A 922746-nucleotide genomic window follows, 5' to 3' on the forward strand; every position below is an offset into this window, starting at 1 on the left:
TCAATGCAGGTACGGGGCTTCTATTTTTTCATTTATTCGCTGTATTTATACGTGCTCGCATTCAGGATATCCACGTGGACCTCCACTTTACCGAGTTTAAAACGTTTGAGTGGATCCGCCCGGTTATCGACTTCCTGTTTCCATAAGGGAAGGTTGTGGCGATATAAGTGTTCCACAAGACCATAGGAATCAATCATGCGCGACTTGTTTTTTTCGAACGTATCTCGGATTTGGGATTCGATTTGTTTCTCGGCTTCTTGTTCCATGGCATCTGGAGACCGAGGAGCCCCATGATCTTCAGTGATGGTGCCTCTGGCCGAGGTAACCAGATCAAATGTGACGCCATCTCCTTGTTTCCTCGCCTTGATTTTTGTCTTGGGATGATGAAGCAACAAGGTTAAATCAGGAGTTTTCCCACCATTCCCATATACGTATAGTGGGTACTGATGTACTCGCTCATAATTTACGTATCGTGTACCATCTGCTTCTGCTCCCCCAACTCTCCCCTGACTTTTGCTTTTGGAAATGACATAAAATCCATCCATTTTAACAAGGGGTGGCGTCTTATCGCCGTTGAACCAGGTCTCATTCCTTGTTGAAACCGAAGGTAAAAGAACGACGGAAGCCGGTTCCCGTAATCCATCGAGAAGCTGATGGAGCCGGATAGGTTCGTAACCGGAATGCTGTTTGTATAACCTCATAGGCTCAAATATCTCGATCGTCTGGGCGGATTGATTCAGCAAGACCGAAGGAGAGAGCACTTCAGGAATGTCCTGCTCTGTAGCGTAGATCCATGGTGTATATCTCAACTGACCGGAATGCAACAGTGTATTAAAAGTATCTTCGAGTCGTCCGTTCAGCACATTTTTGGATAAAACAATGGCTTTGACATGGGTCCACAGTGTTTGCTGTTGTGAAGTCTCATATAGATCATTAATAGCCATACTGAGTGTTGTGCCTTCTCCCCGCCCAATCCAGATATCCTTTGCCTCCCGAGAAGTTGGTGCTTCCTGTTTAGCAATACTTGAGAAATCAATCAGTTGAGCGTAAGTAATATATCGATCATCCTTATAGTCTATCCCTACCGCCGTAATAAAGTTAATGCTCTGTACCTCTTTGGAGTCCCAGCACCCCGTTAGCAGGATCAAGCAACATACAATTAGACCGCTCAAGGATGCCCATCTTGTCAAGGACGTTTTCTCCGACGGGTGGAGTCCTGGGTATGAAGTGCGGCTGGGCGCTTGGTTCGTTTCATCGAGGAATGCATGGATACGGCTTGGGTGAAGTCTTCGGGAATGTAGGGAGACACAGGGGCCAGATAGGATACACCATAACACTCCAGTGATACGATGTGGACCAGTAGAGCAAATAATCCAATCATAAAACCAAATAGTCCAAGTATGGAGGATATGGCAAGCATTGCGATGCGGATATGAGCTGTCGCACCACTCAGAACATTATTCACCAGTATATAGCTGGAGATAACAGAGATCGCTACCGTTACAATAATGGTAGGAGACGTTATTCCTGCACGGATGGCCGCATCACCGATAATCAGTCCACCAACTACGCTGACCGTCTGTCCCAAGGCGCGTGGGAGTCTGCGGCCGGCTTCATTAAACAGTTCGAACATGAAGATCATCAGGAATGCCTCCAATGTTACCGGCAGGGGTAAGCCCATACGTGTTCCGGTAATAGTTGCGAGAAGAGGCAGAGGAATCTGTTCCACATTGAAGCTGGTCAGGCCGATATAGAAAGCGGGAAAGAAACAGGCGATCAATAGCCCGGAAATTCGCAAAATTCGCTCAAGGGTAACGATGAAGAATGGTGTGCTCTCATCCTCCGGGGACTTCAACTGATTAAACAGGGTGGTTGGGGCGATGATAGCTACCGGCGAACCTTCAATCAAAACAGCAAAACGTCCATTTAGCAAGGAATCAACCACAAAATCTGGCCGTTCCGTGTTATCCGTAAGTGGAAATATACTGCGAACACCACCCATAACAGCCCGTTCCATAACGGAGCTGCCGATAATGCCATCGATCTCAATCTGATCAAGGTTACTCCGGGCTTCTTTCAGGATATCAGGATTAATAACATCTTTAATATACAATAGGCCAATGGCCGTCTGTGTACGTCCGCCTTTTACATACTTTTCATAACACATCGAAGAGGTTTTCATTCGTTTACGGATAAGGGCAATATTTACGGATAGTTCTTCTGTAAATCCGTCGCGTGGCCCTTTTACTGATGACTCCAAGGCAGACTCTTCCGGGCTTCGACCTGGAATGCTTGCGATATCCAGACTGCACGCGTGGTCTCCATTCCCGAAAATCAGTAGCAGTTGTCCGCTAAAAATTAATAAATTCAGATTGTCGGTGTCATTTAAATCTTCTACCGGATTCATGGCTAGTTTCATTTCTTTGGGATGTGTCTCTTCCAAATGCATGGAATGCTGTTCAAGACGAGGGATAATAAACTGATTGATTTGTTTTGCATCGACTAAGCCTTCGCAATATAGTGCAATCACTTGCAGGCCGTTTTCACCTTTGGCTGGAAAAGTTTGAAGAACGACATCGGCGCACGGATCAAATTGATCTTGTAATGAGGCCAGCAGTGTTTCATGGGACGTGGTGTCAATCTTCTGATGCTCCATGATGTTTCCTCCTCTGATGACGTGAATGGATAAAGGCAACCGTCGTTGCTATAATCGCAAGTCCGCTCAGATACACGAGATTGAACGGGAATATGTATTCGACCAGAAGTTTTTCGAAGGTCATATCATCCAGAGGGTACAACATGACAAGAATAAAGAAAACGCCTAAAGAGATACAACTGATGAGCCTTCTGGTGGCGTTCTTAATATTCCATATTTCTACTACAATATACATGGCGAGACTAATTCGGGTAAACGATCCGGCGAGCCATTGATAGATGGAGAAAAAGTCGGTTTGGGCGATATATTTGCCCAACGAGGCAATTCTCCATTCTTCAAAGGCGGGATATCGCATTTTGGCAGCTTCAAAAGGATCAAATTCCACAATGGCCCCAATGAGTGGGCCGACAGTCAGCCCCACAATAATGAGTGCCAGCATGAGGTACTGCCATACACGTATACGTTTGGTGAGGTGGGGTTGGATGTACCAGATGAACAGCAGTTCAAACATGCCTGCAAGACTGTATACCATGCCATTAAGTACAGGATGCCATCCGTGTTCAAGAACGGGAAGCAGACGGCTGTAATTCTTGTATTGAGTATTCACGATAGAGACATAGAACCCTAATAACACCACCAGTGGCAGGATCAATCCTGCTGTAAAAGCAAGTGAGCGAATACCTTTATACGCAGCGTAAGCACAGAGGGACATCAATGCAATACTGGTTACCAAAACAGGTGTCTCTGTCAGGTAGTTTGTTTTGGCCCAAGTCGTTGTATCGTGTAGGGTGAAATAAATTACGCTCAGAAAAAAAAGACTGTTTCCAACTCGAAAGAACAGGCCAATGGTGTTGCCGAGACGGGATGATAGCCATTCATGCAGGGTTTGATGCTGGAGGAAGCGAGAGACATAGGCGAGCATTAGCGCAAATACGAGAAATGGTCCGGTTGATAATAGGACGGAAATCCAAGAATCCCTTTTGGCCGCAGCCAAAAGGGCAGGAATAATCAGAACATGGCTGATCAAGCCAACGGATAACATGATCAACATCATAGCTTGTAAAAATGAAGGCTGTGTTCGTTTCATGCTGAGGAGTCCCCTTTTTTCAATAGACTGTCCTCAGCAGTGTTAACGTGAATGGAGCGCTTCATACCGTCAGTCGAAATAACGAGTGCCCATGGCTTCTCGTATCTCTAGCATCGTTTCCCGGGCGATCTTCCTGGCCTCACGAGTCCCTTCGACAAGAATCTCTTTCACGCTTTGATCCGACTGATCAGCCTCTGTTTGCGACCGCTCATATTGGTGCCAAGCACACCGGCGATAATCAACAATGCACCAATATAGTGGTAGCTACCTACTGGTTCATGTAATATCCATGCACCTCCTACGATGGAGATAAGCGTGGACAGATTGCTGAATACACTCATTTGCGAAGCCTCCAGATGAGTCAAAGCATAGCTCGCGAGCAGGGTGGAGACCATGGTGGAGAGGATCGCTAGATAGGCGAGTGCACCCAGATAGGATGTATCTCCAAGTGGTTTGATGTAGTCCATCATGGAACCGCTGGACGCATGCCGGATCAGGGAAGCTGCGTTAAATACGATACAGCCAACCATCAGTGTGACCCAGGTTAATTCCATTGGTTTGTACTTCTGGGTTAATGGTCTTGCAAGCACACCATACCCTGCAAAACAGACTGTGGATAGCAGCAATAATGCAATGCCCTTCAGGTTACCTATAGACATGCCGCTTCCTTGCATGATGAAAATAAAGACCACTCCTGCAACAGATAGAAGCAGGAACAGCTTCTGCATCGTGGATGTGCGTTCTTTCAGGAAGACTGAAGCGAGAACAAGTGTGAATACAGGGGCCATGGCCTGAATAATACCCGCTTCCGATGAGTTGGAAGAGACAAGTCCAAAGGCTTGAAAGGCAAAGAATAAGACAGGAGATAACAGCCCTAGTGGAATAATTTTCCACAGATCACGAAGGCTAAGTCGTATTTTGATCCAACCCAGAATGACAGGAATGCTGACAACGATCAGCGACAGCGCGAATCGGTGGGCAAGCACATCAATGGGATGTGCAACAGTGACGGTCATTTTAACAAATAAAAAAGATAGACCAATTATAGCTGCGTACAATACAGCTGCGATATAAGCGTATCCCCGAGTGTGTGTTGTGTTCATGAATGCTCCTCCAATACAGTAGTCATAGCGCTTTATCTTTCGTTATCCTGAATTATGTCAGGTCCGAGGCACGTGCTGGCCTTATTCAATATACTGCCAGGTGCATCGTGCTACAATAGATAAAAGGGTAAACTGTAACGGTACAGTTGTGGGGGGATGGGTGCAGTGAGAAAATACGAAGTGATTGCCGAAGCATTAAAGCATTGGATCCAGGAACAGATGCTGCAGCAGGATCGTCGCCAGTGGGCAGATAAGGGCATCCGTCTTCCAGCCGTTCGAGTTGTAGCAGAACAATATCAATGCAGTGTAAGCACAGCAATTCGTGCATATGAGTGGCTGGAACAGCGGCATTTGGTGTATGCCATACCTCAATCCGGTTATTATGCCGTACAGAACGGGACAGGTGCTCAGGACATGGACTGGCAGGGAGCGTTGGACTTTGCTTCAGCTGCTCCCGATCCAAGGGTGTTCCCTTATGCAGACTTTCGTCATTGTGTGGATCAGGCGATGGAGAAGAAACAGGCAGAGTTATTTATGTATGGCACGGATCAGGGATTACCTTCGCTTATCATGCTGTTGCAGAAGCAGTTTGCGGATTATCAGGTGTTTGCGAGAACAGAGCAGTTCTTTATCACATCAGGTGTGCAACAGGCACTGGCTGTACTTGCATTGATGCCTTTTCCCAATGGAAAGAGAAAAGTATTGCTTGAACTACCGACCTATCACAATATGCCCTCGCTACTGAGTGGATTGAATGTGCCGATTGCCGGTGTGAGGCGTGCCCTTGATGGGCTGGACTGGGCATCGCTTGAACGTCATTTCGCTGAGGAAGATATCAAGTTTTTCTATGTCATGCCGCGCTTTCACAATCCGATTGGCACATCGTTGACTGCTGCTGAGAAAAAGAAACTGATCCGGCTTGCACAGCGGTACGATGTTTATCTGGTGGAGGACGATTATCTGGCTGATCTGGAGGACAATACGAAACAGGACCCGCTATGGTCCTATGATACCGAAGGCCGGGTCATCTATCTGAAGAGTTACTCCAAAATTTTGTTTCCAGGTCTCCGCATTGGTGTAGCTGTTCTGCCCTCACCACTAATTCAATCTTTTGGGGCTTACAAAAAAATGCTCGATATCGACACTTCCGTTCTGTCTCAAGCTGCTCTGGAGATCTATGTCCACAGCGGAATGTTTGCTCATCACAGGAAAGTGATTCGTAACCGCTATGCTGCCCGGATGGACACGGTGCATGAGCAATTGGACACATATCCAGACTTTGCTCCATTTATGGACGCTCCTCGAACAGGAGGGGAGCATACCGTATTACCTTTGGCGGGTGATATGCCGCTTCGTGTTCTGCTGTCCCGGCTTCAAAAGCGCGGAGTCATCGTTGATACGACAGAACGGTATTATCCGGAGGGAACCTATCAGGTGCATCAGGATCAAATGCTGCGATTGAACATCTCCAATGTGCCGAAGCAGCGAATCGAGGAAGGGATACAGAAGATCCGGGAGGAAATTTTGAAACTTCAGATCAGGCAGAAATAACTTAAAGAATCGGAATATTGTCGGTAGATAACAAAAGGCGTCCACACAAGTTGATCACTTGTTGGACGCCTTTTCCATGAATTGTTATCCATCTACCATACAGCTTGTACGCTATATGGTAGATGGAAATAATCTAATTTATTCCTGAGCCATCGCCTTGAAGGAAGCTTCTGCGGCTTCCAATGTAGCTTGAACATCCTCGTCTGTATGAGCCGTGGTCAGGAACCAGGCCTCATATTTGGATGGAGCCAGGTTAATGCCACGGTTCAGCATGTGACGGAAGAAGGAAGCAAACAGCTCTCCATCCGTGTCTTGAGCATGATCGTAGTTCGTCACCGGATGATTACAGAAATGGGTGGAGAATGCACCGCGAATCCGGTTGATCGTCAGTGCAATCCCGTGACGGTCAGCAGAAGCTTGCAGACCTGCTGTCAGGTCGATAGCAAGACGTTCCATCTCTTCATACACACCCGCACCTTGCAGGACCTCCAGACATGCGATACCAGCCGAGATGGATGCAGGGTTACCAGCCATCGTTCCCGCCTGATAAGCAGGGCCTAGTGGGGCAACCTGCTCCATAACGTGTTTACGGCCGCCGTAAGCACCGATTGGCAGGCCGCCGCCAATAATTTTACCAAGAGCCGTCAGATCGGGTTCAATCTCCGCATGATTATCGAGTCCGGCATACGTCTGAGTAGAACCGTAATGGAAACGGAAAGCCGTTATGACCTCGTCATAGATAACCAGTGAGCCGTTAGCACGTGTCATGGCACAGAGGCCTTCCAGGAAGCCAGGCTCCGGCATAACCATACCAAAGTTACCCACGATCGGTTCAACCATGACCGCGGCAACATCGTCACCCCAACGCTCCAGTGCAGCTTTGAGGCTGTCCAGATCATTGTAAGGCACGGTGATGACCTCTTGCGCAATACTGGTTGGAATGCCTGCACTATCCGGGATACCCAGCGTAGAAGGGCCAGAACCGGCAGCCACAAGCACCAGATCCGAGTGACCGTGGTAACATCCGGCGAATTTTACAATCTTGTTGCGTTTAGTGTAGGCACGAGCTACCCGAATTGTGGTCATGACAGCCTCTGTACCGGAGTTTACAAAACGCACTTTATCCATGGAAGGAATAGCTTCCTTCAGCATTTTGGCGAGCTTAATCTCCAGCTCTGTTGGGGTACCATACAGTACTCCATTTGCTGCCGCTTCTGTAATGGCCTGCGTAATGTGAGGGTGGGCATGTCCTGTAACAATCGGACCGTAAGCGGCCAGATAATCGATATAACGGTTGTCATCGACATCCCAGAAGTGGGCCCCTTGGGCTTTTTTCATAAATACAGGTGCACCGCCACCAACGGCTTTGAACGAGCGTGAAGGGCTGTTAACACCTCCTACAATATGTTCAAGTGCTTCTGCGTATAGAAGTTCGGATCGGGAACGTGATGTATTCATAAGATAACTTCCTTTCGTCATTCAAAATATGATAAAGAAACAAGCCACAGAAAGATATGATGATTTTCTCATAATAGTATAGCCGGGCACAACGAGAGGGCAGCGTAATGGCTGCCCTCTGCATGTTTAGATTACTGAGCCGGTTGCTCTGACTTCTGATCGTCACCACTGGCTGTTTTATCTTCGGTGCTGGTTGTACTATCATCCGTTGTAGCAGGCGGGTGAATAATATCCTGAATATGCTGCTTCAATTTCTCTTCATTGGTAACCGTCAATACTTGCGCACCACCTGCTGTACGTTCTTCTTTTAGCAGGTTCATTGGCGGAATCTGCTCACTGCCATTCATGCTGCTCTGGTATCCGAGTCCACCCAGCTTCCACATGTCGGAGAGTGTCAGATTCGTATCTACGTAAGGATTAACCTGTTCCAGAATGGCAGGCAGTTTGGCAATGGTAGTGGTTGACTGCATTTTAGCTGTTACAGCTTTCAGCAATTCACGCTGACGCTCGGAACGAGCGAAATCCGACATCGCATCATGACGGAAACGAACGTACATGAGCGCTGTCTCGCCATCCAGATGCTGATACCCTTTTTTGAGATCAATATCGTATTCGTTATTGTCTGCTTTACTTGTATAGTGCATGTCTTTCTCCACATCAAAATCAACACCGCCAACGGCATCCACCAATTTGATGAATCCCTGGAAATCCGTATACACATAATACTGTACAGGAATACCGAGCAGGTCGCCGGCAGCTTGCATCGCTGCATTAGGACCATGGGTGATAGCGGTGTTGATCCGCTCCTTGCCATATCCGTCAATATTGACGTAAGTGTCACGTAGAATGGAGAACAGATTAATTTTTTTGGTGAGTGGGTCGAGCGATACAACCATCATGCTGTCGGAGCGGGGAACTTCACCTTTTTTCAATCCACGCGCATCGACACCCATAACGAGAATATTTACCGTTTCTGTGCCTTCCCATTTGGGTGGGTCAGGAGTATTTACTTTCTCCACATTTTCGATACCTGCGAATGGTGATTCGTCACCGTCTTTTGCCAAACCGTCCAACTGATTGAGAATAGAACCGAAATAATATGCCGCTGCTCCTCCAATAATTAACACGAAGGCGGCAAGAGAAATCCAGATGGTTCTCTTCGTCTTTCTGGTCATGCTAGCTCTCCTTTGTATTTGAGATAAAATATAAAATAAGTCCAAAGTTGTTTCTGTTATAATCTAGCCGAAGCTTTCCGCTCACGTCTCCATCGTCATCAGGCACAGGACGCGGCTCCAGACTATTTTTAAAGCTTGCTGAATTTTGACTGATACCATTATAATTTCTTTTTGGGCTACAAGCAATTTCAACAAAATCCAAGTGAGGTATAATCATGCTGGCGATTGATGTCAAAGATTTGCGCAAGTCGTTTAGCGTCCAGAAAAGCCGAGGTGGGCTGAAGGGCGCGTTCCAGGACCTGTTTGCACGTCAATACCAAGAGGTATTGGCTGTAAATGATATTTCATTTCAGATTCCGCAAGGCGAAATATGCGGATATATTGGGGAGAACGGTGCCGGTAAATCAACAACGATCAAGATGTTGACCGGCATTTTGGTGCCTACTTCAGGGCAAATATCGGTTGGTGGATATGTTCCGTATCAGGAACGGGAGAAGTTTGTACAGAATATTGGTGTTGTTTTTGGTCAGCGCAGCCAATTGTGGTGGGATATTGGCGTTATCGAATCCTTCCATTTATTGCGCAAAGTATATCGTGTCGGAGAGGTCGATTTCCGCAAACGGCTGGATGAACTGGTTGAACGATTACAGCTTCAGGACCTGCTAAGCCGTCCGGTGCGGAAGCTCAGTCTTGGTCAGCGTATGCGCTGCGAGTTAGTGGCAGCCTTGTTGCACAACCCGAGTATTGTTTTCCTGGACGAGCCAACCATTGGCTTGGATATTGTCGTGAAGTCGGAAATTCGGGATTTCTTGAAAGACATGAACAAAGAGCATGGAACAACCATTCTGCTCACAACCCACGATTTGCAGGACATTGAGGCCCTGTGTTCCCGGGTGATCATGCTTGATGCAGGCAACATCATCTATGATGGAGGTCTGGATCATCTCAAGTCCCAGTGGGGTAAGGAGCGGGAGATCCGCTTCAAGTTTGGCTCGGCTCACAACATAGCTCAGATGCAAGAATGGACTGTTGCTTTGCCTGTGCGTTGGACGGTAGAGAATGAATTGTCCGCATCTGTATGGATTCCGCTGGAACTGAATGTTTCGGATGTACTCGGACGTGTCGTTGGACAGGCTGATATTACCGATATTCAGATTATCGAGATCAATACGGATGAGATTGTGCGGAGTATTTACCAATCCGGTTCCGCCGAGCGTCCCGAGATTGTGGGAGCAGGGAAAGAAGCGGTGGGTGTATCCTGAGATGAATAGTGCATTTATTGATTTTATGCGCATCCGTTTTCTAACGATGCTGGCATACCGGGTGAATTATTACTCCGGCATTTTGATATATACGCTGAATATCGGCGTGTATTACTTTACCTGGCAAGCCATTTACGGTAGCAGTGGTGAACTCGGCGGCTTCACGGCAGCGCAGATGACCACTTACATCGCTGTATCCTGGATGGCACGTGCCTTTTACTTTAACAACCTGGACCGGGAGATTGCCGCAGATATACGGGATGGCTCCATTGCGATTCAATTCATCAGGCCGATCAATTACGTTATGGTCAAAATGATGCAAGGGCTTGGTGAAGGCATTTTCCGCTTCCTGCTGCTCATGATTCCAGGGATGCTCATCGCCATTCTGCTGTTCCCGGTTGAATTGCCTACGGCGCCATCGGCGTGGATTGGCTTTCTCGTCATGCTGTTCTTCAGTTTCCTCATTAATTCCCAGATTAATGTGATAACGGGACTGGCGGCATTCTTTGTGGAAAACAATGAAGGCATGATGCGTATGAAACGCGTCGTGGTGGATTTGTTCTCCGGTCTAATCATCCCGATCAGCCTGTATCCAGGCTGGATGTCTGCGGTGATGAAAGTATTGCCTTTTCAGGCCATTACGTATCTGCCCGGTTCTGTGTTCACTGGAAGAGTGGAAGGTACCGCCATCTGGAGTGTACTCGGTATTCAGGTGTTCTGGTTTGCCGTACTGCTGCTTCCGATGGTATTGATCTGGCGTAAGGCGCGCAAGCGTCTGTTCGTGCAAGGGGGATAACAGATATGTACTATATGGGTCTGATCTGGGAATATTTGAAAAATTACATGAAAACACGACTCACGTACCGTGCTGATTTCTGGGTGGAGATCCTATCGGATCTGCTGTTCCAGGCAACCAACCTGATCTTTATCTTTGTGGTCTTCCGTCACACGGATAACCTGGGCGGCTGGAGTGAGAGTGAAGTACTCTTTGTTTATGGATATTTTATGGTGCCCTATGGCATCTTCAGTTGTTTTATCAATCTGTGGGGATTCAGTGAGCGGTACATCGTCAAAGGTGAGATGGATCGGATCCTGACACGTCCTGCACATAACCTGTTCCAGATATTGCTTGAAAATGTAGACCCGCCTGCACTCGTGGGCTCGTTTATCGGCTTGATCATCATGATCTTCAGCGGAGCGGAGATGGGCCTGATGCTGGAGTGGTGGCATATCCCTGCCTTAATTATATTGGCACTCAGCTCAGTCATGATCTATGCGGGCATCTACACCACATTGACTTCACTATCCTTTTATTCGGACGCGCCAACAGGTATCCTGCCGTTGATGTATAACATTCAAGGATATGGACGCTACCCGGTAACAATCTATAACCGTGCCATTCAGGTGCTGTTAACCTGGATCATTCCGTTTGCCTTCGTGGGGATCTATCCCGCAGCCTTGTTCCTGGAAAGGTCCGAGATGCATCGCATGGCGCTGCTTACACCTGTGATGGGATTGGTGTTTGGCTCCATGGGCTTGCTTTTGTGGAATTTTGGCGTGAAGCGGTATCGCGGAGCAGGTTCATAATAACGCCCTATAACAATTCATGGGGGAGATTAGGGAGGAACTGACATGACGTTAAAAGTAGGCGAATTGGCACCGGATTTTGAGCTTCCGTCCAGTACGGGAGAATCGGTAAAGCTTTCGGATTACCGTGGACAGCGGGTGCTGCTTTATTTTTACCCTAAGGATATGACTTCGTCCTGTACGCAACAGGCTTGTGACTTCCGGGATCGACATGCTGAATTTGAGGGACTGAACACGGTCATTCTCGGGATCAGCACCGATCCGATGAAACAACATGACAAGTTTATTGCCAAATATGGACTGCCGTTTACCTTGTTATCGGATGAAGAGCATGTTGTAGCCGAGCAATACGGTGTATGGCAGCTGAAGAAAATGTATGGCAAGGAGTACATGGGGATGGTTCGCTCCACTTTTCTAATTGATGAAGAGGGGAAATTGTTCAAGGACTGGTCCAAGGTTCGGGTCAAAGGACATATCGAGGCAGCACTTGAGGCGCTGAAGTCCATATAAGATGCTCCGGCAACATATAATTAACAATATAAAGGCTGTGTTCGCGGAATTTGCCGTGAACACAGCCTTTTGCATATGCGGATTTCCAGTCCTTTATAACTGTTGCTTATGCTTGCGTGAACGAATGCGATATACCAACAAAAGAAACAAGGGAATGATGAAGCTTACGGTGATATCCCAGTCTACCCACACGGGCATGATCGTATCCGTATAGAAAATAACATTTGGAGCAATCAGAACACCCAGGGCAAATAAAAGCAGGGAAGAAGGCAGGATGAGAGGCTTGTACGTCTTTAATCGAAATAATTGTGCTGTTCCCAGCACAAAAGCAAATAGATACAGCAGACTTTTGAAATAGGTAGAGATCAACCAGGCAATAGCCATAAAGGCTTCAATTCGTTCGAAGAAATTACCGATATTAATTTTCTGTGAAAGAGCATATGAGATATAGATACTGTGCTGCGTCAGAGTAGGTCCCATCACCATGAGTGAGATCAGCAATAACAAGCTTAATAGTAATCCCCCAAAGAACGTAGCCAACAAGAAATCCCGTTTGAGATGAGGCCCTGGGTTCACGTAGGGGAGGAATACGGAAAGAACAATAAGTTCACCAAAGGAAGTAAATGCTCCGCGGATGACAGAGTCTACCAAATGTATCCAGGGAATATCAAAGTAAGGCTGAAGATTAGCGCTCTTGGCTTGAGGAAGAAGCCCAAGGAAGAGAAAAGCTATAAACACCACAACGATGGGGGTTAACAGCTCGGAGCTTAATCCTATCGTACGAAAACCATGGATGAGCCCCCAGGCCAAGGAGCAAATGATCATTAGAATAATGACCCGGATCGGGGTCTGTAGATAGATCTGGGTCGTCATGAAGTCACCGACCTCACGGACACATATGGCTGCACCTATCGCGAAATAAAATAGATAGGCAACTGAAAGCACAGAACCAACCCAGGCCCCGAGTAACTTGTTACATATTTCAAAAAGCGACAACTGTGGATGTGTTCGATGCAATTTATATAGAACCCACATGATGCCAAGACCGATCGGCAGACCAATGAGAGAACAGAACCATGCGTCCTGTTTGCCTACTGCAGTAACGACTGAAGGGTAGATCAGAACCATATCTCCAATCATAACCAGGAAGGTGAGCAGGGTGAACTGCCGAATTGTGAGTTTTTCCTTCATCAACATGTCCTTCTGCTCCTTCCCATGGTTACATTACTCCTCAGAATTATCCTTCAGTGGCTGATTGAGGTGGCGATTTGGATTTTCTTCGGGACTTCACTAACTGTATTAGAACCAGCATACCCGGAAGAATGATACCTAACGTGGTGTCCCAATCTACCCAGTACGGAACGATGGTGATGATAATAAATGTCAGACTGGGCGCGACGAGATTGGCCATGCCATAAACGAGCAGTGTCGATGGTAGAATGAGCATTTTGAAATGCTTAAGTTTGAACAGTTCTGCGCATCCAACAATAAAGGCATATAAGTAGATTATCGCTTTGAAGTAGGTAGCAATGAGCCAGGAGCAAGCCATAATGACCTCGATGCGTTCGAAAAATCCGCCAATGCTAATCTTCTGAGACAAGACAAACGAAGTGTATATATTATGTTGGGTAAGGAAAGGGCCGAGAACGAGCATGGATATGGTAACCAGAATAGCAAGGATTAGATTGCCGAGCCCTGCTGAAAAGATAATGTCACGCAAACGGTGGGCACTGTTTGCGACGTAGGGCAGGACCATCAAAATGGGGATGGTTTCGCCGACGGGATAAATGATACTCACCAGAATGCCCTGCGCAAAGGAGACAACACCCGTGTCTGCTACTGGCTCCAGATTACTGGTTTCAACCTGTGGAAGTAGACAGATGGCGAGTACCATTGTGAAAAGAATGACGATTGGTATCAGGAGTTCACTGGTTCTTGCGATCGTCTCCAGGCCATGGTATACACCCCATCCTATAGCAATAACAAACATAAGAATGATGACACGTATAGGAGTATACTGTAAGATCTGGGAAGTCATGAAATCGCCAACTTCCCGAGTATGTGTAGATGTACCAATCAGGAAGAAAAACAAGTAGAAGCAGGACAAAAAGGTACCCGGCCAAAAGCCCAAAATACTTCGGGTAATCTGTACCAGATTCTCCCCTGGATGCATACTTCCCAATTTCATAATCAGGGCCATGAGAGCCATTCCGAGTGGAACACCGATAAGAGCACATATCCAGGCATCTTGCTTGGCATAGGACGTGATAACGGAAGGGTAGATCAACATCATGTCTCCAACCACTAACATAAATGTTAGGGTGGATAATTGTCTTGTTCCGATCCTTCCCTTTTCAAGCATGATATACCCCTCCCTTATCTCCTAAGTTCCAGTCAATCGTGCTAATATGTGGTTCACAGGGTCGTAGATCCACATGATGATATAAAGTGGGCTAGGGATTTCCCATAGATTGGAAGCTATAACGCCGAACACCGTAGCGGTGAGAAGCATTACACTGTATACGGCTGTTTCTCGCCACTCTTTCCGGTGAATGAGACCAGGCAGATCAATCCAGCCAATAATGGCTGCTACGACAATAACCGCAAGTGTAATCAGCAAGCTTCTCTCACTCCTTTACTTTACTTCGTTTCTGAATGAATCATCCAGTGTACCGACACGTTTAATCTGCACATTGGTTTTGTACTTGATATCCAGTTCTTCAAAATGTTTATCCCACTCATTTTCTATCTTCTTGAAGAACTTGGGATCTGCATGGTACACTTCCTGTCCAAAACCAAATATATCGACATGGAATTTGCGTTTTACTGAATTGACAGAGTTCTGCATCAGTTCAATTAATCGTTCTTCACTATCGGCTTCAAGTTCTTTGAGAACTTTCATCGAACCAATCTTGATCCCGCATTCAACTGCACCGATGGAGGAGACATTCTTGACATCGATGTGGATTACGGGCTTATCATTTACGATTTCTGCTTTTCTTTTCGTTGTTGTACGGAGCGCCTTAAACGTCACGTTGCCTTGCTTGCGACAAGGCATATGGTTGACCGTTGATTCTACATTGTCACGGATATAATTGTAGCCTTTGGATTCATCCTCCGTTAACCAACCAATCAGCTTGTCTTTCTTGAACACGCTCAGTCCCGTCGTATTGAGGCGAGCTGGTGAGCGAATGGTCGATATATTCTCTTTATTCCCGCTTTGACCTTTGGGACCAAGGATCTCTACACCTGTAATGACGGGCTGGATGCCAGGCGATATCATGAACTCCAGTAATTCATCCCCGGTGACCGTGGTAGTGGGAGACCAGGTCTTAGAAGATATATCGAGAGAATTATACATTTTTTCAGCTGGAGTATTATCTAAAGGTGTAAGTACGTCAAGCAGTTGGGAAGCAGTAGTATTCTTAGCAACCAAGACGTAATAATCAGGTCTTGCTGTAGGTTCGCGCATTAACGCCTCAATAACATCATATATTCCGTTTTTACGTGCATATTCTTCACCAAATACCAGAACCCGGATATGTGCAAGGAAGATTCTGCGCGGGCTTGTCTCCGTTAATTTTTGAATGGCTTCAAACAAGGTTGTAGCCGACGCTTCGTACTGTGTAACGGGTGTCCCTTTCCCTCCCCCTGCTTTGGAAGATACCTCATTCGGAACAACGACCTGAGCACTTACTTTGATCAGATCTCCATCTTTGTCCACGCCGAGACCCAGCATAATGCCAAGTTCATTCAATTCCTGCCGATCCCAGCATCCGGTAAGGAGAGGAAGCAGAATGACACAGGATAATATTAAGCGTAAGCATCTATGCATGGTGTGCGCTCCTTACCGAATTACCGCTTCGTTTTTTTGGTGGATTGTCTAACTTCATTTGTTGTGCTGGTAGAGAGTGGACGAGTCTTCATACGAGACCAGGGTACACGAAAGATCGTGTCTTTGAGATCCTTCTGAATAAAGGGTGCAAAAGGGGACATATAAGGTACCCCGAAAGAACGCAAGCTGCAAAGATGCGTTATGGTAATTAACAATACAATCAGGATGCCGTAAAATCCGAAGGCAGCGGCCAAGATCATCAGAACGAACCGCAACATGCGTACCGAGATGGAAAGCCCATTTTCAGGAATGACATAACTGGATATCGCAGTGATGGATACGATGATGACCATTGCAGCAGATACAACCCCAGCATCCACCGCGGCTTGACCAATAACAAGCGTACCCACAATGGACACAGCCTGACCGACCGTCTTTGGTATCCGAATGCCCGCTTCTCGCAAAATTTCATAAGTTAGCTCCATCAGCAGGGCTTCAATAAAGGCGGGGAAAGGAACGCCTTCTCGCTGAGCTGCCAAACTGATTAGAAGGTTGGTAGGAAGCATCTCCTGGTGGAAAGTGGTAATGGCAATATAAAAGGATGGAGAGAGCAACGCGATAAAAAAAGCCAGATATCGGATCAATCGAATCAGTGTACTGATATCAGCTCGCTGATAATAATCCTCAGGTGACTGAAAGAAATGAACAAACAGGGCGGGAACAACTAAAACAAAGGGTGTCCCGTCGACAATGATTGCAACCCGGCCTTCCAGTAGCGCCGCGGACACGGTATCGGGTCGTTCGCTATTATATACGGTTGGGAAAATGGTCCTTGTCTTATCCTGAACCAGCTCTTCGATGTATCCTCCCTCTAGAATGCTATCGATATCAATCTCATCCAGTCTTCGCCTTAGTTCCTGCACAATCTCCTGATCCACGACATGTTCCAGATATAGTACAGCAACCCGGGTCTTGGTAACTCGACCGATCTCTCTTTCTTCGATCCAGAGATGAGGATCTCGGATTCGTTTGCGAATTAATGAAGTGTTGGTACGCAGATTCTCATTAAAACCTTCCATCGGTCCACGAACGACGGTTTGGGATACAGGCTCTCCAACGGATCGATCTTCCCAGCCTGCTGCGCCAATTTTCAATCCTCGTACAGATCCTTCCAGTAGTAAGATCGCTGATCCCGACAACAGAGCATTCAGCACTTCATCCATATCATTGACGAGCAGGACATCACTTGCGATCAGAACATCATTTTGGAGGTAACTCAGATGTTCATGATCTGCTGAAAAATCAGGAAGATCACGCTTATGCAATAAGGATTCCATGATGGAGTGATTTAGAATTTGTACATCGACCATTCCATCAATGTACAGCATGACGGCAGGCCATTTATGCAAACATTGCAGAGGACGGATCATCAAGTCATTACTGTGTCCCATGACTTGCTTGCAGTACGTTGTATTTTCATTCAGATCTGGAGAGATTCTCTTCAGATCTTGACCGTCCTGTACCGATGCACTCATCATGTATCCTCCTTATACATCCTATATTTGCAAGTTAGTATGACCTGGATGAATTCGGATTATCACAAAGAAGAATGAAGCTTTCTCCGTTTCGTAGGGTAACGCAAAAAAAGGAGTCGCGATTATTCGCAACTCCTTGCCTGCTTATTATAGATAGACGTTCGTTAGAATTTACTTTTGTCTTTGTCGAACAGGGGCTGGCTTGGATACGGTGGATCTAGCTGTCCATGCTTTGCGGTAACGATAGAGCACGGCTGCGATAAGCAATAGGCCGATTCCTCCCACGATATATGCTGCATATTGATGAGCCAGATGGAATACGGCATTCCACTGGGGGCCAAATATTTTGCCAATGCCCAGAAACAGTACAACCCAGAACAGTGCGCCTGAATAGGCGTAGAGAGCAAATTTGCGAAAGGGAACAGCGGCTATGCCCGCAAAATACCCAGTGAAATGCCTTACTCCCGGAATGAAATAACCGATGAAGATTAAGGCATTACCATACTTGGCGAACCACTTTTGCGTTTTATCGAGCTTGTCCTGCTTCAGCAGAAACCATTTTCCGTATCTTGTTATAAAGGGCAGTCCTGCTTTGGCTCCAATAAAATAAGTGATTGTCATGCCAATCGTTGTTCCCAGAAAAGCCAGTATGGTGAGGATTCCAAAGTCGAGATGCCCCTTGTAGGAGAGAAACCCTGCGTAAGCCATCGTTGTTTCACCAGGAAAGGGAAGTGCGATGAATTCAAGCAACAAGCCAAAAAACAATACGCTGTATCCGTAGGACCCAAACAGATGTTGGATCTTCTCAAGCAATTCCAATAGATTTCACTCTCCTGAATACGGGGTGGGAGCAAGAATACTCTCCAAGGTGTTTTAATGTGTTCTGCCTGTTCATTATGCTACCTAATCTGAAGCGAAGAATCAATCAGGCTACATAGCAAATTGTGAAAAAATATTAAACAAAATCACGTCTTTTTTCCATGTAGTCTCCATATAATTCTAACAAATCTGCTGAAGTCTATCAGCAAATTACTAGAGACGGTGGAGGTCGATTCGTAAATGGTACAGAGACCGGAATTCAGAATCAAGGAAATAGGGGGAAACTCTGCAACAACCATACATATGTTTTTATCTGGACAATGGTCTGTCATTCTCGTGCGAATTGCGATATTGTTATGTGCATTTACTGTATATGCAGGCACGGCTTATGCATCTTCTGCTTCCGGCTCAGGTGATCCAATCTCGGAAGATAAGAATACTCAAGACAAGGTAGTCTATCTGAGTTTTGATGATGGACCGGGTAACCATACCCGTGAAGTATTGGATATTTTGCGTAAGGAGAAGGTTTTGGCTACATTTTTTGTGCTTGGTGAGCAGGCAGAGCGTTATCCGGAGTTAATCCGGGGGCTTGTGGAGGATGGACATGCTTTGGGCAATCATACATTTAATCATCAATACGAACAGCTGTATAGTGATTTTAAAGTGTTCTGGAAACAGATTAAGCAGACAGAGGAAGTGCTGGAGCGTATAACCGGTTTCCGTCCGAATCTGGTGCGAGCACCAGGTGGTACCTATGGGCATTTTGACCAGAGTTATTTTGATTTGCTCCAATTGGGCGGGTACACCGTCATGGACTGGAACGTCGATAGTGGGGATTCCAAACGTAAAGGTGTTCCGGCCAAAGAGATCCTCAGCAATTCGACCAAAGTACCTGCGGGAGCACGTTCGGTCATTGTCCTGATGCATGACGGTGGTGCACATGCGGAAACGGTAAAGGCGCTCCCGGGTATTATCAAATATTATCGTGATCATGGATATCGTTTTGACACCATAAAGAGTACGGATAAACCAGTTCAATTCCGTGTACATCCAGATGGTAAGTATAAGGCCCGCAAGGCGCCAGGAAAGGCCTGGATCGCAGAACATGTAGAAGCGAACGCGACGTTATGGCTTGCAAACAAGAAGCTGAAGGTAGAGGTGGGATTGGCTGCGGCTACCTTGCAACCGGGTGAGTTCCGCATGGAGGGTCAGCGAATCATGGTGCCTTTGCGTACTTTCATGAAAAAATTCGGGGGCAGTACTCGCTGGGACTCTGAAACAAGGACAGCCATAGCAGTATGGAAGGAAAGAACGATTCATGCAGACAGTGTGAGCGGAACACTGACAACAACAGGGAAAATTGAAACGGAAGCAGTACAGAGTCAGGGTGGAACCATCTGGGTTCCGTTACGTGAGTTACTGGAGCAGATGGGGTTGAGGGTGAATTCCTTAACCAGTAATGAAGCAGAGTGGACGGTAAAGGCGGGCACTTCCAGATCCATTTCGGCAATGAACAGCATATTTAAGTATAAAATGATCTAAAGAAAGTCATTCTTGCAGGACTATTCTCTCTACTTCCGGGCAACACTGAATCATAGATTACTATGGTTCAGGAATGCTTATGAACGGAAGGAGATCAGGAGAAATGTCTTATATAAGAATGGAACATGAACATGCTGTTGAATTGTTAAACAGGGTCATGAAGCGTGTTGAGAGTGTGATTATTGGCAAAAAAACAGAGATTCGTTATGTCCTCACTGCAATGCTCAGTGGGGGGCATGTACTTCTGGAAGATGTGCCGGGTACCGGGAAAACGATGCTGGTTCGTGCCGTTGCTTCTGCACTGGACTGCTCGATGGGCCGGATTCAATTCACGTCCGATGTCATGCCGGCAGATGTTACGGGCACGTCAATCTATCATCCACATACAGCTGAATTCAAGTTTCGGCCCGGACCTGTCATGTCCAACGTTGTCCTGGCTGATGAAATAAATCGCGCTTCACCACGCACTCAGTCTGCCCTGCTGGAGGCAATGGAGGAACGACGTATTACGGTTGATGGCACAACCTATGCCTTGCCACGCCCGTTTTTTCTGCTGGCGACACAGAATCCGTTACAGTTTGAGGGTACGTACCGACTGCCTGAAGCGCAGCTGGATCGATTTATCATGAGAATTGGACTGGGTTATCCCGATCCGGAACAGGAATTGGAATTGTTAACCCGCATGCAAGGTAGAGAAGCGCTTGATGAACTTCGCCCTGTCCTGCTTGCTGAAGAGGTCGTAGCAATGCAGCGTGAAGTCAAACAGGTACATGTTGATCCGGTCGTCAAACAGTATCTGGTGGCCGTTGCTGTAGCCTCTCGCAGCCTTCCGGCGGTCAGACTGGGCATCAGCCCGCGTGGAACACTGGCCTGGATGGCTGCGGCGCAGTCATTCGCCTATCTTCAAGGACGCAGTTATGTCATTCCGGATGATGTGAAAGAGGTAGCTGTGCCTGTCCTTTCCCACCGTATTCAATTGAAGGCCCAGAACAGAGCGGAGGTTTGGGGACAAGTACAAGTCATTGAGGAAGCATTGTCATCGGTCCCGGTTCCAGTACAAATGGCATCACAGGGAAGGGGACGGAGGCAATGACTGCGCTCGGACAACGGATTGTGAGTGCTGTCTTGGTGGTGGCTTTTGCTTCCTTGTATCAGTGGCATGGGGGCAAAGCGGCGTTGTTTCTATCCGTTATAACTTTCTTGATGTTCACAGGAGGTCTGCTTCTCCATTGGTTCAGACCACGGCGTATTCACATCCGTCGGAAAATACACACGAACCGGATTGAGGCAGGCGAGCAGGTACGGGTTCTGGTCGAACTGGAATTCAATTGCCGTATTCCATTGTTATGGATCGTTCTGTGTGAGAACACACCTGCAGGTGTTCATCACAAATTGATTTTCCCGGGAACACGGCGACAATTTTCCTATCAATATGAATGTTCCGGGATACGCAGAGGAGTCTACAGATGGGATACGGGCAGATTGTACTGGGGTGATATGTTTGGCTGGAATACCCTCTCCGCAGAGACCGAAGGAGGTACACCCCTGATTGTTGTTCCTCAAGCAACGGCTTGGGGGAAGGGTGATTCGATAGAATTCGCAGCGATGATCGAAGGGACTCTGTCTGAGCGAAGAAATAGCCAGGGAAACCGTAGCCCTGAGTTCCGTGAATATCAGCAGGGTGACCCACTGGGACGTGTCCATTGGAAAAGTACAGCCAAAACGGGAAAACTTCAGACCTTTCTGCCTGATACCACGGATCTAGCTTCGCTTGGCATCCTTGTGTATGAAGGCGCGTCGGGTTATGACGTAAAACAACGGGAGAACATGGATACACCTGCTTTTGAACGAGTGGTTTGTGCAGCTGCCCGCTGGATTCATACCGCTGAGCAGGATGACATTCCTTATCATCTGTGGATGGAAGGCGGTGATAAGAGCTATGAAGCACAAGATCATTGGCAACATGGGCCGATCCATGCAGATGATGAGAATCATGGACTAGACAAGTTAGCGGGGGCGCAAATATCCAAAGCACAATCAGGCTCTGTTTCGCTTCGAACGGAGATGCTGGATGGACTGACGAATGGGTCGCGAATTGTGGTTCTCACAGGTAAGATGGATCAGGTTCTGGCCGAATGGATTATAACCGCAATCGGGTCGGGTTATCGTGTAGAGGTGCAATTAACTGAAGCGAACCAGAACCATTTGGAATCAACGGATAGATGGATGAATGGAGTGGGATATGACAGCTTAAGTATGGAGCAGCTTCGTCACAGCGGGGTGCCGATCCATGCGGTTACAGACGTTGCGTTATCTTCATTGGGAAAGGTGGAGGTAACGGATGTGGGAGCGTAATGGTAATAAAGCTGTGAACCAGAATTCTGTGACGGACATAAAGGATGAGGGATATGTTAGCGTACCTGTCCTGTACAAAATTTTTATTTCGGCCATTTTACTTATACTGTCTCTGGAGTGGATATATCCGGTTACATCATCAGGTCAGCAGGGCAGTGAACGGTTCTTGTCCGTAATGGCGGGATTAACGGGAGCGTTGTTGCTCGCGGGGTTAATTCGTACAGGATGGATCACCGGAGTGCTGATCCGATTATTCATTGCACTCGTTGCTTTATGTCTGATGTACGGAGGAAGTGATCCTGTCCGTTGGGCGGTCGCTTATCCGGGGATATTTTCAGCGGATATGGACACTTTTATAAATAACTGGCGATTTCACTCGATTAGTACAGAAACGAGAGGTTTGTTCATGATGTGCGGCTGGAGTATGCTCATGGCTTCTGTGCAATCCCTCGTATTGTTACGTCGAAGCGTTATGCTGTTTGGCAGTGCAACGCTGCTCTATTTGCTTTTGCTTGAATCCTTTGCGGGGCTGGATGTGTATGCTTCTGTAATACGGTCTGTCCTATGGACTTTTCTTATTCAGGCTCTGCTCCAGCTATTACGTCTCAATGGAGGAGTCACGACTCCAAGTTATCGAGGCAGCCCCTATGGTCGTTGGAGTGCAGTAACTATCGTTGCTTCCGCAGGTATGGTGCTTCTCTCTGCGTTACCTGGCCAGTTTGCTTCCATTCCTCAACCGGAACGCATATCTTTGGAGCAGATGGGTGAACGCCTAGCTCGCTGGGCAGGTTATACACAGCACAGTAGTATCCCTGCTGCAACGGCAGTCACGGGATATAGCACAGCGGACGCGCCTATGGGAGCACCGTTGGTGCAGGGGAATTCCATCTTTTTTGTAGCGAAGAGTCCGAAAGTGACGTATTGGCGAGGGGAGACCCGTTCATATTATAACGGTAGTACTTGGAGTGACCCGGGTCAAAGCTTCGAAACGGCAAGTCCATCCGGAATGCTGCGTGCTGATGGTTGGGAGAATCCAACCTATTGGAGTCGCATTCGCCAAACCGTTACGATGCAGAGAGAGTGGAAAGGACCAAATCCACTCTTTACCGGGGGCATACCGGTCAACGTATCGTTCCAGGATAAGAACAAGGATAATCAGGAAAATATGTTTTCTTTGCTGTCTAATCGCGATTCGGCAACATTGTGGCTCGCAGGCTCCGGAAACGATAAGATGGTTAAACATTATTCGGCAGACGTCATGGTTCCTGTCGCAACACCTGAACAGTTACGTCTTCTTGAGGACACAAATAAAGGGAAAGATCCGGCAGCCATTCGGAGGGACTATCTGCAATTGCCTACATCACTCCCTGGTCGAGTGCAGACGCTCGCCAAGGAAATCATTCATGGCAGTGAGACCCGGTATGACGCTGTGCAAGCTGTAAAGACTTATCTGGCTGCTCATGCCGAGTATACGTTGGATACCCGTATGCCACCGCGAGGAACCGATTTTGTGGATGATTTTCTATTCGTCACCCGGCAGGGGTATTGCAATCATTTCTCTACAGCTATGATTGTGTTGTTGCGTGCAGAGGGCATCCCCGCACGCTGGGTTAAAGGTTTTGGCCCCGGAGTTGCTGACCCGGATGAGCCAAGTCAGTATGTGATTTCACAGGGAGATGCACATTCCTGGGTAGAGGTATATTTCCCAGGTGCAGGTTGGATGCCGTTTGAGGCCACGCCGGGCTTCACCATGGCGCAAGGCGTGGGCGAAGGTGTCGCAGCACTCGCCGGGCCGCAGCCTGTTGCGGAGAATCCGCCGTATATGAGCGGCGGATTGGCTAACGCGGGCGCATGGCTGCTCGCCCGCGCACGGGCCATTGCCGCGGAGCCATGGCTCGCGGCAGCCCTTGTGGCAACGGCCCTGCTGGGCGCCGCTGCTCTGGTCTGCATGCGGCGGCTACGCCCCGCGCTGCGGATAGGGCTGCTGCTGGCGTGGCCGCGCAGCAGCTTTCCGGACCGTGAGCGGCTGCTGCGTGCCGCCGCTCCGGTCTGGGCCGCGCTCGCGCGCCAGTACGGCCCGCGGCCGCCGGGTATGACGCTGCGTGAATATGCAGCGTCACCGGCTTTGGCCGCAGGCGCGGACGGCGCGGACATCGCGCGGTTTGCAGCCGACTGGGAACGGCTGCTGTACGGGCCAGACCGTCCGCTGCGCGCGGACAGTCTGGACTTCCTGCGCCGGGCACTTCGTCTGGCCCGGCGGTTGCAGGCGTTGTAACACAAGGATGTTACAACGTTACACCAAAGATGCCAAGCACCTGCGGTAACAAACGCTATCGCTTTCCAATAGAGCTTGGCGATTTGTGGGCAGATGAAGATCACCATTGGCTGACGCACTGTTTGTAAATGCAACGTTTGATTTATCGTTGCAAGCCATACAAAAGACGCCTTTCTCGCTATGCTGAGAACGAGGCGTCTTTCCACGATCATACACTTGACCCATCATCTTGCTGCCAAGCTTTCTATTCGAAATTTCAGATTTAGAGGCAATTGGTAACCCTATTTTGAGATGTCGAAAAAAGGAGTTTCGCCTTTCCTTGACGGTATGTTTTGTCGTTGCGTATAATTAGTTTCATTGAATTGAGGGAGGCACGGTAATGAATAAACCAAATGAAATTGTGGTTGTCCTTGACTTTGGGGGCCAATACAACCAGTTAATCGCCAGAAGAATTCGGGATCTCGGCGTATACAGCGAGCTTTTGCCGTATAACACACCGGCAGAGAAGATCGCAGAAATGTCACCACGAGGAATCATCTTCTCTGGCGGACCATCCAGTGTGTACGCAGAAAATGCACCACATGTGGACCCGGCTATCTATGATCTTGGACTTCCCATCTTCGGAATCTGTTACGGGATGCAGCTTATGGCCCAACAGCTCGAAGGTAAAGTAGAACGTTCCGAGAAGCGTGAGTACGGTAAAGCCGACATCGAGTTCGCAGCAGGTGCTGCTCTTGCACAAGGTATCGACGGTGAGCACACAGTATGGATGAGTCACGGTGACCACGTGGTTACACTTCCTCCGGGTTTCAAACTGGATGCAGGCACGGAAAGTGCACCAATCGCTGCAATGAGTAACGACGAGCGCAAATTGTATGCTGTTCAGTTCCACCCGGAAGTACGTCACTCTGTTCGTGGTAACGATATGATTCGTAACTTCCTGTTCGAAATCTGTGGTTGCGAAGGCAACTGGAGCATGGAGACTTTCATTGAAGATACGATCAAAGATATTCGTGAAAAAGTGGGCGATGGTAAAGTCCTGTGTGCACTGAGCGGTGGCGTGGATTCTTCTGTTGTTGCTGCACTGCTACACAAAGCCATTGGCGACCAACTGACATGTATGTTTATCGACCATGGTCTGCTGCGCAAAGGCGAAGCAGAAAGCGTAATGGAGACGTTTGTCGGCAAATTTGACATGAAGGTTGTCAAAATTGATGCACAGGAGCGCTTCCTATCCAAACTGGCAGGCGTGGATGATCCGGAACAAAAACGTAAAATCATCGGTAACGAGTTTATTTACGTATTTGATGAAGAATCCAAGCAATTTGATGATTTTGAATTCCTGGCGCAAGGTACACTGTACACAGATATCGTGGAAAGTGGTACAGCAACTGCACAGACCATCAAATCCCACCACAACGTGGGTGGCTTGCCTGAAGACATGAACTTTAAACTGATTGAGCCACTGAGTGCCCTGTTCAAAGACGAAGTGCGTAAAGTCGGCGAAGAGTGCGGTCTGCCTGAAGCTATCGTATGGCGTCAGCCTTTCCCAGGTCCGGGTCTCGCGATTCGTGTGCTTGGCGAAGTAACAGAGGACAAGCTCAAAATTGTTCGTGATTCGGATTACATTCTGCGTGAAGAAATTATCAAAGCCGGCCTTGATCGTGAGATCTGGCAATACTTCACAGCCCTGCCGAACATGAAGAGTGTTGGTGTTATGGGTGATGCGCGTACGTATTCCTACACCGTAGGTATTCGTGCTGTAACATCCATCGACGGTATGACAGCTGACTGGGCACGTATCCCTTGGGATGTGCTGGAGAAAATCTCCGTACGGATCGTTAACGAAGTCGATAACGTTAACCGTATCGTGTATGACGTAACATCCAAACCACCTGCAACGATCGAGTGGGAATAGGGTATAGACTCTTAATGATAGATTATAAAAAATCGCTCTTTTATCTGCGGTATTTCGCAAATAAAAGGGCGTTTTTTTTATATAAAGAATATTTTGATCAAATTTTTGTTTGGATACTTTTTTACAAATAATAAACTCTCAAAATTCATCCCATTTTAAAGTTCACTTCATGATCCTTTCAGGTCGGGCCTGTACAATAGGTATATACTAAGAGCTATATGGCTACTGAAAGGAGATTGAATGTATGCGTAAAACCGACTATATGAGCAAATGGAAGATGGGCATTGGAAGTGCGTTTCTGATGGTGATGCTGGCAGGATACGGTTCAGAAATGCAAGACCTTGCCTCCGGTTCGGGAGAATTACCATTTGTGAACTTAGAGGCAGCGGATGCTTCTTCCGATCAGACCAGCAACCAGGAGTTATCCTCTGACACAACAACGAACACAAATCAGGAACAACAAGATATACAGGATACTCCGCAGACAGAGATATAATTAACATAGGACTGATCCGGTAAAAAAATGCTCCGGAACATGTCGCAAATTGCTCCATATACCTAATGAGTATATGCCTTCGGAATACGAGATATCGTTACTCCTATATCATTATTCACCTAATTGCTAATACGCATCAGAAACATAAGCTAGCCTGATTAGAGCGCTTCTCGCCCTTTGATCAGGCTAGCTTATTATGTTATCCTGCGGAACTTTTAGTCTGAAAGAATGGACATATCCCATTGAGATTACACCGAAAAAAGCGTATTCAATTGGGTTGTAAACCGCTGAACTGGTTCAATCTGTTAAATAATACGAACGATATTATACAAGGGTGATATTAATATTCGTTTTTCTCATTGACAAAAACATACTGCCCTCCTAAAATAGTGATGGGAAACAAACAAATAGCGCATACTTATTCGTATAATCCTGGGGATTGGCCCGGGAGTCTCTACGAGATCACCCTAATGATCTGGCTACGAAGAGGAGAAGGCTAAGCACATGAATTCTACATGATTGCGGGGACATCACGCACATTAGAATTTTTTTTGTTCTTAGTAAAGGCATCGTGCCACTCCTTGTCAGCTGAACCCTGGGTGAAGAATCTTCATCAGGGTCATTTGTCGTTTTTCAATATGGCTTCAACATCTCTAAGGGGGAGTTAGTAATTATGGATCGTTTCTTTAAATTAAAAGAAAACGGAACAAACGTTAGAACGGAGATTGTTGCGGGTCTCACTACGTTTATGACAATGGCTTACATTCTTTTTGTAAATACGTTGTTCTTGGGACAAGCCGGAGCGGGTATGTCGGATAATGCAGTATTCTTTGCAACAGCCGTCGGCGCCGGATTAATGACTATTATTATGGGATTGTTCGTGAATATTCCGATCGCACTTGCACCAGGTATGGGATTGAATGCGTACTTCATGACTGTCGTTCTAAGCTCGAATGGAGCGATTACTTGGCAGGCTGCTCTCGGAGCGGTATTCCTTTCCGGTATCGTGTTCATTATTTTGACCGTGACAAAGATTCGGCAAATGCTGCTTGTAGCAGTTCCGCAGTCGATCAAAATGGCCATTACGGTTGGTATCGGTCTCTTTATTACCATTATTGGTTTCAAACTTGCTAATCTCGTGGCTGTAACAGTTAATGTTGCACCAGACGCAGATCTGAGTCAGCCGATTCCAGGTAGCAGTTTTAACCTGTCATTGGGTAACTTTATAACACATCACGATGCATTGCTGGCTCTGATTGGTTTGCTCCTTATTGCTATACTGATGGTTATGCGTGTCAAAGGCGCTCTGCTGATCGGGATCGTAGCAACAACGCTGATTGGTATTCCGATGGGAGTTACGAATCTGAGCGGTCTTTCGGGCGCAAGCTGGTTACCTAACTTCAGTGATTTGGCGGTTGGACAGCTGGATTTGAAAGGTGCCATTAGTCTCGGATTGTTTGAGATCATCTTCATCTTTACCTTCGTTGAACTATTCGACACGTTTGGTACGATGGTAGGTACTGCAACACGGATGGGGATTATGAAGGATAAGAAAAAAGGCGAGAAAACAATCGGTAAAGCGATGCTCGTCGATGCAGTTGGTGTCAGCGCAGGTGCTGCACTGGGTACAAGTACCATTACAGCATACGTTGAAAGTGCTTCAGGTGTTGAGGCGGGTGGGCGTACAGGACTGACTTCGGTAACGACAGGTTTGTTGTTCATTTTGGCCCTGTTTATCGCACCGCTTGCGCTTGTTGTTCCATCCGCAGCGACGGCTCCGGCATTGATCATCGTGGGTGTGCTTATGATGAGTCAAGTGCGCAGCATTGAGTGGGATGATTTCCTGCAAGCTTTCCCTGCGTTCCTTACCATTGTATTGATGCCTTTCACAGGTGGAATCGCAAACGGGATCTCCGCAGGTATCGTATCTTATGTGATTCTGGCGGTGTTCAGTAACTTGGTTACAGAGCGTAAAGTGAAAATTCACTGGCTTATGTGGATCTTGGCGCTCATCGTAGTCTGCCGATACGTATTTATTGGCGGGGAGTAAGCTTTACATTAGTTTTAATGAAGAATACCGTACCGAGATAGGTTGGTTATCTTATATATGAAAGAAGCGGAAGCCACGGGATCTAAACCCGGAGCTTTCGCTTTTTTTTGTTTTCCTTTCTTGAGCAAAATGAATTTCAAAAATGTTTTCCTTCTATATAGAAGGAACGATATAATGCTCTATGCTCTGCTGGTTGTTTATCCGAAGAAATCTCGGTTTATAAGTTCTATAACGTGTTGAGTCTGTACTGTATACAACATGAGTATCTCTATACTTGGATTAGGGTTCATGCGGGAAACCTTTTGCTTATGTAAGTTAATTACTCGGGTTCATTAAAGGTAGTGCGCAGATGTATCATTCAGCAGACTATAAGGCGATACTTGTTAAAAGGTCTACAGGGTACTCATTTTATTAGAATTTAATGTTTATCAAAAAAAGACTTGCGTTCCATAACTGTACATGGTATATTCTAATTCCGGCCAAGAAAACACAAGATACACGGTGCGGCAAGCGAATGAAATAAGCTTCGAAAGAAACTTAAAAAAAGAGCTTGCAAAGTTGGTTCGGACATGATATTATATAAGAGTTGCTGAAGAGAACGACATTCGGTAACGAAACAAGTTTGATCTTTGAAAACTGAACAACGAGTGAGTAAACATTCTGCTTGCAGAATGAACGCGAAAGTTTGAGACAAGCCTTGGCTTGGATCGACTGGAGCACAAATGAGATTTTTAATCTCGTCAGATTCAAAATGAGCTTATCGCTCTTTTCAATACTTTATTGGAGAGTTTGATCCTGGCTCAGGACGAACGCTGGCGGCATGCCTAATACATGCAAGTCGAGCGGAGTTGATAGGAAGCTTGCTTCCTTGATACTTAGCGGCGGACGGGTGAGTAACACGTAGGCAACCTGCCCTCAAGTTTGGGACAACTACCGGAAACGGTAGCTAATACCGAATAGTTGTTTTCTTCGCCTGAAGGAAACTGGAAAGACGGAGCAATCTGTCACTTGGGGATGGGCCTGCGGCGCATTAGCTAGTTGGTGGGGTAACGGCTCACCAAGGCGACGATGCGTAGCCGACCTGAGAGGGTGATCGGCCACACTGGGACTGAGACACGGCCCAGACTCCTACGGGAGGCAGCAGTAGGGAATCTTCCGCAATGGGCGAAAGCCTGACGGAGCAATGCCGCGTGAGTGATGAAGGTTTTCGGATCGTAAAGCTCTGTTGCCAGGGAAGAACGCTTGGGAGAGTAACTGCTCTCAAGGTGACGGTACCTGAGAAGAAAGCCCCGGCTAACTACGTGCCAGCAGCCGCGGTAATACGTAGGGGGCAAGCGTTGTCCGGAATTATTGGGCGTAAAGCGCGCGCAGGCGGTCATTTAAGTCTGGTGTTTAATCCCGGGGCTCAACCCCGGATCGCACTGGAAACTGGGTGACTTGAGTGCAGAAGAGGAGAGTGGAATTCCACGTGTAGCGGTGAAATGCGTAGATATGTGGAGGAACACCAGTGGCGAAGGCGACTCTCTGGGCTGTAACTGACGCTGAGGCGCGAAAGCGTGGGGAGCAAACAGGATTAGATACCCTGGTAGTCCACGCCGTAAACGATGAGTGCTAGGTGTTAGGGGTTTCGATACCCTTGGTGCCGAAGTTAACACATTAAGCACTCCGCCTGGGGAGTACGGTCGCAAGACTGAAACTCAAAGGAATTGACGGGGACCCGCACAAGCAGTGGAGTATGTGGTTTAATTCGAAGCAACGCGAAGAACCTTACCAGGTCTTGACATCCCTCTGACCGGTACAGAGATGTACCTTTCCTTCGGGACAGAGGAGACAGGTGGTGCATGGTTGTCGTCAGCTCGTGTCGTGAGATGTTGGGTTAAGTCCCGCAACGAGCGCAACCCTTATATTTAGTTGCCAGCACTTCGGGTGGGCACTCTAGATAGACTGCCGGTGACAAACCGGAGGAAGGTGGGGATGACGTCAAATCATCATGCCCCTTATGACCTGGGCTACACACGTACTACAATGGCCGGTACAACGGGCTGCGAAATCGCGAGATGGAGCCAATCCCAACAAAGCCGGTCTCAGTTCGGATTGCAGGCTGCAACTCGCCTGCATGAAGTCGGAATTGCTAGTAATCGCGGATCAGCATGCCGCGGTGAATACGTTCCCGGGTCTTGTACACACCGCCCGTCACACCACGAGAGTTTATAACACCCGAAGTCGGTGGGGTAACCGCAAGGAGCCAGCCGCCGAAGGTGGGATAGATGATTGGGGTGAAGTCGTAACAAGGTAGCCGTATCGGAAGGTGCGGCTGGATCACCTCCTTTCTATGGAGAATCGTTTCCTGCAACGGAAACATTCAAATACGCAGGTTCTTAGAACCTGCAACAGCGATTCATTTCGGTCCGTCACTTCGGTGTGGATGAAATGAAGAGCACAAACTACTCACTCGTTGTTCGGTTTTGAGAGCTCAAACTCTCAAAACAGCTTGCTTTTGCATGGAGCTTGTTCTTTGAAAACTAGATATCGAAACGAAACAAACGCGAATTAGAACATTCCTTTTTAGCTGAACTTGTGTTAAACAAGTTTCAATAAAAACGGTAGATTGCTGGAGCGAGTGATCGAAATGGAGCGACTTTTGGATTTGGACGTAGTCCAAACCAAGCGGAGCGACAGCTCGAACACGAGCGCAATGGTTAAGCTACTAAGAGCACACGGAGGATGCCTAGGCGCTAGGAGCCGATGAAGGACGTGGCGAACAACGAAACTGCCTCGGGGAGCTGTAAGCAAGCTTTGATCCGGGGGTGTCCGAATGGGGAAACCCAGCTGGGGTAATTTCCAGTTACACCTAACTGAATACATAGGTTAGTGTGAGGCATACCAGGGGAACTGAAACATCTAAGTACCCTGAGGAAGAGAAAACAATAGTGATTCCGTCAGTAGCGGCGAGCGAACGCGGAGAAGCCCAAACCAGAGAGCTTGCTCTTTGGGGTTGTGGGACGTCTCACATGGAGTTACAAAGGAACCGGTTAAGCGAAGAGGTCTGGAAAGGCCCGCCAAAGAAGGTAAAAGCCCTGTAGTTGAAAGTCTGTTCCCTCCGAGACGGATCCCGAGTAGTGCGGGGCACGTGAAACCCCGTATGAATCCGGCAGGACCATCTGCCAAGGCTAAATACTTCCTAGCGACCGATAGTGAAGCAGTACCGTGAGGGAAAGGTGAAAAGCACCCCGGAAGGGGAGTGAAATAGAACCTGAAACCGTGTGCTTACAAAAAGTCAGAGCCCGTTTTAGGGGTGATGGCGTGCCTTTTGTAGAATGAACCGGCGAGTTACGTTCCCGTGCAAGGTTAAGGTGAAGAGCCGGAGCCGCAGCGAAAGCGAGTCTGAATAGGGCGACATAGTACGTGGACGTAGACCCGAAACCGGGTGATCTACCCCTGTCCAGGGTGAAGGTGCGGTAACACGCACTGGAGGCCCGAACCCACGCATGTTGAAAAATGCGGGGATGAGGTGGGGGTAGCGGAGAAATTCCAATCGAACTCGGAGATAGCTGGTTCTCCCCGAAATAGCTTTAGGGCTAGCCTCGGAAAACAGAGTCGTGGAGGTAGAGCACTGATTGGGTGCGGGGCCCGCAAGGGTTACCAAGCTCAGTCAAACTCCGAATGCCATAGACTTACTTCCGGGAGTCAGACAGTGAGTGCTAAGATCCATTGTCAAAAGGGAAACAGCCCAGACCATCAGCTAAGGTCCCCAAGTGTGTGTTAAGTGGGAAAGGATGTGGAGTTGCACAGACAACCAGGATGTTGGCTTAGAAGCAGCCACCATTGAAAGAGTGCGTAATAGCTCACTGGTCGAGTGACTCTGCGCCGAAAATGTAACGGGGCTAAACACACCACCGAAGCTATGGCTTGATGCTTTGCATCAGGGGTAGGGGAGCGTTGTATAAGGGTTGAAGGTGTACCGTAAGGAGCGCTGGACATTATACAAGTGAGAATGCCGGTATGAGTAACGAAAAGATCAGTGAGAATCTGATCCGCCGAAAGCCTAAGGGTTCCTGAGGAAGGCTCGTCCGCTCAGGGTAAGTCGGGACCTAAGGCGAGGCCGAAAGGCGTAGTCGAAGGACAACAGGTCGAAATTCCTGTACCACCGTAAGCCGTTATGAGCAATGGGGGGACGCAGTAGGGTAGTGACGCGGACTGATGGATGTCCGTCTAAGCAGTAAGGCTGATGTGTAGGCAAATCCGCACATTGTAAGGCTGAGCTGTGATGGGGAGCGAAAATTATAGTAGCGAAGGTCATGATCTCACACTGCCAAGAAAAGCCTCTAGCCAGGTGATGGTGCCCGTACCGCAAACCGACACAGGTAGGCGAGAAGAGTATTCTAAGGCGCGCGGAAGAACTCTCGTTAAGGAACTCGGCAAAATGACCCCGTAACTTCGGGAGAAGGGGTGCCCCGGTAGTGTGAATAGCACGAGGGGGCCGCAGTGAAAAGGCCCAAGCGACTGTTTAGCAAAAACACAGGTCTGTGCGAAGCCGTAAGGCGAAGTATACGGGCTGACGCCTGCCCGGTGCTGGAAGGTTAAGGGGAGTGGTTAGGGAGTAATCCCGAAGCTGTGAACCGAAGCCCCAGTAAACGGCGGCCGTAACTATAACGGTCCTAAGGTAGCGAAATTCCTTGTCAGGTAAATTCTGACCCGCACGAATGGCGTAACGACTTGGGCGCTGTCTCAACGAGAGATCCGGTGAAATTTTAATACCTGTGAAGATGCAGGTTACCCGCGACAAGACGGAAAGACCCCATGGAGCTTTACTGCAGCTTGATATTGAATTTGGGTACGATCTGTACAGGATAGGTGGGAGCCTTTGAAGCATGAGCGCCAGCTTGTGTGGAGGCAACGTTGGGATACCACCCTGATCGTATCTAGGTTCTAACCTGGTACCGTAATCCGGTGCGGGGACAGTGTCAGGTGGGCAGTTTGACTGGGGCGGTCGCCTCCTAAAGAGTAACGGAGGCGCCCAAAGGTTCCCTCAGAATGGTTGGAAATCATTCGAAGAGTGCAAAGGCATAAGGGAGCTTGACTGCGAGACCTACAAGTCGAGCAGGGACGAAAGTCGGGCTTAGTGATCCGGTGGTACCGCATGGAAGGGCCATCGCTCAACGGATAAAAGCTACCCTGGGGATAACAGGCTTATCTCCCCCAAGAGTCCACATCGACGGGGAGGTTTGGCACCTCGATGTCGGCTCATCGCATCCTGGGGCTGAAGTAGGTCCCAAGGGTTGGGCTGTTCGCCCATTAAAGCGGTACGCGAGCTGGGTTCAGAACGTCGTGAGACAGTTCGGTCCCTATCTGTCGTGGGCGTAGGAAATTTGAGAGGAGCTGTCCTTAGTACGAGAGGACCGGGATGGACGTACCGCTGGTGTACCAGTTGTTCCGCCAGGAGCACCGCTGGGTAGCTATGTACGGACGGGATAAACGCTGAAAGCATCTAAGCGTGAAGCCCCCCTCAAGATGAGATTTCCCAGTATGTAAGACCCCTTGAAGACGACGAGGTAGATAGGCTGGGGGTGGAAGTGCAGCAATGCATGGAGCTGACCAGTACTAATCGGTCGAGGGCTTATCCAATTAGCAAGTGATAATTCGCATGTTTCGTTTCGAATCTAGTTTTCAGAGAACAACTCTGAAATGTAAGCTACGCGTTTGGTGGCGATGGCGGAGGGGTTCCACACGTACCCATCCCGAACACGACCGTTAAGCCCTCTAGCGCCGATGGTACTTGGACCGCAGGGTCCTGGGAGAGTAGGAGGCCGCCAAGCAATAGAAAGACACACTTGAATGATTTCGAGTGTGTCTTTTTTATTTTAATCCTAAATACTTATATAAACCTTAACAGCCTTGGTTATTTACCAAGGCTGTTTTTTTATTTCAATATTTATGAGAATGTTAAATAATTGTTCGTCTCTCTATCATCGATTTAAGTACAACATCTCTCTAGCCTTTTATTTGGTTGCAAGCTTCCTCAAGGATTGTAAGGGAGTTCTGCAATGCACGCCGGCTTTCCGAATCAATGATGACTCCTTGTTTGTTCATTTTCAATGTAATATGAGGAATGATTAAGCAACCTTCCTGTAGAACTTGTGCATTGATCATGTTTAGTGTAAGCAACAAGGAAGCATGGGCTTTGTCACCTCCCATGGGACTTGGGGAAGCAGCGATGGCAATGGTGGGTTTATTGAGCCATTCTCCAGAAGATACAACCCAATCTAGTGCGTTTTTTAAGACCCCAGGAACGCCATTTCCATACTCTGGCGTGCAGATAAGGACACCGTCCGAATGCTTAAGTTGGACTCTCAAGTTCTGTACGGATACAGGGCCCTCCTCGATATCGAGGTCAGGGTTAAAATGCGGTAGATCATTTAATCCATCGTATACTTCAAACTTAAGGTTAGTGTGAGCGAGCTTAATCATGGCGTGCATTAGTAACGTATTGGAGGACTGATTGCGCAGGCTTCCGGAAATGGAAAGGATAGTTAATTCTTTTTTCATGGGTATAGATCATCTCTATTCTGTAGTAATGTAGGGCAATCTGTTTATTTTCCTCCTATTGGAATGAGCTGTCTATAAAAAACGCATTTAATTAAGGCATTCTTCATGTTAGTCAGTGGATATCCACAATTCTTCATCAAAAATGCATGCCATAGTTTGTATTACTCTGGGTAATAGGATGAAGCGATCACTTACAATAAACAACTGACGAAAGAAACGTAATAAATATTTTTTAAAATTAGTACCAAGTACTAAGACTTAGTGCTATAATGATAAAAAACAAGTGAGGTGACTACCGGTATGATTCATCAATCAAAGGCAACCATCACGGCAATGGGGACATATGTACCGGATCGAATATTAACGAATGCTGATCTGGAGAAATTAGTCGAGACAAGTGACGAATGGATTGTGCAACGTACAGGCATGAGGGAACGGCGAATTGCAGCTGAAGATCAATTTGTATCTGACCTGGCTACGAAGGCTGTAGAAGATATGATACGTCGTTATGATGTAAGTGTTGAAGATGTGGATATGATCCTTGTGGCTACAAGTACACCTGAATATGCCTTCCCAAGTACGGCATCCAGAGTACAGGCTAATCTTAAGATCCCACACACGGGCGTACTGGATTTAAATGCTGCATGCGCAGGTTTTACCTACGGACTACAGCTAGCCGACAGTCTGGTGACCAGTGGAATGTACCGCAAAGTACTGGTTATTGGAGCAGAGACATTATCCAAAATTACGGATTACACAGATCGCACGACTTGTGTACTATTTGGTGATGGAGCGGGGGCCTTCTTGGTGGAGAGATCATCGGGTGCTGAAGGTGACTTTATGGCAGCCATATCAGGTACTCATGGAGAAGGCGGTGTACATCTCTATAAGAGTGGCTTGTCTTCGGAGATGAATGGTGTGCCTTTACAGGGCGAAGGTTGTTTAGTTCAGAATGGGCGAGAGATTTATAAGTGGGCTGTACGGACGATTCCAGAGCAAGTGGGTAAACTTATAACGAAAGCTGAATTAAACCCTGACCAGATTGACTGGTTTGTCCCGCATAGTGCCAACATGAGAATGATTGAAGCTGTTTGTGAACGTGGTCCGGTTCCTTTGGAACGTACTTTAACCAGTGTCGAGTATCGGGGGAACACATCTGCCGCTTCCATTCCGCTAGCTTTACAGCTTGCAGTGGATGAAGGTAAATTGAAAGAAGGACAGAGTGTAGCTCTATTTGGCTTTGGCGGTGGTCTGACGTACGCAGGTCTGGTGCTGAAATGGGGCGTGCCGGACAGGGTTCAGGAATGAGTAACATCCGACGGTATGCAACACAAAAATAAATAGAGAACATAAAAGAGACCACCCAAACTTCATGCAGTCATGAAGAAGGTGGTCTCTTTAGTGGGTTAACTCGTTCCAAAAAAAGTGATAGGATTGCAATTATTTTTTGTGTTAACTGGAATTGCTTAATCCCATAAATATTTTACGGCGTAAGCTTAGGCGCTTGGCGGTGATGAGTCCCTTGTTCGTAGCTGTAAGCAAGCTTGATCAAGGTACCTTCATCAAAGGCACGACCCAAGAACTCCATGCCTACTGGCAGACCTTCTGTTGTGAAACCAGCAGGTACAGTAATCGCCGGGAAGCCGGAGAAAGGACTCAATCGGTTGTTACCACCGGAGTTTTGTCCTTCGCCAATAACACCAGCGGCTTGTGTGGACGTAGGATAGATGATGGCATCCAGATTATTATCTGCCATAACTTTCAGCAGGGACTCACGTGTCACTTGGGTACGTTTCAGGACGATGTCCTTGTACTCTGTAGTCTCCAATGTTTGGCGTGCATCCCGAGTTTTCATGGATTGCTCCTGAGACTTGTCGAACTCTCCGGAAGCGATGATCTCGGACAGACTGTGATATGGAGCATCTGCGCCCAATGAGTCCAGATAGTCATTCAGTTGGAACTTGAATTCATATCCGCTGAGACTTGGGTATTTGTTGATCTCAGTCAAGTTCGGGATGGAAATGGGAACTGCGGTAGCACCCAGTGACTTCAATTCTTCCACAGCCATGTTGATCACGTCAGCAACGGCTTTTTCTTCAGCTTTGGTACTTGGGATAAGTTCTGTGGCCACACCGATACGTGCACCTTTCAGTCCGTTTACATCCAAGAAGTCTGTATAGCTGGAAGGGATTTTTCCTACCGCGTAAGCTGTAGCAACATCTTTTTTGTCATATCCGGCTGTAGCATCCAACATGATTGCAGCGTCACTAACCGTACGAGCCATAGGTCCACCTACATCCTGTGTCAAAGCCAATGGGATAATGCCTTCACGACTGGACAGTCCGATGGTTGGGCGGATACCCACAAGGCTGTTGAAGCTGGATGGGATACGGATCGAACCACCAGTGTCTGTACCCATGCCGGCTGCTGCAAAGTTAGATGCAATGGCTGCACCTGTTCCACCGCTTGAGCCACCTGGATAATGGTCCAGGGCGTAAGGGTTCAGTGTTTGTCCACCCAATGAGCTGGATGTCGTGATACCAAATGCGAATTCATGCAGGTTTGTTTTGCCCAAAATAATGGCGCCAGCAGCTTTGAGCTTCTTCACTTGTTCAGCATCGTGAGCAGGAATGGAATCTTTCAGACAGATACAGCCAGCAGTTGTTGGCATGTCATTGGTATCGAAATTATCTTTCACCAGAATCGGAACGCCATGCAGAGGTCCGCGGGCACCTTGAGCTGCACGTTCTTCATCCAATTGCTCCGCAATTTGGAGCGCATCCGGGTTCAGTGTTAAGACCGCGTTGATGCTTACACCTTGATCATCGTATTTTTCAATACGGTCCAGATATTTCTGAACCAGTTCTTTTGATGTCAGTTTTCCTTGCGTCATTGCGGCCTGGAGATCCATAATGGTTGCTTCCTCCAGGACAAATGGTTTTATGTAGTTATAAATGCGGTCTTTCAATATGGAGAGGTCATTCTCCGTAAGTACAGCGTTTGGAAGGAAGAGTGATTCAGTATAACCTTTCATCAATCCCGAAGTGTTCAATGCACCGACAGCACCTGCGAACATAGCTTCATCCGGGACATCCTTGAATGATTCGGTAGTCGAATCCAGCTTGAGCCATTGTTGCAAGGCAACCGCAGCATCTTTACGTTGTACGGTTGTGCCGGAGAGCTTGTCCATGGTAAAAGGAACACCTGCAAGTGTAGCCGCATCTTCCATAGCCTGAACAAATGCTGCCGGGGTAGCTGGCGCTTTTCCTTTGGATACAGCTGCTACTGTTGTTTTACTCGTAGGCGTTGCCGTTGCGGCTGATGCCGAAGGCAACGTTCCTCCCCAAGTTGTGGCAACAACAGCACCTGCCAGTAACAAAGCCCCACTTTTTTTCAATACAGATCCATGATAAGTCATGCATCCACGCTCCCTTCCTGTGTCTCATTGATGTGTGTAGCAGCGATTCTGTTTCTATGCTTTTGACACATTGTATAGTTATGTTAGGTAATCTTACAAGGTTTGTATTTATCCAAAAAAACGTATACATCAATACTTTACAGTGTTAATACTTATTCATTCTTCTGTTTACATGTACTCAGAAAAACTATTACATATTTTAATGTTAATAAATATAACATAGGTTTGATATGTTGATTAAATATGAGGTTACAGAATGCGAGTAGGTTAGGAAGTAGAGATGACAGAGCATACCTTTACCGTGAAATGATATAATGAAAAGATAGGAATAAAAGAGACATAACGTTCTACCAGAGAGGAAGAGATATGAAGTGAAGACATTGGTACTCGCAGAAAAACCATCTGTAGCACGCGAAATAGCCAGAGTTATGGGTGCGCGTGATAAACATAAAAGTTATATGGAAGGCCCGAAATATATCGTTACCTGGGCGCTTGGACATCTGGTTGGATTAGCTGAACCGGAGGATTACGACAAGAAGTATGCAACATGGAATCTGGAGGACCTGCCCATTCTGCCAGATCGTACGAAATTGAAAGTACTTAAAGAGACCAACCATCAATATAAAGCGGTGCAGCAGCTGATGAAACGTCAGGATGTAGGTGAGCTGGTCATTGCCACGGATGCAGCACGGGAGGGAGAATTGCTGGCCCGTTGGATCATGCAGATGGCGGGGTGGAAAAAACCTTTTAAACGCCTGTGGATCTCATCCCAGACAGATAAGGCGATCAAAGACGGATTTGCTTCGCTGAAGCCAGGCGGTCAGTTCGACCGTCTCTATGAATCTGCACGTTGCCGTGCGGAAGCCGACTGGATGATTGGACTTAACGTGACCCGTGCACTAACCGTTCGTTTCAATGCGCAGTTATCAGCTGGACGGGTACAAACCCCGACATTAGGCATGATTATGGACAGGGAAAATGAAATTAATGGTTTCCGCTCGCAGGAGTATGAAACGTTAACGGCAGATTTGGGAGGTTTTCAGGCTGTGTGGCGGGCAGCTGGAGGAGATTCACGAATTTTCGACCCTCAGGAAATGCAAGAATTGAAGAAGCGGGTAGATGGGCGCAATGGCACGATTGCCCAAGTGAAGAAAAGCGAGAAAGTAGAGCCACATCCACTGGCATATGATCTGACGGAACTGCAACGGGATGCCAACCGGAAATATGGTTTATCTGCAAAGCAAACATCGAATGTCCTGCAACGTCTCTACGAACAGCACAAGCTTGTGACATATCCGCGTACAGACAGTCGATACCTGACTTCGGACATGACAGCTACGTTGAAAGAACGGTTGGATAGTGTAGCCATCGGACCTTATGCGTCTTTGGCACGTCCTTTGCTGCGCAAAAATCTGAATATCACCAAACGTATTGTGGATGACAGCAAAGTTACGGATCACCATGCGATTATCCCCACGGAGCAGACGGTGCTTCTGAATCAACTGAATCCGGAGGAACGCAAATTGTACGATCTGATCGTGCGTCGATTTATCAGCCTGTTCTATCCGGCAGCGAAGTACGATTCGGTTGCGATCACGGTCCAGGTGGGGAATGATTCCTTCCATGTCAAAGGAACAACAGTGAAAGAGAGTGGATGGCGTGAAGTATACGGCGGTGATTACAGCGATGATGACGATGACCGTGCTGATGATGCAGCAGACCATGAGCGTGCGCTTTTGCCAGATGTACAGCAAGGACAGTCCGTGATGGTTCAGCGTTGCCATATCAAAAGTGGACGGACGATGCCGCCCAAACGGTATACCGAAGCCGCTTTGCTTTCCCAGATGGAAAAGCATGGACTCGGCACTCCGGCTACACGTGCGGATATTATTGAGAAGCTGGTCAGTTCCGATACAATAGATCGTCAAGGTAACAGCATGCACCCGACTGGCAAAGGTAAACAGTTGATTGAACTGGCTGCTCCGCAGCTTCGTACACCGGATCTGACTGCTCGCTGGGAAGCTGAGCTGGAACGCATCGCTCGTGGGCAAGGGAAACCAGGACCATTTCTGGATAGTATCCGATCCATGGCAAAAGAGCTGGTGTCTACGGTAAAAGGCAGCAAAGCGGAGTACAAGCCGCATAATGTGTCCAATAGCCATTGTCCGGACTGTAACGCACGGTTGTTGGAGAAGAAAGGCAAGCGCGGCAAGTTTCTTGTATGTCCTACCGAGGACTGTGGGTATCGTCGTTCGGCAGAAAAAAGATTGTCCAATCGTCGTTGTGCGCAGTGCCACAAAAAGATGGAAATCAAAGAAGGTAAGGCGGGGTTATACGTACAATGTCTACCTTGTGGTATTACAGAAACGTTGGATAAGGATAAACAGCATGTGAACAAACGCGATCAGCAAAAGCTGGTGAAACAATATGCGAAGCAGGAGTCCATTGGGTCTAACCTTGGAGATCTGCTGAAGGCGGCTATGGAGAAAAAGGGAGAGTAGAGCAAGCTCTGAGTTAGCGCAGATCGCATCACGCATGTAATGCTAGTTGCGAATAACTGACGTTATGGAGAGGGATTGCTGCGCGTATCCCTAATCATACATGTGATGCGGTATAAGATCCTCTGTTTTCAGGCAACGTAAGCCAAGGAGGTGATACCCATATGCCGCATAATAAACCCGAAAAGATCCATAACCAGCAGAACAAAGATAGCATTCGGGAAGAAAACATCGCTGTTCGTCCAGCCAAAGCAGCCAAAAGAGTACCAAGTCTGAATGGTATTCCCAAGCAGGAGTCCTAGGTCAGAGTGAGTTAGCGTTTATACACCAATTTCCGGTTCCCTACCCGGTGCGTTGAACATGTCTCGAATGAGGACTATAATGGAGACAGGGAGATGTCCCGGGACAGGGGGATCGCTAGAATTATATGCAAACCGGACTTATATTGTGGTTTTTATTTATTAATGTAGTTGGTTATCTGGTGATGTCCGATGATAAGAGGCGTGCACAACAGCGTCGTGACCGTACACCTGAACGGACGTTATTCTTGCTTGCATTTATAGGCGGAGCTCTGGGAGTCTGGATCGCGATGTATCGGAAAAGACATAAAACTAAACATCCCAGCTTCACCATTGGTATTCCATTGTTGTTATTCTTGAATGCGGTAATCTACGGTTACTTTATTCAATGAACACATGCGTAACCTTTCATACTGTGGTCTCATATGTAAATTCATTCGTATAAATGGTTCATTGTGGCTCTGGAACGTTTAAGGAGTTACATGGTTCTGTTATTTAACTGTTAGTTTATTACATGTCAGACCGAAGCTTGCTTCGCGTGCTCTACATATAAAGGAAGGGACGGGATTCACATGTTATTTTCCAAAATATTGGTGGCTTATGATGGTTCCAAAGCTTCAAATAAAGCACTTGATCGTGCGATTGAGCTAGCGAAAGTGTCCCCGAATGCAGTACTGGATGTCATTCATGCTTTTGATTTCCCGCGTGTATTCATCGGTGAGGGGTTGGCTCCACTGCCACCTTCACTTAATAATGACTACTACAATCTGGCAGTACAGACGACAGATGAAGCGAAAGAACGAATTCAGGCTGCTGGTGTAACAGCCAATGTGGACCTGATTCAAGGGGCTGCTGCGGAAGTGTTACTTGATTTTGCCAAAGAAAATGATTCTGATATCATTATTATTGGTAGCCGCGGACTGGGTGGTATTCGGGAATTTGTCCTGGGTAGTGTCAGTCACAATGTGGTGCAGCATGCGCAGGTTCCAGTACTGGTCGTAAAATAATAATGGATGAAGTGTGTACGCACTGAAAAACAGGAAGCCGGTTGTCTTCGAGAGATTGAAGAGGAGCCGGCTTTCTTTTATGGGATGAAATGGATGGTTAAGCGAATTTAAAGAAGCAATTCCCGAACATTATATTTGTCAATATGTTAAATGTTCGTCTTTAAGTTGACATTAGCTGTAGGGGATTGTTAGAATGTTAGATGTGTCGATCAGGTAAGAATAAGGTCGAGTAGGAACGAAATATGTAATAAGAGATTACAAAAATGAACGAAGATAGTTTGATAGATATTTGCTCGTATAACGCCGGGAATAGGGCCCGGAAGTATCTACCCGGGAACCGTAAATTTCCGGACTACGAGGAGATACGGCTGAGAGTCGCATGCAACCAGATGCGGACAGCAAGCCCCTTTTGGCATGCCCAAATGAGGGATACGTATTTCTTGGAGTCCGGTGTCCGGAGAAAATGTGATGTTTTCGCGGGTAGCGGATTTTTTCATTTCACACGAAATAAGAGTCACTAATAGTCAGATGTAATCAAAAAAGCTCAGACGGGAGTTGGATGTATTCATGTCACTGCAAGTCGCTGTAATTATGGGCAGCAAGTCGGATTGGGAAACGATGAAACATGCGTGCGAGGTGCTGGACGAGCTGGAGATTGGGTATGAGAAAAAGGTGGTCTCCGCCCATCGTACACCGGATCTGATGTTTGAATACGCAGAGCAGGCGATTGATCGGGGAATCAAGGTGATCATTGCAGGCGCAGGCGGGGCAGCACACCTACCAGGTATGGTAGCAGCCAAAACGATGCTTCCGGTCATTGGCGTTCCGGTTCAGTCCAAAGCATTGAACGGTCTCGATTCCTTGTTGTCCATTGTTCAGATGCCTGGTGGTATTCCCGTTGCAACTGTGGCGATTGGCAAGGCAGGGGCAACGAATGCAGGATTGCTGGCAGCTCAAATGATCGGTGCATTTGACCCGGATGTCCAACGTCGCTCTGAAGCTCGCAGAGAGCGCATCAAACAAGAAGTACTCGAAAGTAGTGAAGAACTATGAGTAGCACAGGGAAGCAATCCGGTATAGCAGAAGAGCTGAAAAAAGTCCTGCTGCCCGGGAAAACAACCATCGGCATTCTTGGAGGCGGACAGCTCGGACGTATGATGACGCTCGCAGGAACGGCAATGGGGTATCGATTCGTTACTCTTGATCCCGCTGCGGATGCACCTTGTGGTCAAGTTGCTCGTCAGATTGAAGCAAGATATGACGATGCCAAAGCTGCACTTGAACTGGCTCGGCAATGCGATGTCATTACGTATGAATTCGAAAATGTGGATGCAGAAGTCGCTGGGCTGCTCGAGCGTGAGTCTTACGTTCCACAAGGAAGTGCGTTACTGTACACCACACAACATCGTTTGCGTGAAAAACGTGCGATCGAAGCCGCTGGAGTAAGAGTCGCGCCTTATCGTGAGATCACAAGTGCGGATACGATGCTTGCTGCTGTTAGCGAACTTGGAGTGCCATGTGTACTGAAGACGGTGACTGGAGGCTACGATGGCAAAGGTCAACGGGTCATCCGGGAAGCAAGTCAGGCTGTTGCGGCATACGAAGAACTTGCAGCTACTGGTGCGGAACTGCTGTTGGAACAATTCATCAAGTTTGAATGTGAGATTTCGGTCGTTGTAGCGCGTAGTACAAATGGGGAGATCAAAACGTTCCCGCCAGCGGAGAACATTCATGTGAACAACATTTTGCATGCTTCAATTGTGCCGGCTAGAGTTGCCACAGACATCCAGATTGAAGCGCAAAAGCTGGCAGCAGCGGTGGCAGAATCAATGAAGGCTGTTGGGCTGCTGGCTGTGGAACTGTTTGTAGCGGCGGATGGAAGACTGTACGTCAACGAACTGGCACCAAGACCGCATAATTCTGGTCACTATACGATGGAAGCTTGTGCGACTTCTCAGTTCGAACAACATATCCGTGCGATCTGCGGATTACCACTCGGGGACACTTCGTTATTGAGTCCGGTTGTTATGGTCAATGTGCTTGGAGAACATCTGGAAGGCATTATCGCCAGAACAGGGCAACCTGATGCAGAGGCGATAGAACTCGGTGTGATTCCCAAGCTTCACATATATGGTAAAACCGAAGCAAAAACAGGACGGAAGATGGGGCATGTGAATCTGCTCTGTCAGGATGTTGAAGAAGGATTGCAATGGATTGAACAAATTAACCTCTGGAGGAATACAAATTCATGATTGAACGTTATAGCAGACCCGAAATGAGAGCCATCTGGACCGAAGAGAACAAATTCCAATCGTGGCTGGAAGTTGAAATTTGTGCATGTGAGGCGTGGGCTGAACTGGGTGTTATCCCTAAGGAAGAAGCAGCATTGCTTCGTCAGAACGCATCTTTTGACATCGATCGCATCTATGAGATTGAAAAGGAAACACGTCATGACGTTATCGCATTTACACGTACGGTATCTGAAAGTCTGGGTGCGGAGCGGAAATGGGTGCACTACGGACTGACTTCCACAGATGTCGTGGATACGGCTCTGGGTTATGTACTGCGTCAAGCGAATGAGATTCTGGAAAAGGATATCGTGAATTTCATTGAAATTCTGCGTGAAAAAGCACTGGCTTATCAGCACACGCCAATGATGGGACGTACACACGGGGTACATGCAGAGCCAACAACATTTGGACTGAAAATGGCGTTGTGGCATGAAGAAATGAAACGGAACCTGGAACGTTTCCGTCATGCAGCAGATAATGTACAATACGGCAAAATCTCAGGCGCAGTAGGAACGTACGCGAACATTGATCCGTTTGTCGAAGAGTTTGTCTGCGAGAAGCTGGGCACGAAACCTGCGCCGATCTCAACTCAAACATTGCAACGTGACCGTCATGCGGAGTATATGGCTACACTGGCGTTGATCGCAACGTCCTTGGACAAGTTTGCTACAGAGGTACGTGCGCTGCAGAAGAGTGAGTTCCGTGAAGTGGAAGAAGCTTTTGCTAAAGGTCAAAAAGGATCTTCCGCGATGCCGCACAAGCGTAACCCAATTGGTAGCGAAAACATCTCTGGTCTGTCCCGCGTCATTCGCGGACATATGGTATCGGCATACGAGAACGTAACGCTCTGGCATGAGCGCGACATCTCACATTCTTCCGTAGAACGTATCATTCTGCCGGATGCAACGATGCTGCTGAACTACATGCTGAACCGTTTTGGTAACATTGTGAAGAACCTGACAGTATTCCCTGAAAACATGAAACGCAACATGGAGCGCACCTATGGAGTACCATTCTCCGGTCGCATCATGACAAAGCTGATCGACAAAGGATTCAGCCGTGAGCAAGCGTACGATACCGTTCAACCACGTGCGATGCAAGCATGGGAAGAACAACGCCAGTTCCAGGATATCGTGAAATCCACACCGGAAATCACGGAAGTGCTGAACGAAGAAGAAATCGCAGATGCATTCAACCCATCATGGCACCTGAAGCACGTAGACACCATCTTCAAAAAGCTGGGCTTAAACGACTAATATATAACTCCCATAAGGCTATAGCGCAGAATGATGGTTTTGCAGGGAACGCAGAGACAGAAATAAGCTGAAGAAGCGAAGCTAAAAGCTTTCTGAAAGAAAGCTACTTCGGAAGCATACGCTGCGCCTTTATCAAATTTAGAACAAGTTTTACTCCCTAAAAGTATAGGTTGATTATGTGTTCACGCTGGAACGGAGAAGGCAGGAAAAACCTGAAGAAGCAAAGCGCTCGCCTTTATCCCCGGATTTTCACTTTGCAAAAGTGGAATCAAAAAATCTGGGGGTAACAGCGATCGGAAGGTTGTTCTGCATTCGTAGTGGCCCCGCGTGAAGAGGGGAATTGGACGTATACTTTACATCTCCTGAAAGAAGGTGAGCCCATGGCACTGTCCACTGCGGCAGATCTCGTTAAAGCACCTCTGTTATATAAAGGAAAAGTACGTGAATTGTACGATTTGGGTGAACATTTTCTAATCGTGGTTACCGACCGAATCTCGGCATTTGATTACGTGCTGGACCCAGCAGTTCCCGAGAAAGGAAACGTACTGAATAAACTCAGCAGCTTCTGGTTCGAACTGACGGGTGACATGATGGAGAATCATGTGGTTCATACCGATGTGAATCAACTGGGTGACCTCATCACAGACCCTGAATTGCTCAAAGACCGCATCATGGTAACCCGCAAAGCAGAACGCATTGATATTGAATGTGTCGTGCGTGGATACATCACTGGTGGGGGATGGAGACAATACGAGACGAGTGGTGAAGTGAATGGCATTAAACTGCCTGATGGACTTCGCAAAAACGCCAAGCTTGAAGTTCCCATTTTCACACCGGCAGCCAAAAACGATGTTGGTCACGATGAGGACATCCCAATGGATCGCATGAAAGAACTGGTGGGAGACGGACTTGCAATGGAGCTTCAGGAAAAAAGCTTGCGCCTGTATGAATTCGCCCGCGATTACTGTGATCAACGTGGCATCATTCTTGCAGACTGCAAATTCGAGTTTGGCATCGTGGATGGCAAGGTCATCCTGATTGACGAAATCTTCACCCCAGATGCTTCACGCTTCTGGGCCAAAGAGAATTATGAACTCGACATCGAGATCGACAGCATGGATAAAGAGCCAGTGCGCACCTATCTCGCAGGAACCGATTGGGACAAGAACAGTAAACCTGATCCACTCCCACAAGAGGTAGTTGAAGCAACAACCGCAAGATACGTCGATATTTATAACCGTTTAACAAAATAATAACGTTTGAGCGAGAGCTATGGGAAAGTTTGGCTTTCGATCGCTGTTGCCCCCGGAATGTTTTGATTGGAATCCTTTTTTCAAAAGGAAACATTCCGGTTGCAAAGGCGAGCACTTCGTTTCTCTTGCTCAAAACTTTCCCTCCGCCAGTGTTCAAACTGGTGGGTGAGGCAATGAAGAGCGGTGGCTTCCCACAGGTAGGGAAAGCCTGAGAAATTAAGAGAATTAAATTCACTAATTACTAAAGTAACTTAAAGACCATTCACCATTCACTGTTTTGAAGGAATGGTCAGGCTAGACCATTACCCACCGTGCAACGTAAAGGTTTAGGCCTTTAAAAAACGTCGCATGGACTAGCGGAGGGGCGGAATTGTTCTTAAAGGAGCGATAGCGTTCGCCTTTGTCCCCGGGTTTTGACCGCACAGCGGGCCAAAACAATACAAAAAACCTGGGGACAACAAGCGACCGGAAGAACAATCCGCCCCGGAGCAAGCGCCCCAAGTCACCTTTTTTAACAGCGTAAAGCATTTATCCCGTTCATTACTGAGGAGGAACATAAGGATCATGATCAAAGCAACCGTATATGTCACTATTAAGCAAAGCGTACTCGACCCGCAAGGCGTAGCTGTTCAAGGAGCCCTGCATTCCATGGGATTCAACGAAGTGGAAAGTGTACGGATCGGTAAAGTCATGGAACTGAACCTGGATACAACAGATCGTGCGGAAGCGGAGAAACGATTGAAAGTCATGTGTGAAAAGCTGCTGGCCAACACCGTTGTTGAAGATTACCGCTACGAATTGGAGGGTTAATCTCATGAAATTTGCAGTTCTTGTGTTCCCTGGCTCCAACTGCGACATCGACTGTTACAAGGCAGTGGAAGATGCCATTGGGCAAGAGGTTGATTATGTATGGCACACGGCTACAGATCTTTCGGCTTATGATTGTATTTTAGTTCCGGGTGGTTTCTCTTATGGTGACTACTTGCGCTGCGGAGCGATTTCCCGCTTTGCACCGGTAATGAACGAGGTAGCGAAAGCTGCTGAACAAGGTAAATATATTTTGGGTATTTGCAACGGGTTCCAGATCCTGACAGAAGCGGGATTGCTTCCAGGTGCATTGATCCGTAACACTTCCCTGAAATTCCGTTGTCACGATACGGTATTGAAAGTGGCAAACGCAGATACACCATTTACACGTGACTATGTACCCGGCGAAGAGATTATCATCCCGATTGCTCACGGTGAAGGAAACTATTATTGCGACGAGGAGACACTCGCGAGTCTGCAAGCGAACAACCAGATCGTATTTACTTACGGGACCAACCCGAACGGTTCCCTGGGTGATATTGCAGGAGTCTGTAACGAGGCTGGAAACGTGGTCGGCATGATGCCGCATCCAGAGCGTGCAGTGGACTCACTGTTTGGTTCGGAAGACGGCAAACGTATGTTTACATCTATTTTGAAAGCATGGAGGGATCGGCATGACGCAGCAGCTATCCGCTAAGGAACCAACAGCAGAACAGGTCGCAGAACATAAACTTTACGCACAAATGGGCGTATCTGACAGCGAGTATGAGCTGATCTGTGAGTTCATGGGGCGCAAGCCAAACTACACGGAAATTGGTGTGTTCAGTGTAATGTGGTCCGAGCACTGTGCTTATAAAAACTCCAAGCCATTGCTGCGCCGTTTCCCAACCACTGGACCACGTGTCCTGATGGGACCTGGTGAAGGTGCCGGTATCGTGGATATCGGTGATAACCAGGCCGTTGTATTCAAAATTGAAAGCCATAACCATCCTTCCGCGGTTGAGCCTTATCAAGGTGCGGCAACAGGTGTGGGCGGCATTATCCGTGATATTTTCTCCATGGGTGCAAGACCGGTAGCAATACTGAACTCCCTTCGTTTCGGCAAGCTGGAGAGTGATCGCGTTAAATATTTGTTCGAACATGTGGTAGCGGGTATTGCTGGATACGGTAACTGTATCGGTATTCCTACCGTTGGCGGCGAAGTGATGTTTGATGAGAGCTATGAAGGCAATCCGCTGGTTAACGCCATGTGTGTGGGTCTGATTGATCATGACAAGATTCAGCGCGGTGTAGCTAAAGGTGTAGGTAACCCGGTTTACTATGTGGGCCCGCCAACAGGCCGGGATGGTATTCATGGAGCAACCTTTGCATCGGTTGAACTGACGGAAGAATCCGAGTCCCAACGGACAGCGGTTCAGGTCGGTGACCCGTTTATGGAAAAACTCGTCATGGAATCATGTCTGGAATTGATCGACACGGGTATCGTGCTCGGTATTCAGGATATGGGTGCTGCGGGTCTGACATGTTCGAGTGCAGAGATGGCAAGTAAAGCGGGTAACGGTCTGGAACTGTATCTGGATCAGGTGCCACAGCGTGAAGAAGGCATGACGCCTTACGAGATGATGTTGTCCGAGTCCCAAGAACGGATGTTGTTCGTTGTTGAGCCGAAGGATGAGGCGCAGGCGATGGAAATCTTTGAACGTTGGGGCGTAATCTGTGCCAAAGTTGGTAAAGTAACGGATGATGGTCGTCTGAAATTGATCCACCACGGCGAAGTGGTCGGAGATATGCCGGTAACGGCTTTGGTTGACGAATGCCCAGTGTATGACAAACCTTCTTCTGTACCTGCCTACTACGAGCAAAGTGCTTCCATCGACACGCTTCGTTACGACGAAGTGTCGGATCTCGGCGGAGCGTTGAAACAAGTGCTGGCTTCACCAACAGTAGCAAGTAAAAAATGGGTGTATGACCAATACGACTACATGGTGCGTACAAGCACTGCCGTTCGTCCGGGTTCGGATGCAGCCGTAGTTACGATTCGTGGCACACGCAAAGGTCTCGCGATGACAACGGACTGTAATGGACGTTATGTGTACCTTGATCCAGAAGTTGGTGGACGGATTGCCGTAAGTGAAGCAGCGCGTAACATTGTATGTTCCGGTGCTGAGCCGCTGGCGATTACGGACAACCTGAACTTTGGTAACCCGGAGAAGCCGGATATTTTCTGGCAAATGGAGAAAGCGGTAGACGGTATGGCGGAAGCTTGTCGTGTGCTGGATACGCCGGTTATCGGTGGTAACGTAAGTCTATATAACGAAAACGCCAAAGGCTCCATCTATCCAACGCCAGTTGTCGGTATGGTAGGTCTCGTTCATGATACGGATCATATCACGACACAAGCATTCAAATCCGAAGGTGATGTTATCATCCTCCTCGGTGAAACAAAAGCTGAACTGGGTGGCAGCGAACTGCAATACGCGGTTCATGGTCAGACGGAAGGTCGTCCACCAGAACTGAACTTGCAAACGGAAAAAGCGTTGCTCAGCACGGTCCTGGAAGCTATTCAATCCGGTCTCGTTCGCTCTGCACATGACTTGTCTGAAGGTGGCTTGGCTGTTGCACTCGCAGAGTCTTGTATCAGCGGTAACGTAGGAGCACAGGTGAATGTGGAGACTGCATTGCGTGCAGATCACGCCCTGTTCAGTGAGAGCCAATCCCGTATCTTGTTGTCGGCTACGCCAGAGCAAGCGGGTAAACTTGAAGCATTTGTACGTGAGCGCGGTGTACCTGTAGCTGTGATTGGATGTGTAGAAGGAAGTAACTTGACGATTGAATTGAACGGAACATCAGCCGTGAGCGAACCTGTAGGAGGTTTGGCTCAGGTCTGGGAGGATGCGATTCCATGTCTCATGAACTGACGACAGGACCATTGTGGACAGGCGATTATTATAATGAAGGGTCCGGCAAGGAAGGACTCGACAAATTGAAAGAAGAATGCGGCGTGTTCGGGGTGTTCAGACACCCTGACGCGGCTTCGCTCTCTTATTATGGACTGCATGCACTGCAACATCGGGGCGAAGAAAGTGCAGGCATGTGTGTGAGTGATGGCAGCCAGTTTAACTATCATCGCGGTATGGGCCTGGTGAAGGAAGTGTTCACCAAAGACCTAATGCAGACGTTGACCGGGGATATTTCCATTGGACATGTCCGTTATTCAACAAGTGGTGACAGTAAACTGACGAACGCACAGCCATTGGTATTCAAATACCGTGATGGCGATTTGGCAGTAGCAACCAACGGAAATATTGTGAATGCACCAACGATTCGGCGTGAGCTGGAGCAGAGCGGGTCCATTTTCCAAACAACGAGTGATACCGAGGTCATTGCGCATCTGATTGCACGATCCTCCAAAGGGCTTGTGGAAGCGGCAAAAGAGGCGTTCCAGCGCATTGTGGGTGGTTATGCATTTCTGATCATGACCAATGACAAGCTGCTCGTGGCTTCCGATCCGCACGGACTTCGTCCGCTGACGATGGGGAAGCTGGGAGATGCGTATCTGTTTGCATCCGAGACCTGTGCACTGGAAACAATCGGCGCAGAGTTGATTCGTGATATCGAGCCGGGTGAACTGCTTGTGCTGGATGCGGATGGTCTACATGAAGATCGCTTCGATCATCATAAACACCGCAAGGCGCTGTGCGCGATGGAATATATATATTTTGCTCGTCCGGATAGTGATATGAATGGTACGAACCAGCATGCGGCCCGTAAACGGATGGGAAGCCGGATGGCGATTGAGTCGTTTGTGGATGCGGACTTGGTTACGGGGGTACCAGATTCCAGCATCTCGGCAGCAATTGGATACGCTGAACAGACAGGTATTCCGTATGAGATGGGTATGATCAAGAACAAATACACCGGACGTACGTTTATCCAGCCAAGCCAGGAACTGCGGGAGCAGGGTGTGAAGATGAAGCTGAGCGCTGTACGTCGCGTTGTGGAAGGCAAACGTGTGGTCATGATTGATGACTCCATCGTACGGGGAACAACCTCCCGTCGGATCGTGAACATGCTGCGTGATGCAGGAGCTACCGAGGTCCATGTGCGAATTACATCACCACCTTTCAAAAACCCATGTTTCTACGGTATTGATACGCCTGACAGCCGTGAATTAATTGCTTCACAGTTGTCGGTGGAAGAAATTTGTCGTGAAATTAATGCGGACTCCCTGGAGTTCCTTAGTCCCGATGGACTGATTGCATCAATACAGGGAGATAATCAGGATGATCCCAAGGGCGGGCTTTGTCTCGCATGTTTTGATCATGATTACCCAACCCGCCTCGACTTTGGTGGCGAAGAAAAATTCGGCTGCAGCTGTTAGTTGTAAAGCCCCGCCTTGCGGAGCAACAGGGGCCAGGCAGCCAGGCGAAGCAGCTGCCCAGCGGGCTTGCCCCGCAGCGTAGCTGAGCGAGGTTCGCCGACCGATGGCTTGCAGCCAACGGAATCGGCGAACAATCCCGCGAGATCACGCACGAATCAACCATAGCAAGATCACACCAGCCACCTCTGCACCGCTTTTTTTGGCGGGTGTCCAGAGGGCCTGCCAAGGTCCTATGGGGTCCTCCCGGGCGGGAGGATTTAGGTGGGGCGAAAAAAAAGGAGATGATTCCACTTGTCTGAAGCATATAAAAAGGCCGGCGTTGATATCGCGGCAGGTAATGAAGCGGTTGAACGGATGAAAAAACACGTGAAGCGTACCTTCCGTCCGGAAGTGATGACGGATCTGGGTGGATTCGGTGCCCTGTTCGGTTTGAACAAAGATAAATACGATGAGCCGGTGCTTGTATCCGGTACGGATGGTGTAGGCACCAAGCTGAAAATTGCATTTGCCATGGACCGTCACGATACCATCGGAATCGACGCGGTAGCGATGTGTGTGAACGACATTGTGGTACAGGGTGCAGAACCACTTTTCTTCCTTGACTATCTGGCATGTGACAAAGTCATTCCTGAGAAGATCGAAGCTATTGTTGCGGGTATCGCTGAAGGCTGTCATCAATCGGGTTGTGCGCTGATCGGTGGCGAGACGGCAGAGATGCCGGGCATGTACAGTGAAGGCGAATACGATATTGCCGGATTCACGGTGGGCATCGTGGACAAAGCAAAGATCATCAACGGTACAACCATCGTCCCTGGCGACACAGTGATTGGACTTGCTTCAAGCGGTGTGCATAGTAACGGATTCTCGTTGGTACGCAGACTTTTGTTGGAAGATGCAGGACTTGATCTGCATGATGAAGTAGCGGAACTGGGCGGTAAGCTGGGTGATTCTCTGCTAGAACCTACAAAGATCTATGTTAAACCTCTGTTGTCCCTGCTGGAAAAGGTCAAAGTAAAAGGCATGGCACACATTACAGGTGGCGGCTTCATCGAGAATATCCCACGTATGTTGCCTAGCAACGTGAATGTGGATATTGACTACGGTTCTTGGCCGATCCTGCCGATCTTCAACCTGTTACAGGAAAAGGGTGCTGTCTCGAACCGTGACATGTTCACCACATTTAACATGGGTGTTGGGCTTGTACTGGTCGTTAATGAAGCAGATGCAACGGAAGCACTGCAACAATTGAAAGCATCAGGTGAAGAGGCGTACATCATTGGCCGTGTTACCGAAGGAGATGCGCGAGTAACCTTCACGGGAGCGGATGTTTAATGGCGAACTACCGCATAGCTGTATTTGCCTCGGGTGAAGGGACTAACTTTCAGTCATTGGTCGATGCAGTACGGAACGGTGGGCTGAATGCATCCGTAGATCTGCTCGTGTGTGATAAACCGTCTGCACGTGTTGTGCAGCGGGCACAGGACGCAGGCGTGGACTGTCATCTGTTTACTCCGAAAAATTATGCTTCCCGTGAAGCCTATGAGGCAGAGATCGTGGAAGTGCTTGAATCCAAAAAGATCGATTTGGTCGTTCTTGCGGGGTATATGAGATTGCTGACTTCTGTTGTGGTGGACCATTACGCAGGGCGGTTGATTAACATTCATCCGTCCTTGCTACCGGCATTTGCAGGCAAGGATGCAATTGGACAGGCTCTCGAATATGGCGTGAAAGTTACGGGTGTGACCGTGCATTTTGTAGACGGAGGCATGGATACCGGACCGATTATTGCCCAGCATCCGGTTCCCATTTTGCCAGAAGATACCCCTGAAACCATCAGCCGTTCCATTCATGCGGCCGAACAGCAGTTATACCCCGAAGTTGTTTCCTGGTTCGCGCAAGGTCTGGTTCAGTTAGACGGACGTCACGTTACAGTACAGAAACCGGTTTGATATAAGTTGAATTTTTTTACACATTAACGGAGCGGACAGAAAAAACCTGAAAAAGCGAAGCTAAAAGCTTTCTGAAAGAAAGCTGCATCGGAAGCATACGCTTTGCCTTTATCACTGGATTTTTAACATTGAGAAATTGTTTAGAAAATCTTGGAATAACAGTGATCGGAAGATTATTCTGGACTCGTAGTGTTTTAGTGTGAAAATCCATTTATCAACTGTATAACAGAAGTCGAATATTGGTACGCATTTTGTGATATTTCTCGGGAAATAAATCGGCTGTGTTTCGTCAGGAAACGCGAAGCCATGGGATATTAAAGGAGGAGCATATTGTGAGTATCAAAAGAGCGCTGGTCAGCGTATGGGATAAAACAGGCATCGTGGACTTTTGCCGCGAGCTGTCGCAAATGGGTGTGGAGATTATTTCGACAGGAGGTACAAGCAGCCTGTTGTCGAAGGAAGGCGTACCTGTCATCGGAATTTCGGATGTGACCGGATTTCCTGAAATCATGGACGGACGTGTCAAAACATTACATCCAGCAGTGCATGGTGGGTTGTTGGCTGTTCGTGATAGCGAAGAGCATAAGCGTCAGATGGAAGAGAACGGACTGGATTATATCGACCTCGTTGTCGTAAACCTGTACCCCTTCCAAGATACCATTGCCAAACCGGATGTTACGTACGAAGACGCGATTGAGAACATCGATATCGGTGGTCCAACCATGCTTCGTTCTGCTGCCAAAAACCATGCTTTTGTTAGTGTCGTTGTGGACACAGGAGATTACGGCAAGGTGCTTGAAGAAGTGCGCAGCAATGGAGATACCACACTCGAAACACGCAAACGGCTTGCGGCAAAAGTGTTCCGCCATACAGCGGCTTACGATGCAGTTATTTCTGACTATCTCTCCAACCTGAACGGTGATCCACTGCCAGAGCGTCTAACGGTTACTTACGAAAAACTCCAGGATTTGCGTTATGGCGAAAATCCACACCAGCAGGCGGCATTTTACCGCAAACCGCTGGCTGCACAAGATACGTTGACAACAGCCGAGCAATTGCATGGCAAAGAATTGTCTTACAATAACATCAACGATGCGAACGCAGCATTGCAGATTGTCAAAGAGTTTGAAGAACCAGCCGTTGTCGCGGTTAAACATATGAACCCATGCGGCGTAGGTATTGGCGCAAGTATCTATGAAGCTTACAGCAAGGCATATGCTGCAGATCCAACGTCTATCTTTGGTGGAATCGTGGCAGCAAACCGCATTATCGACAGCGATACAGCAGGCAAATTGAGCGAGATTTTCCTGGAAATCGTACTTGCTCCTGACTTTACACAAGAAGCTCTCGATATCCTGACGAAGAAGAAAAACATTCGTTTACTCAAAACGGGTGAGTTGAATGCTGCTCGTAAACGGGAGAGCCAATTCGTGGTAACGTCCATCGACGGTGGTATGATCGTGCAACAGTCCGATGTACACTCCATCGAAGCGAGCGAACTGAACGTGGTAACGGATCGTGCGCCATCGGAAGAAGAACTGAAACAGCTGTTGTTTGGCTGGAAAGTAGTTAAACACGTGAAATCCAACGCGATTGTACTTGCTGCGAATGACATGACGGTGGGTGTGGGCGCTGGACAGATGAATCGTGTGGGTGCAGCCAAAATTGCGATTGAGCAAGCGGGCGAGCAAGCAAAAGGTGCTATTCTGGCATCTGATGCGTTCTTCCCAATGGGTGATACGCTGGAACTGGCAGCAAAAGCCGGAATTACAGCAGTGATCCAACCGGGTGGTTCGATCAAAGACGAAGAATCCATCAAAGTAGCCAATGAATACGGAATTGCCATGGTCTTCACAGGCGTTCGTCACTTCAAACACTAGAACGAAAAAGGTTTAAATAAGGGGTGTCGCCAGTCATACTTATGACTTATGGTACACCCCCTCTTTTTTAGGTTTTTCAACACGCATTAGCGTAATAAATCCAGTTATGCACGGAGGGGGAACAGAACGAATGGATATTCTGGTAGTAGGCGGCGGTGGCCGGGAGCATGCCATCATCTGGGCGCTGGCAAAGAGTCCAAAGGTAGACAAGATTCACTGTGCACCGGGAAATGCAGGCATTGCTCAGCTCGCTGAGTGTCATGCCATTGCGGTAAATGAATTCGATAAACTGACGGCTCTTGCTGTAGAGCTTAAAGTGGGTCTGGTGGTTATTGGTCCGGATGATCCGCTTGCCGATGGGATCGTGGATGCATTTGACGTGACAGGTATTCCGGTATTCGGACCCCGTCGTAGTGCAGCAGAGATCGAGGGAAGTAAAACGTTCATGAAGGATCTGCTGCACAAATACAACATTCCAACCGCAGCCTATGAGAAATTCGACAACTACGAACAGGCTCAAGCATACCTGAATGAGCAATCAATCCCGGTTGTCATCAAGGCAGATGGTTTGGCAGCGGGCAAAGGTGTGACGGTAGCTTATTCGCGTGAAGAGGCTGATCAGGCACTTCGCAGTATTATGGTGGACAAAGTATTTGGTGAAGCAGGAGCCAAAGTGATTATCGAGGAATTCCTCGCAGGACAGGAAATGTCGATTCTGGCTTTTGTCGATGGGGAGACGGTTCGTCCAATGGCGGCAGCACAGGATCACAAACCTGTATTCGATAATGATCAGGGGCCAAACACAGGCGGTATGGGTACATATTCACCTTTGCCACACATTCCTGCATCCATTATTGAAGAAGCCGTAGAGACAATCATCAAACCAACAGCCAAGGCCATGGTATCCGAAGGGCGTCCGTTCCAAGGCGTGTTGTTCGCCGGGCTGATGATTTCACCAGATGGTAAACCTAAAACGATTGAGTTCAACGCACGTTTCGGTGATCCCGAGACACAGGTTGTTTTGCCACGATTGAAGAGTGACCTGTTCGATATCTTCTGGGCAACCGTTCATGGCAAGCTGGCAGACATTGAAATTGAATGGAGCGATGAAGCCGCAGTATGTGTGGTGCTTGCTTCAGGAGGTTATCCGGGTCCTTATGCCAAAGGCGTAGTCATTGAAGGTCTCGATCAAGTGCAAGATGCCGTGGTATTCCACGCAGGTACAGCGCGTAGTGAAGCAGGAGACTGGGTCACGAATGGTGGACGGATCCTGGGCGTAGTTGGCCTTGGCGCGGATATTGCAGAAGCTAGAAACAAAGCCTACGCACAGGCGGAATGTATCCATTTTGATGGCAAACATCAGCGAACGGATATTGCTACCAAAGCACTGGTGTAGAATGAATATTAAGAGCCCGTAAAGATGTGCGCCGTAAGGTTGTTGCATCCTGCGGGCTCTTTGCTACGTATATAGATGTATCTTGTGCAAATGGCCGGACTTGTCCATACGAGAGAGAATATGGGTAAGATGCAAAACGGGATTAAAATCAGGGAGTTCAGGCATGTTTAATGCCCTAAAGTAAGGGGTAGTATTTTTATAAATTGGATTATACTAAACATGTGAAGATTATCACATTACGAGGTAATATCAATCATATTATATAGAGCACGTAACATACATAGAGACTAATTTGTGAACATTAAACTGTAAGCTTGTGCCAAACCATAACGTGCAACTGGATGGTTGTGCTGGAATCATGGTATACTTTTCGGAAACAGGAATGCGTATGAGGGGAGGTGGATATCTATTGGGTAGGCGATATTGTAAATTGTCCAAATGGCGAATCTAGGTGGAGTTAAGCGAGGAACAATTGACAGCATGAGGGGTAACCCGATTTGAATGAAGAAGTTTCTGCAAGTCATTGACTTCATCTTGAATTCCTGTTTTGTATTTTACAAGGTCAAACCGTATGACATATACAAATATGATCATTATTCGATTTCATATAAGGCATACGCCATGATGAACGACAAACAGCGGATGAATGGTTAACGTAGTTAACGGATCACGCTGTAACTATCTCTGGAGGTGAATCCCTGAGAACCGGGGAAATCATTGGACATAATTACCATATTGAATATCGCATTACTTATTATCTTGATTGCATTGACTGCATTTTTCGTAGCATCTGAATTTGCTGTAGTCAAAATTCGTACATCAAGAGTGGATCAACTGGTCGCGGAAGGCAATAAAAAGGCTGTACTCGCCAAAAAAGTTGTCTCGGACCTGGATTATTATCTGTCAGCCTGTCAGCTCGGTATTACGGTCACCGCACTGGGACTGGGTGCACTCGGAAAACCGACGGTTGAGAGATTGTTATATCCGGTATTCAATTATTTAGACATACCTGCTTCAATCTCGTCGATTGCTTCTTATGCGATCGCCTTTATACTCGTTACGTTCTTGCACGTGGTTATTGGTGAGATGGCACCCAAAACGCTGGCGATTCAGTTTTCTGAAAAACTGACGTTGATGCTCTCCCCATCGCTATACTGGTTTGGTAAAGTCATGTACCCATTCATCTGGGCGCTTAATGGAGCCTCCCGTGTTCTTCTGCGGGGATTCGGTGTGAAGCCTGCCGAACATGATCAAGCCTACTCGGAGGACGAGATCAGAATCATTATGAACCAGAGTTATGAAGGTGACGAGAACAACAAGACCAAGCTTTCATATCTGGAAAATGTATTTGTGTTCGATGAACGTGATGCCAAAGACATCATGGTCCCGCGCACGGAACTGGTGACATTAAGTCAGGATATGACCTATGACGATATTATTCCTATATTGGATGAACATAACTACTCACGTTACCCTGTCATCGAGGATGGGGACAAAGACCGCATTATCGGCGTTGTGAATGTGAAAAAGATTTTGCCTGACATGGTAGCCGCAAGATCATATCAGCTAAGCGAGTTCGTTCGTGAGATCCCATTTGTTTCCGAAGTTACAAGTATCCAGGATGCGATGATTAAAATGCAGCAGGAACGTGTACACATGGCTGTAGTCGTGGATGAATACGGCGGCACCTCGGGAATCATTACGATGGAGGATATTCTGGAGGAACTGGTCGGTGAGATTCGTGATGAATTCGATGCTGATGAGGTAGCGGATATCCAAGAGACCGGAGAGAATCAATATCTCATTAATGGCCGGGTACTTTTGGATGAACTGGAGCGGCAGTTCGGGCTTAGTTTTGAAGGAAATGAAGAGATGGATACCGTGGCCGGATGGATTCAATACCAGAAGGGTGTAGGTGTGGAAAAAGGCGACACGGTAGAACACGGCGATTATGTCTGGACCGTTGTTGATACCGAAAATTATCACATCAAACAAGTTCTTCTGGAACGAGTGAGCGGCGCGCAGGTTGAGGAAGCTACAAGCGATCTGGCGTGATCTTGGTTGGTTCGATCTGACTGTAATCTAGGGTTTGACTGCCTATTTGGCTACTGACCTCAGAATTTAAAACGTTTTGGCAACGTAACAGTGTAGGGGACGGAATCGATTCTGAAGAAGCGTAGCGTTCGCGTTTGCAAACCAATTTTAAACCTTTGAAAACAATAATCAGGAAAATTTGGAGGCAATGGCGATCGGAAGAACGAGCCGTCACCGGAACGTCACTCGTGCAACCTTATTTAAAAATTTAATGGAGGTGAATCCCTCAACCTGAGGGAAATCATTGGACGGAATAATAGCCTTGAATTTATTTTTAGTAGCCGTATTTATAGGTCTGACAGCCTTTTTCGTTGGAGCCGAATTTGCAATTCTTAAAGTACGGATGTCCCGAATCGATCAATTGATCTCGGAAGGGAACAAAAAGGCAGTACTGGCCAAAAAAGTGGCGCACAACCTGGATTATTATCTGTCGGCATGTCAATTGGGGATTACCATCACGGCGCTGGTATTGGGAGCCTTGGGTGAACCTACCGTTGAGAAAATGCTGCATCCGCTGTTTGAGCGCATGGAAGTGCCGGCGGCATTGTCTACCGTTCTATCCTACGGTATCGCTCTGGCGATCATTACGTTCCTGCACGTGGTTATTGGTGAATTGGCACCAAAAACCCTGGCGATCCAGTTTGCAGAGAGAATGACGTTGTTGTTGGCACCACCACTGTACTGGTTCGGTAAAATCATGAATCCGTTCATTTATGCATTAAATGGAGCTGCTCGTCTGTTGCTTGGCATATTTGGTGTAAAACCTGCCGGGCATGATACCGTTCACTCGGAGGAAGAGCTGAAACTGATTATGGCAAAGAGTTATGAGAGTGGCGAGATCAATCAGACGGAGCTGGACTATCTCAAAAACATTTTTGCTTTTGATGAGCGTCTGCTTCAGGAGATCATGATTCCACGAGATAAAATTGTTACGTTGAATAAGGAAATGCCGCTTGATCAGATCATTGAGACGCTGAATCGACATGAATACACGCGATACCCTGTTATTGCGAATGGGGATCAGGCTCATTTTGTTGGCTTTATTAATACGAAAGAAATGCTGACGAGTGTGGCTGCGGGCAGAGACTTCAATATGGAGACATTTGTTCACAATACACCGAGTTTCTCCGAGCGTTCTCCAATCAAGGATGTACTGATCCAGATGCAGCAAAGCCGTGTACACATTGCAACCGTTAAAAACGAGGCAGGTGCTACGGTAGGTATGGTTACGATGGAGGATATCCTTGAAGAGATTGTCGGAGATATCAAGGATGAATACGAGCATAAAGATTTGGTGAATCCACCAAAAAGAATGAAACTGGTCTAAGAAGCAGTAATACAAAAGTGATACAGGAATACGAAGCAACCTAATCAATCGTTATAAATGCTAAGCAGGTTCCCGGAGCGATCGGGGCCTGCTTTTTGTATTAAATCTTAACTTTAAAATAAAAGCTTGCATATTGAGGTCCAATGGATTAATATAAATTTAAAGAATCTTAATTTAAAGATAAATAACGAAAAGCAATAAATAAAAGAAGCAAAAACAACCTATGATACAACTAAAACCAAGGGAGTGGAGATTATGTTCAGAACTACAGGAATTCATCATATTACCGCTTTTGTTGACGATGCGCAGAAAAACGTTGATTTTTATGCAGGTGTGTTGGCGCTCAGACTGGTGAAAAAAACAATTAACTTTGATGCACCAGACGTGTATCACTTGTATTACGGGAATGAACAGGGTGCACCGGGCACAATCATTACCTTTTTCCCACAGCAAAATTCAAGAAGAGGTGTCATTGGTTCCGGTCAGACTGGAGTTACCGTATATGCGGTTCCTGTAGGAAGCCTGCCTTTCTGGAAAGAACGTCTTGCTTCCTTCGATATTCCATATGAAAATAAAACCAGATTTGGTGAGCAGTACATTCGTTTCTTCGACAAAGGCGGTCTGCTGCTTGAACTGGTTGAGCGTGAAGGCGGTCAGCCAAGCAACTGGAGTTTCAACGGTGTGACACCGGAGCATGCCATCAAAGGATTTGGCGGAGCTGTATTGTTCAGCCACGTTCCTGAGAAAACCATGGACGTCTTGGTGAGCAAACTGGGTCTGGAGCAAGTCGGTGAAGAGAACGGACTCCTTCGTCTTCAGGCAAGCGGCGATATCGGTCAGATCATCGATATTCAGTCCACAGGCATCCAGCGCGGGATTGGTGGAGCCGGAACGGTCCACCATATTGCATGGCGTGCCAAAGATTACGTGGAGCATGAACAAATCCAGCAGGATCTTGAACAAACCGGGTATCATCCAACGCCAGTCATTGACCGTCAATACTTCAACGCTGTGTATTTCCGGGAGCCGGGTGGTATACTGTTCGAACTGGCTACGGATCCTCCGGGATTTGCACGGGATGAACCAGCAGAGAGCATGGGTGAGAGACTGATGTTGCCTGAATGGTATGAAACACAGCGTGAGCAGATTGAACAATTGTTGCCACGAATTGAAGTACGTGAATGGAAAGGAGAGTCAAAATCATGACCACAACCAATACAATGAAACATATCTATAAAGCAGGTGCTCAACCGGATGCGCCAACAATCCTGTTGCTTCATGGCACAGGCGGAACCGAGAACGATCTGATCGGTCTGGCGGAGATGATCGCACCAGGAGCTGGCATACTTGGGGTGCGGGGTAATGTATCGGAGAACGGGATGCCCCGTTTCTTCCGCCGGCTGGCCGAAGGCATTTTTGATGAAGAAGATCTGATTGCCCGTACGGCAGAGCTGGGATCTTTTGTCGATGCAGCTGCGGTGGAATACGGTTTTGATCGGTCCAACGTGTATGCACTGGGTTACTCTAACGGTGCCAACATTGCGGCAAGCCTGATCTTCCATCAAGCAGATGTATTCAAAGGTGCAATTCTGCATCACCCGATGGTACCGCTGCGCGGACTGGAACTGCCGGATCTGAAAGGTCTGCCTGTGTTCATTGGTGCGGGCGAGAACGATCCGATTGTACTAAGACGTGAGACGGAGGAACTTGCTTCGTTGCTGAGCGGTGCAGGTGCCAATGTAAACACACATTGGGAGCGTCAGGGTCATCAGTTGACGCGTACCGAAGCAGAAGCTGCGGCAACTTGGTTTAAGACACAGGCATAAATTGTTGTTTCCTTATTAAATGAGCGATATGTTTAATCCTAGGTATCGTGAAGCTAAAGCAGTTAAAAACAGCCCTGATGGAAATTGAAATCGGGCTGTTTTTTTATATTTTTATATATGATGTCCAGCCGCATAGTGGTTGGGACAGTTACCCGATCCGATTATGGATCGGGTTTTCTTTTTCATAAGGAAAAGGGAGGCTCAGCAGAACGGTGGGGCGGGGAAGGATCCTTGAAACGTGACAGAAGCGACAGAACGGATGTATCTTGCTGAAGCAACATGGTTGTCGTAAAGCATGGATTATTCTATAATGAAGTAATTGATAATCATTTTCAATTAGATTCGGTGAAAGATGACTATGCACGTAATCAGGAGGGAACATGAATCCTAACCCTAGCTCACATACGTTTGGTTCAAGTGCGTTTGTTCAGACCCGTGATGGTCGCAAACTACATTATATGTCCAAGGGGACAGGAGACCTGACGGTGGTGTTTGAGTCCGGTATGGGCGCCTCCAGATCAAACTGGGGACTGGTTGCACCAGCCATTGCTGAGCATGCACGTGCAGTCGTGTATGACAGGGCAGGGGCAGGACGAAGTGATGTCGACTCGGCTCCCCGCAGCCTTGAACGCATTGCAGGGGATCTTGGAGAACTGCTGACAGCTCTGGGCCCGGGCCCATTCATTCTGGTTGGACATAGCTGGGGCGGTCCGATTGTACGGGCTGCGGCAGCTACACATATATCTCGATTACGTGGCATTATCCTGGTAGATCCATCAGACGAGCATTGCGAAATGTATTTTTCCAAGCTTACTAAAAAGAGCTTTGCCATTAACGGATTCCTCATTCCAATCATGGCGCGGACTGGCTTATATAAGAAACTTGGCAGCAAAGCTGGAAGTATTCAGCCTGACGATGTGGTAGCGGATCACCTCAAGGAGGATTTCACTGTACAGGCAGCCAGCACGATGCTTGCGGAAGGTAAAACATTTCTGGATGACATGGCAGCGCTACTGAAACATCCTCCGGCTCTGGGTGATCTGGAAGTTAGCGTGATCTCGGGTACAAAACCGGGCAAAGGGGAGGCCAAAATCAGACCCGTCCTTATCATGGCGCATCGCCAGACGGTGAGCCAGCTATCCAATGCGAGATGGATTGGGGCCGATCAATCGGGACATATGGTTATGTATACAGACCCTCAGGTCATTATTAATGAAATTGTACGAATGATAAATGATGAGAGCTCAGGCGCAAGAACAGAACAAAAGTGATACAATACAAAGAAAAGCAGTGCGCGACATTGCTAGATAAGTTGAATTAATGATTTACACGATAACGGAGAGGACAGAAAGAACCTGAAAAAGCGAAGCGTTCGCCTTTATCACCGGATTTTTCCCTTGAGAAAAGGGAATCGAAAAAATCTGGGGATAACAGCGATTGGAGGGTTATTCTGTCATCGTAGTGTCAGTGTAAATAAACTTTAGTTCAACTTATATAGACCATAAAAGCGGAGTGTGGAGACAACATGAAACCAGTTGAACAAGAACCAACGGGAACCACAAGTCCCGGTCGTGCCAGTGTTGGCATGGAAGATATCGTACGCGCACATCATGTGCTGCGTGAGGTCATTGTAAGAACGCCGTTACAGCGGGATGCTGTATTGTCGGCCAAATATAACTGTAATGTGTATCTGAAAAGGGAAGACCTTCAAGTGGTGCGCTCGTTCAAAATCCGGGGCGCCTATAATATGATTCGCAGTCTGACACCAGCCGAGATGGAGAAGGGTATTGTCTGTGCGAGTGCAGGCAACCATGCTCAAGGTGTCGCATTTAGCTGTAATGCCCTTGGAATTAACGGCAAAATCTTCATGCCGAGTACAACGCCGAACCAGAAGGTGAAGCAGGTCAGACGCTTTGGTGGCAGTAACGTTGAAGTGGTGCTCATCGGGGATACGTATGATGATGCTTATGCAGAAGCGATGCGTGCATGTGACGAACAGGGCATGACGTTCATCCATCCTTTTGATCAACCCAAGATTATTGCAGGTAATGGTACGGTAGCGATGGAAATCATGGAAAGTCTCGATGAGAATGCCGACTATGTTTTCGTGACGATTGGTGGCGGAGGGTTGGCAGCCGGCGTGGGTACCTATATGAAGACCGTAAGTCCGGAGACACGCATCATTGGAGTTGAGCCACTTGGGGCAGCTTCCATGAGTGAGGCGATGTTCCGCAAACAGGTTGTGACGCTGGATGATATAGATAAATTCGTGGATGGCGCAGCGGTGAAACGGGTTGGCGATCTCACCTTTGATATCTGCAGTAGTATACTTGATGACATTGTGAAAGTGCCAGAAGGCAAAGCCTGCACAACTATTCTGGAGCTATATAATGAAAATGCGATTGTTGTCGAGCCTGCCGGTTCCTTGGCTGTTGCGGCGCTTGAGCAATATCGTGAGCAAATTGTGGGCAAGACGGTGGTCTGCGTGATTAGCGGCGGGAACAACGATATCGACCGGATGCAGGAGATCAAGGAACGTTCCCTGATCTATGAAGGTCTGAAGTATTATTTCATGGTTAATTTCCCGCAGCGTGCAGGAGCTTTACGTGAATTCCTGGAGGAAGTTCTAGGGAAGAATGATGATATCACCCGGTTTGAATATACGAAAAAGCATGATAAGGAAAATGGCCCTGCCTTGGTGGGCATCGAGCTGATGTACAAGGAAGATTATCATCCCTTAATTGAACGTATGAACCGCAAAGGTATCGCCTATACCGAACTGAACAAAAATCTAAATCTGTTCAACATGTTAATATGATGAAACATTCCAGTATGCAGTCAGATCACCAAGAAACATCTCCTCTGATCAGACCTGCGCGCATAGAAGATGCAGATCAGGTCATTCCGTTACTGTATCAGGCGATCGGGGACATTGCTTATTCGCTGGCGGGTGAGGCGGATCATGAGAAGGCGATGCATATTTTGCAGGCGTTCTATGTACAGGAAGACAACCGGATTAGCTATCGTCATGTGACAGTGATGGAGCAGGATGGGCTGATTGCGGGGATTCTGGTAGCCTATGATGGCGGAGAAGCAGATCGTCTGGACCAGCCGATTCTGGATCGACCTGGACGAAGCCAGGAAGAGAAGTATGCATTGGTTAAAGAAACCCGTCCGGGGGAGTATTATCTGGATACTCTCTCGGTAAGTGAAGCTTATCAGGGGCAGGGCATCGGCCGGGCACTGATGGCTGCTTTTGAGCAGCAGGGCAGAGATCTGGGTCACTCACAGGTATCCCTAATTGTAGAACGAGACAACGGCCGTGCGCTAATGCTGTACGAACGGCAGGGATATGTCAAAGACGATGTGATTGTCATCGCTGGACACGAGTATAATCATATGGTCAAACCGATTCAATAGCACAGGCGCTGACGGGTTAAGTCAGTTTTGACTATAGAAACAATGAAGAAACCGCCACAGGGGCGAATCCTGTGGCGGTTTTTGGCATGGTGATATGTTGGAATTTAGCCCGAGTTTTGGCTTGGTCAGGATATTAACCATGGGAGCGGATTAACTCAATAATTCGCATAGTCGCTGACCGGCACATTCTGTTCCAGCCATTTTTCGACAACAGCGGTTTTCTCGAATTTGGCTTCGGTTACGATGTCCATGAACTTTTCGAGTTTCGTCAGGAAGGCACTGTCTTCGGATGAGTTACGTTGTAAGACAGCTTTGTAACCTTTCTGGGCATTGACAGTCATTTTGTTCGTTTCATAGTCAAATAAAGGCGTATTATTCAGGCCATAAAACGTATACAAGGTATAGTTATTCATCAGGTTCTTCACCTGTTGTACCCGATTGGACTTCGGATATTCGTTCAGGAATCGTTCCTGATTCATAGCGCGATTGAGTATCTCCTGATAGCCAATGACGAGTGCACCATCATCGGCGGCAAGGTTGCTGGTTTCGACTGCCATGATATTAATGTATTGTTTGATGTCTGGTTTCACGTAAGAGATATATTTCTGAAAAGCCATATAATTCATGATCGGGTAGAGGGAACCTTCCAGCATGACTAGTCGATAGCCGCTATCCCGTGCCTGTTGAAGTAGTGCACGCAGATGGGTGTCTTTGGTGCGCGACATGAGCTGGGTGAAGCTGTCATTCCACTTGTAGGCCTTGATCATCTTGTCCTGAACATTAGGTACGAGCAGGCGGTCCGTCATGGCTGTTAACGCCTTGTTGCGGGCATTCTCCAGCTGTAAGACCATCAGGGTTGCATGATGAGTGGTGACTTGATTGATATGAGATTCGAGATAAGTATCCGCGGCAGGCAAGCCGTTCTTTTTGTAGAGCATGGACTGAAATGTTTTATATATCGTTGTTGAACTGGCAGTTGTGACTTTGGTATCTGTACTGGAAGATGCGGCAGCAGCAACTCCGGATAATGGACCGACAGCTGTTTGGAGCAGCATGAGTATGGCGGTGGCTGTAATGAAGGTGCGCATGCCCTTACGTTTGGCAGATTGGAACGATGGTGTCATAATATGAACCTCCCGTAGTTGAGAAAATGATAGGTGCTGTTCACTAGTTACTATACATTAACCCAATTGGTGCAGGATGTGGTTGCGGAATGGTGACAAATTCTTCTGTTATTTTTAACTTTTGGAGGGTGGAAGATAGAGGAAGATTTCTGCGAAAATAATTTTTGTACAACTGGAAACTTTTGAGCTGATCGGAACGTCTTAGTTGTGCATAGGTAAATACAGGAATTAATGAAAAGAACAGCGAATCTATTTCGATGTTAACTAAATGCGAGAATGGGGATATGGGATATGAGGAAAGCGGGAGGAAAACAAGTGAAGAAGGTAATGTCAGCGCTGGCTGTATCAGCCATGCTGATGTCCGCACTTCCAACGTCGGTCATGGATGCAGCCGCGAGGATCAGTATATATATTAATGATGCAGAGTTATCATCTGCTCAGGCACCTGTGATGAAAGGTGGACGGGTACTCGTTCCGCTTCGTTCCATTTTTGAAGGATTGGACGCGAAGGTATCTTACACGAACAGAACCAAAACGATTGTTGCAACTCGCGACGATCAGGAAGTTAAATTGACACTTGGTTCCAAAACGGCATACATCAACGGGGAAGCGATCTCGCTGGATGTACCTGCGAACACAATTAAGGGCAACACGATGGTTCCAATTCGTTTTGTCAGTGAAGCTTTTGGAGAGAAAGTGTTCTGGAACTCACGTAATCAACGTGTAGACATCAAGACAACGGCAACGCCTCCAGTGGATGAGACACAATATGCTGCATGGAACATCTACGGTTCGGTATCCGGAAGTAACGGAGATGGTCGTGACCTGACCGTGAGCTTCACACGTCCAACTTCAGAGAAGGCGGTATCTGCTTACCGGATTATGCTGGTGAAAACACGCGATGTGAATAGCTTTACGGAGTCCTCAGCAACTGCCGTGCCTTCTGCGAACTATACATCTGTTACACCAAATGGCAGCAACCCGAAACTGACACTTAATGCACAGACGCGTGACGTAAACGGGGATCTGCTTAACAGCAATGAAACGTATCGTCTGTATGTACTGACTGTTGGTAACAGCAGCAATAATTATAAAAATGCATTGAACTGGTCTTCCCAAGCCTTGAAGCTCAATAATGTGAAATCCACAGTACAAGCGGTTACAAGTCTGCGTGCTGCAGATATTAGTGACTATGGCGATGGCCGCGATCTGGAGATTAACTTCACGCAGCCGAGCACAACATCGAACATTACGTATTATCGTGCTTTTGTTGTTAAAGCGAAGGACTCTTCTGCGTTCAATCTGGCTGCAGCGAACAAAGTGTCCAGTGCAAACTCCACGATCATATACAAAGGAAACAGTACCGCAGTGAAAAGCCAGCTCACTTCTTCGACACGGGATACGTCCGGCGAATTGATCAAAAGCGGTACAGCATATGTAGTTTACATCTTGTCGGTAAGCACTAATACAACAACAGACAGCAAGCTGTCCGCAGCATCATCTTCACTTACGTTGTCCGTGAACACAGCAACATCTCCGGTAATTACGCAGGTGAAGGATAACTCGGATTATGGAGATGGTCGTGATATTCAGGTGAGTTTCAACCGTTCATCGGATGAGTCCAAGGTGGCGAATTATCGTGTCTTTGTGGTGCGCAACTCGGTTGCCAGCAGCTTCAATCTGACAACGGCGAGTAACCTGTCCTCCAGTCTGTACTATACGGTGAACAAAACAGGTAACAACATTACAACGACTTTGCCTTCATCCATGAAGGACACAAGTGGTTATAACGTAACGAATCTGCAAGATTATCGCATCTTTGTGATGGCGGTGGGCAATCAGCAAAATGGATACACCAATGCGCTGTCAGCTTCCTCTACTGTGCTGAGACTGACAACGAACGGTAACGCGGGAGTTATTAGCAACCTGGCTGTTGCGGATATCAGTGACTACGCTGATGGGCGTGATCTGCGGGTTTCTTTCAACAAAGCTGCGGATGAATCCAGAATCTCTGCCTACCGAGTATATGTAGTTCGTTCCGCTAATGTGGGCAGCTTCACGCTGAGCGCTGCGAATGCGTCGAACAACTATACGCAGGTGAACAAAACGGGTGGTAACTTGTCAGTTACGCTTCCAAACTATGCGGTAGATACGAATGGTTATACCATTACCAATAACGTTGCTTATCGGGTATTCGTGCTGTCGGTGAATAACAACGGAAACTCCAGTCAAAATGCTTTGTCTGGTTACTCTTCCCAAATTACGCTGTCGGCAAACGCGGCTGTGACCGCTCCGAGCAGTGTGATGCCATCTGATATTGGGGATGCTGGAAATGGTAGTGATCTGCGTGTGACGTTTAATAAATCCGCAGATGAGACAAATGTAAGAGAATATCGATTGTTTGTATTGAAGGCGGGTAGCACGTTTAATCTGAACATAGCGAATGGTGTGAACAGCGCGTATTACAGAACCGTCAGTAAAACGGGAGCTAATCAGACTGTTAATTTTACAAGTACTTCGAGAACAGTGAATAACGAGCCAATTCTTAATGATGTGGCCTACCAAGTATATGTAATGGCCGTGAATAACAATGCTTCTCTGGCGAATGCATTGTCATCGCCTTCCGTCGCAATCACATTATCTTCGAATGCCACTGTAGCAGCGGTGAGCAAATTAGAAGCGACTGTTAAAGATGCATCGCAAGCCTCAGGCAATGTAACTGATGTAACAGTTACATTTACGAAGCCTAGTACCGATACTGGCATTAAGCGGTATGTGCTAATGATTGTACCTGCCTCAACGGCATTTGATCTGAATGCGGCCAAAACAACTGCAAATTCAAGTTTTGCAACAGTTGTTAATACTAGTCCTACAGACTTGCCGCTTTCATTGAAGGACAGTAATGGCGTTGATATCAAAGCAGGAGTTTCATACAAGGTGTATATACTATCGGAATCATCAGATAGTAAGCGGGAATCCAATTTGGCATCTTCCCCTGTTTTTACAATCAACGCAAAGAAACAGGCACCAACGCCTGTTGAGAAGGTAACGGGTGTAAATGCAGCAGTAACTGATAATTCAATCAATGTAAGTTTCACTAAGCCGACTAATGAGGCAGGCATTGCTCGTTACGATGTGTACATTGTTAAAGAAGGGGGCGGTACAGGTACTTCTGGTACAGTTCTAGCCACAGTAAGTACGGGTACTGCTCCATGGACAGCAACAGTGGGTATTACAGCTAAGGATTCAGATAATGTAGATTTTGGAGCAGGAAAATACCGGGTTTTGGTAGTCGCAGTGGCGAGTGATACATCGTTAAATACATCCGTCACTTCTGAAGGGACTTTGACCATTCCGCCATCTTCTTCTGGTACTGATCAGGGAGCCGACAATACAGGTACATCCCTCTAATCAGGATACCGATGCAAGTGCCTCTGGTGGTAGTGGTATTTAAGTATCAGCTTGAGATACCTCATAAAACAAACGAATTTTAATACTTGGATGCATAATCTGGATGAGTGACAGAGGTAGTGAAGGGCACGGAATCGATTCTGAAGAAGCGTCAGCGTTCGCCTTTGTCTCCGAATTACTACCTTTTACAGGTTAATCAAGAAATTTGGAGACAACAGCGATCGCAAGAACGATCCGTGACCGGAACGGCCACTCAGAGAAGCGCAATCTATTTTCAGTAAAGTAACATGTTAACTCCCTTTCCAATAGAGAAGGGGAGTTTTTTTATTACCATATTGAAAATCTTGTCGTCAAAAAGGTTCCTAAGACCATTGTTACATCGGGAACAAATAATGGATAATAAAGGGAAGTTGGCTATATAGATTGAACTAAACATTTACATGAAACGGAGTGGCCAGTGTAAATATCATTAGTTTACCTTATGTAAAGCCTATGAGCCGAAAGGAATGATGGAATGCTTGCATTTCGTTTGACGGGCCTGCCGGATTCCAGGTTGCCGCTGTACCTGTATTGTGTAGGCACGCAGGAAGAGAAAGTTCTGCATAGACCGGATGGATTTCCGGTGTATCAGTTGTTTTTGTCACATGGTGGTGAAGGGCAGTTCAGGCTTCCGGATAAAGGGGCATGGACGATGGGAGCAGGGCAGTTATTTATCATGGAACCCGAGGTTGCGCATGAGTATGTGCCTCATTCCAAATCCAAAGGAGAACTGGGTTATATCGGTATTGGCGGTGCATCGGCTGGATCGGTGCTACAATGCGCGGGTTTGATTCAGAACGAGCCTTACCATATCTCCGGTTTTGAAATCATCTGGTCACGCATGACTAATCTCTGGCATGGGCTGGATCAAGGAGCAACGGAGATGTGGAACACATCAGCTCTCATCTATCAGCTCATTTTGGATCTAGCACAATCGAAAATTCCATCTGATGTTGCTAGCGTAGGTATTGGATCATCCAGGGCACAGGATGGCACTGTAAAACACTCTAATCGGGAGACCGATCCGAGCAAGGATGCACTCATCCGAGCAGTAGCATTGATGCATACGCACTACCAGGATGACCTGTTATTGAAGCATGTTGCTGACGCAGTGGGTTATTCAGTGCAGCATCTCAATCGATTATTTCACCAGCATTATGGCGTGACAGGACATCAATATATGCAACGATTACGTTTGCAGAAGGCTTCGGACTGGCTGGACAAGCATCCACGAGCGAGTGTACGAGAGGCGGCAGAGAACGTAGGGATGGAAGTGAACTATTTTATCCGGATGTTCAAGCGGGAGTTTGGAGAGACACCGGGTAAAGGAATCAAACATCGGAATCAGCTCCAAATGGAAAAAGACCTCACAAATTCGTGAAGCCTCTCACTTATATAACGTGTTATGCATTTTTCTTTTGTCCGAAGAACGGACGTAACGTTGCAAGTCCCACAACTCCGATTACCGCACTCACCCACGGAGCCAGTACAAATACCGGCAGTTTATCACGCAATGGATACCCTACAAATAGAACAAGGACCACGATGACGATGTAGATGATGATTCCCTTAAGGTTAACCTTAGGTACGGTGTTCTTGTCCGCTCCTTCATCGTCGGGTCGCTCAGCAAGGCGGCGAAGCATCTCCACCAATGCGATCCCGCCAACTGCCGCAACGATCAGAGAGAACAAACTGATGTGTTGGAAAGGCTCCGTATCTCCGCCAGTCCAACCCACGAACAATCCCACACATCCTTGAATCAACATGACAAAAGACAAAGCCGCCCAAGCGATCATGGCATACCACATTGGTGTCCGTTTCACAGGCTCTGGATTCTCAGTTGGCTGTGGTTCTACAGCGTTGGCATTCTTTTTCAATGAAGCTGTTGGACTATTACCACGGGTTGGGCTGGATTTACCCAGCTCAACGGCAGCCGTCTTCTCCGGTGCTGTATTTGTAATCCCGAGCTGTGCATGGATGTCTTGTTCCAGATCAGGTCCGTATAACTCGCGAGCGGATTTGTTATCCCGCTGAGCCTGTACGATCGCTTTTCCTGCGGAGAGTATCCATTCTTCCTGTGTTCTCTCGTCCGCTGGCGCATGACGCGCAATTGTGCTGATCTCGTCATACAATTTCACATGTTCAGGTGTCATTCGACTCATCTCAGTTATTTGCCGATTCTGTATTTCTTTAAGCTTCTTATAGGAAATCCCCAATGATTGCTCCCCCTGTCTACACACGTTCTGATCTTCCAATGGTCTGAAGACCCTGACGGTATTTTAGTATACGGGAAGGGCTCTCGTTTCGCAAAGTCATTCCTTATAAAAAAGCTGCTCATGGTGGACCCATATCCATACACAGGCCAGTATAACACAGGTGCATAACAGCACCAGTTTACCGTGATGTTGAATCCATTCCAGTAGATGTTCCATGAACTCATTCCTTTCGGTAGAAGGATTCCGAGGCATATGCTGCCTATGTTTGTTCGTTTATTTTCCCCCGTTCATGTAAAAAAATACCCTCACGCCTCCCAGATCTAACGATTGTGTGAAGGATGCATAAAGAGCAGCCGATTCCATCACAATAGTAGCATTTCCAACAGAAATTCAAGATTGGAGTGTGCTTGTTATGGATAAACAAACAGAATTGACGCGGAAGCTGCTACTGAACAGCAACTCCCGTGGAGTCGTGGACGAAGTTGTATCCTTTGAAGAGAACCTGGAGGATACGGAGTATGCAGAAGAACTGACAGATGGCAATTTGAAGGGAAGAAGTTTCTGGGACAATAGTGATTCGGATCATGAGCATGAGTGGAATGGGCGGGTGGAGACCCACGAGATGTTCCGTAGAAGCTACGAATAACGATCCTGCAACACTTGTTAGAATTTCAAATGATATCCGGGCCAGCTGTTATCAGCGTGGCTCATTTTTTTGTGCTTATTATCCGATAAAATGTAGATTGGTAGTCGACGTAGAAAGGTTTTTACTTACGTTGACTTGAAGGTTACGGGATGATAATATATGAATAACATCTTAATACACACTAAACTTATCGGATTATATATATTTAATAAATAAAGCTCAACAGGCTAAGCGTGGAAAGGGGAAATCGGTATGGAACGTCAGATCAGTATCCGTCATGGACAGGAAGAATTAACAGCCACGATTCATTATCCGGTTGTGAAAGATATCAAGGAGGAGAAGAGTCAACAGCGAGTCCCTCTGGCGGTCATCTGCCACGGCTTCGTTGGTAGCCGAATCGGCGTGGATCGTTTGTTTGTGAAGACTGCACGGGAGCTGGCTGAAGACGGTTATCTGGTCCTGCGTTTCGATTATGTCGGTTGCGGAGAGAGCAGTGGGGAGTACGGAGCGGAGGGACTGGAGTCCATGGTGCTGCAGACCCGTTCGGTGCTGGATTACGCGGTGAATTGCAGTGATGTAGATCCTACGCGTGTTACGCTGATTGGTCATAGTCTGGGTGGTGCCGTTGCATTGCTAACTGCTGTACGTGACAAACGTGTCAAAAACCTGGTTATGTGGTCCTCCGTGGGTTATCCATTCAATGATATCGTGAAGATTACGGGACGGGAAGTATACGATGAAGGCGTGAAACTGGGTGCGGCTGATTATCTTGGATACAAGTTCACACCGACATTCTTCGAGTCTCTTGCTGAACAACAGCCATTCCAGGAAGCAGTTAAGTTTAGCGGTGATGTTCTCGTTGTGCATGGTACATCAGATGAGATTATTCCTGTAGACTACGCATTCCTGTATCAAAAGGTATTCTGGATGCGCCAAGAGGGCCGCTGTGACAAGGAGATCATCTTCCAGGGCGATCACACCTTCTCTTCAGGTAAAGAGCGGGAGCAGCTAATTACGCGTACCAGAGAGTGGCTGGGCGAACGTCAGAAGATCGAGCAGGATTGGCAGCACTGGATGATATAAGTGGCAGGATTACAACTGTTTGGGGATGTCAGCTTGGAAAAGCGCCTTCTTAAGGGTAAAATAGAGGAGTAAGCATTCTATCCGTGTCTGGAGGTTGGCAGCAATGACATTACCCGCACTTTTCATTGCGCATGGTTCTCCCGCTCTGGCGGTGGAGAGCAATGACTACACTCACTTCTTGAACCAGCTTGGAGACAGGCTGCCGGCTCCGAAAGCCATTGTCGTATTTACGGCGCATTGGGATTGTCCTGAAGCGTCCGTGACGATGGATGATACACATCAGACCTTGCATGATTTTTACGGATTTCCTTCTATGATGTATACGATGGAATACCCTGCATCTGGGCAGCCAGATTTAGCAAACGAGATATGTGCTTTGTTCACCCGCAGTAATCTGGCACATCAGCCGATTCGAGGCCGAGGGCTGGATCATGGCGTATGGGTACCGTTGCTCCACATGTATCCCGAGGCTAACATTCCTGTGATTGCTGTATCTGTAGACTCGCTGCGTACGCCGCAGGAACAGTATGATATTGGCCGAATGCTGGAACAGCTGCGTCATGATGATGTGTTAATCATTGGCAGCGGTGGAACGGTTCACAATTTGCGATTGCTGGGCAATACGGATGAACCGCAAGAGTGGGCGGTGGAATTTGATAACTGGATCGGGGAGCGCTTGCAGCAGTGGAACACAAGAGAACTGTTTCAATATGAGAAAAAATCCCCTCATGCACGCACGGCAGTTCCGTCGTATGGTACAGAACACATTGCACCTTTGTTCTACGCCATGGGTACAGCGGATATGTCCCGATCAGCGAAGCGTCTATTTCAGTCTTACCCTTATGGAACGCTCAGTTTGAACTGCTGGCAGTTTGGAGACGGCGTGTAACTTGGAACAAACAACAGCCTGATTATGGTGTTTGAGCCAGTTTCGTACAGATAACGTGTATTAATTGCATACAATTACGATATATAAACAAAAGAAGGTTACTGTACACCCTTAATGGGCTACAGTAACCTTTTTTCAATACGAGGACTTATTCATGCAATAGATCTTTATTTGCGGATTTCGAACAATTCACATTCTGTGCGTGAATGATAAGCGAGCTCACTGACACTGGATTGTACCACTACGGTGTTGCTGTCAAAACGGATAATGATGCCACCAGAGTCAATCTGGTGATTATCTTTAAAAACTCGAACCTTATACTTCATATTCATGGCTTCCTGGAAGTCCGCATCGGTGTCAAGACGTCGCTGGGTCGGCATATCGTGTACTCCTTTGAAGTTCAACTTTATTTCATCATAATACGATTTTCTGTGGATGGGCAAGTCAGAGGCATTCGGGCTGATTCTAAAAAGTAAAAAGCCCTGCTCTCCAGGGGGATTGGGAGCAGGGCCGAGAATGCTATGAATGATTGCTTAAGCTGTTTTTTGCGTTGGGCTAATTGTTGGTGTGTCTTTAGGATGATTGCCTTTGTTACGAGTGATCAATCCGCGAAGGTAAGGCATTACCCAGTGATCCAAACCAATTTTACCTGCATTTGCACCAGCAACAACAAGGAAGATTTCCATTACAACCAGTTGAGCATTCGTGCTTACTGTTCCCGAGAAGAGGAACGCGAAGTTCATGACCATAGCCATCAGTGCTGCTAGTGTAGTGAAGCAACCGAGGATGAGACCCAAACCTACAAGGAATTCACCCAATGGGATAACGAAGTCGAAGAGTCCTGCGTTTGGTACTGCGAATTTCTCAAGGAACGTTGCCCACCAAGCTTGGACAGCCGGGTGATCACCTGTTGCTTTTTCTACCGCACCGGCCAGGAACCCGCCAGCTTGGAATCCGCCAGTCAATTTGCTCCATCCGTGAGTCATCCAATCATAACCGATATACACCCGAAGTACTGTCAAAATCCACATTGCTACTTTGTTTTCTCTAAGCCATTGGTTTGTGCTGAACATATGAACCACTCCTTCATGGAATTTAGTGTGTGTTGTTTTTTTCTTTTTCTAAGTGATCACCTTTGATGTCTTTATTGTATAGTTCAAAAGTCGTTTTGTTTGTGATTAAAATCACAATCTAGTTCAAATTTTAAGTAAGGTTTGAGGAGTTCACATTTAGGACATATTTTTCTCGCGATATGCTGTTTCAAATATGAATTACAAGCTGTATCAAGGCCTTCTGGGCGCAGACAAATCGGATGGGGTGTGATTAAATGGAAAGAAATACGTGAAATGGTTGCCTACATGAGACATATATCACAACTTAGAACCAGACCATATCGTTCAGGAGGTCCTATATTGAAACTTTTTAAATGGAACAAAGCAGCATCGGCTGCATCTCTCTTTATTCTCTCATTGAGTCTTGTTGCCTGCCAAAACCAGGAGGCGACCCAGATGCCACTTCAGCCAGAACCGACACCTGCACCTGTACAAGAAGAACAGAACGTGGAGGAATCCAACACGTCTCTTTATACAGCACCTCTGACGGGTCTGCCTGTAGATGAAGCGATTACGCGTCGACCTCTCGCCGTAATGATTAATAATGCACCAGCAGCTCGGCCCCAATCGGGTCTTAGTTCAGCCGATATCATTCTTGAAGTCCTCGCTGAGGGAGGCATTACCCGTTTCATAGCCATCTTCCAGAGTGAAGGCGGTGCGGAGACGGTTGGACCTGTCCGCAGTATACGTCCATATCTGATTGAGCTGGGCGAGAGTTATGATGGGGTACTTGTTCACGCTGGAGGCAGTCCGGAGGCGTATTCCATTTTGCAAAGGCAGCAGAAACAGCATATGGATGAAATCTCGAATGGTGGACCTTACTTCTGGCGTTCTTCTGATCGTAAAGCCCCACATAATCTGTATACTTCAGCGGACAAGCTGAGAGAAGGGTCAGATATCAAGGGTTATAGCCATGATTTCAAGTCTCCCGTATACATCTATAACGAAGAAGGCGCGACATCCGCAGGAGAGGCAGTCAAGCAATTTGATATCCATTATTTATTGGATAGTTACCGGGTGACGTATGATTATGATGAAGTTAGCGGACGATATATGAGAATGGTGAATGGCAAGGCAGATCAGGATCTGGATAATGGTACTCAACTTGGCGCAGCGAACATTATTGTGGCAGGTGCAGATCACAAGGTGCTCGATAGTGTGGGTCGGTTGTCCGTTAATTTGGAACAGGGCGGGGAAGCCATGCTGTTTCAGAAGGGCAAGATGATTCGTGGGCAGTGGGTGAAGAAGCAGGGGGATATTATACGGTTTGTTCAGGGTGGCAGTGAAGCTGCTCTTGTGCCTGGCAAAACCTTTATCAGCATTGTTCCCAATCAACCGGAATTTTCCAGTCATGTGAAGCTGGCTGTGCAATAAAAGAATGTAATGAAAGAAAACAATGAAACATGTATCCATTTTGTCGTGAAAAAGGCATTATAATTTACCTTATCGTGAAAAGTAGAATCGTGTCGATTCTGTATTTTGATGTCGAATTGTAAACGCAGTGTAAAATCTTGACTTGAATTTACCATTATTCCAAATAATTAAGATTCATTTCAGATTAATGTGATAAGAATATAAAAAAGGATCACACCTTTTGTACAAACCATGAAACAAATATGATAAGATATCAAAGGTTGTCATTTCATGTTTCATCGGTTATCAGCAATTTTTCTCGTAAAGGGGATAGAGCTATGAAGCTTAAGAAGAAGAAGGATATATTTTTTGAGACACTGGAGAACATGGCAGATACGGTTGTTCAAGCGGCGGATTATTTCTCCCAGCATGTGTCCAACCTTCAGGATGTGACTCTTTTCGCTAATGAAATGAAGAAGTACGAGTCGAAATGTGATGATTTCGTGCATACGATTATTACAGAACTCAACAAAACATTTATCACGCCGATCGAACGCGATGACATCATGGAGCTGACAACAACACTTGATGACGTATTGGACGGACTCGAAGCAACGGCTTCCCGTTTCTATATGTACCAATTGACTGAACCGGATGAATTTATCGTTCAGTTCTCTGAAATTTTGCGCCAATCAGCTTACGAAATTCAGAAGGCGATCCATCTGCTGTCCCAGAAAAAATTGCTGGCTATTCGTGAGTACACCATTCGTTTGAATGATCTGGAAAACCAGGGCGACGAAGTGCTGCGCATGTGTATCAAACATCTCTTCGCTACCGTGTCTGATCCGATTGAACTGATCAAGCGTAAGGAAATTTATGAGCGTCTTGAGACAACAACGGATGCTTGTGAAGACGTAGCGAATGTGCTTGAATCCATCATTATGCGTAATTCTTAAGGAGCCAGAGAATAATGGAAACAACGATTTGGGTATTAGGTATAGTCGTCTTCCTTGCACTGGCGTTTGACTTCATCAACGGTTTTCACGACACGGCCAATGCCATTGCAACTTCGGTCTCAACCCGAGCGCTGACGCCACGTCGAGCTATTCTTATGGCAGCGGTGATGAACTTTGTCGGTGCGATGATGTTCACAGGTGTTGCGAAGACGATTGGGGGGAGTGTGACCGACCCCACCACGCTGGATAACGGGATAGAGGTCGTCATAGTCACCTTGATATCAGCGATTATCTGGAACCTGGTTACATGGTGGTTCGGTATTCCGTCCTCATCCTCACATGCACTTATTGGAGCCCTTGCAGGTGCCGTACTCGTTGGCGCAGGATCTGATAAAGTGAAATGGAGCGGATTCATTGATATCGTCGGAGGTTTGCTATTATCACCTCTGATTGCATTTGCGATAGGTTATGTGGTCATGACGATTCTCAAATATATTTTCGCCAAACGCAGTCCGCATAACGTGAACAAAGGTTTCCGTACGGTACAGATTTTCACGGCAGCACTCCAAGCATTCACTCATGGTACGAATGATGCACAGAAAGCGATGGGGATTATTACGTTTGCTTTGGTTGCAGCAGGTGTGCAGGATAACCTGGATGTTCCGCTGTGGGTTAAAATCTCAGCAGCAACTGCGATGGCACTGGGTACATCCATTGGTGGTTGGAAAATCATCAAAACGATGGGTACCAAAATCTTTAAAATTGAACCGATTAACGGTTTTGCCGCGGATCTGTCAGCTGCATCCGTTATTTTCACAGCAACGTTGCTTCACCTTCCAGTTAGTACAACGCACGCGATCACATCAGCTATTCTGGGTGTGGGCTCCGCGAAACGTTTCTCTGCTGTGAAATGGGGACTTGCTGGACGTATTATTATTACGTGGTTCATTACGATTCCGATTACTGGGGCACTGGCAGGATTATTGTACTGGATTATTTTCTAAAAAGAGAAGTTATCCCAAATAAATTCGGGGTTACCAGACAATCTGTTCATAACTGTGTGAATATCGGGATATGTGGACAATTATACAACCAAAATCAAGAGACGCCTGTGCATGAACGTGTGGACAGGCTGGATATGTGGATAGCCATCCGTGGAATGATAAACCAAAAGAAGATATTCCTGTGGATACAGGGAACTGTGGATAGGGAAATGAGAGAAGCCAACAGGGTTGGCTTTTTTTGTTGTCGAGTTTGAAGGTACCTGTGTACAATAACGTAAAGATACAGGACAAGGATGTGATCTGATTTATGATTCGTACACTCGCCATTACACGAGAACATCAAGTCTCCGTTAACGTACCACTTACACAGCTGGATCTGAACGATTACGCCTGGGTATGGGCCGATTTTAACCAGCCAACGGAAGAGGAAAGCCGTTTGTTGGATACATATTTTCATTTTCATCCATTAGCCATAGAGGACTGTTTGCATGTATTGCAACGGCCCAAGCTCGATTATTATGATAATCTGCAGTTTCTTGTGCTGCATGCACTGAACCCGTCCACACTGGAAGCCGAGGAGGTTGACTTGTTTCTCGGATCAAACTTCCTGGTGTCTTTTCATCATGGCGTATTGGAGGAAGTGGATGAAGCGTGGGAACGCTTGTTGCACCATGCACATGAACGAACCATCTGGGCGCGAGGTCCGGTGGCAGCAGCCTATACGGTGATGGACAAGCTGGTCGATCATTATTTTCCGTCTCTATTTGCAATTGAGGATGAACTGGCTGAACTGGAGAACCGGGGGGGACAAGAATCGGTTGAAGATTTGATGAACCAGGTGTTTGATCTGCGGACTCGATTGCTGAAGCTTAGAAGAACCGTAGTACCGATGCGGGATCTGCTCTATCGGGTGGTGAACTCCCAGCATGTGCAGCGAACAGGTGAACATACGGCTTATTTTACCGATATCTATGACCATTTATTGAAGCTGACGGATATGATTGAAGCCGATCGGGAGATGACCGCTGACCTGCGCGACAGTTATATTTCCCTGAACTCCAACCGGATGAATCAGATCATGAAGACACTCACGGTGATTACGACCGTATTTATGCCGCTCACACTGATCGCAGGTATTTATGGCATGAACTTTGCCTATATGCCTGAGCTGCAATGGAAGTTTGGTTATGGTGCGGTGCTGCTGTTAATGTTTGTGCTTGGCGGGAGCATGGTGGCCTGGTTTGTAAAACGGGGCTGGTTTAAGTGAGAATCGTACGCCTTACTGCTCCGTATGCAGTTCCATCTTTCGGTGATAAGCGCACGGTATTGCGAGCAGATCATCAGAAGAAGATTGCGTAGCTGAAGCAACGTTGTTTGCATATGAAAAGGGCCACTGGACAAGGATCTCAGGCAGGAATGGAATAACCTGTCGGAAGATGATTGCCAGGTGGCCTTTCTGATTCTTCTATAGAAGTACTAGAGGTATTGAAAGTATTCTATCCACATGTGAATAACTATTCCGTTGCAATAAGCTGTGTATAACTTATGATGACTTCCTTTTACTCCATTTCAAGAACAAAAGAAGTTGTAGCTGCTTCTTTGCCATTCACAAGAATGGTAAGCGTATGCAGACCGGCATAATATTTTCTTGTTGTAATGATTTTAAACGATTGTTTGGTGGCTACCTTGGTTCTGCCTGTCGGGTACATTTTATCGGAGCATTTGAACCGTTTGGGGGCCTGCTTGCCGTTTGCCTTCATATAACCCATCTCATATTCAATTCGCAGCATCTGGGACTCGCTGCTCTCATTAACGACATCAAACGAAAAATGGAGATCCTCGCCAATGCTAATCGAATCCTGGACAAGCTGAAGCTGCTCAATGTGAATCGAATCCTGCTCATTATAACCAAAAAGACTTAGTGCTTTGCTATGTCCTTTCTTCAGTAATGACCTGCTGGCATGCCGGACAATCCAGTCTGTGTGTACATGTTGTCCATACCAGGTCGTGGCCAGATCCATAACTAGTTCAGGGTGGTCCTTGGAGATGTCATTCAGATGATTGGCGACACTTTTGCGAACATAGAGGGACTCGTCCTGTTTCAATGCATGCAGAATCGGAAGTACAGGTGTTGGATCAGTGATAAAGTTCTGGAGTTTGGCACCCCATGGCAAACGTGGCCGACTGCCCTCACTGGCAAGTCTGCGGATATGTTCGTTGTTGCTCTCTGCCCACGCCATCATATGTTTCATCGTTTGGATTGGATAATGTTCAATAAACGGGCGTACCGCGAACTCCGAGCTGGAATAAGGTGTGAAGACGGTCAGATACTTCATGGATAACTCGTAATCCTCTGGGTCAAGTCCGTTCACTTCGATAAAATCCGGTACAAATAGATATTCAACACCTCTCATCGTAGGGGCGGCTTGTTCGATAATATGTAATGCTTCCTCATAATTGTCAGGCAGTACCTGGGTCAAAGCCAATGTGATTCTGCGAATGCGCGCTTTGAATTCCAACTGTCCCCAGCCTTCAGCGAAAACCAATTCATGAAATTGCTGTGTATCCAGCTTTGGGTAGAATTGACGCAACAGTTCGCCGGTCCGATCGATTAATGCGGGAGTGTATTTGTCTTTGATAAGTTCCATGGTCCGCCTCCTTTAGTTACTATCCAGTATACCTCAAATTACAGAAATAAGAACGTAAGTTCCTAAAATTTATTTGTATACGGATGAACGTTGTTAAGGCACCCGCCTTCTGTAAGGGGGTGCCTGAATCTTCTTAACCTTTGCGACTTTTGGGACGACGCTTCGTGGAATTGGATTTGCGGCGGACTGGAGTTGTATTGCGGCGACGTGTAGCATTCGTTGTTTTGTTCCGACGTTTGTTTTTACGTTTCCGGGGTGGCGTATATTCTTCATAGTCTGCATCAGCTGCGCTGTTATTCGATTTTCCTTTTCCAAAAGGCAGAATGCCCATAACAAGTTTCATCATCGGAGCCATCTGCTGGATCCCACCGACGACCTTCTGCATTTTGCCTATTCCACTCATGATCCCATCAATGCCGCCGAAGCGGTCAATCATTCCTTTTAACTCACCGATGTTGGCTAATGAAAAGCCGGAACTGCCAGTAGCAGGCGCCGGTACCGGAGCAGGGGGAACCACCTGAGCTCCACCTCCATAAAAGTTCCCGCCAGCTACACCTTGCCCATAGGGTACGACTGCAGATGCTTCGACTTCACCGAAGCCCGGGTAATGGGGCTCTACGCCAGGGTACATCGGTTGAATCTGAGTTTCATTTAAAGACCGCGGAATCACACCGGGCGGCATATAGGCAGAAGTATGTGCCTGCCGATGAGCATGAGAAGACGGACGTTGCCTTGGTGCTGGCTGGCGGTGATAATAATGCTGTGGCATGAACGATCACGTTCCTTCTATGTTGGATTTCGGAATTGCGTTCCATGAGTTGCATGACAGATGTACATCATAGACCCTTGTGGAACTCCCTTTTGTTATACTGTATGTCATTCGCGGAGAGACGGCGTAGGCGGGTATCCCGGAAAACGGGATATTTGCGGATTTGGGCGCATGTAAGATGGCAGGTTCACGAAGGGTAAAATGCATTTTAGACACAAAATTGTCACATTTAGGAGGAAAGAAATCCTACATAAGTAATCGGATATATACAGGTGAAAACTGGGGAAAAGCGCGGTAATTTCGCCCGATGTACGCGAGGGGAGGACAATAGTACCTTTTGTAAGCGGTAACATGTATTTTTATTCTGTAGTGCGTGAAATCGGTAACGCTTGAAATACCAACTCAGGGTGAGTACAATGTAGGTACACAGTAACCGCTAGGGGATGATGATGAAATGCAGCTGAAAAAGCTAAATGATAAAAGCATTGAACAACTATTCGAGGCTATTTTGACGCTAAAAGATATTGAAGAGTGTTATGTTTTCTTTGATGACCTCTGCACAGTTAACGAGATCCAATCCATGTCCCAGCGTCTGGAAGTGGCTCGTATGTTGGGTAAAGGCAATACGTATAACCAGATTGAAGCAGAGACAGGTGCGAGTACAGCTACAATTTCACGTGTGAAACGCTGCCTGAATTACGGCAATGATGGTTATAAAATGACGCTGGAACGCCTGGGACGCTAATATGAAGAAGCCGGGTGTACTCATCATCAGTCACGGTTCACAGGAGCAGACCTGGGTGGAATCCGTCGATGACGCGATCTCCCGGTTGAATCTGCCTGTTCCATTACCGGTTGAAGCCGGTTTTCTTGAACTTGTGGAAGGACGCCTGATCCAGGACGGTATCGACCGACTGGAAGCACAAGGCGTAACCGATATTCTGGTCGTACCTCTATTTGTTTCGTCCGGGAGTACACATGTGGATGAAATTGAATATGCCATTGGTGCAAAGGAAACACCTGATCGCGAAACGGATCTGGAACCGTTCGATGTGAAGGCTCGGGTTCACTTCGGTTATCCGGTGGATAACGATCCGGATATTGCCGTGATGGTGTGGGACAAAGTCCGATTACTGTCGCAGCAACCGGAGGAGGAAACGATCCTGCTGGTAGGCCATGGGAGTATTCATGATGGCTTTCGCGAGCGTTGGGAAGCCGGAATTTCTTCCCTTGCAGAGCGTGTGCAGGAAGTTAGTGGTGTAGCCCATACGGATTATGCATTGCTGAATCCGGAGAGTGTGTACGACAAAGTGAAGTACTGGAGCGAAGAGCGGGGGAACCGAGTCATTGTGGCGCCGCTGTTTTTGAGTGCCGGTTATTTCACGAGGAACGTTATCCCGGATCGGCTGCAGGAACTGAACTATGTGTACAGCGGTGAGACACTGTTGCCACATCCATTGCTCGGGCAGTGGCTGGAGCATCAGATCCAGATTTTGCTGGAGAGATGTAATGAGGTTAAAGCTTCTTCATGAAGTGATCGCTTTGGCATAGGTATGTGATCACATCGCTAGCAGTAATGTCGCATCATTTGATATGAACTCCATAGCTTCATAAACAATTAAACCACGTCGAAGGACGTGGTTTTTGTTTGTTGTAGATCACTTGAACGAGGATTGGGTTATCCATTAATGGGTGCGTGCAATTGCAGATGTAGCTCCAGTAAACTTATTAATTGGTCAACGATCTCCTCAGCCGGATAAGGCATGGAATTCATAATCCACCACTCCAGAAGACCAACTGCAGCGGAAGCAAGAAACTGTATGGTGATCTCTTTTTTCATACCTTCCTGGATGCCACAGGCATCCATCTGTTCCTCCACTCCCTGGACCAACAATGTCATCAACTTACTACGGAATGCCGGAATACCTTTTTTGGTTAGAAGTGTGGTATAGGTAGAGGCATGTTGTTCCAGATAACAGAAAGTTCTGAGAAGCGCATCCTTGGCCGTAACGGGTGTTGTAGTAGAGCTTTCGATCATGCAGGCATCCAACAACTGCTGCAAATAGGTCTCAATGCATTGATCCAACAGGTCGAACTTGTCAGCGTAATGCAAATAGATGGTTCCTCGGTTTACATTAGCCCGATCAGCAATATCGTTTATCGTAATTTGCTCGAATTCCTGTTCCTCCAGTAACCCCACAAAAGCTTCAATTATCGCCTTTCGTGTCTTGAGTACTCGTCTGTCCATGGCCCCTCCTATGATGGTTTTCAACAATAAGGAATCATTCGTTGATTATTCAACAAAAACGGATATTTTAACGATTGAAGCACAGTAGGCGCTTTGTTACTCTTATTTTATCAACAGATGTTGATAAAACAACGATTATTTATAAAATATGAAATTGAGGGATAACCAATGAAGATATTAGTGTATGGGGCTGGGGTTTTGGGCAGTCAACTGGCACACGTTCTGGTGCGCGGCGGCAATGAAGTCACCATTCTGGCTAGAGGGAAGCGGGCAGAGGAGCTGGAGAAGGATGGAATCGTCATCCGGCATGTTTTTCAATTCAAAACGACAGTTGATCAGGTTCGGGTAGCCAGAACGTTGGAAGTGGATGATCAATATGATCTGATTTTTGTTGTCATGAAATATAATGATTTTCCTTCTGTGTTACCTATTCTGGCAGACAATCAGAGCAGCAATATTGTGATTGTGGGAAACAACGCAGATGCGCGAAGCATGCAAAACTTTTTGGAGGAAAACAGCAGGGTAGCAAAACGGGTCGCGTTTGGATTCCATGTGAGTGGAGGGAAGAGGGAAAAGGACCGAATGTTATCGATCGGTGGAGGTAGCGGACAAATGGTAATCGGCAGTCTGGACGGAGAGATAGGCTTTAAACCTTTGCTGGATCAAGCTTTCCGACATGTGAAATACAAGTTAAATGTTCTGAGCGATATTGATGCCTGGCTGAAAAGTCATATCATCCCCATTCTGATGCTTAATGCGGTGAGTTTTAATGAGAAGCGCGAATTGATCAAGTTGGACGGGAACAGAAAGCAAATCCAACATATGATTAGGGCGATGGATGAGGGCTTCAGCGTACTTGAGGCTATGGGCATAACGATTATACCGGAGATTCAGGCTAAAATGATACGCAAGCATCAACGGATGTTGTACCTTCTGTTGAAGATCTATAGCATGCTTCCGGTTCATAAGCTGGTCGCGGGTTCTTTTGGAGAGATTGAGGCGTTAAATAATGCATTTACCGATTGGAAAAAGACAACAGGCATCCCGACTCCCCATTGGGACGTGCTGAAAAGAGATTTTACTATCCTTAAATGAAGTGTTGCTCATTAACCCAATACCGACTACAATAAAACCGACTAATAGAATGGGGATAAGGTGATATGTGGATGCGGGAAATGCCCATGCGCTATGTGAAAGCGAATCAGGTCGGTATTGTATTATTTGTTTTACTCTCGTTTGTGTTCAATCCGCTGGTAGTTCTGGGCTTGCTGTGGACCATTCAGGTGGTTGGTCTGGCTTCCAGTGGCAAACTTAATCTGTTTGTGCAAATTGGGAAAGCTGTGTTGACTGGTAAAGGTACAGAGACGCAGGCGGTGGAGCTGCAGCGATTCAACAATATTCTGGCCGTGCTCTTCCTGTCTCTGGCATTCATCTCGTTCTCGCTTGGCTGGGTAGGCGCAGGGTATGTATTCTCCGTCATGCTTCTCGCGGCTGCAAGTGCGGCCCTGCTGGGTTATTGTGTAGGCTGCACCGTCTATTTCTGGTATAAACAGCTGCGTGCAGGCAGAAAAATCGGATTTTGAGGGTTGGCTGAAGAGCGATACGATGACAGAATAACTTATTCTTCGAGTAAGGATAAAGACGAGTCATGTTCAGAGAGCTTTCTGGCGGCAAGCTTTTAGCTGGACCTATATGGCGATCGGAATACGATCGCATTATAATGAAATCCCCCTCAAGTGAACTGTTCACTCGAAGAGGATTTTCTTTTTTATCTAAACCAGGCCTTGTTCAAATTGTTCGTGAAATTGTTATCGTTCATAGGTACGTTGGCACTGCCAAAGTCCGTGGTGTTGAGTGCATTCCGTGCCGCAGAAGTCAGATCGTCCCATCCGATTAAAGGCTGAGTTCCACCCACAGCATTAGTAACGCCAAGCTCATGGTTAAGTGGCCAGGTACTATTATAGGAAATCAACGGATGATTACCTTGTGTATTGTTATTGCTCGGAGTGACGTTGGTGAACTGTCCGTGACCGGAATATGCGATAGAGAGGATTTTGGAATTGGCTGCTGCCGGATTATCGACCCACACGACGATTCCTTCCCAATCATGACGATGGCCGAGTCCAGAGGAAGGAGAGTCTTTCGGGAAATACCACGAATACATGATAGCCCACACCCCATTGTGCCATGCGGAGCGGGAGTAGATCTGGCCTGTACTTGAGCTACAGTTCCCATTCGATGACCCGGACGTATTCAAGCCAGCACTGGTATTGCCCTGTTGATCCACTGCGGGAAAAGGCACACATCCATGATAGACTTTTAGAAAAGGCTGAAAACGCTTGGCTGCTTGTTGTGTTACGGTCAAAGGCGTAACTTCCTGGAATCCGACTACCTGATCATGATTAATTTCTGCCGCTTCAATAACAGTGACCCAAGGAATACAGGCCATAAGCGAAACCAAGAGCATTAACACGATTTTTTTCATTTACACTTCTCCTTCAAGGGTATGATTTGGTGCTAAGTCGAGGGTGCACTAAAACTATATTGGAAAAAGGTTTATGTTATTTATCTTTTCATCTTAAGATTTGTAAATTTGTAGCATATCTATGTCATAATCATATGAAGATCATCGAAATCGAAGACTAATTCCTGTCCAAGCGGGCAGAATGGTTGATTAATGAGACTATTTTACATAAAAGGTAGTGGGGAAGATTCAGAGTGGTGCGTGAGGTTTATTGGGTAATGGATGGATTAATGGGTACCTATATGAAAAAATATACTTATGGATTACAGGCTAGGACATCTTTACATTTGATGATATGATAGGAGTTAAAGGCTTTGGAATGAGACGGAATTCCTGATGCATAGATATAGGTAAGACGAAAGATTAGAGCAGTATGAACGGAAGATCATTTATATGTAAAAAATATACCCTTCTGTGGACTCGTGCAACGTAAGAATATGAGGTCGTTTAGACTCATGGATAATGTGGAATAGGTGGCGTATGAGATGAAAAAAGCTCGCTTAATATATAATCCGACCTCAGGCCGGGAAGAAATGAAGAAACGTCTGGCTGATATTTTGCAGCGTTTGGATCAAGGTGGTATTGAAGCTTCATGTCACGCAACAACGGGCGAAGGTGACGCAACCCGGGAAGCGGAACTCGCGATTGAACGCGGCTATGACATGATTATTGCTGCTGGTGGAGATGGCACGTTGTATGAAGTTATCAATGGTATGGCTGAGCGGGAGAATCGTCCTCCGCTGGGTGTGTTTCCTTTGGGAACAACGAATGATTTTGCACGTGCACTCGGCATTCCGAGACAATGGGAAGATTACGTGGATCTGGTCATTAACCAGCAGCTTCGTCCGCTCGATCTGGGCAAAGCGAATGATAAATATTTTATCAACATCGCCGGCGGTGGATCACTGACTGAACTGACCTATGAAGTACCGAGTCGTCTGAAAACGATGATTGGGCAACTGGCCTATTATATGAAGGGTATTGAGAAAATGGCGAGTCTGTCTCCACAGGAGCTGATTATTCGCGCCGACGGTCAGGAAGAAATCCATGATGAATTCATGTTATTCCTCATCGCCAATACCAATTCGGTCGGGGGATTTGAGAAGTTGGCTCCAGGTGCAACCATTGATGATGGTCTGTTCGATGTGATCGGTGTCCGCAAGTGTAATCTGGCCGATATGATCCGCCTCGTAACGCTCGCGCTGCGTGGGGAGCATCTGAACGACAAGAAAGTGGTTCATTTCCAGACGAGTCATATGGAAGTTACGTCCCCGGGATATGTGCAGCTGAACCTCGATGGAGAGTTGGGCGGCACATTGCCAGCTACGTTTACGAATTTGCGTCATCATCTGATGTTGTATCGTTAAATACTAAAAAGAAAGAAGTGAATGTACGTTGTCTAATACGAACCGCAGCGGTCGTGGAAAAAACCGCCGGAATTCGGCTGCCTCTCAGGGGCAAGGGAACGCTTCAGCGTCCCGTCAGCCAAGTCAATCATCTCGTCCATCTACACGTCAGCAGGGAAAAGAGGTGCGGCCACAAGGCGCATCTCTTTCTGCCGTTCGTCCAAAGGGGAGAGCGCGTGAATCCGCACCAATCGAAGGTCTGCCCGTTAGCAAAAATGAAGAGACCGTCATCGACATCATTGGCATGAATCATGACGGTGAGGGTGTAGGTCGCGCGAATGGATACACGCTCTTTGTACAGGGTGCGCTTCCAGGTGAAACCGTGCGTGTGCGCGTGATGAAAACCAAGAAGCAGTATGGCTACGCCAAACTGCTGGAGATCGTGAAAGCAAGCCCGGATCGAGTGTCCGCGCCTTGCCCGATCTACGATCAGTGCGGCGGCTGCCAGATTCAGCATATGAGTTATGCCGGACAGCTTGCGTGGAAACGCCAGTTGGTAGTCGATAATTTGCAGCGGATTGGCAAGTTGAACGTGATGGTGGAGGATGCAGAAGATACGGAGCAAGGCATTCGCGTACTGCCTACGATGGGTATGGACGAGCCGTGGCGCTATCGGAATAAAGCACAGGTGCCAATTGGCGTTACCGAGGGTGGTCTGGTAGGTGGTTTTTACGCCAAAGGAAGTCACCGGATCATCGATATGGAGAGCTGTCTCATTCAGCATGAGCACAATGACGAAGTGGTTGCGAAGGTGAAGGAGATCGGCAGTCACTTTGGAATTAGCGCATATAACGAAGAGACAGGTCGCGGTCTGCTGCGCCATGTGGTCGTAAAAAAAGCATTCCGCACGGGCGAGATGATGCTTGTTCTGGTCACCAATGGACGAGACATTCCGCACAAGGACGAATGGATTGGCAGTATCCGTGAAGCGATTCCACATGTGGCGAGCATATGCCAGAATGTGAACAAGAAGCAGACCAACGTTATCTTTGGCGATGAGACCCGCGTCCTGTGGGGCCGTGATGTGATCTATGATTATATCGGTGATGTTCAGTTTGCGATCTCGGCTCGTTCGTTCTATCAGGTGAATCCGGTGCAGACGGAAGTACTGTATGGCAAAACTGTAGAGTACGCAGGACTGAGCGGCAAAGAAACCGTAATTGATGCCTATTGCGGCATCGGTACGATCTCTCTTTTCCTCGCGCAACATGCGGATCAGGTGTATGGTGTTGAGATCGTGCCCGAAGCAATTGAGGATGCTCGCAGCAATGCGCTCTTGAACGAGATGAAAAACGTGAAATTCGAAGTTGGCGCATCCGAGGACGTTATTCCGCGCTGGAAAGAACAAGGTATCGAAGCAGACGTAATTGTTGTCGATCCACCGCGTAAGGGCTGCGATCCACGTTTGCTGGAGACGATCCTGGAGATGAAGCCAGAGCGCGTGGTGTATGTGAGCTGTAATCCGAGTACGCTGGCACGTGATCTTCGTGTGCTGGAGGATGGCGGATATCGAACGGTTGAGGTAACGCCAGTGGATATGTTCCCGCATACAGTACATGTGGAGAGTGTAGCGATGTTGGTTAGGGTGTAGTGTTTTGAAGCTACATTTACCTGTTTTAATATAGCTAATTTGCCCGAGGCTTCTAAAGCTCGGGCTATAATTGTTTTAACCGAAGTCATTCATTCAGCGAAAGGCATTCAGTTTATCAGTTTTTAATAGCTTTGTGTTGTTCAGTGTTTTCTAATGCCACAGTAAGACGTGGTAAAGGTATGCCTAACTTTTTTGCTTCTCTCACAACTTCAAGTACCGCAAAACCGGCTTTACTATTGTTGTATTCAATGAAAAGTCGTGGTAAGCTGCCCTTTGCAAAAATAACCTTGTTAAACAGCGTGCCGAGAAGTACTGTTGGAATCTTGGTCAACAGTAGAGTGATCGCGTCCATCTTTGCGCCTCTTGCTTTAAGTATAGGGGTCATTTCCCGCATACTCTTACCGACATTTGCGAATGAGTCACTATGATTCAAGACGGCTGGGAAACTTCCTCGTTTTAACACCTCGGTCTCCATCGCCGCATTCATGGCAAAATGATTCCATAGCCAGCTTTGCATATCTTTTGTCCAATTGATTTTAAAATGGGCGCTTTCAAATAGTTCTTTGACCTTGTTGTTTATCTGTTCCGTGCCTACCCGTGGTTTTTCCAGAAATATCGTTTTTAAAAAGCCGCCCCTAAGCTTATTGTCCTCAATGCCGCCTCCTGCTCCTGGGAACCCAAAGACAACATTGTTCATAGACAAGGGCAAGATCGATGATTTTAAATCCTGCCAAATATTATTGAATATTAGGATAGGGGTGTTACCCGCGGTAGTCGATAGTAATTGTGCTGCTTCGGGAAGTTGCTTCGTGTTGACACTTGCAATAATGAGATCGTAATTTGGGCTTATCTCCTCATGCAGTTTGATGTTCCAGCTTTCTTGGATTAACTGTTTCCCGCTTCGTGCGTCCCACATTTCAAGCGCTATATGACTTCCGAGGGTTTCTTTTCTCCCTTTTCTAACGTAAAACTCAACGGTATGCCCTGCCTTTTCAAAAGCCCAAGCATACTGGGTCGATATGACACCTCTACCAAAGAATAAAATTCTCATATTACCTCCTGAAAAAAAAATTCAATCCTTGTTGATGATCCAACAACGTGTTGTATAATGTTATTGTATTGATTCACTTTACGATCATCAACCATCAGATTTTTAATATCTGTCGTATAATTGATCGAACAGCAGACGGAGGCAAATAATGAAAAAGCAACCTGAAATTACGGACAAAACAAGGCAGACATTTATAAATGTATTCTGTGATTTATATAGTCGAAAACCCATCGAAAAAATATCCATACAAGAGATCGCTAACCAATCAGGATATAATCGGAGTACATTTTATCAATACTTTACAGATATCTATGCGTTGTTGGACTGCGTTGAAGAGCGTGTTTTGAAATCCATTAACGAGGAGATGGCAGGCAGAGAGTTTTCTACACATACGTTCCAGGATGCACTTCAATGCTTGGAAAATGCAGAGGACATTTCAGTTCTGAAAGCCCTCTTGGGCGACTATGGTTCTGTTCATTTTGTGGAACGCTTGAAAAGAGAAATTCCCTTTGAGAGATTGATTGTGGATTTTCCAACAGATGATGTCTTGGCACCATATATCATTGAGTTTTACATATCAACATTAATATCTATGTTTCGTCTTTGGATACGCAACGACAAAGACCTATCGTCAGAAGAATTGGTCAAGCTGATCGATAGCCTATTTGCAAAGGGGATAACACCGTATCATATCTTTGGCGCGGTCAATTTGAAGCGCTCTGATCTGAATAAAAAGTAAAGGGACGAGGAGAAGGAGAATGAGGGCTTGACTGTAACAGAATCCCTGATACGAGGGTCGCTTGCCTAATTATTTTTGCAAGAGCCTTTTCTGGAGTGCCTACAAACAGATCATACAGATATTCTAGCGGAAAACAGTAAAGAGGAGCATTTGCTCCTCTTTACTTCAATAACTATAGTAGTCTAAAACTCCTCACTCCATCATCCCAAGCGGTAATTAATACACATGCACATCCGTACCAAGCACGGATTTGTTTTGTACGGAATTACCGGATAGATATACCTTTTGCAGATTAGGAAGCTGGCTTAGGCTCTCGATATTGGAAATGGCATTGTTCTCGAGATGAAGCTCTTCTATGGCCTGCCAGTTACTCATAAATTCGAGAGAAGCCAGATTGTTATCTTGCAGAGTAAAGGAACGTAGAGCCGACATGTTGGCAAAGTAAGGCATCATTTGGTCAACTTCATTGACAGAGTTGTTATTTATGCTGAAATATGGCTGCTCTAAGGTCAAATGTTCAAGCACGCTGTTTTCCGCAGCCGTTTTTTGTTCAAAGTTCAACCTACACTCGGAGCACATCAGAGATTTGACCTGCTTTAAACGAAATAAAGCATCGCTCTCCTTATATAGTGACGAGTCGTAAATGTTTAGAGTCTCTAGGCTGGGCAAACCGTCCAGGGCGCCAAGACGTGTAATTTCATCGATCTCCCAGAGGGAGAGTTGCTCCAGTTTTGGGAATTTCCCCAGCGCAACCAAGTTCAATTCCCCGCTTCCGCCACGGAGCGTCAGACTGGTTGTAGCCGGGGCCTTTAGCCCAGTGAGAAAGGAGCTTGGAATTTCCACTCGCCCCACATTAGGCAATGTCAGCGCTTCTGCTTTCTCGTAGTAACCGGACAACGTTAATTCCCGCAGAGAGGGCAGACTGTTTATGACCTTTACCGAACTAAGCTGACTTAGAGAAGCCAGACGTAGTGTAGTAATGGAGGCCTTGTCGGCCAAGGGCTCCAGGCTTGAGAAGTTTACGTTTTCGAGATCAAGTGTTTGTAGAGCAGGCATATTTTGTACAAAGTCGATGGACTTTACATTCGTTAAAAAGGATAGCTGAAGCTCCTGAAGCTGGGTCAAGGCGTACAGCGGCTGCAGGTCTGTGGTTTCACTGTAATGTATGGATAAGGATGAAAGCCCGGTCATGGAGGACAACCATCCCAGTTCATCGACAAAGGTGAGCGACAGGGACTTGAGCGGCAGCTTGTTCAACAGAAAGAAATCCGTTACGGATTCATCCACATAGGTAATGGATAACGAGCTCAGATTAGGAAACTCCAGCAGCATGGCCAATTCCTGATTGCTGCGAAGCTGAGTGGAAAGCTCCGTAATTTTAGTCTTGTCTCCAAAGTAGCCCGAAAATGTACTGAAGGATTCGTTAAAAGCGCCTCCATAACTTTTTAATCCGGACATATGGGCCAAAGTGGTTTGATCCGTCTGGGCGATTTCATAGGTGTTCGTCAGGTCCAATGCCGTCAGTCCCGTAAAGGCTTCAAAATCTCGCTGATTGATCTCCTGGCCATTCAGTTTCTTGTCCTGAGTAACATAAGTGATTTTCTCGGCCTGTTCATCGCTGAAGGGATCGGAGAGGCTATATGTAAACGTCCACTGATCATTCTCCGAATGCTCTACAGTTAAATAGCGAAGACGAGCCAATTCCTCCTCTGTCGGCAGGGCAGATCCTTTATCGAAGATATCTCGCAAAAAGGAAAGAAGAACCTCGCTTTCGGGCATCTTTCGTACAGGCAGATTGGCTTCTGTTTTTGAATAGGTGGAGCTGTTGCTATAATAAAAATATGTACCGATGGCGCCTGATATGACAAGCAGCAGGACCAATAACAGCCTTAGGGGGATGGAGACGGAGACGGACAGCTTCGGCGTCGCCTCAGGAACTGTCCCGTGGTAATGATTAATGGTCTGGTCTACGTAATAGACATGATTTTGCTTCAATAAAAGCTCTGTTTCACAATAGGGACACTTTAAAACTTCATCCTCCTTGTATTCAATTCTTCCATTGCAATTGGGACAGTTTAACGGGATAAACGCCACGAATGTCCTCTCCTTCATTTCATTATGATGTTCATAAGATCATGCTGAACGGTGATCTGACTTCATTATACCTTGTGAATTTACGTTTGATGAGAGAAAGAAGTTTCACATAGCGAAGGAGTAGGGAATCCAGCTCCTTTTTGATCTTCTTTAAGTAGGGCAGAGGGGAGGCATTAGACATCATCAAGCGAACTGCTGCCTTTACCGGGACGGTTTATTTATGTTTATTGAACGCGAGGGTGAGTATGTTATATTGAGGAGAGGAAAATCAAACGATACCATTACATAACAGGTGGGATGTAAGATGTTCTTTTTTATTACAATGCTTGTGTGCTTTGTTGTATTCATGTTGCTGACTTCGTTCTTCAACAGAAAACATAAAGTTCTAATCTCGTTAGTCAGTTCGCTGGTAGTGAGTACGCTGCTTCAGGCTCTGGAGCAATTTTACCTAAGCGGTATTTTAGTGGCGTCGTTTTTGGTTTATTTTATAATCGGAAATATCAGCACTTTAAAAAGCAATCAGCTTAGGCTAATCTTGGCGGTATTATTCAGTACGTCCATAGTAACACTGGTGCTCTCGTTTACATACTTCAATCAAACCACAGCTCCACCAGATGCCGAGATTCTTAGAGTTATGTTTATGTACTACCCTTTATTAGTTGTGTTTATTGCGTGTTATATCTACATGCTCCTAAGCCTGTTCAATTTTAAAATGTTGCAAGCCGCCAATCCGTTCCTCTATATCTGGAATAAGGTTCGTGCTTTCAGACGGATGATGCGTTTGTTCTGGATTATTTCACGTAAAGGTTTGACTCATTTGATTCAGCAGGATCATGCCAAGCTACCCTTTGCGATTGCTGAGGTTCTGGATAACATGGGCGGCGTGTTTGTTAAGTTTGCTCAAGTGTTATCGACCAAAAAGGACATGCTGCCTGCGAACTATATTCAAGCGTTCTCCAGTCTGCATGATCAGGTTAAACCGCTGAGCCAAGATGAACTGAAAACAATCATTGACACTAGAATCGGAAATATGGATGAAACCTATGAATCCTTTGGGATGGAGCCGATTGCTGCGGCTTCGATCGGACAGGTTCATCTGGCAAAGCTAAAGTTAACGGGCGAGAAGGTTGTTGTTAAAATTCTAAGACCTGACGTGAAGCAGAAGATGACAGTGGATTTGGATATTTTGATCCAGTTTGTCACATGGCTGTCCGAACGCTCTATCAAAATCAAGAGACTTGGGTTAATCCAGTTAGCCGAAGGATTCAAACAGAATTTGCTTGAAGAAACCGATTTTGATATCGAGGCCTTAAATACGAATCTGTTGCGAAAAGCCTTCCAGGAACATGATATTCAGATCCGTGTTCCTAAAATCTACGCCGAGTTCTCAACGAAACAGGTGCTCACCATGGAATATATCGAAGGAACCAGCTTCACAAAAGCGGTGACAAACGACGTGTCAGTGAGGGTGATGCACGCATTTTTGGATCAAATTCTGATGATTGGTATCTTTCATGCGGACCCCCATCCTGGCAACCTCATGCTTACTTCTGATGGAGAAGTTGCTTTGATCGACTTTGGTTCAGTGGGATATCTAACGGATGAGGAACGAGAAGGCATGTTAAGCTTCCTGATGGGTTACAGCACTAAAGATACGAAAGAGATGGCGCATGGCTTAACGCGAGTCTGTAAGGAAGGAGATTTACTGGATCAAAAACTGATTGAACAACGCCTTAACCGTTTGTTAGCAGAAGTATCTTTCTCACCAGACCCGACAAGTGTCATGATGAAACGTATGATGACCCTGATCACGGATATGGGGATGTCCTTAAAACCGACCATTGCTGGTGCATTCAGAGCTATCATTACGCTGGATGGTACGTTGTCATCTGTAGATGATACCTACTCTTTATCTGCAGCAAGCCAGTCCTACGCCAGCCATATGGATAAAGGGCAGATGGTTAAAGAGCGCATAAGCAAGGTCAAGGACCAGATTACGGACTACATTCCTAGATTATTGGAGCTGCCTATTCTGAAGGAAAATAAAATTACGATTGCTCGTGAGCAACATCATTCATTGAATGATGTTATAGGCACGTTAACTGTGGGGATTTTCACGGTAATCTGTATGGTTGTTATGCTCGCAAGTTTTGTAGTTCAGAGCGAAGTCATGCGATTTCTACTTGGTCCATTATCCATATCAGGCTTTGGTGTAGGGATGACCATTTTGTGCGTATCTGTAATTAAACATTTGAAGCCTAAGGTGTAGTGTATAGATAGATCAGGATGGATGAAACAATCGTTTACTTTTTTAAGAGCAGGTTGCAGGGTGAACTGGTTAGTTACATCTTGCTTTGGCTGGCAAGTTATCTTCTGGATAACCTGCCGATTATCTTTTTCCGCAATCGCATATTCTTATATCCTTAATCAATTCAATCTACGGCAAAATGCACGACTGCACTATATAACATTTTGGTGCGAATAGGATCAAATGTTACTTGATGTTGGACTTGCTTCACACGCAGCATCAGCGCTTTATTGATTTCAATTCGTTCTTCAATCACTCGCGCCAGTTCATGAAAGTCATAAGCCTGCAAGCATTCGACTTTATCTTTAATTATATCCAGTGAGATTTCCATATTAAGTCATGCCTCCTCCAAATGACGATCTGCAGGTTAAATACCTGCCGAGCTTCATTTTAGAGGAGCTTTTCCAGTTCGGCAAGAGCAATCGGGCTGAAAATCTAATAAAGACGTGATAAAATCGGGAAAGGGCAATTTCGAGATCATCGAACTTTCAATAATTTGAAGATCCAATGGGAGTAATAACAGATACTGTTGTTTGAACAAAGTTACATTTGCATGGTATAAGTGAAGAAGAAGCTAGGACACCATAATGTGAATTGCAACGAAACTGCGAATGATCATGTAAATGATAGCAAGCAGATGTATGAGTTACGAGTTTTACTATTTTAACTATTAATGAGGACAGAGACTGTCCTGGAATGTATAGAGGAGCTTTTGAGATGACAAAGGAAAACTTTTGGCGTGAATTGCCACGACCATTTTTTATACTGGCACCCATGGAAGATGTGACGGATGTTGTGTTTCGGCATGTCGTAGGTGAAGCGGGCAGACCGGATGTGTTTTTTACGGAGTTTGCGAATACAGAGAGTTATTGTCACCCGGAGGGGCACCATAGTGTGCGAGGGCGTCTGACTTTTACAGCGGACGAACAGCCGATTGTGGCTCATATCTGGGGAGATAAACCGGAATTCTTTCGTGAGATGAGTATCGGTATGGCGAAAGAAGGATTTAAAGGCATCGATATCAATATGGGTTGTCCGGTAGCGAATGTAGCCGAGAATGGAAAAGGAAGCGGATTGATCTGCCGGCCAGCCCTTGCGGCGGAGATTATTCAGGCGGCGAAAGCCGGGGGGCTGCCGGTCAGTGTGAAAACACGTCTTGGATTTACTGAGGTCGATGAATGGCGCGACTGGTTAACTCATATTTTGCAGCAAGACATCGTGAATCTGTCCATTCACTTGCGGACGAGAGAAGAAATGAGCAAAGTAGACGCTCACTGGGAACTGATTCCGGAGATTAAAAAACTTCGTGATGAGATAGCTCCTAATACATTGCTGACGATTAATGGGGATATTCCTGACCGTGAAACAGGCCTGAGACTCGTGGAGCAATATGGTGTGGATGGTATTATGATTGGACGCGGTATCTTCCAGAATCCGTTTGCTTTTGAGAAGGAGCCGAAGGAACACAGCAGCACGGAATTGCTTGATCTGCTACGGCTGCATTTGGATCTCCATGATCAATATTCCGAGCTTGAAACGCGTTCGTTCAGCCCGCTGGCCCGGTTTTTCAAAATCTATGTTCGTGGCTTCCGCGGTGCTAGTGAGCTGAGAAACAGCTTGATGAACGCCAAAACCACTTCTAAAGTACGCGAATTGCTCAATGAGTTTGAAATTAATGAACAGGTGGAGTAGAGTAAGCCGTAATCATGGATACGAAGTATGATTCAGGTAGATTTAATAGAAAAAAAAGAAGCGGTAACTTTTCCGCTTCTTTTTTTTGCTTTGCTGTTTAACGCGTATACTCTGGCTTCTCTATAGCGATTGGCTGAGGATTGGCAAGCACCCATAACACAGCCAACTCGGATAATCTGGCAGGCGCATCAAAATCGTATCCATTGTGAAGTCTGCTGACCAAGTCTGCTGCCTCTTGGAGAAGTGCGGGAGCGAGTGGCGTACCAGAGCCCAGGTGACGAACCAGTGCATCCAGCATCTTGCGATACTCCGCATCCCAGTTTCCACCGCCATTATCCAATACTTCATGGGACACACGTCCTGTGATGCGAATGACCTCTCCCTGCACCGTTTGAGCGTAGCCTTGGGCCGGAATGAGATATTCCCACAGCTCTTGGTGCTGTTTGGTCCAAGTGGTTGCCTTTACCTGAATGGGGGTAGTCCCATCGTGCATGATCCGATTCGCTACCGGCTCAACATCAAATAACGGGTACAGTTTGTTCAGCGCGTCTGAAACTTCATCGACCTTGTCCTTATTAAACTTCTCACGGACGAATTCAAAATCCTTACCGATCCGCTTCACCGATTCTTTCATATCCGGGGTGACCGATGCTCCGGCATCCAGCAGAATTGCGGCAATCTCTGCCAGACTGACTATATCGCTATTCCTGCAATTGGCTAACCCCTTAGCTAATGGCGTATTTCCCTGTTTATTTTCTACGTTAATAGTAGCGCCTTGGTTTACCAACTCTTGAACCACTTTGGTTCTATACCCACTGACTGCTGCATGTAACGGTGTTTCATTTTGGTAATCCACAGCGTCCAGATCCGCACCTAATTCAAGGAACTGGGGTACATTTCCTGACCAGTGTGCAGCGTGGGCGTGTAATGGCGTGCGTTGATATTTGTCCCGTGCGTTGATATCTGCCCCTTGCTCTACCAGCCAACGAACCAATTCATCCGATATTTGACGAAAGCTGAGGGTCGTACCTTTGCTGTAGCCCCCGCGGGCATCCCATTCGCATTGCTCAAAAATTTCTTTTACGGTAGCGATATCATTATCTTTAACGAGTTTTTCCATATGAGCAGGTAAGGTTGCTTTCTTCGTAGCCATTACACTCTTCCTCTCCTTTGTGAATAACAACGTATGTTCCAATGGTAGGCTATGACGATTTAATAGTAAGTAGATAATTTTCTGCAATTTTATCACATAGGGGATTTCAAAACCAATAACTGGGTTTCTTCCATCATCCATTTGGTTTGCTATGTTATAATTTAGATGAATGTTGATATTGAGGATTGGTTGAGAAAAGATATTTGAAATGATCGCCGCAATTCGTGCGGTAGGCTTTTGATAATAGGAGGATTTATGTCCTGGAGCAAATTGAAGCAACAACTGGAGAGTTTTCTTAGTCCCGCGTTAGTTGGAAGGGTGGAGTACCGTGCTACCAGCTATAGCTATTCACCTGATAAATCAGGCAATTGTTATATTACTGTAGATAAAAAGAATGTACTCAACATGAGCGATACAACAACCCCAATCCGATGGTATCAGACAGAACAGGAGATCAAGAGCGACCCGGAGATCATGATTCCTGTGAGCGATGAAGAGATTGAAGTTATTCGAAAAGATTCCAAAGGACCCATTCCCGAGGATCGTCTTCATGTCATGGCAAGAAGTAGAAAAATCTCCGTACATGCCAAAGAGCTTTTGTTGGCTCAGACCGCACTCAGTAAATCAAATTTTACTGTTGCAGCTACGACGTATTTATCGACTTCTATAGAGGATAATCTGGAGAGCAAGGATATCTTGTTTAATATTCTGGCTTTAATGGACAGACGAGTTGGCAAAAAGCGAATTCTAAACATGTCGGAGCAGGTCAAATTAAAGCATCCAGCGGTACAATATTTTTATGAACTGCGTCGTCGTACGGTGTGAAATTTAATAACGTTCACGGATAGAGGTACACTGTGTCGGTGACGGTTTCACTGAAAACTGCCTAACAAGTGGATATAGCTTTTTACTATAACCAGTTATGGTTTTTAAGTATCCCTTCTAACTGCCCTCAGCGTGATATGATCATCCTATACAACGAGGGGGTTTTTTACATGACTGATAAGTTCCAGATCGTAGGAAGTTTATTGCGGCCGGATGAGCTGCTGAAATATAAAACGCAAATTGAACATAATGATGATATCCAATATCCGTTCTATGAAAACTACGAAGGATATGAGAAGTGCGAGACGGAAGCTATCAAACAAGTTGTCGCTAAGGAAATCGAACATAACTTGTCCGTTGTTACCGATGGCGAATTTTCCAAATCGATGTGGCATCTGGACTTTGTATGGGGATTTGGCGGAGTGAAGCGTTACATCGCGGATCACGGCTATTTTTTCAGAGATGTGGACGGAACTTCGAAATATGAAACACGCAAAGATATTGGACTGCGCATTATTGATAAATTGAGCGGAAAGAACCATCATTTCATTCAACTGTTCCAACAACTGCAAGACACGGCTGGCGAGCAACAAACGAAACTTTGTGTACCGTCTCCTTCCCATATTTTCGGTGAGCTTTCCTGGTCGGATAACATTGGTGGAACGGATGCTGTATATCAAAACATACAGGAACTCAAAGAGGGTCTTGTGATCGCGTATAAGGAATTCGTGGAGGAATTCGCTGCAGTGGGCGGAAAAATTCTGCAATTCGATGATTGCTTGTGGGAACTGTTTGCAGACGACAACCCGAACTCTCCGTTTACAGGGGAAAATATTAATCAAGATGAAGTAAAGGGTCTCGCTACCGAATTCATTGATATTAATAATACCGTGATTGACTACGGTCATAGCCTGGGCTTGAAAATGTGGACACATAACTGCCGCGGCAATTATGATTCCCGCAACATGGGTGGTGGATCGTATGCCAAAATTGCGAATCTGTTCCTGAAGCAATTGAAGTATGATCGTTTCTTCCTGGAGTGGGATGATGATCGTGCGGGTTCAATTGAAGCGTTGGAAGTGTTCAAAGACAGACCTGAAACGGAAATTGTACTGGGTCTGTTGTCATCCAAAACGAGTACACTCGATGATGAAGCACGTGTTGTCCGGTTGCTGGACGAAGCATCCAAAATCATCGATAAGGATCGGCTGTTGCTGTCTCACCAATGCGGCTTTGCATCTTGTGATGGCGGTAACGAATTAAGCGAAGCTCAGCAATGGGCGAAGATTGATCAAGGGCAGAAGATTGCAAAGCAATATTGGGGCAGCACCGTCTAGGATTCAAGCTGAATGTATTGTGACCTTATAAACACATTGCTCGATCAATAGTGTTATGCACGATAATAAAACGGCGACTTTTCCTCTGGAATCTATCCAGGGAGAAGCCGCCGTATTTGTGTGGAACCTACACATGGGTACGTTCTCATTTCTATAACTTTTTTAACTAATGATGGGGCTTGTCATTCTTTATTTCTGAGATTCACGCTGTGCCAGCCATTCCTTTTTCAACAAAGCATACTGATATGTATTCTCGTATTTCGGTGTGCCGTCCTCATTTTTGACAAATGAAACGAACTCCAAGAAAAGACCTTCCCGGCGCATGCCCAGCTTTTCACACAGTTTCTGAGAACGGAAGTTATCATCCTCGACATAAGCGTACAATCTTCTTATTCCCTGTTCCATAAAGAGATCTTCGATGAAAGCATTGGCGCTCTCACTGGCGTACCCTTTCCCTTCATATCTGCCATTAAAATTCCAACCAATACTATACGTATCTGAATTCGAATCCTTATCCGTATCGGAATCCCGATCTTCCCTCATACCAAACAGCTCACCGATCAACTCGTTACTGTCTTTCAGGCAAACCGCGATGTGGGAATCGTCACTGCTTCTTTTTGCGACCTCTGCCGCCGCATCTTCCAATGTTGAAATTCGTTGATCCATAAAACAATTTACTCTGGGATTTGCTGTGTATTCCAACAGTCCAGCTGCGTCCGTTACGGTGAAATTTCTCAGGATTAATCGATTGGTTTTAAGTATTTGCATAAGATGATATACCTCCGGTTTTCATATCAATAGATTGGTTATGTTCATGTTGTATCTCTTTTTATTTTACGAGACTCCCTATTCGTACTATAACTGGGTATAGCCTTGGGTTTGGCTTTGGTACTGTCTGACCAGGAGAACAATCCCACCAATTTCTCCCTATAGATATAACCGAGTACAAACCCAATTACAGCGATAACAGAAATAATAATGGCGATTGTGTATTGTTGCATATGAATTGTGGACCCTATAACGGTAGATGCGATGATCCACGGCAGACGACCGACGATAAGGATCGTGAAGAACCTAAACGAACTAATCGATGTAAGTGCGGCGACAAATACAAGCATGTCTTTGGGCAAGCCGGGAATCACGAAAAAGATGAATAAAAAAGCGGAGAACTTCTTCTCATCATGAATTAACGACATCCACTTATTATTTTTCTTTTGCATTAGCCGTGAAATATAGGCGCGACCGATGTAACGGGTGAAATAAAAGGCGATCGCTGAGCCTATAATCAAGCCTATTGTAGTATACAAGGACCCAATTGTAACCCCATAGATATAACCGCCTGCAATCTGTACCACTTCTCCTGGAATAGGTGCAACCACGATCTGAAGAATCTGGAATAAAATAAACATGACCGGACCCCAATGGCCTGTTGAATGAATATACGCTCTGAAGTTGTCCATGGAAGACATGATTTTAATAAGGGCAGGAGAATAATACACCAGTAGACCAATGGACAACATGATGAACAGACCCAACAATATGTTAATCATTACTTTTTTCGAAGTTTGTGGCATTCCTGACGACCCCTTTGTCTAATAACTTCTACATATTTACAGTATAAGACGAAATTATTAAGAGATACCTACATAACTTCTGAAGAATTCTTAAGTCGATTGTATTTGCTGGTAGTCGCTAATAGCGCATATTATACTGAAATTAGACGGAGGGATCAGATGAGCAAGAAAATTCTAATTGCTGATGATAACAGTGAAATTCGTGAAATTGTAAGGATTTTGTTAGAGAGTGAGAATTATGAAGTGATTGAAGCGATAGATGGTCAAGATGCGATTGATAAAGTGAACGAAGAGACGGATCTCATTATTTTGGATATGATGATGCCCAATAAATCGGGGCTGAAGGCGTGTCTGGAGATTCGTGAAAAAACAAGCGCACCGATCCTGTTTCTCACAGCGAAAACGCAGGATTCTGACAAACAATTGGCCTTTTCCTCAGGCAGTGATGACTTTTTGTCCAAACCCTTTTCCTATACAGAACTTGTTTCGCGGGTGAAGGCTTTACTGCGGAGATATTATATATATCGGGGCAAGGAGAAGACCGAAGAAAAGGACCAAATTATCGTTAAGGATCTTACCGTCCATCAGGATTCAAAAGCCGTGTTTGTTGGGGAGAAGGAGATTGCTCTAACTGAAATTGAATACCAGATTTTGCTGCTGTTGGCTAAGAAGCGACGAAAGGTATTCTCGGCAGAAAATATATATGAGAGTGTTTGGGGGCAACCCTACTTTTATACGTGTAATAACACGGTCATGGTTCATATTCGTAACTTGAGAGGCAAACTGGAGGATGACCCGCAGAACCCTAAATATGTGAAGACCGTTTGGGGGAAGGGGTATAAAATTGAATAGATTATTCATCGGAAAAAAGCTGAAGATTAAACTGGTTCTGGCGGTTGTCATTTCTTTGGTCATTTCCATAAGTGCACTCGTTATTTTACAAGTTGTTGGCGAGACTGTATTGGATAGTTATTTAAGTAAATCCACTTTTGTAGAGAACAGGCAGCAAGATGCGCTGGATCGATTCGAAGCATTTGTGAATAACCAGAACGTGTCAACCCGTGATCATGAACAATTGTCTGCTTGGATAAGTCATGAGCGCTACTTAAATCTGTATATTTTTGCAAAAGACAAATTGATATTTTCCTCCAACACGGAAGTTGATCCTGCCATTAATGAAGAGTTGTTAACTCAATTCGTGCCATCAAAAATACCCATCACCACTATCCATTTTGCGGATCAGGATGCCCAGATATACTTGGTTAGCTTTTATGAGTATCAATATTACAACCTCATTCTGATTATTGGTGTTTTCATAGCGGCCATTGTGTTCATTGTTTCCTTTCTACTTATGATTAATAAGAAAACATCTTATATTGGCGTGCTTGAACAAGAGATCAAAATACTCGAAGGTGGAAATTTGGATTATTCGATTACGATATCGGGAAAGGATGAACTGTCATCTCTGGCCCAGAGTATTGATGAGATGAGGAAATCATTTGTGGAACGGCTGGACAGCGAGGAGAGGGTCAGGATGGCCAACCGTGAATTGATCACGGCGATTTCCCATGATTTGCGAACACCACTCACGATTCTATTAGGATATATGGATATCATAGAGCTTAACAAATATAAGACACATGAAGATCTGTTGCAGTATATTCATAATAGCCGGGAGAAGGCCTATCAGATCAAAGTGCTGTCGGACAAACTATTCGAATATTTTACGGTATCCTCGGCCGCTGAAGAAGAGGAAGTAGAATTTGAGATGTATGAGGGCAGAGCGCTTATCGATCAACTCATAGATGAGCAATTAGTGGTTTTGGATGATATAGATGTGCAGGTTCAGACAGATGCACATCATGAGGAGTTTTTGCTGGAAATCAATCTGGTCGCCATGCGTCGCGTAATGGATAACATATTTTCAAATATTCGAAAATACGCCGATCCAGTGCATCCCGTTCATATCCAGATTTCTTTGAAGCAACAATGGGTCATTCTTGAGGTGAAGAATAAGATTAAACGTGTTGGCAAAAAGAATGATAGCAACGAAATCGGGCTCGTTAGTTGTCAGAAAATGATTCAGCAGCACAACGGGACGTTGACGGTGTCACAGGAAAAAGATATCTTTTCACTACAGATTACGCTACCTGTCATCATCAATAAACCAACACAGACTCATATATAATGGAGGGGAGAGAGACGTTATCATTATCGCGAGCAACAAAAACGAATCTCTTGGAATGATGTTGATGGTCTTCCGTGGGATTTCTCTGGCTGTCTAATTTTGTTAGCTTAGGCTTCTGTATTGGAGTATCTTGCTAATAGGCATGGGCGAATGAACATCGCTTTACCATTCACACTATACAAAATAGCCATGCGACAGCATGGCTCTTACATATATCGTGAGAGGGCAAGCTTCATGTTTTAAACAACAGGTGCATTTTGTTTCTTGAAATATTGTTCAATTAGAAACGCGAGCATTGGTCCGGACTCAGCCTGCTGTAATTGAGCCTGATCGCCAAATTCCATGAGATACGGCTGTTTCGTAGTACAAGGAGTCCAATGAGGCATCAGCTTTCCGGTGGAGTCCGGACCGTTTGGATCACCTGTAGCAATAAAGTTGGATAAATAATTACACATCTGGCGAGCCAGATCATAATGCTTGCCTGTGAAAGGCCGCCAGCATTTGGCAAGTGTTTCGAAGAAGAACCACAGATCGACGGAGTGAAAAGTGCCCGGCTGATCCCAACCCGGAATCTCGGCGTCGAAGTTATAATAGTAGAGAGGCGTTTCAGACGGATGACCGCTGTTCGCACGGATGGCGAGCAGAATGGCATGTTGGATCATGCGGACCGATGCTTGTTGCAGAGCATGTTCGATTTGGCCGGTATCAGCCTCACATAGCTGCAAAAAGGCAGGGGCCTCCTCGCCAAATAGCTCCACAGCCATCTGCTTCAGTTCTTCCAGATTGGCTGCGGCGGGACGGGTCCAAAATTCGGAAGATGTATGCCCCAGCATTACGGGTATCGCCTCGCGCTCCTGCTGAACAAAACGAGTAAACGGATCGCCTACACAGAATTGTTCGTCGATGACGGTTCCCCAGAAGCTTTTGTATTCGAGTGCTTTGTCACGGAGATGTTCAGCATCCAGTTGTCTCGCCTCAGCCAGGGAAGATACGCCCAGGAAGCCGAAAAACTCCACCCCTGCTTGCTCTGCATCCTTTAGTGTGGAACGGACAGAAGGCACGCGGACCTTCGGGTACAACTCGGTAGCTATACCGCTCATGATGACGGCTCGCTGGAACAAGCCTTTATTTTGCGTAGAGGTCATCTGGCTGAGCACACTTCCTCCGCCTGCCGACTGTCCGCCGATGGTGATCTGGTCTGGATCACCGCCAAAGGCGGCAATGTTGCGTTTGACCCACTGGGTACCTGCTTGCTGATCAAGATGACCAAAGTTGGCGGGTGCATGGGGGGATTCGGCACTAATCTCAGGATGGCACAGGAAGCCGAAGGCATTCAGCCGATAATTAATCGTTACAACGACAATACCTCTACGAGCGATTCGCTCGCCATCAAATTCCATTTCGGCTGTATGGCCGACTTGCAGGCCCCCGCCAAAATACCAGACAAAAACAGGTAGCTTCTCATCCGCGCGTTTGGCTGGTGTCCAGACATTCAGATACAGACAATCCTCGTTCATGGGCAGGTCGGGATCAACGGCCCATTCGCGGGTATAGATATTGTTATCATCGATGACTGTTGGGGCTTGCATGGAGATGGGGGCAAAATCAAATGCTTGTAGTACACCTTCCCAGTTCGCCAGCGGCTGCGGAGCTCGCCAGCGGTTTTCACCTACAGGAGGTGCGGCAAAAGGAATTCCCTTGAAGCTGGTAATCCGCGGGTCCGCCGCGGGCAGTCCTTGCACTTGTCCATGTTCTACCGTAACCATTCTAAGCATACAACATTCTCCTCTCTGGATTTAGCGTGTAAGCGTTACCGAACATCTTATCAACGTGGCATTAGAAAGGGGGAATCAAGGTTGAATCCAATTTGGCAAGAGAGCAGTAGAGCCAGTAATTTGTATTTTATCAGCGGTGGTCACAAGCCAGCCAACCCTCACCAATGGGGGCCAGGCGTGCGTGACGTTTATGCGCTGCACTATATTATCCGCGGCCAAGGGACGCTGGAGACGGGCGGCCGCGTTTTTCGGCTAGTTACGGGGGAAAGCTTTATCATATTTCCGCAAAAAGAGATTTATTATTATCCAGACCCGCAAGATCCATGGGAGTATGTCTGGGTGGAGTTTAGCGGTGAGGATGCCGGGCGGTTGCTGGGGCTGACACAGCTCTCAGAGGTACAACCCGTGGTGTCGGTCTCGCCGGAGACACTGCAGCCTTTTTTTCACCTTGCCTGGAACGCGGGTGCATCATCCTATGAATTACTGCGGGCGGATGCCCGTTTGCGTCTGCTGCTTTCCTACTATATGGAATATTATCCGAAGGAGCCGCAGGTGGACGCCAAGGATTATGTCTGGCTGGCGAGAAAGTACATCGAGCAGAACTACTGGAAGCCGATACTGACCGTCACGGAGATCGTAAAGGCAGTTAATCTGGAGCGCAGTTATTTGTTTCGTCTGTTTAAGGCAGCAACCGGCAAGTCTGTTCTGGAGTATATTACATCCTGCCGAATCGAGCGCGCCTGTGAACTGTTGAAAACGTCGGGCCTGCCGATTCAATCGGTAGCCTATTCTGTCGGCTACAATGACCCGTTATATTTTTCCAAAGTATTCAAGAAAGCAACTTCACACACGCCAACAGCGTACATGATGCTGCACCGGACGAAGGCATAACGTTAACGGAACAGGGCGCAGTTCCCGGACTCTCGGAAATAACGGATCAGCTTCTCAATAGGCTCGCGTCCACAGTTCAGCTTCACTCCTATACAATCGATGCACAGAAATTGCTGGGCAGAGCGTGAGATCAATTTGAGGTAGATGCCCACATCGTCTGAAGAGAGTGGAACCTGACAGGAGGTGCACAGGCGATGTTGAGCCATCTATTTCACCAGTTTGGCACGCACAACTAAACAATCATGTGCTGCGACAACGGGAGCGAAGCGTTCACGGAACACGCCAAGCTCTTTATGTTCCCAGCAGTCATACAGGGACAGCGCATAACCGGCAGCGTAAGGCAGACCCATATCCCAAAATTGCAAAGACAATTCCCGCTGGCTGTCGCTCAGGTTGAAGAAGCCAATAGCCAGATCACCATCTGTGAGTACTTTCACCAGCATAAATACATCGTCTGTATGAAACCATTGTGGTTCTGGTTTAATGCGGTAAGCTCCGCGTGCTTCTACATCCTGATTGATAGCGATCAGATCAGGATTCAGGAGAATATCTTTTGTGATCTGGTTAGCCTTGCGCACGTCACATCCGATCATTAATGGTGAACCCATCATGGACCAGAGAGAGAAGTGGGTTTTATATTCGATGTCGTTGCATCCGCCGATGCTGCCAATATAATCATTGTTGCTTCCACCGTACATACCAACAATCAGCATATCCATGTCGTTATGGCAGAAGGAGCCGGTGTAGCTTTGTTTTCCCAATTGAGACAGGGCAAGTTCCTTCACTGAATCCCAATTGTCGCGGATATCGCCGGTGGAGCGGTACATATGAGCGCCCGATTCCCGAATCCAATCGTATACGTCGTCGGCTCCCCAGTTGCAGGCGGAGAACAGGATATCGCGTCCGCAGTTTTTGAGCGCAAGGCTCATCCGTTTGTACAGCAGCTCTCCTGAGATATGGCGCGGCTTGAAGCAGTAATCATACTTCAAATAATCAACGCCCCATTCGGCAAAAAGGGCAGCATCCTGGAATTCATGCTCAAAGCTGCCTGGATACCCGGCACATGTATGCGTACCTACGCATGAATACATGCCGAACTTTAGTCCTTTGCTATGGATATAATCAGAAAGCGCTCTCATTCCACTCGGGAATTTATCCGGGTCAGCCACCAGATTACCGCTCGCATCACGTTCCTTCAGGCTCCAGCAATCATCAATGACAATATACTCGTAACCAGCGGCTAGATAACCTTCCGATACAAACACATCAGCGACATCCCGAATTAATTGTTCGTTAATATCCCACGTAAAGGTATTCCACGAATTCCAGCCCAGGGCAGGGGCAAAGCCTAACACTTGATTGTTGCTCATGCTCTCGCATCCTTTCTCATCTCGGTTTTGTTAACAACACTAAACTGAACATAAACGATGAGCGACGTATCCTGCCATAGCTTAACGTTGCTTGGACATGGAGATATGTTGCTCTGCTTGTGCTGGTGGAATTAGCTCTTCCAATGAGGCTCTAGGCAGGTATTCAGAAGTTGCTGGTAGAAGCATAAGAAAGGAAAAATGCCTGTCTGCGAAGAAGTTATATCTATCTTTTCAGGGAGCTGTGCGAAACAGTGGTATAGATGTTATGATCGATGATAATGCTCGAACAGGTTGTCAGAGCAACAGGGAAATTTGAATAGTATTCAGTTTTTCAGGAAAAATAACCCAATGACGAATCCCTCATACGAAAGGTAATAATCTCGCCGGAATGATTATGCATATGGCAGAATGGTTCCAATTGGATAATATGCGATTTTCCATCGGTTTTTCGTTAAACATAAGTGTCTGTTTGATATGATCAGATATAAAATTTATAGGATTGGAGTGTTGCCAAATGAATCTAGATGAAGTGATGCAAGAGTTAGAGGCGCTGGGCAAAGAACGAACGAAAAAAATCTATATCTCCAATGGTGCGCATGAACCGTTATTTGGCGTGGCAACCGGGGCGATGAAACCAATGGCGAAGCGGATCAAAAAGGATCAACCTTTGGCAGAGCAACTATATGCAACGGGGAATTATGATGCGATGTACTTTGCAGGCGTGATAGCCGATCCTCAAGCGATGACAGAAGATGATTTCGACCGTTGGATTGACGCTGCTTATTTTTACATGATCTCTGACTTCATCGTTGCCGTTACGCTGGCGGAGACGGATATTGCTCAAGAAGTTTCGGATAAGTGGATCGCTAGCGGAGATGAATTGAAAATGTCAGCAGGATGGAGCTGTTACTGTTGGTTGCTCGGCAGTCGAAAGGATGCTGAGTTTTCGGAGAATAAACTGATGGAGAAGCTGGAACAGGTGAAAAACACCATTCACGAATCTCCGGAACGAACGAAATATTCGATGAACAACTTCCTGTATACCGTTGCAACATCCTATCAACCGTTGCACGATCAGGCAGTGGAGACAGCCCAGGCTGTGGGACCTGTCGAAGTGAACAAGGACATGCCCAAGAGCAAGCTGCTGAATGCCTCTGAGAATATCCAAAAGGCCGTGGAAAAAGGGCGGACGGGCTTCAAGCGTAAATATGTAAGATGTTAATGGGAATCACTGTAATGTAATAGACTAGAACATCAGGAGATGTAACACATGCAGGAGGTGCTCGTATGAACGTAGAGAGTGTCTCCCTTTTTGTGTTGTTGTGAATATCACGTACTTGGGTAACTGAAATCTAGTAACCGTCAAGCTACAACTTAGTCAACAAATTTTCTGTCGATCCTTTATACTAATAAAGCCAGAAACATATCTAAGGAGTTGCCGAATCCAATATGAATAAAAAAGAAGTCGCGCATATACGCAAGCAGTTTAAACTCGATCACGATCTACTGAATATTTACGATATTCTCAACGTGTATATTACGAAGGAAACCAACGAGGTCTATCACTGGGAGCGTCATCCGTTCGAACTGGTGGACAGAGAGAAGCAGGAGCTGTACATGGGCAATTTCAAAAAATTGCTGACAGGTGATTTGGATCAGAAGTTGTTTGAATTGAAGTTCCAGGAAGCGGCGGAGGACCCGGCACAGGTACTGCTTCACCAGGCTCTGGTAACAGGTGATCCGGATGAATGGCAGGATCTGATGCTGCTGCTCGTGGATCGAATGTTGGTGGATACGAAGTTTGAGCGGGACATGGTAGCTACGTTTGTGCGTGGACAGTATTATCTGCCGACCAAGGCTAGAAACGAAGCGACGGAAGAGAGTGAGAAGAATGAGGTGTTCGCCCATCCGTTCATTCTGTGCAGCGTGAATTCCACGGAGAAGCAGCGGAAAACGCTCTTGTTTGATTACGTGGAGAGAGAATTCAAATACAACATTATTGTCGATCCGATTATCAAATTAAGCACGCCAGAGCAAGGATTCTTGTACCCTAGCGTGACGGACAACTACTCCGATGTGAATCGTGTTCTGTATTGTACAGGGAAATCCAATTTCCCGGACCCGCATTTTGTTGAAAATGTTTTGAATGGAGAAAGATCCGTAACCGCACTGGAAGAACGGGCGATCTTCGAAGATATCGTCAAGGAAGTGGCTGGTGAACAGCTTGATTCAGCCACCATTGCACATGTATATGAGGAGATTAACCGAGTCATTGAAATTAACGAAGAGTCCCATGAGGAAGAACCTCCGAAGCTGGATTATAAAGATCTGGAACGTGTACTGACCGCAAGCGGTATAGAGGATCTGACAACGGAGAAAGTAGAACGTGCCTTCGAAACGATCGTTGATAACAAGAACTATGAGATGAAGGCAACCAGTGTTATGCCGAAGTTTACGTCAAAGTCCATTAAGATCGAGACAAAGGTTGCTACGATTTCAGTTAGTCCGCAAGACCTGAGATATGTGAAACAGGTGAACTACCAAGGCAGACGTTGCATCATGATTGAAGTGGACGAAGATGTTGTGATTGAAGGCTTTACGCTTAATACGGAGACGCTTTAGACGATCTGTGATTAATAAATAAGTATCAGTATAAGGGTCGCGTGGAACGGCCATCTATTTTTAAAAAAAGCCCAAGCCTAAGGTGGATTGCCCCCTTAGAATAGACATTGGAACCCCCCCTGGGTTTAACCGATGAAATTCTAGGGGGTGCAATCCATCACGACTTTCGGGCTTTTTTGTACCTTTTTTTATGAGTAGGGTTATGACCCATTGCACGTAAATTCATACCCACCCCGTGAATTCCAATATCGACGCTTTGGCAGACTGTGCTTCTGTATGAGCCCCTTTGCGCCAGGCTTTGGGTGATTCTCCCATCAGTTTAGCGAAGCAGCGGTTAAAGCTGGAGATGGATCGGAAGCCAACTTGCTCGGAGATGGACAGAATGGACGCCTCGGTGCTTTTTAATCGTTTGCATGCCTCTTCAATCCGGGTACTGTTCAGAAAATCAAGCGGTGTGGTTCCCATAATTTCATGGAACTTGCGGCGAAAATGCGTTGTACTCAGATGACACAGATCAGCGAGATAATCGATGGTCACGGGCATCATGTAATTTTTGGTGATAAACTCCAGCACGGGTGAGATGACCAAGTCCCCTTGGAGGTCTCGTTCCCGTTCCTGATCCTGAGATGACAAGCGCTCGCTGCTCGCATGAATTCGAAGCAGTTCGATATATAGAGACATCAACAAGCCGTACGCGCTCTCCCGATAATAGGGAGACTGCTGCTTTATCTCTTCTACCACTGATGTTGCGAGCATGTGAATTTTGGGATACTGTTCCTTATTCAGAATACAATTCGTTCCCTGAATCGCCCACAGATTCGGTTCAATGTGAGTTTGTGCTGTTTTGAGCGAATGACGGAAGAGTTCTTCCGGTGAAAAAAAGATATAAGCCCACAGGCTGGCGTTATTAGGTGAACTATATGTGGTATGCGGAAGATAGCGGGGAATGAACGTGACGTCGCCTGCCCGAAAAGGCACAGATTCTCCCTTAATCTCCATGATTCCTTCATCTGAATAACAGATGCCAATCTCCATGTGGTTATGGAAATGAAGATGCTCACTCTTGATATCGGATATTCTCCAGCGGTCTCCGCTGAGTAACAGGACAGGAAAATCAATGGGCAGGCTGTAGTGACGATATTCAATGACAGGTTTCTTCGGTTTGGGCATTTTCGAGGACTCCTATGTATAAATGATTGAAATTGCGCAGTTTTGTTATGAATATGCTTAGATTGAGACTATTTTACTGCGTACAATGGAATAAGTAAAGCGTTTACAAAAATGGACGGACACCTCTCAGGGCGCACTTGGGGGCGTGTGCGCAGGGAGAGGGGAATAACAATGCTTCAAGTGAAATATGACAGGGAACAGATTCTACACGTAATAGAGAACGTTACCAAGAAAACACTGGATATGGATCTGACATGGGATTGGCCCGGTGGAGTGGCTTATTATGGTGTATCCAGAGCCTATCGAACGACAGGCAACCAAGAGATTCTGGACAGGCTGGTGAAATGGGCAGACGAATATATCGAGCTGGGTCTGCCAAGTTGGACGGTAAATACATGTGCCATGGGTCATGTGCTCATCACTTTATATGAAGAAACCGGGGATCAGAAATATTGGGATATTGTCCTCAGCAAAGTCGATTATCTCCAGAATCATGCACTTCGCTTTGGCGACAATGTGCTCCAGCATACGGTATCCGTTTCCAATGATTTTCCGGAACAGGCTTGGGCGGACACCCTGTTTATGGCGGCATTTTTCCTGCTCCGCGTAGGTAGCAAATTAAAAGACGAAGCCATGATTCAGGATGCGCTGAATCAGTACTACTGGCATATCAAATACCTGCAAGATCCGAGCAGCAGTCTGTGGTATCACGGTTATAACAATATCAACAAGGACCACATGTCCGGATTTTACTGGGGAAGAGCAAACGCTTGGGGAGCCTATACAATGTCTCAAGTGAAACCGCAACTGAAAGACTGGTATCTGTATCCGCAGTGTATGGATGTAGAGTGTGCACTTCGCGATCAGTTGGCGGCTCTCAAGCTGGTACAGACCGAGAATGGCTTGTGGCGTACGGTTTTGGATGACGAAGAATCGTATGAAGAGGTGTCAGCCTCCGCGGGTATTGCAGCAGCCATGATCAATAACGGCAATCCACTGCATACCAAATACGTGCAAAAGGCACTGGAAGGCATCTTGAACAACATTAGCGAAGATGGACGCGTGCTTGGTGTATCTGGTGGTACGGCAGTGATGAAGGATCGGGATGGCTATCGCAATATTCCAAAAGACTGGATTCAGGGCTGGGGTCAGGGCCTGGCACTCGCTTTTCTGTCCGATATGTTGAGATAGGGAGGGAACCCAATTGTCCAAATTAACCAAAGGCTCCTTTACACTACCGGGAGAATCCGGATATGAGGCACTGACGCTGGAACTTGCCGATCGCTGGGGTGCCGATGTGATCCGTGACAGTGACGGTACAAAGTTGTCCGATGAGATTATCAATGCCGGATACGGCATCTATTCAACCATTTGCATTATTCGGGATCATAATGAGTGGGCATCCCACAATCTGGATAAACTGCAGCAATGTTTTCTCGTTACCAATCCCAAGGTCGCTGTCCAAGATTATGTATCCATCTATCTGATGGAGGACTTCTTCTCTGAACAATTCAGGGTGAATGATTCCAAAGAGGCGTTTAAGTATTGGCAGGTGTACGACCGAACGACTGGGGAAGAGGTACCTAGAGGACAGTGGAATTATGAAAGGGAATCTGGCAATGTTGTCATTACCGGCGTTGCTCCTTGGCATAAATACACGGTGAGTTTCATGGTCTATCGGATCTGGGAAGAGATTTCCATGTACAATCACACGACGAATAATTGGGACAAAGAGCACCTGATGCAGATTGACCCGATCTATACAGACACACAAACCTATCTGCTGGATTGGATGGAAAAGTGGTGCCAAGACCACCCGGAAACAACGGTTGTACGTTTTACGTCCCTATTTTATAACTTCGCCTGGATCTGGGGCAGTGATGAGCGGAATCGCCATCTGTTCTCGGATTGGGGTTCATACGATTTCACGGTAAGTTCGAGAGCACTGGATCTGTTTGCTCAAAAATATGGGTACTCACTCTCCGCCGAGGACTTTGTAAATGGCGGTAAATATCAGGTCACTCATATGCCTGCGGATCAGCGCAAACTGGACTGGATGGCATTTATCAATGATTTTGTCATTGAATTCGGTAAGAAATTAATTGATATTGTGCACAAACATGACAAGCTGGCGTATGTCTTCTATGATGACAGCTGGGTGGGCATGGAGCCGTATAGTGATCGCTTTGAGGAATTTGGATTCGACGGCATGATCAAATGTGTGTTCTCCGGTTATGAGGCAAGAATGTGCTCAGGCGTTAAGGCTGATACCCATGAGATTCGCTTGCATCCCTACTTGTTCCCAGTTGGCTTAGGTGGGCTTCCTACCTTCAAGGAGGGCGGAGACCCTACCCTGGATGCGAAGAAATATTGGATTAATATCCGGCGTGCGCTGCTGCGTGAGTCGATTGACCGGATTGGACTGGGTGGATATTTGCATCTGGTTGAGCCTTACCCGGACTTTGTGGATTATATCGAGAAGATTGCCCATGAATTCAGGGAAATGAAAGAGCTGCATCAGGCTGGGAAACCATATCAGATCAAGACAAAGGTAGCCGTGCTGCATAGCTGGGGCAAGTTAAGATCGTGGACCTTGTCCGGTCATTTTCATGAAACGCATATGCATGATCTGATTCATGTGAATGAGGCATTAGCCGGGTTGCCTGTTGACGTGCAGTTTATTGATTTTGAGGATATTCGTCAGGGTGTATTGAAGGATGTGGATGTTGTCATTAATGCCGGTTCCGCTGGTTCTGCCTGGAGTGGTGGAGTGCACTGGAAAGACCACCAATGTGTAGACATTCTGACCCAGTGGGTGCATGAGGGTGGTACCTTTATTGGCATTAACCAGCCTTCGGCAATGGACGGGTACGACAGCTTTTTCAGAATGGCTCATGTGCTTGGGGTGGATGAGGATACAGGCGCCAGAGTTGTTCATGGAAAATGGTCGTATGAGGTTAATGATGAGTATGGTTTGGTGCCTGAGGGGGCCAGCATACTTCCGAAAGATAACATTTATCTGACTGATGGATCAGCAGCTGTAGTGAGTGAAACGGATGGTCGGATCACACTGTCCACACATGCTTTTGGAAAAGGAAAAGGGATCTACCTGCCTTCCTTCGAATTCAGCTGGGAAAATACAAGACTACTTCTGAATTTGATTCGATTTGCGGGCAATGAATTCGATGAAACAAAGTACATCACGGATAACTTGTATACCGAGTGCGCTTACTACCCTGAGAGCAACATATTGGTTGTGATCAATAATAGCGATCAGGTTCAGTCCACGACGATCAATACAGAGCATGGAAAACAGACCGTGGAATTGGACCCGTACGATACGGTGATCACCAAAATTGGTTTAACAAAATCGGTATCCCCATAGAATAATGATTCTATAGACCGTATTCCTTAACCAGGAGCGGTCTATTTTAGTTATTCGGGCGTGTCTGAAAACTCTGAAGGAAGCAGATTTTATATTACGGATCATACTGTATAGTGTTAACACTATTTAGTAGAATATTTAAATAAGGATAGGGATCATGAGCCCTAATATATTATTGTTTTGATCTTTTTAAAGGAGAGAATGCCCTAATGTACAGTTATAAATTGTTGGACCAAATAAGCATGGCAACACTTCACGAGGCGTTTGTGGATGCGTTCTCCGACTACCAGGTTAAAATGGATTTGCCTTTTTGGAGGTTTCAACAGATGCTCCAACGAAGGGGGTATCACCCCGAAATCTCTATGGGAGCCTTTAAGGATGAGAGAATGGTCGGATTTGTTATCAATGGACTTCGAAGCTGGAAGGGAAAGACAACTGCATATGACCTGGGGACAGGCGTTGTAGAAGATTGCAGACGGCAGGGCATTACAAGCGATCTGCTCTTGAATATTCAAAAGCTGTTAAAAGAAAAAAATGTAGAGCAATATTTGCTGGAAGTCATCCAATCCAACGAATCTGCAGTTCAGCTGTACAGTAAACAAAACTTCAAAATCCAAAGGGAATTTTCATGTTTCCAGTTGCAAAAAGATAAATTCATACCGCAAACGACCTGTACGGTGGAATGTGTGGAGAGAATCGATGTGGAGCAGTTTAAGGAATTTTGGGATGTGGAGCCCTCCTGGCAAAATTCAATTGATTCCATCTACGCTGTACCGGAGGCTTTTATCTATGTGGTTGCACGTCAGGATCACAGCATTGTTGGTTATGGCATTATAGATCAAAAAACAGGTGATGTTCCACAGCTTGCAGTAAACCAAAATTACCGGGGCAAAGGTATTGCAAGCAGCATCCTGACAGAGATGGTCCAACGCACAGAATCGCCTAGAATCAGTGTCCTCAATGTGGAGTCTCATCTGAAACCGATGGAAGATTTCCTCCTGGTCAAATCAGGTTTTGCATATCATGTGGGCCAGTACGAAATGCTCTTGAAATTATAACGTGATACCCGTTTCGAATTAAGATCAGATCGGGTTCATACGAAAATATGTGGGGTGTTAGTGTCTGTCTTGTTGGGCCAGTTGAACGGGAGGTTGATTAAAGGCTTCCCGGAAATCCTGGATTGCAGTATCCAACCCATCCTGTACTCGTTATAATAATGTTGATATATGACATGGTTAGAGGAGACAAAGACATAACATGAGCCGAAAGACATACTGTAAGCGTATTCAGTTTCTGGATGATTGGAGTCTCAAAACCAAGTTGTACATATTGTTCATTTTTTGTGTGCTGGTCCCGGTCCTGGTCACAAATACCGTGTTTTACCAAAGCATCAAAGGTAACATTGAAGAGAAGGAGCATAGCCGATTCAATGAAATGCAGCAAAGGATCAAGTTCAACCTGCGGAACAGTATAGACAATAGCCTGTATGTGTCCAATTTTCTCTATACCGATGGAACGCTGAACCGGTTCATGGAGTTCAATTATCGCGATCAGGAAGACTATTACTCTGCCTACTATGATATGCTTAGCAACAACAATCTGGTCAGGTACTATTACAGTTACCAGCAGGTGAATCAAATTACGTTTTATGTTGGCAATGATACCTTCGTCAATGGAGGAAACTTTATTAAGCTGGATGATGAGGTGAAGAAAAGTGATTGGTATCAGGCGCTGATGAACACGAGTGACCATATCATGATCTATTCGTACTTTGACAAACAGCAGGCGGAGATGTCGCAAAGTCAGGGAGGACGCAAAGTAAGCATTATTCGTAAGCTGGATTACTTTGGGGAGCAGCAGGTTGAAAAGGTGTTAAAGGTTGATCTGGACTACGCTTTCATCAACAAATCGCTTAAAAATGAGGGAGCAAATGGGAAGGTGTATGTCGTTTCGGATGGCAGGGTCATTTTCTCGAACGATTCAAAAATGAATCAGACGCGCAAGCCATTTAATCTGATTACGAACAGTCCAATTGATCCTGTTCAATCCATGCAATCGATTCCCGTTGTATCCGAGGATTGGCAGATTGTCGTCAGTACGGAGAAATTGGACGTTCTGTCGGAGATTGTTAATTCCAAGCTTAATTTGACTTTGCTGATCATTCTTAATCTGTTGGTGCCCACACTGCTGATCTGGTTAATATCCAGATCACTGGTCATCAGAGTGGATCGGATAGCGAAGCACCTGGATCAAGTGAAGCATGAGAAATTTGAAGTGATATCGGGACCTGTGGGCAAGGACGAGATCGGCAGCCTGACTCATAGTTATAACATGATGGTCATCAAGATCAAGAACCTGATTGAGATTGTGTTTAAGGGTCAGGTGGAGCGGCAAGCCCTTGAGCTCTCCAAAAAACAGGCGGAGCTGAAAGCCCTTCAGAGTCAGGTGAATCCCCATTTCATGTTCAACACGCTTGAAACGATCCGTATGAGGAGCTTGATCAAGGACGAGCTTGAAACCTCCGATGTCATTCATAAACTGGCACTGCTGTTACGTCAGACGATCAATTGGGGCGACGATCTGATTACAATTGCAGAGGAAATCAATTTTGTGGAGAGTTATCTGAGTATCCAGCAGTATCGCTTTGGCGAAAAGCTGCAATTTGCAATCCGGATCACTGACGAATCCATTGCTGCCATGATGATACCCAAGCTAACCGTTCTCACCTTTGTGGAGAATGCTTGTATCCATGGCATTGAGGGGACGTCGAATGATGGGGTCGTGGAGGTTTTATTCGAAATTCGAAGTAATGAACTGTACATTTCCATTCGAGATACCGGAGTCGGTATGGATCAGGACAAGCTGGCCTCGCTCCGCAAAATGATGCAAGACCCGAGTATGGATCGGATGAGCGAGCTTAGCAGCATTGGTATGATGAATGCATATATTCGGCTGCGGATGTATTTTGATGATTTCGTTAAAGTGCACATATTCAGTGAAAAGGGGAAGGGAACAACGATTGGCATTCGAATTCCTCTTATGCAGGCATCTCAAGAATAAGGAGCGAGGATATGATCAACGTGCTGATTGTGGACGATGAGCCATTTATTCGCCAAGGACTTCTATTGTTAATTGATTGGGAGTCTTACGGGTTTCAGATTTGCGGTCAGGCTTCCAATGGCATGCAGGCATTGGAGTGCATACGCGCTATGCAGCCTGATCTGGTGATTTCCGACATTAAGATGCCGGAAATGGACGGATTGCAGCTTGCCAAAACCTTGTACGAGCAATATAGCGGTGACATCAAGCTGATTCTTCTCAGTGGATTCTATGAGTTTGGATATGCCAAGCAGGCAATTAAATACCAGGTGGATGACTATATTCTCAAGCCTATTGTGAAGACCGAACTCGTTCAGGTGCTTGAGGAGTTCAGGGTCGCATTTAATGCGCGGGAGGAAGAGAAACGATATCAGCAAAAAAAAGATCGGATTATTATGGCTCAGCATATGCAGTCGATCTTGCTTGGGGTGGCTGAGGAGGATGCTGTTATGAGTCTGCAGCCCCACTATCAAGATGCGGGCATACTGCGTTGCATCCTGATTGAGGCGGAATCCGGTCCAGAACAGGGAACGGATTGGTGCGCTCGGGTTGAGGCATGGGTGGGCAAGCCCTTTCCAGGACAAATTTTGAAGCCGTTCACAGGTGATAAAAATGCGGTTCTGCTCATGCTTACGGACCTGATGGTGAACCGTGAGGCAGTGACCTTGGAGCAATATTTGACCCGATTACATGCCGATCTGAGCCATGGTCAAGAGGCAGCTATTGCTTGTTATGTCGGGAAGGAAGTACATGAGTTGGAGGCGCTGCACGAGTCTTATCAATCCTGCGGCATAATGAAAAGCTTACGTTTCTTCACCACTTGCAGGCCCATTTATTACTTCGAACTTATGGATACAACCTTATTTGTTAATCGGCCGGGACAGTTCGAAAAACAATTGTTTGATGGGCTAGTCAAGTCTATTGAGGAACAGCAGACGGATGAGTTACACAGTCATGCAAAGGCCATTTTTCAATTTTTTTTGGATGAGCGAATCGAGCCTGGTATTGTCCGCATCCACTTGCATTATTTGGCATACACTTTGCTGGATCTCGTGAATAACGATACGGTTACTCCAGATTCCGGGCTGATGGAATCGACTTTTCTGAAGGTGAACTACGCGATGTTATCCATGGAGGAAAACATTGAACATTTATGCGAATTCTCACTCATGTGCGCAGAGAAACTGAAGGAGCAGCAAAAGTCGAATGCGATGGGCGTATTAGCCAAAATTGAGGCCTTCATTCACGAGCATTACAGAGAAAATATCAGCCTAAAATTGCTGGGGGAGCAGTTTTACATGAATAGCGCATATCTGGGTCAGATTTTCAAAAAGCATTTCTCGATCAGCTTCAGTGATTATTTGAATCAATTGCGTGTTGAAGAAGCCGCCCGGCTGTTGCGCAGAACAGATCAAAGAGTATACGAAATCGCAACAATGGTGGGATATCGGGATTCCGATTACTTTATTAGCCGGTTCGAGAAACTCATGGGGGAGACTCCTGCACAATATCGTAAAAGTGCCCATGCTGCGTACTCTCTTGATTAACATCCTGCACTCCTTTACGGAGCGGCGGGATATTTTTTTTCGCAGATGCTGGAATTAGTGGGATTCCATCTATAGTTTATCCCGTTGAGAGGGGCATGGAAGCATGATAATTTTAAGTCAGCCTTTGGAAAGCGCTTTCCAAAAAGCTTCTGTCAATATAATCGATGGAGGGGTCATGATGAAAAAGGATGTTAGAAAAAGAATCAAGTATAGTGCTCTGCTCGCTTTAATACTGGTCATCGCACTCACTGGATGTACACCGGGATCGTCCTCGAAAGGGGAAAAGACAGCAGATGGAAGGGAATTGAAACAATTTTCCGCATTTTTTGCCGTACCGGGAAAAATTGCGCCTGACGATAATCGGGTGGTAAAGGCTATTGAGGAGAAAACAGGCGTCAGAGTCACGATGGACTGGCTTACGGGCCAAACAGCCAAAGAGCGGATTGGTGTACTCATTGCAGGCGGCGAATATCCCGACTTTATCGATGGGAGTGATGGTACTCAGCAACTGGTAGCAGCAGGGGCGTTAGTACCTCTTGAGGATTACATCGATAAATATCCCAACATCAAAAATTACCTGGGCGAAGACTGGAAGAAGATGAAAAATACGACGGATGGACATATCTACTTCATTCCTCAATTCGGCAATATACAAGAGAAATCGATGAAAGTAACCCATGATGGAGAAGCATTCTGGATTCAGAAGGCCGTACTGGAGTGGGATAATTATCCGACAATCAAAACGCTTGACCAATACTTCGACTTGATTGAACGGTATAAAGCAGCTCACCCGACCGTTGATGGTCAGCCAACCATTGGATTTGAAATTATCTCCTATGACTGGCGTTATTTCGCACTGGAGAACCCTCCGCTCTTCATGGCTGGTTATCCGAACGAAGGCGCAGCCATCGTTGATAAAGAAACGCTGACGGCCAAAAACTATAATACCATTCCTGAAGCGAAGGCATATTTCAAGAAGATCAATGAGGTATATCATCAAGGCCTGGTCGATAACGAAACCTTTACAGCAAACTATGATCAATATATCTCCAAAATTTCAACCGGACGTGTGCTGGGTATGGTGGATCAAGGATGGCAGTTCCTTGACGCCGAGGCATCACTCGTGAAGCAAAAATTGTACGACAAAACCTATGTACCGTTGTCCATTACACTCTCCGAGGATGTTAAAGGGCGCTATCAGAACAATCCAATCCTTAACGTGAATGGTGGCCTGGCCATTACAAAGAGCTGCGAGGATATCGAGGGAGCACTTCAATATATTAATGATTTGCTGGACCCTGAGATGGAGGTATTGAGAACCTGGGGACAGGAAGGCGTGGATTACCAAGTCGATGACAAAGGCGTGTTCTCCAGGAATGAAGAGCAACGTGCGAATTCCAAAGATCCGGACTGGGTGCTGGCAAACACGGGAAGCCCGTTGGTCTATTTCCCGCATCATGAAGGCATGACCGCTGACGGGAAGAATGCCCTTGACCCTAAGGAGCAGCCGGAGGAGTACCTTGCCACATTGAATGACATCGACAAAAAAGTGCTGAAGGCTTACGGATATACGAAGTTTACCGACTTCCTTGAGCCTGCGGAGGAAAATGAACCGTGGTTCCCAATCTATACCTATAATTTTGAACCGAATAAACCGGAGACCATAGCCAGACAGAAAATGGATGATGTAAAACGCAAATGGCTGCCCAAAGTGATTATGACTTCACCAGCCGAATTTGATAAGGCTTGGGAAGAATATCAAGCCACGCTCAAGGAAAGTGCAGATATTAAAGCGTATGAAGATGCGCTGACGGAAGAAGTCAGCAGACGTATGGAACTGTGGGGATAAAGGCCTGTCACACAGAAGGGCTATGGGGAACCCCGTAGCCTTTCTTACACGCTAGATTGGGAGATTGGATAGGAATGGAATCGATTCACCCAGACTGGGTGATATAGATAAACTCGTAAGCAAGGAGAGAAAAAACATGGCCAAAAAGGAGTTGCAGCCTTCGTTAAAAACCAGCCATATCCCAGCGGGAACAAGCTGGATCGGGTACAACCTGTCCAGAATGAAAAGTCAGCGACAATTAATGTGGATGTCATTTCCGTTTATTGCGTTTATCGCTATTTTTGCGTATGGACCATTATGGGGCTGGTTGATGGCGTTTCAGAATTATAGACCGGGCATTGGTTTTATGGAGCAGGATTGGGTTGGAGTGGAACATTTCCGAACGTTATTCACGGACCCTACATTTTTACGTGTTATTCGCAATACGCTGGCGATGAGCCTGATCAGTCTGTTTCTGGGATTTGTCGGCTCGATTGGCCTGGCGCTCTTATTGAATGAACTGCGAATGGTATTGTTCAAACGCGTGGTACAGACGGTTTCCTACCTTCCACATTTCCTGTCGTGGATCATCGTAACAGGTATCGTTGCGAATGTATTGTCAACGGAAACAGGAATAGTGAATGTGCTGTTGACGAAATTGGGCCTGATTGATGCACCGATCAATTTTTTTGCCGAACCAAAGTACTTCTGGGGGATTGTAGGTCTGTCCAGCATGTGGAAGGAAATTGGCTGGGGCACGATTATTTATCTGGCGGCCATGGCGTCGATTAATCCGAGCTTGTACGAGGCAGCTTCCATCGACGGAGCCGGACGGTTTCGTAAAATGTTCAATGTCACACTTCCAAGCATCAAACCAACGATTATTATCCTGCTTATCATCAACGTTGGTAACGTACTGAACGCGGGTTTTGAGATTCAATACTTGCTGGGGAACGGACTTGTGCAGGATGTATCCGAGACGATCGACATTTTTGTTTTGAAATACGGGATTAATCTCGGCAACTACTCACTTGCCACCGCAGCAGGCATTTTCAAAAGTGTGGTCAGTCTGGTGCTCATATTTATCGCCAACGGGATTGCCAAGTCTCTTGGTGAAGAGCGATTGATATGATAAGGGGGCAGAGCTGTGAAACGATTTAGTAGAAACCGAAGCTTGGGAGACTCTATTTTTTCTATCACCAATGGCATATTTATGTTGCTTGTCATGGTTGTTACGTTATATCCTTTTTTAAACACCATTGCCGTATCTTTCAATAACGGGCTGGATACGATCCGTGGGGGGATCTATCTCTGGCCGAGGGAATGGACGCTACAAAATTACGTTTCCGTATTCCAGAATCCGAATCTGACGCAAGCTGCATTTGTTTCGGTCGCCAGAACCGTGGTGGGAACGGTTGTACAGCTGTTCTGTACAGCCATGCTGGCCTATGTGCTGAGCCGCAAGGAGTATATGTTTAACAAATTGGTCACAACGCTGTTTGTCATGACGATGTATTTCAGCGGCGGCTTAATTCCGGGATACATGCTGATCAAACAAGTGGGGCTGCTGAACAGCTTCTGGGTATACATTATTCCCGGGTTGATCGGGGTATTCAACATGATCGTCATTCGTACCTACATTCAGGGACTGTCTGAGGGATTGATTGAATCCGCGAAGATGGATGGAGCCGGAGATTTTCGGATTTTCATGCGTATCGTGCTTCCGTTATCCAAGCCGGTTCTGGCTACGGTTGCACTGTTTATTGCTGTAGGTCAGTGGAACTCCTGGTTTGACTCCATGTTGTACACGGCAGGAAATCGGAATTTGACCACCTTGCAGTATGAACTGATGAAATTGTTATCCTCTGCGACCTCACAGGGGGGAACCGTCAACGTGGATTCATTCAAAAATGTAACCAACATGGTGACGCCTGTATCCATTCGGGCAGCAATCACGGTTGTGACGGCAATGCCGATTGTTTTACTGTATCCGTTCTTGCAAAAATACTTTGTGACTGGACTAACCATTGGAGGGGTAAAAGAATGAAAAATGCAAATCAAAGCGAACAATGCACGTTTAACAATCCGATTATGCCCGGGTTTTATCCAGATCCATCCGTATGCCGGGTGGGTGAAGATTTTTATCTGGTGACATCCACATTTGCCTATTTTCCTGGCGTTCCGATCTTTCAGAGCCGTGATCTAGTGAATTGGAAACAGATTGGCAATGTGCTGGACCGCCCTTCGCAATTAAATCTTCAGGGAGCAGGCCATTCACAGGGGATATTCGCTCCAACGCTTCGGTATCATGAAGGCACCTTCTATATGATTACAACCAATGTATCACATGGCGGCAATTTTGTTGTAACCGCTACCGACCCGGCTGGGCCATGGTCTGATCCTTATTTTATTGAAGGCGCAGAAGGCATAGACCCTACGATTTTCTTCGATGATGGCAAAGCGTATTACCTTGGTACACGCCCTTGCTCTGAGGGAGTTCGTTATAATGGCAATTGGGAAGTTTGGCTGAGAGAGCTTGATCTGGGCAGTATGAAGCTGGTGGGAGACAGCTACGTTCTGTGGCGCGGGGCGATGGTGGATGTCATCTGGCCGGAAGGCCCGCATCTGTATAAGATCGATGAGTATTACTATTTATTGATTGCAGAGGGAGGCACAGGGCCCAACCATGCCGTGACCATTGCTCGTAGCAAAAGTTTGACCGAAGGATACGTCGGGAATCCGAATAATCCAATCATTACACATCGCCATTTGGGTAAACGTTACCCTGTTGTTAATGTAGGACATGCCGACTTGGTGCAGGCTGCGAACGGTCAATGGTTCATGGTCATGCTTGCTTCGCGTCCATATGGAGGGAGCTATAGCAATCTGGGGCGAGAGACGTTCCTTGCTTCTGTCGTTTGGGAGGACGGATGGCCTGTTGTCAATGAGGGCCGCGGCATCCTGGAGGAGCAGGGCTCGTTGGATTTGAAGCCTGTTCCAGTAGAGCCGCAACTGCGTTTTGACCATTTTGACAGTGATAAACTGGGCTTGCAATGGATGTTTCTGCGTAATCCACAGGAAGACCTGTATTCATTAACCGAACGAAAAGGATACTTGCGGCTGAAACTGAAACCGCAAACATTGAAGGGAAAAGAAAATTCCAGCTTTGTATGTCTGCGTCAAAGGCATATGGATTATGTCGCAGCTACAGCGATGGAATTTGTGCCCGGGAATGCCAACGAAACGGCTGGTCTTGTCGTCATTCAGAACGATCAGTATCACGTACGGATTGAGCGTGCTCTGGCCGAGAATCAGCAGGTGCTGCGTGTGGTGACCGTTATAGATGGTCAGGATAGCCATATTGCGCAAATCGCGCTGGAGGGTGATGTATCACGAGTGTATATCAAACTGGCTGCGACAGGTCAGCAACTAAACTTCTATTACAGCACGGATGGAAGTCAGTATCATCTGGTGGCGGAACAGGTGGATACAAGTAGCCTGAGCACCGAAGTAGCCGGCGGCTTTGTTGGCTGTTGTATCGGAATGTTTAGCAGCAGCAACGGTACTTCTTCCGATCAGGTAGCGGACTTTGACTGGTTTGAATATGGTTCATATAATTAATATTTAGATGACAGAATAACAGCAAGAAAGCTCAATCCGGTGGCGGTAGTCCAGGGATTGAGCTTTTTTTCGTTCTTTTTGCCAAAGGAGTACGGGGGAGGCGTTTACAGCTTATTGATTAGTTTCATATGTTGAGTCTTTAATGATGTTAACTATTTTACGCTGAGCATCCCTGGCTTCCGGAATCGGATAGAGGACGAAGACATGGTTCATTTTGGGGTAAACGTACGTTTGGTGATCGATTCTTTGATCCGTCAGCAGCTTGTCGAGCTTCATATTATCAGGAAACAAGCCCTCGTGAGTCCCGATAAAGATGCTGATTTTGCCCAGACCGGCGAAATCTCCGTAGATTGGACTGATTAACGGATCGTTCAATGGTTTGTCAGCTGCCCAGATCCGCCGGATGACATCATACCCTTCCACAGCGAGCATAGGGTCGCGGGTCTCGTAATCAAATATGACCGGATTGTCCAGCACCATATCCACACAAGGTGATAACAAGATGATATCTTTGGGCTGCGGGAGATCATGCATCTTCAGATAATGGGCCAAGGCCAGGGATATGTTCCCGCCTGCGGAATCCCCCATAATGGTGAGTTGTGCCGGGTCGTCCACGGAGGCAAGCAGATCCCGGTATAGATTGAGCAGTTTCGGATACGTGTGCTGATAATTAAAATGCGGAACCTTTGGATAGATGGGAGCAACAACTTTGGCATTCAGAGCCTGAGCCATGCGGTCCATGAATTTCCAGTGTAAAGACAGCGGCTGGTGTGTATGCGCCCCGCCATGAATGTAGAGAATGACCCTCTGTTCACGGGAATGCTGATCGTTTAAGGTGAACACCTGCATGTCTTCATGGGAGCGCTCTTTGATGGAAGATGACAGTTTTGTTTTACCCAAGATATAAGGTTTAATGTTTTCCAAGCCCATATGATCCAGGTGTTTGCGGGTAAGCTCGCGTGTTGAAAAAGTTTTCTTGGTATCTAACGTTCCGATATATTTCTCGAATAGAAAGCTCGTCAACGAGCGTTTGTGATTATGGATATACATGTTCATTGAGGAATCACCCTTCCTGATGGAGTTCAGATATACGATCTGTGGAGACTATAAGTAAAGTATAAAGGTTGAAGTGTACTTCAAGGTCAATCTTAATTTTTCCATCAAACCGTTATGGTTAGAGTAAAGCATGGTACCCGTTCTATGTTATGATATTTGCATCTTCAAAAGTTCGATTGAAGGGGCATAGCGTATGAATCAGAGCATACAACAGTTTAAAGCGGATTTTTTCAAAGCGTTGGCACACCCGATGCGGATTCAGATTCTGGAGCTGCTGAGTGAAGGAGCCAAAAACGTGAATGAACTGCAAAGCATTCTGGGATCGGAAGGCTCTGCCGTTTCACAGCAACTGGCTGTATTGCGCAGCAAAAACGTTGTCCAGGGAATCAAAGAAGGGACAACCGTCACCTATTCACTGCGTGATCCGCTGATTAAGGACCTGCTCGCAGTCACCAAACAGATTTTTGACAATCATCTGGTTGATGCCATTTCCATGCTGGAAGATATTCGTAAAGAGTCCTGACACAATAAACAAGAGCAACGGGGTATAATCGCCGGAGGTTCTTGTTTTTTTGTGTTAGGTTCCTGCTGGGGTTGTGCGTAATCCGATTGACAGGACGTATGCAGGGGAGTAGTCTTTTAAATATATTCAAATATTCAAATATATGAAGAAAAGAAGGTTTTTGTACATGAAATGGATGGGGAGATATGCAGGGTACAATGCTGCCGCTTTTCGCAAGGATCTGTTATCAGGACTGATTGTAGGTATCATTGCGATTCCACTCGGTATGGCCTTTGCCATCGCTTCCGGAGTCAAACCGGAGTATGGATTGTATACCACAGTAATCGCAGGGATTCTCATTTCCTTGCTGGGTGGGTCCAAGTTCCAGATTGGCGGGCCAACGGGGGCATTCATTCCGATCCTTTTTGCCATTGTGATGCAGTATGGATATGAGAATCTGCTGATCGCCGGAATGATGGCCGGTTTGATGCTTGTACTAATGGGCGTATTCAAGCTCGGGGCATTAATTAAGTTTATTCCAAAGCCGGTGACTATCGGTTTTACGGCCGGGATCGCCGTCATTATTTTTAGCGGACAAATTACGAACTTTCTGGGACTTCGAGGCATCGAGAAACACGAGGATTTCTGGTCCAATATGAAAGAAATCGGGATGCATATCTCGACGATTAATATATACAGTGTGCTTACAGCTGGAATCTGTCTGGCTGTTCTTCTGCTTGTGCCCAGGTTTGCACCAAAGGTGCCTGCATCACTGGTGGGGCTAGTTCTTTCGACGGTAGTCGCAGCGTTTTTTTTTGAAGGGCAGGTGGCTACGATCGGTTCGTCCTTTGGCAATATACCTAACTCCTTGCCTCAGTTTCATGTGCCTGAGATCACTTGGGAGCGTATCGTGAACTTGCTGCAACCCGCTTTTGTCATCGCCATGCTGGGTGGAATTGAATCGCTGCTATCCGCAGTTGTTGCAGATGGCATGACCGGAAGTCGGCATAACAGCAATCGAGAGTTGATTGGGCAAGGGATTGCTAATATGGTGACGCCGTTGTTTGGTGGTATTCCTGCAACAGGAGCGATTGCACGCACAGCAACCAATATCAAATCCGGCGCAGTATCGCCATGGTCTGGCGTGATTCACGGTGTGGTGGTTTTGCTGGTACTTGTTCTCTTTGCGCCATATGCATCCCACATTCCTCTTGCCAGTATGGCTCCCGTTCTCATGTTGGTTGCCTGGAATATGAGTGAACGAAGATCCTTCATACATGTCATGAAAACCAAAACGAGTGATTCGCTCGTTCTGCTTATTACCTTTTTGCTGACCGTATTTACAAGTTTAACAACGGCTGTAGAGGTTGGGTTGATTCTTGCTGTCCTTTTATTCGTTAAACGGATGAGTGAGATGTTGAAAGTTGCCAAAGTACTACCCGATCCCGATCATAAACATGAGAAAGTCATGGCCCACATGGTTCGGGAAGGACATGACTGTCCGCAAATAAGCCTGTATACAATTGAAGGGCCACTGTTTTTCGGCGCAGCGGATATGTTCGAGAAGGCGGTCATGGATTCGATTCATCGGCGCCCAGGCACTCTGCTGTTGCGCATGGGCAAGGTGCCTTTTATGGATACGACAGGTGAATCCAATCTGGCCCGTGTTGTCAAACATATGGAGAGATCCGGGGGCAGGGTTTTACTTTCAGGCATTCAGGCGCAACCGCTGGAAATGCTGAAGAGAACAGGTTTGATTGAACGGATTGGTTCGGATCATATGTTTGAGCACACGGGTGAAGCCATCAATTATGCATTATTACATCTGGATGTTCAGAAATGTAGGGGTTGCAAACATTTTGCCTTTCGTGAATGTGCTGCATTGTCGAGTGCTGGCACCGACCCAGAGTGTAATAACCTGCTGAAACCTGGAAAGCGAGTCAATGCAAATAGCCCTATCTAACCTGCTGATGAGAGAGATGGAGCTATAGGAGTCTAAAGAGTATTTGTTTATCAAAATATATATTCTGGAAAATAAACGAAAAATATACTATGTTATAGGTTGATAGGTGAAAGGATTACATCGTTCATCAGATGAGAAATAATCATATTAAACCGAAGGAGCAACCATATGTCCATTCAACCGACTGCTTTACGTTCAGTGCTTAACCCCAGGTACCTGGAGTCTGCATTGAGTAATCAATATGACATTGGAACATGGGAAGAATGTTTGTTTTGGCTTAAAGGATTAAATGATACTTACCGGGTTCGTACGTCCAGTGGCATGTACATTCTCCGTATCTACCGCACTGAAATCACGGAGGCAGATGTTCAGTATGAACTTTCGTTATTGTCTCAACTGAAGAACGTTCTAGGTTCTGCGGAACATACCGACATTGGAGAATACATCGAGAAGAAAGATCATACGGGATATACGGTGTTGGAGGCTGCGGAAGGCAAACGGGTTGCTGTAATGTTTCAGTATATTGAGGGTACGGAGAACAACCTGGAAGATGAGGAGTCTTGTTACGCCTTTGGCCAATCTGCCGCTGAATTGCATGAAGCTATGGATCAGGTGAACATGGAGCTACCACGATATGAGCTGGATCTGAAGTTACTTATTGACGAACCCCTTGAGCGAATTATCCACTATATCGGTGAGAACAATGAAGCAGCAGCATTTCTCCATACGTTTGCCACAACGTTAAAAGAACGCATCGTTGCCACATCCAGACAAGACCTGGACTTTGGTCTGTGCCATGGCGATATGCATGGGAATAACAATGTGTTTCAACAGGAACATCAGTTCATCCATTATGACTTCGAGTGGGCAGCCAAAGGCTGGCGTGCCTATGATTTAGCTCAAGTGAAAGTTCGTAAAAGACAGTCTGATGAGCGAAAAGCAGCATTATGGGATGCGCTCATGGCAGGATATCGTTCAGTCAGAAGTTTCTCTGCCGAAGATGAGCAGGCGGTTGATCTCTTTATTGTTGCTCGCCGATTCTGGGTGATGGGACTAGATGTTGCTTTTATTGAGAGTGATACGGGTGCGCTGGACTATGGTTCGGATTGGCTGGATAGTTTCGTGGAAGAATTCCGGGATACGGGGATTATATCCTAGCGAATGATGAACATTATTTTAGGTGTAGGTTTGAATGTTTTAAGACCCTTCCGAGTCAACTTGAACTCGGGAGGGTCTTTTTCATCTTATATTGAAGGTAACAGGGGCACTTATTAGTTGGATGATGAAGAAGCGGCAGCAGCCGATGCTGCGGCAGTTGCGGCCATGGCTGCTTGTTGAGCGATGATAATATTTGTGATACTGGTTGAGATTGCTGTCGTAAGCACACCGTTCCGCAGATTCTCCACATGTTGAATGGCTACCAGAGCAGACGAGAACAGGAGCAACTCCTGTTTGTCGATTGACCAGGCACCGAAGCCTTTTTGAGTCCGTAACCAGTCATTTGTTTCCGCGACATCCTCCACTAATGAGTCTCTGTCCGAAGGCAGTAGAGAAAGTATTCCGAGAGAGGCTAACGTATACGTTTTGTCCATTCGAAGATTCCTTTTGCGAAAAGCTTCATTTAAAGCAATCACACGAGCACCTGCATCGGGGGGATCATCTCCAAGAACCAGTACCTGTGTTAACGCCTGCACACTGTTTCTGGAAGAGAACTCCGGTTTTAATTCGCCATAAAGTTGTTCCATACGTGCCACACCAGTATCCACGTTGAGATCGGAAAGGGCTAACATGGCAGCGAAAATGTAGTCATCCTGTCCAGTGAGGAAACGATGCTCTGCTTTCATGCCGTCATAAAATAATTTGGCCCGCTCCACCGTAGGTTGAAACTGGTCAGGTGATGTCTGAGTAGCGATCTGATAGGCGGCAATAACCAGATAATCAGAGTTGCGGAATTTGATCTCTTTCATCAAGTCATAGACATGCAAGGTTTCTGCCAGTCTCGTCTCTTCATCCGTTGTAAGGGAGAGCATGGCAGCAATGCTAATGGCCGAATTACCTCTGAATGCAGAGAAGAGTTTTGTGTTTTGCTTAATCAACTCATGGCTTTGAAGAATAGCTTCCCCATCCGCTGTTTTATTCTCCGCTGCATAGAGCAGGGCAACCAGACGTTGCATCATTGCATGTTGCCATTTGAACGACTTCTTGATGATCTGGGTGTTGGAAACAAATAATTCAACTCGTTCTGCATGATGCTGCTGCATAGGCACACCTCCATATTCACTGTTATTCAACAATACCCTTCCAGCTTCCTTCATTCTGTCGGTGTAAACAGATTAGATAATTAGGAATATCAAATGAATTAAAGCGATTATTCCCATAGGATAGATCAATGATCTGGAGAACCCGTTTTTAAATTCATTTCGAGGATGCTTTTCGAAAAAGAAGTGTAATACGGTATGTATGATGAAAAAGATATCCAGCACCCAAAATGTAATGTTTTGATACGAGCTAAAAAGCATAGAGAGGATGATGGTATACATTGGCAGGTGAATCCAAGTGAAATACCTATAGGCCTTATCATCTTCCATATCTTTTAACACCATGAACAATTTCCACTCGGACCGCCGGATGGCATCCATTTCGTGAAGCAGAAAGAGAGACAGGTTAAACAAAAATAAAACCAGTAAAAAGTCAGGCATGTAAAGTCTCCCATTTTTCAAGGTAATATGATCAAGATAATAATACGAAATAGCCCTTTGATGGTTTCAGGCATACCTATTGTCAGAGAAAATTTCGGGGGAGAATTAATGAATGGTTGATCGTAGTTTTAGAGGCTGTTTCAAAAAAAAAATATTTTCATTGTTTAATGTGCTAAAGGATTTTAGTGTGAAGTGTCGAATAATGTCAATTGATAGGTATTTTGAATCATGGGAGGCTGATCAAATAAGCGTTGCTTAGACAGTAGCTCACTCCAGAATGAGGAAGGAACTGATGACCATTAACAGTTCAGTGATCATGTACAAGAGAGTTTCAATCATTTTTTTATGCCTTACATTAGTTGTAGCCAATGGATTTATCGGGAGTCAATGGTTGGGAACTGCATCAGCAGCGGCCCAAACAACAGTAACGTTTTCTACAACTGATAGTAGTGTCTGGGCTGATGGAATTGCTGAAGATGGCGATGGTGGCTCAATAAATATCCCTGAAAAGGTTTTTCAATTTTACAATATTAGTGATGTTAGTGGAACAATGATGCCTGGAACTCTCATCTATGCAAATACAGAGGTAGATGGTTGGTTTCCTTTTCTGACTACTTATGAAACAGACATTAATTATGGTTGGAAAGGAATGGGGATTAGAACGAGTGATGCATCTGAGTTTCAAATTAACGGATTCTTCTATTCAAACTGGGGTGAAGGACCAATAAATATTAAAGTTGAAGGGTATCGGGATGGCGCGTTGGTTGCTACCCATTCATTTCAAAATGACGAAGTAATTGCAGATTATCACTCTAAACATGTTTTATTAAATGAAGACTTCGATAATGTGGATATGATTCTTTTATATTCAACTGATAAAGGTAGTTGGCATGGTATTAATGATATTGTGCTTGATGATGCCATCGTTTCTGCTTCAGCCCCAACGATTAACACACAACCAGCGGGTGCCACAGTTGACAAGGGAGCCAACAGTCCAACGCTGAGTATAGGCGCTACGGTCAGTGATGGAGGAACGCTAAGCTACCAATGGTATAGCAACGCTACCAACAGCACCACGGGTGGTACGTTGATTAATGGGGCAACAAGCTCAACGTATGCAGTGCAAACCACGAATGCAGGAACGACCTACTATTACGCGATCGTGACTAACACCAACAATGGTGTAAATGGAACGAAGACCGCAACCGCTACGAGTAATGCGGCACAAGTCACCGTGAATGCGCTGGTTCATGCAGTAACGCCAACGATTAACACACAGCCAACGGGTGCCACAGTTGACGAGGGAGCAAATAGTCCAACACTGAGTGTAAGCGCTACGGTCAGTGATGGAGGAACGTTAAGCTATCAATGGTATAGCAACGAAACTAACAGCACCACGGGCGGCACGCCAATCAATGCGGCAACAGGCTCAACATATGCAGTGCCAACCACAAGTGCGGGAACGATCTACTATTATGCGGTCGTGACCAACACCAACAATGGCGTAAATGGGACGAAGACCGCAACGACGACGAGCAATGTTGCTGTAGTTGCCATTCAACCAGCACTAACGTATATCATTGAGAATATTTCGGATCAAACCCCAGCAGCATTGATTCAGGGCTATGCCTCGGGTAGTCAAGAAACATTAACCATTACCGTGAAAAATATCGGTACGGGTACATTGACTAACTTGGAGGTAACATCTGGTGGGGCGAGCGGGTCGGATTTTGAAGTAACACAACCTACAGTGTCTACCCTTAACCCAGGGGCTGAAACCAGCTTCACGGTAACGGTTAAGGATGGTTTGCCAGCAAGCACTTATACTGCGACGGTTCTTATATCTGCGGACAATATGCTGGACCAGACATTCCAAGTTGTTCAAGCGATCAACTTGCCAAATGTGCCGGCCAATCCTCAGGATTTGGTAGTAACCCCTGGAGATCGTCAGGCTCAGCTGACTTGGAGTAACGTGCCGGGAGCGACATATTACGAAGTTTATTTATCAACAGTATCCGGTCAATTTAGCAGTAACGCCATCACCACCGTGACGGATGGGAATTATCGTGTGGAAAATCTGATTAATGGAACCACTTATTTCTTTATGGTGAAAGCAGGCGGATTGGGTGGCTTGAGTGCGGAGTCTAATGTGGCAAGTGCAACTCCATTAACGGTTCCAGAAGCACCATCATCCGTAATAGCAGTCGCTGGTAACGGACAGGCTACCCTTAGCTTTAATCCTCCAGCAGACAATGGAGGAAGTGCCGTAACGGCATATGAGGTGAATGTTCTACCAGATAATAGAGTCGTGACTGGAACACGTAGCCCAATAATCATCACGGGATTAACCAACGGAACGAGCTATACGTTTACAGTGAAAGCAAAGAACCAAGCAGGAGGTAGTGAGTCTTCGTTACTATCCAATACGATCATCCCGTTGGCACCAACAGGTAATGGCGGCAATACCGGTGGCGGAGGAGGAGGAAGTACTGGTGGTAGTGGAGGCAATACGACTCCGAGTCAGCCACCTACATCAGGAACTCAAGTTCCGAACCCAGGAAATTCAGGTGTGGATGTAATGGTCAACGGGAAAGTGGAAAACATAGGATCAGCAACTTCAAGTGAGCGAAATAGTCAAAGTGTAACCACAGTAACGGTAGATTCCGTGAAACTGGATGAAAAGCTCTCCGCAGAAGGAAATGGGGCTACGGTCACCATTCTGCTAAATACACAATCTGATGTTGTCATTGGGGAACTTAATGGTCAGATGATCAAGAACATGGAGGATAAAAACGCAACTCTGAAAATTCAAACGCCTTCTGCGACCTACACATTACCTTCTCAACAAATCAATATCCAAGCGTTGTCCAATCAACTGGGGCAGTCGATTAATCTCAAAGATATTCAGATTCAGATTGAGATTTCGGCTCCTGGATCAGAGATACTGAGGGTAGTAGCAGATACAGCTGAAAAAAACAGGTTTACACTGGTTGCCCCATCGCATAATTTTGAATTGCGCGGTATTTACGGTAACCAGACGATTAACATTTCTAATTTCAACGCGTATGTTGAACGAACGATTGCAATTCCTGAGGGAGTAGATCCCAACCGAATAACGACAGGTATAGTCATCGACACGGATGGATCAGTTCGTCACGTACCGACTCAAGTCATTGTTAATGATGCGAATTATTATGCCAAGGTGAACAGTCTATCCAACAGTACGTACTCCATTGTATGGAATCCGATCGAATTCCAGGATATGCAAACTCACTGGGCTAAAGCCGAAGTGAATGATATGGGTTCTCGCATGGTGATGAAAGGGACAGGCGAAGGTATGTTCACCCCAGAACGAGATATTACCCGGGCTGAATTTGCAGTGGTATTGGTTCGTGGCTTGGGATTGAAATTGGATTCATCCAAGAACGTATTCTCTGATGTAGCTGCCGATGCATGGTACAGTCGCGCAATCAATACGGCCTATGAATATCAATTACTAGATGGCTTCAGAGATGGAACGTTCCGTCCTGACGACAAAATCACACGAGATCAGGCCATGAATATTATTGCAAGAGCCATGGGCATTACAGGGCTAAAAGAAAAACTTCCCGTTCAATCCGGATCAACCGAGCTTCAAAAGTATATCGATATATCAGACTCGTCTGTATGGGCAAACAAGGGTATAGCTGAAAGCATACAAGCGGGTATTTTCTCAGGTAGAAGTGATAGTAAGCTCGCACCCAAGGCACATATTACAAGGGCTGAGGTGGCTACAATTGTTGAGCGACTTCTCCAAAAATCAGGATTAATCTGATTGCAAAAATCATCGGGGGTTATCCTAATCATGTCAGGTGACGGGCATGAGGAGGAGGCCTCCTTTTTTATGTGGAAATTCTGTTTTGCTTGCGTTTCCTCATATTCCTTGTTGTATTTCTGCGGCACATCTCGTACAACTTGGTGAATTAATTCTGCATTGCGTTAATGTGAGTGTAAAATGGGGAGAATCGTTTGGAATCAAAGCAACTATCTAGAGGGCTAAAGACCCGCCATGTAGAGCTGATTGCACTCGGAGGTACAATCGGCGTTGGTTTGTTCATGTGATCGGCGAGTACGATCAAATGGGCAGGTCCATCCGTGCTGCTGGCTTATTTATTGGCGGGTATCGTTATCTTTTTTGTCATGCGCATAATGGGGGAAATATTGATTCAGGAGCCGGTCACGGGTTCGTTTGCAACATTTGCTCACAAATATATTAGTCCGCTTGCCGGATTCCTGACAGCCTGGAGCTACTGGTTTCTGTGGGTTACGGTGGGTATGGCGGAAGTTACCGCGATTGGCATCTATGTGGGGTATTGGTTCCCGGATATTCCGCAGTGGCTGCCTGCACTTCCTGGGGTGCTCATCATTGCGGCGGCAAATCTGGCGGCGGTGAAGTTCTATGGAGAATTTGAATTCTGGTTTGCGATGATCAAAGTGACGGCTATTGTGGTGATGATCGTAATCGGAACAGGTCTGATCTTCTTCGGTTGGGGGAACGGAGGACAGCCAATCGGGCTGTCGAATCTGTTTAGCCATGGCGGATCCTTCCCTGGAGGGATCAAAGGTTTCCTCTTTGCACTGTATATCGTAACGGCTGCGTTCAAGGGGTAGAGATGGTTGGTATTACAGCAGGCGAAGCGGAGAATCCGAAATACACCTTGCGTAAAGCGATCAAAAATATCGTGTGGCGTATTCTTATTTTCTACGTTGGTGCCATATTTGTTATCGTAACTCTGTACCCTTAGAACGAGGTCTACAGTGCAAGTGTTCTTCCGGGTATGGTTCCATGGTTCGCGCTGGCGTTCAGCCAGTTCCGATTCAGAAAGCGTTGGGGCAACGAGATGGCGGCGACGATCGCTAGTCTAATATTCAAAAATCAACTTATAACGTAATACTATACGTGCATTCCTTGAATACAATGGAGAACCTGCGGGTGATTCAGTGTCATTCAGGAGTGCATTTTTTTATCCGCAAAAATCATGCTTGAATCTCCTGTAACTAGAGGTTTTAAGATTGGAGGCAGACAAGGGGGCATACATCTTATGAGAACAGTAGAATGGATTTATCTTATTTTCAACCTGCTTATATTCGTGGGGGTAATCGGGATCGGGAGACAGATTCAACATTTTCGAAAAATGGTATGGGGTGGATTCGTCATTTCAGGTGTGCTGTTGATCATCCATGGTTTAGTCGAAGGACTTCGTTGGCCGATGATTCCGGCGTATCTGCTCACGTTGGTTCCAATGGTTGTGTTATTTACAAAGGCAAGACGTCAGCAACAGTCAGGTGTAACCTCACTGAATAGTAAACGTTCGGAGGTATCCACTTCCACATCACCTGTGGCGGGCAAATTCGGGCGTGTTCGAATCATCGCAACGTCTCTCCTGGTGTTGCTATACGCTATTGTGAGTATTGGCTTGCCACTGCTGTTTCCGGTATTTTCGTTTGCCAAGCCAGCAGGTCCTTATGGAATCGGAACGGTATCCTACGACTGGACAGATAGCAGTCGGGAGGAACTTCTGACGAGAACAGCTGGTGATCAACGGGAGCTGATGGTACAGTTCTGGTATCCAACGAATCCAGATGTAGAGGACGCAACAGCCCCTTATGTTAATAAACCGGAGATCTACGGGACAGCCTTCAATGAAGTGCTGAAACTGCCAAAGCTTTTATTTTCCAGTCTGAGTCAGGTTAGAACACATGCGATACAGGAAGCTCAGTTGTCTGATGCCGAAGCCAAGTATCCGGTTGTTCTTTTCTCTCATGGTCTGCATGGGTATGAAAATCAGAATACGTTCCAGGTCGAGCAGCTGGTCAGTCAAGGTTACATTGTCGTAGGTATCAATCACACGTATAGCAGTCTGGTGTCTGTATTCCCGGATGGACGTGTGGCGCAGTTTGAATCGGAAGGAAAAGAAGGCTTTGAACAGCTGCAATTCAGTTACATGGACAAGTTGAATGAGACATGGGTGCAGGATGCACAGTTTGTACTGGATGAGGTAGAGAAGTTGGGTACGGGAGATCCGAGCGGACGCTTTACAGGACGTATGGATCTGGACAATATCGGCATGTTTGGGCATTCATTTGGTGGAGCAACGACAGTACAGATGTTAATGGATGATCCACGTGTGAAAGCAGGCATGAATATGGACGGTGTATTGTTTGGCGAGAAACGTATCCCTGCGGAAGGCGTGGGCAAGCCGTTCCTGATGATGAGTGCAGACTCAACCGTTGCAGGTACAAGTGTGATGAGTGACGAGGAAATTGCTGCGATGGGCACGACCCGTCCGGAAGCCGAGAAATATTACGAGGAAGTGTACGAGCGCTATGAGCCGGTAACCGCTGGAGGGAACTTCTGGATGGAGCTGACCAACACCAAACATCTGAGTTTCTCCGACCTCTACCTGATCTCTCCACTGCTCGAATGGACGCAGGGTGTAGATTCGAGGGGGACACAACAGTTGGTCAACGATACAACGATTGATTTCTTCAACCACTACTTGAAAGGGCAATCGCTTCATTTGGACACGGAAGTGGGAGAACATGAATCCTATTCGTTAAAAAAAGGCTAAACGTAAAAATGGAAGGAGACTGAAGCTCAGTCTTCTTCCATTTGTTTTAAGCGTAACCGCATGCCCTCATGCAACAGGTTAATGCCATCTACAATCTGGCTCCATTCGGGATTGATCACCTTGCACCGCTTGTTAAAACGTAGAATGCGATCGGTCACGGAGTCCAGCATATATCGGGCCTGTTTGCTGAAAAATACTTCAGGTGTTTCGGCATGCTCGACACTTGCATACATCAACACAAAGTCCCACACCATGCTTTGCACAGCAGGGCTATCGATTGCCCAACGTTTGTCCAGCGCTTCGGTAGTGCGAATGCGAATAGCCTCCATTTTTTTCACCCAGACGTTCGCTTCGACTTGTGGCTGGTTCGCCATAATGAAGAACGGAACCTCCAGCCGAGCCAGATCGGCCCAATAGGCCGGATCATTGATCAGTTCCTGAGTTTCCTTCCAGGCCAGTGTTTGCTGAGCCGTCAGTTTGGTATCTTTCATCATATATTTATCGAAAAAGTGCAGAAACGACACTCTCCAATCCTGCGGAATGCTGTCCAGCAGATGGGATTCATCCACTTTGGCAGCAACAAATTGTTTTCGTCTGCTCGCATTGGCCGTCAGGGATTCTACCAGACTGGAGATGTAGGTAAGAGACTGTTCCGAATGCAGTGAAGTGTCTTCTTCATGCTGCTTCGCCTGCTGCAAAATGGAGAGCATGGAATTCAACGTGCCGATCTGGGTTTCCAAGGCTTCAATCTGCAGATCCAACGCTTGTGTTACCGCCAGTTCACCGGACATGAGTTTTCGAATATCCGGTATGCTGAAATTCAAATAACGAAGTGTTGTAATGAGTTCGAGTTGCCACAGGTCTTGCGTTGTATAGAGTCGATGCCCACCTTCCGTATGACTGGAGGGTTGTAACAGTTCAATCTCATCGTAATACCGGATCGTTTTCACCGTGGAGCCGATCAGTTTGGCTGCTTCACCGATGGAATAGGGTTCTTTATTTGGGTTCAACGAGATCACCTCATGTTCTAGTATACAATCTCCAGTCACTGGAGGTTCAATACCGGAATAGTTGCCAAGGAAATGTAGCAGGTCCAGTTTAAATTCCACCCATCTCGGTTACAAAGGAAAGAGTGCAACTTTTACGCAAATTAAATTCACAACAAATAAAAAATACGTTTATACGATGGGTATCGTGTAAATAACCAAGGAGGAAATTGAACATGGCTAATCAAGACCAGCACACCATGCAAGATCCAACGACCCAATATCCGAAGGCTACACCGGAATGGAAACAGCAGCAGGATGAGCCGGGGCTCCAGCGTGAGATGACCCCTGTTCCCGATGCGGGTGAGAAAAGTTATAAAGGCAGCGGACGATTAACAGGACGCAAAGCAGTTGTGACCGGAGCCGACAGCGGAATTGGCCGGGCGGCAGCGATTGCGTTTGCCCGTGAAGGTGCAGATGTTGTTCTGGCCTATCTGCCGGAAGAGGAAGCAGATGCGCAGGAAGTTGTGAAGCTGATTGAGGAAGCTGGGCGTAAAGCAATTACGATGCCAGGTGACCTGAAGGATGAGAAATACTGTGAAGAACTCATTGAGTCTGCGGTAAAAGAGCTTGGCGGGATTGATATCCTAGCTAACGTGGCAGGTAAACAGCAGTTTGTGGAGCAGATTGCGGATCTGACTACCGAGCAATTCGATGCAACGTTCAAAACAAATGTTTATTCCATGTTCTGGCTCTGCAAAGCAGCTGTGAAACACATGAAGCCGGGCAGCTCCATTATCAACACATCATCGATTCAGGCGTACAAACCTTCGCCAATCCTGCTGGATTATGCAACAACGAAGGCATCCATTAACACGTTTAGCAAAGCGCTGGCCCAACAGGTGGGTAGCAAAGGGATACGTGTCAACGTTGTTGCACCAGGACCGGTATGGACACCACTCCAAGTCGTGGGTGGACAACCAGTCGAGAAGCTTGCTGATTTCGGCTCCAATACACCTTTGGGTCGTGCAGGACAACCTGCCGAGATGGCTCCGGCATTTGTGTTCCTGGCAAGCCAGGAATCCAGCTATGTGAGCGGTGAGACACTGAATGCAAATGGCGGAACGGTTAGTCCGTAGATAGTCTTAGGTAATCCGATCAGGGTATCAGAGGATACGGTCTCCATATTGGGGGCGGTATCCTCTTTTTTGTCGTTAAGATGAGAGAAATAAAATATTTTTATATATGAAAGCGTTCTTATATAAAACCGGAAAGGTACATGGTAATATATTCAAGAACATGTTCTTCGCTCCCAGCTCTGAGAGTGCGTTGCTTATACAATGAATCTGTTCAGATCAATATATTATGCCTAGGAATCGAAGGAGGAATTCTGTAATGGCCAAGAATGTACTTAAACTAGGTGACCCTGTCATAAGCACGTACACATCATATGGGACATTAACATCCGTTATGAACGAAGATTTATGGCCATGGATTTTCAATAACTTTATACAAATCAGGTATGCACATGAATGGGGAATTTTTTCGTTTGATTCTCATCAGTTTCTGCTAAGTACCTGTCCGGGAATTTCCTTTTACAACCTGCCACAAGAAATTGTGATCAGCAAATGGGGAACATCACTTAAGCAAGTGATTACAGAAGCGATAGATATGGGATATTATCTATATATTTATGCAGATCGATACTACATTGCGTGTACAGACTATTATCAAAAAGAACATCTCATGCATGAATTATTGGTGTACGGGTATGACCTGGATCAAAATTTGATATACATTGCTGATAATCTAGATGATGGTAAATTCATACAAACTGTATGTAGTCTGGATGAACTTGAGAAAGGCTACTGGGCCATGTCTAATGAATACAGTTTTTGGACAGAAGTGAGATTTCTTAAGCCTATCCAGAATATCAATTATGCAATTCATGTGGAGCAGATGATAACGGCGATGGAAAACTATCTTAACTCAAGCGAGACATATGACTTAGTGAGAGATCAGAAATACGATTTTGGAATGCAAGCCATTCAACGCATCTTTACCGACATTGAGCAGGCAGCCCTAGTTGGAGAAGCATTGGATTCACGAGTCTTTCATCTCTTGTATGAACATAAGCTACTTATGGAGTTACGATTATCTTACTTAATGGAGAAATCAATCATTGATCGAGATGCAACCTTCATGGAATTAAGCACTATTCTGAAACAGGACTACTTTAAATTGAGAAATATAGTTCTGAAATATAATATAACGCGTGATGCAAGGACACTTAGTAAAATAAGTGAGAGGTTGCAACAGAATCTCATGAAAGAAAAAGCATTTATTTCTTCTTTTATTACCAGATTGCAACAGGTTAAATCAATGGCTTGAAGTCATCTAATAATAGACAAAAAATCCCCTTTGCTTGTTAGAAAGCAAAGGGGGTTCCTGTGTAACTAAGTTACTTCTGCTCTGGTTTCGGGTCCAGAATGGCATAACTGCCTAGCGTGGTATAGGTGAGAGGATAGGTTTTAAGTCCTGTAGAACAATAGAACAGTTGTAATTCTGTAGCGAGGGGATCATGTTAAAATACAAGAGTTACTACATATTTATATATATAACAGAATAATCTGAGGAGGCTTGGGTGGGTATGACAGCAGAAAAGATTGTCAGAACCTTTTTTGAAGAGGTCCGATCAGGCCGAAATCCTGATTATGCAAGCAAAGTGATGGCGGAACAGGTAATGGCCTATCAAGTGATATCTGAAGAAGAGGTCACGGTGACCCGAACACCTTCCGATTATGCAGATCATGTGCGAGAAATGATCGAAGCTTACGGGGAATTTTCACTCGAAATTCTGGAGTTGCTGACGCAAGGTGATAAAGTTTATGTGCGCTGGAGACAAACGGGTACCCATATTGGCGAAGTGGACGGATACAGCCCAACGAACCTCCCGGTGATTGAAATTGCCAGTGCGGTATACCGAGTAGAAAACGAACAAATTGCGGAGTATTGGATACAGATCGACAGGTTGGGCATCGAAAAACAATTGGAACGTAATCGGAGCTGAGTTTCTCAGCTCTTTTTTAGTTTTCAGTTCTTTGTAAGCGTTCCCGTGTTATAATGGACAAAGTTGTATACAAGTTACCTAAAACGTTTTCTGTCTTTTGACTCTATTATCTGAAAGTGAGGTTCAGTGATGATTAAAGCAACGGAAGATAATCAATATGTTGAATTAACAAGCCCGACAAGTTTACCGAAGGCATCCGGATTCCTTTGGAATGAAAAGATGATGATTCATGTGAATTGCAGGGGATACGCGGTGGCCCAATTCATGCAGCCCGAACCTGCCAAATACTCGTATGCGCCCAACCTGGAAGCGAAGACGTTTATGCAGCCGGAGCAGCCATATTATGCCCACCATCCGGGACGGTTTGTCTATATTAAAGATGAAGTAAGTGGCGAAATCTTCTCCGCCCCGTATGAACCCGTTCGCAAGCAGGCGGATAGCTATACGTTCGCTGTCGGTAAACACGATATTCACTGGAAAGTCGTCCAAGACGAAATTTGCATCGAGATGTCCCTGCGTCTGCCGAAGGAAGATGTCATGGAGCTGTGGCGTGTGAAGGTAACCAATCTGTCTTCGAGAAAACGCAAGCTTAGTATCTACCCGTATTATACGGTTGGCTATATGTCATGGATGAACCAGTCCGGCTCATATGTGGAAGATTTGCAGGGCATTGTCTGCTCGGCGATTACGCCGTATCAGAAGTATCAGGATTATAGCAAAATCAAAAACTACAGCGACAAAACCTATCTGCTTGCAGATCACCAGCCGACCGCGTGGGAAGTGAATCATGAGACTTTTGAAGGCGAAGGCGGACTACATAATCCTTCGGCTATTCAGTCAGAGACACTGGCTGGTGGAGATGCACGCTATGAGACACCTGTGGCTGTATTGCAATACAGAGTAGAGTTGGAAGCGGGAGCTGAGCAGGCATATCGATTTATTTTTGGTCCGGCTCATGATGAGACAGAGATTGAGGGCATTCGTCAGCATTATTTTGTGAAGCAGAATGAGGAAGGACAGGATGGTTTCACCGCAGCCGAGCAGGAGTATGCTGAGTATATTGCGGAAGGGAAAGGGAACATCCAGATTGAGACACCGGACAGCTGGTTAGATAATGTCGTGAATCACTGGCTGCCTCGCCAGATGTACTATCATGGCAAAACGAATCGTCTGACAACTGATCCGCAGACGCGGAATTATTTGCAGGACAACATGGGTATGAGTTATATTCAGCCGCAGATTGCGCGGGTTGCGTTCTTGACCGCTTTGTCTCAACAGCATATAAGCGGCGCGATGCCAGACGGCATTATTTTGCACCCGGACGCAGAATTGAAATATATTAACCAGGTTCCTCATACCGATCACTGCATCTGGCTTCCGGTCTGTATGAAGACCTATTTGGATGAAACGAATGACTATAGCATTTTGGAGGAACAGGTTGCTTTTACAGACAGCGAACAAAAGGTTTCCGTACTGGAGCATATGAATCTTGCAATGCGCTGGTTGATCCATGAGCGTGATGCGCGCGGGTTGAACTATATCAATCAGGGTGACTGGTGTGATCCGATGAACATGGTGGGATACAAAGGCAAAGGCGTATCCGGCTGGCTGACCATTGCGACGGCATATGCGTTCAATGTGTGGGCAGATATTGGTGAACAGGCGGGGCATGCCGAGGTTGCAGCGGAATTCCGTCAGGAAGCCAATCAGACCAATGCGGTAGCCAATGAGTATCTGTGGGATGGGGACTGGTATGCGCGCGGAATTACGGATGATAACGTCGTGTTTGGCGTAAGCCAAGACGTGGAAGGACGCATCTATATCAATCCTCAGAGCTGGGCACTTATGAGCGGTGCTGCAGATCAGGAGAAACAGGAGAAGTTAATTCGTGCCGTAGAGGAGCATTTGGAGACGCCGTATGGTGTCGAAAAGCTTGCGCCGTCCTTTACAGCCATGCGGGAGGATGTAGGCCGTGTTACGCAGAAACATCCGGGAAGTGCGGAGAACGGTGCAGTCTACAATCATGCAGCGGCTTTCTACATTTATGCGTTGTATCTGGTGGGCGAGAAGGAGAAGGCGTATCGTCTGCTGCGTAAAATGATTCCGGGCCCTGATGGCGAGGATATTCTCCAGCGGGGTCAGCTACCCGTATTTATCCCGAATTATTATCGCGGAGCCTATCATCAATTCCCACGTACAGCTGGGCGCTCTAGCCATCTGTTCAACACCGGCACGGTGCCTTGGGTGTATCGTTGTGTGATCGACGGATTGTTTGGTCTGCAAGGTCACACGCAAGGGCTTCAAGTTCGTCCGCAGTTGCCAGAAGATTGGAACGAGGCATCGGTTACGAGGTTGTTCCGCGGAGCTGAGCTGCATGTAAACATGAAGAAGGATGCAACTGTCCAGACGATTGAAGTGCATGTTGACGGTCAACGAATTGCAGGCGACATCATCAAGAACATACAAGCCGGCGTGAAATATGAGGTGCTGGTGAAGCTGCCATTGTAGAAAAGCGCAAGGAGTAATGCTGAACGATGTGAAGAGTTCTGAACAACCACGAAGCAAATTAAAAACTGTCTTTCCTTCATAGAAGGAGGGCAGTTTTTGCTTTCAGCTTGATCAGGACTCGCTCGATTCTTTGACTCGGTACCAATAGCTATAAATCTCGGAATAACCCAGCTTGGCGTAAAGCTTCAAGGCAGGTGCATTATTCGCAACCACTTGCAGGTAACTGGAAGTAGCGCCCTGTCTTTTTGCCCAATGGAGAAGATGAAGGATCATCTGTTCAGCAAGCCCACGATTTCGGAAGTTAGCGTCTGTAATGATGTCATATAATCCAATGTAGCCACGTTCAATTACACCGAACCCACAAGCGACGACTTGCCCGTCGATCAACAGCGAAATGAAACCTACCTTTGTCCGGATATTGTCCAACATTAATTTGGTCGTTTCCCGTTGCAGATCATTCACCTGATTTAGCCTGCAAAAATGATCCAGCCACGTTGCGGTCAACTGCTCGTCAATCTGTACAGCATGGTGCTCAGGCTCTTTGATATGTTCCAGACTTCGAGTCTGGAGGTGGGTGAGATCCACTACAGCATACCCTTTGTCTTGCAAAAGTTGATCGAGATGATCCGGCTGAATAAACGGCGTGATTTTAAATATGGTATTTAACTGATTGGAAGCATAGATGCGCTCACATTCCTCTATCTTTTCATGCACATCCAGAGTGGAGTAGTGGATCGGTTGAATGGAGTTGGCACGTTTGGTATATCCTTTGGCAAAACGCAGTACCCAGCCGTCATATAGTAAGGTAGACAAGGGTTGCCAGTGGTTAAGCGATAGTTCTTCAATGATTTTGTGTTCTGAATCTATGGTATACGTCATATCAAAACCTCCGATTTTATGATTAAATAATAATACATATTAATGTATAAAAATACAATAGGGATATATATATCGCCGAACAGTATGCATTATAGCAGGAGATAGTATACAATTTGATTTGATTGAATAACTTCAGAAGCGGAGCGCATTATGTTAACTATAGAATTAAATAATCACAGCATTAACTGTCATATTGAATACGGCAAACGGAAGAAAGTTTCCATCACGATGGACTTGCCTTATATGGTAACAATCAAAGCACCCAATGGTACCAGTGAAGACATGATCCGGCAACTTGTGGAGCAGCACGGGGATGTGATTTTGAAGAAATCCGCTCTCATGCAGCGGGCGCTTGACGGTCCTCAAGCCAAGGAATACGAAGATGAGGGCAAGGGGAAGTTTTTGCTTTTTGGCAAGGAGCATGCACTGCATGAATTAATTCCTGTAGAGGGTCTGACAGAAGAAGAGCTACGAGCGAATCTGAAGAAGTTTTATTTTGCCGAGTGTAAACGCATGATTGGGGAGCGCATCGGACGTTATCAGCAGGAGTTGAAGGTGAAGCCGAAGTCAGTAGAGATCGTAGATTCTCCCACCAAGTGGGGCAGTTGCAGCTGGGACAAAAAACTTACGTTCAATTATCGCCTGGCGATGGCGCCACTGGAAGTGATGGATTATGTCATCATTCATGAACTTTGCCATATTCACCACATGAATCATGATCGCTCTTTCTGGCGGCGGATCGGCAGTATCATGCCGGATTACAAAATAAAAGAAGATTATCTAATGCGCAATGGTCGAGCCATGACGTTGTAATTCCAGACTCAAGCTTGTACTTGATACGATACAATTCTCCATTATTATTCGTAAAATCCGCGAAGGTCCCACTGTTTGCAGTGAGCGGCTTCGCGGATTTTTTGTTATGTCTGGATCAGGAGTGGGTTACTTGAACGCCGTATTGTTTGAAAAAATGAGTAACTGCATCCATGTCCATTCGATCATCGAACAGATGCTCAGGATAATAGACGCCTGGAGCCATAGGCTCATCCGCTGGCATCATCAGTATCTTTTCGGCCTGTACCGCAGCGCCGAGTGCGGTCATATGAGTTTGACCGAGTGGGTCAGAGACCGTCATCGTTCGTTTAACCTCGTTTCCTTTTGCATCCAGTCCTTTCAGTTGAATGACCAGATGATGTGCACTCCCGGTTCCCGGATTATAGAGCAATTTCCGCCGGAATGGCTGGAAACGTTCACCACTGATCATCTTCCATACTCCGGTTTTGACCAATCCGGCGAGTGCATAGGTAGATACTTTACTATCAAATGAAATGCGGAAGCTGGCGGAATCGATATGGCTGGTATGAGGCAAAGTGACGTGATCGGGTGTATCCAATCTGTAACATGGGGTTGTGTACCCGTTCGGAAAATGTACTTTAATCGGATCTGTCATGGGATAGACAAGCCGGTTGGTGTTGGATTCGGTCACCTGAAAAGGAATACTCATTCGATCCATAAAGGCCGCTGAGTCAGGCCCAGCCTTATCTCGCAGCGAGTACAAGGCATGAATGTTTACTTCGACATGTTGCAGCGAGTTAGATAGTATCATGGCAAAGAGGGAAGCTGTTCCCGCCATCCATCCAGAGGACAGCACTACAGGGGCATGAAGTTCCTCCTGCTCTACTGTACGGGTCGCTTGATTGAACACCTCAGTCCAGCGTGTTACATCGATAAGTGGAATTTTTCTCCGGACTGCCGATACCAGTAGCCGATCATCCAGATCGTTCACTGCATTAATGATTAACGATATATTCTCTCCTGCGTGAATCAGTGGATCGTCTGCATGGGTATCAACAACAACCGTGTGGACACGATTGGAAGGAAAAGGTGCTGCTTTACCCGCAGAACGACCTCCCAGTACCAATTCCAGATCAGGATGCCTGTCATGCAAAATGCGTGCAAGCTGTGCACCTACAGCACCATAGCCTCCAGCGATAAGAACTCTTTTTCTAATCATTCGATAAACCTCCGTTGATGTGTTTATGTACTTATATGTTTAAACTTTTAAACATAATAGAGTGAAGAAAAGGAATGCAGTTCACCAGCGCGATATGCGCTAGCTCTGACATTCCACTTCTACGAGATGAACGAGCTGTTTGAGTAATTCGATCGCATCGTTGAATTCCAGCTTGTAATACATCTCCGTACCTTTTTTCTGAACCGATAACAGTCCGGATTGACGCAATATTTTCAAGTGATGAGAGACCGTAGGGCGTGACATGGGGACATGCTCTGCAATCTGCGATACGTTCATGCTCTCTTGATCAATGAGCAGCGATATGATTCGCTGGCGAACGGGATCTCCCAAACCTTGAAGATAAGGACTTAGATTCTCGAAAATATCAATTACTTTTTGGTTACCCACTGAATCGGTCATGGCTCACTCCGTTATAATGTTTAATTGTTTAAACGTATTATATAACCTATACATCTAAAAAATCAAATTCAACATTTTAATTCACAGAGAAGTAGCTGTTCTGCTTGTCCATTTAGAGTACAATATAAGCAAATATACCCGTACCACGAATCAGTAGCAGTCCCCGTGGTGGAAGGAGCCCCAGATGGCTGAGAGTAACCATTATTCTATGTTGGTAGATGAGTATATCTCGGAGTTTGCGCCCGATGTACAGGTGAGATTGCAGGCGTTAAGACAGATTATTCGGGATTCGGCTCCACACGCCGAAGAGAAGATCAGTTACAAGATGCCGACGTATGCACAGCATGGGAATTTGGTTCATTTCGCCGCATACCAGCATCATATTGGATTTTACCCTGCTCCGAGTGGAATTCTGGCGTTTAAGGAGGAACTCTCCAAGTACAAAGGGGCTAAGGGATCTGTCCAGTTTCCGCTGGACCAGCCATTGCCGGAGGAGCTGATCCGCCGGATTGTGGAATTTCGGGTGAAAGAAAATGTGGAAAAAGCTCGGGAGAAGAAGCAGAAGAAGTGATAAATGGTAAAAACCTGTTAGTCTACTGAAGGGGAAGTACAGATGAACAAAGCACTAATCGTGTTGGATGTGCAGTATGGTATTACATCATTGAAGGATTTCACAGTTCAGTTGGGCAAGATTGAAGCGGTTATCGCTGATTTTGAACAGCAACATGAGCCAATCATATACATGAAACATGTAGATTACGATCAGGAGGGCTCTTCACTGTTCTATAAAAATACTGCGAACCTGGAAATTATTATAATGGGTACGGGTCAGTATCCCGTTATGGAGAAAAGCAAACCAAGTGCCTTCAGCAATCCGGAGCTAAGAACTTGGCTACAAGAGCATCAAGTAGAACATGTATTTATTGTTGGATTCAACATGGAATATTGTTGTCTGTTTACGGCAATTACAGCGGAACACGAAGGGTTTAAGGTAACCTTGATTGAGGACGCAACAGGTTCGGTGAACACAGCGGAGACGTATGAGATGCCGGGTCTGGACATTCAGGATTTTGTCGGTTCGATTCTGAATTGGTCGAATTGTATTGAAGTTTTATATGTGGATGAGTATAAAGAAATGTATCGTATCTAGCGTGGTTTACATGTGACGCCTGAGATTTGAGTATGGTATAATAAGAGCAGAGTAGACGTAAAATGAAAAGAGAGCCGTGCTGGTAACACGACTCCTCCGAGCAATAGCCGCTTTTAAGGGCGGTGGGCTTCGCTTAGAAAGATGATCAACAATAGACCGCATCCTTTTGCGAGGGGGGCGGTCTATTTGTGTGTATTGGACAGAATAGCAACGATGAGCAAACCAAAGGTAAGCATCAACATAATTGCTTCAAATACTGTCACAAGGCATTCCTCCCTTCGTGGCAAGGTAGCCGACCGACCCTTTTAAGCCTATTCTATTGCTTTGTTGATTATAGCATATTTTGTAAGAAGCCAAGTTGTTAGAAGCTGTTTATATGTAACTCGTTCATTAGCTGAAGGGCATCCCGAAACCCTTGTAAATAAATCTCTCTTTCCAGAAGTGTTTGCATAGAGAGTTGAGTATCTTCATATAGAAAAAGGATTTGATTCAGTTGCTCCGGTAAAGCTTGGCGAATATTCTGAAAGTATTGATCAGATTCTTTAGATAGTTGGGTATAATCAGGCTGCGTTTGAGACAAATTGTTGTATAATAACTCTAAGCGCGTTCGGATTAACGGTTCTGCTAAAGATTCCAAGGATTCTTTCACTATGTACACCTCTTTTTGAGTATTTGTAGATATTAAGTTTCCATTCGAACATTACAGTGTGCATTATGTTTATTTGAATATACAATTTGTAGTGTGCTTTGTCAACATCACAGTGTGCATTTTAGTTTGGAGGAGAATTCGTATGATCAAGGTTCATTTATCTCGTATTATGGGTGAGAAAAGAATTAATATTGCTGATTTATCCCGACTAACCGGATTACATAGAAATGGGATTGCCAAATTATATAATGAAGAAACCGATGGTGTGAAGTTCGATACGCTGAATCGAATATGTGAAGCTTTGGATTGTGAGATCCAGGATATCATTGAGTTTATTAAGGACGAGAAGTGATCTTCAACAATTAGCTAAGGCCCTATACTTTTAAAAAATTGGACATATAGACCGTTACCTTATCGAAGGGACGGTCTTTTTCTGTTTGTATACACATACTGAGCTGCATCGACTGCAAGCGTTACTCCCTTTCAGCGATTTTTCAGCCAGAGCCTTTATAATACTCACGGAATCCTGTATTCGAAAAGGAGTTTTGGTATGTCTAAGATGCTGCAAAAATCGTTTTATCTCATTCTGCTCGTGTTTGTTGCGGTGTTTATTGTTTCGTCCTTGTTGGTTCGGGCGCAGTACAACTACGCTTTGTATGGGGACAATCCCATTCTGAGCATGCAGCAGTGGAGTGTTTTTCTCCCGGTCATTCTTTTGCTTCTGGGTTCAGGTGTCGGGTTATATGTTCTGTGTCTGAAACTGAACAAATACAGCCCGAAGGTAGTTATTCCGATTGTGCTGTTATGTTCTCTGGTCATTCAGATCATCGTCATTTTTGTATTTCCGAGAGTGCCCACCGATGATTCACAGACCGTTCTCTCACTCGCCATAAACATGCTGTATGACCAAGACTACTCCACGTTTGAAGCGGGTGGTTATCTGCACATGTTCCCGTTTAATTACTCGATCGTGTTGTACCTGAAGACATTGCTGTACCTGTTTCCAGACAACTATCTGGTCATCAAACTATTTAATATTTTGTTTTCAACGTTAACAACGTTCATGATTTATCTTATTTATAAACAAGTGAATGACAGATCCACGGAACGTGATTACGGTGTGTTGATCTTTGCAGCAACGTACCTGCCTTCCCTGTTCCTGAACAACCTGATCTATAACGATGTGATTGCCACAGCTTTTCTGACATCTTGTTTATACTTCATCATTCGTTTTGTACGTGAAAAGTCTTGGAAAACAATCGTCATTGCCGCCGTTTTTCTCGCGTTGGGCAATTACTTTCGAAGCATTGGCGTGATCGTGCTAATCGCTGCCATCATATATATTCTGCTGAATATGCGGAGCATTGGAGCGAAGAAAGTTGTCATTTCCATCGGTACGCTGGCTATGTTGTTTAATGTACCAACCTGGACTCAGAATGCGGTTCTTCAATCCTCCGGTGCTGTGAGCGAACCTGTCGGAGAGAATGCTGCACCAGTCTATATGTGGCTGAATATGGGGATTAATCTGGAGCGTTTTGGCTTCTGGGACAATATGGAGAGTTATCAGATCTATCAGAGACAGGCCAACTACAGTAAGGCTGAGAGCACAGCCTTATTTAAACAAGAGATTGGCAACAAGCTGTCTGAAGCAAGTGCGAGTGATTTGGTACAGACGTATTACAAAAAGATTATATGGACCTGGACCGAAGGGACGTACCAGATGGACCGCTACGGAATTGGCAATGAAAGTTCCTTGAGTGCAGGAAGAGGAAGGGTAGGCGGAATCGCAGGCTCCTATAGTTATACCAATGCGATAACAGAACTGTTGCAAGGGGATTCGGCTTATCGGACAGGTTTGCTCTGGATCGTATATGTGATGAATTTCTTGATGTACTGTTTTATTTCCATCCGGTTGTTCGGTGGAATTCGTCATAAACGGTATGATGAAGTCTCCTTAATCCTGGTCATTCTCGGATTCATCGGATTTTATATTCTCTGGGAGATTAAGTCCAGATACATCTACCCTGTATATCCGCTGTTGGTTGTGCTGTCCTATATAGGATTCAAAGATACGTATGATTTCATACTCCACCGTAAAGGTACCTTGGAGAGATATTCCCTGAGAAAAAGGTGATTATATGCGAAAAAATAAATATTTCACTTCGGTTACAATACTCCTTTTGCTGGGGTGCTCGGTTATGCTTACGGGCTGTGATGTGATAACTGCCCAGAATATTACTAAGACCAGTTCTGTGCAAGGCATGGACGGTGGCGGCATGCCGAATGGCGGTGGCCAGGGGATGAACGGAGGACCATCGAGAGGTGGAAGAGGCACCGCGGGCATGAATGATCGAGCAGGCAGTCCGGGCATGACGCAAGGGATGATGAATGCCGACATTACGGGTAGAGTCATCTCCGTGAATGGAAACACGATTACGCTGGCATTACTTGAGGTGCAGGACAGCTCATCCCCAAGCATGGAATGGAAGGATACCGGAATGGAGATGAGATTGAATATAACTGATGATGTTACTATCACTGAAGGCATGGGAACACCGAGCTCTGGCAATTCCAGCCCACGTGCGAATTCGTCCATTCAAGTGTCTGATCTTCAAAAAGAAAACATCGTGATGGTGTGGTATAAGGACAACACTGAGACGATCGAACGGGTGATGGTTGTCCAGTAAAAGATGATGGGATTATCGTCATTTTGTAATTGCTTACATTTAATCTATGGGTTATTATGGAAACAGTTGTTTTTGAAGGGAGTGAGCGTCATGAAACGACGGTCTAAGATGGTATGTTCTATCACTACAATGAAGGTAAGAACGAACTGAATAATTCCGGTAGACCATCAGATGCAGGGTGGAACACATCCAGTTTCCCAGTCGATCTGAGATCTGCCGATATATAGGGATATAACTGCTCATTTTTTCTGGCGTATGCGAGGTTTATTTGCTTGTGCAAATTTCTCATACACTCAGAATTTTTTTGAAGCCGCAGGCATAGCCTGCGGCTTTTTGCGCGCAAAAATAGGCATTCGGTGGTTAAAAGCAATGCACCTAAAACGATCAAAAAGGAGAAATACCCATGTTAAAATTAAAATATTTATTTCAAAATAATGACCTTGCCGAGATGATCCTGAAGAATTGGAACTATGATCCTGAGTCGTTGGATATGTTTCAGTATTACCGTATATCCTCCAATGCCGTGTATCCGTTCAGAGATCAGGGAGAAGTGAGATTACTTCGATTTGCCTTGGTAGAGGAGAAAGATCAAAACAACCTTAGCGCGGAATTAGATTTCCTCCGTTATCTTGGAACGAATCAGTATGGAGCCATGGAGGTGGTACCTTCCCATTCAGGGACAGAACTCATAGAGGCTTACACCCCATGGGGAGTGTACTATGCTTCCGTATTCAAGCGAGTACCCGGATCGCAGTTAGGAAGCATTGATTTGAATGACACCATCCTGTACAGCTATGGTCAGGCGTTGGGTGAGCTCCATCATTTATCGCGCAGGTTCACGCCTGAGCAGGAGAAGAAGCGACGCTGGACCTATGCGGATGTATTGAATTGGATGCAGGAGAACCTGAAGGAGTTTCCAACAGAGACAGCAGCTCTGAACGAGGTGGAGTTTCTCCGAACAACTTTTGCGACTTGGCCGATGACCCAGCAGAATTTCGGACTCATCCACTATGATTTTGAACCGGACAATGTCTTCTATGACGAAGGTAGCCAGTCTTGTTATGCTATTGATTTTGATGACTCAATGTATCACTGGTACGCAATGGACGTGGAACAGAGTCTGGATAGTTTACGTGAGGAGATCGAGCCTGAACAATGGGAGCAGAAGAAACAATTGTTCCTGAACGGGTATTGGTCCAAGGCGGGAGAACGTTATGATCTGGAGGGTATGTTCCCCGCTTGTCGCCGTTTTGCCAACTTGTACGGCTATGTGCGTATGCTTCGATCTGTTGCAGAACAGTGGTCACATGAGCCAGAGTGGATGAGCGGACTAAGAGCGAGGTTGGAGAGGAAGATGACAGAAAAGGCAGAGCAATTTGGTCATCCAATTTAAAGTCTACACATAAAAAGTTATATCCACCAATACTTTGAACACTTAATATTGAACGTATGTCATGACTCATACCAGAATCAGTCCTCATAACAAACAAACCAGCTTGGGAATTCAATGTAGAATTCCTAAGCTGGTTTTTACATGTTACTCGGTATAATCACTTATCGCAGTACGCCCCGCCTCTACACTGATCCAGTAGGCATAATCTTCGCGCACGTCCACATAGAGGTTAAGTTCCTTCGCATCAAGGTTACTTACCGTTAGTTTGAAATTGCCATAGGCATCTGTTGTAACCTGCTGGGTTTGGATATGCTCTGCAGCAGGCGAAGGACCATGGATTTTAATTGGCATCGTCTGGTTGGCATACGCCGGGAACGTACCTTGAAGGACCAGCGTGTGATCGGCAGAATATACTGCTTTCATGGTCTGGTCCGGTAGTCCGCCGTTCTTTTCATTCTCGGTAGCTTCAGTAGAATTCTTCGGTCTGCTCCATAGTTCGAAGCCTTTTTCCTTCAGGTTCTGGAGAAAAACAACAGCCTCAGCCCGGGTCAAGGATTCTTGTCCCGCATAACCTTGCACCGTAGCTGCAGTTTTGCCGGAAGAGTATCCCATGTTCAGTAGATACCGGATGGCATCTTCATCCTGGGTATAATTTTTACCGCCAAGCCCCGCCACGATTACGGCTACTTCTATTCGGTTCAAGGCATGATTGCGCAGCTTCGGATTCTGTTTGCTGGCATCCAGTTTCAGATTCAACGCGGAAGCATAGGTGTAGTAACGATCACTCCAGATGTTTCCTTTAATAGCTTGTCCCTCTGCAGCATCGATGCTCTGAATGACATGGGAATTCGCATACAGCTTGAACAACATAGAGAGGAATTCGGCTTCACTCACCTGATTGTTGGGTTTGAACGTTCCATCCTCGTATCCACTGACCATCTCCTGTTGAACGGCCCATTGAATGGCATCTTTCGCCCAATGTGTGCGGATATCACTTAATTGGGGGATTCCCGTTACCGTAACAGAGACAACCACTTCTTTCCCTTCAAAACGAACCCGAATTTCGGCTTTACCAGCCTGAAGTCCAATGATTTTTCCATCCTTGATCGCAATGCGATCTGACGTAGTGGTGAACGAAACGTTAGACTGTGGAACATAGGATGTTCCGTTATCATTCACGGCAGTGATCGAAGGCAGATCAATCTGTTCTCCTGCTCGGACTTTCAGGTTTGGTTGTTCTGGCGTTATACGGGTAAGTGTTGTATCTTGAACACCGTCAACATGGAAGAAACGTGTGGAGTATGAGATTTCCGCAGCTGTACCGTTTTTCTTTTGCAGACCTGTAATTTGAATGTTGAACGTATCGCCGTTCTTTAACAATTGCACATCGTCGGGACGGAAGATGATGGCGTACCCATACCCATATCCACCTGTCTCTACATTGAAATAGGCTTGATTAAACCATTGTTTGTCCGCAGGGTCCACGTTGTAATAACCGGTTGGAAAGCCACTGTTCTGGTTCTTGGCATTAAAGGTCCACGTACGTTGATCGGAAGTCCGAGTCATCTCGACCTGTACCTCAGACAGTGATGGCTTCGCGAATACATCTGTATTCAGTTGAACAGACCAGGCCTGTGTACTACCAAAGGCTTCGATTGGAAAAGCTCCCTGATTCGGAAACAGGCTGTAGTTGAACGAAGTTCCCCCCGTTCTGCTTTTATCAAATACCTGCATGGCACTATAGTACTGATCATATGTCTTGCCTGCTTCACTACGAGTGGCGAGTCCAAATCCGATTCGTTGCAGTTGTGGACTCAAAATCCAGCGCCGATGACCGAGTCGATCAATATTGGAGGCATCCGAATCATTCATGTAGGCCTGAATGCTTTTTGTCAGGACGTTATCCTTGGCACTGCTGGTAACATACAGATTGGAGCTGCTGGCAGACTTTAAACCGGTATCAAAGAAATCCTTTGGCATATCTCCTGGTTGTTTCGGATAATGGGACAAGTATCCACCTGTAGAGACCACAACAGCCCCATGCTGGGCTTGGCGATTCAATGTCGGATCAAGAACAAGATCGCCCTGTAGACCCGTTATAAAACGATAAAAGTTGGCTGCGTTCAGCCCCTGCTCCAGATAGGCATCACTTACCACACCAGCAGAGTAGGGAGCAATTGTCGAAGGTGTCTTTGTATACAGGGGAGATGTATCATTGCCATTCATCCACTGATTCCACTTCTGTACAATCTCCTGCTGACTTCGCTCAGGCAACAAACTGTCGACCTGTTCCGCATGTGCCGCTTGAGCACCCCATAACAGAAACAGCAGCCCTGCCAAGGTCAGGGTGAACAGTGAATGCATTTTATTTTTCCGGTAAACCATGTTTCCAACCCCTCTCATATCTGAACGTACGAAGAACATATGCATGTTCAGCATTATGGTATATTCATCGACATTACAGCTGGTTTTGCTTAGAGCCAGGCATGAGAGCATAAGGCCGAGCATGTGAAGGAGGATATTTTAATTAGGGAGTTGGTGGTTCATTTGTTAAAAAAAGAGCACAGGCCACCCCGCTGATTGGGGACAGCTTATGCTCTTTCTACATATGTATCTACTTTTTAGTCGAGACTCAGGTCGAAATCAGGCTCACACATATAATCTAATGGGTACAGATCATCTCGTGCCGAGATTAATGCACGTAAATGCAGATCCCTGATACCGTGCTCAGTTGCACTTTCATCTGAGCGATTGGAGACAAGTTCAGCTACCACAAAAACGTCTTCTGCGAGGTTACATTTAAAAAGAACATTTTTCGGATGAATGACTTCCTCCAGGTAACTGTACGTCATCACGTGAAATGTTTGTCCGCGCCAGTTTGTCTTGATTACTTTATAGGACTGTGTGCGAACCAGATCCAGATAACGTTCCAGCTGGAACGTATGCTCGAATTGCGTAATATAACCTTTTTTATCTACATCAATCGTAAATTCGACATCATAGCTCACATGCATTTCATCTTTATAAGTTCCGTTCATAACCTTCATGTTGTCAAAGTGTAATCCGAATTCCGGATCATCCACATAGGGAATGGTAATGAGTTCAGGATCAACATGATCTGTAATTTGGCTGTTCATGGAAGGTGCGCTGTAATACTTCGATGGCTGAAGATCAATCGATCCAATCATGCTTCCTGGGAAACCGGGGCTGCAAGTTATTCGCATAGTCATCTCCTTTAGATTTAATCAGTAGTTAGACGAACGAGTAACAATAAAGTTGCACCAGAATAAGGAAATGAAGGACGGGGATGAACTCTTATAAATCTATCTGCCAGCAACGACGGTGGTTGAGTTTTTTCTCATGGTTGGGATTGAGATTGAAATAGTTTACAGTGAATGTGAGTTAAGGTACGAGTTCCTGTAGAATAATATGAAGATTGTATTATGAAGCAACAAGTAATTGTTTGGAGTATAATGAACAAAGGGTACAGGTCATGGAAATACAATAGAATTTGAGCATTGAAATATTTGTTATCGATAATAACTAAGAGGGGGGATTACGTTATGCAGACGGAGAGATTCAATCAACTTAGAAAAAACGTTCTTGTAAATATTTTCACAAAAAAAGATATAGTTCGAATTTGGAGAGAAATTGTAAGGGATCAATTACGTAATTCAGATCTCAAAGATCTATATGATCATTATGATTTTAACTACAATATTGAAGAGAGAGCTGGTGCTATCAGAAGTGAGATTCTTAGTGGGAATTACAAAGTCTCTCAACCTATGATTTATAGAATTGAAAAGAAATTAGGTGTGTGTAGGCATTTGGTTACTCCACAACCAACAGATGCATTAGTATTCCAAGTTTTGGTGGAAAAGATAAGTGAAGAGATTCTTTCTAATCAGCCCTCCAAAAACTCTTTTTACTCTAGAGATAAACATGGAGTTCCTAAACCTCATGAGTCTGATGACTATAATTTTAACTGGAGAAAACAATGGAAAAAGATGCAAAGAATGATCTATAAATTTAATGAAGAAAAGGAACTCATAGTAGTTACTGATTTATCTAACTATTACGATAGTCTTAATATAAATGAGCTGCGAAAAGTGTTTTCTAGTTATTCTAAAATCGATGAGGTAGTCATCGACCTTATTTTTAGAATAATTGAGGAAATTTCATGGAAACCAGATTATTTACCTTATGCTGCGCGAGGACTTCCAACGACAAACATAGAGGGAGTAAGGCTTCTAGCACATTCATTTTTATTTGAAATTGACGCGGTAATCATGAAAAACACTAATAACAGTTTTACTAGATGGATGGATGATATTATCATTGGAGTTGATTCGAAAAAGGTTGGAATTGAGACAATTAGTGTAATTTCTGACATGTTGAAGAGCCGCGGTCTAGCTCTTAATCTTTCCAAAACAAACATATATAATGAAAAAGAAGCTTATCATCAATTTCAAATAGAAGCTAATAGATATATAGATAGCGTCGAGATGACAAAAAAAACCGATCCGAATTACGAAGATGTCTGTAGGAACTTGGATAAAAGATTCAACAAACACTTTAAGGATACTAGTGCGAAATATTGGGATAAAATTTCCAAGCGATACATAACATTATATGGGAAATTTGAACATGGGGAACTAATGAGAAAGTTGCCTTCAATTTATGTGAATTTCCCCACGCTCAGAGCCAATTTAATTACTTACTTATCAATTATAGGATATAGTAAGCGAAGTTCAAAAAATGTACTAGACATAATTAAAACAATTGATATATTTGATGATCGTTCTTTATATCAACTTTGCTTATTAGTTTCTCAGTGGGAGATTCCTATTAAGCAAAAAGGAGCTAATAAATTCTTAAATACTTTTAGAGATTTTATCACTAATTTCTCGTTTAGTAGGGGGAATTCAACTGATTTTTACTGTATATTATGGTTTGAATCAAAATATAGTTCTCCTAAGGATTTATTAGCGTTTATCATGAAATATAAGAATAAATGGCAGACAGATTCTTTTTTACGTAGGCAGGTTACCGCAATTTTGTCTAGATTATTGAATTTCAAAAATAAGGACGTGGGAGAAATCCTTCAAAACCAAATAACCTCTGGTGTTATTAATACCGTTACATTGGCGAATCAGATATTGTTATTTTCTAATATTGAGAAGTTAGATAATAAATTATCTTATTATCTCTTTCCAGAAAAAGTACAGAAACCATACCCTTTGAATAAGTTTTTAGTGTTGTGTTCCGTACTGAATTCTAAAACAATAAGAGAAGATGTTGAAGTTCAACGAAAGATTAAGCATCTAATAACAGACCCATATTATTTGAAATGGCTAAGTTTGCAGTACAATATAGTATAAAGTAATAAACTCCCCAGATTAAAAAGAGGGGAGTTTATTCTTATGAGAAAATGCTGTATAGAATAAATAATGGTGTGAAAAGTAATAAAAACTTGTTAGAGACTAAAATTAAATTGTCTATCGAGTGATCTTTTACTTTTACTTGTAGATTAAGCTCTTCACTTATTCTTATAAGATTATCGATAGCATCGTGATTTTCATTGTTCTTTAGAACGGTTTGATATTCATGCATGATAGTTTTATATTCATTAATAATTTCTCTTTCTTCAAGTTTAATTTGTTGGCTATTGTATTTCGTCAATAATTCCTTGAGTCTTAAAGTCAAATCTTCAATATCTAATTGATGATAATGAATTTTCAGTGCTCTTTCATTGTAATTTAATTCATTAATATAATACTGGATTAGTATAACATAAAGTGAAAAAACCCCAGAGATTAAACCGAATAGTGGGTCGTTAAATCTCTCAGATATATTTTTACCACTTATAGATAAAAGAACAAACACAATTGCTTCAATGTTGAAAATAAAAAAAATGGATTTCCACTTGCTACTGTACTCTTTAAGTCGACTACTCATCTTAATCCTATTGATTCTTGTTTTGTTTAGCGTATTGATTTTTTTTTCGATTTCTGAATAAATGTTAATTTTAGCGTATTTTTTTACTGATTCCATATATGTAGATATCCTCCTAACATTCTTATGATTTCCTTGTATCTTTAATATTCAAGGTTTATATTTTCACTTTTTAGTTTTTTTATAGAGTATGAAATTTCTAATAGGGAACAAGCCTTAAGAACTTTTGTGGATTTCCCTATTTGATTATATCATTGAATTTAGTCTTTTGTAGTTATACTTAATATTTGGTTCTAACTACAAAAGAGTGATTTCTTATTTTCGAATTCAGAGGCTAAAATGATATCTTAAGAAATAAGTATTAAAATAAGGGTGGTTACAGTCATTCGGATCGTGATGTGTATGAGATTAAACTGTTTCCATATGTCTACGCACATCAGATTGTGAATCTGCTAGGCAATGTAGTTAACGGTTTCTATAAAGGTATCGCACCAGATGAAGCCAGTTTCGATGAGGAGTTCCCCAATCCAGCCTTCAAAGGCAAAATGGCAGAAGAGCAACCAGCCGTTCTGCAGCTGGGCTACTATAAACAACATACGAATGTACACGCCCTTGCCTTTCGAGAGGAAGACGGGACGTATCGAATTGTCTTGAACGAAGAAGAGGATCGGGATCTTGTGGATTCCAGGCTGAGTCGCCGAGAGGTAGAGGGAACGTATCTTTTTACGGCTCCGGATGCCAGCAGCGCCCACCAATATTTTCATGAATGGGTCATGGAGAACCGTGCCCCATATAGCTCTCGAGAGGAGTCCATCTAATGAATGTGAATGAACATGTGATCGAACAACAGTCTCTTACCTTTGTGGGCATCAAACGAACGTTTTCTTGTGTGGATGGTAAGAATTTAAGAGAAATCCCAAAGATGTGGCAGGATGCTTTGGCAGACCGCATTGAGGAACGTTTAAACGGGTTCAATAACGAAGCTATTCCCGGTCTGGTGGGCATCTGTGTAGATCAGAGAGAGCTGAAGGATAATCAAATGGAGTACTGGATTGCTACCTCTTACTCAGGTGAAGTGCCTGAAGGTTTGGTGTCCATCGAACTTCCTGCGTCCCATTGGGTCGTATTTGAAGCTGATGAACTAGAGCCGGAAGCGATACAACGGTTGTGGCACTATATTATGACAGAGTGGTTTCCTTCCACTTCATATCAGCATGCAGGGATTCCAGAACTTGAAGTGTACAAAGGTGATGGCACACCTCCCCAAGTCTGGATACCTGTAAAATCTGTGTGAGCAAAATTGAATTAGGAGGTCTACGATGTTATCCAATAAAGTGATTGATCATTGCCAGGAGCAAGGCTGGTGGCATGAAGATGTTCCAGCAGCCTACGAAGAAGCATTGCAAAAGCTGGAGATCGATTTTCAATCGGATTTTGCACAATTTTATCTACATGCAGAGGATGGACCAACTTTCTACAGCAGGCATCAGGAGTTGTATCAGATCTGCTGGTTTATGGAGAACACCGTATATATGGAAGACATGAATGTAGCACAGCTTACACTGGGACTTCCCGAGGCGTATATTCCAATGGATAGTTTTGAAGGAGAAGGTGGGTTTTTCTACAACCGTCAGACAGGAGAAGTGGTGCTGGTGGAACTGGGGGAGTCCATCGAACGGTTTCTTAATGGCGAGAGTGAGCCGCAGTGGGCTGATTTCAATGCTTTTCTGGAGTGGTATTTCGTCCTGGAGGAGGAGACGGTGCAATGAAAGATCTAACACCGGAACATGCCGAACTGGAGCGACAAATTGTAGAAACGGTAGAAGCCGGTAATGTGCTGGATGAGACGCAACAACATGAACAAGCACTTATCTATTATGATCAGGCATGGGGCATGTTGCCCGAGCCCAAGATGGAATGGGAGATTGCAAGCTGGATCGCATCCTGCCATGCGAATGCACATATCGATCTGAAGCAGTATGGACTGGCGAAGCCGTGGGCTGAGATATCGTTAAGTACGCGGAGTTCGGATAGAAATACGAGTCCATTGATGGATCTGGGCATGATCTTCATGAGACTTGAACAGCATGACGAGGCGTATTCGTATTTGCATCAGGCGTATGAGTTCGGCAAAGAGCGGGCATTCCAGGGAAGCCCAAGGGACGTGTTGAACTATTATAAGGAAGAGCGCGCCAAGCGTACCTAGAGTGATTCCGACCATACCATGAAACAAAAAGGTACCCCGGTTTGGCCAAACATGACCACAGGAGTACCCTTTCGAGTTGAATATTCGTTTATTACTTATTACAGGATGTTCCACTTCATCTAATCCGAAATGTTGCGCGTATAGTATTCAATAATATCCTTACGACGGATAATACCGAGGAAGACACGATCGACATCCACCACGGGCACAAAATTTTGGTCTGCTGCAAGTGTCAGCATATCCTCCATTTCAGCCTCAATGAATACACATTCATTATATACCCGATTGTTAATCTCATGGACCTGAACCTGATCCATCGTATCAAAAGTCAATCCGGGTGTATTTCGCATTTTCCATAACAAATCGCCTTCGGACAGGGTAGCAACATATTTTCCATCCTGGTCAATCACGGGAATGGCGGTGTAGTGTTGCGATTCCAATTGCTCAATAGCATCTTTCATGGAAGCGGTAGACTTGATATAGGCCACTTCGGCTTTGGGGAGTAAAAAATAGCTGATTTCCATCATCGGGCTCCTTTTCAGCCTTTTGCATAGCAAAAAAGCTTTAGTATGTAATCTCACTCTCCTTATTTAAACATATTATGTGAGCTTTCGGCTATTTTTAATGATAAATTCGTCAGATTTGTTTCATTGTTTAAATGGCTCTGGAAATCTATAGTGTATATTAGAGGTGATGTAACCATGAAATCCAAACGTAAATTAATATACGGACTGCTACCCATCTTGTTTGCAGGTGGAATCGGAATGTATCTATATATGCAGAACAACAAAGAAGCAGAGGCCAAACCCCAGACTACCGTGAATCAGTACATAGAGCATCTGCAAAAAAAAGAATTTGACCAGTTGTACAGCTTGATGACGTCTGCTTCGCTGGAAGAGTCGGGCATGAATAAGGAACAATTTGTTGAGAAATACAATGCGATCTATTCGGGTATGGAAGTATCCACCGTCAAGGCGGAGGTTAAACCTGTTGATGTTGCCGAAACGGCTTCCGATGGCAGTAAGACCGATGCAGAGAAACAAAACCCGGATACGTATGAGGTGGATTACAACCTGCAACTGACAACTTTTTTGGGTGAAGTCAGTGAGACGCATACATTAAAACTAGTCCGGCACGAGCTTGAGGACGGCGGGAAAAACTGGAAAATTAACTGGCAGCCTTCACTGATCCTGAATGACATGGTTAAGGGCAGTAAGGTACGAGTGAGGACACTGTTCCCGGATCGTGGAGACATTGTGGATCGTGATGGTTTGCCGCTCGCTACCAAGGGCACGATGAATGAATGGGGCATTGTACCTGAGAAACTTGGTGATAATCCGGACCAGATGATTGCCCGAATCGCGAGCCATTATCAGGTTTCGGAAGATGCCATTCATAAGGCGCTTGCGCAGACATGGGTGAAGCCGGAGTATTTTGTCCCGATTGGTTCAACGGAGGAGTTTGACGTACCAGAATCTTTAAGCGGGGTTACGATGCAAAGCAAGGAAATCCGCTATTATCCACTCGGCAATGCGGCTGCACACCTGATTGGATACGTGCGCAAAGCCACCAAGGAAGATCTGGATAAGGATACGGAAGGGTATTATCGCGCAGAAGATTGGATTGGCAAAGCGGGTTTGGAGCAGTCCATGGAAAAGCAGTTGCGTGGTGAACGTGGTGGTCTGATCGAAATCACAGATGAATCCGGTAACTCCCTTTCTGAGCTTATTCGCAAGGATGCTGTAGATGGACAGAATGTTCAGCTGACGATTAGCTCCAAACAGCAAAAGAAATTGTATCAGACATTATCCAGTGGTGGAGACGCCGGTGCAATGGTTCTGATGAATCCAACGGACGGCAACCTGCTGGCGTTGGTCAGTGCGCCTTCCTATAACCCAAACAAGATGGTTACAGGACTTACACAGGCAGAGTGGGATGCTTATTCGGCGAATGAGAAGCTTCCCTTTATCAACAGAGTCACTACCCGATACGCACCTGGATCAACCTTCAAAGCGATTACAGCCGCAGCAGGACTGATGGAGAAGGTGACCACAGCGGACAAAACCCATGATATCTCTGGCTTGCAATGGCGTAAAGACGATAGTTGGGGCGGTTATTATGTCAAGCGTGTGAAGAGTTTATCTCCGGTTAACATGGTCGATGCACTGGTATACTCGGATAATATTTACTTTGCCATGGAAGCGATCGAGATGGGCAGCGCCAAGTTTATTGATGGGATCCAGAAATTTGGTTTTGGCGATAACTTTGGACTGAATGAACTGTATTTGAAGCCAAGCCAATATGCCAATGAAGCACATCTGGATCTGTCGTCTGAGGTGTTACTCGCTGATACGTCCTACGGGCAAGGGGAAATGTTGATGTCCCCGATTCATCTGGCGTCGTCATTTACACCTTTTATTAATGAAGGGAAACTAGTGAAACCTGTTCTGATCGAGGGAAAAGAAAGCACTGACCCTGACGTAATCATTACTCCGGAAGCCGCAAATACGGTTAAGGATGCTTTGGGAGAAGTTGTTTCCCGGCAGGGCGGTACGGCCCACACCTTGAATTCAATTCCTGGAGGACTCGCGGGCAAGACGGGAACAGCGGAACTGAAAGCAAAGAAGGGAGAGAAGGGGCAGGAAAACGGATTTTTCGTAGTATTTGATACCGACTCTCCGACCTTCCTGTTATCCGCTGTAATTGAAGAGGTGAACGGCCGAGGCGGAAGCCATTATGTCGTGGATAAATTGAAGCCTTTTTTGGAAAAGTTGGAGATTGCGGATAAAGTAAACTTTGCAGACGAATAAAGTGTGTGAAGAAACAAAGTGAAGTTGTAAATAACAAAAAAACACCGGTGACGGTGTTTTTTTGTCTGAGGCTATATCAAACGGTTTATATCTTTGATAGGTATTCGGTTAATTGATGGAATGTTCCAGTAAACCCGGTGTGTACCATCTCTTTTGAAGCCTCAAAAGCTTGATTTTCTTCCTCAGTTGGAGATACAGGTGTAACAATCATTTTAATGGTTGTTGCCCCTTCGTACTCGCTGAACAGCACAGTATTCAGAGTTTTCATAGGCCAGCTTTCGTCAAAGGGAGCACGGACAGTATCACCTTTCTCATCAGAAAAGAAACTGGTGTACACAATTTTCTCTGAAGAAATAATCTCACTGTACACAAATTTAACCCACATAGTGTCGCCATCATCAGGTTTCTGGTTATAATGAAAGACACCGCCAGAACGAAAATCTGATTTAGCAACAGTAAATGTCCAACCTTTTGGGCCCCACCAGTTCTGCAGATGTTCTGATTCGGTAAATGCCTTAAACACAAGTTCACGTGGAGCATTGAAACGATAAGAGATTTCAACTTGATTTGACATTGTGTTTCCTCCAATAGATTTAGGATAAGGTTCGCCATTATTTCCTTGCAGTAATCATAAAGCGTGCCGAGTTAGTACGAATGCCCTTCTCGTCGTGATGTTCATTCACAAACTGCTGGAATCGCTCGAAGTCAGTGTCTACCTTTCCGAAATCAGGAATGATGGGTGCATGGGTTAGGAGAAACATCAAATCTTCGGGTGTAGCGTAATGCTCCACTACATTATATTCACGGGCCTGAATGTCATGGAAACCTGCTGTTTGAAGTTCATGCTTGTATCGTTCCATCAATGTGCCAGGTTGAATGCCACGGCTCTGTCCACGGCCAAAAGCTTCTGAAATGTTGAATTTATCATGTTCGCTGACCTGCTGGGTTAGAAATACCCCTCCCTGAGTAAGAACCCTGAATACTTCTGAAGCAGAGAATCCGGAGTGTCTGGAGGATATCACATTAAAGAAGTGATCTGGAAAATTCAGTTTTTCTGCGTCCATATGAAGAAAGCGTACATTGGAATGACCGCCCGTAGCCTGAAGATTATACTGTGCGGTCTCAATCATTCCTTGAGCGAGATCATTTCCAACTAGCAATAAAGCTTCTTCCGCAATGGACAGAAGGACTTCTCCACCACCTGTTCCAATATCCAGCAATAGATCCGACGAACGCGTATGGCGAACAACTTCCTCTTAGAAGTTCCATCCGATTTTCTCAGAGACAACGTTCATGGAGCTGAAGTTCCAGCCATTCGTCCGGCCTACGCGTTCATAAAAGTCAGCGTAATCTATTTTATTTTTCATTTTCATATTCCTCCAATGTGAGTTTGTTTGAACAGGACAAGTGAGTTGTGCCAAATCGTTCTTGTGTATATGGTCGAATAGGATCAAATTGGACAGACGTATCCCTTGATAGCTGGTACGCGTTTTGACCCAGCCCGACGACTAATTACTTCGAACCATTCGGAGCAACATCCATGTCACCTCACAAGTTGGAATATCATTAATTATATTCAATTGACAGCGTATACGCGAGGTGTTATTTTGAGGTGGAATCTATTCTATGAGTTCGAGGTGATCCAGGGTGGCTATTCGTGCTAAGCAGATTTTTGTCAATTTACCTGTTCAAGATTTGAAGAAATCCGTTGAGTTTTTTACCAAGGTGGGATTTGAGTTTGACGCCAATTTTACGGACGAGTCTGCTACTTGTATGATCATCGGGGAAAATATTTACGCCATGCTTCTGGTGGAGGAACGTTTCCAATCCTTCATCTCGAAAAAAATCTCCAATGCTGCCGATACAACCGAAGTCATCGTTGCCCTGTCTGTAGATAGCCGAGAGCAGGTAGATGTAATTGTACAAGCTGCCCTCGATGCAGGCGCGAAACCATACAACGAACCGCAGGATCACGGATTCATGTATGGATGGAGTTTTCAAGATCCGGATGATCACCTGTGGGAAGTTTCCTATATGGATCTAAGTGCTTTTCCTTCGGAGTAATAAAATGAAAATAACTAGAGCCTTCCTAGATTAATAGGAAGGTTCTTTTTTTGTCAGGCGTACCTTTTTCATTGCTTATATTGGGTGCATCTGTTAAAATACAGAACGAATGTTCAGTATGCATGGGACGGAGTGAAATGGAATGAATATGAATAAAAAGCAACTTCAAACCGAGCAGACCAAGAAAAAACTTGCGGATGCTTCGAAAGCCCTTTTTGTACAAAAAGGTTATAAAGCAACGTCTATTGAGGATATTGTAGCTGCGACGGGCAGTAGCAAAGGCAATATATATTACCATTTTAAAAGTAAAGAAGGCCTGTTCCTTTATCTAATCGATGAGTGGGACCGGGAGTGGGAAGAGAATTGGGCGGCCAAAGAACATCTCTATCGCACCTCCACGGAGAAGATTTATGGTTTGGCGGAACAATTAGTTCTGGACGATATGAATCACCCGCTGACGAAGGCAGCTGATGAGTTCTTCACAGGGGAAAAGAAAGAAAATGATATTGAGGAGCGGATCTCCTTAATGTTTGAGCGGCATATTCAATTTAATAAACAAATGATAGAACAAGGCATTGAGAGCGGTGAGTTCAAAGCAGACAATGTAGATCATCTCGCACTGATTTTGGAAAGTACCATTATTGGTCTTAGTCAGATGTCACGGGGGATGGAGCCTGATCAGGCTCTTGCGTTATACCGACAGGCTGCCAGTGTATTCTTACATGGGATTGCAAAAGATAAAGCTTAAGCAACATTTTGACAATTACGGAGGATGGAATCATGGCATTACTAACACGGAACAGGGGCGCACTGCTGCTGTTAATGTTTAATATTTTTCTCGTTTTTACAGGTATTGGTCTGGTTGTGCCGATCATGCCTGCGTATATGGATCTACTGCATATCACCGGATTCACGGTTGGATTGCTGGTAGCAGCATTTTCCTTCACCCAGTTTCTGTTCTCCCCGCTTGCGGGTCGTTGGTCGGATACGTGGGGACGTAAAAAAATTATCGTTGGCGGCATGCTGATTTTTGCCGTATCGGAGTTTATGTTTGGTGCTGTCAATGCACCAGCCTTGCTCTTCGCTGCCCGGATGCTTGGTGGTATTGGTGCGGCGATGATCTTCCCGGCGGTTATGGCTTACACCGCAGATATTACAACAGAGGAAGAACGCGGCAAAGGTATGGGATTGATTAATGCAGCGATTACAACCGGATTTATCATCGGTCCGGGAATTGGTGGATACATTGCGGACTTTGGCATTCGAATTCCGTTCTACGCCGCAGGGGTTGCCGGTTTATTGGCAGCGATCATTACAATGATTATCTTGCCTGAATCGGCACGAAGCACAGGAGAGCAAAGTAAACCTGTCGCTGGCGCAGCGAAAGTTAAAGCTCCGGGTATGGTAGCCCAATTGTTGAATTCGTACCGTGAGCCATACTTTTTCAGCTTGATCATTGTGTTTGTTATGGCATTTGGTCTGGCGAACTATGAGACGGTATTTTCATTATTTGTGGATCACAAGTTTGGCTTCACGACTAAAGACATCGCATTTATCATTACATTTGGTTCCATCGCGGGTGCGGTTGTGCAAGTATCCCTGATCGGTTGGTTGCTCAATCGATTTGGTGAAAAGATGGTCATTTCAGTATGTCTGTTATTTGTAGCCGTATTTGTACTGTTGACCTTGTTTGTGCATACGTACTGGATGATTCTCGTCGTAACGTTTATCGTCTTTCTGGGTATGGATATTTTACGTCCGGCGATCAGTACACAGATGTCCAAACTGGCACAAGAACAACAGGGCTTTGTGGCCGGACTGAACTCGGCCTACACCAGTTTGGGGAATATCGCAGGTCCAATCGTAGCTGGAGCACTGTTCGATGTGAATATTAACTATCCTTATGTTTCGGCAGCAGCCGTTTTGGCGATCTGTTTCCTGTTATCTCTACGGGTACTCAGAGGGGCCAAAGCGGTAAAGCAACCGAAGGCTGAAATGTAATTTTATAATTGGAAAAGACGTGCATTAACACAAAAAAACAGTCGATCACACCTAACGTGTAGTCGACTGTTTGTTTACTATGATATTAAAGGATTATGGAATTAACGGACTTTTCCATTCGTTTCAATCAGTTTTTGATACCAGTGGAAACTCTGTTTGCGGATACGTCTCAGTTCCTTGATAACGAATTCCTCACGATCCACATAGATGAATCCATAACGTTTGCTTGACCCTTGATGTGTACTCACCAGATCGATCGCAGACCAAGGGCAGAAGCCAAACACATCCACGCCGTCCGTAATCGCCAGTTGAATCTGTTCGATATGTTTATTGAAGAATTCAATACGATATGGATCGTTAACCACGTCACCTTCCTCCAATTTATCGAAGGCACCCAGACCGTTTTCCGTAACAATTAATGGCAGATGATAACGGGAGTAGATCTGGCGAAGGGTAGAGCGGAAGCCCACCGGATCAATTTCCCAGCCAAACTCTGTTTTTTGCAGATAGGGATTCACAGATCCTCTATATGCGCCCGGTTCACCTACGATTTCATGCTGATCTCCTGTATGGGAGAAGTCATTACCATCGTTCAGACTTTCACCAACCGTCTGGGAAGTGTAGTAATTAAACGCAATAAAGTCAGGGTTCCCTTGAGCCAGGATGTCCATATCTCCGTCTTCAATGATGGGCGTATATCCTTTCTCTTCGAGATAACTCCAGGCAATATGATTATAACGTCCATATACCGCCATATCGAGATAGAGCCAGTTACGAATGGCAGCATAGTTATCAGCCGCGAGTGTGTCTTCTGGTTTGGAACTAGCCGGGTAAATTACACCGATATTAGGAGCTGGGCCAATCTTGGCTTCAGGCAGCATTTCATGACACAGGACCATGGCTTTGGCTTGAGCAACCAACATGTGGTGATTTTGCTGATACAGTGTTTTTTGCGGATCAACAAGTGTTGTATCCAGTGTACCCAGAGAGCCGGGATGCAGGATCAGCATATTTTGTTCGTTGATGGTTAGCCAATATTTGACCCGATCTCCGTAGTTCTCATAAAGGGTCTTGGCATATTGTTCAAAAGCATCAATCGTTGTACGGTTGGACCAGCCCCCGTTTTCTTCAAGCGCATAAGGAAGATCGAAATGATACATGGTCACAATGGGTTCAATACCGTATTTAATTAACTCATTAATGAGAGAATCGTAAAAGGCGAGCCCCTTGGGATTCACTTCACCTGCTCCTTGCGGGTAAATGCGTGTCCATGCGATCGAGAAACGGTAGGCTTTGAAGCCCATTTCAGCCAGCAACGCCACATCTTCTTTGTACATATGATAGTGATCACTGGTTACCTTGAAGTCGGTCACACCTTCCACATGGTTGCCCATGTCGATAACAGAAGGGCCTTTACCATCTTCATTCCAGGCTCCCTCAATCTGATAGGCAGAGGTTGAACCTCCCCAGAAGAAATCTTTAGGGAATGGTTTCAGTTGAGTATGTTTCATGGTTAGTTCCTCCTAATTGAATTCATATGTTATAGGTTGGGTCAGACAACGAGAGTCAGCAGGACATCATTTTTCTGTACCTGTTCTTGAGTTGTTTCGAACACATCCACTTCTTGCTGCGTAAGAGTAACCATGACAGGGGTTACGGTTTCGTATCCGGCTTCCATGATCTTATCGATGTCAAACTGGATCAACAGATCGCCCTGTCTGACAATATCACCTTCCTGAACGACAGGAGAGAAGTGTTTTCCTTTCAGTGCTACTGTGTTGATGCCAATATGAATCAGAATTTCCGTTCCTGCGTTGGTGGTTAATCCAATGGCATGTCCAGTCGGGAAGAGGGAGGTGACAACACCGTCTACCGGAGCGACAACTTCACCAATCTCAGGGACAATCGCCAAACCTTTGCCCATAGCACCAGTTGAAAAGGCTGGGTCGTTAATGGTACTCAGTGCTACGGCTTTGCCTGTAAGTGGGCTATAAATTAGTTCTTTCTTGATCTCCGTTGTTTTAGTTTCAGGTACGACAGGAAGTTCTGCTGGTGTACTTTCAGCCGATGTGCTGGAGACAGATTCATTTTTCTCGGAAGCTGTGTCTTTCGTTTTGCTTTCATAACCAAACATCACCGTTAGTACTGCTGCTACCGCAAAGGAGCAGGCAATCGCAATTACGTAGACAACCGTTGGTGTATAGACGGGAATGGCAAATATATTGTGGAACACATAAGCAGTCATTTTAACACCAAAGTGACCATTGATGGCACCGCCGATCGCACCTGCGATAACCACGATAGGAATCACACGTTTATAACGCAGGATCAAACCGTATACAATTGGTTCAGTGACTCCTGCAAGTAAACCTGTAAGGCTGGTTGAACCAGCAAGAGTGCGCAGGGTTTTGTTCTTTTTGGCTTTTAGGAAAATACCGAAAGCTACACCGATTTGTGCAAATACAGCTGCAGCAGCCATGGCTTCAATCGGATCGCCGCCAACCCCGATATTCTGTATCGTAATTGGAGTGAAGCCCCAGTGGAGTCCAAAGACAACCATGAAGGTCATGAATCCACCCAGTACAACCCCTGATAATATACCGCTGACACCAATGAGCCAAGTTACGCCGGAGGAGATCCAGTCACCTACTGTGGTGCCGAATGGTCCGAAGGCCATTGCGGACAGCGGAACCATAATCATCAAAGCAATCATCGGTACAAGGAACAATTGCAGGTCTTTCAAAATGATTTTTTTGAGTAACTTATCCAGAACAGCGTAGATACTAATGGATATGAAGATTGGGAATACGCTGGCTGAATAATTCATCATGACAACCGGTATACCCAGGAATGAGACATCCGAGCCTTTATCCATGAGCCCCGTGAAGCTCGGTTCCATCAGAGCGGCACCAATTACACCTGCTACATAAGGATTGGCTTTCAGCTTCATACCCAGTGTGATGCCAAGGAAAATGGGCAAGAAATAAAATACAGCGTTGCCGGCAGCGGATAAAATCAAGTATGTGTCACTTGTATCCGACATCCATCCGAACATGGTCAGGACAGTCAGCAAAGCTTTTAGCATGCCTGATCCTGCCATAGCCGGGATTAATGGCGAGAAACTTCCGGATATAATTTCAAAAACTTTGGATAATAGCGAGGTTTTTTCCCCTGTAGACTCAGCCGATGAAGAGGAATCTCCTCCGAAATCCCGGTTTTTCATAATCTCCGCATATACATGAGCCACGTTACTACCGATGACCACCTGGAACTGGCCGCCGCTTTCAACAACGGTAATAATACCATCGTGTTTTTCAAGCGTTTCGCGTTCGGCCTTTTTCGAATCTTTCAGGTCGAATCTCAGCCGGGTCGCACAGTGGACAAGACCATTGATATTGGCTTCTCCGCCGACGAGACGAACGATGTCATCCCCCATTTTTTTATGATCCATGTTCATTCTCCTTTGTTGTTAAGATTGCCTGAAAACAAAAAAATACCTAAACGAATGGCTATGATCATCGGAAAGATGACCTGTTGCCAATCATTTAGGTATCGCCTGCTTGAGCAGTAACAATCCTTGTCGTTAAGTTGTGAGACCTACTATATATGACGCCGAAATCGTTTGCAAGCTTTTTTTATTCCGCGTCCAGCAGCTCGTTACGGGAAGTGACACGTTGAATATGGATCGTCAAATACACCTTTTCATCAATGGACATGGCACTTTCAAACTTGTCCTCAAGGTACTGATTGATCCGTTGCGTGCATTCAAATGCCTTGCTATATTTGTCCTTCACCTGCTCATACAGAAAGTTATCTCCAGAAGCAAATTGCTCCTGTTCATTACTCAACATTCGCTGCACAAAATATTGAAGATGGGTAATAAACCGAGAATAATTAAATGAATTTTCATCCAGGGTGATGTGGTAATGGTTGGTCACAATGTTGAAGATATCATCGATAACTTCCGTAATTTCAACGGTTTGTTTCATGCCTTGAGCATCTTGACGAGCGTTTACAAAATGCATGGCAATAAAGCTGGCCTCATGTTCATCCATTTGTATGCCGAATTGTTCCTGAATCAGCTCTACAGCGTTCATGCCAATCCCAAACTCCTTCTTGTAAAACTTCTTAATCTGCCACAAAAGGGAATTCTTCAGCCCGACGGATTTACGGTACCGGGTAATGGCAAACTGAATATGATCGATCAATGATATATAGATATTATCGCTAAAAATATCGCCCATTTCCTGTTTGGCATGACCCACAATTTCGTCCGCTAACTTCAAATATTCAACCGATGTTTCCCCAATCAGATCGATGAGTTTTTGCGGTATTTTATCCGATTTCAGCACAAAGGTTTTTTCGATTTTATCCTCATCCACGGGCTGTCCGTTTTTCTTTTTGAAGCCAAGACCGTTGCCAATGACAACAAATTCGTGACCAACCTGGTTCTCAGCCCGGATGACATTGTTGTTAAAAATCTGACGGATGATCATATATGTGTTTCACCTCAATTGGTCGTAATAATAACAAAAAACCCAAACTAAGGCTTAATAGACAGCCTTGGTTTGGGTATCGCCTGCTTACCAGTAACAATCCCGAAGAAGACGCAGCTTCCTCTTTCAATTATGTCCACTATACCGCTTTCATAACAGAATAACAATACAATGATTTCTGGAAATGGACGTAAAGACGTGGATTTTTGGTATAATAAGAAATGCTGGAAGTGAATTAGATGGGCTGGGTTGCATAATAAGTTACCGAGGACGGTCATTTTTAAGCATATACAGGATTATTGGAGTGATAACATGAGCAATGCAAAGGGAAAAGGCGGCACCGGCCGTGGTACAGGTAAAAAAGGCTGGAACCGTTGGCAAGCCGCTGCTAACCGGGCAAAAAGTGCCCCGAAGCCTTATAAAAGTAAAGGTACAAAGAAGAAGGACGATACCGAAACTTCAAGTGGCAAGCCCGAGTAAGTATGGCTTGACGATGCCAGAGGAGAGAGCTGCCTGACTAACGGGTGGGTCTCTTTTTGCTTGAAAAGATAAAAAATTAAATTGACAGTAGTGTAAATATGGTAATAATATAGATCTTACGCAAATTAGATGGTAGTGCTACTATATAGAGAAAGGAGCATCAGCATGCCTGTTAATATGGATGAAAATCCACTTGGACTGATTCTGTCACGGACGTATCTGGCATATAAAAAAACAACAACCAGAAATCTGAGTGAACAGGATATTACGCCGGAACAATTTGCAGTTCTGAATGAATTGAGCAAGGCTGGAAGCCATATATCACAGAAAAAACTGGCTGAATTAACAGTGAGGGACCAGACAACGGTAGGCAAAATTATAGACAAGTTGATTCGTAAAGGTCTGGTGACAAGAGAAGAAGATCCACAGGACCGCAGAGCGGTTTTGCTATGTTTGACAGCGGAAGGAATGGAGATGAATAACATTCTGACACCAAAGGCAAAACAGCAAGAGCAAGAGGCACTCGCCGAATGTTCCCCTGAAGAGCTCGAAGCATTCTTGAATGTGATGAATCGCATCTATGAAAAGATGAAATAAATTTTTTTGACCAAATATGTGCATGTGCATATATATGTAGTGCAATTATTTTAATTTTAACTAATGGGAGTCGTGAACGAATGAAAAGCTTCAAAGATTTTCTTAAAGTGCCACAGACAAAAATAGGGTTGGTTTTTGCATTGGTTGTTCCGCTGTTATTTGTTGTGATCTGGATGACGGGTTATCATCAAGCCACGGAGAGAGTGGATCAACTTCAAGTTGCTCTGGTGAACGAAGATGGGACACAGGGAACTGAGGTGCAGAAGCAGATTGAAACGCTCGCGCCTTTCCATGTCAATGTACTGGGTTCTGCCGAGGAAGCTGAGCAACAGATGAATGCAGGTAACTATGCGATGGTTATTATTATTCCGGAAGGATTCACTGACCAGATTGAAGGAGGTACAGAGGCGAGCTTGTCCTTTTATATTAATCAGGGAAATGCCGATGTAGCCAAATCCATTGTGGAACATGCTGCGACCGGAATGACTGCGCAAATGGGTCAAGGGATTCTGGAATCCAAAGTTCAAGTGACACTCAATAACGATAGTATAAACAGCGATGAACTGAGTGCAGCTATTGGACAAGCGATGGCGAAGATGAATGAAGGGCCTGTGAAGGCTGAAATTAATAAAACGAACAGCGTGAGTGATTTTGCAACATCGATGCTGCCTATGATTCTGGGCTTTATTACCTACATTGCTTCGATGACCATGAATATTCAGTTCAATATCACGTCGAATATCATGAAGCGTAACCATTCCAAATGGGAAATCTTCTGGGGACGGCAATTGCTATTATTGTGTATAGCTGTGATCGTTCCTCTGATTGTGGATACAGTAGCTCTTCAGTTCACGGATGTTGCGAGCTCCTTCGGCGCTTTGTATCTGTATCATGTGCTGGTGAGTCTGGCTTGTATCTGTTTTACACAAATGAGTTTTGCCCTGTTTGGCAATGCAGGTCCTCTATTTAATGTAGCGATGGTTCCGCTCCAGTTGATGACAGCAGGAAATATAATTCCAGCCGAGATGCTGGCGCCATTCTACCGTTATATCGGAAACTTTCTGCCCGCTTCCAATGGGGTACAGGGATTTATGCGTTTGATCTATAGTGGAGAAGCAGTTGGGGGATACATGGTTCATCTTCTATTGATCTCGATTATTACGTGGGGAATTACGTTGCTGCGAGTTGGTATGCAAAAAGCAGGTAATGGACAAATGACGATGACGCCTCCAGCATCAGCACAGGCACAACATTAAGAGTTTCCTTCTATATATAATGTAATAACACACAAGAAAGTGGTTCACGTATAGTTATATGCGTGCATCACTTTTTTTGTTTATCTTTTATAATACCTCTACTTATACTCGTGGTAACTTACAGTGCCCCCAGTAATCTTGCATGACCTTGATAAAAGGACAACCTAAATTGAGCATATTAATGAAGCTAAAATATATGAGAGGAGATCTAGGCTAATAAGTTTAAAATAAATTGGACATGTATTGCGATGTATGAATGGAAAGAATGTCATTTAAGCTATAATAAACTTTACACTGGGATAGAGGAGAGCAACACAGTAAAGGTAGTTGATTTGTGGTAAATGAATTTTATTAAATTAAGTATTGTAATTAATATCTATACGTGATATATTATTAATCCGGCCAAGAAAACACGAGATACACGGTGCGGTAAGCAAATAAAATAAGCTTCGAAAGAAACTTAAAAAAAGAGCTTGCAAAGTTGGTTCGGACATGATATTATATAAGAGTTGCTGAAGAGAACAACATTCGGTAACGAAACAAGTTTGATCTTTGAAAACTGAACAACGAGTGAGTAAACATTCTGCTTGCAGAATGAACGCGAAAGTTTGAAACAAGCCTTGGCTTGGATCGACTGGAGCACAAATGAGATTTTTAATCTCGTCAGATTCAAAATGAGCTTATCGCTCTTTTCAATACTTTATTGGAGAGTTTGATCCTGGCTCAGGACGAACGCTGGCGGCATGCCTAATACATGCAAGTCGAGCGGAGTTGATAGGAAGCTTGCTTCCTTGATACTTAGCGGCGGACGGGTGAGTAACACGTAGGCAACCTGCCCTCAAGTTTGGGACAACTACCGGAAACGGTAGCTAATACCGAATAGTTGTTTTCTTCGCCTGAAGGAAACTGGAAAGACGGAGCAATCTGTCACTTGGGGATGGGCCTGCGGCGCATTAGCTAGTTGGTGGGGTAACGGCTCACCAAGGCGACGATGCGTAGCCGACCTGAGAGGGTGATCGGCCACACTGGGACTGAGACACGGCCCAGACTCCTACGGGAGGCAGCAGTAGGGAATCTTCCGCAATGGGCGAAAGCCTGACGGAGCAATGCCGCGTGAGTGATGAAGGTTTTCGGATCGTAAAGCTCTGTTGCCAGGGAAGAACGCTTGGGAGAGTAACTGCTCTCAAGGTGACGGTACCTGAGAAGAAAGCCCCGGCTAACTACGTGCCAGCAGCCGCGGTAATACGTAGGGGGCAAGCGTTGTCCGGAATTATTGGGCGTAAAGCGCGCGCAGGCGGTCATTTAAGTCTGGTGTTTAATCCCGGGGCTCAACCCCGGATCGCACTGGAAACTGGGTGACTTGAGTGCAGAAGAGGAGAGTGGAATTCCACGTGTAGCGGTGAAATGCGTAGATATGTGGAGGAACACCAGTGGCGAAGGCGACTCTCTGGGCTGTAACTGACGCTGAGGCGCGAAAGCGTGGGGAGCAAACAGGATTAGATACCCTGGTAGTCCACGCCGTAAACGATGAGTGCTAGGTGTTAGGGGTTTCGATACCCTTGGTGCCGAAGTTAACACATTAAGCACTCCGCCTGGGGAGTACGGTCGCAAGACTGAAACTCAAAGGAATTGACGGGGACCCGCACAAGCAGTGGAGTATGTGGTTTAATTCGAAGCAACGCGAAGAACCTTACCAGGTCTTGACATCCCTCTGACCGGTACAGAGATGTACCTTTCCTTCGGGACAGAGGAGACAGGTGGTGCATGGTTGTCGTCAGCTCGTGTCGTGAGATGTTGGGTTAAGTCCCGCAACGAGCGCAACCCTTATATTTAGTTGCCAGCACTTCGGGTGGGCACTCTAGATAGACTGCCGGTGACAAACCGGAGGAAGGTGGGGATGACGTCAAATCATCATGCCCCTTATGACCTGGGCTACACACGTACTACAATGGCCGGTACAACGGGCTGCGAAATCGCGAGATGGAGCCAATCCCAACAAAGCCGGTCTCAGTTCGGATTGCAGGCTGCAACTCGCCTGCATGAAGTCGGAATTGCTAGTAATCGCGGATCAGCATGCCGCGGTGAATACGTTCCCGGGTCTTGTACACACCGCCCGTCACACCACGAGAGTTTATAACACCCGAAGTCGGTGGGGTAACCGCAAGGAGCCAGCCGCCGAAGGTGGGATAGATGATTGGGGTGAAGTCGTAACAAGGTAGCCGTATCGGAAGGTGCGGCTGGATCACCTCCTTTCTATGGAGAATCGTTTCCTGCAACGGAAACATTCAAATACGCAGGTTCTTAGAACCTGCAACAGCGATTCATTTCGGTCCGTCACTTCGGTGTGGATGAAATGAAGAGCACAAACTACTCACTCGTTGTTCGGTTTTGAGAGCTCAAACTCTCAAAACAGCTTGCTTTTACATGGAGCTTGTTCTTTGAAAACTAGATATCGAAACGAAACAAACGCGAATTAGAACATTCCTTTAAGCTAAACTTGTGCAAACAAGTCAAGTGTATAAAGGTGGTTAAATTGCTTTTGTGATGGTATCGGGTGAGAGCGACTTTTGGCTTTGCGCAAGCAAAACAAGGGAAGCGAGCGACCGAAACCGGAACAAAATGGTTAAGCTACTAAGAGCACACGGAGGATGCCTAGGCGCTAGGAGCCGATGAAGGACGTGGCGAACAACGAAACTGCCTCGGGGAGCTGTAAGCAAGCTTTGATCCGGGGGTGTCCGAATGGGGAAACCCAGCTGGGGTAATTTCCAGTTACACCTAACTGAATACATAGGTTAGTGTGAGGCATACCAGGGGAACTGAAACATCTAAGTACCCTGAGGAAGAGAAAACAATAGTGATTCCGTCAGTAGCGGCGAGCGAACGCGGAGAAGCCCAAACCAGAGAGCTTGCTCTTTGGGGTTGTGGGACGTCTCACATGGAGTTACAAAGGAACCGGTTAAGCGAAGAGGTCTGGAAAGGCCCGCCAAAGAAGGTAAAAGCCCTGTAGTTGAAAGTCTGTTCCCTCCGAGACGGATCCCGAGTAGTGCGGGGCACGTGAAACCCCGTATGAATCCGGCAGGACCATCTGCCAAGGCTAAATACTTCCTAGCGACCGATAGTGAAGCAGTACCGTGAGGGAAAGGTGAAAAGCACCCCGGAAGGGGAGTGAAATAGAACCTGAAACCGTGTGCTTACAAAAAGTCAGAGCCCGTTTTAGGGGTGATGGCGTGCCTTTTGTAGAATGAACCGGCGAGTTACGTTCCCGTGCAAGGTTAAGGTGAAGAGCCGGAGCCGCAGCGAAAGCGAGTCTGAATAGGGCGATATAGTACGTGGACGTAGACCCGAAACCGGGTGATCTACCCCTGTCCAGGGTGAAGGTGCGGTAACACGCACTGGAGGCCCGAACCCACGCATGTTGAAAAATGCGGGGATGAGGTGGGGGTAGCGGAGAAATTCCAATCGAACTCGGAGATAGCTGGTTCTCCCCGAAATAGCTTTAGGGCTAGCCTCGGAAAACAGAGTCGTGGAGGTAGAGCACTGATTGGGTGCGGGGCCCGCAAGGGTTACCAAGCTCAGTCAAACTCCGAATGCCATAGACTTACTTCCGGGAGTCAGACAGTGAGTGCTAAGATCCATTGTCAAAAGGGAAACAGCCCAGACCATCAGCTAAGGTCCCCAAGTGTGTGTTAAGTGGGAAAGGATGTGGAGTTGCACAGACAACCAGGATGTTGGCTTAGAAGCAGCCACCATTGAAAGAGTGCGTAATAGCTCACTGGTCGAGTGACTCTGCGCCGAAAATGTAACGGGGCTAAACACACCACCGAAGCTATGGCTTGATGCTTTGCATCAGGGGTAGGGGAGCGTTGTATAAGGGTTGAAGGTGTACCGTAAGGAGCGCTGGACATTATACAAGTGAGAATGCCGGTATGAGTAACGAAAAGATCAGTGAGAATCTGATCCGCCGAAAGCCTAAGGGTTCCTGAGGAAGGCTCGTCCGCTCAGGGTAAGTCGGGACCTAAGGCGAGGCCGAAAGGCGTAGTCGAAGGACAACAGGTCGAAATTCCTGTACCACCGTAAGCCGTTATGAGCAATGGGGGGACGCAGTAGGGTAGTGACGCGGACTGATGGATGTCCGTCTAAGCAGTAAGGCTGATGTGTAGGCAAATCCGCACATTGTAAGGCTGAGCTGTGATGGGGAGCGAAAATTATAGTAGCGAAGGTCATGATCTCACACTGCCAAGAAAAGCCTCTAGCCAGGTGATGGTGCCCGTACCGCAAACCGACACAGGTAGGCGAGAAGAGTATTCTAAGGCGCGCGGAAGAACTCTCGTTAAGGAACTCGGCAAAATGACCCCGTAACTTCGGGAGAAGGGGTGCCCCGGTAGTGTGAATAGCACGAGGGGGCCGCAGTGAAAAGGCCCAAGCGACTGTTTAGCAAAAACACAGGTCTGTGCGAAGCCGTAAGGCGAAGTATACGGGCTGACGCCTGCCCGGTGCTGGAAGGTTAAGGGGAGTGGTTAGGGAGTAATCCCGAAGCTGTGAACCGAAGCCCCAGTAAACGGCGGCCGTAACTATAACGGTCCTAAGGTAGCGAAATTCCTTGTCAGGTAAATTCTGACCCGCACGAATGGCGTAACGACTTGGGCGCTGTCTCAACGAGAGATCCGGTGAAATTTTAATACCTGTGAAGATGCAGGTTACCCGCGACAAGACGGAAAGACCCCATGGAGCTTTACTGCAGCTTGATATTGAATTTGGGTACGATCTGTACAGGATAGGTGGGAGCCTTTGAAGCATGAGCGCCAGCTTGTGTGGAGGCAACGTTGGGATACCACCCTGATCGTATCTAGGTTCTAACCTGGTACCGTAATCCGGTGCGGGGACAGTGTCAGGTGGGCAGTTTGACTGGGGCGGTCGCCTCCTAAAGAGTAACGGAGGCGCCCAAAGGTTCCCTCAGAATGGTTGGAAATCATTCGAAGAGTGCAAAGGCATAAGGGAGCTTGACTGCGAGACCTACAAGTCGAGCAGGGACGAAAGTCGGGCTTAGTGATCCGGTGGTACCGCATGGAAGGGCCATCGCTCAACGGATAAAAGCTACCCTGGGGATAACAGGCTTATCTCCCCCAAGAGTCCACATCGACGGGGAGGTTTGGCACCTCGATGTCGGCTCATCGCATCCTGGGGCTGAAGTAGGTCCCAAGGGTTGGGCTGTTCGCCCATTAAAGCGGTACGCGAGCTGGGTTCAGAACGTCGTGAGACAGTTCGGTCCCTATCTGTCGTGGGCGTAGGAAATTTGAGAGGAGCTGTCCTTAGTACGAGAGGACCGGGATGGACGTACCGCTGGTGTACCAGTTGTTCCGCCAGGAGCACCGCTGGGTAGCTATGTACGGACGGGATAAACGCTGAAAGCATCTAAGCGTGAAGCCCCCCTCAAGATGAGATTTCCCAGTATGTAAGACCCCTTGAAGACGACGAGGTAGATAGGCTGGGGGTGGAAGTGCAGCAATGCATGGAGCTGACCAGTACTAATCGGTCGAGGGCTTATCCAATAGCAAGTGATAATTCGCATGTTTCGTTTCGAATCTAGTTTTCAGAGAACAACAACTCTGAAATGTAAGCTACGCGTTTGGTGGCGATGGCGGAGGGGTTCCACACGTACCCATCCCGAACACGACCGTTAAGCCCTCTAGCGCCGATGGTACTTGGACCGCAGGGTCCTGGGAGAGTAGGACGCCGCCAAGCAATAGGAAGACACACTTGATGATATCGAGTGTGTCTTTTTTATTTTAGTGTAATTCATAAGTTCCGATTTGACTTGTTATATACATAAAATACTGGCATTCCAATCCTTAAAGCTGTGATACAATAGGTGAGGTCTATATAGAAAACGGAAACACGCATAAGTACGAGGAGGAACAGTGAACACGATGAAATCAGCCCCGTTTATTGCCGTGGAAGGTCCCATCGGAGCGGGGAAAACAACGCTGGCAACGATGCTTTCCCATGAATTGAATCTTCCGTTAGTTAAAGAAATCGTAGAAGAGAATCCATTTCTGGCTTCCTTTTATCAGGATATCGACGAGTGGAGTTTCCAATTGGAAATGTTTTTTCTGTGTAATCGGTTTAAACAACTGGAAGACACGGGCGCTCATTATGTAGAGCAGAATACCCCAGTCATTTCAGACTATCATATCTATAAAAATATGATTTTTGCCGATCGTACCTTAAAGGGAACGAAACGGGATAAGTATCGTCAAATCTATCATCTGTTAACAGATGATCTGCCAAAGCCCAATCTGGTGCTCTATATTGAAGCTGAACTGGATACGTTGATGTACCGCATTAACAAGCGTGGACGCTCATTTGAGCAGGATATGGACCCGGCATATATGGAACAACTGATCGCTGATTACAAAACAGGCATGGACTATCTGGCGAATAGCTCAAATCCACCAGTAATCATTAAAGTCAATGCGGAGCAACTCGATTTTGTGAAACATCCTGAGCACTTCAGGCAGATTGTTAATCAGGTAAAGGAGTATATCATATGAATAACTATGGCATTCCAACGAATGCATTAATTACGGTAGCAGGTACGGTTGGGGTGGGTAAATCCACGTTAACGGCTGCGCTTGCACAGCGTTTGGATTTCAAGACTTCTTTGGAGCAAGTGGATCATAATCCATATTTGGAGAAGTTCTATCATGACTTTGAGCGTTGGAGCTTCCATCTGCAGATTTATTTCCTGGCAGAGCGCTTCAAGGAACAGAAGAAGATTTTTGAACTAGGTGGGGGATTCGTTCAGGATCGTTCCATCTATGAAGATACGGGCATTTTTGCACAAATGCATGCAGATCAAGGAACCATGTCTGCTACAGATTTTGAGACATACAGCAGTTTGTTTGAAGCGATGGTAATGACACCGTATTTCCCACATCCAGACGTGCTGATCTATCTGGAAGGCAGTCTGCCTTCGATTTTAAACCGAATTACGGAACGCGGACGTGAGATGGAGATTCAGACGGATCGTTCGTACTGGGAGCACATGCACGAGCGCTATTCCGTGTGGATTGATCAGTTTACGGCTTGCCCTGTGCTACGTCTGAACATTGATGAGTATGATGTGCATGATCCGGCATCGGTGGATGCCATTTTGGCACAGATTGCAGCTGTCATTCAGCCTTCCAAGGAAGTGCAAAGGTAAGATAGAGCGAGTTTTACAATGGATTTTTCTGGGTTACATTGGTTATATCTATGATACAGATATGGATAACATCCCTTCTACGGCTATTATGCTGTTGGAGGGATGTTTTTTTTATGTGCCAAAGGAATGATGATGAGATGAATGTAGACAAAACTAAGAGGATATATTCGAATGAATAAGGAAATGGATGCTTAATATATCTTTTCTATTATATAAATCATGGTCACCAAAAGTAGAAAAATGTTGAATAATAGGACATTTTGTGGTTTCATAGGAAAGGTGAATTCTGGAAAAGAAGCATATGCATGACTCAGGAGGGAAAGACAACGTGGAAGAGAAACAAGGAGTTAAAATCGGTATGCCGATCATTGGTGGCTTAATTGCAGCCATTCTGGGAGGCATCGTATGGGCAGCTATTGCTGCAATGACCGAGTATGAGGTGGGATTAATTGCGATTTTGATTGGAGTGCTCACGGGTTACGCAGTTGTGTTGTTCTCCAATAAACAAATTGCGACGGTACATAAGATTATTGCCGTACTGTTTGCGCTTGTTGGCATTTTGCTGGGGAAATATCTAACGGTCGTATATTTTACTTCCGAACTGTTTGGTGATGTAGGCGTGATGGAACTCGTGTTTGATAGCGAGATGATCAGTGCGTTTGTGGAAACCTTCCAGGACTATTTCAGTCAACCGATTGATTTGTTATTCATCGTGCTTGCAATTGTGTCTGCATGGCAGATTCCTGGCCGGATGGCGAGAACCAGTCTAGCTACGGATGCATCTTCATCGGATCACGCACCAAGAGCTTAATCGGATAGACAGTGGACCGCTGCAGCAAAATGAGGAACGTTTGACAGAAGAAACTTAATGCACATCATCCTAAGCTTCTGGTGAAACGGTTATATCGAAGGACTGGGAGCAGAAGAAAAACGTAGTAAAGCATCTACACTAAAAGATATTTATAAAGTACTCAGAGTGAGCAGCAGTTAGGCTTGTTCACATTGCGGCTGAGTTACTTGCATACATAAAAGGGACGATACGCCTGAGGGTGTACGTCCCTTTTATGTATTTACCATCTAGTAGGTGGGATACGGCTCATAACTTTTGCAACAACACGAATCGATTAAAATTACTTACCACATAACCCTAGTATAATATCCAGCATGTTAATAAGGTTAATCACAAGAAAGATATGGTCACCCCAGGAGGTAAGTTCAAATATCCGAAGGGTCATGTCATTTACAGTGAATAAAGCTGATGACGAGAATATTTTTACCTTTACATGAAAAGGATTAACTTCCATACTATCGTTTATAGTCCACATCTGGACGGCAATGAGAGTTGAATAATACTGTATGTGGTTGAAGACAGGGCTATATTATTTGTTTTGGTCAGCAAATACAGCCATAGCATCTCTCATAAATACTGCCAAACCATCGCCAAACTGATCAATATTACGCGTGAAGCGTTCATCTTCCACGTACATCTGACCAAGTCCTCTGAAGGCTTCAGGCGAGTAGCTTCCCATTTGGTTTAGGCAGGTGTACCACTCTTTGATGCCAGCCTGTGCCTCCGCAGATGCTGGTTCTGTGTGACGAAGTGAAGCCAGATGTTTGTAGATTTCGTTCATTTGATCGGATAGAGCCTTCTGATCTGTGGTTGATTTACTGTGCAGCTTCTGATTTGCTTGATCGACGGCATGGTCTCCCCAACGTTCCCGCGCTTCTTGTTCATACGGATTCTGGCTAAAATCAAATCCTTCGAATTGTTCTTTGGGTGTCATTTTAATTTCTCCTCTCACGTGTAAAACCGTTCTATCAATGGTAGCAATCATCTGGTCCAGGCGTTGGCGCTTCTCCAGCAGTATAAGTCGATGCATATTAAGTGCTTCTTCCGGATTGAAGGAGGGGTTGGTAATAATGTTTTTGATCTCCTTCAGAGAGAAGTCGAGTTCCTTGAAAAACAATATCTGTTGCAACCGTTCCAGGTTGGCATCTGAATATAATCGATACCCGGCAGAAGTCACTTCGTCCGGGGTTAATAGTCCGATCTCATCATAGTGATGCAGTGTGCGCACACTGATCGAGGCAAGTTCGGCAACTTCTTTTACCTTCATGGCCATGTGTAAAACCTCCTTACAACACCGATTGTACAGTGTCACGTTACGTGAGAGTCAACCGTTGAAAATGAAAAAACAAGATGCGAGCATGGAGGCTGCATCTTGATCATGGATTGGTGAATAAAAGTGAATAGATGTGAATAGGTGTGAATAGATGTGATGAAATTATTGTATCATTCAGTCACTGTAGGGGAGCGGATGCGCTTCTGAGTCGAAGACATAGACTGCTGTCGCGCCGTAGCGGTGTTCTGTGGCTCCTCTGTTATGGAGAGGAGCGTGAGCAGTTGTGGGTTGCACATGTATGCGGTGCAGCCCACGGGGCTGGCAGTGCAGGGAGAGCAGGGCTACGCCTGCATCCCGCGCACTGCCGCAGCGAACTGCGCAGCCGCTGCGCGCACGTCGGCCGCGCCCGCGATGGCGGAGATGACGGCTACGCCGTCGGCTCCAGCCGCCATCACGGCGGCCGTGGTATCGGGCGTAATGCCGCCGATACCCACAATCGGAACTGCGATGCCTGCGGCGCTCAGTTCCGCCACCCCTGCGGGGCCCAGCACAGCGTGGGCATCCGCTTTGGAGCGCGTCGGGTACATGGGCCCGACGCCAAGATAGTCGGCGCCCGCCTGCACTGCACGGCGCGCCTCTTCCACAGAGTGGGCGGATACGCCAAGCATCCGCCCATCTCCAATGCGGGCGCGTACCAGCGCCGCGTCCGCATCTTCCTGGCCGACATGCACGCCGTCGGCCTCCACCACTACAGCCAGCTCCACATCATCGTTCACGATGAACGGGACCCCGTGCTGGCTGCACACCTCGCGAAGCCGCATCGCAAGCGTGATGCGAGCTTCGCCAAACAGGGCGCCAGTTCCCTTTTCGCGGAACTGGAACAGCGTGATGCCGCCAGCAATGGCCTGGCGCAGCACTTCCACAGGGTCTTGCGTTGTATTGACGCTGCCCATCACCAAATACACCTGCATCGCGTGTCGTACCGCATCTGCATCCCAAGGGCGCATCACTGCTCACCCCGCTGTCTGCGCTGATACGCAAAATGATTTGTTGGCCCATGTCCGGCCCCAATCCCCAGCTCATCTTCGATGGCTGCCTGAATGAATGCTCGCGCGGTCGTAACGGCAGCCAGAACAGGTGAACCCTTGGCTAACTCTGCGGTGATCGCAGCAGAGTATGTGCATCCTGTTCCGTGTGTATGACGTGTTACCACACGAACATTCTCCAGATAATGAAAAGACTGTCCATCGTAGAGCACATCCACGATCATGCCACTTCCTTCATCATGACCACCTTTGACCAAAGCATACGTTGAGCCCATATGTACAATCCGTCTTGCGGCTTCTTCCCGCTGATTCAGATTCGTGATGGACATTCCGGTAAGCAGTTCCGCTTCCGGTATATTAGGTGTTGTGATCAGGGCATGGGGCAACAGATCTGTAACCAACGCCTGTACAGCTTCCTGCTGGAGAAGGGGGGCGCCACCTTTGGCTACCATCACAGGGTCGATGACCAGATTTGACCAACGGTATTGCTGCCATTTCTCAGCCACTAGACGAATAATCTCGGCACTGTATAACATGCCGGTCTTCGTTGCGGTTGGTTGAAAGTCTTCGCCGGTCGAGTCCAATTGCTGGGCAATGCCATCGTAAGGGATGGGAAAAACGCCTTGCACACCTGTTGTATTTTGGGCAGCAATAGCGGTGATAACGGTCATGCCGTATACGCCAAGCTCTTGGAATGTTTTCAGATCGGCCTGAATACCTGCGCCGCCCCCGTTATCAGAACCTGCAATGGTTAGCGCTTGAGTAATGCTCATACTGCACCTCCACGGATCTGACGGATCTGTGCGCGTTCTGCCAGGAGATCTGTTGTTACTTGTGCCAGTTGATTCAACAATTCAATCTGGAAGCTGCCCGGCCCCTGATGAGCTGTCCGCTCTGCCGCCAGTTCAGCCGCTACACCATAAAACGCGAGCGCTTCAACAACACTGACTATAAGATCGGCTCCTGATTCCGCTATGGCTGTAAAAGCACCAATCACCGAACTGAGCAGACAGCCAGCACCTGTGACCTGAGTGAGCAGGGCATGACCATTACTCGTGAGGAATGTGGATTGTCCATCAGTAATGATATCTTCTTTCCCCGTAATGACCACGACACAGCCGAGCTTATGTGCTGCCCGCTCCGCAATGCCGATCCGGTCACCCTCACCTGATCCTGCGTCCACACCTTTGATATTCCAGCTCTCACCAATGACATTGGCGACTTCCGCCACATTGCCGCGCAGCACTGTGAGGCGTAGCTCACGAACGAGCATCTGAACGGTTTCTGTACGATAGGCGGTTGCACCTGCACCGACAGGGTCGAGCACAACAGGCACGTGATGCGTATTAGCTGATTGACCAGCCAATCGGATCGCCTGAACGACTTTGTCATCGAGTGTACCAATGTTAAGTACCACGGCACCTGACATCTTGGCGACATCGGCAACTTCCTCATGAGCATAGGCCATAAAAGGGGACGCACCAAGTGCAAGCAGACCATTGGCTGTAAAGGGAGCCACGACAAGGTTGGTGATATTGTGTACCAACGGGTTTTGTGTACGAACACGTTCCAGATAAGACATATAATTTCCTCCTTGTTTTGTATGCTTTCCTGAATCCTTTGACCAAAAAGCTGTAAACGGCTGTTTATTCGGATATAGCGTATCTCAGATTCGTTAGAACTCGCTCCATGCTCTATTCCAGACATGTTAAGGCGCATATAGCTTTGCTTTCATCCCCTTTGCGTTCAGTCACTTTTCCTTCATTCACCTTGCACTCCTTTACTTACTCTCCTTGCAGAATAATAAAAGCATCCTCGGCTTTCACCGATTCAGGAATCAAATCCTTTTCAACGAGCCATGCACGTACATTCTCCCACGACTCCATTTCCTGCCGACCAAACGGTTGACCTTCTTCATTCATGAGTGGCAGTAAAATAGCCAGGCTTTTGGTTTCGATCTCCGGGTCAAGCGGAGACGTTTCATTCTCATGAGCGAGCAGAATATTCAAGGCTTCTTCTGGATGCTCCGTTACATATTTCTGTCCTTCCTGGATCGCTTTGACGAACCGGGTAAGTTGGTCTTTTTTTGCTTCAATGCCAGCTTCACTCGCAGTCAGGACCAGTTCATAATAATCAGGCACACCATAATCGACGGGGTTAATCGATTTCATGGCATGTCCTTCTTTCTCCAAAATCAATTGCTCATGGTTAATAAAACCACCCATAATTGCATCCGCCTGTCCGGAAGCCAGCGAAGGAATCAGATCGAACCCAACGTCAACCAGATTCATGTTATCTGGGTTTCCACCATCGTGGCTGATCATCGTACGCACCATCGCTTCATACAGCGGAATCGAAGAATAACCGACAGTTTTTCCTTCAAGATCTTTGGGTGAGCTCACGTTGCCATTTGCTTCGGTTAACAGATGTACAAGTGGATGCCGAACAACAGCACCAATGGATCGTACAGGAATGTTCTCGCCACGCGCGAGCAAAATTTGTGGCTGGTAGCTTAGAGCCAGATCAATTTTACCGGCAGCAACAAGTTTGATTGAATCATTGGTATCCGCAGGCATCTGAATTTCGACATCCAGATTCTGGTCTGTGAAGTACCCTTTTTCCTGTGCCACATAGATGAAGGAGTGTACTGCATTCGGGTACCAGTCGAGCATGATGGACAGTTTATCTTTGGCGTCTGATGCTGGTTCGGCTGCAGACTTGTCTGTTTGTTGTGCATGGGTTGCAGAGTCTGTTGTTGGCGTATTTTTGCTGGTATTCGTGGTGCTGCATCCGCTAACGAACAGCAAAAGGCTAATGAGCATGATGGGAAGCAGGGAGTATATACCTTTGTTATTCATAAATGAAGTTCCTCATTTCATCGTTTTGATTTGTATTTATATCTAATTTCTATCTAGGTATTATCCAACGTTTCTTTTGCCTCCATGACGATGACGCCGTATGCCAAACCGTTTCTCCAACCAGGCAATCAGTATAAACAAAACGATCCCCAGCAGGGATAACAGCAAAATGGAGGCAAACATCGCATCCGTGTTCATGTTGCTGGACATGCGACGGCTGAAGTAGCCGAGACCTTTGCTGCCACCAAGCCATTCGCCAATCGTTGCCCCAACCACGCAGTACACCACGGACATCTTTAACCCCGAGAAAAAAGAGGGAAGTGCCAGCGGAACCTGGAGTTTGCAAAAAATATCCCATTTGCTGGCGCCCATGGTGAGCAGCAGTTCACGCTGCTCCGGATCGCCTTGGCGGAGTCCATCGTAGGTACTGACCACAATGGGGAAGAACGCGATTAGGAACACCACGGCGACTTTGCTCCACAACGTATAGCCAAACCACAGGATGAACACGGGAGACAAGGCAATCAGCGGGATGGTCTGACTGATCACGATGAAGGGATACAAGGCCTTTTCAATTGATCGGTTCATATGCATGCCTGTTGCTAGCGTAATTCCAGTCACTATGGACAAGACAAAACCAACAACAACCTCCATAAAGGTAGCAGGCAGATGGATGGTCAACAGCAGACGACGGTGCTCAACCAGTGAACCTATGATGGCCGTGGGTGCAGGAATGATGAAGGAGGGAGCCCATCCCATACGCACAATCGTTTCCCAGATCGCCAGTAAAGAGAGCATGAGCACAATAAAGAAACCATATTGGGAAAACCACTTCGAGAGCCACTTTGAACACCACGTCCAAACGCTAACCTCAGCTCTATCATTTTGCATGTAATTGTTCCTCCAGTTGTTTCCTCATCTGCACGAGAACTGGTTCGTAGATCATGTCCGAATGCCTTGGGCGTGGTAAAGGAACCGTCATCTCCCGCAACTGCTGACCTTGCCCTCCTGGAGTTAACAGAATGATACGGTCACTTAACAGCAGGGCTTCTTCGATGTCATGTGTAATGAACAGCACGGTTTGTCCAAAGTCCTCCCACAGCTCCAATAACCAGCGATGCATTTCTCGTTTGGTTAAAGCGTCGAGTGCACCGAAGGGTTCATCCAGCAACATGAGCTGCCCGCCTGTAAGCAAGGTACGCAGCAGTGCCACCCGTTGACGCATGCCGCCGGATAACTCATCTGGATAGGCCTGTTCATAACCCGACAGGCCGAACCTTGCCAACCCAGCTAGGATGTTGGCTCGTAACTTGTCCTTGTCCTGTCGGCCTGGTGCCAATTCGGCAGGCAGCGTGCAGTTTTCCATGACGGTTCGCCAGGATAACAGCAGATCTTTCTGCGGCATATAAGCGACTCGTCCGAGCCGTTGTCCTTGCGGTACATCAGCTATATCGATGGTGCCAACGGTTGGCTCACGCAAGCCTGCGAGCAGCTTGAAGAGCGTGCTTTTACCTGATCCGCTGGAGCCGATGAGCGAGACAAATTCTCCTTGTTGAACCTGAAGCGACACATTGGAGAGCACGGGGGAATCCTTTTTTTCGGGAAAAGCAAAGCTTAGGTTGTGAATGGTTACATGGTTATCCATCTGATCCTCACCCCCTTGATGTCAGACTACTGGAATAACAACCGCATCTTGTACTCTGCTAAAAGAAACAAAAAAGACCCACCCATTTCCGGAGAAATGAGTGGGTCTGTAAGTTAGATCCGCAGTTTATCTTCACATATACATGATAAAATTCCGCTTACTAAAAGGCCGCTCCACTTCCCTCCGCTGGTATGATCCAGATCAGGTTCAAAGGGTCCGAATAGTCATATTCGTCTCAGCCGCAAGGCTCCCCTAGTGCAAAAGTTCAAGATATGCAGTTGTGTGTTCAGCATATATCACTCGAACATGAACTGTAAAGAGGCAGCATGATAGAATTCTTGAGATGAACTTGGAGTCAGACCCTAACAACTGAACAATTTACCTCGGCTCATGAACCCGATATAATAGGGATGGCCCTTATAGGCCGGATCACAAATGCAGGTGGGATTGCTCCCTCCTAGGCAGAATGGGGACCCGAGTTGAAAACGTTCAAAAAAGTATATATTGAGATCACGAGTATCTGCAATCTGGCTTGCAGCTTCTGTCCGCAGACGCAGCGTGCCAAAGGATTCATTGACCCTGAAGTCTTCAACAATATACTGGAACAAGTTAAACCACACACCAATCATATTTATCTACATGTCAAAGGTGAACCCTTGTTGCATCCCAAAATAGATCTGTTGCTCGATTCCGCACATGAGAAGGGACTCAAGGTGAACATTACTACGAATGGTACACTGTTGCCCAAGACTCAGCATAAATTGCTTGGCAAACCGGCGCTGCGGCAGATGAATTTCTCCCTGCACAGCTTCGATGGGCATGAAGGTTCAACAGACCGTGACGGTTACCTGCGTCATATTTTGTCCTTTGTACACGAGGCCGTTAAGCACAATGTCATCATCTCATTCCGGCTGTGGAATCTGACACAGGATAACTTCACAAATGCTCAGATGAATCGAAATCGGGAGACCCTTGAAGTATTGGAACGTGAGTTCAATCTGGACTTCCGTATTGAGGAAAAAGTAGTTCCAGGCAGCGGGGTCAAAATTGCCCCGAATGTATACCTGAATCAGGACCATGAGTTCCAGTGGCCAAGTCTGGATGCACCTGAAGATGACGGCAAAGGCTTCTGCCATGCATTGCGTAGTCAGGCAGCTGTGCTTGTGGATGGAACGGTGGTTCCATGCTGTCTCGATGGCGAGGGTGTAATTAACCTGGGTAATGTGCACGAGAAGTCATTCTCGGAGATTATTGAGGGTGAGCGAGCGAACAATCTGGTATATGGCTTCTCCAAGCGGGAAGCTGTGGAAGAGTTGTGTCGAAAGTGCGGTTATCGTCAGAGATTTGGAGCCTGATATCTTATATGAGGAAGCCAGAAGACATTCAAGATCACACATTTGGAGACAAATGTAGTGGTCTTTCTTTGTGATCGGGGATTCAAGTGAGGGGTACATACGTTACAAATGAGCATACCTGAGGTTGATATCAGCATATTGTTTGAGGGACCTGATATGCAAAAAATGCCGATATGACAGGGATTATGCGTTGTCATGATATATCTGATCTAATGATTATTCTAGTTACCTTCCTTATTTGGTAGGATTAGGTTGAGGTCGGACAGAGGTGCACCTCTGACGAACTTCCAGGACAAGCTCAGGCTTGTACATTACCAAATAACGAGAGAATAAGGGAGGAATAAAGTTATGAAAAAAATGTTGACGTTGTTACTTTCCGCTGGTTTGGTTGCTTCCATATTTGGTGCAGTTCCGGTTGCTGCTGCGCCTACAGTTGTTAATTCAACGATTGTTGTTCCAAAGGGCACGACCTATGACGGTCAAGGAAAAACATTTGTAGCCAATCCTTCCACACTGGGCGACGGATCTCAAGCAGAGGGTCAGAAGCCAGTCTTTCGCCTGGAGGCAGGGGCCACGCTCAAAAATGTAAACATTGGATCACCAGCTGCTGATGGTGTTCACTGTTATGGCAACTGTAATATATCGAATGTGGTCTGGCAGGATGTGGGTGAGGATGCACTGACATTGAAGTCTGCCGGAACGGTTAACATTACCGGTGGGGCAGCGTATAAGGCTTATGATAAAGTGTTCCAGATGAATGCAGCTGGAACAATTAACATCAAAAATTTCCGTGCAGACGATATTGGCAAACTGGTTCGCCAAAATGGTGGAACTTCCTTTGCAGTTAACATGACGCTGGATAACTCCAACATTTCCAATGTGAAAGATTCGATTATGCGTACAGACAGCAGTACATCACAAGGCAAAATTACGAATACCCGTTATTCCAAAGTACCAACGTTGTTCAAGGGGTTTGCTTCAGGGAAAACGAGCCAGTCCGGAAACACGCAATATTAAACAGAAGATTGAATCGCTTGAGTTGTTAAAGGTTTAAGCCCCGCTTGTGACTGGAAGTAATTTGGAATATAACGCCAAAAAGAGCGTCTCAAGGTCATTGCCACACTGACTTTGAGGGACGCTCTTTTGTAATGCAGATGTCATAGTATAGTTCTGCTGAGCAATGTTTTATAGAGGATGCTCAAATTATTTCTCTCCCGGAACTTCAACGATGACTTTGCCTTTCTCGGGGACAACAGAACCGGTATCAATGGAGCCCAACTTGTTCATGATCTCGTAAGAGGTTTCTTCAAGCATGCGAGAGTACTTGAATGATACGAGTGTTTGACCTGCTACGGAAGGACGAGTCCCTGCTTCAGCAACGGCTTTGGTTTTAATAAAGAACAGGTCACCGATGGTTCCGGCATTTTTGCTGATGTTGGCCTGCCATTGTAGCAGGGCACTTCCATTTTTAAGGATGTAATAACTGATCAGATCGTTATCCTCAACAACGAAGAAACGATCTTTTTTTCCTTGTTCAAAAATGTATTCAATGGATGAATCCACCGGACCCAAAGGGTTGCGAATGTCCAGACGTGCTTGTCCCAGTTCAGAGAAGCGTGGCAGATGCAGTGCGGCTTCACGCGCCACAGTCAGATCGGAACTGTTATATTCTTTTACAATCGTAGCATCGGTAGTGTAAATGTAGGCTTCCTTGGCCTTCTGGTTCCACTGCACCTTGGCACCAAAAGCTTCACCGATGGCACGGAGCGGAAGCATCGCTTTACCATTCACCAGAATCGGCGCGGAGGATAATGTCGCATTCTGACCGTTTTTCTTCATTGTTTTGCTGTTAGGTGTAAGAACATACTTATCACTGCCTGTGCTAATGCTGATCTCTTTTGTTTTGTTATTGTAACCAAACGTATAGTTGCCGAGGAATTGAAGCTCCGTCAATGCCACGTACGTAATACCCTGCCGTATGACAACATCATATTGAGCTTGAACATTGTTAATATAAGCTGTCGGTTTAGGTTTGGTTGCTGCGGCTTCCGCCACAGTGGATGAGAGCAAGGCAGGTGCCGTGCCTGCGGTGAGTATCGAAGCGGCAAGGACCATTTTCCATGTTTTAAGCTGCCAAGCAGAGTTGTACTTTTTCATCACTATCAATCTCCCTTCTAATGTTTAAGACGCACTACATAACCTAAATGTTGCATATTATGGAAAGTGGACCATCACATGTCTCCTTCCCTTTTACCCCAAATGAAGCATGATGATTCTTCTAGGGATTGCCACAAATACCCATCTGATGTAGAGTAGAAGCAATGAAATAAGTGAACCGGGAGCTCAATGAAGTTGGGCTGAGAGAGTGGCCTTGTGCCGCTGACCGTACATCTGATCTGGGTAATGCCAGCGTAGAGAACATAGATTTGCGATATGTTAGGGTGAATTGTGGGAATGAACGTGGATGAACAACAGACCTCTTTGAACTGTGGTGGTGTATCTGCCAGGGGAGAGGGAATGGTTGATATTCCGTATTTTCGACATCCATCCAATACATCATTGTGAGGATTGTACACTGTGCGTAAGGCCTGCCCGGAACCGGGGAGGCTTTTTCGTTTATTTTTATAACCCCCACAGGGAACAGAGGAAGGACGTAGAGAACATGGCAGCAACAGCAAGCAACAAACGATTGAAACTAACGGATATTCTGGTAACCATCGTGATCGCAGTGGTGTTTGGGGTGATCTACAAGATATGGGGACCTACATATGACTTGATGAAACCATTCGGCGTTCATGCGGAGCAGATGATCTACGGCATGTGGTTTATGGCGGGCACGTTTGCTTTTGTTATCATTCGTAAACCAGGCGTGGCTATTCTTGCCGAAGTTGCGGCTTCAACGGTAAGTGCTTTTTTGGGCAGTGAATGGGGCATGTCCACACTTGTATACGGTCTGTTGCAAGGATTGGGAGCCGAGATATTCTTCGCAGCATTTTTGTATCGCAAAACCAATCTGTTTGTCACCTGTCTTGCAGCCATAGGAGCCGCAGCGGCTTCGCTTTTGCTGGATTACCAGTACGGGTATATTGATTCACTCTCGGCCTGGAATTATACGTTATTTATTGGATTCCGCTTCATCGGAAGCATCTTGATTGCAGGAGTGTTCGCTTATTATCTCGCCAAAGCATTGGAACTGACCGGTGTAACACGTTCACTCAGACCGGTATCCAAACAGGATTATGAGGCGCTGGATTAGATGAACGGGGAAGGGAATTCGCAAGCGGTAAGTGTGACGAATCTAAGATGCAAGTTCCCGGGAGAGAAAGCCTTGGTATTTCAAGGCTTGTCTCTTTCTGTGCGTCAAGGAGAGAAAGTGCTGTTGCTTGGCCCGAGTGGCTCCGGTAAATCGACGTTATTGCAAATTTTGAGCGGTCTGATACCACGTTCGGTTGAGATTCCGATGAAATGTGATGATATTCAGGTTCCCGCCAAAGCAGGAGTGGTCTTTCAAGATCCGGATACCCAGTTCTGTATGTCTTTTACGGATGAAGAGATCGCATTTGTGCTGGAAAACCGAAATATTCCGCGTGAAGAGATGCCTGCTCTGATTAAATATTATCTGAAACAAGTGGGATTATCCTTTGAACAGAATCGTGTATTGATCCAGTCCATGTCTCAGGGGATGAAGCAGCGTCTCGCGATTGCTTCGATGCTTGCCATGGACCCGGAGGTATTGTTTTTGGATGAACCCACTGCACTGTTGGATGATGAGGGGACTTCCCAGGTGTGGGATACCGTCAAACGCATCGTCAGTGACAAAACGATCATCATCGTTGAACACAAAATTAACGAGATTGTGGATATGGTCGACCGAATTATTGTGTTATCACCTGAAGGAAAGATCGTGGCGGATGGGCCAGCACAGCAGGTATTTACGCATGAACGGGGCAAGCTGAAGGCTTATGGAATCTGGTATCCGGGTGTGTGGGATGAGCACGAGCAGGCAGCTAAGGAAGAAGAGAGAAGTGCTTCTGGAGAGCTTCAATTGTGTGTGGACCAAGGCATCTCAAGTTTGGAAGCACAGCAATCGTCTGGTTTATCCGATACACCGGGTATATCCCCCATATCTCACGTCTCATCCTTATCACCTGTATCACCCGCCTATCAGCCTGCACTGGACTTGCAGCAGTTCACCGGATGGCGTGGGAAAACACCCTTCATTCAGGTAGAACAGGCCAAAGTATGGCATGGAGACTGGATTGGTATTGTCGGAGTTAATGGAGCTGGCAAGAGTTCATTGTTGTTATCTCTGATGAATATCCTAAAAACAACAGGTCATTATGAGGTGGACGGTCAGCCTTCTGGCAAAACGGAGCAGCTTGCAGATCGAATCGCGTTTGTATTTCAGAACCCGGAGTTTCAATTTGTGACCAACACGGTTGCGGAAGAAGTGGAATTCTCATTGCTGGGGGGCAGGATTTCAACGGAAGAAAGACTTGTCAGGACTGATCATATGTTGAATCAATTTGGGCTAATAGACCTCTCCGAGCGCCATCCCTACCAATTATCGATGGGGCAGAAACGACGCTTGAGCGTTGCCTCTGCACTGGTGAGAGAGCAGCGAATACTGCTGTTGGATGAACCTACTTTTGGACAGGATGCCCGCAATACGTTTGCCATGTTAGCACAGCTGGAGCAATTGCGGAGAGAGGGAACAGCTATTGTTATGGTTACCCATGATCGTGAAATTGTAAAAAGATATTGCACCCGAATCTGGACGGTAGATGAGGGGAGGTTAACTGATGCAACTGTCGTTTCCTCACCGTGAAACCTGGCTTCATAACGTCAATTCGGGATTAAAGATGATCATTCTGACGATGATGTTTGTCATCGTTATCCTCATTCACAATCTGAATGTAATGGCCAACGTTGCAGTGGCGATGATGCTATTACTGTGCTGGACAGGTCATCCGTGGTACAGATTGATACTGTATGCATCACCATTCATTCTGGTTTTTATCTCCACGTCCACAGGCATGATGATGTTTGGTAAGGGCGAGACCACATGGTATAAGTGGGGATTGATCCACATAACCGAAGAGAGTTTCTATCGCGGTCTACACTTGGGTTTTCGCTCGCTCACTATGGCCGCGGCTGGGTTACTCTTTGGTCTTACGACCAAGCCAGTACGGCTGTTTTATTCCCTGATGCAGCAGTGGCGGCTTCCCGCAAAATATGCCTATAGCTTTCTGGCCGCGATGCGCATGATCCCGATTATGCTGGATGAATTCCAGACGCTCCGTTACGCTATTCGTATTCGTGGAACACAGCAACGTGGCTCTCGCTGGAACGTGTATGGAACACTCAAGCGTTACGCTATTCCGCTGCTGGCACAGAGCATTCGCCGTGCACAGCGAATGGCGGTTGCGATGGAAGCGAAAGGATTTACGGATGGCGCGAGCCGAACGTATTACATTCAGATTGGCTATTCGCGAGCTGATCTGTGGTTTGTATTTTATTATATGCTCACCTTAACAGCTGCTTATTACATCGGGGTTACCTTTCCTTATCATGCTACGATGGTGGATGTAAGGTAATATTGGGAGATAGATAGAAATATATTGATGAAAACGCTAACTTTTTCCTTTTTACTGCGTCTCTATTGGAAATAACTTCTAATGGATGGGGATGAACGAGAGTGAAGACGGGTCCTGACTGGCAGAGAACGGGGTACAAATGGATTACCATGACTGGATTATCAGCTGCGCTGTTGACGGGATGGATGCTGCTGGATTCCAAAATGGTCGTGCTTGGAGGAGGACAAGCTTTGGCTACAACGCCACAAGCCTTGGGTGCAAGCTCTCAAGTCTTATCAACACAGTTGGCCTACAAACAAGGAGAACCCGTTACGCTCATGAATGACATCCCTCTGTTCAAAAACAGAAGGGACGGCAGTGTGGCTGCTGACCAGCTGGGGATTGAATACTATACAACAAAAAACGAAAAGTATACGTTGGCCTCGGTTCGTGGCGAGTGGGTGCAGCTTAAGTCAATCGATCATGGAAACTTTTGGTTGCCAAGTTGGTATGCACTGAAGGAGAGCAGAAGCATGACGGAAATAGCTCCCCAAAGCTTCACGCTCCAATCAGGCAGTAAGCTGTATCTGGCTCCGGATAGTTCTATAACTTGGTCTAATGAGAAATCGCTAACAGATAAGGCTGTTATTGTTGCAAAGTGGAAAGGCTGGTATGGGGTCTCCATTGCCCCACGAGTCTGGGATAAAGAATCCTTCACGTATCGGCCAGGACTCTTCTGGATCAAGGCACAGGCCATAGAACAGCGGATGAATGTGGCGGATGGTTGGTTCCAACAGGATACATCGCTGCCAACTTCGGTTATACGCCATCTGACAGATATTAAGCTGAATAAGGCAACCACCTCCAAACAAGTGGCTGGGTGGTTAGGCGAGCCGGATTGGAAAGAGAGTTCAAGCAATCTAAATTACACGGGTGATTCAATGAGTATTGGACAGACCTGGAGATATGAGCGGGAAGATGGGCAATTTTTGGTCACATTCAACAAGAATGGCAGACTGGTCAGAACACGCTGGAATTTAGCACAGGATAATCGAAATGCTGTTGTTTCCGATTGGAACATCAGTCGGACGGATGAATATGGGTTCACAACAAAAATCTATGGCACAACACTGCCAACGACAATCCCTTGGAAACCGGTATGGACCAACCAGGGGGATATTAACTACACTTTTTTGCAAGCAGCTACAGATGATGTTCTCCTGATGAAAGGGGATGACGGTGGGTTTAGTGGGGATTACTACGAAGGCTCCATATATGCTCTTGACCGACATTCGGGCCAAAGATTATGGGGGATCAATGGAGGCTTTGGAAGACAGCAGGCAGAGGTGGATACAGCACGCCAATACGTTACAATCTACACCGATTATGACCCTGATAAGAAAAAATACGTGGATCGTATTCGTCATCTGAACTTGAAGAACGGAAAGGTCACGTGGACGTACACCCCTAAGCAAAATTTTAGACTAAATGGCATCACCGCTGCGAAGAACGTTGTGATTGTGGATAGGCCGGTTGTTGAGAGCTCAAGCAACAGTTGGTTGACGGTTCTGGACAGTGCAAACGGAAAAACATTGTGGACGCGAAAACTGGCTACGGGATATGAATTATTGAATAAGAGTGCAGATGACCCTTATGTGTTGTATTGGGAAAAGAATAAGCTGATTGCAGCCGATCCGCAATCAGGGCGAACCGTATGGAGCTTGAAGGCCAAACGATCCACCATAGAACAATTTGTGAATAATCCATATTTTGATGGAATCGAGCGTCTTGATCCATTTGCAACCACGAGTGCTGAAAGATGGCTATCACTAGATAATCAGTGGCTGCTGCTTGATCTGAACACGGGGAAAAAGCTCGCGCAATTTCCTGCTCGGGTAGGACAGAGATTTGAGGTGCTGAACGATGGCATGCTGTTGATCCGTGAGAACAAAAACGGCGATGATTACGGAGAGTACTCAGATTTTACAACCACGCTGTACGATGCCAAGACAGGCAAAACACGCTGGACGCTCCAGGGCAAGATTGAACGAGGGCTGGTGGAAGAGGATCAGTTGTATGTGATTAAGAACGGGTACCCCGCGGCTTTGAATTATGATACGGGGGAGACGCGCTGGAATGCCAAAGATACGATTGCCACTCTAAAGTATCCAACGAATCAGGGAAGTTATCTGGTCATTGATGATCAGTTGCTGCTGCCCATGGACGAGAACTGGTTGGTATTGAATAAAAATAATGGAGCATTGCTAGGTCGTGTACATGACGTTGTGATGGGAAACCCGGAGCACCGGGACCGGGATGCGAAGAATGGAATGATCAACCGGATCGGCAATGAAGTGTATGTGGGTTCGTCCAACGGACGTTTTCGTGTATATGAAGCCAGTCGTCTTCAGGAGGCAATCTCACCTTAAAGCTTGTCTCGTAAGGGATGTTGATTTATTATAAATGAACAGGATTGCTCGCGCTCCGGTTATCGGCTGTGCGGGCTTTCTTCATGTGTTCTTGAAGAACCATGCATGATCATTCACGGGAGGACTCTCCATGATCTCATTATATGGTGTAAGCAAACGTTATAACGAGCGCGGTTCCCGTGCAGATCAGGGATTCGAAGCATTAAGCTCGGTGTCGCTTGAAGTGGGAGAAGGCGAAATTCACGGCATCATCGGATCGAGTGGCGCAGGCAAATCCACGCTTCTGCGGATGCTCAACGGATTGGAAAAGCCGGATGAAGGTGAGGTTGTTGTGAATGGGCAGCACTTGACCCAGATGAATGAACAGAGTCTGCGTCAGGCACGAAGATCCATTGGCATGATCTTTCAACACTTCAATCTGGTCAGTAACCGAACGGTGAGTGGCAATGTCTGCATGCCGCTGGAGCTGGCGGGTATGCCCCGTACGCAGCGAGTTGAACGTGGACTTGAGGTACTGCGGTTTGTTGGACTGGAAGACAAGGCAGATCAATATCCTGCACAGCTTAGTGGTGGACAGAAGCAGCGTGTGGCCATTGCACGAGCGCTCGCCAGTCGCCCGGATGTGCTGCTCTGTGATGAACCGACCTCTTCGCTTGATCCACAGACCACGAACGGTATTCTGGATGTGCTGCGACATATCAATGAAACGCTGGGCGTGACCATTGTCGTGGTGACACATGAGATGGAAGTGGCTCGCAGACTATGTCACAGGATATCCGTCATGAAGGATGGGCGACTCGTTCGTACGTTGTCTAAAGCGGAAGTGAGCAGTATCCCTGCTCCACAGCCTGATCTGCTGACCTCCTTGCTTGCGGGTGACGAATACGGGATGGCAGGTTCGTCTTTGTTCCGTCAGGCAGAACAGGAGGACAAGTCATGAGGTTACCTGAGTCTGTGCTGAAATATCAGCACGAGATATGGCAGGCGATCGGAGAGACTTTTGTCATGGTGGGCATCTCCATTGCGGCAGCTGTTCTGATCGGGTTACCTTTGGGTACACTGCTGTACTTATTCCGGAGAGGACAACGGTATCAGAATCAAACGCTGTCCTTTGTACTCGGTAGTGTCGTCAACATCGTTCGTTCGTTTCCGTTCTTACTGCTCGTTGTATTCATGATTCCATTCACACGGATTGTCGTGGGAACGTCCATAGGTACGCTGGCTGCAACCGTGCCACTCTCGGTTATTGCCATTGCCTACTACGCCAGACTGGTGGAACAAGCGTTGCTGGATGTACCGCGGGGAGTGGTTGAAGCTGCTGCTTCCATGGGGGCATCGACGATGCAACTTGTGGTGAAATTCTTGTACGTGGAGGCACGATCTGGTCTTGTACTGGGACTCACGACAGCTACGATTAGCTTCATCTCCTACTCGACGGTGATGGGTATTGTAGGTGGCGGCGGGGTTGGTGATTTTGCCATTCGCTACGGTTATCAGCGCTTCGAAACGGAAATTATGGTATTTACGATCATCATTATGATTATCCTGGTACAGATGATCCAATTCACAGGTAGCAGACTGTCCCACTGGCTGGATCGCAGATCCTGAACGGTTGGACCGTGCATTATTACGAATAACCAATACAGATTATACGATGAGGGGTAGACATGAAATGAAAGTGAAAATGATGCTTATGTTGCTTGCAGTAATGCTGGTTGTAGCTGCTTGTGGCAAAAAAGAAGAAACACCTGCGGCTGAAGGAACAAAAGAAGATACACAAGCTGCACAAGAAGTTACGCTGAAAGTAGCCACGTTGATTCCACCGATGACAGATGTACTGGATATTGTTAAACCGCTATTGAAGGAAGATGGCGTCAATCTGGAAGTTGTTGTGCTGTCAGATAACGTTCAACCAAATACGGCACTCGCGAATAAGGAAGTGGATGCAAACTTCTTCCAACACGTGCCTTACATGACCCAGTATAATGAAGCGAACAATGCCAATCTGGTGGCTGTACAGCCTATCTATAATGCTATCTATGGCGGCTACTCCAAAAAGTACAAAACGATTGAGGAATTGCCAGAAGGTGCAACGATTGCAATTGCGAACGATCCTTCCAACATTGGTCGCTCTCTTGTGATGCTGGAGCAGAACGGGTTAATTAAGCTGAAAGAGGGCGTAGGTTTTAACGCCACACAGGCAGACATCACCGAGAATACAAAGAACTTCAAGTTTGAGGAAGTGGACTTGTTGATGCTGGCTCGTATGATGGATGATGCTGATCTGGTCGCCATGACACCGGCATATGCGAGTCCGCTCGGTCTTACACCGAAGAAGGATGCGCTGTTAACCGAGAAGGATGATTCCCATTTTGCAATCACCATGGTTGCTCGTGAGGATAATAAGGACTCCGAAGCGATCCAGAAGCTGGCTAAACGCATGGCGGGTCCAGAGGTCAAAGCCTTCTTCGAAGAGAAATATGCAGATATCGTGATCCCGGCATTTAAATAGAGAATACGTTGGTCCAATGTAAATAACCTTTAGATCTGAGCGATAACGCTTGGATCTTTTTTTTCATTCGCGTGCTTATTAACAATTGTTTAGAAAGTTAACAATTTGGTCATATCCCCGGAATACTTTATTTAATAGTTTTTTCGTATAATTTGTTTTGAAAATAGTTATTTTAATTTGACACATGTGTCAAAATATATCGTTTTATATAAACCACGTGGCCATAGAACTATAAACTAAGAGATTTGTTCGAGTTTTTAGTGTAAAAAGTGTTTTTTTACAAGAATTGAGACCTAGTCTTTTTAAAAGATGGTTTACAATCTATGAGAGCTATACAAGTCGAAGTGGCAAGTGTAAATAATCTCTAGTTCAACTTATACGTAAATCAAGTAAAACTAAATTAATCTGGAAGAGGTAGAGAAATTTGTCCCCCAAAAATAGCAATTCGAATTGGTTCAACAAGATCCTTAATAACTTTAAAACGAAACTGGTGGTGTCCTTTATTGCTTTCTTGGCCATTCCATCGTTCAGTATTGGAGTCTTGTCTTATAACAGTGCGAAGAATGAAGTTGAGAAGCAAATTCTACATAGTGCAATGGAAAATGTGAACCTTGCCAGTGCGACCATTGATCTTTCGATTAATGCCAAGCGCGACCACATTGAATATTATGCGAATACACTCGCAGAGGAATTACGTCAAGAAGATGCAGAGGTTCGGGTTGTGAACGAATTGAAGGGGTACGCTGCACAGAACAAAGACATCATCACCATAGGAGTGGGAACAGAAGCCGGTGTCTACCTGATGTCCTCCGATGCGGAAATGCCTGAAGATTACGATCCGCGAACAAGACCATGGTACACAGAAGCGATGAGTACTCCAGAGCAGGTCATTGTTACAGACCCTTATATTTCTGCCGAGACAAACGAAATCACCATCACCATCGCCAAGGCATTGAATGGCCAATCTGGTGTAGTCCAGCTGGATCTGAATCTGTCGAATATCAGTACCTTGGTTAGTGGAATTAACGTGGGAGAACAGGGATATCTGATTCTATTGGATGCCAGCGAAAAGTATATCTACCATCCCACGGTAGAACCCGGAACAGATGCAACAGAGGATTTTTGGAAACCGGTGTATGCGAATGAATCGGGCAACTTCAACTATACCGTTGATCAAACGGATAAAGTGATGTATTACGCAACGAATGCATCCACGGGATGGAAGGTCGCTGGCACCATGTTCTCTTCTGAGGTAGACGATGCGGCAGCACCAATTCTAAAACGAATGATTATTGTTATTGTCTCCTGCCTCGTTGTTGGTATTGTGATTATCTGGCTTGTGATGCGATCCATCATTAGACCCATTCGTCAGTTGAAGGATCAGGCGATCCAGGTGAGTGAAGGGGATCTAACCCAAACGATTACTAGCACAAGCCATGATGAGATTGGTGATCTGAGTGATGCCTTTGGCAAAATGCAGCACAATCTGCGTGTGCTGATCCAAAATGTGGAAAACAGTACAAGCCAGGTTGTCATCTCGTCGGATGAGATGACTCAGAGTGCGGAATCAACCAGTGCGGCCAGTGAGCAGGTCGCGCGAGCCATTCAGGAAATTGCGAGTGGTGCGGAGAAACAGACCGAAGGTATTGACCACAACCATCAGGCCATGAATGAAATAACAATTGGGATAACACGAATCGCCGAACGTTCCATACAAGTTGCTGATTTGGCGAAACATACAACGGTACAAGCGGAAGAAGGCGGCAACACCGTCAAGCAGACGGTGAGTCAGATGCACTCGATTCAAGAGACGGTAGAACAGACAAACCAATTGATTCAGGCGTTATATGAACGATCACACCAAATTTCAGCGATCACGGAGTTAATCGGAAATATAGCCAAGCAGACCAATCTGCTCGCGCTGAATGCATCCATTGAAGCAGCTCGTGCAGGTACGCATGGGAATGGATTCGCCGTTGTAGCAGCGGAGGTACGCAAGTTGGCAGAGCAATCAGGGCAATCCGTCAATGAAATTACCGTGCTAACCACAGCGGTACAGGAAGATATGGCTGCTTCCGTTCGCATGATGGAGATAGTGACCACAGAGGTTGGAGAGGGTATGGAAATCTCAACAGAGGCCATTCGGAAGTTTGAACGCATTCTGGATAGCATGCGGGAAACGACACCTCAGATTGAAGAGATTGCTGCCACGTCGCAAGAGATCACAGCAGGTGTACAGGAAGTATCTGCTGTGTCCAATGAACTGGCAGGTATTGCTTCAGGCAACGCCGCGGCCTCCGAAGAAGTGGCTGCTTCCTCAGAGGAGCAATTGGCAGCGATGGAGCAGATTTCTTCCTCGGCTCGGGGCTTGTCTACAATGGCTGAAGAGCTGCAGCGCCTGATTAGACAGTTTAAGTATTAAAAAGGGATCGTAGAAGAGGGTATCACACAGGGACAGCATCACATCATGTTTCATTAGAGGGAGTGGACAACCATGCAACTGGAACTCAAAGCCTTCTTACTGCTAACGGATGCGGTCATGATTACAGATGAGGAGGGTGTGATTCTGGATGTGAATTCCGTTTATGTAACCAAAACAGGATTCTCACGGGAGAGCACCATAGGTCAGCCTGCCCGATTGCTAATGGATACCCACTGGAGAGGAAATCAGACCTGGTCCGGCGTAGCCAAATTAATGAAGGTTGATCAGGAAGTATGGGAAGCTCAGGTCACCATAACATCGGTACATTTGGATGACTCTCTCTTTTATATCAGTATATTTAATGATGAACTTTCATGAGAAAAAACGTCATCTAGCGATAAGAGTATGTTAGCTGAAAGGATCAGTAATTTTCTAAAAAATGGTCAATATCGTCGATTGAATAAGGGAGCTTGGCATACTATGATTTGAATACTGGGGAACTGCGGCCGTGAATCCGGCAATATTCATTGAGTGCATGAATTCCTGAATTCGTAATTTGGATGGTGACCATTTGCTACGCGATCTTGTACTGAATTTTACGCTGATTTTGAGCTTTCTTTTCCTGATTCATCACTATCTGAACCAAACAAGTACCACGCGTACATCTTCCATTACGACTCGAATGATTATCGGCATTGCACTGAGCATGTTGGGTACAGCGTTATATTATTTCTCCATTGTGTTAAGTGATGGGACCCTGTTGAATTTTAGAGCCATTGTTTATCTGCTAGCCGCTTATTTTGGTGGATTTATTTCCGTATTTGCTACTTTTGCAGGTATGTGGATTTTCAGGATTAACATGGGTATTAACCCCTTGTTTGAGAACTGGCAGTATGCATTGTTAGAGCTGATATTTGTTTTCGCAATAGGTTTGAGTTTTAAGTATATTAGGGGATTTATACTCAAATGGACATTGGGAGCATTGCTGCTAATTACTGTTTATGAGTCGATTGTTGTGAAGACATATTCTCCTTCCCTTTCAATTATGGTGATAATTTTGCTGTTTCAGTGTATTTGCCTCTCGGCGGTTTCCCTATTTCTGTACTATCTGAATCAAAATCATCGATACAGGTACCTGGTCATTCAAAGGGATCAGGAGATGCTCGAAATGCTTCGTATGCAGCCCGGATTCACGTTCAAAATCCATAAACAGAATGGGAAGTTCGAATATCTTCTGCTTGAAGGGCAGATGCTCTCTCAACTGGGACTAGATATGAGTAGTTTGAAGCAAGATTACACGTTAGGTACGTTGAACATTTTACCTCAGGAGAAGATAGAGTTCCTGCGGAAGCAGTTCGACCGGGCATGGAAAGGGGAGTCTTTCTTTTACGAGATTGAGCATGGAGGTTACTATTCACTGGTGAAGCTTCGTCCGCTGCGAGAAGAAGGCATGGTGAAGTATGTCATAGGGTATGGACTTGATATTACAGAACACAGGGCAGTTAAACGAAGGATTCAAGAGAGTGAGGAGCGTTACCGGACACTTGAACGAGTGTCGACAGACTGGTTTGTCGGTTTGGATGGCAACAGATGTGTGGTGTCAGTTAATCAGAAATTTCTGGATGTTCTTGATCTCGATAGGCATGAAGTCATGGGCCGAGAGCTTGAAGAATTGATATTCATTGAGCAGTCGGCGAACTGGGTGTTATCTTTTCAAAAAGTTTTACACCACAATGTACCTCAGGATACGGAATTGAGTCTCATTGTTGGGAAAGGAAAAGAACAGCATGTTCGGGTTCACCTTTACCCCGTAAAGGCCCCTAACTCGTGCGAGAAAATCAAGGCAGTTATTCATGACATTTCGGATCAGTACCGACGTGTCAAGGCTGACAAAGCCAGTCAGGCAAAGAGTGAGTTACTTGCATTCATGAGTCATGAGATTCGTACCCCACTGAGCGGAATTATCAGCTTTTCGTTGTTGCTGCAACGGACAGATCTAACCTCACAACAATTAGATTATTTGAGTAAAATCAATGCGTCCTCACAAACCCTGCTTACTCTGGTGAATGATATTCTTGATTTCTCGAAAATGGAGGCAGGTAAACTGATTTTGGAGAAAGTACCTTTTGCACCAGAGGATGTGTTCAAGCGTGTGGCAGATCAGATCGGTGTGGCCCTCGGGTACAAGGAGATCGAAGTCATCTTTAAGACCGACCCTGATCTGCCATTAACGGTAATTGGTGATCCTTTTCGACTTGAGCAGGTGTTATTAAATCTGCTCAGTAACGCGATTAAATTCACAGAACATGGATATGTTATCTTGCAGGCAGAGGTAATTTCATTGGAGGCGGAGCGAGTTCAGGTTCGTTTTGAGATCGAAGACACGGGGATTGGAATTTCATCTGAACAACTGGAGCATATTTTTGTCCCGTTTACGCAAGCGGAGCCTTCCACTTATCGAACATATGGTGGCTCAGGACTTGGGCTGGTCATCTGTTACCTGCTGGTAAGCTCATTGGGAGGAGACTTGCGGGTGGACAGCGTGCTTGGAGAGTACAGTCTATTTTCATTCGACTTGATATTTGAACTTGCGGATTCGGAAGAAGAAGAGAGTTTCTCCCTGCAGACACACCCTCTCCTATATGGTGCGAATGATGTGGTTATCATTGAAGATGATGAACGGATGGGCGAAAACCTGAAGCAGCTGCTCTATTCATTCGGGATGAATCCGACGCTGTATACTTCCTTAAACCATATGATGGAGAGTTATGGGTATACTCCTGAAGCCGAAGGGACAAGTTCGATGTTGATCATGTTGGATATGGATATAGAGGACACAGTCAATGGTTCGTTATGGGACAACTTTATGAAGCGTTTGGATCGAACGAAAATTCAGGTGTTGGGGTACACACGGGCATTTAGCGAAAATGCGCTGTGGATTGAGAAGAGATCCGTGCACCCTGATATCATGATGGTCAAACCGATTACACGTCTGGGATTATTCGAAGTCATTCTTGCACTTCAGGGCGAAGGTCCGCTGGCCAAAAGTCAGTTGGCTGAAGGAGACGATCCCTATTCGCTTGATCAGAAAGGACATATCCTGATAGCTGAGGATCATGAGATTAATCAACTGGCGATTCGGGCGATGCTGCAACATAAGGGGTTCCAAGTGACGCTGGCAGCCAGTGGCACAGAGGTTCTGAGAAAGTTAGACGAACAAGTATGGGAATTGATTCTAATGGATCTGTACATGCCTGACATGAATGGAGTGGAAGCAACGCGACATATTCGCAAGATGAGGGAGTATGATCGTACACCCATAATCGCACTAACAGCAAATGCCCTACAAATAGATCATGAGAGATGTATGGAGGCTGGGATGAATGTCATCCTGACCAAACCCATCCATGAACAACAGATGGCAGACATATTGGCAACATGGATTGATCTGAGAGGTATGCGGAAGATTAGCGGAATTGATGTAGATAAGGCGATCAGGCAAATGGACGGCAAGCCACATATTCTGCAATATGCGCTCACGAAATTCAGGATGGAGTATGACTCGTTTCAGAACAAACTGACCGCTCAGCTTCGCCAGCAGCAGATTGCTGGTGCGATCCGCAGCGTTCATTCTCTCCGAGGCGTAGCTGCCAATCTGCATGCAGTGGATCTGTTACGTCTGGTTCTTCAACTGGAATCGCTTTTGTCCCGTTCGTTATTCGAAGAAGAGGAACTGAGTTCGGTTTTGGAGAAGGTACAAAAAGAGATTGATATCATTACTGGGTCTCTACCCTGGTAACATGAATGAAGCTGATGTGTTAAGGTGTGAACTTATATCCGACCCCCCAGATGGTTTGAATATATTGGGGGTTTTTCGGGTTTTCTTCAATTTTTTTACGAAGCTTGGTAATGTGTACATCGATGGTGCGATCATTAATATAAGCATCAATACCACGAATGGCTTCAATCAAGGCATAACGACTGTAGACTTTGCCGGGATTGAGGACAAATAGCTTCATGATCTCAAATTCGGAGAATGTCATCTCCACTCGCTGGTTATTCAACAGGACGGCTCGCCGAGCCAAATCGAGAGAAATTCCGCAATCCTGTACAGTGACAATGGAGCTATTCAATATGGAGTAACGACGTAATACAGCCTCAATACGTGCTTTCACTTCCTGCATGCTGAAAGGCTTGCATACATAATCATCAGCTCCATCTATTAATGATCGAATTCGCTCCGAGACTTCGGTTAACGAAGAGATGACGATGATGGGAATTGCTGTATGCTGACGCATGAGAGAACAGGGATTGTTGCCTTCCGAATCAGGGAGCAACAGGTCAAGAAGCAGGATATCAGGCCGCGCTTGAAGTTGTAGAAGACCATCTCTTGCGTTAGCGACACGGATAACATCATACCCCTCACCTTGCAAATACAGGGATAATGTATCTCCTAACATGTTATCGTCCTCAATGATAAGCACTTTGGTCATGATATTCCTTTCTGAATCGACTTCGTGTAGAAGGTCTAGGATCCATGGGTTAGCTTAATATACTTGATCATGTATACCCTGATATTTAAAATATGCAACAAAAGGATGTCAGAATTCTAACATGATTGGGCAAGACCTGAGAGATTCTGAGTCAATGCTTGCCAACATGTGAATCTGCTTCACGCTCGATCAGGCGCATCAGTTTACGCTCGGTAGCGGTCTCTGGTGCCGGCGTGTAGACACTGCAACGCAGATCGGAGCTGCCTTGAACCTGCAACGAAGTCAGATCAAACAACATTTTGCCTGCTTTGGAATGTCTGAATTCGATTAAGACATCCGGAGCACTGCTGACGCTGCTTTGTTTCCAAAGGGTATGGAAATCAGGATGTCTGTTCATCATGTCATCCAGAAATAAATTATACCACTCATCATCGACATACTGACCATAATAGGCACGGAAAATCGCCAGAAATCCGCTAACAAAGTCCTCCCAGTTCACCGCAAGCCTGCGAAATTCCTTGCGATCAAATAACAGACTGATCATATTCCGCTGTTCGGGGGCAATCTGTTCAAAGTCCATAAAAACATGGCGGGCTGCGTCATTCCAGCCGACGATGTAACAACGTCGATCCGAGATCACGGTAGGGCAGTGATGAAGTTCCTGCAAAATTTTCTGCAAGGAAGGGTGAAGTTGAACCGGTTCTTCTTCCGGCGTGGGCAGCTCCGAGTGATGGTCCATAGCGAGCGAAAACAGATATTTTCGTTCATCTGCAGTAAGTCTTAGTGCTGAAGCAATGTTATCCAACACGGAATGGGATACCTGAATATCCCGACCTTGCTCAAGCCAGGTATACCATGTTGTACTCACTCCTGCCAGTTGGGAAACCTCTTCTCTCCTCAGCCCAGGCGTTCTTCTCCGACTTCCAGTGGGTAAACCGACCGATTCGGGAGAAATTTTGGAACGCTGTGTTTTCAGAAAAGTGGACAATGCCTGTAACCTGACATCGTAGTTCAATCCATCACCTTCAATCCTCGTTATCATGGTAGTCATTATACTATTATAATTGACAACTTGTAATAGGATATTCGAAAGTGCACTATTAGTAGCAGAGCGTAAGCGTAAGGTAGACAACAGCATTGAAGGAGGATGGAATGGACATGGAACGAGTCGTGATTACGGGAATGGGAGTTATCTCTCCTTTGGGAAATAATGTAGATACATTCTGGAACGGATTGATTGAGGGTAGATCAGGTATATCTCCTATAGAGCATTTTGATACAGCCTCTTACAAAACCAGAATCGCTGGCATGGTCCGTGATTTTGATGGTGAAGAGCGTTTTGGACGCAAGGAAGCAAGGCGCATGGATCGATTCGTTCAATTTGCTGTTGCTGCTGCGGATCAGGCTGTATCACAATCAGGCCTTGTGATGGACGAACTGGACCGTGAACGGGTAGGTGTATATATTGGTTCAGGCATAGGCGGCATCCAAACATTGATGGAACAAGGCAAGGTCCTGTCCGATCGGGGACCTGCGCGAGTCAGCCCAACACTGGTACCCATGATGATATCCAATATGGCGGCAGCTATGGTCAGCATGAGGTTTGGTTGCTGGGGACCGACATTGTCGCCAGTAACCGCTTGTTCCATTGGCAATACAGCCATTGGAGAGGCTTTCCGGTTAATTCGTCATGGCGGAGCCGATGTCATTATTGCTGGCGGGACAGAAGCGGCTGTAACCGAAGTGTCACTGGCAAGCTTCGGTAATGCGACAGCGTTGTCTACACGAAATGAAGCGTTCCAAACAGCAAGCCGTCCATTTGATGCGGGGAGAGACGGTTTTGTCATGGCGGAGGGCGCCGGAATTCTGATCGTTGAGTCACTATCTCATGCACTGGCAAGAGGGGCGAATATTCTTGCCGAAGTGATTGGATATGGTGCCAGTTCAGATGCGTATCATATGGTAGCTACCCACCCGGAAGGACGGGGTGCATATCTGGCGATGAAAGCATCACTGAGAGAGGCTCAGATTGGACCTGAGGACATTGATGTGATTAACGCTCATGCCACCAGTACGGAGGCAGGTGACCTGTCCGAGACGAGAGCGATCAAACAACTTTTCGGGACAGGTGCCTATGATATTCCGGTCACAGCGAATAAGTCCATGACGGGACATATGCTTGGTGCAGCAGGCGGGGCGGAAGCGATCTCGCTTATTCAAACCCTGCGGCATGGTATCATTCCTCCAACTATCAATCAGGAGCAGAGGGACCCCGAATGTGATTTGGATTATGTACCAAACGAGGCAAGAAAAGCAGAGCTGCGGATTGGGATGTCTAATTCCTTTGGATTCGGGGGCCATAATGCCGTTATTGTTCTTCAAAAGTATTCATCTTAAGCAAAAAAGCAGCTTTAAGCAGAAAGAACAGCGCAGCCCCATCGGGCTGTGCTGTTCTTTGCTTACTTCGACTTCGGGATCATCCACATACACCGTACCATTGGTTAACGGCAGTGTGGTTGTACGCCTTACGAAGAGAGGGACGTCGATTCCGCCATGCCTTTGTTGCTTCGGCTCAGCCAGCTTACACGCCAGCGGGATTGCATGAAGAGAACAAGGAAGAGGGAAGCTGCCGCAATCAGGCTAAGAATGACAAAACCTGGTGTATAGGATTGATAGCTGCTGTACAGTTGACCAAGAATCAGCGGCAGTGCATATCCGCCCAATCCGCCAGCGGCACCTACAATACCTGTCATCAGACCAATCTCATTGCCGAACCGTTGCGGAACCAGTTGAAACACGGAGCCATTTCCGGCTCCCAGACACATCATACCGAGGAACAGCATGACTACCACTACAGGCAGAGGTGGCATGAAGGATACGCCAATTAGCATGATACAGGCTCCTGTGTACAGGAAAGTCAGCATACGTGTTCCGCCAATTTTGTCCGCCAGATAACCCCCGACAGGCCGGAAGAAACTACCTGCGATCACACAGAACGTGGTAATGTCAGCGGCACGAACAGGAGAGAGCCCGTACTGGGTATTGAAGAAGATGGTGAGATAGTTACATAATCCAACGAAGCCGCCAAAGGTTACACAATAGAAGGCACAGAATACCCAGGCATCTTTTTGTTTAAGCAGACTTCCGTATTGGGACAATTTTTTGGGTTCAGGTCGGTTAGGGCTATTCTTGGCAAAAAGAGAAAAGAGAATAAATACAATAGCGATTGGTATAATAGCAAGTCCGAACACGACTTCCCAGCTGCCAAAATGTGTAGCCAATCGATTGGCAAACAATGTCGCGAGTACGGTTCCACTGTTACCCGCCCCGGCAATACCCATGGCCAGACCCTGATGCTCTTTGCCATACCATTGACCCGCCAGAGGTAGCGCAGCGGCAAAGGAGGCACCTGCAACACCAAGCAAGAGTGCTACCACGTATAGTTGGCTTAAGGAGTCAACCCATAACCAGCCGAGTAATAAAGGAACCAGCGTGACGAGCATTCCAATCTGTGCGGTCAATTTCGGACCTATATAATCAGACATGAAGCCAAGCACAAGCCGCAGGATGGAGCCACCAAGGATAGGCAATGCGACCAGATTGGCCTTTTCCAGCGGAGTCATCGGATAGTCCAATGCTATGACAACTGCGAGTGGACCCAACATTCCCCATATCATAAAACTGATGTCAAAATACATAAACGCTCCGAATAGGGTGGGCTTATGCCCGCTTTTCCAAAAACTTTTGCTCTCCATCATCCATCATCGCTCCTCATCCAATTGAGATCTTCGTAATTTGTCTATGTGCTTGTTAAGGCAGAAAAAGGCCGCAATTCGTCCAGATCTGAACGATTTGCGGCCCCGTTGCCGACAGGCGGTACACGTCATTGTGTTCCCGCATCTGAGTTGATCACAGCACTGTGATTTTGATTCAAATTATAATCATGAGAAAATATATATGTCAACAAAAATTACATGAAACTTTAAATAATTCATTTTTTAATCATCATCGGCATTTTTAATGTTAATTTAGTTGACATTAGGTTGAGATTCCCTTAATCTGAATCTAATATGAATTCACACAAAGGCGTGTGGATTCCGGAGGCAACGGTGCCCTTTTCCGAATCATGGAGAAGGGATTTTTCTGTTTATTTTCAGGAGTGAGAGAGATAGGGGGGCAGCCCATGAGCAGAAGCAAACTGGTGATTATCGGGAATGGCATGGCTGGAGTGAAGTGTGTCGAAGAGATTATCGCACTGGAGCCTGATACGTATGAGATTGTAATCTACGGCAATGAACCCCGTCCCAACTACAATCGGATCATGTTATCGAAAGTGTTGCAGGGTGAGCATTCGTTACAGGATATCATTATCAATGATTGGACTTGGTATGCCGAGCATCATATCCGGCTATGTACAGGTGAAACGGTACACCGCATTGATACCCGTGGAAAATATATCGAGACGGAATCCGGACTAAAAGAAACCTATGATGTCCTGATTCTGGCGACAGGGTCTTCACCGTTTATCCCACCGATTCCGGGAATGGATAAAGAGCGGGTCATGTCCTTTCGAACGATTGATGATTGTACGCGCATGTCTGATTATTCCAAAGTATATCGCAAGGCCGCCGTTATTGGTGGTGGATTGCTTGGGCTGGAGGCGGCGCGAGGGTTGTTGCATCTGGGTATGGAAGCTGTGGTGGTCCATAACGCACATTACATTATGAACCGGCAATTGGATCAGAAGGCTGCAGCGATGCTTCAACAGGAACTTGAAAGACAGGGCATGTCCTTTCTTTTGGCCAAAAATACGCAGAAAATTACCGGGCGATCACAGGCCCAGGGGCTGCTATTCACAGATGGTTCCAAGCTTGAAGCTCAGGTTGTCATTGTCGCTGTTGGAATTCGGCCGAATGTGGACCTGGCCAGACGAAGCGGAATCGCTACGAATCGGGCAATCATGGTGGATGATTATATGCGCACCAGTATACCGGATATCTACGCTGTTGGAGAATGCGCCGAACATCGGGGAATCAGTTATGGGCTGGTGGCCCCCTTATATGAGCAAGGAAAAGTGCTCGCACGTACGCTCTGTGGCCAGGAAACTTCTGAATATAAGGGTTCAATTCCTTATTCACAACTGAAGGTATCAGGAGTTGATGTTTTCTCGGCTGGCGAGATTAGTGGTGAAGGCATGCAGACCGCAATTCAACATCTGGATGGCATTCAAGGCACATATAAAAAAGTGCTGATGCAGGCTGGCAAAGTGCGTGGAGCCATTTTATTTGGAGATACAACCGAAGGAACGGCATTGCTTGGACTTGTGCAACGAGGTGCAGATGTGGCGGAATTGGCTCCGCGTGAAGGCGCCCCGGACCCTGCTGAGATGGCTGCTGCGGCATTACCGGCTCAGGAGACCGTATGTGCATGCAACAATGTGACCAAGGCTGCCATTATGAAGGCTATTCAAGAACAGGATCTCGAGACGGCAGATCAGGTGAAGGAACAGACGAAGGCTTCTGGTTCATGCGGTGGCTGTCGCCCGATGGTGGCTGCTCTGTTGAAACATACGCATAACCTGAAAAAAAGCGGCGGTGGCACAGTGGCTACACCGGATAAACCTGCTTCATTGCCAGTCTGCAGTTGTACGGAGCTTGGGCATGCAGAACTAAAGGAAATGCTGGATGACATCGTTGTTATGGAGGTAGGGCTACCAGACATATCATTGATCTTGCAGAAGCTGGGTTGGGGTTCGGAACATGGTTGCTCGGTATGTCGCCCCGTAATTCATTATTACTTAAAGGTATCCAATCGAAAGATCAATGACAGAGAGATCATGAATACGGAATATCGGATAAAAGAACGGAATGGATATCAGGCTGAATTTTCAAGGGACGATGAGGTCGAAGGTCACTTAGAGATTCAGGTGCGCTGGGATGATCAGATCCCGTTGTCATCCTATGCGAGGGATGCCAGGGGATTGGCTACACAACTTCGTACACGTTGGATCGGCGCTGCGATGCCGTCGCCGGTGAATATGGGCGTTGCACCAGGGCCTGGTTCGTTGGTGAGCGCACTGGTGCAGGATATCGGCCTGCTGGCTTCACCAGCTGGGTGGGAGATCTATGCAGGCGGTCATGCAGAGCATCCGGTCAAACAAGGTGGCTTGCTCGGGGTGGCTGAAACAGAGGTACAAGCGGCAGCACTCGCATCAGCCTGCCTTCAATGGTATCGCCAAACCGCTTGGTATGATGAGCCGTTATGGGCATGGACGGAACGATTGGGATTAATGTCCATTCGGGAAACGCTGCTGGATGACCAGTTACAGAAGGAACTGGCGGCAACACTTCAAGCTGATATATAGATGAAAGGCGGGGATGGAAAGATGGGATTATCCGTGAGTTCAGAACCAACAGCCTCCAAGCTCTATGTAAAGGAAACCCAGTGTCCGTATTGCAGTGTGCAGTGCAAGATGACTGTTGAAGAATTGGCTGCACCTGTTGCGGGCCAGCGTCGTGGTGAGTATACGGTTCAGGGTGTTCCGAATGAAGCCTCCCAGGGCAGGTTGTGTGTGAAGGGTATGAATGCTCATCAACATGCGCTCAGTGGTCAACGATTAATGCATCCGCTCATTCGTCGCAATGGCGAGCTTGAATCCTGTTCCTGGGAGGAGGCCATTCAGACCATCGCAGAGCGGTTTCAGGACTTGAAAGATTCATACGGAGCAGATACGGTCGGAGTCTACGGAGGCGGATCTTTGACAAATGAAACAGCCTATCTGCTCGGCAAGTTCGCCAGAGTTGCATTGGGGACAAAATATATCGACTATAATGGACGGTTCTGCATGTCAGCTGCGGCTTCAGCTGGCAGTAAAGTCTTCGGGATGGATCGTGGATTGACGTTCCGTCTGTCCGATATTCCCAAGGCAGGCTGCATTGTACTTGCAGGTACCAATATTGCAGAATGCCAACCTACCCTTCTGCCATACTTTAATCAGGCGAAGGAGAACGGAGCCTTCATTATTGTTATTGATCCACGCAAGACGGCAACCGCAGCCATTGCTGACCTTCACTTGCAGGTGAAACCCGGCATGGATGCTCTGCTAGCGGATGCCATGTTGAAGGTGATTATGGATGCCGGATTGGTAGACCCTCATTTTATAGGCGAACGAACGCACGGTTACGACCAATTGATACAAGGGTTGGCTGATTTGCAACTCGAACTGGCGGCACAAACGTGCGGGGTTGATCTGGCGCTGATTCGTCAGGCAGCGATGGCCTATGGTGAGGCAGAGACAGGCATGATCATGACAGCACGTGGTGTGGAGCAGCAGACAGATGGACATATGGCCGTCAGGCACTTTCTGAACCTGGTGCTCGCGACTGGCAAAATCGGCCGAGAAGGCTGTGGATATGGTGCAATCACAGGTCAGGGGAACGGGCAAGGCGGACGGGAGCATGGGCAGAAGGCTGACCAGCTGCCGGGCTATCGATCTATTGAAAATGAAGCTGATCGTGCCTATGTGGCAACCGTCTGGGGTGTGGACCCTGCAAGTTTGCCAGGCAAAGGGGTGTCCGCCTACGAGATGATGGAGAAGGTCCATGATCAGGAGATTCGGGCGTTGCTCGTGATGGGCTCCAACCCGGTCGTATCCAATCCCAATGTGCGTTTGGTGGAAGAAGGTCTGCGCAAGCTGGATTTTCTGATCGTGGCAGACATGTTTCTGTCAGAGACAGCGCGAATGGCTGATCTGGTTCTGCCGGTTACGTCTTATATGGAGAATGAAGGTACACTGACCAATCTGGAGGGGCGGGTTCTGCTCCGTGAACAGGGGCGGCCTGCGCCGGGAGAAACGCTCGATGATTGGGATATATTATGCCGGATTGCCGCACAATTGGGTAAAGCTTCTTATTTTGAATATGACACTGCTGAGGATATCTTTAATGAGCTTCGGGTGGCGAGTCGTGGCGGAGTTGCTGATTACTATGGCATTTCCTATGAGCGTTTGCGTAACGAGAAAGGGGTGTACTGGCCGTGTTCTGCCCTGGAGGATCAGGGAGAAGGACTACTGTTCGGTGAACGATTCGCTCACCCGGACGGCAAAGCAGCATTCACATTTGAATCCAGCCCGGGATGGAATGATGTATCGCCGAAATTCCCCCTAATTCTCACCAATGGGCGTGTGCTGCCTCATTATCTTACAGGGGTGCAGACACATCGAAGTCCGGCACTGGCAGCTCGTGAATTGGAGAACTTTGTTGAACTTCACCCAGCTACCGCTGCCCGTTATCGTATTCACGATGGAGAGTGGGTAGAGATTCAATCGACGTACGGAAGCTTTACGGTTCGTTCGCGCATCAAAGATTCGATTCGGGAGGATACCTTGTTCGTGCCGATGCATTGGGGTGGCATTCAGAATGTGAATCGGGCCACCAGACCAGAGCTAGATCCGTTCTGCCGGATGCCTGGGTTCAAGACAGCAGCTGTAACCATTCGACCTTTGCGCTTGGTTAGATGATTCATACAGGTTTCAATTTATTAAAGCTTCTCAGGCGTCATAAGCTACTCTAATATTAGTTTAGCGGCTGCGCAGTCCATATTTATATGAGACTGTGCGGCTTTTTTTGCGTATATGTACGCAAGTAGGCCATAGTTCCGTGGTTCCACGTAAACATGAGGATTGGCTCATGAATATGGATTGAATTTTAGTTATGATGTTCATTAGGGGTACATATGTACGTATTTTATATTTTATTTAGAGACAGATCGTCACTTCGAGTTTAGGTTATTCCGCATTGTGGTATAGATATCGGGGCTTATGGAAGCTTCTTCAAATAGGGCAGGACAGAGGGGGCAAGACAGTGAACGTATGGATAACGGTAAAAAGTCTGGGCAAACGCAAGCCGGTACTTGCCAAGCAAGCTGCCGAACTTCCGGAAACAACTCATACGTTAAGGCAGCTCATTGAGAACATGGTGACTCTGCAAGTAAAAGCTCTTCAGGACAAGAAACAACAGACAGAATTGCTCGCCTACCTGATGCCGGATGAGATTGAGGTGCAGGGAGCGGCGGGGAAAGTCGGGTTTGGCGCAGTATACAATGAGGGTGTTCCAGATCTGAATGTTGCGATGGAGACAGCGATAACCGCCTATGAGGATGGGTTGTACAAAGTGTTTCTCAACGATGAAGAATTGCAGGAACTGGATGAGTCACTTGTTGTAAAAGACGGAGATAACGTGGTGTTTATCCGTTTTACAATGCTTGCGGGACGTCTTTGGTAGAGAGCGATGAAGGAGGAGAACAGGATGAATCAGGAAGAGCAAGTACAGGTGTATATAGATGGATTGCAGGAAAGAGCCAAGTCGTTGACAGGGGTACAGCTTGAGCTGGCAGGCTATGTTGTGGAGATCGCCGGGTCTACGTATTTGCGTGGAGACGAAAAGATGTTTTTGAATACTGATAAGCTGCTTGGAAGGCTGGCTGTAGAAACGCAGAAACCATTATTCGAGCCACTGTTGGATGTGCTCCAGCATCTGGCGAGCGAGTCATTGGTTGCACGATTCCGTTATATTGTAGAGCGTGCGACTCGTTTCCCTTACAGTAACAACTATGAACGCCGGCCTTTTCGCACATCCGATCCAGAGGAGCATGTAGAACAGGTCATTCGCAAACTGATGGGATTGTTCCGAATGGAAATGAAAAATTTCTCCCTGGAAGAATATGTGTCACTTCGTGAGTACAAGCTGGATTATCTGCATGAGATCCGTTGGGTCCTGGCAGATTGTATCGCTTATGAACTGGATCATCAGGGCGGAGATATGAAGCAGGCGCTGCATGATATTATCTATGGTGACAATCAGACGGCGTTATTAACTCATGAAATGATCAAAGGCATATTCATGAGCGATCAGGCGGATGCCTATCAGATGGTGGGTGAGCTGCTCGTTGCAGCAAGGTTGCAGGAAGGGCTGCGCCAAAGCATTGTGGAGCGGATGGATGAAGGGACACTGGAAGCCTATATTTACATATTAAAAATCATTATCGACAACAACCTGATTCGTTTCAGTTCCGTGGTAAGAGCACTCGCCGTATGGACGGGGATCGGCATAGAAGCAGCCAACCAGCGTATTGCCGCACAGTTGATTGAACAAGCATATCAGGCGCTTGTGCAACCAGAAGTACGCGAGGCCTGGCAGCAGGAAGCAAACGCCAACAAACTCTTTATCAGTCTGTGGGCGACAGCGGTCATTGAAGAGTATGAATTGAAGAGCAAGATAATCGAGATTATGGATCAAGGTCAGTTATATCAGAAGATTGTTGCCCAATACGTACTGGCTAACAGCCAGAACAGAGAGCTTCGTTTGGACATTGCACGTCGTTATCTGGAGGCGGAGGATACCGAGTTGATGCATTGGATTGTGACCAACTATGATGCGATGTATATGTACAACTGGAGTTTTGAGAATGGAGAGAATCAGCGTAGCGTCTACGTGTGGCCATTGCCTGCTCTGGGAGATAAGGCCTTGCGGCGTCAGGACTTTGATCGGTTCAAACAGATGCTGTCTGCCATTCCCAAAGGCGGGTCAGGTGGACCATCGGGTGTACTTGAGTATGTTCACTACCGGATTGATACGGATGATGTAGTCAAGAAAATGTTATATCTGGCCGCCTATGATATGGACCCGGAATGGATTGGTGAAGTTATTGCAATCAAGGACCGATTAAGCCCGGAACTACGCGGAGAACTGCTGTCCCAGTTTGTTCAGCATCCCGAGAATGAGGTGCAAAGACAATTTGTGTTTGAGAGTTTGTCTGATAAAAGCATCAGTAATCGGGAGAGTGCACTCGCCAAGGCGAAGCTGCTCACGTTGACGGTTGAAGAGATGAAACAGATGGAGGCGTTGATGAAGCTCAAGACGGGCTCACTTCGTCAGAAGGTCATCCATGTACTGTTACTGCAACCCGTGGACCAATTGACGGTCTCACTGAAGCGACTTTTGCAAGCCAAGAGTGAATTGCAGCGTCTGGGCGCGCTCGAACTACTGACCGAGATTGCGGCAGATCCAGAACGGATAGATCAGCAGGAGGCATTGCAGCCATTGGCGCAGCTGATTGAGACACCCACTGCCAAGGAACAGAAACTACTGGATAAGCTGACCGATCAGGGGAGTCGTTACACAGCCTCTAATGGATTTGGTTTATTCGATCCGAAGCGACGTGAGCCATTGCTGGATGAGAAGCGTGACCTCAAGGGCCATAATCCGAAGGATATCTTTACACTCTCTCTGGATAAGACCAGACCATTTCTGGAGGGACTTGGTGAATTAGTGCATGAACACAGGGATTATGAGTATGAAGTGGAGTACTACGCTGGCTATAAAGACACATTGTTAGTCGGAGCGAGTCTTCGCTCCAAGGTTCCATATGGAGAGCGGAATGAAATGAAGCAGATGGAACAGTTTCCGCTTCATGACGTATGGGAGAACTATATTCAACATGCCGGGTTCAGCAGTGTGGAACTGATGCAGCTATACATGACAATACAGCTCCGGGAGTTAAATGGTAAATTGAGTGATCATTACAGTTATTTCCGTGAGCAGTATGACTATGACGAATTGCAGAAGATTCCGTTATTGGAAGGCTGGCGCAAGTCGTTTGCCGAACAGATCTATCCTCTGGATGACATCGAAAAGCTGCAGCAGATGCTGGATTCGTTAACGTATAAGGATCAGGTAGTGGCGCTGATATCGGCGGCATTTCTGGATAGCGATCCAATCGACACGTTTGAGATAGCTGAGAGAACCTGGGCTTCTATCATCGCGAGTATGCCTGCTGATCAACTCGAGAAAGAGTCAGGCATGCTTCATATTCTGACTGGACCTTGGAATGATGTGGTTCGGGGCAAAATCCATGACGATAACAGCTTCAGACGGTTCTTCCAGACGGCTTACCAGTTCACCAGTCTTGTAGAGAGTAATCAGCCGCTGTCTTTACTGTCACTTGAAGATTTCCTGCGTGCGTACCAGTTGAATCTGATTGGTGAACAGGAGATATATCGTCAGCTGCTGGTCGGTGCGAATCGTCTGTTGTTTATTAGAGACATAACATCCACTCGTACAGAAGGGATCGCAAGTGATCCAAAGCTGATTCACTTACGAGATACAGTCGTTAACCGGATTCTGGAGATCGAGCTTACTCGGGGTGAACTATCCACAGAAGTAAGTACACTTGCCATGAAGCTGAATCGAATTGAAGGCATGGAACACTGGGTACATCTGGTCTCTGCGATGGATCAGGATACATTTGTTCGTGGATATATCTATAGCTATGGGGACAACACAACACGTAAAGAGACGTTCAGCTATCTGATTCAGAATTGTCATCCACGGGATGGAGAAGATGAGAAGCGTCTTGGAGAGTTGCTCCAGAAGTATCCGGTGAATGAGAAAAAATTGCTGGAAGCAGCCATGTACGCACCACAGTGGATGGAGATTGTTGCGAAACATCTGGGATGGGAAGGTCTACGCAGTGCAGCCTGGTACTTCCATGCTCATATTAATGAACGCTTTACTGCGGAGAAAGAAACCATCGTGGCCCACTATTCTCCAATCTCACCACAGGACTTTAACGAAGGTGCGTTTGATATCACTTGGTTTGAAGAAGCCTATGCTGATGTCGGAGAGGAACGATTCAATCTGTTATATGATTGTGCCAAGTACATTTCCGGGGGATCTAACCACCGCAGATCCCAATTGTTCGCAGATGCTGCACTGGGTAAGCTTCGACTGGACGATATGCGTGAGTCCGTGTCAGACAAGCGAAACAAGGATCATTTGTTAACCTACAGTTTGATTCCATTCGCTGTAAATCGTGAACAGGATCTGCGTGAGCGATACGACTTCATCCAGAAGTTCCTGATGCAGAGCAAGCAATTTGGGGCACAACGCCGCGCCAGTGAAGGTGTGGCATCACAGATTGCACTGGGCAATCTTGCTCGTAATGCAGGTTATGCCGATGTTACGCGGCTGATGTGGGACATGGAAGCACGTAAGTTGGATGAGATGAAATCTTTCTTTGAACCTCATGCATTGGATGCTGACACGACAGCACAATTGGTCATCGATGAGGAAGGCCAACCCGAGATGGTTATCGTTAGCAAAGGGAAGACACTAAGGTCTGTACCTGCCCGGTTCAAAAAGGATGGATATATCGCTGAACTGAAAGAGCTAAAATCGGATCTGGTGGATCAGTATCGACGGGCAAGGCAGGAACTGGAACGTTCGATGACTGCTGGAACATCCTTTACACGTGAGGAAATTGCCAGCCTGATGCAAAATCCGGTTATACATCCGCTGGTAAGAACGCTTATATTCCATTCAGGTGACAAGACGGGACGATTCGATGTATCATCCAATGGTTTGGTTGCTCCAGGGCCGGAGGGTACGATCCAGGCACTATCGGAACAGGATCAACTGTTGATTGCTCATCCGCTTCATCTGTATCAGAGCGGAAGCTGGAGTGAGTTCCAGCGGGATCTGTTCACCCGTCAGGAGCGTCAGCCGTTCAAGCAGGTATTCCGTGAGCTATATCTTCCTAATGAGGACGAATTGGCTAATGGCACGGTGTCCCGCCGCTATGCCGGTTATCAGATTCAACCGAAAAAAGCAGTGGCGCTGCTTAAAGGACGCCAATGGACAGTCAGTTATGAAGAGGGTTTGCAGAAGGTAAGCTACGAGCACAATCTAATCGCGAATCTCTATGCCATGGCAGATTGGTTCTCACCAGCAGATACCGAGGCACCTACCTTGGAGACGGTACAGTTCTACGATCGCAAGAGCTACAAACCGGTAGCGCTGCAAGATGTGCCGCTGACGTTCTTCTCCGAAGTCATGCGTGATATCGATCTGGTGGTCAGCGTTGCACATGTAGGAGGCGTAGATCCGGAAGCCAGTCTGACAACAATCGAGATGCGCCATGTCATTGTGAACGAGTCGTTGCGTCTGCTGAAGATCGACAATGTACGTCTGGACGGGAATTACGCACGAATTGATGGTGAATTGGGTGAGTATGCTGTTCATCTGGGGAGTGGTAATGTGTTCAAACAAGCCACAGGTGCACTTCATATCGTACCGGTGCACAGTCAGCATCGTGGGCGAATCTTCCTGCCATTCCTCGATGAAGATCCGAGAACAGCTGAGATTCTGTCCAAGGTGATGTTGCTCGCCGATGACAAAAAGATCAAGGACCCGCAGATTCTTGCACAGTTACAGAATTAGAAATGAACGAACTAGATTTAAACCGCCCTATTAAACTATAAAGGCAGCTGAAGAACCTGTTAAAAGGGACTTCAGTTGCTTTTATATTTTTGGATATTTCAATGGACCGGATTGGTTCCGTTTTCAAATAGACTTAGGACCCAAGGTGTTTCGACATATTCCTTAATCTGATAATTAATTGAATTAATTGGTTTATCGGGAGTGGGTCGAACCGACTGTTTTTAAAAGTTAAGAATCTGTTCTAAAGTAGTTACGGAAATGTAAATAATTCGTTTTCTTTTCTTGTTATCTGAATTTTTAAAATGGTGATTCCAAAGAACTAGGCTTGTTGTAATCGGTCATTTACCAAATTTAAGGGGATGTAATTCATGATCATGTCGGCTATCGTTAGGAAGCGAAATCTGCTGACTTACTTGCAGGCTGCAGTTTCGGAAGCCATGTGCAGGACGACCTGAATGCTTGAAAGACTGGATCAAGCCAGTTTGCATTCCCTTGTATACATGTATTCAATATGTGCACAAGAAAAATGACCAAGAGAGAAGGAGAACTTACAACATGAACAGAAGACTCAATCTGATTTTCCTCAAACGATGGTTTATGTTATTAATCATCGTGGCGGTTGCGGCTATGCCGCTACACGCCTTCGCCGCGGAGGCGGAATCTGGGGCCAATCGTCCTTGGATGAACAAATCCTTGTCTGCGGAGGAACGCACCGAGCTGCTGCTCAAGGAGATGACGCTGGAGGAGAAGGTTGGATTCGTAACCGGTAAAGTCAATAACTATTATGGTTTCTATAATGATGGATTGGAGCGCCTTGGCATTCCGGCATTACAGATGGCAGATGGACCTGCAGGGGTACGTGTGGCTAACCCGGATGTGCAGGACAAAAAGTCCACGGCATTGCCTGCACCTATCGCGCTTGCGGCTTCCTGGGATACCCATCTGGCTAAGAAATATGGTGATCTGATCGGTCAGGAAGCACATGATACAACACATAATGTAGTGCTCGGCCCTGGACTGGATATTGCACGTACACCATGGGGTTCCCGGAACTTCGAATCTCTCGGGGAAGATCCGCTACTGGCTTCCGGTATGGGTGCAGCGTATGTGAATGGGATTCAAAGTAATCCGGTTATCGCTACAGCGAAACACTATATCCTGAACAACCAGGAGACGGAACGTTTCACGACCAATGCTACAGCGAGTGAACGTGCCATTCAGGAAGTCTATGCGCGTCCGTTTCAGGCCATGGTCGAAAAAGCAGATCTTGGTTCGGCTATGTGTTCATTTAACCAGGTGAACGGTACATATGCTTGTGAGAACAAAGAGATGCTGACAGATGTCCTTAAGAATCAGTTTGGCTTCGAAGGGTTTGTCATGAGTGACTACGGTGCAAACTTCAGCACGGCCAAATCCGCCAATGCGGGTCTGGATCTGGAGACACCGGGAGAGCCGTATGGCAAATGGGGAGGCAAATTGCTGGAAGCCGTGAACAATGGCGAAGTCAGCGAGCAAACCATTGATGAGAAGGTTAGACGCATCTTGCTTCAAATGTTCGATAAAGGGCTGTTTGATAACCCGGTAACAAATACACAAATCAATGCCAAGAAAGACGGCAAACAGGCACGTGAAATTGCAGAAGAGAGCATGGTTCTTTTGCAAAACAACGATAATGTGCTGCCGCTGTCCAAGAAAAATGTGAAATCGATCGCTGTCATCGGACCGGATGCAGATAACGCATCGGCTGCTGGTGGAGGCAGCAGTCTGGTTAATCCGACGTATACTGTAAGTCCGCTGCAAGGCATTCGTAACCGTGCTGGTAACGGTGTGGATGTAAAATATGCTGCCGGAACCGATCCTATCTCCGCAGGAGATGCATTTAATGGACCATCCGCCGTACCTTCTACTCTTTTATCGCCAGCGGATGCTAAGGAAAGCGAAAGAGACTATGGTACAGATCGTGCGGAATACGGTCTGCGTGCTGAATACTGGACGAATAAAGATATGGAGGGTAACCCATCTCTGGTCCGTACAGATCATCAGGTCAACATGAATCTTGGATTCTACAACTATGAAGGTTTTAACGCACAGTCTTCCAAGCTTCCAGTGACACCTACGAAATTCAATGCCAAAATGTCTGCTCGTTGGACAGGGGCGATCACAGCACCTCAAACGGGTGAATATAAACTGTCCCTGACCAGTCTAGGTTCTGCGAAACTGTATGTGGATGATAAGTTACTCGTAGACAATCAAGGTGAAACATTGAGTACAACGATGAAAGAAATCACATTCAAAGAAGGTGAGTCTCACAATATTCGAATTGAGTATCGTACGGATTTCCCGGTACAGACTAATCATGATATGGGTGCACAGGTTCGTTTTGGCTGGGAAGCTCCAGAAGACGCTGTGGATATCAAGATGCAAAAAGCAGTTGATCTGGCAAAAAAATCAGATGTTGCCGTCGTGGTAACTCGTACGTATGACAGTGAAGGTTACGTCGACCGTTCCGACCTGGAGCTGCCGAATAACCAGGAGCAGCTGATCCGCAAGGTAGCAGCAGCCAATCCAAAAACGATTGTGGTGCAAATGAGTGGTCGCGCTGTTGAAATGGACTCCTGGCAAAAAGAAGTGCCATCCATCGTTCAAGCTTGGTACGCAGGTCAGGAACAAGGTAATGCAGTGGCACGTGTGCTGTTCGGTGATGTGAATCCATCCGGTAAGTTGCCGGTGACGTTCCCATCAGATGATTCCCAGACCCCGGTATCCACTGCGGAACAATTCCCGGGTGTTAACGGGGTGGGCAACTATTCCGAGGGTATCTTTGTAGGGTATAAAGGATATGACAAAGAAGGCATGACACCGGCGTTTGCCTTTGGACACGGGCTGTCGTATACCGATTTTAATTATCGTAATCTGCATGTGAAAAACACTGGCAAAGGTGATAAGGAAACCGTAGAAGTATCCCTGAATCTGCGTAACACAGGTAAAGTTTCCGGTGCAGAAGTTGTACAGGTCTATGTTGGCAATCTGCCAACCAAAGTCGAGACTCCGAAGAAACAACTTGCTGGTTGGGCGAAGGTTGATCTCAAAGCAGGCAAGCAGCAGCGGGTCAATATTCAACTGGATCGCAGCGCACTGTCCTATTGGGATGAAGCATCACATGAATGGGTAATGCCTAAGGGTAAAGTTCAAGTATATGTCGGCAGTGCATCGGATGATATTCGTCTGACAGGCAGTGTGAATATCGGAAGCAAGTCTGGTAAATAAAACTGCAATCCGGGAGATTGGAAGGTTGTTCTCCCAGTGAAGTTATTTGCGTTAAATACAGTTTGTTCTACTTCATATAGATTAGGAAAATGAGTCGTGGCCGAATGGTCGCGGCTTTTTCCACAATGGAAGGAGAGTGAAGCATGATAAACATAGGTTGGCGAGAATATCCCAAACGATGGATGATCCTGTTGATCGCAGCTGTTTGTTGTATCGGAATCGGAATCGGGCTTATCTTCAACCGAAGTGAACAATCCGCTCCGCCACCGGTTGTGGATAAGCAGAGAACGGCCGAAGTCTGGTTAACCACGGGAGATCAGCAAAATCTGCTTACGCCACAGAAGCCCATTCCAATTACCGATCACCATGATGCAGACATAAGTTCTTCAGTTTCTTCAACGCAGGAGTCAGACACGTCTTCGTCGGCGTTCACCATACAGATTGACTCGGACAAGACGTATCAGACCATGGATGGATTTGGCGCAGCGATGACGGGTTCGTCGGCACATCTGATTAATCAGCTTCCAGAGGAGCAGCAAGAACAACTACTCAAGGAGATGTTCTCCACGGAAGGACTGAACATGGATATGGTGCGTCATACGATTGGTGCCTCCGATTATTCGGTAGATGAATCAGGCGTGGCTTCGAGTTATACCTATGATGATATCGAGTCCGGCACGGATTATGACATGGAACACTTTTCGATTGAAAAGGATCAGGAAGTCGTGAATATGCTGGAGCGTGTAGCTGGTTTGAAACCGGATCTTAAAGTGCTGGGCACCCCGTGGACGGCCCCGGCCTGGATGAAGTATGGGGAGAAGACCACAAACGGCTGGTATCTGGATTACAACGATCCCCAGGTATACGAAGCGTACGCAAGATATTTTGTGAAATATATCAAAGCTTATCAGACAAAGGGCATTCCCATCTACGGGATCACGTTGCAAAATGAACCGGAGTTCACCTCGGATAAATATCCGAGTATGAGTATGGGCGCCGATGAACAAACCATGTTCATCCGGGATTATCTAGGCCCTGCGCTACAGGACGCGGGACTGGATACGCGAATCATCGCGTATGATCATAACTGGGATCAGGCGGTCGAATATACCAGCAAGGTGATTGGTGATGAACAGGCTGCTGCCTATATCGATGGATCTGCTTTCCACTGTTATGCAGGTGATCCATCTGCCATGTCGGAAGTGCATGAAAGCTTTCCAGACAAAAATATCTATTTTACCGAATGTAGTGGTGGGGAGTGGAGTCCTGATTTTGGCGAGAATCTGAGCTGGCAGATGTCCAATCTCATCATTGGTGCACCTCGCAACTGGGCGAAAAATGTGCTGCTCTGGAACATCGCACTCGATCCGCAAGGTGGACCCACGAACGGCGGCTGTGAGAACTGTCGTGGGGTTGTGACGATTGACCCGGAGCGTGATGAAATCACGAGAAATGTCGAGTATTATGCTATGGGTCACATCAGCCGTTATGTACGTCTGGGAGCTGTGAGAGTTGATTCCACGCAAGAACAGGGCCAGCTCGAGAACGTAACCTTCCGCAATCCGGATGGAACGTTGGTGCTGGTTGCAGCTAACACGGGTGAGGCAGAAGTTTCCTTTGATGTACTCATAGATGGAGATTCGTTTCGATATATACTGCCGTCCCAATCGGCAGCAACCTTCCGTTGGAAGCCAAAAACGAGGGGAGAACGTTGACTCATGATTGGAAATTATGGGTATAGATTGAATGATGAACATGATAAAATAAACGTAGAGTTATTTCAAATTTGATGTATTAAACAAGTCGGATCCCAGGATCGGGCTTTTACATAACCTTTTACTTTTAATAGAGAAGGAGCATACGTCGGTCATGTTAGTCGCTACATATCGGGAACAGGATCATGACAAGTTGGTTGGAATCTGGGAGAGTGCTGTGCGGGCAACCCATACGTTTTTGGAAGAGCATCACATTCAGTTCTACAAAAAAGTGGTGAGTGATGTGTTGCAACAAAGGCAAGTCGAGGTTTGGGAAGTGCTGAATACGGAGCAACAACCCGTGGGTTTTATTGGTGTGGATGATAACTTTATCGAGATGTTATTTGTAGATCCGAGCCAACACGGACAGGGTGTGGGACGTCTGCTAATAAACCATACCTTCAAAATCAAAGGCCGTCACCTCATGGTGGATGTTAATGAGCAGAATACTGGGGCAGCCCGATTCTATGAAAAGATGGGATTTGTACAGATGGGGCGATCTGAATTGGATAGTTCCGGTAATCCATTTCCGCTGTTGCATTTGGAGATCCAATAGAAACACCCCGGCAATCTTCTCCCTGAGATGGGAAGGTTGCCGGGGTGTTTTGGATTCTCCTTACCGATCAGCCACGGTCGAATGACCGGGCTGTAAGGGGATCTTTTTTCGCCAAAGATTAATGTGTCTCTTCATCCAGAAACGGTTTGTTCACCGCATAATACATGAAGCCCATCAGCAGCACACCACCCACCAGATTACCCAAGGTCACGGGAATCAGGTTGTGAAGCACACCTTCAAATGAGATCGTCCCCGGGTGATTCAGGACAAGTGCAATCGCGAACGTACACATATTGGCGATGCTGTGCTCATATCCCGAGATGAAGAAGCAGAACACAAAGAGCATCATGGCAAACATTTTGGCGCCATTCTCCTTCATGAACATCGGGACAAAAAACGCCATACATACAAGCCAGTTACACAGGATTCCCCGGAAAAAGAGCTGCATGGTTGGAACTTCCATCTTATGCTCCACCACGCTTAACAGAAAACCATTCACCTGAGACGAGTCGAACAATCCGGTCAGGTAGATTAACAAGGCAAACACGGCTGCACCCATCAGGTTACCACTATAACTCGCAATCCACAGTTTGATCACTTCGAACCAGCGCAGTTTCTTACGCAGCGCCGCATACGTGTAATAAAACGTGTTGCCCGTGAACAGATCACCCCCGCCATAGGCGATCAGAATGATGGCCGCGCCAAATGTAATTGCCGCCATCGGATAGGTAAATGGGGACTGCTCCATATAAAAGAAGTTACCTGTCTTAAACGCCACGATGACGCCGAATCCGATAAACATACTGGCCAGCATGGAGCGTGCGAGGTACCTGATTAAACTTTGTTTGTAAATCTTGTGTTTCTTCAGGGCTAGTTGTTCCACGTTGCGTAAAGCTTCCGTTTCCATAATTCTCCTCCAATAGCTAAGTTGAATGATTGCATTAACTTACAAATCTCACCAAGTTCCTTTTATTATAACGATTTTTGAGATAGTAACACGCTTTTTCAGAAAAAGAATATCTTTAACCAATTTAAGTTATTTTGGATGAACACATATAATATTGGTTTATATTATTTGTACTTTTTGATTAGTTATTTGCATATTTTTCTTATGCCAAAACCCCGAAATTTATATAGAACAATGTATTCCCATGTTAAGCGAAATCAATGTGGATTCCTTCTGTATAAGCTCCTTTGATCTGGAATTTTTTCTAGTTATTTTGTTCAGAAATTGTTCAGAGAATCTTGATAAGCTATGTGCCGAAAACGAGTTTTATTGGGAGGAACAAATATGAATCAGGATTGGAAGAAAGTGTTACTGACTTCACTTGTAGTAGGCATGTTGTGGGGAACTCAATTTGTCAACGCAGCAGAGCAAACTGGAGAATCAACAGACTCCATATCGTCGGTATTTACAGATCAGACCGATATTCGCTCGACCTCTCTTCAGGCCGTAAAGGCGGCAGTAGAGAAAGGATTAATTTCGGGTTATCCAGATGGATCATTTCACCCAGAACAGCATTTGACTCGAAGAGAAATGGCCGTGTTACTGGCCAAAGCATCACAATTAGAGATTGATAAGACTTCCAACACTGAACTTAAACATTCAGATTGGGCGACTCCTTATATTGAAGCAATTCGTCATGAGGGATGGATGACTGGAGATGCAACAGGCAATTTCCGTGCTAACGATCCGATTCGTCGGGAAGAGCTTGCTTCCATTTTGGTAAGAGTGACAGGAACACAAGGAGCAAAAGGAGGACAACAACAGATGCTTGCAGATGAATCCACGGTGAGTGGCTGGGCTAAAGAACAGGTACATACTGCGTTGAAATTGGGGCTATTGGATTCAAATGAGGGGAAATTTGAATCCAGAGCTCTGGTACAACGACAAGATATAGCGAAGGTTCTCGTAGATGTTTTCCAGACGGGTGAACAAACAGCTTCTTTGACTGCATTGGACGGAGATGTTGCCTATATGGATGGACGTCCTTTTGTGATCAGTCAGGAAATGCAAAGAATTTTGAATGACGAGAATAAAGAAGCATTGCAGAACGCAGTAATTACTTATGATGCACGTACACGTAACCTGTCTGCCTTATCAGAAATCCAGATTACCCAAGCAGGCACACTTCAAAATTACGTGACATTGAATTTGGTCGGTACCTCCTATCCGGGTGTGGTTACAGTCTCTTCAAATCACGTTGCTCTGAAAGCTGATACCTTGTCCAAGGTTGTATTAAAACCAGGCGTAAGTGCTATAACGATCGATGGTGATATCGATGCGGTAACCGTAGATACGACTGACAAAGTCACTGTTCTTGGAAGTGGGACGTGGAAGGAAGTTGTGTTGAAAGGTGTGAAATCCATTATTCAATTACCGACAACTGTGAAAACGAATACAGTTATTCTTCCAAAGGGCGGCGTAACCTCACAGATCATTCGCAGTGCACCGCCACTGACCACACCTTCCAGCAATACAGGGACAAGCAACTCCAATTCTGGTTCAGGATCTTCAACACCAGCTCCTACACCGACTCCCACGCCGACACCAACTCCAGAACCTGAGCCGCCGGTTATTGTACCTCCGTCTCCCGAGAATCAACTACCTGTTGTTCAGTCTAGCATTTCTGACATGATGGTATATCTCGGAGAGGGCATGCAAGAGATTAATCTCGGTGCTGTATTTGCTGATGCGGATGAGGATGAGCTGAGCTATGAGATTACGGAGATCGATCCTAACATCGCTACTGCGGATATTCAGGGTTCAAAATTGAAAATTATGGCCACTGCTATAGGCCAAACAACGGTTACGGTGAAAGCTGCAGATGGAAAAGGAGGAACTGTGTCGGCTTCATTCATTTATGTGGTCAAACCGGTCTTAATTCCACCACCATTTCCACCTTTACCGCCAATCATCATTCCACAACCACCAATCAACCATGCTCCTGAAGTGGTGAAAACACTGCCAACTGTTGGAGTTGAACTGGGCACCGTGAGTAAGACAGTTGATTTGACTAATGTGTTCACAGATATGGATGGCGACATTCTAACGTATACAGCACAATCTTCTGATCCAGCTGTGGTAGAAGTGAGTGTCCAAGGAGATATATTGACTTTAGATCTCAAGAACGTTATTGGTTCCGCAATCGTTACCGTTAAGGCTACTGATCACGCTGGTAAAGATGTTGAGACGACATTTACGGTTAAGGTGGAGGACCCGAATGCAGGAAAGGGCCTGTTTATTTCCGAGGTGGTCTGGGGAGAAGGCAATACTCAGGCGATCGAACTGTATAATCCAACGTCCAAACCAATTGAACTCAGTCACTTTGAAATTAAACGTAGTGATATAGACGATCCGATTACGTTTGCTTCTGGAACTATCATTGCACCTTATAAAACGATGGTCATTGCCGATGACTCTACAGATTTCCCGATTAATGAGAACGAGATCTATTATATGTCCTTTAATTTTGATATTGATCAACCCCAAGACATCACTTTGATACTCTATCAGATTAGCGATGGAGAACCTATGGATACAGCCATCTTGAAGCCTGCGGAATCTTTAACAAGAACGTCAGGTAATGTTCATGGTGATGCAAATTATGACGGGGCACGGTGGATCCAACAAGGAGAGAACTATTACAACGGTCTGGGTAACTACACATCCTCACCTTCCATTCCTTAATTTTTGAAATATCCCACATCATGAAGGAGAACCTCTATGCCAAAAATAAGAAGGACTGTGCAGCTCGCTTTGATTGCGTTGCTTCTTTCCAACACTGTACCCGTATCTGCACAACATGATAAGTCAGAGGCACAGGCTATGTCTGTGTCTGGCATACCCTCAGCTCATCATGACAATAGTAAGTTAAACGATGTTATGAATAGGGCCGTATCCATGGGATTCATCAAGGGAGATCCAGATGGAAACGTTCGTGCAGCTGATCCAATCACCCGTCAGGAACTGGCAGTTGTTCTTGCTCAAGCTCTGGGTCTCACGCTGGACAAGTCATTCACAACATCTTTTACGGATGTGAAATCTACTAGCTGGTCAGCGCCTTCCATTCAGGCGGTCAAGAAGGCGGGGATTTTGCAAGGAGATGCAACAGGGCGTTTCCGTCCACAGGCCCAGATCACTGGACAGGAACTGGTGACAGTTCTGGTAAGAGCCACAGCTTTGGCTAAACAAGAAGTTCAGGGAGATTCCCTTCCTTCAGACTGGAAAGGAGCGAGTACGTGGGCTGCTCCATATATTCGAACTGCTGAGAAGGCTCAACTTCTAAGCGAATATCAGGGAGAGAATAATGTTAAACATGGGCTTGTTCGGGGCGAAGCCATAGGCATGCTGCTGTCGGCCATGTTCCCGGAAACCCGCTTGTCTGTCATTCAGTCCATTGAAGGAAAGCAGATTCAGATCAACGGAGTTATTTATCAGATATCTGAACAAGTGGCAGGTCTTCTGAATAATCGTAATAAGGCTGTTTTGGCTCAGGCTGGAATACAGTTTAAGAGTCGAAATCATACGCTCACCGAAATTAACGGGTTGGAAATTAGAACAGGTGGTCAAGAAGCGGACCCAGGAGAAGCTGAATTTAGCGGCAATCTGCTATTGGATGGGGGAGACGTTGTAATTCATGGGGATCTAACCACGAAGGCAGACTTCGTTTCAGTGGAGGGACTTACAGTCAAGAGCAAGCTGACGATTGCCCCCGAGGTGAAGCATGATTTTTATGCCAAAAATATCAATGTGGCACAGTCTGTCTTCGTTTATGGCGGCGATAGTAATACGGTTGTATTTGAAAATTCCATTCTCAATACCGTGGGTGTAGATAAAAGCGATGTACATGTGGCACTAACAGGGAATACCCGTACTCAAGAAGTTAACGTTAGATCAGACAGTATGATTGATATCGAGAAAACGGCTAATCTCCCGTTATTAAATATTCTCGAAGGTGCAAGCAAAGTGGAGCTACAAGGAGCCATTGAAACGGTTCATGTGAATACTTCCAAGTCTCTGCAACTTAACGGTAACGTCACTTTACAGCAACTCAATGTGGATGGGACAGGCGCTGTCAACATTAATGCAGCAGGCTCCATTCAGCAGCTTCAAGTGAATAACCCTTTCACGCAGATTAATGTGGCGGGGAATGTGAAAGTTTCAGATATTTCTTTGGCTGCCGGAGTCACGTCTTCAGTTGTGAGTGGAATTACAGGAACGGCATCTTCCAATACGGTATCTCCTTCGTCAGGGGGAGCGAGTGGGGGAAGTGGAGGCGAAACATCTCCTGTTGTTGCTAATCGTGCTCCTGAACTACTGAAACCATTTGAAAGTCGCAAGTATACGCAGAATGGACAGGGAGCAACGTTAAACCTAAACAACTATGTGACTGATCCGGATGGTGACTTGGTCACTTATACGGTCAGTTCATCCAAATCTGCCGTTGCAAAGGTTATCCTTAGTGGATCGCAATTAGATATTGTTCCCGTGGGGGATGGCACGGCTACCATAACGGTGACTTCCAATGATGGTCGTGGTAAAAGGCTGAGATCCACATTCGAAGTCTACGTGAATAGACCTCCTATTGCATCGCCAATTCCTGATCAGGAATTGATAGCTGAGTCAGATAGCAAGGATGTGGATCTCATGGTCTATGTTATGGATGATGAGAAATATGAATCGGAATTGCTATACAGTGTAACGAACAGTGCCCCGGAAATCGTGGGCACAGAAATTGTGAAATCGAACTATGCTGAATCTGTATTGAGGTTAACGCCTAAAAAGGCGGGGGAAGTTGTACTTAAAATCAAGGTGGATGATGGGCAAATTGCAGATGATGGCAGTACGGGAATTATTGAACTCGATATGAAAGTTGTTGTTCTGCCACCGCTCAATCGTGCGCCTGTCGGGGAAGCTCCATCGAAAATAGAGGTATACTTGGGGGATGACATCCCTGTAGTGAAATTGAACGAGATATATTCTGATCCAGACGGTGATCCTTTGACGTATACAGCGACTTCATCCAATCCAGACGGGGTAACAGTAGAGGAGAATGCGGGTGAACTGAAGTTAACATCACTTCAAAATGGGACGTATACGATATCTTACACAGTGAATGACGGTAAAGGAGGAATCACTGAGGATTTCTTTGACATCGATATTCTACTAGTGCCAAATCATAATCCGGTAGGAAACTCACCAGGATGGGTTGAAGCATATCTCGGTTTCCTCACAGATCCTATCCCCTCGGTGGACTTAAATGATTATTATACAGATCCGGATGGTGACCTGCTCACATTCAGTGCATACTCCTCTAATCCTGATTTAATTGTCGAGGAGGAAGCGGGTGTACTGAGCTTTACCGCTCTAGAATTTGGAGAATACATCATCTATTATTCAGTAAAGGATGGAAAAGGTGGTTCCATTTCAACCGCATTTCAGATAAGGGTTAATCCTAAGCCTAATGCTTCTCCGGTGCTTACTCAGAATCTACCTGCTCAAACGTTGTTTGTAGGCAAGGAAGGTGCGGTCATTAATCTCTCGGAATATTTTAATGATCCCGATGGAGATACATTAGAATTTCATACACCACTTGATTTCAATAATCTCCTGATCGCAGCGGTGGATATTCAAGAAAACAAGCTGATTATTCATCCAAGACAGGTTGGTAAAATTCAAGCTAACATCAAAGCAAAAGATATGTATGGAAAAGAGGCGACAGCCTATATTGATGTTGAAGTTCTTGAATCTGGAAATATCAGTTCAATTCCGGATCAAACGGTAACATGGCCTTGGTCAACTCTGAATCTTGAGCTGACATCGTACCTGATGAATTTTGATACAGCTACGTTAACGGTGGATGCTTCCTCAGCAGATACCAATATTGCGACAGTCTCTGCCAATGGTTCACAGATAGCTGTTGCTCCTGTTGCTGAAGGAAATACGACAGTGACGTTAACGGTATATGACCTGAAAGGGCGTAGCGAACAAGCATCCTTTGGCGTGACTATACAAGGCGAGCCTGCTGGCCCTAACTTGGCCCCTGAGGTAGTAAGTAGCATTTACGAACAAGTTTTGACACCTAATGTAACGAATGAGCGCACGTTTGACCTGAGTCAACTATTCAGTGACCCCGATGGAGATGCGTTGCAATTCACGATAAGCAATAGCTCAGACGAAGCAGTGAATGCAAGCATTTATGGTAGCCAGATCATACTAAAGCCGGGGACTGGGAATGTAGTTGCTCCTTTAACCATAACAGCAAAGGATGGAAAAGGTGGACAGGTAGATTATACCTTCAACGTTCGTACTGCTTCTCTGGTTAACGGTGGGATCATGCAGATCAACACGAAGTCCGGTGTCATAGATCCTCTGACTCTTACAACGTCCAATTGGTTCCCTGGTCAGACGAGTTTTAAAGTATATAGCGGTACGCCAGATTCGACGTTTACAGGACCGGGTACGATTAATTCTTCCCAGATCCCTTTGAGTGTATCTGCATTATTATTCTGGATCATAGGGAATGACGGTAGGGCCGTGGTCGTTCAGGTAAACTCGCAAAATCAGGGCACGTCAGAGTTATTCTTCTCTCAGTATGCAGATGCAGGGAATGGACGCAGTGTTGTTCAACTTTATTACACAGGTGACGGTGATCCGTCACATAAAGCAACCGGGTATCAATTGGAAGTTCATCAGTGGATGAAAAAGACATCCACAATGAAAGTGACAACAAAAAACATATTTGATGTTACTCCAGGGTTACCTTATTTAAACATCAATTATACTTTTTACGACTTTTTCGATATAACTACAGCCCAGTATTACAATGATGAATTGGAATTGTATAACCCGAATGAGTATAACGTCGTTGCTTTGGTTCTCAAAAAGGATGGACGAATTGTAGATGTGTTAGGTGATCCAACTTCACATGATCAATTCATGCCTGCTGGGGGGACGTTTATCCGAAAACGCGGGATATATACAGGTTCACAACAGTTCTCATTAACCGGTGAATGGAATGAGTTCCCTCAAGGAACTTTACAGTACGTGGGTAAACATACGCCGTAGAATTGTATTTGCTACAATGGCGTTTAGTTTAACAGATCAATAAAAAATCCTCCATGCTCCCAACGTGAGCATGGAGGATTTTTTATTTAACCAGATAAGGATACATGCAGGATCTGTGATCTCGATCTTGTGTTCCTGCGTTCGTTCACGTGGTGCTGATTCTTCTGCATAAGAACGTTGTAGTTTGGCACGCATAAATTGCTCTGCATATTCGCTCATTAAAGAAGCGATTCTAACGCGGATGTTGCACCATTAACTTGTTGATGTGCAACAAGAATAGAAAAGGCCGCTCCTTTGACTAATATGTAGGCATGTCCCTCCAGCACTTCCTGAGCCAATTGGATCTCGGCTTCTGTGACGGGCAGTAGAGCGAACGTTTGCAGACGTAATTCTGTACATCCTCATCTTCTTCTGAGTCACGAACAAGTTGCGCGGCAGCATGAAGGATTTCACCCAGAAGAGCAGAGGAGCCTGCCATGCCTAAAGCTCGTCATGCTTCGATACGGATGAGATCCTCTTCATGTGTATCTACTCCAATAGCGAGAACTTGATGAGTAAGGTGATTATCGGTTAGTTCGATCAGATCACGAAGTATCTGTAGTTTTTCTTCACCGCTGATTTCGTTAAAATCAGGGTGTTCATTGTTGTTATTATGATTTAAATCAGACATCTCAGACATATCCTACCCTTTCACCTCCAGAGTTATATTATGGCTTGGGCGGAATAGCGTGAACATCTAGTCTTTCATGGGCTGATTCAATGGATCATACGTGATGAGCACCGGAAAAAATTTGGGCTCAAGCATCAGACTAATACCTTGCTCGTCTTGATCAGTATATGAAATGATATAGTTCCCGAAATGAGACTCGTAGTTGAAGTCTTGGAATTGAAAGGAATGTTCGGGATACTTTATCTTCACATATAACGTAGTAACTCCGCGAGCTAAGGTTTCTTTTATCATAGGAATTTGGGCCACAATGATAATAGCAACAAGAACAATTAGTATACGTTTAGCTAGACGGGTCAGATGGATTCACCCCATTATCGTAAATCAATTTTTAACAATTCATGAAGGCCCATCTCCAAAATAGATGTCACTCCATAAGGATAGCCAGATTACCAAATTGCTCGCCTTTTTCCATGCGTTCGAATGCTTGTGCTACGTCTTGTAACGGATATACGCCATCAATTATAGGATGTATGTCATGTTGCTCCACGAATTGCAGCATCTGGATAAACTCCTCACGGCTGCCCATAGAGGTGCCGATCAGACTGATCTGCGGGAAGAAGATAGAACGAATGGGTACGGTCAGATCATCCCCCGAACTTGCACCATACATTACGATACGTCCACCTGGTCTGATTATATCAAAATATTTGGGGAACATGGCTTGTCCGATGCTATCCAAGATGATGTCCACAGGTTTCTTATCGTTCTGCATACGCCAATCGGCATGACTACCCAGTGCATGGGTGGCACCCAAACACAGAGCTTCATTTCTTTTGGCTTCACTTCTGGAGGTGACGGTCACCTTGGCACCAGCCGCAACCGCCATGAGCAGGGCATAGGTCGCTACACCACCGCCAATACCGGGAATGAGCACATGTTCAGCTTTCTTCAATACACCGCGAGTGAATAAGGCGCGATAGGCCGTCAGGGCTGAAAGGGACAGCACACCTGCTTCCTCCCAGGATAGGTGTGCTGGCTTAGGGAGGGCATTTTCAGCAGGCAACGTTATATATTGAGCCAGCGTTCCATCCGTAGGACTACCAACAATATCGGGCACGATGGGCACGTTATTCGCAAATTCCCAACCGAGCGTAGGATGGATAATGACTTCATCACCTATTGTGAACCCGCTTACGCTTTCGCCAATCGCTACGATGATACCTGCCCCATCGGAACCGGGAATGAGCGGGGTGTCCTGGGTTCCGCGTCCTGCCATGATGAATAGATCCCGATGGTTGATTCCAGCGGATTTTAATTGAACCTGCACTTCCCCGGCTTCTGGTGCCCGAGAGATTGCCTCTGTATATTGAAGACCTGCAAGGCCGCTCTGTGCTGAATGGACAATAGCTTTCATGTTCAATATTCCTCCTGTCTGTTTAGCTAGATTTCACTACTGAGCCTCATTGTACAGACGGAGCAGATTCACGTAAAATGAACAAAAATGATTGTCAGTATCATTAAAAATAATAGATAAGCACTTTGCATGAATTGGATGATGCAGAATGCCGATATAACGATGAGCAGGTGATCAGGATATGGATGCAGGTGATTTGAAAATATTTCAGGCGGTTGCCCGCGAAGGTAGTATCAGTAAAGCTGCACTCGCACTCAATTATGTGCAGTCCAATGTAACCACACGAATTAAGCAGTTGGAGACTCAACTGCAAGTACCGCTATTTCATCGTTCCAATCGGGGGATGTCGCTCACACCAGCGGGCGAGAACCTGCTTGGGTATGCGGATAGAATATTGGAATTATTACATGAAGCAGAGCAGGCCACGCAAGTGGGTAACCCACCAGCTGGCATGCTTCGTCTGGGTGCCATAGAGACAGCAGCTTCTACTTTTCTGACGCCGCTCTTGGCTGAATATACTTCATGCTACCCGGAAGTACAGCATTCGCTTGTCACGGGTGGGACCCATGAACTGAACCAGAAGGTCATTCAACATGAATTGCATGGTGCCTTAATATATGGCCCGATTGATCATCCTGAGCTGAACTACATGAAGATGTATGACGAGGAATTGGTGTTGATCGCTGAACCTGGAGTACATGAGATGTACACGTTATTGTCCAGGCCGATGTTGTTTTTTGAGATCGGATGCACTCATCGCGATCAGGCGGAATCCTTTTTGAAAGATCAGGGTATCCACACGCTTAACATCATGGAATATGGAACACTGGACACGATTCTGAATGGGGTATCTGCCGGGCTCGGCGTATCATTGCTACCACGTTCTTCGGTTACCAAAGCAGAATTAAGAGGCGAGATCGCGGTGTTATCTTTGCCCGATCCTTATTGCCGGTTGGAAGTAGGATTTGTGTATCCCCGTGGTGAACATATATCTAGTGCGCTCAGCGCTTTGGTTGAGATTATTACAGTACCAGAACTATAAGAGGTTGTTCATAAAGTCCGTTTATGAACAAACACTATAAAGGAGTGAATGACTTTGGAGGATACTACGTTAACATTGGCTGATGCCTTTAATCAGGTAGATTTTATTGTGGGCGGTCATGGCAGTCGCCAAGTGAAGGTACTTCAGAACGTATTGGACCAGATTGATGGGGAGTTGTTCAGTGACCACTACGGCAACGGCCCCATTATTGAAGATTTTCAGCAACAGATGGCTGACGTTCTTGGGAAGGAATCCGCGGTATTTTTCCCAAGTGGAACGATGGCGCAGCAGATTGCATTACGGATCTGGTGTGACCGCAAAGATGTAAAACGAGTAGCTTATCACCCTCTGTGTCATCTGGAAATCCATGAGGAAGACGGACTGAAAGAGTTGCATCAGATTGAATCAATTTTACTTGCGGACAAGGATCGTTTGATTCGTTTGGAAGATGTACAAGCGCTTGATCAGGACATTGCCTGTCTGCTGTTAGAACTGCCACAACGTGAGATTGGTGGGCAATTGCCAGCGTATGAAGAGTTGGAAGCGATCTCGGCCTATTGCCGTGAACGCGGGATTAAGCTGCATCTGGACGGGGCACGCCTGTTTGAGATCACTCCTTATTATGAGAAGACGCCTGCGGAGATTTGCAGTCTGTTTGATACGGTGTATGTTTCCTTTTACAAAGGCATTGGAGGTATTGCGGGGGCCATATTGGCGGGTGATCCGGATGTGATGCAAGAATCGAAAGTATGGAAACGTCGGCACGGCGGAGATCTGATTGGCCTGTATCCGTATATTCTGAGTTCTCAGTATTATTTCAATGAACGGATTGGCAAAATGGAGCTGTATTACGAGCAGGCTCAAGAACTCGCCTCCCTACTGAATGCGTGTCACGGAATACAAACCTTACCCGAGGTGCCGGTATCCAATATGTTCCATGTGCACTTTGCGCTCGCTGCGGCCGAAGTTGAACCAATTCTGGTGCAAATGGCTCAGCAGTATGGCATAGGAATGACTTCATATCTGAACAAAACAAGTGGAAACAGCTGTGCCTTTGAACTGTCTACGGGTGATCGTTATGAGAAAGTTCCTCAGGACAAGCTGCGTGCAGCACTGGAATGGCTGGATCAAGAGTTGCGTAAACAGGTGAGATAAGAAGTTGATTTTAATGCTCGACTCTTGTTTGGGTAAGGTGTTGCGCTTCAAGGAGAACTATTGAATTCACAACGGCTGGTCAGTGGGGAAAGGTACCTTAAGGGGGAGTTCAAATGACGTCAATAGAATTGGAACCGATTCGTGATCTTTTGGTGAAGGCTTACGATACAACAATGGGAGAAGGGTGTACTCCTGAGAGGCAAGAGAGTATTGAGGATTTTGAGCAAAAGCATAATGTGAGACTGCCCGGAGCGTATCGTGCACTTTTGCTTGAATTCGGTGCATGTAACTTCGGCGACCCTGCCTTGTATTCGGTGAAAGAACTGAGCTGGGCTTATACTGATTTTTTGGAAGTATACCGTGAAGTTGAGAAAGAATACGAGCTGCCAGCTGACCTCCAGCCTTTCCCGATTGGTGGATTTGGTGAAGGAAGTACGGCTATACTGGATCAAAGTTCAGGAAAGATAATGATGTTGATTCACGATGCAGGGGAAACTCCTCTGCGGGAGATTGCTGTGGATTTTAATGAATTAATGACAATGCTGGCTGAGTCGGCAATCTGGGTTCAGGAACAAATGAATTAACAAGGTAGACGGAAGGATGCGCAATCGGCTTATGGATATTCGAAAGTTAAGATACTTTATCACCGTGGCAGAAGAACTTCATTTCCACCGTGCAGCGGAAAAATTAAACATGACGCAACCACCGCTGAGCCAGCAAATTCAGAATCTGGAGGAAGAGCTTGGCGTGAAGCTGTTGGAGCGCACGAGGAAAATGGTTCGTCTCACCCCGGCAGGTGCCGTATTTCTGGAACAGGCAAGACTGATCATGGCCCAGCTCGAACGATCCATTCAGCTTACACAAAAGGCAGATCAGGGCATCTTCGGGCATATAACCATAGCCTTTGTGGATTCGGCTTCGGGGAGCATTATGGTGGATGTTCTTAGGAAATTTCGCGCTGCGTATCCGCAGATTGAATTGACGCTGCTTGAGATGACTTCGTCCCAACAATTGCAGGCACTGGAAGACGGACAGATCCATATTGGATTTTTGCGATATAAGGAAGATACTCGTCATGTCTCGTTCCGCCCCTGTCAGATGGAAACGTTGATTGCCGTATTGCCAGATCATCACCCGTTGGCTTCTCAGACTCAAGTTTCAATTCGAGAACTGGCGGATGAAGATTTTATTTTATTCCCAAGGCATCTGGGTTCTCCGTTCCATCGTCTCGTTTTGGATTACTGCAGGGAGCATGGCGTAGACCCTCGAATTACACAGGAAGCGATCCAGATGTATACGATTGTGAATCTCGTTGCGGCGGGCATGGGCATTTCTATTGTTCCTTCTTCGGTGGATGTGTTCCAGCGGAAGGGGATAGTCTTTCTTCCATTAGAAGAAAATCCGCCCTCCGTACCGTTGTACACGGCATGGCGGACGGATATGAATCAGGAAGTGGTATCACGTTTTATGAACTTTGTTGAGGGGGGAATATGAGTTGCACTAAAGGTTATTTACACTTACACTGCGATGACAGAACAACCTTCCAATCGCTGTTATCCCCAGATTTTTTCGATCCCTTTTCTCAAGGGGAAAATCTGGTGATAAAGGCGAAGTGTATGCTTCCGAAGTAGCTTTCTTGCAGAAAGCTTTTAGCTCCGCTTTTTCAGGTTTTTTCTGTCCTCTCCGTTATCGTGTAAATGATTAGTTCAATTTAGAATGTTGTGAGTAGTAAAAAAAGAAACTATCCCGTCTTGCTTGGATAACGCTCAATCCATGGATTCAATATTTCATCAATACGAGTCATGATCGCAGGGTCCAGTTTCACACCGGAGGCTTTTACATTTTCCAATACCTGCTCCGGCCGGGATGCACCGATTATGACGGAACTGACATACGTATGCTGAAGAACCCATGCAACAGCGAGTTGAGGAAGAGTTAGACCAATCTCTTTAGCGAGTGGAACAAGTTGTTGCACAGCGGTAAGAACATCTTCACGTAACCACTGACCAGCCAGTTTATTGAAAAAGGGTGCTCCTGCCTCAGCAGCTGCGCGTGATCCGGTGGGCAATGCTTCGTTAGGCGCATACTTGCCTGATAGTATGCCCTGAGCCAGAGGTGACCATGTAATCTGTCCAAGTCCTGCTTGGTCGCTTGCAGGTATCACTTCTTGCTCAATCACGCGCCATAACATTGAATATTGGGGCTGACTTGCAATGAAGGGGACATGAAGTTCCCGCGCCAAAGCGGCTCCTCGTGCAATCTGATCTGCGTTCCATTCACTTACACCAATGTAGTGAACTTTGCCCTGACGCACCAAATCGGAGAATGCCAGAAACGTCTCTTCCAGCGGAGTATTGTAATCATAACGGTGAGCGTAATAGACATCAATATAATCCGTCTGTAACCGTTGTAATGAACCATTGCAGGCTTCCATGATGTGTTTACGTGAAAGTCCGCGGTCATTATGACCTGTGCCGGTTGGGTGACAGACTTTGGTGCATAGTTCAATACTTTCTCTTCGTATATCCTTAAGTGCCTGTCCCAGTACGGATTCTGCCTTGGTATTGGAGTACACATCTGCGGTATCAAATGTGGTAATACCTGCCTCCAATGCGGCTTGAACACAAGCTTCTGCTATTCCATCCTCGACTTGCGCTCCATGCGTAATCCAGTTGCCGAGTGAAATCTCACTGACGGTTAATCCACTGTTTCCTAATTTGCGATATTCCATTCATGTCGCCTCCCTAAGTCATCTGGACTCCATTGTAGCAATGGCAGATTAATAGGTGAAATATCTTTTAACCTCATCTTTGATACGAAAAAAGTATCAGTGAATCTACATTTTCTCCTGGATGTATTTGCGATAGAGAGCAGGCGTAATTTCCTCAAACTTTTTGAATATTTTGATAAAATATCCCGATTCATTAAATCCCAGCTCATCACTGATCTGTGAGACAGGCATGTCGGTGACCTCCAGCAATTGTTTGGCCCACTTAATCTTGAGTTTTGCCAGGTAGGTGGTAAAGTTCTCGCCCGTTTCCTTGGCAAACAGCCTGCTGAAATAACTCGGACTCAGGTGGCATAGATCGGCCATTTGTTTGAGTGAAACTTGTTCACTCTTGTGACTGTGAATGTATTCAAAAGCAGGCTGAAGTACCGGGCTGGAGCTTTCCGCATCACTTGGGCTGTTTTTGAGATAGGCATCTGCGATCGCATTGGTCATCTCTTTTTTGATCGACTCGATATTACGAATGGAGTACCCGGGCAGAATGGTGGAGAGGTTTAGAGTCTCCTGATTACCTGAAGCTTTCTCGAACATTTCAACTAACAGATTTTTGTTGAGTGCTTCTTCCACAATGTAGTTGCAGAGCAGGGATAACATGTTGGAGATTTTCACAATCTCTTCATAGGTCATCACAGGCAGCTGGGCGTATTCGTCCTTTAATTCCTCCAGCTTGGCTGCATGCATGGGTACGTTTTTGGACGTGACAATTTGCTCCAACTCGCTACCCTTTTCCGGATCGGCAAGTTTCACTTGTCCTGCCAAGACAGCGCCGATATATTTGCCATCAATCGTAATTGGAATCGCGATATCAATGATATTGAAATGGCATAGATATACATAGGGCTCATTCAACCGAACGGCTTCCAGACCGCCACGTGAATCACATTTTTGACAGTAGGGTAGAAGCTCGGGGTCTTTACGCACATTCTGGCAGAAAGCCTGACAGCTGCTGTGGCTGGTTATGGGAATGCCTTTATAATCAACGGTGAGGATCGCCAGTTTGGTTACTGTTGCGAGAGAATCTTGTAGACGCTTCCATTTATTAAGATCCAGGATTTTATTGATATGCAGATATTCTTTAATCATTGGATGAGACCTCCATAGCTAACCTGATTCATAATTTAGGCCGTTAAAAGTTAGCAAGTTGTACATATTAAGATGTAATGATGACGGGTAATGTATTATGGGAGGTCAAAATTGAACCATCTCATGACAATAACATACCATGATTGCACTAAAAAGCAAAAAATTACGATTGTAAATTATAATAATTTGTTATCAAAGTCCACTGTAAACCAGCTGCTCATGCGTTATATTAAGGTCAATTGCAAGAAATTAAAATTTAATGTATCTACTACACCATTCCATATCCTTAGGAGGCATATAATAATATGAGAAAAGCATTTATCAGCCCAACCAAATATGTACAAGGCGAAGACGAATTGTTGAACCTGGGGTACTTTGTTAAATCCTTCGGAGAATCTGCCCTGCTGATTGCACATCCGGATGATGTACAGCGTGTCAAAGCAAAGCTTGATGCAACAGCTGAGAAATTCAATATTACATTTGTTGAAAGCGGTTTTAAAGGGGAATGTTCCCGTGAGGAAGTTGCTCGTCTGCAAGCGATCGCGAAGGAAAAAGGATGTGACTCTACCATCGGTCTTGGTGGCGGTAAAGCCATTGATGCAGCTAAATGTGTAGCAGAAGGCGAAGCACTGATCATCTGCCCAACGATTGCGGCAACAGACGCACCGACAAGTCACTCCGCTGTGTTGTACACACCGGATGGTTCTTTTGATGACTATGCTTACTTCAAACAAAGCCCGAGTGTGGTTCTTGTCGATACAACGGTAATCGCCAATGCACCAACACGTTTCCTCGTATCCGGTATGGGAGATGCGCTCTCTACATACTTCGAAGCAAGAGCAACAGCGAAATCCTATTCCCGTGTAAACGCAAGTCTGCCAATGGGTTCCCGTGAAGGATACACACCATCAGCAGTAGGTACCAATGCGGCACTTGCACTGGCAAAACTGTGTTATGAAATGCTGCTGACTGACGGTGCAAAAGCGAAAGTGGCGAGTGACAGCAACGTCGTGACACAAGCGCTGGAAAATATCATTGAAACGAACATTCTCTTGTCTGGTCTTGGATTCGAAAGTGGCGGTCTGGCTGCGGCACATGCGATCCACAACGGTTTGACTGTTCTGGAGGGTACACATCATTTCTTCCACGGTGAAAAAGTATCCTTCGGTACGATTGCACAACTCGTGCTTGAAAATGCACCAACCGAAGAGCTGCATGAAGTCATGGACTTCTGTCTCGAAGTGGGACTGCCGATCAGCTTGGCGGATATCGGTGTAGATACGATTAGTCAGGAAGAGTTGTTAAAAGTGGCAGAGATCGCTTGTATTCCGGAAGAATCCATTCACGCTATGCCGTTCCCAATCACTGTTCCTGAAGTGGCTGCTGCCATTGCAGCGGCTGACCGCATGGGCCGTGAGTACAAAGCAGCACGCCGGGAGGCCAAATAATGAAGAAAATTATTAACCAAGCTGAACATGTTGTTATGGAAATGTGTAACGGGATTGCGCTTGCACACCCGGAGCTTGAATTTCTGAAAAAATATAAAGTCATCAAACGCAGAGAGATCCAGGCGGATAAAGTCAGCCTGATCAGTGGTGGCGGCAGTGGACATGAACCGGCTCACGCTGGTTATGTAGGGAAAGGCATGCTTGATGCAGCGGTATGTGGAGATGTATTCGCATCTCCTTCCCAAATCCAGGTGTATCAAGCGATCAAGGCAACAGCCAGCAACAAGGGTACACTTCTGATCATCAAGAACTACAGCGGCGACATGATGAACTTCAAAAATGCAGCGCATCTGGCTGAAGAAGATGGCATCGACGTACAGTATGTGCGTGTTGAGGATGACATTGCTGTACAAGACAGCTTGTATACCGTTGGACGTCGCGGCGTTGCCGGTACCGTACTGGTTCACAAAATTGCCGGAGCAGCAGCGGAGGAAGGCCGCAGTCTGGCAGATGTGAAATCCGTTGCCGAGAAAGCAGCTCAGAACGTGCGCAGTATTGGTTTTGGATTCACATCTTGTACCGTGCCAGCTAAAGGCACGCCTACATTCGAAATTGCTGAAGATGAGATGGAATTCGGCGTAGGGATTCATGGTGAGCCAGGCATTCGCCGGGAGAAAATCGTATCGGCTGATGAATTGGCAGGACGTATGGTCGAAGCATTGCTTGCCGATATGAAGCTGGATACTGATGCTTCTGCTGAGATTGCGGTGCTCGTGAATGGTTTTGGTGCAACACCACTGCAAGAACTGTACCTGCTCAACAATTCCGTGCAGCGTGAGCTTGCTGGACATGCAGGTCTGAAGGTCGCTACTACGTTTGTAGGCAACTACATGACAAGTATCGATATGGCGGGTGCATCGGTTACGATCCTGAAACTGGATGAGGAACTAAAAACGCTGTTGTTCAAGGAAAGTGATACACCTGCATTTAAAGTATCCGGCCCTCCAGCAGCACAAGTGGCGTATTCCGAAGCGCTGGAAGCTGTTGTTGGTGAAGACGCTCCCGTATCTTACGAAGTGGAGACGGATGCATCAGCTGCTGTCATCCAAGGCAATCAATTTTCACTGGACAATGTCGTCTATCTGATCGATAAAATGGGTGAGATTATCATCAAGAACGAGGTACCGTTCTGTGAACTGGATTCCCATGCCGGTGATGGCGATTTCGGTATGAGTGTGGCAAAAGGCTTCCGCCAGTTGAAACGCGAATGGAATCACATCATCAACGAAGATAAAAAAGACATCGGATCGTTCCTTGATGCATGTTCCTTGGTCATCATGGAATATTGTGGCGGCGCATCCGGCCCGATCTGGGGTTCGGCATTCCGTGCGGCTGGCAAAGCTGTAGGGGATAAACAGCAATTAAACGTTGCTGAATTTGCTGAGATGATCCATGCAGCTGTGCAAGGGATTCAGTCTACTGGAGAGCGTTCCTTCGGACGTGGTGCCGTTGTGGGTGACAAAACCTTGATCGATGCACTCGTTCCGTGTGCCGATTCCTGGACACAAAGTGCGGAGTCTGGCGATGACTTCAAAACCGCATTTGCCAAAGGTGCAGCAGCAGCCGTTGAAGGTGCCAAGAAAACCGAAGACATCGTGGCACGTATGGGACGTGCAGGTGCCGTCGGCGATCGTAGTCTGGGCTACCCGGATGCTGGCGCGTATGCGCTGGGTGTTATTTTCACAGAATTATCTGAGTCGATGAAGTAAGAATATTGGTGGAAATTTAGATCATTTCGATGAGAAATATAAATGTATAAAGAGTTCTTACCGCAAAAGAAGTATCACACAGTGATGCTTCTTTTTTTGTATTGAAATGTCGATTTTTATGCATATAAATACATACAATGGAATATTTGGTTCATAATTTCGCCATGAATTTAAATAATTAGGTTGTTGAAAATGCCTTCTAACTTGTTATAATATAACCTATTGATATTGATAATCACTATCATTTGTTGTTTGTTACTCAGCACTACAGTGAAAAGGGGTTAAGTTTATTCTCTAAATTTACGTCTGAGGAGGTATGATACTGAGTTTATCCAACACATTACGCTGCGTGGGAATCCAAATTTTCTAAATCTAGGGGGATATAAATTAAATGAGAAAGTCTATTTCTTCAAAATTAATGTTTATCATGGTTGCAGCTTTAACTTTGGTGTTGGCAGCTTGTTCAAGTAATGAACCTGCTACGACGGATACTGCGAATACAGAGGCTACAACTTCCGATGCTGCTACTACAGCTCCAGCCACAACAGTTGAAATTACGGATGCTCATGGAACGGTAACTGTGCCTGTACATCCAACGAAGGTCGTTGCTCTGGATAACAGAACATTTGAGACTCTGTCCACTTGGGGCGTCAAATTAGCAGCAGCGCCGAAGGATGTAATGCCTGCGGATTCACCATATGTGGCGGATGAATCGGTACAAAATATTGGGAATCATCGCGAACCAAACCTTGAACTATTGGCATCAATACAGCCTGACCTTGTCATTGTTGGTCAACGATTTGCTAGCTACTATGAAGACATCAAAAAATTAGTACCTAATGCAGCAGTGATCGACCTTAATATTGAGCTTGAAGAAACAGCATCACCTGGAGAAAACTTTGTTAATGGACTTAAAGATGCAACAACCAATCTAGGTAAAATTTTTGAAAAGCAAGAAGAAGCTACTCAATTGATTGCTGATTTTGATAAAGCTATTGAAGAAGCTAAGGCCGCTTATAACGGTGAAGATAAAATTATGAGTGTTGTCGTATCTGGTGGAAACATTGGTTTCTCGGCTCCTCTTACTGGACGCGTGTGGGGACCATTGTATGACATTTTCGGCTGGGTTCCAGCACTAGAAGTGGATAAATCTTCTTCTGATCATCAAGGTGATGATATTTCTGTTGAAGCGATCGCCCAAAGCAATCCAGATTGGATTTTCGTACTGGATCGGGATGCAGCTGTATCTGCTGAAGAAGGTGCCGTTCCGGCTCAGGACGTTATTGATAATTCACCTGCTCTGCAAAACACCACTGCTATTACTCAAAAACAAATCGTTTATGCTCCAAACGACACGTACACCAATGAATCCATCGAAACTTTCTTGGAGTTGATTAACAACCTTACGAAAGCTTTAGCTAAACAGTAAAAAGGAGTATGCTGCAGTGCAGAAAAATTTAATACCAAAATTAGCTGGGGTTGAGAATTCTCAACCCCAGCGTCATAATCCCAAAAAGCTATGGACCATACCTTTTATCATTGCGATTATAGCCACTATTATTTTAGGCATTACATCACTGCTTATTGGAGTCTATGACATACGAGGACAAGCGGATGGAATGGAGATGTTCTTCATTACTCGTGTCCCAAGAACTGTTGCATTAATGCTTACCGGTGCCGCAATGGCAATGGCAGGACTGGTCATGCAGCTTATTACACAGAATCGCTTGGTGGAACCTACCACCACCGGAACAATGGAATGGTCAGGGCTGGGGATCATGTTTATATATCTGGTCTTTCCTGCCCCGAGCTTAACGCTAAGAATGACTGGTGCAATCATTTTTTCTTTTATAGGAACGATGATTTTTTTTATGTTTCTAAAGAAAGTTAAACTCCGTTCGTCTTTGGTTGTCCCCATTATTGGGATGATGCTTGGAGCTGTCATTTCTGCATTTTCAACTTTCGTTGGGCTTGTGTTCCAAATGACTCAAAATATCGAAAGCTGGTTTGCAGGCTCCTTCTCATCTGTGCAAATTGGCAGGTATGAATATTTATGGCTCATCGTATTGGTGACTATTCTTATATTTGTTTTTGCTGATCGGCTGACATTAGCCGGACTAGGGGAAGATGTCGCTACCAGTCTTGGCGTAAATTATGACAGGATCATTCTTTTGGGTACTGCGCTTATTTCACTAGCCGTTGGAATCGTTGCAGCGGTCATTGGGAACTTGCCTTTTCTAGGGTTAATTGTCCCCAATATTGTCTCCATGTTTAGGGGTGACGATCTCAGGAGCAATCTGCCATGGGTGTGCTTATTAGGGATGGGCAGCATCATTGTGTGTGATATCCTGTCTCGTGTCATTATTATGCCTTTTGAAATACCTGTCTCGATGATCCTTGGAACAGTGGGATCCGTCGTATTCATTGTCATTTTGTTAAGACAAAGGCGGTCAACAAGGAGGGTAAGATGAGCAACTTAGCAAGTAGAAATCCACTGAGTATCGAAATCGATTCTAGTCGTCGTCCTAAAAAAAGATCAGCTAGAGCCTTCCGTACCAAAAAAGAAGAAAAGCGCTATTGGATTTTGCTGATAACATTAATTGTTCTGGGCGTTTTTGCATCGGTTGGGCTGCTGATTTATAACAATCCGGTCCCTGTGTCTTCGCCTTCATTCATACCTGTTGTTACAAGAAGGGTAGTTGCTCTGGTTTCAATGCTGATCGCTGCAATCTGCCAAAGTTTGTCCACGGTTGCTTTTCAATCGATTACGAATAACAGAATTATAACTCCGTCCCTTTTAGGTTTTGATGCTATTTATTCAACCATTCATACGAGTACTATATTTTTCCTTGGTGCTACGGTATTTGTGAATTTTAGCGGTGTTGATTCCTTTTTATATCAAGTTGCTGCAATGGTCATCATGTGTTTGATTCTTTATGGATGGCTGCTTTCCGGAAAATACGGCAATTTACAACTTCTGCTTCTGGTCGGCATTATCATTGGCACCGGGCTGAGGTCCGTATCCTCGTTTATGAGAAGACTTCTTGCACCGTCCGAGTTTGATATTTTGCAGGCAAGAATGTTTGCTTCCGTGAATAATGCGGATTCTGCCTATTTCCCGATTGCGATTCCTATCGTCATCATTGCAGCAATTCTGCTGCTTGCTAATGCCAAGAGGTTAAATGTATTGTCGCTGGGTAAGGATGTCTCAACTTCCTTGGGAACTAAACATCAAAGTAGTGTGATTTATACGCTGGTTCTGGTTTCCATTTTGATGGCCATTTCGACGGCTTTGGTTGGACCACTTACATTCTATGGATTTTTAGTTGCGATTTTGAGTTATCAGGCAGCGCAAACCTATGATCACAGATATGTTTTCCCAATGGCTCTTGCGATAGGGTTTGTGATCTTAACCGGTGCATACTTTGTTATGAATCATGTTTTCAATGCCCAAGGTGTTGTTTCCATCATTATAGAATTGGTTGGCGGACTAACATTTTTAATTGTGATTTTAAGGAAGGGTTCTTTATGATACAGATCAATAATGTCAAAAAAACCTATGCAGCCGAGGTAGAGATAGGCCCTTTGAATATTCATATACCCAAAGCCGGTCTTACTTCTTTAATTGGACCCAACGGTGCGGGGAAATCGACGACACTTCTGATGATCGGAAGACTTTTGGATTTGGACGAAGGTCAGATCAAGGTTGCCAATATGGATGTTTTCACGACCAAGTCAAAAGACTTGGCCAAGATTATAACGGTTTTACGACAAGAAAATCATTTTGTCACAAGGCTTACCGTTAGACAACTTGCTGGATTTGGACGGTTTCCTTATTCTAAGGGAAGATTAACGGATGAGGATGAAGCTATAATCTCTAAATATATTGATTTTCTAGACTTAACTGATCTGGAAAATAGATACTTAGATGAGCTTTCAGGTGGTCAGAGGCAAAGAGCTTATGTCGCAATGGTTTTGTGTCAGGAGACGGAATATGTACTTTTGGACGAGCCTCTGAACAATCTGGATGTTGCTCGTTCTGTTCGGATGATGGAGCATTTGAGATATGCTGCTAATGAATTTGGAAGAACGATTCTGACGGTTATGCATGATATCAATTTTGCTGCCAAATATTCGGATCGAATATGTGCGATGAAAGATGGACAAATCGCCGCTTTTGGAAGCGTAGAAGAAGTGATGGACCCCGAAATTTTAACAGATATTTTTGAAACGAAAATTGAAATTATCGATGGTCCATATGGACCGATAGCGATCTATTAGCTACAAGATTTAATGAAAAGTTGTTTGTTAAAATGGTTTTCAGAAAGTAGAGTGATTATTCACTCTGCTTTTTTTTATTCAATGCCGAGCATCCTCCTGCAAAATTTTCTTTCTTGTTCAAAAGGTATTTTCGCTTACAGAGCGTTCTTTTGGATATGGAAAGCGATTTTGCATGCCATAAATTGGCTTGAAGGTTCCAGATAGTGTAATCTGGAGATTATGAAAACCCATTTGAACGAGAAGGGATCGGGATGATTCAATGACGCAAAAAATCTATTATGACTCTGCTTATACAAGAGAGTGGCATACAACGATTACAGGCAGAGTAGACAAGGAAGACGGCGTGTATGTCACGCTGGCGGAGACTGCTTTTTACCCGCATGGGGGTGGACAACCTTGTGATCTGGGTCAAATTGGCGGCATCGCTGTTCTGGATGTGAACATCGAAGATGGTGAAGTATGGCATAAGCTGGAACGCGTCCCTGAAGAGACTGAGGTACATTGTGAGATTGACTGGGAGCGAAGATTCGATCATATGCAGCAGCATACGGGTCAGCATTTGTTATCGGCAATCACGCTAAAGCTTACTGAAGCGATGACCCTCAGCTTCCATCTTGGTACGGAGTATGACACGATTGATGTGGCTGCGGCTGAACTGGGAGCGAATCAATTAACCGCCATTGAACAAGAAGTGAATCGTCAGATCTATCGTAACGCTCGCATCAACACGTCCTGGGTTACAACAGAAGAGGCTGCACAATTGCCACTGGTGAAGCAGCCTACGGTAACAGAGGACATTCGCATCGTCGAGATCGAGGGTGTGGAGTATAACGCCTGCGGTGGAACTCATGTGTCAGCGACGGGTGAGATTGGGATCATCAAACTGTTGAAAACCGAAAAAGTGAAGGGTGGCACCCGCATTTATTTCAAATGTGGAACAAGGGCGCTGAATGAATTCACAGCTGCACAAAACGTGCTCAATAGCATCATGGTTAAATTAAAGACCAGCAAGGACGAATTATTGGAGCGAATTGAGAAAATGGAGCTGGAGCAAAAGCAGCTGCAAACGGAGCTGAATGCATTGAAAACAACAAACGATGCCTATTATGCGGAGGAACTTCTGGCCGCTCGGCAAGGGCTGGTGATTGCTCAGGTCTTTGAAGACAAATCGCTCAAGGATATGCAGAGCCTGGCTACCAAGCTGACGGCAGACCATGAGGGGCTTGTACTCTTTGCCAGTATCTCAGAGGCCAAAGTGGTTCTGGCACAGAACGGACAGCCGCCTGAATGGGCTTGTGGACCTTTCTTCAAAGGCAATCTTGGAGCCTACCAAGGCAAAGGTGGCGGCAGTGAAAAGATAGCTCAGGCAGGCTTTGCCAGCAGTGAAGATGCGCTTGCCTTTTACGAATTCACCAAGGACCAGTTGGGACATCACTGATTCGTATTGTCCTTTATGAGACACGTAGGCATTGAAATATGAGTAAGGGACAAGCACGTCACATTGTGGCGTGTTTTCCATTGCCAATAGTTGAAGGAGGTTGGAATATGACAGAACGAATTCCATGTATACGAGAAGGGTGTACAAATACCATTTTGCCAGCAACGGCTGCCAGAACAGGTGGGTATTGCATGCCTTGCAAACAGGAGATGGAACGCGAGGAGCGCCAGAGATACATTGAAGCGAATCGACGTGACGTGAAATTGTATGCAGGTATCACAGACCCGGTCGAAATTTTGAAAATCATGCACAAACCTCAGGTTCGCGATCCACTAATTCGTTATACACCCTATGAACAATCCGAGGAACAGGTATATCTATCTTTGTCTGTAGAGCAACAAGATCAGATGAAGGATTACGCGATGCAACGGGTTCATTCAGGAGATGAAGATACGGGCAAAGACATTCTGGTATATCTGGTCTGCTACCATGATATATCGTTGACTGCTGAAATTCCTGAGCTGCTGGAACAGGAGATCTATTATCCTGCCATTTTGTATAAAAGTGCCTCGGGTGAGGTTCGTGATCGTCTCTTGCAGCAGGTGAACACCGATGATGAGAATCGGAATCATATTTTGCTCATGCTGGCCCATATCGGGGATGATGTTGTTGTGCAGCAGTTCCGGCAGTGGAGACAGACTCCGCCATCTTGGGCGAGTGAATTGTACGTGGCGCCAGAGCATTACACCACTGAAGCTGGTTGGGAGCTTACAAAAGACGGGCAGCGCAGGGAATTATTCACCACCCCAAGTTATTCACTCTATAAAGTAAAAGAGAATGAAGGACCTAACGTGGAGTTAACCGGAAATTCACTCTCGATGCTGAACCCTAGCAACAATGGCTGTCCATGGTGTGGCAATGCGTTAACCACCTTAATTAGTCTGGATGTTAAACATCCCGCTCTGAAGGACGTGTCTTGGCATGCCCAGCAACTTCAGATACAGACTTGCGTGATATGCGGCAGTTACGGTGTGGTTTACATGGAGCTGGACGCAGCAGGGGAACCGTTATGGAGTTCACATAATGTCATGCCTATGGGAATGGACGAGATTGACCCGGACGACTATGGTAAACTTGCACCGGATGTTGGCCAGCAGTTTCGGATTGCGAATGCATCGCGTCATGCATTCCATGCCAGTGAGTGGGCGATGGAACCCTCGCTATCTCAGGTCGGCGGCCATCCAGGATGGGTTCAGGATGCGGAGTACCCAACATGTCCACGCTGCTCCACGAGAATGAAGGCTGTCGCACAACTGGATTGTGGCGAGGTTGAGGAATATGGTGAGGGTATGTACTACATGTTCATATGTGAGCCATGCCAAATAACTGCCGTTTCGTACCAGCAATCTTGATGGTGGACTACAACAAAAAGGGGCATCCCATAAGTTCTTGAACTTCATGGGATGCCTTTTTAATGTATCGTCAGATTTTCCTACAATTCTGCAGATGCCTGCTTCAGCAGTCCCGACAGCCATTCATAATCTGGTGTATCTTTTTCCTTGAGCTTGATCGTTTTGCGCTCTTCCGGGCCTTCGAATATCCCATCGGGCAGATCGAGTCCGGTTGCATGGAAGATGGTGAAGGATACGGCCTGTTTGGATGGCGAGATGACCGCAGCATACTTTCCGTTTTTTAGAAAATGAGGTTTCTTGTATTGCACGCGTTCTTGTACGTCAGGGATGGTATCATGCACCAACTGGCGCAATTGTTCAGCGACTTGTATTTGCCAGGGGATCTGAATCTGTTCAATAAACGCAGTAACTTCTGCATTCTTGGTCATACTTGTTCACCCTCCATATGGATCTGATTGTGTGTTTCCCATTCTGGTCTTAGGATTCCCATCATCAAGCGGTCATAACGCTTACCATCACGATATACAGCTGAGCGTGCCCGACCTTCCAACTGAAAACCAACCTTCTCATAGGAACGGATTGCTTTGGCATTGTAGGCGATGACATCGAGGCCAACCCTGTCCAGATTCATCTCATGGAACGCATATCGCAAGATAAGATTCAACGCTTCCGTGCCATATCCCTTGTTGCGATGTTTGGCAAGTCCGATGCCAATGGCAAGCTGTCCGCAGCGGTTATTCCATTCAATGCTATGAATGACGACAAAACCAATCAGCGTATCCTCTTCATGCGTGCGCAGTCTGAAGTACACTTCCTTGTTCTTTGTTTCTCCCTCATCCTCCAACTGTTTCTCCGAATAGGGAATGGCAATGTCGGTATCTACATTTCGAAGGTACTCCGGGTCTTCGTTCCATTGCAGCATGGTCTCCACATCTTCAGGACGTGGTGGCGTCATTTTTAATCGTTTGCTATAAAATAGGTTGTCCGTAGTTAGTGTCATAGGGGTCTCCTTTAAAATAGGTTAAGATGGCTTCACCTTGGTTTCACATTTAACTCTATGTATATTTCGCAATAGACCTCGCCCCTTTGGCATCTGATAGCCTCATCATACTGGAAACTCCAGGTGAATCACAATAGCGTATTTCAGAGGATATAAGCAACCTCTTGTCATAAAACCTAACACGGTAGTAAGATGAAAGGATTGATATATATTCAGTGATAAAACCAATAAAAATGACGGCAGGAGTGGTACGTTTTGGAGATTAAAGTGGATGATTTGAGTGGAGTTCAAGTTAAGGCTTTAATTGCGGAGCACTTGCAAGGGATGGCAGCAGATTCGCCTCCAGAGAGCATTCATGCGTTGAATCTGGATGGACTCAAGAAACCCGAAATTACATTCTGGTGTGCTTGGGAAGGGGACGACTTGCTCGGCTGCGGGGCTATCAAAGAACTTGATCCAGAGCATGCAGAGTTGAAATCGATGCGTACCGCTTCGGCTCATCTGAGAAAAGGCGTAGCGAGAAAAATTTTGGCTTATATTATGGAGGTCGCCACAGACCGTGGTTATAAGCGAATCAGTCTGGAGACGGGCTCAATGGATTCGTTTATCCCGGCACGGAAGTTGTACGAAGACTTCGGATTCGAATATTGCGAACCATTCGCAGATTATATATTGGACCCGAACAGCACGTTTATGACAAAAACAATCTAAAGTGATCTACATGAGAAACCAGCATCCTGTTTTTTTACAGGATGCTGGTTTTTTTATTTTGCAACATATCTTACATTTTAAAAGTTGAAAAAAGAGTAGAATAAACTCAATAATGCAACGTGGCCTTGTGACAAATAATGTGGAGGGAGTCGTGCATGGTTTACTGGTGGTTTGATCATATGAATCCGCTGTTTGCTGTCTTGGTGTTATGTCCCATCATTGCTGTAGTGCTTGGAGTGTGCAGTTTTTTTGCCAAATGGTTTAGACTTTGGGGAGCGATGATAATCTCTTTTATGCTGCCTTTATTGTATATCGCGAGTGATCTGTCCACATGGAGAGGCAACCTGGACGCTTGGTTCATCTATGGGGCAGAGTACATTTTGCTCACCTGGATTATACACAGATTGCTTCATGCGATTGTGGGGTATAAAACATAGGTTATGTCCCTATACGTTTGGGATGAATTGGCCATAAGGAACTTCTGGGCTGATTGATGGACAATAGGGTATACTGGACATTATGTTTATGAGATTGTTCAAAATTATAAAACAAGACATTACAGACGTTTTTTACATCAGGAGGACTTGAATTGGCTCAGACAGAAGGAACATTACAGAAGAAGCTTAAACCAAGACACATCAGTTTTATGGCTATGGGTGGTGTCATTGGAACAGGGATTTTCAAAGGTAGCGCAGAGACGATTGGAATCGCAGGTCCGGGCGTGATTGTCACGTACATTTTTGCCGGATTATTGCTGCTGGTTGTTATGGCCGCGATGGCGGAGATGGCTACGGTGTACAAGAACAAAAATATGAAAGACTTCGTGCAGGAGGCATTTGGTAGCCGAGTATCCTTTGTTATGGGATGGATGTATTGCTTTCTGTGGTTATCGGTATGTGTCATTGAGATGATTGCTGCCGGGAGTTTTTTGCAGTATTGGTTCGCGGAAGTACCGCTGTGGATGCTGAGTCTGGCTTGTGCGGCGTTCATTATACTCGTTAATCTGTTAAGTGTAGGTGTGTTCGGGGAATTTGAGTTTTGGCTGGCCGGGATCAAAATTGCCATGATCATTATTTTTATCTTCCTGGGTGCAGGGTTGATCTTTGGTATTATCCCAAGTGATAACACGCCATATCTGCAGAATTATACGCAAACAGGAGGCTTCTTCCCGAACGGATGGTCATCGATCTTCTCGGCACTGCTTGTGGTTATGTTCTCTTACGGGGGATCGGAGCTGATTGGTCTGACCCTGACCGAGACGGAAAATGCAGAAAAAGTTATGCCCAAAATCGTGGGCAATTTCATGCTCAGAATTATTCTGTTCTTCACCTTGCCGATTCTCATCATCTGTGGTCTTATCCCATGGAATGAAATTGGGCCGGAGAGCAGTCCGTTTGTACAGGTGCTTGCCTCTACAGGTTTGCCGGGAGCAGCACACATAATGAACTTTATTTTGGTGACGGCAGTTCTATCTGCTGCGAATTCAGGGATTTATGGTGCATCCCGGATGATGCACTCCATGGCAGTGGGCGGGGAAGCTCCGAAGGCATTGTCACAGACGAATCGCAACGGTAGCCCTGTTAACACACTTCTGGTGTGCTCAGTAGTTTTGCTCGGAGGTTCCTTGCTTGGTTTGTTCGCGCAGGATCAACTGTTCCGTGTATTGCTCGCAGTTCCGGGGTTTGTCGTAATCCTTGTGTGGATATGTATTGCCTCATCACAGTTGAAACTGCGGAAGAGATATCCGGTTCAACCGACCTTCAAAGTATGGGGATTCCCTTACATAACCGGAGTCGTTGTACTATGTCTTAGTGTGATTGCGGTGATGTTTGTGTTTGATGAAGGTAATCGGTTCAGCATTAGCATCTGTCTTGCCGTGCTTGCGTTGCTGATTATCTGGTCCCTGATTCGATTCAGGAGGACAAATGGGTAGTCATAATTAATGAGAAAACTTTATAAGTAAAATAGGGACTGCTTTCAGCAGTCCCTATTTTATACACTTTGAACGAATATATTTTGTTCTATAACCAGAACCGATTGCTAGAATGAACATTAACACATTCCTATTACATATTAGACGTATATCTAATCTTTGGGTAGCTTTTCCCAAGGGGCGGAGTACTTTGCGGCGATTTCACCAAAGCGATACTGGATTATGCTTCGCCCTTTTTGTTTAAGTGCCATAATATGTCAGATTTCAATCTTCAACTTTAGAAAACGGAGATTTGATTTTAAAGAATTCCTTATATGACATTGGTTTTCGGCCAATCAGACGTTCAAGATCTCCAGACGTTTCCGAGAATTCTCCAGTGTTGATTGCCCGCATCCAACCTAATAAGAAATCAGTCATATGATCAGGTAAGCCATTCGCTACCATAGTGTCTATATATTCATTTTCGCTAATTGCCTCGTAAGGGACATTAATCTCACTAATCTCCGATAGGGCTGCAGCAATGTCTTCGAAAGAGCTTCCCTCACTGCCACTTAGAGTATATGACTTATTTTCGTGTCCGTTTTCGGTGAGAACGGCTACGTTGGCTGCCGCCAAATCATCCAGAGATGCAGCGGATACTTTACCGGAACCCTTTGGTACTCGCACACCTCCAAATTTAAGTGCATCTCCAGAGAACGAATTTATGACTTCAAGATATGGTGGATTCCGCAGGATTGTATAGTCTAATCCGGATGCTTTAAGCGTTTGTTCAGCAAATAAGTCTGACATCGTTACTTCGGGCAAAATTAGATTTGAATTTTCTTTTCGTATGATCGACGTGAAGATCACTTGCTTAACCCCAGCCTGCTTTGCAGCAGCGATGACGTTGAAATGTTGTGTATTGCGATCGGTAAATGCTACCGCGGAAATGAGCATCACTTTTTCAACACCATCAAAAGCTTGTAGAAGAGAGTTATAATCAAAATAGTCGCCCTGGTGGGCTTCCACACCTTCTTTAATAAATCTTGCCACTTTATCAGATTCCGGATTACGGACTAATATAGCGACCTGATTTGACGGAACTTTTTTGAGAAGAAGTTCTAGCGTTCTGCTTCCGAGATTACCTGTTGCTCCAGTAATAAGTATTTTCCCCATATTTACAACTCCTTTGAACGTCTATAAATACATGAAAATATTTTGTTTCACATTCTCATCTTGAAAACTTACCGTCTTACATTCGTCAGTGTACTACCCCATTCACCGACTGGTTCAAGCCAGCTTACGATTCTATCATCAATGAGGTTGGTAAGCGCACCTTCATACTCAGCACGATAAGGTTTAGTGAGTTCATTTTGAATCCAACTTTCTCTTGTTCCTTGCCAGATTTCATAGACCACCAGATCATCAGAATGATCAAGATCATCGGAGACGATCGCATTAATAAAAGTGGGTTCACTTTTGAAATTGCTAATCATCGCGAATAGATTGTCACGGAAAGTTTCTTTCTTACCGGGCTTAATTTTGAAACGGATATTGAGAACGACTAGTTTGTTGGTTGTTGACATCATTACACACTCCTCAATTCTTTTATTTTCTTTATATTACAAGGCTCATTATGTACCATGTAGCGCTTTTAAAATAGTACGTACTTTTTGGTTATATAGTAACCAAAAAGTGATAATTGTGATGAATCAGGTCATAAATTGATTTTGAAATTACTCTATTCTACATTTATTCTCTGATATTCATCCTTGCTCAATGTCTTCTCTGCATAATTCTTACCCCATTCACAAAGAGCTCGCAGAGTGGGTTCAAGTGACATACCCATTTCTGATATTGAATATTCCACTTTTGGTGGTACCTGATTGTACATTTTTCTTATAACCAGATTATCACCCTCCAACTCCCGTAATGACTGGACTAACATTTTCTGAGAAATGGTTGGCATGAGCCTTTTCAATTCACCGGTCCGTTTAGGACCTTTTAATAAGTAATACAGAATAAGAGGTCTCCACTTTCCGCCAATGACATCCAAGGTAATTTCCAGATCACAATAAAAAGTTTTCAATTGAGAAACACCATCCCTCATTTAATTTCCATTATTATAGTACATGTGTTGATTCAATCAACCTTCCTACACAACACTCCTAATACTGAATAAACATAACTCATGAATTCCTTATGAAAGAAACCTGTAATTAATATCTGCATGGTCAGTTATAATGACGCGGATTTTGTTTGGCAAACAAACTGAGATAAAGCCTAAATGCAGTTCCAATGAACAAAGCTATCACGGCCATGATAGCGTTTTTATGTAAACCCAATATTTTCTTGCCTAATTCGACATATTCGTTTACTATTTTCCCATACATAGTGCTTCAAGCATGTGTTTTTTGGGTAGCGCCTAGTCAAAAAGGCTTGGGTTCACGGGAGAGGAAGAGGAGCGGATGATTGGTTTTTTTAGAAAACGTTTGGTTGTGCGTATTGTTGCAGTAGTCACACTGGTCATTACGATTATAGCCGTGGGAAGCATGCTGTTACAGGTGGCCAATATGAAACTAGCTGCGCAGGAGGCCATTTCGAGTTACAACATCCAGATTGCTCAGAGTTATGTGAATCAGCTGGATACAGCATCTTATGCTGAGTTTGCCAAGGACCCCAAGGAGAATGACGAATTCTTGAAGATTCGTGATGAACTGGATGACTTTCGCGTAAGCATTGGTGCAATGTATGTGTATTTCGTCAAAATAGATGACAAAGGTACGCCACTTATTATGGTGGACGGCATGAAGGATGCAGATAAAGCCTCACCGATTAATGAAGTTACGGATGTCCCTCAGGAGGCTGTTCAGAAGCTGTTGCAGGGGCAAACAGCCAGTTCTTCAATTATTAACAATGAGGAGTACGGCGACTATATTTCCTCTTACGCTCCCATGCTGGATAGTAATGGCGCTGTAACAGGTGTAATTGGTATCGATACGGCGGTATCGGTGATCGGAAGCATTGAATCGGATATTATGAAATCGAGTATTCCCTTCTATGCTTTACTGCTACTAATTACACTTATAGGCATTGCTGTTGTCACGTGGTTTATCGTAAGAGGACTGCGGCCACTTCAACCGCTGAAGGCGAGTGTGGAAAAAATGGCACAGGGTGAGCTTGCAGAAGCTAATCGAATTCTGACGTCGTATCGTTTGCGCAGCCAAGATGAGATTGGAACAACATATCAAGCGATGATACATATGTCCGGGAACTTGAATAAAATTGTGAGTAACATGGTTGAAGGCGTAGCAGTAACCACAGATATTTTATCGGAATCAACGAAGGAATTTAATCGCAGTACCGAAGAGATGCTTGAGATGGGCAAGACGGTTGATCAATCTGTCGAACAGATTAGGCAAGGGGCACATACGCAGAAGCAGGGTGCAAGCGATAGTGTGAATGCGATGGAAGAGATTGCAAAAGGCATAACGGATATTTCCGAATCCTCGATGATTGTATCGGATGCAGCAACAAGTGCGCTTTCTACGGCGGAGTCCGGTAAACAGAGCATGACACTGATGAAAACACAGATGGAGAGCATCTCAAATGTCTCAAGTGAGGTTGTAGCGATGGTCCAGGTGCTGAACAATTACTCCCAGGAAATTGGTGGTGCCCTGCACACGGTTCGTGATTTTGCGAGTCAGACCAAGCTGCTTGCGCTTAATGCATCCATAGAGGCAGCACATGCAGGAGAACACGGCAAAGGTTTTGCGGTTGTGGCGGATGAAGTTCGGAAGCTTGCAGAGGCCTCAAGCACATCCATGGAACGGATCTCCGACTTGTTGCTTCGTATTCAACAAGAATCACAACAGATTGGCTCACAGATGGGGGTTACTGCAACCGAGATTGGACAAGGGGTTACAATTACCGCAGAAGCGGAGCAAGCTTTCGCCCATGTGGTTGATGCGTTCCAACTGGTGACCCGTCGCATTCAGGAAGTCTCCGCTGCTGCAGAGGAAATCTCGGCAGGATCGGAAGAGGCCGCTGCCTCCGTCAATACGATCTCGCAGATATCAGCCGGGGTGTCGGATCATTCGGATGAAATCTATCGCTTGATGCGTGAACAGTCGGCCATGTTCAACAGGGTGGCGCAGACCTCCACCATGCTGGAGCAGCAGACGAACGAGATGAGTGAAGCCGTACGTAAAGTGAAAGTATAGTTTGAGTAAGGTGTAGAAATAGTAACGCAAAAGGTAGTTAGACAAGAGCTTGGTTTGTTGTTTAACCAGTGTAACGATATAATGCAAAAAAAGTGTTCCGCTCTTGGAGAAGTTGGTGTTCATCCCAAACTTCATTCAAAGGGTGGAGCACTTTTTTAGATTTAAACTTTTAAATGATCCAGCTCTATCGCCTGTCTGAAGCGTCGGGCGAATCGTTCTGCGGCTACGGCGGCCTCCTTGGACTCCGTCTGTACGAAGCCAATTTGCATCTTGGGTTGATCGATTCCAGCGATCTCTACCATCTTCACCAGACCTTCTTTCCATAAGGGATTTTGGTGAAAGGAAAAGTCGTGACCAATCGTGGCGGCAATATCGTTTTTTAACACCATGTTGATGGCTTCTGAATTATTTGTTTTGAACAGAATGGACAGAGGTCCATGATCAAAGGTGAATTCCTTGATGAAGTCTTCGATGAAACCATCTCGATACAGTGCCAGTTTGTGTTCTTTTAATTGATCCGGTGTAACGCGGCTGTGTTTGGCAAGTTCAGACAGGTGATGAGTACCAACTACCAACTTGCCCGAGTACATGGGACTGAAGTGAAGTCCATCGAATTCCCGCAATTGTTTGGCGTAGATCGCGATAAAGCCCAGATGGGTTTTGTTATTGCGAATATCCTCGATAATTTCCATGGACCCTTTCTCTTCAATGGAGATGTTAAGTTGCGGGTGCTCACGCTTCATTTCCGCAGCAGACTGGACAAGATAGGGCATGACACTTGGAAAAGTAGCCACATGAAGCTCTCCGCTAAGAGAGGAGGCTTCGGCGTTCAGGGATTTCAATTCATCAATCCGCTGTAAAATGTCCAGTGCCTTGGCAATGAATTGTTTGCCTTCGGGAGTGGGGTGAGTTCCCTGCCGCGAGCGTTCGAACAGGATGATACCCAATTCTTTCTCCAGACGATGAACCGATTGGCTGATCGCCGATTGTGTAACATGCAGATGCTCCGAGGCGGCGGAGAATGATTGCGTTTTTGCAATTTCAACGACATATTCGAGCTGTTCCAGATTCATGAGTTCATCTCCGTTTAGCATTAATACAACTAATGTTAACATTAGTATCTATAAATATGAATAATACATGAACAGCGATATAATATATAGACAAGCTTTATAGTTCTTTACTATATAAGTAGAACCTTACTTTTACACCAGAAACGCAGAGTGCAGAACCAATCTGAAGAAGCAGAGCGTGCGCCTTTATCACCGGATTTTTCCCTTGGATCAAGGGAATGAAGAAAATCTGGGGATAAGAGCGATCGAAAGATGGTACTGCAATCAGCGTAATTAGGTGTAACATTTCTAGTTCAACTTATATAGACAATCATATAAAGGGGATGAACTTCATGAAAGCAGCAGTATGGTATGCCCATAAAGACGTGCGTGTGGAAGAACGGGAGGTTCCGGTCGCTCAAGCGGGTCAGGTCAAAATCAAAGTGGAATATGCAGGGATCTGCGGCAGTGACTTACATGCCTATCATCATGGTGTGGGCATTCAAGAAGGTGAGAATCATCCGCTCTCAGGACAGAAAGCACCGCTGACATTGGGTCATGAATTTGCAGGAACCGTGAGTGAAATGGGGAGTAATGTAAGCGGTATCAGTGTAGGGGATCGAGTCGTGGTAGAGCCCTTGTACCATTGTGGAAAATGCGAGTACTGTATCCAGGGTCGCTATAACCAATGTACTCAATTTGGATTTGTTGGACTGAATGGTGACGGTGGTTTTGCGGAGTATGTTGTTGTTGAAGCATACATGGTTCATCCCATACCGGATAACGTATCTTTCGAAGAAGGCGCGCTCGTAGAGCCTACAGCCGTAGCCTTTCACGCGGTTCGTCACAGCAAGTTGAAAGTGGGGAATAAAGTAGCCGTATACGGAGCAGGTCCAATTGGACTACTGACCATTCTGTCTGCCAAAGCAGCAGGAGCCTCTGAAATCTATGCAGTTGATGTATTTGAGGAACGTTTGGACTTGGCAGCCAAGCTGGGAGCGATTCCCGTGAACAGTGCCAAAGTCAATGAAACCGAGGTGATCTTGCAACAATCGGGTGGCATTGATGTGGCTTATGAAGCAGCCGGTGTGCAACCAACGATGGATAGCGCCATTGCGGTTGTCAAAAAAGGCGGAGAAGTTGTTGTCATCGCTGCGATTCCCAATCCGCTTCAAGTGAATTTCTTCGATCTTCTGGTCAAAGAAGCGAATCTAACGGCAACGCTGGCATATCGCCACATTTTCCCTGAAGTGATTTCATTGATTGCTGAAGGGTCGCTCGATGTGAAACAGGTTATCACCAAGAAAATCAAACTGGACGACATCGTGCAGGAAGGACTTGAGCTGTTGATGAGCGACAAGAGCCATGCGAAGATTTTGGTGGAGATTGGCGGCTAAAAAATCAATAGCGATGTAACATTTCAAATGTTATATAAGTTGAACTAAAATTTATTTACACTGACACTACGATGACAGAATAACCTTCCAATCGCTGTTATCCCCAGATTTTTTTCCATACCCTTTTCTCGAGGGAAAATCCGGGGATAGCGTATGCTTCCGATGCAGCTTTCTTTCAGAAAGCTTTTAGGCGAACGCTTCGCTTTTTCAGGTTTTTTCTGTCTTCACCGTTATCGTGTAAATGATTAGTGCAACTTATATAGTTGACATTTATAAACGTAAAACAGACCGTTCATGAAGATGATCGGTCTGTTTTACATTTCATTCTCCGCTCGCGGCTCGCGAGTTGCTGTTACCCAACACTATCACTAGGAATCATAACGGTAACAGATCGCCTTGCCCTCGCTACTCTCGGAGCTGAATTCCTTATCCTCTGTAAATCCAAAACGCTCATATAAACGGATGGCATTGACCATCTGACCGCCCGTATATAAATACACCGTATTTTTGCCCATTTCTTTGGCAGAATCTACGCATTGCTGCAGCAATACTCTGGCAATCCCGTGACCTCTCCATTTTGGATCAACACCAAGCAGCCGAATAAACGGATAATCGATTGGCAATTCAAAGTTTGGATAAGCCTTGCGTGCTGTTTCAAATAATTGGACTGTACCAACAATCTGATCATCAATCTTCGCGATCCATAATTGCGTCAGGTACGGATTAACCACAGACTCTCGAATATCTTTTAGGTAGGCCTCCCATCGTTCATTTTGCTCAAAAGTCTCCCGATACTCGGCATAACTTGCAACAAGGATATCTACAATCTCTGGATGGTCTGCTTCTGTGGCAGGATGAATCGTAACGGCAGCCGTTGTCATCTTATAATTCCCCTTCTCTTATGGGTTAAGTATGGAATACAGTTTTCTTGCATTTTACCATAACGGATTCAATCCGATTTATTCAAATATTCTATAGGTAACTCAATCATTTCTATAGATCAAAACATATCAGCGATTGAGCTGTGTGGAATACAGATGATTGCGATATTCGGTTGGCGTATTGCCTTCGTATTGCTTGAACATGCGCAGGAATAGCTTGTAGTCGGAGAAGCCGCACTGTCCGGAGATTTCTTTTACACTGGCATTGGTGTTGAGCAGCAACTGTTTTGCCCGGCGAATACGTTCTGTGAGGATATAGGTTTTGAGACCAGTACCTTTCTCACGTTTCACCATTTTGGAGATATAGTCTTTGTTAAAATTAAAATTTTCCGCAATCTGACTCACCGTGATGTTTGTATGCAGATGAATATCGACCCACTTGCAGATATGGTCCACAATCGCATTGTGCGGGCGATAATCCGCCTCTATATTCCGCTCCAGTTCTCTGAACAACAATAACAAAGCAGCGTTGGCTTCCTCCGGTGAGAAGGATGACACATGCAGCAATTGCTTGAATAACTGATTGGCCATGGAAGGCACCTGAATGGTGGCGTGTGTCCTAAACTGGTTGAATTCTGCCGACATGGCATCATAGTGAACCCAGTAGAAGCTGACGGGGGCATCGCTGATCTGGTAGCCGTAATGGGTTCGACCGGCGCGCAGAAACAACAGATCGTTGGCACGAACGACATATTGTTCCTCTTCTTCCGCGATGTACATCACACCTTCCAGCATCAAAATGATCTCGTGAACGGGCATGCTGCGTCTCATGTGGCTCCAGTTGCCTTCGGATATGAACTTGCCGCACAGGTAATGTTCCAGTGGCTTTTGCATAGGACGGATTTATCCACCTTTTCTTGGATTATGAGTCTGATGTAATTGTATTTTATTTGATAGTATGGGGATATTCAAGCTCTACAGTAGATTGATGAGTATTAGTCATATGGAACAGAACACGGATTTTGCCCCTTAAGAATGAATGGATATCTATTACATCCCGAGAAGGAGTGAGTGTAATGATCGATACGAAAAAAGGATTTCTGGGACCGGAACATGTAGATCTGTTAAATGGTGTGTTCCAAACATCACAAGAGGTGGGGGAGCGTTACCTGTTATCGCTGGATATGGATCGATTCCTGGCTCCATGCTTCGAAGCACATGGGTTACCGGCCCAAAAAGAGCGTTACGCGGGTTGGGAGGCACGTACCATCAGTGGACATTCCCTCGGACATTATCTGTCTGCCCTGGCTGTGACGTATCAGGCAACCGGGAATATCACGTTAAAAGAAAGACTGGATTATGCGGTTACCGAACTGGCGAGAATCCAACAGACAACGGGCAGCGGTTATATCGGAGGTTTATCCGAAGAACCTTTCCATATGGCTTTTCGAGCTGAAAATATTGGTGGCTTCAACATTGGGGATTACTGGGTGCCTTGGTACAGCGTACACAAAATCTACCGCGGTCTAATTGACGCTTATAAACTAACGGGGAATCAGCAGGCACTTGAGGTGGTCACGCGATTTGCGGACTGGGCTGTAGAGGGCCTGCTGCCGATGACCGAAGAACAGATGCAGTCGATGCTTCAAAGTGAGCATGGGGGCATGAATGAAGTCTTTGCACATTTGTATGGGATCACGGGCAAAGCCTTATACCTTGAGATCGCCAATAAGTTTACCCATCAATTGATCCTGAGACCCTTGGAACACATGCAGGACGATCTTCAAGGCAAACACGCCAATACTCAGATTCCCAAAGTGATCGGTGCAGCCGAAATCTACAATCAGGACCATACTCATGAGAGTTATCGGACAGCGGCAGAGTTTTTCTGGAACACCACGGTGCATCATCGTTCCTACGTCTTTGGCGCGACGAGCATTTCGGAGCATTACGAAGCAAAGGGTATGGAGAGTCTTGGCATCAAAACAGGAGAGAGCTGCTGTACTCACAACATGTTGCACCTTACCAAGCAACTCTTCGCCTGGAATCACGATAGTGCCTACATGGACTATTATGAAAACGCCATCTATAATCACATCCTCGGCACGCAGGACCCCGATACGGGGAACAAAACGTATTTTGCATCAACGCTGCAAGGCCACTACAAAATCTATGGAACTCACGACACCGCCTGGTGGTGCTGCACAGGATCAGGCATGGAGAACCCGGGCAAATATGCCGAGGCGATCTATTTTGAGGATGAACAGGACCTGTACGTCAACCTGTATATCGCTTCCCAATTGGATTGGGCGTCACAGGGATTATCCCTGAAGCTTGAAACCGACTTTCCTTATTCGGAAAAGGTAACCCTGACGATCACCGGAGGCAACGCCTCGGCTCATCTAAGATTACGTGTGCCCTCATGGCTGCAACAGCCAATGACGGCAACCGTCAACGGGGATACGGATAATCCGTATACACGGATGGAACCAGGCTATCTTTCCATCGACCGTACATGGACAACGGGCGATGTCATCACAATCACACTGCCGATGTCGCTCCGCCAGTACACTTCCCGGGATGATGCCCACAAGGTGGCATTCCTGTACGGCCCAATAGTACTCGCTGGTGCACTAGGAAGCGAGGGTCTTCCCGAGGATACGATTGTGGACGAAACAGCGCTGAATCCCAAGACTGCACCTGTACCTGTGATCTGGACAGAGCAGGAGGATGTACGAGAGTGGATCAAGGTTGTGGATGCAGATACGTTAACTTTTGAACTTAGTAAGGATGTCACTTCCACGGGCGAAGCCGTGAAGCTCATTCCTTTCTATGATGTGCATCATGAATTTTATACCGTTTATTGGCCGTTTAACGATGAAGGTGATGCGCTGGAGAAAGAGTTGAACGATATCACGATCGACAGGGTTCAGGCGGATGGTCAGCAGGATGAGATTGGACATCAACTGGATAGCAACTGCCGTGGTGAGCACCACAACGGTTCAACCACAGATGGCCGTAAAAAGCTGCATATGTGGCGAGAGGCTTTTGGCGTCAGTGGGGCTTACTTCAGTTACCAACTGGCAGTGGATCGTGAAGCAACCAATTATCTATGTGTGGCCTATTGGGGCGGAGATCATTCCGCGTTTAAACGGGAAGGTGCGTTATATGACAGACAATTCGCCATTACCGTGGATGGAACACTCATTGGTGAGCAGCGAATTCACATGAATAAAATTGGCGACGTGTTCTATGTGACCTATGATATTCCTGAGGCGGTTACATCAGGTAAAGACAGCGTTACGGTAATGTTCCAGGCGAAGGGCGACAATGGCTGTGCCGGAAAAGTTGTAGAGGTACGTACCACTCGAAGTAAACCGGAATCCATCTTTTCGTAATAAGAGGCATGCACCAGTTTATTGTGGGTGAGCTGCACTTCTCTTTGCGGACTTTCTTTCAGAATCGGAAATGTTTCGTGTTTGTTGCCCCTTTTGATGTGTATTTTAGCGAAAATGAACAATATGACCTACCAGATCAAGTTGTACAGCCTGATCTATCGGTGGTGTGCTCCAAAGACCAGATATCCAAAAGTGGCTGTCACGGTGCACCTTCTCTAATTATCGAGGTGTTATCGCCTTCGACAGCGTTAAAGGATTTTAACGAAAAATTTAACTTGTATCAGAAATATGGTGTGACCGAATACTGGATTGTTGACCCCGGCAATCAAACCGTCCATGTGTACACGCTGGAGGATGGCAGTTACCAGACCCGTCATCTATATACAGAGCAGGAAACGATTCAATCCGTGTTGTATCCTGAACTGGAGGTTCCGCTTCAGCATTTGTTCAGGTTAAGCTCGCACGACATTAATATATAAACAGATCAAAAGCTTGTCCCTCGATTGATGAGGGGCAAGCTTTTGTTGTGATATGCTTTTGGAGGAAACATCACCGTTAACGAAGTTGAACATTAATTAAGATACATCTTCACCAGGTTAAGCAGCTCTTGTTCCGTGACATGGCCCTCCCACACGGAGACGGTATATCCATAGGTCTGACCTGTTTTTGCATCCTGGTCCACCCAGTTTATTCCTGAAGGAGAGCCATCAGAGTCCTTTGTAAAGATCATTTCAGTGCCCTTCACGGTAAACTTTTCTTTGATCAGATCAAGTTGATCGTCCCAGTAGGAGGTAGCTGTTCCATGTCCTACACCGTAATTTACAGTCGTCACCGCTATTTTTTTATCCCCCTGCTTGTAAAAGCTGCGGATATGGCGGAAATCGTCAGCGAATTCAATCGGCATCATTGCATAGTCCGCATTGGACGCCAGGGCTTTCTGGCGTAGTTTCTCTGCAATATCGGCCTCTTCTTCCGAGGTCAGGGGTTTCAAATCCGTGATCGGTGACATGAAGGCTTCGGCCCATTCAAACGTGTAATCCCCTTCGATTTTATCCAATAGCTTAATATCTGAGCTGTTAACCTTTTCACGGAGGTCTGCTGCATTTTGGAAAATAAAAGGGGTAAAACGCATATCCAATTGATGGTCAGGGTTGTGTGATGCGACATAAATGAGCATGGCGGTTCCTTTATCCAACTTATCATAAGCCTGATTTGCTATGCTGATCCGCTTGCGTTCTTCGTCTGAATAATTGGCTATAGCAGGAGCCTCTGATATTGATTTTTCCTGATAGACGACCTCTCCATGACTGTTCTTCAATGAATGATACTTCACTGCTGCAAAACCAGACGATACCGTCAGCAGCATGCCAGCCAGCACCAATAAACTCACTTTATATTTCACGTAGAATCTCTCTTTTGGTTTGGATTCAGATTGTAGCCTGTGCATCACGCTACTCGTCAGATCCGTCTTGAAATTCGGTGTGTTATGAAAAAGTTCTCTCAGATCCTGATCGTTGTTGTACTCCGTTTTCACGGGGATCATCTCCTTTCGCCAGTGCGTAATAGGTACGGAATTTGGCTGCGGTACGCTCATATTTTTTCCGCAGACTTGGACTGTTCCGATGAAGAATCTGACTAATCTCCTCATAGCTTTTATCCTCCACACATCTTAGAATCAACAGATTGCGTTCCTCAGCGGATAATCTCGACATCGCCTTCAGCACATATTCATCGAAATAGTTCGCTTCAATTGCCAGATCCACATGTGCATTCTCCTGATCTTTGCGGTAGAAGAGGGGAAGGTATCTTGTTAGCTTTCGTTTGCGTATGACATCAATGCACTGGTTATAGGCGATTTTGTATAGCCAGGCTTCCAGGGACAGGTCGGGTTTAAACTTGTCAAGTGAGCGATAGGCTTTGAGAAATACCTCTTGCCCACTGTCCTCAGCCTCTGTGCGGTGTCCCAGCATGTGATAACAGTAGCGAAAGATCGGTTTTTCATATCGTTGCACAATGATCTCGAATTTCTCTGTCCGCCCTTTTAGCACCTCAACAACGATCTGATGTATGTATGAATAATCCATTGGTTTAGTTTCACCCCCTTACACTCCTTACTACGTATCACCTATCAGCGAATGTGACAGTTGAGTATAAATAGATAGATACAGCTGTATGAAAAATGACACGCCCGCCAAATTTTCACGTATTACCGGATAACTTTTCTTTTTCTCCCACCGATGGTTCCACATAAACGGATCAATTTCCAGAGGTTACAAAATCGGTTCTACGTTGTCCCTGAAAATATGAAATGGGATAAGCCCAAACCACGTATATTATGAGTATCCCAATATCCAATGTTATCCACCTGAGAGCGTTAACATCATGTACAATAAGAATAAGTTGAACAGGAAAATTACGACATCAAGCACCAATATATAACATGAAAGGAGGTCGGATGATTGAACATGATCAAGTACATAAAATTGTTGGGATTAATCCTCGGTATTGTGGCTGTGAATGTTTTGGCATTCTCACCCGGCTTTATCGGGCTGAACTTCGATGAGGGTGCATTCACAACTGCGCTATCCGTTACCCTTCTGTTCGGTAGTGCAATGGCACTCTTATATGGGAGTTACACCTTGCTGTTCAGACAACCGGTAGTCCTGCCCGTAAAGCATATTGAAACGCATGAAGATTATGTGGAAGCCTTATCTTTTTATAGACGCATCAAAGTGCTCGAAGAAGATATTACGCTGGGGCTGTCCCAACTTAGTCGAATGAAAAAGAAAAAAGAAACCCTCCTGAATGTGCTTCATCAACGGTTTGATCCAGGAGAACTGAGCTACAAGAAATTTGCTTCGGTCACACTGGAAGTGGAGAAGCTGTTGTACCTGAACATTCGCAGTGTGCTGAACCGGTTGAATGTATTTGATGAAGCTGACTATGCCAACATGATGAAATCCAAATCCTCCACACTTCCCCAGAAGCTTTTTCAGGAAAAAACCAAGGTATACAACGATTATCTGTCTTATGTGAAAAATGCATTACACACCAATGAAGAGATTTTGCTCAAGCTCGATCAGTTGTTACTGGAGATTTCACGCCTCGACAGCTTTGAAGCCGGAGATATTGAACAGATGCCTTGTATGCAGGAGATTGATCAGTTAATCAAGCACACCAAATTATACAGACAGTGAGGGGTTGCTCGTATGGCCAAGAAGGGAAAGTTTTTTTTCATATCGATTGTAATGCTGGTACTTGTATTTGGTCTGGTCTATGCAGGGATTACACTGACGTCGAACTTTGGCAAGTCGACCACACAGGTGAGCACAGAGAATGCAGGTAAGGAACTGGGGAAACTGTATACGGACATTGCACCAGCAACGGCGGAACCGGTCAAAGGACAGATTGATCTCGACCCGGTCGATGTGGCAGAATCACTGCCGGATATCTCCAAATTTGCAATTGCCGTAGAGAATACAACAAATGATTACGTCGAAATCTTCTCTTCCACAGAGAAGTCGGGCAGCGGGGTAGACGGCTGGTTAACCGAGGTGGGTGAGGAGTTCAACAAAGCCAATATTACCGTTGGTGGCAAACAGGTGTCGGTCAAAATTCGCAACATTGCCTCCGGTACGGCTACCGATTATATCAAGTCGGGCAAGTATATGCCGGATGCATTCACACCTTCCAATGAACTGTGGGGCGAAATGGTTGAGGCCAGTGGAGTGAAGACCGAGATGGTATCCGAGCGACTGGTCGGGAATGTTCCGGGTATTGTGATCTCCAAAGCCAAATATGATGCACTGGTTGATACGTATGGCTCCGTTAATGTAAAAACCGTAACCGAAGCCATTGCCAACAATGAACTCGCGATGGGATATACCGATCCATTTGCCAGCTCCACAGGACTGAATTTCCTGGTGACCGCACTGAATACGTATGACAACGCCAACCCGCTTGGCGAGAAGGCTATTGAAGGGTTCGAAAAATTCCAGACGAATGTACCGTTTACAGCGTCGACAACGATTCAGATGCGGGAAGCTGCCCAATCAGGCAGACTGGATGCCTTTGTACTCGAATACCAGACGTATGTGAATACCGCTGAGCTGAAGAGTGGATACGTCTTTACACCATTTGGCGTGAGACATGACAGCCCGCTGTATGCATTGGGACAATTGCCGCAGAACAAACAGGAGATCATCCAAAAGTTTGCGGAATTCGTAACCCAGGCGAAGTACCAACAATCGGCGGAGGAGTTTGGTTTCAACGGGCTACAGGATTACAAATCCGAACTGGCTACCGTGGATGGCGGCACGTTGCTGTCTGCACAGAAAGTATGGAAAGAGAAGAAGAATGGCAGCAAACCGATTGCCGCTGTGTTCGTGACAGACGTGTCCGGAAGTATGGACGGCGAACCGCTTAACCGACTGAAGGAGTCTTTGCGCAAAGGTCAGAAGTACCTGGGCACCGAGAACAGTATTGGCCTGGTTTCTTACTCCAGCGGGGTAACCGTGAATCTGCCGATTGCCAAGTATGATACGAACCAGCAGTCCATGTTTGTCGGAACAGTTGATAGTCTGCAAGCTGGCGGCGGTACAGCGACCTTTGACGGGATCGTGGTAGCAATGAAGATGCTGGAAGATTATATGGCTGCTAATCCAAACGTGAAGCCGTTGATTTTTGTCCTGAGTGATGGAGAGACCAACGAAGGTCATACCCTCAAGGATATCCGGGATCTGGTCGAGACGTACAAAGTACCAATCTATACGATTGGATACAACGCGGACATCAAGGCTTTGGAGAGCATCTCCAGCATTAACGAAGCAGCAAGCATCAATGCCGATACCGACGATGTCGTGTACAAGATCGGAAACCTGTTTAACGTCCAGATGTAAATTTAAAGGGGGAAATGTAGATGTCATTTTCAATGGAAATACCAAGCCAGAAGGAAATTCAGAAGGTGATTGAAGAAGAGGTGAAACCCGTGCCCGCCGAGGTCGCGGAGCTTCAACAAGTGGCCAATGCCAACGTAGAGATGATCATGACACTGGATCTCGAATCCCTGGAGAAGCGCAAAGAAATTCTGCAATCCATTGACGGTTTTGGCATGAACACGATGAGATCCTCTTCTGAGAAAAACGCTTTGCTTCAAGTCTCCGTTGGACATCTGTCCAAGACGGGAGACGAGGGCGGTCAGGTCGCCAAAGGTTTGACCGAGCTGCATATGCAACTGAAGGATCTCGACCCAAGCGTGGTCGACTTTGCCAAGACTGGTTTCCTCGGGAAATTGTTCAATCCGCTTCGCGCTTATTTCCTGAAATACCAGAAGGCTGACGCAGTCATCGCTGACATCGTAACCTCTTTGGATAAGGGCAGATCCACCCTCCGTAACGATAATACAACGCTGGAGATTGAACAGCAGAACCTGCGGGAACTTACCAAACGATTGCAAAAGGAAATCCAGCTTGGTGTACTCATGGATGAATCCATCGATGGCCAGATTGAAGCGGCTAAGATCCGCAATGAAGACCCCGAGAAAGTTCGTTTTATTACGGAAGAAGTATTGTTCCCGCTCCGTCAGCGGGTCATGGATCTGCAGCAGATGTTGGTTGTTAACCAGCAGGGCATCATGGCGATCGAAGTGGTGATCCGCAACAACAAGGAACTGATCCGAGGGGTAGACCGGGCAAAGAATGTAACGATCTCGGCATTGAAGATTGCCGTTACAGTAGCGAGTGCTTTGTATAATCAGAAGATTGTATTGCAGAAGATTGAATTGCTGAACCAGACAACCAACGATCTGATCGCCGGAACATCCAAGATGCTCAAGGATCAGGGGATTGCCATTCAGAAGCAGGCGTATGAAGCCAGCATCTCCGTGGATACGATGAAACAGGCGTTTACCGATGTGTTGTCAGCACTCGATTCAATCAGTCTTTATAAGCAGGAAGCTCTGCCAAGAATGCGTGAGACGATTAACCAGTTCCGTGAACTTGCGGATACCGGCGAGCAGCAGATTCAGCGATTAGAGAAAGGGCAGAAGCTGGGGCTGTAATCAGAAAAGAGAGAAATAAATACGCATTAAATTGTTATCTTTATTTCTATAATTAGAAAAAGCGACCGTTCCTCATTAAGCATGGGGAATGGGCGCTTTCTGGGCTTCTATGAAGATTATTACTAACTGTCATACCCCAAGCTTCTTGCATAAGCGTATAACTGTTGTTCGCATTGATCCATTAGAACACTAGCGGTGTTTACTTTGGCATTACCCTGTTTTAGTAACGTGTAATTCACTTTGTTCTTGGATACTGCCTTTTGGTACAACAGGTATCCTTCGAGCTGAGTGTAGCTTGCCTTAACAAATGTGGCGTGGATTTTCTTGATTTGCGGGTTGGTAGGCTTGATTTGTTTTGCCTTGGATACCAATTTAGTATAATTGGGGATCACTGTATTCGTAAGTTTAAGATACATGGACTTGCGATTGGTTGAAGTTACTTGGGTGTCGATGCTTTCCAAAGCTGTGAAGGCCTTGGCCTCATAAGTTTCAAGAGCAAATAACTGATTAGTGTACTCTTTAAATTCTGCATAACTCTGATCTAAATCTGAATATGTAGAGGTTGCTACTTTGGCTGCATCAGCAGAAGTGGCTGGAGAGAGAAGCACTCCGCCAAGCAAAATAAAACTGGTAATCAATGATATAATCCACGACTTCTTCAAATGTAATGTCATCCTCCTTTTGTTTGTAGTCCATTGGATAACCTAACATATAAATACCAGAAATTACAGGAATGCATTTACATAATTTTGGTGGTGAAGTTTTCTTAAAATCACTCTAAATCATCCTGCTATAGGGAAAATGAGACGATTCAGAATTTCAGTTTCTCAACACGACATTATCCGGCTTGTAATGGATGATCTTGAACAACTCCTCGGCCATGTAAGCGGGGCTGTGCTTGAAATCTTGTCTGATCCACTCCATGATCATGCCGAATATCGCATGAGATTGGTAGCTTGCCAATATTTCATGGTTGATGTGCTGCGGGAAGATGTGGTTCAGATCCTGTAAGGCCAGATCCCGAAGAACATCACAGATCATACGCTGGAAGTTGGAGGAGGCCTCAGATTTCACAACCAATGTGTAGAATTGTGCATGTTGGTGCACATGCTCAAATATAGTGATCGCCGAAGAGGGCATCAGATTGACTTGGAACTCTTCCTCATCCTGATAGGGTTTACGAAAAGAAGTCACCAGATCCTGAATCACATCATTGATGATCTCATTGAACAGGTCTTCCTTGTACTGATAATGTCTGTAGAAAGTTCCCCGATTCAGGTCGGCTCGCTGCACAATATCCGTAATCGAAATTTCTTTAAAGGGATGTTTTTGCATCAAGTGGATGAGTGCATCCTTCAGTGCAGCTTTTGATTTTTTAATTCTTCGGTCCATCGAATTCAGAGTTTCAGACATCTATTTTCCTCCTCGCGAGTTCATTTTATTAGTTAAAGTACATTCAGGCTTGTAAGTGTTGTTTAACGTACAACTGGGCAAGCTTTTACTGATTGAAGTAAAACGCTATGACTTATTATACTAAGGATAAGAGTTAATGAACATTTGTTTGTTAACTTATTGTAAACGAATACACAAAGGAGGATACATGGAATGAAACTTCAAGATAAAGTTGCAGTTGTTACAGGTGCTGGTTCAGGTATGGGGAAAGCAATTGCCACGTTGTATGCTCAAGAAGGCGCGAAAGTCGTCGTATCGGATATTAACGAAGAATCCGCACAAGCGGTAGTTAATGATATTAAAGCACAGGGCGGAGAAGCAATTGTCGTTCTGGCCAATGTAGCCAAAGAAGAAGATGTGCAAAGTCTGATCGATACCACAGTTAGCACATACGGTACAGTAGATATTCTGGTTAACAATGCGGGAATTATGGATGGCATGGAGCCGGCAGCAGATGTAACGGATGAGAAGTGGGAGAGATTGTTCGCTGTGAACACAACCAGTGTGATGCGGACAACGCGTAAAGTATTGCCGATTTTCCTGGAAAAACAAAAAGGTATCATTGTGAACATTGCTTCGGCAGGGGGCCTACATGGCGGACGTGCAGGGGCAGCCTATACGGCGTCCAAACATGCGGTTGTGGGCTTCACCAAAAATACAGGGTACATGTATGCTGAGCAAGGCATTCGCTGTAATGCGATCGCTCCAGGCGCTGTGGCAACCAATATCAGCTCCTCCATGACAGGTATTAGCCATTTCGGTGCAGGGCGGCAACAGCTCGGGATGGCAATTAACCCACGCATTGGGACGAGCGAAGAGATCGCCAAAGTGGCTTTGTTCCTTGGATCAGACGAGTCCAGCTTCGTGAACGGAACTGTCGTTACGGCAGATGCTGGCTGGAGCTCTTATTAATCCATTCAAGTGCAGTCGAGCATGGAGTACAGAAATAGTGTGTGAATTAAGGAAGCCGCATGAGTATATGCGGCTTCTTTTTTTGCACCTATGCACCTACGTACGGTGGATAACAGCATCGTATTCCGTGTAGGACAAACGTTTGCATTACTACGCGAATACTCGAAATGAATCAATCTAAGGGTGGCTTTGGCTTGGAAAAGAGTGAGGATTCGCGCACGATCAGACGATGGGGGATAATGACCGGATTATGAAGCTGTGGTTCCCCACTAAGAATTTTTAACAGTACCTGAACGGCTGTATAACCAAGCTGATAAGTCCCGATGTCGATAGAGCTTAGGGGTGGAGAAGCCAGTTCCGATAATGCAATATTGTTAAAACTGACCACACTGATATCTTCAGGCACCAGATAATGAAGCTCCGCAAGAGCTCTCAATACCCCGAAGGCCACATTGTCATCGATGACAACAATTGCGGTGGGTCTGTCCGGCAAGGACATGAACAGCGACATCGCTCTAAATCCACTCTCCTGCAGAAATTCGCCTTCCACAATCCAGTCACTATCCGCATCCAGCCCGGCGTGGGCAAGCGCTTTTTGGTATCCTAACATGCGATCATGCGATAACGTAATGTCCGGAGGACCGCTGACAAATCCGATTCGAGTATGGCCCTGAGCGATCAGATGATGAGTCGCATCATAAGCGGTCTGCACATTATCGTTATCCACCATGGGGGCATTTGGATGAGCTTCACTGCGACCGATTAACACAAAAGGAAACTTTTCCGCTTCCAAAAAAGAAATGATGGGATCGTCTCGTTTGGACCCAAGCAGTAGAATGCCATCCACTCTACGGCCATGAACAAGGCGAGATATCGCATGTAGTTCATTGTCTGATGATGTTTCGGTTGTTAGCAGCAATTCATAATTCATACGGGTGGCATGTGTAATAATACCTCGCAGCAGTTCCCCGAAAAAGTAATTCTGAAACAACTCTTCTGCAGGACGCGGAAGCATAATGCCAAGGGTATGTGTTGTTTTGGAAACCAGGCTCTTCGCGATGATGTTGGGATGGTAGTTTAATTCTTTCATGATTTGCTTCACTTTGAGAGATGTCTTGGTGCTGATTCTGGGATGGTTGGAAATCACCCGTGACACTGTAGAAGGGGAAACACCCGCCAATTTGGCAATATCCTTGATCGTAATCATGTAAAAAATCCCTTCTGAACAATCGTATAAATATTCTCCTATGGTAATCCAAAGGATACGAGAAATCAATTGCTAACTGCCGAGTAAGGGATACTCATGAAGCAAAATTAAGGAAGAAAGAGTCAGAACAAGGAAACAGGAAATTACTGTAGGTAGAAGAAAGAAAATGGTTAAAATTGAGCAAATATGGCTTGTGCAAACGTTTGTGCAAATAAAGTTTGTTATTGTATGATGTGATTGTTATTGTAGCGCTTACATCAGTGGATTTACATACTTCTTGACTTGTTTACCCCTACATATTGAACGGAGAGGTCATCTTGTCTTCCATTTGAGCAAACGTTTGTACAAAAGGGGATATGGGGTGCAGAACCTGACAACATACGCAGACAAAAGGGTGAAAAGCGCGAACTTTGTTGGACCAAGCAGAGGGAAGGGGACATTTTACATGAGAAAATGGCAAGGGGCAACATTGTCCGTCATGATGGCTTTTACACTGGCTGCGTGCGGGGCTGGAGGCGGAAGTCCATCTCCAACAACGGCAGGTGAGAATCCGGAGGAAGTTGTAGAGCTGACAGCCGAGAACCTTCAACCGGAAGAAGGGGCAACTCTGGTGATCTGGGAGGATAAAAATCAAAGCAGCTTTATTGAGCAAAGGGTCAAAAAATTCGAAGAAAAATATGGGGTAACGGTCAAAATGGAGGAATTACCTCCAACCGATCAGGTAACCAAGCTGACGACGGATGGTCCAGCGGGTCTGGCGGCAGATGTGGTTGTTTTCCCGCATGATAAGATTGGTAGCGCTTCAGAGGCGGGACTTATTCTGCCCAATGACATATTCGAAGCAGAAACCGTAGAGAACACCAGCGACAACGCGCTGAAGGCAGTGACGTTCAAGGATATCCTGTACGGCTATCCGTACAGCGTAGAGACCTACGCTCTTTTCTATAACAAGGCACTCTATCCGGAAGCTCCGAAAAACTTTGATGAGATTATTAGTTTCGCCAAGACATTCAATAATGTGAAGTCCAATCAGTATGCGCTGATGTGGGAATTGCAGCAATTTTATTATAACTATGCATTTTTGGCTTCGCAGGGCGGTTATATTTTTGGAGACAACGGAATGGATAGCGCGGATCTCGGTCTGAATAACGAAGGAGCCCAGAAAGGTGGACAGTTCTTGCAGACGCTGAAGTCGGAAGTACTGCCGCTCAAGATGGGTGACGTGAACTATGATATCAAAAAAGGATTATTCTCCAGCGGAAAACTCGCTATGGACATTAATGGTCCGTGGACCATTGCCGATTATCGCAATGCAGGTATTGATTTTGGCGTTGCTCCGCTTCCGGCAATCGATGGCAAACCGATGACCTCCTTCTCAGGTGTTAAAGCCTATTATGTGAATGCATTTACACAATACCCGAATGCGTCGAAGCTCTTGGCAGCGTTCCTTTCCAATGAAGAGGCCCAGATGGAGAACTTTGACCTGAACGGCACACTTCCTGCGAACAAAAACGTAGCTGCTGATCCGAAGTTGCAGGGGGACCCGATCAATAAGGCGTTCCTGGAACAGTTCAACAACTCTACGCCAATGCCTTCGCTTCCTGCCATGGACAGCGTATGGGGACCGATCACGTCGGCCATTACGGATATCTGGGATACCGAAAAGGACGTGAAGGCATCACTGGACAATGCTGTGAAGCAGATCCAGGAGAGCCTTGCTACCGTCCAATAGGGACGAACGACGAATGCGAAGATATGCATAAGAATTGTATAGATTGAACTTAATATTTACACAAAAACGGAGAGGGCAGAAGGAAGCTGAAGAAGTGAAACGCTCGCCTTTATCCCCGGATTTTCCCCTTTGGTAAAAGGGATCGAAAAAATCTGGGGATAACAGCGATCGGAAGCTTATTCTGTCATCGGAGTGGTCAGTGTAAGTACACTATTGTTCAATTCATACAGGTTAGCGATAGGCGGGGAGGAGAGAGCGAATGCAACAGCAGCATGTCCCGGTGCCTGTTGGACCGAACACGGAAAGACAGCATCGGATGACAGCGGCCATATGTTCCATCATACTGCAAGGTCTTGGACAGCTGTACAATCGACAATGGATTAAGGGGATTTGTCTACTGTTACTGGAGGGAGCAGGGCTTGCGTACCTGCTTCCTCGCCTGTCACAGGCCGTGTGGGGCATATGGACACTGGGGGAAAATACACAGCGTTTTGTCAAAGTGAATGGGTCCACTGTACTTCAAAGGGGAGACCATTCCATCTTTTTACTGCTTGATGGCATTATCGTATTACTGGTGTTTTTTGTGTTTATCCTGATCTACATTCTGAATATTCGGGATGCGTATGTCACGGGACTTGCGAGGGAGGAAGGCAAGCAGACCCTGGGGGCAGCGGCTTCGCTTCGGAACATGATGGACAAAAACTTTCCGTATCTGTTCCTGTCCATCCCGGCATTGGGCATTCTTTTCTTCACCGTTATGCCCATCCTGTTTACGATCACGATCGCGTTTACCAACTATTCGGCCCCGGATCATATTCCGCCAGCCAAACTCGTGGACTGGGTAGGCTTCAAGACGTTCAGTGATCTGATCCAGCTGAAATCCTGGAGTCAGACATTCTACGGCGTTCTGACCTGGACGGTCATCTGGGCCATTCTGGCGACAGTCACCACCTATTTTGGCGGAGTGCTTGTGGCACTGTTGATTGAACAGCGGGGCATACGCTTCAAAAAGCTGTGGCGGACGATTTTTATTTTGCCTTATGCGATCCCACAGATCATCTCCTTGCTGCTCATGCGTAATCTGTTCAATGGTCAGTTTGGTCCGATCAATACGTACATGAGAGCATTTGGGCTGGAGGGATTACCTTGGCTGACAGATCCGTTCTGGGCTAAAGTTACCGTCATTGTTGTCAACATGTGGATTGGTATTCCGGTCAGTATGGTACTGATTCTGGGTGTATTGACAGCCATCCCTCGTGATCTTTACGAGGCTGCCGAAGTGGACGGAGCATCTGCGTTTCAGAAGTTCAGGATCATTACCATGCCGTTCATTCTTTTTGCCACAACTCCGGTACTCATCATGCAGTTCGCCGGAAACTTCAACAACTTCAACGTCATCTTCCTGCTGACCAATGGAAATCCACTGCGGGGAGACTATCAATACGCAGGGGCAACCGACCTGCTGGTGACCTGGCTCTACAAGCTCACACTCGACAATAACAAATTCAACATGGCTTCAGCGGTAGGCATTATCATCTTCCTTATTATCGCTTCATTCTCTATCTGGAACTTCCGCCGCTCCAAATCATTCAAGGAGGAGGACATGATTCAATGAAGACACGTAATAATCCGCTGCGTTTGGCCCTGAGTTATGTGCTGTTGCTGATCATCGCCGTTGTCTCCATCTATCCGGTACTCTGGATCTTTCTCTCTTCCCTGAGACCCGGTGCGGCATTGTTTAGTGAACGGTTATGGCCGGAAGCTTTCACGTTGACCCATTACGGGGAGCTGTTCAATAACCCGTCCTTTATGTACGGCAGATGGTATATGAATACGCTGAAAATTGCCTTTTTCACAATGATCTTCTCCACGTTGATGGTGACACTTGGGATGTATGCCTTGTCCCGCTTCCGCTTCCGTGGACGTAAAACGATTCTCTCCACCATGCTAATCCTCGGCATGTTCCCGAGTTTCATGAGCATGATTGCCATCTATATCATTTTGCTGCAAATTAAATTGCTCGACACCCACGCTGCGCTCATTCTGGTGTATTCATCAGGAGCGGTACTGGGCGGATTTATCGTCAAAGGTTTCTTTGACACCATCCCGCGCAGCCTGGACGAAGCGGCGCGCATGGATGGTGCGAGTCACCTGCGGGTATTCACCAGCATCATCCTGCCCTTATCCAAGCCGATGCTTACTTATGTGGCGCTGACCAGCTTCACGGGTGCTTGGATGGACTTTATCTTCGCCCGGCTGGTGCTGCGGACAAAGGAGAACTGGACGCTTGCGGTGGGTATGTGGGATCTGGTCAACCGTTATCAGGACAGTAACTTTACGATGTTCGCTGCGGGTGCGGTACTGATCGCGATTCCAATTACACTGCTGTTCGTTTTCCTGCAACGATTCCTTGTTCAGGGTCTGACGGCAGGAGCTTCGAAGGGGTAATACCGTGCCATAACAGCATAGTCAGCCGCGATCCCTGCGGCACTTTAACCAGGCACTTCCGTGATGTCATGTCTTTATCGACTGGCACTGCAGCGGAAGTGCCTGATTCTGCATGGGCTCGAATGATGATTAGGGAGGAAACTGATATATGGGCATGAACCCGTCCAGTGAGCCCGAGGTTATGGGATACCAAGATGGACAAGCTGCATTGCATAATACTATAGCTCCACCAACACTTTGGCGTAATGTTACCTTTCGGAGGATATTGTACGGCTACGGGATCTCGGTCTTCGGGGATTGCTTCAATGGGATTGCGATCAGCCTGTGGGTGTTACAGACCACAGGCAGTGCAAAGAGCATGGCGGCCGTACAGATCTGCAATATGGCCGTCAGCTTTCTGTTTGGATCGGTGGCGGGTACGGTTGCAGACCGATTGGATCGCAGGAAGCTGATGCTGGCCTCGGATGTATTTCGGGGCGTAATGGCTATAATGATTGCGATTAGCCTGTTCGGTTGGCATGCTCCGTTTCCGGTGGTGCTTCTGTTGCTCTCACTCTCCATGTTTTCAAGCCTGTTTCAGGCCCCTGCATTCCACGCCTCTGTAGCAAGTATGGTGGGCAGGGAGCATATTCAACAAGCGACGGGAACCATTCATATGGTGGATAATCTTGCCCGAATCAGCGGACTAGCGGCGGCGGGAGTTGCTGTTGCTGCATTTGGCGGATTCGTTGCCATATTAATTACAGGGGCAACCTTTCTGTTGTCCGCAGTCTGTGTGCTGATGGCGGGCCGCTTTCCTGAGGTACAGCGATCCGTTAGTCAGCAGACCACGTTTGCTCAGGAGTGGCGCAGTTCGTTTGGCTACATTTATCGGAATCGTCTGATTCGATCCATCGTATTGCTCAATCCCGTGCTGATTTTGTTTTTCATGTCTGCGATGATGCTGGTTCAAGTGATGGCGGTCAAGGTATGGGAGGCAAATCCGGTACAGTTTGGATTAATCGAAACCTGTATTCCACTCGGATACATGATTGGCTCTGCATTGTTGATTGCTTCGGGAAAGCGATTGAAGCGAAGAGGGAGATGGGTGTTTATCGGTCTGATTGTGTTGGGACCGCTTTATATTTTTTTGGCGAATGTATCCTCACCAATCTTGGCGTTGCCGTTCATCGTGGGCGGAGGTGCGATGTTCGCCTGCTGTACGATGCTCACCCAGATTATGCTGAGGACAGCCGTTCCGGACGAGCTGCAAGGAAGGGTCTATGGCGTGGTTGGAACAATCACCAGTACAGCGCCTATTCTGGGATTGATGGTAGTCTCCGTATTGGCAGATCAATGGGGCGCAGCTTCTGTGCTGCAAGGCGTGGGTATATTACTGCTGGCGACAGGTATTCTGGCCGCTACAACATTGAAGTCGATCCGAACCTATCAATGACATGTGTGATACATCAAAATGATATGAATTGAACCCACATGTACACATTCAACAGAGAGAGGATAGAAGCAATCTAAGCAAGCTCGCTAGGTACAGCAAAACCCGGAGCATACGCTGCGTTAGCGTAACTCCGGGTTACCTTGTGGACTGAATATCCTATTGCCAGTTTACATTTACAGTCGCTGTACCGCTGGTTGGTGTGGTGAACGTGTGGTTGGAACCACCTTCCCACGTAATGGTTGCACCATTTTTCTTGAAGAATTTGAACTCCAGTTGTTTCCCGGCAGGCACGCTCACATCATAGTACCAAGTTGGGTAGGCGTGGATAACCTGATTGAAGGCAGGGCCAATAGCTGTTGTACCCGTACTCCAGTTGCCCAGTTCTGCCACGTTACCTGCCAGATAGATGTTCTGACCCAGTGTGGTGGATGCATTGTTAATGACAAATCGTACAGTGACCTGATCACCCGTAAGGATGGTGAAGTTGTTATACGCATTGCTGTTGACGCCATTCGCAGCTACTTTTACAGCATAATTGCCTGCGGCAACAGCTGGGATCGTAACTTTAATCTGTGTATCTTCCCAGGATGTAATGGCTGCACCGGTAACGGCTGATGTACCGAAGTATACCGTGCCTTTGGTGGAACCGAATCCGCGTCCGCTAATCGTAACGACATTACCCGGTTTGCCCATCACCGGACCTACATGTCCGATCGTTGGTGTTGTCTCGCTCGTTGTATATTGCCATACCGCTGTTGCACCGGCTGCCAGTGTGAAGGAAGAGACGTTGCCATTGGTGGAAGTGATGTTATTACCGTTCAGTACACCGCCCAATACATCGGTGTAGTTGCCTGTTGGCAGTGAAGTGCTTAGATTCGCAATGCTTGCTGGTGTGGAGAGATTACGGTTCACCGCAACAACAGCTACACTTTTGCCAAATTTGCGCTCATAGACGTACACATCATTATTGATCCAGCGTTGCTGAGTGGAGCCATAGGCAATCGCCGGATTGGATTTGCGCAGAGGGGCCAGCTTGCTGATCACGTTGAAGGCAGTGGTTGTTTTGGAGAAGGAAGGCATTTTGGCCCGATTATCAGGGTCCCCGTTACCCGTCAGATACTGCTCGGTACCATAATAGATGGCAGGTACGCCGCGTGAAGTCAGCGTGAAGGCCAGCGCTTGTTCCAGACGACGGTTGTTGACGGCACTTGTTTTGAACCGATCCATATCATGGTTGTCGATGAACGTAACTTGATCATTCACCTGATTGTAATCTGCCGCTGTGCCTGTAATCATCGAATCCAGAGCATACATATTGGACGTGTTATCCCGGAAGACATCACGTACGGCAGAGTTAAAGCGGAAATCAAGCAGGCTCATCCCGGATTCGTTGGCAAATTCCGTGTTATCCGCATCGGATGCAGCAGATCCCAGGAACCATTCACCAAAGGTGAATACAGGTTTATGTGCATAGATGGAGGACATCCAACTCTTTTGCCAGCCGAGAGGCATATGTTTCACCGCATCTACACGAATGCCGTCCACGCCCATATCAAGCCAGAGCTTGATTGCATCTTTGAAATATTGGTCAATGGTATTGTTGTTGTGATTCAGGTCAGCGAGGTCGTAGAGGTTTTTGTAGATTCCATTCTCCAGGGAGGAAAAGTCGGAGCCGCCGTTGTGATGGAAATATCCATTCGTATCATTCGTGTATCCGCCAACAAGATTACCGTTATCATATAACTTGCCATTCTCAGCAAAGGACGTATCGGTTTCCATGGCAGGAGACGTGTGGTTTGGTGCAAAGTCAATTACGATCTTGATGCCTTTGGCATGAGCAGTCGTAATCAGATTTTGAAAGTCAGCCATTGTTCCGAAATACGGATTGGTCTTCTTGAAATCACGTGCCCAGTAGCCATGATACGCTGTGTTGATCACGCCGCCGTAGTTGATCGTGGCAAAGATATTTTCGACCGGTTGGGAGATCCATAATGCCGTAACGCCCAGATCGCTAAAATAGTTATCGTTGATTTTGTTAATCAAACCCTGCCAGTCGCCGCCACAATACAGCTTCAGGTTACTACAAGTGGCATCGTAGGCAGCTCCGGTAGGATTGTTGGAAGGATTGCCGTCCAGGAACCGGTCTGTAAAGATCTGATAGATAACATCTGTACTAAAGTTCTGCTTGTTGGTAACCGCGGTATCCGCATCGGCATGGATCGCTGAAGCAGGCAGATAGGGAAGTGCGCCCCCTGCAAGTAAACTGAGTGTCAGTGTTGTGCTGAGGAGTACGCGTTTGGCCATTTGAAACATAGTAATCCACCCTTCTCGTGAATGTAGTAGTTTAGATAAACAACCAACCTGGATCTTGAATAATAGCGCTTTCAATACAACAGAATGTTACGCAGTGGATTGAAGACTTCCCTCCTTTTGACACGCCAACAACCCCGGCATCTCCTTCGGGAGTTACCGGGGTTGTCCTAAACCGCTCTGGTTTAAAAGCATGGCCCTCGAGTTATGATCACAACGCTATCGTAAGAAATAATGGATCTTATGTCAATAACTTTTTTGAGAGCATTTATTTTCTATTTTTATGTTTACAAAAGCATGTCTGGGGATTTAAACTATTCGCAGATTCACAATATAAGGGCTATGTATCCCGGGACACTTACGTGTGTTCTGGGACAACCCCGTCTCTTCTGAGGCGGGGTTGTTTGTATTATGCAGTCGAATCGGGAGAAGAGAGGCGGTTGATGATCGTTGAGTACCCATTCTGTCATCGAATGTTTGGAAGACATTCAGGCGTCGCAGCTGGGCAATATCCGCAACATTTATGTGTACCTCCCGCCCGGTTACCATGAGCAGACAGCTCGGCATTATCCGGTTTTGTACGTTCATGCGGGGCAGCGGGCTTTTGGTCCATCCGGGCCATGCAATGAAACATGGAATATGGACCAGGCAGCAGACGGTCTTATTGCCTCCGGGCAGATTGAATCACTGATTATTGTCGGCATTACGCATGTTCGTCCAGTCACGCACAACGAATTCTACCACTTCATCGCTCCTGAGAGAGAGGCCGTGAGTGTGGGGTGCTCAGGCATCGACTATGAACATTTCATCATTCATGAGCTCAAGCCGATCATTGATCATCGTTATCGGACGTTGCCGGACAAGCATAATACCGGGCTGTTAGGTTCATCTGCCGCGGCGCTTTGTACATTGCACATGGGGATGCGAAATCCGGATGTTTTCGGAAAACTGATCATGATGTCACCATTCTATGTGGATGTGCAGCTGGACGAAACATCGGATAGCGGACTGTTGGAAGAAAACATGTACCGTCTGCCAGAGGAAGTACCTGCCGTTCGAATGTGGATGGATATTGGAGATACGGAAGGTCTGTTTCTTCCTTCCCAGGTCAGAAGGGTAGCTCATCAATTACTTGAACGGGGAGTCAGATCGGGTGAGGAATTGGCATTTCTGGAACAGCAGGGTGCCTGTCATCAGGAAGGTGACTGGGGAGCGCGTGTTCATCTCCCGTTAATATACATGTTCGGCCACGTGGGTAAGCCCTCTTCGCTCAAACTGCTTGGAAGGGATGTCATCGGACTACAGGGTGGAATGACCGTGTGTATCAATGCACAGATTCAATATGAGAGTGGGTTGATTCAGAGTCTGCTGCATGGGAATTATACTTCGAGTGACCCGAATATACTTCAGGTGCATACGAGTGGAGCGTTAATTCCGGTCGGTATTGGAAGTGCATTCATCACGCTGACTGTGGGGGAACTGTCTGTTACACGCATCTACTCTGTCATTCCAGAATTGTCCACTCATGTGGAGGTCTGCGTTCGTGCAGAGGTAGCTCCCGAGGAAGACTCCGAGGAAACGATATATGGTGGCATGGGCATGAAACTTGTTCGTTCTGGTAAAGGTCGATATGAAGGTAGTTACCGAGTCCCGCGAGATAGTGGTTTCTCCTTCCGATTTACTCGCGGTTTCCGTCGTTTCGAGACCGATGTGGATGGCAAATCTATTGCCAATCGGGTATTTCGAGCAACAGATGATATGTCTGTGCATTACCAAATCCAGTCATGGGGCAGTACGTCTGCCAAAATGGGAACAGGAGGCCAAAAATGATCATTCACTCATTCGCTCCGGTGCTGGACATTCCCTATTATTATCCCTGCAATTTCCCTCTGATTCATGAAGTGCTCCATCGACAAGGATCCATCACAAGTCTGGCACTGCTGGCGGCAAGTCGGTTGTACAGCCTTCCTTCCTGCGGGGATAAGGGACTGGTGAAGCCTTATTTTCACAAACTGGATTATGTAGAACCGATCTGGAAGATGTATGGACAGCGGGAGCTGGGAAGCTTCGAAGAGGGGAAGATGCTGATCCGGCAGCATATCAGCGAAGGTGAGCTTTTTTTGGCTACAGGAACCAGTTATCACCTGCCTTATTGTGAAGATTATCAGAATCCCGAGTACATTCGCAAACACGTGAAGCAAGGCTCGCGACTGCATCTGGTAGACCATTGGATTGCCTTATATGGTATGGAAGATGAGCATGTCCACGTCTATGATCCCGTTCCCTCCAAGTATTATGGAAAGGTTGCTCAAAGGGCCTTTCATGACTTCTGGAAAGGTAACCAAAGTATACCCGAGCTTGCTCAGGCCAAGCGCAAAGAAGAACTTCGAACGTATGGCACCATGGACATTCGGGCGACTGTGAAACTGGACTCGGCGGGTTATCGCGAGATGTTGACCCAGGCGCTGACAACACAGATTGAAGAATTTCTGACAGGCAGGACGATTACGCAAGGAGAGCGCAATTATTATTTTGGACATGCGGTATCGCTGCAACTGTTACATGCACTGCATGAGGCGAGTGAAGGGGAGCAGGACAATGAAATGCTGATATCCGGTCTGCTGTTTGATATGCGGTGGAGCCGATATTTTCTCAGGGATTTGCTTCAAGAGTCGGCCTTATGGCTCGGTTCTCCCCTTGATCGATATGCAAGAGAATTTAGCGAAATTATCGTACGTTGGGAGAAGGCCTACAATATGCTTCAGGTCAGTCAAATAAAACAGCGTGAGCAGTGGAAAGTACAGCTAACAGGTGTAATTAAAATGTTGGTTACCGATGAATGGCACTGGTATGAGTCACTTCGACAGTCCATACCTCAGGCAGATTGCTTCCCACGTCAGGCTGTGTCGATGATTGGACAAGAACACAGGGAGGATTTGCTCCGTATCGTATTGGATAGTTGCCGGGAGTTAAACGCGTACCATAATACATCGATTCCACTTGGTGAGGGTGGTAACGCTCCACTGTATGGACGAAGTGGGCAACTGGATTCGCTGGAACTCGTGTCATTACTTGCAGTGGTAGAGCAGGGAATCGAAGATCGATGGGGGACGGGGATGGGAGCCGCACTGGCCGAGATGGCTGCTGCTTCCATGCCGGAAAGCCCATATCAGACTGTAGGTTCACTTGTTGATTATCTCGCACAGCAATGGGCGCCTGACCGCGAGGAGGATGCACAATGGTGAACCAATTCTTGCTTGAACGATTTGCGGAACAGGGAGAGCATCCTGCACTGATCTGGAAAGATCAGGAGTACAGCTATCGGTGGCTGCTGGAACAGGTTGGCATCATGAGTAAGTGGATTACAGCAGAAGGGCTGACTGGGCAACTTGTAACGCTGGAGGAAGACTATTCCCCCTATGCAGCGGCAGCATTGGTTGCTTTGCTCGGACAAGGGTGTATCGTGCTTCCCATGGATCGGTACCTGGTTGAAGCCAAACGACAGGAATATATCCAGCTGGCACAGGTGAGATGGCGTTTGGGCATTGAGGATGGCCAGTTGTGCATTCGGCAAACGTGTGAATTATCTGGAGAGGTTCCTGTATTGTTATCCTCGCTGGCACAGGATGGCGTAGGGGGATTGGTACTCTTTTCATCCGGATCAACCGGAGTGAGTAAAGCGACTGTGCATCGTGCAGATCGGCTGTTACATGGTTTTCGGCGGCAAGTTCGGCCTTTCCGAACGATTCCATTCATGATGTTTGATCATATCGGTGGTGTGAATACCATGCTGCAATCCCTGTCCAGTGGGGGCTGCCTGTGTATCATTGCGGATCGATCTCCCGAAGAAGTGTGCCGAACGATTGAGAAGTTTCGTGTGCAGGCTCTTCCGGTCTCTCCAACATTCATGAATCTGTTGCTGCTGGGTAGAAATGATGAGGGGTATGATCTATCCAGTCTTGAAGTTGTGTCATACGGATCGGAAGTGATGCCTGAATCCGTACTGGCAGCCTGGAACCGGAGATTTCCACAACTAAGGACGATACAAGCCTATGGTATGTCTGAACTTGGCATTCTGCCAACCCGCTCCAAAGAGCCAGGCTCGTTGCTGTTTTCCATTCAAGACGAGGGGGTCAAGTACCGGGTGGTGGAAGGAGAATTGCAGATTCATACGGAAACTGCGATGATTGGATATCTGAATGCTCCATCACCCTTTACAGAGGATGGGTGGCTGCGAACAGGTGATGAAGCTGTGCTGGAGCAGGGGTACATTCGTATTCTAGGGCGTCGTTCCGAGATCATTAATGTAGGGGGACGGAAAGTGTATCCTGCCGAAGTTGAGGGTGTTCTGGAAGAGATGGAATGTATTGAAGCGGCCGTAGTTTCGGGAGAACAGAGTGGTATCACGGGTCAGAGGGTGAAGGTGACGATCCGGCTGGCTACAGAATGTACTCTCACCGATCTGCGGCGATCCATCTGGGAATATTGTCAGGACAAGCTGCCTTCATACAAGATTCCGCAGAAAATCGTAATTACACAGGAAGCCCTCGTAAGTTCAAGAATGAAGAAAATACGAAAACCGATGACTTCGATACCCTTCGCCTCGGCTGGGAAATAGGTCGCTGCCATCAATGAGTCTTATCTCAATTGAATCGCTAGCGCTAACGAACCTCAAACATCGTATTGAGGGGGTAATCAAGAAAAGTAAAACCTAACGAATCTCAGTAACGTTATTGCGTCAAAAATACGGCTTCTGCTTGCGAAAATCGACTTATTGGACGCAATAAGGTCTCTCTGATTCGTTATGCATTTAACCCGCGTATAATGAAGAAAATAACGTGTGCTGGGTTCGTTGGGATATGACGTATAAGATGCAGGAGAGGCTGTTCCCCGGTCGTCAATATGACCTAGGGGACAGCCTCTTTGAAGTTATTTTCCCTTGTTAGCCGTATTCATATCAGGCTTTCGCGGGTTGTTTGGCCTCCATTTGCAGTAAGGAGAATCCGTATGCTTCCAGATCGAGGGTCAGTTTATTTTGCCGAGCTTCCACGGTGTTTGATGTGAACAGATTTCGCCAGACGTTACGATCTGCCAAAGGGAGTTCAAGGGTACACGGCTCATCACCCGCATTCAGCACAAGAAGCATACGCTCGCCCGAATTCGAATCCAATCGTTCAATGGCAAGACAGGGATCTCCGGCTTTTGCATATACAATCTTCAGTTCCGTGCTGCGCAGGGCAGGGTGCTGTTTGCGCAGGGCAATCGTACGGGTGAAGAATTCCAGAAGCCCGCGGTTCTGCTTGGTCTCATCCCACTCCATACACTTGCGGCAACCCGGATCATATCCGCCATCAAGTCCCACTTCGTCTCCATAATAGATACATGGTACACCTGGATACGTTAGTAGTAACGTAACGGCAAGCTTCATCTTGCGCTCATCTCCATCACACAAGGACAGCAGTCTGGGTGTATCATGACTTCCAAGCAGATTGAAGGCGGCTTCCGTTACAGGCTGTGAATAGGCTGCAAGCAGTTTGCCGATCTCATTGGCGAATCCAAGTCCATCGAGCTTGCCATGCACCGTGTAGTCCAACACCGAGTTGGTAAACGGATAATTCATCACGGCATCGAACTGGTCTCCCTGAAGCCACATGAGCGAATCATGCCAGATCTCACCGAGCAGATAGGCGTCAGGCTTGATGGCTTTTACCGTCTGACGGAATTCGCGCCAGAACTGATGATCCACCTCGTTGGCTACATCGAGCCTCCAGCCGTCAATGTCCATCTCTTCAATCCAGAAACGTCCTACCTCCAGCAGATATGCCTTCACCTCAGGGTGTTCTGTATTTAGCTTCGGCATAAGCGGTTCAAAGGCAAAAGTGTCATAAGTCGGTATGCCATCCTCCACACGTGGCGGCCAGTCCTTGATATAGAACCAGTCTGCGTAGGGGGAAGAGGCTCCATTCTTCATGACATCGACAAAAGGAGGGAACTCTCTGCCGGAATGATTGAATACTGCATCCAGAACGACACGTATGCCGCGCTGATGACAGGCGTCCACGAACGCCTTGAACTGTTCATTGGTTCCGAAGTGAGGATCAACTTTCATGTAATCGCCTGTATTGTATTTGTGATTCGTCGTGGCCTCGAACAGCGGACAGAAGTAGATGGCATTGATGCCAAGCTGACTTATATGATCCAGATGATCCAGCACACCTTGGAGATCACCGCCGAAGAAGTTCACCGGTGTAGGTTCTCCTCCCCAGGGTTCTGCATTTTTGGGGCTGATGGATGGATCGCCATTGGCATAACGTTCAGGGAAAATCTGATAAAACACAGCGTCCTTAACCCAGGCAGGCGGTTCAAAAATGTCGACTGGATTCATAAATGGAAAATCAAAGAATTCAAGTGGATGATCAGGCAGCGCCTGCTCGAATCCGCGCTCCGTCATCCAGACCGATTCCTCTCCCTGAATCAGTTGGAATCCATACCGCAATCTGCGATAGGGAGGTGAAGTCTCGGCTTCCCAATAATCGAACATTTCATCCCGGGCAAAGATGTGCATAGGGATATGTGTGATCGTCCGATCCCAGGCATATTTGTCACCGGTAATGGCAATCACCGCATCCAGATCCCCACGTTTGGACCGAAGTCGGAGGTGCATAGTCGAGCGGTCATAAGCATAAGACCAATTGAGTTTGGGGCGGTGGTAAATGGCTTCAAGAATCATGTAAATCACTCCTCGTCAGATGATGAAATTCAGATAAAAGCGGCCATTAAACGCAAAAAAGGCACAACCTCAATTGTTCACGAGGTTGTACCTTTCGGCAGCATAGCCTTTTGATTATAGTGCTATTATACGAACTAACTCAGCAAAAGAAAACACTTTTTTTCCTTGAATTTCAAAAATTCTTAAAAAGGATAAAACGATGATTCCATTCACACGTGAACGCCAGAATAGTACAGTCTGACGTTATACATGTGTGGCTGTTTTACATTTGGTAGCCGAGTTTTTCGCCGTAGGCTCTGATTTCAGCATGGTATTGTTGAATGCTTTTGATTCCTAATGCAATCTTGTCATTACCTTGTTTAAGCAGCTTGCTGTTTACTTTCGTTTTGGCAACAGACTTTTTGAACAATTGATATCCTTCAAGCTGAGCGTAGCTGCCTTTGATCAGTTTGGCATGGATTTTTTTCAGTTCAGCGTTCTCAGGTTTGATCTGTTTCAGCATGGAGACATACTTGGTGTAGTTAGGGATGGCTGTATTATTTAGTTTCAGATAGAAGGATTTGCGATTGGAAGATGTGATGTACGTGCTGCCACCCACTGCATTCAAGGCTTTCTTCTCGTATACGGCAGGATCAGTCAATGCATCCAGGTAGTTGAGGAAATCTTCTTCTTCGACTGTAGGAATCGGTTCTTGTTCTGACGTGTCAACTTCTTCATAGTATTCGTCTTCCGAATATGTAGTGGTTGAGTCATCCGCAGCAGCGGCATAGGACCCTGCAGGTGCGAACACCCCGCCGAGCAATACAAAACTCATAATAAATGATAAAATCCAAGATTTTTTCACGTTAAAAATTCCCCTATCTATAGATGTGATTTTATTCCAATGGATAATCTAACATAGTACGACAAGAAATTACAGGAATTGTTTTACAGTTGATTCATCAGTTAAACGCATATGAATGAATAATGATTCACTATCCAAAAGGACATGTATTAGATGAAGCTACAAGGAAGAAGAGAAATGTGCATGTTAAGTTATAGAGAAAAAAATACATATATGGTTTATGTGGAGGCGTATTGTATTCATATATATTGTATTGGTTGGGTTAATATATCTTTATTTAATGTTGTTTTATGAAGTTGAAGAGTTCGACAGGGAGTGAGAAGTTTTTCCAAATAAAATGCTTGTATAATGATTTCATCTCCATTACAATACAATTGATAATGAGATTCAATATCATTTAGATAAAAAAGGGGAGACGGATTTCATGTATAAAGTAAAGAAAAAGTTATACATTTATGCAGCACTTATTCTGATGATTTCACTACTTGCTGGTTGTGCTTCGGGTGGAAGTGCCGAGACAACGAATACGTCCAGCCAAGCTGCAAGCAGCAATGAGAGCAATAATGAAAGTGATACAACCGCCAGTGCGACTGAAGATCAGACCCGAGTGATCAAACATGCCATGGGCGAAACCACAATCAAGGGAACCCCGCAAAAGATCGTGACACTGTTCCAGGGTGCGAATGATGTCGTTGTTGCACTTGGCGTGAAACCGACAGGCGTGGTGGAATCATGGGTTCAGCAGCCGGTATATGAATATCTGAGAGCAGATCTGGACGGAGTTCCACAAGTAGGACAGGAATCGCAGCCCAATCTAGAAGAGATCAACAAGTTGAAACCCGACTTGATTATTGCTACGAAGATCAGACATGAAGAGATCTATGAGCAACTGTCGCAGATCGCACCAACGGTAGTGACGGAGACGCTTTTTGACTGGAAAGAAACGGTGAAAACTGTTGGGGAAGCGATGAATATGGTTGAGCAATCGGATAAATTGTTGTCTGATTGGGATGGCCGTGTAGCAGATTTCAAAGAGAAAATGGGTGACCGTCTGCCGATTGAAGCAACCATTACGAACTTTAGGGCCGATCAGGTTCGTATTTTCTACATGGGTTATGCAGGTAAAATTCTGAACGAGCTTGGATTCACCAGACCTGCTGGACATGATGCAGATACATGGGGAGTAGAATTGACTTCCAAAGAGAACATTCCGGAGATGAATGCAGACATGATCTTTAACTTCAATTCAGGCACAGAAACCGATGCCATTCAGAAAAATTATGATGATTGGACCAGCAGTCCACTGTGGAAAAACCTTGATGCAGTCAAGAACAACCAACTGGTTCAGGTCGATGAAGTGGCCTGGAACATGGCAGGTGGATACACATCGGCCAACATGATGCTGGACGATCTATATAAGCAGTTCAACCTGAACTAACTAACAGGAGCAGGACCTGCCATGCACCAGGACATTCGTTAACGAAGTGTATGGGCAGGCAGGTCTTTTATCATTTTACAGATGAAAGAGTGAGAGTATGTTTCCCCTTTTTACAAAGGCAAGTGCCAAGATCTATGGACTGGCTGGTTTATTCATATTACTTCTACTTGCTTGCCTAGCCAGTATGATTCTGGGACGTACACATATCACGTTTCAGATGGCATGGGAAGCACTGCATTTCTATGACGAGAGTTCTGTGGAACATGTGGTTCTGCTGACGGAACGGTTGCCACGTACAGTTATTGCTGCTGTTGTAGGAGCAAGTTTGGCGGTGGCGGGTGGGCTGATGCAGGCATTGACACGTAACCCGCTGGCATCACCAAGTGTATTCGGGATCAATGCAGGTGCGATCTTTTTTATTGTCATTGCTATTGTGGTATTGTCCGTATCTTCGCTCACTACCATGATGTGGTTTGGTTTTGCCGGAGCTGCCGTTGCGGCGGCAATTGTATATGGGCTAGGTTCCCTCGGTCGTGATGGCCTGACACCGATCAAAATTGTACTGGCGGGTACGGCTATCTCAGCATTGTTTGCCTCGTTCACACAGGCCATTCTGGTGCTGGATGGAACCGGATTGCAGGATGTACTGTTCTGGCTTGCCGGTTCAGTAAGTGGTCGGACGTTGGATATGTTATATCCTGTTCTGCCGTACATGACAGCCGCAGCCATTGTCTCTCTGTTCATGGGCAGAGCCATCAATCTGCTCTTGACGGGTGATGATATCGCCAAAGGCATGGGACAGAATGTAATTCTGATTAAGGTGCTCATGGGAATTGTTACGGTGTTGCTGGCGGGTGGTTCGGTTGCCGTAGCCGGTTCGATCGGGCTCGTTGGTCTGGTTGTCCCACATATCATGCGTGCACTTGTAGGCAACGATTACCGCTGGCTCGTTCCTTACTCTATTGTAGGGGGAGCGATTCTGCTGTTGTCTGCGGATGTGGTGGCAAGGCTGGTGATTATGCCGCAGGAAGTTCCACTTGGTGTCATGACTGCACTGATTGGCGGACCCTTCTTCGTGTACATTGCCCGTAAGGGGGTGACGAAGATATGAGGAAGCTGTTGACTTTCCGCAACAAAAAAGACACCATCTCGGTGCAAATGGAACGAAAATCACTGGTTGTCATCGGCATGTGTATCCTCCTGTTCCTGGTGGCAGGGGTTGTTGGTACCAGTGTGGGCAGTGACTTTATCTCTCCGCTGGATGTGCTCAGAACGATATTTGGTCTGAATGCAGGAGAGCATGACTTCGTCGTGCTGACCTTAAGACTGCCACGGGTGTTATTATCTCTGCTCGTAGGAGCAGCCCTCGGTATGTCAGGCGCACTTCTGCAAGGCATTATCCGTAATCCGCTGGCCTCACCGGATGTCATCGGCATCACCGGCGGCGCGGCCGTTGCAGCTGTAGGTTTTGTTACGTTGCTGGGTGGAGTGGTAAGTATCAAGTTGTTGCCATTGTTCGCCATCGCTGGCGCAATTGTGACGGCTTTGATCATCTACATGCTTGCCTGGAAAAAGGGAGTCAGTCCGATCCGTCTGGTGCTGATCGGGATTGGAGTATCGGCCATTACCGGGGCCGGGACGACCTTTATGCTGATCCTGAGTCCGTTCTACACGGCAGGTCAAGCTTATATCTGGCTGACAGGAAGTGTATACGGAGCATCGTGGACCGATGTCCAAACGATTTTACCGGTTATCGTGATCGTTGTACCGCTGGCGATCTGGTTCGCTCGCAGCCTGAATGCACAGGAGTTCGGAGATGATCTGGCTACGGGATTGGGTGTTACCGTTCAACGGCATCGTTCGGCGTTGTTGTTATGTAGTGTATTGCTGGCGGGAATTGCCGTTGCAGTAGCCGGAACCATTGGATTTGTTGGCCTGATCGCTCCACATATTGCCCGAAAGCTGGTTGGACGGATGTTTGGCAGTATGCTGATTGTGTCTGGACTGGTGGGTGCTCTGCTTGTATTTGTGGCAGATCTGATTGCCCGTACAGCTTTTCTACCGTTAGATGTTCCCGCAGGGGTATTCACCGCAGGCGTAGGTGCACCATTTTTCCTGTATTTGTTGTTCAAGAATCGAAATCAGTTTTGAGGAGGAGAGAGCTGTGAGTATTCTGGAAGCCAAGGAGCTTACGATCTCCTATGGAGCAGATCCCATTATTGAAAATTTGAACCTGACCATTCCCAAGGGACAGATTACCGTCCTGATTGGCAGCAACGGCTGTGGTAAATCTACGCTGCTGCGTACGATGGCCCGGTTGCTGAAATCCAGCTCCGGTTCGGTGCTGCTGGATGGCGAAGAGATTGCAAAGCTGCCGACCAAGGAAATTTCAAGACGCATGTCCATCCTGCCGCAAGGTCCCACCGCTCCGGAGGGCCTGACGGTGAACCAACTGGTGAAGCAAGGACGTTATCCACATCAAACGTGGCTGAAGCAATGGTCACGAGAGGATGAGCGTATGGTCAAGCTGGCACTGGAGTCCACACATCTGACAGAACTCGCGGATCGGCCTGTGGATGCACTGTCCGGTGGACAGCGTCAGCGTGCCTGGATTGCCATGACACTTGCGCAGGGCACCGAAACGCTGCTGCTGGATGAACCTACAACCTATCTGGATATGACACATCAGATTGATATCCTTGATCTGCTGTTTGAGTTGAACGAACGGGAAGGACGCACGATTGTCATGGTACTTCATGATCTGAATCTGGCATGTCGGTATGCGCATCACATTGTGGCTGTTCACAACAAGTCCATCTACGCGGAAGGTAAACCGGAAGACATCATTACGCAGGAGATGGTCCGTAAGGTCTTCCAGATGGAGTGTGAGATTGCGGTTGATCCACTGTTTGGCACACCAACCTGCATCCCACATGGAAGAGGGAGGAGGCTGAATGGGGAGCAGCGTTACACTCAGTTGGCTTGATTACTTCAATAAATGATTCGACGAATGATGATTCAAGCGATATCGCTATTTTTTTCAACCCACCTCGTCAACACTTCTGCGTTTAATGAAGATAACAGGAACAGGCAAGCTCTTGGTTTCATACAATCCAGAGCTTGCAGCTTGTTGTACCTGTTCTTCGATGTAACAAAACCACACCTGCATAAATCTAGCCTGAAATCAATCTTATTTTTCCTTAAAAGTTTATTATTGACAACAAAGATCGAATTGCCATAAAATAGATTTTATATGATATTGATAATCATTATCAATATCATACTACAATAAATATTGATGAACGTAGGAGCAATATAAGTTGAATTAATCATTTACATGCAACGGAGAGGACAGAAAAAACCTGAAAAAGCGGAGCTACAAGCTTTCTGCAAGAAAACTGCATCGAAAGCATACTCTGCGCCTACAAGCTTTCTGAAAGAAAGCTGGCATCGAAAGCATACGCTATCCCCGAAATTTTCCCCTTTGTAAAAGGATTCAAAAAATCTGGGGATAACAGCGATTGGAAGGTTGTTCTGTCATTGTAGCGTCGGTGTAAATAATCTTTAATTCAACTTATATAGGAGCGAGTACCTTCATTCGATCGAGGAGGATTTTCAGTGTTTCCGAAAGGGATTCATAATCTGCAAAACCGACTCATTATAAGCAAAGCGAGAGAAATGGGCATTACCTGTGAGCCGCTTCTTGAGGGATGCGAAGATTTTCTGAAGCTGTCTGTAGGGGACAAAGAGATCATCATTAACAAAACCAGATCTCATCGTCTGCCGTTAATCGCTGGACTGCTCGCCAAGAACAAGCAGGCATGTAATATGTTATTGCATGAACAGGGAATGCCTGTACCATCGTTTATCGTGATCCCGGAGATGGGAAGCGACGCAGTAGCTTTTCTGAATAGATACGGCTCCATTGTAGTGAAACCGCTGGATGCGAGCAGCAGCATGGGCGTGACGCTGGATGTGCGTACTGAAGAAGAACTGGAGACAGCCATTCATCTTGCGAGTGTCCACGGCAGCAGCATTATGTTACAGCAATATGTGACCGGGATCGATTACAGAGTGCTGATCATTAACGGTGAAGTGGCGGCTGTGAACCAGTATCGACCTGTTTATGTCGAGGGAGACGGAACTTCAACCGTTCGGGCATTAATCGAGCAGTTGAATCAGGATCGAATCGAGATGACGTCCATTGGCGAGTATGAAGCGTTTCCCCAGGTGGATGCAGAAACGGAACGATTGTTGGAGGTATTACATGCACAAGGCACAAGCCTGGATGAAGTTCCTGCCGCTGGTGAAGAAATCGAGCTATATGATCTCCGTAACTCAGCCGCCGGAAAAATCAGTGAATTCTACAAGGATTGTACCGAGATCATTCATCCCGTGAATGCGCGAATGATCGTTCAGGCGGCCCAAACTCTTCAGATTGATGTAGCAGGGGTTGATGTTCGTTGTCGTGATATCCGCACGCTGATCTCCAGAGAAGAAGGGGGCATTCTGGAAGTGAACGCCTTGCCAGATCTGACACACCACGTGTTTCCCCATGGGGGGACAACTCGTGATGTGGTTCGGTTATACCTGGAATACTTGTGTCAGGAACAACTTGAATATAAGTCATATAACTTATAACAACGGATAGATGACAATATATAACGGATATCAGATAACAGATACCCTTATTTATAATTCGGGCCTTGCCTGATTTTGAATCAATACCATGCGATATGCAAAATGCAGAACAAGAAATCACAGGCAGCAGTTAAGCCTGAATCGATGATAAGGAGCGTTAGAAGGCTATGTCAGTAGAGGTGCAGACGGAATATCTGAAGATGCAAAATGAGAAGGAGTCCAATGCAAGATCGTACCCCAGACATTTCCCACTTGTCATTAACAAGGCCCATGGGGTGAAGATTACCGATACGGAAGGCCGCGTATTCTACGACTGCCTGGCTGGTGCAGGAACATTGGCACTGGGGCATAACCATGACACGGTGGTCAATGCCATTCGCGATGTTCTGGATCAGCAGATTCCGCTTCATACACTGGATTTGGCAACACCGCTGAAGCTTGAATATATGCAAGAACTGTTCTCCATTCTTCCGGCAGAGATGCGAGATAAAGCCAAAATCCAGTTCTGTGGTCCAACGGGGGCCGATGCAGTAGAAGCAGCCATTAAGCTGGTCAAACATGCTACAGGTGGCAAGTCTATTCTTGCCTTTCAGGGAGGTTATCACGGTTCAACCCAAGCGACCATGTCGATGAGTGGCAACCTGAGCAAGAAACAACATCTGCAAAGCTTGCTACCCGATGTTCATTTCCTGCCGTTTCCTTATGAATACCGCTGCCCATTTGGTGTTGGTGAAGGCATGACGGCCCGGTTGAGCGCACAGTATATCGAGAACTTGCTCGATGATTGCGAGAGCGGTATTGCGGCACCGTGTGGGGTCATTGTGGAGACGGTGCAGGGTGAAGGTGGAGCCATTCCGGCAGATATCGAATGGCTGAGGGAGCTGCGCCGAATCACGGCAGAGCGAAGCATTCCGCTTATCATCGACGAAGTGCAGACAGGCATCGGACGGACAGGGCGAATGTTTTCGTTCGAACATGCCGGGATTGTACCTGATGTAATAATCTGCTCCAAAGCAGTTGGCGGAAGTCTGCCCATGTCTGTCGTCATCTATAAGGAAGAGTTTGATCAATGGCAACCTGGTGCACACACAGGCACGTTCCGTGGCAATCAACTAGCCATGGCAGCGGGACTTGCGACACTTCGTTATATTCGGGAACAGGATGTTTTGAACAACGTGCATCTACGCAGTGAGCAGTTCATGAATCAACTGAATGTAATGAAAGAGCGGTATGCAGAGATGGGTGATGTGCGAGGCAGAGGACTGATGATTGGCGTTGAGGTAGTTGATCCAATGGGACGCAAGGATCGTCTGGGTCATTATCTGCCTAATGGTGCGCTGGCTGAGTCTATTCAGCGTGAATGTTTCAAGAATGGAGTAATTGTGGAACTGGGTGGGCGTCATTCAGCTGTTGTTCGTTTTCTGCCGCCGCTGAATATTACAGAGCAAGAATCGGGTGCAATCCTTGCGATCTTTGAGAAATCGGTAGCTGAAGCGATTGCCTTAGCAACAGCCGCATGGTGAAGCTTTCCCTGATGAAGAGGCATGCAGTATTACTTGCGATTCTGATCGGTGCCTTTTCGCTGGTACTGACCAACAGTGCATTTAACCTGCTGCTGCCTTATTTTGTGCAATATTATCAGATCTCTACGACAGCAGGCGGATGGATCATTGCCTTATACATGCTGGCTATGACGTTAACAATGCCGCTGGCTTCCCTGATCGTAGACCGACTGGGGCGTAAGCAGACGTATATGTTGGGCATCAGCATCTATGGACTGTTCTCGGTGGCGGGTGCGTTGTTTTATCACTCTATTGAAGTACTCTTGCTGGTTCGTTTCATGCATGGGGTTGCCGCGGGGCTGATGATTCCGTTATCACTTGTGCTGTTGTTTGATGTATACGGACCGGAGGTAAGGGGGCGAATTACCGGAGCGTGGGGCTTGCTGCTTATGCTCGCTCCGGCTGCCGGACCAACACTGGGTGGTTTCATCATTCAGTATGGACGGCTTGAAATGTTGTTCTGGCTTAACGTGCCACTGGCTATATTCTCGTTGATCGGGTGCGGTCGAGTCATTCAGACCTATATCCCTGCCCGTAGGAAAAAATGGCATCCATCCAGTGTCATGCTGCTGATCTGTGCGGTAGGTGCCCTTAGTCTGGGGGTACAGTTGTACGCGAGTCCTGTCGTGGTGGTATGGGTACCTTGGCTGCTGATTGCACTGGGTGTGGTATTACTCATTCGTTTTATCCAGACAGAGAACGGTCGCAAGGAACCATTGATCCGATACCAGTTGCTGCGGCGTAATGCTGTATTTCCGCTGACCGTGCTGATCTCGACGATTCAGGATTGTGTCATGTTTGGCGTGATATTTGCATTGCCACTATTGTTCCAGGACGTCTTCCACCTGTCACCGGCCCTATCCGGTGCATTGTTTATTCCCTTGTCGATCTGTACAAGTCTATTCATGTGGATTGGCGGCAGCTTGCTGGATCGTGGTCGGTCCATACATTTTATCGCATGGGGCACATTGTTGGTGTCCATATCGATCCTGTCGTTTGCAGTTCTGCCGATGGGAGCATCGATCTGGATTATCGGTATACTCATGGCTTGTCGGGGAGTCGGCGTTGGTCTGTCAGGCATGAGCATCTCTGCGATTGGTCTGCAAGCATTACCAGACGAAGACATGCACGAAGGGTCGGTGTTATCAACCACGATTGAGCGTCTGGCTTCTTCGTTTGCGGTGATGGGCATGACCCTGTATTACGATATGCGTTGGCAATGGCTTGCCGGGGCAGGAACGTCCTTGGAGATGGCAAAATGGGGGGTGCTCAAAGAGATCTGTATCGGACTTGGCTGCGCCATACTGCTTACACTTCCCCTGGTCTTACTTATAACCCGAAAGAAGGTTGGCATCATTGTTCGAGATGGAAAACAAGCTCCGGTCTGAGGCTGAGCAGCAGGCCCATGAACATTCGTGCAAGCTGCTGCTGAACTGTTACATCCGTGAGCTTGCGTTAGAGAAGGAAAATGATATTTGGATCAGTCCAAATATGCTGACGTACACTGTTGCTTTTCAAGCTAGTAGGGTGAAGGTGACAGGGCGCTTGTCTTATTATTCTGCCATGGGGGAGCATGAATACCTCAGTATGGAATCTGGCGGGAAAGTGGTGGATTATCGCGACCTGGTTCGCTGGATCACATCTGAGCTAAGCGGGAATGGGGCACAGGGAGCGAGTGCGGATCAACATGGAATGATGAAAAGTGTGATGGAAATGAAGCGTTCACTTGAGGTGGATATTGTACATCCATTGGATGAGAATACGAATCGCGTAGAGGCTGCGTATGCCAGAGATTTTGCACAAAAGGTAGATAACAGTGTGGGTAATCTTACGTTGTATATCGAACAAGCAGCTGGTCTCGACATCCACGACTACTGTACATCTGAACAGTCACTGTTGTATGGTCATCCGTTTCACCCGTTCCCGAAGAACTCCAAAGGCTTCAGCGAGCAGGATGTGCAGAAGTACAGTCCGGAGTTACGGACATCATTTCAACTCTGTTATATCGCCGTGAGACAGGATGTCTATGTACAGGAATGGGCCGATGACGAGGCAACCATGGATTTGCATGACCTCCTGCGGAGCCATGTGGAGCCTGTTTTAAAAGAAAAGAGTGAAATGTATGGGCTACTGCCCGTCCATCCATGGCAATATGCGTACATATCACGGTTGACCGAGGTACAGTCTTATCTTCGAGATGAAAAATTAATTCTGCTTGGTAGTACGGGGCCTACCGTCTATCCAACCTCTTCGGTTCGTACGGTTTATGTTCCCGCATGGAACTGCAATATCAAGCTGTCACTGAATATGCAGATCACCAACATGATTCGCACCAACAGTGCTGAGCAGATGCGCAGAACACTGGATGCCTCCAAGTACGTCAGGCAGCATGACTGCTTCGGTGCTGAACCGAACACACATATTGCGTATGAGACGGGTGTAGCGACTTGTACTTTTGAAGATGAAGAGTTAACCAGTCTGTTTACGATAGCTTATCGGCCCATTGAGTTTGATGTTGAGAATACGTATGTCTTATCCAGTCTGGTTGAAGCACCACTTCCCGGGATGCGTTCTAGGTTGATGACGATGCTGGGTGGTGGACGTGACATTGCCGAGCGTTGGCTGGATCGTTATCTGGCATGTTCTCTGCTGCCAATTGTACGGGCGGCGGGTGAGAAAGGCATTCATTTTGAAGCCCATTTGCAGAATACCCTTGTGACCTTAAAGGATGGGTTGCCTGTGGATTTTATCGTCCGCGATCTGGAAGGGGTCAGTGTGGATGAGGAACTTATAAGTGAGCAGGATCGTGCTGCGTCCGATTTATTATTTTATTCGCGAGAGAAAGCCTGGGCGCGGACTTCTTACTATTTTATCGTTAATCATCTGGGTTCTCTAATTCATGCAATGGCGCGAGATGTGAACGTATCCGAGGAGCATTTCTGGAAGCAGGTACGTGAGGTACTTGTGGATGAACTGGAACGAACGGGCAATGCATATGTGCAACATCTGCTGACAACGGATGCTTTTCTGGCCAAACAAAACTTGGTGAGTTGTCTAAGAGGGATCAGCCAGACCCCGGCCTACGTGCCGGTGAGCAATGTAATGAAACGAATGGGGAGTGAAGTACGTGGGAGTCGTGGGATACAGGGCTGAAGCAGGCGGCAGGACAGAAGCAGTCTACGTGGGTGTACAGGAACGGATCATGCGGCAGACGTTGGAGGCGATGTGGTTCGAAGGCATTCTGGACAGTCAGGTAAGTGGGAGCGAATGGCGAACCGAAGGACTTACATCGTCAGGGAAACCTGTGGCGTACACGTGTGAAGCCGAACGGAAGTTTTCATTTGGCCGGGTGAAGGTGAAGAAGGGTTCGATCCAAAGAGAAGGCATACCTTGCACCGATCTGGATCTGTTTCTGGAGGAAATTGTGCTGAACTCGTTGAAGGGTGCAAATGTGACGGCTTTTATCCAGGAACTTCTCGAAACGATGGCAAAGGATAGTCAGTGCCGGGCGATATTGCACATGAACATTCCGAGGGAGGATCGGTATTATGATGCGCTCGAAAGTCACATGACCGACGGTCATCTGTACCACCCGAGTTACAAGTCGAGACTGGGATTTTCTCTGAAAGACAATCTGGCCTATGGCCCTGAATTTAACACGGAAGTTTCATTAGTCTGGGTTGCTGTGAACAAAGAATTGGCTCAGACCGCTGTATCCGCGGGGTATAGCTCTGAAAAACTGGTGGGGCAACATCTGACCGCAGAGGATATGCAGCGATTTCAACAGATACTGCAACAACAAGGTCTTACGGACATGGGCGAGAACGTCAACGCATATGCGGCGAGTGCAGATCAGCTTGGGAGCAGTGCCGAGGTTGGTGAAATAACAGCTGTTCAAGATAGCTTAATAGGCTCTAGCGTTGGAGGTAAAGGCAGCAAGGTGGATGGGGAAATAAGAGGTTCTGACGCGGATGATCGCTATGTGTTTATTCCGGTTCATCCGTGGCAGTGGGAGCATCAGTTGGAGTCGGTATATGCCCGTCAACTGATGGATGGGGACATCGTGTATCTTGGTCCATCGTCTTCGCCCTATCGTGCGCAGCAGTCGATCCGTTCACTGTCGAACCGGGTGAACCCGGAAGCCCCTTACATCAAGCTGGCCCTCAGCATCACCAACACGTCGAGCACACGCATTCTGGCACAGCATACCACCCAGAACGCACCGCTGATCAGCGACTGGCTGGATAATCTCGTTCGTGATGATGAGCTGTTGCAGCAGGCGCAGTTTGGCATTTTGAAAGAAATCATGGGACTATCGTTCCGTTATGAGCAGTTGCCTGCAACGCAGTATGGACGGGCCTACGGCACACTCGGTGCGATCTGGCGGGAGAATGTATCGGTTCATCTGAAGGAAGGCGAGACGGCGTGGCCGCTGAATGCGCTGATGTTGGTGCAGCCAGATGGTGTTCCGTTTATCCAGGATGCTGTAGAACGACATGGTGTGGAAAAGTGGAGCGAGGTCCTTGTTCGCACAGTTACACTGCCGATTATCCATCTGCTCTATGCACACGGAATTGCGCTGGAATCACATGCTCAGAATATCATTTTGGTACTGGAAGACGATCTGCCGAAACGAATGATTATCAAGGATCTGCATGATGGTGTTCGCTATGTACCGGATCAACTGTTGCACCCGGAACGGGCACCGAAGCTGAACCCCGAGCCGGAAACTCATCGCAAGTTCAATCGGTACTCCTTCATTTATGCAGGAGATGTGTCGGAAGTCCGTGACTATACGTATGATGCGTTCTTTTTTATCTGCATGACGGATATCGCGCTGGCTTTGGAGAAGTTCGGGCTGTCGGAGGAAGCCTTCTGGCAGCTGTGCGCAGGTGTAATTGTAGATTATCAGAATCAGCACCCGGAGTACGAAGCACGATTCGCTGCATTTGACCTTTTTGCCGAAGATGCACTGATCGAAGAGATGACCAAGCGCCGTCTGTATGGGGATGGGGAGTTATATTTCCGCAAGGCGAGCAATCCGCTCAAGATATCAAAGGATGTACTTGATTCAAAGAGGACACCCGAATTAAAGGGAATCGTCGAATGAGGATTAATACGCTGAAGGAAAAGATTGCACGCAAACAGCCTGTTTATGGCCTTTTTGTATCGATCCCGCACCCGGTCATCATTGAGATGATCGGACATGCAGAATATGACTTTGTCATTATTGATCTGGAACATGCCGCAACATCGATGGAATCGGTAGAAGAGTTAATTCGGGCTGCGGAACTGGTCGGCCTAACCCCGTTGGTTCGGATCTCGAAAGTGGAACGAGCGGAGATTCTGAAAGTGCTGGACTGTGGCGCACAGGGCATTGTCATTCCACATGTCGAGCAACTGGAGCAAGTGGAAGTAGCGGTTCGTCACGCCTACTATCATCCGGTTGGCATGCGCAGCTTGAATAGTGGCCGTCCTGGTGTATTCGGGAAATATCCGCTCACCGGATACATTGAAGAAGCGAACGAACAAGTGATGCTTGTCCCTATGATCGAAAGTGTGGAGGGCGTGCGGCAAAGTGCACAGATTCTGTCTCACCCACAGGTGAGTTTTGTATTGGAAGGAGCGGCTGATCTGTCGCAATCTCTCGGTGTGCCATGGCAGACAGAGCACTCGGATGTGAGACGTGCACTGCATGAATTGCATGCTACTGCCCAACAGTGCGAAGTACCTTATGCAACGGTCACGAGAGGCGTGGATGACATGTCGCTCTGGGTTGAGCGGGGAGTACATATATACGTGCTTGGTGATGATCGGAATACGGCGTTTCGGGCGTATGCCCAAAAACGGAATGACTACAGGAATGCGGGTGGGCAGATATGAAACCTGGTGTATGGCATGCGATTGATGAACTGCAACGCGGGATGGAAGAACCGGTATGTGCGTACGTTTACGACCTGGCTGGCATTCAGGAACAAGTACGTCAGATGTTGGGCAGCATGCCTGGGAACACACAATTGTTCTACGCCATTAAGGCGAATCCTGATCCGCGAATCATTGAGGCGTTGCTTCCATATGTAAAGGGCTTTGAAGTGGCTTCAATTGGAGAGCTGCTGAAGGTAAGGGCTGTAAGTCGAGAGGTTCCGATTCTGTTTGGTGGTCCGGGTAAAAAGGAGAGCGAACTGAGGCTGGCGATTGAGCATGGCGTGAGTTACATCCATGTGGAGAGTCTGCTGGAGCTGCGGCGCATCATTGGGATTGCGAAAGAGAGAGCGATGGATCAAGAACATGAGCAAGAAAATGAGCCGAAACACAAACAACAGGAGCTAGCGCAGGAGGTTCGCATTCTGCTCCGAATCAATCTGCGAAGCAGTACGTTACCTCGGACGAAGATTGTCATGGGCGGTGGGCCGAGTCCTTTTGGAATCGATGAAGAGGCAGTGGAAGAAGCCATTGAACTCATTCGTGTGGAAGGCGCGGGTGTGGTTCGGTTAAGCGGGTTCCATTTCCATTCCTTGTCCAACAATATGGATGCCAGGCTGCATGCCGAGATGATCGAGCTGTATTTGCAAAAGGTGGAGCAGTGGCAGCAGCAGTATGATCTACCTATGGAAGTGGTGAATGCAGGAGGTGGATTCGGCGTCACCTATGATGGCAACCCCGGATTTGACTGGCCTTTATTCACTGCCCTATTGGAACAAAGTGAAGCCAGACAACGCCTTGCCTCATGTGGAGGAGAGTTGTATTTCGAATCGGGTCGACTGCTGGTGGCAGACCATGGGTATTACGCAGCAGAGGTTACGGATATCAAAACTTCTCATGATCAGTATTTTGCCGTGTTAAGGGGAGGTACGCATCACAATCGTCTGCCTGCTTCATGGGGTCATAACCATCCGTTTCAAATTATGGAGACGGACCGTTGGAAACACTCGTTTGCCCGTCCAGAGGTAAGAGATCGTCGAGTCCATATCGTAGGTGAGCTATGCACACCCAAAGATCGCATGCATGCTGCTGCGGAGGTAGCACTGCTGCGCGTGGGAGATATTGTTTTGTTTGAAAAGTCTGGAGCTTATTGCTGGACCATCTCGCATCATGATTTTCTGGGGCATCCGCACCCGGTATTCCATTATCTAACGGAGGACAATAATCATGTCAACACTGATGAAACGTTCCAGTCTGCAAGCTGCTGAACGCCGGATTATGGCGGATCTGATGAATTCATTTTTGTCGGAGCAATTACTCCCACTGGAGGATAACCCATTCATTGATTTTGCCGCAGCACCTGCACCGTTCCGTCGATTGTACAAGGAATATGACAGCGAAGAGCACAATCAGAATGTAGATTCTCGCTATAGATTGCACACTCAAGGCGTGCTGTGTCTGGTTGAAACAGGAGTAAGACAGGGGACTCAATGGGTTCAGGGTTCACCGATCTACGAGGAGAAAACAGATGGAAGCTGGGTTCTCCTTGATTCTCCGGCAGAGGTTGGATGTGCCGTGTTACAGAAGGCTTTGTCGGATGAGGCCTATGCGCAGCCCGGAGTGGCGGAGTTCCTTGCTAGTCTGGACATTGCTGTGGAGCAGTATGCTTTGGGCTGGGAACAAGTCCAGTATCTGTCCGCTAACGTCCCGGCTTCTGCTTATGAATGGTTTATCAAGGGGGAGCGCGTTGCGGCATTGCGGGATCGTCCATTTCACCCATCGTCCAAAGCCAAAGTGAGATTCAAAGCAGAAGATGTAACACGCTATGCAGCTGAATTCGGGAAGGCGATTTCGCTGCGCTGGGTGGCTATACGGCTGGATGCCGTGCAGCAAGGTTGTGGAGATGGACTGTCCATTTTGGACGTGTTAGACGATGTTCAGCGCGGAGCAGTGGAAGCCGAGTTTGCCCAAAAAGGGATCACGTTGGACAAATATCTGCCGATGCCTGTTCATCCGTGGCAATTGCAGCATGTGATTCTGCCTCGCTTCACGGGAGAGATTGAAGAGGGCAACATTGTCGTATTGGATGTAGAAGTGGGCAACGTACAGGCAACATCCTCTCTGCGCTCGATGGCTCCATCAACTGAATCCACCCTAATGCTCAAGCTACCGGTTAGTGTGCTGTCTCTGGGGGCTGCTCGTTATCTTCCGGTAGTCAAACTGTTGAATGGTCTTGCTGGAGAACGGATGTTAAGACAGGCAATTGCCTGTGACGAGACGTTGAAGGACAAGGTGTATATGTGCGAAGAGCAGAACTGGTGGGGCTTCATGCCGGAATCCATGGGACTGTTCGATGATCACCCCCGGCATCTGGCTGCACAGATTCGTGTGTATCCCTCTGAGTTGTTGGATGATGATTACAAAGTCATTCCAATGGCTGCACTGGGTGTGAATCTGGATGGGCATCATCTATTGACGGAGATTCTGGGGGATAACCTGAGCAGCACGGATGTCCTCAACTTCTATACCAGTATAGCTACGACGTTTTATGACATCGTGATGCGTCTGTTCAAGGTGGGCGTTGTGCCTGAGATTCATGGTCAGAACTGCTGTCTGGTGTTACGGAATAATAAGGTAAAAGGTCTATTGTTCCGCGATCATGATTCGGTGCGTCTGCATCAGCCTTATCTGGACAAGAATGGCATTGCAGACCCTGCATACCATATTCGGCCGGGTTACTCGAACAGCCTGTATAACGAGACAATTCAGAAGCTGATCTTCTATGTGCAGTCGCTGGGGACGCAGGTGAATCTGGCTGCGATCATGGAGGCATTGAGCGAGGTGTATCACATCCCGGAAACGAAGTTATGGGAGATCACGGAGCAGGCTTGGAAGGAAGCGTTGCAACATGTGCAGCTTCCCGAATCTGATCGGGCCGCCCTCGCTCATGCGATATTCGAGAGCAGGGAGTGGCCCGTGAAGTTAGTTGTCCGTCCGCTGCTTGAAGCGGATGGGGTGCCTGGCGCGATGCCATCGGGCAAAGGCATAGGGTGGAACCCTTTTTACAAGGGATAGAAGTAGAGTAAGGTTGGTGTAGGAGTGTAGAGAGAAGAAGTGGCGTGCTAAAGGATTGATATAGAAGGTGACCCGTTAGACGGGTTGCCTTTTTGGTTTGTGGTTATTGAGTTCGAATGTCAGAAGGGAATAAAACGTTCATTAATCTGGCTAAAAAATCTTCTGAAATGGAGGTACAGGAAAGAGACTGATGGTATAATCGGGTTATGTGTTATAGTCATACTTGTGTATTACCGAAAAGGTTTTCGGAAAAATCGACATCTACTGTTGTAACCGCAATCATAATTTACTTCAAGAAAGTGAGAATCTACCATGAATCAGAAGAGACTTTTTAATGATGGATGGCAATTTGCGAAAAGTAACCTGGATGTTACGGAACCTGCGGGTCTGGTATATGAACCTGTGGAACTTCCCCATGATTGGCTGATATATAATACGCTTGAACTGTATGAGGACAGCATTGGGTGGTACCGTAAGACTTTCCATTACACGAAGGATGAGCAGCAGCTTTTGCTCTGTTTTGATGGCGTATACATGGATTCTTCGGTGTATGTGAACGGGCAGTTGGTTGGGGAGTGGAAGTATGGCTATTCTGCTTTTGAACATGAGATCACGAATGCACTGGTGGAAGGCGACAATGAAATACTTGTCAAAGTAGTGCATCAGAGCCCGAACAGCAGATGGTATTCCGGAGCCGGAATCTATCGCCATGTGTGGCTGAAGACGAGAGACCGCAACCATATTGTTACGGATGGAATCTATGTATCCATTAATCAGCAGCCGAATGGATGGCAGGTGGAAGTGGATACGGAGCTGAACCTGGAACAGAATCAGCAAGCAGAGCTGGTGCATACGATCTTGTATGAAGGTCAGGTGGTGGCATCGACGAAGGCGAATGTTGCGGTTTCGGCGGGTGAGAATGCGGCCGCATCGGCAGATAGCCAACAGATCAGTGTGGAGAATCCAAACCTGTGGAGCCCGGATGCACCGCATCTGTATGAACTGGTGACGGAGCTGCGATTGACCTCGGATGATCAGGAACATCGGACAGTGGAGTCGGTATCACAGCGCATTGGATTCAGGGATATTAAGCTGGATGCCAATGAAGGATTCCACCTGAACGGAGTCAAGATGAAGCTGAACGGCGTGTGTGAACACCATGATCTTGGGGCGCTGGGAGCGGCGTTTAACCTGACGGCACTGCGCAGAAGATTCGTTTTGCTCAAAGAAATGGGTGTTAACGCCATCCGCACCGCGCATAATATGCCTGCCAAAGAGTTCATGGAACTTGCGGATGAGATGGGTATGCTGGTTGTGTCTGAAGCCTTCGATATGTGGGAACGTGCCAAAACGCCATACGATTATGCGAGATTTTTCCCGGAGTGGGTGCATACCGATGTGAAGAGTTGGGTGAAGCGCGACCGTAATCATGCCAGTCTGATCATGTGGAGTATCGGGAATGAAATCTATGATACCCATGCGGATGAGCGTGGACAGGAAGTAACTCGGATGCTGATGGATTATGTGCTGGAGTTTGATCCAAAAGGTAATGCTGGCGTGACGATTGGTTCCAACTATATGCCATGGGAAAATGCACAAAAATGCGCAGATATCGTGAAGCTGGCAGGTTACAACTACGCGGAAAAATATTACGACAAACATCATGAAGAACATCCAGATTGGATCATCTATGGAAGTGAAACGTCTTCTGTGGTGCAGAGTCGTGGCATCTATCACTTCCCGTTCGAACAGCCGATTCTGGCAGATGATGATGAGCAGTGCTCGGCTTTGGGTAACAGTACGACGAGCTGGGGTGCGAAGTCGGCAGAATACTGCATTTTGGCAGAGCGGGATACGCCGTATTCACTGGGTCAGTTCCTGTGGACTGGATTCGATTATATCGGAGAACCGACACCGTATCATACGAAGAATTCGTATTTTGGACAACTGGATACAGCAACATTCCCGAAAGACTCCTATTACATCTACCAAGCGGCTTGGACGGATTATAAGAAAAGTCCGATGGTTCACCTGTTCCCTTATTGGGATTTCAGCCCGGGTCAGATCATTGATGTACGCGTGTGCAGCAACGCGCCGAAGATTGAGCTGCAACTCAATGGTAAAACCATTGGTACGTACGATATCGATCATGCCAATGGAACACAGCTGTCAGGCTGGTGGAAAGTGCCGTACGAAGAGGGCGAGCTGAAAGCGATCGCTTATGATGAGAACGGGCAGATCATTGCAACCGATGTGCAAAGATCCTATACGGATGCGAAGAAGATTCGTCTGAAAGCGGATCGGGAGCAGTTGCAAGCCAGTGGTACAGACCTCATTTTTGTAGAAATTGATGTAGAAGATGAAGCGGGTAATCCCGTGCACAATGCGAATAATCGCGTGCAAGTTCAGGTGACTGGTGCAGGACGATTGCTGGGTCTGGATAACGGGGACAGCACGGACTACGATCCATACAAAGGTTTGAGCAGAAGACTGTTCAGCGGCAAACTGATGGCCATTATCGGAGCGACGAATGAACCTGGAACGGTGCGGATTGAAGTTTCTTCCGAAGGGTTGGAAGGAGCTACGGCTGAATTTGAATCTCTAGTTGTGGCGGCTGAACATAATGAAGAGAAAGAAGTACAACCTGTCTTCATGAACAATGAAGAACGTCCGGTGCTCACGGGGAATGCTCAGGAGATTCCTTTGCGGAAAATTGAGATCATCAGTAAAGCAGGACAGTTGCTCGATCCATCTAACCCGGAGCTGGTCGTAACCGCCAACTTGTACCCGGAGAACACTTCCTACCGGGATATCGAGTGGGCTGTTGTGAATGATGCGGGGATCGAGTCCAACATTGCCAAAGTGGAAGCTGTTCAAGCAGAAACAGGCGACAACGGTGAGCATCAACATGCGGTGAAGGTATCGGCTATAGGTGACGGGGAGTTCCGGCTTCGCGCAACCAGTACCAACGGTACGGATAAAACGAAACTGATCTCCCAGCTGGAGTTCAAGGCGGAAGGTCTCGGCACAGCGTACAAAGATCCATACGGTTTCATCACGGGCGGACTGTACGATTACACTAAAGGTGAAGTTGGTAACGGCAACGAACGTGGGGTAGCCACAAGTCGGGATGGGGAAACCCACGTGGGCTTCCGCAATATTGACTTCGGGCCATACGGTTCCGATACGATTACCATTCCAATCTTTACGTTGTCCACGGAGGACTACTTCATTCAGATCTGGGAAGGTATGCCGGATGAAGAAGGAAGTACGATGATCGCGGATGTGGTGTATGACAAAGAGTCCATCTGGAATGTGTACCAGGAAGAGACCTACCAATTGTCCAAACGTCTTAGCGGAATTACGTCGATCTGTTTTGTGCTGAAGCAGAAGATTCATATTAAAGGGTTCTCCTTCGAACGTCAGAGTCGGGCCTTCGAGCAGAATGCGGCTGCATCCTGTGATCATCTCTATGGAGATACGTTTAAAATTGAGGGTGACCGTGTTGAAGGCATCGGAAACAATGTGTCACTGGAGTTTGAAAACATGGACTTTACGGCAGAAGGTACGTCGAAGCTTGTTATTTATGGTCATTCGCCGATTGATAAGAATACGATTCATATTCGCTTCGCAGGTGCGGACGGACAGAGCAATCAGTTGGTTGAATTCACGCAGTCAAGTGGATATGAGGAACGGGTGTTTGAGCTTGAGCAGGTGAAAGGTGAGCAGAAAGTAAGCTTTATCTTCCTGCCAGGCAGTCAGTTTGACTTCGGCTGGTTCCGATTCGAGAAGTAGAGTACAGATCAATCCCCTTCAAGTAAACGGTGTTCGTTCAGAACATGTGGTTACTTGAAGGGGATTTTTTAATAATGTGTAACGCTGATGCAAGAAAACGGAGCGCTCATGCCTTCTTTTATGGAGAAAAAATGTTGCAGAAGTTATTGTTCCATTTTGCGTTGTAATGAAGAAATCCCCTCGGGTCTACGGTGTTGATCGCATGTCATCATGCGATCTTTTTCCACTGTAACCAGGAGGGGATATGATAGGCCAACTGCTGTTGTTTTAGAGTTGAACTGCTGTTTTCTTACCTTCTTTACGTTTCTTAGCGTATTCTGCTGTAGCGGTAAACAAGACATCCGAGGATGAATTCAGTGACGTTTCAAAAGAGTCTTGCAACACTCCGATGATGAAGCCAACACCAACGACTTGCATCGCAATATCATTCGATATGCCGAACAAGCTGCATGCCATAGGAATAAGCAAAAGAGAGCCACCTGCCACGCCCGAGGCACCTGTAGCAGCGACAGCGGATAACACGCTGAGAATCAGCGCTGTTCCAAAATCCACTTGAATACCCATCGTATGAACAGCTGCAAGGGATAAGACCGATATGGTAACGGCTGCTCCCGCCATATTAATCGTAGCGCCCAACGGGATGGATACCGAATACGTATCCTTGTCCAATCCTAACTTTTCACATAATCTCATATTGACTGGAATGTTCGCCGCAGAACTTCGTGTAAAGAATGCTGTGATCCCGCTCTCTCTTAAGCACTGCAAGACGAGGGGGTACGGGTTCTTACGAATGTTCAGATACACGATGAGCGGATTGACAACAAGCGCCGTAAACACCATACATCCAACAAGAACGGAAAGTAATTTGCCGTATCCCAACAAAGACGAAAGTCCGCTTGTTGTAATGGAGTCAAAAATAAGACCCATAATTCCGAACGGTGCAAACTGGATTACCCATTTCACAATCTTCGATACAGCTTCCGAGAATTGAGTAATCAGGTTTTTGGTGTTATCACTCGAGCTTTTGAGAGCAACACCTAGCAGCAAGGCCCAAGCCAGAATACCAATATAGTTAGCGTTCATCAGTGCACTTACCGGATTATCAACCATCTTCAATAGTAAGCTCTTCAGGACCTCGACAATGCCATCAGGTGGGGTCAACTCTTGCACGCCCGATACCAAAGTCAATGTAACCGGAAATAGGAAACTTGCCGCAACCGCGAGCAGCCCAGCCAGAAAGGTACTCATAACGTAAAGGACGATAATCCTTTTCATATTGGTTTGAACACCTTTTCGATGGTTGGATATAGCGGCCATCACCAAAAGTAACACTAAGATTGGAGCAACCGCCTTTAATGCTGAGACAAATAAGGAACCAAAAAGTGCAATTCCTGTTGCACCGGGCACGATCAGGGCCAAGACAACCCCCAAGACAATTCCTAGTAAAATTCGTTTAATAAGACTCATTCGGTTCCATTTCGTTAATGCCGTTCTCATCCATATTCCTCCGAGTTTCAATATAAAATATTATCAAGCAACGCATCGGCGCTGTAATGGAGCATAGCGTTAGTTTATCACGGAATTTGTCTCTTGTGTGGTGTGGTAATATTTGTAATGTAATCATCCCATCCCCCGCTGTCTTTTTGCCTTTTCCATCATGTATACCTTTGTTCATATGCTGATGTTTAGTCTCTATTATGTATTTTTCGCCTCAGAGCAGTTCAGTTCCGCGGTAACTCAGGGAGAAAGCGTTTTCCTGAATGGAAATATGCAGCGAGTGGTGGAGATGGGGATGAGTTTGACCATAACGGTAGCGTTGTTTGTAGTATTCCAAGGCTGGAGTTATTGGACGGCAAAAAGGAAGTTGAGCTCCGCTTCATAAGGGTATTCAGCTTCCCTTCATAATTAGAAAAAAAGGCATATGGGCAAGACAAGGACAACTATAGTAGGACCATTCTCTTTTTTATTGGGCTTCCCCCATAGTTATTCGCACACTCTCCGAATGTGCTAAGGACATAGTATAGGGCATATATACTGTGTGCCTTGGCCTAAGGAGATGACCATTTTGAAGTATCTGAACAAGAGGAAAGCCACCCTCAACAAATTAAGGCCCAGTCGTTCTACGCGGAAATGCAGAAACAAACACTTGAGAAAACGAAAGAAATGCCATATTATCCGAAGATCTTATAGGAGAAAGTGGTGCTCACTGAAGCGTCCATTAAGATCACAGAAAATGGCCCGTGACAAAAAAGTCATTGCATTACCGAGAGGGGGAGGCAGCAACCCGGTATGTTGTGAGCCCAGCCCCCCGCTCGCTCCGTTGAGACAACATGAATCAGAGACGGTGAGTCTCCCTGGAACGCAAGGTGTAGCAGGTGCCCAAGGCCCCGCCGGATCTCACGGCGAGCCGGGTCAACCGGGGCTTCCGGGAGCGCAAGGCCCTGCATGTCCTCAAGGTGAGCCGGGTCAACCGGGGGTTCCCGGGGCGCAAGGTCCCGCAGGGCCTCAAGGTGAACCCGGTCAACCGGGAGTTCCGGGAGCGCAAGGCCCGGCTGGTCCTCAAGGTGAACCCGGTCAACTGGGAGTTCCGGGAGCGCAAGGCCCGGCTGGTCCTCAAGGTGAGCCCGGCCAACCGGGAGCTCCGGGAGCGCAAGGCCCGGCTGGTCCTCAAGGTGAGCCCGGCCAACCGGGAGCTCCGGGAGCACAGGGTCCCGTTGGTCCTCAGGGTGAGCCGGGTCAACCTGGAGTTCCCGGAGCGCAGGGTCCCGCAGGCCCTCAGGGTGAGCCAGGTCAACCGGGAGTTCCGGGAGCGCAAGGGCCAACGGGTCCCCCAGGTGAGCAAGGTCCGCCGGGTACCGTACCCGGAATTGAAATCATTCCTACGGCAAACCGGTACTTCTATTTTCCGGACACCGATCTGGATTTGTCGACCTCGGTTATAATTCCTGCCACAGCATTCACGAATGACGATGGCGGTAGCATAACCGAATTTGCCGGGGTTGGACTTACCAGTTTTAACAATCTATTTATCAACGGGATCGTCCAACAAGGAAACTCATACGATGTAAGTGCTGAGAGTTTGTTTTTTTCGTCTCAAAACGGTGTGATCTTTGCAGGGACACCTATCACTATAGAGATAATTACAATGACAGCCAATATAATAAATGGTTAAAATTGGTTTAATATACCGATTCCTTTGCCCTCACTGCGCTCTAATCTACCACATATACTATGTCAGGTAGGAGGTGAGAAACATGCCACTTGTGACACCATTTCAGAACAGTTTGAGATTTGCTGCAACCATTGGTGATGGAACCGGGACTGGAGCAACGTTTGCGATTGCTGCGACAGCTTTTACAAATGATGCGGGTGTAGCTGCTACGGCACTACCAGGTGCATTCAATTATTACAATCTGTATATTAACGGTATTATGCAAACAGCAGATACTTCCTCCGTTACAACCACCGCGATTACGATTCCTGGTGGAGATGCACTGAATGAAGGGATTCCAGTTGTTGTACAATTCGTAGTGTCTTAAAGAAGATGTAATCATGCTGTATCGTTATCTTGTGCGACTTCTATCTGTGATAGAAGTCGTTCTTTTGGTACAAGATACCCAGTCGACTCAAAGGCATTCATCTATGCATTAATGTGCAAAAATAGTTACCCAAGGATGTTGCCGAACTACCGGATAACCTCAAAGGAAATGATCCTTCCGTTTGATTCCAATCCTCACTCTCACTTGTTAAAATTTAGGTACATAAACTATGGTCAGGTTGGCGGTGAAGATAGGATGCAACGTATTCAGGTACATCCCGATGTGTTGGACGAGAAAGCTCGATTGGTCCAGCAGAAGAAACAGGAACTGGAGCGAATGGTCTGGGAACTGGAGAAATCCATCTATATGTTGCAATCCGATTGGTCGGGTGTGACCGGAGAGCGTTTCTTCTGGGATTTTATGCAGGTAAAAGAAGTGTTTCCGACTACATTGAAACGGTTGAATGATATTCAGGAGTATTTTCACAATGTAGCGAAAAATTTTAGGACAACTGATGGCTCAGGTGAATCTGTTTTGAGGATTCCAGAAGAACTGGAACCAAGCTTCACTGTTGGATTGATCAACAAATTCATCGGAGAAACAGTGACGGGAATGGGCCAGACAGCAGAAGCGTTCTTCGATAACCCGTTCAGTACAATAGGCAGTGTGGCATATGCCATGACCGTGGGCAAAGTTGTAGACGTTGGGCGTGGTATACAGTTTGCATGGGATACCGCCTGGGGCACGGGAACAGCGAGGTCTGATATAGAGCAATTTGTAGAAGAGCAGAAGAAACAGATCGATGAGAGTGGTGCAGGGTATTACGGTGGAGCGATGACAGGACAGGCCCTGGCGTATGTTTTGTTTGGCAGAGCTTTTCGTTCGAAGGACGACATTGGGTCGGGCGGAGGAAAGCCGGAGAAAGCTAATGGAGAGCCAAGTAAAGGCAGCAAGATTAGCAGTTCAAAAGAGGTTGAAATTATCAATCAAAGGGGCGAGTCCCTAGGAGAATTCGATGAAATTGATTTGAATAAAGGTATATTTTATGAAGATAAATCTGCTCAAGGTCTTAATAAGGTTAATCCCAAAACTGGGTTACCAGCACAGACCCCACAAGAATTCGCAGACAAACAGATCTTTACTAAAACAAGTAACCGTATTTTCGCTTTAGAGAACGCTACTTCAACAAGGACAACTGTTAATGGATCGCAGGAGATACCCACACTAGACGATATAAAGGGAATAAAAGAATTCATTTTTAGACTAGACGGTGATACACCTGAATTGAGACAATCTGTCGATAACAGCATAAAGAAATTAAAAAAAGAGTTCCCGGATTACAAATTTAGTGCAAATTTTGGAGGGGATTAAGGAATGTCTATCAGTGCCGTGATACTTGAACCACAGAATGATTTTGAAAAGAGTTTTTTTGTTCCAGTTGCAACAGAATCTTTTTTTAAGGATTGCTGGACACCCGCTGTTGAAGTATTAGATTTAAAATGGATAGATCTCTTCTCAACTGGTGTTGATGTAGAAGGGGAAGATGTGCCGATGATTATTGAGGAACTACTTCTGGTGAAGGAATGGGCTGTAAAGAATTTAAATGATGAGCAAAGGGATAAAATAGTCGAAAGAATAGAGGGACTTCGAGAAAAGTTGCCACTTGCATTTCAAAGACAGGACGTAATTGTTTTTATAGGGTAAAGGATCATATTTTAGGAGTTACAACGAATTATGAGAGTGTGAGGAGGAGTAGACATTGGCGAGGAGTATTGAAATAATGGGGACATCTCCTGATGCAAAGGTATGGATTGAGGAAGATTGGTTTTATAGCTTAGAAGATATGAAAAAGATAAAATCTTCCTACAATGATAATTGGTGCTACATCGATCCCAAAAGCCTTTAAACGAAACCTCACAACTGAATTACAAGATAAATAATGCATAAAAGCACTTCTACCAGACAAACGTAGAGGTGCTTCTTACTATTAAAAACCTAGGAGAACAAATTGCTATGATTTTAAAGAAACGATTTGTAATGATTGGATGCTGTATTGGCTTAGCATTATTACTTGTTCTAACCTATAGCTTTTATAAAGAAAAAAGAATGGTATGAACAGTATCTAACGATGAATGTATGACAAGATATGATTGATACGAAAAGTGCGATTATAGATAATGATATTTTATTCGACCAAATACTTAAGAATGAGAAAATAACTAACGAGATGGTTGAGGATGGAGAACAAGCCAGCCAGCTCTATTACAACTTTACAAATATGACGCAGATTATAGATAAGTATAACTTGATGAATTTCAGTGAAGAAGCTAACTGGCTGGTAAAACCCGCATCTTTATTCACAAACGTTCTAGGTCAAGATGATGTAATGCCACCTACACTTCACCGCATGCGAATGACGTTCGAGAGACTGGACATAACCAGTTATCCTGTAACACCTGAACTTAAAGCCAGGATCGAGGAGTATCAGCAGTTAAATCATCGATGGCTCAACATTGTTGGGGATTTTGAATCCAAGGAAACTAACGAGAAGGATTGGCCCCAAATCTTGAATGATCTGGAGCAAGAGACCCAAGCTTATTTTAGTGAAAAAAAGTTTGATTTCGTGGATGATGACGTTTGGAGAGATGCTTTGAATCCAAGGTACGAATGATGAAGAAGAGTGCTCCTGCCGTTCATAGGCAATAGAGAGTGCTCTTTTTTATATACAAACAACTAATGAATTTTTCCCCATGCTGGACGATAATAGAGTAGAGACCATATTTACCAATACCATGAATCTAATGATATCACTTACATATCCACAACCATCCTACACCCACACGAGGTACATTCATGAAACAAGGCATATATGAACAGCTTATAACACCATCACCAGGCAGGAGATTTCGGCGCTGGACCCGGATGTGTATAACATTGGGACTGAGAAGCTGGATGCAGAGGAAGCACGCAAGCTGCTGTCCACGTATTTGGCGGAGGTGACCCGGCGAGCGCTCAAGATTGTGCGGGAACAGACGGAAGATAAGACGGCAGTGTTGGCGCAGATCCGAACGTGTAATGAGATTATTGCTACCCTGAAAGGCGTTGGGGGAAGAAGAGTACAACGAATTACAACTGGATGAGCAGGGGAGAAGTGCTGACTCATGTGTTATAATAAACCTGTTAGTTGTTATTCCATTTACTTGTGCAGGAGGAATATTTTGATGATAGTTTGCTGTGAAAATTGTTTTAACTATGAACCCTTTAAAAAACATATTCAAGAAAAAGGGATAATTGATAACTGTTCATTTTGTACATCTCAAGGTGTTCGAACACTTGATGTTCAAGATAGCTTTTTTGATGAAAATATGTTCATTTTTGCTCATAAATTTAGAGCGAATGATTCAGGCTTTGAACTAGAAAGGTTTTTTACCAAACAAATCGACCTATTAAGTTTAGCTTTATCACCAACAGCTGCGAAAGAACTAATATACAAATTATTTCGCGAATCCATAGGTAGAGAATTGCTGGATGGGAAATTTAGCGTCAAGTTAGAGGGCGATATAATTAACAATTGGAATACCTTCAAAGAAAATATTAAACATGGTAATCGGTTTGGTTTCGGAATTGATGCTAACTTAAAGGAGTCTCTTATTGAAATACTCCAAACTAATGAAATGCATTTAAACGGAGAAGAAACCCTTTTTCGTGCGAGACTTGGTAAGGCAGTAAATGCGCATGGTAGTGCACCATATGAAGGCGACCAAATCATGAATCCTCCCAAACACTTGGCTTCTGAGGGAAGAATCAATCCAAAGGGGATCCCCTATCTATATTTAGCTGAAAACTTAGAAACTGCAATTGCAGAAGTAAGACCTTATAAAGGAAAAGAAGTTTCCGTTGCTACTGTGAAAATTGAAGATAATATCCGTATCTCTTCATTTAACAACAATACATTCTATGGCAAGACACTTTTTAAGCAATATCAGCTTTATTCATTAACTAATATAGTAAACATGGAACTCTCTAAGCCTGTAGAAGAAGAAACAAAATATTTTAATTATATACCTACTCAATATGTTGCTGAGTTAAAAAACATCTTAAATTTGAAGGTCTGGCATACGGTAGTGCATTAGGAAATGGGAAAAATTACTGTTTATTTAATCAAGAGAAGGCTTCATGGGTAAATAGCCGTTTGTATAGAACTAAACAAATTCATATTGAGTACGAACCTGTAGATAGTTGGGATGACTTTATCTAGTTGGGACTTTAACTTTAAACATCAAAAAAATACATAGAAATCAAATGTAGTTGTGGTGCTGTAATGGTTAAACATAAGAATAAAAATGGGGTGGAATTTTGGGGATGTAGCAGCTACCCTACTTGTAGAAAAACGAAAGCTATCTGAATATGTCTAAATGACGTAAAAACAAAGGCAAAGCAACCCAGTTAAACGGTTGCTTTGCCTTGTTTCTAATTTGTTCTGTAACTCTTTAGTATCTCTTTTAGAATGTTCCTAGATAATTGGATATTATCTAAAGATGCATCTCTCAACATGTCCACTATTTCTTGAATCATGATATCCGTCTCTGTTAATTCAATTTCATCATTCACATAAGCAAAAAGTTGAGAAACATTTACATCCAACGCCTCTGCAATTTTACCAAGATTAATTAAAGAAACGTTCTTCTCTCCACGTTCAACTTGTCCAATGTATGTAAAATGGAATCCACCTTTTTCTCCAAGTGCCTCCTGTGATAGTCCCTTATCTTTCCTTAAAACTTTAATTCGTGCACCGACTAATTTTAAAATTTTTCTATCTTCCAAACTATGCACCCCCTATATGTAAAAGTGTAGACAAGATTATAGGGGCTAAACACGACCATTTAGATCGTATAATTTTCAAGAATTATATCTTTGAGTATTTATATTGCTGTATAATACTGGTATTAACTCTTTGGAGGGATGACAATGGCAAGAAATTGGTCCATAACTGGAGCACATTGTAATCACCAAGTAGATTTTACCCCACGTTTGCAAGACCATGATATCTCCACACAACCTAGATCCAAACATATTCCTGCTTACCATATGCTACGTACCACAATAAAGGCCTATCACCAACATGCTAAGTATCATTTGAAACTTGCCGTCATCATGTGTAATCACAATCAGTTTAAAGCCTGCCTGATTCTATGTGATTGGGTTCTAGCCTCCATGATTAAGGCGCTTTATATCCATAAGTATCATTCAATGCATCCACCCAAGGAACTCACCATGAACGAAATTTTGCCTCTAGTGCATACTGACACTGAACCCGGATTGGATATTGCCTTGTTTGTCGGCACGATACAACATATGTCATCTTTGGAGGACTGTCCATATGATCAGCCACTAAAACCAAACAACATTGAAAGGCTTATTCAACGAACGGAAGAGATATTAGATGATTTATCTGCACGTTTGATGAAGGATTCATCAGAGTAAGATTTATTTTTTAAGTGGCTTCTTAGGGTTAAATGCTAGAGTAATCTATGTTACGCTTACAAGATGACATCATCCAAATAAAGGATATATGATGCAGAGAATACAAAGGATGCTCTTGCTTTGCATCTGGAAAGTAGGTGTACATTTTGAAAAGAGTAATTGCTATCGCGTTTTTAATATTATCTATATTGGAATTGGTTACTTTAATCCTAATCGGTAAAAGTATGATGCATGGGTATATGGAACCGAGTACGTTTAGAGGGATGATTTCATTTCCACTATGCGCTACGTACCTCTCGATCTGGATGTTCTTTTCACGGCAAGAGTTTACCGGAGGACGAGTCGCGGCACAGATTAGTTTTACAGCGGCATTGTTGACGGCGTGCCCGTTGGTGTGTTTGTTAATTATTTTCTATTAAATCAACCCTTCCCTCCCCTCCCCATAGCAACTTGTATAATATAAAAAGGGAAATTATGGATCGAGGCTCGGAAACATCAACAGTGAAAGGATGTTATACCACATGCCTACATACAACAAATTGGTGCGGGACAAGATTCGGCATATTATCACATCCAGCGGTAAGGAAAGCCGCACACGCATTCTGGACCCGGAGGAGTATAAGCAAGAGTTAAGAACGAAGCTGCAAGAAGAATCGGATGAGTATGTAAAAGCAGCAAGCGATCAGGAAGCGCTGGAAGAATTGGCAGACATGCTCGAAGTGATTCGGGCGCTGGCGGAGGTGCATGGTGCGAATGCGGGGCAGCTGGATAAGCTACGGGCAGACAAAGCCGAGGCGCGCGGTGGATTCCAGCAACGGGTGTATCTGATCGATGTCGACGAAGCTTAACGTTAAACTCATTATAGATAACTTGGCAGACGAACTGATTGCCCGGATGCAGCATGCATCCGGGATCTATATTATGACGTCCTTTATCATGCAGTCCGGGGTGAAACTACTGGCCCCGCACTTAAAGCGGGCGGCGGAGAGTGGGGCCGGGGTGCGGATGCTCGCGGGAGATTATTTGTATATCACTCAGCCGGAAGGACTACGGGCGCTCTGTGAGGTTGATCCACGAATTGAGACACGTTTGTGGCGAAGTATGGGTACTTCTTTTCACCCGAAAGCTTATCTGTTCGATGCCGATTGTATAAAAACCATAATCGCTTGATACAAAAACCTCAAAAAATTCTCATCGCCAAACTGATCAAAATAACCCGCATAGCGGCGATCCGTCGTATAGGCTTCTGCGATACACCTCAGAATCTCAGCATCACAGCTCATAAATTGCTCCAGACAACTCTTCCATTCACGTACTAACGCTTGCACCTCACTAGAAGCAGGGGACCGATCCTGATGTTTCGCCAATTCCCGAAACACCTGCTCCATGTTGGCCGAGAACTGCTGATAGGCTTTTTCTTGCTCTTCCGCAGACAGCTCGCTCACATTAGCTTCAAATTCCTGATATTTCTTGGTATCTCCATATACAAACTTCGCTTCAGATTCATATTGTTCTTGAATGGACAGAATGGAAGAGTCGTCAAACAGATGAAGATGAGAGATATCTTTCCCATCTACATACTCATCCAATTGATGGATGATGGTTTCGAGCTTTTGTTTGCGTTGAACGAGTGTGCTGCGGTGCTCTCTTAGGATATCTTTTTGTTCTTCTTTGGAAAGTTGCATCATGGCCGCAATGTCTTTCAATGGGAAATTCATTTCTTTGAACAAGAGAATCATTTGTAGATTCCCGAGTGCCTCTTGATCGTAATACCGATAGCCATTGTCCTCGACTTTGCTCGGTTTCAATAGATCCGTTTTATCGTAATAATGTAATGCGCGTTTGGTGATGCCTGTAATCTGAATGATATCTTTAACGGTTAAATAGGGTGTCTTCATTCCAAAAGTCCTTTGTTTCAGCAAGAATGACACTTGCCGGAGTGATGGTGGCTTCGGTAATCGGTGTACCTGTTTTGTTCAGATAATATTGGATTAAGTGATAACCGCAGGCATAGCCAGCCGCATAGGGCATACCTACTGGCGTGAAGTTTTGCAATCTTGCAAGTTCATCGCCGTATAGATACGGATTGATCTGGTCAAAACCGGTGACATGCAGCTGGTCTTTCATTTTTGGCTTGATAACGTTATTCAAAGTCTCCAGTTCAGTTTTGGCTACCCATGGGCCTAGCAACTCTTCTCCATACAGGGATGTCGCAAAACTCTCGGCCAACCCCTCGCTAACCACCACCTCCCCAAGCGTAATCTGTGGACTCCACTGGATATATTGATATCTCACATTATGATTGCACTCATGGGCCAACACCGATTGCATACGAGGTAGAGTATACCCATTGGGGATCAGGTTCGCAATAATATAACCCGGGATTCCACCATCTCCGCTGATGCCTTCGTTCATATTGAGTGAAGGGCTATTCTTGTCGCCTAATAAAATCGTATATAAATATTCGGAGACCGATAGTTCAATCCCGTGATCTGTAAAGGTCGATAGACTCCTACGAACAGCTTCATGACACTGTTGCCAAAATGCTTCAGACGAAATCGCTGCTAACGATTCGTTAATCTCGGTCGTGATATCTGCGGGAGCGATATTCATAAAGTTATTCATCATGATCACATCGAAGCCGTGAGGCTCTTGAGATCGAAACGGGATCTGTTGAATGTTCCATTTGTTCATGAATGGACCCATCATTCGCTCGCGGTATAACTCCAATTTCTCATCGGGTACAGCCTGGATTATCTCTTCATAGATTTGATCTGAACGTAAAGCGGTAATCTTCATCCTTAATCTCTCCTTCATGTAAGCTTGAGATCATTATCAAGTATGACCTAACGTAACAGTCAAGCGTTGATGTCACGCTGCTGGCTCTCTGAATGATTCTTCATCTTCATAGTGAATATCAGACCAGACAGGATATAGATCAAGCTTAACAAGAGATAAGGAAGTTGGAGCGAGAATACACGATCAAAAGTCGTTTCACTAACTCGCACCAATAGCCCGCCGAGAAGCGTACCGATGGCACTAATGCCAAAGGACAAAAAGCGAAACACACCTCCGACCCGGCCAAGTATCTCATTAGGAACGGAACGTTGCAGGATGGAGGAACGGGTAACATTGTAGACAATAATGAAAAATGCAGCACAGAAGTACAGTCCACCTACCATATACGCATTTGTAGTTAGACCCACCACACCGTAGATGATTCCCATGCACAGAATGGAGGAAATAATCAATTGTTTTGTACTCCATCTCTTACGCATATAAGCAACAGCCTGGCTCCCCACGATGCTACCGATTGTTGCAATGGAGATGAGAATACCGAATGCAAAAGCATCCAACTGAAGCACATCTCGTACAAAGAAGATCTGAGTAGCCAGGATGATTGAATACATCAGCGTAATGGTGACAGATAGAATGGCTAGTCCGCGGAGAAAACGATCATGATAGACATAACGAATACCAGCCCACATCTCTCGTTTCCAATTTTTCATCGGACGAACTTCCTTCTTGGTTGTTTCCATATCCCCTGGATAGAAGTTTCCCTTCAAACAAATTAAAAAGAGCAGAGCAATAACAGCCGTTACGGCGTCAATGGCAAAAGGAAAAACAATATGCAGGGTTATGATAAACCCTCCCAGAGCAACGCCCAGAATATCACTCGTGATTAACTGTCCGGCGGTGAACTGCCCATTTGCTTTTTCCAACTTACTCTCATCTACCAGTTGAGGGATGATCGTCTGCACCGTACTGTCGAATACGACTCGGCTAAGGCCAATTCCAAACATGAACAGAGCCAGAATCGGAATGCTCACCCATCCTACCCAGATGCATAACGTCAGAGCAAGCAGAAGGATCATTCGTGTAAAGCCTGCCCCAACCAGCATATGTTTCCGTGAGTATCGGTCGATGAGAACACCCACGGGTAAACTGAATAGCAGCCAGGGCAAACGAAGTGCCGTCATCGTGACAGAGGCATACAGCGTATCGCTCGTTAGTGTTGATATGAGCCAAGGAACCGCAGCAAGCGTAAGTCCATCCCCCAAAAAAGTAAGCGAAAATGCACCGAATAACTTGGTATAGTTCGACTTGATTTTCATCATTCCCTCCACCAACAAGATGTAAAGCATAGCTATAATAAGAATGGGAAATAATGTGTTTTCACTTAATAACAATTTAAGTTATTGCAAAATGGATTTCAATCCTATTTTTACAATAAATAACTTCACAAAACGCTTACAAACTTTCAATTCTACCCTACCTTTTCCGCTGTGAAGCTGAGATAATGGGAGAGGAATAAGGCATGAAACAGATGCGACAACCATGTTCACCAACAGCCCAAAAATAAAAGCTGCACATCCATAGGAGGATTATTAATGACGACACAACCATTGAATCTGATCCAATCCACAGAGGGCCAAGCGTTGCTTGCCCAAATGTATGGACAATCACAAGTAGAGGAACAGACTGCACGGTACACGAAGCTGAACGCAACGTTCGAAGAATACTTTGGCCCGCAAGAAGGAAGCAAGTTGTTCAGCGCGGCAGGACGCAGCGAGATTGGCGGCAATCACACGGATCATAACCATGGTAAAGTGCTGGCGGGCAGCATTACGCTGGATACACTTGCGGTGGCTGCGCCAACGGCAGAATCAGTTATTACTTTTTATTCGGAAGGCTACGACAAGAAATATGTAATCGATCTCACAGATCTGACGCCAAATACGGAAGACGATGGCACAACAGCATTGATTCGCGGTATGGCTGCGGGATTCGGAGAGTTTGGACACCAGGTTGGCGGCTTCCAAGCGTACATCTCCAGTAACGTATTCTCGGCATCAGGACTCAGTTCATCGGCGTCATTCGAGATGCTGATCTGTACGATTTTGAATCACTTTTATAATGATGGAGCACTGGATGTTGTAACCTTGGCCAAAATCGGTCAGTATGCGGAGAATCATTATTGGAACAAACCTTCCGGTCTGCTGGATCAGATGGCTTGTGCGTACGGCGGTCTCATTGCTATTGATTTTGAAAACCCTGCACAGCCTGTCATTGAACCTGTTCAGTGGGATTTCCAACAAAATGGCTACTCATTGGTCATTGTGAATACAGGTGGTAACCACGCCGATCTGACGGAAGATTACGCTGCTGTGCCATATGAGATGAGAGCGGTTGCTCAGGCGCTGGGCAGTGAGTATGTTCGGGAAATTACAGCAGACGCAATCTATGCCAACCTTAAGAAGATTCGTGAAGCTGCTGGGGATCGTGCCGTGCTGCGTGCGCTTCATTTCCTGGAGGAAAACAATCGTGTCGATGGTCAGGTACAGGCGTTGCGGGATGGACGGTTTGCTGATTTCTTGAAACTGATTACGGCGTCTGGTAACTCGTCATGGAAGTGGCTGCAGAATGTATATCAGAGTGGTGCTGTGAAGGAACAGGAGATTGGCATCGCGCTAGCACTGACCGAGAATTATCTGCAAAACCTGGGTGATGGTGCTTGTCGGATTCATGGTGGTGGATTCGCAGGAGTTATTCTGACGATCCTTCCGAACGAAAAAGTAGAAGAGTATATGTCATGGATGCACGACATGTTGGATACACCGATTATTGTTGTTAATGTGCGTGCACAGGGTGCGGTATGTCTGAATGCATTAATCGCTAACGCGGGCTAAAAAGCATCAGATAAATAGTTCTAGCATGATTCAACGAAGTCCGGGCCATGTCCGGGCTTTTTGGGTTGTTCATTTTTGATAAAAGTCCAAACTTTGAAGGGGCGTAATGTGTTATTTAAGTAGTGATGATGGTTCGATTAGGTGAGAGGCTGTATCTCAATAATGTTCTCATGGGAGGAAGGATCAGATGATTACACCTACAGTGGCTGAGCAGGAAGAGACTCAATTATACGAGGAGTTGCGGCGCTCGATCGATAAATTCGAAGAGGGCGAGCAGCGGCAAATAGTGCTCAATCGGATGATTAAACAGCTAAGATTGGCCAAGTGGCGCAAAGATCGAATGCGTAAGATCGATGCATACTGTCAAAGAATAAAGCCCGCAACACTTTGGATCATATTAGCCACAGGAGCACTTGCACCAGTCTTGTTGTTTAGTATGTTCATCTGGGTATCGTTGTGGGTGGAATGAAGCTGTAGTAGAGGGATAACAATATGAAGTTAATAAAAAGAATCGTTAACCATCGGATTATCGTATTCCGACTGTAACGATTCTCTGAACTATCTTTAGGGTTAGTGGGACATTTGTGTAGACTTACCGTCTAAAGATTGCACTTGTCCCTGGATATACTGGTGGTAATCGCGGAAGCTGCTGATGTGATGCAAAGAATCGGAGTTCTCAGACTGAATCTTAATTTTACCGTCCTGAGGCAGATTTTTCATCTCAGCAATGACGGATTTGGAACCTTGGATGTCACCGGACATGTCCTGAATTCGCTGTAATAGTGCTGGATGCCCTTCGTGCTGGAGCATCTCAGCGAGGGGTCTCATTTCCTCCAACTTTTGGCTCGACCGTTCAAGTGTGGTCATCACTTTGTCTCCATCTGTACTTGCGCTAAGTGAAACCATTCGGTGAATATGATCTTTCTCCATACGCTCAAGCGCCTCAAGATGGGAAGCTTCCAGTCGTTTGGGATCGCTCCAGCTCTCCGACCGAACGGTGTCATTCTGTTGCTGGGAAGCATTGTTCGCAGTGCCATTACCACAGCCCCATAACAGAGTTGAGCAAGTTAACATGGCTCCAACGGCGATGATACTTTTTAACCTCATGCTGTCACTCCTTCGATAATTTTCCTGAAGGTAGTATGAGCTATAATATCCAAAATCATGCTTCATCTTGTGATAAGAATGGAGAAAATGACCCAAATAATTAAAGTTACGATCGTAACGGTATGTATGGGGTGAGAAGCATTATGAATCTTTATACTAATAACATATGGCGCTGGACCATCAATCTTCTATATCCTGCCATTATCTTTGTCTTCCAGAGCTGGGGACCGATATTGGATTCTTGGACAGGTCCTATTTTGTTCGTCGCGGTGTTCTGCTTTCTGTGGAGCGATGTAAAAGACATGTTCCTCTCGACTGGATTGACATGGTTTATTGCCATCCCGTGTTGGTGGTATTGGATTGAACGTCCGAAACCATCGTTCGGTGCAGAGCATTTTGAAGCACATCTATGGCTAATTGTACTTATGTATATTGTCTTTGTGCTCATTCCCCAGACCTTAATCCTGACTACTCGGTTGCGGGTAATGGATTATATTAGGGGGAAGCAGATATGAGTCGCATCAAAAGAATCAACAAGCCATACTTCATCTTCCTCATCTGGAACATACTTATGATCGGCGCTGTACGTGGATTAACCTTCCAGCATGAGCCTGGTAGAGGCGTGTCTGGTAACGGTAACCTGGGACTTCTGGTGTTATTCCCATCTCTTCTGACCTTCCTGATTCTATGTATCTGGACGACAACTTTGTCCAAATGGTGGTTATATGATCAGCGTCAGCGCTGGGGAGGGAAGGTGCATGCTTTTGTACCCTTGGTTGCTCTCCTACTGTGTGTGTTGTCAGTCTTTCTGGAGTTACGCATCATCGATGACTTACGCATGCAACTTAATGGATTTACGAATGATCCAAATTCGGCAGTATACCGTTTTGGTTGGCTGAATCAATATACGAACACACTGTTTTACAACGTTCCGATCCTGCTGTTCGGCCTGTCTTTCTCCATATTGGCAGGCTGGCTTATGGAATGGAAACTTCGCAGTCATAGATCCGCATGATCCGATCTACAAACGAACGACATCCATCTACATAAACATCCCTTATCCGGCTCCAGACGGACAAAGGGATGTTTCGCGTTCTTGCTATACTTTCCGTTTATATTTCCCTGTATACGGGATGGTGAGATGGATTTTCAGATCTTGAATCGAGTCTTCGGTAAGCATCATCTTGCTGCCATTGTTGGATAACTTACGCCAGAGTTTCGGATTCTTACGATACAGCTTCTCCTGAAGACCGTAAATATCCACACCACGCTCAAGGCCGTGACGATAGGTCTGCATGATCTGCTCGCGCAATTTCACTTCACTAATCTGGATCATCTCTTCATACGAGGTGGGCACCAGGTATTCGTACAGGGCAGTGAGGTATTGGGCATCAATATTGAACGTAACGTCTTCACCCTGAATGACAGGTTTAATTTTGATCTTTGGTAATCCTACACTGAGTGCTCCATAGATCGTTCCATCCTTCTGCACAAGCAAGGGAGCCCGCCGCATGTCCTTGATTAACCAATGATAACCGGGAAGCTGACTGCGTGGAAAGTATTCAAAGTCATAGCCAGTCTTCTCGAAAAAGGCCCCTTCCACCAGAAACAAATCATGTTTCTTCTCATTCTCAGCCCACTGGGTATTGTTCAAGGCAAGACTCGGCAGATACGTTGTTGTAGCCGGATCATTATGTGTTGCAATGAGCTTGAAGCTAAGCACAGGCGGGTATAACGATTCTTCCATGTACGTGGGGAGTGGATTGTGAAGAATGCTGTCCAGTGGCGACATATTATAGATGGACGTTGCACTCAGGATTTTCTCCAGAGGCTCTCGTGTTCCATACACCCAGGTTGTATAACGGGATTCTGGAAACCGTCCCAGCATGTCGAACACATCTTTGATGTGTTTGCTAGTCAGCACACCTTCGGCCATAACGATGGCTGTCACATGCCCCCAAGCCATGTGTAATTGAGCCGTACGGAACAGTTCGTTTAGCGCCAGACTCATGGTTTTCCCCTCGGCATGTCCGACCCATACAGGCGGTGTATCTGCACTTTTGGTTGAACTTTCACTTTTGGCGACACTGGCAAAATCCAGCGTTTGTACATACAGATGATACATGCCGTCCTTATAATCAATCCCAAAGGCTTTGGCGTAGTCTACCTGTTGAATCTCAAAGGCACTCCAGCATCCACTCGTCATCACACACATCGATAGGCTTAACAGACCCAGCAGATATCGCTGTAACAAGTGTTTCATCGTCCGTTTCCTTTCTTACGCGGTTCTTGAGTCTCAAGATAGACGGGTCTTCGTTTACCTAACCCCTTTGGCAGTTTGAATAATGAAGCTATCGCTTGTTTGAAATGAAGTGGTGTTAACGGCGTGAGATATGGAATGCCAAATGATTTGAGATCGGTCAGGTAGATGAGGAACAGAATCAACGACAGGATGAAGCCATAGATACCGAGGGAAGCTCCCAAGACAAAACAAAGGAACCGCAGGATCAGCACAGAACTGGTCATGACCTGATTCACAATGGTTGCTCCAGCTACGACGGTAACTGCGATGATGACAATCATGAGTGGAGAGACCATGCCGGCTCGAATGGCGGAATCTCCGATAATCAGACCTCCAACGACAGTTAATGTCTGGCCGATGGCACTTGGCAAACGTACCCCTGCCTCACGGAACAGCTCCATCAGCAGCATAATGAGAAACATCTCCATTCCCGATTCCATCGGAAGTCCCATGCGTCCAACCGAGATCGTCGCGACTAGTGGAAAGGGGATCTGATCCATATGAAAGGATGTCAGCGCAATATAGAATCCGGGCAGGAACACGGTGATCATCAGGCCAAGAAAGCGCAGCATCCGCCCTACGTTGACAGCTAAGAAGGGAAAGCTGGCATCTTCCGGTGATTTGAGCAGAAGAAACAGATTGACTGGCCCAATAATGGCGCTGGGATTGCCGTCGACAATGAGGATAAAACGTCCGTTCAGGAGACATTCTGCAGCAAAGTCAGGCCTGCCCGTATAATGGGTGACGGGAAACAAAGTAATTTTCGAAGGTGACAGCAATTCTTCCAGTTCATTGGCGGTCAAGATGCGTTCGGTCTCAATCTTACGCAATCGATCCTGGACGTCTTCGATCAGATCCGGATTGGCGATATTCTTGATATACATCAATGCCACTTTGGTTGCAGAACGTGAACCGATCAGTTCGATATTGCAGGCCAGTTGGTTCGTACGCAGTCGGGTGCGTATCAAGGCAACATTGACGGCAAGTGGTTCAATGAACCCATCTCTTGCCCCGCGGATCGAAACTTCGGTGGTGGATTCCTCCGGTGTCCGAGTAGGGAGGTTAGATATATCAATACTCCACATGGTTTGCAGGGAAGGAATACAGATCAACATATGGCCTTCAAAAACACGGAGAGACATCAGTTCAGTTCCAAATGCCGGATCTTGCAGATCCATTCGGGTCCAATCTAGGCTGATGCACTTTTCAATGTCGGATGTACGGACAAAGTGTGTATTTTCATATGTTCGTTTGAGTTCCGGGAGAATAATATCGTAGATTGCTTCACTATCTACCATACCGCTGCAATAGGTCATAAGGAGTTGCATTGGAGGTTCTCCGAACATATGACTATTGATGATGACATCATCAGATCCGGCAAAAAAGGTGTTCAGGTTATGCTCGTTCATTCGGAACGGTTCAACTTCACGATCATTCTTGGGTTGGGATGAGATCGGCACGTTCGGGAGCCTCCTTGTCTTTTTTGTGGATTAATGCAGCAATGGTTAATATCACGGTAACGATTGAGACATAGGCCAGCATGACCGGGAACTGAATATGATCCACGTAATAGTCCACGTAATCAATGCGCCACCATTGCATCGCCATAAAGCTCATGATGACGGTAATGATGAGAATCGCGATATATCGTTTCTTCGGTCTGCGGAAATTCAGAAGATCCACGATAAGATACATGGATATGGCGACCCTTGCGAAGGAACCACTTAGCCACTGATAGATGGACAGAAAATCAACGTGTTGCAATAGTTTTCCAATATTCACAAGTTTCCATTGCTCATAGGGACTGTTTCGTTGTTTGGCTGCTTCTTCGGGACCGAATTCGACGATGGCTCCGATCGTGGGTCCGATCGCCATACTGAGCATGAAAACGCCGAGGATCAGAATATACCACCACCGAATTTTGCCTTTGATTTCATGCTGGAACAACATAAGAATCCAGATTTCCATAAGCCCGGCAAGAGAGTAGATCATGCCCCGCCAGACGGGCCCCATGCCGTTCTCCATAATCGGGAACAATAGACTGTAGTCTTTATATTTCATATTGGCGGACATTACAAAATAACCAAGCAAAATGACAAAGGGCAGCAGCAGACTGGAAGTCATCGCAATGGAGCGTATGCCTTTAGCCGCTGCCCACGCGGCAACCAGTGCCCCGCCACCAGCCAGAACGTAAGGTGGCGTGAATTGAAGATATGTGGACACGGTCCAGTTAGTTGTCTCATACAACGTATGTGTGCCAAGCGTGAACAGTAGAATGGAAGCGGAGATCCGGAAGATCCATGAAGGAACAGCACCGAATTCTCGCGTAATCCAATCTGTTAATCGCTGTCCACGTACACGCCGAATAATGATGTACATCATACATAGAAACAACATGAAAAAAGGGCCAGCCGCCACGACAGACAACCATCCATCCCTGCCTGCTGCTTCGAGAATTCCTGGAATGGACAAGACATGGCAGACCAATCCGGCACTTAATAAAATGATGGAAAAGGACAACCAGATGGTAATCTGACCTTTTTCACGACTCATGCGAATCCTCCTTTCCAATGAAGGAAGTTTCCGTTAGGTTGTACAGCATACAGGAAGTTGATTCCTTTTTCAGATTTTTTCACAGAAAGCTGCAACCGATATGGACGGACTCAGCAGAAAGCTTTAACATACAGATATAGCAATGTCGAAGACAAGCACTGAGCGAAGCATAGAGAAATAGGGAGGAAACCTACGATGACAATAACGACTAAGGCACCTGGAGAGACAAAAGTTGGCTTTATTGGTACAGGCGTGATGGGTAAAAGCATGGCTGGGCACATCCAGAGAGCAGGGTATCCGCTGCATGTGTACACGCGAACTGCTGCCAAAGCAGAAGCATTGGTGAAGGAAGGTGCCGTATGGCATGACACACCAGGCAAACTGGCTGCCGCGTGTGATGTAATCATCACGATGGTGGGGTATCCGAAGGATGTGGAGGAGATTTATCTCGGTGAGGATGGGCTCGTAGCCAATGCCAAACCGGGTTCATATCTGATTGATATGACGACCTCAAGTCCGTTACTGGCTGCACGAATCTTTGAAGCTGCGGAAGCCAAAGGACTGCATGCACTGGACGCACCTGTGTCGGGCGGTGATATCGGAGCGCAGAACGCCAAGCTGTCCATTATGGTTGGGGGTAGTTCGGAGGCCTTTGAAGCTGTGCGTCCGCTGTTTGAGCAGATGGGCACCAACATTGTGCTGCAAGGCAAGGCGGGAGCCGGGCAGCATACCAAAATGTGCAACCAGATTGCCATTGCCTCTGGCATGATGGGCGTATGCGAAGCACTTGCCTATGCCAAGACGTCTGGTCTGGACGCGGAGACCGTGCTGAAGAGCATTGCTACCGGTGCAGCCGGAAGCTGGTCGCTCAGCAATCTTGGTCCGCGCATGATCGCAGGCGATTATGAGCCTGGATTCTATGTGAAGCATTTTATCAAAGACATGGGAATTGCACTGGAGTCTGCAAAAGCGATGGGTATGAAAACGCCCGGGCTGGCTCTGGCCGAATCCCTGTATCAGGAAATAGCGAATAATGGTCTGGATGAAAAAGGTACACAGGTACTCTACACCTATTATCTTCAGGCTTAACATCCAAGAGAACAGCAGCGTATTCTTTTTCTATCCAGGAAAGGTTGCGCTGTTTTTTTCAATTTTGCGGCTTGGTTATGCGTCTAAAGTCACGGAATTGGTTAAATGTTCATATGTACTTTGCATAATGGAGAGATTTTGATCGTTTTCCCCTTTATTTTTACCGCGCTTTATCCGACATAAGTAATAGAAGTTTACATAATGAATGTGTCAAAGGATGTTATTCCTCCTGTAATGGTCACCCGTAACCCACACTATAATAGAACGGAGCTTGCCCATGTTCAAGAAAATCCTGTCTCTGTTCAAGACACAACCAGAACTTGCGAACCAGATTACAGCCTCCGCTTCAGCGTTACCATCAACGACAACCATTCCCCCGCGTATGGTCCGTAGTAAGCGCAAGAAAAAAGCGGAAGGGGATTGGACACGTCAGCCTGAGGAGCCTAGTACAGCAGATCAGCTGATAGGTCTTCCAAGTCAATATAAAGTGCTGAACGACCTGCTCGTTACCAATCCGAAGTCACGCTCCGGTTATTCGCAGATTGATCATGTCGTGATCGGCCCTCGGGCAATCTTTGTGATCGAAACCCGAAATCTGACGACAGGTGAGATTCGCGGCGGACGAAGAGAGGCCAATTGGTCGGTCAGCAGCAGCCGGGTCAAAATGTACAATCCACTCATGCAGCATCGTGCACATGTGGAAGCCATCCATGCACACCTCGGAGACTACAAAAGAGTACGCCTTGTCTCCATGGTGACTTTCACCAACCGTTGCCGCATCAGTGTTGATCCTGCTGTGAGATATGTGAATTCAGATGAACTGATCATCTACGATCATGAATTGGTGGAAACGATTCAGCGCAAGACAGAACGACTTGAGACAGAGGTTCCCGAAACCGTATTTCAAGAGAAGGATATCCAGGCGATCTACGCTCTGTTATCATCGGTCAATTCCACCGATCCTCAGATTCGGTCAGAGCATATGGAGAAGGCTAAAGGGATCAAATAATTATGCTTCACGAACACTGTTGTCCATACGGGCGGCAGTGTTTTTGTGTTGCGGTGGTAGTTAATGTGCGAGTAGTAAAAGGCTTAAGACACAGGTATATCGTCGTATACAACCGATTTTTAACTTATGATAGAATGTAGACCATGTCCAATTGTGTGAATCAAGCATGTTATATGAAAGGATATTTTTGTAAGTAAGTGTTCAAGTCTTGGAGCAGAGGTTAATGGCTCTCAGGAATATACATAGGATAGGGGAAGATTATGCGATGAAATGGAATTATACGATAAAGACGTTCACAGTTATGCTTGGTTTGGCAGCGATTCTGACAGCTTGTGGTGGCGGAGCGAAGGAGACGTCATCGCCGGAGTCTGCTTCCGGTACAGAAGTTGCTTCATCAGAAACAAGCAGCTCGAATGCTGCCGTAACAGAAACTGCAGCAACCGGTTCGAATGGGAGTGAGGAGACAGGTTCAGCCGCAAAAGAATCTTCTTCAGCCGACGACGGCAAGATTGGAAAGGACTCCACACTGGAAGAATTGAAGCAGCAGTATGCCGATAAACTCGGTTATATCCGTATCCCGCTTACAGATCATCCAGTACGTCGGGTTAGTGAGGAAGGTTCAAAAAATATTAATGTAGCCAACTACAGCGATGCCGTTGTGGACATGAATGCAGGGGTGCCAATTCACTCTGATTCGCAGCGGTTGATTGATGATGCCTTTCCTTTTTTTACAACCGTACAAGCACCTGACGAATCTTATATAACTTGGGAAGAAGCAACCAATCTGGAGCGTGCCATGGTGAAAACACTGTTTATCGCGCGTGAAGGCCTGCTAATTACCGAAGATGCGATGAAAAATAAGGATTATAACAGTACAACGTTCCAGGACTCCAAAGATTTTTTCAGCATTACCGCGAAATTTGAATCTATGGCGCCTGTCGCACAACATCCGCGTGACATTACGTTGAGTACGTTATACGATAAAGCTCGCACGTCGTGGGGCAAGCTTGCTGCGATGGACCCGGAGCAGGATGAAGCGGCGTTTGCCGAGATGTACAAGACGACGAGAACCGATGCCAATAATGCCATGGGGTTGCTTAATGTTCTGTTGTCTACCAATGAGGAAGAACGGATCAAAGAGATTTACGGGGAATAAAAAAGCCGTGATCCAGAGTTAATCTGGAACATCCCGGTAACATGTCTGGATCACATGCCTTCAAACTCTGACTACCGATTGAAGCGGGGTCAGGGTTTTTCTGGTTTTTTCCAATAGGTGTATGATATGTTTTTAGGAGTAAGAGATGTACGGAATATAGGTGAGGTGTGTAAAAGATGTGGTGGATGAACTTTTGTAAACGCTTTAAATTTAAAACGAAGCTAATCTTGTTTTTATCTACCGCAACGGTCTTAATCTCCGGAATCACAGGGTTGATCACCTATCGCATCCATATCGACCTGTTTAATGAAGAGGTCAGTCGCCAGTATAGTCTTACCGCAGAGCAGATTCTTGCACGTCTAGATTCCAGGGTACACGACATGTATAAAGTCACCGATTATATCACACTGAATCCCTCCGTAAAAAATGCCATCAAAGCACAGACCTCTGGCATCTCGTCCTATGATCAGATGAAGCTAGAAGATGAACTGGATGATCAGTTGTATCAGGTAAGGCTGGATGCACCGGAGATCATGGGGCTCCGCATATATGACCTGAAGGAAAACATATTTAATCTCGGCGCCTTTGCCGGCTCATTTCAACAGATGGACCCTTCCTATCTGGCAGAGATGGTTCATAGACTGGAAGGAACGGGCGGCGAATATGGTTGGAATCGTTTGGGGCCGGATGCCTTCTTGCAGGAGGAACAATCCAATTGGATTCTGGCGGGACGATTAATGCGGTCTGTTGATCTGGAGACCTATGGCGTCATGTTAATTCTGTTTAACACCTCGTTGTTCGAATCGTATCTCAAAGATCTGCGACTGAATGAGGAAGTTGCTGTCTACTTGTTTGACGCAGATGGTGAGCTTCTTTATGCCTTTCATAATCAGGATGCGGATCCACCACCACTTACCGAGCTAAGCCTAGGGGCGACGGAGATCAGGGACGAGCAGGGAACAACCCAATTGTATACGAAGCAAACGTCAGACAAAGCGGGCTTCACCCTGGTCAGCAAGGTCTCACTCGCTCAGATTCAGAACAAGGGGAAGATCATTGTAAAAGTTGCTGTGTTCTCTGCGGTAGCCAGCATATTATGCTCCTGGTTCATCATTACCGTAATTAGCGGCAGACTGTTACGTCCACTTGCGAGTCTAGTCAACGCGATGAAAAGAGTGCGTGATGGACAGTTCGATACACGGGTACGGATCGAGACACGGGATGAGCTCGGTTTCATCGGTGAACGATTCAATGCAATGGCTTCCCGGATTGATACGCTTATACATGAAGTGTACGAGCGGGAACTCAGTGAAAAAGAAGCTGAACTCAAAGCTATTCAGGCCCAGCTGAATCCCCATTTTCTGTATAACACGCTGAGCATGTTTTTTTGGAAGTTCTATATGCTTGGTGATGAGAAATCGGCTCGCCTGGTCACTGCCTTGTCCGAGATGCTGCAGTATACGCTGGAACCCGTGCAGCAACTGACGACCGTGCAGGATGAGATGAAGCAAATAGATCACTACCTGCAGATTCAGCAGGCCCGGTATCAGGAAGCCTTGTCGATTGAAATTGCCGTTCCTGCTGAATTGCTTCACTGTCAGGTGATCCGACTGTTGCTTCAGCCCATCGTGGAGAATGTTTTTGTTCATGCCTTCTCGGACAAAAGGAACAACCGCCATCTGGAAATTCGTGGCTCGCGGCAAAACGGGCATGAAGGAGAGCTGGATCTGCTCATCATTGAAATTTCAGATAACGGCTGCGGCATGCACGCATCGGTCATTGAACACATTATGACGCCAGTGGCACATGCGGATGAGGAACGTCAGCACATTGGCATGCGGAGTGTACTTCGAAGAATTGAGTTGATTCACGGTGAACCCTACGGTGTACAGATCGAGTCGACTGTGGGAGAGGGTACGCTAGTACGTCTTCGTTTGCCTTATCAGATCGGTGAGGACTCATGCCGAGAAATTCAGGTGACTGAGAGGAGTAGGTTCTGTTGAGTGGACGTATGCTCGTAGTGGATGATGAAGCGTTATTTCGTCAGGGTCTGATTCATCTGGTTCGCAATAACCCCCTCGGTTGGGAGGTCGTCGGGGAAGCGGCCGATGGAGAAGAAGCGATACAGGCTGTACACAGCTGCACACCCGATCTGATCATTACGGATATCAACATGCCTGTGATGGATGGTCTAGATTTGGCCGAACGCATACACGAGAGTGGACTGGACATTATGATTATCATTTTGACAGGTTATCGTGAGTTCGAATATGCACAGCGTGCCATCCGGTATGGGGCAATTGAATTTTTGTTAAAGCCTTTCTCGCTTGATGAAGCATGTCAGGTGTTGCAAAAGGCACATGAACGATATCGCCGAAAACAGTCCGACATTCGGATCAGGGAACAATACAGCCAAGTGGACCGTACCGAGAGACTGCGAGAGGAACTGACTTCACTGGTGCTCCATCATCAATTCGGAGCGATAATGAATCGGATCGAGATATTGCTGGAAGAAGCGTCCGGGATGAGCTTGTCACAAGGCAAAGCGGAGATTCATATGCTTATGAAGGTCATGATGGACTTACTGGTACAACAGCTTCAGCCTCAGGAATCCGGTGGTATGGACTCAACTGCCCCAGACCCACTGCTCTGGATTCATACCATACCTGAAGTCATCGCTTGGGCCAGATGCAAGAGCGAAGAGTGGGTGGATATGCTGATGCGGCTAACTCAGGAACAGCAGGATCATGTCGTTACACGTGTTATACAGTATATTGAAATGAACTATTCCAGCACATGCACGTTGCAGGCCGTGGCTGCCCATGTTCATGTGACACCCAACTACTTGAGCCATTTGTTCAAAAAAGAAACAGGACAAGGCTTCAGTCAATATGTCAGCAAGCGCCGAATTGATAAGGCGAAGCTGCTGCTGCACAGCACTCGGCAGAGCATGGCAGATATCGCGGAACTGACCGGGTTCGATAACTCCAGTTATTTTACAACCGTATTCAAACAGATGACGGGGGTATCGCCCCGCGAATACCGCAAGCAAGTAGCCAAGTGAAGTGCCCGGTAGCAATCCTCCTTGAACTGCTGCAGGGTCACAATTAAAGAGAAGCCTCCTCTTAATATCTGTTCGTTTCCAAGTTCAACCCCACCATGTGGGGTTATTTTTGCGTAGAAAATTATAAAAGGATCGTTAAATAACAAATGTTTACGCTTACATTTTTATCTAAAATACAACTATAGTACATCAACAGCAGAGAGGAGTGATGGATGTGAAGGGGGAACTGACCGCAGGTCCGCCGTCTGGATTACAACCGCCGGATAGTGAAATGAAGCATCGGATTCGGCAGCAGCGGCTTCGACGATTCAAGATGAATATACCGTTAATCTTTATGTTTGTTCCGGTGATTATGTTCTACCTTACCTTTCGTTATGCACCCATCGGAGGGCTTGTCATGGCCTTCAAGGACTACAACTTCTATGATGGGCTGTGGAACAGTCCATGGGTAGGCTTTCAGCATTTTCAGACGCTGTTCAGTGATCCGCGCACGGTGGAGATTATTCGCAACACCTTGTTCCTCAGTCTGTTAAGCATCATTATCGGGTTTCCCATTCCAATTATTCTGGCCATTATGCTGAATGAAGTGCGAAACATGGCCTTTAAGCGGACGGTGCAGACGGTGGTCTATATGCCACACTTCTTTTCCTGGGTCATCATTGCGATGATGATCATGACGGTTTTCTCTTTGGAAAATGGGATCGTAAACCGCTGGGTCGAGGCCTGGACGGGAGCACCTTATCCGTTCATGTACAACAAGGGTTCGTGGGTTGCGGTGTTTGTTGGCTCAGGGATCTGGAAGGACATGGGCTTCAATGCCATCATTTTTCTCGCGGCACTAACGACCATTGATCCGAGTCAATACGAGGCTGCACAGATGGATGGGGCCAGCAAAATGCGTCAGATCTGGCATGTCACCCTTCCAGGTATACGCTCCACCATTATTCTCCTGCTGATTCTGTCGATGGGGCGGGTGATGGAGGTCGGATTCGACCAGGTGTATATGCTTCAGAATTCCAATGTCAATGAGATAGCGGATGTAATCAGTACCTATATCTACCGCACCGGTCTTCAGGGAGCACAGTTCAGCCTGACAACAGCGATGGGATTGTTCGAATCCCTGGTTGCATTTATCCTCATTTTTAGTGCAAATTATATCGCGCGTCGATTTAACGAAGGTTTGTGGTAGGGAGGGAGAACAGCATGAGAAAAACCAAAGGAGAAAAAGTCTTTTATCTAATCAATTATGTATTGTTGTCATTGGTTGCCGTCAGCTGTATCCTGCCCTTACTGAACATTGTTGCCTTGTCATTTAGTGATGCGAGAGCGGTTGTTTCAGGTCAAGTGGGGTTATGGCCCGTCGATTTCACCTGGTTCTCCTATCACAGCCTAATTACGGGAACGCCGATTCTGAATGCATTCTGGAACAGTGTGGAGATCACATTGATCGGTACAGGGCTCAGTATGGCGGTGACGATTATGGCGGCATATCCGCTGTCACGTAGACATTTTTATCACCGGCGCTTCTTTACGATGGCGATGGTGTTCACGATGATTTTTAACGGTGGACTCATCCCGACTTATTTGGTCGTGCAAAATCTCGGTCTTGTGAACAGTTACGGCGCGCTTTGGCTACCGGGCCTGGTGAGCACGTACAACATGCTGATTATGCGATCTTATTTTGAAAATCTGCCGGGGGAAGTGGACGAGGCTGCGCGCATCGATGGTTGTGGTGAACTGGGGCTTTTGTTCCGAATCGTGTTGCCATTATCCAAACCTTTGCTGGCGACTATTGCTCTCTTTTACGGCGTGGGTTACTGGAATTCGTTCATGAGTGTGATGATTTATATCAATGATACGTCCAAATACAACATGACCGTGCTCGTCCAAAATATGATTATGTCCAATCTGAATGTACAGGATTTTACCGATCCAACGATGATATCGAATCTGACCCCGGAAGGCATCCGGGCAGCAGCTGTCATTGTGATGGTCATACCCATTTTGGCAGTGTATCCGTTCTTGCAGAAGTACTTCGTTAAAGGGGTCATGCTTGGATCAATTAAAGGTTAAAACAGGCTGTGGGTTAACCTGCATGGGTTCATATTACAGGAGAGAAAGAGGGTCTTATCTATGGCGTTAACGATGAAGGCGTGGATGAAGTCGTGTCTCGTTCTGGGCTTGATCGGTGGTTTGCTGGCGGGATGTACAGGAGGTAACGGTAGCGAACAGGCGGAAGGCGAAGGCAACAGGGGGAACATCACGTCAACGATCTATGATCGGGGCGCGGTCCCAAGCGGCATGGGTACGATCGAAGATAATATGTGGTCCAAGTGGATTAACGAGAATGGCCCGGCAAATGTAAAATATACAGCAGTTCCCCGCTGGGAGTCTCAGTCGAAACTTAACGTATTATTCGCTTCTGGCAGTGCACCGGATATCATTTTTGAATTCGGTACGCCCATCCGTAACACACTGTTTAATCAGAAACAGCTGATGCCGCTGGATGAGTTGATCGAGAACTCGAGTGTGGAATACAAAGCCTTGATGGAGAAATATCCCCAGCTCAAGAAGGCCGGCATCAAAAGCGATGGTAAGCTCTATGAAGTGGGACGTATGAACGAGGTGTTTCCACTAACGAGCTTTTTCATTCGGGAAGACTGGCTGGAAAAGTTGAATCTGGAGGTACCGACCAATGAAGAAGAGATGCTGGCGGTAGCCAAGGCCTTCACGGAGAATGATCCCGATGGAAACGGAGCTAAGGATACATACGGCATCGGTGGATTCCAGTTCGGCGATACAGCGGGTCTGTTCCGTTATATGTACAACGCCAACTGGGTGAATGTGGAGGACGGGGAGATGGTGGTTGGTCCCAACAACATGAAAGAAGCCACGGCATTCAAACGTGCATTATATGAAGCAGGTGTGGTCGATAAGGACTTATTGACCGACAAGGACGGGGCCAAGGCGAAGCAGGATTTCCTGAACGGCAAAATCGGTATGTACGCGGCCATGACTTCGGATTATACCGGGTTTGCAGCGAAGGAACTGGATACATTGATGCAGAATGTTCCTGAGGCCAAATTAAAGGTCATCGCTCTGCCAACCACGTCCGTAGGACAGCACACGATGGTGTGGAATAACCCCGTTCAGATGACTGCAGCTGTGAATGCGCGAGCCAAAAATCCGGAAGCAGTTATGCAATATATCGATTTTCTGACCAAAATAGAGTCGGGCCGAACCTTCAAAAATGGATTTGAAAACACGCATTATACGTTGAACGATCAAGGCTGTCCGCGCATCTCGGATCAGGAGAAATACAAGCAGGAGATCAGCTGGGCAGGCGATTACGCCATGTTGTACAGCCGTCTGGAGGAAGGCAAATGCGGGTACACAGAAATGCTGTTCAGCGAAGAGATCCCGTCGCAGAAGGAAGGACTTCGACTATTTAAGGAAGCGCGTGAGGTATACATGACGGATCTTCCGGTAGGAGAGGGTGTTACCCATTCGGAACATATGCCGCAGCTACCCAAGGAGCTTCAGGTGAAGTTGACCAATGTGACAACAGCGATCAACGATATTTTTACCCGTTCCATCATTGGCGGAAGCAAATATACGATCGAACAGGCTGCAACGGAAGCACAGCAGAAGTGGGAACAAGGCGGTGGCCCGGAGATTGAAGCATGGTACAAAGACTGGTGGAGCAAGGAAAAGGATAATGTACTAGTCTGGGACGACTTCTATGAGATCTATGAACAACAACAGGCTGATTTTGAAAAAGCAGAGTGAATTCAAGGATTCAAATCATTCATACGATTTATAATTTTGGTATTGGTAGAAATAAGCGCTCTGATCCCCTGATCAGAGCCTTTTTAGGTTTGGGCTTCAAATAGGGGAATATTTGACTGGAAAATGAAGTGAATAGAAAGTTCTCGCATTTCGCATGAAACCATATCCAGAACGATGCGTATCATAAGGTATTAATTGTTTTTAAATGTAGAATATTGCCGTATTTCAGAGTATAGTTAAGGAATAATTTAACTTATATTCAATGATGATGTAGGGATGAAAATTACTGAAAACCATGAAAAAGTGGAAAGAACACCATGTATGAAACTATTGGAGGTTGAGTATGAGTTCATTTAAAGGCTGGTTAAATTCAACAAAACAAGGACTTGAAGAGCAAGTCAAAAAGTTTAAAAATAAAGATTTTATGGATGCCGTAGTTGCAGGCTGTGCACTGGTTGCTTTTGCAGATGGTTCCATTGACGAAGCGGAAAAGAACAAGATGGCCGGTTATATCAACCTGAGTCAGGAATTGAAGGTATTTGATATGGCTGAAGTGATTACACGCTTCAATCATTATGTCGCGAACTTTGAGTTCTCTCCAGAGATCGGGAAGCAGGAAGCGCTGAAAGCCATTGGGAAATTCAAAGCCAAGCCGGATGTAGGACGCGTTATTGTGGGTGTATGCAGTGCGATTGGTTCAGCTGATGGTAACTTTGATGATCAGGAGAAAAGAGTCGTTACCGAGATATGCATCGTACTTGGACTGAACCCGAGTGAATTCAATCTCTAAGTAGCTATTTTACATATGAAGGGAGGTGAAAATCAGTGGCAAGCATTAATTTGGTCAAAGGACAGAAGATTGATTTAACCAAAGGCAATGCAGGACTTACTGAGGTGATTGCTGGTCTCGGTTGGGACCCGGTAACTGCCAAAGGTTTCTTCGGAAGAAAAAAACAAGCGGATGTCGATTGTGATGCATCGGCGATCATGTTGAATGAGGAAGGCAAGTTGGTCAAGGACTCCAACCTGGTTTGCTTCCACAACAAGCAAAGTGCATGTCGTTCGGTTATCCATTCAGGTGACAATCTAACAGGACAGGGAGACGGTGACGACGAACAGATCAAAATGGATCTGTCCCGTATTCCTGCTGATGTTCATAAAGTATTAATCGTTGTTAATATCTACGATTGTGTCAATCGCAAGCAAGATTTTGGCATGATTGAGAAGGCTTATATTCGTATTCTGGATGGTAAAAATTCCAGTGAGCTCGTGAAGTTCAATCTATCCGATAACTACACAGGATCAACAGCGTTGATCTGTGGTGAATTGTATCGTCATGGAGGCGAATGGAAATTCTCGGCAATTGGAGAGGGTTCCCATGCGGTACATATCAATGAACTCGCTCGCAGGTACTCCTAAGTACAAGATTTAACCGAAATCGACAATAATCTTGATATTCATATGTCACGATAACTACAATACACTTATATATAAGCGAGGATGATCATACGATGGCAATTAATCTCTCTAAAGGTCAAAAAATCGATCTGACTAAAACGAACCCAGGTTTGACAAAAATCACAGTAGGTTTGGGCTGGGATACCAATAAGTATGATGGCGGAAAAGACTTTGACCTGGATGTATCGGTATTCTGTACCAATGCAAACGGTAAAGTAGAAGGCGAGAAAAACTTCATCTTCTTCAACAATCCACAAAATGAAAATGGTTCTGTTGTTCACACCGGTGACAACCGTACAGGAGATGGCGATGGTGATGATGAGCAGATCAATATCGACCTGCCTAACGTACCCGCAAATGTAGAGAAAATTGCATTCTCGATTACGATCTACGAAGCTACAGAACGTAGCCAGAACTTCGGACAAGTCTCCCGTGCTTATGTGCGAATCGTCAACGAAGCAAACAGCGAAGAACTGATTCGTTTCGACCTGGGAGAAGACTTCTCCATTGAAACGGGTGTAGTTGTAGGTGAATTGTATCGTCATAGCGGCGAGTGGAAGTTCAGTGCCATCGGTAGTGGTTACCAGGATGGACTGGTTGGATTGACACGCGATTACGGTTTGCAATAGGACGTACAGTACGACTTACAGGATGGGAAGAACCGTCTCCTGGACGGTTCTCCTTTTCATTTAATCACATATCTTGGAAAGGTGGAAAAACAAATGACGATCAGTCTTGCCAAAGGACAACGTATTGACCTGACTAAGACGAATCCAGGCCTTACCCGTGTGGTGGTTGGTTTAGGTTGGGACACAAACAAATATAGTGGTGGAGTCGATTTTGACCTGGACGCTTCGGCTTTTTTGTTGTACGAAGATGGAAAAGCCAAAGGTACGGATGACTTTGTTTTTTACAACAATCCAAGCGGCGGTGCGGGTTCAGTGACACATACCGGTGACAATCGTACGGGTGAGGGTGACGGCGATGATGAGCAAGTTGTCGTTGATTTCAGTAAAATCCCTGCGCACATTCACCGGATTGGTATTACCGTAACCATCTATGATGGAGATGGACGAGGGCAGAATTTTGGACAAGTCTCCAATGCTTTTGTTCGTGTTGTAGATGCTGCAAATGATCGGGAAGTGCTTCGGTTCGACCTCGGAGAGGACTATTCCACAGAAACAGCTGTGGTGTTCTGTGAGTTTTACCGTGCAGGTGCAGATTGGAAATTCCAGGCGGTAGGTAGCGGCTTCACAGGTGGATTATCTGCTTTATGCAAAAATTACGGACTGGATGCACAATAACTTGGCATAGAAAGGTGATTCTGCTATGGCGATTTCTGTCGTGAAAGGCCAGAAGAGTGATCTGACCAAAACCAATCCGGGCTTGTCCCGTCTAACGGTAGGCATTGGTTGGGAGGCAGCCTCGGGTGTGGAGCTGGACACATCAGCATTCCTTCTGGGCTCAGACAATAAAGTGGCTGGAGATGAAGATTTTATCTTCTATAATCAGCCCTCTACCTCGTTCATCACGTATATGGATGGTGGACAGATTGGTGGCGAGAAGAAACAGTTCTCCATTGATCTTGGCAAAATCCCTGCCCGAATTGAGAAAATCGCCTTCAGCCTGACGATTCATGACGGTGAAGCACGACGCCATCATTTTGGACAGGTTCAGCATGGTTTTCTACGGTTTGCCAATGCAGCTACAGGTCAGGAAGTGATGAGATATGATCTGGGAAGCGGGTTTACAGTGGAGACCGCGATTGTCATTGGTGAATTGTATCGCCATAACGGAGAATGGAAGTTCAATGCAATAGGGTCGGGTTTTGCAGGTGGTTTGAATGCACTCTGCGCTAACTTTGGTGTAGATGTGGATGGTGGATCAGACGCTGCGCCAACCACATCAACCGTTCCCCCGACAGCTGCACCGACTCCACCACCCCCGGCACCAGAACCTACGCCTGCTCCTGTGAATTCGATCAATTTCAGCAAAATTGAATTGAAGAAGAAGGGAGACACCATTAACCTCAAGAAAAATGCGGGGGGACTTGGTGAAATCCTGATTAACCTGAACTGGAATCAACAGGGCAGCAAAGGGTTATTTGGTCGCAGCAAGAGTGTGGATCTGGACTTGGGCTGCCTGTTCGAGATGAAGGATGGTACACGAGATGTGATTCAGGCCTTGGGACAGACGTTTGGTTCACTGAACCGTTTCCCTTATATTGCACTGGATGGGGATGACCGGACGGGATCTGTTAAGACGGGAGAAAATCTGCGGATTAATGGTGCACGTATCTCGGAAATTGAGCGCATCTTGGTATTTACCTATATTTATGGTGGTGTGGCCAACTGGTCTCAAGTAGACGGTGTGGTAACTATCCAGCAGAAGGACGGCCCGGATATCATTGTGCGAATGAATGAATATGGGAGCCCGCTTGGCATGTGTGGCATCGCGATGTTACGCAATGTGAACAATGAGACATTCAGTATTGAACGAATCGTGCAGTTCTATAATGGGCATCAGGCGTTGGACGAGGCTCATGATTGGGGAATGCAGTGGGTTGCGGGAAGAAAATAATCATTCGTATTTATTCATTCAATCCCTCCAGATTAAGGAGGGATTGGTTTTTATGCCCCGACAGCTGGAATCAACTATTGCAGATTGGCTATTGCCAAAGGTGCGAGGAGGAGACAATCCTGAAATATTTTAACTTTTTGAGTCTGGAAGAAGAAGATACTTTATTTTTCTCTTCACCCGTCTCGTTCAATCACCGGACTTCCAAAGATCTACTGGCATATGCTGTTGGGGCTGCTTTATATATGCCCGCGACGCGCGCACATATCGCGGACGACATTATAAATGGTAAGCATGAAGGTCTGACGACCATTATTATTGATCTGGAGGACGCTGTAGGTGACGACCAAGTAGAGTTTGCCGAGCAGTGCCTGGTACAGCATCTAACTCAACTGATGACTTATATGGAGACAGGCATGCTGAGTCAGGATCAAATGCCTCTTCTGTTTGCTCGTGTACGTTCACCACAACAGTTGGAACGTCTGATTGATACGTTGGGAGAATTGGTGTCCATGCTGACAGGTGTGGCTTTGCCCAAGTTTTGTGTGGGCAATGGAAGAGCCTATTTTGACCAGATCCGCAAGTATAATCAACGGAAACCGGATCATTATCCCGTTCTCTATGGAATGCCCATATTGGAAACAGCTTCAATTATATATCGGGAGACACGTTGGGAGACCTTACTGGGCCTTCGAAACATCCTTGATGAACATGTTGAATATGTGCTCAATGTACGCATTGGTGCGACCGATTTCTCCAGCTTGTTTGGACTACGCCGAAGTCCTGAATTGACCATATACGATATCGCCACGATCCGTGACTGCATCTCGGATATTATCAATCTGTTTGGGCGAATGGACAAGCCGTATGTGATCTCAGGTCCTGTCTGGGAATATTTCAGTCAGCGGGAGCGCGTGTTCAAACCTCAATTACGACAGACTCCATTCGAAGAAACCCTGGGCAAATCAGGGCTGCATCTGAGAATGAAATATATTACGAACACAATGGATGGATTGATGCGTGAAGTCATGATGGACAAGGAAAATGGAATTGTTGGCAAAACGATCATTCATCCTTCTCATATTAAGCCCGTACAAGCGATGTACGTTGTTACACATGAAGAATATTCCGATGCCCAAGACATCATCGCCCGTAATGACGGTAGCCTGGGTGTGTTCAAAAGTAATTACTATAACAAAATGAATGAGATTAAACCACACTTGAGCTGGGCGAATCGAATTCTAATCCGATCACAAATATATGGGGTGTTACATGAACAGCAGCATTTTGTCGGGCTCTTGCCCAAACATGAGCAACAACACAACTACGTTCCCAATTCTTGATCAATTCAGTCTGAACGTTCAGGTTACACATAACCCGCTGCAACTTCCACTAGAATCTCTATTTTCCATGGCTGCACGAATCAATAAGAAACGTTCATTTCTGTTTGTAAGCAAACTGCTGGGCAAGCACATCCCGGTTAACCCGTATACCTCGCTTCTGAGCGGCGCGGCATTGGCTGTTCTGTTATATGAGCACCTGACTGAGGAGACGGAAGAGACCAAAGATCAGATCACCAAGTGGAAACGGGAAATGGTCGAAGGATTGATTGATCCCCAGCAAGCTCGGCAAGTGTACAACATGCTGTTGCAAGAAAGCTTGAGTTTACCGGAAACGATTCGTTTTGTTGGTTTTGCCGAGACCGCTACAGCGCTGGGTCACAGCATGTACGAGATGTTTGCTGATCAAGCTTCCTATATTCACACCACTCGCGAATATGTTCCAGCGATGAATCCAGATATTCAATTTGAAGAAGAACATTCTCACGCGATGGCTCATCGTTGTTATGCGCTGGATCATGAAGCCTTTGCAGGAGAGGGCCCGATTGTTCTGGTGGACGACGAGATTACGACGGGCAAAACGACGTTGAATATCATTCGGGATATTCAGGCCAGATATCCCCGGAAGCAATATGTGATTGCTTCGCTGCTAGACTGGCGTACGGAAGCGGACGAACTTCGATTTGCCGAACTGGAAGCTGAACTTGAAATTACTATTACACCGTTAAGCCTGTTGAAGGGCCGTATTGAAGTAGTGGGTAATCCACAGTTGGAAGCAACACAGCAAGATGAGCAGTTATCCCGTCCTGCCGTAACGCTTCAAACCTCTACCGTTGCAGATGCCTTCGATCAGCTGCACGCTACTTCCGAGGATGGTGAAGGTAAACGTAGCACAGCCAGCTACGTCCAGCATACGGGCAGGTTTGGTATGCAATCCCGTCATAATAGCGTATTACGTCAGGAGGTTAGCCGGATTGCAGAACGACTTCGGTTGCAGCGTACGGGAGAACGGACGTTGGTGATGGGAACAGGGGAGTTCATGTACATTCCAATGCGTGTTGCTGCCGAGATGGGAGAAGGCGTGTGGTATCAATCCACTACCCGCAGTCCAATCCATACACATCCCGCTCCAGGATATGCTGTTCGTAGTGGTGCCGGATATGCCTCACCGGAAGACGCATCTGTTCGTAACTTTATCTACAACATCGCCCCGGGACAATATGACGAGGTTTTTGTTCTGCTGGAGAGACAGATGTCCGAAGAGCGAATGGAACCGATGGTGAAGGTACTGGAGCAGTTGGGATGCGGTCACATTCATATTGTGTATTGCGGCTTGCCAGAGAAGACAGGGGACAATGAGCAATGAACTTAACTACACTGGAGCTAATCAGACAACGTGAGATTCGGTCTCCCGAGCCGATGGGCAGTTATGCTGCATCGGACGTTGTTTTCCTACTGAAGGATATCAGCCATGTGGATCTGGAAAAGGGAACGGGTGAACGGGAGCAGGCGATCCAATCCGGGGTTCATTATTCGGAGATGCTGCCCGTGGAATATCAGCCCACAGCCGAATACATCGAGCTGTTTCACCAGACGCTGGAACAATCCGCTGCAAGAATAGCACTTCATACCGCCATCGTGGCTGAGAAGATCGTAGAGCGCAGGGGCCTGAATCTTGTGCTGGTATCATTGGCTCGAGCGGGAACACCTGTGGGCATCCTGATCAAGCGTTATATTGAATTGAAATACAAGGTGACGATTCCGCATTATAGCATTTCCATTATTCGTGGCAAAGGTATGGATGAGAACGCAATTTTATATATTTTACAGCAACATGGTCTGGAAACTGACATTCAATTTGTAGACGGTTGGACAGGCAAAGGGGCTATTCGCAAAGTGCTGAAAGAATCCTGTGACCAAATGGAACGGACTTATGGCGTAAACCTCGATGATGATCTTGCCGTGTTGGCCGATCCGGGGCAATGCTCAGGCACATTTGGGACAAGAGAAGATTATCTCATTCCTAGCGCTTGTCTGAATTCCACCGTCTCTGGACTGGTGAGCCGTACAGTACTTCGCGATGATCTGATTGGGACGACAGATTTTCACGGAGCCAAATGGTATCGTGAATGGTTCTCTGACGATGTGTCGAACCAATATGTGGATACCATCGCTCAGCATTTTCCACAGGTGATGAACCAAGCGGAGATTCGCTCGGATGACAATGCTACCGGTACTTCGGAAATCACCTGGAAAGGCTGGCAGGATATCGAGGCCATCCAGCAATCCTTTGGTATTACGAACATCAATCTGATTAAACCTGGAATTGGAGAAACAACCCGGGTGTTATTACGCCGGGTTCCTTGGAAGATTCTTGTGGATCGATTGGATAATCCGGATTTGCAACATATCATGATGCTCGCCAGAGACAGAAATGTGCCGGTTGAGGTATATCCGGGATTAACCTATTCCTGTTGCGGCATTATTCAATCCCTGGGAGGTGGCGGAGAATGATGATCTACGCAAGTGATCTGGACCAGACGCTGGTGTACTCCCGTCGTGCGCTCCGTATTCCTGAAGATACACCGGGACTTGTTCCGGCAGAGTGGATTAACGGCAAGTTGTCCGCTTTTATGTCAGCATATGCACTGGAGCGTTTGCAGTCTTTGCCACAAGACATTGTATTTATGCCTGTGACGACACGTACTGTGGAGCAGTACCGACGCATTCATATTTTTCAGAGCGAATGTATTCCGAAATATGCGGTGACGAGTAATGGTGGCAACATTATTGTTGACGGTCAGGTAGACGATGAGTGGAACCAGCATATTCGTTCTTTGCTTCGTCAGCAGGCAGCTGCTCCTGAAGAGATCCTGGATTTATTTGACGACGTACTCAGCCCGGAATGGGTGATTAACCAGCGATTGTGTGATGAGCTGTTCTATGCACTGTTGATCGAACGTGACAAGCTTCCAATGGAGCGTATTGCGGACAAGATTCGGGTGTTAGAGACGCTGGGATGGGAGAGTTCGATCCAGGGTCGGAAGCTCTATCTGGTGCCTTCGGCCGTGAACAAACGAGCTGCAGTGGAGCACATTAGGCAACGCATTGGCGATGTGACTGTGATTGCTTCGGGTGATTCCTTGCTGGATCGCTGTTTGCTGGACTTTGCGCAGCATGCCATTGCTCCGTCCCACGGAGAATTACATGTGGAGAGACAGCGTGCACCTGAGCTGGTGCCGTATCAATTTACGGAACAATTCGGTGCTTTTGCAGCAGATGAGATTCTCGATTACGTTCACCGTATTCACAACGATCAACAGACTCAGCTAGACCATGCCGAGATAAGGGAGACCGTATAAATGAAAAAAATGAAGATTTACTTCAACCGTTGGTTCTCTGTAACGTATCATTATATGAATGCAATTCGGGACAATGAGGACGGCATGGAATTTGAGATCTACGGTACTCATCCTGATCCGGGACACATGGCATTACAGGGCTGTGATGTTGCAGAAGTTGAACCGCGTGTAACGGGCCGGGAATATGTTGATTTTTGCCTCGACTTTTGCCGTCGTCATCAGATTGATGTCTTTATTCCGCGCTGGAACATGCTGGACATCAGCAGACATATCTCCTTGTTCGAAGAGATCGGTACACGGGTTATCGTATGCTCGGATACGGAATTGCTGGAACAATTGATGGAGAAAGACCGCTTCTATGAATCAGTGCGTGAGAAAGGCATTATGGAGATTCCGGATTATTTCACGGTCAGTAATGCTGCACAATTCCAGCAAGCCTATGAGGCGCTGCGCGCACGTGGACACGATGTATGCTTCAAACCATGTAATGGTGAGGGCGGCATGGGATTCCGGGTGATCAACAATGAACGTGATCCGTTGGAGGAGTTGTTCGGGTATGCGCTTAACTCGATTTCATATGAAGATGCCCTGCGTGCATTCTCTTCTGCTCCGTCCTTTCCCAATGTCATGGTGATGGAGGTGCTGGAAGGATATGAATACAGTATTGATTGTCTTTCGGATCGCAATGGGAAACTATTAACGGCTATTCCGCGTAGAAAAGAAAGAGGACGTTTACGCTTGCTCGAAGAAAATGAGGAATTACTGGAAATTGCCCGTAATGTGGCAGAAGTATATCGGATTCCTTATAATTTTAATATACAGATGAAATATCGCAAGGATACACCGAAGCTGCTGGAGATCAATCCGCGTATGTCGGGTGGGTTGCACATGTCTTGTCTGTCGGGCGTGAACTTCCCGTATCTGGCGGTCAAGTCTGCACTTGGCCATGATATTGGACCACTTCATCCGAAGTTTGGTCTTCTGGGAAGTCATATCGAACAGCCATTTATAATCGACGTTCAGAAGGTAAGCGGAGTACACCACGTCTAGCTGAGAATTTCCCTCAACATTGACACCTTCTGGATGGTTTTTTTACAATACAGATGAGAGGTTATTCAAAAAGTCTCCTTTTGATTACGAATAATGCCTTACGGCATCATCAGCATCGAATATGAAATTCAGCCGAAATAAGCGGGAGGCTTACGAAGTATGTTTCCTTTGGAAACATTGTGGTTGCTCACGTAGTTTTCCTACGCTCCGCTACTCCATTTCTATCTTCATTCCATCTTCTCGGTACTGAAAATCAGACTTTTTGAATATGCACTGTATGTGTTGTTAAGGCAGGAGGACAAGTAATGTTACGGAAAACGAAGATAGGTATAGGCGCATTGGTCGGTTATGGTCTCGCGGCGATCACGAGTCCCTTTCTACCGGATGTCATCACGTGGGCAATTCCGGCACTGGCAACTGTGGTCGGAGGATTGATTCCTTCACGTTCCACGCCACGTACACAGGTCGAGGGTTCGTCATCAGCCCCTGTACCCATTACAGATATCGGAAATGAACCATCCCGTTTGAATGGTGGACAAGCGCCAAGCGCAGTGCCAACAGGGGCAAGAGAAGCTTCTCTGGCAGAGCCCCAACCGAGTTCCACTCCCGCACAGCATGCGGGTACAGAACAAGCGAAGCCTTCCCGGACCGAACCAGATCCTGTATTTGATCCGGTGATTGAATACCTGGAAGTTCTGGAGGATATGATCATCTCCGAAGGTCAGAAGAACGAGCTGGATAATGAGATCGTGGAGAAATCATTGGCGTTGTTTGCCCGTCTGCAGCGTGTGATTCCTTCTCTTCAGGAGCTGAACAACGGGGATATAAACCATACGGTGCGCAGACTGATTTTGAAAGACCTGAACGGTTTTATTAATCCATTTTTGCGTTTAAGTGGAGAAGCGAAACGCAATAATCGGCGTATGCTGCTGAATGGTCTTCGAGACGTAGATTCCAAGATATCGGATATTGTATCAACGATTGAACATAAAGACTTAATGGAGCTCCAGAACAAAGCGGAACTAATACATCAACGGTATAACAGCTCTGAATTATAGGAGGGATTGGCATGGCAACGGAATGGGCTCAGTTGAAGCAGGAAGATGAGCAACGGATTAACCAGGAAGCAACACAGCTTATTCAGAAAGTGTCCCAAAGTGATCCGGCTCACCTGGATACCTTAATGGATGATATCGGCAAGTTGGGCGTGAAAACACAAGAGAGAGCAGGACAGACTCTCAAGCTGCTTGATCGTCCAGTCAATGAACTGATGTCCGGGAACCGGGCAGAGGTATCCAACATGATCCTGAAGCTCCGTGATGAATGTGAGAGTTTGCAGCAAAGCAAAAATGTGAGTTTTGTCGGGAAGTTGTTACGTAAAAGCCCGCTGAAAAACTACGTGTACCGTTATCAATCCGTTCGCACAAACATTGATGCCATCATTAACGGGTTGCGGGACGGCAAGGACAACCTGGAAGAAAGTATCGTGAACATGCGTCAGCTGAAACGTTCTTCGATTCAGGAGATCTACAATCTGCAGACCAAAATCTCTTTTGGTAATCAGTTAAAAGCATTATTTGAAACAGAGATCGCCAAGCCTGAGAACGAGAATCGCAAAGCACATCTGGAGCGTGGGTTGCGCAAAGTGGTAACACGTACCCAATCCATGACAGAGATGATCATGCTGTACAATCAGGCGATTGCAGCTACCGACATCATTAATGATAACAATGACAAGTTGATTGATTCAGTGAATAACGCCATTGATAAAACAGCGAATCTGATCACCGTTTCGGCCATGATTGCGATGGCACTTAATGATCAGGAGAAGGTCATTTCTGCTGTGGAAGCTACGAATAAGACAATTGAAGATCAATTCAAGGAGAACGCCAGATTGTTGAAGACAACAACAGAGAAAACGAATGAACTGTTGTCCAAACCGGCGATGTCCCTTGAAGCAGTCAATCAGGCGATGGGTGATCTGATGTCTGCGCTGGATCTGTCCGAGCAGTCCAATCGCCGGATCATCGAGAGCTGTAATGACTATACCAACAAGATGACAACACTTAACGCCAAAATGAGCGATCGACTGGGTCTGGAAGGGCCGAAGGCTGCTGCCATTCCGGAGAAAAACAAACCGGATTCCAGTGCATTAGGTTCTTTCCTGGATTAGAGTAGGACTCGCTGCATATCGTATCGAGAGTGCTACATGGTTTTATTTTCTACGAGGGACGCCGAGTGCGTCTCTTTGTTTCATTTATTTGATAGAATGAGGTAAAATCTGGGGTTGTGCAAAGGAGCTTGCTGAACATGCTGGACTTTTCATTTGAGATTATTGATGAGACCAAGATTAATATTCAATACAAATATGGCAGTGAGTTCTTTAACTTTAACCTGTATTATGCGAACGGGAATTGGACACTGCATCCTTTTGACGGCATACTGATCCAAAATCGTGAAATGTGCAGTCTGATTGTATCGGAGCTGCTCCGTAACAAAGATTTTCATGTCATGTTGGCTAAAGAGAAAATCATCTTATCTCAACTGCGCACCAGTGTTAACCTCCAGTCCAATGAACCGGATGAATGGGTTGCAGATCGAAGAAACGCAGATTATTCCAGTCCTGATGATGAGTTGATGGATTACATAGGGAACCATAGCTTCGAGGAAGTATTGAAGCTTGAGCAAGAACAGATTGAGGCCAGAGTGCAATTCTTCCAACAGATCATTCAGAGAATGTTTATGGAGGGACTTGGACCGGAAGATGCTGATTTTATCAAAGTTCAGGCCGTGATTCGGATATATAAAGAGACATACGATCGTCTTGGTGAGTTGAATGATCACAACAGGGGTGACCGTGGACGTAGAAGATGGTAGTGAACATCCCGCTTAGTATGTAAGCAGATAACTATATTTCTGCGAAGTTAGGCAGATACTCCTGATTTATATGTGTCATATGGAGGGCGATCTTCATATGTTATTTTACAGGGATCTCCCAGAGGGAGAAGTTCTGGCGGCGCCTTAAGGGCCCCACTGTTACTCTCCCTTTGAAACTGGCAGATCACTAGCCATTGCAGGCATGGCTTACTTTCTCCGGCCTGAGACATAACCCGTAGATTTATGAGGGTGCTTCTCGCAGCACTTGTGTCCGGTAGATTTGTGAGGATGTTTCTCGCAGCACTTTTGTCTGGTAGATTTATGAGGGTGCTTCTCGCAGCACTTGTGTCCGGTAGATTTGTGAGGATGTTTCTCGCAGCACTTTTGTCCGGTAGATTTGTGAGGGTGTTTCTCACAGCACTTGTGTCCACTGGATTTGTCAGGGTGAGAAGGTTTCCCACAGGACTTATTTCCGCTAGATTTGTTGCCGCCACGTACAATGCATATCGACTTGACATGATATGTCGGAATTCGAACCACTTCTTGACGATCTGTTGTGATAATTAACTGGTTTTGGTTAGCCTCAGCGAGGATTCCTTCCACCTCATCCCGGCTGCCTTCATTAATCAGTACACGTCTGAAACGCAGTGCCTGTACGACTTCCAAAAAGGAATTAGAAGGAATGGGATTGTTCATTGGAGCCGAGCTGCCACTGGAGCGACCTGTGTCGGTGATGCTTTTGACATTTAATCCATTTACATATACAAATCCTTTTTTACAGCTAACAGCCATGTAGTCACCACGAACATCTATTAATTTCCCTTGAACTGCTTCCGGACCCCGATTGACTTTGACTTCTCTCCCAAGCAAACCTCGTATTCCCTGACCATTCATAGACATTGTATTTACCCCTTCCAAAATATAAGTTCAGATCAACTAAAATGACGGGTGCTGTGATAATCTCTCAATCTGCATTCAAGTTTGTCTGTAGTTTAATCATATGTGGCATGCTCGTTGGAGGGTCTGGCCAACAAACCATTTGTATATCAAATTGGCTATCATCTATACAAAGTTTTGTATATTCATAGATGATAGATTCCTGATTTTGTTCGTATTTGAGTATATTACATTTGTATTTGCTTGCATGATCCTGTGCATATGCCCGTTCGATCTGCTGTGCTCCTGCATAGGATGCAGGAAGTACGTACCGGACTAATATCACAGGTCATTGAAAGGCGGATGAACATGGGTTTACCTGTCTACCGGATTGCTGTGCCTGCGCAGGAGTATCAACAACTGACATCCGATATATGGTCTGAACAACTGGTTAAAGGCTCCATGCAGATGGACGGCAAACAGATCCCGATCCGGATTCGTTATCGAGGAGGGCATACACGCGGTTATCCCAAAAAGTCATTTGAGATTCGTACATCCAGCCGGACGTATCATTTTAATGCGGAGTATGATGACCCCTCGCTGCTTCGAAATGCGCTGTCTTTTCATTTCTTCGAGTCGATACGTGTACCGGCCCCAGCGACTCGGCACTGTGTGCTCTACCTTAATGGGGAGCTGTTAGGGGTATACCTGCGGATCGAAGGGGTGAAATCCTTCTTTTTTCTCCAAAGAAAAATACCTGTGCGAAGTATCTTTTATGCGATCAATGATCATGCGGGGTTTACGATCAACTCGAACTCATCATCAACAAACACGAGTACGAACCTGTTGTCAGGATACAGTTTGATTCGTGGCAAGGATGTGGATAAGGCCAGGCTGCGTACGTTTATTCAACAACTGAACACAAAGTCCAGACTGGAGCTGTTTCGCTTTTTACAGTCAAGGATCGATACGGACAACTATCTACGCTGGTTATGCGGGGCTGTACTTACCGGCAACTTTGACGGATTTGATCAGAATTACACGTGGTATGAGAAAACAAAAACCAAAAAATATGGTATCCTGCCATGGGATTATGAAGGTACCTGGGGAAGAAATTGTTACGGGGCGAAGGTGGATGCCAGCCTTGTTCGTATCCAGGGGTATAATAAACTTACGGGCAAAATGTTGGCCTTCCGACATTTTCGTGAGCAATATAAAAAGCTGCTGCGCCAGCATCTGATGAATGCTTTTACAGAGAAGCGAATTATGCCCTTGGTGAATCGGTTACACAATGAGATTCGTGAAGATGTCAACAAAGATCCTTACATGAAATGGCCCATGGATGTATTTGCAGGTGAACCGGAAAGAATTCGCGAATATGTGGTGAAACGTCGGGAGTATCTAAGTGAAAAACTACATCAGCTGTAAGCACTTAACTAGCGTGGGGAAGGGAGACCTTCCTTTTTTTACTGCCAAAATGAAGAGAAGTTTATTGTAATGGGAAAAGTAGGGTAATAAGAATAGAAGCGGCATTGTAAAATACGCTATAATAACCATATGTGTACATAGAAATGATTACATATTGGACGCTGTGGAGAAAACAACATGTCTAATGGAGGCTCTGAGCTGGAACGTGTTATCGGTTTAGGGTGCTTCAAGCCGGAGGAATGCTTATGATCAAGCTGTTGTACTACTTGAAGAAGTACCGAGTTGCCGCGATTGCAGCCCTGGTCATGATGTTAATTGAGCTTGCGGTGGAGCTGGCTCAGCCTTATCTGATCTCCAAGATCATCGATAACGGGATTCAGCAGGGAGACCTTTCTGTTGTCTGGTTGTGGGGCGGTGTGCTGGTTGGTAGTGCTGTTGTGGCTTTTGCTGCCGGAATTGCGAGTTCGTTCTTTGCATCCCATGCAAGTCTGGGGTTCGGATACGATCTGCGGGAGAAGTTGTATGAGAAAGTGCAAACGTTCTCTTATGCCGTCTTTAACCGGTTCGCGACGTCGTCCCTGATTACACGATTAACGGGGGACGTGACCCAGGTTCAGGACACCGTCTTCATGAGTCTGCGCTTCATGACGCGTGTGCCCCTTGTGGTGATTGGTAGCATGATTATGGCAGTGATCGTGAACCCGAGGTTGGGTCTGCTGCTGGTTGTCATGGTGCCTGTACTGCTCATTGTTGTGGTGTGGATGATCAAAAAGGCAGCGCTGCTGTTCCGCAATGTGCAGCGCAGACTGGATGCCGTCAATGGAGTCATCCAGGAGAATCTGACAGGCATTCGGCTGATCCGTGTTTTCGTACGGATGGGCCATGAGATTGAGCGCTTTGCCGGTTTCAGCGGCAAGTTGATGAAAGGCACAATCTCCGCGCTGCGCCTGACGGAGACCACAATGCCGTTCATGCTGCTAATGATGAACGTTTGTATCATCGCCGTGCTTTGGTTTGGACGAGTCGACATTGCCTCCGGTAATGCAACTGTGGGTGAAGTGGTCGCCGTCATTAACTACCTGCTTCGCACAATTGGTGCCATGTCTGCGTTGTCATGGATTCTGGTAACTTTCTCCAGAGCAAGCGCTTCGGCGCAACGATTGAATGAAGTGTTTAATACGGAGGACACGTCGGAGACTGAACAGAATAAGGCAGTATCAGCGTCTGCACCATCTGCTGGATCTATGAAATCTTCGCATTTTCCGCAATCTGTATACCCGGCGAAGAAACAGCGCGCTGTGCAGGGAGCGGTTGAATTCCGCAGTGTAGGCTTCAGTTATCCGAATAGTGAAATTACAGTACTGGATAACATCACATTCACGGCAAAAGCGGGGGAGCGCATTGCCATTATGGGAGCAACTGGCTCAGGCAAATCTTCGCTCGTACAGCTCATTCCACGATTATACACAGAGGATCAAGGAAAGGTACGAATTGATGGTGCCGATGCATCAGAGCTGGATCTGTCCATGCTGCGTGGTGCGATTGGTTATGTACCTCAGGAGGTTGTCCTGTTTACCGGTTCCATACGGGAGAATATTGCCTGGGGTCAGGAAGATGCTACCTTGGATGAGATCGTGGAAGCCGCGAAGCGCGCGCAGATCCATGAAACGATTGAGAATTTACCAAACGGTTATGATACATTGCTGGGTCAACGGGGAGTGAATCTCTCCGGTGGACAGAAGCAGCGACTTTCCATTGCACGAGCACTGGTACGTAGACCAAGGATTCTGATTCTGGACGATAGCACAAGTGCACTGGATGTGGCTACAGAAGGCAGACTGCTGGATGCGCTGGAAGAGTTGTCATGTACCACGTTTATCATCACCCAGAAGATCAGTTCGACCACTTCGGCGGACCTGATTCTGCTGCTTGATGATGGACAACTCATTGGGCAAGGAAAACATGAAGACCTGATGGAATCGTCAGAGCTGTATCGTCGGATCCATGAATCACAATACGGGGAGGGTGCACAGCATGTTCAAAGCATTCATTGAGCCTTTCCGTCAGCCACCGCCACCGATTGATCCTGAGACGTTACGGTCAGGTGGTGGCCGCAAACCCAAGGCACGTGCGAAGAACTGGTCCGGTACATTAGGTCGTATCTGGACCTATCTGGCACGTCGCAAGGTTAAGCTGTCCATGGTACTGTTGATGGTGTTTGCCAGCTCCGCACTTGCTTTGCTTGGTCCTTACATGGTAGGGGTGGCCGTGGATGATTTCATCGCGGGTGAAGCCGACTCAAGCTGGACTCGGTTTCTGATTGGATTAACCGCAGTGTATATCTTGTTCTCTCTTACATCCTGGTTACAAAATATATGGATGATCGAAATTGCACAGGAAACCGTGTTCCGCATGCGGTATGATCTGTTCTCCCATCTGCACAAACTGCCGATTCCATTCTTCGGTAAACGCCAGCAGGGGGAGATTATGAGTCGGGTGACCAATGATATCGAGAATGTTAGCGGTACGTTGAATAGCTCGGCGATCCAGATTTTCTCGAGTGTATTAACACTGCTCGGAACGTTTGGGGTTATGCTCTGGCTCAGTCCGCTACTGACCCTGCTTACCTTTATCGTTGTGCCTCTGATGGCCATCGGCATGCGTTGGATTACGCGCAGAACGGGACCGCTCTTCAAGGAACGGCAGCGCAATCTCGGTGAACTTAACGGTTACATCGAAGAGACGTTATCCGGCCAGCGGATCATTAAGGCATTCTCGCAAGAGGAACGGGTGATTCGTGGTTTTGAGGAACGAAATACCCGCATCCGGATCTCCGGTTTCTGGGCACAGACGATCTCTGGTTTTATCCCGAAACTGATGAATGGATTGAATAACCTGAGCTTTGCGATTGTTGCGGGTATCGGTGGTATTCTGGCGATTCAGGGTTCCGTTACGGTTGGGGTAATTATTATCTTTGTGGAATATGCCCGTCAATTCACCCGTCCGCTGAATGATCTGGCGAACCAGTGGAACACGTTATTGTCCGCGATTGCGGGGGCTGAGCGCGTATTCGAGGTGCTGGACGAAGATGAGGAAGCAAAGGATGAAGGGGCAGCGGTATCTCTGGACAAGGTAGAGGGAGCCGTTCGCTTCGACAAAGTATCCTTTGGATACGATGAAGGACGTAACATTTTGCATGACATCAGCTTTGAAGCCAAACCGGGTGAGATGATTGCCCTTGTTGGTCCGACCGGAGCGGGGAAAACAACATTGATTCAGCTATTATCCCGTTTCTATGATCCCACAGGTGGCACATTAACGGTAGATGGTCGCGATATGACGACCATTCGGCGTGAGAATCTGCGGTCCCATATGGCATTTGTACTACAGGATTCATTTTTGTTTCAGGGTACGATTCGGGAAAATATTCGATTTGGCCGTCTCGACGCAACGGATGAAGAGGTGGAAGCAGCCTCCCGGCTGGCAAATGCCCATTCCTTCATTGTGCGAATGAAGGATGGATACGACAAAGTGCTCCAGGCCGACGGGAGCGGCATTAGTCAGGGGCAGAAGCAATTACTCGCCATTGCCCGGGCAATTCTGGCAGATCCATCGATACTCGTACTGGACGAGGCGACCAGCAGTATTGATACCGTCACGGAGATCAAAATTCAGGAAGGGCTGCAACGTCTGATGCAGGGACGAACCAGCTTTGTCATTGCCCATAGGCTGAACACGATCCGTCAAGCCGACCGAATTCTGGTGCTGAAGGATGGGCATCTACTGGAGCAAGGATCGCATGATGCGTTGCTGGAACAAGGCGGTTTCTACAGCGAGCTTTATTACAGTCAGCTGCGTAAAAAGGCGCAGTAGTCATTTTGGATAATATGTGACATGTATTAGAAAAAAACTTGTAGGTATGTAAAATGAGCAGGGATGAGGGCACAATGCTCCTCACTTCTGCTCTTTTTGCATATTTTATTGAATAAACTTGGGAAATGGAACTGTGATTGTGTGTTAAAATAAGGAAATATTGGAATGGGTCCGTCTTTGGAAGGTTGCCAGCGGTTTTGAAGCATGAGAATGAATTTTTACACGTATGCCTTTAGTCAGTCAAGTGATGCATTAAAAGAGAGGAGGGCCATGCGGAATGGAATTCGAATTTGGGAATGCTGCTCTTCTTCTCCCCCCGTTACACATTACGATTATCGCTATCATTATTATTTTCTTTTTAGTAAGGTGGAGCAAGCAGTTAGAAACAAGACGTTTTACGGTTTTCTTTTACTTTTTGATTAGTACGTTCATTACTCCAATTTATTCTCAAAGTACAACAAAAGGTGTCTTTGAGCTATGGATTCCTTTAGGATTTATAGTGGTTTTCTTTTATTTGATTCGCAGCGAAAGAAATCATCCATCTAAAATGAAAGCGAGTATTTTAGGATTTTCAATAGCGTTATATCAGCTAATCCTTCAATATATCGGATAACGGGATGGGACAGGGTAGTTCAATAAGAACAAGTAAGCAATAGGTTGAAAACAAAAGAGCAGATCCTGATCACAGGACCTGCTCTTTCTCATTTAACTTCCAATAACTTTCCAGTTATTCGCCTGTTCAACCGTTAATGGTTGATGTCTACGAATATAATCCTCCACCAGTGCGGCCATGTCCGTGGCACCTTCGTGCAGTACCTTTTTGCCTGGATACATTGCATAATCTCCACCGCCAGCAGCACGGTAGCTGTTCATCACCACAGAGTACGTGCCATTCATGTCCATTGGTTTGCCTTCACGTTCCAACTTCACAACTCGGCTGCCTACAGGTTGGGAGATATCCAACTCGTACTCCAGGCCAGCCCACATATCGTAATTATAATGTTGGGGTTTGGGCTCCATATAAGCCGGATTGACTGCGACCTCGCCAGAAGCATTCACTTCAAAGTAACGAGCCGTTTGTTCCAACGCCTCCCGGATATCCTGACCACTCAACTCCAGCACCGTCAGAGTATTAGGATAAATGAAGTTGGATAACACGTCCCGAACGGTGATGTGCCTCCCGAAACCGCGAGCTTCTTCACTCAGCATGGCGGTATTGGAGAGCTGCGCTCCAGTCGCTTCCATCTGCACTTGATGTACAAAAGCAATGAATGGATGTGCCTTGAGTCGCAGAGCCGTAGCATTAGTGATGGATAAATCCCCAGCCACCTCGCCAATGGGTTGATCAAGCCATGCTTGTGCCTCAGTTTCCAGCTCTTCTGTCAGTTTCATGACGGTTGCATCAGGTTCAACCTCATTATGTTCATCCAGAAGTAACAACCGAGCCTTCTTATCGGTAATCTGCCATTTCCCGCCCGATGATTGTTCCAACTGAACGGTTACATGCCCCGCACCATTTCCACTGAATCCCGGCTGAATGACGGTTACGCCGTGAATTTCAGCTGTAAGCTGACGATGCTGATGTCCGGTAAGCAACACATCGATGCCTTCGATGTCCAGACAGATGGCATAGCCTTGATTTTCTCCAGTTAACCGTTCAGCAGGTTCTCCTGTCTCCAGATCACTCTCAAATCCGCCGTGATAACTCACAACCATGACATCGGGTTGTTCATGCTCGCGTATATAGCTAACCCATGTACGAATGGTCTCCAAGGCATCATGGAACTGTAAACCCTCAATATTTTTCGGGTGCTCCCAGTTTGGAATGTAATGCGTAGTTGCGCCCAACAGGGCAATTTTGACACCCGTAGACAATGTTTTGATTAGATACGGAGGGCCGAGGGCAGGTACGTCTGGTTGCTCATCTTTTACGATATTGGCTGACAGCCATGGGAAATTGGAAGCGCCAACCGCTCCGTGCAAGAGATTCGGACCATAGTTAAACTCGTGATTTCCCATCACCGCAGCATCATAACCCAGTTCATTCAGTACTGTTATAAATGGATGCACTTCGTTTTTGGAAACCTGTGAAGCTGCATAAGAGGCCAAGGGTGATCCTTGCAGCAGATCCCCATTATCCACGAGCATCAGTTCAGGTGAACGTTCGCGTTCCTTACGAATCAGGGAAGCCAGCAAGGCAAGCCCGGCCGGGCGGTAGGCATTGGTATTGTAATGAATGGGACGGATCGCCCCGTGCAGATCACTGGTATACAGAATATCGAAGCTTGCCGTATGGTTTATGGATGTCATTTTTACAATCTCCTCTAATATATAAGTTCAGATATATGGAATTATCATAAAACGGAGAAGAAAGAATAGCCTGAAAACCGAAGTGTACGCTGTTATCTCCGATGTTCTTCCTATATCTTCAACCATAATGAGCCTATTCTAACAGATACAAGTCGCGCTGACAGCCTGACAGGAAACTTTACAAAACTCCAAATTTCGTTTCACATCGCGCAAATGTTTGGCAATTATAGTAGATAAGTACTGAAAAATAGAAACTCTTTGGAGGGTGTTCGTTTGAAGAAGTCTGCTTTATTTTTACCATTGTTGATTTTGGTTCTGTTTCTGAGTGCTTGTGGGTCTAGCGGTAGTACAACAGGTTCGGCTAACGGGGATAATTCGAGTTCCAATGCATCCGGCACGTCTACGGCAGAGACAGAGAAAGCTGTCGAAGGTTATGTGCCAACTGAATTGACGGTTCAATTTGTTCCTTCCCAGAACGCAGATACGCTTGAAGCCAAAGCGAAACCGCTGGAGAAGCTGCTTGGTGACAAACTGGGCATTCCGGTAAAAGTCAGCGTATCCACCGACTACAACACAATTATTGAAGCAATGGCTTCCAACAAAGTAGACGTAGGTTTCTTGCCTCCGACAGCTTATGTACTGGCTAAAGAAAAAGGCGCTGCACAAGTTATTCTGCAAGCACAACGTTTTGGTGTAAATGATGAGACAGGTGCTCCAACCGAAGAGTTGGCGGATTCTTATAAATCCATGTTCATTGTAAAAAAAGATTCGCCGATTCAATCCATCGAAGAACTTAAAGGTAAAAAGGTTGCTTATCAAAACGTAACGTCTTCCGCAGGTTATGTATGGCCAGCAGGTCTGTTGTTGGACAGAGGCATTGATCCATTAAAAGATGTAACACCTGTAACGTTGAAAGGTCATGACCAAGGTGTTATCGCTGTATTGAACGGTGATGTTGATGCAGCAGCTATTTTCCAAGATGCCCGCAACACGGTAGCTAAAGACTATCCGACTGTATTTGAAGATACACGTGTACTGGCGTTCACTGAGCCTATTCCTAACGATACCATTGCCGTTCGTACAGACATGAATGCAGATTGGACTGCGAAGATCAAACAAGCCTTCATCGATATCGGTAAAGATACTGAAGGACACCAGATCATCAAAGAAATCTATACACATGAAGGTTATGTAGAGTCCGATGATAGCAAGTTTGAGATCGTTCGTCAGTATGGCGAAAAAGTGAAAGGTGAATAATTCTGATCCAAAAGTAGTTCGGGATCTGTTCACTTTGTAGTCGCTTTCTTGGATGGGAACAGCTTAATCGTAGCAATGGACAGGCCAGTTCAGCGTGATCTACGCTGCGCTGGCTTGTGCCATTATAGCAAGGACTCATGTATGGTTGATCATTATGAATGAAAGAAGGATATTGTCATGATTGAGCTTCATAACGTTACCAAAACTTACGCTAACGGAACCAAGGGCCTGGATAATATTAATCTGAAATTTGAGCAGGGTGAATTCATTGCTGTTGTGGGTCTGTCCGGTGCAGGTAAATCAACGCTCTTACGCTCCATTAACCGGCTGCACGACATTAGTGAGGGCGAGATTCTGATTAACGGAAGTTCCATCACGAAGGCACAAGGCAAACGGCTGCGCATGATCAGACGTGACATCGGCATGATCTTCCAGAGTTTCAATCTGGTGAAACGGTCCAGTGTACTACGTAACGTACTCGCTGGACGGGTTGGATATCATTCCACTATGCGTACCATTCTGGGTCGTTTTCCAAAAGAGGATATTGAACTGGCATTCACTGCGCTGGATCGTGTGAATATCTCGGAGAAAGCTTATTCCCGTGCAGATCAGTTGTCTGGTGGACAACAACAGCGTGTCGCTATTGCCCGTGTACTGGCACAGGAAGCAAAAATCATTCTGGCCGACGAACCGGTTGCTTCACTTGACCCGCTTACAACAAAACAGGTCATGGATGACCTGAAACGCATCAATCAAGACCTTGGGATTACTACGATCGTTAACCTTCACTTTATTGATCTGGCGAGAGAGTATGCGACCCGTATTGTCGGATTGCGAGCAGGTGAGGTGGTCTTCGACGGCCCGGTGGAAGAGGCAACGGATGAGCGCTTTGCAGAGATTTACGGCAGACCAATTCTGGCTGACGAATTGTTGGACAAGCAGGCTGTGCATGAGCAGGGAGAAGTTGTGGTATGAAGGGGCAGTCCAACGTTCCACTTCAGAATTCAGGCGGAGTGGGGAAGGAACCTGGTTCCAGCCCGGCTCAGGTTGTAAATCGCCCAAAACCGCCTGGGCGTACAAAACATCTGCTCACCTTAGTGATCATTCTGCTCCTTCTATGGGCGAGTGCCAAGCAGACCGATGCCGGCTTCACAGAGTTATTTCAGGGATTCCCTGAAATGTGGAAATTGTTAAAGGATATGTTTCCACCCCGGTGGAGTTACTTTGATAATATCGTGCAAGGCATGCTGGAGACGATCCGAATGGCCTTGATTGGAACAACGATCGGTGCCATTATTGCCATTCCAGTCTCGATTATCTGTGCCGGTAATCTGATGCCAAGTCGCTGGATCTACTATCCGGCGCGCTTTCTGCTGAACCTGATTCGGACCGTACCGGATCTGCTGCTTGCTGCTTTGTTCGTTGCCGTATTTGGTCTGGGACCTATTCCCGGAATCTTGGCACTGGCTGTGTTCTCCGTAGGTCTGATTGCGAAGCTGACGTATGAGACGCTAGAAACCATTGATCAGGGGCCGCTGGAAGCGATGACGGCTGTCGGTATGAACCGAATTCAGCTGATTGTGTATGGTGTGGTGCCGCAACTGGCTGCCCAGTTCACATCCTATGTGCTGTATGCCTTCGAGATTAATATACGTGCTGCTGCCATTCTGGGATTGGTCGGAGCCGGAGGGATTGGACTCTACTATGAGGCTACACTTGGATTCCTGGAGTATGACAAGACTAGCGTTATCATTCTGTTTACCCTCGTCATCGTTCTGGTCATTGATTATGTAAGTACTAAGCTGCGGGAGAAATTGCTATGATGAAAAATGAAACAAGCCGCATTCGGCCAAAACCACGGAAGAACCCGCTACGCTGGGTTATTGTGTTACTGCTGATCCTTGTGTATGCCTGGGCCCTTGCTGGTGTACCGTTTACTGGTTTCAAGGAAACTGCCGCTCAGATTATGAAAGCCATTGTAGCCGGAATTTTCTCACCGGACTGGGAGTTTGTATATTTGCCTGAGGGAGAAGACCTGCTACGGGGATTGTTGGACACGTTGGCAATCTCCGTACTAGGTACTGTAATCTCGGCAGTACTCTGTATCCCGTTTGCATTCTGGTCTGCCCGCAACATGAGTGGACATCGCTCCATCTCAGGTGCAGGTAAAATGGTACTCAGCTTCATCCGTACGTTCCCTGAGATTATCATGGCTTTGATGTTCATCAAGGCAGTTGGCCCGGGATCATTCGCAGGGGTACTCGCCCTTGGGTTGCACTCCATCGGCATGTTAGGCAAGTTGTACGCAGATGAAGTTGAAAATATCGACTACGGCCCATCCGAGGCGCTGCTTGCCTCCGGAGCCAATCGTATGCAGCAGTTGTGGTTTGCCATCCTGCCACAGGTTATGCCTGGCTTCCTGAACTATACATTGTATCGTTTCGAGATTAATGTACGTTCCGCGACCATACTTGGTGTAATCGGAGCAGGGGGGATTGGTACACCGCTGATCTTTGCACTCAGCACCCGGAACTGGCCGCGAGTAGGTATAATCCTGCTGGGTATTATCGTGATGATCACGATCATCGACCTGATCTCGGGGTATATTCGTAAGAAACTGGTGTAGAGTTAATGTGGCGCTACGAATATATTAGATGATAAATTAAGATAAGTTGATAGCGTAAGAAGAGAGGGCTATTCGGTGCCGGAATATTGGCAGGGATAGTCTTTTTTTGTGTCTGCAAATAAACAACGTTTTTTGTTGCTCACCTAACCGTTGAGGAATAAGAGTGCTCAAAGAATATGTATAACAATGATTGAATTATGTTTCAATTATATGTAAGAATAAAGTTTCTATATAAAGGGAATTCAGGGATAAGGAAGGGTGCCTATGGAATTATTTCAAAATATATGGATTGGGTTTATAGTACTCCTATTACTGTACAGAATGATCTTTCAGAAGTTTAAAAAACATAACAGAGAAAATATTGGTCTCAGTGCAATCCTGATCATTTTCACGGGAAGCAGTTATACGTTTACACAGATGAACTTGATTTTTGTCATTAGTGTTATCGCCGTGGCCGCTTATTGTGCTGTATGGAACAGCATTCTATTTGTTAGAAATGGATATGAGCCTGAACGTTTGAAATGAATGAAAAAAAACCGAAACCATGTTGCCCTGTGAATCAGGCAATGTTGGTTTCGGTTTTTTAGTTGCTTGGTGAAATGTTAGGCTTCTTTGCTGAGACTTAACTAGCCAAAGGCAACGCTTTGGTCACTTGAACTGTAATTGTCTCGGTGCTGGTTACGCCTGCGGCGTTGATCAGCTCAGCACGGTACGTGTACGTTCCGTTAGCGCGACCGGACAATTCAGTTGTAGCACTTTGAGAAGCTGGTGTTACTGCGTTCAACGCTTGTGTATCAATCAATACATCATTCTCATAGAGACGGTATTCAGTTGCGTTTGTACCCCACCAGAGGTTCATGGATACGTTGTAGTTGCCATCACCATCCCAGTTGTTTTGGGACAACGTAGCTTTGCCTGGAGCAGCATTGGTTACTTGTACTGTCAGCACGTCACTGCGTGTTGTGCCTTTGTCATTGGTCAGCTCGGCTACGTAGGTATACGTACCGTTGGCTTTACCTGTAATAGCTGTTTTGGAGGACTGAGCCGATGGTGAAGCCGCAGTCAACTTCTGTGTATCGATTAGAACGCCGTTCTCATACAGTTTGTACTCGGAACCATTTTCGCCCCACCAGAGGTTCATGTTTACGTTATACGAACCTTCGAACAGGCCAGTGGTATATCCATTATCAGAAGAAAGCACCGGTTTACCCGGTGCTCCTGCAGCTGGAGTGGAAGGCACTTCGCCGCCACCTTGCTCTTCAGCAGGTACAAAATCATTCAAACTTCTTGGTTTCAATTGATATACATCTTTGAAAATAGCGGAAATGCCTGTGATACTGATCTTGTCCCCTGCAACATAAGGGAAGGATGTATCTGTCACACCTGTACGGGTGTCTACACGGATATGCGTGCTTGTTCCGTCTGCTGCTACCGCGTCGAATTCAAATGATCCAACTGGTGTAGCACTGATGATATTCTCGATTGTTACATCCTTCAATTGAACCAGTTGACCCTGGTTCGCATCTGTAATTGCTGTTACTTCGATTGGAGCAGGTACGGAGGCTGTACCTGTTTTCTCAATCGCAACGATATCGGTAAGCTCAAACTCGCTGTTATAGATGGTTGTTGCTGCCGTTACTTTCACCTTGTCACCAGCATGGAAGCCGCTAGTATGCTGGAACACGTATATTCCAGCAGTTTCATCTTGAAGATAGAAGGCTTGTCCACCAAATGCACCCGGCTCTGTCGTCACAACACCTTCAATTGTTACGGTAGTGCCAACTGCTTTGGTGCGTGCTTCAGCAACGGTGATAGCTGCTGGAATCGGTCCTTCTTCTTCTGGAAGCTGTTCTGCTGGCACATTACCTACGGTCACGGCATTAGTGATCAGGTTGCTACCATTCAGACGCAGACGCAAGCTGGCAGCGCCAGTTGTACCTGGTTTGATGCGTACGTTCAGATCTTTGATCGCGCGACCTTTACTGTCCGAGGTTACACTGAATGTGGAGCTGTAGCCGTACGAAGTCGGCCAAGTACCACTTTCATTCTGGATCATGGCGACCTGTGTTCCACCAGTCAGATAGATACCGGCACTATAACCGGATACGGTTGTGTTGGGTGGCATGTTCTCTACAACTACACGAACCTGGAAGTCTTCTGCATTTGGGAGAGTATCCTGTTTCACGAAGCTGTAGGCAGCATTTGCACTGGATGCAGGGCCGCCGTAAGAACCAGCCTTGAACGTGGAACGATCGTACCACTTGTATCCGGCAGCAGGTGCGGACCAAGGTTCAGCCTGTGGTTCTGTGGAAGCAGCCGGCTCTTCGAATGGCAACAAAGCTGTAGCTGTGTCCAGTTCAAGTCCGTTCACTTCAGTCAGGCTTGTGTAGTTCTCTTGTGTAGCAAGCCAGTTCACGGTGTTCACGAGCAACACGGCATCATCGGCTTCTTTGAAACCGTCATAAGTTGTTTTGCGTGTGCCTGTCTCTTCACGCAAGTATTTTGGTGATGCATCTTCTACTGGAGAGGAGTCACCGATGAAAGCAGCCTTACCTGCACCCAGCTTGGATACGGCTACGTAAGGACCTTCTTCGATCCCGCCACCGTTGTAGACGCCTTGGTCCACTGCGTTATTCCATTTTGCATTGGTTTTTGGCAGGTACACAATGCCTTTTGCTTTTTCCGGATCAGTGATTGCGAGTGTTGAACCGGCGTGCATGGCTACAGCCGATACCCCTTCTGTGATGCCGAAGGCTTGATCTGCCGGTACAACGATATTGGCGTTGATATCGCCAAGTGCGTTATAGCGGAAACGTACGCCGAAGTTATCGGACAACCAGTCCGAGCCGGTTACATTTTGCATCGCTTCAGAATTACGCTCATCAGTGCTCATACCTTTGGCCGGATCTTCGAATGCTCCCCGACGATAGCCGTTGATGACTTCAGAGCCATCCCAGCGGTTTTTATTACGGTCGGCATTATAGTGATCTCCAACAAAGAAGATGCTGCCGCCCGTTTCAACATATTGTTTCAGTGCTGCTTGTTCGGATGTTTTGAAAGGAATTTGAGGCTCTGCAATAACGAATACGTTATACTCTTTCAGATCATCATAGGTAAATGGAGTTGTCTTGCGAAGTTCTTTGACATCGTAACCATCATTCGCGAGTGCATTCCCGAAGTCGGAGAAACCACCATCAATGACCCAGTCTGCAGCTCCAGCCGTTTGGCCGTGAGAGTTGTCGAACAATACTTTTTTACCTGCATTTTGGTTCACAACCTTTGCCTGGATGAACGGTGCCGGGTCTGTCGGTCCTTCCGCATGAACCGATGCATCTCCGTTCCATAATCCGATCTGAAGTGGCAAAGCCATGGACAATGCCAGGAGTGATTTTAAAAATACTCCTCGCATACCTGTTAATTTATCCAACCAAATCCCTCCCAAATATTAGTTGATTCATGAGTTCGTCCATATTCTACCACATGAAAATCTCACATAGTCATAACAATTTGTAAAAATTAACTCGATATTTGTAAAATTGGGTCTTTTGACATATCTATAGGTAATTCGATCCTGTCTTTATTTATCCAATCTACCATCGTATATTGATTTCGGCATTAAAAAAGCCATCTCTTATGAGATGACTTTGGCCCGAATTCGATTGACGGCATGGAAGACAGAGGATTTAATCATACCTTCACTGCGATTCACCAGCTCTGCCGTTTCCTTAATGGAGTATCCATGGATGAGGCGAAGTTCTAATATTTTACGATGTTCGGTGTTGTTAATATGGGAAACAAGATCATGAACACCTTCGCTAATTTCAAGGTGGGATGTATCGACGTGGTGGGTAGGTACCTCCAGACGGCTGTCTCGTCTGAGTGTACGGGTCCGCCTGCGGAAGCTGTCCATCGCCAGGTTACGGGCAATGCGTTTGAGATAATAGAGAATGCGATCTTCAGGGATATCCACGGTAACGTTCATTAATCGAATGAAACAATCCTGTGCCAAATCTTCTGCATCTTGCGGTTGTTTGACGATATGGGATAGATACCTCGTGATTTCTGATTTATAGTTGATATAAGCTTCATTAATTCGTGTGCTGTTCATATGATGTGAATCCCCCTTGGATACAGATCAGGCATGGGTCCGGTCTGGTATGAGTCTCTTATGATCCAAGTATATCGGGAGGTTGTTTCCAAAAGGTTCAGAGTTGTATCGGAGTTGTAACATTTCGTGCTTCCCTCTATCCAAGCATACGGCTTGGGATACAAAATATAGGCAGATGAAGGAAATTCATAGAGCAGGGAGATTACGAAAGTATCATGAGACAAAAAGAGATTTTAATTATTGAGGACGAGGAGTCCATTCGCGATATTTTGTCCTATTCGTTACGTAAGGAAGGATTTGAGATCAAGGAAGCAGCTACGGGAAAAGAGGGCCTGGATCTGCTTCGGGATTCGAAGCCGGATCTGATCCTGCTGGATCTGATGCTGCCGGATATGAGCGGTTTTGATGTGTGCAGACAATTATCTGTGAACTCCAAGATACCTGTCATCATGATCACTGCGAAGTCGGACATGCTGGACAAGGTACTTGGCATGGAGCTTGGGGCGGATGATTATATCACGAAACCTTTTGATATCCGGGAGGTGGTTGCGCGCATTCGGGCGATCTTTCGCCGGATTGATCTCATCAGCGAGACACTGGAGAATCAGTCCTATGAGGTAGTAAGGCTGGGCAAGCATATTGAGATTCGCAAGGATGAACGGGAAGTGTGGAAAGACGGGGAACGGGCAGGACTCACGAATAAGGAATATGATCTGTTGTTATTTCTCGTGACCCATCATCGTAAGGTTCATACACGTTCTGAACTGCTGGACAAGGTATGGGGATTTGATTTTGCAGGGGATACCCGAACAGTGGATATTCATGTGCAACGGATTCGCAAGAAACTGGATAGTGGTGTGCAAGGCATTTCGATGATTGAAACGGTATTCGGTGTGGGGTACAAGCTGAATATTCAGGTACAGACATGAAGTGGACGATCCAGTTCAAAATGGTGGTGTTATTCTCGGTCATTGTCTTTATCGGATTCTCCGTTCTGCTGATTCTATCCAATAAGGTAGCTCAGGAGAATATGTACCGGGAAGTGCATGAGGATATGGTGCAATCCAAACGAAATCTGGACATCGCGCTGAATCAATACTTCCTGATCCATAACAAACGCATGAGCAGAGACTCGCTCGAAGCCGGAAGTCGCGAGCTCGCGGAGCAGATTGGATCAGCCGTTGGAGGGGAGATTACAGTATTTCGTCCTGATGCCTCGTCATACGGATTGGTGGGCAACGAGGTTAACGTGGCTAAGCGGTCTGACCATCCTGATATGGAAGAAGCCAAACACTCCCGAATCGCGTACACCACAGTTGTGGATAAAGGCCAGGTCACGGCCAGTCTGTCCTTCCCGCTCCAGACGGATCAACAATTGATTGGAATCGTACAGATGGAGAAGGATTATACGGACTTGTTTAAACGCAACCTTCGTTTTCAAAATACGATCAAGCTGTTCGCAGCGGTTATTTTTGTATTTTTATTTATCGCATCCATCTTTATTTCCCGGAAAATCACACAACCCATCCGTGTACTCACAAAACGTTCTGCCGAAGTGGCCCAAGGGAGTCTGAACGCAGACATCCAGATTACCACCAAGGATGAGATCGGTGAACTGGCTTCAAGCTTCACCGTCATGATTGATCGGATAAGGGAGCAGATTGATGTGATTGAGCGGGAGCGGGACGAAGTGAAACAAGTACAGGCGCGAAGCAAAGTCTTTTTTGACAATGTGACGCATGAATTAAAGACACCGCTCACGACGATTCTGGGATACGCCCAGATTTTGCGGGATAACGGATTCACCGATCAGGACTTTTTTGACAAAGGCATGAATTATATTATCAAGGAAAGCCAGCGTCTCAACACGATGGTTGCTGATATTCTGGAGGTGTCGGTCTCGTCTGCGGTCATTCAGGCGTACCGATTTGAACGTATAGATGTATCGGACATCATTCGTGAAGCTTGTGAGGACATGTCGATTAAGGCGGGCAAGTATAATATAGGCATCCATTATGAGCTGGAGGAACATCAGTATTTACAGGGAGATCGGGATAAGTTGAAGGAGGTCTTCCTTAACGTTCTGGATAACTCAATCAAGTACAGTGATGTGAATTCAATCATCGAGGTGCAATCTTTCCGGTTGGCTGATGTCATAGCTATCGTAATTCGTGATCAGGGAGAGGGTATTGGTGCTGAGGCACTTCAGCATGTATTTGAACCTTTTTACCAGGATAAAGAGATCAATAGGGCGGAGAAAGGCAGCGCGGGGCTCGGCTTGTCTATTGTGAAGAACATCGTTGAACGTCACGGAGGAACAGTGGAGATGAAGAGTATCATGCGTCAAGGGACACAAGTAAATATCAGTCTTCCGGGGGAAATGAACACATGAGACATCCCGGATTTTGGCGTAAAAACCGCGACAGATTGATGTTGTCAGGGCTGTTAATTGCATTTGTCAGCGGAATCTTCGGGATTGGCAGCCTGTTCAGTATCGCGAACCTCAAACCAAGAACCGTAATTTTGCCAGGTGAGCAATTCAATAGCCGTCTGGCGCCGCCACCGAGCAGCACAATTCAGATCGAGTCAGCTACCAAGATTCCAAATGACTTTCCGATCTTTGATTTTGAAGTGGTAGACCGGAACACGATTATATTAAATCAACTGGAATCTTCCTATTCCAGACTTCAGTTGTCTCTCCTGCATCTGGATGATAATGAAGTGAAGAGTATTGCGAGTAATACAGATTACGGTGTAGCGATCAGCCCGGACCACAAGAAGATCATATACTCCCAATACCGGGCGGGTCAGACGCTGAAGACGACGTATGAGTATGTGATTGAGAGCGGGGAACGTCGCAAGCTTCCGAACGACAACTCCTATTATAGAGTGTTTGTAGGGAACGAATCCTACATCGGTCAGGATGATCTCTTATTCAAACAAGTAGATCTGAGCCAGGGGACGAGTCAAGTCATCTACACATATGATGAGCTGATGGACATGTTCACAGGACCAAGACAAGGGAAAGGTTCGAATGATACGTTTATCGTGATGGATGTCTTGCAGGTTAGTGAAGACCTGAAACAGTTTTATATGCTGGTGATGCTAAAAGACAATTATGCCATCTATCGTGTATCGCTTGAGGACGAGCATGAAGTGAAGGCATATGCTGCAATGGAAGACATTCAACAATTCAAGTTACTGAAAAGTGGTGACATGCTCATCCAGGGAACGATGAATAAGGTACAGGGGCTGTATCGGTATCGTGCAGCACAGGAGCAGTATGATCTGATATTAAAAGGTTCCATCTGGAACTTCGAACTGGATGCAGAGGAATCGCGAATCGCATACTTTTACCCGATGGATAATCAGAATCAGAAGAATGAGTTGCATATTGCCTACCTGAATGACAGCAAGCTTTCGTCGGATACGGTGATCTACCGCAATATTGATAACTTCATCAATCTGAAATGGAATGACGATGAGCTATTTGCAGTGGGCAGCACGATGGATAAAAGTGAGATGTACCGCTTTAGTTTTAGAGCCTGGTAAGCGGCAAAAGGTACACGAATATTAGACCTTGGGTCTGGATGGAGCTGGCGATAGCTACTCTGCGGACAAGGTCTTTTTGTTATGACATTTTACAAGTTGGATACAACTCCGGCCAGCCCCGATACATCTCCACCCTATAATAAAAGGGAATGAGCTACGCGAATCCATACATATTTAGCAAGTAGAAAGGAAGAAATGTAGCAATGCTTCAAGTTGAACAATTATCCCACTCGTTTCGCAATGGCCAGGGAACCGTGCCGGTTCTTCAAGATATCAACCTGACGATTGGAGAAGGCAAGATGGTGGCCCTGCTGGGCAGTTCGGGTTCAGGCAAGTCTACACTGCTTAATCTGATGGCGGGGCTGATGAAACCGGATCAGGGCAAGATTCTAATTGCTGGACAAGATATTGTACGTTTCAGTGAAAATCGCCTGGCGGAGTTCAGGCGCAATCATATCGGGTTTATTTTTCAATCCTATGAGCTGCTGTCCAATCTTACGATCCGGGAAAATGTAGAGTTACCCTTGGTGTTCATGGGTGTAAGCCCTTCGAAACGCAAAGCAAAAGCATTAAAGCTGTTGGAGCAGGTTGGACTTGGGGAAAAGGCAAGCTTATTCCCGTCCCAGTTGTCGGGCGGTCAACAACAACGTGTCAGTATTGCACGTTCGCTCATTACCGAACCCTCGGTGATCTTTGCAGATGAGCCGACGGGAAATTTGGATACCGAGACGGAGGAAGAGATCATTGCGATTTTGCAGCAGCTTAACCGGGATATGAATACAACCTTTGTCATTGTGACACATGAAGCAGAGGTCGCCGAGCAGATGCAGGTCGTTCTTACCCTGCAACATGGAATACTGGTCGAAGAAGCTGTAAGGAAAGTTTGAGGCAAAAGGAGAGGAAATGTGAGAATACGGGATGTAGCACGTATGGCCTGGGGACAGATCATTCGCAGAAAAATGGTCACCCTGTTGTGCATGATGGGGCTGTCCATCGGCTCTGCCGCCATGATCATTGCACTTAGCGTGGGGCAGTCCGTACAGACCTATAGCGAGAGAACATTAAACGACAATTACAAGATGGATGAGATTACGATTACGCCCAATGAAGGCATTCGTACGGGGAACGGCAAGGGGAGCGGTCAGACATCGAAGTTTGAACGGGGCGCGTTGACGTTGGAAAAGATCCAGATTATCCAAAGGCTCCCCCATGTGGTTGCCGTGGCTCCCATGTTAAAGCTGGATTCGCTGGAAATGGTGCTTCCAGATGGTCGCAGTACCTATGTTGAAGTCATTGGTACACAGCTCGAGACCCTGGGTGGGTTTGGATACAAGTATGCTGAGGGGCGTGGTACGGAAGATGGTCGTATGGCGGTGACCAGTTATGGGACCGCATTCGGACTCGTAGACCCGAAAGTAACTCAGAAGTTATTCGAGCAGTTGAATGCTGATCCATATAACAATGCGCTTTTGGAAGAGTATATGGCGATCGCATCGAAGCAGGATCAGCTCGTCCAGCAGCATGTTCAATTTCGATATGAAGACTTTGTGAATGCAAGCAAAACCAGAATGAGCGGCTCCATACGTGTATCTGGAGAACTAATGAAACCCTCCAATATGGATGATATGACTGCTCAAGGTGACAAAAAAGTGTATCTGCCACTCGATACAGCTCGTGCATTGCAGGATGAGCTTGGATTGCAACAGGCAGACAATAGTTCGGCCAAACATCTTAACTCGGCCTTGGTCAAGGTAGAGGATAAACGCTATGTATCTCAGGTGGAAGAACAGATCCAAAAGCTGACGTTAAACACACAGAGCAATCTGTTCCAGGAGGAAGCGATGGCAGGCCAACTGGCGATGTACCAAAAAGCGGCACTGGGCATCGGTGGTTTTATCATGCTGCTGGCCTCATTATCCATTATTGTGGCAATGATTATGTCTACGCATCAACGGCGTAAGCAGATTGGTGTAATGAAGGTGCTGGGTGCGAATCTGTGGCAGATCCGCCAGATGTTTATTACGGAAGCAGCGATGCTTGGATTAATGGGCGGTGTGGCTGGTGTGGGGATTGCCTTTGCTGCCCTCGGCGGGGTGAACAGTCTGCTGGCGAGTCAGATGGCAGATCAGATGAATGGTCCGATGACCGTCGTTATTCAGCAGTCGGCTTTGCCACTGGGCATCGTTTTTGCTGTTCTGGTTGGCATTGTATCGGGTATATATCCGGCAATCAGCGCATCTCGGACCAATGCATTAACTGTGATCAAATCAATGTAATTTTATCAGCGAAAGGGAAATTGGGCACATGAAGAAATGGATTAAAATCATCATCACCGTTGTACTTTTGGCAGGTGTAGGGTACTGGTTGTATGAAAAGTACAAGCCAAAACCGGAGGCGCCTATAGAGATTCCGCCCCCGATTACCTTTGATGTGACACAGGAAACGATGACGCAAACGATACAGGTGAAGGGAAAATCCGTATACACCGATCAGACGGATATCTTCGCTCCGTATGCTTCCAACATCAAGCAGTGGAACGTGAAAAGTGGTGAGCAGGTGAGCAAAGGCGATATCCTGTTTACCCTCGATACTTCTACGTTGCAAACGGAAGTAGAACAGTTGCAGAGTGATCTGGAGAAAGCCCAGCTGGAAAATAAGATGAATCAGGTTAGCCTGGATCAGGCGAATATGAGCGAGTCGCTTGGCGTGACGGAAGAGGAGCGCAAGAAGGCATTTGCAGATCGGGAAGGTAAACGCCTGACGAATGAGTTGAATCAAAAAGCGCTGGTCCTCAAGGAGAAGGAGATACAGAAAAAGCAGGCAGTAATAAGTAAGTCTGTTGTATATGCTTCCGCTTCCGGTATATTTCAGATGAATGAAGAGGATAGCAAGACACGTGCGGTGACGGAAGGACAGCTGATCGGATCCATTACAAACATCAGCAAACTGAAATTTATGACGATCGTTGGTGAGGAAGAAATGTTCAGGCTCAAGGTGGGAATGCCGGTTAAGGTGCGAATGACAGCGCTGAAAGGCCTGCAATTCACCGGAAAGGTGAGTAAGGTATCCAAATTCGCCCGCAAGAGTACCGATACGGACCTCAAGCAAGCTTCACAGTTTGACGTGGTCATTGATCTGAAGCCGGACGCCAGAATGTATGGAGGCGTGAGTCTGGAAGGCGATATCGAGACAATGCGGAAGGATAAAGTGACGGTAGTGTCCAGCCTCGCGATCATGCGGGATCAGACCGAGCCTTACGTACTGTTAGACAAAGGGAACGGACAGACAGAGCCGCTGACCATTCAGGCTGGAATGGAATCAGGGGACAAGACGGAAGTGGTTAGCGGGTTAAAACCGGGAGACATTGTCGTTTTACCGTAGACGTAGGAAACTATGAAGAAGGCATTATATGTAATGACTAGCTAGACGAGCGGTCGATTCGACCTTGAAAAACACAAGGTTCATTGTGGCATATGGCCATGATGAGCCTTTGCTGAGGTGAGGGGCAAGGGATGTCCAGATTCCTGCCTGAATTATGGAAAAAAATATAATTAAATTTATATAATTCAATTTACAGTAATATTTACATGTCGTATAATTAGAACATAAGGAGGTGACACCGAACATCATGTTTGTAGATGGATAGGCGAAGACCTTTTTTTTAACTGATTTAAGAAAGCGCTTACCTAATTTAAGATTCAGACATCCCACAAGTCTTTTTTCACACTTCTTCATGTCTAACACACGTACAACCACACCCACCATATTATACTCATTCACATGATTCGCCCTCACACACTATTTGTTTGCTCAAGATTCCAGTTATACAACCATTTCTTTTGGAGGTGATACAACCAACTCATCCGAACGTTCTCTTCGTGCGAAGCATCATAATGACACAGAGGATCAGACATGAGTACAACCCAATCTAACTAAAGGAAAGGTGGAACTATGAAGACTAAATTGAAAACCAAATCGAGAGGTAAGAAGATCCTGCGCAAAGGTGTAAAACAAATGCTTGCAGCAACGCTGCTCGCTGCGGGGATTTTCCCTGGACTGTCTCCAGGCTTGACTCAGGCCGCTGAAGCACATGTGGATAATCCATTTGTAGGGGCAACCGCTTATCTGAACGAGGACTATTCAGCTCTCGTGGATACATCCATTGCGATGACCAATGATGCATCGTTGAAGGCCAAGATGGAGACAGTCAAATCGTACCCAACCGCAGTATGGGTTGACCGGATTGCTGCAATCTATGGCGGGACGGACAACGCTGGTCGCAAAAGTGTAGAGCAACATCTGGATGCCGTTCTCGCTCAAAAGAAACCGGGTACGCCTATAACGGCTTCATTTGTTATCTATAACTTGCCTGGACGGGATTGTCATGCACTCGCATCGAATGGTGAACTTCCACTAACACAGGCAGCACTGCAGACATATAAAACAGATTATATTGATGTCATTGCAGATATCTTTGCAGATCCGAAGTATCAGGATATTCGTATTATTGCCGTCATTGAACCGGACAGTCTGCCTAACCTTGTGACCAACCTGAGTACACCAGCTTGTGGTCAAGCCAGCTCAACAGGTATCTATGAGGCGGGTGTGAAGTATGCATTGGACAAGCTGCACGCCATTCCGAATGTGTACAACTATCTGGATATCGGCCACTCCGGCTGGCTTGGGTGGGATAACAACCGTTCTGCAGCAGTCGCGCTGTATACAAGTGTTGTGCAAGGGACAGCCGCGGGTCTGAGCAGTGCAGATGGCTTCATTACGAATACCGCGAACACCACACCACTGGGGGAGCCGAACCTGTCTAACCCGGATCTCAATATCGGTGGACAACCGATTAAATCTGCCAAGTTTTATGAGTGGAATCCTTATTTTGACGAAACCGATTTCACCGCTGCGCTGTATGCTGATTTCGTACAAGCTGGCTGGCCAAGCAGCACAGGTTTCCTGATTGATACTAGCCGGAATGGGTGGGGCGGGGTAGACCGTCCAGCATCTGCTACGGGTAGCAACATCAACGATTATGTGAATTCTGGACGTGTAGATCGCCGGGAGCATCGGGGGAACTGGTGTAATGCCAGTGGCGCAGGTATTGGTGAAGCACCTAAGGCTGCACCAGGACCAGCGCATCTGGATGCTTATGTATGGGTGAAACCTCCGGGTGAATCTGATGGCTCCAGCTCCGAAATTCCGAATAACGAAGGCAAAGGTTTCGACCGGATGTGTGATCCAACCTTCACAACTCGGGATGGTGTATTAACAGGTGCATTGCCTAATGCCCCAGTATCGGGCCACTGGTTCCATGATCAATTCGTGGCACTGGTGAAAAACGCATTCCCTGTACTGCCTGCCAGTAACGGTGGAGGCAATCCTCCCGGGGGAACAACAGCTCCGGCAGCACCAGCAGCATTGACGGCTTCTGCCGGTAACGCTCAAGTCTCCTTGACGTGGACTGCTTCTACAGGGGCTACAAGTTATAGTGTGAAGCGGGCACTGAGTGCATCAGGTCCATTCACAACAATTGCAGCTAACGTGAGTGGAACATCTTACAGCAACACCGGCCTGATCAATGGTACAACCTATTATTATGTGGTAACGGCAACAAATGCAGTAGGTGAAAGTGTTAACTCTGCAACAGCAACAGCTACACCTGTTGCAGGTGTAACGGCGCCAGCTGCACCGACTGCTCTCACAGCAACTGCAGGCAATGCGCAGGTGAGCCTGACGTGGGCCGCTTCTACAGGTGCAACAAGTTATGATGTGAAACGCGCACTGAGTGCAACAGGTCCGTTCACAACAATCGCGGCGAATGTGAGCGGTACGTCATACACCAACACTTCCCTGACGAACGGCACGACGTATCATTATGTGGTAAGTGCAGTGAATACAGCAGGGCAAAGTGCCAATTCCGCTGTAGCTTCCGCGACACCTCAAAGTGTCGTTGTACCAACGAGTGATCTTGTCGTGCAATATCGTGCTGGAGATACCAATGCTCAAGATAGCCAGATCAAACCGTATTTCAACATCAAAAATCTGGGTAGTACTGCTGTGAATCTGAGTGATCTGAAAATCCGGTATTACTTCTCCAAAGAAGGCTCGGCTGCGATGGATTCTGCCATCGATTACGCTCAAGTTGGCGGAGCCAATATCCAGCGGACCTTCACAGACTTGTATGTGGAGCTGAGCTTCACATCTGGCGCTGGCAGCATTCAGGCTGGTGGACAGACTGGAGACATCCAGCTTCGCATGTACAAAACAGACTGGTCCAACTTGGACGAGACGAATGACTACTCTTTCGATCCAACGAAAACATCCTACCAGGATTGGAATAAGGTAACACTCTACCAAGGTGAAAACCTGGTATGGGGTATTGAGCCTTAAACTTTACTTGTAACTGTCTTAACCGCGGTCCTCAGTGTGTTAGAGGATCGCGGTTTTTTGCTATGCATTACAAGAGTCATTCTAGATTGAAGTTCATGATCAACTGAGGAACATAGTGGAGGGGAAGAAATCGATTCTGCAAGTACTTATTTCCCAAATGACTCCTAAAAACACTGATTATTAATCGTTTTGGACGGATATTTGCCTAGGGTCTGGCAAGCAGGATGTCTATAATAGAACCCGATGGGCGAGATCACCTCGCTCGGATTGGAAAGAGAATGGAAGGGGGACCGCACTCTGGTAGTCGGGCAAGCTGATTTCTCTTTTTAAATTTTGTAAGCGTAATCATTGTGGGTTGAAACCTTCTTTCGAAGAAGGTTGTGTGGATTATCGAACGTCCAATCATCATCAATGTGTATAAGCGTCACCTATTCTGTCTCAAGGAGCGTGAAGGTGGATGAACTCAGAAACAACAGCGCCGGTACATAAGGGATCGGCTTCAGGTATGCAATCCGGTCGCAGGAAGGCTCGTATGCCACTTGCAGCCAAGGTGCTCTCTTCGGCACTCAGCGTAGCTTTGCTTGTTGGGGGAACAGCGGGGATTACCGGAGCAGAAGCTTCGAACGGTAGTGGGGCGACGGAGGCCAGCCTGCAATCACATAAGGGGGGCAGTCACGTGAAAGAGATTCAACTGGAATATCTGGATCGGGGTTTGGTGGCTGCATCAACATCTGAAGGTGTGTTTCTCAGTTGGAGATTGCTTGGTGACGAAGCAACAGGGTATAGCGACAAAGGGCTGACAGGTACGGACTTTAACGTCTATCGTGATGGCAAAAAGATCGCTACCGTCACCGACAGCACCAACTATGTAGATGCCGCGGGCCAATCTTCTTCCCGTTATGAAGTGGCGGCGGTGAACAAGAAGGGCAAGGAGAGCAAACGCAGTGCATCCGTCAAACCTTGGGCGAACGGGTATGTGGATATTCCACTGCAAAAACCCGCCGATGGCGTGACGCCTGCGGGAGAAGCTTATACGTATTCCGCCAATGACATGAGCGTGGGTGATGTGGATGGGGATGGCCAATATGAGTTTTTCGTCAAATGGGACCCTTCCAACGCCAAGGACGTATCGCAAAAAGGGTACACCGGTAAAACCTATATTGATGCTTACACCCTGGACGGACAATTGTTGTACCGGATCGACCTTGGGGTCAACATCCGTGCAGGTGCTCATTATACACAGATGCTCGTTTACGATTTTGACGGAGATGGCAAGGCTGAGATGATGTTCAAGACCGCTCCGGGCACAAAGATTATTAAATACAACAAAAAAGGAAAAGTGACATCCGAGAAATATATCACGCTTCCGAAGCAGGATCGCAAGGCAGGGTATTCGAACGAAGATGATTATCGTTTAAGTGCGGATGGTTACTACGACCACGTGGTGGATATGTTCAAGAACTGGCATAAACATGATGAGGTTGTGAAGGGCAACTGGCCTGCGACACTGGAAGAGGCTTTTGGAATGGAAAAAAAATATAACTACCCATTATCTCAGCAAGATGCCGAGAGCCTGGCCGACTACTTCATTGATGTATATGCGGTAGAACGCAGCAACCGCAATGAGCTGCGCAAGTTTGAAGGTTTTATCGTGGATGGACCGGAGTATATTACGGTATTTGAAGGTAAATCAGGCAAGGAACTGGAGACCGTTCCATATGAACCTGAGCGTCATGATGATGGTCTGATGTGGGGCGATTATGCCATGGCACGGATTGAACCCGGGAATCGGGTGGACCGTTTCCTGGCAGGCGTGGCGTATCTGGATGGCAAGAAACCGTCTGCAATCTTTGCACGCGGATACTACACACGTTCGACAATGGTTGCCTACAATTGGGACGGCAAGAAGCTGAAAAAGGAATGGAAAGTGGACAGTGGCTGGACACCTATGAAAAACCCGTTCAATGACGGGCCACACGGCGTAGATGGTACAGATCCAGAGTACGGCTCCATAACAACCCAGGGAGCGCACTATTTCAGCGTGGCGGATGTGGATGGAGATGGCAAACAGGAGATTATCTATGGCTCCGCTACGATTGATCATGACGGCAGCGTGCTGTACAGTTCCACTGACCTGATGCCTGCCGAGAGTGCTGCACCGGGAACCGTTGCCCGTCTGGGGCATGGCGACGCACTTCATGTGGCAGATATCGACCCGGATCGTCCGGGACTTGAGATTTTCATGGTTCACGAGGGTGGCCCTTGGGCGCCGTATGGCTATTCCCTGCGAGATGCCAAGACTGGAGAAGTAATCTACGGTGGATACACAGGGAAAGATACCGGTCGCGGCATGGTGGGTGATGTTGATCCGACTCGTCGTGGACTGGAGACATGGGCTGTCGGTTTGTGGACAGCTAAGGGTGAGAAAATCAGTGATCAGATGCCGGGAACGAATATGAATATCCGTTGGGCTGCCGATATGACGACACAGATCGTGGATGGTGCGATTGATGTTACACCAACCATCAAGGATTGGAGTCGTGGCACGTTGCTGACGGCAACAGGCACATTGACCAACAATCACACCAAAGGTACACCTTCTCTCGTAGCTGATATCTTCGGGGATTGGCGGGAAGAGATGTTGGTGAGAACCACGGACAGTTCAGCGATTCGTATCTATCTAAGTACCGAGAAAACGGACCGCAAATTGTACACGCTGATGCATGATGCGATGTATCGTGTGGGCATTGCCGGACAGAACAGTGGATACAACCAGCCGTCCTATCCGTCCTTCTACATGGCATCGGATATCGACTGGTCCAAAGTAACGCTGCCTAAGTTTTACACGCCAGGTAAGGGCGGAAAGTAAGCAGGCCGGATGAGCGATAGCTAGAAATAGCAACATAACATGTGCTCAAGATCAGCCTGTAACGTAACGCAGCGTCGTTAGTTTTAAGCGTAGGTATTGAACCTTAAAAGCTCTGGAATCCCAATGTGTCTCGCACATGGGGTTTCAGAGCTTTTTTCACATAAGGATCTGCGGATAAAGCTTGGCGTTTGCTCAGCCATCCATGTTACGTCATTCTTTTACATCGTTGGAGTTAAGATGCTCGGTAGAAGCGAACGCTTTAATGGTGTAGTTACCTTGATCATGGATCAATGTGGTAATGGAGCACTCGGGGATCAATTGGTTCTGCATAGCTATAAAATCGGAATGCCAGACGTTAAGCTCGCGCTCGGTAAAGGTTTGCACCAGAAAATCAGTAATGAGTCCACCATGTGTAACCACAATAATGTTACTGTTCTCTGGCTCTTCATTAGCTAATTCGGTTAGGAGGGAGGCCAGACGTTCACCAGCCTGTTTGGCCGAGTCTCCCACGGGTGGAATGTAATCTGGCTCAGACGTACATCGATCCCACATCGCAATGAATTCTTCGAATGACTGATCCGGGCAATCGCCCCAATTGGTACGTTCGCGCAGGCGAGGATCTTCGGTTATATGAAGACGGGTGTGGCGGGCAATCATACTTGCAGTTTCTCGGGCCCGTTGAAGTGGGCTGGTAAGGATTTTAGTAACGGGAAAGATAGCTCTGGCAAAATGAAGTGCTGTGGCTTCGGCTTGTAAAGCCCCTTCGGCAGTGAGGGAGACATCCCCGATTCGTCGTTCTTTGAGACCATGTCTCACTAGATGAAAGGTGGTACTCATGAGTGGAAACCTCCTTAATTATAGACAGTTTACATAAAGGATTAGATAGCATACTAATTATATATTTATATAATTAGTTAATGCAATGATGGTTTTAACGAAGACAGTTTATATTCAACCTACAGAATTGCTACAATGGAGAAAAGTGAGGATTGATCGTGTAGAAATGGGGGTATGGACATGAGCATCACAAAGCGCTGGACAGGAAGCCTGTATCAGGAGGCATTGCGAACAGAGGATTGCGGGCCGCGTTTCTACGCGTACTATTACAAGCAATGGGACAACTATCGTATGTCCTATCACAATCATGATTCGACGGAGATCATGTATATTATTTCAGGAATGTGCCGGGTGGATGTGCAGATGTCGGATGGGAGTTCGGAGCAGACCGTTTTGAAAAAAGGGCAGTTCATTATGCTCGACGCAGGTGTCCCGCACCGTTTGCTGGTGGAAGATGGTGTCCCTTGCCGGATGCTCAATGTGGAGTTTGGTTTCTCCACCTCGTCTCCCGGACAGCTATCCATCCGCCAGCTTGCGCTGGAAGAGGAAGAAGTCCAAGCTTTACTTACTAATGCTTCGCCATATCTGGTATTGCCTGATCCGGAGGAGGTGTACCATATTATGAAAAGTCTGGTGCTGGAACTCGATCAACGTGGTCTACTGGAGCAAGAAAGTTCGACTGCACCGATGAGGATTATTCCACCAGAGGAACGGTCTCATCATCGCGAAGCCCGGAATCTCTCGTCCCCGGAACAGGGTATGCTGGTGCGTACGCTGTTCGTGCAGTTGCTGGTCCGTGTTGCACGTCTGCGCGGAGAAATGAGCCGGAGTGCGCCAGATCAGGCGGAACTGTACGTCAAACGAACCATTGAATTCATGCATCACAATATGGATCGTAACATTCAGATGAAGGATATTGCGGCGGCAGTTAATCTGCATCCAGGCTATTTACATCGTATTTTTCGTCAGCACACGCAGCGCACACCTACCGACTACCTGACGATGCTTCGAATGGAAAAGGCCAAGATGCTGCTTCAGCAGACCAATATTCCGATTTCGGAAATCTCTGACTATGTTGGAGTAGGCAGTCGTCAGTATTTTCATATGTTGTTCAAAAAATATACAGGTCGTACGCCGGTTGAATTTCGCTCCTCTATGGAACGACATGTCAGTCAGTACCCGTCCGATGAATGAGCCGATTGCAGTTATTTCGAATACAACTGGATTATTGGAGCTAGCGCGTAAAAGTTAGGATTTTTGACAACAAGATCTTGAACAGGTCATGATTTTGATAACGCTTCCCTATATGCGGTTGGTACAATGATTTCATGAAGAGAGTCATTAACCGAAGCGAAAGATTGGGATTAAGGGAGGACATAGGGATGTCTTTTAAAGTGGCGTTTATCGGGGCAGGAAGTATCGGATTTACACGGGGATTGTTAAGGGATTTGCTCACGGTACCCGAGTTTAACAACATCGAGATTGCGTTCTGCGATATTAACCAGCACAATCTGGACATGGTGACTGAGCTGTGTCAGCGGGATATCCGTGAGAATGGATTGAATATTCAGATTCAGACGACAACAGATCGTAAAGAAGCATTGAAAGATGCGAAGTATGTACTGTGTACGATTCGTGTTGGGGGACTGGAAGCATTTGCAACGGATGTAGATATTCCACTGAAATATGGGGTAGACCAATGTGTCGGCGATACGCTGTGTGCAGGCGGCATTATGTACGGACAACGGGGAATCGCCGAGATGCTGGACATCTGTAAGGATATTCGTGAACAGAGCGCACCCGACGTGCTGCTCCTGAACTATTCCAATCCGATGGCGATGCTGACATGGGCTTGCAACAAGTACGGTGGTGTACGGACGATCGGACTGTGTCATGGCGTACAGCATGGTCATCATCAGATTGCGGAAGCTTTTGGCTTGAAAAAGAGCGAAGTGGATATTGTCTGTGCCGGCATCAACCATCAGACCTGGTATATTCAGGCTTCTCATGAAGGTAAAGACCTTACAGGTGACCTGCTCGAAGCCTTCGAGAAACATCCGGAGTATAGCCGTACTGAGAAAGTGCGGATCGATATGCTACGCCGGTTCGGATATTACAGTACAGAATCGAATGGTCATCTGAGTGAATATGTGCCGTGGTACCGCAAACGTCCGGAAGAGATCAACGAATGGATCGACCTGGGCAACTGGATCAACGGAGAGACGGGTGGATATCTGCGGGTATGTACCGAGGGGCGCAACTGGTTTGAGACTGATTTTCCTAACTGGATGAAGGATGAACCGATGCAATTCATTCCGGAAAAACGGGGCGAGGAGCACGGTTCGTACATTATTGAAGGTCTGGAGACGGGACGTGTCTATCGAGGACATTTCAATACCGTTAATCATGGAGTAATCTCGAACCTGCCGGATGATGCGATTATTGAAGCACCGGGATATGTGGATCGCAACGGCATCTCCATGCCACATGTAGGCGATCTGCCACTTGGACCGGCTGCGGTATGTAATGTGAGCATTTCCGTGCAACGTCTTGCGGTTGAAGCAGCGGTCAACGGAGATGATAAATTACTTCGTCAGGCGTTCATGATGGACCCGCTCGTGGGTGCCGTATGTAATCCAAAAGAAATCTGGCAAATGGTCGACGAGATGCTGGTTGCACAGGCCCAGTGGTTGCCGCAGTACGGGGATGCGATTGCAGCCGCAGAAGCAAGACTTGCTGCTGGCGACCTTATTCCAACGAAGGAATATGAAGGGGCGGCAAGACTCAAAGTGAAAACCGTTGAAGAAATGCAGCAGGATCGTGATGCTGCCAACAAAAATGCGGGAGAATCCGATAAAGGGAAAGATCGCGAGAAAGTGCAACAATAGATAAAGGCAGGATGTACAACAACGAAATATAAACGGAATATGAAAATTAAGAAAAATGAATAAGAAATATAAAGAGTAGACGGGGCCCTCTCCAGTATTGGAGGGGCCCTGTTTGATTCTATTTTTTCTCAACGACACGAACCACAAACGTAAAAAAAGTATCTCCCAGGCTGATCTGTGAATCTTGAGGGGAAGACCAGCGGACAAATGCTCCATAATAATGTGTCCCTGGTTCCTTGGGAAGTTGGAAGGTCCCATCCGTAGAAGTAACGTATGCATTGCGGTTGTCCACATATTCAGAAATACTTATCTCATCCGGGGGGATATCTATACCCATGTCTATGGATAAATCCTCACCGGCAAGAACTTGGACCGGAGTGTTGTCTTCAAAATTTAGACTAGCGTAATCAGCGCAGGTGCCTCCCCAGCAATAACTGCCCTGTATAGCAGGAATAGAGATGCCGCTTTCGCTCTTAATAGTTGGCGTAGGCAGTTTCTGAGGTAAGTTGGACTCCGGTTCCTGAACCTGTTTTGATCCCATTTCGACTTCCTTTGTACTATGATTTGGAGTAGGATTACAGCCGGATAATATCAGCATAGTTGAAAGAAATACCAATGTGGTCAATGTTCTTATCGTATTGAAGAATTTTATTTTATGCACCTCCCTAATATCTTCCAGACGAAAATTAAGAGAGGAATGTTGCTAATCAATGAGTGGGTAAGGAGTTGAAAAGAGCTACAGGAACTAAATTGGGATTTTCAAGTACGCGAGAAGCTGGTGGAACCGCCACAAGTGAAAGAGTTTTTTTTCACAGATTGTTGACAATTAAGCTGCATGAAATAGAAGGAAATAAGCAAGAGACTCGACTCTTCTCCCATGCTATGTTATTATAAATCTCTGATAACGTGGTAACGAACTAAAGCGTTTGGGTTTTGGTTATAGACATGGAGGGGTTCGAGAGATGAGAAAAAAAGCGATTCTACTATTATTCATTAGTATATGTGTATTGATTGTGGCTGGTTGTTCCAGTTCCGCAAGTAAAGACGATAACACGATTGTTGTAGGAATTGACGATAAGTTTGCTCCAATGGGTTTCCGGGACGAGCAGAATGAAATTGTTGGTTTTGATATTGATTATGCAAGAGCTGCAGCGGAGAAAATGGGTAAAGAAATCACATTCCAGCCAATCGACTGGTCTTCCAAAGAATCAGAGCTGAACAGTGGCCGAATCGACATGATCTGGAACGGGTACACCATTACGGATGAGCGTAAAGAGAAAGTGCTCTTCACGAAGCCGTATCTGGAAAACAGTCAAGTAGCTATTACCTTGGCAGACTCGCCAATTACTAAGCTGGATGAACTGGATGGCAAAAATGTGGGATTGCAGGCGCTGTCCTCCGCGGCAGATGCACTGGCAGCAAGTCCCCTGAAGGATAAAGTGAAAGCTTCCGAATTTAAGGATAACGTGCTTGCACTGACGGATCTGAAGACAAAACGTCTGGATGCGGTCATCATTGATGAAGTGGTAGCGAGATACTACATGTCCAAAGAAGAGGGAACATTCAAACTGCTGGATGAATCTCTTGCACCGGAACAATATGGCATTGGTATCAAAAAAGGCAATGAAGAGCTTCTGAATCAGCTGCAAAAAGCGCTGGATGAGTTGAATGCAGACGGAACAGCGGCTAAAATCTCCACCCAATGGTTGGGTGAAGACAAGGTTCTGAAATAGACAGGTTAACACCTGATATATAGTTAGAAACAAAACGGACCCCGTATTCCATGCTGGAGCGATTTATGCTCCAGAGGAATGCGGGGTTAACAGATTAGAGGAGACAAAACAATGAGTTGGGATTATTTATCGACCATTTTAAAACCTATGCTAGAGGGTGCACAGACCACCATTTTCATGTTCTTGCTAGCAATCGTGTTATCTGTACCGCTTGGATTTGCGGTCACGCTTGCGATGAGAAGCCAAATTAAACCACTGGCATGGATTGCCCATACGTATGTATATGTGATGCGAGGAACACCGCTACTGCTCCAAATTCTATTCTTCTGCTTCGGTTTGCCGTTGCTTCCGGTGATTGGAGAGTATCTGGTGTTTGATCGCTTTGTTGCGGCAGGGATTGCGTTCATCCTGAACTATGCGGCGTACTTCGCTGAAATCTTCAGGGGCGGACTGCTCTCCATTGATAAGGGACAACATGAGGCAGCGAAGGTACTTGGATTAACGAAGTGGCAGACGATGACCAAAGTCATTATTCCTCAGATGATTCGTGTAGTATTGCCCGCAACGGCCAATGAGTCCATTACGCTCATCAAGGATACGGCACTGCTCTATGCCGTGGCTGTACCTGAGCTGTTGTATTATGCCCAAGCGGCGGTGAATCGCGACTTGCAGCTGATCCCTTTCTTCGTGGCAGCGGTTATGTATCTGCTCATGACACTCGTACTCACCGTGCTGTTCAAGGCACTGGAGAAGCGGTTTTCATTTGAATAAATTAAATCTGATTAATCAAAGGACTGTCTGCATATGACACATATAATAGAAGTAAATCAATTGAGAAAATCATTCGGTACACTTGATGTGCTGAAGCAGGTATCTTTCAACGTGGAACCAGGCGAAGTGATCGCCGTGATTGGACCTTCCGGTTCGGGGAAAAGTACGATGCTGCGCAGCCTGATTCATCTGGAGGATATTTCGGGTGGAACGATTCGCATTCAGGATCAGACGTTGGTTGATAATGGTCGTTACGCGGGTGCTGCGGATATTCGCAAGATGACGGATCGCATGGGCATGGTGTTTCAGCATTTTAACTTGTTCCCGCATCTGACCGTACAGGCTAATCTGGAACTTGCACCGAAGACTTTGAAAAAAGAAAGCTTGGCCATCATCCGGCAGCGCAGTCTGGAATTACTTGGAAAAGTAGGGTTGTCGGACAAGGCCGATGTCTACCCTGGTAATCTGTCCGGTGGACAGAAACAACGTGTAGCTATTGCTCGAGCACTCATGATGCAACCGGATATCCTCCTGTTCGATGAGCCGACGTCGGCGCTTGATCCAGAGCTGACTGGGGAAGTGTTGCGCGTAATCAAACAACTGGCGCAGGAAAATATGACGATGTTGATCGTCACGCATGAGATGGGCTTCGCCCGTGATGTTGCGGATCGTGTGTTCTTCATGGATAACGGGGAGATCGCAGAAGCGGGACCGCCAGAACAGATCTTCGGCAATCCAAAGCTTGCACGTACCCGGACGTTTTTGCAGCGGGTGGAAGTGGAAGGATAGAAGACATTCCAAATCTAAGAAATGCGAAAGAACGCAATCCTATGAGCAATAAGGGATTGCGTTCTTTTTTGCTTTTTAAAATAATGGCTTATGTCCACGGGTATATGTTCCAGATAATCAGTACAAGGGTCAACAAGATATAAGTTGCTACATTCCAATGGGTTCGAATTCTAAATGTCGTATAGCTCATGATTCCAAACAAAACGATGCTAAAACATAATACAGCTACATTATTTTGATAAAAAGCAATAAGTACAAGCATCACAATCATAAGTATATTCATGACTTTATCGATATTCATCGTAGTGCCCCCCAATGTAATCCAGAAAAGTACTACTATAATAATATATGTATGTTAGAGGTATTCTTGATTTATATCATCACAGTGGAAAACGGGTTCTAAACTTCATATTCTTGAAGTACAATCTATAAGCTTATGGATTTATATGTGTGTCCGGGGATGATGGGAATAAAATAAATCTAATGGTAATTTATAATTAACACAATATGGATATTATTTTTCCTATTAATCGATTATAATGATAATACTTAAAGAAAAGGGAGGATTTACATTGGAACATCGTGAAAATGATGTGGATCGTTATTATAACGACACATTGCCACCACCGCCTTATGTAGTACCAAAGACCAATAGTAAGTCGATTGTATCACTAGTTTTAGGGATTCTGTCCGTCACGATTCCTTACGTGGGAATTTTAATCGGAATCGTCGCGATTATATTTGCATCTTTAGCCTTCAAAGAGATCAGAGTTCGCATGGAGCAAGGAAAAGGGTTAGCGATTGCTGGTCTAGTTTGTGGAATCATCGGTACAGCGATGTATGTATTACTTATTGCGTTCGTGCTATTGTTTACTTTCGCTGTCACAAGCTTTGATATATCTTCTACATACTAGAAATATGAAGTTAGCAAACTTAGACTGTATCTTAAACTAAAAAAGCAAAGGCGTACTTTAAACTCACACCTCTTGTTGACCAGAAGAGGGTGGGGCTTAGGTACACGCCTTTGCTTTTTAATTTACGAATTTACAGGTGAAGTGCGACTTCACTGCTGACGTTTGCGTTCTCCGTGGTGCGATGCATCAGGAAATACGTTAAGGTTCCTCCGAGACCAATCACGGCGAAGATGCACAGAATGCCGATCTGATCCCAAGTTACACCGAACTGTCCACTAGAGATGACTGCTTTATATCCCGTTACCGAATAGGTCATAGGCAGCCATGGATTAAACACTTTCAGCCAATTTGGAATCAGTTCGAGCGGGAACGTGCCTGCGCTGGTGGTGAGCTGGAAGATGAGCATCAGAATCGCGAGGAAACGACCCGGATTCTCCAGCCAAGTCACCAGTGCCTGAATGATGTACATGAAGCTTAGACTGGTAACAAAGCTGAACAAGAGGAACAATGGAACGCTCTGAACATCCAGACCCAAGCCGTATAAGACCAGCCATGAAGCAAGTAGGGACTGCGCTGCACTCATGAGTGTGAAAGCCAGCGTTTTACTCACAAAACGATTCCAGCCACTTGCCTCACTAACCGTGCTGCCGCGTGTTGGCACTACCAATGTGGCAATCAATGCGCCGACAAAGAGCCCAAGTGACAGGAAGTATGGGGAGAATCCTGTACCATAGTTGGGTACCTCATTATATTTATGCTCATTGACCTGAACAGGCTCTGCATACATGGTTACGAGTTCATCGGTCTTTTTTACACTACCCGTCTGCTCAGCCGCTTCATTCAACTTGGTGGCAAGTTCACCAGAGCCGTCTGTTAACTTAAGCGTACCTTCTTTTAATTGACCAGCACCGTTATCCAGCTTATGTGAGCCATCTGTAAGGGTTGAGATTCCGTCTGTAAGCTGGCTTACACCCGCAACCAATTTACCTGCACCAGCATTCAATTGACCTGAACCATCCGCAAGTTTGGCTCCTCCAGCGGCTGCCTCAGATAATTTGGAATTGAACTGTTGTAGACCAGTCGCAAGTTTTTCTTGTCCGGCGGATAATTGCGTGGCTCCTTGTACCAGGTGTTGTTCACCCTGTACCAACTGGCTGCTGCCTTGATGCAGTTGTTGTTGTGCAGCGTACAGGTTTTGACTGCCTGCAACCAATTGCTGCCCGCCCTGATACACCTGTTCGCTGCCTGCCGCTACGGCCTGACTTGCTGCCAGGAGCTGCTGCACAGCAGGACTTGCGGCAAGTTCCGGACTGGCTTCGGCTAATTGGGCGAGCCCTTGTGCAACCGCTTTGGCGCCCTCGCTAACTTTGCCGCTGCCCTCAACAGAACTTTGCAGCCCAGCAGTCAGCTTTGCACTGCCTTCCTCGGAAGCCGCCAGTCCTGCATCCAGCTTGGCTGCACCTTCTTGAGCAGATTGAATCCCTGCCTGTAGCTGTTTGCCGCCTGTTTCAGCCTGGGTTGCTCCATCACTTAGCTTCGTGCCTGCTGCTGCCAATTGGGACAGCCCATTGGACAGGGCGCTTGCGCCAGTATGAAGATCACCTGTGCCTTGGGCGAGAGTAGTCGTACCTTCTTTTAACGGAACTACGCCCGTTTCCAGTTTGTCGGTTCCATCCGCCAGTTTAGACAGGTTCTCTTTTAATGTAGCAACACCCTCATCCAGCTTGATCGCACCATCATGAATCTGACCTGCGCCATCCCCGGCATCCGCCAAACCGCCAGAGATTTTCTCGACCTGATCCAATAGCGTTTCGGTATACGATTCTGTGACTTTGGCAGCGACTTTGGAGCGAATTTGTTTAACCGCCGTGCCGCCAATCTGACCCGCGAGGAAGTTGTATCCTTCATTGGGTTCATAGATCAGGTCTGCCGGCTCAGGGTGCTCATCCATCAGGGTTGTTGCTTTGGTGGAAAAGTCCTCCGGAATCACAATCGTCATATAATACGTGTTGTTTTGCATACCTTGTTCTGCTTGTTCGCGAGTGACGAATTGCCAGTTGAAATCATCACTTTTTTTCAATTCATCGACCAGATTCTGACCGACCTCCAGTGATTTGTCGTTGTAGATTGCACCCTGATCCGTGTTGACCACAGCTACAGGTAATTCATTCATTTTGCCATAAGGGTCCCAGAATGCGTTCAGGAACAGGCCACTATACAGCACCGGTATGAACAGTACAACGAGAATCGGAATAAATACTTTTGGTTTCTTGAAGGCGGACTTCAGATCCTGCCCAAATACGTGGAATGATTTCATCATGTTCTCTCCCTATCCTTACGCTAATCCGTTTGTTCTATCTCTATTATGTTTTGAATCTAGTGGCATGCCTTTCTCTACGTGGGGGATAAGCCATTCTTGAGAAATAGGCCGACAAAATCCTTGATCTGATCTTTGTGCAGCGTAGGATGCGCTTTGTTCCAATCTGAGGTTAAGGTGACATACAGCTTCAGCAGGACAAAAGAAACCAGCTTGGGATCATCTCTGCGAATCTGCTCTAATTCCATGGCACGGCTGACCTGACGCTCCAGATATTCGAGAATGGCTGTCTCCACTTTCTGCAAACCTTCCTTGGCTTGCGGTGTACCGAACTCGTTAACCTCCTGAAAGAGCTTGATCAACAGCTCATGTTCCTCCCGGTACTCCAGCAGAGAATCCATACTCATATGCACGTTATCCAGAAAGGAGTTTTCTTCCTTCACCGTCTGCTCTGTAATCTGTCTCATATCCGCAATGATCGAGCGCAGAATCTCGCTGAACAGTTCTTCTTTATTTTCGAAAAAAGTATAGATCGTTCCCTTGCCCACATTGGCAAGTCTCGCAACCTGCTCCATCGTTGTGGCCTTGTAGCCAAACAGGGCAAAGGATTTCTCGGCAGAATCCATCACCTGTTGCCTTCGATCTATCGTTTTCATGGCATATACACCTCCTTATATGTTGAAAGGTAATGGGTAAGGTAAATCCTTTAGTGACCGTTTTACTATTATGGTCAGTTGGTCGTTAACAACTGTAGCACTTGAACAGGGAAGATGGATGTGATCTTTGTCATAAGTAGCTCGTACAGGTGTGAAAATGATGCTCACATGAAAATCCTGGTGTGTTACCTTATCGCAATACATAGGCATGTAACAAGCCGGAGGGGTAGTTGGGCCGCACGCCGGGCTTATTTGTATTGGTTAAGTTTCATCCTGCGCGTCAGTAAGATAAATTAGCTCTTGCCTTAAGCTATAAATAAAGATATATTGTTAATTAATTAACTGATCATTTAATTAACTAGAGTTTAGTTCAAAGAGAGGGGAATACATGTGGCAAGACCCATCAATGAAGAAAAAAGACTGGAGCGTCGGAGACGGATTCTAAAAGAAGCTGTTGTCCTGTTCGCAGAAAGTGGATATTCGAATACTACAACGGCGATCATTGCGAAGCGTGTGGGAGTGACTGCCGGAACCATTTTTCAATATTTTCCTAACAAAGAAGCTTTATTCTACGCCGCTGTCCTTGAGCCACTTGCTGATATTCAGAAGAAATCACTTGCTTCTCTACAACAAGAGGGGACACCGGGTCAATTGATTAAGAACATGGTGGAAGAACAATTCAACCATATCTACTTCTATACCAATGAATTGCGGCTTGCTCAATCTGTTCTAGGACAACGAATAAGGTTCCCTGAACTTACACAGAAAGTACTAGAAAGTATAAAGGTAATGACCGATGAAATCGAAGATGTTTATGCCAAGGGTCAATTAAAGGGAGAATTCAACAAAAGCTTTTCTCCAGCGATGATTTCTCGTGCCTATATCTCTTTTTTAAATGGAGTGGCCTTAACTCTCGGCGAAAGCATTCTTCATCATCCCGAGTGGGAAAATCTGAAAGGCCATGCCTTTTATTTGTTTGCACCCTTATCACCTATAGAAAAACTGGAGGAGTCTGAATGAGTCAAACATCATTACAATCTGATCGGACATTGAACAAGGGTCGTGTGAAGAAACGGAAGATAATGTTTTGGAGCCTGGGAATTGTGCTTTTGCTTCTGGTGGCTCTTGTATTCTTTATATCTTACAAAGTAGTAGACACGTTATTGCACCATCCTAGAGACACGAATGTCAGCTACGAATTGAATATCGATAAAACGCCCTACGAAGAGGTTGAGTTCAAGAGTTTGAAAAATGATAATACGATTAGAGGTACCTTCTTTCCTGCAAATGTTGGTGGTAAATCAAGCGATAAGACGATTATTGTTGTCCATGGGTATACAAGCAATCGTTTAGTCAAAGGGCGAACTCCTAAGTTAGTCGAGCATCTCGTTCCGAAAGGCTACAATGTGTTGGCATTTGATCTCAGCTCGCAAGGTAAATCCGATGGTGATTTGATTACACTGGGACTCAATGAAAAATATGATTTGCTGGGAGCAGTAGACTATTTAAAAACCAGAGACCATACGGGTGACAACATTGGCGTGATCGGCTTTTCTATGGGTGCTGCTACTTCTTTGCTGGCCACAAGTGAAAGTGATGACATCCAAGCCGTGATTGCAGATAGTCCATTTCGTAATGCGGGCTTATTTCTAAGAGAGGGCTTACCTTTCTTTTCCGGTTTACCTGCATTTCCATTCAGTTATACATCCACTTGGATGGCCAATTGGGTCTTTGATGTTGATCTGGATTCTGTATCTCCTATGGATGCAGTGAAAAAGATGCAAGACAAACCCGTTATGCTCATTCATGGTACTGGGGATCAGCAAATCAGTTATAAAAATACAGAAATGATTTATGAATCATTAAAAGATAATCCAAACGCAGAGGTGTGGTATCCGAAAAACACAGAGCACATCGATGCGATCAACCATTATCCCACTGAATATTTCCAGAGAGTAGATCGCTTTTTGGATGAATATGTAGGAAAATAAATTCAATCGAAGAGAACGGGCAAGTTTCCAAGAATCATTAACGGAAAAACGGGGTAGGCGCTTTAATTTAACAGGGGAGCATGTTGCCAAAAGGTAGTGCTCCCTGTTCTTATGTAGCTAACGAGTAGGATAACGGTTCTAAAAATTTTGTAACTATGTCATTTGTAATTTCGTCTGCTAGGTTGAGGAATAATATTACATATTTTCAAAACAACGAGGGGACCAAAGAGGTACCCGCAGAGCAAATGGGGGACAAAGTAAGGGAAGTAACCCACATGCTGAGCATGCATGCATGTACGGATCACGTAACAGAGAATGGAGATGCGGCATTTCTTCCGATTGGAACTGTCGTTTATGAACTAAAGGGGTATAAGGCGCAGTTTCGCACCTTCAGGATGGTATATCCCTTAGAATGGTTTATTATCCGGAAGCAAATGCTTTCAACACAGGAGCCTTCGGAACAGAAAAATTAAGATTGTTAATCGTATCGCAGAGGAAACAACTTAAAGCCGCTGCGGGATTGTAGTGAGATGTTCAACAACAAAAAACCAAGACCAGCGCAAATACCCGCCAGTCTTGGTTTTTTGTTGTGTCCTACTTGTTTAACTTTGTCCAATATTGTTCAATTATTCTGCGCGTACTTTAAAGAATGAGATCAGTTCTTGCAGTTGCTCGGATACAACCGAGAGCTCATCGGAGGCACTCACAATGGCTGCCATGGAGGCTTCCTGCTCATCAATTGACTGCTCAATTTGTTTACTGCTGCTTGCTGCCTTGCTGACATTGGCAGACAGTTCATCGGCCGTGGCAGACATTTCTTGTGTGCTTGCCGAGATCTCTTCGGTAGAACTGGAGATATCCTGGATCTGGTTTGCAACTTTATTCGTAGCAGTCAGAATATTCTCGAAGAATACGCCAGTCTCTTGGGTAACTTCCAAGCCTTTGGTAACTTCCTTGGAACCCAACTGCATAGCTTCGGAAGACTGCATGATATCCCGTTGAATTTCTTCAATCAACTGTCGAATTTGCTTCGCTGATTCCTGCGATTGCTCTGCCAGGTTACGTACCTCACCTGCAACCACCGCAAAACCTCTTCCTTCTTCACCTGCGCGGGCTGCCTCAATGGAAGCATTAAGGGCCAGCAAGTTGGTTTGTCCAGCAATTTCCGTGATTACGTTAACAATGTTGCTAATCTGGTTCGAGTTATTTTCCAAAGACTGAATCGAGTTTGACGTATTTTGCACCGCACCAGAGATCAGGCGCATCTGCTCAATGACTTGTTGCATTACCACATTACCTGTGCTGGAGCGCTGCTCCATGCTGAGTGCTTCATCTGCCACATCGGCTGAGCTGCTGGCGATCGTCTGCACTACCGTTGACATCTCTGTCATGGCACGTGCGTTCTCCACAGTGGCTTTGTCTTGTGACACCAGTCCAGTAGATATTTCCCGAATATTGGTGCTGATGGATTGAATGTTTACATTATTTTTCTCGGAAATGCCCAGTAGTTGTTTGGAAGATTCCGAGAGGTGATGCGAAGTATTCTGTACTTTATAAATGGTTGTATTGAATCGATGGATCATCGCATTAAACTTCTCGTTGATGATACCCAGATCATCTCGCCCGGTATCGATGGTTACGTCCAGATTACCCGTGCTGACTTCTTCGATACCTTTCATCAGATTGCGGATCGGAAGTAACGTTCTTTTCAGCAAAATGAATTGCAACACCATGAACAGGATCAGGAAACCAATCAGGAACATCAAACCGTACGTAAGCAGTTTATTCAGGCCTTTTGGAACAGCACTTGCATCTACATCGAAGTAAAGAGCAGCGTACATGGAGCCATCTGCGTTATTAATCGGATAGATCAGAGTGGTCCAAGTTCCGTAGTCATCGGTGTAGAAATCACTGAAGGCCGGCTTTCCGTCCTTTTTCATCTGTTCCAGCACCACAACGTTATTCTCGGGCAGTGGGTACATGGCACCTGCGGGCAGATTGTCTTGCTCGAATGGCTCCAGCAGGTTCGTTGGAATCGCGATGATGGACGTTCCGTTTCCTTGTTCGAGTTCTGAACCAAAAATGTACGCCTGCGCGATGTTTGGATAGAACTCATGGATGGAATCGAGATAAGCCTTCATTTCCTGCTGTACAGGACCGGCGTAGCTTTTTTCACTGGCGGCTTGGGCGACTTTGGCGATGTCCAGATCGTTATACGATTTCTGGGTGATGACAGTGGCTTGGTCGTGCAACTGTTCTACCAGAATGTTCTTTTGCAGCTGGTAAGCCGCGGTAATCAGGATAATACCAATCAAGGTGATGCTACCGAATGAGATCACCAAATTTTTAACAAAGAAAGGCATGGTACTCCAGCGAAGCTTATTAAACAAGATTGTTCACTCCTTTTACAAATATGAAAATGTACTATACCTGGATGGGGGAGGCTATACGCTATGTAATCTAACGAATGTCTAGTGAATCGATATCGTGCACCTTCTATAATTCTGGATTCTGCTGTTGTTACATGACATTCTCTCGTTGGTTCAGGGTACTTCTTGCATTGCTTCAAACTCTACTTCACTTATAGGACCCCCAGGTAAGGTACTTCCTAAAGTATATCGTTATAAAGTCATATAAATGTTAGGTTTATCAGTAAAAATAGTTCTAAGGTATCGGTTCCGTGGGCGTATTTTTCAGTTTGTTTCTTTGTTATTACGTTTATTAATGCAAGGTTCTCTATGTGATCAGGTATGTGGAGGAATGCTCTGGTAACTTCTATACCGTGATGAATGATGAATATGCATAACAATATGTTGATCCATGAGGTCCCCATTCGTATGGGGGCCTTTTAGGTTGCTAACACCTAAAGAAAACACAAGTGAACGAAAAGACAGTCCATTGTTGCCCTTTCGCAGGAACGCTAAGATGAAGTTGTTAAAGCGTTTACATCACGTGATGAAGGGAGCTTAAATCGGATGCCAGAAATTACGATCAGGCTGTATGAAGGCAGGACGGATGAGCAAAAGCAGGAGATAGTGGAGGTGTTCACGCGCGAGCTCTCGCGTATTATCGACCGTGAACCGGATTACATTTCCATCGAATTCAATGAGATCCCATGGGACGAGAATGTTCCTGATAACTTGAGAAGCGCGCAATCACAGAAGCAGGGAGGGGAGAAGACGTGAAGCCGGCAGATATCGTGCCACCAAGTCGGGGTGCAACCGGACTTCACTCGTCTGGTCTGGGCGCTCGGCTCGGAGATGCGGGACGTTATCTGTGGCGATACCGGATACTATATCTGCTCTCCTTACCGGGTATCCTGTATTTTTTCCTCTTCAAATATGTACCTTTATTCGGTTCAGTGATTGCCTTTCAGAACTACAACATTTTTAAAGGTATCACCGGAAGTGATTGGGTAGGTCTGGAGCATTTCCAGAAGATGTTCAGCCATTATGATTTTTTAAGAATTCTCAATAACACACTTTTGCTTGGATTATATGATCTGGTGATTGCATTCCCGGTGCCAATTGTGCTGGCGATTCTGCTGAATGAAGTGCGGATGATTATGTTCAAGCGTATGCTGCAAACGATTGTATACATGCCTCACTTTCTGTCATGGGTTGTCATTAGCGGAATATTCATGGGTATTTTCTCAATGGATGCCGGTGTGGTTAACAAGGCACTCGAATTTCTGGGGATGCAGCCGGTCTACTTTCTTGGAGAAGACTCGTACATTCGCTTCATTCTGATCGGTTCGGGGATCTGGCGCGACTCCGGCTACGGCACGATTATTTTCCTGGCTGCCATTGCGGGCATCAATCCCGATCTGTATGAGGCGGCAGAGGTGGATGGAGCCGGACGTTTGAAGCAAATATGGTCTATTACTCTGCCATCCTTGCTGCCCACGATTATGATTCTGTTGCTGCTGCACATCGGGAAGTTCCTTGATCTGGGTTTTGAGCGTGTGTTTGTATTCCTGAATCCGCTTAATCTGGAATCTGGCGAGATTCTCGATACGTACATCTACAAAGCCGGACTTCTCTCACAGCAATACAGCTATACAACAGCCATCGGATTGTTCAAGTCGGTCGTGGGTTTAATGCTTATTCTACTCGGTAACTTCTTTAGCAAAAAAACAACCGGCGAAAGCCTGTATTAGGAGGCGAGATGGATGCGTACCCCCAGTGTCCGTTACCGTATATTTCGCATTGGAAATCTCGTTTTTCTTACGCTGCTCTCGTTGACGATGATTCTGCCTTTCATTAATGTACTGGCCCAGTCACTTAGCAGCTCGGAAGCGATCATGGGCGGAAAGGTTAGCTTCTGGCCTGTAGCTTTTACCTGGATCAATTACGAATATGTATTCGGCGATGCTGCCTTCTGGCGGGCCTTTGCGGTATCGGTTGGGGTAACGTTAGTGGGTACGCTAATCAATCTCGCCGCAACGGCATCACTCGCGTATCCCGTGTCCCGTCCAGAGTACAAGGGGCGCTCTCTTGTTGTCATGTTTGTCCTGGTGACCGTCGTATTCTCGGCGCCGCTCATTCCGAACTTTATCCTGATGAAGGAGTTGCATCTGGTCAACAATCCACTGGTGCTGATTGTGCCAGGAGCGATTAACGCCTTTAACTTTTTCGTCATGCGTTCGTTCTTCTCACAGCTACCGGGTGAACTGATCGATGCCGCCCGCATCGATGGCTGTGGGGAGTTTGGCATCATCTGGCGTATCGTTATTCCATTGTCCAAACCGGCCATGGCATCACTCGGCATTTTCTATGCGGTGGGCCACTGGAATGCGTATTCCACCGCGCTTTATTATCTGAACGATCCAGCCTGGTGGCCGATCCAGGTCACACTCAAGAAGCTGTTTGAGAGTGACGATATTTCCGTCGATCCGGGTTCTGCCGTCTATAGCACCCTTGCACATACATCGCCGGAAGGTATCAAAATGGCGACCATCATCATCGCCACCTTGCCAATCATTATCATTTACCCTTTCCTGCAAAAGCATTTTGTAAAAGGAATCATGGTCGGCTCCGTCAAATCTTAACTACAAGCAGCATACAGATCTGACGGAAACGGGGGAATGGCGATGTTCAGAATCTTGATTACGGACGATGAACCGATGATTCGGATGGGTCTGGCGAAGATGATCAAGCAAGCGGGGCTGTTCGACTGTGAGATACGACAGGCAGCGCATGGGGAAGAGGCCCTTCAGGTGGTAGAGACCTTTCGGCCACACATCCTGTTTACGGATATCCGCATGCCAACGATGGATGGTATTGAGTTGTGCCGACGTTTATCCGAGCAAGGCAGTACGATGCGCATTATTGTAGTCTCCGGTTATTCAGACTTTGAATATGCAAGAGCCTGTATGGATTATGGGGTAAAACGATATCTGCTCAAGCCAGTGGGACGACAGGAGCTTCATGAACTGCTGCTCAAATTGCTGGCATCCGAAGAGGATAAACCTACGGTATCCCTTGTACCCGTGAGGGAGCTGAATGATTGGGCCATGCGTCTGGAAGAGGCTATATGGGAGTTAAGGCAATCCGATGTGACGGAGCTGCTCGCAGCATGGTCGAATCGTTATCCGGCATATGCCCTGATGCCTGAGCAGACAGCGGAGCTTTTTCAGGAATTGTTGGAATTGATTGTGGCCCGCATGAATGCACGGGGAAACGGATCGATGAGTACGTCCAGTAAGATGATTGTAAGCGCTTCCTCTGAGGAATGCTTCGAGGCTCTGGGCAACGAAATCCAGACGTTGATGAATAGAATCAAGGAAAAGCGCAGTGGCAAGCGCAAGCATCCAGTGGAAGAAGCAAAAGCCTATCTGGAGAAGCACTTGCGCCGTGAAGTTTCACTGGACGAGATTGCTGCCAAGCTTGGACTGAACCCGTCCTACTTCAGCCAACTGTTTAAACAGACGACCGGTCAGACCTTTATCCAATACCGAATACGCAGCAAAATGGAACTGGCCAAACGCATGCTGGAACAGCCGGGCAACCGCATTACGGATATATCCTACGAAGTGGGGTATGCGGATCATCCCCATTTTACCAAGACATTCAAGAAAATTACCGGACTGACCCCGTCCGAATATCGCAGTAAGTTGGGCATTGAATGATGAAGCGCAGCCTGTCGATCCGCCTGTTCTTTCATTTTGCCATCGTAATTACGTTGTCCCTGTCTGCCATTGGCTTGTTTACCTATACCTATGCCTCGACTGAGATGAACGATCAGCTGGCGGACAACATTGCCCAAACGATGCGTAATACGGCGTACCAGACCGATCTGTATTTGCAAAATTATGATCGCGCAACCTACTCCATCCTCTCAAATGGAAGTGTGAAGCACTTCCTCGATATGAGTTCGGAGGATAGTTATGCCTATTACGAGTATAGCCGTCAGATTAAAAGGAACGTGTTCCCGCCTGTTTTTATGTTATATCCACAGATCAAGTTTCTGTATGTTATCGGGGAGAACGGGAGGGTTGTCCTCGATGACAACCAGAATTCAGCGGGCATACCCGATATCGATGCTGCACAGCAGTATAAGGAGTTGCTTGCTGTAACCCCTGCGAATGGCGAATCGACTTTGCTTACCCGCAGTATTCGCAGTGGACAGAATGCAAACGTCATTACGATTGCGCGCCGGATCAGGGGCGTATCCTCCTATACACCAAACGGAGTGCTGGCGATGGAAGTGAATGTGCTGGAACTTGACAACATCTGGGGAGAACTCGATCTCGGTCAAGGGGGCTATCAGTATGTGATGGATCAGAACGGAAATGTTATCTACACTCCTGGGGACGAAGAGGCGCAGACCGTGATGTCGTCCAGCACCGTGAACAGGCTTATGCACATGGAGGCAGGGTCTCTGGAACAGAACACGGATGGCACCAAACGGCTGTTTATATCGGAGCTGTCTGCCTATTCGGGCTGGCGCTTTGTCGCTTCCGTGCCGCTGTCGGAGCTTCAAAGGCCGATTGCAACGATCCGCTCAGCCACATTATGGGTTGGTGCAGGGACCTTGCTCGCTGCGCTTGTTGTGGCCTACCGGATCGGAGCATCTCAAGTGGAACCCATTCGGGTGCTGATGAACGGAATGAGACAGACGGAGAAGGGAATCTGGAACAAGGTGGAGATGAAGGAAAGGCGCGATGAGATCGGAGTGCTGATCCGCAGCTATAATCTGATGGTCAGCCGTTTGTCGGACATGATTGAGAGTGTATATGAGTCGGAGTTGCGCCGCCAGAAGTCGGAAATTGAGCTACAGCAGGAAGCGTTGGAACGACACCGTGCGGAATTTCAGGCGCTCCAGTTGCAGATCAATCCGCATTTTCTCTACAACACATTGGAGACAATCAAATGTTATGCCGTCGTACAGGATTCCGAAGAAATTACGCAGATGGTGGAATCGATGGCTCATATGCTCCGTTATTCCATTCAGACCAATCTGGAGGAGATTACGGTTGCCAATGAGCTGAAGCATGTGCTGGCCTACCTTTCCATCATGAACCATCGTATGGATCGGGAGCTTGAAGTTGAGGTCATCATTGCACCGGATCTATTGTTGGAAAAAATGGTTCGTCTCACCCTCCAGCCCCTGGTGGAAAATGTGCTGCAACATGCATTTCCACGGGGCATGGAACCGGGTCATTTTATCCGCATCGATGCTCGGCGTCTGGAAGATCGATTTCTTGTCATCGTCCAGGATAATGGCATGGGCATGAGCAATATACGTCTGGAGAAGCTGCGTCGCCGTCTGGAATTGAACCGTCTGGCAGGTGAAGACACCGATGATGTTTATCATCGCGGGGGGATCGGACTTATGAATGTACATCGCCGGATTCAGCTTGTATTTGGAGAAACGTACGGCTTGATGATGGAGAGTGAGGAAGGCTTGGGAACGACCATTACGATGGCGCTTCCGGCGGACCAGCACAGCAAGCGAATTTAATTCAAACCAATAACAAGGAGGAAGTTAGAGCATGAATATCAATTTACAGAACAAAATCGCATTGGTAACAGGTTCCAGTGGAGGAATTGGTGCTGCTATTGCAGGAGCGTTGGCTCGTTGCGGGGCGAAGGTCGCTGTGAATGGTCTGCATAATATGGAGCGGGCGGAGGAAGTCGTGACTGCCATCCGGGATGCTGGTGGTGAAGCGGCGGCATTTCAGGCAGATGTGACGGATACGGATGCGATCAGAGCGATGGTTGAAGAGATTACACCCCGTTTCGGCGGTTCAATTGACCTGTTGGTTAACAACGCGGGACATCTGGTGGAGCGAAGCCCCATTGAAACGATGAGTGAGGAGCTGTACAGCCGGATTATGGATGTCAATCTGAAGAGCACCGTCTTTGTCTCCAAAGCAGTCATTCCTGGCATGAAGGCGGCTGGTGGCGGACGAATTATCAATCTGACCTCCGTAGCGGCCCATAATGGGGGCGGGCCGGGTGCAGCGATTTACGCAGCATCCAAGGCGGCTGTCATGGCGTTAACCAAAGGGCTTGCCAAAGAGCTTGCCTCTGGCGGGATTACGGTGAATGCGCTCTCCCCCGGCTTCATCGGACAAACGGCGTTCCATGCTACGTTCACCTCAGCAGAAGGTCGGTCTTCTGCGGTAAACAGCATCCCACTTGGACGGGAAGGAACTCCCGATGATGTCGCAGGAGCGGCGTTGTACCTGTGTTCCGACCTGGGTTCTTTTATAACCGGAGAGACGCTTGAAATCAATGGCGGCATGTATATGCGTTGATGTTACAACATTGCGATAAGGAGGGGACAAAACGATGGAAGTGAAGCGAAAACTTGCAGAAAAGTCCTTGTACCAACCCATCAGCGGGCCGTTCCATGTGGACTATGCGCCTGACGAGCATACCGTTCTGGCAGAGAATCCGCCAAGGTTTACCTGGATGGCGGCACAGCAGGAGGATGAGAATGCCTATCTGCTGCAAGTGTCGGCGAGCCCTTCTTTTCAGGAAGAAGAGACGATGACCTTTGCGCCGATTCCGTATAACTTTTTCACGCCAGGCCGGGTGTTTAAACCTGGGGATTATTATTGGCGATATGCGCTGCTTGTAGATCACCCAGTGCAGCAGCAAGGGAGCGAATACGAAGCGCATGTCTCACAGGGGAAGCAAGGGAGTGAAGCCGAAGCGCATGTCTCACAGGGGAAGCAAGGGAGTGAAGCCGAAGGGCATGCCTCGCAAGGGAAGCAAGGAGAAATGTCGGCTTGGAGTGAGGTGCGGCGGTTCACTGTGCCAGTGGGATTACCCGAGACACCGCTACCTTCTCGGGCGCAGCGATACGATTCCACAGACATGTCTCACCCCCGGCTGTGGCTTGGTGAGCGTGGGCTGAATGCACTTGCCGATGGTGTTGCGTCCGATTCCACGTATTGCGGCTGGGATGCGTTTATGGCAAATTCCGTGGAACCGTGGGCAAATCGTGAGCCCATTCGTGAACCGCAGCCTTACCCGGAGAACAAACGTGTCGCCGTACTCTGGAGGCAAATGTACATTGACTGTCAGGAAGTGTTATATGCGATTCGTCATCTGAGTATCGCTGGGCGGGTGCTGCGAGACGAACGGCTACTTGATGCGGCGAAAACCTGGCTGTTGCATGTGGCGGCCTGGGATACGGCGGGAACGACCTCCCGCGATTATAATGACGAGGCGGCCTTTCGGGTTGCCGCTGCGCTTGCTTGGGGTTATGACTGGTTGCATGATGAGTTGAACAGTGAAGAGCAGGAAGTGGTCAGGCGCAGTTTGCTTCGGCGGACAGAACAGGTAGCCCAGCATGTGATGGTCCGCTCGAAGATTCATCATGTGCCCTATGACAGCCATGCGGTGCGTTCATTGTCCTCCGTGCTTGTGCCCTGCTGTATGTCCTTGTTGCATGAGGAGCAGCAGGCTGCACAGTGGCTGGATTATGCAATCGATTATTATGCCTGTCTGTACTCCCCTTGGGGAGGAAGTGATGGAGGCTGGGCTGAAGGTCCAATGTATTGGACAACAGGCATGGCCTATGTGACCGAAGCGATGAATTTGCTGCGAAACTATGCGGGCATCGACTTTTTCCGTCGGCCATTTTTCCAGCGTACCGGGGATTTTCCTTTCTACGTCTATCCGCCTGATGCACGGCGCGCCAGCTTTGGGGACCAGTCTACGCTGGGTGACCCGGTAAACTTGAAAACAGGTTATCTTGTGCGCCAACTGGCGGGGGTTACAGGCAACCGCTGGTACCAGTGGTACTTTGAGCGTGTACGCCAATCCGATCCGAGGACAGAGGGAGCTTTTTATAACTACGGTTGGTGGGACTTTAACTTTGACGATCTGGTATACCGCCACGATTATCCCCAGGTGGAGGAAGAGTCGCCTGTGAACATCGAGCCGCTGAAGTGGTTCCGTGATGTGGGGTGGGTAGCCATGCATCATCGGATGGATGATCCGGATGAGCATATCATGCTGCTTCTCAAGTCAAGCCGTTATGGCTCGATCAGCCACAGTCATGCGGATCAGAACAGCTTTACTCTGCATGCATTCGGTGAGCCGCTCGCGGCGGATACAGGCTATTATATCGCGCACGGAAGTTCCTTTCACCGGGAATGGCGCAGGCAGACACGCTCCAAAAACAATCTGCTGATTGGCGGAGCAGGGCAGTATGCCGAGAACAACAAGGTGCTGAATATGGCCGCAACCGGACAGATCGAAGAGGCCTATTGGCGGGATGGTGATGGTTATGTACGCGCGGTAGCGACTGATGCCTATGCCAGCACCGTACCCCATGTGAAGCGTGTTGTACGGGAGATTCATTATCTGCAATCATCCTATTTCGTCATGGTGGACCACATTGACCTGGAGAAACCGGACAGCATTCAATGGCTGTTCCATGCGCTGCACCCGCTACAGTTGAAAGGGCAGAGCTTCCGCCTGAACGGTACTAAGGCGGGGCTTGAGGGGACATTTGTCTATGCTTCCTCCGGTGAGCTGGCGCTTAGCCAGACGGATCAATTTGCAGAGGTGGACCCGGCAGAGTACGAAGGGCTGGACCGACATTATCATCTGAGTGCGGAAACGCGGCCTGCCACAAGTCATACAATTGTAACGCTGCTTGTACCATATAAGATCGAGGAGCCGAAGTATGTCCCTTATTTCATCGATGACCAGGATCACGGCATCCATCTCTATTTTACCGACAACGGTGTAACAAAGAAGATCGAGGTATCCAAGACGTACTAGTAAGTGATGACCTAAAGAAAACGCAATCTCATCTAAAACATCCCCATTGTTGCAGGCGGTGGGGATGTTTTATCATCTTAATGAAAGCGCTTCACTGACAAGTGATACCTAAACCTAAATCAGGATGAAAAGAGGGGTAGCATGAAAAAGTGGATGGTCACAGGCATGGCGCTATTGCTGGCGGCAACCGTCATGGCAGGATGCAGCACTGGAAGCGGGGCGAAATCTGGTGAGAATGGGGGAGACGGCAAGACGAGCTTCTCCATGTCACTACGAACGCTGGCGTATACGTATGTGGAGAAGTCACCCGACATCAACCAGGATAAATGGGTGAAAAAGCTGGAGGATCTGACCAATACCGATCTCAAAATTGTCCTGGTGCCTCATAAGGAATATGAGCAGAAAATGGTCCAAATGTTTGCCACCAATGATATTCCTGATGTGGTGCAGGGTGACGGCGGCGTCAACGGCAAGGAGATGGCCGGCTCAGTCGAAGCTGGGGTATTCCAGCCGCTGGATGAGCTGTTGCAGCAGTATGGGCAAGATTTGCTGAAAGCTGTGCCGAAGGAAGCCTGGGACCAGGTCACCCATGACGGCCAAATCTATGCCATCCCCGAATATCTATCCAATCCATCCCGCCGGGCAACCTGGATTCGTAAGGATCTGCTGGATCAAACCGGATTGCCGGTGCCTACCACGGTGGAGGAGACAATGGAAGTGCTGCGCGCCTTTAAAAAGCTTGGCGTGGAGAATCCATATATGGGGCGTGAAGATTTCAAATATGCAGATACCTTCTTTGGTGCCTATGATGTGCAACAGTTCCTCTCCATGATGGAGCAGCAGGGCGACCAGATTGTACCCAAGTTCATGGATAACGAGAATATGCAGCAAGCCCTGACGGTTTATAAGACAATGTACGAAGAAGGGCTGATTAACAAAGAGTTTGCGACCATCAATTCGACGGTATTCAAAAATACGATTCTCTCCGGTAAGGCGGGTATGTGGTCCATGAACGCCAACGAACTGATTCAATGGGAGAAGCAGATTAAAGCGTCGGTTCCCGATGCCAAAATCGAAATTATCCCTTCCCCTGTTGGCCCGGACGGTAAAGGTGGTTACTATCTGTACGGTCCGGTGACGCGTGCTTACTTTATTAATAAGGATGCGGCTGATCCGGCTTCCATTATCCGTTTCTTCAACTGGATGGTGTCTGACGAAGCGGAGAAGTTCTTCACGTACGGCACGGAAGGAGAGACCTATACAGAGGATAATGGTGTGATTGCATATACAGCTCCGACAGACTCTGCTGGCGTGGACGAGGAGCGTTACCGTCAATCCTTCTTATGGTTTGTACAGGACACAACATACAACAAAGGCTCCCTATCCCTGACTGAAGAAGGCAGAAAGTTGATGAATATCTATGATACGGTTTTAGCCAAAGAAGGTCGGGATGGCATCAACTTTGATCCGCGGTTGGAGGCTTTTGTACAGAATCCGGAGATTGCTCCCAATTCGGATACACCCCCTCAGGTATTGCTTACTCACATGATCAAGATGGTTTATGGTAAGGAGCCGATCTCCGATTGGCCGAAGGTAGTTGAGGAATGGAAATCCAAAGGTGGCGATCAGGCCATTGAGGAAGCCACTCAGAAATTCAAGGACGGGGAAGGCATATCTTTGCCGCGTCGCTAGAATTGTGCGGTATAAGCAATGATTACCATGAACAATAGGATGTCCTGCTCACCGTGCGGAAGAAACAAGTCAACAAGAAGCAGCAGCTCTGGAGAACGGACAGATCGCAAAGGTATAACGTCAGAAGATTGGACTACCGTGCGGAGGGGATACAAGTGAATAAATTGTTCAAAACGTGGAAAAAGCGCGTTGTCCTTGTTGCCATGTCTATGATTCTCATTAACGGCACCATCGTTCCCGTGCATGAAGTTCGGGCGATGGAAGATGCTGTTCCTAGCTCTATTCTCAACCCTACACAGGAAGAAAGAGAAAATCTCTCGGAACCGGAGGGCCCGGAGTTGGAGATATACGCGGAAAACTTTGATGACCCGGACAATTTTGGCTCTACAGGTGGAATTGCATTGAGAGCTCCCTGGCTCCAGGAAGGGGGAGGAGGAAGCAAGGCCAAGACGTCATTTTCCACAACTGCTCCCTCGCTGCCCAATATGATCAAGATGGACGGAACCGATGCGCTTGCACTGCCTCTAAACTTGACTGGGTACGGAAATATTCGGCTGAGCTACTACACGCGTGCTTCCTCCTATATAAGTGGAAGTGTGATTATTGAATGGTCGAAGGATGGTGGTACATCCTGGGCAATGCTGGAGACATTTGAACTTCCCCCGGGCACCCCGGACCTGAAGAACAAGGAAGGCAATACGCTAAAAAGCTGGACGCTGGGTTCGGAAGCGAACAATAACAGCAAGGTTAAAATTCGATTTCGGACAGGAGACGCCATGCAGGCCAACATGTATATCGACAATGTTGCCATTTACGGTCAAGCCATTCCCGGCATAACGCCTGCCCCATCCCCAGTGCCGCCTGGAGAAGGGGATACTGAATTTACGCCACCCCAAGGAGTGACTTTATACGAGGATGTGGAGATCGGCATGGCTGGTGGGCGGGCGATGTATTCGTCCATTGCCGTTCCCGAGACAGCGGCAGCTGAACCGATGCCAGTCATGGTTTATATCCATGGAGGTGGATGGAATCACGGGGACCGGAAGCAGGCACTGAACTCCATATGCAACTATGTACTCAAACGCGGTTACATCGGTGTGTCTCTGGACTACCGACTGACGCCTGAGGCACCTTTCCCTGCCCAGATTCAGGATGTGAAGCTTGCTATTCGATACCTGCGAGCTCATGCGGCGCAGTACAATCTGGACCCAAGCCGTATTGGTGTCTGGGGATCATCGGCGGGCGGACATCTGGCTGCATTGCTCGGTACAACAGGGGACATGGTCGCTGGTGACACTGTAGAGCTCGATACAGGGGTGACGGTAGATGTACCTGATCTGGAAGGTTCCGGCGGATGGCCTGAGTATTCCGACAAAGTGCAGGCGGTCGCCGACTGGTATGGACCCGCTGATTTTACGACGACATTTGCCAATAACTATAGCTCGGTCACGGCTCTGCTTGGCGGGCACCGTGCATTCGATGTACCGGAACAGGCCAGACTTGCCATGCCGGGCACCTATGCTTCACCGGATGATCCACCATTCTGGATTCGGCACGGTGATGCTGACGCCACCATTCCTTATACCGACAGTGTTACTTTTGCGGGACAGCTTCAATCTGCGGGTGTACCGATTGTGGATATGAAAGTCGTACCTGGCCAGGGCCATGGATTTACAGGGACGGCTTCCGAGACTGCGAACGCAGAGGCATGGGCCTTCCTGGATGAACATGTGAAGAACCGGATCGTTGCGGAGCCCATAATTTTCAAAAGCAATCCTCAAGACACTTCGCCTGGAGATGAACAAGTGGATGAAGAAAAACCGTTGATTGAAAAGGTCATCGCCAGTAAGCTGCCAAGCGACGATGCGGCGATTGACAGCAGCAAGCCTGACCTGAATTTCAATCAGTCTACAGGTTCCAGCACTGGATTACTAAGCATCTCTTCCACTTCAACGACCCAAAAATATGTGTACTTCAAATTTGATATGTCCGGAAATGAGCCGGAAGGAGATCGGTATCGATTGCGGATTGCGGCCAAGAAAGGCACATCAAATGTTGATACCAAGTTGTCTCTGTACGGTTTGAATGAAACAGACTGGAGCGAATCTTCGTTAACCTGGTCGAATGCTCCGGTCCAAAGTCTGAGCGAAGGTTCGCTGCTGGACACAGTCCAGGTTACGGCAGATCGGAATGGAAGCCCGGCCGTCTATGAAGTGGATGTAACCGATGTTGTGAAGAGTCGTCCAGATGCGGGGCAGGTTGCATTTTTGCTTGCGGATGCGGAATCAACGGGTGTTTCCGTGAACGTATACACCAAGGAAGCGAACGGAACGAGTAATCCGCGTCCACAGTTATCTGTCATTGCTTTGATTGAAGAGGGCAGTGATGACACGCAGTCACCCGAATGGGAGCAGGGAGCCGAGCTGGAGATTCGCAACTGGGGAACGGATTTTGCGGAACTGAGATGGCCTGCTGCCAGTGACGATACGGCTGTATCTGCCTACCGGATTTATCGGGATGGAGTTCTGCTGAGCGAACAAGGTAAGCAGTCATTCCGGGACAGTGGACTTGCAGCGGAAACACCATATACATTTCAAGTGAGGGCGATTGACGAAGCGGGCAACATCAGCAGTGCTTTATCAACCGAAATGACAACCCTTGGCGTTCCAGTATCGTCTCTGCCTGTGGCTTCTGTCACGGCAAGTGGTAGCGACGGCAACCTGGCGGCCAATACCCTCGACAATAACAGCTATACACGCTGGTCTGTTGCAGGAGAGGGGCAATGGATCACGTATGATCTGGGTCAGGTTCAGCAAGTGGGCTATGTTGGGATTGGTTTTTACAAAGGGGATGTCCGAAAGACATCTTTTGAGATGGAATCGTCTGTTGACGGTGAGCAGTGGACCCAGATATTTAACGGCGAAAGCAGTGGGGATACAACCGAAATGCAGGCATTTGATATCCCAGACACTTCTGTACGTTATGTACGGATCACCGGGCATGGCAATTCCGATGCAAGTATTTACACAAGTCTGACCGATGTGCATCTGTATGCCCCTTTTGCAAGGGGAGGGACACCTGTGGCTCTGATTCCATACGTCGTGCCACAACCACCTGAAGGGACGATGCCCTTTATCGCTCCAGGTCTGACGGAAACAGACGGCACACCACATGCTGTCCATGCTCCACATGCCGTGACCGGACGTACAATTGATGTACGGGATTATGGAGCAGATCCTGCCAACAACACGAGTGATGACCGACCAGCAATACAGGCCGCCATTGATGAGGCTAACGTGGGTGATGAAGTGTTTTTACCCAATGGAGTGTACAATTTGTTATCCGGGCCGGATGGAGCCACCAACCTGATGCTCAAATCCGGGGTGAATCTGAGAGGGGAGAGCCGTGAAGGAACCGTGCTCCAGACATCGCTGGATCAGGTGACGGGCAGTACCGTTCTGAAGGCATCAGCACAGCACAGCATTCTCGTATCCAACATGACCCTAACTTCATCCTGGTCCGGCAGCTACACGACTGATCATCAATCCAATAATCCCTCCTCAGGGGGACCGGATAGTCTGATTCACATCGCCAATTATGGCGAGGTACCATCATATGACATTACGATTGACGGCGTAATTGTGGAAAAGTTCAAACGAATGGCTATCCGAATTGAGCACAGCCGCGATGTTGTTGTGAAGCATGCAACCTTCCGCAATGCAACAGATCTGGGCCCCGGAGGTTCAGGTTACGGAATTTCGATTCAGGGAACGGCGAAGACCGATCGGCTTGGATTTGACAATGATACGTTATGGAATGTGGTGGAGGACAGTACATTTGAAGGTCCTTATCTCAGACATGGAGCACTGATTCAGTTTGTGGCTCACAATAACGTGTTACGTGGCAATACATTTAATGGAACCAAGCTGGATGCCATTGATCTTCATGGTGAACTGGAGTATTTAAATGAAATCTCCGGCAATGTCATTATGGATGTGCTGACAGGTGCAGGGATTGGGCTTGGCAATACAGGGGGTTCAGCGCCCAGCAACCACAGCAAGTCTGGCAAAGGGAACTACATTCATGACAACACAATCAAGAACAGCCGGATCGGTATTTCGGTGACGATGGGTACCCCCGATACTCTAATTGAGGATAATCTCATCGAGAATACAACCACGATTGCAGATGCGGCTGGAATCAAAGTATTGAATGGACCAGGTACGGTAATTCGGGGCAATGTGATTCGTAACAATACTGCCAATGGATACTGGGGCGTAAGGCTTGAGCGCGACAAAGGCGATGCTGGAGCTGGTAATATTGGCGAAGGGGACCCTGAGAACGTGTGGATTGAACATAACCTTATTGAAGGGAATACAAACGGAATCGGCCTCTTTGCAGGAGTAAGCATTCTAATGAAAGCCAACATTCTAAACAATGTAGATGAGGACTACTACAAAGCAGCAGGTGTGACCGTTACCGAGTTATAAAGGATCAGAACAAGTAGCCTGGCAGGCGTCTATATAAGTTGAAGCTCAATTTTACACCATACTGCAATCGGAGTGATAAGGTGTAAAATTTATAGTTCAACTTATGTAGCCTGATGGGCTACTTTTTGTTATGAATCATTATTTAAGATTCACTAAAGGTTCGTCCCCTACCATGGTTACATAAGCCCCAGTTGCTTAACAGAAACCAAGAAGGAGGATTTATCATTTGAATATTTTATTACGAAAAGTTGCAGTAACGGCATTGTCCGTGACGATGGTAACGACATCTTTTGGTCTGATTGCAAGTCCGAATGCGGCATTTGCCGCAGAGAGCACAGCGACAACGACGAGTTCAGGCGTGACGCAAGCTTATGAATCGTTGTTTCAGACGGATAACGTCATTGATGTGAATGTAACGATTGATGATGCAGACTGGAAGAGCATGCTCGAAAGTCCGCTCGATAAGGATTATAAGAATGTTAGTGTGGAAGTGGACGGCAACAAGCTGGACAATGTCGGTTTTTCCACCAAGGGCAATCTGACCCTGAAAGCTGTAGCATCAATGGAAGATTCGGACCGTTACAGTTTCAGACTGAAGTTTGATAAATACGACAAAACACAAACCCTGCTTGGACTGGACAAAATGGTTCTAAACAATAACTACGCTGATCCGTCGTACATGCGTGAAGTTCTTCACTATGAAGCACTGCGGAGTATTGGCATGGATGTACCAATGACGAACTATGTTAATCTGTACGTTAACGGCGAGCTTATTGGTTTCTATACTGGCGTTGAAGCGGTGGATGATAGCTATCTGGAGCGCAACTATGGTGAGGATTACGAAGAAGGCGTCCTCTATGATACGGATGAGAAGAGTTATCTTCAATATGAAGAGGGCAGTGAATACAGTACAATTACCAAAGACTTGGGTACGGATAAGGATAAAGCCAAACTCAAAACCTTCATCCAAACGCTGAACGAGATGCCAGAAGGTGAAAAAGGCGATATTGAAAGTGTACTGGACGTGGATTCAGCGCTTCAATATATTGCAGGCAACATGGTTTTTGGCAACTATGACAGTTATAACGGCGACAAAGGACACAACTACATGCTCTACAGTGATGCCGCTGGCAAGTTCACCGTTGTTCCTTGGGACTTCAACATGTCCTTCAACGGGTACTCGGGTGGAGGTGGACGTGGCACAACAACCGGATCAACCACGACCAACACCAACGCAACAAACGTATCTGTGGACGAGCCCGTACTGGGCATTAGCATGGAAAATGTACCGATGATTAATAACCTGCTTGCTGTGCCGGAGTATAAGGAAAAATATTTGAGCTACGTCAATGAACTGACAGACTATATGGAAGGCATTCAGGATCGTATTACTGGCCTTGCCAATGAGATTCGTCCTTATGTAAAAGCAGATCCAACGAAGTTTTATACGACAGAACAGTTTGAATCCAACATCGCTTATTCTGCAAATGCAGACGCGGCAGGTGGTATGGGCGGTACACCACCAGCAGGATTTGAAGGCATGACCCCACCCGATGGCATAGAAGGTATGACACCTCCAGATGGAACAACACCTCCAACTCAGCCGGGTGCTGCAACTGGAAACGGTACAACAGATGCAACAACGGGTACAGATAATACGCAGACACGCCCTGGTGGTAACTTTGGCGGCGGAGGCATGGGCTCCATGGCAGCCGGATCACTGACGACATTTGCACTGAACCGTCTTGCGAATCTGCAAGAGCAACTTGGACGTGAAGTAACGCCTTTGCCTGAGACTTCGGAAGAGACAGGTTCGAATACCTCATCCGGAACAACCGACAAAACCATTACCGTAACTCTCGATGGTAAATTGATCACATTCCCGGATCAGGACCCGCTGCAGCAAAGTGGCCGAGTGATGGTGCCTGTGAACGCAATCCTCGAAGCAATGGGTGCAGAAGTGACTTGGGACAAAACGGCGAAGACGGTAACAGCTGTTCTGAATGATCAGACCCTTGTGCTCAAGATCGGGAGCAGCACCGTAACCGTAAATGGAGAGACACTTGAAATTGATGCACCAGCGATCATTCAAAACAGTCGCACACTTGTGCCTATACGCTTCATCTCAGAAGGACTGGGACTTACCGTGGACTGGGATCAAACCGCTGCACAAGTAAGCCTTACATCCAAATAAGAAATATCTCCTGCAGAACAAAGTTGTTGTATGGAGAATAAGAAAAGGGATTCGATGGTCAGATCGAATCCCTTTTTGCTCTGCTTTGTCAGGTTAGACGGAGCGAATATCCAGCAAAATCCGGCCTCGTCCATGTCTGGCCTCACTTTTGGCATGTGCTTGATTCGCTTCACTTAAAGGGAAGATGGAATCAATCTCTGAACGGAGGGAACCGTTAGCGATTAGCTGAGCGATTGTGTACAGATCCTCTGATGTCGGGAATTTGGAATTAAACTTGGCTGTAACGCCATACTTCGCTGCTTTTTCGGCAGAAGGCAGTTGAGTTAACGATACCAGTTTACCCCCAGGTTTCAGAACACTCCATGAGCGATCTTCAATCTCTCCACCAACAGCTTCAACAACCAGATCTACATGGCTTACCAGCTCTTCAAACAAGGCTGTCTTGTAATCAATCACTTGATCGGCACCCAATGAAGCAACAAAATCAACATTGGCACCAGACGCGGTAGCAATAACATGAGCGCCTTTCCATTTTGCCAGCTGCACCGCGAATTGTCCGACACCGCCCGCAGCAGCGTGGATCAGAACGGTTTGCTCGGCTTCCAACTCACCTTCGGTGAACAGTGCTTTCCATGCAGCTTCAGCTCCGCCTTTAATGGTCGCAGCATCCTCAAAACTCAGGTCGTCTGGCATATGCACCAAATCCTGAGTAGGGGCCATACCATACTCGGCATAACTACCCTTCACATTACCAAAAACACGATCTCCCGACTGAAAGGTATCGACACCTTCTCCCACGGTTTCAACGATGCCAGACATGGCCGTTCCGGGTGTATATGGCAGACTTTTGACAAACACGTCCTGCAACCAGCCGTTACGAATCTTCCAGTCCAGTGGAATGGCTCCAGCATACTGAATGCGTACCAGAACTTCGCCGGCAGCTGGCTGGGGCTTATGGACTTCCTGTTCGAACTGTAATGTATCGGGTCCTCCGTATTGATGAATTTGAATAGCTTTCATTTTAGATGTATGCATTGTGTACACGCTCCATTCGTTAAGTAAATTTAGGATAGAGATGAATCAATCTGTGCAGCAATTTTCTGTGAAAGAGATAAAAGCAAGTTCTTCTCTTCATCGGAGAGACCAGCTGTGGTGATCTGCTCCACTAGGCGCCAAGCGTTATTCACTTGATCCTCCAGTGCGCGTCCGGATTCTGTCAGGGATACAATGGTCACCCGTCCATCTGTTTTGGACCGACTCCGAGTAACGAGACCGGCATCTTCCAGACGGCGAACAGACTTGGCTACGGTTGAGTGGTCCAGGCGAAGGGTGCGACCCAGAGAGTTTTGGGATTGATGGTCTTGGGCATATAACTGCATCAGCATAATCTCTTGACCGGGAAAAAGCCCGGTATCCCGAATCAACTGCGCAGCAAGCCCCTTGTGAGAGCGTGCCAGAGCAAAAATGCTAAAGCTGATGGGGTATTGCGCTACTGCACTGAATTCCTCATTATTTAATTCCTGAAAATTATCAGGCTTTTTGAAATCATCTTTGGCTGTCATCATGTACCTCAACTTTCTTAATTGTGTTGTCGGCAACGTAAATATATCACTTAAATATGTGGTTGGCAACGTAATTAAGGGGAAATATTTTTTTTGCTTACTTATACATGAATATTGACATATGAAAATTATCTTTCTAGATTGTTTGGATTTCCAGACAGCAGAACATTCTTACATGATTACGGATAATTCGTAAAATATTAGGTTTCAACAAGTTATTTTTGTGATAAAAGTCACTGAAATATTATAAATATTGTGAACACTCCTACCGATAAGACTATAGTGATATTCGAAACAGAATCGAAATTGGCTTGAATATCCCCACAACTACATAGGGAAAAGGGTGGCTCACACACATGCGAAGCATGAGCATCGGAACCAAAATCAGTTTGATCGTTATCAGTATATTTATCGTCTTCTCCTCAGCCGTGGCGATAAGTGTAATCATGGAGATGAGACAGGGGATTACGACGTTCGCTACAGAGAAGGCGAAGCGAGATCTGGCGATGGCGAATCATATCATTACATATAAGCATCCAGGAGACTGGGCCATTAAGGACGGACAATTATTCAAGGGAGATACCGCGCTGGAAGGCAACTTTGAACTGGTGGATGAGATTGGAGAAGCTTCTGGTGACACCGTGACGATCTTCCGAGGTGATGAACGTGTCGCAACGAATGTCATGGTGGATGGAGAGCGAGCTGTAGGCACAAAGGTGTCGGACGAGGTCGCCCAGACCGTTTTGCAGCAAGGGGAAAAATACTTCGGTGAAGCCGTGGTTGTGGGTCAGAAATATCAGACGGCCTATGAACCAATCAAGAACGCATCTGGAGACATTATTGGAATTTTCTATGTGGGTGCTTCTCAATCGTTAATTGATGTGATTATCTCCTCGTTCCTCAAGACATTCCTGATCGTATTCCTGCTTGCAATGTTGGTCGCAATTACCCTGATCCTGCTGTACGTTCGCAGGGTGAGAGTAAGAATCGAGCGGGTATCTGTGGCGATTAAACGTGCGGGGACGGGCGATTTCACACAGCCAGTTGTGGACAACATCCAAGACGAGATTGGCATGCTAGGTACGGGATACAATGAGATGAGAAGTAATCTCCAGGTCATCATTCAAGGCGGACTTCAAGCTGCGGAGAAAGCAGAGCATTCGACTGGACTGCTACTCAAGATTGCGGATCAAACGGCCAAAGAATCGGCGCAGATTGCATCCTCCGTTGAACAAGTGGCGCACGGAGCCGATAGTCAGACGATCAGTACAGAAGAAAATCTGCAGGCCATGGAAGAAGTGGCTATAGGTGTACAACGTATGGCGGACAAGGCCTCCAGCATCTCGGACTCTGCCTTGTATTCACGCAAACAGGCAGAAACCGGAGGTGAAGCGGTGCAACTTACCGTTCAGCAGATGTCTACAATTGAATCTTCCGTTACCACAACGGATGAAGTCATTCGTATGCTGGAAGGGAAGTCGGCACAGATTAGCCAGATGGTTTCCGCCATTCATGAGATTGCAAATCAAACGAATCTACTTGCCCTCAATGCATCCATTGAAGCGGCAAGAGCAGGGGAGCATGGCAGAGGATTTGCCGTCGTATCTACCGAGGTTCGTAAACTGGCTGAACAAGCTGGAGACTCTTCAGATCGTATTGAAGAACTGGTCGAAGCCATGGAACAAGATATGCAGCAATCGCTATCGGCCATGTCGAGAGTGAAGGACGAAGTACAGGAAGGACTGCGCTTGACCCGGGAAACGGAGCAAAACTTCAGCCTGATCCGGGATACAAACCTGCGTATTGCTACAGAGATTGAGGACATGGCTGCGACGAGTGAAGAGATGTCCGCAGGCGTGGAACAGATCGTGGCTTCCGTACATGAGATCGCTCGCCATGCACAGACGGCCAGTACCCATTCACAACAGGCGGCGGGTTCAGTGCACGAACAGCTCAAGTCGGTAGAGCAGATCAAGGCATCTGCGGCTATTTTGTCTGATGTGTCGACAGAGCTGCAGACCTCACTTAGTCCGTTTAAGATTTAATATCTGTTACAATAGGGAAAAGGAGGGACTACAATATGGCCCCTGATAAAACAAAACTTTTCCCGAATGAGAATATCCGTACGGTGTGTTACATTCAAAACCTGCCGCCGCGTTCCAACGTGGACATCGGTGATTATACGTATTATAGCGATAACACGAATCCGCCAGAGCAATTCTATGACCGGATACAGCATCATTATGACTTTATTGGTGATCGCCTGGTCATTGGGAATTTCTGTGCAATTGCGGAAGGTGTGACATTCATTATGAATGGCGCTAATCATCGGATGGAGGGTATGACCACTTATCCGTTCAACATTTTTGGTGGAGGATGGGAGCGTGTGACACCTACACTGGAACAACTTCCATATAAGGGTGACACGGTACTGGGGAACGATGTATGGCTTGGACAAAATGTAACGATCATGCCTGGTATCACGATTGGAGACGGGGCAATCGTTGCCTCCAATTCAACCGTTGTTAAGGACATTGAACCCTATACGATTGTTGGTGGTAATCCAGCCAAGATGGTTAAAAAGCGTTTTGACGAAGAGACGATTGCGCTGCTGCTGGAATTGAAGTGGTGGGATCAGGATGAGGAATGGCTGGATACGCATATGGAACGTCTTGTCTCTACATATGATCTCCAGATCTTGCGCGAACTACTGAACAGCAAATAGGATGGTTGTACATTGTGCATAAAAGATAAAAAAAGCTGGTTCCCTGACGGAGCCGGCTTCCAAGCAAATCAGGCCCTGGACCGTTTTGAGCGGATCAGGGCCTCTTGTTGTCCAAGATGAAATGTTAATTTAGCGGGTGGGTGGTCGTAGGTTGCAATCAGACTGTACTGATGGGGGCTTTAAATGAGTATGAGCTTCTGTATGATCCGAGTTTGTCTGTTTGCCTGAATAAAAGTTAATGATATCATCAACGGTAGTAAACACGACATTTAAATCCATATTATCATTGTGTGTTTGAATAAAAACCTCTTTTCAATGGGTTGTTACGTTTGTTACGTGGTTTAATTTAGAGCTTCTTTCATGCTTAAACCTGCTGTGAATACAGGAACTTTACCTGCAGGTAGTTGAATTTCCTTGCCTGTTTTCCGGCTTCTTCCCGTTCTTGCCTCACGCTTCTGCACTTCAAATTTCCCGAATCCAACCAGTTGAACTTCTTTACCTTCTTTGAGAGCTTCGAGAATCGAGTCCAGTACAACGGTTACAGCTTTTTCAGCATTCTTCTTGGAGAAACCGCCAGCCTTAGCTACTTCTGTGATCAATTGTTCTTTATCCATGGGAATACCTCGCTTTCATTCTTGTGATGTGAAATCTTTTCTTTACTGTGCAACATATGTGTAAATAAAAAGCTGCCTTATTAATAAGGCAGCTTTCATATAATTAAAGTTTAGTAACGTTCTCAGCTTGTGGTCCACGGTTACCTTGAGTTACTTCAAATTGAACGCGTTGACCTTCGTCCAAAGATTTGTAACCTTCACCTTGAATTGCACTGAAATGAACGAATACATCTGTTCCTTCTTCAGTTTCGATAAAGCCGAATCCTTTATCCGCGTTGAACCATTTCACTGTACCTGTTTGCATGTGATTCCTCCAAAAAATAAGTTTTTAGCCGATCATTATGACGAGTATTATTGAAAAATTGACACTCACCTGGTGCATTTAAACCACGAACTTGATGTCCGCTAATGTATCGATTAATATGATAATACCATGTCCGCTAATATAAGTCAAGATTTGGAGGTATTTTCTAATGAACCAGTCATCAGGGACTTCGGTGCAGCGGGAACCGACGATAGAGGAATTCATACATATGCTTGCTAATGAGGGAGAATTGCATCCCAAAACCGTGAAGGAATATACAAGTGATCTGAAACACTTTATCGAATGGTACAAGGAAAGCACCATGCTCAGCGAAGAGTTTACATTGCGAATCGAAGACGTAAACACATCCACTTTAGTCCAATATCGCGAAGATTCACTCAAAGTTATGTTATTGAAGCCAGCCACTATTAACCGAAGATTGATTACGCTGAAGCGTTTTTTCAAATGGGCTGTCTTGGAATCCAGGCTCAGTCATGACCCTTCGAAACCATTAAAATTCATTCCGGAAGACAAAGTAAGTCCACGCCGAATGACATTTGAAGAAGAGCAGGCATTCCTCGCGGCAGTGGAATATGGTAATTCCCTTCGTGATCAGACGATCCTGACCCTTATGTTTCACACAGGCTTGCGAACGATGGAGGTATGCAACCTCAAACCTCATGATATCGAACTTGGTAGACGAAGCGGTCACCTGACAGTGAGAGCCGATAAACGCAACGTGCTACGTAAGATCCCATTGAATATACAGTGTGTTGTCATGTTGAATCAGTACTTATCTGATCTTGCTACCGCCCCTGCTTACCTTTTTCCTTCAGAGAAGACAAACGATCGTTTAACGGAGAGAGCATTGCGACACCTGATTAAAAAAGTAATGATAACAGCAGGGCTGGAAGGATTGAGTTCACACGATCTGCGTCATCGTTTTGGCTACGTCATGGCTGAGCATACGCCACTGCACCGTTTGGCCGAGATAATGGGACACACCAACCCAGATACAACCATGATTTATTTTAAAGCATTAAGTACAAATCATCGTAAAGAACAAGAATGAAGTCTGAATTATAGTTAGAATCAAAACACCTCTTATTAGAAGTACTTCGAAATTTCCCGTGTTGTATTACTTTAACCTGCCTTTAGCACTCATATACTATCCTTCACATTTCACTTAGGCACTGCCCGACAGGGTTGCCTTACCTCTAATAAAGAAAGCGATTACATATCCCTGATAATATTGTATATTATGATGGCAACCTTGGAACAGATCAACATGAGCCTTTGCATTTTGCTTCAATTCGGTGAGCCATAAGAGATCAAATGATTCACAATGCTACATATATATTCGTTGCTAGGGCATAAGGCCGTCATCAAAAGGAGGAATCCAAACATGTACCGGGTACTGCTGGTGGATGATGAAGAAGATGTGCGTGAAGGACTTGTTGTAGAGGTCGATTGGGAAGCGCTCGATCTGCGGATTGTCGGTTTGGCTGAGAATGGGCGGGAAGCATTGGAGATGGCGGAGCGGGTAGAGCCGGACATTGTGGTGACGGATATCAGCATGCCATTCATGAATGGTCTGGAACTCGCACAAAGATTGAGGAAGCGTAATCCACTCGTGAAGGTGGTCATTTTGACTGGATATGATGAATTTGATTATGCGAGGCAAGCCATCTCGTTAAGTGTGGATGAATATCTGCTGAAGCCGTTCTCGGCAGGGCATCTCACCGAACTGCTCACAAGACTGCGCGCCCAGATGGCTGCTGAAGTGGCTGAGCGTGAAGATGTACAGCAGCTGCGTGAGCACTATCATACCAGTTTGCCTTTATTACAGGCAGATCTGATGGCGACCTTGCTCCATCGGCAGAAATCCTCGACATATATTCATAGTAAAGCCAAACAATGCGGATTGGATCTGACAGGAGAACGCTATGGGGTGTCTGTATTGACACTGCATATGGATGGAGATGTACAGAAGGAGAAACTTGAGGGAGTATTCACCGAGCCCCCACAGCGACATAACAAAACAACATCCGAGGTAGCGGATCAATCTGAGATAATCGTTCCCGGAGGTTCATTGCGTCAATCTGAGGATGCTGAACTGAAACGCTTTGCTGCACTTAACATTGCGGCAGAAGTCTGGGCGGAGCATGGGGCTGGTCATGCCTTTATGCATCAGGAGACGATTGTCCTGCTCTATGTGGATCGCTCGGGCGGTACAGATGGAGCGAAGCGGCAACAGAAGGAATTGGAAAATGTGATGCGCAGCATCAACCACTATTTACGTATCCCGGCTACGGTGGGATCGGGTCAGATTGTGGATACACTCGCGGATGTGAATCATGCCTATGAAGATGCCCTGCTGGCATTGGATTATCGGCTTGTGCCCGGGACGGATTCAATCATATACATTGCGGACGTGGAGCGACAGACGGCGGGCAAGCTGCGGTTCGACGAGTTGAAGCAGCAGACGCTGACACGTTGTCTGAAGGCGGGTACACAAGCGGAGCTGGAGGAAGCACTTGCGATCATTTTCCGGGAAATTACAGTGGAACACGGGCGAAGTGATATTCAGCTCTATTTAATTGAAGTATTAACAACAGTATGGAAGGCGGCACAGGCATCAGGGGAGGAAATGGAGGACATCTTTGGTGCAGGGTTCCAGTTGTATGCGGATTTGTTCCGACTGCCGGGACTTACTGATGCACAGAAGAAGGTACGGGAAGTCTGTCTACTCGTACAACATCGCATTGCCAGCGGACGCCAGCATGTATACAAGGATATTGTTGAGCAGGCGTTAGTCTTCACCAAGGAGCATTATGCCGACCCGGACCTGTCCATTCAGAAGGTGTGCGGGCATTTGCATATCAGCTCCGGTTATTTTTGTGGCATTTTCAAAAAAGAAGTGCAGCTTACCTTCCTGCAGTACCTGATGCAGATTCGAATGGAGGCAGCGCGTGAACTGCTTCGCTCGACAGAACTGAAGTCATTTGAGATTGCGGAGCAGGTTGGCTTTGCTGAACCCAATTACTTCAGTTTTTGTTTCAAAAAACATATTGGTGTCTCGCCCAAAGAATATCGTAAACAGGCTTCTCAGACGGCAAGTGAAGGTTCGATCCGATGAAGTTTTTGTCCAGATGGGTGAAGTCCACGGGACCTCAATTACGCTCTCGTCTGCGTTCGTCCAGAGTCAGCAGTATCCGGTTTATTATTACGTGGTCCTTTTCCGTTTTCATCGTCTTGGTACTGACCATCATGGCGATGCTTCTGCATGACAAGTTCACGCAGGCTGCCGAGCGAAGTGCGGAACTCACGACGAGACAGATTGTGGATCAGGTCAGTTATAACCTGGAAGATTACGTCCGCAGTATGTCTCATCTGTACCGTGCCATTGAGGAACATATGCTGCGTGACGGGACATGGGAAGGGGAACTGGTGGACAAACAGCTCGACACACTGCTCAGCAGTCGTGAAGATATCATCTCGATTACTCTGCTTGATTCCACGGGGAAATTGCTCAAGAACCGACCTACAGCTGAATTAAAACCAAGTGCCCATGTGACACAGCAAGGGTGGTTTCAGTCTGCGCTTCGTGTGCCGGATCACCTGAGTTTCTCGTTGCCTCATATTCAGAACATGTACAGAGGTCCATATAAATGGGTCGTTTCCATGAGCAAAGGCATAACGATACGGCAAAATGGTCAGGATCGGCAGGTTATCCTGCTGGTCGATATCAATTTCAAACAGATGGATGAACTGAGCCGTCGGGTCAGTCTGGGGCAACGAGGATATGTCTATATCATCGATGAAAGTGCGGGCAATATCGTGTACCATCCGCAGCAGCAATTGATGTATATGGGACTCAAAAGCGAAAATATAGAACAGGCTTTGGTGGCTTCCGGCAGTTACGAAGATGAAGCAGATGGACAGAAAAGGCTGAATACCGTGAAGTCCGTTGCCAATATCGGGTGGAAAATCGTCGGTGTTGCTTATCTGGATGAGATTATGACAACGCGTCAGGAGGTCAATGGATATCTCATTCGTGTACTGGTCGTTGTTCTGGTATTGGTCATTCTCGTATCGCTGTTTCTTTCCTCCAGTCTGACGCGTCCGATCCGGCGAATGGAACGTAAGATGAAGGCGGTGGAGCGCGGGGATTTCAACGTGGAGTTGCCTATTGAAGGGCCGCTGGAGGTGGAACGACTATCTCGTCGCTTCAACCTGATGGTCAATAAAATTCGCACCCTGATGGATGAGATCATCCATGAACAGGAACAGAAGCGGAGTCTGGAGCTGGAAGCCTTGCAGGCCCAGATCAATCCGCATTTTCTATATAACACGCTGAATTCCGTGGTGCGCATGGTAGGTATGAGTCGCAATGAAGAAGTAATTACGATGATTACATCTCTTTCGCGCCTGTTCCGCATCAGTCTTAGTCAAGGTAAAACGATTATCACGGTCAGGGAAGAGCTGGAGCATGCGCAGCATTATTTGACGATTCAGCAGATGAGGTTCAAGCGCAAATTCAACTTTACGATTAAGGCCGATGAGACGCTTCTGGAATGCCTGACATTAAAGCTGGTGCTTCAACCCCTGATTGAGAACGCCATTGTTCATGGTATTGAGTACCACATGGACGAAGGAAGTATTGAGGTCGATGTCTATCGTGAGGACAATAAGCTGGTGTTTCGCATTACAGATAATGGGGTCGGCATGACGGAAGAACAGATGTTGGGATTACTGAGTGGCAGTCCGGTTGTCAAAAGCGGTGCAGGCTCCGGCGTAGCGGTACGCAACGTCCATGACCGGATTCGGCTTTATTATGGGGAGGGCTTCGGCCTTGAATTTGCAAGTGAGTTGGAGGAAGGCACCACGGTCTGGGTTCGGATTCCCATTCAATCGCAGCAGAAGGAGGGCGAGCCTAATGACAGATAATAAGGAGAATAGGAGCGATATCCACAGCCACAGAGTTGTAGGGTCATACATCCGTACGTTTTGGAAAAAGGTTGCTGCGAGCTTTCCTGGAATCCGGAAACGTCGGTTAGTAATCCAGACAGCTGCAAGCTGCTGCTGTCTGCTCATGTGCAGCGCCTGTGGCTTATCGAGTCCCGATGCTACGGCAGTACCACCACGTATCGCGCTGATTACGCCAGCTGGGACAGGGGAACTTGCGGAAGCTATCCGGCTCGGCGCTGAAGCGGCTGCCAAAGAGAGTGGAGCCGAACTGATTACCGTGGAAGCATACCCTTCCGATGGTGATATATACACGCCTGCCATTCTGGACTCTGCTGGAAGTCAGATGCAGGTCAAACAGGCAAATATCAACAGCCAAACGTTGTCTCGCAGTGCGCGAGAGCATGCACAGGTTGAGGCCGCCGCATCGGCTCTGAAGCAGGGAGCATCAGCTCTATTAGTCGATCCTTTGAGCGAGAAGGCACTTAGTGACATCATCCAGGAGGCACAGACAACAAATTCCAATGGAACCATTGTTCCTGTCATTGTGCTTAACGATGAATTTCCCGTGAAAGGCATCACCAGTTTCATCTCGATGGATAATGTTGAGGCGGGAAGACAGGCCGGCCAGGCTATGGCGGAGCTTCTGGAAGGAAAAGGGCATGTGGCTTTATTGGGCCCCGATCCTCTTAATTCTGGTCTTATTCAGAGAGAGCAGGGAGTTATGGAAGCCTTGGTACAGTATCCTGATATTCAAGTGGAACCCAAATCGATATGTAATACACGGGATGGATGTTGGCAGACTGCGAAGCAATTGCTGGACCAGCAGGAGGTGGATGGCTTCATTACTCTTCAGGAACCTGCTTCTCTGGGAGCAGCTGATGAACTGAATCGACGAAAATCTGCGGACAAGATAAGGATTGTTGGGTTTGGCAGTGAACAACAGCAACTGGAGCAATTGCAAGAAGGGGTCTTTGATCATCTCATCGTCCAGAATGGATACAGTGCAGGTTATCTGGGATTGAATCAAGCCGTTGCGCGGCTGAACAATCAACAGGTGCAAGCGAGAGTGTTACTTGAGACCAAGCTGGTTAGTACAGACAATATGTTCTGGATGGATAACCAGAAGCTGTTGTTTCCTTTTGTACAATGAACCAATGCTGGAACGAGTGCTGGAACGAATGCTGAATAAAAATTAAGGTGTTTGTTAACTTGAGGAAGATTTCGATAGAACAGGTGAAGATATTGTATTCGAATTTAATGTAAACCCTTTCATAATAAAGACATCGGTGAAGCCGAATGAACTTGGGGGAGGTCATTAGGATATGAAGAAAACATGGATGACACTGTTGATTACGGCATGTATGGTTGTGGCGGCGGGGTGTAGCAGCGGCGGAGACAGCGCAGGTGGAAGTACGGGAACAGATACAGGAGGCCAGACAGCAGCCGGTACGGAAGCGCCAAAGATTGGTGTCGCCATTTACAAATTCGATGATACGTTCATGACGGGTGTACGTAATGCCATGACCGCAGCAGCGGAAGGCGTTGCGACCCTGGATATCGTAGATAGCCAAAATGCACAGCCGACCCAGAACGAGAAAGTCGATCTGTTTGTGTCCAAGAAATATAATGCAATGGCTGTGAATCCGGTAGACCGCACGGCGGCAGGTGTCATCATTGACAAGGCCAAGGCAGCGAATATTCCAGTGGTGTTCCTCAACCGTGAGCCAGTAGCTGAAGATATGAATAAATGGGATAAAGTGTATTACGTAGGAGCAAAAGCGGAGGAGTCCGGTACGATCTCCGGTCAGCTGATTGTGGATTACTGGAAAGCACATCCGGAAGCGGACAAAAACGGCGATGGCAAACTGCAATACGTCATGCTGAAAGGGGAACCAGGTCACCAGGATGCAGAGCTTCGGACCAAATATTCGGTTCAGGCGATCCAGGATGCCGGTATCGAAGTGGAAGCACTGGCGGAAGACACGGCGATGTGGGATCGGGTGAAAGGTCAGGAGAAAATGCAAGCGTTTCTGGCTTCCCATGGTGACAAGATCGAAGCTGTTCTCGCAAACAATGATGACATGGCCTTGGGAGCCATTGAGGCATTGAAAGCAGCCGGATACTTCAAGGATGGCAAATCCATGCCGGTAGTAGGTGTAGATGCAACAGCTCCAGCCATTCAGGCTCTCCAGGATGGCACGATGCTGGGCACGGTGCTTAATGATGCCAAGAATCAGGGTGCAGCTACGGTGGCACTGGCTTCCGTTCTTGCCAAAGGTGAGACACCAACAAAGGAAAATACCAAATACGACATTACAGATGGTAAATACGTCTGGATTGCATACAAGAAGATTACAAAAGACAACATCGCTGACGCCCAATAACAGCACGAGACAGGGACGTCCGACATTCGGGTAGCGTCCCTTTTTTGCCGGTCATATGGAAGGGAGGAACCAAGATGGAGTCACCTTACCTGCTGGAGATGAATGGAGTTTCCAAAGCATTTCCGGGTGTGCAGGCACTAAGTCAGGTCACATTGAAAGTGAAACCGGGGACGGTTCACGCCTTAATGGGAGAGAATGGAGCGGGGAAATCCACACTTATGAAATGTCTGTTCGGGATGTATCGCCCCGATGAAGGAACGATACGCATCGAAGGAAAGGCTGTGGATATTCCGAATTCCAAAGCGGCCCTTCAGCAAGGCATATCCATGATTCATCAGGAGCTGAACCCGGTCCCGCATCGTCCGGTGATGGAGAATATCTGGCTGGGTCGTTTTCCGATGAGGGGAATATTGGTGGACGAGAAACGGATGTATACCGATACGCTGGCCCTGTTCAAGGACTTGAACCTGGATATTGATCCGAAGGCTCAGGCGGGAACACTGTCTGTCTCCAAGATTCAATCGATGGAAATCGCCAAGGCGGTCTCGTTTCAATCCAAAGTCATCGTCATGGATGAGCCAACTTCTTCCCTGACAGGCAAGGAAGTGGATCAGCTCTTCGCCATTATTAATGAACTGCGCAGTCGCGGCGTATCCATTATCTATATTTCACACAAGATGGAGGAGATCCTGACGATCTCGGATGAAGTGACGATCATGCGTGATGGTTTCGTTGTAGGAACTTGGGATGCTGCTGATCTAACAACAGATCTGATCATTACGCGTATGGTTGGCCGTGATCTGGACGAACGTTTCCCGGAACGGACGAACGTACCCAGTGAAGTGATATTAAAAGCCGAGGGTCTGACATCAAGCCAGTCCAAATCGTTTTGTGATGTATCCTTTGAGCTGCGAAAAGGTGAAGTGCTTGGCATTGGTGGCCTGGTTGGAGCACAGCGGACAGAACTGATTGAGTCCTTGTTTGGACTGCGCAGACTCGCTTCAGGTACAATTTCGATTCATGGGCGCAAGGTGAAGATTAACTCCCCCGCAGCAGCGAAGCGTCATAACATCGCGTTGCTCACCGAAGAACGAAGAGTCACAGGAATCTTCCCGGTGTTGTCGGTGTATGAGAACACGATCATTGCCAGTCTGGGGCGCTACCGAAATCGCGTGGGCTTGCTGGACGAGAAAAAGGGCCGCGAAGTGGCACGGGAGCAGACGCAGAAGTTCAGAACCAAAACGCCTTCAGTTAACACGCTGATTCGAAACCTGTCTGGCGGCAATCAGCAGAAAGTTCTGCTGGCCCGCTGGTTATTGACCGACCCCGAGATACTCCTGCTGGATGAACCGACACGTGGAATCGATGTAGGGGCCAAGTTCGAGATTTACACCATTATTACGGAACTGGCTCGTCAGGGCAAAAGCATTATCATGATTAGCTCAGAGATGCCTGAGCTTCTGGGTATGTCGGATCGCATTATGGTGATGAGCGAAGGGCGTCTCACCGGAATCGTGGACGGAGCCGAGGCAACAGAGCAGGATATTATGAGGCTGGCCGCGCAGCAGCGGATGGCTTAGTCAGGAGGGAAACAGATGAACACACAGATGATCAATCAAGTAAAACAATATGTAACACAACGCGCCATCTTTATCGTACTGATCCTGCTCATTATTGGTATTGCGATTGCCGATCCGAATTTTCTGGCCTTCTCCACACTGCGGGACATCTTGCAGCAGTCCTCCACACGGGCCATTATTGCGCTCGGTGCAGCCTTTATCCTTGTCACGGGCGGGGTCGATCTGTCCGCTGGACGGGTGGTTGGTCTGACGGCTGTTGTATCGGCATCGATGCTGCAAATTGACGAGTATGCCAACCGCTTCTTCCCCGATCTGCCCCATTTGCCGGTGTTGTTGCCGATTCTGGTTGGAATCACCGCAGGTCTATTCGTGGGTTTGGTCAATGGACTGATTGTCGCCAAATTACATGTACCTCCTTTTATCGCAACGCTGGGTACGATGGTTGCCGTGTACGGACTGAACTCCATTTATTTTGATACGGAACCCAACCAGTCACAGCCGATCGGAGGATTGCGACCGGACTTCACCGTCATTGGCTCTGGATACATTGATCTGGGCGGGGGTTATTCCATCCCGTATATTGTCCTCATTGCGATTGCAGTGGCATTAATCTGCTGGGTGATCTTTAACAAAACACGTCTCGGCAAAAACATGTACGCGATCGGTGGCAACATTCAGGCGGCGCATGTATCCGGGATTCATGTGGCTCGTAACCTGGTTGCCCTGTATGCCATTGCGGGTGCACTGTATGGTCTGGGCGGTGTACTTGAGGCAGCACGCACAGGTGGAGCAACAAACAATTACGGTAACATGTATGAGCTGGATGCGATTGCTGCTTGTGTGGTCGGCGGCGTATCAACGGCGGGTGGTATTGGAACGGTACCTGGGGTTATGGCGGGTGTGCTGATCTTCGGGGTCATTAACTATGGTCTGACGTTTATCGGTGTAAGTCCATACTGGCAGTTGATTATCAAAGGATTGATCATTGTTGCTGCGGTGGCTTTTGACATCCGTAAGTATATGGCAAAGAAATAAGATGACCTAAAAAGGTTACACAGTCACTCCGATGACAGAACAAACTTCTGATCGCTGTTATCCCCAGATTTTTTGATTCCCTTCTAAGGAAGTGAAAATCCGGGGATAAAGGCGAGGTGTATGCTTCCGATGTAGCTTTCTTTCAGAAAGCTTTTAGCTCCGCTTCTTCAGGTTATTTCTGTCCTCTCCGTTATCGTGTAAATAATTTGTTCATCTTATATGGAAAAGCAACAAAGAAGCCAGCCCTCTGAATATAGAGAGCTGGCTTTAAGCGTTTAACCATTGACCATCCAATCGATAACGGGGATAACCGGTCCAATGATGCATAAGAGCAACATGAATCCGGCGACGTTATAAGATACACTCGTACCGAAATGCGCACGATATTTTTTGGCAATCAAGAAGGCTGGAATCCAGAAGAGGGCTGCTACTACAAATGGAATGTGAAGTCCTTGAGTTCTGTTGCTATAAATAGGTATGTTTATTAAGTTTAAAAGATAATGACTGATCATAAAATTTGCTTTGCCCCATGGAAAGTTAAAGGCAAGGCCCATCGTCAGTACAACCAGAGATAGCGTTCCGAAGCCCAGTGGTTATCGTTGTGTTGTCATGTGATATCCTCCATAACCAAGAATTTATCCTAAATTTATCCATTAATGTATTGTACCACAATAATGATATGCGAAGAGGAATTGTTTCACTTTTGTTGATTACAATTACATCATATGTCCTATTGCCTTCGAAAATTATACATTCATGTGAATTTGACCAGCCTCCATTAATCGACAACATCAGCTAATCATAATCGATATAATACATGTACATAAGTTGTTTGATGTGAGTTTTATGTCAAAGGGGGCGAGGCTGTTTGCTAAGTTACACGATAAAAATGGTGATATTCCCGCTAGGTTGTCTGCTTGTCATTCTGTCCTCTTATGTTCTAAGGCTTACCCCTCATATGGCAATAATGTCGCTTTCAGGGACATTATTGATAGCAAGTATTTATGGGGAGAAACGATATCCTGTGCTGCGGAAGTTTCAGTGGATTTTTCTCGGGATATTCCATTATTACAGTCAACTGAACTGGTGTAACATGCTGTATTATATGCTCATTATTTCAATGATCCAGGACAAACAACGGTTGGCACAGACCTTGCCAATTTCATTGCTGCTTATGCTGCAATATACGGTGATTCGGCTTTCGTATGTGCCTGTAGATACATATGCTTTGCTGGTTTCGTTATTTGACCTGTTAACCTCGGTTGTTATCATTTTTTTGTATCATACCTTAATCAACAGTGAGGTAGAGAAGCGCAGGCTTCGGGAAAAAAATCGGTTCCTGACCTTGCATGATCCGCTTACCGGACTGTTGAATTACGAAGGTTACATGGAGATGTTACATAAGACAGTAGAAGAGCAACGGTCTTTTTTGCTTGTCCTTTTGAACGTCAATAACTTTAGCGGCTTTAAAAAAGATTCAGAAGACCCTTGGTGTACGGTAATCACAGGTACAGGGCAGATGATCAGCAATCATTTCACCGAAGCCTATGGCATATCCCGGTATGCAGGAGACCGATTTGCAGTCGTTTTGCCGGAGATACAGGATGTGGAAGAACGAATGTCTTCACTGCTATCCGTCCAGCTTCAAGGACTTCAGGTAAGCTACAGCATCTCTCTGTACCCGGAAATGTCGGATTCGTTGCAGCACTTTATGACGGTAGCCGAGGATAGGCTGCTTCAACAACAGCGCAGCAAATGGCTGAAAAATGAAGAAGAAGTATTTCGTTCCGAAAGACTGAGGGCTGTAGGTGAACTGGCTGCGGGTATGGCTCACGAAATTCGGAACCCGCTTACCGCAATTCGGGGATTCCTGCAGCTGTCCCGTGGACAAGCGTTTAATATCGCGCCATGGTATGAAGTGATTATGGGTGAAGTGACGAGAGTAACCGATTTGACAGCTGAATTTTTGCAGTTTTCCAAACCACATGCCAATCACATGAAGCCTGAACATTTGGGTCACTGCCTTGAACGAGTGATGTCTTTGACCGAGTCAGATGCGGCATCCCGAGGGCATCAAATTACGCTTGAAATGACTAACGAGCCAGTTGTGATCAACATGGATCGAGATAAGATTGTGCAGGTATTGATCAATCTGATTCGTAACGCTTTTGAAGCAATGACTGACCCTGGTGAGGTTCATATGGATTTGTTGCAGGACGGAGACGCAGTACTCATTTCAATTACAGATACAGGAAGTGGCATTCCGGAAAATTCGCTATCCACAATCTTTAATCCATTTTATACAACCAAAGAAGAAGGTACGGGACTGGGACTTGCACTCTGCCAGAAAATCGTTCAGGATCACAATGGTAAAATTACCGTCCATAGCGAAATGGGGGTTGGTTCCACCTTCACGCTTCATCTGCCAATGGAGACGTAAATCATATAACTGACCCAGAGATAGCAATTAATAGTCATTAGACAAAAACATAAAAACGCCGCATGGGGCTGAAGCCCCCGTGCGGCGTTTAGTATTTCGATTAAACTAATGTGCAGTAGCTATGCAGACACACTTTAGTTCGACTTATTGAGCTGTCCCTGATGTAACTGGTAGTAGAATCCTTGTTGCTGCATCAACTCATCATGGCTGCCCCGTTCAGCGATCTGTCCATCATCAATGACGAGAATCTGATCGGCTTCACGAATCGTGCTCAGTCTGTGGGCGATGACAAAGCTGGTACGGTCTTTCATTAAAGTGCACATCGCTTCCTGGATCTTCATCTCTGTACGTGTATCAATGCTGCTTGTTGCTTCATCCAGAATAAGGATGGCCGGATCAGCCAGAATTGCCCGGGCAATGGTCAGCAGTTGTCGTTGTCCCTGACTCAGGTTACTTCCCCCGGAAATGATGGGGGTATCGTAGCCCTGTGGCAGTTTGCGGATGAACGAATGTGCATTTGCCAGCTCAGCCGCTTGCCTGATCTGTTCATCCGTTGCGTCCGGCATGCCGTAGGCAAGATTGTCGCGAATGGTACCCGAGAACAGGTAGGCATCCTGAAGCACAATGCCGAGTTGCCGACGGAGTTGATCCTTCTCCAGTTCCGAGATGTCACATCCATCGATGGTAATCCGTCCGCCTGTAATCTCGTAGAAACGGGGCAACAGGTTGATAATGGTTGTTTTACCTGCGCCGGTGGGTCCAACAAGTGCAATCATCTCACCAGGTTTTGCAGTAAAACTAACCTTCTTGAGAATGTCTCGCTCCGCACTATACCCAAAAGAGACGTCTTCAAATACAACTCTACCTTGAATCTGATCCAGCTGTTTCTTCTGTTCCTCTACGTATTCGCCAGGTGTATCCATAATGTGGAACACACGTTCAGCACCTGCGATTGCAGCCTGAATGAGATTGTACTGATTGGCTAGATCGTTGAGTGGCCGCTCAATCTGGCGGGAGTAAGCGAGAAAGCTGACGATCAGTCCAATGGACGTCATTTCATGATAAGCCATCCATCCACCTACAGAAGCCAGTATGGCAAACCCGATATTGTTCATCACGTTCATCGTGGGTCCAACCAAACCTGAAACGGTCTGGGCCTGTGTGCTGGATGTGCGCAGTTTCTCGTTCAGATTCTGAAAATGCTGATGTGCCTGATCCTGACGGTTATAGGCAGCTACGACTTTTTGTCCAGCAATGGTTTCCTGAGCATACCCATTAAGCTCACCAAGTAATTTCTGCTGGGCGGTGAAGTGTTTGCGTGTTCTTGACGCGATCAGGCGAGTGGCGATGGTTATCAAGGGTACAGTCACCAGACTGAGCAGGGTGAGCCGAACATCGAGTGCAAACATGATCGACAAGGAGCCAACGAGCAGGATGGCACTGGACATCAATTGGGTTACGCTTTGATTCAGCGTTGTAGATACGTTATCGATATCATTGGTGGCCCGGCTCATCAGGTCCCCGCTTTGATTTTTATCAAAAAAGCTAATAGGCAGCTCTTGCAGTCGGGAGAACAACGCATGTCTCAGATCTTTGACGGTCAGTTGGGACACACCAATCATGACATAGGATTGAGCCCACATCAGGAATGAGCCAAGGACATAAACACTCAGCAAGAGGAGACATTCCTTCAGCAAACCCGCAGTTACTTTGGGCACGATATGTTCATTAACGGCGCGGCCGAGAAGATAAGGTCCTGCCAGGTTAAGCAGTGTTCCAAGAGCCGTCAGCACTAATGCAGCAATAACTCCTTTGCGATGACGTCCCATGTACGACCATACCCGAATCAGGACGTGGCGAGCATTTTTGGCTCTGACTTTGGGAACAGGTCCTCTGCCCGCAGGTCCGGGTCTTCCGATGGGAGGCACGACTGTTTGTTGTATGGAGGAAGATGCAGGTTTAGCCAAATTGAATATCCTCCTTCCGTTGCTGCGAATAATAGATTGCTTGATAGTGAGACGAATGAGCCATAAGGTCATCATGTGTGCCCCTAGCAACGATCTGTCCTTCATCAATAACATATATACAGTCTGCATCCTTCACGGAGGAGATCCGCTGTGCAATCAAAAAGGTGGTACTGTCTTTCATCAAGGATTGCAAAGCCTTCTGAATGCTCGCTTCCGTGCGTAGATCCACAGCACTGGTGCTGTCATCCAGAATCAGCACTTCCGGTCGCATAAGCAGGGCGCGTGCAATGGATATACGCTGTTTCTGCCCACCGGACAGATTGACCCCGCGCTGACCCAGTTCCGTGTCATACCCATCTTTCAGTTTCATAATAAAATCATCCGCTGCCGCAGCTTGTGCCGCAGCACGCAATTCAGCATCCGTTGCACCGGGCCGGCCGAAGCAAATGTTATCCCGGATGCTGCCGCTGAACAGAATGGATTCCTGGAGCACAATGGACACACGGCTGCGAAGATCCTGAAGATCCCAGTTGCGAACGTTCACTCCATTCACGAGCACTTCACCCTGCGAAGCATCATACAGACGGGGAATCAGCTGCACCAGCGAGGTTTTGCCTGAACCTGTTGAACCGATCAGAGCCACTTTCTCACCCGGGCGAGCCTTCAGATTAATTCCGGTGAGTGCATGGTCTCCATCATAACGGAAAGATACGTCTCTGAACTCCACTTGACCGCCTGTGTGCGAGGGAAGGAAAGACGTTAGGTATCGGGATTGATTACGGGTAGACGGGGGTGACTGTACATTTCCGGAGTTGTCGGTTCCCGATTGAATATCCGGCTGTGTATGTAACACCTCGTTGATCCGTGCAGCAGACACCTTGGCGCGGGAGAAGCTCATCATCATCATGCCGATGGACGTGAGGGATGAGAGTACAACCGTGACATAGTTGATAAAAGCAATCAGATCCCCGGCGGCAATATCGCCTCCCACTACCTGGAAACCTCCGAACCACAGCACCGCTACAATGGTAGCGTTCAGCATCAGGCTGAGCACGGGTGCGTTCAGCGTTACAATACGCCAGGCTTTGACGGCGGTTGTAGTGTAATCTTCGTTGGAGTGCTTGAACCGTTTTTTCTCCAGACGTGCACGTGCAAACGCCTTGACGACACGAATGCCGGCAAGATTTTCCTGAAGCACAGCGTTGACCTGATCAAGCTTGCTCTGCACACTGGCGAACAGCGGATAGGATGCTTTTATCAGAATAAATAAAATAATAAACAGTACCGGTACTGTCGCAATAAGAATCAAAGCCAGTTTCACACTGATCGTAAACGCCATGATGATACTTCCGATGATCAGCATTGGCGAACGGATAAACATCCGCAGCAGCATCTGTACAAAGGTCTGCATCTGGGTAATGTCACTGGTCAGACGAGTGATCAGAGATCCTTCCTGAAACGTATCCAGATTGCGGAAGGAGAAGGTTTGAATATGGTCAAACAGTTCCTGGCGCAGATCTGTGCCGTATCCAACGGCAGCTTTGCTTGAATAGAGTGTACAGCCTGCGCCGCCAACCCAGCCGATTAACGCAACAAGTAACATGATCAGACCTGTAGTCACGATATGGGGCAGATTCCCTGCAAGTACACCATCATCCACGATGCTGGACATCAGCTTGGGCTGGAGCAGGTCCATGGTAACCTCAAGTACCATGAGCAGCGGGGCGACGATTGCCGCCGATTTATACGGGGTCAAGAATCGTTTTAACGTCCACAATAGGGAATCACCTCAATCTTAATAGCATAAGTGAATCAATTTCATAATACCTTTAGCTGCTTCAATCGCGAGTCTGCATCACCTCAGGATTCACGCAGGTTTTGGAGCATACGCTGTGCAAGTGCAGACATGATCCGGAGTTCTTCTGGTGTAAAATCTTTCTGGGCCTGCTGTTCCAACTCCTGAATCACTTCTCTTAATTCTTGTAGCGCAGAGCGCCCCTGATCCGTCAGGTATACCCGCAGACTGCGCAGATCCTTCGGGTCTGCTTCGCGTCTCACATAACCGGATGATTCCATGCGCTTGAGCATGACAGTTACCGTTGCGGGACTGCGCTGAAGTTGTTTGGCCAGGTTTTTCTGGGATTGGCCATCTTCCCGTTCAAGCTGGAACAGCAAAGGGGGCTGCCCCGGGTATAACTCGGGGTGGTTCACAAGTTTCTCATGAACCTTGTAGCGTTTCAGTTTCACGAGTTCGGATAGCTGTCCCATTAACCGATCATTTTGGACTGGGTTCATATCATCTACTCCGTTCGTATCCTTTTAGTTAGTCGACTAAATAAATCTTAAGTTTGATTTGACATATCGTCAAGTGAATACAGATCATTTATTTTGGACTGGAAATATTGACCTGAGATAAAATGATGTGATAAATTGATATTATCTAATTGTTAATAACATAATGTTAAGAACAGAATGGAGTTTGGTTATTATGACTTACGAAGGTTCCTCTGGAGGAAAAGCCCCCGATTACCGGGAGCATCAGGATCAGGTGCATCTCAGTGAAGAACAGTTTCTGGAAACGTATCATGCTGGTGATTACGAACGTCCTTCCGTCACCGTGGACATGTTGGTATTTACGATCCGCAGTGAGGTTCAGGAGAACTATCGCAAGCTCGCGGAACCCGAACTCCAGTTACTGCTAATCCGTCGAGGCAGCCATCCCTATCTCGGACAGTGGGCGTTACCGGGTGGATTTGTCTCCATGCAGGAATCATTGGAAGATGCTGCTCGACGGGAATTGTTGACGGAGACGGGGCTGGATGATATTTATCTGGAGCAACTATACACCTGGGGAGATGTGGAACGAGATCCGCGTACACGGGTCATCAGCTGTTCCTATATGGCGCTGGTCGATAGCAGCGAGCTGGAACTTCAGGCTGGCGATGATGCGAGTGAGGCCAATTGGTTTCGAGTGGAGGAGCGGCTTCTGGAAGAGAAGCGCCATATCCATGAGCGTGGACGTGTGACAGAACGCAGGCTGCAGTTGATTTTGACCAATGGAACAGAAGAGTTGTCGGCAATTGTTGAGACAAAAGAAACGATAGAAGGAAAAGTACGGAGCCATCGTTTGACGTTGGAGGAGGTTCAGGGGATTGCATTTGATCATGCCAAAATCATTCATTATGCGCTTGAGCGTCTGCGATCCAAGATCGAGTACACGGATATTGCATTTAATCTGATGCCGGAGACGTTTACGCTGACTGCACTTCAGAAAGTACATGAGATCATCAGTGGCAAAAAACTGCTGGCTGCTGCTTTCCGGCGCAAAATCGCCGATTGGGTCATTGAGACGGGTGAGTATGCAGGCAGTGCCGGACACCGTCCGTCCCGCTTGTACAGATTGAACCCGGAGAGACAGACACCTTAGACATAATAATTAGCAATGAACACGGACGAAGTGATTCAAGCTATTGGCCGGATCGCTGCATACATGAGAAACAAGTAAAGAGGGGATATGGATGGAAAAGTTTACGTTTTTCTGGCGGACTGCATCTCCGTTCTCACAGTGGCACCCGGCGGATTTTACCGTGGACGGGGTTCACTACACAAGTGCGGAGCAATACATGATGCATCAGAAAGCACTGCTGTTTGGCGATCAGACCATCGCAGACAAGATTCTGAAGGCAAGCTCTGCTTCGGTACAAAAAAAGCTGGGCAGACAGGTCACTGGCTTCGACCAGACTTTATGGGAAGCTGAGTGCCAGCGCATCGTTTACGAGGGTAATTGGGCCAAATTTACACAAAACAAAGAACTGCTGACCGCGCTTCGTGCCACCCGTGGAACGACCCTTGTGGAAGCAAGTCCGGATGATCGCATCTGGGGCGTGGGACTGGCGGAGGAAGACCCGCGTATTCGCAATAGAAGAACATGGCGGGGAACCAACTGGCTGGGTGAGATTCTCACCCGTCTAAGAGAAGATATAGGAAGTGATTCAGATGAGTGATAAACATAGCTCCAATCCACGTACCATGCGGGCCAGTATCGCAGAGCAGACGCTGGCTATTCTGGAAGAAGGACAATACGTGAATGGATATAATCGCAAGGTTGAGATGGGCGCCGATGTGCAGCAAGCGATCCGTAATTCGGTATTATACCGTTCTTCGGAGCTTTCCGCACTCAGGGGAAAGCTCCGTACAGAAGCTCGCGCAGAAACTCATTCGATAGCCTCATCAACTGAAACTGAAGCTGTATCGGTATCGGTTCGCATTGAAGTTACTGGCGAGACTACACTTGGAGCGGCTTCACGTTTGACGGTAGCTGAAGGAAGAGAAGATGTGGTCTGTTTGAACTTTGCATCGGCGAAAAATCCTGGCGGCGGTTTCCTTGGCGGAAGTCAGGCACAGGAAGAGAGTCTGGCCCGAGCGACAGGATTATACCCGTGCATCGCGCAAATGGACGAAATGTACGAGTACAATCGCAAGCGGCGATCGGGTCTTTATTCCGATCATATGATCTATTCACCTCGTGTGCCTGTAATCCGTGATGATGAAGATCAACTTCTAGACCAGTATTATGTATCATCATTCATTACTGCGCCAGCGGTGAATGCGGGTGTGGTGAAAGAGCGTGGAGAAGCTGATGATCTACAGATTGAGTCCGTGATGAAGGAACGTATCCGTTATATTCTGGACGTGGCTGTTACGAATGGTCATCGGACGATTGTTCTCGGTGCATATGGTTGTGGCGTATTTCGTAATGAACCGGCAGTGGTGGCGAAGTATTTTCATGATGTGTTAGTGGGAGAGGGATTTAGGGAGTCCTTTGAACGAATTGTATTTGCTGTATATGATCGATCCGCAGGTCAGCGAACATTAAAGGCAATTCAACGTTTTTTGACAGAGGCCTAATAAAAAATAAGGGATCTAGATTGAATGAGAGTGCGTGATAAAGGAGAGGAATGCCATGCAGTTTCATGAGAGAGAACAGGATTTATTTGAGCTGGGGGATGATTACAGGCTTGCTCACTGTATATCAGCCGATGCAAGAATGGGGAAGGGCATTGCGGTACAGTTTCGGGAGCGATTTGGTTTGGAAAATCTTCAAGAGCAGGCCAAACAAGAGCCGCTTGAGATTGGACGATGTTATCCGGTAGGACGGACGATGAATCTGGTCACCAAGGCAAAGTTCTCCAATAAGCCGACGTATCAATCGTTGACTAATGCGGTAGAATCCATGCGGGACGTATGTGTGATGGATGGCATTACAAAACTGGCTATGCCCCGAATAGGATGCGGGCTGGACAGGCTAAAATGGGAGAAGGTCAGTCCGATTATCCAGGAAACTTTTGCCGATACGGAAGTTGAGATCATTGTCTGTACACTGTGAGCACACTTGGTGGAAGAGGATGGACTGTAGCTTGCTGGCAGATCCAAAGCAAAAAATCCTCAGCTTTGAGGGGAATAGAGTGTACGTATGATTCATACAGACGCTGTTCCGATTTCAAAGTGAGGTTTTTTGTTTATTTTTTGGAGAACATTTCTTTGGCTTCATCCATGGCCATTTTATTACCGATCGATGAGTAATCCAGCCAAGGCTGTGCACCAATCGGGTAGACGTGGCCGGCTTTGACTGCTTTCAGGCCTTGCCAGATCGGATTGTTTTGCAGCTCCTTGAACATGGTCTGGGCTTCATCATCCGAATTCACAACTACAAAGATCGCATCTGCATCATAGTCCGGCAATATTTCACGGGAGACGACTTGATAGGGTTTAGTCGAATCGATATCTGTGATCCCTTTGGCAGGAGTCAGACCGAGATCCTCATACAAAATGGGACCCATGGGACGGCGTGTACTGAACACACGTAATTCTTTGGCAGTAACACGGATCGCCATCACAGTACCATCACCAATCGTGTCATGAATCAGAGATTTCACTTCTTCCGTTTCGGTTGCGTAGTCCTGAATGTATTGCTCGGCTTCCTTCTCACGATTTACGAGTTTGCCAATCTCTTTCAGATGGTCGCGCCATGTACCGTCATCCAGATTGAAGACATGAACCGGAGCAATTTTTTCGAATTTGGCAATATCACCACCGGAAAATTCTTCGTCCAGATAGATCACATCCGGTTTCAGGGCAAGCAAAGCTTCCATATCCGGGTCTTTAACCGGACCAAGTGGTGTTGTATTTTGAAGTTGATCAGCAACATGGGACAGGAAACCTTTGGCTTCGCCACCGATAACGGAACCAACCGGAGTAATGCCAAGAGACAGCAGATCATTGGTCAGATGGATCGACATGGAGGCAATGCGTTGCTCTCCCGAATTTGCACTGTTGTCCTGATTCTTGGTTGAAGTATCCGTGGACGAACCACCAGAAGCAGATGGTGAAGTCTTGGCCGTTCCACAGGCAGCGAGTACAAGCACCAGACAGATACTCAGGACAAGCATAAGATTTTTCTTTAACATGGGTAGTCACATTCTCCTTGAACATCTCTTGGATGTCTTTATTGTTTTTTGAAAAAAAGATCACTTGCTTCGTACTAACAGGTACAAAAAGTAAGGTGCACCAATCGCAGCAACCACCACGCCTGCCGGAATGGCATTAGGCTGAAAGATCGTTCGCCCGATTGTATCGGCGGTCACCAGAATAACCATACCGATGAGTCCGGCGGCTGGAATCAGATGCCGATGCATCGGACCAACAAGTCTGCGCGCCAGATGTGGCGCCGCCAGACCGATAAAGCCGATCCCACCAGCCATTGATACACTAACGGCAGACAAGGCCACGGCACAGAGCAGCAAAATAATACGCTGGGATCGGACAGGTGTCCCGATACTGGTTGCGGCAGCATCTCCAAGATTGAAGGCATCGAGCGTTTTGGATCGACTCCAGATGTACGAGATACATAACACGATCCAAGGAAGCAACGCTTGCACATGAATCCAATCCCGGCCCCAGACGCTTCCTGCCAGCCAGCGAGCGGCAAAGGAATAGGTGTCTTCATCCAGACGCAGGGATAGGTAGAGTGTCAACGCATGGAACCCGGCCGCTACCGCGATTCCAACCAGAATCAGCTTAATTGGCGATACGCCGTTGTGCCGATCATAAGATAACAGCATGATGATCAGGGCGGCCGCCACACTGCCTGCAAAAGCAAACAATGGAATCAGCAAGGCCACAGAACCATCCATCGTAAAGGAGAGACTAACAAATACCATTAGTCCAAATGCTGCCCCTGCATGTAATCCCAGAATCCCCGGGTCCGCCAGTGGATTGCGGGTGATCCCTTGCAAGGCTGCTCCGGCAATACCAAGTCCCGCTCCAGCCAGTACAGTTACCAGGATGCGAGGCAGTCGGTAATCAAACAGTACAATCTGATCATCCGAACTGCCATTACCAAGCAAAGTCTGTAACACAGCCACTGGGGAGAGACGAATGGTTCCCGTGTTCAGGCTGATCACAATAACGGCAATGGCGATGCAGAGCAGCGTGATACTGACGATGATCGAACGTTTACCTCGTGAAGGTGTATTGAAATTCATCGCTACAAGGCCCTCCTTTCTTTACGGGCCAGATAGAGGAAGAACGGTACACCGACAAAAGCGACCATAATGCCTACCGCTAGTTCCTCGGGCGGGTTCACGATGCGTGAGCCCAGATCGGCGAGCACCAGTAATATCGCTCCAAGCAGAGAAGACATCGGAATGATGAGCCGATAATCCACACCCACCAGTTTGCGGGAGATATGAGGGATGACCAGTCCGACAAATCCAATCGAGCCTACTGCCGACACGGACACACCAGCCAGCACAACAACCGCTGCAAGGGCGATTAATCTCGTCCAGCGCAGGTTGATCCCGAGATTAATCGCCACTTCTTCACCGAGTGACATAAGTGATACACGCCGGGCAAGTGGCATAATCAGTATTAGTGTGGCGAGCAGCACGGGAAGAATCAGCTTGAGATGCCGCCATTCTATTCCACCAAAACCTCCCGCATACCAGAAGGCCAGATCCTGACTCAGGTCAAAATAAATGGCAACGCCTGTGCTGAGCGAGGTTAACATGGCTGCAATAACGGCTCCGGCAACGGTCAGTCTAATGGAATTCAGACCACCAGGTGCTGCCATTCCAAGCAGGAAGATAAGCAGTGTGCCCAGAACAGCCCCCATGAATGATAGAAACATGATCCAGCCGTATGGCAGTCCGGGCCAAAAGGCAAAGCTCAATGCTACGACAAAAGTGGCCCCAGCATTAATGCCCAGAATGCCTGTGTCTGCCAGCGGATTACGCGTAATGCCTTGCATTAAAGCTCCTGCAACCGCAAAGGCAGCGCCGATGATCACCGCGGCAAGGACACGAGGCAGCCGCAGCTCATGAATAATCTGATGTGGTGTCAAAGCTGGGTTGTACTGAAATATGGCAGCCCATACGGTTTCCAGTGTTAGTCCTTTGGCACCTAAAGAGATTGCGACAAACATACTTAGCAGCAGTATGGCTATGGCAGACAAAAACGTCAGCCCAACGGTCACTGCAGATTTTCTTGAATTAGACGGACGATGTGGCAGTCCCGGATGTTGAATACGGGTCACTCCTTTGGTACCAACAACATATTTCATTGTTATTGATTATCATTATCAATTAGTGATCATTATAAAATCTTAATTCAGGCCCGTACATGGCATAAATTAAGATTTTGGAGATGGACATTTTTTAGATTACAAAAGTGAAGGTTTGTTCGTCAACATAGAGAGCGCTTCATCGAGCTGGATGTTGATGGAATATGGAGCATATACAACCCATGAGCTCCAGTCGATGAGATGTACACGTCCGTTTTTTACCGCAGGATGGCTGTTCCACAGTGGATTCGAAGCCATCTCTTTCAACAGTGTTGCCTTTTCATGCATAGAATTAATCGCCAGTACCAGCACATCTGCCTCCAGTCCGTCCCATTCTCCTGGTGTGAAGGGCAGCCAGTTGAATCCAACGCCGGGAGATTTGCCAGCCAGTTCGGTCTGAATGCGCTGAGGAGCGGCCAATTGCAAGGTTCGATAAAAGACATGTCCAAAGTTCCGATGGCTGTACATCCGTGGACCTTTAGGCGTTAACGTGCCAACAGCAACGGTGATGTCCCCGACGAATTCCTTGATTTTTTTGCGTGCACGCTCTGCCTTGCGTTCATGTCGATCCAGCCAATCTGTGGCTGCTTGGGTACGATCCACAATGGATGCAATCTGATGCAGATGACCAAAGACGTCAGTCTGGTTCCAGGGAATCGTAATGATGGGAGCGACATCGCCAATATGCTCCATCGCTTTGGCAGCTGCATTGTCCTTGGTCAGAATCAATTCAGGATTCAGATCCAGGAAGGCCTGACGTCCCTGTTCCCACGGCTCATAGGCGTGGAAGGGCAGCGTCAGCGATTTGGGCAAATGAGGAAGATGGCCTTGGATCTGAGCTGCGCATGGCGTGATACCAAGTGTCATCAGGTGGTCCGTGTATGGATAGGAGAGCGACACGATATTCCGGTGGACCTGCTTCGCATAGGAAGTGGGAGCATATCCAGCATGGTTCCGGAAACGTCGGCTGAAATAAAATTCGTCACGGTAACCCACTTCACGAGCCACATCACGGATACGCAGATCTGAAGTGAGCAGCAATTCCTTTGCCCGGTTCATACGCAGATGAGTGATGTACTCAATCGGATTTTTCTGCATGCGGCTCTTGAATAGCTGCGAGTAATAGGACGGGTGCATGTCAGCCAGTTCAGCCAGCTTTTCCAGCTTGATCTCGTTCATATAGTTTTCGCGCATGTATTGCAGGGTGGACCTGAGCCACTGTTCGGGTTCATCCTGCCCAGCCCCCACGTCAGTCTGGTCTTCTTGAGGCCAGAGCATATGTAACAGTTCCGTCAGGAAGAGCTGTGCCTTCAGACCTGTTTCCAAACCTTCGTTGGTCAGTTGTGTAAGCTGTGCGACAATGCGTTGTATACCGTAAAATGGGCCCTGAATCCAGCCTGTAACAGGTGAGCTGAGCTCACGTTCGTAGATTCGTCTGGCCTTTGTCTTCTCCGTAGCCCGATACAGATCGAAATGAATGATATATAGTTCAATATCATGGTCTTTATCTCCGATCAGTTCAATTGAAGTGCCGGGTATACACAGACAAGCTGATTTGCGAGCCACGTGGGATTCGGTCCCATTCATGATCAGTGTGCCCGTGAATTTGTGCATATATATGAAGGTATGATGAGCAAGCTCAGTTGTGGACCAGCGCCAGTTCCCACGGGTTATAATATATTCTGCCTGACGAAGTTCGATCAGGGTATCATTCAAGAATGCATCCAGGTCTGCTCGGGTGGAGGATTCCTTTTCTGAATTGGGACTTGTCTGCTGGTGCAACGTATGTGGATTCATGCCGCTGTGGGCGTTACCAGGGATGGTAGTCATGGTGCTATGCGACCTCCTCTCTTTTGAACAGTTTAGGTAATGATTGAACAGGGGATATATCCGGATCAGCCGTGTGGACACATGTGCAGAATCTGGACCGCGCTTTGTGATAACTATACCAAGAGTTTACCGTCAGCTCGGAGACGCTGGATTATAATAATTGGTTGCCTTGTCTGTCAGGGCCCGTTCGCAGTATGGTCGATATTTTTATATACCTGTAAGACAGGAATAGGATGTTGTTAATCAGGTATGATGGTTAATTTAACCGGATTATTGCGAGTTACAACCATGCCACGGGACAAGACCCTTTGGCTCCTAGTCTGCTGATAATCTTAGCAAATCTACTGGAGAATTGAAATGTACACAGATATGTTCGAGGCCCTGATGAGCTTGAATTCTATTGAAAGCACATAATCGAAATCGTTTTCTGACGTAAGCGTTTCTTTTTGGTAAAATAAAGGGGATAACATGTTGGCCTGATCAGAATCATGAACCTTTTCAACTCAAATTGCAGTAGGGAGGCTTTAAATATGACAGAAGTAGTGGGACGGGACAAAGTACGCTGGGGCATTATGGGCACGGGATGGATTGCATCCCAGTTCGCAAGGGATCTGGAGCATGCGGGGAACGCAGTGAAAGCAGCGGTAGGTTCACGGACAGCGGGAAGTGCGGAGAAGTTTGCAGCTGAATATGGTTTTGCACGCGCTTACGGTTCTTATGAAGAGATGCTGCAAGATCCAGAGGTAGATATTATCTATGTGGCAACACCTCATCCTGTGCATAAGGAGAATGTAATGGCTTGTCTGGAGGCAGGCAAGGCGGTGCTCTGTGAAAAGCCATTTACGATGAATGCGCGTCAGTTGGAGCAACTGGTGGAGACGGCACGGGAGCGTAACCTTTTCCTGATGGAAGGGATGTGGACACGCTTTTTGTCACCGATCGCTCAAGCCAGAGCATGGATAGCAGAAGGACGAATCGGTGAAGTACGTTTGCTTCAGGCAGACTTTGGATTCCGTGTCGGCTGGGAGCCGGAAGGAAGGTTGCTTAATCCGGATCTGGGTGGGGGCGCATTGTTGGATGCGGGGGTGTACCCCATTTCTTTTGCTTCGATGATCTTTGGTGAACAGCCCCAGCATGTCTGGAGTACGGCCAATATCGGTGAGACGGGTGTGGACGAGCAGTTTTCCGTGTTGTTGTCTTATTCCGAGGGACGTTCTGCATCACTGAGTGCTGCCATTCGTCTGAACCTTAGCAATGAAGCGGTCATATACGGTACGGAAGGAAAGATTCGTCTTCCTTTATTCCTGGCGGGCAAAGAAGCCTATCTGCATGTGAATGGTCAGGATGAACCTGAGAAGTTCACCGATGATCGAACATGTATTGGTTATGCTTTTGAGGCAGAGGAAGCGGGACGTTGTATCCTCGAAGGTCGGACGGAGAGCAACACCATTAAACTGGACGAATCCCTGGAAATCATGAAGCTGATGGACACAATTCGGGGCCAGTGGGGATTACGTTACAAATCGGAGTAACAGACAGGAGCTGACGTGTGATGGTGAAGATTCTGATATCCGGGTTTGAACCTTTTGGCGGGGATGCGGTGAATCCGACGGGGGCGTTAATGGAAGCTCTTGCAAACGAAGTGATCGAGGGTGCTGAGCTAAAAACAGTACTGTTGCCCGTGCACTTTGATGAATGTGCAGACCTGCTGATCGCAGAGATGGAAGCCTATCGGCCAGATGTCGTCATCGCCTGTGGGCTGGCCAAGGGCAGAACGTCCATCACACCGGAGCGGATCGCCGTGAATGTCAAAGACATTCCGCCTGGATCCTATGCGGATAACCAGGGACAACGTCCTGTGGACGAGCCAATTGTAGATGGCAGCCCAGATGGATTGTTCTCCACCTTGCCCATACGTGCCATGGTGAATGACATGTCCGCAGCAGGTATTCCTGCTACCGTGTCCAATACAGCAGGTACATATATCTGCAACAATACAATGTACCGGGTGCTGGATTACATTCGAGTAGGGCAACTTCCGATCCGTGCCGGCTTTGTACACTTTCCCGCTTCAACAGAGATGGCTGTGTTGCAGCCTTCCGTTCCGTCTCTGCCTATTCCCATGATGCTGGATGCGCTGCGGATCATGATCCGCACGGTTGTGGCTGATTCGTAGGGGATGGTTGCGATCGTTCGGCTGCGGTTGCAGGAGAACGTAGGCGAGGGTTAGATTCGTAGACCGCAGTTGTGAGAGGGAGAGCAGTGGGTTGGGATGATGGAGTACAGTAGGGTTCAAGATGACGTGGAGAGCGCGGAGTTGCATGGGTTTCTTTCCGCTTCGATCTTGGGTTGAGTAGCGTGATAGATATGACTATAAATATGAAGTTGAATATAGAGTGAAGAAAGAGCTGTCCCACCGTCATAAGTCTGACGTTAGGGAACAGCTCTTTCTATTTCGTGTGTCATGTGTAGTGTAGTCCAACATGGTTAGTGAGGTTACTAGTTTGCATCAGTTATCTTGATGAAAGTTTTTTGCCAAGTTAAAAATTAGACTCTAAAACCGCAAACCGCAAACAACAAACCGCAAACAACAAACCCGAAACCCGAAACCCGGTAAGGCTTATACAACTTTTGCTGGAAAGTAGGGATTAGCAAAATCGGTAAGGGGAGTTTAAAAGTCGGACTCCGATTCGTGACCCTCCTGAATACGACCTATACTGATCCTAAGTAACCAAGCTCTAAAAAAAACAAAACTCAAGGATACCGCAATCACCCTGGCTAGCTAAGAGGTTTCTAGCCCCGAATCACTACGTAGTAATCTAACGAATCGAGCACACGTTATTTGCCGAAAATCCGCACATACCAATTTCTAACGAACCGAAGAAGGGGTATTGTGTGGAATGAAGCGAGTTTGTCGGTGATATGAACGAATTTTAGCCGAATACGGTGTCTGAGATTCTTTAGAATTCTCATACCACGTTATTCGGCTAAATAAGGTGCGCTGGGTTCTTTAGATATAGAGCGTACAGATATAGATGTTAGATTCGCAACAGATCAAGGTCGAACTCAGGAACGAGTCCTTCTTTCATGGCGCGGCCAAGCAGTGCAGTGATTGCGCCGTAACCATCATCACCCAGGTTGGCGCTGAATTCGTTAACATACAGTCCGATATGCTGTGCAGCTACGTGAGGGTCCATTTCTTGAGCATGTTCCATAACGTATGCTCTCGACTCATCCGGGTGCGCCCATGCATATTCAACCGACGCGCGTGCCCATCCGGCGAGGGCATGAGCATCCATGTTCCGACGTGCGATAATCGCTCCAAGCGGAATCGGAAGGCCTGTGTCGCTTTCCCACCAGTTTCCGAGATCCGTCATTAGTTTGAGATCATAGTTCTGGTACGTGAAGCGTGCTTCATGGATGACAAGTCCGGCATCGATCTTGCCGTCTCGCACAGCAGGCATGATTTGGTCGAATGGCATGACAACAATCTCGCCTACACCGCCCGGAACATTTTGCGCTGCCCACAGACGGAATAATAGATATGCTGTCGAGCGTTCACTTGGCACAGCAACCCGTCGTCCAGACAGATAGGCTGGTTCGGTCGTGCCATTTGCGGTCAGAACCAGCGGACCACATCCTCTGCCGAGTGCGCCTCCAGCAGGAAGCAGAGCATAGTCAGATAACACGTATGGCAGTGCTGCATAAGATATTTTCATCACTTCAGGTGTGTCGGGTCCATCGGGATTTGCCGCCAGACCATTGGTAATATCAATATCAGCATAACGGACATCCAGCTCAGGTGCGCCTGGGATCAACCCGTGCACCCACGCGTGAAAGATAAATGTATCATTTGGACAAGGGGAAAATGCAATTTTCATGATGTAATAACCTCCCGTAAAATGGAACTTGCAGTCTGAAGCGCATCGAGGGCATCCTTGATGCGCCAAGCGTCGCGGTCGCGTGGACCGACCGCGTTGGATATGGCCCGCAGTTCGAGTGCTGGCACGCCGAACTGCTGGGCAGCTGTTGCCACGCCGAAGCCTTCCATGCCTTCGGCGGCGGCATCCGGCACGCGGCGTAATAGCTCCGCGGCCGTCTCCGCTGTTCCGGTCGCCGTGGACACGGTGACCGCAGTGCCTCCGCTGACAGCGAGCCCAGCCCGCTGCAGCTCATGGCGCAGGCGAGCGGCAAGCTCCGCGTCCGCCGCCACAATGGACGAGCCGAATCCGAGCTCGTCCACACGAAGGAAGCCGTCTGGCGTCTGCGAGCCCAGATCGGCGGCAACCATGGCGTCGGCTACCACGAGGGAGCCGACGTCTGCTCGGCCGGGGAAACCGCCGCCGATGCCGGCACTGATCACCAGCATGTAGGCTGGTGATCTACCGGTCCCGGCAAGGGGCCCCGGCCTTGAAGATGTGGCAGATGCCTGTGCCACATCGGATGGGCTCGGCGCAGTGGAACCCTGCGCCAACGCCCTCGTGCTTGCAGCCGCTACGGCATATGCCAATGTAGCGGCTGTTCCTGCTGCGGCCGAGGCTGGGCCAACGCCCGCAGCGATGACGTCAAATCGTTCCGCGGCCGTATCTCCCAAACCACGGAGGACTGCATCTTTTTCCGCATCAACCGCAGTTACAATTAACACACGTTGTGATGAATTTGTTTGAACCGGACTTATATCTGAAGTGTTTATTTCCCCAGTTGAATCCCCGTGGTGTCCACTATTTTCGAATGATGCGTTTGATTTATTATTCTGATCTTCATCCTGTCTATGTTCATTCATCTCGGATTCTCCTTATGAGGTATTAGAGGCGTAGCATATGCCTCCATAGCATCTTTCTTACAACAAGCTTTTAGCTACACTTCTTTGAGTTATTACTGGCTTGTGTATTTCTGTGTAAATCTATAGTTCAACTTATATAAATCGAATTCGGGCATATATTTGTCCACTACAAAAGGACATTTATCTTAATTTTGTCTTTCAAAGAGTGGACACTTTTTCTAAAAAGATACTATATCCATTCAGGAAAATGAAACACTACATATAGATTTTTTTAGATATAAAAGAAAAAAAATGATCTATATATAGAATATCAATTCTGGAGTACTTTCTCATGTCCATGTCCACCCTTTGAAAGACATATCTACAATATGTATGCTTAGTGCGGACATCACGAGTTGGCACTCCAAACGAACAGATAAACGATTAAAAAGGCTGAAGACTGCCCCAATCCAATCAACGCTAATCATATATCGACCTTCGGATGTTAGACCAACAAACCAAACGAATAACGGGTCCAGTCTACACTCTACCACTACATAATAGCTCATTTGTGCAAACCCGAATTTAAAGCAAATACACAGTTTTGCTAACTCTGATATAGCTGCCCACTTTACGGCCTACCGTTTGTGCAGACAATAGGTCTATAACGCAACACAACGCATCTAACACATAACAGACCGAACAACCAATCAAATTAAACGCGTACAAAAAAGTAACAAAGATACAGTGATTATCGAACAATATTCCATCTCCATCATAACGGAAGGAGAAAGACCTGAACAACCTTTGCATGTAATTCTGTCAAAAGCGGTCAAGCTAAGATTTTGGGTAGCCGTATCACTTCGAGTAGCCACATCGCTTCAGATAGCGGTTGTGCTTCACTTCATGTGAACGCTACCCTGATCGAGCCCCAACGTAAGACAGAATGAACTGCTTTCCTAAATTATATATGTCATTTAAACCATATAACCTTTCTTTATTAACGTACTCCCAATAAAACAAGAAGTCAAAGTCAACGGTTGACAATCTGATTTAACTGTATTAATAATAGTAGTACAGTTAATACACCTAAGGGTTGAATACGTACAGCTGTAGAACTTAGGTAATGCCTTTTTACACCCAGATAACTACACATACACCTCAGATAAAGTCATTTAAGACCCATAGGTTATTTCACACATTTACAGAAAGGAGGTGCGGGATGTTCGAATTAGATGTACGCAGCCGTAAGGCGATCTACGAGCAACTAGTGGACAAAGTCAAAGAAATGATCGTATACGGTATTCTAAAGCCCGACGAGCAGCTTCCTTCCGTTCGTGCGTTATCCACGCAGCTGACCGTGAATCCAAATACGATTCAGAAAGCGTATCGTGAGCTTGAACGTGAAGGTTACATTTATTCTTTGCAGGGAAAAGGGAGCTTCGTATCATCGTCAGTGGAACATCCGAATGAAGCCATGAGAGATGAGATCAGAGAGTCTCTGGTGAAGTTGATTGCAGAAGCTTCGTATTCCGGTTTGAGCAAAGCGGATATGACGCTTTTGTTTGAGGAAGCGATGGCCCGTATAGAGAAGGAGGAGCCTCATGATTGAGCTGAATCAAGTCGTCAAAGCGTTTGAACAGGAAAAGGCAGTGGATGGCGTAACGATGCACATACATAAGGGGTCGATCTATGGTTTGCTCGGTTCCAACGGGGCAGGCAAGACATCGTTGCTCAAAATGATGGCTGGCATTTACCGTCAGGACAGCGGGACTGTTCGTATCGAAGATAATGAGATTTATGAAAATATGGATCTCAAAGGCCGCACCATTTTTATGGCAGATTCGCCCTACTTTTTCCCGCAATCTTCAATAACTCAGATGGCTGCATTTTATCGTTCGGTATATCCGCGCTGGAATGAGGAACGGTTCAAACAACTGGCTACCGTGTTCAAACTGGATGTGAAACGCAAGTTACATCGCATGTCCAAAGGCATGCGCCGTCAGGCAGCCGTATGGCTGGGACTTAGCTGTATGCCTGAAGTGCTGCTGATGGATGAGCCGATTGACGGCCTTGACCCGGTCATGCGCCAGCAGATCAAAAACTTGCTGTTCCAGGAAGCAGCTGAGCGTCAAGTAACCATTGTTATTTCGTCTCACAATTTACGTGAGATCGAAGATCTGTGTGACCATGTGGCGATTATGCACAAAGGCCGAATTATTGTAGAGAAGGATCTCGATGATCTGAAGGCCGATACGCATAAAATCCAGGTCGCTTTCCGCCACCCGGACCATGCCAAAGCCATGGATGAGCAGATTGATATTTTGCATGAAGAGAAACGGGGAAGTGTGTCCCTGTACATTGTCAAAGGCAACCGACAACAGGTAACGGATCAATTCCGTATACATGATCCGTATCTGCTGGATGTACTGCCTTTGACGCTCGAAGAAATCTTTATCTATGAAATGGAGGACGCAGGGTATGATATTCAACCGATTGTTCTGTAACCGGGGCATCCTGATCCAAAATTTCAGACAGCATGGATGGATAGGCATCTTATATCTCATCACATTGTTGTTCTCACTTCCGTTATATATCGCTACCGAGTACAGGGACGTGCCACAACAGATTACAAGTTTGTTTCAGGCCAATGGTGAAGTGCAGATTTTGTTCGCTATCACACTGCCGGTAGCTGCGGGTATCTTTCTTTTCCGCTATGTTCAATCCGGTGCACCTTCGGATCTTTTCCATAGTTTGCCGTTACGTCGTAAACATCTGTTAACGGTGAATCTGTTGACCGGATTTGCCATGATCCTGCTTCCAATCTGGATTACAACTGCAATTACCGGCTGGGTATGGGCGGTACTGGATCAACCTGCGTTTCTGTTCGATGGCAGTACAATCTGGATGTGGGGCTTGAGCATGAGTATCTACTCGCTGTTTATGTTCATGCTAACTGTGGCGGTCGGCATGTGTATTGGTCAATCTGTATTGCAGGGACTCACCGTGTACGCGCTCGTCTTGTTACCTGTTGTCGTGTGGTTCATTATGTCACTTCATTTCCAGCATTATTTGCTCGGATATGCTTTTGAAGAAGTGGGCTTTAATGCGGAGAAACTCTCACTTGTCCTGCGTGTGGGTTCGATCAGTAACCTCCCTGTAATCCGTCAGGAGTTAATTATCTATGCGATATTTGCAATCCTGTTTATTCCTCTAACCTATGTACTTTATGCGAAGAGACAGGTTGAATCTGCTACTCAAGCAGTTACGTTTAAGCTTATAAAACCTATATTCCGCTTTGGATTGATGTTTACATTAGTTCTGATTGGCGGAGGTTACTTTACAATGATTGCTCCAAGAGGATCAGCTGGATGGGGAATCTTCGGATATATCCTCGGCGGAATTGTAGGTTATATCGTTGCCGAGATGATTATTCGCAAAACATGGCTGATCTGGAGCAGCAGGCTGCTACCCAAGCTGATTCTATATGGTATCATCGCTGGTCTGATACTGTACGTACCTATTGCCGACTGGAATGGATACGCCGCACGAGTGCCTGAAATGAGCAAGGTGAACAGCATCAAGCTTGGTGGGGAGAGTTATACGTACAGTAACGGTGTCAGGCAGAAAAAGGACGATACTCACCTCTATTCTAATGATCCGGAATACGTGGAGGCAGTTATCGCTCTTCATCAAAAAATTGTGGATTCCGATCTTCCTTTACTGGATGATCCGATTAATACAGGTATGCGTAATGATGAGTCTATATTAATTAACTACAAGCTGGATAACGGCAAAGTGATGAAACGGAAATACTACATTCCAGAAGCCGAATTCCATCAGGAATTAATGGCTCTAAAACAATCCCAGGATTACAAAAGAGTCGCCTTTGAAACGTATAAGCTGGATGAAGATGCGTTAAGTTTCGGCATTCGCTCTGCCATAAGTTCATACCGGAAGGTTTATATTAGCAATCCGGAGCAAGTCCGTGAGTTCAAAGCATTGTTGAAACAGGACATTTTGGATCAGACCTATGAAGAACAGCGCTCCCCGTGGCAGTCGTTTGCCTACGCGGAGATGAATCAGGATTCGTCTTCCAAAGAGCCATTTCAACCGAAGGAGATGTGGAACTTTGAGATCAAACCTAGCTATGATCGGGTATTGGTTTGGCTGAAGGAGAACAAATTATACGACCAGTTGCTTGTCCAGGCAGACGAGATTGTCTCCGCACAGTTTGCGAAGCAGGAGATTAACAGTCCAGGTTCGCTTCAGTGGGCGACTCCGCAGCCAGAATATATCGATGGAAATCTAAGTGGTAACAAACAGATAGCGACTAAAAACAAAGAAATCATTAGTGATTTGCTCAAACGTCAACGGTCTGGTTATCTAACAGAGAAAGATACCATCTATCAGATCAAGTTGAATGTAACTCGTGGCGAGAACATCTATATGATGCTGAAAGAAGAGGATCTGACCGAGGAAATGAAAGCTATTTTGGTCAATCAATAAGCTGGGCTGTATCAGTTGTTAACTATAAGTGGGAAGGGTTCTCCCGTTGATCAAAGGTTTGATATTAGTACAGTGAGACCAGTACGACTTGACCTGATTCAGCGAATGGAATATATTAGAAAAAGGAAAGGTTCGAGCGACTCGTTCGATCGAATCTCATATGGAACGGCTTATGAGGGAAGCACCCGTAAGAGTAGGCAATTGCCTGACTTGCGGGTGCTTTTTTGTCGTTCGCTGATTTCGTTAGCTATTCTGCTAAATATTTTAGAAGAAAGGGTGTAGAGATGCATGCAAACAGAAACGTGGAAGGAAACGATATGTGAACAGGAGGCCATGGTATGTTGTTGTTCCCTATTGGAACGATCAAGCTCTCATAACTTCATAGAACATCACGGTTTATTGAAAGAAAAGAAGGGGCGACAGCATATCGAAGATATATCTACAGAAGAAATAGCTTTAATGGAGACGAGTGACATTCTATTCCCTTCTCCAATAGCAGGTAGCCATAGTCACATGATGGAACAAAGTAACGTACGGCATCGTCAATTGCCATCGATGACTCATCTTATTTTCGGATCACGCCTGCTTATAGGACTTGTGATTCTGTTCAGTGCAGGCACGATCTATTTTGCTTCTTCAGTCGAGGCAGCGGATATAGATCTTGGCGTAACAGCGCAAAAAGCATGGGATTCCGTTTTGAACAAAGCCGACGCACAAACCAAGTTAACGTTGAAGCAAGCGTACGATAAAGTGGGGAACTGGAAGGCTCAAGAGCAGGTTTGGGAACAAAAGATAAAGACACTTCATGCCTCTAATACCGCGGAATTGGAGCGATTACGTGCAGAAATAAGACAAACCGATGATGCGAAGGTCGCAGCTCTAGCTGAAAAGGTAAAGCAAACACAGGCCCGATATGAACCGCTATTCGCCCTCTATAGTTCAGTCAATCGACAGTTGGATGCAGCCAAAGCCATCAAAAATAAGGAATGGAGTGCAACGATCCGCACACAGGCAGAGACGTTGAAACCCGTTGTGAAGCTTGCCAGAGAAGACATCCGGATCAAGAAAAAGGAACTTGCTGAAGCACGTAAACGGAAGAGCGCTGAAATAAAACGTTTACGAGCTATGCTAGCGGGGGCCGACTCCGCGAAGAAACAGATTCAAACGGCTAAAAAACAGGCGAGTCTGGCAAAAGAACGATATTCCAAAGCTCTACAACAGTTCAAACAGAGTACAAAACAAAGCCAAACGTCACGTGTACTCAGCTCATTGAACACCTTGGCGTCTGCAGCAGAGAAGTGGGCAGGCACAAAACAACATATCCACACACTGGAGCAAAACGTATCCACTACGTATGTGAAAGTCAGACAGGAAATCGCCAAGAGACCCAAATAAGAGGAAACCCGGTCCTCTCCGCAACGTACACAACTTTAGATGTAAAGACGCTTCGATGATGATGGAACGAGGTGAAACTATTGCAGTCCAAGTTGGAAACGAAACGTACGGGGGCAAAAGGTTTTAAACGTAAACGTTACTGGATTCCCAGCGTTGTACTAATTTTGATCATAGCTTTTATTGGGATTGGTACACAATGGACACCCAAAATAACGGTGTTTTTATTAAAATCATTAATTGAAACTACTAATACAGACACAAATAGCAAGGACACTATGCTCTTGGATGGGATAACTCGTGTTGCGGATGTACCCTATGCAGACGAAGGGCGTAATGACAGTACGCTGGATATCTATTATCCTTCCGTAACATCGGAACCTTTGCCTGTCGTGTTGTGGGTTCATGGTGGTGGATGGGTCTTGGGTGACAAAAAGGATATCGCAGATTATGCCGTACAATTAGCCAAACAGGGTTACGTTGTGGTCAGTATGAATTATGCGCTCGCGCCGGATACGAAATATCCCATTCCCGTGATCCAGACGAATCAGGCTTTGACTTACGTGAAGAACCATGTCAGTGAGTATAAGGGTGACCCGGAAAACATATTTCTCGCAGGCAATTCGGCAGGTGCCCAGATTGCAAGTCAGACTGCGGCAGTGGTGACCAATCCATCTCTCGCCAAGCTGATGAACATAACACCAGCCGCCCAGCCGGAAGAGTTGCGTGGGGTTCTGCTATTCTGTGGTCCATACAATCTAAGCACGGTAGCCAATACAGGCTTTCCACTCATACGGACATTTCTGTGGTCATATACGGGAGTCAAAACATTCGAAGACTATCCACGACTGCATGAAATGTCGACCGTGCTTCAGGCCACAGCAGAGTACCCGCCTGCATTTATTACCTCAGGCAATGATGACCCGTTGACCAGTCAATCGATTGAGCTGGCACAAGTATTTAAGCGCCTTGATGTTGAGGTGGAAACCTTGTTTTTCTCGAACTCGTCAGAGAAGCTGGGACATGATTATCAATTTGATCTGGAGAGTGACGCTGGACAACAGGCGATACATTCGGCAGTACGATTCATGCAACAGTATAGTCGATGAGCAGACAAGTCTGTGGTACACTCGAAGCAAATGAGGGCGCAGGAGGAGAAGTATGGCAGATAAAGAAGATTTGACCCGGTTCGGGGTGGCGTTTCCTACACCTTTGATTGAGCAGTTTGACCAGTATATTGAGGAACAGGGATACAAAAACCGATCTGAGGCTTTCCGTGATCTTGTTCGTAAAACATTACTTCAACCTTCTGCATTACAATCCGACCAGGATGTGGCAGGCACCATTGTGATGGTCTATGATCACCATATCAGTGATCTTCCCATTCGTTTGATGGAGCTGCAACATGAGGCGCATCATGACATCATTTCCAATATGCACGTGCACCTGAACCATGACCAATGCCTGGAGGTAATTGCCGTACGGGGTAACCTGGGACGATTGCGTCATTTGCATCAACAGATCCAGGTACAAAAAGGTGTTTTGTATGCGGAGCTGTCTGTGACTTATGTGGATGAACTCAACAAACTGGCTCATGCTCAGAGTCGTCAGGATGGCAATCCGGATCAAGGCCTGGATCACAATCACAGTGCGGGTCAGCATGGTCACAGCCATCATCATCGCTCTGCGGAGTAAGACAAATACGAGTGTAATTTCTATGAAAATATAACAAATCTAAAAAAACAGATTATTGGTTAAATGCCAACGTCTGTTTTTTTTGTTTGTTATAATACCTGACTTTATAGAGCGCTACAAATGCTCGGTTATATAATTTTTTAATTATTAATTCTGGAATTTGAAAAAATATGGATTATGAAGTTAACTTTGTTGACATATAATTTATGTTTTGTGCTACAATTTTTCTAAAAAGTAACACGAAAAAGTGATTGCAGCACAACTTTAGAGGGGGAACGACCAGAATGGGCAGATTTTCATGGAGATGGGGAAAACGAAAAGTTAGAACAGGATTAGGCATCTTGCTTGTATGTTCCATTGGTTTATCAGGTTGTGCACAGGGCACAGCGCCAACAGCTTCATCAGTAGAGGATGGACGATCAGGTATAGCCTTAACCAAAGACGAATTGGTGCTAGCCGTTGGCACCGAGCCGGAAGGTGGGTTTGATCCGACAACCGGATGGGGGCAATATGGGTCGCCACTTTTCCAAAGTACCTTGCTGAAGAGGAATGCCAAGCTACAACTGGTTAACGATCTGGCTACGGCATATTCAGTTAGTGAAGATGGGCTGACCTGGACAGTTACGCTTAGGGAAGACGTTAAATTTTCGGATGGGGAGCCTCTAACGGCTGAGGATGTAAAATTTACGTTTGATACGGCTGCCCAGAGTGGGTCTGTGATTGATTTGACGAATATGGCTGATGTGCAGGCACCCGACGATAGCACAGTTATATTCACATTGAAGTCGCCGCAGTCTACATTCATCAGTCTGCTAACGACACTTGGCATTGTACCTGAACACGCCTATGGTGCCGATTATGCAGAACACCCGGTCGGATCAGGACCGTACAAGCTGGTACAGTGGGACAAAGGACAACAGGCCATCGTGGAGGCCAATGAAGAATATTACGGTAACAAGTCTGCATTCCACAAACTCACCTTCCTCTATCTGGATGAAGATGCAGCCTACGCTGCTGCGCAGGCAGGTACGGTGGATATTGCTGCTATCCCGGCAGCGTTTAGCAAGCAAGAGGTGAATGGCATGACATTAGAAGCCGTGAAAACCGTAGATAACCGGGGCATCATGTTCCCCATGCAACCTGCTGGTGCCAAGTCGGGCGATGGTCTTCCCGCAGGAAATGATGTGACATCCGATCTGGCCATTCGCCAAGCGGTGAATGTTGTGATTGATCGTAAGACTTTGGTTGAGGGTGTATTGGAAGGGTATGGTCGTCCAGCGTATTCCGTCAGTGATGATCTGCCTTGGAGCAATGAGGAAGCTGTATTTACGGATGCCAATCTCGAAGAAGCAAAGCGCATTCTAACGTCTGGTGGCTGGGTGGATACGGATGGTGATGGTATCGTTGAGAAAAACGGTGTTAAGGCCGAATTCAATCTGCTTTATTTTGCAGGTGATTTAACAAGACAATCTCTGGCACTGGCTGCTGCAGATATGGTTGCCCAGGCTGGAATTAAAATCAATGTTGAAGGCAAAAGCCGTGAAGAGACGAAAAAGATGGCTTACTCCAACGCTGTATTATTTGGTTGGGGCAGTCATGATCCACTGGAGACGTATAACCTCTATAGCAGTACTCACAAGGGAGAAGGATATTACAATGTGGGACTGTACAGTAATCCTGTCGTGGATTCATGGATGGAGAAGGCCCTTAAGGCCACCAGTGAAGAAGAGGCATTACCGTTCTGGCAGAAAGCAGAATGGGATGGAACAACAGGTTTCAGTTATCAGGGTGATGCGCCATGGGCGTGGCTCGTGAACATAGATCATCTGTATCTGGTTACGAATGGACTGAACATTGGTGAGCAGCAGATCCATCCCCATGGTCACGGCTGGCCGGTGACATCCAATCTGGAGGAATGGTCCTGGGATAACAGCACGAACAAGAAATAGGAAACCTAGCAGTAGCAGTAGCTTTAGCCTGAATTGGGGAGAGATTGGATGACGGGCAGGAATGGATGGGCCAGATTTGTTGGTTTTAAAATGTTGCGACTCTTATCTTTATTGGTTGGAGTCAGTGTGTTGTCTTTTATATTAATGCAATTCTCTCCTGTGGACCCGATCGAAGCCTACATTGGTGGAGACATGATCCGGGTAAGCGCCGAACAGCGCAGTTTAATCGAAGAACGGTGGGGATTGAATGAATCCTCTACAGAACGATTGCTCACTTGGGGACAGGCGCTGATTCAGGGAGATCTGGGAACTTCGATGATCTACAGACAACCTGTAGCGGATATTATCCAGGAACGATTCATGAATTCTGTCGCACTTATGGCTGTAGCTTGGATATTATCTGGCATCATTGGTTTCACTCTTGGTGTAGTTGCTGCCATGAGACGGAATTCGAAGCTGGATCGCTTGATCTGTTGGTATTGTTATACGCTGGCCTCCACGCCGGTATTCTGGATTGCGCTGTTGCTGCTGATGGTATTTGGGGTGTGGCTCGGATGGCTTCCAGTTGGCCTTGGGGTACCCGCAGGGATGTCGGCTGATCAGGTGACCTGGGGAGATCGGGTTATTCATATGATTCTGCCAGCGTTGACCCTCAGTTTGACCGGGGTAGCTTCCATTGCTTTGCATACACGCCAGAAGCTCATGGATGTGCTGGAGTCGGATTATATTCTGTTTGCCAGAGCGCGAGGTGAGCGTGGGTTTCAGCTGTTCCGTCGACATGGGTTCAGACATGTTGTTTTGCCAGCCATCACGCTGCAGTTTGCTTCGTTCAGTGAACTGTTTGGTGGGGCTGTACTTGCAGAACAGGTATTTTCATACCCCGGCCTTGGTCAGGCAACGGTTCAGGCGGGGTTGCGTGGAGATGTTCCACTGCTGCTTGGACTTGTGATGTGCAGTGCGATTTTTGTTTTCACAGGTAATATGGTTGCCGACATACTGTATCGCTTGATTGATCCACGGATGAAGGAGGAGCTGATGTCATGAAGCAGACGGTAGAACGCTCCTCCGAGCAGACGGCAGAAACAGCCGAAGCACAGAAAGTGAAAACTGCGAATCAAGAGGTACGGTACAACATTAATACAGGGTCTCTACAAGCTGAGACAGGAACAGGAGCAGGAACAACACGCCAAAAGAGAAGAAGGTACATGGGTGTCAGCAATCAACGTTTCCGAAATCCTCGCCAAAGAGCGGTGATCTGGGGAAGCCTCGCGGTGATCTGGATTGCTGTTGTGTGGTTGACGGGCAGGCTGCTTCCGGCTGGTTCTACGCTGACTTCATTGATGGATCGGAATTTGGCTCCAACCTGGGCGCATCCATTTGGTACAGATTGGCTCGGAAGAGATATGTTCATGCGTACGTTAAAAGGATTGGCAACCAGCATTCAAGTGGGATTGCTTGCTGCATGTGGTGGCGGATTGATCGCAATGCTATTGGGTTTGGCTGCCGCTTCAAGCAAGGCTGCTGACCGGGTAATCTCATGGATTATCGACCTGTTCTTGAGTGTACCTCATCTGGTATCGCTAGTTATGCTGGCCTTTGTATTCGGTGGAGGTTTGGCAGGAGTGGCGGCAGCGATTGCGCTGACGCACTGGCCGAATCTTGCCCGGATTGTACGAGCGGAGATGATTCAACTGAAATCCGCAGAATATATTCAGATTTCATACAAGTTGGGTCAAACACGGTTACAGATTGCGGTGCAGCATATGCTGCCACATCTGGTTCCACAACTGTTCGTGGGCGTACTGCTAATCTTTCCCCATGCGATTCTGCATGAGGCAGCCATTACGTTTCTGGGGCTGGGATTGTCCCCGCAACAACCGGCCATCGGAATTATTTTGTCAGAGTCGATGAGATATTTATCTGCTGGCATGTGGTGGCTCGCCTTTTTCCCGGGACTGGCATTGTTACTGGTTGTTCGTGCGTTTGATGTATTGGGCAATAGTCTGAAGACATTAACGGGTAAGGGTAGTTCAAGGGAGGTGAGGTAAATATGGCTCTTCTTGATATTGAGGGAGTGTCCGTGTCATTTCGGCGCGCTCGTGGTTGGTTTGGGCATGAACAGACGTATGTCATTCAGAATCTGGATCTTTCCATAAACGAGGGCGAGATCGTGGCTGTTGTAGGCGCGAGTGGATCGGGTAAAAGTGTGCTGGCACAGGCCATCATGGGCATTCTGCCCGCCAATGCCAGGTTGGAGGGGCGTATTAGCTATAGTGGCGAGCCTTTGACTCCAGAGCGGCAGCTTCATCTGCGTGGTGATGAACTGATGTTGATTCCACAATCCGTCAGTTATTTGGACCCGCTGATGAAGGTGGGAAGGCAAGTTCAGCCGGTAACCCGAGATTCCGGACAGAAACGAGGCTTCATAACTCGATCTCATATGAAAAAGACGGAGCGGGAGCTAATGGAGCGTTATCATCTTCCTCAAGGAACAGCCGGGAAATACCCGTTTGAGTTGTCCGGAGGTATGGCAAGGCGGGTGTTGATGGCTACAGCGACCTCCGGTCAGCCCAAGCTGATCATTGCAGATGAGCCGACACCAGGAATCCATCCCGAAGTGCTGGCCGAGACGATGAGGCAATTTCGCGAGCTTGCGAATGAAGGCGTAGGAATTCTGTGGATTACTCATGATATCACGACAGCCCTGACGGCAGCGGATCGCATCGCTGTATTTTACGCGGGGGCCAATGTAGAGACGGCGCAGGTTGATGATTTTAAAGGGAATGGAGAACGTCTGCGTCATCCATATACAAAAGCGCTCTGGAATGCGTTGCCGCAGAACAGATTTCAGCCACTCCCAGGCTCCCAGTCGTTGGCAGGTCAAGAGATCACCACAGGCTGCTCATTTGCTCCCCGATGTAATGCAGCAACCGCTGTATGTACCCGCGAACGTCCAGAGCTTCGTAAGGTACGGGGCGGAGAAGTGAGGTGTCTCCATGCCACTTGAAGCACAGAATGTAAGTTACCGTTACGATCAGAAATCATGGGTGTTTCAGCAGATGAATATGCAGGTGCAACAAGGCGAAGTCGTTGGCTTGTGGGGACCGAGTGGCTGTGGGAAAACAAGTCTTGGTCGCATCCTTGCAGGATATGCCGAACCCGTGGCAGGACAAGTGTTACTGGAGGGCGAACCACTCCCACGTACAGGCGTATGTCCGGTTCAGCTGGTGTTTCAGCACCCGGAGAAGGCTGTGAATCCACGCTGGCGGATGCGTCGTGTACTTCAGGAGGCGTCTGTGCAGGATGAACAGTTGCTTGAAGCATTGGGGATTCAGCAAACCTGGCTGGATCGCAGGCCGAGTGAATTATCCGGTGGAGAACTGCAGCGTTTCTGTGTGGCGCGGGCGCTCGGCACAGCGACACGTTACGTGATCGCAGATGAGATGACAACGATGCTGGATGCGATCACTCAGGCACAGATCTGGCATACCGTGATGGGGGTGGCTCGCCAGCGTAATTTGGGGCTATTGATCATAAGCCATGATCGGGATTTGCTGAACAGGGTGTGCGACAGAATTACACCGATGCCGATGTCGTTGTCACTGTAATTTTAAATATGTTCGAATAAATAAAAAGATTGAATACAAAAGGGGTGCCCCTTGTGGAGTCGTTGACCATGAATGTGAGTCATGGACTTGACTACGGGGCACCTTGTTTCACTTTTTACAAATATTAGTCATTTAACGAACAGTACACGTTCTGTTCGCAACATACATAGATGTAACTGACAGTTTATTTGCCCGACATATTGCTGACCAACACAGATAACCTGCGCATCGCCTCTTCAACTGTAGAACGTGGACAGGCTACATTAATACGCATGAACCCTGTACCCTCTGTTCCAAAGAAGCTCCCGTCATTGAAAGCAAGCCCTGCTTCATGAAGCAGCATGTTGCATAGTTGTGCATGGGGAATATTCAATTCCCGGAAATCCATCCATAACAGATAGGTTGCTTCGGGCAGATGCATTTTGATCTGTGGCATGTGTTCCGTAACATACTGTTGTACATACTCCATATTTCCACGGATATAGGCAAGGCATTCATCCAGCCATTCCTCGGCCCCATTGTAAGCAGCTTCGGTTGCAACAGCTCCCAACGTACTGATACTGGCAAGTCCCATCGTTTTAACACCCTGCGCGAACGATTCCCGCAACTTGGCATTGGGGATAATGATGTTGGATGTGCAGAGGCCAGGAATGTTGAACGTTTTGCTTGGAGCCGTACAGATGATGCTTAGATCAGAGACGGCGTCCGAGATCAGGGTCAGTGGTGTATGAGTTCCGCGCTGATGAATAAGATCGGCATGGATTTCATCTGAAACCATCAGTACGTTGTATTGCAGACATAGTGACGTAAGCCCTTCAAGCTCCTCACGAGTCCATACCCGTCCAACCGGGTTATGAGGACTGCACAGAATCAGCATTTTGACCCGACCGGTCTGCAAGCTGGATTCCAGTTGTTCCAGATCCATCGTGTAGTGACCGTTATTCTCTACCAAAGGATTGGTGATCAGTTCACGGCCCTGACCACGTACTACTTCATAGAAGGGCGCATACACCGGAGTTTGGATGACCACTGCATCTCCCGGTTGAGTGAATCGTTGTACAGCAATGCTGAGTGCGGGCACAATACCTGGAGTGAATACGATCCAGTCATAGTTAATTTTCCAGTTGTGGCGCCGTTCCATCCACCCTGTAACAGCGGCATGATACGCCTCAGTCCGTACTGTATAACCAAAAATCCCGTGCTCCATCCGTGTTTGCAGGGCCTGAATGACGGATGGTGGAGCAGCGAAATCCATATCGGCCACCCACATCGGAAGTGCATCAGCAGCGCCGAATATATCCTCAAGCGCATCCCATTTTTCTGATCCGGTAGAGATCCGGTTAATAGACTGGTCAAATGTACTGTTATTGTTATTCATCGTATTTAATCCCCCTTGAGTTCCGTTCCTTCGATCACAAATCGACAAATAATTATCTAATACATTGATTAATTTCGCAACTGTTGTGCGTGTACGATTAGCTTCATATGTATGGTCCGGAATTCAGGACTTTATTCATATAAGAACAACTTGACGAGCGAGAGAACAGCAGGCATACAACAAAGACTATTTTTGTACGCCCTTGGTCCTGTTTTGTTCATATATTATTTACAACCCCTTGTCAGATGCTATTATATTGCTAACATTTGGTGGAACAACGGGCTGTTATCCGAATAAGCTCGTACCCATACATGATGAGCATAACTACATGAGTCTTTCGCGTACATCGAGCGATCGCTTGAATCGTATTATGCATAAGGCTGACATTTGAACTCAGGAGGCGTTTAGGGATGAAAAGCAAAAAGTGGTTGATTGCTGCGGGTGTGTTTGGCATGGTGTTAACCGGATCGGCAGGTGTATATGCAGGTACACAACTGGAGACGATCAAAGCTTATCTGAACCATGGGCTCGCCATCGAAGTGAACGGACAGAAATATACACCGACAGGTGACCAGGGCAAAAAGCTTGCGCCAATTACATATCAAGGCAGTACATATCTCCCCGTTCGTTCGATTGCAGATGCGTTGAAAACCGAAGTGAAGTATGATTCCCAAAACAATAAAGTAAGCATCGGTTCTTCAAGCTCTTCTGGTGGGTCAACATCCACAGGCAACAGCGGATCGACATCGCCCTCAACAGGTACAAACACACAGGCTGAAGGCGTGAAGTCCAAGTATCTTCCGGCTGATTTCCCGTTACCGAAGGATGCGAAGGCTACAAGTCTCATTGAGAACATAATGGATGGGGACAAAAAAGTTGTTCTCACCTACACAACCAAAGAAACGTTGCTAACCGTTGGGACATCCTACAAAGACTACTACCAGACCAAAAACCTGAGCCAAAACAATCAGGATATACAGGCAGACGGCTTCAGCATCGTGGGTCGTGAAGATGGCAAATATGCCGTGACGATCACAGGTTCGGTGTCTGCAACCAACAAGGATCTGAATGAAATCACCGTAGTGTGGGGCGAAGAGTAATCTTTGCTTCTATAAAGTGAAAAGCCAAATCCGCCCGTTGAAATCATAACCGATTTCATTGGACGGCTTTTAGGGTTGAACTCATATCTAATTCTATACTCTGAATTAATAGTCTAAATATTAGTCCGTTACAAGTACTCGTTAAACCATCCGGCAATATGCTCCAGACGGCGTACCCTTAAGTGGGGATGACCTCCACGAGATAATTCGTGGTTGGCACCTGGGAAACGAACAAGACGAGTGGTCTGCTTGCGCCGTTTCAACGCAATGTATAATTGTTCTGCCTGTTCAATCGGACACCGCAGATCCTGTTCGCCATGCAAAATGAGCAGCGGAGTACTGACGTTGCCGACATAAGCGAGCGGGGAATGTTTCCACAGTTTTTCCGTGTCATCCCACGCGTTACCACCAATCTGATCTTCTGTGAAGAAATAGCCAATGTCACTGACGCCGTAGAAAGACAACCAGTTGGAGATGGAACGCTGGGTAACAGCGGCCTTGAAACGATCCGTGTGTCCAACAATCCAGTTGGTCATGAATCCGCCATAGCTGCCTCCGGTTACGCCCAATCTGGATTCATCAATAAACGCATACTGGGACAGGGCATAATCCACGCTCTCCATAAGATCGCGATAATCGCCGCCGCCATAATCTCCGCGACAGGCGTTTACGAATTGCTGCCCGTATCCGAGCCCTCCGCGTGGATTAATGTACACAACAGCGTAGCCTTGTGCGGCGAGAATCTGGAATTCATGCATAAATGTAAAACCATACATCATGTGTGGACCGCCATGAATCTCCAGAATGGTCGGGATTTTGACCCCGTCGACCATGCCATGAGGTTTCATGATCCATCCTTGCAACCGCAGGCCATCCGAGGAATTAAACCAGAAGGTCTCTGGCGTACTGAGATGGATCTCATCCTCAAGTTGTGGATTGCTGCGGGTGAGCCGAATCGGCTCTACTTCGGGATTTTCCGGTTGTTCATACATATAGAGATCGCCAGGATTTCGTGTGTCGGCAACAGCGGCAACGATCTGCCCGTTTTCCAACTCGGCAAATTGATAAATCTCCCGTTTGTCAGGCCATATATAGTCGGCACTGCTGCCGTCTCGTGCGAATTTGGCGATGCGGACACTACCATGTATGGTTGCTAGGCACAGGATGTAGGAACCATCCCGACTGAATACAGGCCCCGTGGTTGTCAGATGTGATCGCATGTCGCCAACAATGCTGTGATTCAACTGTACATCCCAATCGGTGCTCAGACATACGAGTTCACCACCTGATATTGGAAGGGTGTACAACTTCACAAGTGTGGCATTTCCATAGGAACGGTCACTGGCGAGCAGTGCAATGGATTGTCCATCCGGTGCAAAGGCCAGCCGGCTGAACGTATATCCTTCCGGGGTCAACTGCTGCACATCCGATCCGTCTGCCTTGGCAAGATACACATGATTAGTCAGGGTGTAATCATTATGGTCCTCGCCTTCTTCAGGCATCTGCGCAATCCATGCAATGGATCTTCCGTCCGGTGACCAAGCGTAGTCTCCAACGTCATAATGACCTGTAGTTACAGGGAGTGGTTCCACATCGATCGGTGCGAGAGCGAAGAGGTGGGAACGGCGACCGTTCCATAATCCACTGGCATCTGATTTCATGCGAATCCGGTCTACGACATGTTCTTGCAGCAGTTTAGGTCCATCGTCTATAGGATCTGTATGTTCTGATTCTTCATCTCCGCTCATATCCACGGATGATTTCACAAGCAAAGTATGACCATCTGGTGACCAGAGCAGGGAACTGACGCCATGTTTCAGGTGACTGATTTGCTGTGCTTCTCCTCCATCTGATGCGATAATCCACACCTGGGATTTCCCATCAACCTCTCTTAAAAAGGCCAATTGAGACCCATCGGGCGACCAGGCAGGGGAATGATCCTTCTCACCAGAGGTAAAGGGTCTGTCCTTTTGACTTCCCAGATCAAGCAGTCTCAGGTGAGAACAATAACCGTCACGTGCTTCATTCGTTTTCCGGCTTACATATACCAGTTGTCCGCCTTGAGGAGACGGAGTTGGATCATTAACCCATGTAATCTGATAAAGATCTTCCGATGTTATGCCGCGCTGACTCATCATTGTTTGTCCTCCCACCATGAATTAGAATTGGTTAATTTCCTAACCTTTCCATTTATATTAACGGAAAGCTAGAGACAGGACAATATGACTAAGGATGGGAGGGGAGACTTTTATAACAGCGATCAGAAGGTTGTTCTGTCATCGGAGTGGCAAGTGTAAATATTCTTTGTTCAATTCATATAGGTGTGTTAAAGGATTTGCTCGAAGGATGACGAATCCTAATGTTGAATAAGCGCAGAAATGACGAAAAATGGTCTTAATTTAATGTTTAATATTGGTGAATTGGGTTTAATGTACAATGCAATTCCTGTTCTACATTCAGGTATTTGGTTCATAGCCATTCGTTTATATAGAACTTGTATGATTCAGTCGTAATGAAGGAGGAACGTCACGTTGAGCACATCCTATGAGCAGCATGTAGAATATCCAAACCGGAAACGAATGGCATGGCTCACGGCAGGGGCGGCACTTTTTGTGGCTGCCGGATTTTTTTTGATTTTTGATAGTTCTTCAGGTACGAATGATTCCATCCTCTCGGGTGTGATTGGACTTCTTTCCATTTTGTTTTTTGGGCTATGTTTCTGCTACAGTCTGGTAAAGATGATTAAGAAGGAGCCTTCTTTTGTAATCGATGAGGATGGGTTTGTGGATGCATCTTCTTATACTGCAGGAGGAGCAGTGGCCTGGAAAGACGTTGAGAATATTTTTATGTATGAATTAATGGGACAGAAAATGATCGGAGTAAAATTGCGGGACGAGAAAGCCTTTCTGGATCGCCAGAACGGGTTGAAACGTAAATTGATGACGGTCAACAGCAATATGGTCGATGCGACCATCAGCGTTGCCCAAAGTAGCCTCACAGTGCCGCTGGATCAATTGTATATCATGATGATGAGCCACTGGAGACATGTGAGTGATAACATGATGTATGATTCGTATCATCGTCGTTAGAGAGATCAGAACGTCCATAAGTCTTCAGAAAGGAGGAATATAGATGATGCATGGTAATCCAACACGCACGATTCTACTTCCGGATGGAACTGCCCTGCCTGCGATAGGACAAGGCACATGGAACATGGGAGAGAAGCAATCCAGCCAGCAAGAAGAAGTACGGGCACTGCGTTCTGGTATTGAACGGGGAATGACTGTGATTGATACGGCGGAGATGTATGCAGAAGGTGGGGCAGAAGTTGTTACGGGAAAGGCCATCTCGGGCCATCGTGATGAAGTTTTTCTCGTATCCAAAGTATATCCCCATCATGCAGATCGCAAGCAGATGCTTACGGCTTGTGAGCGTAGTCTCACACGTCTTGGTACAGATCGTCTGGATCTGTATTTGCTTCACTGGCGCGGAGGAGTACCACTCGAAGAGACCGTTGAGGCATTGGAACAATTAAAGCAATCCGGTAAAATACTTCGCTGGGGTGTATCGAATCTGGATACAAGGGATATGCAGGAATTATGGAGTCTGCCGGAGGGGGCTAAGTGCATGGTGAATCAGGTGCTCTACCATGCAGCTTCGCGTGGTATTGAACATGATCTGCTTCCCTGGATGCGGGAACGGGGCGTTCCTGTAATGGCGTATTGTCCCCTGGCTCAGGGTGGCAGACTTCGAAGTGAATTGTTGGAGCATCCCGTCATTCAGGAGATTGCACAGTGTCGAGGAGTTACGACTTCGCAGATCGCATTAGCCTGGGTGATCAGGGATGGAGATGTGCTGGCGATTCCCAAGGCGGTACAGCTGAATCATGTGGCAGACAATGCAGCAGCAGTGAGTATCGTTTTGACACAAGAGGAACTCACCCGTTTGGATGAGGCATTCCCTGCACCTAAAGGTAAGGTACCTTTAGATATCGTGTGAAATAGATGAAAATACGACTAATAAGTCATGCGGAGCAGATCTTTACGATCTGCTCTTTTTTGTGTCCATGAATCTATACAGACTTACTCCAATAAACAGATAGCCGAAGCTTCCGCAGGACCGAAGCAAAAATAGGTTTTAACAAATGGGCTTTACAATACTATTCCACTAGTGTACTATGTAACTAACACACCAGTACAGAGAGGAGCGAGAGTTTTGTGACTATGGAATTTGATAACAATTTACCAATATATCTGCAGATCATGCAGTACATCAAGAGACAGATTGTAACCGGGACACTTCAGGCAGGTGACAAAATTCCTTCGGTTCGTGAACTGGCAGCTGAACTACAGATCAATCCCAATACAGTACAACGGACATTTCAGGAGCTTGAGCGGGAAGAAGTGGTTGAAACCAAACGGGGCTTGGGCAGATACGTGACCAGTGAGGAGCGGAAGATTATGACGATCAAAAAAGAGATGGCCGGTGAATTGCTGGAACGCTTTCTGACCGGAATGCAGGAACTGGGGATCGAAGAGCAGGATATCTTATCCATCGTAGCCGATGCCGTTGCGGAAGGAAAGGGAGGAACAACGCATGAGTAACATCCTTGAACTGAACCAGATTAACAAGACATATGGCAGTAAGAAAGCGCTCAGTAATATCACATTGGATATTGCTCCTGGACGAATCGTAGGTCTGCTGGGCAGCAACGGCAGTGGCAAAAGTACGCTCATGAAGCTGGTTGCAGGTTTGTTGCATCCGAGCAGCGGAACGATTCAAGTCACAGGTAAGCCTGTTGGGCTGGAGACGAAGGCGCTGGTTTCATTTATGCCGGATCGCCCATTAACCGAAAAGTGGATGAGAGTGCGGGATGCGATTGCGTACTATCGCGATTTCTATGCTGATTTTGATGAGGAGAAGGCGCGGGAGATGCTGGACTTCATGAACCTTGTCGAGAGTGACAGGGTACGGCATCTGTCAAAAGGTATGAATGAACGACTACAACTAACACTGGCACTCTCTCGTAAGGCTCGTCTGTATTTGCTGGATGAACCGATTGGCGGAGTAGATCCGGTTGCGCGCGGCAAGATTCTGGATGCGATCGTCAAATTCTATGATGAAGACAGCAGTCTTATCATCTCCACGCATCTTGTGAATGATATCGAACGGATTTTTGATGAAGTTGTCTTTATTCGCGAGGGCGAGCTGGTGATGAGGGAAGAAGTGGAAACGCTCCGTCTGAAATATGGGAAAAGTGTGGATGAGATGTTCAAGGAGGTCTATGCGGAATGATGACATTATTGAAGTATGACTTTAGAAGGAATTGGAATACACTGCTTGCTGGGCTGGTTATTTTGATTATTGCGCAAGTGGCGCTTTCCCTTTTCATGTCTGAGGTCGCAGGGGTTGTGCTTGGCATTATGGGTTATGTTGGGGTAGGTGTGGCTATTTATGTGAAAATGATCAAAACATACACGTCCAATATCCGCTCTTATAATCGCCGTCTTTTACCCGTAACGGGCCTATCCCATGTCTTGTCTCCTTTGATCTTTGGAGCTCTTTGCGGGTTGGGATTAGTTATTATATTTACAACTCATGCCTACATCTATATCTCAATGAAACTCCGAATGAACATGGTTACCAATATTGATCTTTCGGGTCTGCATGTTTCGGATTATATTAGTTTGTTGCTGTTTATCGCTTGGGTTATAGTATTTATGACCGTCATCATCTTCCTTTCGATCTCGATTGCGGGCAGCTTCCGTTGGAGAACCGGACCATGGATCGGAATCGTTGCATTCTTAGTCCTCGTTAATCTGATTGGCTGGTTGGAGAATATGATTATGACAGGGCGCTTCAGTCCAAATGAGATGTTCCGTTACACCGAAGAAAGTACAGGTATTGCAATCACAGCCAATGGCGTATTATGGTCGGACGGCATGTGGGGAAGCACTATATTTGAAGTAATCGTAGCAGTTATCTTGGTGTGGGCCACCATTTATCTGAACAACAAAAAAGTTGAAGTCTGATGACAGGATAACTTGAACGTGATGCGAGCAACCAGGGTTGCTCGTTTTTTTTACATCCAGTGATGATCCAATTTTTGAATCCAACCCCATTAATTATACGTAAATATAGATATAATGTGTGTACAATGTGAGACTAGGTTAAAGAGAACGAAAGGGGATATGTAAGGGAAAGGAGAACGTATTATGGAACTATACTTCAGGGATAATTTTTTTAACGCGGGTTACACCGAGATAATGAATCTGAATCAGGAACAGGCAGGACATCTGGATTTGAAAAGTGTCTTTGGTTCTTCGCTCGATGTATCGGATAACTCGGGATTGGTCTGTAGCGGCAAATTCCGCATGTTAACCAATCGTTGGGATATCACTGCAGCCGATGGGAGACATTTGGGAGTATTGCGAGCGAGGTTTAGTTTCTTCAGCAAAAAGTATGAGTATGATGCAGGATCGCGCGGTACGTACGATGTGTCTGCTCCGGCATTTTCGCAGGAATATGACATAAGTGGAAGTGGTGGCCGCATCGTGGCCAGTTTTCGTCGCACCAGCGGCTGGTTTAGTTCAGGGGCATTTGTATTAGATAACCAGTCGGAACAACTGGACACGTATGAATTAATTGCAGTGGTCATGGGCGTGCATGCGATTAATAAAAGACGGAACTCGGCTGCCAGCAGTGGTGGAGCAACGTAAATGGAACGAATAGAGTTACTTCCGCTGATAAGTTTACGACATTTTTACGAGCAAGCAAGTATCGCAAAAAAGGTTTGGATGAGATGATCCAGACCTTTTTTCGTATATGGATTTGGTTTTGAGCGATGGGTTATGGTTAGCCCAATCTTACAAAATCATTGACCATCGGCTTTCGCAAGAGGTTTTTCCTCACGTTGGCGGTGCTGGGCTTCAGTGGAGTGTTCGGAATGCGTATCAGGATCTTTTTCCTCATAACGTGCCAGTGCCTTCGCAGCTGTTTCGGACATTCGCTCCCGCAGTACCGTGTGGTCAGCGATTCGAACCCGTTTGCCGAGAAAACGCATTTTGGATAAGACGTAATCCATCTCATTGCGCGGAACGGTCAGCTCGATCCGATATGCCTGCTTGGCTTCCAGGTACTCGACCTGTTTCTCAAAGCAGGAGAAGGCATAAAGGATTCGGGACAGCTCCTGATTGAACTCGGGCAGTACCTCGATGGTGATGGTCGTTTTACGCTTCTCCGTTATCGCAGCAATTCGGGCAGTGTAACCCGAAGCGGTATCTGGTTCAACCGGCTGGGCTTCCACGGTAACGATGCTGTGCAGTTTGGTGGACATGAGTTTGTCGAAGCGAGGAGCATACCAGAGCACGTACCATTCTTTTTTGACCATGGAGTACTCCAGTTTATACGGGAAGCCGAATTCATCTTGGCTTGTGCGTCCATTGCGGACGCGACCGATCAGCCGAAATCCCTGGTGATGAAGAATGATTAGCCGTAACTGTCGAAGTAGTGGGTGAGAGACACTGTTTTCTTCGCTTTTGGCTTTTTCGGTCAGGTAATCCTGAAGGTTCAGGTCCTGCTCATCATTCAGCATGTTGTGCATTTTATCCAACGTTACAGGGCTCAGCGCTTCTCTCGCAGCAGGGTGTTTCAGCATCATGCGAAGCCAGGCTCGTTCCTGTGAGGTCCAGGTGAACAGTCCGGTTTCATTCAGTCGTGTCATCATCTGGTAATTGAACATCTTCTCGAACAGGTTCATAATATTCCCCAATCTCCTTCCATTCCTTGACCATCTCCTGGCGTAGTCTCTGAGGCGCGATTACTTCACAGCTGGAGCCAAAACTCCGTAACCACGGTTTGATCTCGGTGGTACCGTTGACCTGAATTTCGTAGAGAAAGGTATGGTCTGTTTCGGGTATAATCTTGCCCCATTGACCTTGCAGACGAACCCGATCCAGAATAAAATTGCGCTGACCACGCTCCGGGTGGAAAAAGCGTGCTTGAACCGTCACAGTATTCCCCGTATCCACGAGCCAACTGTAGCGACTAATGTCGGTCCACTGCTGCTTCAACTCGAGCATGTATTGCTCTTCTACTGAATCCTGTTCCTCCAGTTGGGTTATGCCTTCCATGCGGAATTTCACAAAGCCGCGGCGGCCCTGATATCCAATTACATACCAACGACCATACTGATGGTCATAAATCACTTCAAGGGGCACGATCCGGTTGGATCGACCATCAACTTCCCGTTCAAAGCGTGGATTCGTATTCTGTGAACTGTAGCTGGATGGTTTTTTCGGTGAATAGTACAGAAACTGCACACGTTTACGCTGACGAATTGCACTAAGCAGCGTATAGAGATGAGCTTCGTCCAGGATACGAGAATAATAGTGATACTTATAGATATAGGGTTCGGTAGCTTCTTCTTGCGGAAAACTTGCCGTAATGGCTTTCTTCAAACTGTCCCGCAATAAATATCCCTGTACGGAAGGAACCTGGGTGTTCGCCATCATATCCACAAAATCATACAACTCCAGCTGTTCCTCCACTGTTAATTCGGTAAGGACATCCTGTTGTAAAGCATAGCGATATGGTCTGCCACCGGGCTCTTTTCGAATAACCCCAACCTCTTCCAGATACTTCAGATCGGAGCGAATGGTTTTCTCGTCAGGTAACGCCAGATCCACCGGCAGATCAGCACAGCAGGCGTCCAGCAGTTCCATCGCGGTCAGGGTTTTATCTTGTAAGGTATGCAAAAGGACAGAAAGTCGCTGAACTTCAGTCTCTTTCATCGACTTGGCGCGGAAGAGGAAGAGCAGCATGGGCTCTGCGGATTCTCCGTATTGGAAGCGGACGAGGTCCGCCATTTCCCGGCTTGCTTCAGCACCTGAACGTTGATCAGCGACGCTCTGCATGATTTCTTTTAATCTGCGATTGGTTTTATCAAAGGTATGTACGGATATGCCGAGCCGTTCGGCATACTGTTTGCGGTTATACGCACCGCTTGTTAGGGATAACATGCGTAAGAACTGAATTTCTTTGTCAAAACTCTCTCTTGCCATGAACATTCACTCCTTGTTATCCCTTCATTGTAGCAGGATGAGTGGCAGGTTTCATTTTAAACTTATGGAGGTCGTCATACTTTTGCCATGTTCGTAGCTATCATTCGTGGGTCATAATGAGGTATGAGCGAGGCAGGGACACGCGTTTAATCGATCTGGTGAATAATGCAAAAAAAGGAAATAGGAATCCGTGATACATAATGTAATGTATTTGTTTCTAAAGGAGGCGACTGACATGACTCATGTTCATGAAGAAATGAAAGATACGATCAGGCAACAATTGAAGCAGATTGAACAGGAGGAGCAGGTACGAATTATCTATGCCTGTGAATCCGGCAGTCGGGCGTGGGGGTTTCCTTCACAGGACAGTGATTATGATGTGCGTTTTCTGTATGTAAGACCGCTGGAATGGTATTTGTCGATTGAGGATCGCAGGGATGTCATTGAACGTCCAATCAGTGATCAGCTCGACATCAATGGTTGGGATCTGCGCAAGGCGTTGAAGCTGTTTCGCAAATCCAATCCACCACTGCTGGAGTGGCTGCAATCCCCCATTCAATATGATGAACAGTATAGCGTGGCACAGCATATCCGTGAATTGTCGCCTTTGACTTTCTCGCCGAAGTCCTGCATGTACCATTATCTGAATATGGCAAAGGGTAATTTCCGGGATTATTTACAAGGTGAGCGGGTGAAGATCAAAAAGTACTTCTATGTGTTACGTCCCTTACTCGCTTGTGGCTGGATCGAACGTTATAATGCAATGCCACCGATGGCATTTGAAGAGCTGGTGCAAGAACTTGTACCTGCGACTACACCGCTATATACGGAGATTCATGAATTGCTGCGCCGGAAAAAGGCGGGCGAGGAACTGGATCTGGAGCCGCAGCTGCCGGCAATACAGGCTTTTTTGGCAGAGAAGATCGAGCATTTTGAACGACTGGCCGACCAGATGGCGAATGAGCAAATTATTGAATTTGAAGAATTGGACCGGATTTTTCGATTTGCATTGCAAGAGGTGTGGACAACTAACTAGGGCTTGATAACAACTGAAATAGGAAAGAGAATGGAATTGATCCAAAGGAGGAGAACCGATGCATCTGATCTTGAAAGCAAGCGGCGCTGACGCGGGAGTTGTATCCCATTTGTTAGCGAAGAATCCGCTGAATATATATGACCGCGTAGACAAAGGTGTGCGTGTAAGAATGGTGTACACAGCGGCTACAGAGAACGAAACAGAAGTACTGATTCATGCCGAGCCTGATCCTGTGGATCTGGTCAGAGGTACACCTGATGGATATGACATAACGCAATATATAAATGATCGTGAGTTCGTGACCAGCAGCCTGTTCTGCTCCTACATACGTGCGGCGCTCGGGACGGCCCTGAATGGTAAGCCGAAGGAAGACTATGTGCAGTGGGTGAATCATGCCTTTGAACTGGAACTGAAATTTGGCCCCGTGGCCTCCGATTTGCCGGATCGGGTTGTTGAGGAATTATTCTCGCCATTAGGCTACGCGGTTTCGGTGGAACGTGGAGAACTGTCCTATTCATTTGATCTGAAAAATAGAAGCACGGTTCGCCATATCATCCTGCGTGGACGTAACACGGTACAACATGCGCTGCGTCAGCTTTTTCTGCTGATTCCAGTGCTGGATAATTACAAACATTATTTCATCAGTGAAGATGAGATCGATAAAATCAAACGATATGGTAAAGGGTGGCTGGATGCTCATCCACTGAAAGAACTCATTGTGAAGCGTACGTTACGTTTTGCTGAACTGATCCGGCAGTATGAGCGACAAGAGGGTGCTTTGTCTGCGTCTTTTGGACAGGAGAGAGGAATAGGTCACATCTCGGAGGCGGTTATTCAGGAGAATAACACGGGACATCGGGAAGACAGAGAACAAGACCAACGTGTGTCCGAGTCTGTTAGCGATGGCAGCCAATCTGAATCGCCTTTACGGTTAAACGAGTTGCGTTATCGTGCGATCACAGATGTGATTGCTGCGTTGCCAGTCAAACGGAGCATTGTTGATATGGGAGCGGGGGAAGGCAAGCTGTCTGCCCGTTTGGCGTACATTCCCGGTGTGGAGGCAATTTTGGCCGTTGAACCTTCCGGTCAGTCGCGGCTCCGGGCCATGGAGCGCTTCGCGAAGCTGGAGGGTCGTTCTGGAGTGGTGGTTATGCCGGAGCCGATCATCGGTTCATTGTTTTATTTTGACGAGCAGCTGCAAAACCAGGACGTTATGATCCTGTGTGAAGTGATTGAACATATCGAGGAATATCGTCTGAATGGAATTATGGATACAATCATGAACGAATATCAGCCAGAAGTGCTGCTAGTCACTACACCGAACAAGGAATATAACGATGTGTATGCAATGGAGCAGGAAAGTTTCCGTCACCATGATCATCGCTTTGAGTGGACCCGTGCGGAGCTGGCTTCCCGGTGTGAGGAATGGACGCAACAAGGGAACTATGCCTATGAAATTAAGGGTATCGGTGAGCATGCAGAAGGCTATGGACAACCTACCCAACTGGTCATTTTTGAGCGTAGAAAGGAGAGTCAATCATGAGGAAAGGAACGGACTCTAACGAAATGTCGGATAGAGGCAGAGGACAGCAGGATCGGAAAAATGGGACAGCGGAAAAACAACGCGAGATTCGTCTGCCTCATGCAGGTATCGTTGTTCTTGTCGGTCCATCTAACAGTGGCAAAAGTACGTTGCTGGATCGTCTCATTGCAGAAGGCGTCATTCGCCGCACGGAAGCCGTCTCATCCGATCAATTCCGTATGCTGGTTGGAGATGATGAGTATGTGGATTGGAAACACCGTCCCCGCAGTGAAGCGGATGTGATCTATGCGGAGTATCAGCAAGTATCGGCCAAAGCATTTGAAGCGATGGAAGCGATGCTCGCAACCCGCTGTCGTCTGAACAAGCTGACCTGGGTCGATGCGACACATTTGTATCCCGAGGATCGCGAGCGCCTGATTCAGGTGGCAAGGAAAGCTCATGTGCCTGTAATTGCTGTGGTACTGGATATCCCGGAAAAAGAACTGCTGGAACGTGATGCCCGGCGGGAGTATCCGCGTGGACGTCAACGGGTGAAACAACAGGTGCAACAGTTCAAGCGCACATTACGCTCGATCCGTGAGGATGGCTTTGATGCCAGTTATGTGCTAAAGCGGCCGGATGAGATTACGTTTGTCCGCACATCCAATCCGCTGGTGACCGACATGGGTGCAGGTATTGATATCATCGGAGATATTCATGGTTGTTACGATGAAATGATGGAATTAATCGTGCGTCTCGGGTATGTGGACGAGGATGGAAATGGCCTGTACCGTCACGCTGAAGGACGAAAATTGGTCTCGGTTGGTGATGTAACGAGCCGTGGGCCAGAATCGTTAAAATGTCTGATGTTCTGGCAACGACATTGTGCCGCCGAGCTTGCCTACATGATTGACAGTAATCACGGCTGGAAGATCGCACGTTATCTGGATGGTCGAGACGTTACGCTGAGTCATGGTGACGAACGGGTGGAGATGGAACTACTACAGCTTGAGCAGGAGCAAGGCCAAGAGATAGCAAAGCGAGTACGTGCAGAGCTAAGGACCTTTCTGCTTGATGCACCATCTCATCTGGTCTTTTCCCGAAATGGGGTAAGACAGGTGGTTGTGGCACACGCAGGGATTCGAGATCATTTTATCGGAAAACAGTCCAAACGCATTCAGGATTACTGCCGGTATGGCGATGTGGAAGGAACGGATGAGCAGGGGCGGCCTGTGCGCAAAGATTGGTACGTGGATCACAATTCGAGTGAATGCATCGTCTGGGGACACGATCCTCGTCCGTATCCTACGATTGTGAATGATACGGTCAACATTGATCAAGGTGTCGTTTTTGGTGGCATGCTCTCTGCTTGGCGAATGCCAGAACGTGAGGCCGTCAGTATTCCGGCGAAGCAGGATTATGCGGGAGATCCGGATAGTCCATTAAAGCGCTGGGAACAGCGGCGTTTTGCTCCGCCCAACATACGTAAGTTCAAGGAGGGTTTCACGGTTCAGACAGCATCCAAACTCGACGTGTCTGTGCACGGTGAGGTGGCGAAGACGGCGATTGATACGTTTTCCCATTATACTGTGCCGCTGGAAGAACTGCTCTACATCCCGCCTACGATGAGTCCGCCGCCGGGTGTCTGTTCTGTAGAGGGGTATCTGGAGCATCCACAGGATGCGTTCCGGTATTATCGCTCACAGGGCATTACCCGTATGGTTGCCGAGAAGAAACACATGGGCAGCCGGGCCATTTTACTTCTTTTCCGCGATGAGCAAGCTGCGGTGCAGCGAGTGGGCCGACCTATGCTGGGGAACATTGTGACACGGACAGGCCGATCCTTTTTTGACCCTTCGACAGAGCAGGATGTGCTTTCCAGATTACATGCGGACTTGACCGCAGATGGTTATTTTGATCGTCATCAGACAGAATTTGTACTGCTCGATGCTGAGATTGTACCTTGGAATCTGAAGGCACGTGAGCTGATTGCTTCGCAATATGCACATGTGGCTGAAGCCTCCATGATGGATCGCTCTACGGTGATGGACAAACTGCGCGAAGCTCAAGCAGCAGGTCGTAACGTAGAGGAGTGGTTGCAGGAGACAGCAGGTAAACTCGCTAATGCCGAGACGTTCCGCGATGTATTCCAGAAATACTGCTGGGATGTGGATGATATCGGGGACATTCGGATTGCGCCGTTCCATACACTGGCACATAGCACAGGAGCATTTTGGGAGCAAACCCATGAATGGCATATGGAGCAGAACCGTGAGTTCGCTCGCATGTCGACCCTGATGATGGAGACGGAATACCGTGTGATCGCAAGTGAGGCAGATGAAGCGGATGTCACTCGTTGGTGGGATGAGATTACGGCGGAAGGGCATGAGGGGATTGTGATCAAACCTGAAACGTTCCGCGCCTGGAATAGCAACAAAATCATCCAGCCTGCGATAAAAGTACGAGGACGTGCATATTTGCACATCATCTATGGTATGGATTACCTGGCACCTGAGAATCTGTCCCGGCTTCGTAAACGCAAAACATCCAAAAAAGAACGTCACGCCTTAATGGAGAGTGCTTTGGGCATGGAGGGGATTGAGCGCTTTATACGCAGAGAACCAGTGGAACGAATTCATGAATGCGTGCTGGCGACGCTTTCGCTGGAGTCGGAGCGAGTAGACCCGCGTTTGTAAATTGTTAAATAAAAAGAATAAATGATGAAGCAGGTTCGGAGTTTATCCGACCCTGCTTTTTTTGTGTATAAACTGCGTTAGGGATTTTCCGAATCAGTTGGTATGAGCAACGGCGCGAATCTCAATCAGTTGATGAGGGAAGGCTAGACCCGATGTACCAACCATCGTAACAGCGGGACGATGAGTACCAATGTACTCTTTATACACAGCAACACATGGCTCAAGATGCTCCTGCGGATGAACTAAGAAAATCTCCAGTTCAGCAATGTTCGACTTGGTCACGTTAAATCCTGCGAGCACGCGATCCAAGTTGTCCAGTGTCTGGCGAACCTGTGCTTCAATATCATCGACACCAATAAAGTCTCCCTGCATATCATGCGAAAATTGTCCTGCAATGTAGATCGTACCGTTAACACTGTATCCCTGAGCAACGCTGAATGCCTCTTCCCACGGGACACCGTGGCTATAGATTTGAGCTGTAGACATATATTTCTCTCCTTTGGGAATTCAAGATAAGGTTAGTATAAACGGAGAAAAACGACTTGGGCAGTACGCACTTTCATGACAGTGACTATCCATTAGGATAGTGTGAACACGGTGTTTGTGAGCCTAACGACTCATTCCAGAGAATCTTTATATCAGGATATTTAATTTAGGTATAACTAACTTAAGTCCTATATCCTTCCACTAGAATCTGGGTAATAATGATAGTAGACAAGTAATTAATGGAATCTCATAACGTAACGATAGGGGGTAACCTGTATGGCATCCGTGATTCTGCTGGTGAAACAGACGGAGGACGATGAGAAGGTTATTTATCGATTCGGACCGAATGAGCGAAAGATGGGGCTCATTGAGATGAATAAGATCAAGGAAAGTGTGAAGGAACTGGAACCTGTCCAGGTGGACGGGGTAAGCCCGAGTTTTTTCTTTAACCGAGCCGCGCAGCGACTGGTACGATGTTTATTCAGGGAAGGCGGCAAGTTCCCGGAACGAACGACGTTTGAAACATAGTTTCAGCACCGCAAAAATAAGTCCACAACCCTGCTCATGGGTCATGGACTTATTTTTCATTTCAGAACGTTTTGGCATAAGAAATCAGTGCTGTTATCGTGATGATGTTAAGCAACGTTGAGATTAGCACCGTCTGGGCTGCAAAATCGGGTTCATTATCGTATTCTTCCGCGAGAATGGATGCGTTGACACCGGTCGGCATACCCGAAGCGATAATAAGTGCCTGTGCAGCGATACCTTCCAACCCAAGCAGAAGCACAATCGAAATTCCGATAGCCGGGCCAATCAGAAGACGCAAAAATGTGCTAATATACACATCAAGGCGATACAGTTGAATTGGATATTTTACAATCTGTGCTCCGAGTGTCAGCAGCGCCACAGCGACCATACTTTGCTGCGCATAGGTTAGCGGCATGGACAGGAACGTAGGCAAGGGAACCTTCCACATGTGGAACAGAATCCCCAGCAAGAGCGCATATGGAACAGGCATTTTAAGAAATCCAATAATCACGGCACGGTAATTACCTTTGAGCTTCGCGCCCTGAATGGACAACACGCCGTAGGTAAATGTCAGTAATGCCTGCAAAGACATGACCAGTGCCTGAATGGAAGAGGCGAGTGGATCGCCGCGGAATACCAGTGCATTGATGGGCAGTCCATAGTTGCCTGCGTTATCCAGCATAATGCTGTTGTTGAAGGCAGCCTTCATGCCTTTATTCATCTTAAGTGAACGCGCAAATACAGAACCTACAATATAGAGAATCAATACATATATCGCGTAAAAGAGTGTCACGGTCCCAAGCAGTTCGCCCGACATATCCGAGTGGTACATGCTCATAAAGACGGCTGCGGGGGTAATACAATAGAAATTGATTTTGGCGAGTGTGTACAAGTCCAGCTTGAACACCTTTTGCATCCAGGACCCGACGGCAATCAGGAGAAAGACGGGCAGGACGACTTCAAGCATGATGTCTGCAATCATTAGTTCAGCTTCCTTTTTCATGAAAATTTCAATCCGATTTCGAAAATGCTTTGCTCATTATATCATTTTATACACAACCGAATGTGTGAATTGGCTAAAAAACATCAGGAGGGGTTGCATCATGATTCCAGATCATCTGGATGTTGGTTTATCGATATTGTTTATTGGTTTCAATCCGAGCATTACGTCTGGAGAGACGGGTCATCATTATGCTTACAAAGGAAACCGGTTCTGGCGCATCCTTGAACGGTCGGGATTAACCCCGCGTTTATACGATGCACAGGAGGATGGAGAGTTGCTGAAGCTGGGATATGGATTCACAAATATTGTGGCCCGTCCCACCAGAGGTATGGAGGATATTACGAAGGAAGAATATGCAGAAGGACGCCAGATTTTGCGGCAAAAGCTGGAGGAATACCGACCGGACATCGCCTGTTTTGTCGGAAAAGGAGTGTACACCCAGTACAGCAAACGTGCTAAAGTGCAATGGGGATTCCAGGACGACCCGGTCGTCAAGGAGATTCAGGAGTTCGTTGCTCCCTCGTCCAGTGGACTCGTACGGATGTCGATGGATGAGATTGTGGAGATCTATTCACAGCTTGCTAATTTTGTTGCGGAGAAGAACAGGGAAGATTAAGAGGCAAGTAAGCAGGGTTCACCCAGTCGGCATCGCCGATAAGGGCGAATTCTTTTTTTTGGATAAAGTGAGAGGTTTCGGGAACGGCTCCCGTCTATATAGTACAGAACCATGCATGGAAGCTGTAGAGAAGGGGGATTACATGACTCAACAGATACCGGAGGAGGAGCTGATTCAGCGCATTATTGGTGGGGATAAGCAGTTGTTCTCCGTGCTTGTGGATCGATATAAAAATAAAGTCTACGGCATCATGCGCGGAATGGGCGCGAGTCATCCGGATGCACAGGATCTCGCTCAGGATACGTTTATTCGCATCTATCGTTATCTCCCGTCGAGGCGGGAGGGAAGCAGTTTCTCGTCGTGGGTGTACACTATTGCGGTGAATCGGATGCGAGATTTTATACGGGAAAAGAAACCCGTCATGTCTCCAGTCGATCAAGGGATCGAACCGGTCAGTAATGAAACACCGGAAAAACGTGTGCTGCATAAAGAGATGCAGCGTGAAATATATCGTGAGCTTGAACAGTTACCTGGATCGTATCGCCTGGTGTTATTACTGAAGTACACAAACGAGTTGAGCTATGAAGAGATTGCAGACATTACAGGTATGAGTTCAACCAAAGTGCGCAACGCCCTTTATCGCGGGAAAAAAACGCTGAGGAAGCAAATGGAACGCAAAGGAGGTTTAGCCACGTATGAAGCCTATTTCAAAGGATGAAGATCGGTTGTGGGAAGAGCATTTGTATCGAGAGGAGCCGGATGCGGATTTTACGCTTAAGCTCATGCAGAAGCTGGATGAGGTGTCCATGGAAAGTGGAGAAGCTGAGCATCCATTCGAGAAAAAATCCAAGAGAACGCATTGGATGCGCCGGACTGGAATCGCCGCAGCGGCAGTTGTGATTCTTGCGGGAGGGGCCTGGTATGCTTTTGATCACACAGCAGAGCCAGCGCAACCCGCGGTAAATGCTGTGGATCGTCTGCCATTGCCTAACATCCCTGTGCCTGAAGCATTGAAATATTCATATTTGGCTGATGATTACAAACGTCTTAAACTCCATGGACTAGTGGTGAATCCGAATCTACTTATTGAAGATCAAGGATATAAGCTCAAGATTGAAGATGTATTGGTGGATCGTTCTCAGATTGTAATGAGGCTGCAACAAACAGCACCTGATGGAACCAGAATGTCAATTTTATATCCTGAAATGGGAAGAATTCATGTCACTGATGAAAAGGGAAGAGAGGTTGCGACCCTTGCAAGGGATACCAGGATAAGCAGTGGTTCTCTTGACAAATTTGTATTTCAGTTTGACAAAGATATTCCTGATCAGGTGTTCGTGCGTGGAGAATTAGGACATTTAAAAGTAGGATTGTTCTATAATTTTGTGACAGAGTCATATGAGGAAAGAGACGTTAAGGTGGATTGGAGTTTTAAATTCAGCATTGATATGACCAAAGCCAAATCATTGGCTGTTGAAAATCCAATGAATAACACCTATACGACGCCAGAAGGACTAAAGCTCGATATGACACAGCTTGTACGTACTCCAAATGGAACCCGGCTAGATCTAAATGTGAAGCTGGATGATAAGCTTCGTGGCAAAGTTGATGAGAATTGGGCGAGCTATATGAGCATCATCTACCATCTTGAGATTCCTGAAACAAATGAATATCGAATTTTCAATGGTTTCAGACCAGGTGCACGTGAACCCAAGTTTCGGCTCCATGATCAGCGTGAAGTGAGGAATGATGGAGCTTTGAAATTGTCAGACACATGGGACCCGTCTGTAGTATCGCTAGATGCCAAGAACGTTCGCTTTGTGCTGGATGGCTACACTATTCCGGTGAAGGAAGAGAAGTCTGTAGAAATTGATTTGGATAAGAGGCGTAAGGACATCAATTTTTATACATTTGTAGAGTTTGAACAGCTTGGAGATAAAATATTATTTTATGATTTTGAGTACGAACCAATGATGGAATCCTATGATCCTCCGAAGATCGATGTGAAAGAAGGGTATTCACTAGTTCTGAAGGGGAGTGGGACGTTCCGGAATGCTTTCATGGGTGATCGCTGGGTGGCAGTAGATTTGGATGGAAAAGAGTATCCTGTTGAAGTGATCGGTTATCCGGATCAGCCTAATAATAACGGTGAATACGTTGAAGAAGATCTGCAATTGAAGATTCGTGGTTTTAACGAAGAAAAGGGTACAAAATTCACTTTGAAAAGAACCGTAGTCGATAAAGAGTATCGTGATGTGAATTGGGAAGTAGATCTTCCATCTTACAGTAGTCTGCCTTGGCTGAAATAACCATAGTACAATCCCCAGCCATGAAGTAATTGAAGCTTCGAATAGATGATGTAAGGATGGGTGGATGGATCGGCAAATTTAAGTGTGAATGTAAAAGAGAAATATAAGCATACAAGCCTAATATACGAACGAGGCCCTGCATATATGCTGGGCCTTTTTCGTATGCACCAGACTTACGGGGGCATGCCTAACGAATCCATCTTCAGAAAAGAGCAGTTACCCTTTCCGAATTATGCAGATTCCCTTGGAATTAACGTAGTCGATAGCATAACCGTTTCTTTTGGCGTCCCCGGGCGTTCGATCCGGCGTTGTAAAGCCTCGACCGCGCGCTGTCCAAGTTCCTCTTTACACAGATTAACTGTGGTCAGGGGCGGGGAGGACGTAACTGCGGAATGTACATTGTCGATACCGATGACAAGGCAATCTTTAGGTGTAGAGATACCGATCTCCTGTAATTTGTGCATCCATTGCAAAGCAATATCATCATTAACACCAATCCAGGCATCGGGACGTTTGTCATCTGGCATGTTTTGAATGGTGGTAGCCAATTGGTTAACCCATTCGCCGTTCTCATACGGAATGTTCCATTCTCTGAAGCTGGTCGTATGACTGGTGTCCACATGGAAATGGTTCAGGGCCAACTCAATCCCGATCTTCCGCTGGGCGAAGCTCGCAGCACGACCATCATCTGTGATGAGGCCAATCCGTTGGCAATTCATAGACATTAGATATCTAGCCACGGTGATGCCAGCTTCCAGATTATCATGGCTGATTGTATCACAATTCAGTAGGGGCTCCTGATGATCTACCAGAATAATAGGCCGACCCGTCTGAGAGAGTCGTTGCAGAACCGTATGCGGGAAAGCCCCCATGACAATAATTCCTGCACAACGTTCCCAGTCCAAATGAGGAGCAATAGCTTTTTCGGGAGAGGTGTTCTCGTCCGTCACTCCGAGTGAGGGAGATACAATGGCATGATGCCAACCACGCTCATTACAGGCGGAGATCATGCCTGACAGAACACGTTGCCAGTAGTGAGGTTCACCGCGGTTGAGCTGATTCATGCAAATGAGAACAAACGGGGGATCGGAAGGATCCACATGGTTTGCAGCAGCAGGACTGTTGGTAGCACCCGGAGTACTTTGGCGATATCCCAAAGCCCGAGCAAGTTCCAGTACCCGTGCACGTGTTGCTTCACTAACGCCTGTCTTGCCACTAAGTGCGCGGGAGACGGCATATTTGGATAATCCGAGCTGGTCAGCCAGCGTCTGAATAGATACTTTGCGTGACATATCATTACTCCTTCATTTGACGATCATCTTCTGACACAGTACACTTACAAATAATAATGTTATTATAATTTATCATAACAAAAATAACAATAGAGTTATAAGGAGACGACATCCATGGAACAGTTCAGATTACCGAAAATCCCTATGCCGCATCTGGAGTTGCCACAAGCTGTGCAGGATATTCTGACCGAGGCGGACGAGCGTTTGCAACATCGACCGAGATTGCTGGCTCAGTTTCGTAATTGTTTTCCCAATACGCTGGAAACGACCACGAAGCTGCATGATGATGGGACAACCTTTGTGATAACAGGGGATATTCCCGCGATGTGGTTAAGGGATTCCGTAGAACAGGTCATGCATTATGTTCCGCTTGCCAAGGATGATGAGAAGTTGCAGCGTATTATTGGAGGCCTGATCAAACGGCATACGTTCTACGCTGATATGGATATCTATGCCAATGCGTTCAATGAAACGGCGAATGGTTGGCATTGGGATGCCAATGATGAGACGGAGATGTCACCGTGGGTGTGGGAACGGAAGTTTGAGCTGGATTCCCTTTGTTTCTCCATGAAGCTGGCTTATACATATTGGCGGGAGACGGAACTTACGGATATATTCGATGAGCGCTTCAAGAAAGTGATGGAGAATATCGTAGACCTATGGGAGACGGAGCAGCATCACGCAGAGCGTTCATCTTACCGGTTCATGCGTCGCAATTGTCCAGCCCATGATACGCTGCGTAATGAAGGATTGGGCATGCCTGTGAATTACACGGGAATGATCTGGTCCGGATTCCGTCCGAGCGATGATGCCTGTGATTTTCATTATAATATTCCGGCGAACATGTTCGCTGCGGTAACCTTGCGCCAGATGGGGGAGATCGGGAAGTGGGTGTTCAGGGATGAACAACTGGTAAACCGGATGGCTCGTTTGGAAGAAGAAATACGACATGGCATTTCCCTGTACGGTACTTACCGTCATCCAGAGTATGGACAGATATATGCCTATGAAACGGACGGTTACGGCAACTTTTGTCTGATGGATGATGCGGGCACACCTGGACTGATGTCTATACCGTATATGGAGTATGCTTCGATTGAAGACAGGGTGTATCAGAACACACGTCGATTCATTTTGAGCAAGGAGAATCCGTTCTATTATGAAGGGCAGGTAGCCAAAGGTATTGGTAGCCCCCATACCCCTCCGGGATACATCTGGCACATGGCGCTATCCATGCAGGGTCTGACCGCAGACAATGACGAGGAGGTGCTGGCGATGATTGAATTGCTGGAGAACACGGATGCGGGTACCGGATATATGCATGAGGGTTTTCACGCCGATGATCCCAACACGTTTACCAGACAATGGTTTGCTTGGTCCAACAGCCTGTTCTCGCAATTGGTGTACAAGGCAATGAAAAAAGGGATTATATAAAATGATGAAAGTTCAAAAAAAATACTCACTGCTCGCGAAGCAGCCGTTCCGGTTACGAATCGTTCTTTTGATCGCTGTTATCCCCGGATTTCTTGATCGACTTCTGTAAAGTCGAAATCCGGTGATAAAGGCGAGCACTTCGTTTCTTCAGAATCGATTTCGTTCCCTGCACTACTTTTACTATCGAGCGCGACGGTTTTTGAACGACATCATTTTTAGAATAGGAGTAGGTAAAAAAACAAGAAAGCCCAAACTGTTGAACTTTGCAGTTTGGGCTTTGTTTATGATGAGATACACAGGCGCTTTGCTATGTGTTTTTCAGTAGATCGGCGATGGACACTTTTTGGCCAGTGCGGGCGCTCTCAAGTGATGCGAGGACCATGGCCATGCTGAACTGGTTATCGCTGCAATCGGTCTCAGGCAATCGCCCTGATTCCAGTGCGGAGAACATGTCTTCGAGACAGCCGTGGTGACCTGTTTTGTCCATGACAGGCAGTTCCGCTTCAATCCGCTCACTTGGCTGGAAAAAGGATGGTTTGCCGTCGGCATCCAGGTGTTGTGCAGCAACCACCTCAGCATAGATGTCATCATGACCATCCCAGATGGCGGTTCCTTTTTCACCGATTACGCGCCAGCTTGCTTCCCAGGACGTGGGAACTCCCTCTGCGCACCATGATCCGCGATAGTTAAATACGGACCCGTCAGACATCTCAAATATACATAACGCCATCGCATTGCCTTGATACCAGGAACCTGGAGGGTTGAATTCATGGCAGTATACCGATACCGGATTGGCTCCGAGAATGTACCGTGCCTGATCAAACGTATGTATCGCCATATCGAGCAGCAGCGGACTATCCATCAGATCCCGGAATCCGCCGAAGTGTGGCCCGAGGAAAAAGTCAGCTCCGGCATAACCTACCTGCCCTATAGCTCCGCCCGAAATGAGATGCTGATAGGCGCGGATACGCGGATCGAACCGGCGATTTTGCATCACGGCTTGAATGCGTCCTGTGCTGTGAGCGGTTTGCACAATATCTGTGCAGTCGGAGAAGGACTCCGCAAGGGGTTTCTCGCCAAAGACATGACACCCTTCCTTCAGCGCTGTCATGGCAATGCCGTAATGACTCGCCGGAATCGTGACATCGAATACAATATTTGCACCGGTCGCTTGAATGGCCTCGCGGATATCGGTGAACGTAGGACAGGTGAGACCATGTCTTGCAGCGAAAGCAGTGGCTGTCTGTTCATACAGATCAACCAGCCCAACGATTTCCGTATCCGGTCTTTGCAAGGCATAGTCTGCCCACGTATTGGCCATGGCGCCACAGCCAGCGATAATTACCTGATAAACATGACTCATCGTCTCATCTCCTTCGTATGGATTGTGTTTATACAGCTTGAATCGTGCATTACAAGGAGTGTTCAGGGAGATTTCCTACACTGGGTTTGGCACAAAATCGCCACCACGGCATTGTTTCAAATATCGTAAAGCATGCACCTGTCCGGTCATTTCGAGTTCGTCTTTGTAGACGGGATCATGCCAGCCTTCAATATCAATCGTACCCTGATAACCGTTCTGACGCAGAATCGTGATAATGTCTGCCCAGTTGTTATCCCCGAAGCCGGGTGTGCGGTGCCAGACAAATTCCCGTGGGCCATGCACGCCGTATTCCTTGACAATATCCCAGGCAATCGTGGCATCTTTGCCATGTACGTGGAAGACTTTATGAGCCCATTTGCGTAGCTGTGGAATAGGATCAATCAGGCTGGACATTTGATGGCAAGGCTCCCACTCCAAGCCTACATTTTCATCTGGAACAGCATCAAACATCATCTCCCAAGCCGTCGGATTATGGGCGATGTTCCAGTCGCCTGTCTGCCAGGTTCCACCCATATCACAGTTTTCAAAAGCGATGCGTACACCCCGGTCTGCTGCCCGGCGTGCCAGTTCACCAAATACTTCCTTGAAACGGGGGATGGACTCGTTGATGGGTTGATCGGTCAGGCGTCCGGTGAACCCGGAGACGATATCTGCACCGAAGAGCTGTGCATGATCAATCACCCGCTCCCAGCTTGCCAGTGTATCGGCGTTGTCTCCGGCTCCCGTTAGCGGATTACCAAATACACTCACCGCGGAGATGACAATGCCTTGTTCGTCCACAATTTCACGGACACGTTTGGCTGTCTCTGCCAGGTCCAGATCGCCAGTTGTTTGCCAGAAGGTCAGGTTAAATGATTCGAAGCCGTGTTGCATGATCTGCGGGATAACGCGGACGGCGTCCTGCCCGCCTACAAGGGTACCGATGCGTAATGATTTATTCATGGTTGTATTTCACTCCAATATTGGCTTATAGTACTTCGTGACACACTCATTATAGCTGTGGATTAACGGGATGGCTCTAAACAATCTTGTGTAATAATAGTCGGATCTTGTGAAGAGGGGGGAGAAGTCGTGCTGGATCTGAAAGCGCTTCACGAAAATACCCGAATTGACCATAAATCATATCCATTTCAGCTGTTCCAAAATCGGTGTTCAGATATGAAAGCTGAAGAATGTATTCTGTATTTGCATTGGCATGAACATTTCGAACTGATTATTATGCGCAAGGGCAGTGCGCTTTTTCATATTGATAGCAAACCTTATATAGTTCGAGCAGGTGAGGTCATCATCATTCCTGGAGGTACATTGCATGTTGGATATGCTCTGGATGACGGGGATGTGCATTATGATTCCGTTGTAGTCAACCGTGCCCTGTTCCATGATTTCACTCATGATCCTGTGCATGAGCAATATGTCGCGCCCTACTTGGAAGGAAGAGTGAGATTTCCGGTCAAACCGGCAGAGGAAAACACAGTCTGTGTAGGCTATTATTCTTTGTTGAATGAAGCCGTAGAAGAAATGGCGTTACAGCCCCCGGCTTATCAGCTTGTGGTGAAATCCAAGTTACATGCTTTGTTCACCCTGCTTGCACGAACCTTTATGCCGCAGCAGCTACCGGATAAAACGGTTGGATCGTATTTTCCAAACCGCGAACGTTTCAAACAGTTGATTGCGCAGATCGAAGCGGACCCCATAGGGAAGATGTCTGTTACCGAAGCGGCAAGCCATGTGGGACTGAATGCGTATCATTTCTGCAAAATGTTCAAAAAGCTGACCGGACGTACCTTCGTGGAATACGTGAACGGGTGCAGGATGAGTGAGGCGGAGAAACTACTGCAAGGCAGCGGTCTGACCATTACGGAGATCGCCGCCAGAGTCGGCTGTGATAACGCCAATTATTTTACGAAACTGTATAAGCAATACAAGGGGATGACTCCCTCCGAGGCGCGGTTGAAGAAGGAAGGTTGAGTCACAAAAATGCTCCGTTCATCGTCATGTATGCATCAAGCGGAAGGGATTGATATACATGATACAGAATCACAATAAGCCGATATGGGATGTTGTCATCGTGGGAGCAGGCATTGCCGGATTAACCGCCTCGATATATCTGGCACGGGCGGGCCAGACTGTACTGTTGCTCGACAAAGGAAAACATCCCGGAGGCCGGGCTATTTCGACTGAGATCGCAGCCGCACGCGTAAACTTGGGAGCTCATGCTCTCAGTAAGAGTGCGCTTCCCATTCTGCAAGAGGTAGGCGTCACCCCTACCGGAGCAGTACCGAAACCGCCAGGCACATTGGTGTTCGAAGGAACGAACGGTGGTTATAGGGCAATTCCTCTAGCTCAGCTCTTGCTCGGATCGTTCTTGAAGTGGCAGGAGAAGTCCCAACTCCTTCGGTTCTACACTTCCCTAAGCAAGACAGACACATCTGCTCTGTGTAAAGTTAGTCTGCAGGCTCACTTGGAAGCCCAGATCTCCAGTCCACGTGTGCGCAGTGTCGTGCTTGGTCTCGTTCGTTTGAGCACATACTGCGATGCTCCCGACCAGCTAAGTGCTGGCGCTGTCATCAAGCAGCTCAAGCAGAGCCAAGTGCTGTATATAGATGAAGGCTGGCAATCCCTCGTCAGCCGGCTGACAGAACAAGCTCAGCAGGCTAACGTGTTAATCCGCACGAGCTCTGTTGTAATTGGCATTACCGGGAGCTATCCGCAGATGATGGTCACTTTAAAAGATGGATCACAGTTGACGACTCGTCACGTGATATCCACTGCCGGTCCAATGGATACGCTAGCTCTCCTCAATCCCGCTCTTACACCCATGGAAGTGGAAGCTTATAAGCTAACTCCTGTTCGTACCGCGTGCCTGGATCTCGTCGTATCGGGGATGCCTCAACCAAAAACGAAATTTGTTTTAGGCGCCGATTACCCGTTGTACTACTCCAACCATTCCGCCGCGGCTTCCTTATCAGAGAATCCGGCAAACGAGGTTGTGCATGTCATGAAGTATTTGTCAGCTTCAATCCATTCGGACCCCACGCAGGATGAATACGAGCTTAAAGGCTTTCTTGATTTCATTCAGCCGGGGTGGCGCAAGCACGTCGTTCAGCAGCGTTTCCTTCCTCGAATGCTTGTCTCGCATGGCATCGTCACCGCAGCGAACGGCGGCCTCCCTGGCAGGCCTGGACCTGCGGTCAAAGGAAGACCCGGACTCTATGTTGCTGGCGATTGGGTAGGAGCTGAGGGGATGTTGATTAACGCATCTTTAGCGAGCGCGAAAGAGGCTGCTCAAATGATAATAGCGGGTAGAGAAAAAGATAAGGAAGGGATGTATCATGGAGCTTGACTTGGTATACAGAACGTACAGACCTCTTCTTCTTTCCATCGCATATCGTATGTTAGGATCTGTCACTCATGCTGAGGATTTGGTGCAGGATGCATTTGTAACGGTACAACAGCAGGATATCCATAAGGAGGGTGGCCCTGTTCGTAACCTAAAAGCGTACTTATGCAAAATGGTTACGAACCGTTGTCTGGATTACTTGAAATCAACACGTAAAAAAAGAGAGGTATATATCGGGCCATGGCTGCCCGAACCTCTGGTGCAAGACTATATGTTCGCTCCAGAATCGGCTTCAGCAGCGGGACAGGACCCACTCCAAACGATTGAGCTGGAAGATACGATCTCGTACGCCTTTCTTGTCATGCTGGATCGGCTAACTCCTATTGAGCGCGCGGTATTCGTTCTACGAGAAGCCTTCGAATTTGATTATTGCGATATTGCAAACTTCGTGAACAAGACGGAGCTGGGATGCCGCAAGATTTACAGTCGTCTCAAACGTAAAATCCAAGACGAGCCGGAAGTCGAGTTGACCCCCAGCGCGCAGTCCGAGCAGCTTACACTTCGTTTCCTTCAGGCCACCTCTACTGGTGATATGGAAGGGCTCTTCAGAATGCTTTCGGACGATATCGTGCTGTATAGTGATGGTGGCGGTAAAGTCTTGGCAGCAATTAAACCCGTTACATCAAGCCAGCGAGTTCTTGCGTTCATTCAAGGGCTTGTATCCAAAAGTGACAGCACGGGGGCTGTGCGGCTCGTCAAGATCAACGGACAACTTGGATTTGTATTAAGCAGCCCTTCCGAGGCATTCCCGACTGTTGTCAGCCTTGCGTTCAGAAACGGCCGTGTTCAACGGATTTATCTCATGCGTAATCCAGATAAGCTACGGCATTTGAATTTAGGGTAAGATTAATTTGGGAGAGATGGTATTAGACAAACAAAACCCGGATGATCGCCAATTTCTGGCGATCATCCGGGTTATTTTATTCAAGTGAGTTTGCAACATGCTCATTTCATAAACCTGGAGAACAGACGATTGGCTTTCTTGGCGAGGTCGTCCATTTTGACGTTGGCATGATCGAACTGATTGTATCCCCATTTGATCGTTTGCAGCATGCGTGGAGATATGGGCGTTCCTTTGATCCGCGGATAGATGTTGTGATAAGCCCAGACAAGATGCTCCCAGCGATTGTCATTGCCGTCCTGAATATACTCGGATACGTCAATCACTTTCCCGCGCCCGTCCTGAAGAATTACATTTTTCAGATGAATGTCACGAGGGTTCAACCCTCGGCTGCGAACGGCTTCTCGCGCTGCGTCCACATCGAGCATCACCTGCTCGGGGACGGGGATTCCCTTTTCCAAACATTCCAGCAGCGTATCCCCGGGTTCAAAACTGATCACGAGCACATTCCGGCCGCTGCCGTAATAGGTAGGGAAGTATGGCAGGCCTTTGAGCTGCTCGTATACCTGCTTTTCATTTTCGAGTTTGTCCAAGGCATGATCCGAGTACATCTTGAAGGCGTACTGCGGCAAGCCGTCATACGTAAATACAGCCGCATCCGTACCTGTGCCAATACAATTCAATCCTTCTACATCGCCGATGATGTTTACGAGCTCATTCCGGTCGCTTCCGATGACTTGGATCTGTTGTAATGCTTCTTCCGCCTGGAACCAATCCGGTCGATTCATGGGTAGTGCCTCCTTTTAGGATATGCCTGTACAATTTTTTTATAAAATAATTACGTTCTACAACCCAAAAAAAGACTAATTAGTGTGTCTGGAGATCGTTAGTTTCCATAAAACCTCATGATCCACGTGATAAGGTGTGTGAGATTCGTTAGCGCCGGGCCCCCACTGGCCCTGGGTTAGACCCATACTAACATCCCGGTCTTGGATTCGCTGCCCTCTATGGAGTATATTAAGCGTTCTGCTCCGCAATTTCATCTTTTGGTGATGTTACTATATAAACGATACGGATCGAATCGGAAACGGTTGCGTCAGAAGAAAATAACGGAAGCGCGCTTGCGGCAAGGTTGCCCGGGCTTTATACTGTGAGCATTAAGGGATCTCATGCAGATCCGGCATACAGAAAGGCAGAAGTTCATATGGCACAATACCCGCAGTGGTCTTATTCGCAGTCGCGGGCGAGTATGTTCGATGAGTGCCTGCGCAAGTATTATTATCATTATTACGGTGCCCATAACGGCTGGAAGGCAGACGCCGCTGATGAGATGCAGGTTCGTCTGTACCGTCTGAAACAGCTTAGCAATCTGTACCTTGTCTTCGGGGACCTCGCGCATCGGATGTGTGAGTCGGCGGTACGCAGCAGGGAAGAGGGCAAGGATAAACCGCGTGAACACTTTCTGGAACAGACCATACGCAAGCTGCTGAATCAGGCGTATGTGGAATCCATGGATGTGGATCAGTGGCGGCTAAACCCCAAGAATCGCACGATGCTGTCCGAGATCTATTATGGGGATGACACGTTGAATGACCGGATTGCCACGATTAAGGAACGTGCTTCGGCCTGTGTCAGCAACCTGTACCAGACGCTTACGTGGGAGGACTTGTCCCGGGCAAGTACGGACATTCTGGAGATCGAGAAATGGGATACCATGATGCTGCACGATACACGCGTGTATGTGAAGATGGACTTATTGTATCGGCGCAGTAACGGCAATATTGTCATTGTGGACTGGAAGACGGGCAAGGAAGATGACTTCTCGGATCAGCTAATGCTGTACGCATCCTATGTGAGAGAGCACTACCGAATTCCTTTGGAGCAGATTGAACTGCGAGTAGAGTACCTGTTAACCGGGAAGCACCGAGAGTTTACCGCAACGGAAGAAGATATAAGGAAGGTAGAGGAGAACGTAGGCCGTTATATCGAGGAGATGCGATCCTGCGTTGAGGATGAGTATTACAACCGTCCCAAGGACGTCACCTACTTCACAGCGTTGCCTTCGCACCGGTCCTGCCGGGATTGCAACTTCCGCGAAGTGTGCAGTGAACGAGCAGTCTAAAGCGCCAAAACCGGAACAACCTAAAGGCCTTATACCAACCAACGAGCTATTTCATATGTGAAAAAAATCAAGAAGCGCAAGCCGGGCACATCATCTGTCCGACTTGCGCTTCTATTGCGTTCCACAGGCCTGGCGACAGGGCGCCGGGTGGAACGATCATATCAAGATTACTGGACAGCGGCGGTATTCTCCAGCGCCTGACCCGCAGGAACATAGGCATGCCCGAGATCCCGGGCAACCGCCTCATACGTGATATGTCCATTCAGCACGTTAACCGCGCTGCGAATGGACGAACTACCGCGAATCGCGGCGGTTGCACCGTGGTTGGCCAGCTGCAGCGCATAAGGCATGGTGGCGTTGGTCAGCGCCACCGTGGACGTACGCGGCACGGCGCCTGGCATGTTCGCCACCGCGTAGTGCACGACACCATGTTTCACATAGGTCGGTTCATCGTGGGTTGTGATATGATCAATGGTCTCAACGATCCCACCCTGATCAATCGCCACATCCACAATGACCGAACCCGGTGCCATCGTCTTCACCACTTGCTCGCTGACAAGCGTTGGCGCCTTGGCGCCCGGAATCAGCACCGCACAGATCAACAGATCTGCCGCCGCAACAGCTGTTGCGATGTTAGACGGGCTGGATACTAGCGTGTGGATCTGATTGCCAAAGATATCATCCAACTGCCGCAGACGATTCAGATTCAGGTCAAGGATGGTCACATCGGCGCCAAGACCAATAGCAATTTTGGCTGCATTTGTTCCCACCGTTCCGCCACCAATAATGACCACTTTCCCCCGACTGACGCCGGGTACACCGGACAACAGAATGCCCTTGCCACCTTCCGTTTTCTCCAGTAGTTGTGCTCCGATCTGGGAGGCCATGCGGCCTGCAACTTCACTCATAGGGGTGAGCAGGGGGAGGGTATTGTTAACCTCCAACGTCTCATACGCAATAGCCGTTACCCGACTTTTAATAAGGGCTTTGGCAAGCTCCGGTTCCGCTGCGAGGTGCAGGTATGTGAACAGAATCAGTCCCGGACGAAAATATCCATATTCACTGGCAAGTGGTTCTTTCACCTTGATGATCATATCGGCTTCGGTCCACACTGACTTGGCATCAATCCGAATCTCGGCGCCCGCAGCTTGATATTCATGATCAGTGAATCCACTCCCGATCCCCGCGCCTTGTTCAATCAGTACCTGGTGACCGGCTCTGATGAAATCAGCAGCCCCAGCCGGAGTCATTGCTACACGATTCTCATTGTTCTTGATTTCTTTGGGAATTCCGATTCTCATCACCATGCACCTCGTCCATTTATTGGTTGTTAGATTATACTACAAGTTTATGACTTGGATATTCGTTTTGCACCTTACTTGATGTCTAATTTTTAGGAATTGAACTCAACATATTGTCGAAAAAGACTGTTCAGGACATTTGTCCATAGATTATAATGTAAGAAAAAATAACACAAAGAGGGATCGACATTGCGAAATGACCGTGTGTTTACGATCAAAGATATCCTTGCACGTCCGGTATTTGGCCGAGCACGACTAGCGGCAGGGAAGGATGGAGTGAACCGTCAGGTTGGTTGGGTTCATGTATTGGAGATTACCAATGTATCTCCATTCGTAAGCCCTCATGATCTTATTTTATCCACTGGACTGTGGCTTCAATCGGAAGAAGGGCGCGAAGAGTATCTGCTTCAGCTCATTGGCAGTGAGGCAGCGGGGCTATGTGTGGAGTTTGGTACCAGCATATACGGAATCCCGGAAGAACTGATTGAACTGGCGAACAGACACCAGTTTCCGCTGATAGTATTTGAACAACCGGTCCGTTTTGTCGAGATTACACAGGATATTCACTCTCTGCTCATTAATCATCAACACCAGTTGCTGAAAAGTCTGGAAGCATACTCCCGTCAGCTTCAGCAAAGAACATTACAGAGTACGGATATGTCTGCTGTGCTGAAACTGCTGCATGAGTATGCTACCAAACCGGTGGTGTACATTTCGTCCATGGAGCCAGGCAGTTTTGTGCCCGAACTTGTTCCGGAGATGGAACAGGCCATCTATACCTGGTATGAGCATGAGGTAGAACATCTGGATTTGAATGATTCAGATAACGAATTATGGTTCCACATCGACGAAGAGAAGGCTCTGCTGTGTCAACCGGTCGTCTGTTTTGGCCAGGTATTTTCGGCTGTAGGCATGATTGTGCATCCCGCAGCTCCAGTGGAATATCTCAAGCTGTTGCTCGATTATACGGCGAAGGCGGCGGCAGCGCTCACGCTTCGTTCCCAGTTTCTTGAGGAGAAGATGGTTCGCAATCAGAATGAACTGATCCAGGATCTGATGAATGGCAACATCCATCAGGAGGAACAGGCTCAGACTAGAATGGGGCTTCGTTTGCTGGTGAAGGGACAGTACTGGTTTGCAGGAGGGGTCATCGAGATTGAGCATCGATTGAAGGGTACAGGCCGGGAGAGAATGGAAGCCAATCATCAGGATGTTCTTGTCCTGTTGCGTTCCCTGCTCAAGAAGAACAATCTGCCTAGCCTGATTATGCTGAAGAACAACCAGGTATATCTATGCTGTGCGAAGGAAGCGGTAACGGCTGTTGCACGTCATCAACTGCTGCGATTGCTGGAGGGGATTGCCCAGGACGTGAAACGGTTTGCGAGCCGTAACTTGAAACAGGTTATGATTCATGTGGGATTTGGCAAGTTACGCAACCGTTTGACCAGCCTGCCGGAGAGCCTTCAAGAGGCCTATCAGGTGATCGAAGTTTCAAGATCGGTAGATCCGATGGAACATATTCACTTTTACGAACGTATGGGTATATATCAAATGTTAAAGGCGTTACCCCAATCCTTCCTGCAACCCTTTGTCCAGGATCACCTTGGTATGTTGATTGAACATGACCAAACGCATCACCTGCGATTGGTGGAGACGTTGGATGCGTACCTGCAGAACTTTGGTTCCAAACGGGATGCAGCTGCCCAGTTATTTATTCATCGGCAAACGTTGTACAACAGACTGGAGAAGCTGGAAGAACTGATGGGTCCAGGTTACATGGATCAAGGGAGAAGAATCTGTCTGGAGATGGCGCTGCTCGCGCACGCGATGATTGAGAATGGGCAGTGTCAAACCTCGTGATGAGGTGAAAGGGATGCAACACAGACTGTGCACCCATCTTACACTACCTTGAGCACAGTCTAGCAGTTTCTACTAATCCGCCGGGTATGTTGTAATGAAGCAGGCAGGCGTTGCAGAGTGGAAGTGGAGCGTCGGCCCCGATAAAGCTTCACTTGACCGGAGGATGGTGCCAGTGATAAGGAAGAAGGTGCAGCCAGCCGATACGGGGGGGATGACCGGTCAGGGAGTCCTTCCGGTTCTGCGACGTTGTCCTCCATTGAAATGCCACTTTGGTGCAGCCATTCATTAAGTCGTTTGGGATTGATTCCGAGTTGTCCGCTCAGATTACAGATATCGAGGTTTATTCTCACACAAATCCGCCTTTCCTGGAATATCGGGCTGGTAGTAGGGTATGAAAGGGAAGCATGAATTCGAGATCAGTAAATGTTCATGTAACATGTTGATTGCAGTTTGATCGGCGGAATGATCCATTATGATAAGAAATAATGCAGAGGCGTTTATGTATACCTTGTTATACGTTTCCATGTCCGCTGTTTTGAATATTTCCATTAAATTGGCTTTTAACAAGATTCTATCACTTCACATGCAATTGCGCGTCTCAATATAGTCTCAATTTTGTGAGAGAAAAAAGTATATTAAAAGTACCAGTATCTAGTACGGAGGACATATATGGGAAACAGTAGTGAGGCTCAATACGACAAATATCTTGAGGATGGCAAACGTTTCATTGGTCGAACCAAGGAACTGACGACACTGGAGCGGTGGTTCAATCATCCGGAAGCCCCATTAACCATATTTTCAATTACGGGTATGGGAGGCATTGGTAAATCTTCCTTGCTTTCAGAGATGTTATCTGTCTCTCGGGATCGAGGTGCGACGGCAATATGGATGGATGGTCGATCATGTGGGGCAACTCCTTCCGTTTTTATGGATTATTTGTCCTCTACATTAGGCTTGGAAACAATGGATAGTGAAGGATACCCGCGACCATTGAGTCTGCTGAGAGACACATCGATCGAGAAGAGATTGGTTCTGGCCGTGGATAATTATGAAGAGCTTGCTCTGTTAGAAAGCTGGTTCATGGAAGTCTTTGTATCCAAACTTCCGTTAAGAGGGATACTTGTCATTCTGGCATCACGCCCGGAACTGGCGTCCACCTGGCGGACACATCCCCGATTACATCAGAGGTTTATACAGATGCGGCTTCAACATTTCACAGTGGATGAGATTACGGAATACATCACGGTGGCAGGCTTTCTGAATCAGGGGATGGCGGGTACCATTACACGAATGACCGATGGACATCCGCTGGGGCTGGCCCTTGCTGTAGAAGCTGCGGATCAGAGGAGGAATCTTCCACAGTCCGAATGGGCTGAATTGTCACATATGATCAGTGCACGATTGTTATTGGAACTGACGAATTCCCGTCTGCATCCCATGGTGGAGGTACTGACACTGATTGAGACAGCCAATCAGGAATTGTTATCATCTGTCCTGGACATGACTGTGACGCAAGAAGACTACCACATGCTGAGACAGATGTCGTTTATCCGTTCCGGTCCGGATGGTCTTGGACTGCATGACATGGCCAGGGTGCATCTGCTACGGGATTTTCGACAGCGTGAGCCACATCGGTTGCAGACATTGCGTATCAAGATTGCGAAGCTGCTGAAACCGCTACATGAACACGCAGGGGCTTATGCGCGTCGTCAAATCGCCCGAAAGATGCTTCTGCTCTGTCAGGAATCCATGCTTCAATACCGCAAGTACGCAGACGTGTCTCGTGATTCCCTGTTCTCCCCTCTTGAGACGATGAGAAAAGAGGATCTGCCCGCTCTGCACAGCTTGTTACAGCAATGGTGCGAGTACAGCGTGGAACCATGGCAGGCTGTGGCCTACGGTCCCTTCCTGGATGAGTTGGTACACCGTTATCCTGAAGGGATCGTATTGATGCGTGACAAGCTTGGGGAGACAATAGCCATGTTCATCACGGTACTTGTACATAGGGGTAGTAGTGAGCTGCTTTTGAAATATTTTCCGAATGAGATGCATGAATGCTTCACTCTACAGGAGCTTGAGAATGACCCGGATCAGAGTGATACTCACTTTGCATTGCTGGCGGCAGCAAGAGATGATGTGCCTGGTTATACACGAGAAGAACTGGTGGGATACATGGCACTGGATCGACTATCTCTACTGGGTGATGGTGCACGAGCGATGCTCGTTGCAACGAATCCTCACCTGAAACTATTTTTGCAAAGTATTGGATTCCAGATGCGAAGAACCCGCACTCGTGTCTGTGACAGATTCGAGGACCGGGCGGACATACTTGATTTGGATTTGCGTAGCGGGCAATTCGGAGAGTGGGTCATGTCTCTGTTTGCCCCGAAATCAACAGAAGATCGTATACAGCTGGAAACAACGGAAGTGGATGTTATCTGGACTGAACAGGATGTTCGCAAGATGTTGGGGAATCTTCGTTCTCCGGGAGAATTGCATGAATATGCTGACAGGGTTAGAGGAGTAAAGGATGGAATCCAGTTACAGCTGTATGTCATGGATCTGTTGGAAGGCAGGGTACACGGCCTATCTCCACAGGATCAGATGCTGTTATACGCGGCCTACTGGACGCATGCTGGCAATCCAACTGCCGCAGCCCAGACGTGTTCCATGAGTCGGGCGACATTCTATCGCCATCTCAGAACAGCGCTGACTCGCCTGGCGCGGATTTTGTAGGGTTCTATTCGTTCATCATACCGAGAATGACGACAAGAAGAGGCTGGTCATAGACCAAGCCTCTTCATGCGGTTATAGAGTGTTGCCCTGGAGATGCCAAGTTGCTTGGCGAGTGTTCGTTTGTTGCCACCTGCTGCTCTCAGATATTGAATTAGAAGTTGCGCCTCATAGGTGTCCAATTTTTGCTGGTAGGTAACACCCGAGACAAGTTCGGAATCATTCGAGGGATCTAATTCGTCCACATTTGCAATGGATCGAGGTTCTGGTTCTGCTCCCGCCGAATCCTGACGTTGCTGATTTTCGTTGTTGGCATATGAATGAATTCCGGATGTCAGTTGAACTTCGGACTGTTCATGCATGGTGAGGGAAGTGAGGGTATCAGGCAGGTATTCCTGCTTCACCTCACCATCTGTCGTCAGAATGGTCAGGCGTTCGATCACATTTCGTAATTCACGTACATTGCCTGGCCAATCATATTGGAACAGTAACTTGAACACTTCAGGTGGAACCAACTCAATGTGACGGTTATACAGCAATGAGAACTCTTGCAGGAACGTCTGGGTTAATTCATATATATCTTCCTTGCGCATGCGCAGAGGAGGGATGACAAGGTTAATGACATTCAGCCGGTAGTAGAGATCTTCCCGGAATTGGTTGCGGGTAATCATGCTAAGCAGGTTCTGGTTGGTTGCAGCGATAATCCGGCAGTCGGCCTGTTTCATACGCGTTCCCCCCACAGGAAAGTAACTCTTCTCCTGTAACACCCGAAGCAGCTTCACTTGCAATTCCAATGGCATCTCACCGATCTCATCCAGAAAAAGAGTCCCCCCTTCGGCAAGCTCAATCTTACCCTTTTTGCCTTTGGGATCCGCTCCGGAAAATGCGCCTTTTTCATAGCCGAATAGCTCACTTTCAAACAAGGAAGCGGGGATTGCCCCGCAGTTAATCGCGATAAACGGTGCAGTCTGCAATTCACGAAGATCATGAATAGCTTTGGCGAATAACTCCTTGCCTGTGCCGCTCTCCCCGAGTATAAGTACGGTTGCTGAGGTGGTACTGATCTTGCGAATGGTCTCCATGCACTGCTTAATAACCAAGCTACTGCCCTTGATTCTGGCAAATGGATCTGATTCGGGACGTAGCCGAGCAACGGCTTTCTCCAAGTGCTGGACTTTGGAGGTCATATGTAATAGTTCCTGATGTAATCGGATTTCGGTTGTTATATCCACTTCGGCAGCAACTGCACCCACAATACGTCCATCCAGTTGGACTGGACGAGCATTAATCAGCGCGAAGAGGTCGGGCCGTGGCTGATGCTGTTTGCGATAGACCGTTTCACCGGTATACAACGTTTTGAGAGACTGTAGCCGATCTGGAGGGAAAAAGTCCGCCGCGGGTTGTCCGATGATGTCTTTTTTGCTGATCGAAAAAACATGCTCCGCGCCAGTTGTCCAGTAGGCCACCTTGGCATCTTCATTAATTAATGTCAGAGCTGAACCCGCTGTCTCCAGTGTGGTCTCAAAATAAGCTTCTATTAGTCGATGCGCATGCATCATGGCATGCATAACATCGGATACGGAGATATATCCCAGTACGGGTCCTTCATCCTGAATGAACAGATAAGAAGATGTGTCGAATAAGGAGATGGCATCTACCAGCGATATCGATGAAGGGATACAGGGGGTGGGGAGGACTGTATCCAGAGTATCCATATCCGTGCGCAATAAAGACATTAAATCTGGAAGCAAATGTTTCATCGGTATCACCTCAGTTTGGGCATAACTTTCAGGACTGTACCTGTTACAAGGAACTCTTATGATCTGAGTAAATGGAAATATTTGAGTGAGATAGTTATCCATATTATAGCTTTCAAAGTGAAGTGTGTATAGATTTTTTGACATGAATCATACATAAGACAATCGGAAATCGTGGTTAATTTTGTTTTTGTAATGTTGGGGACTACGTGGTATTTTTCATCGTTGCCCAATCCAGGAATAGTCATTATCACTGCTGCATCAAGTGATGTACTGACATTACGGAATCATTCCAGTGCATCGGCAGTTGATCTGCAGACCCTGGCAGGCGGAACACAGATCAATGCGAATGCCTCTAACCTAATGCTACAATTAAGTGGTTAACTTTTGAATAATAAATGGGTATGTCCAGAAAAATAGACATTTAACTTTTCCTTATCTCATAATCATCCTCTAGAACGCTCGCTTGGAGCGAGAGAGCCTCCTTTCGGCATATCCCCTTTTCCTTATTGTATAACTTGGTTACAGCCTCGGTTTAAATGCATCTCGATGCTCTCTCAGGAATGCATCAAGTGAGCGCGGCGCTCTGCCAAGCAAGCGTTGAACGGTATCCGTCGGCTTTTCTGGCACAACGGTAGACATCGTCTGAATTTCCACAACGTGGTCTGCAAGCCAAGGAGGCATCTGTCCATGTTCGATCAGATCCGTTCGAAGCTCCTCGGGTTTGAGGTTGAGGAATCCGATCGGTCGATTGAACAGGGTGGACATTTTATCTGCAATCTGTGCATAAGTGAATGCTCCGGAACCCGTCAGCGTATAGATGCGGTTCACTGGTTTGTCTCTAGTCAGCACTTCTGTGGCAATATCTGCGATGTCTCGGCAATCGATGAAGTTGCACGGGGAATCTCCAATGCAGCCGAAGAATACATCTTGGGTTGTAATGGTTGGTGCGAGTCGGAGCAGATTTTGCATAAAAGCATAGGGGCGCAGCAATGTATATGTCATCCCGGATTTCACTAGAGCTTGCTCAATTTGTTCATGCCAGCCTGCTACAGATACTGGTGAACGTTCGTCATATGCTGGGCTGGATATTTTGACGACATGCTCCACTCCCTCTTGTGCAGCCATCTGAATAATGGATGTCTCTAGTTCCACTTGTTTAGGGTTGTTGGATAACGCTAGAAATAGTTGACTGATACCCGCCAAAGCTCTGCGCATCGATTCGGAATCATTTGCATCGGCAGCACAGATTTCAATCCCGGACAACGCCAAGTCCGCCATTTGTTGACGAAGCTTATCCGGCTTTCTACATACTGCCCGAACGGGAATACCTCTTTCCATCAAACGTCTCAAAAGTACATTTCCAATCATGCCTGTTGCTCCAATAATAGTAATCATGTTTCAATCTCTCCTTATAATGAACTTGTTTATTTGATAATGTAAGCTCGCCAGCGCCATGTCATGATCGTACAAGCTATTGCACCGGACAATGGAAAATCGAACCCAATATGATCCAACCAAGCCCATGAAGAACTCGGGTTTACGATCTGCAATACATTAGAAATCCCCCACGCCGCCACCAAGCCAAACCATGCGCCTGCAAGTGCCAAGCAGCCCACGACAATGATCCGGGGTGCTTTCGCCACCCACCGTGTGCGGTTTTCACGGTTACGAAGCCAGAGTCCGGCCCATAGAGCCATAAGCAGAGACGCCCCTCCAATCGTTGTTAAAGCTCGTAACTGAAGGACTTTATCAGCGGTAACGATTCCCCCGATGCTTGCCATGATGGCAGGAGACAAGTAGGCCGGGATTAATTCACGCCACAGTACAAAAGGTTTTGGGGGAGGATTAGCGGCTCGGTTTGGATAAGCTTCCTCGGAATGAATGGGGTCATTAAGGTTAACCATATCACTACTCCTTTTTTGTATAGAAATCACTGATTTGCTTTCACCCCTATATAATTAGGAGCCTAATTATATAGGGGTGAAAATGGGCTAGTTGAACTAGCCCGGTTCACCTTTCTTCGTTATGCTCCTAGGATTTTGGTTCTGAGAAGTCGCGTGACTCATCTGTAAGTGCTGCAATGCCTTGTGTTACACGCCCCAGCAGGTTGAGAAACACACTCCTTTCCTCGATCGTAAGTAATCCGACCATCGCTTCCAGTCTGGCAAAATGTTCCGCAGCCATATCCGTTAGCTTCTTCGCACCTTTGGCGGTCAAAATGACTGACTTCTGACGACCATCAACGGAACTCGTCCGACGAGCAACCAGTCCGTCCCGTTCTAAAATCTCGATTAGACCAGTTACGGTAGCACGGGTTACACCCAGATTTTCCGCCAGTTGGGAGGGCAGTTCTTCTCCATCGTGATCTTCAAGATCTGCCAACAGACGATATCGACCTGTCGATAAACCGAATCTGGAGAAATGGATTTCCGCAGCATGCCCAAGTTTGGCTCCTGCTACCATCAGTCTGGATGCGACAAGCACTGCTTGTGCATCCACGTCTAATTGATAGCGATCAACCTGACGCTTCGTTTGTACTAACGAAGGGATGAGGTACATATCAGTTGTTGATTTGTTTTGATTGTCCATGAATATAGTATGGTACCTAACTATATAGTTGTCAACTTTTGTTTAGACCATTCGTAAAGTTGGATGCTCTCGTAAAGTGTTCGTAGAGAAAAAACCATGTGCCGCCAGAAAGAAAGAGACAACATGGTTTTCTTTTTTTCTTTTTCATATATATTGATCCAGCTGGAAAATAACTATCGGAACATATTCTTAACGACCATCCAGAGATTAGCCGGTTTTTCGGCCAAACGGCGAGTATAGTACGGATACCACATGGTGCCATAAGGTACGTAACAGCGAATGCGATAGCCTTCTTTGGCGAGACGTTCCTGTTCGCTCATGCGCAGACCATATAACATCTGGAATTCAAAGGCATCCGGCGAGATTCCCCGATCCTTGGCGTATTGTTTCGTCCAGTTAATGATGTGATCATCATGCGAGGCAACTGCAGTGTACACACCCTGATCGAGATGATTGCGAATCATCGTTTTGAATTGATGAATGACTTCAGAAGTGTTCTGATAGGCGACTGATCCGGGTTCTTTGTAAGCACCTTTAACCAGACGAAGCCGAATACCTTCCCGAATCATATCGCGTGTATCTTCTTCGGTGCGATGCAGGTAGGCTTGCAATACTGTGCCTGTATTATGCAGTCCTTCCGAGTGCAATCTTCGGACAATATCCAGCGTCGCTTGAGTAAATGGACTATCCTCCATATCAATTCGAACAAAAAGATCATGCAATTTGGCTTGTGCGGCAACGGTACGGATATTTTGATATCCCTCTTCCGGGTCAAGTGCGAGGCCCATCTGGGTTGGTTTCAGTGAGACGTTGGAGTCTGCGCCTTCACGTGCAATGCCTTCTACCAGTCGTACATATTCATCCCTGTATAAAGCCGCTTCGCTCAGGCGAGTGATGCCTTCGCCCAGATGATCGAGTGTAGCCATAATGCCTTTATTATTGAGTATGTGGATCTCTTCGAGAGCTTCTTCCAAGGTGCTTCCTGCAATAAACTTGCCTGCCAGCTTCTTACCATATCTAATGGACAGGTTCTCTACAGCTTTGTTGCCTGCCACGGTTAATAAGGTTTTGCGATATATTTCCGTTCCTACACTCATTTTCGTTTCCTCCTTCAGCATTGTGCATCCTTAATTCAAGCAAGAAACATGCCAGATTTGGCGATGGTCTATTATTTTTCATGGAAATTTTCTATTTAAATTGTACTTTGAAGGTTGTTCTGTCATCGGAGTGGGCAGTGTGAATTTTCTTTAGTTGAATTTAACGAGAAAAATATTTCAATCCCAACCGGAGTTGGCACGGATTTTGCTACATATATTTGGTGATGAGTAACATGCAACATAATTCAGGCGAGCAGCCAGCGAATCCCACATCCTGAAGGAGGAATCAGTTGATGAATATCCCTTTTGTTAACGAACCATTCACACCCTTTGCGGTCCAGGCGAACCGTGAAGCATTTGAAGACGCACTTCGTCAGGTAGAAGCTGAACTTGGGCAGGAATACCCGATTATTATTGGTGGGCAAAAAATAACAAGCAGCCGCACGTTAACTTCCGTGAACCCCGCAGCCAAGAATCAAGTGGTCGGAACGATCCATCAGGCAGATCAGGAATTGGCCGAAAAGGCCATTCAGACAGCGGCGGAGACATTCCACACATGGAAACATACCGACCCGAATGAACGGGCTCGTTATCTATACAAAGCAGCTGCCATTATGCGTCGTCGCAAGCATGAATTCTCTGCATGGATGGTCTATGAAGCTGGCAAGACTTGGCCTGAAGCTGATGCGGATACAGCGGAAGCTATTGATTTTATGGAATTCTATGCACGGGATATGCAGCGACTGAGTGAACCGCAGCCCCTCGTGCGGATTGCAGGAGAAGATAATGAACTGAGTTATATACCGCTGGGAGTGGGTGTTGTTATTCCACCTTGGAACTTCCCACTGGCAATTATGGCAGGCATGACCTCTGCTGCACTGGTATCCGGCAACACGGTGGTGTTAAAGCCCGCAAGTACAACTCCGGTGATTGCCGCCAAGTTTATGGAGCTGCTCGCAGAAGTTGGTCTGCCGGATGGCGTCGTGAACTTTTTACCAGGACCAGGAAGTGAAGTGGGCGATTATCTCGTGGATCATGCGCTCACCCGGTTTATCAGTTTCACGGGTTCCAGAGATGTAGGACTGCGAATTAATGAACGTGCAGCACGTACAGCTCCAGGTCAGAAGTGGATCAAACGGGTTATTGCAGAGATGGGCGGCAAGGATTCCATCGTAGTAGACAGTGACAGTGATCTGGAACTCGCGGCAGAGTCCATTACCGCTTCGGCATTTGGTTTCTCAGGACAGAAATGTTCGGCGTGTTCCCGTGCCATTATTCATAAGGATGTATATGATGAAGTACTGCAAAAAGTGATTGAACGGACACAGAAACTGACGATGGGCAGTCCTCTTGAAGTTGGCAGTCAGGTTGGGCCGGTTATCGATGACAAGGCATATGCAAAGATCACGGAATATATTGAAATCGGCAAGGGTGAGGGGCGTCTTGTGCACGGTGGCGGTACAGGGAACGTTGAAGGTTATTTCATTGAACCAACCATCATTGCCGATGTTGACCCGAAAGCCCGAATTGCTCAGGATGAAATTTTTGGACCTGTGCTTGCGTTCATCAAAGCAGAATCCTTTCAGGATGCATTGGATATCGCCAACAATACAGACTATGGTCTGACCGGCGCGGTGATCTCACGTAATCGTGAACATCTGGAACAGGCAAGACGCGAATACTTTGCGGGTAATCTGTATTTCAACCGGAAATGTACCGGAGCACTGGTGGGCACACATCCATTTGGCGGATTTAACATGTCAGGCACGGATTCCAAGGCAGGTGGAAGAGACTATCTGCTGTTGTTTACCCAGGCGAAGCTGGTATCGGAGAAATACTAGACAGAAACTCATGATCCGACTAAAAACTTCTTACATTCACTTGAATAGTATGCTATTATCCCTGCAACGTATAAGGAGGGAAACGGATGTTAGGTGTTCAGTTGGTACAGGAACAACGTATTCGGCTGTCCATCACGCCGGAGATGAAACAATCCTTTCATTTGTTAACCATGTCTGGCCAGGATCTGACCCGTTACTTGCTGGATGCGGCGGAGGAGAATCCAGTACTTGAACTGGAAGAACAAGCTGCGCCACTCGCCCGGATTCCGCGGCGAATGGATCAGCGCAGGTATGATTCCTATGATCCGTTGCTTCAGGCCAAAGGTGCCGAACCTACTCTGGAACAATTGCTGATTGCGCAAATTCGAGTGATGATAATTCCAGAGGAATTGGAAAATATGGCCGTATATTTGGCAGGGTGCGTTAATGATGATGGTTATCTGACGGTTGAACTGGCAGAGGTGCAAGCAACACTTGAGCTTCCGATGAGCAAGATTGCAGCGGGACTGGAGCTTCTCCAATCAATGGACCCTGCTGGTGTGGGGGCCCGGAATCTGCAAGAATGTCTGTTGCTCCAGATTAGACGTGATCCATCAGCCGCGCTGAATGCGGAGCGGATGGTGGAAGCCGGATTGGAAGCACTGGTTCCATTTCACCCAGGTAGAACAGGGAGTCGATTAGGCATGACTTCGCAGGAAGCTCAGACTGCCTATGACTATATTACACGTCTCGACCCCAAGCCCTGCCGATCCATCGGATGTACGGAACGACCACATTACATTATTCCAGATGCCATTGTAGGGTTGCGTAACGGTGAGGCCCATTTTAGCCTGCATGTGGCAGGTAACCCTCGTGTATCGATGAATGAAGCGTGCATCCGCTGGATCAGGGAAGCGGCGCCTGATGAAATCTGGGCTCACCGCGCCGCAGAAGCTAGGGCGATCATTCGGAGTGTACACCTGCGGCGCAGGACTTTAGTGCGTGTGCTGGCGGCCGTGATGGAAGAGCAAAGGCACTTTTTGGTCAAGGGCCCATCCGCGCTTAAACCGCTTAATCTGGCTATTATTGCAGAGAAGATTGGCATGCATGAATCAACGGTAAGTCGTGCGGTGAACGGTAAATACATTGACACCCCACATGGTGTATATGAACTCAGGGCTTTTTTTGACTCGGGAATCCGTACAACGTCAGGGGATAAAACATCAGCATCAGCGGTGAAACGCAGATTAAAAGAAATCATTCGCATGGAACAGACTCAGCGTCCATACTCGGATAGTCATTTGGCTACACTGCTCACCGAGGAGGGGATTGTTATCTCCCGCAGAACGGTTGCCAAGTACAGGGAGGAACTTCAGATTCTGCCTTCCCTAGAGCGTAAACGGTGGGCTTAATCGAATAGCTGGCGTCTTATCATCTCTGAATATAAGAACCCCCGCAAACCGGATAAACGGTCTGCGGGGGTTCTTGTTAATTATTTGTGTTTGGGTTGCTGCATCAGTTTTCCTGATTACCTACAAACGTTCCATATTACGCAGGAAGTGTTCTCCGGCAATCCCTGGTGTAGTCATCTGTTCCGGATGAAGAATCTCTTCCAGTTCTTCCGGTGTCAGCAATCCGCGTTCGAGAATAATCTCTTGCAAGGTAAGTCCAGTTTTGAGCGCTTCCTTCACAATGGAAGCAGCCACATTATAACCTAAGTGCGGGTTCAACGCCGTAACCACACTGAAACTTTGTTTCATGATTAATTCGCAGCGTTCCCGGTTAGCTTCCATCTCTTCCACTGCATAACGTGTGAAAACATCGATACCGTTATTCATGATTTTCAAGGATTGCAGCAAGTTGAACGCAATAACTGGGCCCATGACATTCAGCTCGAATTGACCGGCTTCACACGCCATACAGATCGTATGGTCGTTCCCCATCACCTGGAAGGATACCTGGTTAATGACTTCCGCCATAACGGGGTTGACTTTGCCTGGCATAATGGACGAACCTGGCTGACGCGGTGGCAAGAGCAATTCATTGAATCCTGCACGCGGACCTGAAGCCATCAAACGAATATCATTACAGATTTTGGAAAGGCTAACCGCACATACCTTCAGCGCCGCTGAAAGTTCCAGATAGGCATCTGTGTTCTGCGTTGCATCCACGAGATCCTCAGCTGTTTGTAGTGGAAGTCCGGTAACATCAGACAGGTGCTCTGTAACCTTGACGATGTATTCGGGTTTGGCATTGAGTCCTGTACCTACGGCAGTTGCACCCATGTTAATGGTAAGCAAGCGGCGATTGGCGAATTCAAGACGCTCAATATCCCGTCCGATTACACGGGCATAAGCTCCGAATTCTTGTCCAAGGCGAATAGGTACGGCATCCTGAAGATGGGTACGGCCAACCTTGACCACATCGTTGAATTCCAGTTCTTTTTTACGGAACGCATCCTGTAGTCTTCTCATGGTAGCGAGTAACGTCTCCGACAGTTGGTACGCCGCAATGCGCAGCGCTGTAGGTACCACGTCATTGGTAGACTGGGACATGTTCACATGATTATTTGGATTGCAATGGAAGTAGTCTCCCTTGCTTTTCGTTAACAGTTCCAGCCCGCGGTTGGCCAAAATTTCGTTCATATTCATATTCATGGAGGTGCCTGCACCACCCTGAATGGAGTCTACAATAAAATGATCCAAATGATGGCCTTTCATCATTTCTTCAGCCGCCATGACGATCACATCGCCAATCTTGCTCGGCAGCATTTTCAACTCCATGTTGGTAATCGCTGCTGCCTTCTTCACCGCAGCCAGAGCCGTGATCAGCTCCCGGTGTACCGGAACGCCGGTAATCGGGAAGTTTTCCACGGCCCGTACCGTCTGAATTCCGTAATAAGCATAAGCCGGGATTTCTTTTTCACCGATAAAATCTTTCTCCGTCCGTGTGGACATAGTAGACATCTCGTTCGCCTCCAGTGGCATCAATAAAAATAGTTCGGCTTCAGTGTTGCTGAAGCGCACTCAGTATATCATTTAAGCAAAATGGATGCCAATCTAAATCATTTGTCCTCTTGTGCCGATAATAAATAAAATTAGGGATATTAAATTGGGATATTATTCAATTTTTAAGAAAGGGAGGGGGGCCAGCTTGTCTTATACATTATGCGCTTTATGGTAGAGAAGTCATGCATGAACGGCAAGTATGGGAGGAATAGAACGTTTTCAGTGATGTATATCACATGAAATTTGGTACTTGATTGGTAAAATAGGAAAAAAGGACTACGGGGTGTGCACATGAAATGGACTTTAGGAGCAAAGACTGTCGCAGGTCTGGTACTGATTTCGATTATTACCTACGGAACTAGCGGCTTTTTTATATTTTTTGTTAAAGACTGGGTTACGTTAGATATTCCGAATTGGGTATACATATCGATTATTTTGATCATGGGAGTATGCTGGAACGGGATCCTGGGATGGTTTGCCTCACGCTGGCTGACTCGTCCAATCGTTCACCTGTCCCGGGCTGCACAGCAGGTTTCAGCGGGGGATCTGACAACCGAAATTCCGCAGCGACGCACGCAGGATGAACTTACCGTATTATATGATGCTTTTCGCGCAATGGTTTCTAACCTTCGAAGCATTGTAAATGATATTGCAGACAGTACAAGAACGACTTCACAGAACGCACAGTCTCTGAGTGAAGCGATTACCCAGGCTGCCGAACAGATCGAGATGATGTCGGATGCGGTGGATCATATTGCGGTAGGTGTAGAAGAGCAGAAGGTCACTTCCCATCAATCTCTGATCACTGCGGATGAGATGCTGAACGATTTCCAGCGTATGCATAGCCAGTCGATGGACATGACAGAGATGTCCGGTCAGATGGAACGATCAGTGGATCATACAAAACAGACTTTCTCATCACTGATGAAAGGAATGGACGAGCTGGCTGAGTCGCACAATCGTTCCCGCGACATTATGCTGTTGCTGGAGAAGGAAGCCTCCGATATCGAGGTAATTACCCAGTCCGTCAAAAACATTGCTGAGGAAACAGGGTTACTTGCCCTGAATGCTTCGATTGAGGCTGCACGAGCTGGCGAAGAAGGTTCTGGTTTTGCAGTCGTGGCACAGCAGATCCGCAAGCTGGCAGACGAAAGTAAGGAATCGGTACACCGTATTAATGAGCTGATTAGTCGTGTGCAAGAGCGGATCAGGGAGACAGCCCAACTGTCTCATGAGCAGCATGGTCTCGTGGTTAATGAATCGGAGCGGACCATCTCTGTGGACCAGACGTTGCATGAACTGACAGGCACAGTGGAAGTATTTATGAAGGGCGCGCATGATATCGGTTCAAAGATTGCAGAACAGACCGGTCGCGTGGAGCAAACACACGGTCATGTGAAGAAGATCCAGGGGAAAGCCGGATCGTTCTCAGATGAGGCGAGACGAATTATGGATGCCGCACACGAAGAGACAGCCATCATGGAGGAGATTTCATCTTCGGCTGAAGAACTGAGACAATTAACCGATCGGTTATTGGACAAAACCAAAGCATTCCGGATGCAGCCTTAAGCTGTGTTCGGGATTTTTTTTGTTTTTAGAGAACAGTTTTGGCATGATAATTTGCTTATTCTGGTTAAAGCCGAACGTTCTTTCGTGAAAACGAAAATTTGTAAAGATTATTTTATGAAAGATTAACAAATTCGCAACTTGCAGGCGATAAATGAAGATATAATAGGATTATCACAACAGATAAAGGAGCCCAGTATATTGAAAACTTGGACAGGTATCCTGCTGATGATTATTTTGGCGGTAGCTACGATTAGTACAACTTCGGCTGCCAGAACCATGAATGAATCGCAAAAACAGCTTAATATAGATGATCAATCCAGCCAGACCGCAGTGGTCGAGGCTTCCAATATAGATAAACTGCATGACACAGCGAAGGCAACACAGGAATCCATTCCTGTGAAAGAGGAATACGTTTCGGTAGCTCCAGAGAATAAGAAAGTCAGATTATACCCTATGAAAGTTGAGGGTTCAGGTTATATATATAGCGGAATGATTTTGGAAGTGGACGGCAAAACGCGAGAATTTAGGGATTGGCAGGGAGAAGGTGGGTCTTACAAACCCGAAGTGCACGAGCTGGATCTGAATGGAGACGGCCAGAAAGAAATTATTGTTCTGTACACGGAAGGTCATGGAACAGGTATTTATTTGGGACAAGCACGTATCATTAATCCGGTAACGCTGGAAGAGATGAAGATGCAATCTCTGGATGAGATTGTGAAACAACATGTGAAGTCAAAAGTTACGGTTAGATCAGACCGTGTGGATGTTGATGTCGCCGTTGATGGGGTTCAAGCAGAACCTTTACGGATCGAGGAAGATACGAGTGGCGGCGTATATAACGAAGAGTTGGGATTCGGTGGAGTAACCTATTACAGTATAGAAGATGGCCAGCTTGTCGTATCAGCAGCAGGATCTTACGGTGCGGCTTTATATGCCGGTGATCTGACATTTACTTATGAGTATCAAGATGGTGAGTGGAAGGCAGTAGATTTGAAGTACAGTATGGAAGTGTATGAAGAAGAATATTATGAAACTTTTGATTAATGGCGTCATGTTGATATCGTAATACAGCGGGAATTGAAAGTTCTCGATTGTGGAGTTAAGTGAACAACTGACAAGAATATCTTCCTTTCTCCGTATACGGACAGTGGGAAACAGAGCGAGGCTGAAAAAAAATGGGGACATACAGCCTCGTTTTGTGCTGCCCGAAAATAGGCACTGTGCACTAAAAATGCAGGAAACAATTGACATTATCACTTTAGTCATTTAAATGTATAAAGGACAAATCATTTTAACATTCAGGAGGGATTTTGATGAAGAAAAAGGTTGTACTGGGTTTGATGGTAGGCACATTAACGCTTGGAATCGGAACAGGTGCACTCGCAGCAACAGGACTGGAACAGATTAAAGCCTATCTGAACAGCAAGATTACGCTAAAAATGAATGGTGCCACGGTGACAGCCAAAGATGCCAATGGTAAAACAGTGTTGCCTATCACCTACAACGGAACGACTTATTTGCCTGTACGTGCTGTGGGATCCTTGCTTGGGACAGAGATCACTTATGACAGTGCAACTTCATCCGTCCTGATTGGTGGAAAAAATGAAACCGGGCCAGTAACCAACGATAAAGTAACACTAAGTACACTGGGAACAACGGTGTTGGGATCTACCGCATGGCATACCAAAGATCCTGCGGAGACTACTTACAAAGGCAAGGATTATAAAGATGTATATCTGCATACAGATTCCGTGAAGCAAGGAGACGACTTCCAGATCATGACGGGCAAAAAGTATTCTTCCCTGCATCTGGAACTGGCCGCTCTTCAAGGGAATCAGGAGATACAGGTAATCAACCAGGACAATACGGTTCTCAAAAAGCTGAGCATATCGCCGGGAAGCGGATTGGTAAGCTTGGACGTGGATGTATCGGGCACTGAAGCTGTATTTGTTGAGATTGTCTCAGAAGATCCAGGTTCATCGCTATTTGTACCTCTTACAACATCTTATTTGGTTAAATAAAATAGACGTAAATAAAAAAACGATTATCAACAATGGTGTTGCTGGATCAAGTCCATAACACACATGGTGATAATCGTTTTTATGTTTAACGAATGACGGTATCCAGCGGTTTGAGATTGGCTTCAATCTCGGCGCGGCGATCTTCAAGGAATGGAGGCAAGGCAAGCGATTCTCCCAGATGCTCCAATTCTTCGTCTGTATCAAATCCCGGACCATCGGTTGCAAGTTCGAACAGAATACCGTTTGCTTCACGGAAATACAGGGAGCGGAAGTAGAAGCGATCTACAAAACCGGAGTTAGGGAATTGGAAGTTACGAACCCGTTCCACCCATTGTTTGAGTTCTTCTTCGTTATCCACACGGAACGCGACATGGTGTACGCTGCCACGTCCAGGACGTTCTTGGGCAAGGTCATTCCGTTCCTCAACATGCACCTCGGAGCCGCTACCACCTTCGCCGGATTCAAAAACGAGTACATCAGGTTGACCTGGAGTAAAGGCGGGGTAACTTCCTTTAGCTCTGAAACCGAGCAGTTCGGTAAGAACTGGAGCAGTAAGGGAAGCGTCTTTTACCGTAAGATGTATAGGGCCAAGGCCTACAATGCCATACTCGGCAGGCACGGGGCTCTGATCCCATGGTTTACCACCAGCGACACCTGTATTATTTTCATCCGAGACCAGAATCAGACGTTGTCCTTCAAAGTCTGTGAACGAAAGCGTGGCACGACCACCCCGTTCAACAATCTCTCCATGTGGCACTTCGAATTCGTCAAAACGTTGCTGCCAGTAAGTCAGTGCCGCATCACTTGGAACGCGCAGTGACGTTCCAGAGATGCTGTTCACGCCTTCACGAGTCTGTCCGGCCATCGGAATCTCGAAGAAGGTAAGTTCGGTACCCGGATTACCTTTCTCATCGCCATAGAAGAGATGGTAGACGGACACGTCGTCTTGGTTGACTGTTTTTTTGATGAGGCGCAGACCCATGATGTTGGTGTAGAAACGATAGTTCTGATCAGCATGTGCTGTTAGAGCTGATACGTGGTGAAGTCCTTTGATTTGCATAATAATTCCTCCTAGATGAAATGGGATAGTGTAAATGTTCAGTTGAACATTTGTTGAGTGCTGTATTTATTAATATTTCGGTTAAGAAAGTTACTAACTTTTCGTTTGTTTTGGTTCTGGATTTATCTTAACATAAAGATATTTAAATTACAATCCTTATTTAGAATTCCAACTGGACAGCACTTTCATTCAATGGCAAAATGAAAAAGTTAACATTAAAGAGAGATAATGTTGGTGAGATCCTTGTAAAGGAGAGAAGAGATGTATGGCGTATCCACCATGGCTGGACCCTTATGATGCAGAGCCGTTTATCCTGTTCTCCACTTCACATATCGTTTCGATTAGCGTAATTACAGCATGGATTGTACTGATATTTTTGCTAAGGCACCATCTTCGATCATGGTCAGAGAGGGCACGCCGCATACTGCGAATTGTTCTGGCATGTATCATGTTTGCCTGCGAAATCGTGCTGCAACTCTGGTATGTGTACGGAGGGATATGGAGCCTGCAGACATCACTGCCACTCGAACTATGCAGTCTGTCTCTGCTATTATCGGCGTTGTTACTACTGACACGCAGTCGACTGTTACATTCTGCACTGCTGTTTGCAGGCATTGCTGGAGCCCTTATGGCGATCCTGACTCCTAATTTGGGTTATGGTTATGCTCATTTTCGATTCATTCAATTTTTCGTTGCTCATGCCTGCATCATTCTGGCTTTACTCTACATGACCTGGGTGGAACAGCTGCGACCTAGCTGGAGATCTGTAGCAGGTTCGATGATATTTGTGAATGTGGCAGCATTAATCGTATACGTTATAGATGTTATACTTGACACGAATTATATGTTTTTGAGACACAAGCCGAGTACACCCTCGGTGCTTGATATGTTAGGTCCGTATCCCATGTACATCCTTGGGGAAGAGATACTTGCGCTAGTTTTGTTCTCGCTGATGTACATTTTGCTCTTTGCCATTCCAGATCGGTTGAAACATCGTGTGAAAAAAGGTAAAAGCTCCACGTTATAGGGATAATCCTTGTAGTTGCGCCTGCGCCGTATTATAATTCTCAGCATTTTGCATAATTCGAATCCTACCGCTCACGGGATTTATGCGAAATGCTCTTCACTATAAAATAAAATATCCCGCAGTAATCTGAACGAATCAGATCGCTTGCGGGATGTTTGGGCGTTGTCCCTGAAAAAGGCCAACTTATATTTATCCACGGAGCAGAGATTCCGCACCATCCACATAGATTCGTGTACCTGTAACATGAGAGGCTTCATCGGAAGCGAGGAACAGAACGAGGTTAGCCACTTGCTTCGACGTTCCAGGTTCGCCCTTGAGCGGATGTTCATGACCCTCAGGGAATTCAACAGGAATCTGTACTTCTTTCAGATCATCGGACGGGTAGGTGTTATCATCAATGTTGGTATCAATGGCTCCTGGGCAGACAGCGTTAACACGGATCTTATAACGAGCCAGCTCCAGTGCGGCCATCTTGGTAAACGCAGTTTGTCCCGCTTTGCTGGAAGCGTATGCAGAGAAACCGATCCCTGAGAAGACCCGGTTACCGTTGATGGAACTGGTAATAATGATGCTGCCGCCATGTTCTTTCAGATGGGGGATGGCATATTTGACGGTTGCGAAGGTTCCGCGCATATTGATCTCCATCGTCTGGTCCCAGTCCTCGATTTCCATCGTTTCAATCGGAGCCATCGTTCCGTTAATGCCTGCATTTGCAAATATGATATCCAGTTTACCCGCTTCAGCGGCAGCCTGATTGATCGCCTTCTGCACATTATCCGGTTTGGAGATATCACATTCGATCACATACGCTTCTCCGCCAGCCTTTTCAATCGTCTGCTTGGTTTCCTCCGCATTTTCGGGTGTGCGATCCAGCATGTACACTTTGGCCCCATGTTCGGCGAATCGAATAGCAGTAGCCTGACCAATACCGGATCCACCTCCGGTTACAATCGCGACTTTGCCTTCCAAACGTTGTTCTGTCATCTCTGATCCCTCCGTATGGTATAGATTGTCGTTGTACGCTCTACTTTTACATACCCGGCTCAAGACTGATGAATCATATGTTATATATCAAAAAGAACAGGACCGCAATGCGGGCCTGTTCTGTGAGCAGATCATCTTCATGATCTGTCTGCTGTAATATTATTTTGGCATGTGAATGGTAGGAAACACCCTCAGGTCATGCCTTGCTTTACTTATGTTTCTTCCAGTCCATTGCACTGTTATTGAGCAAATATTCAAAGTCGTTATCCCGGCGCTTCTGCTCCGCTTGGCGAGCTTCTTCTGCTTGCTGACGTTCCTGCTCTTTAATTGCTGCCTCAGCAGCCTTTGCCTCATCCGCCTGAGCTTTCAGCTTCTCCAGCACATCACTGCTAAGCAAATCCTTCAGTGTTGTGGGTTTATCCTGTGCTACTGCTGCTTTGGGAGCAGGAGTGCGTTTTTTGGATTTTGCCATAGGAAAATCTCCTTTCCAAACATGAATCAGGTTCCATTTATCGTACAGTAGTCATAGTATATCAGGTTCCCGTAAAGCATTCCATGAATCTGCGGAACAAAAGCAGGAAAACGAGGGTTGCGTGACGAATGAAAACGGGTATAAAATCATATACTATTACCGATACTGCGACTATTCCCTGGAGAAAGGAGTCGTTGTTCGTGGAAGTAAACCGTGGTTTACTGAAAGGGCTTGCATGGGGCGTTGCCTTTAGCTGCCCGTTATGGATTGCGATTATCGGCTGGTTACGTTTGATGGGATGGATGTATTGAGGATGATGCCGGAAGAGGTCATTTTTTATAAAGTCATATATGTAACCGCTATCACTAAAATCAATAAATAAAGCTCTGCCTTGCGAGATACGCACAGGACAGAGCTTTTGTTTGTTTAGAGTTCCTTACAAGTCATAACGATGGATTATCATCCATTTGGCAAGGAAGTTAATTAAGGCATTTTTACCGGCTCTGGATATTCCAGGCCATGTGTATCTACCGTAACTTTTTTCATAACTTGATCCGTAACGGGTTTGTCACCTTCACCTATTTCCTGAGCAGCAATACTATCAACAACTTCCATACCTTCGGTTACTTTACCAAAGGAAGCATAGGCATTATCCAAATGATCCGCGTCAGCTAACATGATGAAGAATTGGGAGCCTGCGGAATCCAGATCTCCATCTTTTCGTGCCATGGAAATAACTCCGCGAGTATGATTCAGGTGGTTTTTGTGACCGTTGGATGTAAATTCGCCCTTAATCGTGTATCCCGGGCCGCCCGAACCGTTACCATTTGGGTCACCACTTTGAACCATAAAGCCCGGAATGACCCGGTGAAAGATCAGGCCGTCATAGAACCCTTTATTCGCAAGGGAGATGAAATTATACACCGTGTTTGGCGCAATCTCGGGATAGAGCTCAATAACGATCTTTTGACCATCCTGCATCTCAATGGTAGCCACCGGGTTTGGACCTTCAGGTGCGGCCGGGACTGGCGCTTGCTCGGCACTGGTTGCAGGGCGTCCGCAACCACTAATGACGATAAGCAGCATCGCAAGAACGAGCGATACTGCGGTTGTTTTTTTCCACCGTAAAGACATGAAAACGTTCCTCCTTGCATCTCTGCATCATATATTTTCTCCAAATCCTATTTGGATATTTACCCAACTATCATACCGTTTTTGTGGACAGGATGGCAATGTAATACATGTGTTTGTGGTGAACAAGGGATGGCCTTCATGGAATGATGGGTGTAAAATAAGGAAAATGCTTCCGCATCGGGGACGTACGGGTCTGTTCCGTCCGCTCCAATACACGGCAGTCCCGGCGTCAGTAACGGAAAGGACGTGTGGGTATATGAACTTCTCGTGGAAGCGCAATCTGGTCATATTGTGGATTGGTGTATTTTTTTGCAGCACCGCGTATTCGATCTCGATTCCATTCCTGCCCCTGTTTCTAAGTGCTGACTTGGGGGTTCGTGATCACCTGGAGTTATGGTCAGGACTGGCATTTGGCATTACGTTTCTCGCGAGTGCACTCGTGTCTCCGTTCTGGGGATCACTGGCTGACAAATACGGACGCAAGCCCATGCTGATCCGGTCGGGATACAGCCTTGCCGTCTTGTATTTAATCAATTATTTCGTGCAGGACCCGTATTCGCTGATTGTTGTTCGATTGTTTCAGGGTCTGCTTGCAGGGTTTGTTCCAGCAGCGATTGCCCTGGTAGGCACGAATACACCTGAAGAGAAGACGGGTTATGCACTTGGTATTATGTCCACTGCAGGAGCGACTGGTGGTATTATCGGACCGTTAATTGGTGGCGTGGTGAGTCATTATTATGGGAACCGGAATGCATTTTTGTTTTCGGCTATTGTTGTGTTAGTCTCAGCAATCATCGCAACCTTCTGGGTAAAAGAAGAGAACTTCAACCGGAACAAAGCTCGTTCTCACGTCATGGATGACATTCGTGAAGCGAGAGCGAATCGTTTGTTTATGACAGTGCTTGGCATGATGGGGATATGTACATTCTCCGTCATGATTCTGGAGCCACTATTGACGGTCTATGTAATGGAGATGGGCGTTCAGCCGGATCGTGCCTCACTCAGCTCGGGTATTATTTTCTCAGCGGTGGGGGTAGCAACAGTTATTATGGCGCCGCGATGGGGCAAGATTGGTTCAAGGATTGGATACGGTAAAGTGTTGATCATTGGACTGGTTGGTGGGGCTGTAGGGAATCTTCTGCAGTTCTTTACAACAGGTTATATAGCATTCGGTATTTTACGCTTTGTGTATGGTTTATTCTTTGCGGCTGTATTTCCGGCAATTAACGCCATGATTGTGCAGGCTACCGCATCGAGTTTCCGGGGCAGGGCTTTTAGTCTGAATCAATCCGCGGCCCAGATCGGGACGATGGCGGGACCGATTATTGGTGGTGTACTTGGGGGCTGGCTGCCGATACGCTGGATATTTATTATTAATGGAGTGGCATTGATCATCACTGCGATTGTAGCGAAGTGGTCAGGCTTGGATCACAAACTGCCCGTGGCAAGTAAGGTTTCCGCTAAGCGATGAGCTGAATCAATAAGAGTAAGTGAACTTACAGGTAACAAAAAAGATGACGCTGTGAAATTACAGACGTCATCTTTTTTAAGTGTACTACGGATCTATATAAGTTAGTCATCCGAAGAGGGCTTACGAGAAGCCTTCTCCTTGGGAATGGCATGCTCGACCGCATCACGTTGGTCCTCATCCTCAAGTGCTTCGGGGAAGGAGTCCTCAGTGAACAGTCCGAAGTCCGGGTCAATATCCCGTTCGGTCACGAGATTATCCGGTTCATTCACATGTTTTTGGCGATCTTCCTTCATCGTGTATGCACCTCCTCATTCAGGATGTCATAACAGTCGTTAATGGCGTGGTGGAATGTCGTTCTCCGGTTTGGCGTCCGCACCAGCACCATTAAGCAGATCGGTACCATGCAGTGCATCCGGATCGGGTGCAGCAGGATCAACCGGACTGTTCGGTTGCAGAAGATCTGCATCCGGTACAGATTCCAGCGGTGTCTCAGCCAAACGTGAATCCAATTCCGGCTCGTCCACAGCAGTTGCGGATACGGGTGCCAGATCCGAATCTTCCGTTACAATCCGTCTGCCGGAAACTTCATCAAAGGTATCCATATCGCCTTCCGGGACTTCCGTCTCTGGCGGAATATCGCGGGACCTCTGATAACGGTCATAATAGCGGTCGCTCTCTTCGTTACTAATTGGTTTGTCAGACATGAGTAACACTTCCTTTCATTGTCGGTTGTCCAAAGCTTCTTACCCCGTAGTTACCCAAAGCGCTAGTGTTGTAATCTTGCACAGGTTATTATCTCCGGGTGTTCGCTACGATATGAATGCCTTAGAATTTGGGGAATACATATTTAACCAAGAAGTATAAGAAACCGAAAAAGATAATGATATATGCGGCATATTTAATAAATGTGGAAGCGACCATACTTGAATCCGATTTATGCTGAACATCCTTATGTTCCACCTCAACCGTACGATGTGGCTCATTCATTGTAATCATCTCCTTAGCGTGTTTGTTTGCTTTGAGAAACCATTACACCCGGAGCAAAGGATTGAATCGCAGCCACCGTTTTTACAGCTTTTCCTGTTTTGCCTATGTTATGATGAAGCTTGAATATATAAGGGAGGAATTTCAAGTGGACTGGTTCACACTGGGCAATATGATCACACGCATCCGTATCGGGCAAAAGGCGTCCACACCCGGGTTCTCCCGTACCGTCATCCGTCGTCCGGATGGTTTGTTTTGGGTAGGCGGTATATGGTCCGGGCAAGTTGTACAGTTACGGGATTTCCTTTTTTCCGACATATGGACCATCTATGATGATGAGGAGACAGAGCAGTGGCTTGAATTTCGGAGTCAAGTTGAACAGAAAGAACGGGATATGATCGTGAACCAGTTCGAAGACTTGCGTGATTAATCGGATAACTTTAACAATAAAATGGAAATAAGACTATAAATCGACTTAAATGTGAAATTCATTTTATCTCAAGAAGGTGACGTGACAAACGGTGGCGAATGATAAATGAGAGAATCTAAGAAAGGGAAAATTAGAACTTTGAGGTGCTGTGAATGAAAAATGTGCCCAAAGCTATCGTCATCTTATGGATGAGTGTATTGATTATTCTAGGCATGCCACATGGGATAGTCTTTGCAACTACAGGAGTGGTTCAGCAACCTGTATCCATCACAGGATGGGAAGTAAAATGGGGGAACGTCGACGATCAAGGGTTCATCAGTGAGGTTAAGGGAGCAGACGAGATATGGGAAAAACAGGGCAGCGATAAGTTAGAGTATAGCAATACGGATCGATCGAATTCTTTATGGACTCGCCTGACCATTCCTGAGTTGAGTGAGGAAAGTTCAGCCATTCGATTTGAGAACATTAAAGGCAATCATATTGTAGTTTATCTGGAAGACCGCAAAGTCTACGAGAACTACCATTACAATTATGATAATAATGCTGTGTTGCTGCCCTTATCCAGCGAAAATTCAGGTGACACGCTCTATGTATGGTCGCAAAATGAAAAAGGCCGTCTGGGGATACAAGGTACTGTTCAGGTTGGACCTTATGCCGCGTTACAGGAGAAATATATTCATAATGGACTTATTGATGTAATTTTGGGCGCGACCTTTGTCTTCACAGCGATTACGATGCTGAGTTGTACGTTCTTTCTTGGCAAATTCCATAAGGGATTATGGATCTCGCTATGCATCGTGATGGGTTCCATCGGCACGATGATCATCACGTACTCGCAATTTTTGTATACGTTCTATCAGGTATATGGTGACCTGTATTCCGTAGTATTTGATCTGGCGATGCTGCTGGGTATGCCAGCGCTATGTTATTTTTTTGAACAGATTATCGGGCCAGGACTGCATGGAATCTTCACCAAACTGCGAAAAATACTATTCATATATTCAGTTATCGCTGTGTTCTCTTTATTTATCTATGTTACTTCAGGTGGGCAATGGGAGATCCTCTACAATCTACTCGTACAGCGTGTGGTTGGTATTGTGCTGGTCATTCTGCTAACAATCCTGTTGGTTGGTACCATCGCCAAAGCGCTGCAACGAAATCGGGAAGCTATGCTGCTTGCGACAGGATTTGGTACATTTGCCTTGATCAGTGTGGCTGAACTGTTGTGGTATTATCAGCGGAGTGGGACGTATCATCTGTTATGGTGGAAATGGTCCATGGTTGCATTTGTGATCTCGTTGATTGCCATTCTCGGAAGCCGTTTTGCCGAAAAACATACTAAAGTTCTAGAGTATTCCAAGGAACTGGAGTTGTTCAACAATGAGTTGCAGCGATCCGAAAAGATGGAGATTATTAGCGAACTGGCTGCTTCCGTTGCCCATGAAGTACGTAATCCACTTCAGGTGACAAGAGGCTTCCTGCAACTTATGACGGAACAGGAAGACAACAAAAATAAGGGGTATGTGCGAATTGCACTGGAAGAACTTGATCGGGCTTCGGGCATCATAACGGATTTTCTTACCTTTGCCAAACCTGAGTTTGACCATATTATCTCGCTCAATATCTCGGATGAGTTCAATCATATTGAAGGCATTCTTGTACCGATGGCTAATCTGGAAGGTGGTAAAATCACCACTGACATTCCGCCAGATCTATATATTCGAGGCAATTCCTCGAAGTTCAAGCAGGCTTTTATCAATATTATCAAGAACAGTATTGAAGCTCTGCAGGGACAAGGTCAGATTGATATCTGGGCGTACAAGCAGGATGGAATGATTAAGGTGCATGTCAGGGATAACGGAGAAGGAATGGATGAGGAAGCACTCTCCCGGTTGGGCGAGCCTTATTTCTCCAATAAAATCAAAGGCACAGGCCTGGGCATGATGGTGACATTCCGAATTGTTGAAGCGATGCAAGGACAGATCAGCTTTACAAGCACCAAAGGGGTAGGAACAGAAGCGGTTGTATCTTTTGCCGAGTTCGTCGATTGACGAACTCACAGAAGGATACAGCGGCTTTTTTGTTCCTACCCCTGATTTCTTACATTACCAATAACTCACCCGGTTTAACTTCTCCAAGGTCCGCAATTCACATCATAATTTACTTTGGAAGGATTGGGAGGTATGACAAGCACATAGTCATTCTGCTGCTCCTCAACAGTACGTACCTGAATGTGCTCCGGAATTACGATGCCGAACGCTTCACGAAGCGCCTGCTTCGGATTGGAGTGCAATTGTTGTCTGAAGTGCTCGTCAGTCCAAGCCTTTTCAATAATATCCTCATGCAACGTTTTCTCTGATACCATCATCGTCAACATTCCCTTCATATTTAAAATTAAACTGAATCAGCTTAGTCCTTATGCTCAGAATCCCAACTGTTGCTCGCTAATCCAGTGATGAAACCCGCCTTGGAGAAGCTGTTTCTTCCGTTGTGTAATGTCCTGAACAGCTTGTACTAAAGTGCTGCATAAATAAGAATTAAACGCCTCAAGATGCGATATTCCTAAGTTAGACGATGTTAGTATACGATTATAGTGATAAGCAATGTCTACGTAAGAGTTCATGAGTTGTGTATTGTATACATTGTCATGTATACGTTCGCTTAGAGGATGAACTGGATAGTTGTGATTCAGTGCTGCGGATATGTGGGAGAGGTAGCTGTTGTAGTTTCCATGCACAGCATCTTGTTGCGTGTCTGTGAAGTCATCGGTCATCTGGAGAGTCATGAGTGTGATGTTGATGGCAGAACACACCGGGATGATCCGGTCGGACTGATTCAGCAGAAGGAGTGCACCAGTAGCTCCAATGAGGAGAGGGGCAGCCTTTTGCGCAATCAACAAGGGATTCTGCTGGAAATAATCAATGGAATGCTCACCCGTAACACTCAAGGCCCAATCCACTACATATTGTCTGAAATAGACCCAGAACGTGGAGGAAGGATTGAATAATACCGAGTAAGATTGAAGTGCATCCATGTAATATAGATTACCCAGGGATAACTTCAATGTGGCATTCTCCGGTTGTTCATCCATCACGTCGTCCTGATTCAGAAAATATAACATGTGAATGAGACAGGCTGTACTTAATTGGTGTGCTTTCTCTGGGGGTAGTTTATCTGAGTGTTGCATCCAAAGTGGAATGATGTACCCGATGTAGCTGTGTCCCGAATCTCGTAACAGCGGATTAACCGAACGAAGCTGCTCTAATGCATGTCCTGATAAAGGTTCGGGATATTCCCGTACGCGTTGTTCCGCTGAAGCAAACACAACCTCCAGATCAGATCTAAACGGATCTAACCAATCTCTCCGCATTGTTACATCTCGTCCTTCCTGCGATAAGGTGATTCAGGACTGTTTAACTATATTAGTTGAAATAATCATTTACACGATAAACGGAGAGGACAGAAAAAACCTGAAAAAGCGAAGCGTTCGCCTTTATCACCGGATTTTCCCTTGAAAAAGGAAATCGAAAAAATCTGGGGATAACAGCGATTGGAAGGTTGTTCTGTCAGCGTAGTGTCAGTGTAAATAATATGTAGTTCAACTGATATAGATCATGAAGTTACATTCATTATAGCGGAAATAAACTGAAAAAAATAGGATTTTTTGTGATCAATTGTGAGAAAAATGATGACTTTTTGTATTTTATGGCATAAAAAAGTGGATTTTAGGCTCAAACTAGGAAGGCACAGGATTTCGACATCGGAAAGGCGGCAGAAAAATGAATTTGAAATGGAAAACATGGATGGCAGCCGGATTGGCAGCCGTAGTCATAACAGCAGCAACAGGGCATGTAGCATTCGCTGATTCAACGTTTCGGGCTGAGGAACATGAAGATGCGTCAAAAGTTTCTTCCTCCGGCAAACCAGCGAAGCCATGCATGCAGGCAGGACACGGTCTGTTCATGATTGGTGAGACGGCAGACTTGCTTGGGATTGGACTTCGGGATCTGAAAGAACAGATGGAACTTGGCAAGACGTTGTCCCAGATTGCGAAAGAGCGTAAGGGACTTAGTGAGGAGCAGTTATTGCAGAAGTTGAAGCCTACACTGGCACAGCGTCTGGATCAAGCCGTAGAAGAAGGTTGTCTCACCAAGGAACAAGCTGCAGCCACGAAGGCAGACATGGATACCAAGTTGAAAAAGGTTATTAATACCCCGCTGCGTGATTTGCGGCGTGAATTTGCCCACCATGGCAAACGTTCCATGGTAGATAAGGGCGAAATTGCCCGGTTTATTGGAGTGACCCCTGCTCAACTGCACGAGCAGCTTCAGGGAGGGAAATCCCTAGCTGAGATTGCTCAGGCAAAAGGCATTAGCGAAACGCAGCTGGTGGACAAGCTGAAGGAACAATTAACGGGTGATCTGAAGAAATTTGTGAATCAGAAAGGCAACGTGCATCCAGCCCCGGGTCCCCAGGAACCTGTTCCTGGACGATCAACTTCGAGCGAAGTGAAATAAAGAAGAGCGTCTCCGGGAGGGACGCTCTTCTTTATTTTTAAAACGGCTCACTCGTTCCCGGACTGCGAGTTGGGCTGAGTGACGGAGTTCGCTCAGGTGAATTTATTTTGTCCATAGCAGCTGATGAATGGGAGGTTAAACGTGGTTTGCGTATTAACCCTACGGTGAAGCGGGAGCCAGGAAGCTTGGACAGCGCCCAACTGATTGCAAGAGCAATACCAACGGTTACAAGGAATGATAGCAACGTTACAGGCAGATGCCATCCACTGAGTTGAAGCGGTCTGGTTATATAAGCGATCGCGTAGATCACCAGTGCATGAACCAGATATCCACCAAATGAATAGCGGCCAATCCAGGCTAACAGGCGCTGAAACCGTGTATCTTTGCCCTGCATCAGTACAAGGAAACCATATATCATAAACATCTGAGCCATGATGATCAGAAATGTGGTTGGTTTCAGATAGGTCGAGATATTCAGATTAACAACATCCCCGGACCCACGCAGCACATCGTATCCAAGCCAAATATACATCCCTATGAACAGACAGATCGTCCATGGCAGCACCTTGGTGGTCCAACTCCTCCAGCTATCCACTGACCAGGCACATACGGCACCCAGTAAAAAGTAGAACCAGTACATAGCCCATGAATAGGAGCGATATTGCAGCAACGTTGACCAAGGCTCAGACATGGATTCTGTCCAACCACCCATATTATAGTAGGACCATTGCATAAGCAGAGCATATAGTGCTGCTGCAAAGAGAATTAGCCCCATAATGACTTGCATGGGCGTGAAACGTGAGGCGTTCTGGATACGTCTTTGAATGGCTTTTGCTCCTGTCCAGAACAGGGGGAACAGAATATAGAACTGAAACACCATAATGACAAACCAGAGATGATATCCCGTCTGTGGTACAAAGAGTTCACGAACAAGACTGCGCAAATCGGGTATGCCTGCACGCCAGAACGCGGGGGTGAAGATACGGACAGCAAGCCAATAGATGAGTGTCCATACGACAAACGGCATATAGATATCGCCAAATCGCTTTCGAATGAAGCGAGGATATTCCGGTTTGGTGTTACGGTGATGGTAAAACAACAGTACACCCGATAAAAATACAAACGTTGGCGTACCAAATCGGGTCAGATGATAAATCATGGTCAGCATAATGGAATCCGGTTGTTCAATATCGGCGCGATAGATATACTCAGCGATACTATGCTGCATGACGATTGCCAGAAAGGCAATGCCCCGCAGTTCGGTCCATTCCGCTATTCGCGGTTTTTTCACATTGTAATCCTCCCTCCAGGAACCGGAGTTCATCCTATAAGGGTAGCTGTTAAACATTAAGACTGCATTAAATGGAGAAAATAGGTACTAAAAGAGACGGCTTTGGCCGTCTTTTCTGTTGATATATCTCATGCTTGTTTTAGTTCTCTTCCTCTGATGATGGGGTCTCTGAGGACGCGGCATCTTCTTCAAACCGTTTCTGAATGTACGACTGAAGTTTGGTTACATCAACACCCAGCACCTGAGCTGAGCCGACCAGTTCATTGGTGAGCAGCTTGTTCGGTGGAATCTGCTGCTGATCAATATCGTTCACATGGATATCGAAGCCAAGTGATGCGAGTTTTAACATCTGGGTTGGACTGAGGTCTGTCTCAATATAGGGAGCGATCGCTTCCAGGATATCCGGGATTTTGAAAAGTGACGTAGTGCTCTGCATTTTCTTGGCCAGCTCGGTCATGAAGATCCGCTGCCGTTCGGTGCGCGTAAAATCCGAGGTGGCATCATGCCGGAACCGAACATATTGCAGGGCGGTCTTGCCGTCCATATGTTGCAATCCTTTTTTTAAGTCAATGTCGTACATATGTTTATCTGCTTTACTGGTGTAATACATGTCTTTCTCCACATCGATCTCAATACCGCCTACCGCATCAACAAGTGCCATGAAACCTGTAAAGTCTGTGTAGACATAATGCTGGATGGGAATACCGAGCAGATCACTTACGGTTTGTTTGGTCAACTCCGCACCCCCGTAGGAAAAGGCTGCATTAAGTCTGCTTTTGCCATGCCCGGGAATGGCGACATAGGTATCTCGCAGTACGGAGAATAGATGGGCTTTTTTGGTGACCGGATCAATGGAAGCGACCATGACCGAGTCTGAGCGTCCTGAATCATCTCCTCTTGAGTCTCCACCAAGGAGCAGAATGTTCACCCGTTCCTGGCCCTCCCATCTTGGAATCGTTGTCGTTGGTGTGTCTGAATCGCTGTCTGTGTCGGAAGAGGACGAGTTGGATGAAGTCCCGGAAGCAGTGGAGATGCTATTGGCAAAATGAACAATCGAATATCCGTAATAGACAATGACACCTGTAACTGCAAGTGCCAAGGTCAGGGCTGTACCCCATAACCATTTTTTAAGCATAATCTTCACCTTTCTATAATTGAACTGATATGTAACCCAAACTAGTTTAACAAAAAGAAAGGTAAATGTCCTCTTTGATTTCGTAACTTCGGTCAAATGTCAGATTGTTTGACAAATAGTTAGTGTATATTTATTATGTAAAAAATAATCTTGTTTTGTGTAATGGGGGTATTAAAAGCCAGTTATGAATCAATCACTATTTAATTGGATTAATCAGTATGCAGACCAAATACCGTTTCTGGACTGGTTTATGATCACATCATCCGAGTATGCGGTTTGGGTCATGATCGCACTGCTCGTTATCGTATGGTTTCTCGGCGATCCATCGAAACAACGAATTGTTTTTTATGCCTGTGTGGCTTCCATTGTAGCGCTAGTTCTGGCTAAATGGGGGATATCACCAGCGGTCGGTCATCCAAGACCTTTTGTGGAAGGGACCGTGCATCAGCTGATTGCTCATGTACCTGATCCTTCTTTTCCAAGTAAACACGCTTCCTTTGTATTTGCTCTAGCGGCTGCTTCATTCTTTATTGGACGTCGCTTCGGGTTATGGATGTTGTTACTCGCTGTGTTGACAGGGGTGTCGCGGGTATATGTTGGTGTACATTATCCAGGAGATATTCTGGGAGGATTCATTCTCGGAAGTCTGCTTAGTGTGGTTCTGATTACAACACGCAATTATACCAAGTCGATTCCCGACTTTTTCATTAACATACACCGACGTGTTTTCCAGTAATGTCTGATAAACAATGTCTAGTGAAGTGGTGGTAGTCTCATTGAATGAAAGAAGCCTCTTAATCTCTGGTTCTGCCAAAGATGGGAGGCTTCTTTTGTGTTATGTTCGAAGTTACATGAAATTTAGAGAAATTGAATTCTAACATCTACAATTCATGACTACAGGTGACGATATACTATAAATATGTATTATTTGAGGAGTGGGACACATGGAAGACACGCGGGGAAACATGTTGGGGAAATTGAAGTTAACGATTCGAGGCAAGTTACTGACTGGTTTTCTCATAGTCGTAGCTTTGTTGATTATTGTAAGCAGCTATGCGCTAATTCAGATCCATGAAATGTCAAACAAAGCTAATGATGTGGATCAGACCTGGATGCCGAGTGTGAGCCTCTTGGGCTTGATGAATGGTGACATCTCAGACGTAGAACGATTGGCGCTGGCGATCATCGTTGAGCAGAACGAAGATGAAACAGCTAAGTTAAATGAAGCATTACAGCTGCTGCTTAACAAGATGGAGGATGAGCGTAAACAGCTGCTAACGTTCATTGAGAGCAATGATGAAGCGATGAAGCTCTACAATGATTTCAGTACGAATTATGATGCTTATGTGGCGAAAATGCCAGCATTTATCGAATTTGGTTTGAAGAACAATTATGAAGAGTCCAGTCGTTTACATACAGAGGCTTACCCGATGTGGTACACAGCAAACGACTCTATCACCAAGTTAATCACTTTAGGTAATGAAGGATCAGACGCGGCAACAAATGAATCGGTTGTGATGGCCGAGAATACATTTAATGTGATTTTGGCAGTGACGATTTTTGCCTTCCTGGTTGCGATATTCATTGCATTCTTCATTGCAAGCATCATCTCGCGTCCAATCAAAAAGATGAATGAAGCGGCCATGGCTATTGCCAATGGTGATCTGACGGGTGAAACGATTGTGCTCAAGAACAAAGACGAATTGGGAACGCTTGCGGCTTCTTTCAATACCATGAGTGGCAATTTGCGCTCCATGATTGAATCGGTATCGATGACTTCCGAACAGGTAGCTGCTTCATCGGAGGAGCTTCTTGCAAGTGCAGAGCAAAATACTCAAGCCTCGGAACAGATCTCCCAAACAGTCGAGGAATTGGCTGTAGGTACATCTGATCAAGTTGATATTGTGAAGCGTTCTTCACAGGCGATGAATGAGATGGCTCTTGGATCGGAGCAGATTGCCGAGCTTGCTCAGAGTGTATCCGTATCTGCTGTGGATGCGGCGAATCAGTCATCCGAAGGAAATATGATTATTCAGCAAGCGGTTGAACAGATGGGTTCTGTTCGAAATTCCATTGCTTCGCTGACCGAATTGGTTACAGGGCTGGGGGAACGTTCAGCAGAGATTGGAACCATTACCGAGGTAATCAACAACATTGCCCGGCAGACCAATCTGCTTGCACTGAATGCAGCCATTGAAGCCGCACGAGCAGGAGAGCATGGACGTGGTTTCGCCGTAGTTGCGGGAGAAGTGCGGAAGCTCGCTGAGGAATCTTCCACATCTGCGCAAAGAATTACGGATCTCGTTCAATTGATTCAGAAAGATACGGATCATGCTGTTCAGGCAGTTAAAGTGAACAGCAGTGAGACAGAGTCAGGAATCGAGATGGTTACTGCGGCAGGACAAGCGTTCGAACAGATCTCGGATGCAGTCAACAAAGTAGCGGGTGAAATCCAGGAAGTATCTGCAGGTTCAGAAGAAATGTCAGCGAGTACAACTGAGGTTGTAGGCTATGTAAGCCAGATCTCCAACATCGCCGGAGAGGCAGCGGGCGGGGTTCATAATGTATCTGCTGCAACTCAGCAGCAGTTGGCTTCCATGGAAGAGATCGCTTCATCCGCAGGTTCATTATCTAAAATGGCGGAAGAACTGCAGGAGCAAATTAACAAGTTCAAAGTGTAACTAATGAGATGTTCCGATACTTAAGGTGTACAGGAGCATAATGATGGTCAGAATGCCATTTGATTTGTACTGTTGATGATAACAAGGGTGAGAAGCTGTTTCTCTAACGCGCATATGTGTTAGAGAAACAGTTTTTTTTGTCGCATGACGCAGAGCAGGTCACAACAATGTTATTTCAGAAGTCACCAACGCTTATATAGCTAGTGAAACAAACGGCTATAATGGTAATTAATGGTGGAACTTACACTGAAATACACCATGGGGAGGAGCGATAAAAAACTTGCAGTTCAGAGTAATGCATACGGAATATTGATGAAGAGGAGATGAATAGTTGAACATGAAGGGGAGCTGGTGGAGACGAGTCGCTGTGATCGCGTTATCGGCAGGACTACTGGCAGGGAGTTTATCGATGGGCACAGGAATTCGTAAGGCGGATGCGGCCGCTGGAAATCAGAACTATGCTGAAGCACTGCAAAAGGCCATTTACTTCTATGAAGCACAGCGTTCGGGCCCGTTGCCAGCCAGTAATCGGGTCGAATGGCGTGGTAATTCTGGCATGCAGGATGGGGCTGATGTAGGCGTTGATCTGACCGGAGGATGGTATGATGCCGGAGATCACGTGAAATTTGGCTTTCCGATGGCTGCTTCCGCAACGATGCTCGCCTGGTCTGTCGTGGAATACGGCGACGGTTATGAACAGGCCGGACAACTGGAGGAGATCAAGGATAATATCCGATGGGCAACCGACTATTTTATGAAAGCGCATACGAAACCTAATGAATTGTGGGGACAAGTCGGAGCCGGGAATACTGACCATGCCTGGTGGGGACCGGCAGAAGTCATGCAGATGAACCGCCCTTCGTTCAAGATCGATGCTACATGCCCGGGCAGTGATCTGGCGGCAGAAACGGCTGCAGCGCTGGCAGCGTCTTCGATTGTATTTGCAGATGATGATCCGGCATATTCGGCTAGACTGCTCCAACATGCGAAAGAGCTGTACAACTTCGCAGACACATATCGGGGGGAATACACCGATTGTATCACGGATGCCGCAGCGTTTTATAACTCGTGGACAGGATACGAAGACGAGCTGGCATGGGGAGGAGCATGGCTTTACTTAGCTACTAATGATAGCGCTTACTTGTCCAAAGCCATTGCAGCTACGGACCGGTGGTCTTCTAGCGGAGGCTCAGCCAATTGGCCGTATACCTGGACACAAGGTTGGGACAGTAAACATTATGGTGCCCAGATTCTGCTTGCCCGTATTACGTCCAGTTTGAACATGCCGGAGGCGACGAGATTTATTCAGTCGACTGAGCGCAATCTGGATTATTGGACGGTTGGAGTCAATGGGACACGAGTTAAGTATACGCCAGGAGGTCTGGCGTGGCTGGATCAGTGGGGATCGCTCCGATATGCAGCGAATGCATCCTTTATTTCTTTTGTATACTCCGACTGGGTCAGTGATCCTGTGAAAAAGTCAAGATATCAGGATTTTGCTGTCTCACAGATGAATTATATTCTGGGCGATAATCCGCGTCAGAGCAGTTATGTGGTCGGATATGGGCAAAATGCACCTCAACATCCGCATCATCGGACTGCTCACGGTTCATGGCTGAATAACGAAGATATCCCGGCTAACCATCGCCACATTCTGTATGGTGCCATGGTCGGTGGACCGGATGCATCGGATGGATATACCGATGATATCGGGGATTACGTGAGTAATGAGGTCGCAACCGATTACAATGCTGGTTTTACCGGCGCACTGGCAAAGATGAATTTGCTGTTTGGTCAGAATCATCAGCCCCTTGCGAACTTCCCTGCACCTGAGGTGAAGGGAGATGAGTTCTATGTGGAGGCTGCGATCAAATCATCAGGTGCCAATTATACGGAAATCAGAGCACAGCTTAATAATCGTTCCGCTTGGCCTGCCCGAATGGGAGATCAACTGTCTTTTAAGTATTTCCTGGATTTGAGTGAAGTGTATGCTGCCGGACGTACGGTATCGGACGTGCAAGTGACAACCTCCTATACGGAGGGGGCGACGGTATCCCAACCAGTTGTGGTGAATGCAGCCCAGCATATCTATGCCATTACGGCGAACTTCGGAAATACCAAGATCTATCCAGGTGGGGAAGGGAATTATCGTAAAGAAGTACAGTTCCGCATTACAGGCCCACAGGGTGCATGGAATGCCAGCAATGATCATTCGTTCCAGACGCTGACCACAGGCACCCCTGTGAAGAGCATATACCTTCCAGTCTATGATGCAGGGGTGAAGGTGTATGGACAGGAGCCTGGTGTTACACCAGTCACGGTTCCAGGCGCACCTGCTGGCGTGCAGGCTGTGGCGGGAAGCAGTCAGGTTAACCTGACCTGGGCTGCTGTATCCGGGGCCGAGTCGTATACGGTAAAGCGTTCCGAGGTGAGTGGAGGACCATATACAACTGTTGCAACAGGTGTTAATGGATTGACCTATACAAACACGGGACTGACCAACGGGACAGCTTATTATTATGTAGTGATTGCTGTGAATTCAGCAGGGGAATCACCGGGTTCTGTGCAGGTGTCGGCTACCCCGCAAGCAGCTTCGACGGTGCCGGGAGCACTGACTTTAAGTGGGACAGCTGGTAATGGGCAGTCGGTCCTGACTTGGACAGTAGCCTCGGGCGCGACTAGCTATAAGGTACAACGTTCGGTGGCAGGCGGGACATATGCAGATGTGGCAACCGGATTGTCCGTGTTGACTTACACCGATACAACAGCGCTGAATGGCACCACGTACAATTACCGGATTGCAGCCGTGAATGCGAACGGACAGACACTGTCCAATGTCCTGACACTGACGCCTTCTGCATCTCCGGTGACGACCGGTACACTCGAAGTACAGTACCGCAGCGAAGGGTCCGGGAATTCAAATAATGCGGTGACTCCACAGTTCAACGTGAAGAATACCGGAACACAAGCGATTGATCTCAGTACCGTGAAGATCCGATATTATTTCACCAAGGATGGTGCGGATCAAATGACTTTCTGGTGTGATTATGCCGAGATGGGCACGGCCAATGTTGAAGGTACATTTGTGGCAGTGAATCCGGCGAAGGGTACCGCAGATACGTATCTGGAGATCAGCTTCAAGTCGGGAGCAGGCAGTTTGGCCGCTGGAGCAGAGACCGGCGTGATTCAAGCACGCTTTTCCAAAAATAACTGGAGCAATTTCGATCAAAGTAATGATTATTCCTATGATGCTTCCAAGACGGCTTTTGCCGCATGGAACAAGGTAACCGGGTATGAGGGAAACACCAAAGTATGGGGTTTGGAGCCGTAACTAGCTCAAGATCATTGGCCGAAGAAGAGCAGCATGGGCAGACCAACAGCGTTTATATTCAATTTCCACTATTCCAGGGAGGTATATATTAATGTTGAAATCAGCTGCGAAGAAAAGTTTAACAGCCATGCTGGCGGGAACCGTCATGTTGACTGGATACACCGGACTTTGGGCAGGGCCGCAGACGGCACATGCCGCAGATCAGGCCATCGAGATTCAGGCAGACACCATTAATGAAGCCCGGTTTCTGCAATTGTATGATCAGTTGAAGGATCCGGCGAACGGATATTTTTCTCCAGAGGGTCTACCGTATCATTCCATTGAGACCCTGCTCAGTGAGGCCCCGGATTATGGTCATATGACGACATCTGAGGCATACAGTTACTGGCTGTGGTTGGAAACCATGTATGGTCACTACACGGGAGATTGGTCCCAATTGGAAGCAGCTTGGGACAGTATGGAGAAATACATTATTCCGGTCAACGAAGGTGACGGCAAGGAAGAGCAGCCTACGATGAGTTCATACAACCCGAACAGCCCTGCAACATACGCATCGGAAAAACCTTTTCCTGATCAATATCCATCGGCACTTAATGGTCAATATGCAGCGGGTAAAGACCCGATTGATGCCGAACTTAAGGCGACCTATGGTGACAATCAGACCTATCTCATGCACTGGCTGGTCGATGTGGATGACTGGTATGGATATGGAAACCTGTTGAATCCATCACATACAGCTACCTATGTGAACACGTTCCAGCGTGGGGAGCAGGAGTCTGTGTGGGAAGCCATTCCGCATCCATCCCAGGATGATAAATCTTTTGGTAAGGCAAACGAAGGATTCATGAGCTTGTTCACAAAGGAAAATCAGGTACCGTCAGCGCAATGGCGTTACACCAACGCAACGGATGCCGATGCGCGTGCTGTACAGGTACTGTATTGGGCGAAGGAGATGGGCTACAACAATCCGGAATATCTGGATAAAGCAAAGAAGATGGGGGACTATCTGCGCTATGGCATGTATGATAAATACTTCCAGAAAATTGGAAGTGCAAAGAGTGGTACACCAACTCCAGGAACAGGCAAGGATTCCAATATGTATCTCATGGCTTGGTATACGTCTTGGGGCGGTGGCTTGGGTCAAGGTGGGGATTGGGCTTGGCGCATTGGAGCAAGCCATACCCATCAGGCTTATCAAAACCCGGTTGCAGCGTATGCCTTGTCTGACCCGGCAGGCGGCTTGATTCCGGAATCAGCAACAGCGAAGGCAGATTGGAATGCGACGCTGAAACGTCAGTTGGAATTCTATACTTGGCTACAATCTCATGAAGGAGCTATCGGCGGGGGAGCAACGAACAGTCTGGATGGTTCATACAAAGCCTATCCGGCAGGCGTAAGTACATTCTATGACATGGCTTATCAGGAGGCACCTGTATATCGTGATCCAGATTCCAACACCTGGTTTGGATTCCAGGCATGGCCGCTGGAGCGTGTAGCCGAGATGTACTATATTCTTGCGGAGAGCGGTGATTTGACCTCTGAGAACTTCCAGATGGCCAAGAAGGTGATCACGAAGTGGATCGACTGGAGTAAGGATTATGTATTTGTAGGTGAGCGTCCGGTGACGGATGCGCAAGGCTATTATCTGAATGCGGCTGGACAGCGCATTTTGGGTGGAACTAATGTTCAGGTAGCAACAACGCCGGCTCCGGGAGAGTTCTGGATTCCGGGTGGTCAGGAATGGCAGGGTCAACCGGACAAATGGAATGGATTCAGTTCGTTTACGGAAAATCCAAACTTCCGTGTAACGACCAAAGATCCAGTGCAGGACACAGGAGTTCTGGGAAGTTACGTTAAAGCTCTGACCTTCTTCGCAGCGGGAACACAGGCAGAGAACGGTACACTTAGCGCGGAAGGCCAAGAAGCCAAGGATTTGGCTGAGGCTTTGCTGGATACAGCTTGGGACTACAATGATGGTGTGGGGATTGTTACGGAAGAAGAACGTAAAGACTACTTCCGCTTCTTTGCCAAAGAGATCTATATCCCGGCGAACTGGTCTGGAACCTTTGGTCAAGGTAATACAATTCCAGGTACAGCAGGTGTACCTTCCGATCCGGCAAAAGGTGGCAATGGCGTATACATTGGATACTCCGATCTGCGTCCGGCCATTAAGCAAGATCCGGCATGGGCTTACCTGGATAATCTGTACAAAACGTCATATAACACAACCACGAAACAGTGGGAAAACGGTGCACCTACCTTTACGTATCACCGGTTCTGGTCACAGGTGGATATGGCTACAGCGTACGGCGAGTATGATCGTCTCCTCGGAGATTCCGATAGTCCGGAAGTGGAAGTACCCGCTGCTCCTGCTGGCGTAACAGCAACTGGAGGAAGTGAGCAAGTGGTTCTGAATTGGAACGCAGCCGCTGGTGCAGTCTCGTATACTGTGAAACGTGCAGCGGTGGATGGTGGTCCTTATACGTCTGTAGCGACAGGGATCACAGGATCGACATTCACAGATACAGGCTTGACCAACGGTACAACGTATTATTATGTCATCACTGCGGTGAATGCCGTAGGTGAGTCTGCACCGTCGACACAGGCATCTGCAACACCACTCGCAGGTACCGTTGTGCCAGGCGTATTCAACCTTACTGGAACGGCTGGCAATGCCCAGGCGGTACTGACATGGACCGCATCAGCTGGAGCAGCGAGTTATAAGGTACAACGTTCGGTAGGCACCGGGGCATATGCTGATCTGGCAACAGGTTTGACCGCACTGACGTATACCGACGCTACAGCGGTGAATGGTACGGCTTATAATTATAGAGTCGTAGCCATGAATACGAGTGGTCAGACGAATTCAAATGTATTGGTGTTGACCCCATTGGCACCTCCAGTTACAACGGGAACACTTGAAGTACAATACCGTAATGGTAGTTCAGGAACTTCGGTCAATGCAATTACTCCACAATTTAATGTGAAGAATACAGGTACAACTGCTGTGGACTTGAGCAAAGTGAAGATCCGGTATTATTTCACCAAGGATAGTGCCGCTGATCTGAGCTTCTGGTGTGATTATGCACAGATTGGCAGCGGTAACGTGGAAGGGCATTTTGTTTCGATAGATCCGGCCAAGGGCACGGCAGATACGTATCTGGAGATTGAATTTAAAGCAGGTGCCGGCAGTTTGGCCGCAGGTGCCGAAACCGGAATCATCCAGGGACGTTTCTCGAAAAACAACTGGACGAATTTTGATCAAACCAATGATTATTCCTTTGATTCCACCCAAACGGCCTTCAGTGCCTGGACGAAAGTGACAGCTTATCAGGATGGCGCCAAGGTATGGGGAATTGAACCTTAAATGAGTTGATCGACCAGCTGTAGAGTGATGTTACTCATCATACAGGTTAAGCCGGGGAGAAATCCCTGGCTTTTCTTTTTTTATGGAAAAGCACAAATATGAAATAATCAAACGGACACTGCCGATAAATCGATCCGTATTGAGGTTGGAGGCAAAAATGTGAATTCGGGGAACGGTAATCGGCAAATGAATCATAGTAATGTTTACCATATTTGCGATTTTAAACATTAAAAACTAGGTCATATGGCATATACACTGAATGAGAAACGGCCTAGCTCTTGTATCGCAGAAAAATCAAGCACATCAAATAGTTACAATAATTTAACCTTTCAAAAAGAAGGGATCAGCAGTGAATTTTTCCAGTAGATGATGGACAAACCCTGATACTTAGTGCTCAAGTTCGCCTACATCAATACAGGACTTTTGACTGATGAACGTTATGGATAGCCCGTTTACAATGGGGCAAGCCCGGGAGAACCAAGCCAGGTTAAAATTCTGTAACATCAGGGGGAACTCGACATCATGAACTGGAAAAAAACGATTATTACGGCAAGTGTCACAGCAACGATGCTGATGGGAAGTCTGACGACAGGAGCACTAACGGCACAGGTATCGGCAGCTGCTGTTAACAATTCACAAGTAAAAGTAATTTGGGGCGTAAACCTACGCACAACACCTTCTTCTTCTGCGAAGATTGTTCGCTTGGTCGCTAAAGGGGAAACGGTAACGGTGCTTCAGCAATCCGGTTCGGATTGGTATAAGATTAAGGATTCTGCTAACCGGACAGGCTACATATCTTCTTCATCCAAATACACACAAGCGATTAGTGGCGGCACAAGCGGATCGGGTTCGAATAGTGGTACATCGGTGACCGGCAATGCGTCTGTAGAAAAAGTGATTGCAGCGGGAATGAAATATTTGGGGACACCTTATGAGTTCGGAGCCAGTCGTAACAGCACAGCTACTTTTGACTGTTCCAGCTTTGTACGCCAGGCCTTCATTGATGCACTTGGCATCAAGCTTCCAGCGGATTCCCGCAAACAGGGAGACTATGTAAAAGCCAAGGGTACAGTTCAGACGAACTGGAAAAACCTGAAACGCGGCGATCTGATGTATTTCATGTCGTATAAAGGCAACTCTGCATCATCGTATTCGGGCGTGAATAAATCTAGAGCAACCATTACGCACACAGGGATTTACCTGGGTAACGGCAAGGTATTACATACGTATTCCAACGCTGGCGGTGGTGTAACAACTAGTGATATCTCCGGCAAACACTGGGAGTATCGCTTCCTGTTTGGTGGCAGTGCGCTGTAGGTTAGAACAAGAACTTTCTTAAATAATCCACGCATGTTCATATGCATACAAAACACCTCCCATTCTGCCTTTGACAGGCGAGTGGGAGGTGTTTTGGTGTTATTTATTATTTTGAAAAACTCAATCGTGATAGTACAGTCGGAACAGGATATCCTGATTGTAGTTGCCGAATCCCTCGCCATATAAGGTAAGCCCGCCTACATGCTGAGCATCTTCCTCCACCGAAAGACGAAGAGTCCATTGGTTGCGTTCGACCGGGATATCTGCGAGTGTAATGTCGGATAGATGTTGTCCATCAATAAACGTACCCTCATTGGTAATTCGCAGTACCTTGAGCATGCCGTACTGATTGACACTGTCACTCCACCATTCCGGGGTGAACATGCCACGTCCGTTGCCTGAATCTCCAGGGCTTGTCCATTCCCCTAATCGGATGCCATTCAGCATGAATGTAATATCCGAGGGCCAATTCGGATTCACCGAAGGGGCTTCTGATCCGATCTCAAGGGACAATTCAATCGCATTGATCTGTTGTCCGGATAAAATATAGTTTGGAATTTTGTACTCCACAAATCCACGGCCAAACCATAGAATATGGGCATGCATCCGCTCAGGATCGAGAAAATAACGAGGGTCATCATACTGTCCGATAACATGATTGGACGTAGCCAGACCACATGTCGGATAGACATCAAAGTGGGTGTAGTGTCCCACAGGTACAGAAACTTCGTGCAGCTTGCGGGCTGTGCCACTTTCCTGCGGCATGGAGATGCCAATCCAGTCTACAGCAAGGCTGTTCATTTTATGTGTGCCGCCGTCTTTACGTATCATTTTGGACTGAATAATGCCCACATCCTGAAGTTTGCGGACATGCATGGTCACGATGGCACTACTCAAACCCAGTGAAGCAGCGAGGTCCTTCACATTCATGGGTGTCTCTGCAACAAGGCGGATGATCTGTAAACGGACTTCACTGGCAAGTGCTTCATATAGGGGAAGCCATTCGGCATCGGTATTTGCTCTAATCACAATTGTTCCTCCAATTTTCGTGTAAGTATAGAATTAAGTTAAACATAAATCCAGCCAAAATAATAACATTTTGCAAAGTTCCTGTTGAAATTAAGGCTATAATCGATTTTAATATAAATATGAACGTTGATCCATAGAATATCAATTAATTTTTATATTAATCTAAGGGAGTTGAAATTCATTATGGAAAAAGCAAAAATGACGGTAGACAAAGATTTTACAATTGGCGTAATTGATAAGCGTTTATACGGTTCGTTCATTGAGCATCTCGGACGTGCCGTGTACGGTGGAATATATGAGCCAGGACATCCATCTGCGAACGAACAGGGTTTTCGCACGGATGTGCTGGAGATGGTCAAAGAGTTGAATGTACCGATTGTACGTTATCCTGGAGGTAATTTTGTATCCGGTTACAATTGGGAAGATTCGGTTGGACCTGTGTCAGAACGCAAACGCAGACTTGAACTGGCTTGGAGAACGATTGAAACCAATGAATTTGGCTTCAACGAATTCGTGGATTGGGCGAAACAGGCCAATTCCGAAGTGATGATGGCGGTCAATCTGGGAACACGGGGTACGGATGCAGCTCGTAATATTGTGGAATACAGCAACCATCCGGAAGGTTCGTATTATAGTGATCTTCGCATCAAGCATGGTTATAAAGAGCCTCATGCGATCAAAACATGGTGTCTGGGCAACGAGATGGATGGCCCTTGGCAGATTGGTCACAAAACGGCAGAAGAGTATGGACGGTTAGCTGTGGAAGCGGCAAAAGTCATGAAGTGGACAGACCCGACGATTGAGTTGGTAGCCTGCGGAAGTTCGAACCTGAACATGCCATCGTTCCCGGAATGGGAAGCAACGGTGCTGGATCATACGTATGATCACGTGGAGTATCTGTCCTTACATCAATACTACGGCAACCAGGAGCAAGATACGCCAACGTTCCTCGCACGCTCGCTTGAAATGGATCGCTTTATCGATACGGTGAAGGCGACCTGTGATTATATCAAAGCGAAGAAGCGCAGCAAGAAGACGATGTATCTGTCCTTTGACGAGTGGAATGTATGGTATCACTCCAATGAAAATGATTCGAAGATGGACCCTTGGCAGATTGCTCCGCCACAGCTCGAGGATATCTATAACCACGAGGATGCACTGCTTGTTGGATGTATGTTGATCAGTATGCTCAAACATGCGGATCGGGTTAAAATGGCCTGTCTGGCACAACTCGTTAACGTGATTGCGCCGATCATGACAGATACGGGCGGTGGTTCATGGAGACAGACAATCTTCTATCCATTCATGCATACGTCTCTCTTCGGACGTGGAACAGCATTGGTGCCATTGATCCAGTCTCCGAAATACGATACAAAACAAATCACAGATGTACCTTATCTGGAAGCTATTGCAGTGCATAACGAAGAGCAGGGTGAAGTGACTGTATTTGCAGTCAACCGCCATCTGGAAGAATCCCTTCCGCTCGAAGTGGACTTGCGCAGCTTCGGGAAGTGTACCGTGATTGAGCACATCGTGCTGGAAAGTGATGATCTCAAAGCATCGAATACGGCAGCACAACCAAACCGTGTTGCTCCTCATAATCGCGGGGGTGCAGTTATATCCGATACCCTGATTACGGCGAGCTTGGCGAAAGCATCATGGAACGTAATCCGTTTGAAAGTCCAGTAATGGATCTGCGTGCTTCTTGAATCAAAAAGAGCTGGGTGCGAGTTCATCGCATCCAGCTTTTTTCGTCACGTGCTACGGTCTCACTTACGCTTTAAACTCAAAACTTTCGCCGTCACGTGGAATGAGCACCTGACCATCCAACTGCTCGGATGCCAGATAAGTCGCAAGGTCCGTGCGAGACACCACACAATGGTTAATTGCATCCATGTGCACCGCGATGACATGAGCAGATGGTGCATGGCGTTTCACGGCTGCAACGTCTGGCCCGTCCATTGTAATGGGATCACCCTCTACGAAGCGAGCTCCTCCGGCGTTTAGGACAATGACTTCAGGGCTATATTGGCGAATAGCCTCGGCGGGTTCTTCACACCAGATGGTATCCCCGGCAATGTACGTGACAGGTTCTCCATCTGCTTCAAGTACGAAGCCGGACACCTTTCCCATACGTTCGCCGATTTCACCCGTACCATGACGCCCGGAAGTACGTGCGAATCGGACAGAATGATGCTCATGCTTCTCATCTACAGCGGTTACATCCGTGAATCCAGCCTCCAGAAATACGTTCTCGTCCCCAGGCTGGCAGATCAGCGGGATGTCCTTGCGAAATTGCTTCGCTACTGCTTCATCCCAGTGGTCCAGATGGGTGTGTGTGACAATCAACAGATCCGGATTCAGATAATTTGTTTCGATTTCAGGCAGACCGACTCTCGGGTTACGCAGCTCATTCGGTGTGTTTGGAAATGCAGGCATGACTTCAGCATCCATCAACATCGGATCAACGAGGATATTCAGCCCTCCGAATTCCAGCCAGAGTGTAGCATGGCGAATCAATTGAATTTTCATTATATTTGCACTCCTTCAGGTTGTTTAATAGTATTACCCTATATGGTATACAACCCGTTTGACGTCGTACATAACATGATGAATGGAAACAGGTTGCACTAATTTCACGGTGAAAGGATTGCTGAAGCTAATGAATGAAACGATAGATCACACAGATATACGCATTCTGCAGATCCTGATCCGGGATGCCAAGCGTTCTCATAAAGAAATTGGTGAAGAGGTGCATCTTACAGGGCAGGCTGTTGGTGCAAGGGTGCGTAAGTTGCAAGATCTGGGTGTAATCGAAGGGTACACGGTAAAATGGAACCCCGAACGTATAGGTCTCGGTCTACAGGCTTTTGTCACGGTTTTTCTGAACTCCGGCGACAGACATACCGCCTTTCGTGCATTTACTGCCGAACGTGAGGACATCGTTGAAGTCCACCGTGTGAGCGGGGAAGGCTGTTATCTGATGAGAGTGCAGACCGGCACCACAGAGCAGCTTGGTCAACTGCTGGAAGCATTACTTCCTTACGGCAATTACAAAGTCAGCCTGTCCATAGGTGTAGAGAAATCACAGTGATGTGTGGGAAGCTTGTCCTCATCCATCCCGATGCTCAACGATCCTGCTGCTGTTCCTGTAAAGCCTGCTGAAGCAAAGTCACTGCCTGATTCAGCTCTTTTTTGCTGAGCAGGTGATCGGTCTGAACGTGAGATCGCGTGCCGTCCTTCAGGTACAGGACGAGCATGGGTGAGGTGGATAGTAGCCACTTACTACGGGCGGGTGAGGCGAGTTCAACTTTACGAATAAGGCTCCAAGGAATCTTCCGTTTGCCCGTGCTCAACGCATCATCATCCCAAGACAACAAAACAGTGGGAGTTCTAGTTAGTCGAGACAGGAACATGAAGAACAATGGCCCGATCAACCACATACCCAGCACGGCTGCAATGGAATAGTATATGGTCTCCAGTCTTTCGGCTTGTCCGTCCACGATGATCCATAATAAGCTCACGCACAAGAGAAGGAACAGGAAGCATAAACTTCCTTTCCATAGGGCTGTGCTGCGTCGGTAACGAATCTGCTGATGGTCACGCTTGGGTGTTTCGGGTTGTTGCATAGATGTTCCTCCTAATTAACAATGCTGATCAATATGCCAAACGTGCCGCCTGCATAAGCAGAGCGGCATGTTCAACGTTCTGTATTTACTATAACTCAGGTTCATTACCCTGATATAGCTGAATTTTTACCTGCATCACGCGCATGGGTGTACAAGTCTGCATATACACCTTTGGCTGCGATTAGTTCCTGGTGCGGTCCTTCCTCCACAATCTCGCCATTCTCCATCACCAGAATTCGATCGGCATGCATCACTGTGGACAGGCGATGAGCAATGACAATGGTGGTGCGTCCCTGGGATACCGATTCCAGCGCCTGCTGCACGAGCTGTTCCGTGTGTGAGTCCAGATTGGCGGTTGCCTCATCCAGGATGAGCACTCGGGGCTGGAACACCACGATCCGGGCAAATGAAATCAACTGCCGCTCCCCAGCGGATAGTCCGCTTCCGCGTTCCGACAGATGCGTATCATATCCTTGAGGCAAACGTGAAATCATCGCATGTGCCCCGACAAACCGGCAGGCCTCAATCGCCTGCTCTCGCGTAATATCCTCACGAAACATTCTCACATTATCAATAATGGAACCGGAGAACAGGAAGGGTTCCTGTTGAATCAGACCCACGATCCGATGAAGCTTAGCCTGCGGCAGATGCCGGATATCGGTACCATCAATCTCGATACTGCCCTTGTCTACATCATAGAAGCGATTGAGCAGGGAGATCAGTGTGCTTTTGCCAGCGCCTGTTGTTCCCACAATACCTATCATTTCACCCGGATAGAGGTGCAGGTTCATCTGTTGGATCAAGGGCCGGTCTGCCCGATAACCAAACGACACATCATTAAAATCAATCTGGCCCATCACATTCTGCGGTTCCAGCGAGGAGGCCATACCTGTTTTGGGATCAGCAACTTCGGGCCGCGTATTCAGAATGTTCCAGATGCGATCCATCGACACGGTGGTGGACTGGAATGTATTCCATTGCATCGTAATCTGGTTAATCGGTTGAAAGAACTGACGGATATAGCTGATAAACGCATATAATACCCCGACTTGCAGGGACTCACCCAGTACGGCGCGACCTCCAAGCCAGACCATCATGACCAGTGCTGCATTACCAAGAATATCAAACGTCCGGTTGAAAATAACATTGGAGCGGGCTTGCGTAATGTTGGCTTTCAGATGGAGTGCATTCTGTTCCGAGAAACGTTTCTTCTGTTCTTCCTCCTGGTGAAAAGCCTGAATCAAGAACATACCGGACAGGTTCTCTGCTGTAAATGCGATCAAACGGGAAAGCCGGGTACGCGCATTTTGATAAGCTTTCCGCAGTCGACTACGGAATAATACCGCAACCACCGCAATGACAGGCAGAACGATCAGGGAGTATGCCGCCAGCACAGGATCAAGTTGGAACATAAAGACGATAATGAGCACCAGCATCATACCATCCCGAATCAGACTGAGCAGTACTTGAGTGAAAAAGCTGCTGATGGTCTCCGTATCACTGGATACGTTTGTGACCAGACTGCCGATATGGAAACGGTCAAAGAAGGACATGGACATCTTGGAGATATGCTTGAACAGGTCCTTTCTGATCCGGGATACAATGTTCTGTCCTACGTGCTGCAACAGATTATTCTGGATATAGGTAAAAATAAAACTGATGACAGCCAGCCCAAGAAAGATGGCTGCGAGCTGAACGAGAAAGCCCACACTGGTCTGGCCCACGGCCAGATGATCATCGATGGCAATCTTCACCAGATAGGGTTGCAGCAGATCTGCCGATATGCCAAGCAGTGAGCAGAAGAAGATACCGGCAAAAGCCCATTTATGCGGTTTGGCGTATGCCATCATGGCCTTAAACGAAGTTCGTTTACTCTGATCGGCCTCTGCATCTGGGTGAAGTTCAGCGTTAGTGTTAGACATGATGTAATCCCTCCTCCTGCAAACGGTAGGTGGCCGCATATAACCCCTTGGCAGCCATCAACTGCGCATGTGTTCCCTGTTCAGCGACTTGCCCTTCATCCAGAACGATAATATCGTCCGCATGACGGACCGCGCTGATGCGATGAGAGATGATTAATGTAGTCTTGCCCTTGCCGATCTCGCGCAAACTGCGCAGAATACCACTCTCCGTGACGGCATCAACCGCGCTCATACTGTCATCCAGAATAAGTAACTGTGCTTGTTTGATCAGTCCTCTTGCAAGGCTCGTTCGCTGACGTTGTCCACCAGACAGGGTGAGTCCACGTTCGCCAAGCAGTGTATCGAAGCGATCAGGAAAACGGACAATATTATCATAGATCATGGCTTGCCGTGCACTATGTTCCACTGTATCCAGCGATACTTCCCGGTCGCTAAATGCGATGTTATCCCGGATGGTGGTACTAAACAGGAATCCATCCTGAGGGACATAGGCGATGCGCGATCTTAGACTTTCCAGCGACAGCTGCCGAATATCGGTACCATTGATGCGAATCGTTCCTTCAGGTGGTTCATATGTACGCAGCAATAGCTTAACGAGAGTACTTTTACCTGAGCCGGTCTTGCCTACAATACCGACCGTTCGCCCGGCACGGATATGGAGTTGAATGTTTTGGAGAGCAGGAGATGAACTGCCAGGATAGGAGAAGGTTAGGTTCTCCATGGTGATATCTTGTACGGTTTGGAGCGATGTAGCTTCAGGAAGTTCACGCACATCCGCTACTTCGCTGAGCAGGTCATTCACCCGCTCCAGGGATGCCCCGGAGCGCTGGACAGTATTAATGACGTTACCGATCTGTTGAAGCGGTCCCATGATTATGCGCAGATATAACGTCAAGGCGACAAAACTTCCGAGTGTAATGGAATTCTGCATGGTCATAATTCCTCCAACAAGAAGGGAAACAACCAATGAGATCGCTCCGAGTAGCGGGAGCAAAGCCTGAAACAGGGAAGACAGGCGAACAAGCCGCAGCTGTTTGCTTTTGATCGCATCGACGGTGGTTCCAAAACGTTCACGGGCGCTGTCTTCGATGGCAAATGTCTTGGTGACGCGAATGCCACCCAGCTGCTCTTCCGCCGATTCCGTCATGGTAGCAAGTGCTTCCTGCACGTCGCGAGATCGCTTGCGAATCCGCGGACCAAAAAACACGACCAGAAATGGAATCGCCAGCAAAGGAACAACACTGATTAGAATGAGCGTCAACGGAATCCCGCTAAGTAGCATCATGACAATGCAGGACAACAGCAGGAAGGTGGCATTGGTCATGAGCGTCACGCCATTGGATATCGCTTCACGTACGGAAGTAACGTCATTCATGACATAACTGAGCAGCTTTCCGTTCCCCTGTTTGGAGAAATAATGCTCGCTAAGTTCGGAAAACTTACTGAATATACGCTCACGTGTCATGAATTCGAAGCGTCGACCCAGCTTCATAATCATGAATTGCCCAGTACCGAACAGCACATTATACCCGATGGCAATAGCCAGAAGGGACAGGCTGTACCTTACGACCGTCTGCATCTGAAGCGTGTTCTGCATTAACTGATCCGTGAAGCTGCCGAGTATGCGGGGCAAGGATGCTTGCCCGACATTGGAGGCAATAATCAGAAGAACAGCAGCCAGATAAACAGGCCAGTTCGACACAACATAACCGCGAAGTAATCCTTTCTTGGACATAAGCGTTGTTCTCCTTTTGTTATAGGTGAAGTCAGTTCAGCAGGTGGAGTCAAGAAAAGGGCCGACACCTGTTATTAGCGCGTCGTGCCCTCTTACTGTATGCGATCTGGTTCGTTGTTTATCCGTCATCCGATGGATTTCTCTATTCTTATTTTTGCGCTAATCCGATGGGATGTCAACGAAGCCAGTTAGCAATAGCAGGTGGCCCCGATTAGTGACAGCGGAGAAGAGTTGTATGCCGTGTTCTCGTGTTGTATTCACCAGATGTCGAAATTACTGAAACATTTTCTAGGGATACCCCGTCTGTAGGAATGAAGAGGTAAAAAATAGGCTTTACTAAACATATGGAGGTGCCAGGAAATGAAACATAAAAAAGGATTGGCCGCAACACTAGCGCTCTGCGTTTCTTTGACAGCAGGAGGTGCATCGGTATTTGCTTTCACAGATGTGAAGGATGAAGGGCAGAAGTCGGTTGTAGATTCATTGAAATCAAAAGGTATTGTTAACGGAGTAACAGAGGATCTGTTCCGTCCAGATCTTGCATTGTCCGAGCCACAAGGTGTTCAACTGATTGTGAATGCATTTGGTCTGAAAAATGAATTTGCGGAAGCATCCGCTCAGAATAAAATCAGTCCGGACACTTGGTATGCTGACGCTGTTCAAGCCGCTACTCAGAATGGACTGTCCATTCCGGTTGAAGTGAACCCGCAGGGCAAGATGACGCGTGAACTGTTTGTCATTTTGCTACATGAAGGGATTAACACAACCGGGAATTATCCGGTCATCATGAAGTATAATCTTGTTAAGGACGAAAATAAAATCGGTAAGGACGCCATATCTGCAGTCCAGAACCTGCTGAACATGAACATCATTGAACTGGATAAGGACGGGAATTTCCGTCCAGATCAGTCGCTTACCCGTATGGAGGCTGCAAGCATGATCTTCAATGCACTTGAGTTTGTGGATAAACACGGCAATGGCGGCTCGGCAGAGCCAGCTCCAACCACTCCAGGTGAAGGCCAGCAAGCGATCGTACCTGAAGTGACAACGACGAAGGTAGATGACAAAACAACCAAAGTTAAACTCAGTGCTGAAATGCCACACCCTGGTTATGGATTGAAGATTGATGATGTGAAATTGGAGAAGGATGGACGCGCTATCGTGCTTTACTCCATTATTCAACCTGATCCAGACATGATGTATCCGATGGTTATCACAAATGTGACTGCAGAAACGGATATCCCAACGGGATATACGGCAGAAGCTCAACCTTCTGGCAAGTAAATTCACTGCAAACCATACAAACTAAACGCTGATTAAACGGATATGTATTCTCAAACCCACCTTCCATATATGTATGGAGGGTGGGTTTTTCATTTGAGTTGAAGTGAATTAATCTCAGTCGGGTTCCATGACAACTTTTCTTTTGTATGATAATTTAAATTACACTTTATGAAGTTTTATAAATCATTTGTGTTATGTTTATTAACATAAATATCTAATCTATGAAATATATAATGGGTATTTGTTAAGGTTATATAGCTAAATTTATGTTATCGTAGCGGCTTACATTATGGTCTTTTTCAAAAAACTCACAGGACCCAGTTTACAAGCCTTGTGCAAAATCTACATATACGACTCGATATTCCCAGTGTCTACAGGCGTTTATGTATCATATAGGCAAAGATAAAAACAACATATATACGAAAGAGGGAGGAGAATTATAGAATAAGGGCAAGCAATTACAGGTTTGTAATATGCGATAGGTATATGGAAGAAAATATTACACTTTGGTTTAACATTTAAGTGGCTTTCCCTGAAGTATGATGCGTTTAGACATGAACACCATGGTCAGGTAAGTATGTGGGTTTTGACTTTAAGGCCTGTTTTCTAACCTCTGTTTAGATCCAACATCTTTCCAAGTTCGTAGGATACAACTCCAAATGACATCTAAAGGAGGGAAAAGGGTCAAATTCTACATGTTTTACTTCCCCAAAATGACAATGACAAGCTGATAACAAAAGTGTAAACCCCCGTTGTAACAGTATATTCCGTGATTTTAAGAGTGAAGATGGAAATGGCATATTTACGAATTAGAGAATGATCCATAAACTCAGTATGTAAGCGTTACCAATTAGGAAGGGGAACAGAGCTGCTCGTCATGGAAACGCGGTTCGGAAATCCTTCCTTATATTTAAACAGGCGTGCTGGGCTCTTCCTCACAAACGGCCGGATTTTCATTAGAAAAGGAGGAAACAACTGATGCAGCTAAATGGGGAGTCTCCCTCGACGCAAAACTTAGCGGTAAACACGATTCCGAACAGCAAGAAAAATAAATTATGGAGAAGGACGATTCGGAACTGGGAGTTGTATCTGTTTATCGCGCCAGCATTTCTATACTTTCTGATATTCCATTATGGTCCGATGTACGGCATACAAATTGCATTCAAAAACTTTATTCCAACGCTTGGTGTCACGGGAAGCCCATGGGTCGGATTCGATCATTTCATCCGTTTCTTCAATTCGTATTATTTCTGGGATTTGCTATGGAATACTCTTAGCATCAGCTTGTATGAGTTGGCCATAGGTTTTCCGCTGCCAATCATTCTTGCGTTAGCGTTCAATGAAGTAAAGGATTCCTTTTTCAAACGTACCGTGCAGACCGTCACGTATGCACCGCATTTTATTTCGGTCGTTGTCATGTCGGGGATGATCATTACCTTTTTATCACCCTCGTCAGGCATGATTGTCAATTTGGTACAGTCCCTTGGTTTCCAGTCACCTCAATTCCTGACGGACCCTGCGTGGTTCAAGTCAGTGTATGTACTGTCAGGAGTCTGGCAAAGTGCAGGCTGGGGCACCATTATATACCTTGCCGCTCTATCGGGTGTGGACCCGCAACTGCATGAAGCGGCTGTGGTAGATGGTGCGAGCCGGTTTAAACGGATTTTGCATATTAACATTCCAGCGATCATCCCTACAATCACCATCTTGTTAATTCTGAATATGGGCAGTATTCTGGGCGTCGGATTCGAGAAAATCCTGTTGCTGCAAAATCCGCTGAACATGGGCTCGTCCGATGTCATCTCAACATTTGTCTATCGGTCCGGTCTGGTCGATGCGCAGTACAGTTTCTCTACGGCGGTGGGATTGTTCAACTCCGTAGTGAATGCAATTCTTCTTATTACCGTGAATCAGATTGCACGCCGCACCAGTGAAAACAGCCTATGGTAAAAGGAGGGAATACACATGTCATCCGCTGTGAAAGAAAGCAGAAGTGATAAATTGTTCTTATTGTGCAATTACATCTATCTGACGGTAGCGCTCGTCATTGTGCTGTATCCGCTGTTATACATCATCAGTGCTTCAATCAGTGATCCCAAATATGTAGCCTCCGGTGAGATGTGGCTGCTACCCAAAGGCATTACATTTGAAGGTTATGCCCGGGTGTTTGAGAACACCAACATCTGGATTGGGTACAAAAACACGATCATCTATACCGTTGTAGGCACCATCGTTAACCTGATTGTTACACTACCCGCAGCCTATGCGCTCAGCCGCTCGGACTTTGTGGGACGAGGGTTCTTCATGGCGATGTTTATGGTAACGATGTTCTTCGGAGGAGGGCTTGTCCCAAGTTACCTGCTCGTTAAGGATCTTGGTATGGTGAACAGCATGTGGGCACTAATTCTGCCTGGAGCTGCATCCATATGGAATATTATCGTATGCCGGACGTTCTTCCAATCGACCATTCCCAAGGAGTTACAGGAAGCGGCACATATTGATGGATGTACCAACACCCGGTTGTTCATCAAAATTGTGCTCCCGCTTTCCATGCCAATCATTGCAGTGATGGCACTCTTCTACGGAGTTGGACACTGGAACAGCTATTTCAGTGCCATGATCTATCTGAATGATTCCTCCAAGTACCCGCTGCAGCTCTTTCTTCGCCAGATTCTGGTGCTTCAGGAAATGGCGGCACAGGGGGGAGGCGCTATCGATACGTCTTCAGCAACGGCGATGAATACCAAAGCGGAGATCGCTGCACTGGTCAAATATGCTGTTATTATTGTTGCCACCCTACCGGTCATTGCGGTGTATCCATTCCTCCAGCGTTACTTTGTACAGGGTGTTATGATCGGTTCCGTTAAGGGATGATCTTAATCCATATACCACATTAAACAAGGGGAGTTGTTGTCATGAAAAAGCTTCGCAAGGCTTCATCCATTACACTCTGTCTCACCTTATTCGCAACATTGATTGCAGCTTGTGGTTCAACCAATGAGGACGGAAGCGCGACCTCCAAAGTAGAGGGGGTCAAAAAGGAAGGTTTCCCCATTGTGGACAAAACACTAACGTTGAAGGTCATGTCCCAGGATGCGGGCGTAGCCGACTGGAGCACCATGCCTGTGCTGCAAGAAATGGAGAAACTGTCGGGCATCAAGCTGGAGTACCAGCTCTCACCAATCGACAGCTTTGAAACGAAGAAAAATCTGGTTTTCGCGAGCGGTGACTTGCCAGATATGTTCTATGCTGCGGACCTCAAGCCTGCTGAGCAGGTGACTTATGGTAGCCAGGGCATTCTGATTCCGTTGGAAAAATACATTGACGAAGGTTACGCCCCAAATATCAAAAAGATTCTCGATGAGAACCCGGATGTCCGCAAATCATTTACAACACCTGATGGGCATATGTATGCACTCCCATTCATTGATAAAGCGGCCGTGTGGTATAGAGGCCCAATGTGGTACAACGGGGAATTCTTGAAGGCACTTAACGTAGAAGAGCCCAAGACTACGGAAGAATTGTATTCGTATCTCAAGCGTGTAAAAGAAGAAGATCCTAATGGCAATGGTCAGCAAGATGAAATTCCGCTTACTTCTGTAAAACTGGATGATCTTCGCATGTTTTTCTTCGGCTTCTGGGGAATGTACAACGAAGGCATCTATTCCGATAAAGACGGAAAAGTTCACTATCCTTATCAAGAAGAAGGCTACAAAGGTTATCTGACATTCATGAACCGCTTGTGGAAGGAAGACTTGCTGGATCATGAGACCTTCTCGCAAACAGGCGATCAGAAAAAAGCAAAAGGTGAAAGCAACAAACTTGCACTATTCAACGATTACCATCCATACTTCACGCTCGGTGGTGAACCTAGCACGGATCATCCGCTGATGACACCCGTGAAGAGCGAGGTAGCAGACTCTCCGGTATACGGCAAGCATCCGGGCATGTCGGCTCGCGGTACCTTTGCTATTACAAGCAGCAACCCGTCACCCGAGGCGACGATGCGATGGATCGATTATTTATACAGCTATGACGGTGCGACACTGTTCAATCAAGGCCCGGAAGGTGTGCTGTGGAAATTCAAAGACAAGGAAAATCATGTGAAAGAGTGGCTCCCTGTTCCTGGCGGCGGTGATCGTGAGGAATACCGGGGTAAAATCACGCCGAACTTTGGTATCCTGACACCGGGTATTAATGATCCGGATGTAGCGAAGGGGCTACGCACCGAATTTGATGAGTGGATTGACCAGCAGAATCAAGAGAAGTTGGTCCCTATCGGAAAAGCACCATTTCCTAACGTTTATCTGACGAATGAAGAGCAAAGCGAAGCAACCGCTTTATTGTCTGACCTGGATACGTACGTCAAACAGATGGAAGCGAAGTTTGTGACCGGCCAGGAGCCGCTTGAGAACTGGGATAAGTACATTGCACAGATGAAGAAAATGGGCAGTGACCGTATCATCGAACTGTATCAGGGGGCATATGACCGCTGGAATACTGGAGAATGACCTAAAGATTTTTCACAGATAAGGACTCTCGAAAGAGGTGTGACAGATATGCAGAAATGGTTTGAAGAAGCCAAACTGGGGATATTCATCCACTATGGCATCTATGCGGTGGACGGGGTTGCGGAATCCTGGTCCTTCTATAATGGCAGGATATCCTATGAAGAATATATGAAACAGTTGGATGGTTTTACGGCATCGGAATTTAATGCGGAGAAGTGGGCGGACTTGATTGAGAAGTCTGGTGCCCGGTATGCCGTATTAACAACGAAGCATCATGACGGCGTTGCTCTATGGGATACGCAATATAGCGATCTCAATGTTGTCAAACAGACACCAGCGAATCGGGACATTGTGAAGGAATATGCGGAAGCGATTCGGGAAAAGGGCATTCATCTGGGGATGTATTACTCGCTGATTGATTGGTCACACCCGGATTATCCTAGCGTGTATGAAGGTGGAAAAGTACCGGAGGATCTCAGTAGTGTCAACCGGTATTCAAGTCCTGTGGACGGCGTTCAGGATCAGGCAAAGTGGCAGAAGTTCCTGCAATTCAATAACCATCAACTGAGAGAGATTTTAACAAATTACGGAAAGGTGGATCTGCTGTGGTTTGATGGGGACTGGGAACGGAGCGCCCAACAGTGGAATCTGCCGGAGTTCAAGCATTATCTGCAATCTTTTAACCCGGATATCATCATTAACTCCCGCCTTCAAGGTTATGGGGATTACAAAACGCCTGAGCAGGGCATTCCGATTACAAGACCGGAGGGACCCTGGGAATTCTGCACCACGATCAACAGATCTTGGGGTTATGTGCCAACCGATCATAAATACAAATCGTTAAATCAGATCATTCGAATGTTCTGTGACTGCATTTCGATGGGCGGTAATATGTTGCTGGATATCGGTCCGCGTGAAGATGGCACCATCGATCAGAGGCAGGAGGATATTCTGCTTGGACTGGGAGCTTGGATCCGAACCCATGAGGAGGCTGTCTTCGGTACGGGTGAAGGCATTATGCCTCGCTATTATCTGGGGGGAAGCACTGTATCCGAGGATCGAAAGGCGCTGTACCTATTCGTGTATGACGATCCAAAAGAGAATGTGTGCATCAAGGGTCTCTGCAATCCGATCAAGAAAATTACCGTGCTGCATTCGGGCAAAGAGCTGAATCATGAGATTCATGGGGGCGTGCCTTGGTTCAATATCCCGGGGACAACGTGGATCAAGATGACCCCGGGGGACACGCATGAACAGGTGACCGTTCTTAAGCTTGAATTCGATGAGGAGCTGGAAATGTACGGCGGCTCTGGAGCCGTTGTCACCCATAACTAACCATTACGGGGAGGGCATGTGCTGGTAGATGCATGCCCTCCCTTACGAATTGGAGAGAGTGACATGAACAGAAGTGGAGTGCCAGAACCCAGGATTGAGTATGCTCCCAAACATTATATATGCAAGCGTGCGCAGGAACCGTTGGTGTTAGACGGTCGTGTGGATAAGGCATTTTGGAATGCGGCTCATTGGACGGATGATTTCGTTGATATCGAAGGGGATCTTCGTCCGAAGCCAGAGAAACAGACACGGGTAAAAATGCTGTGGGATGACGACTATTTCTATTTTGCTGCCGAGCTGATTGAAGATCAGATCTGGGCTACCCTGACTGAACGTGATTCCGTTATTTTTTATGACAATGACTTCGAGATTTTTATCGATCCCGACGGGGATTCCCATCAATATTATGAGTTCGAGATCAATGCGCTCAATACGGTATGGGACCTGTTATTAGTGAAGCCTTATCGGGATGGTGGGCCTCCGGTTAACGGTTGGGATATCAGCGGTCTCAAGACGGCCGTATATATCGATGGGGAACTGAACAGACCTGATGCAGAGAACCGGAAATGGAGCGTGGAAGTCGCGATTCCCTGGGCCAGCCTTAAGGAGTGCGCCGAAGGAAACCGTCCACCTGCGCCGGGTGAGTTCTGGCGTGTCAACTTCTCGCGTGTGGAGTGGCAAACCGAGGTACAGGACGGTGAGTACCGCAAGGTGTTGAATCCAGATACGGGTAAACCTTATCCGGAGGACAACTGGGTTTGGTCACCTATGGGTATTATCAACATGCATTACCCGGAGTTGTGGGGTTATGTTGTATTCTCGGTTGACGGAACGGATCAGTCGTTTGAGCTGCCGGAAGACGAACGAATCAAATGGGAGCTTCGCAGGCTCTACTACCGTGAACGCAATTATTATGAAACCCATGGTGAATTTACACAGGATGTGAAGCTGCTTATGGGTGAGGAATCGTGGAGCTGTGAGCCTGTTATTGAAACGACTCGCAGCCTGTTCCAGATTACTGCGCCGTCTTCGGACGGAACGGCCTTGATCTGTATTCGGGAAGACGGAAAGCTGTGGAGGGAGTGATAACGCAATGACCAGCCAAACCTTGGTATTTTCCCTTGATGCACAGTCATTGGAGAGAATCGAGCAGAAGTTCCAGGAGAAGGTACGTTTTGCAGAGGCCCGCAAATCGGAATTGTTTCATGTTTTTCAGCAGGAGCTAATGCATGAAGAGGCATGGGCGTTGAAGTATGTCTATGCCTATATGCCGGTAAACGACATGGCTGATTATAATGGGGACTTGTTCTTGAGCCATGTGCGCCGGGCTTTGGACACTCGCAAACGTGTGCCTTGGGGAGAACGCGTTCCTGATCATTTGTTCCTTCATTTTGTACTGCCTTATCGCATAAATACGGAAAATATTGAAGATTTCCGCGGTTTGATATATGACGAATTAGCCGAGCGGACAGCGAAGTTATCCATGGCTGATGCCATTCTGGAGACCAATTACTGGTGTCATGAGAAAGCGACCTATATTGGCAGTGATCTGCGCACGATATCACCGCTGACGATGATCCGGAATGCTCGTGGTCGATGCGGCGAAGAATCCACGCTGGCGGTGGCTGCTCTTCGCAGCATTGGCATACCCGCCCGTCAGGTCTACACACCGCGCTGGGCTCACTGTGACAGTAACCATGCTTGGGTAGAAGCCTGGGCTGATGGTCAATGGTATTACATCGGGGCATGCGAGCCTGAAGCCCGTCTGAACCAAGGGTGGTTCAGCCCACCAGCCCGCAGGGCCATGCTGATTAATACGAGGATATATGCCGACTATCCCGGACCAGAGGATATTACGCTCTCCGAAAAGGGATTTACGGAGATTAATTTACTTGAGAACTATGCGCCCACACGCAACATTTATGTGAAGGTGAAAAATGAACAGGGAGAGCCTGTACCCGGCGCGAGTGTCCGTTTTGAGCTGTACAATACGGCTGAATTCTATCCGATTGCCGAGATTAGGACGGATGCACAAGGGGAAGCGACCTTTAAGACAGGCTGTGGTGACCTTTTGATTCGTGCGGTCAGCGGCGGCAAGTGGAGTGAAATCCTATACAAGGCTCGGGGAAATGAGCTTGTAGAGCTTGTGCTGAACTCGTCAGAGCAGCCCACAGGGATTGTAGATTTCGATATGGTTCCTCCTCCGGAAAGGGAGGGAGAGGTCGTGGTTGCATTACCGGAAGAGAAGATTGAGATTCATAATCGTCGTCTGGAGGAAGGAGCGCAGACCCGGAGCGAGTATGAGGACACGTTCCTGAGTGAGGCGGAAGCTGTATCGCTGGCTAACAAGGTTGGACTGCCCTCGGTGCGAGTATGGGATGTTCTCCGCAAGGCACGGGGGAACAGCCGGGAAATTGCAACCTTCCTGGAGGAATGTTCCAATTCATACGGTGAGTGGCCGCTCCGGTTGCTGGAGTCGATGAATGAAAAAGATTTAATTGATACCTCTCGTCAGACGCTGGACGATCATCTGATTGGTGCTCTCTCGCAGCAAGGATCATGGGCGGAAGATACGTTCGTGAGATACATCCTGTGTCCGCGGATCTCCTATGAGATGCTGGTCCCTTATCGGGGTGTATTCCAGAATGCCTTTTCGGCAGATGAAGCGGCAACTTTCAGGGAGAATCCCTCGCTACTTGCTCGAATACTGGAACAGCAATATGAATACTATGAAGACCTTCCTAATCTAAAAGGCAAAGGGAATCCGATCGGGACGTTTAGTCTAATGAAGGGAGACTCTCAGTCGCTGGATATTTTGTTTGTGGCTGTATGTCGCAGTTTGGGTATTCCGGCCCGATTACATCCGAGCGCACAGAAACCACAGTATCTAAGTGACAGACGATGGGAGGATGCAGTGTTTAGTCTCACCTCACCTCTAACTCAGGAGAGTACAAGCTGGGGAATGCTCCAACTTCATAGGGATATAAAAGCTCCACACGATACACCTGCAGCATCTTATTTCGAAAACTTCTCGTTTGCCCGTCTGGAAGATGGCGTCTACAAGACGTTGATTTATCCTTATGGCAGTACGGATGTCTATAGTGAGCCATATGAGGTTGAGGCAGGCGCTTATCGCTTAACGACAGGCGTTAGGCTGAAAGATGGAACGGCAAAAGTACGCTTTGTTTACTTTACCGTGAGCGCCGGAGATACCACTGAGGTTGTATTGTCTTATCGCGAGAATGAGGTTGATATTCCTGTGCTGGGTAAACTGGTACCAGAAAGTATTCTGACCCGTCTGGATGGTTCAGAGGTGGAACTGGAGGAACTTCTGGGATCGGAGAGTGCCATTGCTGCCTGGATTGAACCGGAGCGGGAACCGACCAAACATCTGATTCGTGAACTGTGCGAGCTGGCAGAGCCGCTGGATAAGCTGGGTATACCAATCGTACTCATAATCGGAGATGCAGAATGGAACGCTTCCTTTGATCCTGTTGGTTATCCGAAGCTTCCTGTGCGCACGGTTTTTGTACGAGACTCCAGTTATGCTTCCTTGTCCGGTTACATTTCAAAGCCTACAGCCCACGAAGCAGGTTATCCACATTTGTTTGTACTGGATACTCAGCATCAAATCCGTTATACGGCTTCCGGGTACAAGATTGGTACCGGGAAGGAAGCCTTGCAGATAGCTGCTGCGATATATCAATCATCGAATGGATCGGAGTGAAGCGTGTGACGAAATATATTGCTGCGGGTTATGCCGTTGATTCAGTTCTTCCTGACATGACACATGAGGATCTGTCGAAGTTAACACATCTGAACATAGCCTTCGGACATGTCAAGAATGATGCAATCACTACCGAGCATTTAAAAAACGGCCATGTGATTCGGAACATCAAGCGGGAGCATCCGAATCTTACAGTACTGCTGTCTGTAGGCGGATGGAGTGCAGGCGGTTTTTCCGAAGCTGCCTCAACCCAGGCGGGTAGGGAGAGCATGGGTGCATCGGCAGTTCGGATGCTGGAGGAATATCCTATCGACGGGATCGATCTGGATTGGGAATATCCTTGTTACGGTGAAGCCGGTATCGCATTCAGCCCAGATGATAAACGGAATTTCACCTTACTTCTCAAGACAATCCGGGAGGCACTGAGTGCCAAGGGAGAAGCGGATGGCCGTCATTATCTGCTCACTATTGCGGCAGGGGCTGATCAATACTACGTTGATGGTACAGAGATGGCCGAGGTGCAACAGTACCTGGACTATGTCCAGTTGATGACCTATGATATGCGTGGCGGTTTTCAGGTTCTGACCGGACACCATACGAATCTGTACACGCCAACAGGAGATCTGTTTCGAATCAGTACGGATGCTTCCGTGAACCTGTTTGTTCGCGCTGGTGTCCCGAAGGAGAAAATTGTGATCGGAGCTGCGTTCTATTCCCGGATCTGGAATGAGGTTCCTGACCGAAACCACGGGCTCCATCAAATGGCTGGTAGCACAGGCGGCTACGGTCCGTCATTTGCCGAACTGGAAGCGAAGTACATTAACAAGAATGGTTACACCCGTTATTGGGATGAAGAAGCCTGTGCACCGTTTCTGTTTAATGGGTCCAGCCTCATATCTTATGATGATGAAAAATCGATCCAATGCAAATGTAATTACGTAAAGGATCAAGGTCTGGCCGGGATCATGTTCTGGGAGTACGGTTGTGATCCTACTCACCGTTTGCTGGGTGCAGTGCATCAAGGGCTGAAGGTTCTTCCGGCTGGGAAAAGCGGATAAGGCCGCCGGCCGCGACGAATCAGATTATTTCTTCGAACTAAAAACATACGAAGGGGCCGTCCTGTACGTCATGAGCATGACGTACAGGACGGCCCTTGTTTGCGTTATTTTGGTCTAATGAATCTGGCACATGTTAGACGATATCTCGATTTATCCAATACATTCCTCGTCATCATCATCAGGGGAATCGGCGGAGCTGTTGGGACGGTGCAATTTACGGTATTGCCCTGGGGTATAACCCGTCTCTTTTTTGAATTTGCGGATGAAGTTTGGTGTATCCAGGTAACCGACACGCGTGATGATATCTTTTAACGGATCGGTTGTATGCAACAGTAGTCGAATGACCTCATCCATCCGTTTCTGCCAGATATATTGGGTAAAGTTCATGCCGATCTTTTCTTTGAAAGAACGACTGAAATAGGATGAAGAGATCGTGAATTTCGATGAAATCGTACCCAGACTGAGATCATAATCAGAGAAATTGGCATCGATATACGCAACGATTTCATCCATAAGAGAGCTTTCTTCCGTCTCACTCTTCGCCTCGACATGGGCGCAGATTTCGGCGGCCAGGCCTGTCAGTTTTTTCTCCAAATCCTCCAACGAGTCGTAGGAAGTGATCCTTGGAAGTTGATCAACCACATGATGTATTCCAAGCTCCGAAGCGGTTTTGAGCATTGTATTCAGAATATCAAAGCAGATGCAACGCAGCAACGGTACAGATGGCATTTCGGATTTTAGGGTATTCAACGCAGTTGACACCATCTGAACCGCCACATCATAGCTGCCTTGTTTCAAGCTCTGAACCAGCTTCAACAATACATCCTTGGGGACCCAGAAGGAAGAATCCTGTATACCTGAACCGGAAAGGTCGTTAAAGTATGTACTGCTTCCCTGTCCATGCAGCATCGATGCTTCCAGAGCGGTCGAGGCCTCGATGTAGGACTGATTCAGCTGTTTCGGATAAGTGTACTGATTGCCTATCCCGATTGCGGGCGCGACACCGGTGTGATCTGTCACCATCCATTGCAGTTTTTCAACAATAGGCTCCATACGGGCATTTAAGCTACCTTCATGCTCTATTTCGGCATCAAATCCTATGATAAGGGCTAATTGGTCTGCCTGTGGCTGCTCCACGCCGTAAGCATAAGCGGACAACTCCGGCAGCTCCACATCGTTCATCAGCTGCATGACAGTAGGTTGCTCGGGGTTATCACCGTTAGGAAAAGCATGCATTTCCCAGCCCATGATCATGACAAAATAATGGGATCGGTTAAAGCGTATGCCAAGCTTATCCGTAAACTCAGAGGGGAAATCTCCGGTGTGACCATGCTTCAGTAACATGAGTAAAATGTGATTGCGAGCATAGGGCTCCTGAAGATCTACGCGCTGACTATAATCATGCAATGTTTTCTTGATCCATTCCAGCTCGTTGGTGGTGGAGGATGGATCAGGATCATTCTTTAACCGAATGAACTCCATTAAGTCTGAAATCGGATGATACTGTCTTCGGGCCAACATAATGGCGAGGAACGTGCCCATCACCACCATGAAGGAGAAAACGAGAACAACAAAGGTGCGAATATGAACGATTCGGCTAAAAAATTGGTTGCTAGGCATAGCGGTCACATAAGTCCAACCCGCATCCGATTTAACGGATACAACCGAATGGGGTTCTTGATTTAAGGAGATGCTGTGCGTCCCGGGTTCAAGAGCGAACAGAGCGTTAACTTCCTGCTCGGATATGATTTCTCCCTTGTAATTGGCTGCCAGTACTTGCCCGTAATTATCGAAAATATACGTCATCCCGTGATAGTCACTGAGGATGGAATCAATTAAGCCTGTCAGATTGGACTCGTGAATCAGGTACATGACGGTTCCATGGGCGGGCGTATTGTTAGGTGCAATCGGTACAAGATAGGCCAACATGGAATTGGGTATTCTGGTTCCTTGGACGACCTGCTCCGCTGGACGTATCGTGGGGGACTGCACGTTATTCAAATCCCGGATCATGTCTGTTTTGTTCCACGTAGTAAATTTGTAGCGGCCAGTGAATACATCCAGATTCTCAGAACCTTGAGAAGAATAGATGTTATCATCTCCGCGGAAGAACAGGAATAACTCATTGATAATGGAACTTGTGGCTTTGTATTTGACCAATGCACCGATCGATTCCCGGCTATAGTACGGATGGTGGGTCCAATACCGCGTTAACTGCTCATCGTACGCGATGCGAAAAGCGATGTCCTGTAATTCCTTCATGCGATCATCGATGACCGTTTTGGCTTGAGTGAGCTGATTGACATTGGTCTGTTCAATCTCTGAACGGAGCGTGTCCACAGCGTTGTGATAAATAATGATGGTTAAAATAACAAGAGGGATGAGGAAAATGGAGATATAGGATAGTGTGTACTTAAGCAGAAGCTTGGACTTGAAGTGATTCCATTTCATATCTGCAACCTCCCGTTTTTCTTTCGTGCTGCAGCGATAGCGCTCTCATATGGGCAGTGAAGGTATTGCCAAGATGAGAGCTGCTGGGGTGTTCCTTCTAAAAATACTAGGAGAACTTCTCTAATAAAGCAATGGTTCTTTTATAAATTCCAGTGCAATCCGTTAGAAAGATATAGCTATAGCAAAATCCCCTCAAAGTTCACTCATTTCCTTATGCTACCACACAAGGTTTTTCAAAGAGTATCTACTTTAAGGGGATATATTTGAGCTGATCATATATTATATTTTCTAATTATTGAGTATAGGAGTTAAAACGACTATTCTTCCAGAGGTTCATAGTCAAACCAATCGTAACTTGCAGGCGTACACTCCCCCGATGGAGCATAAGCGTACATGGCGATCATCACACCTGTGAAACCACTTGCCACTTCGGTAGATAACAGATGTGTTTCCCCTGAACCTACTTCGATAGCATCGGATGAGCCTTGCTGGTAGAGGAACGTGAAGTGATTACGGTCAGCCTTGATTTGTAATACAACCGGCCCCTTGTCACAGTCAAGCACCTGTTCGGTTCGCATAGAGCCGACGGTTCGTCGCAATACGATTTTCTTCTGACCGTCAATCCGAGTTACAGCCAAATCATAATGATATTTATGATTCATAAATACCGTTAATCCAGCTTCCTCACCGCTCGCATTTGGCTCATAATACAGCTCGGTGGCCGTATTGCATAAGAAATGGCTTAATCGACGCCCGACAAAGGCAGGATTTTGTCCATCATCGAGTGAAACCGAATGACCACGAAGGATGAGCTGCCCGGGATTCTCAGTGAGCGTCCAACTATCCGGAGCCGGGTTCCGCAAGAAGATCCAGTTCATGTCCAATGTTGGTTCGTCAAAATGATCCCGGATAGCCTGAGGTGACCAAGGGTGCTCAGGCAACGAAGGTCTGGATATCTCCGGCTCAATATGTCCGTCCACACCGATCATTGGCCAACCGTCATCCGTCCAAGTGACAGGTGCCAGGAAGGTCTCGCGTCCCAGATGGTGCCGCATCGGATAACCTGCTGGACGAAGGCCCAGACATACGGCCCACCAGCTTCCATCCTGGATCTGGACAAGGTCTGCATGACCGGTTGCATGGATACTGGATTTCATGCTTCGATTGGACATAATCGGATTATGAGGACAAGGATCAAAGGGTCCGTATGGATCTGTACTCCGAGCAATGGTCTCCATATGACCATACTCGGTTCCACCTTCGGCGATCATCAAATAGTAGAAGTCGTTTATTTTGTACAGGTGGGGGGCTTCGGGGGCTGCTCCTCCGGTTCCGTTCCAGATCAATCGGCTATTGGTTAGTTTGGTTCCTGTCTTGATGTCTATCTCACACTGATAGATGCCCTCGCCTTCATTTCCATTACAGGCCGTTTGGAAATACACACGACCATCTTCGTCAAATAGAAAAGAGGGATCTATACCATCTTGATCAACAAAGATGGGAGCAGACCATGGCCCTTCGGGTTGGGTGCTGCGTACATATAGATTTCCACCGCCGCTGACATTGGTTGTTGTCATATAGAACCAGCCATCATGATACCTGAGTGTTGGGGCATAAATGCCGCCAGAGCTGCCTGCATTTGCTAGAGGAAGTTGTTCTGGGGTAGTAAGGACATGGCCGATCTGTCGCCAGTTTACAAGGTCTTTGCTGTGGAAGATGGGCACACCAGGGAAATATTCAAAGGTACTGGTTACCAGGTAATAGTCTTCATCTACACGGCAGATACTCGGATCTGGATAAAACCCAGGAATCACCGGATTGGTATATTTCATCATGTTATGCTCCTATTCATTTCGAGAGTTTAGTACGAATCTGGACACATTGAAAATCCCTGCTACAAGGCGAATTATAACGCCTTTAAGTATATTGCACCTTGATTTTTCGGTCCTGGAATAGCATGATATAGACATTCAACCCAACAATGTTCGTGGAGGGGAATGCTTTTGAGTAATGCATATTTGAGATGGTTTACTTCAGATCATCAACAATTTCCGTTTTTTATTCAGTACGGTGGACATGTTGAGGACATGGAGCTTCATAATCATATGGACTTTACGGAACTTGTCATTGTTCTGAGTGGTCATGCAACCCATGTGGTGAACACCGAGGAATTTTTTATTAAAAAAGGGAACGTATTTGTGATTAATGGCGACACTCATCATGCGTATAAAGACCCTCATGATTTTAGGATCTGTAACATTATGTTCAGTCCCGAGATGCTTGCTTTGGCTGGGCCCGATCTGAGAAAATCTAACGGCTTCCAGGCGCTGTTTGTTTTGGAACCGTTTTATCGTAATATTCACTCCTTTCCGAGTAAACTTTCGTTATCCATTTCCAGTCTGGAGTATGTAGAATCACTGATATCGTTCATGATTGAGGAGTATCAGAGTAAACAGCAAGGGTATCAGACGATGTTGATCTCACGTCTTACGGAGATGGTTGTTTATTTGTCGAGGCAATATGATACACAGGAGAAAGGAATCGAAGGTAATAATCTGATGCATCTGGCAAATGCCATTTCATTTATTGAAGATCATTATCTGGAGCCACTGTCGCTGGAGGATATTGCGGGGAAGTCGAATATCTCAATAAGGCATCTGAATCGGATTTTTCGATCCTATTATCAGATGACCCCGATCTCTTATCTGCAAAAGTTGCGTCTGGAGAAGGCATGTCATTTGTTGAAAAACGGGAACTTGTCCATTACGGAAATTTCGTATGAATGCGGGTTTAACGACAGTAATTATTTCACCCGCCAGTTTAAGAAAGCTTTTGGCGAATCTCCCAAAACATACAGGCAGACTCATTAATACATGACTGAATAAAAAAACCAAAACAGGGCCTCCTCATAGGGAGGTCCTGTCTGCTGTCTCAGGGAAAAGGGGGAATTCAATAGTTCAAGAGCCGTCCGTTGTCATGCCACTGACCGTACATTTTATTTTCCTTTGTGTTGGTTATGAACTTATCCAATCTGCTCTGGAATAATGCTGGCTGATTCTTAACACTTTGGATCGTATCGATCCGAACGTTTTGATACAGGACAGGGAAGGTCATGAAATTTGCATAAACCTGCTGGTCTTCTTTCAGCCTTTGTTCGATCACACCATCAATAATGAAAGCAGTCGGCTCCATAACAGGAAGAACCTGTCTACCCTCGTCATGCATGAAGCCCAACTTTTCAAGTCGACGGACACGTTCCTTGTTCAATTCAGTCCATGAGCTGCGTTTACTCCTAGGAGATAATCTCTGTGCTAATTGAGTCTCGGATATTTTCTTTTTGACTCCATCGATCCAGCCAAAGCACAGCGACTCCTCAACCACGTCCAAATACAGCAGGGTGTTCGGTAATGGTTTTATGCTTATCATTACCCAGCAAGATTTCTCAACTTTTCCATGTGTCCGCAACCAATTTCTCAATTCATCCCTCGACGTCACGGGGATACAATGTACATTTTCCATTCGATTGTCAGCTATGCCTGAGCCGGTTCCTGATACCAAAAGAGTGAATAGTCATTCATGATGGAGGCATGCCCCAATTGACGAAGCATGGTAGAAATATTGCCTCGATGATAGGTTCCGTGGTTAACCACATGGATTACCATGTCCGATAAGCTGGTTTCACGAACTCCTGCAAATGGATTATCGAGTAGAATGGTTTGCTCCAGATTAGCTTGGCCTCGTAACCACTCACTGTATTGTGCCGACAGGTCGGTAAAACATTGGATGTACTCATTCACAGAACCGTGAATTTCACTATTGAGTGGTATGCATGCTTGCAGTGCCTCGGGCATCCCGGTGCCAGTTAACACCAGATACCACATCTTATCCACTGTATAGATATGGCTGAGTGCGTGAGCAATGGTTGGATATGAACTGTTCACTTCCTGACTCAGTACAGAAGAGGGCAGTTCCTTGATTCTGCCCAGGATCGTTTGGTTGGCCCATGCGTGGTAGTTATACATTTGTTCCGGATGATTCATTGATGATCGTCTCCTTTAATTTGGCTATAGATTGGGTTAACTTACTGAGATGATTATAAAAAAAGAAGTATGACAACAGCGTGTCATACTTCTTCATAGAGCTTAAGTGCGTTTCGCAGTTGTTCTTTCAGAATGTCTCGTAATTCAATCGGTTCAAGCACCTCAGCGCCACTGCCCAAACTAAGTAAGAACGACCATAACCACTTAGCTTGTAACGGCTGATGAACCGAGATACGCATCGTCATACTTCCATCCTCGTGAAATTGCTTATCTGCCTGTTGAAAATGATCCATGGCTTCCGCGAGCGCTTCCGGGTTCACCCGAAATACCACATCACTTACCTGATCTTGCCATGACGGATCTGACTCAACCGTCTCTTGGGGAAGCTCAAGGTGGGGTTGGAAGTGTTCCGATGTCAGTTGCACGTTCATCATCCGGGACAGTCGGAACTCGCGATAATCCTGCCGTGTCTGGCAAAATCCATATACATACCAATTACGATATTTAAAATGAAGTCTTACCGGTTCAAGATGGCGGGGTGTATGTTCATTTTTCGTATTGATGTAGTCAAAACGGACAACCTGATGATCGGTAATACCTTTACGCAGATGAGGAAGGGCGTCAGGTTCTGTTCGGCGAGTCTCCAGATCCACCGACAGACTTGAGGTTTGATGCTCCGGTCCAATCGTTTGCAGACGTTCAATCGTGCCTTGTGCACGTGCATCTTCGAATACTGTGGATAGACTGCTCAGGACCGTGATCAGGGAATCCACATCATAAGAACCGAGCAAGCTTTTATCCATCTTGTATCCGTCCATCATGCCGTAGCCGCCTTTGAGTCCCTGATGGGAGACGACCGGGAAGCCAGCGGCACAGATTACATCAATATCCCGATAGATCGTTCTTGGGGACACCTGAAACTCTTCCGCCAAGGTGGAAGCAGACAATACTTCGTGGTTCAGCAGTTTGTATATGATTGAGATTAATCGCTCCAATTTCAAAAGGTATCCCCGCCCGTTATTCCATTTTATCATTACAGGCCATTATTATATCACATGAAAAAAAGAGTGCTGGATAGCACCCTTTTGAAGAAACATGATTGTTGTTGTATTTGAACAGTTACGTTAGCAGATCGATCGAACTTAATTAATATCGAGTGAATCGTCAGAGCCGGCTCTACTCTTCTTGCACGTTATAGAGAACCCGAGCGAGCAGATTCTGTCCATAGTTGCCGAAGTTTTTACCAAAGATCGTTAAACCCCGTTTGTTCAAAGGTCCGTCCGTAACCGCAATGCGGAAATGAATATCGCTTTTGTAATCCAGCCCAATCTGGTCCAACGTCACGTCCGAGATGCGGCATCCGTCGATATAGCTGCCTTCCTGTGTAATCCGGATCAGCTTCAGCATGCCGTACTGATTCAAGTGCGGAGGCCACCATTCCGGGTTGAAGGTACCGCGTGTATTGCCAAAATCGCCCGGACTTGTCCAGCAGCCAATCTCAATACCGTTGACATAGAAATAAATATCCGAAGGGTAATTGTCACAAAAGCCAGGGGCCTCCGATCCCAGTTCCATCGACAATTGAATTTCGCTAAAGGACTGATTAGGTTTGAGATAGTTGGGAATCCGATACTCGAGATAACCTTCAGCCAGCCAGATCATCTCCGCATCAATTCGCAGTGGATCAGCAAAGTAACGCGGATCATCGAACTCTCCAACAATGCTGTCCCGGGTAGCGAGACCACATGTAGGTGCAGCCTGATAATCGCTGTAATGACCGACCTGAATTTCCACTTCATAACGATTGTTAATCTCCTGTGAACGCAGATCAACCATCAATTTTTCCTCATTAAGATAACATATCTTCTGAATTCCATGTTTGCCAACCGCGGTGTTGATCTCGATCAATCCGCTCTCTTCAAGTTTCTTGATATGCATTGTGATAGCGCCATTGCTCAGTCCCAGCTTGGTTGCAAGATCATTGAGATTAAGACTTTGGTTCTTGGCCAGCAGCTCGATGATCTGAATCCGGATTTCCGAACTGAGCGCTTTGAAGATATTCACACCCGACATCAGATCTTTAATATAAATCATAGGTGGATTTCCTTTCCCCGTTCTGAACAAAGTCTTCGACACAGACGTTTGCACATTTATATGTTTTATTTCAGATAATTATAAATCATTCCCTCATGGAAGGGAAGGGTGGAGAAATAGAAGCCAAAACCCTTGTATATAGCGCAAATACGAAAATATAATCTATATTTTGTTCACTATTCCGGTTAAAATAAGTGTTAATCAGTTCACATATATTTGAAATATACCATTGAAATGTAATGTAACCGCTTTTATAATCCTATTATACCTAAATTGATTCATTACTTCATGAACCTAATTAACCATTTGATCAGGAAAGGTGGAGTTTGGTTTGGAAAAGTTAAGCAATGTGAAGAGGTTTAAGTGGAAACGGTTGGCGTTACCGGCATTACTTGTGATGGTATTACTGCTGGCAGGTCAGTCAAAAGCTTTGGCGGCGTTCTGGAATCTGACCGGAGATACCGCTGTTCATGATCCGTCGATTATCAAAGAGGGCAGTTCCTGGTACACCTTTTCAACCGGCCCGGGCATTCAAGTATTGAAATCCGATAATGGATCGTCCTGGTATCGTGTTCCACAAATCTTCTTAAGTAAGCCATCCTGGTGGGCTTCTGCCGTTCCGGGACAAAGTGGATTGGATGTATGGGCACCGGACGTAGAGCAGTATAACGGAAAAGTATGGCTCTATTATTCGATCTCCACCTTTGGCTCCAATCGGTCTGCGATTGGTCTTGCGTCTGCGAACAGCATTGGAGCAGGGCAATGGAAGGACGAAGGATTGGTGCTTCAAACCACGACCGCCAATAACTATAATGCCATTGACCCGAATCTGGTCATTGATGCTTCAGGCAATCCATGGCTGGCCTTCGGTTCTTTCTGGAGCGGTCTGAAGATTGTCAAGCTGGACAAAAATACGATGAAACCGACGGGAAGTATAACTTCCATTGCTGCGCGCCCGAATAACGGAGGTGCTATTGAAGGACCAAGTATTGTATATCGGGGCGGCTACTATTACCTGTTTGCTTCCATCGATTCTTGCTGCCAAGGGGTGAACAGTACCTACAAAATGGTCTATGGACGTTCTACCAGTATTACAGGCCCTTATGTGGACAAAAACGGAGTTAATATGCTGAATGGTGGCGGAACGATATTGGATACAGGCAATGTGAAATGGAAAGGTCCAGGTGGTCAGGACGTGTACAACGGCAATGTCATCGCAAGACATGCCTATGATGCAGAGGATAATGGCAATCCAAAATTGCTGATTAATGACTTGTTGTGGGACGCTAATGGATGGCCGAAGTATTGATTTGTTTTAGATAAATATAAAATGTTTTATAAAAGTGTTGACTAAAGTGATCTGGATTTGATAAATTAACAACAGAAATCCTATTTCATCCAATTGAATACGGTTACAAGTCCAGATCAGGAGGGGTTCAGATGGTAAAGAAAAAGAATTGGGTCACATTTATGCTTCTTATGCTGGTAAGTGCACTGGTACTTGCGGGCTGCGGAGGAGGAAGCGGCGGTGCAAGTGGGGACAAGGAGTTAACGTTTATGTTCCGCGGGGGCACAGATGAGCAGAAAGCATACCAGGCAGTGGTCAAGAAATTCGAAGAAGATCATCCGGGTGTGAAAGTCAAAATTATTGTAACGGCTGCGGATCAATATGCAACCAAGCTGAGAGCGGCAATTACAGGCAACAGCTTGCCTGACGTATTTTATTTTAACCCAGGCGATATTAAGGCCTATGTGAACAGCAATGTTCTCATGAATCTTACACCATACATTGAAAATAATGCGGATGTTGATTTGAATAACATCTGGAAATATGGAGTGGATCTATACCGTTATGACGGCAAGATGGCAGGACAGGGTGATCTTTACGGCATGCCGAAGGACCTCGGGCCATTTGCACTAGGCTACAACAAGACTTTGTTTGAAAAAGAAGGCATTCCATTCCCTGACAAGGATAAACCATATACATGGGAAGAGTTCATTAAGGTGAATCAGCAAGCGACCAAGGATACCAACGGGGACGGCAAACCGGATGTATTCGGTACAGGTTTTAACGTACAGTGGGCACTGCAATCCTTTGTATGGAGCAATGGCGGGGACTGGCTGGATGAGAGCAAAACGAAGGTAACCATTGATGATCCGAAATTCGCAGAAGCTTTGCAATTCTTCGCGGATATGCAGAACGTATACAACATTACACCTTCCATTGAGGAAGCGCAAACATTGGATACCTACCAACGCTGGATGAAAGGCGAAATGGCCTTCTTCCCTGTAGGTCCTTGGGATATGAGTACATTCGAAACTTTGCCTTTCGAGTATGATTTGTTACCTTTCCCTGCGGGATCGACTGGCAAGTCGGCTACGTGGATTGGTTCCCTGGGAATCGGGGTATCTGCGAAATCGAAACATCCGGAAGAAGCGGCAGCATTGGTGAACTACCTAACCGCTTCGAAAGAAAGTATGCAGCAACTGGTAGATGCCAAGGTACAGATTCCGAATCTGCTTGATATGGCAGACGAGTGGGCCAAAGATACATCCACGAAACCATCCAACAAGCAGGAATTCATTGATATCGTAGAGGATTACGGACGTTCTTTGCCAGGTAACTACACGTACAATGCGGAGTGGTATGACCTCTTCTTCACAGACATCCAGCCGGTATTAGATGGCAAGATTACAGCCGCTGATTATGTGAAGCAACAACAGCCAAAAATGCAGAAGCTGCTCGACAAAGCGGTTGAACAGGAACAGAAATCTCAGAAATAGTAGATAGGAAAGGGTGATGCCGGCAGCCTGCAATCATGCTGCTGGCATCATTCGTATTGGGTATTATTGGATTCCATACGGGCATGTGGCATTCGTTGATCGGCAAGGTTCAATCGAAGAATGCCACATGCTGATACTAGAAACAGGGGTGAACGCCGTGATTACGAAATCGAGTTTGTATCGCAAAGAGATGCTGTACGGATATCTGTTTATCTTACCTCCGATTCTTGGGTTGCTGATCTTTGTCATGTTCCCATTCCTCTACTCCCTCTATGGTTCCTTTACCGACTGGGATGGACTGGGACAGATGAACTTTATCGGATTGGCCAACTTTAAGGACTTGCTAACGGATGACTTATTTTACAAAGCGATGTTTAATACATTCTTCCTGATGCTCGGGATCCCGATTGGCCTTTTGCTGGCATTGTTGCTGGCTATGGGTTTGAATCGTAAAATTCCCGGGACTACGACCTTCCGTGTCATTTATTATATTCCGGTCATCTCCTCCCTGGCTGCGGTGTCCATCATGTGGAACTGGGCGTATAACGGGGATTACGGTCTGGTGAACCAGTTCCTCGGCCTGTTTGGCATTGAGGGTCCCAACTGGCTCGCGAACAAAGACACAGTCAAACCAGCACTGATTATTATGACGGTATGGAAAGGTTTGGGATACACCATGTTATTGTACCTGGCTGCGCTGCAAAGTGTATCACGTACATATTATGAGGCGGCTGAACTTGATGGAGCTAATGGGTTCCAGATTTTCCGCAATATCACCTGGCCGATGGTGAAGCCTGTTACCTTTTTCCTCGTCGTTACAAATATCATTGGCGGCTCCCAGATCTTTACCGAGATGAACATTATGACGCCTACAGGTGGTCCTGAATATTCATCGGCTTCGATTGTCTTCTATATTTGGCAGAAAGCCTTCAGTAACCTTCAGATGGGTTATGCGTCAGCCATGGCTATGATTCTTGGTATTTTCATTTTTGTCATTACCTTGGTGCAATTCAAAATGAACGAAAAATCAGCCTATGATGGGGACTAATTGTCAAGGGAAGGAGTGAATCGGAAATGTCTTACAGTCAAAAAAGGAATTTAACGAACACGATCATTTTTATCGTACTCGCGATCGGTGCTATTGCGATGGTTGCACCACTGATCTGGATGCTATCCACTTCATTGAAGGAGAAGCAGGATGTATTCGCGCTTCCACCAGTGTGGATACCTGAAGTATTTCAATTTGGAAAGTATAAGGAAATCTGGGAAGCAGGCCCGCTGCTAAGCGGGATCAAAAACAGCCTCATTATCGCGGTCAGTGTAACGATCGTCGGTACGTTTACATCCAGTATCGCTGCGTTTGCTTTTGCCAAATTGAGATTTCCACATAAAAACAAACTGTTTCTTGCTTTGCTTGCTTCCATGATGATTCCGTATCCAACAGTCATGATTCCACAATTCATGATGTTCTCAAAACTTGGCTGGACAGATACATTATTGCCACTTATTGTACCGGGGTTGTTCGGTAATGTGATTATGATCTTCTTCCTCCGGCAATATCTGCTTAGTGTGCCAGATGCCATTATTGAAGCAGCCAAAATTGATGGAAGTTCCTATTTCCGGCTCTATTCCAGTATTACATTCCCGTTGATTAAACCTGCCGTTGCTGCACAGTTAATTCTGTGGTTCATGGGGATCTGGAACGATTATCTCGCACCGATTATCTATCTGAATTCACCGGAGAAGCAGACGCTGCAGCTGGTCATTGCCAACTTCAATGCCACGTATGCAATTCAGACGGATTATCCACTTATTATGGCAGCGTCGATTGTGGCTCTGTTACCGGTATTAATCATCTTCCTGATCTTCCAGAAACAGATTATTGAATCGGTTGCCATTTCGGGAGTGAAGGGATGAATCAGCGGAAGAGATTCCGAGGGTGGACATTTTCGAAGAGAGGGGTTGTTGCTTCCATGTTGCTGTTGTTGATCACTGGAGCTACGGGCTGTACTGGAGAAGGGGCAGAAGAAACGGTTCCCCGTCCGGTCTTTCCTGAAGCCCCCCAAGATACTCAGCTGTATGACACTTCCATTTTGGACGATGAATCACGCTGGACGGTGAACAATGCGCATGATCCGGCCATTATGAAAACAGACCAGGGATACTACGTCTATTCCACAGACGTTCGTGTAGCAGGGGAAGCGAAACCCGGCGTCATGGTACGCAAATCGGATGATCTGATCCACTGGAACTGGGTAGGTCAGGCTCTACCCGGGATTCCGCAAGAAGCGCTGGACTGGACAGGTGCGGTCAATCTGTGGGCACCGGATGTGATTCAGGCTGGTGATACCTATCGGATGTATTATTCGGCTTCTTCTTTTGGCAGTACCCAGTCGGCTATTGGTCTTCAGACATCCCCTTCTCCCGAAGGTCCATGGACAGATGAAGGACTGGTTGTGAAAACTACTGCGAATGAACAGGACAAATTAAATGCCATTGATGCCAATCCCATCGTAGATGCCGAAGGCAATTCGTGGATGGTATATGGTTCATTCTTTGACGGCATTTATATTGCGCCACTCGACCCCGACACCGGGAAATTCAAGGACGAGGGTTATGGTACTCGCATTGCTGCTCGGGATCGTGCAACTGAAGAGGGTGCAGTGGAAGGTCCCTACATTGTGTATAACCCGGAGTTCAAAAAGTATTATCTGTTTGTCTCCTATGATTCCTTATTCGAGGACTATAACGTGAGGGTTGCGCGTGCTGATTCAATCACAGGCCCGTACACGGACATAAACGGCAATAACATGCTGGATACGGAGCATCTGCCTCAATATGAGATCGGCACCAAAATTCTGGGGGGTTATCGCTTCACAGAAGGCGAGGGCTGGGTTGCACCCGGACATAACTCCATTTTGAAGGACGGAGACGATTATTACATCGTGCATCATGCACGGGGTGAGACGGATAAAAACTGGCCATATCTGCATGTACGCAAAATGTTATGGACGAAGGACGGCTGGCCTGTGGTTTCACCTGAACGTTACGCCGGTGAGACTGCACAGGATATTCCGAAATCCATGATTGCCGGGGAGTGGGAAGGCATGGCGCTTGATCCGTCCGTGGACGGGCAGATTCAGGCAGTGCCTTATACCCTAACAAGCAACGGTAAAATTAAAAGCGAAAAAGGTTCAGGAACCTGGACATTTGATGGCCAACAAACATTGACACTGAAGTGGAAAGAAAGCCCATGGGGCGGAGCCTCCACGGAAGAGTTGCGACTGCTCCCGTCCTGGGACTGGGAGCGAAGCCAGCCCGCGCTGGTGGTGACTGGCCTCAATGACCACGGCATCGCGGTCTGGGGCAAGCAGATCAGCGCAGCGGAGTAAGGGGGCGACCAGCTAGCGCGGTAAGAGCGAGCTGCCGCTCTAAGGGTGCACAAACAGTGAGGGGGAGGAAGGAGGCGCAGGAGTGAGTTTGGCATCCGATTTCAACCGCCAGGAGCGGTGAAAAAAGAAATCGGAGGACAAGAGAGCACCAAGGACCTACCACCCCCGAACGCCCGCTGTGCATGTAAGCTGTCCTGTTAAGGCGCGTTAACGCAGAGAGACGCTTAAGATTCAGCTGTGCTGGCCTATGTCTGAGGCCAATCATGCACTAAATATGGGGAGAGTCGACCAAGCAAGGCGGTCGACCCCCTAAGACCGAGCCACACAATGGCTCGAAGTGAGGTTGTAATCCAGCGAGTGCGGTAAGAGCGAGCTGCCGCTCCAAGGGTGCACAAGCAGTGAGGGGGAGGAAGGGGGCGCAGGAGTGAGTTTGGCATCCGATTTCAACCGCCAAGAGCGGTGGAAAGAGAAATCGGAGGACAAGAGAGCACCAAGGCCCTGCCACCCCCGAACGTCCGCTGTGTATGCAAGCTGTCCTATTAAGCTGCGCTAACGCAGAGAGACGCTTAAGATTCATCTGTGCTGGCCTATGTCTGAGGCCAATCATGCACTAAATATGGGGAGAGTCGACCAAGCAAGGCGGTCAACCCCATAAGACCGAGCCACCAAAAAGGCTCGAAGTGAGGTTGTAACCCAGCGAGCGCGGTAAGAGCGAGCTACCGCTCCGAGGGTGCACAAGCAGTGAGGGGGAGGAAGGAGCCGCAGGAGTGAGTTTGGCATCCGATTTCAACCGCCAAGAGCGGTGGAAAGAGAAATCGGAGGACAAGAGAGCACCAAGGCCCTGCCACCCCCGAACGTCCGCTGTGCACCACCCCAAAAAGGTTTTCGCTTTTTCGAAATTGGGTTACATTCCCCAACTTCGAGCCAAACAACATTTGAAAGGGGAGCATTCCCATGACTGATTCTATTACATTTACTAATCCCATCTTGGAGCAACGTGCTGATCCGTGGGTGTACCGTCATACAGACGGTTACTATTATTTCTCCGCTTCCGTACCAGCCTTTGACCGGATCGAAATCCGGCGAGCAGAGACTTTGGAAGAGTTAAGAGATGCTGAGCCGGTAACGGCTTGGACGAAGCGTGATACAGGGCCCATGAGTGCCAACATCTGGGCACCGGAGATTCATTTTATTGATGGCAAATGGTACATACATTACGCTGCGGCTCACACCAGTGAGACCAACGAAGGTCTGTTCGATCACCGGATGTATGTCCTGGAGAACGATTCCGCGAATCCACTCGAAGGAGAGTGGGTAGAAAAGGGGCAGATACACACCCGGTGGGAATCATTTGCGCTGGATGCAACAACCTTTGAACATAAGGGAATCCGCTATCTGGTCTGGGCACAAAAAGATCCGGACATTGTGGGCAACTCGAACCTGTACATTGCCGAAATGGAAAACCCGTGGACGCTACGCGGCGAACAGGTCATGATCTCTACGCCAGAGTACGATTGGGAGATCATCGGCTTTAAAGTCAATGAAGGAGCAGCCGTGATGCATCGGAATGGACGGTTGTTTATCGGCTACTCGGCAAGCGCGACCGATTACAATTATTGTATGGGTCTGCTCACCGCAGATGAAAATGCCGACTTGCTTGATCCGGCCAGCTGGGTGAAATCACCCGAGCCAGTGTTCCAGACTTGTGAAGCGAACAGCCAATACGGTCCGGGCCATAATAGCTTTACCGTGTCGCCGGATGGTAAGACCGATATTCTGATTTATCATGCGCGTAATTACAAAGACATCGAGGGTGATCCCTTGTATGATCCAAACCGTCACGCCCGTGCTCAAGTGATTCATTGGCGTGAAGATGGCACACCTGATTTCGGTGTTCCGGTTCCCGATGGAAAAGCAGTAGTAGAAGCAAAATAAGAGGTAGTGAAACCTTTCATATGAGAGTCCTTAGTTAGCGAGTGATGCTGATTAAGGGCTCTTTTGTATGTGAACGATAAGATAGAGTGCCTGAACATATGTGTCCTGGACACAAAACAAAGCAACCACAACGATGATATCTGCGTATGAGAAAGATACAGATTACGATGCAGAACCTATTAGGAGGATCACATATGGATTCACGCGAGACGTTGGACAAGGAACTTGAACAGATTTTGAAATGGGAAAAACAACAGAAGGACTTGTTTATATGGGATAAGATCGGGCGTTTGCCCTTTGCGATGTTGGATAAAGTGATGCCTAAAGCGCTGAAACAAAAAATCGGAGATTCCCTGAACGACGTAGGTCAGTATGTGCAGAATGGAGGCAAGTTCCTCGTACAGAAGAAAAAAGTAGCCAAGCTGCTGCAAGAGGAAGCCGAGAGGTCCGGTTATTCCATGATGGACACGACCTATCGTCTGGAGCAGGAATCTGAAGCGGAGGGGACAGCGAAGATTCATAGTGTAGAGAATCTGCCACTTCAGGTACTGGACCAGGTGGCCGATAACATCACCGAGAGTCGAACCAAGTTTGCCGCGGCTCAGGGAGCAGCTACAGGCTTTGGTGGCATTGTAACCATTGCAGCAGATATTCCGATGGTGATGGGGCTTTCTCTGAAGGTACTGCAAGAGATGGCTCTATGTTACGGTTATGATCCAGATGAACCGCTGGAGCGTATCTTTATTGTCAAATGTCTGCAATTCTCTTCCGCCGATATTGTGGGCAAGAAAGCGATTATCGAAGAACTGGCCGCTTACGACGATCCGGACAAGCCCATTGAGGTGGTATCGCAGATGCAGGGCTGGCGGGAAGTGTTTAACTCCTACAGTGAATCTTTTGGCTGGAAGAAGCTTTTCCAACTCGTGCCGATTGCCGGTATGGTGTTTGGTTCGGTGAGCAACAAAAATACAATTCGAGATGTAGCCGAAGCAGGAAAAATGTTGTACAAAAAACGGCTGATCCTTCAGCGTTTGAAGTAATATTACAGAAAAAGTAATACTAGAGAAGAATATTTATATTGAAAGAGTTGAATTTGATATGTTAAACAAACAGGGTTTCTATGATCTTTTAGATCGCAATAATATCGTTTACGAAAGTATTGAACATCCCGCAGTATACACGATGGATGAAATATTCTCTTATCAGATTCCACATACAGAACGTATTGTTAAAAATCTGTTTCTGCGTGATGACAAGAAGCGCAACTATTATCTGGTGACGATTGCTGGGACGAAGTCCGTTGATTTGAGAAGTTTAAGCGAAAAGATACCTAGCCGCAAATTAAGTTTTGCCAGTGAAAAGGATTTGTTGGAATTCCTCGGATTGGAAAAGGGCCATGTAAATCCAATGGGAGTGTTTAATAACATACAGAAAAATGTGACCGTAGTTTTTGACAAGGATCTAGTTGGTCAGAAAATCGGAATTCATCCCATGGAAAATACGGCAACGGTATTTCTTGAATTTGAAGATGTGAAGGAACTAATTACAGCTCAAGGTAGCAACGTTGTCATGTGTGACGTTGAATAATACGTTTGAAGCTAAATACGAGAAAAACAAATATAAGAAAAAGGTTCCTGCCGTTCTGTATATACAGAGATGGCGGGAACCTTTTTGTTGCGATTCAAACATTTTATTTAGACTGCAGATGTAGGTTACTCTTCACTACCATTTTCTTTGGCCCAGATATTGAGTAATTTATCGGATGGAAGCAGGAACGTGAAAATCCCGAGCAGTGGCAGGAAGCTGCACATCTGCATTACCGGTGATACGCCGAAGACGTCAATCCAGTTGCCCAGCACGAGTGCGCCTAGACCTCCCATACCAAATGCCAGACCTGTGATCAGGCCCGAGACCGTTCCGATTTTGCCCGGAATCAGCATTTGTGCATATACAACCGTAACCGAGAAGCTGGATAACATGATAAAACCAATAATGGTTAGTAGTACGCCTGTCCAGAACAGATTCGCATAGGGTAACAACAGAGCCAGTGGAGCAGCTCCGGCCATGGACAGGAAGATCAGATTACGTTTGCCGAATCGATCCGCCAGTGGGCCTCCGAAGAACGTACCCAGTGCTCCGGCAGCCAGGAACAGGAAGATATAGATCTGCGCGTCCTCTGTGGACAATCCAAAGGTATCTTTCAAATTAAACGCATAAAAGCTACCGATGGAAGCGATATACCAGGAACGAACAAAGACGAGCAAAATCAATAGCGTAATGGCGGCAGTAATCTTTTTGCGTAAAGCAGGATTGGGTGCACGACGAGCAGCGGCCTGTCTACGCAGATATCCTCCCGATTGCAGCATGCGTCCATACCAACGGGCTATGTAGATCTGAACTGCAATCCCCATGGCAGCAATGCCTGTAAATCCAATGGCACCGAACAGTCCAAACGGGATAAAGATCCAGCGTGTAAGCAATGGGGCAAGGGATTGCCCAGCGTTACCACCGACTTGGAAGATGGACTGTGCCAGTCCACGGCGTTGCCCGGCAGCCATGTGTGATACACGCGAACCTTCCGGATGGAAAGCAGCGGAACCCAGACCGACAAAGATAACGGAAATCAGGACAGCCATATAACTGTCAGCGAAGGCCAACAGCAACATGCCGGTAAATGTAAAACCCATGCCAATGGGCAGGATGGATGGCGTCGGTTTTTTATCTGCAAACCAGCCTACGACAGGCTGCATAATGGAAGCGGTAAAGTTGATAGCAAATGAGATCCATCCGATCTGAGTATACGTGAGATGCATAGAGTCTTTAAGAATCGGAAAAATGGCGGGAATAACCGACTGGATCGAATCATTGAAGAGATGAACCAAACTGATGGCAATGAGTATCCGGTAAACGGTGCTTTGGGCATCCGATCCGGGTGGGGCTTTCGAACGCGCTGTGGCGTCCTTGGTTAATGAGGTTTGTGTAGACATGTACAATTCTCCTTTGGTCGCGGTCACGAGGGATCAGCGCCTGATGTTGTAATATATGCGTGTAAGCATATTGTTACATAATAGGATAGATTGATTGGACCGACAAGGGGAACAAGAGAAAACGTTGATGAATTCAATAGATGTTTTTTTATAGCCATTACATTTACAAAAGAAACGTATTACTTTAGCATCTACTGTAAGAAGAACCATATTTATGTGTAAGAAAGGATAGAGGAGGGATGGATATGAAATCCTTGTCACCTTATGAATCCGCCAAACGTGAGTTGGTGATGATCCCATTGTATTGAGAGACTGAGTTTCTAAAGGTGTATGCTAACCAAAGAAAAAGCCGAACTTCTTCAGTTTTGAAGAGTTCGGCTTTTCTGTGTCCTATAATTTATTTTAGTTATAGCAGAGTTGATTTTTACCCGCCAGTTTAACGATTATCAATCGTCTCCGGGTACATATCATGATTCATCATACGGTGGTCAGCCATCTGTTCGTATTTCGTTCCCGGCTTGCCGTAGTTCGTATAAGGGTCAATGGAAATGCCGCCGCGCGGTGTGAATTTGCCCCATACTTCGATGTAGCGCGGGTCCATCAGCTTGATCAGGTCGTTCATGATGATGTTCACACAATCCTCGTGGAAATCACCATGGTTACGGAAGCTGAACAGGTACAGCTTGAGTGATTTACTCTCGACCATTTTAACATCCGGAATGTAACTGATATAGATCGTCGCAAAGTCCGGCTGACCCGTAATCGGGCACAGGCTGGTGAACTCCGGGCAGTTGAATTTCACAAAATAATCGCGGTACGGATGTTTGTTATCAAAGCTCTCCAGGATGCCCGGATCATATTCAAACGTATATTTTACGTTCTGGTTACCCAGCAACGTCACATCTTGCATTTCATCAGGTTGTCTCATCGGTTCGTAAACACTCCTTGTTTCCGTCAAAGCCCAAAGCCTTGCGGTATATATGAATAGGCAATTTTTTGCCTGTTGAATTCGCTTATTTTCTAAGGACATTTCGTCCTCATCCTTACATCATGCCGCCCATTCCACCTATACTGCCCATTAAACGCCGCGTTTGTTGCCCCATACCAACGTATGAAGCTGTGGAAGCACACGAACATCATTCAGGTCATCAGAGGCGCTGACTTGGTCAATCAGCAACTCATAACGAGCAAGCAGGGAGGACGCCAGATCTGGCGTATCGGCGGAAGTCACATCCGGGTTCCCGGTTTGTAAAAATAAATCCGTGCCCGGATACCGTGCATGTACACGGCGGGCATAGTCCAAGTCTGTCTCATCGAAGATCACGATCTTCAGACTGTGACTTCGTTCTACCGGGCCAGCGGCGAGCCGTCCGATCAGATCATCCAGCACGGCCCAATCGGTGTCCATGCCGGAGCTTGGTGGCTTAGGCGAGACGGTGACTTCGTCAATGTCCGCCAGCCAAGGCTGCCAGCGGGAGCCCTGCGTCTCCACCGCGGTGCGGATGCCGTTCTCCCGCAGCAGGGCAACCAACCCGCCCAGCGAAGCAAGCAGGGCGGGATTACCGCCAGAGATGGTGACATGGGAGAAACGGGTGCCGCCAACGCGGCGCAATTCTTCCCATACGTCCTCTGGCGTAATCATTCGAATCTGGTCCTTGCCACTGCCGTCCCAGGTAAAGGCCGAGTCGCACCAGGAGCAGCGATAATCGCAGCCCGCGGTGCGAACAAACATCGTTTTTTGCCCGATGACCATGCCTTCGCCTTGAACCGTCGGACCAAAAATCTCCATCACGGGAATACGAGCCTCTTTGCGAGATCCCGTCTCATTCACCTGCTGTGTCACACTACTCATGGATCATCCACTCCCGTCTCGCTTCCGCGTAACTGGTTGGTGTCTCGAAGAGTCGGACAAACTCGGTCCGCCCACCATCGGTCAGCCCGGCATAGGGTTCTGTTTGCAAGGCATGTTCCATCTGTTCGAATAGCCAAACGACCATATTTTCAGCCGTTGTATTCATTAAAGGAAGTGTCTCGTTGAGGTACTGATGATCCAGATATCCCTCAATTTGAGTTTTCCATATATCTTTGATATGTCCAAAATCAACCGTCAGCCCGGTTTCACCCGGATAACCGCTGATGCCAAAAATAACTTTATACGTATGACCGTGCAGGTTCTTGCACTTGCCTTCATAACAATGCAGATGATGTGCTGCGTCAAAGGTGAATTCTTTGCTTACAAGTACACGTTTGCGGTGATAGCGCAGCTGGGTGGGCAGAATATCTTCTCCGATGCGTTGCAGATGCTCTACAATACGGAATGTTCCCGGCTCTCTCATCGTATATCCACTCCCGCCGATTCAGCAGCAGTACGTTGCTGTACATAACGATCCAATCCGGCTTTGCGCAGTTTGCATGCGGGGCAATCTCCGCATCCATCGCCGATCACGCCGTTATAACAGGTCAGAGTACGCTCGCGGACATAATCAAAAGCACCGAGATCATCGGCCATCTTCCACGTTTGGGCTTTGTCCAGCCACATGAGCGGGGTGTGAATGACAAATGGGTAGTCCATTGACAGGTTAAGCGTCACATTCATCGACTTCACAAATGAATCCCGGCAATCCGGGTATCCGCTGAAATCCGTCTCGCATACACCTGTAACCAGGTGACGTGCTCCTTTTTGCTTTGCCATAATGGCCGCAAAACTGAGGAACAGCAAATTTCGTCCATCTACAAATGTACTCGGTAATTCGCCTTCTTCATGCGTAATCTCCACATCCGTGCGAGTGAGCGCATTGGGGGCAAGCTGATTTAACAGGCTCATATCGAGTACCGTTTGCTGTACACCCAAATCACGGGCGATCTCGGCTGCACATTCAATCTCCAGCTTATGGCGTTGACCGTAATCAAACGTAACAACCTCGACTTCGGCAAACTGTTGTTTGGCCCAGAACAGACACGTGGTACTATCCTGACCTCCGCTGAATACAACGACTGCTTTTTCTTCGTTCAACATAAAAAAACCTCTCTATCTTCTTGAGATCAAACCATGCACATAGGCATAGAGTGTCGGAAGAACAGAGAAGTTCATGAACTGGCATCCATCAAAAAACACACCTTCTCAATAACCGCTTCAAAAAAAGCAGCCATGAGCAAGTGTCCTTAGTTTTTTACGTACATGATTGCATGGTGACCGCAACGTGTACGCAAGACTTATACTGACCATCACATGATCAAGTCTTATAGAGGGAGTTCGCGAACCTCTCCCATGCCGTAGGGCGTGTCTCAAAACTCGCTGAAGTGCACCTTTTACCGCCTTTTCGCCCCATGCTGCGTCACTTTCCCTTGACGTGCCTCGGCACGCCTGCGGAAAACTTCCTTGCTTGGAACGAAAATTCGGCAAAATCTGCTTCCTTCAGAGTTCTCAGACACGCCCTATGGCATGGATTTTCTTCTTCAATTGTCTGAACCATTATAACATGAAACGGTGTGGTGACCACCCCACTGGAGCAGAGTGGCAGCTCATCGGTCGGTTCCATCAACTAAAAGCTTATTTGATCAATACATTGCCGAAAGGGATCACTTCTTTCAGAATTCGTTTGAACAGTCCCTCATCGTTAAGATCCTGTTCCAAGCGGTGATTCTCACGTCCAGCCTGAAAGAGTACAGATCCATTCCCGGTCATCTTCCAATGATAATTCATATGCTGACTGGCAAGGTTGTTACCATATACGGTGAGTTCCAGATGTGCATTTTCGGGATAAGCAATAATGCTGCCAGCATCCACATAGAGTGGCGCTGTTGGGTGAAGTTCCTGTTGGCAGACCTGACCTTGAGTGAGCAATCCGATTTTGCCTTTGCCGGAAAATTTCATTTTCACTGCATCACGGGTGATCAGCATATTTTTGATTTTCTGAATTTTGGTATGCATGGTTACACCATCAGAGTAGAAGAACAGGTGGCGGAAGTCATAGAGCAGATCACTGTCCTCCGTGAGCTCCACTTCCTTCATGGTGAATCCGGGAGGCAGGGCAGCCACAAATTGGCAAGGTCCGGTGATTTCGGATTTAATCAGCTTTTTTTTGCGATATATGCCCGTGATATTCATGAATTTATCATTGCGATTCCCACTTGGACCGCGGAAGGCTACAATCTGCTGCGGATGCAAAATATGAAGGCGGTCATCTTTAATCAGTGAAAATGTGACGACTTGTCCTGCTCCGCCTGCTTCAGCATTGTTCAGGTGTATGTTCATGCAGTTGCTCCTGTTCTTTTATACTCGGCCTGAACGGCGACGCATTCCCCAGCGCATCACACGAATCAGAACAAAGTAACCCAATATGAGAGAAACGACAGTGATGACCATCGTCTGAATTCGTTTGGTGGTAGCTGCTTTGGCATTCTGGTCATCCTGCAGTTTGCTTACCATTTCAGTAAGTTTCTGGTTCTGAGCCAGTAGTTGTTCGTTCTGGGTCTTAAATGCTTCGACATTGGCCTGGGCTTGTCCCAACTGAGCAGATGTTTGATTTAATTGCTCCATTGTTTGGTTATAACTTTCCTGCAGAGCGTTCACTTCTCCGGGCAGTTCGGAGACTCGCTCCCATCCGCTGTATATATCAGTAAAAATATTAGCACTGGCTGCACTTACTGTCGAAGTGATCGAAACGGTAAATAGAATGCATGTGGTGAATAACACCCGAATGAAATAACCCTGAATGGATTTTGGCATCGTTAACACCTCTTTCTTCGGTTAGATAGATCAATCGCCGAATTCGTCGTCTATTGTTGAAATACGGCTCTTACATTATACGTCAAAACCGGGACGATGGGTTCAAGATGATATCGGTTTATTACCCGAAATATTTAAAATGATTTAGGAACACGGCTGTTTAACTTACAAATCAGTGGGGTAATAGAACGATAGGCAAGCACACCGGACCGTTTTAACACATCTTTTACTTCAGCTCCGGGTGCATGTTATTCACAAATACGCAATTTAATGAACGATACCAATATATCCGATTGAATATAAGATCGTGAACATGAAGGAGTAGAAAGATATGTACACAACAGATCAGAACACATCAACCAAAACAATTATGATCACTGTTAATGGAGAGCCAGTAGGCCGTAAGCTGGTCATTGATAGTGTCACCTATGCTCCGGTAACCGAAGCAGATAGCACACAGTATTTACACAAAATGGGAATCCATCATCCTACTGTTTAATTTGGGACTTGTCATAAATAAGTGATTGAAAAGCTTGGCATAGCGCCAGGCTTTTTCGTCGTTTATTGTCGTATTGAGACGGATTTAGGGATATAAAACTAATATATTGGAAAAATTTAATGGGAACATGTGTTCCGTGACAATATAGTGTCCATTCACCCTGATAACTTAGAAGATAATACATATAAATCGGGGGAGAGACTACCAGTGAACTCAGTCTTTGAAGTATCTTATTCGTGGAATAAAGAGGCCATACCGACAGGGGGAGCCGACCCCGTATATATGATGGTAGAGTGGCGTAACGGTGCCCCTGCCAAAAGACTTAGGAAAATAGCACCCAAAATTGTATCAAGAGATTTGGAACTTTTGCTCAAACCGGAATATGGAGTACAGCTAAAAGGTATCTATGGATGTCGTTCCAAAGAAACGGATATTGGCTGGGTACTGAGGCTTGGCGATATGTACAAGGGGGAAAGTAAGCAAATTTTGCTTGAATTCGTCATGGGACCCCGTGCATCAGGAAAAGCTGCCGTATGTTCAGCCTATTGGAGCACAAGGAAGTTGAAACAAAGTCAACGTGTATTGTTACGAAGAGAACAGTTGTATATTCAGTACACCAGTCATCTGGGCATGTTGCGACAGCCCGAAGATCCCAAGGTGGAGAAAACGATCAAATTAAGTGAAACGGTGCCCTTGATCAAACAAGCCCTGCGCGCTTACGAAAGAGGACGGGTTCAAGAGGGAAACAATATGTTGCGTCGTCATGCAGATGCATTGTTAATTGAAGCTGCACGGAAACAGGATCTGGACTATTACGCGGAAGCCGAGATCGTCGAAAAGCTGCGTTATCACTACGAGATCACGTTTACAACCGGATATCATGATCGTGAAAAAAAGATATTAGGGGAATAGGGTTGATTTCAAATGGTAACGGTTAGAGTGAGTCTACATATTTGAAGGTGAAGTTTAGGAGAAGGTCGAATGTATGTATCAATATCATATTAAACAATGGATGGAGTTGTATCAAATTTATTGAAACAACATCGTGGAGGGTCCGGCAAAATGACAGACCGACTAATCCGATTAATGCGCATTATAACGCTGGTACAGGCCAAGCCGGGCATTCTGGCACGTGAGCTTGCCGAGCGATGCGAGACAACGGAAAGGACGATATACCGCGACATGGAGGCCCTCAGTGCAATGCATATCCCGATCGCCAATATGGGACACGGGCAAGGGTACATGTTTATCAGCCAGTTTGCCATGTATCCGCTAAATTGGTCTGATGAAGAAGCCCAAGCTTTCATGCATCTTGCTGAAGTTATGGAGAATATTCGTCCTTTGCTGAAACCTGCTTTTGAGAGCGCTTATGAGAAAGTGGTTGCTGCGAGTCAGAAAAACAAAACAGAACGAGTGGAATGGTCGGAGCATATTAGTAGTTTGTTTAAACTGGGGTTGCCTGTATGGCAAAATGAGAGAAATGATCCACAGAATCAATCTCTAATTCCCCTGCTTCAGGCTGGCATTTCACAGAACACCATTGAAGGGGAATATCTGTCTCAAGGTAAAAAAGGGATCGTACGCATAGATCCTTACTGTCTTATCCCTCGCGAGTACAGATTTGAGCTGTTAGCATATTGTCACCTGTCGGAGAAACTTCGAATCTTTCAGGTAAGTCGGCTGCAGAAGATACGAATATTGCCACGCACGTTTCGCAAAGAGGATCATCTCATACAATCGCATTTCCACATTCCTTGGGCATACGAGGGAAGTACGGAGTGGACAGCGTTCAAAATTCGATTTGCACCCCATGCTGTGAAGCGAGTGATGCAGGAGCAATTTTTTATGCGACCGATCCTAACCATTGAACCGGAAGGTAGCCTGTTATTTGAAGCCATATTAAGTGATGTTGACGAATTTCTCGTATGGATATCTAAATATGGACCTGATGCGGAAATCCTCGAACCGGAGATCTGCCGCATCAAGATGAAAGAACGTCTGAATGATTGGCAACAAATGTACAATAAAAGTTGAGATTAGAATGCCATCCATCCTAAGGCAAAATACGATTAAGTAGCATGCTGTGGACGTTTACTCTTTGGTTTTGAAAAGGCTTGCCAGATTGCCAAAAGGTGATTCTTTCTCTTCATCTTCTGTGGAGCTGGAATACACGACCTTGGATGTAATGCCCTCATCGTCTGCTGCACAATTGTTTTCGAGAGTGAATCGGTCAAATTGATGCATAAATACCTTTGCTGTATTGATGGCATCATCCAAGGCACGGTGCTGGGTACCATCAAATTCAATTCCGCAGATTTCAAGAGCCTGAGCGAGCCCCAGTTGACGGAATTTGCCTTCTTTGCGGACGGTGCGGGACCACTGTTGCTGGAGATCGTTATGATTGGTGATCCAGGCCACATCAAGTTGATGGGTACGACAATGAGAGATCAGTTTGCTGCGGTCATCGGGTCCCCAGGAACACATGTAATAGGGCTCACTTCCCATCCAGGCAATGAATTGGTTCAGTGCTGCCGGGAAAAGAGGGGCTGCATCAATATCTTTCTGCGTGATACCTGTAAATTGAATCGTGTCAGTGGACAGCACGGACTTGTTGGAAGGACGAACATACGTATGGAACGTATCCGTTACGACCAATCCATCGGCACTTTCCGTAACTTTGACGGCACCGATATCAATAATTTCAGAAGAATAGCGAGTATTGCGGCTTACCGTGAATTCAAGATCATATATGATATATGGCATGGGACAAGCTCCTTTATCGATTAATACCTGTGATAGATTTCTATTTCTCTATATTACAGGGAACGTGCTGCCATGTCAGCCATCGCCAGAGAATTCATTGTAGTCAGGATGAACGGACAGTCTGAGTGTTTAATGATTTTTCTAATGCATTTCCGGTTTTGGTAAGTCTTTACTTCGCCAAAAGTGGTCGTTATAATGAGGAAAGTTAGGGACTTTCCTATGTTTTGTTTGTATTTATGGCAACATAAAAGTAGAATTTTACGTCTTATTATCAGAACTTCCTAACACCGTTTGAAGTGTTGGGGAGTTTTTTTATTATGTATAGCATACTCATGTAGGAAAGGAGAAAAAGTTAGTCGGTTGTTGGTATAACATAGGAAAACTACTTCACTAGTTAGCATTGTTGAATTTAAAGTACATATGGAGGTTTGTTTCTTTGATTAGTAGAAAATTGAAAATAACAGCAATTACAGCCAGTGTGTTTATTGTTTTAATGAGCGCTGCATATGGTGCATTCTATATTTGGAACAAGCATTATAAATTTAATAATAATTATGTATGGCAGCCTTTGGAGAACGTGCAATCTACACTAAACCTGAAAGATTCCTATAACGTGATTGTAGCTGGAACGGATCCGGAAGGTATTACTGCTGCCTTATCAGCTGCTCGTAATGGGATGCGTGTATTGCTGGTGGAAGCAAGAGATCGCAACATGTTGGGAGGATTGTTGACCGAGGGTGGCCTTAATACGCTGGATCTAAATTATTCACCTGAACAACCGCAGCTATTGAGTAGTTTGCGGCAGCCTGACTTTTTGAACAAAGGCATTTTCCAGGAATGGTTTGACCAGATCGAGGGTAGTTCATTTGATACCAATACAGCGGCTAACATGTTCTATCGGATGGTCCGTTCCGAACCTAATATTGACCTGTTGATGAATGTTAAGGAATTAGTTCCACTTACTGAACAATCTACGGGAGATCACACGACAATAACGGGTATGAGTATAACTAAAGAAGATGGAACAACTGTTCAGATCTCAACCCGCTCCATCATTGATGCAACGCAAGATGCGGATATTGCAGCCGCTGCAGGAGTTCCATATTCCATAGGCAGACAAGATATTGGAGATGGTAAATCCAAAATGGTCTCTACGCTTGTATTCAAGCTAAGCGGTGTTACTGATGAGGTATGGCAAAAGTTTAGGGAAAGAGATGGGACCGGGGTGGATAAGATGAGTGCTTGGGGGTACGGTGATGCTAGAAAATATGAATCCTCCAATCCACAACATATTAAGATTCGAAGTCTGAATATCGGAAGACAAAATGATGATACAATCTTGATTAATACGATGCAAATCTTTGGGGTAGATCCGTTAGATCCGATATCTGTGAAGAAAGGTCTGGAAATCGGGCGTAAAGAGGCCCCACTAATTGTTGATTTTCTGAAGAAAAATTATGATGAATTTGCAGGGTTACAATATGCTGGAACAGCGAACGAACTTTACGTGAGGGAGTCACGTCATATCTATGGCGAGTACCGATTAACATTAGCTGATGTCATGGAAAATCGTGATCATTGGGATGCCATTGGATACGGCTCATACGATATTGATATTCAGAGCACGAGTGTTGGAAATCCCGGCACGATTATGTTGAGTCCGATTCAATATGGTGTACCTTTTCGCTCGCTTGTACCGCTAAAGGTTGATGGTTTGCTTGTCGTTGGACGTGCAGCAAGTTTTGATACAATCCCACACGGTAGTGCAAGAGTTGTCCCACTGGGAATGGCAGAGGGAGAAGCAGCAGGAGCGGCGGTCAAGCTGGCATATATCCATAAGGAGTCCTTCCGCGAACTCTCAACTTCCGAAGAGCGAGCATCTGAACTACGTAAGATGCTGGAGAATCAGGGTATGGATCTGAAAGTACATCGTTTCGAGCAGCCTGATTATATGGAGCATAAGGATTACAAGGGATTGCTGGCTGCAGCGAGTATGTATATGACTTCAGGCAATTATAATAACGATGGTTGGGAACTGGATAAAGGAATGAATTCAGAACGATTTTTAAGTAAATTGAAAAGAATGCAAGCGATGTTTCCAGAAGCCTACACAGGCAGTGCCGACCAAGCTCTAGCAAATATGGAGAATGCCTTAACCCTACCTTTAACGTTGGATCAGGCTGCCTATATGTTATGTCTGGCCATGGGATCTTCAGAAACGGAAACATCACTTGAACAGGCACTTGCTCAATTACAAACGCAAAACTTTATAAGTGACGACACGCTTGCTGGCATTGCTGACAAGAACAATCTTACCAATGGGGATGCGTTTATGCTCATTCGTGATGTAGTGGAGTATTATTCTGGAGTTGTATTCGACTAATTGGTTGACAATTACTTGTAAATGAACTAATGTGGTCAAAAATGATAACAGCGTTATAACGAGGACATGATTGTGCAAGCCAGCTTCAACAGAGAGGGAACAGTGTGGTGCAAGGTTCCTGTAGCTGCTTCATAAATTCCTACCTCGCGAGCTGCGGAAGAGAATGCCCATACAGGGTTGCAACCTCCGCCGGCAGGGCCCGTTATGCCCCGTAGGACTGCATGTCACAGATCGCATAGGTTGCGAACGGATTAATTTGCAGTTAAATAAGGGTGGTACCACGACACATTCGTCCCTTGACGGATGTGTCTTTTTGCTGTTTATGCGCCGTATTTGATAACAAAAAGGAAGATTAGGAGTGTGTTATGATGCGTCAAAGTGAAATGCTTGTCCCAACATTACGTGAAGCGCCAGCGGAGGCAGATGCAGCGGGACATCGCTGGTTACTGCGTTCCGGTATGATTCGCCAACTTGCTGCGGGAATTTACAGTTACCTACCCCTTGGACGGCGTATATTGTTAAATGTTGAACGGATCGTTCGTGAAGAGATGGATCGTGCGGGATGTCAGGAAGTATTGTTGCCGATTATGCAGCCTGCGGAGTTGTGGGAAGAATCCGGAAGATACACACAATATGGTCCTGAATTGATGCGTCTGAAGGATCGTCATGCACGGGAATTTGCACTTGGACCAACACATGAGGAAGTCGTAACCGCTTTAGCGCGGGATGAAGTGAACTCGTATCGGAAGCTGCCATTCACCCTGTACCAGATCGGAACCAAGTTCCGGGATGAACGCCGTCCTCGATTTGGATTGCTGCGCGGTCGTGAATTTATCATGAAAGATGCATACTCTTTTGCTTCGGACTGGGAAGAGCTTGATCGTACTTATCAGGCGATGAACACAGCGTATAGTCGCATTCTGGAGCGTTGTGGTCTGGACTATATCCGTGTTGAGGCGGACGCGGGAACGATTGGCGGTCAAGGTGAAACGCACGAGTTCATGGCTCTTGCTGACGTGGGTGAGGACACGATTGTAACCTGCAAACATTGTGGATATGCTGCAAATCTGGAGAAAGCGGATTATCTGACTTCTGGAGATATTGAGAAAACAGAAGGAAGCTTGGAAGTTCCAGCCGACTCTGCGAGTGCAGACTCCGCGCTTCAAACGGATGAACATTCGGAAGCGGAAAACGTAGTACACATCTCGACACCTGGCGTTCGTACGATCGCTGAGTTAAGCACTTTTGTGGGCAAAGGTGCTGAACATATGATCAAAACGCTGCTTTATGTGGCGGATGGTCAGCTCGTCGCTGCGCTTGTGCGTGGAGATCATGAATTAAATGACATCGCATTGAAGCAGGTGCTGGGGGCAGAGGAACTGACCCTTGCAGACGATGCAGCCATTGCGGCACATCCAAATCTGAAGGTAGGATTCCTGGGTCCAATTGGACTAAATCTGCCGATGGTGGTGGACGCTGACGTGGCAGTGATGAAGAGTGCAATTACAGGAGCCAATGAACTGGATGTACACGTTTCCGGCGTACGCCCAGGCTTTGATTTTGCATTGGAGCGAGTAGAACGAATTCGCTTTGCTGCGGAAGGGGATACTTGTCCAACATGTGGATCACCACTTGTGTTTACCAAAGGTATTGAGGTTGGACATATATTCAAATTGGGAACGAAATATAGTGATGCCATGGGTGCTTCATTCCTGGATCGTAATGGTCGCCAGTGTGCGCCAGTCATGGGATGTTACGGCATTGGCGTATCCCGCCTGATGGCCGCTATAGCTGAACAATATGCAGGAGATGATGGCATAAAATGGCCTGCCGCTGTTGCGCCTTATGATGTGCATCTGATTACAGTAAGCTGGAAGGATGAGCAGCAGCGTCAGCTCACCCTCGAACTGGAACAACAATTGATCGATGGCGGTTACACGGTATTGGTTGATGATCGGGATGAACGGCCGGGTGTGAAATTCAAGGATGCGGAGCTGATCGGATTGCCTGTGCAGATCGTTATTGGCCGAGGAGCAGCAGAAGGACAGGTCGAACTGGGATCACACGCACTTGCAGCATCAGGCGAGTCGAAACGAATGGGGATGACGGCACAGGAGGCTGTGCTTTATGTGAAAGAACAGCTCACTTCCTAGATAAGTTGAACTAATCATATACACAGAAACGGAGAGGACAGAAAAAAACTGAAAAAGCGAAGCGTTCGCCTTTATCTCCGGATTTTTCCCTTCAGCAAAGGGAATCAAAAAAATCTGGGGATAACAGCGATTGGAAGGTTATTCTGTCATCGGAGTGTCCGTGTGGACATATCTTAGTTCAACTTATATAGATCAAGGGGGATCTTCTAATTATATGAGTTCATATAATAGTACCGAATATGATGCGGTAGATGATTTTGATTGCTGAAATTCCAATCTGAGCATGAAAAAGAGGGCTATAGGCATACAATTTGGTTGAATTTTATGAGTGATATCATACGAAATAACTATTTTTGGATCTATGTATTTAGTATGCAAATGGTTTTATGATTAAGGATTTGAAGATGATCCTACTCAGGCGGATCTATGTGCAAGTATGCAATTTTGAGAAGATAGAGATGTCGAAATTAAAAGTACAATAACCGCATGAACACGGTCATTCCGGAGAGTTTTTATATAGTTCGGTGTCGAAGGCACTTGATAAAGTTGGTCCGTAAAGGCTGCGCTGGGATTTATTTTTGCCTCAGAGGATTGTCAGGATCAGCAGAATATGTCCACAGGAAATGTTGGAGTATCTGATGTGAATGGATGTTTAAGAATGGAGATACAAAAGGGTGTCCCCTTAACCAGTAATCTGGTTGGGGGACACCCTTTTGGTATGACAAGATAGATTCGTTATGTTGTTGCGCCATATAAGCGATCATGCCTATATGCACTTTGCTTTGCTGAGCTTAAGAAGCTGCAGGCAATTTCAATTGTTGACCTGGATAAATCCAGTGTGGATTTTTGATATTATTGAGCTTCTGCAATGCCTGCCAAGTTGTGCCGTATTGTTTGGAGATAGAGTACAGGGAATCTCCGGATTTCACAACATGCAGTTTGGCTGGAGCTGGTTTGCTTGGTGTTGGTTTAGACGGTTTTTCCGGTTTTGGTGTTTCTGGTTTTGGCTTGGTTGGAGCTGGTGTTTCTGTTGCCGGAGTTTCCGGCTCTACTGCAGGTTTTTTCGCTTCACTGATCCGACCATCTGTTTTGATGTCTACAGCGCCAAGCTTTTGCATGTAGTTGATCAATGCTTCATCCAATGCGCCATACATACCTGTTGTAGCATATTTGGTGAACATGGTGTACTCGTCACCGCCAACAGCTGTGAAATCATTGGTTGCCAGTGTGTATGTTGCTTCCGGATCAAGGGCTTTATCTCCCACGGTTACGGAATGTACACGGCTACCTTCTGCAGCGGAAGTGTCGATTTTGAACTTGATTCCAGATACTTGTGGGAATCCACCGCTTGGTTCCGGATAGGAAGCTACACCAACTTCAAGGGCTGCCAGAATATCAGACCCTTTCACTTCAAGGGTTACCACTTGATTACCAAAAGGAAGCACTGTGATAACATCACCTTTGGTTACGATACCCTTTTCAATGGAAGCACGGATACCACCACCGTTAGTCAGTGCAATATCGGCGTTGCTGACATCACGGATGGCGTCTGCAAGCAGGTCACCCAGGTTGGTTTCACCTGCACGTACCTGTTCACGTTTACCATCCAGTAGAATGGCTGTATTGGCTACTTCTTCTTTCAAAATAGGCTCTTGTTCTTTTTGAATGGAGTTCACGAGAGCTGCGACTTTCTCATTTGGTTTGATGTCTTTTGCTTCAGTTTCATCAATTAATGTTGCTTGTTTCTTCGTTACTTTACCACCATCTACCCACAGGTCGATGACACCTACGTAGTTAGTGTATTCTCCTGCACTTGCGATCAATGTTCCGTTATCGGATACAAGACCGTCCTGCAGTATTGTGTGGCTGTGACCATCAATGAATATATCGATGCCAGGAACTTCTTTAACTACTTTTAAACTAGTATCTGTGCTGGACGCGTCTTGTCCAAGGTGTCCCAATACCACAACAACATCTACTTTGCTGCGGATCTCGTTCACCAGAACTTTAGCTTCCGCAGATGGGTCTGTAATATCAAGACCTGCTACGTTTTTCGGATTCGTTTTGTACATCGTTTCAGGTGTGGACAGGGCAATGATTCCAACCTTTACACCATCAATTTCTTCAATCAGGTAAGGATCGAAGAGACGAGTTCCGTCTTTTTTCTTCACGTTGGCACTAATCATTGGGAAGTTCATCATGTCTGCCAGTTCGATCAAGCGATCCGAACCATAGTTGAATTCGTGGTTACCGGGTACGATAGCTTGGTATCCCATTTCATTCATGACTTTCACGATGCTCTCACCATTCACGAGAGTGGCAAAAGTTGTACCATGTACAGCATCTCCAGCATCAAGCAGGAGCGTGTTCGGGTTTTCGCTACGATATTTGTCAGCGATTCCAGCTACTTTGGCAAAACCCATAGCAGGTGAAGATTCAACTGCACGAGCATGCGTATCATTCGTATGTAGAATGGTAATGTGTTTGCCTGTGCCCGGAGTAGTATCCGTTGCAGCCGCGGCAATACCTACACTGCCAAACAGCAAACAGACCGTTAGCAGAAGTGAAACGTAATTCTTCCAGATTTTCATATGAATCCGAAACCTCCCCAATTAATAATCTACTAGAGCGTTTACACAGCTCACGTAGTATTTTAACAGACTATTATTAGGAAATCTCGCGAATTACGTAAAAATAGGTAACCTGAAAGTGACATCTAAAATCTACTGTTGGATAAAATAATCTTCGGAAAGAACATATGTTCTTAAAGAGTGTAAAAAAAATGCTGCGCTTCACGCGGCAGTCCGGTACGTAAACAAAATTTCTCCAAAGATTCATCCGGTTCAGGCATCACTCCAGAGGTCAGCAATTGAATGGCAAAACGATTGGCCTGTCTCTCCAGCTTGCCTGGAGCAAAATAGGAATGTTCCTCCAGAAAGAATCGATTAATCCCTTTATGAAGCCGGTCATGACCAAGCTCATGTGCGCACACGAACCGCTGCCATTCCGGCGGCAAATCATTGTGTATGACGATAAACCTGCGCCGGAGCTTGCGAAAGTACAGTCCCTTGGTGGACTTCCCCAAATTGGTGAAACGAATCTGTATTCCAACCGCGCGGGCAATGCTGAAAGGGCAGTTGGTCCGGTGTTTGCGAATCAGCTTTGTTACGATGTCATCCATATGATCTCACCTGCTGCCTCATTAAATTCAGTGGGTCATGCCTCATGGGCGATTGTCCGATTCGTCTGTCTTTTTGCGTTTGTTCATCTGTTTGGCTTCCCAGAACAGACCTGTCAGCACATCCTTGATTCGTTTCTTGTCCTCTTCATCAAGTGGAATGCCGTCAAACATCAGATCATCATCGTCCTCCAGCATCTTTTTGAAATCACGACGGTCTTTGTATGTAGCCCATTCCGGTACGTCCTGAAGTTCAGCAGCACTCCCTGGTTCAATATAACCAGCCTGCTTCATCATCTCTGTATAGGGTACCGAGAGTGCATCTGAAATCTTGCGGATGGTCGCTGGTTTTGGCACACCCCGGACCCCATTCTCAATACGTGAAATCTGTGAGTTGCTTATTCCGGCTGCTTCGGCGAGCTGATTGATGCTGTATCCCTGTTGCTCGCGCAGTTGTTTCATATAAGGACCAAAAGCGTGCTCCACAATTATGCCAACTCCTTCGATTCGTACAAGTACTTGAGTTATAAAGAAGACGTTGGATGGGGGGAGGTAGATGTGCGTTCTATGCCCGTTTCGGATTCGGATCGTTCTTTTGATCGCTGTTATCCCCGGATTTCCTGTTTCCCTTTCCTAAAGGGTGAAATCCGTTGATAAAGGCGAACGCTTTGCTTCTTCAGAATCGATTCCGTCTCCTTCACTATGTATGCGCGTGATACACACCTAAGTCCCTTCCCGAAAAGTCTCGGTGGCTTCTTTATAGAAGTCAAATGACTGATACGGAAGTTCATTAATTAAACAGTACTATAACGTATATATACCATTAGGTAAAGAGATATGAAACAATTATGCCAAAAGGCATAGGAAATGAGAGCGAAGGTTTTATTTTATCGTCAAAATGAACCAAAATGAAGGTTTACTCTGATCTCCAGAAAGTGGTATCCTCAAATAGAAATACGAACAGTATGCGAACAAAATGTAAACTTGATACAGGTTAGAGTTTGGAGGAGTACCTTCCGAACAATGGAATTCTGCGAAATAGTGATTTGGATTGATTCCAAAAGGCAACAGGGAAAATTGAAGAAATGTCGTTACTTTTTTGGAGAACTGGACAACTCTATGAATAAGAGTCTTTTGCTATCGTTCAAAAAAAACGATGGAAAAGCAATATCATGTGAACGATAGAGTGACTTAATTGATTAATGAGAAGAAGTGCGGGAGATGAGATGGTTGCATGTTTAACTGGATTGTTCAGTCATCCAAGTGAGCATGCGGAACCAATTGATATTCATTTTATAAAGAACACTAAAGGAGGAAAATGATTATGGAATTAATGCTGCCCGAATTGGACCGACGCAAAACGCAAACAGCTGTTGAAGCTGCGCTGGAAAAATACCGAATTTATAAAACCATTGCATTTGAAGAACGAGAGGTTATGGTGACGGCAAGTTATGCCGAGCGTTTCCACGGTGCAACCAATGTGACGGGGGATTCCACGGCGAGAACGGCGATCTACAATGTGGACGTGCAGCGCGCGCGTCAGGCATATTGCGATACGATTGATTTTGTTGTGTCCCGGCTGAGTGAAAAGGAACGTGTACTCGTCTGTGAACGATATTTGAAAGACGATGATGTGTTTGACTATAAGGTGTATAACCATGTGTTTGATCCGCCTGTCAGCAAGGATACGTATACGAAGATTCGTACACGTGCTTTCTACAAAATGGCGCTGGCTCTGTCAGATCGAGGTCTGATTAATATGGAACCTTTGTCTGTGTCCCGCAAAGAGCGACAGAAGCTGGGCTGAGTGAGCGATTGAAGAAGTTGATCCTTTAATATCCAAGGTGGATTGGTTACAATAGTTGAACAAACCACAGTTGGCACAGCCAAAGGAGAGAAGTCTGCCATGTCGGAAGAAGTCGGAATGCAGGAAATGGTCACGTTGAAGACAATCGCGGAAACGCTCAATACGTCCAATGATCTGAACTTAATGCTGGATACCGTGGTCGGCAAATTACTGGAGTTGACCGGATTAACGGCAGGCTGGATGTTTCTGATTAATGAACGTGGAGACTATACCTGTGTTTCGGATTACAATCTGCCCCCGGCATTACTGCGTAAAGATAAGGAGCCCATGCGAACGGGTACCTGCTGGTGTGTGAACCGCTTTAAGGACGGTCAACTCAATCATGCGGTCAACATCATTAACTGTAAACGGCTGGAGGATGCGGTGGAATTCCAATGGGGAGATACCCATGATATTACCCACCATGCAACCGTCCCGTTAAGGTCAGGTGAGAAGATGCTCGGCCTGCTCAACGTGGCTGCGCCAGCCAAGGAACATTTCAGTGACAGTGAACTGGCGCTGTTACAGGGCGTGGCGTACCAGATTGGTAGTGCGGTAGAGCGGATGAGATTGTATCGCGCGGAGCAGCGACGAGCTGATCTGTATGCCAAGCTGGGGGAGTTCAGCACAGCCTTGGGTCTTGCAGTGAACGAATGCAGCAATTCGGATGCTTTTTCTTTAAAAGTTGTACAGCTGCTTGGGCAGCATTATGATTGGCCTTTTGCTACAATTATTCAGCAGAAAAATGGAATGTTCATTGTGCAGGCAGCCTATGCAAATGATACGGTTCGAACGTTATCAAGTACTCCGTTATCTTCCGAAGCGACGAGCCACATAAACCATGTAATCAATAGTCATCGTGTAACATCTCTGTCTGGGACACAGATCGCTGAGATATTTACCCTGTGCAAGCCTGACCAGACTATGAATTCCATTGCCTCGGGAATTGCTGCTCCACTTCCGTACCATACGCCAGGGGAAACGGGAATTCTGGTGATCGGAATAGGAACATCAGGTCCCGCGCAGGCAGACCGTGAAGTGCTGGAGGCATTGGCCGAACATATTGCGGCCTCATGGGAGAGTCTGAAGCTGGCGGAGAATCGCCGCGAACTTGCGCGAATGGAAGAGAGAAACCGGTTGGCTCGCGATCTGCATGATTCGGTTAATCAGATTTTATTTTCACTATCGTTAACGGCTAAAGGCGCGGAAAGTATGTTACCCGGCTCCGAGCAGTTACACCCTGCAGCGGAAGCGATGAAGGATATTCGGGCTTTGTCTCAGGAGGCTCTCAAGGAAATGCGCGCATTGATTATGCAGCTCCGTCCCGCGGGGCTGGAAGCAGGGCTGCTCCATGCGCTACAGGAATACGGCACCAGCCAGGGTCTTCAAGTGATGATGAATCGGATGGGAATGCGGTCTTTACCGCGTAATATAGAAGAAGCATTGTGGCGAATCGGACAGGAAGCGCTGAATAATGTACGGAAACACGCTGATGTTCCTTCTGCTGAGGTCACCCTCAAGTTAAGTGATCATGAAGTGGTGCTCACCGTCACAGATCAGGGAAAAGGTGGTGCGAACAGGTCAAAGGCGTCGTCTGGAAGCTCCCTTGGCCTGTCCATTATGAAGGAACGGGCGGAATCACTCGGGGGTAGGTTAGAGATAGTTAGCTCTTCCCGTAAGGGAACGATAGTAACGGCAGTCATTCCACTTCCGTTCGAATCTGTATAAAGTCAGGGGGAAGAAGAGATGCCGATTACGATTTTGCTCGCAGATGATCATGCGATGGTGAGAAGAGGTTTGCACGTTTTTTTGACCACACAGCAAGACATGAAGGTTGTTGGAGAAGCATCGAACGGGCAGGAAGCACTGGAGCAGGCGGAAGCGTTAAAACCTGACGTGGTATTAATGGATCTGCATATGCCGGTCATGGACGGAATTGAAACAGCCAGACGGCTGCGCACATTAATGCCAGCAACGCGAATTATTGTACTTACATCGTTTTCGGATCAGGATCATGTGGTTCCTGCTGTGCGTGCAGGGGTGAAAGGATATCTACTCAAGGATATTGAACCGGAGGATCTGGCTGTGGCCATTCGCAATGTGCATGCAGGTCAGGTAGAATTGCATCCCGCCGCAGCAGGTCAATTGATGCATGTGATGGCTTCATCCGATTGGTCTATAAATGAACAGCAACCACAGTATATACCGACAGATCAGTCAGCAGACAGTCAACATCAGGAGCCAAAGCAGGTTGGAAAATCAAATGAAACATCCCTTGGTGGTCCGGATATGCTCACTCGCCGTGAACAAGAGGTTTTGGGGTTGATTGCTCAAGGATTAAGCAACAAGGAAATTGCAGTTCAATTGGTCATCACCGAAAAAACGGTCAAAACACATGTCAGTCATCTGCTCGACAAACTGGGCCTGGCGGATCGTACACAAGCGGCTCTTCATGCCGTAAGAAATGGCTGGGTCGTCTGACCAATTCCGACATATGTTCATACTTAAGTCGTATAAACTCAACCTAAAGGTTGAGTTTTTTGGTATTTCAAGTTAAGTCTATCTGCTGACGATTTGGATGCCAAAGAAAGGTAAGATAAGAGTAGAAATAACAGATCGGTTGAAACATGAGAGTTTGAATTATTAAAAAACGAAGGAGAGTGACATGAATGAATATTGTTATTTTGGCAGGCAGCAATCGGAACAATGCAACCAGTACACGTCTGGGAGAGTATGCTGTGGAGATTATTCGAGGTCAGGGACATCAGGCCAGCCTGTTTGATCTGTATCAGACACCACTTCCATTCTATGCGCCAGATGAAAAACAAGCGGATCATGAACATCTGGCAGACCTGAATACACGTATGCTCGCGGCTGATGCAATCATCCTGTCTACACCAGAGTATCACGGCAGTATTAGCGGTGTGCTCAAAAATGCACTGGATCACCTGAGTCAGGCTCATTTCAGCGGCAAGCCCGTGCTGTCCATCAGCTCCTCTGGTGGAGCGGTGGGGGTAAGTTCCCTTTTACAACTGCAAGCGATTGTTCGCAATCTGCATGGAATTAATGCCCAGGAGTGGATATCCATTGGGGGTGCGCAGCGCAGACGATTCGAAGCAACATTTGACGGATACGAAGAGTACGAAGGCAGTCAGGATATAGAGGACCGGGTGCAGCGGGTTATTGGATCGTTTTTAAATCTGGCACAGACGTTAACGAATGCGCGGAATTCTACCATGAGTTGAGAACCAAGGAAGATGAAAAATCGGAAAAGGAAAAGAGGTTGAGCATGATGATTACAGGCATATTTGAAACACATCTAAACGTGACGGATCTGGAGAGATCCCATCACTTCTATGAAACGGTCCTGGGTTTACCTCATGCCTACGGGCAGAAAGAACGTGGAAACTCCTTCTACTGGATTGGTGGAAAAGGCAATGCCATGCTGGGATTGTGGCAAAAGGATCCTTCCAAGGTGAAACGTCAGCACTTTGCTTTTCATGTATCTCTGGAGGATATGAAACATGCGGTGGCTCACTTGGAGAACAAAGGAATCAAGACACAGAACTTCCTGGATGATGATATCGGTGAACTGTACGTCTTCGGCTGGATGCCTGCGGTATCTGTATATTTTAACGATCCGGATGGTCACTCGCTTGAATTCATCGCCATGCTCCCGGATGAAGCGAAGCCTGAACTTGGCATGGTGCCGTGGAGTCAGTGGGAGGAGATGCAGGAGAAGACCATATGATGATTGAAGAATTACAGTTATATACAACACGGTTGGAGGACCTCAAGCATTTTTATCGTGATACGTTGGGAATGGAAGTGTCCAATGCGACAGATCAGACCTTCAACCTGCAGGTTGGAAGGACAAAGATGATTTTCAAACCGTGTGAAACAGATCATGAGCCCTTTTATCATGTAGCCTGGTTGATTCCAACGAATCGGTTCAAGGAAGCGAAGCAGTGGGCTGCATCACGTGTTGTTTTAAATAGGGAAGAAAATCGGGATGAGACATACTCTGCTACTTGGGACTCTCATTCTGTCTATTTCGAAGATCCGGCAGGCAATATTATCGAGTTGATTGCTCATCATCGTATTCAGAACGAGAGTGACCATGACTTCTCCACTGAAGATATATTACAAGTGTGTGAGGTTGGACTGGTGACGGAGGATGTTCTGTCTACGGTGAATGAGCTTCAACAGATTGGACTCACTCGCTGGGGTGAGGTTAGTGAAACTTTTGCTCCTGTAGGAGATGTACATGGACTATTTATTGTGGTGAAGAAGGATCGGACGTGGTTTTTCTCCAAGCAAAAAGCACAGATCTATCCGCTGGAAGTATCCATCCGTGGGGTGGGCAAGCTTCGAATTGGCTAAACTTTGCATTCCGGGGCAAAACGGGCATATGTGGATCAATTCCATCATGTTATAGAAGTAAACGCTTTATATATTAATTACAGGGTAGTTCCTGTGATGGGCTTACAGATGATGAAGGGTGGTGGCAGGTTTGGATCGACGTTTGTTGGAAGATGGACTAGCGATTATCGTTTCCAGTCGGGAACGTACAGGAGATCTGTGGCACGCCCATTATGGGGCGGGTGCGATTGCGGCATATTTTTGGGTACGGGAAAATCGTCTCACTGCCCTTGCCGCCGGCAGTGTTACCGCCGAAGCAAAAGCCATGCTTCGCCAGCATGGGATCAGCCCTGGTCAGACCTCTCCGATTGGTGAAATGATGCCCAGGGAAGATGCCGAAGCGCGTATTACGGACGCATTGGATCGAACGATTGGAGAGCTGCACTGGGTTGGACACCAGGCCATCTACGGGGCAATCAGTCTGAAAGCCATTCGTGAACTGGATGGATGGGGCACTGCGGAGGATATTGGTCGGCTGGTTGAACTGATCGATTCATTCGATAGAACCATCCCGGGAAGATCCTGGATGAACACAACGATGAAAGAAATTCGCAGTCTCAAGCCGGAAAAAAGCGATGGTTTCCCAGTGATTGAAGATCCAGTTCAATTGTCACGCCTGATTCTGGATGAGCTTGGTGCGTTCCAGACCATCTATCACGCGGAAGCGCATCATGATCTAATCGGCCATATGCTGACATACGGACATGCGCTTAACATATTATATGAACTGGGTTATCCGGCATTATTCCACAAAGGCATCCCGCCTTTCCTTACCATGGTGAAGGCACTACGCTTAAGCCGAGATGTGGATATTGAACAGGAGATGCCGTCATTGCAATCACCTGTAGACCTACTGCCACTGGAACGGGCGGAACGATCAGTGGCGCTCCCCCATGAACTGGAATACTGGCTCACCGATAGACGTTCTCGTGACTGGTACGGAGGTCATGTGTTCAAATTCCCGTTCAGCTTCTATCATCATGCCAAGAACGGGGAGCCCGTACCGGAAACATGGGAGAACTTTCGTTATATCATCGCGTGAGATAAAACATACATTTCACAAGGGGTGTCCGTCATAACGGACACCCCTTGTAGGCATTATTCTGGTCTACCGAATTGTGGGCATCCTGCACCTTTTTAACGGGGCCAAATTTCAAGGATAAAAAGGATCAGCATGACTCTGGACACCAGCATGTATGGTGATTTTCGTACGGGCTGACGCGCTACCCATATTCCCCAGGAACTCATAAGTGCAATACTCCCCCAGAACATCCATAAGGAGATGCCTTCGGGCGTAAATAGAAAGGACAGCTTGGGCAGTCCCCTGTTGCCAGCCCCAAGAAGAACAGTGGTCATATAGACGAGGGCGAGGAAAAATAACTCGAAGAGCAGGGTTTGCAGCCAGAAATAATAGATGTTGAACACTCGTAGCATGATGACTGTGATCAGGATAAACAGGATACCAACGGATAAGAATGTTGCCGCGGTCCATCCAATGAGAGATGTCGTTATAACATCTGTTTCCTGATATAAAATGTACATCGCCAACGCATACATAGCGGGGCCCGCCATATAACTGGTGACAGCAATCCAAAGATAGAAGAAATACCTTTTTTTCATCGTCATATCCATCCTTTATTGTTCGTAGGATTTGAAAGCTACTTATGTCATATAAACATCATAAGGATGGGTTTGGTTGGATTATCGATAGGAGTTTCTCGCGAGAAATCGGCATTTAACCGCCATAGAGACGACCACATTCATGCATAATTCATCCGGTTTACCGTCAGCGCGAGTGGGAAAAGGCGGTAAGATGGTATTATCGGATCAGCAGCAAGGAAGACATACCGACAGCTCATACGCTAATGTACAGCCGGCCAGGGGGCCGGTTTTTTAATTCGGTGATTGCATCCTTGCACTGATCGGGTATTAAAGACTAGATATATAAGTTGAACTAACGATTTACACGAGAACGAAGAGGACAGAAATAACCTGAAGAAGCGGAGCTAAAAGCTTTCTGCAAGAAAGCTACTTCGGAAGCATACACTGCGCCTTTATCCACGGATTTCTACCTTTATATAAGTGGATCAAGAAAATCCGGGGATAACAGCGATCGGAAGGTTGTTCTGTCATCGAAGTGGCAAGTGTAAATATTCTGTAGTTCAACTTATATAGATAACAGGAGGCTACGTGATATGAAAACAGTATTGTATGTTCCACTGGATGATCGTCCAGCGAATCTGGATGATGTGATTGTGCAAGGGAAAGCAGCCGGTATCCATATCGTTACACCGAACCTGAGTGATATTAAGAATCGTCTGGACTCGGAGAAAACCGTAGATGGCACAACGCTGCTCGGCACCTCCACGCCGGTTTATGGCAAACCGTCCAAGATTCACGACTTTATTCTGAAACATGCTGCTAAGGTTGACGGATTCATAATCTCATCCGATATGCTCGCTTATGGCGGTCTGATTGGCAGTCGTCAGCTCCGCGAAGATGGAGGAGGTGACTACCCTGAATACGATGAGGAAACCACTCGTTTGCTGGATGTGATTCGCGTGATCAAGCAGAAATATCCACGCAAACCCGTATTTGTAATGGATACCATCATGCGTTTGGCTACAACCTCGTTTGCAGATGGTTTGGCGCTCGATGCATATAATGAGTCCCGTGCGTTGATGCAGCAGCCACGTCAGACATACACCGAATTTGAGGATATTATCGAGGGTTATAACCTGTCCCCGGATGGAGTGGAATATGGGACAACGACCTATTTTGATAAAGAACAGTATTACAATACAAGACAGCATAAATTCAAAACAAATCTGTACATTCTGGATCAGCTGGCTCGCACAGGTTATATCGATTTCCTTGCAGTTGGAGTCGACGATGCTAACACGCAGGGTGTTCAGATCAATGAAATCAAATATGTAGAAGCGCGGATCAATGAATGGCTGGGTGGAACCAATGGGCAAAATCCGGATCGTGCTATTATCTTGCCGGATGCAGATGGTCTGGGGCACGCTTTGGTCGCTCGCATGGCTAACCAGTTGTTCCGAGGCGGGGCGAGGACACGTTACGCAGTGAAATATTTTGGTCCTCACGGCAATACCATCATTAACACGTATGAATACATGGATGTACACGAGAATGTGGTTCGTCATGTGGATATTGTAGGTGGTGTGCTTGTAGCGGATTCGGCATATCCTGAACCGGAGGTGGTGACGGATGTGGGTGCTGGCTTGGAAAATAAACAGCTAGTGGCTGTAGCAACCGATCAAGTTGTCCCGTTCGACATGACCTCCGAACTGGATCGTATGACCAAGGGTCACCCAGGTAATTCCGGGGAGAACACAAGCATCGATATCGAGATTATTGCCATTACGGCTCTGGATCAGGTGCAGGCTGCGTTGGAGCAATTGACGCTGAATAGTGAGCAAGGTCTGCCTTCGGTATTGATTGATTTTGTGGGTAAAGGACCAGCCAATGTTGATGTTGCCGAAGCATTGCTCAACAGTCCATATACCGGACGGGTTCTGGGATACAGTGCATGGAATACACCGGGTAATAAGATCGGTATTGCTGTAGGTATGGGGCAGTCGAGGTACGCATTGATCACAACAGAGAAGCATGAGCATAAGTTGCGAGATGCTATGAATGCGCATGGCTCGCTGTTGTTTAAGCGTTTCCTGAAGGATTACTACTACAAAGCGGTAGCGATTGCGGACATCCGCACATATTCCCGAGCCCATGCGCTGTATACCAACGTGGCTACCCTTTCGGATCAAAATATGTTGCTGTTCAACTCAGAGGAAGACTATGCCCATTTGCAAACATTGCTCCGTGATTTGATGCAGACGTATACCACGGCGCTTGCGAATAAAACAGCCTTCCAGACAGGCAGTGTGGCGATTAAGCAGATCTGTAATGACGAATTGTCCTACGCGACGTATGCTAGTGCGCTGCTGGAATATGCGAATCCGGATTTCATCTGGGGCCGTGCGTTTGAGATTACGTTGAACCCGAAGGTTGCTTTGAACTAAACTGCTATCTCACCATGGGCTCCTCATGTTTAGGTTGATCACTGGTATGACTGTACTGCTTAATCTCTCCATTTTTAAAAATGATGTATTGATACTTCGCTTCCAGTTCATCCGCGAATGTTACTGAGGCACCGTAAGGTGCTTCAGAGCTTTTTGAAGAGTAGGTACCTTTTACTTCGATAAGCTGTTCGGGTGAGTAACCTTTCTGTTTCAAATAAAAGAAAGCGAGCTGCCAGGTCAATGGTAGCTCGCTTTCTATCGTTTAAATTAAAATGATGGTAATTATTAAAAAAATTAATATAACAAAGGATACTAATAGAAATGATTTAGGATTTAAGCGCTTTTGCGCCACCCATATTCCATATGATGAAACAAGAGCTGCAATTAAAAAGAATAAATAAAATAAAAATCCTTCTTGAGTAAAAGGGAAACTGATATTAGCGAAATTAAAAAAACCAGAAAGGAATGGAATAATATAAACCGGAATAATTGCTACAATTGCAAATAAAATTGTTTGTGTCCAAAAAAAATACTTATTAATCAATTTCAAAAAGAAAATGGACAAAATAAATAATAACAAGTTTACTGTGAAAAAAGTCGGTGCAGTCCAAGTAATTAGTTGTCCCCAATCACTAACTTTTTCATTATACAGAAGAAACATGCTTAAAGTGTAGGTAACTATTCCTGCACAGTAGCTAGAGATCAACACCCATATATAAATTAAATCCGATTTTTTCATTACTTCGCCTCCAATCATGATATAACGCTATCACTTTATTAAATAGTATATTTTTACATTTTATTTGTCTAGATAAATGAGAAAAAAATCACAATCTAGAATCGTCTTTTTTCCACCCGAATGACTCCCTTAATCGCACCGAAGTCGTACGGAACACCATCCGCGCTAGGAATGAAAAGGTGTAAGATTGTATTATCCGATCAATAGCAAGGGACGCACCGAAAGCACATACGCTAATGTACAGACCGGCAAGGTGGCCGGTCTTTTTGATGCGGTGAATGTAGTCCCGGTACTGGTTCGGTCGGAATACAGACTCTGAGTTAAAAGGGGGAGTCTACTGAGCTGCTGCACTGTCGCTGCACCGTGTGGGCAGATCTCAAACTTGCAGCCAAAGGGGGCGAAATGAATGTGTCTATGAGAAAAGAGATTAACACTGCCATGAGCACCAGTAAAATGAGTACGCTCATTAAAAAAACGCTGAAACAGAAGCTCGCGGTACTTGTTCCAGATTGGGACGGTCGTGTGCTGGATGTACCAGCGTCAGGCGAAATGCTAACTGGCCCTTGTGCAGTCGTTACGTTTGCCGAAGAGGTGCCGAAGTCTGCCTGGGCGGGATATCGAAGGATTATTAAAATCTCACCATACGCTCGTCCGGAAGATGGTGGCGCTGAACAAGTGGAAGCTTGGTCAGCCCTTCTAATCGAAGGGTTGCACCAGGTAAGGCTGGTGGATGAAGCAGGTGGGGCATTCACATGTATCTATCTGGGTTCTTCAGATAGTGATCGGGTGGATGCCGGGTCTGGCATGGTTACGCGGAGTCTGCGGTTCGGGGTGTATGTTCCTGAAGACTCGGGAGCTGTCCTCGCTGAAACAGAGGACGCGTGGTTAGCTGCGCTTCAAGGCTGGACACAGCAGGAGCTTGGCTCGAACTGGTCGGTATATGGGGATGTCTGGCCTGGTGGGTACGAGAAGCCGTCTGTATTGTGGCGATTGGCCGGATGCAGCACGTCTGTGGCGGGCACTTCGGCATTGGAGGTTCGACAACAGTGGATTGGGCATGTGCTCACCGATCATTCGGTGCTAACACGCCAGACCGTTACTCGGTTGGTAGAGCAACTTGCAGTGCAATCTCGTCTTGCCATCACTGAAACGGGTGGCGAAGAGCACGAAGGTAACACAAGGTATGTGACGGTGGATGAGGTCACGGCAGATCTGCAGACGGATGCATATCTGAATGGTCAGATTCGCCTGGCGTTGCAACAGCGGATTCATCGTCCGGGTACAAATGTACCTTTCATTCGTGAGATTCACCATAGCAAAGGGATGGAGTAAATGTTTAGTCGAGAGGAACTCCATCACAGGTGGTTCCAGATGATAACTTTAGAATGAGAATGTAGTTTTGAGATGATAGATGTAGCTTCAACATTATAGCTTCAAATTCATAGGTTCATAGGGTCGAAAATTCATAGGTCAAGTTTAAAGATCAACGATTCACGAAATTAGTAGTCCAACAAATGAGGTGAGATGGCAATGGCAAGCTCAGTGAAAAAAAGCAAACAGACAGCCCCGCGGTATACACGGGCAGAATTGATGAATCATGCAGAAGCTCTCTTTGCCGTTAAGGCAGAGGTGCTGTACGGTGCGCTGTACGAAGCGGCGCAAGAGACGTTTTCCATTGAAGAAACGCAGGAACGAATTAACCAATTTATGAAAGCGAAGGTGAAGGGATAATGGCAGGTGGAACTTGGGAGCAAACGAATCGTCCGGTCCTTCCGGGCTTATATATGAATTTTCAGGCGGCAGCATCCTCAGCCATTCAGGCAGGTACACGGGGAACGGTCGTTGTGCCAGTCAAGGCCAACTGGGGTCCGGTGAGGACTTTTGTTGAAGTAGGGAGCGAAGCGGCGATTGAACGTATTTATGCGGCGAATGTGCTGGACAACGGTACGGCTTATACGTCCTTGAAACTTGCCTTGTTGGGTGGGCCGAAGAAGTTACTCGCTTATCGGGTAGCAAGTGCTGCGGCCAAAGCAGCCACGCTTACCTTGAAGGACAGCGGTGATGTGAATGTGTTGCAACTGGATGCGAAGTATCCGGGAGATCGTGCAAATGGATTCTACGTCACCATCCAGCCGGGTGTGATTGATAATACGAAACATGAAGTGCGTCTCTTCGAAGGCAACCGGATGTTGTATGCGCTCCTGACAGCAGATATTACAGCAGCTTCTCTGGCAAAAGAGATTAACGCGGATGAACAAAATGTCTGGGTAACGGCGCAGGCGATTGGCGATGGTACTGGCGTGGTTGCTACCGTTGCGGGTGCGGCATTCAAAGGCGGCGTAAGTGGCAACGATGACCTGACCAATGCAGAATACATTGCTGTACAGGGTGCGCTGGAAGGGGAGCAATTCGACGTCTTGGCTTTGGATCAGGCGGCAGATGCACCTCTGCTTGCGAGTTTTGCGGCATGGGTGAAACGTGTGCGTAGTGAAGGTAAACCGGTGGTGGCTGTATTTGGCGGTTCCGCAGCGGACGATACCTCTGCTACAGCAGCACAAAAAGCTGCAGCACGTTCGCTTATGCTCAATCATGAAGGTGTGATTAATGTCGGTACAGGCGTGCGTCTTGGGGATGCATTCTACAGCTCGGCGGAAACGTCTGCTTATGTTGCAGGACTGATCGCCGGACAACGTCTGAACCAATCCACAACCTATGCATCTACTCCGTTCGATGATGTGACACGTCGGTGGACGCGTGCAGAACAGGAGCAGGCAGTACAGAATGGCGTATTTATTTTCTTCCATGATGGACGTCAGGTGAAAGCACTTCGTGGTGTAAACACACTGGTAACGCCAGCCGCTGGACAGAATAATGCGTGGAAAAAAATCCGTTCCATTCGTGTGTTGGACGCCATTAACACGGATCTGCAACGTTCCGCGGAAGATACGTATATCGGTAAAGTGAACAATACCGAAGAGGGTCGTCAGGCATTGATTAGTGCCATGAAGGCCTATTTGGCGCTGCTAGCACAGAGCAATGTGATTGAAGCCGACGGTTATGATGTCATTCTTGACCCCGCGTATTACGGTGCTGCACCAGTTCTCAAACCGGAAGCGGATCAAGTATTCCTGCAATGGAATGTGAAGCTGACGGATGTGATGGAGCAGTTGTTTGGTACATTTTACGTGCAATAAGGTTTCTAGAATAATTACTATATGTTGAACTGATGGTTTACACGATAACGGAGAGGGCAGAAAAAATCTGAAGAAGCGAAGCGCTCGCCTTTATCACCGGATTTTCCCTTTTTGTAAAGGAATAAAAAAATCTGGGGATAACAGCGATCGGAAGATTGTTCTGACTGCGGAGTTATACCGTGTAATATTTATTAGTTCAACGAACCCAAGGAGGAAAATATATGTTGGATGCGTCAAGAGTAATTCTCGGTACCCATGGTCAGCTGCATATCGATGGTGTGTGGCAGACAAACATTAACAAGCTGGAAGCAAGTGTGGAGATTGAAAAGCGTGAGTTGAACCTGGTCGGTAACGACTGGAAAGTGCATAAAAACGGTGCGAAAAAAGGAACAGGCACGATGACGGGCTACAAAGTCACTTCGGATATGATCCAGCGCGGCTTCACCAAATTCGAGATTATTTCCAAGCTGAACGACCCTGAATCGTATGGACACGAGAGTGTTTTGCTGAAAGGTTGCATGGTGGACAAAATTCAGCTTGCCAACTGGACAGCTGGCGAAGAAGTACCGGAAGAAACAGGCTTTACGTTTGAAGGATTTGAGTTGCTGAATCCGATTGTGGCGAACTAAAAATTGGAATAGGCACGTGTGATTGGGCTAGTTTGCTCCAGCGTGGTTGCATAGTTACTTCATATTAATATGGACACCAATGCGGGCCGAGATGATCTCGGTCTCTTTGTGGTCTCTACAGGCTTGGAAGCTGGCATAGATAAACCCATTTGTGAAATAAGAAGGAGATTACACCCGATGAGTATGAATGAAAATATGTCCGAAGAACAGATTTTGGATCAGTTGTTTGAAGCAGCAGAACGTTTGCCAGAGGAGAATGTGCGCATTCAGCGTCTGGATCTGCTGTTGACCTTGCGTGGACTGACGTCTTCCAAAGTGGATCACATTCGCGAACGCTGTACGATTCGTAAAACGACCAAAGGCCGCACCGAAGAAAAGGTGGATACCGAAACGTTTAACGCGCTGCTCATCTCTGAAGCAACGGTGAAATTGAAAGTCCGCAGCCTGGAATTGTCCGGCTGGGGGGACACACGTATTACCGGCCGCATGAAGTTGTCCGGTGGCGAACAGGCGGTACGTCGCATGCTGCTTGCGGGTGAATTGGATGCCGTAGGTGATAAAGTGCTGGAGCTGTCCGGCTTCGGTGTGGAGATTGAAGACCTAAAAAACTGATTCACTCCGGCGGGATGACCACGTTCCTGTATCACATGTGGGTGCGTCATCATCTCCGGCCCGGAGAGTTCTGGTCTTTGCCACGCGGGGAGCGTTCGTTGTTAATTGCGTTCTCGGAAGAGGAAATGTCAGCGATAGCCTCGCAAATGAATCGATAACAATATAGGGCAGGAGGTGAAAAAATGGCAGAAATGATTGTAGGTCTATCCAAATCCAATGCGGAAATGCGGACAACCCTTCGATATCTGGATCAGATCCAACGCTCAACGGAACGTCTGGGCAGAGTTCGTTATCAGAGTCTGATTAAGGTGAACAATGAGCTGAGAACGACTGGACGCAGGTTGGAGCATATTTATAGTATGGCTGTGCGAATCAGCAGGCTGCGAATCACACCGACGATTGGGTTGATTGATAAGCTGAGTCCGGCACTGGATCGCGCATGGGTTAAACTGAATAGTTTCAGGGACCAGTTGGTTACGGCTTCGGGAACAGTATCGTTTGAAGTTCGGCAGAAGATCGAAGTGGCGATGAGCAAAGGTGGGCCAACTGGCCCAACTATGGCTGTCATGATCCAGAACAACAAAAACATTACTAACAATACGAAGGAAGAAGAACCTAAAAAGTGGTGGGAAAACGTACTTGCAGCGGTCCAAGCATTCAATGATTTGAAGGATGCAGCCTTTAATGTAGGAGATATTTTTAAATTGTTCAAAAAGAAAAAAGAAGAAAGTCCTGCATCAGATCCAACCAGAAGTCCAGCATCCAAATGCTGCTGTTGCACAGGTGGAAAGATGGGCAAAAAACGTAGAGTTCGTTCACAGAATGCGGATGGTGGTGGATCAGATCGTGGAAGACGAAATTACCGAAGCGGTAGAAGGTCTAGTAATCGTTCGAACCGGGGCCCATCTCCAGTACCCAATCCTGTACCTGATACTCCAAATCCTCCGGCCGATCGCAACCGTAATAGGGGAGGTGGTAGAAGAATACGAGGAAGCGGTAGATTAGGATTTGCGGATGGTGGATTGGGATCTTTAACCGACATGCTGGCTGGTAATGGATTGATGGATAATTTAAGTAGTGGCTTTGCCAAAGGAGCAAAAAGGTTGCTTGGACCCATCAGCGTGCTTGCTGATGTGGCAAACGTAGCGACAGCACCCCCGGAAGAGCGCGGCCGAGCGGTGGGTTCCATGATTGGCGGCACAGCTGGTACTGCGATTGGTAGCGCCATCGGTAGCGTTCTTTTGCCTGGCATCGGAACATGGGTTGGTGGTGCAGTAGGTGGTTGGGCCGGAAGTGCAGCAGGCGGCTGGATTGGAGACAAAGCGAAGGATATTGGAAACTTTATGTCCAGTGCTACCGAGGGTGTAGGGGATGCTTTGTCGGGTGCAGCCGATTATGTCTCTGAGAAAACAAAAAAAATCACCGATGGCATATCCGGCTTCTTTGGATTTGGTTCTAAAAAAGAAGAAAAGACTGTCTCGGCAGCAACGGTGGCTGCACCGTCTCCAGTTGCAACAGGCCCGCAGATGGCACCTGCCTATATGCCACCGGCACTGACCATGACAGGCCCAACGGCTTATATGAATAGCAAAGTCGGTCAGCCTACAGCTGCTGGATTCATGGGAACAAGCATGATGCAGAGCCAAGCGATGGCGCTTGGTAACGGTGCGCAGACGAATGGAAAATCGTCCACGATGACGGTACAAATATCCGAAGACCAGATGAGCAGCCTGTCCGGATATTTGAAGGATTTCAAAACCGAAACTACCAATCAGATTGCGATAAATATTCCACCAGGTGCGGTGCAGGTGACTGTGCGCGAAAATGCTATTGATTACGACGCTGTCACCAAGCAGGTCGGACAACGGATTACGGGCGAGTTCCGCCGTGCGATGGAAAACCGAAAAACGATTATGGCCTAAGCAGAAAGGAGGCCGTGTATGTCTGTACTTAAAGATGAAGTAGGTCCTAACAAAATGGCTTTTACGCTGAAAGATGGCGGCACTTCATTTCAATTCCCGGTGAACCCGGAAGAGGTGAGTATTTCCAGGTCCAAAGGGTATGAAACGATTAATATGCTGGAGCATGGCGAGTTTGATTTTGCGCAAGGCGAGAAGGTGAAGGAGATCACCTTCTCTTCTTTTTTTCCAAAAGAGTATGATGCCTTCTATTGCATGGACAAAGAAGATTTTCCAGATCCGAGAGTAGCGATGAATATGCTGAATACGTTTCTGGTATCGAAAAAGCCGCTGCGTTTCATCATTTCAGAGACGGGCGTGAACGTGCCTGTTTTTATTGTTTCGCTTAATTCGAGCTTTCGTGGGGGGGAGACAGGGGATATTTATTTCGACCTGACCCTACGCACATGGCGGGATTCCAAGGTGGAAAAGGTGGGCTCTGCGGCATCCGGGAGCAAGTCAGGTTCTCGTACCGATTTGAAAAAAACCAGCAAGACCTACACTGTCAAATCTGGTGACTCCCTGTCCAAAATAGCAAAGCTGGAGCTGGGCAGCAGTTCCAAATGGAACGAGATCTATAAGCTTAACGCAAAGATCATCGGGAGTGATCCGAACCGGATCAAGCCCGGACAAAAGCTGGTGATGCCATGACCTACAAAGTCATTGTCGACGACAAATACGACATCACCAAGCTGGTGGAGACGATCACGCTGAAGGACTCGCTGGACCAGATTGCCTATCAGGCGAACATCCGGCTGGCGGTGTCTGCATCTTCCGGTCTGCCTTCAATCTCACCGGGTATGGCGGTGCGGATTAGCGGGATTCCTTTTGGCGAAAAATCCATGGTTCATCTGTTGCATCCTGCGGTCATCTGGGAGGTGGAAAGTTCGAACAGCGGCACCAAGCGGTTGTCTCTCACGGTGTACGACCGGATGATATATCTGGAAAAATCAGAGGACGAGTTCCTATTGCCGAAAGATCAGACGGCTACACAGCGACTTAAAACCTACGCCAAAGAGTGGAAGATTCCATACGCTACGCTGCCGGATACCAAGACAAAGCTGGGAAAAGCCGTGTATCGTTCACAGACTATTTTTTCGATGATGTTTTCCGATCTGAAGGAAACGGCCAAGTCTGGTGGGGAGATGTATCATCCACGAATGACACCCGGAGGGTTGCAGCTCTTCCAGGTGGGAAGTAATGCGAAAGTGTATGAGCTGGATCGACTGATTGATCTGACCCAGATGCGCACGCTCGAAGGGGCGGTCACCAAGGTGAAAGTGATGGCAGCGTCGGAGTCTACCAGCGGCAAGGAAGTCCCATCCAAAGTGCTCGCGATTGAGCAGAATGGTGTGGAAGAACTGGGCACTTTGCAAAAGCTGATCGAGGACGATCAGGTGAAATCGACAACCGCGGCGAAGAAACTGGCGAAAAGTCATCTGACGGGGATTCAGGAGACCTTTACGATATCCGCACCGGATATCAATACGATTCGCGCCGGGGACGCCGTGCTGCTCAAAGGGCTGAAACTGATCGTCATGTCGGTCAGCCGTGATCTGTCTGCCGGACCAGGAACGATGACGTTAGAGCTGGGGACGGCTGAGCTGGTGAAAAGGAGGTATTATCTTGAATAAAGATGATCCGTATGGGCATTTTGCCGACGTCATGCGGGGCGCGATGAGTACACATTCCCGTCAGGCCGTGAGTGGTCTGGGAGCGGTGCTGGGTACGATGACCTCATCCGGCGTGAAGCTGGATGATTTCAAGCACGAAGTGCAGGATTATCTCGTAGCCGAGCTGCCGGGCACGCTTGGACTACCGGAGCGCGAGGCTGCTGGCGCGATTTCCGGTATACCTGACGTGGCAAACGGCGGAACGACGGGCACGGGACGGTTTCTTTTGCAAGAAGAGGAAGTGGAAGAAGCGGTGTGGTCTCTTGGTAAGGGATTAAAAGTGGGAGATCGCGTACTGGCGATGCGAGTGAATGGCGGCAATGACATTGTGGTGTTGTGTAAGGTGGTGAGTGCGAATGCCTAGTCTGTTCCCGGAAACGGGTGTGGTATGGGGAGATGAGGAGGATCTGTCGGGGGCGGTTTCGGAAGAGGTACGCTTTGGACGGAGCTGGCGATTCGATTACGATGCAGGAGATTTTGTGCTGACCCCAAGTGGCAAAGTGGCTGCGGCGGATGCACATGAAGCCTGGGTGCAGTGGTGCATTAAGGCCGTGAAAACGCCACGGTACAGACATGTGATTTACTCCCGGAACTATGGTTCGGAGCTGGAAGATCTGGTGGGTCAGGGCGACAGCCGGGGCGTGATGGAAAGTGAGATTACCCGGATGGTGACGGAAACGTTGCTGGCTGATCCACGCACGGAATCGGTAGACCAGTTTACGTTTGATTGGAATCGGGAGCAGTGCATGTTCTCGTGCCGGGTGGCGAGTGTGCAGGAAGAGATGTTTATTCTGGAAAGTGAGGTGATCTGACGGGATGGCTGAGATTCCGCGTTATTTGGAGGACCAGACGGAGGAACAGATTATGCAGCGCATGCTGGATCGTCTGCCCGCGGATCTGGATAAGTCGGAGGGTTCGTTCCTGTGGGATGCGGAGGCTCCGGTTGCGTTTATGCTGTCTGAGGCGGCATTGTGGGCTCAGGAATTACTGCGGCGCGGGTTTGCAAGTACGGCTGCAAGCAGTGATCCGAATTTTCGTTCGGAAGAGCTGGATCTGCGGGCAGGAGAGCACGGCATTACTCGGCGGGCTGCGGTGGCGGCACAAGGTGCGGTGAGGTTTACGGGTACGCCGGGGAAAGTGGTACCTGCGGGAACGGTCGTAGCTACACTCGCGGATGAAGTATCTGCTGAAGCTTCGCTCGAATATGAAACGGTGGGGCGTTTGGAACTGGATGTAGAAGGCTCCGGGGTGGTAGGTGTGCGAGCGCTTGTTGCCGGAAAAGAAAGCAATGTGCCTGCTGGCACGGTAACTGTGCTGTCTACACCTGTAAGTGGCGTGACCTCTGTCACGAATGTTGATGTGATTAAAGGCGGCGCAGATATTGAGGCCGATACGGCACTGCTGGAACGCTTTTATGCCAAAGTCCGCAACCAAGGAACAAGCGGTAACAAATCGCAATATGTGCAATGGGCCAGTGAAGTACCGGGTGTTGGTGCAACACGTGTTATTCCGTTATGGCAGGGGCCAGGCACGGTGGGATTGTATCTGCTGGACACAGACAAACGTGCTGCGGGTACCGATCTGGTAGCGGCCGTGCAGAAGTACGTTGACCCAACGCAGGATGGACAGGGTGAAGGCGTTGCCCCGGCGGGGCCGGTGGTATCCGTGATGCCAGCCGTGGAAGTGCCGATGAACATTCAGGTGAAGCTGACGCTGGCAAGTGATGCGACGTTGGCCGATGTACGAGCATTGATCGAACGCGGGGTGACCGCGTACTTGAAACAGTTGGCTTTTGCCGATCCACTCGTTCGTTACACCCGCATTGCCGCGATCCTGCTGGACATTCCGCCCATTATCGACTATTCGGAGCTTACCGTGAACGGTGTGAGTGACCAGAATATCGAGATGACCGCTAGTCAGGTGGCCGTGCTGGGGACGGTGGAAGTTCATGAGTAGTGTTGGGCAGATGGTGGATGAGGAAGTAGTTTTGGAGTGCGGAGACCAAGGAAGATTGGGAGAAGTACGCCGATCTGAGTTGAAGCTGGTAAGCGAGACGCTCCATGTTGATGTGCAAGGAAGGGAGGGGACAGGGCATGAGTGCTCCTTCTATTGTAGATGTTGGACTGACGAGTGAGAGAGGGCGGGAGCTGTTCTCGTATTTGCCAAGGTATTACGAGACTTCGCGTGTCATGCAGGCCGATATGCAGGCAAAAGGCAGCGAAATGGATCTGCTGTACCAGGCGCTGGATGAGACGTTGGAGCAGTTTTTTGTCCGTACAGCGACATGGGGGCTGGACTTCTGGGAGCAGGAGCTTGGCATTGAGACGGATCGTCTCAAACCTGTGGAACAGAGGCGTGCCGTAGTGGAGTCGAAGCTGCGTGGTGCCGGGAAGTTCTCTGGCAGGCTAGTTGCGAATGTGGCTGAGGCGTATGCCGGGGGCAAGGTGGATGTAACTTTTCAGCCGGAAGCGTGGAGTTTTACGGTGAGCTTTGTGGATACGATGGGCATCCCGCCCAATATCGATGATCTCAAACGGGCGATTGAAGAATTGAAACCGGCCCATATGGCCGTGGAATATGAGTATCGCTATCTGGTCTGGGACGATCTGGACAAGAAGCAGAAAACATGGGATGAACTGGACGCCGCGTCCTTGACGTGGAATGAACTGGAGGTGTGGGCGTAATGCCACAGGAAACAGATCGGTTGAAGTTACCTCTTCCTTTGGGGAACGAGACTGTAAACCGGGAGAGTATTAACGAAATTTTTGAGAAGATTGACGCAGGTGTTGCAACGCAAGCTGATTTGGATGTGCTTCGTGAAGCGGTGAGTCAGATGGATATTCCCGATGCGTCTTTGACGCAGAAAGGAAAGGTGCAGTTGTCGAGCAAGACGGACGGCACGTCAGAGACGGTGGCGGCAACGGAGAAGGCAGTAAAAGCGGCAGTGGACGGTGCCATTCCAAGACTGATCCCAGATACCCGTGGGGTAGCTACAAAGCCGAGCGACTACACTAAAAACATTGCATACTCATTTAAATCGGGTTCAACGATTGGCTTACCCTCCGAACTCTATGTCGTATTACATGGATTAAAGGGCTGGAATGATGATAGCGGAGGTGTGACTCACGAATATGCATCCGGCGGAACGACAGGAGGAATGTACCATCGTACTGGTACGACTTCTAACGATACCTGGGGACCGTGGATGCAGATTGTTGATCAAGCTGTACCATGGCAAAAGCGGAAGTTGACTGAAGACAATGGTTTTTCGATCAATGTCAGTAATGGCAACGCCAATAATTTAATTGCCGCAGGGTTCTATGTTGGTGAGAATATTACAAATGCACCAACATCCGCGAGTGGTGCATGGTGGTACATTGAAGTACAGGCAATGGCCTCTGATAGTTGGGTTATTCAAAAAGCATATGATTTATTTAGTGCAGGATCATTCAGAATGCGAATTAAAAGTAATGGAACTTGGACTGCATGGTCACAAGACCTTTTTCAATCTGTCCTTGATGCTAAGAACAGGCATATTATTTCATCTGCTGCACCTTCTGGCGGAAACGATGGCGACATCTGGTATCAATACTCATGATAAAGGGGAGGAGAATAACGCATGGCTTTAGGCGCTAAGGTGGGTGGCACGTGGAAAATGCCCAATAGAGTGTCCGTCAAGGTTTCGGGGACTTGGCGGGGTGTCCAACAAATTTATACAAGAGTCGGGGGAGTATGGCGCCCCATATGGTCCACTGTACAGACTATGCGGAAAGGTTCCGTATGGGGCAGCAATTCATATGTGGCCAAACAATCGGACCATGTAGAATGTTACGCGTACAACCCAAGCACAGGCGGCGGTGAGGCGGCCGTAGTGACAAGCACACCAGTGGATCTGACCAACGTAACTAACGTTGTATTTGATTTTGCATTGGAAGGTTCATCCCACATCCAATCAGATGGGATTTTCATAGCGTCAACGGACCAAATGGGAGGCGGCGGTACATATAACGCCCGAACATATCGGGGTTCACTGACGACAAGGACCACAATCAGCTTGAGTGTTTCCAACCTGTCCGGGTCCTACTATTTGCGGGCGCACGCTTCAAACAACAGCGGCGTAGCCACATGGAAATGCGTCCGCCTTTACCGGATCTTGCTGGATAACAAAGAGATTTGGAACGCCAGTGTGGGCGGTTCTTACTCTTAATAAGGAGGCATGATCATGTGCCCAAGACGGAGAAGTAAAGTCAGCGACGAGTTAACATACACCGGTATTAATTGTAGATGATGAAAACGGGGGTGGCGCCAATTACGTCTTTCATATGGCATGTGAACTTACATTTAAAGCCGTTAGTCTGGATATCGAATCTTGGTAGATAGGAAAAACTTAACTAATCTCAATCTCACCAATAAAAAGGAGGTGAACCATGACAACAAACCAATTAACCGACTCTATCGCTACAACACTCATGCAGCACTTTCCGAACATCCCGATCCTCCCGCAAACGGGCACTAGTTCCACCCCGGGCATCTCCTACCGCCTGCTGTCCGCCCAACTTACCCGGGAACGTAGCGATCGCTTCGTGCAATCTCACGCTTTCGAAATCCGCTGGCTTGATGCAGACAATATCCCGGCAACTCTGCCGGATGAACTGTTTGAAGCATTGGAAACTATCGACGTGGAGGCCACACCCTATCGGGCAACAGAACTTCGTTGGGAGACGGAGAATTCTACACCGCGAATGCTGGTGTACTATACCATGCGAACCACCAAAGTGTCGGAGTCCGCCGCTACCATGCGACAATTGGAACAGCGACCTACTGCACTTAAAGCTACGAGAGAATAACGATATGAATTCAATGCAACGATGGTTGTTCTGCCGTTGTAGTGGCTAGTGTAACTAATCTTTAATTGAACTTAATTAACCAGATGAGGGGATCAGTATGAAAGGAATAGGAGGCGCATTGGCAATGTTTACGAAAAAGGAACCGGATCCTAAAAATCCGGAAGCTCAACAGAAAAACAATCCAAAATACAGCAAAGCACAGTTCGCCGAATCCCGGCAACTTAGCTGGATCGAGAAAGATATTTTGGCAGCAGTTCTGATGGAACAACAAACATACACATTGGAAGAAGCACAGCAACACATCCAACAATTTATGAATGGGGAGGCACAATAATGGCTGGAGGAACATGGACGACACAAAATAAGGTACGCCCCGGCGTATATATGAATTTTGCATCAGAGGGCACATTGCCGGGTACGGTAGGAGAGCGAGGAACGGTGGCTTTGGCATTGCCATTGTCATGGGGACAAGCTGGCACCATCTTGACCGTACAAGCAGGTGAAGATGTACAAGCCAAATTGGGCTATGACTGGACAGCACCTCAATTACTGCTGATTCGTGAAGCTTTGAAACGTGCGCAAACATTGCTTCTGTACCGACTCAAGGCAGGGACCCAGGCCAAGGCAACCTTGGACAAATTGACAGTGACAGCCCAACATGGTGGTGTGCGTGGTAATGATCTGGCTGTTGTAATCTCAGCAAATATCAATGACCCGGAACAATTGGATGTCTCCACGTTGCTTGCGGGTAAAGAAGTGGACAAACAAACTTCATCCACGATCGAAGCTCTGGAATCCAACGCATACGTCACATTTACTGGTGAAGGTGCACTCACAGCTACAGCATCACTTCCACTAACAGGTGGCTTGGACGGTACAGCAACGAACCAAGAGCATGCTGATTTCCTGACCAAGCTGGAAGTACTGGATTTTAACACGGTTGGTCTGATTTCAGACGATGCCACACTCAAGTCAGTCTACACAGCTTACATCAAGCGTTTGCGTGATACCGAAGGCAAGAAGGTGCAACTGGTTCTGTCCGATTATCCGGCAGCAGACCATGAAGGTATTATCAGTGTCAAAAATGGTGTTGTGCTCGCAGACGGTACCGTTCTTACGCCAAAACAAACCGTAGCTTGGACTGCGGGCGCAACAGCGGGAGCTAACCTGAATGAATCCCTGACGTTCCGTGCGTATGACGATGCCGTGGATGTGAATGGCAGATTGACACATAGCGAGACAGAAGCAGCATTGCGTAATGGCGAGTTTGTCTTTACCCCGAGCAGCAACCGGGCGGTGGTGGAGCAGGATGTAAATACGTTCCGTTCGGTGACACCGGATAAGGCACGTCATTTTGCCAAAAACCGTGTTGTCCGTGTTCTCGATGGCATTGCTAATGATATGAAACGGATCTTTGAGTCCTACTACATCGGCAAAGTGAACAATAACGAAGATGGGCGCAGCCTGTTCCGTTCCCAATGTGTCACTTATCTGAAGCAACTTCAGGATATTGGGGCCATTCAAAATTTTGATTCCAAAACAGATATCACTGTTGCTCCGAGTAATGAAACTGACAGTATTCTGATCGAGATTCAAGTTCAACCTGTGGATTCCGTTGAAAAAGTATATATGAAAGTGAAGGTGGTTTAAGATGGCATTTTTGAAAGCAAGCGACACGATCTCCGGTCAGGAAGGCCGCGCATACGCAACGATTAACGGACAGACGGAAGAAATGTTCTACGTGAAGACGCTGGAAGCAACGGTGGAGAAACAAAAAGCAGAGGTCAAAACCTTGGGCCGCCGCGGTGTACAGCACAAAGCAACCGGTTGGTCTGGTTCGGGTTCCATGACGATCTTTTATACCACATCCCGTTTCCGCGAGCTGATGCTCCAGTACATGCAGAATGGTGTGGACACGTACTTCGACATTGAAGTGACCAACGAAGATCCTTCCTCTACAATTGGCAAACAGACGGTAACTCTCAAAGGCGTCAACCTCGACAGTGTGATCATGGCATCTCTGGATACCGAGGCCGAGGCGTTGGAGGAAGAAGTGAGCTTTACCTTTGAAGATGTCGATATGCCTGTATCGTTCAATTTGCCGAAGTAATGTAGCCCGCCTGGAAAGTATAGTGATTTGAGATTTATAAAGAGTATAAATTTACAGCGGGTTTGTAAAAGAAACCTGTTCAACTTGCCTGTGTTACGGGCTATTTGGCGTGTCAAAATACTGTTCTTCGCCGCTTCGTGCGGCGGGGGACCTAACTTTAGAGGAGGAACAATACATGAGTGGATTGAGTATGTTTTTTGCCCAAAATGCAGCAACAGATACAACGGAGGAGTTTACCGTATCCCCCCGATTTAAAGATGAGAAAGGCGAACCGGTTGCTTGGAAACTGCGCAGCATGACCGAGGACGAAAACCAGGAATGCCGCAAGGCAGCTACTCGCAAAATCAAGGGCAAGAACGGTGTCTACACACCCGACATCGATGCGAATGATTACATGGCTCGCCTGATGAGTGCAAGTGTAGTTTATCCCGATTTGAAAAACGCAGAACTCCAGCGGTCATACGGCGTGATGGGGGCGGAATCGCTTTTGCGGAAAATGCTATTGCCTGGGGAATTTGCTTCGCTTGGCGAACAGGTTCAGAAGCTGAACGGCTTCAATCAGGACATGAACGAGCTGGTGGATGACGTAAAAAACTAATTAAAGAGGGCGATTCCGAAGCCAATCTGGCTTATTACGCTCTCCATGAATTAAGCATTTTGCCGCATCAGCTAATGGCCTTCTCGATGCGAGAACGAGCAGCCATTTATGCGATGATCTCCATCCGGGTGGAGGAAGAGAAGAAAGAAAGGTCCAAGAGCCGTGCCCGGAAGAAATAAAAAGGAAAGGAGGGAGAAATGAATGTATGCCATGTTTGCAAGACTATACCTTACTTCAACACGTATAGTAACGCAATTTCAACAATTACCTGCTGCTATAACTGCCATGTTTAATTCTGCTCGACTGAACAGTATTGCAATGGCATCCAAACTGTTACAGGGGGTATCCGAGGAACAAGCCAAAGTAAACGCAGCTTTTGCAGAAGGAGCCCAGCGCGTGCGATCCTGGATCAGCATGATCAAGTCAGCAGGACAAGTGGTTCTTGTTCCAGCAGCACAAGAAGAGGATTTGAAGCATCGCTATATGGCTACTACGGGTGACGATGCTCAGGGGGAGACGATCTTTAATCGCTACCGTGCGGAAGCTTTCAAGAGCGGACAGAATGTTACGGATGCCTTGAAAGGTACACTATCGCTCATCCCGTATGCACAGAATACGGATCAGGTTGACCAACTGAGAGATATGACTAAACGGTTGAGTATGCTTTCTCCAGATGGGAAAAGTATGTCGGATGCATCCAGTGCCTTGGTTGCTGCCATGAACGGAGACAATGGTGAACTTGCCAATTCTTTTAACATTCCTGCTGAAGCTCTAAGTGGAGCGGGTCTGCAGCAAACTATTGATTCATCTAATCTGGATGGATTTATCACAAAGCTTGATGTCATTTTGCAAAAACAAGGCTATACCCAACAGGCTTTTGACACCATGCTGGATTCACCGTTGCAGAAGTGGAATGCATTGGTGAATCAGTTTAATGGGGTTCTCGGCCAGATTGGACAGGCAGCTCTTGTTGCGTTGACACCTTTACTTGATCGATTAAATGAGGCTTTTGCCAATGGTGAATTCACTGGCATTATTGAATGGCTTAGCAATGCATTTACGGTTGCGGCAAACGCGCTGACGATGCTGGTAGACGGGATTTTGTATATAGCAAGTGTGATCCAACAAAACTGGGATATTATTCAGCCGATCCTTATGGCGCTTGCGCTTGTGGCTCTGGCTTTGGTCATTATCCAAGTTTACAGTCTGGTTGCAGCCTGGTTATTACTGAATTGGCCTATTCTGCTCGTCATTGCTGCCATCGCAGCTGTTATCGGTATTTTAAGTATGATGGGAGTATCGGGAACTGAGATTTTGGGAGTGATTATCGGTACATTTATGCTGCTTGGGGAGATGGTACGGGTTGTAATCGCTACAATGTGGAACTATTTTGCCATCTTCGCAGAGTTCATAGCCAATGTCTTCAAAGACCCCTTCTATGCTTTCCAAAAATTGCTTTACGATTTGGGAATGTTCGGGATGCAGATTTTCTACAATCTTATTGTAGGAATTGAGGACTTTCTGGGCAAAGCAATGGGGGCAATTGGAAAGGTAGCTTCCTTTATTAATGATATTTTTGGTACAAATTTTGCTGTCATGTCCGAAGCTGACATCAACATTGCTAGTAAAAACGTCAAGGGTTGGATGGATACATTGAAATCATTTGAGCCACAGAGTGACAAAGATGTTTTCCATATGAAACGGATGGACGGAGAATTCGATCCTAAGGTTTCTGACAAGGGACAAGATGTAGCTAAACAACTATTATCAAAAATACCTTCTCTGCCTGATCCAAATTCCAAAGAAACAAAATTACCCGGAAACTTCGGCGGCTCAACTCCCAAAACACCTTCTATGCCACCGATGCCAACTGCACCTGCTCCCACGGTCGTTCCCAACAATATGAGCAACATCAACCAAATCAACAATGTGGGGAAAGTAGATCAAATTGGCGGCGTTGAGGGAACGATCGATGTAACCAGCGAGGACTTGAAACTGATGCGCGAGCTTGCCGAGATGCAGGCGATTCAACGATTTGTCAGTCTGACGCCAACCGTTCAGGTCACCACAGGAGATATCAACAGCGGACATGATGTGGATAGCATCATCAGTAAAATTACCGATGGACTGAACAGTCAGATCGTCTCCAGTGCCCAGGGGGTGTATGGATAAGTGGAATATTATATTCAACTAAGCTTCAATAACCGCTCTGAATACATGTTTTTCCCGGTGACACCAGAGAGCATTGAGTTTTCGGATTCGGGAGACGGGAGTTCGTTTAACGTGAGCGCTTTGGGTGAAATTAACGTGATCAAATCGCCAAAGCTGCGTGAAGTCAGTTTCAGCGGGATTTTTCCGGCAGACTACAGCCCGTATCATCTGAACTACGATGCAGGACATCCGGCAATTCAGAAGCAGTTTTACCGTGATCCCTATGAATATGTGAAAAAGATCATCCGCTGGATGCAGACGGGCAGACCCGTCAGACTGTTCTTTTCCAGTGCAAGGTACACCATTAATATGGCGGTTTCCATTGAGAGCTTCGACTGGAAGGAGACAGCGGGTACGGTGGGGGATATCCAGTATGATATCAAGCTGAAGCAGTTCATTTTTTATGCCGCCAAAAAAGTAGTGCCACTCAAGGACAGCAAGGATACGGCTGCTTCGAAAACAAAAACCAAAGCCTCCCGGCCCAATGAAAAAATTCAACCCAAGACCGTCACACTCAAAGCCGGAGACTCCTTGTGGTCTGTAGCTAAAGCCCATCTGGGAGATGGATCTCGCTGGAAAGAGTTGCAAAAGCTGAATGGCATCAAAGATGCACAACTCAAGAAGCTGCCGATTGGACTTGTGATCAAGCTTCCGTGAAAGGAGAGGGAATATGCAAGAGCAGATCAGGCTGGATGATAAGCTGGCAAACATGAAGGAACGGTTATTACTGGATGACAAGCAGGGCAACATCTGGGACATTAGCGAAATAGCCGGTGACATTACGTACAAAACCTCCCGTATCGGTAAGCCGTCCTCTCTGGAATTCACGTTGATCAAGGGCAGTCTTTACCAGAATAAGAAATTCACATATGAGAATGGATATGTCGTGAAATATATCAGCAACGAGGTAGGTATATTTTACGGATATATCTTCTCGGTGGATAGCGGCAAGGACGAAAGTGTCAAAATCAAAGCCTACGACCAGACTCGTTATCTAACCGCGAATCAGACATACAAGTTCGTTAATGCCACTGCTGCGGATGTAATTAAACGAATTGCAAAGGATTTCCTGTTGAAAACGGATGATCTGATTCAGCCCAAATATGTTATTCCACGCATGTTATTTGATAACAAAAAACTGATTGACATGATCTGTGAGGCGTTGGACCGAACGCTGATCTATGGCGGCAAAAACTACATCTTCTACGATGATTTCGGCAAGCTTGTGCTTCGGGATGTGGAAGAGATGCCTTACGGCTTTGTCATTGGGGATAACAGTCTGCTCACGGATTACAGCTATACGCGGTCGATTGACGACCAGACGTATAACAAGATCAAGCTGTATCGGGATAACAAGGATACGGGAAAAAGAGAAACGTTTGTTCATCAGGATTCAGGCAGCATCCGTCAATGGGGGCTGCTTTTTTTGTACCAAAAAGCGGATGATGGCCTGAACGAAGGTCAGATTGATGAAATGCTCAAGACCCTGATGACCCTCCGTAATCGCGAGACGCAGACGTTGAAAGTGGATGCGCTTGGTGATTTCAAGGTGAGGGCGGGTAGTTTTATCAACATCCAGATCGATGAACTTAAGATTAATCAATATTTTCTGGTAGACGAATGTACGCATAAGGTACAGGGAGGCGTGCACACGATGTCGCTGGATTTGAAGGTGGTGTAACGATAAATGATGCTGGACGTGATTAAAAAGGCGGCGGTGGCCGCAGTAGATGCTAAGTCTCCCGTTCAGATAATGTACGGAAGCGTGACAAACACACAGCCTCTGGAGATTACCGTTGAACAACGGTTGGCATTGGCTGAGCCTTTTCTGGTACTGCCGGAATCCGTAGTGAACAGAGCTTGGACCGTGGGTGACCATGTCTTGTTGTTACGTGTTCAAGGTGGAGACAGCTTTGTCGTACTGGATCGGCTGGTGAATCCATGATTCCACAGGGTGCGCAGATTAGCGCAGAAGATCAGGAAGAAGCTGCTGTGCTTCCAAGTCTTACTTATGTATTTCAAGCTTCGGGACAGCGAATTGGAAGGCTGCAACTGGATGGAAAAGATGCGGTAAAACAGGCGGTGTATAAAGTGTTGTCCACACGCCGCTACGAACATCTAATCTATTCTTCGGATTATGGTATGGAATGGTCCTGGGAAGGAATGGCCGGGAGATCCATGGTTGAATCGGAACTGGAACGCTGGATTCGCGAAGCATTGCTTCCGGATGATCGCATTTCGGATGTAACCGAGTTCGATTTTGTCCACGAGGCCGATGGAGTGCGTGTGTCTTTTACCGTGGAAACGGATTTTGGCAGCTTCAGGGAAGAGACGGAGGTGAACATGGATGTATGAAGAGCAGACGTTTGAAGTTATTTTAAACCGAATGCTGGACAGGGTACCGGATGGTGTGGATAAACGTGAAGGCAGCATTATCTATGATGCGCTTGCGCCAGCGGCAGTGGAAATGGCTCAGATGTATATCGAGCTGGATGTGAACGCCAATCTGAAGTTTGCAGATACAGCCTCTGGAGAGTACTTGGATCGCGCGGTGGCTTGGTCTGGTATTCGTCGGAAAGCGGCCACGAAGGCACGTTGGGTTGGGAGTTTTCGGGATAACGAAGGTAAGCCTGTTGAGGTTCCTTTGGAGAGTCGTTTTTCTACGGGGGATCGGGTGTACGTTATTGTGGAGCGCATCGCGGCAGGGCGATATGTGTTGGAATGTGAGGTCGCGGGAGCGGAAGGAAATGAATATACGGGGGCGCTGCTGCCTATCGATTATATTGCTGGCTTGACGACGGCTGAATTGACACAGTTGCTGGTTCCTGGCGAAGACGAGGAAACGGATCAGGCTTTATATGATCGTTATCAGGACAAAGTTTCTCGTCCGGTCACGAGTGCGAACAAATATCAGTACGAGCTATGGGCACGGGAAAACTCCGGTGTGGGCAAAGCAAAAGCTTTTCCACTGTGGGATGGTCCGGGTACTGTCAAAGTGGCATTGCTGAATAACGAAATGCAAACACCTGCTGAGGCGGTCATTAAGGCGGTGCAGGAATATATCGATCCAACCCAGGATGGAATGGGCGAAGGTGCTGCTCCAATCGGACCTGTGGTTACGGTGGTGGGGGCGGAAGAGGTACCTATTGATGTGGAGGTACAGGTCACGCTTGCTTCTGGTTCAACGTACGAGGGCGTGAAGACACTGATTGAAACGGGAGTTACGGCGTATCTGAAAGAACTGGCTTTTGCGGATCCGTTGGTTCGTTGGACACGTATTGCCAATGTAATTCTGGATATCCCGCCCGTGATCGATTATAGCGATCTGCTGGTGAATGGTGGTATGTCCAATCTGGAGATCGCCCCCGGCGCAGTAGCCGTTCTTGGGACGGTGAAGGTGACATGAGTAAAGCAGAGGTATTAATGACTCTTTTGCCCCCGTTGTATGAAAATGTGCTGGAGATGCAGCTTCTTACAGAGACCGAAGGTGTAGAGCTGGACAAGCTTACGGTGGGTTTGGAAAGTGTGCTGGACCAATTCTACCCGGAGTCTGCGACCTGGGCATTGGAACGTTATGAGCGGGATTTGCAGATTTCTACGAATCAAGCCAAGCCGGATGATCAGCGAAGATCCGTAATCATTTCGAAAATGCGTGGCAGCGGCAAAGTCTCTGGCTCGATGCTCAAGAACGTGGCGCAGGCCTATGAAAGTGGCGGAATTGATGTGTCCGTGTCGCCTGAGGAATACTTGATCCGAATCCGTTTCATCGACACATGGGGCTTACCGCCCAATCTGGACGATCTGAAGGCAGCGATTGAAGATATCAAACCGGCACATATGACCGTGGACTACCGTCTGCGGTATTTGACGATTGCTGAGGTTGAAAGCATGACGCTGGATGAGATTGAACAGACCCGACAGGATAAATTTGCAGGAGGTGGAGCTTAAATGAATGAACCAAAAACACCAAATTTGGGGTTGAATAAGATTGACCGTTCTTCACCATCGACGACTTATTTTGATCTGGATAAGTATTTGGATCAGAACTGGGAGAAGGTTGATAAAGGTGTAGGGCAAGTGGAAGAAAAGGCTGAGGAAACGGCGGCACAGGTGAGTAGCATTCAAGAGCGGTTGGATACCGAGAAGCGTAGATCGGTAACGTTGGAGCCAGGATTACAAGTTGTTCATGCTGAACGCGCCTCGGCATTTAAATTGGAAGGGTTGAAGGGGCGTACGCTGGTAAATTTGTTGGGGCGTGATGGAGGCTTTGAGGGATATAGTAACTGGAGTATAGGCGCAGCCTCAGCAACTCTAGATACTACGGTATATGCCCAAGGTAGTATGAACTCATTAAAAGTAACCCTTGCCTCCACTAACAGCAACATAAGTAAAGCAGTATCTACAACAATCGGAAAAACATATGTACTGTTAGCGGATGTTAAGAACGTATCCACTACCGAAGTGTTTGTATCGATCTCCACTATCGTTAACGGAAGTAAGGCAACTGGATCACAATTCACAACTTCTTTCGCGAAGTTTACTGCAACTGCTACAACCCACGCAATTGCGGTTGTAGGTAGTGGGTCAGCAGGGCAAGTATTCAATGTGGATAATGTGCGCCTTTATGAGATTAGTGCATTTGATGATGCTGTACTGGACAACATCACACAGGAACAGATAGCTGTTAAGTATCCTTACGTTGACAGCGTGCAACCAGTAAAAAATCCGTATGTGATTCGATATGGAGAGAACTTGTTGCCGCCGTTTTACGAATGGAGCATCCAAGGCATTCCGCACAGCATAACATCACCTTACGAGGTAGTTAGAAGCGCAACAGACGAATTATATAACGGAGCGAGTTTAACCGTTAAAGTCCCCGTTATTCCGGGGAATACGTATACGTTGAATTACGAGATTATTGGAGACGTAACCAAAGCGTATATTAACTGGTCTTGGAATGACAAAGACGATAACCGTATTTCGTGGACGGACGGCAATAAAGATACTGTTACAGCAGTTGCCCCTAATGATGCTGTTACCGCGGATGTTCGGGTGACTGGAACAGCCCCAGGAACATTTACGATCAAAAATCCTATGCTCACGCTAGGTACGACAGTCAAACCGTTCAAACCACGTAAGGACGACATGCTCGCGTTACAAACGCAATTATACGCTGATCCATTAACCGGAACGAATGCTGATGAAGTGTTCGAAAAGGACGGGCAGCATTTTAAGCTGTCGAAGTGGAAAAAAATTACGCTGAACTCAAATTATTCATACATTTTCTTTAATTCGTACACCGGAGGAAAGTGTGTCCGATTAACGTACGACATAGCAGATAGAAATAAAAATGTTTTGCCTACTGTAACTAAATTCAATGGATCCTATTTATCTGCTGGATCGCCTTCTTTATATGTGGATCAATATAGCAGAGGAGATTGGGACACAGGGGCAGGTGGTGCGTTTTTAGGAATAGGCGTTTCCACTGCAGACAGCGGATGGGGAGATTCATACACACCTACAGCCGACGAAATTAAGGCGTACTTCATGGGATGGAGAATGTTCTTAAACAATCAACCAGATGTAAGTAAGCCGTACAATGGTGAAGCCGCTGGTAAAGCATGGTGTCCGTTGGATTCAATTTATTTGTCGGGAGGCGCTGCATCATATTATACAAACACATTGCCAGTTTCACCTATAACTGTGGCAACTTATACAAGACACCTACAATGGACACCATACCAACTCGTATATCAACTTGCAACGCCTACTGTCGAAGCGATCACGTCAGAGGGACAATTGACGTTAATCGAAGGCAATAACCAAGTTGAAGTCGGAACGGGCTTGGTTGTACGTGAAAGCGTTACGCCTTATGCCAATGCTAGTATTGGCTACGCGGGGATTAATGCTCCAAGTTCGCCAAACTATCCGGGGACAGGGCTAAAAGCTAAGGTAAGTAAACTCCGGACAATATACAAGAACGGGAGAATCGATAATGAGTGGAACATACAGCCAGGGCAAGGTATTACTGGCGGAGGTACAGAGTATGCCGATACTTCGATCGCTAATTACGATCCGTCAGCGGCCTACAGCGTCACATACCTGATGCTGGACAAGTATCAGGTTGCTCCATTCGTCGGATCGGTAGCCGAGAACGAAAAGGCGTTAATTACGGATATGAACGACGTCGTACGTCAGAACGCGGCAGCGGTATCCGTGGTCGAGACGGCGGTTAACGAGGCTGTTCGTCAATTGCTGCAACAACAAAATAAAAGAAACGTTTGGGGGCCTATTGAATAATGGCAGAAATTGCAAAGTTGCTGTATCAAGGAGTATTACCTACAGCTGCTACAAATATTTATACTGCTCCACCGGGAAAATATACGGTAATTAAATCAATATTCCTAACCAGTTTAGCTAACGGAACCGATCGTACATTTAATTTGGTAATTGGGGGGATTACTGTTGGGTACGGGCACACTGTTAAGTCATTTAAAACTCTATTTTTCGATGACATAGGCATATTCTTGCTTCCGGGCGAAACCATACAACTTCATTGCCCCGGCGGAAATGTGATCTCTCAAATAAGCGGAATCGAAAGTGATTACGTTCCTTCTGACTTTCCTTATATTAAAAGCAACGGAAGCATACCATCGGTAACTTCTACCACAATATTGAATCCAGATTCATCACATGATTGGATACTTAAGTCCTTGATAATTACAAATCAAAATTCAGCCGACAGGGAAATAGTCGTTCAAAGTGCAGGTTTTTCACTTTTATATCGATTTAACTTAAAGGCTTATGATACGTTAATCGTCCCCTTGCCTAACTTTATGCTGCCGAAGGGTCAAACAGTCACAGCTTATACTATGTCGGGCGGAGCATTATTCGGAATTGTAGCCGAAAAGGTGGTGCAGTAAATGCCGTTAATTGATAATTATTTGCTGGACAATTACTTGATTGACGGGCCGAGTGGGGACACAACCACACGAGAAACTATCGCTGCAAATCGTTCTGTCGGTACTATGTTAGCTAATATGACAGGGGTGACACTTTCCAATCAATTTTTTGTACCAAGCATGAATAAATTTTTAGACGTCTATTCTCCCGAACCAAGTAAAAGCATAAGTAAATCGGGTTCTTATTTGCTGGATGTCGTAGTGCAAGCGTCAACGACAATGTTCTTTACTACTAGCCAATACTTAGAAGCATCGTTTGTTTTGTTGGATTCTAAGTTAGAAGCATTTAAGTTCTTTGCGTCAAGATGGTATGGGACCGATCAATCAGGTGTATCGCCAGGTGTTACTTTACAATTGTACGCACTGTCGATAGATAAAGAAAAGAGAAAGTTATATTATACAGGGTTCGGTTCCGCGTCAGGAGGCAGTGGGCAATTTCTTTCAACTACAGCAGTTGATATCCCTGCAGGCTTTAATTTAGACGGCCCCATCTATGTTCAAGTAGGAGGCGAGAAGAACTATACTTCTGCAGGCGGGAACCATACTTTGACTATTGAAAGAAGAAGCTTAACTGTTTTGACGTCTTAAAAAACACGAAAGGTAGTGGGAAAATGAACGAACAAGCACCGAAAAATAAAATCGGTATGAAGGTTTACTACGACTTGCAATCCGGTAACGTCATTGTTAATACACCAGAGATCTCCGGAGTCGTTGTTGAAACCACGCGAGAGCAGGATTTCAAGTTGTATAAAGCATTGGACGACAAGGTGCCCGATAGCGTCGGTATGATTCAGTTGGAACACGGCGCGTACATGTTGGACCGTGCCGAGGGCGGTATGATTGCTCGAGTTGATCTGGAAACATTGGAACCGCTCTTTGATTACCCGCCAAAACCTGATGAAGAACCACAACCGCCTGCGATTTCATTTACGTCTCAAATTGCGGAATTGACAACAGAAAACCAACGATTGCGGGAAGAAAACAATACGAATCAATTGGCACTCATGGAATTGCACATGATGATTCTTAGCTTGATGCCTGATGCGGGTTAAACTTGCAAGGTTGTTGATCTGCTGGGCTGTAACACTCATGGGAGGGGGGGAGACTATGTTAGCTGTATACGTAATGATGACTCTTAAAGGGCTGATCAAGCTGGAGCAAGTACCAGTAGGTTTCCGGGATAAAGTAGCTGAAGTGTTGGAAGAGGCAGAAATAAACCAAAAAAGGAATATCGTGTAACAATAGTTCCAAATAAGGAGTGCTATTTTTATGCCTTCTGGAGCTTCTGATATTACCTTATAGGAGGTGAAACAATGGAACGATGGGACACCTTATGGAAATGGGGAATTGCACTTATGAGCAGTTCAGCAACCTACTTCTTCGGAGGCTGGTCAGGCGTGCTCGGCGTACTACTCGTGTTCGTCATACTCGATTACCTAACCGGTATCGCTGCGGCGGGGATGACTGGCAAGTTAGAGAGTAATATCGGCATGTTCGGCATTGCGCGAAAAGTATTTATATTTGCAATGGTATCGGTGGCTCATCTGGTGGACGGTGTTCTGGGAGACGGACATTTGTTCAGGGATGCGGTCGCCTTTTTTTATATCGCTAATGAGTTGTTGTCGATTATCGAAAACGGGGGCAAGTTGGGCGCTCCAATTCCGCCTGTGATTCGGCAAGCCATTGAAGTGCTTAAGGGAAAAGGGGGGATCTCAGGTAACTATACTTCTGATTCCAGAGAATCTTTTGTACAGTCAGATCATGAGGACGTTGATCAACAGATTAGAGATGAAACGAAGTAAAGGCTCAGCATCCATTCAAAATTGTCCTGTGGCAAGATATAAGCACTACAGAGTCGAAAGTCTGCATCATTAGCCTACTAGTAGTGAAAGAGACGGAATCGATTCTGAAGAAGCGGAGCGGTCGCCTTTGTCTCTAAATTTTAACCATTAAAATAATAAATCATAAAAATTTGGAGACAACAGCGATCGGAAGAACGATCCGTATCTGGAACGGTCGCGTACCGACTTGGTATGTTTTCCTAAGAGGGTGGATAGATAACATTGAACCTAGCTATTACCATCAACAAGGGACACGCACACAAGCAACACCTGATCCAGCCACATTAACTATATACAAACGGCAATTTGCCGCATAAAGGGTGTGAGAAACATGCAAACCAGAAGCTCAGGCAACACACAGGGCATTGACGTCTCCCGATACCAGGGCAATATTGACTGGGTCAAGGTGAAGGCAAGTGGCATGACATTTGTATTCATCAAGGCAACCGAGGGACAGACGTATACCGATCCAAATTACCAGAAAAATGTAACAGGCGCACTGGCGGCGGGCATGCTGGTCGGAACGTACCATTTCTTCCGCGCGACATCTACCGATGGTGCCAAGGCAGAAGCGGCACATTACGCCAATACACTTAACAAAGTTGGAGGCGCCAAGGCGTTACAACTGCCACCCGTCATGGACTACGAGAACAACCCTGGCAACTTGAGCAAAGCGCAGATGAATACGGTTGCTAAAGCTTTTTTAACCGAATTACAACGTCTGACAGGTGTAAAACCGATCATATACACGGGCAATTCATTTGCTGGGAATTTTGACACATCACTCAGCTCATACGATCTGTGGATCGCGCGTTACAGCAACACCCGTGTACCGGACGACCAGCTGGCATGGAAGCGTTGGACGTTCTGGCAGTATACGGATTCGGGTAAGGTGAATGGCATTAGTGGCAACGTGGATATGAATGAATTCGAGGGAACAGCGGCACAGCTCAGAGCAAGATATGCAGCAGCCACTCCAAAACCACCGGAGCCATCCAATCCGACGAATCCAAGTCATCCGAATCCACCAACCGAACCACCGAAAGGGGGCGAACCGATGACAGCCGAAGAGAAAGCAGCGTTTGATGCGCTCAAATCCCAAGTCGACAAACTGCAGGCGCGTCAGCAAATGGAAGTTCCAGTATGGGCAAAAGCAGCTGTGGATGCAGCGCTGGCATATGACACCAAAAATCCATTGTTCAGCATCGATAATGGGGCGAGTTATGATTTTTACCGTTTTATTACCGTGATGCATCGCAGAGGTTTGTTTAAAAAGTGAGCTGATTCTTAGCAAATTAAAATGTTGATTTTATATAAATGTGGATTGAGTGGAGAAGGGACACAAGACGCTTTTTGTCGAACTGTGTTCCTTTTTTGTGCTTTGTGTAAGTAATATTGACGCATATAATAAAGTTGAAGACTTATGTCTGTAAATCTCTTGTCTAATTGATTAATGTGATGTAAAGTAAGTTACACGAAATTGTTTTTCACTACGGTTTATTTACACAATCCTCCTCATCATGACAAAACCATAACATATGAAGTTATTGTAATGTCTCCCTGTTGTACAATCCAACATCTCAAGATGACTCGTTCATACGTTATACACATCCAATCTGCAAGAGAAAACCACAGTATTAAAAAAACTTACACGATCTAAACAACCTAGCCTATGTTGAGTTTCTTTCGTCCGTATTGCAAACGATACCTAGTCCAGCTCCCACACTGCATACTCAAGACGACCCGCGACCCGCTCAAGGAACAGACGTTATTGGTACCCAGCAGCGTAGTATCCATATGCCCATTTGTATTTCTAATCTAGTGACTTGAACTTGGTCTTACCGGTCCGTAAGCGTTTGCTGTTTCTTATTGACCTTAGTTCAAATAAATCGCAACAATCTCATTCATTTGCATAGAGTCATCTCACAAGGCACTTTGTTTTGTTGTACGTCTTCTTTCTCTATAAAAGTAATCGTCCATATCCGTAATCCATGCGCAGGATGATCTGACGTTTACTTATATCCATTATTCATCTTTCTCCCATACTTTTTTTAAGTTTCATATAAATGCGTTACTTCTCCCGGAACTTTAATTAAGGTATCACAGGCACCTAAAGCCTTTCATTGATACAAGCAAGCACCGAACCAATGGCTATCATTGAAGTTTTTTCATGCCAGCATCACACACATTATGAGACAGGGAAGGGTGTTGTACGTATGCGAATGAGAAAAAAATGGATGTCCGGTGTTCTAACCATTGCCTTAAGTACCGTATTGGTGTTGTCCGGTTGCTCTAGTAACGAGAGTGGAGAGAATACGCCTGCTCCGGCGGAAGGAACAGACCCTCCAACCGAAACGGTAGCGCAGGATACGATGATTATGGGACGTGGTGGGGATTCCGTAGCACTCGACCCGGCGATTGTGACCGATGGGGAGTCGCTGAAGATTGGACATCAGGTGTTTGATTCATTGCTGGACTACAAGGAAGGCGGAACAGAGGTCATTCCTGGACTAGCAGAGAGCTGGGAGATTTCGGCGGATGGGCTGAAGTATGTGTTTAAGCTGAAGTCCGGTGTAAAATTCCATGATGGAACTGACTTCAACGCGGAGGCTGTTGTGTTCAACTTCAACCGCTGGGGTGATCCGGCGAGTGAATATAAATTCGAGGGAGATTCCTTCGATTATTACGACTCCATGTTTGGTCCAGAGGACGGACGTGTGATCAAGGAAGTGAAGGCGACCGACGAAACTACGGTGGAGTTCACATTGAACCAGCCACAAGCGCCTTTCCTGCAAAATATTGCGATGACGCCATTTGGCATTGCCAGCCCAACCGCGATTCAGGAGAAAAAAGAAAATTTCAAGAGCGAACCTGTGGGCACCGGCCCATTTGTATTCAAAGAGTGGAAGCGTAACGACTCCATCACCCTGGAGAAAAACTCGGATTACTGGAAAGAAGGACTACCGAAGCTGAACAAAGTGATCGTGCGTTCCATTCCGGATAATACCGCTCGCTTCAATGCCCTGCAAAACACTGAGATTGATGTCATGGAAGACCTGAACCCGGACGATCTGTCCATTCTTGAAGGCAACAGCGAGTTACAGAAGATCGAGCGTCCACCGTTCAATGTGGCGTATATCGGCTTTAACTTCAAGAAGAAACCATTTGATAATGTCAAAGTCAGACAAGCCCTCAACCATGCGGTGAACAAGCAGGCCCTTATTGATGCATTCTTTGCTGGACAAGCTGAGCCTGCCGTGAACCCGATGCCTCCAACGCTGTGGGGATACAACGATACCATTGAGGATTACCCATATGATTTGGAAAAAGCAAAAGCTTTACTGGCCGAAGCTGGCTTCCCTGACGGATTGCCTGATCCGGTAACCTTTTATGCAATGCCAGTATCTCGCCCGTATATGCCTGATGGCAAGAAGGTAGCGGAAGCGATTCAAGCTGATTTTGAGAAAATTGGCGTGACCACGAACATCGAATCCCCAGAATGGGCGACGTATCTGGATGATGCCAAAGCAGGGGAGAAAGACGATATCTACATGCTCGGCTGGACAGGTGACAACGGTGACCCAGATAACTTCCTCTACACGTTGCTGGACAAAGACGCCATTCCGGGCAACAACCGCAGCTTCTATGTCAACGAAGAGTTGCACACATTGCTGACGAGGGCACAGACAGAAACCGATCAAGACAAACGTGCGGAACTTTACAAACAGGCACAGGTCATTATCAAGGAAGACGCACCGTGGATTCCTCTGGTACACACGACGCCAATTCTGGCGGGTAAATCGAACTTGAAAGGTTTCGTTCCTTCTCCACTGGGCACCGAATCCTATGCCGGTGCTTATTTTGAGTAAGCTGTAAGCTGAACTTATCAATTTCAGATAACTGCGATCTGAAGATGACACTGCAGTTCGGAGTGATTACGTTTAATTCTTTCTTTCAAAGCGCTGGTGAGACGAAATGCTTGGCAGAACCCACATCCGGACGTAACTATCCAAAGCATGCGTATCTGCCAGCGCTTTTTATTTTGCACGATATGTCGAAGGCAGGTGAACAGGATTGAACAGCTATATTGTCAAACGTGTGCTTGTGTTGCTGCCCGTACTGCTGGGCATGACCCTGATCGTCTTTTCCATCATCCACGCGATTCCGGGTGACCCGGCCGAGACCATACTTGGGCAAAAGGCAACCGAACAATCCAAGCAGGCCCTTCGTGACCAGCTCGGTCTGGATAAACCTTGGTTTCAGCAATATTTCGCCTACTTGGGCGATTTGCTCAAAGGAGACCTGGGAACGTCCATCCGCACCAAGGTGCCTATTGCCCAGGAAATTGTGCCTTATCTGACAGCAACCCTTGAATTAACGATGGCCAGTATGTTGTTTGCTGTCATTATTGGGGTGAATGCCGGGATTGTCAGTGCATGGAAGCACAACTCTTGGTTTGATTATTGCTGTATGGTCATTGCTTTGGTGGGTGTATCGATGCCAATCTTCTGGCTCGGTCTGATGGAACAATGGTTGTTCGCGAACAAGTTGCAGTGGTTGCCATCCATTGGACGCATGAATGCACGAGATCCGGTGGAAGCCATTACGGGCTTGTATGTGCTGGATACGATGATCGCTGGACAATGGAATCAGTTGTGGACCGTAACGAAACATTTGATTCTGCCAAGTGTTGCACTGGGCACGATCCCGATGGCTGTTATTGCCCGGATGACCCGTTCCAGCATGCTGGAAGTGATGAGTTCCGATTACATTCGTACAGCGAAGGCGAAGGGACTGGGGCCGTTTTTTGTTGTATATGGACATGCACTCAAAAATGCGTTTATTCCCGTGCTCACGGTTATCGGCATCCAGACCGGATCGCTACTCGGGGGTGCGGTGTTGACCGAAACGATCTTTGCTTGGCCGGGCGTGGGACGTTATATATATGAAGCGATTAGTTCGCGGGACTATCCCGTGATCCAGAGTGGTATTCTGATCGTGGCATTTTTTTTCGTGGTGATCAACTTGATTGTAGATCTGCTCTATGCCGTGTTTGATCCGCGCATTAGTTATAAATAGGGAATTCATCATTCATTCATATCCAAGAAGGGAGACGCCGCATGGCCAAATTATCGACCAATACCGGACCATCCATAGACGCTGCGTCGGCGAGCACATCCGGTCCATGGCGGGAAGCGTGGAGAACGTTTCGAAAAAATCGACTTGCGCTTGCGGGCTTGATTATTATCGTATTTTTTATCCTGTTGGCCTTCCTCGCGCCATATATCGCTCCTTACGATTATAAGGAACAGGTGCTGGTGGATCGGCTTCAGGCCCCTTCGGCAGAGCATTGGTTTGGTACCGATGATCTGGGGCGTGACGTGTTTTCCAGAGTGATGCATGGGGCGCGTATTTCATTATGGGTAGGCTTCTTCTCTGTTATTGGTTCCATTATCGCGGGCACGTTACTTGGTCTGATTGCTGGATTTTATGGAAAATGGGCGGATATGCTCATCTCGCGTTTATTCGATATTTTGCTGGCATTTCCGGGAATCCTGCTGGCCATCGCCATTGTGGCGATATTGGGCCCGTCGTTGCAAAATGCACTGCTCGCCATCGCCATCGTGAACATCCCGACCTACGGAAGGTTGGTGCGTTCACGGGTACTCAGCTTGAGACAGGAGGAATTCATTACGTCGGCACGGACACTTGGAGCGGGCAATGGGCGAATCTTGTTTCGTCACATCTTGCCCAATAGCCTTACTCCGCTGATCGTGCAAGGTACACTCGGAATTGGGACGGCGATCATCGAAGCTGCTGCGCTCGGGTTTCTGGGCATGGGTGCACAACCACCCGACCCGGAATGGGGAAAAATGCTGTCAGACTCCCGTCAGTTTATACAAAAAGCACCGTGGACACTGATCTTCCCCGGCGTTTCCATTATGTTAACCGTTCTCGGCTTCAACCTTATGGGCGACGGCCTGCGCGACACCCTTGATCCGAAAATGGCCAAAAAGTAGAATTTTCAAATTCAAATTCAAACTCAAACTCAAACCGTAACTCTAACTCTAACCGTGACCGTAACCGTGACCGTAACCGTGACCGTAACCGTGACCGTAACCGTGACCGTAACCGTAACCGTAACCGTAACCGTAACCGTAACCGTAACCGTAACCGTAACCGTAACCGTAACCGTAACCATAACTTGTAACCCAAGCTCGAACTCAAACTGCAATTTTGATTGAAACCCTAACTCTGCAAGCCTAACTTTTTCTGTAACGCAGCATGCGTGCCAAAGGCAACGTTAACACTAACCGTAAGCACTAATTTTTATCACAATCCTATCTCAAACCGTAACGCCATCTTTTGCTTCAACTCTAACGAACCCGGGGGAACTTATTGTACGATTTCCAGCCATTTCCCAGTCTAACGAACCTCACACACTCTATTTTGTGAAAAACCTGCCAAAAGTCTCAAAAGGTTGGCTAACGTCGAGAAATAGCGTGTCTACGATTCGTTAGCTCACAAAAACCTCCCAAAAAGGCAATTAACGCCTCTGAGATTCGTTAGCGCGTGACTGTCATGCTGCTCAAGACATTCAAGCAACCACAATACCAAGATACCAACATACCAAAGTACCCATATAACCTACATCAGTCTCAACACAGTAAGACCGAGGATACTCCAAGGTACATCAGATGGATATGTTTTAATCCTATCTACTATAGCAACAGACACATTACAATCTTTCATTACGCCGGTTCGAACTTTGGTTCGAGGCGGCTTTTGTTTTACCTGCGGGATTACGGTAAAATGATTGGTGATGTGCAAAAGTTAAAGAGTTATTCGATCTTTTAGTTAAAATAACCGCCTACGTATTGACACCCAATTTTCCCATATGTTATATAAAAGGAAGGGTTTAGCACTCCGATCATTAGAGTGCTAACAAATGATGTTTTTAGTACACGATTACATATGGAATGATTTTGTTTTGGGAAATAGATATTGAACCTGAGTAGAACATGCGAAGCCAAGGTATGCAACAGACTTGAAGCTGCATTCCACGTCTAGGAGATATCACTTCATTGATGTGCTCTATCCTAAGAAATCAGTCGCTGATCAGATGCAAAAGTAGTGCAGGGGACGAAATCGATTTGGAGGAAGCGGAGCGTTCGCCTTTATCACCGTATTTCTCCCTTTTAAAAAAGGGAATCAAAGAAATCTGGGGATAACAGCGATCCGAAAAACGATTCGTAACCGGAACGGCTACATTGCAGAACGTCATGTATTCATGCATTTTAAAGATTAGCCAATCTATTGGATCTGATGATCAAGCGTTTAAGCTCCGATTGATTTTCTGGCACCCGTATGTTTTGCATGGAAAACTCAAGGAGTTACTTTCTATTTTCAATCAAATCATTCGATATCCCAATTTGAAAGGAGTCCAACCACTCATGGCTAAAAAAGAATTCCAGGCAGAATCCAAGCGTTTGCTGGATATGATGATCAACTCCATTTACACCCAAAGAGAAATCTTTTTGAGAGAATTGATCTCCAACTCCAGTGACGCCATTGATAAAATTTATTACAGAGCACTTACGGACGATGCGCTCGTTTTCAACAAAGAGGACTACTTCATCAAGCTCACAATCGACAAAGAAAACCGCACGCTCACACTGACGGATACCGGAATCGGGATGACGCAGGAAGAGCTGGAGAACAACCTGGGGGTTATCGCGAAGAGTGGTTCCCTGGCGTTCAAGAAAGAAAATGAAGCAAAAGACGGCCACAACATCATTGGACAATTCGGTGTTGGTTTCTACTCGGCATTTATGGTGGCGGACAAGCTGACCGTAACAAGTAAAACGCTGGGCAGCGACGAAGCTTGGAAATGGGAGTCCGAAGGCGCGGATGGTTACACAATCACACCAGCTGAGAAAGATTCCGTAGGTACAGAGATCGTCCTGACGATCAAAGAAAACACCGAAGAAGATTCGTATGACGAATTTTTGGAAGAGTACCGCCTGAGATCCATCATCAAGAAATACTCCGACTTCATTCGCTACCCAATCAAGATGGATGTAACGGGTCAACGTCCAAAAGAGGGCACGGAGAACGAGTTCGAGGAATACCAAGAAGAACAAACCGTGAACAGCATGGTGCCGATCTGGCGTAAAAATAAAAGCGAATTGACCGAAGAAGACTACAATAACTTCTACATGGAAAAACGCTACGGTTTTGACAAACCGCTCAAACACCTGCATATCAGCGCAGATGGCGCTGTGGTATACAATGCAATCCTGTTTATTCCGGAGAACACGCCGTTTGACTACTATACTAAAGAGTATGAAAAAGGCCTTGAGCTATACTCCAACGGTGTATTGATCATGGATAAATGCGGGGATCTGTTGCCGGATTACTTCGGATTTGTCAAAGGTATGGTGGATTCGGAAGATCTGTCCCTGAACATTTCCCGTGAGATGTTGCAACATGACCGTCAGCTTAGCCTGATCGCGAAGAACATCAAGAACAAAATCAAGAGCCAACTGCAAAGCCTGCTGAAGGACGAGCGTGAGAACTACGAGAAGTTCTACCAAGCGTTTGGTCGTCAATTGAAATATGGTGTATACAGCGACTATGGTTTGAATAAGGATACATTGCAGGATCTGCTGTTGTTCACGTCTTCCAAAGAGAGCAAACTCGTGAGCCTGGACGAATACGTCTCCAGAATGCCGGAAGATCAGAAGTACATCTATTATGCATCCGGTGAATCAATTAGCCGTATTGAGAAGCTGCCACAGATCGAGGGTGTTCTTGAGAAAGGGTACGAAGTATTGTACTTTACCGATGACATCGACGAGTTTGCAATCAAGATGATCACGAACTACAAGGAGAAAGAATTCAAATCCATCTCCAGTGGTGACCTGGGTATCGAAGATAGCGCGGACAAAGAAGAAACGGACGCTCAGGACAATGACAACAAAGAGTTGTTTGAAGCGATGCAAGCTCAATTGGCTGGTAAAGTCAAAGCGGTTAAAGCTTCTAAACGTCTCAGAAGCCACCCGGTATGTTTGTCCACTGAAGGTGATCTGACGATTGAGATGGAGAAAATCCTGAAAGCTATGCCGAACAGCGAAAACGTACAAGCCGACAAAGTGCTGGAAATCAACGTGAATCATGATGTCTTCAAATCGTTGAAAGACGCTTTCGCGCAGGATCAGGAAAAACTAAACCTTTACACAAGCCTGTTGTACCATCAGGCATTGCTAATCGAAGGATTGCCAATTCAGGACCCAGTAGAGTTCACTAACGATATCTGTAAGGTTATGGTGTAATACCTTTGCACCCACCATCTCCACCCCGACAGGGCGTTTCAGTCCTGTCGGTTTTTTTGTTTTTACCCACAACGGGGTGGGAGCGGGGGAGACAGACCATCATTGCAGCGATGGATGAACATCGTAATGAAATTCTTTAGCCTTTCAAAGTTTTGAAGAATTCCCCCTTTATAGGGAATGTGATGTCATTTAGATTTGGTGTGAAAACAGCAAAAAGTAGTGAAGGGGACGGAATCGATTCTGAAGAAGCGAAGCGTTCGCCTTTATTCCCGAATTTCTCCCTTTTTAAAGGGAATCAAAGAAATTTGGGAATAACAGCGATCATAAGAACGATCCGTAACCGTAACGGCCACACAAACTGTATAAGTCACTTTTTTCATCATTAGTCACGATAGTGTGAGTTCAATATGAATCATTGTCATTTAGATGCACGGATGATAGTCTGGCAGGGTATAATAAGAGAAGATGACTGTTCATCACAAGTTGATGTAAGAAGAGATGACAATCACAGACAGGTTTTACTTTTCGAAACCACAGATGTTGTGTATAATCACTCAAAATAGAGACAGTCGGCTAGGAGTGATCCCCATGCAATGGAACGATCTGAGAGAACATAGACAATATCCTGAATTAACCAAATTGGATGGATCTCGTGCAGCGTATGAACGGGACTATTCGAGACTCATTCATTCACCGACCTTCCGTCGGTTACAGGGCAAATCGCAGGTGTTTGGCGCAGGAACGGGTGATTATTATCGTACTCGTTTGACCCATTCCCTGGAGGTGGCACAGATTGCCCGAGAGGCTGCCCGAAGCCTAATTCGCCGTTTTCCCGAGGTGGACTGGGACCGCGCGGACAACCCCGGCCTTATTATTGATTCAGAAGTGGTGGAGTGCGCTGCAATCGCACATGATTTTGGTCACCCGCCGTTTGGACATAAAGGTGAAGAAGTATTAGATGGCATTCTGGATGACCTCATCAACACCGAGGCTAAGAAAATCATGAAAAAAAGCCGCAGCGCCAAAGTTCCCAAGGTCGAGTCTGAAGTCCGTGCCGAGTTAAAACGGAAATACGAGCATTTTGAAGGCAATGCGCACAACTTCCGTCTCATTATGCACTTGGAGAAACGTGAAGATATCGATGGACTGAATCTGTCTGATGCGGTATTACTAGGAATAAACAAGTATCCGTACCCTGGGACAGAGAGCAAAAAAGGCATGTATCATCATGAGTGGCAATATATTCGGGAGATCCGTGATCGCTGGAACGTACCGGCAGGTAAGAAGACGCTGGAAGCACAGTTGATGGACCTCTGCGACGATATTGCGTACTCCTCACATGATCTGGAGGATGGCATCAAAGCAGGCAAAATTGAAGTACATGAGCATTTCCTGCAAGATCCGCATGTGAATCGACTGATTGTGGATAAGATTACAACGCTGGAGGATCTGTTCTGGAACGGGTGGACTCGAGAAGCGATTGGGCAAAAGGTAGAAGAGGTTCTCGCTTCGTTCCTGCGTATCTGGAATGAGAAGATGCCGTTCTGCGAGCATGATTACTCGCGTACCCGCCGTGAAGTGAAAGCCTACTGGGTGAGCTTTTTTGTAGGCAGCCTGGGCGTTATTGACGACGGTGACTGGAAGAAGGTAACTTTTGTCCGTGAAGGGGCTGAAGACCTTGATATGCTGCGTACGGTGAGTGTGCTCAAGAGTTTTGCCTGGGTAACCATGATTCGTGACCTGCGTGTGCAGCGGCTACAGAAGCGCAGTGAGTGGATGATTAAGCGATTATGGGATGCATTCCTCGATCCGGAAACGTCCAAATCCATTATTCCATCCGACTGGCTGCAGCGGTATGAGAAGGATCAAGCCAAAGCCCAGCCAATCTGGACTTGGGAACACATGGTGATCGATTATATCGCAGGAATGACAGATGCATTTGCCGAGAAAATATATAATGAACTCTACGGTCTAAAGGTGGGTTCGATCTACGATCTGGATTAAAATTAACCGATATAAAGGGAGATGAGACGCGTGGCTAAGCGAATGAGTGAGACGTTCAGTCTGGGCGTACTTGACCTTGTTCCAAGGTTGAACGATGCCACAGCGGAACAGGCGCTTCAACAATCGGTGACACTTGCGCAACATGCCGAGGCTTGGGGATACGCCCGATACTGGACGTCAGAGCATCATGATATGGCTGAACTGGCATCGGCCTCTCCCGAAGTACTCTTATCGCACATCGGAGCAAGGACAACAACGATCCAACTTGGCTCTGGTGCGGTCTTGTTGCCACACTACAGCCCACTCAAGGTTGCGGAGTCGTTCCGCCTGTTGGCTGCGCTCTATCCGGGGCGCATTGAGCTTGGGCTCGGACGTGCTCCTGGCGGTGGACCTCATGCCACGATGGCACTCAGTGGCAATTACTTGCAGCATGTGTCCAAGCTGCCTGAATCACTCGCAGCACTCACAGAACTGCTCGAAGACCGCTACATGTACGAGGATCATCCCGTGACAGCTCGTCCGATTCCCAGGCTTCCGTTATCACTCTGGATGTTGGGAACTAACGTGAAGAGTGCAGAATTTGCGGCACGGTTTGGCATGGGATATGTCTTTGGTCAGTTCATGAGTGATGCCGATGGTACAGAGGCTGTAAGGCGATACCGAGAAGGATTTGTTCCTAGTGCAACGATGAAGGAGCCCGAGGTTATGGTGGCAGTCAGCGTATTATGTGCCGAGTCAGAGACGGATGCTATGGCCTGGAGCCGTGACATGGCCGAAAGACGCGTAAATGGGAAAGAACGTTCAACCGAGCCGAATTCAAGTGGTATCGCGGTCTCTAACACGAATGATGAAGCCGTTAGTGATCAAAATGCATCGGTACGGCACTATGCAGGTACACCTGAGCAGGTATGGGCTCGATTGCAACAGGTGAGTCGCAGGCTGGATACGAAGAGGTTGCTTCTGGTTTCGGCAGGACCAGATTATGAACGCAGATTGGATTCATATCGATTGCTGGCTGAGCATGTGACAGCAATACTGAACTAGGCTGATCGCTTTATGACGGTAGCCGTTGAAATCCGAACAAACCGAAGAGCTGCAGATCGGGACATTACCGTATGCTGCAGCTCTTCGGTTTGGACTTTGTCAAAATTCAACAATCTTTTACAAAATCAAGCATTATAATGACAAAATAATGTTATAATACTTTACGTCTATTTTCCTACCGATATAATATAGATAAGTTCTTTTGAGAAGAGTCAAAAGAAGGGGAAAACAATGACAAACGCACCTGTATTCGGGATGACCGAAGAGGTCAAGGGGGAAATCATATGTTCAGCAGATTTAAGATCAAGAGTATCGGTCTGCGTATCAGCATCGCGTTCTACTTGTTAATCCTCTGTTTAATTGTTTTGAGTGTCACGATTGTCACCCGGATGAATTCAATCGAAACCAATACCAATGAAATTACGAACAATTGGATGCCATCAATCCAGCAAATTAACCGGTTAAATTATACCACAGAGCATGTCCTGTCACTAAGTTATCGCCACTTTGACGCGGAAGAGACAGACAAGGCATTTTTGTCAGAAGAGCGTACCAAGTATATTCGTGAAACGACGCAGGCGATTAAAATCTATGATCAGCAGGAGAAGTCTGCGGATGAGCTCGAACATTGGACAGCGTTCAAGAACAAATGGGAATCGTATCTCAAGATTAATACGCAAGCGATCAAGTTGAGTGATGAGGGGCAGACACAGCTGGCGAAGGAAGTAGCTGATAAAGGTGCTGATTCCTTTGACACCATGCAAGTCGATCTCGAGTATCTTGTGGAATACAATCAGGAACAGTCCAATCTTGCGGCTGCCCAAACGATCAGATCGGTACAGGATGGTAGATTAATCATCATTATCGGTGTTCTTGTCATGATTGCCATTACAGCGATCAGCATTCCGATTATTCGTTCACAGGTCGTGAAACCACTGCTGCGTGTCATTAGTGCGGTGAAACTGATTGCAGAAGGCCAATTGAATGTTCAGGACATACATACCAAACATGAGGATGAAGTCGGTGTTCTGGCCAAAGCGGTGAATGACATGAAAGGTAACCTGACTTCCATGGTTCTGAGCGTCAGACGAATTGCGGAAGCTGTTAATCTACAAAGTGGGGAACTGGCAATATCCTCAGAAGAGGTTAAGATTGGTAGTCGCCAGATTGCTGTGACAATGGAAGAGTCAGCCAAGGCCGCAGAGAGCCAGGCAGAGACAGCCGTGGAATCAGCCCGTACGGTTGAAGTGTTGAATGATCACATTCAGAATCATACGGAACAAGGCAGCCAGCTGCGCGTCATGTCGGATCTTGTACTGGAACAAGGGCTGAATGGTCGCAAGGCGATGGAACAGTCGGTGCAGCAGATGCAACAGATTTCCGGTTCGGTCTCGGCTTCCATGAACAAGATGGAACGGTTGAATCGTAAAAATGAAGATATTTCCAAGCTGGTTCAGGTCATTCATGACATTGCACGCCAAACCAATCTGCTGGCATTAAATGCCTCCATTGAGGCAGCACGTGCGGGAGAGAGTGGACGCGGATTCGCTGTAGTGGCATCAGAAGTGCGGAAGTTATCTGAGGCTGTGCAGACTTCGGTCGAAGAGATCACGGTGATTACCGAGGATATTCAGCAGGAGTCACAAGGGGTGGTTGCGGAATTACGTACGAACGTTCAGGAGACCGAACTGGGTCAGGAACATGTGCTTACTTCAGGTCAACTCTTCCGTACAATTAATGAATCTGTAGAAGGCATGGTGGGTGTCATCGGCACTATGACAGATGGTCTCGTAGGCATGCAGGAAGCAAGCGGAAGAATGAATGATTTCAGTCAGCAGATTTCCGCTGTTTCGGAACAATCGGCAGCGAGTGTGGAAGAAGTTTCTGCATCGGCGGAAGAGCAGGTAAGTTCCATGGAAACGATTAGCGGCAACATTCAAAGTCTGAAAGAATTATCGGAAGATTTGCTTACATCCATTGAAAAATTAAAAATATAACCTTCTCCTTATAATAGAAGAAGCTGAAATCACGCAGGTGGCGATTAGTGAGAGTCTCAAAATAAAGTAAGGCGTTCCTCAACTAAAATGTACCCTATAAGATGGACACTTTAAAAAAGGTCATCTTGTAGGGTCTTTTTGTGTACAATGAATAAAAAAACGAGCGGTGGTCAAGCGAATGTCAAAAAAACACTTTACAACTCAAGAGCAAGATCAGTTAAGAAGAAATCCCTATGTGAAAAATGTCAGTGCTAAAGCTATTACGTACACGGATGCGTTCAAAGAACGATTTATTCAAGAATACAGTCAAGGTACGCTTCCCCGTGAGATTTTTCAGGAAGCAGGCTTTCCCCTTGACGTCTTGGGTGCTACCCGGATTCGAAAGGCTTCCAATCGATGGCGTATGGCTTTTCAAGAACAAGGACCTACTGGATTAACTGACGGTAGAAAACACGCCTCAGGCCGTCCGCTGACCCGTGAATTAAGTCTTGAAGAAAAATATGCCCGTTTGGAAGCGAAAATGAAATGGCTTGAAGCGGAGAATGAATTCTTAAAAAAGCTCGATCAACTCGAAAGGCAGATGAGAAAAAAGACATCCAACTAAGTACGCGGCAAAAATTCGAACTGATTCAACAGATGATGCATACATACCCTTTCCAACGCAAGGTGCATGTTCTTTGTGAAATTGCTGGAGTTTCACGTTCGGGCTATTACCAATATTGTAGCAAAGATGCTCGGTTACATCGTCAAAATCAGGAACAAGACGATCAGAAAGTAAAAGCAATCGTTCTGAAAGCCTACCATTACCGTGGAAGAAAGAAAGGTGCCCGTCAAATCAAAATGACGCTGGAGCTCCACTATGGAGTCACATACAATCTCAAGCGAATTCGTCGTGTCATGCAAAAGTACAACATCGTTTGTCCGATTCGCAAAGCGAATCCCGCACGTCGTATGGCCAAGGCCACCCAAGAGCATCGAACCTGTCCTAACACGTTAAATCGAGCTTTTAAGCAAGGGATTGCAGGTAAGGTACTATTAACAGACATCACGTATTTAACGTATGGGAAAAATAAGCGAGCCTACCTATCGACCATTAAAGATGCTGAAAGTAATGAGATTTTAGCTTATGAAGTCTCTGCTTCACTCGGTTTGGACATTGCGATGGAGACGTTGAAACAACTCAAAAAGCATCGTCATCTCACCTCGAATGCGTTGATTCATTCGGATCAAGGATTTCACTATACGAACCCAAAGTTTCAAAAGCTTGTGAAGAACATGGGGCTAGGTCAATCCATGTCGCGTCGAGGAAACTGTTGGGACAATGCTCCACAAGAATCCTTCTTTGGGCATTTTAAAGATGAAACGAATTTCAAAACATGTATGACCCTGGAAGAGGTTAAGCAAGAAGTGAAAAGCTACATGATCTATTACAATCATTATCGAGGTCAATGGAACTTAAACAAGCTGCCGCCTGCGCGATACAGACAGCAGCTTGAAGCAGCCTAACCTTTTTTAATTTGTCCTTTACAAGGGGTACATTTTAAACAATGGGAACACCTTATTTTTTTTCTTTCCAAATAGATACGTGCAAGGAAAAGGATAGTTGTCTAGGAGCCTAACATTGTATACAATGACTACCTGAAGCAAACGTATGATTCGTATTTGATATGTCTTCAATGAGCTTACTGTTTATATAGAAGAAACATGATTAATGAAGGAAGGAGAGGGGGATTTTGCTTGATGAAACACTTGGTATTTACACTACTTCTGGGAAACACCTCTACACCTTTGCTTGCCACGAGAACGAGCAAGAATTATGTATGCTGGAGCTGAATACGCTGCTTGAACCGAGTTCGGAGATCCGTATGGATATGGGGGCGTATGTGTGGTCCGAACGATGTATTCCACCTGGACGCAGTCCTTTTATCCATGGCAGACTGGACGTGTTCGGCGAAGGGGGCAGCGTGACTGATCTGCTTCCTTTTGCCAGAGATATTCATCTGTTGCCAGAAGAGACATTTAAGGTAGTTTGTCTGAAAGAAGGGGATCATACACCTGATTATGCACAGTCTCGCCAACTGGAAAAAGAAGTTGGCATGTGCATTAAAGGCAAGGCACAGATGAAACAACCTAAGGTGACTTTCGGCCTAATCCAAACAGGAGAAAAATGGATCTTGGGCCAGTGGACAGAAGCCGATCGATCATGGCAGATTCATCGGCAGAAGCCGCAAAATTACTCAACTGGATTTGGCATCACACTTGCGAGAGCGCTGGTTAATATTGCTGTTCCGAGAGTAGAAAACCATCGGTTGCTTGATCCATGTTGCGGTATGGGAACGGTTGTCATTGAGGCTTTATCCATGGGAATTGATGCAAAAGGTAACGATCTCAATCCGCTGGCTGTCCGAGGTGCGCGAATCAATCTGCCGCATTATGGATATGATTCAGATCGAATCACACTGGGGGATATGAATGAACTGCAAGATTTGTATGATGCGGCAATTCTGGACATGCCCTATAACCTCTGCTCTGTACTTCCGGATGCTGAGCAACGAGCCATGTTGGAGAGTTTGCGCAGATTGGCAAAACGAGCAGTGATTGTTTCCACAGAGTGGGTAGAAGAGCACTTGTTGGAAGCAGGATGGACTGTAAAAGAGTACCGAACAGTACATAAAGGCACGTTTATACGTCATATTTGGCTGTGTACGTAAGCGTTAAAAACAAAAAAAATCTACCTCTAGGAAAATTTCCAGAGGTAGATTTTTTTGTTGCTTACATATCCATTGAACTAACCGTTTACACTAGAACGTAGAGGAGAGAAATATTTCTTTAGTTCTATTGATATCGTTGATCTGATTTGCACAATATTGCATGGGAACGGGTGTTTGTGTTAATATTTATGACTATAATCCACAAGGTTCACCGGCAGGGTATCGCCAGCAACGTAAGCTTCCAGATTTTTGACGAAAATATCGACTGCTCGATTCGTGTATTGCTCTGTACTTCCTGCGATATGAGGCGTAATTAACACATTATCCATGCCCCATAGCGGGTGGTCTGCAGGAAGTGGTTCTTCTTCGAACACGTCCAGTGCGGCGAAGGCAACTTGGCCGTTTTGGAGTGCATTCAGCAAGGCTTCTGTTTTCACACTGGGGCCGCGGCCCACATTGACAAAGCAGGCACCAGATCGGAACTGCTCAAATGCAGTTTGATCATATATATGTTTGGTTTCATCGGTTAGCGGTAAAATATTAATTACATAATCGCCCTGGCTCAAGGCTTCATGCAGCCCGGTCATGTCGTACATTTGGTCCACATTGGGGACATCCTTACCTGAGCGGCGAACTCCGATCGTGCGCATGCCGAGTGCTTTGAGAATACGGGCTGTTTCCGTACCGATCTCACCTACACCAACGATGACCGCTGTTTTGCCATGTAGTTCCGGCAGTGGTTTGGCAGGAGCTTTCCATTCGGCCTGCTGTTGATGCAGCATAGCTTGTCTCAGCCAGCGACTGTGGGACAACATCATGCCCAGAATAATTTCGGTGATTGGAATCGCGTGAACTCCATTTGCACTGGTGACCTGAACGTTCTTTTGTTGCAGATCAGCGAAGGGGAGATTGTCCACACCAGCAGACCAGACCTGAACCCACTTCAACAGGCTGTCCTGTTTTAATGCATGTTCTGTGACGAGTGGGGACCAGCCGAGAATAATCTCAGCTTCTTTCAACTCAGCGGGGTCCAATTCCTTGGCTTTTCCGAATTTCAGGGTGTATCCCGGTGCAGCATTCTGAATGCGTTGTTGCTGTTCTTCGGATAGAGATGGAAAACATACAATTTTACCCATAATGTGTGGTCCTCCTGAGATAAATAGTTTGATGAGTTTGATAATTAAAGTGTATCAGATTTGATGTTGGATGTGCATTAAGGTGGGAAATGCAGGAATCTAGCCTTATTTGCAAATGGTTATATTTGTGTCACTCTATACTTACCCAACTTGAAACGATATGTATAGTTATGAAATAATAGAGCGAACTTTAGAGAGGTGTATGCAATGAATAACCAATCACACCAGGATCATTCATCCCGACGGGAAAGATTGTTTGTAGCAATTCGTCTTCCTGTTGCTGTTCAGCAGTCTCTTCAGATGGATGCAAGGCTTGTACAGAACAAGCTGGATTTTCGTAAATGGACAGATCATAGAGATTATCATATAACCTTGCAATTTCTGGGGGATACGTTAGTTAGTGACATCGGGCACCTGCGAAAAGCATTGCGCTCAGCAGCAAGCGGATTTCAGCCGTTTGAACTTCAGCTTTCAGACTGGGGCACATTTGGACTTGAAGAAGCACCTAAGGTGCTTTGGAAAGGTGTTAGCGGAGAGATAGAGCACTTGTTTTCATTGCAAAAACAAATCGTGCAGGCGACTTCGCCCCTTGGGTATGAAGCTGAATTAAGACCGTATGCTCCCCATATTACCGTTGCCAGAAAATATCTGGGACAAGTTCCAGGTAATGAGAATAAAGGGGTATCTGGCGTGCTTCCGGAACATTCCACAGGTGCTAATTCATGGATGGTGGAGGACATTGTACTTTATGTGACAAGGCTGGGGCAATCGCCAATGTATGAGGTCGTGGATACGTTCACTTTTTCCTGATAATCATTTTTATGCCATAAAATCACATTGACATAACGTTTATCCCTATGTAATATTAGCCAACGTTATTCAAATTCTTTTTTTTTGGGTTACTTAGTTAAGGGAATTGTTTCGACAGGAGGAATCTTCGAATGAACATTATAAGCAAAAATCGTTGGGTAGCACCGATGTTATCAGTGCTGCTTGTATGTATAGTGGGGGTAAATGTCGTTCAGGCGACGGGGAAGTGGAATGAAGCTAGTGATAGTAAACAGATGACCGAACTTGCGGCTTCTGTGCAAAATAACCAAACATCTACGCAAGAAGAGAGGCGCATGATGGAAGATGGGACAAGTCTGTCTTCTAATCTGTCTGCCCAAACCGTAGCGTGGACTGAATCTCTGCCAGCGAAGAACTGGCTTACGACTGCTCAGGAAGAGCAGGAACTGCAAGAAGCGAAGGCCAAGAACAAAGCTAGAGCGGTAGCTGCGGCCAAAGCCAAAAAAGAAGCTGCACTGAAATTGGCCAAAGTGAAACGTGCCAAAGAAGTTGCTGCTGTAACAACTCCCCCCAAAAAACTATACTTTACACGGACCAAACTTCTGAACCAGGAAGACTCGAAACTTGCAACCTGGTCATACAGTGTGTCCGATAAAGAACTGCATCTGCTGCAAAAAATCGTCATGGCAGAGGCAGAAGGTGAACCGTACGAAGGCAAAGTGGCAGTTGCCAATGTTGTCTTAAACCGGCTGCGGTCAGCCAATTTTCCCGATACCATTTACAAGGTCATCTATCAGAAATCCCAGTTTAGTCCTGTAGCGAACGGACGTATGAAACGTGTGGTTCCCAACGAGGACAGCATCAAAGCAGTGAATGCTGCGTTGAACGGGAAGAAGGAAGTTGCCGATGATACGTATTATTTCTTATCATTGACGCTTGCCGACGATCTGACAGTTGCCCGCTCGCAGAAAAAAGTAAAAACGATCGGTCATCATACTTTTTACAAGTAATCGACCCGTAAATTCTGCAAACAGGCAGGCTAGTTAACTGTGTGTGCATCACACGGCCCTTGAAAAAGCCTGAATCGTAGTTTTATTTCGTTATTTTAAAATATCGTTATACTCTAAATTACCCTTTTTCCTGCCAAATCATACGGTGGAATTAGTGAAAATAAAAGAAGGTTCCCTTCCAAAAATTCGGAAGGGAACCTTCTTTGTATATCGTGAGCAATTGTCTTGTCCTCTATAACACCTCGTGAGAGCTGTTCTAAAGGTCCATAGAGGCGTCAGAATGGTATTCTGGTACCTGACAAGGACGTGGCAGTAATTCCGGCTGTGAAGCGCTCCAAGGAGGTTGTTGTGACTTCGGCTGTCGTCGGAAACAATAAGTCATGAACAGCTTGAGCACAGCACTTCGGATCATAGACCGACTGGTTATCTGAAATATGTGCTGCGTTCAGCGGACTTTCAGTTTGAGTAGACGCCTGCTCAACTAGTTGTCTGAAACGATTGGTGATCACGTCGGCAGAATGAATGACCTGGCCGTATCCGGCTTGTACAAAGTATTCACAGTTCTCTTCCTCTTGACCTGCAATCGGAGGAATGAACAACATCGGTAGACCCTTGGCCAGCGCTTCGGTGCATGTCATGCCACCTGGCTTCGTAATCAGCACATCGGATACATCCATCAGTTTGCTTACTTCCCGTGTATATCCCAGAATACGAATATTCGGATGCTGGAAGCAAGGCATTTCCTTCATTTTTGCGATCATTTTTTCATTGCTTCCTAGACAAAAGACCAATTGAACACGATCTGCCCAGGACGTGAGAGCTTTCATATGGTCCTCATCAAACGAAAGTCCCCATCCACCACCCATAAGCAGCGCCGTAGGCATGTTCTGAAGCCCCATCTCTTCCCGTAGCTTCACCTTATCTCCTGCTTCCCAGAAGTCTGGATGCACAGGGATTCCCGTGATCTGAATGTGGGATGGATCGACACCACGGATCTCAAGCAATGCTTTGACCTGAGGGGTAGAGACCAGATATTTGTTCACTTCTGGATTAATCCATGTTCCGTGCACGTCATAATCCGTTACGACGGTATAGAGCGGAATATTCAGACCCTGGCGTTTAAGCCGGGAGATGACAGCATTCGGAAAAGGATGGGTACAGATCACCGCATCGGGTTTCAGTTGGGATACGACCTGTGCCGTCTGTGTATAGAAAATTCGGTGCAACGCCAGCTTGGTAAAACCATTTAATGATTTATTGTACTGTGTGCGGTACAACAGGCTGACCAGTTTGGGTTGAACCGATAGTGTCTTTCGATATGCAGAGAAAATTAGTGGAGCTACCGTTGGGTTCAAAAATTTGCCTAGTTCAATGACACGACTGTGAACATGTGGACTGACTTTTTTGATGCCATGTGCCAGCGCATGAGCGGCCTGAGTGTGACCGGTACCGAAACCTTCCGATAATAAGAGCACTCTTGGTTTTCGCATGAGTTCACCTTTATTCATAAGTTTAAATTTAAAATGAAGATATTCATCGATTATTCTGCTATAGAAAGCAATTACTACATGAATATACATTGAAGCACAGAATCATGTTTCTTCTATGAATATTTACACCATATATCTTGCGATGAGACAGCCTAACTTCATTTATATGCGTATTGTTTGAATCATCTTACACTATAGACGACGACAGAGGGAGTTTCCACTGCATTTAGGTTAAAAAATATTAACACAATTTTTTCATTGTTAGGGTTGCAATCTTAATTCGAAGGTGGTATTGTATATTTTGACCGAATGACCGAATCGTATTTCTGGTCATTTATGTAGATCGATTGAACCATGAATGTGATTAAAGGAGGGATACGATGGCTCCGATTGACAGGAGACAGCAGGTTATTCATGCAGCAGCCCAGTCGTTTGCCATGTTTGGATACAAAGCAACGACGATGGATCAGGTTGCCAAGATTGCGAACGTTGGCAAAGGAACGATCTATACATTTTTCACGAATAAAGAACAATTGTTTGATCAGATCCTGGTAGAAGTGATTCAGGAAATGAAGAACATCGCGCATCGTGAAGTACATCAGGAAAGTGCATTTTTTGATAATCTGTTTCGGGTACTGGATGAATTGTTAGAGTTCCGTCGTGATCACGATCTGCTGGTTAAGTTATCACAGGAGTTGAAGGACTTTGGAACGCTGCAGGCCAAGGAAGGTCTGGACAAGGTGGAGAAAGTAATCTCCGATTTTCTGGCTAAGGAGCTTGAGAAAGCAAAAGACAATGGAGAGATTCGAGATTGTGATCCGCAAGTCGTCGCATTTATGATGATTCGCCTGTACATTGCACTCACCTCAGACTGGAGCAAACAACATCAACCGCTGAGCAAAGAGGAAATCAAGACTTACTTTCGCCTTTTCTTAATGGAAGGAATTGCTGCTCTAACGTAATCCGAATTTATATCTACTATAATATATGGATTTTCACGCGTATCAAGCAGGGAGGCTTGTCGGAAGACAGGTTGTTTTTTTGTCCTAAAGTGACCGTTTGAGGAAAGTGGTCAGTTCGTGTTTCAGTATGTTTTCTGGAATGCCGCATTGTATTTCATTATGGTTATTCCTGCTCATGGAGCAGAGAGATTAAGGGGAGAAAATGACATGAAATCTTTATCCGTGTTTTTCAAGGATGTGGGATCGGCCGTGAGAAACCCGAAGGTGTTGATCCCTGTTATTGCAATTATGTTTATACCGATCCTGTATAGTGGCATCTATCTGGCGGCCTATTGGGACCCATATGGTCATGTGGATGAGATGCCAGTTGCCGTTGTTAATCTGGACAAAGGTGCTGAGCTGGAGGGCAAATCCCTCCATGTGGGTAGTGATCTGGTGGATGAACTGAAGAAAAATGCCGATTTCAAATGGGATTTTGTCAGTGCGAGTCAAGCCAAAGAAGGCATGAGTAATGACAAATATTATATGCAAATTACGATTCCGGAGAACTTCTCATCCCAAGCAACAACATTGCTCGATGACAAGCCGGAGCCGGCTGATCTGATCTATGAACCGAATGGCAATTACAGCTTTGTCGGTGCACAGATTGGTAAGACGGCTATTAAGGACCTGAAAGCAAAAGTCTCAGCCAAAGTAACGGAATCCTATGCAGAGACATTGCTCGACAAGTTCTCCGAAGTATCGGATGGCTTGGCTGAGGCAGGCGATGGGGCGGGTGAACTGAATACCGGCGCAGGTAAACTGGATGATGGTGCTGTTAAGCTCAAGGATAACCTGGCGAAGCTTGCATCAGGAACACTTGAACTTCAGGAAGGACTTTCTCCATTAAGTGATGGTGTTAACGCGCTGCATACAGGGGCAACCAAGCTTGAAAGTGGAACATCGAATCTTGTATCCGGTCTGCAACAGCTTCAGGCAGCTGCTTCGAGCCAGCTTCAGAGCGGAGCAGATCAGTTGAAGGATGGCAGCGCCAAGTTGGAAACCGGACTTCAGTCTTCACTGGATGGCACAAGTAAGTTGCAGGCTGGCCTGAAATCGTCAGAACAGGGCAGTGCGAAGCTGTCGGATGGTCTGCAAAGTGCCGTTCAGGGCAGCGGTACACTGGCAACAGGCCTGCAATCGGCTGTAGATGGCAGTTCCAAGGTTGCTGATGGTGCACAGGGTGTAGCCGCCGGATTGAAACAGCTTGCTGCATCAAACCCGGAACTGGCCGAAAATGCGGATGTACAGAAACTGCTTGCGGCAAGTGAAGCTGTTGCTGATGGCAGTGCACAACTGCATGAGAGCGAGCAGAAGCTGGCGCAGGGTGCAGATCAGCTGCATCAGGGTAACCAGCAACTGGCTGCGGGTGCAGCCGAGCTTCATGGAGGTCAGGAGCAACTTCTGGCTGGTGCGAACCAGTTAGTGGATGGTCAGCAACAATTGCTGGCTGGTGCCGGGCAGCTTAGTCAAGGAGGAACACAGCTCTCCGATGGCCTGAAGCAGTTCAGCGGCAAGTTGGGTGATGCTGCAAGTGGCGGTACATTGCTTGCAGATGGTGCCAAGCAGCTGGGCTCAGGGACAACAGCTCTGCAAACGGGTGTAGGTAAACTAAGTGGTGGCGTTAATTCACTAACCGATGGTTCGAAGCAATTGGGTGATGGCGCGGGCAAACTGGCTGACGGTCTTACCGAGCTAAAAGATGGCTCAAGTGAACTGGCAACCAAGCTGAATGACGCCGCTCAGAAAACATCCGAAGTTAAGAAAACGGATGATGTAGTGAACATGTTCGCTGAACCGGTGAACTCCTCGGAGAACACAGCAGAGAACGTGAGCAATTATGGTACAGGATTGACACCGTTCTTCCTGTCGATCGGTCTGTTTGTGGGATCGTTGATTTCCACGATTGTATTGAAAATGCGGGAAACGTCCGTACCTGGTGCAACAGGCTGGAATCGTTTTGTCAGCCGGACACTGGTATTTGGGTCCGTGAGCATTTTCCAATCGGTTATTGTGGCAAGTTTCATGTTATATGGTCTTGGACTGGAGACGCACAGCGTAGGGCTGTTCTACCTGTTTACCATTATTACGGGGCTGACCTTCATGTTGATTGTTCAAGCACTTGTAACCTGGCTGGATCTGCCTGGACGTTATGTTGTCATTCTGCTGCTGGTCTTCCAGCTTGCGGCTAGTGCAGGAACCTTCCCGGTAGAACTGATTCCATCATGGCTTCAGGCATTTAGCCCTTGGTTGCCAATGACACACAGCATTATGGGCTTCAAAGCCGTTGTATCGAGTGGTAATCTGGATGTGATGTGGCATCAGGCTGGTATTCTTAGCATCTATGCAGGGGTATCCATTCTGCTGACACTTGCTTACTTCCTCTGGAATGGCAGACGTCCGAAAAAAGAAGTCGAACAGGCTGATTCTGGTCAAGTTGTGACGGCATAAGTCGAACCTGATCTTCAGCAGGGACATATTTTTGAAAAAAAACTTTATTTTCTTGTAGTGAAATTATGCAATATAGTAGTCAAATAGTGCAAATAGCCTGTGACCCCAAAAAGGGGTTGCAGGCTATTTTGTATACAAATGCATAGAGAAGTAAAGTTTCGCTGGCTTAAGCAGTGAAAATTTGGTGGAATTATGGATAAAGGCAGGCTGCACATGGAACGATTTTCTTCTGTCAGCAATTTAATTCAGTTGTACTCTGGCATAAAAAGTGTATAATTATTCGAAAAAGAGATGAATTTAAACGTCACTACTGTAAAGCTGTACTGCAAAACATTTCTTATCAGAGGTATTAAAAAGTTTAAATTGCGCTGATGTTAGGTCGGTGTTAAAATAATAGAACTATATCAAAAAAACGTCGCTCCATTTCAGTAGCCGTGCCAGCGGCTGCGTGTTGATTTATACATGCTGTTTGCCGGATCGTCCAGATCAGCTCATCTCATTTAATGGCTTCTGCCCAATAGCAGGCATTATTTTTGACAGTCTCATGCTGTCACCTCTTCTATCTAGCAGGCTCTATCGCAAGCGAAAGGCCAGCTCCTCCCGTTTCATTGTTGCCTGTTGCCTATGTTCTTGATCTTTCCGAAATACTTCATTATAGAAAGGTTGCGTTCCATGAGACACATCGGATTACCTCCAAAACAGGGTCTGTATGACCCGCAGTTCGAAAAAGACGCATGCGGAATGGGTTTTGTTGCCAACATCAAAGGAGTACCTTCACACGATATCGTTAGTCAGGCACTGACCATGCTCAGTAACATGGAGCACCGTGGAGGACAGGGAAGTGAGCCGAATTCCGGTGACGGAGCAGGTATCCTGATTCAGATTCCACATCGCTTTTTTGCAGAGGAAGCGAAACGCCTTGGTTTTGCATTGCCTGAACAGGGATTCTATGGCGTAGGTATGTTGTTCCTTTCCCAGGACCCTGCCATTCGCAGTGCGCATGAAGAGAGCCTTAAGAAGATTATTGAAGAAGAAGGTCAGACGTTCCTGGGTTTCCGGGATGTTCCTACTTTTGATGAAATGCTTGGCCGTTCTGCGCTTGCAGCGAAACCTTATGTACGTCAGGTGTTCATTGGAAGATCCGCAGATGTGAAGGATGAGCTTGGATTCGAGCGTAAGTTGTATGTTATTCGCAGACGCGCTGAGCTGGCTATTCGTTATTCGGCAGATGAAGCAGAAGGTGGTTCGTTCTACCTTCCGAGCATGTCTTGTCGCAAAATTGTATATAAAGGCATGCTTACAACTGAACAAGTTGGCGGGTTCTATCTGGATCTGCAGGAAGAACTCGTGGAATCGGCCATTGGACTTGTGCATTCCCGTTTCAGTACAAACACCTTCCCAAGCTGGGAACGTGCCCACCCGTATCGCTTCATGATCCACAACGGTGAGATCAACACGATGCGTGGTAACGTGAACTGGATGCATGCTAGACAGTCCTTGTTTGAGAGCGAGTTGTTTGGTAACGACATTGCTAAAGTGAAACCAGTCATCAATCCGGACGGTTCGGATACAGCCATGTTTGATAACACACTGGAGTTCCTGTATCTGAGCGGCCGTTCTCTGCCACACGTGGCGATGATGATGGTTCCTGAACCATGGAGCACAGATGAGGGCATGGACCCTGCCAAAAAAGCATTTTATGAATATCACAGCACAATGATGGAGCCTTGGGATGGACCAGCAGCAATGGCCTTCACAGATGGTTTGCAAATTGGTGCAACACTTGACCGTAACGGTTTGCGTCCAGCTCGTTATTATGTAACCAAAGATGACCGTATTATCCTTTCCTCCGAAGTTGGGGTACTGGATATCGCGCCGGAGGAGATCCTGTACAAGGATCGTCTGCGTCCAGGTCGGATGTTGCTTGTGGATACACAAGAAGGCCGCATCATCGCGGATGAGGAAGTAAAAGCAATCATTGCAGCCGAGAATCCCTACCAGGATTGGCTTGATGAGCATTTGATGGATCTGAGCGAGTTGCCGGAAGCGCCGGAACTTCCTGATCCAAAACATGATAACGTGACCCAGCTTCAGCTGGCATATGGTTATACATTTGAAGAACTGCGTAAAATCCTGGAGCCCATGGCAACAACAGGTATGGAAGCTACGGGTTCGATGGGTTATGATGCACCGCTGGCAGTGCTGTCGGATCGTCCGCAGCGCCTGTACAACTACTTTAAACAGATGTTCGCCCAGGTTACCAATCCACCAATCGATGCAATCCGTGAAGAGATTGTAACGTCTACGGCAACAACCATTGGTCCTGAGCGTAACTTGCTGAACCCGGAACCGGAGAGCTGTCGCCAGATCCGTCTGGATACACCGGTATTATCCAATGAAGACTTTGCGAAGATTCGCCATGTGCGTCGCCCAGGCTTCCGCTCCATGACGATTCCAATCTTCTTCACCGCTGCGGAAGGAGCAGAAGGACTTCGCAAAGCGATGGATTTGCTCTTCGAAGCTGCAGACCGTGTCATCGACAAAGGTCATAACATTCTGATCCTGTCTGACCGTGGTGTGGACGCAGAGAATGCTGCCATTCCTGCATTGCTTGCTGTAGCAGGTCTGCATCACCATCTGATTCGCCAGGGAACCAGAACCAAAGTCAGCATTATGCTCGAATCGGCAGAACCGCGTGATATTCACCACTACGCGTTGCTGCTGGGTTACGGTGTAAGTGCGGTGAACCCTTATCTGGCCTTTGAAACGCTGGATGACATGATTCAGCAAGGGTTGCTGCGTGGCATCTCGCATGAGAAAGCAGTGAAAAACTACATTAAAGCAGCTACCAAAGGCGTTACTAAAGTGTTGTCCAAAATGGGGATTTCTACGATTCAATCGTATCGTGGAGCTCAAATCTTCGAAGCGGTAGGTCTGAAATCAGACTTCGTTGACCGTTACTTTACCTGGACACCTTCCCGTATCGGTGGAATTGGGTTGGAAGAAGTGGCCGCCGAAGCGTTGACACATCATAACCGTGCCTTTACGGAAAAAGACGGTAATGATAAAGTATTGGATTCCGGTGGGGATTATCAATGGCGTAACGACGGAGAAGAGCATCTGTTCAATCCGCAAACCATTCATACCCTGCAACATGCAGTACGCACTGGGGATTACAAGCTGTATAAAAAATATTCCAAACTTGTACAAGGTGAGAATGATCAACTGTTGACCATTCGCTCCATGCTGAAACTGAAACCGGTGGGAGCTTCCATTCCACTCGAGGAAGTTGAATCCGTAGAAGATATCATGCGTCGTTTCAAAACAGGTGCAATGTCCTTTGGTTCGATTAGTAAAGAGGCGCATGAAGATCTTGCCATTGCTATGAACCGTGTTGGAGGTAAATCCAATACCGGTGAAGGTGGAGAAGATCCGGCTCGCTTCATTAAAGATAGCAACGGGGATTCCCGTCGCAGTGCGATTAAACAGGTAGCATCCGGACGTTTTGGTGTTACATCCAACTACTTGGTTAATGCCGATGAGATTCAGATTAAAATGGCTCAGGGAGCTAAACCAGGTGAAGGCGGACAGCTGCCAGGACGTAAAGTGTATCCTTGGGTTGCTGAAGTCCGTGGATCTACACCGGGTGTAGGTCTGATCTCTCCACCACCGCATCACGATATCTACTCGATCGAAGATCTGGCAGAGTTGATCTATGACTTGAAAAATGCCAATCCGCGTGCTGAGATTAACGTGAAGCTTGTATCGGAAGTGGGCGTGGGTACCATTGCAGCTGGTGTAGCCAAAGGCCGTGCCGATATTATCCTCGTCAGCGGTTATGACGGTGGTACAGGTGCATCACCACAAGGTTCGATTCGCCATGCAGGTATGCCGTGGGAACTAGGTCTTGCAGAGACACATCAAACGTTGATGCTGAACAATCTGCGTGACCGTGTTGTCCTCGAAACAGACGGCAAAATGCTTAACGGTCGTGACTTGGCGATTGCAGCCTTGCTTGGAGCAGAAGAGTATGGTTTCTCTACAGCACCGCTTGTTGCACTTGGCTGTATCATGATGCGTGTCTGTCAAATGGATACCTGTCCGGTTGGTGTAGCGACACAGAATCCGGAATTGCGTAAAAATTATATGGGTGATCCGGCTCATGTGGTTAACTTCATGCGATTTGTTGCTGAAGATGTGCGTGAGATCATGGCTGATCTTGGTTTCCGTACGATTCAGGAGATGGTCGGACGTACAGATTGCCTCGAAACGGTAGAAGCCGTAGATCACTGGAAGAAAAAAGGTGTGGATCTGTCTGTATTGCTGCACGTGCCTGAAATGCCGGAAGGCTCTGCACGTTACCGCACACAGCATCAGAATCACCAGTTGGAAGAAACGCTGGATATGCAACAATTGTTGCCACTGGCACAGTCTGCTATTGAATCCGGTCAACCGGTTGAAGCGGTACTTCCAATTACAAACGTTAACCGTGCAGTAGGTACCATTTTGGGTAGTGAGATCACACGCAAATATGGTCTCGCAGGATTGCCTGAAGATACGGTTAAATTCAAATTTATCGGCTCTGCCGGACAAAGCTTTGGGGCCTTTGTACCTAAAGGTATGACCTTGACTGTTGAAGGGGATTCCAATGACTACGTTGGTAAGGGATTGTCCGGAGGTAAACTGATCGTGATGCCTTCCCCGAAAGCAACATTTGAGGCGGAAGATAACATCATTATCGGTAACACGGCTCTCTACGGAGCAACAAGCGGTGAAGCGTACATCCGTGGTATTGCGGGTGAGCGATTTGCTGTACGTAACTCGGGCGCCAAAGTAGTCGTTGAAGGTGTAGGCGACCATGGTTGTGAGTATATGACAGGTGGACGTGTCGTTGTACTGGGCGATACAGGTCGTAACTTTGCAGCAGGGATGTCCGGAGGTATTGCCTATGTGTATGATCCGGAAGGTACATTCCTGAAACGTTGTAATCTGGAAATGGTTCTTTTGGAGCGTATCGAAGATGTGGCCGAAAGTGCAGATCTGCGAGGCATGATTCAACGTCATGTTGCCAATACAGGAAGTGCTGTCGGTCAGCGTGTTCTGGATAACTGGCAAGATGCGCTGAATCAGTTCGTTCGGGTTATTCCGAAGGACTTCAAGCGTATGACAGAACAGATCGAACGGATTCAGGCAACAGGTTTGACTGGAGAAGCAGCGCTGCTTGCAGCGTTTGAAGCGAATATGCGTGAACTTGCACGTGCTGGAGGTTAATAACTTCCTTGTTCCAAGGTGGAAGTGCATGAACAGGTTGTATTAAGAATAATAGGAGCAATATGGTTGCCATTCCGGCATCATATTGCTCCTATTTTGCTTTCGACAAAATTAGAACCCCTTCAAAAAACGTTATCGCCATGAGACGACAACATCGAGGAACATTCTCAAGTATAATAAGGCTAGTTTTGGAGGGCAGGGAAAGTATAAAGATAAGAGAGGTTAGCGGAATGAATATGAAGCATCCAAACAGGGACGATCGTAGGCCGACAGGTAAACAAGTCGAAGCAACCCAGATGGACATCATGAAGGTTTTACTGCAATGCGGAATCGACCCGGAGCGTTGGAACCATTTCGTATCCTCCGTCAACAACAAGCGTCCTTGACACAATAGACAAGCATGGAATGAAAGGGAATTAAGACACAAAAAAAGCCCAGAAGCCAGAGAGGTTATCTCTCGGGAACTGGGTCCTCTTTCGGGTTTAGTCCATGCTGCGTTCCATTCGGACAAACGCAATAAAACGACGTGCCTCTTCTTCTGTTAAGGACTTCCCATCAATCATCAGATCGAAGCGTTCCAACACTTCCTTATCCGACAACTCCAAGGTATCCACGAATTCACGTACGTCCTCATCCATCACGACATCACTTTGCTTTGTACGTCCTATAAGATAATCAATAGACACCTCAAAGATGTCAGCAAGTCTCGTTAACACTTCGAAATCCGGTTTGCGACGGTTCTTCTCGTAGTGGGAGAGAGCAGCTCTGGTAATATGAATGGAGCTCGCAAGTTCTTCTTGAGTAAGTCCCCGCTGTTCCCGTAATTCAGCAATGCGATTTCCGTAGCTCATAAGCTATTTCCCCCTGAACGACATCAAATATATATTGAAACAATCCTGAGCCAAGTGTTTGATCAGGGCAGCTTTCCTGCAAAAGAGTAACTCCGCATGTGTTTCCTTTAACCCATTTCCATTTGTAAATAGGTCTGTCTAAGGACATCTCAAATTGTCGTAAATCAAAAGAACCATGTCCAAATACCGCTTGACATGATACGTATTGTATCGTAAATTGGACGTATGGAGTTACAAAATGTATCATTTGGGATATTTTAAGTATCTCCTGGTTGCCTGGACCATATACCTGTGAGAAGGAAGTAGAGGCAGTCCATGTAGGCTAATCCATTCTAAAGGAATGAAACCATGTATTCAATAATTCAGGAATGGGCTGATATGAAATTAAATGTCCATATGTACATTCAGGAGTTTCATGGGAAAATGGTAGACCGCAAAAGACGCCCTGTTCTGTTACTTGGAATGGACACGCAAGCAATCACCTTCCTGAGCGACCTGAACTTGCCGGTATCATCAGAAATGCTCATAGGTTTGGATGTTGAAGATCAACATGTATGTGTACGACTTCACGCAAGGTTGCAATGGAAACAGCCCTTCGGTGAGCTCACAATGTATCATTCGAACTTGCATATTCAGCACGAACAGAAACTATATATAACTGGACAGTTAAACACAATGCTTACTGAAGTTCAGTTTCCCGCGGTTTCCCGTTTTCAGTATGAAAAGGCAACAGAACAAAAGGCTCTGCAGGAACCCTATCATTACATTGATTTCACCATATAATTCCAAGTCGATTCTTAACATTTTCTGAACAAAACATGTACTTAACGCCATTTTACTATATTTCATAGCGTTATGCATTAGTTCTTTAACACCAAAAGCATTTGCGCAATGAATAAAGGGGCGAGGGGGCTCATACTATTTCAGGAAGTTTGGATATGGTTGAAATGCACTGCCACATATTATCCGGCCTAGATGATGGTCCTGTTCGAATGGAGCAGTCCGTTGCAATGGCTGAGAAGGCGGCAGCCTCAGGAATTACCTCCATTATTGCTACTCCGCATCACCTGAACGGGCAATACAACAATGAACCGATGGTGGTCAATCAGGCCGTGAACCTGCTTCACGCAGAACTTCGCAATCGCAACATTCGCCTGGAGATCCGTCCCGGACAGGAGATCAGGGTGCATGACAACCTGATTGGAGACTTATATGCAGGAAAGTGCTGCACACTCGCCGGAAGTCGTTATATGTTGTTGGAACTTCCCTTTGGTCATATTCCCTCACAGTTCCCCAGGATACTGCATGAATTACGAATAGCGGGAATTACCCCTATTATTGCTCATCCGGAACGCAATCGTGTCATTTTGAAGAAGCCAAAGTTGTTGGCTGATTACTTGAGTCAAGGCGGACTATGTCAGCTCACAGCTCAATCTTTCACTGGGCTTTTCGGACGGAAAGTTCGGCAGTGGTGTTTTCATTTTTGCAAAGAAAACGGGTTTCATTTCATTTCATCAGATGCACATGATACGTGCACAAGGACATTTGCCATAAGTGAAGGAGAGCGGGTCATCGAGCGTCGATTTGGAGCTGAAGCCGTTAAGAGGCTGGCAGAGAATGCGTCGCACATTCTATCGAATTCGTGTCTGGTTACAGAACGCTGGAAACCTCGCAAATGGCTACTGTCCATCTGGTAGTTACATAGGATAGATCACAACGTATAGGAGGAATGAAAGTGGAACTGAAAGGATATTTTCGACTCTTACAAAAGAAACTGTGGTTGATTGTTGCAATTGCTTTGATAGCCGGTGTGGGTGCAGGGGTCAAAAGCATTTTCTTCACACAGCCCATCTATGAGGCAAGTTCCAAATTGATCGTGAACCAGACCTCTAACGTTCAAGGCCAAGCGATGATGGACTTCAGCATGATTCAAACCAATATCAAACTCATTAACTCTTACAGAGAAATTATTAAATCTTCCGCCATTATGGATAAAGTCGCTACCACGTATCCAGACCTGGGCTTAACCTCTGCTCAGCTCATGAATAGCACCTCCGTCTCTACAGCCAGCGAATCCCAAGTGATGAGCATAACTGTACAAGGGACTACCTACGAAAAAGCCGCAAAAACGGTCAATGCCATCTCCAACGTGTTCCAATCTCAAATCCCCCTGATCATGAAAATCGATAATGTGGCTATCCTCAGTGAAGCAAAAGTGGATAGTAACGCATCTCCAATCAATATGAAAACCACATTAAGCATCATTGTCAGTCTGTTCGCAGGTCTTGTGCTCGCGATTGCACTCGTATTCCTGATGGATTATCTGGATGACACATTCAAATCCGAAACTGAACTTGAAAAAGAGCTGGGCCTGCCTGTGCTTACAGTGATATCCAAAATGAAAAAAGATGATCTAAAAAATACGAAAAATTACGTATCTCAACAGAAAGTGGGGGATGGCAAATATGTCGCGGCTAACCAATGAAAATAACAGTCTGGTGACCTATTTCAACTCCAAATCTCAAATCTCGGAGGGATACCGTAAATTACGGACGAACATCCAGTTCTCCTCAATCGACAGTCATATCAAAAAAATCATGGTAGCTTCCGCTGAATCCGGCGAAGGCAAGACCACAACCATTAGCAACCTGGCGGTAACCTATGCCCAGGAAGGCAAAAAAGTTCTGCTGATCGATGCGGATCTGCGTAATCCTTCCTTGCACCAGGTGTTTTCCGTACCGAATCATATCGGTCTGAGTAGTGTGCTGTCTAATCAGTACAGTGTGGAAGAAGTGCTTAGAGAGAGCTACATCGACAATCTCCAATTATTCACTTCTGGCCCAATTCCGCCGAATCCTTCCGAGATGATCGGTTCCAACCGGATGAAAAGGCTGATTGAGAAGTTAGAGGATCAATATGATGTCATCATGTTTGATACACCGCCGGTGCTCGCGGTAACGGATGCACTCATTGTGAGTTCGCTGTGTGATGGTGTGCTGCTGGTCGTGAACTCGGGCAAGGTCAAGAAGGAACTGGTGAAGAAGACCAAGGCTGCTCTGGAGCATGTGAATGCACGAATCCTGGGCGCAATTCTGAACAATATCAAAAACGTTGCAGTTCCGGTGGGCTACGGAGAGAAGTAACCTCCATTCAATGCTCCCAAGTAAACAGGTAATGTCTACTGCACCTTTATCACTGTAGGCACTCGGTCATGCTGTGGGTTCAATGAACCTTAGACGTTAATCGTCGAAGGTATGACGTGAGGACGGGTTAGATGCCCTGGTTCAACTTTTATCAAACTAAAAAAAGAGGATAGGGTGGTATTTATGAAAAAAGTGAGAAAAGCAATCATTCCTGCAGCTGGACTAGGTACACGATTTTTGCCAGCCACAAAAGCGATGCCCAAAGAAATGCTCCCTATTGTGGACAAACCAACCATACAGTATATCGTTGAGGAAGCCATTGCCTCTGGAATCGAAGACATCATCATCGTAACCGGTAAAGGGAAGCGGGCAATTGAAGATCATTTCGACAACGCTTTTGAATTGGAACATAACTTGCTGGAAAAAGGGAAGCTGGGCCTGCTTGAAGAGGTTCGCAAATCCTCTAACGTGGATATCCACTACATAAGACAAAAAGAGGCCAAAGGACTTGGTCATGCTGTCTGGTGTGCACGTAACTTTATCGGTGACGAACCTTTTGCCGTGTTGCTCGGAGATGACATCGTCGTATCGGAAGTTCCATGCACCAAACAATTGATTGATCAATATGATCAGGTTCAACATTCCATTGTTGGCGTACAAACCGTACTTGCTGAACAAACAGACAGATACGGCATTGTAGACCCGCTTCAATCGGATGGCCGTTTGACAGAGGTTCTCAGGTTCGTAGAGAAACCTGCCCAAGGCACAGCGCCTTCCAACCTGGCGATTATGGGGAGATACGTACTGAGTCCAGAGATTTTCGAACATCTGGAGCAACAAGAGATTGGTCAAGGGGGAGAGATTCAATTAACAGATGCGATTCAGCGCTTAAATGAGACACAAGGAGTGTATGCTTACGATTTCGAGGGAGTACGTTATGACGTGGGCGAGAAACTGGGATTCATTTTGACAACCATCGACTTCGCTCTGCAAAAGCAGGAACTTAGAATTCCAATGCTGCAAGCTCTGCAACAGATTCTGGAAAAAGAGTCGGTAGAACATGTAGCCGGGGGGGAGTTTGAATGAGTCCATCTCCCCAATCGAAGGAAGCGGAGATTGTTATGGACCCAAGTCTGGGGTACAATGCATCAACGATGTCAGGACAAAATGCGGATAAAGTGTATCTATTTATGAAAAGAATGCTCGATTTGCTGGGTTCTTTCATAGGTTTGATCATTTTGTGCCCCTTGTTTGCGGTCATCGGATTACTGATCAAAATCGAGGCCCCGCAGGGGTCTGTTTTTTTTCGTCAGGTACGGGTCGGACAGAATGGAAAAGAGTTCCACATGTACAAATTCAGGTCCATGGTTGCGAATGCAGAAGATCTGCTGGAACAGCTGATTGATCAGAATGAAGTGAACGGGAATATGTTCAAAATGAAAAATGATCCCCGCATTACCCGGATTGGCAAGTTCATTCGGAAAACCAGTCTGGATGAGTTGCCACAGTTGTGGAACGTGTTCAGAGGAGAGATGAGTCTCGTTGGACCCAGACCGGCTCTGCCCAGAGAAGTGAAGAACTACACTTCCTATGACAGACAACGTCTTCAGATGATCCCGGGATGTACGGGATTATGGCAAGTCAGCGGTCGAAATAGTGTTGGTTTTGAAGAAATGGTGGAGCTGGATCTGACGTATGCCCGTGAGCGCAGCATGATGGTGGATATCAAAATTATCTTCAGAACGTTCAAGGTGCTGGTAGGTTCGAAGGATGCGTTTTGAAACACGATTCTGGCTTTGAGGTGGCATAGTAGATATGCAAAAGACCGGTATACTTGCTGCATTGAATATGAAGTCGTTTAATATCATTCTTTTTTCGCTGGTAATTGTCTTCGCAGCAATCTATCTTCCACTAGTCTCGGTTGTTGCTCTTATAGCTGTGATTCTGCTGGGCGTTTATATTAAACAGCCCAGCTGGATTTTTATGATTCTCATCGTCAGTTTTTCATTGTCCATTGATAAAATATTTAGCATTCATCTGGCAGGACTGGATTCGCTGTCCTTCTACAAGCTGGCGATTCTGGGTTTTGTCGTCTCTCTTTTTTTACGCTTTGGTATTCGCAAAGAGTTGATATATCCTGCACTGGCGATTGGTTTTTTATTTGTGGAGAGTTATTTTCTATCGGATCTGCCCAATAAGGTTAGTCCGCTCGATCCATTCAAGGCTTTTCTGGGAGTCATTGTTCCTTTTTTGTTGCTGATGCCCCACTTCTCAAGAGAGATCAGTCAACGAATTATACGTGTACTCGCATGGTTGCCGCTGTTCAGTCTTGCTGGTGGTTATATTCTGCAACTCGCCGGCATATTGTCCATTACTAACCTGGAGATGTCGGGAGTAACCCGGTTACAGGGTGCCAACATCGCCGCGCATCTGGCCATGTTGTGTTTTATCTCCATCTGCGTCTGTCTGATTCAGATCAAGCAAGGCCATCAGGTTGTTCTGTATTACATGCTTACCTTGACACATCTGGTCATTCTGGTCCAGACGGGAACAAGGGGGCCGCTTATTGCGCTTATTCCGATTATTCTGGTCTACCTTTTTGATCAACTAAAAGCCTTCATCAAAGGCAGAGTCAGTGCGATTATTCCTCTCATTCTATTTGTTGTCGCTGTGGCCTATATGGTGATTGCGCAGTGGGACAATTATGAGATGAGGTCAGAGAGCAAAGGGCTTTCGGGAAGGGATGTAGCCTGGAATTATTTTATTGGCAAAGCAAATGAGTATCCGATATTTGGACGTGGACTCGGCTCAACACTTGTAGCGAATGATGGAAGTATTTTTTCTGGATTCGTTGTTCCGCATAATGAATACATTCGTTTTTATTACGATGGCGGTTTAGTTGGAGCCATCCTGTTGTTTTTATCGCTGCTGCTGGTGTTTCGGGCTGTGTACTTCCGATTGGGCGGCATGATCCGGTTGTATTTTGCCGGTATGATTATCGGTTTTCTGACCTATTCCTTTTTTGACAATACCCTGTCCACGGTTCATCTGATTGCTCCATTCTGTATCTTCCTGAACGCGTTATATGCTACGGGAAATGGAGTTCATTCCAAGTTAGGGGCTGAAGCAGAAGTGGATATACAGATACAGCGAGCCAAGGACGTATCCTTTTCAAAGGAGATTAGAACATGAAGGTCTGTTTGATCAGTTCTACAGGCGGTCATTTTGATGAATTAACCAAAATTATTCCTGCGGTTGAAGAACATGATTATTTCCTGATTACCGAGAAAAATAAAAGCAGAAAAGTAGATTCGGCACAGGGCAAAGTATACTTCTTAATGCAGCAAGAGCGGAAGAATGCGATGTTCTTGCTAATCTTTGTGGCTAATATTATCAAGTCGTTCTTTCTATATCTGCGTGAGCGTCCAAAGGTGATCATTACAACAGGGGCAGGAGCTACCTATCCTTTTTGCCTTATCGGTAAAATCTTTGGTGCCAAGCTGATTTATATCGAAAGTTATGCCAAAATCTATTCCTCCAGCGCAACCGGGAGATTGATGTACAAAATCTCGGATGAGTTCTTCATCCAATGGGAAACGTTGCAGGATAGCTATCCCAATGCAAAATACAGGGGGGCTTTATTTTGATATTTGCTATCGTTGGAACCCAGCGTTTTCCCTTCAATCGGATGTTTGAGCTTATTGATGAGGCGATTGAGGCAGGAATTATTGAAGAAGAGGTTATTGCCCAATCCGGATATACCGAGGTTCAGCCCCGAAATTTCACTGTGATTCCTTTCCTTACCCAGGAAGAGATGAATGAATATGTGGAGCGCAGCAGATGCATTATTTCTCATGCGGGTGTGGGTTCCATCACAAATTGTCTTGAACGTGGCAAGCCGGTTATTGTCATTCCACGCCGGAAAGAATGGGGCGAGCATGTGGATGACCATCAGCTTGAAATCTCCAAGGTTTTTCAGGATAACGGCTATGTGGCCGTCGCGGAGAGTCAGGCTGAATTGCAAAAACTGGTTCCGTGCATAGAGGAGCTGACGTTCCAGCCTTATGTGAGAAAACAGTCTGATCTGATCTCATCCATTAAAAATTATGTGAACAGTCTGTAAGAGGTATGAAGATTAACCATGAAAAAAGGAGTCTATCATGAAACCAAAAGTATTGGTTGTTGGATCATCCTTGAAGGATATGGGTGGAATTGTGAGTGTCATCAAAAATATTGAGGATTCCTCCATCTCGGAAATGTATGCCATGCAGCGGGTCGAAACGTATATCACGGGCAGCGTGTTCTCACGGCTGCTTATTTTTATACGGGGATTCATTCAATTCTGGATGAAGCTGTATACGTTTAAGCCGGATATCGTGCATATTCATATGGCGAACAACGGGAGCTTTTATCGGAAGTCTATATTTCTGCTAACCGCACGAAAGCTTTTTCGAAAGTCAGTTATTCTGCATATTCATGCGGCCAGCTTTGATGATTTCTACAATCAATTTGCTCTGCAGCGTAAGTATTGTCACTACATTCTGAATCAGGCAGATAAGTTGATTGTCTTGTCCCAGACGTGGAAAGAATACTTTGCTACGATTGTGCCGGAGACAGCGATTGAAGTTCTTTATAACGGGGTCTTTGTCAAAGAACCGTTTGTGAGAGAACAACAAACAGCCGTTAATGCTCTTTTCATGGGCAGACTCGGTGAGCGAAAAGGAGTCTATGATCTGCTTCAGTCCATTCAGCAATTAAAGGCGCTAGGCGTTACAGCTACCTTTAATCTGGCAGGGGATGGCGAAGTCGAAGAAGTCAAAGCAATCGTGCAGCAGTATGGAATAGAGGATCGTGTCAATGTACTCGGCTGGATTAACGGAGAGCAAAAGGAAAAGCTGATGCGGGAAGCGGATCTACTGGTCCTGCCTTCTTATCATGAGGGATTACCTATGGCCATACTTGAAGCAATGAATTGTGGCTTGCCCATTATATCGACCACCGTCGGAGGCATCCCCGAAGTGATTACATCCGGTCATAATGGGCTGTTAATCGAGCCGGGAGATGTGCACGGGCTGACATCAGCGCTGGAATATCTCATCACGAATGAAGAGGTTAGAGCAAGAATGGGTTCACATAACAGAGAGATTATATCGGATAAATTCGATATGAATCTTCTCGTAGGCAGATTGTCAGGAATATATGATGCCCTTCAAGTGAAGGTATCCTAGTGAACAGGAAAAGGTGATGAAATGAACCCCTTGGTATCTTGCATCATTACGACCCATAACCGGGCCGAGTTATTGAAAAATGCGTTGAGAAGTGTACGGGAGCAAACACATCCGTATCTGGAGATTTTCATTGTGGATGATGGTTCAGAAGATCAGACGCCAGAGATCTGTCAGGCTTGGGCCCGGGAAGATTCACGGATTCGGTACATCCGTGTTCCGTATCCCAAAGGAGCCAACCATGCACGGAATGTAGGGATATCCCAAGCCAATGGCAAGTACACTGCCTTCCTGGATGATGATGATGAATGGATGCCTGACAAAATAAAAACCCAGGCGGAAGTGCTGGAACGAACACAGGAATCATTCACCTTCTGCAGCAAGTATCTCGCATACACGAATGAGCAGCATCAGGTGGTCAAACGGAAATTGTCGGTGGAACCTCGTGATGTTATTCGGTATGAGGATCTGCTTACATTCAACTGGATTGGGGAAACGTCCAAAATCATGGTACTTACCTCACTGGCCCGTGAAGTTCGATTCGATGAAAATCTGACATCCGCTCAGGATTATGACTTTTATCTGCGGATATTGAAACGAGGCTACATCGCCGTGAATGTGAAAGAACCGCTGGTGGATATCAACATCCATAGTGGTCCACGAATTTCAACCTCTACAACGGCCAAGTACAAGGGCCAACGCAAGATTATTTTGAAATACTACAATGATATGTCCAAGGAACAGAAGCGCCGTCAGTTACACCATTATCGAATGCTCGAATGGTCGAGAAATACACTTCGTAATAACGTTTATTTGAAAAAAGCATTATCGCTGTATCCTTGGTGGAAAGATTGGGTGCTGCTCAAGCGTAATACCAAAATCATGATGCAAGGATTTCTAATGAGATTTCATGCAAGGCGCGCAGTTGGAACGTATACAGAGGAACCTGTGCGAATGAAACTAAAGTAAGAGGTGTCTGGATGGAAAATCCGACGGTGTATATGCTGCCCAAGATGATTGAGAACAATAAATTCAATGAGCTGTTATCCGATTCCATTGAGAACAAGGGGTGGGAAGTGAAACAGTTTACCAAAAGAGATCTACTCAAACTGAAAAAAAATGATGTGCTGCATTTTCATTGGCCTAGCTTCTATTACAGAGGTTCTTCCGTGCTGACAACAGTGATCAAGTCCATTCTGTATGTATTGATGATTTGTTTTGCACGCTTGCGCGGGGCCAAATTGTTCTGGACGGTGCATAACATCTGGCCTCACAACAGTGGCAAGACGCGGTTTGATTATTGGATGAGAAAAATACTGGTCCAAAATTGCTCCAAGCTGATTGTCATGGGTAAACCCTTGATCTCGGAGATCTGTTCGACGTTTGGGATTGATTCCAGCCGGATCGAGGTTATTCCGCATGGACATTACAAGGGAGTGTATCAGGGTAAAGGCGTGAATATCCGCTCCCGGTTTGGCATCCCGGAGGAGAGTTATGTGTATGCGTTCTTCGGTCAGGTGTCGCCGTACAAGGGCGTGGATGATTTGCTGGAGGCATTCAAGGATCTGGATTCCGAACAAGCCCATCTGTTGATTGCTGGCAAAAAGGTAAAGGATTATGACCTTGGAGATGAATTTCTCAAGAGTGGACATATTCATACCCATTTTCATTTCATCGAAGATGATGAATATTCGGACTATTTTGATGCAGTCGATTCGATCATTCTTCCATACAAGCAAATTGCGACTTCAGGCAGTGCAATTCTGGCATTGACCTTCTGTAAACCGGTGGTGGCACCACGGATTGGCTTGTTGGAGGAATACCTGCCCGAAGATTGTGCCGTGCTCTACGAACCTTCCGATCCGGATGGATTGCTCAAGGCAATGAATATGATCCGGTTAAAACAATCGGAGTTTCAGGAAGGCAGTGGTTTTGTCAAAGCGTTGGAGCGGCTGGATTGGCCAGTGATTGCCCAAAGGACACTTACCCTGTACTCCAGTTAGTGCAGATGAACGGTGGACCTAATTGAAAAATATGGGGATGAAATGATGAAAGTAACCGTCGCGATCTGTACGTATAACCGTGCACAGGATGCGGTAGAGGCTATACGAAGTGCGATACAACAGAATTACGCAAGCAGCGACTATGAGATCATACTCATTGATAACAATTCGAAAGACAACACCCGGGAAATCGTGCTCCAAACCATTCTGCAGCATGAGAACCATTCGATCCGGTATGTGTTGGAAGAAAAGCAAGGCTTGTCTGTAGCCCGTAACCGGGCCATTCACGAGGCGCGCGGCGAGTATATCCTGTTCCTTGACGATGATGCCTTTGCTTGCAGGGATTGGATTCACCAGATCGTTAGTGTGTTTGAGATGAATGAAAATATCGGTTGTGTCGGTGGCAAGATTGATCCGATCTGGGAAGTACCTGAGCCAATGTGGATTCCACCGGAGAACAGGTCGCTGTTCACCATTCTGGATTTTGCAGATGAAGTCACTGAGATGAAAAGTCCTTATATTCCATTTGGCGCCAATGTGGCTTTTCGTTTATCCGTCTTTGATCAACTGGCTCCCTTCCGTGAAGATCTTGGAAGAGTGGGTAACAATCTCCTCTCCAGTGAAGAGAGTGAGTTGATTGCAAGAATACGGACAAAGTTCAAGGTATATTACACGCCGTATGGCGCGGTACAACATAAAGTAGCCAAAGAGCGAACGACAAAGAACTGGTTTCTACGCCGAATCTATTGGCAGGGTGTGAGTGATGCCATTCGTGATCAGGATCGTGGTGTTGTGCGTACGGCCAAACATGGCATCAAGCTTGCGCAGGGGATCACAACCTCACTGATCTACATTTATAATGCAGATCGGTTCACACGACAGCTTGCCAAAGTATGTTACCGAAACGGCATGATTGTTGGGTCGCTTCGTCAAAACAGTAAGGGATGAGGATCGCTATGGCGCAAGTTGCACTTCGCAAAGTATTCAGAGGAAACGGCTTAATGAGTGCCATATTTCAGACAAGTGGAACCAATCTGCTGGTCATGACACTGACGATGTTGTCTTCCATTTTGACGTCACGCATGTTCGGGGTAGAGGGAAAGGGCGCATTCTCGGCCATCCTGTTCTGGCCTGCGCTCTTAACCGGATTGGTCGGATTTGGACTACCCACTTCTATCATTTATAACATCAAACAGAGCGCAACCGAGAAGAGTGCGCAGTATGTTCGGTTAAGTTTTCTTTTTCAAGTTCCGGTGTGCATCATCATTGGTATTGTGGCCTGGTTTGGATTGCCTTTCTGGCTCTCCAGCTTTCCGCCGGAGGTCGTGCAGATATCCAGATGGTATACGATTGCTACCGTTCCTGTACTTATTGTCATCAATCTCATATCAGCGCTCTCGCAGAGTCGGGAGAAATTCGCTGTATATAATGGTATCCGGTTAATGATCCCCCTGTTTAATGTAGGCGGGCTTTTTGTGTTATGGGGCCTGGGCATGCTGAGCATTCAGCTCGCGGCTGCGATCTATTTTGTAACCAGCTTCTCCGTGGTGGCGTGGGCTATCTATGCGAACCGTAATGAATTAAGACTGAGATGGTTCAAGGATCGGGTGGACCAGAGTTCGGCCAAGAAACTTTTTGGTTATGGCAGCAGGGTGTATGGTGTTGAATTGTTAGGAACGCTGTATACCCAATTTGATAAAATCATTATTTTGGCTTTGCTCACCCCGCGTGATTTTGGACTGTATTCCGTCGTATTTGCGTTATCCCGAATCTACAATGCGGTTCAGACGGCGATTAGCAATGTTGTTTTTCCAAAAGTGACCGGATTGCCCCAAGAGCAGATTATTCGAACGGTCGGCAGAGCTTTCCGCATCTCGCTCATGGTTATGATGATCATTGTAATACCCACTATGTTTGTGGGGAACTACCTGATGGGTCTTCTGTTTGGCTCCGAATTTTTGGAAGCGAGCGTTGCGTTTTATATTTTGGCTGTGGAATGCATCATTGGTGGTGGCTCCTGGATTCTGGCATCCGCATTTAATGCACTGGGTCGGCCAGGGCTTGTGATGATAAGACAGCTCATTGCACTCTCGGTAACGGTGGCTTTGTTCTTTGTATTCACCCCGCTGTGGGGGCTCAACGGAATTGCAATTGCCTTATTGATCGGGTCCATTGTACGAATGGTGGTTACTGTGGCCGCGATGAAGATTGTATTTAAGGTGAAGTTTGCCGCTATGTTCTATGACAAGGAAGATCTAACGTTTCTCTATGAACGGTTAAATAAAAAAAGAAGAAGAGTTACCCAAGGAGGAGATGGAGATGCTGGGCACTAACAATATTCATCCAATGGAAGAGTTGAAGGGACATTTACGTCAGATTTTGAAGGTTATTCCACCGCGTACCGAAATCTATTATTTGGACTACCCGGTGCATAGCAACGGTGGAGACTTGTTGATTATGAAAGGTACTGAGGCTTTCTTCCGGGACAATGATATTCATGTACGTGCCAGATACAGCATTCTGGATTGCCCTTTATCCCTCAAGGTACCGGAAGGTATCACGATTGTGTTGCACGGGGGAGGTAACTTTGGTGATCTGTACCCTGCCCATCAGAAATTGAGAGAACGAATGATTGCCCAGCATCCGAATCACCGGATTGTCATTCTGCCACAGACGATGTTTTATAAGAGTGATATTGAATTGAAAAAGACAGCCCAAGTATTCAATCGTCATAAGGATGTACACTTTTTTGTCCGGGACACCTTATCTTATGAGATAGCCAGTAAAGAATTTCAACAAACCAATGTGTATCTATCTCCGGATATGGCGCATCAGTTGTGGCCTCTTAAGTCCAAGAGCAAGCCTACCGAAGAGATGTTGTATTTCTTCCGGAAAGACATTGAGAAAACTCAGAATCAGATGCATTACGAATCCGTCAGTGGACCTAAGGCCAAGTTTAAAGACTGGGAGACATTGTACAACCGGGTAGACCGGAAGATCATTCGCATGATTACATCCCGGTTAAAGTCAGGGAAAGGCAGCTCTTTTGCCCGCTGGTTGTGGTACAAATACTCTGATCGGATGGTACATACGGCCATTAAGGAATTCAATCAATACCAAACCATCACGACATCCCGTCTGCATGGACATATTCTGGCCTGTCTCCTGGATCAACCGAACATCCTGCTGGATAATTCATACGGCAAGAACTCGAATTATTATGCAGCTTGGACCAAGAGCAATCCGGCAGGCAGACTGGAATCCAATCAGACCAGCACATATAACAAGCCAACCGAGACCGGCAAGGGAGCAAGTACGGTTGTGTTGTCGGATGGTGCAGCCCTATGAGAAGCATTCTGTTATCCGGCGGTTCTGGTAAGCGTCTCTGGCCGTTATCCAACGATTCCAGATCCAAGCAATTTCTTAAAGTTCTTCATGGGCCAGAGGGAAATCCGGAATCCATGGTACAGCGGGTATGGCGACAGCTGAATCATGCCGGACTTGCATCAGAGGCGCTTATCGCGACAAGTTTGCCACAGGTGGAGATTCTGACTTCTCAGCTGGGAGACGATGTGAGACTGGTTGTGGAGCCTGAGCGCAGAGATACGTTCCCTGCCATTGCGCTGGCAGCCTCCTATCTGTATTCCGTAGAGAGTGTGAGTCTGAATGAGACGATTGCAGTGTTGCCTGTAGATCCCTTTGTTGAAAAAGAGTTCTTCGAAGTGCTGGCAACCTTGCCGGAAATACTTGATAAGTCTGGTGCTGATCTGGCCTTGATGGGGGTTGTGCCGACGCACCCGTCAGAGAAGTACGGATATATCATTCCGCAGCCCTTATCTTCCAATGAAAATAACAATGAATACGTGAATGTAGCGAAGTTCCAGGAGAAACCCTGCGAATCCGATGCGGTCCTCATGATTGAGCAGGCCGCATTATGGAATTGCGGGGTTTTTGCCTTTAAGCTGGGTTATTTGATTAATCTGCTCATTGAGATGGAATTGCCGATCCAGTATGACGAGATGCTGAAGCAATACGGAAGATTGAACAAGATCAGCTTTGATTACCAGGTTGTCGAGAAGGCAAATCAGATTATTGCCATTCCGTATAACGGTTTCTGGAAAGATCTAGGCACGTGGAACACACTCACGGAAGAGATGGGAAGCTCAGTTGTAGGAAAAGGGTGGATTACGGGAGATTCCCTGAATACCCACCTGATCAATGAATTGAACATCCCGGTTGCCATATTGGGATTGTCGGATGTGGTGGTCGCCGTGAGTCCGGATGGCATTCTGGTCAGTGACAAAGAAGCGAGCCCACGTATCAAGGAAATCTTGAAGAATGAGGATCAACGCCCCATGTATGAGGAGCGTAGGTGGGGTTGCTACCGGGTTCTGGATTACACAAGAAACGAAGCTGGCGGCGAGGTTCTCACCAAACGAATCTGCATCAGTGCCGGGAAAAACCTGAGTTATCAATACCATCTGCTTCGCAATGAGGTATGGACGGTTGTATCGGGAACAGGGGAATTGATTCTGGATGGACAGCGCCGAATGATCGGGCAGGGAGATACGGTGGTCATTGACCGGAGTATGCTTCATTCCGTCAGAGCCTTTACGGAACTGGAGATCATTGAAGTACAGATCGGCAGCCAGCTGATTGAGGAAGATATCGTTAGAGTGTCTACCGAATGGCAGGACATTGTTCAGACATATGTGAACCACGCGTAACCAACACATTAGAACATGGGGGAGATTATGGAATGAATATTACGGTGATTGGCACAGGGTATGTGGGTTTGGTATCGGGCGTATGTTTTTCGGAACTGGGAAATAACGTGATCTGTGTCGACAACAATGTGGAAAAAGTGAATATGTTATTGGACGGTCATGTTCCGATCTATGAACCGGGTCTGAAGGATATCATGAATGCCAATATGAAAGCAGGAAGGCTGTCCTTCACCACCAACATTCAGGATGCCATCAGTCGTTCGGATATCATCATTATCGCGGTCGGAACGCCATCCCTACCGAATGGCGAAGCGAATCTGAGCTTTATTGAGCTTGTCGCGCGAGAAATAGGTTCTTATATGGATAATTATAAAATAATAATGACTAAAAGCACTGTTCCTGTCGGAACGAACGATCGTATTCAGGAATGGATCAGCAGTTTGACGAATCATCCATTCGACATGGCATCGGTACCGGAGTTCTTGCGAGAAGGTACCGCTGTACAGGATACGCTCTATCCTGACCGGATAGTCATTGGGACACATAGTGAGCGGGCAGTCGCCACGTTGAAAGAGCTGCATCAGCCATTAACCGATCAGATTATTGTTACGGATATTCGCTCGGCCGAAATGATTAAATATGCATCCAACGCTTTCCTGGCAACCAAGATCTCATTTATCAACGAAATCTCTAACATCTGTGAAAAAGTAGGAGCAGATGTCAGCCGCGTTGCCGAAGGCATGGGCTATGACAGACGAATCGGTGCCTCCTTTCTCAAGGCAGGCATTGGTTACGGAGGTTCCTGTTTCCCTAAGGATACACAGGCTCTGATTCAAATTGCAGGTAATGTGGATTATGACTTCAAACTGCTGAAGTCCGTGGTGGAAGTGAACAAAGATCAACGCTTCAACGTCATTCGTAAACTGGAAGACGCACTGGGCTCACTCGAAGGGAAGGAGATTGCCATCTGGGGGCTTGCTTTCAAACCGGATACCGATGACGTTCGGGATGCTCCGGCGATTGAGATCATTCAGCGTTTGCTTGAGCAGGGGGCAGTGATTCGGGCGTATGACCCCATCGCTACCGAGAACTTCCGCAAAGAGGTGGATTCCCCATCCATTACGTGGGAAGAGCGTGCCATGAAAGCGGCGGAAGGTGCTGATGCACTCTGCGTTCTGACGGAATGGAAAGAATTCATGGAGGTTAATCTGACTGATTTGGCAGCACATATGAATCAACCCATCCTGATTGATGGAAGAAACATCTACGGAGAAGATCAGATTAAAGATACATCCTTCCAATACTACTCCGTTGGTCGTCCAGGTCTAACCAATATCGATGGTAGAAAAACAGCAGTCATCTAACGGAGGCCATAACATGAGACGCGGGATCAAAATAACATTAGGTGCCATTTCCCTTGTTGCAGTTGTTATGATTGGATATTCTGTGTACCTGTATTCGCATGTTAAATCAGCGGCGGATCAAATGTATGAACCCCGGGAACCCATCAAGCAGGTATCTATTGTCGACCAGCGCGGTGGGGGGGATTTCCCTGTGGACATGGAGAATGAAGAACCTTTTAATGCTTTGATCCTGGGTGTGGATGAACGTTCCAATGATCGGGGGCGCTCCGACACCATGATTGTATTAAGTGTTAATCCTGCGAAGCAATCCGCACTTATGTTTAACATCCCCCGAGATACCAGAACAAATATTGTTGGACACGGCACGGAGGATAAGATCAACCATGCATATGCTTTTGGGGGCGTTAACATGTCTGTGCAAACGGTGGAACAATTGCTTGACGTTCCCATACATTACTACATGAAAGTGAATATGGAGGGCTTTGCACAAGTCATCGACATGGTGGGTGGAGTGAATGTGAATAACCCGTTTGCATTTGACTATGAGGGTTACCGGTTCGAGCAAGGGAAGATTCATCTGGATGGTGAAGCGGCTTTGGGATTTTCGCGGATGCGTTATGATGATCCGAAGGGGGATCTCGGGCGGAATGACCGTCAGCGGGAGATCATTAAACAAGTGCTGAAGAATACAGTCCAGGTATCCAACGTGCTGCAACTGGAGACGTTGCTGGACGAAGTCAGTGCTCACGTCAGAACCGACGTTACCTTTGATGAGATGAAGCAGATGTTCTCCAATTATCGTTCGGTACTGGATCATATTGAATCCGTTGAGATTAAAGGCACGGGCAAGAAAATAGACGGAGTGTACTACTATATCGTGGAACAGTCGGAACGAGACAGGATACATCAGATGATTGAAGAACATTCAAAATGATCGGATAGGGCGGTGAACCAGATGCGTATCTCCAGACTAATGAAATTGTCCCTGATTGTGCTACTCATGTATATGCTCATGATACCGGCAAGTACAAATTATGTTCAATCAGCTCAAAACTATCAGTGGAATAATATACCTATTGGTGGTGGGGGGTACGTTACGGGGGTGGTCATTCATCCGACTGAGCCTGATCTGGTTTACGCTCGAACTGACGTTGGAGGAGCTTACCGACTGGATGTAACTTCAGGAGATTGGATTCCACTACTGGATCATTTTGGAGATGAGGACAGCAATCTGTACGGCGTGGATGGAATTGCGCTGGATCAGCAAAACCCCAATGTCGTGTATATCGCGGCAGGTAAGTACGGGAATGTAGGGCCGAGCGATATTTTGAAATCTACAGACCGAGGAGAAACCTGGAATCGAACCGGACTCAATCTTCGGAATGAATCGAATGGAAATATCCATCGAGCCATGGGAGAGAACATCGCGGTTAATCCCACGAACTCCAATTACCTGCACGTGGGTACACGATATGATGGATTGTACACTTCCAGTGATGGTGCAGCCACGTGGAGCAAGGTATGGGATGTACCTAGCGGGCTGTCCGGTGAGGGGATTCGGAGTGTAGCATATGGATTGAATCCCGTGACGAAGCAAGGCCAAGTTGTGTATGCGGGGGTTCGCGGCATTGGTGTGTATAGCAAAGCACCAAGAAGCAATGGGCAGACCACCTGGCAACTTACCGGGAGAAGCCCCGAATATCCTGCACGTATGACTGTGGCGAAGAACGGGACGTTGTATGTGACCACGGATAATCAGGGCGTATACAAGTTCAATGGTGTGCAGTGGACGAATATAACACCCAGCTCCAGTTACTCATCTTATTATGGAATCACGATTGATCCGAATAATGATAATCACATCCTGGCAGCCGTTCGAACAGGCGGAGATAATCTTCCGCTGTATCGTTCCGTTAATGGCGGGCTGAGTTGGACAACAGTGAGCAAAACGTTGGTATCCAAACCGTCCTGGTGGACACCCAACATGTTTTTCTCAGCAACATCCAGTATCAAGTTTGACCCGCATAATCCGGGCACCGTATACGCTACAGACTGGTTTGGCGTGTACAAGACCGAAAATATCAATGGTACCAATGGATTGACTGGTAGTACAGCGAGTACTTGGGAAGCTATCACCGATGGACATGAAGAAGTCGTCGCACTCACGGCCTCCACACCACCTCAGGGTGTTTCATTCTTTAGTGGTTTAACGGATCAGGTCGGATTTAGACATGAAAATGTAACCGATGTTCCTATTAATAAAATCCCACTCTCAGGTATGCGAGAAATTGTGAGTATTGACTATCATGAAGCAAATCCGAATTACATGATATTTCTGGGAAGCAGTGACTGGTATGGTACGACCACACGATTATTTGTCTCTTCCAATAACGGAGTTACCGTAACTCCAATGAATGTTCCGGCTGGCTCCAAGCTGGGGAGGGTCGCCTACTCGGCCATTAATCCGAATGTAATTGTTTATTACCCCCAGACCGGTAATCCGGTCAGAAGCACGAATCGTGGCGCAACCTGGCAAAATATGAACGGTGCCCCTTTTCAGGCTATCGGGGGGAATATGGTCTTCGCCTATAATCATCCACTGGCTGCCGATCGCATCAATGGATATAAATTTTATATGTATGCTGCTGGTTATCTGTATCGCTCAACGGATGCAGGTGCCAACTGGTCCAAAGCCAATGCGGTTCGCCTTCCTGTTAATACGGATATCAATACGAGCTCCATTAAAGTCGAGGCTGCACCTGGTGTGGCGAATGCCGTATGGGTAAGTTTGGGAACTGATGGATTATATGCATCGACGAACTCGGGAAATACATTTTCCAAGATCCAGAGCGTACAGAATTCCAAATTATTTGCCTTTGGAAAGGCTCAGCCAGGCAAATTGGTTCCAGCCGTCTATGTATATGGGACCGTAAATAATGTGAATGGATTCTTCCGTTCAGATGATATGGGGGTAACCTGGAACAATATAGGTCCTTTAGGTGCTGGAATTGGGCTTGGTAATGAACCGCAAATTATGGCGGCAGACCGTCAAATCTATGGTCAGGTATATGTAGGTACGAATGGCAGAGGAATGTATGTAGGTTCATTAGAATAAAGAAAGAGATATGAAAGTGGTGATGAATCATATGATGGAGGAGGGTTCCGGGCGCACGAGACAAAGGCATGTTCGAAGAACGTATGGATTTCTCATAGCTCTGTTGCTGATTGTGATCTGGATTCTGGTCATCTGGTCCATGTCGACCCAATCCTCTCAGCAGCAGGACATTCAGCCCTGGCTTCATAAATGGTCCCAGAAAGTGCAGATTGGCTTCGTACTTCCTGATATTCAATTCACATATGGGGAGTATGAGTATTCACTAAAGCAAAGGCCGTATGATTTTGCAGAGTTCATCTTTCGCAAAAGTGCTCATCTATTTGTATACGCTGTGCTCGCCATTCTTGTTTATGGCGGGCTGCGATACAGGAGAATCCGCATCATGACTTGTATTGTAGCTGCTCTGGCTGTGGTACTTATCATCGCATCCATTGATGAGTATATTCAGCAGTTCAGCCCGAATCGGACAAGCTCGATACGTGATGTTGGATTGGACTTGCTTGGGGGTTGCTGTGGGATTGCCGTATATGCATGGCTTCTGTCCATCACCCGCAGGATCAGAAAGGGAAGGTGTGATTCAGTTCACGATAAGTGATTTCCCAGGAAATGCTGCCTTCAGAACCCGCTTCTAGCTTCTACTTGTCTGCTAACCATCATAAGTATGGAGTAGGACAAGGAGGACTGGACATGCTGCGAAGAAGGAACCGGAATGCTTTGCTCAAAAAGATCGGCTTCATCGCGATCATTGTATTATTGCTGTGGTTGATTGCCAGAACCATTCCGTATTTGTTTCAGGGAGATACAACGGATGAAGCTGCTGCTGTTGCCGAAGAGTTCTACAAATATGAGCAGACGGGTGACTTCGGCAGTTCATGGGAACTTTTTCATCCCCTGATGAAAGAGCGGTTTCCCAAGAGTGCTTACGTACAGAACAGAGCACATATATTTATGCAGCACTTTGGCGTGGAAACGTTTGAGTTGGAGATGGAGAAGCCGGAGCGCGAGTTCGATGTAACCGTGATCGATGGCGTTAAGCCATTTTCTGAAGCCTACCGAATTCGGGTCACCCAGAAGTACTCAGGTACCTTTGGCCAATTCGATATTGTGCAGACCTGTTATCTGGTAGAGGATGGCGATGAGTGGACCTTACTCTGGTATTATCCAAATCAGAAAAATGAGGATACCTCGCAGGTCGACAATAGTGACTGATCAAGAAATAATATTAACCCATACATTGAACCGAATTGTATCATTTACCTAACATCTGGCTCCATAAATGCGAGACTTTTGTCGCATTTATGGAGCTTTTTTTGTATTTTGCTTGTTTTCATGGCTTTGAAGCCTTGACATTAGTCCCGGTGTCAAGTAAATTACGAGATAGATACAAAATGTATCAATTTTCAGCGTCTAACGACAAATAACAAGGACTTCTAAGCTCCTTGTGAGGGGAAGGAATATCATTGATCGAAACGGGCCGCTTTTACTGTGTCAGTTGTGGGATGATTGTGTCGGTCACTAGAAGCTCTGTCGAAATGAAGGAAGAGGGCAATGGAGGCAATCACGTATTTCGCACCGGATTCTACCGGAGTGAAATGCCGCTTGGATGCTGTGAAGCGTGTGTAGTTGAAGCGAAACGTCAGGGGAAATCCCAGTTTGCGGGACAATATACTAAAGATTATGATACACTATGTTCATATGAGAAACGGGCATGAATGATGTGCTCGTCCATGAAGGAGGGGATTGAATGCAGCAGGAGCCGGTCGTCCGGATTCAGGGCGTCAGCAAAATCATATCCTCCCGATCATTGGTCAGCGACCTGACTCTGGATATTTCTCCGGGGCAGGTTTTTGGTTTTTTAGGACCTAATGGCGCGGGGAAAACAACAACGATTCGGATGATGGTTGGACTGATGTCCATCAGTAAAGGTGACATTTTCATCTCGGGACACAGTGTGAAGAATGAATTTGAACAGGCGGTAGCCCAGGTAGGAGCTATTGTAGAAAATCCGGAAATGTACAAGTTTCTGACCGGGTACCAGAATCTCGTTCACTTTGCCCGCATGTCGCCGGGAGTTACGAAAGAACGTATTGCGGAAACGATTGAGCGTGTGGGGCTTACGGCCCGTATTCACGATAAGGTCAAAACCTATTCACTGGGCATGCGCCAGCGTCTGGGGGTCGCGCAAGCGATATTACATAAACCGAAGCTGCTTGTACTGGATGAGCCAACCAATGGTTTGGACCCACAGGGTATACGGGAACTGAGAGATTATTTGCGTCAGCTCACCCAAGAGGAAGGCATTACGGTCTTTGTATCCAGTCATTTATTGTCGGAGATGGAGCTGATGTGTGATACGGTGGCCATCATCCAGAACGGCAAGTTGATCGATGTAAGAAACCTTCGGGTTGAAGCTGGTTCGGATGCATTAATCGAAGTTGCTTTTGAGCTGAATGATGCTGACCGCGCTGCGGATCTGATTCAGGGTGCTGTCGTGCAGGGCAATGTCCTGGTGATGCGGGTGTCTCGTGAGCAGATTCCGGATATCAATGCCAAGCTGGTTAGCGAAGGGTTTCAGGTATACGGTATTCGTAACGTGACTCACACCCTGGAAGAACAATTCTTGCAAGTCACTGGGGGTGGAGGAATTGGGTAGTTTTGGTAATCTGATATTGAATGAGAATATGAAAATTTTCCGTCGTCCCCGTACCTGGATCATGTTAGCGATTCTGGCGCTGATCTCGCTATTAATGCCAGTGTTACTGCGAGAAGGCATGGGGTCCAATGAAGTTTTGTACTGGGAAGCGGCTGTAACGACCATCCAGATTACGTTTTTCCTGAACACGATCTTCTGTGTCGTGATTGCAGCGGAATCAGTCGCGGGCGAATTTACCTGGGGAACCATTAAGTTATTGCTGATCCGTCCATGGTCACGAAGCAAAGTTCTTGCTTCCAAATATCTGACCGTCGTTGGCTTCAGTATTGTCAGTACATTGCTGATCATCGCGATGGCCATGCTAACGTCTTATATCCTTTTCTCGCATGATGCTCCGGGAGGAAGCAGTAGTCCGGCTACGAATGCTCTGACGTTATGGGGATATTTGTACGTTGATCTGTTCATTACGCTTGCGATTGCTTTTATGGTGTCCTCCGTATTTCGTTCAGGTGCACTTGCGATTGGATTATCCCTGTTCATTATGTTCTCACAGAGTATCTTTTCGCTCATATTCAATCCGGTCCGTTATGAGTGGGCAAAGTATGTTCTATTCAACAACATGGATCTGAGCAAATACATGACCTCCGGGGCGGATTCTGCGCTAATGGGTGGCCCGAGTGCAGGAATGACACTAGGTTTCTCCATTGCAGTCCTGGCGGTGTATTACGTTATTTTTATGGTGATTTCCTGGGTTGTATTCAGCAAAAGAGATGTGGCAGGCTAACGCCTGCTTCTTTTTTTTGCTCCAATGCTGTTTTGAAAAGAAAAAAAGGGTATATTCAGCATCGGCTGTGGCATGACTGTCATTTAAGGGTACTTATAAATGACTAGATATACATATGAACGCTCCAGTCAATTTGGCAGAGCAGCGCATGGAGGGATCACGTTTCTTGATAAATAACAAGTTCTACCGCATATGCACAGCGATAATTCTGTTGCTGCTCATCGTGTATCTGGGGGAAAAAGTGAACTTTATTTTCAGCCCCCTGACCTCACTGATTCACATCATCATCATTCCGCTGCTGATTGCTGGTTTCTTCTATTATCTGCTGCGCCCGCTCGTCGATTATATGGAAAGGCATAAGATCAAACGTGCATTGTCAGTTCTGATTATTTATGTCGTAATTGCATTAATACTTGCAGGTTTTAGTGTGCTTGTATGGCCTTCCCTGCGTGAACAATTGATGAATTTTGTGGAGAATGCTCCAGCGTTGGTTACTTCACTCAGCGATCAGTTGAATGCACTTGAAAAGAGCAATTTTGTATCCAGATACCTGCCTGATGATTCCAATCTATTCTCACGATTATCCGATGTTCTGAGCCAAGGGATCACGCAGGTAACCGATTATGTCTCCGGGTTATTCTCCGTGGTATCCAATCTGGTTATTATTCTGGCAACGTTCCCGATCATGTTGTATTACATGCTCAAGGAAGGCAGCAAGTTTGGAACGAATCTAACTTTATTGCTGCCAAGACATTATCGGAAGGATGGGGAAGAAACCGTCCATGAGATCGATGAAGCGCTAAGCAACTATATTGTTGGCCGGGTTATTGTTAATGTAGCCCTGGGGATTCTGATGTACATCGGTTTTCTCATCTTAGGTTTGCCTTACGCATTGCTGCTGACTGTTGTATCCATTATTCTGAACTTCATCCCTTATGTGGGTGCTTTGCTGGCAGCTATTCCGGTTGTCATTGTCGCGTTTATCGAATCACCTTCGATGGCGATCTGGTCACTGGTCATCATTGTAATCGCACAGCAAATCCAGGATAACCTGATCTCACCTTACGTCTATGGCAAGCAGCTCGATATTCATCCACTGACTACCGTTATCCTTTTGCTCGTGGGTGCTGACCTGGGAAATATCTTGGGTATGATCATCGTAATTCCTCTATATATGATTCTGAAAATTATAGTTCGCAAAATCCATTATCGGATTGTTGAAGATAAGACTGAACTCTGAATGGAATTTGAAAATAACTTTGTCATGTGCTCGACTAATGTTTGTTATTGAATCACATCCATAAGCTCAACAGGATAAGCCGCATATCAATGGTGAAGGGTCAGCTAAGTTTGCCCTCGCCAGTGATATGCGGCTTTTTTTCATACATATTGCTCACTCATGTTATATCTGTTATACTTGATATATAACAGATAACAAAAAGAAGGTGAACCTTTGATTATTCAACTGGATATGCAATCCGAACTTCCCATCTATTCGCAACTTGTTTATCAAATTATTGAAGGCATTGCTAGTGGTGAGTTACAGCTAGGTGAGGCGTTACCTTCGGTTCGGAATTTGGCCGCAGATATCGGTGTTAACCTTCACACCGTCAACAAGGCTTATACCCTACTCAAGCAAGATGGATACATTCTGGTTCATAGACAAAAGGGAGTTGTAGTGAACCCTGATGGAATGCCTGGTTTAACAGATGATTTTTTGAAAAAGCAGCAAAGAGAATTAAGACCGATTATTGCAGAAGCGATCTGTCGCGGAATGACCAAAGAGGAACTATCTGCAGTGTTAGACCAAATGTATGATGATGTGAAGATGGGTCACAACAAAGAATAAAGAATCAAGGGAGTGTGTTATGTATGCAACTATTTAGTATATTGCCTATCATTTTAATCTTTGCTCCATTAGCCTTACTGCTATCCTTTGCACCTTATGTGACAAGGGAAACAATCAGCTTTGGGGTTACGGTAAGTCAATATAATTACTACACACCAGTCTTACGTAAGCTCCGGAGAACGTTTGCTACAGTAAGTCTGATCGGAAACGGGTTGATTATTCTTACCTGTCTGTATATACTCCGATCTGCCAATGAAGAGTCTATCACAATGATCACCGGTGTTTGCACAATGATATTCATTGTGTACTGGGCCGCACTACACATATTATTTCATTTCAAGATGAAAAAGATCAAAGAAACACTTACAACTGTAGAAGTACCTCAAAGGGTTAAAATCGATACCACCTTCCGCCAAAATAAACTCACCTATTCCAACTATTGGTTTCTCGTTCACATAGCTATTATTGTAGCCATTGCGATCATTACAATCTTGAATTATAACGCACTACCTAACGTCATTCCGATGAAATATGATCTTCAGGGCAATGTCACTTCCAGTGTGCCCAAAACCTACCTTTCAGTATTGGCTATTAACCTTGTACAGCTAGGAATCATTGCACTGATGATGTTGGTGAACTGGAGTATTAAATCAAGCAAACAACAGCTTACTCCATCTAATCCTGCCCAATTTGCTGCTGATCATATCCGATTCCGCCGTAAGTGGTCCCTATTTACGATCATAACAGGCTTGCTTCTTACCATCTTATTTGCCTTCATTCAGATAAATATGTTCGTCCCTAATCTGGTCTTGTTAACAGCTATTAGCCTCATCACTCCTGTGGTGATCGTGTTAGGTGTTGTATGGCTGTCTCTCACAGGCAGACAAGGCGGTGGGAAAATTCGTAATCAACAAGAGGATCACAAACGATCTAAGGAGCAGCCTGTGAATGACGATGATTATTGGAAACTTGGTTTTATTTACTTCAATCCCAAAGATCCTTCTTTTACCGTAGAAAAACGTTATGGAATAGGTTGGACGATTAACTTCGCTCGTCCACTATCTTGGGTCCTGTTGTTATTCATCATTGCTATTGTTGTTATAAGTATAGTTCTGAGCCAATAAATGCTCATAGATCTATGCATATGATAGATAAAATGATTGGGAGGAGTTATTACAATGAACAATTGGAAAAAGCTATTACTTTCTCTTACTTTCGTAGGTCTCATCCTTCCGGTGACATCCATCTCAGAAGCTGCTGAAAAATCCGCTGGTAGTGAAAATCTTGTTCCTATTCGTGAGATTGCAGAACAGAATGGGGCAGAGGTATCTTGGCAACAAAAAACAGGAGAAATCACAATACGAAAAAGTGAGCTTACGATTGTAGTTAAGGTAGGAGAGAAACAGGCGATGGTGAATGGGCAAGCCATATCCTTAAACAATCCTGTTCAGTTAACGAAAGGAGTTACCTATATGGATGGGGCATTTCTTTCCGAGACGCTGAAGGTAGCACCTGAGGATATATTCATTTCCCTTATTAGTGAGGGCGATGGCAAGGAGGCTGCCAAGTATGTTCATACCTCTGTGAGTGGAGTGTTATCACCCACGTTGTTGAGTCAGCTGTGGGGAGCTTTAGAAGGACAAAATGGCAAAATTACAAGTGAAGCCATAGCTAAGCATGTAGAAAATAATACAGTGCATCGCAATGTTACCTATACGTTCAAAACAGAGCTGACTCGTATAAATATTACGGTCAGAATGAATCATAACGGACTTGTAGATGATTTGCATATTGCCGCCGCTACGCCAGATGTGTATCAAAAACCAAGCTACGACGACCCATCTGCCTATACAGAACAAGCCATTACGGTTGGTCAGGGTGATTTGGCTTTGCCAGGGACATTAACTTTGCCCAAGGGAGAGGGACCTTTCCCGGTTGTTATTCTGGTACACGGATCTGGGCCTAATAATCAAGATGCTGCCATTGGTGGTGCAAAGCCGTTTCGCGATCTTGCGGTAGGTTTAGCTTCACAAGGAGTTGCTGTATTAAGATACGATAAGGTCACGTATGAGCATACCTATAAGGTGGCTTCACAGCCTAAATTCACATTAAAACAAGAGAGCGTAGATCAGGTGAATGATGCAGTGGAATTCCTTAAAAAGAATGCACATATTGATTCTACAGCGATTTTTGTAGCTGGACATAGTCAAGGCGGTTTTGCAATGCCATTAATCATTGCTGAGGATAAACAACATGATATTGCCGGAAGTATTCTACTTGCTGCACCAAGTAGTAGCTTTGTGGATGTGCTTACCGAGCAACAGGACGAATTGGTAGAGCGGATGAAGAAGCTTGGTTTAGACACGGAGATGATTCAAGGACAAGCTGATTTTTATAAAAATGTGGCTGCGATGGTTAAAGATCCAAAATATTCTGTAGATCATCTTCCTGAGGCGTTTCCACTTCAACCTGCTTATTGGTGGTTTGAGCAGAGAGATTATGTGCCTGCGGAACTGGCTAAAACACAAAATACACCTATGCTTGTTATACAAGGCGAAAATGATGTGCAAGTGTCTATGGATCAATTTCAAACCTGGAAATCGTCTCTTCAAGGTCATTCCAATGTAACGTACAATAGCTATCCAAAGGTAAATCATCTTTTATCCAGCTATGATGGACCTTCAATCGGTCAAGAGTACGCTGAGCCATCAAATGTCTCCAAAGCCATTATCGATGATATTGCAAAGTGGGTATTAAAATCAAACTAAAAATTGGGAGTTCCATTCTTGGTTGAATGATAAATTGGAGAAGTGACGGATGGGGCGAGATATAGAAAAGGAGCACTTACCGATATAGGCAAGTGCTCCTTTTCTTTTTTACAAATTTGCTTTATTTAGACCAATTGGACTCTTTCTCGTCTTCATCGGTATAATCAGACATGGTCAGTGGTTCCTTGGGAACAACGGCCACTTTGTAGAACCGATTTTTGTCTTTTTCCAGCAAAACAAAGATTAGATTCTCGAACTCATATTCTTCCTGTTCGTTCATCTCGGGACGATGGCTGTAGAGCCATCCTCCAATGGTATCCCACTCATCTGCATCCAGGCTGGACATAAACATGTCATTCACCTTTGATAAGGAAACCTTACCATCCATAATGACATAGTTCTCATTGATGACTTGAATATCTTCCACTTCGTCTGCGTCGAACTCGTCGCGAATCTCACCAACAATCTGCTCAAGCACATCCTCGATGGTTACAATTCCGGAAGTTCCGCCATATTCATCGACCAGCACGGCGATATGTACGCCATCCTTCTGCATTTTCTTGAGCAAGTCCTTCACAGGAGTTGTTTCGTGAACAGCCGATACAGGCTGGATCAGGGAGGATAGATCGACAGGTTCATCGTTTCCGTAAAGTTCCAGGAAGAATTGTTTCGTATTAATGATACCGATGATATCGTCTTTACTCTCATTAACTACCGGAAAACGGGTATATTGTTCCTCACGAATGATCTCCAGGTTTTCCTCATTCGTTCTATTCACATAAAGGCAGACCATATCGGTCCGGGGTACCATGATTTCTTTGGCTAACATCTCATCAAAGGCAAAGATCCGGCTTACATAACCGAACTCGGCTTGGTTGATTTTACCACTTTCAAAGCTTTCATTAATAATGATCTGCAACTCTTCTTCGGAGTGTGCATCTTCATGCTCGGAAGCAGGTTTGATTCCGAACAGTTTCACCAGTTGGTTCGCTGAGCCGTTTAACAGCCAGATAAAAGGATACATAATTCGGTTAAACCAGATGATAGGTGTAGACGTCAGCAGTGCAACAGTCTCGGCTTTCCGGATTGCAATCGTTTTTGGAGCGAGTTCACCAACCACAACATGCAGATACGTGATGGAAGCAAACGCGATAACAAACGATAAGAATGAAGAAACCGCCTCAGGAATTTGCAAGCTTTCAAACACAGGGTGGAGAATCTTCTCTACCGTCGGTTCACCCAGCCAGCCCAGTCCCAGAGATGTGATCGTGATTCCAAGCTGGCAGGCAGACAAATATCCGTCCAGATTGGCAACGGCTTGTTTAACAGCCAGCGCACGCTTGTTTCCTTCTGCAATCATTTGGTCGATCCGGCTCGGTCGAACCCGCACCAGAGCGAATTCCACTGCAACAAAAAACGCCGAAAGTCCTATCAAAAAAGCAACCAATACTAAATTTAACGCATACCTCTCACTGTCCATTCACTGCTCTTCTCCTTTAGGTAATAAGTTTTTAACGATTATTATATCTAATTTTACGTAAGAAGACCACCTCCTGACAAAGAAATGAGGAAGAGTCTGGAAGGTGGAATGAGCAGATTGGCGTCACAAAGCGAATCTGCTCCATCATTAAACTGATATGTAGAAGGTAACACAGTCAGAATATACAATGAACAAAGTAGAAATTTGAATTTCCAGAATCAAGTATTCCGTCTGCTTATGTAAAGTTTTATCTAAGTAAACGTTACGAATAGGGGGTACAATGGGTATTCTATGATTAGCTGATTACATAATCGTCAAAGCTGTGTAGGTGAGAGAAGGGCAAGGTCATGAAGCTTGCCACTTGAGGAGGAAGCCAAATGTTCTGGCTGGTCATTATATTACTCGTATTTATTTTCCAGGCAGCCACAATTCTATTGCTGGAATTTCGTAATCCGGCTAAAGCTGTGGCTTGGCTGTTTATTTTGTTCTGCGTACCTTTGATCGGTTTTGTAGTGTACTATTTCGTAGCGCAGGATTATAACAAACGAAAAAAACTTCGCAAGGGTGGATCGCGGATCTTCCGTGAAATGAAGGAAACGATCTGGGAACAAGCCCACATCATTGGAGATGTCGAACATATGCCTGGTGATCGTTTCAGCCACCAGCATCGATTGTTTAACCTGTTATCCCATCTGTCGGAGAGCCCGATTACAGGTTGTAATAACAGTACGGTGCTCACAAATGGTGAAGAGGCATTTGCGGCAATGCTGAGCGAAATGGAAAAAGCAAAGCACCATCTGCATGTGGAATTTTACATTTTCCGTGATGATGTGATCAGTACGAAGTTTCAGGATGTCATGATTCGCAAGGCACAGGAGGGCGTGAAGGTTCGGTTTATTTGTGACGGTCTCGGCAGTCACAAGATGAGCTGGAGTTTTATCCGCAAACTGCAGGATGCAGGTGTGGAGTTTCATTATTTTCTACCGCCACTGATTGCAACGATTGACCGAAGAGTCAACTACCGGAATCACCGTAAAATTGTTGTTGTGGATGGACAGGTTGGCTTCGTGGGTGGCATTAATGTAGGCGATGATTACCTTGGACAATATCCGGAGGTGGGTTTTTGGCGGGATACACATGTGCAGATCGAGGGAGATGCCGTGTACTTCCTGCAAAGTACATTCCTGAACGACTGGAAATTGGCTTCCGGTGAGCGAATTACCGAACCCCAGCTTGTGGAATTGTTTCCACCTCATATCTGTAGCGGGGAAGAACGAATTCAGATTCTGGCCAGTGGGCCGGATCAGGACTGGGATGCCATTCAGGAAATGTGTTTTGGAGCCATTTCGGTAGCCTGTGACCGGATTTACATTACCACACCTTATTTTATTCCTGATCCTGCCCTGTATGAGGCACTCAAAACAGCCGCTGTCAGTGGCGTTGATGTGAAAATTATCATTCCGTATCAATCCGATTCAAAGCTTGTTCATTTGGCATCCCTTTCATATGTAGAGGAACTTCTGCGAGCAGGTGTTGAGTTCTTCCAATATCGCAAAGGTTTTGTACATGCCAAAGTGATGATTGTGGATGAGTTGCTTGCAACGGTAGGCACGGCCAATATGGATATGCGCAGTTTTTTTTGCAATTTTGAGTTAACGGCTGTCCTGTTCGAGTCCTCTCCGATTCGTCGTTTGATCACTGACTTTGAACGTGATCTCGGGGAATGCAGTCAGATCAATGGGGAGGTATTTCAGAGGCGTTCTCGACGGCAAAAAGGCGCAGAAATGCTTTCTCGGATGCTTTCTCCGCTTCTTTAGCCGATTTAGGGCAGATTTCTGAAGATAAGTTCACTTTTTGTGAATTTATCTTCTTTTTGCTAAGTATTTTGCGCAAATTTGATCTTTTATGATATAATAGATATATAAATTATGTCTTGGTGAAGGAGGGGAGTCTGCGGGAAAACAGGCTCCCTTTTGTTCTCTTCTGAAAGTGCAAACCGGGATGAAGACCATTTTGAATCCATTTTATATCGCCTTTAGATGCTTGTGCTTGTATAGCCAGGGTACATGTAGAACGCTGTTTTCTAGATGTAGATTCACCCTGAGTATTTAAATGATTTATAAAATGGATTCACACACTGATTTAACGGGGGGGATACCATGTCCAATGTAACGGTGAAAGAACTAACAGCCAAGCCAGCTGACCGCGGGGTCAAAAGCTCGGTGTTTACATTAAAGCTGCTGCAACGTATTGTGATGATTCTGATTGGTGCTGCACTAATGGCTGTATCACTTGAAATATTCCTTGTGCCCAATGGCGTAATTGATGGTGGGATTACAGGTATTTCGATTATGGTGTCAGAGCTAACGCATCTGCCACTCGGAGTATTCCTGACCTTGCTCAACTTGCCATTCCTGATTCTGGGATACAAGCAGATTGGTAAAACATTTGCGTTGTCCACGCTGCTGGGGATCGTGGTGATGTCCATCGGGACTGCGTTGTTGCACCGCGTGCCTGCATTAACACCAGGAGAGCCATTGCTCGGAGCCGTATTCGGCGGATTGATCCTGGGTGTGGGGGTTGGACTCGTGATTCGTTCAGGTGGTTCACTGGATGGTACGGAGATTGTCGCCATCCTGCTGAGTGAGAAATCACCGTTGTCTGTAGGACAGATCGTATTGTTTATTAACGTGTTTATTTTCGCAGGTGCAGGATTTGTATTCGGCTGGCCGAACGCCCTGTATTCCATGATTGCATATTATATTGCGATGAAGATGATTGATATTGTGAATGAGGGACTTGACCAGTCCAAATCGGTATGGATCATTAGTGATAAATATCGTGATATCGGTTCAGCCCTGACAGACCGTCTTGGTCGTGGTGTAACTTTCCTGGATGGAGAGGGCGGATTCAGCGGAGACGAGAAAAAGATCATCTTTGTCGTGATCACCCGTTTGGAAGAAGCAAAGCTGAAGACCATCGTTGAAGATTGGGACCCGCAAGCCTTTGTGGCTATCGGTAACATTCATGATGTGAAGGGCGGACGTTTCAAGAAAAAAGGTATCCATTAGCGATTGATATACGCATGAATGATAATAGCCGACACCCTTGTGATGAGGGAGTCGGCTATTTTTTCTTCAAATGTTTGAGAATGAGCTCCACCGGTTGGGGTTCAACAGCTGCGATTAAATCACCGGTTTGGTTCAAGCGTTCAATAATGTTCATCAGATGGTAATCCTGGATGGAGACGTTACTTCTAACCTCATCCCAGGTAAGGGGTGTAGAGACAGTGGCGCCAGATTTGGCACGTGGTGTATAGGGAGCGGCAAGGGTCTTGCCTCCATAATGCTGGAGATAGTCAAAATAAATGCGGTCTCCACGGTCCTTTTTGAGTCGTTCCAGTGTGAACAGATCCGGGTGCTTCTGAGTGACATATTTACCCACAAAATAACCGATCTCTCTCAATTCATCAAAGGTTACTCCTTGCACAATGGGAACAATGATTTGAACTCCTGTTGCGCCCGAAGTTTTGGGAATAGACCTCAGACCAAGGGAAGTCAGGGTTTCCCCAACGATGAGTGCAGCTTGCATGATCCGCGGCTCGTGTTCCTGAGAGGGGTCCAGATCAATCATCCATTCACTGGGCAGATGGCTTCCCACAGTATGCAGAGAAGGATGAAATTCAAGCGCGGCCAGATTGCCAAGCCATAACAATTCGGGAAGTCCATTCATGACCACATAGCGGATGCCGTCGTGAACTTCAGTCCGCACATAATCTGGTATAGGCTCAGGGGCATTCTTTTGATAGAAAAATGTCCCTCCAGCGCCGTGGGGATATCTTATCGTGGTGAGAAGTCGATTGCTCGTATACGTGAGCAGATAAGGAGCCAGAGCGGCCAGCTTTTGCAGATAGATGGCTTTGGTGACACCCGCATCCGGCCATAACAGCTTGTCCGGGTTCGTTACCGTCAGTTCTGTGCCTTCTATTATGATGGTTCCCTGGATCTTGGGGGCCATATGGAACACCTCCTATACGTGTAATGAATTATTGAAACATGGGCCGAAACACGAGTGCAGCGAACTCTTCATCATGGAAGAAGCTGGTTCGCCAGGCAATCCTCGCGGGTTACATCCGCGAAGGTTTGAATACTGGGATGGCGTAGAGTGTGATGATGAGTCAACTCCATATATTGCACTTTGACTCCTATTCGTGGTTCCACCCAGGTGGTCTCTGCACTGCGCTCGGGTACATTATGGAACGGTCTGTCCTTCCTAATCAAAGGCTCGACTTGATGGGTGAGTTCCCGCCACGTATTGGAGTTCAATTTGCCAGTCCCGACATGACCAATATAGACAAAATTAGGCCCATCATATACACCGATCGCGACGGCATTCACAATACCGCTCCGGTACGTGACTCCCCCGATCATGGCATATACATCATGCATGATTTTGACTTTCTGCCAGCGCTGGTCCTTGCCCTGTATGCCATAACTGCTGGTGAGATCCTTGCAGACAATGCCTTCCATCTGGTGCTGTCTCATGACCGTAAGCAGGGAAGCCGCATCAAGGGTATTTGTCACCTCTTGAACGTGTGGAGCCGTGTTGAGAACCTCGTGCAACAGACGTTGTCGATCGGCCAATGGCTGATCCGTCACCCATTTCCCCTCATAGAACAGGATATCAAATACCATATATGTGACCGGAATCTGATGTATGGCTTGGGCGATACCTTCGGGTCTGCTCATCCGATCCCGCCGAAGAACATGATAAAACGAAGGTTTTCCGGTGTCTGGGTCCAGCGCAATAACTTCTCCATCCAAAATATAAGAGGAGCCTGAACATAAATTGCGTGGTGTTACCAGCTCGGGATACTGTGCGGTTCGATCATGTAATCTGCGATTCACCAGGCGCAGCTCATGCCCGTCCTCATAGGCAAGCATGCGGACTCCATCCCACTTGACCTGGGCAATCCATTGCGGTCCTGTGGGTAAGGTATCTCTGGAGATGGGTTCGAATGGAATCAACGGTTTGAACATGGGGTACTCCTTTCTTGTCCGGAGCATTAGAGAAACGAACGCCCTAAACATCATGCGTCTTTTCGATCTTCATATTTTTTGAATTTAACTTGTCGGAGTAGTCGTTAGGATGCACTAATGTGGACAGTCTTATAAAAAGCGAATGAAAAAGCCCGGGTATCCGATCTCTCTGTGATGTGAAAGAAATCAGGTACTCGGGCTTGAGTTATGAAATTATCCATAATGATCGTGTGTGTCCTAACAAAATCAATTGGCAGCGGTTAGACGTACACGGATGTTCTGTGGGTCTACCGTAAACCAGGTACCCTCCACTTGTGTAACGACTGCACCGGAATGACGCAATTGTTCAAGTGCCTGATCCAATTGTCCCTTTGTGGCGTACACAATGGTGAAGTAGTCAATTCCTGTAGCGTTATCTGGATTGACAGGTGCATTCACTCCTGCCCAGATATTAAGTCCCAGATGGTGATGATAACCCCCAGCGGAAACAAACAGCGCAGACATGTTGGCGAAGTTACCCACGATATCAAAACCGAGTATGCCGGTGTAATAGTTGCGTGCTTCTTCCAAGCTGCGGACGTGGAAATGTACATGACCAATAACGGTGCCAGCAGGCAGACCCTGCCAAGGTTCATTCTCCGATATGGCAAAAAGGCTTTCCACATCAACAGGATCACTTGCCATCACGTAGTTATTGTCGCTATCCCGTTTCCAGGTATCACGTGCACGATCGGCGTAGATCTCAATCCCGTTCTGATCGGGATCGGAGATATAGAAGGCTTCGCTGACCAAGTGATCGCCTTGGCCGATATCGATGCCGGATGCAGCCAGATTACGAAGAGCAAGACCCAGGGACTTACGGTCAGGCAGCAGGATGGCGAAATGGTACAAGCCAGCGTGTGAGCGTTCCGGCAGGGTAATTCCATCCGTGAGCTCTTCTAATCGCAGCAGGGACTGTTTTCCGTCGGCTGTCAACGTGGCCACTTTGTCACTATGCTCCAGTAATTTCAATCCAACTACTTCGGTATAGAACTTAATTGAACGGTCCAGGTTCATAATTCGGAGACTCACTTCACCCAGATGGGTTGTGGCAGGGATTTGATATGTTGTATTCATGATTGTTTCCTCCTGATAATAGATAATATGGGTGCTCGTTTAATTGTGTATATGCGTTGAAAACGGATTATTTAATTGCATATTGTTGAAGCAGAATTACAGCGTGACTGTATATTCATAAATAGGTTACTTTTCATAAGTTAATATAAAATATAAATCAGCTTTCGTCAATCGCATTTTGCAATTATAACTGGAGTTTTATTGACTAGTACTGCTTCAATCGTTCTGTAAAACAAAAAAATCCGACTGTGAAGCCGGATCGGAGTAAACCTCATTACATGAAGAGTTATATAACGGAATCGGTCTTGCCTTAGCGATATTCAAACTTTTGGTTTGGGTGTCGCCTTTTTTCTTTTGGCTGGTGCAGCAGGTGTATCGGATTCTCCTCCGGCAACCGCTTGAGCAGACGTTTTTCGCGGTGCACGTTTCTTAGGCTTGGCCGTTGTTGTCCCAGGGTCAGCCGGAATAGGCTTCACGGCCTCGATACTTGCCTGCAAGGCAGCCATCAAATCCATCACATTGGCTTCAGGTTTGGCTGGAGCAATCTTGATTTCTTCGCCTGCCACTTTGTGCTGGATAAGATCCAGCAATTTGCTGCGATAGTCATCGGTGTATTTACCGGGTTCAAAAGGCGTAGAGAGTTGGTCAATCAGCAACTTTGCCATCGTGAGTTCCTTTTCATTCACGTTCTGCACTTCAGGCAAGTTGGGCACCTGGGAGACCGGACGAATCTCGTCCGGATAGAAAATTGTCTCCATGGAGAGGCAATCTTCCAGCACACGTATGGCAGCCAGACTGCTTTTGGAGCGGATGGAAATTTTGGCGATCCCAATTTTGCCGGTATCCCGCATCGCGTTCATTAACAACTGGTAGGCATTTCCCCCAGCCTGATCGGGCGATAGGTAATATGTTTTCTGAAAATAAATCGGATCAATCTCAGTCAAGTCGACAAAATCCAGTATGGTAATGGTTTTGCTGGTGGAATCATTTAACGCTTCCAATTCATCTTTCTCGAATAGAACAAACTTTCCCTTTTCATATTCATAGCCTTTGGTGATCTCTTCCCACTTTACGTCCACTTCACAGGAGGGGCATTGACGAACATAAGCGAGCGGGCTGCCGCAGACTTTATGGATGTAACGCATGGAGATGTCTTTGTCTTCGGTAGCCGAGAACATTTTGACAGGGACATGCACAAGGCCAAAACTGATTGCACCTTTCCAGACGGTATGCATAGATCGGCTCCTTTCAAAAGGTTGTTCAAAAATTCCGCTTTTGATTACGAATCATGCCTAACGGCATGATCAGCATCGAATATGAAATTCAGCCGAAATGTCCGTTGCTCACGTAGTTTGCCTACGCTCCGCTACTCCATTTCTAGCTTTAATCCATCTTCTCGGTACTGAAAACCGGACTTTTTGAACACGGATTTATATTCAATAGTATGGGCATCTGGTGCAAGGGATAATCGTTTTGTAGACGAACGAATTCGTATGGTTCGGCGAGACTCGGGGATGATAACAGAAACATGCTTGGTTTCCGACAGGAAAACGAGCATGGGATAGGTAGTTATTCTCACAGCACATATGCCGGGAGGTGCAATATTGAAGAACAGACGTGATGAGGAAGAAGCACACAAGCATGCATTTTCTCCATATCCTCTTGCCGAAGCCGAAAGTGCTGAAGAATTCTATACACCTGCTACAGCTGTAAACTGGGAAGCGGTCACTTCGGAAGAATTGCCCCTTGATCGGGAGTCGTTCATGCTCGACATTGACCGGATGGTGAATGAAGGGTTAGGCGGGGGGCAGGTTACGGAAGATAACGGTTATATTGGTGAAAGTACAACAGATAGCATGGTTCGAGAATCACATGATGATCCGGAAGGGGAGTATGAATAAGATGATGGATGCAAAGCGCGCCAAAGCGATCTATGATTCGAAGGATACCATTGCCGTTACATTGGAGGGAGATCCTGTCTGGATCGAGAATGTGGATGAAGCCAATGGCATGGCAACCGTTCAGGTTGGCAGCAGGCCGGGAAATACCCAGACGGTTCGTGTGGACCGCTTGGAGGAGTAAATATAAGTAGCATATAGTTATTGGGCATTCGAGAATGAATAAAAGCTGAAATATATGCATAACACGGCCGGTACCGAGAGGTGCCGGTTTTTGGTTTTTCCTGGTAGATGTCTGAAACTTCGAAGGAAGCGAGTTTTGAGACACGTCTAATAAAGCATGTTATATTTCCGCTTGGCTCCTTGGATGTTGCGGGGGAAGAAAGGGACCGATATAATAAGGTTCAAAGTGAACTCAGGCGGCTGGACCGCCAAAGGTGGGGCGAATATTGAATCAGACGCACGAGCAGTGGGTGTATCAATCCCATGGCATTGCAGATACAGAAGCACTCGCTTCCGCACTCGCCAGACAGGCAAACGCCGGCATGGTGGTTGCTTTGGATGGTGATCTGGGCGCGGGTAAAACGGCATTTTCACAGAAATTTGCCTGGCATTTGGGTGTACGTGATGTGGTAAGTAGTCCCACATTCACACTAATCAAGGAGTACGAAGGGCGTCTGCCTTTATATCACATGGATGTATATCGCATATCGCTGGAAGAAGCGGATGAGCTTGGACTTGATGAATATTTCTATGGAGCCGGAGTCAGTCTGGTGGAATGGTCGAGTATCATTCCCGAATTGCTGCCGCAAGAGCACTTGCATGTGCAGATTGAAACAACGGGCCTGGAGGATCGAACGATTACACTGGATGGGTACGGCGAGACTTATGCAGCCATATGCCGACAGTTCAGACAGAATGGAGTCAAATGATGATGGAAGATTTACAAAAAGAGCCGCGTCAGCGGTTTTTGGCGTTGGACACATCCACCGCAGTGATGGCAGCTGCGATGATGGAAGATCATGCGCTTCTGGAAGAACGCAATGAACGGGCTGAGCGTAACCATTCGGTACATGTTGTACCGGTGATGGAGCAGCTGCTGGCCGCCAGCAACACACAGCCTGGCCATCTGGACGGCATTGCCGTTGGCGTTGGCCCAGGCTCGTACACGGGCATCCGCATTGCGGTGACCGCGGCGAAGACACTGGCCTGGGCGTGGGACATCCCCGTAGCCGGGGTGTCCAGCCTTCAGGCCATCGCCTGGGGCGGCTGGCACAGCGGCCTTGCCGCCAAGGCAGAAGCTGCGGCAGAGGATGCCGCAGCAGGGGCTGGCGGAACGCCATCCGCGGACCAGGGCAGCACAGGTGCTGCCCCTGTCCACTGGATCGTTCCGCTTGTGGATGCACGGCGCGGTCAAGCGTGCACCGCGCTGTTTGCCTCCGCCGGGAGCGATGCGCCCCGGCGTCTGGCGCCTGATGCCATCCGCAAGATGGACGGATGGCTGGAAGCCCTCGCCGCCCGCATGGCGGAGGCGGCGCCGGAAGAGCGGCCCGCAGCCGTCTGGATCGTCGGCGAGACGGGCCCTCATGCTGCGGCAGCGGCGGAGCTTCGCTGCCCCGCAGGAACGGCGCTCCAGCTCGTACCTTATGAGCTGGAAGGCCGCTGGGTTGGGCGCCTTGGCGCCGCCGCGCTGCTTGCAGGTCAGCGTGATGACGTGCATGCGCTGGTGCCGAATTACACCCAGCTGTCCGAAGCGGAAGCCAATCTGCTGCGCAAAGGCTAAAAGAGGTTGTTCAAAAAGTCCGCTTTTGATTACGAAGGATACCTGGTGGCATCATCAGCATCGAATATGGAATTCAGCCGAAATAAGCGGGAGGCTTACGAAGTATGTTTCCTTTGGAAACATTGTGGTTGATCACGTAGTTTTCCCTACGCTCCGCTACTCCATTTCTAGCTTCATCCCATCTTCTCGGTACTGAAAACCGGTCTTTTTGAACACGCACTAAAGGGGGAGGGGAAGCAGATGGACAATGTGGCGAATAATAAGCAGGAAGCAACGCTTCAGTTCAGGTTCATGACACTCGCGGATATTCCCGATGTGATGGAGATTGAACATGAGGCCTTTACCCTGCCCTGGACGGAAGAAGCATTTCAAAATGAATTGACACACAATCATTTTGCTAAATATATGGTGATGGAATTGGAAGGCAAGGCCATTGGCTATGCAGGTATGTGGACCATCATGGATGAAGCCCATATTACCAACATTGCAGTCAGAGGCGCGTACCGTGGACGCAAGCTTGGCGAAAAGTTACTGGATGAATTAATGAGCACAGCGGCTTATCTTGGGATGGAACGAATGACGTTGGAGGTCAGAGTCTCGAACAGCATTGCTCAGCGTTTATATCAGAAAAAAGGGTTTGAATCGGCGGGTCTTCGTAAAGGGTATTACTCCGATAATGGGGAAGATGCGATGATTATGTGGGCGAACTTGCCGTCTGCAGGCCGGAGCGGCGAAGAGGAAGGAAGCGTACTGGATTCATGAACGAAATCAATGAAAAAATTAATTCTGCACCATCTTACATTTTGGCGGTGGAGACAAGCTGTGATGAAACATCGGTAGCTGTAGTTAAGGATGGGAGAGAAGTGCTGTCCAATCTGATCTCAAGTCAGATCGAGACGCATAAGGCATTTGGTGGAGTGGTACCTGAAGTGGCTTCACGTAAACACGTTGAAGTCATTACGTTGATGCTGGAACAGGCGATTGAACAGTCCGCCATTCGTCCGCGTGATCTAAGTGCAATTGCCGTAACACAGGGGCCTGGGCTGGTCGGAGCACTGCTGGTGGGTATCGTTGCGGCCAAAACGATGGCGATGGCACTGGGCAAACCGCTCATTGGTACACATCATATTGCCGGGCATATCTATGCCAACCGACTTACTCATGAACTGCAATATCCAGCGATGGCACTGGTCGTATCCGGTGGACATACAGAACTCGTGCATATGGAATCCGAGGGCAAGTTCAAACTGATTGGTCGTACACGTGATGATGCTGTAGGCGAAGCGTATGACAAAGTAGCACGTGCATTGGGTTGTCCTTATCCGGGTGGACCGCATGTGGACCGGATGGCGTCTGAAGCTGAGGATGTAGTGCCATTACCACGGGTATGGCTGGAAGCAGGTTCGTACGATTTCAGTCTCAGTGGTCTGAAGTCTGCTGTACTGAATGTGCTCAACCAGGCCAAAATGCGCGGAGAAACTTTGGAGCCGTCTGCGGTAGCACGTGGTTTCCAGGAAGCTGTTGTTGAAGTACTGGTGGAGAAAGCGGTTAGAGCAGTTCGTGAATATGGTTCACGTCAACTGTTATTATGCGGTGGTGTTGCAGCTAACCGGGGGTTACGCTCGGCATTACAGGAGCGATGCACGAAGGAAGGGCTTGAACTGTTAATCCCTCCAATGGAGTATTGTACAGATAATGCGGCCATGATTGGAGCAGCTGCATATCTGAAATGGCAGCGGGGAGAAATTGCTGAATTTGATGCGAAGGCAGATCCGGGACTTTCCTTGGAGGAATGGTCCGTTCAGTCCGTATAGGCAAGCAGTTTGAGATTAAGAGTTGACAGCAGGGATGTAAAGAATGTATATTTAGTTACAAATTTAAACAGGAATTCAGATTCTTGAACTGATAAACGCGATGAACAGGAATAGTAAGGTCATTCCCGGTCTTAGAGAGCTGCGGTACGGTGCAACGCAGTCGAAGGAAACCTGAAACTCACCTGGAAGCGGAACGATGGAACACGGTGACTCCTTGGGAGAATCCGAAGGCCGATCATGGCCCAAAGTACATGGTTACGGGTTGCCTCCGTGAATGGGCCGTTGTTGGTAGGACCGTTTTTACAAGGATCAACTGACGATAACTGAGGGGGCTTTCAGGCTGCTTCAAGTGATCCGGATATGCGAAAGCATTCAGGGGTTGTCTTGAATGAACAGGAAGGAGGTCAACAAGAGTGGTACCGCGAAGGTGAACAGCCTGTCGTCTCTTGCATTATTGCATGAGGTGGCAGGCTTTTTTTGATTTTCAAAATAAGGATGAATGAAGTTAGGTCATATTATAAATGTGATGAACGGGAGCAGTAGAACGATAAAGCGCTCAGAGAGCTGCGGGGTGGTGCGACGCAGTGGCTGGAATCCTTCGAATCTCGCCCGGGAACGGAGCTGTGGAAGCGTGGGGACGATATCAATCGCCCAGTTGTCCTGATGGACAACAACATGTGTTACACAGCAACGGTTAACCCCCGTTATAGGGTGTTTCTCCGAATTCCATTAGTGTCGTGTGTGTACGCACATCTAGCGGATCTCGGAGACGACGAGGTGGATGGAGTCCCGGCGCAAGCCTGGCCCATCAAGCGAGAGTGGTACCGCGGAGGGGATAATAACCCGCCGTCTCTTATATGAGATGGCGGGTTATTTGTGTTTGCTGCCGGCAGCAGGGTGGGCATGGGAAGAACCATATGGAGATTGAAAAGTCAGAGGATCAGGGTGTAAGTCGACGTACACTCTGTCATGAGGGTAAGCGGGATATACAACGAACCAGTAATGAACATTGAACAACAAGTATAGACACTAACATTCAACAGGTATTAGTAATCACCAAGGACTAAGCTACAAACAACATACGCGTTTACAAACAAAATATATAACAACAGGGACGGTGATCAGCGGGTGTTCTGTGGCTCGTGGGTCGCAACGAAAATGTTTATAAAAATTTGATGGAGGTTGATGGATATGACAACAACTAATAACAAACGCATGATTGAAATTTTTGATACAACGCTGCGTGATGGAGAACAGGCACCAGGGGCAAGTCTGCAGCCCGAGCAAAAAATTGAACTGGCACACCAACTGGCTTCTCTGGGTATCGACGTCATTGAGCCTGGATTCCCGATCTCCAGTCCAGGTGAGTTCGCGGCGGTTCAGGCGATTTCGAGACAGTTGCAGAACGTGGAAATCTGCGGATTCGCGCGTGCGGTCAAAGGTGATATCGATGCAGCTGTTCAAGCAACAGCGGATGCAGCACGGCGCCGAATTCACCTGTTTATCTCTTCTTCGGATATTCATATTGAGCATCAACTGCGCCGTCCGCGCAGTGAAGTGGTGGCTACCGCTCGTGAGATGGTATCTTATGCCCGCCAGTTCACGGACATCGTAGAGTTCACAGCTATGGATGCTGCCCGTACCAAGATGGACGATTTGATTGAAATGGTTGAAGTAGCCATTGAAGCTGGAGCGAGCATTATTAATCTGCCGGATACGGTCGGTTATGCCCTGCCACATGAGTATGGCGAGATGTTCCGCCGGGTGCGTGAGGGTGCAAGAGGCGGCGATCAGGTTCGCTATAGTGCCCACTGTCATAATGATCTGGGCCTGGCCGTAGCGAATAGCCTGGCTGCCATTGCCAATGGAGCTACCCAGATTGAAGTGACCATCAATGGTATCGGAGAACGGACGGGGAACTGTGCACTGGAAGAACTGATTATGGCGCTGGAGACTCGGGGAGATGTAATTGGGGCAACGACGAACATTAAGCTGAATCAGCTGTATGAGACTTCACGTCAGATTAGCCGTGCGATGCACTTCCCGATTGCGTACAACAAACCAGTGGTGGGACGTAATGCATTCCAGCATGAATCCGGCATCCATCAGGATGGTCTGCTGAAGAATCGCAGCACTTATGAGATTATGGACCCGGAAGCGCTGGGTATCCCACGCAGCATGATTATTTTGGGCAAACACTCTGGTCGTCACGCCCTGAAGGATCGTGTTCGCAAATACGGTTTTGAGCCGGATGAGCAACAGATGGAGCAATTGTATGAGGTGTTCAAAGAAACCGCAGACCAGCAAAAAGTGGTCAGTGACGACCAGTTATTGCAGATGGTTAGCCAGACCATGAATATTCCTGCACAGGACTATGAACTGGTTGAATTGCAGGTGACGGCGGGCAGCATGACGGATCGAATGGCCGCCGTTCGCATTCGCACAAGCGCTGGAGAACACTCTTACTCCGCTGTTGGCGGGGGACCCGTGGATGCGACCATTCGTGCGATTGGTCAGAGCATTTCCGATGACATTGCATTTGTAGATATGGAGATGCATGCCTTGAGTGGTGGAGAGGGTGCAAGTGCGGAAGCTGTAGTTACCGTGGAGCGTGCAGGACGTGAGTTCCGAGGAACAGCAACACATAATGATATCGTCATGGCTGCCGGTCTTGCTTATGTAGCGGCTTGTAATGCTGCTGGGCTGAAGGCTGAGTCTTCCGAACATCATGAACAAGAAGCACATGCGTAAAACATCTTTGCCAGATCGCATCTACAGCGGCAATAGTAGCAATTGCAATTCGATGTAAATATGCATGACATATAGTAAATAAATGACGGGCAGGCCTTGAACGACAAAGGTCTGCTTTTGTCTTATTATGGAGGAACATTAAGGGGTGGAAGGATGCATTTGTCAAGGTGTGACTATAGTTATCCACATATCCAGTGTAATTTGTGGGTAACTACCGCAAAGTCAAACCAGTATAGTTTTCGAAACGAAAATGGTTTAGGGGATAGAATGACTCCTTACTATCCACAAAGTTGTGGATAAAGTGGATAACTTAGTGGATAAATATGGTTTTTGTGTGTAAAAGGCTATTCTACCGCTGTATAATTAAGCTTATTAATGTGCTTGCTATCTTGCTTTCTTGTGGATAAGTGTGAGAGAAAAGGGGATAAAAATATTTCTCTTCATTCGAGTAAATTTGACAAAAGTCAAAACAGCTTCCCTAACCTCCGTATGTTAGAGATCAATCTCAAGGAACATAAAGAACATAAGGTGCATAGCTTCACTACTCATCCTCAACAAACAAAAAGCTGATCCCAATAAGGAATCAGCCGGTAGTAAAACTATACTTGCATGGACGCGATCAAGCATGGTCGAGTCTGTACTATTCCGTAGCTAGTTCTTCCCAGTCCTCGTATGCTTTGGTGAGTTCTGCTTTGTGTTCCTCCGATTGTTGCTGGAGTTCTTGCAGCTTCATATAATCCTGATAGATTTCAGGCAGAGCCATCTGTGCCTCAAGTTCGGTAATCTTCGTTTCCAACTCCGCAATCTGTTGTTCCAGAGCTTCCTGCTTGCGTTGCCGGTTACGTTCTTCACGTTTCGCCTGTTTTTCCGCTTCGAATGAAGCCGCTCCGGATTTTTCGGTTGTGGCTGTGTTCAGATCGGATTTGGACGAGTTCTTGGTTGAAGCCTGACGTGCCTCAGCAGCTTCACGTGCGATGTCCTCAAGCTCCTGTTTTTTCTCCACATAATCATCGTAATTACCGAGATATTGTTCTGTGCCGCCTGGATGAAGTTCAACAATGCGTTCAGCCATTTTATTGAGGAAATACCGGTCATGGGAGATGAACAGCAGGGTGCCTTCATAATCCATTAATGCCGCTTCCAGCACTTCTTTGGCAAACAGGTCGAGATGGTTCGTAGGCTCATCCAGAATGAGCATATTGGCTTCCTTCAGCATCAGCTTGGAGAGAGAGACACGTGCTTTCTCACCGCCGCTGAGGGAGGAGATTTTCTTGAGCACATCGTCACCGCTGAACAAAAAGTTCCCCAGTACGGTCCGAATGCGTGCTTCTTCCATCCCGGGATAGGCACTCCACAGTTCTTCCAGAACCGTGTTGGACGGATTGAGCCCAGTCTGTTCCTGATCATAATAGCCAATCTGCACTTTTGTTCCCCATTGGATCTCCCCGGTTACCGGACGTAAACTTCCAGTAAGACACTTCAGCATGGTGGATTTACCAATACCGTTTGGACCAATCAGAGCAACCGTTTCCCCGCGCCGCAGATCGAAGGATACGTTGCGGAACAATGGAGAAGCCTCGTCATAAGCGACGGACAGCTGATCCACTCGAAGCACTTCCTTGCCGGACATAACGGCGGTTTCGAAGGAAAAATGGGCTTTTTTCAAATCTCCCATCGGTTTATCAAGCCGCTCCATTTTGTCGAGGGCTTTGCGCCGGCTTTGCGCCCGTTTGGTCGTCGACGCACGTACAATGTTTTTCTGGACAAAATCTTCCATCTTGGAGATTTCACCCTGTTGTTTCTCATATTGCTTCATCTGAGTTTCATATTCGGCAGCTTTGAGCTCCATATAACGGCTGTAATTGCCCGTATATTTTTTGGAGCGGTGACGTTCGATCTCAACGATGGTTGTTACGAGTCGATCAAGGAAGTACCGGTCATGGGATACCACGAGCAGTGCGCCTGAATAACCTCTCAGATAATCTTCCAACCAAGTAAGGGTGGCGATATCGAGATAGTTGGTAGGCTCGTCCAGCATGAGCAGATCGGGTGCCTGAAGCAAAATACGAGCAAGCGCAAGGCGTGTCTTCTGCCCGCCGCTCAGAGTAGCAATGGGGGTGTCTGGCGAAAATTCGCCGAATCCCATCCCGTGCAGTACACTGCGAATGCGGGTTTCCATCTCATAACCGCCATGGTCCTTGAACCAGTCGGAGCGTTTCGCATAACGTTCCAGCAGATCAGCATACTTTTTCTCGTCTTCCATCTGGGCAGGGTCGGCAATATCGCGTTCCATCTGACGCAAATCAGCTTCAGCCTGTGTCAGGTGAGCGAAGACGTTCATCATTTCTTCCCAGATGCTGCGATCGGATTGCAGCCCGCTGTTCTGAGCGAGGTAACCGAGCGTTGTTTCTTTGGACTTGAAAATCTGTCCTCCGTCATAGGACATTTCACCGGCTACAATTTTGAGCAAAGTGGATTTCCCTGCACCGTTTACACCAACGAGGCCGATGCGCTCGCGTTCTAATATTTGTAAGTTCACGCCGTCCAGGATTGGATCGACACCAAAACGTTTGATAATTCCGGATACTTGCAGCAGCATAAAATTAAGTTCCTCCATAGGTCCAGTTCTTGATATGACAACTATATCCCAGTTTACATGAAATACAGAGCAATTGCACCGATTGGGAACGCATGGGGCATGTAGTCTTTTTGATCAATCAATGATAAACTGAAAGAAGGCATGTTATTACATGAGGATTTTGCAGAAAATGAATCATTTTAACCATTTCAACAAGATGACAACTGGTCATAACATATAAATTGTTTTTAATGAGAGCTTTTTTCTACCTTCCCTATCAACAGGAGGTTATTCAAGGATATGCAGGATCATGCGGAACTGAAAAGTCAGCTTCGATCCAGACTAAGACAGAGCCGTGATTTGATGGATGCGAGCATGCGTCAGCAGGCAATGACTAAGATTAACGCTGGAGTGAAGCGGGAGCTGGAGCGCCTTAGACAGGCCAAGAGTAAGGTCGTGAACAGACCACTCGTTATATTCAGTTATTTGTCCTATGGAAGCGAAGCATCCACAGCTTTTCTGTTTCAAGAGGGCTGGAACCATGGAGATGTGATGCTTGCACCGAAAGTATTGGCGAATCCACCCCGAATGGAGCTACGGCGAGTGACCGGAGAACAGGATCTGGAGCCAGGAATATGGGGGATACCCGAACCTAAGGATTCCTGTGAAGTCCTGACGCCTGATGATTGGCCGGATATCGATCTCGTATGGGTACCGGGGCTTGGTTATGATCCCCATGGAGGGCGTATTGGTTATGGTGGCGGTTATTATGATCGTTTTGCCGAGACGCTTGCAGCAACATGTGTGATGACGGGCAAGAAACCTTTGATGGCTGCGATGGTATTGCCGGGTCAGCTACAAGAGGAGATCCCAATGGACCTGCTCGATCTGCGGATTGATCTGTTGATAACAACCGAAGGTATATTACATATCGAATAAAGGGTTGTGATGTGATTGAGTTCAGAAGTGAACAACGGCCAGGCTTCGGGTGGCAAACTGACCCATTTTAATGAACAGGGGCGGGCCCGGATGGTTGATATTTCGGGTAAGGAAATTACCGTACGTACGGCTGTGGCCGTAACGAAAGTGACGATGAATCCAGATACACTGGAAGCGATTCGGGAGGGCCGAATCGGCAAAGGTGATGTTCTGGCTGTGGCTCAGATTGCCGGGATTCAAGGCGCGAAGAAAACGTCGGACTGGATTCCGATGTGCCATCCGCTGGCACTGACGGGTGTGGATATTCGTTTTCATGACAACGGAGTGGATGAATTACACATTGAAGTTACTGTCAAAACCGAAGGCAAAACGGGTGTTGAGATGGAGGCACTTACGGCTGCCTCAGCTGCAGCACTGACGGTCTATGACATGTGCAAGGCCATGCAAAAAGATATGATTATCGGTCCAACCATGCTGAATTCCAAGAGTGGTGGCAAAAACGGTGATTACAGCCGATAGGCAATATTTATTTTCATAGAGGAGAAGGGTGATCTTTATGGTGTGGAGAACAGCAATCCTGACAGCCAGTGACAAAGGAGCCCGCGGGGAACGTGAGGATACGAGTGCACAAGTCATTCGGGAGCTGGTGGAAGAAGAGCTGGGTGGTCAAATCGTGGAGTACCGTATCGTTCCGGATGAACCCGATGAGATTATTGCGGCTTTGATTGAGATGACGGATTATTTTCACGCCGATCTGGTGCTGACTACCGGTGGCACGGAGCTGGCCATTCGTGATATTACTCCGGAAGCGACCCGGCGCGTAATTGAGCGGGAAGTTCCCGGGATGGCAGAGGCCATGCGGTACAGTGTAATGAGCAAAAACCGTTCTGCAATGCTTTTCCGTGGGGTATGTGGCATTCGTGGACGCACGCTGATTGTTAATCTGCCCGGTACACCAAAGGGTGTGCACGAACATCTGGCGGCCATTATGGATCAGCTTCCGGAAGCGCTGCTGATGGTTACGGGTCAGTTCAAGCAATAATCGAGCACGGACTCTGGGGCAAGATATCCGATTAGCCATGAACCGGTGTTAGATTGTTATAGTGACATCTCTTATTTGTGAATTTTGCGGGTTATGTAAGTGGTTACATCTATGGTATGATGGGCTTAAATTAAGAACGCAGCAGAGACATCTATGAACATCTGGCCGAGTATGCGCATCTTCGAAGCTTGAGACGAGGAGGATTATCAATGTTAAGTTCCATTGGACCAACGGGTTTTATTTTGCTGGCCGTGATTGCATTGTTGTTGTTTGGACCCAACAAACTTCCGGAACTGGGACGTGCAGTTGGGCGTACCTTCCGTGAATTCAAAGAGGGCGCTCGCGAGATTATCTCTGAGGATGACTCGTCCAATCGCAAAGAGCAGGAGAAAGCGAAACCGCTGGCGGCTGAGAGCACACCTGCAGACAAGCCTGCTGATAAACGCCTGCCGGAATAATCTTGACGGCAATGAAAGAGAAATCCCTTCCTGCCGGAAGGGTTTTGTATTTTAAGCTGGCAATAATGGGGGGCAGGCATGACGCAGCAAATGGAAGAAATGTCGATTACGGAACATCTGAGTGAGCTGCGGAAGCGGCTGATCTACGTATTAAGTATTTTTGTGCTGGGACTGATTGCAGGATTTTTTGTGGCGGACCCGGTATACCAATATCTGACCAAGGCAGAGTCGGCAAAAGGTTTTGTATTGCATGCCTTCTCGTTTTGGGACGGGATTGGCATCTACATGAAGATTGCAGGGCTGTTTTCACTTATAATTACACTTCCATTTACGGTGTATCAGATCTGGAAGTTTGTTAGTCCAGGGCTAAAGCCGCGCGAACGAAAAGCGACGCTGAAGTATGTGCCCTATGTGTTTCTCTTATTTCTGACAGGAATGGTTTTCTCGTATTATGTTATTTTTCCGATGGCACTTGCCTTCACAACAGCGATTACGGAGAAGATGGGGCTTGTGGAGACCTACGGGATGAAGCAGTATTTCAGCTTCCTGTTTGGCATTGTGCTGCCTGTGTCCCTGTTATTTGAACTTCCTTTACTTATTATGTTTCTGACAGGACTGCGGATTCTGAATCCAATTCGTCTTCGCAAGATGCGTAGAGTGTCTTATTTTGTTCTGATCTTCATTGCGGTGGTCATTACACCTCCAGATTTTATTTCCGATCTGCTGGTGATGATTCCCTTGCTCTTGTTATATGAGATCAGTGTGTTATTATCCGCAATCGTATATCGCAAGCAGCTTGCAGCCGATGAAGAGATCGAATCCCGTTACGTTCGTGCCGAGGATAAGAAACATGCGGGCTGAATGAGGATAAGCTGTAATGTGCCCGGAAAAGACGGTATGTTCTTATCCGGGCTATTTCTTCTGTAGACTGCCGACCACCACGACAGGACAAGCAGGCATATTATGTTCAACAATGGATACAATGGGAAAGGGACTGTCTGCTAACGTTGCAGAAGGGCTAAACAATTGCGTAGAATAAGATTAGTGAATTGCAACATATAACCAGGCACAGCGGGTGTAATTTGGTTGTGTTCGTGTAAATTCATCGTAAATTCTCGCAGGAATTCGTCAAAAGGACTTGAAATCATGCTTCAAGTTGAGTATCATAAAGTTGGTTGTTAGCACTGAACACTGTCGAGTGCTAATACATATGGCTACAACCTACAATGTAACGTTATATAATTTCAAAAGGAGGCTATTTTTCATGATCAGACCTTTAGGTGAACGCGTATTGGTAGAACCACTGGAGCAAGAACAAACAACTTCTTTCGGGATCGTACTCCCGGACTCCGCCAAAGAAAAACCGCAAGAGGGTAGAATCATTGCAGTTGGTGCTGGAGTATTGAAAGACGGCGTACGTGTAGCTTTGGAAGTGAAAGAAGGAGATCGCGTTATTTTCTCCAAATATGCCGGTACAGAAATCAAATTCGAAGGTAAAGAATATTTGATTATGAAAGAAAGCGATATTCACGCGATTCTCGACTAATTCAAATTTAATCGGATAACCGAACCATATAGCACGACCATTTTTCAACAAAAACTAGGGAGGTTTTCTTAACATGGCTAAAGACATTAAATTCAGTGAAGACGCTCGTCGCTCCATGCTTCGTGGTGTGGACGCATTGGCTAATGCAGTAAAAGTAACACTCGGTCCTAAAGGCCGCAACGTGGTTCTGGAGAAAAAATTCGGAAGCCCACTCATCACTAACGATGGTGTAACCATTGCTAAAGAAATCGAACTGGAAGATGCATTCGAGAACATGGGTGCACAACTGGTTAAAGAAGTAGCAACCAAAACCAACGATGTTGCCGGTGACGGTACTACAACAGCAACTGTATTGGCGCAAGCGCTGATCACAGAGGGTCTGAAAAACGTAACTGCAGGCGCTAGCCCAATCGGTATCCGTAAAGGGATCGACAAAGCGGTTAAAGCTGCGGTTGCTGAATTGCAATCCATCTCCAAACCAATCGATTCCAAACAATCCATCGCACAAGTTGCAGCAATCTCTGCAGCTGACGAAGAAGTAGGCGAACTGATCGCTGAAGCTATGGAAAAAGTAGGTAAAGATGGCGTTATCACAGTAGAAGAATCCAAAGGATTCGCTACAGAGCTTGAAGTGGTTGAAGGTATGCAATTCGACCGTGGATACATCTCTCCTTACATGATCACGGATACGGACAAAATGGAAGCTGTTTTGGACAATCCGTACATCTTGATCACAGACAAAAAAATCTCCAGCACGCAAGATATCTTGCCATTGCTTGAGAAAATCGTTCAACAAGGCAAACCGCTGGTATTGATCGCTGAAGATATCGAAGGCGAAGCACTGGCTATGCTGGTTGTGAACAAATTGCGTGGTACATTCAATGCTGTAGCTGTTAAAGCTCCAGGATTCGGTGACCGTCGTAAAGCAATGCTACAAGACATCGCTGCCCTCACTGGTGGCCAATTGATCACGGAAGAACTGGGTCTGGACCTGAAATCCGCTGTTGTGGAACAACTGGGTACAGCTCGTCAAATCCGTGTAACAAAAGAAAACACAATCATCGTTGACGGTGCTGGTAACAAATCCGATATCGATGCACGTGTTAGCCAAATCCGTACACAACTGGAAGAAACAACTTCCGAGTTCGACAAAGAGAAACTACAAGAGCGTCTGGCTAAATTGTCCGGCGGTGTAGCAGTAATCAAAGTTGGTGCAGCTACTGAAACAGAATTGAAAGAACGCAAACTTCGCATCGAAGATGCCCTGAACGCAACTCGCGCTGCGGTTGAAGAAGGTATCGTATCCGGTGGTGGTACAGCGCTCATGAACGTATATAGCGCGGTTGCAGCTGTAGCTCTGTCCGGTGACGAGCAAACAGGCGTAAACATCGTCCTGCGCGCTCTGGAAGCACCAATCCGCACAATCGCAGCTAACGCTGGCGAAGAAGGTTCCGTAATCGTGGAACGTCTGAAAAAAGAACAAACAGGCATCGGCTTCAACGCTGCAACTGGCGAGTGGGTTAACATGATCGAAGCTGGTATCGTTGACCCTGCAAAAGTAACTCGTTATGCATTGCAAAACGCTGCTTCTGTAGCAGCAATGTTCCTGACTACTGAAGCAGTTATCGCTGATAAACCAGAACCAGCAGGTGCTGGCGGCGGAATGCCTGACATGGGCGGTATGGGTGGAATGGGCGGCATGATGTAATAAAGGTGTAAAAACCTTTAAAGCATCATGTGCCTAGCAGAGTGAATTCTCGTTACGATGTGACAAGAATTTGTGAAGCAGTCACTGATACAAATTATAAACAACACAAAAACCACTTCTTAGTAATTATTAAGGAGTGGTTTTTGTGTTGTTGAGTATTGGTATAATCAAAGTCAGTATTAAGAGATATGGAGGGCATATATCATGAAACATATTAGAAAAATGATATTAGCAGTTTTGATGTCTGTTGCTGTTATTATCTTAATTTATAATTTCACTTCTGATTCCGAACGAAAATTTGTAAAAGTAAATGAAGCTAGTGATACTCCATTAACGACACTCACAGTAATCAATAATGAGGATTTCGCAGGTACTACAAATACGCATTGGTTTGATATTCCAACAGGGTTTAGTTATGTGAAAGTGAGTTTTAAAAACACGGGTTCGAAACACTTCACGTTCACGATCAATGAAGGATCTACTAGTGGAACTGAAATATTGTATGGCAGGGTCCCGGCAGACGGAAAAGAGCATACATATTATAGTGACAAAGCATTGTCGACGGGTTCGTATTATGTAAGTACCTCTTCTGCGCAAGGGATGTCGGGCATATTGGATGTTTCTCTTGGAACTGATGTTAATTAAAGATTCGGTAATTCGCTCTAAATGTAGATTTGAAGCCCTGTGATTGAAACCTCGTTCCTATGGTTTCGTATGTACTGTGATACATAGAGAGCTTATCAGTAACGACTTGAGGAGGAAATGATTTTGAGAAAGGGTACAAAGTGGACATTATGGATTCTGGGCTTGATGCTCGCTGCAATTTTTATCAACTTTTTTATGAATTTATATAGCTTTGCTTATGCACTGATTACCGTACTTATACTTGCCTTTATGGGATGGGGATTCTTAGCAAAGTTAAAGAACGACGTTCGGCAGCATGAAGATCATCATCGAAGAGAGTACGAGTCTGCGATCGATGACGTTGATCGATACACAAGATAGGTAACACATACATGATTTATCACACGTAACCTAGCTTAGATCTGATCTGATAATCTGGCCAATTGGTTTATCAGCCGTTTATGGAGATTGATTTTTCAATTTTTGGTTATTTTATTATATTGGAGGGATTTTATGTTATGAAATTATTAAAATTGCCATTGATTCTTTGTGCTATATTACTTTTATCTATTGTCTCAGCTTGTGGTGCGGATGATAGGCTACACGGAAAGAGCGATAACTGGGATGTTTCTTTACAGAGATCAACAGGGAGCTATAGTATTACTTATATAGGTGATGAAAAGCGTATAAAGGATTTTGTGTTTGACCTTACCGGCAATAATATAAAACAACAGGGAAAAGCGCTTGAAGAACAAGGGGTACCATTCAGTATGTCGGGAACAGTTACTGAGGCGGGGAAAACGAAAGACCCAATTACCTTTAAAATGAGTTGGAACAATCAGAGCGAGACTGTAACTTTTGAGTAACTCTCTCATGGTGGAGGTGTTCATCATTGGTTTGGTGGCAATTACTGAATCACTCCTATAGTACTTATCACACGTCAGGCCGTTCCTTCATGGAGCGGCCTTTTTGCACATTCGTATCTCATTTCTCAACATTTATTTCAAAAGTAGAGTGATCAGAATCCTGTATGCTGAAGCGATATTCCAATCCGTTGCGAATAGTCCTTCCATCAAAATCAGGTTGATTCACATCGCGATCTAGTATACCGATATCCTGAATGACATCTTGTGCATCGTTATACGTGTACTCATTATTAGTTGTGAGAATGAGTGTGGCGATACCGGTCAAAAAAATTCCACCTGTTGGTTCGCTCGTATCACCAGTTCCATATAACCTGATTTCCTGTACGCTCTCATCCGCATTCACTACAACAACCAAGCGCAATTCATCATTAAATACATACTCGAAAGTGCCAGTGCCCTGCTCGGAAGAGTCTTTCATATCCAAGCGGGTAATACTCAAACCATTCAGTCGGTATTTGCCTACGGCGCCATTAAACTTGTTTTGGAATTCATCGGTAGTCATGTGGAGACCCGAAGGTTTAATTTGGGGTGAAGTTTCCGGATTTTTTTCTGTTGTAGCGTCACTTGATTCGTGTTCCACCGCCTGATCTATTTCAGACTGAGTAGAGTTTGAAGATAAAGTCAGCGTCCCATACAAACCTATTAAAGCAATCACAAAACAGGCCGTTGTTAGAAAAATATATCTGATTGGCAACCTATTACCTTTGCGAATAGATAAGATCATCAGAACAACAAACACCACAAAAGTAATAAAGCCAAGAATGAAGAGAGTGGTAAACAGATATTGCAAAGTCTCACCTCGTAATAGAGTAATTGTTGGGGAAATCGTGCTTGCACCTCATTCATTATAATGTTCCCATGGAAAACTTCAAACTCTCACTACCCACTGCCCCAACAAAAAAAGCACTGCCGGCATACTGCCAGCAGTGCTTGCTTGATGTTATACAGGTCTTACCGTAAAGGTGAAGTGATACGCGCGGTTGGCTGGCAAGGTGTATTCAGCGTGGGTACGTGCTCCCCAGCTGTCATCTCCGCCAACACCCATTTGTTTGTAATTGATGCGAGCGACAGTCTGCGTGCTCTGAGGTAATTTGTACACATGGTCGTTTGCTTCCAGTTCCTCCGGTGTCCACGGCAACGCATTAATTTCAAATGGTATGGTGGCTTCAACATGAAGGCCAAGCTGACCATCCGCTGACGTAATTCCAGCAAAGCGTACATCCGTTTTGTTACCACACTCTTGTGGTTTCAGATATGGAACAAATTGATCTCGAACCGCACCTGTGTAATAACCGAGACGTGCACTGGTCAAACGGTCTGCGTAGTTGTCATGCGGACCTCTGCCGTACCAGGATATCGTATCCAGGCTGCTATTCAGTTGCAGCAGCATACCGAATTCCGGTAGATCAGGTAAGCCTACGCCTGGAATAAGGGTTTGACTGATTTCCAATACACCATCCGTATCAATTCGGTATGTGATGGACAGCGTACATCCCGGATGTGAATCCCACGTATAATCGGTCGTTACGAGAATGCCTTGCTCGTCTGCATGGTGCTCGAAGCGAATTAATCTGCTGGTAGCGTGAGCATCTCTCCAGAAGGCAGAACGCTCATTTAGGCGGTTCCCCATATCATTGTCTGTCATGGCTCTCCAGAAATTTGGCCGGACGGGTGCGAGCAATTGCTCCTGATTGTTAATCTGATAGGATGTTAACGCGCCAGTGGCTGGATTGAAGCTCAAATTGACTTGGCCTGTAGCCACTTTCAATTCATCTTGCAGATCCTGTACCTGTGGCGCATTGCCATGTCCTTGATGTACCGGTTGGATTGGACGCAGTCGCGGAGATACCACGAACTGATCCCAGGCAATCTCATGACCTACTCCTGCCCATTTGGTTGCGACTTTCGTAACCAGAGATACAGTCAGCACCGCTTCCTGTAACAGATCGGATGATGGCGTGTACGGGATTCGGACTTCAACCGATTCGCCAGGAGGTACCGCGATATCCAACGTGCCGTTCTCTACAGATACACCATCGTGTGTTACTGTCCATACGAGCGAATAATCGCTCAGATCCGTGAACAGGAACTGGTTTTTGATGCGCAGCAGGCCGTCTTTGACATCAATGGCTTCCATACGAACGTTCTGATAACATTTCTTCACTTCTTCCAGCTTAGGTGTAACCGTCTTATCGGCAAGAATCAATCCGTTCCCGCAGAAATTGCCATCATGAGGGGATTCGCCGAAATCTCCGCCATAAGCGAAATATTCGATACCGTCTGCCGTAGTGGTACGAATGGACTGATCGACCCAGTCCCAGATGAACGCACCCTGTAACACATCATATTTATCGAACAAATCCCAATACAGATGCAGACCTCCACAGGAGTTACCCATGGCATGGCTGTATTCGCAGATAATATAAGGTTTCTTCGGACCCTTCATGCGAGCATAATTCTCTACATTTTCAGGACTGATGTACATTGTCGATTCAATATCGCTTGCCGAATCAGAAGGGCGATAATGGAAGGTGCCTTCATAATGAACGAGACGGGTTGGATCGACTTGTTTCAGATAATCGTACATGGTGATGAAGTTATCGCCGCCGAAGGATTCATTACCCAGAGACCAGATAATAACAGACGGATGGTTTTTGTCCCGCTGGAACATCGAGTTACAGCGATCTATTACATTATTACGCCATTCCGGCTTGCTCGCGGGAATATTGTTTTCATTCATTTCCTTTTGCCCATAATCCCAGGTGCCGTGAGTTTCCAGATTCGTTTCGTCAATGACATAGAGGCCATATTCATCACACAGTTCGTACCAGAGTGACTGATTCGGATAATGGGATGTGCGTACGGCGTTAACGTTATAGGACTTCATCAATTCAATGTCACGGATCATGTCTTCCCGCCCAATGGCTCGACCCTTATCCGGGGAAAATTCATGACGATTCACGCCTTTGAATACAATGCGTTTGCCATTGATTTGCATCAGGCCGTCCTTCAGTTCAAACTTACGGAATCCGATCCGGCTGCGGACTGCTTCCAGTGTTTCGCCTGATTCGTCCTGAATGGATAGTACAAGTGTATACAGGTTAGGGGACTCAGCGCTCCATAGAATCGGCTTCATAACCTCTGCTGACAACTGGAATGAAAGTTCATCCTCGCCCTGGAAAGTAACGGCCGCAGTAAGAGGCTGCTTCAATACAGTCTGCTGCCGTGCATCATAGAGCTGCGCCTGAACGGACAATCCGGCAGGGGTCTGCGCGGCATTATGATTAAATAACTTCAAATCCAGCAGTAGCTCCGCATCCTGATACGCGTCATCCAGTTCAGTACGAACAAAGAAATCGGCGATCTGAACAGGTGAAGGTGAATGCAAATATACACCACGGAAGATTCCACTTAACCGCCAGAAATCCTGATTCTCCAGCCAGCTCGCATCACACCAGCGATATACCTCTACAGCCAGCTTGTTCTCACCTTCGGTTAGATACGAAGTGATATCGAATTCTGCGGGCGTGAACGTGTCTTCACTATAACCGACCAGCTCCCCGTTCACCCATACATAAAAGGCGGATTCAACACCCTCGAAGTGCAGCAGGACAGGACGGTCTTTCCAGTCAGCAGGAACCGTAAACGTACGGATGTACGAACCCACCGGATTATAGGTTGTTGGTGCAAATGGTGGCTTCAATTCAGGCTCACGCTCGACCCACGGATACGTCATATTTGTATATTGGGGATAATCATAACCTTGCAACTGCCAGTTGGAAGGAACGGCGATCTCGTCCCATTCACTGGCATCATAATTGTTCTCATAAAAGGATGAAATCCGTTGCTCTGGAGTCTCCGCAAAGGCAAACTTCCATTGACCATTCAATGATTCGTACCATGGCGATGCGCTGGAATCATTGGACAATGCTTCTGTTATAGATGGAAACGCTACCATAGAAGCATGTGCGGGTAGACGGCCTACTTGAAAAGTCTCGGGATTGTTGTTCCATTCCGGGTATCCATTTGCCGGAGGGGTATGTACCAGTTTCTTTCTCATAACAGCAACTCCTTCTGAAATGTTATAATATTGTCATTATAGAATTGAATGATGACTTAGAGAATAAAGAATATTGCCCATATATATCACAATATGAAACTAACGATGAAGAAAGTGGTGTACTGGATGGATACCCGGATTTTTTTTGGTAAAACAGAAGAAGCTGCTCGCCTGCCGATCTATATGACCACGGTTGGTTACTGGGAACATCAATATGAAACCGAGCGTCCAGAGGGATTCCCGGATTATCAGATCCACCAGATTATTCATGGTCAGGGGAGACTGATTATACAAGAAGACGAGTATATCGTCGGACCGGGTGACGTTTTCTTTCTGTATCCTGATGTCCCGCATCGATATATGCCCATCAGTGATCGGTGGGAGCTGGCTTGGGTCTCGTTTCAGGGGAGAGAGGCCAGCCAGTTATTATCATATGCGGGGATAACCGGCTCACGCGTATGCAGACTCAGGACAGCAACGCTGCTGCGTGGCCTGGAGCAACTTCTGGTTAGCGGAGAGAATGGCGGTGATACGGATTACGCAGATTACGATGTTGAATGCTCCAAACAATTATATGCCCTCCTGCTGGATCTGAAGCCACTACTCATCGCATCCGCCAATTATAATGATGAACTGGAGCGCTTGAAGCCTGTGCTGCGTTATATCGCAGAGCATCTGGATCGTTCACTTTCCCTAAAGGAACTGGCCGATGTGGCTGTGGTATCTCCTCAATATTTGTGCAGGCTGTTTCAGAGGGCACTCCATACCAGACCTGTATTTTACGTGAACCAGGAACGGATCAATCGAAGCAAACAACTTATGTTCAGTGAGAGAGAGCTTCGAATATATGAAGTTGCTGATCGGGTGGGTTACGAGAATGCCAGTTATTTCTGTGCGATGTTCAAAAGGCATACAGGCATGAGTCCAGAGCGTTTTCGCAAACTGCACGGGCTGAATTGAAAGTCTGAATGCTGGTATTTATTTTGAATTTTGATCTGTTATTCATCCCAATTTCAGTTTCCATTAAGGTTGGGAAGGTAAGATAAGTCTTGTAAACCCCTTCTCGTGTTAAATAGATGTGTGACTGGCCCTATCGGATTGTCCTCCGGTAGGGCACTTTTTTTCTTCATTTCTTCGGTTGGTGGTATGATAGATGAATACATAATGTGTAACCAACTCTAGTGACCGGAGGATGGAATTGTGGATCACAGCTTGCACCCGTTGTTTAAACCTATTCAGATGAATGGAACGTACCCTAACAGTTATTATGTTGAGAAAATACCTGCTGCCGGTCTGATGGCTTATGTGGCCTGTTATTGGGAATCAGGATCTCTTCCGAACACATATGCAGATGTTGCTAAGAGAGAAGGTCCAGAGCGATCGATGACGACGGTACCTGCCCGGGTATTGCCGGATGGTTGCACGGACATGCTGATTACATACGACCCGGTCTGTTCAGAGCACTCCTATGCTTACTGTGGCAATTATACACAGCCGTTCGCTATACCTGAGCCATTCGATTATGATCCTCCTGCTAGAGACTACACCTTTGGTGTGCGGTTCTTCCCAGGTGGAGCGCATGTCTTTCATGGCATGCCTCTGGAGTGGTTTACGGATAAGCGAATTGCCCTTCAGGAATGTTGGCCGGAGAAGCTGAATGAGCTTCAGGAACGGATGGCCGAAACGAATCGTTTTGCAGAGCGAGTAGAGGTTATGAATGCGTACTTGAGTCCGTTGCCCGTGCAGGCAAGCACATCGGAGAACAATTTGATGAAAAACGTACTGCACCGCATCTTTATAGATGGGGGACGTATGAGTGTCCAAGAGCTGGCGATGCGTGAAGTGATCAGTGAACGGCAGTTGCATCGCAAGTTCTCGGAATGGGTCGGAATCAGCCCCAAGCGATTCAGTGAGGTGGTTCGTTTTCATCGTGTGCTGAGCGATATTCATCAGGGGAACACGGCAGACTGGGCAATGCTTGCCCAGAATCATGGATTTTTTGACCAAGCCCATCTGATTCGGCAATTTCGCAAGTTTTATGGAGAGACTCCGTTGACGGCAGCCAGGGAACACGGCAGGATGTTGTCCGATTTGTACAATAGATCTGCAGCACCTTCGGTTATACTGAAGTCGTGAGAATAAAAGATAAGGGAGACATCATATATGAATGGAACATTGCAGATTCGGGATCACTTGTTAAATGAGTTGGAAACAGGCGTACGGACGGGGGCTTCGTTAATTCGCTTGATTCGTTCGGAGGAGTGGTCTTATCGTCCACAGGAGAACATGCGTTCATTGGTGGAGCTAGTGCATCATTTTATCCAGATTACCGCATCCGATCTTGCTATTATGCAGGAAAAAGGTGAAGCTGAGGTTGGTCTGGTGGAGAATAGTCTGTCGGGGATTGAGGATATCGAGAAGCTTGAAGCAACGTTATGGAGCAATTTCGAATCCTACAAAGCCTATATCACGGGATTGAGCGAAGATGACTTTTTGAATCGTTCAACAAAAGCTTTTTATATGGAACATGGTCACTTGCAGGTTCAATGGCAGATTGAAACGGTAACGCATGTATTCCATCACCGTTCGCAGCTGTATAACTATCTCAAGCAGCAGGGCCATGAACTGAACTTTTTCATGCTGTATGCGTAATTAAACTTGTTATATTTAAAGTAAGCTTAGTTGGCTCTACCGGATGGTCCGGTGGGGCCTTTTTTGCGTACAGTCGTCTATTAATCTATAAAGTCTATCAAAATTGGACATTATGACGCTGGTAATTCACCGTTGCTTTAATAGATTTCAAGCATAGAATACCGTATCAAAGCAAAAAGGAGGTGATTTCAATGGCCATCCTTTTACCGCAACAGTTTTACAATTTGGCTGCAAGTGTGGGCAAGTCCTACTACGAGGATCTGACTGGTGGAACCAATGCAAGCATTACGGTTAACAACTTTGGTCCTTTCGCAGTTGATTTGGTTGTTACTCGTGTGAATGCACCAGTGATCACGTATTTGATCCCTGCAGGCAACAGCCTCACACTGTCTGTAGACTTATTGCTCGTAGCTGCCTTGTTGACAAGTGCAGCAGGTGCATCATCAGGTACGATTCAAATTGCAACATCTGATTTCTAATGATGTAATGCACTCGTTGAACCTCTGTCGGACATTTTGTCGACAGGGGTTTTTCTTTTTTTGTGGATATACATAGGTTTAAAGGGGTATTTTGAGGAAATAAAAGTTAATAAAATACTCGCTTCCTATTATGGTGAGGCAGTAGATGAAAACGTTAAATTCGTTGGAACAACGATAGCGTACGTAGAAGAATAAATCCTTACTGAAGAGGAAGTAGAAGTAACAACTAATAACTACATAAATGCGAACCTATAGATTACTATAACGAACAGAACAAAGCGAGTATTTCATAAGAAAAAATTAAAATTATAAAAGAACAACCCGCCATAGGTTGCCGTATGGAGTGGAGACCTGGCTTCACAAAATCTATTATTTTTACAATCGATATTATAGAGTAATAGATAAAAGAGAGATTATTCCAACTATGTGTTACGGTATATTTAGGTGTTGAATACAATATTTTGAATTTATATTAACAAGAGGTGGGAAAAACCGTGAAGAATAGAAACATAACAGGTATTATAGTGGCCATAATTTATTGTGTTGTTCTTTATGTTTTTTTAACTGATGCCCCCCCTGGTGAAGCTCCAAATAATCCGTTTTGGATTTATTTATTGATTCCAATTGGAGCTATTGTAATTACGTCTCTTTTTGATTATGTGGACAAGTTCGATTTCTTCAGGAAAAGGAAGAAATAGAAGTAAAGAAAAAATTTCTAAATCATTTTTTGCGGGAGTTCTGCTCTCTGTTGGAATTAACGTCAATCTACAATTACTAACAGATCACAATTCATTTACTGTACCACAACCATAAGGTTGGCAAGTCTGAATTGTCGAAACAGTATTAATAAATCCAGTATAATCATGATATCTATCTGCTAATGCCTGTGGAGCGTATCTGAGATCTTCATAAATGGGGTCTAACTTTTTTGATTGCATAATTCACTTCGCCGGTTTGCAGATTTTCATACTTTACTTGCTATCATCGACTTTTGTAATTTTCAACTCATCTTCTCCATTTGAATCGGTCGCAATATAGTAATTGTCATATTGAACTAATGTAGAACCATCCGTAAAAGTTACAGAATTACTGGTTGTGCTTTCAACTAAATCTAAGAGGCTTTTATCCACTTGTGACACTGGCAAAGAAGATGGTAAATCTACCTGATCCTGAGCAAAAGCTGGTAGTGAGATAGATGGTTGATCGACACTTCCATGATACCAAACAAAGAGGTTTTTTTCTGTCACTAGAAACAGTACTGTTTAAATCTTCTTACGTCCACAAGGGTTAACTCATTATTTTAAGTGCGAAAGTTGAGTGAATAATAAATGCGTATTACCCTTAAACTTTAACAGCGCCTTTATACAGGCTTGTTTACTTTAGTGTTCATTCGATTAATTTAAGGTATAGGCGGCACGCAGATTGGTGTTGGCATACAGGAGGTTAGTGGATGATGAATAGAACAATCTTATTTGAAACGGAACGGTTGGAATGTGCGACTTGGAACGAAGGAGATCGTGCGCTGGCGTTTGCATTGTGGGGCGATCATGAGGTTGCCAAGTGGATTAGCAGCAAGGGATTTTTGAGCGAGGATGAGGTAGAAGCGCGATTGACACAGGAGATTCAAAGGCAGAAGGAAGCGGGTGTGCAATATTGGCCCCTTTTTGAGAAAGAGTCGGAGGTGTTTGTCGGTTGCTGTGGCCTGCGTCCGTATTCTCCTGAAGAGGAGATCTATGAATTGGGATTTCATCTAACCCGGGATCACTGGGGGAAAGGGTATGCCCAGGAAGCAGCGCGTGCGGTGATTGGTTATGCCTTTGAAAAATTGAACGTGAAGGCATTGTTTGCCGGGCATCATCCGGATAATGAAGTGTCACGTCACATCTTGATTAAGCTGGGATTTGAGTATAAAGGTGATGAACGTTATGAACCGACAGGAAAGATGCATCCATCGTATGTATTGCAAAATAAGAAACCCCTGACCAATGAAGGACAGGGATTGCGTGTTAGGTGATACTGAATAACACGGTTTTGGTTCCGACAAGTATAGATCCGCTGTTAACAAAATAATAGTTGGAGGCGGCATCCAGCGTTAAAGGTCCTGTCCAGGTGATCGTAGCAAACTGACTACTGAATATGCCTGTTGGAGGGACATCACTTAAGGCGAGTGTGACGGTCACATTGCCATTGATCGTGGAATTGGTAATGTGTGAGTATCCTCTGACGTTAATGGTGCTGTCTGAGGCACTATCTACCATCCGTTGAATATTCAAACCGTTATGAATCATCGTGTTGATGCGACTGTGATACAGGTAGGTGTTCAGATTACCCATATGACCGGATTGTACAATATTTCCAACGACTCTGGCATTGAGCAATTGAAATTCAATGGTCGTGAACGGGTCACCCACAGCCACGTTCTGAAAAGTGACGTCACCGCTTATAATGGCGCCGTCCGTGTAGTTGGTATGCGTGCTGACGGACGTGCCGTCATTAAACGTTCCTATTACCGTAACAGGACGAGCATCAAATGCAGGTCCTTGAACCAGATAGACATCTTCTGCAGCTTGGCTTGTCTGGATCGTGACATTCCGAGGAATGGAAGAAGCGAAATTGGCCAGATCCGAATTTCCGAGTTGCCAAGGGCCAATTCCTAGAATTTGCACATGTCTTGCGGGTGGAATAACAATGTCTTCATTGAAGGATGAATTGCCGGCAATTAGAATAATCAACCGGGCTCTCATGCCAAAAGTAACCGCAAGAGGGCTGTTCGTGGCTGCGTCGATAGTAGCCTGTAGAGAATTAAATGGATCAAACGGTGATCCGGTACCTGGACCAGGTGCGCTTGAATCAGCCCAGTAGATCGTCTCTCCCCACTCGAAGTCGGGAGTGCCACCTTCAGCACCCAGCAACTCAGAAGTCACCAGGCGATGAGCAGCGACCAGTTGTCCTGCTGTATTTTTGCCCCACATCGAAATCTCAGTTGAGCTCTCCGCCAGGCCACTGGTAGTAAAAATGAATTCGAAGCCAACCAGGTTGGCATAGTAACTTTTGGTGAAAACTTCATTGGGACCCAGCGTAATGGCCTCCTGTACATACAAGGTTCGTGTTCCGTTCAGTACATACCCTTCGATTAGAATATCCGAGGCGTTGACAGGATCGTGATTATCAATTTTGACGGTGACCGTTGTAGTTCTTACTCCGGCTGCTAGATTATTCTCAATCGGTCCAGATGAAATTGTGGCCATATCTTATACACCCCTTATATTAGTAATTCGTTCAAAACGAGGCGATGTGCGGTTTCAAGTTGTCCCGTATTGTTTTTGCCCCATGCCGATATTTCAGTCAATGAGGCTGCGTTTCCACTAGTTGTAAATACATATTCGTATCCATCCAGGTTCGCATAGTAGGTCTGAGAGAAGACTTGCCCGGGGGTCAGATTAACGGATTGAAGGACATATAAGGTCCTCGTTCCATTCAGGAAATAACCTTCAATGAGTACATTGGACGAATTAACGGAATCGGTGTTTACGATTAGGATCGTGACTTGTTGTGTAGGCCTGCTGCCACCGGAGAGGTTGTTCTCGATCGGGCCTGTAGAAAGGACTGCCATAGGTCCATCTCCTTTTTTATGAATTTCTTTTCCTGAGAAAAGCTAGAATAGCATATGTTAGAATTGACGAAAGCGTTTGGACAGAGAGATATATGTACTGAATGAAAAGGAGGTACTGAATTTTCTGTCCAAAGGGGATATATGTTTTCATGCTTTTTTTATTTCGCTTTCAGCTTCTATTAAGGTAGCGGAGGTATGATAACTCTTGTAAACCCCTTCTCGTGTTAAATAGATGTGTGACTGACCCCGCCGGGCGCCGGTGGGGTATTTTTTGTTTTATTTTCAAATAAACAAAACTAAACAAAAATAAATAAAAGTATATTTCTTTGTTTGTTATTGACTATCAAAGATAAACAAAGGTATAATGAATGTGAAATAAGGAACTTACTATGTACGTGGCAAGCTATTTGATTTTCAATATAAGGAGAGATTGATCATGAACGTGACCCTTACCAATGAAACAACGCAGGCTGCAGGTTTCCATATCCCATTTGTCCGTGAGATGGCTGAGATTACACAACATATGTGGAAAAACGGCTGGGATGAGCGCAATGGGGGGAATGTCAGCTATCTGCTGGAGGAAGAGGAAGTTGCCCAATATATCGATATCCATCATGTGATTCGCAAGATCAAACCGGCATTTTCGGTGCAAGAGCTGGCAGGCAAGTATTTTATCGTGACCGCATCGGGCAAATATTTCAAAAATGTACTCGCTGATCCGGAGAGTAATCTAGGGTTGCTGCGTGTATCGCAGGATGGGCAGGAGCTGGAAGTGCTCTGGGGATTGAAGTCGGGTGCGAATCCAACAAGTGAGTTGCCTACACATTTCATGAGCCATATTGAACGTCTGAAATTGGACCCGAACCACCGTGTTGTTATGCACAATCATGCGACTCATGTGCTGGCGATGACGTTTATCCACGAATTGGATGAAGCAAAATTCACGAAGACCCTCTGGCAGATGTGCACGGAGTGCGTGGTTGTATTCCCGGATGGGATCGGCATTATTCCTTGGATGATCCCTGGATCGAATGAGATTGGGCGCGAAACGGCTGAGAAAATGAAAGAATACCACGCGGTCATCTGGCCGCAACATGGCATCTTCGGAACGGGCACAACGATTGACGAGGCATTTGGTCTGATTGAAACCATCGAGAAGGCAGCCCAAGTGTATATGCTGGTTGCGGGTCACGAGATCCGGCAGAGAATTACGGATGAACAGCTGACCACACTGGCACAAGCATTTGGTGTTACCCCTCGTCCTGGAATTCTGGGTAGTTAAAGGATGTTTTATTGTAATACAGTCAACGCATAGATCAAGGAAGTGGTCTTTGGTTCATTGAACCAAAGGCCATTTCCTTTTTTTTGGCGAACAATCGTCGTTTTGGTTCAAAAAAGTTCAAATTGCTGAACAAGAATGGCTTTGTTATCGATTATTGAATCGTAGAATGCATTATCACGCGCTGGCGAATTTCGGGTGAAATGACGTATTGTCAATGGCTCTGCGATTTTGCATAATAACAATGCTTCACAGATGAGAGACGGAAGGAAGTTATGATCATGCTTGGCAAAATGAAGAGAATCTTAATAGGCAAGCCCATGAAATCGGCTGAACTGGATGGAGAAAAATTGGGGAAATGGAAGGCACTCGCCATCCTGTCCTCGGATGCCCTATCATCCGTTGCCTACGGTACGGAACAGATTTTGCTGGTGCTCGTTGCGGCCGGATTCGCGGCCCTGTGGTACTCCATTCCGATTTCCATCGCCGTGCTGGGATTACTCGTCATTTTAATTTTTTCCTATCGCCAGACGATATTTGCTTATCCAACAGGGGGCGGCGCTTATATCGTAGCCAAGGATAACCTGGGTACAACATCCAGTCTGATTGCCGGAGGATCTCTGCTGGTCGATTATATTCTGACCGTTGCGGTAAGTTCGTCCGCAGGGACGGATGCGATTACGTCAGCTTTTCCTATGCTGCATGACTACAGTGTTGTGATTGCACTCATTATGATAGTTTTTCTAACGATTATGAATTTACGGGGAGTAACGGAGTCAGCGTCTGTGCTGGCGATCCCGATCTATCTGTTTATCTTTTCGATTGCGGTTCTGATTATCTCGGGTGGAATCAAATTTCTTGCCGGGGGGATGGAAGCAGCTGCACCTGAATTCGGAACAAGTCTATCCCATGTGAGTATGTTTCTATTATTGAAAGCATTCAGCTCCGGTTGTTCGGCCTTGACTGGTGTGGAAGCGGTAAGTAACGCGATCCCGAACTTCAAGCAGCCTGCCGAGAAAAATGCCGCGGGTACATTACTACTTATGGGTTGTATATTGGGAGCCATGTTCATCGGCATCACCTTACTGGCTTATGGGTACGGAGTGAAGCCTGATCCCAAAGCAACGGTCATTTCCCAGATTGCTGAAGCGACGTTTGGCAGGGGCACGATGTATTTTATCATCCAGGGTGTAACGGCACTGATCCTGTTCCTGGCAGCCAACACAGCTTATTCGGCTTTTCCACTGTTATCTTTCATGATGGCAAAGGATAAATACATGCCGCATGCATTTATGGTCAGAGGAGACCGCCTAGGCTTCTCGAACGGGATCATTTTTCTCAGTGTGATGTCTGCGCTGCTGGTGGTTGGGTTCAAAGGAAATACGGAAAGCCTGATTCCGCTCTATGCGGTAGGGGTGTTCATTCCATTTACGCTGTCACAGCTCGGTATGATGATTCGCTGGATCAAAGTCAAACCGTCTGGCTGGCAGATGAAGTTGCTGGTCAATACCGTCGGTATGCTGACTACATTATCGATTACCCTGATCTTTATTTTCACCAAGTTCACGCAGACATGGGTCATCTTTATCTTTTTACCACTCGTTGTTTATGTGTTCATGCGTATTCACCGTCATTATTGCAACATTGCAGATGAGCTGCGGATTGATATTCGGGTTGATAAGCCGGCTAAAAAAGGCAATACGATAGTCATTCCTGTTGCGGGCATTACCCGGGTTGTCATGAATACGATCAGTTACGCCCAGACGATGTCGGATCACGTGGTCGCGCTGTACATTGGATTCGATGATGAGGCCATACGCAAGATGGAGCAGAAGTGGGAGGAGTGGAATCCAGGTGTTCGCCTGGTTGTGATCAAATCCAGATACCGTAGCATTATGGGGCCGCTCAAGAAATTCATTGATACCGTAGAGTGGAAAACGGCTGAGACCGATCACATCACCATATTGATTCCACAATTCATCACCAAGCACTGGTGGCAAAATGTACTGCACAACCAGACCAGCTTCATGATTCGTGCTTATCTGATCAATTACAAAGACGTGATTGTCACCACGGTGCCATATCATCTTAATCGTTAACTCGAACGGTTAATCGCTTCGCCTCGTTTGGGATATTTACAGATTATTGTAAAATGAATCACTTTCATTAATAGATAAATGTTCATATTCCATTTACACATCGAACCGCAGGGACATCTCCAAACAGGGGAGTTCTTGCGGTTTTTTGTCTTGAAATCTAATTTTAATTCCGACGTAAAGTTGATCCCTGATTTCGTAAAGTCCCTTGTCCATGATTAACGTTACGTTGATTCAGAATGAATTTTGCTGTGACATTCGACTCTTACACTAGATAACGTGGTGCTGAAGTTGATGTAACATTTCACACACACTGAATGCGTGAAACAAGGGGGAAGAAAATCCGATGAGTGAGCTTGATAACCGGATCAGCTTGCCCGCCGCCAAACGGCGTGTATCCGGTACGAGTGCGCGCCGGACAGCTTCGCTGCGTGTGCAGCGAATGCGGGAGAATATGCTGGCCTATGGTTTCCTGGCACCATCGCTGCTTTTGTTTGCAGTGTTTCTGTTTTACCCGATGTTTAAGTCCGTGTACCTCAGTCTGCATTCCACAGATCCGACGGGACAGATTGCGGCTTATGTAGGACTGGATAACTTCAAGGCCGTGTTCCAATCAGGACTGTTTATGCAAGGGATGAAAGTGACGTTACTATTTGTCCTGTTTACAGTCCCCACGGGCATGTTGGCTGCTCTGATTCTGGCTGCACTGACTCACAACCGGTTCAAGGGAATGCGTGTGTTCCAATTTGTATTCTCTCTGCCCGTGGTGTTATCCGTCGGTTCGTCAGCGGTGATCTGGAAGTTTCTATTCCATCCGACACTGGGCATGCTGAATTATCTGCTTGGCAAAGTAGGTATTGATCCAATTCCTTGGCTTACCAGCCCGGATTGGGCATTGATCTCGATCTCCATCATGACGATCTGGATGAACCTCGGATTCAACTACATTATTCTATCCAGTGGTCTAGCGGGCATCCCGGATGAGATCTATGAAAGTGCCAAGATTGACGGCGCAGGTCCAGTACTTACTTTTCACAAAATCTCGATGCCGCTCCTGTCACCAACGTTATTCTTTGTTACGGTTGTATCGATCATTGGCGCTTTTCAATCGTTCGGTCAGATCAACATTCTAACCCGGGGTGGCCCGATGGACAGTACGAATGTATTCGTCTATTCCATCTATCAGGAAGCCTTCGTTAATTTCCGCTTTGGTACAGGTAGTGCACAGGCACTGATCCTGTTCGTGGTGATTATGCTGCTGACCCTGATCCAGTTCAAATGGGTAGAAAGGAAAGTGCATTACCAATGAGTGCGACATGGACCAAAACGCTGTTGTATGTATTACTGACGATCTGTGCAGCACTTGTGTTGTATCCGGTGATGTACACCTTTTTCATGGCCGTCATGACGCCGGAAGATGCGAGCGCTTATCCGCCGCATATCATTCCGAGTTCAATCGATCTGTCCAACTTTAGCGAAGTATTTGATATTGTTCCGATCGGCCGATTTATCGGCAATACCTTCCTTGTCGCAGGACTGACAACGCTTGGTCAATTGATTACAGCGAGTATGGCAGCCTATGCGTTTGCGAAAATGCAGTTCAAAGGCAAAAACGTCATCTTCAGCATGTTTGTCGCAACGATGATGATTCCATGGGAAGTAACGATGATCCCAAATTACCTGACAGTTCGCAGTTGGGGGTGGCTGGATAGTTACCAGGGGCTTACGGTGCCGTTTCTGGCAACGGCGTTTGGTACATTCCTGTTAAGACAGTTCTTCATGCAACTACCCAAGGAATTGTTCGAGGCGGCGAGGATCGACGGTTGTGGTCATATTCGCTATTTCATATCACACGTCTTGCCTTTGTCCCGTCCGGCACTTGGAACACTGGCAATCTATTCATTCTTAAGCATGTACAATTCGTATCTCTGGCCGCTGCTGGTGACCAATACACCGGAAATGAGAACCGCCCAGATCGGGATCTCCATGCTGGAGTTCCAGGAATCCACCGCATGGAATCTGGTTTTTGCCGGCACAGCCATGGTCATTCTACCATCCTTGCTGTTATTGATCTTTGGGTTGAAACAGCTTGTCCGTGGAATGGCCGCAGGCGCGCTGAAGGGGTAGGCAATGAAAGTTTTACAACTATTAAATTGAAATTGAAATGGAAGTTTAAAAGGTTTTATTAGACCTTGTATCTTCGTACAAGGTCTAAGGTTTGGATACCAGGAGCGAATAAACAAGGATCGCTTTTCAATAAGTCTTTGCAGAGCTGCAAAAGTAGTGAAGGAGAAGAATCGATTCTGAAGAAGCGAAGCGTTCGCCTTTATCCCCGGATTTTCCCCTTTTAAGGGGAGAATGAAAAAAATCCGGGGGTAACAGCGATCAAAAGAACGATTCGTAACCGTAACGGCCACACCGCGTCATCCCCAAGATTTTATTGTACGCGAGCCATATAAAAGGAGAGCGATTATGAACGGATTTCGATTGAAAAAAAGAGGTACATTTGCATTAATGCTGGCTGCACTCATGTTGGTCATTTCCGCTTGCGGAACAAAAGCTGAAACAAGCAGCCCGGCAAGTGGAGCTCAAGCAGAAGCAGCCGCAGCCGAAACAACACAATTGACGTGGTGGCATTCCATGTCTGGCGCTGGAGAAAAAGCCATTAATCAGCTCGCTTCCGACTTTAACGCTAGCCATCCGGACATTCAGGTGAAACCCATCTATCAAGGGAAGTACGATGAGAGTCTGAACAAACTCAAAGCATCCATGGGCTCAGACAGCGGTCCTGACATTATCCAGGTCTACGAGATCGGTAGCAAGTTCATGATTGATTCAGGCATGATTACGCCAGTACAGCAGTTCATCGACAAGGATCAGTTCGACCTGTCCCAACTGGAGCCAAATATCATAAGATATTACACCATTGATGGCAAATTGAACGCGATGCCGTTTAACACATCGAACCCGATCCTGTACTACAACAAGGATATGTTCAAAGCAGCAGGTCTGGACCCGGAGAACCCGCCAAAGACGTATGAAGAGTTTGAGCAAGCGGCAAAAGCATTGGCGAAAGACGGTAAGCCAGGAGCATCCATGGCGATCTATGGCTGGTTTATGGAACAGTTCTTTGCAAACCAGAATGCAGATTATGTAAACAATGGAAACGGAAGAACTGAAGCGGCTACAGAGTCTCTGCTGAACTCCGAAGCTGGAGTGAAGACATTAACGTGGTGGAAAAAGATGATCGACGAGAAAACCCTCTCCAATCTGGGACGTAGCACAGACGATACAACAGCAGCATTTACCGCTCAGCAAATCGGTATGACCCTGGATTCCACAGCTGGCCTGCGTAAAATCGTAGAAGGTTCAGGTGGCAAGTTTGAACTGGGAACAGGCTTCCTGCCTCGTCCAGCGGATGCTAAAGAAGGCGGCGTTGTGGTGGGTGGAGCGAGCTTGTACATCATGAACAACAAATCCGAAGCACAACAGCAAGCGGCATGGGAGTTCATCAAGTACTTGGCTACACCAGAGGTGCAAGCGAATTGGAGTGTTGCGACAGGATACTTCCCAATTACGACAGCAGCTTACAATGAGCAAGTATTAAAGGATAATATGACGAAGTACCCGCAATTCCAGACAGCAGTCGATCAATTGCACGCTTCCGCGGATTCGACAGCAACATCTGGGGCATTAATGGGTGTATTCCCGGAAGCCAGACAACTTGTCGAAGGAGCGATTGAAACGGTCCTGAATGGACAAGGTACACCACAGGAAGCACTGGATGCAGCAGCTAAACAAATTACAGACAAGATTGCGCAATATAATAGTACGGTGAAGAAATAACTGTAGACGCTTTGGATTAAAAACAGATGCGGCGCTTATTAATGATCGTCGCATCTGTTGTAATTTTATGATATCCTCTGAGACCTAAGACGGATTTTTCTTAATGTACAGCCTGCTTGAACAAACGCGTCGATAACATGATGAACGTTATCAGGTTATGTCAGATCACAGGCCAAGTAACAAAAGTATGGCTTAAAAGGTTGAGGGATTGTATGTCGAAGAAAAAGATATTTAATTAACATGTGTCAGAAGTTCGATTTTATATACCATGGATAGGCCTAAAGTCGAGATGACGATTAATGTAAAAAAACCTCTTACGCGCTAACAATCGGCAAAAACCTACGAATAATTGCAGGGTGTATTCATTCTCCAGACGGATATAGCTTAGAAAGATTTCGCGAAAATCAGCGGGTATTGTAAAAATTAGTTCTCTATAGGCAAATGAATATACTATGTTTAACGCCCTAGAAACAGCATGCAGACTGCCATCTGCATGCTGTTTTTTTTACTAATTAATGCCTGTTAATATTCACCAAGTGAAGGTATAGTAGACAGGATTATATTGAAGGAGTGTTGACGACATGCAAGAACAACCCGTTTTAATCGCGCTATTTGCCATAGCGGCAGGAATTTTTAGTTTACTCGGTGGTATCAACAATTGGGATTGGTTTATGAAGAGTTTCAGAGCAGGTATTTTTGTGAAAACCATTGGACGGCAGGGAGCAAGAGTGGTATATGGTATTCTCGGTGTTGTCATGATTGTCATTGGTGTATTACTGTTACTGATCGGATAGATATTGGAAATAAACGAACTCACCAAGTATCATCTACATACGATGTTCATGAGTGAAGGCGAAGTAAGAGGATATGTGAGAAGAGTCAAATGGAAAAAGCGTTTGAATGCTTAAAGTAGCAATATGCAGTATGACCAGGATAGAATATCAAATCAAATAGCATGCCTGAAAAAATCATATACAAAACAAAAAGACCACCGAAAAATTTCGGTGGTCTTTTTACCAAATTCAGGTTTATCCATCTCAATCTGGTTTAATTATCTTTTAAGTCTTCAACAGAGTTGATATCCATATACGTTGGAACAACCAGACCTTGTTTCACTCCTGTCATACTGACAGCGATATCTTCGATCTTGTCTCCATATGTTTTCCAGTAGTCTCCATGTGTAAGCGGGAGCCATACGGCTGGAGAAGCATCGATATCACCTGCTGCCAAGCCTGCCCACATGGGGCCAGCTTCAACTTGTAGTCCTTTGACGGTGTAACCGAGATCTGTCTCCAGCACATACTTCATCAGGTTGGTACTCGCAATTTCAGAGTCCCATGCAACATAACCGAGACGTAAATTGTCACCTTTAACAGGGGTTAACCCTTTGGTCCACTCTTCAATTTGGTCCGGATGTTTTTCTGCATAAGTCTTGGCAGCTTCTTCAGGCGAAACGCCCTTTTGAATGTCTACCATGATTTCACTCATTTGATCCGCAGTCCAATTAAAACGAGAGAAGAACTCATAGGCAACGGGATGATCTTCTTTGATTCCCTTACGTCCAACCGTGTGAACTTCCTCTGCATCGCCAAAAATCAAGTCGGGATCGTCCAAATACTTCAGATCATACTGATTGAACATCCAGTGTGGAGTCCAACCCGTAACGATGATTGGTTCTTCATTTTTATAAGCTTTGTCCAGCGATGCAGTCATCGCGGCTCCAGAGCCTTCAATCAGATTCCAGTTAGACAAATCATAATGCTTAATGGCGTTTGCAGTGGCCTTCATCAGACCTGCACCTGGATCAATACCAACGATTTGGTGATTAACCTCTTCGCCCACATTAGCACTTGCCGATGGAGTGGAAGAAGCGGCACCTGTCTCCAGATCTGCAATCGAATTGACTTCGGTCATGTAACTAGGAACCACGAGGCCTGTACGTACACCTGTCATATTGGCCCCCAGATCGTCCACCTGGTCTTTGTAACGTTCCCAGTAGTCTGCGTGTGTCAATGGCAGCCAAGCTGCTGGAGAGGCATCTACGTCGCCTGAGGCAACACCCGTCCACATCGGTCCGGCTTCGACCTGTAGAGCGTTAACTTTATAACCCAATTCGTTTTCCATCACATATTTCAGCAAGTTGGTACTTGCGATTTCGGAATCCCAGGCCACATAGCTCAGTTTGAATGCATCACCGTTCACCGGAGTCAGACCTTTGGTCCACTCAGCAATCTGATCGGCATGTTTCTCAGCATAAGCTTTAGCTGCTTCTTCTGCGGATGTGCCACCCTGGATAGCAGTCATCATTTCACCCATTTCATCCGAGGTCCATTGGAAACGGGACAGGAATTCAAACGCAACAGGGTGATCTTCTTTCAGACCTTTACGGGCGATGGTATGAATTTCTTCAGCATCACCGAAAGATTTCTCAGGGTCTTCCAGATATTTTAGATCATACTTGTTGAACATCCAGTGCGGAGTCCAACCTGTAATAATGATTGGATCTTCATTTTTGATCGCTTTGTCTAGTGTGGCCGTCATGGCTGCACCAGAGCCTTCAATCAGAGTCCAGTCAGTCAGTTTATAGTCTTCGATCGCTTTTGCAGCGGACTTCATGATACCAGCCCCTGGATCGATACCAATAATCTGATAGTTCACTTCTTGACCTACAGCATTGGCTGCTGAATTGTTGCCACCAGCCGAAGTTGTGCCACCAACGAAGTATTGTGAGAAACCAGCTACAAGCACAAGGAATGTTGCCGCAGCAGTGATCCATGCTTTTTGCTTGGCTGTAATGCGCGAGGTCTTTTTGCGACCTGGCATAAACACATTTTGTGTAAAACGGTCCAGTACAATCGCCAGTACAACAACGGCCAGACCGGCTTCGAAACCTTTACCGATTTGAAGCTGTGTTACAGCACGATAGACTTCCGCACCAATACCTTGTGCACCGATCATGGATGCAATAACAACCATGGACAGTGACAACATGATGGTTTGGTTAATACCGGACATCACGGTAGGCAAAGCGAGTGGAAGCTGTACTTTGAACAACTTTTGCATGGAAGTTGATCCGAATGCATCAGCTGCTTCAACCAATTCGCCAGATACCTGTCTGATACCCAGGTGAGTCAGACGAATCGTTGGCGGAATCGCAAATATAACAGACGCGATAACACCTGGAACGACACCTAGACTAAAGAATGTAACCGCAGGCAGTAAGTAGACAAATGCAGGCATCGTCTGCATGAAGTCAAGCAGCGGTGTAATGATACGCGCCGCAGTTTTACTGTATGCAAGCCAGATTCCGACAGGCACACCAAGCAGGATCGAAACCAATCCTGAAGTGATAACCAGACCGAGTGTGTCCATCGATTGGGACCAGTATCCCAAGTTATCTACGAGCAAGAACCCGATAACCGTAAATAGTGTCAGTGGGAGTCGTCCTACGAGGAATGCAAGAACACCCAATATGGCAATGAACAGGAGCGGATGGGGCAACATAAACAGCCCGGAGAAATATCCGACAACCGCTTGAATAACGGTGGAAATTACATTAAACAATCCGGAGAGCGAGGAGCTCATCCAGTCAACGATGGATTCAATCCACGACGCTAGTGGTATTTTGGGAATCATTCACAAGTTCCTCCTTTACTGCAACTTCACCGCTAAGTGCACCCAGCAGGGCACCGCGGACGATAACACCTTGCAGACGGCCATTCTCACCAACAACAGCGAGAGGCACATGGGCTGAACTTACAATTTCGAACAATTCATGAATCAGGGTCTCAGGCGACACCGTCGGCCCGTCCGTGATCAGAATGTCTTTTAATACTTTGTTTTCACGCATCGCACGAGAAGCGTCTTCTGCTGTGATGACACCAAGCAGCTTCTTCGAACGGTCAATGACAAACAGGTTGGAAACGCCACTTTCGCGCATTAATTCGAGGGCAACGCGAGGACCACGATCAAGCGTAATTGTTTCAGGGCGACGCATTACGTGAGATGCTGTAAGGACCTTGGACAGATCCACGTCTTCGACGAAGCGGGCCACATATGAGTTGGCCGGTTGAATCATGATTTCTTCCGGTGTACCGATCTGCACAACTGCGCCGTCTTTCATGAGGGCAATACGATCGCCGATGCGCAGCGCTTCGTCCAAGTCATGGGTGATGAAAATAATCGTCTTTTTCATTTTATCCTGAAGCTCGATCAACTCATCTTGCATATCACGGCGAATCAATGGATCAAGTGCACTGAAGGCTTCATCCATCAGTAGTACTTCCGGGTCATTGGCAAGTGCACGCGCCAATCCGACACGTTGCTGCATCCCGCCACTGAGTTCATCTGGCATTTTGTCTTCCCAGCCCTTAAGGCCAACCAGCTCAAGTGAGGTTTTTGCCTTCTCCCGGCGTACTTCCTTATCTACTTTTTGTATTTCCAATCCATACTCCACATTATCAAGAACGGTACGGTGCGGGAATAACGCAAACTTCTGGAAGACCATGCTAATCGTTTTCCGGCGCACTTCGCGCAATTGTTCTTTGTTCATTTTGCGTAGATCCTTACCATGGACCAGAATTTCTCCGGATGTTGGTTCAATCAGACGATTGAACATCCGAACCAGTGTGGATTTACCACTCCCGGACAGTCCCATAATAACGAAAATCTCGCCTTCCTTAATGTCCATGTTGACCCGGTTGACACCAACCGTTATCTGTTTTTCTTTGGCCAACTTTTCTTTACCCCAACCTTGTTCCAGTAATTGCAGACCTTGCTCGGTTTGGGGTCCAAACAATTTACTTACGTTTTTCACTTCAAGTATGGTCATGTTTTCACCCCTTCTGATGTGTTGTGCACTTCGAACGGCTTTCAGCATCCATAAGCCCATACACTTATGCGCCCAGCCACGAAATCCGGTAGTTGTTGCTTCGCTTCCCGTCTTTCTGGGTAACGAGTTTAATACTAACAATACTTAACCAGTATATCAACCGAATAAACAGTACATAATGTTTGTACAGTAAAAACTGTACAAAGTTTTTCGTCCAAATACTCCGTCATTCTCCTTATTCTGGCTAATAAGGCAGCTTTACATTTGACATTGCTTTTCCTACAATAGAAAATGAGCTGAATTGAAGCTGAATTTTTTGGTTAAAAGATAGTCATAGGCAATTGTAGCCTGGTAAAGTTCCCATTTTCATACATTGGGTGAATGAAAGCCCTCTGGCATATATGATGTCCGGCCGAGAGCTTTCCCATGTAAGCAGGACTTTTAAAGTGTTGCAATGATTTCGCCAAAGACTGTGGAATGTTCAGAATGGAGGTTGCAAGCATGGGCTTGGACCATTTACAAGAGGAACAGCAGGCAACCGTGCTGAAGATTCGTAAACGCGTCATTGAAGCCATTGGACGTAATATGGATCTTTACGGCGTTACGCTGTCAACGGGACACTTATATGGATTGCTATTTTTTGCAGACAAACCAATGACCCTTGACGATATGGGACGGGAAATGGAAATGAGCAAAACGAGTATGAGTACAGGTGTACGAACACTGCTGGATTTGAAAATGGTAAATAAAGTGTGGAGCAAGGGCTCCAGAAAAGACCTATATGAAGTCGAATATGACTGGCATCAGACGTTTACGGATTATTTTGCAATTAAGTGGAGAAAAGCCGTGGAGAGTAACCTTCAGGTTCTACGCAAATCAATTGATGAACTGAATCGATTAGTTGAAGATCTGGATGAAGAGGCAGATGCTGAACTTATCCACATCCTGATGGAGGACAAACACAAGGTTTTGCAAGCGGAAGCATATTACAAATGGTTGGATCGGTTGATTGATACCATGGAAGATGAAGAGATATACAAGCTGGTTCCGAAAGAAGAGATTAAGGAACATTCATAATTACATGCAAAGGGCCCTTTCCGTTATAGGAGAGGGCCCTTTGGTCTGTGCAATAACTTACTGATTTATAATGAAGGAACATGATGTAAAAGATAATCTTGCCCATCGTATCGACCTATGCTCACCGTCTAATGTCCGATCAGACCTGCCTGAGGAAAGACTACAGATTGCTGAGCAATCTGTTCCAGTTCGTTCAGAATCTGCAACCGGCCACCCGGGGTCCAGCATAACCGTTGCCAGTTCGAGATATCATGAACGTTACCATACAATACAGCAGGGGATCGATTCCATGATGCTGTTTGTTTCATGCGCCGGAACAGCTTCTCATTGGCAGGCTGAAGCGAAGCACGATGGATCAACAGGTAATCTGTGTCCAGCACAGGGATACTATCCGCTACATACTCATTTCTGGAACTTTCGGGAGATACAAGCTGAGCAGGCTGAAGTCCCAATTCAGCATACAACAAGTGATTTAATGGATGCGCGCCAGTCCCTTGTAAGCGAATGAACTGATTCGTAACCTCCATCAGAGCCAACCTGTTTTGTCCGAAATAGGGTTGCAGGTTCAGGCTTGCTTCAAGCTTGCGAAACGCAAGTTCTTTGAAATTTAGCAACGCTTGTTTCTCACGTCCGACCAGTTCGGCGATGCGAATATGGTTCTCTTTCCAGTCATCAGTGGACTTCAAGATGATGGTGGGTGCAATACTTTTCAGTCGATCGTAATAGGGCTTGTGGTAAAAGTCACCGATGATCAAGTCTGGCTTCGCCTGCCGAAGTTGGTCTAATTGTCTTGTTAATCGGCGTTCTTGTTCATATTCATCCGCTTCTCGGTCAAACATTCCTTCACCTTCCAACACAGCTACCGGACGCAGTCCAAGCGAGGCCAAGTTCTCATGGAATCCCATAATGGATGCCGTAGCTACGCGAAGTTGATCTCTTTTCATATATACGCTGGGAGCAATCCCCAAGGTTTGTTTGAATTTACGGCTAAAATAATACTCATTGCCATACCCGACAGATACCGCGACGTCTTTGAGGACACAGGATTCCTCTGTCAGCTGTTTTTTGGCTTCGTTTATACGTAAACGATTCAGGTAATCGGTCGGTGACATGCCTTTGGCCTTCTTGAAACTGCGTGAATAGGAGCTGGGTGTGAGTCCAGCAATCTTGGCAAGCTGATCCATGCTGATTCCTTCACTCATGTAACGTCGCATATACATAATACTGCGTTCCAAGGCAGGGTCCACTTTCTCATGATTGGCTTCCAGCCTGTTCTCTGAGAGAAATTGCAACAGCTCATGCAGCTGGCTATGTATGCTGATAAAGTGATCTGGTTGAAGACCGCGATAGGTTTCATAGAGTTGTTCCAAACGTAATACAGCCTGCTGCTCATGACGAACCAGCAATCTGCCTGTCTGCCAATCCAGCGGGAAGGCGGGTGAAGAGGTCATTTTCCATTCACCGCGCACTTGCTGCAAACAAACCGTATCCATACTTAGCAATATACATTCGGTCACATTTGAGCGTGCAGCAGCCTCGATGCTTGTTCCTGGCTTCAGTACAAACAAGCTGCCCGCTTGCGCCGTATATGCTGTATCATTCAGGACCAGAATACCGTCTCCTTGCAAAATAAGACAGAGCATGGGCCGTGACACCGTCTTGCCTTGCACACGGAAATTCTCCCCACGACGCACACGGCACATGGAGGAGAGGAGCGGTAGAGATGAGGTTTCAGCAATGAAGGGAAACTGTTCAGTCATACGGACCATCCTTTTGTCTTATTTTTCTTAATGATAACAATTATCATTCTCATATGGAAGATGTTTTTGAAAAATAGTTTTCGACAACCCAAAAAGGACTACCAGGAGCCATGATGGCTGCAAGGTAATCCTTTTTGTTACGGACATGTCCGTTGAATGGGCTATACGCCTGAATCAACATATATGTTAGTACGGTGTCACCAATAGAATATTGTCTAGGAAAACGTCACTCATTACTTTTTTCCCTGTTCCACCCGTTTGCACGTGATACAAGCGATATTGATCTTTGGCATTAATGTAGAAGAGGCCCGCAACATCATCTCTGATATGGAATGCATCCCATTCGTCCCCGGTAAGTTTCGTTACCTTGAGAGCTGTATTAACCGAATAGAGTCCGTTGTTGCCCGAGATGTATGCAGCCGTAGATGTACCATTGGTCAACTGATTCGCCACATACGTTACATTTGTCAGGTTCAGGTTGGCAGACTTGGTCACTTTGTTGCCCGAGACCGTTTTCGCATAAGCCTTTTTGTCTGCATCGATAAGGACAACTTTGTCTGTACCTAAGGCACTTACTTCACGAACGCTTTTGTTATGAAGCTGAAGTGTTTTGGCTGAAGTTGTCAACGCAAACGCTTTGCCTTTGGCATAATTGTAATCCTTATTGCTGTCGAGAACGATTCCTTTGTTATATACGTAAAGATTGTTTCCCCAACCACCGGAATATACAGCATTCACATCCAGTTTGGCTTTGGGATTAACCGCAGTTGCTTTGCCAGTGTTGTAGTTCACCTTATACATGACAACAGCATTGGTAGAATAGAAATCCTCGTAGGGGTCTGTATTTACCATCAGTTGCAGTTCGTTTTTGGATTGATTTGTAAAATAACGTCCTTCTACTGCGCCTGCGGCAATCCGCTGCACAGCACCAGAACCGTTGGACGTTTTGGACACGATCCACGTGTTTCCATTAACCAACGCATTATAGTAGGCACGCCCTTTGGTTACCAGGAGGAATGGGAAGTCGGTATCAGCCTTGTCAGCAATCTTGGTGACAGCTGAAGCGTTACTATTGCCATTCGCGCGATAAATGGTACCTGTAGCATCCAGATAATAGATGAATCCGTTATCTGTATAATAGCTGAGTACATCTGTAGCAAATGTCTCTGCCGCATCGCTGGACCCGTCATTCGGAACCCGAAGCAGTGTTGTGGAAGAAGCAGTCTGCGTGTAGTAGAGATAAGAGCCTGCCGCGTGCAAGTCCACACCTTGGAAATCAATTAATACTTCTGTTGTATTGCTGCCATCCGCGGATACTTTGTACAAAACGCCGTCGGATTCATAATACACTGTGGATTGGCTAAGTGAAGCTGCCTGGGCTGAGGTTCCACCTCCCAATGTCACTGCTGCAATGAGTGCAAATAACAGCAATGTACAGATGGTGCGTTGTAAGTATGTATGCCTTGTTTTCATTCGTTCATCGTCCCCTTCGTTCTTCTATATGTATGTCGTTAATTCCTTATGTTATATCGGTAAACTATGGAAGATATGTTAGATCTCAAACATGAAAAAAGAAGAGGATGAAATTGAATTTCACACCTGTCCAAACCTGAAATTGAATTGCGCATGATGCTGCCAATCCCCTCCCAAAGCGTTCTCCGCCTGACATGATCGTGATAACATTACACTCAACCAGAGCAGAGGCCAACTGACAATCCAACGACAGGAGTGAAACGATATGATGAACATAGCAACGATCGGTACAGGGTCCATTGTAGATGGCATTTTGTCCGCGATCAATGAACTGGAAGATGTTACGTGTACAGCGATGTACTCCCGGAAGAGAGAAACAGCCCAGGAACTTGCGGGTAAATATGGGGTAAGTACCATCTATACGGACCTGGAACCCCTATTTTCAGATACAAATGTAGATCTCGTATATATTGCTTCACCAAACAGCATGCACTACGGACAGGCCTATCAGGCACTTCAACATGGCAAACATGTTGTCTGCGAGAAACCGTTCACGTCCACGCTTCAGGAAGCAGCCACGCTGATTACACTTGCAAAAGAAAAGAATCTGTTGCTGTTTGAAGCCATCTCCAACATTCATCTGCCCAATATTAAAGTCATACAGGGGCAACTACCAAAGCTGGGTCCGATCAAACTCATCCAGTGTAACTACAGTCAATACTCGCGCAAATACAATGATCTGCTGGCAGGGGAGACACCGAACGTATTTAATCCACAATTCTCTGGTGGCGCGCTGATGGATATCAATATTTATAATCTGCATCTGGTCATGAATCTGTTTGGCAGTCCGAATACCGTATCGTATACCGCAAATCAGCATGCAAACGGCATTGATACATCAGGTGTTGTGGTTCTCCAATATCCGGAGTTTATTGCGGAATGTGTAGGTGCCAAAGACACAAACAGCATGAACTTTGTGCTCATTCAGGGTGAGAAAGGTTATCTTCAGGTTGTGGGAGGAGCAAACGGTTGCCAGGAGATCAAGCTTCAGATCGGGAACGAGCCTGCTGAGGCGTATAATGCCCAGAGCCAATCCAATTGGCTGTACTATGAGTGGGAAGCGTTCAGGGACGTCCATGCAAATGGGGATTACAAAAGGTGTTACGAATTGCTCGAACACAGCCAGTCTGTGATGAGTGTACTTATGAGTGCGCGTAAGGATGCCGGGATCGTATTTGCAGCGGACCAACGTTAATCGTTAATACGTATCGCTAATGCTGCCCATGTATAACATGTCGAAAAGATAGAGTACCGAGACCATCGAAGACATTTTGGACAGCCTTAATTGTTCATTGTATCCGTAAGCCAGTAACGTTTCATCACAATGTCTGGAGAGGGTTGAATGGTTGTTGCCCGTGACTGCGATGACTTTCATCTGTTTGTTGCTCAGCACTTTGGCAGCTTCAATCATGGATTGGTTCTCACCTGTGTGTGATATAACAAAAGACAGCGTCAGGTTATTGGGGTTCATCGTGTTCAAATAATGCATGTTCGGACTATTGTGAGCAATCGCAGATATGCCGAGTTCATTCCATTTGGCACAAGCCTGTTGAGCCAGATAATAATTCATATCACTGCCATAGACATCAATGCGTACGGATTCTTTGACCCAGTTCGCGATTCGTAACAAAACAGGAGCGTTTAACATCTTGCGGGTATCTTCCAGCGCCTGCTGGTACAGGTAAGGAACCGAGTCGATGGCAGCCAGCACGTTCCCTTGTTCTGCAATTGCATGATCCTGCGTTTGCAACGCGGAGGGCATCTGTTGATATTCCAGAGCAAGCTTGAGCTGAAAGTCTGGGTACCCCTTGGTACCCAGCTTTTTGCATAAGCGAACAATGGTGGATGAGCTTGTATAGGTCTGCTGAGCCAGTTCATGGGCTGTAGAATCAAATACAACTTCGGGATTGTTCAGGATATGGTTCACAATATGTTTCTCCTGTGCCGTCAATTGTGAAGCATATTTTAATTTTTGAAGTAGTTTGGATTCCATACCGTTGTTCCATTCCTCTCTAGAATCATCCCATAACATATATCTCCACATCATAACCCGCGTATATTTATTTCTCAATCTGTATAGCGGAGCGACAGTGTAAATCTGTTGAATTTCCTCGCTACACTCCACATCATTTAGATCTGACTTTCCGCCAGTTGTTGACGACTATTCCATAGCGTGACGAAACGAAGGAGAACCACACTAATGAGCATAAGCACTGCTCCAATCATGAGTAACATCCAAGGACCAATCAGCAGCATGCCACTGGCTTGACCAGCGACTAAGGCAATGAGGGGAAGGACAATTAATCCGCCAAGCTGATAGGCTTCCTGGAACCCACGGACCTTGGCCGAGATCAGGACGTTTAATAAAATGACCATAAGACTGCAAGCAGGAACAACCCACACCACAAGTATGATCCAATTCAGATTGGGAAACATCAACGTTCCAAACATGGGGTACATCAGAATATTGGCAATGATTCCGTAGATCAGGAAAGTAACCCAGGATAATAGAATGGAAGGGATCAGGGCAGCTAGCACTTTGCCTTTAAAAAGAGTGCTCATACTGATCGGTGTGAATAACAACCCTTCCAGCGTCTTGCGTTCCTTCTCACCAGCGAAACTATTGGCCGTCAGAATGCTGGAGGCCATCACCGGAATGATGAGAAACAAGGGAGCGAACATATACATGGCCAAGTAATAGACAATACGATGATTATCTGTAGGCATGGAAGCAAGCTGAGGAATCTGTCCACTTTGGGTTAACGCATCCAATGATTCAAGCAGAAAGCTGATGTTGCCCAGTGAACGAAGTTCCATTCTGGAGGCCGCCCACAGGAGGGCAGAGGGCATAATGATTCCAATAATCAGTGGAACGATCAACATGGGCAACCAGAGCTGAACGCTGGCTGTGACGGACCGGATATCTTTACGTACCAGTGCATGTATGGCTTGGCGGTTATTCATGGTGGTGTGCCTCCCTTATGGCAAAATAGATACTTTCCAGATCACTGCCCGTGATGCGGGCCTGATAAACTTGACCATGCTCCGTTAATTGCCTTAGCAGTAATGGAATATCTTCACGCGATGTAAGCTGAAATGTCGCTTGATGTGCGGAGATTATTTCAGGCGTAAAGTCGGTTGCCGTGTGCCATCCATCGGGCATTTCGGCTTCTACTTCGAGCTTCGGAGTGGACAGGTACCGGCTAACAATCTCCTGTTCCGTGCCTTCCTCCACGATGCGCCCCTTTTCCATGAAAATATAATGATCACAGACGGCTGACAGTTGGGACAGCACGTGGGATGAGACCAGAATTGTCATCTTTTCTTCCTTATTTAACTGACGGATAATGCGCAGTACCATCTGAATTCCATCCGGATCCAGGCCATTGGTGGGCTCATCCAGAAACAGGATGGAAGGACGGTGCAGGAGTACTCGTGCAAGGCCCAAGCGTTTCTTCATGCCTGTGCTATAGGTGCCGACTTTTCGATGCTGATAATCCTGTAGCTCGAACAGAGTTACAAGCTCGTCGATTCGTTTCTTGGCACGCTTCAGGCCAAAAACATCTGCGAAGAAAGTCAGATTGTCACGCCCGCTCATATTTTCATATAATCCACTTTGCTCGGTAAGGGTGCCACACATGGCCAGTACTTTCTCCGCCTCACGAGCGGTGTCCAATCCGTTAATGGTTACCTTTCCACCGGAAGCGCCCAAGACCCCATTCATGATGCGGATCAGTGTAGTTTTGCCCGAACCGTTGGGTCCAATCAACCCGGTGACACTGCCTTGTTTAACTGTGAAACTGACATCATGCAGTGCTTGATGCACCTTGAATTGCTTGGATATGTTGCGTATTTCGATCATGTATATTCACCGTCCGATCTGAGTTTGGAGATTATACGTGCGGTCGGCTGATATCGTTCAAATGGACGAAAAAAAATATTTTCCTCCTCCAATAGTCCCGAATGAAGGATGCATATTTACCCTGAAGTCTGTCTGAAATCGGGTCTCAGGTTTGTTTTCTCTCTGCCTTGTAACATGTATCCTTATTTTAGGGGTAGAACATCCGTTTCATTGCTATTCATAACGTGGTAATGAAAGATAAAAGGCCTTACGTCTCATGAATGCCTGAAATATGCATATAACGCCGGTCTTGGTTATCCAGGGCTGGCTTGATGTGATGTTATGGCGCCCCTGTAACGGGGAACGTCTGTTTCTAGCAATTACATAATAAATTCGTCTAACACATCCATATGAATACATCATATGGGTACATATTGTGTTTGGACGTAGAGGAAGGTGAGTGAGTCATGACAGCATCCAATGAATATCGTTTTCAAGTGAATCTGAGTGGGATGATCCAGATTTTATCCAACCATCTATATAGCAGTCCTAAAGTGTTCTTGCGAGAACTGATGCAGAATGCGACGGATGCAATTACCGCACGAACGGAGGCGGAGCCAGGGTATCAGGGTGAAGTGCGAGTTGAACTGACAGGAACAGGTGAGCAACTGACCATGATGGTGGAGGACAACGGCATCGGCTTGACTGAAGCTGACATCCATGAATTCCTGGCCATGATTGGACAATCCTCGAAAAGGGGGCAGCAAGCGCTGCTGGACGGAGAGACTTCGTTTATCGGGCGTTTCGGGATCGGGTTGTTATCCTGTTTCATGGTGAGTCACGAAATTGTCATGCTGACGCAATCCGCGAAGGGCGGCCCTTCGATGGAGTGGCGGGGCAAGCCGGATGGCACCTATACGATTCGACAGTTGGACACACAGCTGTCCCCGGGGACCAAAGTATATCTGCGTTGCACACCGGACGCGGCGCACTACTTTGAACCAGATTATGTGAAAGAAGCTCTGTTCTATTACGGAGCGTTATTGCCGTATCCGGTCACGTTGCATCATGACGGCGCGCAACATGTGGTGAATAGCGAGACACCGATCTGGCTGATGGACCCTGCGCTCGCACGTTCACGCAGATCAGAGGTATTGGCTTTTGGTGAACGTCTGCTTGGCGAGCAGTTCCAGGACTTCATTCCGTTGACGACAGCTTCAGGTCGTACCGGAGGTATTGCTTTTGTACTGCCACACGCGGTTAATCTCAATGCCAAGCGTTCTCACCGGGTTTACCTGAAGCGAATGCTGATTTCGGAGAAGGCTGAGAACATTTTGCCAGAGTGGGCTTTCTTCGTGAAATGCCTGATCTGGACAGATGAGCTTCAACCGACGGCATCACGGGAACATTTCTATGAAAATGAGAAGCTGGAGGAAGTTCGCTCCGAACTCGGAGACGCACTTCGCAAAGGACTGGCTGACATGGCTGAGAGCCAGACGGAACGGCTGCAGAAGCTGATTCGCCTGCATGCTCTGTCCATGAAGGCACTGGCTGTGCAGGATCAGGCATTCTACGCGATGATTCATCGCTGGCTGCCATTTGAGAGCACGAGGGGTCACCGTGAACTGGGTGAGCTGATCGATGAAGGAGAGACGTTGTATTTCACGTCCTCTGTTGATGAGTACCGTCAGATTCATCATGTAGCTTCCGCACAATCGATGCTGGTAATTAACGGTGGTTATATCTATGACAGCGATTTGATGGCGACACTGCCGATGACCGTGCAAAACGTGCACACGGAGCGGTTACAGCCGGATCAGGTCTCGATGAGTTTCACCGATGTGCCACCCGCTGAGCGTAATCAGTATTATGATGCGTTGAGACTAGCCGATTCTGCCTTACAGCGCTTCCGTTGTCGAGCTGAGGTGAAAGGTTTTAAGCCATCGGATCTGCCGGTGTTGTTCACGTTGTCTCAGGAGTCCTCAACACTTCGTGCGCTTGAAAAAGCAAGCGAGGAGAGCACGGAATTATTCTCGTCTGTTCTGGGTTCATTGTCTTCTAACATGAGTTCAGCAGGGTACTCAACCTTGTATTTGAACGTGAGTAATCCAATCATTCAGCGGGTACTGACATCACCGGATGATCAGATGACGCCGATTGCCATCGAAATGTTATACGTCAATGCACTGATGATGGGGCATTATGCCATGAGCAAGCAGGAGCTTGAAGTGTTAAATCAGGGCATTGTTCGTTTTATTGATTGGGGTTTGCGTGCAAATACGGACCGTAAGGGGGATGCTTGATGAAGACAGAGATGGATTTTGAAGAACTGATGGACGAGGCCTATGGCTTGCCCAATGGTCCGGCGAAGCTCGGTATGCTGGAGGAAGCAGCAAGAGTTGCTGATGTGAACGGCATGGAGGAAGAGGCATACGAAGCAAGATCGGAGATTGTGGAGACAGCAACATTCTGCGGTTATCCGATGAAAGCACTGATTGCTTTTTCTTGGCAACTGGGCAAGTTCGACCAACAGCCCGAAGAATATGATGAAGAAACGTTAATGTGGTCGTACAAATGGATATTGGGCAAGATGCCCGACTTCCCGGAAATATCACGCGAGAAGATCCTGGAGTTATTGGAGGATTTCGGACGGCGTTTCAAGTCCTACGGTTACAGCGAACGCTCTTACTGGTATTATCGGTTCCGGATCTTTATGGATTTTGGGGAGCTGGAGGAAGCGGGACGCAGTTATGATCGATTCAGAACGATGGATCGTGACTTCATGAGTGACTGCGAAGCCTGTGAGCAGGATGAGATTATGCGTTATTTCTTGTTAAAAGGAGATGATGAGAAGGTGTTGGAGGTGGCACAGCCTATCCTGAAAGGGCGTATGAGCTGTGCAGAGATTCCTCATCTGACTTTGTCTGAAATTTTGATGCCGTTATATCGGTTGGGACGGACTGCGGAAGCAGATAAACATCAGACCAAGGGATATCGCCTGATCAAAGGCCAGAACGATTTTGTGCAGAGTTTTGCGGAACAGATGGATTATCTCACACGTATGAATCCGGCGAAAGGCATTGATGTGCTGGAGGAAACACTGGTGTTCGCTACCGATCATGAGGATCCTTACGCCAAAATGTTGTTTTACGCCAGAGCAGCATCGTTGCTTCGCCGCTGGGCGGAAGAATCTCCGGAATACCGATTGCGTCTGCCAGCGTCCTTCCCGTATGAAGGCGATCCAGGCGACCTGCTCAAGCTGGCCGATTACTTTGCGGAGCATGCTCAGACCGCTGCAGCCAAGTTTGACCAGCGCAACGGGAACCGCCATGTATCTTCGTTGATCGAATAGAGACGGATGTAACTGAGTAACAGATTTTTATAATAAGTTAGGATAAGTAACGAAACAGGCTTGTTCAAGAAGGATCGTACCCTTCTGAACAAGCCTGTTTTTTCTTCCATCATAAGCATGATAAATCTAATCCGGTATGAAGATGTTTCATTTTTATTGTGTTGAAGTCGCAGAAGTTACCGGCGCTGGTACTGGAACCGGTGCAGTTTCAGATGTCTCCTCTGCAGCTTCGGCTTCTTCAGCAGGTCCTGCTTGCGGCTGCTGAGCAGCCATCAGTTCAGCGACGATTTGATCTGTTGGTTGGGTAAGCAACGCATACATGATCGCAGCCTCTTCCTGACGAATCAGAGGTTTGCGGGAAAGGAAATCAACAGAACCATCCTCCAATACCTTCACCTCAGGTCCATGGATACCAAGCTTCGCCATCATCTGAACGGCTGGTACAGCCCATGGGTCCGTGTGTCCCGCAAGTTTGACATCCGTGAACAGTTCACTAGGATATTGCAGTTGGAGAATTCTCCACATCATGACCATGGCTTCCTGTCGGATAATCACTTGATCCGGCTTAAACTGTTGTTCGTCCGTGCCAGTAATCATACCCATTTCATATCCAAGTTGAATATATCCGGCTGCTGCATGGTCGGCCCAGTCGGTGCCTGCAGGAGGTGTTGTTTTGCTGGGCTTCAATCCGCTCAGTTTAAGCGTGTTCTCAATAAATTCAGCTCGTGTCACAGCTGATTTCGGTTGGAAAGACTTGTTAGCATCATTTTCATAATATCCAAGAGATTGTATGGCATAGATTGCTTCAGCATAAGGACTGTTCTCACGAACATCCCGGAATCCCATAGGCTTTTGTCCTTTTTTCTCATAACCCATTGGGTTGAGGTAAGGTTCTTTCATATAGATGGTTCCATCAGCATTTTTCTTGAATGCTGTGAATTGACCGGTCAATTCATCTTTGAAGAGATTATCTTCCACTTGAATCAGGTTGCGTTGACCCAGAAAGACGTCCGATATGCTCAGTTGTCCAGGCTCTGTACCAGCATTTTTCAGGGAGCTGACGATCGTGCTAATTCGCAGATCCGCGTACAATCCGGTGAAGCGTTGCAGCTCAGCTGCGGATTGCGGCGTGTATTCCTTGAACTGTACAGGCTCTGCATATTGCGGGAAGAAATTCTGAATGAATGCCGGGTAGAACAGATTACGAAGTGCTCCATTTTGATTATACGTCAGGAAAACGCCTGTATTTTGCTCGGGAATAAGGAAGAGATAAGAGCTGAATCCGTTCAGGTCGCCTCCTTTTGTAATAACTTTTGGACTACTCCCTGCACCGGGAAGCTGAAATGCAGCTTCGAATCCATAGGTGGTGTTTGGTAACAGTGGGTGAATGGAAGAACGGTACTGTTCCATGCTTTTCACCGTGGATTCCTTGAGAATCCGCTCGTTGTCCTTCACGCCATCATTCAGGAAAGCGATCATGAACTTCCCAATGTCTTCTGCGGTAGACAACATGCCGCCTTGAGGCATAGGTGTTGGAGCGATGGTGTACAGATCAAGCGGATTGTGTGCCGCATCATAGCCAGTAGCCAGCTGCTTTTGGAACTTTTTGTCCAGCATGAAACTGCTGTTATCCATTCCCAGCGGTTTGAAGATATGTTGTTGCATGTAGGTTTCAAAGGGCTCACCGCTTACATTTTCAACAATCATGCCAAGCAGCAAAAACGAGAAATTATCGTACATGTAGGCGCTACCAGGCTCTCGAACGACAGGAGGCATATGTTGCTTTGCGTAATCCTCCATCGCTATGTACTTGTCGAAATCAGTATGGATGTCTTCCTGTTGCGGATCACGAATCTCGAATCCGGTCGTGTGTGTGAGCAGGTTCTCCACAGTTACAGGTTTGTCAAAAGGATTATCGAATTCGAGCCCTTTCACATAGGTCTGAAAATCAGCTTGCAGATCAACCTTGCCTTGCTCCACCAGCTGCATTACAGCTGCTGATGTGAACGTTTTGGAGACAGAGGCTACACGGAAGGCAGTTTTTTTCGGATCGATAGCTGTTTTGCTCTCCACATCGGAGAAGCCAAATCCCTTTTCTGCCAGAACTTTTCCATCCTTCACAACAACAACGGAGGCTCCAACATAATGGGGCTTTGCCTCAGGTGAATCGAAGAATGAATCCAGAAATGCTGTAGCTGATTCGGTTGTCAGCGCTTTCGTCTTTCCTTGTTCAGCAGCGACTGGAGTCGCGGTCTCCGCCTGCACTGCGGGTACCGACAGACTGAGAGACAGAACCACAGCCATAAAAGCTCCTGTTATGGAGGTGAACCTGAAACGGGTCTTTCGTTTGGATAAATGCATGCAAACACTCCTTTATGAAAATATTTACAAAATAGTTACCTACCCATGTATTACTGATTACTCGCACGATAGGTTTCACGATAATAGATTCCAATGTTGGCAATCCAGATCACAGAGATCACTACAATCGGGAATGGAGCAAAGGTAAAGAGCATCGAATATAGAACCATAGAGACCATTCCAACACCAAGAAGTACATTCATCATCTGAAAAGAACGATAGGCTGCGCGATAGACAATCCATTTCTCGCCTTCATCCAGCTTCTCAAAATGATCCTTCTTCATATTGCGCGAGTTCAGATCCAGAGTGCGCTCAGGATAATAACGGTTGTATCGCTTCACAGTCAGAGTTTGCACGACGACAACGATGATAATAGAGATACACGAAGCAACGAGATTCAAGAGGTTGAACAGTTCTGGAGAATTCGGCATGGTTCGGTTGGATGCATACAAGGACAAGGCAAGTGCTGCCCAGGTAAACGTAAGAATAACGCTGAATCCGCTGAGGATCATCGCTTTTCCGAGGGAGCGCTCTGCGGGAGAGATGATTGAATCGGAATCTCCATAAGCATCATCTTCCATGGGAGGGACAGATGGCGTACGGGAGAGACTGAAAATGTTCCACACCGTCATAACTACTACAAGAGCCGCCAGTATTGCGAATAAAAGATCATAGTCATAATACACGGACAGCGTCCAGTTCAAGTCAGAAGGGAGTTTACTGACTCCGCTAGCTCCAAGAAAACCAACTACAGCGCCACCTGCAGCATACAAGGGAAGACGCAACCGCTTTTTGATGGACGAGGATGATGAATTTTTCATTTTAATCTCCACCTTTCAGTTCAAAGATTTTTTCGACAGGTTCACGAAATACATGTGCTATTTTTAGTGCCAGAACGACCGACGGAGAGTAATCTCCACGCTCAATCAGGGCAATGGTTTGACGGGATGCACCAATAAGTTTGGCCAGTTCTGCTTGGGATAGCCGGTCTCTGGCTCGTAACTCCCGAACGTGATTGTGTAATTCTTCCACTTGCTCACCTCCATGGATCTAATGTATATGATATTTGACTAAATGTAAACTATAATATACAAAATGTTAAAGATCATTTACTTATGAACGTTGATAATGGACATGAAAAAGAGAGCCTGCTGGGCTCCCTTGGATGATTATTTTGTTCCCGGAAAAGTTGTCGGAAAAGTGAAATCAAGATGCATCTGCACACGGCAGAGGTTGATTCTGTTCCTCTGCCTTCCGAAGTAACATTCGGAAAAAGATGAGCGCTCCAAGCCCCATCAGGACATACAGACCAGCCATCGCATAGGAGGGCAGAAAGTCTCCAATGGTTAACCCGAGACTGCCGAGGAGGGCAGCGGCGTTGTAGCTTAACCCGTCAGCAGCCATATAGGCAGCACGGTCCGAATCTGGAATCATGCCCGCGAGCATGACCTGACGAACAGGGGCGTACATCAATTCTCCAATGGTTAGCAATATAGCGGATGAGATGAGTAACCAGGCCCAGTTGCTGAAAGCCAGTACGGTGAAACCTGCGGTATAGAGGAGCATACCAACAGTCATGATAGATCGGGACTGGAAGCGACCTATCCATCTGGAGAATGGAATGGCAACCAAGGCGACCAGTACGGTGTTGATGACCATGATCAGGCTGAACATATGCAGACCTGAGATATCTGAGCCGAACAGTTGGGCGGTGAATTCATTTTTTAGACGAACAGCGATGTATTTATCCAACTGAAATTCCAGGGAGACTGCAAGTACAGTAGCCGTGAAAAATATCATGAAACGTTTGTCCTGAAAGACCGCCCAGTACGTTTTCAGTATGTTCCTCTGGATGGGAGCATCGCCATAACCAAGCGCGCGTTTATCCATTGTTTCACGAATCATAAAGATCAAAATAAACAGGGTAACCAGGCTTTCAAGGCATATCAGACTGAACAATAGGAAACGAAATGATTCGAAAAATAGCCCGCCCATCAGTGCACCAAAAGTTACAGCAACGTTTGTTGTCCAATATTGCAATCCATATACATAATGACGTTCATGTTCACTGCTCACGTCGACAATCATGGCATTAGCAATCGGCACGGTGATCCCTGAACTGAGACTGCTGAGCAGAAACATGAGACAAGTGACAAGGATCGAATCCACCCACGGCGAATTGGCGATGGCCAAGCATAGTAAAGCCATGACCTGGAGACTTTGTGCGATCACCATCAATTTCTTCCGTCCAATCCGATCAGACCAATATCCTGCCCACAATCCCACAATCATGGAAGCCACAATATTAACCGTCAGCAATAACCCCGCTAAACCTGCGCCAATCTGAATACTCAGATAGATCGCCATGAATGGAATGATGGATTTCTGGGTCAGATCGGTGAAAAAATCAGTAATGATACGTATCCTGATGTTAGGGTGCAGATCGGCGTATTTCATAAGTCGTTTTTCTTCCTTCCCACTGGTCATGTTGATGTTACTGAGTATAATGGAGGAAAACCTGAAGAAAAACTGTAGAAGCATCCATAGAGATTTCGTATTTTAGCAGAAGGTAGGGCATATATGGACGTATCAGAACATTACATTCAACTGCGATTAAACTTTTCACATGTGCATGATGAACAAGAAGTACATACAACAGTAGGTGAACTTGCGGATCTTTTATGTTGTACCATGCGCAATATGAACCTCATTATGAACAAATTCAAGGAGAACGGATGGGTTAGATGGAACCCGCAGCGCGGAAGAGGCAAAAAATCGATGCTGATATTTTGTGTCCCGTTGCTTGAAGTGGTGCGTGAACGGTTTGACCATCTCCTGGATGGGAACAGGATGGAGGATGCCTATGAACTGGCCGCCACCTTACCAATTACGATGCGAGAACACCTGATGCAGCAAATGCAGCATCAATTCGGTCTGCGTTCGAATAAAGGGGACAGAGGACGAGTAGATACATTGCGGATTCCGCAGAATACACCTTTTAAGACTCTCGACCCAACGCAGACAGGGATGTGGGGAGAAGTTTTCATCATTGCAGAAGTCTTTGATCGTTTGGTCTGTTATCATGCTGAACGCCAAGTATGCGAGCCAAGTCTGGCTATAGCATGGGAGAGTCATGGAGATGGAAGGGAATGGACCTTTTATCTGCACAAAGGCATACCTTTTCATCATGGAAGGATACTGGATGCAGAGGACGTCAAGTTTACCTTTGATCGCATTATCTCTGACAAGAGTAACCCATGTAGGCCTCTGTTTGGTTCCATTGAGAGCATAGAAGTGCATGACCAGTTGACTGTACGTTTTGTGTTAAATAAGCCTAACTTCATGTTTCCGGATCTAATGAGCAGTATGTGTGCATCTATCCTGCCTAGAGATGTGGAGATGAACCCGCTTCATCCAATTGGAACAGGACCTTATCGATTGACTCGTCATGATTCGAAGCTGCTCGTGCTTGAGGCTTTTCTTGCCTATTTCAGAGGGCGTGCTTATGTGGATCGCGTTGAAGTGTGGCAGCTCCCCCACTCGGGAAAGGCGGAGTCCATCATCAAGCATGATTTATTTCCGGATGTACAACCTCGTGCTGTACAGCATGAGATGCAGGGCGGAGTGTACATGACGTTTAATATGCAAAAGGAAGGGCCCCAGCATGATGTGAATTTTCGCCGGGCTGTTCAACAGCTATTGAATGCGTATGAGCTGTCGCAAGCGCTCGGAAGCACGAATACGCAGCCTGCTTATAGTCTGATTCGAGGACGAGTACAGCCACCTTTAAAGGTGGCTCCAGATCAAGGGGAGCCATGGAAACAGCAATCGGAACAACTGGATGGTTCTTTCATATCTGTACCAGTCCTTTCCGTGGAGACCTCACTGGCGCGGGCCTCAGCATTATTGCGTTGCAGCTCTTACCAAGGGGAGAGTTTAAGCCTGTGGGTGGAAGAAGGAGAGAAGATGGAGGCGGATATGGTCTGGTTTGCAGAGAGAAGTAAACAGATTGGCCTACATATCAACATTATGCCGGGAGATCCGGTCCAAGCAGTCTATCAAGATGGGTTCGGGGATTGTGATCTGATCTATACAGGAGAAGTCTTCAATGATCATGTCGTGTTGAGTCTCGTGACGATGTACACCTTCCAGAACACGTTATTCCTGATTGCGATGAATGATCACTGGAGACATGAACTGGAACAGGAATGTGGACGAGTGGTCATGATCAAGGAACCTATGGAGCGATTGAATAGATTGATTCGGCTAGAAGATCGACTGATTCAGGAGGCGTTGCTTCTGCCCACGTACAGCTTCAGGGAAGAACACGCTCATCATGATTCGCTGCGAGATTATCGTCTTGCGGGGTATGGTCTGCCTGATCTGCGCAGATTGTGGGTGAAGAGAAGCCCTGGTGCCGGTGAAGAGGATACGAGTTATCCGGTGTATATTCCGTTGTGGTAGGTGGGAACGACTAAGAGCTTAGTAATGCCGTATTAACGGACTTCACCGATTGCTTGTCAAACTAGTCCGCATATATCGAACAAGTCCCTCATAACATGTACTAATCAAGTAGGGGTTCTGCTGCAAGCACAATCCTGAAGTGAAAACATGTGCTAAAGGGGATGATGTCATGCGCCGAATATCATGGATGCTTGCCATGGTATTGGTCTTATCGGTCTTGCTTGCCGCCTGCGGGAAGAAGGATGCGGCAGCTGTGGTCAAAGATCTGAACGAAGTCGTAGGAGAGATGGAAAGTTACCAGGGGGCAGGCGTGATGACGCTGCATACCGGAGATTCGCCGCAGCAGTACAAGGTCGAGGTATGGCATCAGAAGCCTTCCTATTATCGTATTGCGTTAACCAATGCAAAAAAAGATGTAACGCAGATTGTATTGCGTAATGATGAGGGTGTGTTTGTTCTTACGCCGAGTCAGAACAAAAGCTTCCGTTTTCAGAGCAATTGGCCAGACAACCAAGGACAGGTATACCTCTATGAAACATTGATCCGGAGCATTACAGGGGATACAACCCGTCAGTTTGCGGATGAGAAGGAGAGCTATGTTTTTGATGTAGCTGCCAATTATAATACACATGCACTTGTCAGACAGAAAATCTGGCTGAACAAATCGGATTACGCACCTAAACAGGTGGAGGTATCCGACTCCAATGCCAATGTTGTCGTGGATGTGAAGTTTGACTCTTTCAAATTCGGTGCTGAATTTGAAAAAGATGCCTTTGATATGCAACGTAACATGACCGCTGCTACAGAAAAAGGCGGCCAAACAGGAACGGATTCTGGTGTAACTCCTGCGGAGCAAACAGGTGAGGACGGCAGCAAAGAACCAGCCAATCCTCAGACTGCGCCCGAACCTGACGGAACTGTCAGTGATGGACAGACGGGTGTGAGTGGTGACACAGAGCAGCAAGGTACAGAGGGTGCTGCAACTGGTCAGGAAGGCGAAGAACCAACGCTTGCAGAGCCCGAAGGTCCAGACAGTTTCGGTGTCATTCAGCCGACGTATGCGCCGGAAGGAGTCCAGCTTAAGGATGATCAGATTTTGGAGGAAGCAGGAGACTATTCCGTCATGCTTCGTTATGAAGGAACATACAATTACACGATATTCGAAGCCAGACCACAGGATCGAGCTGTGTCGCTTGCTCCATCCCGTGTACTGGATCTGGGATTCACACTAGGGATGGTCAGCGGAGATGCACTGCAGACACTGACATGGACGACAGATGGCATAGAATATCGGATCACCAGTGCCGACCTGCCTGATACCGAAATGGTACGCATTGCAACATCCATGCAGGAAGAGTCAGGCAAATGATTTTTGAACGAATCCACGAATAGTAGCATAAACATAAGGAATGCTAAGAAGCATCGGAGACCTGTTCTCCGGTGCTTTGCTTTGATAAAAGACAGGTATTCATCTGGCGCCGTTTTTCTTACCAGATACACTCAATAATGCAAAACGCGCTTCTACGCAGAGGGAACCGGGTAAATAATCGATATAAGCAGATTTTGCTGGGGTGGAAAATGGAATTTTGCCCTGCCAATCTCGCTTATCGGTCTTCTTCTGTGTTCGCATTTGTTTCTCAAACGGCGCACCTTACATCTGTTTTTGAATGCGAAACTTCGGTTCATTTGACAGTCACATGCTGGAGCATTACGATGGAGTCTGACGTGAGCCGGATTAAGATGATTAGAGAAGGTGACTTAACGTGCAAGGACAATATCGGCCGACCCAAGCGGAGATCAATTTGGATCATTTGTGTACTAACGTAGAAGCTTTCCGCGAGGCATTGCCTCAGGGCATGAAATTCCTCGCCTGTGTGAAGGCCAATGCCTATGGACATGGAGCGGTGGAGACGGCTAGAGAACTGGAACGAGTGGGTGTGGATTACTTAAGTGTGGCTTTTCTTGACGAAGCTCTGGAATTGCGACAACATGGGATTACGATTCCAATCCTGGTATTGGGTTATACGCCGCCTGAAGGGATCGCTGGTGCATGGCAACATGATGTGACCGTCACACTGTTTAGCAGGGAAGTGCTTGACGCCATTCGACATCTGGATGCGAGCACATTCGCTAACAAACTGAAGGTTCATATTAAAATCGACAGCGGCATGGGCCGATTAGGTCTGTTGCCTGGCGATGAGGCATTGGCTTTCATTCAGGAAGTAGCTTCGCTCAATCAGGTGATGCTGGAAGGCATGTTTACCCATTTTGCCAGAGCAGATGAAGAAGACAAAACCTATACACTGGAGCAGTATAGACGGTTCCAAAGCGTGGTTCATGCGCTCAGGGATCAGGGATGTTCCATCCCGATTATACATACGGCGAACAGCGCCGCTGCCATTGATACACCGGAATTGTCCTATGATATGGTACGTGTGGGAATAAGCCTGTACGGACTGTATCCTTCGGCTGAGGTGAATCATCAGGTGGTGAAGTTGTCCCCGGTATTAACGCTGAAGACAAAAGCGGTTCTGGTCAAAACACTGCCACCCCATTGGGGGATCAGTTACGGAACCCGTTATTTTACGCAAGGGTATGAACGAATAGCGACCCTGCCAATCGGATATGCAGACGGATTCTCAAGAATGCTGACAGGTAAAGCACAAGTGCTTGTACGCGGCCGCCGCGTCCCTGTCGTCGGTACGATCTGCATGGATCAGTGTATGGTGTCGTTACAATCTTTCGCGGAAGAGGCGGAAGAAATTCAAGTCGGCGAAGAGGTTGTCCTTATCGGTCATCAGTCTGGTGGCGTAATAACCGCAGACGAGGTGGCATCCCAGCTCGGTACGATTGCTTATGAAGTGATCTGCATGATGGCGCACCGCATTCCAAGGGTATATACCCGCGGGGGAGCAGTAGTTGCCAGAATCAATCCACTTTTGACATCCTGATAGGTAAACTGGACGTCATTACCAATAAACTTTTTTTCAGAACAGAAGGAAAACTGTCGGAGCATCTCGAATTATGTATGACGATAAGGATTTAATTCCTGAATTGAGATGTTTGGTCTGTACGAATATTGTTCCCCGTGTTTATAATGGAGTACAGCATACTTGATATACTCGGGGCATATATATTCCTTTGTATAAAAGTTCTGGAAAAACGTAATACTGGTTCACAATGGCGAAAGGTTTGTGGGGGTGGAAGAAAGGTGGCCAACTTGCAGAACACCAAGCGGATCATGATCAGTTTACCTGATTATCTTTTGCAGGAAGTGGATGGCATCGTAGCGCTGGAGAATTCCAACCGCAGCGAATTGATTAGGCAGGCTATGAAGCTGTATTTGACGGAGCGTAAGAAACGTTACATCCGTGAAACGATGCAGCGAGGGTACATGGAGATGGCAAAAATTAATCTGACCATGGCATCCGAAGCCTTTCATGCGGAGGAAGATGCGGACAGCACTCTGGACCGCTTAGTTAGCGGGGTGTAGACATTGATCGTAAAACGTGGTGACGTTTTTTTTGCGGATCTTTCTCCCGTTGTCGGTTCCGAGCAAGGTGGAGTCAGGCCGGTTCTGGTGATCCAGAATGATATCGGCAACCGGTTCAGTCCAACTTGTATTGTGGCGGCTATCACCGCCCAAATCCAGAAGGCAAAGCTGCCAACGCATGTTGAAATTGATGCGGCGGCACACGGCTTTGACCGGGACTCGGTTATTTTGCTCGAACAAATACGGACGATTGATAAACAGAGGCTGACTGACAAGATTACCCATCTGGACGAGGAGACCATGAAACTGGTCAACGAAGCCTTACAGATCAGCCTTGGTTTAATCGATTTTTAAGGCAACCAGCGTCTTGCACGCTGCCCTGCCGTCCGTTGGCAATGGATGTTCCTGTAAGGGAACACACTGAATTCAGACTGTAACCAAAAGAGCGTATGACATCCTTCGGGCTGTTATGCGCTCTTTTGATTAAGCTTGATGAAAGCGTAGAACATTGGCGATCTTTTCGCTATAATGAAACCTGAGAAACCGTTTACCCGAAAGACCTATATATAGAGGTGGAGGAGACATATGAGCATTTACATCAATCAAGAGAAACTTCAGTTTCATTTACAGACCCGCGAGGCCAGTTACGTATTCCAGGTACTGCCCTCAGGATATTTGGTGCATTTGTATTATGGCAAAAAATTACGCGACACCGATCTGAGCTGGTTGCATGTGCGGAGAGAACGAGCGTCCTTTAGCCCCAACCCGGTGCCAGAGGATCGTACGATCTCATTCGATACGTTGCCAGTGGAATTGCCAGTGTATGGCACGAGTGATTTCCGTAATCCTGCAATTCAATTGGAACTTGAGAATGGCTCAACCGTTTCGGAGTTTACCTATACAGGTCATCGATTGATCAAAGGAAAGGCAGCGCTTACCGGACTGCCAGCAACCTATGTTGAATCCGATGACGAAGCAGAGACGCTGGTTATTGAGTTGGAAGACCGCGTTGCAGGCATCAAAATCGAGCTTTCCTATACAGCCTTTACGGCATTTAATGCGATTACACGCTCCATGCGTATCGTTAATGAGAGCGCTACCTCAGTGAATGTGGCGCGTGCGCTCAGTTCATCTGTTGATTTCCCGCATGCTGATTATGAATTGTTGCAATTGTCAGGGGCTTGGACACGGGAACGTGATATCGTTCGCAGACCGCTTGCTTCAGGCCTGCAAGGGATTGAGAGCCGTCGTGGTTCAAGCAGTCACCAGCAGAATCCATTTATTGCGTTGATGACACCAGGCACGGATGAAGACCAAGGTGAAGTTTACGGATTCAGTCTCGTTTATAGCGGCAGCTTCACTGCACAGGCTGAAGTGGATCAGTTCCACACCACCCGTGTGTCACTCGGAATCAATCCGTTCGAGTTCAGCTGGAAGCTGGAGCCGCAAGAAGCTTTCCAGACACCTGAGACGGTTATGGTTTACTCGGCTGCAGGTCTGGATGGTATGTCTCAGTCCTACCACGAATTGTATCGGGAGCGTCTTGCGCGTGGTAAGTTCCGCAATGCGGAACGTCCGGTTCTGGTCAATAACTGGGAAGCAACCTACTTTGGATTCAATGCAGACAAGATTGAACAGATTGCTCGCGCTGGACAGAAGCTGGGTATTGAGCTGTTTGTCTTGGATGATGGCTGGTTTGGACACCGGGACAGTGACAACTCCTCGCTGGGTGACTGGATTGTAGATAAAAACAAATTGCCACAGGGACTGGATGATCTGGCTAACCGCGTAACAGGTTTGGATATGCAGTTTGGATTGTGGTTTGAGCCTGAGATGATCTCGCCAGACAGTGAGCTGTATCGTGCGCACCCGGACTGGTGTCTGCATGTGCCTGATCGTCGCCGGACAGAAGGGCGTCAACAATTGGTACTCGACTTCTCTCGTCAGGATGTACGTGATGAGATTGTGCGCATGTTAACAGACGTACTTGGTTCTGCACCAATCACTTATGTGAAATGGGACATGAACCGGAATATGACGGAAGTGGGTTCCGCATTGCTTCCGGCAGACAGACAGCGTGAGACTGCGCATCGTTATATGCTGGGGTTGTATGAGGTCATGGAACGAATCACTTCGGCGTTCCCGAACATTCTGTTCGAGAGCTGTTCAGGTGGTGGTGGCCGCTTCGATCCAGGTATGCTGTATTACATGCCACAGACGTGGACAAGTGATAACACGGATGCCATATCCCGCCTGCGGATTCAATACGGTACGAGTCTTGTGTACCCGGTAAGTTCGATGGGGTCGCATATCTCAGCGGTACCGAATCATCAGGTCAACCGGATCACTTCACTTGAAATTCGGGGACATGTTGCGATGTCGGGCAACTTCGGTTACGAGCTGGATCTGACGAAATTCACGGAGGAAGAGAATGACATCGTGAAAGCCCAGGTTGAGCTGTACAAAGAGATTCGTGGAACGGTTCAATATGGAACATTCCGTCGTTTGCTCAGTCCGTTTGAAGGCAATGAGACAGCGTGGATGTTTATTGCACCGGATGGAAGCGAAGCTGTTGTATTCTACTTCCGCGTGCTCTCTGAGCCTAATGCGCCACTTCAGCGCCTGAAGCTGAAAGGTTTGGACCCTAATGCGGATTACCGTCTGAAAGGCGGATCAGAGACCTTTACCGGCGATGCCCTCATGTATGGCGGTATTTCGGTAGGCAGTGCATCAGGAGATTATCTGAGCGAACTGTTCCGCTTTGAACGCGTATAGATTACAAATGGATATAAAGTTCTAAACGGAAAGACCGAGGAGCGTCGTGTTGACGTTTTTCGGTCTTTTTCTGACGTATTGGGGAAGGCTGGAGGATGACATCATTCTGTCAGAACTTGTATGCTTGCGGATTGATGGAAATCTGGACGGGATTCTGTGATAATATAGGGTAGAGTGGAAGAAACAAATGGTTTAACTATACTGTAATTACAGCAGCAAAGCTGCCCTGAAATGATTGTAACGAACGATTCAGGAAGGAAAGAGGGATTTATTTTGTCTGAACAGGAAACGGTTCTGGAACCCAATGAAGAAACAATAAAGGCAGAACGCCATGAACGAATCATCAAACAGGTAGCCAAGGAACTGTCACTGTCCTTGAAGCAGGTCCGCACAACGTCGGAGCTTCTGGACGAAGGCAATACGATTCCATTTATCGCCCGCTACCGTAAAGAAATGACTGGAGAGCTGGATGAGAACCAGCTGCGATCGATTGAAGAACGCATTGTTTATCTGCGCAATCTTGAGGATCGCAAATTGGAAGTCATCCGTATTATAGAGGAACAGGGCAAACTGACCGGAGAACTGAAGCAATCCATTACGCAAGCTGTGAAGCTGCAAGAAGTGGAAGACTTGTATCGACCTTACCGTCAGAAGCGTAAAACACGTGCCAGTGTGGCCAAGGAAAAAGGTCTTGAACCCCTTGCTGGTTGGATCTGGGGTCAACCGAAACAAGGAGATGCACTCCAGGAAGCTGCGAAATATATCAATGCTGAACTGGGTGTAGAAGATGCGGAGTCGGCGCTTCAGGGAGCCAAAGATATTCTGGCGGAGAATATCGCAGACGATGCTGCCATTCGTGCCTGGATTCGTCGGTACACCTTGGATCACGGGATGCTGACTTCAGAAGCGAAGGATGCTCAAGAGGAGTCCGTGTACGAGAATTATTATGATTACCGCGAATTAGCCAAAAAGATGCCTCCACACCGTATTCTCGCGATTAATCGCGGTGAACGTGAGAGTATTCTGAAAGTCGGCCTGGACGTACAGGCAGAACCGGCCCATCGCCATATGGAAGGACAGATCATTCGTGGTGCTTCTGCCGTGCAGGATATCCTGCGTGATGTGATTGAAGATGCATACAAGCGGCTGATTGCGCCTTCCATCGAGCGTGAAGTTCGTGGAGAGCTCACGGAAAAGGGTGAAAATCAGGCTATATCGGTATTCTCGGCCAATCTGCGTAATCTGTTGCTTCAACCGCCGATTCATGGCAAACGTGTGCTGGGTGTCGATCCTGCCTTTCGTACAGGTTGTAAACTTGCTGTAGTAGATGATACGGGCAAGTTGCTGGAAGTGGCTGTGACCTACCCAACGCCACCACACAACAAGAAACGTGAAGCTGCGGAAGTATTTCATCGGATGATCAAGCAATATGATATCGGACTGATCGTCATTGGTAATGGTACCGGATCACGTGAGACGGAGCAGTTTGTAGCCGAGATCATTCAGGAAAACGGTGACGAAAGTCTTGTGTATCTAATCGTTAACGAAGCAGGCGCGAGCGTATATTCTGCATCCAAGCTGGCCCAGGAAGAGTTCCCTGATCTGGATGTTGCAGAGCGTAGTGCGGCTTCCATTGCTCGCCGGGTACAAGATCCGCTTGCGGAGTTGGTTAAGATTGATCCAAAAGCCATTGGCGTGGGTCAATATCAGCATGACGTATCCCAGAAGATTCTCGAAGAAAGCCTGAAGGCTGTCGTGGAATCTGCAGTTAACCATGTGGGTGTGGACGTGAATACGGCATCACCTTCGTTACTGTCATATGTAGCCGGAGTTAACGCTACGATTGCCAAAAACATTGTGAAGTACCGTGAAGAGAATGGCCGGTTCACGAACCGCCGTCAGCTTCAGAAGGTTCCGCGTCTGGGTGCCAAAACCTACGAGCAGTGCGTAGGATTTATGCGTATTGGTGAGGGCGAGAATCCATTGGATCGTACACCGATTCACCCTGAGTCTTACAAGGTAGTGGATCAGCTGTTCAAGGAGCTTCAGGTTGCACTGGACAAGCTGGGAAGCAAGGAACTGTCGGTGTTACTGTCGGAGCAACAGCCAGAGCAATTAGCTGTGAAACTGGACGTAGGTGTACCTACATTGCGTGACATTCTGGACAGCTTGCAGCGTCCGGGTCGTGACCCGCGTGAAGAAATGCCGTTGCCAATCTTCCGTACAGATGTATTGAAAATTGAGGATCTGGTGGAAGGCATGGAGCTGCAAGGTACGGTTCGGAACGTTATTGATTTCGGTGCTTTTGTTGATATTGGGATCAAGAGTGATGGACTTGTCCATATCTCACAGCTCAGCAACGGGTATGTTAAACATCCGATGGATGTTGTATCTGTCGGGGATAATGTAACGGTCTGGGTTATGAATGTGGATACCAAAAAAGGCCGTGTCGGCCTGACGATGAAGAAGCCTGCATCAGCGCAACAGACTTCTTAAATAGTAGGAATGGAGAACAGCCTTCCCTAACCAGGAAGGCTGTTTGTTGTCGACAGTAATGTTCCCGTTGTCCGTTCTAATTCCTTTAGTAAGTAAGTACGGTGGGAATAATGATGGCTTTTTCTTAAAGTGCGTGTTCAAAAGGCCATCCTTCGTAATCCAAAGCAGACTTTTATGAACAACCTCTTAAAGTTCGTTCTCCGCGCTACGTGGTGTGCCATTTGCTGGTTTATTGCGATAAAAGAACCAGCATTCGTTCAGCAACTTGATTTGCCGGCTGTCCTTTTTGTGAAATGCACGCATCAGTTGATTGCAAAGCCATTGAGGCAAGGGTATCTCCTCCTCTTGCATAATTCATCTGTACGTTAGCATATGTGGCAATAGCCTGGACTGTGCGGGATAAGTGGAGGCCTCCGGCAAATCAATCTTGTTCATTCAAAAAAAAGCACAACTCCCAATTCAGGGAGATGTGCTTTTCGTTCTCATCATTATGAAATGATAACTGTAGTGAATTAGAGAGCTTCCATCTCTTCTTCATACCATTGTTCCAATTGGGCCTGAAGAGCCCGGATTTCGGTAAGCAGAGAAATCAAAGGATAATGGCTTTCACGTAGTGCTGCAAAAGATTCTTCAAGCGCATTGATATAATCAAGGCCGCCGATGATAATAAGATTTTCGTTTAGGAGATCGAGGCTGTCACATTCGGCGATCGCCCAAGGCAGGACAGGGACATCTGCTGCAGTGAGTTTATCAATTTCCTTGTGCAGGCGCAGGTTGAGCGCACTGAGTTGATAGGCGTAATCTGCCGGCATTTCCACGAACTGCAATTGTTGTTCCTGCTGCAGGATGACATAGCGCATTGTAGGCATAACGAGTAATAATCTCCCCTCATACATTCTACTTGACAGTGTAGCCTACGAAACGGTTAAAATTCAAGTATTATGCCGGAAAAACAAATGCTCCGAGGGGGTGCAAGGAGAGGATACTGATGGAAAATGAGGAATTGCAACAATGGATTGAACAGGTATCACTGGATCATTTCGGAGTGCCGTTCACCCATGAAGCTTTGTTTAACAGTCGCCTGACCACGACGGGTGGGCGTTATATGCTCAAAAGTCACCGGATTGAGATCAATCCGCATCAACTCGAAGCCTATGGGCGAGATGAGGTTGAGAAAATTATCAAGCATGAGCTGTGTCACTATCATCTGCATATTCGTGGGCGCGGCTATCAGCATCGTGACCCGGAATTCAAGGCTTTATTGCAGAAGGTAGGCGGCTCGCGTTACTGCCAATCACTTCCTGACGGCAAAGGCAGAAAGCCGCTGCCATATCGTTATAAGCTGGTGTGCAAGAGCTGTGGTACGGAATATTTGCGCAAGCGGAAAATAGATCCGAAGCGATACCGTTGTGGTCGTTGCGCGGGAAAACTGGGCCTTCAGAATATTTGATGTGTGCATTGTTCGCTATGCGTAAGTAAAGTGATGAAAGGCATGTTGACTTGGATTATTAATCATGATAGATTAATCTTATTCAAGTTAATTTTCCCTGATAGCTCAGTTGGTAGAGCACTCGACTGTTAATCGAGTTGTCACAGGTTCGAGCCCTGTTCGGGGAGCCATTTCTTGGAGAGATACCCAAGTGGCTATAAGGGGACCCTCTGCTAAGGGGTTAGACTGCGTAAGCGGTGCGAGGGTTCGAATCCCTCTCTCTCCGTTCTGAATAAACTTCTCTGCAAAGGGATGAGAACCCTAAAGGTTCGTCGGAGCATAAGCTTCGTTAGCAATACTTCGCAGTCTCGAACGAAGTGAGAGTATCCCTCTCTCTCCGTTCTGATTGCACAAAAAATCCCCTTCACATTAGACCGGTTAACGGTCAGTGTGAAGGGGATTTTTTGCGTTTACTGATCTTTGGTTATCCCTTGTATACGCTTCTGCTTAAAGTGTGATGCTCAACATCTCGTATAAACCTTTCTTGCCTGCTTCCGTTACTTCGACAGAGCGACTTCCTGTTTTTTGACGAATCCAGTCCAGTTCCGATAATCGATGTCTGAGTTGTTCCCCGAGCATACCTGAGAGATGATGACGGCGTTCGCTCCAATCCAGACATTTACGAGCGATGGCCCGGCGTGATCCTGGCTTCATCTGAAGTTTAATTCCAAACGTAGTGAACCATTGCGTTCCTTTCTCCGTAACATGATAATCCTTACTGTGTGTCTCTTCGGGCTCCGTAAGATACCCCTTCTCTAACAAGGCTTCACAGAGTGAAATTCCCAATTTGCCGGCCAAATGACCATAACAAGTCCGTGCATAACTCAATTGTTGAAGCTGATTGGATTGTTTGAGAGAGCGTACCTGTACCGGCGGGGCAATACTGGCCATCGTTTCAATCAGATTAGCAATTTCTTTACTTGCAAGACGGTAGTATCGGTGGCGTCCTTGTTGTTCAACTTCGAGTAATCCTCCCTCTACGAGTTTAGCTAAATGGCTGCTTGCCGTCTGGGGAGTGACACTTGCCATATGAGCAAGCTCTCCTGCAGGCAACGCACGGCCATCCAGTAAGGATGACAGAAAAATAGCGCGGCTTGGATCAGCGATTAACGACGCAATAACAGTAATATTCGGATATACATTCATACTTCGATCATATCTGAACTATTACTGTATTACAATCCAGTTGTATCGTCCTACGGTCAGATTGAGCTTATATATCATTGGAATGGGAACAGGAGAGGTTCAGGATGAAAAAGATAACGAAACAGGACTTTGCTACAGAGCAGTTGTCGGAGAGTCCAGCAGTGATTCAACATGAAACGATTAACCCGAGTATTTTATATTATGGTACGCCTGTAGTGCTGCTGAGCACATTAAATGAGGATGGATCAACCAACCTGTCACCATTATCCTCGTCTTGGGCACTGGGGGATTGTCTGGTTCTCGGTCTAGGTACACAGGGCAAAGCCTATGAAAATCTGAGTCGAAACCCGGAGTGTGTAATTAATCTGCCGGACGCGACCATGTGGAAAAAGGTTGAGGCATTGGGTCGTTATACGGGAGTTACCCCGGTTCCTGAGGAGAAAAGGAAGATGGGCTATGAATATTGTCATGATAAATTCACTGTAGCTGGACTGACATCTGAATGCTCGGTTCAGGTAGCACCAGATAAAATAGTTGAATGTCCGCTCCAGATTGAAGCGGCTGTACAACACATACGTATTCCTGAACATACACCGTTCATGGCGATTGTTGAAGTGAAAGCGTTGAAGGTGCACGCGCACACCAAACTAATATCTGGACCGAACAAAATTAATCCGGAGGAATGGCATCCGCTGATATATAATTTCAGACATTATTTCGGATTGGGCAAGAGACAAGGGGAAAATTTCCGGGTTGAGAATTGACCTGAGTAGAGGCTTTTTATTAGTCATGTAAAGATTGGGTAATAGTAAAGATAGACTCATGTAAGCATATACATAATGAAAGAGGTGATGTGCATGGAAGTGGAATATTTGATGCGTGTACTCATAGCTGGAATATGTGGTGTGCTAATCGGATATGAGCGCAAGAACCGAATGAAAGAGGCGGGAATTCGTACTCATTTTGTGGTTGCTGTAGGTGCTGCACTGATGATGATTGTATCGAAGTACGGATTCCAGGACCAGGCTGGCTGGGACAATCTGTCTCTTGATCCGTCAAGGATTGCTGCACAAGTCGTTAGCGGTGTGGGGTTCATTGGAGCCGGGATGATCTTCACACAGCGGCATACGGTCAGGGGATTGACCACAGCGGCTGGCATATGGGCTACGGCAGGCATGGGACTTGCTGTGGGTTCAGGTCTGTATTGGACCGGTGCAGGCGTGACACTGCTTATTGTCGTGGCACAGATGTTACTGCATAGACCCACACGTTGGTTGGTATCCGCCCGAACAGAGACGTTAACCATCCATCTGCAAAATGAAGGAGAGGCCTTGAAGACTGTTTTGGCACTGCTGGGACAGGAAAAGATCTCGGTCATCGGATTTAAGACTGAACAGCAAACAAGCACGGACTCCGTGGAAGAGACTGTGCTTGAGTTCACATTGCAACTACCGGGTTCATACCGGGGCGAGCAACTGATTATTTTGTTACAGGACGTGCCTCACGTTCGATCTGCGGAGTTAAAATGAAGCGAACCTGCATGGCTCAACAGGCGACCATGCAGGTTCAGTGCTTAATTCAGTATGGGTTCAATTACTGACCTTCTCCGACAATTGTTTCTGGGCGGGATACCGGTTTGCCTTCAAGCAGGCACTCGATGGCATGGGCAACACCGTGCTCCACATTGGTCAGCGTTATGGCTTTGGCTAATGCCTGGATCTCGGGTTCGCCATTACCCATGGCGATGCCGAGTCCTGCCATTTTTAACATGGAGACATCGTTGAAGTTATCACCGATCGCTACTGTATCTTCCATGGAGATGTTCAGGTGAGCCGCCAGTTTGGTGAGGGCATTACCTTTGGATACGTCCGGGTGCTGCATTTCGAAGTTATGTTCAAAGGATACAACCATAGCGACATCGGATCGGGAAGCGAAGTATTCTCGTCCTGTCTTTACTTTGTCCGGATTCATGGAGAAGGCCATAATATTATAGATGTAGGCTTCTGCCGGAATTTCGAGATGGCTGTTTACGCGGTGGTAGTCTTTTTTGTCATAGTGTTTCTTGATGGAGCGAATCATGCGTGCAATGTCCTCACCAGGGTTTGAACCAAGAACACGTTCCATCTCGGCGAGCAAGGTCTCATGACTGCTACGCGGGGCATAGATGCCTTGTTGTGTTGAAGCCTCATAATAGACATCATGATCTTCCAGCCACTGCATGACGGAAGCTGCTGTGTCACGCTCGAGCGGAAGATGGAATAAACGTTCACCGTCTGCATCATGAATTGTCGCTCCGTTGGAGCCAATAATTGGTGTTTTGATTCCACCTTCGCGGCTGATGGTCACAACATCGGAATAGACACGTCCTGTTGCAATGGTAACTTTCATACCAGATTGCTGGGCCTTTTGGATGGCTGCGGCATTCTCCGGGCTAATCTGGCTATCTATGTTCAACAAAGTTCCATCTAAATCTGTGGCAAATAATTTCATATATTTACAACTCCTTATCATCTGTAGGTTCAGGAATGAGAATCTCAACCTGTTGTTCGGCTAGAAAAACAAGCCATTCTTTGGTTGGCCATTGATCCGTAATCAATACATCCACCAATGACCAGTCGGCAAAACGATAACCATAACGTCTATCAAACTTGGATTGATCTGCAAGAACAACAACTTTCTTGGCAGCTTTCATCATTTGGTGTTTAATCTTCCCTTCCTCTTCGGAAGCACTGAAGCCATCCATGGTGATACCGCCAATTCCGATAAAGGCTTTATCTACATAATAGTGGGAGAGGGTCTCGATAACAGAGGTACCGTAGACATAACGTTGTTCCTTATCTACTTTGCCTCCGAGCAAACGAATCTGGACAGCAGTGTGATTGGAGAGAAGATCAGCGGAATGAATCGAATTGGTAATGACGGTACAGGATTTGCCGTTTAAGTTCTCGGCACAGGCCTGCACAGTCGTGGATGAGTCCAGAATAATAATCTCGCCTTCCCTTACAATGGCCGCAGCGAGTTTGCCGATGGCCCTCTTTTCCTCAGATACATCGAGTAAACGGTCTTTGTAGGATCTAAATTCTTGCGGAGGAGGGGGGAGAATCGCGCCGCCACGTGTTCGGATAATGGCATCCTGTTCCTCAAGCTTAATCAGATCCCTGCGTGCAGTATCCCGTGATACATCAAACAAGGCGACAATATCATCGGCTGAGATGCGATTGTGTTTGCGTAGATGTTCAACAATGAGCTGCATTCGTTCTTCTTGAAACAAACATGTCACCTCCGAGTGTATGGATGACCGTACTTATACTGATACTTTAATTATAAGTATTTTTAATGTGATTTGCAATATTATAAGTGAACGTAAGTTTTTGTAAGTGTTTTAATGAATGATTTACATTTTTCCTGCACAGTGATGACACTGGCATGAATAGGGGAGGTGGCTATAACGGGGCTCTGAATTACAGTATGCAATGGACAAAAACGCTTGAAAAATAAATTTCAAAAAAAGTATTGCAAGTTCAAATTATCCTGTGGTATACTCATTCTTGTCGCCAAGAAAGACAACTTGTTATTAAGGCCCGTTGGTCAAGGGGTTAAGACACCTCCCTTTCACGGAGGTAACAGGGGTTCGAATCCCCTACGGGTCATATCTTCACCACCTCATGAGATATACATTTTCGATGAGTAATCCTCAAAGTCATTGCTCTTATAGACAAGAATGAAGCATGGCACATCCGGTGAAGTTTACAGCAAGAGCCATTAGCTCAGTTGGTAGAGCACCTGACTTTTAATCAGGGTGTCGAAGGTTCGAGCCCTTCATGGCTCACCATTTTTACAATTGAATATGCGGTCGTGGTGGAATGGCAGACACGCTATCTTGAGGGGGTAGTGGGTGTATACCCGTGGAGGTTCGAGTCCTCTCGACCGCATCACAGCAACAATATAAGATAGACTTCTATGATCATTCATGGGAGTCTATCTTTGTGTTATACGATATACCTCATCCTGTTCCAGGCATATAAAGGCTGAGCATTCAGGAATAATGTGGTATAATTCAAGCAGATGAGTTGATTATTACGGTTGGAAGGCGGTTCTTGTATGCAGTCGATCTATGAGCGAATTGAACACCTGATTGCCGAACGAGGAATGACCAAGAAGGCTTTCTGTCAACAGCTGAAGATCAGCACAGGCAATCTGGGTGATTGGAAACGTGGCAAGTCTATTCCGAGTACGAATAAATTAATTGAGATTGCTTCGTTTTTTGATGTGAGCCTCGACTGGCTCATGATTGGACGTCCATCGAAGGAAGCGATGGTTCGGGAAAAACGGGAGGATTATTTTTTTGACGTTTTGCGGCAATTGAATTGCCAAGAAAGTGAATTATCGACTGTGGAACAGTCTTTTATCAGCGAATATATTGAGTTCACCCGTTACCGCAAATCGAAGGAAAGCAAGGATGCAGGCGACTATCGCTATAAAACTGAGAACAAATCAGAGAACGATTCTGAGGAAAATGAAGCGTAAGTGATATGAGCAGCATCCATAGACTGAATGTACAAAAACCTCTGGACTAATCCGAACACACTCGGAGACAGTTCAGAGGTTTTTGTGTTAACCATGCTTACTTCACGTCCTTATTTACGAAAGGCGAGGGTTTCTTTGCCCAGCAGATGTGGGCGGAGTGTGTTCCAGATCTGAAGACACTTCTCCTGAAGCTCCCAAGCTGCCATGCCAAGGAGTCGAACGCCGATGCCACCTGTTGCCAGCAAACTTGCACCTGCGAGCATTCGTCCATCTGGTGGCAGCGCGGATCTGACTTGCTCCAACTCCGTAGTGCCCAGTCCTGGGGCAATCATCCACAACGCAGCGGTATGGGTATAGTGAAGGAGAGACGCCGAGTGTTTGGGATCATCGGTATCCGGTTCGAGTCCGAATCGATCCCAGACAGCCAGTTGCTCTCCTTGCCATATCTCCGTCAAGCTGCGGTAACGCTCGAATTGGAACGCTTCTCCCCGATGAATCCGTCCGGCAGACCAGATATCTGCATAAGCCAGAATCGCCTGTTCTTCCAGCTCAAAGGTTACAGCGAGCGAAGAAGAACTTCCCTTGAAGGGAATGACGCATTCAGGGAAGTATTCCAGCGTGGCCCCTTTTCCCAACCGAAAGTGATGATTAACGGATGAAGGAATGGAAGGTGTGGGATGGAGTCTGGTAGCAGATGTGCTGCTCAACATGACATGGGTGCCTTCACCTAATTCCCACTCGGAATGATAAAGATCCCCGTTAAGGACTCCGGGCGAGACGTCTGACGTGTACACACATAATTCGGTTCCGCCTCCGGGAGGCCGAAAAGATCGGCTAAACCGGAGTGGTGCGCTGTAATAACGATCAGTCATGACAGTCCGGTCGCCTTGAAAGGCAAAGTTGGCCCGAAGCTCGCTGCGGCGTGTGACGGGCGCACCTGCACTTTCATTCCTAGTTATCTCTGTTCCCGTGGGGACAGAAGATGAATTAATGCGAGTGAGTGCCATGTTCATGGCTGTGTGAATGCAGATGTGCAGCGGAAGCATCGTCATCCATATATTGATGTTCGAGCCAGTGGACAATCTCGGATACACCTTCACCGCTCATTAGATTAGACATGACATAAGGGCGGCCTTCGCGTACCCGTTCGGTATCATTTTTCATAACTTCCAGGCTTGCACCAACGTAAGGGGCGAGGTCGGTTTTGTTGATTAACAACAGATCTGAACGTGTGATGCCGGGACCGCCTTTGCGAGGAAGTTTCTCCCCTTGGGCAACGTCGATAATGTAGATGAACACATCGGCCAGTTCCGGACTGAATGCAGCAGAGAGATTGTCGCCGCCGCTCTCGATGAAGATTAGTTGTAGGTCCGGGAAACGTTCAATCAACTCGTCAACCGCTTCGAAATTCATGGAGGCATCCTCACGAATAGCGGTGTGCGGGCATCCGCCTGTCTCTACGCCGATAATACGCTCTGGTGCCAATGCATTCTGACGCAGCAAAATCTCGGCATCTTCCTTGGTATAAATGTCATTGGTGATGACAGCAAGGCTATAACGTGTACGCAGTGCCTTGGACAGCTTCTCCACAAGGGCTGTTTTACCTGAACCTACCGGTCCACCAATTCCAATTCGCATCGGACGACTCCGATCAAATGCCTTACGTTCCCACTCCGGATGATGCGTATGATTAGCTCCTCCACACATAACAATTCCTCCTAAGTTAGATAAAAGTTGTAGTTAAGACATAAACAGCCGCGCGGGTAAGGTCTCATGCCGCATGGCGTAGATTTCCTGGGCGATTCCGAAGCTGTGCATATCTTCCGGGTCATTGTCCCGAATGAGCGCCCATTCTGCTTCGATATCATCAAGCAATTTCTGAATCAACATCTGCGCTTCGGTTTGTCCGATGGGCAGCAGGCGAAGTGCGCTGTTCACATAAGCGTTCACTGAGGTATACAGATGCCCGGTAACGGCTTCATCCAATTCAATCTCCAATTGATAGTTGATATAACCGTGAATGGTCGTGATGCCGCAATACGCGCCGTATTCCCGTATGGCCTCATCAATCAGGGAAAAGTCCATCCATGGATAGAGTGAACGGGCCAGCTTGAGCAGTCGTTTTCCCATTTTGTGGCCGCTTTCCCTGAGTTCCCGAGGGGAGCGCTGGGCGTGGACACGTTTGTCATACAGGGCAAGTAGAGCGGCATCTTGCTGTTTTATCGCCTGATAGACACCTTTGATGGCAAGACCATCTAGTCGTACAAGACTGGAATGAAGCTGGCTGCGAATAAACTGTTCAAGCTGCGCGGTGTTTTGCACGGTGCCATCATGCGTGTAAGCTTCCAGACCGAAGGAATGGGAGAAACCACCGATGGGTAGGGCTGAATCCAGCAGCTGAACATAACGGAGTAGCTTCGTGCCACTGTTCATCACGATACGTGTCCTCCTCTTGGTGTTTAATTCACAATCGAAATCTAATATAAAAAATTTAGAAATATCAGATGAGCAAGCGGTTTACACGAAAACGGAGAGGGCAGAAAAAGCCTGGAGAAGCGCAGCGCTCGCCTTTATCACAAGATTTCTCCCTTTCAAAAGGGGATCAAAGAAATCTGGGGATAACAGCGATCGGAAGGTTGTTCTGCCAGCGGAGTGACCATGTGTAACCGGAATGGTTCAACTTATTTTTCGCTTTTTATATTAAATGTCAAAACATAAAGTACCGCTGTGCCATAGGCAACTCGTCTGCGGGTTCGCAGGTGAGAAGCTCGCCGTCGGCGCGTACCTCATAGGTCTCAGGATCGACTTCAATGACAGGGGTGACGTCGTTGTGAATCATGTCTTTTTTGCTGACCGAGCGACAGCCTTTAACGGGTTCAACCCGCTTTTTCAGGCCCAATGACTCTTTGATTCCTGCATCTGCTGCGGCTTGGGAGACAAAGGTGATCGATCCGCTGGCAATGGCGCTACCATAAGCTCCGAACATCGGTCTGCCAAATACCGGCTGAGGTGTCGGGATGGACGCATTGGGATCGCCCATCTGGGCGAACGTGATCATGCCACCCTTGATGACAATCTCGGGTTTAACACCGAAATAAGCTGGTTTCCATATGATCAGATCTGCCAGCTTGCCAACTTCCACCGAACCGACGAGATGACCGATTCCGTGTGCGATCGCTGGATTGATGGTGTACTTGGCGACATATCGCTTGATCCGATCGTTATCGGAGGGGGAATTCGGGTTGAGCTCAAGTTTGCCGCGCTGTTTTTTCATTTTGTCGGCTGTCTGCCAGGTGCGGATAATGACTTCACCCACTCGGCCCATGGCTTGAGAATCGGAACTGATGATGCTGAACACGCCAAGATCATGCAAAATGTCTTCGGCTGCGATTGTCTCTGGACGAATCCGTGAATCGGCAAAAGCTACATCTTCCGGAATGGAAGGGTCCAGGTGATGACACACCATCAACATATCGAGATGCTCTTCTACAGTGTTGCGGGTGTACGGTCGTGTTGGGTTGGTTGATGAGGGAATAACGTAGGACTCCCCAGCGGCCCGGATAATATCCGGTGCGTGTCCGCCACCAGCGCCTTCCGTATGGTACGTGTGGATCGTCCGGCCGTTGATCGCAGCCAGGGTGTTTTCGAGAAATCCGGTTTCGTTCAATGTATCGGTATGGATAGCGACTTGAACATCATGTTCCCCGGCGGCAGTCAGGCAAGCATCGATAGCACTAGGGGTGGTGCCCCAATCCTCATGCAGCTTCAGGCCGATTACACCCGCTTCAATCTGTTCGATTAAAGGTGCGGTGCTGGAACTGTTGCCTTTGCCAAGGTAACCGATGTTCATGGGAAAAGCCTCTGCCGATTCTAACATCCGGTGGATGTGCCAGGCTCCTGGTGTGCAGGTGGTGGCTTTAGTTCCTGTTGCAGGTCCTGTTCCGCCGCCGATCATGGTCGTGACCCCGGAGGATAACGCAGTCTGAATCTGCTGTGGGCAGATAAAATGAATATGGGTATCAATACCGCCAGCGGTTACAATCATGCCTTCACCGGCGATGATTTCGGTGGAAGCACCGATGACCAGTGCGGGATGAACACCATCCATTGTATCCGGGTTACCGGATTTGCCAATGGCGCAGATGTGACCATCCCGAATGCCGATATCCGCTTTTACAATGCCCCAATGATCGATAATGATAGCGTTAGTGATGACAGTATCAGGGGTGCCGTCGCTTCGCAGAGCAGTAGTAGACTGGCCCATTCCGTCGCGGATAACCTTACCACCTCCGAACTTGCTCTCATCTCCGTATACGGCATAATCATGTTCAATCTCTGCCCATAGTTCGGTATCCGCAAGTCTTACGGCATCGCCGGTTGTTGGTCCAAACATGGACGCGTATTGTTCACGGCTCATTCGTTTCATGAAGGTTCACCTCCATCTGGTATGGGAGGGGAGAACGTCTTCAGGAATGCCTCCAGTTTCAGTGGATCAGGAGCTTGATCCGCAGAGCCTTCGGTTAATCCGTTGAACCCGTGAATCTGGCGTTTGCCGCCAAAGGTCGTGAGTTCAACCGGTTTCTCTTCACCAGGTTCGAAGCGGACTGCGGTGCCTGCCGGAATGTGCAGGCGATGTCCAAAAGCTGACGTGCGATCAAAGTCCAGTGCTGCATTAACTTCATAGAAGTGAACGTGAGAGCCAACTTGGACGGGGCGGTCGCCGCGGTTAAGGACAAGGAGTCGTAGGGTTAAACGATCCGGATGACAGATGATGTCGTCATCTGGCTTCAAACGGTATTCACCAGGAATCATGGTTTCTCCTGCCTTTCTCAGCGTATAGGTTCATGTACAGTAACCAGTTTTGTACCGTCAGGAAATGTGGCTTCTACCTGTACTTCAGGAATCATATCGGGAACACCATCCATACAGTCTTCACGTGTCAGGATGGTGCCTCCGTATCTCATTAATTCGGCAACACTCATTCCATCCCGTGCTCGTTCCATCAGTTCGGAGGTCAACAAGGCGATGGCTTCGGGAACATTCAACTTGAGTCCGCGTGCTCTTCGTTCACGGGCGAGGTTAGCGGCCACGGTAATCAGGAGTTTTTCCTTTTCCTGCTCAGTCCAGTGCAAGGCAATCCGACCTTTCGCTTATAACGTCTGATATGTTCATGGATCATATTGTATGTTAAATATACTCACACAGGGTGAATCCTTTGTCAATAAGCATCAAGGCATATTAGCAGTATGCATGAAACGAGTAGGCATGAAATAAAATTGTGTAAGCTATATTGACATGAAGAGAGGAACCCTCCATAATTTGGATCAACGAACATTTCGGACGCAAATGACCTTAATGTTCGTCAATAGACTAAAAAAAGGGAGTGTAGGCTATTGAAGAAGAGGTCGGTCAAGTTATGGAGTATTTTGCTGGGTGCGGTCATTGTGATGACAGGATGTGTGGAGGGAGCTGCACCTCCTGAAGCTTCGGGTTCAGGTGGTACAGGAGAGCCGGCTGCATCCGGGGATACGATTAAAGTTGGCATTCTTCACTCTCTCAGCGGAACGATGGCGATCAGTGAAGTATCTGTTAAAGATGCGGAGATGCTTGCCATTGAAGAGATTAACGCCGCGGGCGGAGTTTTGGGTAAACAGATTGAACCGGTAATTGAGGATGGCGCTTCGGATTGGCCTACTTTTGCGGAGAAGGCTGGGAAGTTACTGCAACAGGATAAGGTCGCTGCTGTATTTGGTGGATGGACCTCTGCAAGTCGGAAGGCTATGCTCCCAGTGTTTGAACAGAACAAAGGTTTATTGTTTTACCCGGTGCAATATGAGGGATTGGAATCGTCGCCAAATATTTTTTATACAGGAGCAACAACCAATCAACAGATCGTTCCATCTGTAACCTGGTTACTGGAGAACAGGGGCAAGACGTTTTATCTGCTCGGTTCAGATTATGTATTCCCAAAAACGGCCAATCAGGTCATTAAGGCACAACTCGCAGCAGAAGGCGGCGAAGTAGTGGGTGAGGAATATACACCGCTGGGACATACCGATTACAGTACCATCATTAGCAAAATCAAAGCTGCGAAGCCGGATATTGTATACAATACACTGAACGGAGATAGCAATGTGGCCTTCTTCAAACAATTGAAGGATGCCGGAATCTCCTCGGATCAGATGACGACCCTCTCGGTGAGTGTGGCGGAGGAAGAAATCCGTGGCATCGGCGCAGACGTATTGAAGGGGCATCTGGCTTCGTGGAATTATTATCAGACAACGGATACACCTGAAAATGCTACATTTGTTGCCAAGTATAAAGAAAAATACGGTGCTGATCGAGTGACAGCTGATCCGATTGAAGCGGGATATGTGGCGGTTTATCTCTGGAAGGCGGCGGTGGAAAAAGCAGGATCAACCGACGTGGAGAAGGTGAAGGCAGCTGCCAAGGGTCTGGAGTTTGATGCCCCGGAAGGTAAGGTAACCGTGGATGGAGAGAATCAGCATATCTACAAAACCGTACGGATCGGTGAGGTGCAGGAGGATGGGCAGTTCAAGGAATTGTGGAATTCTGGGGAGCCTGTCAAGCCGGACCCTTATCTGAAAACGTATGAATGGGGAGCTTCCCTCAGCGCTAAATAACATAGAAACCTCGCAATAAAACAGGCAACTTGCTTCAAAGCAGCCAAAACATAAACGAGGGTGTGACAACACATCCTCTCACCGTATCGCGGTAAAGCGTTACTGTAATGTGGGAATGTTCCTGCCGCTAATTGAAGTCATGTGAAATATCGAGAGTCACGGTATGGAGGAGGGGATAGCGATGGATATGTTTATCCTGCAGATGTTCAATGGTCTGAGTATCAGTTCGATTTTGTTGTTGATTGCACTCGGTCTGGCGGTAACATTTGGGCTGATGAATGTCATCAATATGGCTCACGGTGAACTGATCATGATCGGTGCATATGCAACGTATGTAACACAAAATCTGTTCATGTCCTATGCTCCAGCGGCGTGGTTTGGTGCCTACTTTGTTGTGGCTCTGCCGATTGCGTTCATTGTGGCGGCTCTGATTGGCTGGTTGCTTGAAGTGGTGCTGATCAGGCATCTGTATGGCAGGCCGCTGGATAGTCTGCTTGCGACATGGGGTGTAGGTATGATGCTGCAACAACTGGCCCGTACCATATTCGGAGCACCAAATGTGGGAGTATCCAGTCCGGCTTGGCTCAATGGGGGATTGGCGATCTCGGATGGTATTGTATTTCCGTATAAACGAATTTTCATTATCGCACTGGTTGCGGTTGTGCTGCTGTGTATGTATCTCTATATCTATCGAACATCTTCCGGAAGACGAATGAGGGCTGTAATGCAAAATCGGAGCATGGCGGGGTGTCTTGGGATTTCCACCCGGCGGGTGGATGGCATGACCTTTGCGATTGGTTCGGGCATTGCCGGAATTGCTGGCTGTGCGTTAACGCTCATTGGTCCGATTGGTCCTTCGCTTGGTACGTATTATATTGTGGATGCTTTCATGGTCGTTGTTCTGGGTGGCGTGGGGAAATTGGTCGGAACCGTGTGTGGTGCATTGGGGATTGGTATGTTCAACACGCTGTTCGAAACCTATACCTCGGCCTCCATTGGCAAGGTGCTTGTGTTTGTATGTATCGTTGCTTTCCTGCAATGGAAACCACGCGGATTGGTCGCGATGCGCACACGGAGTCTCGATTAACGTGAAAAAGGGGGTTAGTTCATGTCCGCTTTACTCAAGACTGGCAGTCTGAAAATGAGGATTATCTGGGCGGTTGTACTGATCATGATGTGTCTTGCTCCACTAATCTCCACGGAGTTTCGTCTGAGTCTGTTAGCCAAGTTTTTGGCGCTGGCAATCCTGGCCATTGGACTCGATCTGATCTGGGGTTATGGGGGTGTGCTGAGTCTTGGGCATGGGGTGTTCTTTGGTCTGGGTGGGTACGCGATGGCGATGTATCTGAAGCTTCAGGCCAGTGGAGCAACGCTTCCTGACTTCATGGGATGGAGTGGCCTCAGTGGTCTGCCATGGTTCTGGGAACCATTTCGCTCTTTCCCGGTGGCGCTGTTATTGGGGATAGCCCTTCCGGCATTACTCGCCTTTGCCCTGGGGTGGTTTACGTTCCGTAACCGGATCACCGGTGTGTATTTTACCATCCTGACTCAAGCCTTGGTTCTCATTACGGTAACACTGTTTGTTGGCAAACAGGAGTGGACGGGTGGAACAAATGGCATTACGGGATATAATTCGATCTTTGGTTTTACACTTCATTCCGCAGGAACAACAATTGTTCTCTACTATATAACGCTTGCTGTTCTGGTGATTGCGTATGTGCTCTGTCGTCGAATGGTGAACAGTCGGTTCGGCCAAGTGCTCGAAGCTGCGCGTGATGGAGAGAATCGGGTACGATTCCTCGGATATGATCCGGCAGGATATAAAACGCTGGCTTTTGCTTTTTCCGGTGCGCTTGCAGGCATCGCGGGCATGTTGTTTGTTCTTCAGGTCGGTATTATCTCGCCATCCATGATGGGGATTGTGCCCTCCATTGAGATGGTTCTGTGGGTTGCGTTGGGTGGTCGCGGTACCCTTATCGGTGCGGTCATCGGAGCGGTGGTGCTGAATGCAGCCAAAACAGGTATAAGCGAGGCTTACCCCGAAGGATGGTTGTTTGTCATTGGTGGGCTCTTTGTAACGGTAGTTTTGTTCATGCCAAACGGTATTGTAGGTGTGTATCGTCATGTCGTTCGCTTGCTGAAGCGGAGAGGAGAGAGTGCGCATGTCCAAGTCACTCGGGAAAAACCTGAAGTCTACTAAAGATTCGGCGGTCCTGGTAGCTGAGGATATTACAGTGGCCTTTGGCGGGTTCGTTGCTGTCAAAGGCATGAATCTGAAGCTGCATGAGCATGACCTGCATTTTCTGATTGGACCGAATGGTGCAGGGAAAACGACGATGCTGGATGTGATCTGTGGTAAAACCAAACCCATGTCCGGCTCGGTGAAGATGGGGGATGGCGCGGACTTGACAAAACTGAGAGAACACCAGATTGTTCGCAAAGGTGTAGGACGCAAATTTCAGGCGCCATCAATCTTCGCGGGTCTGACGGTGCAGGAAAATCTGACGCTGGCAGCGGAGACTCGCCGTTCCCCTTTGCAAGCCATCGGTATTCGTCGATATGGGAAAATGAGTGCTGCCATGGAGCGTGTTACGCTCCAGATTGGTCTGCAAGACCGCGTTGAGACTCGTGCAGGAGCGTTATCGCATGGGGAAAAGCAGTGGCTGGAGATCGGTATGTTGCTTCTGCAGGAGCCACGTGTGTTGTTACTGGACGAACCAGCCGCGGGTATGACGGATGAAGAAACGCACAAGACCGGGCGACTGCTGCAAGAGATTGCGCGTGAACGCTCGGTTGTGGTGGTGGAGCATGATATGGAGTTTGTGCGAGAGTTCGCAGCCAAGGTGACGGTGATGCATGAAGGGAAACTGCTGAAGGAAGGTACGATGGCGGAGGTACAGGCAGACCCAAAAGTGGCAGAAGTGTATCTGGGCAAAAGGAGGGATGACCATGCTGTCGCTGCAACGAATTGAATCCGGCTACGGGGAAAGCAATGTGCTTCGTGGTGTGAACCTGGATGTACAGCCTGGACAGGTGGTGTGTCTGATGGGCCGTAACGGTGTAGGGAAAACAACGTTGATGAAAACATTAATGGGGCTGCTCAAAACACGCAAGGGCAGTATTCAGTGGCAAAATCAGGAGTTATCCACCTTGGACACAGCCAAGCGGGCAAGGGCAGGGATTGGTTATGTACCGCAGGGGCGGGAGATTTTCCCGCAGCTTACGGTGAAAGAAAACTTATTGCTCGGTCTGGAGACAAGTGCACCAGGAGTAAAAACGTTCCCGGAGGATGTACTGGCGATGTTTCCAGTGCTTGCGACGATGTATGGACGGCAGGGCGGGGATCTGAGTGGTGGACAGCAGCAACAATTGGCATTCGCTCGGGCATTGGCTTCACGTCCGGGGTTGTTGCTACTTGATGAGCCGACAGAAGGCATCCAGCCTTCTATCGTGGAGGACATTCGGCAGGTTATTTTGCAGCTCAAGGCAAAGGGGGATCTCTCGGTTCTGCTGGTAGAGCAGAGTATTGATTTTGTACGAAGTGCCGCAGATTACATCTATATCATGGACAAAGGAACCATAACCCTGCATGGGACACCGCAAGAACTGGATATGTCGCAGTTTGAACATCATCTCTCCGTTTAGTTGTAGTTAGTCGGCGAGTGGAGAAAGGTTTCAGGAACGCTTGTCCAGGATATTCGAGTATTTCGGATATAACCGCCGGATGCATTCCGGACATATGTCATGGGTGAATTCGGCGTGGGTATGCTTCTCCAGATAACTCTCAACGGAGTTCCAGTGTTCCTCTTCATCCTTGATTTGTTTGCAGACGGCGCAAATAGGCAACAGTCCACGCAATGTGCGCACTTCAGACAATGCCTTCTTCAATTGGTGTTCTGTCTTTCTTTGTTCGGTAATATCCATGTGTGCAATCAAAGCCAGATCACTATCCAGAATTGAATTTGCATAAGATAGAGGGGTGAGTTCTACACGAAACCACCTCTTTTCGTTGTATACAGTATACACGCAGATGTCATATGTATGATTTCGATTAAAGGGTATTCCGCGTTCTTTCAAATTCTGTGCGACAAGTGCCATGTTAGCGTTCTTGTCTCGTTTTGCCCAGGCTTCCGTCAGGTGCAGGTAATGTCTATGACTACTGTGTATATCCGGGTTTGGTGAGCATTGACCGAGTCCCTGTTGCCAGGCACGGTTACAACTTTGGATAATCCAATTGTCATCAACGATGATGAGCTGGTGACGTATGGACTGGAACGACAGCCTCTCCAGATCGGATGTAACATGTCTCATGGATGAGACCCTCCTTTGGCAGAAATCTTATCTCAGTTCATCTGGAATATCCAAAATATCAGCGACCAGGTGCCTGAATCGGGTTGCTTTGCGTGTGCCGTGAATGAGATTGGATAAACGATAGGGTGGGATGCCATGCTGTTCACAAAAGGTCTTCTGGTCCACTTGAAGTTCGGTTAGCCGTCGTTTGATGGCCCATCCGAACGGAGTAACTGGTTTTTTCTTGTTCAAAAGGGTTCACCCCTGGTTAGAATGTAGTATTCAGCCGCCTTTTCTTCATGTAGAATATATAGAAATGCGAGCTGTATGTTTCATTATATACGTAAATTCGTCATCTAACAATTAAAAAATACGGAAAAAAGTGTATTTTGTGATGATAAATGGCGTAAATACGTAAATAAAACAAATAAAATGACAAAAAACACGTCGGCAAGGAGGTTGCCGCGTGTTTTTAGTTTGTCTGAATGAAGGGGAGCGGGTATGAGGAGGAAGAGGATTAGGCTCTGTAGGCATGAAGTCCAGCTCCAAGCATATGGAAACTGGGGAAAAACGATTTCATGGACATCGAGGTTGGCTGTGCCAGTCCATCCGCAGCCGAGGCGCTGACGGTCTTCCATTCATTCTCCAGATCTGTGGCCAGGCGGACCATCAGATCCTTGGTTGTATCATTGTTCAGGGGAATGACTTTGGAGGCTTCGGTTATGCAGGCATTCATGGCTGAATGCAGGTAACCAAGGACCGCCTCCTCGACCGGGATATCGAGGTGGTGGTTAATCCAGGCGTGAACAGTGGAGAGGCAGCCAACCGAATCGTATTTGGCAAAGATCTGTTCGAGCTGGGTGAATTCAATCCAGGGGTGCAGAGCGCGTGCGAGTCTGATCAATCGTTTACCCATCGCGGCAGCTTGTTCTCTGAGATCTCCAGGGGTTCGCTGAACATGGACGAGCTTGTCGATCAGAGCTATCCGCCATGTATCCTTGTGATCTGCTGCGGTATAGATGCCTTTAATGGCCATACCTTCAAGACGAACGATGCTGGGATGCAACTGACAACGCATGAATGATTCGAGATCTTCAGCATTACGAATGGTACCCTCCCTGATATGGATATCCATGCCGAAGGAATGGGTGAACCCTCCAACCTGAATAGAGGAATCAAGCAGTTTGACATAATCGAGAAGCTTATTCCCACGGTTCACAATCATTCGCCTCCTGTGTTCGTTAAATGTCACTTAAAGTGACATTTATATTCCTTTTTGTTTGCTTTGTGTTTAAAAATCCGAATTATATGATAGTTATCATCCCATAAACGTCCGCTTTTTGTCAATAGTATCCGTGAGAATTAATGGATTAAATCTGGAATTTAATATCTGTGTTATTTTATATAACTTATTGCGTTACTTATGTGGAGAAATGTAGGGTGGACTATATATAAGGAAGGACTATATATAAATGAATCAACAAGATCGGCTCTTACCGAAAAAGAGGGGATCAAATCTAATCATATGCAGTTCATGGGTAAAGATGACGAGATTATGCGATTTTTGATGAAATTGCCTAGCTGAAAAAGTAGTATTAAAAAATACTTTACTTTTAGTTCTGAACCCAGTATAATCAATTCTGTTGCCGATTATTTACGACATGCGGTCGTGGTGGAATGGCAGACACGCTATCTTGAGGGGGTAGTGGGCGTATGCCCGTGGAGGTTCGAGTCCTCTCGACCGCATCATATGAACGATTAAAAAGAAGCTTTCCATTAATGGAAGGCTTCTTTTTTTTGTCTTTTTGAACAGTTTGACATCAAAGTTGAGAAAAAAAGGCCATCCATTACCGAGGCAATGGTGCTTACCTTCCGGCTACGGGTGGCCAATGTATTATTTTTGCAGCAAGTTCTTGATATCTTCTTCAATCTTGTCCGGTGTTGTTTTGGGAGCATAACGTTTCAGTACCTGTCCGTTCTGATCCACAAGGAATTTGGTGAAATTCCATTTAATTGCTTTGGAGCCGAGCAGGCCAGGAGCTTCTGTGCTAAGGTGTTGGAAAAGAGGGTGAGCGCTTGAGCCGTTCACATCAATTTTCTCAAACATGGGGAAGCTTACGCCATAATTCATCTGACAGAACTCGGCAATATCGTCGGAAGATCCTTTTTCCTGTGCAAACTGGTTGCTTGGGAAACCAAGAACTTCAAATGGAGCATCTTGAAACTTGTCTTGCAGTTCTTGCAGACCTTTGAATTGAGGAGTGAGGCCGCATGAGCTTGCCGTATTCACAATCAGTAACACTTTGTCACGGTAGTCGGACATTTCAACTTCTTGACCGCGAAGGGTATTCACTTTGTAATCGTAGACTGTCATCTAAATCGCCTCCATTTATTTACTCTTATATCTTCTATTATATTGGTTACAATTAAATATTGCAAAACTAATATGGTGTTAAAAGAATCAAAACAGGCAAGTTGTGCAGAATACGTGAATGAATTGCGAGTTGATTTTCGTCAGAGTGAGAATTAGATAGATTTAAAGAGATGGATAGAGTATGACCTTATTGTAAGCGCTATTATATGTGAGTATTGCCGAAAATCTGTCGATTCGGTGATCTGTGCGGACTTTACACCGTCATGGCGCGGGTGTATGATTCATAACGTAATTTCAATTTAAACTAAATTGTACCTGAAAAACGAAACAAACGATAATATCGCTCGATCTTATCCTTAAGATATACGAACGATGTTTTAATCGCTGAGTTTCCATTCATTGATGAGTGGAAAACGGGGGAACCAACAGAATGCGCTGTCCAGGACAGTAGGCATTCATGGGGTGAATTTTCCGGTGACAGCCGGAAATAGGGCGACTCTCGCGCCCGAATCCGTCAGCTAACCTCGTAAGCGTTAAAGGGAGAGGCAACAAGCCGTACGCTGGTTCATGGTGTTTTCGCCATGGGTTCTTTAAGAAGCGTTCGGGAGGCCTTGGTCCCCCACGCTTCTTTTTTGTTGTCTTTTCACGCCAAGGGAGGAACGAATGATGGATACTGAGATGATCTTAGTGACTGCTCCAAATGAAGCAGGACGCAAATTTATCAAATTGCTGATGTACAAAAAAATGCCCTTTGCCGTTCTAACCAACAGTGCAGGGGAAGAGCGCAGACTCCGTAGAATCGGAGTAGAACATGTCATTCGCATGAACACGGCTGCAGCTCAAAAATGGTTTTTGCCGCAGGGCAGCGTAGGCAACGTGTTTATTTTCGAGAACAGCCTGAATCTGACCTGTCGTTATTTACAGATCTGCCGTTCATGGACTTCGAAATCTCTGTGCGTTATTACGGAGCAGAGTCATCCTAAGGGTATCTATCGGGGCATGGGCGCAGACCGGATTGTATATTCGCTCAATGGGGAAGTTGGCTTTCTCCTCAATGGTTAATGCCATAGCTTGTGATTGCTCAGGTGTAAGGTGCCTGTTATAATTGAATGTATCGATAAACGGAAGTTTGAGGAGACTCATGCAGGATGGTGAGTCTTCTTTTTTATGGTTTCTATAGGTTGTTCAAAAAGTCCGCTTTTGATTACGAAGGATGCCTAGTGGCATCATCAGCATCGAATATGAAATTCAGCCGAAATGTCCGTTGCTCACGTAGTTTTCTCTACGCTCCGCTACTCCATTTCTAGCTTCATTCCATCTTCTCGGTACTGAAAACCAGACTTTTTGAACTGAATTAGGATCAGGAATCACCTGTGGCTTACAAGGAGGAATTGGCGTGCCGGATGTAGGTGGATTGAAATGGTTGTTTTTTGATGTTGGAGATACACTGGTGGATGAATGGGAGCCGGTTGATGATATTATCGGACAGTTCGTCCGCGAAGCCTGTGCATTGGGGTATCCGGTGAAGATTGAGGCGGTACGCGAACTGTTCGCGAACTGTTACCAGAAATATGAGCAATGGCCGATGAGAGTGGCGATTCGCACATTCGTTGAAGACGAGGGACACCAGAAGCAGATTCAGGACAAGCTGAAGTTTCAAAAAGATCTTGAACGTCCTTTTCCATCAGCGGATTACGTTCTTCAGCAGTTGTCACGGCATTATCGCATTGGCATTATTGCCAATCAGAGTCCTGGTACGGAAGAGAGACTGGAGAGTTACGGACTGCGGAAGTATGTTGATGTTCTGGCGTGTTCGGCTGAAGAAGGAGTGTCCAAGCCAGACCCTGAGTTATACACTGTGGCCTTGAAACAGGCCGGTTGTGAACCGGAGGAAGCCGTCATGATCGGCGATCGGATCGATAACGACATTATACCTGCTCGGAAGCTGGGCATGCGTACGATTCGAATGTTGCAGGGTTACGGAAGATTCCAGCCAGAACTATCGGATAACCAACGTGCGGACTGGACTGTTGATTCATTGGATCAACTCCTGCCGTTACTGATACCAAATCAGGATTAGATGATTGTTTATTGGAGTTTGAGTTTTACTATAAAAGGAAACACCTTGCTGTATTTCAATAAAAAAGGCTGATCAACTTGGTATAGCATACCGGAGTTGATCAGCCTTTTTAGTATTTAATCGATAAGAACGAGATTAGAATAACCGAATCGTCTGAATGATCAGATATACATTCAGCACAACGATAATCGCGGCAATGAACCATGAGATGATTTTGAGCCACAATTTGTTGGCGAATGCACCCATGCTTTTTTTATCACTCGTGAACATCACCAGGGGAATTACAGCAAAGGGCAATTGAAGCGACAGCACGACCTGGCTCAAAATGAGTAGTTCTTCTGTGCCATGCTCTCCTGCAATGGCTGTCACAATTACCGCCGGGATGATGGCGATCAGACGTGTGACCAGTCTGCGCAGCCAAGCCGGAATCCGAATGTTCAGGAAACCTTCCATAACGATCTGCCCAGCAAGTGTACCTGTAAGGGTAGAGTTCTGACCTGATGCTAACAGCGCCACACCGAACAGGATACTGGCAACCGTAGTACCCAATAGAGGTGTCAGCAGATGATAAGCATCTGCGATCTCGGCAACCTGCGTCATACCAGCACTGTGGAATACAGCAGCAGATACGATCAGGATGGCTGCATTGATGAACAGGGCCAGTGTCAACGCGATTGTAGAATCCATGGTCGAGTACCGAATGGCTTCTTTTTTGCCCTGTGGTGTCTGTTCAATCTGACGGGTCTGTACAATGGAAGAATGCAGGTACAGATTATGCGGCATCACGGTTGCTCCGATAATACCAATGGCGATATAGAGCATAGCCGGGTTTTGCAGAATCTCAACATTGGGTACAAAACCATGGAGAACACCGCCCATATCCGGTTTTGCCAGAAACAGATCAATCCCGAAGCAGAGGGCGATGGTTGCCATCAGCACAATGACGAGAGTTTCCAGAGCGCGGAAGCCTTTGTTTTGCAGTACAAGAATCAGGAGTACATCAACTGCGGTGATGATAACGCCGTATAACATGGGGATGTTAAATAACAGCTTTAATGCGATGGCAGAACCAATGACTTCAGCCAGATCGGTGGCTGCAATGGCAAGCTCACACAGTATCCATAACATCATGACAACAGGCATGCTGAATCGTTCACGACAGGCTTGAGCCAGATCCCGTCCAGTGACGATGCCGAGCTTGCCAGCCAGCGACTGAAGGACAACGGCCATCAGGTTCGAGAGCAAAATGACGGATAACAAGGTATACCCAAACTGTGAACCGCCTGCAATATCTGTTGCCCAGTTCCCGGGGTCCATGTAACCTACGGCAACAAGGTATCCTGGGCCTACAAAAGCGAGGAATTTCTTCCACCATGCAGCATTCTGCGGAACTTTCATCGAGCTATGTGCTTCTCCAAGGGAAGGGGCCATGCCCGCAGTAGACAATGTTTCTCTTGAAGGAGCGTTGAACGGATTTTTTTTACTCATACGATAATCACCTGACTTTGAATTATTGATTTGGAAATATATGCGGGACAATTCGCTCATGATATATCTAAATTTTTATGTTTATTGTTACATTGTACTCCTTCAATTGTTTTTGTCTAGTGCAACTTTTATGTATCAGCACAAAATTTCGGTTCCAGCTTGTAGATGTCCCTTCGTATATTACCCAACCGTGGGGAAAATACAGCCATGGCATTGAAATGCATGAAAATAATAAAGTTGTAAAAGCTGATAAAGATACAAAATTGCGTTTCAAAATGAGCCAGAAGTTTAAATTGAAAGGAAGGCAATAAAAACTATATGGATAAGGGAGAGATTCTTAATGGAAGCTTTATATACAGCAGTAGCGACAGTTAAAGGTGGACGTACAGGTTCCGTGACTTCTTCGGATGGCGTTCTCAAGCATGATCTGAAAATGCCAAAAGAGCTTGGTGGCTCCGGTGGTGAAGGTACTAACCCTGAGCAGCTTTTTGCCGCTGGATATGGGGCATGTTATGAAAGTGCCCTCGCCAATGTAGCACGCAAAGCAGGTGTGAAATTGGAGGATGTGGTCGTTACAAGTAACGTATCCATTGGTAAAGACCCTGCGGATGATGGTTTCCAGCTGTCTGTTCGTCTGGACGTTAGCATGCCTGGTGTAGATCACAGCCAAGCAGAGGAACTGGCCCGCAAGGCGCATGATTTCTGTCCATATTCCAAAGCAACACGCGGCAACATTGATGTTGTTTTAAACGTAGTCTAAGATTTGACTCCCGGCAAGTAAAGGGAACATATAGAGCAGGGTATCCCAGATACCTGATGTTCGACTACAAGGCCCTGCTGGCAATCGGCAGGGTTTTGTGTTGATTATCATATTAGGACATGATGCAGGAGATTGGATGCCAGATCGCGTACTATTTTACATAATTGCACTCCCACTTCATGCTACACATTCCATAAAGGGGGAACAAAGATGAGTATTGAAGAGATGATTGAGCGGCGATTTGTGTGTACGAAATGCAGAGGCACGGATTGTAACATTAAGGAAGTTTCCATGTCAGGAGCAGGCCTGAGCAAGATGTTCGATATACAGCATAACCACTACCTGTTCGTGGCTTGTGCTTCCTGCGGGTATGTTGAAGTGTTTGATCCGGATGTCTTGAAAGGGAAAAAACAGGGGCAGGTAGGGACTATTCTGGATATTCTGTTTGGCGGGTAGACATGCGCGAGTTGACATTGAACTGAATTTTCTTTAATATAACTTAGTACTGAGTAGTGTCATTGCATGAACCAAATTTGAATTAAACAGGTGATATCCATGTCTTATAGACCGCGTATTGCAGATTTAGAATTAGCTTATGGTAACAAGGAAGACGGATTGTACGAATTCAAAATGAATTTGGTAGACGGTACTAAATGCCGTGTATTCTACTCCCGTTCCCCGGAATGGAAGATGACCAATATCAGCCGTCTGCAGAAAACGCCTTGTCCAGTATGTCGCAAAGATTTCATTTGCAAATGTATGGACCAGTGGGCAAGTGACCTGCATCAACAGATGATCGATGACCAATGGATGGAAAAGGCAGTTACGGAGTAATTGTCGGACAGATACGAGCGTGGGCACAATGCCTGCGCTCTTTTTCTTTTATTTCCCATTAATGCGTGTTAAAAAAGAACGGTTTTCAGTCTTTTTGAACAACCTCCAGAAATAAATTTAGAATTAGTGAACAAGAAGGCCCAGATTGGGTAAGTTACTCTAACCGCAACAATAGGAGGCAGCCAATATGACAGCAAATCAAACAGATGTGCATCAGGGACATCCGATCGTACTGGTGGATGGCGTCTGTCACTTCTGCCAGGGTTTAACCAAATGGATTATCAAGCGTGACCCGGAAGGGAAATATCATTTTGCATCGCTCCAATCGGATGTAGCCAAGGGACTGCTGGCGAAGGGCAATCTGTCGACAGACAGCATGGACACCTTTGTGCTGATTGAAAATGGAAAATACTATACACGTTCAACTGCCGCACTGCGATTGGCTAAAGGTCTGAAGTTTCCTTATCCGTTGTTATATGTGTTCATTATTGTGCCGAGATTTATTCGTAATGCAGTCTATAACTGGGTTGCTCGCAACCGTTATCGCTGGTTTGGCAAGGATGAAGCGTGTATGTTGCCTACACCGGAGATCAAAGATCGATTTTTGTGAGTGTGATTAATAACGGAAATAATTGGGTAATGACTACAGATCATATCTATTTTGGGAGGAAAACAACTTGAAGAAGTGGACTACATTATTTATCGGGGCATTATTAGCAGTGAGCTTGGCAGCATGCGGTAACGATACAGATAATACGGCAACGCCGCCAGCGACTAACAACGAAACATCTAACGAGGGCAATACACCTGCGGAGCAGGAAACAAAGGTCCCTACCCTGGACGAATTGATTACCAAAACCAATGCAGCAACCAAAGCAATGAAAAGCTTCACAACTGAAGCAAATATTGATCAGAATCTGAAACTGGATGCTGGTGAACAGTCCCAGGATCAACAGGTTAAAACATCGCTCAAGATGGATATTATCAAAGATCCAATGATGATCTATCAAGAGATGAAAATGGAAATGTCGGGACAGGAAGCTCAGAACGTGAAGCAGTATATCACTTCCGATAAAATCTACTCTCAAGTTGGGGATCAATGGGTTGCGATTCCTGAAGCTCAAACCAAGGAACTGATTGAGCAGATGAAAGCAAGCATGAATCCCGAAGGTGAGTTGGAGCAATTCAAAAAGATCGAAGAAGATACTGAAGTGACCGAAGAAGGCGACAATTATGTGATTAACGCTGACGTATCCGGTGATAACGTGAAGGAACTGGCCAAAGCCGTGATGGAACAAAACGGATCGGATGCCCAGATGCAAGCCATGCTTGATCAGATGAATATCACCAGCATGAAGATGAAATATATGATCAACAAAGAAACATACCTGCCTGCAAGTACGGACGTAACCATGGTCATGGAGATGGAACAGAATGGGCAGAAAATGACGATGGACATGAAGATGAACAGTACATTTTCTAACCAAGATCAAGTGGAAGAGATCAAGATTCCACAAGAAGCATTGGATAGCGCTAAATAAAACAGGCACCTCTGAACTAGATCTGTGTGAGCCGAGAGGTTTACCGGATTAGAATCAGGGGTGTTTTTCTGTTTAGCGGAGATTATGGTCAGCGTTCAAGGTGTTATAGTATAGTCATATTGAAGTAGAGAGGGGAGATAAAGAATGATTGAATATGCGCACATCCACCATGTTAGTCTGGCTGTACGTGACCTGGAAATCGCGAAGAAGTTCTACTCGGGGTTACTGGGCATGCAGGAGATTGAACGTCCGCCTTTCCGCTCCACAGGTACATGGTATGCCATTGGTAGTCAGCAGCTTCATCTGTTACAGCACCCGGAGGGTCACACGTTACGTGAGGCTGGGATTGATACTACAGACGGTCACTTTGCGATCTGGGTCACCAGTTATTCAGGGACTATAGCCTGGCTGGAGCAGCAGGGAATTGAGTATGAAGCGAGACCTGAAAGTGTGGCTGGATTCGCACAGATTTTTGTGCTTGATCCGGACCGTAACATTATTGAGTTCGATTCACCGTACAACTCTTAAGGGAAAATGGGTTAGAATAAATCCCTTGCTCCCCCAGAAATTGTATGCTATATTATCCATACATTCATAGCACGTGACGGAAGCACCGTCCATATACTGCATCTTCATGCGGTTATTGGACGGTGCTTTTTTGTGCTTTTTGACAAGGAGGGAAGGGGAAATTGATTGTACTGAAGGTTGTTCTGGTTTCAAAGGATAGAGATTACATTAGCGCCTGGCTTGATTATGTACAGGGGAATTCGTCTGATCTCCATGTGCGTTTCACAGCATTCTCCCAAGGGGATTCGTTCAAGGATCACATGAATGAGCAAGAAGGTCGAGAATTACCGGATCTGGTTATTGCGGAACCGGAATTTTTGAATGACTGGCTGAACAACGGGGGAGAAGGTTCAGGTGTACCTTGGCTAATGCTTAGTGAAGGGATGGAAGAGGTGGATGAGGCCAAGCGGCTGATGAAATACCAACCCTTGCCTGCTTTGCTGGATGCTGTGATGCATGCTTGCCGGCAGCCACGCCGTAAGAAGGTTCACCATCCGGGGCAAGAGACTCTCTCCATCGGAGTAGTATCCGCTTCAGGTGGAAGTGGCAAAACGGCAGTGGCGCTGCATATGGCGAAGCAATTGGGACTTGCAGGATATGCTGTTCTCTATCTGAATCTGGAGACGCTGGACAGCACGCTCCCGTTTCTGGAAAAGGGACTCACTAGAAGTGGGCAGCGTCACCCGGATGCGGAGACGGGATTGTCACGCCTGTTATACGATCTGAAGGTGGGCAGAAAGGAATCCGACAAGCAGTTACAGGTACAATCGAAGGGCGTAGATGGATATGTGGTCCGGCATGAAGCACTGAAATCCGATGTGTTCTGGCCATTATCGAATCGGAAAGAACTGTTGCAAATGACTCGTGAGGATACGTCGAATCTGCTTCGTTATTTAACGGATTGCGGACAATATGACGTGTTGATTCTGGATGGGGATTCCGGTTGGGAGGGGCGCAGTGAAGGGGTGCTGGATGCAGCAGATGCATTTGTCTGGCTCGTTGAGGATGATATATCTGCCATGCATCGATGGGGACAATGGTTACAGCATGCTGAGCGTACGAAGCCAGATTTGTACGAAAGTATGCTCGAGCGTTCACGCTTTGTGGTTAACAAATATAGGGACAATGTCGTCAATGCACTCCCACGCCCTGATCTGCATCTGGATGCAGTGTTGCCCTATATCCCTTCCTGGAAGCAACTCAGTCAGGAGGAAGTCATGCTTAGTTCTCCGATTTTCCAGCGTGAAGTGAAGAGATTATGTGCCATGCTGGTACAGGATGGCGAAGAAGAATCGAAGCAGACGGGACGAATTCAGAAGCAGGATCGGTGGGCACTATGATGGATTCATCCAATAGAATACTGGATCGTGAAGAACAGTTTCAGATGATGCGCAGGGAAGTCAGGGCTGGCCTCGATCTAACCTCTTCCGCAGGAGATGATGAACTGTGGCAGGGAATAGAACGCAAAGTTCTCACCGACCCGAAGCTGGATGATCTGACCTCAGGAGAGCGTCACACGCTGGTGCAGCGATTGTTTGATTCTTTTCGTGGATTGGATATTTTGCAGCCACTTGTGGATCATCCCGATATTACGGAGATTATGATCAATAGTCACAAGGAGATTTTTGTGGAGCAGGAAGGTGAAGTCAGCCAGATCACCCTTGAATTTGAGTCCAGGGAACGGCTCGAGGATATCATCCAGATGATTGTGTCCGGGGTAAACCGGATTGTGAACGAGTCTTCTCCAATCGTAGATGCCCGTTTAAAGGATGGTTCGCGGGTCAATATCGTGTTACCTCCTATTGCCTTGAAAGGACCCACGATGACGATTCGTAAATTCCCCAGTGAACCGATGAAGATGTCCGATCTGATTGTAAAGGGTGCCCTGCATGAAGAAGCGGCAGAATTATTGCAGCAGTTGGTAAGGAGCAAATATAACATCTTCATTGGAGGAGGGACCGGGTCGGGAAAAACGACCTTTCTGAACGCATTATCCCAGTTCATCCCTGCCGATGAGCGGATTATTACCATTGAGGATTCAGCTGAGTTACAGATTGTTACGGTACCCAATCTGGTATCACTGGAAACGCGGAATGCAAACACCGAAGGCAAGGGACAGATATCTATTCGGGATCTGATCAAATCTTCCTTACGGATGCGTCCAAACCGGATTGTGATTGGGGAAGTCAGGGGCGCAGAAGCGCTGGATATGTTACAGGCCATGAACACTGGGCACGATGGATCATTGTCTACAGGGCACGCAAACACGATTTCCGACATGATCAGCAGACTTGAAACGATGGTGCTTAGCGGTGCGGATCTTCCTATTGCAGTTGTAAGGCAGCAGATTAGTTCAGCAATCGATATTTTTGTACATCTGTCCCGGCTACGAGACCGCTCACGGCGGGTGACAGAGATTAGTGAAGTGATTGGCATGCAGGACGGTGAGGTTATGCTGAATCCACTGTTTCGTTTCCAGGAACAAGAAGAGCGTGAAGGCAAAATTATTGGCGGGTTAGTACAGGTTGGAAAGTTGAATCAGGTGGATAAAATTCAGATGGCTGGGCTCGGGGAATGGCTGGATGGATACATAGAACAATACAGTGTTGGAATAGATTCAACAGATAACAACGTGAATTAAAGCCATTGGAAGGTGATTACTGTTGGGTGAAGCCAGACAGATGTTGACGGATTACACCGTATATACGCTTTCCCGGAGACAACGAATGGTCTGTATGCTGATTAGTGGTCTGCTGTTTTTTGGCATCGGAATTCTGTTCTACCATCACTGGTTGGCTGGAGCCATCCTGGCTGCGGGTTGCATATGGGTGCCAAAACATTGGACTAAAGTGCTGTTGGAACGAAAAAGAATGACACTCAGTTTACATTTTAAGCAAGCATTATATGCATTATCTTCGGCACTGGCCGCAGGAAAATCGGTGGAAAATGGATTCAAGGAATCCGTGGAGGATCTGCGGATGTTGAACCCGGAAGCGGATACCGATCTGATTTGTGAGTTCACGATATTGCGGACACGGATGGAGTATGGACAACCAATCGAAGAAGCATTACAGGATTTTTCGGATAGGGCGCAGATTGAGGATATTACGAACTTTGCAGATGTGTTCATTACGTGCAAACGAACTGGCGGCGATTTGGTTGAGGTTGTGCGTCGTACCTCTGCGGTGATTGGGGAGAAGCTGGACATACAGCAGGATATTATGGTCGCGGTATCGCAGAAAAAGTTCGAATCAAAGGTGATGTTTGCCGCTCCATTTATTTTTCTGATATTCCTCAATCTGACCGCCAAGGACTTTATGGAGCCGTTATATAGCGGGATGGGGTACCTCATCTCTAGTGGTGCATTGGCAGTACTCGCCTGCTGTTATCTGTGGATTAATCGCATTATGGATATCAAAGTATAAGGAGCTGAAACGATGCTGCTTCCCGTTATAGTCGCAGGGATGCTCGGAGCGGGATGGCTGGTGCTGGATCGAACCCGGGGGCAGACCTACCGGCATCTGCGCAAGCTGGATATGGAAGGATTACGACTGAAAAAATTGCATGGTCCCTTCCTGTTTATATTGGACAAGTTCGAGATTGGACGCAGATTGCCAGTGCTCATGTTTCGAATGCAACATGCCATTCAGAAAATGTATGGCATACAGCACAGTGGAGAGAAAACGATGCTGTATTGCGCTGAAATGTTGACCTATACATGGCTCATGTTGCTGGTGGGCTGCCTGTTATCACTGGTTGGAGATATGGGCATCGGAGGTATGGTAGGTGGGCTTGCGCTTGGTGCAGCGTTGCCTTTTGCGCTCTACAAAGACCTCAATACAAAGGTGCAGCGAAGAGACCAGGATATTCTTATGGAACTGCCTGAGCTGCTGAACCGAATTGTACTGCTGGTTGGCGCAGGGGAGACCGTGCAACGTGCTATCGTTCACTGTGTGACAAGCCAGGGGGAACGGGATCATCCGCTGTACAACGAACTCAGAAAGACGGTGGGAGATTGGAATAATGGTTACTCGTTTCAACAATCATTTGAACAGTTCAGTCGCCGCTGCGGTGTACAGGAAGTGACGATTTTTACGACAACGGTGCTGCTGAATTTCCGGCGTGGGGGAGGTGACTTTGTATTGGCGCTGCGGGATCTGTCACATGTGTTGTGGGAGAAACGCAAGGCTGTCAGTCGGGCGAAGGGAGAACAGGCTTCTTCCAAACTGGTGTTTCCGATGGTACTGATCTTTTTTACGATTGTGGTCATGATCGGGGCACCTGCTTTTATGATGATGAATATGTAGGAGGAATTGGGATGATGGAAGTATTGAAGAATAAGGTAAATGTATTTTGGAAGGAAGAGGACGGACTAGGCACGTTGGAGCTGATTCTGATTATCGGGGTTATTATCATTATTGCTTTGATTTTTAAAGACCAAATTAAAAAATTGGTAGAAAGACTGTTAACTAATGTGAGTAATAAAAGTAATGAATTCTTCGAATAACAAGTTCAAAAAGGAAGAAGGGAGCTTCACCGTTGAAGCCTCCCTGATCTTCCCTGTCGTGCTGTTTATTCTTGTGTTGTTACTCTTTTTCACCATGTACATGTATCAAAAGACATTCCTGAATCAACATGCCTATGCAGCTTCCGAACGTGCAGCCTATAGCTGGGACAACAGCCACAAACAGGCGATGACAGGTGAATATGTTGCTGGAGAACATGACAATCTGTATTGGAGACTGACGGACGATCGTATGCTTGGAGCGCTGTTTGGCTGGGCGGGAGCGGATAATCAGGTTAGCGTTTCTATACCTGCTGGTGAAGGCGGCAATCTCTCGGAACAGAAATTAGCACAAGCGGTGCAACATATGCCCTCAGCCATGAAAGGAACGATTGAGTATCAGAATTCTCTGATTCAGCGGAAAGTAACAACCAAGCTGGAACAAGTAATTTCCTTGCCTCTTCCTTCTTTTTTGTTCGATTCAGGTAACCGTGTACTGACGCGGGGATCATCCGCAGTTGTTGAACCGGTTGAATTCATTCGAACGGTCGATCTGGTTCGTTATTACGCAGCCAAGTTTAAAAGCAAAGGCGGTGCGGCGACCAGTACAGCGGCAGAAGCCGGACAGGTTGTGCAGCATTTTGGCAAAAGTAAAAAGTGAGAAAAGGAGGAGGGCGGAGCTGTTTAGAAAAAAAGACGGTGAGTTGGGAGCCGTAACCCTTTTTTTAATATTAATATTGGCCGGAGTTTATATGTTTGTCGCTATATTTATTGATTACGCTCGTATAGCTGCATTCAAGGTGCAGACTGAACGCATGACACATGCTGCGATGAGATCCGTCATGTCAGCCTATGACACATCACTACGAGAGTATGGTTTATTCGGGTATGGCGACAGCAGTGGGGATGCAATTATGGCTAAAGTACTGAATGATAGCGTGAAGCCTTCAGCTGTAAAAGATGGATTTCCCATTCTGGATATCCAGTGGGATACAACTACGCTGAGCATGGAGCGTGAACTGGGCAGATACGATATATTTAATCGCCAGATTCAGGAGGATATGAAGTATCGGGCTCCGGTTGATTTTACCCTTGAAGTGATCAATCGGTTCAAACCAATGTCAGACGAGATGAAGGAAGCTGCACACACGGTAGACTTGCTGAAAAAATTACAGAAGTTATATGACAAACGTGAAGAATTACTGGATGAAGCCATTGCCAATCAGACGGAATCCGCGGAGAAACTGAAGAATCTTCCGAAGTTGATCATGGACCCGCCTTCACAAGCGATCTATGAAGAAATGTTGGAAGAAACACCGGAGACAGCTGCCGAGGCAGCAGCACGTTATGCAGATTATCTTAACAAGAAACAGGCAGATGAGGGACTGCCGTTGAGAGAGCAACAATACATATTGGAACTGGCTCGTTATCGGACTGGTGTTGGTAATGTGGTGACAGGCATCAGCATGATCATGCAGCCCGCGTTACAGGCCCATCAAACAAAGCTGGAGGAAGCACAGTCCAAAATCGAAGAAGCACGCAAGATCAATGAGGAAATGAAACGTGTAATCGCAGAGGGGGAGAACCGTTCGCAGAATGCCAGCTACGACAACGTGGGCAACTCGAATCTGCCTGGGACGAGTCCTGCAACTACTGGATCAGGCAGTGAAGCTAAGAGCACACGCTCCCTCGCCTCGGAGCTTGTGAGGGCGGATAGCCTATTTGATCAGTTGAAAGCACGGGTTGTTTCCCAGAATGCGGACTTCTCTAACGTCAGAAGAGACAACATGGAATTGAATAGTCAGCTTCGCAGCGTTACGGGAATGAGTGGGGTTCCGATTAAACCTGCGGTCAGACAGGCAAGTCAGATCACGGAACGATATATGGACACCTATGTACGTAGCGGTCCTGCCAATCTCATCCTCCAAAGTAAGCAGCAGCTGGAGAGTGGTCGTGGGTCGGATGCCCAACGCAAAGCGAATGACAAAGAATCCAAAGGGAAATTGAAGGAAGTCAAACGAATCTTGTCGCAGATTCAGAATGGAAGTTCGGGTTCCATGGACGCTTTCAAACAGTTGGAGGAATATTACAACGTTAATATTTCTTTTAACGAGGCTAGTCGTGAGGAAGCCAAAAAGGCAGAGATTGCTGGAGATCCCTATGACTCTGGTGGCGATGCCATGAAGGGAATGGACAGTTTGTTTGGCGGGATGTCCGGTCTGTTGGACAGTCTTGGCGACGAATTATTTCAGAATGAATATGCTTTAGCCTATTTCAACTCCATGGATTTTGGTCAGTTATTTACCTGGACTGAAGGTGGTGGAGATGCTGGTGATGTTTTCAAACTGGAGAAACAGGAACTGGAGTATATCGTTTATGGATTTCATAATCCTTCGGGTAACATCGCTGCGGCATATGCGGAGATATTTGGGATGCGGCTGGCTATTCGGACGGCAGAAGGGTTAATTGAGCACAGCAAACTTGGGAACCCACTTCTGGTATTATCGGCGGCAATCTTATACGGGATTACAAACGCCATTGCCGATATGGTGAAACTCGCGAAAGAGGGCAGTGTGGAATTGTCCAAGTATATCAAAGTCAAACTGACGTATAGGGACCATCTTCGATTGTTCCTAATGATGCATAGTAACAATGAACGCAAAATGTCCAGAATGCTGGCGCTAATTCGATTGAATACGGGTGTGAATCCAGATGAGAAACAGACGTATGCTTCGGGTAACATGCGCAGCAGTATCAAGCTGTGGTTTTTACCAGGGGTGGTTAGAAGCATAGGTGCAGTGATGGGTAGTGCGGACCAAGTTGAAGATGGACGATTTTTCATTGAGCGGAAGGCGGATTATTCCTATTGAATAATCAGGATCGTTTCGGTGGAGGGATTATGGATAAGCAGCAACATTATGAAAAAGAAAGCGCACAAATGCAGATTCGTTTAACAAGAATAATCAGATTGCAGCGTTTGAAGTCTCTTAAAAAGCAGATACATTCTTCGAAAAAGGAACAAGGTAGCATGGTTCTGGAAGCCTCACTAGTGTTACCTGTCTTCTTGTTCTTTATCATGTTTCTCATCTTCATAGTGCAAATGACTCTAATCTCCACAGCGTTACAAAGCACAGCGGGTGAAGCGGTGAAGCAGTTATCAACGAAAATATATCCCGTTTCCCTTGCATTCACACCTTCTGATTCTGCCGGCGGAGAAGGTTCTGGAGGGGGTTGGAAGATACCAGAGTTATCTCTGACGGAATGGGCAGAAGGTTATGCTTCTTCTCTACCCGAGCCATTAAATGATTGGGTACGTTCAGCGGCGGCCAGTGGTGAACAACCACTACAGGAGATCAAAACATCCGTCTTGGAAACCGTACTTGATCCCACCGTAAAACCGCTGCTTCAACCATTTATCGAGCCAACGCTGCTGAATATGGAACGTGTTCATGTGAATGGTATTTCGGTACCTGATCTCAAAAACAAAACAAATCCGTATTTCCGACTTGAACTGAGTTATGAATTGCCGCTAAAAGTCCCCTTTCTCAGTAAACCGCTACGGATTCAGGCTGCTGCGGCAGAACGGGTATGGATTGGAGATACCGGAGAAGGATCAGATGGCAGTGCAGGAGACGGGGATACTGCGGGTTCAGCAACGGTTCTGTCGAAGCCTGACCCGGCTTACATAGGCAACAATGCAATGATCAAGGTGGAGGTAGAACCAGGAGAGACAGCCAACTTAACGATATTTTACAAGTCAGGTGAAAGTTCTGCGAAGCACATCGGCTGGGCCACCGCAGATGAGAATGGAATTATTGAATGGAACTGGTTTGTTGGTACTCGGACAACAGAAGGAACATGGAGTTTTGTTGTCGAGACAGGGGACGGTGCCAAGACGGAGACTACGTTTACCGTGGCCTCCAGAAAATAAGGAAGGGGATGATGGAGGTGGAGTGGTTTTACATTGTCTGTGGCTTATACGTCATTGCAGCTTTTATTACAGATATTCGTTCAATGAAAATTCCAAATCGATTGACTTTACCCGTGACTGTTGCAGGCGTATTGGCCCATATCATATGGGGAGGTTGGGATGGTTTCTTGTTCTCAGTCGCTGGATTTGCAGCAGGTTTTGGTATTTTGTTTCTGATGTATGCGATTGGCGCCGTAGGAGCAGGAGATGTGAAATTGTTTGGTGGGATTGGTGCATGGACGGGACTTGCTTTTGGCATTCATGTCATTATTTACTCCGTTTTGTACGCGGGCGCAATTGGTCTAGTGATACTTCTATTCCGAAAGGACTCAGCGAAACGGATTCGAGGCATGGCAGGCAATCTTGCGGGGTTCTTCATGCTTGGTTCCCTCAAACTGGTGAACAAGGAGAAGACATTGAAGTTTCCGTTTATGCTGGCGGTGTTACCTGGATTTATCACGGTGCTTGTCTCGGGACTTTTCCCTTGATATCAGGAGTCTGGAAAACGTTAGGATAACAGTGATCGAAGATAGCACTGCGATTGGAGTGGAAGAGTGTGGTGTATTGTAACTCAACTTATATCAACTAAACTTTTTACACGAGAACGGAGAGGACGGAAAAAACCTGAAGAAGCGGAGCGCTCGCCTTTATCCCCGGATTTTCCCCTTTACAAAGGGAATCAAGAAATCTGGGGATAACAGCGATCGGAAGGTTGTTCCGTCATCGAAGTACCCAGTGTAACTTTCTTTAGTTGATCCTATATAGCAACGGAAAGAGAGGATTGGCATGTATGGATTAACGAGAGATTTTATTCGTAACGGCGGAGCATTCATGGTTTTGGAGAAAGAGGACGGGTTACGAATGGAGGAATTGAGCCGGGTACAGATGGGGATGTTGTCCTCCAATCAGATTCCGCGACTTCTGCCTGTTCATATTCGGGAAGTCGATCGAAATGTAACTTTGCAGTACGACATATCAGGGTACAAGATGTTATCTCAGATGTTAAAGTCCAGCAAAATCAAATTGCGTGTTCTGTATGGTTTGTTGTTCCAACTAGCTGATGCCTTCACGGAATGCCGGCAATACATGCTGGAGCCTCGTAAATTATTGATCCAGGAAGAGTACTTGTTCATCAACGGTTCATTCGAACAGGGTGAGCTTGGGATGGTATATGTACCAATCATGGATACGGTTGAAGTTGATCCAACGCCTCAGCAATTCCGTGAGCTGGTGATCAGGCTGATGGCACATGTACAGGAACTGCAGGGAGAAGGCATTCAGCGTGTTCTGCAGTTATGTGACAATGACCGCTGGGATATCAGACAGTTGCGAGAGCTTCTTTTGGAATTATATGCTGACGAGCAAGAGAATGGAGGAGGCGCAGCATTTCTCTCGTCCAGAACTTCGGAAACACCCAATGATTCAAGAAGTGATCTTCGTTCGTCGATTTCTGAGCGAGATAGCAGGCTAGCCACTGGTACTTCTCGGCCATATCAACCCGGTACTCCCATTCAAAATGCTGCTGTGGGACCGCAACTAAATTTCCGTCAGCCGCAGAAAACGAGTGAATCTGAGGTGGAAGACATTCCGGTGAGATCTCGAACCTTTCCAGGCAGGCGCTCACCTGAGCAATCTTCATTAGAGAGTTCAAATGGTATGGATAAGAGAGGAAGTAACCCGTATGATTCGCTAGAGCGTGTTGATATGGAAGTGGAGGAGAAGCCCGGATCTTCCAAAGTAACCTATATCATATTGGGCTGTATGGTTGCCATGGCATTGGTATGGAGATTTATTTACATGGAGCAACCGGGACAGACGCAGATGATCCTGTGCATGGTACTAAGCCTTGGCTTGTTTGGTGTAGCAGGATGGACGTGGAAGCGTAAGGGAAGCCCTCATAATGATTCAGAGAATAAGCGGTCTTTTTCATTCAATTTAAGTAAGAACAAAGGCGAGAAAATGGAAGATGAAGAGGAACCATTCCAGGAAAGTTGGCGCTGGAATACAGCTGAAAGGCCAGCGGAACGCATAAAACAAATGGTTGCATCCGCCTCAGAAGGTGGTAGCGAGCATTCCCGTTATCCAAGTCTGCATGTGACACCTGAACACTCCGAACCACCGTTCGTTCAGCGCCATGTGGAAACGGTAGTTTCAACTTCAGAACTAATTCGAAATGATGCAGTTGCGGAGGCAACCGTAAATTTGCAGAATCTGGCTAATGGTAAATTTACAGGGGAAGGCCCGGTGATGGCGTCTTATTATCTTGAACGAAGATCTGGCACCGGTGACCAACATGAACGGATGGATGTGCAAGGAGCATCTTTTGTCATCGGAAGATCAGCAGACATGGTTCAGTGGGTGGACACAGCGACCGGCGTGTCCCGTGCTCATGTGGAATTGAGCCGGAACAAATCCGGCTATGTGATTAAGGATCTGGGTTCCGTCAATGGAACCATTCTTCAGGGCAATATTCTTGCTCCGTATAAGGAGTATCCATTGGCGGATGGAGACACATTTACACTTGCGGAATCAGTCTACACTTATCGGTCGGTTGGATAAGACATAGTTCAATCAGTCAGATAATCCGCGGTGCTTCAGATCTTCCAGTGCCTGGGTTAAGGTTGGGAAAGTGAATTGGAAACCGTGGTCGAGAGCTTTTTGCGGAATGACTCTCTGCCCTTGAAGCACGACAACGGATAGTTCTCCGACCAAGGTTTTAATCAGGAAGCTGGGTACGGGGAACCAGTGAGGGCGATGATACACTTTACCGACCGTACGACCGAATTCATCATTGGTGACAGGGTTCGGTGAGGAAGCATTGACTGGACCTGATACTTGTTTATTTTGAATGCTAAAATCAATGAGTCTTACGATATCCATAATGTGAATCCAGCTAGTCCATTGCTTGCCACTGCCGATCTTGCCACCAACACCCAGCATATAAGGAAGTTTCATCAATGGAAAAGCACCTTTTTTATGGCCAAGCACCAGGCTAACCCTGATTTTGACGAGTCTGACATGCTTGATGGCATCTGCAGCTATTTCCCATTGTTCTGAGACCCGGGACGGGAAGTTCATTGATTTTTGTGGACTGCTCTCGTCAAAGGTTTCGTTAGGGGAGGTTCCATAGATGGCCATGGCAGAAGCCTGAACGACCACTTCCGGCTTTTGTTCCAGAGACTCCACCAATCGGGCTACCCGCGCTACGGTCGTGACTCTGGATTCAACAATCTCCAGCTTCGCTTTGGTTGTCCAACGTTGATTCAACGTTTCTCCGGCAAGGTTAACGAGAGCGTCCATACCTTCCAGCAAGTGAGGTTGTTCTTCGACTTGTTCCCACGATATATATGTAAGATTTTTACTTGGATTATGCAAGTCAGGCAGTTTTCGTGTAATAACTTTCACATGGTGCCCGGCTTGCAGCCAGTAATCTACAAGTGCTCCTCCCACAAATCCGGTACCTCCACAAATGGCAATTTTCATATCAAACATCCTCTCTGTATTTTCACTGCGCTGATATATTACCTTACCGTTGGATCGACAAACAGCCCCGTACGGTAAGCAATGCCTGTTGGGAATAACTTACCTGACGGAGCATATCTGTATCTAATTAACCAAATTTATATGCCACTTAACTCATCTTTTATTTTATTTAATCAAATGTTGATAAGGGGAATAATCGATTTTGTTTTTCTCCAAAAATTTGACCAAAAACTTATTATCCCGCTTCGGTGTGGCTATAATGTAACCTTTGATGCAGTGATCTCTCGATACTTCCGTGGCATTGTCTTCAACTGCAATTTTACCGATCTCTGCAGCAATGGAATGTTTGGCAATGTCACGAAATGGCCCTGGCACAGGCTCCACAAGTTGATCCAAAAAAGCTTTGGCTTCATCTGTCCATAAGTGACGGCTGGCTTCAACCCAATAATTCTGCCAATCCAGTTTGGACTTTCCATCCGCTTTTGGTAGCACTTTCAAAAACTTGCGCATCATGAAGAATCCACCGATACACATGCTGCCTAGCAATAAAAAAGTCCAGAATGCGATCGTATTCATAAACCAATTGCTGGGGGAACTGCTGGTCAGTATCATCGCGTAGGAGTCGAAAATCATTGCGGAGTCACCTCGGTTCATTGATTTTCACAGAAAGACGGATTCCGCCTACCCATGTTCCACATATTAGCTGTAAAAAATAGCCTCTATCCCGAATTATAGCGCATTTCTAGATTTATTTCGATAATCGCGTTAGAATAAGGGATAATTCAGATTAAGGGGGATCAATAATGCTGAAAATCGGCTCCCACGTGTCCTTTTCGGACAAGGGATTATTGAGTGCAACGAAGGAAGCGTCCTCGTACGGTTCCAGTTCGTTTATGATATATACGGGTGCACCACAGAATACACGTCGAAAGCCAATCGAATCCATGTATATTGAAGAAGGCAAACTTGCCATGCAAGAGGGTGGAATGGAAGATATCGTTGTCCATGCACCGTACATTATTAATCTTGGCTCATACAAAGACAACACGTATAGACTCGCTGTAGATTTTCTTCAGGAAGAGATCCGTCGTACACATGCCATTGGTGTCAAAAACATCGTATTACATCCCGGCGCATTTACGGATAAAGATGCCCACTATGGGATCGGACGGATCGCAGAAGGGTTGAATGAAGTGCTGGAGGGTGTGAAAGAGACAGATGTGAACATCGCTCTGGAGACCATGGCTGGCAAAGGTACGGAGATGGGGCGCAGTTTCGAAGAGATCGCCCAGATTATTGAGAAAGTAACGTATAACGAGCGCCTGACAGTGTGTATGGATACATGCCACATTCATGATGCCGGATACGATATCGTTAACGATTTTGACGGTGTATTGGAACAATTCGATCGTACGGTAGGACTTGACCGCATTGCCGTAATGCATATTAATGATAGTAAGAATGCTGTGGGTGCGCACAAGGACCGTCATACACCAATTGGTTCTGGCTGGATCGGGTTTGAGGCGATTAACCGCATCGTCAACCATGAGAAGCTTCAAGGACGTCCATTTATTCTGGAGACACCTTGGATTGGTAAAGAGGCCAAGACACAGCGTCCAATGTATGAAGTGGAGATTGCGCTGCTGCGTGGGGATGTTGCCGGTCGTTTCGGCCAGGAATTCCTGACAGAAGTAGAGCAGTTGCAACACTTTTTCAAAGGTAAAGAGATTGAGTCCCGTTCGTATATTCTGGATGTGTGGACGCTGCTCAAAAATGATGCCAAAGCCAAAAAGGCAGATCCGCGCGAACCGCTGGAACGCCTCTATGACATGGTGGCTGAAGCTGCACTATTCCCGCATTTGAATGAAGAACAACTGAATCATCGCTTGATTGCATGGCTTGCGGGTTAATCCCGCAGGTCATGGCTTAATTGAAGGAGGAAGAATAACCCGATGGAGATCCACACTAAACAAGTACGCCCTGATTCTAAAAACCGCGCGGATCGTGCGCGCATGCTTATTTCCTGTCCCGATGGTCCAGGAATTGTAGCTGCCGTCTCTCATTTCCTGCACCAGCATGGTGCAAACATCGTTCAGTCGGACCAGTATACCATGGACCCTGCTGGCGGCATGTTCTTTATGCGGATTGAGTTTGATCTTCCGCAATTGTTGGTCAATTTGCCGAAACTGGAAGCTGATTTTGCAGAAGTGGCAAGCCGTTTCCAAATGGAGTGGACGTTATCTGCGGTCAGCCGCAAGAAGAAACTGGCTATCTTTGTATCTAAAGAAGATCATTGTCTGGTTGAATTGTTGTGGCAATGGCAGGCAGGCGACCTGGATGCCGATATTGCGCTTGTGGTCAGCAACCATCTGGACATGAAGGACTATGTAGAATCATTCGGTATTCCATATCATCATATTCCGGTTACAGCAGATACGAAGAAAGAAGCGGAACAGCGCCAACTGGACGTCATCGGCAACGATGTGGATGTGATCATTCTGGCTCGTTACATGCAGATCATCTCTCCCATGTTTATTGAGCACTACCGTAATCGAATCATTAATATCCACCATTCGTTCCTGCCAGCCTTTGTGGGTGGTAAACCGTATGCGCAGGCGTACAACCGTGGTGTCAAAATTATCGGTGCAACAGCGCATTATGTTACGGAAGAACTGGATGGCGGCCCGATTATTGAACAGGACGTGCAACGTGTAAGCCACGGGGACGATGTAACCGAGCTGAAACGTATCGGACGTACCATTGAGCGTGTTGTGCTCGCACGTGCCGTGAAATGGCATGTTGAAGACCGTGTTCTTGTTCACGAAAATAAAACCGTCGTATTTTAAGCTCATGCTTTAATACTGTGCAAGGTTGATTCGGAACCACGTAATAGATTAACAACAAAGCGACCCCATTTCGTTTATGAAACGGGAGTCGCTTTTTTTGTTGTGTTGATATACTTTCCGCACAAGCCAAGCATAATACCAAACAGCAGATGTCCTACAATCCAGTAGAGGATGGCGGACAGATCGTACAGGTCTGGAACACGTGATGACAATTGAGAGAGTGGGATATAGAGCAAGGACGAGACTGCACCAAGTAAAATTCCTTTGATCATAGGGCCGCCTGAATGTCGTACCCACCACAGATAGAAGATACCGATGACAACGGACACGATGAGATGCAAAGCAAATTCAATGAATTCGGGTAAGGTTGGCGGAAGACCAGGCACAAAATCAATATTCAGCAGCAGAGTATATACTTGTTCACCTGTGTTGGCCTGAATCATTTTGAGGAAAAATCCCAGTACAACTCCCGAGAGAATTCCCGTTAAAATACCGGATAACCAGGGTAATGAGTGTTTTACCGATGTTGATGGGTGAGCAGCAGGATCTGGCGTGATCGTGACCTCCTATGATTGACGAGTGTACATTTGAAAAGTAAACCAATGCCCGAATCTCGAATCCATAATTAAGGAACATTATATGTGAATTGAGGATGAATATCTAAAAAATGCATGGTTTTCAGGTTAAAGGTTATACTTCATGCGATGGATTTGTGAGGCTCCTTAAGTCTGCTTTTGGAATTTAGTACCTTGTAAAGTGCGATTTTTGCTTGATAAGCCAAGGATTATTCATCACAAACCACCGATTTTCACGAACTTCTAAAAGAAGGTTATGGAAAAGCTTCACGCCAAGTGATACAATACAAAAGTGAATAAGTCAAAATGAAACACTCAAGCGGATTCACTTATTGTGAAATTCGGTTTGCTTGTATGATGAGAGGGATTCGCTTGCGCACCCGACTTATCTAAAGACATGAGGAGGACAAACCATGACTGACAAGAACGAAGCGATTCAAAAGGACGAGAACACTACAATCGACAACCTGTCGATTACTACCGTACGTACTTTGGCGATTGATGCAATTGAGAAGGCAAATTCCGGACATCCGGGTATGCCTATGGGCTCCGCTCCAATGGGGTACCAACTTTTTGCAAAAACGATGACTCATAACCCGGACCACCCAACTTGGGTTAACCGGGACCGTTTTGTCCTGTCTGCAGGACATGGCTCCATGTTGCTGTACAGCTTGCTGCACCTGAGCGGATATGATCTTCCAATGGAAGAACTGAAACAGTTCCGTCAATGGGGAAGCAAAACTCCGGGTCACCCGGAATTCGGACATACTGCAGGTGTTGATGCAACAACTGGCCCACTGGGTCAAGGTATTGCAATGGCTGTAGGTATGGCGATGGCTGAAGCTCAACTGGGCGCAACATACAATAAAGACAAATTCAACGTAGTTGACCACTACACTTACGCAATCTGTGGTGATGGTGACTTGATGGAAGGCGTATCTCATGAATCAGCTTCCCTGGCTGGACGTTTGCACCTGGGCAAACTGATCATGTTGTTCGACTCCAATGACATCACGCTTGATGGTAAATTGGATCTGTCTTCTTCCGAAAGCATCGCTAAGCGTTTTGAAGCTTATGGCTGGCAAGTGCTGCGCGTTGAAGATGGTAACGATCTGCCTGCAATCGAAAAAGCAATTCAGGAAGGTCAAGCAGATACACTGCGTCCTACACTGATCGAAGTTAAAACGGTTATCGGTTATGGTAGCCCGAACAAACAAGGTAAAGGCGGCCACGGCGGTACTCACGGATCTCCACTGGGTGCAGACGAAGCCAAATTGACTAAAGAGTATTACAAATGGGTTTACGAAGAAAACTTCCACGTACCTGCTGAAGTTCGCGATCACTTTGCACAAGTGAAAGATCGTGGTATCTCTGCAAACAAAGCTTGGGACGAGAAATTTGCCGAGTACAAAAAAGCTTTCCCTGAGCTGGCAGCTCAATTCGAAACAGCGATTAACGGCGACCTTCCAGAAGGTTGGGACCGTGATCTTCCTAAATATGCAGCAACAGACAAAGCGCTCTCCACTCGTGTAGCATCCGGTAACGCTCTGAACGGTCTGGCGCACAATGTGCCACAACTGACAGGTGGATCTGCTGACTTGGAAAGCTCCACAATGACTCACTTGAACAACCTGGAGAACTTCACACCTGAAGATTACTCCGGCCGTAACATCTACTTCGGTATCCGTGAATTCGGTATGGCAGGAGCAATGAACGGTATGGCACTGCACAGCGGTGTGAAAGTATTCGGAGGTACGTTCTTCGTATTTACCGATTACCTGCGTCCGGCTGTTCGTCTGGCTGCCCTGATGGGACTGCCTGTAACGTATGTTCTGACTCACGACAGTATCGCTGTTGGTGAAGACGGTCCTACGCATGAACCGATCGAGCAATTGGCATCCCTGCGTATCATTCCTAACCTGACGGTTATTCGTCCGGCTGATGGTAATGAAACTTCGGCTGCTTGGGCTTACGCGCTTGAGAACAAGAGCAACCCGGTTGCACTCGTACTCACTCGTCAAAACCTGCCGATCCTGGAAGGTACGGTTGAAGGTTCACGTGAGAACGTGAAACGTGGTGCTTATGTTGTCTCTGATGCAAAAGATGGCAAAGCGGTAGCACAAATCATCGCTACAGGTTCTGAAGTGCAATTGGCTGTTAAAGCTCAAGCAGCACTTGCTGAACAAGGCATCCAAGTTCGCGTAATCAGTATGCCAAGCTGGGATCTGTTCGAGAAACAAGACAAAGCTTATAAAGAGTCCGTTCTTCTTCCGGATGTTAAAGCGCGTCTTGCGATTGAAATGGCTTATCCAATGGGCTGGGAGAAATATGTTGGAGATCAAGGTGACATTCTCGGAATAAGCACATTTGGTGCATCCGCGCCTGGTGACCGTGTTATCCAAGAATATGGCTTTACAGTGGATAACGTGGTTAGCCGCGTAAAAGCATTGCTGTAATAGAGGTTGTTCGAAAAGTCTGCTTTTGATTATGAAGGATGCCTCACGGCATCATCAGCATCGAATATGGGATTCAGCCGAAATACTCCATTTCTAGCTTCATCCCATCTTCTCGGTACTGAAAACCTGACTTTTTGAACACACACTTATAGCTTCATAAGCGCTGCTATGGTTGGGAGGGCGTCATGCTGTCCTGATCCATGGCAGTAAGTTATTTCCGCAGAGCATGGGCGGTAACTCGTTATCGCCCTGATCTGTTTTGCCTTTTGTTTTCATTAACTTCAGGGGAGCGGGTACGCATGTCACAATTCGATCAAGTCAGTGTAGTGAAAGAGGCCAACATTTATTATGATGGTCAGGTAACCAGCAGAACGGTTATTTTGGGGGATGGCAGCAAAGTGACTCTGGGCATCATGCTTCCAGGCAGTTATGAGTTCGGTACGGATTCCCGTGAAATTATGGAGATTCTGTCCGGAGATCTGAAAGTATTGCTTCCCGGAGAAGAAGAGTGGCAAGAGATTCAAGGTCAAGCTACGTTCCACGTGCCTGCCGAATCCAAATTTAAACTGGAGATACGCAGCGTTACTGACTACGTCTGCTCGTACCCGGCGGAATAACATAAGAAGGGTAAGCAGAACCGCAACCCGCGGATTCGGTTTACCCTTTTTGCTTCTTGAATTCTAACGACAAAGTTCGAGCTGCAAGCTTGTCAGCCCCGTGGATTTGAAGTATCCTTAAGGCAAGTTGTTTAGAATGGAATACGGATACGGAAAAAATATAACCGAAATCAGGAGGTTTTTGAGATCATGGCAAAAAAAGTGACATTTGACTATAGCACGGCATTGCAATTTGTAAATCAGCACGAAGTGGATTATTTTGCAGAACCGATTCGTCTGGCTCATGAGCAGCTTCACAACGGAACAGGAACAGGCTCCGATTATCTCGGCTGGATTGACCTTCCAACGGCTTATGACAAAGAAGAGTTCGCCCGCATTCAAAAAGCGGCTGCCAAAATCCAAAGCGACTCCGAAGTACTGATCGTTATCGGTATCGGTGGATCATACCTGGGTGCACGTGCAGCGATTGAAATGCTGACTCACTCTTTCTATAACAATCTGCCAAAAGACAAACGCAAAACGCCTGAAATCTATTTTGCAGGAAACAATATCAGCTCCACATATGTAACTCATTTGCTGGATCTGGTTGAAGGCAAAGATTTCTCCGTTAACGTCATCTCCAAATCCGGTACAACAACAGAGCCGGCAATTGCATTCCGTATCTTCCGTGCAGCACTGGAAGAGAAATATGGTAAAGAAGAAGCTCGCAAACGCATCTATGCTACAACAGACAAAGCACGCGGTGCATTGAAAGAACTGGCAAATGCAGAAGGATACGAATCTTTCATTATCCCTGATGATGTAGGCGGACGTTACTCCGTTCTGACAGCTGTAGGTTTGCTGCCAATCGCAGCAGCTGGTATCAGCATCGAAGAAATGATTCAAGGTGCGGCTGACGCATCCAAAGAATACAGCAACCCGAACGTAGCTGAGAATGAAGCATATCAATATGCTGCAGTTCGTAACGCATTGTATCGCAAAGGCAAAGGAACTGAGATTCTTGTAAACTACGAGCCTTCCCTGCACTTCGTATCTGAGTGGTGGAAACAACTGTTTGGAGAGAGTGAAGGTAAAGACTACAAAGGGATCTATCCTGCATCCGTTGATTTCTCTACAGACTTGCACTCCATGGGTCAATTCATTCAGGAAGGTAGCCGGAATATCTTCGAAACTGTTATCCAGGTTACTGAAGTTTCTGAGCATATCTCAATCAAATCCGATCCGGACGATCTGGATGGTCTGAACTTCCTTGAAGGTAAAACGATGGACTTTGTTAACAAAAAAGCATTCCAGGGAACACTGCTTGCACATACAGATGGTCAAGTACCAAACCTGATTGTGAACATTCCAGATATGACTCCATATTCTTTCGGATATCTGGTATACTTCTTTGAAAAAGCATGCGGTATCAGTGGCTACCTGCTGGGCGTCAACCCATTTGACCAACCAGGCGTGGAAGCTTACAAGAAAAATATGTTCGCATTGCTGGGCAAACCAGGCTTTGAAGAAGAGAAAGCAGCGCTCGAAGCGAGACTTTCCGAATAATTCATCGGTCTGCTCATATAGTTGAATAAGGTAATGTAAATCTAACCGTGAATCACTGTTTGTGTAAGATGCAGGGTTCCCGGATGTAGATAACCAGGGCAGTTCGTCCGCGTTCGCGCGGTGAACTGCTTTCTTGTAAAATGGACTCAGGAAAAGATCAGAAAGTTGGATTTGGGATGATTGAACGTTATCGCACGGTTCGAGGACCGGGCAATCTGGAAATTGTAATCAAGAAGTCGCGATTTATCGGTCATATTATGCCGGTCACGACAGAGGCAGAAGCTGTTGCTTTCATCGAAGAGATCAAGAAAAAACATTGGAATGCAACTCATAACTGCTCTGCATACATGATTGGGGAGCGGGACGAGATCCAGAAGCAATCCGATGACGGGGAACCCAGCGGAACAGCAGGGAAACCCATTCTTGAAGTGATCAAAAATCAGAAATTAAAAAATGTGGCAATTGTGGTTACGCGATACTTCGGGGGAATTATGCTTGGAGCTGGCGGGTTAATTCGTGCTTATACGGATGGAGCTGTAGCAGCCATTGAAGCCGGAGAAGCCATTACCAACGTGCTGCATCGTGAAGTGTTTGTTGAACTGGATTATACGTGGCTGGGTAAAGTGGAAAATGAGTTAAGAAGCCGGGAAGTCCGTACAGGTGAAACTGGATTCACCGATAAGGTTACGTTGACTTGTCTTCCGCCGGATAGTGAAACCGAGGCTTTTATAGCCTGGATCACGGATTTGACGCAAGGGCAATCCCGGATCACGGAGGGACAGCGGCTTTATTTTATTGAAGGGGAATAAAATATATGGCTAGAAGAGCAGTCGAACAGGAGTTGTCGAGGGAGCGGATACTGGAGGCGGCGAGGCACCTTTTTATTACCAAAGGATACCGCGCCATTTCGATGCGAAGCATCGGCCAGCATCTGGGCTATAGTCATGGGTCGCTGTATTATCACTTTAAGGAAAAGGCAGAGCTGTTCTATGCCATCGTGGTTGAAGATTTTAATCATCTGGGCCATTTGCTGCTTCAAGCCATGGTCAGGCCGGTTCGTGATGATGTGAGCAAGGTAGAGCACATTATGATGGAGTTTATTCGCTTTGGTCTGGAGAACCCATATCAATACGAAATTATGTTTATGATCAGGGACGAAGAACTGTTGTCTTATTGTCGTGCCGAACAGGGACGTTGCTTCGAATTGTTTGCATCGATTATAAGGCAGTATATGAATGAAGAGAACTGTACGGAAGAGGATATTCAAAGGGTACCGCGTACGCTATTTTTGGCTATGCACGGATTCATTTCTTATTACATTCAGGACCGTTTAACGTTTGTGGAGATTGAATCGTCTGCGCTGTCTCATGTCAAAGTGCTGTGCCGCAATCTGGGTCAGCAGCCTGGCGACCAATAATGGCGCTGTTGTTGCACCCCTACACTTCAGGGCGGTGATTTGTCATAACTTTAATCCTTTATAACGTTGTCTCGCGAAAGTTAGTATGCGCAGCAAACCAAGTCAGGCGGCTCCGACCCGGAATGAGGGTGGACCGCCTGTTTGTGTTTATCAAAAATGAACAAGTGGGTGGCAGGCCTAATGGACCCAACTAACCTTCCATGATTTTGAGGAAGTACTCCCGCTCACGTGGTCCATCGAATTCGCAAAAGTAAATGCCTTGCCAGCGGCCAAGCAGCAGCCTGCCTTCGTGAATAATCACCGTTTGTGATGGCCCTGTTGTAATCGATTTGAGATGAGAGGCTGTATTGCCTTCGGCATGTCGATATTCGGGATGCTCCCAAGGGTACACTTCATCAAGGCGCAACAATACATCGTGTTTTACATCCGGGTCTGCATTTTCGTTGATGGCAATCCCCGCCGTCGTATGAGGACAGTAGATGAGCACCGTCCCATTCTGTACACCGCTACTCTGGACAACTTGCTTTACATCCCATGTGATATCCTTCATTTCGTCTCGTGTGGAAGTGGATATATTCTTCGTATATAACATGTTAGATCACTCCTTTGAATCTCATTTCTTACCCTCGATTGTACCTTAACCATTACATACCAAACAAACCACATATGAAGACGGATATCTGAATCGCATCATAACGGAGAGAGCAGAAATAACCTGAAGAAGCGGAAGCTCAAAGCTTTCTGTAAGAAAGCTGCTTCGGAAGCATAAGCTTCGCCTTTATCAGCGGATTTCCCCTTAAAAGAGGGGATCAAAGAATCTGGGATAACAGTGATCGGAAGGTTGTTCTGGCCGCGTAGTGTGCAGTGCGATTTTAATTAATTAATCTCATATGTGGCCCAATTATATTCAATAAAAGCATTGACGATTAGCACTGCAAACTGGTAAAGTATCAGAAAAGCAAAACCAAGTAGACTAATGGGAATAATATTAAAGTAATATCATCCAACTTAGGAAAAATGTCGTATTAAAGCCAGGAAGACTGCCGACCGGAGCTAAAGCCGGAGGCTGGGAGGGAACGCAGCAATGAATACCGTTCTTCGTCATAAGGGATGGACTTGGGGATTCCGCAGTACCGTATTGTTATATTTTATCGTACTTATTGTACTTCCAATCATCGGTGTGTACGTCAATTCCTTCTCCGAAGGATGGAGCAACTTTGTCCAGAGCATTATGGACCCCATCGCGTGGAAAGCCGTACTGCTGACCATTCGGCTGGCCGTCATTGCCACGCTGATTAATGTGGTTTTGGGCACGATGATCGCCTGGGTGTTGACAAGGTATCGCTTTGTAGGTCGATCGTTTCTCAACAGTCTGGTTGATCTCCCGTTTGCACTGCCAACAGCGGTGGGCGGCTTGATGATTATGCTGCTTTTGGGTCCGGTCAGTGTCATCGGGAAACTGGCAGAATCCATGGGATTTGAGATTGTATTTCACCAGCCCGCCATTGTTATCGCGATGACCTTTGTCACGTTTCCGTTTGTTATCCGTGCAGTGCAGCCTTTGCTGGAAGAAATCGATCCTTCCGAGGAAGAGGCCTCGTACACGATGGGGGCATCCAAGGCTCGCACGTTCATGCAGGTTATTCTGCCTTCTATGGCACCTGGCATGATCAGTGGGGGGATGCTGGCTTTCTCGAGAGGACTGGCTGAATTCGGGGCTGTTGTGCTGGTGGCTGGTAACATTCCCGGAAGAACACTGACTGCTTCCGTATTTATCTACGGGGAGATTGAAAGTGATAATCCAACGGGGGCTGCTGCTGTATCCGTGTTGCTCCTGACGCTCTCCTTCCTGATCCTCTGGCTGATCAATCTGGTGCAGATGCGGGGGAGAAGACGATGAGACGACTGTTAATCGGACTGACGTTTGCGGTATTTATTGTACTGCTGATCATCCCGCTTGGACGCATTTTTATTGGCGCATTTGAAGACGGGGCAGGCGGATTCCTGAAAGGGCTGATGCGCCCTGAGGCGTTACATGCCTTGATGATGACCGGACTGGTGGTTCTGGTGGTCACCCTGTTAAATACATTGTTTGGCATCATGATGGCTCTGTATCTGGTTCGTGCCGGATGGCTGAGTGAACGGATAAAAGGGCTGCTGAACAGCATTGTAGACCTGCCTTATGCCGTATCTCCTGTCATTGGCGGCTTGATGATTGTGTTGATGTTGGGACCTAACAGCATTATGGGCGCTTTTTTTGAAGGGATCGGATTCAATGTGGTCTATGCCTTCCCGGGTATGGTGATCGCAACGTTATTTGTTACCTTTCCACTGATGGTCAGAGAGGTTATGCCTGTCCTGCAGGAACTCGGTTCCCAGCAAGAAGAGGCTGCATCTACACTTGGCGCCTACGGCTGGAGAACGTTCTGGAGTGTGACATGGCCTTCGATCCGCTGGGCGGTAGTGTATGGTCTAGTCTTGACGGTTGCGCGCTCGCTTGGGGAATTCGGTGCAGTGCTGGTGGTATCCGGTAATATCATGAACAAAACACAGACCGCAACAACCCTGGTGTATCAGGATGTTGAGAATTTTAATGTGGCTGCCGCAAATGGTGTGGCATTGGTGCTGGTCACCTTCTCCGTCGGGCTGCTGCTTATGATGGAATGGGCCAAGAAGCGAAAGGAAGTGCATTGATATGCATGTAGAAGTCCGTGATTTGAACAAACATTTCGGTGATTTTCATGCGGTAAAAGATGTCTCATTCGATATTGCCAAAGGCCATCTGATCGGTCTGCTTGGACCCAGCGGAGGTGGGAAAACGTCCATTCTGCGGATGCTTGCGGGTCTGGAGAATCCGGGTTCCGGAGAGATTCGCTTTCACGGAAAAGTCGTGAACCATCTGCCTCCACAGGAGCGGGGCATCGGATTTGTATTCCAGAACTATGCCTTGTTCAAACATATGACGGTATTTGAGAATATCGCCTTTGGACTCAAGGTTAAGAAGACACCAAAAGCCCAGATCCGTGATCGGGTGATGGAACTTGTTGAACTGACCGGGTTAAAAGGTTTCGAACAGCGCTATCCGCATCAGTTATCTGGTGGGCAGCGTCAGCGTGTTGCTTTTGCCAGAGCACTCGCCCCGGAGCCACAGCTGTTATTGCTGGACGAACCGTTCGCGGCCATTGATGCCAAGATCCGTCAGGAACTGCGCTCATGGTTACGTGAGCTAATCGAGCGGGTAGGAATCACTTCGATTTTTGTAACGCATGACCAGGATGAAGCGATTGAAGTGGCGGACGAGATTATGATTATCAGCCAAGGTCGTCTGGAGCAGAAGGGCACACCTTGGGATATCTACAAAAACCCGCAGACACCGTTTGTGGCTACATTTATCGGGGAGTCAACGGTTGTGGAGGATGCTTCACAGCTGAAAGGGTTCGAACATGCGGTTGAGGGTGAAGGTACCAAAGCGCTGATCCGACCGGAGTATATTGAGATCGGCTTGAAAAACGAATTCACCATGTTGTCTGCAACCGAAAAAGGTACAGTCAAACATCTTCATTTCCGCGGCAGTGAATGGATGGTAGAGGTGGACGTACAGGGTCATAAGTTAATCACATATCGTTCCCTGGAGAAAACAACATTGGAGATCGGTCAACAAATTCGAGTCCTGGTACACCGTGCATACCTGTTCAATGACTCCAACAGTTGGGTGGTTGAGAACCGACTGAAGGAAGACCCGATGCCGGTGATGATTTAGATCAAGTGGAAGAAAGGGGCTGCCCATGCAGACGAGGAAAAAGAAAGCCATACTCTTATATGTTGCCCTCATGCTTCTGCTCGTCTGCATGACCGCTGGATGCAGCAAGCAGGAGGAGTCAAGCGAACAGAACGAGCCCTCTGGTAACGATTCATCCAATACGCTGGTGATTGGTGCTTACAGTGTAGCAAAAGACGCTGTAGGCGAATTGCTGCCCAAGTTCCAGGAGGAGTGGAAGGCAAAGACCGGACAGACAATTAACTTCCAGGAATCCTATGAAGCTTCGGGTACACAGGCAAGAGCCATCGTTGGTGGATTCGAGGCTGATGTGGCCTTGCTCGCGATGGAGAGTGATATCGAGAAGCTGGTCAAAGCCGATCTGGTTAGCTCCGATTGGAAACAGACCCCTAATGAGGGCATGATCACCCGTTCAATTGTTGTTCTGGGAACAAGAGCAGGCAACCCGCTGGGGATTCGTGATTTTCAGGATTTAACGAAGCCGGGAGTGAAGGTACTGTACCCCAATCCAAAGACATCCGGGGGCGCACAATGGGATATTAATGCCATTTACGGTGCCGGACTGAAACTGTCGGAGGAGCAAGAGGGGAAGAAAGATCCTGCCGCAGCCAAGGCTTTTCTCGAACAGGTACATCGTAACGTTGAATCATTGGACAAGAGTGGGCGTTCTTCGATGGCGGCATTCGAATATGGTGTGGGTGATGTCATCGTCACGTATGAAAATGAATTGCTTGCCCGGATCGCCAAAGGTGTAGATTATGACATTGTCATTCCGAAAAATACGATCCTGATTGAGAACCCGGCAGTTGTGGTGAATAAGTATGCTGACAAACATGGGAATCGTGAACTGGCGGAAGCTTTTGTCGCATATCTGCGTACACCTGATGCACAGCGTATTTTTGCCAAGCATGGTTTTCGTTCAGTAGATCCGGATGTATTTGCACAGACGGAGTCGACATTCCCAACGCCAGAAGGACTATTTGATATCAACTATCTGGGTGGATGGGATGAGGTACGCAGCACGTTGTACTCCAAACGCGGCGTGTGGTATCAGGTGCTTGCTGGATTATGAGTATTGCTGATGTAATCGAATAGGTAACCGAGCATGTGGATACTAAACCTTCATTTCAATGGAAGTAGAGATGGAGGTTTTTTACTGCCAAAAGGTTATAATAGGGGTATACTGAATCATGATTGTTACATAGTGCAGGAAGGTGTGAGTTGGATGAGTGCAGAGATCAAATTATCCCAAAGTACAGCGATTAGACTGGAGCAGGCCCGCGGTAAGGGGATGCCTGAGGAAGAACTTTTAAAAGCCATTCAAGCGAAAGATGTTTCCGCTTTTGACGCCGTGTCTGAAGAGGAATACCGATATAACGAATTTTTCTCGTATGCGGATGAGCATGGTGAAAATCTGGAGGCAGCAGTGAAAGACGGCTACCGGATTACCTTTAACACGCGTGGTGGACTCGGAATCTGGTTGGAGAAAGCCTTCAAGGTACAGCCAGAGAGAGACTTCACAGTGGGTGAAGGGATTGTCACCGGATTGGAGTTGAAACCGGAACAGGCAGAGGTGCTGGCGAAGCGCCTTGCATCGAACTGGGTCATTACGGATTCGAAGGATGTACCTGCGGGTCGGGAACTGACATTGAAGCTGCGAGCACTGGTGTAATTCCAGCTTTGGGTTGATGTGACTCGAATTAGTCGGTCATGGCTTGTGAAAAAGCTAAGACCTGCTCTTTTTTATGCGGGCGACCCAGGTATGAGGAAGGGGCGCCCAGATGTGGATAAGCGCAAGCTCCCAATGGAGAGAAGCATGGAAATGAAGTCTGACGTTGAATGGTCAGACGACAGACTGTCCCGAATTGCAGTGTAGAACTGCAGCGGGATGGTCTTTTTTTGCAAAAATAGATGTGGACGATTACAATTTACATATCATTAATTCAGGGGGAATGCGGATTGGATCAGCTAACATTTCTGGGCACTGGCGATGCGATGGGCGTTCCACGTGTGTATTGTGATTGCGAAGTATGTACAGAGGCGAGGCTTACGGGAGAAAATAAACGCAAACGCTCTTCTGTTCTGATTGATAGTGGTGGGGATGGTGCGACTGAACAGTTCATGATTGACTGCGGACCAGACTGGAGATCACAGATGGAGGATCAGGGGTTGCGTATGGTGCATACGCTGCTCATCACTCATCCCCATTTTGACCATATTGGAGGATTGCCGGAATGGGCGGATGCGTGTCGCTGGTTGGGCGTGAAGGGGCGTTTATATGGACCACGCGAAGTGATTGCTACCATTCAGGGACAGTTTCCTTGGTTGGGGCGTCATATGGACTTTTTGGAAACGGATGATGATATTGAACTAGGCGGATGGAAGGTGCATTCCTGGAAAGTGTGCCATGGGCATAACGGGTATTCGTACGCGTATCGGCTGGATAAGGGTGGGTATAGCTGGGCGTATTGTTCGGATGCCATTGACCTGAAAGCAACCGAGAAAGAGCCGTTGCACGGACTGGATCTGCTGGTGCTTGGAACGAGCTTTGTGCATGAACTTGCGGAATTCTCAACACGTTCCGTGTACGATATGCGTGAGGCGCAGGAGCTGCTGCGGGAACTGAAACCGGGTCATACTTATTTTACACATATGTCTCATGACGTTGATGTACGGCAGAATTATAATCTGGATCAAGGTATTACGATTGCCCTTACGGGGATGAAAGTGCCGATTGGAACATTAAAGCTGGAAACGAATGCGTAACCCAACTTAACTAGCGTAATAAAAATAAATTCAGAAGAGCGTATCCTTTACAAGGGGTTCTTCGTTTACATAGTGTAAGTCAAAATCAATCAGGAACCAGCAAAGGGGGGCCCCCAAAATGGCCTTTGTGAAGTCCGTGGATTGCAGAATCAACAGACCACATGATGATGGTAAACAAGATAAATTCGATATTGAATTCAATGGAAACGACAGAAAAAATCAATTGAATCAAAGCATCCATACCGTACTACCCAATCTGATGGGTTCGTTGTATGCGTATTGTTTATCTCTGACAAAATCAGTTCCAGACACGGAGGATCTGGTTCAGGAGACCTGTCTCAAAGTGTTGTCGTCGAGTGTAGTTGGAACTTATGGGATGAATAAAGATATAAACTGGGAAGCTTATCTGATTCGTATTGCACGCAACAGCTGGTTTGATATCCTACGTCAGCGGGAGAGATTGGCATATAAATTGGATAGCTTGAAGCCGCTCCTGCACGAGATGGAGGAGGAAAGGCAATTCGAGGAATTGGAGTCGGCCGTACAACTTCTTGTAAATACGCTACCTCCGTGGCAGCGAGTGATATATGTATTACGTGAATTAATGGGTTATAAGGCGGCAGAGACTGCGGAAATGTTGGATACGACAGAAGGTGCTGTGAAAGCAGCGTTAAGTCGAGCCCGCTCTGCCATAGCTGAAGTGAGGCACAGGTTGGAACAATCGGACGACACAGAATTGCAGTATGAGGAAGGCGCAGTGGAGGACAATCGGGAGGAACTGCGTAGCTATCTGCTGGCATTTCGTAATGGAGATACAGCCCGAATTATTGATCTGTGCCTGAACCGGACCGATGATCCGATGGCTGTGGCGGGGACGATTTTGCAGCAGACTTTGCCGTCTCCATCCATGCAGCCAATGATGTATGGGTACTCTACTTCTGGTATGAACTCGATGTCATATGGAGGTGGGTACACGGTCAACATGGTTGCCTAAATCGAGGAGGCGACACATATGAATGTAGTGCCGTATGTAGTGGAACAAACAGCTCGCGGAGAGAGAAGTTATGATATTTATTCACGTTTGCTCAAAGACCGGATCATTATGGTGTCCGGGGAGATCGAGGATCAGATGGCAAATGCTATCGTGGCCCAGTTATTGTTCTTGACTGCAGAGGACCCGGAGAAGGACATCCAGATGTACATCAACAGCCCTGGTGGGTCGGTGACTGCGGGATTCTCGATCTATGACACGATGCAATTTGTGAAGCCGGATATCTCCACAATCTGTACAGGTATGGCGGCAAGCTTTGGCACGATCTTGCTGGTAGGTGGAACAAAAGGCAAACGTATGGCATTGCCAAACAGTGAGATCATGATCCATCAGCCACATGGCGGTACGAGAGGGCAGGCATCCGATATGCTGATTCATGCTAACCGCATCATTCAGCATCGTCAGCGTCTTAACAAGCTGTTAGCCGATCATACAGGACAGACGATTGAGCGAATTGAGAAGGACTCGGATCGAGATTATTTCCTGACCGCTGCTGAAGCAGTCGAATATGGATTGGTGGATAAGGTCATATCCAGCACATAAAATAAGCCCGGAAGGTCATGTGACCTTCCGGACTTGATTAATCAAGAGGACGAACAGGAAACTGACGTCCTCTTTTTTGTCGTCCAGATTAGCCAGTCCACGTCTATGGATCGAATCAGAATGAGAATAATGTGAAATAAGGGTTGACCATGGGTAGGTATAGTGTATATATTATATATATACACTATACCTACCGAAAATTATTTAACATCAATGGGGTGAGGAAAGATTAACATTTTAATATCGAACGCTTCGAGTGATCCGATCTACATGCAGATTTTAACTCAGATCAGACAGAGCATCTTGAGCGGAGAATTGGTTGCTGGAGATAGTCTCCCCTCCATTCGGCAGCTCGCCAAGGATCTGCAAGTCAGTGTCATTACAACTAAACGTGTCTATGAAGAGCTGGAGAAGGAGAAGCTGATCGATTCAGTTGTAGGCAAAGGGAGCTTTGTATCCGGGGCCAATCAGGACTTTATTCGAGAGCGGCGGATGAAACAATTGGAAGAGAAGATGCTCGAAGTGATTCGTGAGAGCAGAGAACTGGGCATGAGTTCACAGGATGTAATCCATCATCTTACACTGTTGGTTGAGGAGGAATAAGCATAATGAACGCGATCGAATTACGTAATGTAACCAAAACGTATCCTTTATTTAAAGTAGATAATGTATCTCTGGATGTGAAAAAAGGATATATCACGGGACTTATTGGTCCAAATGGGGCGGGAAAGAGTACTTTGATCAAAATGATCACGGGTCTGATCCATCCCGATAAGGGGAGCCTCAAGACATTGGGCAGTGAGATGCCCAATCAGGAAGTTGACATCAAGCAACGTCTTGGCATTGTATCCGATGAATGTTTTTACTATGAGCATCTAACGATCCGAGAGATGACACAAATGATCGCTCCTTTTTACACCAAATGGGACAATAAAGCGTTCAATGACTACTTGGATCAGTTCGAACTGTCTCCCAAAAAAAAAATCCAGGATCTGTCCAAAGGCATGAAGATCAAGTATTCTCTCGCAGTAGCTTTGTCGCATGAAGCGGATCTGCTGATCATGGATGAACCGACATCAGGACTTGATCCTGTATTTAGGCGGGAACTGCTTGATCTGCTTGCAGATATGATACAGGACGAAACAAGGTCTATTATTTTCTCAACGCATATTACGACGGATCTGGAACGTATTGCAGACTATATTACGTTTATTCATCGAGGGAAACTGGTGTTTAACGAGGCAAAAGATGATGTGCTGGAAAGGTATACGATTGTAAAAGGGGATATGGGTCTGCTTGATTCCGACATTCGGAAACATTTCATCGGAATACGCGAGACAGCCGTTGGTTTTGAAGCATTGTCGGATCATAAGGCAGAGGCCGAACAGTTATTTGGCAGGTTAGCTCTTTTACAAAGACCTACGTTAGAAGACCTCATTTATTTTACGGCGAAGGGAGGACGCAAATATGCTTAACTTGCTTCGTAAAGATTTCATTGTACTAAAAAGTTCACTGTGGACGATTGGGCTATACCTGGTGGTATTTAGTCTCGCCTTTATACCTAAGAGTGAAATGTCAATGTATTTTGTAGGCATCTACACAGCCTTTGGTTCGGTCATGCTGGCAACCATGATTGATATCAAGAATCATAATCACAATTTCCTGGTCACACTCCCCGTTAGCCGCAAACAAATTGTAAAAGCCAAGTACCTTTCTGCTATAATCTATACGTTATTCGGGGTACTCGCGTCGTTTGGGATTCACCAGCTTGTGAACCTGAATTATCCTGAACTGAACAAGCCGAATTATTCACTTAGGGATATTGTCATTGCCGTAGGCATGGTGCTTGTATTAGTTTCCATATACATGCCTCTTTTTTACGGACTTAGCAAAAAAGGTGCTGGCATCATCAATGCGATATTCATGGTTTGTATGATTATACTGGCGCAACCCGTTGCGTACCTCATGAGTATGGCCAACGAGAACGGTATGATTACCACAACAACAATGGCATTGGTTTCTGTAGGCGTTATAGGTTTGTTTTTGCTGTCCTATCTCATTACCATTCGCTTGTTTGCAAGAAAAGACCTCTAAGCACAGAGCGGGTGCAGGTAAATTATAGAACACCAAAAGTAAAGTCGCCATAAGGCGACTTTTTTGATGTAGCAGGGTGAGAGGGAAATTGCACTTGATATTCTTCGGAGTGACGTCAGTTCAAGGGAATCCAAACCTTACATTTCTTTGGCCAGCGTAATAAGTCTGCTCATCCCTTCCCGAATCTGCTGTTCATGTGCATAAGAGAAGGACAGGCGCAGCTTGTGACTGGCTGAATTATCCGAAGAATCGAATACGGTTCCGGGTACAAAAGCAACGGATTGTTCCATGCATCGGTGAAGCAGTCTTCCGGTATCCACACCCTCAGGAAGCTCTACCCAAAAGTTGAGTCCGCCCTCAGGCCGGGTCCACGTCCAGTCCGTTTCCAGCAGACATTGTTCCATTACTTCCATCCGTAGCTGGATGGCGGTCCGCAGCTTGGACAGATGTTGATGCATACGTTCTGATTGAAAATAACGGAGAAAAAGCTTCTGGTTCAGAAGGGGCGATCCGTTATCTGTCAGTGATTTTACAGCCTGGAGTCCTGGCATGAAACGCTGACGGCATATGATGGCTGCAATCCTTAGCCCGGGTGCAACATACTTGCTGTAACTGCGGATGTACAGGGTGTGCCCAGTGGTGTCATAGGTGAAAATGGGTGCAGGAGGTTTCTCCTTAAAATAGATATCATAGGTGCTGTCGTCTTCGAGCAGAAAACATCCATACTGTTCTGCAAGTTCGGGTAACTGCTTGCGCTGTTCTACTGGAACGTTAACGCCGGTTGGATTATGAAAAGTTGGCGTCGTGTAGAATAAGCGTGGTTTCTCCGATTTCATCAGATGCTCAATCTGCTCCAGATCATAACCGTCCGAGTGAATATCCGTAAAGATCAGACGAGCACCCTGCTTGCGGAAAATCTCCATTGCCGGTCCATACGTAGGCCGTTCCATCAACACCCGATCTCCGGGTTTGACCAGCGTCCGAGAGATGACATCAATCGCTTGCTGGGCACCCGAAGTAATGAGCACTTCGTCTGCGGAGAGATAGAAGCGTTCTTTTTTCGTTAAATGGCTTGCCAGCGCACATCGCAATTCCAGATCTCCCTGAATCGTGGAATACGTTCCGAGCAAACGGGGATATTGATCCAGCAGATCACGCATCAGTTCTCCCCAATACCGGTTGGGCAGCAGAGAGGGATCGATTAACGATTTGGAAAATTGGTATTCTGCTTCTAGAGACTGAACCCGCGCTAGTGAATCCCAATGCAGCCAGGCAGACACAGCAGGATCATCCGCCTGATCCGTTACGGAGAATGGGGTTGCTGGACTGACATAATAGCCAGACTTATCCTTCACATACACATTCCCACGTTCTTTTAACTCCTGATAGGCTTTGAAAACGGTCAAGCGATGTACGCCGAGTAGCTCGGACAGGCTCCGTACAGATGGCAGTTTTTCATGTTCAGCCCACTCTCCCGCTTCTATTCGTACAACGAGATAATGGATTACTTGCTCATATAGTTTCAAACTGTTAACTGTCATCATCATGGTTTTGCCCACCCGGCTCACACTCCTTTTGAACACTATTGTAACAGTAAATGGGAGACAACTGTTCTGTTTTGTTCATTCTGTTCTGTAGACCATGAGATATGATGAAGAACAGACAAAGGAGTGGTTATCATGGTGGGGATTGCATTTACGGTTATGTGCCTTATTTTCGGTACAACATTTCTGGCTATTAAAATTGGAGTAGAGGCAGGCATGCCGCCTTTTCTGTCAGCTGGATTGCGATTTTTAATCGCGGGAGCGCTGATGTTTGCATGGATGTGGATGAAGGGAAAAGTGAGCTGGACGCTCCTGTTCCGCAAGGAGATGCTGCTGACGGGAGCGGGGCTGACCTTCGGTACCTTTGCCACATTATATTGGGCTGAACAGCATGTGAGCTCGGGTGTGGGTGCCATTCTGTCAGCGACAGGGCCGTTAATGATTATGTTGATGCAGACGGCGCTGTTACGGCAAAAAACATCTGCCCGTATGATTACAGGCTGCCTGATCGGGTTCACCGGTGTGGTTCTGGTTGTGCTGCCAGGTATATCGCTTGGTGCAAGCTCTCTGTTCATGTGGGGGTGTATCGCGGTACTGGTGGGGGAAGTCTGTTATTCGGCAGGTGCATTGTACTCCAAAAAGGTTATTCATCAGTTCAAGGAGGCTAGTCCTGTAGCAATTAATGCAGTGCAGATGATGTATGGGGGACTGCTGTTATCCCTGCTCTCGGTCGGAACGGAATCGTGGAATATGTCTGCTCTGGACTGGGTGCCTGCCGTCTCGTCGGTGATCTATCTGACTGTCATTGGCTCCATGGTGGGGCATAGTCTGTTCTATTGGATTATGTCGCGTACCAACCCGTTGTTTCCAGCAACATGGTTATACATTTCACCACCCATTGCCATAGGGCTTGGTGCTGTTGTCTACGGTGAACATGTCAGCTGGGTTACGTGGATCGGTGTGGTGCTGGTCGTTGCAGGTCTGCTGGCGATGAATGAGAAGGTGAGCAGCTGGTTGAAGGAAGGAAAACGTGCGAGGATGACAGTGCAGGCTTCCGAATCTGTTTTAAAATAGGTAGCCTTTCTCACATAACAGATCGAGTAGCGCCATCGTTAACAATTTATGAGTCCGGGTAACTCTCAAATCCACCTTTTTATCAATCATTTTCATCTACATCATTTTATATAGTATCAACACATTGATTCTCACATGATACGAAATTTCAAGTGTATATTGGTATTATAAGTAATTTTTTGATATAGATACAAGTGTAGATAAAATATGCTGGATTAGAGAGGATGATGTGGCGATGTCCGACATGAAAAAAGCTGTGGTGATCGGGGCAGGTATTGCAGGGTTAATCACCGCAAGGATGTTATCTGATTATTATGATGAGGTATGTATCATTGAGCGAGATGAATTGCCTTCTGAGCCGGCGAATCGGCAGGGTGTGCCTCAATCCTTTCATCCACATCGTGTATTACCGCGCGGCGGACTCATTCTGGAACATTACTTTCCCGGATACAATGACGAATTGGTCGCGCTTGGTGCCATTCCTTCACATGAAGAGAAGTTTATGATTGCCAATCGCTACGGTAGATTAGTTAATAAGGCGAATGCTGCTTCCTCATTCAAAATTGCATCGAGCAGCAGAGCTCTGCTGGAATGGGTACTGCGTCAGCGAGTCCAGAACATAGATCATATAAGCTTCTTAACGAGTACAGAAGTTACCGGGTTAATGGCATCAGAAGATCAGCGTTCGATTATAGGCGTGTATACCAAAGAAAGAGGCCGGGATAATCGGGAAGAAATGCTTGCAGTAGATATGGTTATTGATGCCGCGGGACGTTCTTCCAAATTGATCAGATGGCTTGAACAGATAGGGTTGTCCGTGCCTGAGCCGGAAGTGCTGAAGGTGTCGCTTGGTTACAGCACCCGCTATTATAAGATACCATCCTCTATTCAAAATGACTGGGGAACGGTGATAACAGAGTCCGATCCTGTGCAACGGATTCGTGCAGGCATGTTGTGGCGCATTGAAAATGATATCGCAGGACTATTACTGTTCAACGCAGGAGGAGATGAATATCCTTCAACCCATCCGGAGGAGTTCCAAGAGCAAATCAAACATCTGTTTGCTTCGGATGAAATCGTAACATTGGCAGACCAGTTGGAGCCTTTTCAAGGGCCGCGGGGATACCGTATTTCCGAGTCTGTCCGTCAACATTTTGAACTGATGGAGAATTGGCCCTCCGGATTACTCGTCCTTGGCGATGCATTTTGCAGCTTCGATCCGATCCATGGCCAAGGAATGACGGTTGCTGCAATTGAAGCCGAGACCATAGGGAAATGTTTGGAAGAGCAGCGAATGCATCCTGAGCCGCAGTTTGAGCGCCAAGTGCTGCATCGTATGCAGCAGGCCATTGAACCGGCCTGGTGGCTTAGTTCGGTGGCCGATCTGCGTTGGAAAGGGGTCGAACATGTTGGGCCTTCCCGAATGAAAGGGGTTGCTTTTGCTCAGAAGTATATAAACTTGTTTACTAAGCAGGCGATGAAAAAGGCGAGTCAGGAAAATAATAAACATCTCTTTTTTACCCAGTTCCTGATGAATGCTCTAATCCTTCCTCCAAGTGAATACTTTAAAGGTGAAATCCTGAACATGATCCTGCACGACAATGGTTCCGAAGAAGAAATGGAGTTAAGAGCAGAGCTTGGTGTCCAAGATCCGGAGCTGTTCCAGCAAAGAATAGATGAGATCATTCCGTCATTTAAACTGGAATTTGATGGGCAAATCAAAAAACTGCTGGAGTCTTTCCAGCATGCCATGAGCAAGTAAGATAATAATTCGTGGTACGAAAGTAGGCAAAATATGAAACGAATAATTTTAAATTTCATAGCTAGCATTGTAATCTCGCTCATTGTATTTTTTATTGTTTTGTTTTTTGCAGAAATCCAAGATACAAATCATGTCATCTTATCTATGGCGATTACGATTTCACTACAATTATCCTTGATTACCGCATTGTTGCTCTCAAAACATAAAAAATAACAGAGAAATATAATCGTTTTAATAGGATAATGAACATATTTTTAAAATCAAAAAAACAGCCCTGCACGGCGAAATTCGCCGACTGGGCTGTTCGTTGATCTTATTTACTCTGCGTTCAGCACAAACTTCTCAATAACCTCTTTTACACCGTCTTCGTTATTACTTGCCGTAATGTAGTCCGCCAGCTCTTTCAGGGCAGGGATGGCATTCCCCATGGCTACACCAAGACCAGCAACTTCGAGCATCTCATGGTCGTTCCAGGAGTCGCCGATGGCAATACACTCGCTGAGCTGGTGACCGAAATGGTCAGCCAGGAAGGTCAGGGCATGGCCCTTAGTTCCTTCGTTGTGCATGATCTCCAGGAAGTAAGGTTTGGACTTTGTGATATGCACTTGTGGTCCGAGCAATTCACGCAGGTCAACGGCAACCTTATCCAAGTAGTCTGGCTCATCAATAATAAGCAGCTTCGGTGTTTTTTGTTCGATGACTTTGATGAAATCAGATTCGATGTAATATTGGGTGCCGTTTAATTTGGCATAATCACGCAGCTTGTCGTTTTCCTCACGGGCATACAGTTTGTCGTCAATGTATGTTTGAAGGTGGAGATTGTTCTCCAGGCAGTAATCATACAATTTGCGGGAAGCTTCCTGTGGAACGTAACGCTCATAGAGGACTTTTTCGTCCAGCAGGTTTTTCACCAATGCGCCTTGATACGTAATAATCGGAACGTTAAGTCCGGTTTGACGAGCAAGCGCTTGTGCGGAAGCATAAGCACGTCCAGTCGCCAGCGTTACAGTTACACCATGGGCAACCGCTTGTTCCAGTGCAGTCTGTGTAGCAGGGGTTACTTCCTTGTTATCGTTGATCAGTGTGTCATCAATGTCGATTGCAATCAATTTGTAGGTCATCTGTGTTTCTCTCCTTTTTTATCTGTATCTATATTAACGAACGAAAAAATAAGTTTTACACGAGGCCACTCCGAATACAGATTCATCTTTCGATCGCTGTTATCCCCGGATTTTTAATTCCATTTCCCCAAGGGGAAATCCGTTGATAAGCGTATGCTTCCGATGTAGCTTTTTTCAAAAAGCTTTAAGCGAATGCTTCGCTTCTCCCGATGAATTCTGTCTTCTCCGTAATCTTAGACTTCGTTCTAAAACTATACTTACATCTAAATTTTACTCTTCTAGAAAAACAAGGCCGATAAAGTCTTCCAGCTCAAGGTTGCCGAAGTAATGTTTTATATCCAGACCCTCAAGTGCAGTACGCACCTCGGATTCCTCATACCGCTTGCCACGCAGCATATTTTCGATATCCGCCACATCACCTACACCGAAGAAGTCGCCGAAGATTTTGATATCTTCGATGCGTCCATCCTTGATGTTCATGCGCAGATCGATGATGCCGACAGGGAATTTGCGAGTGTGCTTCACATTGCTTTCCGGAGACAAGCCATAGTTCCAGTCCCAGTTGTTATAACGCTCAGCGGAGATTTCCTTAATTTTGTCCCAGTCCTTGTCAGTCAGCTTGTATTGCGGGACGTCTTGTGGCTCCATTCTGAAAATGTGACGTAACAGCTCATCGCGGAACTGCTCAATCGTCAGGTTGGTGTCAATCAGATCCCGTATGTTGGCGACCCGACTGCGCACGGACTTGGTGCTCTTGGATTTGAATTTCTCTGGATTGACGTTCAGGGAAGCCTGAACATGCTCCAGATTCAGATCAAACATCAATGTGCCATGACTGAACATGCGCCCACGTGTGGAAAACTGGGCGTTGCCCGAGATTTTCTTTTCACCGACTTGCAGATCATTACGCCCGGTCAACTCGGCATTTACACCAAGTTCGTGCAGTGCTTCGACTACAGGCTGGGTGAACTTACGGAAATTGTGGAAGGATTGACCGTCATCCGCTGTAATAAAACTGAAATTCAGGTTGCCCAGATCGTGATATACCGCTCCGCCTCCCGAAAGACGACGAACCACCTGCACACCGTTATCCTGAACGTACTCGATATTAATTTCCTCAATCGTATTTTGATGCTTTCCGATGATAATCGACGGACGGTTGATGTAGAACAGCAGATAGCTGTCATCCTCCATCGGCAGATGCTTCAGAATGTACTCCTCAATGGCAAGGTTTACAGAAGGATCTGTAATGCCCTGGTTGTCTACAAACAGCATGGTCATTCCTCCATTAATGTATGTGAGGGATTGCTAGTCCCTTATGTAGTGAACCTTGTATATCAAAAGGAACCGAAATTCCTCTTCTATTGTAAACGAATTATGGTTGGGACACAAAGAAAACAGGATTGACCCACACCTCCCGTGCCATCCATAATAAAAAGGACATACAGAAAGGATGACGGAAGAATGACCGGTTATATCGAAGTGTTCGGACATGGCGGGGACGTGGAGACGGCTGCGTCACGATTTGGGAGGGAAGCTACTGATTTTCTGGATTTCAGTGCCAACATTAATCCGCTCGGTCCGCCGGGAGGGGTGCTGGAGGCTATACAGCAAGGATTGCAGTCGGTGATTCGGTATCCCGATCCGGCACATCGGGGATTCAAAGCACTGCTGAGCGAGCGTCTTGGTGTGATGCAGGAGCAGATTTCCGTGGGCAACGGTGCAGCCGAAAGCATGGCGCTCATTCTGCTGGGGCTTGCCCCGCGCAAGGTGGGTACAGTGGAACCGGGATTCTCGGAGTACCGCGCGTTGGCACGACAATTCGATGCCGAGGTTGTGCATACGGAGGGAAGAGAAGAACTGGCGTGGCGAGCGGAACCCGAGGACATCGAGCAGCTCATGGAAAAGGTAGACCTGCTCTTCCTCGGCCAGCCCAACAATCCAAACGGTGTACAATATCCACTTGAGGTATTACAAAGGCTTGCCCGCAAAGCGGAAGAAACGGGAACCGTACTTGTCATTGACGAGGCCTTTATGGATTTTATTCCGGTAGACCGGCGTCAGTCCCTGGCAGCACATCTGAATGACTATCCGAATGTGATCATCATTCGCTCGATGACAAAGTTTTATGCCATTCCGGGTTTGCGTCTCGGATATGCTTTGGGCCGTGCCGAATACATTCAGGCGATGACAAAGAAACAGGTGACCTGGAGTGTCAACGGTCTGGCGCTCATGGCAGGTGAAGCCTGTCTGCGCAGCGGAGAACGGTACGAACAGGAGACCATATCACAGATCACTCGGGAACGGGGGCGTCTCATCGAAGGACTGAAGACGTACAGATGTGCGGTGACACCGGGAGAGGCGAATTTTGTTTTGGCACGTGTGCCTGCCCCTTGGACAGCGGCAACAATGCAGGAGGCGCTGGGCAGAAGAGGTATACTGATTCGCAGCTGTGCCATGTATCCGGGGCTTGACGCAGGGCATGTACGTTTCGCGGTCAAGGATGCAGACGCCAATGCTACATTACTCGAAGTGCTGGGCAGCGTGCTGGAAATCAAGGAATATCCGAATGTTGATCAGACTAAAGATGAGGAACAGGGAGGGAAGCGGCAGTGACACTCCCGTTTTATAACTACTTTGCGAATGGAGAAACAGGTGAGAATGAATATGCTTCCTCTTCCTGGCCCGGACTGAACATATCTGCACATGAACGACATATCAAAGCACAGAGCCCAAGGGCTGTCAAAGCGCTGTCAAGTGCAGTATATGGCGGCGGGATGCTTGAACTGGATCGCATATTTAACATCTATGTGGACAGGCATTACCGCTGTGATGATCCGCCACGTGATATCGAACAAGCGCTGAACCAATGGCAAGAGCCGCGGGATCAATGTGCCGGATTATTGACGGCCGTAAGACTGGAGCATACCTCCATTCAGGAATATACAAGTGATGAATTTGGTCTTCTGTGCTGCACCACTGCGGGTGTATCAAATGCCGCACGCGCGGGGTCGGAGAGAACGGTATTTGATACGGCGGGAAATAAGACGATGTCTTCCGGACGGGAGCACTCTGCTCCTTCAGAACAGAATCTAACGATGCCACCCTATGTCCCGGGTACAATTAACATCATGCTCTGGTTGAATGGACGCATGACCACCGGGGCGATGGTGAATGCGGTACAGACGGCGGTGGAAGCCAAAGCGGCAGCGCTGGCGGATGCGGGTGTTCCGGATTCGGAGAACGGGTTGCCCGCCACCGGCACCACAACCGATGCCATTGTTTTTGCGGTACGTCAGGCAGTGGAGGAACCTCAGCCGATGATCACTTATGCCGGAACAGCGACTACGGCAGGGGCAGCGATTGGCAGATTGGTATACGACACGGTGACGGAGAGCCTTCGGGCCGGACTGTTATGGAAAGAGAGGGTCAGGCACAAATGACTTTTGAGCTGGAGCATCTATGGACCTGGCCGTTCTGGACAGGCATGGCGGGAGCCTGGATTATTATACTGGCGTACCTGTTGGACCGATGTATCGGAGATCCACGCTGGATTCCCCACCCGGTAATTGGCATGGGAAAAGGCATCTCGGCGTTGGAGCGTGTCATTCGCTCGTGTGTTCGCACAGATTCGGGGCTGAAGAGAGCCGGGCTGTTGTTCCCGATGGTGATCGCGGGGAGTTCTTTTGCCATCACGTGGGGACTCGTATATCTGCTTGGGCTAATCCACCCTGTCATTGCAGCAGTAGCTGAAGTGGTGCTCATTGCAACGACCATTGCTTCAAAAGGGCTAAAGGATGCAGGCATGGAAGTGTATCGTCATCTGAAGCAGCAGGATTGGCCGGCGGCCAGACGTTCACTGGGCATGATTGTTGGACGTGATACGGCGCATCTGGATGAACCCGAGGTTGTGCGGGGAACGGTAGAGACGGTTGCCGAAAATATCGTGGATGCCATTGTATCGCCGTTATTCTATGCGCTCATTGGAGGCGCTCCACTAGCCATGGCTTATCGCGCCGTCAACACGCTGGATTCCATGGTCGGATATAAAAATGACAAGTATCTGCATCTTGGCTGGGCCTCGGCCCGTCTGGATGATGTGGCGAACTGGATACCTGCCCGGCTGACCGCGATTCTGTTAGTCGTGGGTGCCTGGGTTATGAAGCTGGACGCCAAAGGAGCAGCACACATGGTTGCACGGGATGCAAGATTACATCCAAGTCCGAATAGCGGTTTTCCCGAATCAGCGGTGGCTGGAGCACTGGGCATCCGGCTTGGCGGACATAACGTATATCACGGCGTTGCTTCATTTCGTGCCTACATGGGTGAAGCCACACGGCCGATGGAAGCCGAGGATATTGTGCAAACATCACGCCTGATGTTCTGGTCGGCAGGGGCTTTTGTGGTACTATGCGTGTTCATAACGCTGGGTGTGTGGCTGGCAGGAGGGACGCTGTTATGGCCGTAAATGAAGAGAATGCGGGCAATGAAGTACATAGGGATCAACCCGGGCCGCTGAAACGAAACATTCTGTGGGTCCGTCATGGGACAACGCTGTGGAATGTAGAAAAAAGATACCTGGGGCATACCGACATCGATCTGCTGCCAAATGCCAAAGAAGAACTGGCTCCGCTTCATGAACAATTGAGCGGTGTTTCGTGGAATGAGGTATATTGCAGTGATCTGCTTCGCTGCCGACAGACGCTGGAACAGATTCTTCCTGATGCCATCGGACAGGTGAAGTTCGACTCGCGCCTGCGCGAGAATGATTTTGGACAGTGGGAAGGGCTGACGTATGATCAGCTTAAGGATAACCCTGTGTACCGAAACTGGATTGATACGCCACAGGATGTCACTCCGCCCGGCGGGGAATCGTGGCAGGAGTTTACCGGACGGTTGGATTCCTTTCTCCAAGAGATGTTGTTGGAGGATCGTCCTTCGGTGCACGTTGATGAGGGGCAAGTGCCAACCATAGTTGTGGTTACGCATGGTGGTGTCATCCGGTATGCCTTGTCCCGTCTGATTGCCGGTCTTGGATTCTGGGATACACATGTCGTCCCGGGGCAGGCGATTCAGGTTCAGCTTGATCAACAGGGGAATCAGTGGTCTGGGAGCAGAGTGACTTTTCCGCCGATCGGGTTGTAAGGATGTACAATATACCCTATAATCACAACAGAAGTGTGACTTCAGCATGGATACAGATACGCTGCAGGTGTGAAGCCTGAACGAGTATGTAGCATGCAGAAATTACACGACAATGGTTTACCATATCAGCGACCAAGGGTCCCGCGTGTGAAGGCTGTTTTTATGGCAGATTACTACGAGTCATGAAACACACAAGGGTGAAATGGGGAAGCCGGTGCAAATCCGGCACGGTCCCGCCACTGTAAAACAGGATGATTCCTGTAAGTCAGGTTACCTGCCCTGGACGTACAAACCGGTGTTCCTTCGAGGAAAGGACAGCGTTTCGGGCTATTCTATGCGCATGGACAACCCTTGGTTGAACATGTACAGATCGCCATATGCGAGACGTCATCCCTGATCCTAGACGTATGGATTGGGGATTTTTTATTGTTCATGTAAGATGAACGAGACCAATTTTACACGAGGTCACTACGATTGCAGTACCATCTTCCGATCGCTGTTATCCCCAGATTTTTTGATGCCCTTTTTTGAAAGGGAAAATCCGGTGATAAAGGCGAACACTTCGTTTCTTCAGATCGGTTCTGCATTCTCCGTTAACGTGTAAATGTTGCAGTTCAAACCTTATACAGGAACACCAAGGCATGGGGAGTAAGAGTTCGAGCACGATGCAAGAAAATAGCGCAAATAGAGAAGGGGAGAATAACAGAATGAATTTCAAGAATTGGAAAAACGTAGCGTCCCTGCTAAGTGCAGCTGCACTTGCACTGGCTTTGGCCGGATGTGGCAATGCAACAACAAACGAGGGCACAGGTACTTCGCAGCAACCTGCACAGGAGCAGTCCCAAGGCCAGACGCAAACGGATCTCAAAACACAATATCCGCTAACCGTTACGGATGCAACGGGTGAATCATTCACCTTTGAAAAGGCACCAGCCAAAATCGTATCCGTGTCTCCGGCTGAGACGGAATCCCTGTTTGCCCTAGGATTGGACGATCAAATCGTTGGTGTATCCGACTATGACGATTATCCGGAAGCGGCAACAACCAAAGCGAAAATGGGTGGCATCACCAAGCCCAACGAAGAGTCCATCATTGCATCTGAAGCCGACATCGTCTTCACAGGAATCTCGATGAGCGAGGATGCCGTGAAGAAGCTGCGCGAGTTGGGTATTACCATTTTCAAAACGGATCCTAAATCCATTGACGATGTGATGAATAATATCGAAACCTTCGGTAAAATTACCGATCATCAGGAAAAAGCTCAGGAGATCATCACACAGATGAAACAGGATGTGACAGATGTAACCGAAGCGGTGAAGGCAGTTAAACCGGAAGAGAAGAAAAAAGTATACGTTGAATTCTCCCCAGGCTGGACTGTGGGTAAAGGCGAATTCATGGATGAACTCATCACTGTAGCCGGTGGTAGCAATATTGCTTCCGACAAAGAGGGCTGGTATGAAATTAATGAAGAGAACGTGATTGCCTCCAACCCGGATGTGATCCTGTATGCCAACGATGTAATTGACGAAAACTCTAAAACACTGGATCAGATCATCAAGGCGCGCAGCGGCTGGGATCAAATTACGGCTGTGAAAAATGACGCGGTAATTGGCCTGGATGCCAACCTGCTGAGCCGTCCGGGTCCACGTGTAACTCAAGGGTTGAAAGAAGTAGCCAAAGCGATCTACCCTGACTTGTTCCAATGAGTAAAAAGCTGATCCTGTTCGGAACGACGGGCATGGTGCTGCTGGTGCTCACCGTGCTCATCTGCACGGGCATTGGTTCAGTAGCGTTGCCGATCCGGGATATTGCAGGCATCCTGATTCACAAAATTCCCTGGGTGGGCGATTGGATTACACCGGATTGGAATAAGGCAGCCGAACAGATTATCTGGAAAGTCAGATTCCCACGTGTACTGCTTGCCGTGCTCGTGGGCGCATCGTTGGCGATTGCTGGTACGGGATTCCAGGGGGTTCTTCGGAACCCGCTGGCAGACCCGTTCACCCTTGGTGTATCATCCGGTGCTTCGGTGGGTGCAGCCTTTCTGATTTTCTTCGGATTGCAGTATGCACTGATCGGAATCTGGACGTTGCCACTGGTGGCATTTTTGACGGGTGTAATCACGTTATGGTTTGTTATGGCACTGGCTCGTGAAGGGCGTAAAATACCTACACATAGCCTCATTCTGGCTGGTGTGGTCATGCAAAGTTTCCTGGGCGCAGTTGTTTCCTTCCTGTCGACCATGTCGAAACAGACGATTAATGAAATTATATACTGGACGATGGGAAGTCTGGCTCTGCGTGGGTGGTCGTATACGGCCATCCTTTTCCCGTATTTTCTATTAGGGCTGGTCTTTCTCTGGAGCCGCGCTCGCTCGTTGAATGTGCTTGCACTGGGAGAACGTCAAGCCGCACATATCGGGATCGGAGTGGACAAGCTCAAGCTGTCAGTGCTAGCAGTTGGCACACTGCTGACCGCAGGTGCTGTCTCGGTATCGGGTGTCATCGGATTCGTTGGGTTGGTGATCCCGCATATGTTGCGGCTGCTGGTGGGGCCGGATTACCGACTGCTGGTACCTTTGTCTGCCATTGGTGGAGCGATCTTCATGGTGTGGGCCGATACCATCGCAAGGTCGTTGCTGGCGCCAACTGAAATTCCGCTCGGTGTTGTCACCGCCTTTGTTGGTGCGCCGTTCTTTGCTTACCTGCTGCACCGGAACAAAAAGTTGCAGAAGGGGATGATGCCATGAATTCCAGTACCAGTTCCAACCCAACTTCACTTATCTCCATTAAGGGAGCAGGGAAGTCATATGGCAATCATCAGGCACTGCGCAATGTAGACTGGCATGTTGGTGAAGGTAACTGGTGGGGAGTTGTCGGACCAAACGGCAGCGGCAAGTCCACCCTGATCCAGCTTATTGCCGGAACGGAGCAGTTAAGCGAAGGTCAGATCCGTATCGATGGTCGAGACATTGGCTCTTACAGCCGTAAGGATCTGTCGCGCATGATCGCTGTATTGCAGCAGGACGGCCTGCCAGCCATCTCCTATCCCGTGCGAGACGTGGTGGAGATGGGGCGATATCCGTACCAGAACTGGCTGGGGCGGGAAGTGGGTGATGGGGCACTTGTGGTGGACAGGGTGCTCGAAGACCTGGGATTGACAGAGCTGGCGGACAGACCGCTGGATGCACTCAGTGGCGGGCAACGGCAACGGGTCGCACTAGCCAAAGTCATGGCTCAGGAGCCGAGGTTACTTCTGCTGGACGAGCCGACTACGTTTCTGGATATTAAATATCAATTGCAATTCATGGAATTGTTATCGGCATGGCGACAGAGAACTAACATTACGATTGTAGCCGTGTTGCATGATTTGAATCTGGCCGCGTTATTTTGCGATCACATTCTGGCGTTGCGTGAGGGCGTGGCGGTTGGAGAGGGCACGCCTCATACGTTAATCAACGATGAGAACATCCAGGACATATTTCGCGTCAAACCCGCGATTGTCTCCCATCCCGACCATGCCATACCTCAACTGTTGTTGCGGCGGGACATCGATTAAATGAAGCGGGGCAACCCATATTTTGATGAAGGAAGTGCTGTTTGTATGAATAATGAACAGGTGTTAGAGCAATTAACGAAAAAGATTACTGCTCCTGACCAGGAAGTGGCGGCAAAAACCTCTGCGCACTTGGATGCGTTGACGAAGCCGCCGGGGAGTCTGGGCAAATTGGAAGAGCTGGTGATCCGCCTGGCAGGCATGACGGGCAATGCACGTCCGCGTTTTGATCACAGAGCGGTCATTGTCATGGCCGCAGATCACGGCGTAGTGGAAGAAGGCATCAGTGCTTTTCCTGCTGAAGTGACCCAGCAGATGGTCCTGAATTTCCTGGTTGGAGGCGCTGCCGTGAATGTGCTTGCCCGTCACGCCGGAGCTGATGTGATCTGTGTGGATATCGGTGTGAACGCCGATCTTGAACATCCGGACCTGCTTTCCCATAAAATTCGCAAAGGCACGGCCAACATGGCCCGAGGGGCAGCGATGAGCCGGGATGAGGCAGTTCGGGCTATCCTTGCAGGAGCCGAAGTTGTATCGGCAGAGGTGGCGAAGGGAACACAACTGTTTGTCACCGGGGAGATGGGAATTGGCAACACCACCGCAAGTGCTGCGGTAATGAGCGCGTTAACCGGAGTTGCACCAGCTGCCGCCGTGGGCAGAGGTACCGGCATTGACGATGCAGGTTTGCAGCGCAAGGCTGCTGTAGTCAGCCGGGCGCTTAGCGTAAACGCACCGAACCCGGAAGATGCACTGGATGTTCTGTGCAAGGTGGGTGGACTGGAGATTGCCGGACTCACCGGAGTTATCCTCGCAGCCGCTGCTCATCGTTGCCCGGTCGTTGTAGACGGGTTCATCTCTACCGCGGCAGCGCTGGTGGCGAGACAACTTGCACCTCTAAGCACAGCCTATATGATTGCTTCTCATACGTCACACGAAAATGGACATGGAGCGCTGCTGCGTGAACTGGACCTGAAAGCGATGCTGGATCTGGATATGCGTCTGGGTGAAGGCACGGGCGGCGTGCTCAGTCTTCATCTGATTGACGCAGCATGTCTCATTCTGAACGAGATGGCGACCTTTGCAAGTGCGGGTGTCTCGGATGGGACAAGCCATGCTCCAGATTCCGCTGCGTCGGTTGACTCATCCCTGCAAGGAGAGAGTTCCCGATGAGCGTACTGGTGACAGGCGGCGCACGCAGTGGCAAAAGCTCCTTTGCCGAGCGTCTCTGCATGCAGCGTTCCTCGGAGGCCTGGTATGTGGCGACAGCTCAGGCGTACGATGATGAAATGCGTGAGCGTATCGCCATGCATCAGCATCAGCGCGAGGCATCAGGGTATCTGTGGCACACGATGGAAGAGCCGATACATCTGCCTGCTTTGATAAGCCATATGGGTGAAGGGCATACAGAGACTTCTGCACCCACCATTCTGGTGGATTGCCTGACGCTGTGGCTGACAAATGTTTTGTTAGCGCATGAGCATGACGAGAAGCAGGTGTTACAGGGACATTTGGATGCGCTGGTTGAAGCGATTCGAACCTATCCCGGGTTACTTGTTCTGGTTACGAATGAAGTGGGGGACGGGATCGTACCAGAATATGCCCTTGGCAGGAAATATCGGGATTTGGCCGGTATACTGAATCAGCGCATTGCGGCGATATGCGGTGAAGTGTTTCTGGTGACCGTAGGCATTGCGATCGAACTAAAAAGCAAGGAGTACCGCTTATGAAGGATGGCACGCCTGCTCCACAGCGCAAACGTGCGGTGGCAGCCGCTTTTCAATTTTTGTCCCGTTTCCCTGTCAAAATGCAAATCGATTTTGTCCCGCCGCTGCTGCGGGAAAGTGTAGTCTTTTATCCGTTGGTCGGTGCTGCAATCGGTCTGTGTGTCTGGCTCGCGGGAGCCTTAAGTGGTGCAGTGCTTCCGGCCTTACCGGCTGCCGTCCTGACCCTGACGTTATGGGTATGGCTCACCGGAGGACTCCATCTTGACGGATGGATGGATACGGCGGATGGCTTGCTCAGCTATCGTACCCGTGAACGGATGCTGGAGATTATGAAGGACAGCCGTGTCGGGGCCATGGGGGTAATTGCTTGTGTGCTGCTGCTCATGATGAAAGCGGCGCTGATCGCCGATTTTATTGCCCGGGGCCACTGGATGTACGGTGCGCTGCTGATCCTGCCCATGATCTGGAGCCGCTGGTTCATGGTGTATGCAATGTCGGCCTGGCCGAATGCGCGCGGAGATGATGGACTTGCCGTATTGTTCAAAGGTCTGGGTGAGCGGAAGGAGGTCCAGCGTGCACGCAGCTCAGCCGTGGGGCTGACCTTAATCGCAGGGGCAATTACGTTTGCCGCGGTGTGGCTTTTCAAGCCGGATATGGGGATTGCGGATGCGATGGTGAGTGGTCTGGGTACACTGCCATGGTGGCTATACCCGGTGGCGGCAGTAATTATACTGCCTGTAGCGTGTTATTATATCGGCCGATTCGTGGCTGCCCGGATCAGTGAACGGCTCGGCGGTTTAACCGGGGATACGTATGGTGCTATGAATGAGTTGCTGGAGGCGGCATTGTTGATCGTGCTGAGTGTGCTTCAAGGACTGTTCTGGCTGTAACTTCTGAAGTATGAAGCAGTATGAAAGTGTTATGCATGAGGTTGGGAGCAAGGTGATCTGGAGATAACACGGAGACAGGGGGAGAGAGCGTGGAGGATAGGCCATCACAACCAGCGGCGGTACTGATGCTGCAAGGAACGGCTTCGGATGTAGGTAAAAGTGTCATCACAACGGCATTGTGCCGGATTTTTAAACAGGACGGCTTCAAGCCTGCTCCGTTCAAGTCACAAAATATGGCACTGAATTCCTATGTGACGGAAGATGGCAAGGAGATTGGTCGGGCTCAGGGGGCGCAAGCTGAAGCCTGCGGTATTGAGGCGACAACCGATATGAATCCAATCCTGATCAAGCCGGTGCGGGACATGCATTCGCAGATCGTGGTGCATGGTGTACCTTTTGCCCAGATGAGTGCATCGGACTACCGTCAGCATTTCCTGCCTGAAGCAAAGCAGACAGTGATGGATGCGCTGAATCGGTTGCGGGACAGCTATGATGTGGTGCTGATGGAGGGAGCGGGTAGTCCGGCCGAGATCAATCTGAAGGACCGGGATATCGTCAACATGAATCTGGCAGGCTGGGCCGATGCGCCAGTGATTCTGATCTCCGATATTGATCGGGGCGGTGTATTTGCTTCCATCGTAGGTACGCTCGAACTGCTGGAACCCCATGAGGTGGCCCGTGTCAAAGGGTTCATTATCAACAAGTTCCGAGGTGATCTATCCCTGTTGCAGCCAGGACTCGACTGGCTCGAAGAACGGACAGGTATTCCAGTATTAGGTGTATTGCCTTACATAAGAGATATTCAGATTGAAGCAGAGGATTCAGTGGTGCTGGACTCCATGCGTCATGGTAAAACCGGCAAAACCGAGCTGGATTTGGCGGTGATCCGATATCCGCGAATTTCCAACTTTACAGACTTTGATGCACTTTCCCGTGAACCGGATGTGAATGTACGTTACGTGACCTCGCCAGATGAATTGGGCAGTCCGGATGCCATTCTTCTACCGGGTACGAAGGATACCATAGGTGACCTGGCATATCTGCGTGAGTCTGGGCTGGAGCAGGCAATTGCCAGTCAGACCGAGCGTGAGCATGTTCAGCTCGTAGGAATATGTGGCGGATACCAGATGCTGGGACGACATCTGAAGGACCCGTTTGCTGTGGAGGCGAATCAGATCCAGGAAGCGAAAGGGCTTGGCTGGCTCCCGCTATCGACAACGTTTCTTCAGGAAAAGCAGACCGTCAGAGCTTCCGGACGGGTGCAGCCTGATCACCCGATTCGTCTATATGGTGAGCGAGATGTAACAGATGCTTCATTACCCATTAATGGATATGAGATTCATATGGGTGTTACGGAGTGCCACGAGCCTGAACGGGTAACCATGTTGTTTGAAATCTCATATCCAGGTGGCCAACCTTTCCAAGAAGGCTGGGGCTCAGTAGATGGCAGCGTGTGGGGAACCTACCTGCATGGTTTGTTTGAAAGTGATCAATTCCGACGTTCGTGGCTGAATGCCTTGCGTGCAGGAAAAGGACTGCCGCCGCTTCAGGAGACATATAGTGCGCATGAACGTAAGGAGATGGAGTTCGATCGGGTAGCTGAATCATTGCGTTCGGCATTGGATTTGAAGCGCGTGTACGAGATTATGGGTGTTCAGGCACCCGAGTGAAACAACAATACCCCCATGTCTGACAAACCGTTCTCTAGAAACGGAATGTTAGCGGCATGGGGGTATTGTATATCCTATGGCTATATGAGGTTTAAAACATGTGATGATAGGTTAATGGTTAACCTGTTAGTTTATTTTGAAATTTTTCATAGCGGATTGAAGCTCTACAGCTTGTTCATGCAGATGACGAACTGTATTCGAATGGGAATCCATCTCGCTGAGCTGCAGGTCTGCTGTTGAAGCAATCTGTAACATGCTCTCACGAGATTTGGTCGTAATCTGTGCCGTTTCTTCTACGGATGCACTCACTTCTTCAGCACCAGCAGATACTTGTTGTGTAGAAGCAGAGACGGTCTGGATGGTCAGGTTCACGTTCTGAATCAATTCATTCAGCTGCTGGAAGGCTGATCCTGCCTGTTGAACGACAGTTGTGCCTGAACCAATCTCTTGGGTTACACGGTTCATGGCGTCAACGGAGCGTTCAGCGTCTTCGCGAATGGTACCCAGATAATCCGAAATTTCTTCGGTGGCTGTCTTGGATTGCTCGGCAAGTTTGCGAACTTCTCCAGCAACAACAGCGAATCCGCGACCATGCTCTCCGGCACGTGCTGCTTCGATGGAGGCGTTGAGTGACAGCATGTTAATCTGTTTGGTGATTTCAAAAATGGAAGCAACAATGGTGCCGATAGCTACCGACCGTTCATTCATAGTTTCCACATAACGCAACGATTCGCTTGCTGTCTGGCCTACACGCTCCATCTGCTCAATGGCATTCTGAGCCAGTCGGTTACCGTTAACTGCCTCGTTGGCTGCTTCACTAATCTGGTCAGACACTTCAGCGGAAGAAGAAGCAATATGCATGATACCTTGCGTAATTTCTTCCATAGCTCTGGCGTTCTCGGATGCGCTTGACGCAATGCTGATGCTGCCTTTTTCTGCATCTTCTGCGGAGCGGCTGGAGTTTCGAACCATACCGGACATCGATTCAACCCGCTGAAGCAGGTCATTGGAGCCTGATACAACTTCATTGGACGTGGACAAGGCACGGCTAATCATTTCTTTCAGGTTATGCGTCATCGTCTGGAAGCTAGCGGCAAGCTGGGCAATTTCATCTTTACCTTTGATCTCTAGTTTAGCGGTCAGATCACCTTGGGATATTTGTTTGCTATGTTGGACAAGCTTGATGATTGGTTTGGTAACTCTTTTGATCATACTAGTGGAGATAAGCCAGCCGAGCACAAACACTAATGCTGTAATCCCCAGACACAACCAGAAAATCTGGGTAATCTTGTCTTGAATGAACTGGGCATCCATGCTCACAGCCATAATCATGTTACTTCCTGCAATGGGGATAAAGGCTGCTTTATGTACACCAAAGGAATCGGAGTAGACCTCACTGATTACCATTTCTTTGTTCTCAATAGCTGCATTCATTGCAGGTTCTACACTAATCTCATCCTGGGCTTTCATGCCTGAGGAAGAGTTGGCCACAACGACTTTGGCTGAGCCATCTTGAATAGCAACAATGTAAGCAGCATCCAGATTATGTTCTTTTGCTTTATCTGCCAGATACGATTCCACGGTCATGGCAGCACCTTCAGAACCAGCTCCGCCACTCTGTACCTGTAGGATTTTGGATGCTGAAGTATTTTTGTATATATCCTGAATGGACGTGTTTAGGACTTTGTCAAACTGCGGGAGCACGTAACTTTGAATGATATTCATCGAAACGGCGTAAAAACTAATACTGAACAACAGGGAAGCAACCAGCAGAACGAGGAACAAGGTGCCTCTGATTTTACCGGCAACGGTGCGATTACGAAACATATGATCATCCTTTCACGTCAAGTTCATTAACATTGTCGCTTTTCCGTAATAATAAGACCTATCTACCAATGAAGAAAGACCTAAATTAAACGTTGAGAAAACTTGGGAATAAGCGGATATACCTATATTACAAAATTAACCGGAGGTTGAATAGAACAATTTTCACGATTTGGTGTATTTTTTTCAGAAATACATGAATCTATTACATGCATATTACATAATATCAATTAATACCTACCAGAATAGTTTGTTATATGTTATATTGTAAAATGTCTTTGTCGGAAGTACAAAAGATAGAAGAGAAAACCGGATATGTTCCGGTTACACACATGCCTGAGGAGGATTTAAAGAAATGGATACTTTTCTAGTCATATTGAATGTAGTGGTGATGCTTGCTTTACTTGGCATCCTCTACTGGATGCAGAAAAAGCATATCTCCTTTACGAAACGCGTATTTGCGGGTCTTGGACTGGGGGTTGTGTACGGGGTTATTCTTCAATTGGTGTACACATCAGGTTCTGATGTCGTTACGAAATCAGTCGATTGGTTCAATCTGGTCGGTTCAGGATATGTTCGTTTGTTGCAAATGGTCGTGATTCCATTGATCATGGTGTCGATCATCTCAGCCATCATGAATCTGAAGGGCAAGCAAAATCTCGGTAAAATGAGTGTTTCCATTATTGCCATTCTGTTGATCACCACAGCGATTGCCGCGGGGGTCAGCATAGTAACGAGTCTCAGCTTTAACCTGACTTCCATTGAAATTGAAGGTGGAGATCGGGAGATCGCCCAGGGGCAGAAGATGGAGGAACGGCTTGTTGATGTGAAGGATCAGACCATTCCGCAGCAAGTGCTGGAATTCATTCCTTCGAATCCATTTGCAGATATGACAGGAGAACGTCGTACATCCACACTGGCGGTCGTTATCTTCTCCGCGTTCATCGGTGTAGCTGTACTTGGACTGGATCGCAAAAAACCACAACAGGCGGAAACATTCCGAGGGATGGTTAATGCGGTATATGCGGTGGTTATGCGGATTGTAACATTGGTGCTGAGGCTTACGCCATACGGGATTCTGGCCCTTATCACCAAGGTGACGGCGACCACGAATCCGGATGAAATTCTCAAGTTGATCAAATTCGTCATTGCGTCCTACGTGGCCCTCATCGTGATGTTTATCATTCACCTGATCATCATCTCACTGTCCGGGTTCAACCCGATTACGTATGTGAAGAAGGTTCTGCCAACACTGGTATTTGCCTTCACATCCCGTTCAAGTGCAGCGTCGATCCCGCTGAATGTGGAGACACAGACGAAGAAACTGGGCGTATCGGACGGTATTGCGAATCTGTCTGCAAGCTTTGGTGCTACAATTGGGCAAAACGGCTGCGCCGGGATCTATCCGGCCATGCTGGCGGTGATGATTGCTCCAACGGTCGGCATCGACCCGCTGAGCTGGGACTTCATCGTGACGTTGATCCTTGTTGTTATGATCAGTTCGTTTGGTGTGGCAGGTGTTGGCGGCGGGGCAACGTTCGCTTCCCTGATTGTATTGTCCACCATGAACCTGCCTGTAGCCTTGGCGGGATTGCTGATCTCCGTTGAACCGCTGATCGACATGGGTCGTACAGCGCTTAACGTGAACGGGTCCATGACTTCAGGACTCGTAACCAGCAAAATTTTGAAAGAAAATGATCACGACACATTCAATGATCAGAGCCGTGAGCTGGATTCAGCTGTTCAGGCTTAATAGACTGGATTGGATAGAGGCTCGTATGAAGATAGCTAGAGCCTTTTGCAAGCCAAGTGAGAAAAGCCGTCCTTCGGAGGAATCCGGAGGGCGGCTTTTTTGTAGCAATTGCATCATCAAACCTGTGCATGTTGTGTGAAGCCGTATGCTTTTTGATACTCGTGGTAAGAGAGATGGAGGTAGGAAAAGCGTAGTATGGTCGAGAGGAACACGTGGAATATAGGAGGGTCGTAGTGACTCATGCACACTTGGAGTTATTTAGTTCTGTTCATGGGACGAGAAATGTGATAGAGTATTCATGTTTTGGCCCTGAGCCAAACCGCGGTTCGTAACCATCCCGCGTAATCAAAACTAGGAAGGCAGTGTATGTATTTATGTTTAACTTAGGGTGGGGAGCGGTTTTCGTTCTCGTAACTTATGGATTTTTCCTGCTGTGTTACCGCTTGTTCGGTAAAAAAGGTCTCTATGCCTGGATTGGTGTGGCTACGGTTATAGCCAACATTCAGGTGACCAAAACGATAGATATCATGGGCATTGTACTGACGCTTGGCAACACGATGTATGTCAGCATGTACCTGACCAGTGATCTGCTCAATGAGAAATATGGACCAGGTGAGGCACGGAAGGCCGTATGGTTCGGGTTTTTCACGCTCATCATGACAACGGTGTTGATGCAGATGGTGTTGTACTTTGAACCGGCACCAACGGACTTTGCACAGGAATCCATGGCGAAGCTGTTCGGTCTGCTGCCACGTCTGGCCCTCGGTAGTTTGACGGCGTACTTTATCAGTCAGTTCCTGGATGTTCGATTGTACTCATGGTTACGCAAGGTGGCCCCAGGGCGCAATCAGTTGTGGATTCGTACCAACGGCAGTTCGATCATCAGTTCATTTGTGGATACACTGGTGTTCTGCACGATCGCGTTTGCGTTCATCTATCCTTGGGATGTATGGCTGGAAATCTTCCTGACCACGTATATTATCAAATTTGTATTAACTGCGGTTGGAACACCGTTTCTCTACGTTGCACGCAGCTTTAAGTTTAAGGATGAAGCTTAGATAATATTCAATGAGGATCACTTAAAATCACCCTTTGCGCAGTCCATTATAATTCGGACTCTGCAAGGGGATTTTTTTATAGAAAACACATGTCCCCGAAAGAAAAATCCTTTTTACATTTTTATGAAAAAGTTATAATATAAACGACCTGTCGTTTATGAGCATGTATCATTAGCACGATGATTTCAACCAAAGGGGAATCGCATATGTACTCTACACTGCGTTATACACTGGAAAGCAATGGCACAACCTACGAGAATGATAGCATTAATGCCTCGTTATTGGTGGATTTGATCACCAATCTGGAATTGCAGGACTACGTAGTACTAGCACCTTCGGAGCTGGTGGAGGGAAGTATGTATATGCAGGCGGCTGCGCTTGAGGAACCAGGACAGATGGTGGCGGAGATTCGTTTGCAGGAAGGTGAGGATGGTTTCCGGCATTACGGCTACAAGACAACAGATCCGACTGCGATTATTCAATGGTTTCTGGATTATTGGGGGAAGCAACAGCTGCCACAGCTGGAATCCTGGCAGGATATCACGCATGAGTTTGACTAATACTTAATGAGTAAGCAGGAATAAGATTACCTAGGATGCAAACGGAGTAATGTAGGATATGCTTTGTATGAATTACAATCCCGCAACCCATGATATCATGGATTTGCGGGATTTTTGAGTTCATGTGTCCTTGCTCCTTTTTCTGTGTACAGGCCTGAACCGTACGCGAAAGGAGTATATTATTCTGATGATAAGGTTCAGCACAGTTTGGTGCAGTTTAGTTCATGATGCATCATATCGACTGAGGATTGATGTATTGGTGTTTTTGACTTAGATCACAGTTGGACTAATCCGTAAGGATGTGCAGTTCTTTTGGAAATGTTGTCAGAACTTCGACACCCGTCTCGGTCACAATCACATCATCCTCGATACGAACGCCGCCTGCTGCGGTATAGATGCCCGGTTCAATCGTGAACACGGTACCTTCACTCAGGGTGTCCATATTCTCTCCATGCAGAGAAGGATACTCATGTACGTCAATACCCAGTCCATGGCCTACTCTATGCATAAAGCGCTCGCCGTAACCCGCTTCTTCCGTGACCTGACGAGCCGCACGATCCACTTCAGCGCAGGTGATGCCTGGTTTCACGATTTGAATAGCAGCTTCATTGGCTGCGAGCACCGTGTTATAGATGGTTTTGAGTTCAGGTGAAATGTCACCAAAGGCGAATGTACGCGTGATATCCGAGGCATATCCGCCAGCATACACACCCATGTCAAACATCAACAGGTCACCATGTTGCAGCTTCCGTTCACCCGGTGTACCGTGTGGCAGACCTGTTTTGGGTCCCGTGAGCACCATGGTATCAAAAGAAGGGCCGTCAGCACCCAGCTTTTTCATCTGATACTCCATCTCGGCGACAAGTTCAATCTCGGTTACGCCTGTGCGAACATGGGAGAGGCCTTGACGCAATGTTTCTTCGATCAGGTGAATGGCATGGCGAATGCGGGCGACCTCATCAGGTGTTTTTTTCACACGTAATGTGCGAAGCAACGGGCCAACATCTTGGAAGCTGGCAGCACCAAGAGCGGCAGTAAGCTGCTCATAACGTGCGACCGTCACGTATTCTTTTTCGAGACCTACCCGGCCCAAGCGCCCCTGATAACGATCAAATAAAGCATACGGATTATCCGTATCCGTGTGAGTTGCAATGTTGGATACTGAAGAAGCGGCTGCCGCAGCTTCAGCGTCCAGCGCGGGTACAATCAACAGGGGCTCTTCGCCTCGTGCGAGAACCAGGCCAAGGAAGCGTTCATGCGGATTGCTCGCAAATCCAGTTAAATAGTAGATATGTTTCGGATCTGTGATCAGCATGGCATCCAAGCCTTGCCCGGACAGATCGGCTTCAAGACGAGATAAAGGGTTTTGATTCATAAGTGTAGTTGTCCACCTTTCCATTCATACTATCCTTCTATTATAAAAGATTATGATGGAATTCCAAACTGCGGTGATTTCATGTCCTCGGAATACCTTGAGTTCTCGGTTTAAGCGGCTGGTGTGAAGGGTAATACAGGGCGAAACCGCTTTACCGATGAATAATAACACCACAACTATAGCGAACAATACATTAACAATACGTTGAAGCTTGACTTATTTATTTTATACAAAAGAACGATATGCGAAGGGAGATGTAATCATGAATAATCGAGTAACCGTTCCGCTGTATGCTTCATTATTAAGTGTAGCACTGTTAACCGCGTCATGTTCTTCAGGCGAACCCTCAACGGGAGGAGCAGAGCAGACGTCTCAGGGACAGGGAACAGGTCAGGGACAGACAGCCAATGGCAGTACAAGTGGAAGCGAGAGTGGAGCGCAGGCGGAGACGGTTATTCCGTATCAGGCTTCCGTTCTGGTTGAAGAACTGAATGCACCATGGGAGATTGTGAGTGTGCCAGATGGTCGGATATTTGTAACGGAACGGCCTGGTGCGATTCGGGTCATTGAGGATGGAAAACTAGCCTCTGAACCACTGATTGAATTCTCAGCCCCATTTAATGAAGAAGGTGAAGGAGGTCTGTTGGGTCTGGCAGCTGATCCGGACTTTGAGGAGAACGGTTATTTGTATGCATACCACTCCTACCTGGAAGGCAACGACATTGCCAATCGAGTGTTACGTCTCAAGGTGAATGATGGCAAAGCGGTCATAGATCAAGAGCTGCTTGGTAACATTCCAGGCGGAACAAATCATAATGGTGGGCGGATCAAAATTGGTCCGGACAAGTTGCTCTATATCACGACAGGTGAGCGTTATGAACCGGAACTGTCACAGAACAAAGATAGCCTTGGAGGTAAAATATTGCGGATTGGTCTCGACGGATCGATCCCGGCAGACAACCCATGGCCGAATTCACCTGTATACAGTATGGGACACCGTAACGCACAAGGACTTGCCTGGAACCCGGACAACGGCTATCTGTATTCTACCGAGCATGGGCAGCGGAATCATGATGAGATTAACCGGATTGTAGCTGGAGAGAATTATGGCTGGCCTGAGGTGGAGGGAGACGACGATGACAACGGCGCATATCAGGCTCCGCTTGCACATAGTGAGAATGATACATGGGCGCCGTCTGGTGTAGCTTTTGTTGAAGAAGGACCTTGGGCTGGATCATTGATTGCTGCAAATCTGCGAGGAGAGCAGTTGCTGAAGGTTACTCTTTCGGAAGATGGCACACAGGTGGAGAAGGTGGAACCCCTCTTCGAAGATGAATGGGGTCGAATTCGCAATGTGAGTGCTGGCGAAGACGGCAAGTTGTACGTGCTTACGAACAATCGGGATGGACGAGGATCGCCACGAGATGGAGACGACAAGCTGATTGTACTTACTCCGGAGAGTTAAGTCTGGGGTCAGGGGATATAAAATCAGTGTTACAGGACAGCGTCGAACTGAATTGGTCTCGCCGGTAAGGTTTAGGTGGAGTTAGTTTAAAACGAACGGTTGCCGCTTAACTTGAGTCAAAGCCCTGAAGTGCCCTGAATCGCTCTAAATAAAATTTTTTAATTAATCAAAGGAGCTGTCCCCGTCAAGTTCATGACATTTGGGACAGCTCCTTGATTGTAATGTATGTTTCATCCTAATCTTGAATGAGCTACAACGCACAATGCCGCGTTCTTTCCTACTCTGCGCTCTCCGCGAGTGTGGCAATACGCTGAGCCGGATCATTCGTGTACTCTCCACCGTGATAACAGAGAACCTTATTGAGCTTAAGGTTGGTCAGTTTCTTCAGGCTTCGCAGCGCTTCAGGCATGTCCGGTGTCGCTTGCGGTGCAGGGCCAACCAGTTCATCATCGACCACACGAAGTTCATCGGCAGCGAGCAGGAACTGTTGCTCCCTGAAATACAGGCAGATATGACCTGGCGTATGTCCCGGTGTATGAATGACCTGTGTACCACCTTGAAGGGGTAACAAGTCTCCGTCTGCCAGAGTTCTACTGATGTTCACTTCAGGCAGCTGCAAGAGCAGTTGGTCTGCCAGTGCCAAAACGGGCGCGGGCAGCAGAGCACGACGTTCAGGCGTGAATTTGATCAAAGGTTTCTCACCGGTTAGATATGGAATCTCATCGGCATGTGCCCAGATTTCCAGATCTGGGATGGCATCCAGAAGAGCACCCAAGTTACCGATATGATCGATGTCCTGATGAGTAATAATCACACGTTTGACGTCCGAGAGCTGTACGCCCTCTTGTTCCAATGCGGATTGAAGTTCAGCGAATTGTCCAATCATGCCTGTATCCACCAGGGTAACGCCATCTACATCACGAAGCATGACGGGGAATATGGGGCTGTTCCCAGAAGGCGTAGGAATCTGAAGATTTAGTACAGTAATCGAAGTTGTTGGATGGCTCATGGTTATTCGGACCGTAGTCCGGTACACCTCCTTATATTTTTTAGAAATGATTGTTGTTATTCAGGGCGATTATATTTCAAGTGTTTTCTATATTTTTTTACTGTATGGAGCAGTGCTTCGAACGTTTCTTCTTCATTACTGCCATCCTTAACGATGCTGACAAACGAGAAGTTATCATGAACAAGTTTGTTTCTCGTCTGAAACACCAGACTAAGGGCTTCAGCGAAGTGTTCCTTTTCGGATTCCAGAGCAATGAACTCTTTACTGAGTTCGGACTGAATAATCTCCATGTTGGAGCGTGCACGGTAGGCAGGAGTTTTCATCAGCTGGGTCGAATTAAACTTTTTCTGATATACGTCTCTGTACAGTTGATGTAACATTTGTTCAATAATGGCGCATAATTCGATGACCAGTGAAGCATATCTTCGGTTTTTGCGTTTACGGGTAAGCTCGCGTGTTTCTTCTTTGTCCAAAATACCGTATTTTTCATACAGCGTAGAGTCAACGTTCTGCAAGATTTCCTGATATTCCTGTTCGAGTAGTGCGATTTCAAGTTTGGCTTGTTTTTTAACTTTTTTAAAATCTTCTTTGGTCAGCATACTTGTCCTCCCATGGAAACAGAGATGTGATCCTATCATTATCTCATATTGTCCGTCGTTGCGCCTCTAATTTCGGAACCTCAGGTTCAGAAGGGAAGTACCTCATGTCCAATCAGACAGCAATTGTAACAGGAGCTAACTCAGGTATGGGGTTGGCAACCACCATTGAACTTGCAAGACAAGGATATCGCGTAATCATGGCATGCCGCAGTGAGAAGCGCGGACAGGAGGCTCTTCAGGAAGCTGTGCGTCAGTCCGGCTCTTCTGCGATTGAATTGATGCTGTGTGACCTGGGTTCACTCGAAAGTATACGCCAGTTTGCCCGCACATTCCGCGAGCGTCATGATCGCCTTGACGTCCTGGTTAATAATGCGGGGGTGGTGATGGTCAAGCGGAAGGAAACCTCAGATGGGTTCGAACAGAGTATCGGCATTAACCATCTGGGGCATTTCCTGCTGACCTTACTTTTGATAGAGCCTCTGAAAGCCGCGAAGCAGGGACGGGTTGTAAACGTTTCGTCAGGTGCTTACAAGGCCGGCAAAATCCACTTCGAAGATCCACATCTGCACAAAGGTTATAATCCGATCAAAAGCTATGCTCAATCCAAACTGGCGAACGTGCTGTTCACTCGTGCACTGGCTCGCAAACTGTCAGGTACGTCTGTCACAGTGAACTGTCTGCACCCTGGTGCAGTGGGAACGAGTATTGGCGTAGATCGCAATACCGGATTTGGCACACGCATTATGGCGTTTGCAGGTAAACTACCATTCTTTCTGTCCCCTGAAGAAGGGGCGCGAACGGCTGTTTATCTGGCCGCAAGCCCTGAAGTCGTCGGCATCACCGGGCGTTACTTCTATCAACAGAAAGAGCAACAGCTGAAGGCACATGCCGTTGATGATGCTTCAGCTGAGCGTTTCTGGATATGGAGCGAAGAACAGGTGGGGCTAAGAGATGACGAGAAGTTGTAATTCAGCACAAGCTGATGAGTGACCCATGAATAGAGTCGTTACATCTTTTATACTTTTGCCTTCACCGCTTGTTGGATCATTTCAATAACAGCTTCAATGCGTTGGATGCCTTGATCTCCCTGACCGTATGCACGGACAGAGGCGGATGAGGCATTTTTCTCATTCTCACCAAGCACGAGCGAATAAGGCACTTTTTCCATCTGGGCTTCACGGATTTTGTATCCGAGCTTCTCGCTGCGTAGATCTGTTTCTACCCGAATGCCCGCCGCCCGGAGCTCGCTCTGTACTTGGAGTGCATAGTCTGCGTAATGATCTGATACAGGCAGCAGCTTCATTTGCACAGGTGCGAGCCAGAGTGGAAATGCTCCTGCATAGTGTTCAGTCAGGATGCCGATGAAACGATCGATGGAACCATAGATGGCACGATGGATCACGACAGGACGGTGTTTTAGACTATCTTCGCCAATGTAAGTGAGGTCGAACTTCTCCGGCATTTGAAAATCAAGCTGGATTGTTCCGCACTGCCAGCTGCGCTTCAGCGCATCGAGGATATGAAAGTCAATTTTCGGTCCATAAAAGGCACCGTCCCCTTCGTTAATGCGATACTCCACGCCCCGACGATCCAGAACATTTTGCAATGCACGTTCCGCCTGATCCCACAGCTCTTCCGATCCCATGGAATCTTCCGGACGAGTGGACAATTCAATCTTATATTCGAATCCAAAGATGTCGTACATACGTCCAATCAGTGAGATTGCCTGATTAATCTCGTCCTCGATCTGCTCTGGCATGACGTAGAGATGGGCATCATCCTGGCAGAATGTCCGCACACGCATCATGCCGTTCAGGGCACCTGAGAATTCGTGGCGGTGAACCTGACCAAATTCCATCATGCGAATTGGCAATTCGCGATAGGAATGGAGTGTATTTTTGAAGATCAGCATGTGCCCGGGACAGTTCATCGGTTTCAGTGCAAAAGTGGCATCGTCCACTTCCGAGAAATACATGTTGTCCTTGTAATGCTCCCAATGGCCGGATTGCTCCCACAGCCGGTTGTTCATCATGAGAGGAGTCCGAACTTCCTGATAACCTTCCTGTAATTGCAGCTCACGGGAGAACTGCTCCAGTTCAGTGCGAACAGTCATGCCTTTGGGCAGATAAAAGGGCATGCCGGGCGCTTCTTCGGAGAACATGAACAGTTCAAGCTCTTTGCCAAGTTTACGGTGATCCCGTTTCTTCGCTTCTTCGAGCATGTGCAGGTGTTCATCCAGTTGGGCTTTGTTCGGGAAAGCAGTGCCGTAGATGCGTTGAAGCATCTTATTATCCGAGTTGCCACGCCAGTACGCACCAGCCACATTTAACAGCTTGAACGCTTTGATTCGACCAGTGGATGGAAGATGGGGACCGCGACACAGATCGAAGAACTCTCCTTGATCATAGATTGAAAGTTCGGCGTCCTCTGGCAAATCCTGAATGAGTTCAAGCTTATAGGGGTCCTGGATCTCTCCGAAGATCCGGAGGGCTTCCTCCCGGTTAACGACCCGGCGACTGATCTTATGATTCTCCTGAATGATTTTGTTCATTTCCCGCTCGATGGCAGCCAAATCACTGATGGACAAGGCATGTTCCAGATCAACATCGTAATAAAAGCCATCTTCAATAACTGGGCCGATACCCAGTTTCACTTGTTCTGCACCGTAGATGCGTTTGAGTGCCTGTGCGAGCACATGTGCTGCGCTGTGACGATAACGATACAGACCTTCCGCACTGTCCAAAGTAACGATAACAAGTTCGCAATCTTGCTTGAGCACCCAATCGAGATCGACATTTTGACCATCTACAATACCGCCAATGGCCTGTTTTCCCAGGCTTGTGCTGATGGATGAGGCAACCGCACCTACAGTGATGCCTGCTTCGTAAGAACGTACCGCGCCACCTTGCAGACGGACCTCGATGGAATGACTGGATGGTTGCAGATCATTTGCTCGGTTGTTTATTTCGTTACCTGATTTGTTGCTTGCTGAGTTGCTATTTTCCTGTTTGCTCATGTGAACCACTCTCCATTTCTTAAAATGAAAGCGCAAAAAACACCCGTCCCGGAAAAGGGACGAGTGCGCTTGGCTCGTGGTTCCACCCTAATTTGGTTATGGTGCACCCTGATCTCGACCAGCCGTCGTGAACAGGAAACATCATAACCCTCATTGGAATCCGTTATCGGGGATCAGGCGGTGGACTCTACTGGCAACATGCCGAACATCAGAAGGAGGTCCGAAATGCTGAGGTTGGAGGTCACGGCTGCAGAGGGGTAATTCCGGTCCGTTCGCTGAAGAAGGTTTCACCAATCCCCTCTCTCTCTGGGCAGCACGCAAACGAAATCATGTCTCTGGTCATCGCCAAATATGTTAGATCAACTCACTCAAATTATTCTGAAATATGTTGCATTCAATATCAATATATTGGAACAGGTGTTGTTGAGTGTCGATTATATAGACTGAAAATGGAAAGGTCAAGTGGAACATTTTAATTGGTTTCGGACGGCCCATCCCATATTAAGCGAATGATCGTTCCTTCACCAGGGGTGGACTGTACCTCAATACAACCATTCATGGCTTCGATCAAACCTTTGGTTACCGCCATGCCCAGCCCTGATCCGACGTCCGATGTACCAGTATCTGTACCGCGATAGTATCGTTCAAATAACTTCCATACCGTCTCGGGGTCCATGCCTCGTCCATTATCGGCAAACTGAATGCTGAATTCATCTGCCTGCTTACCAGAATGCACACTGACAACCAAGATAGACTCGGGCGGATTATGAAGAAGGGCATTGGCAGTCAGATTATCCACAATTCGTTCAAACGACGGAATATGGACAAATCCATACACAGGCACTTCGGAAGGTTGGAATATGATGCGACCTTCCCCATATGCCGGATTCCGTTCGGCGCGCTGGATCAGATCACGAAGCAACGCATTTACGTCAGTCTCTTCCACTACAGGTTGATATCCACCACTGCGTAGTCGATAGGTCATGGCAAGGTCGTTGACAAGCCTGTCCATATACATGGACTTATCGAGCATTATGCCTGCGAATTCCCTGACTTCCTCCGCGGTCCAGCTATACTTATCCGCCTCAAGCATATGAGCATATCCCTGAATGGAGGAGAGGGGTGTCTTCAGGTCATGTGTTATGCCAGCGATCCACTCCTCGCGCAGAGAATCGGTCTGTTTCCGAAGTTCTTCATCTTGCTTCAACGTGTGAGACAGGGCCTGCATGGAGCGAAGCACTTCAGCATACACGTTGTATTTTCGCTTCCACTTTCCGTTACGACGCTGACTGCGAGGAACTCCAAAGGCTCCGGCAGGTTCCTCGTAATGTCCTCGTTCCAGACGCTGTAACCATTGGAGCATATGCAGCATGGGTGAACCGAATCGGTTGGCATACCAGAAGGCAAGCAAAATGAGCAGAATGATGATGGACACGATCAATACGACCAATGCCGGTTCCAGGATAAAATTGTAGGGATTTTGATTTCCGGTCGCCAATGGATCACTAGGTATGCTAATCAGCCAGGTAGTTTCATTCTGTTCGTCGTACCACGTTGCAACAGACATACCTGATCGACTCGGATAGCGAACTTGCAGAACGAGTTCCTGAATGGTGTATTCGCTAGGTACGCCCATGGCCGGTTTGTTATAGGAGGAGAGCTCGCGTCCTGACGCGTCCAATACTTGAAGATAAGCATTGGCGGCACGGAGGGCCTCCTGTTGGTCGGGCTGAAGATCAAGCTTCCCGTTGGTGAAAGCAAGGTCTGAACGAATCTTATTCATTAAGGACTTGGCCGGGTTACTCTCACCATATAACAAGGTGAATTCCTTCCCGTTTTTCTCCCGGATTAGCATGACAATCTGATAAGGGAACGGCTTCTGGCTTTCCCAGTATGCAATCAATTCCCCCGGTTTATAGTGAGTAGGAACATCGGCAGGTGTGTGATATTCATCAATGGCGTAACCTTGTTCATCCAGAACCTGGAGCCAGCCTTGATTTTTGTCCACTTGCTTCAGCAATTCTGGGTCATATTGGATCGTATTATCTGGCAGAATCTCTGCTGTATTGATCAATTGGTCCAGACCATTAACAGCAAAATCATCTACCAGATTCACTTCATTTACCTTTTGCACGACCCAGTAGGTGGCTACAGACCCAAGCAGGATGATAAGTACGACTGCACCGGCAAGCATCCCGATAAACCGGGTCATTAACCTGCGACGAATACTCATGGGCGTGACACATGTTCCGGCTGAATCAGTTTGTAACCCAGACCCCGGACGTTGACGAGAAACACCGGATTGGAAGGATCGGCTTCAATGCGCTCCCGAATGCGGTGAATATGAACCATCACGGTATTATCATCACTAATGGCTTCAGAGCCCCAGACCCGCTCATATAGGTCTGATTTGGTGAAGATTCGATTGGGATGTTTGCAGAAAAAGAGTAGCAGTTGAAACACAAGTGCCGGACAGGGTACGGGCTCACCTTCAACCCGAAGTTCACCAGCCCACTCCAGTACCTGGAATCGTCCAAAATCGTACACGCCTTCCGATGTGCTGCGAGATGACGTATTTACGTTAGATGGGTTGTGATCCGAGATCGCTGCGGTTTTAGAAGGTAAATAACGCTTCAGTAATGATTTAATTCGAGCAACCACTTCCAGAGGATTAAAGGGTTTGGCAACATAATCGTCGCCCCCAACGGCGAACCCGGTTAATTTGTCATAATCCGTTGTTTTGGCCGTCAGAAACAGGATGGGCGCATCGGTGACCTGCCGTAGAAAAGGACAGATTTCCAGTCCGCTTTTGCCAGGAAGCATGATGTCGAGCACGATGCAATGATACGTCTTGTTGTTGCAGGCATCAATGGCAGCTTCGCCTGTTGTAACGGTATCAATATCGAGAAACTGCTCTTTGAGCAGAACGGTTTTGAGCATATGCAGAATAGCCTGTTCATCATCCACAAGCAGTAATGAGACGTTATCCATAGTTTAAAAATGACCTCCTGATCCTTCCGTTGTGTGTATTGCTAATCATACCATCCAAGAGGCCTGTATAGCTTGCGAGCTATCTTAACGGAATCTTAATTATGCAGCCTCAAAAGGCGTTGCAAGTTTAACTACATGTAAGATGGGGTTAGACGAAGGATAAGACTCATTCTGTACACTTAACTGGAAAGTATAACGATAACAGAAGGGATGTTGAGAATGAATAGAAAAGGTTATCTGGAATCCGAACAAAATACATACTCGAAATTACAGAATAAAAGGGGCTGGAAGGTGCTTGCGATTACCCTTGGAGCTTGCATGATATTGTCTGCTTGCGGTAACAGTAACTCCATTACTTCCGAACAGGCGGAGCAGCAGTCAGCCGAACAGACGTCGAATACAAATCAAGAGGGCGAGAACACTCATCAGGAACAGAATTCCGCTTCAGAAGGAACTGCAATGGTTACACCCGACACTTTTGTTGATACCCTCATGAAGGGTTCCAGTGAAGATATTTACCGTCAGTTGAGTCCTCAAATGAAGGAAGCGATCACACTTGAAAATCTTAAAACGTCTGCTGACGAGTTCCTGGAAGGAGTAACTTCCCTGGATCAAGTGTTCGCAGCTGAGATGAACAATCTGACCGAATTCGCCTGGAAGGATCAAACAGGGACAAAAGGGATTCGAGCCTATTTTACTGAGGCCAATCAGATTGATGGTCTGTTGATCCAGCCGCTGGAAACACATAAGAATACAGATCAAAAGTTCACCAAAACCGAATTCCATTTCCCTTTAAAGGGTGAATGGTATGTGTTCTGGGGAGGCAACGATGTGATGTCGAACTATCATTATGAGCATGAAACACAGCGCTATGCGCTGGATATCATTCGGTCAAAAGAAGGTTTTAGCTATAACGGGGATGCCAAGGTGAACGCAAGCTACCATGCCTTTGGTCAACCACTCTATGCTGCTGCGGACGGAACAGTTGTCGATATCAAAAATGACATACCAGACAATATACCCGGCGTCATGAATCCGGAAGAACCGGCGGGTAACTATGTTGTGATCGACCATGGCAACAGTGAATACAGCATCACAGCACACATCAAGGAAGGCACTGTCTCGGTCAAAAAAGGAGATAAGCTCAAGCAGGGAGACCCTATCGGTGAGCTTGGTAATTCGGGGAACTCGAGTGAAGCTCATCTGCATTTCCAGGTGTCGAACGGCCCGGATCTGTTCACATCTCGCTCAATTAACATTCGTTGGGCAGACCAGACTCAGCAGTTAACTCGTGGGAACACAATTCAAGGACTTCCAGAGTAATGATTGAGTAATTCTCTGTCAGAATGTTAGAGGTGACGAAGGCTTCTATTTTCCATTATAATATCCTCTATGATAATAGAACGATCTGGAATGATGGAGGAATAGTGATGAAACTGGAAGATGTGCAGATTGAATATGCGCGCCTGGAGGACTTGCCAAGGATTGTGGAAATTTATAATTCTACCATTGAGGGCCGTATGGCAACAGCGGATTTGGAGCCGGTGACGGTGGAGCAACGTTTGCCTTGGTTCGAGGAACATACACCGGATCATCGTCCGCTTTGGGTGATGAAGCAAGCAGGACAGGTGGTAGCTTGGGCAAGTCTCAGCTCGTTCTATGGACGCCCTGCGTATAACGGAACGGTGGAAGTCAGTGTATACGTCGATCAGCAATGCCGCGGAATTGGGGCTGGCGGACGTTTGCTTGAAACGGTATTTGAGGTGTGTCCTGCACTTGGGATTACGACCATTCTCGGATTTGTCTTTGGGCATAACGAACCGAGTCTGGGGTTATTGCGCAAGCATGGTTTTGAACAGTGGGGATATTATCCCGAAGTTGCCGTACTGGATGGTGTGAATAGAGATCTGGCGATTTTGGGCAAAAAAATATAAGTGGCGTTCTTATTCGTAGAAAAGAACATTGAAAACCTTCAACCTAAATTAATAGGATTGGAGGTTTTTTTGTCGTTCGACTATATTCTATGCTATGTGAAAGTGTAGGTTGTGCTTACACGCCAAGCTGCTTTTTAATCTCTTGAATCTGTCCCAGATGACGTTCCTCATGATAACTTGTAAAGTCAATCCATTGGATAAGATCCATCTCACCAAATACGGGATGAGGAAAGGACTTGCTGCGCAGCAGGTCAGGATCATGATCCAATGCAAAGTTGTTTAACGCATGGTGAGATTCGTCCAGATCACTGCGTACGTCTGCGAGTGCTTCAGGCGCTGCTGGAGGCTGAAGATGGGGTGGTGCCTCGACGGAGCGGCTGCGATCCAACGATAATTCATATGGTTTTTTGTCCACAGACACCGTTTGTTCCTTCTCGAGGGCCAGGCGGGCTTGTTTTCCAATGGCATTTTCCATCAGATTCAGATGACGTAGTACTTGCATAATACTCCACTGTTCGGGTGAAGGTTTTTGGTTCAATTGTTCTTCTTCGAGCCCTGAGATGGCTTCCCAGATTTGGTTGCGTATACCGTCATTACGAGTAAACATTGTGCAATCCTCTCCTTATATACGGGTTCTGATGTGATCTGTGCCAAATAAAAAAAGCCGTTCTCCATGAACGGTTCATTTAAATCCATCCCAAGTCCAAAAAAAGATTGACGGGCAGACCCCGGCAATCTATAATCGGTACAAGTAACTTGATATGTAAGGAGTCCTGACATGATATGTTAGTAATCGACGAGGTGTATCACCATACAGCATTGCAAATATCATCGTCCGATTTATTGTACCTTATCGAACGGCTGAAGGTCAAAAAAGAAAATGAGATCCAAACGCTCAAGCAGAAGATCGAACAGTTCGAACAGAAGCGTCGAGCGGAAGAGGTTGCTTATCAATCGATGTCGCCCGTACGCAAATGGTTTGCGGGGCGCCCCGCATCCCATCATCAGGCTGTAGAGTATATGGTGCAGGTGAAGGAACGTTTTCGCAAGATGGAACAGATTCGCAGACGCATACGTGAATTGGATCAGATCGCAGAACGAATTAAGCATCCGGACAGCATTGAGCGGGACGAGATTGAGCTTGCGCCCGATACAATCCGTGAACTCAGACAGCTTAGTGAAACGGAGGATGTATAAGCATGACTTTGGAGACGTTAAGCACCGGGATCGATACGGTCTGGGTCGTACTGAGTGCAGCGATGATTTTATTGATGGAGGGGGGATTCGCCCTGCTCGAGGCTGGCTTTGTGCGTTATAAAAATAGTGTGAACATTATTATGAAGGTTTTTGCTGACATTACGATTGGAACGTTGTTGTTCTATGCTATCGGTTTTGGACTGATGTATGGTTCGGACGTTGGCGGTTTTGCGGGAGTAACGGGGTTTTTCCTGAATGGTGATTTGTCTCACCTGGACGTACCGGTATCTCTGGAGACATTCTGGTTGTTCCAGGCTGCCTTTACCATTGCTGTTATTTCCATCGTTTCAGGAGCGGTAGCCGAGCGGATCAACTTCCGTGCCTACCTGTTGTATATCATATTGATGACGGCGATTATCTATCCAATTGGTGGACACTGGGCATGGGGCGGCGGCTGGCTTAGTCAGCTGGGGATGCAGGACTTTGCCGGTTCGGCTGTCATCCATGCACTCGGCGGATTCTCGGCACTGGCGGCTGCGATTATCATTGGCCCGCGTAAAGGCAAATACACGCCACTTGGCGTAAGTGCCATTGCACTCCCGAGCAATCTGCCACTGGCATCTGTAGGTGCATTTCTGTTATGGTTCGGCTGGTTTGGCTTCAATGCTGGTAGTACACTCAGTGCGACGGATGTAAGAATTGGTCACATTGCGATTGTCACGATGTTATCTGCGGCTTCGGGTGGTGCGGTTACGCTGTTGTATACGTTATTCCGCTTCAATCGTTCAGATGCGCCATCGGTCATTAACGGTTCACTCGCGGGACTCGTCGGCATTACGGCAGGCTGTGCTTTTGTTGGTGATGTAGCAGCGATATTCATTGGGGCAGTATCCGGCTTGTTGATGATGGCTGCCACTAACTGGCTGGACCGTCGGCAGATTGATGATCCAGTTGGTGCTTTCCCGGTGCATGCTGCATCCGGAATGTGGGGCACGATTGCTGTAGGTCTGTTTGCCACGGATGGGGGATTATTCATGGGCGGCGGCTGGAGGTTGCTGGGTGTTCAAGCACTTGGCCTTACAGCCCTGGTCATCTGGGGATTCGCCATGACTTGGATCGGGTTAAAGTTGATTGGCAAAATTGTGCCTGTACGTTCGACAGAGGAAGAGGAAGATTTGGGTCTGGATATCAGCTATCATGGTGTGATGGCAGCCCATCAGGCCCATGAATTCCTAGATGGTGAGGAGCATATGCGTGCTTACCAGGAAAAGTCTTCTGATCCAAATCGTTAAATGGAATATAGGATAAAGAAGTAGACTGACAGGGGATGTCAGTCTCTTTTTTTGCTAGAAGCAGGGAAAGACGTCCGGGCGGAAGAATATACAGGTGTGAACCTGAATATGTCTCAGCATAGGTGTATTGTCAAAAGGGGAGGATCTATATGATTAAGCCAGAACAATGTGAACGTCTGACCAGAAAAGCCCGTAAAACACTTGAGGAATATGGTTTGGGAGTTGCTGCCGATCTGCTGTTGTCTTCAAGCCGCTGGGGAATTCGCCTCGATGTATCCACACTGGACGAATATCGCAGAACAGGAAACTCACGTGTGGGTGGACATCCGGATTTGCCAAGTCGCATGGAATGGCCCGTAACACAAGAAGGAGTCCCGATGACTTTCCTGGCCCAACTGAACCTGGTGGACTTGTCGCCGTATACGCCGAATGATGGGCGCGGGACTTTGCCTGAACGTGGCATGTTATACTTTTTCGTTGGCAAGGATGAATCTGCTTGTCCCATTGAACATCGTGTGATTTTTGAGCCGAGTTCTCATAACCTGATAAGGCGAGAGCCTGAAGGTGATACCGCGCTGGATGGAGCCCCGTTTGTTGCACATTCAGTGACCGTGCTGCCTAATCTTGAGTTTCCTACATATGCATATATTGACGCCAACGCGCTGAATGAGCTCTCGCCGCTTCGGCTTGAGACGGATGAGGCCGAAACGGAAGTAAGTCTGTATGACCGATACCTTGAATTCGAGTCGAGCTGGAATCATCCGAGTACGCTGAATTGGGGTGGGATGTTTGGATATCCTGACGGGCAGCATCCGGATGCCGAGCATCGTGCCTTGTTACAGATCGCACTGGGAGAAGAGTACAATTATAATGAGCAGGAATGTGAGAAGAAGCTGACCAAGCATTACGGCGGTGATGAGGAACGGACATGGCAGGAACTATCCGATACGCTGCTGCTGTTGAAGATAGATACACATGATGCTATTGGTTTCCAATGGTGGGATTGCGGGGAACTGCAATTTTTCATTCGCAAGTCTGACTTGGAGGCTGGACGATTCGAGCAAACGTATTGTTCGTTTTACTCAAGTTGAACAAAGATTTGAAAACAAATAGGCAACAAAATGTCCTGAATCCCGTCTATAAGAAGGAGGAAGGACTTTTTTTGTTCGTAGATTGATAGATTTGGGGTATAACTTGTTTATATATTAAGGAGGGATATCTTGGTTGATAACCGATCATATGTTCTGTATAATGGGATAAAAAGGAAGTGTATCTGTTGATTCAATCTGCGTTCAAACATATTGACGTAGCTGTAACATCGTTAATTGATATATGTGATCAGTTGTCGGAAGAAGATTTGGCTTTGACTCCAATTGAAGGTAAACGGCCTGTTGGAGAACTACTAGCTCATCTGTCTGTGATCTGCCGGGCGGATGTTTATATTTCCGAAGGTGCATCGGAGGAAGAGATGGCTCAATTCTATGCAGAGAATCAGGTGCATTCGCTCCGTGAGATCAAGCAGGCTTTGATTGATAACCAGATGTATCTATACCAACGGTACAGGCAGTTTAACACGGAAGAGTTACTACATGTGACGGATTCGTACTGGGGAGCTTCCTATAGTCGGCTGGAGTGGTTACTTGAGATTATGGGGCATGTATATCATCACAGAGGACAATTGTATACGATGCTGACCCTGACGGGCAAAGAACCCGAATCAGTACTTTTCAAATAGAAACGGATAGAATACATATAAGCATGTTATAGGAAACATCATGGGTTAAAGTGGGAATACACCGACGATACTACACGCTATACTTGAAATAACGGGGGATTCGGGACGTGGAACAACACGATACATGGAATGCATCGATAGACAATACGTTGAATGACAGGTTAAAACAGATTCCTGAACTTGGTCAGGCTACGCGGATTGAACCTGTTATGAAGGGGTATTCAGCAGATGTTAAATTCAAAATGTTTGTCCCTGGCCAAGGGCATGTGCTGGTGAGGGTGTATGATGTTGCTGAGGAATGGATGAAGCAAAGGGAATATCAATGTTTGCAGAGCATGCAACAATTAGGCGTACTGTGTCCAGCAACGTTGGGCACTGGTAGATTGGATGAGAAGCAGGGTTATATGATTCTTAGCTACATTGAAGGCGAAGATGCTTCTGAGAGACTGCCTCGGCTGAATGAACAGCAGCAGTGGGCGGTTGGCTTGGAAGCTGGAGCGCAGCTACAGCTGATTCATCAGTTGCCGATGGAGGAACAGGTCGAATCATGGTACATACGCAAGAGCACAAAGCATCAACGTTATGTGGAGCGCTATAAACAGTGCCCTATCGTGATGAAAGAGGATCATGCTATTTTAACGTTTATTGCAGACCATCTTGGTTGGATGAAAAATCGTCCAGATGGATTTCAGCATGATGACTTTCACCCGAGCAATCTTGTCGTTAAGCAGGACAAACTCGCAGGAGTGATTGATTTTAATCGTTATGATCAAGGTGATCCCATTCATGAATTTTTGAAGTTGGGTTTGTTTGCTTCAGAGATCAGTATTCCGTATTCCATGGGTCAGATTCAGGGCTATTTCGATGGCAATGAACCGGATGAGTTATTCTGGAGATTGTATTCACTGTATACGGCTATGGCGCTGGTGTCTTCTGTGGTGTGGATTCAGCAGGTCAAGCCGGAACAGACACATGAGATGATGACCAAGATCGAACGTGTACGTGAAGATCATGATGATTTTCGCAGTTTCATCCCTCGGTGGTATACTTTGAACAGGTAAGGAATTGGGGAAGGAAAAGCATAGCCAGCAGATTATGCTAAGGTATACCCGGATCAGAATTTATTTGAGGCCAGGCAACGAAGTGGAACTTAGGCACAAGCGCTTATTACTGGAGAAGTTTAATATTCGGTATGAGGAGGATGAAATGAACAATAGACACATGAATTCGGATGGAGAGCTGTCTGGCATCTCCGGATTAGGCGGCTGGCTCATTTTAATCCAGATCAGTCTTTGGCTTGCGCTGGTGTTTCTCATCTCGGATGTATCGCAGGTGAATGTCATCATGGACCCTGCCAGGTGGAAGTAGGCCGTGGTGTCGATCCTCAGATTTACACGGAGATGATCCGTCCACTCCTTTGGTTTGGTTTCATAAGCAGCATTGTTCTATTGATGATCGTTATCGTGAATCTCATTCTTTTATATAAACGGAAGAGACAGCTTCCACGTATGATGATGGTGATGTACCTGATGAATGTGATCATAGGCATCGTGACGTGGATTCTGATTGCGCGAAATGAAATCCCAAGAGAACAGCATGTGCTTGATGCAACTCCGGCTTTTCAGTTGATCGTACGATCACTTCTGACATGTTGTATTTTTATCCCGTATTTCCTAAAGTCGGTACGTGTGAAGAATACGTTTGTGAAGTAAATAGACTGCTTTGATTGTCTCACTGAACTATAGTGCTCTATAGGATAGTGATACGTAAGGCCCGTTATTATACAAGAGCTCATCCTGTATGCTAACGGGCCTTACGTGTGCTGAATATGTGAAAAGAACGATTATTTCGATGGTTTTTCCCGAATTGAGGCGGGAATTCGGCGTATCATCTGGTTTAATACCTCGGATAACACCAAGCCTACGGCAATAGCGCCGGATAACATGAGTGCCTTGGCGGCCATCTCCATAGCGGCACTGTAGTCATTTTGCACAAAACTTCGCATCGCATTATACGCCAGTCCACCAGGAACCAGAGGAATGATGCCTGCGACGCTGAAGATGATGACAGGTGCACGAAACATTCGAGAGAATACCTGGCTGATGACACCTACGGCTATGGTTGCTGCAAGTGTAGCAGGAACCGCATCAGCTGCATATTCAAGCACGATATAGATAATCCAGCCGATCATGCCGACAAATCCACCATGGAGCAGCATGCGCCGTGGTGCGTTGAAGATGATCCCAAACGCGGCTGAAGCGACAAAACTAGTTAAGGCTTGTTCAATAAAATGGAGCATATCCTGCATTCCTCCGTCTTACATAAAAAGTGAAAATACAACTGCAATGCCAGTACCTATGGCAAAAGCAGTCAGAAATGCCTCCGCTCCCTTGGATAATCCGGATACGAGATGCCCGGCCATCAGGTCGCGTACAGCATTAGTAATCAGCAGCCCCGGAACCAGCGGCATAACCGAACCGATGATGATTTTGTCCCGTTCATGACCGACTCCCATATAGATCAGGAGAAAAGCGAGTAAGCCAATAACAAAGGATGCCGTAAGCTCGGCAAAGAATTTGACCCGCACCAACCGGTGAAAGGCAATAACGGCAGCATAGCCTATGCCTCCGCAGATTAGCGCCGGAAGAAAGTCGCTCCAGCCCCCGCCAAACATAATGGTAAAACAACCACTGGATAACGCTGCGGCCGTAAGCTGCACAGCCGTTGAATAGGAGGAGGGCTTGCCTTCGATCTGTACCAACAGATCATGGGCTTCCTGAGCGGATAGCTCACCTTGGCCGATGCGACGGGAGACCGCATTCACCTCAGACACCTTGTCCAGATCCGTCGTACGTTCGGAGATACGAATCAGCTTGGCGGGTTCGGTTGCATCAACAGAGAAGAAGATGCCTGTCGGAACAACGTAACTGTGCGAATGGGGTAAACCAAGCGCAGCCGCCATACGTTTCATCGTATCTTCCACACGGTAGGTTTCACCACCGCTTTGCAGCATGATTTTGCCTGCGAGCAGACAGATTGCAATCACGCGGGATTGTTCAGTAGGGTTGTTGCCAATCATCCCCGTCTCGGCTTGTGATACGGGTGATGAATCATGACGTATGTATTCCAACCGGATCAAGCTCCGTTTCATATGAGATATGGGGTGGTGCGACACCATTGTATCATATTTCACACGCTCGCAAGGAATCATACCGCACCATCACCAAGACGATAAATAAGCTTCGTTCCCAAGACTCGAAGATCTCAGGAGCGAAGCTTCTTGGAACAGGTTCGGATATAGAAGTACAATACCCCTACATCAAGAGTGTGATAACCAACAATTCATACAGCACAAGTGGCAAAATCGTTGGTCCAAACAAGGCGCGCGGTTCAGGGTATCCGTGCATCGGGGTAACCTGAAGATACAGAATTCCCCGGTCTGCACTAATAATGACGCCTTCCCATACCTGCCCATCGATATTCTGCACTTGTACCTTCTTGCCTACATGCTGCCGAGCTGTATGATGAAGCATATTCCGCACACTTTGCACGGATTGAAGCATCGGTTGATTGGCTTGATACACGACACGCGTGGATGGCGTGGATGTGGATTCAGACATGATGCACAACCCTTCCTCAAAATAAGTTCTTACTTCAATGTATGCATCTGCCTATAAAAGGTGACTACACAAACGCCATCTCAAGGCTCCCGCGTCCATTTTCATAAGCCACTTTGCCCAGTGCTCCATTCACAAAGGTTAACTGAGGCGGAAGATGGCCGAGATCCACATCGTACAATACAGGGACATCCAGGTCCCCCAGTGCAGCGGAGAGGGCGTCGGTGAAATTGAAATCCTCTGTATCGGAATAACCCGCAGGTCGTCCAATCAAGAAGCCTTTCACACCTGCAAACCAGCCTGCCTGTTTCATCTGCCACAGAAGACGGTAGATATCCCCTGCGTTCATCGCACAGCTCTCCAGATACCAGATGGTACCTTCGACTGCACAGTATTGCTCCAGATAGGATGCAACAGGTGCATACGGCGTGTCAATCAGACTGGAGATCGTATCCATGCAGTCGCCGATCAGCCGACCGGAGAACGATACTGAGGTGTCTGTATCCTCAAGTTGCCCGAGCTGTTTCCAGCGGGAGGGTGTATCCAAATTGAATCCAGGTAGATCCGGTTTCCATTCAGATTGGTAATGTGTGGAAGACGATTGTTTGATCTGTCCGCCGTATTTGGTCTGTAACACATCAATCCAACGAGCGGTCACCGGATCGAGTTCGCTTGATCTTAGATCCACATAATTGGTGCCATGCGCTGATGCTGTTCCAGTGAGCAGGGTATAGGCGAACAGGAAGGTACTGATATCCGAATAACCCAGAATCCATTTGGGCGGTAATGTTTTCAAAGCTTCCCAATCCAGCAGGGGGAGGATATCCATCAGAAATTCCCCGCCCCATGGAGGGATAATGGCTTGAATATTTGGATTGCGGAAAAATTCATTCATCTCTGCAGCGCGTTCCTCTTTGGAGGCACTCACACATTTGGTGTTGTGGCGGAGCGATGGGCTTTCCAGCACGCCAAAACCAAGGCGCTCCATATTGCGTTTGCTCTCCTCGAGATAATGGTATAGGGATTCGCCTACACCGCTGGAGGGGGCTGCCACACCGATCATGTCCCCTTGCGCGAGTGGTTGCGGATAACGGATAGAACGATTATTCATTGTGGAAACACCCTTTCCGGTGAACATATCGATTTAATGTAGTTGTTTAATATTTTCATTATAGTGCATGACTACGTCGTGTGGCTTGCAATTATCGTTGTTACATTCTCTTTAGGGAGTCACAGGAATTTCAATAGAGAACGGTGCACGAATTTGATCAGGGTAAGAGAATATCTCCATTGTCAGATTTCCTTTGGCTGCGGCTCCATTTTTAATGACAACTCTTGATTCAAAGACGGAAGGGCTCCAGCTTACTTCATTAATGTCGAAAGGGTTTCCTTTACTGTCCTCTATATTGGTAAATGATAGCCCGGAAGTAGCATTTTGAGCATCTGCAATTGAAAACTCGAGGATCAGATTTTTGCCCTGGACCGTGCTTTGCAGCAATTTCAAACTCGATGGACCACCTTGTATTTCACCTGAAGAGGGATCGATGCTGATAACCAGTTCATCCTTATCCACTGCTGAAAGGCCAGACCCTTGCAAAGTCAGTTTTTCCGGAGTGGAGAAGTACATGCTTTCGAAAAAGACGGAACTTCCAGAGCCTCCGATGGAAGATGAATCGGTTCTCCATGCTCGGCCTTGCTCATCTACCAAGTGCAGATCACGAATGCCAAAGATTTTTTTGGTGTTGTTCCGATCATATTCAATATCAAGTACAAGACGAGTGGGATACAGAACGGCCTGTTTCACATGGATACGCTGCTCGTCCACGGTCATAGTTTGGTTTACGGGAATGATTTTTTTCATGCCTTTTGTTAAGCTGTGATCCACGGGGAAGGTGACCTTCCACTTATTATTCGGGTCCTTACCTCGTTTCTTAAATACAACGGTCAGCTCTTGTGGCGGTAAAGATTCTGTGAATGAGACATCGATTTTGTCCTCGTAAACACCACTTTCTGAATCTGGATTAGGAGAGAAATAACTAAATCCAACCGGAAGATCTTTACCGTGATCATCCAGCAAATCGATGTCATATCTACCCTTCTCGGGATCTTTCATGCCTTTCATCGTGTAAAAAATGACCATACGTGACTCGTCTGTGATAATGCCTTCAACGGTCAAGGAAGCACCATCATGCTCGTCGGTGACACCGACCTTCTGTAAGAGGGACTGATCAATCGCCATCATTAATCCTTTGTCCTGGCGAATCATACTCACAATGCCCTCCATACCTGGCAATTGCTCCACGAAGGACGCAAAAGCGGGAGAGACACGGATACATCCGGTAAACAGCAGGATGAGGGCCGCTGCCGAGATGGAACTCATATACCAGCGCAGCCGGGACTTACGTTTGTGGGCAGCCTGGCGGATTCCGGACTGAACAGCCTGATAGGAAGCATCCGGTACAGGCATGGTTTCATATTCCGTCTTGCGAGCATTCAGCCGTTCTTCCAATGCGTCAAATGAGTTGTGTTCATCTGTCATAAGGATACATCTCCTTTCGTTTCAAGTTGATCACGGAGCTGTCCGAGTGCCCGATGTAATCGGGATTTTACGGTTCCGGTCGGGATTTCGAGAATATCGGCAACTTCAGTTAAGGAGAAACCTTCGAAATAACTCAGAATAATAATCTGTTTGCAATCCCGGTCAAGGGTGGATACGGCGGCAGCAAGATCGGGGTCCGAAGGACGATCCCAACTGCTGGATTCAATAATCTCGGTGACGGGACTGAACCGACTTTTACGTTTGCGTTCGTCCGCACAGTAGTTGAGCAGAATGCGGATGAGCCAAGTGCCAAAGTAGGAGGGCTCTTTTAATTTTTTGAGTTTGCGGAACGCCCTGAAGGTTGATTCCTGAATCGCTTCGAGCGCATCACCTTCGTTATGCAGGTAGGCATAGGCGATACGGTACAGTTGGCTCTGATGTAATTCCATTAAGGCTGCAAAGGCCTCGGCATCCCCTTCTTGTGCGGCGATGGTGAGCTGGATAGGGGTCACGTGGCTCCTCCTTTCCTGGATATGTTGAATATTAGACCGCGTAAGGCACCAAACGGTTCTTACTCCCTGGAAAAAATATGATGTATCGCGATTTCTATATAAGTTGAACTATATTTACACGAGAACGTAGAGGACTGAAATAACCTGAAAAAGCGGAGCGTTCGCCTTTATCGCCAGATTTTCACCTTTGTAAAAGTGAATTAAAAAAATCTGGGGATAACAGCGATCGGAAGGTTGTTCTGTCATCGGAGTGGCAAGTGTAAATATTCTTTAGCTCAACTTATATAGCCTCTCGATAGAGTAATGTAAACGAACAACAAATAACCGCCAGACCTTCTCTTTGTACTCCAAAAAGAGTCCTGACGGTTATTCGCTGTATTACTCACGTTATCTAATCATTATTGCTGATGCGCTGTAACGGCTGCTCGCAGACATGAAGCTGTAGACGTGTTACCACGTTCAAGTGAAATATCCAGTGCGGTCTGGCCAGCTGAGTTTAGCGCGTTTGGATCAGCTCCATGCTGAAGTAACATCTCGATAAGTTCGATCTGATCGGTATGAAATGCTGCGGAGTGCAACGCATATTGTCCATCGCTGTCCAGAATATTCGTGGATGCCCCATGTTCGAGTAAAAGTTGGATAACTTCTGGTGAACGTTCTCCGGCAAGTGCGGCATGCAGTGCAGTATTGGACGGGATGAAGGAAATCTTGGAATGAGAAAGGGTGTTAACATCTGCTCCATGCTCCAGAAGGAGACGAACTGCTTCTGCTTGTCCATAATGAGAGGCATATCCCAGCGGAGTTAACCCATCCTGATTTTCAATATTGGTGAGTTCCTGGTGAGAAGCGAGCAATAATTGCAGATTGGCCACATCTCCAACCTGTGCAGCCTGAAATAGTTGATTAATCTGTTCTGCATGATTCATAAGGAATACCTCCATCTGATGGAATATTAGAATTTACAGGGATTCATCATATAACTTCTTCGCAGCTTCCAGCCCAGGCACGGCAAAGCAGGCGAGTGGAGAGGGCAGATCATGGAGCGGAAACCAGCCAATCTCACCGATGGCTCCGCCTTCTTCCAGATTACGAGCATGGCCGCCAATCACCTTGGTGGAATAGAGCACGGATATCCAATGTTCCTTCTGTTGTGGATGGATCGTCTCCGCCGTGCAGAGCAGACTATCAATGGCGATATCCAGACTCACTTCCTCCTTGATTTCACGGATGACGGCAGTCTCCAATGATTCATAGGGATCTACTTTCCCGCCAGGAATACTCCAAGTGTGCTGCTCGGGCTGACGATTCCGCCAGGCGAGAAGCACTTCGCCCCGTTCATTCAGGATGACCGCACCTACGCCGATGCGAGGTGAAATTTCAGATTCACCTTTTGGAACAGAACTTAATTCCGACATTGACAGCGCAGCTTGTTCGTTCCCATTAGGTTGTGCAAAACCACCCGCGTCCATATCCCCAGATTCAGGAGTACGATTAGAACGGAATGATAAGGGAAGCCCAGACTGTGCCGACCATTCTTCCGCAAGGATACTCATCGAGATCAGGTCATAATGCATGCCATCCCGCAAAACTGCAGAACGCTGGCGACCCTCTTCCCGGAATCCGGCTTTCAGGTATGCACGTCTAGCAGCTTCATTGTATTCGATGACTTCCAACGCAATCCGGTTCAGGTTCAATTCATGGAAGCCATACCGAAGAATCAGAGCAAGGGCATCACTGCCGTATCCTTTACCCCGATCATTTTCTTCGCCGATACCAATGGCCAGACGAGCAGAGCGATTGTTCCATTCAATCCGGTAGAGGGCTGTGAATCCAATGAAGCGGTTACCCTCCAGCGTACGTAATGCAAATTCAAATCCGTTGTCGCGGCGGACAGAGGAGGACCCTGTCTCATCCGGCGTTAACGGGATTGCGATATCGGTATCCATGTTGCGCAAATATTCATAATCGTCTGTGAAGCGGGAGAGACGCATGCAATCTTCCGGGCATGGGGCCGCTAATCTGACTTTGGAACCTTGAAATCCATTTAAATGACGTGGAGACATGTTGCACCTCTTTTATTCGATATGAAATCAATCGTTTCTCCCCATTATACTACGAACAGAAGCGGATACCGAAAAATGGCACCAAACGAGCTATACTCAGTGGAAAAGAACCATAAAAAAAAGCAGCCGTTTCAGGCTGCTTGTACATTCATTATTTCAGATCATTCAATAAATTCTTCATTTTTTTGTAATGTCCACTGACCCGATCAACCATGTAGTTATACATGAGCTGGTTCTCTGAAAGGTCCGCCATTTCCTTGTCAATGTCAACGTTATTGTTGTTATTGTTCATCGTAGTTTCGTTGTTCTCGACAATTCGGTACTGTACGATGGAAGAGTTGGGATCACTGACAGGGAAGTGTTTGTTATGAGTCCGCTTCATGGCGAGCTGATCTGTTTTGCCATTTTCAACGATACGTCTCAGCTCTTCCTGAAACTCTACCGTTTTCTTTTTGTAGTTGGGCGTGTCTGCATTGGCAATGTTGTTGGTAATGGCATTGTGCTGTGCAGTAAGCGCTTGTAACAGTGATTCGTTACGTCTTGTCGTATTCGTTTCGATCACGGGCTCAGTCTCCTTCACTGTAGATTGTACAGTTACTTCTATAATAAGAAATAAAGTTGCACACTGTCAACATAACAAAGAAAAAGACAAGCACATGCCGGAGGTTCCCCGATAAGAAGAACCCTGCCTTCATGAAATCTTGTCTTAGACCTTGTCCTTATGGATCAGCGTTAAACAACCTCTTTAAGAGGGACGATTAATATTTTTGCCGTAATAGATCTCGTCCATCTCCAGCTTCAGCCACTCCGTAATCTCCTGTTGTTCCTTTTTGCTGAGCTTATCCTTGGTGTACCCAAACAGATAATTGTCGAGATCAAATTCCCTCAGTTTACATTTGGTGTGAAAAATATTCTCCTGATAGACGTTCACGTCAATCATGTCAAAGCTGCTCTTGATCTCATCCGGAATATAATTCTGAATCGAGCCGATCTCATGGTCAATGAACAGCTTGCGTCCGCTCGTATCCCGCGTAAAACCACGCACCCTGTAATCCATCGTCATAATGTCCGTATCAAAGGAGTGGATCAGATAATTCAGTGCCTTAAGCGGTGAGATCTCACCGCAGGTGGAGACATCAATGTCCGCACGGAAGGTACTGATACCTTCACTAGGATGAAATTCAGGGTAGGTGTGCACAGTGATATGGCTTTTATCCAGCTGCATGACAACGTTATCCGGCAGAGGGCCGGGGGATTCGTCAAGAGATTCCTCGGGGATCTCCACGATTGGACCCTCCGAGACAAGCATCGTCACACTCGCACCTTGAGGCACGTAATCCTGCTGGGCAACATTAAGAACGTGGGCTCCGATGATATCGGAGACGTTGTTCAGAATTTTGCTCAACCGGTCGGCATTATACTGTTCATCAATATATTCAATGTAAGCTTCGCGTTCATCTTTGGTTTTGGTATAACAGATATCGTACATATTAAAGCTCAGCGACTTGGTCAGGTTGTTAAATCCATGCAGTTGAAGACGCTGCTCTGGCGTAATTGTCATGGTTGCAGTTCCCCTTATCCCATACGACATATCATCGCAGTTATAATACTACTTATACCCAACCTGCCTCGAAAAAAAACATATGTACGTCATTCGAAATACGATTCTCCTCTGATCACAGCTATGCATGAAAGGACTTCAGATGATCTACATTTTTTCAGAATGAAGAATCGTCAAAGTCTATAACATCGTTCATGCGCTCATCCTCAGCTACAGATTGAATATCCTCTGAAGTGACGCTGATGATCGTATAATCCTCGTTCTGCTGTTTCTTCACGGCTTTTTCCTTCACAAAACGGGGACTGCCTTCCCCGGCATCTTCATCATAGACGAGCAGAAGACCGTCGCTTTTACGCAGCAACAGGTCATCCCGTGCAGTGAACTGCCACGGCCCGATATAAGGTTGATTGCTAATCGCACCGTAATAGTCCACACCCGAGAGGATGGAACGGTAATACTCCTGCTTGTCTTCTTTCCATTGCTCCTCCGGGTTCTGAAAGGCAGTGATGATCGACAGTTTCAGATGTGGGTAAGTCTTCTTCAGATCAATCACCACTTCGCAGGCCCACAGGTCCACACCGTATTGTCCCGGCGTCAGCACCCATTCCAGACCATCTTCGACAAGGGGAGTAAGACGGGAGGAGATGGCTTTTTTGATAAAAGGAATACCTTCATGCTTTTGTCCAAAAATCTGCAATTCATGTGCCCGGTAACCGGTAATTAACAGGTTTTTCAGTGTCCGTTCCTCCTTTCAGGCATGATCAATCGATCAGTCGATTCTATATAACGATGCTGTTATTTCGCAGGTGGAGCATCTGCGCGGAACGGATACAGGAATGGCTTTGGAATATCCGTTTCGAATGACATTAACTCATCCGTTGTGGGATGAATAAACGAGAGTATACGTGCATGAAGTCCGAGACGGCCGAGGTCTCTCGTACGTGCACCATATTTTCTGTCACCGGAAATCGGATGTCCGAGATCTTCCATATGCACACGAATCTGATTTTTACGCCCTGTCTCCAGACGCACTTCCAGCAAGGAGAACTCACGGTTCGACTTCAGACGTTTGTAATGTGTAATGGCGTGTTGTCCATCATTCGGACGAGAGCTGGAGTACATTTTCAGCGTTTTGGTTTCCTTCAGCCAGGAAGAGATGGTGCCTTCTTCTTTGGCTACTGAACCTTCAACAAGGGCAACATAGACGCGGTCCTGCACATTTTCTTTCCAGTTGTTTTGCAGCTTTTGCTGCACCTCTTCACTTTTGGCAAACATCATCACACCCGATGTATCCCGATCGAGACGATGGACAACAAAGATCCGATTAAGCGGGTTGGTGCGGCGTACATGCTCTGTCAGTTGGCGATAAGCCGTGAGGTCATCTGTCTTGTCTGCGGCAATGGACAACAGTCCGGCTTCCTTGCGGATCACAATGATATCATCGTCTTCATGCAAAATGTTAATACCCGTTAAGGACGGAGCAGCGACTGCACCTTCTTTTCGAATGTAGACAATCTGACCTGGCGTCAGCGCTTCATTAAACTTGGTTACGACCTTCTGATCCACGGATACCTGTCCACGACCCAGAATGGACTTCACTGCGTTCCGTCCGGATTTCAAATGCTGCAACAGGAAGTTCAACAATTCATCCGGTTCGGTCACTTTGTACTGGCGTGGTGGTTCCTGCTTGCGATAGTAGGAATTGCCTGGTCGTTTGGATGCGCTGGCATTTTTGGGTTTGTTGCCTCCAGCTTTCTTGGGTGCACCCGATGATTTCGCGGTTAATGGCTTCTTATTCTCCTCCGTATTGCGTGATGCAGAAGCACCTGATGATTTTGCAGATGAGAAGTTGGACTTGCCGGAACGTGCTGAAGATGAACCTGCATAAGATTTCCCCTTGGCCGAGGCCGATGTTTTGCTTGTTGGACGTTTGCGTTTATTCATGAATAGTAATCTCCTTCTGAACAGCCTGTACCGCTTGTGTGCATACGATCCGTTCATTTTCGTTATGCAGTTCAATATACCATTAACAGTCGACAAATAAAAATAGGTTCATGCAATCTGCTATACATCCAATCATAAGAGTAGTGAGATTCATAGGATAGGGTATCCCATAGCATTGGAGGTGTTACTCATGGGCGTGTTTCTCGATATGAGAACTTCGATGAACTCGGCAACCGTAGGACAGCCCGGTTTGTCACTGTCAGAATCCCCGACAGCTTTTGGCACCATTGGTCTACAGACGCAGGGTGTGGTGAATCCCATTATTACGTTGAACGGGACAGTAGGTGTTACGGGAGAACTGGGAGATACCTTTGTTGTGGAGCTTGTGCGGGGTTTTTTATATGATCCTTTCTATATCATCTACCGTGCTGAAGGTACGATTGGACAGAACGGAGGTGCCGAATTTCATTCGTTCACAGCTCAGGATCTAGCTGCACCACCAGCATTGGAAAGTGTGTATACTTCGTTCATCTCGGGGGTGTCCACAGCAGTAAGAACCGGGCCGGAGATGTTATACGGTATTGCAGCCACCGGTTAGTAGTGAAAGGCGAAATATTACAGGCAGAGTGCTTCGTCATCACTTCTGTTGACGGCAGAGTTCGCTTCATACCCCAGAAACCAGAAGTGTCAGACCTATGTTGCGATATGTTTCGATTGACGCTCAGCAAGAAACCCCCGGCTCAAGGAGTCGGGGGTTTTTGTCATACAAGCATATGCATGTTTCGCTGCAACTCACTGATTCGAGGATGAAGGTGTCCTGAAAATCAGTTGGCACGCCCTTTCAGAATGATGTTGTTGGCTTTGCCAAAGTCGATGGCGACTTTGCCGGCCAGTGCAGCTGTACGCTCAGCAAGAATAACCGCATTGACGCCACAGGAGAAGAGAGCGACATCAAAGGTATCTTGATTCGTCTGAATCCACTCGAGTGTTTCATGCATGTGATCATAGCTGTCGAAGGGTAGCGCAGTCACGATGTTTAAATGATACGGCTCACGTTCGAGCGTGGCACGCAGTGGCTCGATCTCACGGGTAACGAGAAGCACACGCTTGCCTGCAAGCATCCGCCAGAAACGCGGGTTCTGCACCAGTTCCCGATTAACACAGGCGTGACAAGTCAGTGGAGGGGAGATCCCAAAGTGTGCAAACACCATATCGGTCAGGGGTCTTTTGAGATAATCGGGAGCATTAATGGTGCTGTCACCACGAGGAAGAATGCCCACGATATCCGCCCGCTGCAAGGAAGCGGCGACTTCATCCCGTAGCTGCAGGTTGGGAAGGCTTAGTCCTTTTTGCCCTAAATTGGCCTTAATGGCCCAACGTTCCTGAAGAACCTGTTCCGTAGTCCACACGGTTTCTTGAGACATGACGATATTCTCGCCATCACCGACTCGAACAAGAGAGAGAGGGCGCTGATCAAGCAGCGCCGCTTCAAGCTGATCAAGCACACCATCCATTTCAAGATAGATTGAATCCATTTCAGTGGTTTCCCCCTTTGAAAATTGAACTGCTCTATTCTATGTCGCAGCTACAGTAACGATATGTACGTTCGACCCGCAGGGCACCATCTTCAAGTGTATATCAATCTATTTCGTTGAAAATCAGTGCATTCGTCCGTACCGCTTCTATTAACATTTCATACCTTATAGAGTCGGCAGGATTGGTAAGCGAAACCCGGATGGATTTTCAACTACCAGACAGCCGGAACTTGTGTTTCGTATGAAAACGACTGATGAAACTATGAAAATGGTCGGTATCCGCTGAAAGAAGATGGCAGAGTTCATGAGGAGGAATGTTATGTCCAGGAAAGTAGTTATTGAGATTAACTTCAACAATTATGGGCTCGACCCGCAGCGATTGACTAGAGAATGGCTGGAGCGGCGGATGAGCATTTTCCGCACATTTACATTGCACTGCCTTAAAGCTCAGACGAATCAGGATTTCCTGACGGTAGTGAAGTTATCCAAGGAATCAGGAGAAGTGATGCAGGAGATTCTCGCGGAACAGGAGCCGCTGCCTGCCAACATTCGTTTTGGAACCCATATTGAGAGTGTGCGGGCGATTTTGGCATTTGCTGAAGGGGCGGAGCACATCTATATTGCCCGTCTGGATTCGGATGACCTTTATCACCGGACTTTTGTACAGCAGCTATATGACGTGCAGCCACAGCCGCAGACGATGGCTCTGATTAACCAGAACGGCTATCTCTGGGATAGCGTGAACAACGAGATGGCACCTGCATTTCATCGTTCTCCGCAATTCTATGTCTACCTGTATAAAACAGCGGAGTACGCCTCCGGGTATCGGGTGAAGCTGCCGGGCCGAGGTACGCATGGCAATGTCATTGATCTGCCGCATGAGCTGCTGGCTCCGCGCAATTACGTGAATATCGTCCATTCGAGCAATACTTCGGTCAAAAAAGTACCAGCTAAAGACCGGTTAAGCCAAGATGAGATGGCAAAGGTACTACGCGAATTCATGATCTGATCAGGGAGGGGTATATGCATGATTAAAGGACAAACGATTCTGGTTACCGGGGGCACAGGCTCCTGGGGTCAAAAGCTGACCGAGGTGCTTCTGGAACAGGACCCGGCAGAGATTCGCCTCCTGTCTCGTAACGAATATGCTCAGATTGCGATGCAGCGTGAGTTCAACCATGACCCGCGTCTGCGATTCATCATTGGGGATATCCGGGATTATCGGGCAGTGGAAGATGCGTGCAAAGGCGTGGATGTACTTTTTCATCTGGCTGCGCTGAAGCATGTACCAGTGTGCGAGGACCAGCCGGATGAAGCGTTCAAGACGAATGTGATCGGGACGCAGAATATTATTCGGGCTGCAATTCGGATGCAGGTTCCCAAAGTCATTGATGTGTCCACCGATAAGGCGGTAGATCCGATTAACGTATATGGCATGACAAAGGCCTTGGGTGAAAAAATGATGATCCGTGCCAACTGGCTAAGTGAAGGTACCCGGTTTGTCTGTATCCGTGGGGGCAATGTGCTTGGAACCAGCGGTAGTGTTGTACCCTTGTTCCGTCGTCAGATCGATGAAGGCAAAAGCCCGACCATTACGGACAAAGGCATGACCCGTTTTTTTCTGACACGTACCGAAGCTATACATTTACTGCTTAAGGCGGCTGAGGCGGCTGTGGGCGGGGAGACATTTGTGATGAAAATGAAAGCTTGCAAGATGACGGATCTGGCATCCGTCATGTTGGAACAGGCAGGTCGTCCATCCTTCGATTATAAGGTGACGGGCATACGTCCAGGCGAGAAATTGCATGAAGTGCTGATCTCGCCCTTTGAAGCACCACGCACTCGTCAATACGATGCGCAGTATTATGTGATCCTGCCGGAGCACCCGGACAAGGGGCTGACAGATCAGTACAGCAGCCTGCCTCGTGTGAACTTCTCCGAGTATCGCTCGGACAGTGCCATGATGAACAAGCCAGCGATTGCCCGGTTTTTGCGTGCAGGCGGCTATATCGATTAGGGAGTGTCTCAAAACTCGTTCGGAGTTTTCAGACACTCCCACCGAAGGGAGGCGGAGCGTTTGGAGGTGGAAGGAATGGAAGAGAATCATCGGCACAACCAGCACGAAGGAAATGAAGAGTTACAGCAACGTACCCTAATACAACATATTAATGATCGCTCCCTGAAGGCTGTTGTCATCGGTCTCGGCTATGTTGGTTTACCTATGGCCGTAGAGATGGCACAAGCAGGTTACCAAGTCCACGGGATTGACATCGATACTTCCAAGGTAGCTAAGCTGCGTGCCGGGCATTCGTATGTCATAGGTATAGAAGATGATGTTGTGCAGTCGCTTATGCAGGCTGGATTATTCACGGCAAGCACCGATTATGCAGCGGTGAGACAGGCGAATGTCATCGTGATCTGTGTGCCCACTCCGCTGACTGCCGATCATCAACCGGATATCTCGTATATCTCGGCGGCGGTGGATGGCATGACTCCGTATTTGCAGGAAGACAGCCTGGTTATATTGGAAAGCACGACCTATCCGGGCACAACGGAGGAACGCGTGAAACAACCGATTGAAGTGGCAAACGGCTGGCGAGCTGGAGAACAGTTCTACGTCTGTTATTCTCCGGAGCGGGTAGATCCGGGCAGTGTTCATTATGGTGTGAAAAATACCCCGAAGATTATTGGTGGTTCGACACCCGCTTGTCTGAATTATGGTAAACAGTTCTACGGCTCATTCCTCAACGAAGTTGTTCCGGTTAGTTCAACAACGGTAGCGGAGACGGCAAAATTGTTCGAAAATACATTTCGTAGTGTCAATATTGCACTCGTGAATGAGTTGACCCCGGCCTGTGAACAGATGGGTGTAAACATCTGGGAAGTACTGAATGCGGCGGCAACCAAGCCGTTTGGTTATATGCCATTCTATCCCGGTCCCGGCATCGGCGGACATTGTATCCCAATCGATCCGATCTATCTGTCCTGGGCAGCAAACCGTCAGGGATCGGAGCTGCAGTTCATCCAGCTGGCGGATACAACCAATCGGCAAATGCCAGAGAGAGTGGTTAAGCGTGCCGCGGAGCTGCTGGAGCAGAATGGTGTATCTATTCGGAGAGCGCGCGTTGTACTCGCTGGTATGGCTTACAAAAAGGACATTGACGACTTGCGCGAATCACCAGCACTGGACGTCTTCCGGCTGCTGAGCGCAGCGGGGGCAGAAGTGGTTTTCACCGATCCGATGGTGCCTGTCTTCCGTAAGGATGACGGTATGATGCTCCAGTCTCGGCCTGCTGTGCCGGAATTGTGGACAGGAGCTGATCTGGTGATCATCACAACGGATCATTCGGGATTTGATTATCAGGAGATGGCAGATCATGCGAAGCTGATTTTCGATACACGTAACGCCACTGCCGGATGCCGCGGAGGAAATATTGTAGTGCTGGGCCAGCCTGTACGGCCTGAGGTGAAGGGAGTTCGCGAGCAACAGGAGAGTGTAGCATGGGTAGGACAAAAAGAAACGGCAGTCGAGGATAATGCAGATCACCATGAAGTTGCCATCGATCCCGACAAGGATCAGGGAGATGCCCATGGCAAATCATGATCGTGTAAGTGAACGCTACTATGGCGAGATAAACTCGGAAGATTCTCATGAAGCGACGAGAACACGTATCCACTGGATGTGCCGTGAAGCGACAGGCAAACGTATCCTGGATATCGGGTGCAGTCAGGGTATTACGTCAATTCTGCTGGGCCGTGAAGGATTTCGTGTCACTGGCATTGATCTGGAGGAAGAGAGCATTAAGTATGCACAAGAAGAGCTTGCCAAAGAATCCAGACCCGTCAGGAACAATGTGGATTTTCGGATGCTGGATATTACGCAATGGAAAGTAAGAACGACTTTTGACACGGTACTGCTTGGAGAAGTGCTGGAGCACTTTGCTCATCCAGAGACTTTATTGATTCAGATTCATCGGTTATTGCAAGAAGAGGGAACCCTGGTTGTAACCGTGCCATATGGATATCATCCGTTCTATGATCACAAGCAGACCTTCTATGCAGGAAATCTGGCGATGTGTCTAATGCCATATTTCGAAGTCTTGAAACTGGAAGTTCATCATAAATATCTATGTTGCGTGGCCCGCAGACGGCGGAGAACACAGCTGCATATGTCGCCAACGTTAGATCAACTGATGGAGTGGATGGAGCTGGATCATGCACATTTTGCCGAGGTGGAGCAACAGCATCTCCGCGTAATGAAACAGCGCAAGAAGGCACTGGACAGTGCGGTGGAGCAGGTGAAACGTCTACGTCGTCAGGAGAGTGGAGAGGTGTAACATGGGGTACGAGTGTAGCAGGATAGGATATAAGAGGGCATGTGCCTGAGAGATTAAAATTATTGCAGATACACCGGAACTATGGAATTGAGTTAGTTAGAAAATAGGGGAACTTGCATGATCGACATTTGCAATACGCGTACGACAGGAAGGGGCTCAAAACGTGATCACCATCAGTCTGTGCATGATTGTGAAGAACGAGGAACGCATGCTGGCGCGCTGTCTGGACTCGGTTGCCGGCATCGCGGACGAGATCATCATTGTGGATACCGGTTCATCGGATCGCACGATGGATATCGCTGCGCAGTATACCGAACATGTCTACACGTATGAATGGAAGGAAGACTTTGCCGCAGCGCGGAATGAGTCATTCGCCAAGGCCACGCAGGAGTATATCCTGTGGCTGGATGCGGATGATGTGCTGCTGTCCGCGGAACGGGCGAAGCTGGAGGTGTTGAAGCAGCAGCTTCCGTCCGGGGGGAAGACGGAAGCTGTGATCTTGAACTACACGCTGGCCGAGGGAGCGGAGGGAAGTCCACTTGTGACGGACCGACGCCTTCGCCTGGTCAAGCGGGATGCCGGGTGCCGCTGGCATGGCCGGCTGCACGAGCAGCTTAGCTTCCCGCGGGGCGAGGTCATTACGGCAGACATTGCCGTCACGCACCGCCGCGAAGCGGGACATCATTCGGCGCGGAACGTGCGCATTCTGCGCAAATGGATCGCCGAAGAGGGCGTAGCCCAAGGCCGCCTGCTGTTTTATTATGCAGGCGAATGTTATGACCGCCAGCGTTATGCGGCGGCGGCACGCGGATACACAAAGCTGCTGGAGCAGCCAAGCGGTTACCGCGAGGATCGCCTCATTGCCTGCACGCGGCTGGCGGAATGTTATGAACGACTGGGTGAGCCGGGTCGCAAGCTCGGTGCATTGCTGCAGTCGTTCCAGTATGACCTGCCACATGCCGATTTCTGCTGTGCCATTGCGGCCTGTTTTCATGAGCGGCAGGAACCCGTCTCGGCGATCTACTGGTATATGCAGGCGGTAGACGTGAGTAGCCGCGATCCGGGTCTGCGCCCGGTACCAGAGGCCTGCCGCACTTGGCTACCACATGCCCGTTTATCCCTTTGTTATGCTCATCTGGGCAACTGGGAACAGGCATTGCTGCATAACACCAAAGCCCGTGAGTACTTGCCCAACGATCCCGGATTGCTTGCGAATCGGCAGAAGCTCGAAGTTGTGGTACGCAAAGAGATGAAGGAGCGGGAAGAACGTGGCGAAGTGTCACCGCGTAAATAGGGAGATGAACTGGGACAGATGAGGACAGAAGAGTTTGAAGTGGGAGTAGAGATAGAGAAAATAGATTGAAATAGAAGTGAAATAACAAAGAAACTAATCCGTTGCTGGTAGGATGCGATAGGATGGATCAGTGAAAATAAGGGTTGATTGGAAATAGAGTGTAAGGCACAATTGCAAGCAGAAGCAGAAGCAGAAGCAGAAGCAGAAGCAGAAGCAGAAGCAGAAGCAGAAGCAGAAGCAGAAGCAGAAGCAGAAGCAGAAGCAGAAGCAGAAGCAGAAGCAGAAGCAGAAGCAGAAGCAGAAGCAGAAGCAGAAGCAGAAGCAGAAGCAGAAGCAGAAGCAGAAGCAGAAGCAGAAGCAGAAGCAGAAGCAGAAGCAGAAGCAGAAGCAGAAGCAGAAGCAGAAGCAGAAGCAGAAGCAGAATAGATATGATAGATAAATTATAATGCTGTCATATGTTTTAAGTCCGATAGATACGAAGTTGTTAGTGAACAAAAGAAGCCCCGCTTGACCGAAAGAGTCGGTGAGCGGGGCTTTTAATGCTTCTCGTGCCGCGTGTATCTCCTGCCATGGTGTAATGAAAGTAGCATTTGGTGAGATTTCTCACAAGGCATATGCATCGTGGAACTTCTGATGTGAGATGCAGTGAGTATTACGCGTCAAGATGAGACCTTCATTGCTTAGGGTCGTCATTTTAGCTGTTAAGTTGTTTTACTTTTCGGGTGCCAGGCATCGCAAAGACTGATCTTTCATCCGTAAGCTCTTACACGCCCAGCCCCATCCATCATATATTTCGTCATCGATATTGAGGGTCATGGTCTCATCCGTATATTCATTCCAGTTTTCAATCCGGAGTGTGTTTTCACTTTCCCATTCGAGATGGTTATTTCCGTGGTGCTTGGCACGATAGATCGTTTTTACCGTGGCGTCCTCAGGGGCATTTGTCTTCTTTACATCGACCCAGATTGTAACGCCGCCTGCCGCACCACCATAGGGCACACCGTAGATCTCGGCAGTATACTCACCATTCCTTGAAGGCATGGAATAACTCAATTCACCCAGCTCGGAACGGTCGAACGTAGAGAAATAAGGACGGAGCCAGAAATACAGGAATACAGCGGCAAACAGTACAAGAATCAACAATGTAAATGTAGTAAGAATAGGGTGTCTACGTATCCAAGGTTTGCGAGAATCTGTATGGGATGAATTTGAATTAGCTTGAGTATTTGAGTCCATAAGGTTGAACCTCCATTTGCAGCTTACAGTGAAATTTGCTTTGCAGGAATATAAATGTCCAACTCTCCGTAGTGGTCCTGAGCCAGGCTGCCATCAATTCTTTCAAAATAGTAGGGATCACTCTTCTCGTACCCCGAATGGCTCTGCCAATATTCATCGATAAATGTCCAGACACTGTCCAGATGATCAATATTGATGAGACTTGGATGGAAATCACAGACGAATTTGAATACGGCATACTGGTTGGCCGGGACCTCAATTCCGTCCAGTTCTTCAGGAATATGATCCAGACTGGTGACCTCTACAGACGGCTGATATGTACTGTAATCTTCGTTAATTTCATTGGTGAATCCGATATATACGTTGGGTTGCAGCACGTTAGGAATCGAATGAAAGTGTTTTTCAAAAAAGTCGTTGCCTGCTGAATTAGCTTCATAGTGTTCTTCATTGTCTGCATACCGAATGTGGGATCGTTGTCCAATGAGTTTCATGGCCGGTTTTCGTACATACGTTGGTTTGAAAATATATCCATATGGAAGCGTTGTGATCATGGACGAAGTCATGCGGGCTGTGAATTCAAGGTTTCCAGCTCCCTGTTTGCGATACTGCAGGGGTGTAATGCCGAAGGCTTGTTTGAAAGCACGTATGTAGGATTGTTCATGTTCAAAAGCGTAATGGCCGCTGATATCGATAATCTTCCAGTTCAGATTCACCAATTGCTCCAGGCTGCGTGCCAATTTGCGTGAACGAATGTATTCTCCAGGCAATTGTCCGCTGACATGTTTGAACATGCGATGCAGGTGGAATTTGGATATATGAGTCACAGATGCCAGATGATCCAGCGTTAATTTGTCTTGAATATGGTCTTCTATGTAGTCGAATAGCTTATCCAGTGTGTCTAGCAGATCGTGTTGCATATCAATCTCCCTACTTCTAATAGTACTTACAGCAATAAATGTTCATTTTTTCCTTATCACCGATGATATCATAACCAAGTACATAATTTAATGACAAGATTGGAGAAAGCATCCATGTTTGCTGACAAAAAAAATTATACAACGATAGGCATGTTAACTCGATTATGGACACTAACGGGCAAGTACCGTATGTTCATCATTCTGTTACTTTTCGCCGCATGTTTGGTCTCCCTGATTGAGGTCGGTTATTTGGAATCGATCCGAAGACTGGTCAAAGGCGCGACTGAAGCACAGTTTTCATTACTCTACTCAGGGTTGATCATAGGCGTTAGCATTGTAGTATTACGATTGATTGTAACCGCATTCATGACGAGGGTCGAGACGTTATTCCAGCAAAAGACATTATTGTCTGTGCAGTCTCTACTGCTCTCATCCTTTAGCAACACAGAGACACGCGATCTGGCACATTATCATACGGGTGACCTAACCTCTAGGGTCTGGACTTCAGCCAAGGAAGCACAGAAGGGGATAAACCAACATGGCATTGAACTCGCGAAAAATATTATTCAGCTGATTCTTGCCTTTGCTTACTTCAGCTGGGTGAACTTGCCGCTGTCGTTAGCTATCATTGCATTCACATTGATCTATCCTCTTGTAACGGTAGGACTTGGTAAACGTCTACAAAGACGGCATGATCAGTTGAATGCCAGCGCAGCGTCAAGAGATGAGATACTGACTGAAATCATCCAAGCCCCGGTTGAGATCCGAAGTTACGGACTCGCGGGTTATGTACACCATCAATTTAAAGGTCGAATGGATCAGGTGTTCAGGCATACGATGTCTGTATCTGTATTACAACGTCTTTCGGAGGCAGCCGGACGGGTTTCTACGTATGGTGGCATGATTCTGATTCTCTATCTAGGCGGCATGCAGGTCCTGAATGGACGTATGGATGTAGGAGGACTAGCAGCTTTTTTGGTGGCAAGCAGTCAGTTAACTCGTCCGATTGAATCGTTATCTGGGTTGTGGAATGATTTTATTGGTTCGGCTTCTCATGCGTCCAGAATCTTTGAGGTATTGGATTTGGAGAGAAAGAACACGGTTGTTAATACCAGTACAAATACATATGTATGGTCCGAACCGGGTTCAGGTGAAATTGAAAAGCAATCTAAACCGGCTGGCATCAACGTGCAGCATGTGTCTTACAGGTATGCGGAGCAAGAAGAAGTGTTAACAGATATTTCTTTTGAAGCCAAGAAAGGAAAGCTTACTGTAATCACAGGGCCAAGTGGATGTGGAAAGACCACGTTATTGAAATTAATAGCCGGATTAGATACATCTGTTACTGGTTCGATCCAGGTCATGAATCAGAAGAATTCACTGAAGGATATGCACGAAGTTCAGACAGGGAATGTCAATCAGGTATATGTTCCGCAACAAGCCTTTATTTTCACAGGTACAGTGGAAGAGAATATTGTTTTTGGACAAGAGGAGATGTCTGCCGATCAAGTAGAGGTTGCGGCCCACATGACGCATGCACATGACGCGATTATGCGTCAATCGCTCGGCTATGGGACAGAGCTTCAGCCGCAAGGCGGGACGATGTCGGGTGGTGAGCTTCAGCGTATTAGTTTAGCCAGAGCAATGCTGAGGAACCCGGATATTCTTTTGTTGGATGAACCGACGTCATCTCAAGACCCGTGGCATGAGCAGCGATTGAATGATCTCTTTGCCCGAATCACTGCTGACAAAGGCACAACGGTTATTGCAGTTACTCATCGATTATCGCTGATAGAACGGGCGGACCAGGTCATCTATATTCAGAAGGGACGCGTCGAAGATACGGGAACTCATCGTGAATTGCTGGATCGTCCAAACGGATATCGAAGCTATATTGCGGAGCAGGATACGGAAGTGGAGGAACAGCATGAGTAACAAGATCGAAGATGCAGCATATGCCGATGACGTTGAAATGAAAAGCAGTCATGAGAAGAGTAGAGCATATGAGATAAATGAAAATGATGAGAGTAATGAAAATAATGAAATAGAAGTTCATTATCATATGAACGAAAGTCATGTTCCAGATGAACCAAAGCAAGCTGTATCACTGGCAACGGTGTGGCACGTTATTTTTTGCTGGATGAAGCCTTATGGATTAGCTGTAGCGATCTTGCTCATTTTTATTGCAGCAGATGCGGTCTTCGATTGGGGACTTGCCTTTGTACAGGGATTTTTCGTGGATGCTATTCATGATGGGGGACAGGAGCAGTTAAACGTTACAGCGTTGTTCTTTATCGCCATTCTGGCAGGGTTTATCGTATTGCTCGCGATGCATCGTTACGTGCTGGTATGGCTCAAAGAATCGATGCAACGGGATATGTCCATGGATCTGTTGAGACTGTTAAATCGGATGCCCTATTCCTGGGTGCGCAGACAGAAGTCCGGGGATGTGATGCTTCGAATCAAGGAAGACACCAAGCATGGTGCAGAAGTTGTGGAGGCTATTGCAGAGGGTGTTACGGTTGTATTCATCATTGCTCTATCGCTGGGATACTTGTACAGAGCAGACGCATGGGTTGCGGTTATTGCCTTGGTAAGTGCAGGGGCAATCTGGTTCACGGCAAGATTGTATGATCAGCGAATTGTACATCTGTCCGATGAGGTCGAATCCAGGGAAGGCGAGTCCCAAGAACAGATCCAACAGTATGTTGAAGGGATACCGGTGATTCAGATGTATAATGCTTCACCGTGGTTTCTCGCTCGTTTTCGGACACAACAGCAATCACTGAATCGTGTTCAGGCTAAGTTGCAGATGACCCTGAGCATGTCGGATAACGTGGCGATGGCGGTGTTTGGTCTGGCTCAATTGGCAGCGTTGTTCCTTATTGCTTTGTCAGCGGCTAGGGGAACTTTGTCTCCGGGCATGGTTGTTGCAAGTAGTCTGCTGTTTGAACTGGTGGTGTGGCCAGTACTCGGCTTGTCCAGCCAGTGGAGTCAGATGCAAGCCAGCGTGGGTGCATTTGGACGTATCTCTACATGGTTGAAATTGGCGGAGAACAAGAAGACAGACGCATCCAACACTAAGCACGAGGAGCTTGCACAGGGAAGTTATGACCAAAATCAAGGGTATACACAACAAACAGCATATCAAGAAAAAGAAATTGCTATGCTATGTCTTCAACAGGTTACATTAACCGATGAAGACAGTGGTCGGAAGATTTTGGATCAGATTACGCTTAATCTGGTTCCTGGTGAACTGGTTGCGGTAGTTGGCGCCAGCGGTGCTGGCAAATCTACACTGTGCCAAGTGTGTGCAGGGCTGATCGAGCCAACAAACGGAAGCGTATTGCTGGGGGATAAACATGTTGCAGATTATATAGAGATGGATGACCAGTCCAGACTCACGTATATGCCGCAGACACCTACTTTATTTACAGGAACGATTGAAGATAATATTCGTCTGAGTTCAGACGCTACATTGGACAGAGTGAAGCTTGCGGCAAAGCAGGCAGGTTTGCATGAATATATAGAGGCACAGGAAGGACAATACGCAGCAATGTTGCATGAGAAAGGAGCCAATCTATCTGGAGGCCAACAACAGCGACTGTCGCTTGCCAGACTCTTTATGAGGTCATCCGATCTATATATTCTGGACGAACCAACGTCATCACTGGATATTCAGACAGAACAGAACGTGATGAATCACTTGCTGAACTTTATGAAAGGCAGGATAGGATTGCTTGTCACACATCGCATGGAGGTTGCTCGTCAGTGCTCTCGCATCCTTGTGATGGAACATGGCCGAATTGCCGAAGATGGAACGCATGAACAACTGATGCATAGGAAAGGATTGTATTATCGTATGAATGCAAGAGTTGGTGATACAACATGAATGAATCTGGGGTTAAGAAAGTAATGGATACCCTGGAGTTCTTGAGTCAGGATCGGGAAGCACGTCGTTTGTATGAAGAGCGCCAGAAATATTTACATGACGAAGCTTCTATGGTTGAGTGGGCTACGGAAAAGGGCATAGCTTAGGGATTATTAGAAGGGGAAAAAAGAAAGGCGATTGAGATTTGCAAGAAACATGCTCTCATTTGGAATTGAAGTTTCAGTTATTGCCAAAACAAGTGGTCTAGCTGTGTCTGAAGTTGAGGCGTTGAAAGATTAGAAGCGCATCCATTACAAAACAGTCGCTGGATGGCTTAGGGTTTGTAAAGTTTAAAGCAATCGTTTTGTCCAACTAGGGCAGGACGGTTGTTTTTATTTTAATGAAGAAGCTTCAAACGTTTTACAGTAAAACGCGGTTGCTCATTCGGGGCTGGACCGTTAAACTAAAGGGAGCGGCGTTTGCTTGACGGACAAGTCATGAGAACGCCATTTTGTTGTCAAGGATGCGGGATATGTGCCGCTTTCGGATGTCAGAATCGGATCGGACCAAGCTGGTGGAAAAACACCGGTGATAAGTAAGGAGTCTTTACATGAGTGTGCAAACACCTACATTAGAAGAAGCGCAGGGTCTCCTGCAAAAATATTACGGCTACCCCGACTTCCGTGAGGGACAGAAAAAGATCGTAGCCAGCCTGCTCGAACGAGAAGATACGTTGGGTATTATGCCAACCGGGGGCGGTAAATCGATCTGTTATCAGATCCCCGCTCTGTTATATTCGGGACTGACACTAGTTGTCTCCCCGTTGATCTCATTAATGAAGGACCAGGTCGATGCGTTGACGACCGCCGGAATTGCTGCCGCGTATATTAATAGTACACTTAGCGGCAAAGAAGTGAATGATCGTATCCGCGCGGCGCAGCGCGGTGAGTTGAAGTTGCTCTATGTCGCGCCTGAGCGACTGGAGCTGGATTGGTTCCGCGAGGAGATGGGCTATTTGCCGATCTCGTGCGTTGCCGTGGATGAGGCCCACTGTGTGTCACAGTGGGGGCATGATTTTCGGACAAGCTACCTGGCGGTAGCGCCGTTTGTGGATAGTTTGCCGGAACGGCCGGTGGTTGCGGCCTTTACGGCTACAGCGACGCCCGAGGTCATGGGCGATATTCTGCGGCTGCTGCGTTTGCAGGACCCGCAGACGTACGTGACCGGACTTGGGCGGGATAATCTGGCGTTTAGTGTGCTACGCGGCGAGAGCAAGAAGGACTTTGTCCTGAATTATGCGCGCGAGCATGCCAGCGAGCCAGGTATTATATACGCCGCGACTCGTAAGGACGTGGACGATCTGCATCAGCGTTTGTTGCAAGCGGGATTGCCCGCAGGACGCTACCATGCCGGGATGACGGACGATGAACGATCCCAAAGCCAGGAAGCTTTTTTGTACGATGATATCCGAGTGATGGTGGCGACTAATGCGTTCGGGATGGGGATTGATAAGTCGAACGTGCGTTACGTTATTCATAACAGCATGCCGAAAAATATGGAGGCATACGTGCAGGAAGCCGGACGTGCAGGCCGGGATGGAGAGCCAAGCCAGTGTATTCTGTTATTCGGGGCACAGGACATTATTACCCAGAAGTTCCTGATTGAGCAGAATCCGATGGACGGCGACCGCAAACAGAACGATTACCGGAAGCTGCAACAGATGGTGGATTACTGTTACACAACGCGTTGTCTGCGCAGTGCGCAACTGGATTATTTCGGTGAGGTGCATGACGATACACCTTGCGGTACGTGCAGTTCCTGTACGGACGACCGCGAGTTGGTAGACATGACGATTGATGCACAGAAAATATTCAGCTGCATTCACCGCATGCGTGAACGGTATGGTGTATCGCTGGTCGCTTCGGTGCTCAAAGGCTCCCGTGCCAAAAAAGTGCTCGATTACGGCTTCAACTCTCTGCCAACCTACGGCGTGATGGGTAACCGGACAGAGCGCGAGATATCGGAGATCATCAACGTGATGGTGTCCGAAGGATATCTGATGCTGTCTGAGGGACAGTATCCGGTTGTGCGTCTGCAACCACTGGCGGTGGAAGTGCTCAAAGGCCAGCGTGAAGTGATGCAACGTGTCGTCCGCAAAACAGCAGCAACAGCTTCGGGTACGAATTATGGCGGACGCCGCGGACGCGATGCAATGCCATCTGCGGTTAATGAGACGGTATTTGAACAGCTTCGTCTGATCCGGCGTGATCTGGCGGCGAAAGAGCATGTACCATCGTACATTATCTTCAATGATGCGACCCTGCGTGAGATGAGTGTGGTATGCCCACAGACAGAACGTGACATGCTGGATATCAAAGGGGTCGGTGAAGTCAAGTATCGCAAGTACGGACTGCCGTTCCTGGAGTTTTTCCAGAAGCAATCGGGCGAAGAAGTGGATACGGATGATGATGCGTTTTACGAGTATGAGTAGGTATGAGTAGGTATGAGTAGGTATTAGTAAGTATGAGTGAGTTATGATCAATTATGAGCGCGTTTGGCTGGATGGGATGAAGTGAGGATTGTTGTTGCGTTCGCGCTTTCAGGTCTTTCAAGTTCATGGCGCGTAAAGCTTAATTGATTAAAAGTTGATATATATGCTTCGTGCAAGTCGATGATTTATCCATGATACGGGGAAAGTGTTTGGCACTGGTTCGACGCTAGAGTCTCAAGCTTCAAAGATCAAGACAGTAAGATGTGGATATCGAATTTTGGATGGAATGCGAATGAGGTCTTTTACAAGTTGAAGTTGAAGTTGATTAACGTGTCTCTATATTGTGGACAAAAGAAGGTGAAATGTCTTTCAAAGGGTGGACATTGTCGTTAGGAATGGCTGACCGTATCGTATACAGCATGTAGTTTTATTATATGGGTTTCATACTGTATGTTGTGATTTTTATATGGCGGGGTGTATATGTCTTTTTGAAAAGAGTGTCCACTCTTTGAAAGACAAAAGTTGGGTATGTCCATGAGACATGGAATGACTAATTCAAAAGAGGTTTAGATGAACAGCATCCGGGGCAGGATGGCTGTGCAGCTTTCTTTCTACCAAAAAAATATGGTCTGGGTGTCCAGGCAAAGGTTGTGAACCATGAAGGTTATTCTTTCTACATTAAATGCAAAGTACATCCATACCTCCTTGGCCTTGCGTTGTCTGAAGGCGTACAGTGAGAAGGATTTTGATATTGACCTGGCGGAGTATACAATCAAGGACCCGGTGATGAACATTGTGTCTGATCTGTATCAGCGTGGGGCGGACGTGATTGGTTTCTCGTGTTACATCTGGAACATTGAAGAGACAATCAAGGTCATTGATAACCTGAAAAAGGTTATGCCGAACGTGAAAATTTTGCTGGGCGGGCCGGAAGTGTCCTACGACACGGAATATTGGATGAATCGGATTCCCAATGTGGATTTCATCGTGATGGGTGAAGGGGAAGAGACGCTGCATCAGCTGTTGACAGAGCTGGAAGGAAGCAAGAAGTTCCACTTCGTGTATGGACTGGCGTATCGCAAAGGGGAAGAGATCATTCTCATGCCAGGACGGCCAAAAGCGGATCTGAACGATCTGCCGTCACCGCATCGATTTGAAGAGGATATCCCGGATCTCGGGAAGCGTGTGGTTTATTTTGAGACCAGTCGGGGCTGTCCGTTCAGTTGTCAGTTCTGTCTGTCCAGTATTGAGGTCGGCGTGCGGTATTACGATATTGAGCGGACAAAGTCGGACATTCTGTACCTGATTGAGAAGGGTGCAAAGCTGATCAAGTTTGTGGACCGGACGTTTAACATCAAGCGAGATTACGCGCTCGAAATGTTCAAATTCCTAATTGAGAATCATCAGGGGACGGTGTTCCAGTTTGAAATTACAGCGGATATTATGCGCCCTGAAGTACTGGACTATCTGGCAGAGAATGCGCCGCCGGGCACATTCCGGTTCGAGATCGGGGTTCAGTCCACCAATGATCCGACAAATGAACTGGTGAAACGCCGTCAGAACTTTACGAAGCTGAGTCGTACCGTGAACAAAGTTAAAGCCAGCGGCAAAATCGACCAGCATCTGGATCTTATCGCCGGACTGCCGGAAGAAGATTACAATACGTTCCGCAAAACGTTTAACGATGTGTTTGCATTGGGACCAGAAGAACTTCAGCTCGGATTCCTCAAAATGCTGCGTGGTACGGGTCTGCGTCTGGATGCGGAAAAGTACAACTATACGTATATGGATCACGCGCCTTATGAGATTCTGGGTAGTGACGTGTTGCCGTTCAGCGACATCGTGCGCCTGAAGCGTCTGGAAGATGTGCTGGAGAAATACTGGAACGCACACCGGATGGACCATACGCTGAAGTATCTGATGGAGCAGGAGTTCAATTCGCCATTTGATTTCTTCCAGGCGTTTGGGGACTACTGGGAAGGTCAGGGTTGGCAGAAGATTGGTCACCAACTCGAGGATCTGTTCACTCGTCTGCACAGCTTCCTGGAGTCGCGGAACACGCCGCATATGGATATCGTGCTCGGCCTGATGAAGCTGGACTATTTCCTCGGCCACAAATACAAACCACGCAAAATCTGGTGGGAAGATCCGCTCCAGAAAGACCAGTGGGCGGGTTATATGAAAACGTTGGCTGAACGTCCGGAAGACGTTCGTCTGCCACGTGTTGCCGGCGCCGCAGGCACGGCATGGCTGGAAAGCAGCGGCACGGGCCCGAGTGTCGCTGGAGCAAGTTCGGCTGCTGCCGGGGAAGACGCTGCCGCAGATGCGGCGGGTGTGAACGGCAGCGAAGCCGGGGGTGCAGCGTCGCTCACTTCGGGCGACGCAACCGGGTCCGCCGCGGATGGAGCGGCGGACATGGTGGACGGTAACGCTTCGCGTGCGTTGCCGATGACCTCGGCCATGACCGCACAGACGGTCATGGGTGCCCGTGCTTTCGCCGACCTTGGTCTCGGCGAAAAGGAACTGCAGAAGCACACCGTATTGGATGTGCTTCCGTTCCGGCTTGAGCGTGTGCTAGCTGGCGCCAGCCCGCTTGCCGCGAAAGGCCGGACGCTGCTGGTCGTTGTGTACCAGCAGCATGAAGGGCAGCAGGCGCAGTATTACATGCTGCCGCTGGGAGAAGAAGCCGCTGCCATGTAGGTGCTGCGACCATATTTCCGAAAGCATCGGAAGATCACTAGATTCCCTTACGGGATGAAGATGATCTTCCTTTTTTATTTTTTTAATTTTATAGAACTCATAAATCCAATTAAGCTGAAGGGAGAGTTTTTATGAAAGATAAAGCAGAAAACACCATCATTTTAACCAAAGGTTCTGATGATAAGTTGTATGTGCAAATTCCGTATAATACGGTGCATTTCCAGCGCATTCGTCAGGTAACAGGAAGAAGGTGGGAGCCTGACACGAAACGTTGGGTCATCCCCTATTCAGACACATCTCTTCAGGAGTTTACAAAGCACTTTGATGCGCGAGATGTAGAGATTTCCCCGGAGCTGTGGGTGGAGAGTGATATATTGAGAAAATGGAAGTTACATGGAGAGAAAACACAATGGAGAAGAGATGAGTTGCAACAAGCTCTAAAATTGAGAGGGTACAGTCGCAAAACGATGAAAGCATACTGTAATCAGATTGAACGATTTGTGACCAGTCTTCCTCAGATCGATACAGAAATTCGTGCATCTCATGTCCAGACATATTGTTTGAGATTGCTTGAGCGAGGAGTCTCCCATTCCAGTGTAAATCAGACGATTAGTGCGATCCGATTCTATTGTAAACATGTGTTACTTCATCCTGCCGAGTTTCAATATATACGTCCTAAAAAACAAAATAAGTTGCCCAATGTCATGTCCGAAAAAGAAGTCACCCAATTGCTGAAAGCTGTGACTAATCTCAAACACAAAACAATTCTTTATCTAACCTATTCGGCAGGGCTTCGTGTCGGCGAAGTCGTTCGTCTACGCTGTAGTGATCTGGACATTGAGCGTCAGACCATTATCGTAAGGCAGGGAAAAGGTCAAAAGGATCGAAGAACTCTTCTCTCCCATCTTGCTTGGGAGATTGTACAGAAGTACATCGCCGAATATAAAACCGATCGTTGGTTGTTTCCGGGACAGTCTTCAGATCGACATCTTACGGAGCGCAGTGTACAAAAGGTTTTTGAAGAAGCTAGACAAAGAGCGGGTATTGTAAAAAAATGCAGCATTCATGCTTTGCGGCACTCTTTCGCTACACATTTTCTGGAAAATGGAACAGACCTGCGCTATATTCAGGAGCTTCTTGGTCATACGAGTGCACAAACAACACAACGATATACGCATGTGAGCACGAAAAATATTCAGCGTATTCAGAGTCCACTGGATCGTATGGACATGGGAGATTGAGTATCTCAAATCTCTCCCTTTTTCACCAAATTTTTCTTCGCATATATCGCCTCATAGGTTATCATATACGTAGTTCAGATATTACTTTGGAAGTGTGGTATTTACGAAGTACATAAATTAGATGTTATATGCAGTGGGGGCAATGATTTTTTACAAATCAATGAAGAAAGGATGAAAAATTTGAATATTTCTGAAGTGATTATAAATCCTGTATTCAATCATTTATTTCTAACAATTGAACATCCTGAAGGGCAGTACCAGTACATAGGTGATGCTTTAGGTAGAGATTGCATGATAACCAGATTCAAAGATGGATGGATGCGAATGTATGATGGTGACGGTAGGCTCAATGAGGATTGGTATACATGGGGGGCTGATGTACTAGCTCCATTTGATGGAGTTGTGAAATCTATATTTATAAATCGAATAACTAATAATCCTGGGACTTTTACACCGGGAAGGGCGAGTTCTATAGTATTTGCAAGAGAAGATGGTGTTCTTGTTACTTATGCCCATGTAATGGATATAAGTGTAGAAGAAGGTGACATCATTACGACTGGTCAAGTAGTTGCGAAAGCTGGGAACAATGGATATTCCAGAAATCCACATATTCATGTGGGTGCATGGATTGGTGATACTCCATTACAAATCCGATTTGACTTGCAGAGAATGGGAACACAGATGAAGGAATTTGGAGAAAGACTTTATTTATGTTAACTCAAAGATGGCCCCAACAGTATATAACAACGTATTCACGCATCATGGCATCCGCCCCTCGGTCCGACAGAGGAATTTTGGGGAAGTGATGGCAGCCGGACAACCCTGCACTGGCTAAGTCCGTCGGACCCGCGCGCTTACGCGCTTAAGCCAGTGAGGGTTCATGAATACAGGAACGTTATCGGAAATACCACTAAAGAAGTTTTATAGAAAGGAACGAAATTATATGACAATAATTCAAGAAGCTAAAATACAATCAAAAGTGATTTTTTCAAAAGACAAAAGGCACAGATACTTGCTTGAGAGAGTTTGGGACAATGAGAAGAAAAAAGCGACTGTGATTATGATTAATCCGAGCTTTGCAGATGAATTAAAAACGGATGTGAGTGTTTGTAAATTGATGAATTTTCTAATAGATAATGATTTTGGGACACTTAGGATAGTAAACTTATATGCATTTATTTCAACAGACCCTTCTGCTTTATCGAACAATTCAGAGGCCGTAGGTGAATTAAATGATCAATATATTGAAAGTTCTATAGCAGATACTGACTTGATCATTATTGGTTGGGGAATTGAAAAATCAAAATACACCAAAAGAAAAGCATACATAAGGAATCTATTAAAGAAAACTAATATAGAAATTAAAGGATTCATTGATAATGAAGAGCGTATAGGGAGACATCCAAGTAGGATAAACCAATTTATATTGAGTGATTATCCTCTGGAGTAATGGTACTACCCATAACATAATATTCAAGCAGCGGCTCAATGGAGCCTTGGTCTGCGGGAAGAATTTCGGAGAGGGATTTCAGCAGCAACCCCGTTGGGGTTCATGAATACAGGAACGTTAAGTGAAATTCCTGAAAATTAGAAAGGAAGTAGTAGAAATATGCAAACCCAATTATATTTTTGGAATCCTTCTAGATACAAAAATGAATTGAAGATTGTATTAGATTATTTCAATAAAACAAAAACTTATTTTGAGAATATTGAAAAAGAAGCAAAAGAGTATGGTAACAATTTGTATAGTAATTATAGAGGTAATGAAGATACTGATTATTCTGCAGTAGCTGAATGGGCAGAAGAAGAAAGTGTAGAGATGTATCAGAATTTGTTAAGGATGAAATCTAACCACCTTCTTATGACTATTTCACTTCTGTATCATACTTGGGAACAGCAATTAATAAAATTTACTATTTCTGAACTGAGTCATGATATTCATTTTCCAAAGAAAGCTTTGCATTTTGGTCATGTACAATCAATTTTTCAATTACATAGAGTTAGTATTTCGAGGCATGGGGAAAAATTCGAGAACTCAAACAATTAACAAATACAATTAAACATGGTGATGGGGAATCGGCTGATAAGTTGAGAAAACTAAGACCCGATTTTTTTCAAAGTGAATTTTTTAATGATAGTGATACTTTAGAAATATTGGGATCAGTGTTGTTGGAGGGATATATACTTAGAGTAAATGAAAATGATTTAATAGAATATGTTAATGCAACCATATCATTCTGGGATGAAATGCCTGAGAGAGCTTACGCAGATATAGATTTAGTATTAGAAGCATTAAATAAATAGGATTCTTAAGTTATTCTTCGATGGAAGGACTTCACGTAACATAATATTCAAGCAGCGACTCCTTTGGAGCCTTGATCCGCTGGAGGGATTCCGGAGAGGGATTTTAGCAGATAACCCCTTTGGGGTTCATGAATACAGGAACGTTATGCGAAACCAAATAAGATTTTAAAGAATGGGTGATTAAATTGAATAATATTGAGCTAGAAAGCTGGATCGGTACATATAAAATTATGGATAGAACTTTAGAAGGTTTTTGGGTAGCATTCAATAATTACTTGAAAGAATGCCCAGAAGAAGTCAGTTTGTTTTTTGATGAATTGAATTTGGAAGATATTAAGCCTTCAATAGATACAATAGAGTATAAAACTATTTTTCATCCTGATTATCAGATCGCAGACAGTTACTATTCTCAGAGGGTTATATCTACGTTAGACATTTACTACAAAAATAATAGAATAGGTTATTATAGTATGTTTTTTTATACCGATGGAGAATGCTTTGACGATAGCCTAGTTACAGAATGGACAGGCTGGTATATAACATTGAAACTAGAAGCATTAATTGACCTTCAACAAGAAATTAAAAATGAATTGGCAAAAAACAAGATAAAAGAAGATGAAATCGAAAAAATCATAACTTAATAGATAAACAAATTTCTAAAATCAAATCTCAAATCCATAACTAATTGTAGGTGGATAGTTCGAAGAAGATGTGGCATCACATAACATAATATTCACGCTGCGGACAATAGTCCTTGGTCCGGCATTCGCCGGACACTCAGCATGTACTGAGTCGTGAACACAGGAACGGTATAGGAAATCAGCGTTAGAGCATAAAGACGAAAATTCTTTAGTAAGAGCAGGTGAAGACTTTGAACATCGATTTTATTATTCTCCACGGTTCGCCTGGGAATGGAAAGACAACATTGTGCCAGAGATTACATGAACATTTTAGGACTCCATATTTTGAGTTTGGTTGGATTCCAGAATTTCGCTCTCTAGCACCTTCAGTTCAGATCACTCAAAAAGAAGAAGAACAATTAGCATTTGAGAATTTGATGTTAGTCGTAAAAAACTATAGTCGTCATGGGTTTAAGCATATTATTATTACAGATCTTAATGATATTAGAATGTTGGATATTCCTAAAGAATTTGAAGGATATAACTATACTATTTTGACACTTTGTAGTGAACAAGATGAAGTGATTAAATATAGAATTCTAAATAGAGATAACGGGAATAGTTATACTGATTGGGAAACGTCTATAAAAATGAACTCCCTCATTAGGGGAAGGAACAAACTTCCGAATGAATATCGAATAATAAATTCAAGTAGTGATGTAGAAACTACATTTCAAGAAATATTGAAAGTGTTGGAAAACCATATGCCATCAAGAACTAATAAGATTGATGTGAGAGAAGATGATTTTTATAGCTATATTAACAATTGAATGAATCTGTGGGTGAATTAATCAAGACGCTGACATCCTATAACAATATATTCACGTATCGGGCATATGCCCTCGGTCCGGCAGAAGTTAGAAGTGGATTCGAAGGGGCATTTCAGTTTCGAGGAAGCATAGACAGCCAGACATATCGATCCCCTAAGATAGGAGCTATCTAGGGGAGGAGGACGTCGTGAATATAGGAACGTTAGCTGAAATTAATGAAGAAACGTTATAACCATTACTAACTTCCAGAAAGGATAAACATGTATAAGTTAATAACTTTATTGATTTTAGTAGTTCTGTTGGGCTGTTCGGATAATACGCGAAGGAGCTCCGAACAAAATGATGTAATAAATGATCGTACTTTGAATGAGGAGCTTAATGAAATGTATTCCTATAAAGCTATTACTGAAGAAGATGAAACATTAGGATCCTCAAAATTTCTGGATACAGGCATTATTGCGGGTGAAGAAAGTGCGAAGTTTAGAGGATCGCTTCTTACTTTGTTTGGTGAACCGTTATATAAGTCAGATAATGCTGAAGATGCTTACTATTATTTAATAGAAGTAAGCGATGATACGAGTAAGTGGTACTTTGCTGTTTATGAAGGTCCTTCAGGACCTGCAATTGGTTATGATGAAAAGGAAAATCAAACAAACGCAAGGGAAGCCTCCAAAGCTTTGCTAGAGAAAATTAAAGGAACCACACCTGCTGATTTTAATGAAGTCATATATTACGAAGACTTTGACTCGAAAATTACATATGGATGTAAGAATGGAGAATGTTTTTATAAGGAGGAAAACGAAGAAGGTCGTTAGAACTCGAAGGCATATTTCATGGGAGTCATTAACTCCAGCTAACATAATATTCACGCTTCGGGCCATTCGGCCCTCGTTCCGGCAGAAGATAAATGAGGAATCGAAGAAGAAATTGGCAGCAGCAGAAAAGCGAAATCAGTCGGACACATCCGCACCAGCTAACCGCATCGCGGCCGCCTTTCGGGCTTAAGGTAGTGAGACGTCATGAATACAGGAATGTTAGGTGAAATTCCAGTGAGAGTTATAGGCATGAGATGGTATAATATAACCATCAAATTAGAGGAGGGACAATGATGAAATGGCAAGAAGTTCAACAAATCTTTCCGAATCAATTCGTCAAATTCGAAGTTCTTCATTCTGAAGAAACCGACAATCAAGAGATCATTGATGATGTGGCTGTGATTGGCCCGATCAGTGATGAAGAAGCGACTCGTGAATTATTGAACAGTAGAGACAAGACTTTGGTTTATCATACTTCCAAAGATCAAATCGTTGTGAAAGTACGGAAAAATATAGGATTAAGGAGAAATCTTTAAATGAATATTGAATATAGAGACGGACTGTTATTTACGGAAATAACAGTCCATTTTAATAAGCAAAAGAAAGTGATATCGAACATTGTGATCGATACAGGAGCCAGTCACAGCTTGATTTCACAGGATGAAGTAGATGAGATTGGGATACAAGTGAGTATGGACGATGAAATCATAACCAGCTACGGGATTGGAGGTAAAGAGCATTCCTTCAGTAAGCGAATCGAGGAAATACAGGTAGGGGATTTTATTTTAAAGGATGTATACATAGATTTTACTTCATTTAAATATCACAACATTAACGGACTTTTGGGACTCGATATACTGACGGAAGGAGAATTTGCTATTGATCTAAAGGAATTTAAATTACTTCGTTCATAAGAGATAAAAGACGTATTGAATCTGAATCTATGAGAACGTTTACACTAGAAAGGAAGCCTGTACAATCATCAAGCCTCTAGGAGGCATTCGACCTTCTTCAAGGAAATTCACCACCATCATATCCACAAGATAAACGGGAATGAGCTGTAGACTAAGGGCCTTTTATTCCGTGCTACAGAAGTTCGTCGGTATTCTCAGTAACTTTGCGAATTACTTCTTGTGTAATATACTTAGTATATTAATATTATGATGTCAGGGTGGTTTTGTGGAATTGCATTTATACGAGCAGATATATAGCTATATTGTACAAGAGATTAAAGAAGGTCGTTTAAAAGAAGGTGACCGGGTCTCTTCTGAAAAAGAGTTGGCTGAAAAATTTGGCGTCAGTCGTATAACATCTAAAAAGGCTCTGGAGAAATTGGCAGATTCTGGAGTTATTAAACGAATACAAGGAAAAGGTTCATATGTAGCCGATGGTATCATTGGAGGACAAGAACCGAAGCATTATTCAGAAGTAAGAACAACTTTGATTCCTGAGGACGATAAGCGGGTGATCGGGTTTATTATACCGAATTTTTCTGACGAGTTTGGCCTGCAACTTCTTAGATCGATGGAAAAGCGGAGTGCTGAGCATAATTATCAACTCATTATCAAGCGAACTTGCGGGGATCGGGATGAGGAAAAACGTGCGATCGACTTATTTATTGGTTTAGGCATCAAAGGATTAATCGTGACCCCCATTCATGGTCAACACTATAATTCTGAACTGCTTCGACTTGTATTAGATCGGTTTCCAATTGTTTTGGCCGATAGATATCTAAAAGGAATTCCGGTTTGTTCGGTATATACAGACAATAAGAAAGCAGCCATGGATCTTACACGTCATCTGATTAGCAAAGGTCATAAAAAAATTGCCTTTTTATCTCCGCCGGAAGAGAACACTTCAACATTGGAGGAAAGGCTGCTCGGATATACGTTTGCCTTCACCCAGGAAGGAATGAATTTGAACAAAAACTATGTATTGACGAACTTGAAGGGCACCCTTCCCAAGAACATAAATGGAACAGCGATTGAAAGTGATAAAGAAACAGTAAAGCACTTTTTGAAACAACACCCTGATGTAAAGGCGTTTGTCGCATCGGAATTTCTAATAGCTACCATGCTGGCTCAAGTCATCCACTCGATGGGGAAATCTCTGGAGGAATTCGAGATCGTTTGTTTCGACTCCATGAACGATCACCTGGGTCAACCCATCTTCACTCATATTAAGCAGGATGAGAAGCAGATGGGTGAATTGGCAGTGGATATGTTAATCTCTCAATTGCATGGAACAGCAGTTCCCGAGCTGAACATTATTAAACATCGTATGGTCGTGAAAAATAACGGGTAGGGTCTATACAAGTGCAGCTAAACAAAAGCAAGGATATTGTTCAAAGTGTCGAGAAGTCCCAAGGGGCTTATCGGCACTTTTTTTGATATCAGAGATATAAACTTCGAAGCAGGGACCTTCCTGACCTGATACTGAAAGAAAAACCTTTTTTAGACGCGGTCTGTCTTCTATGAAGTATGTCGATAGGCGGTTTTCTTATGGTAAAGCCTGTTTCACATCAGGGAATTGGTTAGGAGACCGAAAATTTAACCAACCTTGAAACGCGATTTCTATATCTAAATTATAGCCATAGATCATGAATAGTGATGTCGTAATATTGCAATTGACATGTTTTATGATGTCATATTAATATACTTAGTATAACTAGTGGTTTCCTATAACAAATTCACGGTGTTCATCATTTTCTGATTTTAATAGTTCATATCACCAAAGTTGTTAGCGCTTACATAAGTTGTGGATGATCAGAAAATGAAGTGGATTCTATAGGAATTCAAGTTAAACGAATTCATTTAACTTAAGGGGGACTTTGAATGAGGAGATCCAAAAGATTCGCATTTCCAATTCTTGTTTGCTTTCTGGTTATGTTACTACTTGTAACGGCTTGTTCAACGAAGGGAGGCTCTAGCGATCAGGCCGGAGAGGGGATTACAACGGTTACGATGTGGCATGGTCTTACCTCAATTGATTTAGATAATATGAATAAAGTCGTGAAGGCATTTGAAGAGAAAAACCCTACGATCAAAATGAATTTGGTTTATACAGAATCCAACGAGGGATCCGACCAGAAGCTGCTGACTGCAGTCGCAGGCGGTAATCCTCCTGACGTTGCACTTTTCGATAGGTTTAAGGTCGGTACTTGGGCTGCGCAAGGTTCTCTGACTGACTTATCCTCGATGGCAGCAGAATCCGGAATACGTAAGGAAATGTATTATCCATTTGCATGGGAGGAGTCCAGTTATCAAGGAAAGCTTTATGCAATGCCGATGGATACGGACTCTCGCCTGCTATTTTACAATAAGGACCATTTCAAAGAAGTAGGGTTGGATCCCAACAAACCACCACAAACGATCGCCGAGCTTGAAGCGGCCGCCGATAAGTTAACCATCAAGGAAGGTAAACGTTTCAAACGGATCGGGTTCATCCCATGGTATTCGCAAGGCTGGCTGTATACTTGGGGATGGGCATTTGGAGGAGAGTTCCAGGATGCTGCCACCGGCAAAATTACCGCAAATGATCCTAAAGTCGTGGAAGCGCTACAATGGATGACCGACTTCGGCCAAAAATACAATGTCGAGGATATTGCCGGATTCACAAGTGCAGCGGGTACGGAGGAAATGGATCCGTTCATTTCCGGTCAAGTCAGCATGAAGATAAGTGGAAACTTTACGGTGAAGGGTATCGAAAAATTTAAGCCGGATTTAAACTACGGTGTTGCACCCATACCGACCCCAACAGGTACTAATTTTACGACATGGTCGGGAGGCGGGTCCGCCATTATCCCTAAAGGCGCCAAGAACGTCGCTGCTGCTTGGGAATTCCTCGAATTCTTAGGGAAAGAAGAGGGGCAAACGTTATTAAACGCTGACTCTCAAATTTCCGTTATCGATTCGGTTAACGACAAATACGGTTACAAAGACGATCCGATTATGAAGGAATTTATAAATATTTTGCCCAATTCACATAACCGCCCAGTTATTCCTGAAGGACAACTGCTGTGGAATGAGTTAGCTTCCGCTACGGAAAAGGCTACCCGCGGTAACGGTACTCCGAAAGAGAACCTGGATAGAGTAACAGAGACTGTTAATAAGGCTTTAGAAAAATACGACAAATAGGGTGCTCGGTAGGCAGGGAGCGAACTATCTCCTTGCCTATTCATGAATGACAATTGGAAGGAGAATGTACATGGCGAAACTGGCCGATCCAGTTCAAGTAAAAGCAATTCCATCGGCAAGGAAACGAGCACTCCACAGAACTAACGTGATTGGGTGGCTGTTTGCTTCACCTTGGGCTATAGGGCTGCTATGCTTTTATGCAATTCCCATGCTAATGTCCATCTACTTCAGCTTCACGACTTACAGCATTCTACAGCCTGGTGAATTTATCGGAATGAATAATTATAAAGAGCTTTTTCATGATCCTTTGTTTTGGAAATCCATATACAACACGATTTATTTTACGGTATTTTTTGTTCCATTAAGTATATTTTTCGGTGTGGCACTCGCTATGATGTTGAATATGAAGGTCAAGGGTATGGCTGTATTCAGAACGATCTTTTTCTTACCTACTCTCGTGCCACAAGTGGCTCTGGCTGTTCTGTGGATGTGGCTGTTACATCCAAACTTCGGATTGGTGAACGGGATGTTAGCGAATATCGGTATCGATGGGCCCGCTTGGCTTGGTGGTGAGTCGTGGTCCAAGCCCTCTCTCATTCTGATGTCGCTTTGGGGTATTGGGCAAGCTGTCGTTATCTACCTTGCAGGATTAGGAGACATCCCTGAGGAGTACTATGAAGCGGCGCAAATCGATGGAGCTAACTGGTTTCAGAAAACGAGAAAGGTAACCCTGCCTTTGCTCACTCCCGTTATTTTCTACAACCTTGTCATGGGAATGATTGGTGCATTCCAACAGTTTACTCTTCCCTATACATTGACCAAAGGGCAAGGAACTCCTGCAAATTCCATGACTTTTTACGTCATGTATTTATATGAGAACGGCTTTAGGTATTTCAAAATGGGTTATGCCTCCGCAATGGCCTGGATCTTATTTATTATCGTTATGGCATTAACCGGAATTATTTTTATTACGTCTAAACGCTGGGTTCATTATCAAGGGAAATAAGGAGGAAGTAAGGGATGAATCCTACCGCTATCAAAAGAATCAATCGTGCGTTAGCCTATGTATGTCTAACTGTTGCTTCTGCATTTTTCATGATTCCGTTCATTTGGCTGCTTTCGACTTCTCTTAAACCACTCACACAAATCTTTACATTCCCACCAGAGTGGATTCCGCGTCCAATTCTGTGGAGTAATTATTCCCGTGCTGTTGAGTACATCCCTTTCTGGACATATCTGAAAAACACGGCGATTATAACAATCGTTAGTACGCTTGGTGTAATCATATCCTGTCCCTTGGTTGCATATAGTTTTGCCAAGTTAGAGTACCGTGGGAGAGGTATACTTTTCTTTGTTACCCTTGCTGTTATGATGATCCCCGGACAGGTGACAATGATTCCTCTATTCCTGTTGTTTACTAAATTAGGTTGGGTAGGAACACCTCTTCCCCTGATTGTACCCCAATTTTTTGGAGTGCCCATTTACATTTTTCTATTGCGGCAGTTTTTCATGGGACTGCCTGATGCCCTGCGCGAAGCGGCCCGCTTAGACGGCGCTAGTGAGTTCCGCATATATTTACAGATCATGTTTCCACTAGCCAAATCCGCCGTTTTAGCGGTGGCATTGTTTCAATTTATGGGGAGCTGGACTGATTTCATGGGCCCCTTGCTCTATTTAACCAATGAACCATCTTACACGGTTTCGCTCGGATTGCAGCAATTTCAGAGTCAAAAAGGATCCGAATGGGGTCTATTAATGGCCGTATCCACCTTGATGACATTACCTATTATCGTTTTGTTCTTTTTTCTTCAAAAGACGTTTATTAGCGGCATTACATTTAGCGGTATAAAAGGTTGAACATCATTTGTATGAATTAAGCTCCAGCGATGCGGAACCCCAGGGATGTTAGGACGGACCATTCCGCGACATGGATCGGCTGTTATGGACCCACAGGTATCAATGGCATTATCGATCAGATCGCTCAGGCTCTGTTGGCTTGAGAGGCAGCTTTTAGATGAGGAGAAACATCCAGCTCGTGTTCTGTACCCTAAGTCGTAAATGATTAGCATAGCCCCATTGTTAAAATTGTAAAATCGAAAGAAAACGTTATGCTGCACCTATGGGACGCAGTAGCGTAACAAAAGCTGCATGGCCGATTGGCTTATGCAGCAGGAGGAAGCGCCACGACGATGAGGTCGCGGCGCTTTTTTCGTGCATCACGGCGTAGCTATCGTGATGCACCAAGTGTTGCCATCATGAGAAAGTGAGCTCGTGATGGCAGCATGACACCGCGCTAATGCACGCGGTGCAACCCCATAAGGTGCTGCCCATTGGGCGCAGCACCTCATCCTGACGAGGCGTGCCATTGCACAAGCCGCGCTCCGTTTACCTTTTACCACATTAAAAGCATCATTTAAATCGGAGAAAGCAACATGATATAATCAAAGTAAAACGGATCAAGGCAGGAGAGTTAAAGATCATGGATGATTTTACGAAAAAACGCATTCAAAAGATTATGGACCATTACACCGAGAATGCTGTACCCGAGCATGTGAAAAGTCAGATAAAGATTAGTTATAAAATCAGAAGGAAAAATGTGACGTTAATTGAAGAAAGACAAGCCTTTCAAAGTGATCAATGGGTACAGATGCCGGTAGCGCAGTTCAGATTGGATGAGAAGGCATGGAAAGTGTATTGGCAGGACAGTAAAGGCAAATGGCATTTCATCGATGATATCGAACCGAACGAAAATTTTGAAACACAACTCAGGATCGTTGACGAAGGTCATAACGGAATGTTCTGGGGTTAATTTTTCATATGTCAAATCGGCAACTATTGAAGAGACGGAGGCCACAGAATGGACCCGAAGACATACCTGGCAGAGCATTTTCCAAACCTGACCTTAGAACCGCCTCTTTTTTATAATTGGGAAGTTGCAATACGATTCGAACTTGGCAATTCTCTGATGTTTGGAATGAGTACGGAGCATTACATGGAACAAGTTTATCATCGATCACTTGAATTATTTAAGGCTCTTCATGATCAAGAAGATGAAGTCCTCTTAATAACTCAAGCTTATTTTGCAGATAAGCCTAAACACAAAGTGAAGAAGTTGAACCTGTACAGGAAATATATCAAGAAGAAAGAGCCGATTAGAGCCTTGAGCCTTGAGAAATTTCCAGGTTTGGATTGTGAACCGGATGACATCCTAGACCCAAAGGACAACATGTATAGGTACTGGACTAAATGTAGAGTTGAGGACTTGAAATATAATCAGTTAATCAAAGCTATATGTAATCATGATGTTGGAATTAAGCCAAGGATTTATCATAGGGTGTATTTCATTAATATAAGTAAGAAAACGATATTTCAGATCTATGATGATAGAGGTTGCGATGTTATTTCAGCATCAAGGGAAGAGCTAATGGATATTTATACAGAATATAACGATTGGATTTTAGATTATGATAGAGACAGAATTAACAATGTATTTCTAGGATAATGCGGGAAAACCTGAAATTAAATTGATCATAATCCTTAATGGAATGGATGATCGATGATCCAAGACCGTTTTCTGATGTTGATCGCGCAGGGATAATGTATTATTTGAAATACAGGTTTGGAAAAAAATTTAAGGGCGTTCAGATGTAAGGAGTAAGAATTATGGATAAAAAAGAAAAGAAGTTAATTATTGCGGTAATTGTACTTGCTGTAGTTGTATTAGGAATTATATGGTACCTAAAAGTAGGCTATCTATTAAGGAAACCAGAGATGCCCGAAGCAAATATTGCAATTCAGACCCAAATGGTCGATGGTGGCGCGATCAGTTTACGAAATGCTGATTACACGGAAAATCAAATCAAGGTTGGATATGAAGTGAAAGGGTTCAGTTTGGAGGAATATAATATTGCTTGTGAGCTTTATCATGACGGACATTTGATTTCAACTTCTGGCTCAACAGGTGGAGGTTTGATAGAACTGGACAAAAAGCATTATTACTTCATTGGTCATGAGAATATAACTGAAATGAATCTGCCTGAATCTATACATCTAAACGTGGAGATTAAAGTGATACCCAATGATTTTAGACAAAAAGCGATAACTTCATCCTTTGACGTTAGTCTTGATAAAGAAGTGCAATAGATTGAAGGGGCAGCTACGTCCGCAAAGGTCACCGTTGTTTGATGAAAACCTTAATTCAAATGGTACTTCTCCATAACGGAGTCACGGAAAGTTTCGTATTCTGATAACTCTTGTGCAGTGGAGGATTGAGGTACACTATATTGAGTTATCCCTTCAAGGCTGAATTTGCCTAGGTTATAGTTGATTAATCCATAATCACCAAAGGTGTTTTTCATCAAGAAAAGCACACTTTTATCACCCTTCTGCAGTTCTACATAGTCATCAACTGTATATTTGACGTCTCCTTCTAGACTAACGGGTTCAATGATCGTCAATTCGTTCTGATCCGAAGGGAAGTCGTTGGGTTTCTTCAATATCTTTTCAATCTTGATATTTGTATTGGTGTGATAGGATTGCATGGTTCCATCATCAAATGCAGTAATAACATGCTCTCGATCTCTGAAATCTTCTGTTGCATAACCAATAACGATCAGTTCAGCAAACGCATCCAGCTTATCTATTTCATGAAATATTAAAGAGTTGGCTGGAAGGTTGACGACTTTATGAATGGGCAAGTCCGGTTTCGATTGACCATTCATATATGCTAATGTACCAATGGAGACAGCTAGGAATATCAATACAGAGATTATTACAATTTTATTTTTGAAAAGAGACATGATCTCATCCTCTCCGTGAAATTGAGTTTTTGCAAGGATTTTACTGCATTTCTACTATACACATATCTGAAAATTATTGTAAATTTAATTGTATAAGTCAGAAGAGTTCAAGGAGGATCCTATGAAGACCATTGTGTATATGGTTAGGCATGCGGAGTCACCGTATACGGAAGGAACGGAAAGGACCAGAGGACTTACTTTGGAGGGCAAGGTGAATGCAGAACGAATAACGGAAATCTTAACGAATGAAGGAATAGACGCCATTGTCTCAAGTCCTTATGCCAGGGCTATTCTAACCTTAGAAGGTGTGGCAGCAGCGTTAGGATTAGATATTCAGATCATGGAGGATCTTCGGGAAAGACATTTTTCAGATGATATGATTGCGGATGAAGAGTTCGAGCCTGCTTCGAAGAAGATGTTTGATGACCCTGATTATGCATTGTCAGGAGGCGAGTCGAACACGGTTTGCCAGAATAGGGCAGTGGGCGTTTTGAAACAGATTTTAGAAGAATACAAGGGTAAAAAGGTGACGATCGGCACACACGGACATGTAATGACGTTAATGATGAATTACTTTGATTCGAGTTACGGATTGGATTTCATGAATCAAACCAAGAAACCGGACATTTATCGATTACAATTTGACGAGATGGAATTAGAGAACGTGACAAGGCTATGGGGCAAATAGGGTGAAAGATATGGAACGAGGACTCATTATATTTTTGAACATAACGTCAAAGGTTAGTTATGAAAGATGGAATACCTATGAAT

Annotated in this window: 792 protein-coding genes, 6 tRNA genes, 6 rRNA genes, 5 pseudogenes, 6 riboswitches and 1 other annotated feature (1 of these 816 running past the window's edge); of the genes and pseudogenes, 568 read left to right on the top strand and 241 right to left on the bottom strand. The window is 46.8% G+C overall.

Features of this window, described 5'->3' with window-relative positions:
• Positions 1-32: 32 nt before the first annotated feature.
• The 4 genes from MKY92_RS03550 to MKY92_RS03565 form a co-directional block, all read right to left on the bottom strand.
• Positions 33-1190: a Ger(x)C family spore germination protein gene (locus MKY92_RS03550; protein ID WP_339299179.1), complete on the bottom strand. Its 1158-nt coding sequence runs from the start codon at positions 1188-1190 to the stop codon at positions 33-35.
• Positions 1187-2656, bottom strand: a complete 1470-nt coding sequence (locus tag MKY92_RS03555) for a spore germination protein (protein ID WP_339299180.1) — start codon at positions 2654-2656, stop codon at positions 1187-1189. The genes MKY92_RS03550 and MKY92_RS03555 overlap by 4 nt, the downstream gene beginning before the upstream one ends.
• Complete coding sequence (locus MKY92_RS03560) at positions 2637-3743, bottom strand: endospore germination permease (protein WP_339299181.1); 1107 nt, start codon at positions 3741-3743, stop codon at positions 2637-2639. The genes MKY92_RS03555 and MKY92_RS03560 overlap by 20 nt, the downstream gene beginning before the upstream one ends.
• A gap of 167 nt (positions 3744-3910) precedes the next feature.
• Positions 3911-4846, bottom strand: a complete 936-nt coding sequence (locus MKY92_RS03565; RefSeq protein WP_339299182.1) for a DMT family transporter — start codon at positions 4844-4846, stop codon at positions 3911-3913.
• A 156-nt stretch (positions 4847-5002) separates the two neighbouring features.
• Here MKY92_RS03565 and MKY92_RS03570 point away from each other — a divergent pair, with 156 nt between their 5' ends.
• Positions 5003-6397 (top strand): PLP-dependent aminotransferase family protein, encoded by a 1395-nt coding sequence (locus MKY92_RS03570; RefSeq protein ID WP_339299183.1) that lies wholly within the window; start codon positions 5003-5005, stop codon positions 6395-6397.
• 138 nt (positions 6398-6535) lie between these two features.
• Here the strand turns inward: MKY92_RS03570 and MKY92_RS03575 are convergent, their stop codons facing one another.
• Together MKY92_RS03575 and MKY92_RS03580 are read right to left on the bottom strand one after the other, a co-directional pair.
• A complete protein-coding gene (locus tag MKY92_RS03575) occupies positions 6536-7855 on the bottom strand; it encodes a glutamate-1-semialdehyde 2,1-aminomutase (RefSeq protein ID WP_339299184.1) in 1320 nt (439 codons plus the stop codon).
• A 131-nt stretch (positions 7856-7986) separates the two neighbouring features.
• Positions 7987-9030, bottom strand: coding sequence for an LCP family protein (locus MKY92_RS03580; protein ID WP_124118727.1), 1044 nt, complete (start codon positions 9028-9030; stop codon positions 7987-7989).
• A gap of 215 nt (positions 9031-9245) precedes the next feature.
• Here MKY92_RS03580 and MKY92_RS03585 point away from each other — a divergent pair, with 215 nt between their 5' ends.
• The 4 genes from MKY92_RS03585 to bcp are packed head-to-tail and all read left to right on the top strand — an operon-like array spanning position 9246 to position 12389.
• Positions 9246-10292 carry an ATP-binding cassette domain-containing protein gene (locus MKY92_RS03585; RefSeq protein WP_339299186.1) on the top strand — a complete coding sequence of 349 codons (1047 nt, stop codon included), beginning with the start codon at positions 9246-9248 and terminating at the stop codon, positions 10290-10292.
• A gap of 1 nt (position 10293) precedes the next feature.
• Entirely contained in the window at positions 10294-11088 is a 795-nt protein-coding gene (locus tag MKY92_RS03590) for an ABC-2 family transporter protein (protein ID WP_036614077.1), read from the top strand.
• Between the two features lie 5 nt (positions 11089-11093).
• Positions 11094-11879, top strand: a complete 786-nt coding sequence (locus MKY92_RS03595) for an ABC-2 family transporter protein (protein ID WP_036614076.1) — start codon at positions 11094-11096, stop codon at positions 11877-11879.
• A gap of 45 nt (positions 11880-11924) precedes the next feature.
• Entirely contained in the window at positions 11925-12389 is a 465-nt protein-coding gene (bcp, locus tag MKY92_RS03600) for a thioredoxin-dependent thiol peroxidase (protein WP_339299187.1), read from the top strand.
• A 93-nt stretch (positions 12390-12482) separates the two neighbouring features.
• On the opposite strand, the gene MKY92_RS03605 is transcribed toward bcp, so the two are convergent.
• The 6 genes from MKY92_RS03605 to MKY92_RS03630 all read right to left on the bottom strand — a co-directional run bounded on the left by MKY92_RS03605 (position 12483) and on the right by MKY92_RS03630 (position 18578).
• Positions 12483-13580, bottom strand: a complete 1098-nt coding sequence (locus MKY92_RS03605) for an endospore germination permease (protein ID WP_339299189.1) — start codon at positions 13578-13580, stop codon at positions 12483-12485.
• Positions 13581-13626: 46 nt separating this feature from the next.
• Positions 13627-14751, bottom strand: coding sequence for an endospore germination permease (locus MKY92_RS03610; protein WP_339299190.1), 1125 nt, complete (start codon positions 14749-14751; stop codon positions 13627-13629).
• A 21-nt stretch (positions 14752-14772) separates the two neighbouring features.
• Complete coding sequence (locus tag MKY92_RS03615; protein ID WP_339299191.1) at positions 14773-15009, bottom strand: hypothetical protein; 237 nt, start codon at positions 15007-15009, stop codon at positions 14773-14775.
• Between the two features lie 15 nt (positions 15010-15024).
• Positions 15025-16224 (bottom strand): Ger(x)C family spore germination protein, encoded by a 1200-nt coding sequence (locus MKY92_RS03620; RefSeq protein WP_339299192.1) that lies wholly within the window; start codon positions 16222-16224, stop codon positions 15025-15027.
• A 20-nt stretch (positions 16225-16244) separates the two neighbouring features.
• Positions 16245-17759, bottom strand: a complete 1515-nt coding sequence (locus tag MKY92_RS03625; RefSeq protein WP_339301670.1) for a spore germination protein — start codon at positions 17757-17759, stop codon at positions 16245-16247.
• A 171-nt stretch (positions 17760-17930) separates the two neighbouring features.
• Positions 17931-18578, bottom strand: a complete 648-nt coding sequence (locus tag MKY92_RS03630) for a DedA family protein (RefSeq protein ID WP_076217183.1) — start codon at positions 18576-18578, stop codon at positions 17931-17933.
• A 240-nt stretch (positions 18579-18818) separates the two neighbouring features.
• On the opposite strand from MKY92_RS03630, the gene MKY92_RS03635 reads away from it, so the two are divergent.
• From MKY92_RS03635 to rrf (MKY92_RS03680), 10 genes are all read left to right on the top strand, one after another.
• Entirely contained in the window at positions 18819-20120 is a 1302-nt protein-coding gene (locus MKY92_RS03635; RefSeq protein WP_339299194.1) for a polysaccharide deacetylase, read from the top strand.
• A gap of 103 nt (positions 20121-20223) precedes the next feature.
• Positions 20224-21213: a MoxR family ATPase gene (locus tag MKY92_RS03640; RefSeq protein WP_076217185.1), complete on the top strand. Its 990-nt coding sequence runs from the start codon at positions 20224-20226 to the stop codon at positions 21211-21213.
• Positions 21210-22475: a DUF58 domain-containing protein gene (locus MKY92_RS03645; RefSeq protein ID WP_339299196.1), complete on the top strand. Its 1266-nt coding sequence runs from the start codon at positions 21210-21212 to the stop codon at positions 22473-22475. Before MKY92_RS03640 ends, MKY92_RS03645 begins: the two co-directional genes overlap by 4 nt.
• Positions 22462-24750, top strand: a complete 2289-nt coding sequence (locus MKY92_RS03650) for a transglutaminase-like domain-containing protein (protein ID WP_339299198.1) — start codon at positions 22462-22464, stop codon at positions 24748-24750. Before MKY92_RS03645 ends, MKY92_RS03650 begins: the two co-directional genes overlap by 14 nt.
• A 379-nt stretch (positions 24751-25129) precedes the next feature.
• The gene (gene guaA, locus MKY92_RS03655; protein ID WP_145326422.1) at positions 25130-26668 is read left to right on the top strand and encodes a glutamine-hydrolyzing GMP synthase; all 1539 of its coding nucleotides are present in this window, start codon (positions 25130-25132) and stop codon (positions 26666-26668) included.
• 244 nt (positions 26669-26912) lie between these two features.
• On the top strand, positions 26913-27164 hold the full coding sequence (locus MKY92_RS03660) for a hypothetical protein (protein ID WP_339299199.1): 252 nt from the start codon (positions 26913-26915) through the stop codon (positions 27162-27164).
• A 402-nt stretch (positions 27165-27566) separates the two neighbouring features.
• Positions 27567-27666: riboswitch (purine riboswitch) on the top strand.
• 171 nt (positions 27667-27837) lie between these two features.
• A complete protein-coding gene (locus tag MKY92_RS03665; RefSeq protein WP_076320372.1) occupies positions 27838-29214 on the top strand; it encodes an NCS2 family permease in 1377 nt (458 codons plus the stop codon).
• Between the two features lie 777 nt (positions 29215-29991).
• Positions 29992-31544, top strand: a 16S ribosomal RNA gene (locus MKY92_RS03670).
• Positions 31545-31911: 367 nt separating this feature from the next.
• Positions 31912-34839, top strand: a 23S ribosomal RNA gene (locus MKY92_RS03675).
• A gap of 74 nt (positions 34840-34913) precedes the next feature.
• Positions 34914-35030: ribosomal RNA gene (gene rrf / locus MKY92_RS03680) — 5S ribosomal RNA — on the top strand.
• The 16S, 23S and 5S rRNA genes sit together here, the layout of an rRNA operon.
• 175 nt (positions 35031-35205) lie before the next feature.
• Here rrf (MKY92_RS03680) and MKY92_RS03685 read toward each other — a convergent pair.
• A complete protein-coding gene (locus MKY92_RS03685) occupies positions 35206-35760 on the bottom strand; it encodes an NADPH-dependent FMN reductase (protein ID WP_339299200.1) in 555 nt (184 codons plus the stop codon).
• A 300-nt stretch (positions 35761-36060) separates the two neighbouring features.
• On the opposite strand from MKY92_RS03685, the gene MKY92_RS03690 reads away from it, so the two are divergent.
• Positions 36061-37068: a ketoacyl-ACP synthase III gene (locus MKY92_RS03690; RefSeq protein ID WP_339299201.1), complete on the top strand. Its 1008-nt coding sequence runs from the start codon at positions 36061-36063 to the stop codon at positions 37066-37068.
• Between the two features lie 175 nt (positions 37069-37243).
• On the opposite strand, the gene MKY92_RS03695 is transcribed toward MKY92_RS03690, so the two are convergent.
• Entirely contained in the window at positions 37244-39178 is a 1935-nt protein-coding gene (locus MKY92_RS03695; protein WP_339299202.1) for an amidase family protein, read from the bottom strand.
• Between the two features lie 371 nt (positions 39179-39549).
• On the opposite strand from MKY92_RS03695, the gene MKY92_RS03700 reads away from it, so the two are divergent.
• The 24 genes from MKY92_RS03700 (at position 39550) to MKY92_RS03815 (ending at position 66862) form a co-directional block, all read left to right on the top strand.
• Positions 39550-41679 (top strand): DNA topoisomerase III, encoded by a 2130-nt coding sequence (locus MKY92_RS03700; RefSeq protein ID WP_339299203.1) that lies wholly within the window; start codon positions 39550-39552, stop codon positions 41677-41679.
• 161 nt (positions 41680-41840) lie between these two features.
• The gene (locus MKY92_RS03705) at positions 41841-41978 is read left to right on the top strand and encodes a hypothetical protein (RefSeq protein ID WP_186327993.1); all 138 of its coding nucleotides are present in this window, start codon (positions 41841-41843) and stop codon (positions 41976-41978) included.
• Between the two features lie 125 nt (positions 41979-42103).
• Positions 42104-42367: a DUF1294 domain-containing protein gene (locus MKY92_RS03710; protein ID WP_017690702.1), complete on the top strand. Its 264-nt coding sequence runs from the start codon at positions 42104-42106 to the stop codon at positions 42365-42367.
• 180 nt (positions 42368-42547) lie between these two features.
• Positions 42548-42982, top strand: coding sequence for a universal stress protein (locus tag MKY92_RS03715; protein WP_076215141.1), 435 nt, complete (start codon positions 42548-42550; stop codon positions 42980-42982).
• A gap of 273 nt (positions 42983-43255) precedes the next feature.
• Positions 43256-43357: riboswitch (purine riboswitch) on the top strand.
• Between the two features lie 192 nt (positions 43358-43549).
• Positions 43550-44035: a 5-(carboxyamino)imidazole ribonucleotide mutase gene (purE, locus tag MKY92_RS03720; RefSeq protein WP_339299204.1), complete on the top strand. Its 486-nt coding sequence runs from the start codon at positions 43550-43552 to the stop codon at positions 44033-44035.
• On the top strand, positions 44032-45234 hold the full coding sequence (purK, locus tag MKY92_RS03725) for a 5-(carboxyamino)imidazole ribonucleotide synthase (protein WP_339299205.1): 1203 nt from the start codon (positions 44032-44034) through the stop codon (positions 45232-45234). Before purE ends, purK begins: the two co-directional genes overlap by 4 nt.
• Positions 45231-46529, top strand: coding sequence for an adenylosuccinate lyase (gene purB / locus MKY92_RS03730; protein ID WP_036668399.1), 1299 nt, complete (start codon positions 45231-45233; stop codon positions 46527-46529). Before purK ends, purB begins: the two co-directional genes overlap by 4 nt.
• A gap of 380 nt (positions 46530-46909) precedes the next feature.
• The gene (locus MKY92_RS03735; protein ID WP_339301672.1) at positions 46910-47782 is read left to right on the top strand and encodes a phosphoribosylaminoimidazolesuccinocarboxamide synthase; all 873 of its coding nucleotides are present in this window, start codon (positions 46910-46912) and stop codon (positions 47780-47782) included.
• A gap of 564 nt (positions 47783-48346) precedes the next feature.
• Positions 48347-48592, top strand: a complete 246-nt coding sequence (purS, locus tag MKY92_RS03740; RefSeq protein WP_017690695.1) for a phosphoribosylformylglycinamidine synthase subunit PurS — start codon at positions 48347-48349, stop codon at positions 48590-48592.
• Positions 48593-48596: 4 nt separating this feature from the next.
• Entirely contained in the window at positions 48597-49286 is a 690-nt protein-coding gene (gene purQ / locus MKY92_RS03745; RefSeq protein WP_339299207.1) for a phosphoribosylformylglycinamidine synthase subunit PurQ, read from the top strand.
• Positions 49264-51507, top strand: coding sequence for a phosphoribosylformylglycinamidine synthase subunit PurL (gene purL / locus MKY92_RS03750; protein WP_339299208.1), 2244 nt, complete (start codon positions 49264-49266; stop codon positions 51505-51507). Before purQ ends, purL begins: the two co-directional genes overlap by 23 nt.
• Positions 51492-52970 carry an amidophosphoribosyltransferase gene (purF, locus tag MKY92_RS03755; protein WP_036606069.1) on the top strand — a complete coding sequence of 493 codons (1479 nt, stop codon included), beginning with the start codon at positions 51492-51494 and terminating at the stop codon, positions 52968-52970. The genes purL and purF overlap by 16 nt, the downstream gene beginning before the upstream one ends.
• 291 nt (positions 52971-53261) lie before the next feature.
• Entirely contained in the window at positions 53262-54302 is a 1041-nt protein-coding gene (gene purM / locus MKY92_RS03760; protein WP_339299209.1) for a phosphoribosylformylglycinamidine cyclo-ligase, read from the top strand.
• The gene (gene purN / locus MKY92_RS03765; protein ID WP_339299210.1) at positions 54302-54919 is read left to right on the top strand and encodes a phosphoribosylglycinamide formyltransferase; all 618 of its coding nucleotides are present in this window, start codon (positions 54302-54304) and stop codon (positions 54917-54919) included. The genes purM and purN overlap by 1 nt, the downstream gene beginning before the upstream one ends.
• Before the next feature lie 332 nt (positions 54920-55251).
• Positions 55252-56799, top strand: a complete 1548-nt coding sequence (gene purH / locus MKY92_RS03770; protein ID WP_339299211.1) for a bifunctional phosphoribosylaminoimidazolecarboxamide formyltransferase/IMP cyclohydrolase — start codon at positions 55252-55254, stop codon at positions 56797-56799.
• A 130-nt stretch (positions 56800-56929) separates the two neighbouring features.
• Positions 56930-58195: a phosphoribosylamine--glycine ligase gene (gene purD, locus MKY92_RS03775; RefSeq protein WP_339299213.1), complete on the top strand. Its 1266-nt coding sequence runs from the start codon at positions 56930-56932 to the stop codon at positions 58193-58195.
• Positions 58196-58696: 501 nt separating this feature from the next.
• Positions 58697-58849 carry a hypothetical protein gene (locus MKY92_RS03780; protein WP_339299214.1) on the top strand — a complete coding sequence of 51 codons (153 nt, stop codon included), beginning with the start codon at positions 58697-58699 and terminating at the stop codon, positions 58847-58849.
• 63 nt (positions 58850-58912) lie between these two features.
• Positions 58913-60250, top strand: a complete 1338-nt coding sequence (locus MKY92_RS03785; RefSeq protein WP_339299215.1) for a hemolysin family protein — start codon at positions 58913-58915, stop codon at positions 60248-60250.
• A gap of 283 nt (positions 60251-60533) precedes the next feature.
• Positions 60534-61616: a hemolysin family protein gene (locus MKY92_RS03790; protein WP_221818713.1), complete on the top strand. Its 1083-nt coding sequence runs from the start codon at positions 60534-60536 to the stop codon at positions 61614-61616.
• A 252-nt stretch (positions 61617-61868) separates the two neighbouring features.
• Entirely contained in the window at positions 61869-62822 is a 954-nt protein-coding gene (locus tag MKY92_RS03795) for a ring-cleaving dioxygenase (RefSeq protein WP_339301673.1), read from the top strand.
• Positions 62823-62836: 14 nt separating this feature from the next.
• Positions 62837-63442 carry an alpha/beta hydrolase gene (locus tag MKY92_RS03800; RefSeq protein WP_339301675.1) on the top strand — a complete coding sequence of 202 codons (606 nt, stop codon included), beginning with the start codon at positions 62837-62839 and terminating at the stop codon, positions 63440-63442.
• Between the two features lie 380 nt (positions 63443-63822).
• On the top strand, positions 63823-64713 hold the full coding sequence (locus MKY92_RS03805) for an alpha/beta hydrolase (RefSeq protein WP_339299216.1): 891 nt from the start codon (positions 63823-63825) through the stop codon (positions 64711-64713).
• Positions 64714-64967: 254 nt separating this feature from the next.
• Positions 64968-66260: a threonine ammonia-lyase IlvA gene (gene ilvA, locus MKY92_RS03810; protein ID WP_339299218.1), complete on the top strand. Its 1293-nt coding sequence runs from the start codon at positions 64968-64970 to the stop codon at positions 66258-66260.
• Complete coding sequence (locus MKY92_RS03815) at positions 66257-66862, top strand: GNAT family N-acetyltransferase (RefSeq protein ID WP_339299219.1); 606 nt, start codon at positions 66257-66259, stop codon at positions 66860-66862. The genes ilvA and MKY92_RS03815 overlap by 4 nt, the downstream gene beginning before the upstream one ends.
• A gap of 155 nt (positions 66863-67017) precedes the next feature.
• Here the strand turns inward: MKY92_RS03815 and MKY92_RS03820 are convergent, their stop codons facing one another.
• Positions 67018-67986 (bottom strand): hypothetical protein, encoded by a 969-nt coding sequence (locus tag MKY92_RS03820; RefSeq protein WP_339299220.1) that lies wholly within the window; start codon positions 67984-67986, stop codon positions 67018-67020.
• Between the two features lie 315 nt (positions 67987-68301).
• On the opposite strand from MKY92_RS03820, the gene MKY92_RS03825 reads away from it, so the two are divergent.
• Together MKY92_RS03825 and MKY92_RS03830 are read left to right on the top strand one after the other, a co-directional pair.
• Positions 68302-71397 carry a copper amine oxidase N-terminal domain-containing protein gene (locus MKY92_RS03825; protein ID WP_339299221.1) on the top strand — a complete coding sequence of 1032 codons (3096 nt, stop codon included), beginning with the start codon at positions 68302-68304 and terminating at the stop codon, positions 71395-71397.
• Positions 71398-71911: 514 nt separating this feature from the next.
• Positions 71912-72817: an AraC family transcriptional regulator gene (locus MKY92_RS03830; protein WP_339299222.1), complete on the top strand. Its 906-nt coding sequence runs from the start codon at positions 71912-71914 to the stop codon at positions 72815-72817.
• A gap of 22 nt (positions 72818-72839) precedes the next feature.
• Here MKY92_RS03830 and MKY92_RS03835 read toward each other — a convergent pair whose 3' ends face one another.
• Entirely contained in the window at positions 72840-73652 is an 813-nt protein-coding gene (locus tag MKY92_RS03835; RefSeq protein ID WP_339299224.1) for a DUF1129 family protein, read from the bottom strand.
• A 412-nt stretch (positions 73653-74064) separates the two neighbouring features.
• Between MKY92_RS03835 and MKY92_RS03840 the strand changes: the two genes are divergently transcribed.
• The 3 genes from MKY92_RS03840 to MKY92_RS03850 all read left to right on the top strand — a co-directional run bounded on the left by MKY92_RS03840 (position 74065) and on the right by MKY92_RS03850 (position 76270).
• Positions 74065-74298: a hypothetical protein gene (locus MKY92_RS03840; RefSeq protein ID WP_339299225.1), complete on the top strand. Its 234-nt coding sequence runs from the start codon at positions 74065-74067 to the stop codon at positions 74296-74298.
• A gap of 252 nt (positions 74299-74550) precedes the next feature.
• Positions 74551-75381 (top strand): alpha/beta fold hydrolase, encoded by an 831-nt coding sequence (locus MKY92_RS03845; protein ID WP_339299226.1) that lies wholly within the window; start codon positions 74551-74553, stop codon positions 75379-75381.
• Between the two features lie 103 nt (positions 75382-75484).
• The gene (locus tag MKY92_RS03850; RefSeq protein ID WP_339299227.1) at positions 75485-76270 is read left to right on the top strand and encodes a class III extradiol ring-cleavage dioxygenase; all 786 of its coding nucleotides are present in this window, start codon (positions 75485-75487) and stop codon (positions 76268-76270) included.
• A gap of 167 nt (positions 76271-76437) precedes the next feature.
• Here MKY92_RS03850 and MKY92_RS03855 read toward each other — a convergent pair whose 3' ends face one another.
• Complete coding sequence (locus tag MKY92_RS03855; protein WP_339299228.1) at positions 76438-76650, bottom strand: hypothetical protein; 213 nt, start codon at positions 76648-76650, stop codon at positions 76438-76440.
• A 153-nt stretch (positions 76651-76803) separates the two neighbouring features.
• A complete protein-coding gene (locus tag MKY92_RS03860; protein ID WP_339299229.1) occupies positions 76804-77343 on the bottom strand; it encodes a DoxX family protein in 540 nt (179 codons plus the stop codon).
• Positions 77344-77682: 339 nt separating this feature from the next.
• Between MKY92_RS03860 and MKY92_RS03865 the strand changes: the two genes are divergently transcribed.
• The 4 genes from MKY92_RS03865 (at position 77683) to corA (ending at position 81962) form a co-directional block, all read left to right on the top strand.
• On the top strand, positions 77683-78756 hold the full coding sequence (locus tag MKY92_RS03865; RefSeq protein WP_339299230.1) for a DUF3048 domain-containing protein: 1074 nt from the start codon (positions 77683-77685) through the stop codon (positions 78754-78756).
• A 317-nt stretch (positions 78757-79073) separates the two neighbouring features.
• Positions 79074-79691: a DUF47 family protein gene (locus MKY92_RS03870; RefSeq protein WP_221818723.1), complete on the top strand. Its 618-nt coding sequence runs from the start codon at positions 79074-79076 to the stop codon at positions 79689-79691.
• A 14-nt stretch (positions 79692-79705) separates the two neighbouring features.
• On the top strand, positions 79706-80695 hold the full coding sequence (locus MKY92_RS03875; RefSeq protein WP_036668387.1) for an inorganic phosphate transporter: 990 nt from the start codon (positions 79706-79708) through the stop codon (positions 80693-80695).
• 307 nt (positions 80696-81002) lie between these two features.
• Positions 81003-81962 (top strand): magnesium/cobalt transporter CorA, encoded by a 960-nt coding sequence (gene corA / locus MKY92_RS03880; protein WP_036668386.1) that lies wholly within the window; start codon positions 81003-81005, stop codon positions 81960-81962.
• 292 nt (positions 81963-82254) lie between these two features.
• On the opposite strand, the gene MKY92_RS03885 is transcribed toward corA, so the two are convergent.
• Both MKY92_RS03885 and MKY92_RS03890 read right to left on the bottom strand, forming a co-directional pair.
• Positions 82255-83343: a DNA alkylation repair protein gene (locus MKY92_RS03885; RefSeq protein ID WP_339299231.1), complete on the bottom strand. Its 1089-nt coding sequence runs from the start codon at positions 83341-83343 to the stop codon at positions 82255-82257.
• A 133-nt stretch (positions 83344-83476) separates the two neighbouring features.
• Entirely contained in the window at positions 83477-84112 is a 636-nt protein-coding gene (locus tag MKY92_RS03890; RefSeq protein WP_339299233.1) for a tyrosine protein kinase, read from the bottom strand.
• Positions 84113-84566: 454 nt separating this feature from the next.
• On the opposite strand from MKY92_RS03890, the gene MKY92_RS03895 reads away from it, so the two are divergent.
• Together MKY92_RS03895 and MKY92_RS03900 are read left to right on the top strand one after the other, a co-directional pair.
• Positions 84567-84857: a YerC/YecD family TrpR-related protein gene (locus tag MKY92_RS03895; protein WP_017690665.1), complete on the top strand. Its 291-nt coding sequence runs from the start codon at positions 84567-84569 to the stop codon at positions 84855-84857.
• A 1-nt stretch (position 84858) separates the two neighbouring features.
• Positions 84859-85644, top strand: coding sequence for a CbiX/SirB N-terminal domain-containing protein (locus tag MKY92_RS03900; protein WP_339299235.1), 786 nt, complete (start codon positions 84859-84861; stop codon positions 85642-85644).
• A 146-nt stretch (positions 85645-85790) separates the two neighbouring features.
• Here MKY92_RS03900 and MKY92_RS03905 read toward each other — a convergent pair whose 3' ends face one another.
• Positions 85791-86360: a TetR/AcrR family transcriptional regulator C-terminal domain-containing protein gene (locus tag MKY92_RS03905; protein ID WP_339299236.1), complete on the bottom strand. Its 570-nt coding sequence runs from the start codon at positions 86358-86360 to the stop codon at positions 85791-85793.
• A gap of 168 nt (positions 86361-86528) precedes the next feature.
• Here MKY92_RS03905 and MKY92_RS03910 point away from each other — a divergent pair, with 168 nt between their 5' ends.
• Both MKY92_RS03910 and MKY92_RS03915 read left to right on the top strand, forming a co-directional pair.
• On the top strand, positions 86529-87455 hold the full coding sequence (locus MKY92_RS03910) for a 2-dehydropantoate 2-reductase N-terminal domain-containing protein (RefSeq protein WP_339299238.1): 927 nt from the start codon (positions 86529-86531) through the stop codon (positions 87453-87455).
• Positions 87456-87541: 86 nt separating this feature from the next.
• Positions 87542-87943 carry a DUF4395 domain-containing protein gene (locus MKY92_RS03915; RefSeq protein WP_339299240.1) on the top strand — a complete coding sequence of 134 codons (402 nt, stop codon included), beginning with the start codon at positions 87542-87544 and terminating at the stop codon, positions 87941-87943.
• Positions 87944-88128: 185 nt separating this feature from the next.
• Here the strand turns inward: MKY92_RS03915 and MKY92_RS03920 are convergent, their stop codons facing one another.
• Positions 88129-88845: an NPP1 family protein gene (locus MKY92_RS03920; protein ID WP_339299241.1), complete on the bottom strand. Its 717-nt coding sequence runs from the start codon at positions 88843-88845 to the stop codon at positions 88129-88131.
• A gap of 524 nt (positions 88846-89369) precedes the next feature.
• Here MKY92_RS03920 and MKY92_RS03925 point away from each other — a divergent pair.
• Together MKY92_RS03925 and rlmD are read left to right on the top strand one after the other, a co-directional pair.
• Positions 89370-90251 carry a diacylglycerol kinase gene (locus MKY92_RS03925; RefSeq protein WP_017690659.1) on the top strand — a complete coding sequence of 294 codons (882 nt, stop codon included), beginning with the start codon at positions 89370-89372 and terminating at the stop codon, positions 90249-90251.
• 28 nt (positions 90252-90279) lie between these two features.
• Positions 90280-91881, top strand: a complete 1602-nt coding sequence (gene rlmD, locus MKY92_RS03930; RefSeq protein ID WP_339299242.1) for a 23S rRNA (uracil(1939)-C(5))-methyltransferase RlmD — start codon at positions 90280-90282, stop codon at positions 91879-91881.
• A 115-nt stretch (positions 91882-91996) separates the two neighbouring features.
• Here rlmD and MKY92_RS03935 read toward each other — a convergent pair whose 3' ends face one another.
• On the bottom strand, positions 91997-92932 hold the full coding sequence (locus MKY92_RS03935; RefSeq protein ID WP_339299243.1) for a 2-dehydropantoate 2-reductase N-terminal domain-containing protein: 936 nt from the start codon (positions 92930-92932) through the stop codon (positions 91997-91999).
• 148 nt (positions 92933-93080) lie between these two features.
• Here MKY92_RS03935 and MKY92_RS03940 point away from each other — a divergent pair, with 148 nt between their 5' ends.
• Positions 93081-93671 (top strand): TetR/AcrR family transcriptional regulator, encoded by a 591-nt coding sequence (locus MKY92_RS03940; protein WP_339299245.1) that lies wholly within the window; start codon positions 93081-93083, stop codon positions 93669-93671.
• Between the two features lie 216 nt (positions 93672-93887).
• On the opposite strand, the gene MKY92_RS03945 is transcribed toward MKY92_RS03940, so the two are convergent.
• Positions 93888-95666 (bottom strand): leucine-rich repeat domain-containing protein, encoded by a 1779-nt coding sequence (locus MKY92_RS03945; protein ID WP_339299247.1) that lies wholly within the window; start codon positions 95664-95666, stop codon positions 93888-93890.
• A gap of 403 nt (positions 95667-96069) precedes the next feature.
• On the opposite strand from MKY92_RS03945, the gene MKY92_RS03950 reads away from it, so the two are divergent.
• Positions 96070-98034, top strand: coding sequence for an AarF/UbiB family protein (locus MKY92_RS03950; protein WP_339299248.1), 1965 nt, complete (start codon positions 96070-96072; stop codon positions 98032-98034).
• A gap of 163 nt (positions 98035-98197) precedes the next feature.
• Here MKY92_RS03950 and MKY92_RS03955 read toward each other — a convergent pair whose 3' ends face one another.
• A complete protein-coding gene (locus MKY92_RS03955; protein WP_105602092.1) occupies positions 98198-98404 on the bottom strand; it encodes a DUF2536 family protein in 207 nt (68 codons plus the stop codon).
• Positions 98405-98790: 386 nt separating this feature from the next.
• Between MKY92_RS03955 and MKY92_RS03960 the strand changes: the two genes are divergently transcribed.
• Positions 98791-99765 (top strand): tRNA-dihydrouridine synthase, encoded by a 975-nt coding sequence (locus MKY92_RS03960; RefSeq protein WP_339299250.1) that lies wholly within the window; start codon positions 98791-98793, stop codon positions 99763-99765.
• A 97-nt stretch (positions 99766-99862) separates the two neighbouring features.
• On the opposite strand, the gene MKY92_RS03965 is transcribed toward MKY92_RS03960, so the two are convergent.
• The gene (locus tag MKY92_RS03965) at positions 99863-100918 is read right to left on the bottom strand and encodes an ankyrin repeat domain-containing protein (protein ID WP_339299252.1); all 1056 of its coding nucleotides are present in this window, start codon (positions 100916-100918) and stop codon (positions 99863-99865) included.
• Between the two features lie 255 nt (positions 100919-101173).
• Here MKY92_RS03965 and MKY92_RS03970 point away from each other — a divergent pair, with 255 nt between their 5' ends.
• Positions 101174-101743, top strand: a complete 570-nt coding sequence (locus MKY92_RS03970; protein ID WP_339299253.1) for a hypothetical protein — start codon at positions 101174-101176, stop codon at positions 101741-101743.
• A gap of 170 nt (positions 101744-101913) precedes the next feature.
• On the top strand, positions 101914-103080 hold the full coding sequence (locus MKY92_RS03975) for a cobalamin-independent methionine synthase II family protein (protein WP_339299254.1): 1167 nt from the start codon (positions 101914-101916) through the stop codon (positions 103078-103080).
• A 189-nt stretch (positions 103081-103269) separates the two neighbouring features.
• Here the strand turns inward: MKY92_RS03975 and MKY92_RS03980 are convergent, their stop codons facing one another.
• Entirely contained in the window at positions 103270-103848 is a 579-nt protein-coding gene (locus MKY92_RS03980; protein ID WP_339299255.1) for a GNAT family N-acetyltransferase, read from the bottom strand.
• Between the two features lie 44 nt (positions 103849-103892).
• Entirely contained in the window at positions 103893-104654 is a 762-nt protein-coding gene (locus MKY92_RS03985; RefSeq protein WP_339299257.1) for a TVP38/TMEM64 family protein, read from the bottom strand.
• A 159-nt stretch (positions 104655-104813) separates the two neighbouring features.
• On the opposite strand from MKY92_RS03985, the gene MKY92_RS03990 reads away from it, so the two are divergent.
• Both MKY92_RS03990 and MKY92_RS03995 read left to right on the top strand, forming a co-directional pair.
• Positions 104814-105506, top strand: a complete 693-nt coding sequence (locus tag MKY92_RS03990; protein ID WP_091019742.1) for a response regulator transcription factor — start codon at positions 104814-104816, stop codon at positions 105504-105506.
• Positions 105499-106842, top strand: a complete 1344-nt coding sequence (locus tag MKY92_RS03995; RefSeq protein WP_339299258.1) for a HAMP domain-containing sensor histidine kinase — start codon at positions 105499-105501, stop codon at positions 106840-106842. Before MKY92_RS03990 ends, MKY92_RS03995 begins: the two co-directional genes overlap by 8 nt.
• 239 nt (positions 106843-107081) lie before the next feature.
• On the opposite strand, the gene MKY92_RS04000 is transcribed toward MKY92_RS03995, so the two are convergent.
• Positions 107082-108617, bottom strand: a complete 1536-nt coding sequence (locus tag MKY92_RS04000; protein WP_339299260.1) for a carboxylesterase family protein — start codon at positions 108615-108617, stop codon at positions 107082-107084.
• 81 nt (positions 108618-108698) lie between these two features.
• On the opposite strand from MKY92_RS04000, the gene MKY92_RS04005 reads away from it, so the two are divergent.
• Positions 108699-109508, top strand: coding sequence for an AraC family transcriptional regulator (locus MKY92_RS04005; protein ID WP_339299261.1), 810 nt, complete (start codon positions 108699-108701; stop codon positions 109506-109508).
• A 2-nt stretch (positions 109509-109510) separates the two neighbouring features.
• Here the strand turns inward: MKY92_RS04005 and MKY92_RS04010 are convergent, their stop codons facing one another.
• Both MKY92_RS04010 and MKY92_RS04015 read right to left on the bottom strand, forming a co-directional pair.
• On the bottom strand, positions 109511-109714 hold the full coding sequence (locus MKY92_RS04010; protein ID WP_074093540.1) for a hypothetical protein: 204 nt from the start codon (positions 109712-109714) through the stop codon (positions 109511-109513).
• Positions 109715-110878 carry a glycoside hydrolase family 27 protein gene (locus MKY92_RS04015; protein ID WP_339299262.1) on the bottom strand — a complete coding sequence of 388 codons (1164 nt, stop codon included), beginning with the start codon at positions 110876-110878 and terminating at the stop codon, positions 109715-109717.
• Positions 110879-111392: 514 nt separating this feature from the next.
• On the opposite strand from MKY92_RS04015, the gene MKY92_RS04020 reads away from it, so the two are divergent.
• Positions 111393-112100 (top strand): DNA alkylation repair protein, encoded by a 708-nt coding sequence (locus MKY92_RS04020; protein WP_339299263.1) that lies wholly within the window; start codon positions 111393-111395, stop codon positions 112098-112100.
• 227 nt (positions 112101-112327) lie between these two features.
• Positions 112328-113500, top strand: a complete 1173-nt coding sequence (locus MKY92_RS04025; protein WP_169482339.1) for a DUF4317 domain-containing protein — start codon at positions 112328-112330, stop codon at positions 113498-113500.
• Between the two features lie 222 nt (positions 113501-113722).
• On the opposite strand, the gene MKY92_RS04030 is transcribed toward MKY92_RS04025, so the two are convergent.
• Positions 113723-114670, bottom strand: a complete 948-nt coding sequence (locus tag MKY92_RS04030) for an AraC family transcriptional regulator (protein ID WP_339299265.1) — start codon at positions 114668-114670, stop codon at positions 113723-113725.
• Between the two features lie 171 nt (positions 114671-114841).
• On the opposite strand from MKY92_RS04030, the gene MKY92_RS04035 reads away from it, so the two are divergent.
• The 9 genes from MKY92_RS04035 (at position 114842) to MKY92_RS04075 (ending at position 128150) form a co-directional block, all read left to right on the top strand.
• Positions 114842-115861, top strand: a complete 1020-nt coding sequence (locus MKY92_RS04035; RefSeq protein ID WP_339299266.1) for a glycoside hydrolase family 88 protein — start codon at positions 114842-114844, stop codon at positions 115859-115861.
• Between the two features lie 13 nt (positions 115862-115874).
• On the top strand, positions 115875-118055 hold the full coding sequence (gene gnpA / locus MKY92_RS04040; RefSeq protein WP_339299267.1) for a 1,3-beta-galactosyl-N-acetylhexosamine phosphorylase: 2181 nt from the start codon (positions 115875-115877) through the stop codon (positions 118053-118055).
• A 209-nt stretch (positions 118056-118264) separates the two neighbouring features.
• Positions 118265-119113, top strand: coding sequence for a GNAT family N-acetyltransferase (locus tag MKY92_RS04045; RefSeq protein ID WP_339299268.1), 849 nt, complete (start codon positions 118265-118267; stop codon positions 119111-119113).
• 199 nt (positions 119114-119312) lie between these two features.
• Positions 119313-121115, top strand: a complete 1803-nt coding sequence (locus tag MKY92_RS04050) for a sensor histidine kinase (RefSeq protein WP_339299269.1) — start codon at positions 119313-119315, stop codon at positions 121113-121115.
• Between the two features lie 11 nt (positions 121116-121126).
• The gene (locus tag MKY92_RS04055; RefSeq protein WP_339299270.1) at positions 121127-122701 is read left to right on the top strand and encodes a response regulator; all 1575 of its coding nucleotides are present in this window, start codon (positions 121127-121129) and stop codon (positions 122699-122701) included.
• 175 nt (positions 122702-122876) lie between these two features.
• Positions 122877-124550: an extracellular solute-binding protein gene (locus MKY92_RS04060; RefSeq protein WP_339299271.1), complete on the top strand. Its 1674-nt coding sequence runs from the start codon at positions 122877-122879 to the stop codon at positions 124548-124550.
• A 136-nt stretch (positions 124551-124686) separates the two neighbouring features.
• Positions 124687-125661: an ABC transporter permease subunit gene (locus tag MKY92_RS04065; RefSeq protein WP_221818759.1), complete on the top strand. Its 975-nt coding sequence runs from the start codon at positions 124687-124689 to the stop codon at positions 125659-125661.
• 15 nt (positions 125662-125676) lie between these two features.
• Positions 125677-126576, top strand: a complete 900-nt coding sequence (locus MKY92_RS04070) for a carbohydrate ABC transporter permease (protein WP_036668326.1) — start codon at positions 125677-125679, stop codon at positions 126574-126576.
• Complete coding sequence (locus MKY92_RS04075; protein WP_339299272.1) at positions 126573-128150, top strand: glycoside hydrolase family 43 protein; 1578 nt, start codon at positions 126573-126575, stop codon at positions 128148-128150. The genes MKY92_RS04070 and MKY92_RS04075 overlap by 4 nt, the downstream gene beginning before the upstream one ends.
• A gap of 111 nt (positions 128151-128261) precedes the next feature.
• Here MKY92_RS04075 and MKY92_RS04080 read toward each other — a convergent pair whose 3' ends face one another.
• Entirely contained in the window at positions 128262-129206 is a 945-nt protein-coding gene (locus tag MKY92_RS04080) for an alpha/beta hydrolase (RefSeq protein WP_339299273.1), read from the bottom strand.
• A 193-nt stretch (positions 129207-129399) separates the two neighbouring features.
• On the opposite strand from MKY92_RS04080, the gene MKY92_RS04085 reads away from it, so the two are divergent.
• From MKY92_RS04085 to MKY92_RS04095, 3 genes are all read left to right on the top strand, one after another.
• Complete coding sequence (locus tag MKY92_RS04085; protein WP_091038881.1) at positions 129400-129729, top strand: metalloregulator ArsR/SmtB family transcription factor; 330 nt, start codon at positions 129400-129402, stop codon at positions 129727-129729.
• Between the two features lie 166 nt (positions 129730-129895).
• The gene (gene sulP, locus MKY92_RS04090) at positions 129896-131671 is read left to right on the top strand and encodes a sulfate permease (protein WP_339299274.1); all 1776 of its coding nucleotides are present in this window, start codon (positions 129896-129898) and stop codon (positions 131669-131671) included.
• A 168-nt stretch (positions 131672-131839) separates the two neighbouring features.
• Positions 131840-132829 carry a phosphotransferase gene (locus MKY92_RS04095; protein WP_339299275.1) on the top strand — a complete coding sequence of 330 codons (990 nt, stop codon included), beginning with the start codon at positions 131840-131842 and terminating at the stop codon, positions 132827-132829.
• A 113-nt stretch (positions 132830-132942) separates the two neighbouring features.
• Here MKY92_RS04095 and MKY92_RS04100 read toward each other — a convergent pair whose 3' ends face one another.
• Positions 132943-133932, bottom strand: a complete 990-nt coding sequence (locus tag MKY92_RS04100) for a DUF4003 family protein (protein WP_339299276.1) — start codon at positions 133930-133932, stop codon at positions 132943-132945.
• 72 nt (positions 133933-134004) lie between these two features.
• Positions 134005-134370, bottom strand: coding sequence for a DUF6713 family protein (locus MKY92_RS04105; protein WP_339299277.1), 366 nt, complete (start codon positions 134368-134370; stop codon positions 134005-134007).
• A 316-nt stretch (positions 134371-134686) separates the two neighbouring features.
• On the opposite strand from MKY92_RS04105, the gene MKY92_RS04110 reads away from it, so the two are divergent.
• From MKY92_RS04110 to MKY92_RS04120, 3 genes and pseudogenes are all read left to right on the top strand, one after another.
• Entirely contained in the window at positions 134687-138184 is a 3498-nt protein-coding gene (locus tag MKY92_RS04110) for an S-layer homology domain-containing protein (RefSeq protein ID WP_339299278.1), read from the top strand.
• 194 nt (positions 138185-138378) lie between these two features.
• Positions 138379-139253: pseudogene (locus tag MKY92_RS04115) on the top strand (amino acid permease); the annotation flags it as partial.
• 198 nt (positions 139254-139451) lie between these two features.
• Positions 139452-140981 (top strand): acetylhydrolase, encoded by a 1530-nt coding sequence (locus tag MKY92_RS04120; protein WP_339299280.1) that lies wholly within the window; start codon positions 139452-139454, stop codon positions 140979-140981.
• A gap of 26 nt (positions 140982-141007) precedes the next feature.
• Here the strand turns inward: MKY92_RS04120 and MKY92_RS04125 are convergent, their stop codons facing one another.
• Entirely contained in the window at positions 141008-142090 is a 1083-nt protein-coding gene (locus tag MKY92_RS04125) for a MerR family transcriptional regulator (RefSeq protein ID WP_339299282.1), read from the bottom strand.
• Positions 142091-142203: 113 nt separating this feature from the next.
• On the opposite strand from MKY92_RS04125, the gene MKY92_RS04130 reads away from it, so the two are divergent.
• The 4 genes from MKY92_RS04130 to MKY92_RS04145 all read left to right on the top strand — a co-directional run bounded on the left by MKY92_RS04130 (position 142204) and on the right by MKY92_RS04145 (position 147545).
• Positions 142204-143106, top strand: a complete 903-nt coding sequence (locus MKY92_RS04130) for an SDR family oxidoreductase (RefSeq protein ID WP_017690578.1) — start codon at positions 142204-142206, stop codon at positions 143104-143106.
• Between the two features lie 256 nt (positions 143107-143362).
• Entirely contained in the window at positions 143363-144358 is a 996-nt protein-coding gene (locus MKY92_RS04135) for a hypothetical protein (RefSeq protein ID WP_339299283.1), read from the top strand.
• Between the two features lie 259 nt (positions 144359-144617).
• Positions 144618-145037, top strand: a complete 420-nt coding sequence (locus MKY92_RS04140; RefSeq protein WP_339299284.1) for an ester cyclase — start codon at positions 144618-144620, stop codon at positions 145035-145037.
• Between the two features lie 129 nt (positions 145038-145166).
• The gene (locus tag MKY92_RS04145; RefSeq protein ID WP_339299286.1) at positions 145167-147545 is read left to right on the top strand and encodes an NdvB protein; all 2379 of its coding nucleotides are present in this window, start codon (positions 145167-145169) and stop codon (positions 147543-147545) included.
• Positions 147546-147656: 111 nt separating this feature from the next.
• Here the strand turns inward: MKY92_RS04145 and MKY92_RS04150 are convergent, their stop codons facing one another.
• Entirely contained in the window at positions 147657-148424 is a 768-nt protein-coding gene (locus MKY92_RS04150) for a GNAT family N-acetyltransferase (RefSeq protein WP_339299287.1), read from the bottom strand.
• A 150-nt stretch (positions 148425-148574) separates the two neighbouring features.
• On the opposite strand from MKY92_RS04150, the gene MKY92_RS04155 reads away from it, so the two are divergent.
• Positions 148575-149237, top strand: coding sequence for a SprT family zinc-dependent metalloprotease (locus MKY92_RS04155; RefSeq protein WP_339299288.1), 663 nt, complete (start codon positions 148575-148577; stop codon positions 149235-149237).
• Between the two features lie 115 nt (positions 149238-149352).
• On the opposite strand, the gene MKY92_RS04160 is transcribed toward MKY92_RS04155, so the two are convergent.
• Positions 149353-150435 carry a saccharopine dehydrogenase gene (locus MKY92_RS04160; protein WP_339299289.1) on the bottom strand — a complete coding sequence of 361 codons (1083 nt, stop codon included), beginning with the start codon at positions 150433-150435 and terminating at the stop codon, positions 149353-149355.
• A 99-nt stretch (positions 150436-150534) separates the two neighbouring features.
• Positions 150535-150855, bottom strand: coding sequence for a metalloregulator ArsR/SmtB family transcription factor (locus MKY92_RS04165; protein ID WP_339299290.1), 321 nt, complete (start codon positions 150853-150855; stop codon positions 150535-150537).
• Between the two features lie 184 nt (positions 150856-151039).
• Between MKY92_RS04165 and MKY92_RS04170 the strand changes: the two genes are divergently transcribed.
• Positions 151040-151426 (top strand): DUF1801 domain-containing protein, encoded by a 387-nt coding sequence (locus MKY92_RS04170; protein WP_339299292.1) that lies wholly within the window; start codon positions 151040-151042, stop codon positions 151424-151426.
• Positions 151427-151468: 42 nt separating this feature from the next.
• A complete protein-coding gene (locus MKY92_RS04175; RefSeq protein WP_339299294.1) occupies positions 151469-152005 on the top strand; it encodes an isochorismatase family protein in 537 nt (178 codons plus the stop codon).
• A gap of 361 nt (positions 152006-152366) precedes the next feature.
• On the opposite strand, the gene MKY92_RS04180 is transcribed toward MKY92_RS04175, so the two are convergent.
• The gene (locus MKY92_RS04180; protein WP_339299296.1) at positions 152367-152654 is read right to left on the bottom strand and encodes a DUF6809 family protein; all 288 of its coding nucleotides are present in this window, start codon (positions 152652-152654) and stop codon (positions 152367-152369) included.
• A gap of 142 nt (positions 152655-152796) precedes the next feature.
• On the opposite strand from MKY92_RS04180, the gene MKY92_RS04185 reads away from it, so the two are divergent.
• The 4 genes from MKY92_RS04185 (at position 152797) to MKY92_RS04200 (ending at position 156734) form a co-directional block, all read left to right on the top strand.
• The gene (locus MKY92_RS04185; protein WP_036668302.1) at positions 152797-153006 is read left to right on the top strand and encodes a helix-turn-helix transcriptional regulator; all 210 of its coding nucleotides are present in this window, start codon (positions 152797-152799) and stop codon (positions 153004-153006) included.
• Positions 153007-153204: 198 nt separating this feature from the next.
• A complete protein-coding gene (locus MKY92_RS04190; protein WP_339299297.1) occupies positions 153205-154788 on the top strand; it encodes a glycosyltransferase family 39 protein in 1584 nt (527 codons plus the stop codon).
• Positions 154789-154792: 4 nt separating this feature from the next.
• Positions 154793-155341, top strand: a complete 549-nt coding sequence (locus MKY92_RS04195) for a hypothetical protein (RefSeq protein ID WP_339299298.1) — start codon at positions 154793-154795, stop codon at positions 155339-155341.
• A 403-nt stretch (positions 155342-155744) separates the two neighbouring features.
• Positions 155745-156734: a phosphotransferase gene (locus tag MKY92_RS04200; protein ID WP_339299300.1), complete on the top strand. Its 990-nt coding sequence runs from the start codon at positions 155745-155747 to the stop codon at positions 156732-156734.
• A 144-nt stretch (positions 156735-156878) separates the two neighbouring features.
• Here MKY92_RS04200 and MKY92_RS04205 read toward each other — a convergent pair whose 3' ends face one another.
• Entirely contained in the window at positions 156879-159119 is a 2241-nt protein-coding gene (locus MKY92_RS04205) for an S-layer homology domain-containing protein (RefSeq protein ID WP_339299301.1), read from the bottom strand.
• Between the two features lie 236 nt (positions 159120-159355).
• Positions 159356-159922 carry a hypothetical protein gene (locus MKY92_RS04210; RefSeq protein WP_339299302.1) on the bottom strand — a complete coding sequence of 189 codons (567 nt, stop codon included), beginning with the start codon at positions 159920-159922 and terminating at the stop codon, positions 159356-159358.
• Positions 159923-160297: 375 nt separating this feature from the next.
• On the opposite strand from MKY92_RS04210, the gene MKY92_RS04215 reads away from it, so the two are divergent.
• Positions 160298-162115: an RNA-directed DNA polymerase gene (locus tag MKY92_RS04215; RefSeq protein ID WP_339299303.1), complete on the top strand. Its 1818-nt coding sequence runs from the start codon at positions 160298-160300 to the stop codon at positions 162113-162115.
• Between the two features lie 40 nt (positions 162116-162155).
• Here MKY92_RS04215 and MKY92_RS04220 read toward each other — a convergent pair whose 3' ends face one another.
• Positions 162156-162788, bottom strand: a complete 633-nt coding sequence (locus MKY92_RS04220; protein WP_339299304.1) for an SLATT domain-containing protein — start codon at positions 162786-162788, stop codon at positions 162156-162158.
• A gap of 299 nt (positions 162789-163087) precedes the next feature.
• On the opposite strand from MKY92_RS04220, the gene MKY92_RS04225 reads away from it, so the two are divergent.
• From MKY92_RS04225 to MKY92_RS04240, 4 genes are read left to right on the top strand one after another with little or no spacing between them, the layout of a single operon-like run.
• Positions 163088-163507, top strand: a complete 420-nt coding sequence (locus MKY92_RS04225) for a hypothetical protein (RefSeq protein WP_339299305.1) — start codon at positions 163088-163090, stop codon at positions 163505-163507.
• A complete protein-coding gene (locus MKY92_RS04230) occupies positions 163507-163983 on the top strand; it encodes a GyrI-like domain-containing protein (RefSeq protein WP_339299307.1) in 477 nt (158 codons plus the stop codon). Before MKY92_RS04225 ends, MKY92_RS04230 begins: the two co-directional genes overlap by 1 nt.
• A 25-nt stretch (positions 163984-164008) precedes the next feature.
• The gene (locus MKY92_RS04235) at positions 164009-164458 is read left to right on the top strand and encodes a hypothetical protein (RefSeq protein ID WP_339299309.1); all 450 of its coding nucleotides are present in this window, start codon (positions 164009-164011) and stop codon (positions 164456-164458) included.
• The gene (locus MKY92_RS04240; RefSeq protein ID WP_339299310.1) at positions 164455-164895 is read left to right on the top strand and encodes a hypothetical protein; all 441 of its coding nucleotides are present in this window, start codon (positions 164455-164457) and stop codon (positions 164893-164895) included. Before MKY92_RS04235 ends, MKY92_RS04240 begins: the two co-directional genes overlap by 4 nt.
• A 119-nt stretch (positions 164896-165014) precedes the next feature.
• Here MKY92_RS04240 and MKY92_RS04245 read toward each other — a convergent pair whose 3' ends face one another.
• On the bottom strand, positions 165015-165419 hold the full coding sequence (locus MKY92_RS04245) for a CBS domain-containing protein (RefSeq protein WP_047840578.1): 405 nt from the start codon (positions 165417-165419) through the stop codon (positions 165015-165017).
• Between the two features lie 177 nt (positions 165420-165596).
• Here MKY92_RS04245 and MKY92_RS04250 point away from each other — a divergent pair, with 177 nt between their 5' ends.
• A complete protein-coding gene (locus MKY92_RS04250; protein WP_339299311.1) occupies positions 165597-167705 on the top strand; it encodes a penicillin-binding transpeptidase domain-containing protein in 2109 nt (702 codons plus the stop codon).
• Positions 167706-167790: 85 nt separating this feature from the next.
• Here the strand turns inward: MKY92_RS04250 and MKY92_RS04255 are convergent, their stop codons facing one another.
• Together MKY92_RS04255 and MKY92_RS04260 are read right to left on the bottom strand one after the other, a co-directional pair.
• Positions 167791-168279 (bottom strand): SRPBCC domain-containing protein, encoded by a 489-nt coding sequence (locus tag MKY92_RS04255; protein ID WP_339299313.1) that lies wholly within the window; start codon positions 168277-168279, stop codon positions 167791-167793.
• 37 nt (positions 168280-168316) lie between these two features.
• Positions 168317-169072: pseudogene (locus MKY92_RS04260) on the bottom strand (class I SAM-dependent methyltransferase).
• Between the two features lie 280 nt (positions 169073-169352).
• Here MKY92_RS04260 and MKY92_RS04265 point away from each other — a divergent pair.
• From MKY92_RS04265 to MKY92_RS04275, 3 genes are all read left to right on the top strand, one after another.
• Entirely contained in the window at positions 169353-169769 is a 417-nt protein-coding gene (locus MKY92_RS04265) for a VOC family protein (protein WP_339299314.1), read from the top strand.
• A 148-nt stretch (positions 169770-169917) separates the two neighbouring features.
• Positions 169918-170517, top strand: coding sequence for a TetR/AcrR family transcriptional regulator (locus MKY92_RS04270; RefSeq protein WP_237178159.1), 600 nt, complete (start codon positions 169918-169920; stop codon positions 170515-170517).
• Between the two features lie 32 nt (positions 170518-170549).
• The gene (locus tag MKY92_RS04275; protein ID WP_339299315.1) at positions 170550-171770 is read left to right on the top strand and encodes an MFS transporter; all 1221 of its coding nucleotides are present in this window, start codon (positions 170550-170552) and stop codon (positions 171768-171770) included.
• 101 nt (positions 171771-171871) lie between these two features.
• Here MKY92_RS04275 and MKY92_RS04280 read toward each other — a convergent pair whose 3' ends face one another.
• The 3 genes from MKY92_RS04280 to MKY92_RS04290 all read right to left on the bottom strand — a co-directional run bounded on the left by MKY92_RS04280 (position 171872) and on the right by MKY92_RS04290 (position 176266).
• Complete coding sequence (locus MKY92_RS04280) at positions 171872-173281, bottom strand: glycoside hydrolase family 1 protein (RefSeq protein WP_339299316.1); 1410 nt, start codon at positions 173279-173281, stop codon at positions 171872-171874.
• Positions 173282-173322: 41 nt separating this feature from the next.
• A complete protein-coding gene (locus tag MKY92_RS04285) occupies positions 173323-175221 on the bottom strand; it encodes a beta-glucoside-specific PTS transporter subunit IIABC (protein ID WP_339299318.1) in 1899 nt (632 codons plus the stop codon).
• A 184-nt stretch (positions 175222-175405) separates the two neighbouring features.
• Positions 175406-176266 carry a PRD domain-containing protein gene (locus MKY92_RS04290; protein ID WP_339299320.1) on the bottom strand — a complete coding sequence of 287 codons (861 nt, stop codon included), beginning with the start codon at positions 176264-176266 and terminating at the stop codon, positions 175406-175408.
• 312 nt (positions 176267-176578) lie between these two features.
• Here MKY92_RS04290 and MKY92_RS04295 point away from each other — a divergent pair, with 312 nt between their 5' ends.
• The 9 genes from MKY92_RS04295 (at position 176579) to MKY92_RS04335 (ending at position 186614) form a co-directional block, all read left to right on the top strand.
• A complete protein-coding gene (locus tag MKY92_RS04295) occupies positions 176579-176746 on the top strand; it encodes a DUF3934 family protein (protein ID WP_074093608.1) in 168 nt (55 codons plus the stop codon).
• Positions 176747-176911: 165 nt separating this feature from the next.
• On the top strand, positions 176912-177343 hold the full coding sequence (locus MKY92_RS04300; RefSeq protein ID WP_339299321.1) for a MarR family transcriptional regulator: 432 nt from the start codon (positions 176912-176914) through the stop codon (positions 177341-177343).
• 80 nt (positions 177344-177423) lie between these two features.
• A complete protein-coding gene (locus MKY92_RS04305) occupies positions 177424-178599 on the top strand; it encodes an ABC transporter permease (protein ID WP_339299323.1) in 1176 nt (391 codons plus the stop codon).
• 700 nt (positions 178600-179299) lie between these two features.
• Positions 179300-180852 (top strand): 16S ribosomal RNA (locus MKY92_RS04310).
• A gap of 368 nt (positions 180853-181220) precedes the next feature.
• Positions 181221-184148 (top strand): 23S ribosomal RNA (locus tag MKY92_RS04315).
• 76 nt (positions 184149-184224) lie between these two features.
• Positions 184225-184341 (top strand): 5S ribosomal RNA (rrf, locus tag MKY92_RS04320).
• A gap of 185 nt (positions 184342-184526) precedes the next feature.
• Positions 184527-185150, top strand: coding sequence for a deoxynucleoside kinase (locus MKY92_RS04325; protein WP_339301676.1), 624 nt, complete (start codon positions 184527-184529; stop codon positions 185148-185150).
• Positions 185147-185803, top strand: a complete 657-nt coding sequence (locus tag MKY92_RS04330) for a deoxynucleoside kinase (protein ID WP_101314590.1) — start codon at positions 185147-185149, stop codon at positions 185801-185803. The genes MKY92_RS04325 and MKY92_RS04330 overlap by 4 nt, the downstream gene beginning before the upstream one ends.
• Before the next feature lie 328 nt (positions 185804-186131).
• Positions 186132-186614 (top strand): hypothetical protein, encoded by a 483-nt coding sequence (locus tag MKY92_RS04335; protein WP_339299324.1) that lies wholly within the window; start codon positions 186132-186134, stop codon positions 186612-186614.
• Positions 186615-187182: 568 nt separating this feature from the next.
• Here MKY92_RS04335 and MKY92_RS04340 read toward each other — a convergent pair.
• The 7 genes and pseudogenes from MKY92_RS04340 to MKY92_RS04370 form a co-directional block, all read right to left on the bottom strand.
• A complete protein-coding gene (locus MKY92_RS04340) occupies positions 187183-187926 on the bottom strand; it encodes a MerR family transcriptional regulator (RefSeq protein ID WP_339299326.1) in 744 nt (247 codons plus the stop codon).
• A 341-nt stretch (positions 187927-188267) separates the two neighbouring features.
• Positions 188268-188933, bottom strand: coding sequence for a thiamine phosphate synthase (thiE, locus tag MKY92_RS04345; protein WP_339299327.1), 666 nt, complete (start codon positions 188931-188933; stop codon positions 188268-188270).
• Complete coding sequence (gene thiD / locus MKY92_RS04350) at positions 188933-189745, bottom strand: bifunctional hydroxymethylpyrimidine kinase/phosphomethylpyrimidine kinase (RefSeq protein WP_339299328.1); 813 nt, start codon at positions 189743-189745, stop codon at positions 188933-188935. The genes thiE and thiD overlap by 1 nt, the downstream gene beginning before the upstream one ends.
• A pseudogene (gene thiM / locus MKY92_RS04355) lies at positions 189742-190563 on the bottom strand (hydroxyethylthiazole kinase); the annotation flags it as partial. The gene thiD and the pseudogene thiM, both read right to left, overlap by 4 nt.
• Positions 190564-190756: 193 nt before the next feature.
• Positions 190757-191830 carry an ABC transporter substrate-binding protein gene (locus MKY92_RS04360; protein WP_339299329.1) on the bottom strand — a complete coding sequence of 358 codons (1074 nt, stop codon included), beginning with the start codon at positions 191828-191830 and terminating at the stop codon, positions 190757-190759.
• Positions 191831-191890: 60 nt separating this feature from the next.
• The gene (locus tag MKY92_RS04365) at positions 191891-192721 is read right to left on the bottom strand and encodes an ABC transporter permease (RefSeq protein ID WP_339299330.1); all 831 of its coding nucleotides are present in this window, start codon (positions 192719-192721) and stop codon (positions 191891-191893) included.
• The gene (locus MKY92_RS04370; protein WP_339299331.1) at positions 192711-193475 is read right to left on the bottom strand and encodes an ABC transporter ATP-binding protein; all 765 of its coding nucleotides are present in this window, start codon (positions 193473-193475) and stop codon (positions 192711-192713) included. The genes MKY92_RS04365 and MKY92_RS04370 overlap by 11 nt, the downstream gene beginning before the upstream one ends.
• Before the next feature lie 161 nt (positions 193476-193636).
• Positions 193637-193739, bottom strand: a riboswitch (TPP riboswitch).
• 215 nt (positions 193740-193954) lie between these two features.
• Between MKY92_RS04370 and MKY92_RS04375 the strand changes: the two genes are divergently transcribed.
• Positions 193955-194830, top strand: coding sequence for a radical SAM/SPASM domain-containing protein (locus tag MKY92_RS04375; RefSeq protein WP_253430463.1), 876 nt, complete (start codon positions 193955-193957; stop codon positions 194828-194830).
• A 348-nt stretch (positions 194831-195178) separates the two neighbouring features.
• Positions 195179-195847: a pectate lyase gene (locus MKY92_RS04380; RefSeq protein ID WP_339299333.1), complete on the top strand. Its 669-nt coding sequence runs from the start codon at positions 195179-195181 to the stop codon at positions 195845-195847.
• A gap of 186 nt (positions 195848-196033) precedes the next feature.
• Here MKY92_RS04380 and MKY92_RS04385 read toward each other — a convergent pair whose 3' ends face one another.
• On the bottom strand, positions 196034-196987 hold the full coding sequence (locus MKY92_RS04385; RefSeq protein ID WP_339299335.1) for a copper amine oxidase N-terminal domain-containing protein: 954 nt from the start codon (positions 196985-196987) through the stop codon (positions 196034-196036).
• 167 nt (positions 196988-197154) lie between these two features.
• Positions 197155-197265, top strand: a riboswitch (TPP riboswitch).
• Positions 197266-197492: 227 nt separating this feature from the next.
• Here MKY92_RS04385 and MKY92_RS04390 point away from each other — a divergent pair.
• The 10 genes from MKY92_RS04390 (at position 197493) to MKY92_RS04435 (ending at position 211568) form a co-directional block, all read left to right on the top strand.
• Complete coding sequence (locus MKY92_RS04390) at positions 197493-198086, top strand: ECF transporter S component (protein ID WP_339299337.1); 594 nt, start codon at positions 197493-197495, stop codon at positions 198084-198086.
• Positions 198087-199658, top strand: coding sequence for an ABC transporter ATP-binding protein (locus MKY92_RS04395; protein WP_339299338.1), 1572 nt, complete (start codon positions 198087-198089; stop codon positions 199656-199658).
• Complete coding sequence (locus MKY92_RS04400) at positions 199633-200427, top strand: energy-coupling factor transporter transmembrane component T (protein ID WP_339299340.1); 795 nt, start codon at positions 199633-199635, stop codon at positions 200425-200427. Before MKY92_RS04395 ends, MKY92_RS04400 begins: the two co-directional genes overlap by 26 nt.
• 101 nt (positions 200428-200528) lie before the next feature.
• Complete coding sequence (locus MKY92_RS04405) at positions 200529-202835, top strand: PQQ-binding-like beta-propeller repeat protein (protein ID WP_339299341.1); 2307 nt, start codon at positions 200529-200531, stop codon at positions 202833-202835.
• Between the two features lie 130 nt (positions 202836-202965).
• Positions 202966-203775 carry a methionine ABC transporter ATP-binding protein gene (locus MKY92_RS04410; protein ID WP_339299343.1) on the top strand — a complete coding sequence of 270 codons (810 nt, stop codon included), beginning with the start codon at positions 202966-202968 and terminating at the stop codon, positions 203773-203775.
• Positions 203772-204443, top strand: coding sequence for a methionine ABC transporter permease (locus MKY92_RS04415; protein ID WP_047841707.1), 672 nt, complete (start codon positions 203772-203774; stop codon positions 204441-204443). Before MKY92_RS04410 ends, MKY92_RS04415 begins: the two co-directional genes overlap by 4 nt.
• Positions 204444-204489: 46 nt before the next feature.
• Entirely contained in the window at positions 204490-205347 is an 858-nt protein-coding gene (locus MKY92_RS04420) for a MetQ/NlpA family ABC transporter substrate-binding protein (RefSeq protein WP_339299345.1), read from the top strand.
• A 424-nt stretch (positions 205348-205771) separates the two neighbouring features.
• Entirely contained in the window at positions 205772-207769 is a 1998-nt protein-coding gene (locus MKY92_RS04425; protein ID WP_339299346.1) for a methyl-accepting chemotaxis protein, read from the top strand.
• 72 nt (positions 207770-207841) lie between these two features.
• Positions 207842-208147, top strand: coding sequence for a PAS domain-containing protein (locus MKY92_RS04430; RefSeq protein WP_338707819.1), 306 nt, complete (start codon positions 207842-207844; stop codon positions 208145-208147).
• Between the two features lie 193 nt (positions 208148-208340).
• Positions 208341-211568 (top strand): response regulator, encoded by a 3228-nt coding sequence (locus MKY92_RS04435; RefSeq protein ID WP_339299347.1) that lies wholly within the window; start codon positions 208341-208343, stop codon positions 211566-211568.
• Positions 211569-211587: 19 nt separating this feature from the next.
• Here the strand turns inward: MKY92_RS04435 and MKY92_RS04440 are convergent, their stop codons facing one another.
• Positions 211588-212262: a response regulator transcription factor gene (locus tag MKY92_RS04440; protein WP_339299348.1), complete on the bottom strand. Its 675-nt coding sequence runs from the start codon at positions 212260-212262 to the stop codon at positions 211588-211590.
• 151 nt (positions 212263-212413) lie between these two features.
• On the bottom strand, positions 212414-213277 hold the full coding sequence (locus MKY92_RS04445) for a helix-turn-helix transcriptional regulator (protein ID WP_339301677.1): 864 nt from the start codon (positions 213275-213277) through the stop codon (positions 212414-212416).
• A 143-nt stretch (positions 213278-213420) separates the two neighbouring features.
• Here MKY92_RS04445 and fabF point away from each other — a divergent pair, with 143 nt between their 5' ends.
• Complete coding sequence (fabF, locus tag MKY92_RS04450; protein WP_339301679.1) at positions 213421-214659, top strand: beta-ketoacyl-ACP synthase II; 1239 nt, start codon at positions 213421-213423, stop codon at positions 214657-214659.
• Between the two features lie 128 nt (positions 214660-214787).
• Here fabF and MKY92_RS04455 read toward each other — a convergent pair whose 3' ends face one another.
• The gene (locus MKY92_RS04455; protein ID WP_339301680.1) at positions 214788-216017 is read right to left on the bottom strand and encodes a nitrate/nitrite transporter; all 1230 of its coding nucleotides are present in this window, start codon (positions 216015-216017) and stop codon (positions 214788-214790) included.
• A gap of 428 nt (positions 216018-216445) precedes the next feature.
• Here MKY92_RS04455 and nirB point away from each other — a divergent pair, with 428 nt between their 5' ends.
• The 7 genes from nirB (at position 216446) to MKY92_RS04490 (ending at position 232115) form a co-directional block, all read left to right on the top strand.
• Positions 216446-218626 carry a nitrite reductase large subunit NirB gene (nirB, locus tag MKY92_RS04460; RefSeq protein ID WP_339299349.1) on the top strand — a complete coding sequence of 727 codons (2181 nt, stop codon included), beginning with the start codon at positions 216446-216448 and terminating at the stop codon, positions 218624-218626.
• Between the two features lie 21 nt (positions 218627-218647).
• Complete coding sequence (locus MKY92_RS04465; RefSeq protein WP_339301681.1) at positions 218648-220780, top strand: molybdopterin oxidoreductase family protein; 2133 nt, start codon at positions 218648-218650, stop codon at positions 220778-220780.
• Positions 220781-221123: 343 nt separating this feature from the next.
• Positions 221124-221543: a hypothetical protein gene (locus MKY92_RS04470; protein WP_339299350.1), complete on the top strand. Its 420-nt coding sequence runs from the start codon at positions 221124-221126 to the stop codon at positions 221541-221543.
• 24 nt (positions 221544-221567) lie between these two features.
• On the top strand, positions 221568-226538 hold the full coding sequence (locus MKY92_RS04475; RefSeq protein ID WP_339299352.1) for a DUF4132 domain-containing protein: 4971 nt from the start codon (positions 221568-221570) through the stop codon (positions 226536-226538).
• 555 nt (positions 226539-227093) lie between these two features.
• Entirely contained in the window at positions 227094-229805 is a 2712-nt protein-coding gene (locus MKY92_RS04480; RefSeq protein ID WP_339299354.1) for a glycoside hydrolase family 3 C-terminal domain-containing protein, read from the top strand.
• A 143-nt stretch (positions 229806-229948) separates the two neighbouring features.
• Positions 229949-231520, top strand: coding sequence for a glycoside hydrolase family 30 beta sandwich domain-containing protein (locus tag MKY92_RS04485; protein WP_339299355.1), 1572 nt, complete (start codon positions 229949-229951; stop codon positions 231518-231520).
• Between the two features lie 154 nt (positions 231521-231674).
• Complete coding sequence (locus MKY92_RS04490) at positions 231675-232115, top strand: acetyltransferase (RefSeq protein WP_339299356.1); 441 nt, start codon at positions 231675-231677, stop codon at positions 232113-232115.
• A 118-nt stretch (positions 232116-232233) separates the two neighbouring features.
• Here the strand turns inward: MKY92_RS04490 and MKY92_RS04495 are convergent, their stop codons facing one another.
• On the bottom strand, positions 232234-233022 hold the full coding sequence (locus MKY92_RS04495) for a formate/nitrite transporter family protein (protein ID WP_339299357.1): 789 nt from the start codon (positions 233020-233022) through the stop codon (positions 232234-232236).
• Positions 233023-233406: 384 nt separating this feature from the next.
• Between MKY92_RS04495 and MKY92_RS04500 the strand changes: the two genes are divergently transcribed.
• Together MKY92_RS04500 and MKY92_RS04505 are read left to right on the top strand one after the other, a co-directional pair.
• A complete protein-coding gene (locus tag MKY92_RS04500; RefSeq protein ID WP_339299358.1) occupies positions 233407-235806 on the top strand; it encodes an S-layer homology domain-containing protein in 2400 nt (799 codons plus the stop codon).
• Between the two features lie 36 nt (positions 235807-235842).
• Entirely contained in the window at positions 235843-240186 is a 4344-nt protein-coding gene (locus MKY92_RS04505) for an S-layer homology domain-containing protein (protein ID WP_339299359.1), read from the top strand.
• Between the two features lie 36 nt (positions 240187-240222).
• On the opposite strand, the gene MKY92_RS04510 is transcribed toward MKY92_RS04505, so the two are convergent.
• The 3 genes from MKY92_RS04510 to MKY92_RS04520 all read right to left on the bottom strand — a co-directional run bounded on the left by MKY92_RS04510 (position 240223) and on the right by MKY92_RS04520 (position 242270).
• Positions 240223-240405, bottom strand: coding sequence for a hypothetical protein (locus MKY92_RS04510; RefSeq protein ID WP_339299360.1), 183 nt, complete (start codon positions 240403-240405; stop codon positions 240223-240225).
• 271 nt (positions 240406-240676) lie between these two features.
• Positions 240677-240856, bottom strand: coding sequence for a hypothetical protein (locus tag MKY92_RS04515; protein WP_339299361.1), 180 nt, complete (start codon positions 240854-240856; stop codon positions 240677-240679).
• A 424-nt stretch (positions 240857-241280) separates the two neighbouring features.
• Positions 241281-242270 carry a zinc-binding dehydrogenase gene (locus MKY92_RS04520; RefSeq protein ID WP_339299362.1) on the bottom strand — a complete coding sequence of 330 codons (990 nt, stop codon included), beginning with the start codon at positions 242268-242270 and terminating at the stop codon, positions 241281-241283.
• Positions 242271-242451: 181 nt separating this feature from the next.
• Between MKY92_RS04520 and MKY92_RS04525 the strand changes: the two genes are divergently transcribed.
• The 4 genes from MKY92_RS04525 to MKY92_RS04540 all read left to right on the top strand — a co-directional run bounded on the left by MKY92_RS04525 (position 242452) and on the right by MKY92_RS04540 (position 245961).
• Positions 242452-243312 (top strand): LysR family transcriptional regulator, encoded by an 861-nt coding sequence (locus MKY92_RS04525; protein WP_339299364.1) that lies wholly within the window; start codon positions 242452-242454, stop codon positions 243310-243312.
• A gap of 48 nt (positions 243313-243360) precedes the next feature.
• Positions 243361-244467 carry a beta-eliminating lyase-related protein gene (locus MKY92_RS04530; protein ID WP_339299365.1) on the top strand — a complete coding sequence of 369 codons (1107 nt, stop codon included), beginning with the start codon at positions 243361-243363 and terminating at the stop codon, positions 244465-244467.
• A gap of 113 nt (positions 244468-244580) precedes the next feature.
• The gene (locus MKY92_RS04535) at positions 244581-245051 is read left to right on the top strand and encodes an SMI1/KNR4 family protein (RefSeq protein WP_339299366.1); all 471 of its coding nucleotides are present in this window, start codon (positions 244581-244583) and stop codon (positions 245049-245051) included.
• 31 nt (positions 245052-245082) lie between these two features.
• A complete protein-coding gene (locus tag MKY92_RS04540; RefSeq protein ID WP_339299367.1) occupies positions 245083-245961 on the top strand; it encodes a LysR family transcriptional regulator in 879 nt (292 codons plus the stop codon).
• Between the two features lie 247 nt (positions 245962-246208).
• On the opposite strand, the gene MKY92_RS04545 is transcribed toward MKY92_RS04540, so the two are convergent.
• Both MKY92_RS04545 and MKY92_RS04550 read right to left on the bottom strand, forming a co-directional pair.
• Positions 246209-247198, bottom strand: a complete 990-nt coding sequence (locus MKY92_RS04545) for an aldo/keto reductase family protein (protein WP_339299368.1) — start codon at positions 247196-247198, stop codon at positions 246209-246211.
• 105 nt (positions 247199-247303) lie between these two features.
• Positions 247304-248338 (bottom strand): PocR ligand-binding domain-containing protein, encoded by a 1035-nt coding sequence (locus tag MKY92_RS04550; RefSeq protein WP_339299370.1) that lies wholly within the window; start codon positions 248336-248338, stop codon positions 247304-247306.
• 305 nt (positions 248339-248643) lie between these two features.
• Here MKY92_RS04550 and MKY92_RS04555 point away from each other — a divergent pair, with 305 nt between their 5' ends.
• The 8 genes from MKY92_RS04555 to MKY92_RS04590 all read left to right on the top strand — a co-directional run bounded on the left by MKY92_RS04555 (position 248644) and on the right by MKY92_RS04590 (position 258686).
• Entirely contained in the window at positions 248644-249786 is a 1143-nt protein-coding gene (locus tag MKY92_RS04555) for a glycerol dehydrogenase (RefSeq protein WP_339299372.1), read from the top strand.
• A complete protein-coding gene (gene dhaK, locus MKY92_RS04560; protein WP_339299373.1) occupies positions 249786-251555 on the top strand; it encodes a dihydroxyacetone kinase subunit DhaK in 1770 nt (589 codons plus the stop codon). Before MKY92_RS04555 ends, dhaK begins: the two co-directional genes overlap by 1 nt.
• A 391-nt stretch (positions 251556-251946) precedes the next feature.
• Positions 251947-252984: a siderophore ABC transporter substrate-binding protein gene (locus MKY92_RS04565; protein WP_339299375.1), complete on the top strand. Its 1038-nt coding sequence runs from the start codon at positions 251947-251949 to the stop codon at positions 252982-252984.
• 16 nt (positions 252985-253000) lie between these two features.
• The gene (locus MKY92_RS04570; protein WP_339299377.1) at positions 253001-254026 is read left to right on the top strand and encodes an iron chelate uptake ABC transporter family permease subunit; all 1026 of its coding nucleotides are present in this window, start codon (positions 253001-253003) and stop codon (positions 254024-254026) included.
• The gene (locus tag MKY92_RS04575) at positions 254023-255087 is read left to right on the top strand and encodes an iron chelate uptake ABC transporter family permease subunit (RefSeq protein WP_339299378.1); all 1065 of its coding nucleotides are present in this window, start codon (positions 254023-254025) and stop codon (positions 255085-255087) included. Before MKY92_RS04570 ends, MKY92_RS04575 begins: the two co-directional genes overlap by 4 nt.
• The gene (locus tag MKY92_RS04580; protein ID WP_339299379.1) at positions 255084-255836 is read left to right on the top strand and encodes an ATP-binding cassette domain-containing protein; all 753 of its coding nucleotides are present in this window, start codon (positions 255084-255086) and stop codon (positions 255834-255836) included. The genes MKY92_RS04575 and MKY92_RS04580 overlap by 4 nt, the downstream gene beginning before the upstream one ends.
• A 259-nt stretch (positions 255837-256095) precedes the next feature.
• On the top strand, positions 256096-257274 hold the full coding sequence (locus MKY92_RS04585; protein WP_339299380.1) for an alanyl-tRNA editing protein: 1179 nt from the start codon (positions 256096-256098) through the stop codon (positions 257272-257274).
• Positions 257275-257381: 107 nt separating this feature from the next.
• The gene (locus tag MKY92_RS04590) at positions 257382-258686 is read left to right on the top strand and encodes a DUF1963 domain-containing protein (RefSeq protein ID WP_339299381.1); all 1305 of its coding nucleotides are present in this window, start codon (positions 257382-257384) and stop codon (positions 258684-258686) included.
• Between the two features lie 80 nt (positions 258687-258766).
• Here MKY92_RS04590 and MKY92_RS04595 read toward each other — a convergent pair whose 3' ends face one another.
• Positions 258767-259114: a DUF1801 domain-containing protein gene (locus tag MKY92_RS04595; RefSeq protein ID WP_339299382.1), complete on the bottom strand. Its 348-nt coding sequence runs from the start codon at positions 259112-259114 to the stop codon at positions 258767-258769.
• On the bottom strand, positions 259111-259686 hold the full coding sequence (locus MKY92_RS04600; protein ID WP_339299383.1) for a GNAT family protein: 576 nt from the start codon (positions 259684-259686) through the stop codon (positions 259111-259113). The genes MKY92_RS04595 and MKY92_RS04600 overlap by 4 nt, the downstream gene beginning before the upstream one ends.
• 255 nt (positions 259687-259941) lie before the next feature.
• On the opposite strand from MKY92_RS04600, the gene MKY92_RS04605 reads away from it, so the two are divergent.
• The 3 genes from MKY92_RS04605 to MKY92_RS04615 all read left to right on the top strand — a co-directional run bounded on the left by MKY92_RS04605 (position 259942) and on the right by MKY92_RS04615 (position 262330).
• Positions 259942-260397 carry a GNAT family N-acetyltransferase gene (locus tag MKY92_RS04605; protein ID WP_339299384.1) on the top strand — a complete coding sequence of 152 codons (456 nt, stop codon included), beginning with the start codon at positions 259942-259944 and terminating at the stop codon, positions 260395-260397.
• A gap of 155 nt (positions 260398-260552) precedes the next feature.
• The gene (locus MKY92_RS04610; RefSeq protein ID WP_339299386.1) at positions 260553-260834 is read left to right on the top strand and encodes a hypothetical protein; all 282 of its coding nucleotides are present in this window, start codon (positions 260553-260555) and stop codon (positions 260832-260834) included.
• Between the two features lie 152 nt (positions 260835-260986).
• Positions 260987-262330 (top strand): amino acid permease, encoded by a 1344-nt coding sequence (locus MKY92_RS04615; RefSeq protein ID WP_339299388.1) that lies wholly within the window; start codon positions 260987-260989, stop codon positions 262328-262330.
• A 264-nt stretch (positions 262331-262594) separates the two neighbouring features.
• Here the strand turns inward: MKY92_RS04615 and MKY92_RS04620 are convergent, their stop codons facing one another.
• From MKY92_RS04620 to MKY92_RS04630, 3 genes are all read right to left on the bottom strand, one after another.
• Complete coding sequence (locus tag MKY92_RS04620; protein ID WP_339299389.1) at positions 262595-263485, bottom strand: SDR family oxidoreductase; 891 nt, start codon at positions 263483-263485, stop codon at positions 262595-262597.
• Between the two features lie 68 nt (positions 263486-263553).
• Complete coding sequence (locus tag MKY92_RS04625; protein ID WP_339299390.1) at positions 263554-263898, bottom strand: antibiotic biosynthesis monooxygenase; 345 nt, start codon at positions 263896-263898, stop codon at positions 263554-263556.
• 152 nt (positions 263899-264050) lie between these two features.
• Positions 264051-264398 carry a helix-turn-helix domain-containing protein gene (locus MKY92_RS04630; protein WP_313771415.1) on the bottom strand — a complete coding sequence of 116 codons (348 nt, stop codon included), beginning with the start codon at positions 264396-264398 and terminating at the stop codon, positions 264051-264053.
• 379 nt (positions 264399-264777) lie between these two features.
• Between MKY92_RS04630 and MKY92_RS04635 the strand changes: the two genes are divergently transcribed.
• Positions 264778-266532, top strand: a complete 1755-nt coding sequence (locus tag MKY92_RS04635) for a HAMP domain-containing methyl-accepting chemotaxis protein (RefSeq protein ID WP_339299391.1) — start codon at positions 264778-264780, stop codon at positions 266530-266532.
• A 161-nt stretch (positions 266533-266693) separates the two neighbouring features.
• Here the strand turns inward: MKY92_RS04635 and MKY92_RS04640 are convergent, their stop codons facing one another.
• The gene (locus MKY92_RS04640) at positions 266694-267605 is read right to left on the bottom strand and encodes a LysR family transcriptional regulator (protein ID WP_339299392.1); all 912 of its coding nucleotides are present in this window, start codon (positions 267603-267605) and stop codon (positions 266694-266696) included.
• A 332-nt stretch (positions 267606-267937) separates the two neighbouring features.
• Between MKY92_RS04640 and MKY92_RS04645 the strand changes: the two genes are divergently transcribed.
• Positions 267938-268981: a 2,3-butanediol dehydrogenase gene (locus MKY92_RS04645; protein WP_339299394.1), complete on the top strand. Its 1044-nt coding sequence runs from the start codon at positions 267938-267940 to the stop codon at positions 268979-268981.
• A gap of 368 nt (positions 268982-269349) precedes the next feature.
• On the opposite strand, the gene MKY92_RS04650 is transcribed toward MKY92_RS04645, so the two are convergent.
• Both MKY92_RS04650 and MKY92_RS04655 read right to left on the bottom strand, forming a co-directional pair.
• The gene (locus MKY92_RS04650; protein ID WP_339299396.1) at positions 269350-269862 is read right to left on the bottom strand and encodes a GNAT family N-acetyltransferase; all 513 of its coding nucleotides are present in this window, start codon (positions 269860-269862) and stop codon (positions 269350-269352) included.
• A 129-nt stretch (positions 269863-269991) separates the two neighbouring features.
• A complete protein-coding gene (locus tag MKY92_RS04655; RefSeq protein ID WP_339299397.1) occupies positions 269992-270756 on the bottom strand; it encodes an AraC family transcriptional regulator in 765 nt (254 codons plus the stop codon).
• A 182-nt stretch (positions 270757-270938) separates the two neighbouring features.
• On the opposite strand from MKY92_RS04655, the gene MKY92_RS04660 reads away from it, so the two are divergent.
• The gene (locus MKY92_RS04660) at positions 270939-273260 is read left to right on the top strand and encodes a beta-L-arabinofuranosidase domain-containing protein (protein ID WP_339299398.1); all 2322 of its coding nucleotides are present in this window, start codon (positions 270939-270941) and stop codon (positions 273258-273260) included.
• A gap of 8 nt (positions 273261-273268) precedes the next feature.
• Positions 273269-273739, top strand: a complete 471-nt coding sequence (locus MKY92_RS04665) for a Uma2 family endonuclease (RefSeq protein ID WP_339299399.1) — start codon at positions 273269-273271, stop codon at positions 273737-273739.
• 92 nt (positions 273740-273831) lie between these two features.
• Here MKY92_RS04665 and MKY92_RS04670 read toward each other — a convergent pair whose 3' ends face one another.
• Positions 273832-274794: a DUF4367 domain-containing protein gene (locus MKY92_RS04670; RefSeq protein WP_339299400.1), complete on the bottom strand. Its 963-nt coding sequence runs from the start codon at positions 274792-274794 to the stop codon at positions 273832-273834.
• Positions 274745-275344, bottom strand: a complete 600-nt coding sequence (locus MKY92_RS04675) for a sigma-70 family RNA polymerase sigma factor (RefSeq protein WP_339299402.1) — start codon at positions 275342-275344, stop codon at positions 274745-274747. The genes MKY92_RS04670 and MKY92_RS04675 overlap by 50 nt, the downstream gene beginning before the upstream one ends.
• A 381-nt stretch (positions 275345-275725) precedes the next feature.
• On the opposite strand from MKY92_RS04675, the gene MKY92_RS04680 reads away from it, so the two are divergent.
• From MKY92_RS04680 to MKY92_RS04690, 3 genes are read left to right on the top strand one after another with little or no spacing between them, the layout of a single operon-like run.
• Positions 275726-276457 carry a hypothetical protein gene (locus MKY92_RS04680; protein WP_339301682.1) on the top strand — a complete coding sequence of 244 codons (732 nt, stop codon included), beginning with the start codon at positions 275726-275728 and terminating at the stop codon, positions 276455-276457.
• Between the two features lie 12 nt (positions 276458-276469).
• Positions 276470-278158, top strand: a complete 1689-nt coding sequence (locus tag MKY92_RS04685) for a VWA domain-containing protein (protein ID WP_339299404.1) — start codon at positions 276470-276472, stop codon at positions 278156-278158.
• Between the two features lie 20 nt (positions 278159-278178).
• The gene (locus tag MKY92_RS04690; RefSeq protein WP_339299406.1) at positions 278179-279318 is read left to right on the top strand and encodes a toxic anion resistance protein; all 1140 of its coding nucleotides are present in this window, start codon (positions 278179-278181) and stop codon (positions 279316-279318) included.
• Between the two features lie 122 nt (positions 279319-279440).
• Here MKY92_RS04690 and MKY92_RS04695 read toward each other — a convergent pair whose 3' ends face one another.
• Positions 279441-279956 (bottom strand): hypothetical protein, encoded by a 516-nt coding sequence (locus MKY92_RS04695; protein ID WP_339299408.1) that lies wholly within the window; start codon positions 279954-279956, stop codon positions 279441-279443.
• A 181-nt stretch (positions 279957-280137) separates the two neighbouring features.
• Positions 280138-280731, bottom strand: a complete 594-nt coding sequence (locus MKY92_RS04700; RefSeq protein ID WP_339299410.1) for a TetR/AcrR family transcriptional regulator — start codon at positions 280729-280731, stop codon at positions 280138-280140.
• Positions 280732-280923: 192 nt separating this feature from the next.
• Between MKY92_RS04700 and MKY92_RS04705 the strand changes: the two genes are divergently transcribed.
• On the top strand, positions 280924-281682 hold the full coding sequence (locus MKY92_RS04705) for an SDR family oxidoreductase (RefSeq protein WP_339299412.1): 759 nt from the start codon (positions 280924-280926) through the stop codon (positions 281680-281682).
• Positions 281683-281854: 172 nt separating this feature from the next.
• Here the strand turns inward: MKY92_RS04705 and MKY92_RS04710 are convergent, their stop codons facing one another.
• Positions 281855-282889 carry a LacI family DNA-binding transcriptional regulator gene (locus MKY92_RS04710; protein WP_339182229.1) on the bottom strand — a complete coding sequence of 345 codons (1035 nt, stop codon included), beginning with the start codon at positions 282887-282889 and terminating at the stop codon, positions 281855-281857.
• 445 nt (positions 282890-283334) lie between these two features.
• On the opposite strand from MKY92_RS04710, the gene MKY92_RS04715 reads away from it, so the two are divergent.
• The 4 genes from MKY92_RS04715 to MKY92_RS04730 all read left to right on the top strand — a co-directional run bounded on the left by MKY92_RS04715 (position 283335) and on the right by MKY92_RS04730 (position 288504).
• Positions 283335-284621, top strand: a complete 1287-nt coding sequence (locus MKY92_RS04715) for a maltose ABC transporter substrate-binding protein (RefSeq protein ID WP_339299414.1) — start codon at positions 283335-283337, stop codon at positions 284619-284621.
• A 259-nt stretch (positions 284622-284880) separates the two neighbouring features.
• A complete protein-coding gene (locus MKY92_RS04720; protein ID WP_336758888.1) occupies positions 284881-286236 on the top strand; it encodes an ABC transporter permease subunit in 1356 nt (451 codons plus the stop codon).
• Complete coding sequence (locus MKY92_RS04725) at positions 286233-287069, top strand: sugar ABC transporter permease (RefSeq protein ID WP_017690474.1); 837 nt, start codon at positions 286233-286235, stop codon at positions 287067-287069. Before MKY92_RS04720 ends, MKY92_RS04725 begins: the two co-directional genes overlap by 4 nt.
• A gap of 148 nt (positions 287070-287217) precedes the next feature.
• Entirely contained in the window at positions 287218-288504 is a 1287-nt protein-coding gene (locus tag MKY92_RS04730; RefSeq protein WP_339299417.1) for an MFS transporter, read from the top strand.
• A gap of 156 nt (positions 288505-288660) precedes the next feature.
• On the opposite strand, the gene MKY92_RS04735 is transcribed toward MKY92_RS04730, so the two are convergent.
• Positions 288661-290817: an alpha-amylase family glycosyl hydrolase gene (locus MKY92_RS04735; RefSeq protein ID WP_339299418.1), complete on the bottom strand. Its 2157-nt coding sequence runs from the start codon at positions 290815-290817 to the stop codon at positions 288661-288663.
• A 447-nt stretch (positions 290818-291264) separates the two neighbouring features.
• On the opposite strand from MKY92_RS04735, the gene MKY92_RS04740 reads away from it, so the two are divergent.
• Genes MKY92_RS04740 through MKY92_RS04750 form a run of 3 tightly spaced genes read left to right on the top strand, consistent with a single transcriptional unit; the run spans position 291265 to position 295432 of the window.
• Positions 291265-292644 carry an alpha/beta hydrolase-fold protein gene (locus MKY92_RS04740; RefSeq protein WP_339299419.1) on the top strand — a complete coding sequence of 460 codons (1380 nt, stop codon included), beginning with the start codon at positions 291265-291267 and terminating at the stop codon, positions 292642-292644.
• Positions 292641-294059 carry a hypothetical protein gene (locus tag MKY92_RS04745; RefSeq protein ID WP_339299420.1) on the top strand — a complete coding sequence of 473 codons (1419 nt, stop codon included), beginning with the start codon at positions 292641-292643 and terminating at the stop codon, positions 294057-294059. Before MKY92_RS04740 ends, MKY92_RS04745 begins: the two co-directional genes overlap by 4 nt.
• Positions 294053-295432 carry a fatty acid--CoA ligase family protein gene (locus tag MKY92_RS04750; protein ID WP_339299421.1) on the top strand — a complete coding sequence of 460 codons (1380 nt, stop codon included), beginning with the start codon at positions 294053-294055 and terminating at the stop codon, positions 295430-295432. Before MKY92_RS04745 ends, MKY92_RS04750 begins: the two co-directional genes overlap by 7 nt.
• Positions 295433-295771: 339 nt before the next feature.
• Here the strand turns inward: MKY92_RS04750 and MKY92_RS04755 are convergent, their stop codons facing one another.
• Positions 295772-297544: an alpha-glycosidase gene (locus MKY92_RS04755; protein WP_339299422.1), complete on the bottom strand. Its 1773-nt coding sequence runs from the start codon at positions 297542-297544 to the stop codon at positions 295772-295774.
• A 262-nt stretch (positions 297545-297806) separates the two neighbouring features.
• Positions 297807-298388 carry a hypothetical protein gene (locus tag MKY92_RS04760; RefSeq protein ID WP_076213307.1) on the bottom strand — a complete coding sequence of 194 codons (582 nt, stop codon included), beginning with the start codon at positions 298386-298388 and terminating at the stop codon, positions 297807-297809.
• A gap of 424 nt (positions 298389-298812) precedes the next feature.
• Here MKY92_RS04760 and MKY92_RS04765 point away from each other — a divergent pair, with 424 nt between their 5' ends.
• From MKY92_RS04765 to MKY92_RS04780, 4 genes are all read left to right on the top strand, one after another.
• Positions 298813-299826, top strand: coding sequence for an iron-siderophore ABC transporter substrate-binding protein (locus MKY92_RS04765; RefSeq protein WP_339299423.1), 1014 nt, complete (start codon positions 298813-298815; stop codon positions 299824-299826).
• A gap of 97 nt (positions 299827-299923) precedes the next feature.
• Entirely contained in the window at positions 299924-300937 is a 1014-nt protein-coding gene (locus tag MKY92_RS04770; protein WP_339299424.1) for an iron ABC transporter permease, read from the top strand.
• Complete coding sequence (locus MKY92_RS04775; protein ID WP_339299425.1) at positions 300934-301977, top strand: iron ABC transporter permease; 1044 nt, start codon at positions 300934-300936, stop codon at positions 301975-301977. Before MKY92_RS04770 ends, MKY92_RS04775 begins: the two co-directional genes overlap by 4 nt.
• Positions 301978-301990: 13 nt before the next feature.
• Positions 301991-302812, top strand: a complete 822-nt coding sequence (locus MKY92_RS04780) for an ABC transporter ATP-binding protein (RefSeq protein WP_339299426.1) — start codon at positions 301991-301993, stop codon at positions 302810-302812.
• Positions 302813-302866: 54 nt separating this feature from the next.
• On the opposite strand, the gene MKY92_RS04785 is transcribed toward MKY92_RS04780, so the two are convergent.
• A complete protein-coding gene (locus MKY92_RS04785; RefSeq protein WP_339299428.1) occupies positions 302867-302995 on the bottom strand; it encodes a hypothetical protein in 129 nt (42 codons plus the stop codon).
• Positions 302996-303444: 449 nt separating this feature from the next.
• Between MKY92_RS04785 and MKY92_RS04790 the strand changes: the two genes are divergently transcribed.
• The 9 genes from MKY92_RS04790 to MKY92_RS04830 all read left to right on the top strand — a co-directional run bounded on the left by MKY92_RS04790 (position 303445) and on the right by MKY92_RS04830 (position 318821).
• Positions 303445-304467 carry a hypothetical protein gene (locus tag MKY92_RS04790; protein WP_339299429.1) on the top strand — a complete coding sequence of 341 codons (1023 nt, stop codon included), beginning with the start codon at positions 303445-303447 and terminating at the stop codon, positions 304465-304467.
• A 167-nt stretch (positions 304468-304634) separates the two neighbouring features.
• Positions 304635-305990 carry a diaminobutyrate--2-oxoglutarate transaminase gene (locus tag MKY92_RS04795; protein WP_339299430.1) on the top strand — a complete coding sequence of 452 codons (1356 nt, stop codon included), beginning with the start codon at positions 304635-304637 and terminating at the stop codon, positions 305988-305990.
• An 11-nt stretch (positions 305991-306001) separates the two neighbouring features.
• A complete protein-coding gene (locus tag MKY92_RS04800) occupies positions 306002-307417 on the top strand; it encodes an MFS transporter (protein WP_339299431.1) in 1416 nt (471 codons plus the stop codon).
• Positions 307395-309182 (top strand): IucA/IucC family protein, encoded by a 1788-nt coding sequence (locus tag MKY92_RS04805; protein WP_339299432.1) that lies wholly within the window; start codon positions 307395-307397, stop codon positions 309180-309182. Before MKY92_RS04800 ends, MKY92_RS04805 begins: the two co-directional genes overlap by 23 nt.
• Positions 309157-311139, top strand: coding sequence for an IucA/IucC family protein (locus tag MKY92_RS04810; protein ID WP_339299433.1), 1983 nt, complete (start codon positions 309157-309159; stop codon positions 311137-311139). Before MKY92_RS04805 ends, MKY92_RS04810 begins: the two co-directional genes overlap by 26 nt.
• Positions 311136-311912: an aldolase/citrate lyase family protein gene (locus MKY92_RS04815; RefSeq protein ID WP_339299434.1), complete on the top strand. Its 777-nt coding sequence runs from the start codon at positions 311136-311138 to the stop codon at positions 311910-311912. The genes MKY92_RS04810 and MKY92_RS04815 overlap by 4 nt, the downstream gene beginning before the upstream one ends.
• Positions 311909-313219 (top strand): type III PLP-dependent enzyme, encoded by a 1311-nt coding sequence (locus MKY92_RS04820; protein ID WP_339299435.1) that lies wholly within the window; start codon positions 311909-311911, stop codon positions 313217-313219. Before MKY92_RS04815 ends, MKY92_RS04820 begins: the two co-directional genes overlap by 4 nt.
• Positions 313179-315026 carry an IucA/IucC family protein gene (locus MKY92_RS04825; protein WP_339299437.1) on the top strand — a complete coding sequence of 616 codons (1848 nt, stop codon included), beginning with the start codon at positions 313179-313181 and terminating at the stop codon, positions 315024-315026. Before MKY92_RS04820 ends, MKY92_RS04825 begins: the two co-directional genes overlap by 41 nt.
• A 312-nt stretch (positions 315027-315338) precedes the next feature.
• Positions 315339-318821, top strand: a complete 3483-nt coding sequence (locus MKY92_RS04830) for a glycoside hydrolase family 2 TIM barrel-domain containing protein (RefSeq protein WP_339299438.1) — start codon at positions 315339-315341, stop codon at positions 318819-318821.
• A 267-nt stretch (positions 318822-319088) separates the two neighbouring features.
• On the opposite strand, the gene sstT is transcribed toward MKY92_RS04830, so the two are convergent.
• Positions 319089-320318, bottom strand: coding sequence for a serine/threonine transporter SstT (gene sstT, locus MKY92_RS04835; RefSeq protein ID WP_339299439.1), 1230 nt, complete (start codon positions 320316-320318; stop codon positions 319089-319091).
• Positions 320319-321141: 823 nt separating this feature from the next.
• Between sstT and MKY92_RS04840 the strand changes: the two genes are divergently transcribed.
• The 8 genes and pseudogenes from MKY92_RS04840 to MKY92_RS04875 all read left to right on the top strand — a co-directional run bounded on the left by MKY92_RS04840 (position 321142) and on the right by MKY92_RS04875 (position 326765).
• The gene (locus MKY92_RS04840) at positions 321142-321993 is read left to right on the top strand and encodes a DUF4183 domain-containing protein (protein WP_339299441.1); all 852 of its coding nucleotides are present in this window, start codon (positions 321142-321144) and stop codon (positions 321991-321993) included.
• 82 nt (positions 321994-322075) lie between these two features.
• On the top strand, positions 322076-322360 hold the full coding sequence (locus MKY92_RS04845) for a DUF4183 domain-containing protein (protein ID WP_339299442.1): 285 nt from the start codon (positions 322076-322078) through the stop codon (positions 322358-322360).
• A 255-nt stretch (positions 322361-322615) separates the two neighbouring features.
• Complete coding sequence (locus MKY92_RS04850) at positions 322616-323731, top strand: WXG100 family type VII secretion target (protein ID WP_339299443.1); 1116 nt, start codon at positions 322616-322618, stop codon at positions 323729-323731.
• A gap of 3 nt (positions 323732-323734) precedes the next feature.
• Entirely contained in the window at positions 323735-324064 is a 330-nt protein-coding gene (locus MKY92_RS04855) for a hypothetical protein (protein ID WP_339299444.1), read from the top strand.
• 442 nt (positions 324065-324506) lie between these two features.
• Positions 324507-325031, top strand: coding sequence for a hypothetical protein (locus tag MKY92_RS04860; RefSeq protein ID WP_339299446.1), 525 nt, complete (start codon positions 324507-324509; stop codon positions 325029-325031).
• Positions 325032-325213: 182 nt separating this feature from the next.
• Positions 325214-325507, top strand: a pseudogene (locus MKY92_RS04865) (hypothetical protein); the annotation flags it as partial.
• 74 nt (positions 325508-325581) lie between these two features.
• Positions 325582-326493, top strand: coding sequence for an RES family NAD+ phosphorylase (locus MKY92_RS04870; protein ID WP_339301684.1), 912 nt, complete (start codon positions 325582-325584; stop codon positions 326491-326493).
• A gap of 164 nt (positions 326494-326657) precedes the next feature.
• Positions 326658-326765: a topoisomerase DNA-binding C4 zinc finger domain-containing protein gene (locus MKY92_RS04875; RefSeq protein ID WP_339301686.1), complete on the top strand. Its 108-nt coding sequence runs from the start codon at positions 326658-326660 to the stop codon at positions 326763-326765.
• 65 nt (positions 326766-326830) lie between these two features.
• Here MKY92_RS04875 and MKY92_RS04880 read toward each other — a convergent pair whose 3' ends face one another.
• Positions 326831-327184, bottom strand: coding sequence for a helix-turn-helix transcriptional regulator (locus tag MKY92_RS04880; protein ID WP_339299448.1), 354 nt, complete (start codon positions 327182-327184; stop codon positions 326831-326833).
• Between the two features lie 144 nt (positions 327185-327328).
• Between MKY92_RS04880 and MKY92_RS04885 the strand changes: the two genes are divergently transcribed.
• From MKY92_RS04885 to MKY92_RS04895, 3 genes are all read left to right on the top strand, one after another.
• Positions 327329-327844 (top strand): hypothetical protein, encoded by a 516-nt coding sequence (locus MKY92_RS04885; RefSeq protein WP_339299449.1) that lies wholly within the window; start codon positions 327329-327331, stop codon positions 327842-327844.
• A 521-nt stretch (positions 327845-328365) separates the two neighbouring features.
• Positions 328366-328692 carry a nucleoside triphosphate pyrophosphohydrolase gene (locus tag MKY92_RS04890; RefSeq protein WP_339299450.1) on the top strand — a complete coding sequence of 109 codons (327 nt, stop codon included), beginning with the start codon at positions 328366-328368 and terminating at the stop codon, positions 328690-328692.
• On the top strand, positions 328676-329014 hold the full coding sequence (locus tag MKY92_RS04895) for a hypothetical protein (RefSeq protein WP_253505881.1): 339 nt from the start codon (positions 328676-328678) through the stop codon (positions 329012-329014). The genes MKY92_RS04890 and MKY92_RS04895 overlap by 17 nt, the downstream gene beginning before the upstream one ends.
• Here MKY92_RS04895 and MKY92_RS04900 read toward each other — a convergent pair.
• From MKY92_RS04900 to MKY92_RS04910, 3 genes are read right to left on the bottom strand one after another with little or no spacing between them, the layout of a single operon-like run.
• The gene (locus MKY92_RS04900) at positions 328972-329742 is read right to left on the bottom strand and encodes a MerR family transcriptional regulator (protein ID WP_339299451.1); all 771 of its coding nucleotides are present in this window, start codon (positions 329740-329742) and stop codon (positions 328972-328974) included. The two genes, MKY92_RS04895 and MKY92_RS04900, sit on opposite strands and share 43 nt — an antisense overlap.
• Positions 329717-330643, bottom strand: coding sequence for a DUF2268 domain-containing protein (locus MKY92_RS04905; RefSeq protein WP_339299452.1), 927 nt, complete (start codon positions 330641-330643; stop codon positions 329717-329719). Before MKY92_RS04905 ends, MKY92_RS04900 begins: the two co-directional genes overlap by 26 nt.
• 59 nt (positions 330644-330702) lie before the next feature.
• On the bottom strand, positions 330703-331962 hold the full coding sequence (locus MKY92_RS04910; RefSeq protein ID WP_339299453.1) for an MFS transporter: 1260 nt from the start codon (positions 331960-331962) through the stop codon (positions 330703-330705).
• A 273-nt stretch (positions 331963-332235) separates the two neighbouring features.
• On the opposite strand from MKY92_RS04910, the gene MKY92_RS04915 reads away from it, so the two are divergent.
• Positions 332236-333534, top strand: a complete 1299-nt coding sequence (locus tag MKY92_RS04915; protein WP_339299454.1) for a galactokinase family protein — start codon at positions 332236-332238, stop codon at positions 333532-333534.
• 187 nt (positions 333535-333721) lie between these two features.
• Entirely contained in the window at positions 333722-334003 is a 282-nt protein-coding gene (locus MKY92_RS04920) for a hypothetical protein (RefSeq protein WP_339299455.1), read from the top strand.
• 101 nt (positions 334004-334104) lie between these two features.
• Here the strand turns inward: MKY92_RS04920 and MKY92_RS04925 are convergent, their stop codons facing one another.
• Complete coding sequence (locus tag MKY92_RS04925) at positions 334105-334641, bottom strand: hypothetical protein (protein ID WP_339299457.1); 537 nt, start codon at positions 334639-334641, stop codon at positions 334105-334107.
• A 143-nt stretch (positions 334642-334784) separates the two neighbouring features.
• On the opposite strand from MKY92_RS04925, the gene MKY92_RS04930 reads away from it, so the two are divergent.
• Complete coding sequence (locus MKY92_RS04930) at positions 334785-335156, top strand: hypothetical protein (RefSeq protein ID WP_339299459.1); 372 nt, start codon at positions 334785-334787, stop codon at positions 335154-335156.
• Complete coding sequence (locus tag MKY92_RS04935; protein WP_339299461.1) at positions 335153-335656, top strand: hypothetical protein; 504 nt, start codon at positions 335153-335155, stop codon at positions 335654-335656. Before MKY92_RS04930 ends, MKY92_RS04935 begins: the two co-directional genes overlap by 4 nt.
• Positions 335657-335740: 84 nt before the next feature.
• Here MKY92_RS04935 and MKY92_RS04940 read toward each other — a convergent pair whose 3' ends face one another.
• The 3 genes from MKY92_RS04940 to MKY92_RS04950 are packed head-to-tail and all read right to left on the bottom strand — an operon-like array spanning position 335741 to position 339496.
• Positions 335741-336904, bottom strand: a complete 1164-nt coding sequence (locus MKY92_RS04940) for a Ger(x)C family spore germination protein (protein WP_339299463.1) — start codon at positions 336902-336904, stop codon at positions 335741-335743.
• Complete coding sequence (locus tag MKY92_RS04945; RefSeq protein ID WP_339299465.1) at positions 336901-338403, bottom strand: spore germination protein; 1503 nt, start codon at positions 338401-338403, stop codon at positions 336901-336903. Before MKY92_RS04945 ends, MKY92_RS04940 begins: the two co-directional genes overlap by 4 nt.
• Positions 338375-339496, bottom strand: a complete 1122-nt coding sequence (locus MKY92_RS04950; protein ID WP_339299467.1) for an endospore germination permease — start codon at positions 339494-339496, stop codon at positions 338375-338377. The genes MKY92_RS04945 and MKY92_RS04950 overlap by 29 nt, the downstream gene beginning before the upstream one ends.
• Before the next feature lie 195 nt (positions 339497-339691).
• Between MKY92_RS04950 and MKY92_RS04955 the strand changes: the two genes are divergently transcribed.
• From MKY92_RS04955 to MKY92_RS05055, 21 genes are all read left to right on the top strand, one after another.
• On the top strand, positions 339692-340585 hold the full coding sequence (locus MKY92_RS04955) for an NAD(P)-dependent oxidoreductase (protein WP_237176786.1): 894 nt from the start codon (positions 339692-339694) through the stop codon (positions 340583-340585).
• A 277-nt stretch (positions 340586-340862) separates the two neighbouring features.
• Positions 340863-341594, top strand: coding sequence for a nuclease-related domain-containing protein (locus MKY92_RS04960; RefSeq protein ID WP_017690394.1), 732 nt, complete (start codon positions 340863-340865; stop codon positions 341592-341594).
• Between the two features lie 265 nt (positions 341595-341859).
• Positions 341860-342750, top strand: a complete 891-nt coding sequence (locus tag MKY92_RS04965) for a hypothetical protein (protein WP_339299469.1) — start codon at positions 341860-341862, stop codon at positions 342748-342750.
• A 227-nt stretch (positions 342751-342977) separates the two neighbouring features.
• Positions 342978-344753, top strand: coding sequence for a sensor histidine kinase (locus tag MKY92_RS04970; protein ID WP_339299471.1), 1776 nt, complete (start codon positions 342978-342980; stop codon positions 344751-344753).
• The gene (locus tag MKY92_RS04975) at positions 344750-345814 is read left to right on the top strand and encodes a response regulator (RefSeq protein WP_339299472.1); all 1065 of its coding nucleotides are present in this window, start codon (positions 344750-344752) and stop codon (positions 345812-345814) included. The genes MKY92_RS04970 and MKY92_RS04975 overlap by 4 nt, the downstream gene beginning before the upstream one ends.
• A 271-nt stretch (positions 345815-346085) precedes the next feature.
• Positions 346086-347003, top strand: coding sequence for an ABC transporter permease subunit (locus MKY92_RS04980; protein ID WP_339301688.1), 918 nt, complete (start codon positions 346086-346088; stop codon positions 347001-347003).
• Between the two features lie 14 nt (positions 347004-347017).
• Positions 347018-347887 (top strand): carbohydrate ABC transporter permease, encoded by an 870-nt coding sequence (locus MKY92_RS04985; RefSeq protein WP_036606256.1) that lies wholly within the window; start codon positions 347018-347020, stop codon positions 347885-347887.
• 60 nt (positions 347888-347947) lie between these two features.
• Positions 347948-349603, top strand: coding sequence for an extracellular solute-binding protein (locus MKY92_RS04990; protein WP_339299473.1), 1656 nt, complete (start codon positions 347948-347950; stop codon positions 349601-349603).
• A 343-nt stretch (positions 349604-349946) separates the two neighbouring features.
• Positions 349947-350393 carry a tellurite resistance TerB family protein gene (locus MKY92_RS04995; RefSeq protein ID WP_339299474.1) on the top strand — a complete coding sequence of 149 codons (447 nt, stop codon included), beginning with the start codon at positions 349947-349949 and terminating at the stop codon, positions 350391-350393.
• Positions 350394-350428: 35 nt separating this feature from the next.
• A complete protein-coding gene (locus MKY92_RS05000) occupies positions 350429-351022 on the top strand; it encodes a TerD family protein (RefSeq protein WP_339299476.1) in 594 nt (197 codons plus the stop codon).
• Positions 351023-351114: 92 nt separating this feature from the next.
• Positions 351115-351690, top strand: coding sequence for a TerD family protein (locus MKY92_RS05005; protein ID WP_339299477.1), 576 nt, complete (start codon positions 351115-351117; stop codon positions 351688-351690).
• Positions 351691-351783: 93 nt separating this feature from the next.
• On the top strand, positions 351784-352365 hold the full coding sequence (locus tag MKY92_RS05010; protein ID WP_339299478.1) for a TerD family protein: 582 nt from the start codon (positions 351784-351786) through the stop codon (positions 352363-352365).
• Between the two features lie 25 nt (positions 352366-352390).
• Complete coding sequence (locus tag MKY92_RS05015; protein ID WP_339299479.1) at positions 352391-353641, top strand: TerD family protein; 1251 nt, start codon at positions 352391-352393, stop codon at positions 353639-353641.
• A 137-nt stretch (positions 353642-353778) separates the two neighbouring features.
• Positions 353779-354981 (top strand): HpcH/HpaI aldolase/citrate lyase family protein, encoded by a 1203-nt coding sequence (locus tag MKY92_RS05020; RefSeq protein ID WP_076213453.1) that lies wholly within the window; start codon positions 353779-353781, stop codon positions 354979-354981.
• A 67-nt stretch (positions 354982-355048) separates the two neighbouring features.
• Positions 355049-356344 (top strand): phosphoribosyltransferase family protein, encoded by a 1296-nt coding sequence (locus MKY92_RS05025; protein WP_339301690.1) that lies wholly within the window; start codon positions 355049-355051, stop codon positions 356342-356344.
• Positions 356341-357492, top strand: a complete 1152-nt coding sequence (locus MKY92_RS05030; protein ID WP_339299480.1) for a cysteine protease StiP family protein — start codon at positions 356341-356343, stop codon at positions 357490-357492. The genes MKY92_RS05025 and MKY92_RS05030 overlap by 4 nt, the downstream gene beginning before the upstream one ends.
• Entirely contained in the window at positions 357492-358340 is an 849-nt protein-coding gene (locus MKY92_RS05035; protein WP_339301692.1) for an HAD family hydrolase, read from the top strand. Before MKY92_RS05030 ends, MKY92_RS05035 begins: the two co-directional genes overlap by 1 nt.
• Positions 358341-359390, top strand: a complete 1050-nt coding sequence (locus tag MKY92_RS05040; protein WP_339299481.1) for an ATP-grasp domain-containing protein — start codon at positions 358341-358343, stop codon at positions 359388-359390.
• A gap of 305 nt (positions 359391-359695) precedes the next feature.
• Entirely contained in the window at positions 359696-360448 is a 753-nt protein-coding gene (locus MKY92_RS05045) for a hypothetical protein (RefSeq protein ID WP_339299482.1), read from the top strand.
• A gap of 11 nt (positions 360449-360459) precedes the next feature.
• Positions 360460-361563: a toxic anion resistance protein gene (locus MKY92_RS05050; RefSeq protein WP_036606281.1), complete on the top strand. Its 1104-nt coding sequence runs from the start codon at positions 360460-360462 to the stop codon at positions 361561-361563.
• Positions 361564-361700: 137 nt separating this feature from the next.
• Positions 361701-362267, top strand: coding sequence for a hypothetical protein (locus MKY92_RS05055; protein ID WP_339299483.1), 567 nt, complete (start codon positions 361701-361703; stop codon positions 362265-362267).
• Between the two features lie 207 nt (positions 362268-362474).
• Here MKY92_RS05055 and MKY92_RS05060 read toward each other — a convergent pair whose 3' ends face one another.
• Complete coding sequence (locus tag MKY92_RS05060; RefSeq protein WP_339299484.1) at positions 362475-363167, bottom strand: hypothetical protein; 693 nt, start codon at positions 363165-363167, stop codon at positions 362475-362477.
• A gap of 345 nt (positions 363168-363512) precedes the next feature.
• On the opposite strand from MKY92_RS05060, the gene MKY92_RS05065 reads away from it, so the two are divergent.
• The 4 genes from MKY92_RS05065 (at position 363513) to MKY92_RS05080 (ending at position 369057) form a co-directional block, all read left to right on the top strand.
• Complete coding sequence (locus MKY92_RS05065) at positions 363513-364571, top strand: CotH kinase family protein (RefSeq protein ID WP_339299485.1); 1059 nt, start codon at positions 363513-363515, stop codon at positions 364569-364571.
• Positions 364572-364816: 245 nt separating this feature from the next.
• On the top strand, positions 364817-366625 hold the full coding sequence (locus tag MKY92_RS05070) for an ABC transporter ATP-binding protein (RefSeq protein WP_339299486.1): 1809 nt from the start codon (positions 364817-364819) through the stop codon (positions 366623-366625).
• Positions 366606-368444: an ABC transporter ATP-binding protein gene (locus tag MKY92_RS05075; protein ID WP_339299488.1), complete on the top strand. Its 1839-nt coding sequence runs from the start codon at positions 366606-366608 to the stop codon at positions 368442-368444. The genes MKY92_RS05070 and MKY92_RS05075 overlap by 20 nt, the downstream gene beginning before the upstream one ends.
• A 277-nt stretch (positions 368445-368721) precedes the next feature.
• Positions 368722-369057, top strand: a complete 336-nt coding sequence (locus MKY92_RS05080; protein WP_339299489.1) for a hypothetical protein — start codon at positions 368722-368724, stop codon at positions 369055-369057.
• A gap of 92 nt (positions 369058-369149) precedes the next feature.
• Here MKY92_RS05080 and MKY92_RS05085 read toward each other — a convergent pair whose 3' ends face one another.
• Positions 369150-370754, bottom strand: coding sequence for a bifunctional UDP-sugar hydrolase/5'-nucleotidase (locus MKY92_RS05085; protein WP_339299490.1), 1605 nt, complete (start codon positions 370752-370754; stop codon positions 369150-369152).
• A 273-nt stretch (positions 370755-371027) separates the two neighbouring features.
• Here MKY92_RS05085 and MKY92_RS05090 point away from each other — a divergent pair, with 273 nt between their 5' ends.
• The 5 genes from MKY92_RS05090 (at position 371028) to MKY92_RS05110 (ending at position 375162) form a co-directional block, all read left to right on the top strand.
• Complete coding sequence (locus MKY92_RS05090) at positions 371028-372011, top strand: phosphate/phosphite/phosphonate ABC transporter substrate-binding protein (protein WP_339299491.1); 984 nt, start codon at positions 371028-371030, stop codon at positions 372009-372011.
• Between the two features lie 177 nt (positions 372012-372188).
• Entirely contained in the window at positions 372189-372986 is a 798-nt protein-coding gene (gene phnC / locus MKY92_RS05095; RefSeq protein WP_062837418.1) for a phosphonate ABC transporter ATP-binding protein, read from the top strand.
• A complete protein-coding gene (phnE, locus tag MKY92_RS05100) occupies positions 372983-373834 on the top strand; it encodes a phosphonate ABC transporter, permease protein PhnE (protein WP_083657224.1) in 852 nt (283 codons plus the stop codon). Before phnC ends, phnE (MKY92_RS05100) begins: the two co-directional genes overlap by 4 nt.
• On the top strand, positions 373831-374637 hold the full coding sequence (gene phnE / locus MKY92_RS05105; RefSeq protein ID WP_339299492.1) for a phosphonate ABC transporter, permease protein PhnE: 807 nt from the start codon (positions 373831-373833) through the stop codon (positions 374635-374637). Before phnE (MKY92_RS05100) ends, phnE (MKY92_RS05105) begins: the two co-directional genes overlap by 4 nt.
• A 264-nt stretch (positions 374638-374901) precedes the next feature.
• Positions 374902-375162 (top strand): hypothetical protein, encoded by a 261-nt coding sequence (locus MKY92_RS05110; protein WP_339299494.1) that lies wholly within the window; start codon positions 374902-374904, stop codon positions 375160-375162.
• 97 nt (positions 375163-375259) lie between these two features.
• On the opposite strand, the gene MKY92_RS05115 is transcribed toward MKY92_RS05110, so the two are convergent.
• On the bottom strand, positions 375260-378007 hold the full coding sequence (locus MKY92_RS05115; RefSeq protein WP_339301693.1) for a DUF5689 domain-containing protein: 2748 nt from the start codon (positions 378005-378007) through the stop codon (positions 375260-375262).
• Positions 378008-378268: 261 nt separating this feature from the next.
• The gene (locus tag MKY92_RS05120) at positions 378269-378745 is read right to left on the bottom strand and encodes an RNA polymerase sigma factor (RefSeq protein WP_076213502.1); all 477 of its coding nucleotides are present in this window, start codon (positions 378743-378745) and stop codon (positions 378269-378271) included.
• A 215-nt stretch (positions 378746-378960) separates the two neighbouring features.
• Here MKY92_RS05120 and MKY92_RS05125 point away from each other — a divergent pair, with 215 nt between their 5' ends.
• From MKY92_RS05125 to MKY92_RS05160, 8 genes are all read left to right on the top strand, one after another.
• Entirely contained in the window at positions 378961-379674 is a 714-nt protein-coding gene (locus MKY92_RS05125; RefSeq protein ID WP_036606313.1) for a response regulator transcription factor, read from the top strand.
• On the top strand, positions 379671-381137 hold the full coding sequence (locus MKY92_RS05130) for a HAMP domain-containing sensor histidine kinase (protein WP_339299496.1): 1467 nt from the start codon (positions 379671-379673) through the stop codon (positions 381135-381137). Before MKY92_RS05125 ends, MKY92_RS05130 begins: the two co-directional genes overlap by 4 nt.
• Positions 381134-382297 (top strand): hypothetical protein, encoded by a 1164-nt coding sequence (locus tag MKY92_RS05135; protein WP_339299498.1) that lies wholly within the window; start codon positions 381134-381136, stop codon positions 382295-382297. Before MKY92_RS05130 ends, MKY92_RS05135 begins: the two co-directional genes overlap by 4 nt.
• 203 nt (positions 382298-382500) lie before the next feature.
• Positions 382501-383184 (top strand): ABC transporter ATP-binding protein, encoded by a 684-nt coding sequence (locus tag MKY92_RS05140; RefSeq protein ID WP_221818935.1) that lies wholly within the window; start codon positions 382501-382503, stop codon positions 383182-383184.
• A gap of 18 nt (positions 383185-383202) precedes the next feature.
• A complete protein-coding gene (locus MKY92_RS05145; RefSeq protein ID WP_339299499.1) occupies positions 383203-384573 on the top strand; it encodes an ABC transporter permease in 1371 nt (456 codons plus the stop codon).
• A 28-nt stretch (positions 384574-384601) separates the two neighbouring features.
• Entirely contained in the window at positions 384602-385678 is a 1077-nt protein-coding gene (locus MKY92_RS05150) for an efflux RND transporter periplasmic adaptor subunit (RefSeq protein ID WP_339299500.1), read from the top strand.
• A gap of 570 nt (positions 385679-386248) precedes the next feature.
• Positions 386249-388693 (top strand): glycoside hydrolase family 6 protein, encoded by a 2445-nt coding sequence (locus MKY92_RS05155; RefSeq protein ID WP_339299501.1) that lies wholly within the window; start codon positions 386249-386251, stop codon positions 388691-388693.
• Positions 388694-389225: 532 nt separating this feature from the next.
• Positions 389226-391562, top strand: a complete 2337-nt coding sequence (locus MKY92_RS05160; RefSeq protein WP_339301695.1) for a rhamnogalacturonan lyase — start codon at positions 389226-389228, stop codon at positions 391560-391562.
• Between the two features lie 210 nt (positions 391563-391772).
• Here the strand turns inward: MKY92_RS05160 and MKY92_RS05165 are convergent, their stop codons facing one another.
• Positions 391773-392399: a histidine phosphatase family protein gene (locus tag MKY92_RS05165; RefSeq protein ID WP_339299503.1), complete on the bottom strand. Its 627-nt coding sequence runs from the start codon at positions 392397-392399 to the stop codon at positions 391773-391775.
• Between the two features lie 180 nt (positions 392400-392579).
• Between MKY92_RS05165 and MKY92_RS05170 the strand changes: the two genes are divergently transcribed.
• On the top strand, positions 392580-393593 hold the full coding sequence (locus MKY92_RS05170; RefSeq protein WP_339299504.1) for an AraC family transcriptional regulator: 1014 nt from the start codon (positions 392580-392582) through the stop codon (positions 393591-393593).
• 188 nt (positions 393594-393781) lie between these two features.
• Positions 393782-395287: an alpha-glucosidase/alpha-galactosidase gene (locus MKY92_RS05175; RefSeq protein WP_339299505.1), complete on the top strand. Its 1506-nt coding sequence runs from the start codon at positions 393782-393784 to the stop codon at positions 395285-395287.
• Positions 395288-395405: 118 nt separating this feature from the next.
• Here the strand turns inward: MKY92_RS05175 and MKY92_RS05180 are convergent, their stop codons facing one another.
• Complete coding sequence (locus MKY92_RS05180) at positions 395406-395912, bottom strand: hypothetical protein (protein WP_339299506.1); 507 nt, start codon at positions 395910-395912, stop codon at positions 395406-395408.
• 337 nt (positions 395913-396249) lie between these two features.
• Between MKY92_RS05180 and MKY92_RS05185 the strand changes: the two genes are divergently transcribed.
• The 4 genes from MKY92_RS05185 to MKY92_RS05200 all read left to right on the top strand — a co-directional run bounded on the left by MKY92_RS05185 (position 396250) and on the right by MKY92_RS05200 (position 399494).
• Complete coding sequence (locus tag MKY92_RS05185) at positions 396250-397020, top strand: amino acid ABC transporter substrate-binding protein (protein WP_036672520.1); 771 nt, start codon at positions 396250-396252, stop codon at positions 397018-397020.
• A 111-nt stretch (positions 397021-397131) separates the two neighbouring features.
• Positions 397132-397791 carry an amino acid ABC transporter permease gene (locus MKY92_RS05190; RefSeq protein WP_105600918.1) on the top strand — a complete coding sequence of 220 codons (660 nt, stop codon included), beginning with the start codon at positions 397132-397134 and terminating at the stop codon, positions 397789-397791.
• Between the two features lie 33 nt (positions 397792-397824).
• The gene (locus MKY92_RS05195) at positions 397825-398580 is read left to right on the top strand and encodes an amino acid ABC transporter ATP-binding protein (protein ID WP_339299507.1); all 756 of its coding nucleotides are present in this window, start codon (positions 397825-397827) and stop codon (positions 398578-398580) included.
• A 572-nt stretch (positions 398581-399152) separates the two neighbouring features.
• Positions 399153-399494: a DUF4190 domain-containing protein gene (locus MKY92_RS05200; protein WP_339299508.1), complete on the top strand. Its 342-nt coding sequence runs from the start codon at positions 399153-399155 to the stop codon at positions 399492-399494.
• Positions 399495-399624: 130 nt separating this feature from the next.
• Here the strand turns inward: MKY92_RS05200 and MKY92_RS05205 are convergent, their stop codons facing one another.
• Both MKY92_RS05205 and MKY92_RS05210 read right to left on the bottom strand, forming a co-directional pair.
• Positions 399625-401811: a YhgE/Pip domain-containing protein gene (locus MKY92_RS05205; protein WP_339301697.1), complete on the bottom strand. Its 2187-nt coding sequence runs from the start codon at positions 401809-401811 to the stop codon at positions 399625-399627.
• A gap of 77 nt (positions 401812-401888) precedes the next feature.
• Positions 401889-402467: a TetR/AcrR family transcriptional regulator gene (locus MKY92_RS05210; RefSeq protein WP_062837398.1), complete on the bottom strand. Its 579-nt coding sequence runs from the start codon at positions 402465-402467 to the stop codon at positions 401889-401891.
• Positions 402468-402857: 390 nt separating this feature from the next.
• Here MKY92_RS05210 and MKY92_RS05215 point away from each other — a divergent pair, with 390 nt between their 5' ends.
• Both MKY92_RS05215 and MKY92_RS05220 read left to right on the top strand, forming a co-directional pair.
• Positions 402858-403487: a TetR/AcrR family transcriptional regulator gene (locus tag MKY92_RS05215; RefSeq protein WP_339299510.1), complete on the top strand. Its 630-nt coding sequence runs from the start codon at positions 402858-402860 to the stop codon at positions 403485-403487.
• Positions 403484-404458, top strand: coding sequence for an alpha/beta hydrolase (locus MKY92_RS05220; RefSeq protein WP_339299511.1), 975 nt, complete (start codon positions 403484-403486; stop codon positions 404456-404458). The genes MKY92_RS05215 and MKY92_RS05220 overlap by 4 nt, the downstream gene beginning before the upstream one ends.
• A 626-nt stretch (positions 404459-405084) precedes the next feature.
• Here the strand turns inward: MKY92_RS05220 and MKY92_RS05225 are convergent.
• Positions 405085-406821: a HAMP domain-containing methyl-accepting chemotaxis protein gene (locus tag MKY92_RS05225; RefSeq protein WP_307543312.1), complete on the bottom strand. Its 1737-nt coding sequence runs from the start codon at positions 406819-406821 to the stop codon at positions 405085-405087.
• 612 nt (positions 406822-407433) lie between these two features.
• Between MKY92_RS05225 and MKY92_RS05230 the strand changes: the two genes are divergently transcribed.
• From MKY92_RS05230 to MKY92_RS05275, 10 genes are all read left to right on the top strand, one after another.
• Complete coding sequence (locus MKY92_RS05230; protein ID WP_091015745.1) at positions 407434-407643, top strand: tautomerase family protein; 210 nt, start codon at positions 407434-407436, stop codon at positions 407641-407643.
• A gap of 56 nt (positions 407644-407699) precedes the next feature.
• Positions 407700-408617, top strand: a complete 918-nt coding sequence (locus MKY92_RS05235) for an ABC transporter permease subunit (RefSeq protein ID WP_339301699.1) — start codon at positions 407700-407702, stop codon at positions 408615-408617.
• Between the two features lie 12 nt (positions 408618-408629).
• Positions 408630-409508, top strand: a complete 879-nt coding sequence (locus tag MKY92_RS05240) for a carbohydrate ABC transporter permease (protein WP_339299514.1) — start codon at positions 408630-408632, stop codon at positions 409506-409508.
• A 42-nt stretch (positions 409509-409550) separates the two neighbouring features.
• Entirely contained in the window at positions 409551-410588 is a 1038-nt protein-coding gene (locus MKY92_RS05245) for a response regulator (protein ID WP_339299515.1), read from the top strand.
• Positions 410585-412423, top strand: a complete 1839-nt coding sequence (locus MKY92_RS05250) for a histidine kinase (protein WP_339299516.1) — start codon at positions 410585-410587, stop codon at positions 412421-412423. Before MKY92_RS05245 ends, MKY92_RS05250 begins: the two co-directional genes overlap by 4 nt.
• A gap of 31 nt (positions 412424-412454) precedes the next feature.
• Positions 412455-413222, top strand: coding sequence for a glucose 1-dehydrogenase (locus MKY92_RS05255; protein WP_339299517.1), 768 nt, complete (start codon positions 412455-412457; stop codon positions 413220-413222).
• 34 nt (positions 413223-413256) lie between these two features.
• A complete protein-coding gene (locus MKY92_RS05260; protein ID WP_339299518.1) occupies positions 413257-415707 on the top strand; it encodes a DUF4962 domain-containing protein in 2451 nt (816 codons plus the stop codon).
• Between the two features lie 141 nt (positions 415708-415848).
• Entirely contained in the window at positions 415849-417399 is a 1551-nt protein-coding gene (locus MKY92_RS05265; RefSeq protein WP_339299519.1) for an extracellular solute-binding protein, read from the top strand.
• A 53-nt stretch (positions 417400-417452) separates the two neighbouring features.
• Positions 417453-421889, top strand: a complete 4437-nt coding sequence (locus MKY92_RS05270; RefSeq protein ID WP_339299520.1) for an alpha/beta hydrolase fold domain-containing protein — start codon at positions 417453-417455, stop codon at positions 421887-421889.
• Between the two features lie 226 nt (positions 421890-422115).
• Positions 422116-424083 (top strand): CotH kinase family protein, encoded by a 1968-nt coding sequence (locus MKY92_RS05275; protein WP_339299521.1) that lies wholly within the window; start codon positions 422116-422118, stop codon positions 424081-424083.
• Between the two features lie 93 nt (positions 424084-424176).
• Here MKY92_RS05275 and MKY92_RS05280 read toward each other — a convergent pair whose 3' ends face one another.
• On the bottom strand, positions 424177-425118 hold the full coding sequence (locus tag MKY92_RS05280; protein WP_339299522.1) for an NADP-dependent oxidoreductase: 942 nt from the start codon (positions 425116-425118) through the stop codon (positions 424177-424179).
• A gap of 29 nt (positions 425119-425147) precedes the next feature.
• Positions 425148-425648 carry a MarR family winged helix-turn-helix transcriptional regulator gene (locus tag MKY92_RS05285; RefSeq protein WP_339299523.1) on the bottom strand — a complete coding sequence of 167 codons (501 nt, stop codon included), beginning with the start codon at positions 425646-425648 and terminating at the stop codon, positions 425148-425150.
• 362 nt (positions 425649-426010) lie between these two features.
• Between MKY92_RS05285 and MKY92_RS05290 the strand changes: the two genes are divergently transcribed.
• On the top strand, positions 426011-427690 hold the full coding sequence (locus tag MKY92_RS05290; RefSeq protein ID WP_339299524.1) for a methyl-accepting chemotaxis protein: 1680 nt from the start codon (positions 426011-426013) through the stop codon (positions 427688-427690).
• A gap of 35 nt (positions 427691-427725) precedes the next feature.
• Positions 427726-428370, top strand: coding sequence for a Vat family streptogramin A O-acetyltransferase (locus tag MKY92_RS05295; protein ID WP_339299525.1), 645 nt, complete (start codon positions 427726-427728; stop codon positions 428368-428370).
• Positions 428371-428711: 341 nt separating this feature from the next.
• On the opposite strand, the gene MKY92_RS05300 is transcribed toward MKY92_RS05295, so the two are convergent.
• On the bottom strand, positions 428712-428984 hold the full coding sequence (locus MKY92_RS05300) for an HU family DNA-binding protein (RefSeq protein ID WP_036606368.1): 273 nt from the start codon (positions 428982-428984) through the stop codon (positions 428712-428714).
• Between the two features lie 103 nt (positions 428985-429087).
• Positions 429088-429288 carry a cold-shock protein gene (locus MKY92_RS05305; RefSeq protein ID WP_017690333.1) on the bottom strand — a complete coding sequence of 67 codons (201 nt, stop codon included), beginning with the start codon at positions 429286-429288 and terminating at the stop codon, positions 429088-429090.
• Positions 429289-429457: 169 nt separating this feature from the next.
• Here MKY92_RS05305 and MKY92_RS05310 point away from each other — a divergent pair, with 169 nt between their 5' ends.
• The 8 genes from MKY92_RS05310 (at position 429458) to MKY92_RS05345 (ending at position 441698) form a co-directional block, all read left to right on the top strand.
• Entirely contained in the window at positions 429458-430360 is a 903-nt protein-coding gene (locus MKY92_RS05310) for a tyrosine-type recombinase/integrase (protein ID WP_339299526.1), read from the top strand.
• Positions 430361-430693: 333 nt separating this feature from the next.
• On the top strand, positions 430694-432427 hold the full coding sequence (locus tag MKY92_RS05315) for a response regulator (protein WP_339299528.1): 1734 nt from the start codon (positions 430694-430696) through the stop codon (positions 432425-432427).
• Positions 432424-434238, top strand: coding sequence for a sensor histidine kinase (locus MKY92_RS05320; protein ID WP_339299529.1), 1815 nt, complete (start codon positions 432424-432426; stop codon positions 434236-434238). The genes MKY92_RS05315 and MKY92_RS05320 overlap by 4 nt, the downstream gene beginning before the upstream one ends.
• Positions 434228-435409: a substrate-binding domain-containing protein gene (locus tag MKY92_RS05325; protein WP_339299530.1), complete on the top strand. Its 1182-nt coding sequence runs from the start codon at positions 434228-434230 to the stop codon at positions 435407-435409. The genes MKY92_RS05320 and MKY92_RS05325 overlap by 11 nt, the downstream gene beginning before the upstream one ends.
• A 172-nt stretch (positions 435410-435581) precedes the next feature.
• Positions 435582-436643, top strand: a complete 1062-nt coding sequence (locus MKY92_RS05330) for a galactose ABC transporter substrate-binding protein (protein ID WP_339299531.1) — start codon at positions 435582-435584, stop codon at positions 436641-436643.
• A 74-nt stretch (positions 436644-436717) separates the two neighbouring features.
• Positions 436718-438223: a sugar ABC transporter ATP-binding protein gene (locus MKY92_RS05335; RefSeq protein WP_339299532.1), complete on the top strand. Its 1506-nt coding sequence runs from the start codon at positions 436718-436720 to the stop codon at positions 438221-438223.
• 15 nt (positions 438224-438238) lie between these two features.
• Positions 438239-439258 carry a galactose/methyl galactoside ABC transporter permease MglC gene (mglC, locus tag MKY92_RS05340; RefSeq protein WP_339299534.1) on the top strand — a complete coding sequence of 340 codons (1020 nt, stop codon included), beginning with the start codon at positions 438239-438241 and terminating at the stop codon, positions 439256-439258.
• Positions 439259-440246: 988 nt separating this feature from the next.
• A complete protein-coding gene (locus tag MKY92_RS05345; RefSeq protein WP_339299535.1) occupies positions 440247-441698 on the top strand; it encodes an ATP-binding protein in 1452 nt (483 codons plus the stop codon).
• Positions 441699-441832: 134 nt separating this feature from the next.
• Here MKY92_RS05345 and MKY92_RS05350 read toward each other — a convergent pair whose 3' ends face one another.
• The 3 genes from MKY92_RS05350 to MKY92_RS05360 form a co-directional block, all read right to left on the bottom strand.
• Positions 441833-443665, bottom strand: coding sequence for an ABC transporter ATP-binding protein (locus tag MKY92_RS05350; protein ID WP_339299536.1), 1833 nt, complete (start codon positions 443663-443665; stop codon positions 441833-441835).
• Positions 443658-445442: an ABC transporter ATP-binding protein gene (locus MKY92_RS05355; RefSeq protein ID WP_339299537.1), complete on the bottom strand. Its 1785-nt coding sequence runs from the start codon at positions 445440-445442 to the stop codon at positions 443658-443660. The genes MKY92_RS05350 and MKY92_RS05355 overlap by 8 nt, the downstream gene beginning before the upstream one ends.
• A gap of 83 nt (positions 445443-445525) precedes the next feature.
• A complete protein-coding gene (locus MKY92_RS05360) occupies positions 445526-445960 on the bottom strand; it encodes a MarR family transcriptional regulator (protein ID WP_339299538.1) in 435 nt (144 codons plus the stop codon).
• 193 nt (positions 445961-446153) lie between these two features.
• On the opposite strand from MKY92_RS05360, the gene MKY92_RS05365 reads away from it, so the two are divergent.
• The 4 genes from MKY92_RS05365 to MKY92_RS05380 all read left to right on the top strand — a co-directional run bounded on the left by MKY92_RS05365 (position 446154) and on the right by MKY92_RS05380 (position 449051).
• Positions 446154-447092, top strand: a complete 939-nt coding sequence (locus tag MKY92_RS05365; RefSeq protein ID WP_339299539.1) for an NUDIX domain-containing protein — start codon at positions 446154-446156, stop codon at positions 447090-447092.
• Positions 447093-447183: 91 nt separating this feature from the next.
• Complete coding sequence (locus MKY92_RS05370; RefSeq protein ID WP_339299540.1) at positions 447184-447669, top strand: NADAR family protein; 486 nt, start codon at positions 447184-447186, stop codon at positions 447667-447669.
• Positions 447662-448573: a TIGR02452 family protein gene (locus tag MKY92_RS05375; RefSeq protein ID WP_339299541.1), complete on the top strand. Its 912-nt coding sequence runs from the start codon at positions 447662-447664 to the stop codon at positions 448571-448573. Before MKY92_RS05370 ends, MKY92_RS05375 begins: the two co-directional genes overlap by 8 nt.
• Positions 448574-448628: 55 nt before the next feature.
• Positions 448629-449051 (top strand): macro domain-containing protein, encoded by a 423-nt coding sequence (locus MKY92_RS05380; RefSeq protein ID WP_339299542.1) that lies wholly within the window; start codon positions 448629-448631, stop codon positions 449049-449051.
• Between the two features lie 133 nt (positions 449052-449184).
• On the opposite strand, the gene MKY92_RS05385 is transcribed toward MKY92_RS05380, so the two are convergent.
• The 4 genes from MKY92_RS05385 to MKY92_RS05400 form a co-directional block, all read right to left on the bottom strand.
• Positions 449185-450132, bottom strand: a complete 948-nt coding sequence (locus MKY92_RS05385; protein ID WP_339299544.1) for an iron-hydroxamate ABC transporter substrate-binding protein — start codon at positions 450130-450132, stop codon at positions 449185-449187.
• 60 nt (positions 450133-450192) lie between these two features.
• Positions 450193-451209 carry an iron ABC transporter permease gene (locus MKY92_RS05390; RefSeq protein WP_339299546.1) on the bottom strand — a complete coding sequence of 339 codons (1017 nt, stop codon included), beginning with the start codon at positions 451207-451209 and terminating at the stop codon, positions 450193-450195.
• Between the two features lie 2 nt (positions 451210-451211).
• Positions 451212-452285: an iron ABC transporter permease gene (locus MKY92_RS05395; protein WP_339299548.1), complete on the bottom strand. Its 1074-nt coding sequence runs from the start codon at positions 452283-452285 to the stop codon at positions 451212-451214.
• Between the two features lie 99 nt (positions 452286-452384).
• Entirely contained in the window at positions 452385-454115 is a 1731-nt protein-coding gene (locus MKY92_RS05400; RefSeq protein ID WP_339299550.1) for an AraC family transcriptional regulator, read from the bottom strand.
• A gap of 530 nt (positions 454116-454645) precedes the next feature.
• On the opposite strand from MKY92_RS05400, the gene MKY92_RS05405 reads away from it, so the two are divergent.
• Together MKY92_RS05405 and MKY92_RS05410 are read left to right on the top strand one after the other, a co-directional pair.
• Positions 454646-455647: a Gfo/Idh/MocA family oxidoreductase gene (locus MKY92_RS05405; protein WP_339299551.1), complete on the top strand. Its 1002-nt coding sequence runs from the start codon at positions 454646-454648 to the stop codon at positions 455645-455647.
• Between the two features lie 20 nt (positions 455648-455667).
• Positions 455668-456291 carry a pyroglutamyl-peptidase I gene (locus MKY92_RS05410; protein WP_339299553.1) on the top strand — a complete coding sequence of 208 codons (624 nt, stop codon included), beginning with the start codon at positions 455668-455670 and terminating at the stop codon, positions 456289-456291.
• Positions 456292-457153: 862 nt separating this feature from the next.
• Here the strand turns inward: MKY92_RS05410 and MKY92_RS05415 are convergent.
• Positions 457154-457996, bottom strand: coding sequence for a 1,4-dihydroxy-6-naphthoate synthase (locus tag MKY92_RS05415; RefSeq protein WP_339299555.1), 843 nt, complete (start codon positions 457994-457996; stop codon positions 457154-457156).
• The gene (locus MKY92_RS05420) at positions 457993-458898 is read right to left on the bottom strand and encodes a futalosine hydrolase (protein ID WP_339299556.1); all 906 of its coding nucleotides are present in this window, start codon (positions 458896-458898) and stop codon (positions 457993-457995) included. The genes MKY92_RS05415 and MKY92_RS05420 overlap by 4 nt, the downstream gene beginning before the upstream one ends.
• 1201 nt (positions 458899-460099) lie before the next feature.
• Here MKY92_RS05420 and MKY92_RS05425 point away from each other — a divergent pair.
• From MKY92_RS05425 to MKY92_RS05475, 11 genes are all read left to right on the top strand, one after another.
• The gene (locus MKY92_RS05425) at positions 460100-460489 is read left to right on the top strand and encodes a GntR family transcriptional regulator (RefSeq protein ID WP_339299557.1); all 390 of its coding nucleotides are present in this window, start codon (positions 460100-460102) and stop codon (positions 460487-460489) included.
• Positions 460482-461384, top strand: a complete 903-nt coding sequence (locus tag MKY92_RS05430; protein WP_036606401.1) for an ABC transporter ATP-binding protein — start codon at positions 460482-460484, stop codon at positions 461382-461384. Before MKY92_RS05425 ends, MKY92_RS05430 begins: the two co-directional genes overlap by 8 nt.
• Positions 461359-463386, top strand: a complete 2028-nt coding sequence (locus tag MKY92_RS05435) for a hypothetical protein (RefSeq protein ID WP_339299558.1) — start codon at positions 461359-461361, stop codon at positions 463384-463386. The genes MKY92_RS05430 and MKY92_RS05435 overlap by 26 nt, the downstream gene beginning before the upstream one ends.
• Before the next feature lie 513 nt (positions 463387-463899).
• Positions 463900-464781 carry a hypothetical protein gene (locus MKY92_RS05440; RefSeq protein WP_339299560.1) on the top strand — a complete coding sequence of 294 codons (882 nt, stop codon included), beginning with the start codon at positions 463900-463902 and terminating at the stop codon, positions 464779-464781.
• 71 nt (positions 464782-464852) lie between these two features.
• Entirely contained in the window at positions 464853-465887 is a 1035-nt protein-coding gene (locus MKY92_RS05445) for an alpha/beta hydrolase (RefSeq protein ID WP_339299561.1), read from the top strand.
• Between the two features lie 52 nt (positions 465888-465939).
• Positions 465940-466473 carry a nickel-responsive transcriptional regulator NikR gene (gene nikR, locus MKY92_RS05450; RefSeq protein ID WP_339299563.1) on the top strand — a complete coding sequence of 178 codons (534 nt, stop codon included), beginning with the start codon at positions 465940-465942 and terminating at the stop codon, positions 466471-466473.
• Positions 466474-466757: 284 nt separating this feature from the next.
• Positions 466758-468422: an ABC transporter substrate-binding protein gene (locus MKY92_RS05455; RefSeq protein ID WP_339299564.1), complete on the top strand. Its 1665-nt coding sequence runs from the start codon at positions 466758-466760 to the stop codon at positions 468420-468422.
• A 48-nt stretch (positions 468423-468470) separates the two neighbouring features.
• Positions 468471-469466, top strand: a complete 996-nt coding sequence (locus MKY92_RS05460) for an ABC transporter permease (RefSeq protein ID WP_339299565.1) — start codon at positions 468471-468473, stop codon at positions 469464-469466.
• Positions 469463-470470, top strand: coding sequence for an ABC transporter permease (locus MKY92_RS05465; RefSeq protein WP_339299566.1), 1008 nt, complete (start codon positions 469463-469465; stop codon positions 470468-470470). Before MKY92_RS05460 ends, MKY92_RS05465 begins: the two co-directional genes overlap by 4 nt.
• A gap of 2 nt (positions 470471-470472) precedes the next feature.
• Positions 470473-471429 carry an ABC transporter ATP-binding protein gene (locus MKY92_RS05470; RefSeq protein WP_339299567.1) on the top strand — a complete coding sequence of 319 codons (957 nt, stop codon included), beginning with the start codon at positions 470473-470475 and terminating at the stop codon, positions 471427-471429.
• Positions 471419-472030, top strand: coding sequence for an ATP-binding cassette domain-containing protein (locus tag MKY92_RS05475; RefSeq protein ID WP_339299568.1), 612 nt, complete (start codon positions 471419-471421; stop codon positions 472028-472030). Before MKY92_RS05470 ends, MKY92_RS05475 begins: the two co-directional genes overlap by 11 nt.
• 184 nt (positions 472031-472214) lie before the next feature.
• Here MKY92_RS05475 and MKY92_RS05480 read toward each other — a convergent pair whose 3' ends face one another.
• Positions 472215-473408 (bottom strand): MalY/PatB family protein, encoded by a 1194-nt coding sequence (locus MKY92_RS05480; protein ID WP_339299570.1) that lies wholly within the window; start codon positions 473406-473408, stop codon positions 472215-472217.
• A 410-nt stretch (positions 473409-473818) separates the two neighbouring features.
• Here MKY92_RS05480 and MKY92_RS05485 point away from each other — a divergent pair, with 410 nt between their 5' ends.
• The gene (locus MKY92_RS05485; protein WP_339299571.1) at positions 473819-474508 is read left to right on the top strand and encodes a stalk domain-containing protein; all 690 of its coding nucleotides are present in this window, start codon (positions 473819-473821) and stop codon (positions 474506-474508) included.
• 128 nt (positions 474509-474636) lie between these two features.
• Here the strand turns inward: MKY92_RS05485 and MKY92_RS05490 are convergent, their stop codons facing one another.
• A complete protein-coding gene (locus tag MKY92_RS05490) occupies positions 474637-476646 on the bottom strand; it encodes a S9 family peptidase (protein ID WP_339299572.1) in 2010 nt (669 codons plus the stop codon).
• 393 nt (positions 476647-477039) lie between these two features.
• Here MKY92_RS05490 and MKY92_RS05495 point away from each other — a divergent pair, with 393 nt between their 5' ends.
• From MKY92_RS05495 to MKY92_RS05520, 6 genes are all read left to right on the top strand, one after another.
• On the top strand, positions 477040-477597 hold the full coding sequence (locus tag MKY92_RS05495; RefSeq protein WP_339299574.1) for an STM3941 family protein: 558 nt from the start codon (positions 477040-477042) through the stop codon (positions 477595-477597).
• A gap of 43 nt (positions 477598-477640) precedes the next feature.
• Complete coding sequence (locus MKY92_RS05500) at positions 477641-478507, top strand: aldo/keto reductase (RefSeq protein ID WP_339299575.1); 867 nt, start codon at positions 477641-477643, stop codon at positions 478505-478507.
• A 218-nt stretch (positions 478508-478725) separates the two neighbouring features.
• Positions 478726-479112, top strand: a complete 387-nt coding sequence (locus MKY92_RS05505; RefSeq protein ID WP_026081254.1) for a GntR family transcriptional regulator — start codon at positions 478726-478728, stop codon at positions 479110-479112.
• Positions 479105-479803, top strand: a complete 699-nt coding sequence (locus MKY92_RS05510; protein WP_339299577.1) for an ABC transporter ATP-binding protein — start codon at positions 479105-479107, stop codon at positions 479801-479803. The genes MKY92_RS05505 and MKY92_RS05510 overlap by 8 nt, the downstream gene beginning before the upstream one ends.
• Positions 479800-480540: a hypothetical protein gene (locus tag MKY92_RS05515; RefSeq protein WP_307539319.1), complete on the top strand. Its 741-nt coding sequence runs from the start codon at positions 479800-479802 to the stop codon at positions 480538-480540. Before MKY92_RS05510 ends, MKY92_RS05515 begins: the two co-directional genes overlap by 4 nt.
• Before the next feature lie 183 nt (positions 480541-480723).
• Positions 480724-481227: a hypothetical protein gene (locus MKY92_RS05520; protein WP_339299578.1), complete on the top strand. Its 504-nt coding sequence runs from the start codon at positions 480724-480726 to the stop codon at positions 481225-481227.
• 155 nt (positions 481228-481382) lie between these two features.
• On the opposite strand, the gene MKY92_RS05525 is transcribed toward MKY92_RS05520, so the two are convergent.
• Together MKY92_RS05525 and MKY92_RS05530 are read right to left on the bottom strand one after the other, a co-directional pair.
• Positions 481383-482267 (bottom strand): WYL domain-containing protein, encoded by an 885-nt coding sequence (locus MKY92_RS05525; protein ID WP_339301700.1) that lies wholly within the window; start codon positions 482265-482267, stop codon positions 481383-481385.
• Positions 482215-483570 (bottom strand): WYL domain-containing protein, encoded by a 1356-nt coding sequence (locus tag MKY92_RS05530; RefSeq protein WP_339299579.1) that lies wholly within the window; start codon positions 483568-483570, stop codon positions 482215-482217. The genes MKY92_RS05525 and MKY92_RS05530 overlap by 53 nt, the downstream gene beginning before the upstream one ends.
• 235 nt (positions 483571-483805) lie before the next feature.
• Between MKY92_RS05530 and MKY92_RS05535 the strand changes: the two genes are divergently transcribed.
• The 3 genes from MKY92_RS05535 to MKY92_RS05545 are packed head-to-tail and all read left to right on the top strand — an operon-like array spanning position 483806 to position 488824.
• A complete protein-coding gene (locus tag MKY92_RS05535) occupies positions 483806-484606 on the top strand; it encodes a nucleotidyltransferase domain-containing protein (RefSeq protein WP_339299580.1) in 801 nt (266 codons plus the stop codon).
• A 58-nt stretch (positions 484607-484664) separates the two neighbouring features.
• Complete coding sequence (locus MKY92_RS05540) at positions 484665-486149, top strand: 3' terminal RNA ribose 2'-O-methyltransferase Hen1 (protein WP_339299581.1); 1485 nt, start codon at positions 484665-484667, stop codon at positions 486147-486149.
• A gap of 23 nt (positions 486150-486172) precedes the next feature.
• A complete protein-coding gene (locus MKY92_RS05545) occupies positions 486173-488824 on the top strand; it encodes a polynucleotide kinase-phosphatase (RefSeq protein WP_339301702.1) in 2652 nt (883 codons plus the stop codon).
• 93 nt (positions 488825-488917) lie between these two features.
• On the opposite strand, the gene MKY92_RS05550 is transcribed toward MKY92_RS05545, so the two are convergent.
• A complete protein-coding gene (locus tag MKY92_RS05550) occupies positions 488918-489310 on the bottom strand; it encodes a RidA family protein (RefSeq protein ID WP_339299582.1) in 393 nt (130 codons plus the stop codon).
• Positions 489311-489586: 276 nt separating this feature from the next.
• On the opposite strand from MKY92_RS05550, the gene MKY92_RS05555 reads away from it, so the two are divergent.
• Positions 489587-489838, top strand: coding sequence for a hypothetical protein (locus MKY92_RS05555; RefSeq protein ID WP_036606446.1), 252 nt, complete (start codon positions 489587-489589; stop codon positions 489836-489838).
• Between the two features lie 61 nt (positions 489839-489899).
• Here the strand turns inward: MKY92_RS05555 and MKY92_RS05560 are convergent, their stop codons facing one another.
• Positions 489900-490820: an AEC family transporter gene (locus MKY92_RS05560; RefSeq protein ID WP_339301704.1), complete on the bottom strand. Its 921-nt coding sequence runs from the start codon at positions 490818-490820 to the stop codon at positions 489900-489902.
• 121 nt (positions 490821-490941) lie between these two features.
• On the opposite strand from MKY92_RS05560, the gene MKY92_RS05565 reads away from it, so the two are divergent.
• The 3 genes from MKY92_RS05565 (at position 490942) to MKY92_RS05575 (ending at position 493766) form a co-directional block, all read left to right on the top strand.
• Positions 490942-491457, top strand: coding sequence for a mismatch-specific DNA-glycosylase (locus tag MKY92_RS05565; RefSeq protein WP_339299583.1), 516 nt, complete (start codon positions 490942-490944; stop codon positions 491455-491457).
• 142 nt (positions 491458-491599) lie between these two features.
• On the top strand, positions 491600-492175 hold the full coding sequence (locus MKY92_RS05570; RefSeq protein WP_339299585.1) for a sigma-70 family RNA polymerase sigma factor: 576 nt from the start codon (positions 491600-491602) through the stop codon (positions 492173-492175).
• Positions 492153-493766, top strand: a complete 1614-nt coding sequence (locus MKY92_RS05575; protein WP_339299586.1) for a hypothetical protein — start codon at positions 492153-492155, stop codon at positions 493764-493766. The genes MKY92_RS05570 and MKY92_RS05575 overlap by 23 nt, the downstream gene beginning before the upstream one ends.
• A gap of 230 nt (positions 493767-493996) precedes the next feature.
• Here the strand turns inward: MKY92_RS05575 and MKY92_RS05580 are convergent, their stop codons facing one another.
• The gene (locus tag MKY92_RS05580) at positions 493997-495058 is read right to left on the bottom strand and encodes a LacI family DNA-binding transcriptional regulator (RefSeq protein ID WP_339299587.1); all 1062 of its coding nucleotides are present in this window, start codon (positions 495056-495058) and stop codon (positions 493997-493999) included.
• Positions 495059-495172: 114 nt separating this feature from the next.
• Here MKY92_RS05580 and MKY92_RS05585 point away from each other — a divergent pair, with 114 nt between their 5' ends.
• Positions 495173-496492, top strand: a complete 1320-nt coding sequence (locus tag MKY92_RS05585) for a glycoside hydrolase family 125 protein (RefSeq protein WP_339299588.1) — start codon at positions 495173-495175, stop codon at positions 496490-496492.
• A 307-nt stretch (positions 496493-496799) separates the two neighbouring features.
• On the opposite strand, the gene MKY92_RS05590 is transcribed toward MKY92_RS05585, so the two are convergent.
• Entirely contained in the window at positions 496800-497855 is a 1056-nt protein-coding gene (locus MKY92_RS05590; RefSeq protein ID WP_339299589.1) for a Gfo/Idh/MocA family oxidoreductase, read from the bottom strand.
• Positions 497856-497930: 75 nt separating this feature from the next.
• Positions 497931-498818 (bottom strand): sugar phosphate isomerase/epimerase, encoded by an 888-nt coding sequence (locus MKY92_RS05595; RefSeq protein ID WP_076214488.1) that lies wholly within the window; start codon positions 498816-498818, stop codon positions 497931-497933.
• Positions 498819-498947: 129 nt separating this feature from the next.
• On the opposite strand from MKY92_RS05595, the gene MKY92_RS05600 reads away from it, so the two are divergent.
• From MKY92_RS05600 to sigJ, 3 genes are read left to right on the top strand one after another with little or no spacing between them, the layout of a single operon-like run.
• Complete coding sequence (locus tag MKY92_RS05600; protein WP_339299590.1) at positions 498948-499844, top strand: AraC family transcriptional regulator; 897 nt, start codon at positions 498948-498950, stop codon at positions 499842-499844.
• A gap of 58 nt (positions 499845-499902) precedes the next feature.
• Positions 499903-501219 carry an FAD-dependent oxidoreductase gene (locus tag MKY92_RS05605; RefSeq protein WP_339299591.1) on the top strand — a complete coding sequence of 439 codons (1317 nt, stop codon included), beginning with the start codon at positions 499903-499905 and terminating at the stop codon, positions 501217-501219.
• On the top strand, positions 501209-502120 hold the full coding sequence (gene sigJ / locus MKY92_RS05610) for an RNA polymerase sigma factor SigJ (RefSeq protein ID WP_339299592.1): 912 nt from the start codon (positions 501209-501211) through the stop codon (positions 502118-502120). The genes MKY92_RS05605 and sigJ overlap by 11 nt, the downstream gene beginning before the upstream one ends.
• Before the next feature lie 101 nt (positions 502121-502221).
• Here sigJ and MKY92_RS05615 read toward each other — a convergent pair whose 3' ends face one another.
• Positions 502222-502905, bottom strand: a complete 684-nt coding sequence (locus MKY92_RS05615) for a serine/threonine protein kinase (RefSeq protein ID WP_076329467.1) — start codon at positions 502903-502905, stop codon at positions 502222-502224.
• A gap of 416 nt (positions 502906-503321) precedes the next feature.
• On the opposite strand from MKY92_RS05615, the gene MKY92_RS05620 reads away from it, so the two are divergent.
• Positions 503322-504239, top strand: coding sequence for a PD-(D/E)XK nuclease family protein (locus tag MKY92_RS05620; RefSeq protein WP_339301706.1), 918 nt, complete (start codon positions 503322-503324; stop codon positions 504237-504239).
• A gap of 167 nt (positions 504240-504406) precedes the next feature.
• Here MKY92_RS05620 and ald read toward each other — a convergent pair whose 3' ends face one another.
• Positions 504407-505540 (bottom strand): alanine dehydrogenase, encoded by a 1134-nt coding sequence (gene ald, locus MKY92_RS05625; RefSeq protein WP_339299593.1) that lies wholly within the window; start codon positions 505538-505540, stop codon positions 504407-504409.
• Between the two features lie 189 nt (positions 505541-505729).
• Here ald and MKY92_RS05630 point away from each other — a divergent pair, with 189 nt between their 5' ends.
• Positions 505730-507400, top strand: coding sequence for a PucR family transcriptional regulator ligand-binding domain-containing protein (locus MKY92_RS05630; RefSeq protein ID WP_339299594.1), 1671 nt, complete (start codon positions 505730-505732; stop codon positions 507398-507400).
• Between the two features lie 59 nt (positions 507401-507459).
• On the opposite strand, the gene MKY92_RS05635 is transcribed toward MKY92_RS05630, so the two are convergent.
• Positions 507460-507750, bottom strand: a complete 291-nt coding sequence (locus tag MKY92_RS05635) for a hypothetical protein (RefSeq protein ID WP_152683010.1) — start codon at positions 507748-507750, stop codon at positions 507460-507462.
• A 319-nt stretch (positions 507751-508069) separates the two neighbouring features.
• Here MKY92_RS05635 and MKY92_RS05640 point away from each other — a divergent pair, with 319 nt between their 5' ends.
• Positions 508070-510136, top strand: a complete 2067-nt coding sequence (locus tag MKY92_RS05640; RefSeq protein ID WP_339299595.1) for a hypothetical protein — start codon at positions 508070-508072, stop codon at positions 510134-510136.
• Positions 510137-510183: 47 nt separating this feature from the next.
• Here MKY92_RS05640 and MKY92_RS05645 read toward each other — a convergent pair whose 3' ends face one another.
• Positions 510184-511869 (bottom strand): sigma 54-interacting transcriptional regulator, encoded by a 1686-nt coding sequence (locus MKY92_RS05645; protein ID WP_339299596.1) that lies wholly within the window; start codon positions 511867-511869, stop codon positions 510184-510186.
• 216 nt (positions 511870-512085) lie between these two features.
• Between MKY92_RS05645 and MKY92_RS05650 the strand changes: the two genes are divergently transcribed.
• Entirely contained in the window at positions 512086-512274 is a 189-nt protein-coding gene (locus MKY92_RS05650; protein ID WP_339299597.1) for a hypothetical protein, read from the top strand.
• A gap of 138 nt (positions 512275-512412) precedes the next feature.
• On the opposite strand, the gene MKY92_RS05655 is transcribed toward MKY92_RS05650, so the two are convergent.
• From MKY92_RS05655 to MKY92_RS05670, 4 genes are all read right to left on the bottom strand, one after another.
• Positions 512413-513288, bottom strand: coding sequence for an SDR family oxidoreductase (locus MKY92_RS05655; protein WP_339299598.1), 876 nt, complete (start codon positions 513286-513288; stop codon positions 512413-512415).
• Between the two features lie 29 nt (positions 513289-513317).
• On the bottom strand, positions 513318-513797 hold the full coding sequence (locus tag MKY92_RS05660; protein WP_339299599.1) for a hypothetical protein: 480 nt from the start codon (positions 513795-513797) through the stop codon (positions 513318-513320).
• 127 nt (positions 513798-513924) lie between these two features.
• Positions 513925-514482: a MarR family transcriptional regulator gene (locus MKY92_RS05665; protein ID WP_339299600.1), complete on the bottom strand. Its 558-nt coding sequence runs from the start codon at positions 514480-514482 to the stop codon at positions 513925-513927.
• Between the two features lie 173 nt (positions 514483-514655).
• The gene (locus MKY92_RS05670) at positions 514656-515579 is read right to left on the bottom strand and encodes a proline dehydrogenase family protein (protein WP_339299601.1); all 924 of its coding nucleotides are present in this window, start codon (positions 515577-515579) and stop codon (positions 514656-514658) included.
• A gap of 293 nt (positions 515580-515872) precedes the next feature.
• Between MKY92_RS05670 and pruA the strand changes: the two genes are divergently transcribed.
• Together pruA and rpoN are read left to right on the top strand one after the other, a co-directional pair.
• Complete coding sequence (gene pruA / locus MKY92_RS05675; protein ID WP_339299602.1) at positions 515873-517420, top strand: L-glutamate gamma-semialdehyde dehydrogenase; 1548 nt, start codon at positions 515873-515875, stop codon at positions 517418-517420.
• A gap of 86 nt (positions 517421-517506) precedes the next feature.
• A complete protein-coding gene (gene rpoN / locus MKY92_RS05680; RefSeq protein WP_339299603.1) occupies positions 517507-518811 on the top strand; it encodes an RNA polymerase factor sigma-54 in 1305 nt (434 codons plus the stop codon).
• Positions 518812-518931: 120 nt separating this feature from the next.
• Here the strand turns inward: rpoN and MKY92_RS05685 are convergent, their stop codons facing one another.
• Complete coding sequence (locus MKY92_RS05685) at positions 518932-520365, bottom strand: aspartate ammonia-lyase (RefSeq protein WP_339299604.1); 1434 nt, start codon at positions 520363-520365, stop codon at positions 518932-518934.
• Positions 520366-520698: 333 nt separating this feature from the next.
• On the opposite strand from MKY92_RS05685, the gene MKY92_RS05690 reads away from it, so the two are divergent.
• The 3 genes from MKY92_RS05690 to MKY92_RS05700 all read left to right on the top strand — a co-directional run bounded on the left by MKY92_RS05690 (position 520699) and on the right by MKY92_RS05700 (position 523997).
• Positions 520699-521976: a methyl-accepting chemotaxis protein gene (locus tag MKY92_RS05690; protein ID WP_339299605.1), complete on the top strand. Its 1278-nt coding sequence runs from the start codon at positions 520699-520701 to the stop codon at positions 521974-521976.
• Between the two features lie 198 nt (positions 521977-522174).
• Positions 522175-523020, top strand: coding sequence for a hypothetical protein (locus MKY92_RS05695; RefSeq protein WP_339299606.1), 846 nt, complete (start codon positions 522175-522177; stop codon positions 523018-523020).
• A 269-nt stretch (positions 523021-523289) separates the two neighbouring features.
• Positions 523290-523997 carry a stalk domain-containing protein gene (locus MKY92_RS05700; RefSeq protein ID WP_221819022.1) on the top strand — a complete coding sequence of 236 codons (708 nt, stop codon included), beginning with the start codon at positions 523290-523292 and terminating at the stop codon, positions 523995-523997.
• An 85-nt stretch (positions 523998-524082) separates the two neighbouring features.
• Here the strand turns inward: MKY92_RS05700 and MKY92_RS05705 are convergent, their stop codons facing one another.
• A complete protein-coding gene (locus MKY92_RS05705) occupies positions 524083-525057 on the bottom strand; it encodes a ring-cleaving dioxygenase (protein WP_339299608.1) in 975 nt (324 codons plus the stop codon).
• Positions 525058-525322: 265 nt separating this feature from the next.
• On the opposite strand from MKY92_RS05705, the gene MKY92_RS05710 reads away from it, so the two are divergent.
• Positions 525323-526084 carry a TIGR02206 family membrane protein gene (locus tag MKY92_RS05710; protein ID WP_339299609.1) on the top strand — a complete coding sequence of 254 codons (762 nt, stop codon included), beginning with the start codon at positions 525323-525325 and terminating at the stop codon, positions 526082-526084.
• 189 nt (positions 526085-526273) lie between these two features.
• On the opposite strand, the gene MKY92_RS05715 is transcribed toward MKY92_RS05710, so the two are convergent.
• The 3 genes from MKY92_RS05715 to MKY92_RS05725 all read right to left on the bottom strand — a co-directional run bounded on the left by MKY92_RS05715 (position 526274) and on the right by MKY92_RS05725 (position 528674).
• Positions 526274-527068 (bottom strand): SDR family NAD(P)-dependent oxidoreductase, encoded by a 795-nt coding sequence (locus MKY92_RS05715; RefSeq protein WP_036612094.1) that lies wholly within the window; start codon positions 527066-527068, stop codon positions 526274-526276.
• A 208-nt stretch (positions 527069-527276) separates the two neighbouring features.
• Entirely contained in the window at positions 527277-527540 is a 264-nt protein-coding gene (locus tag MKY92_RS05720; RefSeq protein WP_237176677.1) for a YqkE family protein, read from the bottom strand.
• Between the two features lie 483 nt (positions 527541-528023).
• The gene (locus MKY92_RS05725; RefSeq protein WP_339299611.1) at positions 528024-528674 is read right to left on the bottom strand and encodes a peptidylprolyl isomerase; all 651 of its coding nucleotides are present in this window, start codon (positions 528672-528674) and stop codon (positions 528024-528026) included.
• Between the two features lie 256 nt (positions 528675-528930).
• On the opposite strand from MKY92_RS05725, the gene MKY92_RS05730 reads away from it, so the two are divergent.
• Positions 528931-530145: an MFS transporter gene (locus MKY92_RS05730; RefSeq protein WP_047841895.1), complete on the top strand. Its 1215-nt coding sequence runs from the start codon at positions 528931-528933 to the stop codon at positions 530143-530145.
• A gap of 101 nt (positions 530146-530246) precedes the next feature.
• Here the strand turns inward: MKY92_RS05730 and MKY92_RS05735 are convergent, their stop codons facing one another.
• The 3 genes from MKY92_RS05735 to MKY92_RS05745 all read right to left on the bottom strand — a co-directional run bounded on the left by MKY92_RS05735 (position 530247) and on the right by MKY92_RS05745 (position 531132).
• Positions 530247-530438: a hypothetical protein gene (locus MKY92_RS05735; RefSeq protein ID WP_339299613.1), complete on the bottom strand. Its 192-nt coding sequence runs from the start codon at positions 530436-530438 to the stop codon at positions 530247-530249.
• A gap of 39 nt (positions 530439-530477) precedes the next feature.
• Entirely contained in the window at positions 530478-530849 is a 372-nt protein-coding gene (locus tag MKY92_RS05740) for a hypothetical protein (RefSeq protein WP_339299614.1), read from the bottom strand.
• A 121-nt stretch (positions 530850-530970) separates the two neighbouring features.
• Complete coding sequence (locus MKY92_RS05745; RefSeq protein WP_017690239.1) at positions 530971-531132, bottom strand: hypothetical protein; 162 nt, start codon at positions 531130-531132, stop codon at positions 530971-530973.
• A 145-nt stretch (positions 531133-531277) separates the two neighbouring features.
• Between MKY92_RS05745 and MKY92_RS05750 the strand changes: the two genes are divergently transcribed.
• A complete protein-coding gene (locus MKY92_RS05750) occupies positions 531278-531559 on the top strand; it encodes a hypothetical protein (protein ID WP_339299615.1) in 282 nt (93 codons plus the stop codon).
• A 152-nt stretch (positions 531560-531711) separates the two neighbouring features.
• Positions 531712-533610, top strand: coding sequence for a HAMP domain-containing sensor histidine kinase (locus tag MKY92_RS05755; protein ID WP_339299616.1), 1899 nt, complete (start codon positions 531712-531714; stop codon positions 533608-533610).
• A 74-nt stretch (positions 533611-533684) separates the two neighbouring features.
• Here the strand turns inward: MKY92_RS05755 and MKY92_RS05760 are convergent, their stop codons facing one another.
• Both MKY92_RS05760 and MKY92_RS05765 read right to left on the bottom strand, forming a co-directional pair.
• On the bottom strand, positions 533685-533927 hold the full coding sequence (locus MKY92_RS05760) for an NHLP leader peptide family RiPP precursor (RefSeq protein WP_091015589.1): 243 nt from the start codon (positions 533925-533927) through the stop codon (positions 533685-533687).
• Between the two features lie 54 nt (positions 533928-533981).
• Positions 533982-534929, bottom strand: a complete 948-nt coding sequence (locus MKY92_RS05765) for a hypothetical protein (RefSeq protein ID WP_339299617.1) — start codon at positions 534927-534929, stop codon at positions 533982-533984.
• Between the two features lie 409 nt (positions 534930-535338).
• Here MKY92_RS05765 and MKY92_RS05770 point away from each other — a divergent pair, with 409 nt between their 5' ends.
• Positions 535339-536076: a hypothetical protein gene (locus tag MKY92_RS05770; protein ID WP_339299619.1), complete on the top strand. Its 738-nt coding sequence runs from the start codon at positions 535339-535341 to the stop codon at positions 536074-536076.
• 37 nt (positions 536077-536113) lie between these two features.
• Here MKY92_RS05770 and MKY92_RS05775 read toward each other — a convergent pair whose 3' ends face one another.
• Both MKY92_RS05775 and MKY92_RS05780 read right to left on the bottom strand, forming a co-directional pair.
• Positions 536114-537367 (bottom strand): acyltransferase, encoded by a 1254-nt coding sequence (locus MKY92_RS05775; RefSeq protein WP_339299621.1) that lies wholly within the window; start codon positions 537365-537367, stop codon positions 536114-536116.
• A 139-nt stretch (positions 537368-537506) separates the two neighbouring features.
• A complete protein-coding gene (locus MKY92_RS05780) occupies positions 537507-538502 on the bottom strand; it encodes an LCP family protein (RefSeq protein WP_339299623.1) in 996 nt (331 codons plus the stop codon).
• Positions 538503-538686: 184 nt separating this feature from the next.
• Between MKY92_RS05780 and MKY92_RS05785 the strand changes: the two genes are divergently transcribed.
• The 5 genes from MKY92_RS05785 (at position 538687) to MKY92_RS05805 (ending at position 549198) form a co-directional block, all read left to right on the top strand.
• On the top strand, positions 538687-539238 hold the full coding sequence (locus tag MKY92_RS05785; RefSeq protein ID WP_339299625.1) for an undecaprenyl-diphosphatase: 552 nt from the start codon (positions 538687-538689) through the stop codon (positions 539236-539238).
• A gap of 208 nt (positions 539239-539446) precedes the next feature.
• Positions 539447-541183: a methyl-accepting chemotaxis protein gene (locus tag MKY92_RS05790; RefSeq protein ID WP_339299626.1), complete on the top strand. Its 1737-nt coding sequence runs from the start codon at positions 539447-539449 to the stop codon at positions 541181-541183.
• A gap of 337 nt (positions 541184-541520) precedes the next feature.
• Entirely contained in the window at positions 541521-544514 is a 2994-nt protein-coding gene (locus MKY92_RS05795; RefSeq protein ID WP_339301708.1) for a glycoside hydrolase family 9 protein, read from the top strand.
• 91 nt (positions 544515-544605) lie between these two features.
• On the top strand, positions 544606-547881 hold the full coding sequence (locus MKY92_RS05800; RefSeq protein WP_339299627.1) for a glycoside hydrolase family 48 protein: 3276 nt from the start codon (positions 544606-544608) through the stop codon (positions 547879-547881).
• Between the two features lie 522 nt (positions 547882-548403).
• A complete protein-coding gene (locus MKY92_RS05805) occupies positions 548404-549198 on the top strand; it encodes an SH3 domain-containing C40 family peptidase (protein ID WP_339299629.1) in 795 nt (264 codons plus the stop codon).
• Between the two features lie 120 nt (positions 549199-549318).
• Here MKY92_RS05805 and MKY92_RS05810 read toward each other — a convergent pair whose 3' ends face one another.
• On the bottom strand, positions 549319-550227 hold the full coding sequence (locus MKY92_RS05810; RefSeq protein WP_082218994.1) for an ArsR family transcriptional regulator: 909 nt from the start codon (positions 550225-550227) through the stop codon (positions 549319-549321).
• Between the two features lie 183 nt (positions 550228-550410).
• Between MKY92_RS05810 and MKY92_RS05815 the strand changes: the two genes are divergently transcribed.
• A complete protein-coding gene (locus tag MKY92_RS05815; RefSeq protein WP_339299631.1) occupies positions 550411-551916 on the top strand; it encodes an alpha-N-arabinofuranosidase in 1506 nt (501 codons plus the stop codon).
• Positions 551917-552000: 84 nt separating this feature from the next.
• Here MKY92_RS05815 and MKY92_RS05820 read toward each other — a convergent pair whose 3' ends face one another.
• Positions 552001-552759 (bottom strand): MBL fold metallo-hydrolase, encoded by a 759-nt coding sequence (locus MKY92_RS05820; protein ID WP_339299632.1) that lies wholly within the window; start codon positions 552757-552759, stop codon positions 552001-552003.
• Positions 552760-552889: 130 nt separating this feature from the next.
• Between MKY92_RS05820 and MKY92_RS05825 the strand changes: the two genes are divergently transcribed.
• On the top strand, positions 552890-553321 hold the full coding sequence (locus MKY92_RS05825; protein WP_339299634.1) for an Lrp/AsnC family transcriptional regulator: 432 nt from the start codon (positions 552890-552892) through the stop codon (positions 553319-553321).
• A gap of 34 nt (positions 553322-553355) precedes the next feature.
• Here the strand turns inward: MKY92_RS05825 and MKY92_RS05830 are convergent, their stop codons facing one another.
• The 3 genes from MKY92_RS05830 to MKY92_RS05840 all read right to left on the bottom strand — a co-directional run bounded on the left by MKY92_RS05830 (position 553356) and on the right by MKY92_RS05840 (position 557513).
• The gene (locus MKY92_RS05830; RefSeq protein WP_339299636.1) at positions 553356-553856 is read right to left on the bottom strand and encodes a hypothetical protein; all 501 of its coding nucleotides are present in this window, start codon (positions 553854-553856) and stop codon (positions 553356-553358) included.
• A 104-nt stretch (positions 553857-553960) separates the two neighbouring features.
• Entirely contained in the window at positions 553961-555778 is a 1818-nt protein-coding gene (locus MKY92_RS05835; RefSeq protein ID WP_339299638.1) for an ABC transporter ATP-binding protein, read from the bottom strand.
• Positions 555771-557513, bottom strand: a complete 1743-nt coding sequence (locus MKY92_RS05840; RefSeq protein WP_339299639.1) for an ABC transporter ATP-binding protein — start codon at positions 557511-557513, stop codon at positions 555771-555773. The genes MKY92_RS05835 and MKY92_RS05840 overlap by 8 nt, the downstream gene beginning before the upstream one ends.
• Positions 557514-557873: 360 nt before the next feature.
• Here MKY92_RS05840 and MKY92_RS05845 point away from each other — a divergent pair, with 360 nt between their 5' ends.
• The 8 genes from MKY92_RS05845 to MKY92_RS05880 all read left to right on the top strand — a co-directional run bounded on the left by MKY92_RS05845 (position 557874) and on the right by MKY92_RS05880 (position 569428).
• Complete coding sequence (locus tag MKY92_RS05845; RefSeq protein ID WP_339299641.1) at positions 557874-558797, top strand: S-layer homology domain-containing protein; 924 nt, start codon at positions 557874-557876, stop codon at positions 558795-558797.
• 978 nt (positions 558798-559775) lie between these two features.
• The gene (locus MKY92_RS05850; RefSeq protein WP_339299643.1) at positions 559776-560747 is read left to right on the top strand and encodes an ABC transporter permease subunit; all 972 of its coding nucleotides are present in this window, start codon (positions 559776-559778) and stop codon (positions 560745-560747) included.
• 15 nt (positions 560748-560762) lie between these two features.
• Entirely contained in the window at positions 560763-561671 is a 909-nt protein-coding gene (locus MKY92_RS05855) for a carbohydrate ABC transporter permease (RefSeq protein WP_036668765.1), read from the top strand.
• Between the two features lie 41 nt (positions 561672-561712).
• Positions 561713-563308: an extracellular solute-binding protein gene (locus MKY92_RS05860; protein ID WP_339299644.1), complete on the top strand. Its 1596-nt coding sequence runs from the start codon at positions 561713-561715 to the stop codon at positions 563306-563308.
• A 48-nt stretch (positions 563309-563356) separates the two neighbouring features.
• A complete protein-coding gene (locus MKY92_RS05865; RefSeq protein ID WP_339299645.1) occupies positions 563357-564643 on the top strand; it encodes an alpha-L-fucosidase in 1287 nt (428 codons plus the stop codon).
• A 63-nt stretch (positions 564644-564706) separates the two neighbouring features.
• Positions 564707-565729, top strand: coding sequence for a carbohydrate-binding family 9-like protein (locus tag MKY92_RS05870; RefSeq protein WP_339299646.1), 1023 nt, complete (start codon positions 564707-564709; stop codon positions 565727-565729).
• Positions 565730-565736: 7 nt separating this feature from the next.
• Positions 565737-568370: a transglutaminase domain-containing protein gene (locus MKY92_RS05875; protein WP_339299648.1), complete on the top strand. Its 2634-nt coding sequence runs from the start codon at positions 565737-565739 to the stop codon at positions 568368-568370.
• A 5-nt stretch (positions 568371-568375) separates the two neighbouring features.
• A complete protein-coding gene (locus tag MKY92_RS05880) occupies positions 568376-569428 on the top strand; it encodes a glycoside hydrolase family 18 protein (protein WP_339299649.1) in 1053 nt (350 codons plus the stop codon).
• Between the two features lie 150 nt (positions 569429-569578).
• Here the strand turns inward: MKY92_RS05880 and MKY92_RS05885 are convergent, their stop codons facing one another.
• Complete coding sequence (locus MKY92_RS05885) at positions 569579-571879, bottom strand: helix-turn-helix domain-containing protein (RefSeq protein ID WP_339299650.1); 2301 nt, start codon at positions 571877-571879, stop codon at positions 569579-569581.
• 317 nt (positions 571880-572196) lie between these two features.
• Positions 572197-573711, bottom strand: coding sequence for a glycoside hydrolase family 43 protein (locus MKY92_RS05890; protein ID WP_339301709.1), 1515 nt, complete (start codon positions 573709-573711; stop codon positions 572197-572199).
• Positions 573712-573882: 171 nt separating this feature from the next.
• Between MKY92_RS05890 and MKY92_RS05895 the strand changes: the two genes are divergently transcribed.
• Positions 573883-574749 (top strand): helix-turn-helix domain-containing protein, encoded by an 867-nt coding sequence (locus MKY92_RS05895; protein WP_339299651.1) that lies wholly within the window; start codon positions 573883-573885, stop codon positions 574747-574749.
• Positions 574750-574828: 79 nt separating this feature from the next.
• On the opposite strand, the gene MKY92_RS05900 is transcribed toward MKY92_RS05895, so the two are convergent.
• The 4 genes from MKY92_RS05900 to MKY92_RS05915 form a co-directional block, all read right to left on the bottom strand.
• Positions 574829-575398: a YdeI/OmpD-associated family protein gene (locus MKY92_RS05900; protein WP_339299652.1), complete on the bottom strand. Its 570-nt coding sequence runs from the start codon at positions 575396-575398 to the stop codon at positions 574829-574831.
• 11 nt (positions 575399-575409) lie between these two features.
• Entirely contained in the window at positions 575410-575919 is a 510-nt protein-coding gene (locus MKY92_RS05905; RefSeq protein ID WP_339299654.1) for a DinB family protein, read from the bottom strand.
• A gap of 83 nt (positions 575920-576002) precedes the next feature.
• Positions 576003-576920 carry a YafY family protein gene (locus MKY92_RS05910; protein ID WP_339299655.1) on the bottom strand — a complete coding sequence of 306 codons (918 nt, stop codon included), beginning with the start codon at positions 576918-576920 and terminating at the stop codon, positions 576003-576005.
• 175 nt (positions 576921-577095) lie between these two features.
• A complete protein-coding gene (locus tag MKY92_RS05915) occupies positions 577096-578013 on the bottom strand; it encodes a winged helix-turn-helix transcriptional regulator (protein ID WP_017690213.1) in 918 nt (305 codons plus the stop codon).
• A 397-nt stretch (positions 578014-578410) separates the two neighbouring features.
• On the opposite strand from MKY92_RS05915, the gene MKY92_RS05920 reads away from it, so the two are divergent.
• The 8 genes from MKY92_RS05920 (at position 578411) to MKY92_RS05955 (ending at position 587711) form a co-directional block, all read left to right on the top strand.
• Complete coding sequence (locus tag MKY92_RS05920; protein ID WP_206099161.1) at positions 578411-579322, top strand: glycoside hydrolase family 43 protein; 912 nt, start codon at positions 578411-578413, stop codon at positions 579320-579322.
• 131 nt (positions 579323-579453) lie between these two features.
• Positions 579454-580797: a sugar ABC transporter substrate-binding protein gene (locus MKY92_RS05925; RefSeq protein ID WP_124117108.1), complete on the top strand. Its 1344-nt coding sequence runs from the start codon at positions 579454-579456 to the stop codon at positions 580795-580797.
• Between the two features lie 157 nt (positions 580798-580954).
• Positions 580955-581845 carry a sugar ABC transporter permease gene (locus MKY92_RS05930; protein WP_124117107.1) on the top strand — a complete coding sequence of 297 codons (891 nt, stop codon included), beginning with the start codon at positions 580955-580957 and terminating at the stop codon, positions 581843-581845.
• Positions 581846-581871: 26 nt separating this feature from the next.
• Positions 581872-582714, top strand: coding sequence for a carbohydrate ABC transporter permease (locus MKY92_RS05935; RefSeq protein WP_221819058.1), 843 nt, complete (start codon positions 581872-581874; stop codon positions 582712-582714).
• 56 nt (positions 582715-582770) lie between these two features.
• On the top strand, positions 582771-584189 hold the full coding sequence (locus tag MKY92_RS05940) for an arabinan endo-1,5-alpha-L-arabinosidase (RefSeq protein ID WP_339301711.1): 1419 nt from the start codon (positions 582771-582773) through the stop codon (positions 584187-584189).
• A 954-nt stretch (positions 584190-585143) separates the two neighbouring features.
• Positions 585144-586124 (top strand): family 43 glycosylhydrolase, encoded by a 981-nt coding sequence (locus tag MKY92_RS05945; protein ID WP_339299658.1) that lies wholly within the window; start codon positions 585144-585146, stop codon positions 586122-586124.
• A gap of 194 nt (positions 586125-586318) precedes the next feature.
• Positions 586319-587164: an EcsC family protein gene (locus MKY92_RS05950; RefSeq protein ID WP_339299660.1), complete on the top strand. Its 846-nt coding sequence runs from the start codon at positions 586319-586321 to the stop codon at positions 587162-587164.
• A gap of 58 nt (positions 587165-587222) precedes the next feature.
• The gene (locus MKY92_RS05955; RefSeq protein ID WP_339299662.1) at positions 587223-587711 is read left to right on the top strand and encodes a prolyl-tRNA synthetase associated domain-containing protein; all 489 of its coding nucleotides are present in this window, start codon (positions 587223-587225) and stop codon (positions 587709-587711) included.
• A gap of 125 nt (positions 587712-587836) precedes the next feature.
• Here the strand turns inward: MKY92_RS05955 and MKY92_RS05960 are convergent, their stop codons facing one another.
• The 7 genes from MKY92_RS05960 to MKY92_RS05990 form a co-directional block, all read right to left on the bottom strand.
• Positions 587837-589111 (bottom strand): MFS transporter, encoded by a 1275-nt coding sequence (locus MKY92_RS05960; protein ID WP_047841924.1) that lies wholly within the window; start codon positions 589109-589111, stop codon positions 587837-587839.
• Positions 589112-589547: 436 nt separating this feature from the next.
• Positions 589548-590039, bottom strand: a complete 492-nt coding sequence (queF, locus tag MKY92_RS05965; RefSeq protein WP_076319044.1) for a preQ(1) synthase — start codon at positions 590037-590039, stop codon at positions 589548-589550.
• A gap of 150 nt (positions 590040-590189) precedes the next feature.
• A complete protein-coding gene (gene queE / locus MKY92_RS05970) occupies positions 590190-590963 on the bottom strand; it encodes a 7-carboxy-7-deazaguanine synthase QueE (protein WP_339299664.1) in 774 nt (257 codons plus the stop codon).
• Positions 590956-591447 carry a 6-carboxytetrahydropterin synthase QueD gene (gene queD, locus MKY92_RS05975; RefSeq protein ID WP_100530025.1) on the bottom strand — a complete coding sequence of 164 codons (492 nt, stop codon included), beginning with the start codon at positions 591445-591447 and terminating at the stop codon, positions 590956-590958. Before queD ends, queE begins: the two co-directional genes overlap by 8 nt.
• Positions 591444-592124: a 7-cyano-7-deazaguanine synthase QueC gene (gene queC / locus MKY92_RS05980; RefSeq protein WP_339301712.1), complete on the bottom strand. Its 681-nt coding sequence runs from the start codon at positions 592122-592124 to the stop codon at positions 591444-591446. The genes queD and queC overlap by 4 nt, the downstream gene beginning before the upstream one ends.
• Positions 592125-592661: 537 nt before the next feature.
• Complete coding sequence (locus MKY92_RS05985; RefSeq protein WP_339299665.1) at positions 592662-593366, bottom strand: AIM24 family protein; 705 nt, start codon at positions 593364-593366, stop codon at positions 592662-592664.
• 18 nt (positions 593367-593384) lie between these two features.
• Positions 593385-593840, bottom strand: a complete 456-nt coding sequence (locus MKY92_RS05990) for a hypothetical protein (protein ID WP_339299667.1) — start codon at positions 593838-593840, stop codon at positions 593385-593387.
• A 331-nt stretch (positions 593841-594171) separates the two neighbouring features.
• On the opposite strand from MKY92_RS05990, the gene MKY92_RS05995 reads away from it, so the two are divergent.
• The 3 genes from MKY92_RS05995 to MKY92_RS06005 all read left to right on the top strand — a co-directional run bounded on the left by MKY92_RS05995 (position 594172) and on the right by MKY92_RS06005 (position 596373).
• Positions 594172-594339, top strand: coding sequence for a hypothetical protein (locus MKY92_RS05995; protein WP_339299669.1), 168 nt, complete (start codon positions 594172-594174; stop codon positions 594337-594339).
• A gap of 207 nt (positions 594340-594546) precedes the next feature.
• On the top strand, positions 594547-595251 hold the full coding sequence (locus MKY92_RS06000) for a hypothetical protein (RefSeq protein ID WP_221819066.1): 705 nt from the start codon (positions 594547-594549) through the stop codon (positions 595249-595251).
• A 150-nt stretch (positions 595252-595401) separates the two neighbouring features.
• Complete coding sequence (locus MKY92_RS06005) at positions 595402-596373, top strand: WYL domain-containing protein (protein ID WP_339299671.1); 972 nt, start codon at positions 595402-595404, stop codon at positions 596371-596373.
• 57 nt (positions 596374-596430) lie between these two features.
• Here MKY92_RS06005 and MKY92_RS06010 read toward each other — a convergent pair whose 3' ends face one another.
• The gene (locus MKY92_RS06010; RefSeq protein WP_339299673.1) at positions 596431-597102 is read right to left on the bottom strand and encodes a 3'-5' exonuclease; all 672 of its coding nucleotides are present in this window, start codon (positions 597100-597102) and stop codon (positions 596431-596433) included.
• A gap of 436 nt (positions 597103-597538) precedes the next feature.
• Between MKY92_RS06010 and MKY92_RS06015 the strand changes: the two genes are divergently transcribed.
• Both MKY92_RS06015 and MKY92_RS06020 read left to right on the top strand, forming a co-directional pair.
• The gene (locus MKY92_RS06015) at positions 597539-599485 is read left to right on the top strand and encodes an FAD-dependent oxidoreductase (protein ID WP_339299675.1); all 1947 of its coding nucleotides are present in this window, start codon (positions 597539-597541) and stop codon (positions 599483-599485) included.
• Between the two features lie 368 nt (positions 599486-599853).
• Positions 599854-601638 (top strand): proline--tRNA ligase, encoded by a 1785-nt coding sequence (locus tag MKY92_RS06020; RefSeq protein ID WP_339301713.1) that lies wholly within the window; start codon positions 599854-599856, stop codon positions 601636-601638.
• A gap of 791 nt (positions 601639-602429) precedes the next feature.
• Here MKY92_RS06020 and MKY92_RS06025 read toward each other — a convergent pair.
• The 3 genes from MKY92_RS06025 to MKY92_RS06035 form a co-directional block, all read right to left on the bottom strand.
• Positions 602430-604229 carry a 5'-nucleotidase C-terminal domain-containing protein gene (locus tag MKY92_RS06025; RefSeq protein ID WP_339299676.1) on the bottom strand — a complete coding sequence of 600 codons (1800 nt, stop codon included), beginning with the start codon at positions 604227-604229 and terminating at the stop codon, positions 602430-602432.
• Positions 604230-604402: 173 nt separating this feature from the next.
• The gene (locus MKY92_RS06030) at positions 604403-604819 is read right to left on the bottom strand and encodes an ImmA/IrrE family metallo-endopeptidase (protein ID WP_017690190.1); all 417 of its coding nucleotides are present in this window, start codon (positions 604817-604819) and stop codon (positions 604403-604405) included.
• Positions 604820-604861: 42 nt separating this feature from the next.
• Entirely contained in the window at positions 604862-605305 is a 444-nt protein-coding gene (locus MKY92_RS06035) for a helix-turn-helix domain-containing protein (protein ID WP_082219000.1), read from the bottom strand.
• A gap of 835 nt (positions 605306-606140) precedes the next feature.
• Between MKY92_RS06035 and MKY92_RS06040 the strand changes: the two genes are divergently transcribed.
• The 7 genes from MKY92_RS06040 to MKY92_RS06070 all read left to right on the top strand — a co-directional run bounded on the left by MKY92_RS06040 (position 606141) and on the right by MKY92_RS06070 (position 612126).
• Positions 606141-606623 carry an ArpU family phage packaging/lysis transcriptional regulator gene (locus MKY92_RS06040; protein ID WP_017690187.1) on the top strand — a complete coding sequence of 161 codons (483 nt, stop codon included), beginning with the start codon at positions 606141-606143 and terminating at the stop codon, positions 606621-606623.
• 42 nt (positions 606624-606665) lie between these two features.
• Positions 606666-608390, top strand: coding sequence for a GAF domain-containing sensor histidine kinase (locus tag MKY92_RS06045; RefSeq protein WP_339299678.1), 1725 nt, complete (start codon positions 606666-606668; stop codon positions 608388-608390).
• Positions 608391-608408: 18 nt separating this feature from the next.
• Positions 608409-609143: a response regulator transcription factor gene (locus MKY92_RS06050; protein WP_339299680.1), complete on the top strand. Its 735-nt coding sequence runs from the start codon at positions 608409-608411 to the stop codon at positions 609141-609143.
• A gap of 188 nt (positions 609144-609331) precedes the next feature.
• Complete coding sequence (locus MKY92_RS06055; RefSeq protein WP_036611439.1) at positions 609332-609907, top strand: NAD(P)H-dependent oxidoreductase; 576 nt, start codon at positions 609332-609334, stop codon at positions 609905-609907.
• A 44-nt stretch (positions 609908-609951) separates the two neighbouring features.
• On the top strand, positions 609952-610413 hold the full coding sequence (locus MKY92_RS06060; protein ID WP_339299682.1) for a VOC family protein: 462 nt from the start codon (positions 609952-609954) through the stop codon (positions 610411-610413).
• Positions 610410-611045, top strand: coding sequence for a VOC family protein (locus MKY92_RS06065; RefSeq protein ID WP_339299684.1), 636 nt, complete (start codon positions 610410-610412; stop codon positions 611043-611045). Before MKY92_RS06060 ends, MKY92_RS06065 begins: the two co-directional genes overlap by 4 nt.
• A 121-nt stretch (positions 611046-611166) precedes the next feature.
• Entirely contained in the window at positions 611167-612126 is a 960-nt protein-coding gene (locus tag MKY92_RS06070; RefSeq protein ID WP_339299685.1) for a hypothetical protein, read from the top strand.
• A gap of 95 nt (positions 612127-612221) precedes the next feature.
• On the opposite strand, the gene MKY92_RS06075 is transcribed toward MKY92_RS06070, so the two are convergent.
• Complete coding sequence (locus MKY92_RS06075; RefSeq protein WP_339299686.1) at positions 612222-612704, bottom strand: hypothetical protein; 483 nt, start codon at positions 612702-612704, stop codon at positions 612222-612224.
• A gap of 575 nt (positions 612705-613279) precedes the next feature.
• Between MKY92_RS06075 and MKY92_RS06080 the strand changes: the two genes are divergently transcribed.
• Positions 613280-615130, top strand: a complete 1851-nt coding sequence (locus MKY92_RS06080) for a DUF4127 family protein (protein WP_339299688.1) — start codon at positions 613280-613282, stop codon at positions 615128-615130.
• 262 nt (positions 615131-615392) lie between these two features.
• Here MKY92_RS06080 and MKY92_RS06085 read toward each other — a convergent pair whose 3' ends face one another.
• Positions 615393-615869 carry a hypothetical protein gene (locus tag MKY92_RS06085; protein WP_339299689.1) on the bottom strand — a complete coding sequence of 159 codons (477 nt, stop codon included), beginning with the start codon at positions 615867-615869 and terminating at the stop codon, positions 615393-615395.
• A gap of 408 nt (positions 615870-616277) precedes the next feature.
• On the opposite strand from MKY92_RS06085, the gene MKY92_RS06090 reads away from it, so the two are divergent.
• From MKY92_RS06090 to nikC, 36 genes are all read left to right on the top strand, one after another.
• Complete coding sequence (locus MKY92_RS06090; protein WP_339299691.1) at positions 616278-617201, top strand: hypothetical protein; 924 nt, start codon at positions 616278-616280, stop codon at positions 617199-617201.
• Positions 617202-617411: 210 nt separating this feature from the next.
• Complete coding sequence (locus MKY92_RS06095; protein WP_249911568.1) at positions 617412-617600, top strand: hypothetical protein; 189 nt, start codon at positions 617412-617414, stop codon at positions 617598-617600.
• Positions 617600-619063, top strand: coding sequence for a phage tail sheath subtilisin-like domain-containing protein (locus tag MKY92_RS06100; RefSeq protein WP_339299693.1), 1464 nt, complete (start codon positions 617600-617602; stop codon positions 619061-619063). Before MKY92_RS06095 ends, MKY92_RS06100 begins: the two co-directional genes overlap by 1 nt.
• A gap of 221 nt (positions 619064-619284) precedes the next feature.
• Positions 619285-619692, top strand: coding sequence for a phage tail tube protein (locus MKY92_RS06105; RefSeq protein ID WP_124117078.1), 408 nt, complete (start codon positions 619285-619287; stop codon positions 619690-619692).
• Positions 619693-619869: 177 nt separating this feature from the next.
• Positions 619870-620304: a hypothetical protein gene (locus MKY92_RS06110; RefSeq protein WP_017690174.1), complete on the top strand. Its 435-nt coding sequence runs from the start codon at positions 619870-619872 to the stop codon at positions 620302-620304.
• Between the two features lie 182 nt (positions 620305-620486).
• Positions 620487-622226: a hypothetical protein gene (locus MKY92_RS06115; protein WP_339299695.1), complete on the top strand. Its 1740-nt coding sequence runs from the start codon at positions 620487-620489 to the stop codon at positions 622224-622226.
• A gap of 54 nt (positions 622227-622280) precedes the next feature.
• Positions 622281-622913 carry a LysM peptidoglycan-binding domain-containing protein gene (locus tag MKY92_RS06120; protein ID WP_339301714.1) on the top strand — a complete coding sequence of 211 codons (633 nt, stop codon included), beginning with the start codon at positions 622281-622283 and terminating at the stop codon, positions 622911-622913.
• The gene (locus MKY92_RS06125; RefSeq protein WP_339299697.1) at positions 622910-623896 is read left to right on the top strand and encodes a phage portal protein; all 987 of its coding nucleotides are present in this window, start codon (positions 622910-622912) and stop codon (positions 623894-623896) included. The genes MKY92_RS06120 and MKY92_RS06125 overlap by 4 nt, the downstream gene beginning before the upstream one ends.
• Positions 623889-624299 (top strand): hypothetical protein, encoded by a 411-nt coding sequence (locus tag MKY92_RS06130; protein WP_339299698.1) that lies wholly within the window; start codon positions 623889-623891, stop codon positions 624297-624299. Before MKY92_RS06125 ends, MKY92_RS06130 begins: the two co-directional genes overlap by 8 nt.
• The gene (locus tag MKY92_RS06135; RefSeq protein WP_339299700.1) at positions 624292-624747 is read left to right on the top strand and encodes a DUF2634 domain-containing protein; all 456 of its coding nucleotides are present in this window, start codon (positions 624292-624294) and stop codon (positions 624745-624747) included. The genes MKY92_RS06130 and MKY92_RS06135 overlap by 8 nt, the downstream gene beginning before the upstream one ends.
• Before the next feature lie 4 nt (positions 624748-624751).
• Positions 624752-625891 (top strand): baseplate J/gp47 family protein, encoded by a 1140-nt coding sequence (locus MKY92_RS06140; RefSeq protein ID WP_339299701.1) that lies wholly within the window; start codon positions 624752-624754, stop codon positions 625889-625891.
• Positions 625892-626028: 137 nt separating this feature from the next.
• A complete protein-coding gene (locus tag MKY92_RS06145; RefSeq protein WP_339299702.1) occupies positions 626029-626619 on the top strand; it encodes a YmfQ family protein in 591 nt (196 codons plus the stop codon).
• Positions 626619-627533, top strand: a complete 915-nt coding sequence (locus tag MKY92_RS06150) for a pyocin knob domain-containing protein (RefSeq protein ID WP_339299704.1) — start codon at positions 626619-626621, stop codon at positions 627531-627533. The genes MKY92_RS06145 and MKY92_RS06150 overlap by 1 nt, the downstream gene beginning before the upstream one ends.
• A 165-nt stretch (positions 627534-627698) precedes the next feature.
• Complete coding sequence (locus MKY92_RS06155) at positions 627699-628142, top strand: hypothetical protein (protein ID WP_339299705.1); 444 nt, start codon at positions 627699-627701, stop codon at positions 628140-628142.
• Between the two features lie 220 nt (positions 628143-628362).
• Entirely contained in the window at positions 628363-628782 is a 420-nt protein-coding gene (locus MKY92_RS06160) for a DUF6838 family protein (RefSeq protein ID WP_339299707.1), read from the top strand.
• 124 nt (positions 628783-628906) lie between these two features.
• The gene (locus MKY92_RS06165; RefSeq protein ID WP_339299709.1) at positions 628907-629116 is read left to right on the top strand and encodes a hypothetical protein; all 210 of its coding nucleotides are present in this window, start codon (positions 628907-628909) and stop codon (positions 629114-629116) included.
• Positions 629116-630432, top strand: a complete 1317-nt coding sequence (locus MKY92_RS06170; RefSeq protein WP_339299710.1) for a phage tail sheath family protein — start codon at positions 629116-629118, stop codon at positions 630430-630432. Before MKY92_RS06165 ends, MKY92_RS06170 begins: the two co-directional genes overlap by 1 nt.
• Before the next feature lies 1 nt (position 630433).
• On the top strand, positions 630434-630892 hold the full coding sequence (locus tag MKY92_RS06175) for a phage tail tube protein (protein ID WP_017690162.1): 459 nt from the start codon (positions 630434-630436) through the stop codon (positions 630890-630892).
• Between the two features lie 175 nt (positions 630893-631067).
• Complete coding sequence (locus MKY92_RS06180; protein ID WP_036668857.1) at positions 631068-631490, top strand: phage portal protein; 423 nt, start codon at positions 631068-631070, stop codon at positions 631488-631490.
• A gap of 201 nt (positions 631491-631691) precedes the next feature.
• A complete protein-coding gene (locus MKY92_RS06185) occupies positions 631692-633662 on the top strand; it encodes a hypothetical protein (protein WP_339299713.1) in 1971 nt (656 codons plus the stop codon).
• Positions 633663-634358: a phage baseplate protein gene (locus MKY92_RS06190; RefSeq protein ID WP_339299715.1), complete on the top strand. Its 696-nt coding sequence runs from the start codon at positions 633663-633665 to the stop codon at positions 634356-634358.
• A 13-nt stretch (positions 634359-634371) separates the two neighbouring features.
• Positions 634372-635382, top strand: coding sequence for a hypothetical protein (locus MKY92_RS06195; RefSeq protein WP_339299717.1), 1011 nt, complete (start codon positions 634372-634374; stop codon positions 635380-635382).
• Between the two features lie 6 nt (positions 635383-635388).
• Positions 635389-635646: a DUF2577 family protein gene (locus MKY92_RS06200; RefSeq protein ID WP_339299719.1), complete on the top strand. Its 258-nt coding sequence runs from the start codon at positions 635389-635391 to the stop codon at positions 635644-635646.
• A complete protein-coding gene (locus MKY92_RS06205; protein WP_339299721.1) occupies positions 635643-636056 on the top strand; it encodes a DUF2634 domain-containing protein in 414 nt (137 codons plus the stop codon). The genes MKY92_RS06200 and MKY92_RS06205 overlap by 4 nt, the downstream gene beginning before the upstream one ends.
• On the top strand, positions 636049-637107 hold the full coding sequence (locus tag MKY92_RS06210) for a baseplate J/gp47 family protein (protein ID WP_339299722.1): 1059 nt from the start codon (positions 636049-636051) through the stop codon (positions 637105-637107). Before MKY92_RS06205 ends, MKY92_RS06210 begins: the two co-directional genes overlap by 8 nt.
• On the top strand, positions 637104-637649 hold the full coding sequence (locus MKY92_RS06215) for a putative phage tail protein (protein ID WP_339299723.1): 546 nt from the start codon (positions 637104-637106) through the stop codon (positions 637647-637649). Before MKY92_RS06210 ends, MKY92_RS06215 begins: the two co-directional genes overlap by 4 nt.
• Complete coding sequence (locus MKY92_RS06220) at positions 637650-640001, top strand: hypothetical protein (RefSeq protein ID WP_339299725.1); 2352 nt, start codon at positions 637650-637652, stop codon at positions 639999-640001.
• Positions 640001-640624, top strand: coding sequence for a hypothetical protein (locus MKY92_RS06225; protein WP_339299726.1), 624 nt, complete (start codon positions 640001-640003; stop codon positions 640622-640624). Before MKY92_RS06220 ends, MKY92_RS06225 begins: the two co-directional genes overlap by 1 nt.
• Positions 640625-641251, top strand: coding sequence for a hypothetical protein (locus MKY92_RS06230; RefSeq protein ID WP_339299728.1), 627 nt, complete (start codon positions 640625-640627; stop codon positions 641249-641251).
• A gap of 23 nt (positions 641252-641274) precedes the next feature.
• Positions 641275-641715, top strand: coding sequence for a hypothetical protein (locus MKY92_RS06235; RefSeq protein ID WP_339299729.1), 441 nt, complete (start codon positions 641275-641277; stop codon positions 641713-641715).
• 55 nt (positions 641716-641770) lie between these two features.
• Positions 641771-641902: a hypothetical protein gene (locus MKY92_RS06240; protein ID WP_339299731.1), complete on the top strand. Its 132-nt coding sequence runs from the start codon at positions 641771-641773 to the stop codon at positions 641900-641902.
• Positions 641903-641976: 74 nt separating this feature from the next.
• Entirely contained in the window at positions 641977-642465 is a 489-nt protein-coding gene (locus MKY92_RS06245) for a phage holin family protein (protein ID WP_339299733.1), read from the top strand.
• A gap of 370 nt (positions 642466-642835) precedes the next feature.
• The gene (locus MKY92_RS06250; protein WP_339299734.1) at positions 642836-643783 is read left to right on the top strand and encodes a glycoside hydrolase family 25 protein; all 948 of its coding nucleotides are present in this window, start codon (positions 642836-642838) and stop codon (positions 643781-643783) included.
• Between the two features lie 943 nt (positions 643784-644726).
• Entirely contained in the window at positions 644727-646373 is a 1647-nt protein-coding gene (locus tag MKY92_RS06255) for an ABC transporter substrate-binding protein (protein WP_339299736.1), read from the top strand.
• 205 nt (positions 646374-646578) lie between these two features.
• Positions 646579-647583, top strand: coding sequence for an ABC transporter permease (locus tag MKY92_RS06260; RefSeq protein WP_017690144.1), 1005 nt, complete (start codon positions 646579-646581; stop codon positions 647581-647583).
• Positions 647584-647624: 41 nt separating this feature from the next.
• Positions 647625-648524, top strand: a complete 900-nt coding sequence (gene nikC, locus MKY92_RS06265) for a nickel transporter permease (protein ID WP_339299737.1) — start codon at positions 647625-647627, stop codon at positions 648522-648524.
• Between the two features lie 29 nt (positions 648525-648553).
• Here nikC and MKY92_RS06270 read toward each other — a convergent pair whose 3' ends face one another.
• Complete coding sequence (locus MKY92_RS06270; RefSeq protein WP_339299739.1) at positions 648554-648739, bottom strand: hypothetical protein; 186 nt, start codon at positions 648737-648739, stop codon at positions 648554-648556.
• Positions 648740-649958: 1219 nt separating this feature from the next.
• Here MKY92_RS06270 and htpG point away from each other — a divergent pair.
• From htpG to MKY92_RS06300, 6 genes are all read left to right on the top strand, one after another.
• On the top strand, positions 649959-651839 hold the full coding sequence (gene htpG / locus MKY92_RS06275; RefSeq protein ID WP_339299740.1) for a molecular chaperone HtpG: 1881 nt from the start codon (positions 649959-649961) through the stop codon (positions 651837-651839).
• A 588-nt stretch (positions 651840-652427) separates the two neighbouring features.
• The gene (gene dgt / locus MKY92_RS06280) at positions 652428-653843 is read left to right on the top strand and encodes a dGTP triphosphohydrolase (RefSeq protein ID WP_076209597.1); all 1416 of its coding nucleotides are present in this window, start codon (positions 652428-652430) and stop codon (positions 653841-653843) included.
• 42 nt (positions 653844-653885) lie between these two features.
• A complete protein-coding gene (locus tag MKY92_RS06285; protein WP_339301715.1) occupies positions 653886-654887 on the top strand; it encodes an MsnO8 family LLM class oxidoreductase in 1002 nt (333 codons plus the stop codon).
• A 284-nt stretch (positions 654888-655171) separates the two neighbouring features.
• Complete coding sequence (locus tag MKY92_RS06290) at positions 655172-656884, top strand: methyl-accepting chemotaxis protein (protein WP_339299742.1); 1713 nt, start codon at positions 655172-655174, stop codon at positions 656882-656884.
• 178 nt (positions 656885-657062) lie between these two features.
• Positions 657063-658390, top strand: a protein-coding gene (locus tag MKY92_RS06295; RefSeq protein WP_260411030.1) for an IS3 family transposase whose coding sequence is annotated in 2 segments (ribosomal slippage) — positions 657063-657432 and positions 657432-658390 — 1329 coding nt in all. Because the reading frame shifts where the segments join, the coding sequence is not laid out codon by codon here.
• Between the two features lie 227 nt (positions 658391-658617).
• Positions 658618-659595 carry an RNA methyltransferase gene (locus MKY92_RS06300; RefSeq protein ID WP_339299743.1) on the top strand — a complete coding sequence of 326 codons (978 nt, stop codon included), beginning with the start codon at positions 658618-658620 and terminating at the stop codon, positions 659593-659595.
• A 179-nt stretch (positions 659596-659774) separates the two neighbouring features.
• On the opposite strand, the gene MKY92_RS06305 is transcribed toward MKY92_RS06300, so the two are convergent.
• Complete coding sequence (locus MKY92_RS06305; protein WP_339299744.1) at positions 659775-660731, bottom strand: D-2-hydroxyacid dehydrogenase; 957 nt, start codon at positions 660729-660731, stop codon at positions 659775-659777.
• Positions 660732-660938: 207 nt separating this feature from the next.
• On the opposite strand from MKY92_RS06305, the gene thpR reads away from it, so the two are divergent.
• A complete protein-coding gene (gene thpR / locus MKY92_RS06310; RefSeq protein WP_339299745.1) occupies positions 660939-661541 on the top strand; it encodes an RNA 2',3'-cyclic phosphodiesterase in 603 nt (200 codons plus the stop codon).
• Positions 661542-661672: 131 nt separating this feature from the next.
• Positions 661673-662530 carry a cell wall hydrolase gene (locus MKY92_RS06315; RefSeq protein WP_339299746.1) on the top strand — a complete coding sequence of 286 codons (858 nt, stop codon included), beginning with the start codon at positions 661673-661675 and terminating at the stop codon, positions 662528-662530.
• 275 nt (positions 662531-662805) lie between these two features.
• On the opposite strand, the gene MKY92_RS06320 is transcribed toward MKY92_RS06315, so the two are convergent.
• Positions 662806-664020, bottom strand: coding sequence for a glycosyltransferase (locus tag MKY92_RS06320; RefSeq protein ID WP_339299747.1), 1215 nt, complete (start codon positions 664018-664020; stop codon positions 662806-662808).
• 380 nt (positions 664021-664400) lie between these two features.
• Here MKY92_RS06320 and MKY92_RS06325 point away from each other — a divergent pair, with 380 nt between their 5' ends.
• From MKY92_RS06325 to MKY92_RS06340, 4 genes are all read left to right on the top strand, one after another.
• Positions 664401-664982: a TetR/AcrR family transcriptional regulator gene (locus MKY92_RS06325; RefSeq protein WP_339299748.1), complete on the top strand. Its 582-nt coding sequence runs from the start codon at positions 664401-664403 to the stop codon at positions 664980-664982.
• A gap of 207 nt (positions 664983-665189) precedes the next feature.
• Positions 665190-667472 carry a YhgE/Pip domain-containing protein gene (locus MKY92_RS06330; protein WP_339299749.1) on the top strand — a complete coding sequence of 761 codons (2283 nt, stop codon included), beginning with the start codon at positions 665190-665192 and terminating at the stop codon, positions 667470-667472.
• Positions 667473-668144: 672 nt separating this feature from the next.
• Positions 668145-672743, top strand: a complete 4599-nt coding sequence (gene gltB, locus MKY92_RS06335; protein ID WP_339299750.1) for a glutamate synthase large subunit — start codon at positions 668145-668147, stop codon at positions 672741-672743.
• Between the two features lie 230 nt (positions 672744-672973).
• Complete coding sequence (locus tag MKY92_RS06340; RefSeq protein WP_017690128.1) at positions 672974-673129, top strand: hypothetical protein; 156 nt, start codon at positions 672974-672976, stop codon at positions 673127-673129.
• Between the two features lie 96 nt (positions 673130-673225).
• Here MKY92_RS06340 and MKY92_RS06345 read toward each other — a convergent pair whose 3' ends face one another.
• Entirely contained in the window at positions 673226-673594 is a 369-nt protein-coding gene (locus MKY92_RS06345; protein WP_017690127.1) for a helix-turn-helix transcriptional regulator, read from the bottom strand.
• Positions 673595-673972: 378 nt separating this feature from the next.
• On the opposite strand from MKY92_RS06345, the gene MKY92_RS06350 reads away from it, so the two are divergent.
• The 28 genes from MKY92_RS06350 to MKY92_RS06485 all read left to right on the top strand — a co-directional run bounded on the left by MKY92_RS06350 (position 673973) and on the right by MKY92_RS06485 (position 701225).
• Positions 673973-674377 carry a hypothetical protein gene (locus MKY92_RS06350; RefSeq protein ID WP_127551237.1) on the top strand — a complete coding sequence of 135 codons (405 nt, stop codon included), beginning with the start codon at positions 673973-673975 and terminating at the stop codon, positions 674375-674377.
• A gap of 155 nt (positions 674378-674532) precedes the next feature.
• On the top strand, positions 674533-675291 hold the full coding sequence (locus tag MKY92_RS06355) for a CpsB/CapC family capsule biosynthesis tyrosine phosphatase (protein ID WP_076209605.1): 759 nt from the start codon (positions 674533-674535) through the stop codon (positions 675289-675291).
• A gap of 32 nt (positions 675292-675323) precedes the next feature.
• Positions 675324-676079: a Wzz/FepE/Etk N-terminal domain-containing protein gene (locus tag MKY92_RS06360; protein ID WP_235193748.1), complete on the top strand. Its 756-nt coding sequence runs from the start codon at positions 675324-675326 to the stop codon at positions 676077-676079.
• Complete coding sequence (locus tag MKY92_RS06365; RefSeq protein ID WP_076209606.1) at positions 676060-676737, top strand: CpsD/CapB family tyrosine-protein kinase; 678 nt, start codon at positions 676060-676062, stop codon at positions 676735-676737. Before MKY92_RS06360 ends, MKY92_RS06365 begins: the two co-directional genes overlap by 20 nt.
• A 183-nt stretch (positions 676738-676920) precedes the next feature.
• Positions 676921-677823: a UTP--glucose-1-phosphate uridylyltransferase GalU gene (galU, locus tag MKY92_RS06370; RefSeq protein WP_036611572.1), complete on the top strand. Its 903-nt coding sequence runs from the start codon at positions 676921-676923 to the stop codon at positions 677821-677823.
• Positions 677824-677858: 35 nt separating this feature from the next.
• On the top strand, positions 677859-678518 hold the full coding sequence (locus MKY92_RS06375; protein WP_047844154.1) for a sugar transferase: 660 nt from the start codon (positions 677859-677861) through the stop codon (positions 678516-678518).
• 34 nt (positions 678519-678552) lie between these two features.
• Positions 678553-679929, top strand: a complete 1377-nt coding sequence (locus MKY92_RS06380; protein ID WP_076209607.1) for an O-antigen ligase family protein — start codon at positions 678553-678555, stop codon at positions 679927-679929.
• Positions 679926-680384 carry a PssD/Cps14F family polysaccharide biosynthesis glycosyltransferase gene (gene pssD / locus MKY92_RS06385; RefSeq protein ID WP_036611329.1) on the top strand — a complete coding sequence of 153 codons (459 nt, stop codon included), beginning with the start codon at positions 679926-679928 and terminating at the stop codon, positions 680382-680384. Before MKY92_RS06380 ends, pssD begins: the two co-directional genes overlap by 4 nt.
• Entirely contained in the window at positions 680381-680860 is a 480-nt protein-coding gene (gene pssE / locus MKY92_RS06390; RefSeq protein ID WP_339299752.1) for a PssE/Cps14G family polysaccharide biosynthesis glycosyltransferase, read from the top strand. The genes pssD and pssE overlap by 4 nt, the downstream gene beginning before the upstream one ends.
• Positions 680861-680897: 37 nt before the next feature.
• A complete protein-coding gene (locus tag MKY92_RS06395; RefSeq protein ID WP_339299754.1) occupies positions 680898-681965 on the top strand; it encodes a glycosyltransferase family 4 protein in 1068 nt (355 codons plus the stop codon).
• A gap of 21 nt (positions 681966-681986) precedes the next feature.
• Positions 681987-682931, top strand: a complete 945-nt coding sequence (locus MKY92_RS06400) for a glycosyltransferase family 2 protein (RefSeq protein ID WP_339299756.1) — start codon at positions 681987-681989, stop codon at positions 682929-682931.
• 11 nt (positions 682932-682942) lie between these two features.
• Entirely contained in the window at positions 682943-683965 is a 1023-nt protein-coding gene (locus tag MKY92_RS06405) for a glycosyltransferase (protein WP_339299758.1), read from the top strand.
• Between the two features lie 42 nt (positions 683966-684007).
• On the top strand, positions 684008-684913 hold the full coding sequence (locus MKY92_RS06410) for a glycosyltransferase (RefSeq protein ID WP_307414603.1): 906 nt from the start codon (positions 684008-684010) through the stop codon (positions 684911-684913).
• An 8-nt stretch (positions 684914-684921) separates the two neighbouring features.
• Complete coding sequence (locus MKY92_RS06415; RefSeq protein ID WP_036668918.1) at positions 684922-686298, top strand: oligosaccharide flippase family protein; 1377 nt, start codon at positions 684922-684924, stop codon at positions 686296-686298.
• A complete protein-coding gene (locus tag MKY92_RS06420; protein ID WP_339299760.1) occupies positions 686285-687313 on the top strand; it encodes a polysaccharide pyruvyl transferase family protein in 1029 nt (342 codons plus the stop codon). Before MKY92_RS06415 ends, MKY92_RS06420 begins: the two co-directional genes overlap by 14 nt.
• Positions 687310-688692: a sugar phosphate nucleotidyltransferase gene (locus tag MKY92_RS06425; protein ID WP_339299762.1), complete on the top strand. Its 1383-nt coding sequence runs from the start codon at positions 687310-687312 to the stop codon at positions 688690-688692. Before MKY92_RS06420 ends, MKY92_RS06425 begins: the two co-directional genes overlap by 4 nt.
• A gap of 32 nt (positions 688693-688724) precedes the next feature.
• Positions 688725-690056, top strand: coding sequence for a UDP-glucose/GDP-mannose dehydrogenase family protein (locus MKY92_RS06430; RefSeq protein ID WP_339299763.1), 1332 nt, complete (start codon positions 688725-688727; stop codon positions 690054-690056).
• Positions 690057-690069: 13 nt separating this feature from the next.
• Positions 690070-690990: an LCP family protein gene (locus MKY92_RS06435; RefSeq protein WP_221819122.1), complete on the top strand. Its 921-nt coding sequence runs from the start codon at positions 690070-690072 to the stop codon at positions 690988-690990.
• 21 nt (positions 690991-691011) lie between these two features.
• Positions 691012-693171: a hypothetical protein gene (locus MKY92_RS06440; protein WP_339299765.1), complete on the top strand. Its 2160-nt coding sequence runs from the start codon at positions 691012-691014 to the stop codon at positions 693169-693171.
• 10 nt (positions 693172-693181) lie between these two features.
• Positions 693182-693766, top strand: a complete 585-nt coding sequence (locus MKY92_RS06445) for a VanZ family protein (protein ID WP_339299766.1) — start codon at positions 693182-693184, stop codon at positions 693764-693766.
• A 92-nt stretch (positions 693767-693858) separates the two neighbouring features.
• Positions 693859-694380, top strand: a complete 522-nt coding sequence (locus MKY92_RS06450) for a hypothetical protein (RefSeq protein ID WP_339299768.1) — start codon at positions 693859-693861, stop codon at positions 694378-694380.
• 323 nt (positions 694381-694703) lie between these two features.
• Positions 694704-694883, top strand: a complete 180-nt coding sequence (locus MKY92_RS06455) for a hypothetical protein (protein ID WP_036611302.1) — start codon at positions 694704-694706, stop codon at positions 694881-694883.
• A 32-nt stretch (positions 694884-694915) separates the two neighbouring features.
• The gene (locus MKY92_RS06460; protein ID WP_339299770.1) at positions 694916-695824 is read left to right on the top strand and encodes an ABC transporter ATP-binding protein; all 909 of its coding nucleotides are present in this window, start codon (positions 694916-694918) and stop codon (positions 695822-695824) included.
• The gene (locus tag MKY92_RS06465; protein ID WP_339301716.1) at positions 695817-696608 is read left to right on the top strand and encodes a DUF2705 family protein; all 792 of its coding nucleotides are present in this window, start codon (positions 695817-695819) and stop codon (positions 696606-696608) included. The genes MKY92_RS06460 and MKY92_RS06465 overlap by 8 nt, the downstream gene beginning before the upstream one ends.
• Positions 696609-696774: 166 nt before the next feature.
• On the top strand, positions 696775-697848 hold the full coding sequence (locus tag MKY92_RS06470; RefSeq protein WP_339299772.1) for an AI-2E family transporter: 1074 nt from the start codon (positions 696775-696777) through the stop codon (positions 697846-697848).
• 213 nt (positions 697849-698061) lie between these two features.
• Positions 698062-698457 (top strand): GntR family transcriptional regulator, encoded by a 396-nt coding sequence (locus MKY92_RS06475; RefSeq protein WP_036611299.1) that lies wholly within the window; start codon positions 698062-698064, stop codon positions 698455-698457.
• Between the two features lie 23 nt (positions 698458-698480).
• Entirely contained in the window at positions 698481-699581 is a 1101-nt protein-coding gene (locus MKY92_RS06480) for a DUF5808 domain-containing protein (protein ID WP_339299774.1), read from the top strand.
• A 54-nt stretch (positions 699582-699635) separates the two neighbouring features.
• The gene (locus tag MKY92_RS06485; protein ID WP_339299776.1) at positions 699636-701225 is read left to right on the top strand and encodes an alpha/beta fold hydrolase; all 1590 of its coding nucleotides are present in this window, start codon (positions 699636-699638) and stop codon (positions 701223-701225) included.
• A gap of 121 nt (positions 701226-701346) precedes the next feature.
• Here MKY92_RS06485 and MKY92_RS06490 read toward each other — a convergent pair whose 3' ends face one another.
• Positions 701347-702705, bottom strand: coding sequence for a hemolysin family protein (locus MKY92_RS06490; protein WP_253506293.1), 1359 nt, complete (start codon positions 702703-702705; stop codon positions 701347-701349).
• Between the two features lie 377 nt (positions 702706-703082).
• Between MKY92_RS06490 and cls the strand changes: the two genes are divergently transcribed.
• A complete protein-coding gene (gene cls, locus MKY92_RS06495; RefSeq protein WP_339299777.1) occupies positions 703083-704522 on the top strand; it encodes a cardiolipin synthase in 1440 nt (479 codons plus the stop codon).
• Positions 704523-704864: 342 nt separating this feature from the next.
• Positions 704865-705776, top strand: a complete 912-nt coding sequence (locus MKY92_RS06500; RefSeq protein ID WP_076209625.1) for a YitT family protein — start codon at positions 704865-704867, stop codon at positions 705774-705776.
• 55 nt (positions 705777-705831) lie between these two features.
• On the opposite strand, the gene ligD is transcribed toward MKY92_RS06500, so the two are convergent.
• From ligD to MKY92_RS06520, 4 genes are all read right to left on the bottom strand, one after another.
• Positions 705832-706722: a non-homologous end-joining DNA ligase gene (gene ligD / locus MKY92_RS06505; protein ID WP_339299779.1), complete on the bottom strand. Its 891-nt coding sequence runs from the start codon at positions 706720-706722 to the stop codon at positions 705832-705834.
• A gap of 71 nt (positions 706723-706793) precedes the next feature.
• Entirely contained in the window at positions 706794-707744 is a 951-nt protein-coding gene (locus MKY92_RS06510; RefSeq protein ID WP_339299781.1) for an RNA ligase family protein, read from the bottom strand.
• Between the two features lie 246 nt (positions 707745-707990).
• Positions 707991-708860 (bottom strand): VOC family protein, encoded by an 870-nt coding sequence (locus MKY92_RS06515; protein WP_339299783.1) that lies wholly within the window; start codon positions 708858-708860, stop codon positions 707991-707993.
• Between the two features lie 320 nt (positions 708861-709180).
• A complete protein-coding gene (locus MKY92_RS06520; RefSeq protein ID WP_339299785.1) occupies positions 709181-710095 on the bottom strand; it encodes a Ku protein in 915 nt (304 codons plus the stop codon).
• A gap of 369 nt (positions 710096-710464) precedes the next feature.
• Between MKY92_RS06520 and MKY92_RS06525 the strand changes: the two genes are divergently transcribed.
• From MKY92_RS06525 to MKY92_RS06555, 7 genes are all read left to right on the top strand, one after another.
• A complete protein-coding gene (locus tag MKY92_RS06525; protein ID WP_036668952.1) occupies positions 710465-710761 on the top strand; it encodes a hypothetical protein in 297 nt (98 codons plus the stop codon).
• Positions 710762-710765: 4 nt separating this feature from the next.
• A complete protein-coding gene (locus MKY92_RS06530) occupies positions 710766-710942 on the top strand; it encodes an H-type small acid-soluble spore protein (protein ID WP_026081228.1) in 177 nt (58 codons plus the stop codon).
• Positions 710943-711207: 265 nt separating this feature from the next.
• Positions 711208-711690, top strand: coding sequence for a tRNA (adenosine(37)-N6)-threonylcarbamoyltransferase complex ATPase subunit type 1 TsaE (tsaE, locus tag MKY92_RS06535; RefSeq protein ID WP_339299786.1), 483 nt, complete (start codon positions 711208-711210; stop codon positions 711688-711690).
• Positions 711657-712541, top strand: coding sequence for a tRNA (adenosine(37)-N6)-threonylcarbamoyltransferase complex dimerization subunit type 1 TsaB (gene tsaB, locus MKY92_RS06540; RefSeq protein WP_339299787.1), 885 nt, complete (start codon positions 711657-711659; stop codon positions 712539-712541). The genes tsaE and tsaB overlap by 34 nt, the downstream gene beginning before the upstream one ends.
• 240 nt (positions 712542-712781) lie before the next feature.
• Entirely contained in the window at positions 712782-713303 is a 522-nt protein-coding gene (gene rimI / locus MKY92_RS06545; RefSeq protein ID WP_036668955.1) for a ribosomal protein S18-alanine N-acetyltransferase, read from the top strand.
• Complete coding sequence (gene tsaD / locus MKY92_RS06550) at positions 713300-714355, top strand: tRNA (adenosine(37)-N6)-threonylcarbamoyltransferase complex transferase subunit TsaD (protein ID WP_339299788.1); 1056 nt, start codon at positions 713300-713302, stop codon at positions 714353-714355. Before rimI ends, tsaD begins: the two co-directional genes overlap by 4 nt.
• 517 nt (positions 714356-714872) lie before the next feature.
• Positions 714873-715212: a binding site (T-box leader), on the top strand.
• 334 nt (positions 715213-715546) lie between these two features.
• Positions 715547-717106 (top strand): 2-isopropylmalate synthase, encoded by a 1560-nt coding sequence (locus tag MKY92_RS06555; protein WP_339299789.1) that lies wholly within the window; start codon positions 715547-715549, stop codon positions 717104-717106.
• 640 nt (positions 717107-717746) lie between these two features.
• Here the strand turns inward: MKY92_RS06555 and MKY92_RS06560 are convergent.
• Complete coding sequence (locus MKY92_RS06560) at positions 717747-719705, bottom strand: ABC-F family ATP-binding cassette domain-containing protein (RefSeq protein WP_339301717.1); 1959 nt, start codon at positions 719703-719705, stop codon at positions 717747-717749.
• A gap of 279 nt (positions 719706-719984) precedes the next feature.
• Here MKY92_RS06560 and MKY92_RS06565 point away from each other — a divergent pair, with 279 nt between their 5' ends.
• The 10 genes from MKY92_RS06565 (at position 719985) to MKY92_RS06610 (ending at position 726867) form a co-directional block, all read left to right on the top strand.
• Positions 719985-720623 carry a 5-formyltetrahydrofolate cyclo-ligase gene (locus tag MKY92_RS06565; RefSeq protein WP_339299790.1) on the top strand — a complete coding sequence of 213 codons (639 nt, stop codon included), beginning with the start codon at positions 719985-719987 and terminating at the stop codon, positions 720621-720623.
• A 27-nt stretch (positions 720624-720650) separates the two neighbouring features.
• Positions 720651-721142 carry a cyclic pyranopterin monophosphate synthase MoaC gene (gene moaC, locus MKY92_RS06570; protein WP_306068493.1) on the top strand — a complete coding sequence of 164 codons (492 nt, stop codon included), beginning with the start codon at positions 720651-720653 and terminating at the stop codon, positions 721140-721142.
• A gap of 37 nt (positions 721143-721179) precedes the next feature.
• Positions 721180-721665, top strand: coding sequence for a MogA/MoaB family molybdenum cofactor biosynthesis protein (locus tag MKY92_RS06575; protein WP_017690080.1), 486 nt, complete (start codon positions 721180-721182; stop codon positions 721663-721665).
• A 209-nt stretch (positions 721666-721874) separates the two neighbouring features.
• Positions 721875-722123, top strand: coding sequence for a twin-arginine translocase TatA/TatE family subunit (gene tatA / locus MKY92_RS06580; protein ID WP_036611264.1), 249 nt, complete (start codon positions 721875-721877; stop codon positions 722121-722123).
• A gap of 78 nt (positions 722124-722201) precedes the next feature.
• On the top strand, positions 722202-722984 hold the full coding sequence (gene tatC / locus MKY92_RS06585; protein WP_339299792.1) for a twin-arginine translocase subunit TatC: 783 nt from the start codon (positions 722202-722204) through the stop codon (positions 722982-722984).
• A gap of 403 nt (positions 722985-723387) precedes the next feature.
• A complete protein-coding gene (gene groES, locus MKY92_RS06590; RefSeq protein ID WP_017690077.1) occupies positions 723388-723669 on the top strand; it encodes a co-chaperone GroES in 282 nt (93 codons plus the stop codon).
• A 73-nt stretch (positions 723670-723742) separates the two neighbouring features.
• A complete protein-coding gene (groL, locus tag MKY92_RS06595) occupies positions 723743-725377 on the top strand; it encodes a chaperonin GroEL (protein WP_036611259.1) in 1635 nt (544 codons plus the stop codon).
• A 204-nt stretch (positions 725378-725581) separates the two neighbouring features.
• A complete protein-coding gene (locus MKY92_RS06600; protein ID WP_339299794.1) occupies positions 725582-726022 on the top strand; it encodes a hypothetical protein in 441 nt (146 codons plus the stop codon).
• Positions 726023-726139: 117 nt separating this feature from the next.
• Entirely contained in the window at positions 726140-726382 is a 243-nt protein-coding gene (locus tag MKY92_RS06605) for a hypothetical protein (RefSeq protein WP_339299796.1), read from the top strand.
• 137 nt (positions 726383-726519) lie between these two features.
• Positions 726520-726867, top strand: a complete 348-nt coding sequence (locus MKY92_RS06610) for a hypothetical protein (protein ID WP_339299798.1) — start codon at positions 726520-726522, stop codon at positions 726865-726867.
• Positions 726868-726985: 118 nt separating this feature from the next.
• Here MKY92_RS06610 and MKY92_RS06615 read toward each other — a convergent pair whose 3' ends face one another.
• Both MKY92_RS06615 and MKY92_RS06620 read right to left on the bottom strand, forming a co-directional pair.
• Positions 726986-727717 (bottom strand): hypothetical protein, encoded by a 732-nt coding sequence (locus MKY92_RS06615; RefSeq protein ID WP_339299799.1) that lies wholly within the window; start codon positions 727715-727717, stop codon positions 726986-726988.
• A gap of 150 nt (positions 727718-727867) precedes the next feature.
• Positions 727868-730987: a glycoside hydrolase family 2 TIM barrel-domain containing protein gene (locus tag MKY92_RS06620; RefSeq protein ID WP_339299801.1), complete on the bottom strand. Its 3120-nt coding sequence runs from the start codon at positions 730985-730987 to the stop codon at positions 727868-727870.
• Positions 730988-731080: 93 nt separating this feature from the next.
• On the opposite strand from MKY92_RS06620, the gene MKY92_RS06625 reads away from it, so the two are divergent.
• From MKY92_RS06625 to MKY92_RS06645, 5 genes are all read left to right on the top strand, one after another.
• On the top strand, positions 731081-731947 hold the full coding sequence (locus MKY92_RS06625) for an AraC family transcriptional regulator (RefSeq protein ID WP_339299802.1): 867 nt from the start codon (positions 731081-731083) through the stop codon (positions 731945-731947).
• 240 nt (positions 731948-732187) lie between these two features.
• On the top strand, positions 732188-733123 hold the full coding sequence (locus tag MKY92_RS06630) for a helix-turn-helix domain-containing protein (protein ID WP_339299804.1): 936 nt from the start codon (positions 732188-732190) through the stop codon (positions 733121-733123).
• Between the two features lie 27 nt (positions 733124-733150).
• Positions 733151-733639 carry a DinB family protein gene (locus MKY92_RS06635; protein ID WP_221819146.1) on the top strand — a complete coding sequence of 163 codons (489 nt, stop codon included), beginning with the start codon at positions 733151-733153 and terminating at the stop codon, positions 733637-733639.
• Positions 733640-733830: 191 nt separating this feature from the next.
• A complete protein-coding gene (locus MKY92_RS06640) occupies positions 733831-734118 on the top strand; it encodes a hypothetical protein (protein WP_339299806.1) in 288 nt (95 codons plus the stop codon).
• Between the two features lie 494 nt (positions 734119-734612).
• Entirely contained in the window at positions 734613-734816 is a 204-nt protein-coding gene (locus tag MKY92_RS06645; RefSeq protein WP_339299808.1) for a hypothetical protein, read from the top strand.
• A gap of 273 nt (positions 734817-735089) precedes the next feature.
• Here MKY92_RS06645 and MKY92_RS06650 read toward each other — a convergent pair whose 3' ends face one another.
• Complete coding sequence (locus MKY92_RS06650; RefSeq protein WP_339299810.1) at positions 735090-735365, bottom strand: hypothetical protein; 276 nt, start codon at positions 735363-735365, stop codon at positions 735090-735092.
• Positions 735366-735568: 203 nt separating this feature from the next.
• Here MKY92_RS06650 and MKY92_RS06655 point away from each other — a divergent pair, with 203 nt between their 5' ends.
• On the top strand, positions 735569-736132 hold the full coding sequence (locus MKY92_RS06655; protein WP_339299811.1) for a GNAT family N-acetyltransferase: 564 nt from the start codon (positions 735569-735571) through the stop codon (positions 736130-736132).
• On the opposite strand, the gene MKY92_RS06660 is transcribed toward MKY92_RS06655, so the two are convergent.
• On the bottom strand, positions 736125-737366 hold the full coding sequence (locus MKY92_RS06660) for a hypothetical protein (RefSeq protein WP_339299812.1): 1242 nt from the start codon (positions 737364-737366) through the stop codon (positions 736125-736127). The genes MKY92_RS06655 and MKY92_RS06660 overlap by 8 nt on opposite strands.
• A 14-nt stretch (positions 737367-737380) precedes the next feature.
• Positions 737381-737731: a hypothetical protein gene (locus tag MKY92_RS06665; protein WP_339299814.1), complete on the bottom strand. Its 351-nt coding sequence runs from the start codon at positions 737729-737731 to the stop codon at positions 737381-737383.
• 436 nt (positions 737732-738167) lie between these two features.
• Between MKY92_RS06665 and rhaD the strand changes: the two genes are divergently transcribed.
• From rhaD to MKY92_RS06695, 6 genes are all read left to right on the top strand, one after another.
• A complete protein-coding gene (gene rhaD, locus MKY92_RS06670; RefSeq protein WP_339168956.1) occupies positions 738168-739013 on the top strand; it encodes a rhamnulose-1-phosphate aldolase in 846 nt (281 codons plus the stop codon).
• Positions 739014-739291: 278 nt separating this feature from the next.
• The gene (locus tag MKY92_RS06675) at positions 739292-741109 is read left to right on the top strand and encodes an APC family permease (protein ID WP_339299816.1); all 1818 of its coding nucleotides are present in this window, start codon (positions 739292-739294) and stop codon (positions 741107-741109) included.
• Between the two features lie 343 nt (positions 741110-741452).
• Complete coding sequence (locus tag MKY92_RS06680; RefSeq protein WP_339299817.1) at positions 741453-742415, top strand: sugar ABC transporter permease; 963 nt, start codon at positions 741453-741455, stop codon at positions 742413-742415.
• A complete protein-coding gene (locus MKY92_RS06685; RefSeq protein WP_339299818.1) occupies positions 742412-743233 on the top strand; it encodes a carbohydrate ABC transporter permease in 822 nt (273 codons plus the stop codon). Before MKY92_RS06680 ends, MKY92_RS06685 begins: the two co-directional genes overlap by 4 nt.
• A 345-nt stretch (positions 743234-743578) precedes the next feature.
• Positions 743579-744952: an ABC transporter substrate-binding protein gene (locus MKY92_RS06690; protein ID WP_339299820.1), complete on the top strand. Its 1374-nt coding sequence runs from the start codon at positions 743579-743581 to the stop codon at positions 744950-744952.
• 581 nt (positions 744953-745533) lie between these two features.
• Complete coding sequence (locus MKY92_RS06695; RefSeq protein WP_076216916.1) at positions 745534-745746, top strand: immunity 17 family protein; 213 nt, start codon at positions 745534-745536, stop codon at positions 745744-745746.
• 253 nt (positions 745747-745999) lie between these two features.
• On the opposite strand, the gene MKY92_RS06700 is transcribed toward MKY92_RS06695, so the two are convergent.
• A complete protein-coding gene (locus MKY92_RS06700; protein ID WP_339299821.1) occupies positions 746000-748588 on the bottom strand; it encodes a glycine betaine ABC transporter substrate-binding protein in 2589 nt (862 codons plus the stop codon).
• Entirely contained in the window at positions 748554-749783 is a 1230-nt protein-coding gene (locus MKY92_RS06705) for a glycine betaine/L-proline ABC transporter ATP-binding protein (protein ID WP_105597692.1), read from the bottom strand. Before MKY92_RS06705 ends, MKY92_RS06700 begins: the two co-directional genes overlap by 35 nt.
• Positions 749784-750284: 501 nt before the next feature.
• On the opposite strand from MKY92_RS06705, the gene MKY92_RS06710 reads away from it, so the two are divergent.
• Positions 750285-750860, top strand: a complete 576-nt coding sequence (locus MKY92_RS06710) for a GbsR/MarR family transcriptional regulator (RefSeq protein ID WP_221819156.1) — start codon at positions 750285-750287, stop codon at positions 750858-750860.
• Positions 750861-750988: 128 nt separating this feature from the next.
• Here the strand turns inward: MKY92_RS06710 and MKY92_RS06715 are convergent, their stop codons facing one another.
• Together MKY92_RS06715 and MKY92_RS06720 are read right to left on the bottom strand one after the other, a co-directional pair.
• Positions 750989-752620: a helix-turn-helix domain-containing protein gene (locus MKY92_RS06715; protein ID WP_339299822.1), complete on the bottom strand. Its 1632-nt coding sequence runs from the start codon at positions 752618-752620 to the stop codon at positions 750989-750991.
• Between the two features lie 186 nt (positions 752621-752806).
• Positions 752807-754093 (bottom strand): DUF5050 domain-containing protein, encoded by a 1287-nt coding sequence (locus MKY92_RS06720; protein ID WP_339299823.1) that lies wholly within the window; start codon positions 754091-754093, stop codon positions 752807-752809.
• 268 nt (positions 754094-754361) lie between these two features.
• Here MKY92_RS06720 and MKY92_RS06725 point away from each other — a divergent pair, with 268 nt between their 5' ends.
• Entirely contained in the window at positions 754362-755348 is a 987-nt protein-coding gene (locus tag MKY92_RS06725; protein WP_339301718.1) for a Gfo/Idh/MocA family oxidoreductase, read from the top strand.
• Between the two features lie 3 nt (positions 755349-755351).
• On the opposite strand, the gene MKY92_RS06730 is transcribed toward MKY92_RS06725, so the two are convergent.
• The 3 genes from MKY92_RS06730 to MKY92_RS06740 all read right to left on the bottom strand — a co-directional run bounded on the left by MKY92_RS06730 (position 755352) and on the right by MKY92_RS06740 (position 758015).
• Positions 755352-756146, bottom strand: a complete 795-nt coding sequence (locus MKY92_RS06730) for a MurR/RpiR family transcriptional regulator (RefSeq protein ID WP_339299824.1) — start codon at positions 756144-756146, stop codon at positions 755352-755354.
• 137 nt (positions 756147-756283) lie between these two features.
• The gene (locus MKY92_RS06735; protein ID WP_339299826.1) at positions 756284-757117 is read right to left on the bottom strand and encodes an ABC transporter permease subunit; all 834 of its coding nucleotides are present in this window, start codon (positions 757115-757117) and stop codon (positions 756284-756286) included.
• A complete protein-coding gene (locus MKY92_RS06740) occupies positions 757110-758015 on the bottom strand; it encodes an ABC transporter ATP-binding protein (protein ID WP_339299828.1) in 906 nt (301 codons plus the stop codon). Before MKY92_RS06740 ends, MKY92_RS06735 begins: the two co-directional genes overlap by 8 nt.
• Before the next feature lie 446 nt (positions 758016-758461).
• Here MKY92_RS06740 and MKY92_RS06745 point away from each other — a divergent pair, with 446 nt between their 5' ends.
• Positions 758462-760297 carry an HSP90 family protein gene (locus MKY92_RS06745; RefSeq protein ID WP_339299829.1) on the top strand — a complete coding sequence of 612 codons (1836 nt, stop codon included), beginning with the start codon at positions 758462-758464 and terminating at the stop codon, positions 760295-760297.
• On the top strand, positions 760297-761346 hold the full coding sequence (locus MKY92_RS06750) for a hypothetical protein (RefSeq protein WP_339299830.1): 1050 nt from the start codon (positions 760297-760299) through the stop codon (positions 761344-761346). Before MKY92_RS06745 ends, MKY92_RS06750 begins: the two co-directional genes overlap by 1 nt.
• Before the next feature lie 153 nt (positions 761347-761499).
• Here the strand turns inward: MKY92_RS06750 and MKY92_RS06755 are convergent, their stop codons facing one another.
• The 4 genes from MKY92_RS06755 to MKY92_RS06770 form a co-directional block, all read right to left on the bottom strand.
• Positions 761500-763707: a serine hydrolase gene (locus tag MKY92_RS06755; RefSeq protein ID WP_339299832.1), complete on the bottom strand. Its 2208-nt coding sequence runs from the start codon at positions 763705-763707 to the stop codon at positions 761500-761502.
• Positions 763708-763757: 50 nt separating this feature from the next.
• Positions 763758-764528, bottom strand: a complete 771-nt coding sequence (locus tag MKY92_RS06760; protein WP_339299833.1) for a DUF3169 family protein — start codon at positions 764526-764528, stop codon at positions 763758-763760.
• A gap of 1 nt (position 764529) precedes the next feature.
• Complete coding sequence (locus MKY92_RS06765; RefSeq protein ID WP_017690042.1) at positions 764530-764739, bottom strand: helix-turn-helix transcriptional regulator; 210 nt, start codon at positions 764737-764739, stop codon at positions 764530-764532.
• Between the two features lie 174 nt (positions 764740-764913).
• Positions 764914-766164, bottom strand: coding sequence for an MFS transporter (locus tag MKY92_RS06770; protein WP_339299834.1), 1251 nt, complete (start codon positions 766162-766164; stop codon positions 764914-764916).
• A 123-nt stretch (positions 766165-766287) separates the two neighbouring features.
• Between MKY92_RS06770 and MKY92_RS06775 the strand changes: the two genes are divergently transcribed.
• From MKY92_RS06775 to MKY92_RS06805, 7 genes are all read left to right on the top strand, one after another.
• Entirely contained in the window at positions 766288-768171 is a 1884-nt protein-coding gene (locus MKY92_RS06775; RefSeq protein WP_339299835.1) for an ABC transporter substrate-binding protein, read from the top strand.
• Positions 768172-768340: 169 nt separating this feature from the next.
• Positions 768341-769540 carry a DUF4367 domain-containing protein gene (locus tag MKY92_RS06780; protein WP_339299836.1) on the top strand — a complete coding sequence of 400 codons (1200 nt, stop codon included), beginning with the start codon at positions 768341-768343 and terminating at the stop codon, positions 769538-769540.
• A gap of 394 nt (positions 769541-769934) precedes the next feature.
• Complete coding sequence (gene alr, locus MKY92_RS06785; protein WP_339299837.1) at positions 769935-771122, top strand: alanine racemase; 1188 nt, start codon at positions 769935-769937, stop codon at positions 771120-771122.
• A gap of 260 nt (positions 771123-771382) precedes the next feature.
• The gene (locus MKY92_RS06790) at positions 771383-771664 is read left to right on the top strand and encodes a ribbon-helix-helix protein, CopG family (protein WP_017690037.1); all 282 of its coding nucleotides are present in this window, start codon (positions 771383-771385) and stop codon (positions 771662-771664) included.
• A gap of 3 nt (positions 771665-771667) precedes the next feature.
• Complete coding sequence (locus tag MKY92_RS06795; RefSeq protein WP_024630714.1) at positions 771668-772018, top strand: type II toxin-antitoxin system PemK/MazF family toxin; 351 nt, start codon at positions 771668-771670, stop codon at positions 772016-772018.
• A 231-nt stretch (positions 772019-772249) separates the two neighbouring features.
• A complete protein-coding gene (locus tag MKY92_RS06800; protein ID WP_339299838.1) occupies positions 772250-774439 on the top strand; it encodes an alpha-galactosidase in 2190 nt (729 codons plus the stop codon).
• 273 nt (positions 774440-774712) lie between these two features.
• Positions 774713-776935: a Tex family protein gene (locus tag MKY92_RS06805; protein WP_339299839.1), complete on the top strand. Its 2223-nt coding sequence runs from the start codon at positions 774713-774715 to the stop codon at positions 776933-776935.
• A 186-nt stretch (positions 776936-777121) separates the two neighbouring features.
• On the opposite strand, the gene cmpA is transcribed toward MKY92_RS06805, so the two are convergent.
• Both cmpA and MKY92_RS06815 read right to left on the bottom strand, forming a co-directional pair.
• Positions 777122-777265, bottom strand: a complete 144-nt coding sequence (gene cmpA, locus MKY92_RS06810; RefSeq protein ID WP_017690033.1) for a cortex morphogenetic protein CmpA — start codon at positions 777263-777265, stop codon at positions 777122-777124.
• 182 nt (positions 777266-777447) lie between these two features.
• On the bottom strand, positions 777448-777804 hold the full coding sequence (locus tag MKY92_RS06815; protein WP_339299840.1) for a hydrolase/acyltransferase: 357 nt from the start codon (positions 777802-777804) through the stop codon (positions 777448-777450).
• A 119-nt stretch (positions 777805-777923) separates the two neighbouring features.
• Between MKY92_RS06815 and MKY92_RS06820 the strand changes: the two genes are divergently transcribed.
• The 3 genes from MKY92_RS06820 (at position 777924) to MKY92_RS06830 (ending at position 778650) form a co-directional block, all read left to right on the top strand.
• Positions 777924-778385, top strand: a complete 462-nt coding sequence (locus MKY92_RS06820; protein WP_036669054.1) for a SprT family protein — start codon at positions 777924-777926, stop codon at positions 778383-778385.
• Positions 778386-778479: 94 nt separating this feature from the next.
• Positions 778480-778555: transfer RNA gene (locus tag MKY92_RS06825), tRNA-Asn, on the top strand.
• A gap of 6 nt (positions 778556-778561) precedes the next feature.
• A tRNA-Ser gene (locus tag MKY92_RS06830) sits at positions 778562-778650 on the top strand.
• A 221-nt stretch (positions 778651-778871) separates the two neighbouring features.
• Here MKY92_RS06830 and MKY92_RS06835 read toward each other — a convergent pair.
• Positions 778872-779570: a winged helix-turn-helix domain-containing protein gene (locus MKY92_RS06835; RefSeq protein ID WP_339299842.1), complete on the bottom strand. Its 699-nt coding sequence runs from the start codon at positions 779568-779570 to the stop codon at positions 778872-778874.
• Positions 779571-779674: 104 nt separating this feature from the next.
• Between MKY92_RS06835 and MKY92_RS06840 the strand changes: the two genes are divergently transcribed.
• Positions 779675-780334 (top strand): flavin reductase family protein, encoded by a 660-nt coding sequence (locus MKY92_RS06840; RefSeq protein ID WP_339299843.1) that lies wholly within the window; start codon positions 779675-779677, stop codon positions 780332-780334.
• A 93-nt stretch (positions 780335-780427) separates the two neighbouring features.
• Positions 780428-781099: an MgtC/SapB family protein gene (locus tag MKY92_RS06845; protein ID WP_017690026.1), complete on the top strand. Its 672-nt coding sequence runs from the start codon at positions 780428-780430 to the stop codon at positions 781097-781099.
• Between the two features lie 64 nt (positions 781100-781163).
• On the opposite strand, the gene MKY92_RS06850 is transcribed toward MKY92_RS06845, so the two are convergent.
• Together MKY92_RS06850 and MKY92_RS06855 are read right to left on the bottom strand one after the other, a co-directional pair.
• Entirely contained in the window at positions 781164-782060 is an 897-nt protein-coding gene (locus MKY92_RS06850) for a Cof-type HAD-IIB family hydrolase (RefSeq protein WP_036610865.1), read from the bottom strand.
• Positions 782061-782064: 4 nt separating this feature from the next.
• On the bottom strand, positions 782065-782841 hold the full coding sequence (locus MKY92_RS06855) for a DeoR/GlpR family DNA-binding transcription regulator (RefSeq protein WP_047842021.1): 777 nt from the start codon (positions 782839-782841) through the stop codon (positions 782065-782067).
• Between the two features lie 307 nt (positions 782842-783148).
• On the opposite strand from MKY92_RS06855, the gene MKY92_RS06860 reads away from it, so the two are divergent.
• The 4 genes from MKY92_RS06860 to MKY92_RS06875 all read left to right on the top strand — a co-directional run bounded on the left by MKY92_RS06860 (position 783149) and on the right by MKY92_RS06875 (position 784097).
• Positions 783149-783220, top strand: a tRNA-Glu gene (locus MKY92_RS06860).
• Positions 783221-783326: 106 nt separating this feature from the next.
• Positions 783327-783402, top strand: a tRNA-Lys gene (locus MKY92_RS06865).
• A gap of 17 nt (positions 783403-783419) precedes the next feature.
• A tRNA-Leu gene (locus MKY92_RS06870) sits at positions 783420-783502 on the top strand.
• Between the two features lie 169 nt (positions 783503-783671).
• A complete protein-coding gene (locus MKY92_RS06875; RefSeq protein ID WP_221819173.1) occupies positions 783672-784097 on the top strand; it encodes a helix-turn-helix transcriptional regulator in 426 nt (141 codons plus the stop codon).
• Between the two features lie 110 nt (positions 784098-784207).
• On the opposite strand, the gene MKY92_RS06880 is transcribed toward MKY92_RS06875, so the two are convergent.
• The 6 genes from MKY92_RS06880 to MKY92_RS06905 form a co-directional block, all read right to left on the bottom strand.
• Positions 784208-785110, bottom strand: coding sequence for an urease accessory protein UreD (locus MKY92_RS06880; RefSeq protein WP_339299845.1), 903 nt, complete (start codon positions 785108-785110; stop codon positions 784208-784210).
• Positions 785085-785804, bottom strand: coding sequence for an urease accessory protein UreG (gene ureG, locus MKY92_RS06885; RefSeq protein ID WP_017690021.1), 720 nt, complete (start codon positions 785802-785804; stop codon positions 785085-785087). Before ureG ends, MKY92_RS06880 begins: the two co-directional genes overlap by 26 nt.
• 33 nt (positions 785805-785837) lie before the next feature.
• Complete coding sequence (locus MKY92_RS06890) at positions 785838-786530, bottom strand: urease accessory protein UreF (protein ID WP_017690020.1); 693 nt, start codon at positions 786528-786530, stop codon at positions 785838-785840.
• A 274-nt stretch (positions 786531-786804) separates the two neighbouring features.
• A complete protein-coding gene (gene ureC / locus MKY92_RS06895) occupies positions 786805-788523 on the bottom strand; it encodes an urease subunit alpha (RefSeq protein WP_017690019.1) in 1719 nt (572 codons plus the stop codon).
• Complete coding sequence (locus tag MKY92_RS06900) at positions 788520-788909, bottom strand: urease subunit beta (RefSeq protein WP_211084139.1); 390 nt, start codon at positions 788907-788909, stop codon at positions 788520-788522. Before MKY92_RS06900 ends, ureC begins: the two co-directional genes overlap by 4 nt.
• Positions 788910-788926: 17 nt before the next feature.
• A complete protein-coding gene (locus MKY92_RS06905) occupies positions 788927-789229 on the bottom strand; it encodes an urease subunit gamma (RefSeq protein ID WP_076209470.1) in 303 nt (100 codons plus the stop codon).
• A 261-nt stretch (positions 789230-789490) separates the two neighbouring features.
• Between MKY92_RS06905 and urtA the strand changes: the two genes are divergently transcribed.
• The 5 genes from urtA (at position 789491) to urtE (ending at position 794386) form a co-directional block, all read left to right on the top strand.
• A complete protein-coding gene (gene urtA, locus MKY92_RS06910) occupies positions 789491-790741 on the top strand; it encodes an urea ABC transporter substrate-binding protein (RefSeq protein WP_237176519.1) in 1251 nt (416 codons plus the stop codon).
• A 181-nt stretch (positions 790742-790922) separates the two neighbouring features.
• Complete coding sequence (gene urtB / locus MKY92_RS06915; protein WP_036610830.1) at positions 790923-791828, top strand: urea ABC transporter permease subunit UrtB; 906 nt, start codon at positions 790923-790925, stop codon at positions 791826-791828.
• Positions 791829-791849: 21 nt separating this feature from the next.
• Positions 791850-792941: an urea ABC transporter permease subunit UrtC gene (gene urtC / locus MKY92_RS06920; protein ID WP_339299847.1), complete on the top strand. Its 1092-nt coding sequence runs from the start codon at positions 791850-791852 to the stop codon at positions 792939-792941.
• A complete protein-coding gene (gene urtD / locus MKY92_RS06925; protein WP_339299848.1) occupies positions 792904-793713 on the top strand; it encodes an urea ABC transporter ATP-binding protein UrtD in 810 nt (269 codons plus the stop codon). The genes urtC and urtD overlap by 38 nt, the downstream gene beginning before the upstream one ends.
• Positions 793691-794386, top strand: coding sequence for an urea ABC transporter ATP-binding subunit UrtE (gene urtE / locus MKY92_RS06930; protein WP_339299850.1), 696 nt, complete (start codon positions 793691-793693; stop codon positions 794384-794386). Before urtD ends, urtE begins: the two co-directional genes overlap by 23 nt.
• A gap of 30 nt (positions 794387-794416) precedes the next feature.
• Here urtE and MKY92_RS06935 read toward each other — a convergent pair whose 3' ends face one another.
• The 3 genes from MKY92_RS06935 to MKY92_RS06945 all read right to left on the bottom strand — a co-directional run bounded on the left by MKY92_RS06935 (position 794417) and on the right by MKY92_RS06945 (position 796250).
• Positions 794417-795052, bottom strand: coding sequence for a hypothetical protein (locus MKY92_RS06935; RefSeq protein ID WP_339299851.1), 636 nt, complete (start codon positions 795050-795052; stop codon positions 794417-794419).
• 27 nt (positions 795053-795079) lie between these two features.
• Complete coding sequence (locus MKY92_RS06940; RefSeq protein ID WP_017690011.1) at positions 795080-795283, bottom strand: hypothetical protein; 204 nt, start codon at positions 795281-795283, stop codon at positions 795080-795082.
• A 265-nt stretch (positions 795284-795548) separates the two neighbouring features.
• Positions 795549-796250 carry an urease accessory UreF family protein gene (locus tag MKY92_RS06945; protein ID WP_339299852.1) on the bottom strand — a complete coding sequence of 234 codons (702 nt, stop codon included), beginning with the start codon at positions 796248-796250 and terminating at the stop codon, positions 795549-795551.
• Positions 796251-796694: 444 nt separating this feature from the next.
• On the opposite strand from MKY92_RS06945, the gene MKY92_RS06950 reads away from it, so the two are divergent.
• Positions 796695-796777, top strand: a tRNA-Leu gene (locus MKY92_RS06950).
• A 148-nt stretch (positions 796778-796925) separates the two neighbouring features.
• On the opposite strand, the gene MKY92_RS06955 is transcribed toward MKY92_RS06950, so the two are convergent.
• Entirely contained in the window at positions 796926-797405 is a 480-nt protein-coding gene (locus MKY92_RS06955) for a glutathione peroxidase (RefSeq protein WP_091015296.1), read from the bottom strand.
• Positions 797406-797777: 372 nt separating this feature from the next.
• Positions 797778-797953, top strand: a riboswitch (cyclic di-AMP (ydaO/yuaA leader).
• Between the two features lie 115 nt (positions 797954-798068).
• Here MKY92_RS06955 and MKY92_RS06960 point away from each other — a divergent pair.
• Positions 798069-798467, top strand: coding sequence for a hypothetical protein (locus tag MKY92_RS06960; RefSeq protein WP_235193755.1), 399 nt, complete (start codon positions 798069-798071; stop codon positions 798465-798467).
• 334 nt (positions 798468-798801) lie between these two features.
• Positions 798802-799485, top strand: coding sequence for an HAD family hydrolase (locus tag MKY92_RS06965; protein ID WP_339299853.1), 684 nt, complete (start codon positions 798802-798804; stop codon positions 799483-799485).
• Between the two features lie 135 nt (positions 799486-799620).
• Here MKY92_RS06965 and MKY92_RS06970 read toward each other — a convergent pair whose 3' ends face one another.
• Positions 799621-800916: an Nramp family divalent metal transporter gene (locus MKY92_RS06970; protein WP_339301720.1), complete on the bottom strand. Its 1296-nt coding sequence runs from the start codon at positions 800914-800916 to the stop codon at positions 799621-799623.
• Positions 800917-801313: 397 nt separating this feature from the next.
• Between MKY92_RS06970 and MKY92_RS06975 the strand changes: the two genes are divergently transcribed.
• From MKY92_RS06975 to MKY92_RS07050, 16 genes are all read left to right on the top strand, one after another.
• A complete protein-coding gene (locus MKY92_RS06975) occupies positions 801314-801733 on the top strand; it encodes an organic hydroperoxide resistance protein (protein WP_036610819.1) in 420 nt (139 codons plus the stop codon).
• A 210-nt stretch (positions 801734-801943) separates the two neighbouring features.
• Positions 801944-802189, top strand: a complete 246-nt coding sequence (locus tag MKY92_RS06980; RefSeq protein WP_036610816.1) for a zinc ribbon domain-containing protein — start codon at positions 801944-801946, stop codon at positions 802187-802189.
• A 99-nt stretch (positions 802190-802288) separates the two neighbouring features.
• Positions 802289-802567, top strand: a complete 279-nt coding sequence (locus MKY92_RS06985) for a hypothetical protein (RefSeq protein WP_017690003.1) — start codon at positions 802289-802291, stop codon at positions 802565-802567.
• Between the two features lie 187 nt (positions 802568-802754).
• Positions 802755-803177 (top strand): thiol-disulfide oxidoreductase DCC family protein, encoded by a 423-nt coding sequence (locus MKY92_RS06990; protein WP_221819182.1) that lies wholly within the window; start codon positions 802755-802757, stop codon positions 803175-803177.
• 67 nt (positions 803178-803244) lie between these two features.
• Positions 803245-804108 carry a DUF6612 family protein gene (locus MKY92_RS06995; protein ID WP_339299854.1) on the top strand — a complete coding sequence of 288 codons (864 nt, stop codon included), beginning with the start codon at positions 803245-803247 and terminating at the stop codon, positions 804106-804108.
• Between the two features lie 144 nt (positions 804109-804252).
• Positions 804253-804636 carry a VOC family protein gene (locus MKY92_RS07000; RefSeq protein ID WP_339299855.1) on the top strand — a complete coding sequence of 128 codons (384 nt, stop codon included), beginning with the start codon at positions 804253-804255 and terminating at the stop codon, positions 804634-804636.
• A gap of 161 nt (positions 804637-804797) precedes the next feature.
• A complete protein-coding gene (locus MKY92_RS07005; protein WP_339299856.1) occupies positions 804798-806015 on the top strand; it encodes a ParA family protein in 1218 nt (405 codons plus the stop codon).
• A complete protein-coding gene (locus MKY92_RS07010; protein ID WP_339299858.1) occupies positions 806012-807316 on the top strand; it encodes an ATPase, T2SS/T4P/T4SS family in 1305 nt (434 codons plus the stop codon). The genes MKY92_RS07005 and MKY92_RS07010 overlap by 4 nt, the downstream gene beginning before the upstream one ends.
• Before the next feature lie 40 nt (positions 807317-807356).
• Complete coding sequence (locus tag MKY92_RS07015) at positions 807357-808100, top strand: type II secretion system F family protein (protein WP_339301721.1); 744 nt, start codon at positions 807357-807359, stop codon at positions 808098-808100.
• A gap of 12 nt (positions 808101-808112) precedes the next feature.
• On the top strand, positions 808113-808982 hold the full coding sequence (locus MKY92_RS07020) for a type II secretion system F family protein (protein ID WP_076209457.1): 870 nt from the start codon (positions 808113-808115) through the stop codon (positions 808980-808982).
• A gap of 11 nt (positions 808983-808993) precedes the next feature.
• Complete coding sequence (locus MKY92_RS07025; protein WP_339299860.1) at positions 808994-809182, top strand: Flp1 family type IVb pilin; 189 nt, start codon at positions 808994-808996, stop codon at positions 809180-809182.
• A complete protein-coding gene (locus tag MKY92_RS07030; RefSeq protein ID WP_339299861.1) occupies positions 809166-809840 on the top strand; it encodes a TadE/TadG family type IV pilus assembly protein in 675 nt (224 codons plus the stop codon). The genes MKY92_RS07025 and MKY92_RS07030 overlap by 17 nt, the downstream gene beginning before the upstream one ends.
• Positions 809821-812049 carry a hypothetical protein gene (locus MKY92_RS07035; RefSeq protein WP_339299862.1) on the top strand — a complete coding sequence of 743 codons (2229 nt, stop codon included), beginning with the start codon at positions 809821-809823 and terminating at the stop codon, positions 812047-812049. Before MKY92_RS07030 ends, MKY92_RS07035 begins: the two co-directional genes overlap by 20 nt.
• Complete coding sequence (locus tag MKY92_RS07040) at positions 812046-813110, top strand: pilus assembly protein (RefSeq protein ID WP_339299863.1); 1065 nt, start codon at positions 812046-812048, stop codon at positions 813108-813110. The genes MKY92_RS07035 and MKY92_RS07040 overlap by 4 nt, the downstream gene beginning before the upstream one ends.
• Before the next feature lie 17 nt (positions 813111-813127).
• Positions 813128-813637: a prepilin peptidase gene (locus MKY92_RS07045; RefSeq protein WP_339299865.1), complete on the top strand. Its 510-nt coding sequence runs from the start codon at positions 813128-813130 to the stop codon at positions 813635-813637.
• A 298-nt stretch (positions 813638-813935) separates the two neighbouring features.
• The gene (locus MKY92_RS07050) at positions 813936-815708 is read left to right on the top strand and encodes a DUF6382 domain-containing protein (RefSeq protein ID WP_339299867.1); all 1773 of its coding nucleotides are present in this window, start codon (positions 813936-813938) and stop codon (positions 815706-815708) included.
• Between the two features lie 12 nt (positions 815709-815720).
• Here MKY92_RS07050 and MKY92_RS07055 read toward each other — a convergent pair whose 3' ends face one another.
• Positions 815721-816632 (bottom strand): TIGR01777 family oxidoreductase, encoded by a 912-nt coding sequence (locus MKY92_RS07055; RefSeq protein ID WP_076209452.1) that lies wholly within the window; start codon positions 816630-816632, stop codon positions 815721-815723.
• A 165-nt stretch (positions 816633-816797) separates the two neighbouring features.
• Positions 816798-817265: a DUF2621 domain-containing protein gene (locus MKY92_RS07060; protein ID WP_176872741.1), complete on the bottom strand. Its 468-nt coding sequence runs from the start codon at positions 817263-817265 to the stop codon at positions 816798-816800.
• A gap of 170 nt (positions 817266-817435) precedes the next feature.
• Here MKY92_RS07060 and MKY92_RS07065 point away from each other — a divergent pair, with 170 nt between their 5' ends.
• Both MKY92_RS07065 and purU read left to right on the top strand, forming a co-directional pair.
• Entirely contained in the window at positions 817436-818542 is a 1107-nt protein-coding gene (locus MKY92_RS07065; protein WP_221819193.1) for a deoxyribonuclease IV, read from the top strand.
• Positions 818543-818584: 42 nt separating this feature from the next.
• Positions 818585-819478 (top strand): formyltetrahydrofolate deformylase, encoded by an 894-nt coding sequence (purU, locus tag MKY92_RS07070; protein ID WP_339299868.1) that lies wholly within the window; start codon positions 818585-818587, stop codon positions 819476-819478.
• A gap of 74 nt (positions 819479-819552) precedes the next feature.
• Here the strand turns inward: purU and MKY92_RS07075 are convergent, their stop codons facing one another.
• Entirely contained in the window at positions 819553-819921 is a 369-nt protein-coding gene (locus MKY92_RS07075; RefSeq protein WP_339299869.1) for a hypothetical protein, read from the bottom strand.
• A gap of 545 nt (positions 819922-820466) precedes the next feature.
• On the opposite strand from MKY92_RS07075, the gene tkt reads away from it, so the two are divergent.
• The 5 genes from tkt to MKY92_RS07100 all read left to right on the top strand — a co-directional run bounded on the left by tkt (position 820467) and on the right by MKY92_RS07100 (position 826088).
• Positions 820467-822509, top strand: a complete 2043-nt coding sequence (tkt, locus tag MKY92_RS07080) for a transketolase (protein WP_036610788.1) — start codon at positions 820467-820469, stop codon at positions 822507-822509.
• Between the two features lie 299 nt (positions 822510-822808).
• A complete protein-coding gene (locus MKY92_RS07085; protein ID WP_017689983.1) occupies positions 822809-823126 on the top strand; it encodes a pyrimidine/purine nucleoside phosphorylase in 318 nt (105 codons plus the stop codon).
• A 189-nt stretch (positions 823127-823315) separates the two neighbouring features.
• A complete protein-coding gene (locus MKY92_RS07090) occupies positions 823316-824671 on the top strand; it encodes a glucose-6-phosphate isomerase (RefSeq protein WP_339299870.1) in 1356 nt (451 codons plus the stop codon).
• A gap of 176 nt (positions 824672-824847) precedes the next feature.
• Complete coding sequence (locus tag MKY92_RS07095; RefSeq protein ID WP_339301723.1) at positions 824848-825480, top strand: YigZ family protein; 633 nt, start codon at positions 824848-824850, stop codon at positions 825478-825480.
• A 5-nt stretch (positions 825481-825485) separates the two neighbouring features.
• Positions 825486-826088 (top strand): TetR/AcrR family transcriptional regulator, encoded by a 603-nt coding sequence (locus tag MKY92_RS07100; RefSeq protein ID WP_339299871.1) that lies wholly within the window; start codon positions 825486-825488, stop codon positions 826086-826088.
• Positions 826089-826278: 190 nt separating this feature from the next.
• Here MKY92_RS07100 and MKY92_RS07105 read toward each other — a convergent pair whose 3' ends face one another.
• A complete protein-coding gene (locus MKY92_RS07105) occupies positions 826279-826680 on the bottom strand; it encodes a secondary thiamine-phosphate synthase enzyme YjbQ (RefSeq protein WP_076327247.1) in 402 nt (133 codons plus the stop codon).
• Positions 826681-827172: 492 nt separating this feature from the next.
• Between MKY92_RS07105 and cysT the strand changes: the two genes are divergently transcribed.
• From cysT to MKY92_RS07160, 11 genes are all read left to right on the top strand, one after another.
• Entirely contained in the window at positions 827173-827988 is an 816-nt protein-coding gene (cysT, locus tag MKY92_RS07110) for a sulfate ABC transporter permease subunit CysT (RefSeq protein WP_076209445.1), read from the top strand.
• Entirely contained in the window at positions 827985-828782 is a 798-nt protein-coding gene (locus MKY92_RS07115; RefSeq protein WP_017689977.1) for a sulfate ABC transporter permease subunit, read from the top strand. Before cysT ends, MKY92_RS07115 begins: the two co-directional genes overlap by 4 nt.
• A 1-nt stretch (position 828783) precedes the next feature.
• The gene (cysA, locus tag MKY92_RS07120; protein WP_127544178.1) at positions 828784-829848 is read left to right on the top strand and encodes a sulfate ABC transporter ATP-binding protein; all 1065 of its coding nucleotides are present in this window, start codon (positions 828784-828786) and stop codon (positions 829846-829848) included.
• A 25-nt stretch (positions 829849-829873) separates the two neighbouring features.
• Positions 829874-830938, top strand: a complete 1065-nt coding sequence (locus MKY92_RS07125) for a sulfate ABC transporter substrate-binding protein (RefSeq protein WP_076327245.1) — start codon at positions 829874-829876, stop codon at positions 830936-830938.
• A 153-nt stretch (positions 830939-831091) separates the two neighbouring features.
• Entirely contained in the window at positions 831092-831538 is a 447-nt protein-coding gene (locus MKY92_RS07130) for a hypothetical protein (RefSeq protein ID WP_339299872.1), read from the top strand.
• Positions 831539-831825: 287 nt separating this feature from the next.
• Positions 831826-832632, top strand: a complete 807-nt coding sequence (locus MKY92_RS07135; protein ID WP_339299873.1) for an MBL fold metallo-hydrolase — start codon at positions 831826-831828, stop codon at positions 832630-832632.
• A 118-nt stretch (positions 832633-832750) separates the two neighbouring features.
• Positions 832751-833626, top strand: coding sequence for an RNA polymerase sigma factor (locus MKY92_RS07140; RefSeq protein WP_339299874.1), 876 nt, complete (start codon positions 832751-832753; stop codon positions 833624-833626).
• A gap of 18 nt (positions 833627-833644) precedes the next feature.
• A complete protein-coding gene (gene clpP / locus MKY92_RS07145) occupies positions 833645-834226 on the top strand; it encodes an ATP-dependent Clp endopeptidase proteolytic subunit ClpP (RefSeq protein ID WP_336759569.1) in 582 nt (193 codons plus the stop codon).
• Between the two features lie 228 nt (positions 834227-834454).
• Positions 834455-834829, top strand: coding sequence for a GntR family transcriptional regulator (locus MKY92_RS07150; RefSeq protein ID WP_036610760.1), 375 nt, complete (start codon positions 834455-834457; stop codon positions 834827-834829).
• Positions 834830-834834: 5 nt separating this feature from the next.
• Positions 834835-835701, top strand: coding sequence for an ABC transporter ATP-binding protein (locus MKY92_RS07155; protein ID WP_339299875.1), 867 nt, complete (start codon positions 834835-834837; stop codon positions 835699-835701).
• Complete coding sequence (locus MKY92_RS07160) at positions 835694-836320, top strand: ABC-2 transporter permease (protein ID WP_339299877.1); 627 nt, start codon at positions 835694-835696, stop codon at positions 836318-836320. Before MKY92_RS07155 ends, MKY92_RS07160 begins: the two co-directional genes overlap by 8 nt.
• Positions 836321-836457: 137 nt before the next feature.
• On the opposite strand, the gene MKY92_RS07165 is transcribed toward MKY92_RS07160, so the two are convergent.
• A complete protein-coding gene (locus tag MKY92_RS07165; RefSeq protein WP_339299879.1) occupies positions 836458-837879 on the bottom strand; it encodes a PLP-dependent aminotransferase family protein in 1422 nt (473 codons plus the stop codon).
• Between the two features lie 120 nt (positions 837880-837999).
• On the opposite strand from MKY92_RS07165, the gene MKY92_RS07170 reads away from it, so the two are divergent.
• Positions 838000-838938 (top strand): EamA family transporter, encoded by a 939-nt coding sequence (locus tag MKY92_RS07170; protein WP_339299880.1) that lies wholly within the window; start codon positions 838000-838002, stop codon positions 838936-838938.
• Positions 838939-839173: 235 nt separating this feature from the next.
• Positions 839174-840700 carry an FAD dependent oxidoreductase gene (locus MKY92_RS07175; RefSeq protein WP_339299881.1) on the top strand — a complete coding sequence of 509 codons (1527 nt, stop codon included), beginning with the start codon at positions 839174-839176 and terminating at the stop codon, positions 840698-840700.
• Positions 840701-841017: 317 nt separating this feature from the next.
• On the opposite strand, the gene MKY92_RS07180 is transcribed toward MKY92_RS07175, so the two are convergent.
• The gene (locus tag MKY92_RS07180; protein ID WP_062833159.1) at positions 841018-841821 is read right to left on the bottom strand and encodes a Cof-type HAD-IIB family hydrolase; all 804 of its coding nucleotides are present in this window, start codon (positions 841819-841821) and stop codon (positions 841018-841020) included.
• Positions 841822-842091: 270 nt separating this feature from the next.
• Entirely contained in the window at positions 842092-843096 is a 1005-nt protein-coding gene (locus tag MKY92_RS07185) for a lipoate--protein ligase (RefSeq protein ID WP_339299882.1), read from the bottom strand.
• Between the two features lie 189 nt (positions 843097-843285).
• Here MKY92_RS07185 and cobD point away from each other — a divergent pair, with 189 nt between their 5' ends.
• The 11 genes from cobD to MKY92_RS07240 all read left to right on the top strand — a co-directional run bounded on the left by cobD (position 843286) and on the right by MKY92_RS07240 (position 854805).
• On the top strand, positions 843286-844437 hold the full coding sequence (gene cobD, locus MKY92_RS07190; protein ID WP_339299883.1) for a threonine-phosphate decarboxylase CobD: 1152 nt from the start codon (positions 843286-843288) through the stop codon (positions 844435-844437).
• Positions 844434-845264, top strand: a complete 831-nt coding sequence (locus MKY92_RS07195) for an adenosylcobinamide amidohydrolase (protein ID WP_339299885.1) — start codon at positions 844434-844436, stop codon at positions 845262-845264. Before cobD ends, MKY92_RS07195 begins: the two co-directional genes overlap by 4 nt.
• A gap of 44 nt (positions 845265-845308) precedes the next feature.
• On the top strand, positions 845309-846289 hold the full coding sequence (gene cbiB / locus MKY92_RS07200) for an adenosylcobinamide-phosphate synthase CbiB (RefSeq protein ID WP_339301724.1): 981 nt from the start codon (positions 845309-845311) through the stop codon (positions 846287-846289).
• Positions 846280-846966 (top strand): histidine phosphatase family protein, encoded by a 687-nt coding sequence (locus tag MKY92_RS07205; protein WP_339299886.1) that lies wholly within the window; start codon positions 846280-846282, stop codon positions 846964-846966. The genes cbiB and MKY92_RS07205 overlap by 10 nt, the downstream gene beginning before the upstream one ends.
• A 178-nt stretch (positions 846967-847144) precedes the next feature.
• A riboswitch (cobalamin riboswitch) is annotated at positions 847145-847263 on the top strand.
• Positions 847264-847673: 410 nt separating this feature from the next.
• Positions 847674-848672, top strand: coding sequence for an ABC transporter substrate-binding protein (locus MKY92_RS07210; RefSeq protein ID WP_339299887.1), 999 nt, complete (start codon positions 847674-847676; stop codon positions 848670-848672).
• Positions 848669-849715, top strand: a complete 1047-nt coding sequence (locus MKY92_RS07215) for an iron chelate uptake ABC transporter family permease subunit (RefSeq protein WP_339299888.1) — start codon at positions 848669-848671, stop codon at positions 849713-849715. The genes MKY92_RS07210 and MKY92_RS07215 overlap by 4 nt, the downstream gene beginning before the upstream one ends.
• The gene (locus MKY92_RS07220; RefSeq protein ID WP_339299889.1) at positions 849712-850524 is read left to right on the top strand and encodes an ABC transporter ATP-binding protein; all 813 of its coding nucleotides are present in this window, start codon (positions 849712-849714) and stop codon (positions 850522-850524) included. The genes MKY92_RS07215 and MKY92_RS07220 overlap by 4 nt, the downstream gene beginning before the upstream one ends.
• A 45-nt stretch (positions 850525-850569) precedes the next feature.
• A complete protein-coding gene (gene cobT / locus MKY92_RS07225; RefSeq protein WP_339299891.1) occupies positions 850570-851691 on the top strand; it encodes a nicotinate-nucleotide--dimethylbenzimidazole phosphoribosyltransferase in 1122 nt (373 codons plus the stop codon).
• The gene (gene cobU, locus MKY92_RS07230; protein WP_339299893.1) at positions 851688-852248 is read left to right on the top strand and encodes a bifunctional adenosylcobinamide kinase/adenosylcobinamide-phosphate guanylyltransferase; all 561 of its coding nucleotides are present in this window, start codon (positions 851688-851690) and stop codon (positions 852246-852248) included. Before cobT ends, cobU begins: the two co-directional genes overlap by 4 nt.
• Positions 852245-853135, top strand: a complete 891-nt coding sequence (locus MKY92_RS07235) for an adenosylcobinamide-GDP ribazoletransferase (protein WP_339299894.1) — start codon at positions 852245-852247, stop codon at positions 853133-853135. Before cobU ends, MKY92_RS07235 begins: the two co-directional genes overlap by 4 nt.
• Positions 853136-853260: 125 nt before the next feature.
• Entirely contained in the window at positions 853261-854805 is a 1545-nt protein-coding gene (locus tag MKY92_RS07240; protein WP_339301725.1) for a cobyric acid synthase, read from the top strand.
• A gap of 126 nt (positions 854806-854931) precedes the next feature.
• Here the strand turns inward: MKY92_RS07240 and MKY92_RS07245 are convergent, their stop codons facing one another.
• Entirely contained in the window at positions 854932-856632 is a 1701-nt protein-coding gene (locus MKY92_RS07245; RefSeq protein WP_339299895.1) for a methyl-accepting chemotaxis protein, read from the bottom strand.
• Positions 856633-856984: 352 nt separating this feature from the next.
• Between MKY92_RS07245 and MKY92_RS07250 the strand changes: the two genes are divergently transcribed.
• The 3 genes from MKY92_RS07250 to MKY92_RS07260 all read left to right on the top strand — a co-directional run bounded on the left by MKY92_RS07250 (position 856985) and on the right by MKY92_RS07260 (position 860000).
• Complete coding sequence (locus MKY92_RS07250; protein WP_339299897.1) at positions 856985-858382, top strand: L-cystine transporter; 1398 nt, start codon at positions 856985-856987, stop codon at positions 858380-858382.
• A 374-nt stretch (positions 858383-858756) separates the two neighbouring features.
• The gene (locus tag MKY92_RS07255) at positions 858757-859440 is read left to right on the top strand and encodes a queuosine precursor transporter (RefSeq protein ID WP_339299899.1); all 684 of its coding nucleotides are present in this window, start codon (positions 858757-858759) and stop codon (positions 859438-859440) included.
• 206 nt (positions 859441-859646) lie between these two features.
• Positions 859647-860000 (top strand): hypothetical protein, encoded by a 354-nt coding sequence (locus MKY92_RS07260; RefSeq protein WP_339299900.1) that lies wholly within the window; start codon positions 859647-859649, stop codon positions 859998-860000.
• 286 nt (positions 860001-860286) lie between these two features.
• Here the strand turns inward: MKY92_RS07260 and MKY92_RS07265 are convergent, their stop codons facing one another.
• Positions 860287-861375, bottom strand: a complete 1089-nt coding sequence (locus tag MKY92_RS07265) for a Xaa-Pro peptidase family protein (RefSeq protein WP_339299901.1) — start codon at positions 861373-861375, stop codon at positions 860287-860289.
• 262 nt (positions 861376-861637) lie between these two features.
• Here MKY92_RS07265 and MKY92_RS07270 point away from each other — a divergent pair, with 262 nt between their 5' ends.
• Entirely contained in the window at positions 861638-862840 is a 1203-nt protein-coding gene (locus MKY92_RS07270; protein WP_339299903.1) for a PQQ-dependent sugar dehydrogenase, read from the top strand.
• 277 nt (positions 862841-863117) lie between these two features.
• Here MKY92_RS07270 and MKY92_RS07275 read toward each other — a convergent pair whose 3' ends face one another.
• Together MKY92_RS07275 and MKY92_RS07280 are read right to left on the bottom strand one after the other, a co-directional pair.
• Positions 863118-863849 (bottom strand): MBL fold metallo-hydrolase, encoded by a 732-nt coding sequence (locus tag MKY92_RS07275; RefSeq protein ID WP_339299905.1) that lies wholly within the window; start codon positions 863847-863849, stop codon positions 863118-863120.
• Positions 863850-863905: 56 nt separating this feature from the next.
• Positions 863906-864448 carry a hypothetical protein gene (locus MKY92_RS07280; RefSeq protein ID WP_339299906.1) on the bottom strand — a complete coding sequence of 181 codons (543 nt, stop codon included), beginning with the start codon at positions 864446-864448 and terminating at the stop codon, positions 863906-863908.
• 104 nt (positions 864449-864552) lie between these two features.
• On the opposite strand from MKY92_RS07280, the gene MKY92_RS07285 reads away from it, so the two are divergent.
• Positions 864553-865416 (top strand): SDR family oxidoreductase, encoded by an 864-nt coding sequence (locus tag MKY92_RS07285; RefSeq protein WP_339299908.1) that lies wholly within the window; start codon positions 864553-864555, stop codon positions 865414-865416.
• Between the two features lie 47 nt (positions 865417-865463).
• On the opposite strand, the gene thrS is transcribed toward MKY92_RS07285, so the two are convergent.
• The 3 genes from thrS to MKY92_RS07300 form a co-directional block, all read right to left on the bottom strand.
• A complete protein-coding gene (gene thrS, locus MKY92_RS07290) occupies positions 865464-867464 on the bottom strand; it encodes a threonine--tRNA ligase (RefSeq protein ID WP_339299910.1) in 2001 nt (666 codons plus the stop codon).
• 472 nt (positions 867465-867936) lie between these two features.
• Positions 867937-869697 carry a HAMP domain-containing sensor histidine kinase gene (locus tag MKY92_RS07295; protein WP_339299912.1) on the bottom strand — a complete coding sequence of 587 codons (1761 nt, stop codon included), beginning with the start codon at positions 869695-869697 and terminating at the stop codon, positions 867937-867939.
• On the bottom strand, positions 869694-870455 hold the full coding sequence (locus tag MKY92_RS07300; protein WP_339299913.1) for a response regulator transcription factor: 762 nt from the start codon (positions 870453-870455) through the stop codon (positions 869694-869696). The genes MKY92_RS07295 and MKY92_RS07300 overlap by 4 nt, the downstream gene beginning before the upstream one ends.
• A gap of 219 nt (positions 870456-870674) precedes the next feature.
• Between MKY92_RS07300 and MKY92_RS07305 the strand changes: the two genes are divergently transcribed.
• Together MKY92_RS07305 and MKY92_RS07310 are read left to right on the top strand one after the other, a co-directional pair.
• Positions 870675-871778: a M23 family metallopeptidase gene (locus MKY92_RS07305; RefSeq protein WP_339299914.1), complete on the top strand. Its 1104-nt coding sequence runs from the start codon at positions 870675-870677 to the stop codon at positions 871776-871778.
• Positions 871779-871885: 107 nt separating this feature from the next.
• Positions 871886-872389, top strand: coding sequence for an N-acetyltransferase family protein (locus tag MKY92_RS07310; protein ID WP_339299915.1), 504 nt, complete (start codon positions 871886-871888; stop codon positions 872387-872389).
• A 115-nt stretch (positions 872390-872504) separates the two neighbouring features.
• Here MKY92_RS07310 and MKY92_RS07315 read toward each other — a convergent pair whose 3' ends face one another.
• Positions 872505-872996 carry a DinB family protein gene (locus tag MKY92_RS07315; RefSeq protein WP_339299916.1) on the bottom strand — a complete coding sequence of 164 codons (492 nt, stop codon included), beginning with the start codon at positions 872994-872996 and terminating at the stop codon, positions 872505-872507.
• 176 nt (positions 872997-873172) lie between these two features.
• On the opposite strand from MKY92_RS07315, the gene MKY92_RS07320 reads away from it, so the two are divergent.
• The 7 genes from MKY92_RS07320 (at position 873173) to MKY92_RS07350 (ending at position 878325) form a co-directional block, all read left to right on the top strand.
• Positions 873173-873586: a hypothetical protein gene (locus MKY92_RS07320; protein WP_339299918.1), complete on the top strand. Its 414-nt coding sequence runs from the start codon at positions 873173-873175 to the stop codon at positions 873584-873586.
• Between the two features lie 2 nt (positions 873587-873588).
• Positions 873589-874878, top strand: a complete 1290-nt coding sequence (locus tag MKY92_RS07325; RefSeq protein ID WP_036610695.1) for an ammonium transporter — start codon at positions 873589-873591, stop codon at positions 874876-874878.
• Between the two features lie 149 nt (positions 874879-875027).
• Complete coding sequence (locus tag MKY92_RS07330; protein ID WP_339299919.1) at positions 875028-875969, top strand: YwqG family protein; 942 nt, start codon at positions 875028-875030, stop codon at positions 875967-875969.
• Positions 875970-876154: 185 nt separating this feature from the next.
• A complete protein-coding gene (locus tag MKY92_RS07335; protein ID WP_017689934.1) occupies positions 876155-876613 on the top strand; it encodes a DinB family protein in 459 nt (152 codons plus the stop codon).
• Positions 876614-876720: 107 nt separating this feature from the next.
• On the top strand, positions 876721-877674 hold the full coding sequence (locus MKY92_RS07340) for an aminoglycoside phosphotransferase family protein (RefSeq protein WP_339299920.1): 954 nt from the start codon (positions 876721-876723) through the stop codon (positions 877672-877674).
• Between the two features lie 145 nt (positions 877675-877819).
• Positions 877820-877981: a hypothetical protein gene (locus MKY92_RS07345; RefSeq protein WP_339299921.1), complete on the top strand. Its 162-nt coding sequence runs from the start codon at positions 877820-877822 to the stop codon at positions 877979-877981.
• Complete coding sequence (locus MKY92_RS07350; protein ID WP_339299923.1) at positions 877972-878325, top strand: DUF2569 family protein; 354 nt, start codon at positions 877972-877974, stop codon at positions 878323-878325. Before MKY92_RS07345 ends, MKY92_RS07350 begins: the two co-directional genes overlap by 10 nt.
• 131 nt (positions 878326-878456) lie before the next feature.
• On the opposite strand, the gene MKY92_RS07355 is transcribed toward MKY92_RS07350, so the two are convergent.
• From MKY92_RS07355 to MKY92_RS07415, 13 genes and pseudogenes are all read right to left on the bottom strand, one after another.
• Positions 878457-878912: a threonine/serine exporter family protein gene (locus MKY92_RS07355; RefSeq protein WP_221819265.1), complete on the bottom strand. Its 456-nt coding sequence runs from the start codon at positions 878910-878912 to the stop codon at positions 878457-878459.
• An 18-nt stretch (positions 878913-878930) separates the two neighbouring features.
• Complete coding sequence (locus MKY92_RS07360; protein ID WP_076209536.1) at positions 878931-879692, bottom strand: threonine/serine exporter family protein; 762 nt, start codon at positions 879690-879692, stop codon at positions 878931-878933.
• 235 nt (positions 879693-879927) lie between these two features.
• Positions 879928-880233 (bottom strand): hypothetical protein, encoded by a 306-nt coding sequence (locus MKY92_RS07365; protein WP_047842070.1) that lies wholly within the window; start codon positions 880231-880233, stop codon positions 879928-879930.
• A gap of 64 nt (positions 880234-880297) precedes the next feature.
• Positions 880298-881341: a S66 peptidase family protein gene (locus MKY92_RS07370; protein ID WP_339299924.1), complete on the bottom strand. Its 1044-nt coding sequence runs from the start codon at positions 881339-881341 to the stop codon at positions 880298-880300.
• Between the two features lie 111 nt (positions 881342-881452).
• On the bottom strand, positions 881453-882769 hold the full coding sequence (locus tag MKY92_RS07375) for a DUF4179 domain-containing protein (protein WP_339299926.1): 1317 nt from the start codon (positions 882767-882769) through the stop codon (positions 881453-881455).
• Positions 882766-883281, bottom strand: a complete 516-nt coding sequence (locus MKY92_RS07380; protein WP_339299928.1) for a sigma-70 family RNA polymerase sigma factor — start codon at positions 883279-883281, stop codon at positions 882766-882768. Before MKY92_RS07380 ends, MKY92_RS07375 begins: the two co-directional genes overlap by 4 nt.
• Before the next feature lie 398 nt (positions 883282-883679).
• The gene (locus MKY92_RS07385) at positions 883680-884207 is read right to left on the bottom strand and encodes an ankyrin repeat domain-containing protein (RefSeq protein ID WP_339299930.1); all 528 of its coding nucleotides are present in this window, start codon (positions 884205-884207) and stop codon (positions 883680-883682) included.
• 33 nt (positions 884208-884240) lie between these two features.
• Positions 884241-884696: an NUDIX domain-containing protein gene (locus MKY92_RS07390; RefSeq protein WP_339301727.1), complete on the bottom strand. Its 456-nt coding sequence runs from the start codon at positions 884694-884696 to the stop codon at positions 884241-884243.
• Between the two features lie 159 nt (positions 884697-884855).
• Positions 884856-885344 (bottom strand): annotated as a pseudogene (locus MKY92_RS07395) (GNAT family protein); the annotation flags it as partial.
• A gap of 151 nt (positions 885345-885495) precedes the next feature.
• Positions 885496-885906, bottom strand: coding sequence for a flagellar basal body rod protein FlgB (gene flgB / locus MKY92_RS07400; RefSeq protein WP_221819275.1), 411 nt, complete (start codon positions 885904-885906; stop codon positions 885496-885498).
• Between the two features lie 183 nt (positions 885907-886089).
• On the bottom strand, positions 886090-886905 hold the full coding sequence (gene speD, locus MKY92_RS07405) for an adenosylmethionine decarboxylase (protein ID WP_339299932.1): 816 nt from the start codon (positions 886903-886905) through the stop codon (positions 886090-886092).
• Between the two features lie 157 nt (positions 886906-887062).
• Positions 887063-887641, bottom strand: a complete 579-nt coding sequence (locus MKY92_RS07410) for a DUF1273 domain-containing protein (RefSeq protein ID WP_036669296.1) — start codon at positions 887639-887641, stop codon at positions 887063-887065.
• Between the two features lie 59 nt (positions 887642-887700).
• A complete protein-coding gene (locus tag MKY92_RS07415; protein ID WP_339299934.1) occupies positions 887701-888849 on the bottom strand; it encodes an RluA family pseudouridine synthase in 1149 nt (382 codons plus the stop codon).
• Between the two features lie 190 nt (positions 888850-889039).
• On the opposite strand from MKY92_RS07415, the gene MKY92_RS07420 reads away from it, so the two are divergent.
• Complete coding sequence (locus tag MKY92_RS07420; protein ID WP_091015180.1) at positions 889040-889447, top strand: hypothetical protein; 408 nt, start codon at positions 889040-889042, stop codon at positions 889445-889447.
• A gap of 226 nt (positions 889448-889673) precedes the next feature.
• On the opposite strand, the gene MKY92_RS07425 is transcribed toward MKY92_RS07420, so the two are convergent.
• Positions 889674-890384, bottom strand: a complete 711-nt coding sequence (locus tag MKY92_RS07425) for a GT-D fold domain-containing glycosyltransferase (RefSeq protein WP_339299935.1) — start codon at positions 890382-890384, stop codon at positions 889674-889676.
• A 319-nt stretch (positions 890385-890703) separates the two neighbouring features.
• Here MKY92_RS07425 and MKY92_RS07430 point away from each other — a divergent pair, with 319 nt between their 5' ends.
• From MKY92_RS07430 to MKY92_RS07455, 6 genes are all read left to right on the top strand, one after another.
• Entirely contained in the window at positions 890704-891393 is a 690-nt protein-coding gene (locus MKY92_RS07430; protein ID WP_339299936.1) for a glycosyltransferase, read from the top strand.
• A gap of 18 nt (positions 891394-891411) precedes the next feature.
• A complete protein-coding gene (locus MKY92_RS07435) occupies positions 891412-892401 on the top strand; it encodes an SDR family NAD(P)-dependent oxidoreductase (RefSeq protein WP_339299937.1) in 990 nt (329 codons plus the stop codon).
• 66 nt (positions 892402-892467) lie between these two features.
• Complete coding sequence (locus tag MKY92_RS07440; RefSeq protein WP_339301728.1) at positions 892468-893988, top strand: nucleotide sugar dehydrogenase; 1521 nt, start codon at positions 892468-892470, stop codon at positions 893986-893988.
• Positions 893975-894721 carry a methyltransferase domain-containing protein gene (locus MKY92_RS07445; RefSeq protein ID WP_339299939.1) on the top strand — a complete coding sequence of 249 codons (747 nt, stop codon included), beginning with the start codon at positions 893975-893977 and terminating at the stop codon, positions 894719-894721. The genes MKY92_RS07440 and MKY92_RS07445 overlap by 14 nt, the downstream gene beginning before the upstream one ends.
• A gap of 163 nt (positions 894722-894884) precedes the next feature.
• Positions 894885-896015 (top strand): glycosyltransferase family 2 protein, encoded by a 1131-nt coding sequence (locus tag MKY92_RS07450; RefSeq protein ID WP_339299940.1) that lies wholly within the window; start codon positions 894885-894887, stop codon positions 896013-896015.
• Positions 896016-896162: 147 nt separating this feature from the next.
• The gene (locus MKY92_RS07455; protein ID WP_339299941.1) at positions 896163-896441 is read left to right on the top strand and encodes a hypothetical protein; all 279 of its coding nucleotides are present in this window, start codon (positions 896163-896165) and stop codon (positions 896439-896441) included.
• Positions 896442-896726: 285 nt separating this feature from the next.
• Here the strand turns inward: MKY92_RS07455 and MKY92_RS07460 are convergent, their stop codons facing one another.
• The gene (locus MKY92_RS07460) at positions 896727-897251 is read right to left on the bottom strand and encodes a DUF5412 family protein (protein ID WP_339299942.1); all 525 of its coding nucleotides are present in this window, start codon (positions 897249-897251) and stop codon (positions 896727-896729) included.
• A gap of 23 nt (positions 897252-897274) precedes the next feature.
• Positions 897275-898168 (bottom strand): helix-turn-helix domain-containing protein, encoded by an 894-nt coding sequence (locus MKY92_RS07465; RefSeq protein WP_047842083.1) that lies wholly within the window; start codon positions 898166-898168, stop codon positions 897275-897277.
• 114 nt (positions 898169-898282) lie between these two features.
• Between MKY92_RS07465 and MKY92_RS07470 the strand changes: the two genes are divergently transcribed.
• The 22 genes from MKY92_RS07470 (at position 898283) to MKY92_RS07575 (ending at position 921319) form a co-directional block, all read left to right on the top strand.
• Complete coding sequence (locus tag MKY92_RS07470) at positions 898283-900103, top strand: ABC transporter ATP-binding protein (protein ID WP_339299943.1); 1821 nt, start codon at positions 898283-898285, stop codon at positions 900101-900103.
• Entirely contained in the window at positions 900096-902060 is a 1965-nt protein-coding gene (locus tag MKY92_RS07475) for an ABC transporter ATP-binding protein (RefSeq protein ID WP_339299944.1), read from the top strand. Before MKY92_RS07470 ends, MKY92_RS07475 begins: the two co-directional genes overlap by 8 nt.
• A gap of 23 nt (positions 902061-902083) precedes the next feature.
• The gene (locus MKY92_RS07480) at positions 902084-902206 is read left to right on the top strand and encodes a hypothetical protein (protein ID WP_339299945.1); all 123 of its coding nucleotides are present in this window, start codon (positions 902084-902086) and stop codon (positions 902204-902206) included.
• 443 nt (positions 902207-902649) lie between these two features.
• Positions 902650-904530 (top strand): DNA helicase RecQ, encoded by a 1881-nt coding sequence (gene recQ, locus MKY92_RS07485; RefSeq protein WP_076251653.1) that lies wholly within the window; start codon positions 902650-902652, stop codon positions 904528-904530.
• A gap of 657 nt (positions 904531-905187) precedes the next feature.
• The gene (locus MKY92_RS07490) at positions 905188-907230 is read left to right on the top strand and encodes a B12-binding domain-containing radical SAM protein (protein ID WP_339299946.1); all 2043 of its coding nucleotides are present in this window, start codon (positions 905188-905190) and stop codon (positions 907228-907230) included.
• Between the two features lie 131 nt (positions 907231-907361).
• Entirely contained in the window at positions 907362-908471 is a 1110-nt protein-coding gene (locus MKY92_RS07495) for a tyrosine-type recombinase/integrase (RefSeq protein WP_339299947.1), read from the top strand.
• 171 nt (positions 908472-908642) lie between these two features.
• Positions 908643-909188, top strand: a complete 546-nt coding sequence (locus tag MKY92_RS07500) for a M23 family metallopeptidase (RefSeq protein WP_339299948.1) — start codon at positions 908643-908645, stop codon at positions 909186-909188.
• A 163-nt stretch (positions 909189-909351) separates the two neighbouring features.
• Positions 909352-909921, top strand: coding sequence for a DUF1643 domain-containing protein (locus MKY92_RS07505; protein ID WP_339299950.1), 570 nt, complete (start codon positions 909352-909354; stop codon positions 909919-909921).
• 159 nt (positions 909922-910080) lie between these two features.
• The gene (locus tag MKY92_RS07510; protein ID WP_339299952.1) at positions 910081-910518 is read left to right on the top strand and encodes a hypothetical protein; all 438 of its coding nucleotides are present in this window, start codon (positions 910081-910083) and stop codon (positions 910516-910518) included.
• 41 nt (positions 910519-910559) lie between these two features.
• Complete coding sequence (locus MKY92_RS07515) at positions 910560-910775, top strand: hypothetical protein (protein WP_339299953.1); 216 nt, start codon at positions 910560-910562, stop codon at positions 910773-910775.
• Positions 910776-910951: 176 nt separating this feature from the next.
• The gene (locus MKY92_RS07520) at positions 910952-911416 is read left to right on the top strand and encodes a hypothetical protein (protein WP_339299955.1); all 465 of its coding nucleotides are present in this window, start codon (positions 910952-910954) and stop codon (positions 911414-911416) included.
• Between the two features lie 230 nt (positions 911417-911646).
• On the top strand, positions 911647-912225 hold the full coding sequence (locus tag MKY92_RS07525; protein ID WP_339299957.1) for a hypothetical protein: 579 nt from the start codon (positions 911647-911649) through the stop codon (positions 912223-912225).
• 260 nt (positions 912226-912485) lie between these two features.
• Positions 912486-913040: a hypothetical protein gene (locus MKY92_RS07530; protein WP_339299958.1), complete on the top strand. Its 555-nt coding sequence runs from the start codon at positions 912486-912488 to the stop codon at positions 913038-913040.
• 293 nt (positions 913041-913333) lie between these two features.
• Complete coding sequence (locus tag MKY92_RS07535) at positions 913334-913576, top strand: hypothetical protein (RefSeq protein ID WP_062326752.1); 243 nt, start codon at positions 913334-913336, stop codon at positions 913574-913576.
• Positions 913577-913954, top strand: a complete 378-nt coding sequence (locus MKY92_RS07540) for a retropepsin-like aspartic protease (RefSeq protein WP_124113507.1) — start codon at positions 913577-913579, stop codon at positions 913952-913954.
• Positions 913955-914219: 265 nt separating this feature from the next.
• Entirely contained in the window at positions 914220-915344 is a 1125-nt protein-coding gene (locus MKY92_RS07545) for a GntR family transcriptional regulator (protein WP_339299960.1), read from the top strand.
• Between the two features lie 530 nt (positions 915345-915874).
• A complete protein-coding gene (locus MKY92_RS07550; protein WP_339299962.1) occupies positions 915875-917176 on the top strand; it encodes an ABC transporter substrate-binding protein in 1302 nt (433 codons plus the stop codon).
• A 70-nt stretch (positions 917177-917246) separates the two neighbouring features.
• Positions 917247-918182 carry a sugar ABC transporter permease gene (locus tag MKY92_RS07555; RefSeq protein ID WP_150366429.1) on the top strand — a complete coding sequence of 312 codons (936 nt, stop codon included), beginning with the start codon at positions 917247-917249 and terminating at the stop codon, positions 918180-918182.
• A gap of 14 nt (positions 918183-918196) precedes the next feature.
• On the top strand, positions 918197-919033 hold the full coding sequence (locus MKY92_RS07560; RefSeq protein WP_339299964.1) for a carbohydrate ABC transporter permease: 837 nt from the start codon (positions 918197-918199) through the stop codon (positions 919031-919033).
• Between the two features lie 622 nt (positions 919034-919655).
• Positions 919656-919985 carry a DUF3024 domain-containing protein gene (locus MKY92_RS07565; protein ID WP_339299965.1) on the top strand — a complete coding sequence of 110 codons (330 nt, stop codon included), beginning with the start codon at positions 919656-919658 and terminating at the stop codon, positions 919983-919985.
• 48 nt (positions 919986-920033) lie between these two features.
• A complete protein-coding gene (locus MKY92_RS07570) occupies positions 920034-920678 on the top strand; it encodes a DUF3885 domain-containing protein (RefSeq protein WP_339299966.1) in 645 nt (214 codons plus the stop codon).
• Between the two features lie 161 nt (positions 920679-920839).
• Entirely contained in the window at positions 920840-921319 is a 480-nt protein-coding gene (locus tag MKY92_RS07575; RefSeq protein WP_339299968.1) for a hypothetical protein, read from the top strand.
• Positions 921320-921369: 50 nt separating this feature from the next.
• Here MKY92_RS07575 and MKY92_RS07580 read toward each other — a convergent pair whose 3' ends face one another.
• A complete protein-coding gene (locus tag MKY92_RS07580) occupies positions 921370-921975 on the bottom strand; it encodes a hypothetical protein (protein WP_339299970.1) in 606 nt (201 codons plus the stop codon).
• Between the two features lie 121 nt (positions 921976-922096).
• Between MKY92_RS07580 and MKY92_RS07585 the strand changes: the two genes are divergently transcribed.
• Entirely contained in the window at positions 922097-922663 is a 567-nt protein-coding gene (locus MKY92_RS07585; RefSeq protein ID WP_339299972.1) for a histidine phosphatase family protein, read from the top strand.
• A gap of 77 nt (positions 922664-922740) precedes the next feature.
• Positions 922741-922746, top strand: the beginning of a protein-coding gene (locus MKY92_RS07590; protein ID WP_339299974.1) for a dienelactone hydrolase family protein. Its footprint extends 606 nt past the window's final position; the window shows 6 of its 612 coding nt (coding positions 1-6); it begins with the start codon at positions 922741-922743; its stop codon lies beyond the right edge, outside the window.

Origin of the sequence: Paenibacillus sp. FSL R5-0623 (assembly GCF_037974265.1) — a bacterium.
Taxonomy (GTDB): domain Bacteria; phylum Bacillota; class Bacilli; order Paenibacillales; family Paenibacillaceae; genus Paenibacillus.

Bases quoted from the DNA above. Each gene is read 5' to 3' on its own strand.
- MKY92_RS05295 (WP_339299525.1), top strand. From the start codon at position 427,726: ATGGCCCCTGATAAAACAAAACTTTTCCCGAATGAGAATATCCGTACG.
- MKY92_RS06420 (WP_339299760.1), top strand. From the start codon at position 686,285: ATGCTGGGCACTAACAATATTCATCCAATGGAAGAGTTGAAGGGACAT.
- pssD (WP_036611329.1), top strand. From the start codon at position 679,926: ATGAAGGTCTGTTTGATCAGTTCTACAGGCGGTCATTTTGATGAATTA.
- MKY92_RS05590 (WP_339299589.1), bottom strand. From the start codon at position 497,855: ATGAGTCATGTTTATCAGGTAATTATCGCTGGCTGTGGCGCCATGGCC.
- MKY92_RS06840 (WP_339299843.1), top strand. From the start codon at position 779,675: ATGAAAAAGATAACGAAACAGGACTTTGCTACAGAGCAGTTGTCGGAG.
- dgt (WP_076209597.1), top strand. From the start codon at position 652,428: ATGCAATGGAACGATCTGAGAGAACATAGACAATATCCTGAATTAACC.
- thiD (WP_339299328.1), bottom strand. From the start codon at position 189,745: ATGAGCATTACTCAAGCGCTAACCATTGCAGGTTCTGATAACGGGGGC.
- MKY92_RS03715 (WP_076215141.1), top strand. From the start codon at position 42,548: ATGTTATTTTCCAAAATATTGGTGGCTTATGATGGTTCCAAAGCTTCA.
- MKY92_RS06180 (WP_036668857.1), top strand. From the start codon at position 631,068: ATGAGTGGATTGAGTATGTTTTTTGCCCAAAATGCAGCAACAGATACA.
- MKY92_RS05700 (WP_221819022.1), top strand. From the start codon at position 523,290: ATGAAGAAAAAGGTTGTACTGGGTTTGATGGTAGGCACATTAACGCTT.
- queF (WP_076319044.1), bottom strand. From the start codon at position 590,039: ATGAGACAACCTGATGAAATGCAAGATGTGACGTTGCTGGGTAACCAG.
- MKY92_RS05570 (WP_339299585.1), top strand. From the start codon at position 491,600: ATGACTCAACAGATACCGGAGGAGGAGCTGATTCAGCGCATTATTGGT.
- urtB (WP_036610830.1), top strand. From the start codon at position 790,923: ATGGATATGTTTATCCTGCAGATGTTCAATGGTCTGAGTATCAGTTCG.
- MKY92_RS05115 (WP_339301693.1), bottom strand. From the start codon at position 378,007: ATGGCTTTGCCACTTCAGATCGGATTATGGAACGGAGATGCATCGGTT.
- MKY92_RS05770 (WP_339299619.1), top strand. From the start codon at position 535,339: ATGAATTTGAAATGGAAAACATGGATGGCAGCCGGATTGGCAGCCGTA.
- MKY92_RS04710 (WP_339182229.1), bottom strand. From the start codon at position 282,889: ATGATTACGATCAAGGATATTGCCAAATTGGCGGGTGTTTCCCCTTCT.
- MKY92_RS05520 (WP_339299578.1), top strand. From the start codon at position 480,724: ATGGAACTATACTTCAGGGATAATTTTTTTAACGCGGGTTACACCGAG.
- MKY92_RS06395 (WP_339299754.1), top strand. From the start codon at position 680,898: ATGAAACCAAAAGTATTGGTTGTTGGATCATCCTTGAAGGATATGGGT.
- MKY92_RS06750 (WP_339299830.1), top strand. From the start codon at position 760,297: ATGAAGACAGAGATGGATTTTGAAGAACTGATGGACGAGGCCTATGGC.
- MKY92_RS04420 (WP_339299345.1), top strand. From the start codon at position 204,490: ATGAGGGGTAGACATGAAATGAAAGTGAAAATGATGCTTATGTTGCTT.
- MKY92_RS03570 (WP_339299183.1), top strand. From the start codon at position 5,003: ATGGGTGCAGTGAGAAAATACGAAGTGATTGCCGAAGCATTAAAGCAT.
- MKY92_RS03690 (WP_339299201.1), top strand. From the start codon at position 36,061: ATGATTCATCAATCAAAGGCAACCATCACGGCAATGGGGACATATGTA.
- MKY92_RS06460 (WP_339299770.1), top strand. From the start codon at position 694,916: ATGCAGCAGGAGCCGGTCGTCCGGATTCAGGGCGTCAGCAAAATCATA.
- cobU (WP_339299893.1), top strand. From the start codon at position 851,688: ATGAGCGTACTGGTGACAGGCGGCGCACGCAGTGGCAAAAGCTCCTTT.
- MKY92_RS04650 (WP_339299396.1), bottom strand. From the start codon at position 269,862: ATGACAACGGCTGCCGTTACGATTCATCCTGCCACAGAAGCAGACCAT.
- MKY92_RS05230 (WP_091015745.1), top strand. From the start codon at position 407,434: ATGCCAGAAATTACGATCAGGCTGTATGAAGGCAGGACGGATGAGCAA.
- MKY92_RS06220 (WP_339299725.1), top strand. From the start codon at position 637,650: ATGAATGAACCAAAAACACCAAATTTGGGGTTGAATAAGATTGACCGT.
- MKY92_RS05470 (WP_339299567.1), top strand. From the start codon at position 470,473: ATGGCTCTTCTTGATATTGAGGGAGTGTCCGTGTCATTTCGGCGCGCT.
- MKY92_RS05400 (WP_339299550.1), bottom strand. From the start codon at position 454,115: ATGACTACCATCCCTGGTAACGCCCACAGCGGCATGAATCCACATACG.
- MKY92_RS06115 (WP_339299695.1), top strand. From the start codon at position 620,487: ATGGCAGAAATGATTGTAGGTCTATCCAAATCCAATGCGGAAATGCGG.
- MKY92_RS04155 (WP_339299288.1), top strand. From the start codon at position 148,575: ATGTTAACTATAGAATTAAATAATCACAGCATTAACTGTCATATTGAA.
- MKY92_RS06155 (WP_339299705.1), top strand. From the start codon at position 627,699: ATGCGGAAAGGTTCCGTATGGGGCAGCAATTCATATGTGGCCAAACAA.
- MKY92_RS06255 (WP_339299736.1), top strand. From the start codon at position 644,727: ATGAGAAAAAAATGGATGTCCGGTGTTCTAACCATTGCCTTAAGTACC.
- MKY92_RS03635 (WP_339299194.1), top strand. From the start codon at position 18,819: ATGGTACAGAGACCGGAATTCAGAATCAAGGAAATAGGGGGAAACTCT.
- MKY92_RS07220 (WP_339299889.1), top strand. From the start codon at position 849,712: ATGAATTCCAGTACCAGTTCCAACCCAACTTCACTTATCTCCATTAAG.
- MKY92_RS03915 (WP_339299240.1), top strand. From the start codon at position 87,542: ATGCGCTATGTGAAAGCGAATCAGGTCGGTATTGTATTATTTGTTTTA.
- MKY92_RS07295 (WP_339299912.1), bottom strand. From the start codon at position 869,697: ATGAGTATTCGTCGCAGGTTAATGACCCGGTTTATCGGGATGCTTGCC.
- MKY92_RS05465 (WP_339299566.1), top strand. From the start codon at position 469,463: ATGAAGCAGACGGTAGAACGCTCCTCCGAGCAGACGGCAGAAACAGCC.
- MKY92_RS07375 (WP_339299926.1), bottom strand. From the start codon at position 882,769: ATGACAGATGAACACAACTCATTTGACGCATTGGAAGAACGGCTGAAT.
- MKY92_RS05220 (WP_339299511.1), top strand. From the start codon at position 403,484: ATGAGTCAAACATCATTACAATCTGATCGGACATTGAACAAGGGTCGT.
- MKY92_RS07550 (WP_339299962.1), top strand. From the start codon at position 915,875: ATGAGGAGATCCAAAAGATTCGCATTTCCAATTCTTGTTTGCTTTCTG.
- MKY92_RS05540 (WP_339299581.1), top strand. From the start codon at position 484,665: ATGCATCTGATCTTGAAAGCAAGCGGCGCTGACGCGGGAGTTGTATCC.
- MKY92_RS04085 (WP_091038881.1), top strand. From the start codon at position 129,400: ATGAATCAGAGCATACAACAGTTTAAAGCGGATTTTTTCAAAGCGTTG.
- queE (WP_339299664.1), bottom strand. From the start codon at position 590,963: ATGAGTAGTGTGACACAGCAGGTGAATGAGACGGGATCTCGCAAAGAG.
- MKY92_RS04640 (WP_339299392.1), bottom strand. From the start codon at position 267,605: ATGAATCTGGAACAGCTCGAATATGTCGTTGAAATTGCAAAAACGCAA.
- MKY92_RS06005 (WP_339299671.1), top strand. From the start codon at position 595,402: ATGACAGACCGACTAATCCGATTAATGCGCATTATAACGCTGGTACAG.
- MKY92_RS06315 (WP_339299746.1), top strand. From the start codon at position 661,673: ATGAACATTATAAGCAAAAATCGTTGGGTAGCACCGATGTTATCAGTG.
- MKY92_RS06515 (WP_339299783.1), bottom strand. From the start codon at position 708,860: ATGAATACAACATATCAAATCCCTGCCACAACCCATCTGGGTGAAGTG.
- MKY92_RS04850 (WP_339299443.1), top strand. From the start codon at position 322,616: ATGCAACGTATTCAGGTACATCCCGATGTGTTGGACGAGAAAGCTCGA.
- MKY92_RS03855 (WP_339299228.1), bottom strand. From the start codon at position 76,650: ATGCCGACCCAGCGACGTCTTGACACCGATGCGGACTTCCAGGAAGCC.
- MKY92_RS04285 (WP_339299318.1), bottom strand. From the start codon at position 175,221: ATGGATCATAAAAAAATGGGGGATGACATCGTTCGTCTCGTCGGCGGA.
- MKY92_RS03955 (WP_105602092.1), bottom strand. From the start codon at position 98,404: ATGGAAATCTCACTGGATATAATTAAAGATAAAGTCGAATGCTTGCAG.
- MKY92_RS06835 (WP_339299842.1), bottom strand. From the start codon at position 779,570: ATGAATGTATATCCGAATATTACTGTTATTGCGTCGTTAATCGCTGAT.
- MKY92_RS05830 (WP_339299636.1), bottom strand. From the start codon at position 553,856: ATGCAACAACCCGAAACACCCAAGCGTGACCATCAGCAGATTCGTTAC.
- MKY92_RS06365 (WP_076209606.1), top strand. From the start codon at position 676,060: ATGTCGCGGCTAACCAATGAAAATAACAGTCTGGTGACCTATTTCAAC.
- MKY92_RS03565 (WP_339299182.1), bottom strand. From the start codon at position 4,846: ATGAACACAACACACACTCGGGGATACGCTTATATCGCAGCTGTATTG.
- MKY92_RS03695 (WP_339299202.1), bottom strand. From the start codon at position 39,178: ATGACTTATCATGGATCTGTATTGAAAAAAAGTGGGGCTTTGTTACTG.
- MKY92_RS06175 (WP_017690162.1), top strand. From the start codon at position 630,434: ATGGCATTTTTGAAAGCAAGCGACACGATCTCCGGTCAGGAAGGCCGC.
- MKY92_RS05605 (WP_339299591.1), top strand. From the start codon at position 499,903: ATGATACAGAATCACAATAAGCCGATATGGGATGTTGTCATCGTGGGA.
- MKY92_RS05785 (WP_339299625.1), top strand. From the start codon at position 538,687: ATGAATCAATCACTATTTAATTGGATTAATCAGTATGCAGACCAAATA.
- MKY92_RS04305 (WP_339299323.1), top strand. From the start codon at position 177,424: ATGAAAAGCTTCAAAGATTTTCTTAAAGTGCCACAGACAAAAATAGGG.
- MKY92_RS05885 (WP_339299650.1), bottom strand. From the start codon at position 571,879: ATGAAATGGAATCACTTCAAGTCCAAGCTTCTGCTTAAGTACACACTA.
- purS (WP_017690695.1), top strand. From the start codon at position 48,347: ATGATCAAAGCAACCGTATATGTCACTATTAAGCAAAGCGTACTCGAC.
- MKY92_RS04830 (WP_339299438.1), top strand. From the start codon at position 315,339: ATGAATCAGAAGAGACTTTTTAATGATGGATGGCAATTTGCGAAAAGT.
- MKY92_RS05525 (WP_339301700.1), bottom strand. From the start codon at position 482,267: ATGAACCTGTTCGAGAAGATGTTCAATTACCAGATGATGACACGACTG.
- MKY92_RS05650 (WP_339299597.1), top strand. From the start codon at position 512,086: ATGTTGGGGACTACGTGGTATTTTTCATCGTTGCCCAATCCAGGAATA.
- MKY92_RS07585 (WP_339299972.1), top strand. From the start codon at position 922,097: ATGAAGACCATTGTGTATATGGTTAGGCATGCGGAGTCACCGTATACG.
- MKY92_RS04015 (WP_339299262.1), bottom strand. From the start codon at position 110,878: ATGAGCAACAATCAAGTGTTAGGCTTTGCCCCTGCCCTGGGCTGGAAT.
- MKY92_RS04075 (WP_339299272.1), top strand. From the start codon at position 126,573: ATGAAAAATGCAAATCAAAGCGAACAATGCACGTTTAACAATCCGATT.
- MKY92_RS07320 (WP_339299918.1), top strand. From the start codon at position 873,173: ATGTTAGTAATCGACGAGGTGTATCACCATACAGCATTGCAAATATCA.
- MKY92_RS04725 (WP_017690474.1), top strand. From the start codon at position 286,233: ATGAAGACACGTAATAATCCGCTGCGTTTGGCCCTGAGTTATGTGCTG.
- MKY92_RS06250 (WP_339299734.1), top strand. From the start codon at position 642,836: ATGCAAACCAGAAGCTCAGGCAACACACAGGGCATTGACGTCTCCCGA.
- MKY92_RS05385 (WP_339299544.1), bottom strand. From the start codon at position 450,132: ATGTTAAAGAAAAATCTTATGCTTGTCCTGAGTATCTGTCTGGTGCTT.
- MKY92_RS07085 (WP_017689983.1), top strand. From the start codon at position 822,809: ATGTCACAATTCGATCAAGTCAGTGTAGTGAAAGAGGCCAACATTTAT.
- MKY92_RS04505 (WP_339299359.1), top strand. From the start codon at position 235,843: ATGCCAAAAATAAGAAGGACTGTGCAGCTCGCTTTGATTGCGTTGCTT.
- cls (WP_339299777.1), top strand. From the start codon at position 703,083: ATGTTCTGGCTGGTCATTATATTACTCGTATTTATTTTCCAGGCAGCC.
- MKY92_RS06955 (WP_091015296.1), bottom strand. From the start codon at position 797,405: ATGACAGTCTACGATTACAAAGTGAATACCCTTCGCGGTCAAGAAGTT.
- MKY92_RS03850 (WP_339299227.1), top strand. From the start codon at position 75,485: ATGACATTACCCGCACTTTTCATTGCGCATGGTTCTCCCGCTCTGGCG.
- MKY92_RS05245 (WP_339299515.1), top strand. From the start codon at position 409,551: ATGTTCAGAATCTTGATTACGGACGATGAACCGATGATTCGGATGGGT.
- MKY92_RS05030 (WP_339299480.1), top strand. From the start codon at position 356,341: ATGAACTTAACTACACTGGAGCTAATCAGACAACGTGAGATTCGGTCT.
- MKY92_RS04860 (WP_339299446.1), top strand. From the start codon at position 324,507: ATGATTGATACGAAAAGTGCGATTATAGATAATGATATTTTATTCGAC.
- MKY92_RS07260 (WP_339299900.1), top strand. From the start codon at position 859,647: ATGTACTCTACACTGCGTTATACACTGGAAAGCAATGGCACAACCTAC.
- rpoN (WP_339299603.1), top strand. From the start codon at position 517,507: ATGTTAGGTGTTCAGTTGGTACAGGAACAACGTATTCGGCTGTCCATC.
- MKY92_RS03935 (WP_339299243.1), bottom strand. From the start codon at position 92,932: ATGAGAATTTTATTCTTTGGTAGAGGTGTCATATCGACCCAGTATGCT.
- MKY92_RS06200 (WP_339299719.1), top strand. From the start codon at position 635,389: ATGATGCTGGACGTGATTAAAAAGGCGGCGGTGGCCGCAGTAGATGCT.
- MKY92_RS06610 (WP_339299798.1), top strand. From the start codon at position 726,520: ATGAAATTATTAAAATTGCCATTGATTCTTTGTGCTATATTACTTTTA.
- MKY92_RS07020 (WP_076209457.1), top strand. From the start codon at position 808,113: ATGCTGCTTCCCGTTATAGTCGCAGGGATGCTCGGAGCGGGATGGCTG.
- MKY92_RS06690 (WP_339299820.1), top strand. From the start codon at position 743,579: ATGAACGGATTTCGATTGAAAAAAAGAGGTACATTTGCATTAATGCTG.
- MKY92_RS06170 (WP_339299710.1), top strand. From the start codon at position 629,116: ATGGCTGGAGGAACATGGACGACACAAAATAAGGTACGCCCCGGCGTA.
- MKY92_RS06225 (WP_339299726.1), top strand. From the start codon at position 640,001: ATGGCAGAAATTGCAAAGTTGCTGTATCAAGGAGTATTACCTACAGCT.
- MKY92_RS06020 (WP_339301713.1), top strand. From the start codon at position 599,854: ATGCGTCAAAGTGAAATGCTTGTCCCAACATTACGTGAAGCGCCAGCG.
- cysA (WP_127544178.1), top strand. From the start codon at position 828,784: ATGCATGTAGAAGTCCGTGATTTGAACAAACATTTCGGTGATTTTCAT.
- MKY92_RS06435 (WP_221819122.1), top strand. From the start codon at position 690,070: ATGAGACGCGGGATCAAAATAACATTAGGTGCCATTTCCCTTGTTGCA.
- MKY92_RS04595 (WP_339299382.1), bottom strand. From the start codon at position 259,114: ATGACCAAGAATGCAGAAGTTACTGCGTTTATTGAACAGATTCAGATC.
- MKY92_RS03665 (WP_076320372.1), top strand. From the start codon at position 27,838: ATGGATCGTTTCTTTAAATTAAAAGAAAACGGAACAAACGTTAGAACG.
- MKY92_RS04025 (WP_169482339.1), top strand. From the start codon at position 112,328: ATGAATAAAAAAGAAGTCGCGCATATACGCAAGCAGTTTAAACTCGAT.
- MKY92_RS04365 (WP_339299330.1), bottom strand. From the start codon at position 192,721: ATGCAAAATGATAGAGCTGAGGTTAGCGTTTGGACGTGGTGTTCAAAG.
- MKY92_RS06620 (WP_339299801.1), bottom strand. From the start codon at position 730,987: ATGAGAAAGAAACTGGTACATACCCCTCCGGCAAATGGATACCCGGAA.
- MKY92_RS04625 (WP_339299390.1), bottom strand. From the start codon at position 263,898: ATGATGTCAACAACCAACAAACTAGTCGTTCTCAATATCCGTTTCAAA.
- MKY92_RS04555 (WP_339299372.1), top strand. From the start codon at position 248,644: ATGAGAAAAGCATTTATCAGCCCAACCAAATATGTACAAGGCGAAGAC.
- MKY92_RS05370 (WP_339299540.1), top strand. From the start codon at position 447,184: ATGGAAAAGTTTACGTTTTTCTGGCGGACTGCATCTCCGTTCTCACAG.
- MKY92_RS07475 (WP_339299944.1), top strand. From the start codon at position 900,096: ATGAGTAACAAGATCGAAGATGCAGCATATGCCGATGACGTTGAAATG.
- ureC (WP_017690019.1), bottom strand. From the start codon at position 788,523: ATGAAACGAATGAGCCGTGAACAATACGCGTCCATGTTTGGACCAACA.
- MKY92_RS06985 (WP_017690003.1), top strand. From the start codon at position 802,289: ATGTCTTATAGACCGCGTATTGCAGATTTAGAATTAGCTTATGGTAAC.
- MKY92_RS05315 (WP_339299528.1), top strand. From the start codon at position 430,694: ATGTACCGGGTACTGCTGGTGGATGATGAAGAAGATGTGCGTGAAGGA.
- MKY92_RS05425 (WP_339299557.1), top strand. From the start codon at position 460,100: ATGTTCGAATTAGATGTACGCAGCCGTAAGGCGATCTACGAGCAACTA.
- MKY92_RS05795 (WP_339301708.1), top strand. From the start codon at position 541,521: ATGAAGGGGAGCTGGTGGAGACGAGTCGCTGTGATCGCGTTATCGGCA.
- MKY92_RS04940 (WP_339299463.1), bottom strand. From the start codon at position 336,904: ATGAAACACTTGTTACAGCGATATCTGCTGGGTCTGTTAAGCCTATCG.
- tsaB (WP_339299787.1), top strand. From the start codon at position 711,657: ATGCCGACAGTTCAGACAGAATGGAGTCAAATGATGATGGAAGATTTA.
- MKY92_RS05305 (WP_017690333.1), bottom strand. From the start codon at position 429,288: ATGCAAACAGGTACAGTGAAATGGTTCAACGCGGATAAAGGATTCGGC.
- MKY92_RS07580 (WP_339299970.1), bottom strand. From the start codon at position 921,975: ATGTCTCTTTTCAAAAATAAAATTGTAATAATCTCTGTATTGATATTC.
- cysT (WP_076209445.1), top strand. From the start codon at position 827,173: ATGAATACCGTTCTTCGTCATAAGGGATGGACTTGGGGATTCCGCAGT.
- MKY92_RS05715 (WP_036612094.1), bottom strand. From the start codon at position 527,068: ATGACAGAACAACGTTTGGAAGGCAAAGTCGCGATTGTAACCGGAGGT.
- MKY92_RS03900 (WP_339299235.1), top strand. From the start codon at position 84,859: ATGAAGAAGCCGGGTGTACTCATCATCAGTCACGGTTCACAGGAGCAG.
- MKY92_RS04985 (WP_036606256.1), top strand. From the start codon at position 347,018: ATGAGAAAAACCAAAGGAGAAAAAGTCTTTTATCTAATCAATTATGTA.
- MKY92_RS06760 (WP_339299833.1), bottom strand. From the start codon at position 764,528: ATGAAAAATTCATCATCCTCGTCCATCAAAAAGCGGTTGCGTCTTCCC.
- phnE (WP_083657224.1), top strand. From the start codon at position 372,983: ATGAAGGGGCAGTCCAACGTTCCACTTCAGAATTCAGGCGGAGTGGGG.
- MKY92_RS05555 (WP_036606446.1), top strand. From the start codon at position 489,587: ATGGCATCCGTGATTCTGCTGGTGAAACAGACGGAGGACGATGAGAAG.
- MKY92_RS06980 (WP_036610816.1), top strand. From the start codon at position 801,944: ATGAGTATTGAAGAGATGATTGAGCGGCGATTTGTGTGTACGAAATGC.
- MKY92_RS04680 (WP_339301682.1), top strand. From the start codon at position 275,726: ATGATCAAGTACATAAAATTGTTGGGATTAATCCTCGGTATTGTGGCT.
- MKY92_RS04495 (WP_339299357.1), bottom strand. From the start codon at position 233,022: ATGGAAACGGAAGCTTTACGCAACGTGGAACAACTAGCCCTGAAGAAA.
- galU (WP_036611572.1), top strand. From the start codon at position 676,921: ATGAAAAAAGTGAGAAAAGCAATCATTCCTGCAGCTGGACTAGGTACA.
- MKY92_RS05250 (WP_339299516.1), top strand. From the start codon at position 410,585: ATGATGAAGCGCAGCCTGTCGATCCGCCTGTTCTTTCATTTTGCCATC.
- MKY92_RS05575 (WP_339299586.1), top strand. From the start codon at position 492,153: ATGAAGCCTATTTCAAAGGATGAAGATCGGTTGTGGGAAGAGCATTTG.
- MKY92_RS03595 (WP_036614076.1), top strand. From the start codon at position 11,094: ATGTACTATATGGGTCTGATCTGGGAATATTTGAAAAATTACATGAAA.
- MKY92_RS04765 (WP_339299423.1), top strand. From the start codon at position 298,813: ATGTATAAAGTAAAGAAAAAGTTATACATTTATGCAGCACTTATTCTG.
- MKY92_RS05500 (WP_339299575.1), top strand. From the start codon at position 477,641: ATGATGCATGGTAATCCAACACGCACGATTCTACTTCCGGATGGAACT.
- MKY92_RS06695 (WP_076216916.1), top strand. From the start codon at position 745,534: ATGCAAGAACAACCCGTTTTAATCGCGCTATTTGCCATAGCGGCAGGA.
- MKY92_RS04990 (WP_339299473.1), top strand. From the start codon at position 347,948: ATGGCGTTAACGATGAAGGCGTGGATGAAGTCGTGTCTCGTTCTGGGC.
- MKY92_RS04900 (WP_339299451.1), bottom strand. From the start codon at position 329,742: ATGAAGACACCCTATTTAACCGTTAAAGATATCATTCAGATTACAGGC.
- MKY92_RS04485 (WP_339299355.1), top strand. From the start codon at position 229,949: ATGATAAACATAGGTTGGCGAGAATATCCCAAACGATGGATGATCCTG.
- MKY92_RS05670 (WP_339299601.1), bottom strand. From the start codon at position 515,579: ATGAGTGTAGGAACGGAAATATATCGCAAAACCTTATTAACCGTGGCA.
- MKY92_RS03710 (WP_017690702.1), top strand. From the start codon at position 42,104: ATGCAAACCGGACTTATATTGTGGTTTTTATTTATTAATGTAGTTGGT.
- MKY92_RS05280 (WP_339299522.1), bottom strand. From the start codon at position 425,118: ATGCATACATCTAAAATGAAAGCTATTCAAATTCATCAATACGGAGGA.
- bcp (WP_339299187.1), top strand. From the start codon at position 11,925: ATGACGTTAAAAGTAGGCGAATTGGCACCGGATTTTGAGCTTCCGTCC.
- MKY92_RS03845 (WP_339299226.1), top strand. From the start codon at position 74,551: ATGGAACGTCAGATCAGTATCCGTCATGGACAGGAAGAATTAACAGCC.
- MKY92_RS03585 (WP_339299186.1), top strand. From the start codon at position 9,246: ATGCTGGCGATTGATGTCAAAGATTTGCGCAAGTCGTTTAGCGTCCAG.
- MKY92_RS05535 (WP_339299580.1), top strand. From the start codon at position 483,806: ATGACTCATGTTCATGAAGAAATGAAAGATACGATCAGGCAACAATTG.
- MKY92_RS07160 (WP_339299877.1), top strand. From the start codon at position 835,694: ATGCTTAACTTGCTTCGTAAAGATTTCATTGTACTAAAAAGTTCACTG.
- MKY92_RS06660 (WP_339299812.1), bottom strand. From the start codon at position 737,366: ATGGCCACAATTTCATCTGGACCGATTGAGAATAATCTAGCAGCCGGA.
- MKY92_RS03870 (WP_221818723.1), top strand. From the start codon at position 79,074: ATGAAGCTTAAGAAGAAGAAGGATATATTTTTTGAGACACTGGAGAAC.
- MKY92_RS05130 (WP_339299496.1), top strand. From the start codon at position 379,671: ATGAAGTGGACGATCCAGTTCAAAATGGTGGTGTTATTCTCGGTCATT.
- MKY92_RS05360 (WP_339299538.1), bottom strand. From the start codon at position 445,960: ATGAACCCAGTCCAAAATGATCGGTTAATGGGACAGCTATCCGAACTC.
- MKY92_RS07480 (WP_339299945.1), top strand. From the start codon at position 902,084: ATGGATACCCTGGAGTTCTTGAGTCAGGATCGGGAAGCACGTCGTTTG.
- MKY92_RS05285 (WP_339299523.1), bottom strand. From the start codon at position 425,648: ATGATGACAGCCAAAGATGATTTCAAAAAGCCTGATAATTTTCAGGAA.
- tatC (WP_339299792.1), top strand. From the start codon at position 722,202: ATGACGCAGCAAATGGAAGAAATGTCGATTACGGAACATCTGAGTGAG.
- MKY92_RS04430 (WP_338707819.1), top strand. From the start codon at position 207,842: ATGCAACTGGAACTCAAAGCCTTCTTACTGCTAACGGATGCGGTCATG.
- MKY92_RS04980 (WP_339301688.1), top strand. From the start codon at position 346,086: ATGAAGCATCGGATTCGGCAGCAGCGGCTTCGACGATTCAAGATGAAT.
- rhaD (WP_339168956.1), top strand. From the start codon at position 738,168: ATGAACGTGACCCTTACCAATGAAACAACGCAGGCTGCAGGTTTCCAT.
- MKY92_RS07425 (WP_339299935.1), bottom strand. From the start codon at position 890,384: ATGGATTCAATCTATCTTGAAATGGATGGTGTGCTTGATCAGCTTGAA.
- MKY92_RS07280 (WP_339299906.1), bottom strand. From the start codon at position 864,448: ATGCTGACCAAAGAAGATTTTAAAAAAGTTAAAAAACAAGCCAAACTT.
- recQ (WP_076251653.1), top strand. From the start codon at position 902,650: ATGAGTGTGCAAACACCTACATTAGAAGAAGCGCAGGGTCTCCTGCAA.
- MKY92_RS07360 (WP_076209536.1), bottom strand. From the start codon at position 879,692: ATGATTGGCAACAACCCTACTGAACAATCCCGCGTGATTGCAATCTGT.
- ureG (WP_017690021.1), bottom strand. From the start codon at position 785,804: ATGTGTGGAGGAGCTAATCATACGCATCATCCGGAGTGGGAACGTAAG.
- tsaD (WP_339299788.1), top strand. From the start codon at position 713,300: ATGAACGAAATCAATGAAAAAATTAATTCTGCACCATCTTACATTTTG.
- MKY92_RS06285 (WP_339301715.1), top strand. From the start codon at position 653,886: ATGAGTGAGACGTTCAGTCTGGGCGTACTTGACCTTGTTCCAAGGTTG.
- MKY92_RS04455 (WP_339301680.1), bottom strand. From the start codon at position 216,017: ATGGAGAGCAAAAGTTTTTGGAAAAGCGGGCATAAGCCCACCCTATTC.
- MKY92_RS05240 (WP_339299514.1), top strand. From the start codon at position 408,630: ATGCGTACCCCCAGTGTCCGTTACCGTATATTTCGCATTGGAAATCTC.
- MKY92_RS04750 (WP_339299421.1), top strand. From the start codon at position 294,053: ATGGTGAACCAATTCTTGCTTGAACGATTTGCGGAACAGGGAGAGCAT.
- MKY92_RS04730 (WP_339299417.1), top strand. From the start codon at position 287,218: ATGGGCATGAACCCGTCCAGTGAGCCCGAGGTTATGGGATACCAAGAT.
- MKY92_RS06720 (WP_339299823.1), bottom strand. From the start codon at position 754,093: ATGAAAACAAGGCATACATACTTACAACGCACCATCTGTACATTGCTG.
- MKY92_RS06455 (WP_036611302.1), top strand. From the start codon at position 694,704: ATGAAGGAAGAGGGCAATGGAGGCAATCACGTATTTCGCACCGGATTC.
- MKY92_RS03815 (WP_339299219.1), top strand. From the start codon at position 66,257: ATGATGAAACATTCCAGTATGCAGTCAGATCACCAAGAAACATCTCCT.
- MKY92_RS04300 (WP_339299321.1), top strand. From the start codon at position 176,912: ATGCCTGTTAATATGGATGAAAATCCACTTGGACTGATTCTGTCACGG.
- MKY92_RS05645 (WP_339299596.1), bottom strand. From the start codon at position 511,869: ATGTCTTTATTGCGCACGGATATGGATACTCTGGATACAGTCCTCCCC.
- MKY92_RS04550 (WP_339299370.1), bottom strand. From the start codon at position 248,338: ATGATTAAAGAATATCTGCATATCAATAAAATCCTGGATCTTAATAAA.
- MKY92_RS04340 (WP_339299326.1), bottom strand. From the start codon at position 187,926: ATGGCCATGAAGGTAAAAGAAGTTGCCGAACTTGCCTCGATCAGTGTG.
- MKY92_RS04510 (WP_339299360.1), bottom strand. From the start codon at position 240,405: ATGAGCGAATATGCAGAGCAATTTATGCGTGCCAAACTACAACGTTCT.
- MKY92_RS06375 (WP_047844154.1), top strand. From the start codon at position 677,859: ATGGACCCAAGTCTGGGGTACAATGCATCAACGATGTCAGGACAAAAT.
- cobD (WP_339299883.1), top strand. From the start codon at position 843,286: ATGACCGGTTATATCGAAGTGTTCGGACATGGCGGGGACGTGGAGACG.
- MKY92_RS07555 (WP_150366429.1), top strand. From the start codon at position 917,247: ATGGCGAAACTGGCCGATCCAGTTCAAGTAAAAGCAATTCCATCGGCA.
- MKY92_RS05060 (WP_339299484.1), bottom strand. From the start codon at position 363,167: ATGTCTATGAATGGTCAGGGAATACGAGGTTTGCTTGGGAGAGAAGTC.
- MKY92_RS04330 (WP_101314590.1), top strand. From the start codon at position 185,147: ATGAATAACTATGGCATTCCAACGAATGCATTAATTACGGTAGCAGGT.
- MKY92_RS06730 (WP_339299824.1), bottom strand. From the start codon at position 756,146: ATGGAATCCAAACTACTTCAAAAATTAAAATATGCTTCACAATTGACG.
- MKY92_RS05320 (WP_339299529.1), top strand. From the start codon at position 432,424: ATGAAGTTTTTGTCCAGATGGGTGAAGTCCACGGGACCTCAATTACGC.
- MKY92_RS06405 (WP_339299758.1), top strand. From the start codon at position 682,943: ATGGAAAATCCGACGGTGTATATGCTGCCCAAGATGATTGAGAACAAT.
- MKY92_RS03610 (WP_339299190.1), bottom strand. From the start codon at position 14,751: ATGCTTGAAAAGGGAAGGATCGGAACAAGACAATTATCCACCCTAACA.
- MKY92_RS05940 (WP_339301711.1), top strand. From the start codon at position 582,771: ATGTTGCTGTTGTTGATCACTGGAGCTACGGGCTGTACTGGAGAAGGG.
- MKY92_RS04465 (WP_339301681.1), top strand. From the start codon at position 218,648: ATGGGATTATCCGTGAGTTCAGAACCAACAGCCTCCAAGCTCTATGTA.
- thrS (WP_339299910.1), bottom strand. From the start codon at position 867,464: ATGAGCAAACAGGAAAATAGCAACTCAGCAAGCAACAAATCAGGTAAC.
- MKY92_RS03735 (WP_339301672.1), top strand. From the start codon at position 46,910: ATGGCACTGTCCACTGCGGCAGATCTCGTTAAAGCACCTCTGTTATAT.
- MKY92_RS03860 (WP_339299229.1), bottom strand. From the start codon at position 77,343: ATGTTCAGCACAAACCAATGGCTTAGAGAAAACAAAGTAGCAATGTGG.
- cbiB (WP_339301724.1), top strand. From the start codon at position 845,309: ATGGCGGGAGCCTGGATTATTATACTGGCGTACCTGTTGGACCGATGT.
- MKY92_RS04080 (WP_339299273.1), bottom strand. From the start codon at position 129,206: ATGAACATGTATATCCATAATCACAAACGCTCGTTGACGAGCTTTCTA.
- MKY92_RS05585 (WP_339299588.1), top strand. From the start codon at position 495,173: ATGGAACAGTTCAGATTACCGAAAATCCCTATGCCGCATCTGGAGTTG.
- MKY92_RS04770 (WP_339299424.1), top strand. From the start codon at position 299,924: ATGTTTCCCCTTTTTACAAAGGCAAGTGCCAAGATCTATGGACTGGCT.
- MKY92_RS07185 (WP_339299882.1), bottom strand. From the start codon at position 843,096: ATGCTGTTTGTAGACAACCAGGGCATTACAGATCCTTCTGTAAACCTT.
- MKY92_RS05475 (WP_339299568.1), top strand. From the start codon at position 471,419: ATGCCACTTGAAGCACAGAATGTAAGTTACCGTTACGATCAGAAATCA.
- MKY92_RS03560 (WP_339299181.1), bottom strand. From the start codon at position 3,743: ATGAAACGAACACAGCCTTCATTTTTACAAGCTATGATGTTGATCATG.
- MKY92_RS05860 (WP_339299644.1), top strand. From the start codon at position 561,713: ATGAAAAAGCTTCGCAAGGCTTCATCCATTACACTCTGTCTCACCTTA.
- MKY92_RS04250 (WP_339299311.1), top strand. From the start codon at position 165,597: ATGAAATCCAAACGTAAATTAATATACGGACTGCTACCCATCTTGTTT.
- MKY92_RS04925 (WP_339299457.1), bottom strand. From the start codon at position 334,641: ATGAGGTTAAAAAGTATCATCGCCGTTGGAGCCATGTTAACTTGCTCA.
- MKY92_RS05685 (WP_339299604.1), bottom strand. From the start codon at position 520,365: ATGTCTACTATGTCCACACGGACGGAGAAAGATTTTATCGGTGAAAAA.
- MKY92_RS07030 (WP_339299861.1), top strand. From the start codon at position 809,166: ATGAATTCTTCGAATAACAAGTTCAAAAAGGAAGAAGGGAGCTTCACC.
- MKY92_RS07235 (WP_339299894.1), top strand. From the start codon at position 852,245: ATGAAGGATGGCACGCCTGCTCCACAGCGCAAACGTGCGGTGGCAGCC.
- MKY92_RS07215 (WP_339299888.1), top strand. From the start codon at position 848,669: ATGAGTAAAAAGCTGATCCTGTTCGGAACGACGGGCATGGTGCTGCTG.
- MKY92_RS05565 (WP_339299583.1), top strand. From the start codon at position 490,942: ATGATTCCAGATCATCTGGATGTTGGTTTATCGATATTGTTTATTGGT.
- MKY92_RS03625 (WP_339301670.1), bottom strand. From the start codon at position 17,759: ATGAGTGCATCGGTACAGGACGGTCAAGATCTGAAGAGAATCTCTCCA.
- MKY92_RS07560 (WP_339299964.1), top strand. From the start codon at position 918,197: ATGAATCCTACCGCTATCAAAAGAATCAATCGTGCGTTAGCCTATGTA.
- purN (WP_339299210.1), top strand. From the start codon at position 54,302: ATGGCGAACTACCGCATAGCTGTATTTGCCTCGGGTGAAGGGACTAAC.
- MKY92_RS03920 (WP_339299241.1), bottom strand. From the start codon at position 88,845: ATGAAAAAAATCGTGTTAATGCTCTTGGTTTCGCTTATGGCCTGTATT.
- MKY92_RS05330 (WP_339299531.1), top strand. From the start codon at position 435,582: ATGAAGAAAACATGGATGACACTGTTGATTACGGCATGTATGGTTGTG.
- MKY92_RS04735 (WP_339299418.1), bottom strand. From the start codon at position 290,817: ATGTTTCAAATGGCCAAACGCGTACTCCTCAGCACAACACTGACACTC.
- MKY92_RS05430 (WP_036606401.1), top strand. From the start codon at position 460,482: ATGATTGAGCTGAATCAAGTCGTCAAAGCGTTTGAACAGGAAAAGGCA.
- MKY92_RS03685 (WP_339299200.1), bottom strand. From the start codon at position 35,760: ATGAAAAAAGAATTAACTATCCTTTCCATTTCCGGAAGCCTGCGCAAT.
- MKY92_RS07015 (WP_339301721.1), top strand. From the start codon at position 807,357: ATGTTGACGGATTACACCGTATATACGCTTTCCCGGAGACAACGAATG.
- MKY92_RS05260 (WP_339299518.1), top strand. From the start codon at position 413,257: ATGGAAGTGAAGCGAAAACTTGCAGAAAAGTCCTTGTACCAACCCATC.
- MKY92_RS07010 (WP_339299858.1), top strand. From the start codon at position 806,012: ATGATGGATTCATCCAATAGAATACTGGATCGTGAAGAACAGTTTCAG.
- MKY92_RS06325 (WP_339299748.1), top strand. From the start codon at position 664,401: ATGGCTCCGATTGACAGGAGACAGCAGGTTATTCATGCAGCAGCCCAG.
- MKY92_RS05395 (WP_339299548.1), bottom strand. From the start codon at position 452,285: ATGAAATATGTTGTTGGTACCAAAGGAGTGACCCGTATTCAACATCCG.
- MKY92_RS04385 (WP_339299335.1), bottom strand. From the start codon at position 196,987: ATGAAAAAGTACAACTCTGCTTGGCAGCTTAAAACATGGAAAATGGTC.
- MKY92_RS04815 (WP_339299434.1), top strand. From the start codon at position 311,136: ATGAGGATTAATACGCTGAAGGAAAAGATTGCACGCAAACAGCCTGTT.
- MKY92_RS06565 (WP_339299790.1), top strand. From the start codon at position 719,985: ATGCAGGATCATGCGGAACTGAAAAGTCAGCTTCGATCCAGACTAAGA.
- MKY92_RS06970 (WP_339301720.1), bottom strand. From the start codon at position 800,916: ATGGCCCCTTCCCTTGGAGAAGCACATAGCTCGATGAAAGTTCCGCAG.
- purD (WP_339299213.1), top strand. From the start codon at position 56,930: ATGGATATTCTGGTAGTAGGCGGCGGTGGCCGGGAGCATGCCATCATC.
- MKY92_RS05865 (WP_339299645.1), top strand. From the start codon at position 563,357: ATGCAGAAATGGTTTGAAGAAGCCAAACTGGGGATATTCATCCACTAT.
- MKY92_RS04050 (WP_339299269.1), top strand. From the start codon at position 119,313: ATGAGCCGAAAGACATACTGTAAGCGTATTCAGTTTCTGGATGATTGG.
- MKY92_RS05080 (WP_339299489.1), top strand. From the start codon at position 368,722: ATGGAATTCGAATTTGGGAATGCTGCTCTTCTTCTCCCCCCGTTACAC.
- MKY92_RS04480 (WP_339299354.1), top strand. From the start codon at position 227,094: ATGAACAGAAGACTCAATCTGATTTTCCTCAAACGATGGTTTATGTTA.
- MKY92_RS03620 (WP_339299192.1), bottom strand. From the start codon at position 16,224: ATGCATAGATGCTTACGCTTAATATTATCCTGTGTCATTCTGCTTCCT.
- MKY92_RS07075 (WP_339299869.1), bottom strand. From the start codon at position 819,921: ATGATTCAGGCCAACACAGGTGAACAAGTATATACTCTGCTGCTGAAT.
- MKY92_RS06745 (WP_339299829.1), top strand. From the start codon at position 758,462: ATGACAGCATCCAATGAATATCGTTTTCAAGTGAATCTGAGTGGGATG.
- MKY92_RS05010 (WP_339299478.1), top strand. From the start codon at position 351,784: ATGACGATCAGTCTTGCCAAAGGACAACGTATTGACCTGACTAAGACG.
- MKY92_RS07390 (WP_339301727.1), bottom strand. From the start codon at position 884,696: ATGTCGGAATTAAGTTCTGTTCCAAAAGGTGAATCTGAAATTTCACCT.
- MKY92_RS05435 (WP_339299558.1), top strand. From the start codon at position 461,359: ATGATATTCAACCGATTGTTCTGTAACCGGGGCATCCTGATCCAAAAT.
- purE (WP_339299204.1), top strand. From the start codon at position 43,550: ATGTCACTGCAAGTCGCTGTAATTATGGGCAGCAAGTCGGATTGGGAA.
- MKY92_RS04995 (WP_339299474.1), top strand. From the start codon at position 349,947: ATGAGTTCATTTAAAGGCTGGTTAAATTCAACAAAACAAGGACTTGAA.
- MKY92_RS07090 (WP_339299870.1), top strand. From the start codon at position 823,316: ATGGCAAAAAAAGTGACATTTGACTATAGCACGGCATTGCAATTTGTA.
- MKY92_RS04030 (WP_339299265.1), bottom strand. From the start codon at position 114,670: ATGCCCAAACCGAAGAAACCTGTCATTGAATATCGTCACTACAGCCTG.
- MKY92_RS06065 (WP_339299684.1), top strand. From the start codon at position 610,410: ATGATGATTGAAGAATTACAGTTATATACAACACGGTTGGAGGACCTC.
- MKY92_RS06845 (WP_017690026.1), top strand. From the start codon at position 780,428: ATGGAAGTGGAATATTTGATGCGTGTACTCATAGCTGGAATATGTGGT.
- MKY92_RS06360 (WP_235193748.1), top strand. From the start codon at position 675,324: ATGAAAGTGGAACTGAAAGGATATTTTCGACTCTTACAAAAGAAACTG.
- MKY92_RS04205 (WP_339299301.1), bottom strand. From the start codon at position 159,119: ATGGTTTACCGGAAAAATAAAATGCATTCACTGTTCACCCTGACCTTG.
- MKY92_RS04590 (WP_339299381.1), top strand. From the start codon at position 257,382: ATGACAGAACGAATTCCATGTATACGAGAAGGGTGTACAAATACCATT.
- MKY92_RS07125 (WP_076327245.1), top strand. From the start codon at position 829,874: ATGCAGACGAGGAAAAAGAAAGCCATACTCTTATATGTTGCCCTCATG.
- tkt (WP_036610788.1), top strand. From the start codon at position 820,467: ATGACTGACAAGAACGAAGCGATTCAAAAGGACGAGAACACTACAATC.
- MKY92_RS06935 (WP_339299851.1), bottom strand. From the start codon at position 795,052: ATGAGACATGTTACATCCGATCTGGAGAGGCTGTCGTTCCAGTCCATA.
- MKY92_RS04610 (WP_339299386.1), top strand. From the start codon at position 260,553: ATGGTTTACTGGTGGTTTGATCATATGAATCCGCTGTTTGCTGTCTTG.
- MKY92_RS05760 (WP_091015589.1), bottom strand. From the start codon at position 533,927: ATGATGGTATCAGAGAAAACGTTGCATGAGGATATTATTGAAAAGGCT.
- MKY92_RS07130 (WP_339299872.1), top strand. From the start codon at position 831,092: ATGAGTGCAGAGATCAAATTATCCCAAAGTACAGCGATTAGACTGGAG.
- ligD (WP_339299779.1), bottom strand. From the start codon at position 706,722: ATGGCCCCCAAGATCCAGGGAACCATCATAATAGAAGGCACAGAACTG.
- urtC (WP_339299847.1), top strand. From the start codon at position 791,850: ATGTCCGCTTTACTCAAGACTGGCAGTCTGAAAATGAGGATTATCTGG.
- corA (WP_036668386.1), top strand. From the start codon at position 81,003: ATGATTCGTACACTCGCCATTACACGAGAACATCAAGTCTCCGTTAAC.
- MKY92_RS05640 (WP_339299595.1), top strand. From the start codon at position 508,070: ATGGGAAACAGTAGTGAGGCTCAATACGACAAATATCTTGAGGATGGC.
- MKY92_RS05840 (WP_339299639.1), bottom strand. From the start codon at position 557,513: ATGTCCAAGAAAGGATTACTTCGCGGTTATGTTGTGTCGAACTGGCCT.
- MKY92_RS03885 (WP_339299231.1), bottom strand. From the start codon at position 83,343: ATGGAACTTATCAAAGACAAATACACTCCCGCATTAATCGATCGGACC.
- MKY92_RS04785 (WP_339299428.1), bottom strand. From the start codon at position 302,995: ATGCAGGTGTGGTTTTGTTACATCGAAGAACAGGTACAACAAGCTGCA.
- nikC (WP_339299737.1), top strand. From the start codon at position 647,625: ATGGCCAAATTATCGACCAATACCGGACCATCCATAGACGCTGCGTCG.
- MKY92_RS07250 (WP_339299897.1), top strand. From the start codon at position 856,985: ATGGATACTTTTCTAGTCATATTGAATGTAGTGGTGATGCTTGCTTTA.
- urtD (WP_339299848.1), top strand. From the start codon at position 792,904: ATGTCCAAGTCACTCGGGAAAAACCTGAAGTCTACTAAAGATTCGGCG.
- MKY92_RS06800 (WP_339299838.1), top strand. From the start codon at position 772,250: ATGAGCATTTACATCAATCAAGAGAAACTTCAGTTTCATTTACAGACC.
- MKY92_RS05150 (WP_339299500.1), top strand. From the start codon at position 384,602: ATGAAGAAATGGATTAAAATCATCATCACCGTTGTACTTTTGGCAGGT.
- MKY92_RS04565 (WP_339299375.1), top strand. From the start codon at position 251,947: ATGAGAAAGTCTATTTCTTCAAAATTAATGTTTATCATGGTTGCAGCT.
- MKY92_RS05870 (WP_339299646.1), top strand. From the start codon at position 564,707: ATGAACAGAAGTGGAGTGCCAGAACCCAGGATTGAGTATGCTCCCAAA.
- MKY92_RS04930 (WP_339299459.1), top strand. From the start codon at position 334,785: ATGAATCTTTATACTAATAACATATGGCGCTGGACCATCAATCTTCTA.
- MKY92_RS05310 (WP_339299526.1), top strand. From the start codon at position 429,458: ATGAACCAGTCATCAGGGACTTCGGTGCAGCGGGAACCGACGATAGAG.
- MKY92_RS03840 (WP_339299225.1), top strand. From the start codon at position 74,065: ATGGATAAACAAACAGAATTGACGCGGAAGCTGCTACTGAACAGCAAC.
- MKY92_RS04800 (WP_339299431.1), top strand. From the start codon at position 306,002: ATGAAGAGGCATGCAGTATTACTTGCGATTCTGATCGGTGCCTTTTCG.
- MKY92_RS04185 (WP_036668302.1), top strand. From the start codon at position 152,797: ATGATCAAGGTTCATTTATCTCGTATTATGGGTGAGAAAAGAATTAAT.
- MKY92_RS06725 (WP_339301718.1), top strand. From the start codon at position 754,362: ATGAACATAGCAACGATCGGTACAGGGTCCATTGTAGATGGCATTTTG.
- MKY92_RS05765 (WP_339299617.1), bottom strand. From the start codon at position 534,929: ATGCGGAGAGATTGGTTAGATCCGTTTAGATCTGATCTGGAGGTTGTG.
- MKY92_RS04165 (WP_339299290.1), bottom strand. From the start codon at position 150,855: ATGACCGATTCAGTGGGTAACCAAAAAGTAATTGATATTTTCGAGAAT.
- MKY92_RS05735 (WP_339299613.1), bottom strand. From the start codon at position 530,438: ATGAAGGAAGATCGCCAAAAACATGTGAATGAACCGGATAATCTCGTG.
- MKY92_RS03640 (WP_076217185.1), top strand. From the start codon at position 20,224: ATGTCTTATATAAGAATGGAACATGAACATGCTGTTGAATTGTTAAAC.
- MKY92_RS04855 (WP_339299444.1), top strand. From the start codon at position 323,735: ATGTCTATCAGTGCCGTGATACTTGAACCACAGAATGATTTTGAAAAG.
- MKY92_RS04110 (WP_339299278.1), top strand. From the start codon at position 134,687: ATGTACAAGAGAGTTTCAATCATTTTTTTATGCCTTACATTAGTTGTA.
- MKY92_RS03555 (WP_339299180.1), bottom strand. From the start codon at position 2,656: ATGGAGCATCAGAAGATTGACACCACGTCCCATGAAACACTGCTGGCC.
- MKY92_RS04575 (WP_339299378.1), top strand. From the start codon at position 254,023: ATGAGCAACTTAGCAAGTAGAAATCCACTGAGTATCGAAATCGATTCT.
- purQ (WP_339299207.1), top strand. From the start codon at position 48,597: ATGAAATTTGCAGTTCTTGTGTTCCCTGGCTCCAACTGCGACATCGAC.
- MKY92_RS06345 (WP_017690127.1), bottom strand. From the start codon at position 673,594: ATGAGCTACGGAAATCGCATTGCTGAATTACGGGAACAGCGGGGACTT.
- MKY92_RS05790 (WP_339299626.1), top strand. From the start codon at position 539,447: ATGGAAGACACGCGGGGAAACATGTTGGGGAAATTGAAGTTAACGATT.
- MKY92_RS06010 (WP_339299673.1), bottom strand. From the start codon at position 597,102: ATGCCATATATCATATATGATCTTGAATTCACGGTAAGCCGCAATACT.
- MKY92_RS07305 (WP_339299914.1), top strand. From the start codon at position 870,675: ATGAATAGAAAAGGTTATCTGGAATCCGAACAAAATACATACTCGAAA.
- MKY92_RS06500 (WP_076209625.1), top strand. From the start codon at position 704,865: ATGTCCAATGTAACGGTGAAAGAACTAACAGCCAAGCCAGCTGACCGC.
- MKY92_RS04870 (WP_339301684.1), top strand. From the start codon at position 325,582: ATGATAGTTTGCTGTGAAAATTGTTTTAACTATGAACCCTTTAAAAAA.
- MKY92_RS07065 (WP_221819193.1), top strand. From the start codon at position 817,436: ATGCTGAAAATCGGCTCCCACGTGTCCTTTTCGGACAAGGGATTATTG.
- MKY92_RS07100 (WP_339299871.1), top strand. From the start codon at position 825,486: ATGGCTAGAAGAGCAGTCGAACAGGAGTTGTCGAGGGAGCGGATACTG.
- MKY92_RS05165 (WP_339299503.1), bottom strand. From the start codon at position 392,399: ATGAGTACCACCTTTCATCTAGTGAGACATGGTCTCAAAGAACGACGA.
- MKY92_RS05140 (WP_221818935.1), top strand. From the start codon at position 382,501: ATGCTTCAAGTTGAACAATTATCCCACTCGTTTCGCAATGGCCAGGGA.
- MKY92_RS06600 (WP_339299794.1), top strand. From the start codon at position 725,582: ATGAAACATATTAGAAAAATGATATTAGCAGTTTTGATGTCTGTTGCT.
- MKY92_RS04600 (WP_339299383.1), bottom strand. From the start codon at position 259,686: ATGACACTAACTACGGACAACCTATTTTATAGCAAACGATTAAAAATG.
- MKY92_RS05055 (WP_339299483.1), top strand. From the start codon at position 361,701: ATGCTGGACTTTTCATTTGAGATTATTGATGAGACCAAGATTAATATT.
- MKY92_RS06215 (WP_339299723.1), top strand. From the start codon at position 637,104: ATGAGTAAAGCAGAGGTATTAATGACTCTTTTGCCCCCGTTGTATGAA.
- MKY92_RS06640 (WP_339299806.1), top strand. From the start codon at position 733,831: ATGGCCATCCTTTTACCGCAACAGTTTTACAATTTGGCTGCAAGTGTG.
- MKY92_RS07495 (WP_339299947.1), top strand. From the start codon at position 907,362: ATGAAAGATAAAGCAGAAAACACCATCATTTTAACCAAAGGTTCTGAT.
- MKY92_RS06080 (WP_339299688.1), top strand. From the start codon at position 613,280: ATGAAAACAGTATTGTATGTTCCACTGGATGATCGTCCAGCGAATCTG.
- MKY92_RS05135 (WP_339299498.1), top strand. From the start codon at position 381,134: ATGAGACATCCCGGATTTTGGCGTAAAAACCGCGACAGATTGATGTTG.
- MKY92_RS06150 (WP_339299704.1), top strand. From the start codon at position 626,619: ATGCCACAGGAAACAGATCGGTTGAAGTTACCTCTTCCTTTGGGGAAC.
- MKY92_RS07050 (WP_339299867.1), top strand. From the start codon at position 813,936: ATGTATGGATTAACGAGAGATTTTATTCGTAACGGCGGAGCATTCATG.
- MKY92_RS04520 (WP_339299362.1), bottom strand. From the start codon at position 242,270: ATGAAAGCTATTGTCCATTCAGCACAGAGCGGCCTTGCAGGTCTTCAA.
- MKY92_RS06705 (WP_105597692.1), bottom strand. From the start codon at position 749,783: ATGACCATACTTGAAGTGAAAAACGTAAGTAAATTGTTTGGACCCCAA.
- MKY92_RS04360 (WP_339299329.1), bottom strand. From the start codon at position 191,830: ATGAATAACAAAGGTATATACTCCCTGCTTCCCATCATGCTCATTAGC.
- MKY92_RS03800 (WP_339301675.1), top strand. From the start codon at position 62,837: ATGAAACATATCTATAAAGCAGGTGCTCAACCGGATGCGCCAACAATC.
- MKY92_RS06165 (WP_339299709.1), top strand. From the start codon at position 628,907: ATGTTTACGAAAAAGGAACCGGATCCTAAAAATCCGGAAGCTCAACAG.
- MKY92_RS06665 (WP_339299814.1), bottom strand. From the start codon at position 737,731: ATGGCAGTCCTTTCTACAGGCCCGATCGAGAACAACCTCTCCGGTGGC.
- MKY92_RS04715 (WP_339299414.1), top strand. From the start codon at position 283,335: ATGAGAAAATGGCAAGGGGCAACATTGTCCGTCATGATGGCTTTTACA.
- MKY92_RS07570 (WP_339299966.1), top strand. From the start codon at position 920,034: ATGGACCCGAAGACATACCTGGCAGAGCATTTTCCAAACCTGACCTTA.
- MKY92_RS04105 (WP_339299277.1), bottom strand. From the start codon at position 134,370: ATGCCTGACTTTTTACTGGTTTTATTTTTGTTTAACCTGTCTCTCTTT.
- MKY92_RS04135 (WP_339299283.1), top strand. From the start codon at position 143,363: ATGGCCAAGAATGTACTTAAACTAGGTGACCCTGTCATAAGCACGTAC.
- MKY92_RS03805 (WP_339299216.1), top strand. From the start codon at position 63,823: ATGAATCCTAACCCTAGCTCACATACGTTTGGTTCAAGTGCGTTTGTT.
- MKY92_RS05905 (WP_339299654.1), bottom strand. From the start codon at position 575,919: ATGAATCATCCGGAACAAATGTATAACTACCACGCATGGGCCAACCAA.
- nirB (WP_339299349.1), top strand. From the start codon at position 216,446: ATGAGCAGAAGCAAACTGGTGATTATCGGGAATGGCATGGCTGGAGTG.
- MKY92_RS03875 (WP_036668387.1), top strand. From the start codon at position 79,706: ATGGAAACAACGATTTGGGTATTAGGTATAGTCGTCTTCCTTGCACTG.
- MKY92_RS05085 (WP_339299490.1), bottom strand. From the start codon at position 370,754: ATGACATCCATAAACCATACGGCAAGCTTCGATATTCTGTATACCAGT.
- phnC (WP_062837418.1), top strand. From the start codon at position 372,189: ATGATTGAGCTTCATAACGTTACCAAAACTTACGCTAACGGAACCAAG.
- MKY92_RS06145 (WP_339299702.1), top strand. From the start codon at position 626,029: ATGAGTGCTCCTTCTATTGTAGATGTTGGACTGACGAGTGAGAGAGGG.
- purB (WP_036668399.1), top strand. From the start codon at position 45,231: ATGATTGAACGTTATAGCAGACCCGAAATGAGAGCCATCTGGACCGAA.
- MKY92_RS06635 (WP_221819146.1), top strand. From the start codon at position 733,151: ATGAATGGAACATTGCAGATTCGGGATCACTTGTTAAATGAGTTGGAA.
- MKY92_RS07355 (WP_221819265.1), bottom strand. From the start codon at position 878,912: ATGCTCCATTTTATTGAACAAGCCTTAACTAGTTTTGTCGCTTCAGCC.
- thpR (WP_339299745.1), top strand. From the start codon at position 660,939: ATGAATAACCAATCACACCAGGATCATTCATCCCGACGGGAAAGATTG.
- MKY92_RS04280 (WP_339299316.1), bottom strand. From the start codon at position 173,281: ATGAAACATACTCAACTGAAACCATTCCCTAAAGATTTCTTCTGGGGA.
- nikR (WP_339299563.1), top strand. From the start codon at position 465,940: ATGGCAGATAAAGAAGATTTGACCCGGTTCGGGGTGGCGTTTCCTACA.
- MKY92_RS04440 (WP_339299348.1), bottom strand. From the start codon at position 212,262: ATGACCAAAGTGCTTATCATTGAGGACGATAACATGTTAGGAGATACA.
- MKY92_RS05855 (WP_036668765.1), top strand. From the start codon at position 560,763: ATGTCATCCGCTGTGAAAGAAAGCAGAAGTGATAAATTGTTCTTATTG.
- MKY92_RS04195 (WP_339299298.1), top strand. From the start codon at position 154,793: ATGCGAAAAAATAAATATTTCACTTCGGTTACAATACTCCTTTTGCTG.
- htpG (WP_339299740.1), top strand. From the start codon at position 649,959: ATGGCTAAAAAAGAATTCCAGGCAGAATCCAAGCGTTTGCTGGATATG.
- MKY92_RS06160 (WP_339299707.1), top strand. From the start codon at position 628,363: ATGACAACAAACCAATTAACCGACTCTATCGCTACAACACTCATGCAG.
- MKY92_RS04170 (WP_339299292.1), top strand. From the start codon at position 151,040: ATGGCTGAGAGTAACCATTATTCTATGTTGGTAGATGAGTATATCTCG.
- MKY92_RS04255 (WP_339299313.1), bottom strand. From the start codon at position 168,279: ATGTCAAATCAAGTTGAAATCTCTTATCGTTTCAATGCTCCACGTGAA.
- MKY92_RS05960 (WP_047841924.1), bottom strand. From the start codon at position 589,111: ATGTCTACACAAACCTCATTAACCAAGGACGCCACAGCGCGTTCGAAA.
- MKY92_RS06560 (WP_339301717.1), bottom strand. From the start codon at position 719,705: ATGCTGCTGCAAGTATCCGGAATTATCAAACGTTTTGGTGTCGATCCA.
- MKY92_RS04270 (WP_237178159.1), top strand. From the start codon at position 169,918: ATGAATAAAAAGCAACTTCAAACCGAGCAGACCAAGAAAAAACTTGCG.
- MKY92_RS05290 (WP_339299524.1), top strand. From the start codon at position 426,011: ATGAGCATCGGAACCAAAATCAGTTTGATCGTTATCAGTATATTTATC.
- MKY92_RS04210 (WP_339299302.1), bottom strand. From the start codon at position 159,922: ATGATTGGATCGATTGATCTTCAGCCATCGAAGTATTACAGCGCACCT.
- MKY92_RS04045 (WP_339299268.1), top strand. From the start codon at position 118,265: ATGTACAGTTATAAATTGTTGGACCAAATAAGCATGGCAACACTTCAC.
- MKY92_RS04660 (WP_339299398.1), top strand. From the start codon at position 270,939: ATGATCGATACGAAAAAAGGATTTCTGGGACCGGAACATGTAGATCTG.
- MKY92_RS06555 (WP_339299789.1), top strand. From the start codon at position 715,547: ATGACAACAACTAATAACAAACGCATGATTGAAATTTTTGATACAACG.
- MKY92_RS04160 (WP_339299289.1), bottom strand. From the start codon at position 150,435: ATGATTAGAAAAAGAGTTCTTATCGCTGGAGGCTATGGTGCTGTAGGT.
- MKY92_RS05225 (WP_307543312.1), bottom strand. From the start codon at position 406,821: ATGCCTTTCTTTGTTAAAAATTTGGTGATCTCATTCGGTAGCATCACC.
- MKY92_RS05740 (WP_339299614.1), bottom strand. From the start codon at position 530,849: ATGTCTGACAAACCAATTAGTAACGAAGAGAGCGACCGCTATTATGAC.
- MKY92_RS04910 (WP_339299453.1), bottom strand. From the start codon at position 331,962: ATGATGAAAATCAAGTCGAACTATACCAAGTTATTCGGTGCATTTTCG.
- MKY92_RS05660 (WP_339299599.1), bottom strand. From the start codon at position 513,797: ATGGTTAACCTTAATGACCCCATTCATTCCGAGGAAGCTTATCCAAAC.
- MKY92_RS03905 (WP_339299236.1), bottom strand. From the start codon at position 86,360: ATGGACAGACGAGTACTCAAGACACGAAAGGCGATAATTGAAGCTTTT.
- MKY92_RS04675 (WP_339299402.1), bottom strand. From the start codon at position 275,344: ATGGATTATTCATACATACATCAGATCGTTGTTGAGGTGCTAAAAGGG.
- rimI (WP_036668955.1), top strand. From the start codon at position 712,782: ATGGACAATGTGGCGAATAATAAGCAGGAAGCAACGCTTCAGTTCAGG.
- MKY92_RS07445 (WP_339299939.1), top strand. From the start codon at position 893,975: ATGGCAAATCATGATCGTGTAAGTGAACGCTACTATGGCGAGATAAAC.
- MKY92_RS04905 (WP_339299452.1), bottom strand. From the start codon at position 330,643: ATGAAGATTACCGCTTTACGTTCAGATCAAATCTATGAAGAGATAATC.
- MKY92_RS04775 (WP_339299425.1), top strand. From the start codon at position 300,934: ATGAGGAAGCTGTTGACTTTCCGCAACAAAAAAGACACCATCTCGGTG.
- MKY92_RS06605 (WP_339299796.1), top strand. From the start codon at position 726,140: ATGATTTTGAGAAAGGGTACAAAGTGGACATTATGGATTCTGGGCTTG.
- MKY92_RS05985 (WP_339299665.1), bottom strand. From the start codon at position 593,366: ATGAACATACACCTGAACAATGCTGAAGCAGGCGGAGCAGGACAAGTC.
- MKY92_RS06775 (WP_339299835.1), top strand. From the start codon at position 766,288: ATGGACGTATCAGAACATTACATTCAACTGCGATTAAACTTTTCACAT.
- MKY92_RS05375 (WP_339299541.1), top strand. From the start codon at position 447,662: ATGAGTGATAAACATAGCTCCAATCCACGTACCATGCGGGCCAGTATC.
- MKY92_RS03985 (WP_339299257.1), bottom strand. From the start codon at position 104,654: ATGCCACAAACTTCGAAAAAAGTAATGATTAACATATTGTTGGGTCTG.
- MKY92_RS06655 (WP_339299811.1), top strand. From the start codon at position 735,569: ATGATGAATAGAACAATCTTATTTGAAACGGAACGGTTGGAATGTGCG.
- MKY92_RS04655 (WP_339299397.1), bottom strand. From the start codon at position 270,756: ATGCAAAAGCCACTGGAACATTACCTGTGCGGCAAGTTCATATCCGAA.
- MKY92_RS05040 (WP_339299481.1), top strand. From the start codon at position 358,341: ATGAAAAAAATGAAGATTTACTTCAACCGTTGGTTCTCTGTAACGTAT.
- MKY92_RS06685 (WP_339299818.1), top strand. From the start codon at position 742,412: ATGAGTGCGACATGGACCAAAACGCTGTTGTATGTATTACTGACGATC.
- MKY92_RS06975 (WP_036610819.1), top strand. From the start codon at position 801,314: ATGGAAGCTTTATATACAGCAGTAGCGACAGTTAAAGGTGGACGTACA.
- MKY92_RS04500 (WP_339299358.1), top strand. From the start codon at position 233,407: ATGAATCAGGATTGGAAGAAAGTGTTACTGACTTCACTTGTAGTAGGC.
- gltB (WP_339299750.1), top strand. From the start codon at position 668,145: ATGAGACACATCGGATTACCTCCAAAACAGGGTCTGTATGACCCGCAG.
- MKY92_RS07490 (WP_339299946.1), top strand. From the start codon at position 905,188: ATGAAGGTTATTCTTTCTACATTAAATGCAAAGTACATCCATACCTCC.
- MKY92_RS06875 (WP_221819173.1), top strand. From the start codon at position 783,672: ATGCAGTCGATCTATGAGCGAATTGAACACCTGATTGCCGAACGAGGA.
- MKY92_RS04755 (WP_339299422.1), bottom strand. From the start codon at position 297,544: ATGATTCTTGAAGCCATTTACCACCGCCCCAAACTCAATTGGTCTTAT.
- MKY92_RS05175 (WP_339299505.1), top strand. From the start codon at position 393,782: ATGTCTTTTAAAGTGGCGTTTATCGGGGCAGGAAGTATCGGATTTACA.
- MKY92_RS03830 (WP_339299222.1), top strand. From the start codon at position 71,912: ATGCTTGCATTTCGTTTGACGGGCCTGCCGGATTCCAGGTTGCCGCTG.
- MKY92_RS05455 (WP_339299564.1), top strand. From the start codon at position 466,758: ATGGGCAGATTTTCATGGAGATGGGGAAAACGAAAAGTTAGAACAGGA.
- MKY92_RS06290 (WP_339299742.1), top strand. From the start codon at position 655,172: ATGTTCAGCAGATTTAAGATCAAGAGTATCGGTCTGCGTATCAGCATC.
- MKY92_RS05915 (WP_017690213.1), bottom strand. From the start codon at position 578,013: ATGATTTATATTAAAGATCTGATGTCGGGTGTGAATATCTTCAAAGCG.
- MKY92_RS04325 (WP_339301676.1), top strand. From the start codon at position 184,527: ATGAAATCAGCCCCGTTTATTGCCGTGGAAGGTCCCATCGGAGCGGGG.
- MKY92_RS05510 (WP_339299577.1), top strand. From the start codon at position 479,105: ATGAGTAACATCCTTGAACTGAACCAGATTAACAAGACATATGGCAGT.
- MKY92_RS07205 (WP_339299886.1), top strand. From the start codon at position 846,280: ATGGCCGTAAATGAAGAGAATGCGGGCAATGAAGTACATAGGGATCAA.
- MKY92_RS05405 (WP_339299551.1), top strand. From the start codon at position 454,646: ATGACAGAAGTAGTGGGACGGGACAAAGTACGCTGGGGCATTATGGGC.
- MKY92_RS03580 (WP_124118727.1), bottom strand. From the start codon at position 9,030: ATGACCAGAAAGACGAAGAGAACCATCTGGATTTCTCTTGCCGCCTTC.
- MKY92_RS06135 (WP_339299700.1), top strand. From the start codon at position 624,292: ATGCCTAGTCTGTTCCCGGAAACGGGTGTGGTATGGGGAGATGAGGAG.
- MKY92_RS07510 (WP_339299952.1), top strand. From the start codon at position 910,081: ATGCAAACCCAATTATATTTTTGGAATCCTTCTAGATACAAAAATGAA.
- MKY92_RS04150 (WP_339299287.1), bottom strand. From the start codon at position 148,424: ATGACGTATACCATAGATTCAGAACACAAAATCATTGAAGAACTATCG.
- tatA (WP_036611264.1), top strand. From the start codon at position 721,875: ATGTTAAGTTCCATTGGACCAACGGGTTTTATTTTGCTGGCCGTGATT.
- MKY92_RS06735 (WP_339299826.1), bottom strand. From the start codon at position 757,117: ATGAATAACCGCCAAGCCATACATGCACTGGTACGTAAAGATATCCGG.
- MKY92_RS07540 (WP_124113507.1), top strand. From the start codon at position 913,577: ATGAATATTGAATATAGAGACGGACTGTTATTTACGGAAATAACAGTC.
- MKY92_RS07345 (WP_339299921.1), top strand. From the start codon at position 877,820: ATGAACAATAGACACATGAATTCGGATGGAGAGCTGTCTGGCATCTCC.
- MKY92_RS05160 (WP_339301695.1), top strand. From the start codon at position 389,226: ATGCCACTTGCAGCCAAGGTGCTCTCTTCGGCACTCAGCGTAGCTTTG.
- MKY92_RS04720 (WP_336758888.1), top strand. From the start codon at position 284,881: ATGCAACAGCAGCATGTCCCGGTGCCTGTTGGACCGAACACGGAAAGA.
- MKY92_RS06410 (WP_307414603.1), top strand. From the start codon at position 684,008: ATGATGAAAGTAACCGTCGCGATCTGTACGTATAACCGTGCACAGGAT.
- MKY92_RS07470 (WP_339299943.1), top strand. From the start codon at position 898,283: ATGTTTGCTGACAAAAAAAATTATACAACGATAGGCATGTTAACTCGA.
- MKY92_RS03965 (WP_339299252.1), bottom strand. From the start codon at position 100,918: ATGGCTACGAAGAAAGCAACCTTACCTGCTCATATGGAAAAACTCGTT.
- MKY92_RS07095 (WP_339301723.1), top strand. From the start codon at position 824,848: ATGATTGAACGTTATCGCACGGTTCGAGGACCGGGCAATCTGGAAATT.
- MKY92_RS04685 (WP_339299404.1), top strand. From the start codon at position 276,470: ATGGCCAAGAAGGGAAAGTTTTTTTTCATATCGATTGTAATGCTGGTA.
- MKY92_RS06140 (WP_339299701.1), top strand. From the start codon at position 624,752: ATGGCTGAGATTCCGCGTTATTTGGAGGACCAGACGGAGGAACAGATT.
- MKY92_RS07060 (WP_176872741.1), bottom strand. From the start codon at position 817,265: ATGATTTTCGACTCCTACGCGATGATACTGACCAGCAGTTCCCCCAGC.
- MKY92_RS05125 (WP_036606313.1), top strand. From the start codon at position 378,961: ATGAGACAAAAAGAGATTTTAATTATTGAGGACGAGGAGTCCATTCGC.
- MKY92_RS06880 (WP_339299845.1), bottom strand. From the start codon at position 785,110: ATGAACATGGCACTCACTCGCATTAATTCATCTTCTGTCCCCACGGGA.
- MKY92_RS06125 (WP_339299697.1), top strand. From the start codon at position 622,910: ATGACCTACAAAGTCATTGTCGACGACAAATACGACATCACCAAGCTG.
- MKY92_RS05195 (WP_339299507.1), top strand. From the start codon at position 397,825: ATGACACATATAATAGAAGTAAATCAATTGAGAAAATCATTCGGTACA.
- MKY92_RS06025 (WP_339299676.1), bottom strand. From the start codon at position 604,229: ATGAAAATCTGGAAGAATTACGTTTCACTTCTGCTAACGGTCTGTTTG.
- MKY92_RS06060 (WP_339299682.1), top strand. From the start codon at position 609,952: ATGATGATTACAGGCATATTTGAAACACATCTAAACGTGACGGATCTG.
- MKY92_RS06120 (WP_339301714.1), top strand. From the start codon at position 622,281: ATGGCTTTTACGCTGAAAGATGGCGGCACTTCATTTCAATTCCCGGTG.
- MKY92_RS04295 (WP_074093608.1), top strand. From the start codon at position 176,579: ATGAGCAATGCAAAGGGAAAAGGCGGCACCGGCCGTGGTACAGGTAAA.
- groES (WP_017690077.1), top strand. From the start codon at position 723,388: ATGATCAGACCTTTAGGTGAACGCGTATTGGTAGAACCACTGGAGCAA.
- MKY92_RS04380 (WP_339299333.1), top strand. From the start codon at position 195,179: ATGAAAAAAATGTTGACGTTGTTACTTTCCGCTGGTTTGGTTGCTTCC.
- MKY92_RS06235 (WP_339299729.1), top strand. From the start codon at position 641,275: ATGAACGAACAAGCACCGAAAAATAAAATCGGTATGAAGGTTTACTAC.
- MKY92_RS04230 (WP_339299307.1), top strand. From the start codon at position 163,507: ATGAATGTGAATGAACATGTGATCGAACAACAGTCTCTTACCTTTGTG.
- speD (WP_339299932.1), bottom strand. From the start codon at position 886,905: ATGACAATTACGCCAGAGCAGCGTCTTCAACTGCATGGATTTAACAAC.
- MKY92_RS04000 (WP_339299260.1), bottom strand. From the start codon at position 108,617: ATGCTTAGAATGGTTACGGTAGAACATGGACAAGTGCAAGGACTGCCC.
- MKY92_RS06815 (WP_339299840.1), bottom strand. From the start codon at position 777,804: ATGCCTACAATGCGCTATGTCATCCTGCAGCAGGAACAACAATTGCAG.
- MKY92_RS07245 (WP_339299895.1), bottom strand. From the start codon at position 856,632: ATGTTTCGTAATCGCACCGTTGCCGGTAAAATCAGAGGCACCTTGTTC.
- MKY92_RS03910 (WP_339299238.1), top strand. From the start codon at position 86,529: ATGAAGATATTAGTGTATGGGGCTGGGGTTTTGGGCAGTCAACTGGCA.
- MKY92_RS07180 (WP_062833159.1), bottom strand. From the start codon at position 841,821: ATGACCTACAAATTGATTGCAATCGACATTGATGACACACTGATCAAC.
- MKY92_RS07170 (WP_339299880.1), top strand. From the start codon at position 838,000: ATGGTGGGGATTGCATTTACGGTTATGTGCCTTATTTTCGGTACAACA.
- MKY92_RS03940 (WP_339299245.1), top strand. From the start codon at position 93,081: ATGAAAAAGCAACCTGAAATTACGGACAAAACAAGGCAGACATTTATA.
- MKY92_RS04145 (WP_339299286.1), top strand. From the start codon at position 145,167: ATGATTAAAGCAACGGAAGATAATCAATATGTTGAATTAACAAGCCCG.
- sigJ (WP_339299592.1), top strand. From the start codon at position 501,209: ATGGAGCTTGACTTGGTATACAGAACGTACAGACCTCTTCTTCTTTCC.
- thiE (WP_339299327.1), bottom strand. From the start codon at position 188,933: ATGCGCCCTTGGGATGCAGATGCGGTACGACACGCGATGCAGGTGTAT.
- MKY92_RS04950 (WP_339299467.1), bottom strand. From the start codon at position 339,496: ATGAGTCGTGAAAAAGGTCAGATTACCATCTGGTTGTCCTTTTCCATC.
- MKY92_RS04795 (WP_339299430.1), top strand. From the start codon at position 304,635: ATGTCAGTAGAGGTGCAGACGGAATATCTGAAGATGCAAAATGAGAAG.
- MKY92_RS07325 (WP_036610695.1), top strand. From the start codon at position 873,589: ATGACTTTGGAGACGTTAAGCACCGGGATCGATACGGTCTGGGTCGTA.
- MKY92_RS03575 (WP_339299184.1), bottom strand. From the start codon at position 7,855: ATGAATACATCACGTTCCCGATCCGAACTTCTATACGCAGAAGCACTT.
- MKY92_RS06890 (WP_017690020.1), bottom strand. From the start codon at position 786,530: ATGAACAGTGGCACGAAGCTACTCCGTTATGTTCAGCTGCTGGATTCA.
- MKY92_RS05890 (WP_339301709.1), bottom strand. From the start codon at position 573,711: ATGAAATATACCAATCCGGTGATTCCTGGGTTTTATCCAGATCCGAGT.
- MKY92_RS04100 (WP_339299276.1), bottom strand. From the start codon at position 133,932: ATGCAGCAGCATCATGCAGAACGAGTTGAATTATTTGTTTCCAACACC.
- MKY92_RS05900 (WP_339299652.1), bottom strand. From the start codon at position 575,398: ATGGAAAATGTACATTGTATCCCCGTGACGTCGAGGGATGAATTGAGA.
- MKY92_RS03780 (WP_339299214.1), top strand. From the start codon at position 58,697: ATGAAGAAGTTTCTGCAAGTCATTGACTTCATCTTGAATTCCTGTTTT.
- MKY92_RS04820 (WP_339299435.1), top strand. From the start codon at position 311,909: ATGAAACCTGGTGTATGGCATGCGATTGATGAACTGCAACGCGGGATG.
- MKY92_RS04290 (WP_339299320.1), bottom strand. From the start codon at position 176,266: ATGATCATCCGTCAGATTTTTAACAACAATGTCATCCGGGCTGAGAAC.
- MKY92_RS04370 (WP_339299331.1), bottom strand. From the start codon at position 193,475: ATGGATAACCATGTAACCATTCACAACCTAAGCTTTGCTTTTCCCGAA.
- MKY92_RS06100 (WP_339299693.1), top strand. From the start codon at position 617,600: ATGGCAGGTGGAACTTGGGAGCAAACGAATCGTCCGGTCCTTCCGGGC.
- phnE (WP_339299492.1), top strand. From the start codon at position 373,831: ATGATGAAAAATGAAACAAGCCGCATTCGGCCAAAACCACGGAAGAAC.
- MKY92_RS05380 (WP_339299542.1), top strand. From the start codon at position 448,629: ATGCAGTTTCATGAGAGAGAACAGGATTTATTTGAGCTGGGGGATGAT.
- MKY92_RS06305 (WP_339299744.1), bottom strand. From the start codon at position 660,731: ATGGGTAAAATTGTATGTTTTCCATCTCTATCCGAAGAACAGCAACAA.
- MKY92_RS03650 (WP_339299198.1), top strand. From the start codon at position 22,462: ATGTGGGAGCGTAATGGTAATAAAGCTGTGAACCAGAATTCTGTGACG.
- MKY92_RS06230 (WP_339299728.1), top strand. From the start codon at position 640,625: ATGCCGTTAATTGATAATTATTTGCTGGACAATTACTTGATTGACGGG.
- MKY92_RS06780 (WP_339299836.1), top strand. From the start codon at position 768,341: ATGCGCCGAATATCATGGATGCTTGCCATGGTATTGGTCTTATCGGTC.
- MKY92_RS06425 (WP_339299762.1), top strand. From the start codon at position 687,310: ATGAGAAGCATTCTGTTATCCGGCGGTTCTGGTAAGCGTCTCTGGCCG.
- MKY92_RS03990 (WP_091019742.1), top strand. From the start codon at position 104,814: ATGAGCAAGAAAATTCTAATTGCTGATGATAACAGTGAAATTCGTGAA.
- MKY92_RS04245 (WP_047840578.1), bottom strand. From the start codon at position 165,419: ATGGAAATCAGCTATTTTTTACTCCCCAAAGCCGAAGTGGCCTATATC.
- cobT (WP_339299891.1), top strand. From the start codon at position 850,570: ATGAATAATGAACAGGTGTTAGAGCAATTAACGAAAAAGATTACTGCT.
- MKY92_RS04885 (WP_339299449.1), top strand. From the start codon at position 327,329: ATGGCAAGAAATTGGTCCATAACTGGAGCACATTGTAATCACCAAGTA.
- purL (WP_339299208.1), top strand. From the start codon at position 49,264: ATGACGCAGCAGCTATCCGCTAAGGAACCAACAGCAGAACAGGTCGCA.
- MKY92_RS05945 (WP_339299658.1), top strand. From the start codon at position 585,144: ATGACTGATTCTATTACATTTACTAATCCCATCTTGGAGCAACGTGCT.
- MKY92_RS06440 (WP_339299765.1), top strand. From the start codon at position 691,012: ATGCGTATCTCCAGACTAATGAAATTGTCCCTGATTGTGCTACTCATG.
- MKY92_RS03980 (WP_339299255.1), bottom strand. From the start codon at position 103,848: ATGCAAATACTTAAAACCAATCGATTAATCCTGAGAAATTTCACCGTA.
- MKY92_RS04545 (WP_339299368.1), bottom strand. From the start codon at position 247,198: ATGGAATATCGCAAATTAGGAAACAGTGGATTAACCGTCAGTGAGATT.
- MKY92_RS04705 (WP_339299412.1), top strand. From the start codon at position 280,924: ATGAAACTTCAAGATAAAGTTGCAGTTGTTACAGGTGCTGGTTCAGGT.
- purU (WP_339299868.1), top strand. From the start codon at position 818,585: ATGGAGATCCACACTAAACAAGTACGCCCTGATTCTAAAAACCGCGCG.
- MKY92_RS04965 (WP_339299469.1), top strand. From the start codon at position 341,860: ATGAAATGGAATTATACGATAAAGACGTTCACAGTTATGCTTGGTTTG.
- MKY92_RS04400 (WP_339299340.1), top strand. From the start codon at position 199,633: ATGCAACTGTCGTTTCCTCACCGTGAAACCTGGCTTCATAACGTCAAT.
- MKY92_RS07460 (WP_339299942.1), bottom strand. From the start codon at position 897,251: ATGGACTCAAATACTCAAGCTAATTCAAATTCATCCCATACAGATTCT.
- MKY92_RS04490 (WP_339299356.1), top strand. From the start codon at position 231,675: ATGTTAGTCGCTACATATCGGGAACAGGATCATGACAAGTTGGTTGGA.
- MKY92_RS04915 (WP_339299454.1), top strand. From the start codon at position 332,236: ATGACGACACAACCATTGAATCTGATCCAATCCACAGAGGGCCAAGCG.
- MKY92_RS06085 (WP_339299689.1), bottom strand. From the start codon at position 615,869: ATGAAAAAATCGGATTTAATTTATATATGGGTGTTGATCTCTAGCTAC.
- MKY92_RS07105 (WP_076327247.1), bottom strand. From the start codon at position 826,680: ATGTTATATACGAAGAATATATCCACTTCCACACGAGACGAAATGAAG.
- MKY92_RS03660 (WP_339299199.1), top strand. From the start codon at position 26,913: ATGCGTAAAACCGACTATATGAGCAAATGGAAGATGGGCATTGGAAGT.
- MKY92_RS03645 (WP_339299196.1), top strand. From the start codon at position 21,210: ATGACTGCGCTCGGACAACGGATTGTGAGTGCTGTCTTGGTGGTGGCT.
- MKY92_RS07530 (WP_339299958.1), top strand. From the start codon at position 912,486: ATGTATAAGTTAATAACTTTATTGATTTTAGTAGTTCTGTTGGGCTGT.
- MKY92_RS05835 (WP_339299638.1), bottom strand. From the start codon at position 555,778: ATGTCTAACACTAACGCTGAACTTCACCCAGATGCAGAGGCCGATCAG.
- MKY92_RS05690 (WP_339299605.1), top strand. From the start codon at position 520,699: ATGAAATGGACTTTAGGAGCAAAGACTGTCGCAGGTCTGGTACTGATT.
- MKY92_RS06205 (WP_339299721.1), top strand. From the start codon at position 635,643: ATGATTCCACAGGGTGCGCAGATTAGCGCAGAAGATCAGGAAGAAGCT.
- MKY92_RS06430 (WP_339299763.1), top strand. From the start codon at position 688,725: ATGAATATTACGGTGATTGGCACAGGGTATGTGGGTTTGGTATCGGGC.
- MKY92_RS05710 (WP_339299609.1), top strand. From the start codon at position 525,323: ATGGCGTATCCACCATGGCTGGACCCTTATGATGCAGAGCCGTTTATC.
- MKY92_RS05955 (WP_339299662.1), top strand. From the start codon at position 587,223: ATGTTAAACAAACAGGGTTTCTATGATCTTTTAGATCGCAATAATATC.
- MKY92_RS05015 (WP_339299479.1), top strand. From the start codon at position 352,391: ATGGCGATTTCTGTCGTGAAAGGCCAGAAGAGTGATCTGACCAAAACC.
- MKY92_RS07175 (WP_339299881.1), top strand. From the start codon at position 839,174: ATGTCCGACATGAAAAAAGCTGTGGTGATCGGGGCAGGTATTGCAGGG.
- MKY92_RS06245 (WP_339299733.1), top strand. From the start codon at position 641,977: ATGGAACGATGGGACACCTTATGGAAATGGGGAATTGCACTTATGAGC.
- MKY92_RS05205 (WP_339301697.1), bottom strand. From the start codon at position 401,811: ATGAAATCATTCCACGTATTTGGGCAGGATCTGAAGTCCGCCTTCAAG.
- MKY92_RS05655 (WP_339299598.1), bottom strand. From the start codon at position 513,288: ATGATTACTATTATTGGAGCAACAGGCATGATTGGAAATGTACTTTTG.
- MKY92_RS06680 (WP_339299817.1), top strand. From the start codon at position 741,453: ATGAGTGAGCTTGATAACCGGATCAGCTTGCCCGCCGCCAAACGGCGT.
- purF (WP_036606069.1), top strand. From the start codon at position 51,492: ATGTCTCATGAACTGACGACAGGACCATTGTGGACAGGCGATTATTAT.
- MKY92_RS05815 (WP_339299631.1), top strand. From the start codon at position 550,411: ATGGAAAAAGCAAAAATGACGGTAGACAAAGATTTTACAATTGGCGTA.
- fabF (WP_339301679.1), top strand. From the start codon at position 213,421: ATGGAACGAGTCGTGATTACGGGAATGGGAGTTATCTCTCCTTTGGGA.
- pruA (WP_339299602.1), top strand. From the start codon at position 515,873: ATGAATATCCCTTTTGTTAACGAACCATTCACACCCTTTGCGGTCCAG.
- MKY92_RS07465 (WP_047842083.1), bottom strand. From the start codon at position 898,168: ATGCAACACGATCTGCTAGACACACTGGATAAGCTATTCGACTACATA.
- MKY92_RS05490 (WP_339299572.1), bottom strand. From the start codon at position 476,646: ATGATGAGTCAGCGCGGCATAACATCGGAAGATCTTTATCAGATTACA.
- MKY92_RS04060 (WP_339299271.1), top strand. From the start codon at position 122,877: ATGATGAAAAAGGATGTTAGAAAAAGAATCAAGTATAGTGCTCTGCTC.
- MKY92_RS06195 (WP_339299717.1), top strand. From the start codon at position 634,372: ATGCAAGAGCAGATCAGGCTGGATGATAAGCTGGCAAACATGAAGGAA.
- MKY92_RS04020 (WP_339299263.1), top strand. From the start codon at position 111,393: ATGAATCTAGATGAAGTGATGCAAGAGTTAGAGGCGCTGGGCAAAGAA.
- MKY92_RS04035 (WP_339299266.1), top strand. From the start codon at position 114,842: ATGCTTCAAGTGAAATATGACAGGGAACAGATTCTACACGTAATAGAG.
- MKY92_RS05730 (WP_047841895.1), top strand. From the start codon at position 528,931: ATGAACTTCTCGTGGAAGCGCAATCTGGTCATATTGTGGATTGGTGTA.
- MKY92_RS04805 (WP_339299432.1), top strand. From the start codon at position 307,395: ATGGAAAACAAGCTCCGGTCTGAGGCTGAGCAGCAGGCCCATGAACAT.
- MKY92_RS05410 (WP_339299553.1), top strand. From the start codon at position 455,668: ATGGTGAAGATTCTGATATCCGGGTTTGAACCTTTTGGCGGGGATGCG.
- MKY92_RS04825 (WP_339299437.1), top strand. From the start codon at position 313,179: ATGTCAACACTGATGAAACGTTCCAGTCTGCAAGCTGCTGAACGCCGG.
- MKY92_RS06850 (WP_036610865.1), bottom strand. From the start codon at position 782,060: ATGAAATTATTTGCCACAGATTTAGATGGAACTTTGTTGAACATAGAT.
- MKY92_RS04410 (WP_339299343.1), top strand. From the start codon at position 202,966: ATGATCTCATTATATGGTGTAAGCAAACGTTATAACGAGCGCGGTTCC.
- MKY92_RS04540 (WP_339299367.1), top strand. From the start codon at position 245,083: ATGGATATTCGAAAGTTAAGATACTTTATCACCGTGGCAGAAGAACTT.
- clpP (WP_336759569.1), top strand. From the start codon at position 833,645: ATGAATGTAGTGCCGTATGTAGTGGAACAAACAGCTCGCGGAGAGAGA.
- MKY92_RS05365 (WP_339299539.1), top strand. From the start codon at position 446,154: ATGACTTACGAAGGTTCCTCTGGAGGAAAAGCCCCCGATTACCGGGAG.
- MKY92_RS03895 (WP_017690665.1), top strand. From the start codon at position 84,567: ATGCAGCTGAAAAAGCTAAATGATAAAAGCATTGAACAACTATTCGAG.
- MKY92_RS05620 (WP_339301706.1), top strand. From the start codon at position 503,322: ATGGCACAATACCCGCAGTGGTCTTATTCGCAGTCGCGGGCGAGTATG.
- MKY92_RS05805 (WP_339299629.1), top strand. From the start codon at position 548,404: ATGAACTGGAAAAAAACGATTATTACGGCAAGTGTCACAGCAACGATG.
- MKY92_RS04475 (WP_339299352.1), top strand. From the start codon at position 221,568: ATGAATCAGGAAGAGCAAGTACAGGTGTATATAGATGGATTGCAGGAA.
- MKY92_RS05070 (WP_339299486.1), top strand. From the start codon at position 364,817: ATGATCAAGCTGTTGTACTACTTGAAGAAGTACCGAGTTGCCGCGATT.
- MKY92_RS05780 (WP_339299623.1), bottom strand. From the start codon at position 538,502: ATGCTTAAAAAATGGTTATGGGGTACAGCCCTGACCTTGGCACTTGCA.
- MKY92_RS07315 (WP_339299916.1), bottom strand. From the start codon at position 872,996: ATGTTTACTCGTAATGACGGTATACGCAACCAAATCTGGGAAGCCATC.
- MKY92_RS06040 (WP_017690187.1), top strand. From the start codon at position 606,141: ATGGAATTAATGCTGCCCGAATTGGACCGACGCAAAACGCAAACAGCT.
- MKY92_RS04700 (WP_339299410.1), bottom strand. From the start codon at position 280,731: ATGTCTGAAACTCTGAATTCGATGGACCGAAGAATTAAAAAATCAAAA.
- ald (WP_339299593.1), bottom strand. From the start codon at position 505,540: ATGAGAATCGGAATTCCCAAAGAAATCAAGAACAATGAGAATCGTGTA.
- MKY92_RS05580 (WP_339299587.1), bottom strand. From the start codon at position 495,058: ATGTCACGCAAAGTATCTATTCAGACGCTGGCTGACCAGCTCGGATTA.
- MKY92_RS05480 (WP_339299570.1), bottom strand. From the start codon at position 473,408: ATGAATAACAATAACAGTACATTTGACCAGTCTATTAACCGGATCTCT.
- MKY92_RS06490 (WP_253506293.1), bottom strand. From the start codon at position 702,705: ATGGACAGTGAGAGGTATGCGTTAAATTTAGTATTGGTTGCTTTTTTG.
- MKY92_RS04215 (WP_339299303.1), top strand. From the start codon at position 160,298: ATGCAGACGGAGAGATTCAATCAACTTAGAAAAAACGTTCTTGTAAAT.
- MKY92_RS06450 (WP_339299768.1), top strand. From the start codon at position 693,859: ATGCTGCGAAGAAGGAACCGGAATGCTTTGCTCAAAAAGATCGGCTTC.
- MKY92_RS07255 (WP_339299899.1), top strand. From the start codon at position 858,757: ATGTTTAACTTAGGGTGGGGAGCGGTTTTCGTTCTCGTAACTTATGGA.
- MKY92_RS04530 (WP_339299365.1), top strand. From the start codon at position 243,361: ATGACTTTGGAGGATACTACGTTAACATTGGCTGATGCCTTTAATCAG.
- MKY92_RS05990 (WP_339299667.1), bottom strand. From the start codon at position 593,840: ATGCCAAAATCCATTCAGGGTTATTTCATTCGGGTGTTATTCACCACA.
- MKY92_RS05665 (WP_339299600.1), bottom strand. From the start codon at position 514,482: ATGGACAATCAAAACAAATCAACAACTGATATGTACCTCATCCCTTCG.
- MKY92_RS04055 (WP_339299270.1), top strand. From the start codon at position 121,127: ATGATCAACGTGCTGATTGTGGACGATGAGCCATTTATTCGCCAAGGA.
- MKY92_RS06675 (WP_339299816.1), top strand. From the start codon at position 739,292: ATGCTTGGCAAAATGAAGAGAATCTTAATAGGCAAGCCCATGAAATCG.
- MKY92_RS05720 (WP_237176677.1), bottom strand. From the start codon at position 527,540: ATGGCAAAATCCAAAAAACGCACTCCTGCTCCCAAAGCAGCAGTAGCA.
- MKY92_RS04635 (WP_339299391.1), top strand. From the start codon at position 264,778: ATGATTGGTTTTTTTAGAAAACGTTTGGTTGTGCGTATTGTTGCAGTA.
- MKY92_RS07240 (WP_339301725.1), top strand. From the start codon at position 853,261: ATGCTGCAAGGAACGGCTTCGGATGTAGGTAAAAGTGTCATCACAACG.
- MKY92_RS05335 (WP_339299532.1), top strand. From the start codon at position 436,718: ATGGAGTCACCTTACCTGCTGGAGATGAATGGAGTTTCCAAAGCATTT.
- MKY92_RS05705 (WP_339299608.1), bottom strand. From the start codon at position 525,057: ATGCAAATCAAAGGACTTCACCACGTATCAGCTCTAACAGCACATGCT.
- MKY92_RS04690 (WP_339299406.1), top strand. From the start codon at position 278,179: ATGTCATTTTCAATGGAAATACCAAGCCAGAAGGAAATTCAGAAGGTG.
- MKY92_RS07500 (WP_339299948.1), top strand. From the start codon at position 908,643: ATGAAAAATTTGAATATTTCTGAAGTGATTATAAATCCTGTATTCAAT.
- MKY92_RS05615 (WP_076329467.1), bottom strand. From the start codon at position 502,905: ATGAATCGACCGGATTGGTTCCAGGCGGAAGAAGCATTACAACAGATC.
- MKY92_RS05210 (WP_062837398.1), bottom strand. From the start codon at position 402,467: ATGAAAACGATAGATCGAAGGCAACAGGTGATGGATTCTGCCGAGAAA.
- MKY92_RS06575 (WP_017690080.1), top strand. From the start codon at position 721,180: ATGGTGTGGAGAACAGCAATCCTGACAGCCAGTGACAAAGGAGCCCGC.
- MKY92_RS06445 (WP_339299766.1), top strand. From the start codon at position 693,182: ATGAAAGTGGTGATGAATCATATGATGGAGGAGGGTTCCGGGCGCACG.
- MKY92_RS07265 (WP_339299901.1), bottom strand. From the start codon at position 861,375: ATGAATCAAAACCCTTTATCTCGTCTTGAAGCCGATCTGTCCGGGCAA.
- MKY92_RS05995 (WP_339299669.1), top strand. From the start codon at position 594,172: ATGTACACAACAGATCAGAACACATCAACCAAAACAATTATGATCACT.
- MKY92_RS06710 (WP_221819156.1), top strand. From the start codon at position 750,285: ATGGGCTTGGACCATTTACAAGAGGAACAGCAGGCAACCGTGCTGAAG.
- MKY92_RS05745 (WP_017690239.1), bottom strand. From the start codon at position 531,132: ATGAATGAGCCACATCGTACGGTTGAGGTGGAACATAAGGATGTTCAG.
- MKY92_RS05460 (WP_339299565.1), top strand. From the start codon at position 468,471: ATGACGGGCAGGAATGGATGGGCCAGATTTGTTGGTTTTAAAATGTTG.
- MKY92_RS06700 (WP_339299821.1), bottom strand. From the start codon at position 748,588: ATGATTCCCAAAATACCACTAGCGTCGTGGATTGAATCCATCGTTGAC.
- MKY92_RS04140 (WP_339299284.1), top strand. From the start codon at position 144,618: ATGACAGCAGAAAAGATTGTCAGAACCTTTTTTGAAGAGGTCCGATCA.
- urtE (WP_339299850.1), top strand. From the start codon at position 793,691: ATGCTGTCGCTGCAACGAATTGAATCCGGCTACGGGGAAAGCAATGTG.
- MKY92_RS04895 (WP_253505881.1), top strand. From the start codon at position 328,676: ATGTCGACGAAGCTTAACGTTAAACTCATTATAGATAACTTGGCAGAC.
- MKY92_RS06755 (WP_339299832.1), bottom strand. From the start codon at position 763,707: ATGCATTTATCCAAACGAAAGACCCGTTTCAGGTTCACCTCCATAACA.
- MKY92_RS05845 (WP_339299641.1), top strand. From the start codon at position 557,874: ATGAAACATAAAAAAGGATTGGCCGCAACACTAGCGCTCTGCGTTTCT.
- MKY92_RS05045 (WP_339299482.1), top strand. From the start codon at position 359,696: ATGTTACGGAAAACGAAGATAGGTATAGGCGCATTGGTCGGTTATGGT.
- MKY92_RS05190 (WP_105600918.1), top strand. From the start codon at position 397,132: ATGAGTTGGGATTATTTATCGACCATTTTAAAACCTATGCTAGAGGGT.
- MKY92_RS05550 (WP_339299582.1), bottom strand. From the start codon at position 489,310: ATGTCTACAGCTCAAATCTATAGCCACGGTGTCCCGTGGGAAGAGGCA.
- groL (WP_036611259.1), top strand. From the start codon at position 723,743: ATGGCTAAAGACATTAAATTCAGTGAAGACGCTCGTCGCTCCATGCTT.
- MKY92_RS07330 (WP_339299919.1), top strand. From the start codon at position 875,028: ATGATTAAGCCAGAACAATGTGAACGTCTGACCAGAAAAGCCCGTAAA.
- MKY92_RS03925 (WP_017690659.1), top strand. From the start codon at position 89,370: ATGAAAAAAGCTCGCTTAATATATAATCCGACCTCAGGCCGGGAAGAA.
- MKY92_RS04525 (WP_339299364.1), top strand. From the start codon at position 242,452: ATGGATGCAGGTGATTTGAAAATATTTCAGGCGGTTGCCCGCGAAGGT.
- MKY92_RS07055 (WP_076209452.1), bottom strand. From the start codon at position 816,632: ATGAAAATTGCCATTTGTGGAGGTACCGGATTTGTGGGAGGAGCACTT.
- MKY92_RS07275 (WP_339299905.1), bottom strand. From the start codon at position 863,849: ATGAGCCATCCAACAACTTCGATTACTGTACTAAATCTTCAGATTCCT.
- MKY92_RS05485 (WP_339299571.1), top strand. From the start codon at position 473,819: ATGAAAAGCAAAAAGTGGTTGATTGCTGCGGGTGTGTTTGGCATGGTG.
- MKY92_RS03950 (WP_339299248.1), top strand. From the start codon at position 96,070: ATGTTCTTTTTTATTACAATGCTTGTGTGCTTTGTTGTATTCATGTTG.
- MKY92_RS06210 (WP_339299722.1), top strand. From the start codon at position 636,049: ATGTATGAAGAGCAGACGTTTGAAGTTATTTTAAACCGAATGCTGGAC.
- MKY92_RS06625 (WP_339299802.1), top strand. From the start codon at position 731,081: ATGAAACTAACGATGAAGAAAGTGGTGTACTGGATGGATACCCGGATT.
- MKY92_RS04200 (WP_339299300.1), top strand. From the start codon at position 155,745: ATGTTAAAATTAAAATATTTATTTCAAAATAATGACCTTGCCGAGATG.
- MKY92_RS05255 (WP_339299517.1), top strand. From the start codon at position 412,455: ATGAATATCAATTTACAGAACAAAATCGCATTGGTAACAGGTTCCAGT.
- MKY92_RS06240 (WP_339299731.1), top strand. From the start codon at position 641,771: ATGTTAGCTGTATACGTAATGATGACTCTTAAAGGGCTGATCAAGCTG.
- MKY92_RS04890 (WP_339299450.1), top strand. From the start codon at position 328,366: ATGCCTACATACAACAAATTGGTGCGGGACAAGATTCGGCATATTATC.
- mglC (WP_339299534.1), top strand. From the start codon at position 438,239: ATGAACACACAGATGATCAATCAAGTAAAACAATATGTAACACAACGC.
- MKY92_RS06485 (WP_339299776.1), top strand. From the start codon at position 699,636: ATGAACAATTGGAAAAAGCTATTACTTTCTCTTACTTTCGTAGGTCTC.
- MKY92_RS05820 (WP_339299632.1), bottom strand. From the start codon at position 552,759: ATGAAAATTCAATTGATTCGCCATGCTACACTCTGGCTGGAATTCGGA.
- MKY92_RS06380 (WP_076209607.1), top strand. From the start codon at position 678,553: ATGCAAAAGACCGGTATACTTGCTGCATTGAATATGAAGTCGTTTAAT.
- MKY92_RS05035 (WP_339301692.1), top strand. From the start codon at position 357,492: ATGATCTACGCAAGTGATCTGGACCAGACGCTGGTGTACTCCCGTCGT.
- MKY92_RS04580 (WP_339299379.1), top strand. From the start codon at position 255,084: ATGATACAGATCAATAATGTCAAAAAAACCTATGCAGCCGAGGTAGAG.
- MKY92_RS07430 (WP_339299936.1), top strand. From the start codon at position 890,704: ATGTCCAGGAAAGTAGTTATTGAGATTAACTTCAACAATTATGGGCTC.
- MKY92_RS06520 (WP_339299785.1), bottom strand. From the start codon at position 710,095: ATGCATACCGTCTGGAAAGGTGCAATCAGTTTTGGCCTTGTGCATGTC.
- MKY92_RS04240 (WP_339299310.1), top strand. From the start codon at position 164,455: ATGAAAGATCTAACACCGGAACATGCCGAACTGGAGCGACAAATTGTA.
- purK (WP_339299205.1), top strand. From the start codon at position 44,032: ATGAGTAGCACAGGGAAGCAATCCGGTATAGCAGAAGAGCTGAAAAAA.
- MKY92_RS05185 (WP_036672520.1), top strand. From the start codon at position 396,250: ATGAGAAAAAAAGCGATTCTACTATTATTCATTAGTATATGTGTATTG.
- MKY92_RS05390 (WP_339299546.1), bottom strand. From the start codon at position 451,209: ATGAATTTCAATACACCTTCACGAGGTAAACGTTCGATCATCGTCAGT.
- MKY92_RS07270 (WP_339299903.1), top strand. From the start codon at position 861,638: ATGAATAATCGAGTAACCGTTCCGCTGTATGCTTCATTATTAAGTGTA.
- MKY92_RS06030 (WP_017690190.1), bottom strand. From the start codon at position 604,819: ATGGATGACATCGTAACAAAGCTGATTCGCAAACACCGGACCAACTGC.
- MKY92_RS06510 (WP_339299781.1), bottom strand. From the start codon at position 707,744: ATGTTCAAACCGTTGATTCCATTCGAACCCATCTCCAGAGATACCTTA.
- MKY92_RS04120 (WP_339299280.1), top strand. From the start codon at position 139,452: ATGAGAACAGTAGAATGGATTTATCTTATTTTCAACCTGCTTATATTC.
- MKY92_RS05300 (WP_036606368.1), bottom strand. From the start codon at position 428,984: ATGGATAAAGAACAATTGATCACAGAAGTAGCTAAGGCTGGCGGTTTC.
- ilvA (WP_339299218.1), top strand. From the start codon at position 64,968: ATGAAACCAGTTGAACAAGAACCAACGGGAACCACAAGTCCCGGTCGT.
- MKY92_RS06055 (WP_036611439.1), top strand. From the start codon at position 609,332: ATGAATATTGTTATTTTGGCAGGCAGCAATCGGAACAATGCAACCAGT.
- MKY92_RS06415 (WP_036668918.1), top strand. From the start codon at position 684,922: ATGGCGCAAGTTGCACTTCGCAAAGTATTCAGAGGAAACGGCTTAATG.
- MKY92_RS06990 (WP_221819182.1), top strand. From the start codon at position 802,755: ATGACAGCAAATCAAACAGATGTGCATCAGGGACATCCGATCGTACTG.
- MKY92_RS06355 (WP_076209605.1), top strand. From the start codon at position 674,533: ATGGTTGAAATGCACTGCCACATATTATCCGGCCTAGATGATGGTCCT.
- MKY92_RS07370 (WP_339299924.1), bottom strand. From the start codon at position 881,341: ATGAATAATCGTTCTATCCGTTATCCGCAACCACTCGCGCAAGGGGAC.
- MKY92_RS04920 (WP_339299455.1), top strand. From the start codon at position 333,722: ATGATTACACCTACAGTGGCTGAGCAGGAAGAGACTCAATTATACGAG.
- MKY92_RS07310 (WP_339299915.1), top strand. From the start codon at position 871,886: ATGAAACTGGAAGATGTGCAGATTGAATATGCGCGCCTGGAGGACTTG.
- MKY92_RS07000 (WP_339299855.1), top strand. From the start codon at position 804,253: ATGATTGAATATGCGCACATCCACCATGTTAGTCTGGCTGTACGTGAC.
- MKY92_RS04065 (WP_221818759.1), top strand. From the start codon at position 124,687: ATGGCCAAAAAGGAGTTGCAGCCTTCGTTAAAAACCAGCCATATCCCA.
- MKY92_RS06820 (WP_036669054.1), top strand. From the start codon at position 777,924: ATGGAAAATGAGGAATTGCAACAATGGATTGAACAGGTATCACTGGAT.
- MKY92_RS03975 (WP_339299254.1), top strand. From the start codon at position 101,914: ATGACTGATAAGTTCCAGATCGTAGGAAGTTTATTGCGGCCGGATGAG.
- MKY92_RS06185 (WP_339299713.1), top strand. From the start codon at position 631,692: ATGTATGCCATGTTTGCAAGACTATACCTTACTTCAACACGTATAGTA.
- MKY92_RS05595 (WP_076214488.1), bottom strand. From the start codon at position 498,818: ATGAATAAATCATTACGCATCGGTACCCTTGTAGGCGGGCAGGACGCC.
- MKY92_RS06105 (WP_124117078.1), top strand. From the start codon at position 619,285: ATGTTGGATGCGTCAAGAGTAATTCTCGGTACCCATGGTCAGCTGCAT.
- MKY92_RS04645 (WP_339299394.1), top strand. From the start codon at position 267,938: ATGAAAGCAGCAGTATGGTATGCCCATAAAGACGTGCGTGTGGAAGAA.
- MKY92_RS05420 (WP_339299556.1), bottom strand. From the start codon at position 458,898: ATGAATGAACATAGACAGGATGAAGATCAGAATAATAAATCAAACGCA.
- MKY92_RS05850 (WP_339299643.1), top strand. From the start codon at position 559,776: ATGCAGCTAAATGGGGAGTCTCCCTCGACGCAAAACTTAGCGGTAAAC.
- sulP (WP_339299274.1), top strand. From the start codon at position 129,896: ATGAAATGGATGGGGAGATATGCAGGGTACAATGCTGCCGCTTTTCGC.
- guaA (WP_145326422.1), top strand. From the start codon at position 25,130: ATGAATAAACCAAATGAAATTGTGGTTGTCCTTGACTTTGGGGGCCAA.
- MKY92_RS04095 (WP_339299275.1), top strand. From the start codon at position 131,840: ATGTCCATTCAACCGACTGCTTTACGTTCAGTGCTTAACCCCAGGTAC.
- MKY92_RS03890 (WP_339299233.1), bottom strand. From the start codon at position 84,112: ATGCCACAGCATTATTATCACCGCCAGCCAGCACCAAGGCAACGTCCG.
- MKY92_RS04415 (WP_047841707.1), top strand. From the start codon at position 203,772: ATGAGGTTACCTGAGTCTGTGCTGAAATATCAGCACGAGATATGGCAG.
- MKY92_RS06740 (WP_339299828.1), bottom strand. From the start codon at position 758,015: ATGATCGAAATACGCAACATATCCAAGCAATTCAAGGTGCATCAAGCA.
- MKY92_RS05825 (WP_339299634.1), top strand. From the start codon at position 552,890: ATGAATGAAACGATAGATCACACAGATATACGCATTCTGCAGATCCTG.
- MKY92_RS03705 (WP_186327993.1), top strand. From the start codon at position 41,841: ATGCCGCATAATAAACCCGAAAAGATCCATAACCAGCAGAACAAAGAT.
- MKY92_RS05515 (WP_307539319.1), top strand. From the start codon at position 479,800: ATGATGACATTATTGAAGTATGACTTTAGAAGGAATTGGAATACACTG.
- queD (WP_100530025.1), bottom strand. From the start codon at position 591,447: ATGAGAGAGCCGGGAACATTCCGTATTGTAGAGCATCTGCAACGCATC.
- MKY92_RS06350 (WP_127551237.1), top strand. From the start codon at position 673,973: ATGAAATTAAATGTCCATATGTACATTCAGGAGTTTCATGGGAAAATG.
- MKY92_RS06480 (WP_339299774.1), top strand. From the start codon at position 698,481: ATGCAACTATTTAGTATATTGCCTATCATTTTAATCTTTGCTCCATTA.
- MKY92_RS06340 (WP_017690128.1), top strand. From the start codon at position 672,974: ATGAATATGAAGCATCCAAACAGGGACGATCGTAGGCCGACAGGTAAA.
- MKY92_RS05935 (WP_221819058.1), top strand. From the start codon at position 581,872: ATGTCTTACAGTCAAAAAAGGAATTTAACGAACACGATCATTTTTATC.
- MKY92_RS04175 (WP_339299294.1), top strand. From the start codon at position 151,469: ATGAACAAAGCACTAATCGTGTTGGATGTGCAGTATGGTATTACATCA.
- MKY92_RS05110 (WP_339299494.1), top strand. From the start codon at position 374,902: ATGGAATTATTTCAAAATATATGGATTGGGTTTATAGTACTCCTATTA.
- dhaK (WP_339299373.1), top strand. From the start codon at position 249,786: ATGAAGAAAATTATTAACCAAGCTGAACATGTTGTTATGGAAATGTGT.
- MKY92_RS06330 (WP_339299749.1), top strand. From the start codon at position 665,190: ATGAAATCTTTATCCGTGTTTTTCAAGGATGTGGGATCGGCCGTGAGA.
- MKY92_RS07575 (WP_339299968.1), top strand. From the start codon at position 920,840: ATGGATAAAAAAGAAAAGAAGTTAATTATTGCGGTAATTGTACTTGCT.
- MKY92_RS05875 (WP_339299648.1), top strand. From the start codon at position 565,737: ATGACCAGCCAAACCTTGGTATTTTCCCTTGATGCACAGTCATTGGAG.
- MKY92_RS05925 (WP_124117108.1), top strand. From the start codon at position 579,454: ATGGTAAAGAAAAAGAATTGGGTCACATTTATGCTTCTTATGCTGGTA.
- MKY92_RS05800 (WP_339299627.1), top strand. From the start codon at position 544,606: ATGTTGAAATCAGCTGCGAAGAAAAGTTTAACAGCCATGCTGGCGGGA.
- MKY92_RS07285 (WP_339299908.1), top strand. From the start codon at position 864,553: ATGTCCAATCAGACAGCAATTGTAACAGGAGCTAACTCAGGTATGGGG.
- MKY92_RS05755 (WP_339299616.1), top strand. From the start codon at position 531,712: ATGAAAAATGTGCCCAAAGCTATCGTCATCTTATGGATGAGTGTATTG.
- MKY92_RS06530 (WP_026081228.1), top strand. From the start codon at position 710,766: ATGGATGCAAAGCGCGCCAAAGCGATCTATGATTCGAAGGATACCATT.
- MKY92_RS07210 (WP_339299887.1), top strand. From the start codon at position 847,674: ATGAATTTCAAGAATTGGAAAAACGTAGCGTCCCTGCTAAGTGCAGCT.
- MKY92_RS04395 (WP_339299338.1), top strand. From the start codon at position 198,087: ATGAACGGGGAAGGGAATTCGCAAGCGGTAAGTGTGACGAATCTAAGA.
- MKY92_RS05415 (WP_339299555.1), bottom strand. From the start codon at position 457,996: ATGAAAATTGCATTTTCCCCTTGTCCAAATGATACATTTATCTTTCAC.
- MKY92_RS06715 (WP_339299822.1), bottom strand. From the start codon at position 752,620: ATGACTGAACAGTTTCCCTTCATTGCTGAAACCTCATCTCTACCGCTC.
- MKY92_RS06770 (WP_339299834.1), bottom strand. From the start codon at position 766,164: ATGAAATACGCCGATCTGCACCCTAACATCAGGATACGTATCATTACT.
- MKY92_RS04535 (WP_339299366.1), top strand. From the start codon at position 244,581: ATGACGTCAATAGAATTGGAACCGATTCGTGATCTTTTGGTGAAGGCT.
- MKY92_RS04390 (WP_339299337.1), top strand. From the start codon at position 197,493: ATGGCAGCAACAGCAAGCAACAAACGATTGAAACTAACGGATATTCTG.
- MKY92_RS06110 (WP_017690174.1), top strand. From the start codon at position 619,870: ATGAGTATGAATGAAAATATGTCCGAAGAACAGATTTTGGATCAGTTG.
- MKY92_RS05325 (WP_339299530.1), top strand. From the start codon at position 434,228: ATGACAGATAATAAGGAGAATAGGAGCGATATCCACAGCCACAGAGTT.
- MKY92_RS03820 (WP_339299220.1), bottom strand. From the start codon at position 67,986: ATGACACCATCGTTCCAATCTGCCAAACGTAAGGGCATGCGCACCTTC.
- MKY92_RS03960 (WP_339299250.1), top strand. From the start codon at position 98,791: ATGACAAAGGAAAACTTTTGGCGTGAATTGCCACGACCATTTTTTATA.
- MKY92_RS06900 (WP_211084139.1), bottom strand. From the start codon at position 788,909: ATGATTCCTGGTGAATACCGTTTGAAGCCAGATGACGACATCATCTGT.
- MKY92_RS03590 (WP_036614077.1), top strand. From the start codon at position 10,294: ATGAATAGTGCATTTATTGATTTTATGCGCATCCGTTTTCTAACGATG.
- MKY92_RS05560 (WP_339301704.1), bottom strand. From the start codon at position 490,820: ATGATTGCAGACATCATGCTTGAAGTCGTCCTGCCCGTCTTTCTCCTG.
- MKY92_RS06960 (WP_235193755.1), top strand. From the start codon at position 798,069: ATGATGGATACTGAGATGATCTTAGTGACTGCTCCAAATGAAGCAGGA.
- MKY92_RS04745 (WP_339299420.1), top strand. From the start codon at position 292,641: ATGATCATTCACTCATTCGCTCCGGTGCTGGACATTCCCTATTATTAT.
- MKY92_RS04235 (WP_339299309.1), top strand. From the start codon at position 164,009: ATGTTATCCAATAAAGTGATTGATCATTGCCAGGAGCAAGGCTGGTGG.
- MKY92_RS07365 (WP_047842070.1), bottom strand. From the start codon at position 880,233: ATGTCTGAATCCACATCCACGCCATCCACGCGTGTCGTGTATCAAGCC.
- MKY92_RS04955 (WP_237176786.1), top strand. From the start codon at position 339,692: ATGACAATAACGACTAAGGCACCTGGAGAGACAAAAGTTGGCTTTATT.
- MKY92_RS04515 (WP_339299361.1), bottom strand. From the start codon at position 240,856: ATGTCTGATTTAAATCATAATAACAACAATGAACACCCTGATTTTAAC.
- MKY92_RS06075 (WP_339299686.1), bottom strand. From the start codon at position 612,704: ATGAAAAAAAGGTATTTCTTCTATCTTTGGATTGCTGTCACCAGTTAT.
- MKY92_RS06400 (WP_339299756.1), top strand. From the start codon at position 681,987: ATGAACCCCTTGGTATCTTGCATCATTACGACCCATAACCGGGCCGAG.
- MKY92_RS04585 (WP_339299380.1), top strand. From the start codon at position 256,096: ATGACGCAAAAAATCTATTATGACTCTGCTTATACAAGAGAGTGGCAT.
- MKY92_RS07415 (WP_339299934.1), bottom strand. From the start codon at position 888,849: ATGAATAAACGCAAACGTCCAACAAGCAAAACATCGGCCTCGGCCAAG.
- MKY92_RS05545 (WP_339301702.1), top strand. From the start codon at position 486,173: ATGTCGGATAGAGGCAGAGGACAGCAGGATCGGAAAAATGGGACAGCG.
- MKY92_RS07155 (WP_339299875.1), top strand. From the start codon at position 834,835: ATGAACGCGATCGAATTACGTAATGTAACCAAAACGTATCCTTTATTT.
- MKY92_RS07140 (WP_339299874.1), top strand. From the start codon at position 832,751: ATGGCCTTTGTGAAGTCCGTGGATTGCAGAATCAACAGACCACATGAT.
- MKY92_RS05950 (WP_339299660.1), top strand. From the start codon at position 586,319: ATGGATTCACGCGAGACGTTGGACAAGGAACTTGAACAGATTTTGAAA.
- MKY92_RS04220 (WP_339299304.1), bottom strand. From the start codon at position 162,788: ATGGAATCAGTAAAAAAATACGCTAAAATTAACATTTATTCAGAAATC.
- MKY92_RS05725 (WP_339299611.1), bottom strand. From the start codon at position 528,674: ATGTCTTTACGGTGGAAAAAAACAACCGCAGTATCGCTCGTTCTTGCG.
- MKY92_RS04845 (WP_339299442.1), top strand. From the start codon at position 322,076: ATGCCACTTGTGACACCATTTCAGAACAGTTTGAGATTTGCTGCAACC.
- MKY92_RS05025 (WP_339301690.1), top strand. From the start codon at position 355,049: ATGGCTGCACGAATCAATAAGAAACGTTCATTTCTGTTTGTAAGCAAA.
- MKY92_RS06050 (WP_339299680.1), top strand. From the start codon at position 608,409: ATGCCGATTACGATTTTGCTCGCAGATGATCATGCGATGGTGAGAAGA.
- MKY92_RS07435 (WP_339299937.1), top strand. From the start codon at position 891,412: ATGATTAAAGGACAAACGATTCTGGTTACCGGGGGCACAGGCTCCTGG.
- MKY92_RS07385 (WP_339299930.1), bottom strand. From the start codon at position 884,207: ATGAATCATGCAGAACAGATTAATCAACTATTTCAGGCTGCACAGGTT.
- sstT (WP_339299439.1), bottom strand. From the start codon at position 320,318: ATGAGAACGGCATTAACGAAATGGAACCGAATGAGTCTTATTAAACGA.
- MKY92_RS03605 (WP_339299189.1), bottom strand. From the start codon at position 13,580: ATGAAGGAAAAACTCACAATTCGGCAGTTCACCCTGCTCACCTTCCTG.
- MKY92_RS05265 (WP_339299519.1), top strand. From the start codon at position 415,849: ATGAAAAAGTGGATGGTCACAGGCATGGCGCTATTGCTGGCGGCAACC.
- MKY92_RS05440 (WP_339299560.1), top strand. From the start codon at position 463,900: ATGATGGAACAAAGTAACGTACGGCATCGTCAATTGCCATCGATGACT.
- MKY92_RS03970 (WP_339299253.1), top strand. From the start codon at position 101,174: ATGTCCTGGAGCAAATTGAAGCAACAACTGGAGAGTTTTCTTAGTCCC.
- MKY92_RS05120 (WP_076213502.1), bottom strand. From the start codon at position 378,745: ATGAACAGCACACGAATTAATGAAGCTTATATCAACTATAAATCAGAA.
- MKY92_RS04275 (WP_339299315.1), top strand. From the start codon at position 170,550: ATGGCATTACTAACACGGAACAGGGGCGCACTGCTGCTGTTAATGTTT.
- MKY92_RS04620 (WP_339299389.1), bottom strand. From the start codon at position 263,485: ATGGGGAAAATACTTATTACTGGAGCAACAGGTAATCTCGGAAGCAGA.
- MKY92_RS04960 (WP_017690394.1), top strand. From the start codon at position 340,863: ATGTTCAAGAAAATCCTGTCTCTGTTCAAGACACAACCAGAACTTGCG.
- MKY92_RS04010 (WP_074093540.1), bottom strand. From the start codon at position 109,714: ATGGCTCAACATCGCCTGTGCACCTCCTGTCAGGTTCCACTCTCTTCA.
- MKY92_RS05920 (WP_206099161.1), top strand. From the start codon at position 578,411: ATGGTATTACTGCTGGCAGGTCAGTCAAAAGCTTTGGCGGCGTTCTGG.
- MKY92_RS07535 (WP_062326752.1), top strand. From the start codon at position 913,334: ATGAAATGGCAAGAAGTTCAACAAATCTTTCCGAATCAATTCGTCAAA.
- MKY92_RS05530 (WP_339299579.1), bottom strand. From the start codon at position 483,570: ATGGCAAGAGAGAGTTTTGACAAAGAAATTCAGTTCTTACGCATGTTA.
- MKY92_RS05075 (WP_339299488.1), top strand. From the start codon at position 366,606: ATGTTCAAAGCATTCATTGAGCCTTTCCGTCAGCCACCGCCACCGATT.
- MKY92_RS05170 (WP_339299504.1), top strand. From the start codon at position 392,580: ATGAGCATCACAAAGCGCTGGACAGGAAGCCTGTATCAGGAGGCATTG.
- MKY92_RS04665 (WP_339299399.1), top strand. From the start codon at position 273,269: ATGCACCAGTTTATTGTGGGTGAGCTGCACTTCTCTTTGCGGACTTTC.
- MKY92_RS04935 (WP_339299461.1), top strand. From the start codon at position 335,153: ATGAGTCGCATCAAAAGAATCAACAAGCCATACTTCATCTTCCTCATC.
- MKY92_RS04190 (WP_339299297.1), top strand. From the start codon at position 153,205: ATGTCTAAGATGCTGCAAAAATCGTTTTATCTCATTCTGCTCGTGTTT.
- MKY92_RS05050 (WP_036606281.1), top strand. From the start codon at position 360,460: ATGGCAACGGAATGGGCTCAGTTGAAGCAGGAAGATGAGCAACGGATT.
- MKY92_RS07505 (WP_339299950.1), top strand. From the start codon at position 909,352: ATGAATACAGGAACGTTATCGGAAATACCACTAAAGAAGTTTTATAGA.
- MKY92_RS05155 (WP_339299501.1), top strand. From the start codon at position 386,249: ATGAAGACTAAATTGAAAACCAAATCGAGAGGTAAGAAGATCCTGCGC.
- MKY92_RS07565 (WP_339299965.1), top strand. From the start codon at position 919,656: ATGGATGATTTTACGAAAAAACGCATTCAAAAGATTATGGACCATTAC.
- MKY92_RS06320 (WP_339299747.1), bottom strand. From the start codon at position 664,020: ATGCGAAAACCAAGAGTGCTCTTATTATCGGAAGGTTTCGGTACCGGT.
- MKY92_RS05005 (WP_339299477.1), top strand. From the start codon at position 351,115: ATGGCAATTAATCTCTCTAAAGGTCAAAAAATCGATCTGACTAAAACG.
- MKY92_RS07115 (WP_017689977.1), top strand. From the start codon at position 827,985: ATGAGACGACTGTTAATCGGACTGACGTTTGCGGTATTTATTGTACTG.
- MKY92_RS05065 (WP_339299485.1), top strand. From the start codon at position 363,513: ATGGGTTTACCTGTCTACCGGATTGCTGTGCCTGCGCAGGAGTATCAA.
- MKY92_RS04130 (WP_017690578.1), top strand. From the start codon at position 142,204: ATGGCTAATCAAGACCAGCACACCATGCAAGATCCAACGACCCAATAT.
- MKY92_RS07420 (WP_091015180.1), top strand. From the start codon at position 889,040: ATGGGCGTGTTTCTCGATATGAGAACTTCGATGAACTCGGCAACCGTA.
- MKY92_RS07025 (WP_339299860.1), top strand. From the start codon at position 808,994: ATGATGGAAGTATTGAAGAATAAGGTAAATGTATTTTGGAAGGAAGAG.
- MKY92_RS07300 (WP_339299913.1), bottom strand. From the start codon at position 870,455: ATGGATAACGTCTCATTACTGCTTGTGGATGATGAACAGGCTATTCTG.